We start from the raw sequence: 700,396 nt of genomic DNA, 5'->3' as shown, positions 1-700,396 counted from the left end.
TGCTGCCCTTTGTTTGATCTGAACCACTGGAGGGTGGAGTAGAAAGCTTTTTTTTCAAATCAAAACCGAACTCGTCTTTACCGATCTCGATCATTTTGGTAAGAAAATCCACTTCCATTTGTTTGCGCCCAAGAGCTGCCTCAAGTTCATGAATGCGCTTCTGCAGCTCCTGGTTCTTTGTTGCTTCGCTGTTCATTTGTATAACAATAGTTTGGCCTGATTGCAAATGTCGCGAATACTTGTTTAGCCACCTATAAACCGTTGTGGTACTAATGCCATAATTGTGACAAGTGATTGCTACTGAACTCTTTCCTGATTCAATTGCCTTTACGGCACTGCGACGTACCTCTTCACTGAAGACGCGTCGGGTTACTAAATGTGTTTTTGCCATGTTTGACCTGGTTTTTTGGTCAACTTATTTCAGGCTCGTACAATTTTTGACTATTCACTATTCACCGGCTTTCCTACTCACCACTCACTGACTTGGCTTTGGCTTTACGCTTTTCCTTGGGATCTTCATCCATCCTGTCGATCTCCTTGTTTTTGTCCTTGTCATCCTCCTTTACTTCTGCGGCGGTTACTTCGCCTTCAAACTTCAGCTTTTGTTTTTCATCAATGCCATGCGTTGGCTCGGTGATGGAAATGATTTTCTCTTTCATCGCAAAATCAATGTAACAGCGGTTTATTTTAGACAGCATGTTGAATTCTATCTCAAACACATTGTCGTTTTTCCAGTAGGCGCGGCTGGCAAACAGGTGGCCCGTTTTGTGTTCGGTATAAAACTTATAGCCCGAGCCTACGCCCATGGGGTAATGCACCGAATCGTGCGAGCTCAGGGTTACCATCAGTGCAGTGTCGGTGCTGTCTTTGCGTATCATCAGGCGTTCTATGTCCAGACTGTTTTTCTCCAGCGTAATGTATTTGTTGTACAGGTTTAGTTCTTTGGGTGAGCTGGAACCTTTAATAAGTGTATCGGCCTGTGCCAGGTGGTTTTCCAGCTTGCGCAGCTGCTCGTAGGCTTTTACGTTCTCGGGTATTTTATCGTCCGATTTCAGGGCCTTGATAATCTTTTTGCCAATGCCCTCCCATTCAAAACCACCGCCGGTGGCCACCATAATAATGTTCCGCTCCTTGTTAATAAACAGGCGCTGCTGCCCCCTGCCTTCCGAGCTGTATTCTTCCTCGTTGTTTATCCAAACGCCGTAACCATAACCGCGTTTATCCTGCAGGGTACTGTTCGAGGTCATCATTTTCTTGATCCAGTCGCCGGATACCACCTGTTTGCCATTACACTTGCCTTCTTCCAGCAACAGCACGCCCAGTTTGGCAAGGTCGTGGGGTTGCAGGGCCAGGTCGCCCCAGCCGTAGTTAAGGCCCTTGTCGTTTTTCTCCCAGTAATACGATTGTATTTTGAGGTCTTCGAACAGGGTTTGTTTGGCAAATTCCTCGGGCGACATTTTGGTTACGCGTTTCAGTATTTCACCCAGCAGGTAGTAATTGTAGGCGCAATATTCAAAGCGCGCCCCTGGTTCTGAAACAGAGGCCACGTTCAGCACATAGTCGGCCCAGTCGGCCTTTACAAACATATCATGCAGCACCTTGTCTTCGGTACCGTACTGGCAGTCCAGCCCGGCGCGCATAGCCAGCAGGTCTTTCAGCTTCAGCTGGTCCAGCTGCGGGTTGTGCTGGTTCACTTCGGGGAAAAAGCTCATTACCGGTTGCTCATCGTCTTTAATCAGCCCCTTGTCAATGGCAATGCCGATGAGCATGGCCGTAACGGTTTGGGCGCAGGCGCTTACATCGTGCTGGTAATAGGGCCTGTAAGGGTAAAACGTGGCATCGAGCAGCACGGTTTTGTTTTGTACCAGCAGCAGGCTGTGTACATTGAATTTATTGGTTTTAATGTAGGTGAGTACGGCGGCGAGGTCTTTAGAGGAAAATCCCTGCGATTCGGGGGAGGCATTGCTGAAAACGCCATCATCAATAATGGGCAGGGTGTCTTTGTTTACCACATGAATAACCGTATCTTTTTTCTTGAATCCCGTAGCGGTAGTGTCGGGCTGGTGCCTGTTGCGGCGTGTTTGGCGGTAATAAGTGCTGGGGTCGGCAACCTGTGCCTGGGCGGCAAAGCAGCCAAGCAACAGCAATAGCAACAATACAGCCTTAGGCCGGGGAGCGCAAAAATTCTGCATCGTAAGGGGTTTGAAGGGCGAAATGTATTCCGTTGTAAATATAGGGAAAGATGGCTGGATGGTTGGATGGCTGAATGGTTATTTTCGGCGGAGGCTTCGTCGTGAGTGGCGAATCGAGAATCGAAAGTCGACAGTCGAGACCATCTTAGCGAAGGCCCTCACGTTGCCGGCGGCTGTGTCCCCACAGCCGCTCATTGTTGGGTGAAGAAAGCGGCTGTGGGGGACACAGCCACAGGCATATTTTTATTGACTATTCACTATTCACCTGAGCAGCGGGCGGCGGGCGGCCTAGCGGTTGCGCTCTGCAAGTAGCTGCTCTGCCAGCAGCAGATCGGCGGGGCGGGTGATTTTGATGTTGTTGTATTCGCCTTCTATCAGGTAAACGGTTTGGCCGGTGGCTTCCACTACCGTGGCTTCATCGGTAAAGGCGTCGGAGTAGGCTTGTTCAAAGGCCGGTAACAGGATGGCGGAATGGAAGGTTTGCGGGGTTTGGATAATGCGTACCAGGTTACGGTCTGCCACCTGGTGAGTTTGGTTGGTGGATACGATGCGGATACTGTCTGTTGCCGCAACGGCGGGGATGGCGCTTCCCTGCTCCAGCGCCTGGGTATAACACTGGCGGATAAGCCGTGGCGAAACCAGGCAGCGAACACCGTCGTGCACAAAAATCACGGCTTCTTCTTTTACCAGCTGCAAACCCTTTTGTACGGAGTGAAAACGCGTGGCGCCGCCTTCGGTGAGTGTAATGCGTGCGCTGTCGCTGAGCGATTGGGCAATTGCCTGCCCTGCTTCAAGGTGCATGGCAGGCAATACCACGATGATATGGATGTCTTCAAAAGCCTCGAGAAACGCCTGCAGCGTATGCCATAACACAGGCTGTTGCTGCAGCAGCAGAAATTGCTTGGGCACGGCACTGGCCATTCTTGTCCCCGATCCGCCCGCAACAATAACCGCGTATTTCTTCATAGTATGCTTTTAGCCGCCGGTAGTACTGCGGCTTTTAAATAATTTCTTTGAGTTTGGCAATTACCTGGTCAATTTCAGCGGTGGTATTGTGTTTGCTGAAAGAGAAACGGATGGTTACCTGGTCGCTGTTGGGGTTAATGGCCCTTATTACATAACTGCCGATATCTGCACCGCTGGTACAGGCGCTGCCGCCCGATGCGCAGATGTTGTTGATATCGAGGTTAAACAGCAGCATTTCACTTTTCTCTGTTTTGGGAAAGTTTACGCTCAGTACCGCATACAGGCAATTGCCCAGCTGGTCGCCGTTAAAGGCCACGCCGGGAATCTGCTGCAGCAGCTGTTCCATCATATACTTTTTAAGTCCCTTAATGTACGTGCTGTCCTGCTCGTAGTTGGCAGTAGCCAGCTCCAGCGCTTTGGCAAAACCCACAATGCCGTACAGGTTTTCGGTGCCTGCGCGCATGTTGCGCTCCTGCGAACCGCCGTGTACAAAAGGTTCTATTTTAATATTTTCGTTCACGTACAGTATACCTACGCCTTTGGGGCCATGAAATTTATGCCCGGCGCCGGTGATAAAATGCACATGGGTGTTGCGCAGATCGAAGGGGAAATGCCCTACGGTTTGCACGGTATCGCTGTGGAAAATGGCGTTGTATTTTTTGCAGAGCTCACCTACGGCCTTGATATCGATCATGTTGCCAATTTCGTTGTTGGCATGCATCAGCGTTACCAGGCATTTTTCGGTGCTGCCGGCCAGCAGCTGTTCCAGGTGGGCAATGTCTACCTGTCCGTTGGGCAGCAGCTGCACATAGCTCAGTTGCGCTTCGCCTGTTTTGTGCAGGTGTTGCACGGTGTGCAGGGTGGCGTGGTGCTCAATGGGCGAGGAAATAATGTGTTTGCAACCCAGGTTACGTACCGATGCGGTGATGGCCGTATTGCTGCTTTCTGTTCCGCCACTGGTGAAAAAGATTTCAGCAGGGTGTGCATTAAGTATTTTAGCTACTGTTTTACGTGCATTTTCAATGGCCATACGTGTTTCGCGGCCATAGCTGTAGATGGATGACGGGTTACCGAAATGGGTGGTAAAATAAGGCATCATGGCTTCCAGCACAGCCGGGTCCAGTGGTGTGGTGGCTGCGTTATCTAAATAAATTCTGCTCATAAATTCCGCTGCGTTCTTAAAATGGAGTGCAAAAATACTTAATCTGAATGGGAGGTAGTGATTTTTTACACAAATAATACATGGTGAGTGGTGAGTAGTGAGTGGTGAGTGTTTTTAGCGAAAACTTACAAACGAACGTTTTATGCATCGAGAATCGAGAATCGACAGTCGAGACCATCTTAGCGAGATTAAAGCGGATTTTTTTACCGCAAAGGGCACAAAGGTTTCCTTCGGAGAGCGGGGATTAACGTGACTGCCTTATGTCGCCCGCGGCTGTGTCCCCACAGCCGCTTGTTTGAGTGCGAAGGTGGCTGTGAGGACACAGCCACAGGCATGCAAAAAGGGCACAAAGCCTAACAGATTCGCTCCGTTTCTCTGTGCCCTTTGCGGGTTTTCCTTTTGTGGCCTCCGCTGTAAAATCCGCTTCGATCACTCACCATTCAAAGGTGCGCGAGCTGGCGGCTGTGGGGACACAGCCGCGGGCAAGGGGGGGATCACTGACGATTCACGAAAAACCTTCGCTCCAATAATCTCGACTGTCGATTCTCGACTCTCGATGTCCCCACGCTCCCGCCAGGCGGGATATACACCAACCTACATGCTTTCGCGGATATCCTGCATCAGCCTGCGGGCGATGTTTTCGGCGGTGGTTTCAAAACTGCTTTCTGCATAAATGCGGATGATGGGTTCGGTATTGCTGGTACGCAGGTGCACCCAATCGCTGTCAAATTCTATTTTCAAACCATCTTCCGTATTAATGGGATTGTTCTTGTACTTCGTGCTAATCTGGTCAAATATCTTCTTCACATCAAAACCACCTTCCAGCTCAATTTTGTTTTTGCTGATGAAGTAATCAGGGTAACTGCCGCGCAGTTGTTTTACGCTTTTTTTGCTTTGTGCCAGTGAAGTAAGGAACAGCGCAATGCCAATCAACGCATCACGACCGTAATGCAGATCGGGCACAATAATACCGCCATTGCCTTCGCCGCCTATAACGGCATGGGTGGCTTTCATTTTGTTTACCACATTCACCTCACCTACTGCGCTGGGCGTGTATTCGCCACCGTGTTTGGTGGTTACATCTTTCAGTGCGCGGGTAGATGACATATTGCTCACCGTATTGCCTTTGCGGTGCTGCAGCACATAATCGGCTACTGCCACCAGCGTATATTCTTCACCAAACAGGGAGCCATCTTCACACACAAAACACAGGCGGTCCACATCAGGGTCAACCGCAATACCCAGGTCGGCACCTTGCTTGTTTACCTCGTTGCACAGCTCGCTCAGGTGTTGCGGCAAAGGTTCTGGGTTATGGGCAAATTTGCCGTTCACTTCACCATTCAGTACCACCACATCTTTAACGCCGAGTGCTTTCAGCAATGCGGGTACGGCAATAGCGCCGGTGCTGTTAATGGCATCGATCACTATTTTAAATTTGGCTTTTTTAATGGCAGCTACATCTACCAGCGGGTAGTTCACTACTGCTTCAATATGTTGGTCAAGCGCGGTTGTATTGCGGGTATAACCACCCAGCCTGTCCACCTGCACAAAATTGTATTCATCATTGGCGGCCAGTTCCAGAATTTTGGCGCCATCTGCTGCGCTGATAAATTCACCTGCGCTGTTCAGCAGTTTAAGGGCATTCCATTCTTTGGGGTTATGGCTGGCGGTGAGGATAATGCCACCGGCAGCTTTTTCAAAAGTCACGGCCATTTCAACCGTGGGTGTAGTGCTCAGGTCAAGGTCAATTACATCAATACCCAATGCATTGAGTGTGCTGATGACCAGGCGCTGAATCAGTTCACCGCTGATTCGTCCGTCACGACCAATAACAACTTTTTTGCTGGCAGGATGCTGTTGCAGCAACCAGGTTCCATAGGCTGCAGTAAATTTCACCACGTCAAGCGGGCTCAAGGTGTCTCCCGGTTTTCCGCCAATAGTACCCCTGATACCCGAAATGCTTTTAATAAGCGGCATAATCTCCAAATTTTGGTGCCGACAAACATAAAGTAAAAATCAGAATTTACCGTTATTAGATTTCAGGAAAAGCACTACAGTGCAGTTGTATTAAATATTTCAGCATACGTTTGCGTAATTTTTTTCTGCCATATATAACCTTAAAACAATTTAAGTTGTTATATACATTGCACATTTCACTCAACAGAAGCAGCCAAACTATACATTTGCATTACAAGTCAATGAGCATATGCCTGATAGATCATGGTACAAGGAATGGTTCAGTTCACCGTATTATCACCTGTTGTACAGCAAACGAGACCAGCAGGAGGCCAGCCGCTTCATCAGCGCACTGACCACCCATTTGCATGCAGCGCCCGGCAGCCGCATGTTCGATGTGGCCTGCGGTAAGGGACGTTACAGCAAAGCGCTGAGTGATATGGGATTTGATGTAACGGGTATTGACTTGTCAGAATCTTCCGTGCTGGAAGCCAAACCGCTCGAAAATGAGCACCTGCATTTTTACCAGCACGATATGCGCCTCCCCTTCTGGATCAACTATTTCGATTTCGCCTTTAACTTTTTCACCAGCTTCGGTTATTTCCGCACACGCCGCGAGCACGATAGTGCCATACGCACCATTGCGCAAAGCCTTAACCCTTCCGGCGCCTTTGTGATAGATTACCTGAATGTGCATTATGCGGAAGACAACCTGGTACGGTCTGAACACAAAAAAATCAACGGCACCATCTTCCACATATCCCGCTGGCACGATGAAACACATTTCTTTAAGCAGATACAGATTGAAGACAACGGCGCGCAGGTAAAACACCTGTTTACCGAAAAGGTATCCAAATTCACGCTGGGCGATTTTACCGAAATGTTCGCCTACCACGGCCTGCAGGTAGAAGAAGTGTTCGGCGATTACCAGCTGGGGCCCTTCGATATCCGCAAATCGCCCAGGCTTATCATCATCGCAAGAAAACGCGCACGCTAGGGCTGCGCACAGGTGAGTAGTGAGTGGTCAGTGGTGAGTGAAAGCCAAAACCGGTGAATAGTGAATAGGCAATAGTGAATGAAATACAAAATGAGCGATCGCTGCACATCGCCTGCGGCTGTGTCCCACAGCCGCCCTTTGTGATCTTTGTGGGTTTTCTCTTCGTGCCCTTTGTGGTAAAAAAAGAACGCACGCACCACGCTTAAAACACACAAACGTTAAACTTCAAACATGAAACGTTAAACTACAAACCCCACTGTAATAAATCCCCGCTTTCCGCTACCAACAGTAAAACGCATACTGTTATGAGCGCATTAACCCGCCGTGGTTTTTTAGAGAAACTGGGGGCAGGCAGCGTTGCCGCATCCCTCCCATTACTGTTGCCTTCTGTGCATGCAGCAACTGCACCATACAACGGGCCCAAACTAAACGTTGCACTTTGCGGGCTGGGCAATTACGCCCGCATGCTGGCAGAAGGGTTGCAGGCATCGCAATACTGCAGGCTGGCCGGTGTAGTTACCGGGCACGCAGATAAAGCCGCTGCCTGGCAGCAACAATACCAGCTGCCGCCGCAGAACATTTACAACTACAACAATTTCGACGGCATTGCACACAACCCCAACATTGACGTGGTGTATATAGTGCTGCCCAATTTTTTGCACAAGCCCTTTACCATTCGTGCAGCACAGGCAGGCAAGCATGTAATTACCGAAAAGCCCATGGCCACCACCGCGGCCGATTGTGAAGCCATGATAGCCGCCTGCAACAAAGCAGGTGTGCAACTGGCTGTTGGCTACCGCATGCATTTTGAACCCACGCAGCAGGAAATAATGCGCCTGGGCCAGCAAAAAGCATTTGGCCCCGTACGTTACCTGGAAGCAGGGCTGGGTTATAAAACCTATAACCTTGCTGATGCAAATGATATGGTTGATATAAACGATGACACCCAGTGGCGGCTGCATAAAACAAAAGCAGGCGGCGGCCCGTTGATGGATTTGGGTGTGTACTGCGTACAAGCCGCCCGTTATGTATTGGGTGAAGAGCCTGTTGCCGTAACCGCACAGTTTGGCCCTGTGCACCATGCACAGCGGTTTACGCAGGTAGAAGAAAGCATTACCTGGCAAATGCAATTCCCCGGCGGCGCGGCCGCCAATTGCACCAGCAGTTACGGGTTTAATATAGATAAGTTGTACGCCTCGGCAGATGATGGTTATTTTGAACTATCCCCCGCGCTAAGCCACGGCCCCTTTACAGGCAAAACCAGCGCCGGCATTTTAAACATACCACCCATTAACCAGCAGGCCTCCCAGCTGGATGCCATGGCCCAATACATCATTAACAAACAACCCATGCCTGCACACATAAACGGCAGCGAGGGCCTGCGGGATATACGCATTATTGAAGCCATCTACAAAGCCGCGCAAACGGGTGGCGTGGTAAAGCTGGTGTAAACAATAAACCACCTGTAAACACAGGCGGCTTTAGCTCATGCCCGGAAATCAAAGAAAACCGCGCCGTAAGCCAGGCGCTATGGCCAGTGTTATAACACGCCTTCCCGTAGCATAGAATAAAAGCCTTGTTCAGAAATAACCAGGTGATCCAGCAAATGCACATCAATAAGCGCCAGTGCATCGCGCAGGCGTTGGGTATGTAATTTATCTGCCCGGCTGGGTGTTAACTTGCCCGATGGGTGGTTGTGTACCACAATTACAGCCGTTGCTAAGCTGTGCAGGGCAATTGATAAAATAAGCCGTACATCAATACAGCAGCCCGTAGCGTTGCCGGTGCTTACCAGGCGATGGCCCAATACCCGGTTGGCATTGTTCAGGTAAAACACCATTAACTGCTCCTGTATGTTTATCAGGTTTTTATCCCACACGCTTAAGGCCATGTGGTAACTGGCAGCGGGGTGGTCTGCAATATACGCAGGGCACAACGGCCGTTGCTGGTAGCGTATGGCAATGTGCGGGCCGCACCACCCGCTTTTAATGTTGCGTAATAAGTTTCGTTTATTAGCCATGTCGTAGTTTTTTAAGAAATAGAAAGAATGCCATTCCGGGAACGGAACGGCCAACTAACCCACGCAGGTGTGCGCAACCGGTAACAGGTGTACCGGCTGTATTATTTTAGTTGCATACTTATTAATGTTAATGCCTGCATGTAATGCAGCTGCTAGCAGGCTACTGCCATGGCAGCGGGCTGCGGCAGTTTGCTGCAAATACTGTTAACCAATTGCTGCAACAGCAACAGGCGGGTAAGCAGCGTACCAAGCTCGGCAGGGGTAACGGCAAAACGGGGGTTGTAGCGCCCATCTACATAAGCACGCTGCAGCAGGGTAAACAAGTGAGCTTCGGCCGTGGTGTTTACGGGAAATATGGTGTGCAGCAGCGGGCTAAGGCAGCGGGTATAGCGCCTTAACTTATCCAGGTTATGCGTATGCAGCTGGTAACCGGTAACCTGCTGGTACAGGCCAATGTACAATTGCTCTGCAGCCTGGTGCAACAGAAAGGCGGCCATTTGGCAGCTTTGGCGCTGCTGGTAAAACAATGCACCTTGTATAAAACCGGTAACAAGTATTTGCCTATCGGCATAAGTGGGGCCGGGCGCATCAATTGCATGTTCGGCCATTGTTATACATGGCCTATCGTCATCATCATTATACAACAACTCTGCTTTCTCGTTAAGTGTAGTGGCAAAGGGGTGTGCGTTTTGTTGTTGTGCGTGGTAAGCTTCTTGCGTTAGTACAAGGGCATTCACATCGGCCAGTTTTTTACAGCGGTTTTCAATGGCATCCTGCACTTCGTTCAGAGCTTGTTTGGTGTTTTGTTTTATAACAACGGCCAGGTGATACACCGGCTCATCGTGCAGGTAGCCATCAACCAAAACAAAGGGGTTATAGGCATAACACTGGGCGCCGGAAATGCCTATTAAATATATTTTGTAACAGGGAACAATGGTGGTAATGGTTTGTGTTAGCTGTTGGTACAATGCCTGTGTATTGGCAGGTTGGGTGGTGGATGTTTTCATATAGCAGTTTTGATGGTAAGAAAAAACAGAAACTATTTGAGTGAACCAACCACGCACAAAAAAGCGTGGGTTAGTTCCTACGCTCTGAAGGGCTACGACACCCCGGCGGCAATAAGAACGCCCACGCCTATCTTTTATGCAAATAAAAGCAAACGTGAGCGATTTACCTTATTCTTCGCCGCCATTGAAAGGTCGTAGTTTTCAGAGGCGAGTGTAAAGCAAATGCGCTTTAAATAAATGTGGTTGCCTTATTCGTATCAGCAACTAGCTATCGTTACAAAAAAGCTTCATTTTCGAATCTTTACACTAAGATAATAAAATATCTTTTAACGATAATAAATTATACAGAAAAGTGTAAAATTTAATTTGATAATGATTCGATATATATTTCGGTTCTAATGCGTTCAATTTCTGCAAAATGGAGAACCGAAACATAAACAGGATAAGGGTAGTTCTGGCTGAACAAAATAGAACGAATAAGTGGCTTGCAGAGAAATTGGGAGTTGGCGAGGTGACCGTTTCCCGCTGGGTGAATAATTTGCAACAGCCAAGGGTTGAGGTATTTGTTGAAATTGCCGACTTACTTAAAGTAGATATACGCGATCTGTTCGAGCCGACGATTCGTAAAAAATAGGTGATTATACGTCTGAACTACATGCGAAACTGATGGAAAAGAAAAGCAAGATAAATTTGAACAGGCTTCGGATAGTTCTTGCGGAAAAGGACAAAACAAACCGTTGGCTGGCTGACCAACTGGGCGTAACTGAAGGGACTGTTTCAAAATGGGTGACCAATACGCACCAGCCTCCATTGGAAACGCTCTATAAAATTTCGATTCTCTTTAAAATGGATCTCAGGGAGCTGGTGGAATCCACTTTACACAAATGATTTCCCTACTTTGATTTTTAGATAGCTAACAAATGAAACACCTTGAAACTGAAAGGCTGACTACAGAATTGCTTGCATTTGGAAAACGCATGCGGGTGTTAAGAAAAGAGCGAAAATTGACACTTGTCGATTTGGAGGTAGCTATTGGTATTGATAATGGAGATTTAAGTAAAATTGAGAACGGATTAACGAATATAGAGTTCAATACCATTGTGAAAATAGCTACCGGCTTCGACATTGAAATCTATGAGTTGTTTGCGCCTGCCAAATAATCAACTTCTTTATCAATCTTTACCCTAAAATAAATTCACACAATGTTCCTGTTTCAACGAAAGCTGCCGGATTGTAATGTCTTATTCAAAAAGTTTATCACGCCTTGGTACGAGAGCGATAATGCCCCTCAAATGCCACGCCCTGATTTATTTGTAGTTAGTGGATTTACAGGCACGCCACTGCGCTTAGATAGTATACAACATCTACCCGACGACCTTTTAGCAAGCAACAAAGACCAGATTCAAACAATGATTGATGCAGCCCTGGGCGACTACCAATCAATATACCAATCGGCCAGTATAACGCTTGAGCTGCTGCATGCGGTAGACACCTTTTATACCAGGAAACAGATTTCAACAATTATTAAACAAAGCGACCCCGGTGATTTTTCAAACGATTATCTGATAACCGTTTGTGAGTTTGGGGCAATGCTGGGCCATTTGTTTTGCCAGCAGGGCGGCTTTGGCTGGCTTTACTCCCACCCCTATTTCAATTCTATTATTGTTCATGAAGCAACCGGTACAGCCATTCCCGTGTTTGATTGGGCAAATAAAAAATTCAGCGAATATGGTGTGGATGATGGCTTTGCTGCAAAATTCAAGATGGCGCTTGATCATGTAAATAAAAACACCTGATTGCTTAAAACACTATAACAACAGTAAAGCCCTGCAAGAGTGCAGGGCTTTTTTCGTATAAAGGCATCGTTATAAAAACACATCAAACTGGCGTAACCAGTATTTTAAACAGGCGCTTATATGGCGCTTGATACGGTAATGCTTGCAACATCGCTCCACTGGCCAACCTGGGCATCGTGATCGCGATATATACACCTGTACTTCCATAAAGCACTTTGGCCTGCGGCGGGCAGTGGGGCGGTATCAGTATAGTTGGGGTGTGTATCGGTAGCCAGGTATTGCCATTGGCCGGTGCCCCGGTCAACATAAATATCAATACCATCCATACCGCCTTTGCGCCATACAATTTCGGGTGCGCCGCCTGCTATCAGGCGTAGTGTAATGGTGGGCTTGCTTTCTACCTGTTTGCGGCTAAGGCTTTCTACTGCGCCGCTGCCTTCAATACCTAAATCGGTGCCGTCGCTGGCGCTGTAGATTGTTTTAGCTTTTATACCGGCCACCAGTGCGGCGGCGCATTTAAATATACCGGGTGTTACCGCAGTAGGTGCAGCCGCTATGGTAGGCGGTGCAGGCATTATGGCAACATCGTTATTGGCACCGCCCTCGCGCAGCTCGGCCTTGTACTGGGTAAGCTTTTTGGTAAACTCGCTAAACTGCTGGTGATAGGTAAGCCAATAGCTGTAATAAGCGCTGCTGTTTTGCATATCGGTAACCTCATCGGCAGTTATACCATATTTGGCTGCATAGGCCGGCAGCTTGGCCGCAAAGTTTTTAAGCCAGCTGTCTTTATCGGCTTCGGTGCGGGGCATAAAATAATCATTTGGCATAAGAAAGGTGTTTTGCAAACGCCCGGCATTGTCGTTCAGGCGTTTAAATAGTGAATAGGTTTACTTTAATAATGTGCAGGTATTGCTGTTTGTACAATGGCTTACTCCCTACCCTTTTGCGGCGCCGCAAAACTTTGGGCAGGTGTGGCAATATGTTGCGCAGGTACCTGCCGCAATGCCTACGGTACCTGCCCGTTTATGGCAGATGTGTACCAACATTGCGCAGGCTGCTGCGCAAACACGGCAGGTGTCTACGCAACTGCCGCAGGCCCCTGCGCATACCACGCAGGTGGCTACCAAACCCCGGCAGGTACCTGCGCACTTTGCGTGGTAACCTGCCGTACCTGCGTTGGCACCGCAACTATTTGCGCAGGTTGCCCTACAGCCCCCCTACGTACGGGCTAAGCAATATAAGTGATTGAAAAACAGCAATAACCATTTGATTGATAGCGCGCGCAATGGCGCAAACAATTACGCTTTACTGCATAGGCAAGCAAGTTTAAATAAGTGAAGTAACTAGTGCCGTTACCGGCGTTTGGTGTTTGTGGCTTTACAACCAGATATAAGATTTTGATGCGCTCCAGAGGCTGACGAAAGTATAATGTATGGGGAGAATTTGCAATAGGTTGAGGGCAGTTGAATGAAAATGAATGGAGGATTGGGCATGGTAGCAGATGCTTATGGACTACTGGGAATATTTACAGCTATCCTACACCAGATTACAAACCGCTCACTTAAGCTAATTTAAGAATCAGTCACCCACTGCGACGCCGGAAAAGCATGATTGAATTTGCAATAAGCACAAAAGATGCAAAATAAAAATGTATTAAGACTATCGTTACTCAACCTTGCAAAAAAAATAAATATACCGTATGTTTAAGAAAAACTATGGCCTTTACTTATAAAGATGTAGCACAAGAACTAATCAATGCTTGTTATTTGAAGGCAGAGGATGTGTAGGATTTTTACGGATCACCACACGAACAGTTTATGCAAAGTCTATTTGATTATGGCCAAAATTTTCTGGTTAATTGGTCAAATCGGTTTCCAATACAACCTGCGCGTTTTATCTACACTAATGATGAAGACATCAATGCATGCGCTTATAGAGACCTAACAAATATTCAATTCTTGCACTTAATAAGGGCCTGATAATTTTCCTATCTGATTTTTATCAAAAATTAGATCTGGTTAAATTTAAAGAAGATTTATCTTTTTTATCAAATACATTAGCCCAAACCAACTTTTTAATTATAAACAAATTAACACAATATGCAGTTCTATTTATTTTTAATCACGAGCGTTGCCATTTAGCTCAGAATTCTTTTTTTGAAAAGGCGACAAAAACTAAAGAATATGCCGATTTGATCAATGATGATTATGATGAGGATTCGCATATATACGAATACGACGCCGATTGCGAAGGAGCTAACGTTGCATCCTGGTACATATTTAATGAATGGACAGACTTTGAAGATGTGGCAAAAAAGAAAGAGATTCTGGAGGATTTGTTTTCTATTGGATTATCATCAATAATTACATTATTTTATCGCTTGAGTTTAAGAGCGAACACACCAACAGATGTTTATTATGAAAAAGGCGATCATCCGCATCCAGCAATTCGGATATTGTATACCACACATATGTATTTTGAACGCGTAAGGCATGGGCTTACAAATATTGTAGAGTTGGATTATGAAAGAATAATTTCAAATGCCAAAATTATTTCAAATGCTGTACTATTGTCAAACAATGTAAAGTTCGATTATGATAAAATTTTGGAAACAAATTACGATTCGATAACCGCTTACATTGAAAAACTTCACGAGGGAGTTTTAAAAAAAGAGAATAGCGTATTAGTTTATCTTCATAAAAATCCTGCTTAGATTTCTTATAATATAATAGTCGATGAATGGAATAATGTGTATTAGATAGTATTTGATCTGACAAACGAAGATTAAAACAAAGATATTAAGCTGCTGAATGTAGGCCATTCAGCAGCTTTTGTTTTGCTAAAGGTAGTGATTCGATAATGTCTGCATAGGAGTTTTACCAAAGCAATGTCTGCCACTATGTGGTCTTTCATTGTTGTAGTACTCCATCCAGGCATCCAGATCGTTCTGCAAATCGTCGATGCTGTCGTACAGTTTTTTCCGGAATGTGACCGCGTAAAATTCTTCTTGCATAGTCCTGTGAAGCCTTTCACAGATACAGTTCGTCTACTAACAACTGCATTATCAATAATATTCCTGCAGGATGGTATGAAAATGGTGAAAGTTGGCAAATCACCTATAGCATTCAGGTTTTTGCCCCGATAGATGTAGTTAAATGGGATCTTCTAAATCGGTTGTCTTCCCATGATCAATTTGCTGAATTATGGGACAGCTACTATATCTATGAGTCAATGGGGGCTGATGCGAAGGTCCACTATATTTTTACTGCGCAAGCACAACAAGCCATTATTGCCCAAGCCATCGATTATGCAACTGCACATGCACATGAGTATTTATTGAAGGCAGTGAACGGTAAAACGGCATATACGGATGAATTCAAAAGCTTCTTTAAATTATGGATGGAGGAATATATGCCAGGAACAAGCTTTAGTGTATCACCCGGGCCAATTTCCGGGGGCGTACCTTTTGTCAGTGGGCCTAGTGATAATAACTGCTAATTTGATGTATATTTAATAAAATCGTTTCCATGGAAGAAAAGCAAATTTTAAATGCGTTGCTCAGCATCTATCAATCGAGTGCCAACGTGAGTAATATGGCAGCAGATTCATTGTCTATGGGAAATATTATCAAGGATTTAAAGGATGGAGAAGACCGGTGGAATCATTTGGTGACGGTTTTGCGCGATGCCGGACTGCATGTAGATGATGCACAATATTTAATACCCGGCCAGAGCCCCGCCAGAAGCCTCACCATTACACTAGATGATGAGCCAAAAGATGGGGCTTACCTGGCATTTCACCTTTCGAGTTTAACGCCATTATTTTTTTTCTATATCAATAGGTACCCACGGATAGACAAGGAATTTGAACAATCATTTCTTGTCAAGCATAAAGAAGAGTTGGTTCAGGCTGATCCAATCGAGCGACCGAATGTCATCCGTAAGATATTTTTGGAAAAGTATGGAATTGAATTCAAAAGCAGTCAATTGGAGGCTGACGATGCAGCCAGTGAACAAGTTGTCGACACATTGATTAAAGCCCTGAAAAGCATTTATCCGGAATATGCCTTAATTTCTAAAGATATTGTGTTTAAACCCGTTCCGGAGTTGCAATATGTCAATTTGAAGGCACCGACTTTCTTTGACTTGTTGTTCGATGATTCGCACCGTTATTTGAAGATCTATTCAAATTGATCACCTCCCCGGTGTTGTCATATTATGTCAGAGCGTGGTTACAACCTCGCTCTTTCGTTTTTCAGCGAAGCAACATCGGTTTGCTGATAGATCCTGCCCACACCTTTAATTGTCCCACGTAGTAAGTATCCTGGGAACCGAGGTAGCCTGGATGCATAGTTTCTATTTCACCCTGGGATTCCCGTTTTTCTTTTTTGCGCTCCATTACAATCATCTGAGCTTCGGTAAGTATTAGACCATCCTGAGCCACACGGGCTTCTAATGCTTTCAGGCGCTTATCAAACACTTCCAGGTCATGGCGTTGCCAAACACTGGATTCTTGAAGGCCATAATAACCACTGCTTCTTCGATGGCTGGCTCAACGCAATTCTTAATAATTGGTTTCTTTCGGCTGATTTCGCGAAGGGCGTTCTCGCCTCCGGTATCGTACAGCTCTTTAATCCTGTAGAAGCTGTCGCGACTGTAGCCATTACCTTGCAAGTTGAGATACTGGCAGATGCCCAAATAAAAGCCAACTTAACCAGATATATTAATAATTATCTTCGTGAAAATGCGCCCGGTGCTGTTTTAAACCAATCAGGGTGCAACGGGAATATGCCACGAAGTAAACCAGTATATTGCAAGGCTAATTAATTACTTAGATTCGAATATGCACGAAAAAGATCATAGCCATTTCTGGAAATTGCTTAACGCGTTGTACCAGTACTACCCCATTGGTTGTAATGAATCTATATGGCATGCACACCCAGGCATTAAACGAATGCATGATATAGTAACGGAAAAAATAGATGTTACTTTAGCAGATGATAACTCAGCCGTCAACCGCTTTTTAAAAACCCTGCAAACAGCATTCGGTGACGAATTGGTTAACGATAGGTCGTTTCACCAATTTCCGAATTACAGTGCTACAGTTAAATTATCATCGAAGCATCAGGAAGGCCTGGAATTAAGTACATCCATAGTGGTAGATATCTCGCTGCTCTGCGAATATTTCACTATTTACATAGAAGATGAATACCGGCTTAGTTACCAACCTGCAAATGGCACGGAAAAATACAAAACAATGTATTCAGTGGAAAGATTCGATACTGGCTTTGCGGAAGATGAAAAGCTGGCCATTGATAAGGTTAATGCGGCAGTGGCTGCCATTTGGCCTGAAAAGCAAATGATCAACTACTTTGCACTGAAAACTACAATGGTTGAAGGTGGCAAACCTTTTAAAATGGAATGGTCAACCGAAACGAAACACTCGCTGTATGAGTTTATGTTCTCCGGTTTTCCGCAAAATGAAGCTATCACGCGCTATGCATAACAAGTCGCCCCTTGTCTGAAGGGGCGACTTTATCGGTGACTTGTTATATAGGCAAAAGTTGTCAGCCGGCGCTTTTTTTTATTTTAATGACGTTGTTTTTCCCGCTCCTGGTCTTGAGCTACCAATATTGCTAAGTATTGATGAAAATAGATGTCTACCGAATCTATTCTGTTTGTTTGTGTAATTTTCGCATAATAACCACTGGCTTTTAATGCAGCCATTTTCTCTGGGTTGTCTTTAAATGAATTCAGCGCAAACGCCTTACACCCTTCAAGTGTAGGGCGGGAATATATATGGTTAATGAAAGCCATAGTTGTATAACACACAAGATAAACACCAATTACAATCAGTATAATTTTAAACGTCTTGCGCATTTTCATATAACTAATATTATTAATAACGAATTTAAGGGATTTAATCTACATTAATATCTTGCTTGGCAAAAGATCAGTACATACTGTTGCTATTGGTGTTGTATTGGATGTTCAATTTTACATCGTCATTTTATAACATAATTTCATGCGTTGTACGTAACTTAACTTCAACATCATTTAATTTATGCAGCCAAATAAAAAATCACTGCTGAACTTTCAGGAAAGGTGGGAAAAACTTGTTACCAAGGGCTTTAGTGACTATAATTCGTTGACAAAAGACGAAAGAATATAGTTCAACGTACAGGCAGTGATTCCAGCCGGACTTCCCTCTACAAACATAGAAACAAGAAATACTGTGATTGATAATTGGCCAGACGGGAAATATGATTTTACTCTTGCTAAATTGGATCAGGTATTCTATGACAAAGAACAAGACCTTGAAGAAAAATTGATTCAATTCATTGAAAAGAATATTGTACAAAATTAATACAACAGTATGTTTTACATAAACTTGACAATAAATTTCCAGGTGGTTGTAAAACCACAATTTACAAAGGTAATTTCGAGACATTCAGATACGATTATGAATAAAAATGCAGCTAACAAATGCATTTGTAAAAGCAGGGTTTAACCAGCAGGAATTATGCAGCAATAATCCTTACCTGGCTTTATGATGGTTGCACAATATTGCACAACAAAGAGAGAGCTGTTAGAATTTTCATTCGAAATTATCAGTAGTTTGCAGGCTTATGATTAGCACATTAAAACGCACGGCCAGGCAGGGTTTAAACGCCATTCAAAAATCGCTGGCCAAAAACATTGATTATTTACATACGCAATCTCCCTATAATAAACTAATGGCCGAGCTGCATACAAAGGCCGATTTTACCCAATATGCACCATACACCCAATACCGGGAGGAGTTTGAGCAAAAAATAAAAGAGCTGGGCAGCGCTTATGTAAAATTGGGCGGCATTAAGTACCACCTAAACAGGTTTAAAGGCAACCTCAGTTTTCGCGAGGCCGGTACAAATGATAGCGGTTTAAATGCCCGCATGCGTTTTTGCTTGTCTATTATCAAAAGTTATTTCCCGGGCGCCCAAACAGCCTACCTGGCTGAGCACGATACGGTGTTTCACCAGGTGGTAGCAGCGCAAACAACGCTGCAGCTTACCACCAGCTATTACAAACCCGGCGCACCGCTGCACCAGGATCTTACGGCACTCACCTACCCCGATAATGCTTTTGATGTAAGCCTGTCTTTTGAAGACCTGGAGCATATTCCCGATTATAAAAAAGCTGTTGCCGAACTTTTCCGCGTTACCAAAAAAGGCGGCCACGTGCTGTTAAGTACACCATTTGTTATTGAGAACGATAAAACATTGGTGCGTGCTACCATTGACAGCACCGGCAAAATTACCCACCTGCAAACGCCCGAGTATCATGGCGATCCCATGAATCCACAAGGCATTCTTTGCTTTTACCACTTTGGCTGGGATTTGCTGGATGATTTTCGCAAGGCCGGGTTTTCAGCTGTTAAAATAATAACAGGATACGACACCGGTAAAATGATGCTGGGCCTGCAGCTGTTTATTATGGCGCAGAAGTAATAAACCCTTCGGTAGTACCGCCTGTTGGTTCAGTATTATTTTGTTAAGCGTGATTCATTTTTTTACCGCAACTGACGGTCCACAACGCAATGTTGTTTAGTTAAGCATTATCTACATTTAACCGCTCCCCGAAGGAGTCCTTTGGACAAAGAACACAAAGAGAAAACCCGCAAAGGTCACAAAGCGGCTGTTAAGTAAATGGCATCAACGGTCCTTCCCCGGATGCCTTTCCACTCACGATTCACGCTATTTCACCGGCATCTCATTATAAAACTGCTTATCCGGCCTGGCAATGTACATGCCATCGATAGATGACTGGTAAATATCCATCCCCTTGCCATTATTGCCCAGCAGCGTGTTGTTGGATGGGATAGTGCGCACAACTGGCATAGCATCAATCGGAGCAGCAGGTGTGGTGTTTTTAGCCGGGGCAGAGGGAAACACCGTAATACGCGGCCGCACAGGTTGTTTCCAAATATTAGGGTGTGCAGCGGCCGCCTCAAGGCGTTTACCCAATTCCTGGTAGTTCACCTGGCTAAAGGCATGCCCGGTGATAAGTAATGCAACAGCAGTCAGCAGCTTTTTCATATTACAAATCGCTTTACTGCAATTTAAGCAAACCGCTCAAAATTCCAACCAGCAGGTTAGCTGAGCGTTGAAACCCAGGTTGCGCCTTTGCTACGCATGTTCAAGTAAAAAGGCAGCATCAATGTTTAATATTTTGTGTAAGCCTTTTAAAAACTGCACGTCCGGTTTTCGCTTTCCTGAAAGTATTTCCGACACTTTAGACTTACCTATGCCAAGTTCAGTAGCCAGTTTTGCCTGAGACATTTTTTGTTCAAACATCTTTAATTCAACAACTTCAGCTATGCTGGCAGGTTCTTTTTTAGGTTTTAAACCCAATACCTCATCTTCATATTTTTCTGCAGCCGCCGCCATGGCAGAAAGTTTTTTCAGTTCTGCAGCAGTCAATTTTGCTTCTCCTTTATTCATCAGGTTATAAACAGCAACCATGGTTTCATGGTAGGCCTTTTTGGAAGAAATTTCGTGTTTCATGTTTCTACTTTTTAAAAACAACATCTGCCGCATTTATCTTGTCATACTCCTTATGGGTGCCAACAAATAATATAAAAACAGTTCTCACTTTAAACAGGATAAGGGTTATTAATCTGTAATGATTCCCCTTAATATCAAAAACATACCTGTCATTCCCTACAGCATCTACAGTATTAAAAGACTTTTTCATCTCGTTGAAATTCTTCCAGTCAGCAGCTTGTGCATCTGTGTACCATTTTTCCAGTGCACTTACTGCATCCGGGTGGCTTTCCGAAAACTCTTTAAGCACTGCTTTAGATATTACGACCATTATAATCTGTTTTCAAAATTAGAATAAAGTTCTTTAATTTAGAACAACGATCTTTCAGTAGGATAAAAAATCATCAATTTCGCAGCACGCAAACTCAACTATTAGTAGCCTTTCTGCCCCATGCCTCTAAGATCCCTCAACACTCACGAACGGCACTTGTTAAGTTCATTCACTATTGCCTATTCACTATTCACCAGCTCCCTCACTCACGAATGCCACTCGCCCCGGCAGCCCCTCCGCTTCCATCACTCACCACTCACTACTCACCACTCACCAAGCCGCCCCGCCTCCCCAAAATCCCCATTCGTTTTCCCCTAATATTCAGTAGTTTTACGCGATTACAGCTATTATGATTGAGATATTTATTATCCTGGGACTGATTATTTTGAACGGGCTTTTTTCGATGGCAGAAATTGCACTGGTTTCTTCCCGCCGCGCACGTTTGGAAACCCAGGCGAACAAGGGCGATTTGCGCGCGCGCGACGCACTGAAGCTCACCGCTAAACCCGACAACTTTTTATCTACCGTACAAATCGGCATCACCCTTATCAGCATTTTAACCGGTATTTTCTCCGGCGAGCATATCAAGGGTGATATCGTCGATTTTCTCAGCAGGTTCGACTTTATCCGTCCCTACGCCAATATCAGCGCCACCGTTATCGCGGTGATGTTTATCACCTACCTCTCCCTGGTAATCGGCGAGTTGGTGCCCAAACGCATCGGCCTCAGCAATCCCGAAAAAATTGCCAAGCAGGTGGCCAAACCCATGCAGATTGTTAGCTGGATCACCTATCCCTTCATCCTGCTGCTCGATGTATCTACCAATGCCCTCGTAAAACTCTTCGGCATCCGCGCCAATGAATCGCAGGTAACGGAAGAGGAAATCAAGGCTATCATCAGCGAAGGCACCGAACAGGGTACCATTGAAGAAGCCGAGCAGGACATTATTGAACGCGTGTTTCACCTGGGCGACCGCAATATCACTTCCCTCATGACGCACCGCAGCGATATTATGTGGGTGGATATGAACGATACGGTGGAAGACGTTAAAAAATCAACAGCCTCTGTTGCCCATACGGTATACCCGGTGTGTGATGACAATATCGATAATATCAAGGGCGTGGTTTTCCTGAAAAGCCTGTTTTTGGCGCAGCCGCACCAGCAACTGAAAGAGCTGATGCAGCCTGCCTTGTATGTGCCCGAAAACAACTCCGCCTACCAACTGCTGGAGCGCTTTAAAACAGCCGGCCTGCAGTATGCATTCATTGTAGATGAATATGGCACGCTGCAGGGTATTATTACGCTGCACGATATCCTCAAAGCCATTGTAGGCAGTATTGTACCTGCAGAAGAAGATGATTACGAAATTACCAAACGGGAAGACGGCAGTTTCCTGGTAGATGGGCAGATTCCTTTCTATAATTTCCTGAGCTATTTTGATAAAACCGAATGGATTGAAGAAGGCGAACAGGAGTTTGATACCATCGCCGGCTTTATACTGCATCACCTGCAGCACATTCCCCTTACAGGCGAAAAACTGCACTGGCGCGGCTTCGACATGGAAATCCTCGACATGGACGGCCACCGCATTGATAAAATCCTGGTAAAAGCCAAACACAAAGCCAACGAAGAGGAAGAGGAATAGAGAACAGCCCCGAGCTTCAAGCTGCAAGCTACGAGCGTTTATCGCAATACAATATCAATTTATGCCGGTGGCTGTGTCCCCACAACCACCCTCTTTTATTTCAATACGAGCGGCTGTGAGGACACAGCCGCGGGCAGATGGTATTTTCGCTACGATCATCCCGACTGTCGATTCTCGATTCTCGATGCTTTCCTCATTCACTATTGCCTATTCACTATTCACTTGTTACCACACACCGGCGAAGCCGACACACCCAAACTAAAACACAAACTTCGCCACCGCATCAGGATAATCCAGCTTATCGCTTTTTTCCTTGCTGCCCGTTTTAATGTGCATCATGTTTATCTGGTTGGTATTGTAATCGTGCAGCAGCGTATTGGTAATTTGCAGTTGCTGCAATGTTGCAACATTGGATACTTCAAAATAACACCAGGTACTCTCCTCCTGCTGTTCAAACCCCACAAACGTATAGGGGGCAGGCTTGCCGTTTACCTGTAATTGCAGGTGTTTGTTAATGTAGTCTGCCACATCGTGGTTAATGGCATTTTTGTCGGGCGGGTGTATCAGGTCTATTTTGCCGGGATAATTTTTTCGCAGCGCTCCTTCAAAGTCATCGGTGAAAATACGTACGCTTATTTCGAGCGATTTATTGGTCGTATTGTGTTGAATATCTGTCATTGACACATAAAAAGGATGCATCAAACCAAGAAAAATGCTGAGAAATGAGTGTAACAGAACGGTTGCCATCAACGGATTTATTTTTTGAAACTACAAAAGTCTGCATTAAATTGGACGCTTATAGATTTTTTTTCCCCCGAACGAATGGCATGAGTGAATTTGTTTTGTACGCCCAAATGGGTTTCTGGCATATAATTAATTGGGAAGGTCTCGACCATATTCTTTTTGTAACCGCATTATGTCTACGGTATTTGTGGACTGACTGGAAGCAGCTGCTGGTAATGGTTACAGCGTTTACCATCGGTCATTCTGTTACACTGGCGCTCAGCACACTGCAGTTTATCCATTTCTCCCGCAACTGGACGGAGTTTTTGATTGCCGCCACCATTTTAATCACGGCATTCAGTAATCTTACCGTAAAAGACTTCCGTTTCACCGCTAAACTACCGCTCATTTATTTTTTTGCATTGATATTTGGATTAATTCACGGGCTTGGTTTTAGCTCTGCGCTGAAAAGCTTTGTGGGAAAAGACCAGTCCATTGTTCTTCCTTTGCTCGCCTTTAATCTGGGCCTCGAAGCAGGCCAGTTAATCATTGTAGCCATTGTGTTACTGTTGTCATTCGTGCTGGTGCGTTTAATCGGCTTTAACCGGCGTGAGTTCCTGGTATTTGTAAGCGGTGCTATTGCAGCAGTAGCGCTTCAAATGGCGATAGAGCGTTTACCTGTACATAAAAACACCACCGATGCAGCTTTTGTAGCCGCATCATTGCCTTTAGCAAACAACAACTGTTTGATATATTCCGAACGTAAAAACGACACAATTATTCACTGATGAGAAAACTGTTGATCTGTACTGGAGCGCTGGCCCTGGGTTTGGCGGCCGATGCGCAGGATATCCAGAACAACCCCGGATCGAACCATGGCAACAAATTCGAACAGCTGGGCACCATCTTACCTACCCCTAATGAATATCGTACCGCAAGCGGTGCACCAGGCAGCAAGTACTGGCAGCAGCGTGCAGACTATGATATCAAATGTACGCTCGACGAAAAAAATACACGTCTTACCGGCAGCGAAACCATCAGTTACTATAACAACTCTCCCGATGCGCTCACCTACCTGTGGCTGCAGCTGGATGAGAACGAACACAGCAACAGCAAAAACGCCAATTACCAGGATGGCAGCAGCCTGCGTAACGGCGCTATCGACATCAATACACTCGACAAATTACAGGAACAGAAAACCGAAAACGGTTATGGTGACAACATCACTAAAATAACCGACATCACCGGCAAAAAACTGGCCTTCACGGTTAACAAAACCATGATGCGTGTGGAATTGCCCGCTACATTGAAACCGGGTGAGAAATTCGTGTTTAATGTAGACTGGAATTACAAAATAAGCGACCGCATGAAACTCGGCGGACGCGGCGGCTACGAACTGTTTCCTGAGGACGGCAATATGCTGTTCACCATGACGCAGTGGTACCCACGCCTTTGCGTGTACAGCGATTTCCAGGGCTGGCAAAACCACCAGTTCACCGGCCGCGGCGAGTTCGCACTCACCTTCGGTAACTTTAAAGTACAGATGACAGTGCCTGCCGATCACTTTGTAGGCGGTACCGGCGAATGCCAAAACTACCAGCAGGTGCTGGATGCAGCACATTTTGCACGCTGGCAGAAAGCACAAACCAGCAAAGAGCCTGTGCAGATTGTTACACTCGACGAAGCTAAAAAAGCAGAAGGCAGCCAGAGCAGCGCCACCAAAACCTGGATATTCAAGGCAGATATGGTGCGTGACTTTGCTTGGACTTCTTCCCGCAAATTTATATGGGATGCCATGCCCGCTTTTGTAGAAGGCAAGAAAGTAATGTGTATGAGCTTTTATGGTAAAGAAGCGTACAACCTGTACAGCAAGTTCTCTACCAAGGCAGTGGCACACACCATCAAATCGTACTCTAAATTCACCTTCCCTTACCCCTACCCTGTAGCACAGAGTATTGAAGCAGCCAACGGTATGGAATACCCGATGATTTGCTTTAACTACGGCCGCACAGAAAAAGACGGTACTTATAGCGAAGCCACCAAAAACGGCATGCTCGGTGTAATCATCCACGAAGTAGGACACAACTTTTTCCCCATGATCGTGAACAGCGACGAACGCCAGTGGACATGGATGGATGAAGGCCTGAATACTTTTGTTGAATACCTTACCGAAGAACTGTACGACAATAAATTCCCCAGCAAACGCGGACCGGCTTACAGCATTACCGATTACATGAAGATGCCGAAAAACCAGCTGGAACCCATTATGACCAACAGCGAAAACATTATCCAGTTTGGTCCTAACGCCTACAGCAAACCCGCAACCGGTTTAAACATTCTCCGCGAAACCATTATGGGCCGCGACCTGTTTGACTATGCGTTTAAAGAATATGCACGCCGCTGGGCTTTCAAACATCCTACACCTGCCGATCTCTTCCGTACCATGGAAGATGCAAGCGGTGAAGATCTTGACTGGTTCTGGAGAGGCTGGTTCTACAGCATTGAAGCTTGCGACATTGCACTCGACAGCGTAAAAGGTTTCCAGTTCGACCCCAATGGCCAGGTGAAATTCCCGGTAATGGGCAGAAGAGGCGAAGCCAGCGCAGATGGCATGCGTGGTCTTGACAAGCCTGCTGTAAACAACTTTGAAGACATTTCTAAAATCCGCAACAGGGAAGATAAAAACATTCACTTCCTTACAGACGTAGATACTACCCTGCGCGATTTTTACTGGAAATACGACCGCGGTATTGCTGCTTACGACAGCACCTATAAATTCAAAGCCACATCACCTTTCATGCTCGATGCATTAACCGATGCTGACAAGCAGAAATATGCCGGCAAATTCATCTACGAATTATCATTCAGCAACAAGGGCGGACTGGTAATGCCGGTTATTGTACAGTGGACTTTTGCAGACGGTACCAAAGAAGTAGACCGCATTCCTGCACAAATATGGCGCAAAGATGAAAACCATGTTACCAAACTGTTCCTGAAAGACAAAGAAGTAACAGGCGTACTGCTCGATCCAATGCGCGAAACAGCTGACATTGACGAAAACAACAACAGCTGGCCTAAAGTAGAAGCGCAAAGCAAGTTCAGCATTTACAAAATGAAACAGGCAGCGCGTGGCCAGTCAACCGGACTGAACCCCATGCAGAAAGCCGCACAATAGTTGGTCTATGCAGCCCACACAGCTGCGCCACTACTCCCGATTACATGAGAAAACAAAAAGCCGTTTCACACAAGTGAAGCGGCTTTTGCTTTGTTACCATTGCCCGCGGCTGTGTCTTCACAGCCGCTCATGTGGGGTTGAAGAAAGTGGCTGTGGGGACACAGCCACCGGCATCGTGTGAGGGACACAACCACCGGCATCGTGTTAACTCAACAAGCTAACCGCTATCAGCTATAAGCTGTTTTCACTACATTCGATCTATGAAAAAAATCGCTTTGCTGCTTGGCGCAATGCTTGCCTGCAGCCTCACCTTCGCCGCAACGGTCGACACCATCTCCATCTTCAGCAACAGCATGCACAAAAACATTCAATGCGTAGTGGTAACCCCCAACAGCTACCAGCATAGCCAGGCACACTACCCCGTAGTATACCTGCTGCACGGCTACAGTGGCAACTATGGCGACTGGGTTAAAAGCACGCAGAGCATGGTAAAAAGTGCAGACGAAATGAATGTAGTGGTCGTTTGTCCGGATGGCGCCTTCGGCAGCTGGTACTTCGACAGCCCTGTAGATACCGGCTTTAAATACGAAACCCATGTAGCTAAAGAAGTGCCTGCCTTTATTGATGCCCATTACCGCACCATTGCCCGCAGGGAAGCCAGGGCCATCAGCGGTTTAAGCATGGGCGGTCATGGCGCATTGTATGTAGCCATACGCCACAGTGATGTGTTTGGCGCTGCAGGCAGCATGAGCGGCGGTGTAGATTTTACGCCTTTCCCCAAAAACTGGGATATCGCCAAACGCCTGGGCAGTTACGAAGCCAACAAAGCGTTGTGGGAACAGAACACCGTTGTACGCGCGGTAGATTCTCTTAAAAACGGCACACTCGCCATTGCCTTTGAATGCGGTGTCGACGATTTTTTTATACAGGTAAACCGTAACCTGCACAGCAAACTCATGGAAAAGAAAATAGACCACGACTATACAGAACGCCCGGGCAGACATAACTGGAACTACTGGGGCAACGCGGTGCAATACCAGCTTTTATTCTTCAGGGATTATTTCAGGAAACAGGGCACTGCACAGCAATAAACGCAGCAGCTAAACATAGAGGGGTGGCATTAATAACCGGTGCCGCCTTCTCTTTCGCGGACCTTCTTTTTACCGGAATTGCGTTTCTCGTATTCGAGTACTTCGCGGGGTTTATCGCCGGGGCCGGGCACTTTGGGGCCAACACGAATGGTGTTCACCACATTATTGCCATTGCCGGGTGTTTGCAGTTTGCCGAGAAAATAAGTTTCTGTTTTAACAATCATACCCGAGTTGGGATCGTAGTAATTCCATTGGCCATGTGCCTCAGTATGTGCTTCTACCTTTACCAGCGTCATGGTTACCTTCAGCGGGTTAACAGGGTCGGGCACTTCTACCGTATCGTAAGGATGATCGGGATTGGTGGCTTTCCAGCTTTCTTCGCGGGTAAGCTGCCCTACCAGGTTGTAGTAGCGGCTAATGCCGTCTTTATTGCCCCAGTGGTAGTTTTCAATGCAAAGCAGGTCGCCCATGAGGTTAAACTTGCGCCACATGCCTTCCTTCTGGCCGTTTTTAAAAATACCTTCTTCTTCATAACCGGGGTTACCCCTCAGTTCATCTACATGAATCACCCATTTTCCCTGCTTGTCGCCCTTCATGTCTACACAATCCAAAGTATCTCCCTTCACGCCTATGCGAAAGGTTCTACATTGAGCTGTAGCTGCTGAAACCAGTATGAGCCCGCAAAGCAGCAGGAACCAGCGCGTCATAGACAGCAGGTTTAATGATAAAATGGGTTACTAAGTATATTGGCACATGAACTGTACCAGATTTGCTTAAAATCGGGTTGATTTCGGGCAAATGTATTGTAAATAACGGTTTAGAAGGCTTTACAGTATGCAGCCCCCTTATTTTTCCCAGAAACAACGCACCGCAAGTCCGTACCCGGCCATGCCCAGCCCGCTGATGGTACCCATGCATTTGGCAGATACATGCGATATTTTGCGGAACTCTTCCCTTGCATGCACATTGCTGATATGCACCTCGATTACAGGCGTTTTAATGGCCGCAATGGCATCGCCCAGGGCCACAGAGGTATGGGTATACCCGCCCGGGTTCAGCACAATGCCATCGTACGAAAAGCCCACGCGCTGCACCTCGTTAATCAGCTCTCCCTCCACATTGCTTTGGTAATAGCTGAATGCCACCTCCGAATACTGTTCCTGCAGCTTGCTGAAATAATCTTCGAACGACTGGTTGCCATAAATACCCGGCTCCCGCTTACCGAGCAGGTTTAAATTGGGACCGTTGATAATTGCAATCTTCATAAACGACTAAATGGGCTACAAAGTAAAACCTTTCGGATTACCAGCCAATTACTTGTACCTGGAGTGTGGATATCGTGGTGAAAGAAAAGAGGTTCAATTGTTTAAGCGTTTAATAGTTTAAAGGTTTAACGTTGGTATGGGGTATTACTTACACCGCTATTTTGTACATGTGGCGGAAGGTTTTGATCATAAAAGGGAAGCGGATTTTCAGGTACAGCTTAATATACGACCTGGCAGAATACCCGTTTTTATTCAGCAAAAATGCATGCCTGGCCTGTACAAGTGCCGCTTTGGCATTACCCTGCTCTTCAAATAAAATATGGGAGAGATCGCTAAAAAACCAGGAGAAATTTTTCCGCGCCTTTTTCCTGAGCACCTCTTTCATTTCTTTTGGCAAATGATGCTGGCAGATAATATTGATCACTTTACTGATGTCTTTGATATTTTGTCCTGTTTCATAATACCTGGTGCTGATATTTGTTTGGTGAATGCGGTAGCACGCAAAATACCCCGGGGAATGCACTACCGGGTAATGGGCAGCTATCCTCACCCACATTTCCCAATCTTCACCATAATGTACCGCAAAAAAAGACCCTAACTGTTCGTATACTTTGCGTTTTACGGTGATGCATGGGGCCTGTATCCTGTTGCCTTCGGCAAGCCTGAATAGCCAGTTGTCGATTATACCCGGCTCTGCCAGCAATTTCTTTTCCGTTTGCAATTCCCGGTTTTCGTGGTTTACATAAATAAAGTCGGTAAATGCAGCGCCCGCGTCGGGGCATAAAGCAAACAGCTTTTCTATTTCTTTATAATAGCCCGGCTTTACAAAATCATCCCCATGCAGTATATGTACCAGTTCGCCCCTTGCGCGGTTAATGCAGGTTTCAAAATTACGCAGGCTGCCAACATTTGCCGGCTGCCTGTAGTAGCCTACCCTGCCCTTACCAGCATTGGCAACCAGCGCACCTATATCTGCATCAGTACTAAAATCATCAATAACCTCGATCTGCATCTCATCTGCAGCAGGCGCCTGCTCAAGCACACTCTCAATCGCACGCGTAAGGTAGGCTGCACAATTATAGGCAGGGATCATGACTGACCATTTGGTACGATGTGTTGTTGCCGGCAACGGTGGAATAACCGGTGGTTGCTGAGGCGTTCTTTCTTGCATATACCTCGGTTTAAATACGCAATTAATATTGCACTGCTTCGGTTAAATAAAACCTGTTCCAGTTAACAAGGCCCTGTTGGTATGCTTCTTTCTGCTTTGCAGAGGTTAAATACGGGTACTGTTTTTCGAGTGTTGCCAATGCAGCTTTCAACATGCGTTGTTTATCGCGCGATACATTAAAACTGTGAAAACGATAAGCAGCGATGCGTGTGGTATGACTGAATATGGGATAGTTCCTTGCTATATGCAAGTTAAGATCATAATCTTCACAAACGCTTAAAGCGGTATTAAAATGATAACGGAAAAACAATTCTTTTCTGTACAATACGGTTGCTTCCATGCCAATGTAATTACCCTGTAACAGTGAGCAGTAACCGCTTTCAGCCTCCTGCTGCACGTGCTGCATAACAGATCCGTGTTCGTCAACACGATCGTGTCCGCCCGACACAAAGGCCGCATCAGGCACTATGCTGAAATAGTACAGGTTTACTTCCAGTGCATTGGGGTAAAGAAAATCGTCTGCATCTAAAAAAAGTATAAACGGTGCATTACCATGCGCTGCGCCAATATTGCGTGCAGCCGAAAGCCCTACCCTTTCCGTACGCACGTATTTCACTTCCCTGAATTGCTGCGCAATGGCAGCAGTATTATCGGATGAGCCGTCATCTACCACAACCAGTTCAAACCGCTGAAAGGTTTGCCTGTACACGCTTCGAATGCTTTCTTCCAGAAACTGCCCCTGGTTGTAACAGGTAATCACCACGGTAACCCAGGTATGTTCATTTACCACAGCGGGCGCCAGGGGCGTGGGGTTGTGCATACCACTGCTGCCGGAAGATGTTTGCCTGTTGCTGCGGTAAAATCTTCTGCCCGAAATGCAGCCTTTTACTTCTGTAAAAAAAGTAGTAAAATCGGGCGTTGCACCATAACGCAGGCGTTGTTTCAGGCGATTGAGATAGTAATTGGATAAGCCGGGATGGATACGCGTTAAATTGCCCCGGTGCCCATAGCGCTCATGTTGTACATACAACGATGAAACCAGTCCGCGCATATAGCTAAACAATTGCCGGTGCAAGCTGGCTTTGTCGGCGCGGTGCTGGTGCAGTACATAAATATGGGGCAGGTATACACAGTTAAAACCTTCGGCAAGTATGCGGTACCAGTATTCCGAATCGCCGCTGCAACCTGCTGCGCCCACATCCAGCCGTTCATCAAACCAGCCGAACAAATCAAATGCTTCCCTTCTGAAAGCCATGCTGGCACCGGCGCCCACATCCCAGGCAGGCACGCCATCATCCAGCTTCGCCATAAAAAAAGCATGATCGAATGTTACCGGGGCAAAGCCCTTGTTAAAGCCCCAGTACTTCTCGAAAATATACTGCGCTTCGGTGTCCAGCGCATAAGGCAACACAAGCCCGGTAACCGCCATCGTGGTGCGGTTGGCAAATGCCTTTTTCAGCTGGGCCGTCCACTCCCTGCTTACCAGCACATCATCATCGGTATAGGCAATAATGGCACGGGTAGCGCTGGCTGCCCCGGTATTGCGTGCAATATCCAAACCCTTCCTGGGTTCAAACACATATTTTACGCCATCAAACTGCTGCACCACGAGCCTGGTTGCTGCTGTATCGGAAGCATTGTCTACCACTATCAGTTCAAAATCACGGTCATGGCTTTTCATCAGTTCTGTAATGCATTGCTGCAAAGGGCCTGGCCTGTTACGGGTGCAGATAACAACAGACAGGCTTTCGGCGGGCGCCTGCTGCAGCCGGTTGTTAAGCGTATCAAACACCTGTTGCAGGCAATGCTGAATAGCGGCATCGCTGCTGTTTTCGGCAGTAACAACAGCAGTGCCTGTAACACCTGCCGCATAATGCCACACAGCCGGCGCTATTGCCTGCAGAATATCCCTGCGCAGTTGTGCGGCACTGCCCGGCATAGTGGCCGCGCAATACCATATATGCCCCAGCGGCACACCCTGCCACCACAACACAAGGTAAGTATTGCCTGGTGGTACCGCTACTGTAAAACCTTCGGTAAGCTGTACATGCACTATTGCGTATGGGGTAAACTGCTTCATACAATACCGGTTAAAATGGGTTCATATTCCAGCAACACGGGAAAAGCGGGCCGCACATATCCCAGCCATTTGCCAAACCAGGCGCTTTGCGTGCGGTAATCTTCCACATCAAACGAAAGACAGGCTTCGAAATGAAACAACCGGTTGGTGGTATTTTTTACGAAAGACAGCGAAATATAATAAGAGCCATCGTTTAAGAAGTTGCCGGGTATAAGGCAATGCCCGCTTACTTTTCCGTTAGAAAAACAGTGCCCTGTTGAGCAGATATCAAAAATACATTCGCCCGAAAGTGTGTGCAGCTGAATGCCTGCAATCAGGCTATCGGAAGCGCCGTTAAAATACCAGAATTCAAAATGAATTTCCAGCGGGGTACGTATATCTATGGCGTTGAAACCGGGCAGAAAACGGGGCACCAGCGATACTTTTTTTATGCGTATATGATCGTTACCCGGCGCTTCTTCAGGTGTTGCATACTCCTGGTAAAAAAACTGCTGCTGCGCTTTTTTCAGGTAATCCGCAATTACTTTTTCGGGCAGGCCTTCTTCCACAATCTGCCCTTTATCCATACACACCACACGCGCACATAAATTTTTAAGCGCCTGGGTGTTGTGGCTTACAAACAATACAGTTCTGCCGGCATGGCCGGTTACTTCTTTCATTTTACCAATGCATTTGCGCTGAAAGGCCTCATCACCTACTGCCAGCACTTCATCGATAATAAGTATTTCGGGGTCGAGGTTGGCGGCAATGGCAAATGCCAGCCTTACATACATGCCGCTGGAATAACGTTTTACAGGTGTATCTATAAAACGCTCAATGCCCGAGAATGCGATAATCTCATCGAGCTTAGCCTTTATTTCCCGTGTTTTCATGCCCAGGATAGTGCCATTGAGAAAAATGTTTTCCCGCCCGGTTAATTCGTGGTGAAAACCTGTACCCACCTCCAGCAGGGTGGCTATGCGCCCTTTGCCGCGAATGATTCCGGTAGTGGGTAAGGTGATACGTGCTATAAGTTTAAGCAGGGTTGATTTACCTGCACCGTTACTGCCCAGAAAACCCAGCACCTCGCCCCTGTTTACGCTGAGGTTAATGTTCTTTAATGCCCACAACTCGTATTGCTGGCGGGTTTGCAACAAATCGGCAGGTTTGCGCAATACCTTGCGGTTCCACCAGCCGGTAAAGTCTTCCTTAAAACTGCCCGAACCATAATTGCCCAGGCGGTACAGCTTCGACACATTTTCCAGTTCAATAATGGTATCGTGCATACTGCATGTTTAAATGGTGTCTATTACCGTAAGCGCCCGCTTTTGAAACAGCCAGATACCGGCCAGCAATACCAGCATGCTTTCCACAAATGCAAGGGCGATATAATTGTAATGAATGTCTTTCCAAGAAAAAAAAGCTGCGCGCCAGGTTTCAATAATTACGGTAAGCGGGTTAAACCAGTAAAACCAGCGCAGTTGCGGTGGAATAATAGAGGCGGCATAAAATACAGGCGTGGCAAACATAAACAGCCGCAGCAGAAAATGGAATATGTTTTCCATATCGCGGTATTTGGCCAGCACCGCGCTCATCACCAGGCCTGTACCCAAGGCCAGGGCTGTCTGCATGATCAGCAGCAGCGGAATAAGCAACAATGTTACGCCGGGCACCGGGTAATACCCCTGCCACAGGTAATAGGCGTATACGAGTAAAAACACCACCAGCTGTATCAACAGCCGCACCAGCTGCACCAGGGCTGCGCTAAACGGCACTACAATGCGCGGGAAATACACTTTATTAAAAACATGCGCATTTTTTATAAAGGTGTACATGGTTTCCATCACGCAATCTGAAAAAAAGTTCCAGAGAATAATGCCCGGCAGGTAAAATACAACGGCAGGCAAGCCCTCGGTTGATAACCGCACTATTTTACCGAAAACAATGTAATAAACCAGGGTGGTTAAAAGTGGTTGCAGAAAAATCCATACAGGTCCCAGGATGGTTTGCTGGTAACTGGCCACCAGGTCGCGCCGGGCAAAACGCAACAGCAGGTCTTTGTTGTTCCTGAAAAATGCCGGCTGAAACGAAAATACCCTGGCGGCCGAAGCCTCAATTTCCCAATCCCATGGCTTTTTATGCATACGGTACGGATTAACAGGTACATACTGAAATTACATCAAAAAAAATGCGCTGCAACAACTGCGCGCTTAAAAAAACCTTACTATCAGCGCCTGAGGTTCAGTGTTCTTCAGGTGCGGGCAATGAAAAACTATGCACAATTGCCGGTTCACACCGAAAAATAACATCCCTAACATACTAACGTTCAACTTTAAACGTTAAACGCGAAACGCAAGCAACAACCGCATGACCCCTGTAACCCGCAAAAGATTGATCCGCTTTATACTCATTCCCGTTATCTGCCTGCTGGTGCTGGTAGGTGTCGCCGTGGGTATCCTGGTAACGCAGCAGCAACGCCTCGTAAACATGGCCGTGCAGGAGCTCAACAAACAGCTCAACGGCGAACTCGTTGTTGGCGGCAGTGATATTTCACTGTTCCAGAACTTCCCCTACATTTCTATTGGGCTGAAGAATGTACAGCTGTATGCCAACAAGCAAAAAAGCAGCAAGCCCATTTATGAAGCAGAAAAAATGTACATGGGTTTTAGTCTGCCCGATATACTGCGTCATAAATACAATGTAAAAGCCATTGTGCTGAAAAACGGCCACCTCGACCTGGTGCAGCAAACCGATGGCCAGCTGAACATTGTAGCGGCCAGCCAGATGCACCAGGATACCACCGCTGCAAAAGACACTTCCAATGTGCAGCTCGATCTGCATATCAACAAAGTGGTGGTGAAGAACATGCTGGTTTCTTATATTGACCAGAAAAACGGGCAGCACATTGCCGTTAAAATCGAACGCATACAATCTGCCCTGCATTACGATAGTGCACAGCTGTCTACCGATCTCAAGGGCACCATGGTATTCGACTATACCCGTCCCGGAGATACCACCCTGTTCCGCAACAAACACGTAAGCACAGAAATAAAACTCAGCTACGATAAAGCCACACAGGTAGCAGCACTGCCTGTAGGCAAACTGAAACTGGAAGAGGCTGCCTTTAACATCAACGGTACGGCCAACCTGCGCAGCAATACGGTTGACTTTAAATTCTCCGGTGACAGGCCCGACTTTAAACAACTCTTCGCCTTTGCGCCCGAAGACATTGCCAAAGAACTGAAACATTTTAAATACGATGGCCGCCTCAATTTCGACGGCACCGTAAAAGGCAGCATCAAAAACGGCCAGCTGCCGCATATAGAACTCAACTTTGCCTGCAGCAATGCCTGGCTGCACAATACAGATGCCAACAAAAAACTCGATTCACTCGCCTTTAAAGGTTACTATAGCAATGGAGCCGGCAATTCCCTCAAAACATCAGAGCTGCGTTTGCTAAACATGAACGCCCGTCCCGGTGAAGGTGTGTTCAGGGGCAATATCGTGATCCGCGATTTTACTGATCCCAAAATACTGATGCAGGTAAATTCAGAGCTGGAAATAGGCTTTGTAGGCGCCTTCCTGGGCATTAAAGACCTGGAACATGTAACCGGCCATATTAACCTGAACATGGACTTTAAAGAGCTGGTAGACCTCAGTATGCCACAAAAAGCCATGGGCAAATTAACCCAGGGTATACAAAGTGAGCTTACCGTACGCGATCTTACCTTCCGCATACCCTCGAACCCCTACCTGGTAGAACACCTGAACCTGCACGCAGCCATGAAAGACGGCTTCCTGAAACTGGATACACTGTTCTGCAATATCGGCAATTCAGATTTCCATGTAAACGGCTCTATCAGCGACCTGCCTGCCCTGTTTCACCACCAGGAAAAACCGGTAACCGTAACACTCTCCGCACACAGCGATAAAATGATTTTGAAAGAACTGCTGGCATTCGACAGCAGCAAAAGCAGTAAGGTGAAAGAAGAGATCTACGGCTTCAACATCGGCATGTCACTGGAAACATCAGTGAACGAGCTTACACATCCCAACCCGTTGCCCAAAGGCAAATTCAAAATTACCCAGCTGCGCGCTGCGTTTAAGCAATACCCACATGCGTTTCACGATTTTGGTGCAGCGTTAACCATCAGTGACACCTCCCTGCTGCTGCGCAATTTCGCAGGACTTATAGATAGCAGCGATATCCAGTTCAGTGGTCGCGTAAACAACTACGCCTTGTGGTTTAACAAAGTAATGCGTGGCAAAACACTGGTAGCGTTCGATCTTAAATCGCAACACCTGGCCATGCGCGATTTGCTGGGCCGCTATAGCCGCCAGTATGTGCCGAAAGATTACCACAACGAAGTGGGTTCTCAAATATGGCTGCGTTCTAAAACAGAACTGCGTTACGATTCGGTGTTTAAGTTCGCCAATATCAAAATCGCCAATATTTCAGGCGAGCTAAAGAAGCACCAGTTTAAGCTGGACAGCATTAGCGGCAACATTAAATTCGGTGCAGATCATTTTGTAAAGCTCGATACCTTAAGAGGCAAGATAGGCCGCAGCGATTTCAATGTAAGCATGCGTTTGTATACCGGTAAGGATACAGCGCGCATGAAGAAAGAAAACTACCTGCAGTTTGCCTCGCGCTTTTTGGATGTGGATGAGTTAACCAATTACAAGCTCAGCGCAGCTGATGCTGCCACCGAGAACAACGTGGCCGCCGCCTTCGATACCACCGGAACCGTAGCGGTAAAAACAGTATCTACACCTGCTGTTTCGCACGATAGCGGGTTCAACATATTCCAGGTGCCGTTTATTAATTTCAAGGCAGCCGTAAACATCGGTAAAATAAAATACCGCAAACTGTGGCTGAAAAATGTAGTATCCAATATACGCATGCAGGAAAACCAGCAGCTGTTTCTAGATACCCTGGCGCTGGATATTGCAGAAGGCAGACTGGCCGCACACGCACAGTTCAACGGCACCAACCCGAACAAAATCTTCCTCAAAAGCCTGATCAATGCCACAGACATCAATATTGAAAAGATGATGCTGAAGCTGGACTACTTTGGGCAGGATTATGTGATCAATAAAAACATCAAAGGCAGGCTTACCGGTCAAATCAAAAGCTTTGTACTGGTGCATCCTGATCTTACGCCGTATATAGACCAGTCGCGCGCGCAGCTCGACATCAACATTTACAACGGAGTGCTGGTGAACTTTGCACCCATGCAGGCCATGTCTTCTTACTTTAAAGACAAGAACCTGAAAATGGTACGCTTCGACACCCTGCGTAACAAGCTTACCTTTAAAGATGGCGCGCTCACCATCCCGAACATGAACATCAATACCTCACTTGGATTTATGGAAATTTCGGGCAAGCAGGCGCTGGATATGCAGATGGAGTACTACCTGCGCATTCCGCTTAAAATGGTTACCCAGGTAGGTTTCCGCATGCTGTTTGGCAAAAAGCAGGAAGAGGTAGACCCTGACCAGGTAGACGCTATCGAGTACCGCGACAAGGAGAAGAAAGTGCGGTTTATGAACATCCGCATCAGCGGCACACCCGACAACTACAAAATTGGCCTGGGCAAGGCACCAAAGAAAACATCCTGATACAGGTGAATAGTCAATAGTGAATAAACAAAGACAGCCCCCCGCCCGGTTAAGCCGGGCGGGGGGCTGTCTTTTAAAAATTACAGGAAATGCCAATACCTGATCTCTCAAACAAAATTACAAGATCAGTCATTTTAAAAAAGGAAATACTGTTTTTGTAAATGGCTCTTATATGAAATATTTGCTGGTTGCAAAACAAAATAATGGATCTGTACGACAGGGATGATTGACGGGGCTTTATTTTTTATACCTGTAACATACCACATGCAGCTGCGTTTCAGCAAACAAAACAGCAGCAATGCATACCAACAACGACCGGGACAACTGGCTGGATTATCTTCGGGCTTTTATTACGCTGCTTGTTGTAGCGCATCACTCCTCACTGGCCTACACCACGTTCGCATCGTTTAACAAGGCCGCCTATATCACCTCCACCCACCCTGTGGTGGATACCTTGCGCAGCAGCTCACTCGATATATTTGAAGACTTCAATGATGTATTCTTTATGTCGCTGATGTTTTTAATAGGCGGCATCTTTTTATGGAACAGTATTGCAAAGAAGGGCAGGCAGCAGTTTTTGCGCGACCGGTTCAGGCGCCTGTTTGTACCCTTTGTTATTGGCGTAACCCTACTGATGTTACTGGCCTACTATCCCGCCTGGTTGCTGGCGCATGGGCATACCAGTCCTAAAGCTTATATCGTTGACTTTTTTACCGTGGAAGCCTGGCCTGTTGGTCCGCCCTGGTTTTTATGGGTGCTGTTCCTGTTCAACGGGCTATTGGCATGCACGTATCCATACATGCAAAAAGGGCTGCACCAATGCGGTATATGGCTGGCCCGGCAAACAGCGCACACCGTATTTATTTGCTGGTACATTTTGGGCTGGATACTGTATGTACCTGCAGCGCTTTACTTTGGTGCAGATGCGTGGACAGGTATTGGCCCGTTTGATTTTCAGCAGAGCCGTCTGTTGCTGTACGCCGGTTATTTTATACTGGGTGTTGGCATAGGTGCACCGGGATTACACAACAGCCTGTTTACAGCAGGTAACCGCTTTATGAAAAAGTGGCCGCTATGGTTATTGGCATGCGCCGGTTCTTATGTACTGTTGAAATGCAGTGCACCACCCTTACTGCACAGCCTGGACACCGGCCAATTAAACAACATACAGGCCACGCTTATTTATCGCAGCATATGGATACTCAGCTGCACCTGCAGCAGTATTGCTTTTATCACGGCATTCAGGCAACTGTTTCACCGTTCATACAGGTTGTGGCAATCGCTTGCCGGCAATGCATATGGCATTTACCTGGTGCATTATGTATTTGTCATCTGGCTGCAATATTACCTGTTACGCTGTACCATATCGCCTGTAAGCAAATTCCTGGTGTGCACTATTGCCAGTATCCTGCTCAGCTGGGCAGCGACCTGGCTGCTGCGAAAAAACAAGCTGGTAAGAAAACTATTATAATGACACAACACAGCTTCATAGTTATCCAATAAAAGGCTGACCCGTTTACCGGGCCAGCCTTTGTCATCAGGAGACATTATATGCTAACCTATCGCAGCAGGGTTACCGATCCTTGTGTGCGTATTACCACGCCTTTGGTATCAACACCTTCGGCTGTCCATACATAGGTCCCCAAAGGTTGTAACTGGCCGTTAAAATTACCGTCCCATCCCTTGCCCGAGCTGGACGTTTCGAATACCAGTTTACCCCAGCGGTTAAATACCCTGAAATAATGAAACTGCTGTATACCTCTCAGGTTGGCATACAAAATATCGTTCTGCCCGTCGCCATTTGGTGAAAATACCGTTGGCACCAGGATATTGTTTGTAGTAAATACCGATACCAGGAGCGTATCTGTTGTAGTACAGCCAGACGGGAAGGTCATGTCTATTTTATAAGTCTGGTCGTGCTGCAGGTTGGCAGTCGGGTTTACCACTGTTGCGGCAGACAAACCGGTAGCCGGCATCCAGGTATAGCTGGCGCTGCTGATATTGCGTGCTTTTAATACCACAACAGCATCGCTTGCAGCATACACCGTATTTAAACGGATGCCTGGCATTACTGCCTCTACAGCCACTGCTTTGGAAACTGTTGCCTCCAGTGAAGGACAGGCCTGTGGTGTTATGGTTAACGCTACGGTATAGTTGCCGGATTTACCGTAACTGAATTTAGGCGAGAAACTGGTGCCGCTTTGCCCGTCACCACTGCTCCAGTTATAATTAACCGGTCCGCTTTCAGAAACATCTGAAGTATTGGTGAATACCACCGGTTTGTTTTCGCAGTAAGTTTCAAAATTGAAAGAAGCTTTGGGAGCCTGCAGCCGGGTAAGTGTGATGCTATTGCCTGCAGGCGCACTACAACCATTGCCATCAGTGGCAACAGCTGTATACACACCCGGACTACCGGCTGTAATTGAAGCGTCTGATGCACCCGGTATAACGGTATTGTTCAGCATCCATGCAAAAGTATACGCGCCCGATGCATCCAGCGTAAGTGAAGCGCCGGGACCGCAAAGTATGGTACCCAGGCTTGCCGCAATACTGCTGGATGGCGTTGCATGCACGGTTAAAGTACCGTTTACATAACTGATAGTGTAGTTATTGGCTGCACCACCCGTTACAGTAATAGCATAATCGCCTGCCGCGGATTTCGCATCTGCAGCACTGGCTGCTACCGGCAGCGAACTGAGTACAGCTGTTGTTTCGCCCTGTACAAACCCGCTGTAACCAATGGTAAAGGCCGGGTTAGCAGCGCCGTAACAGCGGGCTTTATCATTGGCGGTAGCAGTAAGTATTGCTTTACCGATGGTTAAAGTACCGTTTGCAAAACTGATGGCATAATTGCCTGAGCTGATGCCAGCCGGTGTAATCACATAATCACCTGCATTAACAGCCCCCTGCGAAGTGCCGGTATAGGTAAGTGTACCACCCAGCACTGCTGCTGTTTCACCATGTACAAAGCCATTGTAGTCAACACCATTGCCGCCGCTGTAAGCCAAACCATCGTAGGTTTTGCCGGCATCTTTCGCCGCGATGGTTAAAGTTGCCTGGCCAATGGTTAAGGTACCATTTGCATATTGAATAGTGTAGTTAGCTGAAGTTAAACCACCCGGTGTAATCACATAGCTGCCTGCGTTTGCAGCACCCTGTGAAGTACCACTGTAAGCCAGCGTACCGCCCAGTACGGTTTCCGTTTCACTATTTACAAAACCGCTGTAAGTAACATCGTTACCACCGTTGTAGGCAATACCATCGTAGGTTTTGCTGAAATCTTTCGCCGTGATGGTTAAAGTTGCCTGGCCAATGTTTAAGGTACCATTTGCATATTGAATAGTGTAGTTAGCTGAAGTTAAACCACCCGGTGTAATCACATAGCTGCCTGCGTTTGCAGCACCCTGTGAAGTACCACTGTAAGCGAGTGAGCCGCCCAGTACTGTTTTCGTCTCGCTATTTACAAAACCGATGTAGGTAACATCGTTACCACCGCTGTAGGCAATACCATCATAAGTTTTGCTGAAGTCTTTGGCAGTAATGGTTAATGCAGCCTGGCCAATGGTCAAGGTACCATCTGCGTACTGAATTGAATAGTTTGAAGATGTTAAACCGCCGGGTGTAATCACATAGCTGCCTGCATTCTTAGCACCTTGTGAGGTACCACTGTAAGCCAGCGTACCGCCCAGTACTGTTTTCGTCTCGCTATTTACAAAACCGATGTAGGTAACATCGTTACCACCGCTGTAGGCAATACCATCATAAGTTTTGCTGAAGTCTTTGGCAGTAATGGTTAACGCAGCCTGGCCAATGGTTAAGGCACCATCTGCAAACTGGATAGTATAGTTTGAAGATGTTAAACCGCCGGGTGTAATCACATAGCTGCCTGCGTTTGCAGCACCCTGTGAAGTTCCGCTGTAAGCCAGTGTACCGCCCAGCACAGCTTTCGTTTCACTATTTACAAAACCGCTGTAAGTAACATCGTTACCGCCACTGTACGCGACACCATCGTAGGTTTTGCTGTAGTCTTTTGCAGTAATGGTTAGAGCAGCCTTATTAATGGTAAGTAAAAAGCTTACATCAGGAGCAGCCTGGTAGGTGGTATTGCCGGCTTGTTTGGCAGTAATGTTTACACTGCCTGCTTTCAAAATTTTTATCTTCCATTTGTTGCCGTCTGCCGCATCCTGGTAGGTCTGTGCAACGGTGTTATCAGCAGAAACATACGATACCACCAGCCCCGAACTGGCTGTTGCACCAGGTAAAAAGTCTGCATCACCATAGGTTTTGGTAATAGCAGCGGCAGTAATGGTTTGCGGCAGCAATGAGTATTCATATGCCCCCATATCAATAATACCGGTGGTAGTATAATCTTTTACACGTGGATTACCGGCAAGGTCTTTTGTATCGGCATCCAGCCCTGCGTAAAGACTGTTACTGCCTGCATCCACTACCGGGCTATTCAAGGGCACGGTATAACTGCCATTGGTAAACGGCGCTGCGTTGTAAGAAGGCATAGATGCAAACAACGGATTGGTAGTACCTGCCAGGACGTGCGCAGCTGCATTTGCAGCCAACCCCTGCACCAGGCTATAGCTTATAGTCAAAGTAGTACCATTGACGTAAACACCGCTGCTGTTGCCATAAATAATACTGTTGTTGATGGTACCCGCTCCCCCATTGGTAAATAAAATTGCACCGGCACCTGCACCTCCATCATTATTCCCGCTCATCGTAGTATTTGTAAGTGTAACAGTAGCGTTATCGCTGAATATCCCACCGGCTTGTACAGCGCTCTTATTGCCACTGATCAGCACATTATTCAGCATAAGCGTATTACCCAGGGAATATATTGCGCCGCCCACTGACGAGGCTGTATTACCGCTGAGCATAACATTAGTTAAACTTGTTTGTGCGAAACGACATACTATACCACCACCAAGCGTAGCACTGCTATTACCGGATATCTTAACATTAGTAAGCACAACGGTACCGCCACCAAAATACCCACCCCCACCATTGCCGCTGTTGGCAGCACTATTACCGGTAATTGTACCATTGGTGAAATACACGTTTGAACCAGATGTGTATATACCCGCCCCGCCGCCGGAGCCTAACAAATTTCCGCTTATGGTTACATTGTTTATCGTTAACGATGAATTGACCAGCATTATACCTGCACCTGAAGATTGCGGAATCGCGGAACCAATACCAGGCACCGGTATCGACCCCGAACCGTTTGCGTTGCCATTGGCAACGGTAAATCCATCCAGCACAGCAGTACCAATGTCGCCGAAGCCAGCCACTACGTGGTATGCGTTATCGGTGTTATTGCCGTTGGTGCCAATATCACCGTTTAACGTGGTTTTATTGGCTGTAATACTCAGGTCACGGGCAGCCAGTGTGGTTTCCGTGCCGGCAAATCCACCATACATTTTCACATCTTTTACCAGCGAAAAGCTGTTGTCGCGATTGGTAAAGGTGGACGTATTAAGGTCTATAGGTGTATAGCGTGGCCTATAGTCGCCGCCTGCCACCCATATCTGCTTAACCGTGCCGGGTGTTGCTGCATTTAAACTGGCAGCAGCTTTTAATGCATCTGCCAGCACACCTGCCGGGCTAGCCCAGCTGCTGCCGTTACCGGTGGCAAAAGCTTTTACATACATAATGCCATTGGCATCGGGTGTTTGGCCGAAGCTGTTGAAAATGGCGGTGATTAAAAGTATGGAGAGGAGTAAATATTTTTTCATGGAAATGCAGTTACGTTTAATTGAATAAGGTTAAAACAGCGTGTTAGTAAATGAGCACAGCGGATGCAGGCTTGCCTTCTGCCCTGCCCTTTCCCAGCTGCCAAACAAACGACAGCTCCATGCTTTGCACGGATTGATAATTTTTCACCTTCGAATTCACTATATCGTAACTGATACCTCCTATCCAGCGTTTCGCTTCCAAACCGAAATAAGGATACAATGCATCACCAAAACGGTTCCATGCGCCTATGTTTACACTGCTCAGCAAATCGTCGCTGACACCAATTTTGTAAATACCGCCCAGGGTGTAAATGCTGTTGCCGGCCTGGTACTCGGCAAAACCACTCAGGTGAAACGAATTGCCTGCGCCTGCCTTAAACCAGCCGCCTGCCTGTAAACTTACTTTACGGGGAATATTGTAGGTACTGTTGTTATAAGCACCTTCATGCGGCGCACTGGCATGAAACATAGCAGCACCGGCACTCCAGCCATACGCATCGCCGGTATAGCTGTAATACAAACCTGCATTGATATCAAAATAGCGCGCCTTCTGGATGTTCACGGGATCGTTGGATGGTATATCACGCTGAAAGCCCATGCTGCCTACCTGCGATTGAAACAGGAATTTGCTTGCATCGAGTACGCGGTTGGCATAAGTGCCGGTAAGCCCTGCACCCAGCAGGCTTCTGCCTTCACCATCCAGCGAAATGTTATATGATGTTGATAAAGAAAAATAATCGTTCTTCAGCAGGCCGCCATTGCTCTGGTCGCTCAGCACCATGCCGCCAATACCCCAGTAGTTGTTGTTGTCACCACCCAGGGGTAGTTTCTTTTCAGCCGAGGCGGTAACCGTATAATAAGGTTTAATGGAAGCGCCCCACCATTGCGAACGCGTGTTAAATGCAACGCGCCAGTCGTACACGCCACGAGCGGTAAGCGCCGGGTTAACTGTCATGGGAGATGTGAAGTACTGGGAAAAATGCGGATCCTGCGCGTACAGGCAGGTACATAACGAATAGCATAAACAGCACAGCAATACGTGCCTTATTAGTTTCATAGAGACGTTTTTTAGGGATGTGTTGAAAAAAATATATGGTACAGGTAGAGGGGTAAAACGGTCGCAAATCTAGGCGTTAAATAATAATGAACAATCAACTCCGCAAAAAACGCAGCTTAAATGGTGATTAAACGGTGCGCAGATTTCAATGTATTTCGTTTGATCGTGCCTGCATAACCTGCAGCCACGCTGCCGCAAACACCCGTAAACAGTACATGAATAACTAATATACAGCCGGATATTCCTTCACTTTGAACACAACCAACTTTACCGTTTAAACGTTAATTTGTAAAAATTCCCGCAGCCCTCTGCCGGGAAATCAACAAAAAACATCCGATGAAAATAGCTACCTATAATGTAAATGGTGTAAACGGCCGCCTGCCGGTATTGCTGCGCTGGCTTGCTGAATCCGCCCCAGATGTTGTTTGCCTGCAGGAACTGAAAGCACCGGAAGAAAAGTTCCCGCTGCAGACCATTAACGATGCAGGTTACCAGGCCATATGGCATGGACAAAAAAGCTGGAATGGCGTCGCCATACTTTCGCGCATCGGCGAACCTGCCGAAGTGCGCAGGATACTGCCCGGCGACCCGGAAGACAGTCATAGCCGTTATATTGAAGCCATCATCAATAAGGTGGTGATTGGTTGCCTGTACCTGCCCAACGGCAATCCTGCGCCAGGCCCCAAGTTCGACTATAAACTAAAATGGTTTCAGCGCCTCACTGCACATGCACAGGAACTGCTGGCGCACGATGTGCCTGTTATTCTTGCCGGTGATTTTAATGTAATGCCCACTGATATGGATGTATACAAGCCCGAGCGATGGGTAGATGATGCACTGTTTCGCCCGGAAGTGCGCGAGGCCTTTAAAAATCTTACGGCACAGGGCTGGACAGATGCCATCCGCACCCTGTACCCCGATGAAAAAATCTATACTTTCTGGGATTATTTCCGCAATGCCTATGGCCGCGATGCAGGCCTGCGCATTGATCATTTCCTGTTGAGTAAACAGTTGAAAAAACGGCTCAAGGCAGCCGGTGTTGACCGCCATGTACGCGGCTGGGAAAAAACCAGCGACCACGCCCCCGTTTGGATTGAACTCTCCGACAAATAAAAAATGGCCGCTGTGGCAAGCAGCAATGCTATACCACAAAGGCCATTCATTTCTTCTGTTATCGCCAGGATCTTTTGTTTACGCCTTCCGCTAAAGTCTTCGCACCGATCTCCGCAAACCTCTGCTCCGATCTTCTCCGAAACCTCCGCTCCGATCACGAACTCGCTTCAATAGTCTCGACTGTCGATGCTCGACTTTCGATGCTTTCACTGACGCCTCACGTTACTTCCTGCTGATCCGGTACAAATTACCGCCATCTGTTACAGTATACAACATCCCATTCACATAGGCCACATCACGGAAACGTTCGCCCTTATCTGCCAGCAGGTTTTCTTCGCCCACAACTTTGTTGTTGCTGATCACCAGCCGCGCAATGTGCGTGCTGCTGAGACAGCTGATAAAGAGATTGTTTTTCCATTCAGGAATGGCATCCCCCTTGTAAAAGCTGATGCCGCTGGGCGATACCACCGGGTCCCAGTAATACACCGGCTGCTCCAGTCCATCCTGCTGCTGTATGCCCTTGCCAACAGGTTCACCGCTGTATTCAATACCATAGGTAATGGTTGGCCAGCCATAGTTTTTACCGGCACGGATGATATTTACTTCATCGCCTCCGCGCGGACCAAATTCTACTTCCCACAACTCGCCGGTAACAGGGTTGATATCGAGCCCCTGCGGGTTGCGGATGCCCAATGCATAAATTTCAGGCATGGCACCCTGCGTGCCGGCAAAAGGATTGCCAGGTGCGGCTTTGCCGTCGGTGGTAATTTTAAACACCTTGCCCAGTCCGGCCTGCAGCAATTGCGCCTGTGCGCGGCCTTCCAGGATAGAACGTTCGCCTGCACTTACAAACAGGTTGCCATCTTTGTCAAACACCAGGCGTGAGCCGAAGTGCAGGTTGCTTTTTAAGGCAGGTGTAGCGCGGAAAATAACCGTGGGTTTATCTACCGTGCCTGCTGCTTCATTCAGCTGACCTTTGGCTACAGCTGTTAAATTGCCTACACCATATTTTTCAGAAAACGACCAGTAAATGGTTTTGTTGGTGTTGAAAGCAGGGTCCAGCGCCACATCCAGCAAACCGCCCTGTGCGGCATCATCAACAGCAGGAAAGCCGGTGATTTTTTTCACCAGTGCGCCGGTAGAATCATGTATTTCCATATAACCGGCCTTGATGCTGATGAGCAGGCGACCATCGCCCATTGGTATTACAGCCCATGGATTGCCGAGCTTTTCTGCAATCTTATCTACTTTATAAGGCGTGGTTGTTTTTACACCCGCAATACGCGTCTGGCCTTCAAAGGCAGGTTTGTATTTGCTGTTGGGTGCTTTGGTCTCTACAGGAGCGTTTGAACTGTCGCTGCCTTTCTGTTTGGAAGAGGCACTGTTACCGGTGCAACCATATAAGGCACCGATAGCCAGTATGGCCGACAGGTAAAAAGGTTTTGCTTGCATTGCTTCGTTTATAAAGGTGAAGAACATTGGTTCCGGCAGTCAAGTTAGGAACTTTTCCGGGTAATAGTTCCAGTTACATAGTTTCTTCATTAAGCAAGGCCTGAAACCTTTCCACAAATTGCCCTACGTGCACACCATCCACCAGGGCATGATGCACATGCACTGACATGGGCATGGTTTTCACGCCGTCTTTTTCAGTGATTTTGCCAAACGATATTTTCGGCGCGCTATCCTGCACACCGAAATTACGTGCATGCGACAGGGAAGTAAAATCAAGCCAGGGTAATGCGGAAAAGCGGATAATATTGTTCACAGGATGGCGTTCCAGGTCAGTCGCGTTTTGAATACGTTCCATTTCCTTTGATGCCCCTTCATAATACAATTCAAAATCCGGCTGCCACGGAAAATAACCAAAACCAAAAGTGCCATTGCTGCGCGGAACGGTAGTGCCTACATCAATATGATCGTACACAAATACCTCACCTTCTTCTATACGGTAGCGAAACGGCAATACCTGCTTCGCAGCTGTGATTGCCTTGTACAGGTAGTACAGGTAAAAAGAAACCTTTTTTTCTTTGGCCAGCTGGTGAGCACGGGTACATTCAATGGTTACGGTAACACCCCAGAAAGGTTCGTCAAACTTGTTGAAGAAATTAAAATGATCACGGCGTTCCCAGTTATCAATATCTAGTTTTTGTTTCATAAAGGTATTTACAACAGTATTCAGACTGCAATGATCAAACAAAGATAGCTAAAACGCTGTTGATGGGTTGTTCACTGATTTATTACCGTGTTGTAGTATTTTTACACATGCAGCAAACAGCAATGCTTAGAAAATGGATTGGTTTACTTGCTTTGTCAGTGTACCTGATATTTACCGGCCCCAACCCTGCACATGCGCAGAGTGGTTTGTCACGTTTCGATAACGGGGTATTGGCCAATCTTGAAACCCGCCGTACTGAAGGTGCAACCCGTACGCTGCGTTTTATTGCAGACATCAACAATGGCGTTAACATTGCTGTGCCTGTTGGCCTGCTCACTGCCGGCCTCATACGCAACGATGCACAAATGAAGCGGGATGCGGGTTATATTGCCAGCAGCAGTGCCATTACTGCATTGTTTAATTTTGCCATCAAGCGTATTGTAAAAAGACCGAGGCCGTTTATCACCAACATACATCTTACACCTGTATACCGTGCAGGAGATTATTCTTTTCCTTCCGGTCATACCAGTCTCTCCTTCAGCACAGCCACTGCGTTGGTACGTTCTTATCCTAAGTGGTATGTAATTGTACCTTCCTTTGCATGGGCTGCAACCGTGGGTTATTCACGCATGTACCTCGGCGTACACTATCCAACTGATGTGGCAGCCGGCGCAATGCTGGGCACCGGGATGGCCTTTGCCACAGGGTTTATACGCAGGTAATGAAGTGGCTTCATCACCGCAGAAAAAAATTAAAAAAAATCTGCGCAAGAATTTGGTAAATACAATTACTCCCCTATTTTTGCACTCCCAATTACGAAACAAAGTAACGGAAAAAGGGAGCATAGCTCAGCTGGTTTAGAGCATCTGCCTTACAAGCAGAGGGTCCGCGGTTCGATCCCGTGTGCTCCCACAGAGAAAAGTCCTGGCAGAATATGCCGGGACTTTTTTATTGCACCTGTGTTATATTTAATTTAGTCTATATTATTTCCAGCAGTAACACCCTTCGCTGTCTCTTGCTCTCCGTTATAATCCCAGGCGCATATAACGTTCTTCCATCCTTGCCTTATATGCTACTTTTTTTTCTTCGGATAAAAAAGAACGATCCAGCCATTCAAATGCGGCGGCCTTACCATTAGAAAACAGCCTGAAGCTGACTTTTATCTGTAAATTATTCAAACCCAGTCCAGCTCCTAAATTGGAGAATAATTCAGCATTGAGCTTGTTCTTTTTACCAGAAATTGTTAGTGATAATTCTTCATCATCCTTAATTACCAGGGATACATTCAATAGATCGTATGCTGGTGAAAGCCCCCAGCCACTATTGTTTAGTATAAAGGAAAAATTCTTTAAATGCATGTCACTATTGCCTGTCAAAAAGCAGAACAACACTAGCCGGAAATACGCCACCTGATCTAAAAGCGTATTTGTACAATAGTTGCCGATTGCCCTGCCGATTCGCTCATGCGAACCTTTGTATTTATCAGAAGCTTCCAGAACCTGAAACATATCCAGCATATGAATTTTTTCTCCATCTTCTGTTCTATCTATTCTTTTTGTAACATAGGAAAGCTCTCCAGATTTTAAACGAATCAAGCTGGAGGGGACTACACTTAACTGAAATACTTCAGAAGCCATCCGCATTGTTACATGCTCGTTTTCGGGCATTTCCGGAAAGTCTGTATGCGGGGGCTTAAAGATATAATTTCCGCCCAATGCCCCTACAACAGTTAAGCGGCCGCGATCACCGTTTTCCAGCGCAGCTTTCACCAACGACAAAGATAGCTTAGGCTGAACGCCAGGTACGGCTACGCGCCGCTCCACCACATTTTTTGCGAGGTCAGCCATATCGCTAAGCAAGTATTCAAGCATAGGCGCTTTAGGGGTTCCGAAAAATTCAAGGCTGCACTGCTCATGAAAATCATCAACCGCGTCCGGTGCCAATAACTGGTAACAGTATAAACATCTTTTACTCATGCTTGCTGGTTATAAGATTTAACACTTACCGCACCGATGCAGTTTGCACAGCAAGCCAGCAATAGTCCCATTCGATCATTGGGACTAATCTTCCAGTTTTTAGCAGCAATGTCCAGTAACCACCCCTCCGGGATCAATCCATCAAAGAACGGAAACAACCGATTGGCCTTATATGGTTTCGCAACTACCGGCATAGTAAAGCAGATGAATTGTTCCGGGTACGCATCAATATATGCCGGCAGGTATTGGTACTCATAAAACCCATCATCCGTCTCAGTTAAAACGCCCGCCGCTATATCTTTATAATATATCATCGCTTGCCTCATCGTTCAATTTGCTTTTAGTAATTACTTCTTTACCATTTACAGGAGCCAGGGTATGCCCGAACATGTTTAATACATGATTGACTTTCCCAAGGTTTAAATCTGTTTTGTTCTGTTCTATTTTACGGATAACAGTAAGTGCTACACCTGCCATCTGGGCGAATGCCTCCTGGGTCATCTTAGCTTCTTTTCGTTTCCGTTTAACGAACAATGCAAGTGATTCTGTCATAATTTATTATATTCAATTAGATATAACAACACTCTTTCGAGAGAAATTATATTCAATTCAATATAAAATTACTATTTATCACGAAATTATATTGAATTAGATATAAAATTTTAATTTTATCGATTTTATATTTAATTAGATATAAAATTACTTTCTTTAGCCGACTTTGTGGCGGGTCAGTAACCCTTCACTTTGGCGGTATTGGTAATAAAAAATACAACGGGCGCATGTGAAACAAGTTCACCACGCGCCCGTATGTAGTAACAGGAAACAAATGAGGGTATCGCTATGCGATTTCAGCTGCTATAATCGACGAAGAAAACCGTTCCATCTCTTCAATTTGCGGACTGCATTGCAACAGGAAAAAATCAACACCTACTTTTTCAAACTCCGCAATTTTATCCTGCACCTGCCAGGGAGTACCGGTAAGACCCGTACGCAAACCACGGTTAGATACAGAATAATCCTGCAGGGACACCCGCTGCTCCAGCTGTGTGCCCGATAGCCACTGCTGGTAATTCTTGTAACCCGAACTGCCCTCCTGCACATTCGTAATGCGGTCGAGCTCTTTCTTTACTTCCTGCTCGTTGTTGCGGATAATACTGTACGCGGCTACGCCAAACAACAACGGCGGCAAGCCTTTCTTCTCCCTGCGTTCCCGCATATCAGCAATGCGCCGGCCAATGGTTTCAGGCGTATCACCATGCATTACATAACCGTCGCAGGTGGCAGCAATCAGTTCCTTAGCAGCCTCTGATTCACCGCCCGCATAGATTTTCGGGCGCGGGCCCGACACCGGCTTCGGCTGCAATATGTTATCGTTTACCTTGTAATATTTACCCTGGAAACTGAAATGATCTTTCTTCCACACATTGTCTACCACCTCCAGCCATTCAGCTGTGCGGGCATAACGGTTATCATGTTGTTCAAACTCGATACCGTACTTCTCTGCCTCATCTTTCCACCATGAAGAAACCACATTCAATGAAATACGGCCATTGCTGATATGATCGATATTGGCAGCCTGCTTGGCCAGCTGTGCAGGATTGTGAAAGGTAGGCCGCACGGCAACCATCAATTCCTGTTTTTGTGTAACAGCCGCAAGCGCCGCTGCGGTCGACCATGCATCCAACGAAGGCGCTTCTTCTCCTTTTATATCGTTCAGGTACAACTCAGCAATCAGTGAAAGATCAAAACCGATTTCCTCGCTTCTCACAGCCAGTTTCTTTACATAATCCCAGGTAGGCGTCATGCGCTCATCTTCCACGTTGCGCAACCAACCGCCAAATACCGGCAACCAATATCCGTATTTCATGTATTGTTTGTTTACAGGGTAAGCAATTCAAATTTATCAGGCCAATGCAAGGTTTTCAGGCTGCTTCACTGCCTGTTGTTCCAGGAAATCTACCAGCCGTTCATGCGGGTTAAAACCAATCACGTTTACTGCATCGGCAACAAAATTCGAAAGCGCATTTACATCATAGTATAGTATCTCTCCGTCACGGTCATCAATAATGTATTCAATACCACCTACATCTATCCCGGCATTTTGCACAATGGTTTCAATGTTCCTGATCACTTCTGCCGGCGGTGTGTATGCTTCCACTTTCAAACCGTTTTTAGGCGCATCAAGCGCACAGGCATTACGTACAAGTTCCTGCCCGCCTGTAGTTTGACAAATATCTGCCGGGCAAAGATTGAAGCTCTCTCCTGTTGTATACACGCGAATAGCATAGAGATACTTCCCACCAAGCGTTTCTACCCTGGTAATATAACCGCCGCGCGCAGGTATAAACTCCTGCACCAGTGCAGTATGATCTACCCCAAGGTCAATGCTGTTATTATTTACGGCGGTACGCACTTCTTCCAGCGAATTAAACTTTTCAATACCGGCACCGCTGCCGCCAATATTCGCTTTCACTACTATGGGAAAACGCAACCCCCCGGCAGCCGCTTCAATTTGTGAAACATGATTCACTACATGCGCTTTAGGGTAAGCAATGCCCAGCTGCTGCAGCAATATCAGCTGCAGTGCTTTTGATGTTTCGTAAGTAAACGCCTTGTAGCCGTTGATAACACGTATGCCATGATTTTCCAGGTGCTTCAGGTAATTCAGCGTATAAAACATGCCCTGAACCCCATCGCGCAAATAGGCAGAAGGGCTCATACGGTTAAAGAAAAGACTGAAGGCCGGCTTCTTTTCCTCTATAGCGAAATGATGTTTTACAGGATTCACCGTTTCGTAAGCAATGCCTCTTTTTTCAAGTTCGGCCAACAATGGCTTAAACCAGTCCGGATGTTCGTGGGATATAACAAAAGGTTTCATATCGGATATATGTCCACCATTTTAATAGACTTTGTAAATATAGCTGAATTGTGTATTTCCGGATCAGCCTTTGTAAATTTTATTCGGTATTCCCATTTAGTCACTCGGTCACTTTTTATTGTAAGGGCAGGCATTCATACCTGCCCTGTAAAAACTATTGAGCATACCTGCCGCCACCCAGCAGGTTACCAAAAAACACCGCGTTCAAAAACAAACGGCTTGTTCCCAGCCAATACCCCCGGTAAGTGGGGTCATCTGCAAACAAAATCACCTCCCCATCACCGCTGGATGCCGCGATAATAGCCGCTGAATTGGCCACGCGGGAAATATTCTCTTTGGAAGAATAGCCGTTTACAAATGGTTTGCTATTGTATTGCGCAACGGTTGCATACTTGTTCGTGCTCGGCAGCAGCAACACAGATCCGTTTTTATTGATATACAGGTTGCGGCTGTTAACGCCAAATGCAATGGGATGCGTTGTATCCAGGTCGGCCCTGAATATCGCACCATTAATACGCCTTGCACCTTCAGCATCTTCACGCTCTGCATAATCAAGTCGTGCAGAAACCGGCCGTACTGCATTGCTGTCACTGCTTCTTTTTGTCACAGGCAAGGCGCCGGCAGCGCCTGCATTGGCAACCGTACGCGCACCCGGCACACTTTCCGCCGCCTGACCTAATCCACTGCCTCCCCTGTTTCTTGGCGCTTCGGTCTCAGCCAGCTTCTCCTGCACCAGGTCTTGTTTCACTGCCCATGCCGTAGCAGTTTGAAAAGTAATCAATGTACCGCCGTCGTTTACCCAGTCTCTCAGTTTTTCAACAGTTGCCTTATCCCACGCACTATAGTTACCGCCGGGCAACACAATCACTGTATAACGTTTCAGTGAAGCGCGTTGAAATGCGGCAATATCCAGCTTGCTTACCGGCAAATTCAATTGCTGGTTCAATAAAAACCAAACCTGCCCTGCCTCAGATGAAGTAACACCCTGGCCAAATGCCACTGCCACTTCCGGCTTTTTCACTGCGTGAATATTGCTGCTTCCCAAATCAACCCCTGCAGCACTGAAACCCGTTGTTACAGGCGCTATACTGATATGCGCATCTGCAGCTACAGCCTGCAATATGCGAAGCAATGAATCAGGAGAAACCGTTTGCCCCGCAACAGGAATAACCAGTGAACCGTAGCCATATGCGTGATTCCCCTTCGCGGTAACGGCAGTAAATGGTTTAAAAGCCGTTTTAACAAGAATGTTTTTATCAAGCAGGTAATACAAGGCCCTGCTTGCATTGTATTCGTTATAGTCAATCACATAAGCATAGCCTGATGTGCCTTCCACAGTACCTGCAGGTAAATTTTCCGCAGTTACTTCTCCGCCCTTATTGCCACTGCTGGCCAGTTTGGCATATTGCAAACCGTAGGCATGGATAACACTCCAGCCTGTATTATCATAGTACACACTGTCTTTCAGAAAATTTTCTTCAAACAGCGAATGTACAATCAGGAAATTGGGTTGCTCTGCAGGTACAATATAAGCACTGCCTTTCTCAAAGCGCTTGCCATCCTGCGTTGTATTGTCTGAAAGCTCATACACTTTCACATGATGCTGCAACAACAGTGAAAGAAATTTCTTTGTAAGTGTAACATCCCTGCTGTCGCCAAACACATAGGCTTTAGCTGCATTCTTTCTTCCCTGCTCCAGTGCATACCGGAAGAAATCTTTCTGCACTTTCAGCAAACCTGCTTTTTCAGCAACAGCTCCGCGAATGGTTGACAAGCTGGTGGTAAGGTGGTTGCGGATAGTAAAGGCAAATGTTACCGGGCCGTTGGAAGATTCCTGTAAAACACCGCGTGAGCTGGCCTGCTCATAAGTGGCAGCCACGCTGCCGAAAAACTTCGGATAGGTTGAACCGTAAATGGGCGAAAGGTTATCGTAGTTTTCCTTGGTAAAATAAAATGAACCTATATCATCCAGCGCCTTTGCATTGTACTTCGCCAATATAGTGCTGTAATCATACAGGAACTGCGGAATTACCGGGCTGTTGTGCCGCTGCGGTGTAGGCTCAAAATAATAAGTGGCATTGGTTCCCTGTTCGTGAAAATCTATCTGCACATTCGGATACCACTGGTGAAAGAATGCCACGCGGTTACGGCTTTCTACCTGCACCAGGTTCAGCCAGTCACGGTTGAGATCGGTGTAGTAATGATTGGTTCTGCCGGCAGGCCATGCTTCCTGGTGCTCTTTATCCAGCGGGTCTCCCACTGGTGGAAATGAATGAAAGGCATTGTGCCAGTTGGCTGCGCGGTCACGCCCGTCAGGATTTAAAGACGGGTCAATAAAAATTACTGATTCATTCAGCCATTGCTGCGTTTCTGCATCCTGGCTCGCAGCAAGATAATAAGCCGTAAGCAGGCTCACCTCTGTGCTGGATGTTTCATTGCCATGCACGCCATAGCCAAGGTGGATAATCACAGGGGCAGTGCTGCCCAGCGCAGGTTTTGCCGGATCCAGCTGGCTCAGGTGCTCCTGGCGTATCTGCTCCAGCCTGCTGAAGTTAGCAGGTGCAGTAACAGTAACAATTACCTGCTCGCGCTGCTCATATGTTCTGCCGATGGTTTGCACATGCACGCGATCACTTACACGGGCCAGCTCACGCAGATAAGCTACTACCTGCTCGTGCCTGGTGTAAAACGAGCCAATGGGATAACCCAGAAATTGTTCAGGCGAAGGAATTTTACTGTCCAGCGCGCCTGCTTTAGGAAAAAAATAGCTGTTCTGCGCAAACGCACCCTGTGCTGCCAGCAATGTAAACAGCAATAGCTGCCAGGTTTTAATGGTGAATTTTTTCATGATATGATTGTTTATAGCAATTCGCTTAATAACCGTGATTTTGTGTTACATCAGGATCGGATAAAATATCTGAGTTGGGAATGGGAAAAAGCCAGTAGTCACTATTGGTAACACCCAGCACAGCCCCGGCCCTGCCTGTACGTGTAAGATCAAACCAGCGATGTGCTTCAAAAGCAAATTCAAGACTGTTTTCTTCTTCTATCGCCAGCAATACATCAGCCTGCGAAGTGGCGGTAGTGGCAGCCAGGCCTGCCCGTGCACGGATAACATTCAGGTCTGCAACCGCTTCAGTTATTTTATTCTGCTGCGCACGTGCTTCTGCACGTATCAGGTATAATTCTGCAATGCGTATCAGGTACGACGGATCAACACTGGATGCCGTGGTATTATACAAAACCCCGTACACTCCGGTACCCGAACCTGCTATCAGCGCATTACGCGTACCACCCGTTTGCGGGTTGTTTAGCTTAGCCACAAGCGCGTCTGAGGGCTTCAGCGTATATTGTCCTCCGGCGGAACTGGGGTACCATAAATTCCAGTAGCTGTTTTTATCATTGACTGAATATGTCAGCTCCAGCACAGATTCCGTACTCAGGAAAGGCGCGGTAAAAAATGTTTTGTAAGGTTGTACCAATGCATATTTCGTGTTCGCAATAACAAGTGATGCATCGGCTTCTGCATCTGCCCACTGCTTGCGGTACAGGTGTAATCGCGCACGCAATGCACGTGCTGTGCTTTTTTGCGCACGGTTGCGTGTGGTGGCGTCTTCAGGCAGCAACTGCTCAGCCTGGTTAAGATCAGCCAGCACCTGGTCGTAAGTAGCATCAAGCGTGCTGCGTTTTACTCCCTTTAGCCCGGCAATATCAACCGTGGGTTTTAACTGAAGCTGTACACCACCCCATCCGCGGGCCAGGTCAAAATAACCAAGCGCACGGATAAAATAGGCTTCCCCTGTTATCTTGTCTTTTTCCGCGGCGCTTAACAAAGGATCGGTAACACCCGGCACTGCAGCAATTACACTATTGGCAGAGTTGATGGCGCGGTAAATACCCTGGTAGGCCGCAACGGTGATAACATTATCCGTAGGCACAGCATTCTGATCCAGCTGCAGGTATTCGTTAAGCGTGCCGTTGAATATTACATTATCTGCCGGCATTACGCCCAGTGTTGGATAACTGGATGCATAATATCCCTGCACCCGGTCGTATGCGCCTGTGATCGCTGCGCGTGCAGTTCCTGCATCTACAATAGCGTCACCGGTTGAAATAAGGTTATTGGGCTTCTCATCCAGGTACTTTTTGCACGATACCGCCTGTATGGCAATACCGGCAAACAATAAGAGTATAATATGTTTCGTGATCATGATTATCGGTTAAAAGGTTACACTAAGACCTACCTGTACAGTACGCGGCTGAGGCACGGTAGCCCAGTCATAGCCTGCGGTGTTCTGGTTATTGCTTTGCGAGCTTACTTCCGGATCAAGTCCGTCGTATTTGGTAAACGTGAGCAAATTGGTTGCCTGCACATACAAACGCGCGCGGTTAAGCTTCAAACGCTGAATCAAGGCATTGGGCAGATTATAGCCGAGCGTAATGGTCTTCAATCGTAAAAAGGAACCATCCTGCAGGTAGCGCGAGCTAAGGTTGGCTACGTTGCCGCCGTAGTTGTTTGCAGCTCCGCCGTTTTGCGTAGGATTGCCCGAATAGGTAGTGAGCCTTGGTATATCGGTAACATCACCGGGCTTCTGCCACCTGTCCAGCTGTCTTGGCAAAAAGCCGATATTGGCCTGCGTACCACCATGAACCATAAAGAAATCGTTCATGTTCATAATCTTGTTTCCCTCCTGGAAGTAGAAGAAGAAATTAAGATCGAAGTTTTTATAGCTCAGGTTATTGGTTAAGCCGCCGCTATACACCGGCAGGGCGTTGCCAACAATCTGCCTGTCTGCAGAGGTAATCTGGTTGTCTTTCTGCAAATCGGCATATACGGCATTACCTGTTTGCTTATCTACATACAGTTGTTTATACAGGTAGAATGAGTTTACAGCATATCCCTGTCGCAGGATGGAAATATTTCTTCCCGAAGCACCCTGCACAATGTCAGAAGCGAGTTTTTCGATCTTGTTCTTGTTCCAGGAAATATTGAAGTCTGTTGTCCACTTGAAGTCTTTTGTGTCGATGTTGGTGGAATGCGCTCCTACTTCATAGCCTTTGTTGCGCACTGCACCATAGTTCTGCAGGTAGCTCGCAAATCCCGAACGGTATGGCACCGGCACGTTTAACAGTAAGTCGTAGGTGTACTTGTTGTAATAATCAAAGCTGATGGTAAGCCTGTTTTTCAGGATGGTAAACTCTGTACCAAGATCAAGCTGCCGTGTTGTTTCCCATGTTAAATCAGGGTTGGCCAGCTGCGATGGTGCTGTACCAGCCTGCTCCAGGTAATTGGCACCCGATGCCCATAAGCCAAGCGCTGCGTACGGACCAATTCCATTCTGGTTACCAGACAATCCAATACTTCCCCTGAATTTGAGGTCATTGAAAATATGCAGGCTTTTGATGAAGTCTTCCTGACCTGCGCGCCAGGCAAGACCACCGGAAGGGAAATAACCCCATTGTTTGTTCTTACCAAATTTCGAAGAGGCATCTGCACGAATACTTACATCCACCGTATACTTGTCAGCATAAGTGTATCCTGCCTTTCCAAAAAAAGACACCAGTTTAGACGTTGAGCTAAAGCTCGATCCCGAACGGGTAGCCGCCGCACTGATGGCCTTAAGACTATTGGTTGCAAAACCGGTGCCCGTCGCACTCGTACCCTGACTGATCACGGAATTGAGCGTGTTACCAATCAGTGCATTAATATTATGCTGCTTGCTGCTACCGAACGATTTCACAAAAGACAATACCTGTTCGTTGGTGTATACCGTATTCTTTGTTTCATAAGAAGATGCAGAACCACTGGTGGCAATACCTGCACTGATGAGCGTGTTGGAATAATTGTTTTCATACTCGCTGCTGTTGTCCAGGCTCCAGCTGCTGCGCAGTTTTAGTCCCGGCAGGATATTGTATTCAGCAAACACGTTACCGATGGTACGCCAACCTACTGCATCATTGTCAAGATTGTTGATGAGTGCAATATGGTTATCAAAACTGCCGTATCGCGCATAGGTTCCGTCTGCATTGTATACAGGCAGGTACGAACGCGGGAATAACGCTGAATTAATCACCCCCTGCGGGTTGTTATCATTACTGCTCAAATTACGTTGCGACCGGGTAATGTTAATACTGGTTCCTACTTTCAGCCGGGTAGTTAAATTGTTATCGTAGTTGAGCCGCGCAGTATAACGGTCATAGTTTGTTGGCTTCACCACAGATTCCTGTTTCAGGTAACCGAACGACACATAGTAGGTGCTGTTTTCTGTACCGCCCTGCGCAGACAGATCATAGTTCTGCGTGCGCGCTGTGCGGAATAAATCATCTGTGCGGTTGTAGGTAGGCAGGGAATCAGGATTAGCGATAAGTCCTGTTGCCGTTGAAGGATCGCGGCCATTGTCTACTGCCGTATTGATTTTCGCCTCATTGCTCAGCAAAGCTGTTTGCGGACCAGTGGCCACTTTAAATTTATTAATCGCGGTAGACCAACCCTGGTAGGTACTTAAGCCGATACGCGCATGAGTATTGCGCTTTCCGCGCCTTGTAGTTACAATCACCACACCGTTGGCACCCAGCGATCCGTAGATGGCCGTGGCATTGGCATCTTTCAAAATCTGGATACTTTCAATATCATTGGGATTGATGTCTGCAATAGGGTTCGATGGCTGCTGGTTGCCTACTGAAGTCTGCACAGGATCTGCATTACTTACAAACACCCCATCAATAATATACAAGGGATCTACAGACGCGTTTATAGAATTATTACCCCTGATCCTGAAGGTAATGCCGCTTCCGGGCACACCACTGTTTGCCATTACCTGTACACCGGTTGCCTTGCCTTGCAACAACTGGTTAAAACCTGCCGCAGGTACATCTCTTATAGCGTCACCACTAACGCTGGTTATAGAGCCGGCAATGTATTTGCGCTCCTGTGTGCTATAACCTGTAACGATAATATCATTCAGCTGCCCGGCATTTTCTTTTACTAAAACTTCTGCCGGACTACTATTTACAACGATTTCCTGGTGTTGATACCCGATGTAATCAATTACCAGCGTGTACGGAAATGCCTGGCCTGTTACAAAATTGAATTTGCCTTCGTTGTCAGTTGTTACCGCATGTGTGGTTCCTTTTATTTTCACCACAGCACCTGCCAGCGGTTGCCTGCTAGCGGCATCCAGCACTATGCCGGTAAGTTTGGAATGTATGGTTGGCTGGGTTTGCTGTTGTGCAATTACAGCATAGGCTGATAGTACACAAAGCAGCGCACACACAGCCCTGAAGTAAAGCTGTCTCATGTAAGCGTTTTTATATTAGATATGGAAAATCCGTGTGCAGTAGTATGTACGCACCATAAAAGAGTAGTCGAATCGCATTATACTAGCAACAACAACCGGAGAAAAAAGAAGGCTGATAATTGGTATTGGCAAATGCTTGCATTAAAGCTTGCCGGAATTGCTTGCAGTTTTGGTTAATTAAGTTTTTCATCTTGCAGCAAAGATAAGTCTACTAATTTAGTAGACAAATATTTTTTTCTCAAATGATAAATCGTAACTACCTGTTCCACCATACTGTCAGGGTGCCACAAAAGGGCTGACACCTGACAATACCACAACACCAAATGTTAATTATAAATAAATAACCTATCAATTTAGTAGAGTTATATAATTCTAATTACATTTGTTACACTAAACACATCTTATGTTCAGCAAACACCTTGTACAGCGTTATTGTTGTTGCTAAAACACCCGGCGGTACGTTTGCCTGTTCACCATAATATCCAACACTTACCGCCTGCGCGGCATATACCCGCAACAAATTCCCACTTCGATTTCTTCGCTTCCAATCTGTTACTATGTATTTCACCAGTACGCCTTTTACCGGTACCGTTAACCAAACACCGCAGGCAACCGATCTTAGCCGTTTTGAAACTGCGGCAAAAATGCTCGGTCTTAACGAACAACACATAACCGCACTGAAAACGCCTGTCAAAGTAATAACCGTTCACTTCTCCATGCTGCTCGACAGTGGCCGGCGGCAAAGCTTTGAAGGGTACCGCGTTATTCACTCTTCCCTGCTTGGCCCTTCACGTGGCGGCATACGCTTTGGCACCAGCGTTACTATACAGCAAATAAAAGCACTTGCCGAAACCATGACCTGGAAATCGGCACTGATGGGCCTTCCTTTTGGAGGCGCGATGAGCGGTATTATCTGTGATCCCCGGCATTTATCTGCCTCGGAAATGGAGAGATTAACAAGTGCATACACCCGGGCCATACAACAACAGTTGCAGGATGAACAATATACAAATGACAATACCCCCGCGCAATTATCCGGCGAGCTGGAATGGTTACTGGACGAATTCTCTATCCTGCATGGCAAAACAATTCACGCAATTGTAACCGGCAAAAAATCCCCACTCGATAATCTCGGCCGGGCAGATGCCACAGGGCGCGGCGTAAGCATCATTACTTTACTGACGCTTGAAAAATTAAACCTCAGGCCTTACGAAGCTACGGCTGCCATCCAGGGCTTTGGTAATGTAGGGTTGCATGCCGCCTCGCAGTTGTACGACAAAGGCGTAAAAATTGTGGCAATTAGCGATATTACCGCTGCCTATTTCAATGCCGACGGCTTCAACATACCTGATCTTATTCATTATGTGCAAACACACAATAATGCCCTGGCTGGTTATAACAAAGGAATTGAAATACTGCATGAAGAACTGCTTACCCTGCCTGTAGACATACTTATTCCCGCAGCAAAGGAAGAGGCAATTACCGAATCAAATGCCGCAGCCATTAAAGCCTCCATTATCATTGAGGCAGCCAATAACCCGGTAGTACCTGCAGCAGACATCGCACTACACCAGCAGGAACGATTGGTGGTGCCTGATATACTGGCTAATGCAGGCGGCATTATCATATCATACTTCGAATGGCTGCAGCACAAACTGCAGGAAACATGGGATATAAAACAAGTCAACACCCGGTTGCGTGAAATACTTGAAAACTGTTTTAACCAGGCATATAACACGGCTATTGCCAAAGGCATTCACCTGCAAACGGCAGTGTATTATGTAGCCCTTGAAAGAATAAGCGCAGCACAGGCGGTAGCTGCAAAAACAACTTCCTCATTATTTCCATTTAATTAGCCTTATGAAAGCAGTTGTACTACAGGATTTTGGCAGCACAGACAACTTTGTACTGCAGCACGATTTCCCGGCACCGGTAAACGGAAGCCATGATGTAATTGTACAAATAAGAGCTGCTGCCTTCAATCCGATAGATTACCAGATGCGCCAGGGAAAAACAGAAAGAAAGCGTATGCGTTCTTTTGTATTAGGCAGGGAGTTCGCCGGTGTAGTGGTAAAAACGGGAAGACTGGTTACAAATTTCAGAAAAGGAGATGCCGTATTTGCCGCATCCGGAAGCATGGGATCAAACGGCGCATATGCAGAATACATCAGTGTACCCGACAACATTATTGCATTAAAGCCGGCAGGGCTCACGTTTGAACAGGCTGCGGCAGTACCTGTAGCATTTATCACAGCATTACAATGTTATAACCGGTTGTCGTTGCAACCGGGCAAATCAATATTCGTAAGCGGCGCAGCAGGCGGTGTAGGGCTGCCATTGATAAAACTGTTGCTATCCAAGGGTTTTACACAGCTTACTGTAACTGCAGGCAACTGCGCCAGCCGGCAACAATTGCTGCAGGCAGGTTTGCAGGAGCACCAGATCATCAATTACAAACTATCTCATGCAGCAGAAGCACTTGTTGCAGCGAACAATGGCCGGCTGTTTGATTATTGCATCGACCTGGTGGGCGGTGCCATGGCCGAAACAAGTGCGCAGGTACTGGCTGTTAATGGCAGTTACGCCGATGTCACTGCCCTGACCACACCAGCTGCGCGCGAACAACTTTTTAACAAGGGCGCTGCCATCTTTAATATCTCTAATTATGCATATACTTTAAACAACGATACAGATTACTACCGGCGCAGCCTGGAAGAGATTGCGCGCCTGCTCGAAAACGATACCATTACCCCTTCACCCGTGGAAATTATAGGTGAACTAAGCGTTGAAACCGTGAGAAAAGCACATGCAATGCTCGAAAACAATCTTGCACAGGGAAAAAAACTGGTTATGCAGGTGCAAAACAACCAGGCATTTTCATTTACCAGCCGGATCTGACTTTTTGCAGTCTACCGCGACACTAGCTATTCTTCCAATCGACGCGCATTCCGCTGCAGCATAACGCAGGTTACCACCTCCCCGCCATGCCGGAAAGGCAACTGCAGGGTGTTATTGATGGGGTGTTGTAAATCGCTGAATCTCCTGTAACGGTTACATTCATTACCTGATATGAAACGTTACAACTCAGTATCGTAACCGTTACGACCACTGCATGTAAGGGTATATAAGTAATTTTAAATGCAGATCCCCTGCATACCAGTCACCCTTCAAATATGCATTATGCGGCAGGCAAAAAAGGCAGCAGGCAAATGGTACGGCATACATATGCTGGCAATCATGCTATTGGTAATACAGTCAGTGGTATTACATGCACAAACAGGCCCTCCCAAAGATTCCCTGTACAACAATACTCCCCTGCACCCGCGTGAAGCACCCTGGTATGTGCAGCGTTTTTCACTGGGTGCAGGCTTCTTTTTCCCGCTGAACAACACGCAGGTAGAAGTAAGCAATGCAGCCGGCACACGCCATGGCACCATTGACTTTGAAGATGACCTGGGCTTCTCTAAAAACACCGGAACGTTTGCTGCTAACCTGCAATGGCGTGCAGCCAGGCGCTCCCGGTTCGACCTGCAATATTTTACACTCAACCGCAGCTCATCGGCCATTCTGCAAAAAGAGATCCAGTTTAAAGATCACACCTATCCTGTTGAAGCCGAAGTTGGCGCTTACTTCAACAGTGACATCTACCGCTTTGCCTGGGGACTGGCCGTGCTTAGCCACAAGAACTATGAACTGGGCTTTTCACTGGGCGCACACATTGTAAAAGTAGGCGTTGGCCTTGGCCTGGAAAGCAATGTTGGCTCAGTTACTTACAGCGATAATGTGTCGTTTACAGCGCCCCTGCCCGATGTAGGTATCTGGGGAGGTTATGCATTTAGTCCGCGCTGGGCTGTCAACGGCGAATTTGATTACCTGAAACTGAAAGTAGGTGATATAGATGGCCGCCTGCTGGCAGGCAATGTATCACTCATGTTCCGCGTGGTGAAACAACTGTCCATCACCGCCGGCTATAGTTACCTGCATTTCAAAGTAGACGTGAACAAAGACAAATGGAATGGCTTCTTTAAATGGGGTTATAACGGGCCATCACTTGCAGCGGTGTTTACGTTCGGGCATAAGAACTGGGGAGAGTGACAGGGTGAGTAACTAAACGACATTGAATCGTCAGTCGTCAGTTGTGCGTAGGCGCGGGTATCAATTTTCGCGAATCGGGCTGAACGAAGCAATAGTAAATAAACGAAACGATTTTTTTAGACAGGGCCGCATTACGCGGCCCTTTTTTATTTGGCCTTATTGTTTGACTGGCATGGTTGTTAGCGTAAACTTTGGCAGAAATACCGCCTGTTTATTTCACGAATGGCCACCTGACCTGATGCATTTATGCATTAGTTTTGAGACCTGGCAGTTTTTAATTATTAACTGAAAAAACACTCGTGTATGAATACAAAGAAAATATGGGCCAACTTTAGTGTAAGTGATTTGGAACGAACCACAGCATTCTACAAACAACTCGGGTTTAAACACAATGGCGCATCTGAACAGCTGACCAGTTTCTTCTTTGGCGATGATCAGTTTATTATTCATTTCTTTTTAAAAGATGTACTGGAACCGGCAATTAAAGGACCAATTGTTGATACAAAGACCGGGAATGAAATTATCTTCACTCTTTCCGCTGCCACTGTAGAAGAAGTAAACAACTGGGCAAAAGAGATACAGCAAGCCGGGGGTACACTTGTTTCAAAGCCGGAAACATTCGGGGAAGGTTATTATGGTTTTGTATTTGCCGACCCGGATGGGCACCGGTTTAATGTGTTTCATATGTAGCTACCGGGACTAAAACAGTAATTACCCATACCATGAAAGCGACCTACGCTATTGCAATATTCATCCTCTTTATCATCATGCTTACCGCAGGTAGTACATCCGCACATGCGCAGCAAAGCGAAAGGAAGGTTCGTATTGCTAAAATTGAGATTGATTCCGCTTACCTCGATGCGTATAAAGCGACGCTCGCTATGCATGCCAAAACAGCTGTAGCCGTGGAACCCGGGATGCTCGCTTTGCAGGCGGTGTATGATAAGGCACACCCCACGCATGTTACGGTGTTTGAAGTATATGCCAGTGAAGCGGCCTACCAGGCACATTTGAAGACACCGCATTTTCTGACCTGCAAAAACGGGACGCTTAAAATGGTGAAATCGCTGGAGCTGGTAGACGTAGTCCCCATTGCCATGGAGATTAAGCCCGTGCTTGCGGAGCACCAGGAATAATGCTTGCGCTGCTAATAAGCCAACAAGTCAGTCATCATTGAACTGGATATTAACCAGCCAGACCTGCCACCTACCATGAAAGACCTGCAGCCCACTGTTTACCGTGACGGCGCAACCATATGCATTCTTGAAGGAGGCGACCCGGAAACCGGCGATTTCGGATGCGGCAGCACCATGGAAGAAGCGATGGCAGCTTTCCAGGATAGTTATGAGAAGAGCAAGGAGAATAGTTTGTGAGGATTGGCAATGTTTCAATATGTATGCTCATCGCCTGCAACTTGCGAAATTGACCAGTGCACGCAGACTGTCCGGCAAATACCGGTATATACCATAAGCAACTAACCACTTTTACAGGTAAATATATTTCGTCTTCAAGGAAAACCGGGAATCTCGGCTTTTTGTTCCTGGTTGTTTACGTCATTACCAGCCTTCTGGCTTAGCCAGCTTTTATGCGATTTAGTTTAGCCCTGTTAGTTGGCAGAACAATAAGCAATAGTAAAATATGAATTATGTTGACTGAAAAATAGTTCTCTATAGTTTGTGAATTATACCCGTTTAAAATTTTTATCACAAACCAACGAGCTTTGGAAAAAAAATGATATTCATCGATACCTTTTACACCTATTTCAACAAGGGGACCTATCATATTTTTAAAGCAGAAACCACACAATTGAAACTGGATTGAATATAATGTCAAACACAAAAGAAAGGCGATTAAGTTTCTTTTTCTTTCTGGGTTTCTGACAAAAAGAAAAGCGGCAATGAAATAAAACAAATCTACCAGGACTGTTATAATTAAAGGAATACTATTTAAAATCAGCTGACTTGGCTCCAGAGAGTACAAAAGAATAACAAACATAGAAATGCTACCAAGCAAAACATATATTCCGGCAATCTTATTTATCATTTTTAAAAAGTTTACCATCACACTATTATCTTGTCCAATCTGCTTTTAACAAGTTTTCATAGGATTATAATAATTTCCATCCCGCCCAAGGTATTAACAAGGGGCGATTTTTATCATGTAATGCTTTATAAGCATATACCCTAACAATTTGCCTTTCACTTATAGAAAGATTCAGCCAAGAGCTGTTGCTAACTTACTTCAAATTCACGCTCAAGCCTGATTCTAACTTGTGTAAAGTCTTGAACCACAGAATCAATTTCTTCAAAAAGATCATCATGATAAAATTCTGTGTAAAATGAAGGAGGCCAAAATGTGACAACACCATCTTCAAAGGTTCTCATCTCCCAATATCTGGATACCCTGGAATCAAGGAAACTGAATAAGAAAAAAGGTACACTAACTAAATGCCCGTAGTCAGTGAGAATCTGTACATAATGCACATTCTCTGATGCAATTGTTAGGGCAAAGACCAAATACTTTTTTCCGATGGTTAAATGAAAAGCCCTGTTGGCATACTTACCTAACAATTGTTTTTGTTTCTGTGAAGGCTCGATAGATGTGCAAACTACTAGCATAAAACAGTTTAAATTACTTGATACTAAGGGTAATCGCTACTAATTGTTTTAAGTTCTACTATAAATCCAATCTCTTCTATTTCTTTCATCAAATACATTGCCTCATCTTTACCACTAACTAAACTTCGATAGTCGCATCATTAAATTCCACAATCCTATCCTTTATCTCCTTTGCCTCAATTAGAGGAATACTACATCGCTCATTTAGTAGTTTAATCAGCGATAACTTTTCTGCTCCTGGCTTCCAACCGTTAAAACGAATACTATACATTATTCTACTTCTATGATTATTGAGCATGGTATTTTTCCCGAATTTGCCTCCGCTGTTCACGTTGCCCCAATCTAGCTTGCTTTTCAAAAAATGCTGCCATGAAACATAAGTGATCCCAGCCCCTTATCGGCGGAGTGCCTTCTTAGGTATATTATATGGCAGGCCACCGCTGACATATAATATGGCGCACGGCTTTTTTTCTTATATACCCTTATTTACGTCAGGTTAGTCAAATTAAGTATTCAGAGCCTTTTTCACTTGCTCAAAAAATTCACTGCGTTTATTTTTGTTCCGAGTGGAAGACTTTCGACCTAGTTGTAAATCTGCATCTGGATAGACCAATAGACCTCCAAATCTATTTTTTCATAATTAGTTAACACATCTTCTCCTCCACTAAATAACGGCATTTTATACCCTAAACAAGTTATACTTAATAATATCCTCCATTGTTGCATAGACTTCATAAACAATGTCTGCACTTACTTTATTCATAAAAATGTCTTCATATAAGTAGATAAAAAATTGAATTTCCTGATTTCTTACTTGGTAAGGATTCCATGTCACGCCATCATCAGCCTTTTCCATTTGCCATACAGCGCCATGATATTTTGTCAACATTAGGCCAATCAATGCTATATAGTTGATCAAATGATCTTCATTAAAACTTTGTCCTCCATGCTCCAACGTCCTCACTTTGTTATCAATTTTTTTCAACAAACTGTCATCCAGTTTTTCGTCTGTCATTTGCAAATCCGACAGCAGACCACGGACCAATTCTTCCACATGCTCAGAAAATCTTTCGCCGTAACTATTTTTATTTAAAAGCATTTCAGACGAATTCTCCAATTCTTTGACGTCGCTAATCACGTTCTGCAAATCCGGTAAGTTATAATATATCGTATAATGCCCATTTTCTTCAACCAGCACTCGTCTGTCGTTTAAAACATCAACTTCCATCTTAAGCCCGGCAAATCCATCCATTCGTTTTTCTGCGTTCCGCAGTAAATCCTCGTAGACTTCCTTTGTCAGGGATTGGCGTTCAATTGTTTTTCCATTCCGTAATTCAATCTTGTCCATTGTTCTATTTTTCCCTTGCACGATAAAATACTAATTGCTAGAAGCAAAATAAATGAGAATTTCTTCATCGTATTACCAATTAACGCTAACAGACTTCCCAGGTGCTTGCCCGAACAAGCTGTCACATACACTTGTTACAGCTTTGCTAGGTTGTGCCTTGCTCCCAAACATTCTTAGCCATATGAAGAGACGATATTGATCGACTTTGAAACAAGCAACAATTAAGTCTCCCTGGTAGCTTTACTGGCGATTTTTTTTATTAAATACTTCTTTAAAATTTGTGTGATAAAGAAGGATACAATTGCAATTAAAAAGAAAACACGTTGTTGCTCATATCGTAATGCCCAATACAAAACAGGTAAGCTCGTTATAAGCCATTGGATGAACAATTTGTATCTAATCTTCTTTAGAGCTTTAATATCCAGGACAAAATCGAGCAATAGCAACATTAAGATAAAATACATCCAAAATAGAATCCCATATAACCCTATCAGAAATGCTGCAGCTACTATTGCCTGAAAGAAATTTCTTGAAACAGTCCTGTCAATAAAATAATTGTTAATGGTTGAATAAACCAATAACGAGACAAACACACCTAATAGATTAATCCAAAGAGTTTTAAAAGTTCTCATAGCCTTAATCCTATTTTACAGTTCAAATTCTAATGTACTTAGCTCTGATATTTAAACAGCCACTGTCTCTCACCATTTTCCCCGAAAATTTCTGCTATATTTTGTACATCTCAGAAATCTTTAACTACAGCCCTTGCGCTACGTTTAAATATCTCAAAATATCAGTTCTATTCCAAATGCGGATATCAGTTCCAATTGTCAAATGGAGGGGCGATGCACCACAGCCAGAATTTGATAAAAAAAGAAATTGGCCTTTAGAAATTGGCAGTCCAACTTTCAAACCTACGGTGCTAAAATTACCAATATAAGTAACATTCAGTCTTTCTCCTTGAATGGTAACTGCTTTTTCAGCATCGATATTATATACTATAAATCGATCCATTAGACACAGAAAAAACAGAATCTAAAATATTATCACTCAAAATATCTACCCCCTCATTCGGATTAACATAGTGCGAGGTCTCTTTCTCTTCCCGATAAATCACATAACCTTTCTCAAGGGGCATGCGTTCGCCCAAATGCATCGCAGTATTCTTATTTTGTGCAATAGCTAAAACTGCGCTTAATAACCAAAAAGAAATCAGTATCGTTTTCATGATTTATTCTTGCTACGTATATATGGCAGGCCACTGTCGGTTTTCTGTTTGTTACCCCATCACCAACTCTGGCCCCGGCTATTTTGCATCTCCGATAGCTCTAAACATTTCAATTGCTAATTTATGCTGCGTGCTGTCTAAGTCTTTTGCATATAAAAAAAGCTGAGAACCATCTTTTAGCTCCGGCACAAAAACTCCAGTTATTCCGGTACCGATTTTTTTAGGTTGCACAAGTTTCTTTAATAATCCGTTTGTCGTGTTATATAAATAGTACTGATTAGAAAAAATATCTTCGTTCTGGTCTTCCAATCCTCTCTATAATAAAGTACCACGATACGCTTTCACAACAAAAGTATCAGCGGAATTGTCTGCGACAATTCCGCTCAAAATAGCTAGATCTGTGGAAAGAAAATCAACATTCAAATGACCGGATATTTTTATAATAAATTTTATCTCACCGTGCGAAATATTCAAATCCTTATACAGAAATCCTTCTTTATTAAACACCACATGTGGATATAGGAGTAGGTCATGGACTAATCCTAATAAATTACTTTTCGAAATAACGAGTGCCCCCTTAAAAGAACCAGGAACGTCACTATCCTTGAAAAAGGCTCGTAAATGGCCTAAATTATTCTCATTATTAGGCAACCAATGCAAGTCCTTATCTTCATGATTTACAATCCAATTCCCTCCATTATCAAGCTTGGATATTATATTAGTAAGTAGACGTTCATACACCTCAACAAACGTCGTTAACATTACGCCTTTTTTTCGATAGAACTGGATAACTGAAATGAAATGCCATACCATGTAACAGATAAATGGGACGAATCATCATCAAAAAAGTCAAGATATTGCGCTCTATTATATGGTAGTTCTTTGGCAACCTCTTTCTTGAAATTTATCATAAATACCATTTTTTCTGTTAAGGTAATGCCGCTGCCACACTTAGTGTTCCTCCTAATGTTTCAGGCACAGCAAAAATTGCAGCTCCCCATTTAACAGTTTCCCATATACCAACGGCAATAACAGTACCTAACAGGGCAAGTTTATTTCTTCCATTCCGCAATCTTAAATGAGGTTATTATAGAATCGCCTGAAAAGGTAAAATCTAACCTCTTTGTATAATTTGGGTCAATCGCATCATAACGGGTAATTACCTCGTAGGCAATTGACGAACTATCTTTAAATTGCGGCTTCCCTAGTAGATTTATTAAATCAGTGTATCTAATCCCTGCTAACTTGTAATTTTTTATTAAGTCATTAAGCATTTTATTTCGATATGGATATTCCATATCATCCTTTGTCTGCCACATAGTTTTATCAAACTTTGCTTTCCCGGTACAGCTTGAAAAAATAATCAACATTGATACAATGCAATATTTTAATGCTTTCATATTATCTATTTAATAGATAGTACGACCTGTGTTATCTAGCGTTTTAATTACATCCAGCAATTGCTTATACTGTTCAGGTGTAATTTTGGTGACAGTTATCCTTGTATTCCCTTGATCGTCTAAATAAGATGTATATAACCCTATCTGAGCAAAAGTATCTAATACCTTTCCTGCTAAATCTTTCATACCAGCACCTTTATTATCCGTTCCTATATTCCTACCTGTTTCATTATTAGATAGATCAATGGCTTCATCAGCCTTTTCAGATGAACTAAATTTCTTGTCTAATAATTGGGCAAACGATTGCCCCTTTATTGCATCTGGATTATCTTCGTGTGCATCGCCTGCTTCTTTAGCTACAGCAGCCCCATATTTACTTGCGATGGCAGCCTGCCATAATGTATGCCGAACTGCGTTTATCTGCGATCCCTTATTTTCATTGCCCTTATTTTCATTGCCCTTATCTTTATTTTCCTTTAGTATTGATTCTGATTCAGCAGACACTCCGCGTGTAGAAAATCTCACAGCATTTGTAGAGATATTGGAGGCCCCTTTTTTGTACGAACCTATATCATTAGCAGCAATAGGATGTGAAATAGCAAACCATGTTTCCCTAAGCCATGAGGGGACTGGTAGCATTCCATCGTTATCAATGTACTTTATTGGGTTATCAAATGCGTAGTTGTATGGAGAGAACCTGCGCATCTGATCTGCCAACGGGTCCCCCTCAACCATCTCCCTATCTGCCCATCGTACATCCTTGCCCCATAATCATACAACTCCAATCCACTCCCATCACTAAACTCCTTACTCTGCAGTTCCTTGCCATTATATTTAAACCTGTTCTGTAGTTTCCCGGCAGCTTTAGAAGATATCCCCGACATCGTCAACCCAAACGGATAATAATGCGTCTCTTCCAGCAGGGGGCCGGGGGTGTGCGTGATGCTTAAATTATCAAACGCTACACCAGTACTGCTCACATTGCTCTCATATATGTAAATATAACCATTTACCGGCATGGTGAGGTTGCCGGACTGCAGCACTTTGTACGTCTCGTTCGCACCAACCACGGGTATCTGCCGGTAGCCACTTACATCGGTTCTGTTTTTCAGTTGCTCTTCATCGAGCACAATCCAGTTCAGGAAGGCTTTGGGACGGCTGTCATCTGTAGCTTCGGTGCTTACAAAGCGCTGTACAGGCGCATTCAGCAGGCTGCTGGTGCCGGTGCCAAGGTTAGTAGCATTAAAGTGCCCGCCTGCGCCAGCTACTTCGCCTGTGAACAGGTTCACGACTTGTGTGGCAAGATTACTGGCGACTGTATTATTAGCAGGCTGGTGATCCTGGTTGCGGTACCAGGCTTGTGCAGATATCGAGATCTGGTCACCGGCCATTACTTTCAACAGTATACCAGGGCCGATTTTCGGGGTACCATCCTGGCCATCATTTTTCAACCAGGTTACTCCCCCTATGGCCTTGATATTACCATGGAATAACCTGGGCAGTGCCTACAATGCCATTTTTTTTGTCAGAGCTTGTTTAATATTAAATTATACACCCAGTATGCGGTAAATTACTTTAACTTCCTGCTAATCAAATCTAAGCCCTTTCACTCTCATATCCTGAACGATTCTATAATTACCATAGTAAAAAACAAGCATTGCCAAAAATGACGCTATTAAGAAGAAAAAAAAGATCTTAATTAACCGCACTCTTACAAACTCAGCTGGCAACCTTAATAACTTGCACATAAGATATCTAAAAAAAATCGAAACGCCGGTTGCTAATGAAGCAAGAATGACAGCAAGTATTATTCTTCGCAATAAATATGACCAAAAACAAGTTTCTATTATCATATGCGCTTGTAGTGGTCCCGAAAGCGTAAAGACATTTGCTACAAAGACGAACCCAACAAGTAAAACATTGATCAATAATAACACTATACCTAAAATACGCTTTATACATGGTCTGTTCATATGGCAACTATGATAGTTATAAATATTAATTCATGAGATGGAATAGCAATTTATAACCTCCTTATTAAGTTTACCTGCAACAATACCTTTTTGTAAATGACCAACAGTAAGAGTTTTTACTTTAATTGATCTCCCAAACAAACTCCCACCCTCCGCATTAAAATATTCTGCAGCAATGAAATGAAATAGTCAAGACTTAATCTGACAGTTGGGATTAACTTTAAGTAACCACACTTAATAAATCAATCCCAAAATGTCAGATTATGAATTCCACATCCAAGTTAATCAAAAGCAAGTTAGGACTATTGCATTTAGCGGAACATTTAGGTAATGTTTCCCAGGCATGCAAGGTGATTGGGTATAGCCGGGGCAGTTTCTACCGGATTAAAGAGCTGTACGATACAGGCGGTGAGGCAGCACTACAAGAGATCAGCCGCAGTAAGCCTATACTTAAAAACCGTGTAGATCCCTCCATTGAAGCGGCTGTAGTTAAGATGGCCTTCGATTATCCAGCTTTTGGCCAGCAAAGAGCTAGTAATGAACTACGTAAACAAGGAATCTTTAAAGGATATTTTTGGAAGAAAAGCAAACGTAATGAGCTCAGGCGATAACATTAAGAAGATCAGGGAGCAAAAAGGATTGCTACAAAAGCAGCTTGCTGCTGAAGTGAACATACCTTATACCAGCTATAACAAAGTGGAGAACAACACCCGTGATATTGCTATTGATGAACTGGAACGCTTTGCCGGGTATTTTGGGATAACCATTGATCAGGTAGTACATTTTGATGTCAACCGGTCGATGTGACCATTCAGGACAAGCCTAATTTCGAGCAGATCAACTTGATTAACCAATTAGACGAGGAAGATCGCACCGTGGTTTTTAAGATCATTGATACCATGCTTACCAAAAAGAAGTTCAAGGACTTCTTTAATAATAACGTGGCTGCCCTATAAATAAAAAAGCCCCTTAACCGGGGCTTACTTATTCAATCACAATCATTGATCTTTATTTTTCTTATTCTCTTCGTTCCACCGCCAGGGTAATCAAACTCATAAATATAATGTTTCCCCTTTAGAGGTTCTAAGATTTTCTTATACCTCGATTTATCCGTGTTATATACATATAAAACGTAAAAATAGCTTTGCAACCAACCTTTTTTTAAATCAATCTCATAATCATAATCTCGACGATTTTTATTACAGAACTCACTATAAGTAAAAGATAGAAACACAGAACTAACTGTGTCACTTTTTAATAATGCGTAATCAGATTGTGATAAAGATAGATTTCCAGGATAATAGTCCGCCTCTATAACTCTTTTTCCACCATGTGTTAAACTCGCCAGGATTTTGATTTTTGAAACTGAACCTGAAACTATTTTTTCATCAATAGAAAGAATAAAGTTTATCCTTTGAGGTTGTTCTTGTGCACTTACCTTAAAACTGAGAAGTACACAAATAAGTATAATGATTTTTAATTTCATGGTTTTAGTATTTGCTGAACTGCTTTTATTGTTAAAGTTACTGTTGGTGTAGTTGCCCCTCCTTTATAAATAACAACACCATTTCCAGGTTGATTAATAGAAACTCCGCCCGTAGTGCTACTTGTGGCGGTAGCTTGTCCAAGCGGCCCAACTATAATATTTGTCCCATACTGTTTAAACGTCCCTCCATCAGTATTTGACGGTTGTAATGCATCATGGCTATAAATTTGACCATTCTGTAATATGGTTCCAGTAACATGAGAATGTATTGTAGTTTCAGCATCGGCTGGCGTGCTTCCTGACGGTAGATTAGGCAACGTTTCGTCAGCTTGCAGTTCATTATTAGAATTTATAAATGCAGCTTTACCAGAAGCGCCTTGCAAAACATTGCCATTATTCATCACAATTGATGATTCACCATGCAAGCCACCTGATGGATCATTAGCTGTTTTCGACTGGGTGCGACCTATTATATTTAACGATTCTTTCAAAGCTGTTTTTGAAACAGAGGCTCCTGAACTTATTGAACTGGATTGTGTAATACTGTTATTCTTAGTGTTAGCTTTAACCTGTGCTGCTTCTTTAGAATCTGTTACTACCCTTGCTCTACCGTTAGCCCCATTTTCATCTTCTCCTATTTTCTTGCCTTTTTGGTCATACAACTCATCAAACATACCATCGGGATCAATGAACTTAATAGGATTATCCTTACCATAAGTATAAGGCGACCATCTTCTGCTTAATTCCGCCATTGGATCGGGTGTCGTCCACCTGGCGATAACGGGATCATAGAACCTCGCCCCATAATCATACAACTCCAACCCACTCCCATCACTAAACTCCTGGTTCTGCAGTTCTTTGCCATTATACTTAAACCTGTTCTGCTGTTTTCCAGCCGCTTTAGAAGATATCCCCGCCATCGTCAACCCAAACGGATAATAATGCGTCTCCTCCAACAACGGTCCCGGCGTGTGCGTGATGCTTAAATTATCAAAGGCTACACCGGTACTGCTGACGTTGCTCTCATATATGTAAATATAACCATTTACCGGAATGGTCAGGTTGCCTGACTGCAGCACTTTGTACGTCTCGTTCGCACCAACCACGGGTATCTGCCGGTAGCCACTTACATCGGTTCTGTTTTTCAGTTGCTCTTCATCGAGCACAATCCAGTTCAGGAAGGCTTTGGGGCGGCTGTCATCTGTAGCTTCAGTACTTACAAAACCCTGTACAGGCGCATTCAGCAGGCTGCTGGTGCCGGTGCCAAGGTTAGTAGCATTAAAGTGCCCGCCTGCACCCGCCACTTCGCCTGTGAACAGGTTCACGACTTGTGTGGCAAGATTACTGGCGACTGTATTATTAGCAGGCTGGTGATCCTGGTTGCGGTACCAGGCTTGTGCAGATATCGAGATCTGGTCACCGGCCATTACTTTCAATAGTATACCAGGGCCGATTTTCGGGGTACCATCCTGGCCATCATTTTTCAACCAGGTTACCGTTGTATTGTTGGGGTCAGTATCAAAACCGGGAATCTCGCTTTTGTTCCTGGCTGTTTGCGCCAGCTGGTCGTTGAACAATTGCAGTTCCGTAGTACGGTATTGCGGCTCTACGGTTGCCAGGTATCGCTGATTGCTAAACTCATCTGTAAGTACGGTACGCGTGTTGCCGAGGTGATCTTTCAGGAAATAGTCATACGCATAACCGGTAGTTGTACCACTACCATCACGCAATACACGTACACGACCTTCTTCATGGCCAAAGAATTGCAGATGGTTGTTCTCGTATACAAAACCACCCAGGTAATCGGTTGTAGTGGTTTTGCTTCCTTCTACTACTCTCTTTTCCAGTTTATTGCCTGCTGCATCGTAGATGTAAAAAATACTCCCCTTATTGGCCACCGTTAGCTGCCAGGGCAGGTTCAGGTGGTTGTATATAATATCCTGGGCGCCTGCCGGAACATCTGTGCCCACTGAAGTGCCGATGCTTTTGTTTTTATCAGCAATGAGGTTACCGTTTACATCGTACCCATAGTCGTTACCCGTTTTGTTGTTGTCTGTAAAGTCACCGAGCTGTGTTGCACTGCGCGTATCAGTTACAGCCGCCAGTTTGTTGGTACCGGAATAATAGGAATAGGCAAGATCGTCAACAATATCGCTTGCTGTGCCAACTAGTCCCTTCTGCCACATGGCCTTGATATTACCATTAGCATCATAGGCACTGCCCGGGGTTATTCCATCGCCCATTTTCATGCTGAAATCAATGCCCGCAGTGGTATTCCAGCCACCATCGTTCTGCGTAAAATCAGCTTTTAACAAGCGATTGGATGCATCATACCCGTAACCATAGGCACGTTCTTTCTGGTCGCCCGAGCTTTTCCAGCGCATGCCAGCGATATTGCCGTTGTATTGGTTGCTGCCAAAACCCCAGTCATAACTCAGATCCATACCAAACCATTTGGCGCTGGTATTGATATCAATACCGCTGCCATCGGTTTTCCGGTTGATGCTTTTTAACCAGCCGCGGATATTGTAAGCATAAGCATCATCTTCCATAACAGCAGCAGTAAGGTTGCCCGCAGCATCGCGCTTCTGACCTATTTGCTTTTGCTTTACCTGGCCTAATGCATCGTAGGTTATGGTGCTGATTAAACGTTTGTTGGCAATATCATCGCCCACCTGTTTGGTTACGGTTAATAAACGATCTGCATGATCATACAGGTAGTCTGTTTGGATGCCCAGTCCTGTAATGCCACCGGCGGGATTATTGTGAACCTGGTAACTGCTTACCACTTTCCCGGTAAAAGCATAACGGCTGCTTATTATATCTACACCACCTTTGTAGTTGTCTGATTGCACCTGTATGGCACGACCTTTATCATCATAGTAGGTAACTGTTTCCAGCCATTTACCGGATGAAAGATTATTGGGATCTTCTATTACACGCACGCGGGTTACGGTAGGCATACCCAGCGTAACAGCGCTTGCCGTGGTGGCTGCATTTTCTGCATTATCATTTCCCCCGGTGCCCGGCTTAGCAGCATAAGTACCGTTAAAAGATTTACCGGTAGTATGGTAATCGTCATAATCCGTGTAGGTAAGTGCAGTATAGGTTGTGCCACTTAGTGCGCCACTACCGGTACCGGCTAAATTGGCTATTTCCAGTGCAACGCCGGCGGTTGCACCATCTACGTTAAACCCTTCCAGCATCGTAATACTGTTACTTGCAACATAGCTGGTTGTTACGCCATCCCAACCGGGAAGTATTATATCCGCTACTGTGGCAGGCGTAATATTAGCCAGGTATCCCTGCATATCAGCTGGCGTGCCGCCATAACCTGTCATTACACCTGTTTGTACCGGGCGGTTTACATCATCATACAGCGTATACAGCCACTGCCCTTTTGCCTTCATATTGCCATCCTGGGTATAAGTGAGCCTGTCACGCTGGTCATATACCAGGTAAGTCCAGGCCGCACCAGGCACTTTTTTGGCGCTCATGCGACCACGTGCATCGTATTCGTACCTGAAACAAAGTTCTTTTAATGCAGTGGAAGACAGTACCCAGCCGCCGGCAGGCAAACTTTCTACAGCAGCAGGTGGTATTACGCAACGTAACAAACCGAGGTCGTCGTATACGTAATAGGTTTGCAACCAATTACCCGCATCATCGGCCTGCACTTTTTTGAGTATGATGTGCCCTTCTTTGTCTTTAAACTCCTGTACCTGCTTGCCATGCTCATCTGCAGTAACCGTTTTGGTTATTTCTCCTGCCTGGTATTCTGCGGTTGACTGGGGAACGTTGACACTTGTATTATCTGATCCATAAATAATATCGGCATAGCCAACCGTCCACAGACGTATATGATCATCCGGACCAGTGAACAGGTATTGCACAGACTGTCCCCTATCGCTGCCTGCCCAGCTGTTACCGGCTGCATACGTATTTAACACACGGTTGAGCGGGGAGTTTTCAAATTTTGTTTGCCCGTAAAAGAACTGCTCTCCTGCATAAGCAGCCTGCTCGTTTACATAGGAGCCACTGTAGAATGACTGTTGCGAAGTAAATGGACTTATTTTAAAAGCACCATCTGTAGCGTTATTATCTGTATAAGGCAGAAACTTCATATCCTCACGACCAAAATTGTCGTAGGTAACCGGCGCCACCATATCTTTTTTCCCGGGCGACAACTGTTTGCTCACTGTTTGCAATGGCCGGCCTATCCCGTCAAAATATTGGGTAGCGCGGCTAACTTCATTGGGTAGCCGGTTAACATCGCTCACAACACTTTCTGCACTATAAGGCCGGCGCGCTGTATTAGTTGTAATATAGCTGGTACTTGCAGTGCTGTAAGCCCCGGGCGTAACAGGCGTTTTAGATGGCCCTCCCACGCTGGTTGCAGTGGTTGGCACATTCTGTGCCCTGGCAGGCAATTGACACAAGTACAAAATGGCAGCAAGCAGTGTATATCGTAAAAAGCTACCCATAGCAGATAATTTAAGCCTTGGTTTTGTTGTGTTGTATTGGTTCTTACGCATCACTTTGTGTTATTAAAGGTTAGTTAGTGATGTTAAGCGTTGTTCCGGATGTTGTTCCGGTAATATTAACCCCTGAAAAACTAGCTGAACTGCCGGCCTTCTGTACAGCTGCAGCCGGAGGCACAGTAAGCGAATAATGGTAGGTATTAGAGTTTGGCGAAGAAGCACTGATGGAGTAAACACCCTCGCCAATGGTCACGTATTGTGAAGACGATGCCTTCAAAGTAACACTCACTGTCTGGTAGCCTTGGGTGGTATTTGTAAGCGATACCTGTTGGTCTACATACGAGCTATTAGAAAGATATACGCTCACTTGTGCCAGCTGCACACAACTACCGGTGTTGTCAACTTCCTGTTGCTTGGCAGCTACTGCCTGCTGGGCCTTGCTGTTTGCTTCTGCAACAGAGTTGGCAGAGGTGAACTGCCCGGCTGTTACGGTAAAAGAAACATTGGTATTGCTTTTATATCCTGTCGGGCAATTGCTTTTGGAAATAATACCTGAAAAAGTATAGTCGTTTTTAAATAACTGGGCATATGTTAAGCAGTTGCCATGTGCATTGGCATAAGCCTGCCCATTGTTATTCAGATCCTGCGTTGCCTTAGCCTGTGCATCGTCATACGAAACAGTGGATGTCCATTTACCGTAAGGCACTGTGTATACTACATCGTTTCCATACAACCCTGCCGAGCACTGTGTTGTAAACGTTTTGCTTATCTCTGAGTTTTTATAGTTCTTACAGGTACCGTTCGCGTTAGCATATGCCTGCGAGGTAGCGGCTATATAGTTGTCGCGTTTGGTATTGGCATCTGCTACTGAAATAGTAGATGAAAACGCCCCGTGCGCAATTGTATAATTAATTGTTTCACCAAAATACAAACTGGGGTCACAGTCATTTTTGGTAACACTTACTGTGCGTTCATCACTAAAGAAAGTGGGATTTGAGAATTTGTAACTGATGGTTTTCAGCACATTCTTGTCATTATCCTTTATGGTTTTCAGCCTGCCGGCATCATCGTAGTCAAAATAGCCAAATTTTCCTGAGGGGTCAGAAGAGGATGTTAACCCAATCATCGGTGAATAATTGTGCGTGGTAACCTGTGCAGCTGCCGGGAAAAACCTGATATCATCGACCTGTGCATTCAGGGATATGGTATATGATCCATTTGTTACAGTCACCGGGCTTGCCATATAAATCCAGGCCGAGCCGCTTTTTTGCCAGTATGCGAGTATGTAGTTGCCATTATCTGGTGATATGGTTACCGAGTATGCGCCGGTATGGCTATACAAGCCCGACTTGCAATCACCGGCTGCAGTGTTTGCACCTGATTCCTCAAACCCATTGTAGAACAGGTTTCTGCTTAGCGCACCTTTTGCCTCCAGCACCGGGTAGTATCCCTGGTATCCCCATTTATAACTAATGGGGCCTGCAGCACTGGTAGTAACCTGCACCGGGTTATTCGATGCATCGTATATATCGTAACTGATTTTCTGTTTGTATCTGCCATCGTTTACAAAAGCACCAAAACCAGTAGAAAATGGTATGCTTCCAGCGTTGGTATTGCTGAATTTGAATGAGCTGATATCTACGGGCGCCCGGGTCTCCAGGCTGTACACCTTATCCTGTAAGCCTTTACCACCTGTTTTATAAGTCATTAACTGGCCGCTTAATACCTGTGTTGCGCCTGCTTTTACCTGGGCGCTGATTTTTTCAACAGGCACTGCCACATTGTTTGTTGCTTTTAAATCGTCGATAAAAGCTGTACCTGCTGCGTAATCCTGCGGAAAGGTGCTATAGGCTGTGATTACAGCGCCATCACTTTTCTTTGTTGTAATGGCCGTAGGATACATATGCAGGGCATTATTGTAGCTATAGGTAGTGGTTGCAGTTTGCTGGTTTCCATTATCATCGTATTGCGTGGTGATTTCAGATTGCAGTTTGGAAACACCACCTGTAATGGTTTTATCAATTACATAGAATACCTGCCAGCTATATGGATAACCGATGGGATTGGCAGGCGGTGTTTTGGTAATGTACTCAATTGATTTGCCAGTATTGTCGGATGGGAATTCATGTCCTTTGATTACCAATACCTGCGGTATGCTGAAGGTATTGTAATCGTTATAATTATAAATGGTACCATTTACAGGTACATAGTTCTCTTTCGCAGTTCCTTTATATACTACTTTTGACGTTAGTTGCGGTGTTCTCCAATCATCTGTACGGAATACGGGGAAGAATCCATCTCCGGGCAGCGAGGTATAAGAAACGGAATTACCCGGAATGCTGTAATTGTAGACTGTTTTCCCATTGGTGACTTTGGTATCCTGTCCTGAAACATATTCTGTTACCTGGTTATAATACACGGGCGTATGATAAGCACGTTGCATTTCTGCCTGCGGTTCAGAACTAAATGTACGCCACCTGTAAAAGCCATAATCGTAGGGAAAGTTTGGCGGGTTGTGCAAAGACCAGTCGAGGTAGTCCCGAATGGTAGATGTGACATTATCCAGGGATGGCGAAGGTTGCCAGCTGAGATAGCCATTACCATCTTCATCAACACCGTATTTATAACTCTTTACCGTCTGTTTACCGATACCATCATCCAGCTGAATCTGTTTGATCCTGATGCCGGGCCCTTCCTTCACAATGTGACTGCCGGTATTCTCCTTATAATAATTGGGTTCATAGAAAAACTCGCTGCTGCCACCTGTCGGGAAGTAGATTTTACGCAGCATGCCCGATAGTTTGGTATCAAACACAGCATCCCGGCAGCCATTACAGCCAAGGGTTTGCTCATAAGACGAAGTGGGATTGGTGCCACCGGGTTCAATGGTAATACTTGGTATGGGTATACGGCTTCCATTTGTACCACCGGTTCTGCCATTATAATAACCCCAATAATCTTTTGCGGTGCCAAGGTCATACAGCGAAGTGGGACCGGTTCCACTATAATATTCAAAGCTGTACCGTTCGGCTTCTGCACCTGCAGCATCTTTGAATACAATAGACTGAATTGTTTTAGAGCAATTATTCAGCAGGGTTACCGTAGAACCCGGAATGGTTGCATAATAATTGAACACGGCGTCTCTCACCACCAGGTTATCACTGTTTCTAATCACTTTAGCTTCTGTAAGCTGCAGTGTGCTGGCATCGTAGGTAAAAAACATTTTCCCTTCATCAAAATCAATTTCTGTGAGATAGCCCATGTAGTAGTCATCCAGCAAGTTTACATTGTTGCGATGCAACGTACTGGCGGTTTGATAGTCTCCGGGGTTGGTTTTAAAACTCGGTGCACTGGCCTTGTCTGCAATTGTTGCGTTATCGGAGTAACTGAAGTTGCCATAAAATGCATCATCCGAAACTGCCGTCCATTTATTGCCATATTTAAATTTCAACTGCTGCCCGGTAGGTAAGGTAACAGTGTTCAGAAACCAGGAACTGGGGAAATTCTGGCTTGAGTTCGATTCGGTATAACCGTAACCACTGGCATCCTGCCCGAAATTGTATACAATACCATGATCATCGGTTAATATAAAACCCGAGTAGGCTTGCCCATTAGAGAGCACCTGGATTTTGTAAGGGCAGTTGGTTAGAAAAGTAATTGTTGAAGACCGGATGATAAACTTTGCCGACACACCATTAACGTTAACGGAGAATATATCGTGCAAAGGATCGTAATAATTTGATGTAAGCTTATTCAACTCATCAAACTTGTCGGCCTGGGAGTTATAATAAGAAACGGGTTGTTCGTTATACGGACTGGTTTCATCCGGTGCACCCCGCACTTCCCTTGAAACAACACCCGAGCCTATTAAAGCCCAGTTAAGTCCCAACGGAGAATAGTTTAATGATGCGGTTCTGCCTGATGCGTGGAAGTTGGCGCTCACCGGGTAACTAAACCCCTTTACCCCAATTGTGTAAATGGGAATATTGATGGATGGAACGCCGGTTGAATAGTCCACCGGATAATCGCCATAACGCTGAAAAGTCATCGCATTGGGAGAAGGCGGAATATACCCTTTGAAATTTGTTGTTTGCGCCAAAGCAACATTCACACAAAACATTATCAGCAACAGCCAGAACCCGTTTTTACACATAACACCCGTTTTAATTCTTATAGCAATTAGTTTCTTTAAAATTTATTGTATTACTGTACACCAAATGCACAACCCACCAATCACTTTATTTTCTATTATCCACCTTATCCTGCAATTGATTCACCTTTTGCTCCAGCTCATGGTTTTTAATTGACAGCTGATCGTTCTGCTTTTTAATATCGATCATATACAACGTCAATTCTTCAATCTTCTTCAGCAATACAGCTTGATTGGTTGCCAAATCAACACCTTTTTGCTGCACTTCGGTTCCTGAAGGCACTTCAGGAAGGTGTTTGTTTTGCTGTATATACGTAGCTACTGAATCCAGGCGTGGCAATTGGTAAGCTGTGTCAAATACATAGTCGGGCCAATTGTCGTGCATTTTTACTACAGCTTTTTCAAACACTGCAGCGCCATTTACGGCCAGCTTATACCCCTTGGCGTCAGGAGTACCAATGGAAAGGTTGCCCTGTATGTAACTGGGTGAAGTAGCGGTAACAAAAATCGATTCACCAAGGGAAGCGCCGTATTTATTTACATCCGGATCAACAGTTGTTTTTGCGTAATACCCTGAGTTATCAGCAGTGGGCTTATAGGGCAAATCATTTTGTACGCCATCATAAACAGTAGGTGTAATAGCGTAATTGGATTGAAAAAAGTAAGTAGTAGTTCCGCCGCGCAGCCAGATAATAATTGACCGGACACCATTCCATACCGTGACATCTTCCCAGCCACCTACAAAGTTGCCGATAGAGATAGACGCATCATCAGGTCCGCTTGCAATCTCGGCATTAATAAAATTTGCACCGTTTCCCCAGTTATTAGTATGGTATCTGAAACGAGCGATAAATGACCCTCTCCAATCGGCATCTTTGTGCACATTACTTCGGCCTATGCTTAGTTCTGTTGCCACATTGTAATCCCAACCCGCATCATAAAAAACCACCGGGTAATACGTATTGATGTCTCCTTTTACAACAAAGCTTGCTGTTCCCTGCGCCAACGGATTGGAGCCATACCCCGGGCATAACATTAGCATTATCATTCCCAAAACAACTGACAGATATCGCTTCATACAACCTATTTTATTACTTGTTTTATTTGCTTTTTAAGTTCAGTAACTTCTTCCTGCATCTGCCTGTTCTTTTCTATCAACAGTGCATTTTCCTTTTTTACTTCAATCATGTATAATGTTAGTTCCTCTACCTTTTTGAGTAGCACCGCCTGATTTGCTGCCAAATCAACACCTTTTTGCTGCACTTCAGTTGCAGCAGGCACTTCAGGCAGGTGCTTGTTTTGTTGTATAAAGGCAGCTACTGAATCCAGGTGTGGCAATTGGTAGGTGCTGTCAAATACATAATCCGGCCAGTTCTGCTGATTTTTCACTACCGCTTTTGTGAAAATAGCGGCACCGTTTACTACCAGCCTGTATCCCTTTGTATCCTGCGTTCCAAGACCAAGGTTTCCTTTTCCATCCAGCATAATTTCACCGGAGTAGATGCCCCGCGCATCACCCGGCATCACATTGATGTAATCCAGGTATAAATCAGTAACACCGGGCGCAAAATTGATACACCGTGTTTCTATAGCGCCGAAATTATTGTCTATGCGAACCATTAATGTAAACAACTGCCACTCTCCGCTTTGCCTGAAATCGCTGGGATGAATTACAAGCGATGCCCCCGCTACGTCAATGGTGCACAGATAGGAAGAAGATAAATTTGAAGCAACTTTCATTCTGAACTGCACCAGGTAGTTTCCTGCTTGCAGGGTAGCGTATGGACCATACCACATAGTAGCATTAGGCCCGCTGGCTAAGCGTTGAATAGCTTTTCCAGCGTCTGCTGTAGCATCAGTCACAACCTGGGTGCCTGCCGGAAAAAACAAACTATTTTCATCAATCTTAAATCCAACAGGATTCACCTGGGCCCGGATACAACAGGGCACCAAAAAGAAAATACAGCAAATAAAAGCCGTCAATTTTCGAGGTAACATGCCTTAGAAAATTTTATCAGAAGTAAATAAATGCAACAGGATAGCCACACAGCCAGCGGCTGTATAACGGTTAACGCCAGTGCGTCTGAGATTTGAGTAAATTAAAAAAGTTGAGCAGTTAATTGATGTGCAGGATGCACTTTATACCGGGTAACTATTTTAGAGCAATGAGAGCAGCAGTAAGTGGGTAACATAAAAAAGGGAATTAGCGATTGATGTATTTGCAACAAAAAAAGGGAAAAGAATTTGAATAACCAATAGTGAAAACACTGTCAATCGTGAAAAACTATTGAAAAGGTTTAAGATCAATGCGCAATTCCTTGATTCTAATTGAATAAGATTCTGCCTTAAAATTTGAATGCGCTATTGAGATTGACATTTTAAAAGCAAAGTCGCCAATATGCCTCTTTGCTGCCTTTTTGCGGCTTTGCTCCTTTGTGGTCCTTGTGTGAAATAATTACCAACCAACAACCTTACTACGACGCTCCAACAACACCGTATCGCGCCATCTGTCGTTCATTTTACCGATCTTTTCCCGGTAACCTACCTGCCTGAACCCGGCCTGCTCGTGGAGTTTTATGCTGGCTATATTTTCGGGAAAGATACCGGCCTGTAATGTCCATATATTGTTTTGTTCGCTGGTAGTAATGAGCTCAGCCAGCAATATTTTCCCAACGCCGCGGCCGCGGTGTGCATCGCTGATATAGATGCTCACTTCCGCAACACCGGAATACACACTACGACTTGATACAGGCGTCAACGCAGCCCAGCCAACAACCGTTTGCCCATCTACCACTACCAGGCGACTATGCTGCAGGTGCGACTGATTCCACTGTTCCCATGAAGGAGCAGTTTGCTGAAAAGAAGCATTACCAGTAGCCAGGCCACTTTCATAGATCGCTTTTACCTCGGTCCAGTGATCTGCCAGCATCGCCAATACTTGCATAGGAGTATGTTTAATACGATGAATTTAAGGGAAGACATAAAAAAACAGCAATATCATTTGTTCAAAACAATATTGCTGTCAAAAATATATTGTACTCCGGAATAGTTTAATGTTTAGGCTGCCGTTTGGTATGAAAAAAGCTGTTTATAATAACATCCGAACCTTCAATCTCATACACAACAATATAGGGAAACCGATTAACTTTTATCCGTCTGAAGCAATTATTTATCGCCGTGTAATAAAATGGGTGCTCGCACAGTTTTTTATAGCAGCTTTCTATTTCTTCAATAAACTCATAACCCAATCCCTTCTTTTGTTCTTCATACCATTCAAAAGCAGCCTGCATTTCCAGAACAGCTTCTGTCTGCAATCGCAAATTATAACTCACTGATTATTTCTTTTTACCCGTAATTATATCTTTCGCATCATTCCAGTTATAGGTTTCACTTGTTCCACTTAATCTCTGCTCTCTGCGTTGCTCAAAACCCTGAATTTCAGCGGCAGTAAACTCAAACTCAAAATCGTCATCCCCATTATATTCCTTTGCCAGGGCATACATCAGTTTCAGTAACTTATCGTCACTTTTATCAATATATTGGTGCAGCTTCTGGCGCATTGACGTCACTTCCATAATTGCTGATTTATAACAAATTTACTTAAAATTACCGTTATCCCAAGTGGTGGATTTAAACCAACTGACACGCGACCTGGAGTTTACCCAAAAAGGTGTTCCACGCGCTGAGCTGATTGCAGCACTGGAAGCACTGATACCCATAATACGTACTACGCTGGAGCAATTACCGGAGAACAGCCAGGAAGCGCCTTTCCCCAGGTTCTTCGACGACAAGGAGGTCACAGTAAGTTATGTGCTGGTAACCTTGCTGGCACACATCAACTATCACCTGGGCCAGGTGAATTACCTGCGTCGCCTGCTTCATTAATACGTTGTTTATCATAAACCGACATCATCATGCAACACCCCACTACAGGCAGCATCAATGTAAAACAGGCAGTGCCTTTTTTTATGATGGCCGACATGCAACGCTCGCTGGATTTTACACGCGCATGTTGGGCTTTGCAGTAGAGATTACCTGGGAACCCGAAGGCTTTGTTGAAATGGTGCTGGTAAGAAACCATTACAGTGATCCGCATACAATGCCTGTTGTCAGCTGGTATTAATTGGGCACTGCGCCTGTGTACGCTTTCAATAAGGCAGTAAGCTCGTTTACCTTAACCGGGTTTTCTGCAGCAAGATTGGTGCGCTCGCGTATGTCCTGTTTCAGGTTGAAAAGTTCAACAAGCTGCGTGTGTTTTGCAGTGTCGCTTGTTATGCGAAGTTTCCAGTCGCCCACGCGAACGGCTTCGGGTAAGCCGTAGTTAACGTAGTAAATGGGGGCATGCACTTTGGCAGCTTTTTTTCCTGTAAGCAAATCACTCACCGATTCGCCGTCCAGCGTGCGGCCCTTTGGCAGCGGTGCTTTTGTCCATTGTGCCAGGGTAGGTAACACATCCATGCTGGTGAAGGATTCACTGATCACTTTACCGGCAGGCACATGATTTTTCCAGTACACGATAAACGGTACCCTATGACCACCTTCATAGGTCTCTCCCTTCTTACCCCTGAAAATGCCCGTGCTGCCTACATGCCAGGGCTTGGTTACACTGTCGGCTGCCATGCGTGCAGGGAAGTCAATCCATGGACCATTATCACTGCTGAATACCAGGATGGTGTTATCTGCAAAACCTTTGGCTTCTACTACTTTCCATAAGTCAGCAAGGCGTGCATCTATTTCTTCCACAACATCACCATATAACCCGCCTGCGGAGTGGCCGCTGAACTTACCCGAAGCAGCAACAGGCAAATGTGGCATATTGTGGGCCAGGTACAGGAAAAACGGTTTGTCTTTTGTTTGCTGCTGCACATATTTAATCGCTTCGCTGGTATATATGGAAGTGATGGAACTGTCTGCAGGTTTGTTGGATTCCGGCGTTCTGTCGCGGTACATTTTCAGCGTGGTATCTGTTACCACATAAGGATAGCGGTAGTCATGACTGTACAGCAAACCATAGTAATGATCAAAACCCTGTGCTGTAGGAAAGTTATAGGGTTGTATATCGCCCAGGTGCCATTTACCAATCATACAGGTATTGTAACCAACTGCTTTCAGCATTTCAGCGATGGTAACATCTTCATCAGGCAAGCCGATTTTATAACCGGGCGGTATAGGGAAGTTCAGCTGCGACCTGCTGGGATACCTGCCTGTAAGCAGTGACACGCGGGAAGGTGTGCACGATGGAGAAGTTACCATATAACCTGTAGCCTTCACGCCCTGTGTGGCCAGGTGATCGAGAAAGGGTGTTTGTATCAGCGGGTTACCATAAGTACCCAGATCACTGTAACCCATATCATCTGTAAGTACAATAATCACATTGGGCTGCCGTTGTGCAGTTGCGCGGCAGGCAAATAATAACAATGCAGGTAACAGCACAGAAAATATGCTTCCTTTCATAGTTGTTTCGTTGAGGTGGATAACAGGGTAAATATAATTAAAAAGCCGCCCTGTATTGCGACAGAACGGCTGTAAAGTGTAAATGATGCAGCGGCATTATTTCAGCATGCGCCACTCGGCCAGCTGAAAGTCGGGACTTCCGTTGTTGGCTGTAACCACCAGTTTATAATAGCTGTAGGTAGTTGTATTGCTGAAGGAATACTGTTTGGTTTGCGCACGGGAAATAAAGGACTGTGCGGTTTGGGTGTCGAGCGTTGTCCAGGTAGTGCCGTTGTTTGATCCCTGTATCTGCCAGCTCTTGGGGTCTCTGTCTGTATGGTCGTTACCGGATGTAAGCACATAGGCATTTGCAGCCTGCGCGCTGGTAAGGTGCTGCTGTATAGACAGGTTCACTGTATAACCCGCAGTAAAGAACTTAGTGTGAATGTTGTTGTCAATTACTTTTGAAGAACCTTCTACAGCACCGGTCCCGCCTGAGTTTTCCTGGCTAACGCTGAGTGTTGCGCCGGAAGTAATGTCTGTTTTGTTGCCTATCGGCGGCAGGTCTGCATCCAATGCCGGGTTCTGACCATATTGCTGCCACAGCTGGTCAACTGTTTTGCCGGTAAGCGTTACCCAGGTGTTGGAAGTGTAGGTTCCGCTGTGCAGCGCTGAGTTTAAGTTGTCTACAATCTGCGGATAGCCATGTTGCTGAATCCATACCAGGAAGCGTGCAGTAACGCGGTACGAATCGGTATAACTCTGGCTTGAGCTGTAAGCAGGCAAACTCCAGCCGGCTGCAGCATTGGCTACACCATACGTATACCGCGCATAGTCAGCAATGCCTTCTATCAGCCATACGGGGTTGTACGATGGATAAGCCTGTACAATGTGCATTACCTCATGGGTAACCACATCAATGTCTGTGGCATGAGATGCAAAGTAAGCAGCACTAAAGAAAGTGGAATCCCCGGCAGTAGCTGCCACACCGGAATAAGTGGTAGTCATAGTGAACTTAACTGTTTTGGGAGCAGCCGTGTTAAAACGCGCTACTTCCTGCGGGTACACAGTAAAAAATGCAGATACCATCTGGTTGCGCACGGTGGTATCGAAGTTGGGCGCATCGTTTCTGAAGATCAGCTTGTATGGCCCTTGTATGTAGGTAATGGTGCCTACAATAATGCCGGCGGCTGCCCTTGGCGTGGTGGCCGCTCCCTTTTCAGGCTGCAATGCCTGGTTTTTAGTACAGGCACTCAGTGCAAACAGTGTTGCAGTCAAAAACAAACTCATAGCAGTAAGCCGGTGACGGCGTAGCATGGTGGTTCTCATGATTGTTTATTTATAGTGTAAAAGATGCAGTTCAGCACTCTGACATAAACAAGGTTAGCTACAAGTTACTACTATAAGCATTTAGCTATCTATCACTACAGACTTTAATTTATTGTTCTTCCTGTATACGGGAAGCATGCCGGCCATATCACTGATCCGGCAGATCCTGCGGCGCTGTTTTTGGCGTTGTCGTTTTCATGCCTACCCATGTACAAATCACATTACTTCAGATTTCCGCCAGAATCGCCCGCTACATTTACTGAATATCTACTGCCGTTAGCCGCTAAATGGTATTAAAAAACAGTTCAAGCTATGTTGTGTTTTAAAAAAACTGCCCTTATTGCAGCTTTTGTTCCTGTGTTCTATTTCTTCAGTGTTCGTGCCGGTGCACAGGGATGGGATCTGAATCTTGCAAAAAGCATTAACCCGCAAAACCCCGGCTCGTCTTTCTGGAAAGGCGCCACATCGTCTGTATACCCGGTAGCCATCGCCATCCCTTTTGGCCAGCTGGCTGTTGGTCTTATCGGGCACGATAAGCTTACCCTGCATCGTGCATACGAAACCTTTGGCAGCATCCTGGTATCAACAGCCATATCGCAGGTACTTAAATCCAGCATCAACAGGCAACGCCCCGGCGAAAAGCATCCTGATGAAATATTCCCCTACAAACAGGAACACGGCAAATCGTTTCCTTCAGGCCATACCACGCTGGCCTTTGCCGCAGCCACGAGTTTAGCGCTGGAATATAAAAAATGGTATGTAGTAGTGCCTGCTTATATATGGGCCGGCTGCGCCGGTTATTCAAGAATTTACCTTGGTGAGCATTATCCTTCCGATGTGATCGGCGGGGCAGTAACAGGCGCAGGCAGCGCACTGCTTAGCCATTGGCTAACCAAAAAATTGTTGAAGCGGTAGAAGTATTATTGTATTGATCACTTGCTGCATTGCAGTAGCAGCACGCCATGCGCAGCCACTTTGCTGCTGTAGCGGTTAACAGTGCCGATGTCTTGCTGTTTCCATATATCACGCAGGTGTACTTGCCGGAGAATCCCATTTACCGCAAAGGCAACTGCATGATGGTGTCTTTTGCGCAAAGATTAAATAGTGCTGCGTATAATGTCTTTTCATCAGTACCATGTGATATCCACACCAGCGCATTGTTTCGCCGGCAATTGCTTATCTTACAGTATGTCATCGCAGCAGCAAACAGTATTGCAGAAAGCCGGGCGGCTCGCCGCACTGTACAACGCGGTGCCCAACTTTTTCTGGACCATACTGAACCTTACTCCTGCTGTATATTACTTTTATTTATACCTGCCGCTGAACTGGCTATGGCTGATTGCGCCTTTGTGTATACTGCCGTATTGCTTCAAACCTGCCCTGCTGGATAAAATGGTCATCAGTCAATCCAGGCATTGGTACCATCGCCTGGGAGTACACAGGGTACAGCAGTATGTGCAGCACGGCGTTATCATCAACCGCATCATCCGTCGCCGTTATCCTGCGTACCGCATCGTGTACAACAAAACCACGATAACCCGTAAAATCAATGAATCGTATATGTTCGAGCGCTTTCACCTCGGCATGTTACTGGCCTTCGCAGTATTGACAGCCCATGCATTGGTTACACGGCACTGGCAATGGGCGCTATTGCTGCTCCTGTGCAATATACTTTACAACGCCTACCCCATCCTGTTACAGCAATATGTGCGCTTACGCCTGAAACGTTTGTTATAAGCTGCAAGCTACGAGCAGCAAGCTTTGCTACCCCCTCCGCCTGCGGCGGGTGTGCTTGCACATTTCTACTACTCGCTAAGGTCATCCCGACTGTCGATTCCCGATGTTCTCCCTACTCACCACTCACTATTGACTATTCCCCCCTTCACACACTTCTTCTCTTTAACATCAACGTAAGCAGCAACGCCACCGTTAGCACCACACCCAGCAACACCACAATTCCATTCCATCCATAGCTGTGCATGGCCACTCCGCTGAAGCTGCCGAGCAAACTGCTGCCGATATAATAAAACAATAAATACAGGGAAGCAGCAACAGCCCTGTTATGCGGCGTTCGTGCACCTGCGCCGCTGCTGGCAATGGTATGCGCGCCAAAGAAACCAACAGTGAAAAGACATAAGCCCAATATCACAAACACAAGCTTATCAGGCCAGGTAAACAGCAAACCCAGTAATGACATACCCGATAGTATATTCAATGCCCGGTAAGCACCCAGTCGCTTGATAAGCGGCACAGCCACCAGAGAACCACCGATGCCTGCCGCGTACATCACAAAAATACAGGCAATCACCTGGTGCGGCAGCTGGAATGGCACTGCTTCCAAACGGAAGCCCAGGTAGTTGTATACACTTACAAAGGCACCCATGGCCAGCCCTGCGAATATGCATAAAGACAACAATACTTTGTCCTGCACACTTTTCAGCAAACCGGCAATCAATGCTTTCCGACTTTGTTTGCGTGGTTTAAAATGCCTGGAAGCAGGCAGGCGGCGCAAAAATTCGAACGATAACAAAAGACAGGCACAGCCGATAATGCATGAGATGGTTTGCCACGAAAACCATGCTGCCAGGAAATTGGCAACCACGCGGCCCGTCATGCCGCCAACAATAGTGCCTACAATATAACGGCTCATGGTACGGCTAAGCGCGGCAGGCGCAACTTCTTCGCCAATATAGGCCATGGCAATTGCTGCTACGCCGGATAGTGCAATACCCTTGCAGATGCTCAGTAAAACAAGTACAGGAAAATGATCCACAAACGCAGCTGCAATGGTAAGTACAGACGATATGATCATCGCCGCAGACATCAGTGATTTGCGTTTGAATTTGTCGGAAATAAATGTGCCGAGGAACAAGCCACAAGCCAGGCCCAGTGTGGCTGCAGAAATTACCAGGCTGCTGTGCGCCGGTGTAATGTTAAAATAGCGGGATAGCACAGGCAGCATAGGCTGCAAAAAATACAACTGTGCAAAAGTGGAAATTCCGGCAATCAACATTGCCCTGATAATCTGTTTATAATCCCTGCTCCCCTGTTCAGCAAACAGGCTGCTTTGTGTTGCCGTTTTTATCGTCTCCATACCTTCATCATTCAATTCACACTGTTCATGTAACCCTGGCCAATGCCGCTGCTTAAACGCTGCTGCCATGCAAAGGTATATCATTTCAAATAGAGTACTCCGGCAACGGGCGGCTGCATTGCCTTTCGTCAGCATCAGTCACCACTCCTGTTATTTTAAAGTACACTGCAACATACAACAGCGTATTTTCACCATGCCTGTTAGCACACCATCAGTAAGGCTTTGACTACAAGGCAGTATGGCATCACGAAACTGCAGCACGTACCAGCTTACCGGCAACTGCCGCCATTGCACAGCTCTGTAATACAACAAAACTTTACCATGAAATACTGCACCACGCTATTGCTTTGCCTCTGCTTTTATGTGTCACACGCGCAGAACAATCGTTTAACAGCAGACAGCACCCTGCGCATTCCGCCGCTGCAGTTCAGCCCGTCCGGCGAGCTGATTATTACTGCTTCGGCTACTTCCTCTCAAAATGATTTTGATTTCCTGGTAGGCAAATGGAAGATGCATCACCGCAGGTTAAACAAACGTTTGGAAGATTGCAAGGAGTGGACAGAATTTGAATCTACTGATGAAAACAGTAAAATACTCAACGGCATTGGTGATATTGACACCTACAAAACCACCGAAATGCCTGGTCTTGAAGGCAAGCCTTTTGAAGGTTTTACACTCCGTTTGTTTAATCCCCAAACCAGGTTATGGAGCCTGTACTGGGTGGCCAACAATACCGGCGTACTCGACCCGCCGGTAACAGGTTCTTTTGAAAACAATGTTGGACATTTCTTTGTGAAAGATACCTACAAGGGCAAAAACATCATCGTACTCTTCAGGTGGGATGTACGTGACAAAAACCACCCGGTATGGAGCCAGGCCTTCTCTGCAGACAATGGCACCACCTGGGAATGGAACTGGTATAACATTTCGTACAGGATTGAATGAAGCACTTTGAGCTGCGAGCTGCGAGCTTCTAGCTGCAAGCTTTGTTACGTACTACCGCCTGCGGCGGCATGTTCACATGCCGTTGCTTTTCGCTACGATCAACCTGATTGGAGAATAGCCAATAGCTGCTACCCGCCTTGCAACATCCCGCTCCATTCTTCGCTACGATCATCTCGACTCTCGATTCTCGACTCTCGAATTGGCCCTCACACCGACTGACGACTGACGATTCACGGTCATGACTGACGATTCACGGCTCACAGCTTACGCTTCTACCGGCACATAGTCAATTTCCATAAACTCCGCTACCTCGTTTACCCAACGCTGTTGTACAAAAGCTACGTGATCAGGATGATTGTTATAGTGATCATACGCAGCCTGATCTGCAAACTCCATTGAAAAACCAAACTGGTATTGGTTTTTAGGACTTACCTGTTTCAACTGTTCAAACTTTTCTACACGAGGTATGGCTGCCAGTATTTTGGCTGCTGTTAAAAAATCTTGTTCTGCTGCAGAACCCTGCGGATGCTTCAACGTAAAAACAACCGTATGCCTGATGAAATTGCTGTTGGCCATGTCATATAATTTAGTCTGTTAAATAGGCCGCTAAATATAAGAACTAGCAATCAAACCATAAAACAGCAGATCAATCATCCAATGACGGATGGTTTTCGATCACCTCTTTAAATTCCTTGATACCATCCACACCCGGTATAACACTGCCGAGGCTGCCCAGGATAGAATTAAGGTAACTGAGGAATTTCTTAAATGGCTTTACAAAAAAACGGTTCCTGAAATCAAAAAGGCCCGAGCGCTCTGTGGGTGTAATGGTGCTGCGCCAGCGGTAATTCAGCAGGCTGAACTTTACATCCAGCGAGGCGCCTGTAAAACCAATGCGGGCAAGCTCAGTGGTAAGTCTTTCACGGTAGGCAGGATCGTTTTCCATTGCATTGCGCATCACCAGTATTTCTTCCAGCAACTGGTAGCGGGCATCTTCAAACATGGCCTGCAGCGAGTTTTGCTGCAATACTTCGCCATAACCCAGCTCGTTGCTTACTTCAAAGAAATTAGAGAAGGTGGGATCAATAAACAGTTCCAGCACATCAGGCAGCTCTTCGAGAAAACGAAGTACCAGCTGTACTGCATCATTGTTATCAGAGTAATCAAAATCGAAGATGTTGAATGGTATCTGTGCCAGTCTGGCCATGGTGAATGAATTTAGATTGGTAGGACTATAGTAAGATAGCCAATATCTGCCGCTTTTGCAAGCATTGCAGCAGAACTATTGCTGCCTCACCCTAAATCATTACAAAGCCCTGAAAAGCCTGCTGTACCTGCATTTCCATATTACCTCCTGCAATAACGGTTAAGTATTGGATTCTGCCAGGGGTATAAAAAAGCCCTGCAATGAATACATTCACTACAGGGCCAGGAGCAATATATGCAATGATTACTTTACTTCTTCTTCCAGTTAAAGGCACGTGATATGTTGAAACCGAAAAAGATATCACCGTTTTTCCACTGGCCGGTTGTTTTGGTAAGATAATAAGGACCCACCATGCCTTCCGAATTACTGAACACCAGCTGAAACACGTGACCGCCGGTTTCAATATCCAGTCCCAGTGAAAGCGAAGGATGTACATCTACAGATACAACCTGGTTTTTCGGCAGCCAGTTGTACTCTGCATTGATACTCATGCGGCGTGTAATTTTCATGCGGCCGCCAATGCCTAAAGTGAAAATATCATTCTTGTCTTCCGGTGTTCCAACCAGGTTCAGGTGTGTCCAGCCGGGTGTTAACTGTAACGATAAAGCGCGGGTAAATTTTCGTGCCAGCAACAGCTCTGTAGTATAGCCCGTGCGGTAGCGCGCATTGAGGTAAGGCTTATCTGTATACCGTTGCGTGTAGTTGGTAATTAAACCATAAATGCTCGCAGAAAAAGGCATGTTTTTATCATTCTGCTGTAACAATTTATACTTGATATTGCCATCAAAAGCTTTATCAACAGAACTGCGGCCGATGCCCACACTCAGGCGGTCAGACAGGCCATAATCCAGCCCGAAACGGATAGAGGCATTGTCTAGCCCAAACAGTTCATACGCGCCCTGGTTCAGCTTGCCAAACCGGTGCATGATAATAAACTGCAGGCTGTGACGTGCAGGTGATTCAATGGTTGGGGTATTGACAATTTGCGTAGCCTTAAAGGTGCCGGTTACCTTTTGCGGTCCGGCATTTACATCCAGTGAATCGTTCAGTAAGCGCAGCATGCTCGAATCCTGGGCAGCAGCGCGTTGTGCCAGTACCAGCAGTGGCAGGCATAGCAGCAGGTAATATTTGCTCATACTGTTTATTTTGAAGGAAGGCAGTCTGCCTGAACCTGTACTTTAATTTCTTTTGCTATTTTCTCTCTTACCAATGCAGGAATGGTAATGTTATAGTCTTCAGGTTTTACCGTAAAGTTGCCTTTTGCACTCAGCTTGCCTTGCTGGATTGTGACCGTGGCAGGCATGGTGACCGGTTTGGTTACGCCGTGGAAGGTAAGCTGGCCGTTTACCTGCACAGGATATTCGCCCGGGGCAGTACCTATATTGCCTTCCATGGTACCGTTAAATGAAGCTTTGGGGTATTTGTCAGATTCAGCGTAGTTCTCATTAAAATGCTGCTGCATCAGTTCCTTTTCAAACAAAAAGCCCTTCACCAGTAATGTAAATGCCAGTGCTTTTTTAGTGGGGTCAATCACCGCGTATACCTGTTTGTTTTCGGCCTTTACGCTTTCCTGGGAAGTAGTGCTATAGAAACCTACAAAACCGCTGCGGGTAAAATAATTTTGTGCTTTTGCGGTGCCGGCTATAGCTGCTATGGCCAGTACCATGATCAGTTGCTTCATCATACAAGTGTTTTTAGATGGTTAATTATCCTGGGCGCCATTGGCGATCCAGCTCCTGATTTTATTAATATCGCAATCGCTGAGTTTAGGTGCGCCTTCAGGCATGGCCGGGTAACCGGATGCATGTGTAATTACGCCGATGAGGTTGCCATTGGTGGCCTGCTGTTTAACATTGGCATAGCTGCCCAGTGTAACACCGCCGTTTACATTGCCGTTGGCATGACAACTGTAACAATTGGCCTGCAGGATAGGCTGCACTGCCGTGCTGTACTTGCTATTGACGGTATCGCAGGTTACAATGGTTGTATCGCCGCCATTGCCTTCGTTCTTTAGTTCTGTTTCATTGGTCTTGGCGCATCCCGTTACCAGCCATGCCAAGGCACACGCTGCCACGCCTGCTGTTACAAGCACTCTTTTCATACTCCCTGTTTTATAATTAGTGAAAAAGGTTATGGTAAAACAATGGCATCTACCAGGTTTACATCCATTAAAAAACCTGTGCATTTGCCTTTCACCTGCAGTTGCATGCCTTGTTTAATAGGTTTGGAATCGCCCGGCTGCATACTGCAATTGATGGTACCCGCAGCACCTGTTTCGAGCAATATGGTTGGGGCATTGGGCTGCGACTGGTCAACAGACTGCACCACGCCTGATACAGCGATTACCTTGCCCAGGAACATACTGTCTGCCGCATGTTCATTTGCCGCATACAACCGGTACAATTCTGCAGCAGATAAAGTGCGGTCTGTTTGCTGATCTGCCACGCCTGCCCTTGGCTTGTTATACATGCGATAGCCCCAGGCAGCCACTGCAAGGCAAACGATCACCACTGCGAAAAAAATGATCTTTTTCGTTGACATAATCTTACTTTAAAATGTACTTGTTATTTCCTGCCGAGCGATTTGGTTATACCGATATTCAATCCCATGCTGGTTAATGGCAGGCTGCCGATACCAACACCTTTCAGCGATACTTTAAGATAAGGCTCTACCCGCAGTGTTCCCAACACACCGGCCGCATGTTCATATCCTGCCCCCAACTGCATAATGCTGAAGATGTTCTTTGAAGCATTTTTCCGCTGCCAGTCTGCTGTGTACTCGTTGTTGTATCTTTTATATAAAGAGGTATATTTTTCCTTGTTCATGAAGTACGATGTTAATCCTGCGGCTGCATACCAGCTGCTCTTTTCATGTACACTGAAGTAATAATGAACATTAACCGGCACTTCAATCATATTGCAATAGCCATCCACATTAATAATGGTCACATGTTCAGGCAGGTTGATCTTATCTGTTTTAAAATATTCACCGGATGAGTAGTACGCTTTATGCGAGTACATGACGCCTGCCTCGGCAGACAGCCTTTTGCTGAAGCGGTAACCCGCCAGTATGCCTGCGCTATAGCCTACACTGCCTTTTTCAAACTTCACGGTGCTGATATCACCTGCCACCTGCATGCCAATATATACCCCCTTGCGGTAACCCGGTTTGCCACGCAAATGTATCATGGGGGCAGCACTATCTTTCAGCGGTGTGCGGTGTGCGTTTTCAAACATTTTGTCTGCATCGCTGCTGTTTTGCAGTGACAGCGGGTTTAGCACTATACTGGCATCCAGCGGATGCAGGTATATATTGCTGCGTTCTTCATTGGTAGTATTACCGGCAGCCTGTGGTGTAAAGCTGCTATGGATATTGCTGGTTACAGCAGTGTTATAGTTATTGTTTTCAGTTACACCTGCACCATTACGTGCATTGTTACCGGCAGCATTTTTAACGCCGCCTGTATTTTTATTCCTGCTGTTTCGCAGTGTGGTTGTTTTGGCTGTACTGCCGCTTGTTACTGTTACCGCACCTGTATGATCTGCATTGTTATTACTGCGCTGCCCGGTTACGCTTTTTTCATCAACCGGGTTGTTGTTATTACCTGCAGACTTTGTTGCAGCGCCACTTTCAGCAGTAACACCAGTAGTGGTAGTACCGGGTTCAGGCTGATTGGCAGTTTGCTTATTTTGCCCGGCCTGCCTGTTCACGGGCTGCTGTTCGGTTTTGGTGGTATTGTTTACAGTTGCTGCATCACCTGCGTTGTTGGGCTTCATTAAACGGTAACCCGGGTAAATGAGCAGCACCAGCAACAAAGGCCATATCCACAAATACCGTTTTCTTTTTTTAGGGCTAAGCGGCGGCAGCACGCCGGGAATATCGGCATCGCCTTCGCCAGACTGCAGCCGGCTGAATACGGCATCGAAGTCTCCCCCGCCTGTTTTAAGCGGGTAGTTGGCGCCGGCATCCCGGAACAAACCGTCCATATCGTTACTTGTTGGCTGCATATCCTGCCTCCTGGATGTCTTCTTTATTTAGTTTTTTTTGGAGATGCAGCCTTGCCTTCGCCAGGTTCGATTTAGACGTACCTACCGTGATGCCCAGCTGTGTAGCTATTTCCTGGTGGGAATAGCCATCTATTACATGCATATTAAACACCACCCGGTAAGATGGCGGCAACTCTTTTACATGAATGATCAACTCTTTATAAAACAATTGTTGTTCGGCGTTCTGACTGTGATCCTGTTCTTCCCAAACATATTCGGGTATACCGCCTATTTCAGGAATCATGTGCTGCCTGCGCAGCTCATCAATAGCCGTGTTCACCATTATTTTCCTGATCCACCCCATCAGCGTTTTCTCCAGGTGTTCGGGTGCATCACAGGTGAACTTGCCAAAATTCCGAAACAGCTTCACAAATCCGTCATTCGCCACATCAACCGCCTTTTCATATCTATAAATGTAGCGGAAAATAATCTTCAGGGCATAGCCGTAGTACCGCTCATAGAGCAGCCGCTGCGACTTTGCCTCATTCGAGGCACATCCCGTTATTATATCCGCAATTTGTTCCAACGAGCTAACCGGTTATGTGTTTATGTATTATAGATACGCAATACTTTGATACCGGTTGCCTCTTTTCTTCATTCTTTCGTGTTTTTTTAGCCATTTTAAAGTAAAACTATATGTAACGTGGTTTTGGCAGTTCATTAACCGCGGGTATCTGTAAGATTTAAAAGAAAAAACATATTTCTTTTAAAAAAATTTGGAGGAAATAATTCTTCTCCTATCTTTGCACTCCCAATCGCAATCAGGGTTACCCCAAAAGCGGAAAAGGGAAGTTCTTTTGCTAGTCAAATTTCAAATAAGGGAGCATAGCTCAGCTGGTTTAGAGCATCTGCCTTACAAGCAGAGGGTCCGCGGTTCGATCCCGTGTGCTCCCACAAGTAAAGCCTTAACAGAAATGTTGAGGCTTTTTTGTTTTACCCCATCTAACCATAAATCCCTCTAACCATGGAACCATCAATCCACATGCAACACCAGGAATTTGAACCGCCGGAAGCATTACGCGACACCATAAAATGCTTTTGGCACAACACGCGGAAACAGGTAGCATCCACCTCAGCCTTTGAGGTACAACCCGATGGGTATGCCGAAATCATTTTCTATTTCGGAGAACTTTATACCCTTGCGCACAATGGCGACTTACAGCCCCTCCCATCACCCTTTATGATGGGACTGCTTAACCACCCCGCTGTTTTTTACACCAAAACCCACCTGGAAATTATTGGCATCAGGTGCTTTCCCTGGACTGTTTTCGATTTGCTCGGCCTGCCATCCGGCAAAAACGGTGTACACGCATTTGAACATCCCATTGCGCGGCTGCAAACTGAATTGAACCCCTGCATAGCAGCTGGTGATGTACCGGGAGCCATTGCCCGCGTAACGCAATACTTTCTCGATGCACATGCAGGCATTGCAGTGAACAGCATGTTATTCAAAGCAGGCGTTGCCATGCGGCAGGCAAACGGTACCATGCCTGTAAGCCAGGTTGCGGCAGCAGCCCATGCTACCGTTCGCACGCTGGAAAGAAAGTTCAAGCAATCTTCAGGATATACGGTGAAAGATGTATCAGCTCTGATGCGTTTTGAACAGGCACGAAACCAGCTATGGCGCAATCCCGGGGTTAACCTCGCAGGCCTGGCACAGGAACTGGGTTATACCGATCAATCGCACCTGAGCAGGGAATTTAAACGCTACAGCGGCGCTACACCCGCAGCCTTTGCGCGCAAGGCAAAGAAGGGAAAACAAGCCGTCAGCAGCGATTTTGTCGCATTTGTACAAGCCTGATACAGCTGCATTCGGGAATTTTGCGCTTCAATCATTTTGAATGAACACAACAACTGATACCCATTCACCTGCACGCAATACACTTACTTACGATGTTATTATTTCCGGCGCAGGACCTGTAGGCCTGTTCCTCGCCTGCGAACTGGCCCTGGCAGGCTGCTCAGTACTGATACTGGAAAAAGCCGCAACGGCCAGCTCACCTTTAAAACAGCTGCCTTTCGGCGTGCGCGGACTTAATGCCCTTTCTGTTGAAGCATTTTACCGCCGCGGATTACTGCAGGAACTGGAGCTGCACAAACGCATGAAGAATCCCCACCAGCACGGCGGACAAGGCGCACGCCGACAGGTTGGACACTTTGCAGGCATTCCTTTTCATGAAGGAGACATCGACACCACGCAGTGGGAATACCGCCTGCCAACTTCTACTGAAACAGGCCTGATCTCTGAAATGGAGGAAATTGAAACGGCCCTTACCCGCCGCGCAACAACGCTCGGTGTACAGGTAAAACGCGGGTTCACTATTACCGGGTTTCAGCAAACCGGTGAAGCAGTTACTGTTGAAGCAAACGAACAATTCTTTCAAAGTAAATGGCTGGTAGGTTGCGATGGCAGCCGCAGCGCGGTACGCAAGGCCGGCGGTTTTGCGTTCGCAGGTACAGAGCCGGAATTTACCGGCTACACTGCCCGCGTGGATATTGCCGATCCCGAAAAACTGCAGCCTGGCCGCAACGTAACAGCAACAGGCATGTACATGCAATCGCAGCCCGGTTACCTTATGATACAGGAGTTTGATGGCGGTGCTTTCCATCACTCAGCACAGCCGCTTACACTGCAACACCTGCAGGATGTGCTGCGCCGTGTTTCCAACACCGATGTTACGCTTACAGCTTTGCATGTTGCAACCACGTGGACTGACCGCGCACGGCAGGCTACCACTTACCGAGAAGGACGCGTACTGCTGGCCGGTGATGCTGCACATATCCACTCACCACTCGGTGGCCAGGGATTGAATCTCGGGTTAGGCGATGCCATGAACCTGGGCTGGAAACTCGCTGCAACCATACAAGGCAAAGCACCGGAAGGCTTGCTGGATAGTTATTACAATGAGCGGCACCCTATTGGCGTTCAGGTGCTGGACTGGTCACGCGCGCAGGTGCTCATTATGCGGCCGGAACCCAATGCCCGCGCTATGTACGCTGTTATCCGCGACCTGATGAACACACGCGATGGCGCTACCTATTTTGCATCACGCGTGTGGGGCGTTAACACACATTACCCGCTCGGCGGCAGCCATCCATTAACAGGCCGCAGCGTTCCCAATTTTGAGCTGGAAAACGCCACCATCGGCGAACTGATGCACGATGGCAAAGGCATACTGCTCGACTTTGGCATGCACACTTCACTTAAAACCCTGGCCGGTGAATATGGCAGTCAACTGAAGTATATATCCGGCAAAGCGAAAGATCAATTAGGTTTAAGTGCCCTGCTCATACGTCCCGACGGTTTTATTGCCTGGGCTACTGACACCGAACCTGATGAACAATCCCTCAGGGAAGCTGCTTCACGCTGGTTCACCCCGTAAGTTTCCACCAATAAACCGGAGCTATTTTTACATGGTAAATATCCGTGTGTGTAAACTCATCCCATACCAGCTATCATCACTCCATTGTTCTTACACTACTAATCAATACTTTAATTACTATTTTATAGCGCATAAAATCTGGCATAGTGCTGGACAACATAAATATTGCCGCAAAACGGCAGCAGTTATAAAATACATATTATGGTTTCGATTTTATCCAATGGCAATCTGGCTCCCGGTGAATATTTTACCGGGAAGGTTTTACTAAACCTCGCTGTAACACCCGAAGATAACCTGGTGAGTGTGGTAAGCAAAGTAACCTTTGAACCAAAAGCGCGCACCAACTGGCACATGCACCCATACGGACAAATTCTTATTGTAACAGAAGGTGCCGGTTATTACCAGGAAAAGGACAAGCCTGCACAGCTGATTAAAACAGGCGATGTAGTAAAAATTCCGGCAGATGCAGACCATTGGCATGGCGCCGCACACAACAGCGGCATGACGCACATTGCCCTTGTACCGCCGGGTAAAAACAGCACCATATGGGGTGCACCCGTAACCGATAGTGTTTACAACGCCGTCAATGTACCGGAAAGCAAGCCATCGCCTGCGTTGAATATTACGGAAAAAGCAACCGGTAACCGGGAAACCTTATGGCCCGGTTATCAATCAGCAGTCAACATCACTGATCCTGAACTGGCAGAACTATTTGACAATTTCGCCTTTGACGAAGTCATCAGTCATGATACAATGGACCCGCAAACACGCATCATGCTGATACTGGCAGCGACCATTGCCAGCCAGTCAGTAACGGCATACACCATGATGCTGAATGCGGCATTGAATACAGGTGTGTCGCCTGTGGCCATAAAGGAAATCGTATACCAGGCTGTACCGTATACAGGCATGGCAAAAGTGACTGACTTTATACATGCCACCAATGAAGTGTTTACGCAACGCGGCATACCGCAGGCTACAGAACGCCAGTCCACCACAACAAGAGAAACGAGGCAGGAAGCAGGACTGGTAAAGCAAATGGAGATATTCAGCAGCAGTATCGATACAGCATATAAAAACTCACCAAAAGACCTGCTGCATATACAGCAATACTTAACGGCCAATTGTTTTGGAGATTACCTTACCCGCAACGGGCTGGATGTAAAGACCAGGGAAATGATCACGCTGTCGTTCCTGGTTACACTGGGCGGCACAGAGCCGCAGATAAAGGGCCATATACAGGGTAATGCCAATGTAGGCAACGACCGGCAAACCCTGATTAATTTGCTAACCCAGCTGTTGCCTTATATTGGCTATCCAAGAATACTGAACGCCATTACCTGCCTGAATGAAATACTGCCGCCCATCAAAACAAAGGAAATAATGAATACTGCGAAAAACAGCGAAGCCGTACCTAAAGATGTGTTATAAAACCACCGCAACATTACCTTCCCGTTGCCTGGCTGCAGGCTGTACCACCGCCGCTGCAACAAGCAAAGCAATACCACCCATGCCCAGCACTACAAACAAACTTGTCCATTCCGTTTCTGTACGCGGCTGTGCAGCAACCCTTGGTATGTGCAGCAATACAAACCAAAGCAGGAACATAATACTAAGCAGCAGCGCTGCCACACGGCTTTGCACACGGATAAAAAGACTGATGGCAGCAGCAAAGAAAGCCACCATTACCAGGTACGACCAGAACATTTTTGCCGGGATCCATGCAGGGATCAGTGTGGCAATAAATGTTGCATACATATAATGCTGCACACCAAATATCAGCATCGCAGCAGCAAATAACCATACCGCAACGTTGATATATGCCCGGCTTAACACGCCAGCCAGCGCAGCCAGCAGCACTGCGCCGCTGAACAATCCCAGTACTTCGCCGAAAGGTGTCCATTCCAGCGGATCGTGCAGGTGCATGAATAGTTTGGGAACATGCAGCAATAAGAGCAACAGGCCCAGCACGATCACCGCCAGCAAAGCGGCCTTTCGTATGTAACGGTTCAGGATCAGCAACACACCTGCTGCCAAAAGCGCAATGCCGGTAAGATATACCCACAGGCTCATCACAGGCAACCCGGCAGGCACAGCCAGCAAACCAGACGGGAAATGGCCATATACGCAATGTACCAGTCCAATGCCTGCCATCGCTATACCCAGCAGCACCCGGCCTGCTGCGGCATAATGTCCCCTTGTTAAATTATCTGACATAAACAGTATTTGCCGTTTAAGATCCGGCGATTCATTGGTAAATGCAACTTGCAGCTACCGACAGCGCAACCTGGTAAACGGATAACAGTTTCCGCCACACCAATGCATGCGGCCAACACCAGTTTTTCCCGTACGGATATATCGCAAGAATCAGATTGACAGGCTGTGCAACATGCCGCACATTTGTGTTCTCAACCGATGTATATGTTAAGAAGCCTGTTACCTGCATTGTTGCTGCACCTGTTCTTTTCACAAAAACCTTGTCTTGTTTACCACTATACTACACCCAAAGCGAAAATAGCATCCTGTGCATCAAAAAAAAGCCCGGCTGCATCTGCAGCCGGGCCGGCAAAAGGCAGTTGCATAACTGCCTTTGCGCTTTTATTTATGTGACAACAATTGCAGCTGGTAACTGAATGTGGATGGCTTCGCATACACCCGGTATACAGGTAATGGCCTGGGGCCACAGCCGTATGAGCCTACACCCAGTGTTTTCGCACTGATACATAAAACAGTACCGCTGCTTTTGGGCAGATCTATTTTATATTCCACAGGCGACATTTCTTCATCGCTGTAAGGAAGCGCTGCTACCTGCAACAGGTCTTTATCGCGTTTAACACAGATACCTGTACCATTTGCCGCAGTAACATTGGCCCATCTTACATCTTCATGATTGCCGCATTCCATCGGTTTCTCATATGGCGTTAACTGTGCACTTACGCTGCTGAAATAATGTCCTACATCAAAGCCCTGCTTGCGGTCAGCATAGTTCTCCATAGGCCCGCGGCCGAGATAATCAAACTGGTCCAGTTTTTTATCAAGGAACAAACGAACACCCAGGCGGGCAAGCACCACTTTGGGATCACTGAATTGCACATCATTGGCTACATTGATCAAACCATTGCCGTTAATGGTATACACTGCCTCGTGGGTAACCTTGAAATCCGCTTTGCCTGTACCGCTAAGGTGTGCTTTAATTTCAACCGTACCATCATTCAGTTGTGTGGTTTTAACTTCATCTGTTACCCAGCTGATGGTTTTCAAACCTTTCTTCTCCCAGTCTTCATCTGCCCACATATCATCCTTGCGGTGTGGCGCACGCCACAGGTGCAACATCGGCCCCCCGTTCTGTTGCAGTATGTTTACCCCGTTTTCTTCTATGCTTGAAAATGTACCTTTTGTTTTATTGAATACCAGGCTAAACCCGGTGCCTTTAACAACAACCTCGTCTTTGCTATCATGCAGTACCAGGCTGCCGCCTTTGGGTTGCGTTGCAACAGCAGTTGCAGTAACCGGCAGCTCAAATTGCTGCGAGGCCACTTCATATCCCTTGCCGGCCCATATTTCATCTTTACCCAGGTTAAACGATACACGCAGAAAATATTCAGCGCCTGCTTTGGGGTTCACGGTATAAGGTATTTCAATGTCTTTCTCCGCACCCGGTGCAACGCTGCCAATGGTGATATTTCCCGTGGCAATGCGCGCACCATCTTCCGTTAATTCCCAATGACCATTCAAACCACTGAGATTGGTAAACTGGTACCGGTTTTTGATGGTAAAGGTTTTGCTGCTGAGATCTTTCACGCTTATGCCCACCCACTGGTACGCATGTTTCAGCTCAGGGTAATGTGGTTTAAGCGAACGGTCAGAGAATACCACTCCTTTGTGAATAAAATACTGGTCATTGGGGTATTCGCCAAAACCGCCGCCAAACGCGGTGATCGGGTGTTTGGGATCGCGGTTGTTGTAAATACCCTGATCCTGCCACTCCCATATGGCACCGCCCAGCAGCTGCGGGTACTTATCGAAAAGTTCATTGTAAATATCCACCGAACCCATGGAGTTAAACATGGCATGCGCATACTCGCACAGGTAAAAAGGTTTGGTGAGGTTTTTACTATTGGCATGTTTTTCCAGGTTCTCTACGTCGGTGTACATTTCGCTGTCTATATCAGCAGGGTTTTTATCCCCGATACCAAAGCCCTGGTAATGTGTGGGGCGCGTGCTGTCAATGCCTTTGATCACTTTTACAATGGCCCTGAAGTTGGAGCCGCCGCTGCCGCACTCATTGCCCAGCGACCAGATAATGACTGATGCATGGTTTTTAAAATTTTCTACATTGGCCACATTCCTGTCAATCAGCGCTGCCTTAATTCTTGGCTCTTCATTAAATTCATCCCATGCACCATGGCTTTCCAGGTTGGCTTCTGCCACCAGGTAAATACCGTATTCATCGCACAGCTCGTACCACCTTGGATCATCGGAGTAGTGGCACGTGCGCACATGGTTACAGTTGGCCTGTTTAATCAGCACAATATCCCTGATCATTTGCTCTTCCGTAACAGCATGCCCGTCATCAGGCCAGTTTTCGTGGCGGTTTACCCCTTTCAGTTTAACAGGCACACCGTTCACAAGAAACAGCCGGTCTTTGATTTCTATTTTACGGAAACCGGTATGCGCGGATAAGGTTTCCACTACACGCCCGCCTTCATTCAGTGTAAGCACCGTGGTGTACAGGTTCGGCGTTTCCGCAGTCCATTTCAACGGGTTGCTTACATTAAAACGCAGCTCAACTGTTACTTCTTCGCCAGGCTGCAATGCAGGCACAGTTTGCCTGGCTGAAGCACCCGCAACAGCCGCAGTGCCCTTGTACAATGAAGCTGCTATTGTGCGCACTGCAGTAGCCGTGTTGCCGTAGTTTTTAACCTTTGCGTTCACTACCAGATCAGCATTACGGTAAGCATCATCGAGGTTGGTTTTTACAAAGTAATCCCTGATGTGTTCCTGCGGACTGCTCCACAATGTTACACTTCTGAAGATGCCGCTCAACCGCCACATATCCTGGTCTTCAAGATAACTGCCGGTGGTAAAGCGATACACTTCTACTGCCAGTGTATTTTTACCGGGCTTTACATATTTCGTTAAGTCAAATTCAGCAACGTTGCGGCTGTTTACACTGTAACCTACTTTTTGCCCGTTTACCCAAATGAAAAAGCCTGCGTCCACACCATCAAAGCTGATGAAAATGCGACGGCCGGCCCAGGCTGCCGGCACCGTAAAATCACGGCGGTAACTGCCTACCGGGTTACGCTCTTTAAACGCCGTATACTTTTCAGGCGGCGTGCTCATCACCTTTGGAAAATCTTTCTGGAAAATATAGGTGAAGTTGCTGTAATAAGGTGTCCCATAACCTGCTACCTGCCAGTTAGAGGGGACGTGAATATCTTTCCATCCCGATACATCGTATTCGGGTTTATAAAAATCAACAGGACGTTTCTGCGGCCAGTCAACCCAGTTGAATTTCCAGGAACCATTTAAACTAAGGCTGAATGAAGACGCATTGCGTTTAAGCGCCAGTGCTTCCTTTAAAGAACCATAAGGCATTAAGGTGGCATGGCTGGCTTCTTTGTTAATGCCAATACACTCGGGGTTTTCAATCTCTGAAGGAACGGGAGCATCCCTTTCCGTATTGGGCACAAATGGCTGGGCCTGTGCTGTGAAGTAACTGGCAAAAACAAACGTGGCTAAATAACATATTTTTTTCATGGTAGTATCTGATAGCGTCTTTCAAATATAATGCTAATTCGTTATTGTACTCAACTAAATGGTAAATGCTCAAAATGCATTCAACTCAGCAAGATGCGTAAAGGAAGCCCCATAGGCACTGTTGACAATCACTTTAAAATAACGCGCCTCTTTAAACCCATTGGGCAGAAAAACAGGCTGCAGGTCTTTTGTGTTCTGCAGGTTAATTATACCCGCATCTGTCCACGCCAGGTTATCCGTACTCACCTGAATATCCACTTCATTGGGCTTCCCGGTCTGGTCGCCCTGCCGGTCAAGAAAAGAAAAGCCATGCAATGTTTGCTGTTCACCCATATCAATGGTAAAGTAGTGCGGCGGCCCCGGACTTCCATTCTGCCACTGTGTATGCCAGAAGGTAGCTGCATCGCCATCCAGTGCAAATATTACACGGCCATTGTTTGGCCCTTCACCATTGGCTTCCTGCGATGAAAAATCAATCACTTTCCAATTCGCCCTGTCATAGTTGGGATAATCTTTCAAATCGGGCTGGGCTTTCACCACATAAAAAGTGGTGCGCAATGCTTCATTTACTTTTACCGAAGTGCTGGTTATACTGATGGGCAACAGGTAAGTCTTTAGTGCATCCATAGCGCCCGGCCCCTTGGTAATAAAACTGATGCTCAGCGGCGGTGTGCTCACCTGCCCTTTTGGAATCACTGCAGTGGTTGCAGACAACGTAAAACTCTTTGCAGGCAGCGCAGCATAGCTGGTATGTTTGGCAGTGTTAAAGCTGTCAACCAATGCATTGTTTACTGTAAAACTTACAGGCACATCAGCAGCCGGAAAATCCTGGCCGCCGTAATTGGCGCCATAGGTAAGGGTTTGTATACTATCGGTAATTTTAAACACGCTTGTAACAGGGCCGTTTACCGCTTCGGGCATGTATATTTTTGTGTAGTTTTCAACCGGCTGGCTGGGCAGGTCAAAAGTGTCTTTACAGCCGGCACCTGCAATGCCGCATACAAGGGCTGCAACAAGTATGGAATGATAAAATGGTTTATTGTGCATGATTGTAGAATAAAGATTGATGAGTTGATTACCATCCGGGGTTTTGCACCATTAATTGATTCCTGTCCATATCATACTGGCTGATGGGCCACCAATAAGATGCAGGCGACCGGAACAGGTGCTGGCTGGCTACACTTCTTGTATAAAAAGTATTGTCATCCTTGTTAATATTCATCCCGTGCATATCTCCCATTACCTGTGGCGCAATTTTCCAGCGGCGTATATCAAACCAGCGGGATGTTTCAAAAGCCAGCTCTACCCTGCGCTCCTGCCATATACGTGCACGCATGCTTGTTTGGTCAGCCGGTGCAGCCAAACCGGCACTGCCGTATTGCGGCAGGTTTACCCTGGCTCTTATCAGGTTAAGGTACCTGAGAATATCGGGATCACCCGGACTGTATTCATTCAACGCTTCTGCATAATTGAGATAGATTTCACCAAGCCGCAGCAAACACTCAGGCCGGTCAAACTTGGTGCCATTGCCGCCTGAACCTGCGTTGGTTTGTGGCGCCACACCTTTCCTGATCAGGTAACCGGTTTTTGACCAGTCTGTCGGGTGCCCGTTTTTACCGCTGCTGCCACTTGCAAACAATTTTACAGGTGCGGCACTTTGCATATTGCCGCCCTGGAATATGCTGTTGTTGTAGGTTACAGACGCATAGAAACGTGGCTCCCTGTTCATATACATATTGAATACCGGCACACCATTTACTGTAGTAAAGCCTGTTTCTGTGTATAGCGGTGATTCGCCGATCAATTTGCCATCTGACATAAAATAAGCATCTACCTGCTCCTGCGTAGGAGCAACACCATTCCATCCGCCCGCCTGCCTGGGCATACAGTTTACATCAAAATCAGGCAGTATGTTTTTCTTCCTGTTGAAGATCTGTTCAGCATTCCAGGCAGATAATAATGCCCCCTGGTACGATTTCACCGGGTCGCCTGAAGGATCAACATACAATGAATACAAATTCAGATCAATTACTGCTTTGGCTGCATCTGCCGCCTTTTTCCATTTATCTGCGCTGTACGTCTGGTTAATGAACGGTTGTCCCTCCCTGGTTCTGAAGCTTGCATATTCTGTGTTACCATTGTACAGCGGGCTTGCTGCATACAGCAACACCCTTGCCTTAACCCCAAGCGCCATACCTACGGTAGCATGCCCGTACTGTATATCATTTGCCTGCCCGTTTAAAGAAGGCACAGTGGGCAGCACAGCCGCCGCTTTGTCTAATTCACTCACCACATAATTTACGCAGGAATCGTACGGGCTGCGCGGGCGCTGCATTTGCGCAGCAGTGGCATCTGCCGGCACTTCGGTTTCCCCCTCAAGAATCACCGGCCCGTATTGACGCATCAGCAAAAAATAATAATACGCACGCAAAAACCTGGCTTCTGCCTTGTACTGGTCAATCAGCTGCCGGCCGTTTAATGCCAGTATCTCTGCATTGTTATCGATATGATTAATAAAATAGGTAGCAGAACGGATGCCCTGGTAGTAATGGCTCCAGGTATCAAATATTGCGTTGCCGGCACTCATGTTGCCGATGTTGAGGTCATAGGTCTTATACTTTGACCAGGTAATATCTGCTTCATCTGAATTAGACAGCCAGGGGTTTACCTGCCATTGATCGGCTTCATCATCCACATAGTTGTATACATTGGCGAGGTATTGTTCTGAAGGCCCTTTCTTCAGAAACACTTCTTCAATGGTAATACGGTCGTCGGGTACCTGGTCAAGGTATTTCTTACATCCGCCGGCACCTGAAAACACAATAGCCAGCAGCAGGATATTGTAACGGGAAATCAACTTTTTCATATCGCGCAAAATTGTAAAGCAGTTATTTGAAAGAACATTTGATACCAAGGTTATACGTTTTGGTAAGTGGATATTGTGCGCCCTTTCCATCGCCCAGTTCCACATCCCATAATTTGAAGCCGCTAATCGTCCAGAGATTGTAACCGATAAAATAGAGGCTCAGGTTCGACATGCCGGCATGCTTCAGCCACCTGGCGCCGGCAAAATCATAGCTCAGCTGCAGGGTTTGCATACGTAGGAAAGCTCCATTCTTTACCCACCAGGTGCTGTTAGCATAATTCATATTGTCGTTACCATAAGTAAGCCGGGGATAAAACAGGCGCGGATCGGGATTGCCTGGTGTCCACCGGTTGGTAATTTCAGCAAGCAGGTTGCCCAATTCACCGCCCTGGCTAAAGGGCTGCAGGCCATCGCCATTCAGTGATATATCCACATTGCTGATTCCTTTAAACCAGGCTGCCACTGAAAAGCCTTTCCATGAAACGGTTGGCCCAAAGCCGTACACGATTTCAGGAAAACTGCCGTAACCAATAGGCCCCATATCATAGGTATCAATTTTACCATCGCCGTTCAGGTCTTTGTATTTAATATCACCTGCCTTGTTGGTGCCTGTCTGGTAAGCGCTGTTCGCAACATCTTTGGCATCTTTGTAAAGCCCGAGTGCCGTATAACCAAAGCGCTGTCCGTATTTGCGGCCAATACGTTGCTGCCAGGGATAAGGCCAGGGGGCATTGGCATCATTAATCACCATCGCTCTTGTCCACGTAAAGTTTCCCCTGAAACCCAGCTGCCAGTTGCGTCCCAGCTTCTTGTTTATCTCAAAAGTGGCATCAATACCGCGGTTGTGTATTTCACCAAGGTTCGCATAAGGCAATGACAGCAAACCCGCGTTATTGGGTACATCGCCGCGCTGGCGGAAGATGCCGCTGCGGTCTTCCCTGAACACATCTGCTGTTAAGGATACGGCACCGTTCATGGTTTTCAGCTCAACGCCGAGGTTTTGCTTTCTGGCTTTTTCCCAGGTTACATCTACTGCGTAATCGCCAATATCAAGACCTGTAACCGTATTGTCTGTCCCGTTTCTGCCAAAAGAGTACTTGCCCTCGTTAAGCGTATTGCCTTTGCCTACTGTTGAAATATAGGCAAAGCGACGCCCGCCGATATTGCTGTTACCTACTACGCCATAAGAATAGCGCAGTTTAAAAAACTGGAAAACATTCGTCAGCGGTGTAAAGAATTTTTCTTCAGACAATACCCAGCCTGCACCAAACGATGGGAAGAAACCAAACCGGTGATTGGGCGCAAAGGTTTCAGAACCGTTGTAGCCAAAGTTTACTTCTGCGAGGTACTTGCTTTTATAGGCATAGGTACCACGGCCTGCAAGTCCCATATAGCGGTAAGGAATAGAGCTGATAAAATCATCTACAAATGCATCTACCTTATCTGACTGGTTAAACAACACCAGGCCTGTTACGCTATGCGGCCCGAATGAATTGGTATAGTTCAATGCAGCTTCTGTATAAAACTGGCGCGTACCGCCGTTCACTCTTTTATAGTCCAGGAAACTGGTACCTACCGATGTGCGGTCTAACAGTAATTTCCCGCTCGAATCGCGGCCCGTGGCAAGATAACCGTCTACTGTTTTGGTACGCTGTATGGTATGTGCGTTATAGTTATCAAACGAAAACATGCCTGTTGCAGAAAGTCCTTTCAACAACCCGCCAAGATCCTGCGTAACACGGATATTGCTCCAGAGCTGGCTTCTGAACTCGCTGATATACCCGCTTTGCGTAAGCAGGTTGTATGGGTTGTTGATGTTGCCGGTACGTATCTGCGAATGCAGCCCGTTGGAATAAACCGTAGGAATAACAATCGGCGGCAGCAGGTAGGCCGAATTCCAGATATCCCCCACTGCAGTGCCCGGGTAATTGCCGTTGCTGATCCAGCCGGATGCTCCGAAATCAACTTTGGTAGACTTCGTTACTTTCAGCGTAAGGTTCGATGTGAAATTGTAGCGATTGAATTTGATGGCAGAATTGTAATTGGCCAGCTGATCTGTTTTAAACAGGCCATTTTCATCATAGTAGCCAACAGACAAATAATACTGCGCATTGTCAGAACCACCGCCTGCATTTACCCTTGCCCGCCTGTTTTGGCCATACTTTTTAAACAGCTCCTTAAACCAGTTCACATTGGGATACAGATCAGGATCTGTACCGCTGGCTGTTTTATCTATCCTGTCCTGCGTATATTTAGGCAATGGATCATCCGGGTTGCTGTTGTGATAAGCCTCGTTCGCCATTTGCATATAAGTAACCCCATCTGCAAATTTGGGTATCCTGGTAAACTGCGTAATGCCCTGGTCATACTGCGCATTGATACGCGGTTTGCCCACCTTTCCTTTTTTTGTTTGAATAATGATAACACCGTTTGCACCACGTACCCCATACACAGCAGTGGCAGAAGCATCTTTAAGAATGCTGAAGCTGGCAATATCTTCAGGATCTACATTCGCATAGTCACGTTCAACACCATCTACCAGCACCAGCGGACTGCTATTGGTAAAGGTGGAAATGCCCCTGATATAAATCTCCGCGTTATCGTACCCGGGCTGCCCGCTGCGCTGTACTCCAACCACACCGGCAATGCGGCCTGCAATAACATCTGTAAGATTGGCTACCGGCTGCTTCAATTCTTCTACATTAATGCTGCTGATGGCGCCGATAGAGGTTACTTTTTTCTGTTCACCATAGGCCACCACCACTACATCATTCAATCCCGCTACCTGCTCTTTCAGCGTCACATTAATTTCAGCAGTATTGTTCACCGGCACTTCCTGCAAGGCGAAACCCACGGACGAAAAAACCAGCACCCCATTCCCATCCGGCAGTTTTATACTAAACGTTCCGTCTTTTTGTGCGGATGTACTGTTGGCAGTATTCTTTAACGCCACTGTGGCGCCCTGCATGGGTTGGCCCTTTTCATCGGTTATCTTTCCCGTTACCTGGAAAACGCCGGGCTTCGGCTTAACATCCGGCCTGGGTGTAATAAGAATGGTTTTGTTGCTGATTGTGTAAGTAAAGGGCTGTTCGTTAAAACATTGTTTCAGTGCTTCATCCAGCGTTCCGTTTTTGATGTGCACACTTACATGCTGCGCTTTACGCAAAACAGCTTCATCATACAATATACTGTAACCGCTTTGCTGCCGTATAAACGACAGTGCTTCTGTAAGTGGAATATTGTTTTTATCCAGCGTAATTTTCTGGGCAAAACCAGCAGTAGTCACCAGTAAAAATACCACCGGCAACAAGTAAGATAATTTCATGGCAAGAGTAGTTTTGGCATTCGTGAAATGGCTTCACGTAATAAAACAATGTTTATAAATAGATGAATATTGTTCAGATTTGATACACATGAAGGCACACAGCGTTACCACCGGCATGTACGTTACCGGTAAAACCGGCGCAGCACCGTTATTGCTGCGCTGATAGCTGATGCTAATTAAACAGGGTTATTCTTCTTCCTTCTATCCTGTATTGAATACCGCTTACAATTCTCAGGTTCTGCAACAGTTCGGCGATATCCTTGTATTTCGATATCGTTCCGCCAAAGGTTTTATTCATAGGCACGCCTTCGTAGGCTACTTCTATATCGTACCAGCGCGCGGCCTGTTTCATCACCTGCTGTATGCTTTCATGATGAAAGATAAACCAGCCGTTTTTCCAGGCAATGGTTTCTTCCACATTCACGGTGCTTACTTTAATTTGCTGCTGGCCATTGTTTACCTGCGCCTGCTCACCCGGGATTAAGGATACCCGCCCGGATGCGTTAAATACATCTGCCCTGCCTGATGCCAGCGTTACCCTGACAGCAGATTCATCATTATAGGCATTTATATTAAATGCAGTGCCTACGTCTTCAATGGTTTGCCCGTTGGCAGTTACACGAAATGGTTGTGCATCCCTGTGTACCACTTCAAAATAAGCCTGGCCGGTAATTTCTACACGCCGCTCCTTGCCTGTAAAGGCCACAGGGTAAGTGATTGAAGACGCGGCATCAAGGGTAACCAGTGTCCCGTCTGCCAGTGACACAGTATACTTTCCACCGCGCGGGGTAGATAAGGTATTGTACTGCATTTTATCCGGCGCGGGCGCATCGTTTGCCTGGTTATAGGCAATAGCCCCCTTCTGCACCTGGTCAATTGTAGCATGGCCCTGCACGGCAATCACACCGCTTACCGTATCGCCCAGTGTGATAACTGTTTTATCAGCAAGTATCAGTACTGCCTTATTGCTGCCTGGTTTAATGGAATCGTTTTTTATACCAGCCTGCATTGCCGTCTCTGCCGGCTGTACCATATGTGCTGAATGCCTGGCCAAATACATTGTACCTGCCGCGGCAAACACAACAGCAGCAGCTGCGGCAGCCCTGTATAATTTAATTAATATAACACGTTTGGCAGCAGGCTCCTTCATCCGGCGAAACTGCAGATACATTTCTTCAGACAAGCGCTCCCTGCTATATTCCTGCAACCAGCTGCCCATGTTTTTACCACCCGGGTTGTGTGCATGATACCATTCTTCCAACTCTGCCAGTTCTGCATCACTGCATGCATTTTGTGCATAACATTCCAACAAGTATATAAGCCGGTCTTGTGTCATTCAAACAGCCTGTTTATCGTGATTGTGAGCGTATTCCCCAACATAAGTCGAAGCAATGAAGCCCTGCCGTTAGCCGGCCGGTAATTTTTTTAAAGTTTTTTTTCAGTGCGTATATTTAGCTGATTTTAGCTAAAAACAGCACACAGCATACTGTTAAAATTACCTAATATTGCTTCAACGATTAATTGCCATCTATCAAACCTCTCCTTAACCATACTGAAAAAGAACTGATCCTGCTTTGGCAGAAAGGCAATGAAGCAGCCTTTGCACAATTGTACCAAACGCATGCAATAGAACTGCTGACGATTGCTGTTCAGAAAACAAATGACCGCGAAATTGCGAAAGAGCTGGTGCAGAATGTATTTGTTACCTTACACAACAACAAACAAGCTGCCCATGAAATCCATTCACTCAGGGCCTGGCTTTATACCATTCTCAAATACCGTATCCTCGATCATTTCAGGAAAGAACTGGTGCAGCGTAAAGTGTATGAGTATTCCCCGCAAACATATACTGCCGCTGCAAATGATGTAGAGACTTATATACAAACCAGAGAGCTGGAATTATTACTAAGCGAAGAAATCAAAAAACTGCCTTCCCAGTGCCAAACCGTATTCCGGTTACGCAGGGAGCATGAGCTGTCCAATAAAGAAATAGCCCGTCATTTAAACATCTCGGAGAACACTGTAGAACAGCACATGCGCAGGGCATTGCGCATACTAAGAGTTGCTTTCAATATAGGAAGAAAGGCTATGTTATTGCTGCTGTACCTGCTTCACAGGTAAGCTTTCACTGATCGTATTTATTCCCGCGTTCCCCGTGATTGTACCGTTATCATTCCCCTTGTCTTAAGTACCCTGTGCGCCTGTTCCCGGCGCTGTAAACCGTTATTCCCATTATAACCTAAATGGGTATTGCCTGCACTGCAAGCTGCATGGCCTTGCCTTGTTATGCATTTTTTTCATTCATCCATTATAAACGAAAATTCAAAAACCAATGAAGAAGACGTATGTAAACAACAACACGTTTACCCGTGTACTGGCACCCCTTGCTGCCGCGGCCCTGCTTTTTGCTGCCTGTAAAAAAACATCCGACCCCGCTGCACAGGCCACACAAGCCAATAAAACGAGTACACGCAATGTAGTCAACTCCGGTAATGCCGATGCCGCCATCAATGCCTACAACAATGCATTCCTGGTAAATGCAGGCGGCAACACGTACTACAAGAAGTCTATTAACGACAACGCTTCCAATGGCACCTGGACGCTTGCGCTCAACATCCAGGGCATGGAAGATGCCTATGAACGCACAGGCAGCACAGCGCACAAAACACTTGTGAACAATTTGTGCAACAGCTTTCTGCAACTCGTTCCCACACCATGGGCATGGGATGGCTGGAATGATGATATCGCCTGGATGTCCCTCGCCCTCATCCGCGGATACCTGCAAACAGGCACCCAGAACCTGCTTACCCAGGCGAAATACGGGTTCGATATGGCATGGGCACGCGGATGGGATACCCAGTACAATGGCGGTGGCATATGGGAGCAACAGCCCGACATGACGCCTGCAGGCGAAGCCATCAATAAATGCGCCCTTTCCAATAATCCCATGGGCAAACTGGCCTGTTATATTTACCAGGCCAACCACGACAGCTATTATCTTGACAGGGCCAAACAAATTTATGCCTGGTCACAAACACATCTTTTTAATACCAGCACAGGCCTGGTGTATGCAAGCATCGACCGCAACAATGTGGTTGACCAGGGTTCTGCTGTTTACAACCAGGGATCATTCGCAGACTTCGCCAACCTGCTGTACCAGATTACCGGTGACCCCATGTACTTCAACGATGCCAAAAAAGCAATTGACTATGTAAGAAACAACATGACTACCAATGGCATCATCAGCAACAGCGCAGGCTATCTCGATACCTGGGCTGATGAGTTTGCTCGCGGACTGGGGCATTTTGTAAGAGACAACCACCAGTGGAGTACCTATTATACATGGATGCAGCAGAATGCCACTGCTATCTGGAACACACGCCGTACAGACAGGAATATTACCTGGAACGGATGGGCACAGCAAACCCCGGTTGATGACAACGCAGGCTCTACCAAATTCGTTAGTGCCGTGGCCTGGCTGCAGTTTACACCCGGCGCACAGCCCGATGAAATTGCAGGCACACACACCATTGTAAGCCAGCAGAATGGCATTGCCATTGACAACGGGAACGTTAGCACCAATGGCGCCGGTGTAGTGTTATGGGGCTTTAACAACGGACTTAACCAGCGCTGGAACTTTACACAGAATGAAGACAATTCCTGGAACATCATCAGCCAGTCCAGCTGGAAAGCCCTGGATGTGCCGGGCGGCTCACCTGCCAACGATCTGCAAATAGTACAATGGACACCTTCCCGTGCCACCAATCAACGCTGGTGGGTAGATAAACAGTCAGACGGCAGCTTTAAAATATGGAACCAGCAAACCAGCGGCGCGCTGGATAATTCCAGTTCAAATGTAAACGGCTACAAACTGGTTCAATGGGGCTGGAATGGCGGCGACGCACAGCGCTGGCACCTGCAATAACAATAGTACACACAAGCGTGCGCACCTTTCGTGCGCACGCTCTTTACAAACAAATTAAGCTGCAATGAAAACACTTTTTACCTTATCGCTGGCAATACAATTACTCTGCTGTGCTTTACCACTTGCTGCACAAACACGTGTAGTTTGCGTAGGCAATAGCGTTACTGCCGGTTACGGCCTGTCTGATCCCGGTACACAGGCATGGCCTGCGCAACTTGGCACCCTGCTTGGCAACCAATACACCGTACTCAACTGCGGCGTAAGCGGCACTACTATGTTGAAAAAAGCACCTTCGCCTTACTGGAACACATCGGCCTTTACCACCGCTAAAAACTTCGATCCGCAAATACTCATTATATCACTCGGCACCAATGATGCACATCCGGATAACTGGATATACAAAAATGATTTCTACAACGACTATGCATCCATGATTGATGCATTCAGGCAAAACGGGAGAAACCCGGCAATTTATGTAGTATATCCTGTTGCCTGTTATGCAGACAATGCGCAGATCGCCAACCTGCAGAACGAAGTCATTCCCCTGATCACGCAAATCAGCATTAACAAGGGCGCCACTGTGATTGATTTCAACAGTCCTACCCAAAACAAGCGCAATACCCTGTACAACGACAACCTGCACCCGAATGCCGCCGGCGCCGCCATCCTCGGCGCTACAGCCTATGCCATCATCACACCAGCAATACCCACTTTTTATAGCAATTGCAGCTATGGAGGTTATGGTATTAAACTGGGTATTGGCGATTATACCTACAGCGCACTCAGTGCAAAAGGCATTGCCAATGACGATATATCTTCCATCAAAATTCCTGCAGGTTATAAGGCAATGGTATATGCTGATGATAATTTCGGAGGCAGCACTGCAACCTTTACCGGCAATGACGACTGTTTGGGCGACAATGGCTGGGATAACCGCATTACCTCTATAAAAATCCGCGCCAATGGTGTTACGGGCAAAAGCGGCACTTATTCACTGCAAAACAGGAACAGTGGCAAATACATGGATGTGGCGGGCGGTAACCCTGCAGATGGCACCAACATACTGCAATGGACAGGCACAGGCGCCACCAACCAGCAGTTTACCTTAACCGATCTGGGTGACGGAACCTACAAAATAATCAACGTAGCAACAGGCAAGGCTGTAGATGTAGTATATGCCAGCACGAACAATGTAGCCAATGTACAGCAATGGACTTACAGCGGAAACTATAACCAGCAGTTCATCCTGCTTGCTGCGGATAATAACTACTACAAGCTGAAAGCCGCACACAGCGGGCGCGTTGTAGAAGTATACGGCGGCGGATTAAATGCAGGAGACAATATTGACCAGTACGACGATAACAACCAAACCCACGGACAATGGAAGCTGGCAGCCCCTGGCTCAACCGCCAGAACCGGCAATGCTATTGCTGCATCACCAGTCACAACCGCTAAACAGGATGCCGGCGAAAAAACAATAACACTATTCCCCAACCCTGCCACAGGCATTGTTACGTTAACCAACGTACCTGCTAATACAGACATTCACCTGTTTGATTTAAACGGCCGTGAAACACTTCGCAAAAAATCACACACCGTTGCAGGTAACATTACCATCAACGTAAGCAACCTGAGCGCAGGAACCTACCTGGTAAAGGTTGGCAACGGCAGCAAAAACAGTTTTAAGTTGATTAAGCAATAACGCTTCTGCAAACTAAAAGCCTTAACGCTCCTGTTAAGGCTTTTATCTTATGTCCCCTGTTCACCAACTGGTGTGATGCCCTCCACGCGCATTTAGCTGCATGGGGTGTTGCACCCAGCACCAATGTTTTCTTATTAACCATAATGCATGTATTAACAGCTTTACTATAACACTGTGCCCAGCACCGGCACATCACAGGCAACTTCCAGCAACTGCTCAACAAGCTTAAACAAAGAAGGCAGCGGCGTTTGACTGGTGTTAGTTAAGCAAATGGATCCATTGGATGCATTAGCGCCAATTGTCTGCTCCTTACCTTTGCCAGACAAAACCATTGGCCCCCACAATGCCTTCAGCTGCATGGCGCCGAAATCAGTATCGTATTTAATACGACCGAGATTGGTAATCATAACCTGGTGATTGAATGCTGCCTTCATTGGTTCGAGCATGGTAGCTATGTCTTTCCCGTTAAAAGTCAGCTCCCTGAAAAAGTTAAGATAGCCACGCACATGCTCAACACTGCGTACACCCTCCAGTCCTGCTTTCGCAAAACGCGCCAGCTCCCAGAAACTCATCACCTGCCCGGGCTCAAAGTATACGGGATGCGTGGTAATATTCAGGTTACATTCATCACCAATCTTCAAAGCCCTTCTTGCACAAACAGGCGAAATCATTTCAATACGTTCATCTTTCCAGGTATTATCCAGCTTTCTTCCGGCCATCAAAACAGCAGCACATAAAGCACCATGAACAGTAGTAGCTTCTTCCCGTGAACGCTTAACCAGTTTTTCGGTAAGCTGTTGCGATAGTTGAATCTTATCTACATGCGGCACAACAGCAACCGGTGTTTCAAATACCAATGCCTGTTTGGCAATATCCCCCACGCTATCTTCAGGCATACCCAGCAATTCATCGTTTGAAACTGCTGCAGGCATTGCTGACAGGGTTTTACCGGTAACAGCCTGCAATACATCACGCATCAGGTAAGCCAGGGAAGTGCCATCTGCTATAGCATGATGCGATACCAGGATGATAACAGTGCCGGCCGGCTTACGTACAATAACCGCACGCAGCAGCGGCCCTTCGGCCGTATTAAAACGGGTGGCCAGTTCTGTTTCCACTTCCTGCTCCCAGCGGTAATGCTCCGCTGCATCCACTACGCGAAACGGGATGGCTTTACCCGGCACAGGTGTAAATACCGGGCGGTTATATGCATCAACGGTGATGCGTACACACAGGTTGGGGTGCCGCTGCTGCAATGCATTTACTGCAGCCTGCCATTCGCCTGCTGTTGCGGTTCCTTCCACTTCTGCAGCCAGTGCAAAATCTTTTGAATCTACCTGGTCAAGCAGCCAGAATGCCTTTTCAAAAGCGCCTAATGTACGATGCTGATGCGTATTCATTTCAATTTGATTTACTGATTTATTCAAAACGGTATTATTACACCACAAAATTACCAATGGGTAACAGCCTGTAAAATCCCCTTATCTGTGTTATTGCATCCCCAATTGTGGGGATATACCTGCTGCAATCAGCATTGTTCAAACCAGCATGCATCACCATTTCAACCAGCGTCCCATTGAACACTTGAACTCCTCCAATAACCCGCTACATATACATTGTTTGCGATAACCCGTGCCTTGACTACGGCTTCCGAGTAAGATAATTTTGTAGTGAACTTTTTTATTTCTCTGTGCACCTCTCCCATTTATCACATTAAAGTTTGTCACTTATGAACTTACAGGAAAACGATCAAAGAAGGGATTTTCTAAAAAAATCAGCAACTATTATTGCAGGCTTGTCCATGTCAGGCGCATTGCTTTCTTCCTTCCATGCGAATGGCAGAAACATCAGGCAACTAACCGGTGGTACAGCTATTACAGAAGACAAATTCCGAAGCGAAGTAATGCCACGCGCGCAGCTTTCTATACTTGCCAGCCAGCTGGCAGTAGACAAGGCCATGCAGAAAAATGCAAAGGAATTTGCAGGCTTCGAACTGGAAGAGGCCATTGCGGTTGTTAAAGTACTGAACGATACCCAAACCCCCGTTCCACCCATGAGCGAAGAAGGCAAGGCGCTGATTGAGCAGCTCAAATCATCTTCCGGTAATGACTTTGACAAGTTATACATGCAGGCACAATTGAGCAACCACGAATTTTTGCGCGACCTGGCAAAAACCTACCTCGGCGACGCCAAAGGCAAAACTTCGCCTGGAGAAAAGGAAACACAACACCTGGCCACACTTGCGCTGTTCGCATTTAACGAGCATGTTGCTTTGTGCAAAAGAATTTATGGTGAAGTAAGTTAATGCCATCCCCCACTACTGCAACGCCATTGCAGCACCTGCCAGGCTTATTGCAGCATTTGATCTGCAATGGCTGTTGCTTTTTCTACGTTAGCTGAATACATATCCTGAACTCATATAAACACGCGGCTTACAGCAGCCATATCAAAAAAATTTACGGCAAGCTACAGGTTGCCTCCTTCACCGAAACCGTAGCCAAGGCTTAACCGGCGGATCGTTTAGCCGCAGAGGCGGCCGTTCAATCGTTCAATGGCTGCATTGTTCAGTAGTCAACTTGTCACAATCAACGCAGCAATGGTATATATCAACGATTGATGCCATACTTTATGATAACTTTTGTAAAGCCCGCTCCAGTATTGGCGTTCGCCACGCTTACACTTGTTACTTTTGCATACCGGCATAAGCATTGTTATTACCGGTGCAGCCATATGAAGTGAATAATATACCTGCAGCAGTGCCTGTTTAACGTTGCTGTTGCAGTGTATGCATGAACTTTAAAATGGACAGAGATGAAAGTATTTGCAACAAGGGTAATTCCTGCTGCAGGTTCGGCATTGCTTAAAAAAGCAGGATATGAACTAACAGAATGGGATCAGAAAAGAGATTTAACCACAGATGAATTAATTCGCTACAGCAGTGAACACGACGCGTTGCTTGTTGCCGCTGCTGATAAAATAGACCAGCATTTTCTTGAACACAACCGGCACCTGAAAGTAATATCCCTGCTCTCTACCGGTTACGATCATGTAGACGTTGCAGCCGCCACACGCATGAAAATTCCTGTAGGCAACACGCAAAGCGTGCGCAACAACCCCACAGCAGATACCGCTTTTCTACTCATGCTCGCTGTATCGCGCAAGGCATTCTACCTCCATAAAACAATTGTAAACGGCCAGTGGACTTTCTTTGACCCTGCCAGCAACCTGGGCATAGAACTGCAGGGCAAAACCCTGGGTATTTTAGGCATGGGCAAAATAGGACTTGAAATGGCCAGGCGTTGTGCAGGCGCTTATAATATGCGCATCATTTACCACAACCGTGGCAGCAACCCGGTGGCTGAAAAAGAACTGGGCGCACAAAAAGTAGCCTTCAATACGCTGCTGGAACAAAGCGATGTATTATCTGTGCACACGGCCCTTACACCCGAAACAGCCGGTATATTCAACAAGGCCGCGTTTGAAAAAATGAAACGCAGCGCTATTTTCGTCAATACGGCAAGGGGCGGCATTCATTGTGAAGCCGATTTAATTGCTGCTTTGCAAAACGGTGTGATTTGGGGCGCAGGTCTCGACGTAACCAATCCCGAGCCTATGCTGGCCGGTAATCCCCTGCTCAATATGCCCAATGTGGCTGTACTGCCGCATGTAGGCTCTGCTACAACAGAAACAAGGGCAGCCATGTCTGTACTGGCAGCCAAAAACATCATCGCAGCCTTTAACGGCGAAAGATTACCACAACCGGTGAACCCTGAAATTTATGGAACAGGCCAATAACATGATGGCCGGGATACCAGGTGCCTGGGAAGGAGGCAGGCATGGAAAAGGCATGTGCCGGCTGGGGTTGCTTACCCCGGCCGCAGTAACACACCAGCAGGAAGTACAAAAATGGCGTACCATTCAATAACAACAAGTTTTCAAACAGCTACACGGTAACTGTAAAAATTACTGTTTTTCCTTTGCTTCCTTAATCTTGAGTGGATTTTGACCCAGCATTCTTCCCTGGAGCGCTTCCATTGCAGCACGTGCCTGCGCAGGATCTTCCATTTCTACCAAACCTTTACGGGTGCTTCTCATGGTGATGGGATCATAGTAAACTTTTGCAAATGACACCCATCCAAAAGGAGAAAAAAGTCGTTGAAGTGCATACTTGTCAAAATCTGCAGGGAGAGAAGATACCATTAGGCGCATTTGCGAGTGATTTAAATAAAGGTAAGTATTTGATCTATAAAATACTGAAATCCCTGCCTTCGTTTAAAGAAATCAACAGCAACTGCCGATTATAACCCCTGGCTTACGGATATCATATAAACCGGAAAAATAAACAAAAGCAGGTATAAATAAAAGCATTATACATGCATAACCTGAAATCTTTGGCCAGAATAGCCGTTTTAGCGTAAATGAACAGCCTGGTTAACCGGTAAAACACGCGAATTGCCGTTTTTTCACCTGCAACTGCCCGTTTTTACATCAGTGTAAAAACACCAAATCCCGGCCATTTCCCCATTGTACAGCACACAACCCTGGTTACCCCAACCTGCCATGCCCGTAATTGAAAGCTCCCCCCAACCGCTTGCCCGTAACCTTTGGTTACATTAACCGTTAATAATATCAGTAAATTTAAATACAAAATCCGCAAACGTATGGCTGCACAGCACCGGGGCTTTCTGTACCACATTATGGCAAACCTGCGTTTGCTGATGCCCGTGTTTCTATTGCTCTGCTGCCTGCCCCTTGCCGCACAAATACAGGACAGCCTGCCCAACCAGGACAGTATTATCAAGGTACGCGACAGCCTCATCAGGCAGCGCGACAGCCTGAATGCCCAATCAACCAAAGACACTGCGCCGGGTAATTTTCTGAAAAAAATACAGAAGGTAATAGAAAATGCGCGCACCTCCAGTGTGGCAGATTTGCGGGAAGACAAAACCCGCATGCTGCAGACCGAAATTTTTGAAGCCATCAAGAAAACCGAACAAAAAGCCAAAGCCTACATGAAAGCCGGTATCGATACCAGCGGTATCAACACCGAACTGGCCAATATCAAGGCCTGGCATGCGCTTGCAGGTGATGGTGTTTTTACCAACAGGGGCACCTCACAAACACACCGCAACCTCAATACCACCTTCAACCTGTTGTCAATACTGTATTACCGCGCCAATGTGCGCAAAACAGAACTGGACATTTTCCAGCGAAAACTGGCGCGCTTTCACTACGAAATAGATTCCCTCTCAAGCGACAACTCGCTGTTTATCATGTCGCCGGATTCTGCCACAGCACGCAAATACGTGGAAAGACTGGTAGTTACCGCGTATGAAGTAGCCCCGGTTGACAGTTCGCTGAAAACAGCCATCACCAATGTGGAAGTGCTGCAGAACGCATTAAACTATGAAGTGTACAAACTGGCCGCCAGCCTGGATGAGGTGGAATTATACCAGCGCAGCATTTCGCAGAAAACCTTCAGCCGCGAGTTTTCCAATTTATGGGTGCCTTCCACCTACAACAGGCCCATGCAGCAGATTATCCGTTACTCGTATGCCAAAAGCCTGCTCACGCTTAAATTTTATGTAAACAACAATACAGGAAAAATCTTCCTGTTGCTGCTGCTCATCGCGGTTGCTTCCATTTACCTGCGCTCCCTGAAAAAAATTTATACCGAACGTGAACTGATGCGGAATGATTTATCCGGTCAGCTGGTACTGCGTTACCCGGTACTCTCCGCCGTAATGATCGTATTAAACCTGTTCCAGTTTTTATTCCCGGCGCCCCCCTTTGTGTTCAATGCTATTTTATGGGTATTATCCGCTATCGCATTACACATTATTTTCCGCGGCTTTATTTCAAAATACTGGATGCGTGTATGGCTGCTGCTGCTGGTGCTCTTTGTTGCAGCCTGTGCCGATAACCTTATTTTACAGGCATCGCGCACAGAACGCTGGTGGATGCTGCTGCTGGCCCTGGCCGGTTTGCTTACCGGCACTATTGCTTTAATGAAAGGGCCCAAAAAAGATCTCCGCGAACAATGGATTGTGTATGCCATCGGGCTAATGACCGTGCTCCAGTGCTGTGCTGTTATTGCCAATATATGGGGACGTTACAACTTGGCCAAAACCCTGCTCACCAGCAGTTACTTTAACGTAATTATTGCCATCATGTTCCTGTGGACGGTGCGCCTCATCAACGAAGCATTGAGCCTTGCATTCAGCGTGTACAACGGGCAGGAGAGGAAGCTTTTTTACATCAACTTCGAACGCGTGGGCAGGCAGGCCCCGCCCCTGTTTTACCTGTTGCTCATTGTGGGCTGGTTTATTTTGTTTGGCCGCAACTTCTATGCCTTCCGGCTTATTTCAGACCCCTTCAAAACATTTCTGGCAGCAGAAAGAAGCGTGGGCAGTTACACATTCTCTATCGATAGTCTGCTCATTTTTGTACTCATTATGGGTATCTCCGTGATTACCTCACGCATTGTATCATATTTCGCTTCAGACAAACAACCCTCCGGTGGCAAACCCCAAAAAGAGGGAAGAACAGGTTTGGGCAGCTGGTTATTGCTTGTACGCATTTCTATTATCAGCATTGGCTTATTCTTCGCTTTTGCAGCTGCCGGCTTATCGCTCGATAAAATTACACTTGTACTGGGCGCCCTGGGCGTGGGTGTGGGCCTGGGCCTGCAAACATTGGTGAACAGCCTGGTAAGCGGTTTAATCATTGCATTTGAAAAACCCGTGAACGTGGGCGATGTGGTTGAAATAGGCGGGCAGGGCGGTACCATGAAATCCATCGGCTTCAGAAGCAGTATTATTACTACCTGGGACGGGGCAGACCTGATTATGCCCAACGGCGACCTGTTAAGTTCGCACCTCATTAACTGGACATCTGGCGGCAGCAAAAGAAGAATGAACATTTTAATGGGTGTGGCCTACAATACCGATCTCGAAAAAGCCAGAACCCTGTTATTGCAGCTGTTGAGCGCAGATGAACGCATCATGAAATATCCCGAACCCATTGTGCAGTTCGAAGCGTTTAACAACAGCTCCATCGATATTAAGATCCTGTTCTGGGTACGCCAGCTGCGCGATGCATTCACTGTACGCAGCGATACCATTGCAACCATCAACGAACATTTCAAAAAGAACGACATCAGCATTCCCTTCCCGCAGCAGGACATCCATATTCACCGCATCAGCAATACCGTGGATAAGCCCGCACCTGCCCCACCACCGGCAAAACCAGGCAGCGAGCCGCTCTCCCGAGATATGGGTGTGAAGGAATGAAGACCTCGGGAATAATAATCTTCTGATGCAGCCCTATGCCATTGCTCAAACGGCTCATTTAAATGATGGGGTTAGACAGCACGGCCAGGCAGCAGGATTTCCTTAAAAAATCACAGGCCGCAACCGCCGGTGGTGCTCCCGGCTGCGAAGAAGAGCTTCCTTTGCCCAACGGTCAAACCGCCAACTCCGGCAAAGAAGCATGGAACAAGGTGAAAATCTGAACTGGCAGCAGCAAAAAAATGCCGGTGCGGACACCGGCATTGGCTGTATAATTTAATTCGCCAAGTTCATTCACTATTCACTTTTCACCAGCGATCTTCCACTACTATCGCTCTACTTTGTAGCGCAACCACACCATGTTTCCCTCCAGCACTTCACAATGCAGTAAGGTAAGGTTTGTAAATGCTGATATACCGGGCTTTTGGTTGGTATCAATACTGGTAGGGCTCACGCTTCCATCTGCCACCGGGTAATACACAAAACTGTATTCATCAATTAAACCGGCCTGGTGCATAGAGCCGTTAATGCCACCGCCACCTTCGAGTTTAATCCTGGATATATTAAACAGCTGGTTCAGTTTTTCCAGCACATTGCTGAAATTGATCTCTGTTTTGCCGCCGAAAATATAAGAGATACCAAGGCTGCGCAGGTAGGCCACATAGTTCAATGAAACCGCTTCTGTCAATACCACTATAATGTGATCTCCGTCAATGGTAGAGCTTGCCCATCCCAGCTTGCCATGCTGATCTACCACTACGGCACAGGTATCAGACTGGCAATTGCCTACATGGTCACGCTTCTGCAAATCAGCCGGGGCTTCGGGTAAATCAGGTAAGGGAACTGCAAAATGTTGCTGCATGGTGGTACGGCCACACATCCAGGCCTGGGCTTCGGTTGTTTCACCGGTGCGTTCGTACAGGCCCTGGTCGTTCATGCCCTTCCAGTTTGCGGTTTGTATTCTGCCATCAATTGAGCTCAGCATGTGACATATAACGTATGGTTTCATAGTGTTTCCTGGTTTTGGTTATTGCTGTACAAAAGTAGTCCAGCCGCAGCAATAAACCCAGTTTCTATGCAGTGGCAGCGGCATTTACATCATCCTGGTTGGTGCCTGTAACTACTGCATGCCATTCATTGATCGCTGTATTAAAAGCTGCTGTTTTTTTTCGTTTGGTGCCAGTTCTTTGGCCATGGCTTTGGTAAGTGATATTAATTACATGACCGGAAGTGTACACTGCCATCACCTTTCAACTCAACACATGAGAGTTTCTGTTATAGCTCTGCTTTGCCTGCTTGTACAGGCATGCCACACCAAGATGAACCATGACCCGGTTTCCAAAGAACCGTTGTCAAAGACGGGAAAATAGTATCCCAATAAAAAGCCCGGAATACCCGGGCCTGTTATTATTACGTTTAACACTTTGATTATTTTACCACATCTTCCAGTTCAGGTTCAGTACCATCGCTTTCATCTTCTCCTTCCAGCAGGGCATCCTGTATCGCTGCACTCTCTGCCTTGCGTGCAGCTGATTGCTTGTCTTTCGATTTTTGCAACATCTGTGTCAATACCTCCACACATTCGCTGATAGCTGTTTCAAAATGCGCACCCTGTTTTTTTACAAACGGGTCGTTGCCCGGTGCTTCAAGGCGTATTTCACAGTAATTGCTTTCCGGATCACTGTCTGGCCCTTTGTACAGTGTTACATTGGCGCTTACAATACGGTCGCTTTTCAGCGTGTTCAACTTATCCTTCACAAATGTTTCCAGAGAATCGCCTGCTTTGAACCCTAATGATTGAATAATGATTTCCATGATAAGCTATTTTCTGTTTGTGTTGCCATTATTGTGCCATGCTTACTGTGCAGTGCATTGTTAAAGCCCGGTTATTTCTTATCCGGTATACTGAACGCTACATAACTATCGCCCGAACTGGTGTGCAGCTTACCGCCACCACATGCAATTACCACATACTGTTTACCATTTACGGCATACACAGCTGGCGTGGCAAAGCCGCTGGCAGGCAGCGCATGCTCCCACAATAATTTACCCGTGTGTTTGTTGAATGCGCGTATTTTGGCATCACTGGTTGCAGCAATAAACACAAGGCCACCGGCCGTTACAGCGGGGCCGCCATAATTCTCCGTTCCTGTTACAACACCATGTTGTTCACCGGCAGCTGTTTGTCCCAATGGTATCTGCCAGTCAATATTGCCGGTATTTAAATTTATCGCACTTAAGGTACCCCAGGGAGGGCGTATGGCGGGCGTACCATCTTTCGCAAGAAACTTGATGTACCCGGTGCCCGCATATGGCAGTTGCAGAAAGCTGTCAGGCGCTGCCTTAGGCCCGGTAAATACTGTTGCCTGTGCTTTTTTGTTATCCAGTATAAACGAAGCAATGGCCTGGCGTTCCTGCAGGCTCAGCTGGCGAAAGGCAGGCATCATCCTGCGGCCGTTCAGCAGCAGTGTATCCAGTTGCAAGGCATTGTATTTTTTATTTGCTTCAACCAGCGAAGGATAGTTGCCCCCGCCTTTACGCTCAGGCCCATGACAGGTAATACAGTTGGTTTGATACAAACGCTGACCTGCCTGCAGCCAGTTCTCTGCCTGCTGTTGCGCTGCTTTCACTTCTTTCATATGCAGTATCCAAGGCATTTCATTGGCATTTACATACAACAGCCCTGTCTGCTGGTCAAATGCCGGGCCGCTCCATTCTGCGCCGCCATCATAGCCCGGGAATATGAGCGTACCGGTTTGCGAGGGCGGGTCAAACATATTGTCATGATGCAGCGATTGCAATACTTTTTTCAGGCTGTCCTGTTCGGCAGCTGACAACAATGGATTGATATCTTCTTCGCTCATATGCTGCCTTGCAAATGGCTTGGGCAATACCGGCATGGGCTGCGTGGGATATACTTTCTCACCTTTCAGATCAGACACTGTTGGCACAGGCACTTCTTTTACATCATACAATGGCTTGCCTGTTGCACGGTCTAATACAAACACATAACCGGTTTTGGTGGGCTGTGCTACTGCTTCAATATTTTTACCATCACGTTGTATGGTTACCAGTGCCGGTGGTGTTGGTATGTCTTTGTCCCACAGGTCGTGGTGTATATCCTGGAAATGCCACACCAGTTTACCTGTGGCTGCATCCAGTGCCAGCATGCAATCGGCATAAAGGTTGGCGCCTTTGCGCATGCCGCCATAAAAGTCATAGGAAGCAGATCCCACGGCAGCAAACACTATCCCTTTTTGTTCATCCAGTGTAAAACCACTCCAGCAGTTGGCACCGCCGATATGTTTCCAGGCATTGGGATCTTCCCAGGTTTCATAACCCGGCTCACCAGGCTGTGGTATGGTATGGAAAATCCATTGTTGTTTACCGGTACGCACATCATACGCGCGGATATGCCCGGGTGCTGCATTGGCGCCTTCATCTACCCTGGTGCCGGTAATAATGAGGTCTTTGTAAATAATGCCCGGCGAGGTATTGGTTACGAACAATTGACTTACATCTCTGCCCAGGCCATCATGCAGGTCAATACGGCCTTTGTTCCCGAAAGCAGGGATTGGTTTACCATCTGTTGCACTAATGGCATACAGGTAGGCACCTGCTGTAAAAAGAATACGTTTATCATCCCCGCTTGCCCAGTAACTTACACCACGGATATTGTTCATCACAAAAAACGAGGCATCACCCGATTTCTTATCCAGCGGGTCAAACACCCATTTCTGCTTACCGGTAGCGGCATCCAGTGCAAAGATCTTTTGCTGTGGCGTGCTGCCGTATAACACGTTGTCTACAATAATGGGGTTGCATTGTATCTGCGAATGATTAACCGTATCTGCATCATGGGTATGATACGTCCATGCAACAGCCAGCTGCTGCACATTACCTGTATCAATCTGTGTAAGTGATGAATACCGTGTACCGGCTTTGTTTCCGCCGTATACATTCCACTGATCGCTGTTGGGCTGTTTGCCGCCGCAGGCTGCCATTGCAACCGCTGCGCATAGTATAAAGAAACTTCGTTTGTAAAATAAAAATGGTTGCCTGCTTACCTGTTGTAAGGGCATGCTGTTAATGGTTGATAGCATGGCTAAGCTTTATCGGTGATGGGAGATTGGTTTACCTGGTCCACTGGTTGGTTGCCATCCAGTTGAGGCAATCATTCATCCAGTCAATTTTACTGTTGGGCAAATGCATACCAAATCCATGCTTGCCCTGCTGGTACAAATGCATTTCAGCAGGTACATGGTTGCGCAGCAATGCCTGGTAAAATAAAATGCTGTTCTCAGGACTTACGCCGTCATCGTCGCTGGCATGTACCAGGAAGGTGGGCGGGGTGGCAGCCGTTACCTGCAGCTCGTTAGAAAAGTATTGCACCTGTGCGGTATCAGGCGCCTTGCCCAGCAGCTGCTCACGCGAACCGGAATGACCGATGGTGTTGCTGAAACTGATCACCGGGTATACCAGTATCATAAACGAAGGCCGCAAGCCCGCCGTATCAGCTTCCGGCAGAAAGCTTTTTGTAAAATGCGTGCCTGCGCTGGATGCCAGGTGCCCACCCGCAGAAAAGCCCATTATACCTACACGCGCCGCATCAATATGCCAGGCTGCTGCATGCGCACGTACCAGCCGTAAAGCCTGCTGTGCATCCTGCAAGGCACCAATGCTTTTATCGCGCATGGTTTCGGCATTGGGTATGCGGTACTTTAATACAATTGCCGTTACCCCTGCAGCGGCAAAACGTTTGGCCACATCAGCACCTTCATGACTGGTGGCTTCAATCCAGTAACCACCGCCGGGGCATATAATCACTGCCGCGCCATTGGGCTTCGCAGGTTGATACAAAGTAATACCCGGCCGGGTAATATTGCTGGTAATTTCAATACCATGCTGTATCTCCATCTTTTCCTTATCTGGCGATGGGATACTGTTGGGAATACTGTCTTTGTACAAAGGCAGCCACTGCTGTGCACTTGCAGGTGACACGGCAGCGAACAATAAAAACGGGATCAATCGCAATGTTCTTTTCATGCTTTTAAATAATTGTTAGAATAACATTAATTGCAAAACAGCAATTGAAAATACTATTTTAACAGATACAGGCCCGTGGCAAAATATTTTATGCAGCTGCCATTTTTGCAATGGTATTTTTAAACCAGGCAACTTACCTTCAGGGCAAAATACACCATATGCAAAGAGCCCTGTTGCTGTTTACCTGCCTGTTGTCGGGTTTATATGCTGCCCATGCACAGGTTGCTTCGCACCTGCCATTTAAAGCAGACAGCAGGCAGCCCTATGCAGCCAACCCGGCTACACACCTGCAGTTCGATGGCTACCTTGGCGAAAAATTGCAGTTTGTAACACAACACAGCATTAACGCGCAGGACGTGGCATCACTGGTTGCTCCTTTCAAAGAAAGAAATGAAAGCAGTTTATGGCAAACAGAATTCTGGGGTAAATGGATGCTCTCTGCCGTAAAAGCATATGCATACGATACAACAAACACTGCCTTGCTGCACACCATGCAGCAAGCTGTTACCGGTATACTTGCCACGCAAACGGCAGATGGGTATATTGGCAATTACGCACCCGGCAAACACCTGCAGGGATGGGATGTATGGGGCAGAAAATATACCCTGCTCGGCCTGGTGTATTACTATGATCTTACAGGCGATAAAAAAGCACTGGCAGGTGCAGAACGCTTGCTGGATTATACCTTAACAGAAATCGGTCCGGGCAAAGCCAACATTGTATTAACCGGTAACTTCCGCGGTATGCCCAGCTCTTCCATATTAGAACCTGTAATGCTGCTGTACGAGCGCACCGGCAACAAAAACTATCTTGCTTTTGCACAATACATCGTAACGCAATGGGAAACACCGGAGGGGCCGCAACTCATCAGCAAGGCCCTGCAAAACGTGCCGGTTGCCCAACGGTTTACTACCGCAACACCTGAAGAATGGTGGACCTGGAAAAATGGTGCCAAAGCTTATGAAATGATGAGCTGTTACGATGGCTTGCTGAAGCTTTACCGGTTCACCGGCAACAAAGATTACCTCAATGCCGTGGTGCAAACCGTAGCCAATATCCGCCAAACAGAAATCAATATCGTTGGTTCCGGCGCGGCAATGGAATGCTGGTATGGTGGCCAGTCGCAGCAATACTTTCCATCCATGCATACCATGGAAACCTGTGTTACCATTACCTGGATGAAGCTCTGCTACGAGCTGTACCGCATTACCGGCAACCCGCAGCTGCTCGATGACATTGAGACCACCGCTTATAATAACCTGCCCGGCTCACTATCTCCATCAGGCCGCTTCAGCAAATACAGCAGCCTGCAGGGGTTCAGGGACCTTGATGAGTTTCAGTGCAACATGCACATTAACTGCTGCATGGCCAATGGCCCGCGCGGTTATACCCTGCTGCCCGATGTGGCTGTAATGCAGCAGCAGCAAAATATTTACCTCAACCTGTATAATGCAGCGCACGCACAACTGCAACTGCCGGGCAATCACCAACTGCAGCTGCAGCTTACAACCGGCTACCCCGCTGATGGCGATGTTGCCATTACCCTGCAGCCCGATGCTCCTGTAAACGCTGCCATTAACCTGCGCATACCGGCATGGAGTGCGCATACGCAGGTAGCAGTAAACGGCAAACCGGTTACAGACAGCATTACACCCGGCCGCTATTTCACCTTGCAGCAAACCTGGAAAAAAGGCGATGTAATTACCCTGCATGTTGACATGCGCATTAAAACACAGGTACACCACACCCCGCAGGGCGACTTTGCCGCTTTTACACGCGGACCGGTAGTGCTGGCAAGAGATAGCCGTTTCAGTAGCTACCCCATTGATGCCGCCATCACCAGCACCGGCAGCAACAACGACACGGCAGAACAGGCACCTGCTGCCAGGCCCGGCGCCTGGTTATATTTTACCCGCTACAACAAAACAGGCAGCGGCGAAAACCCGGTGAACATTGATATACCGCTGGTTGATTTCTCCTCGGCGGGAAACAACTGGGATGTTAAAAGCCGCTACCGTGTATGGATACCTGTTGAGTACAACGTGTCCGGTATACCAGCTGAGCATTAAACAATTAAATGCTTCCCCGCTTAAACTTCAAACATTAAACCTCAAACTTTAAAACTGTTCCTCCCATTTCTGTTAAATAATCCCGCTTTACGGCCTATTTTTTAACAACTTGGTAAAAATCACCCTTTCCGGGGAACAAATCTTCCACACAGCACATAATTTGCAGTTGATGCAATAATTTTGCGACATGAGATTTGCTATTAATGACACGTACGATAAGCCTTTTGAAGAAGATGATGTAGCAGTACTCACTGATACCGAGTTTCCCTATTCGCTTATTGTATGGAACGACGAGGTAAACACTTTTGAATGGGTCATTGAAACCCTGGTGGAAGTTTGCGGCCACAGCAGCGAACAAGCCGAACAATGTGCCATGTTCATCCACTTCAAAGGCAAGTATGCTGTTAAACACGGCGATTACGACACACTAAAACCCATGCAGAACGAAATCACCGACAGGGGCATCGGCGCCACCATTGAAGCAATGGTAGACCGCTAAAATTCCCCTTGCCACACACGCAACCGTTTCGTTGAACCTTCCCCCTTTTCACCTGCATGTCCTTACACGTTTTAGACACTCGTTTATGGTTTCCGCCTGTTTCCGATGCCATGGAAGACGGGCTTTTGGCCATGGGCGGCGACCTGCGCAGGGAACGGCTATTACTGGCTTACCGCAAGGGCATCTTTCCCTGGTTTGAAGGAGACATTCCCCTGTGGTGGTGCCCAGACCCGAGGTTTGTGCTGCTGCCGCAAGAATTGAAGGTGAGCAAAAGCATGCAGGTATTGCTTAAACGAAACGCGTTTGAGTTTACCATCAACAAAGCATTTGAACAGGTCATCAGCCATTGCCAGCAGGTATACCGCGAGGGCCAGGATGGCACCTGGATTACCGATGAAGTAAAAGCCGCCTATATCGACCTTCACCACAGCGGCCATGCACACAGCGCTGAAGCCTGGCTCAATGGTGAATTGGCAGGCGGCTTGTACGGCATCCGCATGGGGCAGGTATATTTTGGAGAAAGCATGTTCAGCCTGGTAAGCAATGCCAGCAAATATGCCTTTATCAGCTATGCGCAATACCTGCAGCAGCAACAGGTGCAACTGATCGATTGCCAGGTATATACCAGTCACCTCGAAAGCCTGGGCGCACATATGATTGACCGTACCGAATTCATCTCCCTCCTTGATCGTTTTATACAGCCATAAAAAAGCCCGGCAGGTTTAGTGCCAGGCTATTTATATGCCTTATCGCCGCTGTACCTATTTGCCGAATTTCTTCTTCAGCATTGCCAGCGCATCATTCACGCTGAGGCCAGACAGGTCTTCTTCTTTCTTCTTCGCAGGCTGTTGTTTCTGCTGTGCACCACCACCACTGCCTTTGGGTTTAAAATCACCTTTGCCGCCACTGCGTGCAGGTGCTTCCTGGGTTTGTTTAATAGACAGTGCAATGCGTTTGCGCGCAGTATCTACTTCCAGTACTTTTACCTGTACCTGCTGGTTCAGTTTCAGCACCTCGCTGGGGTCGGTAATATACTGGTGTGCAATTTCACTCACGTGCACCAGGCCATCCTGCTTAACGCCGATATCAACGAACGCGCCAAAACGGGTGATATTGGTTACCACACCAGGCACTACCATGCCCAGCTTCACATCTTCAATAGAATAGATGTTTGCAAACTCAAACTGCTGCACTTCACTGCGCGGGTCAAGACCCGGCTTGCGCAACTCATTCAGGATATCCTTAATGGTATGTTCACCGAATTGCTCGGTTACGTATTTCTTAACGTCTACCTGTTTTACATAAGTGTCGTTGCCAATCAGCGCGCTGATGTCAACACCAAGGTCAGCCGCCATTTTCTCTACCACCGGGTATGCTTCGGGGTGTACGGCGCTGGCATCAAGCGGGTGTGCACCTTCTTTAATGCGCAAGAAACCCGCACACTGTTCAAATGCCTTGTTACCCAAACGTGGTACTTTCAGCAGTTGCTGGCGATCGGTAAAGCGGCCTATTTCATTGCGGTACTTCACAATATTATCAGCCAGTGAATCACCAATGCCGCTCACATAACGCAGCAGGTGTTTGCTCGAGGTGTTAAGGTTAACACCCACGGCATTTACGCAGCTTACTACAGTCTGGTCAAGCTTCTCCTTCAGCCTGAACTGGTTTACATCGTGCTGGTACTGCCCTACGCCGATGCTTTTAGGGTCAATCTTCACCAGCTCTGCCAGCGGGTCCATCAGCCTGCGGCCAATGCTCACCGCACCACGTACGGTAATATCCTGGTCAGGAAATTCTTCCCTTGCAGTTTCTGATGCTGAGTATACAGAGGCGCCATCTTCATTCACCAGGAACACCGGTAAACCCAGTTGCAGCCCTTTGATAAACTGCTCTGTTTCCCTGCCTGCGGTACCATCACCGATGGCAAACACTTCAATATTGTATTTCGCTACCAGTTCTTTGATCTTGTATTCTGCATCGAGCACCCTGTTTTTCTCGTGTACAAAAATCAGGTCAGTTTTCTGCAGTGTGCCTTTCTCATCAAGGCAAACCACTTTACAACCGGTACGGTAACCGGGGTCAATGGCCAGTATGCGTTTGCTGCCCAGCGGTGAGCTTAACAGCAGCTGGCGCAGGTTTTCGGCAAATACGGTGATCGCTTCTTCATCTGCCTGCTGTTTCAGCGCTGTTCTGAATTCTGTTTCCAGGCTGGGCTGCAGCAAACGGCGGTAGCTGTCTTTTACTGCCTTGCGTACCTGGTCGGCAGCAGGGCCCATGCCTTTTACATATTGTTTCTCCACGCTTTCTACTGCATCTTCTTCTACCGGTGCAATAGACATACGCAGGTAGCCTTCCAAAAAGCCGCGCAGTACTGCCAATATGCGGTGTGACGGCATTTTCGAGATGGGCTCGCTAAAGTCGAAGTAATCTTTGTACTTAATACCTTCTGCTTCCTTATCAGTAAGCACGCTGGTTTGAAAGGTAGCAGCGTCTTCAAACATTTTACGCATGCGTGCGCGTACCTGTGCATCTTCGTTCACCTGTTCGGCGATAATGTCACGGGCACCCTGCAATGCTTCATCAACGGTAGTAACCTTGTCGTTGATAAACCCTGCTGCCAGCGCCTGGATGTCGAGGTCGCCCTGTTCCAGCAGGCTGATGGCCAGCGGCTCCAAACCATTCTCACGGGCGGTTTGCGCCTTGGTTTTGCGTTTGGGTTTGTAAGGCAGGTAAATGTCTTCGAGCTCGGTAATGGTGGTGGCTGCATTGATTTTGGCCTGCAGCGCCTCCGTCATTTTGTTCTGCTCGGTAATGGCTTTTTCAATAAAGGCTTTTCGCTCGGTGAATTCTTTCAGCACCCTGGCTTCATCCTGTATATGCTGTATCTGCACTTCATCAAGTGCACCGGTCTTGTCTTTCCGGTAACGGGCAATAAACGGGATGGTGGCTCCTTCGGCCAGCAAGGCTAAAACTGCGTCAACCTGCGGAACACGCAGGTTTAATTTCACGGCGATGGGTTGTGCAAATTCGGTCATATGTTGCGCTATAAACGGGTGCGAATGTAGGTGGACTACCGGAAAAGAAAAAATAGAAAAAACCAAACTTAGGGCCCATTTGGGTAACATGATGGTGCACTTCAATGCCTGCCGGGTTTGTCCGCCGGGGAGGGATTTCGTTTAAGGTTTGAAGTTTAAGGTTTAAAGTTAGGGCGGAGGAAAGATGGTTGATAATCAATGCGATTCTGTACGACCGGCCTGTGGGCAGGGTACTGCCTGGCCTGGTGAAAGCTTTAGGAAAGCTTCCAGATGGCCCGGGCCGATGCCGGGGTAAGGATATGGCAATAAAAAAACCGGTAGAAAACTTTACACTTCAAACGTTAAACCTTCAAGAGGGTAATCAATAGCATGAGACGTTGTACAGATTTCATAAAGCGTAGATTTTGGTTGGTGCTATTTCACACGCAGGTGTTACACGGAGAGGGCAATTTTACGGTCAGGATAACGGTAGGCGTAGTTGCGTATCATGGCATGAATCATTTCATTGCCGGGCATAGGTGTAATCACCTTTTTAATATCATCGAGCTGCAGGCTGGTTTCTTCTTCTACAATGGCCATCCCGTAAAAATGACCATTCTCAACCAGTACATAACAGGTATTGCCAAATTCACTTTCGCGTATCAGGAAGGTTTCCTGCTGTTGTTGCAGCCATTCCAGCGCTTTGGCTACATTAAGGTTGTATACATCGGCATCCATATCCGGCTGCCAGCTGGTATTTTTTTCAATAAAACACAGCACCGGGTGCAGCCCGAACTCCTTTATCAGTTTGCGCAACACGCGGTAGGCATCGGTCAGCATGGCGAAGCTGGTAACAGGTGCCAGGTTCTTTCGTTTTTTATCGATGGCCAGCCGCATATAACCCCTGCTGTCTTCAAATACATACAGGCCATACAATTGCTCGGCGTGCTTCTGGCTGATGTTAAATTCAGGCCACAGCCTTTTTATTTCAACACTTTCAAGAATAGAGGCAGTGAATTCAGATGAACATTCCTTATAGCTGAGCATGTGTATCTCGCGCAGAAATGCCTGCCGCTTTTTTCCTGTATCCAGGCCCGTAAAATGACTGATCACACGCTTTTTCAGGTTCTTCGCCTTACCCACATAAATCACCTTTCCCTTTTCATTATGAAAGTAATAAACGCCGGGCGTGTAAGGCAGTTCCTTAATCAGCTCTTTGGGCAGGTTGGGTGGCAGTATTTGTTCGCGGGCTTCTTTTTTCAGGAACTCCCTGATCATTTTCTCCCCGCCCTGCGCCAGCATTTTATCAAACAGGATGGTTGTGGCTTCCGCATCGCCGGTTGCGCGGTGACGGTTCTCGATCATGATGTCTAATGAGCGGCAGAGATTGCCTAACCCGTACTTCGGCAATCCCGGAAATGCCTTGCGGCTCATGCGCAGGGTGCATAGTTTACGGGCAGTCCAGTCAAAACCCGCATTCTGCAGGTGATACCGTATAAAGGAGTAGTCGAAGTTCACATTGTGGGCTACAAAAATACGCCCCTGCAACAGGCGGTAAATATTGCCGGCTACCTCTTTAAACAACGGTGCCGGGCCTACCATTTCGTTGGTAATACCCGTAAGTGATGCCACATAACGGGGTATGGGCACCAATGGGTTAATGAGTGTGCTGAAACGCCCCTCAACTTTTTCACCATCATGCAGTATGATGGCAATTTCGGTAATCCCGTTGTCCTGGGGATGGCTACCCGTTGTTTCTATATCTACAATTGCATACATCTCTTCAGCAAACTAAAACAAATCCCCGCAGATATTCCATGTGGATAAAAATTGTTTCCGGAAAATTAATGCACTTTTTCGACGATTTTAAACGTTACGTTTTTGCATATGGCAAAATACATGTAGCAACCTGCATCAAATGACCAGCTGATTGTCAACAGCTTATTGAATGCTAATATTTTAGCAGTTCATTTTCACTGTAAAACCGGTGAAAAAACGGGTGCCTGCTGGTGTGCAAAACCACTCCAAATAATCAAAACGTTTTATAATTTCGTACTTCAAAACAGGGTTTTTATGCAACGCTTTTTTCTTCTTATCATATCCGTTTTACTGCTCACCAGCTGCAGCAAAATGAAGGCATTGAAAAAAGCCGGTACCAAAATCAGGGTCACGGTATTTATGTGCACACATAAACTGCCTGCCGAAGCAACAGAAGAAACTGCGCCGGTAACTGAACAGGATGCTACATTGCAGGCACCTTCAGTCAGCTCCCCATCTGTGCCTTCACGCTACAACTGGGATGCTAAAATGGCCATCTGGTAATATTTCAACAATTACTTAAGATCGGCCTTCCCAACGGAAGGCTTTTTTATGCGGCATAGTGCCTGCCACAGCTGTGTTTAGTGGCCGCATTTGCCCGCAGAATCCTTACTTTTGCCCCCCGAAACAGGTGTAACAGGCATTTTTAGCTATCTGCCGTAACCGCCTGCCACCCGAAACATGCAACATACATGGAACTGAGTAAAAATTTTGAGCCGCAACAAGCCGAACAGAAATGGTACCCGCACTGGTTGAAAAAACAATACTTCAACAGCAAGCCGGATGCACGCCCAGCCTTCACCGTAGTAATTCCCCCACCGAATGTTACGGGGGTACTGCACATGGGTCACACCCTTAACGAAACCGTACAGGATATACTGGTGCGTAAAGCGCGTATGAGCGGTTTCAATGCCTGCTGGGTGCCGGGCAGCGACCATGCTTCTATTGCCACTGAGGCCAAGGTGGTACAGATGCTCGAGAAAGAGAAAGGCATTAAAAAAGCCGATCTCTCCCGCGAAGATTTTTTACGCTACGCTTTTGAATGGAAAGAAAAATACGGCAATATCATCTATAGCCAGATAGCACGCCTTGGTTGCAGCGTAGACTGGGACAGAACCAGTTTTACCATGGACGACCATTACTACAAAGCCGTAATACAGGTGTTTATTGACCTGTATGGCAAAGGACTGGTATATCGCGGCGCGCGCATGATTAACTGGGACCCCAAAGCACAAACAGCCCTCAGCGATGAGGAGGTGGAATACAAAGAACTGCAGGGTAAGCTGTACCATGTACAGTACCAGGTTGCCGGCACCAATGAATACATCACCATTGCCACGCAGCGCCCTGAAACCATTATGGGTGATACCGCCATTTGCGTTAACCCCAATGATGAACGCTATGCACACCTGAAAGGCAAACAGGCCATTGTACCCCTGGTAAACAGGCACGTGCCCATTATATTCGACGAGTATGTAGATATTGCCTTTGGTACCGGTGCATTGAAAGTAACACCTGCACACGATATTAACGACTATAACCTTGGTTTGAAACACAAACTTGAAGTAATTGATACGCTTAACCCCGATGGTACCCTGAGTGCCGCAGCGGAAGTGTTTGTAGGCCTGGACCGTTTTGAAGCACGTACCAAGGCTGTTGAACAACTGAAAGCAGACGGTGCGCTGGTAAAAGAAGAAATGTACAGCACGCGCCTGGGTTACAGTCAGCGCAACCCCGATACCGTGGTTGAGCCCCGCATCAGTACCCAGTGGTTTGTAAAAATGCAGGCACTGGCCAAACCCGCACTGGAAGCGGTTACCAGCGGTGAAATCTCTATTCACCCGGGTGATAAGTTCCTGGCCACTTACAAATACTGGCTTGAGAACGTGCAGGACTGGTGTATCAGCCGCCAGCTGTGGTGGGGTCAGCAAATACCTGCCTACTATGCGCCGGATGGCAGCTTTGTAGTAGCAGGCAGCAAAGAAGCAGCATTTGAGCAACTCAAAACAATATGTAAAACGCCTATTACCATAGATGAGGTAAAACAGGATGAAGATGTACTCGACACCTGGTTTTCTTCGTGGTTGTGGCCTATTGAAGTATTCAACGGCATTACCCAGCCCAACAATGAAGAGATCAAATACTACTACCCCAGCTCTGTGCTGGTAACCGGCCAGGACATTATCTTCTTCTGGGTAGCGCGTATGGTAATGGCAGGTATGGAATTTAAACAGGCCATTCCATTCAAGGATGTTTATTTCACCGGCATGGTGCGTGATAAGCTGGGCCGCAAAATGAGCAAGAGCCTGGGTAACTCACCCGATTTGCTGGAGCTGATTGATAAGTACGGCGCAGATGCCGTTCGCTTCGGTATCATGATCTCTTCACCTGCAGGTAACGACCTGTTATTTGACGAAGCCGCGCTGGAACAGGGCCGCAACTTCAATAACAAAATATGGAATGCCCTGAAACTGGTGCAGATGTGGAAAGCCCGCACTGCCAGTGATGCGGCGACCGCTACCCCGGACTTTGCAGTAAACTGGTTTGGTGAAAGACTGAAACAGGCACAGGCCGAACTGGAGAAACTGTATGGCCAGTTCAGGCTAAGCGAGGCACTGAAGGTGATTTATTCACTGGTATGGGATGACTTTTGCAGCTGGTACCTGGAATGGATTAAGCCAGGCTTTGAGCAGCCCATCAGCACTGCGGTGTACGAGCAAACCATCACCTACTTTGAGCAGCTGATGCAGTTGCTGCATCCGTTTATGCCCTTTGTTACAGAAGAGGTATACCACCTGCTGCGCGAGCACAGCGATGACCTTTGCGTAAAACAATTCGCCCCTGTTACAACAGCCGACACACAGGCCCTTGCAACCGGTGAGCTGCTGAAACAGGTAATCTCTGCCCTGCGCGATGCCCGTAACAAGAATCAGCTGAAGCCCAAAGATGCCGTACAGCTGCACATACAAACAGCCAGTGAGCAAAACTATACCGCCATTAACAGCATACTGGCCAAACAGGTGAATGCAGAAAACATCAGCTTTACGCAGGATGCCATTGCCAACAGTATTGTGGTAGCTATTGAGAAGGATAAATTCTTTATCGAAACCAACCGCCAGATTGATACCGCAGCCCTGAAAGAAGAGTTGCTGAAAGACCTCGATTACCAGCAGAAATTCCTGGAAAGCGTAATGAAGAAATTAGGTAACGAAAAGTTCATGCAAAACGCCAAACCCGAAGTAGTTGCCGTTGAACAGAAGAAACAGGCAGATGCTGAGGCCAGGATAAAAACCATAGAGGAGAGCCTGCAGAACCTGAATTAAGTACTGCAGCAGAAATAATACATAAAGGCTGTTCCCCCGCGGAGCAGCCTTTGTTATATGTTTATGTACCTGATTCACAGATACTCGTGCTTATTATGTTACCCTGTTGCCAACCAACAACTTTAAACCTTAAACCATCAAACTTTAAACGTTAACCAACGTTCAGCGTCATAAAACAGTCATTCCTGAATTATAACCCGCACTTCACCATAACACTTTGCTATTATCGCTGATAAAGTTACTTTTGCAGACAAAATCAATAATAATTATTACTTTATGTCTACTGCCGTAAAACCGAACGTTGACCTGAGCCTGCCTTACAAGGTAAAGGATATCAGCCTGGCTGAATGGGGCCGCAAAGAAATCAGATTAGCCGAAGCTGAAATGCCCGGTTTGATGTCATTACGCAGCGAATATGGTGCTTCACAGCCATTGAAAGGTGCGCGCATTGCAGGCTGTCTGCACATGACCATCCAAACAGCTGTATTAATTGAAACATTGATAGCCCTGGGTGCAGAAGTGCGCTGGAGCTCTTGCAATATATTCTCTACACAAGACCATGCGGCAGCAGCTATTGCAGCAGCAGGTATCGGTGTATTTGCCTGGAAAGGCCAGTCTCTCGAAGAAGCTGACTGGTGTATTGAACAAACCCTGTTCTTCGGCAGCCTCGACCGCCCGCTGAACATGATCCTCGATGATGGTGGTGACCTTACCAACATCGTGTTCGACAAATACCCTGAGCTGGTACAGCACATCAAAGGCCTGAGCGAAGAAACCACTACCGGTGTTCACCGCCTGTACGAAAGAATGGCTAAAGGCACCCTGCCTATCCCTGCTATTAACGTAAACGATTCTGTTACCAAATCCAAATTCGATAACAAATACGGTTGTAAAGAATCACTCGTAGATGCTATCCGCCGCGCTACCGATGTAATGATGGCCGGTAAAGTAGCTGTTGTAGGTGGTTATGGTGACGTAGGTAAAGGCTCTGCAGAATCACTGCGTGGTGCCGGCGCCCGTGTTATTGTTACCGAAATCGATCCCATCTGCGCCCTCCAGGCTGCTATGGACGGTTTTGAAGTGAAGAAAATGGTGAATGCTGTAAAAGAAGCCGATATCGTGGTTACCACCACCGGTTGCCGCGACATCATTACCGGTGAGCACTTCAAACTGATGAAAGACAAAACCATCGTTTGTAACATCGGTCACTTCGATATTGAAATTGATATTGCATGGCTTAACGACAACTACGGTCATACAAAAGATACCATCAAACCACAGGTTGATATTTACAATGTAGAAGGTAAAGACATCATCATCCTGGCAGAAGGCCGCCTGGTTAACCTGGGTTGCGCTACCGGTCATCCTTCGTTTGTAATGAGTAATTCTTTTACCAACCAAACACTGGCCCAGCTGGAATTGTGGACAAACGGCAGCAAATACGAAAACAAAGTATACGTTCTGCCTAAACACCTCGATGAAAAAGTTGCCCGTTTACACCTCGCCAAAATTGGTGTGGAACTGGACGAACTCACCGACGCCCAGGCTACTTACCTCGGCATTCCCAAAGATGGTCCGTTCAAAGCTGAACACTACAGGTATTAATTTTACCGGTTTTCTGATACAACGGGGCACTGCACAGTGCCCCGTTTTTGTTTATGCAAACACTGGTGCGATATTGGTTACAGTTACATCTTATGAATCTGTATTACACCTTTTGCATCGTGGTGGTACTGGCGGCACTCATCGCCTACCTCAATCAGCGCCTGCTGAAACTGCCCAGCACCATTGGTGTAATGCTCATCGCCATTTTTATTTCGCTGCTGCTGATGCTCAGCAGTAATTTATTTCCTTCTTTCTTCAGTGATACCCTACGGCTGCTGGATTCAGTGAACTTCAGTAAAATATTCATCGGGGCTGTGCTGAACTTTTTGCTGTTCGCAGGCACTATACAGATACGCATACAGGATTTAAAACGGCAGCAATGGTCTGTAGCCATATTCTCAACAGTCAGCGTGGTAATGTCTACCCTGCTGGTGGGCTGCATGTTATACCTGTTGCTGCAGTGGCTGCAAATGGGCGTTCCCCTGCTGCAATGCCTGCTGTTCGGGGCATTGATCTCCCCTACCGATCCTGTTTCGATACTCGCTATTGTGCGGCAAACCAGCGTATCCAAATCGCTCGAGACCAAAATAGCAGGCGAATCGCTCTTTAACGATGGCGTGGCGCTGGTGATCTTTTTCACACTCATCAGCTCTATCCGCAACCCTGAAGACCCGCTCACCATCAGCGATGTAGCAAAGGTATTTGCCCGTGAAGCGCTGGGCGGCCTGGTATTGGGTATTGCTATTGGTTACATCGCTTTAAAAGCGCTTAAAACAATCGACAACTATAAACTGGAAGTCATGATCACCCTGGCCCTGGTAATGGGCGGGGCAGCGCTGGCACATAGCCTTGGCGTGTCAGAACCACTCACCATGGTATCGGCAGGCATCTTCACCGGCAACTACAGCAAGGCCTTCTCCATGTCGGATGTGTCGCGTGATTACCTCGATAAATTCTGGGAATTGATTGAAGAAATACTCAACGTGGTGTTGTTTGTACTGATCGGTTTTGAACTGCTGTTCATCAAACATTTCCATTACTACTGGCTTATCGGCATTATTACCATTGCCATTGTGCTGGCTGCAAGATTTATATCTATCTGGCTCCCCTCGCTTTTCCTTCGTTTCAGGGAAAGAACGGATACGCTCTCTGTACTTATATTAACCTGGGGCGGTTTGCGCGGCGGCATTTCCATTGCGCTGGCGCTAAGTTTACCTAGGGGTATGCACAAAGACCTTATTGTGTTTATCACCTATTGCGTGGTTGTATTTTCTGTGGTGGTACAGGGGCTTAGTATTGAACGCATGCTGTTGCAACGAAAGCGCAAACAGGCCAAAACCCGTCCCAGCCTGGCGAATTAGCCATTTGTTCACAGGTATCATTTGCCGGTATACGTTACATTTGAAAAAATACCAAAGCGAATACCATGAAATTAACCCTGGCACTGGCAGCTGTGTTACTATTCACCACATGCGCGTGTAACCAGCACACAACCCGCACCAACACCACCGATACCGGCAGCAACCCTGCTGCCACAAGAACCGCAACACCTGCTGCTGCCGGCTTCTCCGAATCATTTGAAACAGGCACCAAAAACAGTTACGCCGAAGGAACCATTAACTTGTCAACCGGCAGCTGGCATTTCACGGATGCCCTGCTGGGTAACCTGCACACGGATGTAAAAAACGGCAGCCAGAGCGCCCGTATCCGCAGCAACGGCAAGCTCTCCATGCAGTTTGATTATACCGGCAGCGCCGGTACAGTCACCATTGCCCACGCCCGTTTTGGAAGCGATGGCAACAGCAGCTGGCAGCTTTGGTACAGCACCAATGGTGGCAGCAGTTATACACAGGCCGGCAGCACTATTACCACTGCCGGCAACGGTTTGCAAACAGCGCGCTTCCCATTACATACCAGCGGTACACTGCGCCTCGAAATACGCAAAACCGATGGCAGCAACAGCCGCCTGAACATAGATGATATTACGATTAACGGCACCGGCCAGGGCGATAGCACAACAACACCGCCTCCTCCACCACCGCCATCATCAGGCAGCGGTAAAAAATTCCTGTTCGATGCAACCAAAGCCGAAACAGCCGGCAATGCAGACTGGGTAATTGATGAAGACGGCTCTCCGCAACGTGTACCAACGCCTGCGCAAAATACCGTTACCAGTGCTACAGCCGAAACCTATTGGACAGGTGCTCTTTCCAGCTGGGGCATTGCCTTAGCCAAGGCAGGCCATACTGTTGAAACCCTGCCCGCAGGCACAGCCATTACTTATGGCAACAGCAGTAACCCGCAGGATTTATCCAATTACGACGTATTTGTAATAGACGAACCCAACACTTTATTTACCGCATCGGAAAAAACAGCTATCCTCAATTTTGTAAACCACGGCGGTGGCCTGTTTATGATTGCTGATCACAATATCTCTGACCGCAACAATGATGGCCATGATTCGCCCAATATCTGGAACGATTTAATGACCAACAACAGTGTGCAGAACAATCCCTTTGGCTTCAGCATTGATTTAACCAATATATCCGAGTTATCTACAAACGTATTAACAGGCAACAGCACCAATCCTTTGCTGCACGGCTCGCAGGGAAATGTAACAAAGCTGGAATTTAACAACGGCTCTACCATTACCATTAACCCTTCAGCCAACGCAGCAGTACAGGGACTGGTATGGCAGGGTGGTTATGCACAGAATAACACGCATATCATGTGCGCCTCTTCTGCGTTTGGCACAGGCCGCGTGTTTGTGGTAACAGACAGCTCACCCATAGATGACGGTACCGGTGCACAAGGCAATCACCTGTACGTAGCATGGCCGCTGTACAGCCACACACAGCTGTTTATGAATGCATCATTATGGCTTGCCAAACTGCAGTAACCGTATATTTACAACCAATCAGACATTATACCATTAAACCATTTCCCGCTATGATTATTGATACACTGGAGCAGGCGCATTTATACACCGGCCTCGGCGAACGTTTTGTGAAAGCTTTTGCATATCTGCAACAAACAGATTTTACCACATTACCTAAGGGTAAATATGCCATTGACGGCGATACCGTTTTTGCGATGGTAAATGAATACGATACAGTGCTCGCCGAAACTGAACAAATGGAAGCACATCGCGCACATATAGACGTACAGTATATTGTACAGGGAGAAGAATATATAGGGCATGATTTTTTAACCACACAAACACCTTCGCAAGCTTATGATACAGCTACAGATTTCATGCTGTTTGCAGAGAAGCCTGCATTCTTTTCAGTATTGAAAAAAGGCATGTTTGCTGTATTTTTTCCTACCGACCTGCATATGCCCAACATCCAGATTGAATCGCCGGCAGCGGTAAAAAAAGTGGTTATCAAGATAAAAGCGAATTAAATTTAATTATAGTACTGTAGCACTATAATCATATATTATAGTATTATAGTACTATAATTGTATTTTATAGTATTTTAGTACTATATTTACAGGGAAAGCTATTGTATATGGGCAGGCAAAAGGCAGCCGTGATAACCGGCGACATCATTAACTCTTCGGCGCTCAGTAATGCGCAGCGTAAAAAACTGCAAACCCGGTTGCAGCAGTTTTTTACAGGATGTGCCGAGGAATATCCCGATTTCAAATACGCGCAGTTCCGCGGCGACAGCCTGCAAATACAACTTACCCGGTCCCGTAAGGCTGTATTGCATATGGCGCTGTTGCTGCACAGCTATTTATTTATCAATTCGTTTTCCATCCGGCTAGGTATCGGCATCGGCGATATCAGGTACCAGTCATCCAGTGTAAGCCTTTCAGATGGCCCGGCCTTCCAGCTATCCGGTCCGCTTACCGACGAACTACGCAAAACAGGCGAAGTAATCGGCATTACTGCCACAGATGCGGCTTTTGCCGCCGAATGGCAGGTACATAGTGCCACGCTCAACTACCTGCTTTCACGAATAAGCGATCCGCAGGCCAATGCCGTATACCTGCAACTGCAGGATCTTTCCCAAACACAAATAGCCGCAGTACTCCGCATTTCCCAGCCCTCGGTTCACCAGCGGCTGCAAGCCTGTGGCTGGAATGTCATTCATCAAATTTTACTGCGTTTTGAAGCGGCCGTTCCGGCACTTTAAATATATTTACAGTATGTTGCTTGTTTACCAATGGATATTTATACACCTGCTAGCCGATTTTGTGTTGCAATCCAAAAAAATGGTGCGGCACAAACAACGTTTTAAATACCGCTCCTGGCAGCTGTGGCTGCACTGCTTTATACATGCAGCGCTTATTTACCTGCTGTCGCCCGATAAAACCATCTGGGCCATTCCGCTGATTATTTTTGTAACGCATTACCTGATTGACCTGTGGAAACTGTACCGCAAAGACAACCTGCTGTATTTTGTGCTGGACCAGGCCGCACACATAGCCGTGCTAATTGCCGTATGGTGTATTTTTTACCAGCCGGGCGGCTGGTGGCAGCACCTGCGGACAGCAATACTGCAAAGCAGGCAGGGCTGGCTGATTGCATCGGGTTATATCATCATTATATTTCCGCTTTCATACATACTGGGTTATGCCACACAACGCTGGCGGCAGGAGGCAGAAGATAATTTTGCCCGCACCAGCATCAGCCTGAGCGCAGCAGGTAAATGGATCGGCATTTTTGAACGTGTGCTGGTATTCACTTTTGTGCTTATCAACCACTTTGAGGGGATCGGCTTTTTAATTGCCGCCAAATCCATACTGCGTTTTAACGATATTAAGGGCGATCATGTACGCAAAGAGGCGGAATATGTGCTTATCGGAACATTGATGAGTTTTGCTGCTTCCATTATAACCGGGCTGGCAGTAAAGTTATTGTTGTAATACCTTTATTTTGGATACCGGGAATTAGTACTTTTGACACATGAACCATACAACCAAGTTATCTGTAAACATCAATAAAATAGCTACACTGCGCAATAGCCGTGGTGGCAACAACCCCAATGTGGTAAAAGCTGCCATTGATGCGCAGCGTTTTGGCGCAGATGGTGTAACCGTGCATCCACGCCCCGATGAACGCCATATCCGTTACAGCGATGTACGGGAAATAAAACCCATTATCACTACCGAATTTAATATTGAAGGTAATTGCAGCGAACAGAAGTTTATAGATCTCGTACTCGAAACCAAACCGCACCAGGTAACACTGGTACCCGATGCACTTAACCAGATTACCAGCGATCATGGATGGAATACCATTGAACACCAGGACTACCTGAAACAGATTGTAAGCGTTTTCAAAAACGCCGGTATCCGCGTAAGCCTTTTTGTAGACCCCGTGGTTGAAATGGTAGCCGCCGCTGCCACTACCGGTACTGACCGTATTGAGCTGTACACCGAAGGTTATGCAACCGCTTTTCTGCAAAACAGGGAAAAAGCCGTGGCACCCTATGTTGCTGCTGCCGAAAAAGCAAGGGAACTGGGACTGGGACTGAATGCAGGCCACGATCTTGACCTGAACAACCTGCAGTATTTTAAACAGCATATTCCCTGGCTCGATGAGGTATCTATAGGTCATGCACTTATTGCAGACGCCCTTTACCTGGGTTATGAAAATACCATTCAGCTGTACAAACGACAGCTGCAATAAAGCACGTAAACAATTAAACAATAAACCATGAAAAGAGTACTCCTGCTTTCCCTTTCTCTGGTGCTTGCCAGCGCTTCCCTGTTTGCCCAGGAAAAAGACAAAACGGCCGCTCCACAGGAAAAGAAAAAGCCTGCCAGCCCGCACGAAATGGTATCACAAACCATTAAAGGCGGCACCAACGTTACCATTCATTATGGCAGCCCTTCAGTAAAAGGCAGAACCATTGGCACCAACCTTGAGCCTATGAACGGCAAAATCTGGCGCGCCGGCGCAGACAGCGCAACTACTTTTGAAGTAAGCAAAAACGTAACTATCGAAGGGCAGTCTTTACCAGCTGGTAAATATGCATTCTTTGTGATCAACAACAACGACGAATGGACGCTGATCTTCAACAAAGCATGGCAAACATGGGGCGCTTACAGCTACGACAAAAACAAAGACCAGGATGCACTGCAGGTAAAAGTTACCGGTGGTAAAGCCAAATCTTTCACAGAAAAACTGACCTATACCATCGACAAAAATGGTACGGTTACCATGCTGTGGGGTGATCATGCTGTAACATTTCATGTTAAAGCATAAGCGCTGAACAGTAAAATATAAGCATATGAGGCAGCCGTTCCAGCAGGAACGGCTGTTTTATTTCCACTTATCCCGTTTGGTGCACAATGGTAACAAATGACTATGCCCTGCTGCTTTTTTTGTGTAGTTTGGGCCTCACCAAACGAGACTACATATGAGAAAAATAATCATCGCAGCACTGCTGCTGGCGGCCCTGCAAACCAATGCCCAGTTAACAACCGTCCCCGATGGCGACAACAAAAGAGCCACCGTAAGCGAAGGCATCGGCATTACCAACATCACCATTAATTACAGTCGCCCCGGCGTAAAAGGCCGTGAAGGCAAAATATGGGGCGGTATTGTGCATTACGGCTTTGCGGACCTCGGCTTCGGCACCAGTAAAGCGGCGCCCTGGCGTGCAGGAGCCAATGAAAACACTACCATTGAGTTTAGCACACTTGTAAAAGTTGAAGGCCAGGAACTACCTGCCGGCAAATACGGATTCTTTATCGCAGTACAGCCCGAAGAATGTACATTGATTTTCTCCAAAAATTCAGGCAGCTGGGGCAGCTTTTTCTATAAGCAAGACGAAGACGCCCTGCGTGTAAAAGTAAAGCCGCAGCAGTTATCCAACAGCGTAGAATGGCTGCAATACACCTTTGAAAATGAGACACCGGCCTCTGCTACCATTGCCTTGAGCTGGGAAAAATGGAAAATTCCATTTAAAATAGATGTGGACGTAACCACTACGCAACTCGCCTCATTCAGGCAGGAACTGCGCAGTGACAAAGGTTTTACCTGGATGGCCTTCCAGCAGGCCGCCAACTATTGCCTCACCAGCAATACAAACCTTGAAGAAGGCCTTACCTGGGCACGCGCAGCTGTTGGCGCACCTTTTATAGGACAGCCGAATTTTGCCACCTTATCTACCGAAGCAGGCCTATTGCGCAAACTGGGCCAGGATGCTGCAGCAGACAGTGCCATGCAGAAAGCTGTGCCGATGGGCGATATGGTACAATTGCACAACTATGCCAGGCAGCTATTGCAACAGCACCAGGCCAAGCAGGCTTTCAGCATTTTTAAGATGAACTATGATAAAAACCCGGACGTGTTTACTACCAACATGGGCATGGCAAGGGGTTATTCAGCTACCGGTAATTATAAAGAGGCACTGAAATATGCGCAGAAGGCACTAACGCAGGCACCTGATCCGGGTAATAAAACGAATGTGGAAGGCCTGGTGGGCAAGCTGAAGGCAGGGCAGGATATTAATTGATTTCGCCACCAAAGCAGATGCCGTGCACTCATCGCCATGTTTTATCTTTGCAGCAAATTTTACGGCATGTATACTGTTTACGGCATTCCGAATTGCAATACGGTAAAAAAAGCACTTGACTGGCTGAAAGCACACAACATTACTTATACGTTCCATGATTATAAGAAGCAGGGCATTACAACTGCCAAACTGCAATCGTGGAGCAAGCAAAAAGGTTGGGAAAGCCTGGTGAATAAAAAAGGCACTACCTGGCGCCAGCTTGATGAAGCAGCGCAGGCAGCAGTAAAAGACGAACCGTCTGCCTTTGCACTGATGGAAGAAAAAACAAGTGTGATTAAGAGACCATTGATTGAAAAAGGCGATAAAGTAGTTGCGCTGGGCTTTGATGAGGCAGCGTATGAAAAAGCTTTCCTGTAAAAGAGCACACTATAACGGGTACAAAGAAAAACGGCAGCAATTGTAATGATTGCTGCCGTTTGTTGTATATTACTATTACTGCTGCTTAATTAAGCAACTGTTTCAATTTGGTGGCCAGGCTTTCACCACGCAGGTTTCTCGCTACGATGGTTCCGTCAGGGCCAACCAGTATGTTTTGCGGGATAGATTCAATGTGATATGCCCTTACAACAGCATTATTCCAAAACTGCAGATCGCTTACCTGCGTCCAGCTGAGGTTGTCTTTCTGAATGGCCGTTAACCAGCTTTGCTTTTCCTGGTCTAACGATATGCCCAGCACGGTAAAGTTTTTATCCTTATACTGGTTGTAGGCTGCCACAACGTTGGGGTTCTCCATACGGCAGGGGCCACACCAGCTGGCCCAGAAATCAACCAGTACGTACTTGCCTTTAAACTGTGACAACGATACGGGTTTACCATTTACATCGTTCTGGGTGAATTCGATGGCTTTGGTTCCCACTGCACCTATTTTAGCTACTGCCAGCACCTGTTTCAGGTTGCGGGCAAACTGGTTATTCAATGCATCGCCAGATAACATATTAAACCGGCGGTCGAGCAGGTTTACATCTTTGTTAGGATCAGTATCATAGCTGTAGGCGAGCAATAATGCAGTAACGGGCGATGTTTTTTTGCGGGCAACAAAACGGTCAACCCCGTTCTCATACATGTTGTACGCAGTGTTCAGCATAATGGCCAGGCTGTCCCTGCCGCCTGTGGTAGTGGCAGACTGCATTTGCGTGCGGTAGTATTCCACATAGTCATTCAGCGGCTTGATGTACTGGATAAATGCTTCATAGTCGCTGTGCGCTGCAGAGCCGCTGATACTTACATCACTGAAGTCTTTTGTGTTGCCGTTAATGTGAATCTGGTCATTGCCCATAAACAGCACCATACGCCTGTTTACAGCAGGCAGTACCAGCATGCGGGAATCGGTTTCGGTAACATTGCCTTTAAGGGTGAAGGCGCCTTGTTTTACTTTTGCGCTGGCAAGCGTATCTTTCTCTGTTTTGCCTGACAGGTACACGATACAATCTTCCGGCAAACCCACCAGTTTACCCTGAATAGTAAATCCTTGCTGGGCCTGCACTAAAGCGGGTAATAAAAATAATAAGGCGATAAACAGTTTTTTCATACCTATTTTTTTTCGTGTCGTTTAGCCAGTACGTCTACGATATCCTGCAGGCAAAAACCTTTTGCATTCAGTAATATCAGGTAATGAAACAGCAGGTCGGCCGCTTCATTTTTGAAAAGATCTTCATCATGATCTTTGGCCTCAATCACCACTTCCACTGCTTCCTCTCCTACTTTCTGGGCAATTTTATTGATGCCTTTCTGGAATAACCTGGCCACATACGATTCTTCAGGCGAAGCATTGCGACGGCTTTCGATGATCTCTTCCAGTCCGGTTAAAAAATCTTCCTTGCGGTTGGTTTCTGCCCAGCAGGTATCTGTGCCTGTATGGCAAACAGGACCCAGCGGCTCTGCTTTTATCAGCAGGGTATCGTTGTCGCAATCTGCCAGTATGCTTTTTACCAGCAGAAAATTACCGCTCTCCTCTCCTTTTGTCCACAGGCGTTGTTTGCTGCGGCTATAAAAAGTTACCTTTCCGGTGGCATTGGTTTGTGCAATGGCTGCTTCGTTCATAAAGCCCAGCATCAGCACTTTTTGGGTAATGCTGTCCTGCACCACTGCGGGCACCAATCCATCGGCATATTTTGAAAAGTTGATCTCCATGTTTGTTATAGTTTGGTCTTTAAAGAAACGGCAGTTACAGCCTTACTTCAATGTCTTTTTCTTTCAGGTACTGCTTTAAATCGGGTATTCCAATTTCCTTGAAATGGAAAATGCTTGCTGCCAGCGCAGCATCGGCATGGGCATTGTGAAACACGTCTACAAAATGTTCCATGGTACCGCCGCCGCCCGATGCAATTACCGGAACCGGTAACTGCGTGGCCAAAGTTCGGGTAATATCCAATGCAAAACCCTGTTTGGTACCGTCATGATTCATGGAAGTGAGCAAAATTTCACCGGCGCCGAGCTCTACCCCTTTCTTTGCCCAGTCAATACAACGTGTTTCCGTTTTTACACGGCCTCCGTTGAGGTATACATACCATTCACCGTCGGCTTCCAAACGCGTATCGATGGCGAGCACCACGCACTGGCTGCCAAATTCTTTTTCGAGTGAGCGGATGAGTTGGGGATTGTTAAAAGCTGCAGTGTTTACCGATATTTTGTCTGCACCATTCTGCAACAACAGCTGCACATCTTCCACACTGCTGATACCACCACCTACCGTAAACGGGATATTGATGTGGTGCGAAATACGGTTCACCAGCTCGCGCAGGGTTTTTCTTTTTTCGTTGGTAGCGGTAATATCCAGGAATACCAGTTCATCTGCCCCCTGCTGTGCATACAGTGCACCCAGTTCAACCGGGTCACCTGCATCGCGCAGGCTTTCGAAATTGACACCTTTCACAGTGCGACCATCTTTAATATCGAGACAGGGTATAATTCTTTTTGTAAGCATAGTTATGTTGTTTATGCCGGTTTAACCAGGTTCGACAATTCAATGCGGCCTTCATAAATGGCTTTGCCCACAATTACGCCATCACAGCCAATCTGCTGCAGCGCAGTAATATCGTCCATAGAGGCCACACCGCCGCTGGCAATAAAATGCAATGTTGGAAAGCGTTCGATGATTTTGGTATACAGCTCAACAGAAGGCCCCTGCAGCAAGCCATCTTTGCTTACATCGGTACAAAACAACTGCTGAATACCGTGTGCCATGTATTTTTCAATAAAACTGTAGATGTCTATTTCTGTGGTTTCGAGCCAACCGCCAATGGCAATCTTTTCATTCTTTACATCTGCGCCCAGCAAAAACTTCTCTGCGCCATATTGCTGCAGCCACTGCACAAATACTGCTTCGGCTTTTACTGCCAGGCTGCCAATGGTAGCCAGTGCTGCACCGGAGTTAAATACTACGGCCAGGTCTTCTTCCTTTTTAATGCCACCGCCAAAATCAATCACCAGCTTTGTGTTGGAAGCAATATCCTCCAGCACTTTCCAGTTTTTTACTGCACCTGCTTTGGCGCCATCCAGGTCAACCAGGTGCAGGCGCTGCACACCGGCTGCTTCAAATTCTTTGGCCACTTCCAGCGGGTTTTCGTTGTACACTGTTTTCTGTGCATAGTCACCCTGGGTAAGCCGCACACATTTTCCGTCAATGATATCGATGGCAGGTATTATTTGCATGTACCTAACTGTTTTTCCATTTTAATAAATTCATGGCCATGCTGGTGCCAGGTAGCGCCGGTTTCGTACATGCCAAACTTTTTATACAATCCTACTGCTGTAGTGCGTGCATTGCACCAGATGGCGGTGTTTTGCTGTTGCATTGCCAGCTGCATGATGTGCTGCAACAAGGCAGAGCCGTAACCCTTACCCTGAAAAGCTGTTACAGTGGCAAACTTGCGGAACTGCAACGCACCATCTTTCTGAAACAGCGACACCACAGAGATTAGTGTTCCTGCTTCATACAAACCAAGATGAAGGCCCTGCTCATCATCTTCCAGTTTCACCTGGTCAATGGTAAATGCAGGATACATCACTTCTTTGCGCATCCGCCAAACATCGGCCAGTGGCACTTCCTGTATCGTCATACTACACTACTTTGGTAATGAAGTTGCGCAATATCTGTTCGCCGACAGCGGCGCTCTTCTCAGGGTGAAACTGCACTCCGTAAAAATTATCGCGGTGCAGGGAGGCGCTGTATGGCTGCACATAATCTGCTTTGCCAATGGTATGTTTACCCAGCGCCGCATAATAACCATGTACAAAATAACAATAGCTGTTCTCCGGCAAGCCGCTGAACAAAGGTGTTTGCAGATCGAAGATATTGTTCCAACCGATCTGCGGCACCTTGATATTACTGCCCGCAGCGGGTGTAAACAGTTTTACCTTTTCTTCAAATATGCCGAGGCAGTTTGTATTATTCTCTTCTGAATAGGCACACATCAACTGCATACCCAGGCATATGCCCAGTACGGGCTGTTTCAATCCTGTAATCACTTCATCCAATCCGCGCTGTTTCAGGTAATGCATGGCGCTGCTGGCTTCACCTACGCCGGGAAAAATCACCTTATCGGCTGCCTGCAGTGCTGCTGTGTCATCGGTTACCTGTGCTTCAACGCCAATACGTTCAAGCGCGTATAAAACCGATTGTATATTGCCTGCATTGTATTTTACAATTGCGATGTTCATACTGTTTCTTTTTAGCCGAGAATGGCTCCCAGGAATTGTTTGGTGGCGCCGCTCACATCACCTGCACTTTCTTCCAGTGCTTTAATGTAGGCTGTGCCGATAATGGCACCATTCGCATATTTACCGGCACTGGCAAAGGTGCTTTTGTCTTTTATACCAAAGCCCACCAGCACGGGGTTTTGCAGTTTCATTTGCTGCAAACGGTGCAGGTAGTTTTCTACAGCAGTAAAATCCTTGTCACCACCAGTGGTAGAAGAAGAGGATACTGCATACAAAAAACCGCTGCTGAGGCTGTCGAGTTTTCTCACCCTTTCTTCCGATGTTTCAGGTGTTACAAGGAAGATGAAATCAAGACCGTATTTGCGAACGATGGCACCATATTCTGTTTCAAATTCGTAAGCAGGCAAATCAGGCAATATCAGGCCATCTACGCCTACGCGCGCTGCTGCTTCGCAGAATTTCTCAAAGCCATATTGCAGGATGGGGTTCATGTAACCCATCAGCAAAACAGGCACTTTTACCGTATCGCGGAATGATTCCAGTTGCTGGAACAAAGCAGCAATGGTCATGCCATTGGCAAGTGCCTGTGTACTGCTGGCCTGTATTACCGGGCCATCGGCAAGCGGGTCGCTGTAGGGCATACCCAGTTCAATTAAATCGGCACCACTGTTCTGCAGGGCCTGCATTACTGTAAGTGTGCTGTTCAGTTCAGGGAAACCTGCTGTACAGTATACATTGAGTACCTGCTGCTGTTTACGCTGAAACAATTCTTTTATCCTGCTCATGATGCGAAATCTTTATACATGAATATTTTAATATCGTTGTCCTGTGGCATAGCTGTGAAACCCAGTCGCAGGTACAGTTCCCGTGCGCGCGTGTTAGACAGCAGCACTTCCAGCGACAGGCGTTTGCCCTGCTGCTTCGCCTGCTCCATACACTGCGTTATAACCGCAGAGCCAATGCCCTGGTTTTGGTATTGCGGTAACAGGTACAGGCTGCAGATAAACAATTCCTGCTCCCTGTTATCTATTTCAACGGTACCTGCATTGTTCCCATTGACCATAATAATGCTGGTAAGTTCAGGATGATAATTCGCTGCATGATACTGTAATTGCACCGCTTCATCCCAGCCCCATATCTTTTCCACATAACCGCGCAATACCTGTTTCTTCAGTTCGTACAGGAAGGTTGAATCACTTTCCCCTGCTGCTTGCCGTAAAGTAAATGGTGTTGCCAATGCCGGTAATTTCGTTACTGTCTCCATTAATCGTTATCCCTTTTGTTCCATGGCTTTCATATAGGTAGCCAGGTCTTTATCGCCGCGACCGCTCAGGCAGATCACTGCTACATCATCAGCTTTCAGTTTCAGTTCGTTTAATGCTGCCAGTGCATGTGATGATTCCAGTGCGGGAATAATGCCTTCCAGTTTGCACAGGTTAAAGGCTGCATCCAGTGCCTGCTGATCGGTAGCGCTGAGGAAGATGCCGCGGCCGCTTTTAAACAGGTGTGCGTGCAGGGGGCCAATACCGGGATAATCCAACCCCGCTGAAATGCTGTGTGGTTCTACCACCTGGCCATCTGCGGTTTGCATTACCAGGCTTTTGCTGCCATGTAATACACCCGGTGTGCCGAGCTGTGTAGTTGCTGCACTCATGCCGCTGCTTACACCCAAACCTGCTGCTTCTACAGCTACCAGTTTTACTTTAGGCTCGTCGAGAAAATGATAGAATGCACCGGCTGCATTGCTGCCGCCACCTACGCAGGCAATCATGTAACCGGGTAATTCGCTGCCGGTTGCTGCTTTCAACTGGCTGCGTGTTTCGGCACTGATCACGCTTTGAAAACGCGCCACCATATCGGGATAAGGATGTGGGCCAACCACGCTGCCGATAACGTAATGTGTATCGCTGGGGTTATTGATCCAGTCGCGGATGGCTTCATTGGTGGCATCTTTCAACGTTTGGCTGCCACTATTGGCAGGGCGCACAGAAGCGCCGAGCATTTTCATGCGTGCCACATTCGGGGCCTGGCGTTCAATGTCTTTTACACCCATGTACACAATGCATTCAATGCCTTTCAGGGCGCATACAGTGGCGGTTGCCACACCATGCTGACCGGCACCTGTTTCTGCAATGATGCGTTTTTTACCTAAACGCTGCGCCAGCAATACCTGGCCAATAGCGTTGTTGATCTTATGCGCACCGGTATGGTTCAGGTCTTCCCTTTTCAGGTAGATATTGGTGTTGTAAGCCTTGCTTAAACGTTCTGCCAGGAACAGTGGTGTGGGGCGACCAACATAGTCGCGCAGCAGTTGCTGAAACTCTTTCTGAAAAGAAGCTTCTTCCATTATTTCAAGGTAGCGGCTGCGCAGCTCTTCCACATTGCGGTGCAGCATTTCAGGAATATATGCACCGCCAAAACTGCCGTAATAACCCTGGGCATCCGGTTGCTGGTAAGTTGCTGTCATCTTGTTTGTATTTTGTTTGCCATGCATTGCTGGTGCAGGCAAGTGCTTTATTATTTACTGGCCAAGCCCCTGCAGAAACTGCTTTACCTTGTCCATATCTTTTATACCGGGATATTGTTCAAACTTGCTGTTGATGTCTACTGCAAACAAATCTTTTGCAACAGGGTCCTGACTAAACTCCTGTAACAGTGCAGCATCATCGGGTTGAATACCACCGCTGATAAAAAACGGTTTGCGGATATTCAGCCCCTTCAGCATGTTCCAGTTAAATTTCTTACCGGTGCCACCGTAACCGGCGCCTTCGGTATCAAACAGGAACATATCGGTTACCTCCTGGTAGTCTTTAATTTTCCATTCAATATTATCATCCTCGCTTAACCTGAAAGCTTTTACCACGGTAACATAATCAGCCAGGCGTTCGCAGTACTTGGGAGATTCGTCGCCATGCAGCTGTACCAGGTACAAACCGCAATCATCTACAATACGCAGCACTTCCTCTACCGGCGTGTTCACAAACACACCTACTTTGTTGATGTTGCCGCGTATGCGTTTAATTTCGGCGGCTGCCATGTGGCGGAACACGTATCTGGGTGACTTGTGGTAAAAAATAAACCCGGCAAAAGCCACACCCAGATCGTTCAGTTGCTGAACCTGGTCGCCCCTGGTCATACCGCATACTTTTACTCTCATTTTTTTGCTTTTAGCTGTTGTACAAAATCAGCAAAGGCAATCGAAGGATCCGGTTGTTTCATAAAATTCTCCCCAATCAAAAACCCTTTAAAGCCTGCGTTACGCAGGGTAACAATGGTATCAACACTGCTGATACCGCTTTCTGCTACTGCGGGTTTTGATGCGGGTATGGCATTGATCAACTGCAGCGAGGTATTGATATCCACTTCAAATGTTTTGAGGTTACGGTTGTTTACACCAACCATATCTACCTCATCACAAATATGCTGCAGTTCTTCTTCGTTGTGTATTTCAAGCAATACTTCCAGCTGCAGTTTTTTGGCTGCTGCTGCCAGTTGTTTTACTTCCTTTGGTGTTAAGCAGGCGGCAATGAGCAGAATTACATCTGCACCCATAGCCCTTGCTTCGGTAAGCTGGTATTCATCTACCATAAAATCCTTGCGCAGAATAGGCACCTGGTTTACACGCGCCTGCATTAAATCTTCTGCACTGCCGCCAAAGAAAGGCTCATCTGTTAACACCGACAAACCCGATGCGCCATAGGTAGCATACGCGCTGGTTACAGCCACTACATCTGCGGTTGCATTGATCATGCCTTTGGAAGGCGATTTTCTTTTAAACTCAGCAATGATCCCTGTTTTTTCAGGATCCAATAAAAAACTGCGCAAGGATAAAACAGGGCGTTTGAACAATTCACGTTTTTCCAGCTCTGCCCTGCTTACTGCGGCCTGCCTGCTTTCTACTTCCTTTTTCTTCTGTGCTACGATGGTTTCTAAGATATTCATTACTGCAGATTAACTAAGGTTTGCAATGACTGGTATGCTTTTCCGCTTTCCAGGCTTTCAACAGCTGCGTTGTAGGCATCGGTATAACTGCTGTAGTTACCGGTGCATTGCAGTGCCATGGCTGCATTGGCCAGCACCACTGCGTTCTGCGCCCAGCTGCCTTCCCCTTTGATCACGGTTTTAAATATTTTGGCTGCTTCTTCCGTTGTGTTGCCACCATAAATATCCTGTGGCGCAACAGCACGTTTACCCAGGTATTCCGGTGTTAAAATCTGTTCCCCGTGATTCGTAATAACCTTGGTATCGTTGGTAAGCGAAATTTCATCATAGCCATCCAGTCCATGGATAATGGTAAACGCCTGGCCTGTTTGCTGCAACAGGTAATTGTAAATGCGTGCCATTTCCAGGCTGTACACGCCTACCAGCTGGTAAGCAGGCGCAGCAGGATTTACCATGGGGCCCAGCATATTAAAGAATGTGCGCAGGCCCAGGTTTTTACGTATCGGCGCTACAGCTTTTAACGCAGGGTGAAACACCGGTGCATGCAGGAAACAGATATTCGCTGCTTCCAGTTCTTTCTTCAGCTGTGCTTCATCGCTTTTGAATTTATAGCCCAGCTGCTCCATTACATTCGATGCGCCGCTTACGCTGCTGGCGCCGTAGTTGCCGTGTTTGGCTACTTTCTGACCGGTGCCGGCCACAATAAAACAGGCCAGTGTAGAAATGTTGAAGGTATTTTTGCCATCACCACCTGTGCCAACTATATCAACGAGTTTGTAACCATTCAAATCAACCTTTACACTCAGTTCAAGCAGTGCATCCCTGAAGCCCTGCAGCTCTTCGATGGTAATGCTGCGCATCAGGAAAACGGTGATAAAGGCCGTAACCTCCGATTCACTGTATTGGCTGCGCGAAATGTTCACCAGTATTTCTTTCGCCTGTTCGCGGGATAAGGTTTTATATTCAAACAGGTATTGTAATATTTTTTTCATTGCCGTGCGGTTTAATAAACGTGTGGTTAAAGAAAGTGTTTACTGCTGCAGCCAGTTTTGCAGAATACGTTCCCCCTGCGGTGTTAACACGCTCTCGGGATGAAACTGCACACCTTCCACGTTGTATGTTTTATGACGCAGGCCCATTACAAAACCTTTGTCATCTTCTGCAGTAATTTCCAGTGTATCCGGGAAACCGGCTTTATCCACCACCCAGCTGTGGTAACGGCCTACTTCAATAGATGCAGGCAAATGCGCAAACAAGCCCTTACCCGGTTCTTTTACCTGTATGGGTGTTGCCACACCATGATACACGCTGCTGAGGTTGGTAAGTTTTGCACCAAATGCCTCACCAATGGCCTGGTGCCCCAGGCACACGCCCAGTATGGGTTTGCTGGCTGCATATTCTTTAATCAGCGGCAACAGCAAACCAGCTTCATCAGGTACGCCCGGACCAGGTGACAGAATGATTTTATCATAAGCCTTTACTTTTTCCAGTGGCAACTGGTCGTTACGGTACACATCCACATCCTGTTTCATGATTTTCTGAACCAGGTGCACCAGGTTATACGTAAAGGAATCGTAGTTATCGAACACTAATATTTTCATGATTTCAGCGTTTTATTTACAATGGCAGCGCCACTATAAAGTTTCAGCCAGTTCAATGGCTTTTTTAAGGGCATTGAGTTTATTGTTTACTTCCTGCAGCTCGCTTTCAGGGTTGGAAGCTGCTACCACACCTGCACCTGCCTGGTAAAACAACGTATTGTGCCTGCTCAGGAATGTGCGGATCATAATTGCGTGGTTACAGCTGCCGTCAAAGCCCATAGAGCCGATACAGCCGCCGTAATAACTGCGTGAAGTAGGTTCGTATTCATCAATCAGCTGCATGGCTTTAAACTTGGGTGCACCGCTCAGGGTACCTGCCGGGAAGGTGGTGGCCAGTAAAAAGAAAGGATTGGTTTTTGCTTTCAGCGTACCGGTTACTTCACTTACCAGGTGAATTACATGCGAGTAGTACTGCACCTGCCTGTATTGTGTTACACGCACGTCATCGCACTGGCGGCTGAGGTCGTTGCGTGCAAGATCTACCAGCATGGTGTGCTCTGCATTTTCTTTTGCATCGAGCAGTAATGCGGCGGCCAGCTGTTTGTCTTTTTCATCATTGCCTGTACGTTTAAATGTACCTGCAATGGGGTGCACCACCGCTTTATCCTCTTTAATGATGAGCTGCGATTCAGGGCTGGAACCCATTAATTTATAATCACCGTAATCGAAGAAGAATAAATAAGGAGAAGGATTGATGCTGCGCAGTGCACGGTATACATTAAACTCATCGCCGGAGAACTGCTGCTGAAAACGCCTGCTCAGCACTATCTGGAATACATCGCCGCGCAGGCAGCTCTGTATACCTTTTTTCACCATGTTGCGGTAGGTTTCGTCTTCCATATTGGAAGTTTCACCGTTCTGCGCTTTAAACGGATACGCCGGTACGTCTTTGCTTTTGATCAGCGATTCTATAACACTTGTATCGCTTTCCAGGCCAGGCACTACGTTTTCACAGATATGCATTTCATCTTTGAAATGATTGATCACAATCACGTACTGGTACAGGCGGTAACGCATTAATGGTATGGCGCCTTCGCTTTTGGCAGATTTGAGTTGCACGGTTTCAAAAAACTGTACGGCATCATAAGTGCTGTAACCAAACAAACCCTGTGCAACACGGATGGCTTTTTCTGTGGCAGGTTCCACTTCAAAGCTGCCCATGAAATCCCATATTAAACCCGGTATATCCTGCCTGTTGGCGATAGGGTGTTTCTCCGGTTTCTGACCGGGATACTTACATTCTACTGAGGTAAAATCGGTGATCTCAATACCGCCGATAGCGTTAATGCCGATAATGGAGTAACTGTTTTCGGCAACATGGTAATCGGTGCTTTCCAGCAAAATGGTGTCGCGGAAGCGGTCGCGGAGCCTGAGGTAAATACCCACCGGCGTGTACACATCGGACAAAATTTTCTTGTACCGGGTTTGAATAGCGATTTTTTTCATATTCTATTTTCTGGCAGTAAACTACTTTTTTAATGAATGCTGGCCTTTTCGTTGCCAGGGTTCGTTGTTATGCTGCAGACATAAACAAAAAGCCCCGACACGTGTGTCGAGGCTCATGAATATTGTTCAGTACTGGCAATGCCACTACAAGCCCCGACCGGAGTTTGTATGCCACCACCAATGAATATTTAAAATAATTGTTTTCATTACGCTGCAAATATGGTCGACAATTTTCAGAAAACAAAATATTTTTTGCCTTCCTGCCGCTCATTTCCATTGTTTTAACAGCAATCTCCATTACAGTACCCCTTTGGTGCTGGGCAGGTAATTGCTTAAGGGATCGCGTTTTACGGCCATTCGTATCGCTTTTGCAAAGGCTTTGAAGATGGCCTCAATTTTATGGTGCTCATTCTCGCCCCTGCATTCTATGTTGAGGTTACAACGGGCTGCATCGCTGAACGATTTAAAGAAATGAAAGAACATTTCCGTAGGCATCTCCCCTATCTTTTCGCGTTTAAATTCCGCATTCCACACCAGCCAGTTGCGGCCGCCGAAATCAATCAGCACACGTGCATCGGCTTCATCCATGGGTAAGGCAAACCCGTAGCGCTCCATGCCACGTTTATCGGCCAGGGCCATGGCAAAGGCTTCGCCCAATGCGATGCCGGTATCTTCAATGGTATGGTGTTCATCAATATGGAGATCACCTTTGGTGGTAATCTTCAGATCCATTTTGCCATGACGGGCAATCTGGTCAAGCATATGGTCAAAAAAGCCAAGCCCTGTGTGTATTTCGGCCTTGCCGCTGCCATCAATGTTGAGGTCAACCGATATTTTTGTTTCACTGGTATTGCGTTCGTGGTGAACGGTACGCAGGTTCAGTTTCAGAAATTCATAGATCTGCTGCCATTCCGTGGTTTCAAGCGCTACCACTTCCTGCAATGCAGCACCATCTTTTACTTCTGTTGCACCAAGGGCCGCATCGTTGTTGAGCCAAATGGCTTTACAGCCCAGGTTTTTGGCCAGCTGCACATCGGTAATGCGGTCGCCTATTACAAAGGAGCCGGCGATATCGTAGGCTTCGTTATCCAGAAATGAAGTGAGCATGCCTGTAGCAGGCTTGCGGGTAGGCAGGTGTTCGCTGGCAAAACTTCTGTCGAAATGTTCGCTCGCAAAATGAATACCTTCTGATTCGAGTGTTTGCATGATAAAGTTCTGCACCGGCCAGAACGTATCTTCCGGGAAGCTTGCCGTACCCAATCCATCCTGGTTACTTACCATCACCAGTTCATACTCCATTTCAGCCGCTATGCGCGACAGGTAACGGAGTACGTGGGGGTAAAAGGCCAGTTTTTCAAAGCTGTCTATCTGGTATGTTGGTGGCACTTCCCTGATAATGGTTCCGTCACGGTCAATAAAAAGAACTCTTTTCATGCTTGGTCTTATTGCTGTTTTTATAGAAACTGAAAGGGCACCGGTTAACACATGTCCGTAACACGGTGAACGCTGTGCAACCCGGTGCCCGTTGGTTAAAAATTCATGAACGTTATTTTGTTTTTGCGCGTATGGCTTTTACTTCCGCCGCTGTAACTGCAGACGCCTTGTTGCCGAAATTGCTGCGCACAAAGGTTAGTACATCCGCAATCTCCTGGTCTTTCAGAAAATTATGCGGCGCCATATTGTTCGAGTAATATTCATCATCAATCGGTACTGATGACTGCATGCCTTTCAGTACCACCTGCACCAGCGCAGTTTTATCGCCCAGCACATACGATGTTTGTGTGAGCGGCGGGTTCAGGTGCGGTACACCGGTACCATCTACCTGGTGGCATGCGAGGCAATACTGTTCGTATATCTTTTTTCCTCTTTCTGCTGATGCCTTTGCGGGTTGTGCCTGTGCCCACAGGTATAATCCCGTAGCACATAACAGCAGTGAGGTAATGATCTTTTTCTTCATAACTGAATTCCTTGCTTATTTACCATTGTACATGATCCTGTAAACAGCTCCTTTTACATCGTCTGTTACATACAGTGATCCATCAGGGCCTTGTGCCAGTCCGCAGGGACGGTGTTTGGCCTGACCAGGGCTCTGGATATTATCCACGCCTGCAAATTCATCTGCAAATATTTCCCAGTCACCGCTGGGCTTGCCATTGTTAAAAGGTACAAACACTACAAAGTAGCCTTTCTGTCCTTTCTGCCTGTTCCATGAGCCGTGGAAGGCGATAAATGCACCGTTTTTGTAACGTGCAGGAAACTGGCTGCCTGTGTAAAACAACAGTCCGTTGGGCGCCATATGCGCAGGGAATGCAACAACAGGATCAATGGCTTTTTCGCCGCCTGTTTTTACACCATCGCCGCCGTATTCTGGGGCCAGCATTTTCTTTTTCTGGATGCCGTCATAGTACATATATGGCCAGCCTGCGTTGTCGCCTTTTTTCAGGGCGTACATGCATTCCGCAGGCAGTTCGTTGCCCTGCTGCAGGTTGTAAAACTCAGGGAACATATCAAACAAGCCGTCACGGCCATGCTGCATTACAAACAGCTGGTTCTGATCCTGGTTCCAGTCGAGCCCCACCACATTGCGCAAGCCGGTGGCGTAGCGATCACCATCGCCATAGGTTTGATCCGGTTTATCGGCTTTAAACTGCCAGATGCCACCGGCTGAATCCAGTATGGGGCAAGGCATGCGGCCTTTTGAACCGTTCTTCCTGTCCTGCTCCTGGCAGGAGTTGGAGAAGGCGCCGATGTTCACATAAATATTGCCTGCATTGTCGAATGTAATGCTCTTTGATTCGTGCTGGTGACGATTGAGCAAACCATACACAATTCTTTGAGGTGCTGCTGTATCTATTACCTGGTGTTTATCATCCAGTTTGTAGCGGAAAATCGCTTCATCTGATGAGGCATACAGGTAGCCATCATGTATACCGATGCCGGTGCCGCGGTAAGTGCCGAATGTGGTAATTTTATCAGCCTTGCCGTCGCCATTGCTGTCGTGCAGCAGGGTAATGGCTTTGCCGGGTTTAGGCGTTTGCATTTTTACGTAAATATCGCCTTCGGGTGTAACCACCAGGTGGCGAGCGCCGCCAATGCTGTCGGCCACTTTTAAGGCCGAAAAACCGGCAGGCAGTTTTAAACCGGCGTTATCAGCGTCAGGCGCTGGCAGTGCGGCGCGAACATAGGTGCTATCACGCGGACCTGCCCAGCTTTCCAGGGTAAGCAGCGCTAATACAGACCATAATCCAAAACGGATCAGCTTCTTTTTCATATGAATATTTTTATTCGATGTTTTAAAATTAAGCAATCTGGTTATCCCGCAAACTGCTTTATTTTTTTAGCAACAGCCAATCCTGAAGGGCATCAACCAGCAAAGTGTTCTCTTTTTCGGTGCCAACAGTAATACGCAGGCAATCTTCGCAGAGTTTCACATTGCTCCTGTCGCGCACGATAATGCCTTTGGTAAGCAGAAATTCATATACTTCATGGGCCCGGTCTATCTTAACCAGCAAAAAATTCGCGTCAGACGGGTATACTTTGCGTACGGTAGGTATCCGTTGAAACACTTCGGTAAGGGCATTGCGCATGTCTACAATTTCCCTGATCATATCATTTACCTGTCCTACTTCTTCAAGGGCTTTCAGGGCAAGATCCTGTGTACACTGGTTGATATTGTACGGCGGCTTCACCTTGTTCATCACCGCGATGATATTAGCGGCGGCAAACGCCATTCCCAAACGCAGACCCGCGAGGCCCCAGGCCTTGCTGAATGTTTGCATCACCACCAGGTTGGGATATTCAGTAAGCTCCTGTACAAATGATTTGTGCCTGGAGAAATTGATGTATGCTTCATCAATTACCACAATTCCATTGAAATTGTTCAGCACGGTTTCTATATCCTGCCGGTTTAAGGCGTTTCCTGTAGGATTATTCGGTGAACAGATCCAGATGAGCTTGGTATTGGCATCCACGAGGTTTTCGAGATGTACCAGGTCTAACTGAAAATCTTCCAGCAGCGGCGCCCTGCGCACTTCCACATCGTTGATGTTGGCGCTTACCTCGTACATGCCGTACGTGGGCGGACAGATAATTATATTGTCCTTTCCCGGGTTGCAGAAACAACGGTACAGCACATCAATACACTCATCACTGCCATGCCCCATAAAAATATGTTCGGCAGCAATGCCTTTTACCTTACTCACCGCTTCTTTCAGCTGGTACTGGTGCGGATCAGGATAACGGTTGTACCATTTAGACAAAGGCGAGCCAAGACTGTTTTCATTGGCATCAAGCGGTACCAGCGCCACACCGGTGTATTCATCACGTGCGGTAGAATAAGGCACCAGCTTACGAACATTAGGGCGAAGGATAGTATCTAAGTCGAACATATAAACGTGTTAAGAACATTAGTGAATAGTGAATAGTCAATAGTGAATGAAGAAACGGCAAACAGAACAATGCAGCAATCAAACCATTCAACTATCAAACCATTGTTTTGACATTTTCAAATTTTGCTCAGTCTGACCTTGACTGCATTTGCGTGCGCATCAAGACCTTCTGCTTCGGCCATGGCGATAACGGTGTTGCCTATTTGCAGCAAACCTTGCTGCGTGAGCTTCTGGTAGGTAATTTTCTTTACAAAGCTGTCAACGCTAACACCGCTGTAGGCTTTGGCAAAACCATTGGTGGGCAGTGTGTGGTTGGTACCGCTGGCGTAGTCACCTGCACTTTCGGGTGAATAGTTACCCAGGAAAACAGAGCCTGCATTCATGATGCGTTGCGCGAGCGCCTCATCGTCTTTACAGGCAATGATGAGGTGCTCTGCGGCATAGGCATTACACAAATCAATGGCTTCCTCCATTTGCTGTACCAGTACCAGTTTGCTGTTGGCCAAAGCATTGGCTGCAAGGTCTCTGCGTGGCAGTTTGCTCAACTGCTCATCCAGTGCCTGCTGTACTTTGGCAATCAGCGGCTCGCTGGTTGTTACCAGCCATACCTGGCTGTCGTTGCCATGTTCGGCCTGTGAAAGCAGATCGGCTGCAATAAAGGCTGCATCTGCAGTATCATCGGCCAGCACACATACTTCACTGGGACCTGCGGGCATATCAATGGCTATGCCCTCCTGCTGTATCAATTGTTTGGCGCAGGTAACATACTGGTTACCCGGGCCGAATATTTTATATGCCTGCGGAATACTTTCTGTACCATAAGCCATGGCTGCGATGGCCTGCACACCACCGGTTTTCGCAATGCAGGTAATGCCTACCAGCTGTGCTGCATATACAATGGCAGGATGCAGCTTACCATCTTTACCCGGAGGCGTACAAAGCACCACTTCTTTGCAACCTGCTATCTGTGCTGGAATGCCCAGCATCAAAATGGTAGAAAACAAAGGTGCGGTACCGCCGGGAATGTACAAACCTACTTTTTCAATGCCCACACTTTTGCGCCAGCATTGTACGCCGGGCATGGTTTCAATTACTTCAACCGCTGCGGTTTGTTTGTTGTGAAAGCGGCGGATATTGGTTGCCGCCGTTTCAATAGCCTGTTTCAGCTGTTCGGGAACAGCGGCAATGGCAGCCGCAATTTCACCGGGCTGCAGCAGCAGGTTATCGAGCGTAACGCCATCAAAACGGCTGGTGTAGCGCTTTACGGCTTCATCACCATTGGCGCGTACATCGGCCAGGATGTCTTTAACTGTTTGCTGCAACTGCGTGGTATCCATTACAGGCCTTTGCACCAGTGCAGGCCAGGTATTGCGCGAGGGAAAGCGGACGATGTTCATGTTGAACCGGTTTAACAAAGCTCCTGCGCTGCGCAACAACCGCAGCGCAGGATTTTATCAGATAATCATTTTTTCTATGGGCACTACCAGTATGCCTTGCGCACCGGCAGCTTTCAGTTTCTCGATAATATCCCAGAACTGTGTTTCACTCAGCACGCTGTGCACGCTGCTCCAGCCGGCTTCTGCAAGCGGCAGAACAGTAGGGCTTTTCATACCCGGCAGCAGGGAGATAATTTCATCCAGCTTGTCGTTGGGCGCATTCAGCAGCACATATTTATTGTTCTTGGCCTTTTTTACGGATTGTATGCGGAACAGCAGTTTGTCGAGTATTGCCTGCTGTTCGGGAGAAAGCTGCTCATTTTTCACCAGTACAGCCTGCGATTGCAGGATGGGCTCTACTTCCTGCAAGCCATTCATAAACAGGGTTGAACCGCTGCTTACCAGGTCGCAGATGGCATCTGCCAAACCAATGCCGGGGGCTATTTCCACGCTGCCGCTGATTTCGTGTATTTCGGCTGTGATATTATTGGCTTTCAGGAAATCTTCTACCAGCACAGGATAGCTGGTGGCAATTCTTTTGCCCTGCAGAAACGCAGCGCTGGTGTAGTTTTCTCCTTTTGAGATGGCGATGGAGAGGCGGCACTTGCCAAAACCCAGCTTTTCAACAACATCAATCTTCTTTTTCTTTTCGTACACTACGTTCTCACCCACAAAACCGATGTCTGCTACAGCATCTTCCACATATTGCGGAATATCGTCATCCCTGAGGAAAAACACCTCGAGCGGGAAATTGCTGGCTTCGCTTTTAAGCTTGTTTACCCCGTTGCTGATATCAATACCGCATTCTTTAAGCAAACGCATGGAATCGTCGTGTAAACGGCCTGATTTCTGGATTGCAAGTCGTAGCTTCATGTTGCTGATTTAACCTGTTTAAATAAAAAAGGGCCTACCTATGCGGTAAGCCCTGTCAATGTTTTATGTTAAAGTATGCATAACACAACACCGGCCTACCCGTTGGGTAAGAAATGATGGTGGTGATGGATATGCATAGAAATTTTCATGCAGCAAAAATAAAGGAAAAAGTTTCCCGGCAAAATTTCTTTTGGATAAAATACGTTTTAAACACAGTTCGTTATCATACCCCTGCGCTGTAACACTTGCTGCACCTTTGTTTTAGCATTATTTCAAACTTTCTGTTGTATGATTGTTATACAAATGGGCTGATATGTTTGATTTTCGCTATTTTACAATTGTTTACTCTATAAAACCTACTGGTTATCGTGCCCCATTCGCTCAAAATACTATCCGCCCTAATAGTACTTCTATGTATGGCATTGCCCCTGGATGCGCAGAAGAAGGATAGTATCATTGTGGTGCCACGAAAAAAGTCCAACATCTTGCAGGCTGCCATGAATGCCGTTACCCGCAGCCATGCCGGCGATACCGGGCAGGTGATCCTGAATACCAAGGCCGAAACACCGTTTATTCCCTACGAAGGCAAAATCATCCGCCATATTTACATCAAGCAGTTCGGGTTCGAAAAAACCTTTACCGATACTGCGCATGGCATCAAGTATTTTGGTACAAGACTGCTGAATACCTTTCACCGCAATACCCGGCAATGGGTTATCCGCAATAACCTGCTGCTGAAAGAAGGCACGGAACTGAATGCTTACCGCGCAGCCGATAACGAACGCTACCTGCGCTCACTGGGCTATATGCAGGATGCCCGTATTTTGGTGAACTACCTCCCCGGCAATCCCGATTCGGTTGACCTGGTGGTGGTTACCAAAGATGTGTTCAGTATTGGCGGTGATATCAGCGATATTGAAACCAATAAGCAAAAGTTCCGCATTACAGATGCCAACGTGCTGGGCATGGGGCAGCGCATTTCATTCGGCGCCAGGGTTGACCAGGGGCGTGCACCCGTATTTGGCTATGACCTGAGTTATGGCAAAAACAATATTGCCCATACTTTTATCAATGCCTCTTTTCAATACACCACTATTAACCGCAACCGTGGCGATGGCTCGGCCACTGAAGCCTCGTGGCAGGTGCGGTTCGACAGGCCGCTGGTATCGCAATACACGCATTTAACAGGCGGCTTTGCTTTTGGCAACAGCGAATCGCACAACCTGTATAACCGGCCCGATACACAGTTCTATCATTATCGGCTGGGGAATATTGATGCATGGCTGGGTTATAACATTGGTGTAAAGAAAATACTCGCCGATGATAAAATGAACCTGCACAAGCTGGTGAGCATACGTTATATGCAGAACGATTTTTCAGAACTGCCCTTCCAGTTCAACGGCAAGTACGATACGCGCTTCAACGATCAGCGCGCCATACTGGGGCAGCTTACTTTGTTTAAGCAGGACTTCTATAAAACCAACTACATCTATGGTTTCGGCACCACGGAAGATATGCCTTATGGTTACAGCGTATCGTTTACCGGTGGCTGGTACAAACAGGTAAACCGCCCGCGTGCCTATGCCGGTATAGATGCCAACCGCTATATTGTAAGCAGCAGCGGCGATGTGGTGCAATACTTTTTCAGGAGCAGCGCCTTCCCGCACAGTCACCGGCTTGAAGATGCCAGCCTGTTACTCGGCACCAGCATGTTCAGCCGTTTATACCTGTACAACAATGTAAAGATCCGCCAGTATGTACGATTAAGTTATACGCGCCTATTCAACCGCACTACGTTCGACCCGCTGAAGATCAACAACCCGTTCGGTCTGCGCTTTTTCCCCAGCGATTCTATTGCAGGAGACCGCAGGCTTAGCCTGCACAGCGAAACTTCTTTCTTCTTAAAATATAAATTGTTGGGATTCCAGTTTGCACCTTTTGTATACGGCGATGCATCGTTGCTTACGCCCGAGCGTACGCCCATCAAAAAATCAGACCTGTATTATGGCATCGGCGGCGGTGTAAGAACCCGCAACAACAACCTCGTGTTTAATACGTTTGAACTGCGTTTTATTTACTTCCCCCGCAGGGTTGACAATGTGCAGACTTTCAAGATAAGCATCAACTCAGACATCCGCTTCCGTTTCAACAATACCTACCTGCGCCCACCCGATATTGTGCAGTTGAATAGTGATAATGGGAATTACATTTATTAGAGCTGATAGCCTGAATACAGCTGATAGCTTTTAGCGATTAGCTTTTAGCTTTCTGAGCGGAGGGGTGTTTCTCGCGGAATGCGGAATACGTTGAATTTATTGGTGCGAAGAGCTCAGCGACATTTAACGCGCTGAACCACCGCGATGCACTCCTTTCTCTGCGAATGATCCACTCACCGACTGGTATATAAACCCCGAAGTAGATAGGTTGCCGGTGAGGACACCGGCAACGGCATCAAGGGGTGGCTTTCGCATCGATCACTCACCACTGACCACTCACCACTCACCATCCCTCTCACTTCAGGAAATCCCTGAACCAATAGCCCGAATTCTTGATCGTGCGGAGCTGTGTTTTAAAATCTACGTGTACCAGTCCAAAGCGGGCTTTGTAGCCTTCTGACCATTCAAAGTTATCCATGAGCGTCCAGGCGAAATAGCCCTTGATGTTAACGCCTTCCTGTTTGGCTTTCAGCATGGCCTGCAGGTATTCCTGGAAATAAGCAATACGGCTTTCATCATTTACGGTACCATTCACCACTTCATCTTTAAAGGCAGCACCGCTTTCGGTGATGTAGAGTTCTTTAACACCGCCATACAACCAGAACTTTTTGATGATGCGGTAAAAGCTGCCGCCATTGATTTCCCAGCCCATCGCCGTATGCGGCACCTTACGGGTAACTGCTTTTACTTCCGATGCATTTACCACCGGTATAAACGGGTTATACCGCACCACCAGCGGGAAGTAATTCTGCAGGCCGATAAAGTCGAAGTTAAAACGCATACGATCCGTGTATTTCCATGCCTTGTTGTGCAGCTCCAGCCGCTCCAGGAAACGGAAATCATCTTTGGGATATCCCCTGCCCAATGCAGGCTCAATAAACAGGCGGTTCAGCAGCACATCCATACGGTTGGCTGCCTGTACATCTTCCTCCTTGTCTGAAAAAGGAATCACTTCTGAACAGGAAAACGTAGTACCGATGTGTGCATTGGGCACCAGGTCGCGCAGAATGCGGCCGCCCTCGGCCTGGCACATCACAGCATTGTGAATGGCAGGATAAAAGTTATCGAGGCCTATACGTCCGGGTGCATGTTTACCCAGCATATACCCCAGCGAAGTAAAGCCCATCGGCTCGTTCAGCACAATCCAGTGTTTTACCTTACTGCCGTATTCTTCTGCGCAGATAGTGGCAAAACGGCTGAACCAGCGCACCATGCGGTAGCTCGTCCACCCGCCTTCTTTTTCCAGTTCGTAGGGTAAATCCCAGTGGTACAGGGTTACATACGGTTCAATGCCCAGGGCCAGGCATTCATCAATGAGGCGGTGATAATAGGCAATGCCTTCCTTGTTCACCTTGCCTGTGCCATCGGGCAATATGCGCGGCCATGCAATGGAAAAGCGGAATGCTTTAAAACCGAGCGCTTTTACCAGCAACAGGTCATCTTTATAACGATAGTAGAAATCGCAGGCGGCAGAAGGTTTGTGGCCGCCTTTTATCTTGCCCTGCCTGCGGGCAAATACATCCCATATAGAAAGGCCGCGGCCGTCAATGTTATGCGCACCTTCATTTTGCTGCGCAGCCAGGGCAACGCCCCACACAAAATCTTTCCCGAACGACTGAGCCTGTAAACGTGCTTGAAATGACAAATGCAGTGATTTGCCAGCAAACATCTGCTAATTCGCAAATATTACGCATTAAGATTTGGTTATATCTTTCTGCTCTTTCAGCAGTTCACTAATGGTAGCTTCAAACTCCTGTTTGTAATGGGTGTAGTAATCGCCTGTGCCCGGACCAAAGAAGCCGGTATCTATTTTACGCACACGACCGTTTTTATCGAGTATGATGGAAGTAGGAAATGTTTTGATGTGTGTAAACAGCGGCAGCGTTTTCTCTGTACGCAGCGTGTCTGAAACGGTAACCCCGGTAATCAGCAAAGGATAATCTACCTGGAAACGCTGCTGAAACTTACGCAGGCTGTTCTGTGAGCGCTGGAAATCGGTGCTGTACTCATACGCCAGGCCAATAATCTCCACACCGCGCTGGTGGTTTTTCTTGTACCATTCGCTTAAAAATGCGGTTTCATCCATACAGTTCGGGCACCAGGAACCCATGAGCTGCAGTATCACCACTTTGTCTTTAAACCGTGCATCAGAGAGGTTTACCTGTTTGCCGTCGATATCTGTGAAACTGAAGGCAGGCTTGTCTTCTTCCTTGTTTTTAAGATACATGGCAGCCAGGTCGGGCAGTGTGGCCGTATCGTTTTTATAGGCTGTCCATTCTTCGTGTACAACGGCACCGCTGTAAAATTTACCATCGGTAAGCTGGTGGTTGTCTTTTACAGTGGCGGTGATTAAGAAGGCATGTACGCCATCAAAAGTAGACAGCAGTAAAGAATCACCGGTAACCAGTCCGTCGAGGTAACGGTAATCGCCTGTTGGTGTTAAAATGCTGCCGGTTAAATGGCTGCCATCCTGTTTAAACACTGCAATGGCAGGCTCGCCCGCATTGCCGCGGAAACCGGAAAACTTCACGGTGTATTTGCCGTTCAGCATATGTGCAGCCTTGCCTTTCACCGGCTGAAAACGTGCCGGTTCACGGGTGCTGGCAAAAAAGGGCAGTACGGTGTTTTTGGAGGAAGAGCCTTTTGTCCATTCACCCTGCAAACTGTCTGCATTTATAATTTTTGCTTTAAAAGCCGATTCAAATACCGGCATGCTGAAAGAGATGGAATCGCTGGTAATGCGTAACGCTTTTACCTGCAGCTTTTCGGGTGAATTAATGATGGATAACTGCGGCTGGTTGTGGCTGTATTGTAACGTAAAACTGAAAACAATCTGTTTACCATCAGCGCGCTGCAGCCAGCCGCGCCAGTTGCCTTTGGTAAGTGAAGTCTGGCCTATAGATGCAGAAACAGCGAAGCAGAAAAGCGCTATCGTAAACAGTACTTTTTTCATGTATAGTTTTCTCAATTAGTCTACAAATATCATAGATTAAGTATTACTACCCAAAAAACGTGTAAATGTTTAACTTTATATACCCATTGATACTGCCCGGCAACACAGTTCTACACCACTTATAAAACTGAAACAGATGAAAAATCATTGCCTGGCAGCTGTGGCTGCCCTGGTCTGTTTGTTTTCGGCCAATGTAACAGCTCAAACCTGGCTTGGATTAAAAGCGGGTATCAGTATTCCCAATTTATCTGCCGGCTCTTCTTCCAGCCCGGTAAGCAAGGGTTACAGCTCGCGCCAGGGACCAGATGCATCGGTATTCGCCATTTTTCATGTGTCAGGGGTATTTTCCATTCAGCCCGAGATCAATTACTCCTCGCAGGGCGGTAAAAAGAACGGGGCACAGGCGCTGCCCGTAACGCCGGATGTGGCGCAAATGCTGCCACCGGGAACTTCCTATATCTATGCGCATTTTAAAAGCGAGGTTAAGATCAACTACCTCATGATTCCCATTCTCGCCAGGTTCGATTTCAAACTATCGCACAAATGGTTCTGGTATGTAGATGGCGGCCCCTTTGCCGCTTTTCTGCTAAGCGCCCATAATGTAACATCCGGCACCAGCCCCCTGTACCTCGATGAGCAACTCACACAACCGCTCCCGCTCGGGGATCAGCCGTTCGACAACAAAGAAAACATCAAATCGCAGCTGCACACGTTTAACACGGGTGTAGCCGCCAATATCGGTATTGGCTGCGGACTGGGTAAAGGCCGCCTGTTCCTGGAAGGCGGCGGCAACTATGGTTTTCTTACCATACAAAAGGGCACTGTTAACGGGGAGAACAATACGGGCGCTGCCACCATCCGCTTGGGGTACCAGCTGGCGTTGAAACATTAACCGGGGCATTTAGTGAGTAGTGAGTGGGCAGTGGTGAGTGAAGCGAGCCTGATTGATTGAAGCGGAAATTATCAGTTATCGGGTTTAACAAGGTGTATCAACTTCTGCCAAAGGCGGCTTATGCCAACAGAATGCAGTAGGTTTGTAATAACCAAACGGGTATTTACCTATGCGTCATTATGCTACACTAGTGACTTTATTTGTATTGCTGGGCACGGCCAAACAATTGCAGGCGCAGCAGGTAGACAGTATCTATTTTCATTTGTATACCGACAGTCTGAAGAAGGGCGTATACAATTACATTAATGTAGATGCCAAACTGGATAATGGCCGCTGGCTGCCATTGGGTACAAAAGAATTGATCTTTACTGCCAGCAGCGGCAAATGGGATGAGAACAACCTGATTATCGATACCAGTTTCACCGGCGAATTTGTAACGGTAACAGCCACGCTGAAACAACAGCCCACCCTCACCCGCACCACGCGCATTTATATTAAAAAATTCATTGATAATACCCCCCTGAAAACCGAACAGCAGGTGATGGAAGAAATGAAGCGGAAGAGGAAACAGTAAACGCCAGCTGCGAGCTTTTTTAAACGAAGACAACAGCGAAGAACGCGGCGAAATTTAAACCACGGAGGTCACAAAGAGGAACACAAAGAACACAAAGGGCAGTGAAAGCTGCGAGCTTGCCTAAGCGAAGAACGTAGCAAAACACAGAGTGAAAGACCATACGACTTGAACGCAGGAACATTTAAACCGGCGATAGCCATGGAACCAAAAAAATAAGCCCCTCACGCGAGGGGCTTATTTTTTTGTATGACCACAACAAAGTGATTAAGCGAATTTCTTGGCGTCTTCCAGGAATTTAGCCAAACCGATGTCGGTTAAAGGATGTTTCAGCAAACCGAGGATTGGTTCGAGCGGACAGGTACAAACATCTGCACCGGCCTGCGCACACTCAATGATATGGTTTGAAGTACGGATAGACGCAGCAAGGATCTGTGTTTCAAAACCCTGGATAGAATAGATTTCAGCAATCTGAGAGATCAGCTGAACACCATCCCAACCGCTGTCGTCGATACGGCCGATAAATGGAGATACATATTTGGCACCTGCTTTGGCAGCCAGGATAGCCTGACCAGCAGAGAATACCAGTGTACAGTTGGTAGCGATACCATTGTCGGTAAACCATTTGATGGCTTTAACACCTTCTTTAATCATCGGAACTTTCACGATGATGTTCGGGTGAATTGCCGCCAGTTTTTTACCTTCTTCGATTATTTCGTTGAAAGTAGTAGATACCACTTCGGCACTGATATCACCGTCAACAATTTCGCAGATAGTTTTATAATGATTCACAACAGCATCGTGGCCTTTGATACCCTCTTTTGCCATTAATGAAGGATTGGTAGTTACGCCGTCGAGGATACCCAGGTCATTTGCTTCTTTGATTTGAGCTAAATTAGCCGTGTCGATAAAGAATTTCATACGTTATGATGATTTATGCCCCTTGCCCCGAAGGGGCGTTTGAAAAGATCATTTGGAAAGATACCACTCCCTGTAGGCGAAGGAGAAAAGAAAAAAAAGGCAGGCTGATTACATCGCACCGCTCAACCACCTACCCTTGCTATCTTCCGATCCTGGGGGATTCAGCAGGAGCTGGTCGTGTAAGACCTGCCGGTTGCAAAAGTAGGGTAATGCATTTCAACTACCAAAATAAAAATCATTGAATATCACGTAATGCGCTGTGAATCTACGCACAAGCAGCATGCAGCAAAGAAAATGAGGGAAATGTACAAAGCCAGTGAATAGTGAATAAATTTTAGTGAGTGGGCAGTGGTGAGTGGTGAGTGATCGAATCGCAAAACGCAAAGCAGCAAAACAACCAGAAGCAAAACAGGTACAGTGCCCCGCCCGCTCACCCAAAAACCTCCGCTCAGATAGTCTCGATGTGTCGCCTCTCGATTCTCGATGCCTTCTCCTCCCCCCTAGAACGTCCTGTTCAGCCGGCTGTTTACGGTGGTGATGCCTACCAGCTCGTCGTAGCGGTTGCTGAGTGAGCGGTAGTATACGAGGATGGTGTAGTTGTTTTCGGTTTCGTAGTAGTTGCCTTCTGTCAGGGAGAAATCGGGCGCTGTGGGACTGATGGCATTGCCCATCGTGGCATAGGCGTAGGAGTAATAGCCCTGCTTCAGCAGCATTGTTTTTTCGTAGATGCCTTTCTCTGCATTGTAGGCGAGTTTGGCGGAATCGTTGAGTACATAACCGTTAAACTGGCCGGTGATGTAAATGTCTTTGCCGGGTATGGGCTGGTGGTTCAGCGGTACAAACACGAAATGTACATTGCCATAGTCGCCCTGCGTCCAGCCGTTGATTTGTTCGGTGGAGCCTATTTGATAGAAGCCGTTTAAATCCTGGTAGTAGAGGTAGCGCACCTGCGTGCGTTCGCCGTCGGGTTTCATGTATACATCAAAGGGTGTGGCGCGCATGTTGATGTCGGCAATACGCTCGCTCTGGAAACGGAAGCTGCGCAAATCAATCCAGCGGTATTCCTTGCCTGCGGGGAAAATAAAATCACGCTCACCGTTGTACTCATAATCATCGTTGCGCATAAACACAGGCTGTTTGCCGGTAATGGCATTGTCCCAGCGGTAGTTCTGCAATACCACTACTTTCAGCTGGTCGGGATTGAGGATATTGAGCTTGGATTTATTAAGACTGAACTGGATTTTATGCGAGGTGCGCTGCAGGTTAAAATCAAAAGGCAGTTGTATCTGCGCAGCGATGTCCACCCTGTTGTCGGCCACCAGCATGCGGCTGCAAAAAGCAAGCTGGCTGGTATCGCCGTTGAGAAATACTTTCACCAGGTAGTTGCCGCTTTTGTTGGGAATGCAATTGCGCTCGGGCAGACTTACCTGGTAATGAATATACCGTGTTGTGGCTATGGAAGATGCGGTGTATTGTGTAATGCGGTTTTGTGTAAAGCCCTGCAGGTAGTCGAACGGACTGAGGTCAACCGGCGTCCAGTCTGCATTGCAGAGCTGAAAAGTATAGCTGTAGTTTTTTACGTACGCATCCAGATCATCAAAATGCAGTTCGAGCGAATAGGTAGAACCGAGTGTGATAACCGGGTAGCTGGCCTGGCTGCCGTTTAAGAACAGTTTAACGCCGTTGATATTCGGCATATAAATTTTATCTGGCTGCTGGGCGTGCAGCAGTGAATGGGGCAGCAACAACAAACAGGCAAACAGGTAGCGCATGCGTGAAATTTGACTTAAACGTACGAAAAAACCATTTAACAATCCATTCATTCAACCATCCTAACTGAATTGGATGGCCTTTACCGGTTTCACTGTTTTAATGATAAAGGTGGGAATGATCAGCGCAATTAAACACACCCCCATGGTGGCCACACATACCAGCACCACCTGCCACCAGATAATCTGCACCGGTGCTGATGATACATAGTACGCACTCTGATCGAGTTTGATAAAATGTGTGTATTGCTCCAGCAGGCAAAAACCGAGGCCCAGCACCAGTCCTATGGCAATGCCAATACCACTGATGATGGAAGAATGGTAGAGAAATATTTTCTGGATACTCCAGTCAGGCGTACCGATGGCTTTCAGAATACCGATCATGCGGGTGCGTTCGAGTACCAGTATCAGCAGGCAGGTAATGAGGTTGATGATGGCTACCACCGACATGATGGTGAATATCACATTGCGGTTTACATCCTGTATGTTCAGCCAGTCGAATATGTACGGGTACACCTCTTTGGTGCTGCGGCTTACCCATTCATCGGGCAGTTTATCGTACAGGGTATTGCTGATGGTGTCTATATCGCGGTAATTGTTAAGGAACAGTTCGTACCCCCCTATTTCATTGTTCTGCCAGTTATTGATGCGGCGCAGCAGTCGTATATCACCAATGGCAAACAGGTTGTCAAACTCTTCTATGCCGGTAGCATATATGCCGCATACCTGCATTTTGCGGTAACTGCTTTTGCCGTCTGCCGGAGAAATGAAGTATAAGCTTACCGTATCGTTGAGGTGAATATTGAGCTCATTGGCTACCGGGCGCGACAGTACTATTTCGCGGCTGTACAATGTATCGGCAAAGTTGATCCAGCGGCCTGAATCGAGAAAGGGTTTCAGGTTATTAAAGTCGTAGTTTTTTTCCACGCCTTTAAACAGCACGCCTTCTATCTCCTTGTTTTTATCCACCACAGCCCATTTCGTGGCAAATGCCTGCACCTGGCGGATACCTTTTTTTTCTTTCAGCAGGGTAACCACTGCATCATTTTTTTGCAGGGGTGCTTCTTCGGCAACAATGGCCTTGCTGGGCTCGTACTGCTGCACGCGGATATGCCCCCAGAAGCTGAACACCTTTTCACTCACCGCGCTCTGAAAGCCGTTTACAAAGGCCAGTGTTACAATCATGGCAGCCACACTCAGCGCCGTAGCAGTAATGGCCAGGCGTATAATAAACCGGGAAAAAGAGCGCTGCCTGTTAAAGGCTACCCGTTGCGCTATAAAGGCGGCGAGGTTCATATATAATTTGAAAGTGTGGCAATTTGAAAATTTGAAAAATAAGAAAACCAATACAAAGACAGCATCAAACCCGGAAAATCAAGGCTGCCTGGTTAAGCACGCCCCCATTTCCTCCATCATCACATTAGCATATCTTCAATTTCCAAATTAAAACCCTTATCAAAGAAACAATTTATAATTAGAAAACCAAGCCAATTCAATCAGCTACCTGTATTTGTATTGTATTAGCACATTTTCAAATCTTCAAATTTTCAAATTAAGTGCGACAGCACGATCCCCGTGGCTACGGCTGCATTTAATGATTCTGCTTCGCCGGTGCGGGGGATGGTGAGGGCTTGCTGAATGAGGGGCAGCAGGTGTTCGCGGATGCCTTTTGATTCATTGCCGATGACCAGCAATCCTTCTTTGAGGGGTTCGTGGCGCAGTACGGATTTGCCGTTGAGCAGGGTGCCATATACGGTAACCGGCGAACTGCGCAGCAGCGCGGCAATATCCTGGTACCATACTTTTACACGGGTAATGCTGCCCATGGTGCTTTGCACTACTTTGGGGTTGTACAGGTCAACCGTGTCTTCGCTGGCTACCAGCTGCTGCACGCCAAACCAATCGGCAATGCGGATGATGGTGCCCAGGTTACCGGGGTCTTGTATGCCATCGGTTACCAGGGTTAGCCGGCCCGCCAGTACAGGTGGTTGCTGCGGTGGCTGCTGCTGCACCACGGCCAGTACCTGGTTGGGTGTTTGCAGGTTGCTGAGGCGTTCCAGCTCGGCATGCGATACTTCCCTGGCCTGCGGTACCGTACCTGCAGCCTGCAGCCATTCGGCTGTTGCGTACACGGTTTGCACGGTAAAGCTGCTCTGCAGCAACTCTTCTACCAGCTTCGGACCTTCAGCAACAAATACCTGCTCTGCGATCCTGTTTTTTTTCTGGTATAAACTTTGGATATATTTGGCCTCATTCTTACTAACCATACGTATGACATTTAGCTGCAAATCCATCTATGCGACCCTTGTTTTTTTCGGCCTGATGGTTTGCGTTTTCTCTTCCTGTTCTGAACAAAAAAGAACCTTTGTCCGCAATTACCCCAAAGACACTGCTTTTATTTTCAATACCGATGTGCAGGTAAAAGGAAATTTGCCCAAAGATCAGAAAAATGCGTTAACCCTGGCACTTCCCACTTACTGGGATGACAGCCTGGCTATCCGCAAGACCCAGGTTTTCGGCTTTTTCTACAAACTGCGCAACCCGCCCACTTTCGATTCATTGGCCATACACCGCAGTATTGTACAAATGAACAGCTACCTCAACTCGCAGGGGTATTACCATGCAACGTTCGACAGTTCGTTTGTCATCAAAAAATCGGGCAAACAACAACGCGCCTTTGTTACCATTAAAGCCTATCCCGGTAAAAACCTGGTGGTTGATTCGGTGACGTATAAGCTAAGCGATTCTACCCTGCAAAAGCTGGCGATGGCCAATACAAAGGAAAGCCAGCTGGTAACGGGTGCAGCCTACAGCAAACAGCTCATCAGCAACGAGCTGGACAGGCTGGTGATTCTTTTCCGCAACAATGGTTATCTCAAATTCACACGCGATAACCTGTACGCAGAAGTGGATACGGTAAACAAGGCCCTGCTTGAACTTACGCTCGACCCGTTTGAACAGGCCCGTAAAATTGAAGAAGCAGCAGAGAAAAGAAAAAAGAACCCGATCATTGATGTATCCATACAGCTGCGGTTCCAAAGCGATTCTGTTTATACAGACAGCACGGTAGAACTGGATTCATCTGCCATGCGCCAGTACTATATCGGCAACGTGTACTACTATCCCGAAACAAAGATTACGGATATACCCGATAGCCTTATCAGCCACCCGCCTGCCTACCAGGCCGTAGTACGCCGCGATTTTACCATGTACCAGTTTGAAGGCAAGTTTAAGCCCCGCCCCCTGCGTGAACACACGTACCTGAAACGCGGTGCCTTGTACCATGAAGATTCGTATTATAATACCATCACCAATCTCTCGAATATCGGCGCCTGGTCGCAGGTAGACGGGCGAACGCGTACCCGCGGCGATTCGGTGGATGTGCATTTTTTCCTGGCCCCTGCCATTAAACAGAATTTTACCAGCAACCTTGAAGCCAGTTACAATACCGGTGATATCATCACGAGCAATTCACTGGTGGGTATTGCAGCCGACCTGTCTTTGCGCAACCGCAACGTTTGGAAACGTGCCGTTCAAAGCACCACTACCTTCCGCAATACCGTTGAGCTGAGCTTTAACCAGAACAGGGTGCTGCAGACCTTTCAACCTTCACTGGGACAGGTGTACAGCTTCCCGCGTATTATTGTGCCGCGCATACCGCTGTTTAAAAGCTGGTTTCAGAACGATGCCATTAAAACCACCAACCTCAGTGTGTATGGTTCATACACGGATCGTTTCGATTTCTTCCGCTTGCGGCAGCTGGTGGCAAGCTGGGGATATGAGTGGAAAAGAAAAAACAAAGCCTGGCAGTACAAGCCGCTGAATATAGAACTGTATTCACTGGATACCCTGCGCGGACTGGATTCGGCATTTAAAACCAATCCCTACCTGCGTACGGCATTTAATACCGGCTCGGTGATCAGCCAGATATTCAGTTACAATGTGCGCTACAAGGGAACCAGGCACACCAGTACCACGCATTACGTCCGGTTCGGGATAGAAGAAGCAGGCTCGCTGCTGGGGCGCATCAAAAGCCTGCAGAACAGGATTTACCAGTTTATACGTGTAGAGGGAGAATACAGCCGCACCATGCTGTTAAAGCGAAATGTGCTGGCCCTGCGGGCCTTTGCAGGAGCGGGTTACAACTATAGCAATGATCCGAAGTTTGGTAAAACGCTCCCCTTCTTTAAACAGTTTATTGCCGGCGGCCCCAATAGTATGCGCGCCTGGGGGTTGCGGCAGCTGGGGCTTGGCTCATCGCTGTTGTCAGATACATCGGGTGCTTTCCGCGACCGTTATGGCGATATGCAGCTGGAAGTAAATGCCGAGTACCGCTACAAGATTGCTACCATCGGCGGTATGGCCTTAAACGGGGCACTGTTTACTGATGTGGGCAATATCTGGAACCTGCGCAAAGACACACTGAATCCCAAAGGCACTTTTGAATTTAAAAACCTGGGCAAAGACATTGCGATTGCCTTAGGCACAGGTTTGCGTTTCGATTTCAGCTATTTCCTGATCCGTCTTGATTTTGGTATTAAACTGAAAGATCCTGCCCGTCTTGAAAACGGCGGCTGGATGCGCCTGAGCGATTTTACCTGGCGCAACAAGGAGTTTACCGTATACGATGCCACAGACCCCAATCATACCCGCATTATCAACCGTAACAACTACGCCTTCCAGCTGGGTATTGGTTTGCCGTTTTAGCTATACAGCATCTGTGTAACCGCCTGCAGGGGGAATATAGCTATTCTTGAGATGCTGTATTTCTGCACCAATGGCATCAACCGATAGCGCATATTCCAGTGAAAAATTACCGATACGGGTGCGGCATAAACTGCTGAGGTAGCCACCCACGCCCAATGCCTTGCCATAATCGTTGGCCAGGCTGCGTATGTAGGTACCCGTTGAGCATACCACTTTAAAATGCACTACCGGCAACTCGATGCGGGTTATTTCAAATGAATAGATGGTAATGGGGCGCGGCTCCAGTTCTACATCAATGCCTTTGCGGGCTGCCAGGTATACAGGCTTGCCGTCTTTTTTGATGGCAGAATGCGAAGGTGGTACCTGCATAATAGGGCCGGTAAACTGTGCAGTGGCGGCATGTATCATTTCTTCGGTGATATGGCTGATATCCTGCTGGTTTTCCGGTTCGCTTTCCAGGTCGTACGTAGGGGTAGATGCACCGAGCGTGATAGAGCCGGTATATTCCTTCTCCATCCCCATGTATTCGTTGATTTTTTTGGTGAATTTGCCTGTACAGATAATCAGCAAACCACTGGCCAGCGGGTCTAATGTGCCTGCATGACCAATCTTGGTAATACGTGAAAATCCCCGGATTTTACGCACAGCATCAAACGAAGTCCAGTGTAATGGCTTGTTCACCAGTAACACTTTCCCCTCCAGGTACGGCTCCAATGCCGGATGTATAGGCTTTTGCTTCATGGGCCGCAAAAGTCGTGTAAAAACCGGACAGATGGTTCAATGGTTGAAAATTGTTAGATGGATATAAAATAAATAATTGATTATAAACCATTTAACAATACAACCAACAACCATCTTTTAAACAACCTGCCTTGCTTTCACTTCCAGGTATTTGTTGATGACGTTTGCGGTTAGTTGCTGTGGTTCGGTGAGCAGGGCCATTACACCGTATTTCTGCAGTTCTTTTACAATCTGGCGCTTTTCAAATACGAATTTGCCGGCAATGGCCTTGTCGTATATGCCGGGCAGGGATTGGGCATTGGCTTCCTGCATTTCTTTGAGACCGGTATTCTCAAAAAACACTACAATCAGCGGGTGATGTGAGGCCAGCTTTTGCAGGTAAGGCAGCTGGCGTTGCATGGCATACATGCTTTCAAAATTGGTGAACAACACCAGCAGACTGCGCTGCTTTATACGGTAACGCACAAAACTGTACAGGGCTTCAAAATCGCTGTCCTGGAAAACTGTTTGCTGTTTGTACAGCGTTTCGAGCAGCAGCGATAACTGGGTTGATTTCTTGTCGGGCGCCACATACTGGTCAACCTTTTTACCAAAGGTGAGCAGGCCGGCTTTATCCTGTTTCAGCAACACCGTGTTGCCCAGCACCAGCGAGGCATTAATGGCATAGTCAAGCAGTGTCATGCCGTCGAAAGGCATTTTCATGCTGCGGCCTTTATCTACCAGGCAAATAATCTGCTGGCTTCTTTCATCGGTAAATGTGTTTACCATCAGCGCGTTTTTGCGGGCCGTGGCTTTCCAGTTAACCGTGCGGTAGTCATCACCGTTCACATACTCCTTTATCTGCTCAAATTCCATGCTGTTGCCTATTTTGCGCAACTGGCGCGAGCCTGTTTCATTCAGCTGGTTGGTAACAGCCATCAGCTGGTAACGCCGCATTTGCAAAAAGGAAGGATAGACGGCTACTGTTTCCGGCCCGCCTGTGCTGATTTGCCGCATGAGCATAAACAGCGGACTTCTCAGCAGTACATGGATAATTCCGAAATGATACTCCCCTCTTTCAACCGGCTTGATGGTGTATACCAGTGACCGGGTTTCGCCTGCTTCCAGTGTTATGCTGCGGCTCCAGTTGCGTTCCTGCAATTGCACCGGCAGTTCATCTATTAAAGTAATCGTTACCTTGTACGATAAATGATTGGTGCAGGTGAGTGTTACCTTGTTGTCATCGCCATTGCTGAAACGAGCGGTACAGCTGCGTTGTACGGTTACCGGCTGCTTTTTCAGGAACACCAGCAGCAAATCAACCGCGCCCAGCACAGCCAGTCCAAGCATGGCCACATCGCCTGCCTGCTGTAAAGGATGCCAGAACAGGGCAAGAATAAACAAGGCTACCACAGCAGCACCAATGCCGTAGAACAAAGGCGTGCAGTAAAACCGGAAGAAGTAAAGTATTTTTCTGATCATTACCTGGGCACTTCTATGGCATGAATAATCTGTGCAATAATTTCATCTTCACTTACGCCTTCCATTTCTTTTTCGGGTGTAAGCATAATGCGGTGGCGCAGTACGGGTTTGGCAGCGGCAACAATATCGTCGGGTATTACAAAATCGCGGCCGGCCAGTGCAGCAAAGGCTTTGGCAGTATGCAGCAGGGCCAGTGACGCGCGCGGCGAGGCACCCAGGTAAACTGATTTATCATTGCGCGTAGCCACAATTATTTTTGCAATAAACTGCAGCAGTTTATCATCTACCACAATTTTGCTGATGAGTTCCCTGAAACGCTCTATCTGCGCACCATTCAATACAGCTTGCACCTGCAGCAGCACATTGGCTGTGCCCAGCTGGTGAAAACGTTGCAGAATGGCTACTTCCTCTGTTTCGGTGGGGTAAGGCACCAGTATTTTCAGTAAAAAACGGTCAAGCTGTGCTTCGGGCAGGCGATAGGTGCCCTCCTGCTCCAGCGGGTTTTGCGTGGCCAATACCATGAAGGGTGCAGCCAGCGTATGGGTTACGCCATCCATGGTTACCTGGCGTTCTTCCATTACTTCAAACAGGGCAGATTGTGTTTTGGCCGGGGCGCGGTTAATCTCATCAATCAGCACCAGGTTGCTGAATATGGGGCCGCGTTTAAATTCAAAATGGCTGCTGCCGGGGTTAAAAATACTGGTACCCAGTACATCACTCGGCATTAAATCGGGTGTAAACTGAATACGGCTGAAACCCACCTGCAGGCTCTGTGCCAACAGTTTAGCGCTAAGGGTTTTGGCCACGCCGGGCACGCCTTCAATCAGCACATGGCCATTGGCCAGTATGGCTGCCATTAACAGGCGAACCATTTCGTGCTGGCCTACAATTATTTTCTGCACCTCGTTCTGCAGCGCCTGCATTACATGGCTCAGTTCACTTAAATCAATCCTTTGCTCAAATAAGGTTTCTTCCATAATCAGGCTTTTTGATAAAATTTTTCCAGCAGTGCATGGTAAGCCATCAGCTGTTCGCTGCTGATGCTGCCATGCAGCTGTATCAGGTGAATGCTATCTACAATAGCAGTGGTAATAGTTTCGTCTACCCCGGCTTTCAACGCCAGGTTGCCGGCAAATTCAGCATTAATATGCTGTGTGGATATTTTATACCGGTTGCGTACATAATCTAAAAAATACAGCGTGAGCTTTTCTGCCAGGTTGTGGTGATCGCCTTTTTCAAAGTACAGGGTGCTCACTGTTTTTACAAACTCCAGCGATTCGTTTACCGGTCTTGCATAAGCAGGAATCATGCGCTGTTTGCGTTTCACGGCTGTAAGCATGTACAGCAGCAACAAAGCACTTACCAGTATGGCAGCCCTGCGCAGGCTGCTGTAACGCCACAGTACGCTTAGTATACCGGATGATTTCTTTGCATCGTTATCGCTTTTATACAGGAAATATTCATCCCATACCACCTTGTTTACTTTGCCGGGTGCTAGCCGGAGTATGTTTTCAACATAGGTATGGTTGTTCCTGTACAGCGTAAAGAAATTGGTAAAGGTGATGGGCGTTGTATGCAACAGGATGTTGCCCTTATTTGCATGTACGCCCAGCAGGTTGGTGCTACGGGCAATGGGGCTTCTGAAATACCCCAGCGGGTAACCATAAGTGGTATCGTATGCCGTGATAACACTGCCATGCGGCACACCCCTGTAGGTATAGTCGTACGCGGGTTTAACTACATTGCTGTCCAGCGAAACAGACAATGCAAATGCACCGCCGAGGCTGCCTGTTTCCAGGCTGAAAAATGTTCTTGCTTTTTCATTCATGCCGGCTGCGCTGATGATGACGGTGTTGCCTTTTTTAGCGAATGTGAGCAGGGCGAGCAGCTCTTCATCAGAGGGGTGAAAATCATCGTTTACAATCAGCAGTACCTGGTTGGCTGAATCTTTTGACAATACCTGCCAGTGCACCGGGCTCTGGCTGTTGGTAAATACCGTTGCACCGGGATAAATCTTTGGCAGCAAACGGTAAATGGCATTACAGGCATAAGGCGCTTCGTCGGTAACGCTGAAGGTAATACGTTGATCAAACACATGCTCCTGGCGGCGCATCAGCATTGCTACTGCAACAACCAGTATCAGTACAAGGGCGATATAGGGGACCAGTTTTTTCATGGTATCAGGCTAGCAGTTTTTGCATGGCCAGGAAATCGTTTTTTACTGATTCAAATACCGGTTCGGTTATGGCGAACTGGCCGTACCAGATATATTCGTAGTGCCGTGTAATGTTTAAAAATGCATGGTGGTAAGGCGTTTGCTGCAACTGGGTGAGGTAATGAATATTGGTATAATCTGGCTGGTAATGAATCACCGACTGCTGGCTCATCATTTTCAATGTTTGCAGGAACAGGATGCGTACAGCCAGCCTGAAATCCTTGGCAGCGTAAGCCTTCTGTAAAAGATCGGCGTAAGGCAGTTCAAAAATATTCTCGTGCAACAGGTCACTGCTGTCACCGGCTGCAGGGTGACCCCGGCCGCTGCGTGTGAAAATGCTGATTTTATTGGCCTGCAGAAAATAAACAATACCGGCGATGAAGATAACAATCACCACGGCCCAGAAAATAAAAGTAACGCCTGCACCGGTTACAGGTATCTCTGGTTCATTGTCGTTTTCAGCGGGCTTGTGCGAAAGCTGTTTGTTTTCCGCTTCGGAAATATACCAGTATGCATCGGCGGCTTTCATCTCCCGCACAGCTGCATTCGTAGCAGTATCCGACTGGAGTGGTTCAGTTAAAAAAGGTTCGTCGTAGTAAGCTTTGCTGTTAACATTGTAACGCGTGCTGTCTTCCCCGGCAGCCTGTTCTCCTTCATCCCCGGCAATAACAGTTGCCGTATCAGCAGTAGTCTGCAGGCTGTCTGCACTGGCGGCAGCTTGTGCCTTACCCTGCGCAGGCAGCAGCATAATGGCCAGTAGCACCGGTAGCGTTCCCGCTGCATGCAGCAGGCGCTTTACAGCTGTGAAATGTATGCTCATATTTAAACAAACGCCGCGGCGTTTATTTTCTTTTTAAGGTAAAGGGGATAAATAACCAGGTAACCGGCCATCATTGCCAAAGATAACAGGATAATCACCAATTTTAACCAAAGCGGCATATCGGTATGCCGGGTAACAAACCCTTCAAAAAAAGCCGCCATCAGCAACATCGGGAAACTGCACAGCGCAATGGCCAGTCCTTCCTTTGCGCCAATTTTCAATGCATCCAGGCGTTTAATGGTGCCGGGGAATAACCAGCTTTTCGCCAGCACCAGCCCTGCACAGGCAGAGATAACAATGGCAGACAATTCCAGTGTACCGTGTATCATAATGGTGAGCAGGCTGGCCTGAACCATACCCTTGGTATAAAAAAAGTATTCAAACACACCTACCATAATGGCATTCTGCAGCAGCATGGTAATGGTGAAATAACCCAGCAGCAAACCACCACTGAACACCATCAGCGATACCCTGAAATTATTGGCAAAAAGGTATAAAAAACTCAGGAACTCATTGCCCGAATTGTACACACCGAAAGGATGCCCTTCGCGGATATTGCGTTCGGTCATGTCTACATAATCGTTGCCCAGTACCTGGCGTACAAAGCCGCTGTCATTTTTGGCCGAAAACACACCAATGGCCACAAATAAAATAAACAGCAGGAAACTGATAAGCAGGGTGCGGTGATGTTTGGCAATAATCAGCGGCAGATCGAGCATGAAAAAGCGTTTTAAGCGGCTGGCACTCTGTTTCTGGTTTTCATAAATGCTGAGGTAGCGTTTACTGGCCAGTGCATTGAGGTACTGCGTTATTTTACTGCCTGGATAAAAGGTTTTGCTAAAGCCCAGGTCTTCTACCAGCTCGGTAAATTCCTGCGCGGTTTCATCAGGATGCTGACCGGGCAGCTCTTCCATTTGCAGCCAGCGGTCTTTATTTTTCCTGATAAATAATGCTTCTCTCAAATTGCCGTATTTTGATGACGGAAATTATTGATTACTTTACATATGGACAAAATTACCATTCCCACCAGCTTTAATATTGAACTGGAATTTGAAACAGCCGAATTTCACAAACGGTTGTTTGCCTGGTTAATTGATCTGGCGATGATGATTGCTTACTGGCTGGTTGCCTACAGGCTGCTTGCCGGCGTGATCAGTAATAATGGATCGGAGCATGCAGAGATGAATAATTATGCGCTGTATACCGTGCTGGTAGCCACGCCTCCCCTGTTGTACCACCTGGTATGTGAAATGGTGATGAACGGGCAAAGCATTGGTAAAAAACTGATGGGGTTGAAAGTAATCAGCGAAACAGGCGGGCGGCCTGCTATTCATCAGCTGCTGCTGCGCTGGCTGCTGCGTTTGGCCGATTTTGGCTTCACCTTTTGTACAGGCGGTTTGCTCAGCAGCCTGCTTACCCGCAAACACCAGCGGCTGGGCGATATGGCTGCAGGCACTATTGTTATTAAAACCAAACAACCCTATCACCTGGGGCAGACTATCTTTTTTGAAGTGGCCGATAACTACCAGCTGCGTTACCCGGCAGTAATGAAACTGAGCGACCGCGATATGAACGTTATCAAAACCATTCTCGACAACTGTTATAAATCCGGCAATTATGCTTTCGCCGCACGTACTGCCGATAAAATAAGAACAGTACTCAGCATCAATGAATACACCGATGATGTGGAGTTCCTGGAAACCTTGCTGAAAGACTATAACTATCTTGCAGCAAAAGGATAATGCTACACAGGCAATACAAAATAAAAGGACTGCCTTTTGAGCAGTCCCTTTTATGTAACAAAGACTAATCACATTATCTTCTGAGTGCGTTAACGCCTATCACCGATACAAAGGCAATTACAAGCACTGCAATAACCATCACCACAATCAGCAGTATACCCATAATTTTGAAGTAAGTCTGCAGGCTCCTGAGACTTTCCACGAACTCGCCCTGGTCATTGTTCTGCAGTGCAATCTTCATTTTTTTGCTGAACTGCAGCAGGTAGATGTACAGCAATACATTCAGTGCAACGGTGACCAGTACACCAATTACATTGCCGCGTGTAAAACCGGTGAGCATTGAAACGGCGCTGGATATTAATCCCACGAATGCGGCAATCTGGCCCCACTTGGCAGCATCTGCCAGTAAAAACCGCAGGCGGGCCGTTACCTGCAGGCCGTATAATTCGGTTAGTTTATTTTCCATGCTTACATTAATTGGAGGAGATTGATCAGCAAACCGAGTATCCCGAAAATTGCCGAGATCATTAAATAGTTTCTCAATGCGTTGATGCCTTTTTCAAGCGCCTTTTGGTCGTTGAAATCCACGGCTTGCCTGGTGCTGGCCGCGAACGTGTACATCATCCAGGTAATAGTGCCGCCAATACCAGCAATAACCAGTACCAGCACAAACAGCATATACTTACCCATGCCCATCAGCGCGGCGGTGCCCAAACCAGGCATGCGGCTGAAAGCGGCGATCAGGCTGGCACCTGCCAGCAGGCACGATAACAGCAATACCGCAAGGCCAATCATACAGGTGATGGAAATGAATTTCGTCCACCGCGATGCTTCTTTCAAAGCCGGCACGGCAACCTCATCAAGTTGTAAATCAAGCAGGGAACCTTCTTCTTCGTACATAAGCAGATATAGGTTTAGAAGTGAATAAAACGGCGTTCATTCGGTTAGGTCATGGTTATTGACAGGATAATTGGAATAGAAAAATGATTCAATGGTACAAACGGATCAAAACCGGGCTGCAGATTCATTGCCGGGTTATTTTGCTGATGCTTTAAAGATAGTAAAACCGGTTATATAATAAAAAAATGTTCGATGTTTTTTTGCCCGTCTGCCATCCCAATCGTCGAAAAGAATACCTCAAATCATAAAAAAGCCGTTGCGCATGCTGCACAACGGCTTGTATCTGTTTCCTGTAATTTACTGCTAGTAAGCCCTGGCGAACAATACGCGCTGGGTGGAAGGGTTGCCGGTAAGCACACATTTGCCTGCTTCCTGCTTGTTGTCAAGCGGGATACAACGGATAGTAGCTTTGGACAATTCCTTGATTTTTTCTTCCGTTTCGCCGGTGCCATCCCAATGGGCCGAAACAAAACCTGTTTTTTCGTCCAGTACCTGCATAAACTCGTCCCAGCTGTTTACTTCCGTAATATGGCTGTCGCGGTAAGCTTTGGCCCTGTTGTAGATATTCACCTGAATTTCATCGAGCAGGCTGATGATTTTTTCAGGCAAACCATCCAGGCTGTAGCTCGCTTTTTCTTTGGTATCCCTGCGCGCCACTTCGGCCACGTTGTTGTCGAGATCACGGGCACCCAGTGCAATACGTACAGGCACGCCTTTCAGCTCATATTCGGCAAATTTCCATCCCGGGCGGGCATTGTCGTTATCGTCGTATTTCACTGAAATGTTCGCTGCTTTCAGGGCAGGTATCAGTTCGTTCTTTACTTTATCGTCAATGCGCGCTTTCTGATCGTCGCCTTTGTAAATAGGCACAATCACTACCTGTACAGGTGCAATGCGCGGCGGCAGAATTAAACCGTCATCGTCACTGTGTGCCATAACCAGTCCGCCGATAAGCCTGGTGCTCACGCCCCAGCTGGTAGCCCACACGTAATCGAGCTTGTTTTCCTTATCGCTGAATTTCACATCAAATGCTTTGGCAAAATTCTGGCCCAGGAAATGGGAAGTACCTGCCTGCAGTGCCTTACCGTCCTGCATCAGTGCTTCAATGCAATAAGTATCTTCTGCACCGGCAAAACGTTCATTGGCAGTTTTTACGCCTTTAATCACGGGTACAGCCATCCAGTTTTCTGCAAAATCGGCATACACTTCCAGCATTTGTTTGGTTTCAGCTACGGCTTCCATTGCTGTGGCGTGTGCGGTATGGCCTTCCTGCCACAAAAATTCTGCGGTACGCAAAAACAGCCTGGTACGCATTTCCCAGCGCACTACGTTGGCCCACTGGTTAATGAGCAGGGGCAGGTCGCGGTATGATTGTATCCAGCCTTTATAGGTATTCCAGATGATCGCCTCACTGGTGGGGCGAACAATGAGTTCTTCTTCCAGTTTGGCTTCAGGATCAACCATCAGTTTGCCTTTGTTATCCGGGTCGGTTTTCAGGCGGTAATGGGTTACCACGGCGCATTCCTTGGCGAAACCTTCGGCATTTTTCTCTTCGGCTTCAAACAGGCTTTTGGGAACAAAAAGCGGGAAATAGGCATTTACGTGACCGGTGTCCTTGAACATTTTGTCCAGCGCATCGCGCATTTTTTCCCACAGGGCATATCCATATGGTTTAATTACCATACAGCCCTTAACGGCACTGTAATCGGCCAGTCCGCCCTTCAGTACCAGGTCAATATACCATTGGGAATAATCCTGTTCTCTTGATGTAATCTCTTTGCTCATACTTGATCTGTTAAAAAGCCGTTCGTGTTCCGGGGCTGTTAACAAAGTTTTTTGGGTTAAACAGCCACGGTATGCAGACGGAATACAGTAATCTGTTGATGATTTGTTACTTATATTCCGTTAAAATTAGGTTACGGGCGTGGCAAAAGTAGTAACTTAGATGTATAAACCTTACAAACAGTACTGTGATGCATAAAATTTTACCTATAGTTATAGCGGCAGCCCTGCTCGGTGGCTGTTCCAGCTCGCGCAAGGCTACAGCTGATGATGTGTATTATTCACCCGCACGCCACAGTACTGTAGGAGACGACCGTACTGCACGCGACGAATACGACGAAGACAACCAGGCAAAAGCTGACCAGGTGGGTGATGACCGTTATGAAACCGCTCAAAGCGCCTCTGACGATCATTACCTGCGCATGAAAGTGCAGGACCCTGACCGCTGGTCAACCATTGATGATTATGATTACTGGTACGACAGCCGTTACCTGTACAATAACTACGCTTACAACCCCTACTACAGCGGCTTAGGCTACGGCGGGTTTGGTGGCTTCGGTTACGGTTCGGGCTTTGGCCTGGGCTGGGGCGGATTCTATCCCGGTTTCAGCCTGGCGCTGAACTGGTATTCACCCGGTTATTTCTGGAACAGCTGGTACAGCCCGTACTACTCAGTGGTATACTACAAAAATCCGGTTGCCTACAACCGCCCCTACAGCGCACACACTAACCTGAACGCTTACAGCAACAGGCGTGTGCTCAACAGCAATGGCAGCTACAGCAATGGACGTTATTACAACAACAGCAATACACCTTCTAACGGCCGTTACAGCAATACCAGCTTTGGTTCGCTGGTACGCAGGGCAGTGACCCCGGCCAATAACGACAATAATTCCCAGAACAACAACAACTGGACAAGACCCCAGCGTAATTTCAACACGCCTTCTGTTGCTCCTTCAGGCAGCGTTGGTGGCCGCAGCGGCGGTTTCAGTTCATCTGGCGGTGGCGGCGGTTCAAGACCATCCAGAAGATAACAGCAGATTATTATTACTCCAACTTATGTGAATTGATCGCTTATAATGTTGTGTTATTATAAGCAGGCTATTTTTTACCCCAAACCGGACATGGAATTAACTACATGCTTATGAAAAGGTACCTCTGTATTTGCGCTGCCACTTTTTTATGTGGCACGGCAGTGTACGCGCAGGAGCCGGAGGATGCACTGCGCAGCTCATGGTTTATACCCGGCGGCTCGGCACGCAGCACGGCTATCGGCGGCGCAATTGGCGCACTGGGTGGTGATATCAGCGCCAGTAATGTAAACCCGGCAGGCATCGGGATGTATAAAAACACCGAATTTGTTATTTCCCCCGGCCTCATGTTCAACAGCAACAAGATTAATTACCGCGACAGTGCCGGCAGCAGCAAACGCACTGCTTTTGCCTACGGCCCTATCGGTTTTGTATTCGGCTCGGCCAAAGACCCGCGGTACAGCAAATGGAGCAGCACTGCATTCGCTGTATCTGTTACACAGCTGGCCAGCTACAACAATCATGCATCGTATGCAGGCTTTAATAACATCAGCTCCTATTCTGAAAAATACCTGGAAGAACTTACCCGCGACAGAGCCGATACAATTTCGGCTTATAACAATTATCTCAACGGCGCCTCACTTGCCTTTGGCAGCTTTTTAATTGATACTGCGCTTGATGGTAATAAACAATTGATCGGTTACCAAAGCCTGGTGCCAGATTCAAGCGGCATATACCAGCAATACGACAGCAAAACAACCGGTGGCTTTCATGAAGTGGCTTTTGCTTTTGCAGGCAACACGGCAGACAGGCTGTACCTGGGTATGAGCGTTAATGTGCCCATTGAAAGCTATCACCGCGATTTGTATTACCGCGAAACAGATGCCAGCGGCAACCCCAATAACGACTTCAATTATTTTGAATACCGGGAGCAGTTTAAATCATCCGGCATAGGGCTTAATGCCAAGCTGGGTATGATTTACAGGGCCACATCGGCATTAAGACTGGGGCTTGCATTTCATACGCCCTCGATTATGTCGTTTAAAGATGAACTGCGTGCATCCATTACCACAGATTCTGAGAATTATCTTACCGTACCACCGCATGTAAACACCGAAAGCAGCGATGCGCGCAACAATGGGGCGCCCATTACCCGCTCTTACTACCAGCTTACCCCTTACCGTGCCATTGTAAGCGGCAGTTATGTATTTAATGCGGTGGCAGATACCAAACAACAACGCGGATTTGTGAGTGCAGATGTTGAATTTGTTAATTATCGCGGCACCCGTTATTATGCCGATAACAACGAAGACGAATCTGCCACGGATTATTACAAAGCCCTTAACAGTACTACCAAGGATTACCTGAAAGGCGCACTGAATGTGCGTGTAGGCGGCGAGTTAAAATTTGACCCGCTCCTGTTTCGTGCAGGTATAGCCTATTACGGCAGCCCGTACAACGATAAAACGTTAAAAGCCAGTCGCACCATGCTGAGCGGTGGCCTGGGTTACCGTGCACACGGCATGTTTATTGATCTTACTTATGCGTACAGCTTTAATAAAGATGTCAATTTCCCCTACCGGTTAGCAGATAAGCCGAATACTTATGCTGTTACCAAAAACAACAGGGGTAATTTGTTACTGACAGTTGGTTTTAAGATCTGAACCAGCCAAACCCGAACTCACCTGCTGGCGCCTGTAGCAATACGGGCGCTTTTGTTTCCCGTAGTCTGCCGATGGCTGTGTCCTCACAGCCATCATGTTCACCAAAACTTGTTATTTCAACAGCTCTTCCACCGCATCTATTACTGCCTCGCCGGGCTGAAACCAGTTAATGGTGGTATCTCTTTTAAACCAGGTAAGCTGGCGTTTGGCGTAATGGCGGGTATTGGTTTTGAGTTGTTCAATGGCAGCAGGCAGGGTAATCTTCCCGTCGAAATAATCAAAGAATTCGCGGTAGCCTACGGTTTGTAGTGCGTTGAGGTGGCGGAAGGATAACAGGTCCTGCGCTTCTTCCAGCAGGCCGGCCTGCATCATCAGGTCAACACGCAGGTTAATACGGTGGTACAGCTGTTCGCGCGGCATATCCAATCCAATCTTGATAATATTAAAATCACGTGTGGCTTTGGCAGCTGTGCGGAAGCTGCTAATGGATTGCCCCGATGCATACAATACTTCCAGGGCACGCATTAAACGCTGCGGGTTTTGCTGCTCGGCTGTTTCCCAGAACAGCGGATCTTTTTCGCGCAGTTCGTTTTGCAGGAAGACCAGCCCGTTTTGCTGGTACAGGTCAATCACGGCTTCATGAATCTCTGCCGGAACAGGCGGAATATGGTCAATTCCCTCGCAGAAAGCTTTTACATACAAACCGGTGCCCCCCACCATTACAGCCACCGGGCGGGTACTGAAAATCTCAGACACAGCCTGTAATGCATACTGTTCGTAAACGGCTGCATTCACTTCGTCGTGTATGGAATGGGAGTTGATAAAATAATGCGGCACCAATGCCAGCTCGTGCGGTTCGGGTTTGGCTACACCAATGTTCAGTTCGCGGAAACACTGTCTTGAATCTGCCGATACAATGGCTGTTCCGAAATGTTGTGCCAGCTGCAGTGACAGCGCGGTTTTACCCACTGCCGTAGGGCCGGTGATAATGATAACGGTATGTTGGTGCCGGATCAAAACAAAGTATGCTGGATTGGTAAAATAAAAGGCAGGCACAATTGTTTGCACCTGCCCTGGAATATATGCTCAAGTGCTTCGGTTAACGCGGCAGCACGTAATTGGTTACATCTTCCTGCGTAATGGTTTTGCCAGATAAAATGACCAGTCGCTCCACCACGTTGCGCAGTTCACGGATATTACCGGTCCAGTTGTGTTTCTGCAACGCATCCATGGCTTTTTTGTCGATGCCTTTTTTGGCCTGGCCATATTCTTCGCCAATATCTGCGAGGAATTTGTCCACCAGCAAAGGAATATCCGCACGCCTGTCGTTGAGTGAAGGTACATGAATCAAAATCACACCCAGCCTGTGGTACAGGTCAAGACGGAAATTCTTTTCCTCCACTTCTTTCAGCAGGTCTTTATTGGTAGCAGCCACCACACGTACATCAACAGAGATTTCCTTATCGCCGCCTACCCGGGTAATTTTACCTTCCTGCAAAGCACGCAGCACTTTGGCCTGTGCGCTTAGGCTCATATCCCCTACTTCATCCAGGAAAAGCGTACCACCGCTTGCCTGTTCAAACTTGCCGATGCGTTGTTTAATAGCGGAAGTGAAGGAACCTTTTTCATGACCAAAGAGTTCGCTTTCTATGAGTTCGCCGGGTATGGCTGCGCAGTTTACTTCTACCAGCTGCCCATCGGCACGGTTGCTTTTTTCATGAATCCAGCGGGCCACCATTTCTTTACCAACGCCGTTTTCGCCTGTTACCAAAACACGTGCATCGGTGGGCGCTACTTTTTCAATGGTTTCCTTGATGCGGAGAATGCCGTCGCTTTCGCCGATCATTTCCTGCACCTTGCTCACGCGGCGTTTGAGTGTGCGCGTTTCTTTGCTCAGCGTGTTTTTATCCATCGCGTTGCGGATAGTGATGAGCATGCGGTTCAGGTCCGGCGGCTTGGCTATATAATCGTAAGCACCTTTTTTAACGGCGTCTACAGCTGTTTCAATGGTACCGTGTCCGCTGATCATAATCACCGGTACATCGGGGTTTACCTCTGTTGCCTTGGTTAAAAACTCCAGCCCGTCCATTTTGGGCATTTTGATATCACACAGCACCACATCGTAGGTGTTCGATGTGAAAAACTTCCATCCTTCCTCTCCGTCAGACGCCTCGGTTACCTTAAAACCTTCGTACGACAATATTTCGCAGAGGGTTTTACGAATGGCCTTTTCATCATCTATGATCAAAATATTTGACATATCACTTATTTGGGGTGGCTAAATTAACAAAATACCGCGAAAAACCGGTGTTTGCAGGCTTAAACGTAGAACAGCCCGCCGGTATTGTGCCGGTAGCTACCACTAAAACCCAACTACAATTCCTGCATACACATTACGTTTGGGTGCCGGGTTGTAATACCTTTTGCCTGCGGCATTCAGGTCGTTTCCCAGGCTGTAGGTCTCGTTCAGCAGGTTATCGGCGCCGGCATAAATATCCACGTTGGTTTTATGCATTACCGTATGCCAGCCCAGTTTCGCCTGCAACAGGTGATAGGGTTTGGCCCATGCATCATTGGCATCTGTTAATGGAATGCTGCCCGTATAGTTGAATGAGCCATGCAGGTAAAACCCGGGCTTGGTAGCAATATCAATACCGCTTACATTGATGTTGCGCGGTACGCCGGTAACGCGGTTGCCACTAAAATCTGCACCGCCTGATTTGTAATCAGAGAAACTGTATGGCTGAAAGCTATAGCTGTTAAACAGTGCAAGCTCTGTAATAAAATGCTTGCTGCCGCGGATAATCACACCGCGTAAAGCCGCCTCCACTCCGTTTTGTGATGTGCCGCCTGCATTTACAAAATACTCTGCCCCGGCATCGTTTTTACGTGTAACAATGGCATGCGTTAAAGCAAAATGATAGTATGCGATATCGTACTGCAAACGGTTGCCGAATAAAAATCCTTTCACGCCCAGTTCTTCATTCCAGCCATATTCGGGCTGCAGGTTGCCGTAGTAGTTGCCGTCTGACGGACGAATTTCTGCCACTGTTGGCGGAGAGAAACCTTTTGCTGTAATGCCATATACTGCAACGCCGTTGCTTACCTCGTACAATACGCTGAAACGCGGTGCCCATAAGGGGCCTGCGGTTTTCTTTTGCTCCTGCTGCTGCGCCGGGTCGGTTGGGCGGCGAAAATTATACCGCTGATCGTTGCGGCTTACGCCTGCCTGTACATGCCATTTGCTGCCGATCACTGCCTGCACTTGTGCAAACTGGTACGATTGAATGGCATTAAGCACATCTTTGAATTGCACGGTATCTTTTACACCGGCACGGTTGCCGTAATCATCCACATGCGAATGGTTGAGCTGCCACTCAGCCCCTGCCAGCGCCTGCCATTGCACGCCACGCGTTTGCCACCCGTACTGAAATGAAGTGCGGCCACCATAATTCCATTCATCCCGCTGCTCATAGTTGGCGATGGCTGCGTTGTTAAAACCCGTATGGTTAACGGTAATGGTAGAGATATTGCTCCAGTGCTGTGATAAGGCTGAATGCAGTGTTATGCCGCCAAATGCTGTTTTGTTGTATACCGCTGCCTGTTGTGTTTGTGCGCCGGGCAGTCCGTTACCCGGCTGACGTGCCAGTTTCGGGTTCAGATCCATTTGCTGCTGGGTAATGCCACCGGGTGTGCCGTAATACAAGTCGGTATAAAACCCCATGAAGGACAAGCTTTCACCTTTGCTCAGTTGCCAGCGGCCATTCACCTGTCCTGCATCCCTGCGCAAGCCTGTTTGCTGGCGGTATCCGTCAGACTGCATGTGTGTTTGTTTTACCTGCAGCTGCAGTTTATCGCTCTGCTGTGTATAACCTATCTGCTCGTTGAACAAACCATATGAACCGCCGCCCACACCTGCCTGCCAGCTGCTGCCTTTGGGTGCATTGGCACTACCGCTGTGCAGCAATACGGCACCACCGGTATTGGCCCCGTACATACTGCTGGCCGGGCCTTTTACGATTTCTACAGATTGCAGCTGGTTAATATCGATTAGTTGCAGGTAAGTATTGCCGCCGCCATCGGTAAGGGGAATATCGTCCCAGTAAATTTTTACGTTACGTACGCCAAAAGGGGAACGCAGCAGGCTGCCGCGTAATGACAAACGATAGCTGCCGGGTGAACGTTCTTCCATTCTTACGCCGGTAATGGTATTGAAAACAGGCACCAGCGAAACCCGGTCGTTCCGTTGCAGCTGCTGTTCATTGATGATGGCAACAGCAGCGGGGGCTTGTTTCCACTGGGTTTGCAGGGAAAATGCCTTTACAGTTACGGTGTCGAGGTTATTGGCATGCAAAGAATCGGTGTTTTGCGCGGCTGCTGAAAGGCTGATGCATACAAAGCCGGCAAGCAAAGCTTGTCTCATCTAATCTTGGTTTTAAAGCAATGTTTAAAGGTTCGGGAAGTGTTTGGATGATCTAAATTACGCCAAAAGCGGGAGACGTCAATCGTGAGTGATCGTAGCGGGTACCATTTTCGAGAATCGAGACATCGACAGTCGAGATGATCTGAGCGAGTACCATTTTCGAGAATCGACACGTCGACACTATCTTAGCGAGTATCATAACTTTCGCCGGAGGTGATAATACTGAACAAGCTTGCAGCTGATAGCTTGAAGCTTGCAGCTCTTTTTCAGTCGTGAGTGATCGTAGCGGGTACCATTTTCGAGAATCGAGACATCGACAGTCGAGATGATCTGAGCGAGTACCATTTTCGAGAATCGACACGTCGACACTATCTTAGCGAGTATCATAACTTTCGCCGGAGGTGATAATACTGAACAAGCTTGCAGCTGATAACTTGAAGCTTGCAGCTCTTTTTCAGTCATGAGTGATCGTAGCGGGTAGCATTTTCGAGAATCGAGACATCGACAGTCGAGATGATCTGAGCGAGTACTATTTTCGAGAATCGACACGTCGATACTATCTTAGCGAGTATCATAACTTTCGCCGGAGGTGATATATACTGAACAAGCTTGAAGCTGATAGCTTGCAGCTTGCAGCTGTTTTTCAGTCGCGAGTGATCGTAGCGGGTACCATTTTCGAGAATCGAGACATCGACAGTCGAGATGATCTGAGCGAGTACCATTTTCGAGAATCGACACGTCGACACTATCTTAGCGAGTATCATAACTTTCGCCGGAGGTGATAAATACTGAACAAGCTTGCAGCTAATAACTTGAAGCTTGCAGCTCTTTTTCAGTCGTGACTACCTTAGTGGGTATGATGCTTGTCGCCGGGAGGTGATTTTTAATACCGTAATTTATCCGGATTTTGTTTGAACGCCCAGAATAGCAATACCACGATTTGATGTTTTCTGGGTTTATAATGGTAAATGAGCTGTGTCTGTTTGTTGAGAATGCCAATGCGTACATGCTTTCTTTTCTGTGAAGGACGGCACATTTCAGGATGGGATTGCAGCACAGAAAGGAATTGCGTTGTTGCTTCAATAAGCTGTTTTACTTCTTTTGGTGTCCAGTTTGCTTCGAGGTATTCAATGATCTTATCAAAACTTTTAATGGCAGCGTTTGTCCAGAGAATTTCGATAGGTGTACTCACTGTTATTTGCCGTATTTTTTCAATACTTCAGCATGCGGGGTTAATTTGCCGGCTTTCATTTCCTGCAATGACTGGTCTATGGCGTGCTGTTGTTCAGTACTGATTTCATCCCACCAGTCCTGTTGTTCAGCAGCAAATGTTTTAACCACATTAAGTACAGCCTGTTTTTGTTTATCATTCAAACGGGGCAGGTATTGAGCAATCTCCTGGTCTATTAATTTTACAGCTCCCATTTTCTCTGTTTTCAACAAATTTAACCCTTAAGTTTCATTATCCCAAAGTGCGCTCAAACCGCAACCGGAGAAGTGTCAGGAACACTATTCCGCTCCTGGCACCTCCAATAAAGGCGCCGCTTTCAGCTGGCTATTTCGTAAAACGCAACATCCCGGTGATGCTGTGAAAGCATACCGGGATGTTGTATTGACTATTTCCGGGCAGGGCCTGGAAACGGTTGTTATTTTTTCTGGTACATTACTTCTTTTACCATTTTCACTGTGCGTTCAACATCTGGCAGGTAAAGGTTTACCAGGTTGGGCGCATAGTGCATCGGCGCATCTGCACAGGTGAGGCGGCGGATAGGTGCGTCCAGGTAATCGAAACCTTCTTTCTGGATGCGGTAGCTGATTTCAGAGCTGATAGAGGCAAATGGCCACTGCTCTTCCACAATTACCAGGCGGTTGGTTTTCTTCACGCTGTTGAGAATGGTTTCCCAATCCAGCGGACGAATGGTGCGCAGGTCGATTACCTCGGCGCTGATGCCTTCTTTTTCCAGTTCGGCAGCAGCACCCAGGGCAACTTTCATCATTTTGTTGAATGAAACGATGGTTACCTGTGCACCTTCTTTTACCACTTTGGCTTTGCCAAGCGGGATATAATATTCTTCTTCCGGTACTTCGCTCTTGTCACCATACATTACTTCACTCTCCATGAACATAACGGGATCTTCTTCGTAGCGGATAGCCTGTTTCAGCAAACCTTTGGCATCATAGCCATTGGAAGGAGAAACGACTTTTAAACCGGGGATATTTGCCAAATAGCTTTCAAATGCTGTAGAGTGCTGTGCACCCAGCTGACCGGCACTGCCGTTTGGTCCGCGGAAAACGATCGGACAGCTGATCTGTCCACCGCTCATCGCCAGCATTTTAGAGGCGGTATTCAAAATCTGGTCAAGCGCCAGCACACCAAAGTTCCAGGTCATAAATTCCACTACCGGACGTAAACCGTTCTGCGCGGCACCAACGCCGACAGCAGCAAAGCCTAATTCAGAAATGGGGGTATCTATCACACGCTTAGCGCCAAATTCTGCCAGCATGCCCTGGCTAACTTTGTAGGCACCATTGTATTCGGCCACTTCTTCGCCCATCAGGAACACGCGGTCATCTCTTCTCATCTCCTCACTCAAGGCTTCACGTAGAGCCTCACGAAAAGCAATTTGTCGCATAATAATTGATCGATTGTTTTAAAAAGCGCTAAAAAAGCTCGGCAAAAATATAGGATTATGCCATACAAAAGCAAAAAAAGGTTGGCAAACGGGATAGCCCGCATACAGTGCATGATGGAACCATCCCGGCCCTGCAAAGGTATGCTTCAATAAAAAAGTCCCGCCTGGGCAGGACTTTTTATACAACCCAACAAACCGTTAAAATACATTATAGCCGAAGCTCACATAATACAAACCGCCGATTTCGGGGTTGCCCCAGGCTGTGCGGTAGTATTTATTGATGAGGTTGGTGCCGCCCAGTTTAACAATGGATTTGATTTTCGGGAATTTGTAACTCACCTGTGCATCAAGCGTGGTAAAATTAGGAACCCGGCCCTGTCCGAATGTGCCGGCATAGTCAAAGCTATCCTGCCACCTGAACAATACATTGAAACCAAAATGGTTGCCGTAACCAAAACCGCTGTTGCCAAAACCCAGGTTGTAACGGTAGCGCGGTGCGTTAAAATAGGTAACCAGTCCCTGTGGTACATCGCTGATGTCATCGGAATATACATTGCCGTTAACAGAGAAATTACCACCCAGCAGGTATTCGGCAGACAGGCCCCAGCCATAGGTTTTCACTTTACCCGGGCTGTTTACTGTAGTAGAAAATACATCACGCGTGCTGCTGCTCAGCAAACCTATGGGCGATGCGCTTTTGGAGCGCAGCAGCACCTGTGAGCTGATAAAGTTTTTGTACTGGCCATAGTAACCATAGACATCTACCAGGAAGTGTTTAAAGAAGGTAGCCCTGTAGCCCACTTCGTAGGAAGTAGAGGATTCCGCTTTAAACTCGCCAAATTTATACGGTACCAGTTTGCTGCCTGCATTGGGATCGCCTGCTGCCAGGGCAGCGCCGTAAGCCTGCACAGAAGGCAAAGTATAACCGGGGTTATTGTTGAGGTTGTAAAAATTCTGCAAAGCAGGCAAGCCGCCAATAAGGTAGGTACCCCCGCCCACCACCAGGTTAATCCACTGGTTTTGGGTAGAAGGAAAACGGTAGGCAGTCTGGTATGATAAACGCACATGCTGGTCTTCTGCCACTTTTACCACTGCCGAAATACGCGGTGTAAAGCGGCCTTTGAAATTGGTGTTTTTATCGTACCTGCCCGATGCGGTCAGCTTCAGGATGTCTTTGAATATTTTCTGCGATACCTGTGCATAGGCTCCTGTTTCATTGATGTTGATGCGGCCTGCGGTATCTGCAAACAAAGTGCCTTCAGAGTTCAGCACGTACCGTTTCCAGCTGGCGCCTACCAGTACATCGGTGCCTTTGTCTTCCAGTTTCAGCAGGCGGGTAAGGTTGTACTGGCCTTCCACCATGTACAGGCTGGATTTATCCAGGAACAAGCCGCCCCCCTGGGAGATAGGTGTAGATGCGATTTGTTTAAACAGCGGGTTATCGTAAACAGGCCCGGCCGGGCGTCCCTGGTCGGCCACGCCGCGTGCGGCATTGTGTGCGTCAGTGGAAGGCAAACCTGCTGCCAGCGCGGTAGTATAAGCACCCATATAGGTAGGATACCAAACACTGCTGGCCTTCCAGGCTTCGTTAAACAAACGGGTAGTGATGGTGGCATTGAACGATTTGCCTGCATCTTCCTGCGTAGTGTAAGCGCGGGCATACCAGTCTTTCCCTTTAAACTCCAGTTTGTACTGGCCCATTTTCAGGTTCTTCAGTGAATAGCGGTCGCTGCCGGTGTATACAGTATTACCGGTGCCCCAGTAACCACTCAATGATGCTTCAACCGCATCGGTTATTTTATAATACAGGCCGCCGGCTATTTTGAGGTTGTAGGTTTTGGGATCAACCACATCCTGTTCGTTGTAACCGGTACGGCTTACATTTTGACCGGCATAATAGTTTTTCGCGTTGCCATATATAACCGGGGCATACGGTGCAAGCGGGGCCAGCTGCGGGTTTCCGGCTACCACTGCATTGAACTGCTGCAGGGTAAGGTTGGGGTTGGCAGCAAGTATGCCATTCAGTGCCCCCAGTCCTGCGGGCGGAATGGCAGCAGCTACGCCCTGGTAAATAACGGGCAATGATTGCGTGGTTTCATCGCCATATATGTTTACACCGTCATAATTGGGATCGCTGGTACGTGTACCGCTTTTTACTTCGCCATTGGGATTGCTGCTGGTGGTGCGATTGTAGTCGCGGTCATCATTGGCCAGCCAGTCTTTTGTTTCTGTGTACTCGCCGGTAATTTTAAAAGCAAATTTGTCGGTGATTTTTTGCGCCCAGCGCATGCTTACATTATAATAAGGTGCGGGTTTGCGTTCGTGGCTGTCAACATGCATCACCCCTTGTTTTACCTGTGCGCTGAAGCCCTGGTATTTAAAAGGATTTTTGCTGGTGATAAGCATGGTACCATTCATACCACCCGGGCCATACAATGCAGAAGAGGCGCCGGACAGCAGCTCCATATTATCAACATCCAGTTCGGTTAAGCCAATAACGCCGCCCACCGAGAAGTTGAGGCCGGGCGCCTGGTTGTCCATACCGTCTACCAGCTGGTTAAAACGCAGGTTACCGCTGCCGCCGAAACCGCGTGTGGTAATGGTTTTAAAGGTTAAGCTGGAAGCCACCACATCTACCCCTTTCAGGCTGCCCACAGCATCGTAATAACTTACGGCAGGTGCATTGCGGATATTGGCTGCACCAAGCCGTTCAATGGTTACAGGTGATTCCTGGATGTTTTCTGCCCTGCGCGATGCGGCCACTACCACCTCCTGGCCCAGCACAAAATTGGGCTCCAGCGCCAGGGTTACCGGCGTTGCAGCACTGCTTACTTCAATTTCTTTTGTGGAATAACCAACCGAACTAATCACCAGCGTAAGTGGCAAAGCATGGTTTACGGTGATTTTGAAGTGCCCCCTGTCATCGGTATAGGTACCGGCATTGGTGCCTTTTACGGTTACGGAGACAGCCGTTAATGATTCGTTGCTTTTTTGATTGGTGATGGTGCCTGTTAAGGTTACAGGGTTCTGCGCATAGGCTGCTACGTGAAGTAATGCACAACATAACATGCAAATGACTACTACAGTTTTTTTCATACAGCGATTAGTTTGGTATTAAATCGTTAGACAAGCGTTGTCGAAATTTACAAAAAATAGTTGTTTAATTAACTATTTTTTTGCGGCGCATTTTTTCCTGATCCGGGGAGAACTTTCAGGACAGCAGGCAGCAAAACATCATAAAAAATATCCATTTGGTTGTTATGGTGTTGTGCATCACAATCAAAGCGGGTACCCGATACTTTTAGCGGCAGAAATGTAATAATTACAGAAATAATGTACCCCGTTTGCCGTTTTTGGTGAACTGCGGTATTTTTGCGCATGGCAAAATTTGAGTTCCCGCAACAAACTGCGTTTTACAAAGGAAAAGTAAGAGACGTATATAGTATTCAGCAGAACTGGCTGGTGATGGTTGCCAGCAACCGCATCTCTGCCTTCGATGTAATTTTACCGGCGCCCATCCCCTACAAGGGACAGGTGTTAAACCAGGTAGCCGCCTATATGCTGAATGCCACAAAGGATATTTGTCCCAACTGGCTGGTGAAAACCCCGGCTCCCAATGTGGCCATCGGCAAACGCTGCGAGCCGTTTAAAATTGAAATGGTGGTACGTGGCAACTTAACCGGTCATGCCTGGCGCACCTACAACAGCGGTAAACGCATACTGTGCGGTGTAACCATGCCCGAAGGCATGAAGGAAAATGACTTTTTCCCTTCTCCCATCATCACCCCCAGCACCAAGGCCGACGCAGGACATGATGAAGATATCTCCAAAGAAGAAATTATCGCCCAGGGCATTGCTACCCCGGAAGACTGGGCAATACTGGAAAAATATGCCTTACAACTGTTTGACAGGGGTAAACAGATTGCCGCCAAACGCGGGCTGATACTGGTAGATACCAAATACGAATTTGGCAAGCTGGGCAATGAAATTTACCTGATGGATGAAGTGCATACACCGGATTCTTCCCGCTATTTTTATGCAGAAGGTTTTGAAGCCCGCCAGTCAACCGGCGAACGCCAGAAACAGCTGAGCAAGGAATTCGTGCGCGAATGGCTTATCGCCAATAATTTCATGGGCAAGGAAGGACAAACTGTTCCTGAAATGACACCTGACTGGATACAAACCATCAGCAAAAGGTATATTGAGCTATACGAACAGATCATCGGTGAACCCTTTACCCCCGAAGACTGGACAGAAGAACAAACATTTGAAGCCACCAGCGCAGCGCTGAAAGAGCTGCTATAAGCTGCGAGTTGCAAGCTGCAAGCGACGAGCTTTTTTAGCGGATAGCTGATAGCAGTTAGCTTTTAGCAGGATCACCCACACAGCTATTACCACTACCAAAAATGCGCAGGTGAGGACACCAGCGCAGGCATCAATAAAAATAACGCCCCCGGCACCGGGGGCTTTTATTTTATTCACTATTGACTATTGACTATTCACCAGTGATCTCACTCACTCCCTTCCCGTTCGTTCAACCTCGGCCGCAGTCTTTCCCTTGATTTATTAAAGATATTCCTGCCATTGTCAACTCCTTTGCGGATTTCTTTCTGGCGCTCTACAGGCAAATCAATGGTGTCTTTACAAGCCTGGCTGCAGCAGCCGTCGTACTGGGATGCGCAGTTTTCGCACTGGATAAACAGCAGGTGGCAGCCATTGTTTTTGCAGTTGGTATGTGTATCGCAGGGTGCACCGCACTGGTGGCATTTGGCAATTACATCTTCTGTAATACGTTCACCAAGGCGGTCGTCGAATACAAAGTTTTTGCCGATAAAGGCGCTGGGCATTTCCGCTTCTTTAATTTGCCTGGCGTAGTTAATAATGCCCCCTTCGAGGTGATACACGTTATTAAAGCCATTGTGCAGCATATATGCACTGGCTTTTTCACAGCGGATGCCGCCTGTGCAGTACATGATAATGTTTTTATCTTTCGCGTTCTGCAACATATCTACTGCCATGGGCAGTTGTTCGCGGAAAGTATCGGAAGGTATTTCGATGGCTGCATTAAAATGCCCTACTTCATACTCGTAGTGATTGCGCATGTCTACCACAATGGTATCCGGATTTTTGAGCATCTCGTTCATTTGTGCGGCATTCACATACTTGCCTTTGTTGGCCATATCAAACGAGGGGTCGGTAATACCGTCGGCAACAATTTTGTCGCGCACTTTTATCTTCAATACCCAGAACGATTTACCATCGTCATCTACTGCAATATTCAGGCGTATGCCATTGAGCGGTTCAATAGCATACAGCACCTGCTTTAAGGCTTCAAAGTTCGGTGCAGGCACACTGATCTGTGCATTGATGCCTTCGTGTGCTACATAAATGCGGCCAAATACTTTGAGGTTGTTTAAATCTTTGTACAGCTGATCGCGGAAACCCTGCGGGTTCTGGACAGGGAAATACTGGTAAAAGCTAATGGTGGTGCGCGGCTCTGTTTCCTGGTATAAACGTTCCTTCAACTCAGCCTGTGATACGCGGTTGTGTAATACTGCCATGTTTGCTCATTATTTCAGACATCCCTTTGTGATTATTTTAACACAAAAAGATATTCCATTCAATAATATGGACCCACTTGCAGGGTGGGCAAAATTTCAGCGGCAAAAATAAGCAATTTGCTTTTAATCGTTTTTTAAGAAACAACTTAAAATAGGCATAAAATACGTGCCGGGCAGAATATAAACATCGGGCAACCAGTATTTTCGCCCTGTATTGTGTGACCGATTACAAGCTCTGCATCCTTTGAATAATTATTATACAACATACCAGATAGAGGGCTTAGGCAAGCTGATTTCTTTTAAACCGAACTTTGAACCACAACAGCATAAAGTGGCGTCACAGGCGGCGGAAAAAGCACAGCAGGCTAAAGCTATGACCACATCACAAGCTACTGTGATGGAATTTACACGTATATTCTGTGATCACTTACTGGCTGATACGGACTATGCAATTATCCAGCGTGAGGAGCCACGGTATCCGTCACAACTGCATTACATTGCCAACATGCAGCTGGATGCGGTGATGAAAACACTCACCTACATTATCTGGACCGACCGTATTGTGGAAGGTTATTTTATTTCACGCATTAAAGACATGACGGTTACTTCCCTGCTCAACAGGCTTGAAGTACTGCTTATGCACAGCTACAACCAAAAAGTATAGCGATAATTATTCTGCTGTTGTTTCCGCCGCTTCCTGTTCTTCTACAACAGTTGCGCGTACACGTTTTGGCTGCACAACAAAACTGCCGGCCAAAGCAGCGCCGCCGGATATAAGCGCACCAAGGAATGCGGTAACCAGTATCAGCACAATGCCTGAACCTACACCAAACATCGCTGCCATTTTAGAAGAAAGCAAACCGCTGTTGGCGCTGTCGAGCCACGCAGATTGAACACCCCACAACAAAAACAAACCCGCGAAACCGGCGAGAAAAGCGCGCCAGGGCTTTTGTGGTATTACCAGCGCCACTAACAGTGAGCTGATGGCAAAGCTCCACCAGGGTGCATACAGGGGTAAGGCAAAACCAAGCAGGGCCGTTAATAACAAGGCTGTCGTAAATTTCATATCATTGAATTGGGCTGATCGTTGTTAAATAGGTTCCCGGGTACAAATGTATTCATCAGGCTTTTTCAAATACCATTACACCTTTTAATGCTTCCTGTTTTTCAATGGCTTCCTTTTTCACATTCTGCAGTTTATAATACTTGCCATCAAGCCATTCATTGATAAAGTTATCGTAATAAGCGCTGCCCGGGTTACCGCTTTGTCCGCCCGGGTACACACCCCATGCATTGGTTTCATCTGTAAGCTCTACCACCATACGCCAGCTGGGGCCATGTGTTTCGGTAAAGGCATTGATTACATTGGTACCACCGCCTGAAAAAAGACCGGTACGGCTCAATGCAGGAAGGCGCAGCAAATGCGTGATGCGGCTTTTCTTAAACCTGCCCCATACCAGTTCATTCTTTTCTTCGGCTGCCTGTAAAACCGGCGCCACACTTTTAAATGCTTTTACCACCATATCGGTGACAGTTTCTTTTTCTGGTGTGGTAATATCATCTGCAAATACATACGCCGAATCTTTCAGCAATCCTTCCAGCAGCGTGCTGGCTTCAGGTTCGGTAACAGGCAAACTGTGTTTCTGCAAATGCAGCTCATCCCGGTATACAAACAATTTCAGCGAATCCCAGAAGCTGGTAAATATGGTAGGGCCTGTTTCGTCGGCATCGTTGCGTGTGTTCCATTGTTTCAGCTGGTTCCAGTAACGCAGCTCTTTGGCGCTGAGGGCCGATTCGTTCATGTAGTGCAGCAACACAGGTTTGGCCATTGCAGCAAACACATTGTAGTTATCGGTTTGCATATGCTGCATGTCTTCCACGGTGATGTTATTCATGGAAGCCAGTTTGCGGTTGATAATTAACCCGCGGTATGGCTGGTATACGCCACCCAGGTAGTAGGGATAAGTAGTGTCGTAGGGATACTGGTTGGCACTGCTGATAAACCCGCGCCCGGGGTTCAGCATTACTGCATTGGCCTGCTCGGGTATGTTGCCCTGCCAGGCATAACTGCTGTCTTCACCGGGCATCACAAAATCGCCCTGCCTGCGCCATTTAGCGGGGAACTGCCCTTGCTGGCGTATGGCAATTTCGCCGCTTTTGCTGGCAAAGGCCATGTTCTGGCCAGGGCACTGAAAAGTAGCAGTAGCGTCAATATAATCGTTGTAGCCTTTTGCCTTATCGAGCAGTATAAAAGATCGCAGTTCATTGCTGGCATCATGTGCTTTCCAGCGGCAGGCATAGGCTTTGCCTGATTGCAGGATGTCGGGGAAATGTTTATCGTACATCACCGGCCCCATCACCGTCATGGCAATGTGCTCCGTATCGCTGGCAGCATCTTTTATCCTGATGATCTCATCGCGGAAAGTCGTTTTCTGCCAGGCACCATTGTAGCGGTACTCCTGCATGGTGCTGTCTTTAAACGTGGTTTCGTAGTAATCGCGCACATCCCTTTCTGCATTGGTTACGCCAAAGGCACAGCTATCGTTAAACCCGATAATAATAGCCGGTGCGCCCGGGAACGATACGCCGTAAGCATTGTAGCCGGGTGCGCTCAGCTGCATTTCGTACCACAGCGAGGGCAGATTCAAACTCAGGTGCGGATCGTTACACAAGATTGGTCTGCCGCTTTTTGTTTTGCTGCCATGCACCGCCCAGTTATTGCTGCCATTGTTTTTATTGGGCTTCATGATGCTATCAATGGCGCGGGTTGGCTCCGCAAAATGCAGGTAAGCACTGTCTGCCCCTGCAGGCCGCTGCACATTGTTCGCCGGCAATGCAATGGGCACTTCGCCTGAAATCACCGGATCCAGTGAATCCTGGCCGTAGGGATATATCTTCTCAAACACTTCTTTTGAAAGCAGTGAGCGGGCATTCGTATTCTCAAAGTCCTGTTCAAAACCGGCCAGCTCGTACGACATATATTTCAGGAAGAGCGCGGTTTTCAGGTTGCTCCAGGGCTCTGGCTTATAGTTGAGTATTTTGTATTCAAGCGGGTAATCGGCCTCTTTTAATGCACTTACATAAGCATTTACACCGGCAGTGTAGGCATCACACGCATTTTTGGTAAGCGTATCTGCCTCCATGGCTTTTAACGAGTTTTCCGCGGCATATACCATACCCAGGCGGCGGAACATTTTATCATGGTTGAGTATGGCATCATTTTTACCTGCACCCAGCACCTCGCTTAACCTGCCTGCGGCTGCATGTGTCTGGAATTCCATTTGCCACAGCCTGAATTTGGCGTGCAGGTAACCCTGTACAAAATACACATCGTTTTCCTGCTGTGCATATACGTGCGGCACCAGGCGGTCATCCAGGTATACTTCAGCCTTGCCGTGCAGCTGGCCGGATTGAAGATGCAGATCAAAATTGGAACTGACGTTTTCGGCATTTTGCCAGAAGCCTGTTGCAGGTGATAGAAAATAGCCCAGGCGTGGTGTTTTTGAGCCCTTCAGCGGAAGCTGCATGTCCATAACAACCACCAGGGTTGTGGTCACGGCTGCTGAAAGCAGAAAAGGTATAAGGCGCATACTTGCAATTGTTCCCCTAATATAGTTAATAAAATAAGAAGCTGTTAGCCTGATTGTAAAACAGCGGATACCCGCAATTTTTTGGCGGTTTATACTCCGATCTGAAACATTGAACATTGAACTATTCAACGTTAAACCCTCACTCATCCCAGCACTTCCAGCAACACCGCCAGCTCGGCTGCCGTGTTAAACGCATGCAGCACTATCCGCAAACGCTCTTTTCCCAGTGGTACTGTCGGGTACAGTATCGGCCGCACATCGAGCCCCTTTTGCTGCAATTCGGCAGCCACCTGTTTTACCGCATCGTTGCCGGGCACCAGTACCACCTGTATGGGCGTGTGCGATACCAGTTTTTCGTAACGCATGGCAGCCTGCTGAAACGTATGAATCAGCATACGCAGGTGCGTACGCTCGCGGTGCATGCCGGGGAAAACGGCATAACTTGCCTGTATTACAGCCACATCATGTTCGGGCAATGAGGTGGTATAAATAAAACTGCGGGCAAAATTCACCAGGTAATCGCGCAATGCCACAGAACCAAGCACTGCTGCACCATGGCAACCACAAGCCTTGCCAAATGTGTGTACCCGGCAAAACACCTGCTGTTGCAACCCGAGGTGCTGCACCAGTCCCTCGCCCCGCTCACCCACCACGCCGGTGGCATGCGCTTCGTCGATAATGAGATGGGCATTATAGGCGGTACACAAAGCCACCAGCTGTTGCAGCGGGCACATATCGCCATCCATGCTGAACACCGATTCTGTTACCACGAAAATAGTACCGTCCGCTTTTTGCAGTCGCTCCTCCAGCTGCACCATGTCATTGTGGGCAAAAGAGAACGATTTAGCCAGGCTCAGCCGTATGCCATCGCGTATGGATGCATGGCTCAACGCATCATATAAAATAGTATCGCCGCGTTGCGGGATCGATGATAATACACCAACATTGGCATCATACCCCGAATTAAACAACAGGGCCGCAGGCGCTGCATGAAAAACGGCCAGTTGCTGCTCCGCCGCTTCGGCCAGGGCATAGTTGCCTGCCAGCAACCGCGAGCCGGTGCTGCCTGTTTTCAGCTGCTGCCCCTGCAACAACGGGTGCAGTACATTGTTATGAACAATACCCAGGTAATCGTTGCTGCAGAAATCAGCCGCACCCTGCGCCAGCCGCAGCTGCCTGAAGGCATGCTGCTGCATTCTTTCAGACAGTTTATGCTGTAAAAAACCATCATTATACATAATTTCAAAACTAAACTATCTTAACGCATCTTTGCAGGGAATAGCTGTTTTTTTGATGCAGCTGCCCTGAATTGCATTGTTTATGGAACGCACAGAACACACAAAAAATATACTGGGTCTGCAACTGCCTACAGACCCGCGTTGGGTGAACCTCGCCGGCATCAGCCTGCAGGCTATTTTAACCGATCATGCCTGGTGCGAGCAAAAAGCGGCCACCAGCTGTATTACACTGGTACAGCGTTACCCCGATAAAATTGAACTGGTTAACGAACTGTCGCCCATTGTAACAGAAGAATGGGGACATTTCAGGCTGGTATTGCAGGAGCTGCGCAAACGCAACCTTGAACTGGGCAAACAGCGCAAGGATGCTTATGTAAACAGCCTGCTTTTATTTCAGCAGAAAGGCGGTACCGAAGAAAGCCGCCTGCTCGATAAACTGCTGCTTTGCGCCTTAATTGAAGCCCGCAGCTGCGAACGCTTTAAACGATTGAGTGAAGGACTGGAAGATGCCTACCTGCGCAATTTTTACCGCCGTTTTATGGAAAGCGAGGCCGGGCATTATGTGTTGTTTTTAGAACTGGCCGAAACCTATTCTCCCAAAGAACAGGTGCGGCAGCGATGGCAGCAATGGCTGCAGCATGAAGCCGTTATTATGCAGGAAATGGAACTGCGTGGCGACAGGATTCACTGATACCCGCCGCGTTCCTCAATTTTATAACAGTTGTTGCAACCGCAACAGACAAAAACACCTTCCTTTGAAACACTGCTCATTCACGATTGCCCTGGTTATATGCCTGTTTTGCTGCAGCAGGGATTTGCATGCGCAAAGCGGCAAGACTTTGTTTTACATTGATTCCACTGCCATACATCCTGAAGACCTCGACCCTACCGAGACCACCATACAAGTGGCAGACATGGCCGTGTTCAGGCGCATTACCGCGAAAGACAGCCTGCAGCAGCTCGGGTTTCCCGATGTAGACACCGTGATGTTTATCATCACCAAAGCATGGCTCAGCAGGCCCGATTCACTGCGGCACATACCCACATTAAAACAGCTGGTTTTAAAGAACGACCACCTGTATCTTGATACACTGAAACAACCTTACAGCGGCCCGTTTATCGAGTACTATCTTAATGGAGCGAAAAAGACCTTTGGCGATGTGGTGAACGGCCAGATTGAAGGCTATGCCAATGTATTTTATCCCGATGGCAGCCTCATGGAATCGCATTATTACAGCCACAACAAGGAAGATGGCATGCGCGAAGAATACTTCCCCAATGGTGTTATCAAACGCAGGGGCAGGTTTAAAGATGGTGAAATGGAAGAATACTGGCAGGAATGGTATTCCACCGGCAAACTGAAGCGGGAAGTGTATTTCCTGCATTCAACACCCCATTTCCCGGATGAAGAAAACGTGTTCTACGATATGCTGCAGGAAGCCACTGCACAAATCATGAACGGCGACTACCGCTCTGCCATGCGCAACCTGGATGAGCTGCGTAAAATGAATCCTGATTATGCAGAAGTGCAATACAATACCGGCGATGCGCAGGCGCACCTGAAAAAGTACGACAAGGCCATTGCCGCATTCAGCAAAGCACTTGAGCTGGAGCCGATGTATAAAGAAGCTTACCAGAAAAGAATTGAATGCAATATTGCCCTGCTGCAGGAAGCGGCTGCTAAAAACAAAAGCTTATCCGATGCAGCCGAACACAACAAACAAATATGCGGCGATGTACAGGCGCTGATGAATATGGGCGATAAAAGCCGGAAATTAAACAACCTGCGAACCCAATACTGCCATTAAATACCTGCTTCAAAAAACTGCAGCTCTTCGCTGAAATCAAGATAGGGATATTGTTTCACCAGCTCCCGCGCCTTAGCGGCTGCATTGGCCAGAAACTGTTTGTGTTGAGTGGATGCCGGATTAAATGCCTTGTGCTTGCGCGCCAGCACTATTTTACGCACCTGCTCCATCAGCGTGCGGGAAGGTTCATCCATACAGTATTCAGTAAAATGTTCCAGCACAAACTGCGTGGCCGGGTAGTTGGGATGCACCAGGTCAATATCATAAAAACGGTAATCACGCAGCACATCTATCACCAGCTCATATGCGGGGAAATAATACAACCTGTCAAACTTGTTTACCAGGTGGTGCACGGTTTCCAGCAAACGTGCCTTGCTGCGGTTGTTTTCTACCACGCCGTCACGTATATGCCTTACCGGGCTGATGGTAAAAATGATGCGCAGTTTTTTATTGAAATGAAACAGCCGGTGTACGGTTGTATCCAGCGCGGTAATCATTTCCTCGATGGTGCACAAATGCTTGTGAAAAGCCTGTGCAGGCGCTTTGTGGCAATTGGCCACCTGCATGCCTGTGCCCTTATTGATTGCCGCATCTGCAGCATCGGTAAGCTTGTATACAAAGGAAGAACCCAGGGTGATGATCAGCCAGTCTGCCGACTGCAGAAAATCATGCGCCTGCTGTTGCGATTGGTTAATACCTGCCAGCGTATCTTCCTGGCTCAGGGCTGAAAAACGGCTGTGGTGTTGCCAGCTATGCCAGGTTTCATTGAGGTAAAACAGGTCGGCCGCCATGTACTGTTTGTTTTCTATGTAAGATACCAGGCTGTTGCACACACTGATGGGATCAAACAAAATACCATTGGGATTCTGCAGTACCTGCAGCTTCATATCCATCAGGTAATTACCGATATGCTCAGTAAAACAGGAGCCAGTAAGCAACAATTTATCGCTGTAGGAAATATACGGATCAAGTGGTTTTATATGTATCGGAACCTGGAACTGCATAGTGTTTAAACAAATATTTGTGCGGCCATGGCCGTGCTGGCTGCCAGTGCCTGCCGGTTAACAGGCGGTAGTGCCTGTATACTGTCGAAATAAGTAATCATATCCAGCGTATCCATATTACCCACCAGTTCATCCTGTGCCATAGGGCAGCCGCCAATGCCGTTAATGGCTCCGTCGAACCGCCTGCAACCCGCTTCCCATGCGGCTTTCAACTTAGGCAGCCGGTTATTGGGTGCAGCATGTAAATGTACGCCAAACTGCACCTGTGTATAAGCCGGCAACAGGTGCTGCAGGGCGGTGGTAACCTGTTGCGGCGTGGCTACACCAACGGTATCTGACAGGGAAATAATGCGGATATCCAGCTGCACCATCTGTTGCGCCCAGTGCAGCAGAATGGTTTCATCATAGGCATCGCCGTAAGGATTGCCAAACCCCATACTCAGGTACAATACCAGCGTTTTACCATGTTTTACGCACAACTCCTGTATGCTTTGCACGGTTGCCACACTTTGTTCTATAGTGCTGTTGGTATTGCGCAACTGGAATGTGGGTGATATGGAAAAAGGAAAACCGATATAACGGATGGCCCCGTGCTGTACTGCTTCTTCTGCCCCACGCACATTGGCTACAATAGCCAGCAGTTTGGTGTTGTATTGCTGCCAGTGCAGCCCTTCCAGCACTGCTTTTGTATCAGCCATCTGCGGGATGGCTTTGGGCGATACAAAACTGCCGAAATCAATGGTATCAAAGCCTACCTGCAGCAACTGGTTAATGTAGGCTGTTTTTTGTGCAGTATCTATAAAATGCGGCCATCCCTGCATGGCATCGCGCGGGCATTCAATCAGCTGAACCATTGTTTCCGTTTTTAGTACTCCCTAAAGGTTATCAATATCATTGCATATAGCATTTATATGATCAAGGCCATATAGTAATGCAGCTTCGTTTATATTCATCCACTGAAAAAGCTGTAATATTAAATTATAATGTTGTCTTGCATAGGTTGTATCAATTATAGGATTCGCTGGTTGGAAACAAATTGGTTCATGGTGTGCGATACGGTTTCTAATATTGTTTATTTTTTTCAGCTCACTAAATACATAAGCTGCATTATATTGAACAGCAGATGTACTGATGGGTTTAGCAGGAAATATTTGCAACAACGTTTGCCCTAAAGCCCTGTACTGATTAGGCGCAAATAAATATCGCCAAAAACCAAAATCCATTTTAGCCACCAGTTTGGGATGGGTATAATAAGCATGTAATTCCTGCAAAGCCCCCTTAATAATTCCTATTGTAATCCTAAATCTGGCATTATTAAATTTGCCTCCACTAGTAACCGAATCTCTCAACCAATCGAAACCTAAGTTAATGGTATAATGTCTGTCAACTGCATTTCTCAGCGCGATCTCAAAACAACTGATCACTGTAAACATTTCCTGGGAAAGTCGTAAATTTTGACGATATAATGTCATTGACTTTTTACTTTGGCCGGCGCAGGCATTACGATACCTGTTCATTCTTGGTGAAGACATTACATTTTCAAAATCGCTATACCTCACTTTAAATTAATTTGCCTTTTAACAAATGGGAGCGTATATTTGTGATATCTAATTCCCGGTTGTCCCTGACATAAGTCAAACTTCCGGGTTTCGTTTTTATATACCTCCCTATCTTTTAACCAATTGTATTTTCTGCCAAGCTTCTATCAACTGTTGTTCAAACAGCTTAATAATCGGTTAATTTACCTTCTACTCAGCAGTACGCTGGCGCATGGCTTCATATAAAATAATACCGGTGGCAACCGATACGTTGAACGAATCAAAACCGCCTTTCATAGGAATGGTAAAATGTTCATCAGCCGCCTTGGTCATATACGGCTGCACACCTTTTTCTTCGTTGCCCATTACCACGCAGGCAGGCTCGCTCCAGTTAAGCTGGTGCAGGCGTTTGGTAGCTTTCATTTCGCTGGTAAATACCTTAATGCCATTCAAATGCAGGGTATCCAGCGCTTTCAGCAAGCTGTTTACACGGCAAATGAGTATTTTCTCCAATGCACCGGCACTGCTTTTCATCGCTTCCTCATTCAGCGCGCCCACGCCTTTATCGGGTATTACCAATGCCTGTGCACCGCAACACACTGCACTACGCGCTATGGCGCCGATATTGCGTACATCGGTTACACCATCGAGCATCACAAACAACGGTACTTCACCCTGGCTGTTTACCCAGTCAATTACCTGCTGCAGATCCTGGTAAACCACAGACGATTTAAAGGCCACCACACCCTGGTGCTGCACATTGGTTAAACTGTTGAGTTTTTCCTGCGGCACATACTGCACCGGCACGTTCTGCTCACGGGCCAGTTGCTTGATCTCGATAATGGCATCGCCCGAGGCGTTCTTGAACAACAATACCTTATCGATCGTTTGACCCGACTTAAGCGCTTCTGTTACCGGGTTACGCCCGGCAATGATATTTTTCTTTGACTGAAACATAATGAAGCTGCGAAGGTAGTGAAAGAAAACGGCTGAAAACAGGTGAATAGTCAATAGGCAATTAGTGAATAAAATACAAAAGCCCAAGGAAGCACCAGTGGAATACCGGCTTCGCGTTGATAAAACTAAAAATCCCCGGTACCGGGGATTTTAGTTTATTTAGTTTACTGCAAGGGATTCGCTAAATGCCATTCACGACTGACGATTTACAACTCACGAATAGGATTCGTTGCAATCATCTCGACTGTCGAATCTCGATTCTCGACGTCCCTCCCTCCTACCGCTGCGAATCCACGGCCTTCTTGATGCTGCGGTACTGCAACAGCAGGGATTTCGCTTTCTCATAGTCTAGCTGCGGCAGCTGTTCCTGCACCATTTTCACCCCGCGTTCAATCAGTTTCTCGTTGCTCAGCTGCATATTCACCATTTTATTGTCTTCTATGCGGCCGAGTTGTATCATCACCGTGGTAGAGATCATGTTGAGTACCAGCTTCTGCGCAGTGCCGCTTTTCATGCGGGTGCTGCCGGTGATAAACTCGGGGCCTACCACTACTTCTACCGGGAAATCGGCAACAGCAGCAATGGGACTACCGGGATTACACACCACACAACCGGTAACAATACCATTGGCGCGGCTTTTTTCGAGGGCGCCGATTACGTACGGCGTGGTGCCGCTGGCGGCAATGCCTATCACTACATCCTGGTCGGTAATATCGTATTGTTGTAAATCTGCCCAGCCTTGTTCATAGTTATCTTCGGCAAACTCCACTGCCTGCCTGATGGCCGTTTCGCCACCGGCAATAATGCCTACCACCAGCCCCTGCGGTACACCGTAGGAAGGCGGGCATTCACTGGCATCTACCACACCCAGTCTGCCGCTGGTGCCTGCACCAATGTAAAACAAACGGCCGCCTGCCAGCATTTTATCGCTGATGGCACCTACCAGTTTTTCAATCTGGGGAATAGCCTTTGCCACTGCCACAGGAACGGTTGAATCTTCCTTGTTGATATTCACCAGCACTTCGGAAATGCTCATTTTTTCCAAGTGGTGATAGTTCGAAGTCTGCTCTGTAACTCTGATCAATTGCTGCGACATTGGTTCTGTAAAAATTTAGTTTTGGATATGCGTTTACTGTTTTCTCAGTTCGTTGTTACGTGCACGTTCCGAAGCAATACTCTTTCCATCCGCTTACAGCAAAGGCTCCCTGCCTTATTTGTGGTAGCTCACCAGGCCATCCATCGGTTTCTGCAGTACTTTACCCAGTTCCAGTTCATACGTCTGGCACAGCTCTTTCAGCACATCCCTGAAACCATAGGCTACACTGCCTGTAAAATGAATGGGCAGGCTCCAACTTTCGCGGTATTTGTACAGGTGGTTAAAGAAGAAATCATTCAATCCGTCTTCAATAATGTTTTCCACCATATAATGCCCCCTGTTCTCTGCCAGGAAAATGGTAAAGGCCGCGAGATAACGGTTGGGCAATGGCTTCTTGTACACATTTTCCAGTATCTCGGCCGGCGTGGTTGTAAAACGGGCGTCAAAACGCGCTTTCAGGTCTTCATCAAACGTGTTGTACAGGTAATACTGTATCACTTTTTTGCCAAGATAAGTGCCGCTGCCCTCGTCGCCCAGCACATAACCCAGGCCCGGACTGTTTTTCACGATTTTTTTACCGTTGTAAAAACAGGAATTGGAACCGGTACCCAAAATGCAGGCAATGCCTTTGTCATCGCCGCATAAGGCACGTGCAGCGCCCATCAGGTCGTGCGTGGCTTCTACTTTAGCGCCCGGGAATAGTTTGCGCAGCACCTTTTTGAGGATGGCTACATTTTCTGCACTGCCCAAACCGGTACCATAATAATATACCTCGTCTATTTCAGCTTTCAGTTTGGGTAGTAATTCCTTCTGCAGCAGCGCAACAATCTGGTCGGCACTTAAAAAGTACGGACTGATGCCCTGCGTGGAAATAAGCTTTTTCTTCCCGCCCGAAAGCAGGCACCATTCACATTTGGTTGAGCCACTGTCGGCTATGAGTTTAACTGCCATAAGTTTCACAAATTGAAGCGAATAAACACAATTAAACACATTCGCACAACGCGATGTTTAACCATTATTACACTGCCCGGGTAAACGCTGAACCTGATATTGCGGGAATATGCGGCATAAAATTCCCGAATCGCGATAAAAATAAGTAAAACCATTCAATTACTGCCAACAGTCGCCAGTAAAAACCGCATTTTTCCGCACAATACTTCTATAATTTAATAACCGGCGCCATGCGAGGCTGCTCCTGAAATATGCGACTTTCTTCCGCCAGTACTGCCTGAGCCTCAGAACCCCTGCTCATGAGCTTCCCGATAACTGTCCTTGAAAAACTTCTTTTTCGACTTTCTTCGCGTACACCTCCCAATCTGCCCCCGCAGCTGCCTCCCGGCACTAAACTTGTGCCGCGCCCTTGCAGGCTGAAACTTTTATTGGATATTCGTGTTTCCGTAGCATAAAGTATTCAAAGAAGCGCGACATATGGCAAGAAAAAAATGGCAGGTCTGGTTACCCTTATTATTTGCGATTGTATTAACAATTGGAATGTACATCGGTTTCAGGTTGAAAGAAACAACAGCAGGTGTAGTCTTCTTCCAGAACACACACAGAAGCTCTCTCCAGGAAGTGCTGGACCTGATTTCCGGCAAATACGTTGACAATATTCCCTCAGATAGTTTGAAGAACACCGTGATCGACGATCTGCTCGCACACCTCGATCCGCATTCTGTTTTTATCCCCGCCAAAGAAGTAGACGAAGTAAATGAAGAACTGGCAGGCAATTTCCAGGGCATTGGTGTAGAATTCCAGCTGTTCAGCGATACCGTGAATGTGCTCAATGTAGTTGAAAATGGCCCCTCTTACAAAGCAGGCTTACAGGTAGGTGACAAAATCATCAAAGTAAACGATACCACCGTGCTGGCCGGTAAAAAACTGAAAGCCGATGACATCCGCAAATACCTGCGCGGCCCTGCCGGCAGCATTGTGAAAGTAGGCATTCTACGCGATGGCAGTCCCGTTAACGTAAACATTACCCGCGGCACCATCCCTGTTCCTTCGGTAGATGTAGCTTACATGATGAACGCTACCACCGGCTTTATCCGCATCAATAAATTTGCAGAAACCACCTACGAAGAATTTATGTTCGCCATGGAAGGACTGCAGAAAAAAGGGCTGAAACAACTCGTGCTTGACCTGCGCGGCAACGGCGGCGGCTTATTAAGCGAAGCAGCCGATATTGCGGATGAATTTCTCGACGACAACAAACTGATTGTATACACCCAGGGTGCCAAAGTGCCCCGTTTTGAATACCGCTGCAAACGCGACGGCCTGTTTGAAACAGGCAAACTGGTAGTACTGGTGGATGAAACCTCTGCTTCTGCCAGCGAAATCTTATCCGGTGCCCTGCAGGATTGGGACCGCGCCACCATCATTGGCCGCCGCACTTTTGGCAAGGGCCTGGTGCAGCAGCAATTCCAGTTAACCGATGGTTCGGCACTGCGCCTTACCATTGCCCGTTACTACACCCCCATTGGCCGCAATATCCAGAAGCCTTACAACAAAGGCAAGGAGAAATACGAAGAAGAACTGATTAACCGCTTCCACAATGGCGAGCTGGTAGTAGGTGACACTTCCAAGCCTGTTGGCCCGGCCTTTAAAACACCGGGCGGACATATGGTATACGGCGGCGGCGGCATTACACCCGATGTTTTTGTGCCCTTCGATACCACCGCGCAACCCGATGCATTAAACCAGCTGTACTTCAAAGGCACACTCAGCAGCTTTGTATACAATTACTACATACAGAATAAAAGCTTCTTCAAACAATTCAGCACACCCGAAGCGTTTGCACAGCAGTACAAAGTGGGCGATAAGGAATGGAGTGCCCTGGTTACCTATGCGCAGAAAGACAGCATCCAGCTGGGCGGTTTGCCGGAGAAAGTAAAAACCGGGTTCTACCCCAGGCTGCAGGCTTTTTTCGCCCGCCAGATATGGCGTACAGAAGGTTATTTCGAGGTAATGAACCCGAAAGATGTCATGGTAACAAAAGCGCTGGAAAACATCAGCAAACAGTAAGGCAGGTACGTTTCTTGTTGTAACATGCACAGCTTCAAACCGCCCCTGCATGTTGATTCAAACACCAAGACTGGATATACACCCGCTTACCAGGCCGCAGCTGGAGCTGTACCTGGCCGAGCAAAACCTGTTTGAACAAACACAGGGCCTGCAAATCAGCGACCGGGTGCTGAACGAGGACATCAAGGGCCTTATCAGGCAGTTTTACCTGCCCTCGCTGCAGCACGTAAAAAGTGAATTATACCTTTATTACACCGTATGGATAGCCATTGACCGGGCACTGCAGCAAATTGTTGCAGAGTTCGGTTTCAAGGGTGCCCCTGCCCGGCAATCGCTCGAAATCGGGTACGATACCTTTCCGCCCTTCCAGCAACAGGGCTATATCTGCGAAGCCATCCGCGGCGTAGCCACCTGGCTGCACAATGTGCGCGAAGTACACCAGCTCACCGCCGAAACCCATTATGCCAATATTCCCTCCATCCGCGTGCTCGAAAAATGCCGTTTCGCCTATTCGCACAGCGAAAACAACATGCTTTACTGGAAACTAAAGGTGAAACCGGCAGTCGTGAACCGGCAGTTGTGATTGGGAAAGCCATCGAGAATCGAGACATCGACAGTCGTGACTATCTTAGCGAATCCGATTGGCCCAACGCCGTTTTATTCACTATTGACTATTTACCGGCTTCGGCGTTCACTCACCAATCATCAATCACTGAATTCTACAACAAGTTCCTCACTTTGATCTTCACCCGAAGCCCCCGGCTTGTCTTATCTTTGCAGAAACCAGCAAAAAATATGTGGTTAAACAACATACTCGAAACGATTGGCAACACGCCATTGATTAAGTTAAACAAAATAACACGCGACCTACCGTGCACAGTGCTGGCTAAAGTGGATTATTTTAACCCCGGCAATTCCATTAAAGACAGGATGGCCGTTAAAATGCTTGAAGTTGCCGAGCAGGAAGGTAAAATAAAACCCGGCGGAACCATTATTGAATGCACCAGCGGCAACACCGGTATGGGCCTGGCCCTGGCCGCAGTGGTAAAAGGCTACAAATGTATTTTTACCACCACCGACAAGCAGTCGAAAGAAAAAATCGACATCCTGAAAGCCGTAGGCGCAGAGGTCATCGTTTGTCCTACCAACGTAGAACCCGATGATCCCAAAAGCTACTATTCCGTAGCCCGTCGCCTGGCCCGGGAAATACCCAATGCGTACCATTTTAACCAGTACGATAACCTGGCCAACCGGTTGGCACACTATGAAACCACCGGTCCGGAAATATGGGAGCAAACCGAGGGCAAAATCACACATTTGGTTTGTACCGCAGGCACAGGCGGCACTGTTACCGGTACCGCCATGTACCTGAAAGAAAAGAACCCCGGCATACAGGTATGGGCCATTGATGTGTACGGCTCATTGCTCACCAAGTTCTTCAGAACAGGCGAAACCGATATGAACGAGGTTCATCCTTATGTATCTGAAGGCTTCGGGGAAGATTTTGTTCCCGAGAACTACGACATGAAGGTGATCGATTACTTTGAACAGGTAACCGATAAAGACGGCGCCTTAATGGCCCGCCGCATAGCCAGGGAAGAAGGCCTGTTTTGCGGGTACAGCGCAGGCAGCTGCTTGCAGGGCTTAATGCAGCTGAAAAGCAAACTGAAAAAAGACGATGTGGTGGTATGTATTTTTCATGACCACGGCAGCCGTTATGTAGCCAAAATATACAACGACCAGTGGATGATGGAGCGCGGTTTCCTGGATGTAAAAACCTTCCGGGATATTGTAAGCGGCCGCAACCACAAAGGACTGGTAACCATTACACCAGACAGCACCGTGGCAGATGCCGTGGAACTGATGAAGAAATACGATATTGAACACATACCCGTATCGCAGCAGGAGCAGCTGATTGGCGCGGTAAGCGAAGGCGGCTTGTTTCAGAAAGTATTCAGCAACCCGGAAATCAAAACTGCTACGGTAAATACCGTAATGGAGCCCTGTTTCCCGGTTGTATCGTTTGACACACCTGTTGAAAGGCTCAGCAGCTTAATTACGAAAGACAATGGTGCGGTGCTGGCAAAAGATGAGAAAGGCGACTTTCACATTGTTACAAAATATGATGTTATTCAAAGTCTGGCGAAATAGCCGGTATTAATCAGGAATTGCGTTAAAACAGTTGGAATAAAGATGAAAGTATTCAAGTTTGGCGGGGCAAGTGTGAACAGTGTGGAGCGGATACAGCAGATGGCCCGGATTGTAAAAGAACACCACCAGCAACCGCTGGTGATTATTGTTTCGGCCATGGGTAAAACCACCAATGCGCTCGAAAAAGTAGCTGAAGCATTTTATGCAGGAAAAAAAGACGAGGCATTGCAGTTGTTCAACGTAATTAAACAACAGCACCTCACCACAGCCAAATACCTGCTGGTAACACAGTTTAACGCATGCCTGGCCCAGCTGTCTGACTTTTTCACGGAAGTGGAATGGTTGCTGCACGATAAGCCGGTGCGCGGGTTTGATTATTATTACGACCAGGTGGTTTGTATCGGTGAATTGTTAAGCACAGCTATCGTAAGCCACTACCTGGCTGAGACCGGTTTGGCCAACGAATGGTTGGATGTGCGGGATATTATCCGCACCGATAGCCATTTCCGCAGCGCCAACATCAATTGGGGTTATACAACCGCCAAAACCCTTGATGCCATTGAAGCGCAGCCTGGCGCCCTGTATGTAACACAGGGTTTTATTGGCGCCACCGATGAAAACGAAAGCACCACCCTGGGCAGGGAAGGCAGTGATTACACAGCCGCCATATTTGCCAATATACTCGATGCGGAAAGCTTAACCATCTGGAAAGATGTGGAAGGCGTCATGAGCGCCGACCCCAAAGCTTTTCCCGATGCACAGTTTCTGGCAGCGCTTAGTTTTAACGAGGTAATTGAAATGGCCTATTACGGTGCACAGGTTATTCACCCCAAGACCATCAAACCCCTGCAAAACAAAGGCATTCCCCTGCACGTAAAATGTTTTTTAAACAGCGCACTGCCGGGTACTGTAATCAGCAGCAAGGCAGTAAAAAACCTGCCGCCCATTGTAGTGGTAAAAAACAACCAGGTATTGCTGCACCTGCGCAGCCAGGATTTTTCCTTTATCGGGGAAGCTGCGGTAAGCAGGTTGTATACCTTGTTCAGCGAGCTGAATATACAGCCCAGCCTCATACAAACAGGCGCTATCAGCCTGCAGGTATGTTTGGATAACCGGGCCGATAAAATAGAACAGCTGGCCGCAGCAGCCAGCGCAGTGTTTGATGTGCAGCTCGAAAAAGAATTGTCGCTGTTAACCATCAGGCATTACAATGCAGCTATTCTTACCGCTATGACGGCAGGCAAAGAACAGGTGCTGGTACAGCAAACAAAACAAACCGTACAGGTTTTGTATAAATAAACATGCTATGAAAGCAGGGATGTTACATATAGATGATGTGGTGATCGAACAAAACAACACGATTAAAACAGTTGTGTCGTTTACGAAATATATCCGTTTTCTGCAGGAAAGAATTGCGTCGGAAAAAGGTATCAAGGGAACGCTTTACCGTTTTATCCTGCGCAGGTTTGAACGCCATCCTGAACTGATGCAGGAAGAGATTGACCTGTCTGTTCTCAGCCAATATTCCACACTGCTCGAGTTGATACAGGACACTGTTTCACCACTCGTAAAAGACGACAACAAATCGTTGTTTGGTCTTAGTGTACCCATCGCACCCCAGCTCTTCTACTGCTCGGATGCCTTGTACAATATCGCTTTTGACGAGGATTGCCATTTCAAGCAATCGATAGACCGCATTTCGCACGAGGCCCGCGCTGCAAGGCGCGTGGAGTACATTTACCGTTTTATACTGGAACGGCTGTACAACTACCAGATGGCCACAGAAAACGAGATGCTCTATTCCATGTGCGATAAAGACAGCGGGCTGATGCGTTACTTTAAACTGGACCTGGATACCCAGTTTGTAGATGTACAATGCGATACGGCTTTGCCCGAGATTGATTTTGAGCTGTTCACCAATTACTCAGACAATGGCTATAACCTGTCGCTGCTGCAGGAGATCATCCCCCTGTCGATGTTTTCGCTCAGTGGCTTTTCCATTGTACACATCACTGATGTTACTGCCTCACATGCCGTTGAACTGCTGCGCAACAGCCTGCTTAGCGTGGCGCATATTTCACACGAAGAACACGTAAGAACAGTTAGTCTTACCATTAAAACGCTGCTGCAGAACAATGCCGTAGAAACCGGTATCCTGCCGCTGTTAAAGGTAAACGACAATTTCGTGCTCGACAGCAAGCGTAACAACACCAGCTTGCTGGTAAAAACGGTTACCCCGTGCAGGGCGGTAGAAAGCAGCTACAGCATGCTGCTGAAGAAGTACGTGGACCACCCCAAGCCATTGCTGGTGCCCAGTATCAATACCGAAGCACTGGCGCGTTATCCTTTTCTGCAGCCGCTGAAAGATGCAGGATACAACAGCTACCTCATTATACCCATTCATTACAACGATATACTGGTTGGGCTGCTGGAGCTGGCTACAGAGCAGAAAAGATTCCTGCACGACAGGCTGCTGCCCAGGCTTGAAAACGTGATACCACTGATTGCACAGATCCTTAAACACCGTATCGATGAATTTAACTACGGCATTGAGAACATCATCAAGGAAAAATTCACTTCGCTGCAACCCGCTGTAGAATGGCGTTTCAACGAAGTGGCGTGGGAATACATGGTACGCAGCGAACAGGGGCAGGTGAAAAAGGATATTGCCAATATCTTCTTCAAAGATGTATATCCATTGTATGGCGCGGTAGACATACGCAACTCCTCTGTAGAGCGTAACCTTTCGCTGCAGCAGGATTTGTTTACCCATTTCTCTATACTCGCTGAAACCCTGCAGCAGCTGCGCAAGCTGGTGCCCCTGGCGCTGATTGATGAAATGCTGTACAAGTGCAACAAATGGAAAAACAGGATTTCCGATTATCTTACTACCGATGAAGAAATACGCCTTACCAGCTTTTTCGATAATGAAGTAAAACCCTTCCTGGAATACTTTAAAGCCAATTATGCCAGCGCCGAACCGGTGATCAATGCGTATGATGAAGCCATCAACCCCGCTACAGGCAAGGCTTTTACGCAACGCCGCAAACTGGAAGATGCCATACAGCTCATCAACGTAACCGTAAGCGACTACCTCGAAAAACAAAAGGACACGCTGCAACAGGCCTATCCCAATTATTTCGAAAAATTCAGAACAGACGGTATTGAATACGACATCTACATCGGCCAGTCTATTTCACCCGGCAAACAGTTCGATCAGCTGTACCTGCATAACCTGCGGCTGTGGCAAATCACGTCCATGGCCGAAATTGCCAGGCTATCGCACCAGCTGCTGCCACGCATGGAAAAACAATTGTTCACCACGCAACTGATACTGGCACATACTACCCCTATCGATATCAGTTTCAGGAATGATGAACGCCGCTTTGATGTGGAAGGCGCTTACAATATCCGCTATGAAGTGGTGAAAAAACGTATAGACAAGGTGCACATCAAAAAAACCGGTGAACGGCTTACCCAACCCGGCACCATTGCACTGGTGTATTACAACAACAACGATACTACCGAATACATTAAATACATCCAGTACCTGCAGGAGCAAAACATACTCGATAAAACCATCGAATACCACGATCTTGAAGACCTGCAGGGCGTATCGGGCCTTAAAGCAATAAGGGTAACGGTGCTGCTGGATTAAGCGGTGAATAGTGATCGAAGCGCATTTCACCCAGGTCGCCCGCGGCTGTGTACTCACAGCCGCTCATTATTGGTGAAGAAGGTGAATGTGGCGACACAGCCACAGGCAGGGACACCGGCGCCTGCTTTACGGTTTGTAGGGGAACATCATCAAATCGGCTACTTCATCTTCCTTTCCTTCATTGGTAATATACATGTTTCCCCTGGCGTCAAAGGCCAGTCCTTCGGGTTGCCTGAACAGGTTGGGCTTCAGGGCATAGGCTTCCTTCACGTTAAAATCAGGATCGGTAATTACCAGCAGCTTGTTCACCGATGAAATGATGTACCATTCTTTGGTAATGGGATGCTGTGCCAGGCAGCTGGGATTAAAACGCATGCGCTTTTCATCACTCAGCTTTTTAATCATATTCACATCAATGGAAATCGTTTTATCCAACCGGTATGTGGCAGCACTGTCGGGTACCAGCGTGTACACGGTAATAGCCTTGTTCGGATTGTCTGCCTCGCAGTGTTTGCACAACACATACAAACGGCCGGTGCTGTCTGCATACAAGCCTTCGTACTCCGATTTGGGCAGCTGCGCCACCTTGGTTACGGCGCTGTCTACTTCGGTCTGGTGCGCCAGGCTGAACGGGAAAACAAACAACTCTCCGTCACTTTTCAGCACCACCACCTTTTCTTTTGTAATCGTTACATCCTCGTAATCACCCGAACGGCCGAATTTGGCAGAAACGGGCTTGGGATTCGACCGGGTAAAGTAGAACAATTTTCCGTGCTCATCGTTGATGGCATAGAAGGTATCGAACGACCTGCCATGAAACGCGATACCCGAAATTTCTGCCAGGGAAGAGGAATTTAACTCCGTTCGGTCTGGCCGAACCAGGTTATAACCATGCGGACTGCTGAACGAAGTGCGGTAACAGGCAGTAGCAGCCAGCAGCGCTACCAGCAATAGCATAAAAGGTACAACTCTTTTTATCGTCATTATAGATGTAAATTAATAAAAAACACGAATTTTATAACATAACCAATAACAGCCCCGGAACATGAATTATCAAAAGTTGCTGCAGGAAGTAGAAAAATATGTGTCAGATTTTTACTTCGATCATCACAACCCAAAAGTGTTATACCATAACCAGGATCACACCAATTATGTTGTGAATGCGGCAATACAAATTGCCAACCACTACCAGCTGGATGACAAGGATTTTTTTACCGTAGTGGCAGCAGCCTATTTTCACGACCTGGGTTATTTCAGCAATAACGGCAACGATATTGCCACGCATGAAACCAGGGGCGCAGGCATAGCAGAAGCCTTTCTTACCCAGAAAGAAGTTGACCCGGCCGTGGTTGACCAGGTAAAGAAATGCATACTCGCCACCCATATGCCGCAACAGCCCAACGGACTGCTGGAAGAGATTGTATGCGATGCTGACCTGTTTCACCTGGGCACCGGTGATTTTCCGGCCAAAAACAAACTGCTGCGCAAAGAAATTGAAGCCATCCGGGAAGTGGAACTCACCAAGGATGAATGGCGCAAAAAGAATATCGCCTTTTTACAGGCACATACCTATTTTACCGATTACTGCCAGCTGCTGCTGGGACATGCACAGCAGGAAACACTCGAGAAACTGATGAAGAAAGAAGCAGAACACGAGGCAGATGATGCGGAAGAAAACGACAAAGTAACGGCAGAAAAAACGGGCAAGCACAACGGCAACGGCAATGGTAAAGACAAGGACAAAAAGCAGGCAACAGGCAACAAAAAACAACCGAAAGACAACAAGCCCGAACGTGGTATAGAAACCATGTTCCGCATCTCCTCCAACAACCACCAGCGCCTGAGCGATATGGCCGATAACAAGGCACACATCCTTATCACGGTGAATTCGATTATTCTTTCTGTACTGCTCAGCATGCTGCTGCGCAAGCTGGAAGATTATCCGCATTTAACCATCCCGGCCATGTTACTGCTCACAGTTTGCGTAAGCACCATGGTGCTCTCTATCCTGTCAACCAGGCCTAAAATACCGGCAGGTACCTTTACCCAGGAAGATATTGACAAACGCCAGGTGAACCTGCTGTTCTTCGGCAACTTCTACAAAATGCAGCTGGAAGAATACACCAAAGGCTTGCAGGCTGTAATGAATGACAAAGACTTTTTGTACGATAACCTCACCCGCGATGTATACGCACAGGGTGTTGTACTCGGAAAAAAATACAAGCTGCTGCGCATCGCCTATAATATTTTCATGTTTGGTCTTATTGCATCAGTACTGGCTTTTGCTATTGCTACAACCGTGTACGCACAGGTGGTAACCAAATAATATTTATCACGCAAACCAACAGTACAAAGCAATACGCATGACTGATCAATATTTTTATCACAGGGATCTCAGCTGGCTTTCCTTTAACGAACGGGTGCTGCTGGAAGCAACGCGTGAAAACGTGCCCCTGCTCGAGCGCATCAAATTCCTGTCGATTTATTCTTCCAATCTCGATGAGTTTTACCGCGTGCGCATACCCGTGCAAATGGCGCTCACCCGCCTGAAGCAGGAACACCGGCAGGCCAATGAAGCGCTCGCTGAAATATTTACCCGCATAGACGCACAACAACATTTATACGGCACTACCCTGCGTGAAGTGCTGATACCTGCACTGGAACATACCGGTAATATTTTAATATACCGTTCCGATTTCCCGGAGCCTATCCGTGAAGCACTGAGCGATTATTTTTTCTCGCAGGTACTGTGTTTTTTGCAGCCCGTATGGCTCAAGGCATCGGGTACGCACTTCTTCCCCGCCAACAACCAGCTGTACCTGATGGTGCTGGTGCAGCAGGAAAAGAAAGAGAAACTGGTTATCATAAATGTGCCTTCCGATACATTGCCGCGCTTTGCAACAGTTGATAAAGATGGAAAGCGTTATATCGTTTTCCTCGAAGACATCATCAAATTCCACCTCCCGCATCTTTTTCAGCACTGCGAAATAAAAGGCGCCTGGAACTGCAAAATAACCCGCGATGCAGAGCTGAACCTGGAAGATGAGTACCATGGTGATCTCGCTGCCAAAATAGAACGCCAGCTAACCAGGCGTGACCAGGGTTTTGCCACCCGTTTTTTATACGAACCCGGCCTGCCGCTTCGTGCACTGCAAACCATTACGCATGTGCTGCACCTCGAAAAAGCCAGTGTGATAGCAGGCGGTGCACACCACAACCTGAAAGACCTGAACGATTTGCCCGTAAGCAACAGCGGCGCCATCAGCTACCAGCGCTGGCCGCAGGCAAGGCTCGATTTCAGCAACGACACCTCCATTTTCAACAGCATACAACAGGGCGACCGCATATTGCATGTGCCCTATCAATCGTACAACCCGGTGCTGCGCTTTTTTAATGAGGCAGCCACCGATCCTGCGGTTACCGATATTTATGTTACCCTCTATCGCGTTGCGCGCGATTCGCGTATTGTAAATGCCCTCATCAGCGCAGCAGCCAATGGCAAAAAGGTAACGGTATTTGTTGAGCTGAAAGCCCGTTTTGATGAGGCCAACAACCTGAAATGGGGTAAGAAGATGAAGGCAGCAGGCATACGGATTATCTACAGCATACCCGGCCTGAAAGTGCATGCCAAAATAGCGCTGGTGAAGAAGGAAATTGATGGCCGCAGCGTGAACTATTGTTTACTGGCTACCGGTAACTTTAATGAAGGCACCGCGCGGTTTTATACTGACCATATCCTGTTTACCGCCAATAAAGACCTTGCAAGGGAAATGGAACTGCTGTTTATATTTCTTACCTACCGCAAGCATGCCGGCGATTACCCGCAACTGCAGTTCAGGCATTTGCTGGTGGCACAGTTTAACCTGCAGCAAACCTTCCTGAACCTGGTTGACCGCGAGATTGCCAATGCCAAAGCAGGCAAGCCATCGGGCATTACCATTAAACTCAATAACCTCGAAGAAAAGGTACTGATAGCAAAGTTGTACGAAGCCTCAACCGCTGGCGTTCCCGTACGCATGATTGTGAGAAGTATCTGCTGCCTGGTGCCTGGTGTACCGGGTATGAGCGAAAACATTCATGTTACCCGCATTGTAGACCGCTACCTGGAACATGGCCGCATTTTCATTTTCCACAACAATGGCGATACCGATATGTACATGGGCAGTGCCGACTGGATGAACCGCAACATTTATCACCGCATTGAAGTATGTTTCCCGGTATACGATGCAGCCGTTAAAAAGCAGATCAGCGATATTATATCGATACAGTTAAGTGACAACACACAAGCCGTGCGTTTAAACGAAACCATCGAAAACATACCCATCGTTACCGAGCCCGGCACAGCACGCATCGCCTCCCAGGAAGCGATTCATCATTATGTAGTGCACCGGAGTTAAAGGAAGCACTGGTGAATAGTGAATCAATGTCGTTTAGTTTAGCTCAATAGTGTTGTACGCAGGTTTAACGTTTGAAGTGTAAAGTTGGATCGGAGGGGTTCAAATAGTTCAATTGTTTCAATGTTCAATTTTTTCCTAAGGCACCTTACAAAGAAAAAGCAGCGGTGTAACAGTGACTTAACTAAACGACATTGAATAGTCAATAATGACCATCCTAGTTCATCACTACATACTCCCCTTTCTTGTTGATGGAGATGGCGGGGATTCTTTTTTCCTTCTCAAAATAATCGTACACTTCTTTGAGGCGAACAGCAAAGCGCTGTAATTCCTGGTCGTCTTTGGCTACCTTTTCAAGGTATTGTACACTCTTGGGATTATTGAAGCGGATCGGGAAAATATGTACGGGAATAAAGTCTTCACCGGCTCCTTTGGCATAGGAAGCCAGTATATACAATTCTTCAATAGGCGCATCCTGGATAGGAATACAACCTACCGTTACACAGCTGCCGTGGATATAAATATCACCGCCGGGCTGTAATGAATCGCTCAGTATTTTGTCGGAAGCATTGGGGTAGTTTAAGCCCAGCGACAAATGGTAATTGCTTTTCGCATTAAACTGGTTAATGTAGTAAAAACCTTCGGGCACCTGGTAATCACCTGCCAGGCGTTTGGGGCCAAGTGCGCCGGCCATGGCGCAAACCCTGTATGTTTTAAACAGCTTGAATTCTTCGCTGGTGTTGTTGCGTACCCACACTTCCAGCTGGCTGTCGTATTTAAATGAGCGTACATATATCTGCTTCGCAGGCCATTCCAATCCTGCTGCTGCAAACTGTTTTTTCAGGGTATCTTCTTTGGCCCTGATAGACAGTGCAACACGCGGGTTAAAACGTTGTGCGTCGAAAAATGATTGTTGACTAATAGCCTGCATTGCCAGTAACACCAGCATCCCCATGAACATTATACGCTTCATACAACCGAAATTATAGCATAATACGATATAAGCGTGTAATTTATCCGTTAAAAAGCAAAGCTCCCGTTACCGGGAGCCTTGCAAAAACAATTAGCAGGTTAATCAATTTAGAGATTGCCTCTTAATTCCTGCTCACGTTCAATGGCTTCGAATAATGCCTTGAAATTACCCTTGCCAAAACTCTGTGCGCCCTTGCGCTGGATAATTTCAAAAAAAACTGTGGGGCGGTCTTCAACGGGCTTTGTAAAAATCTGCAACAGGTAACCTTCATCATCCCGGTCAATCAAAATACCGAGTTCACTTAAAGGGGCCAGGTCTTCATCAATTTCACCCACCCTGTCGAGCACCTCTTCATAATACGAAGCGGGCACGCGCAAAAACTCTACCCCCCTGCTGCGGAGGTCGGTTACTGTTTCAATAATATTATTGGTTGCCAGCGCCACATGCTGTACGCCTTCTCCATTGTAAAAATCCAGGTACTCTTCTACCTGCGATTTCTTTTTGCCTTCTGCGGGTTCATTGATGGGGAACTTCACAAAGCCATTGCCATTGCTCATTACCTTACTCATGAGCGCGGAATATTCGGTAGAAATATCGTTGTCGTCAAAGCTCAGGATATTGCGGAAACCCATCACTTCTTCATAAAATTTTACCCAGGGGTTCATCTGGTTCCAGCCCACATTGCCTACGCAATGGTCAACATACAGCAGGCCGGTTGAAGCAGGCTGGTAATAGGGTGTTTCCCATTTCTCAAAGCCGGGCAAAAAGGCACCTTTGTAGTTTTTGCGTTCAATAAACAGGTGTACGGTATCGCCATAGGTATGAATGCCTGACATGACCACTTCACCATGCGCATCTTTTAAATGAACCGGCTCCAGGTAGCTTTTGCCGCCACGCGCTGTGGTTTGTTTCCAGGCATCGGTGGCATCGTCCACACGCAGGGCCAGGACTTTTACGCCGTCGCCGTGTTTGTAAATATGATCGGCTATGGGGTTATCGCTGCGCAATGGTGTGGTAAATACAAACGTGAGCTTGTTTTGCGTAACCGCATAACTCGCGCGGTCTTTTACACCGGTTTCGGGGCCCGCATAAGCCAGGCTCTGAAACCCGAATGCGGTTTTATAATAATGGGCTGCCTGGCGGGCGTTGCCCACATAAAATTCTACATAGTCTGTACCCTGCAAAGGCAAAAAATCCTGCTGTTTTGCTTTGTTGCCCTGGGCCGCAATCATTGTTTCCATAATAGGAGTTTTAAAGAGGTGGAATAGCCAAACACATTGCCACAGGCTGTTTTTCGCAGCAGGGCAGGTTGGTTATGTTGTAAACGGTAAATCGGTAACCGGTAGGGTTACCGGGAAGTGCGGGAGAATTATGCCAACGAATCCATGGCCAATGTTTCCATCAGCAGCGAGTAATCGCCACGCCTGTCGGCAAAAAGTTTATGCGGGTAATCTGGTAGCATTCGTTGTAACAAATATAAGGTATTTGCCTGCAACCGGCCAAGCCTGTTGCCCTGCCGCAACCGCTCTCACACTGAAATACTTATCTTCGCCGCATATTCAGCATTTATGAAAATAGGCATTCTTGGTGGCGGACAGCTTGGGCGCATGCTGTTACAGGCCGGTACAAACTACGTAGCAGAAACTTTTGTATTGGAAAATGATGAAAACTGTCCCGCCGCGCATCTCTGTCATCACTTTGTGAAAGGCGATATCCGCGATTTCGACACCGTGTATAATTTCGGCAAACAGCTCGACGCACTCACCATTGAAATTGAAGCAGTGAACGTGGAAGCACTCGAAAAACTGGAAGCAGAAGGCGTACGCGTTTATCCCAGCGCTTCGGCCATCAAAATTATCAAGAATAAAATTGTTCAGAAGCAGTTTTACCACGACAATGAAATTCCTTCCCCTGCTTTTGTGATTACACAGAAGGCTGATGAAATAAACAAACACACTGACTTTTTACCTGCGGTACACAAAATAGGCGAAGGCGGTTACGATGGTAAAGGTGTACAGGTACTGAAAGAAAAAGGCGACCTGTCAAAAGCTTTTGATGCACCTGCCGTACTGGAAAAAATGGTGAAGATTAAAAAGGAAATCGCCATTATCGTAGCCATGAATGCCAAAGGTGAAACAGCGATTTACCCGCCTGCAGAAATGGTGGTTGACCCTGTGCTGAACCTGCTGGATTACCAGATTAGCCCGGCAGACCTGGTACAACGCGTTTTATGGAAAGCAGAAGCCATTGCACTGAAAGTGGTGAAATCACTGAAAAGTCCAGGCCTGTTTGCCATTGAATTGTTTGTAGACATAAACGACGAAGTGCTGGTAAATGAAACCGCGCCGCGCGTACACAACAGCGGTCACCACACCATTGAAGGCAACTACAGCAGCCAGTTTGATATGCTGTGGCGCATACTGCTCGATTACCCGCTGGGCAATACCAAACCGGTGTTACCTGCATCCATGGTAAACCTGGTAGGCGCTGAAGGGCATAGCGGACCGGCCTATTACGAGGGACTGGATGAGGTAATGAAAATGGACAATGTGTTTGTGCACCTGTATGGCAAAACTGTTACCAAGCCCGGCCGCAAAATGGGCCATGTAACCATTATCAGCAACGAGCGCGGCGATTTAACATACAAGGCGCACCGTATTAAAAATATACTTAAGGTTATTACACAAACAACTAATTAATACAGCATGTCACCACAAGTAGGTATTATCATGGGCAGCGACAGTGATTTGAAAGTAATGCAGGATGCCGCCAATGTATTGCAGGAATTTGCCATTCCGTTTGAATTAACCGTTGTATCGGCGCACCGCACACCGCTGCGCATGATACAATATGCAGAAACAGCCGTAGCCCGCGGTTTAAAAGTGATTATTGCCGGTGCAGGCGGTGCAGCGCACTTGCCCGGTATGGTGGCTGCCGTTACACCGTTGCCCGTGATCGGCGTTCCGGTAAAATCATCCAATTCAATTGATGGCTGGGATTCTTTGTTAAGCATTCTGCAGATGCCCAATGGCGTGCCGGTAGCGACTGTAGCACTCAATGCAGCAAAAAATGCCGGTTTGCTGGCAGTACAGATACTGGGCACAGGCAACCCTGCCCTGGTACAAAAAATGAAAGATTACAAAATGGCCATGAACCAGGCCGTGAAAGAAAAAGCCGGCAAACTGGCGGGTGAATGGCCCAACCAGTTTGACAGCGGTACAACTTCTATATAAATAAGATTACAAACTCCTGTTCAAGGGCAGGTGACTGTTGCAGCAACATATTCAGCAGCGCCTGCCCGTAAAGGGCGTATACGCCGGCCATGTTTTCTACACGTTCCTGTAAATTATCGTTGGGGAACAATGCGGCTTTCAGATGTGACAATTGTCTTTGCGTGGTGCTGTGTTTACGCTTCTCTGCCCGCAGCATCTTTTTCTCCAGTTCTTCCAGTTTTTGAACCGCACGTGTCTGCAATGCAGCCACATGTTGCTGCAGGCTCACATCTACCGCGCCAGCCGTTTCGCTTATTTGCCGGTACAGCTCCTTTACCTTGCCCAGCTCGCCATTCAGGCCAATTTTCTGCGTCCCGTGCTGCTGTACAATTGTATTCATCAGCTCGTGCTCCGGCTGAAAAGCTTCGGCAGCGGTAATGCCCAGTTTCTGCAACTGCTCCTGCCATTTGCCGTTCACCAGTAAAAATGAGTTGCGCAATACCAGCACCGGGTAAGGTACACCTGCAGCTGCAAATACCCGCTTCAGCTCAAGCCAGTAAGCCAGCTCACCACCACCACCAATAAAGGCAATACCCGGTAACACCGTTTCCTGGAAAACACCGCGCAGTATCACATTCGGGCTAAACCGCCCGGGATGATGGTCTAATTCAGCCAGTATTTCTTCTGCTGTAAAACGCAGGTTAAGGCCCACTACTTCAAAGTGATCGCCGTTTCGTTCAATGCGTTCGCGGCGGTCGTTGATGAGGTAAAACAAATTCAGCTCACGCCCTGCGGCCTGCACTTTATAGTTTTTCTCCAGCTCGGCTACGGTAACCGCCACCTCTTTGTGCGAAAAACCTTCGAGCAGTTCTCTTTTAATCACGGGTTTAAATACCGCTTTCAGGGCGGGCTCGTCAGGTACCAGCACCACCAGTCCGTATGTACCAAACAGCGCATTCACCAAACCCAGTGTTGCCTGCTGAATGGTGGTGCCTGCAGTATAATATTGTTTAAACAGCCCGATGATTTCTGCTGCATGCGGCAGTATACCCAGCTGGCCTTCCATTTCGGTAACCAGGGCCAGGAAAGCCTTGTCTACTTTCATGCGGCCAACAGCACCGGTTTGTTTGGTTTGCCAATTGTATTTTTTACCATCCAGCGTGATACTGCCCAGCTCGTCCAGGTCAGCATCTTCACTGCCCATGTAATACACCGGCACAAATCGTGCACCGGGGAATTCCTTTGTGCAGAACTCCGCCAGTTTTATGGTGTGCAGTATTTTATAAATAAAGTAAAGCGGACCGGTAAAGATGTTGGGCTGGTGTGCCGTGGTAATGGTAAAAGTATCGTTGCTTAACAGCGCGTTGATGTTGTTAGCCAGTGCAGGCGCTACCTCCAGCGAGGCGTATTGCTGGTGCAGGGCGGCAACCAGCGTATCGCGGTGACCGGCGAATTTACGCCGTTCAGCCATCGCTTCGGCCAGGCCTTCGCGGGTGGGTGCATCCTGGTAAAATGGTTGCAGTTGCGGATGCTGCTGCAGGTAATCTATAACAATCTTTGAATAATAGCCTGTCTCTTCGTACGATAGATATGTGTGCTTGGCTTCCATAACACTATAATAAGTTAGGCAAGTTACACAATTCGGCATTGCCTTTTTAGCCGTTCATCCGTAAATCGTCAGCCGGTGTGGGTAACAGGATCTTAGCGAGCCTGATGTCGAGAATCGAGAATCGACAGTCGAGACGATCTTAGCGAGCCCTATTCGTGAATCGTCAGTCGTGATTGATTTTGGCGGGTATCAGACTGTCGCCGGAGGCGATTTATGATTAAACAAGCTTGCAGCTCGTAGCTTGCAGCTTGCCGCTGTTTCCCAGTCGAGACGATCTTAGCGAGCCCTATTCGTGAATCGTCAGTCGTGAGTGATTTTGGCGGGTATCAGACTGTCGCCGGAGGCGATTTATGATTAAACAAGCTTGCAGCTCGTAGCTTGCAGCTTGCCGCTGTTTCCCAGTCGAGACGATCTTAGCGAGCCTTATTCGTGAATCGTCAGTCAATGTCGTTTAGTTAACAACCTCTTTGTGAACTTTGTGGGTTTTCCCTTTGCGTTCTTTGCGGTAAAAATATCAATCACGCTTAACTAAACGCCGTTGAATCGTCAGTCGTCAGTCGTGAGTGATTTTGGCGGGTATCAGACTGTCGCCGGAGGCGATTTATGATTAAACAAGCTTGCAGCTCGTAGCTTGCAGCTTGCCGCTGTTTCCCAGTCGAGACGATCTTAGCGAGCCCTATTCGTGAATCGTCAATTGCAGTGAACAATTGATACAGCCATTTAACCATTCAGCCATCAAACAATCAAGCTATCAAACCATCCAGCCATCAAACCCTTATTCCACAACTTCCCCTTCCAGGTCGTAATCGTAGGCGCGGGTGATTTTTACGTTCACGAAGTCGCCGGGGGTGAGTTTCCCGGATGACTGTATCACTACTTCATTGTCTACTTCCACGCTGTCAAACTCGGTTCTGCCCAGGTAGCGGCCGGCTTCTTTTTTATCGATAATGACCTTGAATACCTTACCTACTTTCTCGAGGTTTTTCTCATAGCTGATCTCCTGCTGCACTTCCATGATTTCCTGCGCACGGGCCTGTTTTTCATCGGCAGGAATATCGTCTGCGAGGTCGTGTGCGCTGGTGCCTTCTTCGTGGCTGTAGGTGAAGATGCCTACGCGGTCGAAACGCATTTTCTGTAAAAAGTCTTTTACTTCTTCCACATCTTCACGTGTTTCGCCGGGGAAACCGGTGATGAGGGTGGTGCGCAGGCAAATACCGGGATTGGTAGCACGGATATCTGCAACCAGCTGTTCAATCTCGGTGCGGGTGCTCTGGCGTTTCATTGCCTTGAGCATATTGTCACTGGCATGCTGCAAAGGCATATCCAGATAGTTACAAATGTTGGGGTGTTTGCGCATTACTTCCAGCACTTCCATGGGGAATTTGTTGGGGTAAGCATAGTGCAGGCGAATCCATTCCAGCCCTTTTACGGCTGCCAGGCGTTCGAGCAGTTCGGCCAGCATTCTTTTTTTGTAGAGATCGAGGCCGTAATAGGTAAGCTCCTGTGCAATCAGCATTACTTCCTTCACACCTTTTTTTACAAGCGATTCTGCTTCTTCCACCAGCGATTCCATGGTACGGCTAACATGCTGGCCACGCATCAGCGGAATGGCGCAGAACGAACAGGTACGGTTGCAACCTTCCGATATTTTCAGGTAGGCGTAATGTTTTGGGGTGCTCAGCATGCGTTCACCAAGCAGTTCAGTTTTGTAGTCGGCATCAAACTGTTTCAGAATCAGGGGCAGTTCAAGGGTACCGAACCAGGCATCCACTTCAGGGATCTCTGCTTCCAGGTCGCCGCGGTAGCGTTCACTCAAACAACCGGTCACATATACTTTATCCAGCCTGCCTTTCTTTTTCAGTTCTACCTGGTCAAGAATGGTATTGATGCTTTCTTCCTTTGCCTTATCTATAAATCCACAGGTGTTTACCACCACGATATTGTGATCGAGTTTGCCGCTTTCGTGCACCACATCAATTTCATTGGCAGCCAGCTGACCGCTCAGCACTTCACTGTCAACCAGGTTTTTACTGCAACCCAATGTAATGATGTTAACTCTGTCTTTCTGTAATGTTCTTGCCTTCATAATTGAGGCGCAAAGGTAAGCATTCGGGGAGGATTACGGTAGTTAAAGATCGGTTAGATGGTGGGATGGCCTGATTGTTTGATGGCTGCGGTGAGGACACCTTGCCGGCGAAGGAATGTCAACCATCAAAGCCATCGAACCATATAACCATCTAATAATAGATATAATACAGATTGGATTCAAAATCAGCTACCCTGGGTTTTAGCTGCATAAACTTCTTTAATTGTGTTTTGAGCAGGATGTTGCTGAGTTTCAGGCGCAGGGTATTAAAGTAACTGGATTGTTTGGCGTCGTAATCTATTCTGTTTGATTCAAGTAAAGGAAGTATCTTCTGTTTTTCTTCAATATAGCCTGCAAGTATTTCGGTAAAGGCGCTGCGCTGATCGCCTGTTAAGGTAATTTGCTCTGCATATTTATTGATGATATTCTCTGTAACGAGTTTACTTTCAGCCATTTTCGATTCCGCAACAGGCGTTTTATTTTCAATAGCCGGCTGGCCAGCAGACAGGTATGAATCAGCCAATCCGGCTGTTAATAGCAGTAAAAAAAGAAGTGATGGCCTCCTCATGTTCACACGGTTTAGGTGGTTAAAACTTGGGTTAATGAGCTGGTGTTTTATGGGAATAAGGTATAACACCACGCTCAGTAAAAGGTTGAGTACGGGCCGGTAAAGTGGCTACAAGTTATAAAAAAAATCCGCTACTGCAATGGCATGCGGGGCATAACCTTGCAGCAACGGTTACAAATTGTTGTTATATATCAGCGGGTCTGTACCTAGTCTGCTTTAAACAAACTGTCTACAAATTCGTGTTTATCAAATATCAGCAGGTCTTCCATTTTTTCACCCACACCGATGTACTTAACGGGTATTTTCAACTGGTTGGCAATAGCCAGCACCACGCCGCCTTTTGCGGTACCATCGAGCTTGGTAATGGCCAGTGCGCTTACATCTGTAGCGGCGGTGAACTGGCGGGCCTGTTCCAGCGCATTCTGCCCGGTAGAGCCATCGAGCACCAGCAATACCTCGTGCGGGGCATCGGGTATCACTTTGCGGATCACACGTTTTATTTTGCCCAGTTCTTCCATTAAATGGGCCTTGTTGTGGAGGCGGCCTGCGGTATCGATAATGACCACGCCTGCGTTTTTGGCTACGGCGCTTTGCACAGTATCGAAAGCTACGGCGCTGGGGTCGCTGCCCATGGCCTGTTTAACAATGGGAACGCCTACCCTTTCGCTCCAGATGGTGAGCTGATCTACCGCAGCAGCCCTGAAGGTATCTGCGGCGCCGAGTATTACCTCGTGGCCTGCTTTTTTATAGTTGTGGGCGAGTTTGCCGATGGTAGTGGTTTTACCTACGCCATTTACCCCTACTACGAGAATTACATAGGGTTTTATGCCTGCCGGTGTTTCAAAGTTGCGGTACGATTGTTCGGGCGCATCTACCAGCACCTGCTGAATTTCTTCCTGCAGGATGCGGTTGAGTTCGCCGCTGCCGAGGTATTTATCCCTGCTTACCCTGGCTTCAATGCGTTTGATGATCTGGATGGTGGTATCAATACCCACATCCGCACCCACCAGCGCATCTTCCAGGTTATCGAGCACTTCTTCGTCTACTGTACTTTTGCCGGCAATGGCCTTGGTTATTTTAGACAGGAAGCCTTCCTTGGTCTTCTGCAAACCCTGGTCAAGACTTTCTTTTTCTTTCCGTCCGAATAACTTTCCTAAAAAACTCATAGGAGCATGTTAAGTTAGAAAACAGGCAACATGTACCTGTTATGCATGTGGTAAAATAGTGTAAACAGGAAAAGCTGTCCCAATGTTTATCAGGACAGCTTTCAATAAAGTATGCTACGCATCGGACCGGTTATTTCTCAGCCAAAAAATCTTTGATTTTCTCTTTGTGCACGATAGCCTCTTTAAAGGTATATGCACCGGTTTTCGGACTGCGAACAGCCTTAATCACTTTGGTCCAGTTTTTAGCTTCAGCTGAAGCCTTGGCATCTTTAATTTTAGCGTTCTTAGAAGCTGCTTTTGCCATGACTATTTAATTTCTTTATGAACAGTTACTTTTTTCAGAATGGGGTTAAACTTTTTCAACTCCAGACGCTCAGGAGTATTCTTTTTGTTCTTAACGGTAATGTAACGGCTTGTACCGGGAAGACCTGTGGTCTTGTGCTCAGTACACTCCAGGATTACCTGAACTCTGTTGCCTTTCTTTGCCATTGTATAAGCAATTTTATAAATTTAACTAATGCCCTCTTGCAAACGCAAAGGGTTAAACTTTAGCTCCCTGAGCTCTCATTTCCTTAATAACAGTAGCCAAACCATTCTTATTAATGGTTCTGATCGCTTCTGCACTCACTTTCAATGTTACCCAACGGTCTTCTTCAGCAAAGAAAAAACGTTTGGTCTGTAAATTTGGTAAAAAGCGGCGTTTTGTCTTAATGTTCGAGTGAGAAACATAATGACCGCCAATCGGTTTTTTACCTGTAACCTGACATACTCTAGCCATGACTGGAATTTTTTCGGGACGGCAAAGGTCGTTAAAAGCATTGAATTACCAAAACAAAAGATGGTTTATTTGCAAAATACTTTTGCCGGCTGCAAATATCGGGATAACCTGTTGAAAAGTCATGAAAATCTGCTCGTTTGGGCTAAAATTCACCTATAAAACTAACAAACAGTAGCATTTGAGCCAGTGTTGCGAGTTTCGAGCGGCGGGCTACGAGCTTTTTTCGCGAGGGATCATAGTGGATGGAGATCCCGGCGTAACCGGAGGATAAAACTCACAAGCATTTCCAGGGATCTCTCCCCCTGCCAGGTTATCGCTCTTCAAAGGAGCTCCAACTTTAAACTTCAAACGTTAAACCATCATTCAACACTCATAGGTTAAACTAACCCACATTGATTCACGGCTACCGGGATAATTGCCTATCTTGCAGGCAATACTGATACAAATGCATTTTCTCCAGCTTAATTTAGATTTCCTCGATCACCACTGCTGTTAGCAGTTATCCTTACCTTTTTTGTATGCAGGGAACAGGTTCCCGGGCATGCCATGCATTGTATTCCCGCATTTGTACACCACTTTTATCGATTACACTATGTTAACGCAAACGCTGTTTGAGCAAACCAGCCATTACCTGCACCTGGAAGAAACTTATGGTGCCCATAACTATCATCCCCTGCCTGTTGTACTTGAAAAAGGACAGGGCGTTTTTCTCTGGGATGTGGAAGGCAAAAGATATTACGATTTCCTGAGCGGCTATTCGGCGGTAAACCAGGGACATTGTCACCCCCGTATTGTACAGGCCCTGGTAAACCAGGCGCAGAAACTAACCCTTACCTCCCGCGCATTTCACAGTAACCTGCTGGGCGAATATGCACAGTTTATCACACAACTATTTGGTTACGATAAGGTTTTGCCCATGAACACAGGGGTGGAAGGTGGCGAAACCGCCATTAAGCTGGCACGCCGCTGGGCGTATGAGCAAAAGGGCGTTCCGGAGAACCAGGCGAAGATTGTTTTTGCTGAAGGCAATTTCTGGGGCCGCACACTGGCCGCCGTTTCCTCTTCAACCGACCCGAGCAGCTACCGGGGATTTGGTCCGTACATGCCCGGGTTTGAGCTGGTGCCTTATAATAACATACCTGCCCTGGCCAAAGCGCTGGAGGATAAAAATGTGGCCGCTTTTATGGTAGAACCCATCCAGGGTGAAGCCGGTGTAGTGGTGCCTGACGAGGGTTATCTCACCGCCGTACGTGAATTGTGCACGGCCAATAATGTGTTGTTTATTGCTGATGAAATTCAGACCGGGCTGGCGCGCACGGGCAAAATGCTGGCCTGTGACCATGAGAATGTTCGTCCGGATATATTAATACTGGGTAAGGCGCTGAGCGGCGGCCTGCTGCCTGTATCTGCCGTGCTGGCAGATGATGTGGTGATGCTGAACATTAAGCCCGGTGAACATGGCAGCACTTACGGTGGCAACCCGCTGGCCTGTGCGGTGGCCATGGAGGCGCTAAAGGTACTCACAGACGAAAACATGGCGGAGAATGCCCACCAGATGGGCATCCTGCTGCGGCAGGAGCTGGCTGCACTGCAATCGCCCTATATCACCACTATCCGCGGCAAGGGGCTGCTGAATGCGATTGTGATCAGTCACCCTGATCCCGAAGCATCGTGGAAATTCTGTCTTGACCTAAAAGACCTGGGGCTATTGGCCAAACCCACCCATGGCGACAAAATACGTTTTGCACCGCCGCTGAATATAACTGCTGCGCAGATCAGGGAGTGTGTGGGGATTATCTGGAAGGCGCTGGAGGGATTGGGGGAGGAAGCGTGAATTGTCAGTCGTGAGTGGTGAGTGGTGAGTAACCGAAACCAGTGAATAGTCAATAGTCAATAGTGAATAAAATAAAAGAGCGCGGGGCGCTCTTTTATTTTTATAATGAATGGGCTTGTTGTCACTGGCGCTTCCTTTTTGTGCATAACTATTCCGGTAATGCAGTTGCCGGGCTGGAATTGTGGAAACTTCTTCGCCCTTCCTTCCACAATAATATTCCTTAATCGGCGTTTTTGGCCCTGACAACTAACAAATGTGCAAAGTAGCCGTAACGGTGAGCCTGCTTCTAACTAACTATTGACGAAGCGTTTATTTATAACAAATGAAGAAAATGGCAAACTTTTTGGTTTCTTTGCGCCGAGCAAAACTGTATAAAACCATGAAAAAAATCATCACAATCCTGATTCTGACTTGCGCCGTGATGAGCGTAAACAAAGTAAATGCACAGGCCAATGGGTCAAGCTACAACACGTCTGTGGGTATTAAAGGCTATTTCGGTGACGGCTCTATCGGCGGTATCAATGTACGCCACAACCTGAGCTCAGCCAACGCCGTAGAAGGTGGTATCTATTTTAAAAGCCACTACGTAATGCTGGAAGGCCTGTACGAATGGCAGGGCGATATCAACAACGCTCCTGGTCTTAAATGGTATGCTGGTCCTGGTGCACAGCTGGGCTTTTACAGCTTCCACGGCCACAGCGATGTAGCATTTGCATTAAAAGGTGCTATTGGTTTGGACTACAAATTCGCAGGCGCTCCTATTGATGTAGCGTTTGATCTGAACCCCACTTTCACACTTACTCCTGATTCTGATTTCAGCTTATACGCAGGGCTTGCATTCCGCTTTGCGTTTTAATTTGCGGATACAACATTTAACAAGGCCCCGGCTAAGCCGGGGCTTTTGTTTTTTACAGCCCGCATCATTCCGTAATTTCATGGCCCATAACTATGAGCCACACACAAACGCATCCACACACCGAAGCCCATCTTGCCAGCAGTGATTTACTGAAAGATATTGTGATAGGCATGAGCGATGGACTTACCGTTCCCTTTGCATTGGCCGCAGGTTTAAGCGGCGCCGTTAGCAATACCAACCTGGTAATACTTGCAGGCATGGCCGAAATTGCTGCAGGCGCTATTGCCATGGGGCTGGGCGGTTACCTTGCAGGCAAAACAGAAGCCGACCATTACAATGCAGAACTGAAACGCGAATACTACGAAGTAGAGCATATGCGCGATGCTGAAGAAGCCGAGGTGCGCCAGTTTTTCAGTGAATGGGGATTGAGCCGTGAGGTGCAGGATAAAGCCGTAGCGGAGATTGTGAAAGACAAAGACCGCTGGGTAAATTTTATGATGAAGCACGAGCTTGGCCTTGATAAGCCCGACCCATTGCGCGCACGCAGAAGCGCTTTTAATATCGGCGTATCGTACATCGTGGGCGGACTGGTGCCGCTTACCCCCTACTTTTTTACGGATGAGGTATACACCGGTTTATACATTTCGTGTGTTGTTACCCTCATCTGCCTGTTTGTATTCGGTTATTTTAAAAGCAAACTCACCGGCGTACCACCCATTATGGGTGCGCTGAAAGTAATGCTGATTGGCGCAGCAGCTGCTGCCACTGCTTTTGGTATTGCCCGTTTAATTGAAAAAAGATAACAAGGAACCATTAACTCAGCAAGTATGAAAAACCACCTGTGGTATTGCTTTGCCGCTGCCGGTATGTTCGCTGCCACTGCGGCGCATGCACAGTTACCGGAGAAAACTTCTTTCCAGGCCAGCGCCCCGTGGCGTGCAGCCTATGATGTACGCAGTGATATTGCGATGGTGTATGGCATGGACAGCACTTTTGAACAGCGTGTTGCCGGCTACCGCGAGCGCGGCTACAATGTACAGTTTATGACAGGCGTGGCCTGGGGTGAATACAAGGATTATTTTCGCGGCCAGTACGATGGCAAAACGCATTGGGAAGAAAGTCAGACCCAACGCAATGGTGATGTAATTGGCCATGGCAAAGAGATTCCCTATGTAGTGCCAACAGACAGTTATATCGCTTACTTTAAACACCTGGTACGCCGTGCCATTGATGCAGGTATTACCACCATTTATTTGGAAGAGCCTGAATTTTGGGCAAGGGCCGGTTACAGCAGTGCTTTTAAAAGCGAATGGCAAAAGTATTACGGCTTTGCCTGGATGCCGCAGCATGAATCACCGGAGGCTACGTATCTTTCTTCCAAACTCAAATACCACCTGTATTTCAAGGCGCTGAAAGAGATATTCAGCGATGCAAAAAAATATGGCGATAGCCTGCACAAGCCTGTGCATTGTTATGTGCCTACACACTCGCTGCTCAATTATTCATCATGGCAAATCGTAAGTCCTGAAGCTAGTCTTGCCTCCCTGCAAGGCATGGACGGGTATATTGCCCAGGTATGGACCGGCACTGCGCGTGAGCCGAACTACTACAACGGCATTAAAAAAGAGCGTGTGTTTGAAACCGCTTTCCTGGAATACGGTTCAATGTTATCGATGACTGCCCCCACCAAACGCAGGGTATACTTCTTAACCGATCCCATTGAAGACTGGCCGCGCACCTGGGATGATTACCGCAAAAATTATGAAGCCACCTTTACGGCAGAACTGTTGTACCCGGAAGTAACACATTTTGAAGTAATGCCCTGGCCCAACCGTATTTACCTTGGCAAATTCAAGCTGGAGAACAACCCGCAACCACAGCCCATATCGCCCGACTATGCCACGCAAATGCAGGTGATGGTGAATGCGCTGAACACCATGCCTGCCTCGGGCAACACGCTCAACGGCACCAAAGGTATTGGCGTGCTGGCAGGCAATTCAATGATGTTCCAGCGTTTCCCGGCACACGACAATTACCAGGACCCGCAGCTGTCTAACTTTTATGGTATGATACTGCCGTTGCTGAAAAAAGGCGTGCCGGTAGAAACTGTACATATGGAAAACCTGGGTTATGCCGCCACATTGCAACACATACAGGTGCTGGTAATGAGTTATGCCAACATGAAACCACTTTCCCCGGATGTAAATGTGCAGCTGGCGCAATGGGTAAAAAATGGCGGTGAGCTTATTTACTTTGGCAGAGACAACGATCCCTTTCAGCAGGTAAGGGAATGGTGGAATACGGGCGACAACCATTATACCGCGCCATCACAGCACCTGTTTCAACAGCTGCAGGTAAAGCCAGGCAACGATTCTGTTGCAAGTTATAGCTATGGCAAAGGGCATGTATACCTGGTGCGAAAAGATCCCAAAGAACTGGTGTTAACGCCCGGCGCCGACAACATATTACTTACTACAGCAAATACAGCTGTTCAACGCACGCAGCACCACACACTGCAATACAAAAACAACTTCGTGCTGCGCCGTGGTCCTTATGTGATTGCTGCTGTAATGGACGAAACCGCACAGGATAGCTCCCTTACCCTGCACGGCCGTTTTATTGACCTGTTTGACCCTGCACTTCCGGTAGTGGAACAAAAAAACATCCAGCCCAACACACAGGCTTTTTTATACGATGTGCAAACACGCAATGCAGCCAAAGGCCCGGCTGTACTGGCTTCTGCATGCAGGGTGTATGAAGAAAAAACCGGCAGGGGCAGCTATGCTTTTGTTGCCAAAAGCCCTACAGGAACCAATAATGTAATGCGTATCCAGTTACCTGCAGAAGCGAAAGAGGTAACCGTAACCAATGCTGCGGGTACAAGCGTTGCCTCTACACATGAATGGGATGCAGCTTCGCATACACTGTTGCTGCGGTTTGTAAACGATGCTGACGGGGTGAAGGTGGAAGTGAGGTGGTGAATAGTGAATAGGCAATAGGCAATAGTGAATAGTGAATAAAACAGCCGCCGTTGCCGGTGTCCTCACCGGCAACATTCGCTTCGATCATCCCGACTGTCGATTCTCGATTCCCGATGGCTCTTCCACTCACCACTGACTACGCACGATTCACGCCAATTCGATCACGGTGATTTCTGGCAAAATGCCAACCCTTCCCGGGTAGCCGAGGAAACCGAACCCGCGGTTGACGTATAGTTTTTGTTTGCCTTCGGTGTATAATCCTGCCCATTCCTTGTAAATCCATTTAATGGGGCTCCATTTAAAATGCGGTAGCTCCACACCAAACTGCATGCCATGGGTATGACCGGCAAGGGTAAGGTCTACATCGGGGTATTGGGGGCGCACTTCTGCATCCCAGTGGCTGGGATCGTGGCTCAGGAGAATTTTAAAGGGAATATGTTCTGTGCCCGGATAAGCGAGATCCATACGGCCGTGCTTGGGAAAGCCGATGCGCATGCCCCAGTTTTCGATGCCGATCAGGGCTATTTGCTGGCCGTTGCGCTCCAGCAACACATGCTCGTTCATCAGCAGGCGCCAGCCCAGTTTTGCGTGCACCTGTTTCAGCTGCTCCAGGTTGGCGGTCTTGGCCGCTTCGGAGGGCCATTCAACGTAATCACCGTAATCGTGGTTGCCGAGGGTGCTGAATACACCCATCGGCGCTTTCACCCGGTTAAATACATCAAGGTAGTCGTCCATTTCGCTGGCGCGGTCGTTCACCAGGTCTCCGGTAAAAAACACGATATCAGGCTTTTGCGCCAGCACCATGTTTACCCCGTGGTTTACAGCTTCCTTGTTTTGAAAACTGCCGCTATGGATATCGCTCAGCTGTACAATTCTTAGTCCGCGGAATGCTTCGGGCAGGTTAGGGAACGGTATTTTAATATTGCGTACGCGGTAACTGTATTTATTGGTGAACCCATACAACAGGGCGCCGAACAGGCCGGTACCCAGTCCCAGGCCCAGGTAGCTCAGAAACAGGTTGCGGCTGATGCCGGGTGTGCCGGTGGTAGCATAATCGGCGCCGGTAGTAGCCGGTATCAGTCTGCCCATGATCCACATGCCGCCGCGGCGCAGGTCATCGATCAGCAAAAAGGCCGATGCAATGATTTTGGCAAACAGCAGGCCGATAATAATGGTAAAAATGTACCCCCTAGCAAACCGGGAAATATGCAGGTTTTCCGTGTACGGGAAAATAAGCACGGAGATGATGGCTGCTGCGGAAACAGTCCAGTAACTGATGTAAATGATGAATTTTGTACGTTCGGCTGCGGCCTGCGAAAGATGGCGGATGGCGGTAAAAATGTACCAGTCCAGCAGCAACATCACCAGCACAACCACCCAAAGGCGGCTTCCATTTCTCATTGACTTAAAAAATTTCTACAAAATACCGTACAATTTGACAAACAAAAGGTAAAGCATAGCCAATTTTGAAAATAAATGGTGCCAAAATGCCAAAAGCAGAATATTGATTCGGTAAAATGACGCTTAAAAATTATTTTTGTCGCCCCTTGGAAGGACCATGTAAAAATATAAATTATGAAACTGACGTTTTACGGACATGCTACGATGGCGATAGAATTAAAAGGGAAAAAGATATTGTTTGATCCCTTCTTCTCGGGCAACCCTTTGGCGGAAGGAATTGACATCAATGATATTGCGGCAGACTACATTTTTGTAACACATGGTCATGGCGATCATACCAGCGACCTGGTAGCGATAGCCAAACACACGGGGGCTACGGTGGTGGCAGCGATTGAAATTACCGACTGGCTGCAAACACAGGGCGTGGAAAAAGTGCATCCGATGAACCATGGTGCATTTATCAGCTTTGAATTCGGAAAAGTAAAGGGCGTAAATGCCATTCACTCTTCTTCGTTCAACGATGGCAGGTATGCAGGCAACCCCATGGGTTTTGTATTTGTGACGGATGAAAACAGTTTTTACATTTCGGGCGATACGGCATTGACCATGGATATGCAGCTGATACCTTTGTGGGCGAAGCTTGATTTTTCTGTAATGCCTATCGGCGGCAACTTCACCATGGATGCGGGTGAAGCCATTATTGCGGCAGATTTTGTAAAATGCGGCAAAGTGGTAGGCATTCATTACAATACCTGGGGTATTATCGGCATTGATGTGGAAAAAGCAAAAGCAGATTTTGCTGCTGCTGGAAAAACACTGATATTACCGGGCGTTGGCGAAACAATTGATATTTAATTAACATCCATACATGGGCAGAATCATTGGTATAGCAAATCAGAAGGGCGGCGTTGGTAAAACCACAACAGCGATCAACCTGGCAGCAAGTTTTGCAGTGCTCGAATACAAAACTTTGCTGGTCGATGCCGATCCGCAGGCCAACAGCACCACCGGTGTGGGGTTTGACCTGCATAATATTACCAGCAGCCTGTACGATTGCATGGTGAACAACGCTTCTGCTGAAGAAGTGATACTAAAAAGTGATATCCCCAATCTCGACATCATCCCTTCCCACATTGACCTGGTAGGTGCCGAAATTGAAATGATCAACTATCCCAACAGGGAGATGGTGATGAAGGGCATACTCGACCCCGTAAAAGACAAGTACGATTTTATTGTGATTGACTGCTCCCCTTCACTGGGCCTTATTACTGTTAATGCGCTGGTTGCAGCCAACAGTGTAATGGTGCCGGTGCAGTGCGAGTTTTTTGCCCTGGAAGGTTTGGGTAAACTGTTAAACACCATTAAGATTGTACAAAGCCGTTTAAACACTGAATTGCAGATTGAAGGTATTTTAATGACCATGTACGATGGCCGCCTTCGTTTGTGTAACCAGGTGGTAAGCGAAGTGCGCAGGCATTTTGATGAACTGGTGTTCAGCACCATTATTCACCGCAATACCCGCCTGAGTGAAGCACCGAGCGTGGGCAAGCCGGTTATTTTGTTTGATGCAGAAAGCAAGGGAACAGTGAATTACCTGAACCTGGCTAAAGAAGTGCTGCAGAAAAACGGCTTAACCAAAATGACCAACGAAGAAAGAATTCTGAACATAGACGAAGAATAGTTAAGGTTACAGCTATAGTGTTGCAGGCCTGCAACATTACTATCTGCCACCCTGCAACACGAAACTTGTAACTTGTAACATGCAACAAAACATGAGTACGCCTAAACAACAAAACAACAAAGAAGCGCTGGGAAAAGGTATCCGCTCGCTGTTACAGAACATCGATTCTGATTTAAAAACAGCAACCGGCAACCTGAAGAGTAATGTGGTTGAACAGGCTACAGGCACTACGCGCATAGCGATTGACCAGATAGAAATAAATCCCAAAAACCCGAGAAGGGATTTTGACGAAACAGCTTTGAATGAGCTGGCAGCTTCTATCAAACTGCACGATATTATTCAGCCGCTCACGGTGAGCAAAATGGCCAGCGGCAAATTCCAGCTGATTGCCGGTGAGCGCCGTTTCCGCGCATCCAAGATCGCAGGATTGAAAGATGTGCCGGTGTATGTGCGCCAGGCCAACGACCAGGAATTGCTGGAACTGGCGTTGCTGGAAAACTTACAGCGTGAAGACCTGAACGCCATTGAAATTGGCCTCAGCTACAAACGCATGATGGATGAACTCTCCTACACACAGGAGCAGGTAGCCGAACGTATGGGTAAAGAACGCAGCACGGTTACCAACTACATCCGCCTGCTGAAACTGCCACCCGATATTCAGCTCGCAGTACGCAGCAATGCCATCAGCATGGGGCATGCGCGTGCACTGGTAAACATTGACACCATCGACAGACAGCTGTTTGTGTACAATGAAATCAAGAACAAAGGCCTCAGCGTTCGCCAAACGGAAGACCTGGTGCGCAACCTCTTCAAGAACGAAAAGGGTGAAGTTAAAGTTGCTGCAAAAAACGATATACCACCTGCGTATAAACGCATTGAGGATAACTTAGCATCGCATTTTGCTACCAAAGTGAAACTGGCTCATAACAAAAAAGGTTACGGTAGCATCACCATCGAATACTATTCGCTCCAGGAACTGAACAAATTGCTGGAACAAATGAATGTACAGGCGAGCTAAAGCATGCATGCAAGTGAAATACCTGATATTATTATTGCTGGGAACTGCCGGTGTGTTATCCGTGCGCGCACAGGACAAACAAAAGCTGGCAGAAAAATCCCTGCTTCATACCGATTCCACGCATCAGGCAGCACCGGCGCCTGTTAAAGGTGACACCCTTAAAACGGCAGCTCCGCATAAAGACAGTATCGTGTTTAAAAAGAAACACGATCCGCGCAAGGCTACCATACGCAGTGCCATTATACCAGGCTGGGGCCAGGCTTATAACCGTGAATACTGGAAAATTCCCATTGTTTACGGTGCACTGGCCATTCCTGCGGTAACTTTCTTTTACAACAATGCCTGGTATAAACGCACTAAAAAAGCTTATAACATCGTGTACCAGTCTGGCTTTGCGCCCGATGGCACACCGCTTTCAACGCCCGATACCTCGCACTACAGCGAAATAGACCCCAGGCTGTTTTACAAAGGCAGCAACCCCAGGGAGCCCTATGATGCCAGAACCCTGCAGGGCTACCGCAACCAATTCAGGCAGGACAGGGATTTTTCTGTGCTGTGGTTTTTTATTCTCTGGGGCATTAACGTAGTGGATGCAACTGTATTCGGTCACCTGAAAGATTTTGATGTGAGCAACGACCTGAGTATGCATGTACAGCCTACCTACAACCCCACCCTGAATATGCCCGGCCTCACCGTGGTGTTCAGCCTTAAAAACGCGAAGAAAACAGCGCAGCCCGCTGCCAAACAACCTGTTTACTACTAACGCAAACGTTGATATATGAAACTGGCATTAATTGGTTACGGTAAAATGGGAAAAGCCATTGAAGAAATTGCCCTGCAGAAAGGACATGAAATTGTACTGGCCATTTCTACCGAAAACGTAGAAGACCTCACTACCGAAAACCTGCAGCAGGCTGATGCAGCCATTGAGTTTACCAACCCGCACAGCGCAGTGGAAAATGTAAAGAAATGTATTGATGCCGGCGTGCCCGTTATTTGCGGCTCTACCGGCTGGCTGGCAGAATGGGACCAGGTACAGGCTTATTGCAAAGAGAAAAACGGTGCTTTATTGTATGCCAGCAATTTCAGTATTGGCGTAAACCTGTTTTTTGAACTCAACAGCTACCTGGCCAAACTGATGGAACATCACCAGGACACCTACGATGTGTCGCTGGAAGAAATTCATCATACCCAGAAAAAAGATGCGCCCAGCGGCACGGCCATTACACTGGCTGAACAGGTGCTGCAGCATATCACCGGCAAAAAGCAATGGGTAAACCATATCAGCGATAATGCGGCAGAACTGGAAATTATCAGCGAACGCATTGACCCTGCACCGGGCACACACAAAATAAAATATCATTCAGCCATCGACGATATCGAGATTATTCACACAGCCCATAACCGCAAAGGTTTTGCAGGCGGCGCTGTACTGGCTGCAGAATTTATGAAAGGGAAAAAAGGCATTTACAGCATGAAGGAAGTTTTGGGATTATAACCCAAAACTCCAGCCCGCTTTAAAAGATACCCAGTTAACCCATTTACCGCTGGTATAAGGTTCGCCCAGGCCAAAGTTGAGTGTGTTTACATCTATGCCGAGGTTAAAACCGGCCAGTTTAACACCCACACCCGCGTCTGCAATAAATTTGGAACCCTTGTCGTGTTTGTTATTGGTGAAAGCAACACCGCCGTCGACCTTGGCGTACAGCATACGGCCAAACAAATACTGGCGGATACCCACTTTTATCGGCGTTGCGGTAAGGTTGCCCGGTTTAGTGCCTGGCAAACCGAAGTTTTTATACTTGCCGGTTGCATTAAACCAGTTATAACCCAGTGTACCGGTTAAAAATGTACGCCCCCAGCCAATGCCGGCGCCGCCTTCAATACCAAAACCAGCGTTGTAGGCACCCGAGAATTTATCGCCAGACGGTGCATTGTACATAGGATTAACAAAAATGGTGAACAAACGCTGTGCATGTGCCGACTGAAAACCGGCCAGCAAAACCATACAAAACGCAGCCTTTGCAAGAAGCTTTTTCATAAATTACATTTTATAATTATTCAAACCTACAGCAAAAAACATTAACACCAAAACAATCCACTGGTAATCAATGGATGCTGTATATGTTAATGTGTTTACTGCTTTACCCTATGTACCAACATCTTTTACTAATTTTAGTGCGAAAAATATTTTAGTTCAACCATGCTTTCAAAAAAGACGCAGTATGCTTTCAAAGCCCTGATGTACCTGGCCCAGCACAAAGACGACGGCCCGGTATTGATTGCCGAGATCGCAAAGAAGAAGAAGATACCTCTCAAATTCCTGGAAAATATTTTGCTTGAATTAAAGAAAGGCGGTATCCTGGAGAGTAAAAAGGGAAAAGGCGGCGGCTATTTTTTTGCAGAAGATCCTTCCAAAGTGTACCTGGCTAAAGTGATGCGTTTACTGGAAGGCCCCATTGCCCTGCTGCCTTGTGTGAGCCTCAATTTTTACCAGAAATGTAAAAACTGCGATGAAAAGTACTGCGGCCTCAACCACATTATGTGCGATGTGCGCGATGCCTCCCTGTCGATACTGGAACAGCGGACAGTAGCAGACATTGCAGCGAGATAAAAAAACGCCCCCGGTTTAGCCGGGGGCGTTTTTTGTGAGTGGTGAGTGGTGAGTGGTGAGTAGGCGAAGGGGATCATTGGTGAATAGTCAATAGTGAATAGTCAATAGTGAATAAAAAAGCCCCCGCTTCCGGCTAAGCCGGGAGCGGGGGCTTTCTTTTATACTGCCGTTGCCGGTGTCCTCACCGGCAACGTTCGCTTCCATCTATGGTCTCGCTGCGATCGTCTCGACTGTCGATTCTCGATTCTCGAATGACACTCACCACTCACCACTCACCACTCACCACTCACAACTCACCACTCACCACTCACCACTCACAACTGACGATTCACGCTCATGCTACTGGTGCTCTCCTATTTCGTTTTTCAGGTTGTCGAGCATGTCTTTGGTCATGGCATTGAGATCATATTCCGGTTTCCAGCCCCAATCGCTGCGGGCGGTGGAATCGTCGATGCTCTGCGGCCAGCTGTCTGCAATGGCCTGGCGGTAATCCGGCTCGTAGCGGATGGTAAAATCAGGGATATGTTGCTGTATGGCAGCGCTGATTTCTTTGGGTGAAAAACTCATACCCGATACATTATACGAAGTACGCACCTTGATTTTCTCGGCCGGCGCTTCCATCAGTTCAATGGTGGCACGGATCGCGTCGGGCATGTACATCATGGGCAGGTACGTGTCTTCCCGCAGGAAGCAGTCGTAATGCTTATCGCTCAGCGCATCATGGTAAATTTCTACTGCGTAGTCGGTGGTACCGCCGCCTGGTGCTGATTTATAGCTGATCAGGCCGGGGTAGCGGATGCTGCGCACATCAACACCATAGCGGTTGTTGAAATAGTGACACCAGAATTCACCGGCATATTTGCTGATGCCGTACACCGTGGTAGGCTCAATAATGGTTTGCTGCGGACAATCCTGTTTGGGTGAAGTGGGGCCAAATACAGCGATGCTGCTGGGCCAGTACACTTTGTGCAGTTTTTCTTCACGTGCAATATCCAGCACGTTCAGCAGGCCCTGCATATTGAGGTTCCAGGCCAGGTTGGGATTTTTTTCGCCGGTAGCCGAAAGAATGGCTGCCAGCAGGTATATCTGTGTAATGTTCTGGCGCAGCACCAGTACGTGCAGCATTTCCTTGTTCATTACATCCAGGCTTACATACGGGCCGGTACCCTTCAATAATTCGTTTTCTTCACGCAGATCGGTGGCGACCACATTGTTATTGCCATAAATTTTTCTTAAAGCCAGTGTGAGCTCTACACCAATTTGCCCGCTGGCACCGATAACCAGTACTTTTTCCCGAACAGTTGACATTTGTTAATGTTGTTTTTTGTAGTGAATAAACGCGTTCAATTATTGTCCCGGGGTTTGGAGAATCGGTGCAAAGAAAACAAAGTTTGCAGTAAGTTCGCAGTTCAATTATAAACAATTGTTATGATACCATCTTTTTTAGCAGATCTTTTCAGGAACCAGTCGTACAACCCAGACAATTTTTTCCTGATCGCCGGGCCCTGTGTTATTGAAAGTGAAGAACTGCTGGATGAAGTGGCCGGTAAGGTATCAGCAATCTGCAAACGCCTTGAAATACCGTATGTATTCAAATCCAGCTACCGCAAGGCCAACCGCACCAGCGCCGGCTCATTCACCGGTATAGGCGACGACAAAGCCCTGCACCTGCTGCGCAAAACAGGCGATAAATACCACCTGCCGGTTACATCCGATATACATGCACACGATGAAGCAGCTCCTGCTGCTGCGTTTGCAGACATTCTGCAGATTCCCGCCTTTCTCTGCCGCCAGACAGATTTGCTGGTAGCTGCAGCAGAAACAGGCAAAATTGTGAACGTTAAAAAAGGGCAGTTCCTCAATGGCCCTTCCATGCAGTTTGCAGTAGACAAGATTAAAAAAGCAGGCAACGATAAAATCATACTCACTGAACGCGGCACTACATTCGGCTACCAGGACCTGGTGGTTGACTACCGCAATATTCCCTGGATGCAGGCGCATGGCGTACCTGTGGTAATGGATTGCACCCACTCGTTACAGCAGCCCAACCAAACCAGCGGTGTAACAGGCGGCAACCCGCAGCTCATTGGCACCATTGCCAAAGCAGCTATTGCAGCCGGTGCAGACGGGCTGTTTATTGAAACACATCCCAACCCCGCAGTAGCCAAAAGCGACGGTGCCAATATGCTGCGCCTCGACCTGCTGGAAGGCCTGCTGGAGCAGCTGGTGAAACTGCGCAAAGCGGTGATATAATCGTGAGACGTCAATCGTGAGTGATCGTAGCGGGTACCATTTTCGAGAATCGAGACATCGACAGTCGAGATGATCTGAGCGAGTACCATTTTCGAGAATCGACACGTCGACACTATCTTAGCGAGTATCATAACTTTCGCCGGAGGTGATAAATACTGAACAAGCTTGCAGCTGATAGCTTGAAGCTTGCAGCTGTTTTTCAGTCGTGAGTGATCTTAGCGAGTGCCAATTTCGAGAATCGAGAATCGACAGTCGAGACTATCTTGGCGAGTTCACTTCCTGAATCGTCAGTCAATGTCGTTTAGTTAACAGCTTCTTTGTGAACTTTGCGGGTTTTCCCTTTGCGTTCTTTGCGGTAAAAATATCACTCACGCTTAACTAAACGACATTGAATCATCAGTCGTGAGTGATTTAGATTTCGGGAATCGAGAATCGACAGTAGAGATGATTGCAGCGAGACTATGGATGAGCGAATGTTGCCGGTGAGGACACCGGCAATGGCACTAGAAAATATAAAATACAAAAACGTCCCGGCTTCCCGGGACGCTTTTGTATTTTATCCGCTCTGATCAATTGAACATTTGAACGTCTTAAACCTCTTGAACCTTAACCATCAAACATTAAACCTTTAAACCATCTCCTCAATACCTCACCACCTGCAGCGCTTCATCGCGTGCATTAAACTCGCTGGGCAGCACGCCGAATTCTTTTTTAAAGCTGCCGGCGAAATGGCTGAGGTTGGTATACCCTACCATCTTGCCTACTTCTTTAATAGCGTAACGGCCTTCCTGCATTAGGGTGCGGGCATAGTTCATGCGGTTCATCTGGAAGTATTCGTAAATGGGCACACCGTATAATTCTTTGAAATCTTTTTTGAGTTTGGTAGGGCTCATCGCTGCTTCCTTCGCCAACACATTGATAGTGGGCGGCGGATCGATATAGGATTTAATGAGCAGGGCTTCTACCCGCATAAGGCGTGTGATATCATCATCTTTAATGCGGAGGGAAGGTTTTTTGATCCTTGCCCTTTTCATAAAACGGGTAATAAAACGCTCCAGCAACAGCATACAGCGGTTGATGGCAAACGTGTACGTAAGCGGGTGATCGTATTTGTATTTGAGAATGCTGTCAATCAGTTTGCGGTATTCCACATCAATGGGTTCTACATTGCCTGTTTTAACCCATTGCGAGAAATAGGTACTGAGAAAGGCTTCTACCGTTTCGCTGTCGAGGTATTGCAGCAGGTGTTTTTTCTCGAGGATAATTTTGATGGTGCGTATGTGAATGCCCGACTGAATAATGTAACTCGCAGGCATCTGGCTGTTGGTGAGCAGTACTACATTCTGCTGCATGTTGTACACCTGCTCGTGCTGAATGGGTTCGTTATCGAAGTGAATGCGGCCGCCCATAGATTCGTTGAACTGGAAAATATAGAATTGCCCGCCGCCGGTGAGTTGTTTAAACAGGATGTCCTGTTTGCAGGTAACATCGGCAAGCAGTGCGCACATGCCGTCGCCCATGTTAAGGGCGCAGATAAAACCTTTCCCCTGTTCGGGCTGCAGCTGTATACGGTCGAAGATAACATCGTCCTTCAGGTTATCCAGGAGATTCTGCAGGTCGATGTAACTGCCTTTGTTGAATGCTATTTCCACAGCTGCGGTTAAGGTTAAATTATGAATGGTTTTCGTTTTCGCTTACGGTTTCACTAACTACTTCGCCGGGCAGCTGGTCAAACACTTTCATAAATGCTTTTTTAAAGCTGCTTGTGTTCTCGTATCCCAGCTCCATGCTTATCTGGCTCAGTTTATATTTCCTCGAAACGATCATGGCTTTGGCCTTTTGCATGCGGTGTTTCTGGAAGTACTGGTAAATAGAAACACCGTACTGTTCTTTAAAACAGCTTTTGAGTTTCGATTCGCTCATGGCCGCTACCCTGGCCAGTTTGGCAATACCGGGCGGCATAGAGAAATCTTTCAGCAACAATTGCTCCACTTCTTTCAAACGTTCTGCATCTTCGGGTGCCACACGGGAAGCCTGGTTGCTTATTTCGGCTGTACTTTTTTTCGCGAGCCTTTCAAAATACAGTTCCAGCAGCAGCATTACGCGGTTGTACTGGTGCAGTAAGGTAAAAGGTTCATCGCAGGAAGGGTGCAGCACTTCACCCAATAATTGTTTGTATTCAGTGTCCATCGGCTCATAACTGAAGGCGCTTATTTTTTGTGCAAGGTATTTGAGAATGTTGTCGGCATTGGGTTCGCGCTGCAAAAAATGCATCAGCCATTCTTCACTGAAAGAAATGTTGAGGCTGCGGATACAGGCGCCGCAGGTTTCAAAAAACAGCCAGTCGAAATTGGTGGTGGTTAAACACACAGCCGATTTGGAAGCAAGTGAAGAAGCCTGACCGCTATCGGTACTCAGTTCATCAAAACGAAGGATGTAATAATTTTTGCTGGATTTGCGGCGCTGAAACACCATATCCTGCTTAACGGAATAGTCACTGATTAAACATTGCAGCCCGTTGGGCAGTAACAGCAAACGCATAACGCCCTGGCCATAAGCCGGCGGCATTTCCAATACCCCGTTGCGGTAGCGAGTTTGAAAAACACGGGCATAGTACTCCAGCAGGTCGTCGTAGTCTGTATGACTGTATTCAATTTTAAAAACTTCGTCTAACTTCAAAGGTTACAGGTATTTCAGCGGGTTTCGTTTGGCCGACAATATATAGTTTTTCATGTTTAGCCAGAAAGCCATTACCATATACACAACAATGGGTGAACCCATAGTGAGGAAGGATATGTAGATGAACCACATACGTATCCGTGACGTGGCTATCCCCAGTTTGGCTCCGATGGCTGAGCACACACCAAATGCCTGCCATTCGATGAAATGTCTCAACTTGTTCATAATTGCAATTTAAAAAACTCTTTGGATATAATTGTAACAAAAAACAATCCGAAAGTCGTTCAAAAACACCGATCAGCGTTTTATTAGCATGTTAATTTTTATTAATGTAAGTTATAATCCGGAATGATTATATCTTAAAAGATCAATAACCGCTTCCCCATAACAGTGCTGTTGCAACATCGATGGTACCGGTATATGATTATCACGTTGTGATAAAAATTTGCCTGTTCCCGCACAAACAAACAGGGACTGTGTTTCAGGCTGTTTTATGGCTCCTATGAGCGACGTGCCGGCAGTTTTTAGGTGGTTTAGACACGAATTTCATGTAAATTCGCACCACTTTTTAGCTCACCTTCATTAAATGAACAGTCATGGCATTTGATATTGAAATGATCAAGCGTGTGTATGCAGCGCTGCCCGGCAAGGTAGAAGCAGCCCGCAAAGCACTGGGAAGACCTTTAACGTTAGCAGAGAAAATTTTATTTGCCCACCTGCACGGCGACCAGCAGCTACAGAATTTTGACCGGGGCAAGAGCTATGTTGATTTTGCACCAGACCGCGTAGCCATGCAGGATGCTACCGCACAAATGGCGCTGCTGCAGTTTATGCAGGCAGGCCGCCCCAAGGTAGCCGTTCCTTCTACCGTACACTGCGATCACCTGATTACCGCCAAAACAGGCGCTGACCAGGATCTTGCCATCGCCAACAGCGAAAGCAAGGAAGTATATGATTTTCTCGCATCTGTTTCCAATAAATATGGTATCGGCTTCTGGAAACCAGGCGCCGGTATTATTCACCAGGTGGTACTCGAAAACTACGCCTTCCCCGGCGGTATGATGATTGGTACCGATTCGCACACCGTAAACGCCGGTGGTTTGGGTATGATTGCCATTGGTGTAGGTGGTGCAGACGCCTGCGACGTAATGGCTGGTTTGCCCTGGGAACTGAAATGGCCTAAACTGATCGGTGTGAAACTCACCGGTAAACTCAGCGGCTGGACAGCCCCGAAAGATGTTATCCTGAAAGTTGCCGGTATCCTTACCGTAAAAGGTGGTACAGGCGCTATTGTTGAATACTTTGGCGAAGGCGCCATTAACATGAGTTGTACCGGTAAAGGCACCATCTGTAACATGGGTGCTGAAATTGGTGCCACTACGTCTACTTTTGGTTACGACGACAGCATGGCCCGTTACCTGAAAGCAACCGGCCGCGCCGATGTTGCTGAACTGGCCAACGGTGTGAAAGAACACCTTACTGCCGATGCAGAAGTATATGCCAACCCCGAAAAATATTTCGACCAGGTAATTGAAATCAACCTGAGCGAACTGGAACCACACCTGAACGGACCTTTCACACCAGACCTGGCTACGCCACTCTCTAAAATGAAAGAAACCGCTGCAGCCAACGGCTGGCCTACCAAAGTAGAAGTAGGTTTGATCGGCAGCTGTACCAACTCTTCTTACGAAGACATCAGCCGTGCCGTGAGCCTGGCCAAACAGGTAGCAGCCAAAGGCTTGAAAACCAAGGCTGAATTTACCATTACCCCTGGTTCTGAGCAGGTACGTTATACCATTGAGCGCGACGGCTTCCTCAATGTATTCGACACCATCGGCGCCAAGGTATTCGCCAACGCCTGCGGCCCCTGTATTGGTATGTGGGAGCGCGTAGGTGCTGAAAAACAAGAAAAAAACACCATCGTACACAGCTTTAACCGCAACTTCGCGAAACGTGCGGATGGTAACCCCAATACATTCGCCTTTGTAGGTTCTCCTGAGCTGGTAACAGCCCTGGCCATTGCAGGCGACCTCACCTTTAACCCTGAAACCGACTTTTTGGTGAATGAAAAAGGTGAAAAAGTAAAACTCGACCCGCCAAGCGGCGATGAACTGCCTGCAAAAGGTTTTGCAGTAGACGATCCAGGTTACCAGGCACCAGCCGCAGACGGTAGCCAGGTAAAAGTAGAAGTATCGCCTACCAGCAACCGCCTGCAGCTGCTCGATCCGTTTGCAGCCTGGGAAGGTGTTGACCTGAAAGGACTGAAACTGCTGATTAAAGCCAAAGGTAAATGTACCACCGACCATATCTCTATGGCTGGTCCCTGGCTGAAATTCCGCGGTCACCTCGACAATATCTCTAACAACATGCTGATCGGCGCTGTAAACTATTACAACGAGAAAACCGACAACGTGAAAAACGTGCTGACCGGTGAATACGGTCCTGTACCTGCCACACAGCGTGCCTACAAAGCAGCTGGTTTGGGTTCAGTGGTAATTGGTGATGAAAACTATGGTGAAGGCAGCTCACGTGAGCATGCAGCCATGGAGCCCCGTCACCTCGGCGTTCGCGCGGTACTGGTGAAATCATTTGCCCGTATCCACGAAACCAACCTGAAAAAACAGGGTATGCTGGCACTGACTTTTGCCGATAAAGCAGACTACGATAAAATCCAGGAAGATGATGTAATTGACATCGATGGTTTAACCACCTTTGCACCCGGTCAGCCGCTGCAAATGGTACTGCACCATAAAGATGGCTCTACCGATACTTTCCAGGTTAACCATAGCTACAATACACAGCAGATTGAATGGTTCAAAGCCGGTGGTGCCTTGAACATCATCCGCAAACAGGTAGCTACCGCCTAATCCGCCAACGTAGATATGTTCAAATATGGCCTGCCTCTGTAATGGGGGCAGGTCTTTTTTTAGCAGCAAGCTTCAGGCTACGGGCTGCCAGCCTGTTGGGTGTAAGTTGCCCCCGGCGGCAGTTATATTACTCGCTTCGGTCATCTCGGCTGTCGATTCTCGAAATTGCCCCCGCTCAACTCACTCAACACTGACAACTCAATGTCGTTTAGTTTAGCTCAATAGTGTTGTACGCTGGTTTAAGGTTTAACGTTTGAAGTGTAAAGTTGGACCGGAGGGGTTCAAATAGTTCAATTGTTTCAATGTTCAATTTTTTCCTAAGGCACTTTACAGAGAAAAAGCAGCGGTGTAACAGTGATTTAACTAAATGACATTGATCACAGCACACGATCAGACCCGCTTAAGGTAGTCTCGACTGTCGATTCTCGATTCTCGAATTGCCTCCGCTCAGATCACTCACGACTGACAATTCAATGTTGTTTAGTTTAGCTCAATAGCGTTGTACGCTGGTTTAAGGTTTAACGTTTGAAGTGTAAAGTTGGATCGGAGGGGTTCAAATAGTTCAATTGTTTCAATGTTCAATTTTTTCCTAAGAGAAAAAGCAGCGGTGTAACAGTGATTTAACTAAATGACCTTGATCACAGCACACGATCAGACCCGCTAAGATAGTCTCGACTGTCGATTCTCGATTCTCGAATTGCCCCCGCTCAACTCACTCACAACTGATAACTCAATGTCGTTTAGTTTAGCTCAATAGTGTTGTACGTTGGTTTAAAGTTTAACGTTTGAAGTTTAAAGTTGGATCGGAGGGGTTCAAATAGTTCAATTGTTTCAATGTTCAATTTTTTCCTAAGACACTTTACAGAGAAAAAGCAGCGGTGTAACAGTGACTTAACTAAATGACATTGATCACAGCACACGATCAGACCCGCTAAGGTAGTCTCGACTGTCGATTCTCGAAATTGCCCCCGCTCAGATCACTCACGACTGACAACTCAATGTTGTTTAGTTTAGCTCAATAGTGTTGTACGCTGGTTGAAGGTTTAACGTTTGAAGTGTAAAGTTGGACCGGAGGGGTTCAAATAGTTCAATTGTTTCAATGTTCAATTTTTTCCTAAGAGAAAAAGCAGCGGTGTAACAGTGATTTAACTAAATGACATTGATCACAGCACACGATCAGACCCGCTAAGGTAGTCTCGACTGTCGATTCTCGATTCTCGAATTGCCCCCGCTCAACTCACTCACAACTGACAACTCAATGTTGTTTAGTTTAGCTCAATAGTGTTGTACGCTGGTTTAAGGTTTAACGTTTGAAGTTTAAAGTTGGACCGGAGGGGTTCAAATAGTTCAATTGTTTCAATGTTCAATTTTTTCCTAAGGCACTTTACAGAGAAAAAGCAGCGGTGTAACAGTGATTTAACTAAATGACATTGATCACAGCACACGATCAGACCCGCTAAGATAGTCTCGACTGTCGATTCTCGATTCTCGGGAATTGCCCTGCTCAACTCACTCACCACTGAAACTCAATGTTGTTTAGTTTAGCTCAATAGTGTTGTACGCTGGTTGAAGGTTTAACGTTTGAAGTGTAAAGTTGGACCGGAGGGGTTCAAATAGTTCAATTGTTTCAATATTCAATTTTTTCCTAAGAGAAAAAGCAGCGGTGTAACAGTGACTTAACTAAATGACCTTGATCACAGCACACGATCAGACCCGCTAAGGTAGTCTCGACTGTCGATTCTCGATTCTCGAATTGCCTCAGATCACTCACGCCTCACGATTCACGCCCTGGCATCGTTACAAAAACACAGATGGCGACACAAGTATTATAATTACTGGTTCAAACTTCCCGTTTATGAGATATCTGCGTTTGCTGTTACGCCCGTTGCTACCTGTGTGTTTACTGCTGATGGCCCTCCCGGTGATGGCGCAGAAGAAGAAATACAGTCCGGCCGTGATCGCCTACTATGCCGGCGATTCCGTGAAAATCAACAACTACCCCGTTGAAAAACTCACCCACCTGCTGTTTAGTTTTGCGCACCTGCAGGGCAATGACCTGCACCTGTTTAAAAAAGGCGATACCATTCTGCTGCACAATATGGTAGCCCTGAAACAACGCAACCCGGCTATGAAAGTGATGATTTCCATCGGTGGCTGGGGCGGCTGCGCTACCTGCTCCCCCGTATTTTCGAGCGATACCGGCCGCAAGGCATTCGCCCGGTCTGTAAAACAAACCCTGGTTGATTTTAATGCAGACGGTATTGACCTGGACTGGGAATATCCCACCATCAAGGGATTTCCCGGGCACCCCTACTCCCCGGCCGACAAAGACAATTTTACCCTGCTGGTGAAAGAGCTGCGTAAAACACTCGGCAAAAAATATGAGATCAGTTTTGCGGCAGGCGGCTTCACTGAATACCTGCGTGATGCGGTGGACTGGAAAAAACTAACTCCCTATGTAAACCGCATTAACCTGATGAGCTACGACCTGGTAAGCGGTTTCAGCACCATCAGCGGGCATCACAGTCCGCTGTACCCTAACGGCAATTATCCTGAATCGGTAGATCATGCCGTACGATGGCTCGATTCCATTGGCGTACCACGTGGCAAAATAGCGATCGGGGCCGCCTTTTATGCACGCATTTTTACCACCAACGATACACTGAACTATACCATCAACCGCCCTGCTGTGTTCACCAAAGGCACGCCATATAAAAACTTCGACCGTGACCTGGCCGATACTGCCGGTTTTGTATACCGCTGGGATGATGAAGCCAATGCCCCCTTCCGTTATAACTATTCCCGCAGGCAGTTTGCCAGCTTTGACGATCCTGCTTCCATCAAACTCAAAACACAATACGTAATTGACAAGCGGCTTAACGGCATTATGTTCTGGCAATTGGGCGAAGACAAGGAAAGCGGCGGCCTGCTGGATGTGATTGATGCAACAAAACAAGCCTGGGAGAAGAAGCCTTGAGGGCGGCAATCGTGAGACGTCAGTCGTGAGTGGGAAAGCCGTCGGGAGACGAGACATCGACAGTCGAGATGATCTTAATGAATTTAAAATATATTGCCCATGCCGGTGTCCTCACCGGCATGTTCTTTTACAGCAATCAACCAACGCTTGCAACTCGTAGCTTGCTGCTTAAAGCCATTGTGCCTGCACGTTAATCCGTACCTTGGTGGCAGAATGTTATACCATGACTTACCAGCGTTTACAGATCACGGCTATTCATGAAGAAACACCTGTTTGCAAAACCTTCGAGCTTCAACCGTTGGATAAATGGGAGCCGCAATATACAGCGGGTCAATTTCTCACATTGGTGTTCAGTAAAAACGGAACAGAACGCCGCCGCTCTTACTCCTTTTCCTCAGCACCTTTGCTGGGCGAGCCAATGCGCATTACCATTAAACGCGTAGTAAACGGCGAATATTCCAGGCAACTGCTGGATCATTCCAAAACAGGCGATATACTTACCACAGCAGGTATTTCAGGTTTGTTTCAATTACCTGAAGGCACTGCATTACAGCAAACACAACAATTGTTTTTTCTTGCAGCAGGCAGTGGCATTGTGCCGGTATTTGCCTTGCTTAAAACAGCATTGCATACCACGCAATTGCCGGTAATACTGGTATTCAGCAACCGCTCTGCTGCAGATGCGATATTTTATAACGAACTGCAGCTGCTGCAACAAACCTTTGCAGGCAGATTGCATATTGAATTTCTATTCAGCGATATAGCGCATGTGCGTAAAAGCAGGCTCAGCAACTGGCTGCTGTTGCAACTGCTGCAAGAACTGGTTACCGTGCCCATTACCAAATGCCTTTTTTATATGTGCGGACCATTTGAATACATGCAAACCATCGGCATTACCTTACTTGCCGAAGGCGTGCCTGCACTGCATATCCGCAAAGAAAACTTCAGCAGCATACCCCCCGCCAAAAAACCGGCACCGCCAGATACAGGCGCGCACAAAGCCACCATACACCTACACCATCATACCCATGAGGTAATGGTACAGTACCCGCATTCCATACTGGCAGCAGCCAAAGCAAAAGGCATTGAATTGCCTTACAGCTGCGAAGCCGGCCGTTGCGGCAGTTGTATTGCCACCTGCACCAGCGGTAAAATATGGATGGCTTACAACGAAATACTGGTAAACGAAGAAATAGCACAAGGTCGCATACTCACCTGCCAAAGCTTTCCTGTTGATGGCGATGTGGAGATCAAATTCTGAGGAAGCCAATAGCTGGTAGCTTTTAGCGATTAGCTTCCGCGAGCAATAAAAAAGAGCGCCTTCGCAGGTATTACTCATTGCAAAGACGCTCCGTTATAATATTGTTTGTCTTAAAAGCTCGTAGCTCGCAGCTAAAAAAGGCTAAGCGCTAACAGCTATCAGCTTACAGCTTTCTTCTGCTATTTCCTCAGCTTCTTAAATGTTTTTACGCTGCCATCCTGTGCAACCTGCAGAATCAGTTTCTGCGTATCTTTTTCCAGTGATACATAGTAGTTGAAGCCTGCAGTGGTAGAGTTCATTTCAATGGCTTCAGTAGCTGTATAATCCTGGTATTTGTCTTTGATGGTGGTTTGTGCAGCAGCAGGTAATTCAGTCAGCTGTACCGGGCGGCTGGTGCCCATGAAGTTGCCTTCTTCGTCGTAGAAAGCCTGCATGTTCAGGTTATCAACAGTAAAGCTGATGGTAGTGATCATGCCGTTTACTTTCCAGCTGGTGATGCTGGCGGCAGGCCATGCTTTTTTAAATGTAGTGCTTACTTTGTCGTTAGTAGTACCAGCAAATGCAGTTGCAGTAAGGCTGATAGCGATGATGGCGGCGAGGATAATCTTTTTCATAAACGTAGTTTTTATAAGTTTTTTTATTGTTTGCGTTTGATGTTAGGTATAATGCCAAACCGGTGCCATGTGGTTGTGCCAGCCGTAACTCACTGAGAATGAATCGAACTGTAAACTGTTAAGAAAAACAAATTGTCCGCAGGCGAACAGTTTCCTGTTCACAAGCGGACAAAAGGAGTTTAAAGTTTGAAGGTTTAATGTTTAGAGTTGCAGGTTGCATTTTGCTGCATGAAGTAATCGGCCAGCTCGCTGCTCAAAGCTCGCAGCTAAAAAAAGGCTAACAGCTAACCGCTATCAGCTAACAGCTCTTCCTTATATTTACGATAACAATTCTGCTATGATCAGCTACAATCCCAAGGACTGGTTAACTTTCATATTCCGGTTTCATAAGGCGGAAACACTTCGCCGCCTGTTTCCGCTGATCCTGGTTATTGCCGCATATGCTGCTTTCATTTGCTTTCTCGAACTGCATTATTTTCCCTTTACCAAAAACAATGCAGCGATACGCAATATCCCGCAGATGCATAGCCTGCTGGGGTTTGTGATTTCACTGCTGCTCGTGTTCCGCACCAACACGGCCTACGACCGCTGGTGGGAAGGGCGCAAATTATGGGGCGCCCTGGTAAACAACAGCCGCAACCTCGCCATTAAAATCAACAGCTTTCTACCGCATGATGATTATGATTCCCGCCATTTCTTCCATGTACTCATTCCACGTTTTGCTTTTGAATTGCGGGCACACCTGATGAGCGAAAACACACGCCTTGCACTGGATACAAAACCACATCCCGAAATACCCGACTTCAACAGAAACAAACATATTCCCATACAGGTAGCCTCACTCATGATCAATAAAACCAACCTGCTGTACAAACAGGAAAAAATCACGGGCGACCAGCTGATTGTACTCAATGCCGAGCTGCAATCGTTCATGGATATCTGCGGTGCCTGCGAGCGCATCAAAAACACACCCATCCCCTATTCTTACAGCGCATTTATCAAAAAATTCATCTTCTTTTATATCATGACCCTGCCCTTCGGTTATGCCATTAGTTTAAGCTACCTGTGCATACCTGTGATCGCCTTTATATTTTATGTGATGGCGAGCCTGGAAATCATCGCAGAAGAAATTGAAGACCCCTTTGGCTCCGATGCCAATGACCTGCCCATGCAGCAGATCGCTGTCAATATCCAGAAACATATAGGGGAAATCCTCGGGTGATGGGATGAATTTTTCCCTCCCGTTCGTCCTACCCTTTTGTTCGCTCAGCTGGCTTTTTACCCGCTCCACCTTAAAATCCCAAGTGTTTTAATTAAACGTTTGTTTAGTTTCAAACAAGTGTTTAACTTCGCGGTTACAATCTGCTTTTTCTAATGGGTACTGACAAAAAAGAACACATCATCAATACAGCGATCGAGCTTTTTGCGGTCAAAGGGTTCGAGGGCACTTCCATCCGTGACCTGGCTGCGGCAGCAGGGGTAAATATTGCGATGATTAATTATTATTTCGGATCGAAGGAGAAGCTGTTTGAAAGCATGGTAGAGGAAAAAGCAGCTTACACCCGCATTGAGCTGACCGAAATAATGAGCAATACTTCGCTGAATGCGGCAGGTAAAATTGACCGCATTGTGGAAGGCTTTGTAGAACGCCTGTTTCGCAACAGGCATTTTCACCGCGTAATACACCAGGAGCTGATGCTGGGCGACAGGCAGGCCATGCAGGATATGATTGTAAACATCCTGTATCCGAACAGCCAGCTGATTAAACAGATACTGCTCGACGGTATTGCCAGCGGCGAATTTAACAAGGTAGATGTAGAGCTTACGGTAGCTACGCTCATCGGCACCATCAACTACCTGCTGCAATCAAAGAAATTCTGTTTAAAAATACTCGACGAAACAGAGACTTACGTGCCTTACGAAGACGAAGAATTTAAAACCAGGGTTAAAACACATCTAAAAGCTGTGCTGCACATCCACCTTGTACACCAACCAAAATAACACTCTCAATACTACGCGTTATGGAAAATCAAGCAACTCCGGAAAAAAAGAAAAAATCGCCAGTGCGGCTTATCATCATTCTGATCATTGTAATTGTAGCGGGTATTTACGGCTTCAAAAAAATCTCGTATGCACTTGCACACGAAACAACAGATAACGCCCAGATTGAAACGCAGATTTCGCCTGTGCTGCCAAGGGTTTCAGGCTATGTGAAAAACATTGCAGTGAACGATTACGACAGCGTTAAAACAGGCCAGCTCGTGGTAGAGCTCGATGCAGATGAACTGCAAACACAGCTGCTGCAAATGGAAGCCGACCTTAAGGCTTCTGAAGCAGATATTGCCAATGCCAAAGCCGGTTTAAACAGCACAGTTGTATCGCTCGATGTAAACAGGGGCAGCATTAGTCTGGACAATGTAAAAGTGCAGCAGGCAGAAGAAGATTACAACCGCAACAAGAATCTTTTTGCAGACCAGGCTATTACCAAAAAACAACTGGATGACAGCCGCTTTGCTTACGAGCAGGCAGTGCAGCAGGCAAAGAACAGTCAAACCGATCTCGGCTCTGCCCAAAGCCATATCTCTGTTCAGAAAGCAACGATTGCCAAAACAGAAGCTGCAGTAGATGCCAAGAAAGCAGCCATTGAACAGCAGAAACTGAAAATCTCCTATACCAAAGTATATGCACCCATGTCGGGTAAAATTGGTAAAAGGAATGTAACAGCCGGCCAGTTTGTACAGGCAGGCACTCCGCTGTTTTCTATTGTAAACGACACTACCTACTGGGTAGTAGCCAATTTCAAGGAAACACAGATTAAGAAGTTTCATGAAGGCATGGATGTAGAACTGGAACTCGACGCATTTCCCGGTGAGAAAATAACCGGTACCATTTCCAGCTTAAGTGAAGCAACCGGTGCACGTTTCTCGCTGTTACCACCCGACAACGCCAGCGGCAACTTCGTTAAAGTAACACAGCGTGTGCCCGTGAAAATTGCCATTAAAGATGTGGCGCAGTACCGCAACATACTCCGTTCAGGTTTGAGCGTGTATGTAAGCGTTCCTATCAAATAATAAACTGACTGTTTATGGCTGCAAAAGGATTTACCAAATTTATCATCGTTCTTACCACTGTTTCGGCAGCGGTAATGGAACTGGTGGATACATCTATCGTAAACGTTGCGTTGAGTGATATGGCAGGCAGCCTGGGCGTTAGCATTGAAGATATCAGCTGGGTAATTACCTCCTACGCTATCGCCAACGTAATCATTATCCCGTTAACCGGCTTTTTGGCAGAATATTTCGGGCGAAAGAATTATTACATCGTTTCGATGATCATATTCACGCTCGCATCGTACATGTGTGCCGAATCGAACAGCCTTATTGAGATAATTATCTGGCGCTTTGTACAAGGTGTGGGCGGAGGTGCCCTGCTAAGCACCTCACAGGCCATTTTGTTCGATGCGTTTGAAGTGAAAGACCGGCCTATTGCCTCTGGTTTGTTTGGTATGGGACTGGTACTGGGCCCTACGCTGGGACCAACCATTGGCGGTTATATCATTGAAAACTTCAGCTGGCCGCTGATATTCATGATCAACCTGCCCATTGGTATCGTAGCCACCATCCTCACCTTTACCTATATCGATAAAAAGCCGGGAGAGGGCAAGAACAAAGCCAACATACACATCGACTATACGGGCATTGGCCTGCTGGCCGTAGGCATTGGCTGTTTACAATACGTGCTGGAGCGCGGCCAGAGTGATGACTGGTTTAGCAACGATGCCATTAAAGTATGTTCGGTACTCGCTGCTGTTGGACTTATCGGTTTCATTGCATATGAACTGCGTGTGAAAAACCCTGCGGTAAACCTGCGGGTGCTCGGCAACCGCAACCTTGTATTTACCACCATTTTCACCTTCGTGGTAGGCCTGGGGTTATATACTTCGGTATTTGTATACCCGGTACTGGCGCAGCGCGTGCTGGGGTTCTCGGCCTATGAAACAGGTCTTTCCCTGCTGCCGCCCACACTCATCGGGGTAATCATGTTCCCGGTTGTAGGGCGTATTATGGCCAAAGGCGTATCGGCCATTCCCTTTGTGATCGCCGGCTTTTTCCTGTTCGGCGCTTATGCCTGGCTAAGTGCAAAAGTTAGTCCGGATGTAGGCCGCTGGGATTTCTTTTTCCCGCTTGCGCTGCGTGCCTTTGGTATATCCATGGTGCAGCTGCCGCTGATTAACCAGGCAGTGGCGGGTTTGCAGCCAAAAGATTATCCTGCAGGCATCGCCCTCAATAACATGATCAGGCAGCTGGGTGGTGCGTTTGGCATCGCCATGTCCAATACCTATATCGCACACACCTATGCACAGCACCGGAGCGACCTGGTGGCGAATGCAGCACAGGGTGCAGCCAATTTCACCAATCAAACCAATGCCATTGCGCAGGGGCTGGTGGCGAGAACAGGTGCGGATATTACTTCTGCCACGCATACGGCACAGGCCATCATCAGCGCCAATATAGACAAGCAGGCGTACTACCTCAGTTACCTGGATACATTCAGGCTGGTGGCCCTGTTCTTTATACTGGTAATACCGCTGGTGGCATTTTTAAGAACCAGGAAAACATCACCAACAGACCAGGCTGCAGCGGCCAAGGCTATGCAGGAAGCGCACTAGAACAGTGCAGGCAACAATGATTAAAAGACTGTAACCAACAGATACCATGAAAAAATTAATTTTTATATCGGCCACTGTATTATTTGCCAAAGCCTCTATAGGCCAGCAGCAGGTACAGGCAAACGGTGAACTGAAAGGACTGATCAATCAATCGTTCAGTTATTTTCCCCGCATAAAAGAAGCCGAAAACAATGTGATCACGGCTGAACAGCGTGTAGATATCGCAGGCATACGCATGCCGGATATCTCTGCATCAGGCGGGTATGATTATGTAAAACCTAAAATTGAATTACCCTTGCCATTCGGCCCTAACGGTGAGCTCACCAACTTTTTGTTTGCACCTATACACAACGTAAAAGCCGGTGTAAATGCGGGTTACGAGCTGCTCGATTTCGGTCGCATCAAAAGCAATGTAGAAAAGGCAAAAACCGATTTGCAGTACGCCAAACACAATGTGGAGTACGTACGCACACAGCTGGCTTACCAGGTATCTAACATTTACTACAACATCGTGTATTTTCAAAAAGCCATCAGCATACAGGATAGTGTGCTGAGCTTTTTAAACGAGAACAAACGTGTGGTGGAAAGCAAACTGAAAAATGGTGATGCCATTAAAATAGACCTGCTGAACATACAGGCCAATATTGATGCAGAACAAAACACCAAAATAAACCTGCAGAACCAGTTGCAGAAACAGTTTAACCTGTTAACCTACACCACAGGTACGCAACAAACGCAGGATACTGCTTTTGATTTTGACCTGGCCCAGCGCGATGCAGAAGCTGCACTGCGTGAAGCCCAGGCTTCGAACCTTGACTTTGTACTGGCCAACGATAAAATAAAGCAGGCAGAGAGCGATGTGAAAGTAGCCAGCCTGGCAGATAAACCTTCGGTGGATATTCATGCCAGCGGCGGTGCTAAAAATGGTTATGTACCTGCCGTTAATGAAGTGAAGCTGAACTATGCAGCCGGTATAAGCCTGAACATCCCCATCTACAATGGCGACCGCATGCGCAAACAGGTAAAGTTGCAGCAGAACATAGTTCGCCAGAACCAGCTGGCCATTGAAACCATGAGCAATACGTACCGCAAAGACATTCAGCAGGCGCTGACAGACATCAGCACCAACCAGGAGAGCATTAAAAACACCTACACGCAAATTGAGCAGACAAAAGTAGCCGAGCAAATTGCCGCCAGCCGTTTTATGAATGGTGCAGGCACCAACCTCGATCTTACCAATGCCAGCGCCAATTACCAGCGTGCATTGTATACACAGTTACAGTACCAGTACCAGCTGTGCCTGGCCAAGGTTGAACTGGCCCGCCTGATGGGTTATAAATATTGGTAGCCGCGTGCTACAGGCCTGCAATAAAAGCAGCCATTAATTTTTACAGTAGGTTTTGGTGATATGCCGCCCGTGTAGTCTTACAAAGGGCGGTCTTTTTTTGTATAGTTCTCCCATGATGCCGCTGCCAGTGCGCTGTTGCCCGGTGTCCTCACCGGCAACTATCTCCGCCCCAAACAGTGCATTCGCTATGATCATCTCGACTGTCGATGTCCCGATTCCCGAGCGGTACCCGCCCAGATCACTCACCACTCACACTACTGGTGAAACCAAACCAGCGTTTCATCATCCGGATCAGCGTTATAGTTAATGCAGAGTTCATCACCCTTGGCAATGGGTTTTACGGTTTTGATGGTCATCAGGGCATTTTCGTAATCCATTTCGTACACGCAGTTCGCTTTGTAGTCGTGGTTGTACATAGAAATATAGCCCAGTGCCAGGCCGGCCTGTTTGCGGTTATCGCCCCATTCGAAAATGTAATTGTAGAGCTTGGTGTCTTCAATGGTAGCACGTTCTTTGGCGGTTAGTACGAGCACTGGTGAAATTTCGAGCACCGTGCCCACAGGTATTTTTTTGGAAGTAAACACACCTCTGCCCCCTTTTTCTGAAGGGGCAACGAACAAAAAGGGTAATATCATATCGTAAAATCGGTTAAAAGGCGAAAATTAATGAAAAGTAATTCCTTTCCGTTTGTTTTCCATGATATCTAGTAATTAATTTGCACCATGAGCCTACAACTGGAACAAGAAGGATTGTACGAACAGTTCGAACGCATCATTGCAACGGAGGATAAGCTGCAGATCCGCGATTTTCTGAACGATCAGAAGATCAGCGACGTGGCCGACCTGATTAATGAATACCCCGATTTTGAAGCCCAGATCGTTGCCAATATGGCAATACACCGGGCGTCGAGTGTGTTCAAGATCCTGGACCTCTCTGCGCAGAAGCGTATTATCAGGGAACTGCCTTCCTTTAAAACGGCCGAGCTGCTCAACGAGCTGCCCGCGGATGACCGTACCGACTTTCTGGAAGAGCTGCCCAAAGAAGTACTGCGCGACCTCATTAAACTCATTGATCCCGATGAGCGAAAGGTAACGCTATCGCTGCTGGGTTACCCGGAAGACAGCGTAGGCAGGCTGATGACACCCGATTATGTGTACGTGTATGCACACAATACCGTGGAAGAAGTATTTTCTACCATCCGCAAATTTGCCAAAAGCAGTGAAACGGTAGACGTTATTTACATCATAGACGAAGCCACCGGTGAACTGGTAGACGATATACGGATACGTGATGTAATTCTCGCCGCACCCGATAAGCGTATCAGCGATCTGTTGGATGGACGGGTAATTGCCCTGCATGCCACCGACGACCAGGAACATGCCAGCCAGGTGTTTAAAATGAACAACCGCGTGGCCCTCCCTGTTACCGATAACAACAACATATTGCTGGGCATTGTTACCATCGATGACATGCTGTGGGTAGCCAACGAAGAGTACAGCGAAGACATCCAGAAAATAGGTGGTACCGAGGCCCTCGACGAGCCGTACCTTGAAATATCTTTCTTCCGTTTAATCAAGAAACGTGTGGGTTGGCTCATTGTATTGTTTTTAAGTGAAATGCTCACCGCAACAGCGATGGCTTATTTTGCCGATGAAATACAGAAGGCCGTGGTGCTGTCTATTTTTGTACCCCTGATCATGTCAAGTGGCGGTAACAGCGGCTCACAGGCTTCCACCCTTATTATCCAGGCCATGGCCATGGGCGAAATTCACCTGCAGGACTGGTGGCGGGTAATGCGTCGTGAAATATTCAGCGGCCTGTGGCTGGGTGGTATACTGGGCGTAATTGGTTTCCTGCGTATCTGCATTTGGCATTTCCTGATGCACCACGGCGTTATCCAGGACTTGTATGGCGAACAATGGATGCTGATTGGCTTTACCGTTGGCCTGTCGCTGGTAGGTGTAGTATTGTGGGGTACTTTATCGGGTTCTATGTTGCCGATGATATTGAAAAAACTCGGCGCCGACCCGGCTGTATCTTCTGCCCCGTTTGTAGCTACCCTGGTAGACGTAACCGGGTTAATCATTTACTTCAGTGTGGCTTATATGTTCCTGAGAGGTATATTACTGTAACCTGCATTTAATGCCGGGGTAAATTGCACAATAACAATTATTTACAGGTGGGCAGAAAAAAATTCTGTCCACCTTTTTTTATGTGATTACAGGCACGTTACATTGCAGCTTTTTGCGGCTTTACACCAACTTCGCCTGCAGTTGCTGTTTTACGCCGCCTTCCAGCCATTCATTTCTCAGGATGCTTAACACAATAGAATCGCGCCTGCCGCCACTGGCCAGTGGCATGTGGTTACGCAATATTCCTTCAGGTGTGCAACCAATGGCTTTCATCGCAGCAATACTGCGTGCATTGTTGGCATCTGCCCTGAATTCAACACGTTCCATCCCCAGCTGTTCAAATGCAAACTGTAACAGCAAAAATTTGCAGTGCCTGTTTAAACCCGTTCCCTGAAAGGCTTTGCCATACCAGGTGTAACCCAGCTGCAATGTTTTATTGCTTAGCTGCATATCATAAAAACGTGTGCAGCCTGCATACTGTTTGCTGCGTTTATCGTACACAATAAATGGATATTCTTTTTGCTCAAGCCGTGCACGCACCGCATGGTGAATGTATGCCTCCATTCCTTTTTCACCTGCTGCGCTCACAAGGGAGAACCGCCACAACTCCGGCTCCGTAAGGGCAAAATGCGTTAAAGTATGCATGTCTTCAAGCTGCAAAGGCCGCAGTTTCACGCAATCATCTTCCAGAATATAATTCGTTGTAAAATTAAAATCGGCTGTCATGGATGCAGGATTTTTAAGGCAAAATTTAAATACTTAAAGATAAGAGATTGAGCAAAATATGTCATATTGCGCACTTAAATCATATAAAACTCATGTGTGGAATAGTTGGCTATACAGGTCCCAGGGAAGCTTATCCCATTGTGCTAAAAGGCTTGAAAAGACTTGAATACAGGGGTTATGACAGCAGTGGTGTTGCCTTGCTGAACGGCGGCCTTAAAGTGTATAAGAAAAAAGGCAAGGTTGCCGAAATGGAAGAATCTGTTGTTGGTAAAGATGTGCATTCGCATATCGCTATCGGCCACACACGCTGGGCCACGCATGGCGAACCGAACGACCGCAATGCACATCCGCATTTATCGCAAAGCGGTGAAATAGCCATGATACACAATGGCATTATTGAAAACTATGCACAGATTAAACAGGACCTGGTTGCCAAAGGTTACTTGTTTAAAAGTGATACCGATACAGAAGTACTGCTCAACTTTATTGAAGACATTAAACGCAATAACGACTGCAACCTCGAAGAAGCCGTGCGTATTGCCTTACGTCGCATTGTAGGCGCCTACTGCATTCTGCTGATTCATAAAGATGATCCTGAAACCATTATTGCTGCAAGAAAAGGTAGTCCGCTGGTAATTGGCATTGGCAAGGGCGAACATTTTCTTGCATCAGACGCCTCACCCATTATCGAATACACCAAAGAAGTAGTGTATGTAAACGATTATGAAATTGCAATTGTACGTCCCGATGAACTGATACTGAAAAACCTCGGTAACGATAAGCAAACACCATTCATTACCAAGCTTGATATGGAACTGGCTGCCATTGAAAAAGGCGGTTACGACCATTTTATGCTGAAAGAAATATTTGAGCAACCGCAAACCATACACGACTGTTTGCGCGGCCGCCTGGATGCAGATGCAGGCACCATTACCATGAGTGGTATTGAAAAACATGCCGCACAAATTCTTGCTGCGCAGCGCATACTCATCATCGCCTGCGGAACCAGCTGGCATGCGGGTTTGGTGGCCGAATACATTATTGAAGAACTGTGCCGCATACCGGTTGAAGTAGAATATGCATCAGAGTTCAGGTACCGCAATCCCATCATCAACAAGGGCGATGTAATACTCGCCATTTCACAAAGCGGCGAAACAGCCGATACCCTGGTAGCCATTGAAACCGCTAAAGAAAAAGGTGCCATTATTCTTGGAGTGGTAAACGTGGTAGGCTCTTCTATCGCCCGCATTTCAGATGCAGGTGCGTATACACACGCAGGCCCTGAAATTGGCGTAGCCAGCACCAAGGCATTTACCGCACAACTTGTGGTATTGCTGATGACGGCATTAAAACTCGCTGCAGAAAAAGGCAGCATCAGCCGTGACAGGTATTTACTGTTGTGTAAAGAGCTGGCAGCTGTTCCTGAAAAAGCAGAGCTGTTGCTGAAAGCCGATGCACAGATAAAAGCACTGGCAGAAAAATACAAAGATGCCCGCGACTTCCTGTACCTGGGCAGGGGTTATAATTTCCCTGTAGCGCTGGAAGGCGCACTGAAGCTGAAAGAGATCAGCTACATACATGCAGAAGGTTATCCTGCTGCTGAAATGAAGCATGGCCCTATTGCACTGGTAGATGAAGAACTGCCTGTAGTGTTTGTTGCCACCAAAGATTCGTACCACGAAAAAGTGGTGAGCAATATCCAGGAGATCAAAGCCCGTAAAGGCAAGGTTATCGCAGTTATCACCGAAGGCGATACCATTACCCCCACACTGGCCGATGATATTATCGTAATACCACAGGCCGACGAAATGATAGCCCCCATCTTAAATGTTATCCCTTTACAACTGCTCGCCTACCACATCGGTGTAGCCAAAGGTCTCGACGTTGACAAACCCCGCAACCTGGCGAAGAGTGTAACCGTTGAATAATCTGAAAAATGGCTATATGGCTCAATGGTTCAATGGTTGTTGTATTCAATAACTATTCAGCCATCGGGCCATCAGGCCATCTAACCATCAATGCCATGTCACAAAACATCATCCGCAAAAGCAGTGCTGCTTCTATTGGGTATGATTTTATTAAAAAAGAATTTTTACCCAAGGGCAAGAACGAATATTACCTGCGTAACCTGCAGAACAAAAGCGGTATCGCTTACCGCCGGCTGAATGCTTATGAAATTGAAATGCTGGTGCGCAACCGCAACAGCAGTGACGACTGGAACAACATCCTGGTATCAGAAGCCTTCAATCCCGAGCTGGTAAAAAACTGCAAGTTTTACGGGTTGGTGCGCATTGGAAAGCTGGAGCCGTACTGCCTTGAATTCAGCGATCTGAAAGTGCCGGTAGGACTGTATAATTCCACCATCATCAGTTGCGATCTAGGCGACAATGTGGTGATCGACAATGTGAACTATCTCTCGCATTATATCATCGGCAGTGAAGTGATCATCGTAAATGTAAACGAACTTACTACAACCGATCACGCCAAGTTTGGAAACGGCATTCTCAAAGAAGGTGAACCCGAAAGCATCCGTATATGGATGGAGATATGCAATGAAAACGGCAACCGAAGCGTAATTCCCTTCAACGGCATGTTGCCCGGCGATGCCCATTTGTGGTCCAAATACCGCGACGACGATGAGTTGCTTTCCAAATTCAAAACCTTTACTGAGCAGCAGTTTAAACCCGAACGCGGTTATTACGGCAAAATAGGCGACCGTACGGTGATCAAGAACAGCGCTATTATCAAGGATTGTTATATTGGTTCTGATGCCTATATCAAGGGTGCCAACAAACTCAAAAACCTCACCATCAATTCAGGCCCTGAAGGCAAAACGCAGATTGGTGAAGGTTGCGAAATTGTGAATGGGATAATTGGCCCGGGCTGCCGTTTGTTTTATGGCGTAAAGGCCGTGCGTTTTATCATGGCTTCGCATTCGCAGCTGAAGTATGGCGCCAGGCTGATTAACTCATACCTCGGCAACAACGCCACCATCTCCTGCTGCGAGGTATTGAATTCACTGATATTTCCCGCGCATGAACAGCACCACAACAACTCGTTTTTGTGTGCAGCGTTAATCATGGGGCAGAGTAATATTGCTGCCGGTGCCACCATCGGCTCTAACCACAACTCCCGCGGACCAGACGGTGAAATCATTGCAGGCCGCGGGTTTTGGCCCGGGCTGTGTGTAAGTCTCAAACACAATTCCATGTTTGCGAGCTACACCATATTGGCCAAGGGCGATTACCCTGCAGAACTGCACATCCCCATCCCCTTTTCGCTGGTGAGCAACGATGTAACCAATAACAAACTGGTGATTATGCCGGGTTACTGGTTCATGTACAATATGTACGCGCTTGCCCGTAATTCCTGGAAATACACCGACAGGGATAAACGTGTTGCCCGTACCCAGCTGCTGGAGTACGATTACCTTGCGCCGGATACCGTAAACGAAATGTTCACCTCCCTGCGCCTGTTAGAGCTGTTTACAGGCCGTGCCTGGCACCAACATATGCAGGTACCGGCCACAGAGGAACAGGCCATACAAACAGGCCGTAAATTGCTTACGCAGCGCGACCCCATTGTAAAGGACCTGCATATTGAAGCCACAGGTTTTGAAAACAGCAAACGCCCCATTACAGTATTGAAAGTGCAGCAGGCATACACCCTGTTTGAAGAACTCATCAGTTTTTATGGCACCAACCAGTTGCTGGAGTTTATTGCCGAGCACGATGTGCCCAGCCTTGAATCGCTGCAGCAGCAGTTAACCGGCGCACCGGTTCGCGGTGCATGGCTTAACATTGGCGGACAGCTGATGCCCGATGAAACAGTGGCCATGCTGAAAACTAGAATCAAAGAGGGCAAAATAAAATCATGGGATAGCGTGCATGCCTTTTACGAAGAACAGGGCGCCAAATACATGCAGCTGAAACGCAGGCACGCACTGGCTTCGCTGGCAGATATCAAGCAACTGAAACTGCCCATCAAAAAAATTGATGCACCTACTTTCGCCAGGCTGCTCGATACCGCGATAGCCACAAAAGAATGGATGACAGAAGGTATTTACAATGCCCGGGCAAAAGACTACAACAACCCCTTCCGAAAAATGGTGTTCGACACCCAGGAAGAAATGGACAAGGTAATGGGCAAACTGGAAGACAACAGTTTCATCCTGCAGCAGAAAAAAGAACTGCGCCTGTTCAAAGAAAAAATCGCCGCTTTAAAGCTGCGGTGGCAGCTCTGAAGAAATAGTTGAATGGATGTATTGCCAGATGGTCAACAAGAAGCGCCGGTGAGGACACCGGCTTCGGCCTCCATAAAACTAAAAGAGCGCGATGCGCTCTTTTAGTTCATATCGATTCGCTAAGATCGTCTCGACTGTCGATTCTCGATTCTCGACAAGCACACGCTCCCACTCACTATTTCACCGAATCCATCGGTACTGCGCTCAGGTTCGTATTCACCGTGTCCAACATTTTGCGTGCAGTAGGCTGCATGGCGGCGCTGCTGTCCGGAGTTTTTACAGTATCGGCTGCGGCTACTTTTCTGTCTGTCGTGGCAGAATCAGCAGTATTGGCTTTATTGGCACCATTGCTGCAGGCTGCGAGCACAAGGGTTATAGCAGTTGCTGTTAAAAGCTGTTTCATCAAGTTTATCTGGGTTTATTTTTTCCTGAAAAAAATACGTACCGGCACACCGCTGAAATTGAAATGCGTACGCAACTGGTTTTCGAGATAGTTGCGGTAAGGCATCTTAATATCATCAGGGAAATTACAGAAAAACGCAAAGGCCGTTACCTGTGTAGGCAGCTGGGTTACGTATTTGATTTTGATGGAGTGGCCACGCACAACCGGCGCATGATACGATTCAATCGCTTTCAGCATCACTTCATTCAGCTCGCTGGTTGGTATTTTGCGCTGCCTGTTTTCATATACTTCCAGTGCTTTTTCAATGCCTTTGAAAATACGGGTCTTGTCTTTCGCAGAGATAAAAATAATGGGAATATCGTTGAACGGCGCAAGGCGCTGTTTCAGCATTTTTTCGTAGTCGCGGGCAGTATTGGTTTCTTTTTCAACCAGGTCCCATTTGTTTACCAGCACCACCAGCCCCTTACCCTTGCGGGCTGCAAGTGAGTAAATGCTGATATCCTGTGCAGTAATGCCTTTTTCGGCATCGAGTACCAGCATACAAACATCTGCCTCATCCATGGCTTTGATGGCGCGGATGATAGAGTAAAATTCCAGGTCGTCTTTCTCCTTGCTTTTTTTACGGATGCCTGCCGTATCAATCAGCACAAACTCTTTCTGGAACATGTTGTAGTGCGTGTGAATGGTATCGCGCGTGGTGCCGGCAATATCGCTTACAATGGTACGCTCCTGCCCTACCAGCGCATTCAGCAGGGATGATTTGCCCACGTTGGGCTGACCGATGATGGCAAACTTAGGCAGCGCATCGGTTCTGAGTACTTCGCCGGATTGGTCTTCGGAGATAAGCTCGGTAATGGCATCAAGCAATTCGCCGGTGCCGCTGCCGCTCATGCTGCTGATGAAAAATACCCTGTCAAAACCCAGGCTGTAAAACTCGGTGGCTTCCAGCAGCCTGTCGCCATTGTCTACTTTGTTCACCACCAGGAAAACAGGTTTGGTGGTTCTGCGCAGCAGGTCGGCCATCGAATCGTCGAGGTCAGTAATGCCGGTAGCCGCATCGGTCATAAATATCAGCGCATCGGCTTCATCAATGGCAATACGCACCTGTTTCCTGATCTCTGTTTCAAACACATCGGCCGTATCGGGCACAAAACCGCCTGTATCAATCACGTTGAAGTTTTTACCGCACCAGTCGGCCACACCATACTGCCTGTCGCGCGTAACGCCGCTTTCGTCGTCAACGATGGCCTTGCGCGTTTCGAGCATACGGTTAAAAAATGTGCTTTTGCCCACATTGGGTCTGCCTACAATGGCTACAGTAAAACTCATAACACTTTCTTTTGAATGGAATGAAACACAGGATTTCACCCGGTTTATATCGCGCGGCAGGTGCATGTGCTGCAGCCTGCTGCATTGCTGTTAGAAATACCCGTATTCTTTCAGGTGCAGATCATTGTCGCGCCACTTGGGCCTTACCTTGATGTGCAGTTCAAGAAATACTTTCTGTTGTAAAAATTGTTCGATGTCTGTACGTGCCAGGGAACCGATCTGTTTAATCATGCTGCCCTTGGCGCCGATAAGAATGGCTTTCTGTGATTCACGCTGCACCACTATATCGGCCTGTATTTTAATAAGGGTTTCTTTTTCCTTGAACTCATTCACCATTACAGTGGCATGGTAAGGAATTTCGTCGCCCAGCAGTTCGTATATTTTTTCGCGCACCATTTCACCTACAAAAAACTTGGTAGGCAAATCGGTTAAATCATCTTCGCTGTAAAAAGGATCATTCTCGGGCAGCAAACCGATGATGGTTTGTTTGAGCAGATCTATCTGCTGCGATTTTAAGGCTGAAATAACGAGTACTTTTTTTGCGTAAGGCTGTTTTGCATAAAACGTTTCAGCCTCTGCAATACGCCCCTTTGAAGCCTTGTCAGCCTTATTGAGCACCACAATAGCCGGTACTTTCAGTTTAAGTGCAGTAAAAAGTTCGTTGTTTTCTTCAAGGCTGTCGTTGATGTCGGCGAGCAGCAGCGCAAGATCAGCATCTTCCAGTGCGCTTTTTACAGCCTGCATCATGCGTTCGTGCAGTTTGTATTTGGGTTCAATGATACCCGGTGTGTCGGAAAAGATAACCTGGTATTCGCCCGGTTCTGTTAAAAAGCCCTTGATACGGTGGCGGGTAGTTTGCACCTTGGAGGATACAATAGCCAGCTTTTCGCCCAGCAAAGCGTTGAGCAAAGTGCTTTTGCCCGCATTGGGCTTACCGAATATGTTTACAAAACCAGCTTTCATTGTATTGTTTCTCTGAAATAAAAACGGCATCGCTCTCGACGCCGGGCAACCTTAACAGGCAGCAAAAATAACGCATATCTGAGCATTTCCCACGTAACGCGCGGAATACGTGAAAACACTAATGGCTTTAAAAAACAAAAGCTCCCGTTAGGAGCTTTCTTTTCTTCGTTGCGAAGGGAGGGATCGAAAAGATTCTCCAACGCGAAAAAGAAAAGCTGTTTACCAATGAGTTACGCAAACTAAAAATAATTATAAATTAGCTATTTTATAGCTGTATTCCCACTTCTATTCCCGGTTTCAGGCGGCAAATATATGGCTATCGTAGCAGATTCGCAGAAAAAACATGATTTATAATGCGCTTGTGCATGAACACAAGATCAGAAATATGTTTAACAGCAAGGCAGCTCTTGTACTGGTTTTGTTATTTTAGTTACGGAATAATTTCTTTTTCCACGATTGTGTCTCCGACCAAATTATAGCTCAGTGGAATGCGGGAACCCGTTCAAAAATCTATAAACGGCAGATATTCACAAAAACCTGTATTTGGGTGAGAAAAGGACGGTATTTGGATTGGTGTTTTAACGATTAAAAAAATACCCTATTGTTTCTATCTTAGTCGCAAATAAACAGCTTATGAAAAGAACATTGTTGCTATACCTACTGTTAGGCTGCATTGTAATTACTCTTATTAATTGCCGCAAAAATTCGACGCAGAAAAAGCCACAGGAACCTGGTAAGGTTTACTTAACCCTTGATGACGCAAAACTTAAATTACGAGAAAGCAATTACAAGTCAGACACGCTGAAAGTGTTTGGAATAAACGGCAATATAATTAGTACAGCTATCATAGACTGGAAATACTATAGACAGCTATTTAGCGATAGTGGTGTAGTAATTGAAGTACCACTAAAGTTTTCTAACACGCTTTCCAGCGAAACTCGCTACCTATTAACAAAAGACAACTTAACGTCTCCGTCGACTTTTTCACTAACGTTCTTTAAAAAAAATGGTAGCGGAGACGTGGTTGCACGTATCGTAGAGTCCGTTCTTCTAGGGGTCAAAAGTAAAGAGCAGCTAAAGACACTTCCCAACATTTCATTTTGCAAAAAGGATGATGGAGTTGTTGGGATCGAAATGCAATTCGATCTTAACGGGAATTTGCAGCAGTCATATAAATTCATCAATGATAAGCACAAGGAAGCGGTCGATATCGTAAATACCGGTACTGCATCCACGCCTGGAATGCACCTACCAGACTGTACTACATTTACTTCAACCTATTATATTATCACGGTAACAGGCACAATGGAAACAGGTTTTGTGGCCTTATATCAGCCCCAAACACAAAGTATTAGTGTCTGTTGGACTGGTGTTGGAGAGGAAGAAAATAATAATTGGGGAACAGATACGCCACCATTTCCAATTGCTGGCTATACGCCGCCCACAACAGCAGAGCCCACAACCGATGCTGCCGGGAGACCAGGTAAACACCTGTGCGGTCCTTATAATTTCGTAGATAATGGAACAAACGGTATGACTGTTGAGATTACCAACCTGTATGTAATTTGGATAAGGGATGATAACACAGCATGGTCAGAAATTCGTTGGGAAATCTCATGCTTGACTATTCCAAAAAGCATATCTAATCAAAACCATCAGCTTTCAGACATTTTCAATAAAGCCTGGAATGACGCAGCAGGATCGATCGCTGGCATGTATTCCGAAGGGCTTCTACAGCCATTTCAGGATCCTAGGCCAACGATGAAAAGGCTAATCCTGCAAAATCTACCAGCTGGATCTGCATTTCAATCAAGTGCCTGTGCGGGAAACATACCATTCTCTGTAGCCAAACTCTGTGATGGAGCTCCCCCGACGTCAATGTAAACTTTTAAAACCTCCAGGGCAAATTTATAGGTGCACGCCTATAAATTTGCCCCAAATAAAACCGATCTTATGCCAGTTCCGGCGATTGTTATCCTTCTGTTAGAAAAAATACACAACTTTTATCCAATTGGCGCACCGCATTACGCCAATAATTATCCTGGCTATGAACGCATTTCCGACCTGACAGCCAAAAAAATAAAAGAACAAATCGAACATATTGAGGGCGCATGGGAACACCTGTTTGCTGAGGTGAACAATTTGCATCGCTCCTATGAGTTGATTGATCGGGCATACTATCAATTCCCTTGCTACATACTCAATCTCACACTATCATCACTCAATCAAAACGGCGTCACGACTACGACTACCTTAGTTCTAAACATCTCTTTGCTTGTAGACTATTTCACGATCTACATAGAGGATGACCACATTTATACAAAATACAACAGTCCTAGCCGCCCGCATCATACGTTTTTCCTTTTTAATAAGTCTACCGATAGTTTACAAATAAAACAGATAATCTCCGATGTACATGATATAGTAATTAGGCATTTCCCCAATCACACCTTTGTGCCGCACAATATTCTGTTTAATTATCAAGTGACCGGAGGTATTCCTTTTAAGGAAGAGTACGATGCAGATCGAAAAAGTTACTCGATTTACGAATATCTTTTCTTGCCTAATCCATATCATTACCCGTTTGTTGTCTTGGAATAGGCGGTCTGGGGTGACCAAGTGCTTAATAAGCAATTTCGATGTGGATAGCTGCAAGCACCAGACTATCTATAAGAATATTTTGGTATGGACAATCAGAATATATCCACTATTGAACAGAGTAAAAGGATCTTCTGGTTCTATCAGCTGCACTCCGATATGCGATTAAGTTGTTCGGAGCGTTTGACAGGCACCATTTTCCTGTCATGGTAGTACTCAAAAAAAATATACCACTTACCATCGGCGCACCGCATGATATGTGGTATAGTGTAATTTGTTTCGGTCATCGTATTGCGCTTTAAAAGTTATTCCCACTTTTATTCCCAGTTAAGGGAAGCGCCTGCGTAAACTTAGACCTGATAAGGCTTTCAGCCTTTTTAGTTGCGAAGGGAGGGATCGAACCTCCGTCCGCCCGTGGCGGATATGAGCCCGACTGCATGGTTAACGCGGTATTAATGCGTCTCTTATCCATGCACGCCATTTCGCATTCTTAAGTTCCTTTTCCCTCGAAAGAGCTTCCTGTTTAGTTTCAAAAGTCTCTGTATGAATTAACAGCCACGGTCTATATCGGATTGTCCACCCTTTTTTGCCTAACTCATTGTGCGAACGCAAACGTTCAGGCAAATTGGATGTATAGCCGATGTATATCTTGTCAAACCGTTCAGAGTATAATACATACACTATAAACATAAAAAATTAAGGCCCCGGAGAGGCCTTTCTTTTTTTAGTTGCGAAGGGAGGGATCGAACCTCCGACCTTCGGGTTATGAGCCCGACGAGCTACCGCTGCTCTACTTCGCGATTTGATTGGAGTGCAAAAGTAGGGATGTATACTACACGCTCCAAATATTTTTAAGAAAAAACGAAAAAAACTTTTTCAAACTACCCTTACAACACCTTGAAAAATAAACAGCTGCGGGCCTGAAACCCGCAGCTGTATTGTATTCTGTTAATCTTTTTTCTTAATGGAAGAAGCACCGCTTACATCCACTCTTTTTATTACCGCATCACCGTGATAGCCGATGCTGCTGGCACCGCTTGCCTCTGCATCAAGTTCTTTGTTCACCGTAATATTTGCCACCGATGCACCTGAAACTTCTGCTTTGCAACTTACTGTAATAAGGTCGATAGCTTTCAGCGAACTGGCGCCGGATACCTCCAGCTTCATGGTTTCAACCAAGCCGCTCAGGTTGGCAGCCGATGCCCCGCTGATATCTATTTTCAGGTTTTTGCCCTGGATGGCAGCCTGCAATGAGCTGGAACCCGATACATCTACATCCAGGTCGTCTGAATGCAGATCGCCTGTTACTTTTATCGATGAAGCGCCACCTGCATGCAAACTCTTCAATGCAGTTACCGTAACATAGGCTTTTATTTTCTTGTTGCCCCAGTTCCAGCTGTTCCATGCGCCCGGTTCTATAAAAATTTTCAGCACCCCGCCGCGTACTTCGGTTTTTATACGGCTGATATACTTTTCTTCACTCGCGCTTACCGCCACCGCCTGCTGGTTGCCCTGCGACAAATACAGGCTGATGCCGCCCGATACCTCCACCCCATTAAAATCGCCCACTTTGCGTACTTCTGCATTGGCATCGTACACTACATTCTGGGCCTTAACAAATGAACCTGTCAGTAAAAAAAAGCAGCTCAAAAGCAGCATTATTTGTTTCATACATTCTACTGTTTGTGTTGGTGAAACGGCGTTTTGTTAAAAATGTTACAGTTATTCTAAAATTTCTGCGTTTACTTTGCAAAATAACCGATCTGAACAATACTGCCTGGCCAGGCACGCCGGACTGAATATTTCTAACCGGCAATAGTTAATTTGTTCGATGGCTCAATGGCTTTTAACCATAAAACCATTACTCCATTCAACCATCGGTTTTTCTATTTCCTCGGGGTGCTTCCCGTAAAACGGAGGCTGAGATTACACCCGTTGAACCTGAACAGGGTAATTCCTGCGAAGGGAAGGCGACCAGTTTTTGCTATTGTCCTCTCCTGCAAGCACATTTCCCTGTTCCCAATTATTGAACTGTTTAAAAAAAGCGACAATGCGCAAATTTTTGGGAACATTTACAGCTCTATTCCTTGCTGTTATTACACACGCACAAGTTATTGTGCAAGGCATCGTGACCGACATTCATCAGCAGCCCGTTGAAGGTGCCAATGTGATCATCACATCAGGCACTAAAAAATGGAACCAGCTTACCACCGGTGAGGGCAGGTATCATTTCACACTCAAACAACCCGGCAGCTACCAGTTAACCGTACAGCATGTAGGCAAAAAAAGCAGCACGCAAACCATTGAAGCAACCAATGGCAGCAATAGCTTCAATACAACATTAAACGATGTTAACTACCTGCTCGAACCATTGGAAGTACGCGCCGTTCGTGCGGCAGACAAAGCGCCTTTTACCAAAACCAATATCAGCAAAGCGGATATTGCCAAGGCAAACCTGGGACAGGATCTACCGTTTATTCTCAGCCAAACGCCATCTGCCATCGTATCGTCTGATGCAGGTAATGGCGTAGGCTATACTGCCCTGCGCATACGCGGCTCTGATGCGTCACGCATCAATGTTACCATGAATGGCATACCGTATAATGATGCAGAAAGCCAGGGTTCTTATTTTGTAGACATACCCGACCTCGCTTCTTCTGCCAACAGCATTCAGATACAACGCGGCGTAGGCACTTCTACGAATGGTGCAGGCGCATTCGGTGCAACCATTAATGTGAGTACCAATGAAGTGATTGATAAGCCATATGCTGAATCCAACAACAGCTTCGGCTCGTTCAATACCTGGAAAAACACGCTAAAAGCAGGCAGCGGTTTAATCAACGATCATTTCACCATCGACGCACGTTTAAGCAAAATAAGCAGCGACGGTTTTATTGACCGCGCCAGTACCAACCTGCAGTCTTTGTACTTATCAACCGCATGGCTCAGCAAAAAAACATCGGTGCGTTTTAATCTTATTACCGGCAAGGAAAAAACCTACCAGGCCTGGTATGGTGTACCGCAGGATATTTATTTCACCAACCGCAAATACAACCCGGCAGGCACCGAAAAACCCGGCGATCCCTATAACAACGAAACGGATAACTACTGGCAAACCCATTACCAGCTGTTCGTGAACCATACATTTAACGACAAATGGAGCATGAACATTGCCAGCTTTTTAACACGCGGCAAAGGGTATTATGAAGAATACAAGGCACAACAGGCGCTGAGCAATTATGGCCTCCCCCCTGTTAAAATAAACGACCTGCAGATTGATACCACAGACCTGGTGCGCCAGCTGTGGCTGGATAATTATTTCTATGGCCAGGTACTGTCATTCCAACACAAAACAACCACCGATGAATTTACCGTAGGCGGTGGCTGGAATGTGTATGACGGCAAACATTACAACACGCTTATCTGGGGACAGGCAGGCGTACCGAAAGATTACCGCTACACCAATTACCCTGCGCTGAAAAGTGATATCAACATTTACGCAAAATGGATGCACCAGCTGGCGCAATACTGGAATATATTTGGCGATGTGCAATACAGGCATGTAATGCATCGCATGGATGGATTTGACGGCAATCCCGACCTGTTTATCAAACGCAGTTTCAACTTTGTAAACCCGAAGGCAGGCATCAGCTATAACCGCAACGGTATGCAGGTGTACCTGAGTTATGCACTGGCCAACAAAGAACCCAACCGCGACGATTTCCAGGCCAACCAGCAGCAACAGCCGAAGTATGAAACCCTGCACGATTTTGAACTGGGCGCTGAAAAGAAAACCAGTCGTTATAGCTGGGGCGCAACTGTATATTACATGCTGTACAACAACCAGCTGGTACAAACCGGTAAATACAATGATGTAGGCGCTTACACACGCGTTAATGTGAAAAACAGCTATCGCCTGGGCCTGGAATTGCAGGCTGGCGCAATAATTACCCCATGGATGAATGTAGCTGCCAACATTGCTTTCAGCCGCAACAAGATAAAAGCGTTTAAAGAATACGTAGACAACTATGACAACGGCACACAGGATTCCATTACCCACAACCATATAAACATTGCGTTTTCACCCGCCATCGTGGCAGGCGCAACCGTTAATTTTATTCCGCAGAAAGATGTGCAGCTGAGTTTTATTGGCAAGGAAGTAAGCAGGCAATACCTGGATAATACGCAGAACAAGGCAAGAAGCATTGCAGATTACTACACACAGGATTTCCGTGCAGCCTATACCATTCACAATCTCCTGTTCAGCGAGTGGAATATCATTGCACAGGTAAACAATATCTTCAACCGGAAATACGAATCCAGCGGCTCTGCCTACCCATATATATCAGGCGGCGAAACCTTCAATGGCATCTCCTATTTCCCGATGGCCGGCACCAATTTTATGGTGGCGCTAAATGTGAAGTTCTGATAGTGAGCGGTGAGTGAAGAAAGCCGGTGAATAGTGAATAAAACAGCCGCCGTTGCCGGTGTCCCCACCGGCAACATTCGCTCCGATCATCTCGACTGTCGATTCTCGATTCTCGATGGCTTTTCCACTGACGGCTCACGGCAAGTAGGTACATAAAAAAGGTTGATATGTTTACCCATATCAACCTTTTTAATGTACCATCACACAACTCAGTTGTCGATGCGTTGCTGCCAGGCAAGCATGCCGCCTGTGAGATTGTTGACGTTTTTGAAACCCAGCTGTTCCAGCACCAGGCTGGCAATACCGCTGCGGTTGCCGCTGCGGCAGTACACCACAACTTCCTGGTCTTTCCAGTCGTCAATGGCGTCTGTCTGCATGGCCTGTACCTGCGCCAGCGGCAGGTGTGTACCACCGATATTGTATTCAGCACGTTCGGATGGTTCGCGTACATCGAGCAGGTTTATTTTTTCTCCTGCATCCAGCCTTTTTTTCAGTTCTTCAACAGTGATGGTGTTCATATAAAACAGTTTTAAAATGTACAGATTACGGATTGGTGGCAGGCGTTGCGGCGGCAGAATCTTTTGCCGGCGGTGTAGCGCTGATCCATATATCAATTAACTGGCCTGAGCGTATTTTGTTCGGCGTTTGTGTACCATCAGCCTGTACTGTAAATGGCATAGGGCCTTGTTTTACAATAAAGGCATTGGTAGTATCGGTTACTGCCCCCATGGGTATTACCGTACTGATGCTCACATTCAGGTTGCTGAGGTAATCCCTGGCCTGCGCCAGCGTCATACCTATCAGGTCGGGCACATTGCCTTCTGTATCGCCTACCCCGCTGCCCAGCACCAGGTCAACCGCGGTACCCATATTCACCTTGGTACCGGGCGCAATGGTTTTACCGGCAATCAGCTGGTCGCGCACTGCGTTTTTCGCAATATCGGGTGTGTACGAGGTATCGCCCAGTTTTAAACCCAGGCTTTGCAGGTACAGCTTGGCGCTCATGTACGAAAACCCTTTCAGGTCTGGCATATCTACCAGCGGGGCCACAGCCCTGTTAATGGTAAGATAAATGGTTCTGTTGGCTTTTACCAGCGCATCCCCTTCCGGGGCCTGGCGTATTACCGAAAGCCTGGCAGTGGTATCAATGTATACGGAATCCTGCAACTCTACTTCAAAGCCCCTTGCTTCCAGTATTTTCCTGGCTTCTTCCACGTTTTTACCTACTACATAGGGTACTTTCTCGTTTTTGTTGTGACGCGTTAAAATGCCCAGCGAACTGAAGAACAACAACAGCAACACCAGCACTATTCCCACAATCACCAGCAGGTTTACCCAGAATGGTTTTTTGGTTATGAATTTAAACACAGGTTGAATTTTGGATCTTTTTAAATGAACGAACGCTAAGATAAGGCTTCTTCAATAACGGCTGTATAGAAGTCCATCAACGTCCACCCCATGGCCTTCACCTGCTGCGGCACAATACTGGCTTCACTTTGTCCGGGCACAGTATTTACTTCCAGCATAAACGGTTCGCCCACGGCTTCGTTATAAATAAAGTCAATACGCACAATACCGCGGCAGTTCAGCACCTGGTAAATACGTGCAGCTGTATGGCGTACTTTTTCGGCAATGCTTTCATCTACCTGGGCAGGTGTAATTTCTTCGCTTTTACCCAGGTATTTGGCTTCGAAATCGAAAAACTCTTTTTGTGTAATTACTTCGGTAATCGGCAGGGTGATGATCTCTCCTTTTTTACGGAATACGCCAATGGTAAACTCACGGCCTTTGATGTATTCTTCTACCAGCACCTGGTCGTCTTCCTTAAATGCTTTTTCAATGGCAGTACCCAATTCTTCCGAAGCACTGTTCACTTTAGACATACCGATGCTTGAGCCGCCGTTGTTGGGCTTAACAAATACGGGAAATTTCAGGTTGCTTACAATTTCATCTGCATTGGTAAAACGGTCTTTGATCAGCAGTACCGAACGGGCCACATGAATGCCGCTGAACGCAGCAACGGCTACGGTATATCTTTTATTGAAAGTAAGGGCCGAGGTTGCGGCATCGCAGCTGGTGTAGGGCAGTTTCAGCATATCAAAATAGCCCTGCAGCTTGCCGTCTTCACCGGGTGTGCCGTGCATGCACATCAGCACTGCATCAAAACTGATGGTTTGTCCGCCTGCTTCAATGGTGAAATTGCTTTTGTTCACCGGTACTTTTTCGCCGCCTTCAGGCAGGTAAAACCAGCCCTGCGGGTTAATATCGATGGTGTATACATCAAACAGATCGCGGTTAATGTTTTTCTGTACCGTAACCACGCTTTTATAGCTTATTTCAGCTTCACCGCTATATCCGCCGGTTACCAAAGCAATTCTTTTTTTCATCTGGTTTCTCTGTTATTGAAAGTGTATGGAATGATGTCTGCCGCCGGAACCCGGCTAATGGCAGCAAAGAAATAGAAAATATCAGATTTGTGCCTGTTTTATAGGCAATTAACAAAACATTCGTTGCCCAAACGCACAAAAAAAGGTGAAGGACGCTACATCCTCCACCTCTCTGTGACGGGAAATATCACCCGCCGTTACTTTTGTCACCATACGGTAACAATCATTATTAGCTTAAAGGTAAAATGTTTCCCGGGCATTTGCAATTATTCTTTTTGTGCCGGTACAGCACCACAAATGCCGGTATACACCTGCCTGTTTTTACACGTGCAGTTTATCCTTTTTGGCCATCAGTTCTTCTACTGTTTCCTGGTACATTTCGTCAGGCACACAGCAGTCTACCGGGCAAACCGCCGCACACTGTGGTTCTTCATGAAAACCCTGGCATTCGGTGCATTTGTTGGGTGTGATATAGTAGGTATCTACACTAATGGGTGCAAAACGTTCTTCACTGCTTACCACGGTACCATCCATCAGCACAAACGAGCCTTTTACGGAAGTGCCATCTGTAATAGCCCATTCCACACCGCCTTCATAAATCGCATTATTGGGGCATTCAGGTTCGCAGGCTCCGCAATTGATACATTCTTCAGTAATCTTGATCGCCATATTAATCGGGTTGTTGAAATTTAATGAATTGCTTATTCGGGCGTAAAAATACGCAATCGCGGGTAAATTTGATCAGTTTAACCCTGCTTGTTTTCGGGGTAAACCCTTGAATGCATTGGTCATATCCAGTAACTTCGCGGCATGACCGTACAACAAAGAATTGATCTGCTGGTGCGTCTGGGGCACTATATGCAACAACCTTCCGATGCATGGGAGCTGGTGAAAGAAAGGGCTTCGCGCGAAAATGCCTGGTTTACGCCTGAATTTATTAACCTCGCTGTAAACCAGCTCTGCACTGCTTTTCTGCAGCAGGATAAGCTTACGGCATGGGCCGCCGCCTATGGCGTTCCCGTACAGCAGGCACACCCCAAAAAAGTGGGCATTGTAATGGCCGGCAATATACCGCTGGTAGGTTTTCATGATTTGCTCGCCGTGTTTATAACCGGGCATTATGCCGTTATCAAACCTTCTTCTAAAGATGATATCCTGCTGAAACACCTGGTACAGCAACTCGCATCCTGGGATCATTCGATCAGCGAATCCATTCAGTTTGCCGACCTGCTGAAGGGTTGCGATGCCTACATTGCTACCGGCAGCAACAATACAGGCCGTTATTTCGATTATTATTTCGGGCGTTTTCCCCATATCATCCGCCGCAACCGTACTTCGGTAGCCGTGCTCGACGGACTGGAAACACAAAACGAACTTTCTTTACTGGCTGATGACATACAACTGTACTTTGGTTTGGGCTGCCGCAACGTAACCAAACTGTATGTACCGAAAGATTATGATTTTCTGCCCCTGCTCGATGCGCTGAAAAAATACGATTACCTGCTCGAGAACCACAAATACAAACACAATTACGATTATCACCTGGCCCTGCTGCTAATGAACAGCAAGTATTACATGAACAACGGCAACCTGGTACTCACCGAACACCAGGCGCCCTTTTCACCCGTAAGCCAGGTGCATTTTGAATACTACACCAACCGCGAAACACTCGCCGCAACCCTGCATGGCAACACCGACATCCAGTGCGTGACAGGCCACCACTTTATTCCCTTCGGCCAGGCCCAGCACCCCAGCCTCACCGATTATGCTGATGGTGTGGATACCATGGCGTTCCTGGTGGAAATTTAATTGTTTGATAGTTTGATGGCTTGATTGTTTGATGGTTGCAGAACCAGCAATAAAGCCATCGAACCATTCAACCATCAAATCATTAAACCATCTTCTTCAGCTGCCGTTTTGTAAGTAACTTAGCAGAACACTGTTTATTTGACAGCTGGTTTCACGATCCTTTTGCATCTACGACACCTTTCGTCAATTATTTGTTAAAAGGAAATCAGGCTGATCTGACGATTAAACAGGTTCGTTTATTTGCTATCAAAAGGGCATGTATTTTGACCCTTCACCTAAGAGAATTTGAACAATTAAAAACTTAAACGAAAGATGAAACTCAAAAGTATTTTACTGGTAGTTGCCATCAGTGCTTCCACAGCAGTTTTGAGTGTTTGGGGTTATGGCAAATGGATGCAGCACCAGTATGCAGGCACCCAGGACCCAGGCAAATTACCTGTTAACTATGCCCGTTTCTTTGATAAAAATGCGCCTGCCGGACCGGTTGATTTCACCTCCGCAGCCACTTCTGCCACACCAGCAGTAGTGCACATTAAAACAAGAACAAAAGCACGCCAGGTAACCAACAACCTGCCTAAAAGAAAAAATCCGTTCTCCGATTTCTTCGGCGGTGATGATGATCCGTTTTCCGACTTCTTTGGTGGACCACGTGTGTCTACCATTCCTGAACAACGCGCCAGCGGCAGCGGTGTGCTGATCAGCGAAGACGGTTATATTGTTACCAATAACCACGTAGTAGAAGGCGCAGACGAGCTGAATATTACACTTGCCAATAAAAAGACTTACAAGGCCACTGTTATCGGTACCGATCCTAACAGCGACCTTGCAGTAATTAAAATTGAAGGCAGCCACTTCCCCTATCTTGTATACGGCAACAGCGACGACGCCAAACTGGGTCAATGGGTACTGGCTGTAGGTTATCCCCTTAACCTCGATGTAACCGTTACTGCGGGTATCATCAGCGCCAAATCAAGGGCTATCGGTATCAATAAAGGCGATACCCCTATTGAATCGTTCATTCAAACCGATGCAGCCGTTAACCCGGGTAACAGCGGTGGTGCATTAATCAACACCAGCGGTGAACTCATCGGTATTAATTCAGCCATCGCCTCTCCTACAGGTTCCTATGCAGGTTATTCTTATGCAATACCTGTGAACATTGTAAAGAAAATGGTGAACGACCTCATTAAATTCGGTGCCGTACAGCGTGGTTACATTGGTATTAAATATGGCCCGGATAACCTGAGTGATGAACAGCGTAAACTCGCAGGCATTAAAGATGGAGACGGTGTATATGTAACCGATGTTATGCCCGACGGTTCTGCCAAAGCAGCCGGTATCCTGAAAGGTGACTTCATCACTAAAATTGAAGGCAGCCCCATTGAATCAGGCTCACAGTTGCAGGAACAGATTGCCCGTTACAAACCAGGCGATAAAATAAACGTAACCTATACCAGGAATGGTAAAGAATATACCACACCGCTGGTACTGAAAAACAAGGTAGGCACTACTACTGTTGTTAAAAGCGAATCAGCAATAGACAAGCTGGGTGGTGAGCTGGTAACCATTGATAAAGCCACTGCACAGAAAAACAATATCGCCGGTGGCGTGCTGGTGAAAAAAGTAGGTACAGGTGCACTGAAAAGCACACGCATGCAGGACGGTTTTGTGATTACAGATGTGAATGGCCAGGAAATCAAATCACTCGATGACCTGAAAAACGCACTGAAAAATGCCAGTGGCCAGGTAAGGCTCGGTGGTGTTTACCCGGGCTATGAAGGTACCTATGCTTATCCCCTGGTACTGGATGGCGGCGGAAGCGATGCCCCCGGTGACGACCAATAAGCACAAGCAAGTTTTGTTACGAGTACAAAGAATACAAACGCCGGAAGGAGCAATCCTCTCCGGCGTTTCTTCTTTTAATAGCTGCCTGTGGCTGTGTCCCCACAGCCACCACACTAAACATACATGTCGGTGCGGACACCGGAACAGGCATCATGAAGGTATAATACTCGCTAAGATGGTCTCGACTGTCGCCTCTCAATTCTCGATGGCTTTCGGCTTTCAGTTCCTGCAGCTATACACAATATATTCCCAGGCCTGCAGCTCTATTTCTCTTACGCCATCCATTTTTTGCTCAAGACCGGAAAAGATATTGCGGTAAGTTCCCGGCAGCTGATCATGTTTTAACTGGAAGCGCAGCCGGTCTGTTGCCGAGAGATTAAGCGCCACCAGCAGCTTCTGGTTATCTTTTACCTGCAGCCATGCCAGCACTTTGTCATGCGGCACATCGAGCCGGATAAAATTGCTGCCATTCTGCAAAGCCTTATTTAACCTGCGCTCCTGCAACAGAACCTGGTAAAAGCCATGCAGCAGCGGCGTTCCGTTCCATTGCAGCGCACCTTTTTCAAAAAAAGGCAATCGCACAAGATTCGGTATTTCCTGGCCACTGTATACCAGGGGAATGCCCGGCCAGGTACAGCTCAGTACAGCCAGGGCACGTGCGCCGCCGTTGTATTTTTCGTATTCCGTTCCGTTCCAGCTGTTTTCATCATGGTTGGTGGTAAACAGCAGTTTGGCGCTGCCTTTGGGATAATTGAAATAGGTGTCGAGCGATTTAACACAGTCCTGCAACGATATCTTTTGTTTGAAGTAAGCTTCTGTTTTATGCATCCAGTCCCACGCGTAGTTTACATCGAATACATCCGCGTAGTCAATTACATCACATTCTGCCAGCCAGAACAGTGGTGTTACTGCATCGCAGGCAATGCGCGCTGCCTTCCAGAAATCGAGCGGTACCAGGTGGGCCATATCGCAGCGAAAACCATCGATACCGCATTCGGTGACCCAGTATTGCATACAGCGGATCATTTCGCGGCGCATGTCTTCATTTTTGTAATCGAGGTCAATCACATCATTCCAGCCATTGATCTCCACAAAATTGCCGGCCGCATCCTGCACAAACCAGTCCGGGTGCAGCTTTGTCCATTCATGATCATAACCCGTGTGGTTGGCCACCCAGTCGATAATGATTTTCATACCCAGGCTGTGCACCTGTTGTACCAGTTGTTTAAAATCATCGGGTGTGCCGAATTCGGGGTTAATGCCGGTATAACTGCTGCAGGCATAATAGCTGCCCATGGTACCCAGTCTTTTTTCCCTGCTGATGGGTGTTATGGGCATCAGCCATACTATTTCCACGCCCATATCCCGAAGTCGTGGCAGGTGTGCAGCAAAAGCCTTAAAAGTACCTTCCTGCGTGTACTGCCGTACGTTGACCTCATAAATATTGGCACCATTGGCCCATTCTACCGTGGTATATAACTTGCTCATAACAATTTCCTTTAGTGCTTGCTTGTTTCTGCCCTGTAAATTACTACAATCTGCTGCTTTGCGTAAACACAACAATAACTACCTATTTTTGTTGCGCACATGAACCAACCGCCGCTTACCCGAAGAATAGGATTATTACAGGCAACAGCCATCAACATGATTGATATGGTGGGCATTGGCCCCTTTGTTGTACTGAGTGTTGTAGCACAGCTGATGCAGGGCCCCTGGTTTTTATACGCATGGCTGGCAGGCGCTTTTCTTTCTTTTACCGATGCTATGATCTGGAGCGAACTGGGCGCCACTTATCCGCTCGCCGGCGGCAGTTACAATTTCCTGAAAGAAAGTTACGGACCACGCTGGGGCAAACTCACCAGTTTTCTCTATGTATGGCAAACGCTGATACAGGCGCCGCTGGTAATTGCATCGGCAGCCATTGGTTTTGCACAGTATGCCGGGTATATTTTCCCGATGAGCACCATTGCAGGCAAGTGTGTAAGCGGTGGTGTAGTGGTGTTGATTATAGTACTGCTGTTCCGCAAAATTGAAACCATTGGTAAAATCAGCGTACTGCTGTGGGCAGGTGTAATTATTACCATGGTATGGATCATTGCATCCGGCATTGGGTACGGCCATTTCATGGCACCTGTTGCCAATATGAATACAGGGCTGCATTTCAACCACGCATTTGCTGCAACACTTGGTTTTGCAAGTGTAAAAACCGTTTACTGTTATCTTGGCTATTACAATGTTTGTCACCTCGGTGGTGAAATAACGCAGCCGGAGAAAAACATACCACGCAGCATGTTTATCTCCATTGCCTGCATCGCTGTATTGTACCTGTTGCTCAATATCAGCGTATCCTCTGTATTGCCTTTATCAACCATACAAAACAGCAAGTTTGTGGTAAGCGAGTTTATCCGCACCACGCATGGTGAAGCGGCTGCCAAAGTAGTTACCGTATTAATTTTATGGGTGGCATTTGCATCAGTATTTTCGGCTACGCTTGGGTACAGCCGTGTGCCTTTTGCTGCCGCACAGGATGGTGCTTTTTTCAAGGTGTTTGCCAAAGTGCATCCTACACGGCATTTCCCCTATGTTTCCTTGCTGGTGCTGGGCGCAACGGCATTTGTGTTCAGCCTGTTGTTCAGGATAGAAAGCGTGATCAATGCCATACTTGCCGTGCGTATTGTAACACAGTTTCTCGCCCAGGCCGTGGGTTTGCTGCTGCTGCATAAAAAGAACGGCAGGTCGTTCTTTAAGTGGCGCATGCCCTGGTTTCCTGTGCCGGTAATTGTTGCCATCATTATCTGGATCGCGATATTCTGTTCCACCGGTTTGCACATGATTGCATCAGGATTACTCGTAATTATTGCCGGTGTCACGGTGTTCCTGATAAAGGCAAAAGCCAACAAGGAGTGGCCTTTCCTGCCCAGGTAAACAAACGCGCTTTTGCCATGCAACTGCACAACAAAAGCGCGGTAAGCTACTATATATAACCTGTTATTTCGTACGCGGCTGAATCAGTTTGGCTACAAGGGCCGTCCACCCGGTTTGGTGTGCTGCACCCAGCCCCCTGCCTGTATCTGCATTAAAGTATTCGTAAAACAACAGCAGGTCTTTAAAGTAGGGATCTTTCTGCTGTTTGTTATCTGCACCAAGGTATGGCCTGTTGCCGTTTTCATCTTTCATAAACAGGCGCAGCAGGCGTTGTGATAGTTCATCACCAATCTCTTTCAGCGACAAATACTTGCCCGATCCGGTAGGATACTCCACCACGAAATCATCACTGTAGTAATAGTGAAATCGCTGCAGGCTCTCAATCAGCAGAAAATTCAGCGGCAGCCATATAGGCCCGCGCCAGTTGCTGTTGCCTCCAAACATATTGCTGTCACTTTCACCGGGGTTGTACTGTATGCGCGATTCTGTACCGCCCGAGCTTAGTACATATGGGTTCTGCTCATGAAACTTCGACAGGCTGCGGATGCCGTAATCACTCAAAAACTCCGTTGTATCCAGCATGCGGCTGAGTATGCGTTTAACACGGTGCCCGCGCAGCAAACTCAGCAGGTGTTTGCCTTCCGATCCTTTTACATTCCAGCGCGATACCAGCTTGGCCAGTCCGGGCCTGTTGTCTAAAAACCATTGCATGCGCTGCGCAAACACCGGCAGTTTTTTCAGCAGGGAATCATCGATTACTTCTACTGCAAACAGTGGAATCAAACCCACCAGGCTGCGTACTTTTAAGCGGATCACATTGTTGTTCGACAGGTGCAGCTGATCGTAAAAAAACTCATCTTCTTCATCCCACAAGCCTGTGGTGTACTCACCAAATGTATTCATTACCGCACCGGCTATGTACAGGAAGTGTTCAAAAAACTTGGTGGCCATTTCCTCGTACACGCGGTTGTGCAGTGCCAGCTCCAATGCCATGCGCATCATGTTTAATGCATACATGGCCATCCAGCTCGTGGCATCTGCCTGCTCTAAGGTAACGCCGCTGGGCAGGGGCGCGTTGCGGTCGAACACGCCAATGTTATCAAGACCAAGGAAACCGCCTTCAAATATATTGCTGCCTTCCGCGTCTTTGCGGTTCACCCACCAGGTAAAATTCAGCAGCATTTTCTGGAAGATAGTCTCAAGAAAAACAAGATCATCCTGCCGCTTATTAATGCTGGCATCTATCTGGTATACCCGCCATGCAGCCCAGGCCTGTACCGGCGGGTTGGTATCATTAAAGCTCCATTCGTAAGCAGGCAGTTTACCGCTGGGATGCATATACCATTCCTTGGTCAACGACAGCAGCTGCTTCTTTGCAAAGCCTGAATCAACCACGGCAAAGGTTACGCAGTGAAATGCCAGATCCCATATCGCATACCAGGGGTACTCCCATTTATCGGGCATGGATATCACTTCTGAATTATTCAGGTGCTGCCACTGGTGGTTGCGGCCCTTAAGCCGTTCCGGCGGTGGCACCGGTTGTGCAGGATCTCCTTCCAGCCATTGCATTACATCGTAGTAGTAATACTGTTTGTTCCATAACAAACCGGCTACTGCCTGGCGTTGTACCAGGCGGGCATCTGCATCGTTGATATCGCACTGCAGGGTTGCATAAAATTCCTCCGTTTCTGCAATGCGCTTGCCAAACAGCAAATCAAAATCCTCGAAGGGATCTGTGGTCATTTCCGAGAGCATACAAAGCCTGAAACGCAGTGTTACCGAGCCGCCGGCCTTTACCATTTCCCGGTAATGCACGGCTGCCTTGGTGCCACGCCATTGCGGGTTTACTGCCTGGTGATCGCCCTGTGTTACATAGTTGTTGATGCCATCCTTGCAATAGGCATAAGTATTTTCACTGCCGTATAAATGCCTGTTATTGGTTTCGTTTTCACAAAACAGCAGTTCACCCCTTGTTTCTGTATACAGCCAGCCATTGCCTATGCGGTCGTGGTGAAACTCCACCGCATTGCCATGCCTTGCAGCCTGCAGCAGGGGCCTGGTATCATCATACCCCCATGCCCAGGTATTGCGGAACCACAGCGTGGGCAATACATGTATGGGTGCATCTGCTGCACCACGGTTGTGTATGGTAAGTTTAATCAGTATATCTTCCGGGTTGCCCTTGGCATATTCCACGAAAATGTCGAAGTATTCGTTGTTTTCGAAGATGCCTGTATCTATCAGTTCATACTCGGGCATGGTGCGGTCGCGCCGCCTGTTTTCTTCTACCAGTTGTTGATAAGGAAACGCCTGCTGCGGGTACTTGTACAGCATTTTCATGTACGAGTGGGAGGGCGATGAATCCAGGTAATAATACAGCTCTTTCACATCTTCCCCGTGGTTGCCTTCGTAGTTGTTCAGTCCAAAAAAGCGTTCTTTCAGAATCGGGTCTTTTTCATTCCAGAAAGCAGGCGCAAAACACAGCAGCTGGTGATCGTCACAAACACCGGCTATACCTTCCTCCCCCCAGCGGTACGCCTTGCTGCGTGCCATTTCGTGTGTAGTAAACAACCATGCTTCCCCGTTTGCGCTGTAATCTTCCCGTACGGTGCCCCATTGCCTGTCTGATACATAGGGCCCCCATTTCTTCCATTGCTTGTCGTCCAGTCTTTCTTTTTCTATACTCATATCCGTTTTGGTTTAAGGTTATGCCCGGCGGCCAACCTGTGCATGGGATGTGTAACTAAAAAGCCTTTCTGTAACTAACAGAAAGGCTTTAGATATGTTGTAATCAGTAATGATTTAGCGTGATTCGGCCATATCAGGAATAGCTTCCACTTTGTACGCACCTGCATCCAGCTTGGCTTTTGTTTCGCTGAAAGCAGTGAGTGTGCGCTGGATATCCTCATCGCTGTGTGCAGCGGTAGGAATCAAACGGTAAATAATGTGGCCTTTCGGAATAACAGGATACACCACGATAGAACAGAAGATGCCGTAGTTTTCGCGCAGGTCCATTACCATTGCTGTGGCTTCTTCCACACCACCTTTCATATATACCGGTGTAACTACGCTGTTGGTGCTGCCGATGTCAAAACCGCGGTCTTTCAAACCTTGCTGCAGTTTCAATGCGTTCTCCCATAATTTGGCGCGCATTTCGGGCATGGTACGCAGCATGTCCAGGCGTTTCAGGTTACCTACCACGATAGGCATGGGCAGGCTTTTCGCGAATATCTGTGAACGTACGTTGTAACGGATGTAATCAATTATCACCCGCGGACCGGCGATAAACGCACCGATAGAGGCCATTGATTTGGCGAAAGTAGAGAAGTACAGATCAATACCATCCTGGCAGCCCTGCGCTTCACCCGCACCTGCACCGGTATCACCCAGTGTACCAAAACCATGCGCATCATCTACCAGCAGGCGGAATTCGTATTTGCTTTTCAGGTCTACTGTTTCTTTCAGTTTACCCTGGTCGCCGGCCATACCAAATACACCTTCGGTAATTACCAGGATACCGCCTGAACCTTGTTTTTCAATAAGGGCAGTAGCACGTTCCAGCTGTTTTTCCAGGTCTTCTATATCGTTGTGCTTGTACACATACCTGTGACCGGGGTGCAAACGCAAACCGTCAATAATACAGGCATGGCTTTCAGCATCGTATACAATTACATCATGACGGCCGCAAATGGCGTCAATCGCACTCATAATACCCTGGTAACCAAAATTCAGCAGGATGGAATCTTCTTTTCCTTCAAATTCTGCCAGCTCTTTTTCCAGTTGCTCGTGGTAATTAGAGTTACCGCTCATCATGCGCGCACCCATCGGCAACGCCATACCAAATTCAGCTGCAGCATCAGCATCCACTTTACGTATAGCCGGGTGATTGGCCAGGCCCAGGTAGTTGTTCAGGCTCCATACAATCATTTCTTTACCGCGGAATTTCATGCGGCTGCCGATTTCTCCTTCCAGTTTAGGGAACGCAAAATAACCATGCGCCCTGTCGCGGTGCTGACCAATAGGACCATAATGTTTGATCAATCTTTCAAAGATATCTGCCATGTGTGCTGATTTTAAATGCCAGTTAACACGTTGATAGTCATTGCATATCAACGCAGGGGGTTAATCGGCTGTGTTAATTTATCTTGAATTGTTGCAAAAATAACCTATTCACACAACCGGGCAAAAGTAAAATGAACACAATGTATGCACCTTCACCTTTTGTTAACGAAATTAACAAGCTCCGAACACCTACTTTTGCGCCAAATAATTCATCAGCAATGAAAAAAACGGTGTTTTCCCTGGTGGCGCTGCTAGCCTTAAGTCCCGTATTCAGCCAGAATACAACTACCGGCAAAACCGCAGCCGCCGGCAGTATCAGCAGGCCCAAATTGGTAGTAGGTATCGTAATTGACCAGATGCGCTGGGATTACCTGTACCGTTACAATAATCTCTTCAAACCCAATGGCGGCTTCAAACGCTTCCTCGGTGAAGGCTTTACCTGCGAAAATACGTTTATCCCCTATACACCCACTTATACTGCCGCCGGCCATACCTGCGTGTACACCGGCAGCGTTCCCAATATTCACGGCATCGTAGGCAATAACTGGTACGATCAGCTGCAGCAACGCGTGGTGTACTGCGCTGAAGACAAAAGCGTTACAGGCGTAGGCAGCAATACCCCCGAGGGACAAATGAGCCCCCGCAACATGCTCGCCAACACTGTGGGTGACGAACTGCGACTGGCCACCAACTTCAAAAGCAAGGTGATAGGCGTTGCATTGAAAGACCGCGGAGCCATCCTCCCTGCCGGTCATGGTGCCAATGCCGCTTACTGGTACGATGGTAAAACCGGTGACTTTATCACCAGCACCTACTACATGAAACAGCTGCCAGCCTGGGTGCAGGCGTTTAACCAGCGCAAACTGGTAGATTCCCTGTACAAACTCAACTGGAACCCCATACTGAACAAAAGTGTTTACGGCGAATACAGCACGGAAGACGAAAAAGCCTACGAAGGCAAACCTTTCAACAACAGCAGCACCAGCATGCCCTACAGCCTGGAAGCTTTTGCAGGAAAAGACTACAGCAAAATATCTTCTACCCCCCACGGCAACACGCTTACCGCCGAAATGGCCAAAGCAGCCGTACTGGCCGAACAACTGGGTAAAGGCACCAGCACCGATTTCCTGGCAGTGAGCTTTTCTTCACCCGACTATGTGGGTCACACCTTTGGCCCCAACTCATGGGAGCAGCTGGATGACTATGTACGCCTCGACGAAACCATCGGTAAACTCTTCGAATTTCTTGATGCCACTGTTGGTAAAAACCAGTACACCGTATTTCTCACCGCCGATCATGGCGTAGCCCATGTTCCCGGCTTTATGAAAGAGCACAACATGCCCGGTGGTTTGTTCACGGCAGACATCATTAAAAACCTGAACACCGAACTGAAAACCACGTTCGGCTTAGACAACCTGGTAACCGGCGATTACAACTACCAGGTACACCTGAACCACAAACGCATCGATTCTGCCAATGCATCTACCGATGCCATCAGCACTTTCGTGGTAAACTACCTGAAGAAACAGGAATCAGTAGCCAATGCGTTCGAGCTGTCAAAACTCATGACCAGCCCCATGAACAACACCCTGCGTGAGCGCTTTGCCAATGGCTACTACCCAACCCGCAGCGGCGACATCCAGTTTATGCTGAAACCTGGCTATGTGGAAGGTGGCGCCACCGGCACCACGCACGGCTTGTGGAACCCCTACGATGCCCATATTCCCCTGCTGTGGTATGGCTGGGGTATTAAACACGGCAAAACCAACCGCGAAACCTACATGACAGATATCGCCCCCACCGTTTCATCCCTGTTACACATACAAATGCCCAACGGCAGTGTGGGTCACGTAATTGAAGAAGTGTACAAATAGTGTTTTATGGCATATAAAAAGGCAGCCCGGCGGGCTGCCTTTTTTGTTCCGGCATGCCGTGAATCGTCAGTCGTGAGTAGAAGAGCCAGCAACAACCGCGAACCGATTATAACTGTCGCCGGAGGCGATTTACATTAAACAGGCTTGCAGCTGCTTTATTCACTATTGGCTATTCTCTGTTCACCGGCTTTCGTTCACTCACTAAACCGCCCCTGAACCATCAAAAAGGATTATTTTCATTCCCCATAACCATTCGCAACAATATGAATACGACCTGCAAGCTATTTGGCCTGGCTTTATTGAGTACGTTATGCTTCGGTATAACAAAGGCCCAAACCAGCCTTACCGACAAGCTGCCCTTCGACAGCACGGTGGTAAAAGGCAAACTGGCCAACGGACTAACCTATTACATTAAACAGAACAAAAGACCGGAAAACAAAGTAGAACTGCGCCTCGCCGTAAACGCAGGCTCTATACTGGAAGACAATGACCAGCAGGGCCTGGCACACTTTACCGAGCACATGGCATTCAACGGCTCTACCCATTTTAAAAAGAATGAACTGGTGAGCTACCTGCAAACACTGGGTATTGAATTTGGGGCAGACTTAAATGCCTATACCAGCTTTGACGAAACCATCTATATTTTACCCGTTCCCCTGAGCGATCCCGCCAATCTCGAAAAAGGCATGCAGGTGCTGCAGGACTGGGCCGGCGGCCTTTCGTATGAAGCCAGTGAAATAGATGCAGAACGCAATGTTGTACTCGAAGAAAGCCGCATGGGCAAGGGCGCAGACGATCGCATTATGCGCAAGATTTATCCCAGGCAATATGCAGGCAGCAAATACGCCGTGCGACTGCCCATTGGCAAAGACAGCATTCTGAAAACCTTTAAATATGATGCAGCCCGCCGCTTTTATAAAACCTGGTACCGCCCTAACCTGATGGCCGTATTAATTGTGGGCGATATCGATGTAGCCAAAGCAGCAACACTGGTACACCAGTATTTTGATACACTGAAAAACCCTGTTACACCCAAAACGCGTGTACTGGCGCCACTGGTGCCCAGGCAAAAAAGCGAAGCCGTGGTGGTGACCGATAAAGAAGCCACCAACTTTATCACCGAGATAGATTATACCATTAAACCCGAGAAAGAAGACAGCACGCTGGGCGATTACCGCCAAACCATTATCAAACAGCTGTTCACCACCATGCTGAACCAGCGCCTTTCAGAGAAAACACAGGTGGCCGATCCGCCCTACCTCTTTGCAGGCACCGGTTTTAACAGTTATGCCAGGGGATACGAAGGCTTTATCGCTACAACTGCAGCAGGCAGCAAAGGGCCCGATACAGCCCTGCACGTAATGCTTAGTGAAATAAACCGCGCACGCGTTTACGGCTTTGGTGAAGATGAACTGGACAGGGCAAAGAAACAATTGCTTGCCGGTATGGAAAAGCTGTACAACGATCGCAGTAAAACAGAATCATCGCCCATTATTGAAGAGCTGATCCGCAACTTCCTTACCGGTGAAACAGTGCCCGGTATAGCACGCGAATACAATTATTACAAAGACCTGCTGCCCGGCATTTCCCTTGCCGAAATACAGGCATTGAATACCTCCATTAAACAGGATGCACCGCTGTTCATCAGCCTGCAGGGCCCTGATAAAAGCGGGTTTAAACTGCCTACCGGTACACAGTTGCTGGCGCAAACGCAGAAATGGATGCATGAAAAACCTGTGCAGGTAACGGAGAAAAAAGTAGCCGCCAGCCTCATGGAAAAATTGCCTGAGCCAGGCACCATTACTGCAGAAAAACAAGACGCAGCACTGGGTACTACGGAAATAACATTTGCCAATGGCGCTAAGGTGATACTGAAACCCACAGAATTTAAGAACGATGAAATAAGCCTCAGCTCTTTCCACAAAGGCGGCGCATCCTGGTACGATGCACCCGATGTAATGACGGCAGGCAATGCAGCCACTATTGTGCAAACCATGGGCGTAGGCGATTTCTCCCCTGTTGATTTGCGTAAAGTACTTGCCGGTAAGGTAGCCGGTGTTAGTCCGCGCATCGGTAATATCTCTGCCGGCATCAGCGGCAGCAGCAGTGTGAAAGACGTAGAAACCATGCTGCAGCTGGGATACCTGTATTTAACACAGCCCCGCAAAGACGAAGCCCTGTTCAACGGCTGGAAAGCCAGTGAAAAAGCATCTGTACAATACGCACTGGCCAACCCTTCCAATGTATTTGTAGATACTTTCTACCAGGTACTGTACCAGAACAATCCGCTGGCACAACGCGTAGTACCACGCCCGCACGATTTTGATGCCATCAACCTCGACCGTGCCATTGAAATTTACAAAGAACGCCTGGGCGATGCCACCGACTTCACCTTTATTATGGTGGGCAATATTGATACAGCCACCGTTATACCATTGTTGGCAAGATACATCGGCAGCCTGCCCGGAAGCGGCAAACCGGCTGCATTTAAAGACAACGGTGTACGCCTGGCCAAAGGCCACATTAAGCTGAATATAAACAAAGGCACAGAACAGAAAAGCCTCATCGTAAACTGCTACAACGATGAGATTCCTTTTAATGAAGACCTCGACTTAAAAACACAGGCCCTGTGCGACATCCTCAATATCAAAATCACGGAAGACCTGCGCGAGAAAATGGGCGGCATTTACGGCGGCAGCATTTCAGGCGGCGTTAGCAAGTACCCGTACAGCAACTACTCACTGGTACTGGAACTGCCCTGCGGACCAGAAAATGTAACCAAACTGCAACAGGCTTTTGCTGCTGAATTAGACAGTATCAAAACAATGGGGCCTGAGCAGAAAAACCTCGATAAAGTGAAGAAAACCTGGATTGAGAAATACAAGGTACAGTTGAAAGAAAACGGCTTCTGGCTGGGCGTTATACAAAGCATGTATTACCAGGGTAACGATGCCAAACGCGTATTCACCTACGAGCAACGCGTAAACGCCATCACTATCGATGACATTAAACAAACAGCCAACCTGCTCTTCAATAACAAGAATGTGATTGAAGGCGTGCTGAATCCTGAGAAGAAAAAATAGGCAACAACCATAATTCATAAAAAAATGCCCTGTCCCGGTAAGCCGGAGCAGGGCATTTTTTCGTTCAATGGTTCCATGGTTCTATTACCTGATTTGCACACTTTCTCCGTAGGAGTTTTACGAACAAATTTTCAAATTATTGCTGTGCCTTGATGTGTTGTATAATCTGCGTGGCATGTACGCGCGAGTTTTCGATAAACAGCTTGTGCGTATCCATACCACCGCAAACCACGCCTGCCAGGAAAATGCCTTCCTGGTTGGTTTCCATGGTTTCGGGGTTATAAGTCGGGCAATGTTTTTCATCTTCAGAGAACACAATACCAAAGCGTTCCAGCATCTTGAAATCAGGGCGGTAGCCCGTCATAGCCAGCACCCAGTCGTTCTCAATGGTAACAAGCCCATCCGGTGTTTGTATGTCCACTTCGTTCTCACGCACAGCCGTAACATGCGATTGAAAATAAGCTTTGATACTTCCCTCTTTAATGCGGTTTTCAATATCCGGTCGTACCCAGTATTTCACACTTTTACCAATCACTTCCTGCCGCACTACCATGGTTACGTCTGCTCCCCTGCGCCAACATTCCAGCGCCACATCTACCGCAGAATTGCTTGCACCAATCACCACTACTTTCTGAAACGCATAAAAATGCGGGTCTTTATAGTAGTGTTTTACCTTCGGCAAATCTTCGCCCGGTATACCCATATAATTGGGCACATCATAAAACCCCGTAGCAATAACCACATTGCCCGCAGTATACCAACCTTTGCTTGTTTCAATATCAAAAGTGCGCTCCGCGGCCTGCTGGTTGCGGGATACAGTTTTTACTTCTTCAAACAAATGCACATTTAAATTGAACAGTTGCTTTACGCGGCGATAGTACTCAACTGCCTCATTGCGGTTGGGTTTATTGTTGAGGCTCATAAACGGCACGTTGCCTATTTCAAGCCTTTCAGAGGTAGAGAAGAATGTCATGAACACCGGGTAATTAAACAGGCTGTTCACCAGGGTTCCCTTTTCTATAATCACATAACTTAAACCTGCTTCTTTTGCTGCAATACCACAGGCCATGCCAATAGGGCCGGCGCCTATGATGAGAATATCATACTTGCTCATGTTCCAAAGCTAAGGATAATTTCGTGAGCCCCATTCGTGCGTTGTCAGTCGTGAGTTGTGCGTGATATTTTTTACCGCAAAGAGCACAAAGAGAAAGCCCGCAAAGGCCGCAAAGAGGCTGTTTTCGAGAATCAACGGTCGATAACTATTGAACCCATTGAACCATTGAACTATTGAACCTTCTTAAAAAACAAAAACGGGCCGCAACAAGTGCGGCCCGTGAATAAGCTCTTGATAAAACGGGGAACTATTTCTATTTAGCCAGTTTAGCTTTCAGGTTCTGATCCAGTGCGTCCAGGAACTCTTCGGTATACAGGTAATCTTTACCATGTTCTACCTTGTTGCCATGAATACATACGGCCAGGTCTTTTGTCATTTTACCGCTCTCAACGGTTTCAACGCAAACAGCTTCCAGTGCATGACAGAAGTCAATCAGCGGCTGGTTGCCATCCAGTTTGCCACGGAACTCCAGGCCCCTTGTCCACGCGAAGATTGACGCGATAGGGTTGGTAGAAGTGGGTTTGCCTTTCTGGTGGTCGCGGTAGTGACGGGTAACAGTGCCGTGTGCAGCTTCTGCTTCCATTACCTTTCCATCAGGAGTAACCAGTGTAGAGGTCATGAGGCCGAGTGAGCCAAAGCCCTGGGCTACGGTATCGCTCTGCACATCACCATCATAGTTTTTACAAGCCCATACAAAGTTACCATTCCATTTCAGGGCGCTGGCAACCATGTCATCAATCAGGCGGTGTTCGTACACAATACCGATTGCGTCGAATTTCGCTTTGAACTCAGTCTCGTAAATGTCCTGGAATATGTCTTTGAAACGGCCATCATATTTTTTGAGGATGGTGTTTTTGGTAGACAGGTACAGGGGCCATTTTTTAATCAATGCCTGGTTAAAACAAGCGCGCGCAAAGCCTTTGATGCTTTCGTCGGTATTGTACATAGCCAATGCTACGCCATCACCTTTGAAGTTGTACACTTCAAATTCCTGCACATCACCGTTTTCACCTTCAAATTTAATGGTCAGTTTACCCTTGCCTTTGGTAACAAAGTCTGTAGCGCGGTACTGGTCGCCAAATGCGTGACGGCCGATACAGATAGGTGCAGTCCAGTTGGGCACCAGGCGTGGTACATTTGAACATACAATAGGCTCGCGGAAAACAGTACCGTCGAGAATGTTGCGGATAGTGCCGTTGGGGCTCTTCCACATCTGTTTCAGGTTAAACTCGGTAACGCGTGCTTCATCAGGCGTAATGGTAGCACATTTGATACCTACGCCATATTGCTTGATCGCATTGGCAGCATCAATGGTTACCTGGTCATTCGTCTGGTCACGGTATTCAACGCCAAGGTCAAAATATTTAATGTCTACGTCAACGTAGGGAAGAATCAGTTTGTCTTTAATGAATTTCCATATGATCCTTGTCATTTCATCGCCGTCCAGTTCCACCACGGGATTGGCAACTTTAATTTTTTCAGCCATTTCAATTTTGATTTTGGTTAAAAAACGGCTACAAATGTAGGGGTTTGTGAAATTGCACCGCAATAAAACAATTCAGGTATTTTGTCCGCAAACAGCCGTATATGCAATAAATACAGCATGTTTCATTTTAGCACCTGTTTAGCAGCCCTTTTGCAGCGGCTGTACCTGCATCTTTACTGCCCGGCAACAATTAAACAATTGAACTAGGAAACCATTGAACCATCATGCTTCAAGCTCTTTCAGCATCCATATATCACAACCAAAGTGACCGGATTGCCCCAGCGGGCCATCAAGGTAAGTGAACCCGCATTTTTCGTACAGGCCGATGGCATTGTGCAGTTCGGGCATGGTTTCAAGATACACCTGCTTAAAACCCAGTTCTGCTGCAGTTTCAAAACACTGCTCAATCAGTTTTTTGCCCCAGCCCTTACCGCGTGTGCCGGCATGCAGGTACAGTTTTACCAGTTCGCAGCAGCCTTCCGGCAAGCCTGGTGTGGGGTAAACGCCCCCACCGCCTGCTATCTCACCATCCATTTCAGCAATCCAGTAAAAAGCGCCGGGTGTTTCAAACAAATGAAACAGGTCGTCCGTGGTCGGATCGTAATACACCGTTCCCGGTTTGTTGGCCTTAAACTCGGTCAATACACTGCGTATCAGTGCGGCAATGGCTTTGTTATCTGCCTGTTCTATCTTTCTTAATGTTAATGTTCCTGCCATCAGTTCACAATTAATATCGGTATGGTTAATTTATGTCTTACCTGGTTTACGGTTTCGCCGTACAACCAGTCTTTCAGCCCGCTGTGGCGGTGTGCACCCATCACCAGCATATCGGCTTTCGATTCCTTTACAATGCGTACAATTTCCTGTATACGGCTCTTATAGCCCAACCGGGTATGTACGGTGTAACCCATTAACCGCAGCTGTTCTGCATACAGTTCCAGCTGCTGGTTGTCTGCGCGGGTTTCATGGTCATCGGCTTTATCGCCCAAGTAACTGGCCGATACGGTTTCTACAATATGCAGCAGATAATACACGGCTTCTTTCTTTCCCTGCGCCAGTGCATTGGCAATCAGTTTTTCATCGCCCGAGCCAAAATCAAGCGCTACGGCAATCACCGATACCGGTTGTATAGACAGGTTTATCAGCGGCTTGTCTTCCTTATGTACACTGGCATTGGAGCGGCGCCGGCTTTTCTGTACCAGCGGTAAAAAGGTCATCATGGCAAACAGCCATGCAAATGCCAGCCATGCAATACTGATACCGATTTTGGTACCCAGGTGCCCGGGCTGCGCATAGGCTTCAAAAGAGGATTGCATTACCAGGCGCACGTTTAAAAACACCAGTATGGCTGCCACAACCCAGGCCGTAATTTTCACGTGCATGCGTATGGCAAATTCACCCATGCTTACTTTATCGCTCACAAAATGAATCAATGGTATAATTGCAAAACCCAGCTGCAGGCTCAGTATTACCTGGCTAAACACCAGCAGGTCGTCGAGATGGCTTTCGCCCCAGATGGTGATCACCAGCACAGCCGGCACAATGGCCAGCAAACGCGTAAGCAGCCTGCGCAGCAGCGGGTTAATGCGCAGGCGAAGATAACCTTCCATCACAATCTGCCCGGCCAGCGTACCGGTAACGGTAGAGCTTTGTCCGGCTGCAATCAATGCAATGGCAAACAGCAGGGGTGCCAGTTTGGTGCCCAGCATGGGTTGCAGCAGGCGGTGTGCATCTTCAATCTTGGCCACATCCTGGTTGCCGGTGGTAAAAAACACGGCAGCGGCCAGCACCAGTATTGCCGCATTTACCAGGAAGGCTACGTTGAGTGCAATGGTACTGTCAATGGCGTTAAACTTCAGTGCCTGCTTAATACTTGTACTGTCGCCTTTTATCTTTCGTGTTTGCACCAGTGCAGAATGCAGGTACAGGTTATGCGGCATTACTGTGGCGCCAATAATACCCACAGCAATGTACAGGGCTTTTTCATTGAGGCGTGTAGGTATAAAACCTTTCACCACGTCGCCCATATGCGGTTTGGCCATTACTACTTCTATCAAAAAAGAAATACCGATCACGGCGACCAACGCAATGATAAATGCCTCCATTTTACGCATGCCCAGGCGTTGCAGGTAAAACAGCAGAAAGGTATCGAGCACGGTTAAGGTTACGCCCCATAACACGGGCAAACCGGTGAGCAGTTGTATACCGATGGCCATACCCAGCACCTCGGCCAGGTCGCAGGCTGCAATAGCCAGTTCGGCCAGCAGGTACAGGCAAAAGTTCACCAGCGGCGGATACATTTCCCTGTTGGCCTGCGCCAGGTCGCGGCGGCGTACAATGCCCAGGCGTGCACTTAAACTTTGCAGCAGCAGCGCCATCAGGTTGCTCATGAGCAATATCCAGATAAGCTGGTAACCAAACTGTGCGCCACCCTGCAAATCGGTGGCCCAGTTGCCGGGATCCATATAACCAACGCTTACCAGGTAGGCCGGACCAATATAGGCCAGGAACCTGCGCCAGCCCTTCTTTTTCAGCGCAGGATCTATTGTTTCGTGCACATCACCGAGCGACTGGCTGCTATGCATGGATGGTAACATAACTATATAATTTTCACAAACAGTGCCTGTGCCACCTGGTGGCTCAGCATCATTGTTTGCTGGTTCTTTATGGTAATTTCTACAGATTGGTCAAACCCAAACCTGCGTTTTATTTCGAGTTTAGTGCCGATGCCGATATTGCTATGTTTCAGCAATTCGAGCAAGCCCCTGGCCTGGCTGGCCACCGCGCATATCTCGGCCTGCTGGTTTACATCGAGCTGTGTTAAATTCACCTGTTGCTGCGCGGCCATTTTTCCATTGCTGTCTGGTATGGGATCGCCGTGCGGATCGAAGCGGGGATAGTCCAGGAAGGCATCGAGTTTATCGATCAGTTTTTTGCTGTTGATATGCTCCAGCTGTTCGGCTACTTCGTGCACTTCATCCCAGCCAAAATGCAGTTTCTCTACCAGGAAATACTCCCACAAACGGTGCTTGCGGATAATACCCAGCGCAATCTTTTTCCCTTCGCTGTTCAGATAAAAACCCTGGTAAGGTTCGTAATGCAGAATTTTCTTGGCCTTCAGTTTTTTGAGCATATCGGTAACAGAAGCAGGACGGGTTTCCAGCGCAGCAGCCAGGTCGTTGGTAAATACCTTACCCGACAACTGTTGCAGGTGATAAATCGCCTTAATATGGTTCTCTTCCGCGACCGTGAAATTAGGCTGCACAAAAAATGAATTTAGACAAATCTAAATTTTTTACCGCATTTTTGGAAACCGGATGACGGGTATTTGACTGAAAGCAATATTTTTATCAAAATAATAAGTATGCCCAAAGCATGGCTAGCATTATTTCTCCTGATATCCTTTAGTGCCTGCAAGGGTAAAAAGACCGCTGTTAGTGGTGATGCACCGGTGAAAACCAATGACTTCCTCGCGGCATTCCCTACGCTCACGCTGCCATTCCAGGCGGCAGACACCAATGTGCAGAAACTGGCCGATACAACGGTCATCAGCCATAAAGTAATGTCGCAGTTTGTTCCCGATTCGGTAGTAACACTGTTTGCCGGGAAAGACACGAAGACCAAAATACACCCCATTGGCAAAATTGACAAGGGCAGCGGAGAGCTGTACCTGCTGGCAAACTTTAGCCAGGGTAAGAAAACAAAACTGGTGGCTTTTGTGCTGGATAAAAAAGACAAATACATTACCGCCCTTCCGCTGCTCAGCAACAGCAACGACGATGGTCACCGCCATTATGTAAATATTAACCGCGAGCCTACTTTCACCATTGGCCGTGAAAAAATATCTGCCGAAAACCAGTTGCTGTACACCCGTAACGGTTATGCTTTTAACAGCAGCGCCGCTGCCTTCATTGCCATAACCAACGAAACCAATGAAGACGCGCACAAGAACACCGATATCATCAATCCCATTGATACCCTGCCGCGCAAAAACAAATACAGCGGTGAGTATGCAGAAAACAAAAAGAATTTCATTTCCATACGCGATGGCCGTAATGCCTCTACCTACCAGTTCTTCCTGCATTTTGAAAAGAACGATGGGCAATGTACCGGTGAGCTGAAGGGTGAGCTGGTAATGCGCGACGACCGCAAAGCCATATTCCACGAAAACGGTGATCCCTGCGTTATTGATTTCACTTTCAGCAGCAGCGATATCATCATCAAAGAACAAGGCAGCTGCGGCAACCACCGCGGCATGCGCTGCCAGTTCAACGATACTTACCGGAAGAAGAAGGAAAAGAAGAAAGGTTCAAAAGTTTAAAGGTTTAATAGTTTAAAGTTTAAGGTTTAAAGTTTAAGGTTTAGAACACTCACCACTGACCACTCACTACTCACTATATTCACCCAACAAAAACGGCCGCAACATGCGTTACGGCCGTTTTCATTTTTGTATAGCTACCAATTAGTAAGTAATGGTTTTACCGTTTACGGTGAGCAGCAGTTCTTTTTTGTCAGAAGCTTCTACCCTGCCTACTACCTGCGCGTCGATGCTGAATGTTTTGGCTGTTTCAATCATTGCCTGGGCGCTGGCTGCATCGGTGAATATTTCGAGGCGGTGCCCCATGTTAAACACCTGGTACATTTCCTTGTCATCAGCACCCGAGTTCTGCTGTATCAGCCGGAAAATGGGCGGTGCGGCAAACAGGTTGTCTTTGATAATGCGCAGGGGCGACGGCAGGTATTTCATGCACTTGGTTTGTCCGCCACCGCTGCAGTGAATTACGCCATCAATGGCATCAAAATGTTTGTCGAGCAGCACACGCAGCAAAGGCGCATACGTGCGTGTAGGGCTCAGCAACAGTGCACCGATATTCAGGTCTTTGCCGTCAACAGTCAGTGTATCGGTCATTTTCTGTTTGCCGATGTACACCACATTGTCGGGCAGTGTGGTTTCAAATGTTTCGGGGTATTGCTGTGCGTATATTTTATGCAGCACATCGTGGCGGGCGCTGGTTAAACCGTTGCTGCCAAGACCGCTGTTGTAGGCAGTTTCGTAAGTAGCCTGGCCTGCGCTGGAAAAACCAACAATCACGTTGCCGGCTTTTATTTTATCGTTGGTAACGAGTTTGCTTTTGGGCCAGCGGGCAGTCATGGTGCCGTTTACGGCAATGGTGCGTACCACATCACCCACATCGGCAGTTTCGCCGCCGAGGTAATGGATATTTACGCCGAAGGCTTTCAGCTGGTCAAAGAATTCCTGGGTGCCATTGATCACGGCTTCGAGTACTTCACCGGGAATTACTTTTTTATTGCGGTCGATGGTAGAAGAGAAAAGCAGGTTATCTGTAACGCCAATGCATAGCAGGTCGTCAAGGTTCATGGCAACTGCATCTTGTGCAATGCCGCGCCAAACGCTCACATCGCCGGTTTCTTTCCAGTACAGGTAAGCGAGAATGCTTTTGGTACCGGCACCATCGGCATGCATAATATTCACCCACTGGTCGCCGCCGCAGAGGTAATCGGGATAAATTTTACAGAACGCATTGGGATAAAGCCCCTGGTCAAGTTTTTGAATGGCAGCATGCACTTCTTCCTTCTGGGCCGAAACACCTCTTTGAGCGTATAATGACATCGGAAACGATGATTTTTAATGAAATAAATCTGGAAACAGGCGCAAAGGTACGTTAAGCGCGTGAAAGTGTGAAGTGCAGCCCGGGCTGCGTCGCGCAACAGTCATTTTTTACACAGGCCGGGCCGCGGATTTGAACAAATGCACAGTTTTGCGTTCAAACATTTAGATTTGCCCAATCTATGCAGGTACACAGGGACATCAACAGCTTACCGGCTTTTAAAAATGCGGTAGTAACAATAGGCACATTCGACGGGGTGCATACAGGCCATCAGCAGATTATAGCACAGTTGCGCAACGAGGCGGCAGCCATTGGCGGCGAAACGGTGATCATTACCTTTCACCCCCATCCCAGGCACATTATCCCGGGCAAAACTCCACCCCAGCTGCTCACCACGCTCGAAGAAAAACTGTTCCTGCTGGCGCGCCACGGGGTTGATCATGTAGTAGTTGTTCCCTTCAGCACCGAGTTCTCGAACCAGCCGGCAGCTTCCTATGTACAGCATTTCCTGTTTGAAAAATTCCACCCGCATACGGTTATCATCGGGTACGATCACCGGTTTGGCAAAGACCGCCAGGGCGATTACCACCTGCTCGAAGATTTTGGCGCACAACTGGGTTTTGCGGTGAAAGAGATTCCCGAACAAATACTGCACGAAGTGATCATCAGCTCAACACGCATACGCCAGGCTATACAAGACAATGATGTGGCTACTGCCAACGAGTTCCTGGGGCATCCTTACTTTTTTGAGGGAACCGTAGTAGAAGGCAACAGGCTGGGCCGTACCATTGGCTTTCCCACCGCCAACCTGCATATTGAAAACGCAGAAAAACTGGTGCCCGGCAACGGTGTGTATGCCGTAACAGCCGAACTGGTAGCCGGCCAGCAATACGAAACCGAAAGCAATACACTCAAAGGCATGATGAACATCGGCGTTCGCCCTACCGTGAATGGCGTTAACCGTACCATTGAGGTAAATCTCTTTGACTTTTCGGAAGATATTTATGGCAAAATGCTGCGTGTGTATGTGCACCACCACCTGCGCAATGAACAAAAGTTCAATGGACTGGATGCGCTGAAAGCACAGCTGGCGCAGGATGCGCTGAATGCAAAAGTGTTGTTGTAACCTGCTTACTGCATCATCATTTTTACCACCAGCTCTTTCATCAGGTCAGCATCTTCGGTACCGGCGTCGTTAATGCCGATGCTGCGGAGGTTATAGTTGTGCAGCAACAGCAATACTTTTTCTGTGCCGCGGAAGTCATAATTGCGCGCGGCGGTAAGGTAGTCTTTCGCAAAAAACGGGTTTACACCGAGCGCAGCTGCAACGGAACGTTCGTCTTTTGAAGGCAGTGAAAACAGGATAAATACCTTACTGAAGAAATTATACAATGCAGGCAGTATCATTTGTATGGGTGCAGCCTTGGGATTGGCTTCAAAGTAGCGGATGATGCGGATAGCCTTAGGCAGGTCTTTCTTCACCACTGCATCCTGCAGCTCAAATACATTGAACTCTTTGCTGATGCCGATGAATTCCTCGATATCTTCTTCTGTAATATTCTTGCGGCCATGCAGGTTTACGGCCAGCTTCTCTACTTCATTCTGTAAACGGCTGAGATCGTTGCCAATGTGATCAACCAGCAGCAGCAAGGCTTTCTGGCTGATGGTTAAACCATGTTGCTGCACCATCTGGTTAGTCCAGTCTGGCAACTGGTTATCATACATCTTCCTGGTAGTAAGCATCTCCCCTTTTGTCTTCAGGAGTTTGGCAAACTTGGTACGGGCATCTACCTTTTTTTCTTTGTAGCTAACCACGAAAACGGTGGAGGCAAGCGGGTTGTCGATATAGGCTTCCAGCTTTTCAATGTCGCGCATTTGCTGGGCTTCTTTCAGTACCACTACCTGCCGCTCGGCAAACATGGGGTAACGCCTGCATGCATTTACTACAGCCGTCCAGTCTGTATCACGACCGTAAAAAATAGTAAGGTTAAAGCCGGCTTCGCTTTCGGGCAGAATATTATGTTCCGCATAATTGATCACCTGGTCAATAAAATAAGGTTCATCACCTTCCAGCCAGTAAACCGGTTTAAAACTTCCTTTTTTCCAATCACCGATGATTTTTTCTGCAGACATAGGGGCAAAGATAAAGAAGAAGCTTTTAGCTGCAAGCTTATAGCGGATAGCATTTGAGAAGCGCTGCGGGCGACGTGTGTATAGCCATGAGCTTCGAGCTGCGAGCCACGAGCTTTATCGAAGCGTATTTTCTCCCGCGGAATATGCGGAAATTCCTGTCATGCCGTTGGCTGTGTCCCCACAGCCAACCTGTGCATACGTGAATACAACTATGTACTTACCATTGTACGCGGCATGAACACTACGTTACCACCGTTACCTGCGTGTCTTTGAGCAGGGGTAGGTTTTTGAAACGCAGGATGACGTTTGCTACTACTACAATATCGCGCTGGCAGTATTCGGCAATGCGTTTAAGGTCTTTATCTACATAATAAACCTCCTGCACCATGCTGCCGTCCATATCGGTTTTAGATGTGGGAACATTGAGTACATTGGCAAGCAGATGCAAGGATATATAGTTTTTAAAATCGCCGAAACGCCACCACTGCAAGGTGTCCAGCATTTTGATGTCCCAGGGTTTGGCACCATGAATCTGCAGGAAGGGAGGTAATGGAACACCGTTGATTAACATGCGGCGACACAGGTAAGGGATGTCAAACTCGCGTATGTTATGACCCGCAAATTCAAACTGTCGGTTGCGTTGGTAAAACTTACCTGCTATAGCAATGAAGTCTTCAAGCAGTTGTTTTTCATTATCACCGCAAAGGGTCTTCATCTTAAAGCAAACAGCTTTCTGTTCATCTTCGTAAAAATAACCGGTTGAAATACACACAACTTTTCCAAATTCGGCGAGTATGCCGGCTCTTAGTTGCCATGCTTCAGCAGGTGTGGTGTTTTCTGGCACGGTTTTGGAAATTTTGTCCCACCAGAGCTGCTGCCATACTGCATCAAGGTCCTCGTACCGTTGCACAAAAGGTACAGTTTCAATGTCTAGTATCAATAGGTTATACATAATAATCCAGTATTTTATCACAATAAGAACAACCACTTAACCGTTATTAATCCGTTTTAAAGAAACAAAAAAAAGAAGCATATGAGTTACGCTAATAATCCGTCAACGAGCCCCCAACCAGCGGGAGAACCTAAAAAAGACAATCGTAAACTGATATATGGTGCATTGATTGTATTACTTCTCTGCACATGGGGCTATATCGTTTATGATAAAAGTAAATCTAAAGAAGAAATTACGCAGCTCCAAACGCAATTCACGAATGTTGATTCAGCGCGCAATGCCGTACAACAGCAGTACAACGATGCTTTAGCCAAAATGGATTCCCTCACGGGCACCAATACCAACCTGCAGGGTTCACTGGCAGAACGCAAGACTGAAATCGACAAGCTGAAATCAGAGATCCGCAGCATATTGAAAGATAAGAACGGAGACCTGTCTAAAGCAAAAGCAAAAATCAATGAGCTGAATGGTAAAATCAACGACCTGCTTGCAGAAGTTGACCGCCTGAAAGGTGAAAATCAACAGCTCACTGCTGCCAACACACAGCTTACCACCGAAAGGGATACGCTGAACAACCAGAAACAGCAGCTGCAACAGAACCTTACTACCACTACTGCTGAAAAAGACAAAGCGGTTGACCTTGGTTCTACCCTGCATGCTTCTAACATCAACATCACTGCCATTGACGTAAAAGGCAACGGTAAAGAAAAAGCAACCACTACCGCTAAAAGAGCAGACCTGCTGCGTATTTCATTTGACCTTGATGAAAACCGTGTAGCTGCCAGCGGTACCAAAGAACTGTATGTTTGTATCACAGGGCCTGATGGCAAACCCATCTCTATCCCTGCATACGGCAGCGGTACTTTCACCACCCGCGATGAAGGTGAAAAAGTATTCACCAACAAAGTAAACGCGAACTACGAACAAGGCAAACGCTCTCCTGTAAGCTTCGACTGGAAACAGGATGGCAAATACCAGACAGGCGATTACAAAATCGAAATTTACCAGAACGGTTTCAAAATTGGCGAAGGCGTGAAAACCCTGAAAAAAGGCGGTTTGTTCAGCTAAGCCAATCATCAAAGTCTCTGCAAAAAATAATCATCGAAAGGCTGCCTGCGGGCAGCCTTTCTTATTTTGTTTGTACCTGCCGCATGCTTTACACCATTAAAAAAGCTACATTAGAAGCATGATACGTGCATGGCTTAACTGGAAGACGGTACTGGCGCTGGCTGCCATCATTATTGTGGCCGGCACCATTGTGTATTCACGTTATTTAACCGGCAAAATTGCTGCCGATGAACGCAAAAAAGTAGATGCGTGGGTAGAGGCACAACGCACCATTCTCAGTGCTACGGACCAGACCAGCCTTAACCTTGCCTCCAAAATATCTACTGAAAACGTGGATATCCCCATTATTGAAACCGACGAGAAAGACAGCATCACCAACAACTATCTTAACCTCGACAGCAACAGCATACGCAACAACCCGCAATACCTGCGGCGTACCCTGGCTTCGTTTAAAGCGCTGCACGCCCCTATTGTAATGGTGGTATCGCAACAGCCTTACCAGGCCAATAAATACTACTATGGCCGCAGTGTGCTGCAGCAGGAAATTCAATACTACCCGCTGGTACAACTGATCATTATCTCGCTGTTTATTGTAATTACCCTGTTGCTGATACGCACCAGCCATAAAAGCTCGCAAAACCAGCTGTGGGTGGGCATGGCCAAAGAAACAGCGCACCAGCTGGGCACACCGGTAAGCAGCCTGCAGGGCTGGGTGGAGGTATTGAAAGATGAAAACGGTAACGAGGCCATTGCCACAGAGATAGAGAAAGATGTAACCAGGCTGCAACTGATATCTGACCGTTTTGGAAAAATCGGCAGTCAGCCCAGCCTGGAGAAAAAAGAGCTGCTGGGCCAGGTTACGCACATGGTAAATTACATGCGTAAAAAAGCCGGTGCAGGCATCCGGTTTCAACTTGATTTTGAGAACAGGGAAACTGTGCATGCCATGTTATCAGCGCCGCTGTTTGACTGGGTTATCGAAAACCTCATCAAAAACGCACTGGACGCCATGGAAGGTAAAGGCAGCCTGCATGTGCATGTACACGCGGCACACAGCCATGTGATTATAGATATTACCGACAGCGGCAAAGGCATACCGGCCAAAAACCTGAGCAAGGTGTTTAATCCGGGTTTTACCACCAAGAAACGCGGCTGGGGACTGGGCCTTACACTCACCAAACGTATCATTGAACAATACCACCAGGGGCAAATATTTGTAAAATGGAGCGAGCCGGGCAAGGGCACAACATTCAGAATTGTATTGCCGGCGCTGGTGGATTAGTGCGATGGCTGCTGAGCGACCGGACATAAAAACAAAAAACCCGCTCGTAAAGAACGGGTTTCAAAGTGCGGCGGAGCAGATTCGAACTGCCACGCTTTTTACGGCGCTACCACCTCAAAGTAGTGCGTCTACCAATTTCGCCACCGCCGCGCGGGGTGCAAATATAGCAGAATAGTTCGCTCCTCCAAAAAAATATGCAAATGATGTAAGATGAGCGGGTTATGCCATACAATTTCCCTGTTCCGGCGCATTGTTCATACCATTCGTCTAAATTGCTAATTTATACCTCAGTTTGCTGTGTTCAACCATATTTTGCCGTTGAAAAAGCGGTATTTTTATTCCAAACTGCTGTTCTATCATGCTGAGGCCGTTACTGCTTGCAACCGGTTTGCTTATCGCCAATATTCTTGCCTACGGACAAGGTTCCGCCGGCTCCTCACCGGAAATAAAGCAGTTGTTGTTCCGCGTACAGAAAAGCGGCCAGGACACCAACCGTATTAAAGCCCTGCTGCAAATGGGCGATTATTACCTGCAGCGGCCCGGTGCATTTATCGATGACCTCGACAGCGCATACGCCTGCTTTTCACGCGCGCAGCAACTCAGTAATACCCTTCATTCCGGCAAATGGCAAAACGAAGCCATGGCCCTGCTTGGCAGCTATTATTATGAAACAGGCGATCCTGAACATGGCAAATCCTGTTACATGCACATTATTGACCAGTACCACAAATCGGGCGATAAAGAACTGGAAAAATTATACTGGAACAAACTTATTGCACTCACCAGCGGTAACAACAAAGCCATTGTGCCCGATAATATCCAGCATTTTGAAGATACCCGCCTGCTGTTTATACCCGTGCCTGATAAAATACGTGTACTTGATACACTCAAAAACATTGCATATGCACATATCAAGGAAGGCAGGCTGGATGCCGCCGAAAAAGAACTGCTGCAGGTGCTGGATCAATACAAGGCCAACGGCGTAAAAAAACTGACAGATATTTATGAACTGCTGGCCGAAGTAAGCAAGCTGGAAACCGACCTGCACAAAGAACTCTTCTATAAAATTGAGCTTATTAAAAACATGGAGCTCACAGGCGATACGGCACGTGCAGATTATTATTATTCCAAACTGGCACTCACCTATGCCGACCTGGGCATGTACGACCAAAGCATTGCATGGACCTGGAAAGCATTAACGCGTTTAAAAAGGAACGGCAGGCTCGAAGACTTTTACGGAGACCTGAGCCTGATTATTTACGACCTGGTAATACAGGGCAAGGCCGCAGAAGCCCTGGTATTGCTGAAAAAAACCATGCTCGAAGTGCCACCCATTAACCTTGCGCAGAAAGTAGATTTAAGCGAAGGGTTTGGTAACTGTTATGCCGCTTTAAAGCAATACGCAAAAGCAGAGCAATACTACATAGCCATGATGGATATGTTTAAGATCACCGGCTTTAACCGTACCTACTACAGCACCAATTACCAGATGGTGACTGATTTTATTCACTACAACCAGATCATGGGTAATTTTTATGTAACAACGAAACAATACGAAAAAGCTGGCTTTTACTTTGGAAAAATACTCTCGCTGCCGGCCGGCTCGGTACGCCCGCTTACGCTCAGCAAAATTCACGGTCAGCAGTTTAAGGTAGATTCTGCGATGCACAATTACCTGGCAGCCATTGGTCATTTTGAATTGCACAAACGCATTGATGATTCACTGTACAACGATACCAAGGGCAAACAGATTGAAGAACTGCAGATAAAATATGAAACAGAGAAAAAAGACAAGGAGCTGCAGCTAAAAGAAAAGAATATTGCACTGCTTACCAATAACAGTCTTGTACAGGAGGTTAGCCTGCGCAAGGCCAATCTAAGCCGCGACATTATTGTTATTTCGGCGCTGATACTGCTGGCTGTGGCATTTACAGGTTACCGTTTTAAACAGAAACACAACATACAGTTACGCTCACAGCAAACAGAGATCAACAACAAAAACCAGAAGCTGGAATACCTGCTGGCAGAACAGCAAAAACTGGTAGCCCAGAAGGAATGGCTGGTACGTGAAATACATCACCGTGTAAAGAATAACCTGCAGATTGTGATCAGTCTGCTGAATGTGCAATCCAGCTACCTCGACAATGCTTCTGCCCTGCAGGCCATACAAGACAGCCGCGAGCGCATGCAGGCCATCGCCATCATTCACCAGAAACTGTATCAGCCCGATACAGGCACCATGATCAATTTAAAATCTTACATACAGGAGCTGATGATTTCCCTGCGCGATAGTTTTACAGGGGCTGAAAAAATCTATTTTCACCTGTTGCTGGATGAGATCAACATGGATGTATCACAGGCAGTGCCTGTTGGTTTAATTCTGAATGAAGCCATTACCAATGCGGTGAAATATGCGTTTCCTGGTAGTCAGAAAGGTACCATTGCCATCACTGCCAAACGACTGAACGGGCAGGAAATACTGCTGCGCATTAAAGACAATGGCCGGGGCCTGCCGGAGAATTTCAACCCGAAAAACAGCAACTCACTGGGCATTCAGCTGATGCAATTGTTTTCACAACAGCTCGACGGGCAATTACACATTGCCGGTAACAACGGGGTGGAAGTAACATTGGTATTTGGCCTGCAGCAATCGGTGGAAGGCACCAATGCATTTAGAAACATACCAATCAACAAGGCAACCACGATGGAAGTGTAGATAAGTCAGCGTAATTACATCAATAAAAATCCTTCATTTATTTATTCAGTTTTGTTCAGCGTACGCCATCTGACATGAACGTTGTAAATTCGATCATTGTTCAAACTCTAAACCTGTACAGCATGAGCCGATTCCGGATAAATGATTTACAGTACCACTACACCTGGTCGCCGGCCACCTCTTCTTTCGCCGATTACAACCAGCTCAATCACACCCATGGCTTTGAGATGTTGCATTTCATCAACCGTTTTATGGAAGAGAACCGTTTGTATACCGTAGCATCGGGGCAAAAAATAGAAAGACTGTTGCGTGAACAAATGCCTGGGCAGCATTCTGTACGATACCTGTACCGCTGGCTCAGAAAACAGCTGTAAGTTACACCACACGCCCTTTCAGCGCAATATGAAACGAAGCGCCTGCGCCTTCGGTACTGCTGAACCAGATGCTGCCACCCTGCAGCTGCATATAATCCTTGCACAACATTAATCCAAGTCCTGTTCCTTTTTCTTTTTCGGTACCATACGTAGCAGCAGCCACGAGTGAAAATATGGCCGCCTGTTTATCTGTGGGAATGCCGATGCCATTGTCTGTAACCGAAAGGGTACACCAGCCGTTTTGCACTGCTGCAGTAAGGGCCACCCTGCCGTCTGCCGGTGTAAACTTGATGGCATTGTTCAGCAGGTTGCGCACTACCAGCTGAATCATATCTATATCGGCCGTTACCATAATATTCGCATCAATGGCAGTATGCAGCGCAATGCCTTTGTTTACGGCTGTTACGCCTGCTATGCCAATGGTTTTATGCAATTGCTGTTGCAGGTTTATTTCACGCAGGTTGGCTTTTACTGCCTGCAACTGGTTGCGCGACCAGTTTAATAAATTATTCAGCAGCTCCTGTGTGTGTTCGGTAGTTACCAGCAAGCCCTTTTCCATATCCAGCCGCTCTGCTGCATCAAGGTCAACTTCAGTCAACAGGTGCAGGTATTGCTTTACCGAGTTCAACGGCGTACTTAAATCGTGCGACAAAATCGAAAACAGTTTGTCTTTCTCTGCATTGAGCCGCTGCAGTTCAAGCGTTTGCTTTTCGGTGAGTGATTTTTGTTCGCTGTATCCCCTGCGTATCTGGATAATGCAGAAAGTAAGCAGGGTAACAACAATGATGTAGGAAGCGCTATTGTCTACAAACAGTTCAAGCCGCGTATAATTCTGTTGTTTTACAATACCCGGGTGGTAATATTCATATACGCACAAACCCGCTACCAGTATGAGGTTCAGCGAAAACCACCAGATCCATTTACGCTGGCTTACAATAGCGATGATCAGGAATAATACAGCTGCAAACATGAGTAAGGAAGAACCCTGCACACCCCCGCTGAAAAAATAGCCCACACCAATGAGTACATGGGTTTCAATGGCAGATAGCATTACAGCCAGGTTCAGTTTGCCTTTTTTACGGGATAGATAAAACAGCAGGAACTGCGCCACCAGTATAACGGCAGTGATAACCGTGGATATATACAAACCAACAATGAGGTTGAAAATGGTTTCAAACCCCAGCGCCCCCATAATAATTAAAGAAAAGGAATGGAATATCCTGCTTTCAAAAGGCACATCCACAGGATTGCCCGCAAACCTTAGCCACCACTCTTTTAACAAAGCCCTGTTTCTCATGTAATGTGCGCAAAATAAAGTGCGCAAAAATAGGGGAATCCTTGTAACGGCGCGGCCAGCAGCCGTTAAAGCTTAAAAACAGTTGGGTTTTGCGTTTGCGCACGGCAATGCACCTGATCACACAATACAATACAGCGTTACCATATGAAGAAAAAAACGACTATCTTACCCCGCTCCTGCCGTGTCGCAGGAATCTGTTATTATTGTAAAAAAATATGTTATGGCTTATGTGGTAACCTGCCCAAGTTGCGGAAACAGCTTCGATCCCGGTGAATCTATCCGCGACCAGGTTCAGAAAGATCTGCGTGCAAAAATGGTAGACTGGCAAAAAACAAAAGACGACGAGTTTAAAAAGAAAGAAACCGAATTTCAACGCCAGCTGCAGCAACAGCAGGCAGATGCCGAGCGAAAAGCACAGCTTGAAAAACAACAGTTGCAGAAAGAGCTGGAAGAAAGCATCCGCCGCAGCATGACGAGTGATTACGAAAACCAGCTGAAGATGTTGCAGCAAAGCGCAGCCGACAATGAAGAAAAACTGAAAGAGGCACGCAGGAAAGAGCTGGAGTTTCTGCAAAAACAACAGGAGCTGCTGAACAGGGAAGCAGAACTGGAAATAAACATGCAGAAACGACTGCTGGAAGAACGCAACCAGCTCAGTGAAAAAATACGGAAGGAAGAAATGGAACGCAACCAGGTAAAGGAAACCGAGTTTCAGCTGCGCCTGCGCGAGATGGAAAAGCAACTGGAAGACCAGAAGAAACTGGCTGAAGAAATGCGCCGTAAAGCCGAACAGGGCAGTATGCAGTTACAGGGTGAAGTGCAGGAACTGCTGCTGGAAGAAATGCTGCAGGCAAGTTTCCCTTTCGATAAAATTGAAGAAGTAGGCAAAGGTGTGCGCGGCGCGGATTGTATTCAAAACGTTCGCAACCAGTTTGGACAGGAATGCGGCCGCATTATTTATGAAAGCAAACGCACCCTTAGTTTCTCGAACGATTGGATTGAAAAGCTGAAGGCCGATATGCGCAGTCTGGGTGCAGATATTGCGGTGATTGTAACACAGGCTTTCCCGAAAGATATGGATCGCTTTGGTGAAAAAGACGGTGTGTACATTTGCACGTTTGCAGAAGTAAAAAGCCTGGCCCTGGTGCTACGCAACGCACTGATTAAACTGGCCGATTCACGCAAAAGCCAGGAAAACAAAGGCGATAAAATGGTGATGCTGTACGACTATTTAATCAGCAATGAATTTGGTGAACAATGGAAGGCGATACGTGAAGGTTTTATGAGCATGAAACTCAGCATACAGCGGGAACGTGACGCCATGGAAAAACTATGGAAGGCACGCGAAAAACAACTGGAAAAGGTATTGCTGAATGCAGCACACATCAAGGGTTCTATTGAAGGCATCGCAGGTACAGATGCGGTAAACCTTACGCTGATTGATGATACGGACCCGTTGCTGGATTAAGGTGGTGAGGGAATACGAAAGCCAGTGAATAGGCAATAGTGAATAAAGCCATTGAACAATTGAACAATTAAACAATTGAACTTTTAAACCTAAAGCGCCTGCGCGCTGTCCCCAATGTTTTACATAGAACGCGAACATATTGAACACATCCGCCCATCGAGAAAGAAACCGATTTTCCCGGTGAACGATTACCTGCGTCATTACCTGGTGAAACACGGGCGTGAAGTGCGGCTGCCTGCGGGATATGCAGATCTGCAGCGGTTTGTGTATTCTGTTCCGCTCAAGGATAAAAATGGCAGGAACAGTTTATGGGAAACGGTTTCGTATGACAGTCATGACTGGAACTACCTGCGCGAAAGCCTGGTGCGCATGTATGCCATTTTAAAAACAGAAGGTGACCTGAGTTTTGTCAACCATCTTGATGTGGCGCGGGTAGACTTTTGCAGCTTTGGCAACAGTCAGCCTTTTCGCATACGCATCGTAAACAAGTTTAATGACAACTACGATCACTACTATGTTAAACCGGCAGATGCCAGCCGCGTGTATGGCCTGGAGCTGGAACACCTGCTGTCACCGGATCGCATCACTTTTTTAACACACAGCAACACACTGATTGAAGAACATATTCCCGGCATACCGGGTGATGTGTTTATCAAGGAACACCTGCACAAACAGGACATCAATCCCATCAGGCTGGCGAAAGAATTTGTCAAGTTCAACGAGCGTTGCTTTGTGCGGCTGCTGGGCGATATGCGTTCGTACAATTTTATTGTAAATGTAACACCTGATATTGAAGATGTGCAATACCGCATCCGCTCTATCGATTTTGACCAGCAATCGTATGAAGGGTTAAAAAAGTTGTACCTGCCGCAGTTTTTTAAAGAGAATTATCCATTGGTAGAGCTTGCACAGAAGCACCTCGATAAAAGCTCCATTGCGCAGTACCAGACAGAAGAAAGAACACTGATGGCCATCCGGTTGGTATCATCACGGTATCGTGTAAAAGAACTGCTCGACATTATGCATGACGACACGATTTCAAAGCCGGAAAAAATAAGCCAGCTGCGCACCGAACTGGCGCAATACTTTCAGCAACCGGTATTCACACGTGCCAACACCATGGGCCAGCTGGTAAAAACACAACTCAAACAAACGCTTCGCAAAAACCTGCTGTTTATCCCTAAATCGAAAAGCCGGTTTGATGACTGAGGATAGTTGCAAGCTTTTAGCTTTTAGCTACGAGCTGCAAGCCTATTCCGCGCATCTGCCTGCGGCGAAAGTGGCAGTATTAAAATTCGCTAAGATCATCTCGACTGTCGATTCTCGATTCTCGTTCTTCACTCACAATTGACGCTTCCAGCGCCCACACCAGGCTCATGCCGGGAAACAATTTCCAGTACAGGGATAAGGGGTAAGTGGTATCGCGGATAAAGCGGCCATTCATTTTTCCTTCGGGAGCATAATCGAACGTATCGAGCCGTATGGCTTCGCTGAAATCAACACTGCCAAAACTCCACCATTTGTATACGGCTTCTTTGGCACTCCATAAAACGGTAAGCAGCTCTTCCTGCTGTGGCTGCCCGGGAGCAGCCTGCTGTACGCGCGCCCATTCGGTGCTGTGTAAAAATTTGTTGCGGATATTATAAACACGGGGGGTAACCATTTCTATGTCTATTCCCACGCGTTGTGTTCGGCTTACAATGGCAGCTGCATGACTGCCGCAATGCGATATGGAAAAATGGTATTGTTCATCAGGCAGGTAAGGTTTGCGGCTATCGGCAATAAGCATTTCATGGTAAGGAAAACCCGGGAAAAGTGCTTGTAACAGGTAACGCCCCGCGAGGTGCTGCAGGCGTTTGTGCGGGTGCGTAATATCACGGTGACTGGGCACTTTCGCTTCAAAAAAAGCAGCGTCTTCGGTGATGTGCCAGATACCGAGTTTGGTGTTTTCGTTGATATCTTGTTGAAAAAACAAGGGCATTGTAAAAAATTGTGTCTTTAGATTGCAGATTTACGATTTATTTGCAAAACAATTGCCGCGCACCTTTATGCGGCGGCATTTACAGGTACTTTCTAACCTTACTATATGATTTTATCTGATACGCGCATCCTGGAAGAAATTGAAAAGGGCACAATTCTCATTGCCCCGTATAACCGTGCCTGTCTTGGCAGCAACAGCTACGATGTGCACCTGGGTGCTGTGCTGGCCACTTACAACGATGCTGAGCTGGATGCCCGCAAACACAACCTGATCACTTCTTTTGAAATACCTGAAGAAGGATACCTGCTGCTGCCTCATGTGTTTTACCTGGGTGTAACGGAAGAATACACGGAAACGCATGCCCATGTGCCGTTCCTGGAAGGTAAATCGTCTACCGGCCGCCTGGGTATTGATATACATGCCACTGCCGGCAAGGGTGATGTGGGCTTTTGCGGCAACTGGACACTTGAAATATCTGTAAAACAACCGGTACGCGTATACAAAGGTATGCCCATCGGCCAGCTGATCTACTTCCCGGTAGACGGAGAAATTGCCGTAAAATACAACCAGAAATCAGACGCCAAATACAGCGGCCAGCCCAACAAACCGGTAGAAAGCATGATGTGGCGGAACAAGTTTTAGAAAAGCTTTTAGCAGGTAGCTTTTAGCAATTAGCTGATTGGTGAACGATGATTTAATGCCGTTTGGTCGTCTCTTTGTGATCTTTGCGGGCTTTCCCTTTGTGTGCTTTGTGGTAAAAAAATCGCTTTCTGCTATCATATCCCGATGTGTCGGTTCTTGACTGACAACTCACGATTGCCGATTCTCGACTGACGATTCCCGTTACAGTTCCCCGTATTTTTTTCGGTAGGCCACCAGCCAGCCGGTAACGGCATTGTAGGTATCTACACCCTGGGGCTGGTGATTGGCTTTGAGATACTGGCCATAAAAAAAAGATATCACCGGCTCAGCACGATTTTTGTATTTAAGATAATAACGCCTGCGTGCACGGAGGTCGATTTTTACAAGGGTATCAAGTGCGCGGTAATTGCGGCGGGCAGCAGAAGAATCGCGCAGGTACAGTTCACTGTTGGCATAGCGGAATAAATCTGTGTACACAGAATAGGCAAATACCGGGTTACCGGCGGCTTTGGCAGCCAGGTAGCCCACAAAATTCGCTTCACTTTCATCTCCATAGCCCAATTGATGCGATACCTCGTGGCAGGTAATATAGGGCAAATCACCCGGGGGGACTTTTATATTAACCTGCGCCTCGCCGGTAAACGGGTTGTAATAACCTGCGGTACCCATGTACATAAGCAGTTCACTGAACATAGACGGTTTAATACTGGCCCTGCGGTACGCAAGAAAAGGAAACTGCTGCTCCAGCTTGCTGTAGGCCTCTTTGGTGCCGGTAATAATTTCCTGGTAGTCAGGATAAACATAATTGGTATCCGGCCCCAGCTGCAGTCGCGCCGCATTGGTCTTGTGCAACAGCTCCTGTGTAATGGAATCGAGCGTTGGTGTGGAGTAAGGCTGCTCATCAAGATGCAGCTGGTAGGCAATACCCAGGCGGCTGTAATTGAGCCCCCATACCAGGTAAAAAAACACATATATAAACAGCAGCTTGCCCACCAGGCGCGATAACTTCAGCCAAAGCCATTGCCAGGTAAAAGTTTTATTGAAAATGACCCGGAACAATTGTATAACGCCTATTATTAATGCGAGCCCCCAGGAGATATACAACAGATCGCCTGCGCTGAAAGGCAGCCAGCCAAGCAGGGTGCGTTGAATGGAGGCAATGCGCTTAAACCAATTAGCTGAATACCAATATTCTACAGCGGAAGGAAAATAGCCGGCGAGGTAAATAAGAATGGCGAGGAACAACAAAACAGCATTTCTGATCCAGGTACGTTTGAGGGAATACCGGTTGTATAAAAATGTATAATTTCGCTTCATTCTGCCCACAATTACGTTAAGATTGGTCATAAAACCAATTTTCCTTTGGTAGAAATATGAATTAATGCTACCTTTGCCAGCCCTAAAAATCTGGCCAGCCATGAATAACCGGAGAGAGTATGAAATAGCGTTTGTAGGTTTAAAGCCGGGTGTTCATGAGTATCAATACCAGATTGAGGACAAGTTCTTTGCACAGTATGGCGAGCAGGATTTCTCGAATTGCAGGGCTACGGTAAAACTGGAGCTGGATAAGCACAACGGTTTTATGATGCTGAAATTCGATATCGGCGGTACAGCAGAAGTGCTGTGCGACCGTTGCGGAAATTCCCTTACCATGCAGTTATGGGACGAATTCAGGCTGATTGTTAAAATGGTAGACGAGCCGGAAGTGATGAATACCCAGGAAGAAGATCCTGATGTGTATTACATCAGCAAAGGCGAAAGCCATTTGTATCTGGCTGACTGGATATATGAATTTATAAACCTGAGTATTCCCAACCAGAAAATGTGTCCTGAAGATGAAGTGGGCGGCCCCCGGTGCAATAAAGAAGTACTGGAGAAGCTGAAAAAAATGGAAGAACAGGCCAAAAAAGATACTAATCCAATCTGGAAAGGGTTGGATCAGTTTAAAGATCTTGAATAAACATTAGTTGATTTTTTAAAACTTGAGATATGCCAAATCCAAAACGCAGACACTCTCAGCAGCGCAGCGCGAAGAGAAGAACACATTACAAAGCTGAGGCTGTTACACTGAGCAAGGATACCACTACAGGTGAAACGCATGTACGTCACCGTGCACACGTGAGCGAAGGTAAATTATACTACAAAGGCCAACTGGTAGCTGAAAAAGCTCCCCTGAAAGCGTAACCTTTTAGAATAATATAATTGCAGCTTGCCGGACATGAACATTGGAATAGACATGATGGGAGGAGACTTTGCACCGCTGGAAGCGGTGAAGGGTTTGCATCTGTATCTCGAAAACAATGTACATGCTCCGGCGGCCTTTTTTTGTATAGGCCAGGAAGATAAAGTGCTTCCGCTTTTACAGGAATACGGGCTGGATAAACATCCTGCAATTCGCTTTATCCCCGCTCCCGAAGTCATCGGGTACCATGAGCATCCTACCAAAGCGCTCAAAGAAAAACAGCAATCCAGCATTGCCATCGGTTTTCATTTGCTGGCCACCGGCAAAACAGATGCCTTTATCAGTGCCGGCAATACCGGCGCCATGCTGGTAGGCACGCTGTACAGCATTAAAGCATTGCCCGGTATTCAACGCCCAACTATTGCCACACTGGTTCCCAAATTAGACGGCAGCAACGGTATTTTGCTTGATGTTGGCTTAAACACCGATTGCAAACCCGAAAACCTGAACCAGTTTGCCGTACTCGGCAGTTTATACGCCAGCAATATCCTGGGCGTAAGCAATCCGGCAGTGGCCTTGCTGAATGTGGGTGAAGAAGAAGGCAAGGGCAACCTGCTTGCACAAGCCGCCTATCCCCTGCTGAAAGAAAATGCCGATATCAACTTCACCGGCAATGTAGAAGGCCGCGATGTATTTACCGGGAAAGCCGACGTTATTGTTTGCGATGGTTTCACCGGTAACGTGATTCTTAAAATGGCAGAATCCATTTACGACATTGCCCGCCAGCGCAACCTGCACAACGACGATTATCTCCACCGTTTCCACTACGAAAATTACGGCGGCACACCTGTACTGGGCGTTGCCAAACCCGTGATCATTGGTCATGGCATCAGCAACGGCAAAGCCTTCCAGAACATGCTGAAACTCGCCATTAAAATGATCGAATCTGATCTCTGCGGACAAATCAAAGAGAAATATAAAGACTAGAAAGAACTATAGTTTGATGGTTTATTGGTTCAATTGATGCACGGCTGCTGCACTTTGATTTATTCACTATTGACTATTCACTATTCACCGGCTTTTACTCACTAGTTCACATAAATCTCGTCACAACACAACATAGACTTGCGGTTGGCGCGGAAACGCCATGCAGGCAATACACTTTGATTGATGGCTGAAACCCTTATGTAGCGGGCATTTACAGGGGATGGCAATTGCAGGCTGTTGTTGCGGATGGATACATTGTAATGCTCTTCTGTTACTGCATCTGTATTGGTTAACTGGCCTGCCTGTTTAAAATGCACACCATCTGCAGATGTTTCAATACGAATGGCGGAAGGAAGAAATATCCAGTGACGCGGATCGTCAAGGAAATGCATGCTGATGGATTTGCAGTTGATGGCCTTACCCAGGTCGAGCGTGGCAATCAGGTCTGTACCGTAAAAGCAAAGCCAGTTATAGCTGAAATCATTATAGCCGGTTACGCCGTCAACCAACGTTTGTTCTTTCTTAGCGGGGTATTCGGGTGCGAATGCATTGGCCAGTTGCACAGTTGCATGCAAGGCCAGGTTAGGTGTATAACCTTTGGCGAAAATGGTTTGCCATTCGGCTGCATACGCATCGGGGTTAACACCACCTTCTGCCAGTTCTGTTACACCGGCCTTTTTAGCCTGTTCTGCGAAGCGTTTTACTCTTGCCGGCCAGTTAGGCCTTACTGCATACCCAGCCTTGTCATCGGGCTGTAAATAGCCAAATTTATCGATACCGAAAAAGCGCGATTGCTGCAATACGGTGTATTCCAGTGAAAGGCGCACATTTCGTACACGGTTTAGTAACGCAGTGTCTGTTTCCACCACTGCTTCGGCCTTATCCAGTAAGGTAGAATAGCTATCGATATGGGCGGGTGATAAATAACCGTTGTAATCATTCACCGGGTTGCCGTAAATATCCAGCGGCTTTGCGGCTGCATCCCGGTTCTGCTGCAGCTGTTGCAGGTATTCGTACACGTATTTGCCAGCAGGGCCATAATACCCGTCGCAAAAGTTGCGGATCACTGCCGTTGCATCTGCCTGTGCATTCCACAGCAGCTTTGCCTGCAGGTAGCTGGCCAGCTCGGCCATATCGCTGTAGGTATCGCCACTACCCTGTGCAAATACTCCCTGCACATTGTTTTCGCGGAAATACTGCATGTTGTTCTGCAGCAGGTCTATATCGGGAAATGGTGCAAGGTAGTTGGTGAACTGCGTGGTATAATCCCAGATAAAAATGTTTTTGGTAAGTGCCGCCCATCCTTTCAGGTCATTGCGAAAACCCGCGGCTGATGGGGCCTGGCGCAGCGGCTTATCGCGGTATGCATCAATATTGCTGAGCATGATGTATACGTTGGGTGCAGGCTTGGTTTGCTTGGGCGGATGACTGGCGTAGAGGTAGGCGAGTGTGGTGAACTGCTTGCCAGGAAAGGTTTTCGCAATCCTGTTAACAAAACGGATCAATGATCCCTGCGGGCCACCTTCTTCTGCATCGGTTTTGGCGCATTGGTCGCAGGTGCAGTAACCCAGGTCGTCGTTGATACTCACAGACCAATACAAGGCATCGGGATTATCTGCAAAACGTTTCTTCAGGTTTTGCACGGCGATATTGTATACCTGCTCATTGGATAAACAGAGCTGCGAAGCCTGGCGATGACCGTTAACGAGTGAGAAGTATTCAGGATGTGATTTGAAGTATTCGGCAGGCGGCACCAGCTTGTAAAAAGAATGTCCCCATAAACCCCACAAGTCTTCAAACTGGTGCAGGCGGTGCCATTCCAGGTATTCTGCATTGTTCGATGGCGGATAATATGTTTGCCGGTACACCATAGCGGGCTGCTGCACATCCTGCAGGCCTGCAGGCAGGGTAAGCGCAGATTGTTTCGGTACCTGTGCCGTTGCTGCGCTGTATTTTTTGCAGCCAAAGTATTCATCCAGCAAATGATACACACCATATACAACAGCCTTGCCCGACGCACCTTTGATAAACACGCCCGATGCATTGGTCACCACAGCAAACCCTTCACCGGTAATACCCGGCGCTATGTTTTTTGATGCTGCACATTTGCCGATATACACTGCCTGACTTCCCTTGAAATTTGTTTCGGATACTACCGGCAAACGGGCCCCGCTTATTTGCTGCAGGTAGGTTTGCAGCACTTCTGCCGCGTGTTTATCTGCCTTTGTTGCTTCCTGCGGTAATATAATACTCATGCTGCTTTTGCCGCCGCTTGCCAGTGTAATGGCCCCGGGCAGCGAATGACAGGCATTGGTGGTTAACACACCCAGCAACAGCACAATACCACGCATCAGGTTACGCAACATATTCGGTTGTTTTAGAATTTCCGTAAAAAAGACAGGTACACATCGTACTGGTTACGATATTGTGTAGTAAGCTTCTGATTGTACCAGTTGCCACTAAGCGATAACGTGTTTCTGTAACGGAATGTTTTCTGGTAACCCGCACCAATGCTGTAGGTTTTTGAACCCAGGTTCTTTGCCAGCTGAAAGTTGCGGCTGAAATCATCAGGTGAGTTACCGGTACCCAGGCTGGCGAAAATAAATTCGTCTTTATCAAAGTACTGGCGTGCGCTCAGTACAACAGACTGGTACTGCGAACCCTGCTGGAAGATTAAATAGCCACGCAGGTTTACCCAGAAATCACCATAATATTTCCCTACCGAACCTACTACAGAGGCTGTGCTCACGGTATCGAAATTCAGGTAACGGCCACCCAGTTCTCCCTCCCATCCATGTTTAAATGTGCGGAAGATAGAGTACGCTGCTTTGTATGCAGGAAACACCACTTTATTGGCAACACCGAGGTTCACGAACGAACGCCAGTCTTTGTTGTGTGCGTATTCACTTTCAACTTCCAGCTGTAAACCGGTACCATTGCCGCGGCCTGCGAAATTGAGCCGGCCTGCAATGGAACCGCGTTTAATAAAGCGTGCATATTGCACCGTAGCAATATTGGCATGCGTTCTGAATCCGCCTGAATCAAAGGTAGAGTTCAGGAAAAACAGTCCAATCTGGTTTTTATATTGTTTGCTTTTAAGGTAAGCAGCATAATCACCATTTTTTGCGGGGTTCATGTGTGCTGCAGAATCGGCTGCCAGTGCAGCGGCTGTGTAGTCTTTTTTGTTTTCCAGCACGACTGCCCGTTTCAATACAAAGTATTCGCTGTTGGGGTAATACTGCATGCCACGGTTAATCAGCACCAGTGCAGAATCGTACTGTTGCTTTTCGTTGAGTATGTTAATGCTGTAAGCAAGGGCATTGGAATCTTTGGGTGCAATGGCCAGCACTTTCCCAAACTCAGCCAGCGCGCTGTCTGGCTGGTTGGCTACATTGTAGGCCCTGCCTGCAGCCAGTACGTTTTCAATATAACTGTCGCGTATCTTGTTGTTGTACGGGTACCTGTCTTTCAGCATACCAGTAATTGCATAAGCTTCCTGGTAGCGTTTCATGGAATTGAGTATGGATGCTTTTTTCAGCAGCTGGTCTTTTGAACCGGGTGTGATTTTCAATGCTTCATCAACATAGTATAAAGCCGAATCGTAACGCAGGCTTCCGCTTTCGAGGTTGGCCATATTGTTGAGTGCATCCATGTTGCGCGGATCAACAGCCAGCACTTTCCTGAACGTTTCACGCGCTGCATCGTAATCATCTGCCTGCATCATCGTGCGGCCATTACTCACGAGCTGATCAACATAAGTAATCTGGTAACGTTTGTTCTGCGGGTACAACTGCATTAACCTGCCCGATACTTCAGCGGCTTCTGTAAAACGGCCGTCATCCTGCAATATGGCTGATTTGCGCAGCAGGAAGGCTTCATTATCGGGATAATATTGTAATGCCCTGTCTACAACTGCGTTGGCTGAATCGTAGTTCTTGCGGTTGGTTAATATATTGATGGAATAATTAAGCGCAGCCACATTCTGCGGGTTCACATTCAGTACTTTTTTAAATTCCATCAAAGCGCTGTCATCCTGCTGGTCGTTCATAAAGGCACGGCCGCTCATAATGCGCAGATCAACAAACTGCTGCAGGTTACCTGCAGTGTTCGGGTTTTGGCGCCACATTTTTTCAGCCAGGTCAGCAGCCTGGGTGTAGCGTTGCAGGCTTTGCAGCAGGCTGAGTTTTTTGAGCAGGAAACCTCGGTCGCTGCTGTAATATTTCAGGGCCTTGTTCACCCATTGCAATGCTTCTTCATTGTTGTTGCGGGAAGAGGCGATATTGATCACATAGTTGAGTGCTTCCCTGTCAGACGGTGCTTTTTCCAGCACAGCCTGGAACTGTGTGTAGGGATCAGTATTGAGGTAATACCTGCCTGCAGCCATGTGCAGGTCGATATTGATGCGCTGCAGCTTGCTGTCGCCGGGGAATAACTTAATCATTTTCTGCAGCACGTCAATCGCTTCGGGATAGCGTTTCATTTCTTCAAGCATCCCTTCCTTGCGCAGCAGGTATTCGTAGGAATTGGGTTGCTTTTCAAGTGCCCCGTTAATATACGCCAGCCCCTGTTCGTAGTTGCCGGTGCGTATTTCAATATTGTAAATGGCATCGAGCACCTCTTTGTTAGAGGGATCCTGCTCCAGTACCTTTTCAAACTCGTAACGTGCGCGCAGGTAGTTGCCCTGTTTCAGGTATTGTTGTCCCAGTTCAACCTTGGTATCAATGTATTTGCGCAGCACCACGGTATCACGCGGAAAATCGCTGAGCAGCTTATCTGTCCATTTATCGGCATACTGGCTGTAGCCCAGCATATGGAGGATACTCATTTTTTTTAGTGCCAGCTCCTGGTCGGTCGGGAACTGGTACAGTGCATCATCTGCATAACACAAAGCCTCTTCGTAGCGTTTTGAGTTTACTTCAATGTTAATGAGGTATACATATACTTCGCGGTAATTGGGATTTTCTACAAGCACGGTTTTAAACAGCATGCGCGCACTGTCGTAGCTGCGCACCGCGTAATACAGGCGGCCCAGCGCAAACTGGAAATCATTGTCATTGGGCATTTTCTCCAATGCCTGCCGGCAAATGCTGATGCCTTTTTTGTATTCGCCTGCCTTGTATGCAGCATCTGCCTGTTTCAGCAATTCATCGGTGTTAATGCGCGGCTTTCTTATCTGCGCGTTTGCAGCACCAACGCACAATAACAGGCAAAGTATTGCCCATACTTGTTTACACATATTCAATTTTCTAGCAGCTTTATTCATGCGGTTCATGTAAATCAGGCTGTTTGCGTTTGTTTCTGACCAAATCCCTGCCGTTGCATGTTACCCCATGCATGTTTACGGTTGGTAACAAAGTTGAAATACCCTTTCAGTGCGAAGAATACAATCAGCGGGTGATAAATAATCGGCTCCAGGAAGGCCATGAGGCAAATGCCCAGTACCTCGCGCCAGGTTTTGTAATACCGGTACGTGATCTGATCCCATAAAATAGCAAGGGTGGTGATCATTACCGAATAGGTATATACAAACAGCAGCAATATTTTCGCAAAGGGCCAGTTTATCTGGTTTGTGGCGATGATGTAGATGTAGTACAGGATACCGAGAAATTCAATAACCGGCGCCAGGAATTCGAAGAACAGGTTGTAAGGGAATACAATCATGCCCAGTCTTCCATAACGCGGGTTGAATATAATTTTCTTGTGAATGCTCATGATCTGTATCAAACCACGTCCCCAGCGTGTGCGCTGGCGGCCGAAGATCTTGAGGTTTGGCGGACCTTCTGTCCAGCACTGCGTGGTAGGTATGTAGCGGATGGCGTATTTCATTTTGTTATCGCGCATGTAGGTACACATGCGTGTTACCAGGTCCATGTCTTCACCAAACGATTTGTGGTCGTACCCACCTGCCTTTACCGCCACTTCCTTATCAAACAAACCCAAACCGCCTGATACGTTGGGTACGCTGTTGATGTAGCTCCAACCCATTTTACCCAGCACATACGCGCGTATATATTCCATTTCCTGGAAACGCGGGATGAGTTGTTTGGGCGGGCGTACACGGGTAATGACACCCTCATCTACCTCACAGCTGTTTACCATGCGCAACGTAGCGCCAGATGCAATTACCCTGCGGCTGTCTTCCTGAATATGACGGTAACCGCATTCAGGGCAGGGCTCTCCTACTTCCCTGATTTTTTTTCCTTCCTCATCCATGAAAGGCTTGATCATGCGCAGCAGGGTATCTTTTTCAATGATACAATCCACATCTGTACACAAGAAGTAGGGAAAGGCGGCGGCATTGATACCTGCATTGGAGGCATCGGCCTTGCTTTTACCGTTTACCTTATCAATTACCAGCAGTTTGTCGTACGCGGGATTGGTTGATTTAAACACGCGCTTTACGGGCTGTGTCACTATTTTTTCATTGTACGCAAAATCTACCTGCACCATGCTGAACTCAGCAATCATTTTCTCCAGCGTATCATCTTTACTGCCATCGTTGATGATGATTACCTCGAATTTGGGATAGTTCAGTGTAAGCAGCGAACGCACATTGGTGATGATGGTTACGCTTTCATTGTAAGCAGGTGCAATAATGGAGATGCCCGGCACCAGCGGCGAATCGAGCAATTTGGTATAATCTGCATATGCCGCCTTTTTCTGGTAAAGGCGGATGGAGATGAAGGAAAGCATAGCCAGCAAGGCATACATCAACAGCATGGATGTGCCGTACAGGAATACAAAGGTTTCGAAGAACCAGGCTATTTTTTCCCAGATTGTTGTAGTCTGTTCCATATTGTACATACCCGCAGCCAGGCCGGGGTTATTTTGTTCTTGTTTTTTATTGCACAGGCAACCGCTCCTTCTTTACGGTTTCGCTGCCGCCACTGCTGCCCCTGCATTGTTGCCGCCAAAGCCTTTGCGTGTCATGCTGCCCCATCCATGTTTTTTGCCGGTGATGAAGTAGTAATATCCTCTCAGCGCAAAAATCATGATCATGGGATGGTAAATAAACATTTCAAAAAACGGCATGAGGCACAAACTGGCTACTTCGCGCCAGCTTTTGTAATAGCGGAAAGTGATCTGATCCCACAGTATGGCCAGTGTGGTAATCATTACCGAATAAGCATACACAAACACCAGCAGCAGTATGGCAAACTGCCAGTTGATCATGTTCATGCAGATAAGGGTAATGTAATACACCACACCAAAAAACTCTACGATGGGCGCCAGCAGTTCAAAGAAAAAATTATAGGGAAATACCACCATGCCCATACGGCCATAACGTGGATTAAATAACATTTTGATGTGCGCAAACATCAGCTGCGCCAGGCCCCTGCTCCAGCGTGTGCGCTGGCGCATGAAGATTTTTATGGTAGACGGGCCTTCTGTCCAGCATAAGGTAATGGGAATATAACGGATGGCGTATTTGATATCGTTGGTATAACAATAGCGGCACATGCGCGTCATCAGCTCCATGTCTTCACCAAACGACTGGTGATCGTACCCACCTGCTTTAATGGCTATCTCCTTGTCAAACAAACCCAGTCCGCCCGATACGTTAGGCACGCAGTTAATCCAGCTCCAGCCCATTTTACCCAGCACATAGGCACGCAGGTATTCCATTTCCTGGAAACGCGGCAACCATTGTTTGGGCGGACGAACACGTGTAATTACACCCTGGTCAATATCACACGAGTTGGCCATGCGCAGGGTGGCGCCTGTGGCAATTACGCGATGTTTCTCTTCATCCATTACCGGTTTAATGAGCTTTAACAGCGTAGTGCTTTCGAGAATGCAATCCACATCGGTACAAAGAAAATAGTCAAAAGCGCAGGCGTTGATACCGGCATTTACCGCGTCGGCCTTGCTTTTACCATTCACCTTGTCAATCACCAGCAGCTTGGCATAAGCTTCGTTGGTAGATTTATAGAACTTACGCACCGGTTGTGACACCAGTTTAATATTGTAGGCAAAGTCAACAGGCACCAGTTCAAATTCACGGATCATTTTTTCCAGCGTATCATCGGTACTGCCATCGTTGATAATCACAATTTCAAACAGCGGGTAATTCAATGTTAGCAGCGAACGCACATTGGCAATAATGGTTACGCCTTCGTTGAATGCGGGTGCTACTACCGAAATGCCCGGCACAATGGGCGAATCGAGCATACTGGTATAGTCGATGTTTTTATTGCGCCGTAAAAAATGAATGATGGCGGCAAGCGAAAGTGCAGCCAGAAAGGCATAGGTTATCAGCAAGGTGGTTCCATAGGTAAAAACCAGCTTCTCGTAAAAATCCTGCACCCTTTCCAGAAATGTTTCCTGCATCAGTATTTGATTAAAGGATTCATGCAATGTTTTAAAATCAGGGCATTCTCGGCTGTAGCGGTATCCAGCAATTCTTTCAGTAAAGAAGCGCTGTCTGCCTTATGGTTAATGATTGATTTGGCTGCGTTTTTACGCACATCAAAATCAGCAGAACGCAGAAACTCATGGCGCAGAAACTCGAGGTGATTGCCGGTGCCCATACGACCCAGCGCCTTCAGTATTTCGAGCTGGCAGGTAAGCGGCTGGTTGCTGTAAATGCTTACCAGCTTGTTTTCTGTGTCTTCTGCTTTTAATTTACCCAATGCGTTGATCGCATTTTCACGCAGGTAATGGTCTTTGCTGTCCAGCAGTTTTTCAATGGCCGGTATGGCTTGCTGCTGGTTGTAGTGTACAATAAGTTTTAAACAGAAAGCTACCACGCTTTTGTTGCTGGAATAAGTAACCCATCGCGCAAAGTTGGGGATGGAAATATCTTTGGTGGTGGTGATAATTTTAAACAATTCCAGCTGATCCCACATCAGCAATGGTTCGGTTACAATATCAAAAAACTTGAAGGGTTCGTTTTTACTGAGCTTGATGTATGCGTGTCTTGCTTCTGAACGCAGTTCGCGGTTTTTGCTGTTGGTAAGCGGCAGAATGTTTACGTCGGCGATAGACATATCCATTGCAGTAAGCTCTTTCAGGGCCTTTACTTTCTTGTCCCATTTCACCGATTTCAGTCGCTTGAAAGAGACCTTGTCCAGCTCCAGGTCGATGTATAATTTTTTGAGCAGCCCGCCTATTTCACCGCCGAAGTTTTTGCGGTAGTGTATAATGCGGTCAATGGTGGCCTGCTGCACCCACCTGCGGCGGTATAAAGACTTTTCAAAGATGCCCATGGGCAGTACAATCTGGTTAACCGGTTCGCCGGTTGCCAGCTGTTCATTGAGAATAATATTTTCGGTAATGTAGTTATCAAGGTCGGGATTAATACGGGCGAGTTTTTTCTCATGCCTGTTGCCGGCATAGCGCCTGTACAGTATCACTGCATAGGCACTGAATGTTGCCAGCACGGCGATGGTAGTTAACAGAATGGCAATCTGTATCACTATCGGGTAGCTGTCAAAATAATAAAAATACCTCCTGAAAAAGGGTGCAAAGAAATAATCTGCCAATACCATATCGCTAGTACATTTTAATCTTGCCGGGTTAAAACCTGATCACATTTATACAAAAAAGACAACAATAGGTTGTCAAGGTTAACCGCTATTTGTTCTGGTCAATCAGGCGTTTTACACGAATAACCAGTTCGCCCACCATTACCGGTTTACGCAGAAAATCATCTGCGCCCATTTTAAATCCTTCCATAATCGAATCCTCGTTTCCCAATGAAGAAAGAATAATAACGGGGGTGCGTTTCTCTGCGTTACCGTTTACCTTGCTGATAATTTCAAAGCCATTGGCATAAGGCATCATCAGGTCGGTAATAATCAGTGCATACTTATTATCCTGCACTTTCTGCAGCGCTTCCTTACCATCGCGGGCAATTTCAACGCCGTAGCCTTCCCGTTTCAGAATACGTTCCACAACTTTCAGCATAATATCATCATCCTCTACGATCAGAATATTTTTTGCAGGGACTTCATTCATATATGTTAGTTTATTGGGGGGTTCGCCCTTGAATGTTAAAGGGAAACCGGTCAAAATTAGCAGAATCAGCTAACCTGCAACATTGCTCAATGCTTATTTAATCGGTTATGAGCCAATTTTAACCGCACAGGCTATTTGAACCGGTATTTTAATGCTTATTTAACTTGGCCAGAATAAAGCAATTACATATTTGTAAAATATGATGCTTCCTGTAATAGCGGCAATAATCGCAGCAAACAGCACCGCACCGGCACTGATGTCTTTGATGGTTTTTATGGATGGATGTTGAATTGGAGTAACATGATTGCACAATTTTTCGATGGCGGTATTGACCATTTCCATAGAAATTACCAAACCCATGCAAAACAATACCAGGCACCACTCTGCTGCTGAAATATGAAACCAGCAACCTGCCGCTACAACCAGCAGGGCAATCACGGTTTGAATTTTCCCGTTTTTTTCAGTAGCCAGAAATACTTTAATGCCATCAAGGGCATGGCGTACGTTGGTAGCAAAACTGGGCATTACATGCTAATATTTTGCAAACATAAACAACAAAAGCCATTCCCGGGAAGGAACGGCTTTTTGTTTTGACAATTTTATATATTAATAAAATATAGTATACAATGCAGCGATGATACCGCAGATAATCAGCGCACCTACTGCAAAACCCGTATTGGGTTTAAACATGGAAGTATCTACCTCCAGGCCATTTGGCTGAATGGCCCTGGCATTATCCCTTTTACTGATAAAGTACATGCAGATAATACAGATCGCAAACACAAAACCCATACGGTCAAGGAATGGAATTTCGTACAGCATAGAACCGTCTTTCTGCTGCACCAGTGTTGAAAAGCCGGTGCTGTGCAGAAACGCCAGATCAGCGAATTTAGGCAGCACTTTAAACACCACCGACAGGATAAAGCCGCCCACTGTGGCAAACAGTGCCGCATTGGAAGTGGTCTTTTTCCAGAAAAAGCCCAGGATAAACATCGCGAAAATACCGGGCGATACAAAGCCGGTGTATTCCTGGATAAATTCAAAACCGCCTTTTTTGTCGATGCCGAGATAAGGGGCAATCAGTACGGCAACCAGCATGGCCACAACCACGGTAAGGCGGCCCACGCCTACCAGGTGGCGTTCACCTGCCTGCGGGTTCAGCTTTTTGCGGTAAATATCAAGCGTAAAAATGGTAGAAATACTGTTGGCCTTACCTGCCAGCGAAGCTACTACGGCAGCCGTAAGCGCGGCAAATGCCACACCTTTCAGGCCCGGGGGCAGCAGGTTAAGCAGCACAGGATAGGCACGGTCGGGATTCAGTTCGTTGTTCTGCAGCATTTCTGTCTGGAAAAAACCCTGCTTGTGCAGCACGTATGCAGCGATACCTGGCAATACCACAATCACCGGCATCAGCAGTTTCAGGAAGGCGGCGAAAAGAATACCACCGCGTGCTGTTTTCAAATCGGCACCCAGCGCGCGTTGCGTGATGTACTGGTTACAACCCCAGTAGTTCAGGTTCACGATCCACATACCGCCGATAAGCACGGTTAAACCGGGCAGGCTCGGGTAGTTGGGATTATCGCGTTGCAGGATCATATGAAAGTGGTCATTCACCTCCCTGTTCATTATTTTAAGACCGTTAAATACACCGGGCGTACCGAAGTGATCGGCCACCAGTGACAGCGCGAGGTACGTGGTAATTAAACCACCCATAATGAGGAAGAACACCTGTATTACGTCGGTATAACCAATCACCTTCATACCACCGAGCGTGATAAAAATGGCGAAGATGGCTAACCCGTACATACACAGGGTAAGATTGATACCGGAGATGCTGCTGATGGCCAGGGCACCCAGGTAAAGAATAGAAGTAAGGTTTACAATTACATACAGCAGCAGCCAGAACACCGCCATTACCATGGCCACCGTGTCGTTGTAACGCTGGCTCAGGAACTGCGGCATGGTGTATATCTTGTTTTTGAGATACACAGGGATGAAAAAAATTGCAACGATAATCAGCGTAATCGAAGCCATCCATTCGTAGGTAGAAATGGCCAGGCCGATTTTAAAACCATTGCCGCTCATACCGATAAACTGTTCGGCTGAAATATTGGAAGCGATGAGTGATGCACCAATCGCCCACCAGGTAAGGGAACCTTCTGCAAGGAAGTAGTCTTTGGTATTGGTTTGCGCAGTTTTTTTACGCCTGTACACCCAGAATCCGTAAAGGGCAACAATGAGAAAGTAGATCAGGAATACGATGTAATCCTTTGTATCCAATGTTTTCATGCAAGTTTTTTTCGTGTGGTTTTAAAGCGGAATATAAGGAAAGATATGCAATGAACGCGAGGCGTGCAGCCCTGTGTTGGCGGGCATTACACGCAAAACCTTCATTTCGGGGTAGCAATCATCAGAATAACAAGTACATTTTTCATATAGCATTTGGTTTAATTGGCCTGGTTCCTATACCGTTTTAAAATGCACTTCTGCCTGGTTACGCAGCTGTGCAGCAGCCCATTCGGGTGTTATATCGCGTTGCGGACTTGCCAGCATCTCGTACCCTACCATAAATTTCTTCACTGTTGCAGAACGCAGCAACGGCGGGTAAAAATGCATGTGCCAGTGCCAGCCCGGGTGCGGACCGTCGTTCACAGGCGCCTGGTGTATACCTGCCGAATAGGGGAACGATGTTTTAAACAGGTTATCGTAGCGCGTGGTAAGTCGTTTCAGAATATCGGCCAGCGCCTTCTGTTCTTCTTCATTAAACGCATTCATGTGCTGCACATGACGTTTGCTTACAATCATGGTTTCAAAAGGCCATACCGCCCAGAAAGGCACCAGCGCAACAAAGTGCTTGTTGCTGCATACAATGCGCTCTGCTTTTGCCAGTTCCAGCTGCACATAATCAGCCAGCAGGCTGCGGCCGTGAGAGCCGAAATATTTTTCCTGTTGCAGGGTTTCCTTTGCAGGCTCTGCAGGAATATCGTTCAGGCTCCATATCTGTCCATGCGGATGCGGATTACTGCACCCCATAATTTCGCCCTTGTTCTCAAAGATCTGGATGTAGCGGATGTCTTTTTTTGCAGCCAGCGTATTGAATTCGCTGATCCACAATGCAACTACCTTTTCAATTTCTTCCAGGCTCAGTTCAGGCAAGGTAAGATCATGACGCGGGGAAAAACAGAGCACGCGGCAAATACCCCCCTGGCTTTCGGCCACCAGCAGGTTATTTTCGTTGTACGAGCCTGGCGGCGTATCATTCAGCAGGGCTGAATAATCGTTGGTAAAAGCATACGGCCCGGTGTACTGCGGGTTGGTTGAACCATCTGCGCGGGTGTTGCCCGGGCATAAATAACAACTGGCATCATAAGAAGGGCGTTCCAGCAATGCGGGCGCCTCGGTTTTACCCTGCCAGGGGCGTTTGGTTCGGTGCGGTGAAACCAGTACCCACTCTGCGGTTAAAGGGTTGTAGCGTTTGTGCGGGTGATCGTTTAAATTAAATGCGGTTCTCATAATTCATGGGCGCTGCCGTTATAAAACAGAAGAGCCATTTTCTATTTGGGTTATGTAAACTTTCAGATCCATGTTCAGCGCCTGTTTGTAGGCCTTGCTGATACGGGCTGTTACTTCATCAATTTTATCTTCCTGCATTAAGGTAATTACACAACCGCCAAAACCGCCACCCATCATTCTCGCGCCCAGTATTGCGGGCTCCTTTCGCGCCTGCTCTACCAAAAAGTCGAGCTCTTCACAGCTTACTTCATATTCCCTGCTCAAACCATCGTGCGTCTGGTACATCAGTTTGCCTACCTGTGCCAGGTCATCGTTCTGCAAGGCAGCAGAAGCAGCTTCCACGCGCAGTTTTTCTTCCACCACGTATTTGCAGCGATCGTATACTTTATCGGTACGGCCGCTCAGCAGTTCGTTGATCATGCTCATGTCTGCATCGCGCAGACTTTTTACTGCAGGGTATTTGGCACGTATGATTTCCACGCCTGTTTCGCATTCTTTTCTGCGGGTATTGTATTCAGATGAAGCGAGCGAATGTTTCACCTGTGTATCGAGCAACACTATTTTAAGGCCCGGTGCGTGAAAAGGGAAATAGGTAAACTCAAGGGAGCGGCAATCCAGCTGCATCACCTGTCCTTTTTTACCAAACATGCTGGCAAACTGGTCCATAATGCCGCACTGCATGCCTACAAAATTGTTTTCAGCAGCCTGCGCCAGTTTCACCATCGGGAAGGGCTGCATCTGCAGGTTCCACAACTGGTTTAAACCAAAAATCACCGCGCATTCCAGCGCAGCAGAGCTCGACAAACCTGCACCAATGGGTATGTCTGAAGTAAAGGCGAGATTAAAGCCCTTTGCAGTATATCCTTTTTTCTGCACCTCGCTTACCACACCTAAAATGTAAGCCGGCCATTCTGCACCTTCTGCCTTGTGCAAATCGGCGATGGAAGTGGAATAGGTATCGTTGAGGTCAATCGCATGCAGTTCAATATTGTTGTCGTTGCGGGGTGTAATCACCATGTATGCCGCTTTATCAATCGCAGCAGGCATTACAAAACCATCATTATAATCCGTGTGCTCACCGATCAGGTTAATACGGCCCGGTGAACGCACAATTAATGAACCCTCTTTCACAAAAGCATGTAACGGGGCAGGTATCGCAGCCTTTGCTGCTGTTGCTGATATACTCATATAGGTTGAATACGTAATTGATTTTATATTGTTAGTGCAAACGTTTACATTATTTACTCAACCGGGTAATCTTTTTGCGATGATGCACGGAAAACCGGCACCGGCTCAAGAATCACTTTTGACTTCACCGTTTTTGATTCCGGTTTAGACATCAGCTCGTACAATAATTTAAACGCTTCTTCCCCCATCTGCACCGTTTGCTGGTCAATCGATGACAGGCTGGGCGTAATATGCTCTCCAAAACCTTCGTTTGCAAACCCGATAACACCTATTTCGCCGGGCACTTTTACTTTCCGACGTTTCAGCTCTTTGATAACACCCAGTGCAGTGAAATCCTCTACCGCAAATACCGCGTCGGGCGGCTGTGGCAACTGCAGAAAATGGGTAATGGCCTCCCTGCCCGATTCAATGGAAACATTACCCTGGAACAGCAGCGATTCATCTGCCGGCAAGCCGTAATGCTTCAGCGCAGCCAGGTAACCATTAAGCCTGTCCCTGAAAATGGTGAGGTGCTGCTGGCCCATGATATGCGCTATACGCGTATATCCTTGTTTAATGAGGTGTTCAGTAGCCAGGTAACCGCCCTTGTAGTCATCTATCATGACTGAGGGAACGGTCATATTGTCGAGCGCGCGGTCAAAAAATACCAGGGGTATGTTACGCCGTGCAATGGCTTCGTAATGCGATAAATCGGTGGTGCTTTTGGCAATGGAGGCTAAAATGCCATCCACCCGTGCACCAATGAATGCTTCAATGCCTTTCTGTTCAAATTCAACAGCTTCATTGCTTTGGTAAATCAGTACGCTGTAATTGTGCTGGTTAGCCAGGCTTTCAATGCCATGCACAACCGATCCGAAGAAATTGATATTGGCACTGGGTATAATGATGCCTACCACAAAGGTTTTTCCCAAACGCAGGGAAGAAGCTATTTTGTTACGGCTATAGTGTAGTTTTTCGGCAGTTTGCTGTACCAGCCGTTTGGTTTCACCACTGATGGCAGGGTGATTATTGAGCGCCCGCGATACGGTGGCCGGGGTAATTTTGAGCGCCCGGGCAATATCAGATATGGTTGTTTTGGCGTGCAATCTATGCAAACGTTTACACAAATGTAATCGCCCTGCCCGAATACACAAATTTTTCTTATGAAAAGCAAATAGCGCCGTCAATTGCAGCCATCTCCCCTGCCTGCCAGGTTGTTTTTGAACAAACCTTCAGCTAAATCCTTTTTTTGGTATGACTTTGGCGTGAAGCCGGGATGCTGCTGAAATAAATGGATACCGTTACCGGTTTCATTTTATCTTGGGCTATTGTGCAGGGAGATTACCGGGCGGGAGAATTAATGTGTAAAAAGTACATTACCGTATTAACTGCTATATTGCAACAGTTACCAGAAATTGAATAAGCTATATGACGAACTTCAGAAACTACCAGGTACCCTATCAGGCCGACGAACGATACAGCAAGAAAGTGGCGTACTTCTCCATGGAATTTGCCATTCACCAGCCACTGAAGATTTACAGCGGCGGACTTGGATTTTTAGCCGGCTCGCACCTACGCAGTGCCTACGAACTGAAACAGAACCTGATTGGCATAGGTATTTTATGGAAGAACGGCTATTACGACCAGGCACGCAACCAGGATCAGACCCTGCAGGTAACCTGGATGGAAAAAACACCCGGCTTCCTGGAAGACACCGGCATTAAATTCCAGATACTGATTCATGATGCACCGGTTTGGGTGAAGGCCTATTACCTGAACCCCGAAACGTTTAACAGTGCTCCCCTGTTTTTACTGAGCACCGATTTGCCGGAGAATGACTACGTATCACAAACCATTACCCATCGCCTGTACGATGCGAATGTTGCCACCAAAGTGGCCCAGTTTATCTTGCTCGGCGTTGGCGGCGCCAGGCTGGTAGACGAGCTGAATTATTCGCCGGACGTGTATCACCTGAACGAAGCACACGGCGTATCTGCCGCCTTTTACCTGCTCAACAAATTCCGCAATATTGATATGGTGCGCAAAAGCATGGTGTTTACCACGCACACACCGGAAGAAGCAGGCAACGAACGCCACGATATTTACCTGTTGCATAAAATGACCTATTTCTGCGGGCTGAACATTGACGAAGTGCGCCGCGTTACCGGCATGCCCGATGATATGTTTAACCACTCGCTGGCAGCCCTGCGTTTTGCGCGCATTGCCAACGGTGTATCGCAGCTGCACGGCCATGTATCGCGCGAAATGTGGCACAAGTATGATAACATCTGCCCTATTCTATCCATCACCAATGCGCAGAACTGGCGCTATTGGAGCGATAAACAGTTGTACCGCGCCATGGAGGAAAACAATGACTGGGCATTCGACGACCGCAAACGCCATCTTAAAAAAAGAGCTTTTGAAATAGTGGCCGATCAAACAGGCAAACTCTTCGATCCCAATGTACTCACCATTGTATGGGCACGCCGTTTTGCAGGGTACAAACGTGCCGATTTTTTAACGCAGGACAAGGAGCGTTTTGAAAAGCTGCTGTCCAACACCAAACACCCGGTGCAGATTATCTGGGCAGGCAAGCCCTACCCTTCGGATTACCCGGCTATTTCCACTTTCAATAACCTGGTGCACCTCAGCAAAAATTATAAGAATGTTGCCGTACTTATCGGGTATGAGTTAACATTGAGCAAACGCCTGAAACAGGCAACAGATATATGGCTCAACAACCCGCGCGTACCCCGCGAAGCATCCGGCACCAGCGGTATGACGGCCGCCATGAACGGTGCCGTAAACCTGAGCACCGACGATGGCTGGATACCCGAATTTATGGATCATGGTCACAATGGCTTTGTTGTGCCAAAGGCTGATTATGCCCATATGACCGTGCATGAGCAGGATGATTACGATCTGAACCAGTTGTACGACATTCTCGAAAAACAGGTATTGCCCTTATACTACGACAACCCGGATACCTGGAAACAAATTATCAAAAACGGTATGCGCGATGTTCGCTTCCAGTTCGACAGCAACCGCATGGCGCAGGAATATTACGATTTGCTGTATAAGGTTTAAAGCCCATTCCCGGCAAACTAAAAAGCAGCCCTTGCAACAGGGCTGCTTTTTCCATATACGCCAAATGAGTTTTTTTTATTATATTCACTTAGATTTTCTACGCCCATCTGTCAATCCCCATATCCACTGTGAAACCACCGGTTGCATTTCTTTATTGTTAAACAGTTGCGATCATGTATTTCAAGCCTTCGCAGGAAAAGAGTGACGGTAACATTGCCTTGTTGCGTGAGCTATTCAATAAAACAGTGGATACCCCGCAACAATATGAAATTCTGTATGCACCGCATGCATATACCCGTTATTTATGGGTGTTCAAAAAGCGGGTACACGAGAATTACCTGCTCGGCTACAATCTTCACAACCACAGCTTCGCCCTGTTCTCTTTCGCATATGAACAAGGCATGTTTTTATCAGGACCGGTAGAATATTTCACCCGCAACGACATTCAATCTTTCAGCTGCGATTTCTTTGGTACCCATATCCTGAAATTACGAAGCAATAAAACATTCCGTTTCTCTATAGTACCTTATACTACTACCGAATATGTGGTTGCCCTTCGCCAGGAAGAAGAGGCCAGTGCATTGCTTACTGCACTTAAAGCCATATAAAAAGCCGGTGCAGGGCACCGGCTTTTTAATGGTTAACTCACGCTCACCACCCGTTATTCCAGCGCATCTTTCACTACTGGTTTCTCCAATAATTTCTCGTAATAGAAACGTGTTTTCTCGTTGTTGAAATGTGCCCACTTGTTGCGGTCATTGGCCCAGCCATGACGGCCGCCGGGGTATATCATAAACTGGAATACTTTCTTCTGATCTTCTAAAGCGCCGATCAGCTGAATGCTGTTCTGCATATGCACATTGTCGTCCATGTTGCCATGTACAATGTACAGGTTGCCTTTGTAATTGCTCACATATGGTGCAATGGCACTTTTCTTATATCCTTCGGGATTTTCAGAAGGAAGATCCATGTAGCGCTCTGTATAATGCGAATCATACAGCATCCAGTCGGTTACGCTGCCGCCTGCAATACCATGTGTGAAGAAATCAGCACCTTTGGTCAACGCCATACAAGTAGTATAACCGCCATAACTGAAACCGGTGATACAAACTTTGTTCTTGTCAACCGACCTGTTGGCAATAAGCCATTTTACAATTTCTTCGTAGTCTTTAATTTCCCAGTCGCCCAGGTCGCGGTGCAGGTAGTTTTGACCGGCTTTACCGAAATGGCCCGAGCCACGGTGATCCATTGCCACCTGTATCAAACCTTCTTTCGCCCACCATTGTGTGCTGCCAAAGCCGCGCCAGTTCCAGCTATCGTAAACGGTACCTGCATTAGGACCGCCATAAATGCTGATGAGCACAGGATATTTTTTAGCAGGATCATAATTCAGCGGCATGGTAATGGTCAGCGGCAAATCAAACCCATCGGGTGTTTTCACCCTGATCAGTTCTGTTTTGGCCACCTGGTAATTACCCAGCTCATCGCCTTTGCTGTCTGCTATTTCACGTACTATTTTGCCTTTGTTATCTACCAGCGTCAGTTTGGTAGGTGTGCTTACATTTGAATAAGTAGTAACAAAATAGCTGCCTTTGGGCGAAAGGCTGATGGCATTATTGTATTCACCGAAAGTGAGCCTTTTCAGGTTTTTGCCATCCAGCTGAACGCTGTACAGGTCAAAACGCGCAGAGTTTTCTTTGCGGGCAGTGAAATATGCTATGTTTTTCTGATCATCAATCAGCAGCACATCTTTCACCGTCCATTCGCCGGTGGTTACCTGGTTAATGAGTTTTCCGCTCATATCGTAGCGGTAAATGTGCATCCAGCCGCTTTTATCGCTTTGTACCACGTACCCTTTGTTTCCGGGTAAAAAGTGAATATCATCCAGCCAGTCGATCCATGTTTTCTGCTGTTCATCGTACACAGGCTTTTTGCTGCCGGTAGCAGGGTCAATGCCGTATACCACCAGGTGATCCTGGCCGCGGTTCATCCATTGCAGCCACAGGGATTTGCCATCCGGTGTCCAGAAAGGCGTACCGAAATACTGGTCATCGCGTTCGTTAAAATCGGCCCAAACCGTATTGGCATTGTCAATGTTCACCACACCTACCTTTACTTCGGGGTTGGGATCACCTGCCTTGGGGTAACGCGTGTTTTCTACATAACCATGCTGGCCGGTTGCACCGTAAATAGGGAACAGCGGCACGCGCGTATCATTGAAATGCATGTAGGCAATCTGCTTGCTGTCCGGGTTCCACCAGAAAGCGCGGTATTTGCTGGGACGGCCCAGAATTTCTTCATAGTATACCCAGGATGCCCAGCCATTGTAAATAAGGTCTGTACCATCGGTGGTTAATTGTTTCTCTGCACCGCTGGCAATGGTTACCACATACAGGTTGTTGCTGCGGGTAAAAGCCACTTTCTGTCCGTCGGGTGACAGCGTAGGATTTTTTTCTTCGATGGTATCGTGTGTCAGTTGTTTCTCGGTACCGGTGGCACTTTTAAAAAACACATCGTTGTTACGTACAAAAACCTCGTCTTTTTTATCCGCACCGGGGTAAGGCTGTTCTTTGCCGGTAGCAACGTCTACAATGCTGGTGGTGCCTGCGCCCTGGCCCTGTGTTAACAGGTAATGGGTATCATCCTGCCAGCCGGTAATACGGGGTATTTCCTTCATCAATCCTTTGCGATCGTTTTTCAGCATCTGAGCTGTGGAAAGCGCCTGCTGCTGGGCCAGCAAACCTGCACAAGGCAGGGCAATGGCCATACTTAATACAGCAAGTGGTACGTAGATTCTCCTCATCCTTGTAAAAAATTTGGTGCGGAAATTAGGGCAATTTTGGCTGATAAGCCGAAAAAAAACGGCAGGAAGGGCGGATAAGGAGGGTGAGCGGGGAAAGCCATCGAGAATCGGGACATCGACGGTCGAGACTATCTTAGCGGGTACTATGCTTCTCGCCGCAGGCGATTTGCACTAAACAAGCTCGCAGCTCGCAGCTTGAAGCTTGCAGCTGTTTTCCAGTTGTGACTGTCGCCGAAGGCGATGCGGCAAAACAAGCTAACTGCTACCTGCTAAAAGCTATCCGCTGAAACCTGCGCCGCAGGTTTCCCTACCTTTGCGGGATGAAGAACAAAATCGTGGTGGCGATTACAGGTGCCAGCGGATCCATTTATGCACAGTTGCTGCTGAACACATTGCTGAAACTGAAAGAGCAATGGGAAAGCGTGGGCGTGGTAATGAGCAACAATGCACGTACCGTGTGGCGCACAGAACTGGGTAATGAAGATTATACCGGCTACCCGTTTACCTTTTATGACAAGCACGATTTCTCTGCTCCTTTTGCTTCCGGCTCCGCGCAGTACAATGTGATGATTGTTGTACCCTGCAGCATGGGAACGCTGGGACGCATTGCCGGCGGCATCAGCGATGACCTGCTTACGCGCGCAGCCGATGTAATATTGAAAGAAAGAAGAAAACTGATCCTCGCGGTACGTGAAACACCGTACAACCTTATCCATATCCGCAATATGGAAACCGTTACCCTGGCAGGCGGCATCATTTGCCCAGCCTCCCCTTCGTTTTACAGTCGCCCCCAAACCATGGAGGAAATGGCCGCCACCGTGGTTAACCGGCTGCTTGACCTGGCCGGTTTGCAAACCAACAGTTATCAATGGGGGCGGGAAAAATAGCTACTCGAGTATTTTCTGCAACACACGTATTTCATCTACCGTAATGGTGCTGATGAGCGCAAACTGGTCGGTGATGGTTTTGAGATCTGAGAGCGTTTTACGTACCGACTGCCCTGCTTCTACCGTACCGCTTTCCAGCTCTTTGCGGCGTTGTATCATCAACTCCTGCACCTTGCCGCTGATGGGGTGTTTGCTTTGCAGGCTTACGGCCTGCACATCTACCTTACGTTCCAGCAATTCCGTTGCCTGCCTGAACTGCAGATCTACCTGCTGCACCAGTGGTTGAAAATCTGCCGATGCGTATTGTGCAGCACTGCGCTGTGCATAGTATGAGAGGCTGGCAATATAGGAAGTGAGCATATGGTTAAGCGCCACAAACTGGTGAAAATGCTCCAGCCGCGGGCGTTTGTCTTTCGGCTCAGACAGCATGCGCTGGAAATTATCCGACAGGTTGGCCAGCGCCACAAAGGCCTCCTTGCGTGCAAGCCGTTGCTCCGTCATATTCAGCGGGCTGCCGGTAAACACTGCAGCTACCGTATCGAAATAATAGCGGTTGGCCCGCAATGCTTGCTGCATGTACGACATGATTTGCTCATGCTCCCAGCTGGGCAATACAAACGACGAAATGGCGAAGGCAATCACTGAACCAATCAGGGTATCGAGCACACGTTCGGTTAATACGTGTGTATAACCGGCCGGACTTAAAAAGAAAAAGCTCAGCAACACATACACCGTAATGGCTGCAGCGCTTACCAGGTATTGCAGTTTTAAAAAGCTGTACGATACAATCATCGCCACCAGCATCATGATAAACAGGAAAGTATGATTGTCTGTAAAATACAGCGTTACAAAACCAATGCACCCGCCTATCAACGTGCCTGCCAAACGATGGATATTGCGGCTCCGGGTAATGCTATAGGCCGGTTTAATAATGGTGACAATCGTGAGCAGTATCCAGTAACCATGCCCCAGCGGAAACAGCAGTGAAACCACGTACCCGATCAGCAGCGCCACTACCAGCCGTATTGCATGCCTGAACGTGCCCGATTTCAGCGACAGGTTATCGGCCAGCAAATGCGGGTCTATTTCCTGGTGGCTTACAAATTCATCCAGCGCCACTTCTTCCCCTACTTTCTTCAATAGGGTTGCATCATTGTAGGTACTCAGGCTTTGCAGGCGGGTAATGCGTTCCGTTAAGTCCTGCAGGCTGTACAAAATATGACGCAGTTTAATAAAACCTTCAATGGTATCGGGGTTCAGGTAACGCTTGCGCAGTTCCTGGAATGTTTCCGTTGTTTTTTGCAGGGCTGCATTGGCATCTACACCGGTGTGTACACGCAAACCGCTTTGCACGGCCAGGCCGGTTTCGAGCAGTTCGTTACCCAGCAGTAAAATCATATTGCCGTATTGATCAAGGATGCCGGTATCATCAAATTCCTTGTGCAGGGTCACATAATCCTGTTGCGAGGTCATGATGCGTTCAAACAGGTCAATACTGTCTAAAAACATCATCATCAGTATGCGGCTTTTCCTGGTTGATTCTTTTACCACGCTGCGTGTTTTCAGCAGCATCTCCCTTAAATCTGCATGGTGCTGCTGAATCAGTACCTGGTAATGAATCAGCTCACTGGTGTCTTTGGTGTAATCGGGTGTGTGTTCGTAAAAAGCAGCTTTTGTTTGCAGGTAACGGGCTGTATCAATCAAACACTCCCCCAGCAGTTGCTGAATCAGTTTATACGGGCGAAGCGTATACGATACCAGGCTTAGAAACGCATACCAGATACCACCTATAGAAAAATAAGCAGCCTGCAGTAAAATGGCATTGCCGCTGCTGCGGTTATCGATGGTGAATATAAATACCAGCAAGGCAATTAGCCCAATGGAGTTAACGCGTGTGCCGTACACGCCGATCAGTGTGAAGAACAAACCAAAAACAACGATCTCGATAGATACCAGCCAGGGCAGGTGATGACTGTACCCTGTTATCAGCGCAACAATAAAGTTGATGATCACACTTGCAATTAAACCGTTGCGGCGGTGATGCGGCGGGCCGGGATTATCAGTCAGGCTCACACACAATGCACCCAGCGGAACAGACATCATGGTGGCCAGCAGGCCGAAATGATGCAGCAGTACTGCCGGGATAATTACGCCGGCCGTAATACGGATACCCGTATAGAGGTACTGGCTGTTGATGAACTTGCGGAATTCCCGGGTATAATCCATACTTTTTGCTTCAACTTAAAAACAGCCCAGTAAATTGTAATGCTTGCTGTGACTGCATTTGATTTTAAAATTACAGTATCTCCTTAAAAAGCATTGAAATAAAATAAAAGCATTTAATCATATATAAATATTGTTTTAATTGTTTTTATATCGATGCAACCAGGGCGGGGTCGTAATCTTGTACTGTCAATCACAACAAACAAAAAACATGAACAACAAACTTATCCTGGTTCACCGCAACCAACAGATTACACCGGAGTTCATCACTGCCGAAACTGAGCTAATGCAGAAAATGCTGCTGCGCATTCATTCACTGCACACGTTCCTGGTGTCGTACGATTTGTTCAATGTTAAGAAACGTAAAACGGTTACAAAGGTTAAAGACATTACCAATTTATATTACTCGGTTGAGCCGCCGGCCTTCCAGTTTGTGATCAGCAAGAATTAATTAGTATACATACCCCAAGGTTCCTATTCAATGTCCGCCAAAACCCTAAACCTTCTTTTACAAGCCTACTGTATTTTTTATAAAGAGGGTGATTCCCCGGTATAGCATGTTTTGGTTTTCATAGTGTTTGATTTTGGCTGATGCCTTGAATGTTTTGTTGAATAATCCCGTTTTCCAACGGGATTTTTTATGCTTACCGTTAAACGGGAAGCTAATAAAAAAAGGACCGGCTTTGCAGCGCGGTCCTTTTTCTGTAGTTAGCATTCGAAATATACTTTACACCTTTGCTTCCTGTTCTTTTTTACCGAAAGCAAACTTGATTTTGTTGGTTTCCTTATCCAGGTCGGCTATCAAAATATCGCCCTGTTTCACATTCATGTTCAGGATTTCCTCTGCCAAAGGATCTTCCAGGTATTTCTGGATGGCCCTGTGCAGCGGACGTGCGCCAAACTGTACGTCATAACCTTTGTCGGCAATGAACTCCTTGGCAGCATCCGTCATTTCGAGGGAGAAGCCGAGGTTGGTGAGGCGTTTAAGCACTCCTTTCATGAGAATATCGATGATAGAGAAGATATTTTCCCTGCTCAGTGAGTTAAAGATCACCACATCATCAATACGGTTCAGGAACTCCGGGGAGAAGGTGCGTTTCAGCGCTTTCTCAATTACCGCTTTGTTGTTTTCATCCTGGTTCTGCATCCTGGCTGCGGTAGCGAAGCCTACACCGTCACCAAACTCTTTCAACTGGCGAACACCAATGTTTGAAGTCATGATGATGAGTGTATTCTTAAAGTCCACCTTGCGGCCCAAACCATCAGTCAGTTGACCATCATCCAGCACCTGCAACAGGATGTTGTAGATATCCGGGTGTGCTTTTTCAATTTCATCGAGCAGGATAACGCTGTATGGTTTACGGCGCACTTTCTCGGTTAACTGGCCACCTTCTTCATAACCTACATAACCCGGAGGCGCACCGATTAAACGGCTCACAGTGAATTTCTCCATGTATTCACTCATATCGATACGGATAAGTGCATCTTCCGAATCGAACATATACCGTGCAAGTGAACGTGCCAGCTCGGTTTTACCAACACCGGTTGGTCCGAGGAATATGAAGGTACCAATTGGTTTTTTCGGATCTTTCAAACCAACACGGTTACGCTGGATGGCTTTCACGATTTTAGAAATCGCTTCATCCTGGCCAATCACCATACCGCGCATATCGTCGCTCATTTTGCGCAGCTTCTCGCTTTCGGCCTGTACCATGCGTTTTACAGGAATGCCGGTCATCATGCTTACCACTTCAGCAATTGCTTCGTCATCGATAGGATAACGTTTGTGTTTGCTTTCTTCTTCCCAGATGCCTTTTGCTTTTTCCAGTTCTTCGCCCAAACGTTTTTCGGTATCACGCAGTGCTGCGGCTTCTTCAAAACGCTGGCTTTTTACCACCTTGTTCTTTTCCTGTTTAATATCTTCAATCTGCCTTTCCAGGTCAAGAATGTTCTGCGGAACATTGATATTTTTCAGGTGAACGCGTGCACCCACTTCATCCATTACGTCAATGGCTTTATCGGGCAGCAGGCGATCGGTCATATAGCGGTCACTCAGTTTAACACATGCTTCAATTGCGTCGTCGCTGTAAGAAACATTGTGGTATTCTTCGTATTTGCTTTTGATATTGGTTAATATCTGGATGGTTTCGTCTACTGTTGGAGGATCAACCATTACTTTCTGGAAGCGACGGTCGAGCGCGCCATCTTTTTCGATGTACATACGGTACTCATCCAGCGTAGAGGCGCCAATGCATTGGAGTTCGCCGCGGGCCAGGGCCGGTTTGAATATATTGCTGGCATCGAGTGAGCCGCTGGCACCACCTGCACCAACAATGGTATGTATTTCATCGATAAACAGGATCACGTCACGGTTTTTCTCGAGCTCGTTCATGATCGCTTTCATGCGTTCTTCAAACTGGCCGCGGTATTTGGTACCTGCTACCAGGGCTGCGAGATCGAGTGAAATCACCCTTTTATCAAACAGCACGCGGCTTACCTTACGCTGTACAATACGCAGCGCCAGGCCTTCAACGATGGCTGTTTTACCTACACCGGGTTCACCGATCAGGATGGGATTGTTCTTTTTACGGCGTGAGAGGATCTGCGATACGCGTTCAATTTCTTCTTCACGGCCAACAATGGGGTCAAGCGCACCGGTTTCGGCCAGCTTGGTAATGTCGCGCCCGAAGTTGTCGAGAACAGGGGTTTTGCTTTTGGCATTACCGCTCTGTTTGCTGCGCTGCTGTGAAGAGTAACTGCGTTTTTCGTCATCGAAATCGTCGTCATCTCCTTCTGTGTACTCACTGCGAGGTTCATTGCTTCTTACCATACCCAATTCGTTTCTGAAAATATCGTAGTCCACATCAAATTGGTTTAAAATCTGGGTGGCGATATTTTCTTTGTTCTTTAATATTGAGAGCATGAGGTGTTCCGTTTCTACGAGGGGACTTTTAAGCGCTTTAGCCTCGAGTACGGTTACACGAATTACCTTCTCTGCCTGTTTTGTCAACGGCAGGCTGTTTATATTGGCAATGTTCTTTCCGGTTTTATCTTTCACAGCCAGTTCTACTTCCTTTCTTAATTCATACAAATCAACATTAAGTTGTTTCAGTATTTTGATGGCCGTATTTTCACCTTCGCGAATCAATCCCAATAATAAATGTTCTGTGCCAATGAAATCATTCCCCAGCCTCAGCGCTTCTTCCCTGCTAAACGAAATGATCTCTTTTACCTGGGCTGAAAAGTTATTATCCATAAAATTTTATTAGAGGTTGTACAATTATAACGAATATTTTTGAGCGATATAACAGCGTGTTTTGCACACCCTGTTAATCATTTAATAATTCCAATTATTCTAAACTTAGCCAAACCAGTAGAATATGCAGGTCAAAATTGATACCAAGGAAAAATTTACTGTAATAACACCAGAACTGTCTTCTTTATCTGACAATTTAGCAGCGGAGCTTGCTGCTGCGGTAATTCCTTTTTTGCAGCAGCCAATCCGCAATATTGTGCTCAATCTCGCGTCTGTTAATGATATAGACGAAAATGCGGCCACACAAATTGCTGAACTACAGCAAAAATTTTATGACAATAATTCTTCTTTTGTTATCTGCGATGTAAAACCGTCCGTTGAGCAAAAGCTCGACGAATTTCAACTGCTCGACTTCTTAAATGTAACGCCAACCGAGAGCGAAGCATGGGATATTGTTCAGATGGAGGAAATTGAACGCGAGCTCATGGACAATGATGAGCCGCTGTTTAATGACCATCATGATGCCTGATAAGTGCAATATACTGAAAATTAGGATTCTTTTCGTCTTAACCCGGCTACCAGGCAGGCCCAGCCAGCAATAAAACATAAACCGCCAACCGGCGTAACAGGGCCAACCACTTTTATGAGCTGGCCAAAACTACCTGCTGTTAGCCAGGTTAAGGCATAAAGAGACCCGCTAAAACATACGATACCTCCGATAAACAGGTTTGCTGCATTGCGCAGCCATTTGTTGGGGAACTCTTTCCATAGTACCGCTGTTAATGCCAGCGCAAATACATGGTAAAACTGGTAAGTAACCCCTTTCTCGAAGATAGTCACCGATTCGGGCGAAACCAGTTCGCGCAGTTTGTGTGCACCGAATGCGCCCAGTATTACCGCCAGTGCACCAAGCACGGCAGCCAGCTGCAGGTATTTTCTATGCATATTGCCGGATGATTTGTTGAAATGCCTTTTCCGAAATGTCTGCTCCTTTCAGGTGATGTGTTGCCTGACTGTAAAACACCTTTCTTTCTGCTATTCTTTTTTCAAACAATGCATGTATCTCTTCGTTGGTCAGGCCCTGTATGGCGGGTCTGTGCTCTTTTTGCTGCACTGCACGCTCTACCAGGGTTTCAACAGGTTCGTCGATCCAGATAGTGATACCCTGTTTGTTCATCCACGTCATATTATCGAGAAAACAGGGTGTGCCGCCGCCGGTGGCCAGTATATAGGCTTTCTTTTCACCAAACCAGCGCAGCAGTTTTGCTTCTGTTTTACGAAAGTAATCCTCGCCATCTTCTGCAAAGATTTCAGCGATCGTTTTCTCTTCGTTCATTTCTATCAGGTAGTCCAGATCATATCCGGCCAACTTTGTTTTTTTCGACAGGTATTTGGTCCAGTGACTTTTCCCGGTGCCCATCATGCCAATCAGGAACAACTTCATTTGTTAACGCAGCTTTAGGGCATAGGTACAGAGAAATACGGAAAAAACAATCGTTAGTCGTACAGCAAAAAGCATTGTTCAGCCAAAAATTACCTGAAACCCGGTATTGGGTGGGGTGCTCACTTCGGCTATTTTGCAGGCATATTCATCGTTACTGTAGATATTTTTCCTCTGCAAGGCGGTGTTTTATAGCAGCCTGGATTTCCTTTTTAATCATATTAACAACCCTTGACTTTCAGCCTCAGGGCAAAAACAACCAAACCAAAGCTAACCGGGTTTTTCACCCGGGCCGGATGCTATTGATGTGCACATCAAGGTATATACGTCCTGTAAAATCTGTCGTGAACAGTGGGCGACCCTCGGGGGAGTGTGGAACGCCAATTTTTGCGCACCAACGCAGAATCTGTTCATGACAGATTTTTATTTCTACTACACCAGGTCAAATGCCCTTGCATACTCCATCAGGTCAAACAACGAACCTGCATCCAGTTTTTGCTTGATGTTGCGGCGGTGTGTTTCTACCGTTGCAGCAGAAATAAACAGCTCTCCTGCCACTTCCTGGTTGCTTTTGCCGGTAGCAATCAATTGCAGTACTTCTTTCTCCCTTCTGCCCAGTGCAGCAAACTTCCCGTAGTTCTTACGCAGGAAAATATTCTCTTCCAGCAGCCTGGTTACCTTGCTGGTTAAATGATGTTTGGGATCGATGGGTACAGAGAAAGTGATAAACAGCAATACCTCGCCATCATCATCCTGCATCAGTATCTGCGAAGTAGTGGCATGCCATACCCATTCGTTCTCGTGGTAAAACTTTACCCGCTGAAAGTATGATACACGCTGGCTTACATCCTTGCTCTTGAGCAGGGCTACAACCTTGGGCACGAAGTCGGCCTCTTCGGTTTCAAAAAACAAATGATGGTAATCGTGCCCCATGGCTTTCAGCTGTTCCAACGTGTGACCCAGCTGTTTTTGCCCCAATGGTGAAAGGTATTCCAGTTCAAGGTCACGGTTGTGGATGCAGGCAATGCAGGGCAGCATACCAGCCATACTATCCAGCTCGGCAATTTTGTTGTCAACTCTCTTACGCAGTTCGGGGGAAATGTTCATCGAATTATCTTATAAAAATATTGAATACAATAAAGGTAGATTTCTGTGCCGTGAATAAACGCGTGCGCATTCAAATTAAGGAATCTTTAATAAGTATTAAATATAATATGATTACTTGAAGGCATTGATACCTGTGATGTCCATGCCGGTGATCAGCAGGTGTACATCGTGCGTGCCCTCATAGGTAATTACGCTTTCAAGGTTCATCATGTGGCGCATAATGCTGTATTCGCCGGTAATGCCCATGCCGCCCAGCACCTGCCTGGCATCGCGTGCTATCTGCGCCGCCAGTTCGCAGCTGTTGCGCTTGGCCATGCTTACCTGCGCAGGTGTTGCCCGGTTATCGTTCATCAGCACGCCCAAACGCCACACGAGCAGCTGGCCCTTGGTTATTTCGGTAATCATTTCTGCCAGCTTTTTCTGCTGCAGCTGAAAACCCGCAATGGGTTTGCCAAACTGCACACGTTCCTTTGCATAGCGCAGAGCAGTATCATAACAATCCATTGCAGCGCCCAGTGCGCCCCAGGCAATGCCGTAGCGGGCCTTGGTTAAACAACTGAGCGGACCTTTTAATCCCTTTACACCGGGCAGTATATTTTCTTTGGGAACTTTTACATTGTCGAACACGAGCTCACCGGTAGCACTTGCACGCAGGCTCCATTTATCGTGTGTGGTAGGTGTGGTAAACCCTTCCATGCCGCGCTCTACAATAATGCCGCGCACTTCGCCCTGTTCATCCTTGGCCCATACCACAGCCACCTGTGCAAAGGGCGCGTTGCTGATCCACATTTTGGCGCCATTGAGCACTACATGATCGCCTGCATCTTTGAAGTTGGTGAGCATACCTGCAGGGTCGCTGCCATGATCGGGTTCTGTTAAACCAAAACAACCCAGCCATTCACCGCCCGCCAGTTTGGGCAGGTATTTTTGTTTTTGTTCTTCACTGCCGTATGCATAAATCGGGAACATGACCAGTGAGCCCTGCACACTGGCGGTGGAGCGTACACCACTATCGCCGCGTTCCAGTTCCTGCATCATAAGGCCATAGCTGATATAGTCTAACCCTCCCCCACCATATTCCTGCGGTACTGTTGGACCAAAACAGCCCAGCTCACCCATTTGCCGCACAATTTGTTGCGGAAACTCGGCGCGCTGTGCGTACTGCTCAATAATGGGCGTAATTTCTTTCTTTACATAACTGCGTACTGTTTCGCGTATCAGTTTGTGCTCATCGGTGAGCAGTTCATCCAGCTGGTAATAATCGGGAGATTGAAAGAGGTCTGTTCTGGCAGCCATGTAAATCGTTTTAAAATAAACACCGCATACAGCGGGGTGCCAACAAATTTAATCGGAAGCTGGCAACAGCGCTGCTTTTATGGTATTTTTATTATGAACTTTAGGAAAAGAATTAATTTTCTCATAATCAACTCATTAGCGCATTATGATTCGAAAACAAAAGGGCCATACCTCGGTACAGCCCTTTTTATTCCGTTTTTTCAATAGCAATAAAGCCATTCAACCATCAAAACTTATTTCTTGCCGCCCTGTTGCTGCTCCCTGTCCATTTCTACAATGTCTACCGGTTGGGAGAAATCGCCCAGCAGCCATTTGCTGTAATAATCGGCCAGGCCCCAGAAAAAGAATTCCTGCATATCGCCGTAACCGTGGCGCTGACCGGGCAGTAGCATTAAATCGAAGCGCTTGTTGGCTTTAATCAGTGCATTTACCACGCGGATGGTATTGGCTGGGTGCACGTTGTTATCGATGTCGCCGGTTGTGAGCATCAGGTGGCCTTTCAGGTTCCTTGCCAGATCAGGGTTTTTATCGATGGCATACACAAAACTGGTATCACCTTTTTCATCAATGGTTTCTTTTACACCATGGTGTTTCTCACTCCACCAACGGTTGTAGATACTGTTGTCGTGGTTGCCTGAAGAAGATACGGCCACTTTAAAAAAGTCAGGATACACCAGCATTGCAGCGGTACTCATAAAGCCACCACCTGAATGGCCATGTATGCCTACGCGGTTAATGTCGATGTAATGATAGCGGTCTGCGAGTTGTTCAATAGCTGCTTTTTTATCTGCCAGACCGTAATCGCGCAGGTTACCGTAACCATAGTTGTGGTACCATTTTGAGCGGCTGGGATTGCCGCCGCGGTTGCCTACTGTAACCACGATAATGCCAATCTGCGCAATACGGTCGGTACGGTCTGCACCACGACTGAATGCCTTGTTCACTGCCTCTGTTTGCGGGCCGGGGTATACGTATTCTACCACAGGGTATTTCTTTGTGCTGTCAAAATCATAAGGCTTGTACAGCACGCCATACAAATCGGTGATGCCATCATCTGCCTTTACTTTGAAGATCTCCGGGAACTTATAGCCGGTGGCCATGAGCGAGCTAAGATCAGTTGTTTCAAGGTCGATGAGCTTGCGGCCATCTGCACTGTACAATGCAGATTTGGGTGCAGTGTTTACGCGGCTGAAATTGTCTACAAAGAAAGCATGGCTATCGTCCATGCTCATGGCATGTTCAAACTCACCGGGGTTTAATAATTTCAAACCGGTGCCATCGAAATTCACTTTATAGAAATGCAGGTAATAAGGATCTTCATTGGGCTCTTTACCATTGGCAGAGAAGTAGAGTACGCGTTTGGCTTCATCTACACCAATAATATCCTCGCAGTGGAACGAGCCGCTGGTGATCTGGTTTTTCAGGTGACCTGCATCATCATACAAATAAAAATGTGCCCAGCCATCCTGCTCGCTCCATTCAACCAGTTCCTTTCCGCCGTTAATCAATGCAGGCCTGCGTGTTTCCACATAGGTATTCATGCGTTCCTGCACAAGGGTAGTTACCACACCTGAAGCCACCTCTACACGCAACAGGTCAATGCGCTTTAAGTCACGGCTGGTGCGGGATACATAGAATTGCGCATTACTGCCCAGCCAGGTTTGTACGCGGTAATCATCATCGCGTGAAGCAGCCGGCTGCGGTGCGCTCCAGATACTGATATCCTGGTCTTTAAACTGCTGTACCTGTACAGGCTTTTCGCTGTGTGCTTCCATATCAAACAAGAGCAGCTCATCTTCCGGCGCTTCTTTTTCGCCGGGCATATGGTACTTGTAAGTTTCCAATGTTGGGCGCGGTTCGGCAATGCTGTTGATTACCCAAAGGTCTTTTACCCTGCGCTGGTCGGTACGTACCATTGCGAAGTGGCGGCTGTCGGGCGACCAGTTTATGTAGGCAGGTTTTCTTTTATTCTTGTTCTTCTCCCTGTCAACATTGGTTTCATTACTGTTATCGCCATAGGCATAGTTTTCTACGCCATCGGTGGTGAGTGCATGTTCTACAATAGTGCTGTCATCTTCATTCAGCAGCGCTTTGCGGTAGTTGGCGCTATCCATCCAGTACAGGTTAAACCTGCGTGCGAATACAACCGTTTGCTGGTTGGGTGCAATGGAAGCCCATTCAGGCTTGCGTTTGGGCTTTTTGAAATCTTTCAGCTCAGTAAGGGCAGCATTGTCGGTGTTGTATTCAAAATAAAACACCTTCTTTTCTTTTACCGGCGGCGTACCTTTTTTCAGCGAGGTATCTTTCTTCTCCACATCCTGCGAGCTTTTTACTTCAAAACGGAAACTATGGTCGCTGGTAAACTGGATGCTATCGATAATGAGATGCTGCGCATCGAACGGATCTTTTACAATACGGGTTAAAGCAGTAGCCATTTTTTCATTATCGAACAACGGTTTCTTTTCTGCTTTGGCAGCATCTACCAGGTACCAGTTTTTACCGGCAGTGGTTTGATACATGTACCAGAAACGGGTGGAGTTCTTCAGCCAGTGTGCATCTACCGAAGTAGAGAACACGAGTTTATCGAGCTTTTTGGGCGAGAAACGAGCTGCCAGTTGATAATTGGCTTTGGCAGCCGGGGTTTGCGCGTGTAACAATACAATATTTACTGCGCAGCAGCACAGCAGTAACAATTTTCTCATAGAGGAAAATGATGGTTTAAAAACGGAAAATAACCCGTAAAAAGCGAACTATGCTGCCGTATTGTTAAATTAGCGCAGAATGAATGTATTTTACGGCTAAACGAACGGATGCCATGCCACCAGCTTATAACACCAGCCACACATTTGCATTGGAAGCAGACGCAGCAGATGCATTGGCTTCATTGAAACAGCAGTTTCATTTTCCCAAATACCAGCAACAGGATGTTATTTATTTTTGCGGCAACTCATTGGGTCTGCAACCCAAAAATACCGCCGCCGCTTTTGAAACCGAACTCAGCACCTGGCGCGGGCTGGCAGTGGAGGGTTATTTCAAAGGGCAACATCCCTGGCTGCATTTCACCGATCATTTAACACCTGCACTGGGTAAACTTACCGGTGCGCAGCCACACGAAATAACCGTGATGAATGCGCTTACCGTTAACCTGCACCTGATGATGCAGAGTTTTTACAAACCCAGTGGCAGCCGGTATAAAATAATGATGGAAGCAGGCGCTTTCCCGAGCGACCAGTATGCCGTAGAAACGCAGGTAAAGCAATACGGCTACCACCCTGCTGATGCCATTATTGAAATAGCCCCGCGCGAAGGGGAGAAAACCTTGCACGAAGCAGATATACTTGCAGCCATAGCACAGCACGGCGCTTCACTGGCGCTGGTATTGTTCGGCGGCATTCAATACTATACCGGTCAGCTGCTGCCCATACAAAGCATTACCGCGGCAGCACGCAAGGCAGGCGCTGTGGCGGGCTGGGATCTTGCGCATGTAACCGGCAATGTACCGGTGCAACTGCACAACTGGGACGTTGATTTTGCAGTATGGTGCAGTTACAAATACCTTAACAGCGGCCCCGGTGCTGCGGGTGGTGTGTTTGTACACGAAAAACATGCAGCATCTATTGATACACCGAGGCTCGGCGGCTGGTGGGGCAATGATGAAGCCACACGCTTTAAAATGGAAAAAGGCTTTATCCCGAAAACCAATGCAGGCGGGTGGAACCTGAGCACCACACAGGTATTTAACATGGTGGCATTAAAAGCTTCACTCGAAATATTTGAACAGACCAGTATTGAAGCCATCCGTGAAAAAAGCATCCGCTTAACCGGTTATCTTGAATACCTGCTGCAGCAAAGTCCGGCTTTACGTTGTAACATCATCACGCCTGCTGATCCCGCACAACGCGGTGCACAGCTTTCGTTGTTTTTCCCGGAGAATGGCAGGTTAATACACAACCAGCTAACAGATAGCGGCATTGTTGCCGATTACCGTGAGCCAGGCGTTATACGGCTGGCACCTGCACCATTGTATTGCAGCTTCAGCGATGTACACCGCTTTTATACCACACTTCAAAAAACATTGGCATGACTAGGCATTATTTCTCATTTCTTGCATTAGGCGATTCGTATACCATTGGTGAAAACGAGCCCCTGTACGATTCTTTCCCTTACCAGCTGGTGCAGTTGCTGCGCGCAAAAGGATGGCATATACATGCACCTGAAATAGTGGCCAGAACCGGCTGGACTACCGGCGAGCTTGCCGCACACCTGCTGCATACACACCTGGCTGATCATTATGATATGGTAACCCTGCTTGCGGGTGTGAATAACCAATACCGCGGACTAAGCCTGGAAGATTATAAAGCCGATTTCGAATTTCTGCTGAAGAAGGCATTGCATTACAGCGGTGAAAAGCCGAAGCATGTGTTTGTATTGTCTATCCCCGACTGGAGTGCCACCCCGCATGCTGAAGGCAGCGATATTGTAAAAGTGGCTGCCGAAATTGACAGCTTTAATAGGGTAAATGCCGAACTGGCTGCCCAGTACCATGTACACTACCTGGATATTACCCCTGGCACACGCAAGGTGGACGAGGATTTATCACTGGTATCGTCCGACGGGTTACATCTTTCCGGTAAAATTTATGCCGATTGGGCGCAAAAGCTGGCAGGTATATTGTTTGAACTGGATAGCCTGAAGGGTTGAACAGGCTTGCAGAAATATTCATGTGCTAAGCGGCTGCATCAAGCACTTCACATATCTATTTAATAATCAATACTAAAGCACCGTTCAGGGTTGCATATCAGTGCAGTTTCGTCTAAAAAACAGATCGAACGTTATAAATATATTTGGAAGAGATTCGAAAAGGTGTAATTTTGCCTAACGGTGTTAAGTAATTTAATGATGTAAGAAAAATGGGTGTCAAAGAACGAAAATTGCGGCAGAAGGAGGAAGTGCGTTGCCAGATACTCGATGCAGCCTGGCAAATTGTGAAAGAAGAGGGCTGGCAATCCCTTTCGATGCGGAAAATAGCAGACCGCATAGAATATACCTCACCCATTATTTACGGTCATTTTGAGAACAAGGAAGCTTTGTTGCAGGAATTTACCCGCAAAGGATTTGTTAAGCTGTGCGAGATGATTAGAGCAGCGTACCAGGCGCATATTGACAATGCACCTGCGCGGCTTGAAGCGATGTGGATGGCTTACTGGAATTTCGCCTTTGCCAACAGGGAATCCTACCAGCTGATGTACGGTGTTGAAATGGGTTGCTGCACTATTAAGAACGGCATACCCGAATCGGAAGAGTGCGCAGAAATGATTAACAGTACAATCCAGGAAATTATTGCATCGGGCAAACACCCTGATGCAGACCCTTGCCTTAAATACTTCACCTGCTGGTCGGTAGTGCATGGATTAATCTCCATCAACATTACCCGTAACCCCGAAGCATTGCATCAGTCAGACGATGATTCACCGAATCTGAATGAGCTGATCCTCAAAGATGCGATTGCCGGAATAGTAAGCCAGATGCTTAACTAGCCCAAGTTTTACCTACTGTAATGCACAAGCGGCACTGTCGCAAAATGGCAAGTAACTGGCAGTTACTGACAAAAGGCCCTGCCGTGTTTGCTGCTAACTTAGCTGCCATAATCAAAGCGTTGAAATGGACAAGATAAACCATGATATGTCCAACTGATTCGCATTATTTAAAAAGAACTTTGTTTATAAAATCCCCTGCTGTTGCCAGCGGTTTTATAAACTGAGCAATGGGTGAAAGCCATGATGGATAACACCCATATCACTAACGATCGCAGTAATTTTGCCAACTGGAAATCTGTAGAAAACTCATACTGAATATATAACCGTTTCTAATTTTTTGCTCAATCACTTAACGGCGTTAAAACGCGTGTCAACGTTAAGCTGATCAACTATTGCCTGATCCATACGAAAAAGATGCACCCGTAACCTGAGGAAACAGAAACCACTTAACATTTAAGCAATTTTTTTATGAACAACGTTTTCAGCCAGGCAAGTCTGCACAAGCAGACAGGGCCACTTATTGCACTGCTTTTCGCTATTACCCTGTACAGCTGCACAACGAGCGCAGGCGGCGAACAAGGCCAGCAGGCGCCTCCGCCACCAGCTTTGCCGGTTTTGAGTTTAACGCCCACACAGGCCACTACTTTCCAGGAATTTTCAGCCACCATTGAAGGCAAAGTGAATGTTGACATTCGCCCGCAGGTAGATGGTTATCTCGATAAAATATATGTGGAAGAAGGCGCCTATGTAACACAAGGCCAGTCATTATTTAAGATTAACGACCGCCCCTACAGCGAGCAGGTAAACAATGCGCAGGCCAACATACAGGCAGCCAAAGCCAATATGGAAAAAGCTGCCATTGAAGTTAACCGCCTGCAGCCACTGGTGCAGAACAACGTTATCAGCGATGTGCAGCTGAAAGCAGCACAGGCAGCTTATGACGCAGCGAAAGCACAGGTAAACCAGGCTACTGCTGCCAGCAACAATGCAGGCATCAACCTCGGTTACACTTTGGTGAAAGCTCCGGTTAGCGGTTACATTGGCCGCATTCCGTTTAAAACAGGCAGCCTTGTAGGCCGCGGTGAAGCACAGCCTTTGACCGTGTTGAGTGATATTAAAGAAGTGTATGCTTATTTCTCTATGAGTGAAAGCGATTTCTTACAGTTCACCAACAATGCGCCGGGCAAAACAGTAACCGAAAAACTGCGCAGCCTGCCACCGGTTGAATTGCAGCTGGCAGACAAAAGCATTTATGCTGCCAAAGGTAAAATTGAACTGGTAGAAGGCCAGTTTGATAAAACCATGGGCACCATCAGCTTCCGCGCAACTTTCCCTAATGAAGGCGGCATCCTCCGCTCAGGCAATACCGGTAAAGTACGCATTCCACGCACCAGCGGTGGTTCAACAGTTGCTGTTCCGCAAACAGCTACGTATGAGCTGCAAGACAAAGTGTATGTGTTTGTTGTAGGCGATTCTAACAAAGTAGCCAGCAAACCGCTCACCATCACTGGTCATACAACAGCGTATTACCTGGTAGATAAAGGCCTGCAGCCCGGAACGAAGATCGTTTTCGCCGGTATGGACCGTTTGACAGACGGCGCTGTGATAGTACCACAGCCAATGTCTGCCGACAGTTTACGTACCGCACTGCCCCTGTAAGCAGCAGGCAGGCCTTGCGGGCGCAACCCGCATACCTGCCAGCCGCTTTTCACAATTAACAAAGACATTATGCTTAAGAAATTCATAGAAAGGCCGGTTTTATCTACGGTAGTTTCCATCATCTTGCTATTGCTGGGCGGGTTGTCTATCTTCTCCCTGCCCATCACCCTGTTCCCCGACATTGCGCCGCCCAGCGTACTGGTAACAGCCAGCTATCCAGGCGCCAATGCCGAAGTAGTAGCCCGTTCTGTCGCCACCCCTATTGAAGAGGCGGTGAACGGTGTGGAGAACATGACGTACATGACCTCCAACTCCAGTAACGACGGAAGCATGTCGCTCACCGTATACTTTAAACAGGGAACCAACCCTGATATCGCTGCCGTAAACGTGCAGAACCGTGTACAGAAGGCCACCAGCCAGATACCGCAGGAAGTGATACAGGCAGGTATCTCTACACAAAAACAGCAGAACAGTATCATCATGTTCATTGGTCTTTATTCTGAAGACACCACCTATGATGAAACCTTCCTGCAGAACTATCTCAAGATTAACCTGATTCCCAAACTGCAGCGTATACCCGGTGTGGGTGATGCGCAGCCGTTCGGCACCAAGGATTATTCTATGCGCATCTGGCTGAAGCCAGAGCGTTTAATCGCTTACAACCTGTCACCGCTGGAAGTAACCGATGCCATTAAAGACCAGAGCCTGGAAGCAGCACCCGGCCGTTTAGGCCAGAGCAGTTCACAGGTATTTGAATACGTGTTGAAATACAAAGGCAAGCTGAACAAGAATGAAGATTACGAAAACGTGATCATCAAATCCAATTCGGATGGTTCTGTGGTAAGACTGAAAGATGTTGCCAGGGTTGAGTTTGGTTCGTACACCTATTCATCTAACAGCAAGTTGAACGGCCACGCCACTACGGGCCTTGCCATCTTTCAAACTGCCGGTTCCAATGCCAATGATATATTAACAGAAGCAGAACGCCTGCTGAAGAAGTTTGAAAAGGATTTGCCCAAGGGTTTGCATACCACCATTATGTACAACTCCAAAGATTTCCTCGACGGCTCAATTGAACAGGTAAAACACACATTGCTCGAAGCATTTATACTCGTGTTCATTGTGGTGTTCGTGTTTCTGCAGGATTTCCGTTCAACATTGATCCCGGCTATTGCTGTACCGGTGGCCATTGTAGGTACGTTCTTCTTCTTGCAGCTGTTTGGTTTCACCATTAACCTGCTCACCCTGTTTGCGCTGGTACTTGCCATTGGTATTGTGGTGGATGACGCCATTGTGGTGGTGGAAGCCGTACACTCGAAAATGGAACATACGGGCATGCCTGCAAGGGAAGCCACCATATCGTCGATGAGTGAAATATCGGGCGCCATCATATCAATTACCCTGGTAATGGCCGCGGTGTTTGTGCCGGTTGGATTTATGCAGGGCCCTGCGGGTGTGTTCTATAAACAGTTCGCATTTACGCTGGCCATCGCCATCCTTATTTCGGCGGTGAATGCCTTAACACTGAGCCCTGCGCTTTGTGCCCTGTTCCTGAAGAACCCTGCTGAAAATCATGGCAAACGCAAAGGCTTCATGGGACGCTTCTTCAATGCGTTCAATGCAGGCTTCCAGGCCATGACCAACAAATACCTTAACAGCCTGCGCTTTTTATTCAAGCAGCGCTGGGTAGCCATCAGTGCATTGATACTGATTGCAGCGGCCACCTTCTTTATGATGCGCCGCACACCATCGGGCTTTATCCCAACAGAAGACCAGGGCTTTTTGCTGTATGCAGTGAACACACCTCCGGGCAGCTCACTTGACAAAACGCACAAGGCCATGGAAGAGATAGACAGCCTGATTAAAAAACAGCCGTTTGCCGACAGGCGTTACAACGTGGAAGGTTTGAACTTTATCTCCAACGCAAACGCCTCACCTTACGGAGCCGGTTTTGTACGCATGAAACCCATAGATGAAAGAGGTGAACTGAAAGACGTAAATACCATTGCAGCCGCCATGTCGGGCAAAGTAGCCAACGACGTGAAAGATGCACACGCGTTCTTCTTCACCTTCCCTACCATCCAGGGTTTTGGTAACGTGGCAGGTTTTGAATTTATGCTGCAGGACCAGAACAACGGTTCGCTGGACAAGCTCGGCAGCACTGCCAATGCCTTTATCGGCGCGCTGATGCAACGCAAAGAAATCGCCTATGCGTTTACCACCTTTGCATCGGGCAACCCGCAGTACATGATTGAGGTAGATGACAATAAAACCAAACAGCTGAATGTATCGGTAAGCGACCTGCTGCGTACGCTGCAGATTTATTACGGTTCCAGCTTTGTAAGCGACTTTAACCGCTTTGGCAAGTACTACCGCGTAATGGCGCAGGCCGATGTGCATTACCGTGAAGATGCAGCTTCGTTCGATAATATTTATGTAAAAAACAAACTGGGACAAATGGTGCCCGTTAACCAGCTGATTACACTGAAACGCGTATACGGACCAGAAACCGTAACCCGTAACAACCTGTACAACGCGGTTACCATTAACGGTGTACCCAAACCAGGATACAGCACCGGCGACGCCATTAAAGCCATTGAAGAAACTGCAGCGCAGGTACTGCCAAGAGGCTTTGCCACAGAATGGACCGGTATGACAAGGGAAGAAATTAAAGCGGGCTCGCAGATTGTGTTCATCTTTATCCTGAGCCTGGTATTTATTTACTTCCTGCTGAGTGCACAGTACGAAAGTTATGTACTGCCGCTCGCGATCATCCTCTCTATCCCTGTGGGTATATTCGGTGTGTTCTCGTTTATTAAACTGATGGGCGTAGACAACAACATCTATGTTCAGGTTTGTCTGATCATGCTGGTAGGTTTGCTGGCCAAGAACGCGATCCTGATTGTGGAATACGCTGTTCAACGCCGCAGATCGGGTATGAAGCTGGTAGCATCGGCACTGGAAGCAGCACAGCTGCGCCTGCGCCCGATCCTGATGACTTCCTTTGCCTTTATCGTGGGCCTGTTACCGCTGCTGCGCGCCAAAGGTGCATCTGCGCTGGGTAACCGCTCAATTGGTACAGGTGCCATTGGTGGTATGCTTACCGGTGTGGTACTCGGTATATTCATTGTGCCTGTACTGTTTGTGATATTCCAGTACCTGCACGAAAAAGTATCTACCCGCAAACCCATTGTTGAAACAGGCAATGATTTGCAACACGGAACACTTTCTTTAGATAAATAGCTATAGGTATAGGTTTAAACGCCGGGCAATGCAGGTTTGATGTGTGAAAGGCAGCCCGGCGTGAACAACCTGCCAGGGTTAAACAGGGCTGCAGGCTTTCAGCTTTGAGTTGTGAAAGCAAGGAACAAGTGATACAGAACGGAACAGGAAGGAAATGATCAACAGCAGCGCGAAGCACCCGGAGCAAGTACAAAGGAATACAAAGTAAGAACAGTCAGAATTATAAATTCACAGCTCATTGCTGATGGCTGACAGCTCAAAAAACAAGATTATGATAAGTAAGAAAATATTCAGTTTCCCCGTTATAGCTGCTGCAGCAGTGATATGGAGCGCATGCGGGGTGAGCAAAAACAACCAGGCACCTGCACTGGCACTGCCGCCATCGTTCGACAGTACAGCAGTTACCTACGATACCACCAGCATTGCCACTATTCCCTGGCAAACATTTTTCACTGATGCTACTTTGCAGCAGTTGATTAAACGCGGTATCGAAAACAATTTTGACCTGCAGATCGCTGTTAAAAATATTGAAACAGCACAACAGCAGTTACTACAGGCCAGGGCAGCCTTTGGCCCAACCGTTAACGGCCAGGTATCTGCACAGATCAGCCGCCCTTCTGACAACAGTCTGAATGGCAAAAGCGCCAGCACCTTCCTGGGCAAAGCGCATATTGAAGATTACACCGTTGGTTTAAACCTTGCATGGGAAGCCGATATATGGGGCAAAATACGCCAGCAAAAAGCGGTGGCTTTAGCCTCATACCTGAAAACGGCAGAAGCTGCAAAAGCAGTGCAGACAGGGCTTGTAGCCACTATTGCACAAGGTTACTATAACCTGCTGATGCTGGAAGAACAGCTGGATATTGCCCGCAAAAACCTGGATCTCGCCAACCGTGTGTTAGCCATCACCAAACTGCAGCGCGATGCAGGTGAAGTAACCACACTGGCAGTAGAGCAGGCCACTGCACAACAGCAGAGCACTGCCCTGCTGATACCGCAGCTGGAACAGGCCCGCACCATACAGGAGCATGCACTGCGCCTGTTAACAGGTGATTTGCCGCAAACCATTGCACACACCAACAACTTTGCAACATTACCTGTTGCAGATACTTTTTCAACCGGTGTGCCTGCCCGCCTGGTGCAGATGCGTCCCGATGTACGTGCTGCGGAACTGCAGCTGAAAGCAGCGACCGCACAAATAGGTGTGGCGCAAGCCAGCATGTATCCTGCGCTGAACATTACCGCAGGCGGCGGCTTAAACAGCTTCAAAGCCAGCAACTGGTTTAATATCCCGGGTTCGTTGTTCGGCCTGGCTTCAGGTGCTATTTTACAACCCATTTTACAGAAAAGGGAGCTGAAAACACAGCTTGAAACTGCAAAAATAGGCCGTGAAACTGCCGTGATACAATTCAGGCAATCTGTTTACACTGCTGTTACCGAAGTTTCGGATGCAGTAGTGAAAATTAACCAGCTGAAATCACAGGCACAGATCACAAAGGCCCGTACTGATACATTACAGCATGCCATCAGCAATGCGGAACTGCTGTTCAAAAGCGGTATGGCCAGCTACCTGGAAGTAATTACTGCACAGACCAACAGCCTGCAGAGCGAGCTGAGCCTGGCAGATATTAAACGCCAGCAACTGAGCGCTGTTGTTGAATTGTACCGCGCACTGGGTGGCGGTCAGCTATAAAAAAGCTAAAAGGTAAAGTTTACAGTTAAGTGAGGTCAAGGTTAGGGGCATACCGGAAACGGTATTGCCCCTTTTTTATATAGCAGATTTTGTTAATTTAGTAGCGGCAACACCCCTAAATCTTTGTTATGAAACAATTGCCTTTATTGCTGCTGGCATGTACAGTAGCTTCGTGCGCGTTTGCGCAGCAGGTAGACCTTGACAGGTTTCACTATTTCATCCGCTACCGCAACCTGCCCCATCACCCGCTTGATAAAAACATACACACGTACAACATTACCATATCCCTGCCGCCCAATGCCGATACCTTGTTTTCAACCGATGCGCTGGGCGATATAGCGGGGATACAGGGATTTGAAAAACAGGAAACCGAAGCACCCGTTAAACTGTACTTCAGCGCTACCAGCATTACACCGGGTGCTGCCAGTATTACCACCCAGTACAACGACAAACAGGAACCCAGCGGTTACAGCATGCAGCTGCCCTATACCATTGTATGTACAGGCAATGCTTACGATGCTGCCAATAAACGTATTTACAGCAATACTACCCTGGGTACACAAACCACCTATACCACCCCTGCCCTGCCCACACGCGCAGCAGCAGAAACCTACTGGCAGCAGCATGCAGACAGTATTACAACAGCCCTGCTGGTAACTGCTGTAAACAATGCAGCAGGTACCATGGGCATGGAGCTCACTTACAACTTTGGGTACGGAACCGTAAACAGCTACGAACACCTGTGGATACTGGCCGATAAACAGCACCCTGAATATGTCAGCCAGCAAAGCGCTTTAAAAACCGTAAAAGATGCCGTGGTTAACCTGGAGGATGCAAACAATGAACAATTTTATACGCAGCTGAAACCAGCACTCGACTATTTTCTTTCACTGCCCCGCAAATACAACACGGCCGACAAGGCAGCCCGCAAAATGCGCTATGGCAGTTTTTACAACACCGCCCTGTTGTACCTGTACCTGGACATGCCTGATAAGGCTATTGCAGCAGCCGACGCACTCATCAGCAACGGCTATGAAATTGGAGACGGCGAATCACTAAAAAAACAAGCCATTGACCTGCAGGAATTGTTACGCAACAACAAGGTCAGCACCCGGCGCACCAAACCTGCTTACAGCAAGCTGTAAAGCTTATACCGTTCCAAGGTTTAATTGTTCAAGTGTTCAATCTATGGCTTACCGGTTGAATGGTTGATGGCGGGGTATGCCCGCAGCTGCCCCATTATTTCCACAGCAGTACTACCTGGCCATAACATAATTGCATTACAGGTATGCAGTTATAGTGCAAGCATGCTTTTTGCCACAGCTCGCGTAAAAGCGAGCCATGAAAAAACTACTCCTCTGCAGCATAGCAGCTATTGCAGTCTGTTTGCTGTTACTATCGTTCAACAAACGCAACGCGCCTGAATTAAGCCAGGCAGACCGTGACTTTATGACCAAGGCCGCCATTGCCAATATGGCTGAGATACAGGCTGGTCAGCTGGCACTTGGCCAGGGCATCAGCGATACTGTGAAAACCTTTGGTCAGAATATGGTGACAGACCATACCACCTGCCTTACCGAACTAAAGGCCATTGCAGACAGTATGCAGGTAACACTGCCCTCCCAGCCCGACAACGAGCATGCTATGGTACTGCAAACACTGATGCAGAAAAAGGGCCATGACTTTGACCGGGCTTACCTGATGGCACAGTTAAAAGGACACCAACAGGCAGTAGCCTTATTTAAAACAGAATGGAACAGTACCACCAATACACGTCTTAAAGCCTTTACGGCAAAATACCTTCCCATTATACAAATGCATTTGCAAATGGTACAATCAGCAGGTGGCATGCAGGGGATGAAAGGGATGTAGGCAGGATGGTATATGGATTGAATTGTTATAGTACACGGCTGGCAACCATCGCATTCACCTTGCCCCTGAAGATATTGCCCACAATGCCAATGGTCATTTTCCTGGTGAAGAAACGGGAGCTGAGTGATTGCAGGTAGTTACCGAAGCCAATTACGGTGTAGTTCTTTCCTTTTAATAGGGCAGACAGACCGTCTTTAGCGACCTTTTCGGGTGTATCGAAGCCCATGCCTTTTGTGTTGGCATTGGCGCGGCTGAAAAAGGGCGTTTGCGTATTGCCGGGGCAAACTGCCGTAATATGGATGCCCCTTTTAAAATACTCACCATACAAGGCTTCTGAAAAGCTCAGTACGAAAGCTTTGGACGCACAATACACGCCGATATACGGGCAGGGTTGAAACGAGCCTGTTGAGCCAATGTTAATGATACCGCCTTCTCCCCTTGTGAGCATTTGAGGCAAAAACAGGTGGGTTAATTTTACCAGCGCAGTAATATTAAGCGCAATCATTTCTTCGTAGCTGGCGATGGTTTCATCCAGGAAATGAGCCCACTTGCCAAAGCCCGCATTGTTTATGAGTATATCTACCTGCAGACTGTCCTTACTGGTTTTATCAAACAATTGCTGCGGCATAGCGGCATCACACAGATCACCGGCGTATACGGTTACCTGCACCTGGTATTGCTGCCTTATATCACGGGCAATTTCGTGCAGTGCATTTTCTGAGCGCGCGGTAAGTATAAGATGACATTGCCGAGCAGCCAAATGATAAGCAAACGCTTTACCAATACCTGATGAGGCGCCCGTAATAAATGCTGTTTTCCCTTTTACTGATTGCATATTGTACAGTTTATGGCACAAAGCTCAGTACAGCTGGCAGAGTAATAATTAACCCGGGTTAGGAAAACTTAATCTTTTGCGGATACGGCTCAGCGATTCAGGCTTAACGCCGATAAATGATGCGAGATACTGGAGTGGTATGTGCTGAAAAAAATCGGGGTGTTCTTCCATCAGGTTAAGGTAACGCTGTTCAGCCGAAACGGTGACCATATCCCGTGTACGCTGCGCGTTGTACACAATTACCTGTTCGTTAATTAAACGGCCCGCTTCTGCCCATACGGGGCTTTTACGAAACAGGTTGTCCAGCGCCTGCTTGCTGATGCGCAGCAACTGGCAATCGGTTATGCATTCCAGGTATTCACTTGCAGGCTGTTGGGTCACATAGCTGTCAAAAGCAGTAATAAATCCCAGCGGACAGTTAATATTGGTTGTTACCTCCGCTAAATCGTCCAGGTAAAAAGTGCGTATGTAACCGGTATTGATATAATACATGAACCGCGCTGTTTTACCGGGCATCACCAACTGATGTCCTTTTGCATACAGTACCGGCTCAAACACATCCTGCACCACAGCAGTGTCCGCCTCAACGGCTTTTACCAATGTGGTTAACAATGCTACCAGTTTAGCATGCGGATTTGTTGCGTAATCACCCATATCCAAATTTAACGAAATACCCGGTGGCACAGCATTCATAAAACAATTCAACCACCCAGCCATAAAGTCATTCAACCCTGTTCTACAGGTAACTGCTCATTTCCACCTGGTAATCTTTGGCGGCCCTGGCAGCTGCTTCGGCAAATGTTTCATCTGTTGCGGCGTAGATTACTGCACGGCTGGCGTTTACCAGCAGGCCGCAATCTTTGTTTTTGCCATACTTCGCTACTTCTTCCAGGCTGCCACCCTGTGCGCCAACACCAGGCACCAGTAAAAAGTGGTCGGGTATAATGCTGCGTATATCCTGCAACTGCGAGGCCTGTGTGGCGCCAATTACAAACATGAGGTTATCGGTGCTGCCCCAGGCTGCTACTTTGGTAAGCACTTCTTCGTATAAAGCACGTGGCCTGTTGGGTGCTACAATATGCGGCAGCAGGGCCGTATCATCGGCTGCATGCTGCACCATTAAACGCTGAAAATCGTTGCTGCCTTTGTTGGATGTTAAGCCCAGTACAATGGCCCATTTATTATCGTATTCCAGGAACGGGCGTACACTGTCTTCACCCATGTATGGCGCTACGGTTACTGCATCAAAAGGCAATACTTCAAAAAAGGTTTTCGCATATTGCGCAGCGGTATTGCCGATATCGCCGCGTTTGGCATCTGCAATGCTCAGGTGTGTTTTGGGAATATAGGCCAGTGTTCTTTCCATTATTTCCCAGCCTTTCAAACCCATGGATTCATAAAAGGCGGTATTTATTTTATAGGAAACACAGTGGTCTTTCGTGGCATCAATAATGGCCTTGTTAAACTCATACGCTGCATCAGGGTGTTGCTGTAAATGTGCGGGCAGTTTGGTAATATCCGTATCAAGCCCTACACATAAAAAAGAACGTTTTTCCTGTATCTGCGCTATCAGTTGTTGTTTATTCATGTATCAATCAGTAGTTATAATAAAGCGGGTTTTATACCCCGGCAACCTTGTTACGACGTTGTTCCATTTCAGCGGCAATGGCAGCAGCATCGCCACCCTGTGCCTGCAAATGCTGTATAATATTATCGTAAGAAGCAGTATCCCTGTTCTGGCTTAATTTAAAGATGCCATCCAGGTTTGCCACTTCAATTTCAAAAGCCACAATTGCTTTTGTCATGCGCTGCACGTATTCATTGGGCAGGTGTTTGAACAGCGCAGGTGAACCGGCATTGTTTTCAAACAGCGCGGTGGTTTCTTCCAGGATGTGCAGCAGCTGCGCTTGCTCCAGGAAACGCATTTGTCCGCGTGCATGTACTGCCATGTAGTTCCAGGTACTGCCTACCTGCGGGTTGCTGTACCACGAAGCACTTACATAAGTATGCGGACCGTTAAACACTGCCAGCGCGGCCGGGTTTTGCTCAAAAGCGATGTGATGATCTGTTTTGCGCATCATGTGCCCCTGCAGGTATATCCTGCCCCCGCGCGCTTTAATCAACACCGGTACATGCGATACTACCGGCTCTCCTGCCGCATTGCTGCCGCACAGCAATACAAAAGGGTATTGCCGCATAAATGGCAGCAATACCCCTTCATTATTCTCTTTGTATTCAGGAAGATGATACATTCAGTTATATAGTAGTTTCAATTACTTTGGTAGCCCTCGCCGTTGCATTGCGGATGGCAATGTTACGTGCTGCGATACCTGCAAAATATTCAATAGGGCGTTTGGCCGATGCATCGTCGCCCATCATGGCAGGTATACCCAGGTCACCGCCTTCGCGGATGCTCTGTATAAGCGGCAACTGGCCCAGGAACGGAATCTCATATTCTTCGGCCAGCTTTTTACCGCCTTCTTTGCCGAAAATATAATACTTATTGTCTGGCAGCTCGGCCGGTGTAAAGTAAGCCATGTTCTCTACCAGTCCGATAATAGGCACTTTAATCTGTGCCTGGCCAAACATGGCAATCCCTTTTTTCGCATCAGCCAGCGCTACAGCCTGTGGTGTGGTTACAATAACAACACCGGTAACAGGCACGGTCTGCATCAGGGTAAGATGGATATCACCGGTGCCGGGTGGCATATCAATAACCAGGTAATCGAGGTTACCCCAGTCCACATCTGTTACAAATTGTTTGATAGCGCTGCTGGCCATGGGACCGCGCCATACTACGGCATTTTTTTCGTCAACCAGCAGGCCAATGCTCATAAGGCTGATGCCATAACGTTCCAAAGGCACAATCATGCCCTTGCCGTTTACTTCGCGCATCATGGGTCGCTCGCCGCGTACGCCAAACATAATGGGTACGCTGGGACCATAAATATCCGCATCCATCAAACCTACTTTTGCACCGTTTTGCGCAAGGGCCAAAGCGAGATTGGCAGCAACGGTACTTTTACCTACGCCACCTTTACCGCTTACAACAGCGATAATGTTTTTTACACCGGGCAACAATTGCTGGCCGGCATCTTTGCGGTTTGAGCTTGTATTGGCAGTGAAGTTTACCTGCACTTTTGCCTGCTTGTTTACAAACAGCACAATAGCGTTTATGCAGGCTGTACGCATCATATCTTTCATCGGGCACGCAGGTGTAGTTAGCACCACCGTAAAACTCACATTATCACCATCGATATGAATGTCTTTGATCATATTGAGTGTAACCAAATCCTTTCCTAAATCCGGCTCCTGAACGTTGCTTAATGCCTTCAATATATCAGCTTCTGTCATCACACATATTTTTGTTAAAAAAGAAATTCCGTTGCAAAATTAACCCTTACGGAGGTTACTTTGTTATAATAGCACAGGTTATTGGAGATTTATCACCGAAAGATATAATCCGCTATATTTGAACTCTATAGCATGAAAAAAATTTTACAATACGCATTCTGTTTGCTGCTTACAGGCTGTTTTATTGTCAAAACCCAGGCCCAGCAGGTTATTCCTAAAGATTCTGTTATTCAATTATTTGGCGTGGTTATGACTGCCGACAGCCTGCGCGCAATTCCCGCAGCCAGCATACTCGTGCAAGGTGCGGGACGTGGTACACTGACCAACGACCAGGGTGTGTTTTCGATCGCTGTTTTGCAGGGGCAGAAAATCCGTTTTTCCTGTGTGGGTTTTAAAGATGTGGTGATCAACATCCCCGACAAAGTAGTAGACAACCAGTATTACGTTATTCAATTGCTGGTGAGCGATACGGCCTATCTTCCGGCCACTATCTTAAAACCAAGGCCCAGCCGCGAGCAGTTTGAGCGCGACTTTGCCAACACACGTATACCGAACGACCAGTATGAAATTGCCCGTCAGAATATTGATGAAGCCAAACGCCGTGTACTGCTGGCAACGTTACCTGCAGACGGACGTGAAGCGGTGAACGCGCAGTTACGCCAGCAGGCCAGCAAATTATACTACCAGGGCCAGCAACCGCCCATTAATATCTTAAATCCAGCGGCCTGGAGTGAATTTATCAAGGCCTGGAAACGCGGTGATTTCAAAAGCAAGAACGACGATTAGCTAATAATACAGCCATTATGAAAAAAGTTGCAGTAATTGGTGCAGGCACCATGGGTAACGGTATTGCACATGTGTTTGCCCAGCATGGTTTCAGCGTTAATATTGTTGATGTTCAGCAGGCCCAGCTTGACAAAGCGTTACAAACCATTGCGCGTAACGTGGACAGGCAGGTAGCAAAAGACCTGCTTACTGCAACAGATAAACAGGAAATACTGCAACGCATTCACACCTATACACAACTGCCCGATGGTGTGGCCGATGCAGCACTGGTGGTTGAAGCTGCCACCGAAAATGCAGATCTCAAACTCCGGATATTTCGCCAGCTGGATGCAGCAGCGCCTGCTACTGCCATACTCGCTACCAATACTTCTTCTATATCCATTACCAAAATTGCGGCCGTTACCTCGCGCCCCGGTAAAGTAATCGGCATGCATTTTATGAACCCGGTGCCGGTAATGAAACTGGTGGAGATTATTAATGGCTATGCCACAGAAAAAGAGGTAACCGAATACATTGTTGCACTCAGCAAAACCTTACAGAAAGTACCCTGTGTAGTAAACGACTACCCCGGTTTTATTGCCAACAAGATACTGATGCCCATGATCAACGAGGCCATTTGCAGCCTGTATGAGGGTATTGCCGGCGTTACATCTATCGATACCATTATGAAACTGGGCATGGCCCACCCCATGGGACCGTTACAACTGGCTGATTTTATCGGGCTGGATGTTTGCCTCAGCATTTTACGCGTACTGCACGAAGGCTATGGCAACCCCAAATACGCCCCCTGCCCGCTGCTGGTAAATATGGTTACTGCCGGCAAACTGGGTGTAAAATCAGGTGAGGGATTCTATGTTTATTCCAACAATTCGAAAGACCTCGTAGTGAGTGAGCGGTTTCAAAGATAATGGCTTGATGGTTGAATGGTTCAATTGTTTCAAGGTTCAACAGTTCAATCTGGCAGCCATCAGGCAATGCAGCCATATAGCCATCTTCCTCAGATCTTCCTTGCGGTTACGTAATGCATATCATTTAAGCGGTATAACATTTCATCCAGTCTTGCTTTGGGGATGCCGATCTGCAGCAGGATAAATAATTGTGCTTCCTGTTGCAACACGGTGCAGCCCATTTGCTTTACCAGCATCATTACATCATTCATACGGGTATAATCAAATTGCAGTTCGTAGGGAATTTCTATTGCTTTCTGCACAAATGGCGTAAGCTGTAAAGACATGGCTGCTGCCGATTTGTAGGCATTGATTAAACCGGGCACACCCAGTAACGAACCACCAAAGTAACGCACCACCACAATGGCGGTGTTGGTGAGCTGCTGGCTGTCTATCTGGCCAAGAATTGGTCTGCCGGCCGAGCCGCCGGGTTCACCATCGTCGCTTACCCTGAAGTTATTGCCATCCATGCCAATGCGGTAAGCGAAACAGTGATGATTGGCTTTGGGGTGTTCTTTCTTCAGCTCCTGCAGGCGGGTTTTAAATTCATCTGCATGGCCAACAGGAAAAGCATAAGCCAGGAAGCGGCTGCCCCTGTCTTTAAATTCTGCCATGGAAGGCTGGGTAATGGTTTGAAAAAAATCCTGGTCTGTCATGAATGGTACGGGAAATATGGGTGATGTTGATGTACAAAATAATGCAGCTGATCTTTATCCAGTGTTTGCTGCTGCACAGCAGTAAAGCCTTTCAGCGCGGGTGCAGCCAAACCTTCGCCGGCAAACAAACCGGTGTTGGTAATGATGTGCACTTCATCGGCGCTGTTGCTGTCAATAAATTGCTGCAGCAAATTTGCCCCGCCTTCTACCAGTATGCTTTGCAGGCGCAGCTGATAGCCTGCATGCAATAACTGTGGTATCAATGGTTCGGTTTTGCTAAGCTGGTAATAATAAGTGCCGGTTTGCTGCAATGGAAAAACAGTGCCTGGTTCCAGCGTATGTTTTTGCGTATTGAATACGACCACGGTTGCATCATCCTGGAAAAGCCTTGCGGTGAGCGGCAGCTTCAAATCCATATCCAGCAATAATTTCACCGGTTGCGGGCCATGCCACAAACGGTTGCTGAGCGAAGGGTTATCCAGTTGTGCGGTGCGTGTGCCCACCAGTATGCCCATTTCTTCACTGCGCCAGCGATGTACCAGGCGGTTGCTGTATGCATTGCTGATGAGCAGACGCTCGTTGGTACCACCGGCAATTTTGCCATCTGCGGTTTGCGCCCATTTCAGCAGCACATACGGTTTGTGTTGTGTATGGTAGGTAAAAAAACGGCGGTTTATCCAGTGGCATTCTTTTTCCAGCACACCCGTCATTACTTCTATGCCTGCGTTGCGCAGCTTTTCGATACCCTTCCCGTCTACCGCTTCAAATGGGTCACGGCAACCCACCACTACCTTGCGGATGCCCTGGGAGATGATTAAATCAGCGCAGGGAGGTGTTTTGCCATAATGCGCACAAGGTTCCAGCGACACGTAAATAGTACTGTCGGGTACCAGGTGCCTGTCTTCGGGCCGAACGCTGGCAATACAGTTTACCTCTGCATGCGCCTGTCCGTACACACGGTGGTAGCCCTCGCCGATAATACGGTCGTTGTACACCAGCACCGAACCCACCATGGGGTTGGGTGCTACCTGTCCGCCGCCGAGGGCGGCGAGCTGTAAACAGCGCTGCATATACGTTTCGTAAATGGTCATACAGGAAAAATGGCGGCTGCACGGCGTTGTAGCAACGGTACAGCCAGGTATTTTATGCTGCAAAAGTATTGAAATGGTGCTAACATTGCAGTATGACCATTCAGCAAGCTTATCAGCACCTGTTAACACAGCTGTACGAAGTGTATGAAGACCGCGAGGCGGCCAATATTACCGACTGGGTGCTGGAGCATGTTACCGGCAGGCGGCGCATAGACCGCATTACCTGGAAAGACTATGCGGTGCCTGCGGAGCAGCTGCAATTACTACAGCAACATGCTGAACAATTGCTATTGCATAAACCGGTGCAATACGTGCTGCACGAAGCCTGGTTTGCCGGCATGCCCTTTTATGTTGATGAGAATGTACTGATACCCCGCCCTGAAACTGAAGAGTTGGTGGAATGGGTGGTAGCAACTGCCGGGCAATATGCGCCCAACTTAACCATCGCAGACATTGGTACCGGGAGCGGCTGCATACCGGTAGCCATTGCCCAAAAACTGCCCGAAGCGCAACTGCATGCAGCCGATGTATCAGCCGGTGCACTGGCGATAGCCCAACGCAATGCGGGCACACAAAATGTGCACGTGCAGTTTCACGAGATGGATATACTGGATGAAAGCCAGTGGCCATCTTTTCCTGCTGCTGATATTATCGTTAGCAATCCCCCCTATATACGAGATAGTGAGGCTGCACAGATGCATAACAATGTGCTGGCACACGAACCACACCTGGCTTTGTTTGTGCCTGATGCGGATGCCTTATTGTTTTACCGGAAAATAGCTGATCTCGCCCTGCAGAAATTAACACCCGGCGGTTGCCTGTTTGTTGAAATCAACGAGGCATTCGGGCCTGAAACCGTACAGCTGCTGCAAGACAAAGGGTATGTTGAAGTGGAGCTGAGAAAAGATTTGCAGGGGAAAGACCGGATGGTGAGGGCGGTTTCAACCATCAAACCATGAATCCATCTAACCATCTTATTTAACATTCGCTACTACTTTGGCACCGGCTCTTTTGGCTGACTGCATGATGCGGAATACTTCGCCATAGTATGCAATGGTATCAGCATTGATAACAACAGAAGGTGTATCTACCTGCGGGCGGGCTTTGTTCACTTCCATTTTCAGCAACGAATCGAGCATATCGGGCTGCACCTGTGTTTGGCCAACATATATTTTCTGCTCCTTATCGATAGAAACAACAATGGTTTGTTTGGCCTTCGTGTCTTTCTGGCCTTTGGGGTTGTTAACCCTTACCACATTGGGGTTGGCCAGGGTTGACACAATCAGGAAAAACAGCAACAGGATGAACAGGATATCGTTCAACGCACCGGTGTGCACTTCAGGATGCGACTTTAATCGTTTGCGAATATTCATCTGTTCTTTTTAACGTATAGTTTGAGATAACCTGTAATTATTAAAGCAAGGTATTAGCGGGTAGGCTCCTGCAGCACATCGAGGAATTCTGCGCTGGCAGCCTCCATTTTATTGGCTGTTTTATCTACCTGTGCAGTAAGGAAATTGTGTGCTACATAGGCAATCAAACCAATGATCAAACCACTGCCCGAAGTAATCATTTTTACATAAATACCACCGGCAATTACACTCAGTTCAAAGTTACCGGTGCTGTTGATTTCGTAGAACAGCTGAATCATACCCACAATGGTACCCAGGAAACCGAACATGGGCGCAATGCCCGAGATCAGCGACAGGATGGAGAGGTTGCGTTCCATTTTATACATTTCGAGCTTGCCCACATTCTCCATGCTTTTTTCGATGCTATCAATGGGTTTGCCAATGCGCTGAATGCCTTTATCAATTATGCGGGCCACCGGGTTATCGGTGTTTTTGGCGAGGTTACGTGCAGCAGAAATATTGCCGCTCATGATATTGTCGCGAATAATGCTCATGAAATTGGCATCAATACGCGATGCTTTGCTAATGGCAATCAATCTTTCGAAGAAAACAAAAATGGCTGCCGCCAGCAACAGGTACAGCGGGTACATAATCCAGCCGCCTTTATCCAGCAGGCTCCATAAATTAATTTTCTGAGGCGCCTGTTGCGCAGCAGCTGCAGCTGCATTCACTAATTTAGACGTATCAGGAACCTGTAATAAAAAAAAGCCCATGCTGATGATTTTAGGTATTGCTAAAATAAAGCCGATCACACAACAACGCGCAGCGTGTGCATAAATTACACGGCCCTGTTATTTTAAGAAAGATTTACACATTGATTCAACAGCACTTACACTGTATTTACAGGCATTTCAGCCTGTTTATACAAAGTTCTGCTGTTATATAAACGAACCGGTGCCCCGTTTAGTCTGCCGCACGGTTCACCGTATCAACCGAAAATGCCGGCAAACAAACGCTCCAGTAGTAACAGGTTTCGGTAAAAGGATTGCTGTAGCGAACCCTTGCCCCTGCTTTTACCAGTATGCTTTGCCCTGCATTCAGCACGATGGTTTCACCATCTATCTCCAGCTGTTTTTTGCCTGCATATACCAGCGTAAACTCATCAAACGCAGGCTGCTGGTGCGGTTCGCTCCAACCCGCCGGTGCTTCCATACGGGCGATGCTTACCTGCTCATGGCCGGTGGCTACGCGGCCAAAATGTTCTTCAATAAGTTTACCATCGCCTGTTGGTACAATGAATGGGTTGGTCTGCAACCGGTAATTCATATTAAACTATATTTAATACAATATGATGCATGCGAAACGCCGGTCTGGCAGACCGGCGTGCAAAAATAGGTTTTACCGGCATTATTGCGGTTTATTATCCATGTGCAGTTTGGTCATGGCAACAATCTGACGCATGTTGTTTTCCATGCCTTCCGGGCTGCCATCGAGGAAGATAATATTGCCCTTGCTTACTTCTGCGAAGTTTTTAATGGCTTCCGTCCACATGCTGAATAAAATTACATTGGTATCAAGATTGGCCTGTTTCATTTGTTCGGCGGCCTGGCTCATACCACGTGCCACTTCTTCCCTGAACAGCGCCACACCCTGACCGCGTAAACGGGCTGCTTCCCTTTCGGCCTCAGCCGCAATTTTAATGGCATTACCTTCTGCTTCGGCAGACTTGGTTTTGGTGATCAGCAGGGCCTGGCCTTCGTTTTCAGCGGCAGCTTTCAGGTTGTTACTGGCCACCACTTTGCTCATGCTGTCCATTACAGCCTTGTCAAACGTAATATCATTGATCTGCAAATCCAGCAGGTGATACCCCCAGTCTTCCAGCACATGATCTACTTCCGATTTAACCGATTCAACAATTTCCCTGCGCAGGGCCAGTATCTCTGCCTGGCGTTTGGTGGCTACATAAGAGCGGATATTCCCTTCAATGGTACGTACCAGTGCCTGCATCAGATCTTTATCGCTGATGAATTTAAACGCCACCTTTTTGATGGTTTCTTCATCTGCATTCATTACGGCATACAGCAGCATGCTTTTGAAATATACATTGGCCTGGTCGTACGTAACAGCCTGGAACTCCAGCTCAACAGAACGGTTCTGGATGCTTATTTTTTTATAGATCTGCTCAATAAACGGCAATTTGAAATTGAGCCCGGGCCGCAGTATACGGCGGTATTTTCCGAACATGATAATAACCGCGATGTTTCCCTGATTAACAGTGACCAGTCCGCTGAAGACAATTAATATCAGCAGCAGCAGCCATCCATAGCTAATTAAAAAAGGCATAAGGTTCTATTTTTCAGTAAAGTAAGAAACATCAGCAGATCTCCGAAATTAAAATATAAGAATGGCCGCCAAATTATTTGGCAGATGGCGGGCCGGTGTTTATATTTGTCTACCAAATTAGTAGAGTATTAAAATTATGAGCAACACGCACACCACAGAAACCATTAAACGCAAACAGCCACGACTGAGCGCCGTAGCTGTTGACTGGATTGTATTATCGATGATTTTGACGATACTGGTATTACAGGTATTTATCAAGCGTTAGCCGCCCGGGTTATACTGCTTTTTCTTCCCAAACCTGCACCAGTTCTATTAAAGTGTCTACCGATTTCTGCATATCCTGCACACTTACATATTCGTGTTTGCCGTGAAACGCCATTTCACCGGTAAAAATATCCGGGCAGGGCAATCCCATAAATGACAAACGTGCACCATCAGTTCCGCCGCGTGCACTGTGTTTTTCAAACGCAATACCTGCGCGCTGCATGGCAAGCTGCACATATGCTGCAACAGCCGGGTAATTTACCAGTTTTTCTTTCATGTTACGGTATTGTTCCTTTACCGTGAAAGTATACGTTGCGCCCGGGTACTGTGCTACTGCTTCTTTGGCAATTGCTTCCAGCCTGGCTTCATGTTCTTTTAGCTTCGCTTCTTCAAAATCGCGTACAATAAACTGCAGGGTCACTTTCTCTGCCACACCTTCCACATGCACAGGATGTACAAACCCTTCCCTGCCGCCGGTTGTTTCGGGAGAGAACGCATGTTTAGGCAGCAAGTCTAACAGCGTGCCTGCCACTTTCATAGCATTCACCAGGGCGCCCTTTGCATAACCCGGGTGGGCACTGATGCCATTGATCACAATGGTTGCCCCGTCTGCACTGAAATTCTCATCGGTAAAATAACCGCGCGGACCACCATCCAGTGTATAACCTGCATAGGCACCGAGTTTGGCCATATCTACCTTATCTACTCCCCTGCCTATTTCTTCATCAGGTGTAAAGAGAATGCGTATGGCGCCATGTTTTATCTGCGGCTGTTGCATTAACTGGTAAGCCAGATCCATGATAATGGCCACCCCGGCTTTATCATCTGCACCCAGCAGGGTTGTGCCTGATGCAGTGATGATATCATCGCCTATGCGCTGTGCCAGGTAAGGATGTTCTTTTATGGAAATCACTTGTGCAGGATCATCAGGCAAAACAATATCACTACCATCAAAATGCTTGTGCAGTATAGGTTTTACACCGCTGCCGCTGCAATCAGGCGCCGTATCTACATGGCTGCAGAAACAAACCACCGGCACCTGTTTGGATGAGGTGGCAGGCACGGTTGCGTATACATACCCATACGCATCAAGATGGGCATCGCTGATACCCATATCCAGCAGTTCCTGTACCAGCAACCTGCTCAGGTCTTTCTGCTTTTCGGTTGAGGGTTGTGTATTGCTTTGCGGATCGCTTTGGGTATCTATCTGCACGTACCGCATAAATCGTTCTGCTACGGTGTATTGTTGTATCATGCATCAAAGATAGTGAGTGGTGACAATGGTTTAACGTTTAACGTTTGAAGTTTAAAGTTGACTTGCCGGAAGACAAAAAATTGCCTTTGCTGAAAAAATTAAATACATGATAACTAGGCGCATATATGACTGGTTGCGAAAGGCATAAAACAAAAGAGCTGCATTGGTAAATGCAGCCCTTTTTATGGTAGAAGACAACGCAGCTTAATCAGGTAAAATGATCAGCGGTTTGCTGCCTGCAATTTCAACCAGTTCAATATCGAACACGAGGTCTTTACCAGCCAGCGGAGGATTGGCATCGAGCACTACCGCATCTGGTTTAACTTCTGTGATGGTAACCGGCAGCTGCTGGCCCTGGCCATCGCTCATGCTAAGTACCATACCAACTTCGGGTGTAACATCAGGAGGAAAACGGTCTATCGGAAATTCCATCACCAGGTCTTCACGTTTAGGGCCGTATGCTTCATGAGCAGGAATATGCAGGGTTTTCTTTTCACCAACGACCATACCCAGCAGGCCATTGTCAAAACCACTGATCACCATTCCGCCGCCTACTTCAAACTCAAGTGGCTCACGTCCTTCGCTGCTGTCAAATGTGGTACCATCGGTCAGTTTTCCATGATAGTGAACCTTTACAGTATCACCTTTTTTCACTTCTTGCATATTGCATGTTTTGATATTAAATAAATGCCGCCGGCAAAGTACGCTGTTAATTAGGAAAAGGCAAGTATTTTTAATTAATTTACCACCCTCATTTTTAACGGTGTATGAAACAGCTTTGTCTATTATCCTTCCTTTTATTGTTATTATTTCCCGGGTTTGCACAGCAACGTTCCAGCAGTACTGCGAACAAAAATACTGCCATAGAACCGGGTGCTTACCAGCTTAACCAGTACCTGCCCCTGCTTAAAAACAAGCGGGTAGGCATTTTTGCCAACCCAACCTCGATGGTAGGGCACAGGCATCTTGTAGATACCCTGCAGCGGCTGGGCATCCGTATCACCAAGATTTTCGGGCCCGAACACGGGTTTCGCGGTGAAGCCGATGCCGGTGCAAAAGTGGACAGTTATGTAGATGCTGCCACCGGTGTTCCCGTAGTTTCCCTTTACGGAAAAAAAACAGTGCCTGATGCAAACGATCTTGCAGATGTGGATGTGATGGTGTTTGACCTGCAGGATGTGGGTGTTCGTTTCTACACTTATATTTCCTCACTGCAGGATTATATGGAAGGCGCCATTGCCGCACACAAACCCCTGATTGTGCTCGACAGACCCAACCCCAATGGCTTTTATGTTGACGGGCCTGTTCTTGACACTGCTTTCAAAAGTCATGTAGGCATGCAGCCTATCCCTATTGTGTATGGCATGACCATCGGTGAATATGCACGTATGTTACTGGGCGAACAATGGCTGAAGGTATTGCCTGCAGCAGGCGAGCACTGGTCGCTTAAAATAATCCGTTGCCGCAATTACACCCATAAAAGTCATTATGCACTGCCGGTGAAACCCTCACCCAACCTGCCGGATATGGCTTCTATTTACCTCTACCCTTCTACCTGTTTTTTTGAAGGTACTGTGCTTAGCGAAGGACGCGGAACAGACCATCCGTTTGCTGTTTTTGGTCACCCGAGCTTGCCCAATACGCTTTACCGGTTTACCCCAACCAGCAGGCCGGGCGCTGTTGCTTCCAAAAATTACAATAAGGTGAACTATGGCTGGAATTTGTATGGCTCGCCGCAACAGGTATTGCAGGAGGTGAATAACCAGATTCAATTAAAATGGCTGATTGAAGCATACAGACTGTTTCCGCAGAAGGACAGCTTTTTCATCCGTCCCAAAACAGGCACGTACTTTTTCAACAAACTTGCCGGCAACAATATCCTGATGCAGCAACTGGTACAAAACAAAACTGCCGCTGAAATAAAAGCCAGCTGGCAGCCGGGGTTAACTGCGTTCAGGAAGATCAGGAAGAAGTATTTGTTGTATCAGGATTTTGAGTGAGGAGGGATTGTTTGAAGGTTTGAAGGTTTAAAGTTTGATGGTTGAATTGTCAGGATAGTTTATGCGCAGAGGCACGATGATAGGTTGGGGGGATCATGGGTGAATAGTGAATAGTCAATAGTGAATGGATCGAAGCGAAGATTTGTTGCTGGTGAGGACACCAGGCAACGGCGGATGGATCGGAGCGAAGATTTGTTGCTGGTGAGGGCACCAGGCAACGGCGGATGGATCGGAGCGAAGATTTGTTGCTGGTGAGGGCACCAGGCAACGGCGGATGGATTGGAGCGAAGATTTGTTGCTGATGAGGATACCAGGCAACGGCATATGGGGGAGCGTGGATTTATGCTGTTGGTAACAGGGGGAATTCTACGAGGAATACGGAGCCGCGGTTTTCGACGCTTTCTACGCGGATGTTGCCGGCGTACATTTCTACAATCTGGCGGGTGATGTACATGCCGAGACCTGTTGATTCTTCGCCCAGTGTGCCCTTGCGTTTTACGCGGGTGAATTTATCGAAGATGCGGTCTTTCATGTTGGGCGGAATACCGATGCCATTGTCTTTTACAGACACGATGATGTGCTGGTTCTTTTTTGCCGATGCAGTCACCGTGATCTGTCCTTTTACGCGGGTGAATTTAACTGCATTGTTGAGTATATTTAAGAAGGCACGTTTCAAAGAAGCAGTATCACCAAGCACATGCCACTCCAGTTTGGTGGCGACATAATTGATGGTGATCTGTTTTTGTGTGGCAGATGCGGTTACGGTATGCACGCATTCCTGCAGCAGTGTATGCACATTTACCGGCTGGCGCTGCCGGTTTTCATCGTATTGCTCCAGCTGGTCGAGAAACAATAATTCCTGTAATAATTCAAGTGATGAATGGCAGGCTGCTGCTGCATAAGAGAGCAATTCAGCTGTTTCTTTTTTGCGCTGCTGTTTGGTAACTATTTCGGTGATGCTGCTGATATTGCTGATGTAGTTGCGGATATCGTGTACAATGGTTTTGGTAATTTCTGCCTGCTCAAGCAGTGCATAGCGGAAGTGCGCAGTAAGGTCTTTTTTGTAAATCATGCCAACACATGTTTGCTGCTGGTACACCAGCAAAGCTTCGGCATTGTGTTGCTGCATTAAATTAAATACTTCTTCCACCGATTGATGTGTAAACACCGGTGGTTTTCTGCTGATGCAGTCGATCACAAGGTTATAAGGCTTCGCCGCAATGTCGTACCAGGAAAGCAAACCAATAATGGTCTCTTTGTCCTGCACTGCGAAAACCTCACCCTGCAGCAGATCCTGTCTTACCTGGTTAATGCCTGAATAGGCATCAATCCTTTTGTAGTTGTGCCTGACAAACTTTTGAATAGTCATACCAATTGCTTACTCCCCATCCATGTTCGTAAAGGAGATACTGATTTTAAAATCTAATTTAGCCAGTTCTCCTTCAGAAATGAGGCCAAATACTTTTTTTCTTAAAATAGCCACAACTTTCTCAACGCTGATTTTGCGGATAATTTTGCGGCTGATGTAAATGGCTTCCACCTGCTGCTCCTGGATGTCTACCATTTCGTAGGCACCGGGATAAAGCATTTGTAATGACTGAAACAATCCTGTTTTGCCCTGTGTGCCGTTACGGCCAAGGATCAGGATGTCTTCAAAAGGCGGAAGGGTGATTTCCTCCAGGTTCATTTTAATAGTGTAACGGATAGCGCTTTCGTTCATAACGGACAGCGAACGCTGGGTCGGCGTTCTGTATAAATATTAATAAAAATTATGCTATATAAAATTTAATTAGTTTATATAATGGTTTTCAAATACATTTAAACAGCTGTTCTAAGCTGTTATTCAGGATATTGGATGATATTTGCGCGAGGATTACATAAGCAGACAGGTGCGAAATTAAGGAGCTTATGTATTTTTTCTACTATTAAAATATTCCAGATAGCAATTTAAGCAACTAAATTACAATTCTATTACCGCTTATTAACCTTTCCGCAACCAAATGAAACTTGTTTTTATCGTAGATGACGACCCAACCTACCATATGGTCGCCAAAATGCTCCTTCAGCAAGAGCAACAACCCTTCCAGATTCTCTCCTTTTTTAATGGTGAAGAAGCCTTGCAGCACCTGCAGCAACAAAAACAGTTGCCGGATATTATGCTGCTCGACCTCGATATGCCGGTTATGAACGGCTGGGAATTGCTGGAAGCATTTCTACAGCTTCCACAAACCGGCGAACAGTTCCCCAGCATTTTCGTGATCAGCTCTTCCTGCCACGAAACTACAAAAGCCCGGTTCAGCAAATACCCTTTTGTAAGAAATACCTATACCAAACCGCTTACGAGGCAGATTGCCAACGAAATATTTACCCAATATGCCAGCTGACATATTTCAGCCCTGCTCATGAGCACAACTTTTGACCATTAAAGTGAACCATAACCGATCCAAACACAAGTTACCTTATGAAAACAATTAAAGCAGCCATCGTTGACGATCAGGTAGCCAATATTTTTGTGTTAAAAACCATTCTTGAAAACGAATGCAAAGACGTGATTATCGAATGGACCGCTGATAATATAACAGACGCCAAGACCAACATACTCACCAAACCCGTGAATGTGATATTCATGGATATTGAAATGCCCCCCTACAGTTCATTGCAGCTGCTGGAAGACATTCCCAAACCTGATTTTGATGTAATATTTGTAACCGCTCACCAGGAGTATGCGCTGAAAGCCATTAAAATGGCGGCTTTTGACTATATCCTGAAACCGATTAAGGTAGAGGATATTATTAAAGTGGTAGACAAGCTGCGCAAATCGAAAGAAAACAAATACGGCGAAATCACCAGTCTGATCAAAGATCATGTAAACAGTATGAAGGAGAATTTCTCCAAAATTATTGTGAACGTAAATGATGGATATGACGTGGTAGACATTAACAATATTGTATTGATTGAAGCGCTGGACAGCTATTCAAAAATTGTATTACCCGGCAATACCACCTATGTGACTTCGCGTTCATTAAAAGAATTTGAAGATTTATTACTCGATAAAGGTTTTTACCGCATACATAAATCCTACCTGATCAATTTTCAGCACATCAATAAAATACTCAAAGGAGTGTCTGCTGCGGTGATTTTATCCAATGGCATGACCATTCCTGTTTCGGCCCGTAAAAGAGAACAATTTTTTAAAGACATAAAAAAGGTAATTTCATTCTAAAATATCCTGATGCAACCTGCTCAAATACGCCTGCTGCGCCACGCCACCCTGCTGATAGAATTTAATGGCCTGCGCCTGCTGGTTGATCCGCTGCTGGCAGATAAAGAAACACTCGATCCTGTGCAGCCTGCGGCTAATAAGCTGCGCAATCCGCGCGCACCACTGGCCATTGATGAAGCAGGTTTGCAGCAATTGATACAACAGGTTGATGCAGTATTGGTAACACATATTCATCCTGATCACTGGGATGTTACTGCACAAAACCTGCTTCCCAAAGACATTGTGCTGTTTTGCCAGCCCGCAGATATTGCCAGCATAAAAGCACAGGGTTTTACCAATGTACTTGCCATCCAGGATACACATAGCTGGAAGGGCATACAATTGCACCGCACGGGCGGCCATCACGGCACCGGTGAAATAGAAAAAAAGATGGGTATTGTATCGGGCTTTGTACTGGATAATGGCAGCCAGCGTATTTACATTGCCGGTGATACCATCTGGTGTAATGAAGTAAAATCAGCGCTGTTCACCTATCACCCAACTGCTACTATTGTAAACGCAGGCGCAGCACAGTTTTTACAGGGCGGGCCTATTACCATGACGCCTGATGATGTAATCAGTGTATATAAAACACTCCCTTCTACCAAACTGATTGCCGTACACATGGACGCGATTAACCATTGCCTGGTTAGCCGTGCCAACTTAAAAGAAGCTTTAGTAAAAGCAGGTATCGATGGGCATGTACTGATACCCGAAGACGGCGAAACCATTACCTTATAACATTGACATACTTACAGGGGTTTTATCATTCGCGCCAATCGTGCTAACTTCGCGCCATGAATTACCAGGATATACGCATTGTTTTTATGGGCACACCCGAGTTTGCCGTTGCATCGCTTGATGCGCTGGTGCAATCAGGTTGTAATGTGGTGGGTGTGGTTACTGCACCCGATAAACCCGCAGGCAGGGGCATGAAGCTGAACGAGAGTGCAGTTAAGAAATATGCTGTAGAAAAACAGCTGCCATTGCTGCAACCCGAAAAACTGCGCAATCCCCAATTCCTGGAAGCCTTGCGTGCCTGGAAAGCAGACGTGCAAATAGTTGTAGCGTTTCGCATGCTGCCCGAAATGGTATGGAACATGCCGCCCATGGGCACCATTAATGTGCATGGCTCACTGCTGCCGCAATACCGCGGTGCAGCGCCTATTAACTGGGCGGTGATCAATGGCGAAAAAGAAACCGGTGTTACTACGTTTAAACTGCAGCAGGATATAGATACCGGCAATATTTTATTGCAGGAGCACATGCCCATTGGTGAAAACGAAACAGCCGGTGAGGTGCACGACCGTATGAAAGAACTGGGCGCCTACACCATTGTAAAAACCCTGCAGGAACTGGCTGCAGGCACTTTGCAGGAGCAACCGCAACCAGATGTGCTCAATGGCGAGCCGTTGCTGCATGCGCCCAAGCTGTTTACTGAAACAGGTAACATTAACTGGGACAAGGATGTGGACAGTATTCACAATCTTATCCGCGGTCTCTCTCCTTTTCCCGGTGCCTATACTATGCTGCAGGGAAAACTTTGCAAAATTTACCGCAGCAGCAAGGAGCACGCAACACACAACCTGCAGCCGGGCACCTTTGAAACCGATAACAAGACCTTCCTGAAATTCGCTTGCAGCAATGGTTTTATTCATGTGCTCGATTTGCAGCTGGAAGGCAAGAAACGCATGCAGGTGGCAGATTTCCTGCGTGGGTTCCGGGGGTGAGATTGGAGCGAGGCCGATTTGTGAGTGGTGAGTGGTCAGTGGTGAGTGATCGAAGCGGAGGATGATTGCCGGTATCCCCACCGGCAACGGCAGGTACTGGCAGACACTATACGTTATAAAATAAAAGTCCCTCAGTTGTTGACTGAGGGACTTTTTTATTCACTATTGACTATTCACTATTCACTTCACTAATCAAAGTAAGACACTTTCAGCTGGAACTTCAGGTCTGTGATGCCCAGGGCTTCGGCGGCTGCGTTGCTGATGCGGAAGTTTAGGCCTTCATTCTCTTTCATATCGTTCATGTTCCACAGCACTTTGGCGTAAATAACCTTGCTGCTGCCGGGTACCGTGACTTTAACGATGGCGCCGGGTGATACGTTGTTGATGAGGATGTAATATTTTTTATCAGTCCACCCGCTGGCTGTTTTAAAAGTCATGGATGTACCGGTTTCATCGGTGAGAGAGCGGCCTTCCACATCTACACCAAACAGTGATTTAAAGTATCCTTCAGATCCCACTTTCGAAGGGTCAACATAGGTATCGTCTTTAGGCACCAGTGGCCCTTCGTGTGCGGGCGCTGTTTGTGTTGGTTTGGCAGCAGGCGTATCTGCCGGCGGCGGCGTGGTGGTTACAGGTGTTGTATTTGTATTGGCAGGCGGCTGTTGTGCAGGAACACCGGTGTTTACGGGCTGTTGCGGGGTGGCTGTATCTGCAGGCGGCTGGGTTTGCGGTTTGGTTACCACGGTAACGTTGCCTGAACCTACAGACAGTTGCTGACCAACAGATACGTTGTTGCTGGTTAAATGATTCCATTGCTTCAGCTGATCAACCGACACTTTGTAGTTTTTGCTGATCTTGTACAGTGTTTCGCCTTTTTCCACCACGTGAATAATAGCGGTATTGGTCATGGGTGTACCATTGGCAGGCGTGCCTGCAGCCGGTGTAGTGGCGGGTGGCGTTGTGGTGGCGGGTGGCGTTGCCGCAGGCTGCTGTTTCACCACAGGGGTGGTAGCCTGTGCGGCAGGTGTATTGGCAGCAGGAGTAGCGGTACGCGGCACTTTGGCGCCATTTGCCGGTATTTTCACCTTTTGGCCAAGCGCCAGCTTGCTGCTGCTGTTCATGCCGTTTAAACGCATGATATCGCCTACCGTGGTTTTGTATTTCGCACTCAACGCCGAAAGCGTTTCCCCTTTCTGAATGGTATGCGTGATATACTGCACCCCGGTTTGCGCAAACAGCGCCAGTTGTACATACAGCAACAAGGCAAAGACTAACAATAATCGTTTCATATACATGGCTCCAATAGCTTCTTTCGCGATAAAAATATGGGTAAATTTAGTCTTTTAAAATTCTCCACTCCGTAGGATAGTAATTATTTACCCGGTTGGGCAGCAATTTCATCCAGCCCAGTGTAATTCCCTGGTACACGGCCATCGTCCACCCTTTGCCTGCGATGTTTACGGCAAACTCTTTCCTCCGCAGGTATTGCAGGGCATCATCCGGGCCGAGCGTTATTTTTTGCAGGTTGGGGTGATGTATCAAGCTTAGTGCCAGTTCGTGTGAAGGCACCAGGTCTTTCCCTTTCACCGCGCCAATGTTAACACCTGCTTTGCGCAGGTACAGCTGTTTTTGCAGTAATGCCACTTCTTCCTGCCATTGTTCTGCGATGGCCAGCACATGCTCCTGCTGTGCAAAATAATACAACGGTATGCCCGGTGTAACCCATTCAGCGGCCATTTTTGTTTCTGTTTTGCCTGCAGGCGGCAGCATTTTTTTTCTGCCATGAAATTCAGTGCCATCCTGCTGCTGAAATGCGGCGATAAAAAAACCTTCGCCTTTTACCCTGTCAGGAAAAAACCGGTAACCTGTTGCACCGCTTTGCGGAGCCTGTGTGGCTACTACATTCCATTCAACGGGAACATCCACCGCTTTATTGTGCAGGTTAAAGGATTGCATCAGCCAGTCCATTATCTGCTCGTCTTCTTCTGCCGAATAGGAACAGGTAGCGTATATTAACCAGCCGCCGGGTTTTAACGCCGGCAGTATATCGGCCAGAATGCGCTGCTGGCGCTGGTTACACAAGGCCACATTATCAATGCTCCATTCTTCAATAGCAGCTGCATCACGCCTGAACAGGCCGCTGCCGCTGCAGGGCGCATCTACCACAATCACATCAAAATAACCTTCCAGCGCAGTGAAATCTTTGGGATCGTTATTGGTTACCACCACATTGGCAGCCCCCCATTTGGTCATGTTTTCAACCAGTATGCCTGAGCGTGATTTAATCACTTCATTGGTTACCAGCAAACCATCCGTAAAATACGAGGCCAGCAGGGTGCTTTTGCCGCCGGGTGCAGCACACAGGTCAAGCACTTTTAAACCTGCAGTTTGTGTGCCCACTGTGTTTTTCAGCATGTGTTGCAAAAACATGCTGCTTGCTTCCTGCACATAATACACACCGCCATGCAACAGCGGATCGAAGGTGAACATTGGCCGTTGCGGCAGGTAATATGCCTCATTGCACCAGGGCACCTGCTGCAGCGGGCCCTGCTGTTGCTGTTGCAGCCACTCCCCCTCCAGCAATGCTTTTTTGGCCGGGTTAAAACGCACAGAAGTAACCTGCTCGCCAGAGGCATGCACGGCCAGAAAAGGCTCCTTGCGAAAACCGGTTACCTGCTCTACGGATGTGATAAATGCTGCGGGCAATTGGGGCATTGTTGAACGTTTGAAGTTTAATGTTTGAAGTTTAACGTTTGAAGTTTACAGTTGAACAGCATTTTTTATTCACTATTGACTATTCACTATTCACCGGCTTTTTGTTACTCACCACTCACTACTCACCACTCACCTTTAAAACCTCACAGTGAAGTGCTGCTTTATTTTAAACTCCGGTTTGAATAATACGATGCCGATAAAAAATAAATCGATGGTCATGGTTACCTGCGGGTGCTGCTGTACTTCATGCCAGGCTTGTTCCATTTCTTCGCTCCAGTGAATATCATCGAGGATAATCATGCTGTCTGCGCCGGCAAACTGCAGCAATTCTTTAAAATAACGTACCGTAGGTTCGTAACGGTGATTGCCATCTATGAACACCAGGTCAACCTGCTTTACCTGTTGCAATGCGGGTTGCAGGGTTTCATCGAAATTGCCCTGTATTAACTGGATATTGGATAACTGCAGTTTACTGAATGTATCCCTGGCTACAGCGGCTACTTCGGCTGCACCTTCCATGGTAACCACTTTGGTGGTATTGTTTCCGCTGGCGAGATAAGCTGCGGTGATACCTAATGAAGTACCCAGTTCAACAACTGTAGCAGGTTTATAGTACTGCACCATTCTAAACAATAACTGGCTGTACTTGGCGGGTTTCAGCGATGATTGTGCAATGGCTTTCACCACGCGCTGCCTGGTGGTAATAACCCTTGATCCTGCACCAAAATCGTCAATGTTCAATACCTGTTCGTTCTGCAGCAGCGCGCGGCGTGCGGCTTCTACCTGCTGGTAACAGGGATACACTTTGGCATCATTGAGTACCGATACAATAAAATCAAATACAAAAGGAGAATGCACGCCATGCCCTTTGCCATTGGATGCGTGCAGCCAGTACCTGGCATATTTAACTGCCATCTGCGGTTTTGAAAACATGCCGCGAAGATACGTGGCCGTGCGCAGTTTTGTGTTACCTGCGCTCCCATGTCTGGAAACTGTAGGCATAAGCATGTTTCTCATCCGCAGCAAAATCTTCATTTGCTGTCAGTTGCCATTGCCTTTCATCCAGTGCCGGGAAAAAGGTATCTGCTTCAGGAAAGGATGCATGTACACGGGTAAGGTAAATACGGCCTGCAAGCGACATGGCTTCCCGGTATATTTCACCGCCGCCTGCTACCAGCAGTTCCTTGTAATCGTGCTGCTGCGCCAGGAACAGCGCATCTTTCAGGTTGTGCACGGTTACTGCCCCGGGCCATTCATTGCCGCTGCGGGTAATGATGATGTTGAGGCGGCCGCTTAAAGGCTCGCCCTTAAACGATTCATATGTTTTACGCCCCATGGCCACAGGCATGGCCCAGGTTTTGTTTTTGAAGAAACGCAGGTCGTTGGGCAGGCGCCACAGCAACTCATTGTTTTTGCCGATGGCATTGTCTTCTGCAGCGGCCACTATCAGTGAAACGATCATAGGACTTGTATTTAAACAGCCACCGGCGCTTTAATGTGCGGGTGTGACTGGTAATTCTCCAGCGTAAAATCTTCAAACGTAAAGCTGAATATATCTTTTACTGCAGGATTCAGTTTCATAACCGGCAGGGGGTACGGCGTGCGCGACAGCTGCAGGCGCGCCTGCTCCAGGTGATTGCTGTATAAATGCAGGTCGCCAAACGTATGCACAAACTCACCTGCTTCCAGGTCACATACCTGTGCCATCATCATGGTAAGCAATGCATAGGAGGCGATATTAAAAGGCACACCCAGGAACGCATCGGCACTGCGCTGGTACAGCTGGCAGCTCAATGCACCGCGAGCGCCTTCAACAGCCGGCGGTGTTACATAAAACTGGAACAGCGCATGGCAGGGCATCAGCGCCATCTGCGGCAAATCGGCCACATTCCAGGCGCTCACAATCATGCGGCGGCTGTCGGGATTGTTTTTTATCTGTTTAATTACATCTGTGATCTGATCAGTTACCGTACCATTGGCACCTTCCCACCTGCGCCATTGTTTACCATATACGGGGCCCAGTTCACCGGTTTCGCTGGCCCATTCATCCCAGATACTCACCCCATGTTCTTTGAGCCAGGCAACATTGGTTTCACCGCGTAAAAACCACAGCAATTCATAAATGATGCTTTTCAGGTGCAGTTTCTTGGTGGTGACCATGGGGAAACCTTCCTGCAGGTTAAAACGTGTTTGGTAACCAAAACAACTAATGGTACCTGTTCCGGTACGATCGGTTTTTGTTACCCCATTTGTTAAAATATGGTTCAATAATTGGTGATACTGTTGCATACCGCAAATTACTGCACAGGCGCCAAACAGCAGCCTGCGATTGCTAACAGGCGGTGGAAAAGTCATACGGGATATCATATCACCAGCAACCTGCTGTTGCTGCACGTATACCAATTGACTATACCCAAACGAAAAAAGCCCCCTGGAAAGGGAGCTCGCTTACATGAGAAAACTATTACGATTACTATTGAGTACAAAATTCACCCATCAGTCTACCGGTGGCCTGAGAAAAAAAACAAAAAAATATCCGTTTTTTCACGGATACCTTTTTCGATGCCAGCGAGTACTTTTACAGCAATCTGATCAGCCCGTACCCGCCGCACATAAGAAAGTAATGATAATGGGATCGAATAACGTTGATTTAAAAGCACAACTGGAAACGCAGTTGCTCCGAACGCAACTTGAACTACAGGCTGAAAAGTTCAAAGTAGCCAGCAGGGAAATTTACGACAACATCAGCCAGGTGCTGGCGTACGTACGTTTCGGAATATTGAAGGCTGCACGCCAGTACCAGGACGAAAACCTGGAAACCGATTCCCAGCTGCTGGTGCAGGTTATCCGCGACCTCCGTAACCTCAATGTACACCTCGACCCCGACGAAATTACGAAGAAAGACATGCCTTCCCTTCTCCAGGAAGAGCTCGAACGCATTGAAAAGCAACTAAATATTACCACCTCGATAGAAGTCAAAGGCCAGCCTTACGCCTTACCAGAAAATGCGGTGTTCATTATTTTCAGGTCGTTACAGGAATGCATGCAAAACGCATTAACGCACGGAAATCCACAAAATATTGCGCTGGAAGTGTCGTACAATGCGAAAGATGTTATTTTTAACCTTTGGGACGATGGTTCAGGCTTTCAGATACCTTCACAGTTTGTGCCAGGCACCGGTTTGCACACCATCACCCACAGAGCGCGGCTTGCGGGTGTAGCCATCAATATCCAGTCTGCTCCCGGCAATGGCACGCACGTAACCATCAATTGCTCAAAACCTGAACCTGATGATAAAAATAGCGATAGCTGATGATCACAACCTGCTGAGAAAAGCGCTGGTGACTTTAATTAATGATTTCGAAAATTGTGAGGTGATCCTAGAAGCTTCGAACGGGAAAGAACTGATTGAATTATTGCAGCACAATACCGCACCCGATGTAGCTATTCTCGACATCAATATGCCTGAAATGAACGGTTTCATGACGGCAGAATACCTCACCCGCAATCACCCTTCCATTAACACGCTTGCCTTGTCGATGATGAACAATGAAGTGAGTGTGCTTAAAATGCTGCATGCCGGGGTAAAAGGTTACCTGCTGAAAGACTGTGACCCGCAGGAACTGAAATCAGGCGTTGAATATGCGGCAAGGGGCGAATACTTCATCAACGAACTCATGAATAACCAGCTGCACAAAAACCTGGTGCAGCCACGCAATGCAGACCAGTCGCTGGTTTTAACCGATCGTGAAAAAGAATTCCTGTACTGGGTAGCCTCCGATTTAACTTACAAGGAAATAGGGCAGAAAATGAATGTAAGTCCACGCACGGTAGACAGCTACCGCGATGCCCTGTTCGAAAAGCTGCAAATCAAGAGCCGCGTGGGACTGGCAATTTTTGCCATCAAAAACCATTATGTGAATATTTAAGGCAAGCTGCGAGCTGCGAGCTTTTAGCGGATAGCGATTAGCGGTTAGGAAAACGATTTTATATATACTCACCTATTCAATAAAAAATCCGTCGCGGTGAACCGCGACGGATTTTTTTATGTGGTTACAAGGCTAACAGCTAAGCGCTATCAGCTATTGGCTGGTTCTTATTTCCCTTTTCTTCTCTGCAATTCTTTTTCAATCAGCGTTAACTCGCGGCTGGTTTGGCCGTTGAGGCTGCTGTTTTCCTGGGCGCGGCGCATGAGGTAAGGAATTACATCGCGGATAGGGCCGAAAGGCAGGTATTTGCTTACTGCATAACCTTCTTTTGCCAGGTTAAACGTGATATTGTCACTCATGCCGTACAGCTGCGAAAAATGCACATGCGGGTGGTTGTGTGCAATGCCTTTGCTATCGAGCAGTTCGGCTGCGCGCAGGTTGCTGTATTCGTTGTGTGATGCGATGATGACAGAAAGACCATCGAGATTGTTGATGCAATATTCCACAGCAGCGTTGTAATCACCGTCTGCAAAAGATTTATCGGGCTGTATGGGAGAAGGATAACCGTACTGCGCTGCGCGTGCACGTTCTTTCTCCATATAAGCACCACGCACAATTTTAACACCCAGCAAAAAGCCCTGCTGCTGTGCAATCTGGTGCGATAATTTCATGAAACGCAGGCGGTCGTGACGGTACAGCTGAATGGTGTTAAATACCACTACTTTGTCTTTATTGAACAGCTCCATCATTTCCATGGTAAGGCGGTCAATAGGATCCTGTATCCAGCTTTCTTCTGCATCTACCAGTACCCCAATACCTTTTTCTGCAGCAGCGGCACATACGCGGAAGGTGCGCTCACGCACTTTGTTCCACTCTTCATTTTCTACTTCGTGATCATGAATACCACTGCGCAAACGCGGTGCTTCGTTCATGATTTGCAGCAAACCAAAACGGGCAAGACCGGTTATTTTAATGCTGATAAAAGGGATGTTCTTCTGCGAAGCGGCATAGTTGATTACCTTGATAAACTCTTCTGTGGCGTGCTCAAAGCTGTCTTCCCCTTCCTTTCCTTCCACACCATAGTCGAGAATAACCTTTACGTTGTACTCACTCAATACCTTACCCACTTCGGCGGTTTGCTCCAGCGTTTCACCGCCTACAAACTGCTTGAAAATGGTTTTACGGATAATGCCGTGGATAGGCAAACCCGTCTTCATTAAAAAAGGGGTTAAACGAACCCCCATAGCAGAAAACCAGGGATAATTCATGGTGTTGAATAAAAACCTGGCGCCTTTCAGTTCTTTGTCAGACTTATACGCAAATGCTACCTGTGTATTATCAAAAGATATTTCCATACCAACGCTCATTCGTGGTGCGAATATCGGTATACACCGGCAAGTAAAAAAGATTTTTAGCAAGCGGTTAATTGATTACTTTCCGGCAGTGCGGGCCGCAGCAGCATTGCCGGAGCGCTTCACCACCGTTGAACCAACAGCTGTACCCCCCGCAGATCAAAGTATTAGAAAAAAACCGAAATACAGCCACCGCTAATTATTCCGTGCTTCAATCACAAAATATATTAAAATATTTTACTATATAATAAAATAGCTGTCCGGCAAGGAAGCAAACAGGCAGAATAAGCTTAAAAACGTTTATTTGTACAGCAAATAGTGCTGAAAATTAATCACTTGAAACGGGCAGCCGGCATATTTCGCAATACTAACCATTTGAAATCACCTATCTTTGCGCACAAATTACAAGGAATGGAAGGAAAAAAAGCCAGTGAAAGTTTTACGATTATGAATGAACTGGTATTACCGAATGACACCAATGTATTTGGTAACCTGATGGGTGGCCGGTTGATGTACTGGATGGATATTGCAGCAGCCATTGCTTCGGGCAAGCACTGTAACGCGCCTTGTATGACCGCCAGTGTAGACAACCTGAGTTTCAAGAACCCGATTAAGCTGGGCAATACCGTGCACATTGAAGCCAAGGTTAGCCGCGCCTTCAATACGTCAATGGAAGTACACCTGAAAGTATGGGGTGAAGATCATTTGCACCAGTACCGTTACGAAAGCAACGAAGCCTACTACACTTTTGTAGCGCTTGATCCCAATACCAACCCGCGCCCTGTGCCGGCATTGATTCCCGAAACAGAAGATGAAGTAAGCCTGTATGAAGGCGCCTTACGCCGCCGCCAGTTGCGGCTGATACTTGCAGGCAAAATGAAACCACATGATGCGAACGAACTGAAAGAGTTCTTATTCAAATAAAAAAAGCGGTGACACCTTCCGGTTCACCGCTTTTCTTTTTATACTATTTCTTTTAGGCAACTGTTCCGCCTTTGTTCATGCGATGGTGTGTACCCTTCAGCATAAACTTCTTGCTCTGTTCAATTGCATCCATAATCTGATCCATGATTTGCTCGGAGGTTTGTTCATAATCAATTACCAGCGGCTCTTTAAACTTCACCGTTAACAGCGATCCGCGTTTTTTAAACACCAGCCCTTTTTTGGTAAACGCACGCCAGAAACCATTGATCACCACAGGCACAACAATGGGATGATTGTTCTTGATAATATAAGCCGTGCCCTTGCGGCCGGGTGCAAAGGGTTTGGTAGTGCCCTGCGGAAAAGTGATCACCCAGCTGTCTGATAATGCGCGGTTGATTTTGCGTGTATCGGAAGGGTCAAGACCTCTTCTTACTTCAGTACCTTCTGCACGCCAGGTACGTTTTACGGTTAAGGCGCCGGCCAGCTTAAACAACCGGCTTACAAAGCTGCCGTTCATGGTTTCTTCAGCAGCAACATAATATACGCTGGTAAACGGGTTAAGCAGGTAATATGGTACACCCAGCTTGTTGCGTTTGCGCCATTTCACTGCACAGAAAATATGCAGAAAAGTAATTACATCCGCAAAATAAGTCTGGTGATTGCTTACAAACAACACGTTTTTCCTGGGCAGTTTTTCCAAATGCTCAGTACCTTCAATTTTAAGACGGTTTACCCAAACCAGTCCGGGATAGGAAATAACACCGACGATACCATATATGAAGGCTCGTACAATTTTAAAATGTTTCAGCTTCTCGAAAAACTTCTTCATCTGATTGCTTTAGCTACGGCGCGCAAAATACGCATTGTCAACAAATTGTTAAGATAAAATTTAGCCTTGTGTAATTCTCAACGGCTTCACATCCATTAATCAAACAACAAGATTATGAAAAAGATCGCAGCAATCGCAGCCGCTTGTTTCACACTGTTTCAGGCACATGCGCAGGAAATTACCAGCAAAACCAGGAGTATCAACGTTACCGGCACCGCAGAACTGGAAGTAGTGCCCGATGAAATTTATGTGCAGGTAGAATTGCGTGAGTACAACAGGAAAAATGGTACCAAGACAGATATCAACGACATCAGCAATGCCTTTCTTGCTGCAGCCAAAAGCATGGGCTTAACAGAGAAGGAAGTAAGCGTGCAAAGTTACCAGGGCTGGGATGGCAACTACTGGCTGTACAAAAAGAAGAAAGAAAAAACACCTGATATGAAAGCAGGCGTAAACTATTGGGTAAAAGTAAAAAGCGTACAGCAGATGAATGAACTGGTAGGCAAATTGGATGATGAAGCCACACAGAATTTCTTTATAGCCAAAGTAAGTCACAGTGAGCTGGAAACTTACAAAAAGCAACTGAAAGTGCAGGCCATTAAAAACGCGAAAGACAAGGCGGTTTACCTGGCCGATGCCCTGAACGAAAAAGTAGGCGGTGCACTTACCATTAACGATCCGGAAGAAATGAACAATGCGCCAATGCCGCGCATGTATGCAATGGCAGCCAGTGCCGACGGCGGTGCACCCGCTATGAATGTTGATTTCAAAAAAATCAAATTGCAGTTCAGCGTTAATGTAGTATTTGCATTGCTGTAATGGTATGCACGGAACGCCTATCTTTGCCGCTTCAAAACAGGCAGATGCAGATAAACACAGTTATTTTCGACATGGATGGTTTGTTGATAGACAGTGAGCCATTATGGGGAGAAGCGGCAGACGAGGTGTTCAGATTATACGGCATACGGTTAACAAAAGAACAATACACAAGCACTACCGGACTTCGTACCCGGGAGTTTGTACAGTGGTGGTTTCACCATTTTAAGGTAAGCGAGGAAAAGCTTTTTGAAGCAGAGAACCGGATTATTGACTGCGTGATGGACAAGATTTCTCAAAAGGCAACCCTGATGCCGGGTGTGCATTATATTTTTGATTTCTTCCGCAAGCGCAATTTTAAGATCGGGCTGGCATCTTCCTCACCACAGCGGCTGATTGACCTGGCAGTGGGCCAGTTTGAGCTGGGCGACTACCTGCAGGTAACTGCTTCTGCAGAATCGCTGCCTTTTGGCAAACCACACCCGCAGGTATACCTGGATTGTGCAGCAGCCTTACATTCGCACCCCGGCGCCTGTATCTGTTTTGAAGATTCGTTCAACGGCATGATCGCAGCAAAAGCAGCACGTATGAAATGCGTGGTGGTTCCGCATCACAGCCAGCAGAAAGAAGAAAGATGGGGAGCGGCAGATTTAAAACTCACCTCCCTCCAAAACTTTGGCGAACTGCACCTGAACCTGATTGGTTAAACGTTGCAACTATTTTATATTACCGGCTGCCGTGCTGTAACAGCACAGCAGCCGGTATTTTTTATTCTTACTTCCAGTTAAACTGTACTGCATCAATGGCAGTGCTGGCCCTGCTGCCTGTGCCACCGGCTGCGGCTAGTGTTACAATACGCACCCATACTTTACTGTTTATATTATCGAGTGCCGCACCAAAATCAGCATGAATCGCGTTGTTTGAAAAACTGCTGCCGCCTGTAACCATATTGCCGGTAGCGGATACAGGTATAAAACTTTGCGGGTTATCGCCAATGCCATAATCAACAGTCCAGGTGGTGGTGCGCGCGCTGCCATCATCAAGTGATTGCAGCAGGAAATCCAGCTGTATGCCGGTTTTGCCTGCTGTATTGCTGATTTCGAAAACAAAGGCTGCACCAGGATCGCTGCCCGGGAAACCGGTGCTGGTATTGCCCACCTGCCGTATGCCCAGGGCGCGGTCTGCAGCCGAATCCTGCGCATGCTGGTCACTGGCAGCCGTTAAGGCAGCAGCAGATGCAAAGTTTTTATACGCGCCGGTTGACGAGCCCCATTGCGCCTTGTTTACTGAAAACGCAACAGTACTGCCCAATGCCGCAGCCGATGCACCCGTGCGCACAGTTACGCCCACAGGCAGGCCGTTCCCCAGCTCATTAAAGCCGATGTTCAGCGGTGCGGTCTGCAATACAATGCCACTGTCGTTCCCGGTTACAGGAGGCGGTGGCGGTGCAGCGGCAGACTGTACATCATTTGCTGTACGGCAGGCAATTGTTTTAGCTGAATTGCTGTACTGCACAATCCCCGTAAATTTATTAACCACACCGGGCGGATAAGCAGAATCTGCAAACAGGGCCTGCGGTCTTGTTACGGCAGTAACAGTACCGGATGCATCTGTTAACGTGGTATTGCCACTCCAATGCGCATTGGTACCGCCGCTGATGGTTACCTGTTGCAGGCTCACCAGCGTGCTTTCCCAGGCAGCAAAATTCTTGTCGTCATTCAGCTGTGCTGCGGTTACCACACGCGGCGTAATGCTGTCTGTTCCTGTTTTCAGGGCATTTCCGGTTGGTATATTGTTCAGTTGCAGGCTGCCCTGGTACATATCGAGCGTTAAGGATGAAACATTTACTTCCAACACATCGCCTTTGTTAAACTGGTACGCTTCTGTAAAACGCAGCAGTAAGCCCGGCAAACCGTTCCCCTCCTGCAGTACCAGGTTATTGTCAGGGATATTCTTTGCCGTACGGTCAGATATCACTATGCCTTTAATGGCACAGTTGGCAGGCAAAACCACAGGCGCATCTTTATACAATGCCCTGATATCGGCAATATGTTTTTGTTCATTGGCCGTACTGCAGCGAACGCCATTGAGTTGCACGTCGCCGGTATCGCGTATGTTCAGTTGTTTGGTAGTACCGTACACCGTGTAAATAGCCGTGATGTTGCCATTGCCCCGCGGCACAGCAATACCTGCAAACGAGGCATAGCTGCTGTTGCGCAAGGTAATGCTGCTGCCTGAACAGCTTTTCAGCGTCAGGTTTACTGAGCTTAAGGTTTGGGATGTATCGGCATAGGTTTTACCGGTATCTGCAGCAGAAAACTCCATATTATTCAGTTGCACCAGGGTGCTTTGCAACGAATCGTACATATCTGCCGAAAGCGCGCTGATCGCTACAACCCTTGGTGTTACTATGTTATTCAGCGAACCTTTCACAATATACTGGTCAAATAATCCGGCTGCAACAGGCATTAGCTGCGGTTGCGAAGGTGTACTGTTATCAACACCACCGCCCAGCTGCACCAGGCGATTGTAATCCCCAAGGTATAAACCTTTGCATTTTACAAACAGCTTTCTGCCTGCAGGGTAACTGGTATATAAATCATAGCCATCCAGCTTTAGCACTATACCGCCGCTGGCATCCTGCAGCACCACCTGTTTGTACAGGTTACCGCTTTTATCATCGCCGATTACGGTAGCTTCAATGGTAATGTCGTCGTTTATTTTTTCGAGTTTGCCCGCGGTATGCATGGCTTTTAATGCAGCAATGGAAACAGAACCTTTTATATCAGGTGTTTCAAATTCGGGCGGGGCATCAAATTTTTTGTTGCAGCCCCAATACAGCAGTGCCAGCAGCAGTGCTGTGATACGTGTATAATGCATGATGGTTACGTTATGATGTTAAAAGCGGAGACTAACATTCAGCAGGAAGGTGGTGCCATAAGCATACAGCAGCTTCGGCGGAAATTTATTGACATTTTTATCGGTGTAATCAAAACGCAGCTGCTCGTAGCCGCCGCTTACCATTTGCTTATTGTTGAGCAGGTTGTTAATACCTGCAAACCATACAAGGTAAACCGGCTTTTTAAAACCCCATTGCCAGGGCAGCCGCCACGAATACCCGGCTGTACAATTAAGCAGGTATTGCGCCTGCAGGCGTTGCTGATCAACCACTGCATGCCACTGCGTGTTTTTGTAGGCAAGGTCTTCTGTAGCAGCAAACGTTCGCCTGATGGGATTGGCTTCCAGCCATTGATCACTCATGTAATTGCAGGTAAAACCGGCAAACCAGTAAGCCGGTGAACGGTAGGTAATGCCGGCACACAATACCTGTTGCGGTGAGCCGCCTATCCGGTAGTTCTGCAGGTACACTGTTTGTTCATCCAGCACTTTGGTGCTGTTGTCGAGGGTAATAGTCGCATGCTGGCGGCCGGCATATAAATACTTCCCGATTGCTGCGGCTGCATTGGCTGTTACATTGGGCAACACCTTTGCTTCAACACCCAGTTCACTGCCATAATACAGTTTGCTGATATTACGCAGCGCATAGTTCACAAAACTGCGGTAGTCATCGTGATAAAATGACAACACATCCATTCCATTGCTGCTGCGCGTATAATACATATTCAGCCGCAACCGTATGCGTGGTGCGTTAAGGATATAGCCTGCTTCGGCAGATTGTATTTTTGCTGCTGCTATCTGTTGCTGCACTGTATTGCGTGTGGCAGGTGAAATAAACACGTTATTGTAATAGGGCGCCTGTGTATACAATGCACCATTGGCATATACATAATGCCGGCCATTGATTTTATAGGTTGCACCGGCACGTAAAGCATAATCTGAAAAGCTGTACCGGTTTGATTTTCCGTAAGAATTATACGGGAACAAACCATTGGTAACATAACCTGTTCTGCCAAAGGAGGTGCTGCTGAAACCCGCAGCCATAAACCAGTCCACATGCCGTTGCGTTGCAGCTACCTGCAACCAGCCTGCTGCCTTGCTTACCTGCATGGCATAATCGTAGCCGTATTTGTCACCTGTATGTACAATGCGGTTGGGATGACGCAGATCATTCTGTATCGCATCTGCATTCCCGGGAAAATCCTGTTCAGCGTACTGGTTCAGATCAACATAAAAATCACCGCCCAGCAAATCGGCGATGGTTTTGTAATAACGCACGGTTTGTTGTTCATAGCTTAGGCCGCCATTCAGTTCTACCTGTTCATTAATGCGGGTACGCAGCGTGCTGTTAAACCCTGTTTGCCGCATATGACTGGTATTGCGCGATAAAATATAATGTGAACGGTACCCGCTTGCCGTAGCTGTATCAAAACCGTTTGCATGATGGATGGTGGTTGAATCGGTTCTGTTCACTGCATATAGTTCAGCCCAGTTAATCTGGCGCATGGCTTCATTGCCCAAAAGTGCTGCTGCCAGCTGGTTTTGCTGTGCTTCATCTTTTATATAACCGGGCAAATAACGGTAATAATCAGGCCGCGGATCAGGTGCATTGTACCAGTCCAGCCCTGTGCTGCTGCTGTTGCCGCCGGTGTACCACCATGCAGTGGTTAATTCCGTTTGCGCATTCACGGTAAACGTATGTGTAGCCACCACGTAAGGCCGGTGTGTTTCGCTTATTGCAGCACTGCGTTTTACCCCGTTCTGGTACCCCCAGTAGGGATTGTAATACACGCTGCCTGCGAGCTGCTGCATCTCGGCCACAGCAGCCCCTGCACGCGCACGGGTAACGGGTGCACCAATAACAGCCAGGGAAAAAAGATGATGGGGCGAAAGCCTTTTATCAACCGACAGCAGGTAACTGCCGCCATGGTAAAATGTACCGGGCACATAACCTTCATTGGCCCAGCGGATGCTGCCTGCTATGGCCCAGGCCCATCCCCTGCTGTTGAGGCCGCTGCTATATGCAGCCGACATGCTGTACCGGTAGTTACTGCTGGCAATCCCCATCTGCACAGTTGTTTGCGGCTGCATGCGGCTTGCCCTTGCATCTATGGCAGTGGTTGATCCCATTGCGAAAGCTGTATAGGCATTGGCTTTTAAACCCGTTATCAGGCTGCGGTTGCGGAGTACACCGCTTAGTCCGCTGAACAGGTTATAGGCCGGTAGCCCGTTATCGGGGTTCTCTACCGGCGCCCCGTTCAGCAATACTTTGAATGCATCGCCATCGTAGCCCCGTATCCTGAAATGCGCTGCGCTGAAATTAAAAGAAGCCGCATTGTAAAAAGGATCGCGGCCTGCGCCAAGCAATGATGCCACCTGGTTTTGGCCATCACTTTTCAGTTCGTTGTCATCCAGCGAAATAACAGGGATTTGTTCCTGCAGCTGCTCTTTCAGTTCTGCCTGCAATGTGTCGGGCGCGGGTAATGTATCACGCCGCAATTGGCGCGTGGACTGGCTCCTGGCGGCAGCCACGCATAACATGCCCAGGAGGCATGCAGTTAATTTTGGTGTATTCATATGGTTAGCGAAAAATGGCAGCGAAAATACAAACGCTGTTTTCAAACATGCAATAATCATTTTATTCAGTAACATGGAGCACTGTTGCGCAAATAAAACAGCTGCTTAATTTTATCGCCGCTAACCAAACTAACAATGAAATACCTTTTTACCGCTGTACTGCTGTACAACGCTGCTATACAAGCCTGTGCGCAAACGCAGCAATACAAAGTAGCCATTGCTGCATTTTACAACTGCGAAAATTTTTACGATACCATAAACGATGCCCATGCAAAAGATGAAGAGTTTTTGCCCGGCAGCAGCAAACATTACAATAGCCGCGTGTATCATGATAAAGTAGATCATCTCGCAAACGTGATTGCCCGTATCGGCACAGAGCTAAACCCCGACGGACCAGCATTGCTGGGTGTTTCAGAAATTGAAAACGAACAGGTATTGAATGATCTTGTGCAACACCCGCTGTTGCGTAAACGGCATTACCAGGTGGTACATTATGATTCGAGAGATGCACGCGGCGTGGATGTGGCGTTGCTGTTCAACCCTGTTTACTTCACGCTGCAAACCAGCCGCGCACTGCCGGTGGCAGTACCTTCCGGCAGTTACACGTATTACTCACGCGACATACTGTGGGTAAAAGGCTTGCTGGATGGAGAATGCATACAGCTTTACATTAATCACTGGCCCAGCAGGCGCGGCGGTGAAGAAAAAAGCCTGCCTGCCCGCAAGCTTGCTGCCGCCATCTGCAAACACCACCTGGATTCACTGCAGGCACTGGACAATACTGCGAAATGCCTGGTGATGGGCGACTTGAACGACGATCCCGTAAGCCCCAGCATCACCGAAGTATTACATGCCAGGGAAAAGCAGGAAGCTGTTAAAGATAATGACCTGTATAACCCGTGGATAAGCCTGTATAAAAAAGGCATCGGCACACTTGCTTACCAGGATGCATGGGGGTTGTTTGACCAGATTATGCTCAATAAAAGCTGGCTTGATAAAACTCAACCCGGTTTCTTTTATTACCAGGCCCATGTATTCTCCCAACCCTTTCTCACCGAAACCAGCGGCCGCTACAAAGGCTACCCCATGCGTACCTGGGACGGCAATAATTACCGCGGTGGCTACAGTGATCATTTCCCCACCTATGTAGTGTTGCTGAAGCGCATAGCGCAACACTGACGCGAAGCGCACTAAAAGTTTAAAAGTTTCAATTGTTCAATAGTTCAAATTGAACACACTTCTATATTGAACAATGGAACTTTGGAACTATTGAACGCTGTTTGAGAAGCCCAGATTTGAATACCAAAGATGCGCATAAGAACAAAAACGTTCAACCATTGAACTATTAAACTATTTTAGCTGCATGAGAAACATCTTTTCCCTGCTGCTGTTTTGTACTGTGTTTTCTGTTGTTGCTGCTGCCCAGTCAGGCGGCGCTTTTGGTGTGATGGCTGGTTTTAACAGGCCGTTGCGAAGCGGGTACGATTTTGGGCAGACCTGGGGTGTGCAAGGCAGTATCAAACTGGGTAATAAGTTGGCTTTGTCGCCTGGAATTGGTTCCCAAAAACTACAGGCCCGGCGCGACAATAGCCATGGCATTGAAAGCATAGGCTTTGTTTACCTCAGCGTACCGGTGAAGTATTTCATTAACCCGCATGTATTTGCAGTGGCGGGTCCGGCCATATACCTTGGTGGTGACGATGGCGTTGCTTCGGGGCTGGGGCTTGTTGCGGCAATCGGGTATCATTTCCAGGCAGATGAGCACAGTGCATTTGAATTTGCCCTTCACACAGACGTGCAGCCCACCTACCATGGTCATGTGGCCAATGCGGGCCTGAAAATCGGCTACCTGTTTTATTTCCGGCAGCAGCCAACAGGGCGTTAGCCGGTGCAGAACAGCCGGGATAACCATGAGTTAATAAAAAGATGATAAACACCACTTTTAAAAGCTGGGTGAAGAGGGTATATTAGTAACCTCAAAAACACCTATGCTAAAATTCTACTTAACCACAGGGCTGCTGCTTGTGATGCTTGCCACAGTGGGCGCCCAAACCAATCCGGTTCCCCAGCCCATTCCTTACAGCCAGGATTTTTCTGCACTGGCCACCAATGCCACCACTTACCCGGACGGATGGCAGGGATGGGTACTCGCAACAACCACTTCTTCTGCCTTCAAAGTAACGCCACCCACGGGCGACAAAGCCCTCACCGCCAGCGGTACAGCGGCCAGCACTGCAGGCGCCGTATACAACTACAACGGCAAACTGGGTGTGCTCAACAGCGGCTCGTCGGGCGATCAGGGCCTGGTACTGGCAGTAAACACCAGCGGCAAACAATCTTTACAGATCCATTTCGATGTGATGACGGTGCGTAACCCCTATGGCGGTTCCAACAGTCGCATTAACGAAGTAGTGCTGCAATACCGTGTGGGCACTACCGGTAATTTCTCCAATATTAACGGCACCCTGTACCAGAACAACACTGTTAACCAGCAATCAGGCACCGAGCCGCAAAACCTGCTGAACATAGCTGTTCCATTACCCGATTCGTGCAGTAACCAACCGGTAGTGCAACTGCGGTGGACAAGCCGCGAAGTATCCGGAGCAGGCTCAAGACCCAGCTTTGCCATTGACAATATAACCATCAGCAGCGGCAACGGCGGAAGCGATACAACCGCACCCGCTGTAAACACCTTATTCCCGGCAGCCGGCGCAACCGGCGTAATCCCTTCTGCCAAACCATTTGTACAGTTCAGTGAAACAGTAAGCGCCGGTGCAGGAGCAATCACTGTTTTCGACAAAACTGCACACACGGCCCAAACCTTTGCCATCACTGATTCGCTGGTAAGTTTAACCGGCAATACACTTACCATAAATGCAAAACTGAAACCTCTGCACAGCTACTATGTACTGCTCGATTCAGGCATTGTGCAGGATGCAGCTGGCAACAGCTTTGCAGGCATCAGGGATTCCGCTGCATGGACCTTTACCATTGGCCGACAGCAACTGGTATTTAACTTCAACAATTGCAGTCCTTCAGGCAGCACTACACTCGATGGCGGCTTTACCCAGTACAGTGTAACAGGTGCGCAAACATGGGCCTGCACTACATTCGGACAAACAGGCAATGCCGTTCAGATCAATGGTTTTGCGGGCAGCAGCGCGGTAGACAATGAAGACTGGCTAATATCACCGGCCTTCGATTTCACCGGGTTCCACTACCCCCTGTTGTCGTTTGCTTCGCGCAGCAAATTTGCCGGCCCTTCATTGCGCCTGATGGTATCAACCGATTACGATGGCATTGGCAACCCCAACAATTTTACCTGGACACCCGTTAACGGACGCTTCCCCAATGTTGACAGCGATGTATGGACGCTGAGCGATGCCATTAACCTCAACGCCTTTAAAGCAGCACAGGTATACATTGCTTTTGTATACACTTCTTCTGTGGCAGCAAGTGCTTCACGCTGGACCATCGATGAAGTATCAGTTACCGATTCAGACAGCCTGCCGCCTGCCGCCTTCAAAGCCTCGCCTGCCGCTATTGATTTTGATTATGTGGCATCCGGCAGCAAATCAGCTGCGCAGCCATTCAATGTACTGGCCTACAACCTGCACGGCGCTGTTACCTTAACTGCCTCTGCAGGCTTTACCATTGCAGCAGACACCACGCATTTCAGCAATACCCTTACCATTGCACAGGACAGCGCAGAAAGCCGCACCCTGACATTGTATGCACGCTTTGAACCCAATGCAGCCAACCAGGACTTTAAAGGAACCATACAACTGCAAACAGCCGGTATCACTGCCGCTACTGTTTCAACCCTTACCGGCAGCAGCCTGCGTGCACTGAAAGTAGTGAACTGGAACATTGAATGGTTTGGCAACCCGCAGCAAGGCCCTACCAACGATAGCCTGCAGCAACAGAATGTACAAACTGTATTGAAGAACCTGAACGCCGACATTTTTGCACTGGCCGAGGTTTGCGATACCACCCGTATTAGACAGGTTGTGGCGAATATGCCGGGTTATGCTTACACCCTTTCTGATTTTGGTTCTTACGCAGACAATGTAAACGACACCGATTACAACGCCGCGCAAAAGCTGGCCTTCGTATACAAAACAGCCGTGGTAAGCAACCTGCAAACCTATGGTGTGCTGCGCAGCGGCGGCAGCAGCAATGCTTACTACAACTGGTCAAGCGGCCGTTTCCCCTATCTCATGAAAGCCAATGTGCATTTCAACAACGATACCGCGCAGGTAAACTTTATTGTACTGCATGGCAAAGCCAATACTGGTACTGCTGCCGAAAAAATTGAAGCATGGAACCGTCGCAAAGGCGCAGCAGACGAGCTGAAAGACACGCTGGATCAATATTTCAAATACCAGAACATTATAATACTCGGCGATTTTAATGATGCACTCAACAAAACCATTACTACCGAAAAACTGCCGGATACCACCAGCTCGTATAGCAGCTTCACCAACGATTCAGCAGATTACAAATTCCCAACGCTGCCGCTGAGCCTTGCAGGCGACAGCTCTACCGTTGGCAATGCCAATGTGATTGATAACGTAGTATTGTCAAACGAAATGGGCATTGCCTATGTGCCTGCTTCAGCGCATGTACTGTACCAGGCCGCATCGCTGGTAAGCAGCTACGGCACTACTACAACAGACCACTACCCTGTTGTTACACGCTACGATATTGGTTATGTGGCACACACCGTACCCATAGTCAACTTTACGGCAAGTGCAGATACCGCAGTAAAACTGAGCTGGTACACCAGTCATGAAATAAACAGCAAATACTTTATCATTGAGCGCTCGCACAGCAGCACCAGTGGTTTTGCGCCGGTTGATACCTTAACCGGTCATGCAGATACCCGCGACCGTAACGACTACAGCACTACCGATTTCAAACCATTCACCGGCACATCTTACTACCGTGTTAAACAGGTTAGTCTTGACAGTACCGTAACCTACAGCAATGTACAGGCAGTAAACGTAACACCTGCTGCACGTTGTTTAAAAGTAAGTGTGCTGAACAAACAGGTGACTATTGAAATATGCAGCAGCTTCAATGGCCGCGGTTACATACAGCTGATTGACATGTATGGCCATGTGTGGCTGCAGTTACCCATCATCTGGTTTAAAGGCACCAACATCAACCGCTTCTTTACGTACGGCATGGCATCGGGCATCTATTTTATCCGTATTGTACAACCAGACAAAGCAGAAACGGCACAGATATTTCTTGGAAAATAATTCATGGGTTCTTATACAGTTCATTGCCACCTCACTCCTGGGGTGGCATTTTGTTTGGAGCCCGGAGAGCCGGTGAATGGTTCAATAGTTTAATGGTTCAATAGTTTAACGTTTGAAGTTTAAAGTTTGAAGTTGTGTGTTTGCGTCATTCTTTTGTTGCTCCCGCTTCGATCACAGACTTGCTAAGATAGCCTCGACTGTCGATTCTCGATGGCTTTCACAACTGACGTCTCACGCCTCCCTTCGCTTCGATCATCTCGACTGTCGATTCTCGATGGCTTTCACGATTGACATCTCACGATCCCCTTCGCTTCGATCGTCTCGACTGTCGACTGTCGATTCTCGATGGCTTTCACGACTGACGTCTCACGATCCCCTTCGCTTCGATCATCTCGACTGTCGACTGTCGATTCTTGATGGCTTTCACGACTGACGTCTCACGATCCCTTCGCTTCGATCGTCTCGACTGTCGACTGTCGATTCTCGATGGCTTTCACAACTGACATCTCACGCCTCCCTTCGCTTCGATCATCTCGACTGTCGACTGTCGATTCTCGATGGCTTTCACAACTGACGTCTCCCGATCCCCACCGGTGGTGTAAAAAAATTGCCGGATTTATCAATTGCTTAATATTTTTGCCCCTGCTGCCATAACCACTGTATAACCATCGCAACTAATTGAAGAGCTTACAACAACCAGAAAGGATCAGTAAAGACAACACTTATGAATAGAAAAATGGCGAAGGCACTTGTAACAGCCTTTTTATTGGCAACCTTAACCAGCCAGGTAGAGGCCCAGGGAACAACCGCTTTTAAGAAAGGGAATTTCTACTTTTCGTGGGGATACAACAAGGAATGGTACACCAACAGCACCATTAAAGTAAACCAGCCTTCACTGGGCAATCACTTTGCTTTTGTGAACGTAATGGCATCCGACAAACCGGGATGGGACAAAGGCATATTTAACCAGGCCATCTCCATTCCGCAGTACAACTACCGTGTGGGTTATTTCTTTAAAGACGACTGGGCTTTTGAAATCAACTTCGACCACACCAAATACCAGGTAAACGAAAACCAGCTGATTCACGTAAAAGGCACTATGGACCACAAACCGGTAGATACCTTTATGATCAATGGGCCCAATGTGCTGAAATACCAGCTGAACAATGGCGCCAACTTTTTCCTGTTTAACCTGGTGCATCGCAAGAAAATTGGTGCTGTTGCCAAAAACATCGATGCTTCCGTATTGCTGAAAGGCGGTGTAGGATTTATGGTACCGCACGTACAGAATACCATGTTTGGTAAAGACAACGACGCCGGTTTCCAGTTTGGCGGCCTGGATTTAGGGGTGGAAGGCACTGTTCGCCTTACCTTCTTCAACCACGTATACCTCGAATATTGTAACAAACTGGTTCTTACCGACTATTGGGGTTTAAGCGCCTACGAAGGCAAGGCCAAACAGGTATTCGGCACTTACGAAATGATCCTGAACCTGGGTGGTACGCTGAATCTGTCTAAAAATCACACGGAGAAAAAAGCAGTTGTATTGAATTAAAATAGCGAAAAGCTTTATCATACATTGTAAATCATGCGGGTGGCAGCTACAACCGTGGTTGACACCCGCTTTTTTTATGCAGCATCCCTAATGTTCATACACACTGGATAAACTGTAAATCAATCACATAGCATTTTCTAAGTCATTCATTTCAGATACCAGTCACCGCTCTATTTACTCCCCAGCCGGCTGTTTCCTCCTGTTTTTCATTCACTATTGCCTATTCACTATTCACTTTCACCATTCACTTATTCGTTACTCTGGGAAACTTTCCCTACTTTTGCACCCCAAATCATTTTTAAACAATTAAATCAGGGTAATGAACAATTACGAATTGATGGTGATTTTTACCCCTGTGCTTTCTGAGGAAGAATTCAAAGCTGCCCAGAAAAAGTACGCTGATTTCATCACTGAAAACGGCGGATCTATTGCGCACAGCAACCCCTGGGGATTAAAATCACTGGCGTACCCAATCCAGAAGAAAACCACAGGTATTTACTGGGTTCTGGAATACAGCGCGCCATCCAGCTTCAATGAGAAGTTTAAGATTCAGATGTTACGCGATGAGCAAATCATGCGTTTCATGATCACTGCACTCGATAAATACGCCGTCGAGTACAATGCTAAAAAGAGAAGTGGTGTACCTACCGGAACCGATAAAGCAGTGGAGGCTTAAACCATGGCAAAAGCAAATGAAATTAAGTACCTGACCGCTATTAAGCAGGAGAAACCTAAAAAGAAATTCTGCCGCTTTAAGAAATACGGTATCAAGTACATTGATTACAAAGACGTTGAATTTCTGAAAAAATTTGTAAACGAACAGGGTAAAATTCTTCCCCGCCGTTTAACAGGTAACTCTCTGAAATACCAGCGCAAAGTGGGCGAAGCTATTAAAAAAGCACGCCAGATGGCTCTGTTACCTTATGTAACCGATCTGTTGAAATAAACCATTTTTAGTATCCTCCCTAACCCTCACGGGGACAGTCTGATAAACTGGGACAGGGAACTAAGCACATTTTATGCAAGTAATTTTAATTCAAGACGTTGATAACCTGGGTGGCCGCAATGAGCTGGTTACCGTAAAAAACGGTTATGCACGTAACTTCCTCATCCCGCAGAAATTCGCGGTAGAAGCTAACCCTTCTAACCTGAAACAGCTGGAAGAGCGCCTGAAAGTAGCCGCTAAGAAAGAAGCTGCAATGCTGGCTGAAATCAACAAAGTAATCGCTGTACTGAAAGAAGGCCCTGTGAAAGTAGGTGCTAAAACAGGTACCAGCGGTAAAATCTTTGGTAGCGTTACTTCTCTGCAGATTGCCCGCGCAATCCGCGATCAGAAAGGTTACGAAATTGACCGCCGCCGCCTCTCTATTATCGACGACGTGAAAGAACTCGGTACCTATAAAGCTTCTATCGACTTCGGTAACGGTAACGTAACTGAAATGGAGTTTGAAGTAATTGGTGAATAATTTCAAGATTATTCTTAAAAAAATAGCCATCCCGTTAAAAGGATGGCTATTTTTTTGTATAAAATCTACTAAATAGTGGCGAAATAGCGAATTTGCACACATATTAAAATGTAATACACAGTATTAATTTGGTAAAGAATTGTTAATGCGTAACCTTTACACATTGATCGTTTCAAATACATCTTTGTACCAAAATTTAAAACTGTTTATGCGAAAACTGCTTCACCTGATGGCAGCATTACTGGTATGCCTTGCAGGTATTACCACACCACTGCTGGCCCAGGAAACCACCTCAGACATGGTTGGCACCGTGTCCGTAGCCAACAAACCCCTTGCCGGCGTATCCGTTGTCGCCATTCACACACCCACAGGCACCAGGTATGCTACCAGTACCCGTAACGACGGCCGTTTTAACCTCCCCAATATGCGCGTAGGCGGCCCCTACACCCTGGTTGTAACCTATGTTGGTTTCAGGGAAGAAAAACAGGACAATATCTTCCTTACACTGGGCCAGGAATACAAAGCAGACTTTGCCCTGACAGAAAGCTCACAAACACTCGAAAATGTAGTGGTGAAAGGCACCCGCCAGGATAAAGTATTCAACAACAGCCATACCGGCAGCCAGGAAATCATCAGCCGTTCGCAAATTGAACGCCTGCCTACCGTTAACCGCTCCCTGCAGGATTTTACCAGGCTTACACCCACTGCGAACGGACTTGCATTTGGCGGCCAGAGCAACCAGTACAATAACCTCACGGTAGACGGCGCCAACTTCAACAACTCATTCGGGCTGGCAGGCACACTGGGCGGCCAAACCAACTCACAGCCCATCAGTCTTGACGCCATTGAACAAATACAGGTAAACGTATCCCCATATGATGTAAGACAGGGCGGCTTTTCCGGCGCAGGCATTAACAGCGTAACACGCAGTGGTACCAATACCTTCAAAGGTTCGGTATATACCTATATCCGCGGAGAAGATCTGCAGGGTTATAAAGTGCGCACTACCACCCTGCCGCACCAGGATTACAGCTATAACCTGCGCGGCGCTTCCATCGGCGGGCCGATCATTAAAAACAAGGTATTCTTTTTTGTAAGCGGCGAATCAGAACGCATTAAACAGGCGGCGACTATTTTCACCGCCTCGGACGCTACGCATACACCCAATGGCGTAAATATTTCCAATGCCAACAGGGATACGCTGGCACGCCTGAGCGACTACCTGGCAAAACAATACGGCTATGTAACCGGCCCCTTCGAAAATTATACTTACGAAACCCGCAGCGATAAAATCACCGCCAAGCTCGACTGGAATATCAACAACAGCAATACGCTTACGCTGAAATACAATTACCTGAAATCATCGCTGGAAAAACCCGCCAGCAACAGCGGTTCAGTAAACAGCAGTTATGGCCGCGCATCCGGCTCGTTTGCGCTGCCTTTTAAAAACAGCGGTTACCGCCAGTTCAATAATTTCAACATCTTTATCGCTGAGCTTAATACCCGCTTCAGCAACCGCTCTTCCAACAAATTACAGGTTGGCTTTACTGCCCTGCGCGATTCAAGGGCAGCCTTAAGTTCTACCTTCCCGCTGGTAGATATTCTCGATGGTAACAACCAGCCATATACTTCATTCGGCTATGAACAATACACGTATGGCAACAAGCTCAACACCAACGTGTACCAGTTCTCCGATATCTTTACCACCTATGCAGGCAGCCATGAAATAACGCTGGGCACGCAGGATTCTTACAAGACTTATGAAAACGGCTTCTCGCCCTCTTACAACGGCGTATACCGTTTTGCGAGCCTGTCTGATTTCTATGGCAATAAGCCACCCATCCGTTACGATCTTTCCTACACGCTCACCAAAGACGGTTCGTTTCCGCTGGTTGGCCCCAAAGAAACAGAACTGGGCTTTTTTGTGCAGGACAAATGGCGTGTTAAACCCAACTTTACCCTCACTTATGGCGTAAGGCTGGATATACCGATTTTCAAAAGCAACTACCTGTATAACCCGGTTGTAGATACCCTCAGCAAGTTTTACGGCGGTACGCATGTAAATACTGCGCAGGCGCCTAAAACCAACCCGCTGGTATCGCCAAGAATCGGCTTTAACTGGGATGTGTTCAGCAACCAGCAAACACAGGTACGCGGTGGCCTGGGCTTATTTGCAGGCCCTCCGCCATTTGTATGGTTCAGCAACCAGGCCAGCAACAGCGGTGTGGCATTGTTTGGTTCCATCAGTGCCAGCGCAACGCCAACCACTTCTATTCCCTATCCTTTTAATCCCAATGTTGGCGCATACATTCCGCCAAACCCATCCACGGGTTTAAGTTCATCGTACAGCATCAACGTAACCGATCCCAAATTCAAATTCCCGCAGGCGCTGAAAAGCAGTCTGGCAATAGACCAGAAACTGCCGGATAATTTCGTGGTTACGGTAGAAGGCACTTATGCCAGGAACGTGAACGCTGTTTATTTCCAGAACATCAACATGCCTGCAACAGGTATTGTATTAAGTGGTGCAGATAACAGAACACGGTATACTTCATTCACCACCACACCCACGCAGATTTACCCGCTGGCAGATGCGCCGAGAAGCGTTACCAACCCCAGTATCGGCAACGCCATTTACATGAAGAATGCCAACAAGGGTTATGCGTATACGGCTACTGTGCAGATCCAGAAAACCTTCCGTAACCTGTATACCAACATTGCGTATACCTACAGCAAATCGAAAGACATTATGGTGGGCGGCTCTACTGCCAACACCATGTGGGGTTCAAAACCTGTGGTAGGCGATCCCAACCAGCCTGAACTGGGCTACAGCAATGCCTACCTGCCGCACAGGGTGGTGGCTTCTGCATCGTACCGCAAAGAATATGGCCAGCACTTCGCCACTTCTATCGGCGCCCTGTTTGAGGCTGCACCTTCGGGCGTAAATTCGTACGTGTACAACGGCGATCTGAACGGCGACAACAATACTTCCAACGACCTGATGTACATTCCCAGGAATGCCAGTGAAATATTGCTGCAGCCAACCGGCGCTACCGATACACGCACGCCTGCACAGATATGGGGACAGCTGAATAATTTTATTAACCAGGACCCCTACCTGAGCAAACACCGCGGCGAAGTTGCCCAGCGCAATGCCTGGATTTATCCCTGGTACAAAAGGCTGGATCTGAACTTTACACAGGACTTTTACATTATAATGAAAGACAAAACAAAGCACACGCTGCGTTTTACCCTCGACCTGTATAACGCCGGTAATTTCCTGAATAAAAACTGGGGTATTTACCGCGTGGGCACCATCAGTACGCCGCTTAAATTTGAAAAACTGGGCGGTGCAGACGGTAAGACACCGGTATTCTCCATGCCTTACCTCGATGCAGCCAACCAGATACCGTATACCAACTCGTTTAAAGACGATGTTACCGCAGGCGCCAATACTGCACTGAGTTCAACCACCGGCACCAATGGCTCACGCTGGCAGTTGCAGATCGGTTTCCGCTACCTGTTTAACTAAACGATTTTTGTTTTTTGAAGTCCCACCAAAAAGGGGCCGGTTTTACCGGTCTCTTTTTTTTTGCATACCACGCAACAAAAAAGCAGCGATTTATCTACGCAAAAAAATAGTAATTTGGCAGTTCCATGTACATCATCAACGACGAAGGGAGGCGAACGCATTGAAGACAAGCAATCCGTCGGGCATATCCGTCCCTGAACAACGCAGCAGCTTTGCGCAGCCTACACCCTATGCAGGCAAAATAATCATTTCAACAGTTTACGCAATCATTATACGTGCAGGTATCCGGATGGCCGGTATCCCCCAATAAAACGCTTCATGTCAAATTTTAATTTCAGGCATTTTACCCTTGGTGTAGAAGAAGAATATATGGTGCTCGACCCGCTCACGCGCGAGCTGAGGAGCCATGAGCAGCAGATTGTGCACGAAGGCAACCGCCGCCTTAACGATAAGGTAAAAGCCGAAATGCACCAGGCCGTAGTGGAAGTAGGTACCGATATCTGCAATAATATTGACGAAGCCCGCCGCGATGTAGGCAACCTGCGGCAGGTAATTTCCGATATCGCCGGCGAAATGGGGTACTGGGTAGGCGCCAGCGGCACACACCCCTTCAGCCACTGGGAGCGCCAGCTGATTACCGATCACGACCGTTACAGCCAGATTGTAAATGAACTGCAGGAAGCAGCCCGCAGCAACCTCATTTTCGGCCTGCATGTTCATGTGGGTATGGAAGACCGCCGCATGGCCATTCACATTGCCAATTCGGCCCGCTATTTCCTGCCGCACGTATATGCCCTCAGCACCAATTCGCCTTTCTGGGAGGGCAGGTTAACCGGCTATAAATCGTACCGCACCAAGGTATTCGATAAATTCCCGCGCACCGGCATACCCGATTATTTCGAAAGCATTGAAGCCTATGAGAACTATGTGAACCTGCTGATTAAAACCAACTGTATCGACAATGCCAAGAAGATATGGTGGGATTTGCGGGTGCACCCGGTTTTCAACACCGTTGAGTTCAGGATATGCGATGTGCCTATGACGGTGAACGAAACCATCGCTATTGCCGCCCTGTTCCAGGCCATTTGCGTGAAGCTGTACAAACTGCGCAGCCAGAACCTGAATTTCAATATGTACCACCGCTCGCTGATCAACGAAAATAAATGGCGCGCCAGCCGTTACGGTATTGACGGCAGCCTGATTGATTTTGGCAAGGAAACAGAAGCCGCTACCCGCACGCTGATTTTAGAGCTGCTCGACTTTGTAGACGATGTAACGGCCGATCTCGGCAGCCGCCCTGAAATTGACCGCATACCCGGCATGCTGCAAACCGGCACCGGTGCAGACAGGCAACTGGCTGTTTACAACCGCAACAAAAACATGCTGGAAGTGGTGGACTATATTCATGACCAGTTTCTGCAATAAATACGTCGCAGAAAATCAATGATTCGCAGGCAAAAAACAGCCTGCTGCCTTAAAATATCCTGTAATACCGGCCCGGGGCTTATTGCAGCTGCGTGGCAGCCCTATCTTTGCGGGGTAAACAATTTTCGCCATCCGGGCAGCGTTATCGGATAGGCGAATATCTTCATTCCAAAACAATCCGCAAACCACGACTTTATTGCGTGACTGAACACGAACTGATTAAAGGCTGTATCCGCAAGGATGCTGATTGCCAGCGCAGGCTCTTTGAGTTGTATGCGGGCAAAATGATGACCGTATGCCTTCGCTACGCTGTAGACAGTTCAGAAGCGGAAGATATGCTGCAGGAAGGTTTTATCCGTGTGTTCACTTACATCCAGCAATTTAAATTTGAAGGCTCGTTCGAGGGCTGGATACGGCGCATTGTGGTTAATACTGCACTTAAACTATTACAGAAAAAAAAGATTACGTTCAACGAAATAACCGAACAGCATGCGCAAACCGGTATGGAACCTTATGCCTATGTAAACCTGGGTGAAGATGACCTGCTGAAACTGATTAACGCATTGCCCGATGGCTACCGCATTGTGTTTAACTTAAATGTGATTGAAGGATACAGCCACGACGAAATAGCACAGATGCTCAACATACAGGCCAGCACCAGCCGCAGCCAGCTGGTGAAAGCCCGTAAAATGTTGCAAAACCAAATACAACAACTGCAGAAAATTGCTGTATAACATGACAGACCAACTCTTTGATAAATTTATTCGCGACAAGCTTGGCGATCACCCTTCCCCGGTACCGGCGGATATGTGGGATCGCATTGCCGCAGGTGAAAAGCGACGCACAGGTCCGGCCTGGCTGCGCGCACCGGCCGTATACTTATGGCTGGCAGCCTTGCTGCTGCTCACCGGCAGCGCCACCTGGCTTTGGGTGCAGCAAACACCCGGCAGCACCGCCAATCAAACACAAACATCACCCAACTTAAAACCAGGCTTATCAGGTAAAAACTTTACTCAGCCACCAACACAACAAAACGCTGCAGCTGCAGGTACTGATTCAACTACCGAACCGGCAACAGCTGGCAGCAGCAATACCGCCGTACAAACACCTGCTGATCATACAATAGCCAACAAAACCGTTGATGCAACACGCTCATCAGCGAATACCGCCGCAGCAACAATCGGCAGTGAAAATGAAGCAGCAAATATTGCAACAGGCCATGCAGCCGGCAACGGCACACACCTGCCACGTAATGGCAATGGCTTGTATAACAATGGCGTTGCTACCGGTAACCAATTAACCACTGCACCGCTGAACGATGCACCCAATACGGCTTTCAGCACCACACAGTTTTTGAACAGCCGTTTTGTACCTGCATACAATACCGACACAAAAACCGCACAACTGCAATGGTTGCAGGCCAGCCAGGACGCATCTATGAAAAGTTTGCTGAGCAAACAGGCCAATAAAAAAATGCCGGTAATTCAGTGCCCCACCCTGCGCGGACCATTCCGCAATGATTTTTATGTGGAGCTGTATGGTTCACCCGATTTTGTAAGCAAAAGCATTTCGCCATCCTCCCCTGCCTATGCCGGTTATGTACAACGTAAAGACAGTGCGGAAAACATGCGCGTATCATTTACACTGGGCGCACGTTTCAGCAAAAGCCTGTCAGAACACCTGCTGGCAAAAGCAGGTTTGCAATACTCGCAAATAAATGAACGCTTAACCACGCAAACAGAAACCGACCGCAAAACAGTTACCGTTATTACCACACACACCATTGTACCAACACCGGGTGATACATTAATTGTAAAAGATACCAGCAGTTACGAACAAATCGGTTACCGTAAAAAAACAACCACCAATAAATACAAAAGCATCGACATACCGTTGTTGCTGAGTTACGAGTGGGGCAACGATCAATGGAAGTTTGCCGCCAACGCAGGCGCTATCATCAACCTGTACTCCTGGTACAGGGGCGAAGTGCTGGATACCAGCATACAAAACCACGGTGTTGCGCAGGGCACTTACAAACGAAACATCGGCCTGGGTGTATATGCCGGTTTCAGTGTAATGAAAACCATTACCGATAACATGGAGTTGTTCGCAGAACCTTACCTGCGTTATAATTTCTCTAACATGACACAACCGGGTACACCCTATAACCAGAAATTTAAAACAACAGGTTTATCGCTGGGCATACGCTACCGTTTAAATAATGCTGGGCAACGTTTTATGCGATAGCAGTATCTGTTAGTTGTATATAAAGAAATAATGCGTCTCTATTTAAAACATATTACTTATCTGCAGCTGGCCAAACGCCTGCTATGCGCCCTTCTCCCCCTGTGGCTGATGGCTTCGTGCATGAAAGATACCTCGGGCGAGTTTGTGCCTGCGAATGATTCTTCACTCAATGATTCTACCTGGTACGAAACATTAAGCCGTACAGCTGCTGTGTTCTCTGTAGACAGTGTGTTGAATGCATCGGTATCCGTGTATGTTGATTCCGTATCTGCTGAAACCGGCGGTACGGTTACATTTGCTGATGGCAGCAGTGTGTTTTGCCCGGCAGGTTTCTGCAATGGCAACACCACAGCCAAAGTAAAAATTGAATTGCTGGTACTGCATACAAAAGGCGACTATGTGCGCTTTGCAAAACCTACTTCCACATACGATAAACTACTCGAATCAGCTGTCACGTTCCGTATCCGCCTTACACAGAACGGGCAGCCCGTTTCATTGGCATCGGGCGCTTACTTAGGTGTGCAGTTCCGGTCTGGCGTATTGGGCTCGCCCATACACCTGTACTACGGCGATACGGCCAGTATTTATCCCGGCAATTTTACCTGGGCTCCCTATGTGCAGGATGACAACAGCATACAGGCCTTCCAGGAGCTGGATGCCGGCACCAATACCATGGTAAATGGTTACCGCATGATGATCCGCAAAACAGGATGGATCAGCTGCCAGTACTACAGCAATTACAGTTCAAGAATAAGGCTCAGTGTTATTGTACCACCCAACTACACCAATGCCAATACTGCCGTATATGCCATTGTACAATCAGCCAATACCATTGTACGCTTAACACCAGATGTGCACAGCCGGACGTTCTTTGCCAATATCAGCGGCGGCACGCAGGTAACACTGGTATCCATTTCCAAACGCGGCGGCAACCTTTACTGGGACAGCTCCCAGATCACCGTAAGCAGCGACGGCACCCCCGCCTACCTGCATCCAGTACAAACAACAAAAGAACAAATCGTCACAATGCTGAATGCGCTGTGATGCACTTCGTGAGCCGTAGAGCGGTAGAGCCATCGAGAATCGAGAATCGACAGTCGAGACGATCTGAGCGAAGTTTAATACTGTTACTTTCGCCGAAGGCGTTTGCGCCCAAACATGCTTGCAGCTATCAGCTTAAAGCTTGCAGCTCGTAGCTTGACGCTTGCAGCTGTTTTCCTGTCGAGACGATCTTAGCAAAGTTTAATACTGTTACTTTCGCCGAAGGCGGTTTGCGCCCAAACAGGCTTGCAGCTCGTAGCTTGACGCTTGCAGCTGTTTTCCTGTCGAGACGATCTTAGCGAAGTTTAATACTGTTACTTTCGCCGAAGGCGTTTGCGCCCAAACAGGCTTGCAGCTCGTAGCTTGACGCTTGCAGCTCATAACCGTGTTCTTTGCGGGTTTTCCTCTGTGCCCTTTGCGGTTAAAATTCGCTCCGGTCTCCGCTAAGTTCAAAACTATCAAACAATCGTTCCATTTAACCATTAACCTCATCGTTCCATCAAATCATCCGGCCATTCTCCCAATCCATTTTCTTCAAAGAAGTCCCTCGGACAAATTACCGCACTTTCAGATTTTCAAATGAATTGCCCCTATATTTGTCCAAGAAAATTGTGTTTATGACTACAATCAGGAACAACTGGACTCTGGAAGAGATCAAAGACTTATACAATACGCCCCTGCTCGAACTCGTATACCGTGCGGCTACCATTCACCGCGAATACAATGATACTGCCGAAGTGCAGGTATGTACTTTGCTGAGTATTAAAACAGGCGGCTGTACCGAAGACTGCGCCTATTGCCCGCAGGCAGCCAGGTACAATACCGGTGTGAATGTACAGGCCCTGATGCAGAAAGACGAAGTGCTGGAATTTGCACGCCGTGCAAAAGAAGCCGGAAGCACCCGTTTCTGTATGGGCGCAGCATGGCGCGAAGTACGTGACAACCGCGATTTCGACCGCGTGATTGACATGGTAAAAGGCGTGAACGAAATGGGTATGGAAGTGTGCTGTACACTCGGTATGCTTACCGAAAGTCAGGCACAGAAACTGGCCGACGCAGGTTTGTACTCCTACAACCACAACCTCGATACCTCTGCCGATCACTACGATAAAATCATTTCTACCCGCACCTACGACGACCGTTTAAAAACACTTGACAACGTACGTAAAGCAGGTGTAACGGTTTGTTGCGGTGGTATTGTTGGCCTGGGTGAAACACATGAAGACCGCGTTAAAATGCTGCACACCCTGAGCACTATGCCCGAACATCCGGACAGCGTGCCCATTAACGCACTGGTACGTGTAGCAGGCACACCGTTACAGCACAACGATAAGGTACAGGTATGGGATATGGTGCGCATGATTGCTACTGCACGTATACTGATGCCCAAATCAATGGTGCGCCTCAGCGCCGGCCGTGCCGAAATGAGCATTGCCGAACAGGCGTTCTGCTTTATGGCAGGCGCCAACTCAATCTTTACCGGCGATAAACTGTTAACCACACCTAACCCAAGTTTTGGTGAAGACCAGATGATGTTTGAAATGCTGGGTCTTAAACCAAGGGAAGCTTTTAAAGAGGAAAAAGAAATGGCTGCCTTAACAACAACCGTAACCGCGTAAGCATTTTAATTGATAAGATATAAAAGGCGTTCTCCCCGGAGAGCGCTTTTTTTTGATGCAGTTACATCAATAAGTGCCGGGCATAAAAAAACTCCGCCATGGAGATGGAGGAGTTCTTTTAACCCTTAAAACAACCAACATGAAAAAAATCTTGTAGTATATAATTACAAAACAGTCAACAATTGGTTGTGTAACAAAAGGATTTTTTATTTTTTTAGCTCAGTGCCAGTTCAAGCACCTGCTGCATGTTTTTAACGTAGTGAAAATCAACTCCTTTTATAAAGTCACTGTCTATCTCCTGTACATCTTTTTCATTCTGCCAGCACATGATAATTTCTTTCAGCCCGGCACGTTTTGCTGCCAGTACTTTTTCTTTGATACCGCCAACAGGCAGTACCTGTCCGCGCAGTGTTATCTCGCCCGTCATAGCCAGGTAAGATTTGATTTTCCTGCCGGTAAATGCTGAGGCAAGTGAAGTAAGCATTGTAATACCTGCACTGGGACCATCTTTGGGCACAGCCCCTTCGGGCACGTGAATATGCACACTCTTCTTGCTGAACAGCTCAGGATCTATGCTGTACTTGCGGGCATTTGCCTGCAGGTAAGTTAAGGCCGTGCTGGCACTTTCCTTCATTACATTACCCAGGTTACCGGTAAGCTTCATATCACCTTTACCATCGCCCAGCAGGGTTTCAATAAACAGGATGTCGCCTCCTACATATGTCCACGCCAAACCAACAGCCACACCGGGCATATTGGCTGTTTTATAAATTTCGTTGCTGTAACGTGCGCTGCCCAGTATTTTCTCAATGTCGGCAACGGTGAGCACAGGCTTCACCTTGTCTTTCATCGCGTACTCTTTGGCCTGGTTACGCATAATGCTGGCCAGCTGCCTGTCAAGCTCGCGTACACCGCTTTCGCGGGTATAACTTTCAATTACTTTCTCCAGTACCTTATCATTTACTTTCAGGTTTACCCTGGCAAGCCCGTGTGCTTCTTTCTGTTTGGGCACCAGGTGGCGTTTGGCTATCTCTACCTTTTCTTCAATTGCATATCCGCTCAGTTCAATGATCTCGAGCCTGTCGCGCAGGGCAGGCTGAATGTTCTGGATATTATTGGCTGTGGCAATAAACAACACCTTGCTTAAATCGTACTCCAGTTCAAGGTAGTTGTCGTAGAAAGAATTGTTCTGTTCAGGATCCAGTACTTCCAGTAAAGCAGACGAAGGATCGCCGCGGAAATCATTGCCAATTTTATCAATCTCATCCAGTATCATAACCGGGTTAGATGATTTTACCTTGCGTATGTTCTGCACAATACGGCCGGGCATAGCGCCGATATAGGTTTTGCGGTGACCGCGTATTTCACTTTCATCATGCAAACCGCCCAGGCTCACGCGTACGTACTTGCGGCCAATGGCATGTGCAATGCTTTTACCCAACGATGTTTTACCAATACCGGGAGGCCCCACAAAACAAAGAATCGGGCTTTTCATATCCCCCTTCAGTTTCAGTACGGCCAGGTATTCGAGTATCCTTGACTTGATTTTTGACATGCCGTAATGATCCTGGTCAAGCACCTGTTTGGCCTTCTTCAGGTCGTAACTGTCTTTGCTGTATTCTTCCCAGGGAAGATCGAGCATCAGGTCAAGATGATTGTACACCACCGAATAATCCGGCGTGGTGGGGTGCATGCGTTCCAGCTTTTCAATACCTGTTTTAAACATGTTCTTCGCAGCATCGGGCCATTTCTTGGTCTCGGCCTTTTTGCGCATTTCGCTCAGCTCACGTTCGTTGGTATCGCCACCCAGCTCATCTTTAATACTCTTCAGCTGTTGCTGCAAAAAGTATTCACGCTGCTGTTTGTCTATCTCCGTGCGTGTTTTGGTAGTAACCTTGTTTTTGAGTTCTGCAAACTGCAGTTCGCGCTGCAGTAATTCAATGAGTTTTTCCGCTCTTTCCTTTACTTCATTTATTTCAAGCAGGCGTTGCTTTTCGGCCAGGTCACTGTTCAGGTTGCTGCTAACAAAATTGATGAGGAAAGAAGGGTTCTCGATATTGCGGAGAATAATAGAAGCTTCGGTAGGAAGGTTGGGCGATAACTGTATAATCTGTGCTGCAAGATCTTTGATAGTGCTTGTATACGCTTCAAAGTTTTCGTCTGTCGGCAGCAGGTCTTCAGGCAACAGGTGCAGGTTGGCTTTAAAATAAGGCTCCTCTTCTACCAGTCCTGCCAGCTGAAAGCGTTTCTTACCCTGGATGATAATAGTGGTACCGCCATCGGGCATTTTAATGAGCTTAACGATACGTGCAACGGTACCAATTTCACAAAGATCTTTCGGTTCCGGGTCTTCTATATTGGCATCTTTCTGTGCAAGTACTGCTATCAGTTTATCCGATTTATATGCATCGTTTACCGCTTTAATGCTCTTGTCCCTGCCCACTGTAATGGGCAATACAACACCGGGAAACAGCACCGTATTGCGCAGGGGAAGCAGCGGAAGTACGTTGGGTATTACCAGGTTTTTATCCTGCTCATCATTTTCATTAATAGGAATAATGGGCAGAAAGTCAGTATCATCCTCAGCCTTGAAAAAAAATTGATCAATGTTCATACGCTTCGTTTCTTAGGTCAAAATGTCATTTATCCTTTGCATCAGTCATCTGACACCGACACAGGTATGGGTTCAATTTAGGTGCCAAAGCAGGAAAAATACGTGTTTCGTAGCAAATTGACGCAAAAAACAGGGTTTAACACGAAAAGAAAATAATGCACATTAAGTATTACTGAAAAACGTAATGAAATGGCTGCTGGTGCTGCAAACCAGCCTTGCAGGCGTTTATACAATTGATTCGTGTTTATGTACTTCAGATATACTATTGAAACCGGTTACATCTGCAAAATTGTTCATTTTATTATTTTCCGGAACAGCGTTACTGTTCCGCCACTTAAACAGGTTGAGGCAAATCTTAAGCACTATTTGGCAGGCTGTCAATAAAAAACGGGCACCGGAAGAAGGTGCCCGTTTGCTGCATCAGCCATGCTGAAGCTTATAATAATTTAATGCCAACACCCAGTTGTATCTGCTGGTTTTTCCATTTACCCGAGTTGTCGATATCGCTGATATTGCTTAAACCGATATTGTAACGGCCGTAAACGCGGAAGGTGCCAAGGTTAACCTGTGCACCCAGCACTGCTGCAAAGTCGCCGCTTTTAAAGGCGTCTTTGCCATTCTCCAAAACGGTTTCATGATTGTTCAGCAATACACTGAACTGCGGACCTACATGAAATGTAAGCAGGTTACCTGCATTGATACGCAGCAATACAGGAATGCTTAAATAGTTGAGTGATTTGTTGTCGTTGGTGATAATGCCATTGGTAACATCAGAAGCGGTGCTGGCTGTTTTGGTATTTGTCTGGCTGAATAATACCTCAGGCTGTATACCCAGTGATTTACTGAAATCAATTTCAGCAAAGCCACCCAACTGGTAACCGAGTTTAAAACCGTCGTTGAAAGACTGGCCATCAATTTTACCCAGGTTGGCACCGCCTTTTACACCGATGTGCAAGCTCTGCGCGTGCGAAGCAAAAGCAAATGCGGCCATACCGATAAATAACAGAACTAGCTTTTTCATATTGTTGATTTTGGGGTTAAGGTTTCAATTGTTATGCCAAACGCAAAAATAAAACGCTGCCATATAATTAGTTATGAGCAACGTTTTTACCGTATGTTTATTTTATCCAGTACTGTTACAGAAATGATAAAGCGTTACAGCAGCTGCTTTACCAGCTTCTCCAGCTGGTCTTTATCTGCATTCACTGCTACTACTTTTCCTTCTTTGTCAATAAGGTAAGAGGTGGGAATATATTGTACATTAAATTGCTGTGCAGTGCGGCCCTGTGTATCCAGCACATGTATCCAGCTTGTTCCGTCTTCTTTCACAGCACGCTTCCAGGGTGCAGCGCTTTCATCGAGTGAGATGCCGTATATTTCAAAGCCCTTGCTTTTGTATTCACTGTACAGCTTCTTTAAATGCGGCATGCTTTGCCTGCACGGACCACACCAGCTTGCCCAGAAATCAACCAGCACCACTTTACCTTTTAAGGAAGAAAGTTTAACCGTATTGCCATTGGCATCGGGCAGTTGTATTTCGGGCATTTGTTTGTTGCCGCCTTGCGCCATTGCTGAAGTACCAAGGGTTAAAGCCAGGAGAAAAGCCAAAATCGTTTTCATTGCAAAATGCATTTTTAGTTGATGAAGTTCCACCATATACCGGTGTGCAGCCATAAGGTTCTGCCGGCATAGTGTTCAGATGTAAAGTTATACCGGCCAAAGCCGGCACTGCCATTGGCAATGTTAAAAGTGTTCAGGTTTTCCAGGCGGATAAACCCGCGGAAGGTTTTAATCCTGAAATGCAGGAAACCGTTAATATCGGGCCTGTTGCTGGTTGTATAACTGCCCTGGTTAAAAAACTGGCCGGTAAAGGGCGAGTAGTTATCCATTTTATAGGGCGAATAATAACGCACTTCCACGCCCATTGCGAGGTAAAGATTCTTAAAGAAATTGCCTTCAAACACCAGCCTGTCCGCAGTAAAAAAAGTAGGCAGGTTTACAGGCGCTGCACCGGTTTTCTGTTGCAGGTGTACTTCACTGTACAGGTTCCAGAATTTGCTTAAGGGAAACTTTTTCTCGGCACTTACGTGCAGCACATTAAACAGGCTGCTGTATTGTTTGGCGTTGAAGAAGTCGCTGAAATAAGGCAGGTTGGTAATGGCATAGTAATCACCATTCAGCTTCATCTGCAAGGCAGTCACATCTACATTGGCGAAAATATGCGTAATGTTTTCTTTGCCAAAATTGCCTTCACTCAATGAGGGGAACGAAGAGCGGCTATCGTACACAAACGATACGGAACGGTTCACGTTCTGAAAGCCAAGCGAGAGGTAACCCAGCTTTTTGCTGATCTGGCTTCTCAGGCTAATCAATGCCGCATAGTCACCGGTATAGGCACCTGATGCAAAAAACTGGCCGCTGGCAAAGATGTCCCATTTCTGGTTGCGTGTACGGTTACGGTATTCTCCGTTGAGGTAAATATTGTTGCGCGTTAAGCCGAATGTGGTATCGCCATTGTAATACACAAACTTGCCCTGCAAGGCCTGGTAACCTGCGCCCAGTTTTAAAAACTGGTTGAGGTTGTTTTTTTCCGGGTAAGAAATAATGGCCAGCTCATTGGTTAGGTCGTTCCACTTGTCTTTATAACTGATGGTGTCACCGGTAATGGCCTGCATGTTGAAATACTTGCTGTAATTGCTGTCAATTACATCGCCATCGGTATAGTTATAACTGAGTGTGCTGTATTTAATGGTATGCTGGAAACGGAAACGCGGGTAAAACAACTTGATAACACTGGAATCGGTTACAATAGAATCCTTCTGTCCAAAATCATATTGCTGCCGGTACATCAGTATCGTTTCCGATAAATGGGTGCCTGTTGCAAACGAGGTATTGAACGGGTTGGGACTACCCTTGCCTGCATTGTTGGCCAGCCTGGTTGGCACCTGGAACGGTGAGTTGAGCTGGCCGGTTAATGCATTCAGCGAGCTGTCTGCCTGCACGCCGCCATTGTCTGCCGCATTCACGCGGTTATTGATAAAAATAAAGAAAGAAGAATAGCGCTTGTTGGGACTTACATAGGCCGTATTGAAACGGATATTGTTGAAGCTGGTATTCTGGTTCCTGAACTTGCCGGGTGACAATGCAAACCGGTAGTTAAAGGCGAAATTGAAATTGGGCGACCGGTTTTGCGTATGCGTAATACCACCCATTTGTTCAGAGCTGCTGCCCAGCAGGTAGGCCAGCTCGGTAAAGGGGCGCGTGGTTTGGTAAAACTTTGTATCCTCGATACTGTAGCGGTAAAGATCAAATGCATGAAAACCGGCATCGAAGCCGGGTTTCAGCCAGGGATTAAACAGTAACGATTGTGCGGCAGTGCCCAGGTTACCCAGGTCAACATATTTCGGGCTTACGGGATAACGCGTAGAAAAATCGTTGATGGAAGTATCGAGCTTGCGGATACGTGTAGAATCGAAAAATTTATAGGTAATGGTAATCGAATCTTCCAACGGATCACGGTGTTTCAGTGAATCGTTGCCGCTGTTGGTTCTTTTATGAATGGGTCGTCCCTGGCTATCGTAGCTCACCGTGGTATCTAACCCCGGCCTGGTGTTGGTAGTGGGGTATTGCGCATGTGCCGTGTATGCATTGGCAAGCAGCAGGAGCAGGGCACATGCAATAAAAGATAACAATCGGTAACGTCGTCGTTTCATGAACGCTTTTAAACTGGGTAAATGCAAAGTAAATCGAATGGTGTAAAGAAAATGGTAAATAACACGTTACAGTTGTGCTACCATTTCACTGAACAGGCGTGTTAATTTAGGTTCAGCATCTTTAGCGGCTGCCAGCACTTCTTCGTGTGTAATTACATTTTCTTCTTCGCGTATGCCCAGGTCGGTAATAACGCTGATGGCAAATACTTTTATACCTGCATGTACGGCAACAATGGTTTCCTGCACGGTGCTCATGCCCACTGCATCGCCGCCAACCGCTTTAATGAGTTTATATTCGGCACGTGTTTCAAAGGTAGGGCCCGTAACACCGGTGTACACGCCTTCTTTCAGGTTATAGCCCAGCTGCTGCCCTATTTGCCTGGCTTTATCCAGCAGGTCTTTGTTATACGGTTCACTCATATCAGGGAAGCGGGTGCCGAGTTCATCTTCATTTTTACCCAGCAATGGATTTACGGTAAAAAAGCTGATATGATCTGTGATCAGCATCAGGTCACCCACTTTAAAGGAAGGATGTACACCGCCTGCTGCATTGGATAACAGTAAGGTTTCCACACCGAGTAATTTCATCACGCGAATGGGGAAAGAAACCTGCAAAGGTGTGTATCCTTCGTAGTAATGAAAGCGGCCCGACATCACAACAACTTTCCTGCCACTAAGCTCGCCAAACAGCAGCTTGCCATGGTGCCCTTCTACCGTGCTAACGGGGAAATGCGGAATTTCATTATATGCAATCTCCCTCTCAATATTCATTTCATTCATTAAGTTACCTAACCCACTGCCAAGTACAATACCTATGGTAGTTTTGGCGCTGTATTGGCTCCTGATGAATGCTACGGTTTCCTGTAATTGCTGAATAAGTTGTGTTGCCATTGCTTGCTGATAAAGGCGCAAATATAAACAAACCATTCCAGCAGCTTACCTCAAATTCAGGAAACATCCCCAATCCATATCCGGCGCAATCCGTTTCAGTTTTTCAATGTAAACAACCCGGCCGCAGGTTCAGTACCTGGCGAACAAGGACCGCTAACCATGAAAGCAATAGTAGCCATATTTTTTCTGCTGGTGCCGCTTTGGGGCGCCGCGCAATTGTGCCAGGGCAGCCTGGGCGATCCCGTGGTAAACACCACCTTCGGGGCCGGTACAGGCCCCGGCGCACCATTGCGTGCCGCCACCATTTATTACAAGTATACCGGCTCCCCCTGCCCGGAAGACGGTATGTATACCCTTACCCACAGCATTCCCACCTGTTTTAAGGATACCTGGCATTCCCTTACTTCCGACCATACCGGTAATCCCAACGGGTATTTCCTGGTGATCAACGGCAGCCTGCAGCCGGGTGATTTTTACCTGGATACCATTCGCGGACTTTGTGCCAATACCACCTACGAATTTGCCGCCTGGATGATGAACCTGCTGAAGGTGACCAATAAAATACACCCCAATATCACCTTCAGCATTGAACGTACTGACGGTACCGTGCTGCAGCAGTACCATACCGGCGAGTTGCCCATGCTTACCAGGCCCCAATGGAAGCAATACGGCTTTTATTTCACCACCCAGCCCGATGCACCCGACGTGGTGCTGCGTATGACCGATAATGCCCCCGGCGGGCAGGGCAACGATATTGCGCTGGATGATATTACTTTCCGCCCATGCGGCGCCTCCCTGCAAATAAGCATTAACGGCAGCACCAGCGGTAACAATGCCGGCTTCTGCAACGGGCGCGATACCTCTTTTACCCTCAACAGCAGCGTAAGCGGCAGCAATGGCAGCCTGGTATACCAATGGCAGCAGTTTAATGCAGCCGCCAATGAATGGACCGATCTGCCGCAGGCCACCGGTACACAGCTGCAGCCCCAGTTTACCCACGCCTCGCCTGCCTGCGATTACCGGTACCGCCTTTCTGCCGCATTGCCGGTAAACATCAGCCGCGCAGCCTGCAGGGTGGTATCCAATGTAAACAGTATTGCCGTGCACGCCTTACCGGCAGCGCAGCCGGGCAGTAATAGTCCGCTCTGTACCGGCAACACCCTGCAGCTTACCGCCATCAATACCAGCGAAAAAGTATGGCAGGGCCCCGCGGGTTTTACGGGTACCGGCAACGCCCTTGGCATAACCGGTGTGCAACTGGCCAATGCCGGCTGGTATAAGGTAACAACGACAGACAGCAATCATTGCACTGCGCACGATTCGGTAAACGTATTGATCGATGAAATGCCCGTTGCAGTTGCAGGCCGCGATACGGCGGTATGCCAGGGCACGGCGGTGCAGCTGCATGGCAGTGGCAAAGGTGCTTTTCTGTGGACACCTAAAAACGGGCTTTCGGCCAGCACCATTGCCAACCCGCGCGCAGTGCCCGACAGTACGCAACATTATATACTCAGCGTAACCAACGGGCATTGCACCGATACGGCCGGTACCACCATACAGGTATACCAGAAACCCATTGCCGATGTGGGGCAGGATATTACGATGTTCGAGGGCGACACCGCCAGCCTGCATGCACAGGTATGGGGCACCAATGTATCGTGGCAATGGAACCCCCTGGTGGCCATAGACAACCCACAGTCGCTGCAGCCCGTGGTACACCCTGCCGCCGATACCAGTTATACCCTTACCGTACATTCCAACGAAGGCTGCGGCACCGCGTACGATGCGGTGTTTGTGCGCGTATACAAAAAGGTGCATATTCCCAATACGTTTTCGCCCAATGGAGACAATATCAACGATGACTGGCGCATACAGGAACTGGCTACTTATCCCGAAGCAGTGTTAACCGTTTTCAACCGGTACGGGCAGGCTGTTTATAACAGCAAAGGCTACAACAAACCCTGGAACGGCACCTATAACGGGCAGCCCTTACCCGTTGGTACTTATTATTATGTGATCGATTTGAAAAACAAAACACAAAAATTAACGGGCTGGGTGATGATCTTAAAATAACAACGGCTGTTAGGTATTTTTTGCCCTATCTTCGCCATCAAATTTTTAGCCGTATGAACTTGCATGAATACCAGGCAAAGGAATTACTGAAGAAATACAATGTACCCGTACAGGAAGGTATTGCAGTAGACACAGTGATGGCAGCTGAAGAAGCTTATCGCCAGATTAAAACGCAAACCAATAACAACTTTGCAGTTGTTAAGGCGCAGATTCATGCCGGCGGACGTGGTAAAGGAAAAATCGAGGGATCAGAACAACGCGGTGTGGCTGTTGGTAAAAGCGTGGAAGACATTACAACCATCGCTAAAAACATTCTTGGTGGTACACTTGTAACCATCCAGACTGGTGCAGCAGGTAAAAAAGTAAACAAGATCCTCGTTGCACAGGATGTTTACTACCCTGGCGCCAATCCTGTAAAAGAATTCTACCTGTCTATCCTGCTGGATCGTGCTACTGGTCAAAACGTGATCATGTACAGCACTGAAGGCGGTATGGATATTGAAGAAGTAGCGCACAACACGCCGGAAAAAATCTTTAAAGAGTGGGTACACCCCGGTGGTGGCTTACAGCCTTTCCAGGCACGCAAAATTGCGTTCAACCTGGGACTGAGCGGTGAAGCTTTCAAAAACGCCGTGAAGTTTGTAACCAACCTTTATAATGCATACCTCGGTGTAGACGCCAGCATGCTGGAAATTAACCCGCTGTTTAAAACCAGCGACGAAAAGATCATCGCGGTTGATTGTAAAATGAACCTGGATGACAACGCCCTGATGCGTCACCCCGATATCGCAGCTATGCGTGATATCACCGAAGAAGATCCTACAGAAGTAGAAGCAGGCCAGTATAACCTCAACTTCGTTAAACTCGACGGTAACGTAGGTTGTATGGTAAACGGCGCCGGTTTGGCCATGGCCACTATGGACATGATTAAACTGAGCGGTGGTGAGCCCGCCAACTTCCTTGACGTGGGTGGTACTGCCAACGCACAAACTGTTGAAGCAGGTTTCCGCATCATCATGAAAGATCCTAACGTAAAAGCGATCCTCATCAATATCTTCGGCGGTATTGTTCGTTGCGACCGTGTTGCTGCCGGTGTTATTGAAGCATACAACAAACTGGGCAATATCCATATCCCCATCATTGTTCGTTTGCAGGGCACCAACGCAGAAGAAGCAAAAAAACTGATCGACGAAAGCGGTCTTAAAGTACAGTCTGCCATCCAGCTCAGCGAAGCAGCAGAACTGGTGAAGAAAGCTGTCGCTTAAGCTAACGCATATAAAAAAGCCTCCCGGGTTTCCCGGGAGGCTTTTTTATGGCTATATGGTTGGATGGCTTTATGGTTCGATGATTCAATTGCTCAACTGGCATAATCTATGAAACAATTGAACTTTGAACAATTGAACTATTAAACCTTTAAACTTTCAAACTTTAAACTTCAAACCTTCCAACCCGCTCCCCCCGGCGGCGCAACTTCCTTCACTTCAGAGATAGGGCTGAAGCTGTAGAGATGACCGGTGGTTACCTCCATACATTCATAGCGTTTGCGCCGTTTGTTGCCTTTTCTGAAAACACGGCCCTTTTCGGTTTCAAAGTAGGCGCCGGTGGGTAACTCTTCCAAAGGTTTAAAACCTGGTTTGCGGGATACATTGTATTTGCGCAGCACCAGCAGCAGTTCGGTTTCGCCGTTGGCGGTGGCAGACGGGTTGAGAATAGACTGGTGTAAAGCTTTGGCAATATCGGGCGGGAAAATATGCTGCTGCACAAAATCAACCAGCAGCAGGCTGTAACACTGTTTCCATTCGCGGCCATGCGGCTCTACGCGGTTGCCGTACTGCTCAAACGTAAGCAGGTGGGCCAGCTCATGTAACAGTGTAATGAGAAATTCGTATTTGTTGAGATTACCGTTGATACTGATGCGATGGTTTTGCGCAACAGTGGCGTGCCTGTAATCGCCCAGCACGGTTTTGCGTGCGCGCGTAACAGTAAGGTGCACCTTGTAACGGTGAATGTACCGGATTACTTTATCAAAACTACCTTCTGGCAAAAAAGCTGCCAGCGCCTGCATCGGATGTTCAGCGGCCCCCATGATTTAATTTGTTCACCTTAAACGCACCCGCGACTTCAAATATCGTGTAAGTCAGGTACAGGATCATACCTGAAATAATCGCGTCTTTACTATTGTTTACACCTTTATACGACACATAGAACATCACCGCAGAAGTAAGCACAAACAGCTTCATAATGGTAGCGCCCATTACGCTGCGTACCAATGCACTGGGGTTTTTACTTTTAATGGCCTGCAGGTGCATGGCGGCTGCAATAAGCGCCAGGCCAAACAGCAGGGCATTGATCACTTCTATCACCACCGGGCTGGCACCAATGCTTTTAAACCACGATGCACCTGCAATGCAGATGATGGTGGCAACTATAAAAATGCTCAGTACGGGTAAATAGCTGTTCAGGAAAGTTGATTTCTTCATTATTTTTTGGCATGAATCGTTAACAAAGCATCGCGAATCATGGGGCGCAAAGGTACTGCGTACAGTTTGCTTTACACGTATGATTCACGATGCTTATTTTTTATTGGTGTCTTTGACTGCTTTTACAATCAAAGCAATAATTACCATCAAAGGCAGTATCCATACCAGTAACGGGAAACCGGTTTTCAGCCATTTGTCAAATTGGTGACCTGCGTAAACACCGAGCGCCAGCCCTACCATAATCTGGAAGGCGAACCCGGCGTACTGTAGTAATAACCGGTTGTTATTCTGCGGCTGCTTTTCTTTCATCTTTTTCGGCCAGCATTTCAACTACCTGCGATACGGTACCTGCCTGCATGCTGCATTTGCCGTTAAACTGTACGGTTGGCTCCATTGAAATTTTACCGGCAACTATATCTCCTTTTATCAGGGCGTTACTGCGCAGGTTCAAAATGTCTTTTACATTAATGTTACCGGTAACCTTACCTGTAATGTCGCATTGCTGGGCTACAATGTTACCTTCAATTTCTCCCTGGGCACCCACCACTACTTTAGAGGAACATTTTACATTGCCGATCAGCTTGCCATCGATGCGGATATCAGACTGGCTTACTATTTCGCCCTGAATAACCGTACCTGTACCGATCATGCTGGTCTTGCCCGACTGCAAGCCAGTGTCTTCCGTTTTTGATTTTGGGTTTAGCATATACTTATTGGATTTAATCATCTGACAACTCAGCTTTAGGTACTTTAATGGCTGAGGTATCACGGGGTACGTCGGTATTGCCTGACAACACTTTACGGATATTATCCAGGTACTTGTCTTTATATAGTATGGATTGCTCCAGCGAATCAGTCCTGATTTTCAGCGCCTGCAGCTCACTCCGGTCATGACGGCTGCCATAACCCGGGATATAGTACTTCAGCGGCGTAAGTACCAGTAATGCAACAGTCAAACCTGTAAGCAAAACAAATACCACACTTAAGCCAATGTACACGCTCATGCGGGAAAGTTTAAAAGTAACCACTTCTTCGTACGTATCGTCGTTCATTACCACCAGTCGGTAGCGGTTGCGTAACCGCTTCAGCGTGGTATGTGCTTCTAGTTTGGCCATGCCTGTCAATATGCGCTCTAAAGGTAATGGTTTCCCTAAATGGAAGCTCCCCCGGCCAAAATTATTCTGTAATTTTAAAATACTAATTTGCGTCTTTTTCTGTTATTACTGAAGTTTTCATCGTTTTGTGCGCAAGGTTGTCTATTTTTCGCCGTAAATATTGCGTCCGGAACCCCGAAAACACTAAACAAGAACGCACTGCATGAAAATTGCTTTTGAATACCTGCTCGCCCTGTGTACCTCCCTTCTGCTGGTTTGCGGTGTACAGGCGCAGCCCGGCTCTTCGGTTGACCTCACCAAACCTCCCAAGTACGAAAAAAGGATGTTTGCCTCCGAGAAAACCGGCGCTACCCATTTTAGGGCGTTTCGCCATTTTTACCAGAATACCATTACCCATTATAACTATTTCTACAACGCCAATAACCGCCTCAACGGCATTATCGACCGCGCCAAACAGAACTTCAGGGACGATTACACGCAGCTGCTGCCCTTTTACAATTACAGTCTTGATGTAGCCTCTACCGAGCGCCGTGAACTGGATACCATTATTTATAAATGTGTGGCAGGCATTGTACTGCACGATCTGCGTACAGACTGGGTGGATAATATGTATATGATCATGGGCAAGGCGTATTTTATCCGGAAGGATTTTGATTCGTCCCTGCGCGTGTTCAAATACATCAATTACGCATTCGCCCCGAAAGATGATGGCTACGACCTGCCCATTGGCAGCAACTACAACCAGGACACCGTATTCTCTGTAGCCACCCGCGAAAACGGCAGCCTGGTACACAAGTTTATCAACCACTCCCCCAGCCGTAACGAAGCATTGCTGTGGATGGTGCGCGATTATATTGAAATGAACAAACCCACGCAGGCCGCAGGTGTGCTCGAAATATTACGCAACGATCCCTTTTTTCCCAAACGCCTGCAGGGCGCCACGCACGAAACAACGGCCTACTGGTATTACACACAACACGTGTACGACAGTGCTGCCTATCATTTAATACGCGCGCTCGACAATGCAGCTACCGTACAGGAAAAAGCCCGCTGGGAATTTCTCATAGGCCAGTTGTACCAGCTGGGTAAACATGATAGTCTGGCTGTACATTATTACGACCGTGCAGCCAGCCACACCCTCGATCCCATACTGGAAGTATATGCCACGCTCAACAGCATACGTGCGCAGGGCGGCGAAAGCGATGAGCTGTTGCAGCAGAAACTCAACAAACTGCTGAAGCTGGCCAAACGTGATAAGTTCGCCTTTCAGCAGGACATTATTTATTATGCGGTAGCCAAGGTGGCCCTGCAATTAAAACAAAATGATCTTGCCGAAGAGTGCCTGCTGAAAAGCGTAAAGAACAGCACCAACAATCTTATTCAGCGAAGCGCTTCTTTCCTGTTACTGGGTGATGTAAGCTACGATCGCAAGAAATACATCAATGCGCATAACTATTATGATAGCGTTGATGAACGCTCCCTGCTGCATGCCGATGAGCTGGAACGCCTGCAGGCGCGCAAGCCATCATTGAAGATTATTGCAGCCAATGTGCAAACCATCAACATGCAGGACAGCCTGCTGCGCCTCGCAGCCATGCCGCCTGCAGAGCGGGAAGCCTTCATTAAAAAAGCCATGCGCGAGCTGGCAAAGAAACAGGCGCGCAGCGCCGATTCTGCTTATGTAAACCCTGCGCTGCGCAATAACCAGACTGCCGCAGGCGATATGTTCCCTGCCAGCGGCGGCAATGCCGGCAACAGCGGTGGCGGCAGCAGCACAGGCGACTGGTACTTTAACAACAACGCACTTAAATCGGGCGGTTATACGGAGTTTAGAGGCAAATGGGGCAACAGGCCCAACGTAGATAACTGGGCCAGGAAGGCAGCCATGGATAAAGTGGCCGCCAACAAGGTAAAAGAGAACGAACTGGAAGCCGCATCCGGCAAAGATTCTGCTGCATTGAAAAACATGGTGGCCAGCTCTGGCAACGGGGATATCCCGTTAACACCCGCACAGCAGGAAGCATCCAACCAGCAAATTATGAAAGCGCTGTTCGGCAACGGGCAAACCTTCCAGTACCAGCTGCAGGATTACCCCTCTGCCATTGATGCCTATCTTGAATTGCTGCGCCGCTACCCCAACTGCCCCATGAAAGAAGACGCACTGTTCAGCCTGTACTATTGTTACAAACATACCGACAGGATTGCGCAGGCCGATTCAGCCATCAATGCATTGAACAGGGAAATACCGGACAACAAATACAAACGGCAATTGTCGCAGCACGAAGCAGTGGCAGAAAGCAGTGAGAAAAACCCGGCTACGCAGGCTTACCAACACGTATACGACCTGTTCCTGGAAGGCCAGTTTGCCACCGCAGAACAGGAAGAAAGAAAAGCCGACAGCATCTATGGTAAAAACTACTGGTCGCCCCAGCTCCTGTACATTGAATCGGTGTATTACATTAAACAGCGGGAAGATTCAACGGCTATCAGCAAGCTAACCAATATCACCAAATTATATCCTAAAAACCCGCTGGCCGAAAAAGCTACCATCATGATTGATGTGCTGAAGCGCCGCAAGGAAATAGAAAGTTATTTAACCAACCTGCAGGTAACACGTGAGGAAGAAGATATGTCGCACCCGATACTTGCAGACAGTTCCGATCTCAACGCAGCAGCACTTGCTGCACGCCGCAGGGCCGATTCGCTGGCCAGCGCTAAGCTCAACGGCAAAGGCATACAGTTCGATGCCTATGCACCGCATGCGATTATCGTAGATTCTGCCAGCATCAGCACCTATTCAAAAGAACGCAAAAGCCTGGGTAAGGATTCCCTGCTCATCGGCAACAACATCAGCAACAGGGGTATTGGCATTGACGTGAGAAAAGATACCTCGCACGTGGTAACCAACAACCTGTTCAGCTACAACCCGGATGATCCGCAGTATGCTGCGCTGATACTCGATAAGGTAGACCCTGTGTACCAGACAGAGGCACGCAATGCATTTAACCGGTACAACAGCGGCGCCTACAGCAACGAAAAAATTCCGGTTGGCCTGCTCAGGCTCGATGACCGCTACAGCCTGCTGCTGCTGGGACCATTTGAAAAACCATTCCTGGCGCTGGATTATATTGATAAGGCCAAACCGCTGGCGCAGATACGCATTATTCCATGGTTAACTGTTAAAAAGTACAGTTATGCCATCATAAGCCAGCAAAACCTGGAAAAACTGAACCAAAGCAAAGACATGGACGGATACCGTGAATTGCTGCAGCAGGTGTTCCCTGGCCGATTTTAACAAAACGGTATTAAACTAAAGTATAACAGCCAGGCACTTACATCATCTAACTTGCCTACTTTGTTCTAAATTCGTGCGCGGGGATAGCCATTTTCTTTCCCCGCGCATTTTTCTGAAAATCATCTTATGAAACAGTCCATTAAAATACTGTGGCGCGTTTTTTTTATCGGTTTGGCCGCATTGATACTGCTGATACTCCTGGCTAACTGGGGTGCACTGGGTACCATGCCTTCCATCTCTGACCTTGAAAACCCTACAGCATCGCTAGCCAGCCAGGTATATGCCGAAGACGGTACCCTTATGGGAAAGTATTACCTGGAAGACCGTGTGAATGTTGAGTACAAAGATGTAAGCAAACACATCGTCAACGCCCTTGTGTCTACCGAAGACAAACGTTTTTACGATCACAACGGCATCGATACCTACCGCCTGCTGTCGGCCATTGCCACACTGGGTACACGCGGTGGTGCCAGTACCATTACCATGCAAACAGCAAAGAACCTGTTTACACAAAACTGGGGCACCAAAAACATCTTCCTGCGCAGTTTGCAGAAACTGAAAGAAAGCATCATTGCCGTTAAGCTGGAACGCAATTTTACCAAAGACGAAATTCTCACGCTTTACCTGAATACGGTAGCCTTCAGCGATAACGTATTTGGCATACGCAACGCAGCCAAAACCTTTTTCCAGAAAGAGCCCGACCGTGTAAACATTGAAGAAGCAGCCACGCTTATCGGCATGGTAAACGCTCCCTCACTATACAACCCGCGCATTAACCCGCGCAAGGCCCTGGAAAGAAGAAACACTGTAATAGACAGGATGGCCAGCAGCGGTTATATTACTCCTGCACAGGCAGACAGTATAAAAAAACGCCCCATTGATTTAAGCAATTACCGCAAGCTGGATGAAACAGCAGGCTACGCCCCCTACTTCAGGATGGTGCTGGGCGAGGAAATGAAGAAATGGTGTAAGGAACACAAAAAATCTAACGGCGATAATTACGATCTGTACCGTGACGGTTTAAAAATATACACCACCATTAACCCGCGCATGCAGCAGTATGCAGAAGAAGCAGTAGCCAAACATTTCAGCTATATGCAGAAAATACTGGCTGCCCAGGACAATATTAAAAACGGCAGCGTTTGGAAAGGTCATGAAAATGTGCTGGAAGCAGCCATGAAACAAACTGACCGCTGGAAAAACGCGCGTAAGGAAGGGGTAGATGAGGCTGAAATCCGCAAGGCTTTCAAGGTAAAAACACCGATGAAAATCTTTGCCTGGAACAATAACCGTTCTATCGATACCGTGATGACGCCGTATGATTCGCTGCGTTATTGCCGCCAGATGTTACAGGCCGGTTTTATGGCAATGGACCCCTTAAGCGGTCATGTAAAAGCCTGGGTAGGCGGTATTGATTTCAAAACATTCAAGTACGATCACGTAAACATCAATACCAAACGCCAGGTAGGTTCTACCATGAAACCCCTGCTGTACTCACTGGCTATTGAAGACAATGGTTTTACGCCCAATACCATGGTGCAGGATGAGCAGCAGAACTTTGGCCAGTATGGCCTGGTGCCTGCCACTACGGCCAGCGTATCCGGTCAAACCATGCCCATGGCGCAGGCCCTGGCACAGTCACGCAATGGTGCATCTGCCTATATTATCAAACAGCTGGGACCAAAAGGTAATGATGGTGCTGCGCGTTTTGCCAAGTTCCTGAAAGAATGTAATGTGCAGGCGCACATTGATCCCTACCCTTCTATTGCACTGGGTACACCGGAGATTTCTTTAACAGAAATGATGCAGGCCTACAGCATGTTCCCCGGCCGTGGCTTTAATGTAAAACCCATGTACATTACCCGCATTGAAGACAAGAACGGTAATTTACTGCAGACCAATATTTCACAACGCCGCGAGGTGATCAGTGATGTTACGGCATATTCCATCATCACCATGATGCAGGGCGTAATGAATTTTGGTACAGGCCAAAGAATATGGCGCTACGATGTAGAAGGTGAAATTGCCGGTAAAACCGGTACTACGGATGATAACAGTGATGCCTGGTTTATGGGTTATACACCACAGCTGATTGCAGGTGTATGGACGGGTTGCGACGATCGTTTTATCCGTTTCAACAGCACCGCGCTGGGTCAGGGTTCATCACTCGCACTGCCTATCTGGGCTTATTTCTACAGCAAAGCCTGCAGCGATAAATCACTGGGTATCGATACCAAATCAACCTTTGTAAAACCAGAGGTAATGACCAACGACATTGTGGTAGACTGGATGAAGAACAATGCCACCGATGTTACAGACGAAGGCCAGCAGGGCAATGGCACTTCTGCCGATTACGGGGATGAAAACATTGTGCCCAACGCCAAGCCGCAGGACATAGCACCTGAAAGCCAGCTGCCTTCGGACAATGATAAAAACACCTCGCCCAACGGCACACCGGCCAAGCCTTTACCGGCAAAGCCGGCGCAAACACAACCGGCCATACCGCCACCCGCAAACAATACCAAACCAAAGGCAGTAATGCCGAAGAAACCATAAAAAAGAGACCGCCCCGGCTAATCCGGGGCGGTCTCTTTTATCTGCTTATATAGCAGGTTATGCTATTCGGTTGTTCCTTTTTCTACCTGTTCCAGCTTCACTTTCGTAATACCGCGGCCCATAAAATCAAGCCGTTTCGCTGCAGCCCTGCTCAGGTCAATTACACGTCCCTTCTTCGCCATCTTTTTATGCATGCGGTCGTTGATGCGCACCACTACCGTTTTACCATTGCGTACATTGGTTACCCTTACCCAGGTATTCAGCGGGTATTCGTTACTGGCGCCTGTGAGCTTTTTGTTGCTGAAAATTTCGCCGGTACTGGTTTCTGTACCGTCGAGGTTTTTGCTGTAAAAACTGGCTTTGCCGGTAATGACTTTTGGGTCGCTGTCGCCGCCTGACTGGCCGAAAGTAGCGGCGCCCAGTAACAGGCAAAAAATAAACTGTACAATAAGTTTCATAATGTAAAATCTTGACCGATATTGAACCCAACAAGCAAGGCATGAAAAATAATTATTTCCGCTATGTGTTGGGCTGCTGTATCTCTGTTATTTTTATTCAGTGCCGCGGCCAACACCCAAATGCTGTGCCAGTAAATACCCGGCCTGTGGTTGTTAACAGTTATTCGGCCTATAGCGCCGCAGCAGCGGCCGATTCGAACCAGCTGATGGTAAACCTCGTCAACTACATTTCACCCCTTATAACGGACTGGAAATACGCAACAGACAGCAATTTCACCCATACCGTACTGTACACCAACCCGGCAGCCTTCGCCCGCCTGCCCGCTGCCAGGGCTTTGCAGCAGGTACAGGCAGCATTAACAAAAAAGGGGCTTTCGCTGAAATTCTATGATGCCTACCGCCCCTATGCCGTAACGCAGCAAATGTGGGCTGTAGTGCCTGACGACCGCTATGCCGCCAACCCGGCCAAAGGCAGTGGCCATAACCGTGGTGCGGCATTCGATGTGTCTATCGTGGAGCTAAGCACAGGTCGCGAATTGCCCATGCCTACCCCTTTCGACGACTTTACCGAAAAAGCCCACCACGATTACATGCAGCTGCCTGCCAATGTACTCGCCAACCGGCAACTGCTGAAAACAGTCATGGAAAAATATGGCTTCACCGCGCTGTCTACAGAGTGGTGGCACTATTCCCTGCCCAATGCGGCTGCGCGCTTCCCGCTGCTGAACCTTTCGTTTGATGACCTGCGCAAAACAAAATAGCCATCACAACCCGCAGGCAGCAATGGCTATAAAATATAGATTGTGTACCTATTTCAGTATACGTTTGATCTTCTGTTCCAGCATCATTAAATCGGCCAGTACCATAGCTGTTACTGCTTCCAGCACAACCGGTACACGCAGGGCAATACACAGGTCGTGACGGCCTTTTACAGAAAAGGTCTCAACCAGGTTGCTTTCCCAGTTCCAGGTTTGCTGTTCCTTCGGTGTAGATGAAGTGGGCTTTATAGCCACGCGAAACACCAGTTCATTGCCATTGCTGATACCGCCTACCACACCACCTGCATGGTTGGTACGTGTTTTACCGCTAGCATCTTCAATAGCGTCGTTGTGTTCAACACCAAACATACGCGCCGCGGCAAAGCCGGTTCCAAACTCAACCCCGCGTACCGCGGGAATGGCAAAGGCTGCATGCGCCAGCAACGATTCCACGCTGTCGAAGAATGGCTCACCCAAACCAATGGGCAGGCCGGTAACACGGCATTCTACTATACCGCCAATGCTGTCTTTGGCATCAATGGCTTTCTGTAAACCCTTGTCTAGGTCGGTTTCCCCGCCTATTTCAAGTATAGTGGCTTTTACTTCAACAGATGCATCGGTTAAGGCATGCGCCAGCATTTTCTTGGCAATAACGCCTGCTGCTACCAAACACACCGTAAGCCTTCCGCTGAAATGGCCGCCGCCACGGTAGTCTTCATAACCGCCGAACTTTTTGCTGGCCACAAAATCGGCATGGCCTGGTCTGGGTACTGCACGCTGCTTCTGGTAATCGCCGGAACGGGTGTTGTTGTTTTCAAACAAAATGGTTACAGGCGCACCGGTGGTCATATCGTTAAATAAACCGCTTTTGAATATGGGCAAGTCTGTTTCCTGCCTGGGTGTAGTGCCTTTTTGGGTACCACCTTTGCGGCGCTCAATATCTGCCAGAAAATCTTCTACTTTCAAGGGTAAACCGGCCGGTATGCCATCGATGTTAATGCCGGCAGATTCGCCATGCGATTCGCCAAAAATATTCACCCTGAATAAACGGCCGAAACTATTCATGAACAGCTGATTTATTGTTGATAGATACGGTTGCTCCCAGTTTCTGCAAATGTGTGTAGAAATCAGGATATGATTTATTGATCGCCTGCGCTTCCCCGATATGTGTGTTGCCTTCAGCACGCAATGCAGCTACTGCACAGGCCATGGCAATGCGGTGGTCGTGGCGCGAATGCACTGCTGCACCCTGCACACCTGTACCGCCTTTTACAATCATCAGGTTGTCCTGCAGTTCAATAACAATACCCATTTTACCAAACTCATCCTGCAGGGTTAAGGCGCGGTTGCTTTCTTTGTGTGTTAAGCGTTCAACACCTTCAATCACGGTTGTACCTTCGCAATACGAAGCCAGCGCCACCAGCGGTGGAAACAGATCCGGGCAATCATTCGCATCAAACTGGAAGGCTTTCAATTTACCCGGACCAATTTCAATAACATCAGATTGAACAGAGATTACGCAACCGCAATCCATCAGGGCCTGCAATATGGCTTTATCGGCCTGGGTGCTGAACACATCCAGTCCTTTAATACGGATAGGCCCTGCAATGGCACCGGCTACCAGCAAAAATGCACCGCCGCTCCAGTCGCCTTCTACCGTGTATTCCAGTGTTTCGGCTGTTTCTTCAATGGCAACAGAATCTTTGCCAAAGTAAAAGGCTTCGTAGTTCTTGTTCTCCGGCACCTTTAAACCAAAATCGCTCATTACTTTCAGTGTAAGATCGATATAGGGTTTGCTTTTAAGGTTGTGCACCACGATGGTTACATCCGTTGCATCTGCAGCGGCATAGGCCATCAGCAGGCCGGTTAAAAACTGTGAGCTGAGTGAGCCGTCGATCGCAATATTCTTGGGCTGTAAAGGGCCTTTAATGTTTAAAGGCAGCTTGCCGTTGTTCGATTGAATGGTAACACCCAGCTTAGGTAAGGTATCATCGAAAAAATCCATGGGGCGCGTGGTTAAACTGCCTTCCCCGTTTATGCGGATGTTCTTTGTGTTTAATGCAATTAATGGTGAAAACATGCGTATGCCCAAACCGCTTTCCCCGCAGTTTACCTCATCGGCAGCAGCGGCAATGCCATTGCTGTTAATCACGAGTATGTCATCCCCTTTCTGCTGTACCAACGCACCCATGGCCTGTATTACACGCAGTGCGGCAAGGTCGTCGTTTGAATGGCCGGGATTCAGCACCACGCTTGTTCCCTTACGTACCAGCGCAGCTGCACAGGCGCGCTGCATAGAGCTTTTTGAAGCAGGTGCATATATTTCACCTTGTATACCGGAAGGAGTAATCTCAACTTGCATAATTATAATTGGGATAAGCGTTGTACAATGGGTTCAATCTGTGCTGCCGTAAGTGGCTCAACAACACCTTTGCCGGTTTTGGCCAGCAACACATACTGGAAAATATCTTTCACCCTTTTTTTATCAGCCTGCATTACCTGCATGGCCTTGGCAGCATCGAAGGCAAAACGTGCAGGCAATCCGTATTGCCCGATCAGTTTTACCAGTCTTGCCGTATCGTTGTATTTTTTATAAGTGGCAGAAAGCTCTGCTGCCACCACCATGCCTATGGCCACTGCATGCCCGTGCGGCAGTGCGTAGTCGTTTTCAATGGCATGGCCCAGGGTATGACCAAAGTTCAGCAACTTGCGGTCGCCCTGTTCAAACTCATCCTGCTGTACCACCTTCGATTTCAGCAGGGCATTTTTGCGTATCAGTTCATCCAGCAAACCGGTGTTGCGCTGAAACGCAGTGAGTTTGTGTTGTTCAAGAAAAGCAAACATGGCTGCATCTTTAATGGCAGCATGTTTAATAATTTCAGCGAAACCATTCACCCATTCTTCTTTGGGTAATGATTTCAGCAAGCTGTAATCGTACAGTAAAAAAGAAGGCTGGCGTATCAAACCAACCATGTTTTTGTACACGCCAACATCCACACCGTTTTTGCCGCCAATACTGGCATCAACCATGGCTAAAATAGTGGTGGGTATAAAACCGAATTGCAGGCCGCGCATATAAATACCGGCAACATAACCGGTAATATCTGTTACCACACCGCCGCCAATGCCTACCAGCACTGTTTTGCGGTCTGCGCCCAGTTCAATTAACTGTGCTATGATAGCATCAACTGTCTGCTGGTTTTTATGGGCTTCACCGGCCGGCAAAACAATGGTGCGCCAGCCTTTCAGCTTTTTCGCATGTTTTGCGTGGATATTTTCATCGGTAATAATCACCGTGTTGCTTTTGCCCGTGAGTTTTTCCAGGTAATCGAACGATGCGTTGAAATAGTAAGCAACCGTTTGCGCCGAAAAGGAGATTTTTTTTGTTGTCATAACACTTGTGTTGCGAAGCAACGTTTAACATTCCACGTTAATGAGGTTTGTTGTTACAGGCGCTGTTATGACCGTCCAATCAACCTGTAACACCCTACCTTAACTGAAACTAAGAGGCAGCATTCATCTTATCAAACGCTTCCAGTTCCTGTGCCAGCGTTTTGCCGGCATGAAACTGTTCCTGCCTGCCAATGTATTCAATGGCTTTGTCAACTGCATTGGGACTAACGGAATAAACCGCGTACGATTCACTCCATTCCACTTCCGTTTTCAGCAGCTTGTTTTCATTGAGCCAGAAAGCAGCGCCGTCTTTCAGCTGTTTTACAATATGGCTCACCTGTTGCACCGGCATCATTTTGAAAAGACAATGCACATGATCTTCCGTTCCATTCACAGCCATCAGCTGAATGCCTTTGTTTACTGCATCCTGCTGCATATGCACAAACAATACCTTGCGTATGGTGGCAGGCAATAAAGCCTGTTCATCTTTTACTGTCCATACTGCATGTATATAAATAAAACTACGCATGGTATTAACGGGTGCCTGTCTGTGTAAAAAAATCCGGTGCGGCGATGTTTATAGCCGGTAATAACCAGGAAGGTTACTACCGGCGAAACACACATTTCAAAACGCTGCCTGCTGCTGCCACTGCGGCTGACTAGGCGTTCATAATTTTATTCTGGTGGTTGATGCTTTCCATGTGAACGGCATCAAAGTATTTGGTGATGAACTCTTTGCTAAGACCGAGTTTTTCGCCCTTTGCAGCAGCTCTTTCCAGGATTGCATTCCAGCGGTTGGTTTGCAGGATGGTGATGTTGTTGTCTTTCTTATACTGGCCAATTTTCTCAGCCACTTTCATACGCTGACCCAGGATCTGCATCAGTTCGTCATCAAGGTGGTTAATCTGCTGGCGCAGTTTTTCCAGGTTGGCATGGAATTCTTCAGATACGGTATCTTCTTTTCTCCATACAATGCTGTCGAGCATTTCGGCCAGGCGTTCGGGCGTAATCTGCTGTTTGGCATCGCTCCATGCATTATCGGGATCGATATGGCTTTCAATGATCAGGCCGTCGAAATCAAGGTCAATCGCTTTCTGTGCCACGTCGAGCAAAATGTCGCGGCGGCCGCAGATGTGTGAAGGGTCGTTGATCATCATCAGCTCAGGGTTGCGGCGTTTCATTTCAATAGCAAGGTGCCACATGGGCGCATTGCGGTATTCTGTATTGCCGTATGAGCTGAAGCCGCGGTGAATTAAACCGATCTGTTTAATACCTGCCTTGGCAACGCGTTCAACCGCGCCAAGCCACAGTTCCAGGTCGGGATTAATCGGGTTTTTAATCAAAACAGGCACATCCACACCACGCAGTGCATCGGCTACTTCCTGCACACTGAATGGGTTAACGGTGGTACGTGCACCAATCCATAAAACATCTACATCAAAGTGCAGCGCGTCTTCCACCTGTTTTGCAGTAGCTACTTCCACTGCCACGGGTATGCCGGTTACTTTTTTGGCCTGCTGCAACCAGGGTAAACCTTTGGTGCCGATGCCTTCAAAGCTTCCGGGACGGGTACGGGGTTTCCAGATACCGGCGCGCATTACGTCAACCTTGCCGGTTTTGTGTAAACGTACAGCAGTTTCAATAACCTGCTCTTCGGTTTCTGCACTGCAGGGACCGGAAATAATCAATGGACGTTTCTTCCATTTCTCCTGTACCAGTTCTTTCATGGTAGTGGCATTGCTAGCTTGCATAGATTCAATTTGAAAATGTGATAATTTGAAAATTTGAAATTGAAAGAGCCATTTGGGACGCTGATAACTTTCAATTAAAAGCGCATTTTCAAATTAACACACTTTCAAATTTTCAAATTATCAACGGCTGTTCGCCTCGTTCATTCGTATTCTTCTGCCTTTGAAGTTTTTACCGTCTACCGAGCGAATCATCTGGGTGGCTGCGTTTTTATCAATCTCAATCCAGCTGTTCATTTCCTTCATGTCAATTCTTCCCAGCACATCCTTACGCAAATCGCTCATATCGAGTATAAACTGCAAAAAGCTTGCTTTATAAAATCCGTCTTTGGTACCCAGGTTTACAAACAGCCTGGTGTAATCACCATTGTTGCTGTATTCCTTGCGGCCACCTTCCCTGCGCTGGCCATAAGCACCGCGCTGTCCGGCATCTCCGCCCTGCTGACGCCTGTCCCTGCTGCGGTCTTCACGCACATTCAGGTCACCTGCGTTTTCGTAATACTTCAGGAAGCGGTCAAACTCCATCGCTGCTACACGTTTCAGTACTTCTTCCTTCGTTACGTCTGCAAACTTTTCTTCCAGCATGGGAACATAGGTTTCATAGTCACCATGGCTGATATCGGTCTGCAGCAGTTTTTCCATAAAGAAAAAGAACTGTTTGCGGCATACATCTTTACCGGTAGGTATCTCCAGCTTGTGGAACGGTGCCTGCACAATTTTCTCAATCTGCCTCAGTTTAAACAACTCGCGCTGGTGCACAATGCTTAAACAGATACCGGTGTTGCCTGCACGTCCTGTACGGCCGCTGCGGTGTGTGTACACTTCCACATCATCGGGCAGTTCGTAGTTAATCACGTGCGTGATATCTTTTACGTCAATACCCCTTGCGGCAACGTCGGTGGCTATCAGCAGCTGCAGGCTTCTATCCCTGAACTGTCCCATCACCTTGTCGCGCTGCACCTGTGTTAAATCACCGTGCAGGGCATCAATGTCATATCCTTCGCGTGTCAGTTTCTCCGATATTTCCTGCGCATCAATTTTCGTTCTGGTGAAAATAATGCCGTAAATACCGGGGTTAAAATCGATCAGCCTTTTCAATGTCTCATAACGGTGTTGCGCTGATGTTACATAGTACTGGTGATCAATGTTTTTGTTACCTGTGTTTACTTTACCAACGGTTACTTCCAGGGGCTCCTTCATGTAGCGTTTGCTCACCTTGCGAATTTCGGGCGGCATGGTTGCGCTGAACAGCCAGGTGCTCTCGCGGCCCGGTGTGTTCTGCAGAATAAACTCAATGTCGTCCTGGAAACCCATGTTCAGCATCTCGTCTGCCTCATCCAGCACCACGTACTGGATCTGCTCAAGGTTAACGGCTTTGCGCTCAATCAAATCAATCAGTCGTCCCGGTGTAGCCACCACAATCTGCACGCCTCTTCTCAGTTCGCGAATCTGTGTGCCTATAGAAGTACCCCCATACACCGCTGTTACCAAAACACCTTTTATATGCTTTTTAAAGAGCTCCAACTCGTTAACAATCTGTAAACACAGTTCCCTTGTAGGACAAACCACCAATGCTTGCGGATGTTTAGCCTGAGCATCAATGAGTTGTAACAGGGGCAGACCAAAAGCGGCCGTTTTACCTGTGCCAGTCTGGGCCAAACCGATGAAATCTTTGGTACCGCTCAGCAATACCGGAATTGCTTTTTCCTGGATTGTAGTAGGATTCACAAATCCCAGTTCGCTGGTAGCCTGTACCAATCTCGCGTCCAAACCCAGTTCTTCGAATGTTATCATTTATCTCAAAATTTGGCGCAAAGGTAACCAATGATTTACAGCATTCAGCCCCTATTCCCGAATAATCCCGTTAAAGCATGGATATTTAAGGTTTTACCAGCTTTAATTCTTTTTATCCGGCACCGGTTGTGTCACTCCCTTTTACGTTCCCGCCCTGTGGCAGCAACACCTGCACCAGTCCCCGCGCCAAACCTTACCCACCACGGCTATCCGTGGCTATACATTAACTTTTTTTATTTAATACTTTCTTAATCTTATTGGCTTCTTCAATCAGTTCCTGCAGGTAAGCGAAATTTTCTTTTTCCAAACAGGCCTTGAATTTTTTCAGCTGCGAAATGTGCTCGTTTAACACATCCAGCACGTTTTCCCTGTTCTGCATAAAAATGGGCACCCACATCGCAGGGTTACTTTTGGCTAAACGCACCGTACTTTCAAAACCCGCACTCGCCAGCTCAAAAATGGCGTCTTCCGCCTTCTCTTTTTCCAGTACCGTATTGGCCAGCGCAAACGAAGTAATATGCGATATATGGCTCACATAGGCCACATGCACATCGTGCGCTTCGGCATTCATGTACACCAGGTGCATGCCCAGGGTACGGTACAATTGTTCGGTTATTTCAACGGCATCTGCATCGCTGTCTTCCTTGCTGCATATTACTGTTGCCTTATTCGCAAACCCATCGGCCACTGCGGCCTCAGGACCACTGTATTCTGTACCCCACATCGGGTGCGTGGCAACATATCTTTTTCTTTTCGGATGATCTTTCACCGCGTTAATCAAACTCTGTTTGGTCGATCCCGCATCCAGCACCACCTGTTTATCTACCAGGTCAAGCACTGCAGGCAGCAGTTGCACGCAGGCACTTACCGGTATGGCCAGCACAACAATATCCGATTGTGCCACTGCCTCTTTTAAAGGCAGTACTTTATCTACCAGTCCCAGCTCCAGCGCTTTTTGTTCATGCACAGGATTGTTGTCAACACCAATGGTGGTTGTTACAAATCCTTTTTCTTTCAGGGTAAGGGCCATTGAGCCGCCGATTAAGCCAATGCCAATGATACTGATTGTCATGATTGCTTCTGCTTTTGAATACGTGTAATAGCTTCTTCAAAACGTTCAATAGAACCACAAAGACTAATGCGGATGTAGTTGTCGCCAGCACTGCCGAATATGCCGCCGGGTGTTATAAACACATTGGCACCATACAACACTTCATCGCTCACCGCAAAACCATTGGCATAACCTGCAGGTATCTTTGCCCATACAAACAAACCCACCTGCTGTTTTGAATAGGTACATTGCAGCAGATCGAGCAGCATAAACACTTTCTCACGGCGCGCACGGTACACGGCATTTACTTCGTTAAACCAATCCTGCCCCAGCTCCAAAGCCTTTGCTGCTGCGAGTTGCAGGGGCAAAAACATACCGCTGTCCATATTGCTTTTAAAACGCAGCACTTCATCAATACGCTCTTTTGCTGCACACAGGGTACCTACACGCCAGCCGGCCATGTTGTGCGATTTGCTGAGTGAGTTTAACTCAATCACCACATCCTTTGCACCTTCTATATGCAGCAGGCTCGCGGGCTGATCGTTCAGTATAAAGCTGTATGGATTATCGTGACAAATAATAATCTGGTGTTTCTTACCAAAGGCCACCAGCTGCTCAAACAACGCTTGGGTAGCTGCAGTGCCGGTAGGCATTTGCGGGTAGTTTACCCAAAACAGTTTTACCGGCGTGCCTGCCTGTTTGTTTGTTTCCACCACTTTATCCAGTACGGCAAAATCGGGGAAGTAATTGTTCTCTTCTGTTAAAGTATAATCTTCACACACACCACCTGCAAGCTTTACAGCACTGCGGTATGTAGGGTAGCCGGGATTGGGCACCAGCGCCTTATCACCTTCGTTAAGGTAGGTCATACAAATATGCATGATGCCTTCTTTTGAACCAATCAGTGGCAGTATTTCGCTATCGGGGTTCAGTGTTACATTATACCATTGCTGGTACCATGCTGCTACAGCTTTACGCAACACCGGTGAACCTTTGTAATTCTGGTAACCATGCGTGTTGGGTTTTGCACTTTCTTCCTGCAGGGTTTGTATAACCGATGGGTGCGGCGGCAGGTCAGGACTGCCGATGCCCAGGTTGATAATGTTTTTTCCCTGTTTGTTCAGTTCATCTATTTCACGCAGCTTTTGCGAAAAATAGTACTCACCAATACCTTCCAGTCTTTTAGCTGTAGCAATCATGTTGTTGATATTAAATAAAGCCCTACAATAATTATTTACCCGCCTCAAATACTTGCGCACATTGCATTACACGGTAATGCCCTTTTTATATACACCATATACTTTTACTTCTTCGGTAATAGGTATAATGGCTTTTATTACATCGTGAAACTGTTCAATGCTGTCGAATTCCATGTCTGCATGAAAACTGTATTTCCAGTCGCTGCCTGGTATGGGAAAGCTTTGCAGTTTGCTGAGGTTAATGCCTGCATCCGCAATTTTGGTTAATACTTTTGCCAGGCTACCCCTTGAGTGGTCTGTAGCAAAAGTTACCGAGGCTTTGTTGGCACCGGCTATTTCCGTTGCTGCTTCATCCTGCCGCTGCAACACAAGAAAACGGGTGTAATTGTTTTTCATGGTGTGGATGCTGGGAGCCAGCACATCCATGTCAAACAGGTCGGCCGCGAGCTTGCTGGCAATGGCTGCTGCGTGCCTGTTTTTATGCTGGTGCAGCAGTTTGGCGCTAAGCGCGGTATCTTCTGTTTCTACTAATTTCCAGTTGTATTTTTCAAGGTAATCGAGACACTGCAAAATAGCCATGGGGTGCGAATGCACTTCGCGGATGTCTTCGAGCTGTACGCCGCGGTTCACCAGCAGGTTTTGTTTTATCTGCAGGTACACTTCTCCCACCACGCGCAGGTTGCTTTTCTGCAACAGGGTGTAGTTGGGTAAAATGCTGCCTGCGATAGAGTTTTCGATGGCCATTATGCCACCTTCACTTTCTTTCCTGTTAGCTGCTATTTTAACCACATCCCTGAAAGTTGCGCAGGGAATTACGGTAACGTCTTTACCAAAAAATTGCTGCGCTGCCACCTGGTGAAAGCTGCCTTCATAACCTTGTATGGATATTCTGTGTGCCATAAACAAAAAATCCCGGCCTTTTAGACCGGGACTGTATGCTGATTGTTTTTATTCGTTACGTTTAGCCAATACAACCCGGTCTCCCTTTTCCAAAGAAGTAATAAAAGAAGAAGTAAAAAAAGTTGTAAAGGCTGCTCAGTTTCATGATGTACCAAAAATAGATATAAACGAAAGAAAAACAAATTTTTTTTGAAATGAATAAACAAACACTTGTTTATGTTTTAAATTATCAAATGCGGTTTTCACAGTACCGCATTTCACTGCAGCTGCCGGAAAGCACTCAAAAAGCTGCAAGCTTCGAGCGGCTCATCACACAATGTGTTTAATCAGGCATACTGATATTTTAACCGCTCCGAAGAAGTCCTTTGGACAAAGTCCGCAAAGAAAAACCACGCAGCACGCGCAAAGAGGCTGCTGACTAAATCGCTCACCAAAAAATCCGCCGCATTCACTATTGACTATTCACTGTGCCCCACTCACCCCAAAAAACGAAAAAAGCCCTCCTTAAGAATAAGGACGGCCTCTAACGATTGCTTGCCATATGAAAAAAAGTTTTTAACTACGTATCTGCCCGGCAAGCGGAGCGTCTGCACAAAATCTATATCACGGTAGTTAACGAAGAATTATTTCTTCAGAGAATCTTTTTTAGTAGAATCAACTGGAGCAACTACAGCAGAATCTTTCTTAGTAGAATCAACAGCAGGAGCTGGAGCTACGATAGAATCTTTTTTAGTAGAATCGGTTGCGTTTTCTTTGTTTTCACCAGAACCGCAGGCAGCGAAAGCGCCCAGAGATAAAACGAATAACAGCTTTTTCATCGTTGTTTTTTTAAAAATGTAAAAATTTGACATTTATACCTGCTTTGACAAAAGGTAACCCGTCACAGGGAATATTTTTTAATCTTTTTTCAACCTGGTGTTTTTTCGTAAAAAAGCCCTCCTCAGGAATAAGGACGGCCTCTAACGATTGCTTGCCATATGAAAAAAAGGTAATTGACTATTGATCAAGCCTGCAAGCCAGGCCAACTACAAATCGCACACACAATAGTCTAAGTAGGATTCCGAAATTATTTTTTCAGGGAATCTTTTGCAGCTTTAGCTGTAGAATCGATAGTTTTTACAGTGCTGTCAGCAGTTGTTTTAACTGAATCAGTTTTAGCTTTTGCTGAAGAATCAACAGCAGCAGCAGTAGAATCAGTTTTAGCTTCAGTTGAAGCACCAGAACCGCAAGCTGCGAAAGCGCCCAGCGCTAATACAAATAACAATTTTTTCATTGTTCGTCGATTTTTGTGTGTGTGTAATTTTAGGTTTATACGCTTTCTGTTAAAAGGTAACCCGCTTGTCATGACATTTTCAGAAAAAATTTTTTTCCTCCTATTTTGGGTTACTTTTATCGCCACACCGGTATTAAAACACAGATAAGTGAAATTCGACAGCAACGAACAAATTTTACTGAAAGGATTGGCGAACAACGACACGAAGGCCATTGACACCATATATAAAGACAATTTTAAAATGGTGCAGGCTTTTATCCTCCACAACAACGGCACCTACGATGATGCCCGCGATATTTTCCAGGAGGCGATGATTACACTGTACGAGAAAGCCAAATCCGAATCGTTTGTGCTTACCTGCCAGATCAGAACTTACTTGTATTCGGTCTGCAGGCGTTTATGGCTCAAGCGGTTACAGCAATTGGGTCGTTTTGGCTTACAGGTAGAAAACTTTGATGAAACCGTTCCGGTAGAAGAAGATCTGGAGATGCACGAAAAGAGGAACGCTGAATTTGCAATCATGGACCGGGCATTGGGCAGCCTGGGTGAACCCTGCAAAAGCCTGCTCGAAGCCTACTACCTGCAAAAAAAAGATATGTCTGAAATAGCGGCAGCCTTCGGTTATACCAATGCCGATAATGCTAAAAACCAGAAATATAAATGCCTGATGCGGTTGAAAAAACTGTTTTTCGCTCAATATAATATCGGAGATTAAAATGGAAGACATTCTGTTACAAGAGGTGATGGATCGCTACCTGAGCGGTGAAATGTCCGCTGAGGAAAAAGCGCATTTTGAGCAACTTCGGAAAAATACACCCGAAATTGACCAGATGGTGGTGGAACACAAACTGTTTCTGCAGCATATGGAGCTGTTTGCCACACGCAATACATTGAAAAATGCCCTGCACGATTCCCATAACAGGCTTACCAGGAAGGGCGAAATTTCCGAAACAGGTATGCCGGCCCATTCGGGCAAACTGGTACAGCTGTGGCACCGTTACAGGCGCATTACAGCCATCGCAGCCAGTATTGCAGGTGTTACTGCACTCACTATCAGTCTTTTATTCGCACTTTTCTCTCCCCATGTAAACAAAAGCCAGCTGCAGCAGCTGAGCCGCGATATTGAACAACTGAAATGGAAACAAAATGACCAGGGCAGAACCATTAACGAGTTTGTTCCCAAAACACCCAAAGATGCCAAACTGGCCAGCGGCGGTACAGCTTTCCTCATCGATCCCAAAGGTTACCTGGTAACCAATGCACACGTACTGAAAGGATCTAAAACCATTGTGGTAAATAATAAAGGCCAGGAATTCAAGGCACGCATTGCACTGGTTGATCAAACCAAAGACCTGGCTATCCTTAAAATTGAAGATTCTGACTTTAAACCGTTTGCCGCATTGCCTTATGGCATCCGCAAATCGGGCATCGACCTTGGCGAAGAAATTTTCACACTTGGTTACCCCCGCAACGATATCGTTTACAACATGGGTTACCTGAGTGCCAGAACAGGTTTTGAAGGCGATACAGCAACCTACCAGATTTCATTGTCGGCCAACCCTGGTAACTCAGGCGGACCAGTATTTAACAAAAACGGTGAGGTAATTGGCGTGTTAAGCACTCGTCAAACACAGGCTGAAGGTGTGGTATTTGCCGTTAAATCGAAAAGCATTTACCAGCTGGTAGATGAACTGAAAAAGAACGACAGCACCAGCCAGCGCATAAAAGTGCCATTGAACAGCAATATCAAGGGTGAAGAACGCAAAGAGCAGATTGCCCGGGTTGAGAATTGCGTGTTTTTGGTGAATGCATATAATTAAACAGCCAGCTGTTAGCGGATAGCTTTTAGCTTTAAGGAATATATTTAAGAAAAGCCGCCTCATTTGTGAGCGGCTTTTTTATTTGAACAGCACTGTTCTAAACAACAATGCTCCCTGTTGGGTAACAGGGAGCATTGCATGTTCAGTATTGAACTGGTTACATTATTTCCATAAAGATGCGGGGTAAGTGCCTGCACTTACGAGGGCATCGATGCTTGCTTTTACAGTGGGCGCGTCTTCTTTATAGGTTACGCCAAACCACTTGGCATTGGTGGTAATTACTTCCAGCTTGCCGTAGCCGCCTTTGATGTATTCGTCTGCCACTTTAGGCATCAGGAATTCAGACTTGGGATTCTGCATGTTCTCGTCAAGAAATTTGGGGAACAGCTCACCACAGAGGTCGATAAAGGCCGGGGAGAAACAGAAGAAGTTCATGCTAACCCTGGTATTTTCGGGCAGCGCTTCTTTGTTGCCATTGTCTTCTTCAAAAACTATTGCACCGTTTTCACGGTAGATTTTGGTGCGTTCGGTTACGCCTTGCATCTCGTTGCTGTCGGTTACAGCAAGCACTCCGCGGCTTACACTGCCGTTTTCGCTGAGTGTGTTAGCCAGTTCATAGGCTACCACTGCACAAACATCTTTCTGGCATTTGTTTACCAGGAAATCGTATGCTTTTACAAAGGCATCTGCACCGTAAAAGTCATCTGCATTGATCACTGCAAATGGTTCTTTCACCTGTTCTTTGCAACACAGTATTGCATGACCGGTACCCCATGGTTTAACCCTGTCTGCCGGCACTGTTCTGCCACCCAGATATGCGTCTTTTTCCTGGAATACATAGTCGGTTTGTATTTTGCCTGCGAGTTTAGGCTCGATGATCGCTTTGAAAGCGTCTGCAAAATCTTTGCGGATAATGAACACTACTTTTTTAAAGCCTGCCCTGATTGCATCATAAATAGAGTACTCCATGATGGTTTCACCGCCTGGACCAAATGATTCGGTTTGTTTCATACTCCCGTAACGGCTGGCCATACCGGCAGCTAAAATTACAAGTGTCGGTTGCATAGTTTTATTTTTTGAATCTTTGCGAAACTAATTGAAAGCATTTAAGGAACAAATTATAATTCCGTGTGTATGCCGGACAAGCCAACATTAGCATTTGATAATATCTGCACTCAAACCATAAAGGCAAGCTGGCTAAACAACAACGGCGTGCAGCTGGATGTACTGCGGCTGGACCGCCTGCACCCTGTTGTTAGCGGTAATAAATGGTTTAAACTGCAATTTCATATTGCCCGGTTAATTAACCAATATAGTGCCAGAACTGTTGCAACTTTTGGCGGTGCATACTCCAACCATATTATCGCCACTGCATTTGCATGCCGCATGCATGGTTTGCCTTGTGTGGGTTTTATACGTGGGGAACAACCGCAACAATTATCACATACGCTTACACAAGCCCGGGATTATGGCATGCAACTGTACTTTGTAAGCCGCAATGAATATCGTAATAAAACCTTACTGGAACAAGCCTTTCCTGATTATTACTGGATACCGGAGGGAGGCTACAGTATTGCAGGTGCCGAAGGAGCGGCCACCATATTGCAACATGTGCCTTCACCGGAAACATATACACATTTAATAGCAGCTGTTGGTACCGGTACCATGCTGGCAGGGCTTGTAATGGCAGCCATACCCGGTTTGCAGATTACCGGCATCAGCGCCCTGAAAGGCAATACCGGCGCAGCACACAGCGTAAATGCATTGCTGCCTGCACACCTGCACGATTGTTTTAGCATTGATCACCGTTTTCATTTTGGCGGCTATGCAAAACATCCGCCGGAGCTGCTGGACTATATGACCAGGTGCTGGAACGATTATGCACTGCCGCTGGACATGGTGTATACTGCTAAAGCTTTTTTTGCAACGGAACAATTGATCAATGAGCATACTATTGCACCCGGAAGCCGCGTTTTATTTATCCACAGCGGGGGATTACAGGGTAATTTATCGCTAGCACCAGGTTTGTTACCATTTTAATAACGCAGGCGGCACCTATCTTTGTCAGCAAAAATTTGGAGCGGATGTTCAGAATTCTTATTATGACCGGTTTTATGGCACTATGTACGCTGGCAGCAACGGCACAGGATACTTTGCCCAACTTTAACCTGCAAAACCTGGGGCAAAACAGGATGCGCATCAGCTGGATTAATCCATACCAGTCGTGCGTGCAGTTAAACATCCAGCGCAGTACAGACAGCCTGCGTAATTTCAGAACCATTTTATCTGTGCAGTCACCGGAATTGCCGCAGAATGGTTATATCGATACCAAGCCAGGGAATGACAAAATGTTTTACCGCCTGTTTTATGTGCTCGATGGCGGCAATTACTTTTTTACCAAGGCGCGCAAAGCCGCGCAGGGATTTGAAAGCTCTCCCCTTCCGCTGGAAACACCCAATAACCCTGAAGCACCCCGCCTGATTAAGATAAAATTCCAGGATAGTGTGATTGCAGCCGTTCCATACGGCCAATACAAAAAATTCAGGGATTCTATCATCTACCAGACAAAAGACAGCCTGTTTGCGGTAAATGACGCCGAAGTGATACTGAAGCGTTATATCCCGGCTCCGCAGGTTCCGCAATGGCGGCCTTCTGTATATATTTTCACCAACCGCGAAGGTTATGTTACCGTGCATTTGCCTGATGCCAAAGAGAAAAACTACCGCGTACACATTTTCGATACAGACGGCAAGCTGCTCTTCAAACTCAATCATATCAAGGATACAGAGTTAACGCTCGACAAAACCGACTTTATGCATTCCGGCTGGTTTACATTTGATTTGTTTGAGAATGAAAAAGTGGTTGAGCACAACAAATTCTACATACCAAAAGAGTTTTAATAACTGATGGACGAAGTGTGCCATGAAAATGCCCGGACGATTTACTGTGCGGGCATTTTATTTATGGAAGATGTATTTGCTTCAGTTTATTGCTAAGCCCATTCAACTCCGAATACTTCTGCGAATTGTGTTTTTACCACATCCTTCACCTCATCAAACGGAACGGCGTGACCGAGTTCCATTTCCAGTGATGTTACCTTTTTGTTTTGTATGCCGCAGGGAACAATGTAAGAGAAGTAATCCATATCGGTGTTTACGTTAAACGCAAAGCCGTGCATGGTTATCCAGCGGCTGCAGCGGATACCCATGGCGCATATTTTACGCTCCCGCCCTTTAATGCTGGCATCGAGCCATACGCCGGTTTCGCCGGGGCTGCGTTCGCCTTTTAAACCGTACACTGCCATTGTTTTGATGATCACTTCCTCCAGGCTGCGCAGGTACCAGCTGAGGTCTGGTTTAAACTTCTCGAGATCTATAATGGGATAACCCACCAGTTGCTGCGGGCCATGAAAGGTGATATCACCTCCCCTGTTGATGTGAAAATATTCAATTCCTTTTTCGCGCAGCTGTTCTTCTGAAAGCAGCACATGTTCGTACCTGCCGTTTTTGCCGAGCGTATACACAGGCGGATGCTCTACAAACAAAAGGTAATTTTCTGTGCCGGGTAATGCCGCGCCTTCATTGTTTTCTGCACGCAATGCAGCCTTGCGCGCTACATTTTGCTGCAGCAGCTGCTCCTGGTAATCCCATACTTCCTGGTATCGTCTTGTGCCGAGATCCTGTAAAATCACCTGTTCCATCCTGCAAATTTAATGATTCCCGTGGTTCGCCTGCACCCGGCTATACTTGTGCAAGTGTTGTTAAAATGCCGGTAACAAAAGGTAAAATATTACTTTTGCGGCATGGCGGAAGATCTCGATATTATACAGGAAGACGGCTCAGAAGAGCTGTACGAACGCAAATCCTGGGTTATAGACAAGGGGCAGGAACCCATGCGCATTGACAAATGGGTACAGCAAAGACTGGAAAATGCCAGCAGGAACAAGATCCAGAAGGGCATTGAGGCCGGTTTTTTAACGGTGAACGGCAAAATTGAAAAAAGCAATTACAAGGTTCGCCCGGGTGATGAGCTGGTGCTGCTGAGTTTGGTAAACGCTGAACATACTGAGTTAAAACCTGAAAACATTCCCTTGCACGTGGTGTATGAAGATAATGCTGTAATGGTGATTAACAAACCACCAAACATGGTGGTGCACCCGGGTGTGGGCAACTATACCGGTACTTTGCTGAATGGCGTGGCTTATCACCTGCTGCAGCAAAACCCCAACATTACGGAAGAAGACCTGCCGCGTTATGGCCTGGTACACCGCATTGATAAAAACACCACCGGTTTGCTGGTACTGGCCAAAACATCTGACGCGGCCGCACACCTGGCCAAACAATTTTTTAACCACACCGTGTCCCGCAAATATGTGGCGCTGGTTTGGGGCGATGTGGAACAGGATGAAGGCACCATTAATGCACACATTGCGCGCCACCAGCGTTTCCGCAAAATGTTTGATGCTTACCCGGATGGTGACCACGGCAAACACGCCATTACACATTACCGCGTGCTCGAACGCTTTAACTATGTAACACTGGTGGAATGCATACTGAAAACAGGCCGCACACACCAGATACGTGTACACATGAAACATATTGGCCATACTCTGTTTAACGACTGGGAGTATGGCGGCGACCGCATTTTAAAGGGCACCATTTATACCAAGTACAAGCAGTTTGTTGACAATTGTTTTGAACAATGTCCGCGCTGCGCGCTGCATGCAAAAACACTGGGTTTTATACACCCGGTTACCAAAGAACAAATGTTTTTTGAATCTCCCCTGCCGGATGATATTACGCAGGTGGTAGATAAATGGCGCGGTTATGTAAAAGCAAAGCTCAATTCACAACAGGGTTTGGAGTAGTGAATAGTGAATAAATAAAAAAGGCGGTGCCGACCGCCTTTATATTTTATGATCGTGGTGTTGACGACCGATATTGACGTTCGATGCTTTTCCACTCACGACTGACGACTCACGACTCACGCTGTATTTATGGTTTAAAATCAAATAATGTCGCGGTGAACTGGGCGCGTTCGCGTTTTTTGAAAACCACGCTCCAGTTGCCTTTGTACCGAAGCACAGTGGGTACCAGCAGGTCGCCGGCTTTGGATAGCTGCACTTCCATGTTTACATTAAAATCATATACACCGGCTTTGTAGCTGAGCGAATAGTTGCGGGCCAGTACTTCCATGGTGCCGGCATCAAACCAGGTCACCATTTCATCTACCACGATATCGTCGTTTTTAAATTCACTCAGTCCTTCTTTCGGTTTAATGGAAAACACATAGGCATATTTGCCGTGATACTCTGCATAATCGAGCCGGTAATCGTAATATTTATGCGCCCGGTCATCGTATAAATCCAGCTTATTGCCGATAAAGGGAATGCCGGGTATTTTTTTACCGGGATTGAAGAACAGCATCTTCAGCTGTTCTTTGTGTTTATCGATACCGCTTTTACCTTCAGTACTGATATCGTGGCCTTTTACAATATTGTTCTCACCGCAAACGGAGCCTTTCGAGAAAAACAGGCCTGCATACAAATCACCTGTAGTGTAATTGTAATTACCCTTGCTGTCCAGGAAATCACCGGTGGTTTTCTGTTCAAGAAATTCAGTGGTACGGCAGCCGTTGGCACGGTGCTGGCGTGTTTTACTGTAATAGGTAGCTTTTGTGCCGCCGCTTTTATCCAGGATGGTGATATCATTGTACGCAGAAAATTCAATCACACGCAGGTTACGGAAAGCCTTGTAAAAAGTGGTATCGTTTTTAATACGTTCCAGCAGGCTTTTGTAATCCATGTTGTTGCGGATAATTACTTCCGGCAACGTGAATTTCTTATTGTCAATAATAACCGTTGTATCCTGCGCGCGGCTGTACAGCGAAGCGAGCAGGCACAACAGCACCATCAGGCGTTTACTCATTTAGCGAAGGTCATTTTATAATCTACCTTAATTTTTCCTTTGCTGATATCGTTGAGTTTACCCTGCAGCATTTTCTTTTTCAGCGGCTTCAGGTAATCGATAAACAGCTTGCCTTCGATATGGTCGTATTCGTGCTGAATAATACGGGCAGTAATGCCGTTAAATGTATCGGTATGCGGCTGCAGGTTTTCGTCGAGGTAGCTGATGGTAACAGTTTCGGGACGAAATACATCTTCCCTTATTTTAGGAATGCTTAAACAACCTTCATTATAAGGCCATTCGTCGCCTTCGAGGGAAACGATATGGGCATTGATGAACACCTTTTTAAAACCGGGCGCATCAGGATATTCATCTTTTTCATCTTCTTCCTGGTGTTCGAAGATCTGCGCACTGTCTATCACAAAAATGCGGATGTCCTTACCAACCTGGGGCGCAGCTAAACCAACGCCACTGCTGGCGTACATGGTTTCCCACATATCTTCTATAAACTTCTGCAAATCAGGATATTCAGGTGCAATATCCTGTGCCACTTTTCTCAACACCGGCGCTCCGTACGCAACAATGGGAAGTATCATTTTATCAATTGAACTTTAAATCTTAAAAAACTGGATAGCTGCAAAGGTACGCAAACCCGGCAGGAAAAATGCGTGTAACAAGCCTGTTAAAATGCACTTTAGCAGCGAATTAAGGTAAAAACAGCCTACAGGTTGCGCAGGTATTCCTGCAGCATAATGGTAGCGGCAATCTGGTCAACATTACCTTTTACCTGGCGGTCTTTCTTTTTCATACCCATTTCCACCATGGCCTGGCTGGCCATTTTGGAGGTGTACCGTTCGTCAACCAGCACCAGCGGGATATGGGGAAATTCTTTTTTCAGGCGCTCCACCGCCTTTTTTACCAGCGGGGTGGCATGGGTGTCAGAATCGTCCCAGTTTTTGGGTTCGCCTATCAGTATCAGCTCCACCTGCTCTTCGCTGAAGTATTTTTTCAGGTAATCGAACAGGGTTTTGGTATCTACCGTAGTAAGCGCCGTAGCAATAATTTTCAGCGGGTCGGTTACCGCCAGCCCGGTACGTTTTCCGCCATAATCTATACAGAGTATTCGTGCCAATTCGTGTAATTAAAAAATGAGGATATCTGCAATTACCAGCACGCCAAACACCACGCTGGCAATGCCATTGGCCGTCATAAAAGCAATATTAACCCTGGTGAGGTTATCGTGTTTTACAATGGAATGCTGGTAAATGAGCATACCTACAAACACCGCGATACCCACCCAGTAAATGGCGTGAAAATGGCCATATACACCGGCAACAACTACGCAGGCCGCGCTGCACAGGTGCAACAATTCTGACACGTGCAGGGCATTTTTGCCGCCAAATGCCGTGGGAATGGAATACAACTTCTGCGACCGGTCGAAGTCAATATCCTGCATGGCATAAATCACGTCAAAACCGCTTACCCAGAATATTACTGCACAGGAGAACATAATGGGCAGCAGGTCGAACTTGCCGGTAACGGCCAGGTAAGCGCCGATGGGCGCCAGCGCCAGGCCAAGGCCCAGTACCAGGTGACAAAGCGGGGTAAAACGTTTGGTATAGCTGTAAAATAAAATCACGAACAGGGCAACCGGTGCCAGCAGAAAGCAGATGCGGTTGATAAAATAAGTAGCTGCTACAAACAGGAAGCAGTTGAGTATTACAAAACGCAGGGCATTGTTGGCAGAGATAATACCGCGGGGAATTTCGCGGATGGCAGTACGCGGGTTGCGTGCATCAAAACTGCGGTCGAGGTACCGGTTAAAAGCCATGGCAGCACTGCGCGCGGTAAACATACAGAGCAGCACCAGCAGGAATTTGCGTACCATGTAACCTGAAGCATAATCAATGTGCACAATGGCGTTGAAGTCGTACCCATGTATCAGTTTTGGACTGTATACACCAATAAAAAAGCCGATCATGGCAAATGGCAATGCAAAAATGGTGTGCGAAAACTTTACCAGGCTCAGGTAATTTTTTATTTGATTCATAACGTGTCTGTTCGTTTTTAGGTATGCCGTCCCGGCCGGGCCAGGGAAAACCAGCTGCAAAAATCGTTTAAATTGTTGAATTGTGTGCAGTACCGTTTCCGTAAGCCAGGTGCCACAATACAATGCCTGCGGCCACCGATATATTCAGGGAGTGTTTCATCCCCTGCTGCGGTATTTCGATACAGCCATCGCACAGGGCCAGCACCTCCTGGTTTACGCCTTCTACCTCGTTTCCGAATACCACGGCAATTTTTTCACCTGCAGGCGGGGCAAAGTTTTCCAGCGAAATGCTGCCCACCGTTTGCTCAATGCCGTACACTTTATACCCTGCTGTTTTCAGCTGCTGTACTGCCTCCATAGTAGTGGGTACGTACAGCCAGTTCACGGTTTCTGTGGCGCCCAGGGCGGTTTTATGAATATCGCGGTGGGGCGGCTGCGGGGTGTAGCCGCACAGGGCAATGCCTTCCATTAAAAAAGCATCTGCCGTTCTGAACACACTGCCTACATTGTGCATGCTGCGGATATTATCCAGCACCACAACTACCGGGTTCTTCGCCGCCTGCTTAAACTCATCTATTGTTTTGCGGCCCAGCTCATCCATATTCAATTTGCGCATGCTGCAAAAATAGTGTTACCGCGGCAAAACAGGAACGTACCGAATTCTGTGAGCCGGCCCGCTATAAATTTTTATTTTTTGCCTTAAATCGCACAACATGAGAAAAATGTATGGCATAGCCCTCGCGCTATGTTTTTACCTGCCACAACAACTGCAGGCACAGGAAGAAAAAGTTGACCTGGCCACCATCGAAAAAATTAAACAGGAAGGCTTACAGCATTCACAGGTAATGGATATTGCTTTTCACCTTACCGATGTAAGCGGGGCACGCTTAACAGCCTCACCCGGTTTTAACAGGGCCGGCAACTACGCGGTGCAGCAGCTGACACAATGGGGTTTAACCGATGCCAAACTTGACCCATGGGGTGAATTTGGTAAAGGATGGGAATTACAGAAATCTTATGTAGCGCTTACCGCTCCTTATTACCGCCCGCTGATTGCCTACCCCAAAGCCTGGTGCAGCGGCACCAATGGTGCGGTGAATGCGCAGGTGATACTGGTTACTGCGAAAGATTCTACTGAGTTGTTACAATACAAAGGCAAGCTGGCCGGTAAAATTATCATTACCGAACGTGCCGATACAGTGAAACTGGGCTTTAAAGCAGACGGCAGCCGTTATACCGACGAGCAGCTCGCCAAAATGGCCGGCGCCAAACTGGAGCCCACCGATACTGCTGCCATGCGCAGAAGACGGGAAATGTTTATGCGCGGTAATGGCGCCATGCGCACCCTTACCCTGCTGAAAGAAATGGCCAGGGCCGAAGGTGCTGCCGCTATTTTAAGCTCAGGCGCTAAAAACCAGGATGGCACGCTGTTTACACAAGGCGGTGGCGGTTACAAGGCCACAGATCCCGAGAATTTTACAGATGTAATGCTGGGTGCAGAAGATTACAATACCATACTGCGACTGGTAAAAGCAGGCATGCCGGTGAAGCTGGATATGGATATTCAAACCAAATTTCATACAGCTGATACCAAAGGCTACAACGTAATTGCAGAGATCAAAGGCACTGATCCCAAATTAAAAGATGAAGTGGTGATGCTGGGCGGCCACCTCGATTCATGGCATACTGCTACCGGTGCAACAGACAATGCTGCCGGCTGCGCCGTGATGATGGAAGCCCTGCGCATACTGAAAACCCTGGGTGTACACCCACGCCGCACTATCCGTATTGGCCTGTGGAGCGGTGAAGAAGAAGGCTTACTGGGCTCAAGAGGTTATGTAAAGAAAACCTTTGCAGACCCTGCCAATATGCAGCTGCTGCCTGCACATGAAAAGTTCTCTTCCTACTTCAACATTGACAATGGCACCGGTAAAATACGCGGTATTTACCTGCAGGGTAATGAAGCCTGCGGCCCCATCTTTACCAAATGGCTGGAGCCTTTTCATGACCTTGGCGCCACCACGGTTACTGTTGGCAACACCGGCGGTACCGATCACCAGTCTTTCGATGCAGTAGGTCTCCCAGGCTTCCAGTTTATACAAGACCCCATGGAATACGACGCCCGCACGCATCACAGCAATATGGACAGCTATGATCACCTGTCGCCTGATGACATGAAGCAGATTGCTACCATTGTTGCAGGTTTTGTATACAACGCCGCACAGCGCGACGCCAAACTGCCCAGGAAAGAATTGCCCAAACCCCGCCCTGCAGGCGGCATGTTCTAAAATATGCTTTCGGCTTTATAGTAAACAGAAGCGTTCCGGCCAAACCGGGACACTTCTGTTTATAACCGCAGAAAACTTCTTCAGTATTCGCTAAGACTTCCGCACAGTTTCCCCCAAAAAGCTTGCAGCTCAACGTGCGCATTTCTTCTCACGGCTAACCGCTAACAGCTACCAGCTTCTTCACGATATTCCCGCTTCTTTTTTATATTTGCCGACTATGGCAAAAGCAGCAGGAGATTCACCTTTAATGCAGCAGCACCGGGCTATCAAACAAAAATATCCTGATGCGATACTGTTATTCAGGGTAGGCGATTTTTATGAGACCTTTGGGGCAGACGCTATCGTTACTTCGCAGGTGTTGGGTATTACCCTTACCAAACGGAATAACGGCGCACCCGATTCGTCTGAACTGGCAGGTTTTCCGCATCATTCACTGGATACATATCTGCATAAACTGGTTAAGGCAGGTCACCGCGTAGCCATCTGCGACCAGCTGGAAGATCCCAAACAGGCAAAAGGCATCGTTAAACGCGGGGTTACCGAACTGGTAACGCCCGGCGTAGCCATGAACGACAAGCTGCTTGAACACAACAGCAATAACTTTCTTGCCAGCGTTCACCAGCACAACGAACGCGTAGGAATCGCTTTTCTCGATATATCTACCGGTGAGTTTTTTGTGGCTGAAGGCAATAACGAATATGCCGACCGCCTGCTGCAAAGCCTGAAACCTGCCGAAGTACTGTTGCAACGCAACCTGCAGAAACAGTTCAAAGACCAGTTTGGCAACAAGTTTCATACTTATACATTAGAGAGCTGGATTTTTGATGAGGCATTTGCTACTGAAAGTCTGCTGAAACATTTCCAGACGCACTCCCTCAAAGGCTTTGGTATAGAGCACCTGCGCGATGGCATTGTTGCCGCAGGCGCCATTCTGCATTACCTCAAAGAAACAGAACACCCGCACCTGCAGCACATCACTACCGTGCAGCGGCTGGTGCAGGATGACTACCTGTGGATGGACCGTTTTACCATCCGCAACCTGGAACTGCTGGGCAATGGCTACGAACAAAGCGAAAGCCTGCTGAAAGTGCTCGACAACACAGTGAGCCCGATGGGTGCGCGTTTAATGAAACGCTGGACATTGCTGCCGCTCTGCGATATCCATAAAATACAGGAACGACTGAATCTCGTAGAATTCTTTATCAAGGAAACTGATCTGCGCAAACACCAGCAGCACCTGATTAAACAGTGCGGTGATGTGGAGCGCCTGGTAAGCAAGATACCGGTTAAGAAAATCAACCCGCGTGAAATACAGCAGCTGGCTAAGGGACTGCAGCAGACTGCCCAGATAAAACTGAGCGGTGAAAACGCCGGCAACGATTACCTCAAACGCCTGTGTGATGCACTGAACCCCTGCCAGCATATCTCCGATAAAATTGCAGCCACCATTGTAGACAATCCACCGGTTGCCGCCAACAAAGGCGGTGTTATCCGCGAAGGCGTGCATGCAGAGCTGGATGAACTGCGCAGAATTGCCAGCGGCGGTAAAGAATACCTGGTAAACATTCAACAGCGTGAAGCAGAAAAAACAGGCATCTCATCGCTTAAAATAAGCTTCAACAATGTGTTTGGCTACTACCTTGAAGTAACCAATTCAAACAAGGATAAAGTGCCGGCAGACTGGATACGCAAGCAAACCCTTGCGAATGCAGAACGCTACATTACGCCAGAGCTTAAAGAATATGAAGAAAAGATTACCGGTGCAGAAGATAAACTGCTGGCCATTGAAGCAGCCCTGTACGATCAGCTGCTGGTAGAACTGCAGGATTATATTGCCCCCATACAGGTGAACGGCGGAACACTTGCCGTTATAGACTGTTTGATTTGTTTTGCTGAAAACGCACTGCACTACAACTACAAAAAGCCCGAACTGCATGATGGGCTGGAGCTGGACCTGAAAGACTGCCGCCATCCTGTTATTGAACGCAAGCTGCCGCCCGGTGAACAATACGTGGCCAACGATATAGTACTCGATCCGGGCAGCCAGCAGGTGATCATCTTAACCGGACCCAACATGAGCGGTAAAAGTGCCCTGCTGCGCCAGACAGCGATTGTTACGCTGATGACACATATGGGTAGCTTTGTACCTGCATCGCAGGCACGTGTGCCGCTTACCGACAAGATATTTACCCGTGTGGGTGCAAGCGACAACCTGAGCGGCGGCGAAAGCACTTTCATGGTAGAGATGAATGAAACAGCCAGCATCATCAACAATATCTCTGCACGCAGCCTCATACTGCTCGATGAAATCGGGCGCGGTACTTCCACCTATGACGGTATTTCTATTGCATGGAGCATTGTAGAACACCTGCACCACAGCGGCGCAGCACCCAAAACATTGTTTGCAACACACTACCACGAGCTGAACGAGCTGGAAGAAAAACTGGAACGCGTAAAGAACTACCATATCACCAACAAAGAGGTGGGCAATAAAATTATTTTCCTGCGCAAACTGGCGCCAGGCGGCAGTACCCACAGCTTTGGTATTCATGTGGCACGCATGGCCGGCATGCCGCCTTCGCTGATTGACCGTGCCAATGATATCCTGCACCAGCTGGAGACTAAACACGTGGATGCCGAACAGGGGCCTGCAGGCGCCACACGTGAAGCAGCCCATTTGCAGGAGGCAGTAAAAAATCTGAACCTGCCTAAGATGCAATTGTCTATATTCGATGCACATACCGAAACCTTTGAACAAATGCGGCAAATACTCACCAGCATCGATATCAACCGCCTTACACCGGTTGAAGCGCTGATGAAGCTGAATGAGATCAAAGGACTGCTGAAATAATTCAGCGCAAAAACATTGAACAAGCGCCATAGCGCAGTCTGTGGCGCCCGCATAAAAATACCTGGCTGTACGTTTACAAAAATGAACTGATAGCATGTGAAAAATGTTTAATATTGCTCTCCCTGTAAACCTTTTTTCATGCTGTCAACCCTGTATGGACTGCCCCGCTATCTGGTAAGCAATTACCTGTACAGGCACCCCGGTTTTAACTCCTTCCCCACTTATATGCATTACCGTGCAGTAATACGTGTAATGCTGTATTGCGACTTAAATAGCGTAACTTTTATTGGGCAGTAATACCATGCTGTGATAAAACGTACCTGTTATGCATGCCCATATCCTGGAACCTAAACCATCTTATGAACGACCTTATTGAATTTCATGATGGCAACAATGCTGCGCCGCAGGCAGTGCATGTGCTTATTTTTCACAATAAGCTGCATGCATATACGGTTGCAGCAGATAAAAACCAGCTCCTGTTTAGCTGCCCGCTGAAAAGTTTGCGGGCCGGGAAAGAAGCTGACAACGACCTGCTGCACCTGGATGCAACCGGCAACAGGTACCTACGCTACCCGCATGACACACCATTTGCCCGGCTGGTACAGGCAGAATTGCAAAGCCTGCCTGTGAGCCATTTCAACGGCATTGTACGGCACCCTGCCATAAAATGGGCCGGCGTATGCCTTGTGCTGTTTGCGGCTCTTTACGCGCTGCTTACGCTTATCATGCCTGCAATCTGTTTACGGGCAATCCGCCCGGCGCAGGAAGCTGCCCTTGGCAATACAATGGCTGCCGGCATACTATCGGGTGAACACATTGATACAGCCGGCACCAAACTGGTGCAATCATTTGCCAATCACCTGCAGTTAAGCGGCAATTACCCTATTACAACAACAGTGGTAAAACAACCGGTTGTAAATGCATTTGCACTGCCCGGCGGTCATATTGTTGTGTATAGCGGCTTATTGCAACAGCTGCGCAGCGCAGAAGAACTGGCAGCGCTGCTGGCGCATGAGGCCACACACATCAACGAGCGGCACAGCCTGCGCAGTGTACTGAATAACGTATCGTACAGCGTACTGATACAGGTGCTTACAGGCAATGCACCGGCCATAGCAGATGCACTTGCACAAAACGCAGGTTACCTGCAAAGCCTCTCTTATTCACGTAAGCTGGAAAAGGAAGCTGATGCAAAAGGCATGCAGCTGTTGTTGCGCAACCAGGTATCGCCCGAAGGCATGGTGGCACTGCTGCAACAATTGCAGCAGCAGGAAACAACACGGCAGATCAGCTTCTTAAGCACACACCCGCTGACGGCCCAAAGACTGGCAGCTGCACAAAGGTTTATTCACCACAACGATATAGCAGAATACAAAACAAACAAAGAACTTGCAGCAATATGGAATAGCATAGCGCATCGATGAATGTAGCTACATTGTTTATGCTGATGTGCTGTAAAACAGCGTTCAAAACCATTTGCAGATGCAGCATTGCGGAAACAGGTTATAACATGCTTATTAACAAAACTTATATTACCCGGATCATATAATAAGCTGTTATGAAATTATTACGCAGGTTGCACTTTGGCAGCATCTTTTAAGTATTTTGCTATACCATTTGAAAACACTTACTCCCTGAACACATGAAAGCAGTTATCATTGGCGGTGGTATAGCAGGCCTGGCCGCAGCGATCAGCCTTAAAAAAACAGGATTAGACGTTGTAGTTAAAGAGAAGACCGCCACATTCAGAGAGGTAGGATTGGGTTTCATTATTTTACCGAATGGCTTAAGGGCACTGGATTCATTAGGAGCGGGAGAATATGCAAGGCATCATGGCCGCATCATGCACCAGGCGGTTATACGTACACCGGATGGTGCGGTGCAGAAGCAGGACAGTTTACCCGATTGTCTTGGCCTTAAACGATCGAGCTGTATTGATGCACTGCGCAGGATGGTGCCTGAAAATGTTGTACACACCGGGTTTGAATTTTCCCGCTTTTTGTTTGATGACAGTGGCCAGGCAGTGGCCGTTGAATCTACTACAGGTGAAGTGGAAGAAGGCGATGTATTTATTGCAGCAGATGGCGCCAATTCCATCATCAGGAAAAAACTGTTTCCCCTGCACGAAATAAGGCAATCGCCCATTAAAGAACTGGTGGGCATTGTAGAGTTGCCTGCACTGGCCAGGGAACAAAAAGGCAACCTGGTAAAAACGCAATGCAATTACCGGCCGCTATCGTTCGGTACACTGGCCTGTAACGACAGGCAGGTGATCTGGTACATGCAGTTTGACAGCACACAGTTTAACCTGCCCGATTTATCGGTACACAGCAAAAGGCAGTTTATGACCGAAACACTGCAGGGCTGGCCCGACCCCGTGAGCGAGGTGATTGAAAAAACAGATTTTGACAAAGCCTTTCTGTGGCTTACCAAAGACATGGATGTACTGCGCTCGTTTCATCGCAAAAACATTGTTTTAATAGGTGATGCGGCACATTTAAACCTGCCGTTAACCAGCCAGGGCACCAACAGTGCCTTAACAGATGCCATTATGCTGGGCGATATTTTACAGAACAATCCCGCACCGGCAGAACTGGGCAAACTGTTTACCACCTATCATCAGCGCAGGCAACAAACGCTGAAAGATTACCTGAACTATGGCCGCATGCTCGAGAACCGCTTCCTGCATCCCGAACTGTACCAGCACGAAGAAGCGCTGATACCGCTGGCCAAATAACCTACTTTCGCGTTATGCAACAACTGCAATTCAACGAAGCAGAAATCAATATGCCGGCCTTGCGCAAAAGGGCCTACAACCTGCGCTGGGCAACGCTTCCCGAACAGGTGATACCACTCACTGCTGCTGACCCCGACTTTCAGTGTGCACCAGAAATAGCCGAAGCCATTAATGCCTATACCAATGAAAGGGTGTTTGCCTACGGACCAGGTGAAGGCCTTCCCTCATTCAGGCAAACCATTGCTGCAACCATGCGCAGCAGGCGTAATATCAACACACATGCTGATCTTGTGCTGCCGGTTGACAGCGCAGCTCAGGGTATGTTTGTAATTGCACGTTACTGCTTACAACCCGGTGATGAAGCCATTATTTTTGACCCGGTTGATTTCTTGTTTAAACGCGCTGTACAGGCTGCCGGCGGTGTGCCTGTATACTTCCCCATAGATGTTGCCACAGGCAGCTTTGATATGAACCTGCTGCAATCACTTGTTACGCCTAAAACACGGCTCATCTGCCTGTGCAACCCGCACAACCCTTCAGGCAAAGTGTTTACACGCGAAGAGTTGACCGCCATTGGTGAATTTGCTGTTGCCAATGACCTGTGGATTATGAGTGATGAAATATGGAGTGATATTGTATTTGCACCCAGCCGGTATACCAGCATCGCTTCTGTAAGTCCCGCTATTGCTGCGCATACCATTACGGTGTATGGCTTCAGCAAATCATTTGGCCTGGCAGGGCTGCGCGTAGGCTTTATCTTATCACCCAATGCGCTGGTGCATGCAGGTATTGTAGAAACATCACTGGTAGATACTACGGCATATGGCGTAAGCACCATTTCGCAGGTAGCCGGCCAGGCAGCTTATGAAAAAGCATGGTACTGGGTAGAAGCATTTATACAACATCTTACACAGATGCGCGATGTAACGATTGAAAAACTGAATGCCATGCCAGGCATCACCTGTCACACCCCGCAAGGCTGTTATCTCGCCTTTCCCGATATACGGGCAACAGGTATGAACAGTGAAACATTAACGGCCTATTTACTGGAACATGCGCAGGTAGCTGTGGTACCGGGTGCGGAAAAATGGTTTGGCCCAGGCGCCGAAGGGCATATCCGCATTTGCTTTTCTACCTCAAGAAAGATACTGACCGAAGGGCTGGACAGGATTGCCCATGCGTTACAGAAGCTATAAAAAATAAAAGCGTTTCTTACCCCCTAAGAAACGCTTTCAATAACATGGCCGGTGCAAATGCATCACCTTGTTTGTAACGCCCTACGGAAGGTGTTACAGTAATAAGACTGCATTAGCTGCACCAGGTTTAATGTCTATTAAAAAAAATGGCAGATTAACCGGCAATAAGTTCCGTACACTCTTCCAGCAGGCGCTGTTTGTTAATGGCTGCGGTGCCCACTTCTTCACAAACCAATCCGCCGGCAATATTGGCTGTTTCTGCGGCCAGCTTAATGTCGTTTGTAGCGGCGTATACCAGCGCAGCAACCGCAATTACCGTATCTCCTGCACCGCTTACATCGGCAATATTCCGCAGGTGCGAGGGGATGATCCTGGACTGGCTGCCTTTCTGGAAAAACACCCCTTTTTCAGACAGGGTGATCAGTGATATTTTGTGCTGCAATACTTTCTGCAAAGCTTCGTGCACATCGCGCATGGCAGGCTCATCTACCGATTCGAGCAGCAGGTTAAGTCCTTCCTTTACTTCTTTCAGGTTAGGTTTAAAAATATCCACGTCCTGGTAGGTAAAGAAATTTTTACGCTTGGGATCTACCGCAGTGGCTATGCCATGTTCTTTACACACTGCAATGATCTCTGTAATTACACCGGCTGTTAAAATGCCTTTGTTGTAATCTTCAAATATCACCACGTTAGGCTGGTAGCGTTTGGCATAAGCTTTAAAACTGCTGATGATGGCAGTTGCCTCATCAGCAGCAATATCGTGTGTCACCTCCGAATCCAACCGCATCATTTGCTGGCTTTTGCCAACAATGCGGATTTTATTCGTGGTAATACGGTCAGTACTTTTAATAATATACTTGGTATCGATGTGCTGCTGCTGCAACAGGTTCAGCAATATTTCCGCATCATCATCATCACCAACAATAGAAAACAAAGTGGTTGCTGCACCCAGCGCAGCTGTATTAAGCGCCACATTACCGGCTCCGCCAATGCGGTATTCTTTTTTATCCAGCGCCACAACAGGTACCGGCGCTTCGGGCGAAATACGGTCTACCCTGCCCCACCAGTACGTGTCGAGCATTACATCGCCAATCACTACTACCTTCATTTTTGAAAAGCCGGCAAACAACGCATCAAATTTCATCAGTCTTTTTATTTGCGAGTGCAATATAATAAATGGGTATACCAATCAGCACAATAATCAAACCCGGCCAGGTAAAATTGGGTTTGTAAATAATAAGCAGGGAACAGAAAGTAAGCCCCATAATGATATACAGCGCAGGCAACACAGGGTAACCAAATGCCTTGTATGGTCTTTCTGCATCCGGGCGTGTTTTCCTGAGAATGAAAATGCCCAGTATGGTTAACACGTAGAAGATGACCACAACAAACGAAACCATATCCAGCAGGTCGCCGTATTTGCCGCTGAGGCAAAGCAGGGAGGCAACTACGCATTGTATCCACAGGCCAAACTGAGGCACTGCATTTTTATTCAGTTCACCTGTTTTTTTGAAGAACAAGCCATCCTTGGCCATCGTGTAGTACACGCGCGCACCGGATAAGATAAGCCCGTTATTACAGCCAAATGTAGAGATCATGATCATCACTGCCATTACCAGCGTACCGGTGTTTAAGGCGCCTGCAGCATGTGTACCGCCAAATATGGCATTGGATGCCGCTACAGCCACACGGTCTTTTTCTGCACCTGCAATCTCATGCAGCGGCAATACTGCTGTGTACATGATATTGGCAGCCACATAAACGATGGTTACGATGAATGTTCCGAGAAACAGGCTTAGACCAATATTCCGTTTGGGATTTTTGATTTCACCTGCAATAAAGGTTACGTTTTCCCAGGCCACACTGCTGAAAATAGAGCCTACCATAGAGGCTGCTATGGCACCAAAACCGGCAGCAGCCATGTAGTCGCCTACTGAGCCGTCTGCTTTCATGGGCTGCAGTTTCCAGGCATTGCTCCAGTTGGCATGCCATACATCGCTCTTAACAGCGAAAAGGCCAATAACAATTAAGCCGAACAAACTTACCAGCTTGGTAATGGTAAAGGTCGTTTGTATGATTTTACCGTTTTTAACGCCTCTTGTATTGATGTAGGTGAGCAATATAATGGTTACGATAGACAGTACCTGCGCAGGTGATATTTTAAACGAGCCGATGGAAAACAGCACCAGGTCTTCACTAACCTGCGGAATAAGGTAAGCGGTGAATTTAGAGAAGGCCACGCCAACTGCTGCGATGGTACCCGTTTGGATAACGGCGAAGAAGCTCCAGCCATATAAAAAGCCTACCAGCGGGTTGTACGATTCTTTGAGATACACATACTGACCGCCTGCTTTGGGAAACATGGCGCTCAGCTCGCCATAGCTGACAGCGGCGATTATGGTCATAAAACCGGTTAAAAACCATACCATCATCAGCCAGCCTGAACTGCCCACATTGCGTACAATATCGGCGCTGACAATAAAAATACCGGAACCAATCATACTTCCGGCAACAATCATGGTGGCATCTAGCAGGGTAAGTGTAGGCTTAAAGCTGGTATTGCTCATATTGCAATTTTCTTGTTTCGTTTGTAAACGGGAAGATAGGGAAAAGCTGCGAGCTACGAGCTGTGAGCTGCTAGCTTTAGCGGTTAGTCTATAGGGGATTCGCTCAAATCATCCACTATTGACTATTCACATAAAAAAGCCGGTGGCTTGCGGCCACCGGCGGAATATGTTTGCGGAGCGGGGGTTATTTTTTCTTCTCTGCTTTGAACTGTTCATTCAGCACACGCACCATTTCGGCGGTGATGTTGCGGGTTGTGTCTTTGTAGTACAGGTTGTCATCATCTGAGCTGGCGTATACAAATACATAACCGTGGGTTTTGCTGTATTCTTTCAGGAAGGTCTGGATTTTCGCTTTCACTTCCTGGAAACGGCGCATTGATTCGCCCTGCAGTTCCTGGTTTTTCTGCTCGTTGGTGCTCTGGAACTCACCCTGCATACGGGCAAACTCCTGCTGGAAAGCGGTTTGCTCTGTCTGCGACATAGAAGCGCCTCTTTGCTCGTATTCTTTGGCTTTGCTGGTAAGATGATTGCGCATCTGGTTCAGGTCATTGGCAATCTGTTCCTGCCTGCCTCTTACATACGCACGAACCTGTTTAGAGTATTCGTACTGGTTTTCGATTGAATCGATATCGAAGTACACTACTTTAAAACTGGCCGGACTTGCAGAATCAGAGATATGTTTTGCTTCTCCGCCTACATTGTTTTTGGCTCCTGCGAAATGCAGGTAAAACAGTATGCCGACAGCAACGACTAACACAACGTTGAGAACTAAGGAAAATTGCTTCATGCCTTATTTTTTGGGGTTATGAAGGTAACGGGATTTGTAAAAAAAATTTGTTAAAAGAGGCTTTAACAATTTAACAGTTTTTCATTTGCATTTACCGGGTACTGTATGGTTCAATAACCGGTATCCATGTGCTTCATTTGCAGAACAATGAATACACGATTCGGCTAAAACAATTGCCGGCATTGCATTTCAGCTCGCCAGCATTATTGCACGAACAGGAACAGCCAGGTATGGTTTGCAAAAAAAAAGCAGGAAGCAGTGTTAATGCTTCCTACTTTTTATTGATGGAGATAAGTTAAAACTATTCTTCGTCGTCGAAGTTCATGGCTTCGCGGGCGGTAGAGAGCAGTTCATACTCTTCTTTGCTGCCTACGATCATGTTTTCGAATTCTTTCTGACCTGTACCGGCAGGGATCAGGTGACCGGTGATTACGTTTTCTTTCAAACCAATCATGTCATCTGTTTTACCCTGGATAGCTGCAGAGCTCAGTACCTTGGTTGTTTCCTGGAACGATGCGGCTGAAATCCAGCTTTGAACGCCCAGTGATGCTTTGGTGATACCCAGCAGTACCGGTGTTGCGGTAGCAGGCTGTGCATCGCGCACTTCAACCAGTTTTTTGTCTGTACGACGCAGTACAGAGTTTTCTTCGCGCAGTTCACGCAAGGTGATGATCTGACCAGCTTTCAGCTTGCCGCTTTCGCCTGGTTCGGTAACCACTTTCTTATCAAAGATGCGGTCGTTCTCTTCGTTGAATTCAAAGCGGTCTTCGAGATCCTCTTCCAGGAACCTGGTATCGCCGGCGTCTACGATTTCCACTTTTTTCATCATCTGGCGAACGATCACCTCGATGTGCTTGTCGTTGATTTTTACACCCTGCAAACGGTAAACTTCCTGGATCTCATTCACCACGTATTCCTGAACGGCATACGGGCCTTTGATAGAAAGAATATCGGCCGGTGCTACCTGGCCATCGGAGAGCGGTGTACCTGCTTTTACGAAGTCACCATCCTGCACCAGGATCTGGCGTGTCAGAGGCACGAGGTATTTTTTAACGATACCGTCTCTTGCTTCAACAATGATTTCCCTGTTACCGCGTTTCACGTTACCGAAGGCTACTACACCGTCGATTTCGCAAACTACTGCGGGGTTACCCGGGTTTCTTGCCTCGAACAACTCTGTTACACGGGGCAGACCACCCGTGATGTCACCTGATTTACGCAGGGTTCTCGGGATTTTAACGATAACCTGGCCTGCTTTTACTTTTTCGCCTTCTTCTGTTACCAGGCGGCTGCCTACAGGTAAGTTATAGTTTTTGATTTCCTTGCCTTCGATAACGATGCCAGGAATTTTGGTTTTATCTTTTGTTTCGATAACCACTTTATCGCGGTGGCCGGTTTGTTCGTCGGCTTCTTCGCGGTAAGTGATACCTTCAATAACATTCTCGAATTTGATTTCACCGGCAATTTCGGCAACCACAACGTTGTTGAACGGATCCCATGTACAAATGGTTTCGCCTTTTTTCACCTGCTGTCCGTCTTTCACGGTTAAGATAGCACCGTAAGGAACGTTGTTGGTGATCAGGAGGCGGTCGTTTTTAACGTCCATGATACGTACCTCACCGGTACGGCCGATAACCACATTGATTTTGTCGCCTTCGTTGTTTTCTGTCTGAACCGTACGCAGACCATCGAACTGAATGGTACCGTCGAACTTGGCGTTCAGTGCAGATTCAATGGAAGATGAACCGGCAATACCACCCACGTGGAAGGTACGCAGGGTAAGCTGTGTACCAGGCTCACCGATACTTTGTGCAGCGATGATACCAACGGCATCACCACGCTGTGCCATGTAACCGGTAGCAAGGTTTTTACCATAACATTTCACACACACACCGCGTTTGCTTTCGCAGGTAAGCACAGAACGTATTTCTACTGTTTCAATGCCTGCGTCTTCAATGGCGTGTGCAATATCGGTAGTGATTTCTTCGCCTGCTGTAGCCAGGATTACATCGCTCTGCGGATGGAATACATCGTGCAGTGAGGTACGTCCCAGTATACGGTCATACAGTGGTTCTACGATGTCCTCGTTGTCTTTCAGCGCTGAAGTAGCGATACCACGTAAAGTACCACAATCTTCTTCAGTGATTACCACATCCTGCGCAACGTCTACCAGACGGCGGGTGAGGTAACCGGCATCAGCCGTTTTAAGGGCCGTATCCGCCAGACCTTTACGGGCACCGTGGGTAGAGATGAAGTAATCCAATACGTTCAGGCCACCTTTAAAGTTAGACAGGATCGGGTTTTCTACGATCTCTGCACCGGTAGAACCTGATTTTCTTGGTTTCGCCATCAAACCCCTGATACCAGCCAGCTGTTTAACCTGTTGCTTACTGCCACGTGCACCTGAATCAAGCATCATGTAAACAGAGTTGAAGCCCTGTTTATCGGTTGCCATTTCACGGATGAGCGTTTCAGTAATACGGGTATCCACGCGGCTCCAGATATCAATTACCTGGTTGTAACGTTCGTTGTTGGTGATTAAACCCATGTTGTAGTTTTCCCAAACTTCGGCAACTTCTTCTTTCGCCTGTTCGAGCAACTCGTTTCTTACTTCAGGGATAATCAGGTCATTTACGTTGAACGACAAACCACCACGGAAGGCCATACGGAAACCGAGGGTTTTGATGTCGTCAAGGAACTTGGCGGTTTTGGGAACGTCGGTGATTTTGATGATGTCACCGATAATTTCACGCAATGATTTTTTAGTAGCCAGTGCGTTGATAAAACCTACCTCGTATGGAACAAACTGGTTGAACAGCACGCGTCCAACAGTTGTTTCGATGAGTTTTTTAACCAGTTTACCCTGTTCGCGCACATTGGTTTTCACCTTGATCTGTGCGTGCAGGTCGATCCTGTTTTCATTGTAAGCGATCAGCACTTCTTCCATGCTGTAGAAGGCCATGCCTTCACCGCGTACTTTTTCAGTCTCGGTTGATTTTTTACCCTTGGTAATGTAGTACAGACCAAGTACCATGTCCTGTGAAGGCAGGGTGATTGGCGTACCATTCTGCGGGTTAAGGATGTTGTGTGAAGACAGCATCAGCAGCTGGGCTTCCAAAATAGCCGCGTTGCTCAACGGAACGTGAACGGCCATCTGGTCACCATCGAAGTCGGCGTTGAATGCCGCGGTAACCAGCGGGTGCAGCTGAATCGCTTTACCTTCTACCAAACGTGGCTGGAAGGCCTGGATAGATAAACGGTGCAGTGTTGGGGCACGGTTTAACATTACCGGGTGACCTTTCAGGATATTTTCGAGGATGTCCCAGATAACAGCTTCCTTGCGGTCTACCAGTTTCTTGGCAGATTTAACTGTTTTCACGATACCCCTTTCAATCAGTTTGCGGATAACAAACGGTTTGAACAGCTCGGCAGCCATATCTTTCGGCAAACCACACTCATGCATGCGCATTTCAGGGCCTACCACGATTACAGAACGGCCGGAGTAGTCAACACGTTTACCGAGCAGGTTCTGACGGAAACGGCCCTGTTTACCTTTCAGCACATCGCTCAAAGATTTCAGTGCACGTCCGCCTTCTGCTTTAACGGCGTTTGATTTACGGCTGTTATCGAACAGAGAATCCACAGCTTCCTGCAGCATACGTTTTTCGTTGCGGAGGATCACCTCAGGGGCTTTGATCTCGAGCAAACGTTTTAAACGGTTGTTGCGGATGATTACGCGGCGGTACAGGTCGTTCAGGTCAGAAGACGCGAAACGGCCACCATCCAGCGGAACCAGCGGGCGCAGTTCGGGTGGGATAACAGGGATATACTGCATTACCATCCACTCGGGGCGGTTGGTGATGCGGGTAGATGCGTCGCGGAACGATTCAACCACGCTCAAACGTTTCAAAGCATCGGCTTTACGCTGCTGTGAAGTTTCGGTGGCTGCTGCATTACGCAGGTTAAAGCTCAGGCTGTCCAGCTCAATGCGTGCCAGCAGGTCGTGAACGGCCTCTGCACCCATTTTCGCAATGAATTTCTGCGGGTCTTCATCAGGCAGGTACTGGTTATCTTTCGGAAGATTGTCCATGATTTCCAGGTACTCTTCCTCAGTTAACAAATCACCGCTCTGCAAACCCTTATCCTCACGGATACCCGGCTGGATAACAGCATATCTTTCGTAATAAACAATTGTTTCCAATTTCTTGGAGCTCATACCCAGCAGGTAACCGATTTTGTTGGGCAGGCTTTTAAAGTACCAGATGTGAACTACAGGTACCACCAGCTTAATGTGGCCCATACGCTCACGACGCACTTTCTTTTCTGTTACCTCTACACCGCAACGGTCGCACACAATACCCTTGTAACGGATACGCTTGTACTTACCGCAGGCACATTCATAATCTTTTACGGGACCGAAGATTCTTTCGCAGAACAAACCATCACGCTCCGGCTTGTAAGTGCGGTAGTTGATGGTTTCCGGCTTCAACACTTCACCAAAGCTGCGCTCTAAAATACTGTCGGGCGATGCCAGACCTATCGTAATTTTAGAAAATGACGCTTTGGGGCGATTGTCTTTTTTAATGGCCATATGTAAAAATTGCAATTTTTGCGTACTAATATTCCCGTGGTGAGCGGGCCTTACAGACCTTGATTTACGTACTTTTTTCTGCGTTTTTTCACCACATGCGTTTACCCTAACTCCCTGGCGAACAGTTTGTTAAGGTATTAAATCCCGTTAAGGATTACCAGCAGCGAATAAAACAGATGAATGAACCAGGTACAAAATTCCAAAATCCATAAGGCGGCAAAGGTAATGATTAAATATAAAATACCGAAAAAACAAAAAAACGTTCAGGAAATTATTTCCCCATCGCAGCTGCCCGCCGCCCCTCCACCTAAAAGGAATGGCTAAAGGAGCAACTTTTGATAACCTGCCCCAAAAACGGCCTTGGTAAGGTAAAAAAACATTAAACTTTAAACCATTAAACTTTAAACCCCTCACGTTCCCCTTATCCGCTGCCACAGGGAGCGCAACACCGGCCAGCTCCATCCCGCGAAACGGCCGCGCTGTAATACCATCATATTTCCTTCGGGCGATTGAATATAATAATGAAAAGAAAACGGGGCCGCTGCATCGTACCACCCGCCTGCCTGGCCAAAACGGAGATCGTTGAACACGAAATAATTTTCAACCGGCACAATCGTATAATACCCCTTGGAGAAGCGCAGCAGGTGCCGCAGTTCTGTTGTATCGCGAACGCCCCGCAACAGCTGATTGTTGCGCGGGAAATAATGCAATGGCATGCCGGCTTTTCCATCAAACACAGACATATAACCGGTGTAATAACCGCTGCCGGTTTCGGCCACTACATACCATAGCCAGGTGTTAAAGGGAGATGGCGTGGTAAAATACCGTTGTACCGTGTTGCCTGGTATGGTGCTCAACTGCCGGTTAAACCGTGTGTTAATCACAGCTTTGCAAACTATGGCCTGCACCACATACAGCAGGCAGCAACTCAACGCCACGGCAGCAATGGGTTTGCGGCGCAGGTAACTGCCATGTTTCACCAGTAAAATCAGGGTGGCAATAAAAGGCGCGATGGCAAACAGGGGATCTGCCACAAACAGGAGATTAAATGATACGCGGGTGTGGTTAAACGGCTCCCACCAGCCGGTGCCATAGGCATTGCAGGCGTCAATAACAATATGCAGCAACAGCTGGCTGCCGATAAACCATACCCAGTGCCTATACTGCATATTGCGCTGGTGCCATTTGTTCATCATAAAGGCCAGTAACATTGTTACCAGGGCAATGCCTGTAAAGGAATGCGTAAACCCGCGGTGTGCAAGCAGGTTGGCAGCTGGCCGCAACCATAGCGCGGCAAGCACATCCAGGTCGGGCAGGTTACCTGCAACAGCGCCCATCAGCAGGGCTGCCTTGCCCAGTCTTTTACCTGCTGTTATTTCTCCCAGGCAGGCACCCAGTGCCATATGTGTAAGCGAATCCAATTTATTTGCTGATAAGGTATGCCCGTATACCAGCAAAAAAATTGCCGGAAGCAAGCTGGCTTTTATAACCATCCGCTTCCGGCAATGTTCAGAAAGGTATGTTATTTACACTGGTAGTTGAAGAATGTTCTGCCATATAAAAAGGCGAAACCCTGCTGCTCATCGCCCGTGGCAGTAACGCTCATGATATTGCCTTCTGTACTGAATACATAACTGCCGTAATTGGTTGTCCACTGGTCGGCTACCGTATTGTTACCGTTGAACACCTGTGTAATCACCGATTTCAGCGCCTTCTGTGATTTTCTGCCAAAATTCAGGCATTGCTGAAACAGGTAACTTTCCGTACCGTCAGGGAAATGATACAACCAGTTCTGCACATCCTGCTCGTACATGTAGTTAAGCGTTGCGCTGAAGATAAGTATATTGTTGGCGCCGGGCACTACCATATCTGCATGCGTTAATACATTGTTGCGATATGTATAGGTAGTGGTATAATCGGGCTGTTTGGCTCCGTTTACATATTGGTTTTTGGTAACCAGGAAACCGGAATCATTGTACAGGTATTCGTAATCATACACGTCGGTAGAAGAATCATGCGGATCGTCCTGTGTATGAAAACGGCGTACACGGCCTTTTGAATCGGTTAAGAAATACTGCCTGCTATCAATGCGGATGGTGTCTTTACTATACGTGAAAGTGTACTTACCCAGTTGCACACCCACAGCGCTGTCGTATGCCAGCAGGCTGGTTGCGCGGCTGCTGTCATCGAAGGTAAAACTGATACTGAGATCGCCCTTGCTGCCATTGTTCTGCTGTGCAACGCTCAGCATATTGCAATTGCGCGGCGTAAGATTTACAGCAGGATCGGTGGTACTGTCTTTTTTGCTGCAACCGGCATATAGTAGCGTCAGCAACACTATAACCGGAAGTACTGACATTTTTTTTCTCAACATACTTTATCTATTTACTTCGGTTTAGTTTACCAGTATTTGAACAGACCTTGATTCATCATTGGCCACCACTTTTGCAATGTACATGCCTGCACTGAGGTTCGCCGGGATTGGTATCCTAATCCACTTGTCGCGGAACAGCAGTTTGTTCGACTGCCATACCACATTACCGCCGGTGGTAACGATAGTCACTTTCACCGTAACACTTTTTACATTTTTATAGCTCAGTACAATATTGAAAGGCCCTGTTACAGGATTGGGATACACGGTTACTTTTACGCTGTCGCCGGGTGTTGTGTTGGCAGCTGTAAGTGCTATGTATTTCAGTGATTCGTTCCAGCAGAGATTGTTGCTGCTGGTAGATACGAAGTAAATACCCTGCTTGGTTACCGGTATAAAACTTTTGGTTTGGCCGGCCATCAGCGTATTGTTAAAATACCAGCGGTAGTAGGTTGAAGGTGAGCTGTTCAGGTTATCGCCACTGCGGGTTACAACCGGCACGCTGTCTGCAGCAGAGTTAATCACGTTAAAGCTGAATGCAGGTGTTACACAGGTATTGGTGTCAATGCCGCGAACAGAAACAGTTCCTGCATTGCCATTGCCAATGGTAACGCCCGAACCGGAAGTAATGGTTGTATTGGGTAATGTCCAGATATAACTTTTATAAGCACCGTCTGTACCCAGTGTGCTGCTGGTACCGGAGTAGCAATAATTTTCACCATTGTCGATAGTACCACGCTCCCCGATGATCACTACCGGTTTGGCAGGTACATATGCCGTGATAACAATTTTGCGGGTAGTATCGTTAGACAATCCATTCGACACTACTGCATAGTATGTACCACTTGCAGTTACAATAAGACTGGCACTTGTGGCACCGCTGATAGCCGCATTGTTTTTGAACCAGCGGTAAGTAATGTTTTTACCTGCTTTAAGAATAGCAGTATCACCAGAACAGAACGATGTTTTGCCGGATACGGTTAACGCAGTATCTGATTTGCCCGGTACAATAACCGCCAGCGGCGCTGAAGCCAGCCAGCAGGTAGCATCAAGACTGGTTGCAACACTATAGGTACCCGTTTCTTTGGGAACAAAATACTTTTTGCTCTGGCCTGATATCAGTTTACCCTCTTCGTACCAGCGGTAAGAAGGTGTGCCTGGCTTTACATTATTACCGTACAGGGAATCGTTGCTTAATTGCAAGGTAGGCGCATCAAACTGGTTGCGTTTAACATTAACGGGAACAGGGTTGCTGGTGCACCCGGTAATGCTGTCAGACACCGTTAAGTACAGCAAAGTTTCTGTAAGCCCTACGTGGTGAATGGCAGCATTGTCTACCGTTGCAGTGCCATCTGGCTTGGTACCCCAGTTGTAGGTGGCAAAGCGCTGTGTAGTGGTTAATGTTGCCGTATTATTAAAACAAACCACGTTTGTATTAAGTGAATTATCGATGTCTGATGCCGAGGTAATGCTTAATTCATACGGAGGGATGCCCTTGTATTTTTTTACTACAGCCGTTTCGGTATTCCAGGATGTTACGCCCGAAGTAATAACGGCATAGTAACGCGCAGAATCCCCGTTGGCAATGGAGGTACCCAGCAGGGTGAGTGTATAGCTGGTTTCACCTGGCAGAAGCGTACCGTTTTTATACCATGCATAGGTTACCCCGGAAGGCTGAGGCGCTACAAGCGACACAACTGCATTGTCTGAACAAAGGTATCTGCTGCCCAATAAAGTAGAATCTGTAAAAAACGCATTGCCGGCGGTTTCGCTGTTCGATGCGCGGGCGGCATTGTGCCCGTAAAGCTTATCATGCGGCCTTGCATACGACGATGCAAAGCACAGGAGTGCCAGAAGGTTCAGGGAGAAGGGTTTCATATACTGGGTTAAATATGTGCCCGAAACTAATATTAAAACGCTGAATAGGAAAATTTTAGTGAAAAATCAATATTCAAACATTGATTTTCAATGTACTGAAGGCCATTATACCATTTCAATACCTATTTTCTTCATTAAAATAGAAGCATTCATGCTTTGGCAAACACCGGTTTTGAGTTTGTAATCAAAATACAGCTCCCCTGCGCTTACCTGCACATCGAAATGATAATTGTGCAGTTCACCGGGGTAAGTCTGCTCCATAGCAGCCAGTTCTACATCGTGTGTGGCGATCACTGCAACCGCTTTTTCCCTGATCAGTTGTTGAATAAGCGCCTTGGAGCCGGTATGGCGGTCAAGTGAATTGGTGCCGCGTAAAATTTCATCGAGCAGTATAAACACCTTGTCGTGGTGGTTCACGCGTATAATAATATCCTGCAGTTTTTTAAGCTCAGCATAGAAGGTAGAAGTATTTTCTGCGAGATTATCTGCAATGCGCATACTGGATACCAGCTGCACCGGCGAAAAAGCAAAAGCTGTGGCACATACCGGGCTGCCCATCATGGCCAGCACCATGTTTACACCCAAACTGCGCAGGAAGGTACTTTTACCTGCCATATTAGAGCCGGTGATCAGCATAATTTGTCCTGTACCTGCAATATCACAGGAATTGTTCACCCTTTTCTCCGGTGCTATCAACGGGTGGCCGAGGGTTTGTGCATGCAGGTTAAAATGCTGCTGCTGTACCTGCGGCAATATCCAGCCAGGCTGGTTGTACTTCAGTGTTGCCAGGGTATTCAGCACTTCCATTTCGGCAATTACCTTAAACCAGGCAGCCACATTTTGTTTGTTGTGTTTTTTCCATTCCATCAGCGCCATTGCCTGCCGGGCGTCCCAGGCCAGGAAGGGATTCAGGAACAGAATGGCCATACTAACGCGGTAATCGAAACGGTTGAGTATTTTTTTGAGTTGCAGCACTTCCTCATAAGAAGCCTGCTGCCCGCCACGCAGCTGCTGCTGTAACTGCTGCAGGTAAGGTGATTGCCAGGTTTGTTTTTCCACATGCATCAATTGCAATTGCAGCGAGCCTATTTCAGATTCGATGCGGGAAACATGTTTGTATATAACATTGATTTTACCGGTAAGCGAAGAAGACACAATCAGGAAAACAAAGAACAGCAGGTTAAACACCGGTGGCGGAATAATTTCCAGTGCCACGAGCAACAGGCAGCCGAACGGGATAACCGGGTACCATTTTACCAGCAGCTGCAACAGTTTTCCCTGTGGCAGGCCGTCCTTCTCCCCCAGCCAGTCGAGTATGCGCTTTTCGGTGCTTTGCTGTAAAGGGGCCTGCTTACCGTAATTCTGCAAAGTCTGTCGCCAGTTTACATGCGTGGCCATTTCGGTGATAGCCTCCTGTACGGGAACAATATTCGCTGCCCCGGGCGCCTGCAGCAATTGTGCAGCCAGTAATGCTTTGCCCTGCTGCGATTCGCAGCGGCCGATGTATTGATAAAGCGAATAATCACCGAATAAATCGAAATCACCCGCATAAGGATGCAGGGCCGGCTGAAACTGCTGGCCATTGTCGCGTTGCTGGTACTGGTGTTGCAGTACCAGCAGCTCATCTTCATTAATGGCAATTAACCGTTGCTGGTAACTGATGCGGTGATTATTATCGGTATCGAGCGATACGAGAAAAAGAAAACAGGCAATGCCAGCTACTACACAGATAACGGCAGCCTGCACCTGCTGTGGCAGAAAATAATAGCAACAAAGGGCAGGTACCAGCAAACAGGCCAGGCGCCCCCATCCCAGCCTGGAACGTTTTAACAATAATTGTTTCAGTAAGGACTGAGCTTGTTCAATGTGTTGGGTATAAACGGCTGCCGGTAACTGGTTGGTCATACCCGAAGCTACGTTGTTGGTGGTAAAAGCAAAAAAAATTGTATATTTGCTGTTCACTGAACTGCGGGGCTGTATTGGTTTTGACAGCGTTGGTTGCGGTAGGTGTAAGCATGCAGTGCGTTGGATAATTAGCACTTTAATCTGAATATTCAAAATTCAAATGGCAATACACAGTATGCCATGGCTGCCTAATCAGTGATTAGATAGTCATTAGGGCCGCGTCACGCAAGTGATCCTCCGGGATTGAGCAGGTTGTTCTGTTACCACGCTCCGCCGCCGACTCAAAACCAAACACAGAATGCTGCTGCAGAAGGCTGTGACTGCAGCAAAAGACCATACAGCTACGGAAGAGATTGGTTTGTCCTGTCCCTGTTTTTCCCGACAAATAATTCAGGAATAAGCATGTAGAAAGCTTATGGTAATAACGTTTGGACAGGGGTTCGACCCCCCTCAGCTCCACTTGGGGGGACTTCACAGTCCCCCTTTTCATTTACATCTATTAAAAAGTCCCCTTCGATTTGATACTTAGGCAGTTATGCATCAACAACTTAATAACTGAAGGGGTTCGATAAGGTCATTTTAATGGTGAGGGGAGTGATCGAACCCTAGATTTAACGACACTTGTTTTTGCGAGGTCCTGGCATTGTCTTATGCACCGCGCTACTCCATTAGTGAGTGTGAATTCATTTTAAGTAGCCGCACTCCTCTTCATTGACTGCTTACACCTACAGACTTGCTTTATTTCTTGTTAATTCATCATATGAGCGACCATATGAATCCTTGATGATTTAATTCTTGAAGAATATATCTTCTGCTATTTCAATTTCGCGCGCATCGCACCATACCCAATTTTAAGGCATGCTCCTTTATTCATGGATTTTGTCCTTCCCTTAGTCAAACATAAGCCGTGTATTTGATCTTTTCTATAAAACATTTATATTGTAATGACGGAGGTAAAAAAAATGGTACATCACGGCAGAAACATCGCCCTGTTTCGCAACGTTAAAAAATACAACCAGTCAGGTCTTGTAAAACTGCTGGGTAATAAGTGGGATCAGAAGAAGATTTCCGATCTGGAGATGGAAGCGGAGATTGATGAAACGATCTTGAAAGAGATAGCGCCGCTGTTGGGTGTGGAGGTAGATGTGTTGAAGGAGTTTAAATCGAATGAAGCGGGCAATAATTTCTATAATTATTTTCAAACAAATAATGGACAGATTGGAGGCAATCCATATGGAACGGTTAATTTCAATCCCATTGAAAAAATATTGAGCTTTACGAGCGCCAGGTAGCTTCCGAAAAAGAAATAGCTGATACGCTGAAACATGATAGCAAATAGAATCCCTATAAATTACTGAATGCCGGGAGTGCCGGCATTTTAGCTTATTTTTTTGAACCTCATCTTGATCAATCGTATTCGCTAGTCCCTATCAATTCCACCCCTTATGAAGCTACGTAAAAAGCTGAAGACAAACAGTCGTCTAATTCATACTCAGCTAACCAAATATAAAAATACGTTCGCTGCACTTTGTGAATTAATCAATAATTCAATTCAAGCTAAGGCCAAGAACGTCTTTATAAACATTGAATATGGAAATGGTGTTTTGGAGCCGTTCATAAAATGTATAAGCGTAAGGGATGATGGTCCTGGTGTCGCAAGTGACGATTTTGAACCAAGGATTTTAGAAATTGGAACAGATGTTAAAGCCGGCGGACAAGGCATTGGGCGATTTGCTGCATTGCAAATTGGAAGTAGCATAGTGATCAAAACTTTGAGCTATGATAAGAAAAGCAGCTGTTTTCACGAGATTACGTTCCCGATCGACGTAGATGCATTCAAACAAAACGTACTGGATGAAATCGAATTTGAAATCGACGATTCTTCATTATCTGAAAGCAATTACAATACGTTTTATGAAGTTGTTATTAAAAACCTGTACAGCAACACTGGAGGCAAAGTACCTAAGAAACAGCAACTCGGTCAACATTTCATTTTAAACAATTTCATAAACGAGATATTCCAAAAGTATCCATTTAACATCTTTAATGAAAATGTTGCATTCCATGTAAACGGAAGAAGACTTGAACGCGAAGATTTTTTGGTGGAAGACCCTATTATACAATCGAAGGAATACATTACTCTACAAGGTGAGGATACGGAGATCCAATTTTATTACTATCACACGAAACTGAACCTGGATAAGGTTAAGGTCTTTCTATGCATTGAGAATGCAGGCATTCAAACTGTAGCCCACGAATTTACATATTCATCCGAATGGTATACTCCAGATCTTGGCCCATGGTTTATTTACCTGGAGTCGCCAATGTTCAATAGTGACTTGTTTAGAAATCTGGATTTGGACGAAATGGCTGACGATGAGCTGAAATCATTGAAAGAGATTGTGAAAGTCACAATCAACGAGTTTTTCAAGGAAAGAAATAAAAAATTCGAAAAATTTTCCGATGCAATTCAAAGTGACGAGGCTAATCCCCTTAGAGATAATGATCGTTACTCTCCATCGCACCAACTGATTTTTAAAAAGGTAGCCTATCTTATCGAAGATCAGTATCAGTTGCTGGAGAAAAAGGCTCAGATTCGTGAATTGATTTATCCGCTTGTAAATACAGCCATCTCAAATGGAGAGATACAATCTATCTTCGAAAAAGTATTAAAATTAACTCCGGAATACATAGGTAAACTGCGTGCGCTGCTAGAGACAACAGACCTGGAGAATGTTATTCATTTCAGTCAACAGGTAATTGAGAAGACGGATTTTATCGAGTTTCTTAATGGAATTGTGTACGGCGAACTTGCAAAGGTACTGCTTGAGCGCAAACAGTTACATAAAATACTAGAAAAAGCGCTGTGGATATTTGGCGAAAGTTATAATGGTACACCATGTCTTTGGTCCGATCGGCAGATCGGTGCAATACTCCTAGAACTTCGTGAGAAGTTTTTCCATTACAGTCCAACTGTTGAAGATGAAAATCTCATAACAAGTGATGATCCGTTATTGAACAATATCACTGATTTATTCTTTTTCAACGATAAAATAGCCGACGATGAGCGCCGGGAAATAATGGTTGTTGAATTAAAATCCCCCAGTTGTGCGATCAGCCAAAAGGAAATAAATCAACTAGATAAGTACGCCTATACTATTGAAAACCATTCCGCATTGCCTAGTAGCAAAGTTAAATACAAAATGATTTTAATATCGTCAAAGCTCACGGGGTATGCCAAATCCAAAATGAAATCAGCTTTTGCGAAATATGGCGTTCCTTTTCTTTATGATAAGAAGGAAGAAAAGGATATCGAGCTTTATATTATAGAATGGAGAGAATTATTAGAGGCAAACAAGCGCAAACTAAAGTACCTTTCAAACGGAATTGAAACTAAGGAAAAATCAGTTCGAAATACATTTGAGCAGGATTATCCTGAATTAATTTCAGAGAATGTCAAAACTGTTCTTCGAAAGGTGAAAGAATCAGCGTGATTGATCCTTTCTTATTTAAATTCATCTCAATAATATTTATGTTGCGAGCACTCCGTCCAGTCCTTAAAACCTAGTTTGCTGCGGGGCGTTCATTTATCCATAATTTTTCGGAATTACTGCAAATAGATTAAAATGCCATTTACATTAAAACAGTGCGACAGCAGGCCAGCGGTGATTGATAATGAGATTGTCATTTCGGATGAAACAGAACTCGCAGAGTTAGTAGCATACATGCTAGTTGGTCACTATCTGCACTCCAAGCAAATAATTAAAGAATTAAACCCTACAAGTCCATTGCTACAAGAGTCTGAGATTGATTTAGCGATCAAGAGAATTGGCAGGGATACTGATATTACAAAACGCGACGGTTGGATTTTTCAAATGATCTCATGGCTTGCTTTGCAGCACGAATATAAAGCATTAGATTATCGTTGTCAACCCCCACACGATGCTCCTGCACAGCATGGGTTAGATGGACTAGCAATTATTTTGGAAGGCGGCGATACTCTGGCAAAGATTATTATTACAGAAGATAAATGTACCGCCGGCAACCAACGAAGCATTCTTCCCGAAGTTTGGAAAGAGTTTATATCATTTGAGGGAGGGATACACAATAATAAACTGGTTAGTAGGATTTCTCCTTTAATCGAGCATATCACCGGTTTCATGAAAAAGAATGAGAACAACATTTACGAGAAAAATATTAGATCATATAGGGTCGGAATAAACAGAAGTAAAACCTATGAAACAATAAAAAAGAGAGGAGATTTATTCAAAGGGTATTCCGATTGCGTTCCTGATTTGTCTGGCATACATAGAAGATATGCGGCAACCATGTTGCAAGAAGATATACGTAACTGGATGCAGCAATTCTGTGATAAAATTACCATTTTTCTCAATTCATTAAAGAAGCAAAATGTTTAATTCTGAGACTGAAGCTGTAATCAGAAGTATCCCTGGGATTGGCAAAATTGATATTGATCGTTTGCCACAGGAGTTGACAAATATATATGCGACAATTGTCGGGCTTCGACGTCAATTCTCAGGTGGTATTATAAACTATCAAGTGCCAGAGCTTTTTGAGGGTATTAATTTACTACAGACTCTTGCATACAACCTGGAGACAATCTTGATAACTGACCCCAACCATGAGAACAAGGAATCGATTGCATTTGTTGCGGGGACGGCGCACAGTCTTCTTCATCGAATTGGCTTTGTCGAGGGCGAAATGCGAGAGTATCTTAATTCGGATTCAATATCCTCTTTTATTTCTGCTATAGTACTTTTTTTAATTTCCAATAATCAGCCTGATGCAGCAGAGGTTTCTCGAAAAATGAACCCTGCTAAGTCTGAGCATGGCTCTAGGTCAATTCTTGTTCAATACATTCAGGCACTCGCAAAGGGCAACCTTCTTGAAATAATTGAAAACCCATTAACGGAGCCAATATACAAGGACGGCGATGACGTAAATTCCTATGCTATCAATCTACTTTGGGCAAATTTATCTAAGGGCCTTTACAGCATTGCTTCCGCTCTTTTGGGGACTCAGCAAGAAACTGATGCAGATGTTTACTTCGACAATGTAATAAAACTATCTGTTTTTGATTTGGCTTACACATCTCAGCGTTCGGTAATTACTGGTCCTTATCATTTGGCTAAGTTGTTAAAAATGTCTCAAGACTTGTTGTCGCGCGCGGTCGTCCATATTGCAGTGCCTCCAGGTGTAGACGTATTCCTTTGGGATGATTTCAAAGCGGAATTGGCTAAAACTAGGCCATACCTATGGAGCAATCATGTCGATGCTATTAGAACTAATTTTCTTACTCCGGGTCAATCTGCGGTAGTGACACTCCCAACGGGAGCTGGGAAATCGACACTAGCAGAACTAAAAATTGCTGCAACTTGCTTCTCGTCAAGGCGGGTTTTATACCTCGTTCCGACACATCCGTTGGAAGATCAAGTGAAATCAAATCTAGGAGCACTTTTTAATGGTTATTTAGGGACGGAGCTAGAAGTTGATGGCGAGGTGACAGACTTGAATCAAGGTGAAAATGAATCAATAATGGTAATGACACCTGAAAGGTGCCTTACAATGATGAATGTTGCACCCTCTTCATTAAATAATATCGGATTGATTGTCTTTGATGAATTTCATCTAATCCACGGTGCTCCAGGTACAACTGACGAGCGCTCACAAAATGCTATGTTTTGTTTACTCTCTCTCTTTGCTACCCAACCCAAAGCCGACTATCTTCTAATATCAGCTATGGTTCAAAATGGTGAAGAGATTCGCGATTGGATCGTGGCTGTAACAAATAGGGTTTGTCATCTTTTTGACTCTGCCTGGAAGCCTACAAGGCAGCTTCACGGCTGTCTTGTATATGATCAAAATGAAATAGATAAACTGGCTGCCAAAGCACAGGGCGATAGGAGCGAAAGGCAAGCTAATAAAAGAAATTCTCCATCGCCTAGCCTAATTAGGCAACTGACTGCCATTCCCTATTGCTTTTCAGTTTAAGAAATAAGTGGGATACTAAAAGCATGAGGGATTATTCTCTAGTAAAAATGTTAGACCTCCCTGTAAATTTAACGGCCAGCAATGCTTACTGGAGCCTTACTCCTAATAGGAATGCGGTAGCTGCTGCATTGGGCGCTCATTACGGAGGGCAGAAGCTCAAAACATTAATCTTTGTTGCGAATCCGAGGAATGCTATTGCTACAGCTAAAAATATCGAAAATAAGATGTCGTCAAATTCAACCGGAAGATTTAGACGATTTCATGATAAGCACAAAGACGAATTTCTCGCTTTGGAAAATGAGCTTGGCAGTATTAAGTACTCTTATTTGAGCATGGCAAACAGTACCGTTGTTCATCATGGGAATCTTCTTTCAATCGAGAGGGCATTAAGCGAGCAATATTTTAAAGATCCCGATGGGGCATCAGCACTTGTTGCCACCGCTACACTAGCACAGGGTATAAACCTGCCAGCAGAGATTGTTATCATAGCAGGAGATGATCGATTCAATACAGAAACGAATGAACTGGAATCAGTTGATCCCCATGAGTTACTCAATGCTGCTGGTCGTGCAGGCAGGGCTGGGCAGTCTTCACAAGGCGCGGTGATCATCATTCCGAGTAGGGTGGTGTCTATAGATGGGAAATCGATATCCTCTAAATGGTGGGAATTGAAAGACCAAGTGTTCTCCAAAAGTGATCAATGCTTAGTTGTCAACGATCCATTGGAAGTATTTCTTGATGATATACAATCGGAGGGTTTGCCTTTAGATAGTAAGAAAATTAATATGCTATTGCGGATTAGGTCAAATCAAGCGGGAAAGGGAGAGACTGAGAAAATATTCTCTAATTCTCTTGGGAGCTTTAGGGCTTCTAAACATGGAAAAATCAGTTTATTTAGGGAGAAAGTTGAGACACTTCTTAGTGTGAGAGAAAAACTTGATGGTCAGCTTGGGCATTCCTCTTGGCAGTACGAGATAAGTTTGAAGGCTGGTATACATCCTTTGGTTATCATAGGGTTATCTGACGCCATAAATAAGATGGGGCTAAGTAAGCTTTTCTCGATGTCGATAGCGGAAATCATAACATGGTATTCTTCCTGGATTCGCTCCAGTGGAGCTTATGTTGAGAAGATATTTAACAGGCCCAATACTATCGAAATTATAAGACGATTGAGCGGACTTCCAAAGGAATCATCTTTAAAAGAGATCGTAAATAACTTTGTCCGAATTGAAGGGCTTTTATTATCGTACGTGAGGGGTGACAGCTTGGAGGCGATTGAAATACGAATTAATAAGGAAGCCAAAGGATATCTTCAGGATGCTCGGGTCTTTGTGCTCAAGCTTGTTCCAGAGCTGAGTTTTTTATTCGGAATTATTTCTTTAGTTACCAAGCAATTGGTAGATATCGAAGGTTTGCCTAACGATGCATTACCAGCAACCTTGAGATTCCTGTCAAGTTGCATTAAAGAGGGCTTTGACAATGTTGAGATACTATCCTTTAAAATAAAAAATCCACGTTTTTCAAGGGTTCAATGCCACCTCTTATTTAATAGCACTATATAGTTTTTAAATTAGATGAAATCCAACGAGATGTAGCAAACATCAAGAACTGCATCCATGCTGACATTGAATATTTTTTTTGCTGGATGCTGTTACATTACTCCCTCGTCGTTTAAATTTTAACTTAACCCAGAATGCTAGATTTGCATGTTTTTTTATTAAAAATTCATGCAAATTTATGTTTTTTTTGTAAATTTGATCAATGCCTAAAGTCGACGTAATAAAGCATCATCTTCGTCCTGGTCAGGTTTATCGCCGGGAGGATCTATCGCAGTGGACCACTGCGGTAGATCGGCATTTGGCGGAACTGGTGGAGGAGGGCACCTTGAAGAAGGTGGCTGCGGGCATGTATTACTTTCCTAAGGCAACTGCCTTCGGCGATGCGCCACCCGCTGATAGTGAGCTGGTGCGCGCCTTCTTGAAGGACGATGAATTTCTCCTTACCTCACCCAATGACTATAATGGCCTAGGTGTGGGGACCACCCAGCTGTACAACAAGACGATCGTATACAACCATAAGCGCCATGGCGATGTCAAGCTGGGCAACCGGGTCTTTAGCTTTCAGCGAAAGCCCCGGTTTCCCAAGAAGCCCACCGTCGAGTTTCTACTTGTGGATCTGGTGAACAATCTTTCCAGCCTGGCCGAGGACCAAACAGCCGTGCTGGGCAACGTGCGCGTACGTGCGCGACAGCTGGACGCACGCCAGCTTAAAACGTCTGTTAAACGCTTCGGTAGCGCCAGGACGCAGAAGCTGTTTGCTTCCTTTCTTCAATAGCCCCTGATTGTTTCACATGTATCTACACGATCATCCCCAATTCAAAGACTTGCTACTCATCGTGGCTGACCGGGAAGGCATAGCACCTATGCTGGTTGAAAAGGATTACTGGATCATGCATGTACTATCCTGCTTGGAACAGCGCTTTGATTTTGCCCTGAAAGGTGGCACCTCCTTATCTAAAGGCCATCATATCATTGACCGCTTTTCCGAAGACCTGGACCTGCTGATTGAGCCACCGGCGGACCTGGGCTTCGCGGTAAACCAAACTAGCATAAAAGATAACGCAGTGGCCTCACGCAAAGCTTTCTACGACTGGCTGGCGCAGCACATACAGTTTCCCGGGCTTGTTCATGTAGAGCGCGATTACGCCTTCGACGATACCCGATATTACCGCAGTGGTGGCATCCGGCTAATATACCCGTCCGTTACAACTGCACTACCAGGTGTAAAAGGAGGCATACTGCTGGAGGCGGGTTTTAGCAAGGTAGCGCCCAATGCGCCACTATCCATCAGTTCCTGGGCCTATGACTTTGCTGTTAGCAATACCCAAGATGCAGTCACTGACAACCGGGCCAGAGCTGTTCGGTGCTACCATCCCGGTTATACACTGGTAGAGAAGATTCAAACCGTTATCCGGCATTATCGACAGGAGTTGGAAAGCGGTGATAAGCAAAAAAACTTTATGCGCCAGTACTATGACATCTACAGTCTATTAGACAACGCAGAAGTGCTTGCCTTTATAGGCTCGCCTGAATATCAAGCGCACAAAGCCGCCTGGATCACCGGAAAGGATGCATTAATTCCGGTTAACGAGCACCCTGCGCTTTTAATAGAAGACGCGCAACTGATAGCCGGCTTTACCGCTCGGTATGTGGCCACCGAGGCGTTGTACTACCGTGGGCAACCGACCTTTGCGATCGTGCTCCAACGAATAAGGGAGAAATTGCCATTGCTCTAATTTGTTAGCCACCCATCAGGAAAGTCATTATTGCGGCGAGTTAGCATTTCGTTTTGTGGCTATTGCCGCAGGATTCCATGGAACACTATTTCTTATGGTAGCTTATCGCCTACAGCGGGTACGTCCTGAGCATTCCATGTATACTATCCTCCATCATATTATATAAGATATGACAAATCATTCCGCTTACGTGACAATTCGGCTGATAACACATCTTTTTCGCCTCACTTACTCCACTTTCAAATCGTTTATAATCGAATGTAATGAAATAAAAGTCGTTCATTTAGAATGAGAATATTACGCTTTCCGGGAAATTCCATATCTATTTCATTAATCAGCTTGATAAACGCACCATACTGCTCAAGTTCGTCCCCGGGTTCCCCACCATCAATAAATCGTTTAATATCAGCGACTTATTTCATTTTAGCACTATTCAAAATATATTCCCTGCATACTAAAAGGAACTTAAAAATATCTGCCATTGATCAGCTTCTTCCCCAAAAACAACCGTTTGGCCCATCCCTCCATATGTTCTTATTTTGCCACAAATATCTCCCTCATGCGTAATCTTCTCATGCCTGCCCTGTCGTTCCTGTTTTTCACCTCCCTTGTATCTGCCCAGGAAGTTCATGAACCCAGTTTTACCAAACCTAACTGGACACAATCTTTTGAACCGTTCCGTATTGCAGGTAACCTGTATTATGTAGGTACTGCAGAGCTGGGATGCTACCTGCTGACTACACCCGCAGGAAATATCCTTATCAATACCGGTATCGGTTCATCCAGGGAATTGTTACAGCAAAACATAGAGAAGCTGGGTTTTAAACTGGCTGATGTGAAAATATTACTTACCACGCAGGTGCATTACGATCATGTAGGCGCAATAGCTGAAATAAAAAAACTGACCGGTGCACAATTAATGGTCGACGAAGCAGATGCCGCTGTACTGGAAGATGGCGGCAACTCAGACTATGAATATGGTGGCCATGGCTGGTTGTTTCAGCCCGCAAAGGCAGATCGCCTGTTGCATAACAATGATACCATCAGCCTCGGTGGCACGCAGCTGGTTATGCTGCACCATCCCGGCCATACCAAGGGTTCCTGCAGCTTTATGGTAACGGTAAAAGATGAACAGCAATCTTACCGTGTATTGATTGCTAACATGCCTACCATCATTACCGACAGAACTTTGAACGATGTACCCACTTATCCTGAAATCCTGAAAGATTATGCATACACGTTGCGCGCAATGAAGGGACTTACTTTCGATTTGTGGGTAGCCTCACATGCCAGCCAGTTTAATCTTGCAGAGAAACACAAACCCGGTGATACCTATAACCCCTCTGCCTTTGCCGGACGTTCGGATTATGATGAAGAGCTGGACGAACTGGCAAAGGATTACACCACGAAAAGACAATAATTAACACCCCCGCTCCCATCCATCAGCTAAGTACCCTACCACCAAAAAGATTTATATTTGGTACGGTCACCAATAACGCATACTGCTATGAAAAAAGTTTGCCTGCTTGCAGCCTTCCCGTTACTGCTGCTATCAGCCAGCGCCCAGGTTACAACCGTTGTATACCCGCTTGCCGCCAGCCGGCTTTCTGATACCAAAGAAAGTATCAACCGCATACAGACAGACGTGCCGCAGCTATTGCAAAAAGCAGACGTGCCGGGCATATCCATCGCGCTTGTGCGGCATGGACAGCTGGTTTGGACCGGCGCATTTGGCCTGGCCAATGTTAACACTGCACGGCCGGTAAAAACAAATACTGTATTTGAAGCGGCTTCACTCAGCAAAGTAGTGTTTGCCTATGCGGTATTAAAACTGGTAGACCAGGGCAAGATCAACCTCGATACGCCACTGAATAAATACCTCGGCAACAATTATGACGTGGTCAACGATGACCGCATTAACCTCATCACAGCAAGGCATGTATTAAGTCATACCTCGGGCTTCCCCAACTGGCGCAACACTGCAAATGAAAGCTTGCCCATTCTTTTCAATCCGGGTGAAAAATTCAGCTACTCGGGTGAAGGCATGGTGTACCTGTCAAGGGTGGTGGAAAAGATCACCGGTTTATCATTTGAAAATTTTATGCAGCAGTATGCACTGCAGCCCCTTGGCATGTCGTCCAGCAGTTATATCTGGCGCAATCGCTACGACACGCTGAAAGCCTACCGCCACGACATATTGGGCCAACTGAGCGGCAGAAACCAGCCGGAAAACGGGAAAGAAAATGCAGGCCAGGATCACGGCAATGCAGCCGCCAGTCTTTGTACAACTGCAACAGATTATGCCACATTCCTGGTGGCCCTGATGAACGGCACAGGATTGAAAAAACAAACCTGGCAGCAAATGATGACACCACAGGTAAGGGTTAATCCCAAATATCCTGCTGTTGCCTGGGGCTTGGGCGTTGGCCTCGAAACCATGCCGGAAGAAACCAACCTTTGGCATTGGGGCGATAATGGCGATGCCAAAGCTTATTTCACCGCTTCGCTGAAAAACAAAAACGCGGTGGTTTATTTTGCTGATGGCGCTAATGGTTTATCCATTGTTAAAGAGCTGGTAAACGATGGTCTCGGCGGAGAACACCCGGCTATTGCACACCTGGATTATGAAACCTATCACTCCCCATCCCGTTTGCTGTTAAAAGCTGCAATGAGCAAGGGTGCAGCCCCCGCATTACAGGACTACCTGCAACAAAGGGAAGACAATAAAGATTCTATTTCAGAAGACAATATGAACAGCATCGGCTATGTGTTTCTCCGCATGAAAAGAGCGGACGATGCGATCGCCTTTTTTCTACAAAACACCAAAGACTTCCCCGCCTCCTGGAATGTATGGGACAGCCTCGGTGAGGCCTACGCAGCACAAGGCGATAAACCCAAAGCCATTGCCAGCTATGAAAAATCAGTTCAGCTAAACCCCCAAAACACCAATGGGGCTGATACGCTAAAAAAACTGAAGGCACAAGGCAAATAACCTTCTTCATAAAAATTCAGCCAGTGCTGTAACAAATAACAACGCTGGTTCGTAGTAGCACAAACACATATGCCTTATGAGGAAATTACTAATTACCATGTTTGCAGGAATGCTGGTTGTTTTTACCTGCACCTGTTATGCCCAATCGGGCCCGGTTGACCATTTTCACAAAGCCATTATCAGCCCGTATATACAGGTTACCTTTATTGAAGGAGACCAGGAGCGCGTTACCATAAACCAGGCCATTGTAGACACCGGTAAACTGCATGTGGAAGTAAAAGACGGCACCCTGAGACTGTATCTGGATGGCGTCAAAGACATTCCCCATAACCAGCGGGATGAAGACAACCAAAGCCACCCGCTGTACCCCAACCATGCCGTAATAGCTACCGTGGTATATAAGAAGCTGGATGCGCTATCGCTGCGGGGTGAAGAAACTTACCTCTGCGAAAGCCCCATTTCCCAGGATGAATTTACTTTACGCGTTTACGGAGAATCTAAAGTGATTTTTACGGAAGTACATATCGGCGAAATGCACACCACCATTTATGGCGAAAGTTCACTGGACGTTAAAACAGGTACAATAAACAAGCAATATTATACCTGTTATGGTGAAAGTAAAATTAATACCACCACTATTACCGGACAGGAAGCCAGGATAACTGCCTATGGCGAAGCCGAGCTGAAAGTGAATGTCTCCGACCGTATTAAGATCACTTCTTTTGGCGAAGCCAAACTGCGTTATATGGGCAACCCGGTTATCTCCAAAGGAATCCACTTTGGCGGGGTTGATTTGCAGAAAATTGAATGAGGCACACAACAGGTTTATAACGCCCCGTTTATTGTAATGTTTGCGGATCAAATTCCTCAACAATACGCCGTGTAACGAAAAAAGCCAATCTGCCGGGAATGGAACAAGGTTTGCAGTGCAGCAACAAACACTGGATTCACATATGCAAACGAATAACGTACGGTACCGCTACAGTGACGAAGATTTGGCAGACTTCAGAAACCTGATTCAGAAAAAGCTGGATGCAGCACGCAAAGAACTGGTGTATCTCCAAAACCTGATTACCGGTAAAGACGATATGGCCACCGATGAAAGCGATTTAAGAAACAAGGGCATGGAAGACGGTGGCATTAGTATGGAACGCGACCAGTTAAGCCAGCTGGCTAGCCGGCAGATTGTTTTTATCGACCAGCTCGAGAAAGCCCTGATGCGTATTGAAAACAAAACCTATGGTGTATGCAAGGTAACCGGCGAACTGATTGATAAAGCAAGGTTACGTGCTGTACCGCATACCACCATGAGTATGCAGGCCAAGACAGCCAAAAGTTAGGTTTAAAGTTAAACCTTCTCACCTGTTCTCCATCCACGCCAAAAAGCCTGTTGTCTTTTCCTTGTTAATCAGCAACTGGTCTGGCGCTTCAACAATCAGCTTTACACACAGCTTGCGCATATAGTATAATTCCACTTCCTTAATCGCATTGAAATTAACAATGTACTGGCGGTTAATGCGGAAAAACTGCTGTGGCGATACAGCGCCAGTGATCTGGTCAAGTGAATAACTGAGCGTATACACCTGCTTGTCAAAACACATCATCGACACCGCATTATTGCGTATATAAAAGAAGGCAATATTATCTGTTTGAACCGTAGTGTACTTCTGGTTCTTAAACACAAGAAAGCTTTTTTTCCAGGCAGATGCCTTATGCCGGCTAAGCACATCACCCAGGTCGGGAATAGCTGCATTTCCCTCAAGTGAACTTAACAGGTAAGCTACCTGGTCTTCAGGCAGGCGGTGATCACTTTTAAGCCGGTGAACGCCCGGTGTCTCAAATCCATCCAGGTTAAAAGTTTCATTTCCGCGAACGTACAACAGGTAGTCCCGCACCAATATAAAATCCTGACCAAACCCATGCTTTTGCACGTTCATCATTCCGTCTGTTTTAGCATTTTGATTGTCCATACAACTAGTTCTTTTGATAGTTTAAGCACCGGCATATCATTATACCGTAAGTGAAAAAGTAAATGCGCGTGGTTGAATTTAAATGAGCTGATACAGTACCTCCAGTGAGAAATACAAACGATGTACCACTTACTTATTTACCTGATAAATAGCTAGTTGCAAGCAAATCGCAGCACCCCGTATCGCAGCATATCGCTAAAACAGCCAAATTTCGCGCGACATTTCATGATCATAGAATCAACGTCCTTCTGTGGTAAAAAATAGTCCCCGGCGAGTTAATCAAACCGCTTCGATATCCCCAGCTTCTTCATACGCGACTTCAGTGTAGAAGCATTTATCTCCAGCAAGTCAGCCGCACCACCCCGCCCGTATATCTTCCAGTCACATTTCGATAACACCTCGAGAATATGATCACGCTCATTTTCAGTGATCGTCTTAATCTGCCCCGTATCGTTTGTACGGATCTGTCTGGAAGCAGGCAGCAATATCGTATCAATCAGCAACGGACCATCGCACAACAACACACTACGTTCAACCAGGTGAATCAGTTCGCGCACATTGCCCGGCCATGCATAGTTAAGCAGCGTTTGTTTGGCCCGCTCCGAAAAGCCTGTAACACCCTTATTGTTTGCCGTTGCAAACACCCGTAAATAGTGTTCCGCTATCGGCAGAATATCCTCTTTGCGGTCGCGCAAAGGCATCAGCTGAATCGGGAAAACAAACAGTCTGTAATACAGATCAAGGCGAAACCTTCCGGCTGCAACTTCTTCTTCCAGGTTCCGGTTGGTGGCCGCGATAATACGCACATCTATTTTCCTGCGTGTGCCCCCGATAGGGCATATTTCTTTTTCCTGCAAAACACGCAGCAGTTTGGATTGTATTTCAACAGGCATCTCTCCTACTTCATCGAGGAAGATGGTGCCTTCAGCAGCCTGTTCAAACCGGCCGGTTCTTTTATCTACCGCCCCGGTAAAGCTGCCTTTTTCATGACCGAAAAGCTCCGATTCAATCAATGTTGGTGTTAAAGCAGCACAATCTACCACCACCAGCGGCTTCTTTGCACGTGCCGAATTTTCATGTATGGCCCTGGCCACTACTTCTTTACCTGTGCCGCTTTCACCAAGAATCAGCACAGGCGAAATTGCTGCAGCAGCAATGCCAATGTAGCGTTCAATCTCTTTTAACACAGGGCTGTTGCCAATCATGCCAAAATGATGGATCACTTTTTTATCCTGTACAGTAGCAACGGTATTTGATGCAGACATCCTGGCCAGTGAAACATGCTCTTCGTGCAGGTTTGCCGCAATATCCAGCATTGCCAGCACATCTTTTTCGCGAAAGGGCTTTACCAGGAAGCCGTATGGATTGGTTTGCTTGGCAAGCGCGAATGTGTCTTTATCAGAATTGGCAGAGAGATAAATAAACGGGATGTTTTGCTTCTTCAGTAATATGGCCAGTTCAATGCCGGTTTTGTTGCCGTTTAAAAAGATATCCAGCAATACAAGGCCCGGCTGTTCAGCAGCTATGATCTTCAATGCTTCCTGCACAGACCGCGCGATGGAGCAAACAGTATAACCTGCTGTTTCCAGCACCATGCGTAAATTGTGCGCCTCTATAAACTGATCTTCAACAATAAGTATTTTGTTTTTCATAACCTCTTGTTCATTTACAGTTCAGCCTCCTGGGCAGCTGTAAAAGTAATACGTATTTGTGTACCATTTTCCATTCTGAAACTGATCTCCGCACCAATATCTGCGCATAACCCGTACATCAGTTCCATTCCCAGCGAGCGGTTTAACGAAGTTCCCTTCTCCGGCATTCCGATGCCATTATCGCTAATCATCATCACATAGCCGTCTCCCTCATGTTTAAGCGCAAGCCGTATCTCGCCTTGCAACCTGCCTTTAAACGCATATTTAGCCGCATTGGTAAGCGCCTCGTTCGCCACCAGCGCAAGCGGCATGGCCAGGCGCAACGGCAGGGGAACAGGATCCATATCATGTACTATACGTATATTTTTTGCTTCCAGGTCAAAACCATCCTGCAAAAACAACAAAAACTCACGGATATAATTCCCGAGGTCTACCGTTTCAATGTTGTCAGACTGGTATACCTTCTTGTGAAACAGCGACATGGCATAAATGCGCTGCCGGCTCTTCTCCAACGCGGCACGTGCTTCCGGCGTGGCTGTGCGCGCCTGGCTTTCCAGCAAACAGAAGATCGTATGCAGGTTGTTTTTAACGCGGTGATGCACCTCCTTCAGCAGCCACTCTTTTTCAGATACCAGTTTTTGCAGCTGCTGGTTTTTGGTAAACATCGACCGGCTGCCCCGCTTTTTTTGGCGGTACAGGAAAAAAAGCAATACCCCCACAGCTACCGCCAATAGTAAACCACCTGCAGTGAGCATGCCGATTTTCTGTGACTGTTTCAGTTTTTCCCGCTGTGCATCGGTCTCGTGCTGAAGCATGGCAATATGCTGGTTTTTCAGTTTAAGCTCCTGCTCTTTTTCGCGTGCCCTGTAAGCCACTTCCATTTGCTTCACCACCTTGTCTTGTTCCAGGCGGGCATCGGCAGCAGCCTGGTTGTTAAGCAGGCTCAGGTGTTTCAGTGCAGAAGCATACCGCCGGGTGGCAGAATCTGCGAGGTAAATCATGTAATGCAGATAACGTTGGCTAGATGCTCTTACCCCTGAATCCCCGAACGACAAAGCCTGATACAGGAATACCCTGGCTTTCTCATACGCTTTTGCATCCAGGTACATATGGCCCAGACTTATAGCTGCGGAACGCTCTCCCGAATGAATACGTTTACTGATGGCATATTTCTGCAGGAAAAACTTTTCCGCCTTATCAAATTCTTTCAGTTCGCGGTAAGCATCACCAAGCCTTCCGATATAAGCAATGCTGTCGATGGTAGTGCGTGGCGGGTATTGATGCATCACCTTCAGGATGTACTCGATCGCTTCCTGCCTGCGGCCCAGCTTGTCGTAAGCCGAGCTGATAATATCGTGGCAAATGGTTGCACAAACGTAATACATCCCTGACTGGTAACTAAAAAAACGCAGTGCTGTTTCAGCTGAACGTATGGCCTCCTCGTAACTATCGCGATGGTAACCGATCTCCGATTTTAACACGTACATATCGCCTGTTGCAAGTGTGTCTTTTGTTGCAAGCACACTATTGATGGCGGTTTCGGAATAGTAATACGCCTTATCCATTTTATTGGCGAGATAATAATGCCATGCCAGCACGAAATAGATATAATGCAGTTGCCGGTACCCGGTGCGTTTGTATGCATCCAGCACTTTAAGCAATCCTGCTTCGGCGCCTGGCTTTTGCAGCTCGGAATTGTCCATGGCAATATTTCTTTCCGCCATCATGGCCAGGTCTTTCAAACCCAGTTTTTCACCAAGCATCCCGGCCTGCTTTGCATATTCAATCGATTTAAGCAGGTTGGTTTTGCTGTCACCCGCATCCCTGTACCAGTAATAAAAGCTCAGCTGCAGCAGCAATTTAGCCCTGGTGGCATCATCCGCCTGCGGCAACAGCGGCTCCCATGCTTCGGGTGCATCATTAAAAAATGCCAGTTGCCCCAACAGCAGCAAAGCTTCCGTTTTACCGGCTGTATCATTTGCCCTGGTACTTTCTGTAAGCGCCTGCTGCAGGTATTGCTTCGCAGCTGCAAAATCAACTGGTTTTCTTAATGGTAAATTAATGTAAAGATTACCGAGTGCATTCAGCGCACGTATATGCTCATGTGGCGTATTGGCAGATCTTACCTGCCTTAATAATGGCTGCAATTGACTGGCCGCAACCGGCCGCGGTGCAGGATAATATTGCGATAACAACCTTAACGGGAACAGGCAAATAAGTAACAGCGCACATGCGGGCATCCATCGTTTTAGTTGCCTGCCAAACATACAATACCCGGTATATATTCCTCTGTCCAATCTCATCATCTTGCAATATTAGGCGCTGTTAAACACAGCCGGGCATGCACTCCGGGAGTAGAAAACAGCACACAAACAATTTGCGTGAAAGTAGTAAACAGGGGGCACTTGCACAAATTCCCGGACCCTCCCGCAGGGCTAAAGCTGGTTACACCTTTTATACCAGCAATACGTGCCACCGCCTGAAATGCCCTGCCCGCCTGGTATTTTGTCCGCTTCACCCTTAAAGTGCCTGCACAATTGGCCGTATATGTACAGCTTTGCGCATAATTGGTACATCTTAATTATTCACTCTATAATACACATATGAAACACATTAAAAGCATTTACATCAACGGCAGGTTTGCTGAACCACATGGCAGTGAAATTGCCGCAATCACCAGTCCGCTCGATGGAGAAGTAATTGCACAACTCACCTATGCAGATGAAACAGACACCGCCAATGCCATACAGGCCGCGTCAGAAGCGCTGAAAACATACAGCCGCACCACCCTTGCCGAACGCGCCGGTTATTTACAGCGCATACACGATGAAATTGTAAAAAGAATCGATGACCTCATCGATATTACCGTGCTGGAATACGGCGCCACAAAGGAACGCGCCAAATGGTCGAACCTGCTTGCAGCCACTACCTTCCTTAACCATGTTGCGGTGATGGAACGCTACCCCTTTCAGCAAAAGGTCAACGAATCAACCGTGATCATGGAACCCATTGGGGTGGCAGCATTGTTTACGCCCTGGAATTCCACCGCAGGCTCCATTGCCGTGAAGGTAGCGCCTGCACTGGCCGCAGGTTGTACCGTGGTGCTCAAACCCAGTGAGTTCAGTCCCTGGCAGTCGCAGATTATCATGGAATGCATCGATATGGCAGGCTTGCCCCCCGGCGTCGTTAACATGGTCAACGGCAGGGGCGATGTCATCAGCCGTGCCATCATGCAAAGTGCCGCCGTTACCAAAATTTCTTTTACAGGTTCTACCCTTGTAGGCAAGATCCTCGCCAAACAGGCCATCGATACCATGAAAAGGGTAACACTCGAACTCGGTGGTAAATCAGCCAATATTATCCTCGATGATGCAGACCTCGACACCGCCATACCCAGGGCATTACAGGCCGCATTTATGAACAATGGCCAGGCATGTATTGCAGGTTCAAGACTGCTCGTACCCGCATCCCTCCTCGATGAAGTAAAAACCAGGCTGCTGCACGAAGCACAGCAATTCAAGGTAGGCAGCCCCTACAACGAAGCAACGAAAGTAGGCCCCGTAGCCAGCCAAAAGCAATACGACCGTATTCAGCAATACATCGCCGCAGGCATGGCAGCGGGTGCAGAACTGCTGTACGGTGGCCCCGGCCACCCCGAAGGGCTGGAAAAAGGCTATTACCTGAAGCCCACCATATTTACAGGCGTCACCAACCAGATGCGCATTGCACAGGAAGAGATCTTTGGCCCCGTACTCGCTGTAATAGCTTACACCACTGAGCAGGAAGCCATTGACATCGCCAACGATTCCGACTATGGTCTCATGGCCTACATCAACGCCACCGATATACCCAGGGCTGAAAATGTAGCCGCGCAGCTAAAGGCAGGCAGGGTGCTCATCAATACCCTCAAACACGATGCATTGGCACCTTTCGGCGGCTACAAAAACTCCGGCTTAGGGCGCGAAAACGGCAACTATGGGCTGACTGAATTCCTGGAGCCTAAAACACTAATCGCATAATTGCACACATACATTATACTGAACTCAAGGCCAGTCATGTGCACATGGTGTCGCAACCGGCAAAAGTAGCCGGCTTTATTTACAAGGCAGCACAGCAGTTGTAAGCACCCGGCCTGTATTTAAAAAGTAACATAGTAGTAGTGTACAGCATCATTGAAGCAATTCAGTGATGTTGTACTTATTTACGGTGTATCGCATACACATGCAACACTTCATTGTTAACAGTTACCGCCTCTTCATAAGCAAAACCCAGCTTTTGCAGCAGTTGTATGGAACTGGTATTCTGTGGAAGCGCAATGGCCAGCAGCTTTTCAACGTTTTGCAACATGTGCTCCATTACCGCATGGGCACCTTCATAAGCGTAACCTGCACCCATAAAACCAGGCAGCAATGCAAAGCCCAGGTCAATATGCGGAAGGTAATCCCGTTGTATCAGTGATATAATACCGATGGGAAGCCTGTTCTCTTTCAGCTTAACCACCAGGTAAGTAAAGTTGGGTGTTCCATTAATTTTGTTGATATAAGCCTCGGCATCTTCTTTTGAATGAACATGCCGCTCACCAATAAATGCAAGCCACCCTTTTGAATTGAGCAGTTCAACCATAAAAGCACTATCGCTTACAGATAAACGCTCTATAGAAAGTCTGCCGGTGGTGATGGGTGTTTGCATTTTTAATATTCTGTTACAATATATCGAAATTAGATGAGCACATTGCTCCACAAGGGCAGTATCTCATTACCAACAAATTACAATATTTCCACAGCCGCACTTGTTCCGATTTATGCAATTTTCCCGGGACACAGCTTACTAATTTCACTTCGTATCTTTAACCGTCAGGCATTGCCTGCCCACAAACCTTGCTACAGTTATGAAGTATAACGAAATCAGCCCGGGAAACAGGTTGAAACAGTATGTAAAATGTTACTACATCTACGAATCGGATGTGGCTACTACATTTGAAGACACTGTTTTCCCCAGCGGCTGTATGGAAATTATCTTCAACCTCGGAACAGGTAACTGGCAAACAGCAACAGATACCGGTTTCACCACTACCCCATCTATTGAGCTGTGGGGCCAGATCATTAAACCCCTGCAGGTTAAATCCATCGGGAAAAACACCATGCTGGGCATCCGCTTTTTCCCGCACGCCGCAGTCTGTTTCCTGAACGATAAGATAGACCTGTTTAACAACCAGGTGGTTGATTTCAGTCATTTGTCCGGCACACCGGTAAACGACCTCTATGCCCAACTGCAGGATACCAGCAACTGGCACAAACGCATTGAACTTGTCGAAAACTATTTGCTGAACCAGCTTTCTGCGTCTGAAACAAAATTCGGTAGACTGGCTGTGGTGAATGATGTGATGCTTGAACTGCGCCGTGCCGATTTCTTTGATAACATCGACAATGTGGCATTGCGTTATGGTATTACCTCACGTTACCTGCAAAAACTCTTTGTACAATATACCGGCCTTACCCCAAAGCTGTACAGCAAAATACACCGCTTTCAAAACAGCCTGCGGTTGATTACCAAAAAAGATACTTCCCTAACATCCATCGCTTACGATTGCGGTTACTTTGACCAGTCGCATTTTATCAGGGAGTTTAAATCATTCACCGGTTTAACACCCTCCGGTTATGCGTTTGACAGCTCTCCCATAACACTGGCAGCTACCAGTAACTAGTTGTTCTGTTTTGTACAATTCCACGGTTTGCTGTGTAAATAATTTTGAATCTGAAAAGCAGGCATCATTGCCTGCTAACAGTAAACAAATTATTTCTTTTAAACAGCGAAATCATGTTACCACTTGCAGCAACATTCAGATCATTACATCAGTCAGACAGTTTATTCATTCTGCCCAATGCCTGGGATGTTAAAAGCGCACAGCTTTTCCAGGAGCACCAATTCGCAGCAGTTGGCACATCCAGCGCAGCAGTAGCCAATAGCCTGGGCTACCAGGATGGAGAGGACATGCCTTTTGAAGATTACCTGTTTGTAATTAAACGCATACAGGCCGCCATACAAATACCCTTAACGGTCGACATGGAGATGGGTTATGGCAATACCCCCGAAGCAATCTATGCCAATATTTTACAGTTAATCAACCTCGGTGTAGCGGGCATTAATATAGAAGATTCATCTGTTATCTCTGCTGTAAGAATATTGAAAAACGCCGGGACATTTGCAGGCACGATTGCCTATATCAAAAACAGGCTTGCAGCAGAAGGGCTGGACCTGTTTATTACTATCCGCTGCGATACCTACCTGCTCAATGTTCCCGGTAAACAGGATGAAACAAACCGCAGGTTACAACTGTACCAAACAACAGGAGCAGATGCCATTTTCCTGCCCTGCATCAGCGAACCGGCCGATATTGCAGCAGCCGTACAAAACACCAGCCTGCCAATAAATGTAATGTGTGTGCCCGGCTTACCCGGCTTTGAAGCCCTGCAGCAGTTGGGTGTTAAAAGGGCCAGCATGGGGCCATTCCTGTTCAGCAAAACATACCAAACAGCTACAGCCCTTGCGCAGGCAATTGTTTCGGCCCAAAGCTTCTCCCCGCTTTTCTCCTAAGCATTCACCAATGTCACAACAAATGAAACACATATTCTTATTTACCCTGCTATTGTTAATGATTGCAATACTTTTATTTGCCGGCCGGCACAGCCGGCGCGCCGACTGCAATCCTTGTTTGAACCCGTTTAACCCCAATAGCTTTATGACAGATAAAATATGGTAAACGGATTGTTTACGTATTAGTGTTTACGTATTAGTGCTTACCTTCAGCAACACAACCTGTTGTTTATGCAGCCTGATTTTGCCGGTATTCAGCAAGCCATCTTTTCTTTTCTGCCGCTGCAGGAAACAGAATGGAAAGACTTCTCTGAAAAGCTCCTGCACAAAAGTTTCAGTAAGGGCGATTACCTGATCAGGGAAGGCCAGGTGGAGCATTTTATCTACTTTCTCGACAAAGGCGCTACGCGCAACTATTTTATCAAAGACGGTAAAGAGTTCACTGTAGACTTCCAGTTTGAAGGCGATTTTGTTACTGCCTATTATTCGCTGATTACACGTGAACCCAGCAATATTTTTATTGAACTGCTTGAACCCACCAATGTAACTGCCATTTCATTTACATTTCTGCAGGAGTTCTACGCCAAATACCACAACGGCGAAAAGGTAGGACGCCTGATAGCAGAATACCAGTACATCAAACGCCTGCGCAAAGAAATGGACCTGCTTTCACTCACCGCCGAAGAAAGATATGTGCAGCTTATGCAACGCAACCCGGTACTGATACAAAACATTTCAGTGAAGCACCTGTCTTCTTACCTGGGCATACAACCGGAAAGCCTCAGCCGCATCCGCAAACTGCATCTGCGAAGCTAACATACATCATTTTATACCCCGTTTTCATTGTGGAACTTTGTAGCAGCAAAACAACTAACAATGAAACCGCTGACAGTCCTGCTCACCGTTTTTAGCCTTTATACAGCACTGGCAAAATTTACCACCGGCGGCTGGCAGTTAACATTTGGCGCCAACCTGGCCATGTGCGCTATGCTGTGCTTAACAGCATCCGGGCATTTCCTGTTTACCAGGGGAATGGTATTGATGATGCCGCCGTTTGTTCCCTATAAAAAAATACTGGTATACCTCACCGGCATTGTAGAAGTATTGCTTGGCTTCGCCCTGCTGTTGCCAACAACAAGGCCATATGCTGCCTTTATCCTCATCGTTCTTTTTATATTGCTGTTGCCTGCCAATATTTATGCAGCACTTAACCGGGTAAATATGGAGAAAGCCACCCACAATGGACCGGGCGCAAGGTACCTGGTATTCAGAATCCCATTGCAGCTTTTCTTCATCGGGTGGATCTGTTATTTCTCGCTTTAAACACCTGCCCATACCCACCACCCCTAACGCAAAAAGGCTGAAGTGACTTCAGCCTCTGCTTATTGCTATTGTACTAACGCTACTGTGGCCGGTTGCTGCTGAACGAATCGCGGAACATCTTCCATCCTTTCGGTGTTTTCTTCCACAGCACCAGGAATTTGCCATCATCAAACAACTGGTGACTGGCATCGAATGATTGCCATTTACACTGATTTTAAAAAGCCATCGCGAAGGTTAAACCACCTGTGCCGCCCGGCGTGAAATAGGGCGCAAAGGAAATGTTTTCGTGTTTCTTTTTAATGCGATGCAATTCAGGTACCAGGATGCCTGCTGAACCGCCTGCCAGGAAGCCCACCAGTACATCTGTCTTAAAATGCCTGCCGCCCTGCATGCGGTAATAACCCACGAGTGCCGGCGGTATGGCGGCCACACTGTAAAAGAAAATACGCTTCCATCCTTTAATCTGGTGATAATCGGTGTACACCTTTACGGCATAAAAAGTTGCGGCAGAACTAAAGCCCACATGCCCGCTGAAAAAGGAATTGCTTTTGCCATCACCCGTTTTTTGCTCAATGGGCACTTTGGGGTTATAGGTTAGCGGCCTTGGTCTTCTCACCGAAAATGTACCGATGAAATATAAAGCATTGTCAAACGTATGTGTCACGGTATACAGCGTGATCAGGTCCAGCCAGTCATGCCGTATCTTCTTATCCAGCGCCAGCACTATCGGGCTCACAATAGAAAAGTTCAGGAAAAAATCAGCCGTTTTATCTGCCGAGTGAAACTTGCTTGGGTCTTTAAAAGCAATGGGCCTGTCAAACGAATTGATGTCGTTGGGATTGAGCTTGGCCACATCTGCTGCCGACATGTTTGATACGGTTGCCAGTTTTTTATACCCGATGGTGGAGGCTGCAAGCCCCAGTATACCTGCCGGTAATTCGTACTTTACCTTTACCTTATAAATTTTCCGGGGCATACTGTCCGTTTGCGCAAACGAAAACCGGGAAGCGGCGAACAGTACAATAAGCAGTAGTATTCTATATTTCATACATGAGTTTGGGTGCTGTTGTTCATTTGACAAAACCCCAAATTAGCGAATTATTGTAGTATTGCATGGTAATCACGCAAACAATCAACAAAAGGGATAATTAATACAAGTGTATGCAAAAGAAAAAGCCGGAGGTAGATATTATTGAGAAAATACTGGATGCCTGCTATGCATACAATCCCGACAAGCTGTTTGTGATGAGCCTGATGCACCAGTATGAAGAGCGTGGCAGCCTTAGCAAGAAACAGCTGCAGGGCCTGTTCCAGATTGCGCAAAAAGTGCCAGATCTGTCTTCCGCCTGGCTGGCTACACTCGAAAGCATTATTCTTAAAATGCCTACCCGGTACAAATCGGAAAAGCCTGTGCCGGCAGCCCCTGCGGCAGATGACACACAGGCGCAAACAGAACAAACCATTGAAGCCATCCTGGTTAAATATCCTGCACATAAACGGGTACTTTTTTTCAAGGCAAAGTTCAGCAACAACGAAGCGCTTACACCGGCCGAACTAACCGAGCTGGAAAAATTCGCGAAACTGCTGCTGAAATAAACGCCCTGCTTTATAGCCTGTACCATGATTTAAATTAACAAATTTTCACATTGTTCAACTGGTTACCTTTTCGCATGCGGCGGTACCAAGCCAGTTAAAAGGCAAGATCCATATTTATGTAAGGGACATGGATAATTACTGGCGACCATACGCAACCTAATTACATCAGCAGGCTGCGCTATCACCGCATGTTTGTTCCCAAATGGCGCAGGAGGTAAAAACACGGGCATCCAGGGGCGCAGACCTTACCAGCTGGGCTACTTAAAGGTATTTGTACACACCGTCTCTATAAGCCGCTAAATCGGCTGCAGTGCTAATGGTGTCAAAACGGGCTACGCTGCCATCCGGGCGGGAACGCACCAGGCCCACATCACCGCCACCGGTAATATGCCGCTTGGCCTTTTCAAAAAGCAAATCCAGTGCAGGAATATCGCGGATGGTTTGCCACTCTTCTATCAGTGTTACGTCTATAATAAAGTCTTCCATACGCCTTGTTTGGCACAAATATAAAGCGCGGACCATGTGAACGGCCCGCGCTTTTCCAATTATTTTAAACCGGCTTATTTCCGGAACAAACGCCAGAAATCAAGTCCCATTGCATACACCATTAAACCCAGCAGCAATACCATGCCTGCTGTTTGCGCATACTCCATAAACTTGTCGCTTGGCTTACGGCCCGTGATCATTTCCACGAGTGTAAACAGTGCATGACCGCCATCAAGCGCAGGGATCGGCAGAATGTTCATAAACGCCAGGATGATGGAGAACACCGCAGTCAGCGTCCAGAAACTTGTCCAGTCCCATACACTCGGGAATGCATCGCCAATGCTGATGAGACTGCCCAGCGAATCCTGTGCTTTCACTTCTTTTGAAGTAAACAGCTGTTTCAGGTTGCGGATGTATTTGGAAAGTGTTTCCTTGCAACGAACGGCACCTGCAGGGATGGCTTCAGCGAGGGTGTAGTTTATCTTTACACTGCCCAGCACCTGGTAGGGTGATTTCATGCTGATAAAATCACGGCCTTTGTTATCGAAATATACTTTCGCTTTTACAGTATCTGTACCATTGCGTTTTAAAGTAAGCTGCACCGTTTTGTCAAGTGGCATGGGCATGTTCTGCAGGTCAGTACTGTAGTGCACAGTGCGTGTATCAAACCCTATCAGGGTATCGCCTTTGGCTATCGTGCCTTCTACTATTCTTGCTTTTTCACCGATTGAATCTATGATCATCGGTATGCGTATATAGGTAAAACCGCCGCCCCTGTTACGGTTTAGCTGTCCTATAAAACCAGCGGGCAAAGGCAGGGTAAGCTGCGTGCCATTGCGTTCAACGGTAATGTCTTTGGCTTCGCGCATAATTACTTCTGCGGCTACTGTACCAACCCTTTCAACAGGTTTGCCGGCAACAGCTACAATTTTGTCGCCATCCTGCATACCAATTTTTTTGCCGAGCGAATCGACCTGGATGCCATAATGCAGGTTTTTAACGGGTATGTATTCATCACCCCATGTCCATAAAATACCAATGAAAATAACAATCGCCAGCAGTACGTTTACAATAACACCGGCAGTCATAATAATCAAACGCTGCCAGGCTGGTTTAGAACGGAATTCGTATGGCTGCGGAGCCTGTTTCATTTGCTCCTTGTCCATACTCTCGTCAATCATACCGCTTATTTTCACGTAACCGCCCACTGGCAGCCAGCCAATGCCATATTCGGTATCGCCTACTTTCTTTTTCCAGAGACTGAACCATGGGTTAAAGAACAGGTAGAATTTTTCAACGCGGCATTTGAATATACGGGCAGTAATGAAATGCCCGAATTCGTGCAGGGTTACCAGTATGGAGAATGAAAGAATAAACTGTAATGTCTTTACGCCAACACTACCCCAATCGATAGCTAATAACATGATTAATTTGAAAATGTGCTGATTTGAAAATAGGAAAACGATCACTCATCCTCCTTTCAAAAGCCGTTTATACATATTGTTTCAATTCCCAAATTATCGAATAAATCACACATACAGGTTAAATTCCTGTGAGGTGCCGATTGCGAAATCCGGAAGCTGCCAACTGCACAATAAGGCTATCGGGGTAAGCATGTCCGGTTTTCTATCCGCCAATTCAGGTCAGTTTCGCAATGATACGATTGTTCATGCCAACCGCGTAACTTTTCATGTAATTTAACTTTACAGCTGTATCAATGAAGCTGCGAAGTTGCGGGCCTCCCCGTCGCTCTCGAAATACTGTTCCAGTGTGGGCTGTGCAATGTGCGATATTTTATTCATCGTTTGCTCTACCACCTCGGTTATATCCAGAAAGCCAATGCGGTTGCGCAAAAAGGCAAATACGGCTATTTCGTTGGCTGCATTCAGGATACAGGGCATGTTACCTCCCTGGCGCAGTGCCTCGGTTGCCAGTAAAAGATTGCGGAAGGTTTTGGTATCCGGCTCTTCAAACGTAAGCGTGGCCGGTTTGCGGAAATCGTACCGCGGGAACTGGTTGGGAATGCGTTGCGGAAATGCCAGCGCATATTGAATAGGCAGTTTCATATCCGGCAGGCCCATCTGTGCTTTCAGGCTGCCGTCTTCAAACTGTACCAGGCTGTGTATAATGCTCTGCGGGTGCACCACTACTTGAATCTGATCAGGCTTCAGGTTAAACAACCATTTGGCTTCAATCATCTCAAGCCCTTTGTTCATGAGCGTTGCAGAATCGATGGATATTTTGGCGCCCATGCTCCAGTTGGGATGCTGCAGGGCGTGGTCACGTTTTACGTTTACCAGGTAATTGGGCTTTTTACCCAGGAAGGGGCCACCGCTGGCTGTTAATACAATTTTTTCAATCTTGTTGCGGCCTTCGCCAATCAAACACTGGAAGATGGCGCTGTGCTCACTGTCTACCGGTATAACCGGCACCTTTTTTTCCAGCGCTTTCTGCATCACAATATCACCAGCTACAACAAGCGTTTCTTTATTGGCCAGCGCAATGTGTTTACCATTGTCCAGCGCACGAAGCGTAGGTTTTAAACCGGCATAACCAACAATGGCTGCCAGCATTAAATCGTAGCAATCCATTGCCGCCACCTCGTCCAGTGCTTTTTCACCGGCAAACACTTTGACGTTTGTTTTGGCCAGCGCTTCTTTTACAATGGGATATTTTTTTTCATCACCAATCACAACAATGTTGGGATTGAATTGCAGCGCCTGTTTAATCAGCAGGGCTTCATTGGTATGGGCAGTCAATATTTCTGCAGTGAACTTGTCACTGTTGGCCTCAATCACTTCGAGTGCCTGGCGTCCAACAGAACCTGTTGAACCGAATATTGCAATACGTTTGCTCATGGGGACTGTAATTCTTTTTAAGGGGGCCGTAAGATAATACTATTTGTGCAAGTACCCGCATTGCAAATACCTGTACATTTCTTCTCCCCCTTGCTCACCGGTGCAAGCAATTATTTAATAAAATTTACCGACTGGTTGCTGCCAATTATTTAAGAACGTAGGGTTGCAGCGCATCCGCAATTTTGCGGTCATTGCTCAAACGCGGCAGTTTGTTTTGTCCGCCGAGCTTGCCGATCGATTTCATGTACTCGATGAAACCGCCTTTTTGCACAGGCGTTATTTTCAATTGTTGCAGAATGTTGCCGCTGATCAGATCGTCGTAGTAAACGTTCTTCTGCCGCAGGTTATTATCTACCAGTGCTGTCAGCGCAGTAATATCGGCTGGTATGTCTTCAAATTCAATAAACCATTCGTGATAGCTTTTGCCTTCGCCCTGCTGTACCATAGGCGCCACGGTAAACTCTGCTATACGCAGCTGCAGTTCGTTGGCTGCCTTCATCAGCGAGTGTTCCACTTCTTCTGCTATCACGTGTTCGCCAAAAGCAGAAATATAATGTTTGGTTCTGCCGCTTACCACCAGCCTGTACGGGTTGGTGCTGACGAATTTTACGGTATCACCAATATTATAGCCCCACAGGCCTGCATTGTTATTGATGATGAGCGCATAGTTTTCGCCCACCTTTACATCGCGCAGGGTAATGCGGGTAGGGTTGTCGCTGAATATTTCCGCGGCAGGTACAAACTCAAAAAATATACCCGAATCGGTATTCAGCAGCAGGCCTTCGGCTTTCTGCGAATCCTGGAAGGCGATAAAACCTTCAGATGCAGGGAAGGTTTCAATGCTGTCTATTTTTTTGCCAATGCTGTCGAACAGTTTGGCGCGATAGGGTTCGAAGTTTACGCCGCCGTACACCATTACCTGGAAATTGGGGAACAGTTCACTTATTTTTTTGCCGCTCTGTGTGCTGAGGCGGTCAAAATACATCTGCATCCAGGGCGGAATGCCGCTGATGAGCGTCATATCCTGGTGAATGGTTTCTTTTACCACTGCATCGAGCTTGGTTTCCCAGTCGTCTATACAATTGGTCTCGTAACTGGGCAACTGGTTGGTACGTAAATACTTGGGAACATGATGGTTGACAATACCGCTTAAACGGCCGGTAGGTATGCCGCCTACCCTTTCCAGTACCGGCGAACCGCTCAGGAAAATCATTTTGCCGGAAGTAAAGCTGGCATTGCCGGTTTCCGCGATATAGCAAAGAATGGCATTTCTGGCACTATCAATATGATTATCAATAGAATCTTTAGAAATCGGGATGTATTTCACCCCGCTGGTAGTACCGCTGGTTTTGGCCAGGTACAGGGGTTTTCCGCGCCAGAGCACGTTTTCCTTTCCTTCCTTTATTTTATTGATATAGGGTTTCAGTTGTTCGTAGTCACGGATGGGCACCTTTTTTTTAAAATCCTCGTATGTTTCAATGCCTTCGAACCCGTGATCCCGGCCAAATTCAGTGCTTTTGGCCGCTTTTACCAGCTGTTTTAACCAGTTTTCCTGGTCCTGAACAGCTGTTTCCATCCCTTTTTTTATCTTATTGTATATATAATTGGCAAATGGCTTCGCAAGTATGGACTTAAGATTCATATAATAATCGCTTCAGGAAAGGCAAAAATAGGTATCGGCAGGGATGGCGGGCACAAAAGATTGTTTTAATTTTGCCGTTCCCGGGCGGGAGAAAGAAATTCTTTCAAATTTTTGGAAATTGATTGTGTATTTGACGGCAAAAACATTACCTTTGCCGTCCTAATTTTGGACTAGTTATGTTAGCAGTTGTAAAAATAGCAGGGCAGCAATTTAAAGTACAAGCAGGTCAAAGTTTGTACGTTCCTCACCTGCAGGGTAAAACCGGTGACAAAGTTGAATTCAACGATGTACTGTTTGTTGATAACAACGGAAAAATTTCTGCTGGTGCCGATGCAAAGGCAACTGTTAAGGCAGAAATCGTGAATGACCTGGTTAAAGGTGATACAGTAATCGCCTTTAAAATGAAAAGAAGGAAAGGTTTCCGTAAAAAACACGGTCACAGAACTCACTACACTCAAATTAAAATTGACAGCATCGCCTAATTACCCATCGTGGTAGTTTGGTAAAGCCTTGAATTAGTTTCAGGGTTTTTGCTTAGTATTTAACCAAGTAAAATTATTATCATGGCTCACAAAAAAGGTGAAGGCAGCGTAAAAAACGGTCGTGATTCACAGAGCAAACGCTTAGGCGTTAAAATATACGGTGGTCAGCCTGCTTTATCTGGCAATATCATCGTTCGTCAGCGTGGTACACAATACCACCCCGGTAAAAACGTAGGTGTTGGTAAAGACTTCACCCTGTTTGCTACTTCTGACGGCGTTGTTGAATTCAGAAAAGGCAAAAATGACAAAACTACCGTTTCTGTTTCTCCTGCTGCTGTAACAGCGTAAGAAAAACAAATTTTGGCAGTTTCCATAAAGTTTTTATTTTTATCTCATATTTACTAACCAGTTAAATTTAAAAACATGGCAACTGCAAAAAAGGCAGCTAAAAAAGCTGCACCTAAAAAAGCCGCTAAAGTAGCTAAGAAAGCCGCTCCTAAAAAAGCTGCAAAGAAAGCTGCTCCTAAAAAAGCCGCTAAAAAAGCTGCTCCTAAGAAAGCTGCTAAAAAAGCCGCTCCTAAAAAAGCTGCAAAGAAAGCTGCTCCTAAGAAAGCCGCTAAAAAAGCTGCTCCTAAAAAAGCTGCTAAATAAGCTGATCCTAAGTAGTAATACTTCAACAGCTAAAAGCTCTAATAGATTAAGTCCCGGTTTTCAGCCGGGACTTTTTATTTTGCCTAAAATCTCCCGGTATGATGGACAACTATGCAATTGCCGACAATTTCACCCTGCTCTCCAAACTCATGGACATTCACGGGGAAAACAGTTTCAAATCAAAATCGTATGCCAGTGCAGCTTATACCATCGAAAAGCTGCCCGCACAACTGGCCGATTTACCGGCAGATAAAATCAGCTCCATCAAAGGCATCGGAGATGCCATTGCCGCCAAAATACAGGAACAACTCAACACCGGCCAGCTTACCCTGCTTACAGAAATGATTGCCCGCACCCCTTCCGGTGTAGTAGAAATGCTGCACATTAAAGGACTTGGGCCTAAAAAAATTGCAACGGTTTGGAAAGACCTGGAAGTAGAAAACATTGGTGAACTGCTGTACGCCTGCAACGAAAACAGGCTGCTGTTGTACAAAGGCTTTGGCGCCAAAACACAACAGAACATCAAAGAATCTATCGAGTTTTACCTCGGCAACCAGGGCAGCTACCTGTATGCACAAATAGCGCCCTATGCCCAGGCACTTACCACCAAACTGCAGCAGCATTTTACAGAACACCATACCCTGCTCACCGGCGATCTGCGCAGGCATATTGAAGTGATCACGCGTTTGCAATGGATTACCACCATTGATCCCGGACAATTACAATTGTATCTCACAGAAGGCGACTATGCATTTATAAGTACCGTTAACAACACCAGCACGTTTAAAGGAAAAGAAAACGAGATACTGGAGTTTACCCATACCAGTGCTGAAAAGCTTTACTACGACTGGTTTTGCGGCAGCTGCAGCGAAACATTTCTTGAAGCGTGGACCAGTAACTATCAACCCGCTGCTGATATTATCTTTACTACAGAAGAAGCTATTTTTGAACATGCAGGCATTGCTTACATACCACCTTACCTGCGTGAATCGGCCAACATACTTGATAAGGCAAAAACACGCAGCCTGCCTGATGTTATTGTGCCTTCTGACATCACTGCTATTATTCACAGCCACAGTAAATGGAGCGATGGTGTAAACACCATTGAAGAAATGGCCAAAGCGGCGATCGCAAAAGATCTGCAGTTCCTGGTGTTGAGCGATCACTCCAAAACAGCATTTTATGCCAATGGCTTGAACGAAGAAAGGCTGCTGGCGCAACACGAAGAAATTGATGCGCTGAACCAGAAGTATGCGCCATTTAAAATCTTCAAAAGCATTGAATCGGATATTCTCAACGATGGCAGCCTGGATTATGCGCCCGATGTTTTAGCCAGTTTTGACGTGGTTATAGCCTCTGTTCACGCCAACCTGAAGATGAACCAGGAAAAGGCCATGATGCGCCTCTTAAGGGCCATAGAAAACCCGTATACAAGCATCCTGGGTCATATGACCGGCCGTTTGTTGTTAAGCCGCAACGGTTACCCGGTAGATCATGCAGTTATTATTGATGCATGCGCTGCCAACAATGTGGTAATTGAAATTAACGCTCACCCGCGCAGGCTGGATATAGACTGGCGCTGGGTAGAACTGGCGCTGGAAAAAGGCGTGCTGTTATCCATTAATCCCGATGCACATTCCGTAGATGGGTATGATGATGTGAAATACGGTGTGCTTGCAGGCCAGAAAGGTGGTTTGCAGAAACACCAGAACCTGAGCAGTTTCAGCCTCGAAGCGTTTGAGGCATTTGTATCAAAGCAGCAGGCCAAAAGAAGATAGTACAAGCCGGTAGCGATGAGCTTATAGCGGATAGCTATTGCCTGTTCACTCACTTCACCACTCACGCTAATGGCAGCGATACAAAGAAGGTAGAGCCTGCACCTTCCCTTGTTTCGAACCAGATATGCCCGTTTGCTTTTTCTACGATGCCTTTACAGATGGCCAGCCCCAGCCCTGTTCCTGATGATTTGGTGGTAAAGTTGGGCGCAAATATTTTCTGCTGCATATCCGGGGATATGCCTGTTCCATTATCGGTGATACCCACTACCACCTCTTGCTGGTGTCGGTATTGTTCAATGGTTATTTCAATGGGATCGTGCCCTGCAGATGCTTCTATCGCGTTTTTGATAAGGTTGGTGAACAAGCGGTTAATCTGCACTTTATCTGCATAAATTTCATCGTGCGTTTCAGAACGTATCCAGCGGATAGATAAATCGGCATCTGCGCTGTACAGGTTAATCAGCGAAGCCAGTACATCGTTGAGGTCAAATTTCTCCAGCGCCACATTGCTGATGTTCGCGAACTGGGAAAAATCACCCGCAATTTTAGATAACTGGTCAATCTGCTCCACCAGCGTATTCGCCATTTGCTGTGACAGCTGCTTTACATTCGGCGCATTGCTGTCGATAGCCCGCTGCAGGTATTGTATGCTCAGCTTCATGGGCGTAAGCGGGTTCTTGATTTCATGGGCTACCTGCCGCGCCATTTCGCGCCATGCACCTTCACGTTCGCTCCTGGCCAGGCCCTGTGCACTTTCTTCCAGTTTCTGCACCATGATGTTGTATTCGTTTACCAGCGCACCAATTTCATCATTGCGGCTCCACACAATTTCTTCATTGGTTTTACCCAGGCTTATCTGTTTCATTTTATCACCGATAAGTGTGAATGAAGCGGTAATGCGATTGGTAAGCAGCAGTGCAATAGCACCCGCAAATACAAAGATGAATGCCATCAAACTCACCAGCGTAACCAGGAAGTTGGAGATTTCCTGGTTCAGCTCACTTTGTGAATTCAGGTAGGGAATGTTCAGGTAAGCATACAGGTTACCGCTCTGGTCTTTTACAGAAAGATAAATACTCAGGAACGAAAAGTTAGCACCCTTTTCTTCCTGTATATAACTGATGAATTTATTGTAGTGCAGTGCATAAAAAGCACGCGGTTCCATTTTATCGCTCAGTATGCGCTTGTTGTAAATGTAGGGCTGTGTTGATACCGTTAAGTCGCCGCTGGCATTGTACATATTCACATCTACATTGTGAATCTCCGATATCTCTATAATCTTGCGTTCCAGCTCACCGCCGGGCGCCCCCAGCTGGTCAATACTGATGCCATCATCTACAATCAGCTTGTTGGTAATGCTCTGCACTTCGGCATTCATTACCTGTATGGCCTTGGTTAAACGCTCTTCATTGTTGCGGCGGAAACGCACAATAAAAAACGAGATGGTGGCAATGGCAATTACCACAAAAGAGAAAATACTGATGAAGATAATCGTGGTATGAATCTGCGTGCGGATGTTGAGGTTAAACAGCTCTTTGGTTCGCCGCCATTTAAAGCCTGCGCGTAATAAAAACGTACTGAAATGGTACAACATAATTACCGCAAGCAATACGCAGAATAAATAGGCAAACAGTGTAATGCTTTCTTTAAACCAAACACTTTTTTTCACAATCAGCACTACCTTGTTATTGCCTGCATTGTACCACAGTTCACTGTTTTCATTGGCTTTGCGCAGTTCAAATTCTGTTTTGGGCATCAGCGAAGGCGCCAGCTCTGATGGGAACGGGTAGTTGTTGAAATTATTGATGAGCTTGCTTTTGCTGTACACAGCGTAAGCATAGTCTGTGTTGAGGTCTGAAGAAATATCTTTTACCTGTTTAAACAACTCGGGGAACAGCGCTTCGCTTTTGTACCGCTTGGGTTTGGCGATAACAAACAAATGTCCCAGTGTAATGGAATCATGTGCGGTAATGCGTTTTTCATACAGGTAACTGAACAGGTCAGACGAGCTTTCGTAGTAATACAAGTCGGGGATGCTGGTGGCTTTGCCCTGGCTTGCAATAATCTGTTTAATTACATAGTAAGGAATGTTGTCATCATTGTACATTGGCCTGCCGGTACTGTCGAACACGTAAATATGTGTATCGTACTTATTGAGGTAACCGGTAAAGTTTTTATTGATGAGGCTATCCTTGATAAACTTGTTGGAATACTCTGTTTTAAACCGGTTGAAATTGGCCGAAAGAAAATCGTCTGTAAAATTGGTGATGGCTACGCTGAGCAGTATTTCGCCTGCCGGGTCGGTTTGTGAAGCCAGCTGTTCTGCAATTTTTTTGCGCTGCTCCAGCTCAACCGATTTGTTTTTGATGATGATAAGTGCAGAAACCGTTACTGAAAAAAAGATGACCCAAAACAAAAAGAATCCCGAGCGCATCATGGGCATCAGCGCATCTTTTTTGCGGGTGCCCAGCAAAGCAATAAACAGCAGCAGCCACAGCAATACCAGGCATTTCATTTCAATGCTGAAATGATCAATCAGGTTAAAGCTCAGCAATATCAGGCCGGTAACCGCCACGATAATCATTTGCTGCGAAAATTCGATGCCTGCTTTCATGGCAGGCAATACCAGCAAAAATGCCAGGTGATAATAGGCAATCACAATAAAACTCAGCACTACAAAACTGATAAAAGTGTATATGCTGAGGTTAAAGAAATTGGTTACATCAAAAGATATTTTTGAATCGCTCACCAGGCTGGTTACCACCTGTGTAAGCTGAAACGTAATAGGGATAAGCAGCAACAGGGAAGTTACCGCGAATGGTTTTTGCCATTTGGCCGGCAGGCGGCTGTTAAGCTCCGTTACCAGCGGACTGTGAAATTTGTAAAATACCACTACCCAGAAAAACAGTACTGCATTAATCAGCAAATCTCCCAGCGAAGGGTGCAGACTGTTAGATGCATAAATCGCGGGGTCAAAAAGTTCAATATCATTCCTGAAATTGATAGAAACAGGCAGCATGTACGTAAGCAAACGCACCACGAAAATAATACCCACCAAAAAACCAAAACCTTTGGCAAAGCCTTCCCGTTTGGTGGTTTCATGCGCCAATGCATTTACAAAGGCTATCAGGAAAAGAATGGAGAGCACACGGACAATCAGCGAAAAATTATCAGACCGTTCAAATGTGCCGCCGGGCTTTTTTTGCAGGTAGTATACCACATTGCCATCCAGGTTTCGGATGGGCAACCCGCTTACATCACTGATGCCGTACAGGTTATCAATACCCGGGAAGCCGGCGAATTCCTTCTTCAGGTATTTGTTCTCAAAAAAATAGCTCCAGTGAATCGGGATTAATCCGGCCAGTATGTATCGTTTGTTATCCCTGGTGAATGAATACTTCAGCAGTTCAAAAAAGCCGTTCTGGTAATTTACTGTGTACACACCGTCGTGCGCACTGAGGTTTGCCGTGTTTACCGACATGGTAAAGCTGTTCCAGTAAACCTGTATGGGATTGTTGCGGTCGTTTACCTCGTAACCGAAAATACCGATGGGCTGGTTTACGAGGTTTTGCTTGGGAACAGACGGCGCATCTTTAAAAAGTGAAGTCAGCGCCGATGTATCGCTTTTCAGGTTATTGAAAAAAGCTTCCTGCTGCTGCAGGTAATTTTCCAGTGTTTGCTGGGCCTTGCTGGGTGAAGCTGTGTACGACCAATAGTGCGTGAAAATAAAAGAGATGGTATACAACCACGCCGCTGTAATAAGCAGGTATGCGTATTTGAAGATTGCTTTTTTCAGCGTCTGAATCAAGGGGTAGAATTTTGTTTTTTCACCTGGTTCCAGAGGGCGTCCATTTCGGTTAAACTCATATCAGCCAGTTGCTTTCCTTCCTGTGCAGCCAATACTTCCATGGCATTAAATCGTGATATGAATTTTTTATTGGTCTTCTCCAGAGCCGCTTCGGCATCCACTTGCAAAAACCGTGCATAGTTTACCAGGCTAAACAAAACATCGCCAAACTCCTCTTCAATATCGGTTTGTTTGCCGGTAACCATTGCTTCCTGCAGTTCGCCCATCTCCTCTTCTACCTTTTTCCATACATCTTCCTTATTGTCCCATTCAAAGCCCACCTGTTTGGCCTTTTCCTGGATACGGGTGGCTTTTACAACAGACGGCAATGAGACAGGTACACCGCTGAAAACAGATTTCTTGCCTTCTTTCAGCTTAATCTTTTCCCAGTTGCGTTTTACATCTTCTTCATCTTTTACCGTTACATCGCCGTAAATATGCGGGTGGCGTTCAATGAGTTTCTTTGAAATACCCTCTATCACATCCTGAAGGGTAAACTGCTGTTGTTCTGTGCCTATTTTGGCGTAGAACAGCAGGTGCAGCAGCAGGTCGCCCAGCTCTTCGCGTATTCCGGGCCAGTCGTTTTGCAGAATGGCATCGGTTAGCTCATAGGTTTCCTCCAGTGTCATTGAACGCAGCGTGTGAATAGTCTGCTTCCTGTCCCACGGGCATTTCTCCCGCAGGTCGTCCATTATCTGCACCAGTTTCAAAAAGCTGTCACTTACCGCGTTTGCCATAATCAGGTTTTACAAAATCACGAAAAAGAATATAATGGCAAATATCACAAATAAAAAGCTCATCATAAAAAGGTTCGCAAAACCCAGCAATACCATTTTGGCAATGGTTTTACCGGCTCCCTGCTGATAAAAATTGCGTATGGCTTTGTACAGGTAATAAATCATATACAGCCACACACCTATCTGCAGGTATACCAGCCAATGCAGCCAGGATGTTTCTTTAAACGAACCAAGTAAAAAAACAATGAATAACTGTATAAAAATGGCACAATACAAATGCACGGTAAAGATCACATGGTTCACGTAGTAATACTGCCTGCGTTCGCGCAGGTATAGCAGCTGCAACAACAGCGCAACAAAAGGCAGCGTTATGAACAGCAATTGCGGCATGGAGTGCCAGAATTTTTCCTTCATATGCTCGTTCATATCACCGTTCGTAATATACGTTTTCTGCAGGCCGATGCCTCTTTCAATAAACTTCCGCTCCAGCCAGCCATCGCGATCTTCCGGCTTCTTTTTAGCCTGGTCTGCTTCGTATTCGGCTACTGTTTTAAAAGTAGGGTCATCACCGTTATCTGCCTGTATTTTGTGTTTATAGGTAGAATCGCGCTGCACGCGTACAATCTCCGAGTCTGTATCAGCTATTTTATTATCCAGCTTACGCAGTACTTTACCCGGTACACCTGGTGTGGCGGCCGATGTTTGTCTTGCTGTAACCAATGCCTCGCGTTTTTCCTGCAGGGCAACAATAGCGCCTGCAGCAGTAGTATCATCTTTGTTAATATGTACCCCCACGTTTTTCGCGTTGTGCTCGTTCTCCTTTTCTTTTTCCCCGCCTTTAAAAAAGGTCAGGAAGGTTAAGAAGAAAAAAGCAGATACAAACACATACATGCGTATGGGATGCAGAAAATCGGCCCTGCGGCCGCGCATGTACTCTGTAGACAAGTATCCTGGCCTGAACAGCAGGAATTTTGCCGTAGTAAAAAACTTACCGTCGAAATGAATAATGTCGTAAGCAAAATGCGTAACAAGATGCCAGAATTTGTCTTTCGGTTCAATATTTTCCTGGCCGCAAACATGACAATAACGGCCATACACTTCCGCATTACAATTCAAACAAGTTTTCTCAGTACGTTCTTTGAGGTGGGACACGCAGTTAATTTTGGGCTAATATAAGCAACTCAGCCCATCCCTCCATATTACGGCACGATGTTTTGACGTTTGTAATTACAGAAAGCTATTTTTGAATAAATTTTCCCTCAATGAAGCGTTTTATTATGAGCCTGCTGCTGTTGGCCAGCTGTTTATTGGTCCGTGCACAGTATTATTACAACGATATACTTGCCGCTACGCAAACCAATATGCAGTACCGTGTTTTAAAGGCCAACCATATCCAGAAAGTAAGCGCCCGCAGTTTAGAAAACGATAATGCCGTTGCTGCCGGTTTTGAATTAAACCAGCAGATAAGCAGGGATGCCGGCAAAATCACTACCCGTACCGATTACCCGTCTGCCGGCCATTCACTCACCGTGAGCTGGTACCAGGATAATCACCTCGTAAAAACGGAAGACAGCAGTGCACGCGTACTCACTACCACCACGTACACCTACACACCGCAATACCAGGTAAACACCATTACCATTGTCACGCTCGATACGTTTATGCACAGCCAGTCGAGCGAAATACACCGCTGGGAATACCGCGACAACCAGCCGGTACGCATGCTGAAAATAAAAGACGGCAACGACACCACTGTAGTAGAATTTATCGCCGATGAACAGGGCAATGTAGCAGAAGAGCACTGGAACAGGAAAGGCCATACCATTGAAACCTATTACTACTATTATAACAACAATCACCAGCTAACCGACATTGTGCGATACAATGCGCGGGTAAAAAAACTGCTGCCCGATTACCTGTTCCAGTACGATACGGCCGGCCGCATTAGCCAGATGACACAGATTTCAATGGGCAACACCAATTATATGATATGGTATTACCTGTTCGATGATACCGGGCTTAAACAGCAGGAGCTGTGCTATAACAAGAAAAAAGAACTCATCGGGAAAATAGAGTATAGCTATAAATAGCTGCGCAAGTTACGAGCTTCTAACTGCAAGCTTGTTGAGTGTATAAATGGCGTGTGTGGTTGCATAAATGCTCACCACACACGCCATTTGTTTTTCCTATCACATTTATCACAAAATAAAAGGCTCCCGTGAACGGGAGCCTTTATATACATTGTAGTAGAACTAGAACTCTAGTAATAATTACTATTTGATTTCAACTTCTGCACCGGCGTCTTTCAGTTTAGCCAGCAGTTCGTCAGCTTCAACTTTAGAGATACCTTCTTTGATTGGTTTAGGCGCACCGTCAACCAGGTCTTTTGCTTCTTTCAAGCCTAAGCCAGTCAGTTCTTTCACAATTTTAACTACGTTCAGTTTGCTTGCACCACCGCTAACGAGGATAACGTCGAAAGCAGTTTTTTCAGCAGCAGCAGGAGCGGCTTCGCCAGCAGCTACAACAACTGCAGCAGCAGCAGGTTCAATACCGTAGTCTGCTTTCAGAACGTCTGCTAATTCCTGAACTTCTTTCACTGTTAAGCCTACTAATTGTTCGGCTAATACTTTAATGTCTGCCATGATTATTTGTTTTAAAAACCGCCTTCACAGTATATCACTCCGGCGGAAATGATCAATTTGCCTTTCTTGTTAAAACCATCCGGCCAGGTGTGGTTATATCGTGTTTCCTTTTGGGGAAACAACTTGCTGTAGTTATTCAGCAGCAGCTGCAGTGCCTTCAGCCTGTTTTTCGTGGTGGTGCAACAGGGCAGCCAGTACACGTTTAGCAGGAGATTGCAGTAAGCCAATAACTTCGCCGATAAGCTCGTTTTTGGTTTTAATCTGCGTTAATGCTTTCAGCTGGTTGTCGCCTGCATAAACGTCGCCGTTAATGAAAGCTGCTTTCAGCTCAGGTTTTTCACCATTGCTTCCTTTGCGGAAAGCGCTGATGATCAAAGCTGGTTCTTTGGGATTTTCTGAGAACATCAGGGCAGTTACGTTGTTTAGTGATTCGTAAACACCGCTGTATTTTTCAGCATCCAGTGATTCAAGGGCCTTGCGGATCAAAGTGTTTTTAGCCACTTTCATCTCTACCTGTTTGTCAAAACAGGCGCGGCGCAGTTTACCAACCTGCTCTACGGTCAATGCTTCTGTATTGGTTACGTAGAAGTTGTTATATTGGGAGAACTTCTCTTTCAGAAGTTCAATAACCTCGTTTTTTTGATCTTTATTCATAACGCTTCTTGTTTGTAATCCTTACGATTCAATGGAACCGGGCAGATTAGTTTAAAACTGATTTTGTGTCAACAGCAACACCGGGGCTCATTGAGCTAGCCAGGCTTACACCTTTAACGTAAGTGCCTTTTGCTGCAGAAGGTTTCAACTTTACGATGGCGTTGATCAACTCCTGGCCGTTAGCCGCGAGTTTTTCAGGAGTAAAAGATACACGGCCGATAGAAGCGTGGATGATACCAGCTTTATCAACTTTGAATGCGATTTTACCGCCTTTTACTTCGTTTACAGCTGCTGCCACATCGTTGGTAACAGTACCTGTTTTAGGGTTAGGCATCAGGTTACGGGGACCCAGTACTTTACCCAGTTTACCAATTTTAGGCATCACTGAAGGTGTTGCAACGATAACGTCAACATCAGTCCAGCCGCTTTCGATTTTCTGGATAAATTCGTCCAGGCCAACAAAATCAGCGCCTGCTGCTTTCGCATCAGCTTCTTTATCAGGCGTACACAAAACCAATACACGTTTTGTTTTACCGGTACCATGCGGCAGGGTAACAGTACCACGTACCTGCTGGTCGGCTTTTTTGGGGTCAACACCCAAACGGATGTGAAGGTCAACTGAACTGTCAAATTTGGTGCAGTTCACTTCTTTCACCAATGCAGAAGCGTCTTTTAAAGAATACAGTTTATTTTTATCGACTTTCGCTTCCGCTACTTTTCTTTTTTTAGTAATACTTGCCATAACAAATGAGTTGTTTAGGAGGGTTCACAATTAATTTTGCCAGGGAGCAGCTCCATCAACAGTAATTCCCATACTGCGTGCTGTACCTGCTACCATTTTCATTGCACTTTCAACCGTAAAGCAGTTCAGATCAGGCATTTTGTCTTTGGCAATTGCCTCAACCTGTGCCCAGGTAACTTTACCTACTTTGTTACGATTGCTCTCCTTAGAACCTTTCTGGATTTTGGCAGCTTCCATCAGTTGAACAGAAGCGGGAGGCGTTTTGATAACGAAGTCGAATGACTTGTCGTTGTACACTGTAATTAATACAGGGAGTACTTTACCCATTTTATCCTGGGTTCTGGCATTGAATTGCTTACAGAACTCCATGATGTTCACACCCTTAGAACCGAGTGCAGGACCTACCGGAGGAGCAGGATTGGCTTGACCGCCTTTCACCTGCAACTTAACGAAGGTTGAAATTTCTTTTGCCATGTTACTTCAATTTTTGGTATTAACGTTCCCCCGAACCCGGGGCGAACTCCCAAATACTACATTCTCAATATATACTAAAAAGAACTTTTGGGGCAGCAAAGGTAATATTTCTTATTTAAATTTCACAACAATTTCCCGCACTTCTCTTTCTCTTGGTACACAAAGCATTATCCTTTATTTTTAAGAAAAATCCGAAAAACCAACGCTTTCATGAAGAATCTTCAGCTTAAGTCCGCACGTTTCGCGGCCCTTTTCCTCCTGCTTTCCGTTTTCCTGTTTTCCTGTACCGACCAGCAGGGCGGTTTAAATACCACCCACTACGGCCAGTCCGTAAGTATGGGCAATGGTTCCGTACGCTCTTTCATTACCCTTAATCCCGGCAATATCCCCGTTCAGATAGGGTACGAAATTACACCGGCAGCCATCCAGAACCTGCCTGCTGCCTCGCATGAAGACAGCATGATTTTTTATGCAGACAGCACCGGTATGGGCGATATGCCTATGCCTTCGCACGAATACCTGGTGCCGCTGGATGCAGCAGCGAAAAAATACACGGTATTCGATCACCTCGCGGCCAACTGGAATCCCCTTGGTCACATGCCGGTAGGCGTATACAGCCGCCCGCATTTCGATTTTCATTTTTACAATATGCCGCTGGCAGAAAGGGAAAAAATTCCCGCCTATATGGACGACCCTACCGGTTTTGACCAATTACCTGCCGATGGCTACCTGCCCGCAGATTATATCCGCGTACCTGGTGGCGAAGCGCGTATGGGTACACACTGGGCTGATAAAACTGCGCCTGAACTCAACGGCGGCGCCTTTACCCAAACCTTTATTTACGGCTCGTACAACAGTAAGGAAACATTTTACGAGCCCATGGTTACCCTGGCTTACCTGCAGAGTGTAACTACTTTCAGCGGTGCCATTAAGCAACCGGCCAAACACCTTACTACCGGCTACTACCCCACCCAATACCTTATTTACAGTGATGCATCCGGCAAACGTTATGTGGTGCTTACCGGTTTTGTAAAATATATCGCCAACTAACCGCAGCAGTACCATTAAAAAAGGCAGCAGGTAAATACCCGCTGCCTTTTTTAATGTCTTTATCCATAAAACCATATAACAAAAAAGCCATCTTCTCAGATGGCTTTGTATTATTAGCTTAATTTTTCAACCTGCATGTAGTTCAATTCTACCGGTGTAGATCGTCCGAAGATTTTTACGGTAACCTTGAGTTTTTTCTTCTCGTCGTTTACCTCTTCGATAACACCGTTGAAATCGTTGAACGGGCCTTCGATGATTTTGATGGTTTCACCAACAATGAACGGTTCGCTGAGTGTAACACCCTGGTCGTTCATTTCATCTACCTTACCCAGCATTTTGTTTACTTCGGCTTTGCGCAGGGAGATGATATTACCCTTGCTGCCCTTGCCATCGGTTAAGAAATGCATTACGTTGCTGATATTGCTGATGTGCTGGATGATATCATCATTGAGTTTACCATCTGCCACTTCGAGCATTACATAACCAGGAAAGTAGTTTTTTTCGCGCATTACTTTTTTACCGTTCTGCACTTTATATACCTTTTCCATTGGAAGGAATACCTGTTTCACGATCTCCGTCCAGCCACTGCGTGAAATATCTTTATCGAGGTATTCTTTTACCTTACGCTCTTTGCCACTCACCACACGCAGCACATACCACTTACTTTCCTTTTCTGTTGACTGTTGCTGTTGCGCTGTATTTTCTTCCATTTACGCTCTTACTTAAATAATGAATAAACGAGCTTCAGTATCTGGCTGCTGGCAAAGTCCATAACCCATACCAGCGCGGTAATCAGTACTGTAGCAACCAGAACAATTACAGTTGACTGCTGTAACTGAGACCAGGTAGGCCAGGTTACTTTTTCCACCAGTTCCTGGTAAGATTCTTTAAAATAGTTTGAAACCTTATTCACAATAGGTATTTTAATTAATTACAAAAATTTGAAAACGAATAATGGGAAGCAGGAAAGATAAGAATCATTTCCAAAATTCTCAAATTATTCATTTTCAAATTTCTAAGCACGGGCCACAGGATTCGAACCCGTATCAACGGTTTTGGAGACCGCTATTCTACCATTGAACTAGGCCCGTATGTTGTACAAGGAGCAAAGCTATTTAATATCAGTGTGCCTTGTACAATTATTTTCGCCTGAGGCGAAAAAGTGCCCGTAACAATTATTACAGGCACTTTTTAGTATAGTTATACATCAATGCTCTACAGCAAAGATGCGTTGGTTAACTATTTGATGATTTCGGTAACCTGACCGGCACCTACTGTACGGCCACCTTCGCGGATAGCGAATTTCAGACCTTTTTCCATAGCGATCGGCTGGATCAGTTTAACGTTCAAGCCGATGTTATCGCCAGGCATAACCATCTCAGTACCTTCAGGTAATACTACTTCACCAGTTACGTCCGTAGTACGGAAGTAGAACTGAGGGCGGTATTTGTTGAAGAACGGCGTGTGACGGCCACCTTCTTCTTTGCTCAGTACGTATACTTCACATTTGAATTCAGTGTGCGGAGTGATGCTTTTTGGTTTTACGATAACCATACCACGACGGATCTGGGTTTTCTCAATACCACGCAGCAGCAGACCAGCGTTGTCACCTGCCTGACCTTCGTCGAGCAGTTTTTTGAACATCTCAACACCTGTAACGGTAGAGTTCAGGGGAGCGTCCATCAGACCTACGATTTCTACAGCTTCACCAACTTTGATGATACCGCGTTCGATACGACCTGTAGCAACTGTACCACGACCAGTGATAGAGAATACGTCTTCTACAGACATCAGGAACGGCAGATCGATAGGACGGGGAGGCAGCGGAATGTAAGAATCTACAGCTTCCATCAGTTCTTCTACCTGTTTAACCCACTGTGGATCACCAGCCAGTGCGCCTGTAGCAGAACCTTTGATGATTGGTGTGTTATCACCATCAAAACCATATGAGCTTAACAGTTCGCGGATTTCCATTTCAACCAGGTCCAGCAGTTCAGCGTCGTCAACCAGGTCAACTTTGTTCATGAAAACAACGATCTGGGGTACACCTACCTGACGTGCAAGCAGGATGTGCTCTTTAGTCTGGGGCATAGGACCATCTGTTGCAGCCACAACAAGGATAGCACCGTCCATCTGAGCAGCACCGGTAATCATGTTTTTCACGTAGTCGGCGTGACCAGGACAGTCAACGTGCGCATAGTGACGGTTTGCTGTTTGGTATTCTACGTGTGCGGTATTGATAGTGATACCCCTTTCTTTTTCTTCAGGAGCGCCATCGATATCATCGTAGTTTTTTTTCTCCGCCAGACCTTTTTTAGACAGTACGTCTGTAATGGCAGCGGTTAATGTTGTTTTACCGTGGTCTACGTGACCGATGGTACCAACGTTTACGTGAGGTTTCTCCCTCTTAAAGGTCTCTTTAGACATCTTATCGGTTTTTGTTGTGGTTTTACAATTTGTAATCTATGTAGTCAGCAACAGTTCAATAACCACAGCACCTGTTGCGTCGCACACTTCAACTTGTCAAGCCTGCTCATCTTATCATTTGTTTTGTTAAGAAGAGAGGCTTTGGTGTTTGCCCATCCGTTTGACGTGCGTAACACCCTTGAGCGTTTATGTAAAATGTCAAAACACCTGATAAGATGCCAGACATTTATATACCGGACCTGTAAACCTGTATCCGGATTTGGAGCCGTTGAAGAGAATTGAACTCTCGACCTCTTCCTTACCAAGGAAGTGCTCTACCCCTGAGCTACAACGGCATTTCTCAGTTGGCAGATTGCAGTGGGTGTTACAGTAAACTGTAATCGCCTGCTGCTAACTGAATCGGAGCGGAAGACGAGGATCGAACCCGCAACCTATAGCTTGGAAGGCTATCGCTCTACCAATTGAGCTACTTCCGCATGTTTATTTGAAAATAAAACCGCCAGTGTAACAACACATTCAGCTGATTATTTCAAAAACAAAGAACTTCAATTTTAAAACATCAAAATGTGCTTCCTTGTTTTTCAAACAATCACACTTTCAAATTTTCAAATTACTACTGTGGGCAGGAGAGGATTCGAACCTCTGAAGTCGAAAGACAGCGAATTTACAGTCCGCCCCATTTGGCCGCTCTGGAACCTGCCCCACTTACCATTTCAATCGTCATTATTCAATCAAATTGAAGCAGCATGTGAGCCGCTTGTCGGAATCGAACCAACGACCTACTGATTACAAATCAGTTGCTCTACCAGCTGAGCTAAAGCGGCAATTTTAACCCTCTTTTTCAATCCTTACAGATTGAGTTCAAAAGGCTTGTGTTAAAGATCTACCCTTGTTTTTCGGGATGGCAAAGGTAAGAGAAAAGTTGAATTGTCAAAATTTTGAATGGAAAATTTTCGAATGTTTTTTAAAACATTTTTTTGCCTTCATTTTCCGGGGGTGTGTTAAGGCAATACCAGCTTATGTTCTGAAGAATCGCCCGGTGTAAAAATTACCTTTACAGAATCGTGCGGAACAACTGTTTCATGCTCAAACTCAGCACTATCCACTACCAAAGTGCCTTGCTTTTTGAAGAGATACCTGATCAGTAAACGGCCATCATTCGACATCCTTCGCTCAATGATATGGGCGCGTATATCTGCTACCTTGTGCCTTCCGCATGCAGTCAAAACCGTTAGTGTTACGGCTGCCGCTAAACATATAATCACTCGCATGGCGCAAAATTATTATAAAAAAAAGGCCCCGGAGGGCCTTTGAATGATTTTTTTAAGCTGCTTGCTTGTCTTTCTTGCGTTTTATTTGATTAAACAATGAATCCAGTGCCGCATCGAAAGATTCTTCAAATGATTTGGAAGAAACTTTCACGAAAAAGTTCTGCCGTGGCACATGAACCCGGATTTCAGCGATTTTGTCTTTAATGGTGTGCACAACATTGTCCAGTTTAAGAAACACATCCACTTTGATGATCCTGTCATGAAAGGTGTTGATCTTTTGCAGTTTTTTACTCACGTAATCAATCAGTTTTACATCTGCATCAAAGTGTACAGTTTGGATGTTAACGTTCATAGCGAATCGCTTTTAGGTGAACAATAAATGAAAGAACTTAAGAGTAGATTTTAAACCATAAAAACAGAACTTAACGGGAATACTGAAGGTAATTATACCATATGAAATAATCAAGTTACAGCCGGAATTTTAAGGTGATTTTAGAAGAAAAACACAGCCGTTGACGGGCAGCTGTTTGCGGGTGGCCTTGACGCTTGTTGCACGCTTTTATGCCTTGGGATGTGCCTTCCGGAATACTTCCTTCAACTTTTCGATGGTATTGTGCGTGTACACCTGCGTGGCGGCAAGACTGGCATGCCCCAGCAGCTCTTTTACTGCATTTAAATCAGCGCCATTGTTCATTAAATGCGTGGCAAAGGTGTGGCGTAATACGTGCGGACTTTTCTTCTGCAATGTGGTTATTTCGCTGAGTTTGGCCTGTACCACGCTGTACACGTACCTGGCATACAGCGGCTTGCCCCTGGCGTTTACAAACAGCTGCGTTACACCGGGCAGCTTCCCGGGCTTGTCTGCCATGTATTGCTGCAGTTCTTTTACCAGCGCGGCAGACACCGGTATTATCCGTTCCTTATTGCCTTTACCCAGCACTTTCAGCTGGCTGTAATGCGCATCCAGCTGCTCTTGTTTCAGGTTTACCAGTTCGCTTACACGCATACCGGTATGATAAAACAGCAGTAATACCAGCCGGTCGGTTCTCCCCTTCCAGCTGTCTTCAAAACGGTCGGCGTTAAACAGCGTTTCCATTTCCTGCTGCTGTACAAAGGCCGGCAAACGCTTATTTACTTTGGGAGTAACAATGGTAGTTAAGGGCGACTGGGTAACCAGCCCCTGTTTCTGTAAAAATTTGAAATACGATTTAAGTGCAGATATTTTGCGGTTGATGGATTTGGCAGTCTGGTTATCTCCTTTCAGTTCAGCCATCCAGCTGCGTATCATGCCTGAGGTAACGGCTGTGATGGCCGGGGAATCGAATTGACTGGCCAGGAAGGCATACAGCTGCTCCAGATCGGTAGCATAGGCAGTAACCGTATGCGGGGAGTACCGCTTTTCAAAGCGGAGATAATTGACAAATAACTGTATATGCGGGTTTTGCACAATCATACAACAGGCTAAAATTACGGGAATTTATCCTGATGCAGAACACCCTTTGCATAGCGGCACTAAAAAGCCATACAACACCAAAGCGTTGTATGGCCTTAAAGTATTATTGATAAATTGAACTAAGCATCAATTTTACCGCTGGCTACCTTCTGTTTGTAGATAGCTTTCAACACTTCTGTGCGACGCCTTACAGATGGTTTCGTAAAGCTCTGACGCTCGCGTAACTGCAACAAGGCTTTGCTCTTTTCGAACTTTTTCTTGTATTTCTTCAGCGCTTTGTCAATGTTTTCGCAATCTTTTGAGTCGATTATCAGCATAGTATTATACCTCCTTTAGGAAATTTGGAGAGCAAAAGTAAAATCAATCTGCATAAAAAACAAATTTTTTCGCGGTTATCCACTGCATTCCGTGTTTTTGCGCTATCAACTAATGAGTTAACTTCGCTGCATGTTTACAGGAATTGTTGAAACCACCGGCATTATTACAGGTATTACCACCAGCGGCACCAATAAAAGCTTCTGGATTCAGTCATCTGTGTCACCTGAACTTAAAATTGATCAAAGTATCAGTCACGACGGCGTTTGTCTTACCGTAGAAGCCCTGGCCAACGATGCGCACCAGGTAACTGCCATTGCCGAAACCATCCAGAAAACCAACCTGGGCCAGTGGAAAACCGGCGACACCGTAAACCTGGAGCGTTGTATGATTATGAACGGCCGCCTGGATGGCCATATTGTACAGGGGCATGTAGATACCACTGCCACCTGTGTAAACAAAACCGACCTTAACGGCAGCTGGGAATACACCTTTGAATTTCCTGACCAGTTTGCCCACCTGGTGATAGAAAAAGGCTCCATTTCATTGAATGGCACCAGCTTAACCATTTTCAACGTAACCCGCAACCGCTTTACAGTAGCCATTATCCCCTATACTTATCACCATACCAGCATCCGCCAGGTAACAGCAGGCAGCGTAGTAAATATTGAATTTGATATGGTAGGCAAATACATCTACCGCATGCAACAGCTGAAAGCCTAAAGCAGCCTGCACCTTACTAATCGGGCTGCCAGGCCATTTCACCATCACTCCATTAAGCCATCATGCTTCAACGGTTTCGGTGCCGCTCAGCGCATCGTGCAGTGTTTTGTCGAGAAACGGGATAAAGAAGCAGTCTATTAAGGTAAGACGCAGCAAGGAACGCAGCAGTATCTGGCCAAAATTCGGCCGTTTGCCCTGGCGGTTCACCACTTTTGACATGGAAAGCAGTTTACCAGGCGTGCGCGCAAACAATCCTTCTAAAATTAAATAGTACACAAACCAGGCTGCATAAAAGAAGTAGTAAAAAGGGTAATACGGCGTATGGTAGTAGTAGGCATAAAAAGTATTCACCTTGTAGCCAATGTATCCGAGAATGCTGAATAACAGGGTATCTACCAGGAAATTAATAACGCGTGTACCGATGCCTACTTTGTTCATGCTGCAAAGATGCCGGTAAAATAATTACGGGCCAACCCCTTCCTGAGCTGCTAAAAGCATTTTGATAGTATAAACAATTCGTTTCATTTCTGCAAGAGGGAAAAAAGCAGTGTGTACTGTTAACTCACACCTGTAACGCCTGCCACAGCCGCAGTAGGTTTGCAGCGTCATCAACAGTTAACCATGAACGTACGGAACAAACTTTTGGAATGCAGCAATATCAAGGTAAATAAAATTGCAAGTCCTGCCACGGTAAACCTCATTTGGGTAGTTGCTAAAAAGAACGCCCTTATCCGTTTCAATGAAAAAACCCTGACTACTAAAATCAATAAGATAGTAAGGTTGCCAATGACGGTCAATAACCAGTTGACGTAAATGCAACTGCAATTCGCTTAGCAGGATCAATAAAAACAGGGGCCTGGCATTTCGTATGCTGGCCCTTTTGCTTTGTTGCCCCCCTTTGGCTATTTTTGCGCAAATCAGTTTTTGCATGAATTTAATTGAAGAACTGCGCTGGAGAGGCATGATACAGGATATTATGCCCGGCACCGAAGCGCAGTTGCAAAAGGAAATGACCACCGGCTACATTGGTTTTGACCCTACGGCCGACAGTTTGCATATTGGCAACCTGGTACCTATTATATTACTGGTGCACCTGCAAAAAGCAGGGCATAAACCCATTGCACTTGTTGGCGGCGCTACCGGCATGGTGGGCGACCCGAGCGGCAAAAGCGCAGAACGCAACCTGCTTGACGAAGCAACCCTGAACAAAAACATCGCTGGTGTAAAAGCACAGCTGGAGAAATTTTTGCAATTCGATCCTGCCCTGCCTAATGCAGCGGTGATGACCAATAACTATGACTGGTTTAAAACCATTTCATTTATTGAATTTTTGCGCGATACCGGTAAGCACATTACCGTGAACTATATGATGGCGAAAGACAGCGTGAAAAAACGTATTGAAGGCGAAACCGGTATCAGCTATACCGAATTCGCTTACCAGCTGATGCAGGGATACGATTTTTACTGGCTGTACAAAAACCTGAACTGCAAGCTGCAGATGGGTGGCAGCGACCAGTGGGGCAACATGACCACCGGTACTGAACTGGTACGCCGCAAAGCCAATGGCGAAGCCTTTGTATTTACCTGCCCGCTTATTACCAAGGCAGATGGTGGCAAGTTTGGCAAAAGCGAAGCCGGTAACATATGGCTTGATCCCAGCAGAACAAGTCCATACAATTTTTACCAGTTTTGGTTAAATGCCACAGATGCAGACGCAGAGAAATGGATTAAAATATTCACCTTCCTCGACGAGCCTACTATCAGCGGCGTAATAGCCAAACACAACGAAGATGCCGGTGCCCGTTATTTACAGAAAACGCTGGCAAAAGAAGTAACCGTATTCATTCATGGTGAAACAGGTTATAACGAAGCGCTGGAAACAACAGCCAAATTGTTCGCTAACCAGAGTGCACCTGCTGAAAGCCTTTCTGTAGAAGATCTTGAAGGCATGCAGGGCATTGTAAAGTTCGACTTCGATATCAGCAAATTACAGGAAGGAATTGATGTGGTAAGTTTTCTGGCAGAAACAACGATCTTTCCGAGCAAAGGCGAAGCACGCAAAACCGTACAGGGCGGTGGCGTAAGCATTAACCGCAACAAGGTGAGTGATATTGCAGAAAAAGTAACAGCCGACCAGTTGCTGCACAGCAAATACCTGCTGGTACAAAAGGGCAAAAAGAATTACTACCTCGTAGAGTTTAAATAACCGTTTTCAGCTACATAACAGGCGTTACCGTTGCACTGCTATTTTTATGTTAACAGCGGCACCGGTGACGCTTTTTTATTAAGTTTATGTACCATGAAAAACGTGTATTTTTTATCAGGATTGGGTGCAGATGAGCGCATGTTCCAGGCGCTGGATCTTTCTTTCTGCAAACCGGTGTTTGTACCCTGGATACAGCCCGGGCCACAGGAAAGTTTGCCTGCCTATGCCAGCCGGCTGCGGCAGACCATACCCGAAGAAAATCCCTGTATTGTTGGTCTTTCGTTCGGCGGCATGCTTACCGTTGAAATGGCGAAACTGAACAATGCCATCAAAGCCATTATCATTTCCAGCGCTAAAACGCGCAGCGAAATACCCGCGTGGATAAAACTCAGCCGTTTCTGGCCCCTGCACCGGTACCTGCCACATGATTTTATCCGTTGGTTTGAAAAAAGGAATGATTACTTTTTCGGCCCCCTGCAGCCCGATACCAAGAAAGTACTGAATCACATTATCGACGACAGCGATCTTTATTTCGATGCCTGGGCAGTAGATGCCATCATCAGCTGGCAAAACAACGAAGTACCCGGCAACCTGGTGCATATTCACGGCGATGCAGACAGGCTGTTGCCCTATTCATTGGTTTACTGCAACGAAACCATTACAGGTGGTTCCCATTTAATGGTGATGGACCATGCCACAGAAGTAACAACAGTTTTGCGAAAATATATTACCGGCATGGCATAACAAGGCAGCAAAACGGCGCTTTATTTGATTACTTTCAATAAAGCACATGCTGATTGCTTACCAATAACGCTGCCATGCAACAGGTTTACTTCTTATCTGGTTTAGGTGCCGATGAACGGGTTTTTCGTTTCCTGGATATGCCGTTTTGTAAACCGGTATATGTGCCATGGATTATTCCGCTACCGCATGAAAAGCTGGAATCATACGCACAGCGGCTGCGGCAAACCATCCCTGAAGCACATCCTTTATTGGCAGGTGTATCTTTCGGTGGTATGCTGGCTGTAGAAATGGCAAAAGCAGATCCGCAAATAAAAGCAGTGATTATATCCAGTGCTAAAACCAGGCAGGAACTGCCCCGCTGGATGCATGCAGCCCGTTATTTCCCTGTATACAACTGCATTCCTGATGCATGGCTGCGCGCAATGGCACAACGCTGCAACTGGTTATTTGGTGCAGAAAAACAAGAGAGTATTCACGCATTTCATTCCATTATCCGAGACTGCTTTGTGCCCTTTAACACCTGGGCATTCGGCGCCATTCTGCGCTGGAAAAATACAATAATACCCGGCAACCTGTTACATATTCACGGCACGGCAGACAAGATGTTGCCCTATGCACGTGTACAATGCAACGTAACCATACCCGGTGGCAAACACCTGATGGTTATGGATTGTGCAGCAAGCATTACACCGCACCTGCAATCCTTTCTGCAACTACCATCAAATGACAGGCACTGACAGGCAAAAAAAATCCCGGCTATTGGCCAGGATTCTTTTATAAAGTCCAGGTGCCCGTTATTTCACCTGTGTAATGCCTTTCCACATTTCATCGGCTACCATATTGTTGCCTTTTTCGTTCAGGTGCACACCATCTACCGTTAATACGCCCCTGTCTTTATCGTCGGGGTTATTTGTTTGCAGGTATTGGGTAAACAACGCACGCAGGTCAACCACAGGTATACTTTCACTCTTCGCAATTTTGCGGATAATCTCGCTGTACTGGTTCAGTTCACCATCCTGTGCATTGGTAAAGTTTTTACGTTCACCGATAGTTGCAGGTGTACATATCACCACTTTAATGTTCTGTGCCTGCAGCTTTTTGATAATAGCCCTGTAGAATTTTTCAAATTTATCAGGGTCGGTACCCGTGCCAAAGCTGCGTTTGTGCCACACATCATTTACACCAACGTAAATCACCACGATATCTGGTTGTTGGGCCAACACATCGGTTTCCATGCGCAGGTATAAATCGTATACCTTATTGCCGCCAATGCCGGCGCCAACTAGTTCGTAATCGTTGATATTTTCCTTTGCCAGTTTATCTTTCAGAACAGTAATATAACCACCGGGTTTTACGCCTGCTTCAGTGATAGAATCGCCAAAGAAAACCACTTTCTTCTTTTTATCTGCTTTAAACGCAACCATAGCAATCAGCATTACAAGCAAACCAACACCAAGGATTTTTTTCATATGCCTTTATTGTATTCAGGTTTTTAAAGTATAACGTTACTGATTTATGCTAACAATTGTGGATGTTCCCTGTACACTTTCCAGATAAATTCGCCGAAAAGGGTATTTGCCCAGGCAAACCATTTGCGGGAGAATTTGCTGGCATCGTCTTTATGGAAAGATTCGTGCATGAACCCGGTGCCGGCGTGTACACGTTGCAGCATATCAACACAGGCTTTGATTTCTTTTTCGTCTGTGCTGGTAAGTCCCTGCATGGTAATACTGATAGGCCAGATATAATCCAGGCCAGTGTGCGGGCCGCCGATGCCTTGTCCGGCTGCGCCTTTAAAGTAAAAAGGATTTTCGCTGCTCAGCACATAACGGCGTGTGTTTTTATACAACGGATCGGTAGCCGCCATAGCACCGAGGTAGGGCAATGACAACAGAGAAGGCACATTGGCATCATCCATTAAATTATAGCTGCCGTAGCCATTGGTTTCAAAGGCAATGATATCGCCATAGGTTGCATGGTGTGCTTTGGCGTATGCGTCCAATGCTTTTTTCACCTGTGCAGAAAGGGCTGCTGCACTTGCTGCCAGTTCGTTGCTGTGCAGCGCGGCAGCCATTTCACTTAACTGCTGCAGTGAGCGGTAAGCAAAGTAGTTGCTTGGTATGAGATAAGGATAAATAGTAGCATCATCACTGGGCCTGAACATAGAGCAGATTAAGCCATTGGGTTTGTTGGGATAGCCATACCCGCCCAGTGGAACGCCATCGGTAGCCCAGGCAGTTTTGCGCTGGAAGCTATAAGGACCTTTACCTTCAAAACGCTGTTGTGTTTTAAAAGTCTGCACCACAAGCTTCATGGCCGATAGCCAATGTGCATCAAAAGGTGTGGCGTCGCCGGTTTGTTTCCAGTAACCATAACTTAAACGGATGGGGTAACATAGGCTGTCTACCTCCCATTTGCGTTCATGAATACCGGGCTTCATATCGGTGATATCCGTTTTTTCCCATTCGCTTTCTTTGGTTTCATCTTTATAAAAAGCATTGGCATACGGATCTTTGATAATACATTTTGCCTGGCGGTGAATAACCCCCTGTATCAGCTGTTGCAATGCCTTATCGGTTTTACACAGCGGGATATAAGGCCATACCTGGGCAGAGCTATCGCGCAGCCACATGGCATCAATATCACCTGTGATTACATAGGTATCCGGCTTTCCATCGATCATTTCAAACGTTACGGTTGTATCGAGTGTATTGGGAAAACAGTTTTCAAAAAGCCAGGCTATTTCTTTGTTGCCAATATTTTTCTTGATATCTGCGATGAGATTTTCTACTGCCGGGCTGCTGAATTTTCTGAAGCCTGCCCCTACTCTTACTACGGGAAAGTCGGATGATTGTGTCATAGCTCCTGCATACTTGGTTGCAACCAGGGCGGCTGATGCCATGGCTGTTTGCTGAATAAACGCTCTTCTTTTCATACTGGTTATCGCTATTTAGTAGTGCTGCAAAATAAGCAACTATTTCTACCAAATATTGAGCAATAAGGTTTTAGCTGAATATTTTATCCGGGTACGGCTAAAAAAGAACTAAAATTCCCGTACATTTTTTTTGCCAGTTAATACCACTCCCCTATTTTTGCAACCCAATTACGGATTGGACCATTGTGTAACGGTAGCACTGCAGATTTTGGTTCTGCCTGTCTAGGTTCGAATCCTAGTGGTCCAACCAACTAAAGCGAAGATTTTCTTCGCTTTTTTTATTCTACTGCACACCGTACCTGGTGAATTTTTCCTCTTGCACTTTATGGCGCTGCTGCCTTTTTTCGAAAAAAACATGAAACACTGAATTATCCTGCCGGCGATTGTACGGCATGCCACCGCTTTGTTTGCACAGGACTGCAAGGACTTTTATTTTTTACAGGCCAATAAAACGGTGGAGATCACCATTTGCAATAAAAAGAACGAAGAAACCGGTAAGAACGTGTATACCGTGAGTGATGTTTCGGGCAGTAATTTCACTACGGTCAATGTGCAAAGCGAAGTATTCAATAAAGGAAAAGTCTGAAATTGTTTGCTGAGCAATTCAATGCAGCCTAACTGGTAATGCGAACCAATAAATTAAGGTAAAGTTTCTGCAGAAGTGCAGGGGGAATGAAACATACTTTACAAACAGCGGAGCAACCGGAGATAAAATGCATATGTACCGTTCGCGCATGCCGTGCAATTATATGACACCGCAAATTTGTAAATGGGTGAACGGCATTAAATTTTTCTGCATCTACTGAACAATTGGCGATAGTGATATTGTTAACCTGCAGAAACGAGTAAAACCTGTTAAGAGTGGAAGCCCAGATCACCTCCATTACAGTTCACCAACGCGTGTGAACTGTATTCCTTAACAGGTGGAGGTACTCCCAGTTGCCGGGATAACTGACTGTATAAACACCCGATACTATTCATTCCTATTGAACAGATCAGTCGGTATATGTCCGGCATTCACTCAAGCCAACTTGAGCCGTGCAGATACAAGCAGAAATAGTAATAAATATGGATTGAAGAGATTTACCAGATAGGAAGCCCATGTTTGGCCTCGTATAAATCGTATACATGACGTCTGCAAAGAATAAATGGGTGAAGCATTATTCATTTTTTTTCAAAACACCAGGCGTATGTACACCAACCCCAGCTGCATTTACAATAGCTTACATAACAAATACTACGGCTATTTCATGCATTAATAAATTTGGTGGGATTGAAATGGTTTTGCAACCAGGAAGAAAATAACCTAAAAAACCTGTTAAGCGCGGAAGCCCTCATTGACCTCCTTTGCTAGCTAGCTTAAGATCATCGCAAATTACTTATCAGGCAAGATGAAGATAGTAACAATATTGGAATATACCAAATGAATAATGAAAAATATTGAAAGTTTTTTTCCTGCGGAATCTACTTGCTATCGTCGTTGATCACTTTTTGAAATTGAATAACATCTCCCTTATCACTAATGCCCTCTACAATTACCCGACACTTTTTTCCAGGATTTTTAAAACTAAAGGTGTTTGTGTGAATGTAGGGCACCCATAAATAAGTGATTCTGTCAGGTTGTGTCCAATTTAAAGGCCTGGTATAACCTGTGATCATCATCTTTTTCATGTTGGTTTCCTTTTCCTGAATATCATCCCCTTTGCGTCGATATATGCAAATTCGAATGGGATCGTTTTTTCCATACCTATTATAGTCTTCAATCACTTTAGCATAAGCCAGTTCTTTGATCGGTAAAAATTTAATATTGCTCCACCCCACCGGTTGCTCATCAAGGAAGAAGCTAACAGCCTTCCCATGATATTCAGGTTGTACATTACCTGCATCGTACTCAAATCCCATTAAATTACGTTTTAAATAGTCAGAAATTGAGTAGATATCTTTAGTCGCATCCTTATCCATTAAGTTGAAATTAAAATGAGAAGGCCATGTAAACTCATTTGTTGTATACTTTTTATCCAGCCATTTATTTTTATTCTGCCACGATGTGGTCACCGTTACACCCTGCAAATAAACTGAACTGTCCTCATCTCTGATTTTACCGGTAGGCGAAGCTATTACCGGGGCCTGTATAGGCCGCGTCTGTTGTATGGTATCTGTACGATATTCCGTTTGATTAACGCCGCTAAACTTACGTACACCTCTATCCACTACCTGCACATCTAAATCTTTCTTCTCATTGCCAGGAATATAATATACATAAGCTGTGTCAAAAAAATATATGCCTTTCATATTAACACGTCCCGCAGTGTCTGTACTCATTAGTTCCGGAGGTATTGTAGTGTTTCCCTTTTGCACTCCAACTATTATAGGCATGTTAGTGTAAAGTTTTTTCTTTTTTATGCTTCTGAATGTGGTTTGAAAAGACAGGTAATCCAAGCTATCTTCCGGATTTTTCTTTTCGCTAACAGCATGTATTATGGTAGTTGAATTGTAAGGTGTGGCCGCATCTATTACAGTAAGCGAATAGTTCCACCGGCTGGTATCATTAATTATTAGGCTACACGTATCCAGCCTGTTTTGTATTTCGGCAGATACAGGTTTGGAAGGTATAAACAGTTCATGTTTTGCCCATAACTGCTGTCGATAACTATATAGCAAGGATATATTACCATGCAAACTGTCAATAGGTAAATTGAGCACCCGCCAATGCCCGCTTTTCAAAAAAAATGGCTGTCTGGCAATTGTATCCCCCATGTGTATTGCAGTGAGGTAAAGTGTAGAGTCTCTGTCAAATAATCCCGTGTCAGGAAACAGGGAGCATCGAATAATATTATCCTCATACTTTGAGATAATGGTAAGGTGCAGCGAGTCGGTCATGGCAACAACACCAGAATCTTTTGGAAAACTTCGCACCACGATTTTCTCGCTATCTGCCACAGTAATAGATTGAATATCATCCAAAGATCCTTTAGTGTAGCTACGTAACCAATATAAGCCCGGCATGTTAGGCAACACCAGCTGACCAAGCGAATTATTACGTATAATAGGGAATAATTTTCGGAACACCAGCTTTCCTGCATCAGTATATAACTCTGCATAAAGCGTGGAATTAACCACATTTACGGCATTACTAACTACATAGCTTTTGAACCATAGCGTATCGCTAGCATATGCCACCTGCTTATCCAGATGCAAATGAATACTCTCCGTTTGTGACAGGGCTAAGCGAGACCAAAGCAGTAAGCTAACAATAACAATTTTTCTCATTTCATATTTTTTAGCAGAGAGCCTACCCCAGCAAATCATTTTTTTAAAAAATTGATTTGCTGCCGGAATTTATATTGCTCTTGTAGACAAGTTGTTAGGCAACTGCCAAATGAATATTCAAAAAAAGTTACTGCATATTAGCTGGTAATCGCAACTCATGTACACTGATATAATTTCCGTTAAGCGCTAACAACCACTTACCCATCACTCTAAAATCCCTGATTTTTTTATGATCTATGTCATGAATAAAAAAACTGTATAAATACTTTCCTGATTTCACATTGTAAACATCAATATCAGATGATTCGCTAAACATTTGTTCATCTTCATTATTGGCTTTTAAAGCAGAATAAACATATAACAAACCATTGCTAATACAGCTCGCTTTGTTTACAACCACTGGCGGAGCCGACATGGTGACTTCCTGTTGTGATGCAATGCTACCAACGCTTAACTTAACATGACTAACAGTATCTATCGTTTTACCAATAGACAATACATTAAGATTCGTATCCAGGCGAACAAACTGGTTTCTATAATAGTACAGATAGACGATAGCGGCATTTACCCGGTCGTATTGTAATATGCCATCGGTACAAAAAATGCCATCCACCTGTTTTTGCAATACATTTTTATTAAGCGCAATAGAGTCTGCTGTGTATTTCAGTAATATATGCTGCTTTAGTTTCTTGTCAACTGCTCTTAAAATCAATGTGCCTTTTGATACCGGGACGGCAGAAGTAAAATAGGCATTCATTAAACGCTGCTCTAAATGCTTTCGCTTCAGTGTATCATAAAACATTTGTCTGCCAATGCCATCAAACAGGTAAGTACCCGCAGCATCAACATATAATTTTGCACTTTTATATATCTTCTGACCTACCGGACTTATACTCAGCATATTTATATTGGTATCTTTCAAAGCACTGCCCACTTGCATTATATAGCCGGGGGCAGTAACATTCCCTAAAAAGAAATGCTCATTATCATCCCCGGCTATGTACCAGCTATTTGCACCAACATTTAAAATTTGATGTGGTGTTGCTATATGAGGCGGTAACAATCGTATAAAACCGTTTGGTGTATTGTTTACCTTTTTAGAATAAGCGTATAAGCCCCATATTGAAATTATACCCGAAGCCGCACAAAGGAATAGAATTTTTACCTTCTGCATTTTTAAAATTGAAAGGGCTAAAACAAACGATACATAGGATTAAAACAAAATGTAGTACCATCATCATGATATAACACAAAGGAAATCGCCTCTTCATTGTGATAGGTACAATATGCTCCTACTTCAGATATAACGCAGTCACTGTCAGGATAGCTAATGATTGTACATCGTCCACCGGGAGAACTGGCATATGATACATAGTAAAGTACCTGATTCTTCTTCTTCGCTACCCGCGTATACGCTGAAGCGCCTATTGCCAAAGCAAAAATCAATACGTATACAATTGCTTTCCTTTTCATAAATACAAGTTTAATGATGATGCCTACTCTTAAGATTTTCGGCTTACTCTGTTACAAGTTGTTCAGACGGGATGACTGCTTTTGCGCGACCGCCTGGTGATGCCGTAAGCATAACACCGGCAGCTCCCAGTAAAATAAAGACAGTATTAAAAATCAGATGCTGATTCCAGTTCATTTGCTGCAGCACGCCGCCGCAGGAACAGGGAATGTAATCGCTCCATTTCAGTATAACAATAATGTAGGTGGTAAACATAACCATCAATGTGAAAGAAGCATACAGGGCAATAAGCCTGGTTCTTGATAATACCAGCAACACAGCGATGATTAACTCTGTTACAGGTACCACTACTGCTACTTTACCCGCGAATGCTGTTAATAAAGGCGATTTGCCTAACTCAATCCTGAACTTATTATAGTCCATGAGCTTGCTGCTGCCTGCGTACACGAACAACAATACAAACAATAAAACGATGATTTCAATCATCCATTTCTTTTTCATAGCTGTTAGCTTTGGATCAATAAGTAGGATTCGAAACAGCAATGTGGCAACATTCCTGTAAAAACTCTTGATTGGATTACATCAAAGCCAGATTGAAAAGTGATAAAAGATATTGGCTGGCTTGTTTTAGATCGAAGACCGTTGAGATTCCGAGCACTGATACGCCAGATAACGGCCTGATCTTAGAAGAAACACTCTCATGGAGAAGTGTTGAGTGAAGCTAAAAACAAAATTTCATTTACGCAAGCGTTCTTAAAAAAAAATTAAGGCAGCCGTTAATCAGCTGCCTTATTCGTTTAATTATCAATTTGTTCATTTAGTTCCTAGCCCTACAACAATTGCATACATGCCTCTAAACGCTCCTGCCATGGTTTTATGGGCACATGAAATGTATCTGCTATTTTCTGTTTATCCATTACTGAATAGGCAGGCCGCCTGGCAGGTGTAGGATAACCACTGGTAGGTATGGGATGCACTGTGCAATTTAATGCTGCAATAGCACGAATGGCTTCTGCAAACTGGAACCATGAAATAACACCTTCGTTGCTGTAGTGGTATATGCCTGCAACCGGTTGGTGCAATACCTGCAAAATCGCTTCCGCTAAATCGTACGCATAGGTAGGTGATCCTACCTGGTCGCTCACTACATTTAAATCTGTACGGTCTTTCATCAGGCGCAGCATGGTTTTCACAAAGTTGTTGCCATGTGAGCTGTACACCCATGATGTGCGGATAATGACTGTACGCTCATTATTCTTCAATGCCAGCTGCTCGCCCTGCCATTTGGTATAACCATAATAGTTTACAGGGTCTGTTGCATCTTCGGGTTTGTATGGGCTGGTTCCATTGCCATTGAATACATAATCGGTAGAAACATGTATCAGCCATGTTTTGTATTCATTACACAAACGCGCTATAACACCCACTCCTTCTGCATTTGCAGCCAGCGCAGCTGCCTGTTCGGCCTCAGCTTTATCTACCGCGGTATAGGCTGCACAGTTGATGAAAAATGCCGGTTGGTATTGTCTGAATGCCTGTTCTATGCTGGCCGCATCAGACACATCCAGTCCTGTTCTGTCTGCAAATACAAATTCATATGTATCCTGAAATGCACCTGCCAGCTGTTGCAATTCATATCCCAGCTGACCATTTTTACCCGAAACTAAAACGATCTGTTTGTTTGCCATTGTAGGTTGCTTATAAACTCCAGTATTGCCTGGATTGAATATGATTACGATAAATACCCCTGATATCGGCTATCAGTGCATGAGGCTGTGTAATACTTTCAAAATAAGCGCCGGTTAACTGCAGGTATTCTTTATGGCATACTGCAATCACCACCGCATCATATTTTCCGTGCGGCACCTGTATTAAACCAAAGCCATATTCCCGCTGCAATTCATCGCTGTTTGCACCGGGGTCTGTAACTTCTACCTGCAAATGATACGCTTGCAGACTATGTACCACATCGGCCACTTTTGAATTACGGATATCCGTAACATTCTCCTTAAAAGTTGCGCCCATTATCAGCACTCTTGCATCACGCACGTTGCTGCAATTGGCAATAATATGCTGCACTACTTTTTTAGCCACATACGCACCCATGCCATCATTGATATAACGGCCGGCCAATATTACTTTTGAACTGTAACCCAGTTCGGCCGCTTTATAGGTTAAATAGTAGGGATCAACACCAATGCAGTGCCCGCCAACCAAACCAGGAGAGAATTTCACAAAGTTCCACTTGGTGGCAGCTGCTTCCAGTACCTCAAAAGTATTGATGCCCATTTTGTCGAAGATGATCGACAATTCATTCATCAATGCAATATTGAGATCACGCTGTGTATTTTCAATAATCTTGGCAGCTTCTGCAACACGTATGGAGGACACTTTGTGCACACCTGCACTGGTTACCATACCATACAGTTTTGCGATAGTTTCTGTAGCCACTTCATCACATCCAGCCACTACTTTGATAATGTTCTGCAGGGTGTGTTTTTGATCGCCCGGATTTATGCGTTCAGGAGAATACCCAACTTTAAAGCCGGTGCCCAAGGCAAGGCCGCTTATTTTTTCAATAACCGGCACACAATCTTCTTCTGTACAGCCAGGGTACACAGTAGATTCAAATATTACATACCCTCCTTCACTAATCACTGAACCTACTGTTGCAGCGGCTTTCAGTAACATTGAAAGATCAGGTACATTGTGATCGTCCACCGGCGTAGGTACGGCTACAATAAAACATACGGCTTCCCGCAGCACTTCCGCATCTGCAGTAAACCGTATGTTACTATTGCTGAAATCGGCAGCCGTCAATTCATTGGCAGGGTCTGTTCCCTGCTGTAATTGTGCTACACGATCTTTATTGATGTCAAACCCAATAACAGGTACATGCTTCGCCATACCCAATGCCACCGGTAAGCCTACATATCCAAGTCCTATTACCGCCAATGCACGCTTACCCGACAAAAGATCATCCAGCATGTTATTGTTATCTTGATTCAAATGTTTTTGGCTGTTTTACAAGTTCTTCTTTGGGAAGCATTTTAAAATAATCGTACGTTTTTTTCAAACCTTCTGCACGCCCAACGGTGGGCTCCCAGCCCAGCAATTCTTTTGCACGGGTAATATCCGGCTTTCTTTGTTTGGGATCGTCTACCGGTAATGGTTTGTACACGATTTTAACTGCAGACCCTGTAAGCTTCAATACTTCCAGTGCAAAATCTTTCAATGATATTTCATCCGGGTTGCCAATATTTACCGGCTCGCTGTAATCACTCATCAGCAATCGGTAAATACCTTCTACCAGGTCATCCACAAAACAGAATGATCTTGTCTGGCTGCCATCACCAAATACAGTCAGGTCTTCCCCGCGTAATGCCTGTCCGATAAATGCCGGCAGCGCACGGCCGTCGTTGAGGCGCATACGCGGACCGTAGGTATTGAATATGCGGATGATCCTTGTTTCCACGCCATGAAACGTATGGTAGGCCATGGTAATGGCTTCCAGGTATCGTTTGGCTTCGTCGTACACACCGCGCGGACCAACGGGGTTAACATTTCCCCAATAGGTTTCTTTCTGCGGATGCACCAGGGGGTCACCATACACTTCGCTTGTAGAAGCTACCAGTATCCTGGCTTTCTTTTCGCGTGCAAGGCCCAGGCAATTGTGTGTACCCAAAGCGCCTACTTTCAGCGTTTGAATAGGTATTTTTAAATAATCGATCGGACTGGCCGGTGAAGCGAAGTGCAGGATATAGTCCAGCTCACCTGCCACATGAATGAATTTCGTTACATCGTGGTAATAAAATTCAAAATCAGGCAATGGAAACAGGTGCTCAATATTTTTGAGATCACCGGTTACCAGGTTATCCATACCAATTACATGGTAGCCTTCTTTAATAAACCTGTCGCACAGGTGTGAGCCTAAAAACCCGGCGGCCCCGGTGATAAGGATTCTTTTTTTACGCATAGGTGTACTTTTATTAGCTGATTATGGTCGTCCAACGCTTTCGTAATGATATCCCATCTCACGCATCGTTACCGCATCAAAAAGATTGCGGCCATCGAAGATCACCTTGTTTTTCAGTGCAGCACTTATCTTTTCAAAGTCAGGTGTTCTGAATTCATTCCATTCCGTTGCAATAACCAGTGCATCGGCATTTTCAAGGGTCTGGTACTGATTGGCATAGGTAATGCTGTCGCCGAACTGCCGTTGCGTATTGGCAATTGCTTCGGGGTCAAATGCACTTACGGTAGCCCCTTCATCCAGTAAGGCCCTGATCATATCAAATGCCGGCGCTTCCCTTACATCGTCGGTATTGGGTTTAAAAGCCAGTCCCCACAACGCAATATGCTTACCTTTTAAACTTCCCTGAAAATAACGTTTTATTTTAGGAAGCAGGTGCAGTTTCTGTGTTTCATTTACTTCCATTACGGCTTTCAGTATCTTGAATTCATACTCGGCCTCTTCGGCTGATTTGGCCAGCGCCTTTACATCTTTGGGAAAGCAGCTGCCGCCATAACCAATACCGGGGAATAAAAAGCGTTTACCAATGCGTTCATCGGTACCAATACCTTTGCGTACCATGTCAACATCTGCGCCCAGCCTTTCGCACAATTGTGCAATCTCGTTCATGAAGCTTATTTTCATGGCGAGGAAGGAATTGGCTGCATACTTGGTAAGCTCGGCTGATTTTTCATCCATAAAAATAACCGGGTTACCCTGGCGCACATAAGGTGCAAACAAATCACTCATCAGCTTCTGTGCCCTTTCAGAATTGGTGCCCACTACTACCCTGTCGGGTTTCATGAAATCATCTACTGCCACGCCTTCCCGTAAAAATTCGGGATTGCTTACTACATCAAATTCTCCCTTGTAATTTTTAGCAATGGCTGCATGTACTTTCGCAGCAGTGCCAACAGGTACGGTGCTTTTATCAACAATTACTTTATACTCTTTCATAATGCGGCCCAGGTGGTCAGCAACACCCAGCACATAACTCAGGTCAGCACTGCCATCTTCACCGGGTGGTGTAGGCAGGGCCAGGAAAATAATCTCGGCATCGTGCACACCGGCTTCAATATCGGTGGTAAATGTTAAACGCCCGTCTTTCAGGTTACGCTCGAACAATTTTTCCAGTCCTGGCTCAAATATGGTGATTTCACCGGCGCTGAGCTTGTTTACTTTCTGTGTGTCGATATCTACACAGGTAACATAATTACCTGTCTCGGCAAAACAGGTTCCTGTAACCAGGCCAACATAGCCGGTTCCGATTACCGCAATTCTCATAAGCTTTTATTTATTTACAAATTCCAATACGGATGTGGTGATAAATTCCAGCTGTTGCTGATCCAGCTCGGTATGCATAGGGAGTGAAATAACACGCTGGGTTAACCAATCGGTTACCGGCAGCTCATATTGCGACAGTCCGAAAGATGCAAACATTTCCTGGCGATGGCCGGGAACAGGATAATACAGCATGGAAGGAATACCTTTTTCAGCAAGATATTGATTCAAACCGTCCCTGTCAATACCTTCCAGTACTAAGGTATACTGGTGGTACACGTGGTTGCTGTATGCTGCAACATAAGGCGTGGTAATGCCTTTCACGTTTTTGAATGCATTGTTGTAAAAGTCTGCTGCCTTTTGCCTTGCAGCAATGTACTGGTCAAGCAGGGGCAGTTTAATGTTCAGCACAGCTGCCTGAATCGTGTCCAGCCTTGAATTGCAGCCTACCAAATCGTGGTAATAACGTTTACCCTGGCCATGGTTGGCAATCTTGCGCATTTTATCGGCCAGCATATCGTCGTTGGTGAAAACAGCACCACCGTCACCGTAACCACCCAGGTTTTTAGAAGGGAAGAACGATGTGCTGCCGATATGCCCGATAGTGCCTGCCTTGCGCACCGTGCCATCGCTGAAACGGTAATCGCAGCCAATGGCCTGCGCATTGTCTTCCAGCACATATATATTATGTTCGGCGGCAATCTGCATAATCACTTCCATGTTGGAAGCCTGTCCATACAAATGCACCGGTACAATCAGTTTGGTTTTGGGGGTAATCGCCTTTTTCAGGGCGTCTGTGTCTATGCAAAAGGTTTGGGCGTCCACTTCTACAAAAACAGGCTTTAACTTCAGCAGGGCCGCTACTTCGGTTGTGGCAATAAAGGTGAAAGACGGGGCAATTACCTCATCGCCAGGCTGCAGGTCAAGCGCCATCATGGCTATCTGCAGGGCGTCGGTGCCGTTGGCACAGGGAATTACGTGTTTCACGTCGAGATAGCGGCCAAGGGCTGCCGCAAAATCATGTACAGGTTTTCCATTGATAAAAGCAGCACTTTCCATCACTTCAATCACCGCTTTGTCTACTTCCGCTTTAATATGCTGGTATTGGGTCTTGAGATCCACCATTTGAATCGGCCTCATCATATAAACACATTTTGAATGGTGGCAAAGCTAGGGAATATCGAATATTGAACAAGGAATATCGAACAAGCACACCATTACAGCCCGTGAAACATATCCTGAAGCCCGTGAAACATAAAAGCAAGCTCACTTTCAACGCATAACATGCTTGTTCCTAGTACAATATTTGCTTCCTTTGCAACACAATTATTACTGATATGGGGCAGCTTTTGTATACCATTTTCACCCGCTTATACCCGCTGTTTGCCCGTTTGCTGGGCCTGTTTAACCCCAAGGCCGCCAAATGGGTTGCCGGGCGCAACCGTGTATTCAACAGGCTGCAGCAGGCTTTTGCAGCTGAAAAACGGCCGGTGATATGGGTGCACTGCGCCTCTCTTGGCGAGTTTGAACAGGGCCGCCCGGTTATGGAAGCCCTCAAACAATCGCACCCGCAATGCGCTGTGCTGCTCACTTTTTTCTCCCCGTCGGGTTATGAAGTACAGCAACACTATGCACAGGCTGATTATGTATACTACCTGCCTATGGACAGTCCGCGCAATGCCGCCCGCTTCCTGGCCATTACACGCCCTGTACTGATTCTCTTTATCAAATACGAATTCTGGTATTATTACCTGCAGGCTGCCCGCAAACAGCAGGTGCCCCTGCTGCTGGTATCGGGCATGTTTCGCGAACAACAACCGTTTTTTAAATGGTATGGCAGCTTTCACCGCAGCATGCTTGGCTGCTTTACCCACTTTTTTGTGCAAACCCCGGCCGCTGCCGGGTTGCTGAAGCATATAGGCGTAACCAATGTTACTGTAAGCGGTGATACGCGGTTTGACAGGGTGCTGCAAATAGCCCAACGCCCCAGGCACATCGATGGTATTGAAGATTTTTGTGGCGGGCTGCCTGTATTGGTGGCAGGCAGCACCTGGACTGATGATGATGAAGAACTGGACCACTACGTAAATACACACCCTGGCAGCCGTTTTATTATTGCCCCGCACGATATTGGCGAAGCACGCCTGCGGGAATGTGAACAGCTGTACAAACATGCCATCCGCTACTCTGCCTACCTGGCCCTGCTGCAAAAAGGCGAATCGGCAGCAGCAGGTACCAATACACTTATTATTGACAATATTGGTATGTTAAGCCGGCTGTACCAATACGCTACAATTTGTTATGTAGGCGGCGGCTTTGGCGGAGACGGTATTCACAACATACTGGAAGCAGCTGTTTACCACAAACCCGTTGTTTTTGGGCCTGTGTATGACAAATACATTGAAGGGGTAGAAATGATTGAAGCAGGCGGTGCCCTCTCTGTTCCCGATGCATTGCACCTGGAAGCAGCATTTGAGCGTTTGCTCAGCGATCAGCAGTTTTACAATGAAACAGCCACGGCAGCAGGGGAATATGTGGCTTCAAAAGCCGGGGCTACCGGCATGGTATTACAGTATGTTCAGGAGAAACGTCTTTTAACCAGCTGATAAAAATGTTGTACAATATCAGCGCGGTCGTTCCAGCCCAGCTTCAGCGTTAATTCGCGCTGTATCCAGTAATTGGCTTCAGGATAAATGGTGAAGGCATTAATGGTTTTAATGCTGCGCTCGTACATGGTTTCATCTCCGCGAAACAGTTCGTTGATAAACTGGTAGCGGTCGTTAATGCCGATTGCTTTTTTGAGATCCTGTATAGGACTGTCCTGCAGTACGGTTACCAGTTCTATATTTTTGTCGAGCATAAAACGCTCGTTCAGACTTTCTGATTTTCCGCCGCCCATTGCCTGGTTGAGGTCGTATCCTTTGGTTGCCTGGTGGCTTAATGTAGGCACATCGTGTACGGGATCAAACATCCAGGCATTGCTGCCGTTGGCGCGTGCAGGTGTTTTGGGCGGTATATTTTCTTCCCTGTACTTCCGGGCTTCCTGTTCTTTTACTTCAGGCATTTCTGCTGCGAGCGACATTACCGGCGTTGGCTGCTGCACAGGCTCTGCAGCAGTTTCTTTTGCAGCAGCAGGTTGTGCTGTTTCTTTTATTTCCTGTTGGGTGTTGAAATTACCCACAGGTGGTAATGATTGCAACACGGCAGCAACCGATGTTTCAATAGCAGGCATTACAGGCTGCACAGGTTCGGCAACCGGTGTTTGGGTAATTGTTGCTGCGGCTGCAGGTTCAGCTACAGGCGCTTCTATAACCGGTATTGCTGTTGCTGTTGGCACTGCAGGTATTTCCGCTGCAGGCTGTGCATAACTTTCCTGTTGCTGAAACGCAGGTGTGCCCGCAGTTTCAGCAGCAGCTGTGTTGAATGAAGAAGAAGCCATCATCACAGCTACATTAGTATTGATATTATTTTCTTTATTTTGCCGGCACTGCTTTAATTCGGTAAGCAACATCTGGGTGGTGAGCAAAAGTTTATCTGCATCAGCCTGTTGCTGATACTGTTCCAGCAATTTATGAATGAGCGTAGCAACTCTTTCCATAGGAGATGTACTTTTGGGGGCTTAGTAAGTTAAAAAACTCTTCTAAGTTACTAAGGATTTTTAATTCAAATACAATATTTATCAATGTTTATTGAACCGCACATCAGGGGCGAACGCAGGGGCTGGATTGAAGTTGTATGCGGCTCTATGTTCAGTGGCAAAACGGAAGAGCTTATCAGGCGTTTGAAACGTGCGCGGATTGCCCATCTGAAAGTGGAGATATTTAAACCCTCGATCGATGTTCGCTATGATGAAACGCAGGTGGTAAGCCATGATGCCAACAGTATTCAAAGTACGCCCGTAGATAACTCCCAAACCATTTTGCTGCTTGCGCAGGATGTGGATGTGGTGGGTATCGATGAAGCGCAGTTTTTTGATAATGAAATTTTGCATGTATGTGAAACTTTAGCGGTGAAAGGCGTCCGGGTGATTGTTGCGGGTTTGGATATGGATTTCGCGGGCAAACCGTTTGGCCCTATGCCCGGACTGCTTGCAATTGCTGACTATATCACCAAACTGCATGCCATATGCGTACGCTGCGGCAATATCGCCACCATGTCTTACCGTAAAACGAAACAGAACAGCCAGGTATTGCTTGGTGAAAAAGAAACTTATGAACCCCGCTGCCGCACGTGTTATCATGAAGGAGAGAATGAATATTGAAACAGGTACGAAGCTTCTGCGGAGAGCAGAACAAATGTTAAAGGGTTGATAATATTGAATAATGCTTGCGTACGATTCACATTTTATGGCTCACACTGTTTGCTTACTTTTGCGCCCATGCAAAGCAGCTCAACTACCCATATCACTGCACTTGTAAAAAAGGACATCCTGCTTGAAATGCGCCAGCAGTTTAGCCTGTACGGCGTTTTGCTGTATGTGGCGGCTACTATTTTTGTGGTGTATCTCATTAACGGGCAGCCGGAAAGTGATACCTGGAACGCACTGTTCTGGGTGGTGCAGCTGTTTGTTTGTGTAAACGGCGTTGCCAAAAGCTTTCTGCAGGAGCAGCGCGGGCGCATGCTGTACTTCTACTCTATTGCAGGCGCAAAGGATTTCATTCTCGCCAAATTGATCTTCAACGCCATACTTATGCTGGTAATGAACCTGCTGGCCCTGGGCATTTTCCTGGTATTGCTGGGCAACCCGCTGGAGCATATGGCTACGTTTATCGGTATCAGTCTCATGGGCGGTCTCGGTCTTAGCCTGGTTTTTACCTTTTTATCAGCCATCGCCGCCAAGGCACAGCAATCGGCTTCACTGGTGGCTATTCTTGGTTTCCCGGTAATTATTCCGCAGCTGTTGCTGCTGGCCAGGATTGCGAAAATTGCCTTCGCGCCGGTTATTCAAAGCGGGTTAACCCAAATGCTGCTGCTGCTGGTAGGCTTCGATGCACTGGTAGTGGTGCTCGCCATTATCCTGTTCCCGTTTTTATGGAAGGACTAGCCGGCTGCCTGTTTTTATGCCAAACTTTTCTACATATATCGCATTAACATAATATATATTTTTCATTATGGCATGCCTGCTTTTCAATATGGCAGGTTTGTTTTGTAAGGTCTTGCACCGTTGTACGGTAAAAATTATATAAGTGCTTACATAATTTTTGCATGCAATAACGGCATCTTTACAAATCAGGTTTCTTCTGCCAAAGGCATGCTTTCGTAATTACAGAAAGATTTTAAAACTAACAGCTGTTTGTAAAGCGCTTTCCCCCTAATTTTGCTGCGCAGAAGAAACCAATTAAGCCGGGATCCCCCTTGTCCGCAGTAATCCCCCGGCTGTTTGTAAAACGAAAAGCATGATTCGTCAGTCCTGGTGGAAGTTATTGTCCTTTGTATTATTGATGTACGTATGCAGCATGGGCTTTATTGTAAAAGTTCCTTTGCTGGACGGTCGCCTGCAGCAATCTGTACGCAACCTGTTTTTCCATGTACCTATGTGGATTTGCATGATGACGCTGTTCAGCGTATCGGTGTATTATGCCGTACGTTTTCTGCGTAATCCTCAAACCAATTATGATTTGTATTCGGTAGAGTTTGCCCGTACCGGTCTGCTGTTCGGTTTTTTGGGTATTACTACCGGTGCTATCTGGGCCAATTATCAATGGGGCGAGCCCTGGAGCGGTGATCCCAAGCAGAATGGCGCTGCAATAGCCTTACTGATTTACTTTGCCTATTTCGTATTGCGCGGTTCAATGAACGATACCGACAAACGTTCGCGCATCAGCGCCGTATACAATGTGTTTGCCTATTGCATGCTGTTCCCCACCATCTGGATACTGCCAAGGCTCACAGAATCATTGCACCCCGGTGGCCGCGGCAGTGAAGGTAATCCCGGGTTAAACCCCGACGATACCACTGCAGCCATGAAAACCGTTATGATCCCCGCCTTTATCGGCTGGACCCTGCTGGGTATATGGATCGCTTCACTGCGCGTTCGCTTGCGCATTTACCAGGAAAACAAAACATCAAATGGATAAATTAAAACGCATTGGCTTTGTAATTGCATTCAGCCTGCTGCAGGTATTTGCCTTTGCACAGGAAATGAACACGACTAAAGAAGACCCGACCGATTTTATGCGCAGCAACGGAAAACTCTATGTAGTGGTTGCCGTGATCGTAACCATCGTTGCAGGCTTGTTTATCTATCTGCTGAACCTGGATAGAAAAATAAGCAGGCTGGAAAAGGATATGAAACAGAAAGCCTAGGCTTTTGGGAATTGCTTATTACGCTTGCTTTTTATAGCCTGTAGCCGGGCTTGCCATTATGAAAATGAAAAAAACCTTTGGATAAACTCTTTAAATTATACTCTCATGTCAGATCAGAACTACAGCTTCTTTGACAGCGTGAACAAAAGCTTCGATAAAGCCTCCGCTTTTACCAAGTGGGAAACCGGCATCCTGGAGCAGATTAAAGCCTGCAATGCTGTATACAGAATGAAATTCCCCGTGCGCAGAGACAATGGTGAAATTGAAGTAATTGAGGCTTACCGCGTGCAGCACAGCCATCACAAAACCCCTTGTAAAGGCGGTATCCGCTTTAGCGAGGCGGTAAACCAGGACGAGGTAATGGCACTTGCGGCATTGATGACTTACAAATGTGCCATTGTAAACGTTCCTTTCGGTGGCGGCAAAGGCGGTATTAAAATAAACCCGCGCCAGTTCAGTGAGTTTGAATTGCAGAAAATTACCCGCCGTTACACTTCAGAACTGATTAAAAAGAAATTCATAGGCCCCGGCACCGATGTACCTGCTCCTGACTATGGTACCGGCGAAAGGGAAATGGCCTGGATTTTAGACACCTACACCACCATGAACCCCGGCGAAGTAGACGCCATGGGTTGTGTAACCGGTAAACCCGTTTCACAGGGCGGTGTACGCGGACGCAAAGAAGCCACCGGTTTGGGTGTGTTTTTCGGCGTGCGTGAAGTGTGCAATATGCCCGAGGTAATGAAACGCCTGGGCTTAACACCCGGTGTGCAGGATAAAACAGTAGTGGTACAGGGCCTCGGTAACGTGGGCTACCACAGCGCTAAATTCTTCCGTGAAGGCGGCGCCAAAGTAGTATCTATCGCAGAATACGAAGGTGCTATTTACAACGAAAACGGCCTGAACGAAGAAGAAGTATTCCAGCACAGGAAAGCCACCGGTTCTATCCTGAATTTTCCCGGTGCCACCAACCTGGCCAACAGCAACGATGCCCTGGAACTGCAGTGTGATATACTGATCCCTGCTGCACTGGAAAACGTGATCAATGGTGAAAACGCTACCCGCGTAAAGGCCAAGATTATTGGTGAGGCAGCGAACGGACCGTTAACACCGGAAGCAGACGAAATATTTGTGCAGAAAGGCACACTGGTTATCCCGGATATGTACCTGAATGCAGGCGGTGTTACCGTTTCTTATTTTGAATGGCTGAAAAACCTGAGCCACGTACGTTACGGCCGCCTGGGCAAACGCTTTGACGAGAACATGAACATTCACATTCTGAGTGTGATTGAAGATATGACCGGCAAAAAAGTGGCTGATGCCGAGCGTAAGTTCATTGGTCATGGCGCCGATGAAGTTGACCTGGTACACAGCGGCCTGGAAGAAACCATGATTGAAGCAACCCGCGAAATCATGAATACCTGGCTGAGCAATCCCGCTATCCCCGATATGCGCACCGCCGCTTTCGTGGTAGCGATCAACAAAGTAGGTACATCTTACGCTGAGCTGGGCATTTTCCCATAACAGCCGTACTAAACCATATTTACCGTAGAACCGGGGGCCTGAAGCGCTCCCGGTTTTTTATTTCCTGGTGATGTCAACCTGTAAACAGGGAAAACGGGTTATGAAACCGGGTACCGGCTTTATTATGCATGTGCATAACAAATGTTCTGTTCCGTGCGCTACGCACATAGCCCCGGCGCAGTGTGCTGGTGCCTATCTTTGCGGAAACCCAATTCCTTTATGAAAAAAGTAGTAGGTATACCGATACTGCTTTTGTTAACCTGTTCCCTCCGGGCGCAATCGACAAAATTCATTGATTCACTGCTCAATAACCGCATCCTGCGCGTTCCCGCCTATGAATCGGACACCATCAGCCACAATCAGCTGCTGTTCCAGATGCAATACGCCAAAAGCCTTTTTGTAGATACCACCGGCGCCAGCGAACTGAAAGGCGCACAGATACTTTCTGTAGACCTCCTGTTTACCGATTACCCTGCACACAGCGATTTGAAGCCGTTGAACAAACGCAGGCTGATAGCCCTTTGCCAGCTGGTACCGGGTATTGAAAAGCAGAAAAACATCAGCTGGACCATTGTGCGCCAGATGGATGGCAAGGACCCGGAAAGCGCAGGCCGCCTGCACCACGGCTTTGTGATTAACTACCGCAAACCCTACACGCCCGAAGACCGCAAGAGGGAACTGACCATAATACAGCAGGCGATACCTGATACAACGGTGCCTTACCAGCCGGCAGATGAGACGCCCGGTAAAATTCACCAGTGGGCCATTATTCACCAGGGCAATACACCCAGGGCCAAAACCTTTATGGGCCGCCCGCTGAAAAAGCTTACCGACCAGCGTGCCAAACTGGAGCCGCCTGCCGAAGGCGACAGTATTGTAGCCATTACACCGGATGTAGCCCTGAACAAATACCTGATTGACCCGAAGATGCGTAAAATGGTGAACGGGGAAGATTCGCTGTTTTTACTGCTTGGCCCCAGGCCAGACCCGGGCGGAACCCTGGTAAAAGCGCCGGAACCTGTGGCCAAACCGGTAATACCTGCACCTGACCCGGTACCTATGCCGCAAGACAGTACGGTACTGCACACCTTTGCCCGTAACAAGTTTGAGCACATGCTGGTGATAGCAGACGTAACAGGCAGCATGTCGCCATACATTGTTCAGCTGGTGCAATGGATGCAGCAGCATGAGAAGCGAAGCAATATTGATTACTGTCTTTGCTTTAATGACGGAGACAACCGCATAGATGATCTTAAATACATTGGCAACACCGGCGGTACGTACGGTGCCAAAGTAGAGAACAGCAAGGAGATGGCTGATCTTATTCAAACTACTATGGAGAAGGGCGATGGCGGTGATCTTGAAGAAAATCCCTGTGAGGCAGTGATAAAAGGAATTGAAGCCGCCCCTGACAGCAAAAACGTAGTGCTGATAGCCGATAGCTGGGCACCTGCACGTGATTTACAACTGGTGGGCCAGATTAAGAAACCGGTACAGGTGGTGATATGCGGTAAAAGACTGGGCGTGCATCCCGATTTAATTACCATTGCCCTGGTGAGCGGCGGCAGTTTACACTTCATCAATGAAGACATACTGGACCTTTCCCCGCTGAAGCAAGGCAAAGAAATGTTTATACATAACCGCTACTACCGTTTCAACGGCAAACAGGTAGTGGAGGCGGTACATTAATATGCTTGTGTGTTTTTTGTGGTTTTACAATTCAAAATTTGAGAGCAGGTTTCGGCCTGCTTTTCTTTTTCCGCTTAAGGCAGCAAAAGAAAAGCAGGCAATGGTTGGATTGTTTAATTGCCTGATGGTTATTGTTGTCAGGCGAATTCGGGCAATGCTTCCAAACCCTTCCTGGTAGCGGTTTCCATGGCAAATGTGTAGTTGCCGTTGGTTACTACCAGGTACTGCACATTCAGGGCCATATTGTAGCGGAATACCTGTGCGGCAACAGCATCGTTAAGCACCACATCCATTTCTTTGCACTCGACAATCATCCAGGGTTTATGTTCGCGGTATATTACAATATCGCAGCGTTTGCGGAGTTCACCAAGCATGATCTCCTTTTCCACAGCCATAATTGCCGTAGGGTATTTCTTCACCTGTACCAGGTATTGTATAAAATTCTGACGCACCCATTCTTCAGGCGTCAGGCGCACCCATTGTTTGCGTACTTCATCAAATATGCTCTCCTTCCCTGCTTCCTGTTTCATTTTAAAGGGCAGGGCCGGGTATTCGATTTTTACCATGCTGCAAAGTAAATGCATTTGCCTGCAACCGCCTTAACAGCTTGTTACGCCAGGGAATAATCAATTTATTTCAGTAAATTCGTAGAATTTATTCCGGAAGCTCCCTGGATAAGTCTGCAGATCGTACTCCCTAACTAAACCTCTGACATTATATGAAGACGAAAGAAGAGATCGTATACAACTGGCTTCCCCGTTACACCGGAGAAAAACTCGAAAACTTTGGTAAATACATCCTGCTGACCAACTTCAGCAATTATGTAAAAATGTTCGCAGAATGGAACAATGTTCCGGTGATTGGTCTTGACCGCCCCTTTCAATGCGCCACAGCCGAAGGCATCACGATTATTAATTTTGGTATGGGCAGTCCTGGTGCAGCTACTGTAATGGACCTGCTGCATGCCATAGAACCGGAAGCAGCGCTGTTTTTGGGCAAATGCGGCGGGCTGAAAAAACGCAACAAGATAGGCGACCTGATACTGCCCATTGCAGCCATACGCGGCGAGGGTACATCAGACGATTACTTTCCGCCCGAAGTGCCTGCCCTGCCTGCATTTGCGCTGCAGAAAGCCATCAGCACCACCATTCGCGACTACCAGGTTGATTACTGGACAGGCACGGTGTATACTATGAACCGCCGCGTGTGGGAACATGATGAAGAATTCAAAGAATATCTGCAAAGAATACGCGCTTATGCCATTGATATGGAAACAGCCACTATTTTTACAGTAGGCTTTTACAATAAAATACCTACAGGGGCATTGCTGCTCGTAAGCGACCAGCCCATGATTCCCGAAGGTGTAAAAACAGAAGCCAGTGATACCGCGGTAACCGCGCAGTATGTTGACAGGCATCTGAGAATTGGTATCGATTCATTAAAACAACTGATCAATAACGGTCTTACGGTAAGACACCTGAAATTTTAATTCATGACGGCATATGCTCCATTGTTGCGTGTAGAAAACTTAAGTATCGGCTTCACCAACAATGGCAGGTTAAGCCCTACGCTGCAAAACGTTTCGTTCAGCATTGGCAGGGGCGAGCTGGTTGCGGTAGTAGGCGAATCAGGCTCAGGCAAATCTATCACCGCATTATCGGTACTGCGCCTGTTAAGCAGTCCGCCTGCCGTGTACAGCAACGGTCATATTTATTTTCACCACAACAATGGCGAACCGGCCGACTTGCTGCAGTACACGCAGCAACAAATGGAAGCGCTTCGCGGCAACCGTATTTCCATGATATTCCAGGAGCCCATGAGCTCACTGAACCCGGTGCATACCTGCGGCAACCAGGTAATGGAAGCCCTGCAACAGCATCACCGGTTAAGCAATGAAGCGGCACGCGATAAAACACTTGACCTGTTTAACCAGGTGCAGCTGCCCACACCCGAACGCATATTTAACAGCTACCCGCACCAGTTAAGCGGCGGCCAAAAGCAACGTGTAATGATTGCGATGGCCATGTGTACCGAACCGGCACTGCTTATTTGCGATGAACCCACCACCGCGCTAGATGTAACCGTTCAGAAAAACATACTGCAACTGATCAGGCAATTGCAGCAGCACCAGAACATGGGTGTGTTGTTTATTACGCATGACCTGGCCGTGGTATCTGAAATTGCCGACAGCATCGTGGTATTGTATAAAGGTAAAATTGTAGAACAAGGCCCTGCCAGGCAATTGCTGCAAAACCCGCAGCACCCCTATACCAGGGCATTGCTGGCCTGCAGACCGGCCCTGCACCCCAAAGGTGAAAGACTGCCTGTGGTAGCTGATTTTTTAACCGTGACCAGTGATGGAGAGCTGGTTGAAAAAACAAACACCCCGCCATTACACCCTGCTGTTGCAGCTGTTGAGGCAGCGCCTGCTGCACACAACACGCCACTGGTATCGGTGAAAAATTTAAATGTATGGTTCCCGGTAAGCAAAAACTGGCTGGGTAAACCGCTGCAGTATACTAAGGCAGTCAATGATGTGAGTTTTGATGTTATGGTCGGCGAAACCCTGGGGCTGGTAGGTGAATCAGGCTGTGGCAAAACCACGCTGGGCCGCGCTTTGCTGCGGCTGGTGCAACCTACTTCGGGCGAAATATATTTCAAGGGACGTGATATGGTGCAGATGCCGCCCAATGAATTGAAGGCACTGCGTAAGGATGTACAGATTATTTTCCAGGACCCCTTCTCATCTTTAAACCCGCGCATAACCATTGGCGATGCCATTGCCGAACCACTGAAAGTGCATGGTATTGGTAAAAACGATGCAGAACGCAAAGAGCGTGTGATGGATTTGCTGCGTAAGGTGAACCTGCTGCCCGAGCATTACAACCGCTACCCGCACGCATTCAGCGGCGGACAAAGACAACGTATTGTGATTGCCCGTGCACTGGCACTGGAACCATCTTTTGTTATCTGCGATGAAAGTGTTTCTGCACTCGATGTAAGCGTGCAGGCCCAGGTACTTAACCTGCTGAACGATTTAAAACAGGCATTCGGCTTTACCGCCATTTTCATCTCGCACGATCTTGCCGTGGTAAAATACATCAGCGACCGGATTATGGTAATGAACAAAGGCCGTATTGAAGAAATCGGCGATGCTGCACAAATCTACCATCACCCGCAAAGCAGTTATACGCAGCGTTTGATTGAAGCGATTCCGCAGATCCGTTTGTAGTTTAATATTTCAGCATATTGCGCAGCTGCTCGTAGTTGGTGTCTTCAAAATAATTGGCTGCACTTCTGTGCCAGCTATACAAGGCACGCTTCAGCTGATCATCCAGCTGTTCCTGCAACAGGATGCCGGGTTTTACTTTTTTACCCGTTAAACGCACCAGCATGGTATTGCTGCTTACGCTTACACCATCTTTCGGCTGCAAACCGCTGAGGGCAATCATCCAGTTGTCCTGTTGTTTTAATTTATAGCGGTAAAGAAATACATAGCCTTCCTCCTGTTTTACCCGCACCAGTTGTTTGCCCATCAGTTCTACTGCATTAAACTTTGCCATGTTATGCGAGCTGAGCAGTTGTGAGCGCGCCATTGCTTCAGGCTTTTTCCATACGGCGGGAAACAATGCAGTTTGTTTTTCCTTTTCCAGTATGGCGTACAAATCACTGCGGTAGCCATCCTGCGCTGCAACAGACAACAATACGGAATCGGGCACCGGTTTGTGCTGTTTAAGCAAACCCTTTATGGCAGCCAGCTGCACGCCCGTGTTTTTTGATTGCAGCAGTTTGTTGATGTATTGTGCAACAGCAGGATATTCATCATAAAAAGGCACCAGCAGGCTGGTTATCCTGCTTAACTCTTCAGAACTGCGAAGCGCCACTTCTCCATTGTCGTCGCTGCCGGCATCGTCATCGTCGCTTTGTTTGTTCAGCAAACGTTCGTCGCGTGCCTGCTGGCGCTTGAACGCAATTTTGCCGTCGTATAAAAGCTTGTTGTAGTAACCATCATATTCTTTGGAAGTGATCAGGCCACTGTCTGCCAGGCTGGCCAGCAGCCGGGTTACAGGCACGCGATACTCTTCAAGACTGGCCAGTTGCAGCAAATCGGGAAACAGCTGGCGGCCCAGCTTCAGGGTATCTGCAAACGGCCTGAACAGGGAATTGTAGCCTTCTGTGCTTTCAAATACCGGCGGATCCTGCAGTACCAGGGTTTTAAATGCCCCGGTTGCATCCTGCGTTTTCATATAAGCCAAGGCGCGCAATATGGCATTCTGGAAATAACCTGTATCGCCTACTGCATTGTACAGGTTTACCAGGTATTGCCGCACCTGTACAGATACCAGTGTATCGTGTATATAACCCAGCTCTGCAATTGCGCGGATCTTCTGATCAAAATAATCCTTTGCACCGTATTGCTGCCGCTGAATAATCTGCATCAATGGCGCTACGCCTTCCCTGCCAAAATACACATCGCTCAGCACATCGTGTGCCTTCTTGGCTACTGCCGAATCTTTGCTGAAATAATCTGCCAGAAACAGGTTCAGCTTGTTTTCATAAATAGATGGCCCTATGCGAACGGTATCGGGCGTGAACGTATTGAAAAACGTATTGACAAAACTGCTGCCCTGCTCCAGTGTGTCAGTGATGGCCATAATACGGTACAGGCGATTCCCTTTCAGCAGCAGGCGTTGTGTAATAATGCGGGCAGTATTGGTATCGCACAACACCTGCTCATACCCCGTGCAACCGGGAACAACCGTAACCGGCTGCTGTGAACGCAATACCAGCTTGCGCCAGCGGTAATTCTCCAGTTCTTCTTTCCAGAAGCTGGTATCTGACCGCCGGAAATAATACCTGGGGTACTGTTGCATGCGCACCTGTATTCTTTCGCCGGTACTATCGCTTACAAAACCGGCGTAACGCGCGCCCTGCCAGTAAGTGGCTCTATCCTGCACCTTGTCGAGAAATTCTTCGCTGATGGTGGCATCGTACATATTCATCAGCTGTGTATCGAGTACGGGCCGCACCGGTGACCGTACCGAGAAATGCAACAGCGAATCGGTATACCATGCTGATGCTGCATATTGAAACGGCACAAAGTGAAACGAATCGAAATAACGTTTGTCAGGCACATGGCTGTTGCTCTTACTCATCAGCAGGTAATAATGCGGGCCACGCAGCAATGCAGCTGCATGCAGCCAGCCACCGCCTTTTATACTAAACTGCATACACAGCATTTCATAGCCATCGCGTTTTTGCCAGCTGTGCTGTACCAGTTTATCAACCAGTGCCGAACGGCGAACGCTTTCTTCTATCAGTTTTATATCGAACGTATCTTCTTCCAGGAAGTGCTGGTTGTGTACACTCTTTTTCCAGATGGAATAGGTATTGCCGGTAGCAGAATCAACGGCTTCATACTCCCAGCGGTCAACATGGTCGCTGTTGCTGGTATTACGGAACAGGTGCGGTTTGTGGGGCAACTGTACGCTGAAATCGCCTGCTGCGGGTTGGTACTGCACCCATGCGGCAGGTTCAACTGGTTGCATTTGTATGGAACCAAAGAAGGTTTCTGCTTCTTTCCCATCAACATAATTATCGTTGCCGCTCATTTTAAACACCATTACTTCAAACGGGGTAACAATAATGTTGTAGCGCTGCAGATCGCCGCGGCGGGTGCGGTTGGTGATATCGTAGCCAGGGTTGCCGTTAATGGCGATGCCTGTTTTTTTAATGATCCTGCCCGGAATATTTTCATACAACAGGCTGTCAATCTTTTTCAGCATATCGTTTACATTACAACCCAGCATGGCGGCATGGGTGTTAACGCGGGTAAGCATATAGTACGCACCATTGTCCATATCGGCATATTGCCAGCTGCCACCTGCGCCGTCTACCCTTGTGTCGGCACGGCGGTACAGGGTACCCGGCAATTGCATGGTTACTGCGCCATCTTCGGTGGTTACTTTTTTAAATACCACGGGTACCTTCATCTGGTCAATGGCCTCCTTGCGTGCAGCATCCCTGTCGAGCATGGTCACCGGCCGCAAATGATAACCCATTTTGCGCAGCAGTTCAATTACGCCACGTGCACCGGCCAGGTGTGCGGCACCCACACCCACAAAAAGAGAATGTTTGCGGATGATGGTATCGATGGAATGGGCCTGTATTTCGTTGCGGCGAAACAGGAATTTCTCCACGTAAGCCGGTGAATTAAACGAAAGCATTTCGAGCGAATCAAGCAGGTCGAGATTACCCTTGCGGTAAGCTTCCTGAATTTTGCGTTCCACCTCGGCTTCCTGTTCGCCTTCCAGTTCGGGCTTCTTCCGGTTTTTTTCTTTCGCCATGTCCTGGTAAGCTTCAAACACGGTTTTTTCGGTTTGATAATAATCTTCCACGCCTCCGGGCAGCTTGCCCAGCTTGCGGCCGGTTTGGTAGATATACAGATCGAGATAGGTATTTTCTTCGTAATCGGCCTGTGCCTGCAGGGTACGGTATAACAGGCTGTTGATTTGTGTAGGTTCTTCAGTAAGTGCAGCGCGCAGGTTGTCTTCAAATTTTTCGGGCTGAAAAGATTTTTCGCTGATGAAGTCGGTTGTTTCTCCTTCCATGTAGGCATTGATAGCGCGTTTGGACTGCTCCATGCGAATCATATCGGGTTGCCAGAGGCAGGGATTGAGTTCCAGCGCCACCACATCGCAACGCTGAATGGCATGGTAAAATGAATCGCTCAGGTGAAACACCATTTTACTGCTCACATGCATGGTACCAAAAAGGTACGAGGGTTTGGTTAAGCCATTGCCGGTGATTTCCCAAAGCAGGCTGGGATATTTGCCGGCAGTGTTTTTCTGGGAGCGGGCGGGTAGTGCCAGTAAGCTTGCGGTTAACAGGGTGAAAAAAAACTGGCGTATAAAAGCGGCTGAAGACATTAATTTATTTTAGTATATAAAAAATAGCATTCTTTGGGGCAGACTATTTCGCCTATGTTAAGTTGGTGAAAAGATGCGACTTGCTGAAATTTTTCGGGGTGGCCGGTGAAATGCCCGCAGATTTGAACAAATGCCCCGGCGTGCTGTTGTAGACAGAAATATGTTGCCTGTGCCGTAATGTAAATATAAAAACGTACCTTCGCACACTTTACCTAAAAAAATCATGCCGTAACATGACACGAACCCCGGTGCATAGGGGTGACTGTATGTGGCCTATTGTTCCAAAGAAAAGGCTTTGGAAAAATAAACTGATAGACACATGAAATTATCACAATTCAAGTTTGATCTTCCACTTAATCTGATTGCCCAAAATCCTACAAAACGCCGTGAAGACAGCCGAATGATGGTTGTAGACCGTAAAACGGGCAATATCGAGAACAAGAATTTCCGCGACATCCTGGATTATTTTGATGACAAAGACGTATTTGTTGTAAACAATACCAAGGTTTTTCCTGCACGCATGTATGGCCGCAAGGAAAAAACAGGTGCTAAAATTGAAGTATTCCTGCTGAGGGAACTGAACAAACCCAACCGTTTGTGGGATGTGATTGTTGATCCTGCCCGTAAAATACGTGTAGGCAACAAACTGTATTTCGGTGAAAATGATGAACTGGTAGCAGAAGTAATTGACAATACCACCAGCCGCGGCCGCACTATCCGCTTTCTTTGGGACGATGATGATGAAAGCTTCAAAAAAATGCTCGAGTTTCTGGGCGAAACACCACTGCCCAAATACATCAAACGCAAACCCGATGAAGAAGATAAAGAGCGCTACCAGACTGTTTACGCCAAACACGAAGGCGCAGTAGCTGCTCCTACCGCCGGTTTGCACTTCAGCAAAGAGCTTATCAAACGTTGCGAGATTAAAGGTATCCGCTTTGCAGAAGTTACCCTGCACACAGGCCTCGGTACCTTCCGCCCTATTGAAGTGGAAGACCTGAGCAAACACAAAATGGATGCAGAATACTACCGCATTGACGAAGAAGCCTGCAAAATTGTAAACAAGGCAAAAGAAACCAATCACCGCATTTGTTCTATCGGCACCACTACCATGCGCGCCATGGAAAGCAGCTTCACCGCACAAAAACTGCTGAAGCCAAGCGAAGGCTGGACCAACACGTTTATTCACCCGCCGTACGACTTTAACGTAGCCGATAGCCTGGTAACCAATTTCCATTTGCCCAAAACCAGTTTGCTTATCATGGTTTGTGCCTTTGCAGGTTACGAACTGGCTACTGAAGCATACAAACGCGCTATTAAAGACAAATACCGTTTCTTCAGCTATGGCGATGCCATGCTCGTTGTATAAGCACCTTACAACAAAACGGCTTACATAAAAAAAGCTGGCAGGTATTCCCTGTCAGCTTTTTTATTTTATCTTCCGTTACCGTACGTACAGACTAAAGCGTAAGGAAGCGTATGAAAAAAGCACTCTTCACAATTGCCACTATTGCCATGTATTTTACCGCACAAGCCCAACAGGTAATACCGCTGTACAGCGGCACCGTTCCCAACTCAAAACCCTCGCAAATGCAGGAACACCACGACACAACCGGCACCGGCGCCATTCGTGGTATTCAAAAAGTAACCACACCTGCATTAACTGTTTATTTGCCTGTTTCTACCGAGAACACAGGTACGGCTGTGATTATTTGTCCGGGTGGCGGCTATCACGGCCTGGCCGTTGGCCATGAAGGTTATGATGTGGCCCAACTGCTGAGCAGCTGGGGCATTACAGCCTTTGTACTGAAATACCGTTTGCCGGATGATGCCATTATGGAAAACAAAACCATCGGCCCATTGCAGGATGCACAACGTGCCTTGCAGCTGGTGCGCGAACGTGCAGCTGAATGGAAAATTGATGTAAACAAGGTTGGCATTATGGGCTTTTCTGCAGGTGGCCACCTCGCTTCTACGGCGGGCACTCATTTTAACATGCCGGTGATTGAAAACAAAGCCAATGTAAATCTGCGGCCTGATTTCATGATACTCTGTTACCCGGTTATCAGCTTTGCTGACAGCATTTGCCACAAGGGTTCACGGGATAACCTGCTTGGCTTTAATGCAAAGCCCGATAAAGTGAAACTGTATTCCAACGAAACCCAGGTAACTGCCCAAACACCGCCTGTATTTATCTTTCATGCAGAGGATGACAATGTAGTACCTGTACAAAACACACTTTATTTTTACGAAGCGCTGCTGCACAAACATGTGCCTTCAGAAATGCATATTTATCCCAAAGGCGGCCATGGTTTTGGCTTGCGCAACCCAACTACTACCGATGAGTGGGCAGGCCGTTTACACAACTGGATGAAGGCGAATAAATGGATCTGGTAAACGTGCCGGTGCCCCGCAGCACTAAAAACAAAGCCCTGTGGCAGGTATTGCTACGGGGCTTTTAGCTGTTTAAAGATGACTGTTACTACAAGCCGAATATACCTGCGTTCAGCAACTGCAGGGTTTTCGTTTTGTAGTCACTGGGCACCAGTAATGAAATGTTGTGCGGGCTGCCGCCATAGCTTACCATGCGAACAGGCACGCCGCTCAGTGCATCGAATAATTTTTTCAGCACATCGGGTGTTTGTGCAATTTCATTGCCAACAATAGAAACAATGGATTGGTTTGTATCTACCTCTACGCTGCCGAATGGTTCCAGCTCTTTAATGATCTGATCAAGGCTGGCATCGGTATCAATGGTAACCGATACTGCTACTTCTGAAGTGGTGATCATATCGATTGGCGTACGGTATTTTTCAAATACTTCGAACACCTTTCTTAAAAAGCCGTAGGCCAGCAGCATGCGGCTGCTTTTTATTTTAATAGCGATGATGCCGTCTTTTGCTGCCACTGCTTTAACACCTACAGTACCTGCATTTTCTTCGATAGTGGTACCTTTTGCTTCGGGCTGCATGGTGTTAAGCAGCTTTACCGGTACATTGTTGAGCTGCGCAGGCCAGATACAGGTAGGGTGCAGAATTTTTGCACCGAAGTAGGCCAGCTCTGCCGCTTCATCAAAACTTAACTGCTCGATGGGCAGGGTTTTATTAACAATGCGCGGATCGTTGTTGTGCATGCCGTCGATATCTGTCCATATTTCACATACAGAAGCCTTTACAGCAGCTGCAATAAGTGATGCGGTATAATCACTGCCGCCGCGTTTCAGGTTATCTACCTCACCGCGGATATTGCGGCAGATATAACCCTGTGTAATAAACAGTTTTTTATCGCTGTGCTGTGCCAGCTGCTGTTTCAGCTTGGTGCTGATAGCAGGCAGGTTTGGCTCTTCATTGGCATCGAGGCTCATAAATTCCAGCGCAGGCAGCAACAGGTGGTCAATGCCTTTTTCTGTAAGATACACGCTGAACAGTTTGGTGCTCATGAGTTCGCCCTGCGCAAGAATATCTTTGTTCAGCGCTTCGCTGAAAGAGATGCGCAGGATAATATTGAGAAATTCAAAATGTTCGTCAACAATTCCGGTAGCCGATTTGCGGGCTGTGGGCGTTTGCACCAGGTCGAAAATAAACTGGTGGTAATGTGCCTGCAGCTCGTCAATCTTTCGTTTGGCAGCGTCACGGTTTGCTCCTGCAATACTATCACTGATGGCTACCAATGCATTGGTAGTGCCACTCAAAGCGCTTAACACCACAATCTTTGGTTCTGCGTCTTTGGTAATTAATTCTGCAACCTGGTGCATACGTTCCGGCTTGCCCACACTGGTGCCGCCAAACTTCATTACTTTCATCTTGCTAAATAATTTGAAACGTTTTATATATCCGCCTTTCCGCCTGGGCGGTATTCCTGTTCAGCTGTTCAACGTACGTCTCCTGGTTGAATAAAGCGAGGGTAATCAGGCAGGTTCCTTATACAAAGGGTGACGAAGTTAAAAATTGATATTGAATTTCTGAGCAACAGTTTTCAAATCTTCTGCCACGGCTTCTACCACCGGTATGCCCGATTTCATGCGCGCTGCTTCCATTTCACGCTCGGGATCACCTGGTATTAAAACTTTTTCATATCCCTGGGCAGGCTTGGCTTTCCTGAAACGGTCTATCCAGTTGTCCATGTGCTGTTTAAATTCATCTGCCGGTCTGAACGCATCTACCCGCATGGCGCCGAAGAAATGGCCCAAACCCTCACCCGGCATGTTCTGCGGCATAGGCACATAGGCAGGGAACGGCGGCGCCCACGGACCATAACTGGCGCCACTAAGCACGGCAGAAAAAATATCTACAATGGAACCCAGCGCATAGCCTTTGTGGCTGCCATGTTCCCGGTCGCTTCCCAAAGGCAGCAAGGCACCGCTTTGTTTCAGTGCATTGGCATCGGTTGTGTCGCGGCCTTCTTTATCCTGCACCCAGCCCAGCGGGGCATCGGCATTTTTGCGCTGCAATATTTCAAGCTTGCCATTGGCGGCAGTGGTGGTGGCAAAATCAGCCACAAATGCAGGCTGCGTGGCAGCAGGAATAGCTACTGCAATGGGATTGGTGCCCAGCATTCGTTCTACGCTGAAGGTAGGCGCTACCAGTGCACTGGCGTTGGTCATGGCCATGCCGATCATATCGTGCTGCAAGGCCATCATGGCATGATAACCGGCAATACCAAAATGATTGCTGTTGCGCACGCTTACCCAGCCTGTGCCTGCCTGCCTGGCCTTGTCAATCGCCACCTGCATGGCAAAGGGGGCTACTACCAGGCCAAGACCTGCATCGCCATCTACCACAGCAGTAGAAGGCGTTTCGTGTACAATTTTTATATTGGGCGTTGCATTGATACGTTTGGCTTCCCACAGGCGCACATAACCGCTTAGCCTGGCCACGCCATGACTGTCGATACCACGTGCATCTGCTGAAATTAATACAGTGGCGGCCAGCGCAGCATCTGCATCTGAACAGCCCATGGCTTTAAATACATTTACGGTAAACTCGTATAATTGGGCGTAGCTATAGATCTTTTCCATAAGCGCAAGTTAAGAAAAACAGCTGTGGCTGCAGAAACCGCCTGCAAATATCCCCATCGCCTGCAACGCATTGCAGGATTGGTTATTTTTATGGCATGAAATCATTGTTGTTTGCCGCGCTGTGCTGTTGTTGCGCGGTTAGTTCCTTTGCCCAGTTTGCACGCGAAAGCATACATACCGATGTGGTGCTGTACAATAAACGCCAGTCGTTTGACAAATACCTGCGCGATAAAACCATCCGTGATGCATTTGCTTCCCCGTTAGACAGCAATACGGAAGACAAATACGAATCTGCCTGCTGGGCCATTTGCCAGTTTATGATCCGCAACGATGAAGTAAAACAGGGTTTTGACAAATTATTCGCCGCCTACCCCACGCTGGCTTACAGCACCAGGCGTGCATTTCTCGAAGCCGTATACACCGTTTACCCGGATAGTTATACTACCGCGGTAGAACAACTGCTGCAGAAAGAAACCATACCCAAACTGTTTGCCATGCAGGCACTGTACCTGTTTCGCAACGATGCATCCATGGACAAACTGATACAGCTGCAAACCCTGCTGCAACAAAAGTTTCCGCGCAACGACACATTGCCCCTGCTGCAGGAACTGAAAAAATACCTTACCCTGCACAACACTTATGCAGAACAGCCCACACCACCGGTGGGTGATCTGTTTGCGCATCAACAGGTACTGGGACAAAAAATTATTTACAGCTTTCAACGCTGGAACCGTGATTACCCGGGCCTGGCTATTGTACAATATGCCGATGGCAGTTTTGCAAAAGACAGCACCGGCAAACTGCTGGTATTTCAGCAGCTGGCGCGTGCAGGCTCTAACCTGCCCTATTTTATTACCAATGGCAACACACCGCAGGGCATTTACAGTGTGCAGGGCACAGCTATTGCACACAACAATTTTATAGGCCCCACGCCCAACCTGCAAATGATTATGCCCTGTGAATCAACCGACAGCGCTTACTGGCACACACCGTACGATTCAACACAAACACCGCTCAGCAACTACCTGCAGCTGCTGCCTGCATCCTGGCAGCAATACCAGCCATTGACAGAAGCTTTTTATGCAGGCAAAACAGGCCGTTCTGAAATTATCGCGCATGGCACCACCATCGATCCCGCCTATTTTAAAGGCATGCCTTTTTACCCGCTTACACCCACACTGGGTTGTTTGTGCGCCAAAGAAATATGGAATGAATTCAACGGCGGCTTCCAGGAGAGTGACCAGTTCTCACTCGTCAATACCTTTATTGCCACACCCGGTGATACCGGTTATTTAATGGTGATTAACATAGATAACCAACAGGCGCCTGTTACGCTGGCAGATATCCGGCAATTCATGAAATAATCAATACGAGCTAAATAAAAAGACCGCCCCGGCTGAGCCGGGGCGGTCTTTCTAATAAACAGCTGTTGTTGCTTACAGCACTACACCCGGTCTGTCTGTGGGTTTCACACCCCAGGTAGCAGATGGTTTAGCGCCCATAAACAATACCAGTTCGCCACCTTTAATCACATCACTGTGCTTGATGAACGATTTGGTGTATGGTTTGCCGTTGAGGGTGGCTTTCTGTATGTAAATGTTTTTATCGGTAAGACCATTGGCCGTTACTTTAAACGTTTTATTGGCAGGCAGCTGTATGCTTACGCTTTGCATCAGCGGTGTACCGAAAACATATTCGCCGCTCGATGCATTGGCAGGGTAAAAGCCCATTGCACTCCATACATACCATGCACTCATTTGCCCGCAATCTTCGTTACCGCACAAACCATCTGTTTTGTTGGTGTACATGGTGCTGGTAATGTATTTGATGCGCTCAGCTGTTTTGGCAGGCGCACCGGCATAGCTGTACATATAGGCAATGTGGTGGCTGGGTTCGTTGCCATGTGCATACTGGCCAATTAAACCGCTGATATCGGGTGAAGTGTTTTCACCTTTCAGCTGGGAGCTGATGGTAAACAGCGAATCGAGCTTGGTGATAAAAGGCTGTTCACCACCATGTGCACTGATTAAGCCATAAATATCCTGGGGTACAAACCAGCTGTGCTGCCAGGAGTTGCCTTCTGTAAACATCGCTTTGTCTGCATCGTGTTCTGAATAGTAAGGATCAAACGGAACCACCCATTTGCCGTCTGCATTTTTCGCCCTTGCAAAACCGATGGTTGAATCAAACAGGTTTTTCCAGGAAGCAGAGCGTTTCATAAACTCGTTGTAATCGGCTGTAGCACCCAGTTTGTGGGCAACCTGTGCAATACACCAGTCATCATACGCATATTCAAGCGTAACGGTTACACTGCTGCCGTATTTATCCTGCGGCACATAACCGTACTGACGGTAAACATCGGTACCGCGGATATTCTGCATCGCGCTTTTTTTCATGGCTGCGTATGCTTTGGGCACATCAATGCCGGGAAACTCTTTCAGTATCGCATCTGCAACAATGGGTACGCAATGGTAGCCCGTCATGCAGTTGGTTTCATTAAACTCCAGATCCCATACAGGCAGCAAACCGCTCTGATCATAAAAAGCCATGTACGAGTTAATAATATCCGGTACACGTGCAGGCTGCAACAGTGTAAACAGCGGGCTTTCGGCCCTGAATACATCCCACAGAGAGCTTACGGAATAAACAGGTTTATCTGCATGTGCAAGATTTCCTTTTACTGATTTGTAGTTGCCTTTGCTGTCGCTGAAAGTTACCGGTGCTTCATATGCATGGTACAGCGCGGTGTAAAATACCTGCTTCAACGTTGGGTTATTGGAGGTGATTTTTACTTTACCCAGTTCTTTTTCCCAGCTGGCTTCAGCCTGTTTGCGAACGGCATTGAAGCCCTGGCCTTTCAGCTGGTCAATCGCATCCATTGCCCCTTCAATATTGGCAAAGCTCAATCCCACTTTCATTTCAATCTGCTCATCCTGTTTGGTATCGAACAGCAGGCAGGCCACTACTTCTTTGTCAGCAACCTCGTCTTTGGCAAGGCGTTGCTGACCTTTGAACAGTGCTACACTTTTAACAGGCTTGCTTAAGCGAACGGCAAAATATACACGCTGGTCTTTTGCCCACCCGGTTGAATAACGGAAGCCCACAAAAGTGCTGTCGTTGATGCGTTTGAAACTGGCACTGGTTGGTTTATCCCAGTTAATGGCAAAAGCAAGGTTAAAACGGATCATCGCATCCTTGCTCTCCGGAAATGTATAACGATGCACACCGGCAAACATACCGGCGGTTAATTCTGCCTTTACTTTAAAATCGTTCAGCACCACGCTGTAATAACCAGGACTGGCTTTTTCATTGGTGTGTGAAAAATGGCTGGTGATTTTATCAGTGGATGGTTGTACACCGGTAATGGGCAGTACAGATATGTCTGCAAGATCTCCAATGCCTGTACCGCTTAAATGGGTATGACTGAAACCTGCAATCACCGAATCGGAGTAGTTGTAGCCACTGCACCAGTCCCACCCTGCGGTGCCATTGTCAGGGCTCAGCTGCACTGCGCCAAAGGGCACGGTTGCGCCGGGATAAACGTGGCCATGTGCAGAAGTGCCGATGAAGGGATTAACATAATCGATCACACGCTGGCCATAAGAAGCGCCAACGCAGGAAACTGCTGCTAATAATGCGAATGCTCTTTTTTTCATGTAGGCGATTATTTCGGCGGCTAAGATAGCAGATAATTGAGAGGAGGTTTTGCTAAATTGATTTTTCAAAGGAGTTTTTGCGCTTTTCGGCAGTACGTGGGAACTGATGCCGGACCTATATAAAAAAAAGACAGCCTCCCGGCTGTCCTTTTCAATCATGTTCTCAACGTTTTATTAAAACGGCAAATCATCTACCGGTTCAGTTAAATCGCTGGGGTTGGGTGCACTCATGCCCTGGTTGCCACCACCGTAACTGTTACCGCCACCTCCGTAGTTATTGTTATTGTTGTTGTAGTTGTTACTACCGCCGCCCTGGTAGCTGTTACCGCCACCCTGGTTTGACTGGTAGCCACCTCCACCACCGTTGTCACCGCCGCCACCTTCGCGGGTGCCCAGCAGCTGAACGTTCAGCACGCGTAATGTTAAGGATGCGCCCTGGCGGCCATCGTTTGTTTGATAGGTACGGATGTCAGGATTGCCCTCTACATAAACCTGTGTGCCTTTTCTCAGGTACGGAGCAATCGCGGTTCTGTCTGTCCAGTAAGCACATTCAACCCAGATGGTACGGTCTTTCAGGTTACCAGTATTATCCCTGAATTTTTCTGTATGCGCAACACTGAAATTGATCACCGACTTGCCATTCACATTGTTGGTTGTACAGTCCTTCCCCAGGTTTCCGATAACTTGTAATTTAATCATACTGCTCTATTTAAGTAATTCGGCAAAATAAAGTAAAATATCCGCTACAGTTCAGCCATTTTACCCACACAATCCACCCACGCAATGTCAATTATTCAGGCGGTTTCGTCCGCCACTGGTTCGCAGAACTGCACGGCCTGTAATAGTACAACCGCCGCGTAGATAAAGTTCAATCATCGCCCCGCAATGTGCACAACGCGGGCAAAACCGCACAATTAATTGAAAATCACACAAAACAGGCAATAAATCGCCGTCTTTCACAACCTGCTCCTGTCACCCCATCGTAATTTCCACCGGCGCTTTCCTGCACCCCGGCACAAAAGAGTATCTTTGCGCAAATTTTTTATCATGAGCCGTAAAGGAAAGGTTTTGGTTGCAATGAGTGGCGGTATCGACAGCACCGTTACTGCGCTCATGTTACATCACGAAGGATACGAAGTGGTGGGCATTACCATGAAAACATGGGATTATGCAACCAGCGGCGGCGGTCATAAAGAAACCGGCTGCTGTAATATAGATAGTTTTAATGATGCAAGGCAGGCAGCTGTACACCATGGCTTCCCGCATTTTATTCTGGACATACGCGATGAGTTTGGCGATTTTGTGATAGAAAATTTTGTGGAAGAATATATCGCAGGCCGTACCCCTAACCCTTGTGTTATGTGCAACACGCACATTAAATGGCGCGCGCTGTTAAAACGTGCCAATGCATTGGGTTGCGATTTTATTGCTACCGGTCACTACGCCAATGTGCTGCAGCACACCAATGGCCGTTATACCATCAGCAAGGGGTTGGATGAACTGAAAGACCAGAGTTATGTGCTATGGGGGCTTGACCAGGAATTGCTGGCACGTACCATTATGCCGCTTGGCAAATACCGCAAAACGGAAATACGCCAGATGGCGCTCGATTTCGGGTATCCTGAACTGGCGAAGAAAAGTGAGAGCTATGAAATTTGCTTTGTGCCCGATAACGACTACCGTGGCTTTCTGAAACGCCGCGTAGAGGGTTTGGAAGAAAAAGTAAATGGCGGCTGGTTTGTTGACAAAAGCGGCAAACGCCTGGGCCATCACAAAGGCTACCCCTTTTACACCATCGGGCAGCGCAAGGGACTGGATATTGCATTGGGCAAACCTGTATTTGTAACCGGCATAGATCCCGATACCAACACCGTAGTGCTTGGTGACGAAGTTGACCTGGAACGCAGCGAAATGCGCGTAGCCAAAATTAACTGGATGAAATACGACGGTGTTACCGACGGAATGGAAGCTATTACCAAAATACGTTACAAAGACAAAGGTGCATTGGCTAACCTGTACAATGAAGACAATGGTTTACGCATACGCTTTTACGAAAATGTAAAAAGCATTGCCCCCGGCCAGAGCGCCGTTTTTTATGAAAACGACGAAGTCATTGGTGGCGGCGTAATTATGCGTTAATAAAACAATCTCTTATTATAAGCGTGGGCTGTATGTAACGGCTCACGCTTTTTTTATTACCCCCTTCAGCTTTACATAATCCGAAGGCCGCTCCCCCACAATTTTATAAAATGTGTTACTGAACGTAGGCACACTGTTATAACCTACCATATAGGCTGTTTCATTTACAGGCCGCTTTTCATCCAGCAAAAACTGCAGGGCTTTCATCATGCGCTGCAAGGTAAAATACTGTACAAAAGTCATATCCAGCTCTTCCCTGAATACACGGGCCAGCGTGCGTTCGCTGTAGCCGAAACGCTTTGCCACTTCAGGGAAATGCTGTTCCTCATCCATATGCGCATACAGGTAACGTACCAGTTGCAGCAGCCGCTCGGTTTTGGGATAAGGCAAAGCAAATGACAGGCTCGAACTGCAAGCCTCGGGCAATATTTTTTTGATGGCCTGCATGTAGGTAAACGCACTGTCCTGCTCCCGGGTTATGTGCCCATTCCAACGGTTGGTAAACAGCAGCATTTCGAGCAGCATATCACTCACCGGGTAAATGGCCAGCTGTTTGTAGAAGCCTGCCTCTTTGCGTTGTACAGGGAAATACAGGTTGCGCATCATTACCTGTGCACTGCTGGCTGTAATGCTGTGTATGGCGCCGGCAGGTATCCACATAAAATGCCTGGCCGGTAAAAAATAATTTTTATCAGGTGTTGTCACGTGTGTAACACCCCCTTCGGTATACAACAGCTGCGCCTTGCGGTGCCTGTGTTGCCTGATACGGCTTTCACCAAGCTTGTTCAGCCCCATTGAATCGTGATTGCAATAGATACTTGCAGCAATACGGTCTATTTCAGCCAGGTATTTTTCGTCGTTTACACGCATGGCAGAATTGAATAATTATTTGACTTTGGAAGATATTTATGCCTACCCCAAAATTAGGACATTTGCGTTATGATTTTACCTGCAAAACCGCGCTGAAACAATCCCGGCTTACGAAAAAATCACCCGCAGTAACAAAACACTGCTGCTTGCCCCAACAATAGATTTATGAAACATGAATATACAGGGCCAGTGCATGGCATCCGGCTCTTACGCGCAATTTATGGCGTGCTGGCACTGGCATGCCTCCTGTTAACAACTGAAATAAAAGCGCAGGAACTAAAACACATTGATTCACTCAGCCTGCAGCAGGCCGTGCAATTTGCTGTGCAAAACAACAAACATATCGGCGCTGCACATATTAAAAATGCAATCAGCAGCGCCAATACAGCTGTTGCTAAAAACAACCAGCTGCCTGATGTGGACTTTCATACTTCTTATGAACGCTTTAACACATTAACTGAATACCGCGGTGGTTTAAACAACCCGGTACGCATTCCTACCATTCACGATATGTATGATATTACACTCACCGCCAAAGTGCCGCTGTATGCAGGTAACAGGATCAAAAATGAAATCGTCAAATCCAGGCAGGAAGAACAACTTGCGGCATTGAATACCGAGAAAACAGAGAACGATGTGCATCTTGAAGTGGTGGAACAATACCTCGGTATTTATAAACTGATGCGCCTGGATGCAGTAATGGCTGAACAGGAAAAAGAAGATGAAAGACGTTTAAAAGAAGTACAGGCATTGAAGCGAAACGGTGCTGTAACCAAAAATGAAATATTACGTGCAGAACTGCAGTTGTCTGATCTGCAGCTTACCCGTATCACCAATCATAAAAATATTACCATCGCCTGTCACGATCTGCAGACTACACTTGGACTGCCTGAAGAAGACACACTGGTGCTCGACACCATGCAATTATTGCACAATGAGCTTCCGGAGAAGGACTATGCAGCCTATGCAGCAGCAGCGATGAACAAGGATGAGATAAGGCAATCGCTGAAAGAAGAAGCCATTGCACAAACGGAAAGGAAGATTGTAAAAGGTGCATATTACCCTACCATTGGCTTGTTTGGTCAGTATGCGTATAAATACCCCGATTATATGATGTTTCCTCCCACGCCTTATTTATATAGTCTGGGTATGGTTGGGGTAGATGTAAGTTTCAGCATCAGCAACCTGTACAAGAACAAAAAGAAAATGGCAGTAGCCGATAAAAAAATTGCCCTGCAGCAAATGGAAACATCCATCCGCAGGGATGAGGTAAACGACCGGGTGTTCAAGGCATACACGCAGTACACGGAAATGCTCGAGCGCGTGCCGGTGACAGAGAAAGCCATACAGCAGGCCGAAGAGAACTACCATATTGTAAAAACGAAATACCTGAACCAGCTGGCATTGATCACTGACATGATTGATGCAGACAATTCATTGCTGCAGGCCAGGTTTAACAACGTAGCAGAGCACATTAACGTGCAGCTGCAGTATTACCGGCTGCAATATGCCAGCGGCAACATCAACACATTCCATAACTGATTATAACTATATAACAACATTAATATGAAGACAGCAAATGCCGGAACACAGAAGCAGGCCGGGAATTTAATCAACAAAATCGTGAGCACAGTAGCCATACTGCTGTTGCTGGGTGGCATAGGTTTGGCCACGTGGTTCTTTGTGTTTTACCACAATCATGAAGAAACCAATGATGCACAGATTGAGCAGTACGTAACCCCTGTTATCAGCCGCATTACCGGTTATGTGCAGGAGGTGCGTTTTGAAGAAAACCAATATGTACACAAGGGTGATACGCTGCTGGTCATTGATAACCGGGAATACAAATCCAGGCTGCAGATGGCAGAAGCCGAACTGGCCACGGCCCGCGTTACAGAAGGGGTAATGGAAAAAGGCGCTACGGCAGTACAAAGCAATACCGCCATTCGCCAGGCCCAACTGGATGCCGCCAAAGCGCAGTTGTGGAAAGCAGAACAGGACTATAAACGCTACGGCAACCTGCTGCAGGAAGAAGCCGCTACAGAACAGCAGTTTGAACAGATGAAGGCCACCTATGAATCAGCGAAAGCGCACTACGCCGAAATAGCCAACAGCATACAGTCATCCGAATACAATACTGCAGAAGCATTATCCAAAGTGCCTGCTGCCGCCACTGCCATTAAAGCCAGGGAAGCAGCGGTAGACAATGCTGCCTTGTTTTATTCCTACACTGTTATCACGGCACCGTATAATGGCTGGGTGGGACGCAAAACCCTGCAGCCTGGCCAACTGGTAAAAGAAGGTCAAACACTTGTGTCGGTAGTAAGCGAAGAAAAATGGATCACGGCCAATTTTAAAGAGACGCAGGTTAGCCATTTAACTGCAGGCCAGCAGGTAATTATTAAAGCAGATGCAACCGGTAAAACCATTATTCATGGTACGATTGAATCATTTTCACCTGCAAGCGGCGCACGCTTTTCTTTGCTGCCGCCTGATAACTCAACAGGCAACTTTGTAAAAATAGAGCAACGTATCCCGGTACGCATCCATATCAGCGAACGCGACAGTGCAACGCAATTCTTACGGGCCGGTATGAACGTAACTGTTACCGCTCCTTTTCTTACCGCTAAAAGTTAATACATGCAGCAGTCACCGGATATATTTAAATCATGGGCGCCCGGCTGGTTAATCAAGCTGGTGCTGATTTGCTGCATGGTGCCTTCCATGATGCTGCTGGGATTGTATAATTCAAATGTTACCTATGCCTCCAGCTTCTTGGATGTGGAACCTGAAGACATGCAGTATGCCATTTGTATTACTTACGCAACCCTGGTTGCCACGGTGCTGATAGAAAACCGGTTCTTTAAATATTTTTCTACCCGCAACTATTTTATCGGCATCAGTTTTATCTCGGCATTGGTGCTGATTTTATCGGCATGGTCGCACCATTATTACCAGTTTCTGCCATTGCGTTTTGCAGAGGGGGTTTGCATGGCCTTACCGGGAGGTTCTTTGCGCCAGTTATTGTTGTCGAAATACAAATCGAAAAATGCAGTGGTATTTGTATACACGTTCTTTTATGGCATATTGTTGTTATCATCCGGTTTAACCATGCACCTGGTGGTGTGGATGCTGGACCGTTTTACCTGGCAGCACATGGCTGTTGGTATGGCGCTGTTTCATGTATTGTGCATGGGTTTGCTACTGCTGGTATTTAATGGCAACAGGCTGCATAAGAAAATACCCTTGTACCGGGTTGACTGGGTAAGTTATATACTGCTGTTGTGCGCTATGTTTGGCGGATCGTACGTACTGGTGTACGGTGAAAAGCTGTACTGGTTTCAATCACCCGTTATTATCGGTGCTGCTGTGCTGGCCCTGGTTACAGGCGCTTTGTTTACCCTTCGGCAATTGCACCGCAAAAGACCCGGTTTTAATTTTGCAGTTACCCAATATGCCAACCTGCGCACAGGTGTGTGTTTGTTTATCTTATTCTATATCTCCCGTGCTACGCTGAATATCTGCCACAGCACCATGAGCCGTGTATGGAACTGGGAGCCATTGCATGTGGCTGCAGTGCAATACATCAATATGGGTGGTATTGTAGCCGGGCTCATATTTTCCATCATAGCGCTGCATTACCAGGTACGCATCAAACGATTGCTGGCTGCAGGTTTCCTGTTACTGGCCGTGTATCATATCTGGTTTACCTTTTTGTTTGTGCCCGATGTTGCGCTGTCGCAGATAACCATCCCCTACTTATTACAGGGCATGGCTGTAGGTATGCTGTTTGTACCGCTGGTATTGTTTACTGTTTCTTCAGTGCCGGCTACAATGGCTGTTTCGGCAGGTATTGCCGGTGTAAGTGCAAGATTCTGGGGCAATACACTTGGGTTCAGCGTGTTTCAAAATGCGCAGGTGTATTTGCAGCAGCAGCACTACAGCAAGTTGCAGCAGTTTATTTCACCCGAAAGCCCGGTAGCACAGCAACGTGTGGCACAGGGTGTACAAAGCTTTATGGGCAAAGGTTTCAGTGCTGATGAGGCAATGGCACTTACCGTAAAACAACTCAACAACGCCACGGTAAAACAGAGCATGCTCCTGAGCAATATGGAGCTATTTACGGTAGTGGGCATTGGCCTGCTGGTGGCAGTTGTGCTAATACTGGCAAACCAGCACCTGAAAAATGCTTATGTTATGATGAGAGAAAAAACTGAAAAAGTATTGCCACGCACACTGTGGTAAAATCTGTGTTTGATTTGCTAAACCATAACCAAAGGTCAGAAGTTTCCTGGTCTACGGGATCCAAGGTGATGTGTGTACAGCTTCTTTTAACAAGGCACCAAGGAACCCGTAAACTTTTGACCTTTCTTTTGATTCCTCATTCTTTGATGCACAATGCCGCGAACATGCTGTCTGCCTGCAACGCGTACCCTTTCAGCACTTCGGTCTGCAATATTTTCATTGCGTGTTTTTGCTGTAATAGCTGTACCATGGTTTCGTTCTCTTCCCTGAAAACGGAGCAGGTGATGTACAAAAAGTAAGTACCGGCTTTTATTTGCGGTACAATGTTGTTGACTATCTGTTGCTGCAGCGAAGCATAGTGCTGCAGTTGCTCATTGGTAAAATAAAACAGTTGCTCAGGCGTTCGCCCCCAGGTACCACTGCCGCTGCATGGTGCGTCGCAGATAACGAGGTTTACATCCCGGTTCTGCAGCAGTTTTTGCTGTTTGGTTAAATCGGCTGTAAACCAGTCGTACCGCGTAATACCCGCTTCTTTAAACCTTTGTTGGAGGTTGCGGATAATCGATTCCCGCACATCAGAAACAGTAAGCGAAGCCGGCTTCAGTAAATCGTTTGCCAGTATAGATTTGCCGCCGCTTGCCGCGCAGCAGTCCCAGATGCGCCACTGGGTACCGGGCGATAACACCTTTACCTGTTGCAGCAAACCACCTACCTTTTGCGAGCTGTAATCCTGCACCACAGCTGCTTTGTTAACATCAAGCAGGGTGCTGATGCTGGTATTGGGTTGCAGGGCAATGCAATATTTATCTGCCTGCTCAAAAGGTATATTTTGTTGGGCCAAAGCATCCGGTACTTTTTGTTCGTACCCGGGTCGTATGCGCAAAAACACTTTTGGTTGTACCAGGTGGCTGTATGCAAATGCAGTGGTATCAATGGTTTCGCTGCAATGTGTTAACCAGGGAAAAATGGTACCGGCCTGTAGTGCCGGGTATTGCTGCTGCACAAAACTGATGCGTTGCGATAATAACGGGGTATGTTGCTGCAACCAGGTTTCCTCAAACAATGCCTCCCACGATTGCAGTTCGTTGCTGCACAGGTACAAGGCAATCTTCATTCTTTCTTCAACAGGCAGGTGAAGCAGTGCATGGCCCAGCCGGTAGTAACAATAACAGAGTTCGGAAATATACTTCCTGTCTTTAGAACCATGTTTTTTATGCGCACTGAAATATTGTTTCAGGAAAGCCGCCAAAGGCAGTTCCCCGTTATATTGCTGAACCAGTGTGGCTGCTGTAGCCAGGTGTTTGAACGCATAATGCATCTGCAAAAATAATGGAATGGCAGCGCATTCAGCAGGTTGGGTATTGCAGTGCTGTAACGGCAGATACCTACCGGCTGTTTTATAACGACACGTAGCTTATTCTGCAGCAATGGCTTGCCTGATTAACGGTAGTAGTAACTGCCTTTGTAGTTTTTGTTTACATCTGAATGAAAAGCAATTTCAAAATCGGGCATGTTGTTTTCATTAAACTCTGCAGAACGACTGATTGTTACGCTCTTTGTATTGCCTTTGCCCAATAGTTGCTGCGTTTGTTTAATGCAGATGTTGGGTGAACAGCGGTATTCATCTGTATACAAAAATGCTTCGTAAGCCAGGGGAAGCGGGTTGTAATTACTGGCATAACCATAGGCGTTTTTAACTGCATCCTGCAGGGTATTGCTTTGCGCAGTTACCGCTTTGGTGCTGCTGCCAACCAGGTTATCAAAGCCATCGTAGGTGTAGGTTGTTTCTGCAATTTTCTGAATAGCGGTAACATTGTTACCATTGTAGATGCCGGTAAAATAAACCGATGCCAGGGTAATGTGTTTGTTGGTATAGGTAAACGCGATGCTGTCCCTGCCTGAAACACCGGCCAGCTCAAAAGTCTGCACAGCATAATCAAAAGTAGTGGCAGCAGCCGGGTAATGCACGGCGATATTCACCTGTACAGGGGTTGTGGCAGCCGGTGCAACAATGCCTGCATCAGACAATTGCTTTGACAACCCGCCCGGGAACAAAGCACCGAACGTAGTGTTTCTGCCGATATTGGAAATCTGTCCGCCTGTGTTGCGGCTCAGCTGCATCACATCATTGTAAATAGTAGCTCCGTCGTTGCCGGTTGTAACAATACCCAGCAATTGCTTTTTCCCGTTGTAGTTGTAAATGCTCACCACCGAATCGCCCATTACATTAAAGCTGGTAAAGCGTATCAGCTGCGTGCCATCTGCTTTTAAACTGTCTGCATCATCATCGAGTGTATAGGTAAGTCCCTTCTGGCATGAAGAGAATAGTATGAGCACAGCGCCCAGCAGCATCAAGGAGTAACGCATATATCGGGGTTTAGGTATTGGATAAAACATATCAAAAAGCACAATATGTTTTCAGGGTATGGACTTGCTGTAAAAATAGGGATTTCGGCAATTAAACCCTACAACCGGCCGGGCATTAAAAAAGGCCGCTCTTTACGGGCGGCCTTTTTTAATATTATGTACAGGAATTACAACTCCAGTAAAGTTTTTACCGGGTCTTTTCCAAACAGTAACAGTTCGGGGTTTTCGAGCAGTTCTTTTACCCTTACCAGGAAGCTTACACTCTCACGGCCATCAATAATGCGGTGGTCGTAGCTGAGGGCAATGTACATCATGGGGCGGATAACCACCTGGCCGTTTACAGCCATCGGGCGATCCTGAATTTTGTGCATACCCAGGATAGCGCTCTGCGGCAGGTTGATAATCGGCGTGCTCATGAGGCTGCCGAATACGCCACCATTGGTGATGGTGAAGGTGCCGCCCTGCAGTTCTTCCATAGTTAATTTGTTGTCGCGGGCTTTAGCGGCCAGCTGCAACACGGTTTTCTCGATATCGGCCATGCTCAGGCTTTCTACGTTGCGGATAACCGGAACAGTTAACCCTCTTGGCGTGCTTACTGCGATGCTGATATCAGCATAATCATGGTACACCAGTTCATCGCCATCGATATAGGCATTTACCGCAGGCCATTCACCCAGGGCAATAGCACAGGCTTTGGTAAAAAAGCTCATGAAGCCCAGGTTTACACCGTGTGATTCTTTGAACTTGTCTTTAAACTGTTTGCGGATATCCATGATACGCGTCATGTCTACTTCGTTGAAAGTAGTTAACATGGCGGTGGTGTTCTTTGATTCAACCAGGCGGCGGCTGATGGTTTTACGCAGGTTGCTCATTTTCTCTTTGCGCACGTTGCGGGTAAAGAGATCGTTGCCTGCATAAGCCTGTTTGCCGGGGTGTGCCAATGCATCGAGCACATCGTGCTTCAGTATTTTGCTGTTGGGACCGCTGGGGGTTATGCTTTTGGGATCTACTTTTTTATCAGCAATCATGGCAGCCGCTACAGGAGAAGCTTTCAGATCGTTGGGTACTGCGGTAACAGGTGCCTGTACAGCAGCTGGCTGTGCCGGTGTTTTGGCAGGGGTTGCAGCAGGTGCAGCAACTTTATCAGGCACCGCAACATCGCTGTTTATTTTGGCGATAATATCACCTATTTTAATTACATCACCTTCTTTGGCAGCATGCTGCAACTGACCGGTTTCTTCTGCGTTCAGTTCAAAGGTTGCTTTTTCACTTTCCAGTTCGGCAATTACTTCGTCACGTTTAACGAGGTCGCCATCGTTTTTCACCCATTTCAGCAGGGTTACTTCGCTGATCGATTCGCCAACCGTAGGAACTTTCATATCAATCACGCCTTTACCTACTGCTACAGCGGGTGCTGCGGCAACCTGTGGTTCGGCCTTGGCTTCAGGAGCAGGGGCTGCAGCCTGGGGTGCAGCGGCACCGGCAGCAGGAGCCTGCGCAGTTTCATCTACATTGGCCAGCACCGCGCCAATTGGCAAAGAATCGCCTTCTTTGGCCACGAGCTTCAGCACGCCGGCCAGTTCGGCATTTACTTCAAAAGTCGCTTTCTCACTTTCCAGTTCGGCAATTACCTCATCACGCTGTACATAATCGCCATCTTTCTTTGTCCATTTCAACAGTGTAACCTCGCTGATTGATTCTCCAACCGGTGGAACTTTAATCTCGATCATAAAAGTCTGTTTCGTAATTAGGTCTGCAGCCTGTTTGGCTGGTTTATATTTTTTACGTCTTAAATACTTGGTCTATTGCTTCGCTACTATATCGTGAACGCCATTTCAATAATATCTGCCTGTTCCTGTGCATGCACTTTTGCAAAACCAGTGGCGGTAGATGCGCTCGCATTTCTGCTGATTACACCAAAGTTCACCGTGTCTTTCAGGTTCATTTGCAGGAAGGAAGCAGCGCCCATGTTCAGCGGTTCTTCCTGAACCCAGTACCACAGGGCTTTACCGTATTTTTTATACAGTACTTCAATTTGCTGAACAGGCAGCGGGTACAGCTGTTCCAGGCGTATAATCGCAATATCTGTCCTGTTTTCCTTTGCACGGCGGTCTGCCAGTTCAAAGTACAGTTTGCCTGAGCATACGAGCACTTTTTTCACTGCAGCTGCATCTTTCACTGCTGTATCGTCCAGCACTTCCTTGAAGCCGCCGGTTGTAAACTCGCTGATATGGCTGTAACTGCCCACATGACGCAGGTTGGCCTTGGGCGCCATATTAATCAGCGGTTTGCGGAACGGCCATGCCAGCTGCCTGCGCAGTGCATGGAAGAAGTTTGCAGCAGTTGTGATATTGGTGACGATCATGTTGAGCTCGGCACTCATCTGCAAAAACCTTTCGAGACGCGCGCTCGAGTGGTCGGGCCCACCGCCTTCATAACCGTGCGGCAGCAGCATTACCACGCCGCTCATGGTTCCCCATTTCTCTTCTGCGCTCGAAATATACTGGTCAATCACCATCTGCGCACCATTTACAAAGTCACCGTACTGGGCTTCCCACAGTACCAGCGCATTGGGGTTAGACATGGCGTAACCGTATTCAAAACCCAGCACACCGTATTCACTCAGCAGGGAGTTAAACACGCGGAATTTGCCTTGTTTTTCCTGGAAATGATTGAGCCTGTTGTATTCTTTGTTGGTTGCTTCGTCGAACAACACGGCATGCCTGTGAGAGAAGGTACCACGTTTTACGTCTTCACCGCTCATACGCACATCTTTGCCTTCGGTTAAAATGCTCGCGTAAGCCAGCAGCTCACCGGTTGCCCAGTCAAGTTTCTGTTCTGCATCAAACAGCTTGACTTTTTCCTGCAGCAGTTTTTCCACTTTTTTCAGCGGGTTAAAATCTGCAGGCCATTTCATCAGTCCGCCAAACAGGCTTTTTACCTGCTCTTCGCTGATGGCAGTTACAGGCGACTGGTTAAAGTCTTCTGCTTTGGCTTTGCGCAGTTCACGCCACCACAGTTCAGGCTTCTGGTAGCTGTAAGGGCGTGGTTTCTGGCGAATTTCATCCAGGCGTTCCTGAAGATCGGCCCAGAATTTCTTTTCCATCTCCTTAGCCAGGTCTTGTACCGCATTTTCCCCGTTTTTCACCAGGTATTCCATGTACACTTCCCTTGGGTTGGGATGTTTATCAATCAGTGCGTACAGGGCAGGCTGCGTAAACTTGGGCTCATCACCTTCGTTGTGGCCATGGCGCCTGTAGCAAAGAATATCGATATAAATGTCTGAATTAAACTGCTGGCGGTAGTCTGTGGCAATTTCCACTGCTTTTACCACGGCTTCCACATCGTCGCCGTTAATGTGCAGCACAGGGCTTTGGGTAATGGCTGCAATGGCTGTACAGTAATCCGAGCTGCGTGCATCGTCAAAATCAGTGGTAAAACCAATCTGGTTGTTGATTACGATGTGTACGGTACCGCCTACGGAGTAACCGGGCAGCTCGCTCATCTGGGCTACTTCGTAAGTAATACCCTGACCGGCGATAGCGGCATCGCCATGTATTAATATCGGCAGAATTTTGTCGTAATCGGCATTGTACAGCACATTGGCTTTAGAACGCGCAAAACCGGCAACAACCGGGTTTACCACCTCGAGGTGCGAGGGGTTGGGGCAAAGCTGCAGGTTAATGGTATGGCCATCGGGTGAAACGTGGTCGCTGCTGAAGCCCAGGTGGTACTTCACGTCGCCGCTGCCCATGGTTTTGTCTGCAGGCACAATGCCTTCAAATTCACTGAATATCTGTTCGTATGTTTTACCGAGAATATTGGCCAGCACGTTCAGGCGGCCGCGGTGAGCCATGCCTATCACTACTTCTTTTACGTCGTTTTTGGCTGCCTTGTTGATAATGGCATCGAGGGCAGGAATCAGGGATTCACCACCTTCCAGGGAGAAGCGTTTCTGGCCGATGTACTTGGTATGCAGAAATTTTTCGAAAATCACACCCTGGTTTATCTTTTCCATGATGTGACGGCGCTGTTCCAGCGTAACAGGCTGATTTAAACGTTCTTCAGCAGCTTTCTGTACCCATGCGGCACGTTCGCTGTCGTTTAAAGAACTGAATTCAACACCTACAGAAGAGGCATATACCTGCTCGAGGCGTGCGATGATATTTTTAAGACTGGCTTTGCCGAGACCGATAAATTTACCGGCTTCAAAGCTGCCGGCGAGGTCTGCGTCGGTTAAACCGAAGTATTTGAGTTCCAGGTTGGCGTGCCTGTCTTTACGGGGACGGATGGGATTTGTTTTAGCGATCAGGTGGCCTTTTTTACGGTACGCCTGTATCAGCTGGTAAACCGAAAATTCTTTGGAAAGCTGCGCACTGTCTACAGATGTGCCGGCTGCAGCGCCATTGCCATTTACGGTTCCGAGAGCGAAATCAAAACCTTCAAAAAATTTCTTCAATTCAGGATCTACATTGGTGGGGTTGGCTATATAGTCCTTGTACAAATTCTCAATGTAAGCTGGATGCGAGTTCGTTATATAAGAAAAGTCCTTCATGCCGGGCTGTTTTATCCTTGTTTTGAAAGAATTGTTTGCAAATATCGTGGATTGCATGCAGAAAATATTGGCAATCTTTCCGGCGCTTAACCGATTTTTTGGTATAATTCTGCTAAAATTTGACGGAAAAAAGGATTTCAAAAAAAAATCGCTGATTTTTTCCTTTTTCAAATATTAGGGCTACCTTTGCCGTCCTCAAAAAAGAAATCATGGCAAACCACAAAGCTACAAAGAAAGATGTGCGCCAAGCGGAGAAACGCAGGGAAAGAAACCGCTATTACGGCAAAACAACCCGTAATGCAATTCGTGACCTGAAAGCTGTGAAGGAAGAGAAATCTTACACTGAGCAATTACCTTCTGTAGTATCAATGATTGATAAACTGGCTAAGCGTGGTGTAATTCACAAAAACAAAGCTGCGAACCTGAAAAGCAAATTGGCTAAACAGGCAGCGAAAGCTTAGTTCCGCTTGCAACAATATATTTTTTTTTACCGGCAGGATGACACTGTTCAACTTGCTGGTTTTTTTTATGCCGTTTTGTGAAAGCTTACTGTAAAGCAGTTTTCATTACCGGTATTGTTGCTGTAGGTAACCTGCCCTTTGTGTAACAGCACAATGCGACGTACAATGGAGAGGCCCAAACCAAAGCCTCTTTTCTTCATGGCGTTTTCTCCCCTGAAAAACGGGATAAACAAACGCTCCTGTTCCGGCCTGCTCAGTACTTTTCCCCTGTTGAGGAAATGCAGTTTTATTACATCATGATCTGCTTCGATAATCAGCTGTACATTTTTATTGTCTGAATACTGGAAGGCGTTGCGTATTAAATTACGGAAGGCCGAACGCAGCAAGGCATCGTTGCCGCGGATGCTCAGGTACAATTCATTTTCGGGCACATGGGTAAACTCCAGCGAAATAGTAATGCCCTGGAACATGCGCTTCACCATTTCAATGGTATCGTACAAAATTTCATCGAGCCGCACTTTTGGCCAGTCCAGCGAGTACGATACCTGTTCGTACTGCGATAACAGCAGCAAGGAATTGGTTAGTTCAATCAGTTCCTGCTGGTCTTCTTTTAACGACTGCAGCACGCCCCTTGCTTCTTCGGCAGTAAGCTCGCGGCGCAATGCGGCTTCTGTTTGCGAAAGCATGCTGGCCAGCGGGGTACGCAGCTCGTGCGAGGCATGGTGTACAAAACTTTTCTGGAATTCAAATCCTTTCTGCAGCCTGTCGAGCATATCGTTAAAGTTGGAGGCAATGCCCGACAGCTCGCTGTAGTCATTTTTCACATCCACCCTTTCGCGCAGGTTGCTTTCGGTAACGCGCTGCATTTGCTCACCCAGTTTTAACAGTGGCCGGGTAAGCTGCCCTACAAATAAGGTAACAAATATCACGGTAATAATAATGCTGCCCAGCAGTACCAGGGCTGCATAAATGCGCAGCCTGCCCAAACGCAGCAGCCCGTACTTGTCGAGTGCAGAGCTGATAACATAGGCAGGATGATGGTCTTCATTAATAAATACCCCTACCCCCTCGCGTTTGTCTTCGCTGAAATTAAAAACACCATGACTGCGTATGGAGCGGAGAAAATTGGTGTCGATGGTATAGTGCAGCGTTTCGGGGTTTGCATATATTACCCGCATCGATGAATCAACGATAACGGTGTGCAGCGCAAAAAACTGGCGGGCAGCAATGCGGTCTGTATCGGGAAAAAGGGCTGAATCGAAGCTGTTGGTATGATAGTATGCCTGGTATTGCTGCACATCTTTCGCCCATAATCTTTTGCTGAAATCGTTGTGCCTGTTATCAGCGAATAAAATATAAATCAGCGAAACGGAGGCAGTTAGTATAACAAACACCAGCAAGCTGAACAGCAACGCAAACTTGAACTTCAGGTTCATGACAGGGGCGTTTCTCTCACGTAGTAGCCAAAGCCTGGTTTGGTATGAATGAGTTTTGTTTCAAAAGGTTTATCAATCTTATTGCGCAGAAAACTGATGTACACTTCAATCGTATTGGTACCGGTATCAAAACTCAGCTCCCATACCTTTTCCAGGATTTCCTGTTTTGAAATTACTTTGCCTTTGTGGCGGGAAAGCAATACCAGCAGGGCAAATTCTTTTGCAGTAAGGTTGATATTTTTGCCGGAACGGTTCACGGTTTTATTTTCCATGTCAATTTCCATATCGGCTACGGCAATTTTTTCGCCTACTTCATTGGCTGCATCTGCACGTTTCAGGAATACCTTGATGCGCGCAAACAGCTCATCAAAATGGAAAGGTTTAACGATGTAATCATCTGCACCCAGGTTAAAAGCATCCATCTTGTCATGAATTTCACCCAGTGCAGTTAACATAATAATGGGCACATGCTTATTGTGATCCCTGAACTCTTTGCACAGGGCCAGCCCGTTTTTATAGGGCAGATTGATGTCGAGCAGTACCAGTGAATACCCGTGCTGTTTAAACAATTTCTCGGCAATCATCCCGTCAAAAGCCACATCTGTCTGGTATCCCTGCCTGTTTAATTCTTCCTGAATCACCTGGCTGAGCTTGGGTTCATCTTCGGCTAACAGGATTCTATAAACGTTTTCCATTACTTTGTATAGATTTCAAATTCAAATTAATGAAAAAACCTCTTCTTATTGCAGCATTTTTTACGGTTTTCTTTTCCAGGGCCCAAAACCTTGCCACACCTTTTGAAAAAAGCAGGGAACAAGCCTCTGCCACCTACTTTGAAAGTATCGCTTATTACCGCCAGCTGCAAGCTTTGTTTAGTTCTGTTCACATTCGTTCATTCGACACAACTGATGCAGGGTATCCTTTATCGTTGGTCATTTACAGTAAAGACAAGCAGTTTACGCCCAGCCAATGGCGTGCCGGACATAAAGTGGTAATCCTGGTGAACAACGGCATTCACCCCGGCGAACCAGACGGTATTGATGCCAGCATGCAGTTGCTGCGCGATTTGCTGCAACAAAAAATTGCGACACCCGATAATGTTGTGCTGGCCATTATTCCCGTGTACAACATCGGCGGATCGCTGAACAGGGGCAGCTTTTCGCGCGTAAACCAGAACGGCCCCGAAGCATACGGCTTCAGGGGAAACGCACAAAACCTCGATCTCAACAGGGATTTTATTAAGGCAGATTCAAAAGATGCCATAGCGTTTACACACATTTTCCAATGGCTGCAACCCGATATTTTTATCGACAACCATGTGAGTGACGGTGCCGATTACCAGCATACCATGACCTTACTCACCACCCAGCACAACAAACTGGGCGGCAACCTGGGTGAATTTTTACACAATCGTTTTGAGCCTGCCCTGTACAAAGGCATGCAGCAGAAAAAATGGGACCTGGTGCCGTATGTGAATTTTGAAGAAGGCAATCCTGAAAAAGGATGGATGGCCTTTTACGATCCCCCGCGTTACAGCAGCGGTTATGCCACCCTGTTTCAAACCCTGGCGTTTATGCCCGAAACACATATGCTGAAACCTTATGCAGACCGCGTTCACAGCACCTATGCGCTTATGCAGACCATGATGGAGCAGGCCTCCCTGATGCGCGACAGCATTATTGCCGAACGTGCAGCTGCCATTGCCGCCAGCATGCAGCAGCAGAACATTACGCTGAGCTGGCAGGCTGATACTACACAGTTTGAATACATTCGTTTTAAAGGATACGCCACTGCCACCAAAACCAGCGATGTAACCGGTATGCCCCGCATGTATTACGATCACAGCCAGCCTTTTGAAAAAGACGTGCGCTTTTACAATACATTCAAAGCTGCCGTAAATGTGCAGAAACCCAGGGCTTACATCATTCCCCGCGGCTGGCAGCAGGCTATTGAACGGCTGGCGGCAAATGGTGTCCAAATGACACAATTCACACAAGACACCACCATCACCGTCAGCTATTATCATATTGACGATTACAAGGCACAGTCACGCGCTTTTGAAAAACACCACCGCAATACCGATATTAAACTATCGGAACATGCCACTGAACAGCGTTTTGTGAAAGGCGATTATATTGTTTATACCGGCCAGCGTGCAGACCGCTACATTATGGAAACCCTGGAACCGCTGGGTGATGACAGCTTTTTCAGCTGGAACTTCTTTGATGCCGTATTACAGCAGAAAGAAGGGTACAGCAATTACCGCTGGGAAGATGTGGCAGGCCCCTACCTGCAACAACATCCCGAACTGCAGCAGCAGCTGGAAGCCAAAAGAAAGGCCGACCCGCTGTTTGCCGGCTCAGCCAGCGCCCAACTCGATTTTGTGTACAAACACTCCCCCTGGTACGAGCCCGCACACCTGCGTTACCCTGTTTACCGGTTAAATTAAGCCCCGGGAACAGCTAAAATCTGTCCAAAATAGCATCGCCCGGGGATCGTCCGAGGGTCGTCCGGGCAAACCATACAATAAGCAAAGGGCCGCAGTGCGGCCCTTTGCTTATAAAAACGTCAAACATTAAACGTTAAACCTTAAACGCCCCCTCAATTCTCCATTTTCTTCACCGTACCCGAGCCTGTAATCTCAGACGATACATTTCCATTGCCCCTGTACAGGATTTTGCCCGAGCCGGTAATGCCTGCTTTCAGCTGCACATCGGCAAATACTTTTGCATCACCGCTGCCGGTGATTTCAATTTTGGCGTCTTCTGATTTCAGGTTTTCGCCCCAGAAATTGCCTGAGCCGGAAATGTCCACATCCAGGTTCTGGGTTTCACCGGCAATATTCATATCGCCCGAGCCGCTGATGGTGCCCGATACTTTGGGTGTATTTACTTCCAGGTTTATTTTGCCATCGCCCGAAATGTCGAGCTCCAGCTTGTTGCCACCGCTGAACTTGCCTTTACCGGTTACAATGGTGCTGCCGCTGATATCAACCGATTCCAGTTTAGGCGTATGGATGGTTACATGCATTTTGCCCGCCGGCCTCAGCCAGGTATGTTCTTTTGTTTTAATCACCAGGTGTCCGTTGTCCATCCCGGTTTCAATATAGGGCAGCAGGTTGGCATCAGCATCAAGCGTAAGCGAAGTGGTAGAAGGGTCGGGTATGATGTCTACAGTAAAATCACCGTAAATCTCAATATCGTTGGCGCTGGTGATGGTGCGTGTTTCAGAAGTCACATTGCCGTTGCCTTTTACCTGTCGTTGGTCAAATCCGCGACAGGAGCCGAAAGCAAATCCGGCAGCGCAGGCCAGTAAAAGCAGTTTGTTCATAGTTCATGTTTTGTGGCGGGAAAATACAAAAACTTATGTAAGCAGGCCGTTACGCGCCTTGCCGTTTATAAAAATACCCTGCCTGCAACAGGCAGTGAATGTGTTTCATTGGCAACTCCTCCTCCAATTTTTTGTACCTTCGCGGCCATGACAGAGAAGATACTTATCCTGGACTTCGGCAGCCAATATACTCAATTGATTGCCAGAGCAGTAAGAGAGGCCAACGTGTATTGTGAAATTATTCCGTACCACAAGCCATTCGACATTGACAGCAGTATTAAAGGTGTAATTCTCAGCGGTTCGCCATTTAGTGTGAACGATGAAAAAGCGCCTGAAGTAGATATCCTCCGGATCATTAACCGCCTGCCGGTACTGGGGGTTTGTTATGGTGCGCAGCTTACGGCCAAAGCTTTCGGCGGCAAGGTTGACAAATCGAACAAACGTGAATATGGCCGCGCCAAACTCACCAAAAAGCAGGATGATGTGCTGCTGCACAACATCAGCAACGATTCGCAGGTATGGATGAGCCACAGTGATTCTATTACCGGGATACCTGAAGGTTTTGAAATTCTCGCTACTACCGAAAGCATTCCTGTAGCCGCTTTCAAGAAAAACGGCGGCGATACACAGCCCCTGTATGGTTTACAGTTTCACCCCGAAGTATACCATTCAACAGAAGGCAAACTGATTATACATAATTTCCTGGTCAATATCTGCGGTTGCAAACAAGACTGGACACCTGCCTCTTTTGTGCATGAAACCATTGAGCAGCTGAAAAAACAGATCGGCGACGCACACGTGATCATGGCCCTCAGCGGCGGCGTTGACAGTACGGTAGCCGCAACGCTCATCAGTCGCGCCATCGGCGACAGGCTGCATGGTATTTTTGTTGACAACGGCGTACTGCGCAAAGATGAATTTGAGCAGGTACTGGCTACTTACCAGCAACTGGGCCTCAATGTAAAAGGCGTGAACGCCAAACAGCTTTTCTACAACGAGCTGAAAGGCAAAACCGATCCCGAAGCCAAACGCAAAACCATCGGCAAACTGTTTATCGATGTGTTTCAGCAGGAGGCCGAACAAATAAAAGAAGCGAAGTTTCTTGGCCAGGGCACCATTTACCCCGATGTAATTGAAAGCGTGAGCGTGCATGGCCCTTCGGTAACCATCAAATCGCACCACAACGTAGGTGGTTTGCCTGAGAAAATGCACTTGTCACTGGTTGAACCGCTGCGCCTGCTGTTTAAAGACGAGGTGCGCAAAGTGGGCCTGGAGCTGGGCATCCCTACCGATATGATCAACCGCCATCCTTTTCCCGGACCAGGTTTGGCCATTCGCATACTGGGTGAAATAACCGAAGAAAAAGTGCAGTTGCTGCAGGCAGCAGATCATATTTACATCCAGGGTTTAAAAGACAATAACCTGTATACCCAGGTATGGCAGGCGGGCGCTATCCTGCTTCCTGTAAAAAGCGTGGGTGTAATGGGCGATGAAAGAACCTACGAATTCACTGTTGCTTTACGTGCCGTGACTTCAGTAGACGGTATGACGGCCGATTGGGCACACCTGCCTTACGAGTTCCTGGCCAACATGTCGAACGAAATTATCAACAACGTAAGAGGCATTAACCGCGTTGTGTACGATATCAGCAGCAAACCGCCTGCAACCATTGAATGGGAATAATACCCGTGCAGGAGATAAGGGGAGTTTGAAAAAGAGGCATTGCATACATTATTTTACCGGGTGATTGTGCAATGCCTTCTTGTTTTTATACGTTTATGTAAAAAACCGGTAAAACGGAACCTCCTGTACCTGATGAAGACGGGTTTTACCCTGAACTTCAAACCTGATTTTATGAATACAACCATGCGGCTACTGATTGGTATGGCTTTGACTTTTTTGAGCATGCACTTCCATGCAGGCGCCCAGGACACCAGTAACCAACCTGTTCGCGTAGCTGTTCTTGCCCCCCTGTACATTGATTCGGCTTTTAACGGCAATACCTACAAACTGGGCAATACCAGCATCCCGAAGTATTTTATACCAGGCCTCGACTTTTACAACGGCGCCATGCTCGCGATAGATTCTTTACAGAAAGAACACCAGCAGTTTGCCGTAACCGTATTCGATACCAAAAAAGCCGGTCAAACCACGCAGCAATTACTGGCCCAGCTGGAACAGGAACATTTTAGCCTGGTGGTTGCCGCCATTAGCGGCAGCGCAGAGCAGAAGCTGGTTTCTGATTTCTCTTTTAAAACAAATACACCCGTTATATCGGCCACCTATCCCAATGATGCAGGTTTAACGGCCAACCCTTTTTTCGTGATGCTCAATTCCAGCCTGCGCACGCATGTGGAAGGTTTGCACAAATACATGCAGAAGAACCATGCCTATGGTAAAATTATTTACCTCACGCGCAAAGGCACGCTCGAAGAAAAGATACGCAGCCAGTTTGCAGCAAAAGACACTTCGTACCCACGCCTGAAATATGCTGTAACTGAAATGCCCGACAACTTTACAGCTGAACAGCTGCTGCCCTTTTTAGACAGCACCAAACAAAACATCATTTTCTGCGGCAGCTTAAATGAAGCATTCGGCACCAACCTGCTCAACATTTTATGCAATGCCCCTGCCTACAAAGCCACCGCCATTGGCATGCCTACCTGGGATGGGCTGAAGGCTGTAGCCAACAGCAATTGCAAACAGGTGGAGATTGTGTACTCAACCCCGTTCAACTTTTCGCGCACCGATAAAACAGGTGCATCACTGTCTAAACAATACCGCGCAAAATTCATGAACCGGCCGAGTGATATGGTGTTTAAAGGTTTTGAAAGCATGTATCATTTCTCCAAACTCATGCTGCAGCACCGCAGTGATTTTATCAACCACCTGTCTGACAGCACAGCCCATATAGCCACAGATTTCAATATAGAACCTGCACGTTTAACCAACACTTCGTTTGTACCGGACTATCTTGAAAACAAAAAACTGTACTTTATTAAAGTGCAGGCAGGCTCAATAAAAAGCACGACGACATTGTAGCGAATAGCGGTTAGCTATTCGCTTGTGCAGCATAGCAGGTAGTTAACGCCGGTGAGGACACCGGCTTCCGCAGCCATAAAACATAAAAGAGCGCACGCGCTCTTTTATGTTTTGCATACCGCATGCTCAAAATAGCTTCGCTCCGGTCAGGTATCCGCTAAAATAGTCTCGACGTGTCGATTCCCGATTCTCGACAAGCATCCGCGCCGATCACGACTGACGATTCACGCTCAACGAACAATTGTCCTCCCCGATCGTTACAACTACAGCACCTAACCGTACGCCATTGCTCATAGAATTCACTGATAAAGGACTGTATTGCAGCGCAGGCAATTTTTACATTGATCCCTGGAAGCCTGTGGACAAAGCCGTGATTACCCACGCCCACAGCGATCACGCACGCTGGGGACACAAGGCTTATCTTTCCCATTATTTAACTGTTCCGCTATTGCAGGCCAGGCTTGGGCCGCAGCAATACCAGGGTATTGGCTGGAATGAGCCCGTGTACATGAACGGTGTGAAAGTATCGTTGCATCCTGCCGGGCATATTATCGGCTCATCGCAGGTGCGTGTAGAATACCAGGGAGAAGTATGGGTAGTAAGCGGTGATTACAAAACAGAAAACGACGGCATCAGCGGTGCGTTTGAGCCTGTGCCCTGTAACACGTTTATTACGGAATCTACTTTTGGTTTACCCATTTACACCTGGCAACCGCAGCCGGTGATTTTTGAACAGGTGCGTGAATGGGTGCAGCGCAATGGCAAAGCCCGGCAGAACAGCGTGTTTATCGCCTACAGCCTGGGCAAGGCACAACGCCTGTTAAAAGCACTTGAACCATTACAGCAGCCGGTATATGTGCACGGCGCTGTATGGAACATGCACCAGGCGCTGGTTTCAGCGGGAATTGATTTGCCCCCTGTACAACGCATTACACCTGAAACACCCAAAGAGACATTTCAATCTGCCATTATTATTGCACCGCCCAGTGCAGACGGCTCGCCCTGGATGAAAAAATTCACGCCTTATGAAGTGGGTGTTTGCAGCGGCTGGATGCAGGTGCGCGGCAATATGCGCAGGCGCAATGCTGATGCAGCTTTTGCATTAAGTGATCACGCAGACTGGCCGGGTTTGCTGAGCGCCGTAAAAGCTACCGGCGCACAACAGGTGTATGTAACACATGGCTTTCAAAGTGCCTTTAGCCGGTATCTTAATGAACAGGGTATATGGAGTGCAGAGGTAAAAACAGAATATGGCGGTGAAGAAGAAACAGAAGAAAACACAGTGACAGAAGACAATACAACAGGAGGTGCCGCATGAAACAGTTTGCCGCACTGGTAAGCATATTGGGCACTTCCACCAAAACCAATGATAAGCTGGAGGCGCTGTCTAACTATTTTTCAACGGCCAATGATGCAGACAAGGTATGGGTGATTGCGTTGTTCAGCGGGCGAAGACCCAAGCGCGTAGTGAATGCCTCGCTGCTGCAGCAATGGTGCATTGAATTAACGCAGCTGCCGGTTTGGCTGTTTGAAGAAAGCTATCATACAGTGGGCGACCTGGCCGAAACCATTGCCCTGTTGTTGCCCCAAACCACAGGCAACGATGGCAATGATGCACAACCGCTGCATACTTACCTCACACAGCTGGTGAAACTGGAAAAAGAAACAGAGACCGTAAAAAAAGAATACATTGTTACCTGCTGGATGCAGATGACCAAAGACGAACGTTTTGTATTCAACAAACTGCTTACCGGTGGCTTCAGGGTTGGCGTATCACAGAAAACCATTGTAAATGCACTTGCACAGGCTGTACAGCTGCCTGCTGCTGTAATTGCACACCGCATCAGCGGCAACTGGGACCCTTCCACCACGGCTTTTCAATCGTTGCTGAGTGAAGAACACGCTTCGCTGGACAGCTCCAAACCTTATCCCTTTTATCTTGCCTACCCGCTGGAAGCAAACCCGCAAACATTGGGCGAACCGGCTGAATGGCAGGCAGAATGGAAATGGGATGGCATACGCGGGCAGCTCATCAAACGCAATAACGAACTGTTTGTATGGAGCCGCGGCGAAGAACTGATGACCGATAAATTTCCCGAGTACAACGATCTGAATACCTTATTGCCAGACGGCACTGTACTCGATGGTGAAATTATACCCGGCATTGACGGGCAACCCCTGCCCTTTGCCCTGCTGCAAACCCGCATCGGCCGTAAAAACGTTACCAGGAAGCAATTGCAGGAAGCCCCCATCAATTTCTTTGCATATGATTTACTGGAATACAATCATGAAGACTGGCGTCCCAAATCACTCACAGAGCGCAGGCAACAACTGGAACAGGTTGTGAATGGCGCGCAGCATCCTGCATTGTTGCTTTCAACCATCGTTCCGTTTGATACATGGGAACAACTGGCAGCCACACGCCGGCAGGCACGTGATCATTTTGCAGAAGGACTGATGCTGAAACGGAAAAGCTCTTCTTACCAGGTAGGTCGTAAAGTAGGCGACTGGTGGAAATGGAAAATTGATCCCTTCACCATTGATGCAGTGATGATTTATGCGCAAAAAGGGCACGGCCGCAGGAGCAACCTGTATACAGATTATACATTTGCCGTGCGCGACGGCGATAAACTGGTGAGTTTTACCAAAGCCTATTCCGGTTTAACAGATAAAGAATTTAATGAAGTAGATGCCTTTGTAAAAAGACATGCCATTGAAAAATTCGGGCCGGTACGTACGGTAAAGCCTGAACTGGTTTTTGAAATTGCGTTTGAAGGCATTGTTGCCAGCAATCGCCACAAAAGCGGTGTGGCACTGCGTTTTCCGCGCATCAGCCGCTGGCGTAAAGACAAAAAGCCCGATGAAATAAACACCCTCGACGACCTGAAACAAATGCTGCGCCTGTATGGCACAGCCGGCGGGGAACAAACCTGAGCACGCCCGGCGCTGCTTAAAATAATTACACTAAGTTTGATACAACAAGCACTACATTGAAGCTGCAGCAAACCAAAGGATACCAGGTTATTAATGACTGGCTGAATGCCAAGGGATACCGCCCGTTTACTTTCCAGGAGCAAACATGGCAGCATATTGCCAATGGGGAAAGCGGGCTGGTGAATGCACCTACCGGTTTTGGTAAAACCTTCTCGGTGTTTCTTGGTGCGCTGATACAGTTTATCAACGAACACCCCGGCAACTATACAACCAAGGGCAAAAACGGCATGCAATTGCTGTGGATATCGCCGCTTCGTGCATTGGCCAAAGACATTGGCCGCGCCATGCAGGAAGTAATTGCAGAACTGGGCATGAGCTGGCAGGTAGGCATCCGCAATGGGGATACCGATATGGCAGAACGCCAGCGGCAAAAACGCAACATGCCCGAAGTGCTGATTATTACGCCTGAAAGCTTACACCTGCTGCTGGCGCAGAAGGGCTATCCCGAAGTGCTTGAAAAACTGCGCATCATTGCAGTAGACGAATGGCATGAATTGCTGGGCAGTAAACGCGGTGTACAGGTTGAGCTGGCCCTTACACGCATTATTCACGTGCAGCGCCGCATGTTGCAGCCTGGCCAACAGCCTTTGCGCTTATGGGGCATCTCGGCAACCATCGGTAATCTTGACCAGGCCAGGGAAGTATTGCTTGCACCCATGCAGCAAAAAGGCATCATTGTAAAAGCCGATCTTGATAAAAAAATCCACATCGAATCTGTACTGCCCGATGAAATTGAAAAATATCCTTGGGCCGGTCATCTCGGCATTAAGCTGGCACATAAAATAGTGCCCATCATTGAGCAGAGCAATACCACGCTTATTTTCATCAACACCAGGGGCATGAGCGAAATGTGGTATCAAACCCTGCTTAACATTGCCCCGCAGCTGGCAGGCGCCATTGCCCTGCACCACGGCAGCATTGAACAGGAGCTGCGGATTTGGGTAGAAGAAGCACTACATACCCAAAAGCTGAAAGCAGTGGTGTGTACGGCCAGTCTTGACCTCGGTGTAGACTTTCGCCCGGTAGATACAGTAATACAGGTAGGCTCACCCAAAGGCGTAGCGCGCTTTTTACAACGTGCAGGCCGAAGCGGTCACCAGCCAGGTGAAATAAGCACCATCTATTTTTTACCCACGCATTCGCTGGAACTGGTTGAAGCTGCCGCACTGAAACAAGCCATCAAAGAAAAGCTCATTGAAAGCCGCGACCCCATGTTATTGTGCTTTGATGTGCTCACCCAATTCCTCTGCACACTGGCAGTAAGCGAAGGGTTTAGTCCGGATGAAGTATACAAAGAAGTAAAAGCCACTTACTGTTTCGCCGATATGCAGGAAGAGGAATGGCGGGAGGTATTGCAGCACATTACCACCGGCGGCACTGCATTGCAGCAATACGATGAGTACCGCAAGGTAGAAGCCTATGACGGCCGTTATTATATCCGCAACCGGCGCATTGCCATGCGGCACCGCATGCACATTGGCACCATTGTGAGTGATGCCATGCTGAAAGTAAAATTTGCCTCAGGCGGCTTTATCGGGGTGATTGAAGAATACTTTATCAGCCGCCTTTCACCGGGCGACACCTTTACGCTCGCAGGCCGCAACCTGGAACTGATAGCCATCAAGGACATGACGGTGCTGGTGAAAAAATCCAATGCCACCAAATCTATTGTGCCCAGCTGGAACGGCGGCCGCATGCCGCTTTCGGCCAACCTGGGTTTAATGCTGCGGCAAACCTTTAACCATGCCCTTACTAAAAAGGCAAAGGAACCCGAACTCGCAGCCCTGAAACCACTGTTTGAATTGCAGGAGCAGCTGTCGCACATACCCAAATCAAACGAGTTGCTGGTTGAGCATATTGAAACCAAAGACGGCTATCATCTTTTTGTATACCCTTTTGAAGGCAGGTTGGTACACGAGGCCATGGGCACCTTGCTGGCTTACCGCATCAGCCGGTTAACGCCTATTACTTTTTCCATTGCCATGAATGATTATGGGTTTGAATTGCTTAGCGATCAGCCCATACCTGTAGACGATACCAATGTGTACGAGATATTCACGCCCGATAACCTGCTCAATGATATTCACAAAAGCGTGAACGCTGTTGAAATGGCCAAACGCAAATTCAGGGATATTTCGGTAATTGCCGGCCTGGTGTTCCAGGGTTATCCCGGTGAGCACAAAAAAGCCCGTCACCTGCAATCATCTGCTTCCCTGCTGTTTAAAGTATTTGCCGAATACGATCCCAAAAACATCCTGATACGCCAGGCATTCCAGGAAGTGCTTGACCAGCAGATGGAAGAAGTGCGCCTGCGCAATGCCCTGCAACGCATCCAGGAAGGCAAAATAGTGATCACCGTACCTGAACGGCTTACCCCCTTCTGTTTTCCCATTAAGGTAGACAGCCTGCGCGAAAACCTCTCTTCCGAAAAACTGGAAGACCGGGTGCGCCGCATGCAACAACAGCTCGAAAAATGATTTAAATTCGCCGCGCTACCCTTGATTACCGCAACACAGTTCAGTAATTAAACAATAACAGCGCTTTTTATGGCAGGCACAATCAACGGCTTATCTACCATGGGAATTGACACTACCAGTAGATGGCAGAAAAAATTCTTTGAATGGAGTTGCTTTTTATTACTGGTACTGGTTTACCTCAGCCATCTCGGCTATACCCCCATCGATACGGAAACCGATGAAGCCAGGCGCGCCATCGTTACACTGGAAATGGTGCTGAGTGGTGATTACATCAGTCCTACCATTAACGGTGCACTATACCTCAACAAACCACCTTTTTACAACTGGATCGTTGCAGCTTTTTTTAAACTGGCCGGCAGCCATTCCATGTTTGTATTCAGGCTACCGGTTATTGTTGCCGTGATCATTACCGGCTTTATCGTATACAAGTTTGTAAAGAAGTACACCAACCAGGCATTCGCCTTCCTGGCGGCTTTTACCTTTATGACCAATGGCCGTATTCTAATTTACGATTCCTTACAAGGGCTTATCGATGAAACCTTCACCATCGGCGTATACCTGAGTTTTATGCTGATTTATTATTACGGCGAACAGAAGAAATACTACCATCTTTTCATTACCACCTATATATTAACTGCAATCGGCTTTTTAATGAAAGGCCTGCCTGCCTTCATTTTCCAGGGCATTACCCTGCTGGTGTATTTTATTTTCTTCGACAAGTTTAAAAAGCTGTTTCACCTGGCACATTTTATTGGTGGCTTTATTTGTTTAGCCATATTGGGCGCGTACTACTATGTATATTTCAAACATACACAAATGGAGCCCGGCGTGTTATTCAGCAACCTGCTTACAGAAAGCACCAAACGCACTGTAGCAGGCAAAGGCTGGATGGCAACGATTACCCATTTCATTTTTTTCCCGGCCGAACTGCTGTATCACTTTTTACCGTGGACCATTTTCGTGGTGGCATTGCTCAACAAAAAAGTATTGCAGTACATCAAAGAAAACCCGTTTATCAAATACAATGCACTGATACTGCTGTTCAACATTCTCGTATACTGGACATCACCCGAAGTAATGGCACGTTACCTGTTTATGTTTGTACCGCTCATTTTTACAGTGATGTACTATGTACTGTTCCGTGAAAATGAAAACGGCTGGCAGCAGCGCACTTTGCTGGTAACCGTATTGGTAGTTTGTGCCATTATGCTGGCATTCTCCGTTGTATCAATCTTTCTGCCGGTTTGCAACCGCGTACCCAATGCGTTCCTGAAATCAATATCGCTGGTAATCGCTTTTGCGCTGATTCTCTGGGGAATGATCCGTTACAAACAAAGCCGTTATTACCTGTTCATCATGGCAGTACTGGTATTTCGTATGACGTTTAACTGGTTTATTGTGGCGCAGCGGGCAGACAAATATTTTCATGCAGAGGCAGACGGCAAACAGGTAGCCGCCATTACTGCCGGGCAGCCTTTGTACATTCTGCAACATGCACAGGTAGGCAATTTCGACGGCATGACTTTCCACATCAGCAACCGCCGCAACGAAATACTGCGTTTTAAACCGCTGCAACCCGGTAATGCCTACTTTATTGCCGACAAAAAACAGCTGGATTCAATACCCGCACACAATACTTATTTCAGCTTTACCAACTACCTCAGTGATTCACTGTTTGTAGTGCAATTGAAGCAGTAAGGGGTTAAAATATACTAAAAACGCATGCAACGCAATCCACACGGGTGCTGCATGCGTTTTTAGTTTAAGCTGTTTTGTATATTTGCTGCTGCAATGTTTTTACCCGTATCACATCATATCCGCAATAATACGTTCTGGCTTTCGTCTGAACGCTGTATTTACTGGGAACAGGGCGAGGCCCTCATTGTGTCAGATCTGCACATTGGTAAAACCGGTCATTTCAGAAAAGCCGGTATTGCTGTTCCCCAGGCAGTGCTGAAACATGATCTGCAGCGTTTGTTTAACCATATACAGCATTACAGGCCCAAAGAGCTCATCATTGTGGGAGATTTGTTTCACAGCAGGGAAAACCTTGAAATGGATTTATTTATCCGCTGGCGCAACGATTTGCCCGGTGTGCAGTTTACGCTGGTTAAGGGCAATCACGATATTTTGCCGGAGAGCTGGTATGGCAATGCCGGTATCAGTACCGTCAGCGGCATACATACCACGGGCGGTTTGGCATTTACACACGACCCGGTTGATTCCGTTACAACCAGTTCACATTATACTTTTACCGGGCATTTGCATCCCGGTGTGCGCATTAGCGGCATGGGCAGGCAAACGCTCAGTTTTCCCTGTTATTATTTTGGAGAACAGTACGCGGTGCTGCCTGCCTTCAGCCAGTTCACCGGTCTTGCCCACATAGAAGCCCGGCCCAACGACAAGCTGTTTGCCATTGTTAACCAGTCTGTAATAGCTATGTAACGCCACATGATTCACATTGCATTCGACGCCATATATGCCCATCCGCTGCCCGAGAACCACCGTTTCCCGATGCTGAAGTATGAGCTTATTCCCGGCCAGCTGTTACACGAAGGTTATATCACCGCCGCCAATCTTTTTTCACCTGCACCCTGCACCGCATCAACCGTATTGCTTACACACGATGCAGATTACCTGGGCAAACTGATGCACCAAACGCTCAGCCCGTCTGAACAACGTAAAATCGGCTTTCAGCAGTCGCCCCAGTTAACACAGCGCGAGCTGATTATTACGCAAGGCACCATCGATTGTTGTTACCATGCCATACAGCACGGTGTAGCATTAAATATTGCAGGCGGTACACACCATGCATTTGCAAATCATGGCGAAGGGTTTTGTTTACTGAATGATATGGCCGTGGCAGCCAATTTCCTGCTGCGCAATGGCGATGCAGGAAAAATATTGATCATCGACCTGGATGTACACCAGGGCAACGGTACGGCCAGCCTGTTTGCCAATGAGCCAAGGGTATTTACTTTCAGTATGCACGGCGCACACAATTACCCGTTTCACAAAGAAAAATCAGACCTGGATATCGGGCTGGCAGATGGTACGGAGACAGATGCTTACCTGCAACAATTACACGAAGCCCTGCCTGCCATCATTGCACGCGAGCAACCCGATTTTGCTTTCTATCTATCCGGTGTAGACATTCTTGAAACCGACAAGTTCGGCAAGCTGAAAGTGAGCATGGAAGGCTGTTTACAGCGCGACCAGTTTGTATTTCAAACCCTGCAGGCGCACCGTATCCCGGTTTGCGTGGCCATGGGCGGCGGTTATTCCCCTGATGTTAAAACCATTGTTGAAGCACATTGCAATACTTTTAAAACAGCGATAGCGCTGTATTCGTAGTCCAAACCGTGTATACTTAAACAGCCCACTGTTCCATTTGCCACGCACTGTTCCAGAACAGCCACTCCATCCTGGAGGCTGTAACAAATGCCTGCTGCATATGGGCCTGCTGTTGTGGTGTAAGTGTTGCCGCCACTGCATCGCAAATGGCAATGGCCTCGGTTACCGCTGCATCAAAAGCCTCGCCTGCATAAGTATCAATCCAGTTTTTATAGGGATTGTTTATTCCATTTTGCTGCCGGTAAATATGCAGGCCCACTTCCCGGTATATCCAGAAGCAAGGCAATACAGCAGCCATCGCCGTTTCCACCGGTTCAAATGCAACCGTAGCCTGCAAATAGTTAGTATATTGAAAACAGGCAGGCGCAGCCTGTGCAGCAGTGATCTGCAACTTCTCAAAATAGTTGCCGTGTAAAGACTGCTCTACCACTACAGCAGTAGAAGCAAATTGCGCAAACGACAACAATTGTTTTGACTGGTGCGCTTTTGCGGCAATCATCGCCAGCACCCTGCTGAATGAAGCGAGGTACACCGCATCCTGCGCAATGTAGAAACTGAATTTTTCTTCCGTTAAACTGCCATTACACAAAGCCTGGTTAAAAGGATGTACGATGATTTTTGAATAAATACTTTCAATAGCCTGCCAGGCTTGTTCGCTCCATTTCATATTTGATGGTTGGTACTGGTTTGTAAAAATGATTTAACGGCCCATGCCCTTTACCGGTTACCACATCGGCACCTGCTGCAATGGCAGCTGTGATGTATGCCTTTGCGTTCGATACTGCCGTAGCCAGTGTTTGCTCCTGTGCCAGGTAAGCAGCAATGGCCGATGACATGGTGCAGCCGGTGCCATGCACATTATTGCCGGGTACATAATCAGCTTCAAGCAGCAAAAACTCACCGTTCTGCTGCAACAGCACATCGTACATTTTTTTACCCGGCAAATGCCCGCCTTTAATCAGCACAGCCTGGCAGCGGGTTTGCAAAAGCCTGGCAGCCGCTTCGCGCATGCTGCTTACATCCCGCACCTGTATGCCGGTGAGTACTGCCACTTCATCAAGGTTGGGCGTAATTACTGTTGCCAGCGGAAACAATTGTGTTTTCAGTATTTCAATGGTTTCCTCCTGTATCAGCCTGTCACCACTGGTAGCCACCATCACCGGATCGAGCACCACGGGCACCTGCGGCCATTTGCGCAATGCTTCAGCCACTGCCAGCGCAAGCGCCGGCGTATGCAGCATACCTGTTTTAACAGCAACAGGGGCAATGTCTTCCATCACGGCCTGTATCTGGTCGCGCACAATAGCCGGTGGTATGTCATGAATGCCAGTTACACCCAATGTATTCTGTACCGTGATGGCGGTAATGGCTGTTGTGGCATAGCATCCAAGTGCAGCAATGGTTTTAATATCTGCCTGTATACCTGCTCCCCCGCCACTGTCAGACCCCGCGATTGTTAAAACAGCCGGATATTTGTATTGCATGGAAAAGTTTAAGAAGTTTCATAGTTCCACAGTTCAATGGTTCTATGGTTTATAACATTATGTTTCCTGTACTTTATTTTGTTACCTGTTCAATCGCTTCCCTTAGCTGCGCTGCGGCTTTTGCGGGGTTTTCGGCTGAACAAATTGCTGATACTACTGCCAGGCAATCTGCGCCGGCGGCTATTACTGCTGCTGCGTTTTGTTCATTGATATTGCCGATTGCAACCAATGGCTTATTGGTTTGCGACCGTATCTGCGCAATGCCCTCCAACCCCCACACAGTTACCGTATCCTGTTTAGTACCGGTGGCAAATACCGGGCTTACAGCAAGATAATCTGACACCTGGGCCTGTACCGTCTGCAATTGCTGCAAATACTCGATAGAGTAACCCAGCAAACACGATGGCCATTGCGCTTTTACCTGCGCGGGTGCTGTATCGCTGTTGCCCACATGCAAACCGGCGCTCCCGGTTTGCATGGCTACCGATACATGATCATTGATAATTAACGGAACATTGTAGCGATCGAGCAATTCCTTTAAACGCAAGGCTTTGGTGAGAAAAGCAGCGTCATCCAGCTGCTTCTCCCGCAGCTGCACCAGGTCTACCCCACCTTTTACCGCCTGTTCCACTACATCAAAAAAATTGCGGCCCAGGCAGGCGCGTTCATCGGTAACGAGATACAGTTTATACGGGAATGCCTGCATGTACAATGGTTAACTGAAGTTTGCTGTTGAAAGTCTGCTCATCTAGGGTATACAATGCATCCAGAAAATATTGCTGCACACTGCCCGGACCGGCCGCTTTCGCTGCTGCCAGTTCACCGGCTATGCCCATCAGTGCCATAGCTGCAACCGCGCTCTGGTAGGGCTTTTGCGGTGCTGTTGCGCAAAATGCACCGGTAATGGCTGTAGCAGTACATCCCATGCCTGTCACTTTTGCCATCAGCGGATGCCCGTTGGCTATGGCAGTAACCCGGTCGCCCTGTACAATGTAATCTACCGCGCCTGACACTACCACTACGCAGTTCACTGCTTCGCTCAGCCGTTTGGCCGCATCCAATGCCTGCTCGCTGCTGTGCTGGCTGTCTACACCTTTGGTAGCCGATTCAATACTGGCCAGCGCCAGTATTTCAGAAGCGTTTCCCCTGATTACGGCTGGACTGTATTTCAGCAGTTCACGCAATACTTCGTTGCGATAGCTGGTGGCGCCTGCGCCAACAGGATCGAGCACCCAGGGGCGTTGCAAAGCCTTTGCACGGGCTGCTGCCAGCTCCATGCTTTTTACCCAGTAATCGTCCAGTGTGCCGATGTTAATAACGAGTGCCCCGGCAATAGCTGTCATATCTTCCACTTCACCGTGCGCATGTGCCATTACCGGCGAGGCGCCTGCTGCCAGCAAGGCATTGGCAGTATTGTTCATCACCACATAATTGGTGATGTTGTGTACCAGCGGACTTTGTGCACGCACCAGCTGCACCTGCTGCCACAATTGTTCTTGCAACATAATGTAGGTATTAATGGTAAAGCTGTAGGAAGTTTCCGGCAAGTACGCGCCGGCAGGATCATGGCTTTTCCCTACGCCGGTATTAACCGGATCAGGTACAAAGGGTATGATCTCAGTCCACATTGGTGGACACCCCTAAAGCAATTGCAAGATACATTTTCCGCGTAATAAAACAACAGGCCAATCAGCCGCAGCTAATGAGCGATCGCACCGCAAACCAAAGGCCGGGCATAAAAAACTGCCTGAAAAGCTCAGGCAGTAAGGTTTTCACAGGTAATACATTGGGTACAAAACGGGATAAGCTTACCCTGCTTCATGCTCGGCAAAAGTGATCACAAAGCCATCGGGATCGGCAACGGAAAATTCCGTAGCACCATAGAATGTTTTTTCAAGCCCTTTTAAAATGGGCACAGCTTGTTCCAGCCGTTTAAAATAGGCTTGTATGTTGTGCAGGTTAATATACAATAACAACGATCCGCCGCCTGCCCTGCTGATGGGCGGCAACTCATCTGCCAGGCTTTCCATTGTTTGCAGCATAACAGAAACCCGGCCATTGGTAAGCATTGCCCACACAAACGGCGCAGCTTCCGGCACAGACATAGTTCGTGTAAAACCAAGGCGTTCATAAAATTCAATCGATGTTGCCATGTCTGCAACAAAAAGATTAGGTGCAATACTATCCATAACAATTGTTTTAGTCGAGATACAGTACAGGATACCATTCAGCATTGCGCAATTGCGCAGGCAAATCAGCACGGCAGTGCAGTTACCATACAGGCCGCATGCATTCAGTTGCGGCATGCAGCAACCTGTACCTGTTTGGCGGGAAAGTAAGTATAGCAGAAAATGGAAATGAAAACAGCGGACTAACTAGCTCAGTTTTTTCTTGATATTGGTCACCTGCTCCTGCAGTGTGTTTACCATGCCTGCCAGCTGGTTTACATCCCAACGCTGTTGTGTATTGGCCTTGGTAATTACCATCTGGGCTTTCCACACTTCCAGTACGTCTTCGGTATTTACCTGGTATGGTTCGTAAATAGGATTGTCGCTGATTAGGGTGAGCTTGTTTTTGAGGCGGTTATTACGCATCACCCTTTTGTACACGATACCCTCGTTACGGGATACAACAATGTAGGTATTGCTGGTTTTCAGCTCTTCGAGATCATCGATTTTTTCGCCTACAATTACACTGCCGCTGGGTGTGGGCAGCATACTGTCGCCAATAATTTCAAACGCCCTGTAATGGCCGGGAGCCAGCATAGGGAGGGTAAATGTATTGAGCTCGTCGATAAATTCAGGATCAGCATAACCTGCCAGGTAACCTGCAGCAGCTTTAACCGGCACAAACTGTATTTCCTGCGATTCACCGGCCATCTTCATTTGCCTGCGCTTATCGATATAGGAGCCGGGATTTTTTACCACGGTGAGATCTTTCAGCAGTAACTCATCGAGGCTCAGCTTGTAAATGCTGCAGATCTGCTCCAGCACTTCCAGGCGCGGCTCAGCCCTTTCCTCTTCGTAAGCACCTACCAGTGAACGTTTGATCTTCAGTTTATTGGCAAATTCTTCCTGTGTCCAGCCCCGCAACTTGCGCAGGTAACGAAGATTTTTTCCGGCAAAAGACATAGCTAATTCATTTAGCTGCAAAATACTAATTTTTTTAGTGGCTCCAAATATTTATGCACATTTCTTTTAAAAAGACCGAAAATAGTTAATAGCTGCAAGCGATTAGCTCCTAGCTGCAAGACTGACGACTGACAATTCACGCTCCCTCCATCAGTTCGCGAAGTATGCATCGAGATCTTTCACCGAAACCGGTTTTTCCCAAACCCTGATCGCATCGGGCCTGTGCAGGGCTGCGGGCAGTACATTGCGGTAGGCGCTGATGAGATTCAGTTCCAGTTCAGGTAACTGGTCAAGCAACTCATTGGCCTTCTCCCACCCCACACCGTCGGGCAGGTTGTTATCGAGGAAAATAATGTCGGGCTTTATGGAATAAATGGTAGGAAATGCTTCCCGCAGGGTATAAAAACAAAACACAGCATAATTGAATCTGCTCAGGTAGGCTTTCATCAATAAACACCAGTCAATTTCATCGTCCACAATCACCACCGTCTTACTTGAATCTTTTGCCATACAATAAGACTATTTTAAATACTACAGGCTGGCCGGCTTTTTTTATGCAGCACGGATTCCTTTTAATAAGATTGTCCGCAAAAATGAGGGCAAAAAACATGCTGTAATTGCGCCAGGCAATAAATCAGCATAAATGCGCACATCATGCAGGTATAGAAGCTGTTTGAAACCAGTAGCTGCGTATATCGTCAACCACCTTCAGCAACGCTTCAAAACTAATGGGCTTTACTATATACGTATTGGCGCCCAACTCGTAACAACGCTTAATTTCCAGCTCGTTACGGGTGGTAGTAAATACAATCACCGGAATTTTCTTGTATAACGGGTGTTGTTTTATTTCTTTCAGCACCTCGCGGCCATCTTTTTTAGGCATGTTCAGATCCAGTAAAATAAAGCCGGGGAAATTTTGCTCTTCCTTTGCGGTCACAGCGATATTCTGTAGAAAAGACAATAATTCCACACCATTCTCAACAAATTCGATCCTGTCGTTGAACCCCTTTTCTTCAAAGGCTGTCTGAATCAGAAACCGGTCGTCTGCATCATCTTCGGCTATCAGTATGAACGAGGAACTCATGTAAGGTTTTTGCATTACAAAAGTAATAGTTAGGATACAAAAAATAAGATAATTGACACCGGCAACGCAATACGCTGCTATACCGGGAAATACAAACAGAACATCGCGCCATCGTTTTCCCTGCCTTCTGCCCGCACAAACCCGTGATGGTTATGCATTACCTTCCGCACAATAGCAAGTCCTATGCCTTTACCCTCATATTGCGCTTCTCCCGAATGCAGGCGTTGAAAAATATCAAATATCTTTTCCCTGAATATATCATTAAAGCCAATACCGTTATCGGCTATCTGCACAATATAGTACTTATTTTCAGCAATCCTTTTTTCATCAGGCGCGGCATCACGTGCCATGTCCATACGGCCATTGATGCGTATCACCAGCGGCGTGTCGGCACTTGAAAATTTCAATGCATTTTCCACCACCGCGGCCAGCGCAATAAATACCTGGTGATCGTACCCCTGCACATCCAGCAGCGGCCCCACCTGTATAGTGGCTTTCTTATCCATGATCTCCGGCTGGTAATATTGCAGAATGCGCTTTACCACATCATTGAGCGATACGGTGGCGATGGTGTCGGTATTGCCGGTAAGACTGGTATAGTTCATCAGGTCTTCTACCAGCGCCTGCATGCGTATAACCGCCTCATCCAGCCGGCCCAGTATCTGGCGGGCATCGGGTGTAAGGCTTTCGCGGTGTTTAATCACCATGCGGTTATTGAAGGTGCGTATTTTGCGCAACGGCTCCTGCAGGTCGTGGCTCACTACCTTTGCAATCTGTGCCAGCTCTTCGTTATTGGCCTGCAGTTCGTAGTTGGAGGTTTCCAGCCGCGCCAGGTATTGTTTTCTTTTGCGCAATACCTGCACAATTACCACGAACGACACCAGCAGCAAACTGGAAGAAAACACCAGCAGCACCATCAGTATTTTAGGCACGGCCAGCTGGTAACTTTCCCGTGCATTATTGCGTTCCTGCAGCAGTTCCAGCTCTGAGCGGGTAAGCGTGCTCACAGCGGATTTAATGGTGTCCATCACCATTTTTCCTTCAAGCAGGTTAAATGAAACAAGACTGGGATTACCGGCAAGCTGGTTCAGTGAATTGCCCGAAAGGTTGAGCAGGCGTTTTTGTGTGGTGTACCGCAACGACATAACCTGTTGCTGCAGCAGCGGGTTGTCGCGTGTAAAAGAGGCAAGGGAATCCAGCGATTCTTCAATAGATTTTACGGCATCGTTGTAAGGCAGCAAAAAGCTGCTGTCGTGTGTAAGCAGGTAACCGCGCTCAGCCGTTTCAACATCCTTTACCTGGCTGGCAAAGCGGTTTACTTCAGCAATGGCACGGTAAGAGTGTTCCACTGCGGCGGTGTAACGCAGCATGGTAGTGTATTGCTGATGATAAAGCCAGGATAACAAGGTAATAATCAGCAACGAAACAATAAATCCTGTATATGCCATCCTCCTCCAGGAAAGCTTTCTCAATTTGTAGATAAATTTTCCCACTCTCGTATTTTCAAGGTCAGTTCGGGAACGCCCCTATTCTCCAATCGTTGCTGTAAGGCAGGTGCTTCCTGAATAAGGTTTAAGGCTGTATCCGAAAGCATTCCTTATACAATATACTCAATTGCGTTTAAAATTCCGCAACAATAATTGAACAAAAATTAGGCAAAGCCGCATTTATTTTCTTCATTTGATCAAACACGCACATAATTTGCATCGCTTGGCCTAAATCCAGTATCCAGTAATTCAGGGAACCGGAAACAACCAATTTAGAAGCCTATTTAAGTTATTGCCTATGCCCAGGATTTTAGTTGTTGACGACGACAGGGATCTTTGCCTGTTGCTGCATCGTTTTTTAACCAAAAAAGGGTTTGAAGTCACAGAAGCTTTCAGCGCTAAAAAAGCACTGGAAATACTCGATTCCGTTAAACCGGATCTGGTGCTCAGCGATTTCCGCCTCGAAGATACCGACGGTTTATCGCTCCTGAACAGCATTAAGGAAAAATATCCTGCCATGCCTGTGATCATCATTACCGGTTACAGCGATATCAAAACCGCAGTGGAAATTATAAAAATGGGCGCATATGATTATGTTACCAAACCGTTGTTTCCTGAAGAAATACTGGTAACCATCAAAAATGCCCTTGAACATGGCAACCACCCCGTACAGGTGGCCCAGCATGTATCGCAACCGCAGTTGCAGCCTGCGCGGCAGCCATCACTGCAGCAGCCTGTTACCTTACCTGAATATACCAGCAACGGTGAATATGTGTTTGGCGACAGCCCTTCTTTTCACCAGATACTGAAACAGGTTTCCCTGGTAGCACCTACCAATTACAGCATTATCATTTATGGTGAAAGCGGCAGCGGTAAAGAAGTGATTGCACAACACATACACAGTCTCAGCAGCCGTAAAGACCAGCCGTTTATTGCCATCGATTGCGGCGCCCTGTCAAAAGAGCTGGCAGGCAGTGAATTGTTTGGCCATGAAAAGGGCTCGTTCACCGGTGCCCTGTCACAAAAGACCGGCAGTTTTGAACTGGCCAACGGCGGCACTATTTTTCTTGATGAAATTGCCAACCTCAGCTACGATGTGCAGGTAAGCCTGCTGCGCGTGGTGCAGGAAAGAAAGATGCGCCGCATAGGAGGCAATAAAGACATAGACCTTGACGTACGTATTATTGTAGCGAGCAATGAAAAACTGCTGGATGCAGCCCGCAAAGGCAAATTCAGGGAAGACCTGTACCATCGCTTTAACGAGTTTGGTATCGAAATTCCGCCGCTGCGCGAACGCAAGGAAGACATCATGTTTTTTGCACGCCACTTTTTGTCGCAGACAAACCGTGAGCTGGGCAAAAAAGTGGTAGGCTTTACAGAAGAAGTGGAAAAAATATTCAGGGAGTACGTATGGTATGGCAACCTGCGCGAATTGAAGAACGTGATTAAAAGAGCCACACTGCTGCAGGACGGCGACCTGATAGAAGCCAAATCACTGCCGTTTGAAATATCCAATTTCAGCAAGCTGCAGTTCGATGATGCTCCTGCCACACAACAACCGGCGTATAAACCCGCAGCAGCTTACCAGTCTTTACCCATTGAAGAAATTGATCTGAAACATGCCAGTCTTGATGCAGAATACGAAATGATTATGCAGGCGTTAAAAAAATCAAACTTCAATAAAAGCAAGGCCGCGCAACTGCTGAATATTGACCGAAAAACACTGTACAACAAAATGAAGCAGTACAAGGAACTAAATAATTTATAAGAAGGGTTTTTCTCATGGACAATGCGTCTTCTACTGGTATTCAATATCTGAAGTTCTTATTTGACAATGACGGACAGGCAGATTCACTCCGGCAAAAACTGGTCGATTTTTTCCCGGCGCTGGTGTATGTGTATGATACAGACAAAAAGCAGATCAGTTATATCAATAAAAAACTAACTGACCTGCTGGGGTACAGCTTTGAAGATATACAAAACTGGGATAATGATTTTCTGAAACTGATATTCAACGAAGACATTGAAGCTGTAAAAAGCGCCCTGGATAAATTTGACGAACTGCCCGGTGAAACTGACTTCTACGGTTTTGACTGCCGTTTTAATCATAAAGGCGGCGACTGGCGTTATTTTCATGCACAGGGCGTCATTCTCCAGAAAAACGACAAAGGCAAACCCAGCTCCCTGCTGTTTGTAGCACAGGACATCACCGAATCGTGCAAATCGCGCGATGAGATTAAGGCCATGAAAGAACTGATGCGCGACAATGAACACATGCTGCAGTTCGGCAGCTGGTCGTGGAACCTTGAGAACAATACACTTGACTGGAGCGACGGCATTTACGATATACTCGGCTACAGCCGGGAAGACAATGAGGTGCAGAAAACGCTGGCTTTTGTAAAAAGCCAGATTGCCCCGAAAGACCTGCAGGGCCTTAAGCAAACCATTAACGGTGCTATACAGGAGCACACCAAGTTTCAGCACCAGTTTGCCATTAAACGCAAAGACGGCAAAGAAATCGTACTGCTCACTACCGGTAAAATACTCACCAACGCCGATGGCAAAGCCATTAAGGTGTATGGCACTTCACGCGATATTACTGAGCAGGCGAGCTTTAATGAAGCCCTGCTGCATTTCAAAAGCACACAGCTGGAAAGGGAATCCTTTCTTACATTCGGCACCTGGGAATCGGGCGCAGATGCAAGTAATTTTATTGCCTCAGACGGGCTGCTGCAGCTGTATGGTTACAACCCGTCTGAAAGGGCGCAGCTGGCCATTACCGAAGCATTTTTCAACAAACATTTGTCTGCCGAAGACCTCGCCAAACTAAAACAGGCACGTGAAGATGCTTTGTCATCCAACGATGTGTATGTAGTGGAATATGCCATTACCACAGCCAGCGGTGAAGAGAAAAAACTGGAATCGTTTGCGAAGATCATCCGCAATGAGAACAATGAACCGGTAAAAACCTATGGCACCACACGAGATATTACCCTCCTGAAGAATTACGAACAATCACTTGAATCTAAAATACGCGAGCTCAACCGTTCCAATAAAGACCTGGAAGAGTTTGCATATGTGGCTTCCCACGACCTGCAGGAGCCTTTGCGCAAACTCACTACCTTTTGCGAACGGCTTTCTTCGAAGTACGCGGCAGAACTCACTACCGATATGCGGCTGTATGTAGAGCGCATTGTATCCTCTGCCGACAATATGCGCATACTGATAGACAACCTGCTGGAGTTTTCGCGCGTAACCCGCAGCGCCAACCAGCTGGAACCAACCGACCTCAATGCCATTATCAAAGAGGTAAAACAAGACCTTGATTTCCGGATTGAAGAAACCAGCACCACCATTGTGATTGAACAGCCCCTGCCACAAATTGAAGGCATACATTCGCAGATACGGCAGCTGTTCACCAACCTCCTTTCCAATTCCATCAAATTCAGAACGCTGGGTGTGCAAACCGTGATTCATATTGAAAGCGGCACAGCCACCAAAGAAGACAAGGAAATATGCCACCTGCCCACCAGCAAAAATTATCACCGCATTGAAGTGCGCGACAATGGTATTGGCTTTGAGCAGGAATATGCAGAACGTATTTTCCAGATATTTCAGCGCCTGCACGGCAAGGTAGAATACCCGGGTTCCGGCGTGGGACTGGCCATTTGCCGCAAAATTGCCGAGAACCACCACGGTAAAATTTACGCCCGCAGCACACCAGGCCAGGGCGCCAGCTTTATTATACTATTACCCAAATAAACCGTATACAGCAACAGCTTATGTCGGCTTACACGAATACTCCCGTTAACATACTCATTATCGATGATGATGAAGATGACTTTTTTATAACTTCCAGTTATATCAGCCAGATCAGGGATATTGAATTCAAGGTTGATTGGTGTTTCAATTACCAGAAGGCGCTTGAAGAACTCAGGATGAACCGCTACAATGTATACTTTGTAGACTACCGCCTGGGCGCCAAAACCGGTATCGACTTTTTAAAGGAAGCCAGGGCGCTCAATTTTGAAGAACCCATTGTACTGCTCACCGGTAAGGGCAATAAGCTGATTGACATGGAAGCCATGCAAATCGGCGCCACCGACTACCTCATTAAAAGCGAACTCAACAGTGAAAAACTGGAACGCTGCATCCGTTATTCGCTTGAACGCAGCCGTTCGGTAAAAGCATTGCGCGAAAGCGAAAACAAATACCGCAACATTTTTGAGCAATCGAAAGATGCTGTATTCACCTCTACCAACGAATTGTTTTTCCTGGATGTAAATACCGCCTGCTGCGATTTGCTGGGTTACGAAGCCGAAGAGCTGAAAGAGGTATCACTTTACCAGTTGCTCGATAAATCATCGCAAACCATTGTACAGCAATCCATGCGCCTGCACAGCGAAGTAATGGATAAAGAGGTGGAGCTTACCACGAAAGACGGCGAAATACGTTACTGCATTTTCACCATTACCGTACAATACAGTCAAAGCGGAAGCTCGTACCTGCAGGGCATTCTGCACGATATCACCAATCTTAAAAAAGAAGAAAAAGCCAACCTGCAGATCGAAAAGCTGGCAGCCACAGGCAGGCTGGTGAGAACGCTGGCGCACGAGGTACGCAACCCGCTCAACAACATCAATATGTCGGTAGAGCAGCTGCGGGTAAGCCATTCAGAAGATGAAATACCACTGTTCCTCGAAATTATTCACCGCAACAGCAACCGCATCGGCGGGCTGATTAACCAGCTGCTGAACTCGTCTAAACCTTCTGAACTGGACTTCAGGCAAAAGCCATTGCAAAGCGTGATGGACATGACCATTTCAGACGCCATTGACCGCATTACACTGCAGCAGATAAAAATGAAGGTGAACTACGATAAAGCCCCTGCCCTGTCGATGGTAGACGTGGAGAAACTGAAGATCGCGTTTCTCAATATCGTGATTAATGCAGTAGAAGCCATGGAAGCAGGTGTGGGGCAGCTGGAAATTACGGTTGAAGCGGGTGAAGACTTTCATACTGTGCTTATTAAAGACAACGGCAGCGGCATAGCAGAGGAAAACCTGTCCAAACTGTTTGAGCCTTATTTCACCTCCAAACGCAACGGCATGGGCCTGGGATTGGCCAGTACGCTCAATATCATCCAGTCGCATTCCGGCAGTATAGAGGTGGCTTCGGAAATAAACAGGGGCACTACTTTTTCTATCCTGATACCATCCTCCACCTATTATGCTGCCAATATCTCTTTCTCGTAAATTGTTCCTTTCGTTCTACAAACAAACTATAACAATGCAAAAGCGGTGACGGGTTAAAAACCTTGTCACCGCTTTCTATTTTCCGGTTCACCCCCATGAAACAGGAAAATTATGTTAGTGCTTACACATTATTCAAATTCCAGTTTGCCGGTTTCTCCCTCATCGTATTGTTCACCGGTAGCTATTGCTTTAAGCATATGCAAAAAGGCGACCATTTTATTCGAAGTGCTGTTCCAGTAGTAAGCCTCTTTGGCGCTTACTTTCAGCAGGCACATATCGGGGTCGTTTAAGCCATCCGGGAACCAGGCTTTGATAACCGGGCTGTACAATTCCTTCATTTTAGCCTTATCTCTCACAATTTCGCAGGAGCCGATGAGGTTTACATAAATGTTTTTACCGGGATGTGCATACAGCAGGTACACGGTTTGATCGTCACTGTGCTGTACTTCTGTGGTTTTTCCTGAAAATTCATTGCTGAAGAACCAGATGGTAGCATCATCATCTACCCGGGCGGTTGCCATAGGCCTGGTGTTGAGTTCACAGGCTTCGGTGAGTGTGGTAAACATGCAGATGTTTACATCCTCCGCAAACTTGCGCAGTTTGGCTATTGCTTCCTGGTGTTCTAATACGGTATGTTCCATTGGTTAGTTATTTTGACGGCAGATTGCTAGCCTACCTTCTGTAATGCGAGTGTTTTTTTCAGCTGGTCGGTATGCGGCGTCTCTATGGGCGCCTGTATCAATACTTCGCGCTGTGAATGAAAATCCTGGTAACAGGCTGCACGCGTTACATGCACTTTCATCAGCTTCATGCTATGGCTTCCTTTGGGGAAGTAGGCGTGCAACAGGGGCGACCATAAATCGCGTGTTTTCTGCCTGTCCATAATCATCACCGATTTACCGGTTACCTCCAGGTGTGTTCTCCTGCCCGAATTGGAATAAATCAGGGATATGTTGTTGTTCCAGTTAATGGCATCCAACCCCTGTGCATCTTCGTTAAAATAGAAATACAGGTCTCCTGCTTCGTCTACACTTGCCGTGTACAATGGCTTGGTTACAATTTCACCAGACAATGTAACGCCACACAACATGCAAACCCTTGACTGCAATACGAGTTTTTTAAATTTAGTAAGGGACTTCGCTGTTTCTTCCCGGGTGTTAGTGCTATTCAACATATTTGAAATGTAATTGGTCTGTTTAATCTTCAGATGCTCCTGCGTATGCGCATGTGCTAAAAAATATTCCCTTTCCGTTTGGCTTGTTTAATGGCGGCCATAAACGCCTGAACTGACGGTGATGCATAAAAACCTGCTGCATCAATCAGGGTGCCTTTTACACCGTCTTCTGTTTGCAGTACATACAATACCGCATTGTCTGCCGGGTCGGCTGTCTCGTCAAATTCATAACGCCCCACCAGGGAAACCTGGCCTGGCTGGTATGATACTTTTTCAGTATCATAATGCAGTGCAGCTCCGTCTATCTTAAATACCCTGCTGAATCCATCTTCAATGGCTTTATTCAGCGATCGTACAAGGCTTCTTCTGTTATATGATATTCCTGCACTCATTTTTTTGCAGTTCAATTCCTGAACCGGTGTATTAAAATTTAGTCGTGAATGTTTAAGGCTGAGAAACTTGCCTGTGATGAACCTGCCTGTTTTCATCCGTTCCGGGGGAGGTGTTTGCCTGCAGCGGTATGTGGTACACTGCAAGCAAACATTCAGAAAATCCAGGTACGTTTAAAAAAGGGCCTTGCTATTGGTGCTTCATATTATTAGCGATAACTTTTTAAAGGCAAGCGTATAGAGATATTATAAAAAAACGTACCAATTCCATTTACCCTTTATTCGTACTGATTTATAACACATTACTGCAATCAATTGTGGTATATGCGCGTTACAGATGGGGAAATTTCGCTACTAACAAAGCGCGTTCAACAACTTCATCAGCACTTTTTCATCTGCTGTTAAACCGGTTTGCCCATCGTCAACCTCAATATCATCCAGTTGTTTCAGGTATGCGCCCAGCGCATCTTCTTCATACAATTGAATAATACCCGGGTGCACATAATACTTTTTACATACGGAACGGGTGTTGCCCAGTTTTTTACTCACTTCGTCCAAAGCCTGTACAATATTATGTTTGCGCGCTGTTACGCCCTGTGCCTCGCCAACCGATTTCAATTGGCGCAATAGTGCCAGCGAGCCTGCCCATGTTCTGAAATCCTTTGCCGTAAAGTCGCAGCCGCTTATCTCTTTTATATAATTATTCACCATACCTGAATCAACCTTTTGGCGTTGATGGTTTTCATCGTAATACTGGAACAGTTCCTTACCCGGGATATCCCTGCAATTTTTCACTGCCCTTGCCAGCCGCCTGTTCCGCAGGTTTATTTCATGGTACACACCTTTCTTTCCTTTAAAAGAAAACATGACGGAATCGCCGTTTATTTTCACATGCTGGTCTTTCAAGGTGGTTAACCCGTACGATCCGTTGGCCTTTTCGTAACCGGTGTTGCCGATGCGGATATACGTGCGTTCCATCAAACTGATTAAGGTAGCCAGCACTTTTGTTTCGCTGAGCGCATGTTGCGACATATCCTGCTCAAGCTGTAACCTCAAAGCGGGTAAAGCTTTCCCGAATTCGACCATGCGGTGGAATTTTGTTTCGTTGCGGAGGGTGCTCCACAAATTGTGATAGCGGTATTGCTTGCGTTGCCGTATGTCTGTACCGGTAGCCTGAATATGCCCGTTGGGCAAGGGACATATCCACACATTCGTCCATGCCGGCGGAATAGCCAGTGCGCGTATGCGTTCTACCTCATTCTTACCGCGCAAAGGTTTGTTGTCGTATATATATACAAAGCCTTTTCCTTTCTTCAAACGGCTGATACCAGGCTCAGCATCATTCACATACACCAGCTTTGCAGCCTTTGCTGCACGGGCATTATCGTGCGCCATCAATAAAAATTCCTTATGCGATAGTTGAACAACTGACATGGCAATTATATTTAACTGTTCCACCAACAAAATTTATTCCTGTAGACAATTTTACTCAAAGCCTTGCCAGTATTGGGCTGTACGTGATGGTAAAAAAATTGGAACCAGTTTTGAATAGATTCATACAAAGCTATTATTATGATAACGCCAGATAGACCCGAAAACAAAAACCTGTTTTTTCTGCAGGATAAAATAAAGGAAATAAGAACTGCTATCTGTTACAACGATAGCACGGCGCTTACCAAACTGCCAACATCTGTAGTGTACGTGATTACTGTGAATGAAGGAGACCTCTGGTTTTTATTACCTCAACCCACCCATGTGCTGGACGAGCTTGAAACACAGTTCCCTGTTCAGCTTGACTTTCATAAAAAAGGTGGTTCATGTAACCTCCAGGTATCAGGCACAGCAAGCGTTGTAGCCGATAAAAAAATTATACGCAGCCTTAAACGCCGTGCGCCCAAAGGCAGCTACCAGGCAAGGCATCCGTACATTGCTGTGAAAGTAAAAATGCAGCAGGCGCAGTATTGCGACCGCACAACGAATGAGAAAAAGAGTTTGCTGAAAATACTTTCCAGCCTGTTTCACAACATGTGGAATGTGGAACCTGCTTACCGTTACTTTGAGCTGACTGCCCCATCTAATTAAAACGGCCATCACATGCAGTGAAATGTACATTTTCTTTATACTTCAATATATACCGGCAGCCATTCATTATCAGGTGATGGCTGCTTTTTTTTGCCATATATCTACGTATCTTGCAAATACTTATGGCAAAAGCTACAAACGCAAAGACAGCAAAGACAACCAAACCCACCATACTGATAACCAACGACGACGGTATAACATCGCCTGGTATTAAAGCGCTGGTGGAAAGTGTGAAAGACCTGGGGACTGTAGTAGTGGTGGCGCCAGACAAGCCGCAAAGTGGTATGGGACACGCCATTACCATTGGTCATCCGCTACGCTTAACCAAAATGAACATCTTTGAAGGTGTGGAAGCATGGCAGTGCAGCGGTACGCCGGTTGATTGTGTGAAACTCGCAGTAGACAAGGTATTGCACGGCAAACCGGATATCTGCTTAAGCGGCATTAACCACGGGCCCAACCATTCCATCAATGTAATTTACTCCGGCACCATGTCTGCCGCGCTGGAAGCAGCTATTGAAAGCATCCCCAGCATTGGCTTCAGTCTGCTGGATTACAGCATAGAAGCCGACTTTACCGGCGCACAGCATTACGCACGCCTGCTGGTAAAACAAATACTCGGTAAAAAAATAGATAAACATCTTTGTCTCAATGTAAACATTCCGCAATCGCCGCTTGAGCTGCTGAAAGGATTAAAGGTTTGCCGGCAGGCATATGCGAAATACGAAGAAGCCTTTACAGAACGCGACGACCCGCACGGTAAAAAATACTACTGGCTTACCGGTGAATTTGTGAACTTCGATAAAGGCAGAGACACCGATGTGTGGGCACTGAAGAACAATTATGTAAGCGTGGTGCCCGTTCAATTTGACCTGACCCATTACCAATTAAAAGACAAACTGGAGCGATCCTTAAAAACCAAATGATGTTTTTAAAAAAAGACAATTTTAAGCTGGGGCTTGTACTTGGACTGATAGCCCCTTTTTTCGGCATGTTGATTCACTACCTGGTTAAATTTTACCCCACCTTTAGCCTGGGCGATTATTTCGGCTCTATGACGAGCAATAAAAGCCTGCTTTCTGCGATGATAACCATATCGCTGGTGGCCAACATATTTATCTTTACCCTGTACTCCAATGCACATATCGACAAAACGGCGCGTGGCATTTTTGCCTGCACTGCTGTATATATCCTGGTTGCATTGTACATCAAGTTTTTTGTGTAACTCCAAACGATTACGCATTCTATTTATCCAACAAATCAACCGATGAAGTATTACATTATAGCAGGAGAAGCAAGTGGTGATTTGCACGGCAGCAACCTGATAAAAGAATTGCGGCTGCTGGATAAAGAGGTGGACATTCGCTGCTGGGGCGGCGATTATATGGAACAGGCAGGCGCCACACTGGTGAAACATTACCGCGACCTTGCATTTATGGGTTTTGCAGAAGTGGTGATGAACCTGCGCACTATTTTACGCAACCTCAGTTTTTGCAAGGAAGATATTGCCCGCTACCAGCCCGATGTGCTGATACTGGTAGACTACCCGGGGTTTAACCTGCGCATTGCCGAATGGGCCAAGTCCCGGGGTATGAAAGTGGTTTTCTACATTTCACCGCAGGTATGGGCCTGGAAAGAAGGAAGGGTAAAGAAAATGAAACAGCATATTGACCTGATGCTGGTAATTCTCCCCTTTGAAAAAGATTATTTTAAAAACAGGTGGCAGTGGGATGTGCAATACGTGGGGCACCCGCTGGTGCGCGTGATTGACCAGTTTAAAGCCTCTCCCGAAGCACAGGTACTGCTTACAGACAACAATACACCGTTACCTGCTTCTCAAAAACTGGTAGCCCTGCTGCCCGGCAGCCGCAAGCAGGAAATACTGAAGAAACTGCCGGTTATGCTCGAAGTGAGCAAGCAGTTTCCCGATTGCACTTTCGTGGTAGCCAAAGCACCCGGCCAGGAAGACGTTTTTTATGCCGACCTGCTGGCACCTTATAAAAATGTGCTGGCCGTGCGCAACCAAACCTATGCCCTGCTGGCCCAAAGCAATGCAGCCCTGGTTACCAGCGGCACTGCCACGCTGGAAACAGCTTTGTTTGGTGTGCCTGAAGCAGTTTGTTACAAGGGCAGTAACATAAGTTACCAGATAGCCAAACGATTGATTAAGGTAAAATACATTTCCCTCGTAAACCTGATTCTTGATAAACTGGTGGTGAAAGAGCTTATCCAGAACGACCTTACTGTAGCCAATGCCAGCACAGCGCTCAAAAACCTGCTGTACAATGTTGACAAGCAAGCCCAGCTGCAGCGCGATTACCAGGAACTGAAAACGCTACTCTCTGCCGGCGGCAATGCTTCAGCCAATGCGGCGAGGGCGATTGTGGATTTTATGGGAGGATTGTGAGGTGATCACTGGTAAATGAATGTTTTTTAGTTTAGCTCAATAGTGTTGGGCGCTGGTTTAAGGTTTAGCGTTTGAAGTTTAAGTTGGATCGGAGGGGTTCGAATAGTTCAATTGTTTCAATGTTCAATTTTTTCCTATTCACCAATTAATGTCGTTTAGTTAAGTCACGGTTACACTTAGGTAGCTTTTTTTAATGCTTTAAGGTTTGGAACAGGGGCCCTTTTTGAGGCGTGAGCGGAAGTTGCCGGTGAGGACACCGGCAACGGCGTACACGGGGATACGATGTCCCTGTGTTAATGGCATCAGAATGCCGGGGCTGCGCAAACCGCCCGTATTACCAACAGCATGCCACAACGGCTGTTTTATTCACTAGTTGACTATTCACAATTCACCAGTGATCAGCCTTACCTCCTCACGCTTCCCAACTCTCTCACTTTCTGAAAAGCGGGATAATCAGGAACCGTACAATCATGATAACCAATGCCAGCAGGAACATAAACAGGGAAATCCTGTTCATTCCGTGCATGGCCCGGATGGAAGTATTGCGGGGAGCATTCGGATCTCTTTTCTTGATATATAAATATTCAGCTATCTGGCGCCAGATACCCATACAGTAGTAGGTTTTATTACAGCGCAATTTACTATTTTTAGCACTCAATATCCTAAACCATCCCTTGTATGATCAATGAAACTGAAGCCAGGATCACCAGCCAGTTCCTGAGCCTTTTTTTAAGGCACAAACCCCAGATTATCGAACTAACGCTCGATGAACAAGGCTGGGTTAGCGTTAACAAGCTGGTTGACAAAATGAACAAAAACGGCTTCCCCATATCTCCCGAGCTGCTCGATTACGTGGTAGCCAATAACGACAAACAACGATTTACCTTTAACGAAGACCGCACCAAAATAAGGGCTGCACAGGGCCATTCGGTTGATGTAAACCTGAACTACAACCCCATTCAGCCGCCTACCATCCTGTATCACGGCACAGGCAAGCCTTCGGTGCCCTCCATCCTTTCAAAGGGCATTGACAAACGCACCCGCCTGCATGTACACCTTAGCCATGACAAGGAAACGGCCACAACCGTAGGCAGCCGCCATGGTCAGCCTTATGTATTTGCCGTAGCTGCCGGACAGATGCACCAGGATGGTCATCCTTTTTACCTGAGCGATAACCAGGTTTGGCTTACACCGCATGTGCCTGCCCAGTACATTGAGTTGCTGGAGGCGTAAAAAAGAAGGGCCACGGTTACACCGCGGCCCTTCGTATGATTTGTTCAATCGCATTAAGCCATCTGGTGGCCTGTTGCGGTTTGTGATTTTTTGATGAGGTAGTACCCGCCAAACAGTACGGCACCGAATACAACGGTAGCTGCAACACTTCCGCCATAAAAAGGAATACCATCATTCATGCATTGTATAAAGCCGCTGAATGTTTTGGGGCGCTGGTAGCCGCCGCCGCTGAGCCATACCAGTGAGTTAGACAACAGGAAATACACGGTGGGCGCCACCAGTGTGCCTGCCGCAATGCTCAGCACTTTCTCTTTCTTCACCGCAAAACCAATTACGGTAAGCAGGGCAAACAGCAGGTAATTCTGCCACTGGCCTTCATAAAAACCGGGTGTTGTGCTGAGATTGGCGCTGTATAAAACCTGGAACAGCAAATCAGACAGAAACATAGAGATCACCGGTAATGCAAACGCCCATTTTTTGTTGTGAACAAATACAGCGCCGCCAAACAAGGCCATGGCTATCTGTGGTGCAAAACCAAACGGACGGCCGGGAATTAACCGGTACACAGCTGCTGTTACAACCAGCAGTAACAGTGCAACTACAATAGATATTTTCTGTTTCATACCGCGAATTTACGATTTTATTACAGCTCCGGCACAAATGCACGGTAAGCCAGTACCCCGCCTGCTTCGGCAGAAATAATATACGATTCACCTGCCAGTACCGCTACTGCCTCTCCTTTTTTCGCCTGCAGCTCACGGCCCGAGCCCTGAATTTGCATAGCACCATCTAGCAATACGATGATTTCAAGAGAACTGGCCGTATGGCGAAATCCTTCACCTGCCTTCAGTTCAATTTTGCCGATACCGAAATCGGGCACAGGGCAAGGGTAGCTTTTCTCCCCTTCGGTTGCTACCACACCGTCCATTACATCGGGGGTAATACCCTCGAACAGCGTGTGTTTCAGCAGTTCAGGCACGTCTACGTGTTTAGGTGTTAAACCGCCGCGCAGTACGTTGTCGCTGTTGGCCATGAGCTCTACATTCTGCCCTTCCAGATACGCGTGCGGTACACCTGCACCCTGGAACACTGCCTGACCAGGCATTGTTTTTACAATATTGAAAAAGTAAATAGAGAACACACCACGATCGATATCACCGATGGTTTCTTCATTTTCGTACAGCTTGCTTACCCACCAGCCCGGCTCGGACCTGTTGAGTTCACCTGCCTTTTTTTTCTGCACTTCGGCCAGTACCAGCGGTGTAAGCATGGTATTTACCTGGTTTTGCGGCAGCTCCATTACATGCTGGTACAGACCTTTGTAGCCTTCCTTTTCAAACAGCGGCAACAGGGTGTTAAACGCCGGAACGCTTACCAGCACTTTGCGCAGCAGGTCGGGCTGCAAAAAACCATGCAGCAGCCAAAACTCACTCAGCGCCACCATTACTTCGGGCTTGTGGTTCTTGTCTTTATAATTGCGGTGCGCCGCGCCGATGGGTATACCGGCAGCTTCTTCTGCATCAAAACCTTTTTCGGCTTCGGTTTTAGACGGGTGCACCTGTATGGAGAGCATGTCTTTTACATCGAGTATTTTAAACAGGTAGGGCAATTCACCAAAACGGTTATACACCTTATCGCCGATATAAGCACCGGGCGCTTCTTTAATGGCATTGAATAACACTGTATCGCCTGCAGCGGTTTCAAGCACCGATGAAGCGGAAGGGTGTGCCCCCATCCAGTATTCTGCGCAGGGTTTCTGTTCACTGTTCGATACACCCAGCCAATGCGGGATGTAGTTGTAGCCACCCCAAGCATAGTGCTGTATTTTTCCTTTCAGCTTAAAAATTTTACCTTGTATTGCCGTCATGATCAGTTTTTTAACCTGCGAAAGATACTACAATGTACCATAATAAACACATCGGCCACCAGGGCGAAGTGCTGGCAGCTGCTTATTTACAGCAACACGGTTATACCATACTCGCTAAAAACTGGCGCTACCGTTTCTGGGAGGTGGATCTGATTGCCGCGAAAGCAAAACTGCTCCATTTTGTTGAAGTAAAAACCCGCACGAATACCCGTTTCGGTTACCCGGAAGAAAGTATTACACCTGCTAAAATGGAGTGCATGAAAAAAGCAGCCGAGCAATACCAGCTGCTGCATCCCCAATGGATTTACCTGCAGTTTGATGTGCTCTCCATTAACCTTTCCCCGCAGGGCGAGGTGGTAGAGTATTTCTTTATAGAGGATGTATATTTTTAGTTTTGCGGGTACCGGCTTCGCCGGAAGACGGGCGTTTTGGTGAGTGGTGAGTTGTGAGTGGTGAGGAAAACCGGTGAATAGTGAATAGGCAATAGTGAATAAAAAAACAACCGCCGTTGCCGGCAACATTGCGTTGGTCAAACGGATTCGCTACCATCATCTCGACTGTCGATTCTCGATTCTCGATGTATTACGATTTGGCTGCCAGGGCATCCTGCATTTTCTCTACCCATTTATAGGTGGCGGGGCAGTATTCGATGTTTTGCTGGTGTACGTGAATGTATTCCTTTACTTTCTTTTTGGTAAGATGCGGGAAGCCGGCGCAATCTTCGGGGCGCACTTCGTAGATGCTGCACTTGTTGTCTTCAAGATTGAGGAACTGGCAGGGTTGTTTGCGGTTCATCCAGTCGCCATCTTTCTTATCGAAGTACAGCCATTTTTCCTTGAATGCATCCTGCGTCATATCGAGGTGGGCGGCGATGCGCCTAATGTCTTTCGGTGTGAACGTAGGCGTCATGGTTTTGCAGCAGTTGGCGCAGCTTAAGCAGTCGGTTTCGGGCCATACCTGCTTATCAAGTTCTTCAGCCAGCTGATCTAATCTGCGCGGAGGTGCTTTTTCTACTTTGCCCAGAAAACGGCGCATCGTTTTTTTATGGTAACGCACTTTTTGCTTGAACGAGCGCAGATTAATTGCTTCCATTGGTAATAAGGATTGCAGTACAGTAATACAATATATGCCGGCAATATCGCCCATGCCCGGTGTAATTCCAAATAAAGTTGGAAAACAGTGGTGAGCTGCGGGCTACAAGCTGCGAGCCTGTATGGCGATAACTATTTTTACCGCAAAGAAACACAGAGGAAAACCCGCAAAGTTCACAAAGGAGCTGTTAACTGGACGACATTGACTGTCGATTCACGCCTGACGATTCACGACAAAACCTACCTTTACGCCGGCACCAAACCAATACCTTGTATGTGGGATGCGTATAAAAAAGGGTACAAAGCGTATCTGCAGCTGGAGAAATCGCTCAGCGATAATTCTGTTGAAGCCTACCTGCGTGATGTAGACAAGCTGACCAGCTGGATGGGTATTATTCAGCAACCACTGGCACCTTCGGATATTACGCTGAAAGAGCTGCAGCAGTTTATACAATGGATCGGTAACCTTGGCTTGACGGCAACCTCACAAGCCCGCATTATATCGGGCATCCGCGGTTTTTACCGTTACTGCCTGGTAGAAAACATTGTTACCACCGACCCCACCCAATTGCTGGAAGCACCCAAAACACGCCGCGCATTACCGGATGTGCTGAGCTTTACCGAGATTGAACAAATGATCGGCAAGCTCGACCTTAGTACCACCGAAGGCGGTCGCAACAAAGCCATACTGGAAACCATGTACAGCTGCGGACTGCGGGTAAGCGAAGTGGTAAACCTGCAGATCAGCAACCTTTACCTGGATGTGGGTTTTATACGTGTAATAGGCAAGGGAGACAAAGAAAGGCTGGTGCCCATTGGTACAGATGCCATTAAATACATGCGCATCTATAAAAACGATATCCGTGTACACCAGCCTGTAGTAAAGGGATTTGAGGATTGCCTGTTTTTAAACAGGTTCGGGAAATCACTATCGAGGGTAATGATCTTTTACATCATCAAAGAACTGGCAGCGCAGGCGGGTATTACCAAAAGCATATCACCACATACCTTCCGCCATTCCTTTGCCACACACCTGGTTGAAGGCGGGGCCGATTTGCGTGCCGTACAGGAAATGCTGGGTCATGAAAGTATTACCACCACTGAAATATATACCCACCTTGACCGTGATTACCTGCGCAGCACGCTAAACCAGTTTCACCCCGCGTTTAAGTAAAGGGAACCGCTGTTGTTATTCATCTTCGTCATCATCGTCATCGCCGTGCTTTACAGACGCAGTGGGCAATGACCGGGCTTTCTGTACCAGCTGTACAAATTCGCTGCGGTAGTTTTCCGTATCATTCCCTACTGCATTGCGCGCTATTTTTAAAATGCCATTGTAATCAAGTGTTCCCCTGAATTTTGAATCACACAGCTGCATACCAAACGCGGCTACAGCAGCAGCGAAGCGCAGGTTTTCGGGTGCCTTGTCAAATGCAACGGCACCGGGTTGTACGGCATACTGAATCAACTTGCTGGTTTCGCCATCGGGTTGTTTGTAGCGCAGTTTAATGTTCAGCAACTCTTTACTCACCGGCTGTTTGGATGCAGCAGCAGCAACCGGTTGATAACGCAGCTGATCAACACTATCCAGCTCACTGGCAGCCGCACCGGCGGGAATTAACTCATACAAAGCCGTAACCGTATGCCCGCTGCCCAGTTCGCCTGCATCCTTTTTATCGTTATTGAAGTCTTCTTTTGCCAGCATGCGGTTTTCATAACCAATCAACCGGTAGCCTTGTACCTGCGCAGGGTTAAACTCCAGCTGCAGTTTCACATCTTTGGCAATGGTGAACAAGGTGCCGCCAAATTCATGTCCCAGTACTTTGCGTGCTTCGTTCATGCCGTCGATATAAGCATGGTTGCCATTGCCTTTATCGGCCAGTTGTTCCATTTTTGCATCCTGGTAATTACCGGTACCAAAACCCAACACAGTTAAAAACACACCGCCTTCCCGTTCTTTTTCTATCATGCGCACCAATGCATCGTCGCTGCTGGCACCTACATTGAAGTCGCCATCTGTGCAAAGAATAACACGGTTGTTGCCCTTGGCTTTAAACTGTTCCCGCGCTACTTTATACGCCAGCTGAATACCTGCACCACCTGCTGTGGAGCCGCCTGCTTCCAGTTGGGCGATGGCTGTTTTAATGATATTTTTTTCCGCGCCAGAGGTAGAAGGCAACACCAGTCCGGCATTACCTGCATACGCCACCAGTGCCACACGGTCTTCAGGGCGCAACTGATCAGTTAATAATTTTAAAGATGATTGCACCAGCGGCAATTTGTTTTCTTCCATCATGCTGCCGCTCACATCTACCAGGAAAACAAGATTGGCAGGTGGCAGTGATTCACGCGGGATAATTTTGCCCTGCAGTCCTATCTGCAATAGCTGGTGTTTGGTGTTCCAGGGACAAACGGACAGTGCAGTATTTACACTAAAGGGATCACTACCTGTTGGCTGCGGATAATTATAATGAAAGTAGTTCACCATTTCTTCAATACGCACTGCACCTGCAGGCGGCAGTTCACCTGCCTGTATAAAACGCCTGATATTGCTGTAAGAGGCTGCATCCACATCAATGGAAAAAGTAGACAGCGGGGCATCTTTTACTTTCATAAACCTGTTTTCTTCTATGTGCGCATACCCTTCGCGGTTAAACCGTTTCTCTTCTATCTTCCTGTAATGACCTTTCACCTGCAAGCCTGCCACTCTTCCCTGCAAAGGCGCAGCGGCCATCATATCGTATTGGGCTTCCTTATCAGCCAACATGCCAGGGGCTGTTGTACGTACCGAACCAACAAGGTCTTTTTTACTCGCTGTATAATATCCTTTTACAACAACTTCATTTAGTACCTGGCTGGATGCATTCAATTGTACAGTCAGCTTATTGCCTGCAACGGCCAGCACCTCTTTGGTTTCATAGCCTATATAACTTATCTCCAGTACAACCGAATCTGTTTTTACATGCAGGTGAAAGTTGCCATGCGCATCTGTGGATGTGCCATGTTTGGTTCCTTTTTCATTAACGCTGACACCGGGGATGGGTGCTCCTGTTGAATCGGTAACTGTTCCATAAATATCATAAGCAGTGTCATTACTGAATTTAAAGCCCAGTAAGGCAAAGGCAAGACTTAGAAAAAGCAGGTATTTCATAACAGCAATTTTTGATGATTTAAATGAGTACAAATAAAAACGAGCGAACAAATGATACAACGTTGTATATAGCAGATGCGGAAGAAAACGGTATTACATAAACGGCGGAAATATTTTTTATAGGTGTACGCGCATAAAAAATGCAGCACTGCATTCACTTTCGTTAAGGCAGGCTGCATGTAACAAAACCAGCATGTTTTACTATTTATTGCACCAGCAGTTTGGTGGTATAATTTTTACCGGAACCAATTTCTACAACGCGTACGTAATACATGCCTGTATGCCAGTTACCGGCCACGGGTATTTGTATGGGCATTTTTTTGCTATTGGTGTATTCCTGGTTATAAACAGGTGCGCCTCCTGTGGTATATACTTCTACTGTAAAATGCTCCCATGCACTTACCGTGAGTGTGGTAGTGCCGCCGGCTGTAACAGGGTTGGGATATAGCTTACAGGTATTTCCTTTCACTACTTTGCACAGACTTGCAGCAATGGTATCGCGCTTCAGTTTTATGGAACGCCGTGAAGGAATTATTTCACCGACCACCAGCACTTCATCAAGTGTTGTCGTTGCCAACAGTTCCATATTGGCAATGGCTGTACGCGATTCGGACAAAAGCAATTGTCTGGATCGCATCACGTAACCAACGGCAGCATAGCTAATGGTTACTTCTCTTCCGGGTGCATCAAAAGACAAATGATAATAGCCTGCACTATCTGCAACGCAGCCATATTTTGTACCGGCAATTGTTATTGAACTGTATGCAATAGGTGCTCCCGACGAATCGATTACCCACCCGCTGATACTTGCTTTTATGGTTTGTTTGGTTGCTATTATTACGGTATCGCCGGTTAATTGCCTGTCAGACTGATATTGGCCTATCGCTGGTTTACCCATCGTTTTCTGTGCTTCAGCTTTGCTGAATAACGCCAGCAAAGGCAGTAAAGCAGCCACCCACTTGCTTTTGCGTGAGGGTTGCGTTGCATGCGCCAGATCGCGCATTAGTTGATGAGAATTAAAACGGCCACATACATTTCCCTGCGCGGCAGAAAAATACTGAAGTACTTGCTGATCACTCATTGCAGAAAAATCAATCACCTGTTTACTGCAGGCATTGCAAAAGCGGCCTTGTGAACCGGGTTGCATCTTGTGCCAGTCTTCATGGCAAGGAGTGGGTATAAAGAGTTGTACAGTCGGTTTCATGGTTGCAGTTTAATACAGGATGCCACGATCTTCTGTATTACATAAGAGAATAGCAATTATTTATTTCACCCATATTTTTTCTGTGTAGTAACCTAATAACCGCTCATTCAATACCCGTACATAATAAACACCTTTAGGCCATTTCGCCTGGATGCTGACAGGCAGGTTTTGACTGTTCCTGCATTTTTGCAGATATACAAAGTCGCCGGCTGCATTAAACACTTCGATATTAAAATCATTCCATTCATGTACGGTTACCGTGCAGTTGTTATTCAATTTTACCTGGCTAGGCTTAACTATAAAAGGGCGTTTTTGCAGAACGCCACGCAGGTAACTGGCGGCTGTATCACGCCACAAAAAATGAGGCTGCCGTCTTAGTTCGGGTTGGCCAATGACTATATCAATTGACGATGCAAGGGGCAGCCCCTGGCCATATTGAAAAGAGCTGCGCCTATGCTCCATATAATTTGCGTTGGGTGTATCCAATAACTCTGACGATGGAAGTGTAGACACGATAGATTCCGTTTCCAGGTTTGGTGGCTTTTTTTCATGCGGGTATTGTGCTGTTGCAGGCGTAACAGCCGGTTGCTGCCCGTAACTTTTGTCCAGCAGCAACAACAACGGCATCAGCACCGCCAGCCAGCGGCTTTTCTTTGCAGGTGGTTGCGCAGCAACAAGATTCCGTTGCAGCTGGCTGCGGGTAAAGCGGCCGCAGGTATTGCCTTTTGCGGCTGAGAGGTAGTTCAGCAACTGCTGATCGGTCATCAGCGAAAAGTCAACCACCTCTTTGCGGCAGGCCCCGCAAAAACTTCCCTTTTCGCCGGGTAGCATGGCATTCCAGTTTTCGTGGCAGGGTTGGAGTACAGATACCTGTAGTGTTTTTTTCATAACAGCAGTTTTGCAGAAGATGCGGGGAAACGACAAATTACATCATTTAGCTGCGTTACATGGGCGTTCAGTTCTGTTCATACCGGGTAAGGCTGTTCCCTGTTTTAACACACTGGGTTTCAGGCGTACGGTAAAAATTGTTACCTTGCCGGCAGCACATGATTCCAGTAAGGCACATAGGGACAAACGCCCCGCGCACCGATGAGGAGCTGCTGGCTGAATTTCAGCAAACCGGCGAACAGCAGGTACTGGCAACCTTATACCTGCGTTATACCGACCTGGTATACGGCACCTGTGTTAAATACCTGAAACAAGCCGAATCTGCCAAAGACGCAGTTATGAACATTTACCAGGAATTACTGGTCAAACTACCCCACCACCAGGTATCCAATTTCAAAAGCTGGCTGTACGTGGTTACCAAAAACCACTGTTTGATGCAACTGCGCAAAGAGCAGAAGCATAAAACGGTTTCCCTGCCGGAGCAGGGATTTTTTATGCAATCGGAAGATCTTTCGCATCTGGACAGTATACTGGAAAAAGAAGCGGATTTTAAGCGTCTCGGTTTGTGTATGGAACAGCTGGCAGAAGCACAGAAACAAGCAGTTACACTGTTTTACCTGGAAAACAAATGTTACCAGGAAATCACTGAAATAACCGGCAGCGACTGGAACAAAGTACGCAGCCTGATACAGAACGGGAGAAGAAACCTGAAAAATTGTATGGAAAGCAATGGCTGAGCAATACAACCATAATGAATTTTCTTTGGCAGATATCGAGCGGTACCTGCAGGGCCGCATGCCCGCAAAAGAAATGCACGAACTGGAAAAGGCAGCGCTGAACGACCCTTTCCTGGCCGATGCAATGGAAGGTTTTGCCCAGGTGCAGCTGCCGATTGCCCAACAGCATTTAAATAACATTGCGGCGGCATTGCAACGCCCTGCACAGGTAAAAGTATTGCCCGTGTATAAGCGCCGCACCTGGCTGCGCGTGGCTGCAGCTGTAATACTTATTGCAGGCGCAGGTACAGGCGCCCTGTTGCTGCAAAACAAGCCCTCGCCAACCCAGGCACCCGAACTGGCTACCATTACCAAAAACACCACGCCCCCTGTTGTACAAGACAGCATACGGGCAGATAAAAGCGGCAGCCCCAAACCGGCAGCAGAACCCGCAGTTATCCGGCGTAAACCTGCACCACAGGTGTTTAGCAAACCACAGCCACAGCAGCCTGTTACTGCCAGTGCACCCGTAGTTGCAGCAGCCGAAGCACCGCCTGCCCCTGCAGCAAAACAACCGGCAGCAGTCACCGCAATGGCAGCCCCGGCTGAATACGATAAAGTTCAAACTGATACCGTTATTCACGGCAATATGGGGTTTACCGCAGCAAGAAAAGCTACTATGGCAGCTCCTATGCAGGCCGCACCAGGCAAAGTATACCAGCTGGAAGGAATTGTGCGTGATGAACAGCAGAAACCACTGGAAAACGCCACTATTAAACCCATAAACGGCAAAGCATTGGCCATGACCGATGAAGACGGCCGCTTTGTATTACGTAGTAACGATTCCATTACCAGCGTTACTGTTTCTTCATTGGGATATGCCAGTGCAGAGGTAACCATCAAAGCGAATAAAACCAATAGTGTTCAGCTGGAAGAAAGCCAGCAGAGCCTTGGCGATATGGTGGTGACAGAACTGCGCTCACGCAGCAAAAAAGCTGCTGCTTCGGGCAATGCAGTTAAACAGGCAACACCCGACGCAACACCAGCAGGCGGCTGGCAAATGTTTCAGCAGTATGTATACACCAAACTGCACAAAGAAATAGATACTACCGCCAGCGAAGAGCCCCTGCCCGGTGATATAGAAATGGAGTTTGAAATAAACGATAAAGGAAAGCCCTACAATTTCGTGATCCGCAGCACACCTTCAGAAACAGATTCACAGGCCATTGATGCCATACGTAATGGACCAAAATGGATTACCAGCGGACCGGAAAAGAAAAAGAAAGTCACTGTACATATCAAGTAACCGGGTACATGCCACATACAAAAGCGGCTGTGTTATTGAAACACAGCTGCTTTCTTTTTATCATTACCTGTTATTAAATATTCACTTTCTCCATACGCGGCGCCAGTATATGCATAATCAGCCAGCCGGTTAAATAAGCCAGGCCGCAGATGATAAACATGATGTAGTACGCTGTTTCCATTTTGTTGATGCGCTCGTAATACACAAACATCTGCTTTTGCACCAGGGCCGATAACAAAATGCCACCCAATGCACCGGACATGCCGCCCAACCCGGTAACAGAAGCAACCGCTTTTTTGGGGAACATATCAGATACAGTAGTAAAGATATTGGCACTCCATGCCTGGTGCGCTGCTGCTGCCAGACCAATAATCGCCACAGCAAGCCACATATCTATCTGCCCCAATACCTGCGCAAACACAATGGGTATTACACAGAAGGCATAAATAAGCATAGATGTTTTACGTGCTTTAAATACTGCCACATTCCTGTTGATGAAAAACATGGGCAGCCAGCCGCCGAATACGCTGCCAAAGCTGGACATGGTGTACACCAGAGCCACCGGCAATGCAATGGCTGTATTCTTTAAGCCATATTGTTTCTCCAGGAAATCGGGCAACCAGAATAAATAAAACCACCAGATAGGATCTGTTAAAAACTTACCGAGTACAAAGGCCCAGGTTTGCCTGAAACGCAGCAGTACACCCCAGGGCACTTTTTCCTTTACTTCTGTTTTTTCTTCGTCCTTATCGCTGTTAATGTATTCCAGCTCAGCAGGTGTTACGCGTTTGTGCTTTGAAGGAATTTCATACAGCAGGTACCAGAAAATAAGCCATATAAAACCTACAGCGCCGGTAATACCAAAGGCCCAGCGCCAGTTCCATACTTTGGCAATAAATGGTACGGTTAACGGTGCAATGATGGCCCCGATGTTGGAGCCGGAGTTGAAGATACCGGTAGCAAAAGCTCTTTCTTTTTTCGGGAACCATTCTGCCACGGTTTTAATGGCCGCGGGAAAGTTACCTGCTTCACTGATACCCAGGAAGGCACGGGCTACAATAAAGCCGCCGGTGCTGGTTACAAAGGCATGGCCAATGGCACTCAGGCTCCACAAAATAAGCGACAGCGCATAGCCCAGCTTGGTGCCGGTGCGGTCTATCACCCGGCCTGCCATAAACAGGCCGAGTGCATAGGTTATTTTGAAGGCAATTTCAATATTGGCATAGTCACCGGCATTCCATTTAAATTCATCGGTGAGGTACGGTTTTAAGAGTGAAATAACCGCCCTGTCCAGGTAGTTAATCGTTGTAGCAAAAAATATGAGCGAACAGATCGTCCACCTGTATTTTCCAATACCGGTATTTGGCATGCGTAGTTGGTTTAATCGTTAGATTTTAAGGGAGCAGTAATTACTGCCTAACTGTCTTCACCAGGCAAATAGCTTTTTCGGTAAGTGCAGAGATAAAATGTGCATAATCATCCTGGTCTAAGATGGCTTTGTTGATGAGTTTGCTGCCAAGACCAACAGCACTTACACCGGCTTTAAACCAGGACTGGATATTTGTTTTCTCCACTTCCACACCACCGGTAGGCATAAACAGCAGGTCAGGGAAAATGGGGCGGATGGCTTCAAGGAAGGAAGGCATCAGCAGGTTGCCGGGAAACAATTTTACAAACTTAACGCCTGCATTCTCGGCCTGTATTATTTCAGAAGGCGTCATGCAGCCGGGTATCCACAACAGGCCATTGTCCTGCGCCACGGTATTTACTTCAGGCACATAACCCGGGCTTACCAGGAAATCGGCGCCTGCTGCCACAAATGCTTTGGCATCGTGTTCATTTTTGATAGTACCAACGCCGAGCTGCAGGTCTTTCATTTCCGCGTCACGCACAGCTTTCATGCTGCTGAAATTACGCAGGGCCGCTTCTCCCCTGTTGGTAAACTCTACTGCGCGGATGCCGGCCTGGTACAGGGCTTTGAGTATGTTTATACAGATATCAATATCTGCATGAAAGTACAAAGGAAGAATACCCTTGTCTAAAATCTCGTGTAATGCAGAATCGTACTTATTCATATGATGCTAATATTGAGTGAATGGATGATATGGTTTGCCTTGTTGCGTCGCCGGTTTCCTGCAATTTACCAAAAGCCGCCGCTGCTGCATAATTAATTACCTGCTGCGGGGTATGCCCATTGTGAATGCCGTAAATCAGTCCGGCCATAAAACAATCGCCGCTGCCTACTTTATCTGCAATGCTGGCTGCTTTCATGTGATGGGAAACAAACTGAACACCCGGCTGGTTCAAAGCTGCGTAATACCGGATGCCGCCATGCCCGTCGTCGAAACGGAAAGTATTGGCCACCGTAGTGCAACGCGGGAATTGCTCCATTATGGCTGCAGCGGTGCGGCTGGCATGTTCCAGGTAATTTTCCCTGCTGTCTGCCGCTATTAATTCATTATCTACCGGGATATCCAGCAAGGTAGCTGCTGCCCAGATATTGCCCATGATTACATCGCAATAACCGGCCAGTCCGCGCATTACCGAAGCCGGCGTTTTGCCGTACTGCCACAAACGGGCACGGTAGTTCAAATCAACAGATATCTTCAAGCCCAGTCGGGTGGCAGCTTCCAGGCCTTCTTTGCATACAGCCACCACGTTTTCGTTAAGCGCCGGACTAATTGCGCTGAAATGAAACCAGGAAGCACCGGCCAGCAGTGTATCCCAATCGATAGTGCCTGGCTTTAATGACCAGAAAGATGAATATGCACGGTCATAAATAACACCGGCATGTTTTAGATCAGCTCCCTGTGGCAGGTAATAGGTACCGATACGTTCACCCGAAAACAGGACGGTGCTGGTATCGATGTTTTTCGCCTGCACAGCCGTGCAAATCTCCGCTGACAGGTAATTCGCCGGCAGCGCAGTACAGTACTGCACCGGCACCTGCCAGTTGGCCAGTGCATGCGCCACATTCAGCTCGGCACCACCTATAAAAACGGGCATGCTGTTTTCTTTAATCCATGTGCCGTTTAATACGGGGGACATGCGCAGTAACAGTTCGCCAAAACAAAATACTTTTTTCATAATACTGTAACTAAACCTGGTTATCGTAAATCTGCCAAGGGCGCAGCATCCATATCGCTGTAAGTATAATTTTCACCGGCCATGCCCCATATAAACCCATACGCCGCTGTGCCGCAGCCCGAATGGATAGACCACGGCGGCGATACCACTGCATCGTGATTGGCCATTAACAGGTGGCGTGTTTCAGTGGGCTCGCCCATGAAGTGAAATACGCGCTGCTCTGCCGGCACATCAAAATAAAAATAAGCTTCCATACGGCGCGTGTGCGTGTGTGCAGGCATGGTGTTCCATACACTGCCCGGTTCCAGTATGGTGAGGCCCATTACCAGCTGGCAGCTCTGAATGCCATCTGCATGTATATAACGGTAAATAGTGCGCTTGTTGGCAGTAGCCTGGTCGCCCATGTTGCCACCCTGTGCATCGTTCTTTGTAAACAAACGGTTGGGATGTGTTGCATGTGCCGGTGCAGACAACAAATAAAACACTGCAGGTTGCGCCGCATCTTTACTGCTGAAGCTTACCTGTTTCACACCCTTGCCCAGGTACAGGCAACTGAGCTTATCGAGGCTAAACAATTCACCATCTGCTTTTACTTCACCCGCACCACCTACATTGATGATGCCTATTTCCCTGCGCTCCAGGAAATAATCTGCCCGCAATTCAGGATGATTGGGCAGTTCAACACTTTGGTGAACAGGTTTGGCGCCACCTATGATCACACGGTCGTAATGTGAATACACCAGTTGCACCTGGTCATCCTGCATCAGCTTTTCAATCAAGAAATTGCTGCGCAGCTCCGCCGTATTCATGCGGCTGGTTTCTTTCGGGCTATTCTGAAATCTTATTTCCATCTTAAAGGATAGTTTTATGGCTTGATGGTTCAATGGCTGCCACGTTATCTTCCCATCCATCCGCCGTCAACCGTTAAAATTGTTCCGTTTACATAGCCGGCTGCTTCAGAGGCGAGGAATACGGTAGGCCCTTTAAAGTCTTCCGGTTCGCCCCAGCGGCCTGCCGGTATGCGGTCGAGGATGGATTTGCTGCGGTTTTCATCGTTGCGCAATGCCTCAGTGTTATCGGTAGCGATATAACCGGGAGCAATGCCATTGACATTTACACCTTTTGATGCCCATTCATTGGCCAGCGCTTTTACCAGGCTTGCCAATGCGCCCTTGCTGGCAGCATAGCCGGGCACATTAATGCCACCCTGGAAACTAAGCAAGGAACACGTGAATATGATTTTGCCGCTGCCCTGTGCAATCATGCGTTTGCCCAGTTCGCGTGCAAGTATAAAAGGCGCATCAAGATTAATGGAGAGTACTTTATCCCAATATTCATCGGGATGTTCGGCAGCAGGCTTGCGCATAATGGCACCTGCATTATTTACCAGGATATCAATCACAGGATAGTCTGCCGTAACCTGTGCAATAAAAGCATGTAATTTTTCCCTGTCAGATAAATCTGCCTGGTAGGCTTTGAACTTACGGCCTAACGCTGTGACTTCTTTTTCCACTTCACTTCCCTGCAGTGCTACTGAGCCGGAAACAACGATGATATCGGCGCCCGCTTCAGCCAACCCAAGCGCCATGCCTTTACCAATGCCCTTGTTGCCGCCTGTAACCAGTGCTGTTTTACCTGACAGATCGAATAAATTTTTCATGTTGCAAGCTTACCGTAAAGCTGTGTGCCGTTACAGCACACAGCTTTGGCTGGTTATTTAGAAAATGTATTTCGTACTTAAGAAATTCGAGTACTCATGACTTACAATACCATTGATGAGGTGTTTGTTGTCATCGGTTAACTTGGTTGCCACCAGTGAACGGATAGAGAAAGAACGCAGTGCATCTACAACAGACAAAGTACCTTCTGCACTGTCTTTGCGGCCGGTAAACGGAAACACATCCGGACCGCGCTGGCACTGGCAGTTGATGTTCACCCTGCTTACCTGGTTTACCAGCGGATCAATGAGTGAGGCCACTTCTTCCTGGTCGTTGCTGAAAATACTGATCTGCTGACCATGTGTACTTTCAATCAGGTACTGCACCGGTTCTTCGAGACTGTAATAAGGCACTACCGGTATAATGGGACCAAACTGTTCTTCGCGGTACAGCTTCATTTTAGCATTCACAGGATACAACACAGCCGGGAATACAAACGATTCAGCTGATGCACCACCGCCTTCATTCATTACCTTGGCACCATGTTCAATGGCATCATCAATGCAATCTTTCAGGTAGGCTGGTTTGTTCGGCTCCGGCAATGGCGTAATGTTCACGCCTTTTTCCCAGGGCATACCAAACTGCAGTTTGTTCACCGCCTCATTCAGCTGCTGTATAAAGCTGCTGGCAACACTGTGGTGTACAAAAATTATTTTGAGTGCCGTACAACGCTGCCCGTTAAAAGACAATGCGCCAAGCACAGTTTCCTGTACAGCCAGTTTAATATCGGCCTTGGGTGTAACAATAGCGGCGTTCTTGGCATCGAGCCCCAGTATGGCGCGCAGCCTGTTGACTTTAGGGTGCAGCTTCTTTAATTCATTCGCCACCTTGCTTGAACCGATGAGCGTAAGCACATCAATTTTGCCTGATTGCATTAAGCCCGGGATAATGCTGTTGCCACGGCCGTAGATGGTATTCACCACACCACGTGGAAAACATTCTTTAAACGCCTGCAGCAAAGGATAGTGCAACAGGGTACCATGTTTCGGAGGTTTAAACAGCAGTGTATTACCCATGATAATTGCGGGTATCAGCGTGGTGAATGTTTCGTTGAGCGGGTAGTTAAACGGGCCCATACACAGCACCACACCCAGCGGTGAGCGGCGAACCTGTGCAATAATGCCCTGCTCTATTTCAAAACGGGATGATTGACGGTCTATATCTTTCAGTGCATCAATGGTGGCGTAGATATACTCAACCGTTCTGTCAAATTCTTTTGCAGAATCAGCGGCAGACTTGCCAATCTCCCACATAATCAGCTTTACAACAACATCACGCTGTTCAATCATTTTCTGCGTAAAGCGCTCAACACACGCAATACGGTTGGCTACGCTCATGGTAGGCCACTCACCGCGCCCATTGTCGTATGCGGCCACTGCTGCATTCAGCGCTTCCATTGCTTCTTTCTCTGTACATACAGGGTAAGAACCAATCAGCTGTCGTTGCAGCCCATCCGGTGTTACCACACAAACCGGTGAATAAACAGGGTTGGTAGCGCCGGCCCATGTTTTCATTTCACCATTGGTGAGGTATTCTTTCTGATGCAGCGGTTCGCTTAGTCTATATTCAGCAGGAATATCTGCTTCCTTCACAAACTTAGCCCGCAGCGCATCTGCTGTTACATTAGTGCTTGTGCTCATAATTCATGTTTCATGGTGTTAACTAATCTCTACAAATTTAATGGTTAACACGTTGTGTACGGGATGCCAGTTATTAGCATTCCATGATATTTCCACCAAACTGCAAGCGCAATCGCGGTTTTATACCAATATTTCCTTAAACGCCGGTGCACCCAGGTGCTGCCAGTTAAAGTAGTTGCGGGCATTGTAGTAACAGATGTCCTGTATCATTTTACCTATCCAGCGCACATCGTTGGGCAGTTCGCCATTCTCAACTTCTTCACCAAACAGGTTGCACAGGATACGCCTGAAATATTCATGGCGCGGGAACGATAAAAAGCTGCGCGAATCAGTAAGCATACCCACAAAGCGGCTGATCAATCCCATGTTAGACAAGGCGTTCATTTGTTTGATCATGCCATCCTTCTGATCAAGGAACCACCAGGCAGAGCCAAACTGTATTTTGCCTGCCACAGAACCATCGTTGAAATTTCCTGTCATGGCAGCAATCATCTCATTGTCTGCCGGGTTCAGGTTGTATAAAATGGTTTTCGCGAGTTTGTTGTTGTGATCAAGTCTGCCCAGGAATTTAGACAGGTTGCGTGCCTGCTGAAAATCACCGATAGAATCCCAGCCCGTATCAGGCCCCAGCTGTTGCAGCAAACGGGTATTGTTGTTGCGCAATGCCCCCACATGAAACTGCTGCACCCAGCCTTTTTCCCAATCCCATTCAGCAAAGTATACCAGCATGGCAGATTTAAACTGGCGCAGTTCTTTTTCATCCAGCTGTTTACCGGCCATCAGTTTATCAAACAGATTGCTGATAAGTGATTCGGTATAGTCTTCTGCATACAGTTCTTCCAGTCCATGATCAGATACACCGCAGCCGATGCTGGCAAAGAAGTCGTGGCGCGATTTCAATGCAGTAATATAATCGTTAAAGCTGGTAACTGATACATTCGCAGCCTGCTCAATACGCTGCACATACTTTTTAAAGTTCGCGGGATTGTCTGCATTCATCGCCTGATCGGGCCTGAACGCAGGCAGCACGGGTATTTCAAAGCCTTCTTTTTTCAGCAGCTGGTGATCAGCCAGGTCATCTGCCGGATCATCGGTAGTGCAAACCATGGCCACATTCATTTTGCGGAGGAGATTGCGTACGGAATAATTATCCGTTTGCAACAGCTTGCCGCAGTGATCATAGATGGCTTTGGCAGAGTGTTCGTTCAATATATCGTATACATCAAAGTAGCGCTGCAATTCCAGGTGCGTCCAATGGTACAGCGGGTTACGCATGGTGTATGGAACAGTTTTGGCCCACTGCAAGAACTTGTCGTAATCAGGCTGGTTGCCGGTGCAATAGCTTTCATCCACACCATTGGTACGCATGGCGCGCCATTTATAATGATCGCCGTATAACCATATCTGTGTTAAGTTGTCAAAACGTTTATCTGCTGCAATCTGCGCCTGGGGCAGATGGCAATGGTAATCGATAATGGGCATGTCCTTCGCGTACTCATGGTATAACCGCTGCGCGGTGGTGTTTTTCAATAGAAAATGTTCGTCTAAAAATGGTTTCATTTTAGCTTGATTGTAGGTTTAAAGAAGCTACAAGGACACTCCCCGCTTCCATACGATAAAATCATCCTGCCCGTGTTTAACAGCGGCAACAGTGGTTTCGCCACTGGCGACTTTTATCACATAATCCAGTATGCGCTCGCCGGCCTGTTCAATGGTTTCATCACCATCGATAATGGTACCGGTATTGATGTCAATAATATCGGGCATGCGGCGGGCAAGGGCGGTATTGCTGGCAAGTTTGATCACCGGTGCAATGGGGTTGCCTGTAGGCGTTCCCAGTCCCGTGGTAAACAATACAATGTTGGCGCCTGCGGCTACTTCTGCTGTGGTTGATTCCACATCATTGCCGGGTGTGCACAACAGGTTTAAACCTGGCTGTGTTACTTTCTCCGGGTAGTCCAGCACGGCTGTTACCGGGGAAGTGCCGCCTTTTTTGGCTGCACCGGCAGATTTAATGGCATCGGTAATTAAACCGTCTTTGATATTGCCGGGTGATGGGTTCATATCAAAGCCAGAGCCTACCGCAGTTGCGCGTTCGTTATAACTGCGCATGAGTTGTATAAAACGCGTAGCTGTATCTTCTGTATTGCAGCGATCGCTCAGCTCCTGCTCCACCCCGCACAATTCCGGAAATTCAGACAAGATAACCGAGCCGCCGAGCGCCACCAGCAAATCGGATGTATAACCAATGGCCGGGTTGGCTGAGATGCCGGAGAACCCGTCTGAACCGCCGCATTCGAGACCTATCACCAGTTTGCTTAACGGGGCCGCACTTCTTTCCTGCTGATTAGCCTGTACCAGCCCTGCAAAAGTCTGTTTAATGGCAGCAGCCACCAGGTCGGTTTCGAGGCCAATTTTCTGTTGTTCCAGTATAAATAGCGGCTTGCTGAAATTTGCATCGCGTTTGTTAATCTCTTCCTGCAGCATCGACACCTGTGCATTCTGGCAACCCAGGCTTAGTATGGTAGCGCCTGCCACATTGGAATGCGTAATATAACCGGCAAGCAGTCCGCACAAAGCCTGTGCATCCTGCCTGGTGCCGCCGCAACCGCCATCGTGCAGTAAAAATTTCACCCCATCAATATTCGGGAAGAGCCGTTCTGCCGCAGTGCCGCTACCGGGTAACTGTTGCAGGTCTGTTCCAAGAATAGCTTCTGCTGTTTTACCCGCGCGGTACAGCGATACAAGTTCTTTGGCCAGCCCCTGGTATTTGCGCGGGCGGCCATAACCCAGGTCATCCTGCAAAGCCTCACGCAATACCTCTACATTCCTGTTTTCGCAAAACACCATCGGTATTACCAGCCAGTAGTTGGCGGTACCTACGCTGCCATCGCTGCGATGGTACCCATTAAAGGTGCGTTGCTGCCAGTGGCCTGTTGCGGGTATATGCCAGCTGGTTTTGCGTTCGCCCAGTTGGTAAGGACTGGCCGCATGTTTCAGGTTTTCGGTGCTGATGCGGGAGCCGGCAGCAATAAAATGCCGTGCCTTACCAACCAGCACGCCGTACATGGTTACGGGATCGCCCTCCTGTAAATCGGTGGTAGTAAATTTATGTTTGGCCGGGATAGTCTCCGTTAAGTGATACACCGATCCGTTCCATTGTACCGGCTGTTCTTTGGGCAAATCAGCCAGGGCAACAATCACATTATCTAAAGGATGTACTTTTAAAACTAACTGCTTCATATCACAACTCCGCTTTTACTGTAATTGTGCCATCACCTCCAGGGCAGGTTGTTGCTGCAACTGTTGCATAAACTGCGTTACTGCATCGGCAAAACCGGCCAGTGATGCGAGGTTTGCACCCCATAAAGTTACGTCACTTAATACATCCTGCGCCAACGCCGCCAATGCGGGGTTGCGCTGCCATTTTTGCTGCAGCACGGCGGCTTTATCATCGTTCAGGGTAAAGCCTGCGTCACCGCGCAGCAACAGCAGGTAAGCAGCAAAACCCAGGGCCATATGCTGTGGCACACCCTGTTGTTTTTCATAATACCATTGCAGCAGCGGCACATTGCGCAACACCATCTTAGAAGTGTATTGCATGGTAATGCTTTTCCATTGGTGTTCTATATGCGGGTTTTTAAAGCGGTCTATCACCTGCAGGGCAAAAGCTTCGGCATCTGCTGCCGTAATAACATTGCCTGTAATGGCAGGCGCTATTTCCTGCAACATCAGCTGCCTGATATAGGTGCAGAAGGTATCGTTAGCCAATGCCTCTTTTACCGTGGCAAAACCGGCTGCAATAGCCAGCCCGCAGGAGTAAGTATGCGTCCCGTTCAGTAGGCGCAGTTTCAATTCCTTGAACTTCGTAATATCAGGCGCCAGCACCACACCCTTGTCTGTTTGCGAAAAGCTCAGTTTCGCTTTTGTTTGTTCATTGCTGGTTTCAATGGCCCACAGACTGTAGCACTCACTCATAATGGTGAGCGCATCGGTATAACCCAGCGCGGCTTCCAGTGCAGCCTGCGCTGCAGCAGGGAGTTTACCGGGCACAATGCGGTCTACCAGTGAACTGCAAAAATCATTCGCCTGCTGCAGCCATTGCACAAACGCTGCATCCAGGTTATCGAATGCCGCCAGTTCCAGTAAAATGGCTAGCAGCTTTTTACCGTTGTCACTGATCAGTTCCGTGGGAATAATCACCAGTCCGCCGGCAGCATCACCTTTACACCATTGGTAACGGCGGTATAAGAAAGCCAGTAGCTTGCCGGGATAAGAAGACGGCACGCCTGTATTGATTTGTTCTTTTACCAGTGTAATACCCACTTCCGTGGTATTGCTGATGATGATATCCAATGCCGGGTTTTCTGCGCAGGCCAGTACAGCCTCCCATTCATCATTGGCAGATAACACGCGGCTGATGGCGGCATTGACAATGGTTTCTTCTACCAGTTGCCCTGCCGCAATCCCTTTCACACAATGCGTAAACAACCCATCCTGTTCATCAAATGCATTGGCATCGCCGCCGGTTGATTTGATGACAACAATTCTGCCGTTGAATACACCCTGGCTGTTTGCCTTGTCAATAAAATAATCGGGTAACCCACGCAGCAACACACCTGTTCCAAACTGGATCACTTTTTCCGGGAGTTCGAATATATTGCCGGCCGGCACCCGCAGTTTTGCCTGTGGGTGTATTGCCGGGATATTTGCCTTTGATAAAATCATATATGCTGTGTGTTCTGAATATTTGCTTGGTTAACGCTTACCGGTACCAGTTATTTTGAAGCAGGTACCTGTTGCAGCAGCCAGCGGGCAAGATCCTGTGCTGCCTTAAAATTATCTGCATCTGCAGCGGCATTGCGGCCATCGGTATACTCGTTGTACAACCAGGGATCATCTACCGCGAATACAGTACCCTTACCTACCTTGGCCACTGATACCAGCACATCGCCCTGCCGGGTAAAATGCGCTTTGGCAGGCGGCTGCAGTGTTTGGGTGCAGATCTCTTTCATATAAATTCTGCGGGCAGTGGTGAAAATGCTGTCACCCTGCGGTATGTCCATCTGGCCGGTTTCGTACTGCCTGCCCGCAACTTTATTGCGAACGTCTTTATTAAAATGGATACCGAATTTTTCGCTGAGTATATTGAAATGATCAAATTCGGTATTGGCCGAATCGTTCATCATCATCACCAGTACACCGCCCTTGTTTACCCAGTCATAAATATGCTGTGCAGCTTCGGGGGTCATGTAATTGGGCATGGGTGATTCTGCTTTGGTATCAGGATCAACAATGATGTACACATCAGCCTGCTGGAGTGTTGCCGCATCGGGTGAAATATACAGGGTATGGGTTTGGGCGCCTGTTGCGCGGAAGATATTTCCCCAGGCATAAAAGCCGTTATTGTCCATCTCCTCCCATTTATAGTGGAAGGAAGTATTGGCGCCTGTGGTATCGTTGCGGTGTTCGTTGTTAAAGTAACTGTCGAGCAGTATGGTTTTGTTGCTACCTGTTTTGGGAACAGCGGCCAGCTCCAGTTCAGTGCCTGCCAGCAGGTAAGCGCCCAGTGCGAAAGCTTTTGTGTTATCATCACCACCGGGCGTTTGCCCGGCTATTGCCGCTCCATATTGCTGCGCGGTAACCAGGTACGATTGGGGCAGCAAACCAAGCCGCACGCCTTTGGCCAGCATATACACCTGCAAGGCACAGCTACCCGCTGTAAAGCGGGTTGCAGACCATAATGCGGCAGTTTGCTTCAGCAGTTGCAGCAGGGCTGCACGTTGTGCGTTTTGCCCGGGAAACTGCTCCAGCACATCAATCAATACCGCACCATAACGGGCGGCATCACTGGTATTGCGCAGGCGGGTTACGGTTTTGCTGTTTTGCAGCAAACTCCGGCCAATGCCGTCAAATGCGGTATCCTGGTGAAAAGGGTTACTGTAAGCTGCAACAAAGGCCTGCTGCTGCCAGGCGTTACCGGTTTGCATGCGCCGGGCGCGTGCTGCGTTATAGTATTTTATTTTCCCGGTAACGTTGTATAAAGTAAGCGCTGCCCGGCCGGGTAAGCCGGCAGTTGTATTGCCGTTTACAAAAGCGTCAACTGTTTTTTCTATATATTGGTAATACCTGCCGTCGCCGGTTGCATACCACCATGCTTCCATACCCTGCAATATCAGGTCGCAGGCATCTTTATCCGCCACGGGTGTTGCAGGCAATGCCAATATTTTCTCAGCAGCAGGCTGCGCCAAAGCCGTTTGTTGTGCGTAGCCGGCAACAGGCAGCAACCATACAAGCAGCGCCGGAATCAACTGTTTTTTCATACAATATCCTGTTATGCGTGCAAAGGCTATACAGTTTTGCTGTACAGCCTGCCCCATCAATATCGCTTTTTATGCTAAAAACTCCAACTGCTTTTGCAGCACAGTACCGCGAACGGCTCCTGCACAACAATGCTACTTATATATTTGATAGCATCACTGCATGCATAGCCTTTTTTTTACGCAAACGTTACCGGAAAACAGGCTTTTTCAATGCGTGCAGCAGGCAGGCTGCTGCGCAATGGCCATTACCTGCAGCAAAGGTAGAATGATTTATAATTGTTTAATATACAATTAAAAAACCCCGTTGCAAACAACAGGGTTTATTTTATCACCACAAACACTAATTAAGAAAACGCTTTTTACACTTTAAGTTAACCAGGCAAATATGCACAGGTACGTTAACAGCAAGTATGATGGATAACAGTCACGTGAGACTGTAACAATAATTTACGGGAAACAGGAATAGACTGGATTATAGACGAATGCAGGAGTGTTCTCATAACAGCAAGCATTATACAAGTTAATAATTTGGCAATCGGTTCCGTCGTTACGGTTTTGACATACAGGCGGCAAGCCTGTATACTGAAGTTAGTTTATTTATTTTATAAAACCATCCTATACTGTACTGGTCATAAAAAAAATTATCTTTTTATGCCCGGCATTACAATCCGGCATTGGCCAGCGCCCTGTCCAGGTGTACATAGCCGCCATCCACATGCAGTAACTGCCCGGTGGTATGACTGGATTTTTCTGATAGCAGGAAGGCGGTTGTATTGGCTATTTCTTCGGCAGTGGTCATCCTGTTACCCAGCGGAATTTTCGATGTAATTTCTTTGAGTTTGGCTGCTGCATCAGGCAGGGTCTGAATCCATTTTTCATACTGCGGTGTATAACACTCGGCTACGATAATAGCATTGGCCCGTATGCCATATTTCAGCAGTTCAACCGCCCACTCGCGCGTTAATGCATTACGGGCACCATTGGCTGCTGCATAACCTGATGTGTTACCCTGCCCCGTTTCAGCCGTTTTTGAACTGATATTTACAATAGCGCCGCGGTTTTGTTTTAACGCAGGCAAACAATAATGCGCCAGTAAATAATAATGCACCACGTTGCGATGCAGGGAAGCCACAAAACCTTCATAATCGCCGTTTTCAAGTCCTACCCCGTCGTTAACGCCTGCATTGTTTACCAGGCCATGTATGGTGCCAAATTTATCCAGCACGGCCTGTACCGTTTTTTCGCAGGTTGCCGGGTCAGACAGTTCGGCCACCACCTGCCAGGCCTTGCCACCGGCCTGTTCAACTGCAGCCACTGCTGCCAGGTTATCCTGCTCATTGCGCCCTGCCACTACCGGTATCGCCCCTTCCCTGGCCAGCACCTGCACAATACCTTCTCCAATGCCCTTGGCGCCGCCTGTAACAATGATCACTTTATCTTTTAACTGTAAATCCATCTGTTGAGATTGTTGAATGGTTTGATTGATGAATGGCTTAAAGGCGATACACGCGGATTGCATTCTCACCAAATATGGCTTCCTGTTCTGCTGCTGAAAACCTGCTGTAGTAATTTGTGACCAGCTGCAGCATCCTGCTGTAATTGGCTGCCAGCAAACATACCGGCCAGTCAGAACCATACAGTAAACGGTTGGTGCCAAAGGCGGCTGTTACCACATCCAGGCAGGGATAAATATCCTGCGGCTGCCACTGGTGCCAGTCTGCTTCTGTTACCATGCCCGATACTTTGCAGTACACATGCTCGTGCGCAGCGAGCGCCTGTATATCGACAGCCCATTGTTGCCAGTCGCCGGTTTTGATGGCTGGTTTTGCTATATGATCCAGCACAAATACCTGCGCCGGGAAAAGACCGGCCAGCTGTGCGGTATAGGGCAACTGATCAGGATAAATCAGGATATCATACACATATCCTGCCTTACCCAATGCTGCAATGCCTTTTGTAAAATCCGGCTCAAGCATTAAGGCACGGTTGGTTTCGCCCTGCAGTATATGCCGGAAACCCTTTAATAACGGGTATTGCCGGTATAGTTCCAGTTGCTGCTCCAGGTGGGGTGATTGAAGATCCGTCCACCCCACCACGCCTTTAATATAAGTATTGGCTGTTGCGAGTGACAGCAGCCAATGTGTATGTTCATCTGTCTGGTCACTCTGCACAGCAATACAACCGTCTATATGATGCTGTGCCAGTATGGGCTGCAGGTGTTCCGGCATAAAATTGTTCCTGATCACCGACATCTCCGGCGTTATCCAGGTATCGCGCGTTTCACTGTACTCCCAGAAATGCTGATGAGCATCAATGCGCGGCATAGGCTACCAGTTTTTGTTTGGCAACACCCAGCCCTTCAATACCCAGCTCTACCACATCACCCGGCTTCAGGTATACCTGCGGGTTCATACCCAAACCAACACCTGCCGGTGTGCCGGTAGAAATGATATCACCTGGCAGCAGGGTCATAAACTGGCTTACATATGAAATGAGGAAGGGAACATTGAAGATGAAATTGCTGGTATTGCCATCCTGCATGGTTTCACCGTTTAATTTCAGCCACAGGCGCAGGTTGTTGATATCGCCCAGTTCATCGGGCGTAGCCATAAAGGGACCAATAGGTGCGAATGTATCACAGCCTTTGCCTTTATCCCAGGTGCCATTACGCTCCAGCTGAAACTCGCGTTCACTTACATCGTTGTGCAGGCAATAACCGGCCACATAGCCCAGCGCATCTGCTGCTTCTACATACGATGCTTTTTTACCTATCACCACCGCCAGTTCTACCTCCCAGTCTGTTTTAACGGAGTTCTTCGGAATTATGATATTATCAAACGGACCAACGAGTGCTGTTGTGCTTTTAAAAAAAACCACCGGCTCGGGCGGCAATGCAGCACCGGTTTCCTTTGCATGATCGGCGTAGTTTAAACCGATACAAACAATTTTAGACGGCCTTGCAACAGGACTACCCAAACGCACACCTGCAGGGAGTTCGCGCAGGATACCCCTGTGCGACTGCACATATTTTTCCAGTCGGCCCAAACCACCGGTTTCAAAAAATTGCTCGTTGTAATCTTCTCCCAATGCCGATACATCGTACATTTTATCCTGTAGCTGCACACCGGGTTTCTCTTTGTTCAGTTCTCCGAATCGTATCAGTTTCATAATATGCTTTTTCTGTTGCTGCAAGTTACGCGCCTGCAGGTTTTGTTGCAATGTTGTATTGCAACCTGCGCAGTGCGTAATTAATTATTCAGTTTAACAAACCCGCCGTCAATAGGATAATCGCAGCCGGTAATAAAGGAAGCTTCATCTGAGCACAGGTATAAAATTAAGCCGGCTATTTCCTCCGGTTTAGCCATGCGGCCGATGGGTTGTGTTTTGGATAGCTTCTCAAACATCTCCGCCTCTTTGCCCGGATAGTTTTTAGCCAGGAAGCCATCTACAAACGGGGTATGCACACGTGCAGGTGAAATGCAGTTGCAGCGTATGTTATCGGCGATATAATCTTTGGCTACAGATAAAGTCATGGCCAGTACGGCTCCCTTGGTCATGGAATACGCAAACCGGTCTGGCAGCCCCACCAGCGCCGCGATAGACGACATATTGAGTATTACACCGCCGCCGTTTTGTTTCATCAGCGGAACGGCAGCAAACAGGCAATTGTACATGCCCTTTACATTCACCTGGAACAGCCTGTCAAAATCAGCCTCAGTAGTGGTTTCTACCTTACCGATATGTGAAATACCGGCACAGTTCACCAGTATATCCAGCGATCCGATGGTGTTAAAGGTATCTACAATATCCTGCTGTTTGGTTACATCATTTACATGCGCCACACCGCTGCCGCCTGCTGCAGTAATTTCCTGCACCACGGCGTTTGCCGCAGTATCGTTTACATCAAATGCGTGTACGGTTGCACCTTGCTGTGCCAACAGCAGCGCCACTGCCTTACCAATGCCGCTGCCTGCTCCTGTAACAACTGCTGTTTTGTTCTTTAATGAAAACATGTATTGTGTGTTTAAAAGCATGGGAAACAGTTCCCATGCACCATTCAAATAGTTTCAAAGTTTAAATGTTCAATTTACCGGATGTTTACGAATGCGAATAGCTTTTCTGATTGGCTGTTCATTGACTATTCATTCACTGAAACCACCCACACCCGCGGGCGTTGGTGGCTCACAACTCAAATATCCGTTCCATCAGCACCCATTTTTCGCCTGGTTTTGCGCCTGGAATGGCCTGCTGGTATTTCCACATCAGCTGTTCCCATTGCTGCACTTTTTCATTGGCCGCATCGCTGGATGCTTTTGCTGCAAAGCTGAACCCCCCAGTTGTTTCCATGATCATCATCAGGCGGTTGCCAAAACGGTAAATCTCCATATGCGTAATACCTGCATCTTTAATACTAGCCCTAATCTCGGGCCATACGGCACGGTGGTGGGCTTCATATTCAGCAATCAGAGCGTCATCATTCACCAGGTCAAGTGCCAGGCAATATCTGTTCATGGTACAAGCTTTAGAAACCGTTTATTATTTATACAACAGCAGCGCGGTTATTTGTTTCACCGCTGCGCACCGGCAGCGTGGCTTCGTGCACGCGTGAGCCACGCAATGCATAATACAACACCACGGCAAAACAAACCAACGGAACAACATATGCATTCTGGATGCTGTGTGTTTTATCGGAAATTAACCCCATCACCAGCGGTGCAGCAGCACCACCAATGATAGACATTACGAGGAAGGAAGAAGCAATCTTGGTTTCTTCCCCCAAACCTTTAATGCCCAGTGCAAAAATGGTGGGATACATGATGCTCATAAAAAACGGAACGGCCATTACCGCGTATATGGCCACATTGCCTTTGGCAGTGAGGGCCAGCAGCAGCAGCGCTACGTTAATCATAGCATAGATGGCAAGCAACCGCGCGGGTTTTATAAAACGCATCAGGAAAGTGCCGGCAAAACGGCCCAGCATAAAACCCACCATGGCAATAAACCCCCAGAGCGATGCGGCTTCTTTTTCGTTTACATTGTCTACATAACGGGCAAAACGGATAAAGAAACTGCCCACACCCACCTGCGCACCCACGTAAAAAAACTGTGCAGCCACGGCCCATGCAAGATGGCGGTGCCTGAACACTTTCAGGGAAAAGTTGGTACCGGGCGCATGGGAATCTACCTCGCTGTCATCTTCTTTTACATCGGGTATATGGGTAATGACGAACAATACAATCAGTACGCACACAATGCCTGCAATAACGAGGTAGGGAATCTTTACCATGTTGGCTTCAAACTGCAGGTAGTTACCCAGCTGGGCAGGCGACATGCGTTGCAGTTCTGCCGGTGTATGTTCAATACCGGAGAGAATAAAATTACCGCCAATGAGCGGCGCAATGAAAGACCCCACGCCGTTAAAGGATTGTGCAAAATTGAGGCGCTGGGCCGAGGTGTTTTTATCACCCAGCACAGCAATATAAGGGTTGGCAACTGCTTCAAGAAAGGTGGCGCCGCTGGCAATCACAAAAAAGGCGAACAGGAAAAAGCCGTAACTGCGGGCCGAGGCCGCGGGAATTACCAGCAATGCACCGGCAGCGTACAGGATCAGTCCGAAAATAATTCCTTTTTTATACCCGTATTTGTGCATGAGCAGCCCGGCCGGTATGGCCACTACAAAGTAGCCCATGTACACGGATAAGTCGATAAAAGAAGACTGGGTATCGGTGAGCTGGCAGGCTTTTTTAAGATGCGGGATGAGTATGGGATTGATGTTGTGCAGGAAGGCCCATAAAAAAAACAGTGACGTGACCAGGATGAATGGGAAAAAGTATTTGTTCTTTGGCATGTGGCAATAGTTAATCGTGGTGATGGCCTTCTATGGAGCACGAAAGGCACAAATAAACTGATTCCGGCAGTACCGGCATACCGACAAATTAACCAAAGATTCAATTAGATTGGCATTTTGGGAAAGAAAAGCAGGGAGAATTGGCATAACCAGCTTACCGGGAAGGCTAAGGCAATGAAAAAGCCCCCGGCTGTTGCCGAAGGCTTTTATTGGGAGTATGCAGCATAGTCATGTACATCACCCCGTTTGTGAAAAACCCGGTTACAGTCCTATTCCCCCCAGAATATTGCCCAGTAACAGGTTCAACACTTGTAACAAAGCTTGTAACAATTCCATAGTAAGGTGTTTTTGCGTTCATACGTTAGTAAAGCACTGCAGGCGCAGTGCTTTACGTGTTGCAGCAATGTGAGGCTGCCAACAAGTTGTATTGATTTCCACTGTACCGGCTGTTGCGCGGTTTAACCGGTTATGTTGTACCGGGTACAGGTTTATATTAGCCTACCAGGTAGCTGATAAGGTCGTTGATTGAAGTGCCCAGGTTGTGGGTGGTGCCGGGCAGTTGTGCTACCAGTATAGATAACTGCACAAGTAATTGACTAAGCATGGTGTTATTTTTTGTATTTACTGCCGCGTTTTTTGAATTGGTCGCAACAAATGCCAATAGGGTGTTAGTACTTGTAAAGCTTAAATACGGGGCTGTATAGCCGCTGCACTAGCCAAGATAAATATTGAGTACCTGTGAAAGCAGGGCACTCAAACCAGTCAGCAACTGGGTCAGAAATGCGCTAAGCGTCATAAGGTTAGTTTTTTAGATGATACATTGCCGTGTAACAGGCAACTGAAATAAGATGATTGTGTTTCTGGGGCGGTTAGCCGAAAATGGAAGAAATCAGGGTGCGCACATTAGCACTGAGGTTACTGATGAATGCGCCGCTGCTTAAGCCGGAAAAGAGCTGGGTTACGATGTCGTTGATCATAAATAGATGTTTTTAACTAAATGAGTGCCTACCTTGATTTGGATTGGTGTTCGGCTTTTCCAATGGCCTTAAACAGATACTAACCTTCCCTGGAACGAATTTAAAAACATCTAAAAAAAGAAGCATATCCAGTTCATTCATTCAAAAAAGGCAGTGTTCATACAGCGCAGGCGCGATTGCAGGCGGGAAAATGCAAGGCACAAAAAAGGCGGTTGTGGAAACAACCGCCGTACAAAACCTACTGTATTAGCCAAACAAATCAATATAATTAATATATATTTTATCTACTTAATCAACCCTGGCTACCTGAATTAGATGACAGATCAACGATTTTTACCTGATGCTTGCTCATAATCTGATGTGTCTATTCCTTTCTGTTCTAATGCCTTGCCGATCTGTCATCTTTAATTCAGGAACTTATACCAATTTCCAATGCTGAACATTAATTCCTTTACTGGTTCTTTTTTCCTTTTATGCTTTGATATCCGGTGACGTATCAACGGTTGATACCTCAACTTTTACTCTTTTGTACCGTCTGAAATCCTTTTTAACACTCTGAAAAAATCTTCCCTGTCTTTCTCTTCAACCGCTGAAAAAACTTCATCTTCTGCTTCAATCAATGTCTTCCTTATTTTGCCCGTTACACATTTCCCTTCTGCCGTCAAATGCACAATATTCTTTCTTTTATCAAACTGATCCTGCTGGATCACTACTAAGTTTTTTTCTTCCAGAAGCCTTACTGTACGCTGAATTGACGATTTGTCGCGTTCTGTACGGTTGGCTATTTCCTGCTGGGATAAATCACTGTTGAACAGCGTAAACAGAACAGGAATCTGTTCCATTTGTACCGGTAAGCGCATGCTCACCAGCTTCTTGTTTAACACCCGGAACACAGCACATTTGATCCGGTGCATGTGAAATGCAAACAAGCGCTGCAGTTCTTTGTCCTCCATCATGACACAAAGGTAAAAAGAATAGTAGATACATCAACTATTTTTTTAAAAGTTTTTTTTGAAAAACTTCATGACCGCTCTGTTACCACTGCCGGCACCTGCCCGGTGAAGGGGTTGTCGAGGGTTACCCGGTTCTGCGGCAGGCTGCCCGGGTAGTTTTGCTGGATATATACAATGAGGTTCTCCCTGATGTAACAACGCAGATCGAAGGCCTGGCTTGAGTTGTGGGCACTCATGAGGAAGCGGATTTCCATTGTTTTTTCACTGGCATTGGTTATCTGCAGCACCCGCACCCGCTTGTCCCACAGCGGCGCGCCGTCCAGTAAACGGTAAAATTCGGCCCGCAATGGCTCCAGCGGAATGGTATAATCCATGTACAAAAACACCGTTCCCAGCAGTTCAGACGTGCTGCGCGTCCAGTTCTGGAAGGGCTTTTCTATAAAATAGTTGATCGGCACGATCAATCTCCGCTGGTCCCAGATGTTCACCACCACGTAGGTCAGCGATATTTCTTCTACCCTGCCCCACTCACCTTCCAGCACCAGCACATCGTCAATACGGATGGGTTGGGTAAACGCAATCTGGAACCCTGCCAGGAAATTGCCCAGCGATTTCTGCGCCGCAAAACCAATGATAATACCGCCTACCCCTACGCCGGTAAGCAGTGTAGCGCCTATTTTACGCAGGTGATCGAAGTTGAGCAGCACGGCACAAACCGTTAATATAATGATGGTGGTAATTACCAGCCTCCGTACAAACTGCAGCTGTGTGCGTATTTTACGCGCCCGCAGGTTGTTCTCTGCACTGGAATCGTATACATGATAAATATAATCCTGCACTACGTTGGTGATGCTTACCAATATGGCGGCAAAAGCAATAATCAGGGATATGTCAACAAATTTATCATACGCCGGGAAATACTTCGGTTTAATGCGGATGAGCGGTTCTGCCAGGTTCAGGGCCAGGAGCGGCAAAAAGTAGTTCACCGGTTTGCCCAGGTGTTTAATGATAGACCGGGTTAAGGAGTATTCCCCCTTTTTGGCGTACAGGAACTTAATGGTAATGGCAAGCAGCCATTTTATAATTAACCCCACCAGTATGGCACCGGCTATCAGCATCAGGTTCCAGAGGTAATCGGGCAAGTGGTCGAGCGCATTCAGCAGTTTGTCAATCATAGCTTTGTGCATATTGGTTAGCGGTATATTGCAAACAACATGCCCCCACATCACTGATTTGTACAAAAAAACCGGTCAAATGTGTAATTGTATGTGTTATTGGCTTGAGTACTTTTGCAGTAGAACCAAGGACATATGAATCTGGACAAGCGATCCCATATCCTCAACACGGCCAGGCATCTTTTTGCCTCCGGCGGATATGAAGGCACATCGATCAGGGATATAGCAGAACAGGCGAAAGTAAATATTTCAGCTATCTCGTACTATTTCGGCTCGAAAGACAAGTTGCTGGAAGCCATGCTGCAACAGGGTATACAGCTGGTACTGGATACCAATGCCGCCATTGCCGGCAATGAAGAACTGAGTTACCCGGCCAAAATAAACCTGTTTATCACCGCACTGGTACACAGGGCGCTGGCACACCAGGCATTTTACCGCCTGGTAATGGCAGAGCAGATCACCAACAAAAACCCCGTAGTGAGCGCCATGGTGAAAGAAATTAAGGGGCACCAGACTGAAATACTCAGTTCCCTGATCTATGGCGGACAGCAAACCGGTTATTTTCTTCCCGGCGAACACGATGTATTGCTGCTGTTCAACACCATGCTCGGCACCATTACCCAAACACTGATTGACCAGGATGAAATGCAGGACGAAGCCGGCATTGAAACAAAACTCACCGAACACATCAAGGCCATTACCCGCAATTTTCTCGGCGGCAGCTGGCATTTATGACCAGAAGGCCTGTGCTTTAACCAGTGCACCACCATAACGCAGGCTCCTGAGCTGCCTGCGCAGGGTAGCCACGGCAGGTGAATAACCGGCCACATATACCGTAACATCTTCATGCTGCCGTTTCAGCAGCTCCTGCTGCATCCACTGCAACAATACGGTTTCGCCCCCCGCATCTGTCTGCAGCAGCGGCTGCACATTCATACGCAGGTAATCATTCAGCTGACCGCAATAGGCTTCATGATCCAATGCAATGGCTCCGCACAGGTTAGCCCGGCCGCTATGCGCCAGTTGCTGCAGGGCCCAGTAATGACCAATGGTGCTGGCATCGCCCAGGCACAGCAAAGTGCTGCGTTCCGTAGCGCTGTGCACGCTGCCGCTTACCCCCAGGTACACGATTTCATCCCCCTCTTCCAGGTTATTGGCCCAGTTGCTGCCCGCTCCCGCATGTGCGGTATGAATATATAAGGTACAGGTATGGGTTTCCGCATCCCAGCCGGCAATGGTATAATCACGGTATTGGGCGGGTGCTACACGGCATTTAATGTGTTGCACACTGGAAAACCGGTACATATCAATATCCGGCAGGTGCAGGTCTATTTCCACAAAACCGCCCGGCTCCCAATGGCGTACACCCAGTACACGCCCGGTTTTACCAACCCGGTTTTCGATGAGCGCGATGGCTTTCTGTTTAATATTGAACATAGTGTGTTTTTTGAAATTTGAGTACAACGGTTAGTATTTGCAAAACAACAGAACTCCGGCTCCCGAAAAATGGATAATCAGGGGAAAGGATTGGATAATCCGGGGGATGTGATGAGCGGTAAGGCGTGAATCGTCAGTCGTCAGTTGTGAGTGATCGAAGCGGGTAACAATTCGAGAATCGAGACATCGACACGTCGAGACTATCTAAGCGGGTACCAATTTCGAGAATCGAGACTTCGATACGTCGAGACCATCTAAGCGAGTACCAATATACTTGTCGCAGGAGGCGATTTATACTGAACAAACTTGCAGCCCGTAGCCTGAGCTTGCGACCGTTTTCCTGTCGTGAATGATTTAACCTAAGCGAAGCTGCTTCCGCAAGCCATCTTAAAAAATTAAAAAAGCTATCAAAAGCTTTCAAGAAGCTCTCCCGGGCTGCCCGGCAGGCCGGGAGCAGGCTACTGTTGCCGTTTGGCCGTAACCTCTCCCATGCATTATTATTGTTGTTTAGTGCTTCTATACAGATCGATCTTGATTGCAGCGAATGTTGCCGGTGAGGACACCGGCAACATTCGCTGTTTTATTCACTATTGCCTATTCACCATTCACCAGTGATCCGTTCCCACAACCCCTCCGCTTCAATCACTCACCACTGACCACTCACCACTCACCAGCCACCACTCACCAGCCACCCTGACCTTTTTTTGTTTGGGAATACAGGAATCTGTATTTTCATGGGCCATGCGACCAGACTATCCATCAAAAACATACCACGACAAGCGTACAAGCTATGTACTGCTGATGGAATCACTCGCAACAGATTCGCCTTCCCACCTCCCCCGTTAATTGCCTGAACGCAGGCTCCTCATCTTTTTAACACCGGCCCAGCGCCATACCCAAAACAACTATGCAATTTTTGATTGTGAATGAGCAGGCATTCTCCTGCCAGGCCTTGCGCACTATTATTATGCAATGCCGTCCCGCCGCCACCGTATACACCTGTGCAACCACCCAGCAAGCTGCTGATCTGCTGCAACAGCACGAGATCACCGCCATGTTTCTGAAAGTGAAAGATTGGAACTATACCAGCTTTGCCGAAATGCAGGCACACCACAGACCCTTGCTGGTATTTATTTCGGAGCATAATGAAAAAGGCACAGAGCTGCTGGCAAAAGATTTATCCCTTCACCTCAAAGAACCCTACTGCCTCACCAGTGTAAACAGGATATTGCTGAACATAGAACATGGCCTTTTCCGCGCGCAGTATCACTGGAATTTTTTCTTTATCAAACACAACTACCGCTTTAAGAAAATACACTTCCCCGATGTGCAGTGTATTGAAGCCAAAACCAACTACATCACCATTACCGTTCCGGGCAACCAGTTTATGATTGCCTGTTCACTGAATAAAATAATGACCTTATTGCCGCAGCAGCAGTTTTTCCGGGTAAACCGCCACCTGGTGCTGCCCGCTGAAGTAGTGCAGGATGCCCACAAAGGCCGCCTGCTATACGGCGACAGGGAAATACGCCTGAGCCGCCGCCGGCGAAGAGAAGGCGTGATTGCATAAAAAAAGGCTCCCGCGGGGAGCCTTTTTTATGCGTTTAAACGTTTAAGAGTTCGAAAACAGCTGCAAGCTTCAAGCTACGAGCTGCAAGTTTGTTCAGTATAAATCGTCTCCGGCGACAAGTATAGCACTCGCTAAGATAGTCTCGACGTGTCGATGTCTCGATTGTCGAATTGTTATCCGATAAGATAGTCTCGACGTGTCGATGTCTCGATTGTCGAATTGTTATCCGATAAGATAGTCTCGACGTGTCGATGTCTCGATTCTCGATGTATTTTCACGCTATTCAATCCCCAGCTCCTTCTGTATATCTTCCAGCGAACGCCCCTTGGTTTCGGGGAGAAACTTCCAGACGAATACCAGGTGCAGGCACATCATTACAGCGTAAAACACGAAAGAGTAATAACCACCCAGCACACTGCTGCCTACGATAATGGGAAAGGTCCACGAGATAATCGCATCCATAATCCAGTGAGTAAAGCTGCCCAGCGAGCCGCCTTGTGAACGTACCGCGTTCGGGAATATTTCGGAAATAAACACCCAGATAACGGCGCCCTGCGAAAAGGCGAAGAAGGCGATAAAGCCAATCAGGTAAATCAACACCTCCTTGCTTTCCTGTCCGGGGTTTCTGAAGGCATAGGCCGTGAGTGCGAGAAACACGATCATACCAATAGAGCCGATAATAAGCAGGGTTTTGCGGCCAAAGCGGTCAATCACCGACATGGCCAGTAAGGTAAACAACAGGTTGGCTGCGCCGATATAAACAGGCTGCAGGTAAGCATGTGCCTTATCAAACCCGGCCATTTCAAAAATACGCGGGGCATAGTATAAGATGGCGTTGATACCTGCCAGCTGGTTAAACATCGCCAGCAGCACAGCATATATAATCGGGCGGGCATAACGTTTCTGGAAAAGTGATTCCTGGTGTTGTTTTACCGATTCACGTATGGCGGTAATTACACCCTGCACATTGGTTTCCTGCAGGCGGTTCATTACGGTAATGGCTTCTGCTTCGCGGCCATTCAGCACCAGCCAGCGCGGACTTTCAGGGATGCTGCGCAGCAGCAGCCAGAACAAACCTGCCGGTACCACCATAATACCCATCATATAACGCCAGGCATTATCACCAAGACCTACAAATAAAAAGTTGGTGAGATACGCGATAAAAATACCGGCCACAATATTTAACTGGAAAGAACCTGCCAGGCGGCCACGCAAATGTGCGGGGGAAATCTCTGAAATATACATGGGGCCTACCACAGAAGAAACACCCACGGCAACGCCACCGGCAAAACGGAAGAACACAAATAATAACCAGGTGCCTGCGGTTGCACAACCGATAGAAGAGAACAGGTAAATAACGGCAATAGCCATCAACACTTTTTTACGGCCCAGCTTTTTAGCGGGCATACCGGCTACCAGTGAACCCAGCACCGTACCTATTAAACTGGCGGCTACTGTAAAGCCCTGCCAGAAGGGACTTAACGACCACAATTGCTGGATAATGGCTTCTGCGCCTGATATAACTGCTGTTTCAAAACCAAATAAAAATCCTCCCAAAGCTGCGATCAATGCTATGCGAACGGGGTATGACATATGGCTGATATTGTTTTACGTGTCAAGATAACATTCTCACGCCATACAACAGGACTTCTGTTCGGTTGCGGACAGAAAATTGTTCACTAACGAACACGTGCTTGTACTAACCATTCTACCGAACAATTGATTATCAGCACATTGTCATATCTCTGGCACATTGGCACCGGTTTGGACTTATACTATACAACAACACAAAAAATAATAAAACTTATAAAAACGCAATTATGAAAAAGCTTATCCTCGCCGCCGCCCTTTTTGTTTTCGCCATTAACGCTGCTATGGCCGCCAACATTGAAAATACTTATGCCAGCAGCCTGGTTAAAAAAGAATTTCCCGGTGCCAGCAATATCACTGCAAAAGAAAACGAAGATATGATCACCGTAAACTTTATGGTAAACGATCAGCGCATGCAGGCATTCTACGATAAAGAAGGTCACAAACTGGGCAGCAGCCGTGCTGTGCAGCTGCAGAACCTGCCTTTGAATGCCTATAAAGTAATCACCACCAAATATGCTGATTATACTGCAACAGAAGCAGTTGAACTGAACCATGAAGAAACAGGCCACCACTACTATGTGTCATTACAGAACGAAACAGGCAAAGTAATACTGCAGGTTGATGATGCCGGAACAGTAAGCATCTTCAAAAAATAAGAACAACTATAACAATTTTTCTTATGTGCAAGCAAGGGCAGCCGCAGGGCTGCCTTTTGTTTTACGCATCCTTGAAACCCTTATACAGAAATGATTTCAGGCTATGCAAACGTTTGAGTAAACCGTGTGGCCGGGCGATTGACAGCGGCAGGTGTCGCGATTTTCCGTTATTTTTATCCAAGTCAAAACGAGTGCCCCCATGAGTAATCCGCCTACTATCAAAGAAATAGCCAAAAGGTTAAACATCTCCCCTTCCACGGTGTCGCGTGCCTTGCACGATCATCCCAGCATAGGGCTCAGAACAAAAATGCGTGTGCACCAGCTGGCCAAGGAACTGAGTTATGAACCCAACCAGACCGCTATCTTTTTTCAGCAGCGCAAAACCTATACACTCGGGGTAATCATGCCTTCCTTGTCTGAAGCCTTTTTCTCCTCAGCTATCAGCGGTATTGAAGATGCAGCCAATAAAAACAGGTACTCGGTACTGATGGGACAAAGTCATGATGACGAACAGCGCGAGAAACAGATTGTGGAAACCATGAAGAATCACCGGGTAGATGGCATCATTGTATCTATCTCGAAAAACACGGTGAACTACGATCATTTCGAGATGCTGAAGAAATACAATATCCCCATCGTGTTCTTCGACCGTATTCCCAAACTACCCAACATACATTATGTAGCCTGCGATATGGAAGCAGGCACCATACAGCTGGTAAACCATTTGCTGAAAGACGGGCACAAGGTAATAGGCATGATCAACGGACCTGAAAAGCTGTATGCCAGCCAGCAGCGCCTGGACGGGTATATAAAAGCGTTGGGCAAAAAACCGTTGAAGTTTGACCCATCGCTGATTGCCACAACCGATCTTACATGCGAAGGCAATTTCCAGGCAACACAGCAATTACTCTCTGCCAAAAGAAAGGTAACCGCCATTGTTGCCTTTAACGATTATGTGGCGCTGGATGCCATTAAATATGCACGTGAAAAGAAAATCAAGATAAACCAGGATGTAACCTTTGTGAGTTATGCCAACCTGCCCATCAGCTCGTATACTGATTTTCCGCCGGCGATTACGGTAGACCAGTTCCCGTACCTGCAGGGACAAAAGGCCACGGAAATACTGCTGGAGTTATTGGAGAAGGGTGACAAGGAACAGGAAGAAACAACATATTATAAAATTATTGTTGAATCGAAACTGATCTTTCCGTAGCTGCAAAATCATATTGCCACAAGCCTTACCGCAACGGCACCGGCTGTATTGCAGCAGGCATGGGCTTGTGCTTTCCTTACTGAACAAAATAACGCAACCGTTTGTCTGTTGTGAATACATACAGGTTTAATAAGTTTGAATACTTTTCCGATTTCTGACTAAACCTTACAGGAAGAATGTTTTCCAGAATATTAGCGGCATATGGCTTAAGGGCAGATGAATGTATTATTCAGCAGTTTGGCAGCGGCTTAATTAACCGCACCTGGAAAGTAACGCACAACAGCGACAACTACATTCTCCAGCATATTAACCAGCAGATATTTAAACAACCTGCTGACATTGCATCGAACACGGCAGTACTGGCAGCCTGGCTCCAGGTACATGCACCGGGGTACCTGTTTGTGGCGCAGATTAATACGCTTGCCAATGAATCATTGTTCTATGATGCAGCACAAGGTTACTTTCGTTTAACACCGTTTATTGAAGGCTCGCAATCGTACGATGTAGTACCATCCGGCAATATCGGCTATGAAGCGGCGAAACAGTTTGGCCGTTTTGCACACCTGCTGAGCGGTTTCCCGGCAGGGCAGCTGCACACTACCATTCCCGATTTCCATAACCTTACCCTGCGTTACCGCCAGTTTGAGCAGGCGCTTGCCAATGGCAACAGGGAACGCATTGCAGAATGTGCAGACAGCATACGGTTAATTCAGCAGTACAGCAGCATTACCCAAACCTACGAAGCCATTCAGCACAACCCGCATTTTAAAAAACGGGTTACGCACCACGATACCAAAATAAGCAATGTACTGTTCGATGCGCAGGGCAATGGCCTTTGCGTGATTGACCTTGATACGGTAATGCCCGGCTACTTCATCAGCGATTTCGGTGATATGATGCGCACATATTTATCACCTGCCAGTGAAGAAGAACAAGACACCAGCAAGGTATATGTGCGGGAAGAATATTTCCGCGCGCTGGTAAGCGGCTACCTCAGTGAAATGAAAGATGAGCTTACCGCAGCAGAAACCGCACACATTGTATACGCCGGTAAATTCATGACCTATATGCAGGCCATGCGCTTTTTAACAGACTATCTTAACAACGATATTTACTACGGTGCGGCCTATGAAAAACACAACCTGGTAAGGGCACGCAACCAGCTGAAGCTGTTGCAGAGCATAGCCGAGAAAGAACCCGTATTGCTTGCCATGATTGACTTTGTACCCCAGCATTTATCTTAACCATTGTATCGCTCATAAAAACGAATTGCGAATATGACTACATCGAGAAGAACATTTGTAAAAAATGTTTCCCTTACCACAGCAGGCATTGCCCTGTTGTCTAACGCCGAAGCCCGTGAAAGAAAGGCAACTGACAAAGTAAAACTTGCCTTCATTGGTGTGGGCTTGCGCGGTCAGAATCACCTGAACAACGCACTGGAACGCCAGGATGTAGAAGTAGTGGCCATTTGCGATGTAGATGACCGTATGCTCGACAGCAGCTTCGAGCTCATCAAGAAATCGGGCAAGGCCATGCCTAAAGTATTTAAGGGTGACAACCGCGCGTATAAGAAACTGCTTGAAATAAAAGGACTGGATGGCGTTATCATTGCTACGCCCTGGGAATGGCACAATATTATGATACTGGATGCCATTGCAGCAGGTATTAAATATGTAGGCACAGAAGTGATTGCAGGCATTACCCTCGAAGACCACTGGAACCTGGTACATGCCGCAGAACAGAACAACGCGCATGTAATGATGCTCGAAAACGTATGTTACCGCAGGGATGTAATGGCCGTACTGAATATGGTACGCCAGAATGTGTTCGGCGAACTGATGCACCTGCAGGGTGGCTACCAGCACGATTTGCGTGGTGTTAAGTTCAACAATGGCATTACTGCCTATAACAGCGGCGTTGAGTTTGGCGAGAAAGGCTTCTCTGAAGCACGCTGGCGCACCAACCACTCCGTTCACCGCAACGGCGACCTGTACCCCACGCACGGCATAGGCCCCATTGCTATGATGACGGATATTAACCGCGGCAACCGCTTTGTATCGCTGTGTTCCTTTGCCACCAAATCACGCGGGCTGCACAACTACATTGTGGAGAAAGGCGGCGCATCGCACCCCAATGCCAAAGTAGAATTTAAACTGGGTGACATTGTAACCACCAATATCCGCTGCGCCAATGGCGAAACCATTTTGCTGCAGCACGATACCAACCTGCCACGCCCCTATTCACTGGGCTTCCGCGTACAGGGTACACATGGTTTGTGGATGGATGTGAACAAGAGCATTTATGTAGAAGGCATGAGCGCGAAGAATGATGCATGGGAAGATGCCAAACCCTGGCTGGATAAATACGATCACCCATTGTGGAAACGCTGGAGCAAATCAACTGAAGGTGCAGGTCATGGTGGTATGGACTTCTTTGTACTGCACGCTTTTGTAGAAGCCATTAAACGCCAGCAGCCCACACCGCTGGATGTGTATGATGCAGCTGCATGGAGCGCTATTACACCGCTGAGCGAAAAATCTATCGAGATGGGTAACCAAACCGTTGACTTCCCTGATTTCACCAGCGGCCAATGGATGAACCGCAAAAACGACTGGGCACAGAACGATGAATTTTAATTCGTAAGTGGTGAGTATAGGCAACATGGCCAATGGCTATGCAACAGGAAGGAGAGCTATAACAATTATCTCCCGGGGCCCGTTGCAGCCGTTGGCCATTTTCTTGAAGGTACGTCCTTAATCTGAGCGAAGATATTAGCGACTTTTCCAACCGCAAAGCACGCAAAGGCAAAACCCGCGAAGGGCGCAAAGGATTCATTTGCTTCTTTGTGTTCTTTGCGTAAATCTCTGCGGACTTTGCGGTTAAAAAAGTGACCGCTATTTACCCGTTAACTTCTTATACCGCATTAAAGCCTCTACAAAATAGTAATCCGCATACGTTAACGGCACATCTACTTCCGAGTTGGCTTTAAAGAAGCCGGTACTGTGCATCAGGAGAAAGTTATTGTTCTCTCCTTCTTTGGCCAGGTAGGCAGCACTGCTCAGGCTGCGGATGATGCTTTCTGCCGCAGTCCAGTATTTTGTTCCTTCTTTCTTATCAGCATAAGTGCTTAGCTCCAGCAATGCAGATGCCGTGATGGCGGCTGCTGAGGCATCGCGTTTGGCATTGGCAGTGTCGGGTATATTGTAATCCCAGTAAGGCACCAGGTCTTTGGGCATAGCCGGGTTGTTGAGAATGTAGGCTGCAATATGTTGGGCCTGCTGCAGGTAAGCCGGATCTTTTGTTTCGCGGTACATTACCGTGTAGCCATATAAACCCCATGCCTGCCCGCGCGACCAGGCCGATTCATCTGCATACCCCTGCGCAGTAATACGGCTGATCACTTTACCCGTTGTTGTGTCGTAGTTCACTACATGGTAGGAACTGTAGTCGGGCCTGAAATGATGCGCCATAGTGGTATTGGCATGTGTTTTCGCGATGTGCAGGTAACTGCTGTCGCCGGTTGCTTTGGAAGCCCAGCAAAGCAGTTCGAGATTCATCATGTTATCGATGATTACCGGGAACTGCCACTCCTTGTTATCCCATGATTTGATGCAGCCCACAGTTGGTTTAAAACGGGTACTCAGTGAATTGCTGCTGGTGATGAGTATCTTTTTATAAGCGTCAGACGGTTGCAGGCGGTAGGCGTTGCCAAAGCTGCAGTACATCATAAAACCCAGGTCGTGTGTGCCCTTGTTATACTGCTCTTTGGTAAGCAGCAGCATGCGTTTGGTGGCTTCGGCCTGTACAGCGGTATCGTGTGCATACTCGTACAGGTACCAGAGCGTACCGGGGTAAAAACCGCTTGTCCACCAGCCGGTATTGCTGGTCATTAAACCACCGTCGCTGTTGGTGGTGCGGGGCAGCAGTTTCTCCGGCACATGCTGCGCCATGTGTTTGTATTGCTTTACGGCAAAATCAAGATCGTTGTTTACCAGCTGCAGCACCTGTTTGTTTGCCTTTGGGGTAAACTGCGCTTTGGCCTGTTGCAGCCAGCTGCTGCAGATCAGCAGGCAGGCTGCTGCATAGCGCGCCGTTGTTGTGTTTGTCATGTTCATGGTTATAATGTACGTATAAAGGGTATTGTTTAATAATCTACATGCGTATCGTGCAATATCTCTTTGCCCGACCAGAGCCGCTGTGCCGTCCATTCAGCAGGCGCACTTGTCCAGAAAGCATTGTCTGCCGGTAAGCCCAGTGGTAAAAAGCCATTGGTACACAGGTACAGGCTGCCGGTGGAAATATAGCTGTCTGCCACCTGCGGCTGGTGCCCGCAGATACCGATCTGCAGCCAGCCCTTGTTATCGAAAGTGCCTGGTGCATCAAACATATTTTTCATCAGCGCGGTTAGTGCACAGCGTACCTGCGCGGGTTGTAAGGTTGCAGGCAATTGCTGTTGCCATGCCAGCTGCGCCATGGGTTGAAAAGCGCCCACGCGGTAAGGCATAGAGCGGCCTATGGCAGGGTAAGTACCATCGCGCGCTACCAGCCGCTCCTGCTGAAACACATAGCGCTGCATGCGTTTCAATGCCTGCTGCAGATCGGCTTCGTTTGCCTGGCCTTTCTGCACCAGTGCATTCAGTATGGTAACCAGCATGGGTTGTATTACATAGCCATTGTAGTAATCGAACGCGAAATGCGGGCCATCGCTGTACCAGCCGTCGCCCACATACCAGCTTTGTATTTTTTGTATAGCGGTTTGTACGGGTGCAGGGTTCCATTGCTCGCCGGCGTATAACAGGAAGGTTTCTACCATTGCAGAAAACAAGTGCCAGTTGTTGTTGGGCGGTGTGGTATGCCGCAGCGCTTTCAATTCGGTAACCAGCCTGGCTTTGGCAGTAGCCTCAAGCGGTGCCCATAGTGCTTCCGGTGCACGCAGTAAACCCAGGCAAAGAAAAGCGCCATCAACCAGCGGCTGGCCGGTAGTTCTGAATTGCAGGTAACCGGGTGATGCAGGGTCTGCCGCATTAGCCAGTCCTTTCAGCGCATATGCGCGCAGTTGTTTGCGCATGTTACCTTCTTGGGTATCATCATCGGGCAGGGCCAGCCAGGGCGCTATGCCGGAAAGTGTTCTGCCAAAAGCTTCGAGATAGGTAACACCATTGGCGGCATTCTTTTCAGAATAGCCATTGCCTTTTTCATAAGGCATCTGCTGCTTTAACGTACCGGCAGCCATGTGTTGCAATACCGGCTGTGCAATGCGCTGCAGCAGGTTTACCCAATAATCGCGGTCTGTTGTGCCATCTGCCCAAACAGTACCGGGCAAGCCTGCCGCTATACTGCGGGGAGCAAACAAACCCGTAAGCAGGGCCATGGGGGTTAGCTGTAATAATTTTCTTCTTTTCATATGGCTGTTGAGGATTATAACTATATGGCTATTTATGCAACTTCGGGGCTACAAACTCCCATTCCTGTATCACGGCGGGCTCGTGTTCCTGCTGCACAATGGCTTCAAAACGTGCGGCCAGGTCGGGGTGCTGGGCGGCTACATCATGCGCCTCCTGCCGGTCGGTATCCAGGTCGTAAATTTCCCAGGGTGCATGCAGGTTCTTTTTCATGTTGCTTTTTACACCTTTCCATTTGCCCATGCGTACTGCCACCTGCCCTGTTTTTTCGGGAAACTCAAAATAGATATAGGGATGGTGCTGCTGTGTTTTTTTACCCAGCAATACCGGCAGCAGTGAAATGCCGTCTGCATTGGGTGCCTTAGTGCCGGTGAGTTCGCCGAGCGTGGGCATTATATCGTACTGAACAGATATTTCATCGCTTACCACACCGGCAGGTATTTTACCGGGCCAGCGTGCAATAAACGGTTCGCGGATGCCGCCTTCGTACAAATCCTGTTTGCGGCCACGCAGTCCGCCGGTTGATTGAAACACATCGCCTTTCACACCACCTACATCAAACGTAGCGCCATTGTCGCTGGAGAACAGCACCAGCGTGTTGTTATCCAGTCCCAGCTGTTGCAGCAGGGCCATTACGCGCCCTACCTGTTTATCAAGGTAAGTGATCATACCGGCATAGGTAGCGTATGGGTGTTTGGTGGGTGTATAACCATTCTCGCCATAATACACGGGTTCATCAAACTGGCCGATGTACGGCTGCACCACTGAATCGGGCGCCTGCAGCGATACGTGCGGCAGCGTGATGGGCAGGTATAAAAAGAAAGGTTCGTTGCGGTGTTGGGTAATAAAGTCCAGCGCCTTGTCTGCAATGCGGTTTACGGCATAATCATTCCCGCGGAAATACTCAAATGCAGAATCAGGAGCGCCTGGCTGCAGTGGCGGGCGGTGTACAAAAATAAACGGGTTATTGAGCGGAGCAGGTTTATCATTCTCCCATAAATGCGTGGGGTAATAGTTGTGTGCCTGCTTCTGATCAAGATAACCATAGAAATAATCAAAGCCCTGCCTTTGCGGAGCACCGCTGCTATTGCTCATACCCAGACCCCATTTGCCGGTAGCGCCTGTTACATAACCGGCCTGCTTCATGAGCTTAGCGATGGTGAAAGTGCCTTCGGGTAAAGGCATCTGTCCACCCTCGGTGCTGTCTGCAAAACCGCCGAGTTCGTAATTGCCGCGTATAAATGAATGGCCTCCGTTTTTACCGGTAAGCAGCATGCAACGCGCAGGTGCACAAACAGGCGTGCTGGTGTAGTGTTGTGTAAAGCGCATGCCTTCTGCAGCCAGCTTATCGAGGTTGGGTGTTTTTATTTTCTGCTGGCCGTAACAACCCAGTTCACCGTAGCCCATATCATCCGCATAAATGTAAATAACATTGGGCTTTCGCTGTGCCATTACAGCAAGCGTGAGTGTGATGGCTGCTACTGTGCATGCTATGCGCTTTATCTGGTATAATCCCATGTTGTTGGCGGTTGAGTGAAATATGTTGTTTGCTGAGGCCGGCATTGCGGCAGGGCGATGACTAAATTAAGCATATTCATACATCATACGAACAGCAAAGCAAGGCATATAGGTGAATGGCAGCTTATTTTCCGCGTTACTAATTACCGGAAACGTTTGCGTAGATTCTTTTAGCGGGATGTATTACTTTTAAACACCGGCACTGCGGTATAGTTAACTGCATGGCCCAAAACAAACCTTCTACATGAGAAAAAAACTATTGCAGTACTGTGCCGGATCGCTGCTATTCTTATCATGCAGTACTGCTTCATCTGCACAAACCATTACCAGTTCTGCCGCGCAGAACTATGTGCCCTGCCAGGAAATGCCCAACCTGATACAGGAATACAATGCAGACTATGGCGCACTGCTGCATATTTACAGTGCAGGCGCACCGGATGATGAATCGCGCTGGAGCGGCACCGGGCCGGGTGATTCACCGGAAAAAAGAAACCGGCTTAACCAGTTGTACCACACCTACCTGCAACGCCTGGGCCTGCTTGACTTTAACAGCCTGCCGCAGGAATGCAAGGTGGATTATATCCTGTTTAAACGTGATCTGCTGGCCAAACTGCAGGTAGCCTCCAACGATTCTGCTGCATGGCAGAAAATAAAACAATGGTTCCCGTTTGCAGACAGCATCCGCAGTACCGAACGACTGCGCAGGCGCGGGTTTCAGCTGAATGCACAGCAAACGGCAAAGGACTGGTACGATATAACCAAACAGGTAACTGCGCTGGAAGAACAGCTGAAAACAGCAAAAGACCTGCAACCTGCGGCAATTGACCATGCCAGGCAAACCATCCGCAACCTGCAGTTATCACTGAAAAGTATATTTGAATTCTACAATGGCTACGACCCGCTTTTTAGCTGGTGGGTGCCCATGCCGTATAAAAACCTCGACAGTGCTTTAACCCATTATGCAGGTGCTTTTAAAAAAAAGCTGGAAGAGCTGGTGCCGCCTGATAAAAGCGGCATTGTTGGTCAGCCTGCAGGCAGGGACGAACTGGTGCGCCAGCTGAAATATGAAATGATCCCTTACACGCCCGAGGAACTTATTACGATAGCCAACAAGGAGTTTGCGTGGTGCGACCAGGAGATGCTGAAGGCTTCGCGTGAAATGGGCTTTGGTGATGACTGGAAAGCTGCGATGGAGAAAGTGAAGAACACGTATGTACCTGCAGGCAAACAGCCTGAGGCGATTTATAAATTATACAATGAATCGATCGGCTTTATCAAGCAGCATGACCTGATTACAATTCCGCCGCTGGCAGAAGAAACCTGGGGCATGCGCATGATGACACCCGAAGCACAATTGATAGCGCCCTTCTTTTTGGGTGGCACGGATATCCTGATATCCTACCCCACCAATACCATGGAAGAGAACGACCGCCTGATGAGCATGCGCGGCAATAACCCGCATTTTTCCAGGGCAACGGTACATCATGAATTGCTGGCAGGACATAACCTGGAGTACTTTATGAACGAACGTAACAGAACCTACCGCAATTTTGATACGCCATTCTGGACGGAAGGCTGGTCGTTATACTGGGAACTGCTGCTGTGGGATCTGGAATTTCCGCAAGGCCCTGAAGACCGCATAGGTATGCTATTCTGGCATATGCATCGTTGCGCACGCATTATCTTTTCGCTCAATTACCATTTGGGTAAATGGACACCGCAGCAATGCATCGACTTCCTGGTTGACCGTGTAGGCCATGAACGCGCCAATGCAGCGGGTGAAGTGCGCCGTTCTTTTACAGGCCATTACCCGCCGCTGTACCAGCTGGCCTACCTCACCGGCGGCAGGCAGTTTTATGCGTTAAAACATGAGCTGGTAGATAGCGGTAAAATGAGCTACAAACAGTTTCACGATACCATTATGCACCTCAACAATATGCCTGTTGAAATGATCAGGGCGATACTAACCAACCAGCCGCTGGAAAAAGAATATGTGAGCAAATGGCGGTTTTATGAAGGTATGTAAGCTACGAACACAAGGCCACCAGTAATTTGGGAAACCCGATGGTAACGGCCACACCATAGATTGCATCGAGCCAGAAAAAGCTGCCGATGGCAACCAGGTGTATCAGCCCTACAACAGGATATGCCAGTATCTTCAGCCACATAGGTGTGCCTTCTTCGCGTATGCTGCTCCATATCACCTCAGCATCGCCCCTGCTGGGAAAGGCATGCATAGCGATGCTTACACCGAGATACAGTAGAACGATATCAATAAAACCGGGATTACTAAACGAAGCAATAGGCAATGCAGCGGGTAGCGCAATCAATATACCCAGCAGCGTATTAATGAAAAAAGGGCCGATACTGATGAACAAACTTTTCCATTGCTGCTTAGGCCGCTCGTGCAGTACGTAACCGGCAGGATTGTCGAATTGATAATACACCACTTTAAACACCGGCACTTTTAACCAGCGGCAAAACAGCTGGTGTGCAAGTTCATGTACCACTACACCGGGAAAGGTGATCATACTTACATACATTCCGGGAATGAACATCTCGTGTATTTTAAGATTTTAAGGATTGAAGTTTTCTTTACCACTGATTACATCGCGTGCATATTCCATATAACTGGCCTGTACACTATCATGCGAAGCCTGTTGAATAAGCCGGTCGCGCTCACCGAACTTCTTGTTAAAGTGATAAGCAAGCGCCAGTGTAGCCATGGAATAGGCATCGCCCTGGCTAAGGCTGTAACTTTCTTCTGCCAGCTGCAGGGCATCTTTCTTTTTACCCTGGCGCAGTAAAATACGCGCCTTGGGCGCCAATGCAATTGTGGCTTCTTTATTTATCGCCAGTATACGGTCGCAGAAATACAATGCAGAATCAGACTGATGCAGTTGCTGTTTGAGATACACCTTGTACCGCAGCACGCGCATGTGATTGCCATTGCGGTGCAACGCAGTATTCAGCAATGAATCGGCCATGGCATACTTATCCAGCGAGATGCAGGCAGATGCATAGAGCGTGGTGATATAGGCAAAATCATCCGGGTATTGCTGCAGCCAGGTATTGTACAGCGAAAGCTGCAACGTCTCTGCACTATCTTTATAAGCATCCAGTTTCGGGCGCAGTGAATCAGAGGGATAGTAATCCTTGTATCTTCTCAGCACATAATCCAGCTCATTGTCGGCAGCATTGGTTTCTTCTATATCTGTTCCTGCCAGGATGCTGTCCATCCTGTCCAGTTCAGCAAAATCAAAGTTATAGAAAGCGGCTACTGCCAGGTATTTCTTTGCATCCAGGCAACCGGGCTGGTCGGCAACCACATCCTGCAAACGGCGTTGCGCGGTAACATATTTTTTTTGCTGTATGGCCTGTTTGGCGCGCTGCAGGGAAAGTGCTGCAGAGAATCGTTTGGGAAACTGCGTAAGCGCCAGTGCCAGCAGCAACAACACCGCTGCACCAAACAACTGCACCCACCGGGGAATGGGAAACCGCACAAAATAACTGCGGCAATCACCGCAGAGGGCATGCCTGTAGCCGGGGATAACACCTTCGCAGCCACAGTTAACACAGGTACCGGTATGGCCGTTACCTGTTGAATCAGGGTTGAATATGGGTTGCATAGAGACGACAAGATAAACCAAAAACAGGAATTGCCGGTTACTCAACCGACCATTCGTGTATGCCGCTCGAATTGTTTTGAGGCAGCTGTATTTCCAGCCGCAGGGCGGTTGTGGTTACCGGTTGAAACTGCACGGCATTGTATTGGTCTTTCTGCGTGTTGTAAGGCGTGGTATTGCTCACAGGCACCCATGTACCGTCTTTTTTATAATACAATTTCCAGGAAGCAGGCAGACGGCATCCGCCCCATGGACCATCATCGTACCAATATACTTTTGATTGGGAGATGGTGTAAGGTTTGTCAAAATCGTACTGTGCCCATTCAGTGGTATCCTTCGCCGGCCAAAAGTGCAGGTACAACCCGCTGTTATCAGCCGAGCTGGCAGGCACATACTGGTCGTTCAACGCATGCCATACGCGCTTATTTTTAAGCGATACTGTTACCCTGCTTTTTGAAGCGATGGCAGGTAATGGCTTTGCAACAGCGAGCGAGGCACGGTAGGGAATCCATACCTCCATATCAGCCGCGCCGCGGTTGCACCACGCGTAATAGGGAATGGCAGTTACTGTTACAGGTTTAGCAACAGCAGCTTCGCTACCTGCTATATGCGTAAGCGCCGTACCGTTGGTGGTGAGCGTGGTAACACCATTCAGCAGGTTGCTTACATACTGCACCTGCACAGCGCTTGCGGTATCTACGGTAATGTTCTGCACCGTGCTGTCTGCATTGTCTTTGCTTTCGAGGCAATATACTACCGGGCCGTACTGAAAAGCAAAGCGGCCGGCATCGGCCTTCACAGCATCGCGGGCAATCACCTTTTGCACCTGCATCGGGAAATCAATTGTAATTACATCGCCATTTTTCCAGTTGTGTTGAAGTACAGCGTAGCCCTTTTCTTCTTTGTAGGCAACAATATGACCATTAATGGTAACAGGCACCTGCTGTTCTTTTACTGCTGCAAAGCGATACAGGTTGCCTGGTACAGGCTGCTCTTTCACCCAGCCGGGAATGCGGATGCGCAGCGTAAAACCGGCATTCGCTACCGTATCGAGCGTTACTGCTACCCTGCCCTGCCACGGATATTCGGTTTGCTGGTGCAGACTTACAGAACCATTGCTGAGATGCAGTGTAGCCTTGTTGCTGGCAAAAAGGTTTATGTACAGGTTATTGTTATCCTGCGCATACACATACCCTGCTACAGAAGGCAGAAAACGCGACATGCTTGAAATGCAGCAGGCGCAGTCGAACCAGGCACTGCGTTCATGCTGCCCCATAGATGCCAGCGGGTTGGGATAGAAAAAACGGTTACCACTGAGCGATACACCGGCAAGTACACCATTGTACAGCGTGCGCTCCAGCACATCAATATACTTCGCATCGCCATGTAATAAAAACATGCGGTTGTTCCAGTACACATTGGCAATGGAAGCACAGGTTTCGGCATAGGCCGACATATTGGGCAGGTCATAATCACCGCCGAACGCCTCTCCATTGCCGGTTGCGCCGATACCACCAGTGATGTATAGCTTCTTTTCCGCCACATCTTTCCAGATATCATCAATGGCCATCAGGTAGCGCTGATCACCGGTAAGTGCAGCAATATCCGCCATGCCGGAGTACATGTAGGCGGCACGTACGGCATGGCCTTCGGCCACATGCTGATCAACTACTTTTTTGTTGGATTGATGATAGGCATCGCCATTGGGGCCGCGCACATCCAGAAAGAACTTAGCGAGATCGAGGTATTTCTTTTCACCGGTAACACGGTACAGTTTCACCAGGCCTGTTTCTACGATCTGGTGACCGGGATATTCCTGTTCCTTACCCGGACCGAATGTTGCCACCAGCAGGTCAGCATATTTCAGTGCAATATTGAGCAGGGCAGTTTTGCCTGTTGCCTGGTAATGCGCTACGGCAGCATCAAAAAGATGACCGGCATTGTATAACTCGTGACTGAGCATGGGGTCATTTTTCCAGCGCTCCTTTCCTATCCACTCATGCGGTTTGGGGGCATTCATGGTGCGGAAAGTATAGAGGTACCCGTCCGGCTCCTGCGCTGCGCCGATAATTGCAATCAGTGAATCGAGGTATTTTTCCAGTGCGGGATCTTTCTTTACCTGCAAGCTGTACGAAGCGCCTTCAATGGCTTTGAACAAATCAGTATCATCAAAGGGATATACCGTCATTTTACCATCATTGAGCTTTTTGGCTGCGCGGAGGAAATTATCGATACGGCCGTTTTCACGGCACATTTCCAGTAAATACGGGATAGTAACATCTGCATTGATATTTACTTTAGGTCCCCAGAAATGATCAGTAAAGTGAACGGCAGTAAATGCCACAGGTTGTATGGGATAATCACGTTGCTGGGCAGTTGCACCTACGGCGCAGAAAAGCGCGAGGCCTGCCAGCATGCGTTTCACAGACGAGCAATGCATACGTTGGATTTAGTAAAGTGTCAATTTAACAATTTATTTCCACAAACCGTATGTTTCGCCAAAATAGCTTAACCGGCCAGTGCTACCCGGCCATGGTTTCGCTCTTTTTAAGCAGCAGGTAAAGGGGCCACTGCAGCTGTCGCAATGCGCATTACATACTGCCGGTTACCGGTTGTTGTTACCAGCAGGTTGCGGTTGGAGTAGCCACCCAGCTGTGTTGCCGCTTTTATGTTTATGCCATAATATCGCTCTGCAAAAGCAAATACATCATCCTGCGCTGTCATATCTTTATTTCACGTATTGAACATTGTTTTCTGCCGGCACAATGGTACTGAGCAATGCCGCTTTAATGCTGTCAAAATCCTGGTTGCGCAACAGCTCGCCGTTTTCAAACACAGTTTCCAGTTCGTTTACATATTCCCCTGCTTCACCTTCAGGAATGGTTTTAAAACCGCCGGTCGTTTTTACCAGCTGCAGCCTGCCTGCTTTCGATGTTTTAAAAGAAGTCACCAGCTGGCCCTTGGAATCTATTTCCAGCGGGTGTTTCTGTACATTTATTTTTTTGCCGTCTACTTCTGCATAGGCGCATTTAATGGCGTAGCGCTGCGTATCCCTGTCTACTTTCTGCAGCAGCGCACCGCCCATACCAAGTATAATATTTTCTATAGAAATACCATTCAGCTTCAGTGCGCTGAACAGCAAACGAATGGTGTCGAGATTAATGCCGTCACCTTGTATCACCCTTACCTGCGGCGGCAATACGCGGTAACCTTTGTCGTTAATGGTATAACCAAAATGGTTAAACAGGATACTCAGCACACGCAGCACAGTATATACGGGGTCACCTGAATCGGGACGGATGACGAGAGTGCCCTGCCTGTTTAAAATCAGTTCTTTCAATTCAGTACCCCAGTATTCACTGCAGGCCCTGAAAATATCATACGAATCAGACACTACAGAAATTACACCGGTGGGATAAGCCTGCAATACATGGCGGAACATTTCCAGTTCGCCTTCTTCGCCCAGCAACGTCATAATAGAATGCTCTGTTGCCGGAACCGATGTAGCGGGCGGCACCGAAGCCTGGTAGTATTCCTTGGCATAAGCAGCAGCCAGTACGGTATCGCTGCCTTTAAAACTCAGCAGGTGCGACATGCCGCCCAATGCTGCGCTTTCGCAGGAGCTGGCACCACGAAAACCAAAATCATTCAGCACATAATCAATACCTGCTGTTGCACCTGCAGATGCGGTCTCCTCGTAATATAGTGTTACAATTTTGCGTATCTGGTAACTCAGCGTAGCTACCGTGGCGGGGTACCAAACCTGCATCAATACTGTTTCCAGGAAATTGGTGAGCCAGTAACAATTGGGATCGGTATTTTCAATGGTGAGCAGCACGTTGCTTACAGGCACCACGCTGCCTTCCTTTACCGCCCTGATACGTACCGGCAAACGGCCGCCGTGTTTTTCCACGATATAATCAAACTTGCTGCGGTCGAATACATCTGTACGGCCGAAGATGCCCTGCAACAGGGTTTCGGCTTCGTCTATTATCTCTTTGGTAAATACAACACCGGTAAAGTATTTTTTGATGATATACTGCAAGCCGAAAAACACCGTTTCCGGGAACTGGCCGCCGCGGCTTTCGAGATAAGCATAAATGCAGGTAGTCCCGGGGTAATAAAATTTATGGTGAGAATATTTATATGCGTCTGCCAGGAGAATAATGTTCGTGTTGCCCATATACCAGCGATTTTGTGTGTTTCAGAATTATTTTAGTGGGTTTAGCCCCGGTTTGCCAAATGTATACAGCTGCTCCAGGTAATTTACCTTAATACCGGTCTCTTCCTGCAATTCACGCTGCATCGCCTGTTCCAGCGATTCTTCTTCAAGCACAAAACCGCCGGGCAGGGTCCGCAATACCGATACGCCCTCGCCTTTGGCATACCCGAACACAACGGCATCTACGGTAATACTGATGTTGAGCTCTTTATTTGGCATGTAACAAAAATAGGCATTCGCTGAAATAATAAAGCCCGTACAAAACTGTACAGGCTTCAGAATTAAATGGGTATTCATCAGGTTATCTCACGGCACGGGCAGCATTCACCTGTCCGTAACCAAAAAAAGCATCTTTGCCGCGCGGACCATAATCTACTGCGGTACCGCGCAGGATAATATCAACCAGTAAAGGCGAGGCAAGGCCACGGTACTTATCATAGATGAGGGCTGCCACAGCGCTTGCATGCGGTGCAGCCATGGAGGTGCCTGCAGCCCAGCCATAGAAGTAAGATGCAGGAGATGTGGTTTCATCCACAAAGCCAATGTTGAACACCCAGTCAAACACCAGCGCCGGCGCTACTACGCCGCCTACATTTACTTCGCTGAAATCTTCCGGGTCAGAATCATTGCCACCCGGCGCACCATAGCTGATCAGCGATTTACCGATATTGGAGAAAGGCGCAGGCAAATACAGGCTGGTATCCTGGTTATGTCCCCAGCCATGCGGACCATTAGCCGCGATGGCCAGTACGCCCGCGCAGGCCGCAGGATAGGCGGTGTAATTTCTCTCTGCATCTACATTTACACCATCATTACCCGATGCCGCAATAAGTGTAGCACCATGTAAGGTAGCGTACAGCGTTGCACGGTTTAAGGCAGTTACCAGTTGTTTTACATCCCGGTCGTACTGCACCACAAAATCGTCAGACGGGTCATCGGGTGTGCCGTTGTCATCCGTATAGGTACGCAGCGGCAGCAAGGCACCGAGGCTCATATTTACCACATCAACATTTTTCTTTGATGCATACATTAAACCGTTGATGAGGCTGCTCCATGGGCCGCTGCCATTATCGGCCAGCACTTTCACCAGCAACAGTTTGGCTTTTGGCGCAACACCTGCCACACCCAGCCCGTCGCTTATGGCAGCAATGGTTCCGGCAACATGCGAGCCATGGCTAAAACCTTCTTCCCCGTGGTATTCCACTTCTTCGCCGTCAATAAAGCTTTTAGAGCCAACAATGTTGGCCACCAGCTCAGGATTGTGTGTTAAAAAACCGCCGTCGAGCACAGCAACGGTGGCATGTGCACCTTTGTACCCCTGATCCCATGCACCAAATGCATTTACAGACTTAAGCCCCCATTGCAGAAAGCTGTAACTGTCGCCCACGCTCTTGGCTGTTTTTGCCTCAGGCTGTGCACCGGCATTCAATGGTTGCGCAATCCTGGATGAGCGTGTTTGTATTTTAGGCAGCCAGTGTGATACAATATCAACCACAACAGATTCAACACCGTTGATACCGCGGGCTTTTGCCGCAAAAGACGGATCAGGTGTCTGCACATGTATCAAACCTATTTCAGGTATTGATTCTTTCAGCACGAATTTTTTACAACCGAGGCTGGTGAGGCGTGTAGCAATACTTTCGAGGTTACTTCCTTCTTTGGCAAGAATAATAAAACCTCTGTCTTCATGACGGTTGTTGTATGACAAGGGCGTTTGCCGCTGAACATTGTTAACCTCTTCTTTCCGGCAGGAATACACGATAGCGCAGCACATGAGCAGGGACCAGATGGTAGATTTTCTCATAGTATAGAGTTTTTTGTAGATGACAGCAGTTGAGAATAGTTTTGGTACGGAAAAGAAGAAGCTTGTTTCTTAACGGGAAGGGATAAAGTAAGCGCGTTATTAAATGTACAAAACGCAACAGAGTTTGTCAATAGCCATCAAAAGAAATAACACAGGATATTGAACGATGCAACAGCTCAATGTTTTATGTAATTGCAGGTATCCTGTTACAGCATGATATGCAGTTATATCGCGCATTTCGAAGCCTTCCTGTTTGCACAGCAACACTACTTTATGCAATGATGAAGTTGTAAAGATGTAACAGTGTATATTGAATACTGCATAGCCAAATTACCATACATGCAGCTTATTTCACAGGTGATTTTTCACACATTAAAACACCTCACCCAGGTTAAGGTAAAACTGTGAATAACCTTTACTGAAGCCATAATCAAGGGCAATATTGGTATTGGAGCGTTTATTGAATTTGATACGCAGGCCTGCACCTGCGGCAGCATGTATGTATTTGTAGGAGTGTGTACCCGGCTCACTCACACTATTGGCATTGGCGAATACCACAAAACCAAATAATCCGTTGCTGGTAAGTTCACTGCGGTATTCTGCTTCAAAATCAATCAAACCTTTTCCCCTGTAACGGTTCTGGTCAAAACCACGGCCCGAGCGGTTGGAAGGGTCCCATCCAATGGCAGGCAAATCAAGATAAGGAACGTTTGAGTTAAGCGCCGTCCAGTAAAATCCCCACAAGGCCATGGTGTGCAACTTTTGGCCTTCAATGCGCACATACTTACGCAGATCAATATATAATGATTGCCAGCTGTCGTTACTGCCAAGAAAACGTGGATTAACGCGGTACACAAGGTTAGCATACATACCGGGCAATGGGTTAAAGAAATTGGACCGCGAATCGTACAGCATGTTAAATGTAACGCCCGATGAAAGGGAATTTTCATTTTGCTTTGTACCATAGCCGTACCCTGTAAGCTTTTGCAAGCCCATGGTATCGTTAATGGTATGAATGTTTGTGTGATAATCCAGGTAATAACCGCCACCTATCAGCAGGTAAGGCTTTATTCTGCGCAGTGCACTATGGTAAAAACGGAAATAGTTATAGTTCACCAGCACCTTGTCGCGCTCGGTGTTATTGCCGCCCAGTCCCCAGGTGTATTGCGGGTACACCATTAAACGCGTATCGCCCTGCAGGTTCCATTTGTTACCGCTAAGCCAAAGATTTGATTTAAATGGAAATCCATACCTGCCCTTGAAATTGAAATACGGCGCGAATGTTATTCCTGATATATAAGTGTTGCTTCTATTACCCAAATAAAATCCCGCAGTTGTAGAAGTCACCAGCGCGCGGCCGCCACCGGGTACATTAGAAGAGATGGGTAACAGTGAATAATATACTTTTTTGCCTGGTTCGCTTTCCGGCTTTTTCAGCTTTATGTGAAATGCGCGTTTTATCACATCGATGAGATCTGTCTGCATGGCTGTATCCCGCTTCGTTACCACCGTATCGCGCCGCCCGGCTGTTGCTGAATCCCCACGCTGCGCCTGCGAAACAGTGAAAGCCAAACAACCGGCCAATACCAATAGAAGGTTAGTGAAATGATGTTTTTGTTGGTTCATGCAAATAACACAGCCAGTTGAGTGTGTGGCAGTAATAATATAATACCAATACTGTGCTAATGTAAACCCGGGGTGGCCAGGGAGCCGCCTGCAGTGCTGTAAATGAAAAAAGGCTCCTGTAAAAGGAACCTTTCTATTTTTTTGAGCGGAAGACCAGGCTCGAACTGGCCACCCCGACCTTGGCAAGGTCGTGCTCTACCAAATGAGCTACTTCCGCCTTTGATTAACCCTTATAACGCATTATCAATCAACAACTTAACAAGCTTCTTCGTTATTGGGGAGTGCAAAGATAGCAAACTGGATCATTTTTCAAAATATCCGGCCGGGAAATTTTAAAATTATTTTCCCTGGTATTTTAATTAGCTCCCTGTGCATATTCCCTGTGGGTGCAAACGGACAGTTACTGTGCGTTTATGAACGCTTTTATTGTGGGTATTTTCCTTTAAAGGGCTGATTTATAAGTATATAAACTGCTGGCATTTTTTTTAGGCCATTTTGGTACCTCAATTAATCCTCATGCTTAAGAACTATTTCACCATTGCCTGGCGAAACCTGATGAGAAACAAGGCCTTTTCTTTCATCAATATTTTTGGCCTGGCAACCGGCATGGCCGTTTGTTTGATCATCACCCTATTTGTAAGTGATGAATTGAGCTACGATAAATTCAACACCAAGGCAAACCGCATGGTACGCGTAACCTTCGGTGGCAAACTGAGTGGCGAAGTAGTGAAGGAGGCCGTTGTAATGGCGCCCGTTGCACAAACATTGCAACACGATTATCCTGAGGTTGAGGAAGCAACGCGGCTGCTGAAAAACTCCCCTGTCAAAATCAGCTACCAGGAAAAAACATTTGAGGGCGAAACTACCTGTGCTGTTGACTCAAATTTTTTCAGCGTGTTCACGCTCCCGTTTGTAAAAGGCAATGCCCAAACTGCCCTTACCGACCTCAATGCCGTAGTGATCACTGAAGATGCAGCGCGCAGATATTTCGGCGATGAAGATCCCATGGGAAAACTGCTGGTATTTAAAACATATGGTGTTACCAAAAAAGTCACAGGCGTTATTAAAAGCATACCTGCCAACGCGCATTTTCATTTTGATTTCTTTTCCTCGCTGGCAGATGTACCGGAAGCAAGAAGTACTTCTTTTTTAAATGGCAGCTACTACACCTACCTGGTATTAGCCGAAGGGTTCGACTATAAAAAGCTGCAGGCGAAACTGCCGCAGATGACAGAAAAATACATGGGGCCGCAATTAAAACAGGCAATCGGGATGGATATGGAGACGTTCAGCAAAAAGGGAAATGAAGCCGGGTTTTACCTGCAACCGCTTACCGATATTCACCTGCGTTCCAACTTTGCGGTGAACCTGGAACCAGGCGGGGACATTCAATATGTGTATATTTTTGGCGTTACCGCACTGTTTATGCTGCTGATCGCCTGTATCAATTTTATGAATCTTTCTACGGCAGGTGCCTCCAAAAGGGCAAAAGAAGTAGGGATCCGGAAAGTACTTGGCTCCGCCAAATCTGCTTTAATCCGCCAGTTTCTTTTTGAATCCATATTACTCGCTGTGATTGCATCAGTAACAGGTTTGATGCTGGCCAGACTAGGGCTGCCGGTGTTCAACCACCTGGCCAACAAAAACCTGTCGCTCCGGTTTCTCAGCAGCCCCCTTTACCTGGCAGGCTACCTGGCTTTTGCAATGGTTATTGGCATGATGGCGGGCAGTTATCCGGCATTTTTTCTATCCTCTTTTAAACCGGTTGCCGTTCTCAAAAGCAAATTCATTTCAAGACGGAAAACTAGTCTGCGCAGTGGTTTGGTGGTGTTCCAGTTTTTCATCTCGGTGATGCTGATCATTGGTACAGTGGTGGTTTATGAGCAGTTGAATTATATCCGGCACATGAAACTGGGTTTTAATAAAGACCAGGTGCTGGTGCTCAGGAACACTGCCATACTGGGCAACCGGGAAGCATTGTTAAAACAGCAGCTCCTCAACGATCAGCGTGTACTGAATGTGTCTAACGGCGGTTATCTTCCTGTTGCACCCATTTACAATGATATGACGCTTACATTCCCGGATGGCAACACTTCGCTTTCCAGGAGAACCAACGTGTACAAGATCGATCACCGTTATATAGCTACCATGGGCATGCAGCTGGCCGCAGGCAGAAACTTCTCCGGAGACCTTCGCACAGATTCATCCTGCGTTATTGTAAATGAAACGCTGGCCAGTATTTATGGCTGGGGAGTTCATGCAGCGGGGCATACGTTAAACTTCAGCACCAATTTGCAGGGAAGCGCCAAAGGCCTGCAGGTAATCGGCGTGGTGAAAGATTTTAACTTTCAATCCCTGCACGAGCCAATAGGCCCGGTGATGATGGTTTTGCAACGCAATCCCGGGCTGATTATCCGTACAAAAGGAAAAGATATTCCCGGCTTACTATCGGCTATCAAGGCACAATGGAAAACATTCGGTGTGGATGAGCCTGTTAAATACTCATTCCTGGATGAAGATTATACGGCACTTTACCAGGCAGAAGACAAAACAGGCACCATCCTCAGCATATTTGCAGTGCTCACCATTTTTGTTGCCTGCCTGGGGCTATTTGGTTTGGCCACTTTTACTGCAGAGCAGCGCACCAAAGAAATTGGCATACGCAAAACACTTGGCGCCAATGTAGGCCAGGTGGTAATGCTACTTTCCGGTTACTTCCTGAAACTGGTGATGATTGCCTGCGCGTTTGCGTTCCCGGTAGCGTGGTTCATCATGCACAAATGGCTGCAGGATTTTGCGTACCGCTTCAGCATAAGCTGGTGGGTATTTGTTATGGCCGGTGCAGGAGCAATACTGGTAGCGCTGGCCACCGTTAGTTTCCAGGCCATCAAAGCAGCTGTTGCCAACCCCATAAATAGTTTACGAACCGAATGACAACAACCCGGCAACAAAGGACATTGCATAACCGCGCAGCAACGAAGCGGCGTACAAACCCGGCTGCCAGGCATTATTGAGATATTGATTGAAGCGGAATGAAAGCTATAGTGATGATGAGAAACAAAAACACCCTCCGGAGAGGGTGATTTGCTTGCGTGTGCCCCGGGCGGGACTTGAACCCGCACTCGCGTTTGCGGCGAACAGGATTTTAAGTCCTGCGTGTCTACCAATTCCACCACCAGGGCAGCCTTGCGAAAAAAAATCCCGCTTTCGCGGGACTGTCTTTTCTGGAGCGGAAGACCGGGCTCGAACCGGCCACCCCGACCTTGGCAAGGTCGTGCTCTACCAAATGAGCTACTTCCGCTTATAATTTTGTAGTAAAGAACTCCAACCTATTCGCTTTTAAGCGATTCAGCTTCAGTTGTTTAACCGGGCTGTTTTGTCGTTGGGAGTGCAAAGATAGGGAGCAGATTCTTACTACAAAATTTTTTTTGAGATTTATTTATACTCGGGAACATACTTGGTGCTGCCCTGTACCTCAATATCAGGTTTACCCTGGTAATGACTTCTGTACAGTTGAGCGCAGCTGCCCAATACAAATGCCAGGATACAGAATACCTGAACATAAAACAAAAAGCGTGATGAACTTACCCTGTTGTAGCGAATATCTTTCTCTTTGATTTCTTCTATATCGTTTGACATATCGTTATGTATTGCTGTGCAAAAATAAGGGTGCAGGATGAATTATGTATTATTCTCCTGCGAAATAATTTCCGTAAAACGCTT

Annotated in this window: 608 protein-coding genes, 13 tRNA genes, 2 other RNA genes, 3 pseudogenes and 2 riboswitches (1 of these 628 only partly in view); of the genes and pseudogenes, 258 read left to right on the top strand and 368 right to left on the bottom strand. The window is 47.0% G+C overall.

Annotation, left to right across the window (positions count from 1 at the left end):
• The 5 genes from DXN05_RS24475 to glmM form a co-directional block, all read right to left on the bottom strand.
• The coding region (locus tag DXN05_RS24475) for a transposase (protein ID WP_147313884.1) at nucleotides 1-391 on the bottom strand (391 nt) is incomplete at its 3' end.
• Nucleotides 392-464: 73 nt separating this feature from the next.
• Nucleotides 465-2,192: a serine hydrolase domain-containing protein gene (locus tag DXN05_RS10240; RefSeq protein WP_116847107.1), complete on the bottom strand. Its 1,728-nt coding sequence runs from the start codon at nucleotides 2,190-2,192 to the stop codon at nucleotides 465-467.
• A 288-nt stretch (nucleotides 2,193-2,480) separates the two neighbouring features.
• Nucleotides 2,481-3,158, bottom strand: a complete 678-nt coding sequence (locus DXN05_RS10235) for a 2-C-methyl-D-erythritol 4-phosphate cytidylyltransferase (RefSeq protein ID WP_116847106.1) — start codon at nucleotides 3,156-3,158, stop codon at nucleotides 2,481-2,483.
• Nucleotides 3,159-3,192: 34 nt separating this feature from the next.
• Nucleotides 3,193-4,320, bottom strand: coding sequence for a cysteine desulfurase family protein (locus DXN05_RS10230; RefSeq protein ID WP_116847105.1), 1,128 nt, complete (start codon nucleotides 4,318-4,320; stop codon nucleotides 3,193-3,195).
• Nucleotides 4,321-4,914: 594 nt separating this feature from the next.
• Entirely contained in the window at nucleotides 4,915-6,297 is a 1,383-nt protein-coding gene (gene glmM, locus DXN05_RS10225; RefSeq protein ID WP_116847104.1) for a phosphoglucosamine mutase, read from the bottom strand.
• Between the two features lie 229 nt (nucleotides 6,298-6,526).
• On the opposite strand from glmM, the gene DXN05_RS10220 reads away from it, so the two are divergent.
• Both DXN05_RS10220 and DXN05_RS10215 read left to right on the top strand, forming a co-directional pair.
• Nucleotides 6,527-7,273 (top strand): class I SAM-dependent methyltransferase, encoded by a 747-nt coding sequence (locus DXN05_RS10220; protein WP_116847103.1) that lies wholly within the window; start codon nucleotides 6,527-6,529, stop codon nucleotides 7,271-7,273.
• A 305-nt stretch (nucleotides 7,274-7,578) separates the two neighbouring features.
• Nucleotides 7,579-8,724: a Gfo/Idh/MocA family protein gene (locus tag DXN05_RS10215; protein ID WP_116847102.1), complete on the top strand. Its 1,146-nt coding sequence runs from the start codon at nucleotides 7,579-7,581 to the stop codon at nucleotides 8,722-8,724.
• An 89-nt stretch (nucleotides 8,725-8,813) separates the two neighbouring features.
• On the opposite strand, the gene DXN05_RS10210 is transcribed toward DXN05_RS10215, so the two are convergent.
• Nucleotides 8,814-9,293, bottom strand: coding sequence for a JAB domain-containing protein (locus DXN05_RS10210; RefSeq protein ID WP_116847101.1), 480 nt, complete (start codon nucleotides 9,291-9,293; stop codon nucleotides 8,814-8,816).
• A gap of 152 nt (nucleotides 9,294-9,445) precedes the next feature.
• The gene (locus tag DXN05_RS10205) at nucleotides 9,446-10,300 is read right to left on the bottom strand and encodes a HEPN domain-containing protein (protein WP_116847100.1); all 855 of its coding nucleotides are present in this window, start codon (nucleotides 10,298-10,300) and stop codon (nucleotides 9,446-9,448) included.
• Between the two features lie 418 nt (nucleotides 10,301-10,718).
• Here DXN05_RS10205 and DXN05_RS10200 point away from each other — a divergent pair, with 418 nt between their 5' ends.
• The 4 genes from DXN05_RS10200 to DXN05_RS10185 are packed head-to-tail and all read left to right on the top strand — an operon-like array spanning nucleotide 10,719 to nucleotide 12,096.
• Nucleotides 10,719-10,934 carry a helix-turn-helix transcriptional regulator gene (locus DXN05_RS10200; protein ID WP_116847099.1) on the top strand — a complete coding sequence of 72 codons (216 nt, stop codon included), beginning with the start codon at nucleotides 10,719-10,721 and terminating at the stop codon, nucleotides 10,932-10,934.
• 32 nt (nucleotides 10,935-10,966) lie between these two features.
• Nucleotides 10,967-11,188 carry a helix-turn-helix transcriptional regulator gene (locus tag DXN05_RS10195; protein ID WP_116847098.1) on the top strand — a complete coding sequence of 74 codons (222 nt, stop codon included), beginning with the start codon at nucleotides 10,967-10,969 and terminating at the stop codon, nucleotides 11,186-11,188.
• Nucleotides 11,189-11,220: 32 nt separating this feature from the next.
• Nucleotides 11,221-11,460, top strand: coding sequence for a helix-turn-helix domain-containing protein (locus DXN05_RS10190; RefSeq protein WP_116847097.1), 240 nt, complete (start codon nucleotides 11,221-11,223; stop codon nucleotides 11,458-11,460).
• A 42-nt stretch (nucleotides 11,461-11,502) separates the two neighbouring features.
• Nucleotides 11,503-12,096 carry a hypothetical protein gene (locus tag DXN05_RS10185; RefSeq protein ID WP_147313883.1) on the top strand — a complete coding sequence of 198 codons (594 nt, stop codon included), beginning with the start codon at nucleotides 11,503-11,505 and terminating at the stop codon, nucleotides 12,094-12,096.
• A 116-nt stretch (nucleotides 12,097-12,212) separates the two neighbouring features.
• Here DXN05_RS10185 and DXN05_RS10180 read toward each other — a convergent pair whose 3' ends face one another.
• Entirely contained in the window at nucleotides 12,213-12,923 is a 711-nt protein-coding gene (locus DXN05_RS10180) for a hypothetical protein (RefSeq protein WP_116847095.1), read from the bottom strand.
• Nucleotides 12,924-12,996: 73 nt separating this feature from the next.
• Between DXN05_RS10180 and DXN05_RS10175 the strand changes: the two genes are divergently transcribed.
• Nucleotides 12,997-13,257, top strand: a complete 261-nt coding sequence (locus DXN05_RS10175; RefSeq protein WP_116847094.1) for a hypothetical protein — start codon at nucleotides 12,997-12,999, stop codon at nucleotides 13,255-13,257.
• A 1,030-nt stretch (nucleotides 13,258-14,287) separates the two neighbouring features.
• Complete coding sequence (locus DXN05_RS10170; RefSeq protein WP_116847093.1) at nucleotides 14,288-14,809, top strand: hypothetical protein; 522 nt, start codon at nucleotides 14,288-14,290, stop codon at nucleotides 14,807-14,809.
• 126 nt (nucleotides 14,810-14,935) lie between these two features.
• On the opposite strand, the pseudogene DXN05_RS10165 reads toward DXN05_RS10170, so the two are convergent.
• Nucleotides 14,936-15,142 (bottom strand): annotated as a pseudogene (locus DXN05_RS10165) (integrase core domain-containing protein); the annotation flags it as partial.
• A gap of 128 nt (nucleotides 15,143-15,270) precedes the next feature.
• Between DXN05_RS10165 and DXN05_RS10160 the strand changes: the two are divergent.
• Together DXN05_RS10160 and DXN05_RS10155 are read left to right on the top strand one after the other, a co-directional pair.
• Nucleotides 15,271-15,594, top strand: coding sequence for a hypothetical protein (locus DXN05_RS10160; RefSeq protein ID WP_116847092.1), 324 nt, complete (start codon nucleotides 15,271-15,273; stop codon nucleotides 15,592-15,594).
• Between the two features lie 29 nt (nucleotides 15,595-15,623).
• Nucleotides 15,624-16,289, top strand: coding sequence for a hypothetical protein (locus tag DXN05_RS10155; RefSeq protein WP_116847091.1), 666 nt, complete (start codon nucleotides 15,624-15,626; stop codon nucleotides 16,287-16,289).
• Between the two features lie 71 nt (nucleotides 16,290-16,360).
• On the opposite strand, the pseudogene DXN05_RS25050 reads toward DXN05_RS10155, so the two are convergent.
• Nucleotides 16,361-16,757 (bottom strand): annotated as a pseudogene (locus DXN05_RS25050) (helix-turn-helix domain-containing protein); the annotation flags it as partial.
• A gap of 181 nt (nucleotides 16,758-16,938) precedes the next feature.
• Between DXN05_RS25050 and DXN05_RS10145 the strand changes: the two are divergent.
• Nucleotides 16,939-17,601 carry a hypothetical protein gene (locus DXN05_RS10145; protein WP_116847090.1) on the top strand — a complete coding sequence of 221 codons (663 nt, stop codon included), beginning with the start codon at nucleotides 16,939-16,941 and terminating at the stop codon, nucleotides 17,599-17,601.
• Between the two features lie 83 nt (nucleotides 17,602-17,684).
• On the opposite strand, the gene DXN05_RS10140 is transcribed toward DXN05_RS10145, so the two are convergent.
• Nucleotides 17,685-17,981, bottom strand: a complete 297-nt coding sequence (locus DXN05_RS10140; protein WP_116847089.1) for a hypothetical protein — start codon at nucleotides 17,979-17,981, stop codon at nucleotides 17,685-17,687.
• Nucleotides 17,982-18,282: 301 nt separating this feature from the next.
• On the opposite strand from DXN05_RS10140, the gene DXN05_RS10135 reads away from it, so the two are divergent.
• The gene (locus DXN05_RS10135) at nucleotides 18,283-18,462 is read left to right on the top strand and encodes a hypothetical protein (protein ID WP_116847088.1); all 180 of its coding nucleotides are present in this window, start codon (nucleotides 18,283-18,285) and stop codon (nucleotides 18,460-18,462) included.
• Between the two features lie 262 nt (nucleotides 18,463-18,724).
• Nucleotides 18,725-19,585, top strand: a complete 861-nt coding sequence (locus tag DXN05_RS10130; RefSeq protein WP_116847087.1) for a class I SAM-dependent methyltransferase — start codon at nucleotides 18,725-18,727, stop codon at nucleotides 19,583-19,585.
• Between the two features lie 246 nt (nucleotides 19,586-19,831).
• Here DXN05_RS10130 and DXN05_RS10125 read toward each other — a convergent pair whose 3' ends face one another.
• From DXN05_RS10125 to DXN05_RS10115, 3 genes are all read right to left on the bottom strand, one after another.
• Nucleotides 19,832-20,173: a hypothetical protein gene (locus DXN05_RS10125; RefSeq protein ID WP_116847086.1), complete on the bottom strand. Its 342-nt coding sequence runs from the start codon at nucleotides 20,171-20,173 to the stop codon at nucleotides 19,832-19,834.
• A 90-nt stretch (nucleotides 20,174-20,263) separates the two neighbouring features.
• The gene (locus DXN05_RS10120; RefSeq protein WP_116847085.1) at nucleotides 20,264-20,641 is read right to left on the bottom strand and encodes a helix-turn-helix domain-containing protein; all 378 of its coding nucleotides are present in this window, start codon (nucleotides 20,639-20,641) and stop codon (nucleotides 20,264-20,266) included.
• Nucleotides 20,642-20,645: 4 nt separating this feature from the next.
• Nucleotides 20,646-20,951: a type II toxin-antitoxin system HigB family toxin gene (locus DXN05_RS10115; RefSeq protein ID WP_116847084.1), complete on the bottom strand. Its 306-nt coding sequence runs from the start codon at nucleotides 20,949-20,951 to the stop codon at nucleotides 20,646-20,648.
• Nucleotides 20,952-21,300: 349 nt separating this feature from the next.
• Between DXN05_RS10115 and DXN05_RS10110 the strand changes: the two genes are divergently transcribed.
• A complete protein-coding gene (locus DXN05_RS10110) occupies nucleotides 21,301-22,596 on the top strand; it encodes a hemolysin family protein (protein ID WP_211330011.1) in 1,296 nt (431 codons plus the stop codon).
• Between the two features lie 258 nt (nucleotides 22,597-22,854).
• Here DXN05_RS10110 and DXN05_RS10105 read toward each other — a convergent pair whose 3' ends face one another.
• On the bottom strand, nucleotides 22,855-23,343 hold the full coding sequence (locus DXN05_RS10105; protein ID WP_116847083.1) for a DUF6702 family protein: 489 nt from the start codon (nucleotides 23,341-23,343) through the stop codon (nucleotides 22,855-22,857).
• Between the two features lie 80 nt (nucleotides 23,344-23,423).
• Between DXN05_RS10105 and DXN05_RS10100 the strand changes: the two genes are divergently transcribed.
• The 3 genes from DXN05_RS10100 (at nucleotide 23,424) to DXN05_RS10090 (ending at nucleotide 27,585) form a co-directional block, all read left to right on the top strand.
• Nucleotides 23,424-24,107: a HupE/UreJ family protein gene (locus tag DXN05_RS10100; protein ID WP_116847082.1), complete on the top strand. Its 684-nt coding sequence runs from the start codon at nucleotides 23,424-23,426 to the stop codon at nucleotides 24,105-24,107.
• Nucleotides 24,107-26,494, top strand: coding sequence for a M1 family metallopeptidase (locus DXN05_RS10095; RefSeq protein WP_116847081.1), 2,388 nt, complete (start codon nucleotides 24,107-24,109; stop codon nucleotides 26,492-26,494). Before DXN05_RS10100 ends, DXN05_RS10095 begins: the two co-directional genes overlap by 1 nt.
• A gap of 260 nt (nucleotides 26,495-26,754) precedes the next feature.
• Nucleotides 26,755-27,585, top strand: coding sequence for an alpha/beta hydrolase (locus DXN05_RS10090; protein ID WP_116847080.1), 831 nt, complete (start codon nucleotides 26,755-26,757; stop codon nucleotides 27,583-27,585).
• A gap of 29 nt (nucleotides 27,586-27,614) precedes the next feature.
• On the opposite strand, the gene DXN05_RS10085 is transcribed toward DXN05_RS10090, so the two are convergent.
• The 6 genes from DXN05_RS10085 to DXN05_RS10060 form a co-directional block, all read right to left on the bottom strand.
• Nucleotides 27,615-28,292 carry a toxin-antitoxin system YwqK family antitoxin gene (locus DXN05_RS10085; protein ID WP_116847079.1) on the bottom strand — a complete coding sequence of 226 codons (678 nt, stop codon included), beginning with the start codon at nucleotides 28,290-28,292 and terminating at the stop codon, nucleotides 27,615-27,617.
• A 138-nt stretch (nucleotides 28,293-28,430) separates the two neighbouring features.
• Nucleotides 28,431-28,850 carry a type II 3-dehydroquinate dehydratase gene (gene aroQ / locus DXN05_RS10080; RefSeq protein ID WP_116847078.1) on the bottom strand — a complete coding sequence of 140 codons (420 nt, stop codon included), beginning with the start codon at nucleotides 28,848-28,850 and terminating at the stop codon, nucleotides 28,431-28,433.
• A 148-nt stretch (nucleotides 28,851-28,998) separates the two neighbouring features.
• On the bottom strand, nucleotides 28,999-30,021 hold the full coding sequence (locus DXN05_RS10075) for a glycosyltransferase family 2 protein (protein WP_116847077.1): 1,023 nt from the start codon (nucleotides 30,019-30,021) through the stop codon (nucleotides 28,999-29,001).
• Between the two features lie 22 nt (nucleotides 30,022-30,043).
• On the bottom strand, nucleotides 30,044-32,101 hold the full coding sequence (locus DXN05_RS10070) for a glycosyltransferase family 2 protein (protein ID WP_116847076.1): 2,058 nt from the start codon (nucleotides 32,099-32,101) through the stop codon (nucleotides 30,044-30,046).
• On the bottom strand, nucleotides 32,098-33,366 hold the full coding sequence (locus tag DXN05_RS10065) for an ABC transporter ATP-binding protein (RefSeq protein ID WP_116847075.1): 1,269 nt from the start codon (nucleotides 33,364-33,366) through the stop codon (nucleotides 32,098-32,100). The genes DXN05_RS10070 and DXN05_RS10065 overlap by 4 nt, the downstream gene beginning before the upstream one ends.
• Before the next feature lie 9 nt (nucleotides 33,367-33,375).
• Complete coding sequence (locus DXN05_RS10060) at nucleotides 33,376-34,224, bottom strand: ABC transporter permease (protein WP_116847074.1); 849 nt, start codon at nucleotides 34,222-34,224, stop codon at nucleotides 33,376-33,378.
• Between the two features lie 223 nt (nucleotides 34,225-34,447).
• Here DXN05_RS10060 and DXN05_RS10055 point away from each other — a divergent pair, with 223 nt between their 5' ends.
• A complete protein-coding gene (locus tag DXN05_RS10055; RefSeq protein ID WP_116847073.1) occupies nucleotides 34,448-37,702 on the top strand; it encodes an AsmA family protein in 3,255 nt (1,084 codons plus the stop codon).
• 298 nt (nucleotides 37,703-38,000) lie between these two features.
• Nucleotides 38,001-39,173 (top strand): acyltransferase family protein, encoded by a 1,173-nt coding sequence (locus tag DXN05_RS10050; RefSeq protein ID WP_116847072.1) that lies wholly within the window; start codon nucleotides 38,001-38,003, stop codon nucleotides 39,171-39,173.
• A gap of 88 nt (nucleotides 39,174-39,261) precedes the next feature.
• Here the strand turns inward: DXN05_RS10050 and DXN05_RS10045 are convergent, their stop codons facing one another.
• Both DXN05_RS10045 and DXN05_RS10040 read right to left on the bottom strand, forming a co-directional pair.
• Nucleotides 39,262-43,449, bottom strand: a complete 4,188-nt coding sequence (locus tag DXN05_RS10045) for an MBG domain-containing protein (protein ID WP_116847071.1) — start codon at nucleotides 43,447-43,449, stop codon at nucleotides 39,262-39,264.
• A gap of 43 nt (nucleotides 43,450-43,492) precedes the next feature.
• Entirely contained in the window at nucleotides 43,493-44,506 is a 1,014-nt protein-coding gene (locus tag DXN05_RS10040; RefSeq protein ID WP_116847070.1) for a PorP/SprF family type IX secretion system membrane protein, read from the bottom strand.
• A 336-nt stretch (nucleotides 44,507-44,842) separates the two neighbouring features.
• Here DXN05_RS10040 and xth point away from each other — a divergent pair, with 336 nt between their 5' ends.
• A complete protein-coding gene (gene xth, locus DXN05_RS10035) occupies nucleotides 44,843-45,619 on the top strand; it encodes an exodeoxyribonuclease III (protein WP_116847069.1) in 777 nt (258 codons plus the stop codon).
• Nucleotides 45,620-45,841: 222 nt separating this feature from the next.
• On the opposite strand, the gene DXN05_RS10030 is transcribed toward xth, so the two are convergent.
• Together DXN05_RS10030 and DXN05_RS10025 are read right to left on the bottom strand one after the other, a co-directional pair.
• The gene (locus DXN05_RS10030) at nucleotides 45,842-47,071 is read right to left on the bottom strand and encodes a PQQ-dependent sugar dehydrogenase (protein WP_116847167.1); all 1,230 of its coding nucleotides are present in this window, start codon (nucleotides 47,069-47,071) and stop codon (nucleotides 45,842-45,844) included.
• A gap of 73 nt (nucleotides 47,072-47,144) precedes the next feature.
• Nucleotides 47,145-47,774 (bottom strand): chloramphenicol acetyltransferase, encoded by a 630-nt coding sequence (locus tag DXN05_RS10025; RefSeq protein ID WP_116847166.1) that lies wholly within the window; start codon nucleotides 47,772-47,774, stop codon nucleotides 47,145-47,147.
• Between the two features lie 62 nt (nucleotides 47,775-47,836).
• On the opposite strand from DXN05_RS10025, the gene DXN05_RS10020 reads away from it, so the two are divergent.
• Together DXN05_RS10020 and DXN05_RS10015 are read left to right on the top strand one after the other, a co-directional pair.
• Nucleotides 47,837-48,496 carry a phosphatase PAP2 family protein gene (locus DXN05_RS10020; protein WP_245975173.1) on the top strand — a complete coding sequence of 220 codons (660 nt, stop codon included), beginning with the start codon at nucleotides 47,837-47,839 and terminating at the stop codon, nucleotides 48,494-48,496.
• A 115-nt stretch (nucleotides 48,497-48,611) separates the two neighbouring features.
• A tRNA-Val gene (locus DXN05_RS10015) sits at nucleotides 48,612-48,686 on the top strand.
• A 113-nt stretch (nucleotides 48,687-48,799) separates the two neighbouring features.
• On the opposite strand, the gene DXN05_RS10010 is transcribed toward DXN05_RS10015, so the two are convergent.
• The 8 genes from DXN05_RS10010 to DXN05_RS09975 all read right to left on the bottom strand — a co-directional run bounded on the left by DXN05_RS10010 (nucleotide 48,800) and on the right by DXN05_RS09975 (nucleotide 59,926).
• Nucleotides 48,800-49,750: a HipA domain-containing protein gene (locus DXN05_RS10010; RefSeq protein WP_116847068.1), complete on the bottom strand. Its 951-nt coding sequence runs from the start codon at nucleotides 49,748-49,750 to the stop codon at nucleotides 48,800-48,802.
• Nucleotides 49,747-50,076 carry a HipA N-terminal domain-containing protein gene (locus tag DXN05_RS10005; RefSeq protein WP_116847067.1) on the bottom strand — a complete coding sequence of 110 codons (330 nt, stop codon included), beginning with the start codon at nucleotides 50,074-50,076 and terminating at the stop codon, nucleotides 49,747-49,749. The genes DXN05_RS10010 and DXN05_RS10005 overlap by 4 nt, the downstream gene beginning before the upstream one ends.
• A complete protein-coding gene (locus DXN05_RS10000) occupies nucleotides 50,051-50,302 on the bottom strand; it encodes a helix-turn-helix domain-containing protein (RefSeq protein ID WP_116847066.1) in 252 nt (83 codons plus the stop codon). The genes DXN05_RS10005 and DXN05_RS10000 overlap by 26 nt, the downstream gene beginning before the upstream one ends.
• 286 nt (nucleotides 50,303-50,588) lie before the next feature.
• On the bottom strand, nucleotides 50,589-51,617 hold the full coding sequence (locus DXN05_RS09995) for an LLM class flavin-dependent oxidoreductase (RefSeq protein ID WP_116847065.1): 1,029 nt from the start codon (nucleotides 51,615-51,617) through the stop codon (nucleotides 50,589-50,591).
• A gap of 36 nt (nucleotides 51,618-51,653) precedes the next feature.
• Nucleotides 51,654-52,628, bottom strand: a complete 975-nt coding sequence (locus DXN05_RS09990) for an ATP-grasp domain-containing protein (protein WP_116847064.1) — start codon at nucleotides 52,626-52,628, stop codon at nucleotides 51,654-51,656.
• 154 nt (nucleotides 52,629-52,782) lie between these two features.
• The gene (locus DXN05_RS09985; protein ID WP_116847063.1) at nucleotides 52,783-55,476 is read right to left on the bottom strand and encodes a M14 family metallopeptidase; all 2,694 of its coding nucleotides are present in this window, start codon (nucleotides 55,474-55,476) and stop codon (nucleotides 52,783-52,785) included.
• Between the two features lie 25 nt (nucleotides 55,477-55,501).
• Nucleotides 55,502-56,839 carry a RagB/SusD family nutrient uptake outer membrane protein gene (locus DXN05_RS09980; protein ID WP_116847062.1) on the bottom strand — a complete coding sequence of 446 codons (1,338 nt, stop codon included), beginning with the start codon at nucleotides 56,837-56,839 and terminating at the stop codon, nucleotides 55,502-55,504.
• Between the two features lie 9 nt (nucleotides 56,840-56,848).
• Nucleotides 56,849-59,926: a SusC/RagA family TonB-linked outer membrane protein gene (locus tag DXN05_RS09975; protein ID WP_116847061.1), complete on the bottom strand. Its 3,078-nt coding sequence runs from the start codon at nucleotides 59,924-59,926 to the stop codon at nucleotides 56,849-56,851.
• 557 nt (nucleotides 59,927-60,483) lie between these two features.
• On the opposite strand from DXN05_RS09975, the gene DXN05_RS09970 reads away from it, so the two are divergent.
• The 6 genes from DXN05_RS09970 to DXN05_RS24645 all read left to right on the top strand — a co-directional run bounded on the left by DXN05_RS09970 (nucleotide 60,484) and on the right by DXN05_RS24645 (nucleotide 65,394).
• Complete coding sequence (locus tag DXN05_RS09970; RefSeq protein WP_116847060.1) at nucleotides 60,484-61,782, top strand: Glu/Leu/Phe/Val family dehydrogenase; 1,299 nt, start codon at nucleotides 60,484-60,486, stop codon at nucleotides 61,780-61,782.
• Between the two features lie 4 nt (nucleotides 61,783-61,786).
• On the top strand, nucleotides 61,787-62,824 hold the full coding sequence (locus tag DXN05_RS09965; protein ID WP_116847059.1) for a quinone oxidoreductase family protein: 1,038 nt from the start codon (nucleotides 61,787-61,789) through the stop codon (nucleotides 62,822-62,824).
• A gap of 282 nt (nucleotides 62,825-63,106) precedes the next feature.
• The gene (locus DXN05_RS09960) at nucleotides 63,107-64,021 is read left to right on the top strand and encodes a hypothetical protein (protein WP_116847058.1); all 915 of its coding nucleotides are present in this window, start codon (nucleotides 63,107-63,109) and stop codon (nucleotides 64,019-64,021) included.
• Between the two features lie 303 nt (nucleotides 64,022-64,324).
• On the top strand, nucleotides 64,325-64,711 hold the full coding sequence (locus DXN05_RS09955) for a VOC family protein (RefSeq protein WP_116847057.1): 387 nt from the start codon (nucleotides 64,325-64,327) through the stop codon (nucleotides 64,709-64,711).
• A 32-nt stretch (nucleotides 64,712-64,743) separates the two neighbouring features.
• Nucleotides 64,744-65,157 (top strand): putative quinol monooxygenase, encoded by a 414-nt coding sequence (locus tag DXN05_RS09950; RefSeq protein ID WP_170148868.1) that lies wholly within the window; start codon nucleotides 64,744-64,746, stop codon nucleotides 65,155-65,157.
• Nucleotides 65,158-65,232: 75 nt separating this feature from the next.
• Nucleotides 65,233-65,394, top strand: a complete 162-nt coding sequence (locus tag DXN05_RS24645) for a hypothetical protein (protein WP_158559202.1) — start codon at nucleotides 65,233-65,235, stop codon at nucleotides 65,392-65,394.
• A 199-nt stretch (nucleotides 65,395-65,593) separates the two neighbouring features.
• On the opposite strand, the gene DXN05_RS09945 is transcribed toward DXN05_RS24645, so the two are convergent.
• The 11 genes from DXN05_RS09945 to DXN05_RS09890 all read right to left on the bottom strand — a co-directional run bounded on the left by DXN05_RS09945 (nucleotide 65,594) and on the right by DXN05_RS09890 (nucleotide 72,066).
• Nucleotides 65,594-66,064: a hypothetical protein gene (locus DXN05_RS09945; protein WP_147313882.1), complete on the bottom strand. Its 471-nt coding sequence runs from the start codon at nucleotides 66,062-66,064 to the stop codon at nucleotides 65,594-65,596.
• Nucleotides 66,065-66,252: 188 nt separating this feature from the next.
• The gene (locus DXN05_RS09940) at nucleotides 66,253-66,639 is read right to left on the bottom strand and encodes a hypothetical protein (RefSeq protein WP_116847055.1); all 387 of its coding nucleotides are present in this window, start codon (nucleotides 66,637-66,639) and stop codon (nucleotides 66,253-66,255) included.
• A gap of 679 nt (nucleotides 66,640-67,318) precedes the next feature.
• Complete coding sequence (locus tag DXN05_RS09930) at nucleotides 67,319-67,987, bottom strand: hypothetical protein (protein ID WP_116847053.1); 669 nt, start codon at nucleotides 67,985-67,987, stop codon at nucleotides 67,319-67,321.
• A 221-nt stretch (nucleotides 67,988-68,208) separates the two neighbouring features.
• Entirely contained in the window at nucleotides 68,209-68,619 is a 411-nt protein-coding gene (locus DXN05_RS09925) for a hypothetical protein (protein ID WP_116847052.1), read from the bottom strand.
• A 124-nt stretch (nucleotides 68,620-68,743) separates the two neighbouring features.
• Nucleotides 68,744-69,001 carry a hypothetical protein gene (locus DXN05_RS24470; protein ID WP_147313881.1) on the bottom strand — a complete coding sequence of 86 codons (258 nt, stop codon included), beginning with the start codon at nucleotides 68,999-69,001 and terminating at the stop codon, nucleotides 68,744-68,746.
• Entirely contained in the window at nucleotides 68,979-69,215 is a 237-nt protein-coding gene (locus DXN05_RS09915; protein ID WP_116847050.1) for a hypothetical protein, read from the bottom strand. The genes DXN05_RS24470 and DXN05_RS09915 overlap by 23 nt, the downstream gene beginning before the upstream one ends.
• Nucleotides 69,216-69,293: 78 nt before the next feature.
• The gene (locus tag DXN05_RS09910) at nucleotides 69,294-69,524 is read right to left on the bottom strand and encodes a hypothetical protein (protein ID WP_116847049.1); all 231 of its coding nucleotides are present in this window, start codon (nucleotides 69,522-69,524) and stop codon (nucleotides 69,294-69,296) included.
• 6 nt (nucleotides 69,525-69,530) lie between these two features.
• Nucleotides 69,531-69,977: a hypothetical protein gene (locus tag DXN05_RS09905; RefSeq protein WP_116847048.1), complete on the bottom strand. Its 447-nt coding sequence runs from the start codon at nucleotides 69,975-69,977 to the stop codon at nucleotides 69,531-69,533.
• Nucleotides 69,978-70,267: 290 nt separating this feature from the next.
• Nucleotides 70,268-70,615 carry a hypothetical protein gene (locus DXN05_RS09900; RefSeq protein WP_147313880.1) on the bottom strand — a complete coding sequence of 116 codons (348 nt, stop codon included), beginning with the start codon at nucleotides 70,613-70,615 and terminating at the stop codon, nucleotides 70,268-70,270.
• Between the two features lie 9 nt (nucleotides 70,616-70,624).
• Complete coding sequence (locus DXN05_RS09895; protein ID WP_116847046.1) at nucleotides 70,625-71,254, bottom strand: DUF6973 domain-containing protein; 630 nt, start codon at nucleotides 71,252-71,254, stop codon at nucleotides 70,625-70,627.
• Nucleotides 71,255-71,274: 20 nt separating this feature from the next.
• Nucleotides 71,275-72,066, bottom strand: a complete 792-nt coding sequence (locus DXN05_RS09890) for an RHS repeat-associated core domain-containing protein (RefSeq protein WP_116847045.1) — start codon at nucleotides 72,064-72,066, stop codon at nucleotides 71,275-71,277.
• 785 nt (nucleotides 72,067-72,851) lie between these two features.
• On the opposite strand from DXN05_RS09890, the pseudogene DXN05_RS09880 reads away from it, so the two are divergent.
• Nucleotides 72,852-73,148 (top strand): annotated as a pseudogene (locus DXN05_RS09880) (helix-turn-helix domain-containing protein); the annotation flags it as partial.
• A gap of 34 nt (nucleotides 73,149-73,182) precedes the next feature.
• Nucleotides 73,183-73,395 carry a helix-turn-helix domain-containing protein gene (locus DXN05_RS24920; protein ID WP_211330010.1) on the top strand — a complete coding sequence of 71 codons (213 nt, stop codon included), beginning with the start codon at nucleotides 73,183-73,185 and terminating at the stop codon, nucleotides 73,393-73,395.
• Between the two features lie 181 nt (nucleotides 73,396-73,576).
• Here the strand turns inward: DXN05_RS24920 and DXN05_RS09870 are convergent, their stop codons facing one another.
• From DXN05_RS09870 to DXN05_RS09835, 8 genes are all read right to left on the bottom strand, one after another.
• Nucleotides 73,577-74,074, bottom strand: a complete 498-nt coding sequence (locus DXN05_RS09870; RefSeq protein WP_116847043.1) for a hypothetical protein — start codon at nucleotides 74,072-74,074, stop codon at nucleotides 73,577-73,579.
• The gene (locus DXN05_RS09865) at nucleotides 74,071-78,558 is read right to left on the bottom strand and encodes a DUF6443 domain-containing protein (RefSeq protein ID WP_211330009.1); all 4,488 of its coding nucleotides are present in this window, start codon (nucleotides 78,556-78,558) and stop codon (nucleotides 74,071-74,073) included. Before DXN05_RS09865 ends, DXN05_RS09870 begins: the two co-directional genes overlap by 4 nt.
• Nucleotides 78,559-78,628: 70 nt before the next feature.
• Nucleotides 78,629-82,666 carry a DUF5977 domain-containing protein gene (locus tag DXN05_RS09860; protein WP_158559200.1) on the bottom strand — a complete coding sequence of 1,346 codons (4,038 nt, stop codon included), beginning with the start codon at nucleotides 82,664-82,666 and terminating at the stop codon, nucleotides 78,629-78,631.
• 127 nt (nucleotides 82,667-82,793) lie between these two features.
• Entirely contained in the window at nucleotides 82,794-83,783 is a 990-nt protein-coding gene (locus DXN05_RS09855; RefSeq protein ID WP_147313879.1) for a hypothetical protein, read from the bottom strand.
• A gap of 5 nt (nucleotides 83,784-83,788) precedes the next feature.
• Complete coding sequence (locus DXN05_RS09850) at nucleotides 83,789-84,445, bottom strand: hypothetical protein (protein ID WP_147313878.1); 657 nt, start codon at nucleotides 84,443-84,445, stop codon at nucleotides 83,789-83,791.
• 715 nt (nucleotides 84,446-85,160) lie between these two features.
• Entirely contained in the window at nucleotides 85,161-85,649 is a 489-nt protein-coding gene (locus tag DXN05_RS09845; RefSeq protein ID WP_116847039.1) for a GNAT family N-acetyltransferase, read from the bottom strand.
• 106 nt (nucleotides 85,650-85,755) lie between these two features.
• Nucleotides 85,756-86,037: a type II toxin-antitoxin system RelE/ParE family toxin gene (locus DXN05_RS25235; RefSeq protein ID WP_147313877.1), complete on the bottom strand. Its 282-nt coding sequence runs from the start codon at nucleotides 86,035-86,037 to the stop codon at nucleotides 85,756-85,758.
• Nucleotides 86,038-86,040: 3 nt separating this feature from the next.
• Complete coding sequence (locus tag DXN05_RS09835; protein ID WP_147313876.1) at nucleotides 86,041-86,280, bottom strand: hypothetical protein; 240 nt, start codon at nucleotides 86,278-86,280, stop codon at nucleotides 86,041-86,043.
• A 49-nt stretch (nucleotides 86,281-86,329) separates the two neighbouring features.
• Between DXN05_RS09835 and DXN05_RS09830 the strand changes: the two genes are divergently transcribed.
• Nucleotides 86,330-86,590: a DinB family protein gene (locus DXN05_RS09830; RefSeq protein ID WP_158559198.1), complete on the top strand. Its 261-nt coding sequence runs from the start codon at nucleotides 86,330-86,332 to the stop codon at nucleotides 86,588-86,590.
• A gap of 234 nt (nucleotides 86,591-86,824) precedes the next feature.
• Here the strand turns inward: DXN05_RS09830 and DXN05_RS09825 are convergent, their stop codons facing one another.
• Both DXN05_RS09825 and DXN05_RS24915 read right to left on the bottom strand, forming a co-directional pair.
• Nucleotides 86,825-88,159 (bottom strand): sulfatase-like hydrolase/transferase, encoded by a 1,335-nt coding sequence (locus DXN05_RS09825; RefSeq protein ID WP_116847035.1) that lies wholly within the window; start codon nucleotides 88,157-88,159, stop codon nucleotides 86,825-86,827.
• 96 nt (nucleotides 88,160-88,255) lie between these two features.
• A complete protein-coding gene (locus DXN05_RS24915; RefSeq protein WP_211330008.1) occupies nucleotides 88,256-89,467 on the bottom strand; it encodes a basic secretory protein-like protein in 1,212 nt (403 codons plus the stop codon).
• 312 nt (nucleotides 89,468-89,779) lie between these two features.
• On the opposite strand from DXN05_RS24915, the gene DXN05_RS09815 reads away from it, so the two are divergent.
• Complete coding sequence (locus tag DXN05_RS09815; protein ID WP_116847034.1) at nucleotides 89,780-90,382, top strand: phosphatase PAP2 family protein; 603 nt, start codon at nucleotides 89,780-89,782, stop codon at nucleotides 90,380-90,382.
• Between the two features lie 17 nt (nucleotides 90,383-90,399).
• Here the strand turns inward: DXN05_RS09815 and DXN05_RS24640 are convergent, their stop codons facing one another.
• Nucleotides 90,400-90,561, bottom strand: coding sequence for a hypothetical protein (locus tag DXN05_RS24640; RefSeq protein WP_158559197.1), 162 nt, complete (start codon nucleotides 90,559-90,561; stop codon nucleotides 90,400-90,402).
• Between the two features lie 94 nt (nucleotides 90,562-90,655).
• Between DXN05_RS24640 and DXN05_RS09810 the strand changes: the two genes are divergently transcribed.
• Nucleotides 90,656-91,204, top strand: coding sequence for a glycosyl-4,4'-diaponeurosporenoate acyltransferase CrtO family protein (locus tag DXN05_RS09810; protein WP_116847033.1), 549 nt, complete (start codon nucleotides 90,656-90,658; stop codon nucleotides 91,202-91,204).
• A 145-nt stretch (nucleotides 91,205-91,349) separates the two neighbouring features.
• On the opposite strand, the gene DXN05_RS09805 is transcribed toward DXN05_RS09810, so the two are convergent.
• Nucleotides 91,350-92,561, bottom strand: coding sequence for an MFS transporter (locus DXN05_RS09805; RefSeq protein WP_158559195.1), 1,212 nt, complete (start codon nucleotides 92,559-92,561; stop codon nucleotides 91,350-91,352).
• Between the two features lie 222 nt (nucleotides 92,562-92,783).
• On the opposite strand from DXN05_RS09805, the gene DXN05_RS24910 reads away from it, so the two are divergent.
• Nucleotides 92,784-93,506, top strand: a complete 723-nt coding sequence (locus tag DXN05_RS24910) for a hypothetical protein (RefSeq protein WP_211330007.1) — start codon at nucleotides 92,784-92,786, stop codon at nucleotides 93,504-93,506.
• Between the two features lie 264 nt (nucleotides 93,507-93,770).
• On the opposite strand, the gene DXN05_RS09795 is transcribed toward DXN05_RS24910, so the two are convergent.
• The 8 genes from DXN05_RS09795 to DXN05_RS09755 all read right to left on the bottom strand — a co-directional run bounded on the left by DXN05_RS09795 (nucleotide 93,771) and on the right by DXN05_RS09755 (nucleotide 99,285).
• Nucleotides 93,771-94,082 carry a Dabb family protein gene (locus DXN05_RS09795; RefSeq protein WP_116847031.1) on the bottom strand — a complete coding sequence of 104 codons (312 nt, stop codon included), beginning with the start codon at nucleotides 94,080-94,082 and terminating at the stop codon, nucleotides 93,771-93,773.
• A gap of 70 nt (nucleotides 94,083-94,152) precedes the next feature.
• On the bottom strand, nucleotides 94,153-94,713 hold the full coding sequence (locus DXN05_RS09790; RefSeq protein WP_116847030.1) for a hypothetical protein: 561 nt from the start codon (nucleotides 94,711-94,713) through the stop codon (nucleotides 94,153-94,155).
• Nucleotides 94,714-94,961: 248 nt separating this feature from the next.
• Nucleotides 94,962-95,849: a DUF5777 family beta-barrel protein gene (locus DXN05_RS09780; protein WP_116847028.1), complete on the bottom strand. Its 888-nt coding sequence runs from the start codon at nucleotides 95,847-95,849 to the stop codon at nucleotides 94,962-94,964.
• A 5-nt stretch (nucleotides 95,850-95,854) separates the two neighbouring features.
• Nucleotides 95,855-96,397, bottom strand: coding sequence for a YceI family protein (locus DXN05_RS09775; protein WP_116847027.1), 543 nt, complete (start codon nucleotides 96,395-96,397; stop codon nucleotides 95,855-95,857).
• An 18-nt stretch (nucleotides 96,398-96,415) separates the two neighbouring features.
• A complete protein-coding gene (locus DXN05_RS09770) occupies nucleotides 96,416-96,814 on the bottom strand; it encodes a c-type cytochrome (protein WP_158559193.1) in 399 nt (132 codons plus the stop codon).
• 29 nt (nucleotides 96,815-96,843) lie between these two features.
• Entirely contained in the window at nucleotides 96,844-97,254 is a 411-nt protein-coding gene (locus DXN05_RS09765; RefSeq protein WP_116847025.1) for an OB-fold protein, read from the bottom strand.
• A gap of 23 nt (nucleotides 97,255-97,277) precedes the next feature.
• Nucleotides 97,278-98,720 carry an outer membrane beta-barrel protein gene (locus DXN05_RS09760; protein ID WP_116847024.1) on the bottom strand — a complete coding sequence of 481 codons (1,443 nt, stop codon included), beginning with the start codon at nucleotides 98,718-98,720 and terminating at the stop codon, nucleotides 97,278-97,280.
• The gene (locus DXN05_RS09755; protein WP_116847023.1) at nucleotides 98,704-99,285 is read right to left on the bottom strand and encodes an RNA polymerase sigma factor; all 582 of its coding nucleotides are present in this window, start codon (nucleotides 99,283-99,285) and stop codon (nucleotides 98,704-98,706) included. Before DXN05_RS09755 ends, DXN05_RS09760 begins: the two co-directional genes overlap by 17 nt.
• Nucleotides 99,286-99,578: 293 nt before the next feature.
• Between DXN05_RS09755 and DXN05_RS09750 the strand changes: the two genes are divergently transcribed.
• The 4 genes from DXN05_RS09750 to DXN05_RS09735 all read left to right on the top strand — a co-directional run bounded on the left by DXN05_RS09750 (nucleotide 99,579) and on the right by DXN05_RS09735 (nucleotide 103,573).
• Nucleotides 99,579-99,653: transfer RNA gene (locus DXN05_RS09750), tRNA-Val, on the top strand.
• 70 nt (nucleotides 99,654-99,723) lie between these two features.
• Nucleotides 99,724-100,560, top strand: coding sequence for an AraC family transcriptional regulator (locus DXN05_RS09745; protein ID WP_245975172.1), 837 nt, complete (start codon nucleotides 99,724-99,726; stop codon nucleotides 100,558-100,560).
• A gap of 40 nt (nucleotides 100,561-100,600) precedes the next feature.
• Entirely contained in the window at nucleotides 100,601-102,142 is a 1,542-nt protein-coding gene (locus DXN05_RS09740; protein ID WP_116847021.1) for an FAD-dependent oxidoreductase, read from the top strand.
• Between the two features lie 201 nt (nucleotides 102,143-102,343).
• Nucleotides 102,344-103,573: a cupin domain-containing carboxymuconolactone decarboxylase family protein gene (locus tag DXN05_RS09735; protein ID WP_116847161.1), complete on the top strand. Its 1,230-nt coding sequence runs from the start codon at nucleotides 102,344-102,346 to the stop codon at nucleotides 103,571-103,573.
• Here the strand turns inward: DXN05_RS09735 and DXN05_RS09730 are convergent.
• From DXN05_RS09730 to DXN05_RS09700, 6 genes are all read right to left on the bottom strand, one after another.
• Nucleotides 103,568-104,359 carry a hypothetical protein gene (locus tag DXN05_RS09730; RefSeq protein ID WP_116847020.1) on the bottom strand — a complete coding sequence of 264 codons (792 nt, stop codon included), beginning with the start codon at nucleotides 104,357-104,359 and terminating at the stop codon, nucleotides 103,568-103,570. The two genes, DXN05_RS09735 and DXN05_RS09730, sit on opposite strands and share 6 nt — an antisense overlap.
• A 381-nt stretch (nucleotides 104,360-104,740) precedes the next feature.
• Complete coding sequence (locus DXN05_RS09720) at nucleotides 104,741-107,905, bottom strand: glycoside hydrolase family 2 TIM barrel-domain containing protein (RefSeq protein WP_116847018.1); 3,165 nt, start codon at nucleotides 107,903-107,905, stop codon at nucleotides 104,741-104,743.
• A gap of 69 nt (nucleotides 107,906-107,974) precedes the next feature.
• A complete protein-coding gene (locus DXN05_RS09715) occupies nucleotides 107,975-108,952 on the bottom strand; it encodes a BT_3987 domain-containing protein (RefSeq protein WP_116847017.1) in 978 nt (325 codons plus the stop codon).
• Between the two features lie 28 nt (nucleotides 108,953-108,980).
• Nucleotides 108,981-110,771, bottom strand: coding sequence for a RagB/SusD family nutrient uptake outer membrane protein (locus tag DXN05_RS09710; protein WP_158559191.1), 1,791 nt, complete (start codon nucleotides 110,769-110,771; stop codon nucleotides 108,981-108,983).
• A 22-nt stretch (nucleotides 110,772-110,793) separates the two neighbouring features.
• Nucleotides 110,794-114,096, bottom strand: coding sequence for a TonB-dependent receptor (locus tag DXN05_RS09705; protein WP_116847015.1), 3,303 nt, complete (start codon nucleotides 114,094-114,096; stop codon nucleotides 110,794-110,796).
• Nucleotides 114,097-114,268: 172 nt separating this feature from the next.
• Entirely contained in the window at nucleotides 114,269-115,432 is a 1,164-nt protein-coding gene (locus DXN05_RS09700; RefSeq protein ID WP_116847014.1) for a FecR family protein, read from the bottom strand.
• A gap of 185 nt (nucleotides 115,433-115,617) precedes the next feature.
• Between DXN05_RS09700 and DXN05_RS09695 the strand changes: the two genes are divergently transcribed.
• The 3 genes from DXN05_RS09695 to DXN05_RS09685 all read left to right on the top strand — a co-directional run bounded on the left by DXN05_RS09695 (nucleotide 115,618) and on the right by DXN05_RS09685 (nucleotide 119,723).
• Complete coding sequence (locus DXN05_RS09695; protein ID WP_116847013.1) at nucleotides 115,618-116,217, top strand: RNA polymerase sigma factor; 600 nt, start codon at nucleotides 115,618-115,620, stop codon at nucleotides 116,215-116,217.
• A 211-nt stretch (nucleotides 116,218-116,428) separates the two neighbouring features.
• Entirely contained in the window at nucleotides 116,429-118,021 is a 1,593-nt protein-coding gene (locus DXN05_RS09690; RefSeq protein ID WP_116847012.1) for an RICIN domain-containing protein, read from the top strand.
• Between the two features lie 64 nt (nucleotides 118,022-118,085).
• Complete coding sequence (locus tag DXN05_RS09685) at nucleotides 118,086-119,723, top strand: RICIN domain-containing protein (protein WP_116847011.1); 1,638 nt, start codon at nucleotides 118,086-118,088, stop codon at nucleotides 119,721-119,723.
• Nucleotides 119,724-119,887: 164 nt separating this feature from the next.
• On the opposite strand, the gene DXN05_RS09680 is transcribed toward DXN05_RS09685, so the two are convergent.
• Nucleotides 119,888-121,123 carry a phthiocerol/phthiodiolone dimycocerosyl transferase family protein gene (locus DXN05_RS09680; RefSeq protein WP_116847010.1) on the bottom strand — a complete coding sequence of 412 codons (1,236 nt, stop codon included), beginning with the start codon at nucleotides 121,121-121,123 and terminating at the stop codon, nucleotides 119,888-119,890.
• Between the two features lie 329 nt (nucleotides 121,124-121,452).
• On the opposite strand from DXN05_RS09680, the gene DXN05_RS09675 reads away from it, so the two are divergent.
• The 3 genes from DXN05_RS09675 to DXN05_RS24635 all read left to right on the top strand — a co-directional run bounded on the left by DXN05_RS09675 (nucleotide 121,453) and on the right by DXN05_RS24635 (nucleotide 123,648).
• The gene (locus DXN05_RS09675) at nucleotides 121,453-122,028 is read left to right on the top strand and encodes a DUF4142 domain-containing protein (RefSeq protein WP_116847009.1); all 576 of its coding nucleotides are present in this window, start codon (nucleotides 121,453-121,455) and stop codon (nucleotides 122,026-122,028) included.
• Between the two features lie 506 nt (nucleotides 122,029-122,534).
• A complete protein-coding gene (locus DXN05_RS09670) occupies nucleotides 122,535-123,518 on the top strand; it encodes a 2-hydroxyacid dehydrogenase (protein WP_116847008.1) in 984 nt (327 codons plus the stop codon).
• Nucleotides 123,502-123,648 (top strand): hypothetical protein, encoded by a 147-nt coding sequence (locus tag DXN05_RS24635; RefSeq protein WP_158559189.1) that lies wholly within the window; start codon nucleotides 123,502-123,504, stop codon nucleotides 123,646-123,648. Before DXN05_RS09670 ends, DXN05_RS24635 begins: the two co-directional genes overlap by 17 nt.
• 38 nt (nucleotides 123,649-123,686) lie before the next feature.
• Here the strand turns inward: DXN05_RS24635 and DXN05_RS09665 are convergent, their stop codons facing one another.
• Entirely contained in the window at nucleotides 123,687-123,932 is a 246-nt protein-coding gene (locus tag DXN05_RS09665) for an RNA recognition motif domain-containing protein (protein ID WP_116847007.1), read from the bottom strand.
• A gap of 452 nt (nucleotides 123,933-124,384) precedes the next feature.
• Between DXN05_RS09665 and DXN05_RS09660 the strand changes: the two genes are divergently transcribed.
• Together DXN05_RS09660 and DXN05_RS24630 are read left to right on the top strand one after the other, a co-directional pair.
• Nucleotides 124,385-127,015 (top strand): mechanosensitive ion channel family protein, encoded by a 2,631-nt coding sequence (locus DXN05_RS09660; RefSeq protein WP_147313875.1) that lies wholly within the window; start codon nucleotides 124,385-124,387, stop codon nucleotides 127,013-127,015.
• A 62-nt stretch (nucleotides 127,016-127,077) separates the two neighbouring features.
• Nucleotides 127,078-127,236: a hypothetical protein gene (locus DXN05_RS24630; RefSeq protein WP_158559187.1), complete on the top strand. Its 159-nt coding sequence runs from the start codon at nucleotides 127,078-127,080 to the stop codon at nucleotides 127,234-127,236.
• Nucleotides 127,237-127,340: 104 nt separating this feature from the next.
• Here the strand turns inward: DXN05_RS24630 and DXN05_RS09655 are convergent, their stop codons facing one another.
• The 5 genes from DXN05_RS09655 to DXN05_RS09640 all read right to left on the bottom strand — a co-directional run bounded on the left by DXN05_RS09655 (nucleotide 127,341) and on the right by DXN05_RS09640 (nucleotide 132,058).
• A complete protein-coding gene (locus DXN05_RS09655; RefSeq protein ID WP_116847005.1) occupies nucleotides 127,341-128,021 on the bottom strand; it encodes a dihydrofolate reductase family protein in 681 nt (226 codons plus the stop codon).
• Nucleotides 128,022-128,085: 64 nt separating this feature from the next.
• Nucleotides 128,086-128,256 carry a hypothetical protein gene (locus DXN05_RS24625; protein WP_158559185.1) on the bottom strand — a complete coding sequence of 57 codons (171 nt, stop codon included), beginning with the start codon at nucleotides 128,254-128,256 and terminating at the stop codon, nucleotides 128,086-128,088.
• Between the two features lie 184 nt (nucleotides 128,257-128,440).
• The gene (locus tag DXN05_RS09650) at nucleotides 128,441-128,827 is read right to left on the bottom strand and encodes an HPF/RaiA family ribosome-associated protein (protein WP_116847004.1); all 387 of its coding nucleotides are present in this window, start codon (nucleotides 128,825-128,827) and stop codon (nucleotides 128,441-128,443) included.
• A gap of 71 nt (nucleotides 128,828-128,898) precedes the next feature.
• Nucleotides 128,899-131,094: an outer membrane protein assembly factor BamB family protein gene (locus DXN05_RS09645; protein WP_116847003.1), complete on the bottom strand. Its 2,196-nt coding sequence runs from the start codon at nucleotides 131,092-131,094 to the stop codon at nucleotides 128,899-128,901.
• Nucleotides 131,095-131,146: 52 nt separating this feature from the next.
• Entirely contained in the window at nucleotides 131,147-132,058 is a 912-nt protein-coding gene (locus DXN05_RS09640) for an alpha/beta hydrolase (RefSeq protein WP_116847002.1), read from the bottom strand.
• A gap of 158 nt (nucleotides 132,059-132,216) precedes the next feature.
• Here DXN05_RS09640 and DXN05_RS09635 point away from each other — a divergent pair, with 158 nt between their 5' ends.
• The 3 genes from DXN05_RS09635 (at nucleotide 132,217) to aat (ending at nucleotide 135,333) form a co-directional block, all read left to right on the top strand.
• Nucleotides 132,217-134,127: a beta-L-arabinofuranosidase domain-containing protein gene (locus DXN05_RS09635; protein ID WP_158559183.1), complete on the top strand. Its 1,911-nt coding sequence runs from the start codon at nucleotides 132,217-132,219 to the stop codon at nucleotides 134,125-134,127.
• A 187-nt stretch (nucleotides 134,128-134,314) separates the two neighbouring features.
• On the top strand, nucleotides 134,315-134,626 hold the full coding sequence (locus DXN05_RS09630) for an ATP-dependent Clp protease adaptor ClpS (protein WP_116847000.1): 312 nt from the start codon (nucleotides 134,315-134,317) through the stop codon (nucleotides 134,624-134,626).
• Between the two features lie 56 nt (nucleotides 134,627-134,682).
• Complete coding sequence (gene aat, locus DXN05_RS09625; RefSeq protein ID WP_116846999.1) at nucleotides 134,683-135,333, top strand: leucyl/phenylalanyl-tRNA--protein transferase; 651 nt, start codon at nucleotides 134,683-134,685, stop codon at nucleotides 135,331-135,333.
• Between the two features lie 54 nt (nucleotides 135,334-135,387).
• On the opposite strand, the gene DXN05_RS09620 is transcribed toward aat, so the two are convergent.
• Both DXN05_RS09620 and DXN05_RS09615 read right to left on the bottom strand, forming a co-directional pair.
• A complete protein-coding gene (locus tag DXN05_RS09620) occupies nucleotides 135,388-137,661 on the bottom strand; it encodes a Tex family protein (RefSeq protein WP_116846998.1) in 2,274 nt (757 codons plus the stop codon).
• A 432-nt stretch (nucleotides 137,662-138,093) separates the two neighbouring features.
• Nucleotides 138,094-139,419 carry an exonuclease domain-containing protein gene (locus DXN05_RS09615; protein WP_116846997.1) on the bottom strand — a complete coding sequence of 442 codons (1,326 nt, stop codon included), beginning with the start codon at nucleotides 139,417-139,419 and terminating at the stop codon, nucleotides 138,094-138,096.
• 294 nt (nucleotides 139,420-139,713) lie between these two features.
• On the opposite strand from DXN05_RS09615, the gene DXN05_RS09610 reads away from it, so the two are divergent.
• The 12 genes from DXN05_RS09610 (at nucleotide 139,714) to DXN05_RS09555 (ending at nucleotide 152,278) form a co-directional block, all read left to right on the top strand.
• Nucleotides 139,714-139,962, top strand: a complete 249-nt coding sequence (locus DXN05_RS09610; RefSeq protein ID WP_116846996.1) for a hypothetical protein — start codon at nucleotides 139,714-139,716, stop codon at nucleotides 139,960-139,962.
• Between the two features lie 188 nt (nucleotides 139,963-140,150).
• The gene (locus DXN05_RS09605) at nucleotides 140,151-142,781 is read left to right on the top strand and encodes a valine--tRNA ligase (RefSeq protein ID WP_116846995.1); all 2,631 of its coding nucleotides are present in this window, start codon (nucleotides 140,151-140,153) and stop codon (nucleotides 142,779-142,781) included.
• Nucleotides 142,782-143,057: 276 nt separating this feature from the next.
• Nucleotides 143,058-144,386 (top strand): adenosylhomocysteinase, encoded by a 1,329-nt coding sequence (ahcY, locus tag DXN05_RS09600; RefSeq protein WP_116846994.1) that lies wholly within the window; start codon nucleotides 143,058-143,060, stop codon nucleotides 144,384-144,386.
• Nucleotides 144,387-144,478: 92 nt separating this feature from the next.
• Nucleotides 144,479-145,747, top strand: a complete 1,269-nt coding sequence (locus DXN05_RS09595; protein WP_116846993.1) for a cation:proton antiporter — start codon at nucleotides 144,479-144,481, stop codon at nucleotides 145,745-145,747.
• Between the two features lie 65 nt (nucleotides 145,748-145,812).
• The gene (locus DXN05_RS09590; RefSeq protein WP_116846992.1) at nucleotides 145,813-147,285 is read left to right on the top strand and encodes a hydrolase; all 1,473 of its coding nucleotides are present in this window, start codon (nucleotides 145,813-145,815) and stop codon (nucleotides 147,283-147,285) included.
• Nucleotides 147,286-147,335: 50 nt separating this feature from the next.
• Nucleotides 147,336-147,791: a YhcH/YjgK/YiaL family protein gene (locus DXN05_RS09585; protein WP_116846991.1), complete on the top strand. Its 456-nt coding sequence runs from the start codon at nucleotides 147,336-147,338 to the stop codon at nucleotides 147,789-147,791.
• A 107-nt stretch (nucleotides 147,792-147,898) separates the two neighbouring features.
• Nucleotides 147,899-148,528 carry a SatD family protein gene (locus DXN05_RS09580; RefSeq protein ID WP_116846990.1) on the top strand — a complete coding sequence of 210 codons (630 nt, stop codon included), beginning with the start codon at nucleotides 147,899-147,901 and terminating at the stop codon, nucleotides 148,526-148,528.
• A gap of 13 nt (nucleotides 148,529-148,541) precedes the next feature.
• A complete protein-coding gene (locus DXN05_RS09575; RefSeq protein WP_116846989.1) occupies nucleotides 148,542-149,261 on the top strand; it encodes a DUF3307 domain-containing protein in 720 nt (239 codons plus the stop codon).
• Between the two features lie 40 nt (nucleotides 149,262-149,301).
• Nucleotides 149,302-150,027, top strand: coding sequence for a pyridoxine 5'-phosphate synthase (locus DXN05_RS09570; protein WP_116846988.1), 726 nt, complete (start codon nucleotides 149,302-149,304; stop codon nucleotides 150,025-150,027).
• Nucleotides 150,028-150,054: 27 nt separating this feature from the next.
• Complete coding sequence (locus DXN05_RS09565; protein ID WP_116846987.1) at nucleotides 150,055-150,606, top strand: DUF2911 domain-containing protein; 552 nt, start codon at nucleotides 150,055-150,057, stop codon at nucleotides 150,604-150,606.
• Between the two features lie 154 nt (nucleotides 150,607-150,760).
• Complete coding sequence (locus DXN05_RS09560; protein WP_116846986.1) at nucleotides 150,761-151,861, top strand: DUF2911 domain-containing protein; 1,101 nt, start codon at nucleotides 150,761-150,763, stop codon at nucleotides 151,859-151,861.
• Between the two features lie 66 nt (nucleotides 151,862-151,927).
• The gene (locus DXN05_RS09555) at nucleotides 151,928-152,278 is read left to right on the top strand and encodes an ArsC family reductase (protein WP_116847160.1); all 351 of its coding nucleotides are present in this window, start codon (nucleotides 151,928-151,930) and stop codon (nucleotides 152,276-152,278) included.
• 85 nt (nucleotides 152,279-152,363) lie between these two features.
• Here the strand turns inward: DXN05_RS09555 and DXN05_RS09550 are convergent, their stop codons facing one another.
• From DXN05_RS09550 to hisG, 20 genes are all read right to left on the bottom strand, one after another.
• Nucleotides 152,364-153,449, bottom strand: a complete 1,086-nt coding sequence (locus DXN05_RS09550; protein ID WP_116846985.1) for a TlpA disulfide reductase family protein — start codon at nucleotides 153,447-153,449, stop codon at nucleotides 152,364-152,366.
• A gap of 2 nt (nucleotides 153,450-153,451) precedes the next feature.
• Complete coding sequence (hisIE, locus tag DXN05_RS09545; protein WP_116846984.1) at nucleotides 153,452-154,051, bottom strand: bifunctional phosphoribosyl-AMP cyclohydrolase/phosphoribosyl-ATP diphosphatase HisIE; 600 nt, start codon at nucleotides 154,049-154,051, stop codon at nucleotides 153,452-153,454.
• A gap of 34 nt (nucleotides 154,052-154,085) precedes the next feature.
• Nucleotides 154,086-154,844, bottom strand: a complete 759-nt coding sequence (hisF, locus tag DXN05_RS09540; protein ID WP_116846983.1) for an imidazole glycerol phosphate synthase subunit HisF — start codon at nucleotides 154,842-154,844, stop codon at nucleotides 154,086-154,088.
• Between the two features lie 11 nt (nucleotides 154,845-154,855).
• On the bottom strand, nucleotides 154,856-155,572 hold the full coding sequence (gene hisA, locus DXN05_RS25045; RefSeq protein ID WP_116846982.1) for a 1-(5-phosphoribosyl)-5-[(5-phosphoribosylamino)methylideneamino]imidazole-4-carboxamide isomerase: 717 nt from the start codon (nucleotides 155,570-155,572) through the stop codon (nucleotides 154,856-154,858).
• Entirely contained in the window at nucleotides 155,563-155,979 is a 417-nt protein-coding gene (locus DXN05_RS25040) for a GNAT family N-acetyltransferase (protein WP_116846981.1), read from the bottom strand. Before DXN05_RS25040 ends, hisA begins: the two co-directional genes overlap by 10 nt.
• A gap of 1 nt (nucleotide 155,980) precedes the next feature.
• Entirely contained in the window at nucleotides 155,981-156,580 is a 600-nt protein-coding gene (gene hisH / locus DXN05_RS09525) for an imidazole glycerol phosphate synthase subunit HisH (RefSeq protein WP_116846980.1), read from the bottom strand.
• A gap of 11 nt (nucleotides 156,581-156,591) precedes the next feature.
• Nucleotides 156,592-157,365, bottom strand: coding sequence for a tryptophan synthase subunit alpha (gene trpA / locus DXN05_RS09520; protein ID WP_116846979.1), 774 nt, complete (start codon nucleotides 157,363-157,365; stop codon nucleotides 156,592-156,594).
• Nucleotides 157,362-157,844 carry a GNAT family N-acetyltransferase gene (locus DXN05_RS09515; RefSeq protein ID WP_116846978.1) on the bottom strand — a complete coding sequence of 161 codons (483 nt, stop codon included), beginning with the start codon at nucleotides 157,842-157,844 and terminating at the stop codon, nucleotides 157,362-157,364. The genes trpA and DXN05_RS09515 overlap by 4 nt, the downstream gene beginning before the upstream one ends.
• Nucleotides 157,845-157,850: 6 nt before the next feature.
• Nucleotides 157,851-159,047 carry a tryptophan synthase subunit beta gene (trpB, locus tag DXN05_RS09510; RefSeq protein WP_116847159.1) on the bottom strand — a complete coding sequence of 399 codons (1,197 nt, stop codon included), beginning with the start codon at nucleotides 159,045-159,047 and terminating at the stop codon, nucleotides 157,851-157,853.
• A 54-nt stretch (nucleotides 159,048-159,101) separates the two neighbouring features.
• A complete protein-coding gene (locus DXN05_RS09505) occupies nucleotides 159,102-159,737 on the bottom strand; it encodes a phosphoribosylanthranilate isomerase (RefSeq protein ID WP_116846977.1) in 636 nt (211 codons plus the stop codon).
• A complete protein-coding gene (gene trpC, locus DXN05_RS09500) occupies nucleotides 159,734-160,522 on the bottom strand; it encodes an indole-3-glycerol phosphate synthase TrpC (protein WP_116846976.1) in 789 nt (262 codons plus the stop codon). The genes DXN05_RS09505 and trpC overlap by 4 nt, the downstream gene beginning before the upstream one ends.
• Nucleotides 160,522-161,514, bottom strand: coding sequence for an anthranilate phosphoribosyltransferase (gene trpD / locus DXN05_RS09495; protein ID WP_116846975.1), 993 nt, complete (start codon nucleotides 161,512-161,514; stop codon nucleotides 160,522-160,524). Before trpD ends, trpC begins: the two co-directional genes overlap by 1 nt.
• 39 nt (nucleotides 161,515-161,553) lie before the next feature.
• On the bottom strand, nucleotides 161,554-162,123 hold the full coding sequence (locus DXN05_RS09490) for an anthranilate synthase component II (protein ID WP_116846974.1): 570 nt from the start codon (nucleotides 162,121-162,123) through the stop codon (nucleotides 161,554-161,556).
• 33 nt (nucleotides 162,124-162,156) lie between these two features.
• The gene (locus DXN05_RS09485; protein WP_116846973.1) at nucleotides 162,157-163,569 is read right to left on the bottom strand and encodes an anthranilate synthase component I family protein; all 1,413 of its coding nucleotides are present in this window, start codon (nucleotides 163,567-163,569) and stop codon (nucleotides 162,157-162,159) included.
• 297 nt (nucleotides 163,570-163,866) lie between these two features.
• A complete protein-coding gene (hisB, locus tag DXN05_RS09475) occupies nucleotides 163,867-165,003 on the bottom strand; it encodes a bifunctional histidinol-phosphatase/imidazoleglycerol-phosphate dehydratase HisB (protein ID WP_116846971.1) in 1,137 nt (378 codons plus the stop codon).
• Between the two features lie 112 nt (nucleotides 165,004-165,115).
• Nucleotides 165,116-165,526, bottom strand: a complete 411-nt coding sequence (locus DXN05_RS09470) for a c-type cytochrome (RefSeq protein ID WP_116846970.1) — start codon at nucleotides 165,524-165,526, stop codon at nucleotides 165,116-165,118.
• Nucleotides 165,527-165,541: 15 nt separating this feature from the next.
• A complete protein-coding gene (locus DXN05_RS09465) occupies nucleotides 165,542-166,840 on the bottom strand; it encodes a PQQ-dependent sugar dehydrogenase (protein ID WP_116846969.1) in 1,299 nt (432 codons plus the stop codon).
• A 58-nt stretch (nucleotides 166,841-166,898) separates the two neighbouring features.
• On the bottom strand, nucleotides 166,899-167,957 hold the full coding sequence (gene hisC, locus DXN05_RS09460) for a histidinol-phosphate transaminase (protein WP_116846968.1): 1,059 nt from the start codon (nucleotides 167,955-167,957) through the stop codon (nucleotides 166,899-166,901).
• Between the two features lie 116 nt (nucleotides 167,958-168,073).
• Nucleotides 168,074-169,354, bottom strand: a complete 1,281-nt coding sequence (gene hisD, locus DXN05_RS09455; RefSeq protein WP_116846967.1) for a histidinol dehydrogenase — start codon at nucleotides 169,352-169,354, stop codon at nucleotides 168,074-168,076.
• A 57-nt stretch (nucleotides 169,355-169,411) separates the two neighbouring features.
• Nucleotides 169,412-170,266, bottom strand: a complete 855-nt coding sequence (gene hisG / locus DXN05_RS09450) for an ATP phosphoribosyltransferase (RefSeq protein WP_211330006.1) — start codon at nucleotides 170,264-170,266, stop codon at nucleotides 169,412-169,414.
• Nucleotides 170,267-170,682: 416 nt separating this feature from the next.
• Here hisG and DXN05_RS09445 point away from each other — a divergent pair, with 416 nt between their 5' ends.
• Nucleotides 170,683-172,482 carry a BamA/TamA family outer membrane protein gene (locus DXN05_RS09445; RefSeq protein WP_245975171.1) on the top strand — a complete coding sequence of 600 codons (1,800 nt, stop codon included), beginning with the start codon at nucleotides 170,683-170,685 and terminating at the stop codon, nucleotides 172,480-172,482.
• A 295-nt stretch (nucleotides 172,483-172,777) separates the two neighbouring features.
• On the opposite strand, the gene DXN05_RS09440 is transcribed toward DXN05_RS09445, so the two are convergent.
• Both DXN05_RS09440 and DXN05_RS09435 read right to left on the bottom strand, forming a co-directional pair.
• Nucleotides 172,778-174,127: a GH1 family beta-glucosidase gene (locus DXN05_RS09440; protein ID WP_245975170.1), complete on the bottom strand. Its 1,350-nt coding sequence runs from the start codon at nucleotides 174,125-174,127 to the stop codon at nucleotides 172,778-172,780.
• 48 nt (nucleotides 174,128-174,175) lie between these two features.
• The gene (locus DXN05_RS09435; RefSeq protein ID WP_116846963.1) at nucleotides 174,176-175,435 is read right to left on the bottom strand and encodes a peroxiredoxin family protein; all 1,260 of its coding nucleotides are present in this window, start codon (nucleotides 175,433-175,435) and stop codon (nucleotides 174,176-174,178) included.
• 136 nt (nucleotides 175,436-175,571) lie between these two features.
• On the opposite strand from DXN05_RS09435, the gene DXN05_RS09430 reads away from it, so the two are divergent.
• The gene (locus DXN05_RS09430; RefSeq protein WP_116846962.1) at nucleotides 175,572-176,327 is read left to right on the top strand and encodes a porin family protein; all 756 of its coding nucleotides are present in this window, start codon (nucleotides 175,572-175,574) and stop codon (nucleotides 176,325-176,327) included.
• Nucleotides 176,328-176,496: 169 nt separating this feature from the next.
• On the top strand, nucleotides 176,497-176,901 hold the full coding sequence (locus DXN05_RS09425; protein WP_116846961.1) for a hypothetical protein: 405 nt from the start codon (nucleotides 176,497-176,499) through the stop codon (nucleotides 176,899-176,901).
• Between the two features lie 264 nt (nucleotides 176,902-177,165).
• On the opposite strand, the gene fsa is transcribed toward DXN05_RS09425, so the two are convergent.
• From fsa to DXN05_RS09400, 5 genes are all read right to left on the bottom strand, one after another.
• Entirely contained in the window at nucleotides 177,166-177,819 is a 654-nt protein-coding gene (fsa, locus tag DXN05_RS09420) for a fructose-6-phosphate aldolase (RefSeq protein ID WP_116846960.1), read from the bottom strand.
• Nucleotides 177,820-177,913: 94 nt separating this feature from the next.
• Nucleotides 177,914-178,011, bottom strand: an RNA gene (ffs, locus tag DXN05_RS09415) — signal recognition particle sRNA small type.
• 308 nt (nucleotides 178,012-178,319) lie between these two features.
• Entirely contained in the window at nucleotides 178,320-179,591 is a 1,272-nt protein-coding gene (locus tag DXN05_RS09410; RefSeq protein ID WP_116846959.1) for a type IX secretion system plug protein, read from the bottom strand.
• A gap of 60 nt (nucleotides 179,592-179,651) precedes the next feature.
• On the bottom strand, nucleotides 179,652-180,884 hold the full coding sequence (locus tag DXN05_RS09405) for an ABC transporter permease (RefSeq protein ID WP_116846958.1): 1,233 nt from the start codon (nucleotides 180,882-180,884) through the stop codon (nucleotides 179,652-179,654).
• A gap of 251 nt (nucleotides 180,885-181,135) precedes the next feature.
• Nucleotides 181,136-181,855 carry a TrmH family RNA methyltransferase gene (locus DXN05_RS09400; RefSeq protein WP_116846957.1) on the bottom strand — a complete coding sequence of 240 codons (720 nt, stop codon included), beginning with the start codon at nucleotides 181,853-181,855 and terminating at the stop codon, nucleotides 181,136-181,138.
• 4 nt (nucleotides 181,856-181,859) lie between these two features.
• Between DXN05_RS09400 and DXN05_RS09395 the strand changes: the two genes are divergently transcribed.
• A complete protein-coding gene (locus DXN05_RS09395) occupies nucleotides 181,860-184,295 on the top strand; it encodes a BamA/TamA family outer membrane protein (protein ID WP_116846956.1) in 2,436 nt (811 codons plus the stop codon).
• On the opposite strand, the gene truB is transcribed toward DXN05_RS09395, so the two are convergent.
• From truB to DXN05_RS09365, 6 genes are all read right to left on the bottom strand, one after another.
• Nucleotides 184,296-185,036, bottom strand: coding sequence for a tRNA pseudouridine(55) synthase TruB (truB, locus tag DXN05_RS09390; protein WP_116846955.1), 741 nt, complete (start codon nucleotides 185,034-185,036; stop codon nucleotides 184,296-184,298).
• A gap of 117 nt (nucleotides 185,037-185,153) precedes the next feature.
• Nucleotides 185,154-186,497 carry a DUF58 domain-containing protein gene (locus DXN05_RS09385; protein ID WP_116846954.1) on the bottom strand — a complete coding sequence of 448 codons (1,344 nt, stop codon included), beginning with the start codon at nucleotides 186,495-186,497 and terminating at the stop codon, nucleotides 185,154-185,156.
• On the bottom strand, nucleotides 186,497-187,474 hold the full coding sequence (locus DXN05_RS09380; RefSeq protein ID WP_116846953.1) for an AAA family ATPase: 978 nt from the start codon (nucleotides 187,472-187,474) through the stop codon (nucleotides 186,497-186,499). Before DXN05_RS09380 ends, DXN05_RS09385 begins: the two co-directional genes overlap by 1 nt.
• Before the next feature lie 2 nt (nucleotides 187,475-187,476).
• Nucleotides 187,477-188,673 (bottom strand): DUF4350 domain-containing protein, encoded by a 1,197-nt coding sequence (locus DXN05_RS09375; protein WP_116846952.1) that lies wholly within the window; start codon nucleotides 188,671-188,673, stop codon nucleotides 187,477-187,479.
• Nucleotides 188,674-188,677: 4 nt separating this feature from the next.
• Nucleotides 188,678-189,532, bottom strand: coding sequence for a DUF4129 domain-containing protein (locus tag DXN05_RS09370; RefSeq protein ID WP_116846951.1), 855 nt, complete (start codon nucleotides 189,530-189,532; stop codon nucleotides 188,678-188,680).
• 2 nt (nucleotides 189,533-189,534) lie between these two features.
• Nucleotides 189,535-190,494, bottom strand: a complete 960-nt coding sequence (locus DXN05_RS09365) for a stage II sporulation protein M (RefSeq protein WP_116846950.1) — start codon at nucleotides 190,492-190,494, stop codon at nucleotides 189,535-189,537.
• Between the two features lie 42 nt (nucleotides 190,495-190,536).
• On the opposite strand from DXN05_RS09365, the gene DXN05_RS09360 reads away from it, so the two are divergent.
• Nucleotides 190,537-191,274 carry an RDD family protein gene (locus DXN05_RS09360; protein ID WP_116846949.1) on the top strand — a complete coding sequence of 246 codons (738 nt, stop codon included), beginning with the start codon at nucleotides 190,537-190,539 and terminating at the stop codon, nucleotides 191,272-191,274.
• Between the two features lie 73 nt (nucleotides 191,275-191,347).
• Here DXN05_RS09360 and DXN05_RS09355 read toward each other — a convergent pair whose 3' ends face one another.
• From DXN05_RS09355 to proS, 3 genes are all read right to left on the bottom strand, one after another.
• The gene (locus DXN05_RS09355; protein WP_116846948.1) at nucleotides 191,348-191,740 is read right to left on the bottom strand and encodes a DUF5362 family protein; all 393 of its coding nucleotides are present in this window, start codon (nucleotides 191,738-191,740) and stop codon (nucleotides 191,348-191,350) included.
• Between the two features lie 2 nt (nucleotides 191,741-191,742).
• Complete coding sequence (locus DXN05_RS09350) at nucleotides 191,743-192,174, bottom strand: hypothetical protein (protein WP_116846947.1); 432 nt, start codon at nucleotides 192,172-192,174, stop codon at nucleotides 191,743-191,745.
• A gap of 303 nt (nucleotides 192,175-192,477) precedes the next feature.
• Nucleotides 192,478-193,959 carry a proline--tRNA ligase gene (proS, locus tag DXN05_RS09345; RefSeq protein WP_116846946.1) on the bottom strand — a complete coding sequence of 494 codons (1,482 nt, stop codon included), beginning with the start codon at nucleotides 193,957-193,959 and terminating at the stop codon, nucleotides 192,478-192,480.
• A gap of 188 nt (nucleotides 193,960-194,147) precedes the next feature.
• Here proS and DXN05_RS09340 point away from each other — a divergent pair, with 188 nt between their 5' ends.
• The gene (locus DXN05_RS09340; protein WP_116846945.1) at nucleotides 194,148-194,990 is read left to right on the top strand and encodes a hypothetical protein; all 843 of its coding nucleotides are present in this window, start codon (nucleotides 194,148-194,150) and stop codon (nucleotides 194,988-194,990) included.
• A 110-nt stretch (nucleotides 194,991-195,100) separates the two neighbouring features.
• Nucleotides 195,101-196,651, top strand: coding sequence for an OmpP1/FadL family transporter (locus DXN05_RS09335; RefSeq protein WP_116846944.1), 1,551 nt, complete (start codon nucleotides 195,101-195,103; stop codon nucleotides 196,649-196,651).
• Between the two features lie 111 nt (nucleotides 196,652-196,762).
• On the opposite strand, the gene miaA is transcribed toward DXN05_RS09335, so the two are convergent.
• The 8 genes from miaA to DXN05_RS09290 all read right to left on the bottom strand — a co-directional run bounded on the left by miaA (nucleotide 196,763) and on the right by DXN05_RS09290 (nucleotide 207,087).
• Nucleotides 196,763-197,668 carry a tRNA (adenosine(37)-N6)-dimethylallyltransferase MiaA gene (gene miaA / locus DXN05_RS09330; protein WP_116847158.1) on the bottom strand — a complete coding sequence of 302 codons (906 nt, stop codon included), beginning with the start codon at nucleotides 197,666-197,668 and terminating at the stop codon, nucleotides 196,763-196,765.
• Between the two features lie 82 nt (nucleotides 197,669-197,750).
• Nucleotides 197,751-198,911, bottom strand: a complete 1,161-nt coding sequence (locus DXN05_RS09325; RefSeq protein WP_116846943.1) for a sigma-54-dependent transcriptional regulator — start codon at nucleotides 198,909-198,911, stop codon at nucleotides 197,751-197,753.
• Nucleotides 198,912-199,013: 102 nt separating this feature from the next.
• Nucleotides 199,014-201,074, bottom strand: coding sequence for a TonB-dependent receptor (locus DXN05_RS09320; protein WP_116846942.1), 2,061 nt, complete (start codon nucleotides 201,072-201,074; stop codon nucleotides 199,014-199,016).
• Between the two features lie 883 nt (nucleotides 201,075-201,957).
• Nucleotides 201,958-202,266, bottom strand: a complete 309-nt coding sequence (locus DXN05_RS09310) for a type II toxin-antitoxin system RelE/ParE family toxin (protein WP_158559181.1) — start codon at nucleotides 202,264-202,266, stop codon at nucleotides 201,958-201,960.
• A 2-nt stretch (nucleotides 202,267-202,268) separates the two neighbouring features.
• Nucleotides 202,269-202,499 carry a hypothetical protein gene (locus DXN05_RS09305; protein WP_116846939.1) on the bottom strand — a complete coding sequence of 77 codons (231 nt, stop codon included), beginning with the start codon at nucleotides 202,497-202,499 and terminating at the stop codon, nucleotides 202,269-202,271.
• 221 nt (nucleotides 202,500-202,720) lie between these two features.
• Entirely contained in the window at nucleotides 202,721-203,707 is a 987-nt protein-coding gene (locus DXN05_RS09300; RefSeq protein ID WP_116846938.1) for a pyruvate dehydrogenase complex E1 component subunit beta, read from the bottom strand.
• Nucleotides 203,708-203,905: 198 nt separating this feature from the next.
• Nucleotides 203,906-206,803: a TonB-dependent receptor gene (locus tag DXN05_RS09295; RefSeq protein WP_116846937.1), complete on the bottom strand. Its 2,898-nt coding sequence runs from the start codon at nucleotides 206,801-206,803 to the stop codon at nucleotides 203,906-203,908.
• 68 nt (nucleotides 206,804-206,871) lie between these two features.
• Nucleotides 206,872-207,087 (bottom strand): hypothetical protein, encoded by a 216-nt coding sequence (locus DXN05_RS09290; RefSeq protein WP_116846936.1) that lies wholly within the window; start codon nucleotides 207,085-207,087, stop codon nucleotides 206,872-206,874.
• On the opposite strand from DXN05_RS09290, the gene DXN05_RS09285 reads away from it, so the two are divergent.
• The gene (locus DXN05_RS09285) at nucleotides 207,086-208,012 is read left to right on the top strand and encodes a phosphoribosylaminoimidazolesuccinocarboxamide synthase (RefSeq protein ID WP_116846935.1); all 927 of its coding nucleotides are present in this window, start codon (nucleotides 207,086-207,088) and stop codon (nucleotides 208,010-208,012) included. The genes DXN05_RS09290 and DXN05_RS09285 overlap by 2 nt on opposite strands.
• A gap of 206 nt (nucleotides 208,013-208,218) precedes the next feature.
• Here the strand turns inward: DXN05_RS09285 and trhO are convergent, their stop codons facing one another.
• Entirely contained in the window at nucleotides 208,219-209,268 is a 1,050-nt protein-coding gene (trhO, locus tag DXN05_RS09280) for an oxygen-dependent tRNA uridine(34) hydroxylase TrhO (RefSeq protein WP_116846934.1), read from the bottom strand.
• Between the two features lie 214 nt (nucleotides 209,269-209,482).
• On the opposite strand from trhO, the gene DXN05_RS09275 reads away from it, so the two are divergent.
• Nucleotides 209,483-209,932 carry a DUF6508 domain-containing protein gene (locus DXN05_RS09275; protein WP_317125866.1) on the top strand — a complete coding sequence of 150 codons (450 nt, stop codon included), beginning with the start codon at nucleotides 209,483-209,485 and terminating at the stop codon, nucleotides 209,930-209,932.
• 6 nt (nucleotides 209,933-209,938) lie between these two features.
• Here DXN05_RS09275 and DXN05_RS09270 read toward each other — a convergent pair whose 3' ends face one another.
• The 3 genes from DXN05_RS09270 to DXN05_RS09260 form a co-directional block, all read right to left on the bottom strand.
• A complete protein-coding gene (locus tag DXN05_RS09270) occupies nucleotides 209,939-210,334 on the bottom strand; it encodes a hypothetical protein (RefSeq protein WP_116846932.1) in 396 nt (131 codons plus the stop codon).
• Between the two features lie 55 nt (nucleotides 210,335-210,389).
• On the bottom strand, nucleotides 210,390-212,801 hold the full coding sequence (locus DXN05_RS09265) for a penicillin acylase family protein (protein WP_245975169.1): 2,412 nt from the start codon (nucleotides 212,799-212,801) through the stop codon (nucleotides 210,390-210,392).
• A 200-nt stretch (nucleotides 212,802-213,001) separates the two neighbouring features.
• Nucleotides 213,002-214,054 carry an aminotransferase class I/II-fold pyridoxal phosphate-dependent enzyme gene (locus DXN05_RS09260; protein WP_245975168.1) on the bottom strand — a complete coding sequence of 351 codons (1,053 nt, stop codon included), beginning with the start codon at nucleotides 214,052-214,054 and terminating at the stop codon, nucleotides 213,002-213,004.
• 124 nt (nucleotides 214,055-214,178) lie between these two features.
• On the opposite strand from DXN05_RS09260, the gene miaE reads away from it, so the two are divergent.
• On the top strand, nucleotides 214,179-214,787 hold the full coding sequence (gene miaE, locus DXN05_RS09255; protein ID WP_116846929.1) for a tRNA-(ms[2]io[6]A)-hydroxylase: 609 nt from the start codon (nucleotides 214,179-214,181) through the stop codon (nucleotides 214,785-214,787).
• A gap of 64 nt (nucleotides 214,788-214,851) precedes the next feature.
• Nucleotides 214,852-215,904, top strand: a complete 1,053-nt coding sequence (locus DXN05_RS09250; RefSeq protein WP_158559179.1) for a tetratricopeptide repeat protein — start codon at nucleotides 214,852-214,854, stop codon at nucleotides 215,902-215,904.
• Here the strand turns inward: DXN05_RS09250 and DXN05_RS09245 are convergent.
• The 6 genes from DXN05_RS09245 to DXN05_RS09220 form a co-directional block, all read right to left on the bottom strand.
• Nucleotides 215,901-216,908: a GSCFA domain-containing protein gene (locus DXN05_RS09245; protein WP_116846927.1), complete on the bottom strand. Its 1,008-nt coding sequence runs from the start codon at nucleotides 216,906-216,908 to the stop codon at nucleotides 215,901-215,903. The genes DXN05_RS09250 and DXN05_RS09245 overlap by 4 nt on opposite strands.
• A gap of 5 nt (nucleotides 216,909-216,913) precedes the next feature.
• On the bottom strand, nucleotides 216,914-217,762 hold the full coding sequence (locus DXN05_RS09240) for a hydroxymethylglutaryl-CoA lyase (protein ID WP_116846926.1): 849 nt from the start codon (nucleotides 217,760-217,762) through the stop codon (nucleotides 216,914-216,916).
• A 21-nt stretch (nucleotides 217,763-217,783) separates the two neighbouring features.
• Nucleotides 217,784-218,440, bottom strand: a complete 657-nt coding sequence (locus DXN05_RS09235) for an Abi family protein (protein ID WP_394337516.1) — start codon at nucleotides 218,438-218,440, stop codon at nucleotides 217,784-217,786.
• 216 nt (nucleotides 218,441-218,656) lie between these two features.
• Entirely contained in the window at nucleotides 218,657-219,403 is a 747-nt protein-coding gene (gene rlmB, locus DXN05_RS09230; protein ID WP_116846924.1) for a 23S rRNA (guanosine(2251)-2'-O)-methyltransferase RlmB, read from the bottom strand.
• A gap of 277 nt (nucleotides 219,404-219,680) precedes the next feature.
• Complete coding sequence (gene murQ / locus DXN05_RS09225) at nucleotides 219,681-220,499, bottom strand: N-acetylmuramic acid 6-phosphate etherase (protein ID WP_116846923.1); 819 nt, start codon at nucleotides 220,497-220,499, stop codon at nucleotides 219,681-219,683.
• A 114-nt stretch (nucleotides 220,500-220,613) separates the two neighbouring features.
• A complete protein-coding gene (locus tag DXN05_RS09220; RefSeq protein WP_116846922.1) occupies nucleotides 220,614-221,450 on the bottom strand; it encodes a BadF/BadG/BcrA/BcrD ATPase family protein in 837 nt (278 codons plus the stop codon).
• Between the two features lie 540 nt (nucleotides 221,451-221,990).
• Here DXN05_RS09220 and DXN05_RS09215 point away from each other — a divergent pair.
• From DXN05_RS09215 to DXN05_RS09195, 5 genes are all read left to right on the top strand, one after another.
• The gene (locus tag DXN05_RS09215) at nucleotides 221,991-223,520 is read left to right on the top strand and encodes a S41 family peptidase (RefSeq protein ID WP_245975167.1); all 1,530 of its coding nucleotides are present in this window, start codon (nucleotides 221,991-221,993) and stop codon (nucleotides 223,518-223,520) included.
• Nucleotides 223,521-223,569: 49 nt separating this feature from the next.
• On the top strand, nucleotides 223,570-224,103 hold the full coding sequence (locus DXN05_RS09210; protein ID WP_116846920.1) for a GNAT family N-acetyltransferase: 534 nt from the start codon (nucleotides 223,570-223,572) through the stop codon (nucleotides 224,101-224,103).
• 212 nt (nucleotides 224,104-224,315) lie between these two features.
• Nucleotides 224,316-225,671 carry a pyridoxal-phosphate dependent enzyme gene (locus DXN05_RS09205; protein WP_116846919.1) on the top strand — a complete coding sequence of 452 codons (1,356 nt, stop codon included), beginning with the start codon at nucleotides 224,316-224,318 and terminating at the stop codon, nucleotides 225,669-225,671.
• Between the two features lie 42 nt (nucleotides 225,672-225,713).
• Nucleotides 225,714-226,970, top strand: coding sequence for an aspartate kinase (locus tag DXN05_RS09200; protein WP_116846918.1), 1,257 nt, complete (start codon nucleotides 225,714-225,716; stop codon nucleotides 226,968-226,970).
• A gap of 7 nt (nucleotides 226,971-226,977) precedes the next feature.
• Entirely contained in the window at nucleotides 226,978-229,329 is a 2,352-nt protein-coding gene (locus DXN05_RS09195) for a GAF domain-containing protein (protein WP_116846917.1), read from the top strand.
• A gap of 126 nt (nucleotides 229,330-229,455) precedes the next feature.
• Here DXN05_RS09195 and DXN05_RS09190 read toward each other — a convergent pair whose 3' ends face one another.
• On the bottom strand, nucleotides 229,456-230,313 hold the full coding sequence (locus DXN05_RS09190; protein ID WP_116846916.1) for an SdiA-regulated domain-containing protein: 858 nt from the start codon (nucleotides 230,311-230,313) through the stop codon (nucleotides 229,456-229,458).
• A gap of 61 nt (nucleotides 230,314-230,374) precedes the next feature.
• On the opposite strand from DXN05_RS09190, the gene DXN05_RS09185 reads away from it, so the two are divergent.
• Both DXN05_RS09185 and ppk1 read left to right on the top strand, forming a co-directional pair.
• Complete coding sequence (locus tag DXN05_RS09185; protein WP_116846915.1) at nucleotides 230,375-231,655, top strand: Pycsar system effector family protein; 1,281 nt, start codon at nucleotides 230,375-230,377, stop codon at nucleotides 231,653-231,655.
• Between the two features lie 37 nt (nucleotides 231,656-231,692).
• Nucleotides 231,693-233,726: a polyphosphate kinase 1 gene (gene ppk1, locus DXN05_RS09180; RefSeq protein WP_116846914.1), complete on the top strand. Its 2,034-nt coding sequence runs from the start codon at nucleotides 231,693-231,695 to the stop codon at nucleotides 233,724-233,726.
• 214 nt (nucleotides 233,727-233,940) lie between these two features.
• Here the strand turns inward: ppk1 and DXN05_RS09175 are convergent, their stop codons facing one another.
• A complete protein-coding gene (locus DXN05_RS09175) occupies nucleotides 233,941-234,696 on the bottom strand; it encodes a L,D-transpeptidase family protein (RefSeq protein ID WP_245975166.1) in 756 nt (251 codons plus the stop codon).
• A 107-nt stretch (nucleotides 234,697-234,803) separates the two neighbouring features.
• Nucleotides 234,804-235,937 carry a 4-hydroxyphenylpyruvate dioxygenase gene (hppD, locus tag DXN05_RS09170; protein WP_116846913.1) on the bottom strand — a complete coding sequence of 378 codons (1,134 nt, stop codon included), beginning with the start codon at nucleotides 235,935-235,937 and terminating at the stop codon, nucleotides 234,804-234,806.
• A gap of 327 nt (nucleotides 235,938-236,264) precedes the next feature.
• On the opposite strand from hppD, the gene DXN05_RS09165 reads away from it, so the two are divergent.
• Complete coding sequence (locus tag DXN05_RS09165; protein WP_116847156.1) at nucleotides 236,265-237,395, top strand: 5-(carboxyamino)imidazole ribonucleotide synthase; 1,131 nt, start codon at nucleotides 236,265-236,267, stop codon at nucleotides 237,393-237,395.
• A gap of 6 nt (nucleotides 237,396-237,401) precedes the next feature.
• A complete protein-coding gene (gene purE, locus DXN05_RS09160) occupies nucleotides 237,402-237,929 on the top strand; it encodes a 5-(carboxyamino)imidazole ribonucleotide mutase (protein ID WP_116846912.1) in 528 nt (175 codons plus the stop codon).
• Here purE and bshC read toward each other — a convergent pair.
• The 7 genes from bshC to rpmB all read right to left on the bottom strand — a co-directional run bounded on the left by bshC (nucleotide 237,922) and on the right by rpmB (nucleotide 244,115).
• The gene (bshC, locus tag DXN05_RS09155; RefSeq protein WP_116846911.1) at nucleotides 237,922-239,517 is read right to left on the bottom strand and encodes a bacillithiol biosynthesis cysteine-adding enzyme BshC; all 1,596 of its coding nucleotides are present in this window, start codon (nucleotides 239,515-239,517) and stop codon (nucleotides 237,922-237,924) included. The two genes, purE and bshC, sit on opposite strands and share 8 nt — an antisense overlap.
• 775 nt (nucleotides 239,518-240,292) lie before the next feature.
• Entirely contained in the window at nucleotides 240,293-241,603 is a 1,311-nt protein-coding gene (gene rimO / locus DXN05_RS09150; protein WP_116846910.1) for a 30S ribosomal protein S12 methylthiotransferase RimO, read from the bottom strand.
• 151 nt (nucleotides 241,604-241,754) lie between these two features.
• On the bottom strand, nucleotides 241,755-242,171 hold the full coding sequence (locus tag DXN05_RS09145) for a hypothetical protein (RefSeq protein ID WP_147313873.1): 417 nt from the start codon (nucleotides 242,169-242,171) through the stop codon (nucleotides 241,755-241,757).
• A gap of 206 nt (nucleotides 242,172-242,377) precedes the next feature.
• On the bottom strand, nucleotides 242,378-243,337 hold the full coding sequence (ftsY, locus tag DXN05_RS09140) for a signal recognition particle-docking protein FtsY (RefSeq protein WP_116846908.1): 960 nt from the start codon (nucleotides 243,335-243,337) through the stop codon (nucleotides 242,378-242,380).
• Between the two features lie 130 nt (nucleotides 243,338-243,467).
• Entirely contained in the window at nucleotides 243,468-243,641 is a 174-nt protein-coding gene (locus DXN05_RS09135; protein WP_116846907.1) for a DUF4295 family protein, read from the bottom strand.
• A 2-nt stretch (nucleotides 243,642-243,643) separates the two neighbouring features.
• Nucleotides 243,644-243,826, bottom strand: a complete 183-nt coding sequence (gene rpmG, locus DXN05_RS09130) for a 50S ribosomal protein L33 (RefSeq protein ID WP_116846906.1) — start codon at nucleotides 243,824-243,826, stop codon at nucleotides 243,644-243,646.
• Nucleotides 243,827-243,878: 52 nt separating this feature from the next.
• Complete coding sequence (gene rpmB, locus DXN05_RS09125; RefSeq protein ID WP_116846905.1) at nucleotides 243,879-244,115, bottom strand: 50S ribosomal protein L28; 237 nt, start codon at nucleotides 244,113-244,115, stop codon at nucleotides 243,879-243,881.
• A 541-nt stretch (nucleotides 244,116-244,656) separates the two neighbouring features.
• Here rpmB and rocD point away from each other — a divergent pair.
• From rocD to DXN05_RS09105, 4 genes are all read left to right on the top strand, one after another.
• Entirely contained in the window at nucleotides 244,657-245,949 is a 1,293-nt protein-coding gene (gene rocD / locus DXN05_RS09120) for an ornithine--oxo-acid transaminase (RefSeq protein ID WP_317125864.1), read from the top strand.
• Nucleotides 245,950-246,328: 379 nt separating this feature from the next.
• Nucleotides 246,329-246,805 carry a hypothetical protein gene (locus tag DXN05_RS09115; RefSeq protein WP_147313872.1) on the top strand — a complete coding sequence of 159 codons (477 nt, stop codon included), beginning with the start codon at nucleotides 246,329-246,331 and terminating at the stop codon, nucleotides 246,803-246,805.
• Nucleotides 246,806-246,897: 92 nt separating this feature from the next.
• A complete protein-coding gene (locus tag DXN05_RS09110; RefSeq protein ID WP_116846903.1) occupies nucleotides 246,898-247,608 on the top strand; it encodes a VIT1/CCC1 transporter family protein in 711 nt (236 codons plus the stop codon).
• A 24-nt stretch (nucleotides 247,609-247,632) separates the two neighbouring features.
• A complete protein-coding gene (locus DXN05_RS09105) occupies nucleotides 247,633-249,786 on the top strand; it encodes a hypothetical protein (RefSeq protein WP_116846902.1) in 2,154 nt (717 codons plus the stop codon).
• A 147-nt stretch (nucleotides 249,787-249,933) separates the two neighbouring features.
• On the opposite strand, the gene DXN05_RS09100 is transcribed toward DXN05_RS09105, so the two are convergent.
• Nucleotides 249,934-251,187 (bottom strand): metallophosphoesterase, encoded by a 1,254-nt coding sequence (locus tag DXN05_RS09100; RefSeq protein ID WP_116846901.1) that lies wholly within the window; start codon nucleotides 251,185-251,187, stop codon nucleotides 249,934-249,936.
• Between the two features lie 174 nt (nucleotides 251,188-251,361).
• Between DXN05_RS09100 and DXN05_RS09095 the strand changes: the two genes are divergently transcribed.
• From DXN05_RS09095 to dapB, 5 genes are all read left to right on the top strand, one after another.
• On the top strand, nucleotides 251,362-252,042 hold the full coding sequence (locus DXN05_RS09095) for a metal-dependent hydrolase (RefSeq protein WP_116846900.1): 681 nt from the start codon (nucleotides 251,362-251,364) through the stop codon (nucleotides 252,040-252,042).
• A 13-nt stretch (nucleotides 252,043-252,055) separates the two neighbouring features.
• Nucleotides 252,056-252,868, top strand: a complete 813-nt coding sequence (locus tag DXN05_RS09090) for a ParA family protein (RefSeq protein WP_116846899.1) — start codon at nucleotides 252,056-252,058, stop codon at nucleotides 252,866-252,868.
• A 91-nt stretch (nucleotides 252,869-252,959) separates the two neighbouring features.
• Entirely contained in the window at nucleotides 252,960-253,886 is a 927-nt protein-coding gene (locus DXN05_RS09085) for a ParB/RepB/Spo0J family partition protein (RefSeq protein ID WP_116846898.1), read from the top strand.
• Nucleotides 253,887-253,899: 13 nt separating this feature from the next.
• The gene (locus DXN05_RS09080) at nucleotides 253,900-254,649 is read left to right on the top strand and encodes a DUF5683 domain-containing protein (protein WP_147313871.1); all 750 of its coding nucleotides are present in this window, start codon (nucleotides 253,900-253,902) and stop codon (nucleotides 254,647-254,649) included.
• A 15-nt stretch (nucleotides 254,650-254,664) separates the two neighbouring features.
• A complete protein-coding gene (gene dapB, locus DXN05_RS09075; RefSeq protein WP_116846896.1) occupies nucleotides 254,665-255,384 on the top strand; it encodes a 4-hydroxy-tetrahydrodipicolinate reductase in 720 nt (239 codons plus the stop codon).
• Here the strand turns inward: dapB and DXN05_RS09070 are convergent.
• Complete coding sequence (locus tag DXN05_RS09070; RefSeq protein ID WP_147313870.1) at nucleotides 255,379-255,927, bottom strand: hypothetical protein; 549 nt, start codon at nucleotides 255,925-255,927, stop codon at nucleotides 255,379-255,381. The two genes, dapB and DXN05_RS09070, sit on opposite strands and share 6 nt — an antisense overlap.
• Before the next feature lie 162 nt (nucleotides 255,928-256,089).
• On the opposite strand from DXN05_RS09070, the gene DXN05_RS09065 reads away from it, so the two are divergent.
• Nucleotides 256,090-256,500 carry an RrF2 family transcriptional regulator gene (locus DXN05_RS09065; RefSeq protein WP_116846894.1) on the top strand — a complete coding sequence of 137 codons (411 nt, stop codon included), beginning with the start codon at nucleotides 256,090-256,092 and terminating at the stop codon, nucleotides 256,498-256,500.
• A gap of 339 nt (nucleotides 256,501-256,839) precedes the next feature.
• On the opposite strand, the gene DXN05_RS09060 is transcribed toward DXN05_RS09065, so the two are convergent.
• Complete coding sequence (locus tag DXN05_RS09060; RefSeq protein WP_116846893.1) at nucleotides 256,840-257,808, bottom strand: NAD-dependent epimerase/dehydratase family protein; 969 nt, start codon at nucleotides 257,806-257,808, stop codon at nucleotides 256,840-256,842.
• A gap of 120 nt (nucleotides 257,809-257,928) precedes the next feature.
• Between DXN05_RS09060 and kdsA the strand changes: the two genes are divergently transcribed.
• Nucleotides 257,929-258,753 carry a 3-deoxy-8-phosphooctulonate synthase gene (kdsA, locus tag DXN05_RS09055; protein WP_116846892.1) on the top strand — a complete coding sequence of 275 codons (825 nt, stop codon included), beginning with the start codon at nucleotides 257,929-257,931 and terminating at the stop codon, nucleotides 258,751-258,753.
• Between the two features lie 641 nt (nucleotides 258,754-259,394).
• On the opposite strand, the gene DXN05_RS09050 is transcribed toward kdsA, so the two are convergent.
• From DXN05_RS09050 to DXN05_RS09040, 3 genes are read right to left on the bottom strand one after another with little or no spacing between them, the layout of a single operon-like run.
• Nucleotides 259,395-260,405: a helix-turn-helix transcriptional regulator gene (locus tag DXN05_RS09050; protein ID WP_116846891.1), complete on the bottom strand. Its 1,011-nt coding sequence runs from the start codon at nucleotides 260,403-260,405 to the stop codon at nucleotides 259,395-259,397.
• Nucleotides 260,406-260,424: 19 nt separating this feature from the next.
• On the bottom strand, nucleotides 260,425-261,432 hold the full coding sequence (locus tag DXN05_RS09045) for a helix-turn-helix domain-containing protein (RefSeq protein ID WP_116846890.1): 1,008 nt from the start codon (nucleotides 261,430-261,432) through the stop codon (nucleotides 260,425-260,427).
• 3 nt (nucleotides 261,433-261,435) lie between these two features.
• The gene (locus tag DXN05_RS09040) at nucleotides 261,436-261,657 is read right to left on the bottom strand and encodes a PspC domain-containing protein (RefSeq protein WP_116846889.1); all 222 of its coding nucleotides are present in this window, start codon (nucleotides 261,655-261,657) and stop codon (nucleotides 261,436-261,438) included.
• 371 nt (nucleotides 261,658-262,028) lie between these two features.
• Between DXN05_RS09040 and DXN05_RS09035 the strand changes: the two genes are divergently transcribed.
• The 3 genes from DXN05_RS09035 (at nucleotide 262,029) to DXN05_RS09025 (ending at nucleotide 268,537) form a co-directional block, all read left to right on the top strand.
• A complete protein-coding gene (locus DXN05_RS09035; RefSeq protein WP_116846888.1) occupies nucleotides 262,029-264,299 on the top strand; it encodes an aconitate hydratase in 2,271 nt (756 codons plus the stop codon).
• 1,855 nt (nucleotides 264,300-266,154) lie between these two features.
• Nucleotides 266,155-267,276, top strand: coding sequence for a glycoside hydrolase family 18 protein (locus tag DXN05_RS09030; protein WP_116846887.1), 1,122 nt, complete (start codon nucleotides 266,155-266,157; stop codon nucleotides 267,274-267,276).
• 205 nt (nucleotides 267,277-267,481) lie between these two features.
• Entirely contained in the window at nucleotides 267,482-268,537 is a 1,056-nt protein-coding gene (locus DXN05_RS09025) for a flavin reductase family protein (protein WP_245975174.1), read from the top strand.
• Between the two features lie 179 nt (nucleotides 268,538-268,716).
• On the opposite strand, the gene DXN05_RS09020 is transcribed toward DXN05_RS09025, so the two are convergent.
• Nucleotides 268,717-269,151 (bottom strand): hypothetical protein, encoded by a 435-nt coding sequence (locus DXN05_RS09020; protein ID WP_116846886.1) that lies wholly within the window; start codon nucleotides 269,149-269,151, stop codon nucleotides 268,717-268,719.
• A gap of 337 nt (nucleotides 269,152-269,488) precedes the next feature.
• On the opposite strand from DXN05_RS09020, the gene DXN05_RS09015 reads away from it, so the two are divergent.
• From DXN05_RS09015 to DXN05_RS08995, 5 genes are all read left to right on the top strand, one after another.
• Nucleotides 269,489-270,373: a bestrophin family protein gene (locus DXN05_RS09015; protein ID WP_116846885.1), complete on the top strand. Its 885-nt coding sequence runs from the start codon at nucleotides 269,489-269,491 to the stop codon at nucleotides 270,371-270,373.
• 152 nt (nucleotides 270,374-270,525) lie between these two features.
• Nucleotides 270,526-271,152: a TetR family transcriptional regulator gene (locus tag DXN05_RS09010; RefSeq protein WP_116846884.1), complete on the top strand. Its 627-nt coding sequence runs from the start codon at nucleotides 270,526-270,528 to the stop codon at nucleotides 271,150-271,152.
• Between the two features lie 20 nt (nucleotides 271,153-271,172).
• Complete coding sequence (locus DXN05_RS09005; protein ID WP_116846883.1) at nucleotides 271,173-272,222, top strand: HlyD family secretion protein; 1,050 nt, start codon at nucleotides 271,173-271,175, stop codon at nucleotides 272,220-272,222.
• Between the two features lie 14 nt (nucleotides 272,223-272,236).
• A complete protein-coding gene (locus tag DXN05_RS09000) occupies nucleotides 272,237-273,820 on the top strand; it encodes a DHA2 family efflux MFS transporter permease subunit (RefSeq protein ID WP_116846882.1) in 1,584 nt (527 codons plus the stop codon).
• A gap of 46 nt (nucleotides 273,821-273,866) precedes the next feature.
• A complete protein-coding gene (locus DXN05_RS08995; protein WP_116846881.1) occupies nucleotides 273,867-275,168 on the top strand; it encodes a TolC family protein in 1,302 nt (433 codons plus the stop codon).
• Nucleotides 275,169-275,422: 254 nt separating this feature from the next.
• Here DXN05_RS08995 and DXN05_RS08985 read toward each other — a convergent pair whose 3' ends face one another.
• Complete coding sequence (locus DXN05_RS08985) at nucleotides 275,423-275,803, bottom strand: SET domain-containing protein (RefSeq protein WP_116846879.1); 381 nt, start codon at nucleotides 275,801-275,803, stop codon at nucleotides 275,423-275,425.
• Between the two features lie 87 nt (nucleotides 275,804-275,890).
• Here DXN05_RS08985 and mgtE point away from each other — a divergent pair, with 87 nt between their 5' ends.
• Nucleotides 275,891-277,300, top strand: coding sequence for a magnesium transporter (gene mgtE / locus DXN05_RS08980; RefSeq protein ID WP_116846878.1), 1,410 nt, complete (start codon nucleotides 275,891-275,893; stop codon nucleotides 277,298-277,300).
• 120 nt (nucleotides 277,301-277,420) lie between these two features.
• On the opposite strand, the gene DXN05_RS08975 is transcribed toward mgtE, so the two are convergent.
• The gene (locus DXN05_RS08975; protein WP_116846877.1) at nucleotides 277,421-278,026 is read right to left on the bottom strand and encodes a GNAT family N-acetyltransferase; all 606 of its coding nucleotides are present in this window, start codon (nucleotides 278,024-278,026) and stop codon (nucleotides 277,421-277,423) included.
• Between the two features lie 92 nt (nucleotides 278,027-278,118).
• On the opposite strand from DXN05_RS08975, the gene glmS reads away from it, so the two are divergent.
• Nucleotides 278,119-279,954 carry a glutamine--fructose-6-phosphate transaminase (isomerizing) gene (glmS, locus tag DXN05_RS08970; protein ID WP_116846876.1) on the top strand — a complete coding sequence of 612 codons (1,836 nt, stop codon included), beginning with the start codon at nucleotides 278,119-278,121 and terminating at the stop codon, nucleotides 279,952-279,954.
• Nucleotides 279,955-279,962: 8 nt separating this feature from the next.
• The gene (locus DXN05_RS08965) at nucleotides 279,963-282,269 is read left to right on the top strand and encodes a DUF4954 family protein (RefSeq protein ID WP_245975165.1); all 2,307 of its coding nucleotides are present in this window, start codon (nucleotides 279,963-279,965) and stop codon (nucleotides 282,267-282,269) included.
• 175 nt (nucleotides 282,270-282,444) lie between these two features.
• On the opposite strand, the gene DXN05_RS08960 is transcribed toward DXN05_RS08965, so the two are convergent.
• The 3 genes from DXN05_RS08960 to era form a co-directional block, all read right to left on the bottom strand.
• On the bottom strand, nucleotides 282,445-282,672 hold the full coding sequence (locus tag DXN05_RS08960; protein WP_116846875.1) for a hypothetical protein: 228 nt from the start codon (nucleotides 282,670-282,672) through the stop codon (nucleotides 282,445-282,447).
• Nucleotides 282,673-282,687: 15 nt separating this feature from the next.
• Complete coding sequence (der, locus tag DXN05_RS08955; RefSeq protein ID WP_116847152.1) at nucleotides 282,688-284,001, bottom strand: ribosome biogenesis GTPase Der; 1,314 nt, start codon at nucleotides 283,999-284,001, stop codon at nucleotides 282,688-282,690.
• 90 nt (nucleotides 284,002-284,091) lie between these two features.
• Nucleotides 284,092-284,964, bottom strand: coding sequence for a GTPase Era (era, locus tag DXN05_RS08950; RefSeq protein ID WP_116846874.1), 873 nt, complete (start codon nucleotides 284,962-284,964; stop codon nucleotides 284,092-284,094).
• A gap of 633 nt (nucleotides 284,965-285,597) precedes the next feature.
• On the opposite strand from era, the gene DXN05_RS08945 reads away from it, so the two are divergent.
• A complete protein-coding gene (locus DXN05_RS08945) occupies nucleotides 285,598-286,848 on the top strand; it encodes a hypothetical protein (RefSeq protein WP_116846873.1) in 1,251 nt (416 codons plus the stop codon).
• A 69-nt stretch (nucleotides 286,849-286,917) separates the two neighbouring features.
• Nucleotides 286,918-287,565 carry a hypothetical protein gene (locus DXN05_RS08940; RefSeq protein WP_116846872.1) on the top strand — a complete coding sequence of 216 codons (648 nt, stop codon included), beginning with the start codon at nucleotides 286,918-286,920 and terminating at the stop codon, nucleotides 287,563-287,565.
• A 438-nt stretch (nucleotides 287,566-288,003) separates the two neighbouring features.
• Here DXN05_RS08940 and DXN05_RS08935 read toward each other — a convergent pair whose 3' ends face one another.
• The 3 genes from DXN05_RS08935 to DXN05_RS08925 all read right to left on the bottom strand — a co-directional run bounded on the left by DXN05_RS08935 (nucleotide 288,004) and on the right by DXN05_RS08925 (nucleotide 289,233).
• The gene (locus tag DXN05_RS08935; RefSeq protein WP_116846871.1) at nucleotides 288,004-288,252 is read right to left on the bottom strand and encodes a GIY-YIG nuclease family protein; all 249 of its coding nucleotides are present in this window, start codon (nucleotides 288,250-288,252) and stop codon (nucleotides 288,004-288,006) included.
• Between the two features lie 38 nt (nucleotides 288,253-288,290).
• Nucleotides 288,291-288,362 (bottom strand) — tRNA-Met (locus DXN05_RS08930).
• A 148-nt stretch (nucleotides 288,363-288,510) separates the two neighbouring features.
• Nucleotides 288,511-289,233: a head GIN domain-containing protein gene (locus DXN05_RS08925; protein WP_116846870.1), complete on the bottom strand. Its 723-nt coding sequence runs from the start codon at nucleotides 289,231-289,233 to the stop codon at nucleotides 288,511-288,513.
• A 214-nt stretch (nucleotides 289,234-289,447) separates the two neighbouring features.
• A riboswitch (TPP riboswitch) is annotated at nucleotides 289,448-289,547 on the top strand.
• Between the two features lie 65 nt (nucleotides 289,548-289,612).
• Between DXN05_RS08925 and DXN05_RS08920 the strand changes: the two genes are divergently transcribed.
• The gene (locus DXN05_RS08920; RefSeq protein WP_116846869.1) at nucleotides 289,613-291,991 is read left to right on the top strand and encodes a TonB-dependent receptor; all 2,379 of its coding nucleotides are present in this window, start codon (nucleotides 289,613-289,615) and stop codon (nucleotides 291,989-291,991) included.
• A 209-nt stretch (nucleotides 291,992-292,200) separates the two neighbouring features.
• Here DXN05_RS08920 and DXN05_RS08915 read toward each other — a convergent pair whose 3' ends face one another.
• The 4 genes from DXN05_RS08915 to DXN05_RS08900 all read right to left on the bottom strand — a co-directional run bounded on the left by DXN05_RS08915 (nucleotide 292,201) and on the right by DXN05_RS08900 (nucleotide 295,047).
• Nucleotides 292,201-292,509 (bottom strand): rhodanese-like domain-containing protein, encoded by a 309-nt coding sequence (locus DXN05_RS08915; RefSeq protein WP_116846868.1) that lies wholly within the window; start codon nucleotides 292,507-292,509, stop codon nucleotides 292,201-292,203.
• A 25-nt stretch (nucleotides 292,510-292,534) separates the two neighbouring features.
• Nucleotides 292,535-293,359 (bottom strand): PASTA domain-containing protein, encoded by an 825-nt coding sequence (locus tag DXN05_RS08910; protein ID WP_116846867.1) that lies wholly within the window; start codon nucleotides 293,357-293,359, stop codon nucleotides 292,535-292,537.
• Between the two features lie 35 nt (nucleotides 293,360-293,394).
• Entirely contained in the window at nucleotides 293,395-294,378 is a 984-nt protein-coding gene (locus DXN05_RS08905; protein WP_116846866.1) for a D-alanine--D-alanine ligase, read from the bottom strand.
• A gap of 321 nt (nucleotides 294,379-294,699) precedes the next feature.
• Nucleotides 294,700-295,047, bottom strand: coding sequence for a 4Fe-4S dicluster domain-containing protein (locus DXN05_RS08900; RefSeq protein ID WP_116846865.1), 348 nt, complete (start codon nucleotides 295,045-295,047; stop codon nucleotides 294,700-294,702).
• A 141-nt stretch (nucleotides 295,048-295,188) separates the two neighbouring features.
• On the opposite strand from DXN05_RS08900, the gene DXN05_RS08895 reads away from it, so the two are divergent.
• Nucleotides 295,189-296,187, top strand: coding sequence for an acyl-CoA reductase (locus tag DXN05_RS08895; RefSeq protein ID WP_116846864.1), 999 nt, complete (start codon nucleotides 295,189-295,191; stop codon nucleotides 296,185-296,187).
• A 312-nt stretch (nucleotides 296,188-296,499) separates the two neighbouring features.
• On the top strand, nucleotides 296,500-298,032 hold the full coding sequence (locus DXN05_RS08890; RefSeq protein WP_116846863.1) for a trypsin-like peptidase domain-containing protein: 1,533 nt from the start codon (nucleotides 296,500-296,502) through the stop codon (nucleotides 298,030-298,032).
• Nucleotides 298,033-298,251: 219 nt separating this feature from the next.
• Here the strand turns inward: DXN05_RS08890 and DXN05_RS08885 are convergent, their stop codons facing one another.
• Nucleotides 298,252-299,520, bottom strand: coding sequence for an alpha-amylase family glycosyl hydrolase (locus tag DXN05_RS08885; RefSeq protein ID WP_116846862.1), 1,269 nt, complete (start codon nucleotides 299,518-299,520; stop codon nucleotides 298,252-298,254).
• A 99-nt stretch (nucleotides 299,521-299,619) separates the two neighbouring features.
• Here DXN05_RS08885 and DXN05_RS08880 point away from each other — a divergent pair, with 99 nt between their 5' ends.
• Nucleotides 299,620-300,957, top strand: coding sequence for an APC family permease (locus DXN05_RS08880; protein ID WP_116846861.1), 1,338 nt, complete (start codon nucleotides 299,620-299,622; stop codon nucleotides 300,955-300,957).
• 63 nt (nucleotides 300,958-301,020) lie between these two features.
• On the opposite strand, the gene DXN05_RS08875 is transcribed toward DXN05_RS08880, so the two are convergent.
• Both DXN05_RS08875 and DXN05_RS08870 read right to left on the bottom strand, forming a co-directional pair.
• Nucleotides 301,021-303,645, bottom strand: a complete 2,625-nt coding sequence (locus tag DXN05_RS08875) for an MGH1-like glycoside hydrolase domain-containing protein (protein ID WP_116846860.1) — start codon at nucleotides 303,643-303,645, stop codon at nucleotides 301,021-301,023.
• 114 nt (nucleotides 303,646-303,759) lie between these two features.
• Complete coding sequence (locus DXN05_RS08870) at nucleotides 303,760-305,019, bottom strand: aminotransferase class I/II-fold pyridoxal phosphate-dependent enzyme (protein ID WP_116846859.1); 1,260 nt, start codon at nucleotides 305,017-305,019, stop codon at nucleotides 303,760-303,762.
• Between the two features lie 218 nt (nucleotides 305,020-305,237).
• Between DXN05_RS08870 and pafA the strand changes: the two genes are divergently transcribed.
• Nucleotides 305,238-306,893, top strand: a complete 1,656-nt coding sequence (gene pafA / locus DXN05_RS08865; RefSeq protein ID WP_116847151.1) for an alkaline phosphatase PafA — start codon at nucleotides 305,238-305,240, stop codon at nucleotides 306,891-306,893.
• Between the two features lie 263 nt (nucleotides 306,894-307,156).
• Nucleotides 307,157-309,976 (top strand): M16 family metallopeptidase, encoded by a 2,820-nt coding sequence (locus tag DXN05_RS08860; protein ID WP_116846858.1) that lies wholly within the window; start codon nucleotides 307,157-307,159, stop codon nucleotides 309,974-309,976.
• Nucleotides 309,977-310,112: 136 nt separating this feature from the next.
• On the opposite strand, the gene DXN05_RS08855 is transcribed toward DXN05_RS08860, so the two are convergent.
• The 5 genes from DXN05_RS08855 to DXN05_RS08835 all read right to left on the bottom strand — a co-directional run bounded on the left by DXN05_RS08855 (nucleotide 310,113) and on the right by DXN05_RS08835 (nucleotide 315,841).
• Nucleotides 310,113-311,090, bottom strand: coding sequence for a YpdA family putative bacillithiol disulfide reductase (locus DXN05_RS08855; RefSeq protein ID WP_116846857.1), 978 nt, complete (start codon nucleotides 311,088-311,090; stop codon nucleotides 310,113-310,115).
• 253 nt (nucleotides 311,091-311,343) lie between these two features.
• Entirely contained in the window at nucleotides 311,344-312,576 is a 1,233-nt protein-coding gene (locus DXN05_RS08850; protein ID WP_116846856.1) for an NADP-dependent isocitrate dehydrogenase, read from the bottom strand.
• A gap of 222 nt (nucleotides 312,577-312,798) precedes the next feature.
• A complete protein-coding gene (locus DXN05_RS08845) occupies nucleotides 312,799-313,293 on the bottom strand; it encodes a GNAT family N-acetyltransferase (RefSeq protein ID WP_116846855.1) in 495 nt (164 codons plus the stop codon).
• Nucleotides 313,293-315,173 carry an Nramp family divalent metal transporter gene (locus tag DXN05_RS08840; RefSeq protein WP_211330005.1) on the bottom strand — a complete coding sequence of 627 codons (1,881 nt, stop codon included), beginning with the start codon at nucleotides 315,171-315,173 and terminating at the stop codon, nucleotides 313,293-313,295. The genes DXN05_RS08845 and DXN05_RS08840 overlap by 1 nt, the downstream gene beginning before the upstream one ends.
• Nucleotides 315,174-315,175: 2 nt before the next feature.
• The gene (locus DXN05_RS08835) at nucleotides 315,176-315,841 is read right to left on the bottom strand and encodes a metal-dependent transcriptional regulator (RefSeq protein WP_116846854.1); all 666 of its coding nucleotides are present in this window, start codon (nucleotides 315,839-315,841) and stop codon (nucleotides 315,176-315,178) included.
• 99 nt (nucleotides 315,842-315,940) lie between these two features.
• Here DXN05_RS08835 and DXN05_RS08830 point away from each other — a divergent pair, with 99 nt between their 5' ends.
• A complete protein-coding gene (locus DXN05_RS08830) occupies nucleotides 315,941-316,897 on the top strand; it encodes a hypothetical protein (protein WP_147313869.1) in 957 nt (318 codons plus the stop codon).
• A gap of 141 nt (nucleotides 316,898-317,038) precedes the next feature.
• Here DXN05_RS08830 and DXN05_RS08825 read toward each other — a convergent pair whose 3' ends face one another.
• Nucleotides 317,039-318,208: an AIR synthase related protein gene (locus DXN05_RS08825; protein ID WP_116846852.1), complete on the bottom strand. Its 1,170-nt coding sequence runs from the start codon at nucleotides 318,206-318,208 to the stop codon at nucleotides 317,039-317,041.
• Between the two features lie 179 nt (nucleotides 318,209-318,387).
• Here DXN05_RS08825 and DXN05_RS08820 point away from each other — a divergent pair, with 179 nt between their 5' ends.
• Entirely contained in the window at nucleotides 318,388-319,332 is a 945-nt protein-coding gene (locus DXN05_RS08820) for a bifunctional riboflavin kinase/FAD synthetase (RefSeq protein WP_116846851.1), read from the top strand.
• Nucleotides 319,333-319,337: 5 nt separating this feature from the next.
• Here DXN05_RS08820 and holA read toward each other — a convergent pair whose 3' ends face one another.
• Together holA and DXN05_RS08810 are read right to left on the bottom strand one after the other, a co-directional pair.
• Entirely contained in the window at nucleotides 319,338-320,339 is a 1,002-nt protein-coding gene (gene holA, locus DXN05_RS08815) for a DNA polymerase III subunit delta (RefSeq protein WP_116846850.1), read from the bottom strand.
• Between the two features lie 241 nt (nucleotides 320,340-320,580).
• Nucleotides 320,581-321,291, bottom strand: coding sequence for a ribonuclease H-like domain-containing protein (locus DXN05_RS08810; protein ID WP_116847149.1), 711 nt, complete (start codon nucleotides 321,289-321,291; stop codon nucleotides 320,581-320,583).
• Nucleotides 321,292-321,372: 81 nt separating this feature from the next.
• Here DXN05_RS08810 and DXN05_RS08805 point away from each other — a divergent pair, with 81 nt between their 5' ends.
• Together DXN05_RS08805 and DXN05_RS08800 are read left to right on the top strand one after the other, a co-directional pair.
• Nucleotides 321,373-322,359 carry a hypothetical protein gene (locus tag DXN05_RS08805; protein WP_147313868.1) on the top strand — a complete coding sequence of 329 codons (987 nt, stop codon included), beginning with the start codon at nucleotides 321,373-321,375 and terminating at the stop codon, nucleotides 322,357-322,359.
• 118 nt (nucleotides 322,360-322,477) lie between these two features.
• Nucleotides 322,478-323,641, top strand: coding sequence for a sensor histidine kinase (locus tag DXN05_RS08800; protein WP_116846848.1), 1,164 nt, complete (start codon nucleotides 322,478-322,480; stop codon nucleotides 323,639-323,641).
• Between the two features lie 66 nt (nucleotides 323,642-323,707).
• On the opposite strand, the gene DXN05_RS08795 is transcribed toward DXN05_RS08800, so the two are convergent.
• Nucleotides 323,708-323,791: transfer RNA gene (locus DXN05_RS08795), tRNA-Leu, on the bottom strand.
• 208 nt (nucleotides 323,792-323,999) lie between these two features.
• Here DXN05_RS08795 and DXN05_RS08790 point away from each other — a divergent pair.
• Nucleotides 324,000-326,357 carry a tetratricopeptide repeat-containing sensor histidine kinase gene (locus DXN05_RS08790; protein ID WP_116846847.1) on the top strand — a complete coding sequence of 786 codons (2,358 nt, stop codon included), beginning with the start codon at nucleotides 324,000-324,002 and terminating at the stop codon, nucleotides 326,355-326,357.
• A gap of 122 nt (nucleotides 326,358-326,479) precedes the next feature.
• The gene (locus tag DXN05_RS08785; protein ID WP_116846846.1) at nucleotides 326,480-326,731 is read left to right on the top strand and encodes a hypothetical protein; all 252 of its coding nucleotides are present in this window, start codon (nucleotides 326,480-326,482) and stop codon (nucleotides 326,729-326,731) included.
• Between the two features lies 1 nt (nucleotide 326,732).
• On the opposite strand, the gene DXN05_RS08780 is transcribed toward DXN05_RS08785, so the two are convergent.
• Nucleotides 326,733-328,028, bottom strand: coding sequence for a sensor histidine kinase (locus DXN05_RS08780; RefSeq protein WP_116846845.1), 1,296 nt, complete (start codon nucleotides 328,026-328,028; stop codon nucleotides 326,733-326,735).
• Nucleotides 328,029-328,248: 220 nt separating this feature from the next.
• Between DXN05_RS08780 and DXN05_RS08775 the strand changes: the two genes are divergently transcribed.
• Entirely contained in the window at nucleotides 328,249-329,496 is a 1,248-nt protein-coding gene (locus DXN05_RS08775; RefSeq protein WP_116847148.1) for a DUF2130 domain-containing protein, read from the top strand.
• 114 nt (nucleotides 329,497-329,610) lie between these two features.
• Nucleotides 329,611-330,705 (top strand): hypothetical protein, encoded by a 1,095-nt coding sequence (locus tag DXN05_RS08770; protein WP_116846844.1) that lies wholly within the window; start codon nucleotides 329,611-329,613, stop codon nucleotides 330,703-330,705.
• Nucleotides 330,706-330,784: 79 nt separating this feature from the next.
• On the opposite strand, the gene DXN05_RS08765 is transcribed toward DXN05_RS08770, so the two are convergent.
• The gene (locus tag DXN05_RS08765) at nucleotides 330,785-331,477 is read right to left on the bottom strand and encodes a 4'-phosphopantetheinyl transferase family protein (RefSeq protein ID WP_116846843.1); all 693 of its coding nucleotides are present in this window, start codon (nucleotides 331,475-331,477) and stop codon (nucleotides 330,785-330,787) included.
• Between the two features lie 105 nt (nucleotides 331,478-331,582).
• Here DXN05_RS08765 and dcd point away from each other — a divergent pair, with 105 nt between their 5' ends.
• Nucleotides 331,583-332,119: a dCTP deaminase gene (gene dcd, locus DXN05_RS08760; protein ID WP_116846842.1), complete on the top strand. Its 537-nt coding sequence runs from the start codon at nucleotides 331,583-331,585 to the stop codon at nucleotides 332,117-332,119.
• A gap of 201 nt (nucleotides 332,120-332,320) precedes the next feature.
• Here dcd and DXN05_RS08755 read toward each other — a convergent pair whose 3' ends face one another.
• Nucleotides 332,321-333,466, bottom strand: a complete 1,146-nt coding sequence (locus DXN05_RS08755) for a DUF3810 domain-containing protein (protein WP_158559177.1) — start codon at nucleotides 333,464-333,466, stop codon at nucleotides 332,321-332,323.
• Nucleotides 333,467-333,536: 70 nt separating this feature from the next.
• Between DXN05_RS08755 and DXN05_RS08750 the strand changes: the two genes are divergently transcribed.
• From DXN05_RS08750 to plsX, 3 genes are read left to right on the top strand one after another with little or no spacing between them, the layout of a single operon-like run.
• Complete coding sequence (locus tag DXN05_RS08750) at nucleotides 333,537-334,079, top strand: YceD family protein (RefSeq protein ID WP_116846840.1); 543 nt, start codon at nucleotides 333,537-333,539, stop codon at nucleotides 334,077-334,079.
• Nucleotides 334,080-334,108: 29 nt separating this feature from the next.
• The gene (gene rpmF / locus DXN05_RS08745) at nucleotides 334,109-334,303 is read left to right on the top strand and encodes a 50S ribosomal protein L32 (RefSeq protein WP_116846839.1); all 195 of its coding nucleotides are present in this window, start codon (nucleotides 334,109-334,111) and stop codon (nucleotides 334,301-334,303) included.
• Between the two features lie 34 nt (nucleotides 334,304-334,337).
• On the top strand, nucleotides 334,338-335,288 hold the full coding sequence (plsX, locus tag DXN05_RS08740) for a phosphate acyltransferase PlsX (RefSeq protein ID WP_116846838.1): 951 nt from the start codon (nucleotides 334,338-334,340) through the stop codon (nucleotides 335,286-335,288).
• Nucleotides 335,289-335,389: 101 nt separating this feature from the next.
• On the opposite strand, the gene DXN05_RS08735 is transcribed toward plsX, so the two are convergent.
• The 11 genes from DXN05_RS08735 to DXN05_RS08685 all read right to left on the bottom strand — a co-directional run bounded on the left by DXN05_RS08735 (nucleotide 335,390) and on the right by DXN05_RS08685 (nucleotide 351,034).
• Entirely contained in the window at nucleotides 335,390-337,654 is a 2,265-nt protein-coding gene (locus DXN05_RS08735) for a DUF4838 domain-containing protein (RefSeq protein ID WP_116846837.1), read from the bottom strand.
• 11 nt (nucleotides 337,655-337,665) lie between these two features.
• A complete protein-coding gene (locus tag DXN05_RS08730; protein ID WP_158559175.1) occupies nucleotides 337,666-340,524 on the bottom strand; it encodes a tetratricopeptide repeat protein in 2,859 nt (952 codons plus the stop codon).
• 41 nt (nucleotides 340,525-340,565) lie between these two features.
• Nucleotides 340,566-342,083 carry a glycosyltransferase family 2 protein gene (locus tag DXN05_RS08725; protein WP_116847147.1) on the bottom strand — a complete coding sequence of 506 codons (1,518 nt, stop codon included), beginning with the start codon at nucleotides 342,081-342,083 and terminating at the stop codon, nucleotides 340,566-340,568.
• 72 nt (nucleotides 342,084-342,155) lie between these two features.
• A complete protein-coding gene (locus DXN05_RS08720) occupies nucleotides 342,156-343,619 on the bottom strand; it encodes a glycosyltransferase family 2 protein (protein WP_116846835.1) in 1,464 nt (487 codons plus the stop codon).
• Entirely contained in the window at nucleotides 343,619-344,779 is a 1,161-nt protein-coding gene (locus tag DXN05_RS08715; RefSeq protein WP_116846834.1) for a HEAT repeat domain-containing protein, read from the bottom strand. Before DXN05_RS08715 ends, DXN05_RS08720 begins: the two co-directional genes overlap by 1 nt.
• 85 nt (nucleotides 344,780-344,864) lie before the next feature.
• Nucleotides 344,865-345,248 carry a response regulator transcription factor gene (locus tag DXN05_RS08710; RefSeq protein ID WP_116846833.1) on the bottom strand — a complete coding sequence of 128 codons (384 nt, stop codon included), beginning with the start codon at nucleotides 345,246-345,248 and terminating at the stop codon, nucleotides 344,865-344,867.
• A 159-nt stretch (nucleotides 345,249-345,407) separates the two neighbouring features.
• Nucleotides 345,408-345,773 carry a diacylglycerol kinase family protein gene (locus tag DXN05_RS08705; protein WP_116846832.1) on the bottom strand — a complete coding sequence of 122 codons (366 nt, stop codon included), beginning with the start codon at nucleotides 345,771-345,773 and terminating at the stop codon, nucleotides 345,408-345,410.
• An 81-nt stretch (nucleotides 345,774-345,854) separates the two neighbouring features.
• Nucleotides 345,855-347,537, bottom strand: a complete 1,683-nt coding sequence (locus DXN05_RS08700) for a sodium/sugar symporter (protein WP_116846831.1) — start codon at nucleotides 347,535-347,537, stop codon at nucleotides 345,855-345,857.
• 174 nt (nucleotides 347,538-347,711) lie between these two features.
• A complete protein-coding gene (locus DXN05_RS08695; protein WP_116846830.1) occupies nucleotides 347,712-348,761 on the bottom strand; it encodes a UDP-glucose--hexose-1-phosphate uridylyltransferase in 1,050 nt (349 codons plus the stop codon).
• An 18-nt stretch (nucleotides 348,762-348,779) separates the two neighbouring features.
• Complete coding sequence (gene galK / locus DXN05_RS08690) at nucleotides 348,780-349,949, bottom strand: galactokinase (RefSeq protein ID WP_116846829.1); 1,170 nt, start codon at nucleotides 349,947-349,949, stop codon at nucleotides 348,780-348,782.
• A gap of 53 nt (nucleotides 349,950-350,002) precedes the next feature.
• Nucleotides 350,003-351,034 carry a LacI family DNA-binding transcriptional regulator gene (locus DXN05_RS08685; RefSeq protein WP_116846828.1) on the bottom strand — a complete coding sequence of 344 codons (1,032 nt, stop codon included), beginning with the start codon at nucleotides 351,032-351,034 and terminating at the stop codon, nucleotides 350,003-350,005.
• Between the two features lie 322 nt (nucleotides 351,035-351,356).
• Between DXN05_RS08685 and glgP the strand changes: the two genes are divergently transcribed.
• Both glgP and DXN05_RS08675 read left to right on the top strand, forming a co-directional pair.
• A complete protein-coding gene (gene glgP / locus DXN05_RS08680) occupies nucleotides 351,357-353,015 on the top strand; it encodes an alpha-glucan family phosphorylase (RefSeq protein WP_116846827.1) in 1,659 nt (552 codons plus the stop codon).
• Nucleotides 353,016-353,188: 173 nt separating this feature from the next.
• On the top strand, nucleotides 353,189-353,623 hold the full coding sequence (locus DXN05_RS08675) for a hypothetical protein (RefSeq protein ID WP_116846826.1): 435 nt from the start codon (nucleotides 353,189-353,191) through the stop codon (nucleotides 353,621-353,623).
• A gap of 53 nt (nucleotides 353,624-353,676) precedes the next feature.
• On the opposite strand, the gene DXN05_RS08670 is transcribed toward DXN05_RS08675, so the two are convergent.
• Nucleotides 353,677-355,818 carry a S9 family peptidase gene (locus DXN05_RS08670; RefSeq protein WP_245975164.1) on the bottom strand — a complete coding sequence of 714 codons (2,142 nt, stop codon included), beginning with the start codon at nucleotides 355,816-355,818 and terminating at the stop codon, nucleotides 353,677-353,679.
• Between the two features lie 320 nt (nucleotides 355,819-356,138).
• Between DXN05_RS08670 and DXN05_RS08665 the strand changes: the two genes are divergently transcribed.
• Complete coding sequence (locus DXN05_RS08665) at nucleotides 356,139-356,705, top strand: UbiX family flavin prenyltransferase (RefSeq protein ID WP_116846824.1); 567 nt, start codon at nucleotides 356,139-356,141, stop codon at nucleotides 356,703-356,705.
• Here the strand turns inward: DXN05_RS08665 and DXN05_RS08660 are convergent, their stop codons facing one another.
• Nucleotides 356,706-358,931, bottom strand: coding sequence for an FUSC family protein (locus tag DXN05_RS08660; protein WP_116846823.1), 2,226 nt, complete (start codon nucleotides 358,929-358,931; stop codon nucleotides 356,706-356,708).
• Between the two features lie 208 nt (nucleotides 358,932-359,139).
• On the opposite strand from DXN05_RS08660, the gene DXN05_RS08655 reads away from it, so the two are divergent.
• Complete coding sequence (locus DXN05_RS08655; protein ID WP_116846822.1) at nucleotides 359,140-359,379, top strand: hypothetical protein; 240 nt, start codon at nucleotides 359,140-359,142, stop codon at nucleotides 359,377-359,379.
• A 276-nt stretch (nucleotides 359,380-359,655) separates the two neighbouring features.
• On the opposite strand, the gene DXN05_RS08645 is transcribed toward DXN05_RS08655, so the two are convergent.
• On the bottom strand, nucleotides 359,656-362,184 hold the full coding sequence (locus DXN05_RS08645; protein WP_116846820.1) for an ATP-dependent Clp protease ATP-binding subunit: 2,529 nt from the start codon (nucleotides 362,182-362,184) through the stop codon (nucleotides 359,656-359,658).
• Nucleotides 362,185-362,308: 124 nt separating this feature from the next.
• Here DXN05_RS08645 and DXN05_RS08640 point away from each other — a divergent pair, with 124 nt between their 5' ends.
• Nucleotides 362,309-362,713: an STAS domain-containing protein gene (locus DXN05_RS08640; RefSeq protein WP_116846819.1), complete on the top strand. Its 405-nt coding sequence runs from the start codon at nucleotides 362,309-362,311 to the stop codon at nucleotides 362,711-362,713.
• A gap of 20 nt (nucleotides 362,714-362,733) precedes the next feature.
• Here the strand turns inward: DXN05_RS08640 and DXN05_RS08635 are convergent, their stop codons facing one another.
• The 5 genes from DXN05_RS08635 to DXN05_RS08615 all read right to left on the bottom strand — a co-directional run bounded on the left by DXN05_RS08635 (nucleotide 362,734) and on the right by DXN05_RS08615 (nucleotide 368,730).
• Nucleotides 362,734-363,129 carry a DUF423 domain-containing protein gene (locus DXN05_RS08635; RefSeq protein WP_116846818.1) on the bottom strand — a complete coding sequence of 132 codons (396 nt, stop codon included), beginning with the start codon at nucleotides 363,127-363,129 and terminating at the stop codon, nucleotides 362,734-362,736.
• Entirely contained in the window at nucleotides 363,122-363,628 is a 507-nt protein-coding gene (locus tag DXN05_RS08630) for a shikimate kinase (RefSeq protein ID WP_116846817.1), read from the bottom strand. Before DXN05_RS08630 ends, DXN05_RS08635 begins: the two co-directional genes overlap by 8 nt.
• Nucleotides 363,629-364,057: 429 nt before the next feature.
• A complete protein-coding gene (locus DXN05_RS08625; RefSeq protein ID WP_116846816.1) occupies nucleotides 364,058-364,732 on the bottom strand; it encodes a response regulator transcription factor in 675 nt (224 codons plus the stop codon).
• A 111-nt stretch (nucleotides 364,733-364,843) separates the two neighbouring features.
• The gene (locus DXN05_RS08620) at nucleotides 364,844-366,028 is read right to left on the bottom strand and encodes an acyl-CoA dehydrogenase family protein (protein WP_211330004.1); all 1,185 of its coding nucleotides are present in this window, start codon (nucleotides 366,026-366,028) and stop codon (nucleotides 364,844-364,846) included.
• Nucleotides 366,029-366,261: 233 nt separating this feature from the next.
• Entirely contained in the window at nucleotides 366,262-368,730 is a 2,469-nt protein-coding gene (locus DXN05_RS08615) for a S9 family peptidase (protein ID WP_116846814.1), read from the bottom strand.
• A 113-nt stretch (nucleotides 368,731-368,843) separates the two neighbouring features.
• On the opposite strand from DXN05_RS08615, the gene kynU reads away from it, so the two are divergent.
• From kynU to DXN05_RS08575, 8 genes are all read left to right on the top strand, one after another.
• Complete coding sequence (kynU, locus tag DXN05_RS08610; protein WP_116847146.1) at nucleotides 368,844-370,112, top strand: kynureninase; 1,269 nt, start codon at nucleotides 368,844-368,846, stop codon at nucleotides 370,110-370,112.
• Nucleotides 370,109-370,729: an SGNH/GDSL hydrolase family protein gene (locus DXN05_RS08605; RefSeq protein WP_116846813.1), complete on the top strand. Its 621-nt coding sequence runs from the start codon at nucleotides 370,109-370,111 to the stop codon at nucleotides 370,727-370,729. The genes kynU and DXN05_RS08605 overlap by 4 nt, the downstream gene beginning before the upstream one ends.
• Nucleotides 370,730-370,959: 230 nt before the next feature.
• Entirely contained in the window at nucleotides 370,960-371,565 is a 606-nt protein-coding gene (locus DXN05_RS08600; RefSeq protein ID WP_245975163.1) for a TetR/AcrR family transcriptional regulator, read from the top strand.
• 468 nt (nucleotides 371,566-372,033) lie between these two features.
• On the top strand, nucleotides 372,034-373,224 hold the full coding sequence (locus tag DXN05_RS08595) for an efflux RND transporter periplasmic adaptor subunit (protein WP_116846811.1): 1,191 nt from the start codon (nucleotides 372,034-372,036) through the stop codon (nucleotides 373,222-373,224).
• Between the two features lie 69 nt (nucleotides 373,225-373,293).
• Nucleotides 373,294-376,467 (top strand): efflux RND transporter permease subunit, encoded by a 3,174-nt coding sequence (locus tag DXN05_RS08590; RefSeq protein WP_116846810.1) that lies wholly within the window; start codon nucleotides 373,294-373,296, stop codon nucleotides 376,465-376,467.
• A 271-nt stretch (nucleotides 376,468-376,738) separates the two neighbouring features.
• Nucleotides 376,739-378,160, top strand: coding sequence for an efflux transporter outer membrane subunit (locus tag DXN05_RS08585; RefSeq protein ID WP_116847145.1), 1,422 nt, complete (start codon nucleotides 376,739-376,741; stop codon nucleotides 378,158-378,160).
• A gap of 128 nt (nucleotides 378,161-378,288) precedes the next feature.
• Nucleotides 378,289-379,305 (top strand): hypothetical protein, encoded by a 1,017-nt coding sequence (locus DXN05_RS08580; protein WP_116846809.1) that lies wholly within the window; start codon nucleotides 378,289-378,291, stop codon nucleotides 379,303-379,305.
• Nucleotides 379,306-379,501: 196 nt separating this feature from the next.
• On the top strand, nucleotides 379,502-380,032 hold the full coding sequence (locus tag DXN05_RS08575) for a DUF4142 domain-containing protein (RefSeq protein ID WP_116846808.1): 531 nt from the start codon (nucleotides 379,502-379,504) through the stop codon (nucleotides 380,030-380,032).
• Nucleotides 380,033-380,057: 25 nt separating this feature from the next.
• Here DXN05_RS08575 and DXN05_RS08570 read toward each other — a convergent pair whose 3' ends face one another.
• The 5 genes from DXN05_RS08570 to DXN05_RS08550 form a co-directional block, all read right to left on the bottom strand.
• Nucleotides 380,058-380,867 carry an SDR family NAD(P)-dependent oxidoreductase gene (locus DXN05_RS08570; protein ID WP_116846807.1) on the bottom strand — a complete coding sequence of 270 codons (810 nt, stop codon included), beginning with the start codon at nucleotides 380,865-380,867 and terminating at the stop codon, nucleotides 380,058-380,060.
• Nucleotides 380,868-380,915: 48 nt separating this feature from the next.
• On the bottom strand, nucleotides 380,916-381,521 hold the full coding sequence (locus DXN05_RS08565) for a Crp/Fnr family transcriptional regulator (protein ID WP_158559173.1): 606 nt from the start codon (nucleotides 381,519-381,521) through the stop codon (nucleotides 380,916-380,918).
• 82 nt (nucleotides 381,522-381,603) lie between these two features.
• Nucleotides 381,604-382,455, bottom strand: coding sequence for an orotidine-5'-phosphate decarboxylase (gene pyrF, locus DXN05_RS08560; protein ID WP_116846805.1), 852 nt, complete (start codon nucleotides 382,453-382,455; stop codon nucleotides 381,604-381,606).
• Nucleotides 382,456-382,486: 31 nt separating this feature from the next.
• On the bottom strand, nucleotides 382,487-383,119 hold the full coding sequence (locus tag DXN05_RS08555; protein WP_116846804.1) for an FMN-binding negative transcriptional regulator: 633 nt from the start codon (nucleotides 383,117-383,119) through the stop codon (nucleotides 382,487-382,489).
• 4 nt (nucleotides 383,120-383,123) lie between these two features.
• Nucleotides 383,124-384,221 carry an Mrp/NBP35 family ATP-binding protein gene (locus tag DXN05_RS08550; protein ID WP_116846803.1) on the bottom strand — a complete coding sequence of 366 codons (1,098 nt, stop codon included), beginning with the start codon at nucleotides 384,219-384,221 and terminating at the stop codon, nucleotides 383,124-383,126.
• Nucleotides 384,222-384,353: 132 nt separating this feature from the next.
• Between DXN05_RS08550 and DXN05_RS08545 the strand changes: the two genes are divergently transcribed.
• Both DXN05_RS08545 and DXN05_RS08540 read left to right on the top strand, forming a co-directional pair.
• Nucleotides 384,354-385,007, top strand: coding sequence for a carboxypeptidase-like regulatory domain-containing protein (locus DXN05_RS08545; protein ID WP_116846802.1), 654 nt, complete (start codon nucleotides 384,354-384,356; stop codon nucleotides 385,005-385,007).
• 17 nt (nucleotides 385,008-385,024) lie between these two features.
• A complete protein-coding gene (locus DXN05_RS08540; protein WP_116846801.1) occupies nucleotides 385,025-385,915 on the top strand; it encodes a 3-hydroxybutyryl-CoA dehydrogenase in 891 nt (296 codons plus the stop codon).
• Nucleotides 385,916-386,004: 89 nt separating this feature from the next.
• On the opposite strand, the gene DXN05_RS08535 is transcribed toward DXN05_RS08540, so the two are convergent.
• Both DXN05_RS08535 and ribD read right to left on the bottom strand, forming a co-directional pair.
• Nucleotides 386,005-386,610, bottom strand: coding sequence for an IMPACT family protein (locus DXN05_RS08535; protein ID WP_116846800.1), 606 nt, complete (start codon nucleotides 386,608-386,610; stop codon nucleotides 386,005-386,007).
• Nucleotides 386,607-387,701: a bifunctional diaminohydroxyphosphoribosylaminopyrimidine deaminase/5-amino-6-(5-phosphoribosylamino)uracil reductase RibD gene (gene ribD / locus DXN05_RS08530; RefSeq protein ID WP_116846799.1), complete on the bottom strand. Its 1,095-nt coding sequence runs from the start codon at nucleotides 387,699-387,701 to the stop codon at nucleotides 386,607-386,609. The genes DXN05_RS08535 and ribD overlap by 4 nt, the downstream gene beginning before the upstream one ends.
• 92 nt (nucleotides 387,702-387,793) lie before the next feature.
• Here ribD and prmC point away from each other — a divergent pair, with 92 nt between their 5' ends.
• A complete protein-coding gene (gene prmC, locus DXN05_RS08525) occupies nucleotides 387,794-388,660 on the top strand; it encodes a peptide chain release factor N(5)-glutamine methyltransferase (RefSeq protein ID WP_116846798.1) in 867 nt (288 codons plus the stop codon).
• A gap of 15 nt (nucleotides 388,661-388,675) precedes the next feature.
• On the opposite strand, the gene DXN05_RS08520 is transcribed toward prmC, so the two are convergent.
• From DXN05_RS08520 to DXN05_RS08505, 4 genes are all read right to left on the bottom strand, one after another.
• Complete coding sequence (locus DXN05_RS08520; protein WP_116846797.1) at nucleotides 388,676-389,074, bottom strand: ExbD/TolR family protein; 399 nt, start codon at nucleotides 389,072-389,074, stop codon at nucleotides 388,676-388,678.
• A gap of 53 nt (nucleotides 389,075-389,127) precedes the next feature.
• Nucleotides 389,128-389,826 (bottom strand): MotA/TolQ/ExbB proton channel family protein, encoded by a 699-nt coding sequence (locus DXN05_RS08515; protein ID WP_116847144.1) that lies wholly within the window; start codon nucleotides 389,824-389,826, stop codon nucleotides 389,128-389,130.
• Between the two features lie 190 nt (nucleotides 389,827-390,016).
• Nucleotides 390,017-390,379, bottom strand: a complete 363-nt coding sequence (locus DXN05_RS08510) for a cupin domain-containing protein (RefSeq protein ID WP_116846796.1) — start codon at nucleotides 390,377-390,379, stop codon at nucleotides 390,017-390,019.
• 81 nt (nucleotides 390,380-390,460) lie between these two features.
• Nucleotides 390,461-391,396, bottom strand: coding sequence for an SPFH domain-containing protein (locus tag DXN05_RS08505; protein WP_116846795.1), 936 nt, complete (start codon nucleotides 391,394-391,396; stop codon nucleotides 390,461-390,463).
• A gap of 136 nt (nucleotides 391,397-391,532) precedes the next feature.
• Here DXN05_RS08505 and DXN05_RS25130 point away from each other — a divergent pair, with 136 nt between their 5' ends.
• The gene (locus tag DXN05_RS25130) at nucleotides 391,533-391,661 is read left to right on the top strand and encodes a hypothetical protein (RefSeq protein WP_262511496.1); all 129 of its coding nucleotides are present in this window, start codon (nucleotides 391,533-391,535) and stop codon (nucleotides 391,659-391,661) included.
• A 9-nt stretch (nucleotides 391,662-391,670) separates the two neighbouring features.
• Here the strand turns inward: DXN05_RS25130 and pepT are convergent, their stop codons facing one another.
• The gene (pepT, locus tag DXN05_RS08500; RefSeq protein WP_116846794.1) at nucleotides 391,671-392,915 is read right to left on the bottom strand and encodes a peptidase T; all 1,245 of its coding nucleotides are present in this window, start codon (nucleotides 392,913-392,915) and stop codon (nucleotides 391,671-391,673) included.
• Nucleotides 392,916-393,119: 204 nt separating this feature from the next.
• A complete protein-coding gene (locus DXN05_RS08495; protein ID WP_116846793.1) occupies nucleotides 393,120-393,578 on the bottom strand; it encodes an FKBP-type peptidyl-prolyl cis-trans isomerase in 459 nt (152 codons plus the stop codon).
• 104 nt (nucleotides 393,579-393,682) lie between these two features.
• Between DXN05_RS08495 and DXN05_RS08490 the strand changes: the two genes are divergently transcribed.
• Nucleotides 393,683-394,915: an exo-beta-N-acetylmuramidase NamZ family protein gene (locus DXN05_RS08490; RefSeq protein WP_116846792.1), complete on the top strand. Its 1,233-nt coding sequence runs from the start codon at nucleotides 393,683-393,685 to the stop codon at nucleotides 394,913-394,915.
• A 340-nt stretch (nucleotides 394,916-395,255) separates the two neighbouring features.
• Here DXN05_RS08490 and DXN05_RS08485 read toward each other — a convergent pair whose 3' ends face one another.
• Together DXN05_RS08485 and DXN05_RS08480 are read right to left on the bottom strand one after the other, a co-directional pair.
• The gene (locus DXN05_RS08485) at nucleotides 395,256-396,284 is read right to left on the bottom strand and encodes an ATP-binding protein (RefSeq protein WP_116846791.1); all 1,029 of its coding nucleotides are present in this window, start codon (nucleotides 396,282-396,284) and stop codon (nucleotides 395,256-395,258) included.
• Nucleotides 396,285-396,293: 9 nt separating this feature from the next.
• The gene (locus DXN05_RS08480; RefSeq protein WP_116846790.1) at nucleotides 396,294-396,635 is read right to left on the bottom strand and encodes a hypothetical protein; all 342 of its coding nucleotides are present in this window, start codon (nucleotides 396,633-396,635) and stop codon (nucleotides 396,294-396,296) included.
• A gap of 280 nt (nucleotides 396,636-396,915) precedes the next feature.
• Between DXN05_RS08480 and DXN05_RS08475 the strand changes: the two genes are divergently transcribed.
• The 4 genes from DXN05_RS08475 to fmt all read left to right on the top strand — a co-directional run bounded on the left by DXN05_RS08475 (nucleotide 396,916) and on the right by fmt (nucleotide 399,907).
• Nucleotides 396,916-397,299: a response regulator gene (locus tag DXN05_RS08475; RefSeq protein WP_116846789.1), complete on the top strand. Its 384-nt coding sequence runs from the start codon at nucleotides 396,916-396,918 to the stop codon at nucleotides 397,297-397,299.
• 77 nt (nucleotides 397,300-397,376) lie between these two features.
• On the top strand, nucleotides 397,377-398,138 hold the full coding sequence (locus tag DXN05_RS08470) for a LytR/AlgR family response regulator transcription factor (RefSeq protein ID WP_116846788.1): 762 nt from the start codon (nucleotides 397,377-397,379) through the stop codon (nucleotides 398,136-398,138).
• 9 nt (nucleotides 398,139-398,147) lie between these two features.
• Nucleotides 398,148-398,918: an MBL fold metallo-hydrolase gene (locus DXN05_RS08465; protein WP_116846787.1), complete on the top strand. Its 771-nt coding sequence runs from the start codon at nucleotides 398,148-398,150 to the stop codon at nucleotides 398,916-398,918.
• A gap of 56 nt (nucleotides 398,919-398,974) precedes the next feature.
• Nucleotides 398,975-399,907, top strand: coding sequence for a methionyl-tRNA formyltransferase (gene fmt / locus DXN05_RS08460; RefSeq protein WP_245975162.1), 933 nt, complete (start codon nucleotides 398,975-398,977; stop codon nucleotides 399,905-399,907).
• Nucleotides 399,908-400,095: 188 nt separating this feature from the next.
• On the opposite strand, the gene DXN05_RS08455 is transcribed toward fmt, so the two are convergent.
• The 5 genes from DXN05_RS08455 to DXN05_RS08435 all read right to left on the bottom strand — a co-directional run bounded on the left by DXN05_RS08455 (nucleotide 400,096) and on the right by DXN05_RS08435 (nucleotide 404,911).
• The gene (locus DXN05_RS08455) at nucleotides 400,096-401,196 is read right to left on the bottom strand and encodes a LysM peptidoglycan-binding domain-containing protein (protein WP_158559172.1); all 1,101 of its coding nucleotides are present in this window, start codon (nucleotides 401,194-401,196) and stop codon (nucleotides 400,096-400,098) included.
• Between the two features lie 46 nt (nucleotides 401,197-401,242).
• Complete coding sequence (locus DXN05_RS08450; RefSeq protein ID WP_116846785.1) at nucleotides 401,243-402,622, bottom strand: methyltransferase RsmF C-terminal domain-like protein; 1,380 nt, start codon at nucleotides 402,620-402,622, stop codon at nucleotides 401,243-401,245.
• A gap of 135 nt (nucleotides 402,623-402,757) precedes the next feature.
• Nucleotides 402,758-403,537 (bottom strand): O-methyltransferase, encoded by a 780-nt coding sequence (locus DXN05_RS08445; protein WP_245975161.1) that lies wholly within the window; start codon nucleotides 403,535-403,537, stop codon nucleotides 402,758-402,760.
• Between the two features lie 52 nt (nucleotides 403,538-403,589).
• Nucleotides 403,590-404,084, bottom strand: coding sequence for a dihydrofolate reductase (locus DXN05_RS08440; protein WP_116846783.1), 495 nt, complete (start codon nucleotides 404,082-404,084; stop codon nucleotides 403,590-403,592).
• 11 nt (nucleotides 404,085-404,095) lie between these two features.
• Nucleotides 404,096-404,911, bottom strand: coding sequence for a thymidylate synthase (locus DXN05_RS08435; protein ID WP_116847142.1), 816 nt, complete (start codon nucleotides 404,909-404,911; stop codon nucleotides 404,096-404,098).
• A 340-nt stretch (nucleotides 404,912-405,251) separates the two neighbouring features.
• Between DXN05_RS08435 and DXN05_RS08430 the strand changes: the two genes are divergently transcribed.
• Complete coding sequence (locus DXN05_RS08430) at nucleotides 405,252-405,935, top strand: sensor histidine kinase (protein WP_116846782.1); 684 nt, start codon at nucleotides 405,252-405,254, stop codon at nucleotides 405,933-405,935.
• The gene (locus DXN05_RS08425) at nucleotides 405,913-406,551 is read left to right on the top strand and encodes a response regulator (protein ID WP_211330003.1); all 639 of its coding nucleotides are present in this window, start codon (nucleotides 405,913-405,915) and stop codon (nucleotides 406,549-406,551) included. The genes DXN05_RS08430 and DXN05_RS08425 overlap by 23 nt, the downstream gene beginning before the upstream one ends.
• A gap of 167 nt (nucleotides 406,552-406,718) precedes the next feature.
• On the opposite strand, the gene DXN05_RS08420 is transcribed toward DXN05_RS08425, so the two are convergent.
• On the bottom strand, nucleotides 406,719-407,906 hold the full coding sequence (locus DXN05_RS08420; protein WP_116847141.1) for a proline dehydrogenase family protein: 1,188 nt from the start codon (nucleotides 407,904-407,906) through the stop codon (nucleotides 406,719-406,721).
• Nucleotides 407,907-408,314: 408 nt separating this feature from the next.
• On the opposite strand from DXN05_RS08420, the gene DXN05_RS08415 reads away from it, so the two are divergent.
• Entirely contained in the window at nucleotides 408,315-408,827 is a 513-nt protein-coding gene (locus tag DXN05_RS08415) for an acyl-CoA thioesterase (RefSeq protein WP_116847140.1), read from the top strand.
• A gap of 52 nt (nucleotides 408,828-408,879) precedes the next feature.
• Here the strand turns inward: DXN05_RS08415 and DXN05_RS08410 are convergent, their stop codons facing one another.
• A complete protein-coding gene (locus DXN05_RS08410; protein WP_116846780.1) occupies nucleotides 408,880-409,656 on the bottom strand; it encodes a lysophospholipid acyltransferase family protein in 777 nt (258 codons plus the stop codon).
• Between the two features lie 114 nt (nucleotides 409,657-409,770).
• On the opposite strand from DXN05_RS08410, the gene DXN05_RS08405 reads away from it, so the two are divergent.
• Entirely contained in the window at nucleotides 409,771-410,475 is a 705-nt protein-coding gene (locus DXN05_RS08405; RefSeq protein ID WP_116846779.1) for an SIMPL domain-containing protein, read from the top strand.
• Nucleotides 410,476-410,519: 44 nt separating this feature from the next.
• Nucleotides 410,520-411,179 (top strand): hexitol phosphatase HxpB, encoded by a 660-nt coding sequence (hxpB, locus tag DXN05_RS08400; RefSeq protein WP_158559170.1) that lies wholly within the window; start codon nucleotides 410,520-410,522, stop codon nucleotides 411,177-411,179.
• Nucleotides 411,180-411,246: 67 nt separating this feature from the next.
• Here hxpB and DXN05_RS08395 read toward each other — a convergent pair whose 3' ends face one another.
• Together DXN05_RS08395 and DXN05_RS08390 are read right to left on the bottom strand one after the other, a co-directional pair.
• The gene (locus DXN05_RS08395; RefSeq protein ID WP_116846777.1) at nucleotides 411,247-413,352 is read right to left on the bottom strand and encodes a DUF5689 domain-containing protein; all 2,106 of its coding nucleotides are present in this window, start codon (nucleotides 413,350-413,352) and stop codon (nucleotides 411,247-411,249) included.
• A gap of 18 nt (nucleotides 413,353-413,370) precedes the next feature.
• Nucleotides 413,371-415,947: a TonB-dependent receptor gene (locus DXN05_RS08390; protein ID WP_147313867.1), complete on the bottom strand. Its 2,577-nt coding sequence runs from the start codon at nucleotides 415,945-415,947 to the stop codon at nucleotides 413,371-413,373.
• 135 nt (nucleotides 415,948-416,082) lie between these two features.
• On the opposite strand from DXN05_RS08390, the gene DXN05_RS08385 reads away from it, so the two are divergent.
• The 13 genes from DXN05_RS08385 to bioB all read left to right on the top strand — a co-directional run bounded on the left by DXN05_RS08385 (nucleotide 416,083) and on the right by bioB (nucleotide 434,099).
• A complete protein-coding gene (locus tag DXN05_RS08385; protein ID WP_116846775.1) occupies nucleotides 416,083-417,126 on the top strand; it encodes an endonuclease/exonuclease/phosphatase family protein in 1,044 nt (347 codons plus the stop codon).
• Between the two features lie 184 nt (nucleotides 417,127-417,310).
• A complete protein-coding gene (locus DXN05_RS08380) occupies nucleotides 417,311-417,832 on the top strand; it encodes a hypothetical protein (RefSeq protein WP_116846774.1) in 522 nt (173 codons plus the stop codon).
• Nucleotides 417,833-417,935: 103 nt separating this feature from the next.
• Entirely contained in the window at nucleotides 417,936-421,214 is a 3,279-nt protein-coding gene (locus tag DXN05_RS08375; protein WP_116846773.1) for an Ig-like domain-containing protein, read from the top strand.
• A 724-nt stretch (nucleotides 421,215-421,938) separates the two neighbouring features.
• Nucleotides 421,939-422,769: a hypothetical protein gene (locus DXN05_RS08370; protein WP_147313866.1), complete on the top strand. Its 831-nt coding sequence runs from the start codon at nucleotides 421,939-421,941 to the stop codon at nucleotides 422,767-422,769.
• A gap of 319 nt (nucleotides 422,770-423,088) precedes the next feature.
• Nucleotides 423,089-423,445, top strand: coding sequence for a 30S ribosomal protein S6 (gene rpsF / locus DXN05_RS24900; protein WP_211330002.1), 357 nt, complete (start codon nucleotides 423,089-423,091; stop codon nucleotides 423,443-423,445).
• Between the two features lie 3 nt (nucleotides 423,446-423,448).
• The gene (rpsR, locus tag DXN05_RS24895) at nucleotides 423,449-423,715 is read left to right on the top strand and encodes a 30S ribosomal protein S18 (protein WP_076382480.1); all 267 of its coding nucleotides are present in this window, start codon (nucleotides 423,449-423,451) and stop codon (nucleotides 423,713-423,715) included.
• 73 nt (nucleotides 423,716-423,788) lie between these two features.
• The gene (gene rplI / locus DXN05_RS08360) at nucleotides 423,789-424,235 is read left to right on the top strand and encodes a 50S ribosomal protein L9 (RefSeq protein ID WP_116846771.1); all 447 of its coding nucleotides are present in this window, start codon (nucleotides 423,789-423,791) and stop codon (nucleotides 424,233-424,235) included.
• A 208-nt stretch (nucleotides 424,236-424,443) separates the two neighbouring features.
• On the top strand, nucleotides 424,444-427,767 hold the full coding sequence (locus DXN05_RS08355; RefSeq protein ID WP_245975160.1) for a TonB-dependent receptor: 3,324 nt from the start codon (nucleotides 424,444-424,446) through the stop codon (nucleotides 427,765-427,767).
• Nucleotides 427,768-428,085: 318 nt separating this feature from the next.
• Nucleotides 428,086-429,192, top strand: coding sequence for a carboxylate-amine ligase (locus tag DXN05_RS08350; RefSeq protein WP_116846770.1), 1,107 nt, complete (start codon nucleotides 428,086-428,088; stop codon nucleotides 429,190-429,192).
• Between the two features lie 200 nt (nucleotides 429,193-429,392).
• A complete protein-coding gene (locus tag DXN05_RS08345) occupies nucleotides 429,393-429,926 on the top strand; it encodes an RNA polymerase sigma factor (protein ID WP_116846769.1) in 534 nt (177 codons plus the stop codon).
• A 1-nt stretch (nucleotide 429,927) separates the two neighbouring features.
• A complete protein-coding gene (locus DXN05_RS08340; RefSeq protein WP_116846768.1) occupies nucleotides 429,928-431,439 on the top strand; it encodes an outer membrane beta-barrel protein in 1,512 nt (503 codons plus the stop codon).
• A 30-nt stretch (nucleotides 431,440-431,469) separates the two neighbouring features.
• Nucleotides 431,470-432,483 carry a hypothetical protein gene (locus tag DXN05_RS08335; RefSeq protein WP_116846767.1) on the top strand — a complete coding sequence of 338 codons (1,014 nt, stop codon included), beginning with the start codon at nucleotides 431,470-431,472 and terminating at the stop codon, nucleotides 432,481-432,483.
• A 614-nt stretch (nucleotides 432,484-433,097) separates the two neighbouring features.
• On the top strand, nucleotides 433,098-434,099 hold the full coding sequence (gene bioB, locus DXN05_RS08330) for a biotin synthase BioB (RefSeq protein ID WP_116846766.1): 1,002 nt from the start codon (nucleotides 433,098-433,100) through the stop codon (nucleotides 434,097-434,099).
• 214 nt (nucleotides 434,100-434,313) lie between these two features.
• On the opposite strand, the gene lon is transcribed toward bioB, so the two are convergent.
• Nucleotides 434,314-436,713, bottom strand: coding sequence for an endopeptidase La (gene lon, locus DXN05_RS08325; protein ID WP_116846765.1), 2,400 nt, complete (start codon nucleotides 436,711-436,713; stop codon nucleotides 434,314-434,316).
• A 184-nt stretch (nucleotides 436,714-436,897) separates the two neighbouring features.
• Between lon and DXN05_RS08320 the strand changes: the two genes are divergently transcribed.
• Nucleotides 436,898-437,146, top strand: a complete 249-nt coding sequence (locus DXN05_RS08320) for a hypothetical protein (RefSeq protein WP_116846764.1) — start codon at nucleotides 436,898-436,900, stop codon at nucleotides 437,144-437,146.
• A gap of 3 nt (nucleotides 437,147-437,149) precedes the next feature.
• On the opposite strand, the gene DXN05_RS08315 is transcribed toward DXN05_RS08320, so the two are convergent.
• The 4 genes from DXN05_RS08315 to DXN05_RS08300 form a co-directional block, all read right to left on the bottom strand.
• Nucleotides 437,150-437,734, bottom strand: coding sequence for a porin family protein (locus DXN05_RS08315; RefSeq protein WP_116846763.1), 585 nt, complete (start codon nucleotides 437,732-437,734; stop codon nucleotides 437,150-437,152).
• Nucleotides 437,735-437,868: 134 nt separating this feature from the next.
• Nucleotides 437,869-438,333 (bottom strand): TlpA family protein disulfide reductase, encoded by a 465-nt coding sequence (locus tag DXN05_RS08310; protein WP_158559168.1) that lies wholly within the window; start codon nucleotides 438,331-438,333, stop codon nucleotides 437,869-437,871.
• Nucleotides 438,334-438,347: 14 nt separating this feature from the next.
• On the bottom strand, nucleotides 438,348-440,426 hold the full coding sequence (locus DXN05_RS08305; protein ID WP_116846761.1) for a putative porin: 2,079 nt from the start codon (nucleotides 440,424-440,426) through the stop codon (nucleotides 438,348-438,350).
• A 66-nt stretch (nucleotides 440,427-440,492) separates the two neighbouring features.
• Nucleotides 440,493-441,317: a purine-nucleoside phosphorylase gene (locus tag DXN05_RS08300; protein ID WP_116846760.1), complete on the bottom strand. Its 825-nt coding sequence runs from the start codon at nucleotides 441,315-441,317 to the stop codon at nucleotides 440,493-440,495.
• A gap of 159 nt (nucleotides 441,318-441,476) precedes the next feature.
• Between DXN05_RS08300 and DXN05_RS08295 the strand changes: the two genes are divergently transcribed.
• Nucleotides 441,477-443,390: a T9SS type B sorting domain-containing protein gene (locus DXN05_RS08295; RefSeq protein WP_116846759.1), complete on the top strand. Its 1,914-nt coding sequence runs from the start codon at nucleotides 441,477-441,479 to the stop codon at nucleotides 443,388-443,390.
• Nucleotides 443,391-443,443: 53 nt separating this feature from the next.
• A complete protein-coding gene (gene sucC / locus DXN05_RS08290; RefSeq protein WP_116846758.1) occupies nucleotides 443,444-444,655 on the top strand; it encodes an ADP-forming succinate--CoA ligase subunit beta in 1,212 nt (403 codons plus the stop codon).
• A gap of 170 nt (nucleotides 444,656-444,825) precedes the next feature.
• Here the strand turns inward: sucC and DXN05_RS08285 are convergent, their stop codons facing one another.
• The 5 genes from DXN05_RS08285 to DXN05_RS08265 form a co-directional block, all read right to left on the bottom strand.
• Nucleotides 444,826-445,476, bottom strand: coding sequence for a SprT-like domain-containing protein (locus tag DXN05_RS08285; protein ID WP_116846757.1), 651 nt, complete (start codon nucleotides 445,474-445,476; stop codon nucleotides 444,826-444,828).
• Nucleotides 445,463-445,870, bottom strand: a complete 408-nt coding sequence (locus tag DXN05_RS08280; protein ID WP_116846756.1) for a hypothetical protein — start codon at nucleotides 445,868-445,870, stop codon at nucleotides 445,463-445,465. The genes DXN05_RS08285 and DXN05_RS08280 overlap by 14 nt, the downstream gene beginning before the upstream one ends.
• A gap of 93 nt (nucleotides 445,871-445,963) precedes the next feature.
• Nucleotides 445,964-446,179 (bottom strand): AtpZ/AtpI family protein, encoded by a 216-nt coding sequence (locus DXN05_RS08275; RefSeq protein WP_116846755.1) that lies wholly within the window; start codon nucleotides 446,177-446,179, stop codon nucleotides 445,964-445,966.
• Nucleotides 446,154-446,576 carry a bactofilin family protein gene (locus DXN05_RS08270; RefSeq protein ID WP_158559166.1) on the bottom strand — a complete coding sequence of 141 codons (423 nt, stop codon included), beginning with the start codon at nucleotides 446,574-446,576 and terminating at the stop codon, nucleotides 446,154-446,156. The genes DXN05_RS08275 and DXN05_RS08270 overlap by 26 nt, the downstream gene beginning before the upstream one ends.
• 13 nt (nucleotides 446,577-446,589) lie before the next feature.
• A complete protein-coding gene (locus DXN05_RS08265) occupies nucleotides 446,590-446,985 on the bottom strand; it encodes a hypothetical protein (protein WP_116846753.1) in 396 nt (131 codons plus the stop codon).
• Nucleotides 446,986-447,187: 202 nt separating this feature from the next.
• Here DXN05_RS08265 and porW point away from each other — a divergent pair, with 202 nt between their 5' ends.
• Nucleotides 447,188-450,280, top strand: a complete 3,093-nt coding sequence (porW, locus tag DXN05_RS08260; protein ID WP_116846752.1) for a type IX secretion system periplasmic lipoprotein PorW/SprE — start codon at nucleotides 447,188-447,190, stop codon at nucleotides 450,278-450,280.
• Between the two features lie 126 nt (nucleotides 450,281-450,406).
• Nucleotides 450,407-452,836: a transglycosylase domain-containing protein gene (locus tag DXN05_RS08255; protein ID WP_116846751.1), complete on the top strand. Its 2,430-nt coding sequence runs from the start codon at nucleotides 450,407-450,409 to the stop codon at nucleotides 452,834-452,836.
• A 62-nt stretch (nucleotides 452,837-452,898) separates the two neighbouring features.
• Here DXN05_RS08255 and DXN05_RS08250 read toward each other — a convergent pair whose 3' ends face one another.
• Nucleotides 452,899-453,294, bottom strand: a complete 396-nt coding sequence (locus DXN05_RS08250; protein WP_116846750.1) for a septal ring lytic transglycosylase RlpA family protein — start codon at nucleotides 453,292-453,294, stop codon at nucleotides 452,899-452,901.
• 146 nt (nucleotides 453,295-453,440) lie between these two features.
• On the opposite strand from DXN05_RS08250, the gene DXN05_RS08245 reads away from it, so the two are divergent.
• Nucleotides 453,441-454,055, top strand: a complete 615-nt coding sequence (locus tag DXN05_RS08245; RefSeq protein WP_158559165.1) for a M15 family metallopeptidase — start codon at nucleotides 453,441-453,443, stop codon at nucleotides 454,053-454,055.
• Between the two features lie 48 nt (nucleotides 454,056-454,103).
• On the opposite strand, the gene DXN05_RS08240 is transcribed toward DXN05_RS08245, so the two are convergent.
• The 11 genes from DXN05_RS08240 to DXN05_RS08190 form a co-directional block, all read right to left on the bottom strand.
• Nucleotides 454,104-455,117: a chorismate synthase gene (locus DXN05_RS08240; RefSeq protein ID WP_116846748.1), complete on the bottom strand. Its 1,014-nt coding sequence runs from the start codon at nucleotides 455,115-455,117 to the stop codon at nucleotides 454,104-454,106.
• The gene (aroA, locus tag DXN05_RS08235; protein WP_116846747.1) at nucleotides 455,110-456,414 is read right to left on the bottom strand and encodes a 3-phosphoshikimate 1-carboxyvinyltransferase; all 1,305 of its coding nucleotides are present in this window, start codon (nucleotides 456,412-456,414) and stop codon (nucleotides 455,110-455,112) included. The genes DXN05_RS08240 and aroA overlap by 8 nt, the downstream gene beginning before the upstream one ends.
• Before the next feature lie 2 nt (nucleotides 456,415-456,416).
• Nucleotides 456,417-457,445, bottom strand: a complete 1,029-nt coding sequence (gene aroB, locus DXN05_RS08230; protein ID WP_116846746.1) for a 3-dehydroquinate synthase — start codon at nucleotides 457,443-457,445, stop codon at nucleotides 456,417-456,419.
• A 109-nt stretch (nucleotides 457,446-457,554) separates the two neighbouring features.
• Nucleotides 457,555-457,974 (bottom strand): IS200/IS605 family transposase, encoded by a 420-nt coding sequence (tnpA, locus tag DXN05_RS08225; protein WP_116846745.1) that lies wholly within the window; start codon nucleotides 457,972-457,974, stop codon nucleotides 457,555-457,557.
• 130 nt (nucleotides 457,975-458,104) lie between these two features.
• A complete protein-coding gene (locus DXN05_RS08220; RefSeq protein WP_245975159.1) occupies nucleotides 458,105-459,196 on the bottom strand; it encodes a chorismate mutase in 1,092 nt (363 codons plus the stop codon).
• 120 nt (nucleotides 459,197-459,316) lie between these two features.
• Entirely contained in the window at nucleotides 459,317-460,987 is a 1,671-nt protein-coding gene (locus DXN05_RS08215; RefSeq protein WP_116846744.1) for a DEAD/DEAH box helicase, read from the bottom strand.
• Between the two features lie 223 nt (nucleotides 460,988-461,210).
• On the bottom strand, nucleotides 461,211-462,059 hold the full coding sequence (locus DXN05_RS08210; RefSeq protein WP_116846743.1) for a prephenate dehydrogenase: 849 nt from the start codon (nucleotides 462,057-462,059) through the stop codon (nucleotides 461,211-461,213).
• Nucleotides 462,056-463,237: a pyridoxal phosphate-dependent aminotransferase gene (locus tag DXN05_RS08205; protein ID WP_116846742.1), complete on the bottom strand. Its 1,182-nt coding sequence runs from the start codon at nucleotides 463,235-463,237 to the stop codon at nucleotides 462,056-462,058. The genes DXN05_RS08210 and DXN05_RS08205 overlap by 4 nt, the downstream gene beginning before the upstream one ends.
• Before the next feature lie 66 nt (nucleotides 463,238-463,303).
• Nucleotides 463,304-464,137 (bottom strand): prephenate dehydratase, encoded by an 834-nt coding sequence (locus DXN05_RS08200; RefSeq protein ID WP_116846741.1) that lies wholly within the window; start codon nucleotides 464,135-464,137, stop codon nucleotides 463,304-463,306.
• A gap of 623 nt (nucleotides 464,138-464,760) precedes the next feature.
• Nucleotides 464,761-464,955, bottom strand: coding sequence for a hypothetical protein (locus tag DXN05_RS08195; RefSeq protein ID WP_116846740.1), 195 nt, complete (start codon nucleotides 464,953-464,955; stop codon nucleotides 464,761-464,763).
• 248 nt (nucleotides 464,956-465,203) lie between these two features.
• A complete protein-coding gene (locus tag DXN05_RS08190; RefSeq protein ID WP_116846739.1) occupies nucleotides 465,204-465,410 on the bottom strand; it encodes a hypothetical protein in 207 nt (68 codons plus the stop codon).
• Between the two features lie 148 nt (nucleotides 465,411-465,558).
• Between DXN05_RS08190 and DXN05_RS08185 the strand changes: the two genes are divergently transcribed.
• Nucleotides 465,559-466,125, top strand: a complete 567-nt coding sequence (locus DXN05_RS08185; protein WP_116846738.1) for an RNA polymerase sigma factor — start codon at nucleotides 465,559-465,561, stop codon at nucleotides 466,123-466,125.
• A 1-nt stretch (nucleotide 466,126) separates the two neighbouring features.
• Nucleotides 466,127-467,230, top strand: a complete 1,104-nt coding sequence (locus DXN05_RS08180; RefSeq protein ID WP_116846737.1) for a S1C family serine protease — start codon at nucleotides 466,127-466,129, stop codon at nucleotides 467,228-467,230.
• A 162-nt stretch (nucleotides 467,231-467,392) separates the two neighbouring features.
• On the opposite strand, the gene DXN05_RS08175 is transcribed toward DXN05_RS08180, so the two are convergent.
• On the bottom strand, nucleotides 467,393-468,295 hold the full coding sequence (locus DXN05_RS08175; RefSeq protein ID WP_116846736.1) for a sugar phosphate nucleotidyltransferase: 903 nt from the start codon (nucleotides 468,293-468,295) through the stop codon (nucleotides 467,393-467,395).
• 69 nt (nucleotides 468,296-468,364) lie between these two features.
• Here DXN05_RS08175 and DXN05_RS08170 point away from each other — a divergent pair, with 69 nt between their 5' ends.
• Both DXN05_RS08170 and DXN05_RS08165 read left to right on the top strand, forming a co-directional pair.
• A complete protein-coding gene (locus DXN05_RS08170) occupies nucleotides 468,365-469,270 on the top strand; it encodes a 1-aminocyclopropane-1-carboxylate deaminase/D-cysteine desulfhydrase (RefSeq protein ID WP_116846735.1) in 906 nt (301 codons plus the stop codon).
• A gap of 44 nt (nucleotides 469,271-469,314) precedes the next feature.
• Nucleotides 469,315-470,130 carry a hypothetical protein gene (locus DXN05_RS08165; RefSeq protein WP_147313864.1) on the top strand — a complete coding sequence of 272 codons (816 nt, stop codon included), beginning with the start codon at nucleotides 469,315-469,317 and terminating at the stop codon, nucleotides 470,128-470,130.
• A gap of 92 nt (nucleotides 470,131-470,222) precedes the next feature.
• Here the strand turns inward: DXN05_RS08165 and lipB are convergent, their stop codons facing one another.
• Nucleotides 470,223-470,930 carry a lipoyl(octanoyl) transferase LipB gene (gene lipB, locus DXN05_RS08160; protein WP_116846733.1) on the bottom strand — a complete coding sequence of 236 codons (708 nt, stop codon included), beginning with the start codon at nucleotides 470,928-470,930 and terminating at the stop codon, nucleotides 470,223-470,225.
• A 102-nt stretch (nucleotides 470,931-471,032) separates the two neighbouring features.
• On the opposite strand from lipB, the gene DXN05_RS08155 reads away from it, so the two are divergent.
• Nucleotides 471,033-472,097 (top strand): RluA family pseudouridine synthase, encoded by a 1,065-nt coding sequence (locus tag DXN05_RS08155; protein WP_116846732.1) that lies wholly within the window; start codon nucleotides 471,033-471,035, stop codon nucleotides 472,095-472,097.
• 127 nt (nucleotides 472,098-472,224) lie between these two features.
• On the opposite strand, the gene DXN05_RS08150 is transcribed toward DXN05_RS08155, so the two are convergent.
• The 5 genes from DXN05_RS08150 to DXN05_RS08130 all read right to left on the bottom strand — a co-directional run bounded on the left by DXN05_RS08150 (nucleotide 472,225) and on the right by DXN05_RS08130 (nucleotide 475,802).
• Nucleotides 472,225-473,157: a hypothetical protein gene (locus DXN05_RS08150; RefSeq protein ID WP_116846731.1), complete on the bottom strand. Its 933-nt coding sequence runs from the start codon at nucleotides 473,155-473,157 to the stop codon at nucleotides 472,225-472,227.
• Complete coding sequence (gene def / locus DXN05_RS08145; protein WP_116846730.1) at nucleotides 473,154-473,732, bottom strand: peptide deformylase; 579 nt, start codon at nucleotides 473,730-473,732, stop codon at nucleotides 473,154-473,156. Before def ends, DXN05_RS08150 begins: the two co-directional genes overlap by 4 nt.
• A gap of 125 nt (nucleotides 473,733-473,857) precedes the next feature.
• Nucleotides 473,858-474,268 carry a Holliday junction resolvase RuvX gene (ruvX, locus tag DXN05_RS08140; RefSeq protein WP_116846729.1) on the bottom strand — a complete coding sequence of 137 codons (411 nt, stop codon included), beginning with the start codon at nucleotides 474,266-474,268 and terminating at the stop codon, nucleotides 473,858-473,860.
• A gap of 9 nt (nucleotides 474,269-474,277) precedes the next feature.
• Nucleotides 474,278-475,186, bottom strand: a complete 909-nt coding sequence (locus tag DXN05_RS08135; protein ID WP_116846728.1) for a UbiA-like polyprenyltransferase — start codon at nucleotides 475,184-475,186, stop codon at nucleotides 474,278-474,280.
• A 67-nt stretch (nucleotides 475,187-475,253) separates the two neighbouring features.
• A complete protein-coding gene (locus DXN05_RS08130) occupies nucleotides 475,254-475,802 on the bottom strand; it encodes an RNA methyltransferase (protein ID WP_245975158.1) in 549 nt (182 codons plus the stop codon).
• A gap of 97 nt (nucleotides 475,803-475,899) precedes the next feature.
• On the opposite strand from DXN05_RS08130, the gene DXN05_RS08125 reads away from it, so the two are divergent.
• From DXN05_RS08125 to DXN05_RS08105, 6 genes are all read left to right on the top strand, one after another.
• The gene (locus tag DXN05_RS08125) at nucleotides 475,900-477,474 is read left to right on the top strand and encodes a M28 family metallopeptidase (protein WP_116846727.1); all 1,575 of its coding nucleotides are present in this window, start codon (nucleotides 475,900-475,902) and stop codon (nucleotides 477,472-477,474) included.
• A gap of 217 nt (nucleotides 477,475-477,691) precedes the next feature.
• Nucleotides 477,692-480,325, top strand: a complete 2,634-nt coding sequence (gene mutS, locus DXN05_RS08120; protein ID WP_116846726.1) for a DNA mismatch repair protein MutS — start codon at nucleotides 477,692-477,694, stop codon at nucleotides 480,323-480,325.
• A gap of 138 nt (nucleotides 480,326-480,463) precedes the next feature.
• Nucleotides 480,464-480,622: a hypothetical protein gene (locus DXN05_RS24620; RefSeq protein WP_158559164.1), complete on the top strand. Its 159-nt coding sequence runs from the start codon at nucleotides 480,464-480,466 to the stop codon at nucleotides 480,620-480,622.
• Between the two features lie 62 nt (nucleotides 480,623-480,684).
• Complete coding sequence (locus tag DXN05_RS08115; protein ID WP_158559163.1) at nucleotides 480,685-481,749, top strand: M48 family metallopeptidase; 1,065 nt, start codon at nucleotides 480,685-480,687, stop codon at nucleotides 481,747-481,749.
• Nucleotides 481,750-481,967: 218 nt separating this feature from the next.
• Nucleotides 481,968-483,062: an FAD-dependent monooxygenase gene (locus tag DXN05_RS08110; RefSeq protein ID WP_116846724.1), complete on the top strand. Its 1,095-nt coding sequence runs from the start codon at nucleotides 481,968-481,970 to the stop codon at nucleotides 483,060-483,062.
• Between the two features lie 14 nt (nucleotides 483,063-483,076).
• Complete coding sequence (locus DXN05_RS08105) at nucleotides 483,077-484,258, top strand: pyridoxal phosphate-dependent aminotransferase (protein ID WP_116846723.1); 1,182 nt, start codon at nucleotides 483,077-483,079, stop codon at nucleotides 484,256-484,258.
• Between the two features lie 154 nt (nucleotides 484,259-484,412).
• On the opposite strand, the gene DXN05_RS08100 is transcribed toward DXN05_RS08105, so the two are convergent.
• From DXN05_RS08100 to DXN05_RS08065, 8 genes are all read right to left on the bottom strand, one after another.
• Nucleotides 484,413-485,402, bottom strand: a complete 990-nt coding sequence (locus DXN05_RS08100; protein WP_245975157.1) for a bifunctional heptose 7-phosphate kinase/heptose 1-phosphate adenyltransferase — start codon at nucleotides 485,400-485,402, stop codon at nucleotides 484,413-484,415.
• Nucleotides 485,392-486,825, bottom strand: coding sequence for an APC family permease (locus tag DXN05_RS08095; RefSeq protein ID WP_116846722.1), 1,434 nt, complete (start codon nucleotides 486,823-486,825; stop codon nucleotides 485,392-485,394). Before DXN05_RS08095 ends, DXN05_RS08100 begins: the two co-directional genes overlap by 11 nt.
• A gap of 184 nt (nucleotides 486,826-487,009) precedes the next feature.
• On the bottom strand, nucleotides 487,010-487,612 hold the full coding sequence (locus DXN05_RS08090; protein ID WP_116846721.1) for an OmpH family outer membrane protein: 603 nt from the start codon (nucleotides 487,610-487,612) through the stop codon (nucleotides 487,010-487,012).
• A gap of 301 nt (nucleotides 487,613-487,913) precedes the next feature.
• A complete protein-coding gene (gene rpoC / locus DXN05_RS08085; protein WP_116846720.1) occupies nucleotides 487,914-492,203 on the bottom strand; it encodes a DNA-directed RNA polymerase subunit beta' in 4,290 nt (1,429 codons plus the stop codon).
• A 410-nt stretch (nucleotides 492,204-492,613) separates the two neighbouring features.
• Nucleotides 492,614-493,678 carry a metal-dependent hydrolase gene (locus DXN05_RS08080; RefSeq protein ID WP_158559162.1) on the bottom strand — a complete coding sequence of 355 codons (1,065 nt, stop codon included), beginning with the start codon at nucleotides 493,676-493,678 and terminating at the stop codon, nucleotides 492,614-492,616.
• A 47-nt stretch (nucleotides 493,679-493,725) separates the two neighbouring features.
• Complete coding sequence (locus DXN05_RS08075) at nucleotides 493,726-494,562, bottom strand: hypothetical protein (RefSeq protein WP_116846718.1); 837 nt, start codon at nucleotides 494,560-494,562, stop codon at nucleotides 493,726-493,728.
• 36 nt (nucleotides 494,563-494,598) lie between these two features.
• A complete protein-coding gene (locus DXN05_RS08070) occupies nucleotides 494,599-496,452 on the bottom strand; it encodes a T9SS type A sorting domain-containing protein (protein WP_116846717.1) in 1,854 nt (617 codons plus the stop codon).
• Nucleotides 496,453-496,557: 105 nt separating this feature from the next.
• Nucleotides 496,558-498,357, bottom strand: a complete 1,800-nt coding sequence (locus DXN05_RS08065; RefSeq protein WP_116847135.1) for a MutS-related protein — start codon at nucleotides 498,355-498,357, stop codon at nucleotides 496,558-496,560.
• A 65-nt stretch (nucleotides 498,358-498,422) separates the two neighbouring features.
• Here DXN05_RS08065 and ssrA point away from each other — a divergent pair.
• From ssrA to DXN05_RS08005, 12 genes are all read left to right on the top strand, one after another.
• Nucleotides 498,423-498,819: a transfer-messenger RNA gene (ssrA, locus tag DXN05_RS08060) on the top strand.
• A gap of 482 nt (nucleotides 498,820-499,301) precedes the next feature.
• Complete coding sequence (locus tag DXN05_RS08055) at nucleotides 499,302-499,649, top strand: XRE family transcriptional regulator (RefSeq protein WP_116846716.1); 348 nt, start codon at nucleotides 499,302-499,304, stop codon at nucleotides 499,647-499,649.
• A gap of 153 nt (nucleotides 499,650-499,802) precedes the next feature.
• Nucleotides 499,803-501,851, top strand: coding sequence for an ATP-binding protein (locus DXN05_RS08050; RefSeq protein WP_116846715.1), 2,049 nt, complete (start codon nucleotides 499,803-499,805; stop codon nucleotides 501,849-501,851).
• A 132-nt stretch (nucleotides 501,852-501,983) separates the two neighbouring features.
• Nucleotides 501,984-502,775, top strand: a complete 792-nt coding sequence (locus tag DXN05_RS08045) for a hypothetical protein (RefSeq protein ID WP_116846714.1) — start codon at nucleotides 501,984-501,986, stop codon at nucleotides 502,773-502,775.
• Nucleotides 502,768-504,369, top strand: a complete 1,602-nt coding sequence (locus DXN05_RS08040; protein WP_116846713.1) for a DEAD/DEAH box helicase — start codon at nucleotides 502,768-502,770, stop codon at nucleotides 504,367-504,369. Before DXN05_RS08045 ends, DXN05_RS08040 begins: the two co-directional genes overlap by 8 nt.
• A gap of 23 nt (nucleotides 504,370-504,392) precedes the next feature.
• Nucleotides 504,393-505,931 carry a helicase-related protein gene (locus tag DXN05_RS08035; protein ID WP_116846712.1) on the top strand — a complete coding sequence of 513 codons (1,539 nt, stop codon included), beginning with the start codon at nucleotides 504,393-504,395 and terminating at the stop codon, nucleotides 505,929-505,931.
• Between the two features lie 199 nt (nucleotides 505,932-506,130).
• Nucleotides 506,131-506,703 (top strand): hypothetical protein, encoded by a 573-nt coding sequence (locus DXN05_RS08030; RefSeq protein WP_116846711.1) that lies wholly within the window; start codon nucleotides 506,131-506,133, stop codon nucleotides 506,701-506,703.
• A 16-nt stretch (nucleotides 506,704-506,719) separates the two neighbouring features.
• Nucleotides 506,720-507,664 carry a nucleotidyl transferase AbiEii/AbiGii toxin family protein gene (locus DXN05_RS08025; RefSeq protein WP_170148867.1) on the top strand — a complete coding sequence of 315 codons (945 nt, stop codon included), beginning with the start codon at nucleotides 506,720-506,722 and terminating at the stop codon, nucleotides 507,662-507,664.
• Between the two features lie 574 nt (nucleotides 507,665-508,238).
• Complete coding sequence (gene bla / locus DXN05_RS08020; RefSeq protein WP_394337515.1) at nucleotides 508,239-509,084, top strand: subclass B3 metallo-beta-lactamase; 846 nt, start codon at nucleotides 508,239-508,241, stop codon at nucleotides 509,082-509,084.
• Between the two features lie 87 nt (nucleotides 509,085-509,171).
• A complete protein-coding gene (locus DXN05_RS08015) occupies nucleotides 509,172-510,656 on the top strand; it encodes a serine hydrolase (protein WP_116846709.1) in 1,485 nt (494 codons plus the stop codon).
• Nucleotides 510,657-510,732: 76 nt separating this feature from the next.
• Nucleotides 510,733-511,467 carry a GIN domain-containing protein gene (locus tag DXN05_RS08010; protein WP_116846708.1) on the top strand — a complete coding sequence of 245 codons (735 nt, stop codon included), beginning with the start codon at nucleotides 510,733-510,735 and terminating at the stop codon, nucleotides 511,465-511,467.
• 142 nt (nucleotides 511,468-511,609) lie between these two features.
• A complete protein-coding gene (locus tag DXN05_RS08005; RefSeq protein WP_116847133.1) occupies nucleotides 511,610-511,996 on the top strand; it encodes a TraR/DksA family transcriptional regulator in 387 nt (128 codons plus the stop codon).
• Between the two features lie 18 nt (nucleotides 511,997-512,014).
• Here DXN05_RS08005 and DXN05_RS08000 read toward each other — a convergent pair whose 3' ends face one another.
• The 3 genes from DXN05_RS08000 to DXN05_RS07990 all read right to left on the bottom strand — a co-directional run bounded on the left by DXN05_RS08000 (nucleotide 512,015) and on the right by DXN05_RS07990 (nucleotide 516,584).
• Nucleotides 512,015-512,626: a LytR/AlgR family response regulator transcription factor gene (locus DXN05_RS08000; RefSeq protein ID WP_116846707.1), complete on the bottom strand. Its 612-nt coding sequence runs from the start codon at nucleotides 512,624-512,626 to the stop codon at nucleotides 512,015-512,017.
• Between the two features lie 275 nt (nucleotides 512,627-512,901).
• On the bottom strand, nucleotides 512,902-514,278 hold the full coding sequence (locus DXN05_RS07995; RefSeq protein WP_116846706.1) for a sigma-54-dependent transcriptional regulator: 1,377 nt from the start codon (nucleotides 514,276-514,278) through the stop codon (nucleotides 512,902-512,904).
• A 14-nt stretch (nucleotides 514,279-514,292) separates the two neighbouring features.
• Nucleotides 514,293-516,584, bottom strand: a complete 2,292-nt coding sequence (locus tag DXN05_RS07990; protein WP_116846705.1) for a sensor histidine kinase — start codon at nucleotides 516,582-516,584, stop codon at nucleotides 514,293-514,295.
• Nucleotides 516,585-516,881: 297 nt separating this feature from the next.
• Between DXN05_RS07990 and DXN05_RS07985 the strand changes: the two genes are divergently transcribed.
• Nucleotides 516,882-518,297 carry an aldehyde dehydrogenase family protein gene (locus DXN05_RS07985; protein ID WP_116846704.1) on the top strand — a complete coding sequence of 472 codons (1,416 nt, stop codon included), beginning with the start codon at nucleotides 516,882-516,884 and terminating at the stop codon, nucleotides 518,295-518,297.
• 178 nt (nucleotides 518,298-518,475) lie between these two features.
• On the opposite strand, the gene DXN05_RS07975 is transcribed toward DXN05_RS07985, so the two are convergent.
• Entirely contained in the window at nucleotides 518,476-518,967 is a 492-nt protein-coding gene (locus DXN05_RS07975) for a GNAT family N-acetyltransferase (RefSeq protein ID WP_116846703.1), read from the bottom strand.
• A 199-nt stretch (nucleotides 518,968-519,166) separates the two neighbouring features.
• Between DXN05_RS07975 and DXN05_RS07970 the strand changes: the two genes are divergently transcribed.
• The 4 genes from DXN05_RS07970 (at nucleotide 519,167) to DXN05_RS07955 (ending at nucleotide 522,195) form a co-directional block, all read left to right on the top strand.
• The gene (locus tag DXN05_RS07970) at nucleotides 519,167-519,982 is read left to right on the top strand and encodes a helix-turn-helix transcriptional regulator (RefSeq protein WP_116846702.1); all 816 of its coding nucleotides are present in this window, start codon (nucleotides 519,167-519,169) and stop codon (nucleotides 519,980-519,982) included.
• 113 nt (nucleotides 519,983-520,095) lie between these two features.
• Nucleotides 520,096-520,872: an isocitrate lyase/PEP mutase family protein gene (locus tag DXN05_RS07965; protein WP_116846701.1), complete on the top strand. Its 777-nt coding sequence runs from the start codon at nucleotides 520,096-520,098 to the stop codon at nucleotides 520,870-520,872.
• 231 nt (nucleotides 520,873-521,103) lie between these two features.
• A complete protein-coding gene (locus DXN05_RS07960) occupies nucleotides 521,104-521,688 on the top strand; it encodes a Crp/Fnr family transcriptional regulator (protein WP_116846700.1) in 585 nt (194 codons plus the stop codon).
• Between the two features lie 60 nt (nucleotides 521,689-521,748).
• Complete coding sequence (locus DXN05_RS07955) at nucleotides 521,749-522,195, top strand: DoxX family protein (protein ID WP_116846699.1); 447 nt, start codon at nucleotides 521,749-521,751, stop codon at nucleotides 522,193-522,195.
• A gap of 214 nt (nucleotides 522,196-522,409) precedes the next feature.
• Here DXN05_RS07955 and DXN05_RS07945 read toward each other — a convergent pair whose 3' ends face one another.
• The gene (locus DXN05_RS07945) at nucleotides 522,410-523,243 is read right to left on the bottom strand and encodes a phosphatase PAP2 family protein (RefSeq protein WP_116846698.1); all 834 of its coding nucleotides are present in this window, start codon (nucleotides 523,241-523,243) and stop codon (nucleotides 522,410-522,412) included.
• Between the two features lie 113 nt (nucleotides 523,244-523,356).
• Here DXN05_RS07945 and DXN05_RS07940 point away from each other — a divergent pair, with 113 nt between their 5' ends.
• Complete coding sequence (locus tag DXN05_RS07940; RefSeq protein ID WP_116846697.1) at nucleotides 523,357-523,791, top strand: hypothetical protein; 435 nt, start codon at nucleotides 523,357-523,359, stop codon at nucleotides 523,789-523,791.
• 261 nt (nucleotides 523,792-524,052) lie between these two features.
• Here DXN05_RS07940 and DXN05_RS07935 read toward each other — a convergent pair whose 3' ends face one another.
• From DXN05_RS07935 to DXN05_RS07920, 4 genes are all read right to left on the bottom strand, one after another.
• Nucleotides 524,053-524,277: a hypothetical protein gene (locus DXN05_RS07935; protein WP_116846696.1), complete on the bottom strand. Its 225-nt coding sequence runs from the start codon at nucleotides 524,275-524,277 to the stop codon at nucleotides 524,053-524,055.
• 74 nt (nucleotides 524,278-524,351) lie between these two features.
• Nucleotides 524,352-525,701: an RIP metalloprotease RseP gene (gene rseP, locus DXN05_RS07930; protein WP_245975156.1), complete on the bottom strand. Its 1,350-nt coding sequence runs from the start codon at nucleotides 525,699-525,701 to the stop codon at nucleotides 524,352-524,354.
• A gap of 279 nt (nucleotides 525,702-525,980) precedes the next feature.
• Nucleotides 525,981-527,135: a 1-deoxy-D-xylulose-5-phosphate reductoisomerase gene (locus DXN05_RS07925; protein ID WP_116846695.1), complete on the bottom strand. Its 1,155-nt coding sequence runs from the start codon at nucleotides 527,133-527,135 to the stop codon at nucleotides 525,981-525,983.
• Between the two features lie 145 nt (nucleotides 527,136-527,280).
• Nucleotides 527,281-528,777, bottom strand: a complete 1,497-nt coding sequence (locus DXN05_RS07920; protein ID WP_116846694.1) for a GH3 auxin-responsive promoter family protein — start codon at nucleotides 528,775-528,777, stop codon at nucleotides 527,281-527,283.
• A gap of 176 nt (nucleotides 528,778-528,953) precedes the next feature.
• On the opposite strand from DXN05_RS07920, the gene rplU reads away from it, so the two are divergent.
• The 4 genes from rplU to DXN05_RS07900 all read left to right on the top strand — a co-directional run bounded on the left by rplU (nucleotide 528,954) and on the right by DXN05_RS07900 (nucleotide 531,688).
• Nucleotides 528,954-529,259 (top strand): 50S ribosomal protein L21, encoded by a 306-nt coding sequence (rplU, locus tag DXN05_RS07915; RefSeq protein ID WP_116846693.1) that lies wholly within the window; start codon nucleotides 528,954-528,956, stop codon nucleotides 529,257-529,259.
• An 81-nt stretch (nucleotides 529,260-529,340) separates the two neighbouring features.
• The gene (rpmA, locus tag DXN05_RS07910; RefSeq protein ID WP_116846692.1) at nucleotides 529,341-529,607 is read left to right on the top strand and encodes a 50S ribosomal protein L27; all 267 of its coding nucleotides are present in this window, start codon (nucleotides 529,341-529,343) and stop codon (nucleotides 529,605-529,607) included.
• A 75-nt stretch (nucleotides 529,608-529,682) separates the two neighbouring features.
• Nucleotides 529,683-529,910, top strand: a complete 228-nt coding sequence (locus DXN05_RS07905; RefSeq protein WP_116846691.1) for a hypothetical protein — start codon at nucleotides 529,683-529,685, stop codon at nucleotides 529,908-529,910.
• A gap of 98 nt (nucleotides 529,911-530,008) precedes the next feature.
• Nucleotides 530,009-531,688, top strand: coding sequence for a helix-hairpin-helix domain-containing protein (locus tag DXN05_RS07900; RefSeq protein WP_245975154.1), 1,680 nt, complete (start codon nucleotides 530,009-530,011; stop codon nucleotides 531,686-531,688).
• Nucleotides 531,689-531,749: 61 nt separating this feature from the next.
• Here DXN05_RS07900 and DXN05_RS07895 read toward each other — a convergent pair whose 3' ends face one another.
• Genes DXN05_RS07895 through DXN05_RS07885 form a run of 3 tightly spaced genes read right to left on the bottom strand, consistent with a single transcriptional unit; the run spans nucleotide 531,750 to nucleotide 537,388 of the window.
• The gene (locus DXN05_RS07895) at nucleotides 531,750-535,496 is read right to left on the bottom strand and encodes a sensor histidine kinase (RefSeq protein WP_116846690.1); all 3,747 of its coding nucleotides are present in this window, start codon (nucleotides 535,494-535,496) and stop codon (nucleotides 531,750-531,752) included.
• Nucleotides 535,493-536,272, bottom strand: coding sequence for a nucleoside triphosphate pyrophosphohydrolase (mazG, locus tag DXN05_RS07890; protein WP_116846689.1), 780 nt, complete (start codon nucleotides 536,270-536,272; stop codon nucleotides 535,493-535,495). Before mazG ends, DXN05_RS07895 begins: the two co-directional genes overlap by 4 nt.
• 9 nt (nucleotides 536,273-536,281) lie before the next feature.
• Nucleotides 536,282-537,388, bottom strand: a complete 1,107-nt coding sequence (locus tag DXN05_RS07885; RefSeq protein WP_158559161.1) for a DUF3667 domain-containing protein — start codon at nucleotides 537,386-537,388, stop codon at nucleotides 536,282-536,284.
• Between the two features lie 146 nt (nucleotides 537,389-537,534).
• On the opposite strand from DXN05_RS07885, the gene DXN05_RS07880 reads away from it, so the two are divergent.
• Complete coding sequence (locus tag DXN05_RS07880) at nucleotides 537,535-538,362, top strand: hypothetical protein (RefSeq protein ID WP_116846687.1); 828 nt, start codon at nucleotides 537,535-537,537, stop codon at nucleotides 538,360-538,362.
• A 183-nt stretch (nucleotides 538,363-538,545) separates the two neighbouring features.
• Here DXN05_RS07880 and rplL read toward each other — a convergent pair whose 3' ends face one another.
• The 4 genes from rplL to rplK all read right to left on the bottom strand — a co-directional run bounded on the left by rplL (nucleotide 538,546) and on the right by rplK (nucleotide 540,784).
• Nucleotides 538,546-538,914: a 50S ribosomal protein L7/L12 gene (gene rplL, locus DXN05_RS07875; RefSeq protein ID WP_116846686.1), complete on the bottom strand. Its 369-nt coding sequence runs from the start codon at nucleotides 538,912-538,914 to the stop codon at nucleotides 538,546-538,548.
• Between the two features lie 132 nt (nucleotides 538,915-539,046).
• The gene (rplJ, locus tag DXN05_RS07870) at nucleotides 539,047-539,568 is read right to left on the bottom strand and encodes a 50S ribosomal protein L10 (protein ID WP_116846685.1); all 522 of its coding nucleotides are present in this window, start codon (nucleotides 539,566-539,568) and stop codon (nucleotides 539,047-539,049) included.
• A 46-nt stretch (nucleotides 539,569-539,614) separates the two neighbouring features.
• Nucleotides 539,615-540,310 carry a 50S ribosomal protein L1 gene (gene rplA, locus DXN05_RS07865; protein WP_116846684.1) on the bottom strand — a complete coding sequence of 232 codons (696 nt, stop codon included), beginning with the start codon at nucleotides 540,308-540,310 and terminating at the stop codon, nucleotides 539,615-539,617.
• Between the two features lie 30 nt (nucleotides 540,311-540,340).
• Entirely contained in the window at nucleotides 540,341-540,784 is a 444-nt protein-coding gene (gene rplK / locus DXN05_RS07860) for a 50S ribosomal protein L11 (protein ID WP_116846683.1), read from the bottom strand.
• Nucleotides 540,785-540,994: 210 nt separating this feature from the next.
• Between rplK and DXN05_RS07855 the strand changes: the two genes are divergently transcribed.
• The gene (locus tag DXN05_RS07855) at nucleotides 540,995-541,834 is read left to right on the top strand and encodes a hypothetical protein (protein WP_116846682.1); all 840 of its coding nucleotides are present in this window, start codon (nucleotides 540,995-540,997) and stop codon (nucleotides 541,832-541,834) included.
• 113 nt (nucleotides 541,835-541,947) lie between these two features.
• On the opposite strand, the gene nusG is transcribed toward DXN05_RS07855, so the two are convergent.
• The 12 genes from nusG to rpsU all read right to left on the bottom strand — a co-directional run bounded on the left by nusG (nucleotide 541,948) and on the right by rpsU (nucleotide 547,302).
• Nucleotides 541,948-542,544, bottom strand: a complete 597-nt coding sequence (gene nusG, locus DXN05_RS07850; protein WP_116846681.1) for a transcription termination/antitermination protein NusG — start codon at nucleotides 542,542-542,544, stop codon at nucleotides 541,948-541,950.
• An 8-nt stretch (nucleotides 542,545-542,552) separates the two neighbouring features.
• The gene (secE, locus tag DXN05_RS07845) at nucleotides 542,553-542,747 is read right to left on the bottom strand and encodes a preprotein translocase subunit SecE (RefSeq protein ID WP_116846680.1); all 195 of its coding nucleotides are present in this window, start codon (nucleotides 542,745-542,747) and stop codon (nucleotides 542,553-542,555) included.
• Nucleotides 542,748-542,854: 107 nt separating this feature from the next.
• Nucleotides 542,855-542,925, bottom strand: a tRNA-Trp gene (locus DXN05_RS07840).
• A 148-nt stretch (nucleotides 542,926-543,073) separates the two neighbouring features.
• On the bottom strand, nucleotides 543,074-544,261 hold the full coding sequence (gene tuf / locus DXN05_RS07835) for an elongation factor Tu (protein ID WP_116846679.1): 1,188 nt from the start codon (nucleotides 544,259-544,261) through the stop codon (nucleotides 543,074-543,076).
• 260 nt (nucleotides 544,262-544,521) lie between these two features.
• A tRNA-Thr gene (locus DXN05_RS07830) sits at nucleotides 544,522-544,596 on the bottom strand.
• 68 nt (nucleotides 544,597-544,664) lie between these two features.
• A tRNA-Gly gene (locus tag DXN05_RS07825) sits at nucleotides 544,665-544,737 on the bottom strand.
• A gap of 143 nt (nucleotides 544,738-544,880) precedes the next feature.
• Nucleotides 544,881-544,963, bottom strand: a tRNA-Tyr gene (locus DXN05_RS07820).
• Between the two features lie 49 nt (nucleotides 544,964-545,012).
• Nucleotides 545,013-545,085: transfer RNA gene (locus DXN05_RS07815), tRNA-Thr, on the bottom strand.
• Between the two features lie 177 nt (nucleotides 545,086-545,262).
• Nucleotides 545,263-545,532, bottom strand: coding sequence for a hypothetical protein (locus DXN05_RS24465; RefSeq protein ID WP_147313863.1), 270 nt, complete (start codon nucleotides 545,530-545,532; stop codon nucleotides 545,263-545,265).
• A 52-nt stretch (nucleotides 545,533-545,584) separates the two neighbouring features.
• A complete protein-coding gene (locus DXN05_RS07810) occupies nucleotides 545,585-545,884 on the bottom strand; it encodes an HPF/RaiA family ribosome-associated protein (RefSeq protein WP_116846678.1) in 300 nt (99 codons plus the stop codon).
• A gap of 207 nt (nucleotides 545,885-546,091) precedes the next feature.
• Nucleotides 546,092-546,985, bottom strand: coding sequence for a tyrosine-type recombinase/integrase (locus DXN05_RS07805; protein ID WP_116846677.1), 894 nt, complete (start codon nucleotides 546,983-546,985; stop codon nucleotides 546,092-546,094).
• A 119-nt stretch (nucleotides 546,986-547,104) separates the two neighbouring features.
• Nucleotides 547,105-547,302 (bottom strand): 30S ribosomal protein S21, encoded by a 198-nt coding sequence (gene rpsU, locus DXN05_RS07800; RefSeq protein ID WP_116846676.1) that lies wholly within the window; start codon nucleotides 547,300-547,302, stop codon nucleotides 547,105-547,107.
• A gap of 130 nt (nucleotides 547,303-547,432) precedes the next feature.
• On the opposite strand from rpsU, the gene DXN05_RS07795 reads away from it, so the two are divergent.
• Entirely contained in the window at nucleotides 547,433-548,023 is a 591-nt protein-coding gene (locus DXN05_RS07795; RefSeq protein ID WP_116846675.1) for a riboflavin synthase, read from the top strand.
• 60 nt (nucleotides 548,024-548,083) lie between these two features.
• Here the strand turns inward: DXN05_RS07795 and DXN05_RS07790 are convergent, their stop codons facing one another.
• Nucleotides 548,084-548,461: an RDD family protein gene (locus DXN05_RS07790; protein WP_116846674.1), complete on the bottom strand. Its 378-nt coding sequence runs from the start codon at nucleotides 548,459-548,461 to the stop codon at nucleotides 548,084-548,086.
• A gap of 177 nt (nucleotides 548,462-548,638) precedes the next feature.
• Nucleotides 548,639-548,953 carry a hypothetical protein gene (locus DXN05_RS07785; protein WP_116846673.1) on the bottom strand — a complete coding sequence of 105 codons (315 nt, stop codon included), beginning with the start codon at nucleotides 548,951-548,953 and terminating at the stop codon, nucleotides 548,639-548,641.
• On the opposite strand from DXN05_RS07785, the gene tyrS reads away from it, so the two are divergent.
• The 3 genes from tyrS to DXN05_RS07770 all read left to right on the top strand — a co-directional run bounded on the left by tyrS (nucleotide 548,952) and on the right by DXN05_RS07770 (nucleotide 551,710).
• Complete coding sequence (gene tyrS, locus DXN05_RS07780) at nucleotides 548,952-550,229, top strand: tyrosine--tRNA ligase (RefSeq protein ID WP_116846672.1); 1,278 nt, start codon at nucleotides 548,952-548,954, stop codon at nucleotides 550,227-550,229. The genes DXN05_RS07785 and tyrS overlap by 2 nt on opposite strands.
• Before the next feature lie 93 nt (nucleotides 550,230-550,322).
• A complete protein-coding gene (locus DXN05_RS07775; protein ID WP_147313862.1) occupies nucleotides 550,323-550,973 on the top strand; it encodes an alpha/beta hydrolase in 651 nt (216 codons plus the stop codon).
• A gap of 74 nt (nucleotides 550,974-551,047) precedes the next feature.
• Nucleotides 551,048-551,710 (top strand): alpha/beta fold hydrolase, encoded by a 663-nt coding sequence (locus DXN05_RS07770; protein ID WP_147313861.1) that lies wholly within the window; start codon nucleotides 551,048-551,050, stop codon nucleotides 551,708-551,710.
• Nucleotides 551,711-551,767: 57 nt separating this feature from the next.
• Here the strand turns inward: DXN05_RS07770 and DXN05_RS07765 are convergent, their stop codons facing one another.
• Both DXN05_RS07765 and DXN05_RS07760 read right to left on the bottom strand, forming a co-directional pair.
• A complete protein-coding gene (locus DXN05_RS07765; protein WP_116846669.1) occupies nucleotides 551,768-552,442 on the bottom strand; it encodes an SGNH/GDSL hydrolase family protein in 675 nt (224 codons plus the stop codon).
• Between the two features lie 44 nt (nucleotides 552,443-552,486).
• Nucleotides 552,487-553,908: a glycoside hydrolase family 125 protein gene (locus tag DXN05_RS07760; protein WP_116846668.1), complete on the bottom strand. Its 1,422-nt coding sequence runs from the start codon at nucleotides 553,906-553,908 to the stop codon at nucleotides 552,487-552,489.
• 176 nt (nucleotides 553,909-554,084) lie between these two features.
• On the opposite strand from DXN05_RS07760, the gene DXN05_RS07755 reads away from it, so the two are divergent.
• From DXN05_RS07755 to DXN05_RS24615, 3 genes are all read left to right on the top strand, one after another.
• Nucleotides 554,085-554,158: transfer RNA gene (locus DXN05_RS07755), tRNA-Gln, on the top strand.
• Nucleotides 554,159-554,311: 153 nt separating this feature from the next.
• Nucleotides 554,312-554,494 carry a hypothetical protein gene (locus DXN05_RS07750; RefSeq protein ID WP_116846667.1) on the top strand — a complete coding sequence of 61 codons (183 nt, stop codon included), beginning with the start codon at nucleotides 554,312-554,314 and terminating at the stop codon, nucleotides 554,492-554,494.
• Between the two features lie 542 nt (nucleotides 554,495-555,036).
• On the top strand, nucleotides 555,037-555,213 hold the full coding sequence (locus tag DXN05_RS24615; protein ID WP_158559160.1) for a hypothetical protein: 177 nt from the start codon (nucleotides 555,037-555,039) through the stop codon (nucleotides 555,211-555,213).
• Nucleotides 555,214-555,372: 159 nt separating this feature from the next.
• Here the strand turns inward: DXN05_RS24615 and DXN05_RS07745 are convergent, their stop codons facing one another.
• The 8 genes from DXN05_RS07745 to DXN05_RS07710 all read right to left on the bottom strand — a co-directional run bounded on the left by DXN05_RS07745 (nucleotide 555,373) and on the right by DXN05_RS07710 (nucleotide 565,085).
• Nucleotides 555,373-557,178: a hypothetical protein gene (locus tag DXN05_RS07745; protein WP_147313860.1), complete on the bottom strand. Its 1,806-nt coding sequence runs from the start codon at nucleotides 557,176-557,178 to the stop codon at nucleotides 555,373-555,375.
• 127 nt (nucleotides 557,179-557,305) lie between these two features.
• On the bottom strand, nucleotides 557,306-558,352 hold the full coding sequence (locus tag DXN05_RS07740; RefSeq protein WP_116846665.1) for a hypothetical protein: 1,047 nt from the start codon (nucleotides 558,350-558,352) through the stop codon (nucleotides 557,306-557,308).
• Nucleotides 558,353-558,694: 342 nt separating this feature from the next.
• The gene (locus DXN05_RS07735) at nucleotides 558,695-559,150 is read right to left on the bottom strand and encodes a MauE/DoxX family redox-associated membrane protein (RefSeq protein ID WP_116846664.1); all 456 of its coding nucleotides are present in this window, start codon (nucleotides 559,148-559,150) and stop codon (nucleotides 558,695-558,697) included.
• 329 nt (nucleotides 559,151-559,479) lie between these two features.
• Nucleotides 559,480-560,337: a dTDP-4-dehydrorhamnose reductase gene (gene rfbD / locus DXN05_RS07730; RefSeq protein WP_116846663.1), complete on the bottom strand. Its 858-nt coding sequence runs from the start codon at nucleotides 560,335-560,337 to the stop codon at nucleotides 559,480-559,482.
• A gap of 10 nt (nucleotides 560,338-560,347) precedes the next feature.
• Nucleotides 560,348-561,658 (bottom strand): nucleotide sugar dehydrogenase, encoded by a 1,311-nt coding sequence (locus DXN05_RS07725; protein WP_245975153.1) that lies wholly within the window; start codon nucleotides 561,656-561,658, stop codon nucleotides 560,348-560,350.
• On the bottom strand, nucleotides 561,645-562,625 hold the full coding sequence (locus DXN05_RS07720) for a UDP-glucuronic acid decarboxylase family protein (protein WP_116846662.1): 981 nt from the start codon (nucleotides 562,623-562,625) through the stop codon (nucleotides 561,645-561,647). Before DXN05_RS07720 ends, DXN05_RS07725 begins: the two co-directional genes overlap by 14 nt.
• Nucleotides 562,626-562,646: 21 nt before the next feature.
• Nucleotides 562,647-563,945, bottom strand: coding sequence for a UDP-glucose dehydrogenase family protein (locus DXN05_RS07715; RefSeq protein ID WP_116846661.1), 1,299 nt, complete (start codon nucleotides 563,943-563,945; stop codon nucleotides 562,647-562,649).
• Between the two features lie 6 nt (nucleotides 563,946-563,951).
• Entirely contained in the window at nucleotides 563,952-565,085 is a 1,134-nt protein-coding gene (locus tag DXN05_RS07710; protein WP_317125862.1) for a DegT/DnrJ/EryC1/StrS family aminotransferase, read from the bottom strand.
• A 194-nt stretch (nucleotides 565,086-565,279) separates the two neighbouring features.
• Here DXN05_RS07710 and DXN05_RS07705 point away from each other — a divergent pair, with 194 nt between their 5' ends.
• Nucleotides 565,280-566,548: a 3-deoxy-D-manno-octulosonic acid transferase gene (locus tag DXN05_RS07705; protein WP_116846659.1), complete on the top strand. Its 1,269-nt coding sequence runs from the start codon at nucleotides 565,280-565,282 to the stop codon at nucleotides 566,546-566,548.
• On the opposite strand, the gene DXN05_RS07700 is transcribed toward DXN05_RS07705, so the two are convergent.
• Entirely contained in the window at nucleotides 566,521-567,540 is a 1,020-nt protein-coding gene (locus DXN05_RS07700; RefSeq protein WP_116846658.1) for a hypothetical protein, read from the bottom strand. The two genes, DXN05_RS07705 and DXN05_RS07700, sit on opposite strands and share 28 nt — an antisense overlap.
• 84 nt (nucleotides 567,541-567,624) lie before the next feature.
• Here DXN05_RS07700 and DXN05_RS07695 point away from each other — a divergent pair, with 84 nt between their 5' ends.
• From DXN05_RS07695 to DXN05_RS07670, 6 genes are all read left to right on the top strand, one after another.
• Complete coding sequence (locus DXN05_RS07695) at nucleotides 567,625-568,203, top strand: thymidine kinase (RefSeq protein WP_116846657.1); 579 nt, start codon at nucleotides 567,625-567,627, stop codon at nucleotides 568,201-568,203.
• A gap of 117 nt (nucleotides 568,204-568,320) precedes the next feature.
• The gene (locus DXN05_RS07690) at nucleotides 568,321-568,986 is read left to right on the top strand and encodes a heme exporter protein CcmB (protein WP_116847129.1); all 666 of its coding nucleotides are present in this window, start codon (nucleotides 568,321-568,323) and stop codon (nucleotides 568,984-568,986) included.
• A gap of 352 nt (nucleotides 568,987-569,338) precedes the next feature.
• A complete protein-coding gene (ccsA, locus tag DXN05_RS07685; RefSeq protein WP_116846656.1) occupies nucleotides 569,339-570,019 on the top strand; it encodes a cytochrome c biogenesis protein CcsA in 681 nt (226 codons plus the stop codon).
• Nucleotides 570,012-570,248, top strand: coding sequence for a CcmD family protein (locus DXN05_RS07680; RefSeq protein WP_116846655.1), 237 nt, complete (start codon nucleotides 570,012-570,014; stop codon nucleotides 570,246-570,248). The genes ccsA and DXN05_RS07680 overlap by 8 nt, the downstream gene beginning before the upstream one ends.
• A 105-nt stretch (nucleotides 570,249-570,353) precedes the next feature.
• Complete coding sequence (locus tag DXN05_RS07675) at nucleotides 570,354-571,772, top strand: Glu/Leu/Phe/Val family dehydrogenase (protein ID WP_116846654.1); 1,419 nt, start codon at nucleotides 570,354-570,356, stop codon at nucleotides 571,770-571,772.
• A gap of 219 nt (nucleotides 571,773-571,991) precedes the next feature.
• On the top strand, nucleotides 571,992-573,461 hold the full coding sequence (locus DXN05_RS07670) for a hypothetical protein (protein ID WP_116846653.1): 1,470 nt from the start codon (nucleotides 571,992-571,994) through the stop codon (nucleotides 573,459-573,461).
• A gap of 137 nt (nucleotides 573,462-573,598) precedes the next feature.
• Here DXN05_RS07670 and DXN05_RS07665 read toward each other — a convergent pair whose 3' ends face one another.
• On the bottom strand, nucleotides 573,599-574,027 hold the full coding sequence (locus tag DXN05_RS07665; protein WP_116846652.1) for a type I restriction enzyme HsdR N-terminal domain-containing protein: 429 nt from the start codon (nucleotides 574,025-574,027) through the stop codon (nucleotides 573,599-573,601).
• A gap of 152 nt (nucleotides 574,028-574,179) precedes the next feature.
• On the opposite strand from DXN05_RS07665, the gene DXN05_RS07660 reads away from it, so the two are divergent.
• Both DXN05_RS07660 and DXN05_RS07655 read left to right on the top strand, forming a co-directional pair.
• Nucleotides 574,180-574,950 (top strand): AMP nucleosidase, encoded by a 771-nt coding sequence (locus DXN05_RS07660; protein WP_116846651.1) that lies wholly within the window; start codon nucleotides 574,180-574,182, stop codon nucleotides 574,948-574,950.
• Between the two features lie 3 nt (nucleotides 574,951-574,953).
• On the top strand, nucleotides 574,954-576,693 hold the full coding sequence (locus DXN05_RS07655; RefSeq protein WP_116846650.1) for an ABC transporter ATP-binding protein: 1,740 nt from the start codon (nucleotides 574,954-574,956) through the stop codon (nucleotides 576,691-576,693).
• Nucleotide 576,694: 1 nt separating this feature from the next.
• Here DXN05_RS07655 and DXN05_RS07650 read toward each other — a convergent pair whose 3' ends face one another.
• Nucleotides 576,695-580,390, bottom strand: a complete 3,696-nt coding sequence (locus tag DXN05_RS07650; protein WP_116846649.1) for a TraB/GumN family protein — start codon at nucleotides 580,388-580,390, stop codon at nucleotides 576,695-576,697.
• A 319-nt stretch (nucleotides 580,391-580,709) separates the two neighbouring features.
• Here DXN05_RS07650 and queA point away from each other — a divergent pair, with 319 nt between their 5' ends.
• Both queA and DXN05_RS07640 read left to right on the top strand, forming a co-directional pair.
• On the top strand, nucleotides 580,710-581,759 hold the full coding sequence (gene queA, locus DXN05_RS07645; protein ID WP_116846648.1) for a tRNA preQ1(34) S-adenosylmethionine ribosyltransferase-isomerase QueA: 1,050 nt from the start codon (nucleotides 580,710-580,712) through the stop codon (nucleotides 581,757-581,759).
• 110 nt (nucleotides 581,760-581,869) lie between these two features.
• Nucleotides 581,870-582,787, top strand: a complete 918-nt coding sequence (locus tag DXN05_RS07640) for an alpha/beta hydrolase (RefSeq protein WP_116846647.1) — start codon at nucleotides 581,870-581,872, stop codon at nucleotides 582,785-582,787.
• An 85-nt stretch (nucleotides 582,788-582,872) separates the two neighbouring features.
• On the opposite strand, the gene DXN05_RS07635 is transcribed toward DXN05_RS07640, so the two are convergent.
• Both DXN05_RS07635 and DXN05_RS07630 read right to left on the bottom strand, forming a co-directional pair.
• Nucleotides 582,873-584,192 (bottom strand): aspartate kinase, encoded by a 1,320-nt coding sequence (locus DXN05_RS07635; protein ID WP_116846646.1) that lies wholly within the window; start codon nucleotides 584,190-584,192, stop codon nucleotides 582,873-582,875.
• Between the two features lie 138 nt (nucleotides 584,193-584,330).
• Nucleotides 584,331-585,407 (bottom strand): Ldh family oxidoreductase, encoded by a 1,077-nt coding sequence (locus tag DXN05_RS07630; protein WP_116846645.1) that lies wholly within the window; start codon nucleotides 585,405-585,407, stop codon nucleotides 584,331-584,333.
• Between the two features lie 95 nt (nucleotides 585,408-585,502).
• On the opposite strand from DXN05_RS07630, the gene DXN05_RS07625 reads away from it, so the two are divergent.
• A complete protein-coding gene (locus DXN05_RS07625; protein WP_116846644.1) occupies nucleotides 585,503-586,771 on the top strand; it encodes a hypothetical protein in 1,269 nt (422 codons plus the stop codon).
• Nucleotides 586,772-586,843: 72 nt separating this feature from the next.
• Here DXN05_RS07625 and DXN05_RS07620 read toward each other — a convergent pair whose 3' ends face one another.
• On the bottom strand, nucleotides 586,844-589,063 hold the full coding sequence (locus DXN05_RS07620; RefSeq protein WP_116847128.1) for a GH92 family glycosyl hydrolase: 2,220 nt from the start codon (nucleotides 589,061-589,063) through the stop codon (nucleotides 586,844-586,846).
• A gap of 174 nt (nucleotides 589,064-589,237) precedes the next feature.
• Nucleotides 589,238-589,762: a single-stranded DNA-binding protein gene (locus tag DXN05_RS07615; RefSeq protein WP_116846643.1), complete on the bottom strand. Its 525-nt coding sequence runs from the start codon at nucleotides 589,760-589,762 to the stop codon at nucleotides 589,238-589,240.
• Nucleotides 589,763-590,110: 348 nt separating this feature from the next.
• Here DXN05_RS07615 and mnmA point away from each other — a divergent pair, with 348 nt between their 5' ends.
• On the top strand, nucleotides 590,111-591,202 hold the full coding sequence (gene mnmA / locus DXN05_RS07610) for a tRNA 2-thiouridine(34) synthase MnmA (RefSeq protein WP_116847127.1): 1,092 nt from the start codon (nucleotides 590,111-590,113) through the stop codon (nucleotides 591,200-591,202).
• 42 nt (nucleotides 591,203-591,244) lie between these two features.
• Here mnmA and DXN05_RS07605 read toward each other — a convergent pair whose 3' ends face one another.
• Nucleotides 591,245-592,072 (bottom strand): AraC family transcriptional regulator, encoded by an 828-nt coding sequence (locus DXN05_RS07605; protein WP_116846642.1) that lies wholly within the window; start codon nucleotides 592,070-592,072, stop codon nucleotides 591,245-591,247.
• Between the two features lie 165 nt (nucleotides 592,073-592,237).
• Between DXN05_RS07605 and DXN05_RS07600 the strand changes: the two genes are divergently transcribed.
• From DXN05_RS07600 to DXN05_RS07590, 3 genes are read left to right on the top strand one after another with little or no spacing between them, the layout of a single operon-like run.
• Entirely contained in the window at nucleotides 592,238-593,614 is a 1,377-nt protein-coding gene (locus DXN05_RS07600) for a TolC family protein (RefSeq protein WP_116846641.1), read from the top strand.
• Between the two features lie 24 nt (nucleotides 593,615-593,638).
• Nucleotides 593,639-594,709 carry an HlyD family secretion protein gene (locus DXN05_RS07595; protein WP_116846640.1) on the top strand — a complete coding sequence of 357 codons (1,071 nt, stop codon included), beginning with the start codon at nucleotides 593,639-593,641 and terminating at the stop codon, nucleotides 594,707-594,709.
• Nucleotides 594,710-594,712: 3 nt separating this feature from the next.
• On the top strand, nucleotides 594,713-596,317 hold the full coding sequence (locus DXN05_RS07590; RefSeq protein WP_116846639.1) for an MFS transporter: 1,605 nt from the start codon (nucleotides 594,713-594,715) through the stop codon (nucleotides 596,315-596,317).
• 136 nt (nucleotides 596,318-596,453) lie between these two features.
• On the opposite strand, the gene DXN05_RS07585 is transcribed toward DXN05_RS07590, so the two are convergent.
• From DXN05_RS07585 to DXN05_RS07570, 4 genes are all read right to left on the bottom strand, one after another.
• Entirely contained in the window at nucleotides 596,454-597,635 is a 1,182-nt protein-coding gene (locus DXN05_RS07585; protein WP_116846638.1) for an RsmB/NOP family class I SAM-dependent RNA methyltransferase, read from the bottom strand.
• Between the two features lie 122 nt (nucleotides 597,636-597,757).
• Nucleotides 597,758-598,684, bottom strand: coding sequence for a hypothetical protein (locus tag DXN05_RS07580; protein WP_147313859.1), 927 nt, complete (start codon nucleotides 598,682-598,684; stop codon nucleotides 597,758-597,760).
• Nucleotides 598,685-598,851: 167 nt separating this feature from the next.
• Entirely contained in the window at nucleotides 598,852-600,414 is a 1,563-nt protein-coding gene (gene odhB / locus DXN05_RS07575; protein WP_116846636.1) for a 2-oxoglutarate dehydrogenase complex dihydrolipoyllysine-residue succinyltransferase, read from the bottom strand.
• Nucleotides 600,415-600,500: 86 nt separating this feature from the next.
• Nucleotides 600,501-603,239, bottom strand: a complete 2,739-nt coding sequence (locus DXN05_RS07570) for a 2-oxoglutarate dehydrogenase E1 component (RefSeq protein WP_116846635.1) — start codon at nucleotides 603,237-603,239, stop codon at nucleotides 600,501-600,503.
• A 209-nt stretch (nucleotides 603,240-603,448) separates the two neighbouring features.
• Between DXN05_RS07570 and rpsT the strand changes: the two genes are divergently transcribed.
• Nucleotides 603,449-603,700, top strand: coding sequence for a 30S ribosomal protein S20 (gene rpsT / locus DXN05_RS07560; RefSeq protein WP_116846633.1), 252 nt, complete (start codon nucleotides 603,449-603,451; stop codon nucleotides 603,698-603,700).
• A gap of 65 nt (nucleotides 603,701-603,765) precedes the next feature.
• On the opposite strand, the gene DXN05_RS07555 is transcribed toward rpsT, so the two are convergent.
• Both DXN05_RS07555 and DXN05_RS07550 read right to left on the bottom strand, forming a co-directional pair.
• Nucleotides 603,766-605,136 (bottom strand): HAMP domain-containing sensor histidine kinase, encoded by a 1,371-nt coding sequence (locus DXN05_RS07555; protein ID WP_116846632.1) that lies wholly within the window; start codon nucleotides 605,134-605,136, stop codon nucleotides 603,766-603,768.
• A complete protein-coding gene (locus tag DXN05_RS07550; RefSeq protein WP_116846631.1) occupies nucleotides 605,133-605,831 on the bottom strand; it encodes a response regulator transcription factor in 699 nt (232 codons plus the stop codon). Before DXN05_RS07550 ends, DXN05_RS07555 begins: the two co-directional genes overlap by 4 nt.
• A 29-nt stretch (nucleotides 605,832-605,860) precedes the next feature.
• Here DXN05_RS07550 and DXN05_RS07545 point away from each other — a divergent pair, with 29 nt between their 5' ends.
• Nucleotides 605,861-607,585, top strand: a complete 1,725-nt coding sequence (locus DXN05_RS07545; protein WP_116846630.1) for a M14 family metallopeptidase — start codon at nucleotides 605,861-605,863, stop codon at nucleotides 607,583-607,585.
• 152 nt (nucleotides 607,586-607,737) lie between these two features.
• On the opposite strand, the gene DXN05_RS07540 is transcribed toward DXN05_RS07545, so the two are convergent.
• Nucleotides 607,738-608,466 (bottom strand): head GIN domain-containing protein, encoded by a 729-nt coding sequence (locus DXN05_RS07540; RefSeq protein ID WP_116846629.1) that lies wholly within the window; start codon nucleotides 608,464-608,466, stop codon nucleotides 607,738-607,740.
• A 147-nt stretch (nucleotides 608,467-608,613) separates the two neighbouring features.
• On the opposite strand from DXN05_RS07540, the gene guaA reads away from it, so the two are divergent.
• The 8 genes from guaA to DXN05_RS07500 all read left to right on the top strand — a co-directional run bounded on the left by guaA (nucleotide 608,614) and on the right by DXN05_RS07500 (nucleotide 620,333).
• Nucleotides 608,614-610,149 carry a glutamine-hydrolyzing GMP synthase gene (gene guaA / locus DXN05_RS07535; RefSeq protein ID WP_116846628.1) on the top strand — a complete coding sequence of 512 codons (1,536 nt, stop codon included), beginning with the start codon at nucleotides 608,614-608,616 and terminating at the stop codon, nucleotides 610,147-610,149.
• A gap of 171 nt (nucleotides 610,150-610,320) precedes the next feature.
• Nucleotides 610,321-611,508 (top strand): type 1 periplasmic-binding domain-containing protein, encoded by a 1,188-nt coding sequence (locus tag DXN05_RS07530; protein ID WP_147313858.1) that lies wholly within the window; start codon nucleotides 610,321-610,323, stop codon nucleotides 611,506-611,508.
• A gap of 286 nt (nucleotides 611,509-611,794) precedes the next feature.
• Nucleotides 611,795-612,826 carry a ligase-associated DNA damage response exonuclease gene (locus tag DXN05_RS07525; RefSeq protein WP_116846626.1) on the top strand — a complete coding sequence of 344 codons (1,032 nt, stop codon included), beginning with the start codon at nucleotides 611,795-611,797 and terminating at the stop codon, nucleotides 612,824-612,826.
• A complete protein-coding gene (locus tag DXN05_RS07520; protein ID WP_116846625.1) occupies nucleotides 612,823-614,442 on the top strand; it encodes an ATP-dependent DNA ligase in 1,620 nt (539 codons plus the stop codon). Before DXN05_RS07525 ends, DXN05_RS07520 begins: the two co-directional genes overlap by 4 nt.
• Before the next feature lie 56 nt (nucleotides 614,443-614,498).
• Nucleotides 614,499-616,979, top strand: a complete 2,481-nt coding sequence (locus DXN05_RS07515) for a ligase-associated DNA damage response DEXH box helicase (RefSeq protein ID WP_116846624.1) — start codon at nucleotides 614,499-614,501, stop codon at nucleotides 616,977-616,979.
• A gap of 69 nt (nucleotides 616,980-617,048) precedes the next feature.
• Nucleotides 617,049-618,677, top strand: coding sequence for an ArnT family glycosyltransferase (locus DXN05_RS07510; RefSeq protein WP_116846623.1), 1,629 nt, complete (start codon nucleotides 617,049-617,051; stop codon nucleotides 618,675-618,677).
• A 93-nt stretch (nucleotides 618,678-618,770) separates the two neighbouring features.
• Complete coding sequence (pdeM, locus tag DXN05_RS07505) at nucleotides 618,771-619,424, top strand: ligase-associated DNA damage response endonuclease PdeM (protein WP_116846622.1); 654 nt, start codon at nucleotides 618,771-618,773, stop codon at nucleotides 619,422-619,424.
• Nucleotides 619,425-619,430: 6 nt separating this feature from the next.
• On the top strand, nucleotides 619,431-620,333 hold the full coding sequence (locus DXN05_RS07500; protein ID WP_116846621.1) for a histone deacetylase family protein: 903 nt from the start codon (nucleotides 619,431-619,433) through the stop codon (nucleotides 620,331-620,333).
• 16 nt (nucleotides 620,334-620,349) lie between these two features.
• Here the strand turns inward: DXN05_RS07500 and tenA are convergent, their stop codons facing one another.
• The 9 genes from tenA to DXN05_RS07455 all read right to left on the bottom strand — a co-directional run bounded on the left by tenA (nucleotide 620,350) and on the right by DXN05_RS07455 (nucleotide 627,480).
• Nucleotides 620,350-621,000, bottom strand: a complete 651-nt coding sequence (tenA, locus tag DXN05_RS07495) for a thiaminase II (protein WP_116846620.1) — start codon at nucleotides 620,998-621,000, stop codon at nucleotides 620,350-620,352.
• Entirely contained in the window at nucleotides 620,966-621,817 is an 852-nt protein-coding gene (gene thiD, locus DXN05_RS07490) for a bifunctional hydroxymethylpyrimidine kinase/phosphomethylpyrimidine kinase (RefSeq protein WP_116846619.1), read from the bottom strand. The genes tenA and thiD overlap by 35 nt, the downstream gene beginning before the upstream one ends.
• A gap of 73 nt (nucleotides 621,818-621,890) precedes the next feature.
• Nucleotides 621,891-622,523 carry a thiamine phosphate synthase gene (thiE, locus tag DXN05_RS07485; protein WP_116846618.1) on the bottom strand — a complete coding sequence of 211 codons (633 nt, stop codon included), beginning with the start codon at nucleotides 622,521-622,523 and terminating at the stop codon, nucleotides 621,891-621,893.
• Nucleotides 622,504-623,322, bottom strand: coding sequence for a hydroxyethylthiazole kinase (gene thiM / locus DXN05_RS07480; protein WP_116847126.1), 819 nt, complete (start codon nucleotides 623,320-623,322; stop codon nucleotides 622,504-622,506). Before thiM ends, thiE begins: the two co-directional genes overlap by 20 nt.
• Nucleotides 623,323-623,373: 51 nt before the next feature.
• Nucleotides 623,374-623,469: riboswitch (TPP riboswitch) on the bottom strand.
• Between the two features lie 156 nt (nucleotides 623,470-623,625).
• A complete protein-coding gene (locus DXN05_RS07475) occupies nucleotides 623,626-624,006 on the bottom strand; it encodes a VOC family protein (protein ID WP_116847125.1) in 381 nt (126 codons plus the stop codon).
• Nucleotides 624,007-624,192: 186 nt separating this feature from the next.
• The gene (locus DXN05_RS07470; protein ID WP_116846617.1) at nucleotides 624,193-624,948 is read right to left on the bottom strand and encodes an XRE family transcriptional regulator; all 756 of its coding nucleotides are present in this window, start codon (nucleotides 624,946-624,948) and stop codon (nucleotides 624,193-624,195) included.
• Nucleotides 624,949-625,098: 150 nt separating this feature from the next.
• Complete coding sequence (locus tag DXN05_RS07465) at nucleotides 625,099-625,458, bottom strand: response regulator (protein WP_116846616.1); 360 nt, start codon at nucleotides 625,456-625,458, stop codon at nucleotides 625,099-625,101.
• A 142-nt stretch (nucleotides 625,459-625,600) separates the two neighbouring features.
• Nucleotides 625,601-626,032: a response regulator gene (locus tag DXN05_RS07460; RefSeq protein WP_116846615.1), complete on the bottom strand. Its 432-nt coding sequence runs from the start codon at nucleotides 626,030-626,032 to the stop codon at nucleotides 625,601-625,603.
• A 77-nt stretch (nucleotides 626,033-626,109) separates the two neighbouring features.
• Nucleotides 626,110-627,480: a sensor histidine kinase gene (locus DXN05_RS07455; protein WP_116846614.1), complete on the bottom strand. Its 1,371-nt coding sequence runs from the start codon at nucleotides 627,478-627,480 to the stop codon at nucleotides 626,110-626,112.
• A gap of 337 nt (nucleotides 627,481-627,817) precedes the next feature.
• On the opposite strand from DXN05_RS07455, the gene DXN05_RS07450 reads away from it, so the two are divergent.
• Genes DXN05_RS07450 through DXN05_RS07440 form a run of 3 tightly spaced genes read left to right on the top strand, consistent with a single transcriptional unit; the run spans nucleotide 627,818 to nucleotide 632,774 of the window.
• Complete coding sequence (locus DXN05_RS07450) at nucleotides 627,818-629,287, top strand: sigma-54-dependent transcriptional regulator (RefSeq protein ID WP_116846613.1); 1,470 nt, start codon at nucleotides 627,818-627,820, stop codon at nucleotides 629,285-629,287.
• 14 nt (nucleotides 629,288-629,301) lie between these two features.
• Nucleotides 629,302-631,281 (top strand): PAS domain-containing sensor histidine kinase, encoded by a 1,980-nt coding sequence (locus DXN05_RS07445; protein ID WP_116846612.1) that lies wholly within the window; start codon nucleotides 629,302-629,304, stop codon nucleotides 631,279-631,281.
• Nucleotides 631,282-631,301: 20 nt separating this feature from the next.
• Complete coding sequence (locus DXN05_RS07440) at nucleotides 631,302-632,774, top strand: hybrid sensor histidine kinase/response regulator (protein ID WP_116846611.1); 1,473 nt, start codon at nucleotides 631,302-631,304, stop codon at nucleotides 632,772-632,774.
• 128 nt (nucleotides 632,775-632,902) lie between these two features.
• Here the strand turns inward: DXN05_RS07440 and DXN05_RS07435 are convergent, their stop codons facing one another.
• The 4 genes from DXN05_RS07435 to DXN05_RS07420 all read right to left on the bottom strand — a co-directional run bounded on the left by DXN05_RS07435 (nucleotide 632,903) and on the right by DXN05_RS07420 (nucleotide 635,771).
• The gene (locus DXN05_RS07435) at nucleotides 632,903-633,415 is read right to left on the bottom strand and encodes a pyridoxamine 5'-phosphate oxidase family protein (RefSeq protein WP_116846610.1); all 513 of its coding nucleotides are present in this window, start codon (nucleotides 633,413-633,415) and stop codon (nucleotides 632,903-632,905) included.
• A gap of 26 nt (nucleotides 633,416-633,441) precedes the next feature.
• Nucleotides 633,442-633,948, bottom strand: coding sequence for a pyridoxamine 5'-phosphate oxidase family protein (locus tag DXN05_RS07430; protein ID WP_116846609.1), 507 nt, complete (start codon nucleotides 633,946-633,948; stop codon nucleotides 633,442-633,444).
• 56 nt (nucleotides 633,949-634,004) lie between these two features.
• Nucleotides 634,005-634,340: a hypothetical protein gene (locus tag DXN05_RS07425; protein ID WP_116846608.1), complete on the bottom strand. Its 336-nt coding sequence runs from the start codon at nucleotides 634,338-634,340 to the stop codon at nucleotides 634,005-634,007.
• A 351-nt stretch (nucleotides 634,341-634,691) separates the two neighbouring features.
• A complete protein-coding gene (locus tag DXN05_RS07420; protein WP_116847124.1) occupies nucleotides 634,692-635,771 on the bottom strand; it encodes a DNA topoisomerase IB in 1,080 nt (359 codons plus the stop codon).
• Between the two features lie 138 nt (nucleotides 635,772-635,909).
• On the opposite strand from DXN05_RS07420, the gene DXN05_RS07415 reads away from it, so the two are divergent.
• The 4 genes from DXN05_RS07415 to lpxB all read left to right on the top strand — a co-directional run bounded on the left by DXN05_RS07415 (nucleotide 635,910) and on the right by lpxB (nucleotide 638,826).
• A complete protein-coding gene (locus DXN05_RS07415; protein WP_116846607.1) occupies nucleotides 635,910-636,419 on the top strand; it encodes a pyridoxamine 5'-phosphate oxidase family protein in 510 nt (169 codons plus the stop codon).
• A gap of 122 nt (nucleotides 636,420-636,541) precedes the next feature.
• Nucleotides 636,542-637,345, top strand: a complete 804-nt coding sequence (gene surE, locus DXN05_RS07410) for a 5'/3'-nucleotidase SurE (RefSeq protein WP_116846606.1) — start codon at nucleotides 636,542-636,544, stop codon at nucleotides 637,343-637,345.
• The gene (locus DXN05_RS07405) at nucleotides 637,342-637,644 is read left to right on the top strand and encodes a hypothetical protein (RefSeq protein WP_147313857.1); all 303 of its coding nucleotides are present in this window, start codon (nucleotides 637,342-637,344) and stop codon (nucleotides 637,642-637,644) included. Before surE ends, DXN05_RS07405 begins: the two co-directional genes overlap by 4 nt.
• Nucleotides 637,645-637,686: 42 nt before the next feature.
• Entirely contained in the window at nucleotides 637,687-638,826 is a 1,140-nt protein-coding gene (lpxB, locus tag DXN05_RS07400) for a lipid-A-disaccharide synthase (RefSeq protein ID WP_116846604.1), read from the top strand.
• A gap of 430 nt (nucleotides 638,827-639,256) precedes the next feature.
• On the opposite strand, the gene DXN05_RS07395 is transcribed toward lpxB, so the two are convergent.
• A complete protein-coding gene (locus DXN05_RS07395; RefSeq protein ID WP_116846603.1) occupies nucleotides 639,257-639,436 on the bottom strand; it encodes a DUF6728 family protein in 180 nt (59 codons plus the stop codon).
• A gap of 68 nt (nucleotides 639,437-639,504) precedes the next feature.
• On the opposite strand from DXN05_RS07395, the gene DXN05_RS07390 reads away from it, so the two are divergent.
• On the top strand, nucleotides 639,505-640,059 hold the full coding sequence (locus DXN05_RS07390; protein WP_245975152.1) for an RNA 2'-phosphotransferase: 555 nt from the start codon (nucleotides 639,505-639,507) through the stop codon (nucleotides 640,057-640,059).
• Nucleotides 640,060-640,112: 53 nt separating this feature from the next.
• Here the strand turns inward: DXN05_RS07390 and DXN05_RS07385 are convergent, their stop codons facing one another.
• Together DXN05_RS07385 and manA are read right to left on the bottom strand one after the other, a co-directional pair.
• Nucleotides 640,113-640,682, bottom strand: a complete 570-nt coding sequence (locus tag DXN05_RS07385) for a DUF6580 family putative transport protein (protein ID WP_116846602.1) — start codon at nucleotides 640,680-640,682, stop codon at nucleotides 640,113-640,115.
• Nucleotides 640,683-640,702: 20 nt separating this feature from the next.
• Complete coding sequence (gene manA, locus DXN05_RS07380; protein ID WP_116846601.1) at nucleotides 640,703-641,926, bottom strand: mannose-6-phosphate isomerase, class I; 1,224 nt, start codon at nucleotides 641,924-641,926, stop codon at nucleotides 640,703-640,705.
• Between the two features lie 32 nt (nucleotides 641,927-641,958).
• On the opposite strand from manA, the gene DXN05_RS07375 reads away from it, so the two are divergent.
• On the top strand, nucleotides 641,959-642,318 hold the full coding sequence (locus DXN05_RS07375) for a YraN family protein (protein WP_116846600.1): 360 nt from the start codon (nucleotides 641,959-641,961) through the stop codon (nucleotides 642,316-642,318).
• Nucleotides 642,319-642,508: 190 nt separating this feature from the next.
• Here DXN05_RS07375 and DXN05_RS07370 read toward each other — a convergent pair whose 3' ends face one another.
• Nucleotides 642,509-643,018 carry a YkgJ family cysteine cluster protein gene (locus tag DXN05_RS07370; protein ID WP_158559159.1) on the bottom strand — a complete coding sequence of 170 codons (510 nt, stop codon included), beginning with the start codon at nucleotides 643,016-643,018 and terminating at the stop codon, nucleotides 642,509-642,511.
• Between the two features lie 273 nt (nucleotides 643,019-643,291).
• Between DXN05_RS07370 and xerD the strand changes: the two genes are divergently transcribed.
• Complete coding sequence (gene xerD, locus DXN05_RS07365; protein WP_116846598.1) at nucleotides 643,292-644,191, top strand: site-specific tyrosine recombinase XerD; 900 nt, start codon at nucleotides 643,292-643,294, stop codon at nucleotides 644,189-644,191.
• Between the two features lie 15 nt (nucleotides 644,192-644,206).
• On the opposite strand, the gene DXN05_RS07360 is transcribed toward xerD, so the two are convergent.
• From DXN05_RS07360 to DXN05_RS07350, 3 genes are all read right to left on the bottom strand, one after another.
• The gene (locus DXN05_RS07360; RefSeq protein ID WP_116846597.1) at nucleotides 644,207-646,168 is read right to left on the bottom strand and encodes a vWA domain-containing protein; all 1,962 of its coding nucleotides are present in this window, start codon (nucleotides 646,166-646,168) and stop codon (nucleotides 644,207-644,209) included.
• Nucleotides 646,169-646,373: 205 nt separating this feature from the next.
• Nucleotides 646,374-647,372 (bottom strand): carboxypeptidase-like regulatory domain-containing protein, encoded by a 999-nt coding sequence (locus DXN05_RS07355; RefSeq protein ID WP_116846596.1) that lies wholly within the window; start codon nucleotides 647,370-647,372, stop codon nucleotides 646,374-646,376.
• Between the two features lie 60 nt (nucleotides 647,373-647,432).
• A complete protein-coding gene (locus DXN05_RS07350; RefSeq protein WP_116846595.1) occupies nucleotides 647,433-648,260 on the bottom strand; it encodes a T9SS type A sorting domain-containing protein in 828 nt (275 codons plus the stop codon).
• A gap of 158 nt (nucleotides 648,261-648,418) precedes the next feature.
• Between DXN05_RS07350 and DXN05_RS07345 the strand changes: the two genes are divergently transcribed.
• Both DXN05_RS07345 and DXN05_RS07340 read left to right on the top strand, forming a co-directional pair.
• Entirely contained in the window at nucleotides 648,419-648,997 is a 579-nt protein-coding gene (locus DXN05_RS07345; RefSeq protein WP_116846594.1) for an RNA polymerase sigma factor, read from the top strand.
• On the top strand, nucleotides 648,990-650,282 hold the full coding sequence (locus tag DXN05_RS07340) for a carboxypeptidase-like regulatory domain-containing protein (protein ID WP_116846593.1): 1,293 nt from the start codon (nucleotides 648,990-648,992) through the stop codon (nucleotides 650,280-650,282). The genes DXN05_RS07345 and DXN05_RS07340 overlap by 8 nt, the downstream gene beginning before the upstream one ends.
• 73 nt (nucleotides 650,283-650,355) lie before the next feature.
• Here the strand turns inward: DXN05_RS07340 and DXN05_RS07335 are convergent, their stop codons facing one another.
• The 10 genes from DXN05_RS07335 to DXN05_RS07290 all read right to left on the bottom strand — a co-directional run bounded on the left by DXN05_RS07335 (nucleotide 650,356) and on the right by DXN05_RS07290 (nucleotide 663,050).
• Nucleotides 650,356-651,651: an MFS transporter gene (locus tag DXN05_RS07335; RefSeq protein ID WP_116846592.1), complete on the bottom strand. Its 1,296-nt coding sequence runs from the start codon at nucleotides 651,649-651,651 to the stop codon at nucleotides 650,356-650,358.
• 40 nt (nucleotides 651,652-651,691) lie between these two features.
• The gene (locus DXN05_RS07330) at nucleotides 651,692-652,357 is read right to left on the bottom strand and encodes a bifunctional 4-hydroxy-2-oxoglutarate aldolase/2-dehydro-3-deoxy-phosphogluconate aldolase (RefSeq protein ID WP_116846591.1); all 666 of its coding nucleotides are present in this window, start codon (nucleotides 652,355-652,357) and stop codon (nucleotides 651,692-651,694) included.
• Nucleotides 652,350-653,369 (bottom strand): sugar kinase, encoded by a 1,020-nt coding sequence (locus tag DXN05_RS07325; protein WP_116846590.1) that lies wholly within the window; start codon nucleotides 653,367-653,369, stop codon nucleotides 652,350-652,352. Before DXN05_RS07325 ends, DXN05_RS07330 begins: the two co-directional genes overlap by 8 nt.
• Before the next feature lie 20 nt (nucleotides 653,370-653,389).
• Nucleotides 653,390-654,220 (bottom strand): 5-dehydro-4-deoxy-D-glucuronate isomerase, encoded by an 831-nt coding sequence (gene kduI / locus DXN05_RS07320; RefSeq protein WP_116846589.1) that lies wholly within the window; start codon nucleotides 654,218-654,220, stop codon nucleotides 653,390-653,392.
• A gap of 44 nt (nucleotides 654,221-654,264) precedes the next feature.
• Nucleotides 654,265-655,029, bottom strand: a complete 765-nt coding sequence (locus tag DXN05_RS07315; protein WP_116846588.1) for an SDR family oxidoreductase — start codon at nucleotides 655,027-655,029, stop codon at nucleotides 654,265-654,267.
• A 57-nt stretch (nucleotides 655,030-655,086) separates the two neighbouring features.
• On the bottom strand, nucleotides 655,087-656,727 hold the full coding sequence (locus DXN05_RS07310; protein ID WP_116846587.1) for an NADP-dependent glyceraldehyde-3-phosphate dehydrogenase: 1,641 nt from the start codon (nucleotides 656,725-656,727) through the stop codon (nucleotides 655,087-655,089).
• Between the two features lie 120 nt (nucleotides 656,728-656,847).
• The gene (gene uxaC / locus DXN05_RS07305) at nucleotides 656,848-658,287 is read right to left on the bottom strand and encodes a glucuronate isomerase (protein WP_116846586.1); all 1,440 of its coding nucleotides are present in this window, start codon (nucleotides 658,285-658,287) and stop codon (nucleotides 656,848-656,850) included.
• Between the two features lie 27 nt (nucleotides 658,288-658,314).
• Nucleotides 658,315-659,970, bottom strand: coding sequence for a UxaA family hydrolase (locus tag DXN05_RS07300; protein WP_116846585.1), 1,656 nt, complete (start codon nucleotides 659,968-659,970; stop codon nucleotides 658,315-658,317).
• A 15-nt stretch (nucleotides 659,971-659,985) separates the two neighbouring features.
• Nucleotides 659,986-661,455 carry a tagaturonate reductase gene (locus tag DXN05_RS07295; RefSeq protein ID WP_116846584.1) on the bottom strand — a complete coding sequence of 490 codons (1,470 nt, stop codon included), beginning with the start codon at nucleotides 661,453-661,455 and terminating at the stop codon, nucleotides 659,986-659,988.
• A gap of 50 nt (nucleotides 661,456-661,505) precedes the next feature.
• Complete coding sequence (locus tag DXN05_RS07290; RefSeq protein WP_147313856.1) at nucleotides 661,506-663,050, bottom strand: DUF4350 domain-containing protein; 1,545 nt, start codon at nucleotides 663,048-663,050, stop codon at nucleotides 661,506-661,508.
• A 71-nt stretch (nucleotides 663,051-663,121) separates the two neighbouring features.
• Here DXN05_RS07290 and DXN05_RS07285 point away from each other — a divergent pair, with 71 nt between their 5' ends.
• Nucleotides 663,122-663,319 carry a hypothetical protein gene (locus DXN05_RS07285; RefSeq protein ID WP_116846582.1) on the top strand — a complete coding sequence of 66 codons (198 nt, stop codon included), beginning with the start codon at nucleotides 663,122-663,124 and terminating at the stop codon, nucleotides 663,317-663,319.
• A gap of 392 nt (nucleotides 663,320-663,711) precedes the next feature.
• Here the strand turns inward: DXN05_RS07285 and DXN05_RS07280 are convergent, their stop codons facing one another.
• The 8 genes from DXN05_RS07280 to DXN05_RS07245 form a co-directional block, all read right to left on the bottom strand.
• On the bottom strand, nucleotides 663,712-664,506 hold the full coding sequence (locus DXN05_RS07280) for an L-fucose dehydrogenase (protein ID WP_116846581.1): 795 nt from the start codon (nucleotides 664,504-664,506) through the stop codon (nucleotides 663,712-663,714).
• Between the two features lie 37 nt (nucleotides 664,507-664,543).
• Nucleotides 664,544-665,374 (bottom strand): amidohydrolase family protein, encoded by an 831-nt coding sequence (locus DXN05_RS07275; protein ID WP_116846580.1) that lies wholly within the window; start codon nucleotides 665,372-665,374, stop codon nucleotides 664,544-664,546.
• Nucleotides 665,361-666,218: a fumarylacetoacetate hydrolase family protein gene (locus DXN05_RS07270; RefSeq protein WP_116847122.1), complete on the bottom strand. Its 858-nt coding sequence runs from the start codon at nucleotides 666,216-666,218 to the stop codon at nucleotides 665,361-665,363. Before DXN05_RS07270 ends, DXN05_RS07275 begins: the two co-directional genes overlap by 14 nt.
• An 80-nt stretch (nucleotides 666,219-666,298) precedes the next feature.
• Complete coding sequence (locus DXN05_RS07265) at nucleotides 666,299-667,063, bottom strand: SDR family NAD(P)-dependent oxidoreductase (RefSeq protein ID WP_116847121.1); 765 nt, start codon at nucleotides 667,061-667,063, stop codon at nucleotides 666,299-666,301.
• A 169-nt stretch (nucleotides 667,064-667,232) separates the two neighbouring features.
• Nucleotides 667,233-667,562: an L-rhamnose mutarotase gene (locus DXN05_RS07260; protein ID WP_116846579.1), complete on the bottom strand. Its 330-nt coding sequence runs from the start codon at nucleotides 667,560-667,562 to the stop codon at nucleotides 667,233-667,235.
• Nucleotides 667,563-667,590: 28 nt separating this feature from the next.
• Nucleotides 667,591-668,898, bottom strand: coding sequence for an L-fucose:H+ symporter permease (gene fucP / locus DXN05_RS07255; RefSeq protein ID WP_116846578.1), 1,308 nt, complete (start codon nucleotides 668,896-668,898; stop codon nucleotides 667,591-667,593).
• Nucleotides 668,899-670,393: 1,495 nt separating this feature from the next.
• Nucleotides 670,394-670,828 (bottom strand): MarR family winged helix-turn-helix transcriptional regulator, encoded by a 435-nt coding sequence (locus tag DXN05_RS07250; RefSeq protein WP_158559158.1) that lies wholly within the window; start codon nucleotides 670,826-670,828, stop codon nucleotides 670,394-670,396.
• A gap of 68 nt (nucleotides 670,829-670,896) precedes the next feature.
• Nucleotides 670,897-672,015, bottom strand: a complete 1,119-nt coding sequence (locus DXN05_RS07245) for a mechanosensitive ion channel family protein (protein WP_211330000.1) — start codon at nucleotides 672,013-672,015, stop codon at nucleotides 670,897-670,899.
• Nucleotides 672,016-672,138: 123 nt separating this feature from the next.
• On the opposite strand from DXN05_RS07245, the gene DXN05_RS25125 reads away from it, so the two are divergent.
• Nucleotides 672,139-672,738, top strand: a complete 600-nt coding sequence (locus DXN05_RS25125; RefSeq protein ID WP_116846576.1) for a TetR/AcrR family transcriptional regulator — start codon at nucleotides 672,139-672,141, stop codon at nucleotides 672,736-672,738.
• On the opposite strand, the gene DXN05_RS07235 is transcribed toward DXN05_RS25125, so the two are convergent.
• Entirely contained in the window at nucleotides 672,733-673,440 is a 708-nt protein-coding gene (locus DXN05_RS07235; protein ID WP_116846575.1) for an SIP domain-containing protein, read from the bottom strand. The two genes, DXN05_RS25125 and DXN05_RS07235, sit on opposite strands and share 6 nt — an antisense overlap.
• 907 nt (nucleotides 673,441-674,347) lie before the next feature.
• Between DXN05_RS07235 and DXN05_RS07230 the strand changes: the two genes are divergently transcribed.
• The gene (locus tag DXN05_RS07230) at nucleotides 674,348-675,010 is read left to right on the top strand and encodes a LytR/AlgR family response regulator transcription factor (RefSeq protein ID WP_116846574.1); all 663 of its coding nucleotides are present in this window, start codon (nucleotides 674,348-674,350) and stop codon (nucleotides 675,008-675,010) included.
• Between the two features lie 279 nt (nucleotides 675,011-675,289).
• Here the strand turns inward: DXN05_RS07230 and DXN05_RS07225 are convergent, their stop codons facing one another.
• Entirely contained in the window at nucleotides 675,290-676,603 is a 1,314-nt protein-coding gene (locus tag DXN05_RS07225) for a sugar porter family MFS transporter (RefSeq protein WP_116846573.1), read from the bottom strand.
• A 227-nt stretch (nucleotides 676,604-676,830) separates the two neighbouring features.
• On the opposite strand from DXN05_RS07225, the gene DXN05_RS07220 reads away from it, so the two are divergent.
• The 4 genes from DXN05_RS07220 to DXN05_RS07205 all read left to right on the top strand — a co-directional run bounded on the left by DXN05_RS07220 (nucleotide 676,831) and on the right by DXN05_RS07205 (nucleotide 681,111).
• A complete protein-coding gene (locus tag DXN05_RS07220; RefSeq protein ID WP_116846572.1) occupies nucleotides 676,831-677,259 on the top strand; it encodes a hypothetical protein in 429 nt (142 codons plus the stop codon).
• Nucleotides 677,260-677,458: 199 nt separating this feature from the next.
• Nucleotides 677,459-678,472, top strand: a complete 1,014-nt coding sequence (locus DXN05_RS07215; RefSeq protein ID WP_116846571.1) for a LacI family DNA-binding transcriptional regulator — start codon at nucleotides 677,459-677,461, stop codon at nucleotides 678,470-678,472.
• Between the two features lie 176 nt (nucleotides 678,473-678,648).
• A complete protein-coding gene (locus tag DXN05_RS07210) occupies nucleotides 678,649-679,716 on the top strand; it encodes a phosphotransferase enzyme family protein (protein ID WP_116846570.1) in 1,068 nt (355 codons plus the stop codon).
• 33 nt (nucleotides 679,717-679,749) lie between these two features.
• Complete coding sequence (locus tag DXN05_RS07205; protein WP_116846569.1) at nucleotides 679,750-681,111, top strand: Gfo/Idh/MocA family protein; 1,362 nt, start codon at nucleotides 679,750-679,752, stop codon at nucleotides 681,109-681,111.
• Nucleotides 681,112-681,369: 258 nt separating this feature from the next.
• Here DXN05_RS07205 and DXN05_RS07200 read toward each other — a convergent pair whose 3' ends face one another.
• Genes DXN05_RS07200 through DXN05_RS07190 form a run of 3 tightly spaced genes read right to left on the bottom strand, consistent with a single transcriptional unit; the run spans nucleotide 681,370 to nucleotide 685,395 of the window.
• Nucleotides 681,370-682,584 carry an AGE family epimerase/isomerase gene (locus DXN05_RS07200; protein ID WP_211329999.1) on the bottom strand — a complete coding sequence of 405 codons (1,215 nt, stop codon included), beginning with the start codon at nucleotides 682,582-682,584 and terminating at the stop codon, nucleotides 681,370-681,372.
• A 35-nt stretch (nucleotides 682,585-682,619) separates the two neighbouring features.
• A complete protein-coding gene (locus DXN05_RS07195) occupies nucleotides 682,620-683,879 on the bottom strand; it encodes a DUF2264 domain-containing protein (protein WP_116846567.1) in 1,260 nt (419 codons plus the stop codon).
• Nucleotides 683,880-683,907: 28 nt separating this feature from the next.
• Complete coding sequence (locus DXN05_RS07190) at nucleotides 683,908-685,395, bottom strand: arylsulfatase (protein WP_116846566.1); 1,488 nt, start codon at nucleotides 685,393-685,395, stop codon at nucleotides 683,908-683,910.
• 244 nt (nucleotides 685,396-685,639) lie between these two features.
• Here DXN05_RS07190 and DXN05_RS07185 point away from each other — a divergent pair, with 244 nt between their 5' ends.
• The gene (locus DXN05_RS07185) at nucleotides 685,640-687,421 is read left to right on the top strand and encodes a DUF885 family protein (protein WP_116846565.1); all 1,782 of its coding nucleotides are present in this window, start codon (nucleotides 685,640-685,642) and stop codon (nucleotides 687,419-687,421) included.
• Between the two features lies 1 nt (nucleotide 687,422).
• Here DXN05_RS07185 and DXN05_RS07180 read toward each other — a convergent pair whose 3' ends face one another.
• The 9 genes from DXN05_RS07180 to DXN05_RS07145 form a co-directional block, all read right to left on the bottom strand.
• Nucleotides 687,423-687,953: a DUF3267 domain-containing protein gene (locus tag DXN05_RS07180; RefSeq protein WP_116846564.1), complete on the bottom strand. Its 531-nt coding sequence runs from the start codon at nucleotides 687,951-687,953 to the stop codon at nucleotides 687,423-687,425.
• Nucleotides 687,954-687,971: 18 nt separating this feature from the next.
• A complete protein-coding gene (locus DXN05_RS07175) occupies nucleotides 687,972-689,024 on the bottom strand; it encodes a tetratricopeptide repeat protein (protein WP_116846563.1) in 1,053 nt (350 codons plus the stop codon).
• A 37-nt stretch (nucleotides 689,025-689,061) separates the two neighbouring features.
• The gene (locus DXN05_RS07170) at nucleotides 689,062-691,461 is read right to left on the bottom strand and encodes a glycoside hydrolase family 127 protein (RefSeq protein ID WP_245975151.1); all 2,400 of its coding nucleotides are present in this window, start codon (nucleotides 691,459-691,461) and stop codon (nucleotides 689,062-689,064) included.
• 107 nt (nucleotides 691,462-691,568) lie between these two features.
• Nucleotides 691,569-691,745: a hypothetical protein gene (locus tag DXN05_RS24610; protein WP_158559157.1), complete on the bottom strand. Its 177-nt coding sequence runs from the start codon at nucleotides 691,743-691,745 to the stop codon at nucleotides 691,569-691,571.
• A gap of 4 nt (nucleotides 691,746-691,749) precedes the next feature.
• The gene (locus tag DXN05_RS07165) at nucleotides 691,750-693,204 is read right to left on the bottom strand and encodes a nicotinate phosphoribosyltransferase (protein ID WP_116846561.1); all 1,455 of its coding nucleotides are present in this window, start codon (nucleotides 693,202-693,204) and stop codon (nucleotides 691,750-691,752) included.
• 27 nt (nucleotides 693,205-693,231) lie between these two features.
• Entirely contained in the window at nucleotides 693,232-693,462 is a 231-nt protein-coding gene (locus tag DXN05_RS07160; protein ID WP_116847119.1) for an NUDIX domain-containing protein, read from the bottom strand.
• A gap of 82 nt (nucleotides 693,463-693,544) precedes the next feature.
• Complete coding sequence (locus DXN05_RS07155; RefSeq protein WP_116846560.1) at nucleotides 693,545-695,047, bottom strand: S8 family serine peptidase; 1,503 nt, start codon at nucleotides 695,045-695,047, stop codon at nucleotides 693,545-693,547.
• Nucleotides 695,048-695,419: 372 nt separating this feature from the next.
• The gene (locus DXN05_RS07150) at nucleotides 695,420-696,673 is read right to left on the bottom strand and encodes a BamA/TamA family outer membrane protein (RefSeq protein ID WP_116846559.1); all 1,254 of its coding nucleotides are present in this window, start codon (nucleotides 696,671-696,673) and stop codon (nucleotides 695,420-695,422) included.
• A gap of 144 nt (nucleotides 696,674-696,817) precedes the next feature.
• A tRNA-Gly gene (locus DXN05_RS07145) sits at nucleotides 696,818-696,890 on the bottom strand.
• Between the two features lie 299 nt (nucleotides 696,891-697,189).
• Here DXN05_RS07145 and DXN05_RS07140 point away from each other — a divergent pair.
• Entirely contained in the window at nucleotides 697,190-699,607 is a 2,418-nt protein-coding gene (locus DXN05_RS07140; protein WP_116846558.1) for an ABC transporter permease, read from the top strand.
• 161 nt (nucleotides 699,608-699,768) lie between these two features.
• Here DXN05_RS07140 and DXN05_RS07135 read toward each other — a convergent pair.
• The 4 genes from DXN05_RS07135 to DXN05_RS07120 form a co-directional block, all read right to left on the bottom strand.
• Nucleotides 699,769-699,855: transfer RNA gene (locus DXN05_RS07135), tRNA-Leu, on the bottom strand.
• 43 nt (nucleotides 699,856-699,898) lie between these two features.
• Nucleotides 699,899-699,974: transfer RNA gene (locus tag DXN05_RS07130), tRNA-Gly, on the bottom strand.
• A gap of 134 nt (nucleotides 699,975-700,108) precedes the next feature.
• Nucleotides 700,109-700,312, bottom strand: coding sequence for a hypothetical protein (locus DXN05_RS07125; RefSeq protein ID WP_116846557.1), 204 nt, complete (start codon nucleotides 700,310-700,312; stop codon nucleotides 700,109-700,111).
• Between the two features lie 42 nt (nucleotides 700,313-700,354).
• Nucleotides 700,355-700,396 carry the end of a glycosyltransferase family 2 protein gene (locus DXN05_RS07120; RefSeq protein WP_116846556.1) on the bottom strand. It continues 996 nt past the right edge of the window, so 42 of the gene's 1,038 nt are visible here — the last part of the coding sequence; its start codon lies off the right edge, out of view; the stop codon is at nucleotides 700,355-700,357.

It is taken from the genome of Deminuibacter soli (assembly GCF_003412455.1).
Classification (GTDB): Bacteria; Bacteroidota; Bacteroidia; order Chitinophagales; family Chitinophagaceae; genus Deminuibacter; species Deminuibacter soli.
Note: the sequence above shows the minus strand (reverse complement) of the source record. Positions and strands in the feature narration are given on the sequence as shown.

Excerpts from the sequence above, each read along its gene's own strand:
- DXN05_RS09425 (WP_116846961.1), top strand. The coding sequence starts at position 176,497 with ATGCGTCATTATGCTACACTAGTGACTTTATTTGTATTGCTGGGCACG.
- DXN05_RS08465 (WP_116846787.1), top strand. The coding sequence starts at position 398,148 with ATGCAACCTGCTCAAATACGCCTGCTGCGCCACGCCACCCTGCTGATA.
- DXN05_RS09555 (WP_116847160.1), top strand. The coding sequence starts at position 151,928 with ATGTATACTGTTTACGGCATTCCGAATTGCAATACGGTAAAAAAAGCA.
- rimO (WP_116846910.1), bottom strand. The coding sequence starts at position 241,603 with ATGAAGGCAAGAACATTACAGAAAGACAGAGTTAACATCATTACATTG.
- DXN05_RS07360 (WP_116846597.1), bottom strand. The coding sequence starts at position 646,168 with ATGAAATACCTGCTTTTTCTAAGTCTTGCCTTTGCCTTACTGGGCTTT.
- DXN05_RS08000 (WP_116846707.1), bottom strand. The coding sequence starts at position 512,626 with ATGGACAATCAAAATGCTAAAACAGACGGAATGATGAACGTGCAAAAG.
- DXN05_RS09190 (WP_116846916.1), bottom strand. The coding sequence starts at position 230,313 with ATGACGATAAAAAGAGTTGTACCTTTTATGCTATTGCTGGTAGCGCTG.
- DXN05_RS08505 (WP_116846795.1), bottom strand. The coding sequence starts at position 391,396 with ATGCCTTTTTTAATTAGCTATGGATGGCTGCTGCTGCTGATATTAATT.
- DXN05_RS08670 (WP_245975164.1), bottom strand. The coding sequence starts at position 355,818 with ATGAGGAGAATCTACGTACCACTTGCTGTATTAAGTATGGCCATTGCC.
- DXN05_RS09675 (WP_116847009.1), top strand. The coding sequence starts at position 121,453 with ATGAACTTACAGGAAAACGATCAAAGAAGGGATTTTCTAAAAAAATCA.
- fmt (WP_245975162.1), top strand. The coding sequence starts at position 398,975 with ATGAATTACCAGGATATACGCATTGTTTTTATGGGCACACCCGAGTTT.
- uxaC (WP_116846586.1), bottom strand. The coding sequence starts at position 658,287 with ATGAAACCATTTTTAGACGAACATTTTCTATTGAAAAACACCACCGCG.
- DXN05_RS10050 (WP_116847072.1), top strand. The coding sequence starts at position 38,001 with ATGCATACCAACAACGACCGGGACAACTGGCTGGATTATCTTCGGGCT.
- DXN05_RS09990 (WP_116847064.1), bottom strand. The coding sequence starts at position 52,628 with ATGAAACCTTTTGTTATATCCCACGAACATCCGGACTGGTTTAAGCCA.
- plsX (WP_116846838.1), top strand. The coding sequence starts at position 334,338 with ATGAACATTGGAATAGACATGATGGGAGGAGACTTTGCACCGCTGGAA.
- DXN05_RS09740 (WP_116847021.1), top strand. The coding sequence starts at position 100,601 with ATGAACACAACAACTGATACCCATTCACCTGCACGCAATACACTTACT.
- DXN05_RS09550 (WP_116846985.1), bottom strand. The coding sequence starts at position 153,449 with ATGAAAAAACTGTTTATCGCCTTATTATTTTTATTACCCGCTTTAGTG.
- DXN05_RS08040 (WP_116846713.1), top strand. The coding sequence starts at position 502,768 with ATGTTTAATTCTGAGACTGAAGCTGTAATCAGAAGTATCCCTGGGATT.
- DXN05_RS08545 (WP_116846802.1), top strand. The coding sequence starts at position 384,354 with ATGAAAAAAATTTTACAATACGCATTCTGTTTGCTGCTTACAGGCTGT.
- DXN05_RS09115 (WP_147313872.1), top strand. The coding sequence starts at position 246,329 with ATGAAAAAAATCATCACAATCCTGATTCTGACTTGCGCCGTGATGAGC.
- DXN05_RS07330 (WP_116846591.1), bottom strand. The coding sequence starts at position 652,357 with ATGAATAAGTACGATTCTGCATTACACGAGATTTTAGACAAGGGTATT.
- DXN05_RS09940 (WP_116847055.1), bottom strand. The coding sequence starts at position 66,639 with ATGCTAGTAGTTTGCACATCTATCGAGCCTTCACAGAAACAAAAACAA.
- DXN05_RS08005 (WP_116847133.1), top strand. The coding sequence starts at position 511,610 with ATGCAAACGAATAACGTACGGTACCGCTACAGTGACGAAGATTTGGCA.
- DXN05_RS08900 (WP_116846865.1), bottom strand. The coding sequence starts at position 295,047 with ATGGCGATCAAGATTACTGAAGAATGTATCAATTGCGGAGCCTGCGAA.
- DXN05_RS09640 (WP_116847002.1), bottom strand. The coding sequence starts at position 132,058 with ATGAAAAGAACATTGCGATTGATCCCGTTTTTATTGTTCGCTGCCGTG.
- DXN05_RS07680 (WP_116846655.1), top strand. The coding sequence starts at position 570,012 with ATGGATAAATTAAAACGCATTGGCTTTGTAATTGCATTCAGCCTGCTG.
- DXN05_RS08150 (WP_116846731.1), bottom strand. The coding sequence starts at position 473,157 with ATGAGTAAACGCCTGATGGTGCTGTTGTGCCTGCTCGCTTCGCTGTAC.
- era (WP_116846874.1), bottom strand. The coding sequence starts at position 284,964 with ATGAAAGCTGGTTTTGTAAACATATTCGGTAAGCCCAATGCGGGCAAA.
- DXN05_RS08075 (WP_116846718.1), bottom strand. The coding sequence starts at position 494,562 with ATGTCAGTACTTCCGGTTATAGTGTTGCTGACGCTACTATATGCCGGT.
- DXN05_RS08275 (WP_116846755.1), bottom strand. The coding sequence starts at position 446,179 with ATGAAAGAAAAGCAGCCGCAGAATAACAACCGGTTATTACTACAGTAC.
- DXN05_RS10200 (WP_116847099.1), top strand. The coding sequence starts at position 10,719 with ATGGAGAACCGAAACATAAACAGGATAAGGGTAGTTCTGGCTGAACAA.
- DXN05_RS07625 (WP_116846644.1), top strand. The coding sequence starts at position 585,503 with ATGAAATCATTGTTGTTTGCCGCGCTGTGCTGTTGTTGCGCGGTTAGT.
- hisA (WP_116846982.1), bottom strand. The coding sequence starts at position 155,572 with ATGCAAATAATACCTGCCATCGATATCATTGACGGAAAATGTGTGCGG.
- DXN05_RS08755 (WP_158559177.1), bottom strand. The coding sequence starts at position 333,466 with ATGACCAATCTTAACGTAATTGTGGGCAGAATGAAGCGAAATTATACA.
- DXN05_RS08130 (WP_245975158.1), bottom strand. The coding sequence starts at position 475,802 with ATGCGCAAATTGAATATGGATGAGCTGGGCCGCAAAACAATAGATGAG.
- DXN05_RS08375 (WP_116846773.1), top strand. The coding sequence starts at position 417,936 with ATGCTAAAATTCTACTTAACCACAGGGCTGCTGCTTGTGATGCTTGCC.
- DXN05_RS09305 (WP_116846939.1), bottom strand. The coding sequence starts at position 202,499 with ATGGGAGCTGTAAAATTAATAGACCAGGAGATTGCTCAATACCTGCCC.
- DXN05_RS08905 (WP_116846866.1), bottom strand. The coding sequence starts at position 294,378 with ATGAAAAAAAGAATTGCTTTGGTAACCGGCGGATATAGCGGTGAAGCT.
- DXN05_RS08870 (WP_116846859.1), bottom strand. The coding sequence starts at position 305,019 with ATGGCAGATATCTTTGAAAGATTGATCAAACATTATGGTCCTATTGGT.
- DXN05_RS07635 (WP_116846646.1), bottom strand. The coding sequence starts at position 584,192 with ATGAAAGTAATGAAGTTTGGCGGCACCAGTGTGGGCAAGCCGGAACGT.
- bshC (WP_116846911.1), bottom strand. The coding sequence starts at position 239,517 with ATGGAAGCCAAGCACACATATCTATCGTACGAAGAGACAGGCTATTAT.
- DXN05_RS08630 (WP_116846817.1), bottom strand. The coding sequence starts at position 363,628 with ATGAAGTTGTTCCTGATTGGCATGATGGGCACCGGGAAAAGTCACTGG.
- DXN05_RS08050 (WP_116846715.1), top strand. The coding sequence starts at position 499,803 with ATGAAGCTACGTAAAAAGCTGAAGACAAACAGTCGTCTAATTCATACT.
- DXN05_RS10205 (WP_116847100.1), bottom strand. The coding sequence starts at position 10,300 with ATGAAAACATCCACCACCCAACCTGCCAATACACAGGCATTGTACCAA.
- DXN05_RS07260 (WP_116846579.1), bottom strand. The coding sequence starts at position 667,562 with ATGAACAGATATTGCCTGGCACTTGACCTGGTGAATGATGACGCTCTG.
- DXN05_RS07160 (WP_116847119.1), bottom strand. The coding sequence starts at position 693,462 with ATGCCAAATAAAGAGCTCAACATCAGTATTACCGTAGATGCCGTTGTG.
- DXN05_RS09210 (WP_116846920.1), top strand. The coding sequence starts at position 223,570 with ATGTTGATTCAAACACCAAGACTGGATATACACCCGCTTACCAGGCCG.
- DXN05_RS08540 (WP_116846801.1), top strand. The coding sequence starts at position 385,025 with ATGAAAAAAGTTGCAGTAATTGGTGCAGGCACCATGGGTAACGGTATT.
- DXN05_RS07665 (WP_116846652.1), bottom strand. The coding sequence starts at position 574,027 with ATGGTAAAAATCGAATACCCGGCCCTGCCCTTTAAAATGAAACAGGAA.
- DXN05_RS09355 (WP_116846948.1), bottom strand. The coding sequence starts at position 191,740 with ATGGAAAATAAACTAACCGAATTATACGGCCTGCAGGTAACGGCCCGC.
- DXN05_RS07345 (WP_116846594.1), top strand. The coding sequence starts at position 648,419 with ATGATTCCAGTAAGGCACATAGGGACAAACGCCCCGCGCACCGATGAG.
- DXN05_RS08430 (WP_116846782.1), top strand. The coding sequence starts at position 405,252 with ATGGGATCGAATAACGTTGATTTAAAAGCACAACTGGAAACGCAGTTG.
- mnmA (WP_116847127.1), top strand. The coding sequence starts at position 590,111 with ATGAGCCGTAAAGGAAAGGTTTTGGTTGCAATGAGTGGCGGTATCGAC.
- DXN05_RS08335 (WP_116846767.1), top strand. The coding sequence starts at position 431,470 with ATGCGTCTCTATTTAAAACATATTACTTATCTGCAGCTGGCCAAACGC.
- DXN05_RS09665 (WP_116847007.1), bottom strand. The coding sequence starts at position 123,932 with ATGCGCCTAATGGTATCTTCTCTCCCTGCAGATTTTGACAAGTATGCA.
- DXN05_RS09775 (WP_116847027.1), bottom strand. The coding sequence starts at position 96,397 with ATGATGAAGCAACTGATCATGGTACTGGCCATAGCAGCTATAGCCGGC.
- DXN05_RS09975 (WP_116847061.1), bottom strand. The coding sequence starts at position 59,926 with ATGAGACAGCTTTACTTCAGGGCTGTGTGTGCGCTGCTTTGTGTACTA.
- DXN05_RS08490 (WP_116846792.1), top strand. The coding sequence starts at position 393,683 with ATGAAACAGCTTTGTCTATTATCCTTCCTTTTATTGTTATTATTTCCC.
- DXN05_RS08625 (WP_116846816.1), bottom strand. The coding sequence starts at position 364,732 with ATGAACATTTCCCCCGAACTGCGTAAGAGAGTTGACAACAAAATTGCC.
- lipB (WP_116846733.1), bottom strand. The coding sequence starts at position 470,930 with ATGGAACAGGTGATTTTACAGGATCTCGGCACAAGACGATACCAGGAA.
- DXN05_RS07970 (WP_116846702.1), top strand. The coding sequence starts at position 519,167 with ATGAAGTATAACGAAATCAGCCCGGGAAACAGGTTGAAACAGTATGTA.
- DXN05_RS07355 (WP_116846596.1), bottom strand. The coding sequence starts at position 647,372 with ATGAAACCGACTGTACAACTCTTTATACCCACTCCTTGCCATGAAGAC.
- DXN05_RS24625 (WP_158559185.1), bottom strand. The coding sequence starts at position 128,256 with ATGGCAGTGTACACTTCCGGTCATGTAATTAATATCACTTACCAAAGC.
- trpC (WP_116846976.1), bottom strand. The coding sequence starts at position 160,522 with ATGAATATCTTAGAAACCATCGTAGCACAGAAGAAAAAGGAAGTAGAA.
- DXN05_RS09950 (WP_170148868.1), top strand. The coding sequence starts at position 64,744 with ATGAAAGCGACCTACGCTATTGCAATATTCATCCTCTTTATCATCATG.
- DXN05_RS08155 (WP_116846732.1), top strand. The coding sequence starts at position 471,033 with ATGGCGGAAGATCTCGATATTATACAGGAAGACGGCTCAGAAGAGCTG.
- DXN05_RS07990 (WP_116846705.1), bottom strand. The coding sequence starts at position 516,584 with ATGATGAGATTGGACAGAGGAATATATACCGGGTATTGTATGTTTGGC.
- DXN05_RS10120 (WP_116847085.1), bottom strand. The coding sequence starts at position 20,641 with ATGAAACACGAAATTTCTTCCAAAAAGGCCTACCATGAAACCATGGTT.
- rplL (WP_116846686.1), bottom strand. The coding sequence starts at position 538,914 with ATGGCAGACATTAAAGTATTAGCCGAACAATTAGTAGGCTTAACAGTG.
- DXN05_RS08595 (WP_116846811.1), top strand. The coding sequence starts at position 372,034 with ATGAACAACGTTTTCAGCCAGGCAAGTCTGCACAAGCAGACAGGGCCA.
- DXN05_RS10105 (WP_116847083.1), bottom strand. The coding sequence starts at position 23,343 with ATGGCAACCGTTCTGTTACACTCATTTCTCAGCATTTTTCTTGGTTTG.
- DXN05_RS07620 (WP_116847128.1), bottom strand. The coding sequence starts at position 589,063 with ATGAAAAAAAGAGCATTCGCATTATTAGCAGCAGTTTCCTGCGTTGGC.
- DXN05_RS09400 (WP_116846957.1), bottom strand. The coding sequence starts at position 181,855 with ATGGTTAGTAAGAATGAGGCCAAATATATCCAAAGTTTATACCAGAAA.
- DXN05_RS09720 (WP_116847018.1), bottom strand. The coding sequence starts at position 107,905 with ATGAAAAAAATATGTTATTTAGCCACGTTTGTTTTTGCCAGTTACTTC.
- DXN05_RS08845 (WP_116846855.1), bottom strand. The coding sequence starts at position 313,293 with ATGGCAGGAACATTAACATTAAGAAAGATAGAACAGGCAGATAACAAA.
- DXN05_RS09815 (WP_116847034.1), top strand. The coding sequence starts at position 89,780 with ATGTTGTGTTTTAAAAAAACTGCCCTTATTGCAGCTTTTGTTCCTGTG.
- DXN05_RS07460 (WP_116846615.1), bottom strand. The coding sequence starts at position 626,032 with ATGAGTTCCTCGTTCATACTGATAGCCGAAGATGATGCAGACGACCGG.
- DXN05_RS09795 (WP_116847031.1), bottom strand. The coding sequence starts at position 94,082 with ATGGCCAACAGCAATTTCATCAGGCATACGGTTGTTTTTACGTTGAAG.
- DXN05_RS09215 (WP_245975167.1), top strand. The coding sequence starts at position 221,991 with ATGTACATCGGTTTCAGGTTGAAAGAAACAACAGCAGGTGTAGTCTTC.
- DXN05_RS08025 (WP_170148867.1), top strand. The coding sequence starts at position 506,720 with ATGTATCTACACGATCATCCCCAATTCAAAGACTTGCTACTCATCGTG.
- DXN05_RS09395 (WP_116846956.1), top strand. The coding sequence starts at position 181,860 with ATGACATTTAGCTGCAAATCCATCTATGCGACCCTTGTTTTTTTCGGC.
- DXN05_RS09060 (WP_116846893.1), bottom strand. The coding sequence starts at position 257,808 with ATGTCAACTGTTCGGGAAAAAGTACTGGTTATCGGTGCCAGCGGGCAA.
- trpB (WP_116847159.1), bottom strand. The coding sequence starts at position 159,047 with ATGACAGCAACTTACCAGCAACCGGATGCCCAGGGTTATTACGGCAGT.
- DXN05_RS09685 (WP_116847011.1), top strand. The coding sequence starts at position 118,086 with ATGAAAACACTTTTTACCTTATCGCTGGCAATACAATTACTCTGCTGT.
- DXN05_RS08920 (WP_116846869.1), top strand. The coding sequence starts at position 289,613 with ATGCGCAAATTTTTGGGAACATTTACAGCTCTATTCCTTGCTGTTATT.
- DXN05_RS09655 (WP_116847005.1), bottom strand. The coding sequence starts at position 128,021 with ATGAAACCATACGTTATATGTCACATGCTGAGCTCAATTGATGGCAGA.
- DXN05_RS10075 (WP_116847077.1), bottom strand. The coding sequence starts at position 30,021 with ATGCAAGAAAGAACGCCTCAGCAACCACCGGTTATTCCACCGTTGCCG.
- DXN05_RS08265 (WP_116846753.1), bottom strand. The coding sequence starts at position 446,985 with ATGGCCAAACTAGAAGCACATACCACGCTGAAGCGGTTACGCAACCGC.
- DXN05_RS10240 (WP_116847107.1), bottom strand. The coding sequence starts at position 2,192 with ATGCAGAATTTTTGCGCTCCCCGGCCTAAGGCTGTATTGTTGCTATTG.
- DXN05_RS08515 (WP_116847144.1), bottom strand. The coding sequence starts at position 389,826 with ATGGGCTTTTTTTTATTACAGGTTCCTGATACGTCTAAATTAGTGAAT.
- DXN05_RS09790 (WP_116847030.1), bottom strand. The coding sequence starts at position 94,713 with ATGGCCAGACTGGCACAGATACCATTCAACATCTTCGATTTTGATTAC.
- sucC (WP_116846758.1), top strand. The coding sequence starts at position 443,444 with ATGAACTTGCATGAATACCAGGCAAAGGAATTACTGAAGAAATACAAT.
- DXN05_RS08470 (WP_116846788.1), top strand. The coding sequence starts at position 397,377 with ATGAAAACAATTAAAGCAGCCATCGTTGACGATCAGGTAGCCAATATT.
- DXN05_RS09380 (WP_116846953.1), bottom strand. The coding sequence starts at position 187,474 with ATGGAAGAAACCTTATTTGAGCAAAGGATTGATTTAAGTGAACTGAGC.
- DXN05_RS08655 (WP_116846822.1), top strand. The coding sequence starts at position 359,140 with ATGAACAACAAACTTATCCTGGTTCACCGCAACCAACAGATTACACCG.
- DXN05_RS09575 (WP_116846989.1), top strand. The coding sequence starts at position 148,542 with ATGTTGCTTGTTTACCAATGGATATTTATACACCTGCTAGCCGATTTT.
- DXN05_RS08775 (WP_116847148.1), top strand. The coding sequence starts at position 328,249 with ATGGCTTATGTGGTAACCTGCCCAAGTTGCGGAAACAGCTTCGATCCC.
- DXN05_RS09985 (WP_116847063.1), bottom strand. The coding sequence starts at position 55,476 with ATGAAAAAATTCACCATTAAAACCTGGCAGCTATTGCTGTTTACATTG.
- DXN05_RS09620 (WP_116846998.1), bottom strand. The coding sequence starts at position 137,661 with ATGACCGAATTTGCACAACCCATCGCCGTGAAATTAAACCTGCGTGTT.
- DXN05_RS09825 (WP_116847035.1), bottom strand. The coding sequence starts at position 88,159 with ATGAAAGGAAGCATATTTTCTGTGCTGTTACCTGCATTGTTATTATTT.
- DXN05_RS07655 (WP_116846650.1), top strand. The coding sequence starts at position 574,954 with ATGACGGCATATGCTCCATTGTTGCGTGTAGAAAACTTAAGTATCGGC.
- DXN05_RS07715 (WP_116846661.1), bottom strand. The coding sequence starts at position 563,945 with ATGAGAATTGCGGTAATCGGAACCGGCTATGTTGGCCTGGTTACAGGA.
- DXN05_RS09195 (WP_116846917.1), top strand. The coding sequence starts at position 226,978 with ATGAAAGCAGGGATGTTACATATAGATGATGTGGTGATCGAACAAAAC.
- DXN05_RS09410 (WP_116846959.1), bottom strand. The coding sequence starts at position 179,591 with ATGCGCTACCTGTTTGCCTGTTTGTTGTTGCTGCCCCATTCACTGCTG.
- DXN05_RS07125 (WP_116846557.1), bottom strand. The coding sequence starts at position 700,312 with ATGTCAAACGATATAGAAGAAATCAAAGAGAAAGATATTCGCTACAAC.
- DXN05_RS07735 (WP_116846664.1), bottom strand. The coding sequence starts at position 559,150 with ATGAAAAAGAAATGGATGATTGAAATCATCGTTTTATTGTTTGTATTG.
- xth (WP_116847069.1), top strand. The coding sequence starts at position 44,843 with ATGAAAATAGCTACCTATAATGTAAATGGTGTAAACGGCCGCCTGCCG.
- DXN05_RS09925 (WP_116847052.1), bottom strand. The coding sequence starts at position 68,619 with ATGAGAACTTTTAAAACTCTTTGGATTAATCTATTAGGTGTGTTTGTC.
- DXN05_RS08550 (WP_116846803.1), bottom strand. The coding sequence starts at position 384,221 with ATGACAGAAGCTGATATATTGAAGGCATTAAGCAACGTTCAGGAGCCG.
- DXN05_RS07165 (WP_116846561.1), bottom strand. The coding sequence starts at position 693,204 with ATGGGCAACACGAACATTATTCTCCTGGCAGACGCATATAAATATTCT.
- queA (WP_116846648.1), top strand. The coding sequence starts at position 580,710 with ATGAAATTATCACAATTCAAGTTTGATCTTCCACTTAATCTGATTGCC.
- DXN05_RS07720 (WP_116846662.1), bottom strand. The coding sequence starts at position 562,625 with ATGCGTAAAAAAAGAATCCTTATCACCGGGGCCGCCGGGTTTTTAGGC.
- DXN05_RS10040 (WP_116847070.1), bottom strand. The coding sequence starts at position 44,506 with ATGAAACTAATAAGGCACGTATTGCTGTGCTGTTTATGCTATTCGTTA.
- DXN05_RS07595 (WP_116846640.1), top strand. The coding sequence starts at position 593,639 with ATGAAGACAGCAAATGCCGGAACACAGAAGCAGGCCGGGAATTTAATC.
- DXN05_RS08665 (WP_116846824.1), top strand. The coding sequence starts at position 356,139 with ATGAAGAACAAAATCGTGGTGGCGATTACAGGTGCCAGCGGATCCATT.
- DXN05_RS08765 (WP_116846843.1), bottom strand. The coding sequence starts at position 331,477 with ATGCCCTTGTTTTTTCAACAAGATATCAACGAAAACACCAAACTCGGT.
- DXN05_RS07615 (WP_116846643.1), bottom strand. The coding sequence starts at position 589,762 with ATGATTAAATTACAAGTTATCGGAAACCTGGGGAAGGACTGTACAACC.
- miaE (WP_116846929.1), top strand. The coding sequence starts at position 214,179 with ATGGAACGCACAGAACACACAAAAAATATACTGGGTCTGCAACTGCCT.
- DXN05_RS08035 (WP_116846712.1), top strand. The coding sequence starts at position 504,393 with ATGAGGGATTATTCTCTAGTAAAAATGTTAGACCTCCCTGTAAATTTA.
- DXN05_RS08640 (WP_116846819.1), top strand. The coding sequence starts at position 362,309 with ATGCAGGTCAAAATTGATACCAAGGAAAAATTTACTGTAATAACACCA.
- glgP (WP_116846827.1), top strand. The coding sequence starts at position 351,357 with ATGACGAACTTCAGAAACTACCAGGTACCCTATCAGGCCGACGAACGA.
- DXN05_RS08210 (WP_116846743.1), bottom strand. The coding sequence starts at position 462,059 with ATGACAATCAGTATCATTGGCATTGGCTTAATCGGCGGCTCAATGGCC.
- DXN05_RS10230 (WP_116847105.1), bottom strand. The coding sequence starts at position 4,320 with ATGAGCAGAATTTATTTAGATAACGCAGCCACCACACCACTGGACCCG.
- prmC (WP_116846798.1), top strand. The coding sequence starts at position 387,794 with ATGACCATTCAGCAAGCTTATCAGCACCTGTTAACACAGCTGTACGAA.
- thiD (WP_116846619.1), bottom strand. The coding sequence starts at position 621,817 with ATGCAATACAAATATCCGGCTGTTTTAACAATCGCGGGGTCTGACAGT.
- DXN05_RS08735 (WP_116846837.1), bottom strand. The coding sequence starts at position 337,654 with ATGTTGCGTAACCTGATGCGTGGTATTGTGCTGTTGCTGGGTGTGTTA.
- tyrS (WP_116846672.1), top strand. The coding sequence starts at position 548,952 with ATGAATTTAATTGAAGAACTGCGCTGGAGAGGCATGATACAGGATATT.
- DXN05_RS07470 (WP_116846617.1), bottom strand. The coding sequence starts at position 624,948 with ATGTCTTTTGCCGGAAAAAATCTTCGTTACCTGCGCAAGTTGCGGGGC.
- DXN05_RS08585 (WP_116847145.1), top strand. The coding sequence starts at position 376,739 with ATGATAAGTAAGAAAATATTCAGTTTCCCCGTTATAGCTGCTGCAGCA.
- DXN05_RS08725 (WP_116847147.1), bottom strand. The coding sequence starts at position 342,083 with ATGGAACAGACTACAACAATCTGGGAAAAAATAGCCTGGTTCTTCGAA.
- DXN05_RS07310 (WP_116846587.1), bottom strand. The coding sequence starts at position 656,727 with ATGAGCACAAGCACTAATGTAACAGCAGATGCGCTGCGGGCTAAGTTT.
- DXN05_RS07690 (WP_116847129.1), top strand. The coding sequence starts at position 568,321 with ATGCAAAGCAGCTCAACTACCCATATCACTGCACTTGTAAAAAAGGAC.
- DXN05_RS08200 (WP_116846741.1), bottom strand. The coding sequence starts at position 464,137 with ATGGCACACAGAATATCCATACAAGGTTATGAAGGCAGCTTTCACCAG.
- der (WP_116847152.1), bottom strand. The coding sequence starts at position 284,001 with ATGAGTTTTACTGTAGCCATTGTAGGCAGACCCAATGTGGGCAAAAGC.
- DXN05_RS08250 (WP_116846750.1), bottom strand. The coding sequence starts at position 453,294 with ATGAAACTTATTGTACAGTTTATTTTTTGCCTGTTACTGGGCGCCGCT.
- ccsA (WP_116846656.1), top strand. The coding sequence starts at position 569,339 with ATGATTCGTCAGTCCTGGTGGAAGTTATTGTCCTTTGTATTATTGATG.
- DXN05_RS09335 (WP_116846944.1), top strand. The coding sequence starts at position 195,101 with ATGAAAAGGTACCTCTGTATTTGCGCTGCCACTTTTTTATGTGGCACG.
- DXN05_RS09085 (WP_116846898.1), top strand. The coding sequence starts at position 252,960 with ATGAGTACGCCTAAACAACAAAACAACAAAGAAGCGCTGGGAAAAGGT.
- DXN05_RS10090 (WP_116847080.1), top strand. The coding sequence starts at position 26,755 with ATGAAAAAAATCGCTTTGCTGCTTGGCGCAATGCTTGCCTGCAGCCTC.
- DXN05_RS07585 (WP_116846638.1), bottom strand. The coding sequence starts at position 597,635 with ATGCATTATGCGTTCAAACACCTGGCTACAGCAGCCACACTGGTTCAG.
- pyrF (WP_116846805.1), bottom strand. The coding sequence starts at position 382,455 with ATGAATAAACAACAACTGATAGCGCAGATACAGGAAAAACGTTCTTTT.
- DXN05_RS08445 (WP_245975161.1), bottom strand. The coding sequence starts at position 403,537 with ATGGCAGTTAAATATGCCAGGTACTGGCTGCACGCATCCAATGGCAAA.
- DXN05_RS09605 (WP_116846995.1), top strand. The coding sequence starts at position 140,151 with ATGGAACTGAGTAAAAATTTTGAGCCGCAACAAGCCGAACAGAAATGG.
- DXN05_RS09770 (WP_158559193.1), bottom strand. The coding sequence starts at position 96,814 with ATGAAAAGAGTGCTTGTAACAGCAGGCGTGGCAGCGTGTGCCTTGGCA.
- DXN05_RS09570 (WP_116846988.1), top strand. The coding sequence starts at position 149,302 with ATGAACCATACAACCAAGTTATCTGTAAACATCAATAAAATAGCTACA.
- DXN05_RS09095 (WP_116846900.1), top strand. The coding sequence starts at position 251,362 with ATGAAACTGACGTTTTACGGACATGCTACGATGGCGATAGAATTAAAA.
- DXN05_RS07435 (WP_116846610.1), bottom strand. The coding sequence starts at position 633,415 with ATGGAACATACCGTATTAGAACACCAGGAAGCAATAGCCAAACTGCGC.
- DXN05_RS08305 (WP_116846761.1), bottom strand. The coding sequence starts at position 440,426 with ATGAAACGACGACGTTACCGATTGTTATCTTTTATTGCATGTGCCCTG.
- DXN05_RS07420 (WP_116847124.1), bottom strand. The coding sequence starts at position 635,771 with ATGTCAGTTGTTCAACTATCGCATAAGGAATTTTTATTGATGGCGCAC.
- DXN05_RS07395 (WP_116846603.1), bottom strand. The coding sequence starts at position 639,436 with ATGGGTATCTGGCGCCAGATAGCTGAATATTTATATATCAAGAAAAGA.
- DXN05_RS09350 (WP_116846947.1), bottom strand. The coding sequence starts at position 192,174 with ATGTACGAAGAAGAAGGTTCCCTGCTTGATTTACAACTTGATGAGGTT.
- DXN05_RS24635 (WP_158559189.1), top strand. The coding sequence starts at position 123,502 with ATGGAACAGGCCAATAACATGATGGCCGGGATACCAGGTGCCTGGGAA.
- DXN05_RS08015 (WP_116846709.1), top strand. The coding sequence starts at position 509,172 with ATGAAAAAAGTTTGCCTGCTTGCAGCCTTCCCGTTACTGCTGCTATCA.
- DXN05_RS07935 (WP_116846696.1), bottom strand. The coding sequence starts at position 524,277 with ATGGAAGACTTTATTATAGACGTAACACTGATAGAAGAGTGGCAAACC.
- DXN05_RS10020 (WP_245975173.1), top strand. The coding sequence starts at position 47,837 with ATGGGTTGTTCACTGATTTATTACCGTGTTGTAGTATTTTTACACATG.
- DXN05_RS07440 (WP_116846611.1), top strand. The coding sequence starts at position 631,302 with ATGTCGGCTTACACGAATACTCCCGTTAACATACTCATTATCGATGAT.
- DXN05_RS07590 (WP_116846639.1), top strand. The coding sequence starts at position 594,713 with ATGCAGCAGTCACCGGATATATTTAAATCATGGGCGCCCGGCTGGTTA.
- DXN05_RS07455 (WP_116846614.1), bottom strand. The coding sequence starts at position 627,480 with ATGGCATATACAGGATTTATTGTTTCGTTGCTGATTATTACCTTGTTA.
- DXN05_RS10110 (WP_211330011.1), top strand. The coding sequence starts at position 21,301 with ATGATTGAGATATTTATTATCCTGGGACTGATTATTTTGAACGGGCTT.
- ahcY (WP_116846994.1), top strand. The coding sequence starts at position 143,058 with ATGTCTACTGCCGTAAAACCGAACGTTGACCTGAGCCTGCCTTACAAG.
- DXN05_RS07275 (WP_116846580.1), bottom strand. The coding sequence starts at position 665,374 with ATGCCGCGCATTGATGCTCATCAGCATTTCTGGGAGTACAGTGAAACG.
- rpmB (WP_116846905.1), bottom strand. The coding sequence starts at position 244,115 with ATGGCTAGAGTATGTCAGGTTACAGGTAAAAAACCGATTGGCGGTCAT.
- DXN05_RS08390 (WP_147313867.1), bottom strand. The coding sequence starts at position 415,947 with ATGAATACACCAAAATTAACTGCATGCCTCCTGGGCATGTTATGCGTG.
- hisG (WP_211330006.1), bottom strand. The coding sequence starts at position 170,266 with ATGAAGCTACGACTTGCAATCCAGAAATCAGGCCGTTTACACGACGAT.
- DXN05_RS08615 (WP_116846814.1), bottom strand. The coding sequence starts at position 368,730 with ATGAGAAAATTGTTACTGCTGTGCTGCTGCGCAGTAAATATTGTATTG.
- ppk1 (WP_116846914.1), top strand. The coding sequence starts at position 231,693 with ATGACTGATCAATATTTTTATCACAGGGATCTCAGCTGGCTTTCCTTT.
- DXN05_RS08810 (WP_116847149.1), bottom strand. The coding sequence starts at position 321,291 with ATGTATAACCTATTGATACTAGACATTGAAACTGTACCTTTTGTGCAA.
- DXN05_RS07315 (WP_116846588.1), bottom strand. The coding sequence starts at position 655,029 with ATGAAAAATTTATTCGATCTGTCAGGTAAAACAGCACTGGTTACAGGC.
- DXN05_RS08825 (WP_116846852.1), bottom strand. The coding sequence starts at position 318,208 with ATGTCATTATACGCTCAAAGAGGTGTTTCGGCCCAGAAGGAAGAAGTG.
- DXN05_RS09100 (WP_116846901.1), bottom strand. The coding sequence starts at position 251,187 with ATGAGAAATGGAAGCCGCCTTTGGGTGGTTGTGCTGGTGATGTTGCTG.
- DXN05_RS09700 (WP_116847014.1), bottom strand. The coding sequence starts at position 115,432 with ATGACACAAGACCGGCTTATATACTTGTTGGAATGTTATGCACAAAAT.
- DXN05_RS08840 (WP_211330005.1), bottom strand. The coding sequence starts at position 315,173 with ATGTTACCATCCATGCATAGCAGCCAGTCGCTCGGTGATGTGCACGAA.
- DXN05_RS09560 (WP_116846986.1), top strand. The coding sequence starts at position 150,761 with ATGAGAAAAATAATCATCGCAGCACTGCTGCTGGCGGCCCTGCAAACC.
- DXN05_RS07350 (WP_116846595.1), bottom strand. The coding sequence starts at position 648,260 with ATGAAAAAAACACTACAGGTATCTGTACTCCAACCCTGCCACGAAAAC.
- DXN05_RS07520 (WP_116846625.1), top strand. The coding sequence starts at position 612,823 with ATGAAACAGTTTGCCGCACTGGTAAGCATATTGGGCACTTCCACCAAA.
- DXN05_RS07955 (WP_116846699.1), top strand. The coding sequence starts at position 521,749 with ATGAAACCGCTGACAGTCCTGCTCACCGTTTTTAGCCTTTATACAGCA.
- DXN05_RS09340 (WP_116846945.1), top strand. The coding sequence starts at position 194,148 with ATGCATAAAATTTTACCTATAGTTATAGCGGCAGCCCTGCTCGGTGGC.
- DXN05_RS10005 (WP_116847067.1), bottom strand. The coding sequence starts at position 50,076 with ATGAGGCAAGCGATGATATATTATAAAGATATAGCGGCGGGCGTTTTA.
- hppD (WP_116846913.1), bottom strand. The coding sequence starts at position 235,937 with ATGGAAACAATGATTGCGGCCCAGGGCAACAAAGCAAAACAGCAGGAT.
- DXN05_RS09035 (WP_116846888.1), top strand. The coding sequence starts at position 262,029 with ATGGCATTTGATATTGAAATGATCAAGCGTGTGTATGCAGCGCTGCCC.
- holA (WP_116846850.1), bottom strand. The coding sequence starts at position 320,339 with ATGTCTGCAGAAAAAATCATCGGTGATTGGAAAAAAGGAAGTTTTAAA.
- DXN05_RS09965 (WP_116847059.1), top strand. The coding sequence starts at position 61,787 with ATGAAAGCAGTTGTACTACAGGATTTTGGCAGCACAGACAACTTTGTA.
- DXN05_RS10215 (WP_116847102.1), top strand. The coding sequence starts at position 7,579 with ATGAGCGCATTAACCCGCCGTGGTTTTTTAGAGAAACTGGGGGCAGGC.
- DXN05_RS07150 (WP_116846559.1), bottom strand. The coding sequence starts at position 696,673 with ATGAACCAACAAAAACATCATTTCACTAACCTTCTATTGGTATTGGCC.
- DXN05_RS07880 (WP_116846687.1), top strand. The coding sequence starts at position 537,535 with ATGAAGCGTTTTATTATGAGCCTGCTGCTGTTGGCCAGCTGTTTATTG.
- DXN05_RS10155 (WP_116847091.1), top strand. The coding sequence starts at position 15,624 with ATGGAAGAAAAGCAAATTTTAAATGCGTTGCTCAGCATCTATCAATCG.
- DXN05_RS08880 (WP_116846861.1), top strand. The coding sequence starts at position 299,620 with ATGAACCAACCGCCGCTTACCCGAAGAATAGGATTATTACAGGCAACA.
- DXN05_RS07250 (WP_158559158.1), bottom strand. The coding sequence starts at position 670,828 with ATGGAGGACAAAGAACTGCAGCGCTTGTTTGCATTTCACATGCACCGG.
- DXN05_RS07540 (WP_116846629.1), bottom strand. The coding sequence starts at position 608,466 with ATGAACAAACTGCTTTTACTGGCCTGCGCTGCCGGATTTGCTTTCGGC.
- DXN05_RS07200 (WP_211329999.1), bottom strand. The coding sequence starts at position 682,584 with ATGACAAACACAACAACGGCGCGCTATGCAGCAGCCTGCCTGCTGATC.
- rpsR (WP_076382480.1), top strand. The coding sequence starts at position 423,449 with ATGGCAAAAGCAAATGAAATTAAGTACCTGACCGCTATTAAGCAGGAG.
- DXN05_RS08510 (WP_116846796.1), bottom strand. The coding sequence starts at position 390,379 with ATGAATTACCGGTTGCAGACCAACCCATTCATTGTACCAACAGGCGAT.
- DXN05_RS07245 (WP_211330000.1), bottom strand. The coding sequence starts at position 672,015 with ATGCACAAAGCTATGATTGACAAACTGCTGAATGCGCTCGACCACTTG.
- DXN05_RS07700 (WP_116846658.1), bottom strand. The coding sequence starts at position 567,540 with ATGGAAAGAGTTGCTACGCTCATTCATAAATTGCTGGAACAGTATCAG.
- DXN05_RS09660 (WP_147313875.1), top strand. The coding sequence starts at position 124,385 with ATGGCTGCACAGCACCGGGGCTTTCTGTACCACATTATGGCAAACCTG.
- DXN05_RS08945 (WP_116846873.1), top strand. The coding sequence starts at position 285,598 with ATGAAAAGAACATTGTTGCTATACCTACTGTTAGGCTGCATTGTAATT.
- DXN05_RS24470 (WP_147313881.1), bottom strand. The coding sequence starts at position 69,001 with ATGGATCGATTTATAGTATATAATATCGATGCTGAAAAAGCAGTTACC.
- purE (WP_116846912.1), top strand. The coding sequence starts at position 237,402 with ATGTCACCACAAGTAGGTATTATCATGGGCAGCGACAGTGATTTGAAA.
- DXN05_RS10145 (WP_116847090.1), top strand. The coding sequence starts at position 16,939 with ATGCACGAAAAAGATCATAGCCATTTCTGGAAATTGCTTAACGCGTTG.
- DXN05_RS07640 (WP_116846647.1), top strand. The coding sequence starts at position 581,870 with ATGAAAAAAGCACTCTTCACAATTGCCACTATTGCCATGTATTTTACC.
- DXN05_RS07795 (WP_116846675.1), top strand. The coding sequence starts at position 547,433 with ATGTTTACAGGAATTGTTGAAACCACCGGCATTATTACAGGTATTACC.
- DXN05_RS07510 (WP_116846623.1), top strand. The coding sequence starts at position 617,049 with ATGGCAGGCACAATCAACGGCTTATCTACCATGGGAATTGACACTACC.
- DXN05_RS08925 (WP_116846870.1), bottom strand. The coding sequence starts at position 289,233 with ATGAAACAAATAATGCTGCTTTTGAGCTGCTTTTTTTTACTGACAGGT.
- DXN05_RS09105 (WP_116846902.1), top strand. The coding sequence starts at position 247,633 with ATGAAAAACCACCTGTGGTATTGCTTTGCCGCTGCCGGTATGTTCGCT.
- DXN05_RS09760 (WP_116847024.1), bottom strand. The coding sequence starts at position 98,720 with ATGCAGCCAACAAGTAACGATATGGACGGTTTGTTCCGGGATGCCGGC.
- DXN05_RS09435 (WP_116846963.1), bottom strand. The coding sequence starts at position 175,435 with ATGAAAAAAGTACTGTTTACGATAGCGCTTTTCTGCTTCGCTGTTTCT.
- DXN05_RS09980 (WP_116847062.1), bottom strand. The coding sequence starts at position 56,839 with ATGATCACGAAACATATTATACTCTTATTGTTTGCCGGTATTGCCATA.
- DXN05_RS09065 (WP_116846894.1), top strand. The coding sequence starts at position 256,090 with ATGCTTTCAAAAAAGACGCAGTATGCTTTCAAAGCCCTGATGTACCTG.
- DXN05_RS07805 (WP_116846677.1), bottom strand. The coding sequence starts at position 546,985 with ATGATTGTGCAAAACCCGCATATACAGTTATTTGTCAATTATCTCCGC.
- kduI (WP_116846589.1), bottom strand. The coding sequence starts at position 654,220 with ATGGAAATAAGATTTCAGAATAGCCCGAAAGAAACCAGCCGCATGAAT.
- galK (WP_116846829.1), bottom strand. The coding sequence starts at position 349,949 with ATGAGTATATCAGCAACAGCAGCAAAGGCTGCGATACCTGCCCCGTTA.
- DXN05_RS07775 (WP_147313862.1), top strand. The coding sequence starts at position 550,323 with ATGAAAAACGTGTATTTTTTATCAGGATTGGGTGCAGATGAGCGCATG.
- DXN05_RS09110 (WP_116846903.1), top strand. The coding sequence starts at position 246,898 with ATGAGCCACACACAAACGCATCCACACACCGAAGCCCATCTTGCCAGC.
- DXN05_RS09090 (WP_116846899.1), top strand. The coding sequence starts at position 252,056 with ATGGGCAGAATCATTGGTATAGCAAATCAGAAGGGCGGCGTTGGTAAA.
- DXN05_RS09610 (WP_116846996.1), top strand. The coding sequence starts at position 139,714 with ATGCAACGCTTTTTTCTTCTTATCATATCCGTTTTACTGCTCACCAGC.
- DXN05_RS09165 (WP_116847156.1), top strand. The coding sequence starts at position 236,265 with ATGAAAATAGGCATTCTTGGTGGCGGACAGCTTGGGCGCATGCTGTTA.
- DXN05_RS09265 (WP_245975169.1), bottom strand. The coding sequence starts at position 212,801 with ATGGACATGCAGCTTCCGCTGAAGGGCTCAAAAACACCACGCCTGGGC.
- trpD (WP_116846975.1), bottom strand. The coding sequence starts at position 161,514 with ATGAAAAAAATATTACAATACCTGTTTGAATATAAAACCTTATCCCGC.
- DXN05_RS08635 (WP_116846818.1), bottom strand. The coding sequence starts at position 363,129 with ATGCATAGAAAATACCTGCAGCTGGCTGCCGTGCTTGGTGCACTGGCG.
- DXN05_RS09845 (WP_116847039.1), bottom strand. The coding sequence starts at position 85,649 with ATGCAAGTATTGGCGATGCTGGCAGATCACTGGACCGAGGTAAAAGCG.
- DXN05_RS08045 (WP_116846714.1), top strand. The coding sequence starts at position 501,984 with ATGCCATTTACATTAAAACAGTGCGACAGCAGGCCAGCGGTGATTGAT.
- DXN05_RS08875 (WP_116846860.1), bottom strand. The coding sequence starts at position 303,645 with ATGAGTATAGAAAAAGAAAGACTGGACGACAAGCAATGGAAGAAATGG.
- DXN05_RS10220 (WP_116847103.1), top strand. The coding sequence starts at position 6,527 with ATGCCTGATAGATCATGGTACAAGGAATGGTTCAGTTCACCGTATTAT.
- DXN05_RS10055 (WP_116847073.1), top strand. The coding sequence starts at position 34,448 with ATGACCCCTGTAACCCGCAAAAGATTGATCCGCTTTATACTCATTCCC.
- DXN05_RS09005 (WP_116846883.1), top strand. The coding sequence starts at position 271,173 with ATGGAAAATCAAGCAACTCCGGAAAAAAAGAAAAAATCGCCAGTGCGG.
- DXN05_RS24645 (WP_158559202.1), top strand. The coding sequence starts at position 65,233 with ATGAAAGACCTGCAGCCCACTGTTTACCGTGACGGCGCAACCATATGC.
- DXN05_RS09515 (WP_116846978.1), bottom strand. The coding sequence starts at position 157,844 with ATGGAGACAGTAACGAAATTACCGGCATTGGCAACACCATTTACTTTA.
- DXN05_RS09855 (WP_147313879.1), bottom strand. The coding sequence starts at position 83,783 with ATGAAGCGATATCTGTCAGTTGTTTTGGGAATGATAATGCTAATGTTA.
- DXN05_RS08205 (WP_116846742.1), bottom strand. The coding sequence starts at position 463,237 with ATGATTGCTACAGCTAAAAGACTGGAAGGTATTGGTGAGTACTATTTT.
- DXN05_RS07425 (WP_116846608.1), bottom strand. The coding sequence starts at position 634,340 with ATGAGTGCAGGAATATCATATAACAGAAGAAGCCTTGTACGATCGCTG.
- DXN05_RS07500 (WP_116846621.1), top strand. The coding sequence starts at position 619,431 with ATGATTCACATTGCATTCGACGCCATATATGCCCATCCGCTGCCCGAG.
- DXN05_RS07905 (WP_116846691.1), top strand. The coding sequence starts at position 529,683 with ATGGCAACTGCAAAAAAGGCAGCTAAAAAAGCTGCACCTAAAAAAGCC.
- DXN05_RS08565 (WP_158559173.1), bottom strand. The coding sequence starts at position 381,521 with ATGGGTGATTACGCAACAAATCCGCATGCTAAACTGGTAGCATTGTTA.
- DXN05_RS07740 (WP_116846665.1), bottom strand. The coding sequence starts at position 558,352 with ATGCAGAAGGTAAAAATTCTATTCCTTTGTGCGGCTTCGGGTATAATT.
- DXN05_RS08475 (WP_116846789.1), top strand. The coding sequence starts at position 396,916 with ATGAAACTTGTTTTTATCGTAGATGACGACCCAACCTACCATATGGTC.
- rpsU (WP_116846676.1), bottom strand. The coding sequence starts at position 547,302 with ATGCTGATAATCGACTCAAAAGATTGCGAAAACATTGACAAAGCGCTG.
- DXN05_RS09650 (WP_116847004.1), bottom strand. The coding sequence starts at position 128,827 with ATGGAAATCATTATTCAATCATTAGGGTTCAAAGCAGGCGATTCTCTG.
- DXN05_RS07855 (WP_116846682.1), top strand. The coding sequence starts at position 540,995 with ATGAAGAATCTTCAGCTTAAGTCCGCACGTTTCGCGGCCCTTTTCCTC.
- DXN05_RS08820 (WP_116846851.1), top strand. The coding sequence starts at position 318,388 with ATGCAGGTACACAGGGACATCAACAGCTTACCGGCTTTTAAAAATGCG.
- DXN05_RS07205 (WP_116846569.1), top strand. The coding sequence starts at position 679,750 with ATGACTACATCGAGAAGAACATTTGTAAAAAATGTTTCCCTTACCACA.
- DXN05_RS09595 (WP_116846993.1), top strand. The coding sequence starts at position 144,479 with ATGAATCTGTATTACACCTTTTGCATCGTGGTGGTACTGGCGGCACTC.
- DXN05_RS09205 (WP_116846919.1), top strand. The coding sequence starts at position 224,316 with ATGTGGTTAAACAACATACTCGAAACGATTGGCAACACGCCATTGATT.
- ftsY (WP_116846908.1), bottom strand. The coding sequence starts at position 243,337 with ATGAGTTTTTTAGGAAAGTTATTCGGACGGAAAGAAAAAGAAAGTCTT.
- aroB (WP_116846746.1), bottom strand. The coding sequence starts at position 457,445 with ATGACAACAAAAAAAATCTCCTTTTCGGCGCAAACGGTTGCTTACTAT.
- DXN05_RS07940 (WP_116846697.1), top strand. The coding sequence starts at position 523,357 with ATGCAAAAGAAAAAGCCGGAGGTAGATATTATTGAGAAAATACTGGAT.
- DXN05_RS09185 (WP_116846915.1), top strand. The coding sequence starts at position 230,375 with ATGAATTATCAAAAGTTGCTGCAGGAAGTAGAAAAATATGTGTCAGAT.
- DXN05_RS08800 (WP_116846848.1), top strand. The coding sequence starts at position 322,478 with ATGATACGTGCATGGCTTAACTGGAAGACGGTACTGGCGCTGGCTGCC.
- DXN05_RS07385 (WP_116846602.1), bottom strand. The coding sequence starts at position 640,682 with ATGAAACAGAAAATATCTATTGTAGTTGCACTGTTACTGCTGGTTGTA.
- DXN05_RS07335 (WP_116846592.1), bottom strand. The coding sequence starts at position 651,651 with ATGCCAAATACCGGTATTGGAAAATACAGGTGGACGATCTGTTCGCTC.
- DXN05_RS09955 (WP_116847057.1), top strand. The coding sequence starts at position 64,325 with ATGAATACAAAGAAAATATGGGCCAACTTTAGTGTAAGTGATTTGGAA.
- DXN05_RS07670 (WP_116846653.1), top strand. The coding sequence starts at position 571,992 with ATGAAAAAAGTAGTAGGTATACCGATACTGCTTTTGTTAACCTGTTCC.
- DXN05_RS09000 (WP_116846882.1), top strand. The coding sequence starts at position 272,237 with ATGGCTGCAAAAGGATTTACCAAATTTATCATCGTTCTTACCACTGTT.
- DXN05_RS08350 (WP_116846770.1), top strand. The coding sequence starts at position 428,086 with ATGTCAAATTTTAATTTCAGGCATTTTACCCTTGGTGTAGAAGAAGAA.
- dapB (WP_116846896.1), top strand. The coding sequence starts at position 254,665 with ATGAAACTGGCATTAATTGGTTACGGTAAAATGGGAAAAGCCATTGAA.
- DXN05_RS10045 (WP_116847071.1), bottom strand. The coding sequence starts at position 43,449 with ATGAAAAAATATTTACTCCTCTCCATACTTTTAATCACCGCCATTTTC.
- DXN05_RS24465 (WP_147313863.1), bottom strand. The coding sequence starts at position 545,532 with ATGCGAGTGATTATATGTTTAGCGGCAGCCGTAACACTAACGGTTTTG.
- mutS (WP_116846726.1), top strand. The coding sequence starts at position 477,692 with ATGGCAAAAGCAGCAGGAGATTCACCTTTAATGCAGCAGCACCGGGCT.
- DXN05_RS07710 (WP_317125862.1), bottom strand. The coding sequence starts at position 565,085 with ATGATGAGGCCGATTCAAATGGTGGATCTCAAGACCCAATACCAGCAT.
- DXN05_RS07450 (WP_116846613.1), top strand. The coding sequence starts at position 627,818 with ATGCCCAGGATTTTAGTTGTTGACGACGACAGGGATCTTTGCCTGTTG.
- DXN05_RS10180 (WP_116847095.1), bottom strand. The coding sequence starts at position 12,923 with ATGCCAAATGATTATTTTATGCCCCGCACCGAAGCCGATAAAGACAGC.
- DXN05_RS10115 (WP_116847084.1), bottom strand. The coding sequence starts at position 20,951 with ATGGTCGTAATATCTAAAGCAGTGCTTAAAGAGTTTTCGGAAAGCCAC.
- DXN05_RS08380 (WP_116846774.1), top strand. The coding sequence starts at position 417,311 with ATGAGAAACATCTTTTCCCTGCTGCTGTTTTGTACTGTGTTTTCTGTT.
- DXN05_RS08285 (WP_116846757.1), bottom strand. The coding sequence starts at position 445,476 with ATGGGGGCCGCTGAACATCCGATGCAGGCGCTGGCAGCTTTTTTGCCA.
- DXN05_RS07465 (WP_116846616.1), bottom strand. The coding sequence starts at position 625,458 with ATGGCAAAAGATTCAAGTAAGACGGTGGTGATTGTGGACGATGAAATT.
- DXN05_RS08895 (WP_116846864.1), top strand. The coding sequence starts at position 295,189 with ATGACCGTACAACAAAGAATTGATCTGCTGGTGCGTCTGGGGCACTAT.
- DXN05_RS08580 (WP_116846809.1), top strand. The coding sequence starts at position 378,289 with ATGAAACAATTGCCTTTATTGCTGCTGGCATGTACAGTAGCTTCGTGC.
- DXN05_RS09240 (WP_116846926.1), bottom strand. The coding sequence starts at position 217,762 with ATGGTTCAGCTGATTGAATGCCCGCGCGATGCCATGCAGGGATGGCCG.
- DXN05_RS07550 (WP_116846631.1), bottom strand. The coding sequence starts at position 605,831 with ATGGAAAACGTTTATAGAATCCTGTTAGCCGAAGATGAACCCAAGCTC.
- DXN05_RS07195 (WP_116846567.1), bottom strand. The coding sequence starts at position 683,879 with ATGAAAAGAAGAAAATTATTACAGCTAACCCCCATGGCCCTGCTTACG.
- DXN05_RS08010 (WP_116846708.1), top strand. The coding sequence starts at position 510,733 with ATGAGGAAATTACTAATTACCATGTTTGCAGGAATGCTGGTTGTTTTT.
- DXN05_RS24615 (WP_158559160.1), top strand. The coding sequence starts at position 555,037 with ATGACGTCTGCAAAGAATAAATGGGTGAAGCATTATTCATTTTTTTTC.
- DXN05_RS09930 (WP_116847053.1), bottom strand. The coding sequence starts at position 67,987 with ATGGACAAGATTGAATTACGGAATGGAAAAACAATTGAACGCCAATCC.
- manA (WP_116846601.1), bottom strand. The coding sequence starts at position 641,926 with ATGACGGCAATACAAGGTAAAATTTTTAAGCTGAAAGGAAAAATACAG.
- DXN05_RS08605 (WP_116846813.1), top strand. The coding sequence starts at position 370,109 with ATGACTAGGCATTATTTCTCATTTCTTGCATTAGGCGATTCGTATACC.
- DXN05_RS07745 (WP_147313860.1), bottom strand. The coding sequence starts at position 557,178 with ATGAGAAAAATTGTTATTGTTAGCTTACTGCTTTGGTCTCGCTTAGCC.
- DXN05_RS09630 (WP_116847000.1), top strand. The coding sequence starts at position 134,315 with ATGAGATTTGCTATTAATGACACGTACGATAAGCCTTTTGAAGAAGAT.
- DXN05_RS08090 (WP_116846721.1), bottom strand. The coding sequence starts at position 487,612 with ATGAAGCAATTTTCCTTAGTTCTCAACGTTGTGTTAGTCGTTGCTGTC.
- DXN05_RS08915 (WP_116846868.1), bottom strand. The coding sequence starts at position 292,509 with ATGAACACCATCACTGTTGAAGAACTGAAAAAAAGGCTGGATGCAGGA.
- DXN05_RS08295 (WP_116846759.1), top strand. The coding sequence starts at position 441,477 with ATGAAAGCAATAGTAGCCATATTTTTTCTGCTGGTGCCGCTTTGGGGC.
- lpxB (WP_116846604.1), top strand. The coding sequence starts at position 637,687 with ATGAAGTATTACATTATAGCAGGAGAAGCAAGTGGTGATTTGCACGGC.
- DXN05_RS09430 (WP_116846962.1), top strand. The coding sequence starts at position 175,572 with ATGAAAAATCATTGCCTGGCAGCTGTGGCTGCCCTGGTCTGTTTGTTT.
- hisC (WP_116846968.1), bottom strand. The coding sequence starts at position 167,957 with ATGTTCGACTTAGATACTATCCTTCGCCCTAATGTTCGTAAGCTGGTG.
- DXN05_RS09030 (WP_116846887.1), top strand. The coding sequence starts at position 266,155 with ATGAGATATCTGCGTTTGCTGTTACGCCCGTTGCTACCTGTGTGTTTA.
- DXN05_RS08705 (WP_116846832.1), bottom strand. The coding sequence starts at position 345,773 with ATGCCCAGTTTTGCTACCAACGTACGCCATGCCCTTGATGGCATTAAA.
- DXN05_RS07390 (WP_245975152.1), top strand. The coding sequence starts at position 639,505 with ATGATCAATGAAACTGAAGCCAGGATCACCAGCCAGTTCCTGAGCCTT.
- DXN05_RS08590 (WP_116846810.1), top strand. The coding sequence starts at position 373,294 with ATGCTTAAGAAATTCATAGAAAGGCCGGTTTTATCTACGGTAGTTTCC.
- DXN05_RS08440 (WP_116846783.1), bottom strand. The coding sequence starts at position 404,084 with ATGATCGTTTCACTGATAGTGGCCGCTGCAGAAGACAATGCCATCGGC.
- kdsA (WP_116846892.1), top strand. The coding sequence starts at position 257,929 with ATGATACCATCTTTTTTAGCAGATCTTTTCAGGAACCAGTCGTACAAC.
- DXN05_RS07695 (WP_116846657.1), top strand. The coding sequence starts at position 567,625 with ATGTTTATTGAACCGCACATCAGGGGCGAACGCAGGGGCTGGATTGAA.
- trhO (WP_116846934.1), bottom strand. The coding sequence starts at position 209,268 with ATGGCAGTATTACACAACCGCGTATCACAGGCTGAGTTGAAGGAACGT.
- DXN05_RS09135 (WP_116846907.1), bottom strand. The coding sequence starts at position 243,641 with ATGGCAAAAGCAGCTTCTAAGAACGCTAAAATTAAAGATGCCAAGGCT.
- DXN05_RS07155 (WP_116846560.1), bottom strand. The coding sequence starts at position 695,047 with ATGAGAAAATCTACCATCTGGTCCCTGCTCATGTGCTGCGCTATCGTG.
- DXN05_RS08255 (WP_116846751.1), top strand. The coding sequence starts at position 450,407 with ATGAAACAGTCCATTAAAATACTGTGGCGCGTTTTTTTTATCGGTTTG.
- DXN05_RS07415 (WP_116846607.1), top strand. The coding sequence starts at position 635,910 with ATGATAACGCCAGATAGACCCGAAAACAAAAACCTGTTTTTTCTGCAG.
- DXN05_RS10010 (WP_116847068.1), bottom strand. The coding sequence starts at position 49,750 with ATGAGTAAAAGATGTTTATACTGTTACCAGTTATTGGCACCGGACGCG.
- DXN05_RS07405 (WP_147313857.1), top strand. The coding sequence starts at position 637,342 with ATGATGTTTTTAAAAAAAGACAATTTTAAGCTGGGGCTTGTACTTGGA.
- DXN05_RS08750 (WP_116846840.1), top strand. The coding sequence starts at position 333,537 with ATGAATAACCGGAGAGAGTATGAAATAGCGTTTGTAGGTTTAAAGCCG.
- DXN05_RS09405 (WP_116846958.1), bottom strand. The coding sequence starts at position 180,884 with ATGAACCTCGCCGCCTTTATAGCGCAACGGGTAGCCTTTAACAGGCAG.
- DXN05_RS09485 (WP_116846973.1), bottom strand. The coding sequence starts at position 163,569 with ATGAAAAAAATCGCTATTCAAACCCGGTACAAGAAAATTTTGTCCGAT.
- DXN05_RS08315 (WP_116846763.1), bottom strand. The coding sequence starts at position 437,734 with ATGAAAAAGCTAGTTCTGTTATTTATCGGTATGGCCGCATTTGCTTTT.
- DXN05_RS09200 (WP_116846918.1), top strand. The coding sequence starts at position 225,714 with ATGAAAGTATTCAAGTTTGGCGGGGCAAGTGTGAACAGTGTGGAGCGG.
- DXN05_RS09735 (WP_116847161.1), top strand. The coding sequence starts at position 102,344 with ATGGTTTCGATTTTATCCAATGGCAATCTGGCTCCCGGTGAATATTTT.
- rplI (WP_116846771.1), top strand. The coding sequence starts at position 423,789 with ATGCAAGTAATTTTAATTCAAGACGTTGATAACCTGGGTGGCCGCAAT.
- DXN05_RS09235 (WP_394337516.1), bottom strand. The coding sequence starts at position 218,440 with ATGTCTTCACCAAGAATGAACAGGTATCGTAATGCCTGCGCCGGCCAA.
- DXN05_RS07375 (WP_116846600.1), top strand. The coding sequence starts at position 641,959 with ATGTACCATAATAAACACATCGGCCACCAGGGCGAAGTGCTGGCAGCT.
- DXN05_RS08995 (WP_116846881.1), top strand. The coding sequence starts at position 273,867 with ATGAAAAAATTAATTTTTATATCGGCCACTGTATTATTTGCCAAAGCC.
- DXN05_RS08370 (WP_147313866.1), top strand. The coding sequence starts at position 421,939 with ATGAATAGAAAAATGGCGAAGGCACTTGTAACAGCCTTTTTATTGGCA.
- DXN05_RS08355 (WP_245975160.1), top strand. The coding sequence starts at position 424,444 with ATGCGAAAACTGCTTCACCTGATGGCAGCATTACTGGTATGCCTTGCA.
- rplJ (WP_116846685.1), bottom strand. The coding sequence starts at position 539,568 with ATGAATAAAGATCAAAAAAACGAGGTTATTGAACTTCTGAAAGAGAAG.
- dcd (WP_116846842.1), top strand. The coding sequence starts at position 331,583 with ATGATTTTATCTGATACGCGCATCCTGGAAGAAATTGAAAAGGGCACA.
- DXN05_RS07180 (WP_116846564.1), bottom strand. The coding sequence starts at position 687,953 with ATGTTCATTCCCGGAATGTATGTAAGTATGATCACCTTTCCCGGTGTA.
- DXN05_RS08425 (WP_211330003.1), top strand. The coding sequence starts at position 405,913 with ATGATAAAAATAGCGATAGCTGATGATCACAACCTGCTGAGAAAAGCG.
- guaA (WP_116846628.1), top strand. The coding sequence starts at position 608,614 with ATGACAGAGAAGATACTTATCCTGGACTTCGGCAGCCAATATACTCAA.
- DXN05_RS10185 (WP_147313883.1), top strand. The coding sequence starts at position 11,503 with ATGTTCCTGTTTCAACGAAAGCTGCCGGATTGTAATGTCTTATTCAAA.
- DXN05_RS07600 (WP_116846641.1), top strand. The coding sequence starts at position 592,238 with ATGAAACATGAATATACAGGGCCAGTGCATGGCATCCGGCTCTTACGC.
- DXN05_RS24915 (WP_211330008.1), bottom strand. The coding sequence starts at position 89,467 with ATGAGAACCACCATGCTACGCCGTCACCGGCTTACTGCTATGAGTTTG.
- DXN05_RS07630 (WP_116846645.1), bottom strand. The coding sequence starts at position 585,407 with ATGGAAAAGATCTATAGCTACGCCCAATTATACGAGTTTACCGTAAAT.
- DXN05_RS07220 (WP_116846572.1), top strand. The coding sequence starts at position 676,831 with ATGAAAAAGCTTATCCTCGCCGCCGCCCTTTTTGTTTTCGCCATTAAC.
- DXN05_RS09865 (WP_211330009.1), bottom strand. The coding sequence starts at position 78,558 with ATGGGTAGCTTTTTACGATATACACTGCTTGCTGCCATTTTGTACTTG.
- DXN05_RS08320 (WP_116846764.1), top strand. The coding sequence starts at position 436,898 with ATGAAATGGCTGCTGGTGCTGCAAACCAGCCTTGCAGGCGTTTATACA.
- porW (WP_116846752.1), top strand. The coding sequence starts at position 447,188 with ATGAAAATTGCTTTTGAATACCTGCTCGCCCTGTGTACCTCCCTTCTG.
- DXN05_RS09900 (WP_147313880.1), bottom strand. The coding sequence starts at position 70,615 with ATGAAAGCATTAAAATATTGCATTGTATCAATGTTGATTATTTTTTCA.
- DXN05_RS09835 (WP_147313876.1), bottom strand. The coding sequence starts at position 86,280 with ATGGAAGTGACGTCAATGCGCCAGAAGCTGCACCAATATATTGATAAA.
- DXN05_RS08570 (WP_116846807.1), bottom strand. The coding sequence starts at position 380,867 with ATGCAATCAGTAAAAGGGAAAACAGCATTTATTACGGGCGCCTCATCA.
- DXN05_RS08935 (WP_116846871.1), bottom strand. The coding sequence starts at position 288,252 with ATGTTTATAGTGTATGTATTATACTCTGAACGGTTTGACAAGATATAC.
- DXN05_RS08450 (WP_116846785.1), bottom strand. The coding sequence starts at position 402,622 with ATGCCCCAATTGCCCGCAGCATTTATCACATCCGTAGAGCAGGTAACC.
- DXN05_RS08620 (WP_211330004.1), bottom strand. The coding sequence starts at position 366,028 with ATGGCTGCCAGAACAGACCTCTTTCAATCTCCCGATTATTACCAGCTG.
- DXN05_RS07995 (WP_116846706.1), bottom strand. The coding sequence starts at position 514,278 with ATGAAAAACAAAATACTTATTGTTGAAGATCAGTTTATAGAGGCGCAC.
- DXN05_RS10125 (WP_116847086.1), bottom strand. The coding sequence starts at position 20,173 with ATGAAAAAGCTGCTGACTGCTGTTGCATTACTTATCACCGGGCATGCC.
- DXN05_RS08435 (WP_116847142.1), bottom strand. The coding sequence starts at position 404,911 with ATGCAACAGTATCACCAATTATTGAACCATATTTTAACAAATGGGGTA.
- DXN05_RS09810 (WP_116847033.1), top strand. The coding sequence starts at position 90,656 with ATGTCATCGCAGCAGCAAACAGTATTGCAGAAAGCCGGGCGGCTCGCC.
- DXN05_RS09465 (WP_116846969.1), bottom strand. The coding sequence starts at position 166,840 with ATGAAAAAGAAGCTGATCCGTTTTGGATTATGGTCTGTATTAGCGCTG.
- DXN05_RS07765 (WP_116846669.1), bottom strand. The coding sequence starts at position 552,442 with ATGAAAAAAATCCTTGGTGTTGGTTTGCTTGTAATGCTGATTGCTATG.
- DXN05_RS08860 (WP_116846858.1), top strand. The coding sequence starts at position 307,157 with ATGAATACGACCTGCAAGCTATTTGGCCTGGCTTTATTGAGTACGTTA.
- DXN05_RS09010 (WP_116846884.1), top strand. The coding sequence starts at position 270,526 with ATGGGTACTGACAAAAAAGAACACATCATCAATACAGCGATCGAGCTT.
- bioB (WP_116846766.1), top strand. The coding sequence starts at position 433,098 with ATGACTACAATCAGGAACAACTGGACTCTGGAAGAGATCAAAGACTTA.
- DXN05_RS09805 (WP_158559195.1), bottom strand. The coding sequence starts at position 92,561 with ATGGAGACGATAAAAACGGCAACACAAAGCAGCCTGTTTGCTGAACAG.
- DXN05_RS08720 (WP_116846835.1), bottom strand. The coding sequence starts at position 343,619 with ATGCAGGAAACATTTCTGGAAAGGGTGCAGGATTTTTACGAGAAGCTG.
- DXN05_RS25130 (WP_262511496.1), top strand. The coding sequence starts at position 391,533 with ATGAGCAACACGCACACCACAGAAACCATTAAACGCAAACAGCCACGA.
- DXN05_RS24630 (WP_158559187.1), top strand. The coding sequence starts at position 127,078 with ATGATGGGGTTAGACAGCACGGCCAGGCAGCAGGATTTCCTTAAAAAA.
- DXN05_RS08830 (WP_147313869.1), top strand. The coding sequence starts at position 315,941 with ATGCCCAAAGCATGGCTAGCATTATTTCTCCTGATATCCTTTAGTGCC.
- DXN05_RS10100 (WP_116847082.1), top strand. The coding sequence starts at position 23,424 with ATGAGTGAATTTGTTTTGTACGCCCAAATGGGTTTCTGGCATATAATT.
- DXN05_RS08135 (WP_116846728.1), bottom strand. The coding sequence starts at position 475,186 with ATGAATCAAATAAAAAATTACCTGAGCCTGGTAAAGTTTTCGCACACC.
- DXN05_RS08730 (WP_158559175.1), bottom strand. The coding sequence starts at position 340,524 with ATGTGTAAACAAGTATGGGCAATACTTTGCCTGTTATTGTGCGTTGGT.
- lon (WP_116846765.1), bottom strand. The coding sequence starts at position 436,713 with ATGAACATTGATCAATTTTTTTTCAAGGCTGAGGATGATACTGACTTT.
- DXN05_RS08180 (WP_116846737.1), top strand. The coding sequence starts at position 466,127 with ATGGAAGACATTCTGTTACAAGAGGTGATGGATCGCTACCTGAGCGGT.
- DXN05_RS10060 (WP_116847074.1), bottom strand. The coding sequence starts at position 34,224 with ATGCATAAAAAGCCATGGGATTGGGAAATTGAGGCTTCGGCCGCCAGG.
- DXN05_RS09385 (WP_116846954.1), bottom strand. The coding sequence starts at position 186,497 with ATGATCAGAAAAATACTTTACTTCTTCCGGTTTTACTGCACGCCTTTG.
- hisB (WP_116846971.1), bottom strand. The coding sequence starts at position 165,003 with ATGAAAAGAGTTCTTTTTATTGACCGTGACGGAACCATTATCAGGGAA.
- DXN05_RS07445 (WP_116846612.1), top strand. The coding sequence starts at position 629,302 with ATGGACAATGCGTCTTCTACTGGTATTCAATATCTGAAGTTCTTATTT.
- DXN05_RS09360 (WP_116846949.1), top strand. The coding sequence starts at position 190,537 with ATGGACAAAATTACCATTCCCACCAGCTTTAATATTGAACTGGAATTT.
- DXN05_RS09905 (WP_116847048.1), bottom strand. The coding sequence starts at position 69,977 with ATGTTAACGACGTTTGTTGAGGTGTATGAACGTCTACTTACTAATATA.
- DXN05_RS07300 (WP_116846585.1), bottom strand. The coding sequence starts at position 659,970 with ATGAAGCAGTTAGTTTTAAAAGTACATCCTTTAGATAATGTGATTGTT.
- DXN05_RS09870 (WP_116847043.1), bottom strand. The coding sequence starts at position 74,074 with ATGAAATTAAAAATCATTATACTTATTTGTGTACTTCTCAGTTTTAAG.
- hxpB (WP_158559170.1), top strand. The coding sequence starts at position 410,520 with ATGCAGATAAACACAGTTATTTTCGACATGGATGGTTTGTTGATAGAC.
- DXN05_RS09175 (WP_245975166.1), bottom strand. The coding sequence starts at position 234,696 with ATGAAGCGTATAATGTTCATGGGGATGCTGGTGTTACTGGCAATGCAG.
- DXN05_RS08270 (WP_158559166.1), bottom strand. The coding sequence starts at position 446,576 with ATGCTAAACCCAAAATCAAAAACGGAAGACACTGGCTTGCAGTCGGGC.
- tnpA (WP_116846745.1), bottom strand. The coding sequence starts at position 457,974 with ATGCGTAGTTTTATTTATATACATGCAGTATGGACAGTAAAAGATGAA.
- DXN05_RS09290 (WP_116846936.1), bottom strand. The coding sequence starts at position 207,087 with ATGCGCAAAAATACCGCAGTTCACCAAAAACGGCAAACGGGGTACATT.
- rplU (WP_116846693.1), top strand. The coding sequence starts at position 528,954 with ATGTTAGCAGTTGTAAAAATAGCAGGGCAGCAATTTAAAGTACAAGCA.
- pdeM (WP_116846622.1), top strand. The coding sequence starts at position 618,771 with ATGTTTTTACCCGTATCACATCATATCCGCAATAATACGTTCTGGCTT.
- DXN05_RS10030 (WP_116847167.1), bottom strand. The coding sequence starts at position 47,071 with ATGCAAGCAAAACCTTTTTACCTGTCGGCCATACTGGCTATCGGTGCC.
- rpmA (WP_116846692.1), top strand. The coding sequence starts at position 529,341 with ATGGCTCACAAAAAAGGTGAAGGCAGCGTAAAAAACGGTCGTGATTCA.
- DXN05_RS09375 (WP_116846952.1), bottom strand. The coding sequence starts at position 188,673 with ATGAAAAAACTGGTCCCCTATATCGCCCTTGTACTGATACTGGTTGTT.
- DXN05_RS09970 (WP_116847060.1), top strand. The coding sequence starts at position 60,484 with ATGTATTTCACCAGTACGCCTTTTACCGGTACCGTTAACCAAACACCG.
- DXN05_RS08555 (WP_116846804.1), bottom strand. The coding sequence starts at position 383,119 with ATGTATCATCTTCCTGAATACAAAGAGAATAATGAAGGGGTATTGCTG.
- DXN05_RS09895 (WP_116847046.1), bottom strand. The coding sequence starts at position 71,254 with ATGCTACCAGTCCCCTCATGGCTTAGGGAAACATGGTTTGCTATTTCA.
- DXN05_RS09270 (WP_116846932.1), bottom strand. The coding sequence starts at position 210,334 with ATGAAATTTACGACAGCCTTGTTATTAACGGCCCTGCTTGGTTTTGCC.
- DXN05_RS09040 (WP_116846889.1), bottom strand. The coding sequence starts at position 261,657 with ATGAACAAGTTGAGACATTTCATCGAATGGCAGGCATTTGGTGTGTGC.
- fucP (WP_116846578.1), bottom strand. The coding sequence starts at position 668,898 with ATGCCAAAGAACAAATACTTTTTCCCATTCATCCTGGTCACGTCACTG.
- DXN05_RS07295 (WP_116846584.1), bottom strand. The coding sequence starts at position 661,455 with ATGATTTTATCAAAGGCAAATATCCCGGCAATACACCCACAGGCAAAA.
- DXN05_RS08385 (WP_116846775.1), top strand. The coding sequence starts at position 416,083 with ATGAAATACCTTTTTACCGCTGTACTGCTGTACAACGCTGCTATACAA.
- DXN05_RS07705 (WP_116846659.1), top strand. The coding sequence starts at position 565,280 with ATGGGGCAGCTTTTGTATACCATTTTCACCCGCTTATACCCGCTGTTT.
- DXN05_RS07475 (WP_116847125.1), bottom strand. The coding sequence starts at position 624,006 with ATGGATAGTATTGCACCTAATCTTTTTGTTGCAGACATGGCAACATCG.
- DXN05_RS09960 (WP_116847058.1), top strand. The coding sequence starts at position 63,107 with ATGCGGCAGGCAAAAAAGGCAGCAGGCAAATGGTACGGCATACATATG.
- DXN05_RS08805 (WP_147313868.1), top strand. The coding sequence starts at position 321,373 with ATGAGTTACGCTAATAATCCGTCAACGAGCCCCCAACCAGCGGGAGAA.
- ribD (WP_116846799.1), bottom strand. The coding sequence starts at position 387,701 with ATGACCATTTACGAAACGTATATGCAGCGCTGTTTACAGCTCGCCGCC.
- surE (WP_116846606.1), top strand. The coding sequence starts at position 636,542 with ATGGCAAAAGCTACAAACGCAAAGACAGCAAAGACAACCAAACCCACC.
- DXN05_RS07340 (WP_116846593.1), top strand. The coding sequence starts at position 648,990 with ATGGCTGAGCAATACAACCATAATGAATTTTCTTTGGCAGATATCGAG.
- DXN05_RS08420 (WP_116847141.1), bottom strand. The coding sequence starts at position 407,906 with ATGGAAATATCTTTTGATAATACACAGGTAGCATTTGCGTATAAGTCT.
- DXN05_RS09325 (WP_116846943.1), bottom strand. The coding sequence starts at position 198,911 with ATGTCAAATATTTTGATCATAGATGATGAAAAGGCCATTCGTAAAACC.
- xerD (WP_116846598.1), top strand. The coding sequence starts at position 643,292 with ATGTGGGATGCGTATAAAAAAGGGTACAAAGCGTATCTGCAGCTGGAG.
- thiE (WP_116846618.1), bottom strand. The coding sequence starts at position 622,523 with ATGCAGGCATTCCCGTATAAACTGTATCTCGTTACCGATGAACGCGCC.
- aat (WP_116846999.1), top strand. The coding sequence starts at position 134,683 with ATGTCCTTACACGTTTTAGACACTCGTTTATGGTTTCCGCCTGTTTCC.
- DXN05_RS08310 (WP_158559168.1), bottom strand. The coding sequence starts at position 438,333 with ATGAAAACGATTTTGGCTTTTCTCCTGGCTTTAACCCTTGGTACTTCA.
- DXN05_RS09490 (WP_116846974.1), bottom strand. The coding sequence starts at position 162,123 with ATGAAAATATTAGTGTTCGATAACTACGATTCCTTTACGTATAACCTG.
- DXN05_RS08215 (WP_116846744.1), bottom strand. The coding sequence starts at position 460,987 with ATGATAACATTCGAAGAACTGGGTTTGGACGCGAGATTGGTACAGGCT.
- DXN05_RS08110 (WP_116846724.1), top strand. The coding sequence starts at position 481,968 with ATGAAAGCAGTTATCATTGGCGGTGGTATAGCAGGCCTGGCCGCAGCG.
- DXN05_RS08100 (WP_245975157.1), bottom strand. The coding sequence starts at position 485,402 with ATGAAATTTGATGCGTTGTTTGCCGGCTTTTCAAAAATGAAGGTAGTA.
- proS (WP_116846946.1), bottom strand. The coding sequence starts at position 193,959 with ATGAGCAAAGAGATTACATCAAGAGAACAGGATTATTCCCAATGGTAT.
- DXN05_RS08855 (WP_116846857.1), bottom strand. The coding sequence starts at position 311,090 with ATGAGCAAGTATGATATTCTCATCATAGGCGCCGGCCCTATTGGCATG.
- DXN05_RS08885 (WP_116846862.1), bottom strand. The coding sequence starts at position 299,520 with ATGAGCAAGTTATATACCACGGTAGAATGGGCCAATGGTGCCAATATT.
- odhB (WP_116846636.1), bottom strand. The coding sequence starts at position 600,414 with ATGATCGAGATTAAAGTTCCACCGGTTGGAGAATCAATCAGCGAGGTT.
- DXN05_RS07975 (WP_116846703.1), bottom strand. The coding sequence starts at position 518,967 with ATGCAAACACCCATCACCACCGGCAGACTTTCTATAGAGCGTTTATCT.
- DXN05_RS08240 (WP_116846748.1), bottom strand. The coding sequence starts at position 455,117 with ATGAATAGTTTCGGCCGTTTATTCAGGGTGAATATTTTTGGCGAATCG.
- DXN05_RS07790 (WP_116846674.1), bottom strand. The coding sequence starts at position 548,461 with ATGAACAAAGTAGGCATCGGTACACGCGTTATTAATTTCCTGGTAGAT.
- DXN05_RS08165 (WP_147313864.1), top strand. The coding sequence starts at position 469,315 with ATGTTCAGAATTCTTATTATGACCGGTTTTATGGCACTATGTACGCTG.
- DXN05_RS07920 (WP_116846694.1), bottom strand. The coding sequence starts at position 528,777 with ATGAATCTTAAGTCCATACTTGCGAAGCCATTTGCCAATTATATATAC.
- DXN05_RS08960 (WP_116846875.1), bottom strand. The coding sequence starts at position 282,672 with ATGAAACAGCTTTTAACAGCAACTGCTATAACCCTTGTGCTCGCAGCC.
- DXN05_RS09295 (WP_116846937.1), bottom strand. The coding sequence starts at position 206,803 with ATGAAAAAAACTGTAGTAGTCATTTGCATGTTATGTTGTGCATTACTT.
- DXN05_RS09470 (WP_116846970.1), bottom strand. The coding sequence starts at position 165,526 with ATGAAGAAAAAGATCATTACCTCACTGCTGTTATGTGCTACGGGATTA.
- hisIE (WP_116846984.1), bottom strand. The coding sequence starts at position 154,051 with ATGGAGATCAACTTTTCAAAATATGCCGATGGATTGGTGCCCGCAGTG.
- DXN05_RS10065 (WP_116847075.1), bottom strand. The coding sequence starts at position 33,366 with ATGCACGATACCATTATTGAACTGGAAAATGTGTCGAAGCTGTACCGC.
- rpmF (WP_116846839.1), top strand. The coding sequence starts at position 334,109 with ATGCCAAATCCAAAACGCAGACACTCTCAGCAGCGCAGCGCGAAGAGA.
- DXN05_RS07675 (WP_116846654.1), top strand. The coding sequence starts at position 570,354 with ATGTCAGATCAGAACTACAGCTTCTTTGACAGCGTGAACAAAAGCTTC.
- DXN05_RS07530 (WP_147313858.1), top strand. The coding sequence starts at position 610,321 with ATGAATACAACCATGCGGCTACTGATTGGTATGGCTTTGACTTTTTTG.
- DXN05_RS07985 (WP_116846704.1), top strand. The coding sequence starts at position 516,882 with ATGAAACACATTAAAAGCATTTACATCAACGGCAGGTTTGCTGAACCA.
- DXN05_RS10140 (WP_116847089.1), bottom strand. The coding sequence starts at position 17,981 with ATGAAAATGCGCAAGACGTTTAAAATTATACTGATTGTAATTGGTGTT.
- DXN05_RS24620 (WP_158559164.1), top strand. The coding sequence starts at position 480,464 with ATGCTGTCAACCCTGTATGGACTGCCCCGCTATCTGGTAAGCAATTAC.
- DXN05_RS08850 (WP_116846856.1), bottom strand. The coding sequence starts at position 312,576 with ATGGCTGAAAAAATTAAAGTTGCCAATCCCGTGGTGGAACTGGACGGC.
- DXN05_RS08785 (WP_116846846.1), top strand. The coding sequence starts at position 326,480 with ATGAGCCGATTCCGGATAAATGATTTACAGTACCACTACACCTGGTCG.
- DXN05_RS09690 (WP_116847012.1), top strand. The coding sequence starts at position 116,429 with ATGAAGAAGACGTATGTAAACAACAACACGTTTACCCGTGTACTGGCA.
- DXN05_RS09765 (WP_116847025.1), bottom strand. The coding sequence starts at position 97,254 with ATGTCAACGAAAAAGATCATTTTTTTCGCAGTGGTGATCGTTTGCCTT.
- DXN05_RS09995 (WP_116847065.1), bottom strand. The coding sequence starts at position 51,617 with ATGAAATACGGATATTGGTTGCCGGTATTTGGCGGTTGGTTGCGCAAC.
- DXN05_RS09260 (WP_245975168.1), bottom strand. The coding sequence starts at position 214,054 with ATGCAGCAGCATGCCTTCAGGCAGCTGCGGCTGGCGCAGGGTGCGGCT.
- DXN05_RS08175 (WP_116846736.1), bottom strand. The coding sequence starts at position 468,295 with ATGCAACCGACACTTGTAATTTTAGCTGCCGGTATGGCCAGCCGTTAC.
- murQ (WP_116846923.1), bottom strand. The coding sequence starts at position 220,499 with ATGTCGCAGCAATTGATCAGAGTTACAGAGCAGACTTCGAACTATCAC.
- bla (WP_394337515.1), top strand. The coding sequence starts at position 508,239 with ATGCCTGCCCTGTCGTTCCTGTTTTTCACCTCCCTTGTATCTGCCCAG.
- kynU (WP_116847146.1), top strand. The coding sequence starts at position 368,844 with ATGCCACCAGCTTATAACACCAGCCACACATTTGCATTGGAAGCAGAC.
- DXN05_RS07325 (WP_116846590.1), bottom strand. The coding sequence starts at position 653,369 with ATGAAAAAAGTATTTTGTTTTGGCGAACTGTTACTGCGCATGTCCCCC.
- DXN05_RS08105 (WP_116846723.1), top strand. The coding sequence starts at position 483,077 with ATGCAACAACTGCAATTCAACGAAGCAGAAATCAATATGCCGGCCTTG.
- DXN05_RS10095 (WP_116847081.1), top strand. The coding sequence starts at position 24,107 with ATGAGAAAACTGTTGATCTGTACTGGAGCGCTGGCCCTGGGTTTGGCG.
- DXN05_RS10195 (WP_116847098.1), top strand. The coding sequence starts at position 10,967 with ATGGAAAAGAAAAGCAAGATAAATTTGAACAGGCTTCGGATAGTTCTT.
- DXN05_RS25125 (WP_116846576.1), top strand. The coding sequence starts at position 672,139 with ATGAATCTGGACAAGCGATCCCATATCCTCAACACGGCCAGGCATCTT.
- DXN05_RS10130 (WP_116847087.1), top strand. The coding sequence starts at position 18,725 with ATGATTAGCACATTAAAACGCACGGCCAGGCAGGGTTTAAACGCCATT.
- rlmB (WP_116846924.1), bottom strand. The coding sequence starts at position 219,403 with ATGTTTCAGTCAAAGAAAAATATCATTGCCGGGCGTAACCCGGTAACA.
- DXN05_RS07545 (WP_116846630.1), top strand. The coding sequence starts at position 605,861 with ATGAAAAAACCTCTTCTTATTGCAGCATTTTTTACGGTTTTCTTTTCC.
- DXN05_RS08710 (WP_116846833.1), bottom strand. The coding sequence starts at position 345,248 with ATGAATGAAGTCCCTGCAAAAAATATTCTGATCGTAGAGGATGATGAT.
- DXN05_RS08415 (WP_116847140.1), top strand. The coding sequence starts at position 408,315 with ATGGAAGGAAAAAAAGCCAGTGAAAGTTTTACGATTATGAATGAACTG.
- DXN05_RS08220 (WP_245975159.1), bottom strand. The coding sequence starts at position 459,196 with ATGCAAGCTAGCAATGCCACTACCATGAAAGAACTGGTACAGGAGAAA.
- DXN05_RS08965 (WP_245975165.1), top strand. The coding sequence starts at position 279,963 with ATGGCTATATGGCTCAATGGTTCAATGGTTGTTGTATTCAATAACTAT.
- DXN05_RS08055 (WP_116846716.1), top strand. The coding sequence starts at position 499,302 with ATGACGGAGGTAAAAAAAATGGTACATCACGGCAGAAACATCGCCCTG.
- tenA (WP_116846620.1), bottom strand. The coding sequence starts at position 621,000 with ATGAAATGGAGCGAACAAGCCTGGCAGGCTATTGAAAGTATTTATTCA.
- DXN05_RS07785 (WP_116846673.1), bottom strand. The coding sequence starts at position 548,953 with ATGCAAAAACTGATTTGCGCAAAAATAGCCAAAGGGGGGCAACAAAGC.
- def (WP_116846730.1), bottom strand. The coding sequence starts at position 473,732 with ATGATACTTCCCATTGTTGCGTACGGAGCGCCGGTGTTGAGAAAAGTG.
- DXN05_RS09020 (WP_116846886.1), bottom strand. The coding sequence starts at position 269,151 with ATGAAAAAGATTATCCTCGCCGCCATCATCGCTATCAGCCTTACTGCA.
- DXN05_RS09145 (WP_147313873.1), bottom strand. The coding sequence starts at position 242,171 with ATGAGGAGGCCATCACTTCTTTTTTTACTGCTATTAACAGCCGGATTG.
- DXN05_RS08770 (WP_116846844.1), top strand. The coding sequence starts at position 329,611 with ATGTTTTACATAGAACGCGAACATATTGAACACATCCGCCCATCGAGA.
- DXN05_RS08340 (WP_116846768.1), top strand. The coding sequence starts at position 429,928 with ATGACAGACCAACTCTTTGATAAATTTATTCGCGACAAGCTTGGCGAT.
- DXN05_RS07265 (WP_116847121.1), bottom strand. The coding sequence starts at position 667,063 with ATGTTTTCATTAAAGAACAAAACAGCAGTTGTTACAGGAGCAGGCAGC.
- DXN05_RS08675 (WP_116846826.1), top strand. The coding sequence starts at position 353,189 with ATGTATTTCAAGCCTTCGCAGGAAAAGAGTGACGGTAACATTGCCTTG.
- rplA (WP_116846684.1), bottom strand. The coding sequence starts at position 540,310 with ATGGCAAGTATTACTAAAAAAAGAAAAGTAGCGGAAGCGAAAGTCGAT.
- DXN05_RS07570 (WP_116846635.1), bottom strand. The coding sequence starts at position 603,239 with ATGAAGGACTTTTCTTATATAACGAACTCGCATCCAGCTTACATTGAG.
- DXN05_RS10085 (WP_116847079.1), bottom strand. The coding sequence starts at position 28,292 with ATGACGCGCTGGTTCCTGCTGCTTTGCGGGCTCATACTGGTTTCAGCA.
- DXN05_RS09565 (WP_116846987.1), top strand. The coding sequence starts at position 150,055 with ATGAAAAGAGTACTCCTGCTTTCCCTTTCTCTGGTGCTTGCCAGCGCT.
- truB (WP_116846955.1), bottom strand. The coding sequence starts at position 185,036 with ATGAAGCAAAAGCCTATACATCCGGCATTGGAGCCGTACCTGGAGGGG.
- DXN05_RS09580 (WP_116846990.1), top strand. The coding sequence starts at position 147,899 with ATGGGCAGGCAAAAGGCAGCCGTGATAACCGGCGACATCATTAACTCT.
- DXN05_RS09710 (WP_158559191.1), bottom strand. The coding sequence starts at position 110,771 with ATGAAAAAGTTGATTTCCCGTTACAATATCCTGCTGCTGGCTATTGTG.
- DXN05_RS09590 (WP_116846992.1), top strand. The coding sequence starts at position 145,813 with ATGAAATTAACCCTGGCACTGGCAGCTGTGTTACTATTCACCACATGC.
- rocD (WP_317125864.1), top strand. The coding sequence starts at position 244,657 with ATGCCATGCATTGTATTCCCGCATTTGTACACCACTTTTATCGATTAC.
- fsa (WP_116846960.1), bottom strand. The coding sequence starts at position 177,819 with ATGAAATTCTTTATCGACACGGCTAATTTAGCTCAAATCAAAGAAGCA.
- DXN05_RS07925 (WP_116846695.1), bottom strand. The coding sequence starts at position 527,135 with ATGAGCAAACGTATTGCAATATTCGGTTCAACAGGTTCTGTTGGACGC.
- DXN05_RS09670 (WP_116847008.1), top strand. The coding sequence starts at position 122,535 with ATGAAAGTATTTGCAACAAGGGTAATTCCTGCTGCAGGTTCGGCATTG.
- rfbD (WP_116846663.1), bottom strand. The coding sequence starts at position 560,337 with ATGGCAAACAAACAGATCGTTTTAGTTTCGGGTAAAAATGGTCAGCTG.
- rpsT (WP_116846633.1), top strand. The coding sequence starts at position 603,449 with ATGGCAAACCACAAAGCTACAAAGAAAGATGTGCGCCAAGCGGAGAAA.
- DXN05_RS07225 (WP_116846573.1), bottom strand. The coding sequence starts at position 676,603 with ATGTCATACCCCGTTCGCATAGCATTGATCGCAGCTTTGGGAGGATTT.
- DXN05_RS07175 (WP_116846563.1), bottom strand. The coding sequence starts at position 689,024 with ATGCAACCCATATTCAACCCTGATTCAACAGGTAACGGCCATACCGGT.
- hisH (WP_116846980.1), bottom strand. The coding sequence starts at position 156,580 with ATGAACATCGCAATTGTAAAATACAATGCAGGCAATATACAATCGGTT.
- DXN05_RS09070 (WP_147313870.1), bottom strand. The coding sequence starts at position 255,927 with ATGAAAAAGCTTCTTGCAAAGGCTGCGTTTTGTATGGTTTTGCTGGCC.
- DXN05_RS09745 (WP_245975172.1), top strand. The coding sequence starts at position 99,724 with ATGGAACCATCAATCCACATGCAACACCAGGAATTTGAACCGCCGGAA.
- DXN05_RS07285 (WP_116846582.1), top strand. The coding sequence starts at position 663,122 with ATGCTAAAAACTCCAACTGCTTTTGCAGCACAGTACCGCGAACGGCTC.
- DXN05_RS24920 (WP_211330010.1), top strand. The coding sequence starts at position 73,183 with ATGAGCTCAGGCGATAACATTAAGAAGATCAGGGAGCAAAAAGGATTG.
- DXN05_RS08070 (WP_116846717.1), bottom strand. The coding sequence starts at position 496,452 with ATGAAACCCTTCTCCCTGAACCTTCTGGCACTCCTGTGCTTTGCATCG.
- DXN05_RS09615 (WP_116846997.1), bottom strand. The coding sequence starts at position 139,419 with ATGTATGCAATTGTAGATATAGAAACAACGGGTAGCCATCCCCAGGAC.
- DXN05_RS09300 (WP_116846938.1), bottom strand. The coding sequence starts at position 203,707 with ATGCGACAAATTGCTTTTCGTGAGGCTCTACGTGAAGCCTTGAGTGAG.
- DXN05_RS08480 (WP_116846790.1), bottom strand. The coding sequence starts at position 396,635 with ATGAACGAAAGCGCTATCCGTTACACTATTAAAATGAACCTGGAGGAA.
- nusG (WP_116846681.1), bottom strand. The coding sequence starts at position 542,544 with ATGGAAGAAAATACAGCGCAACAGCAACAGTCAACAGAAAAGGAAAGT.
- aroA (WP_116846747.1), bottom strand. The coding sequence starts at position 456,414 with ATGCAAGTTGAGATTACTCCTTCCGGTATACAAGGTGAAATATATGCA.
- DXN05_RS10025 (WP_116847166.1), bottom strand. The coding sequence starts at position 47,774 with ATGAAACAAAAACTAGATATTGATAACTGGGAACGCCGTGATCATTTT.
- pepT (WP_116846794.1), bottom strand. The coding sequence starts at position 392,915 with ATGATACAACAATACACCGTAGCAGAACGATTTATGCGGTACGTGCAG.
- mazG (WP_116846689.1), bottom strand. The coding sequence starts at position 536,272 with ATGGCAAACGCGGTAAGTGACAGCTTTTTGAAACTGGTGCAGATAATG.
- DXN05_RS08645 (WP_116846820.1), bottom strand. The coding sequence starts at position 362,184 with ATGGATAATAACTTTTCAGCCCAGGTAAAAGAGATCATTTCGTTTAGC.
- DXN05_RS08170 (WP_116846735.1), top strand. The coding sequence starts at position 468,365 with ATGCCGGACAAGCCAACATTAGCATTTGATAATATCTGCACTCAAACC.
- DXN05_RS08405 (WP_116846779.1), top strand. The coding sequence starts at position 409,771 with ATGAAAAAGATCGCAGCAATCGCAGCCGCTTGTTTCACACTGTTTCAG.
- DXN05_RS07215 (WP_116846571.1), top strand. The coding sequence starts at position 677,459 with ATGAGTAATCCGCCTACTATCAAAGAAATAGCCAAAAGGTTAAACATC.
- DXN05_RS07605 (WP_116846642.1), bottom strand. The coding sequence starts at position 592,072 with ATGCGTGTAAACGACGAAAAATACCTGGCTGAAATAGACCGTATTGCT.
- DXN05_RS07430 (WP_116846609.1), bottom strand. The coding sequence starts at position 633,948 with ATGTTGAATAGCACTAACACCCGGGAAGAAACAGCGAAGTCCCTTACT.
- DXN05_RS09680 (WP_116847010.1), bottom strand. The coding sequence starts at position 121,123 with ATGAATACGCATCAGCATCGTACATTAGGCGCTTTTGAAAAGGCATTC.
- DXN05_RS09220 (WP_116846922.1), bottom strand. The coding sequence starts at position 221,450 with ATGGCAGTTAAACTCATAGCCGACAGTGGCTCAACCAAATGTGAATGG.
- DXN05_RS08095 (WP_116846722.1), bottom strand. The coding sequence starts at position 486,825 with ATGAGCAATACCAGCTTTAAGCCTACACTTACCCTGCTAGATGCCACC.
- DXN05_RS07170 (WP_245975151.1), bottom strand. The coding sequence starts at position 691,461 with ATGCATTGCTCGTCTGTGAAACGCATGCTGGCAGGCCTCGCGCTTTTC.
- DXN05_RS09850 (WP_147313878.1), bottom strand. The coding sequence starts at position 84,445 with ATGAAAGTTGCTTCAAATTTATCTTCTTCCTATCTGTGCACCATTGAC.
- mgtE (WP_116846878.1), top strand. The coding sequence starts at position 275,891 with ATGAGCCTACAACTGGAACAAGAAGGATTGTACGAACAGTTCGAACGC.
- rpmG (WP_116846906.1), bottom strand. The coding sequence starts at position 243,826 with ATGGCAAAGAAAGGCAACAGAGTTCAGGTAATCCTGGAGTGTACTGAG.
- DXN05_RS08940 (WP_116846872.1), top strand. The coding sequence starts at position 286,918 with ATGCCAGTTCCGGCGATTGTTATCCTTCTGTTAGAAAAAATACACAAC.
- DXN05_RS10235 (WP_116847106.1), bottom strand. The coding sequence starts at position 3,158 with ATGAAGAAATACGCGGTTATTGTTGCGGGCGGATCGGGGACAAGAATG.
- DXN05_RS09780 (WP_116847028.1), bottom strand. The coding sequence starts at position 95,849 with ATGAGCAAATATTACCTGCTGCTATGCCTGCCACTGCTGGTACTGGCA.
- DXN05_RS09015 (WP_116846885.1), top strand. The coding sequence starts at position 269,489 with ATGATCAGCTACAATCCCAAGGACTGGTTAACTTTCATATTCCGGTTT.
- DXN05_RS08780 (WP_116846845.1), bottom strand. The coding sequence starts at position 328,028 with ATGAGAAACAGGGCTTTGTTAAAAGAGTGGTGGCTAAGGTTTGCGGGC.
- DXN05_RS07235 (WP_116846575.1), bottom strand. The coding sequence starts at position 673,440 with ATGTTCAATATTAAACAGAAAGCCATCGCGCTCATCGAAAACCGGGTT.
- DXN05_RS08190 (WP_116846739.1), bottom strand. The coding sequence starts at position 465,410 with ATGAAAAAATTGTTATTTGTATTAGCGCTGGGCGCTTTCGCAGCTTGC.
- DXN05_RS10070 (WP_116847076.1), bottom strand. The coding sequence starts at position 32,101 with ATGAAGCAGTTTACCCCATACGCAATAGTGCATGTACAGCTTACCGAA.
- pafA (WP_116847151.1), top strand. The coding sequence starts at position 305,238 with ATGAAAAAAACGGTGTTTTCCCTGGTGGCGCTGCTAGCCTTAAGTCCC.
- DXN05_RS24610 (WP_158559157.1), bottom strand. The coding sequence starts at position 691,745 with ATGACAGCGCAGGATGATGTATTTGCTTTTGCAGAGCGATATTATGGC.
- DXN05_RS08695 (WP_116846830.1), bottom strand. The coding sequence starts at position 348,761 with ATGAGAACCGCATTTAATTTAAACGATCACCCGCACAAACGCTACAAC.
- DXN05_RS07580 (WP_147313859.1), bottom strand. The coding sequence starts at position 598,684 with ATGCGTTACTCCTTGATGCTGCTGGGCGCTGTGCTCATACTATTCTCT.
- DXN05_RS07945 (WP_116846698.1), bottom strand. The coding sequence starts at position 523,243 with ATGAAATATAGAATACTACTGCTTATTGTACTGTTCGCCGCTTCCCGG.
- DXN05_RS07190 (WP_116846566.1), bottom strand. The coding sequence starts at position 685,395 with ATGGGATTATACCAGATAAAGCGCATAGCATGCACAGTAGCAGCCATC.
- DXN05_RS07210 (WP_116846570.1), top strand. The coding sequence starts at position 678,649 with ATGTTTTCCAGAATATTAGCGGCATATGGCTTAAGGGCAGATGAATGT.
- hisD (WP_116846967.1), bottom strand. The coding sequence starts at position 169,354 with ATGAACATCGTCCGCTTTCCCTCGCGCAATACCTGGCCTGCACTGGTG.
- DXN05_RS09245 (WP_116846927.1), bottom strand. The coding sequence starts at position 216,908 with ATGCAGTTCCAGGTTCCGATACATATAAAACCACTTGATCCGTATATT.
- rseP (WP_245975156.1), bottom strand. The coding sequence starts at position 525,701 with ATGTTATTAGCTATCGATTGGGGTAGTGTTGGCGTAAAGACATTACAG.
- DXN05_RS08065 (WP_116847135.1), bottom strand. The coding sequence starts at position 498,357 with ATGACCAACCAGTTACCGGCAGCCGTTTATACCCAACACATTGAACAA.
- DXN05_RS07960 (WP_116846700.1), top strand. The coding sequence starts at position 521,104 with ATGCAGCCTGATTTTGCCGGTATTCAGCAAGCCATCTTTTCTTTTCTG.
- DXN05_RS07760 (WP_116846668.1), bottom strand. The coding sequence starts at position 553,908 with ATGAAAAGAAGAGCGTTTATTCAGCAAACAGCCATGGCATCAGCCGCC.
- DXN05_RS08575 (WP_116846808.1), top strand. The coding sequence starts at position 379,502 with ATGAAAAAACTACTCCTCTGCAGCATAGCAGCTATTGCAGTCTGTTTG.
- DXN05_RS08455 (WP_158559172.1), bottom strand. The coding sequence starts at position 401,196 with ATGAAACGATTATTGTTAGTCTTTGCCTTGTTGCTGTATGTACAACTG.
- rpsF (WP_211330002.1), top strand. The coding sequence starts at position 423,089 with ATGAACAATTACGAATTGATGGTGATTTTTACCCCTGTGCTTTCTGAG.
- DXN05_RS10210 (WP_116847101.1), bottom strand. The coding sequence starts at position 9,293 with ATGGCTAATAAACGAAACTTATTACGCAACATTAAAAGCGGGTGGTGC.
- trpA (WP_116846979.1), bottom strand. The coding sequence starts at position 157,365 with ATGAGCAGGATAAAAGAATTGTTTCAGCGTAAACAGCAGCAGGTACTC.
- DXN05_RS08395 (WP_116846777.1), bottom strand. The coding sequence starts at position 413,352 with ATGCATTATACACGTATCACAGCACTGCTGCTGGCACTGCTGTATTGG.
- DXN05_RS08410 (WP_116846780.1), bottom strand. The coding sequence starts at position 409,656 with ATGAAGAAGTTTTTCGAGAAGCTGAAACATTTTAAAATTGTACGAGCC.
- DXN05_RS09645 (WP_116847003.1), bottom strand. The coding sequence starts at position 131,094 with ATGCCCTTACAACAGGTAAGCAGGCAACCATTTTTATTTTACAAACGA.
- DXN05_RS08535 (WP_116846800.1), bottom strand. The coding sequence starts at position 386,610 with ATGACAGACCAGGATTTTTTTCAAACCATTACCCAGCCTTCCATGGCA.
- DXN05_RS07770 (WP_147313861.1), top strand. The coding sequence starts at position 551,048 with ATGCAACAGGTTTACTTCTTATCTGGTTTAGGTGCCGATGAACGGGTT.
- DXN05_RS08195 (WP_116846740.1), bottom strand. The coding sequence starts at position 464,955 with ATGAAAAAGCTGTTATTCGTTTTATCTCTGGGCGCTTTCGCTGCCTGC.
- DXN05_RS25040 (WP_116846981.1), bottom strand. The coding sequence starts at position 155,979 with ATGACGATACAGGAAGTGCCACTGGCCGATGTTTGGCGGATGCGCAAA.
- DXN05_RS07230 (WP_116846574.1), top strand. The coding sequence starts at position 674,348 with ATGCAATTTTTGATTGTGAATGAGCAGGCATTCTCCTGCCAGGCCTTG.
- DXN05_RS08790 (WP_116846847.1), top strand. The coding sequence starts at position 324,000 with ATGCTGAGGCCGTTACTGCTTGCAACCGGTTTGCTTATCGCCAATATT.
- glmS (WP_116846876.1), top strand. The coding sequence starts at position 278,119 with ATGTGTGGAATAGTTGGCTATACAGGTCCCAGGGAAGCTTATCCCATT.
- rpoC (WP_116846720.1), bottom strand. The coding sequence starts at position 492,203 with ATGGCCATTAAAAAAGACAATCGCCCCAAAGCGTCATTTTCTAAAATT.
- DXN05_RS09285 (WP_116846935.1), top strand. The coding sequence starts at position 207,086 with ATGGCAAAATTTGAGTTCCCGCAACAAACTGCGTTTTACAAAGGAAAA.
- DXN05_RS08115 (WP_158559163.1), top strand. The coding sequence starts at position 480,685 with ATGAACGACCTTATTGAATTTCATGATGGCAACAATGCTGCGCCGCAG.
- DXN05_RS08890 (WP_116846863.1), top strand. The coding sequence starts at position 296,500 with ATGAAACTCAAAAGTATTTTACTGGTAGTTGCCATCAGTGCTTCCACA.
- DXN05_RS09945 (WP_147313882.1), bottom strand. The coding sequence starts at position 66,064 with ATGATAAATAAGATTGCCGGAATATATGTTTTGCTTGGTAGCATTTCT.
- DXN05_RS09370 (WP_116846951.1), bottom strand. The coding sequence starts at position 189,532 with ATGAGCATACATTTCACAGCTGTAAAGCGCCTGCTGCATGCAGCGGGA.
- DXN05_RS09915 (WP_116847050.1), bottom strand. The coding sequence starts at position 69,215 with ATGAAAACGATACTGATTTCTTTTTGGTTATTAAGCGCAGTTTTAGCT.
- DXN05_RS08280 (WP_116846756.1), bottom strand. The coding sequence starts at position 445,870 with ATGAAGAAATCAACTTTCCTGAACAGCTATTTACCCGTACTGAGCATT.
- rplK (WP_116846683.1), bottom strand. The coding sequence starts at position 540,784 with ATGGCAAAAGAAATTTCAACCTTCGTTAAGTTGCAGGTGAAAGGCGGT.
- DXN05_RS07650 (WP_116846649.1), bottom strand. The coding sequence starts at position 580,390 with ATGTCTTCAGCCGCTTTTATACGCCAGTTTTTTTTCACCCTGTTAACC.
- DXN05_RS07270 (WP_116847122.1), bottom strand. The coding sequence starts at position 666,218 with ATGAAACTGATACGATTCGGAGAACTGAACAAAGAGAAACCCGGTGTG.
- DXN05_RS08700 (WP_116846831.1), bottom strand. The coding sequence starts at position 347,537 with ATGAAAACATTGGATACAAAGGATTACATCGTATTCCTGATCTACTTT.
- DXN05_RS09320 (WP_116846942.1), bottom strand. The coding sequence starts at position 201,074 with ATGAGACAAGCTTTGCTTGCCGGCTTTGTATGCATCAGCCTTTCAGCA.
- DXN05_RS08660 (WP_116846823.1), bottom strand. The coding sequence starts at position 358,931 with ATGGATTATACCCGGGAATTCCGCAAGTTCATCAACAGCCAGTACCTC.
- DXN05_RS08985 (WP_116846879.1), bottom strand. The coding sequence starts at position 275,803 with ATGATATTACCCTTTTTGTTCGTTGCCCCTTCAGAAAAAGGGGGCAGA.
- DXN05_RS08300 (WP_116846760.1), bottom strand. The coding sequence starts at position 441,317 with ATGGCAACACAACTTATTCAGCAATTACAGGAAACCGTAGCATTCATC.
- thiM (WP_116847126.1), bottom strand. The coding sequence starts at position 623,322 with ATGTTGCAAGAACAATTGTGGCAGCAGGTGCAGCTGGTGCGTGCACAA.
- DXN05_RS08975 (WP_116846877.1), bottom strand. The coding sequence starts at position 278,026 with ATGACAGCCGATTTTAATTTTACAACGAATTATATTCTGGAAGATGAT.
- DXN05_RS09505 (WP_116846977.1), bottom strand. The coding sequence starts at position 159,737 with ATGAGAGTAAAAGTATGCGGTATGACCAGGGGCGACCAGGTTCAGCAA.
- DXN05_RS07185 (WP_116846565.1), top strand. The coding sequence starts at position 685,640 with ATGAGAAAAAAACTATTGCAGTACTGTGCCGGATCGCTGCTATTCTTA.
- DXN05_RS10000 (WP_116847066.1), bottom strand. The coding sequence starts at position 50,302 with ATGACAGAATCACTTGCATTGTTCGTTAAACGGAAACGAAAAGAAGCT.
- DXN05_RS07660 (WP_116846651.1), top strand. The coding sequence starts at position 574,180 with ATGAAGACGAAAGAAGAGATCGTATACAACTGGCTTCCCCGTTACACC.
- aroQ (WP_116847078.1), bottom strand. The coding sequence starts at position 28,850 with ATGAAGATTGCAATTATCAACGGTCCCAATTTAAACCTGCTCGGTAAG.
- DXN05_RS09445 (WP_245975171.1), top strand. The coding sequence starts at position 170,683 with ATGGCATTGCCCCTGGATGCGCAGAAGAAGGATAGTATCATTGTGGTG.
- DXN05_RS08485 (WP_116846791.1), bottom strand. The coding sequence starts at position 396,284 with ATGACTATTCAAAAGTTTGTCAGGCACAACTACAAAAGGATTGATGCC.
- DXN05_RS07810 (WP_116846678.1), bottom strand. The coding sequence starts at position 545,884 with ATGAACGTTAACATCCAAACTGTACACTTTGATGCAGATGTAAAACTG.
- DXN05_RS08125 (WP_116846727.1), top strand. The coding sequence starts at position 475,900 with ATGAGAAAAATGTATGGCATAGCCCTCGCGCTATGTTTTTACCTGCCA.
- DXN05_RS09730 (WP_116847020.1), bottom strand. The coding sequence starts at position 104,359 with ATGTCAGATAATTTAACAAGGGGACATTATGCCGCAGCAGGCCGGGTG.
- DXN05_RS09635 (WP_158559183.1), top strand. The coding sequence starts at position 132,217 with ATGCAAAGAGCCCTGTTGCTGTTTACCTGCCTGTTGTCGGGTTTATAT.
- DXN05_RS07900 (WP_245975154.1), top strand. The coding sequence starts at position 530,009 with ATGATGGACAACTATGCAATTGCCGACAATTTCACCCTGCTCTCCAAA.
- glmM (WP_116847104.1), bottom strand. The coding sequence starts at position 6,297 with ATGCCGCTTATTAAAAGCATTTCGGGTATCAGGGGTACTATTGGCGGA.
- DXN05_RS08030 (WP_116846711.1), top strand. The coding sequence starts at position 506,131 with ATGCCTAAAGTCGACGTAATAAAGCATCATCTTCGTCCTGGTCAGGTT.
- DXN05_RS07140 (WP_116846558.1), top strand. The coding sequence starts at position 697,190 with ATGCTTAAGAACTATTTCACCATTGCCTGGCGAAACCTGATGAGAAAC.
- DXN05_RS07370 (WP_158559159.1), bottom strand. The coding sequence starts at position 643,018 with ATGGAAGCAATTAATCTGCGCTCGTTCAAGCAAAAAGTGCGTTACCAT.
- DXN05_RS07965 (WP_116846701.1), top strand. The coding sequence starts at position 520,096 with ATGTTACCACTTGCAGCAACATTCAGATCATTACATCAGTCAGACAGT.
- DXN05_RS09715 (WP_116847017.1), bottom strand. The coding sequence starts at position 108,952 with ATGCACAATAAACCATTTTATCATTCCATACTTGTTGCAGCCCTTGTA.
- DXN05_RS10190 (WP_116847097.1), top strand. The coding sequence starts at position 11,221 with ATGAAACACCTTGAAACTGAAAGGCTGACTACAGAATTGCTTGCATTT.
- DXN05_RS09585 (WP_116846991.1), top strand. The coding sequence starts at position 147,336 with ATGATTATTGATACACTGGAGCAGGCGCATTTATACACCGGCCTCGGC.
- DXN05_RS07280 (WP_116846581.1), bottom strand. The coding sequence starts at position 664,506 with ATGGATTTACAGTTAAAAGATAAAGTGATCATTGTTACAGGCGGCGCC.
- tuf (WP_116846679.1), bottom strand. The coding sequence starts at position 544,261 with ATGTCTAAAGAGACCTTTAAGAGGGAGAAACCTCACGTAAACGTTGGT.
- DXN05_RS09705 (WP_116847015.1), bottom strand. The coding sequence starts at position 114,096 with ATGAAATTATCTTACTTGTTGCCGGTGGTATTTTTACTGGTGACTACT.
- DXN05_RS08520 (WP_116846797.1), bottom strand. The coding sequence starts at position 389,074 with ATGAATATTCGCAAACGATTAAAGTCGCATCCTGAAGTGCACACCGGT.
- DXN05_RS08495 (WP_116846793.1), bottom strand. The coding sequence starts at position 393,578 with ATGCAAGAAGTGAAAAAAGGTGATACTGTAAAGGTTCACTATCATGGA.
- hisF (WP_116846983.1), bottom strand. The coding sequence starts at position 154,844 with ATGCTTACAAAAAGAATTATACCCTGTCTCGATATTAAAGATGGTCGC.
- DXN05_RS08715 (WP_116846834.1), bottom strand. The coding sequence starts at position 344,779 with ATGGTATTGGCAGATTATTTCTTTGCACCCTTTTTCAGGAGGTATTTT.
- DXN05_RS07290 (WP_147313856.1), bottom strand. The coding sequence starts at position 663,050 with ATGAAAAAACAGTTGATTCCGGCGCTGCTTGTATGGTTGCTGCCTGTT.
- DXN05_RS07555 (WP_116846632.1), bottom strand. The coding sequence starts at position 605,136 with ATGAACCTGAAGTTCAAGTTTGCGTTGCTGTTCAGCTTGCTGGTGTTT.